Raw genomic sequence first — 922746 nt, forward strand, 5'->3', positions numbered from 1 at the left:
GAGGGCAAGATGGTTTGCTCGGGTATCATCATCGAGCGCGCGGAGGAAGTGCGCGATGCGCTTTTGACCGGCGGCCTTGCCGTGCTTGAGGTTTGCAGGGATGGAGAATGGGCGGCGATCATCGCCCAAAACAAGGCATGAGACGTTTTTTTGCAGGCAAGGTTACGGAAAATAGAGTCTTTCTGCTGGGCGGAGAGGCGGAACACTTTAGCCGTGTGCTCAGAATGGCGGCCGGGGATCTGTTCCTGGCGGCGCATCAGGGCAAAGAGCTGATCTGCCGGGCGCTCAGCGTGGAGAATGGCGAGGTTTGCGCGGAGATCCTCGAAACCCGGGATTGCCCGGGCGAGCCCATCGTTGATATTACGCTGTATGTCGCCTATATGAAATCGGATAAGATGGAGCTGATTCTGCAAAAAGCGGTGGAGCTGGGCATTGGCTGTTTCGCGCCGTTTGTGAGCAGCAGGTGCGTCAAAAAGCCAAAGGAAGGCGGGAAAGCGCAGGAGCGCTTTGAAAAGATCGCGGAAGGGGCAGTGAAGCAATGCGGCAGAGCCGCGGCGGTGCGCATCCTGCCGCCGCTCTCTTTGGAGGAGGTTTTGCGGGAAATTCCACAGCATGGCGCAGTGCTCTTTGCCTATGAGAAATCCGAAATCGCGCTGAGGCAGGTTTTTGAGCAAATCCGGGAGCAAAAGGATATTGCGCTGATTATCGGGCCGGAAGGCGGGTTTTCCGAGCAGGAAGCGGAGCAGATTATCGCGGCAGGCGGGCGCTCCGTCAGCCTGGGCCGGCGCATTTTGCGCGGAGAGACTGCGGCCATTGCGCTGACGGCGCTGACGGCCTATGAAACGGGGTGTTAGGATGCGGGTGGCTTACGAGACGCTGGGCTGCAAAGTCAACCAATATGAGACAGACGCCATGCGCGAGCTGATGGAGCAGGCGGGATATCAGACGGCAGATTTTTCCCAGAGCGCGGATCTTTATATCATCAATACTTGCACGGTAACGGCGGTGGCGGATAAGAAATCGCGGCAGATGATCTCCCGGGCGCATCATCAAAACAGGGATGCGCGGATCTTTGTATGCGGGTGCATGGCTCAGCGGGATGCGGCGCGCACTCTGGAGCAGGAGGGCGTCGCGGCTATTATTGGCTCGAAATGCAAAGGGCAGATTGTGCAGATTGTGCGGCGCAGTCTGGAAGGCGAGGAGAAGATCAATGCGGTTGAGGAGATCCTCAAAGAGCGCGAATTTGAGCCGCTGCAAATCTCCAAAAGCCAGGAGAGAACCCGGGCAAACCTGAAAATCTGCGATGGATGCAGCAATTTTTGCAGTTACTGCATCATCCCATATGCCAGAGGGCCGGTGCGTTCGCGGCCAATGGCGGAGATTATAAAAGAAGCCGAGCGGCTGGCGGCCAGCGGGGTGCAGGAGATCGTGCTCACGGGGATACACCTGGGCTCTTATGGCAAGGATTTGGAAGAAGCCGGGCTCATAGACGTCATCGAGCAGCTGAACCAGGTTCCGGGGCTTGTGCGCATCCGCCTGGGCTCTTTGGAGCCATCGCTTCTGACGCAGGAGTTTTGCCGCAGAGCGGCGGCCTGCGAGCGGCTTTGCCCGCATTTCCACGTCTCTCTGCAGAGCGGCTGTGCGCAGGTTCTGCGCCGGATGAATCGAAAATATACGCCGGAAGAGTATGCACGGTATATCGCAAATGCACGGGAATATTTCGCAGATCCAGCGATTACCACAGATGTCATCGCAGGATTTCAGGGCGAGAGCGAAGAGGAGCATCAAAGCACCCTGGATTTTCTGCGGCAGATTGGCTTTGCTAAAATTCACGTATTTCCCTTTTCCAAACGGGAGGGTACGGTGGCGGCGAAGATGCCGGGAGATGTGCCAGGGCCGGAGAAAAAGCGCAGGGCGGCAGAAATTGCGGCGCTGGCGCACGAGATGCAGCGGGAATATCTGGCGCGTTTTGTTGGAAAAGAGCAGGAGGTTTTGCTGGAAGAGCGGGATGCCGGCGGAAAAATGCTGGGCTACACCACGCGCTATCAGAGAGTCGCCATAGAAGAGGGCGGCCGGGAGAACAGCATCGTGCGAGCCTATATCACAGGCGTCCGGCAGGAGACCCTGCAAGCGCGCCTGATAGAGAAAAAATAGAAGGAGGATTGCGATGGAAGACTGCATTTTTTGCAAAATCATCCGCGGGGAGATTCCCTCGAAAAAGGCTTACGAGGATGAACAGGTTTTGGCGTTCCATGATATTGATGCCAAGGCGCCTGTGCATGTGCTCATCATCCCCAAAAAGCACATTCAGTCGGTATTGGCGCTAAAGCCGGAGGATGGGGAGCTGGTCGCGCATATTTTTCAGGTCGCGGGAAAACTGGCCCGGGAGCTTGGCCTGGAAGAGAGCGGCTTCCGCATTGTGAGCAATATTGGCAAAGATGCGGGGCAGACGGTGCCGCATCTGCATTTTCACCTGTTGGGCGGCAGAGAGCTTGGGTGGCCTCCGGGCTGATTGGTTCTTTGCAATAAAAACAGCCAGCGGGCCTTTTGGGCTTGCGCTGGCTGTTTTTTATCTGTTATTTTGCGCGGATGGCATCCATGCCGCCCATATAGGGGCGCAGGGCCTCCGGGATGCGGACGCTGCCGTCGGCACACAGGTTGTTCTCCAAAAATGCGATGAGCATTCTGGGCGGGGCGACGACGGTATTATTGAGCGTATGTGCGAAATATTTGCCGTTTTCACCGTTGACGCGGATTTTCAGCCGGCGCGCCTGAGCATCGCCCAGATTCGAACAGCTGCCCACTTCAAAATATTTCTGCTGGCGCGGCGACCATGCCTCCACATCGATGGATTTGACTTTGAGATCTGCCAAATCGCCCGAGCAGCATTCCAGCGTGCGGACGGGGATATCCAGCGTGCGGAAGAGATCCACAGTGTTCTGCCAAAGTTTATCGAACCACATCATGCTGTCTTCCGGCTTGCAGACGACGATCATCTCCTGCTTTTCAAACTGATGGATGCGGTATACGCCGCGCTCCTCCAGGCCATGCGCGCCTTTTTCCTTGCGGAAACAGGGGGAATAGCTGGTCAGCGTATAGGGGAGGGCATCTTCCTTCAAAATGGTATCGATGAACTTGCCGATCATGGAGTGCTCGCTTGTCCCGATCAGATACAGGTCTTCGCCCTCAATTTTATACATCATGGCATCCATCTCGGCAAAGCTCATGACGCCCGTAACGACATCACTGCGGATCATGAAGGGCGGGATGCAGTAGGTGAACCCGCGGCCGATCATAAAATCGCGCGCGTAGGAGAGGACGGCGGAATGCAGGCGGGCAATATCGCCCATGAGATAGTAGAATCCATTGCCGGCGACTTTTCTGGCGCTCTCCAGATCCAGGCCGGAGAGGCGTTCCATGATCTCGGCATGATAGGGGATTTCAAAATCCGGGACGACAGGCTCGCCATAGCGCTGGATTTCCACATTTTCGCTGTCGTCTTTGCCGATGGGAACGCTCGGGTCGATGATATTGGGGATGCTCATCATGATTCGGGTGATTTTCTCATCCAGCTCCCGCTCTTTTTCCTCCAGCTCGGCCAGATGGCTGGAAAAATCCGTAACCTGCCGCTTGAGCGCCTCGGCCTCTTCCTTCTGGCCCTTGGCCATCAGGCCGCCGATCTGCTTGGAAATGCGGTTGCGATCTGCGCGCAGCGCTTCTGCCTGCTGAATGGTGGCGCGGTTTTCCGCATCCAGAGCGATGACTTCATCCACCAAGCTCAGCTTTTGATCCTGAAACTTATTGCGGATGTTTTGTTTTACGACTTCCGGGTTTGCCCGGAGAAACTTTAAATCCAGCATAATTTTCCTCCTAGATTTGAATTTTGCTTTCTTTTGGCATAAAAAATTCCCTCCAATCCCAATATGGGACGGAAGGATTCCGCGTTGCCACCCAAATTGCCGCGCAAAGCGGCCGCTCGTAGCACGGTAGAGAGTGCCAGGCTCCGGCAGGGCCGGGAGGCTCAAAAGTGGAAAGGACAGCTTCTTTGCCGGTTTGCACCAAACACCGGCTCTCTTGAAAAGAACACTGGCCGCAGCTTTTTCAATGCCCAAAAGTAGTATGCCTATTTCTCCACTACTATATAATCTTTTTGCCCTTTTTGCAAGCTATTTCTTTGCGGCATGGCGAAAAATGCGGGATAATTTTGCGCCGGCCGGAAGAATTTGTTGACTTTCCAAGAGAAAAGATCTATAATTTTAAACATTGAATGGTACTTGTTGCCCTTCGTGCAAATACTCCCGGTTAAGGCGTAGTAATTTGCGCATTTGATTATGGGAGGGGGGGAAAAAGATGTCTGAAATACGCGTAGGCGAAAATGAGTCTCTGGAGAGCGCTCTGAAGCGGTTTAAAAGAAAATGTGCAAGAGCTGGTGTTCTCGCAGAGGTCAGAAAGCGCGAGCATTATGAAAAGCCCAGTGTTAAGAGAAAGAAGAAGGCTGAGGCTGCCAGAAAGAGAAAACACTAAAAGCATAAAACAACGGCATTTCTGCCGTTGTTTTTTTGTGTATTTTTTTGCGCCTTCTGCTCATAAAATAGTCGCAGGTGGTGAAAAGATGGCAGCAAAGGCGAAAAGACGAAAAAAGAACTGGAGGCTCCGGGCGGGCGCCGCGATGGAGTTTCCGCCGCAGGTTGTGGCGAATGGGCTTGGGATCCACGTTTATGACAACACGGCCTGCACGGTCGAAGGGTTTTTAAATATTGCGGCATATTCGGAAAAAGTGCTCAAGCTCACGACGGAGTTTGGCGATATTTGTTTTCTTGGAAGGGATTTCTATGTCTGCTCGATGCAGGAAGGCGTGCTCTCCTTTACCGGGATGATCGAGCAAATACGATATGGGGATACAGAGGAAATAAAGGGGGAGCCGTAATTGTTATATTTATGGTATTTTCTTTTTGGATATGTTATCATTAACGTGGAATTGCTGGGCGTAGAACGCCTGCTTAACGCCGCCGCAAAGGAAGGCCTTCAGTTTTTGGAATTGCAGCGCAAAAGCTATACGCAGTTTCGCGCCAAGCTATCCATGCGGGATTATAAAAAACTGCAAAAAATGCTGCCGGCTCAGGCGAAGGTTACGGTGGAAAAATGCGGCGGAGGAACGGCAGTTTTGGACTTCCTTCGCAGGCGCTGGATTCTGGGCGTCGGGGCGGCGCTCACTGTTTGCGTGGTGGTGGTTCTCTCGCTGTTTTGCGTCCGCATTCGCGTTGAAGGGCTGACAAGCATCAGCGAATACGATGTGTATCTGGTGATGCAGGAGGCCGGCGCAAAGGAGTTCGCGCTCAAAAGCCGCATCGACACCAAAAAGCTGGAGCGGGCAATTTGGAATGCTTTTCCGGATTTGACCTATGTCTACGTCTCCTTTGACGGCGCGAGCCTGGTGGCGGAAATTCGGGAGCGCACCCCAAAGCCGGATATTCGGGACGAACAGCCCTGCGCGGTTTATGCCCTCAAAAGCGGTGTGATCGAACAGGTTATCGTAACCAGCGGGCAGGCGGTTGTCGCCGAGGGAGAGCAAGTTTCGGAAGGACAGCTGCTGATTGCAGGAAACTATCTCAAAGGCGAAACGCCCATTTCCATGCCTGCAAGAGGGGTAGTGATTGCGAGAGTCGATTATATCGCCAAGGCGGAGGCGACTATCAGCAGCTATGATAAAGTTCCCACGGGGGAGACGGCAGTTGAGCGGTATATGCTGCTGGGCAGGCAGAAGATCCACCTTCTGGGCGAAAACCCGTTTTCCGAATGTATTGAAAAAGACGAGATGGTGGGCGAGATAGGAAAAAACGGCCCGCTGCATTTACAGATTATAGAAAAGACATACTATAAGGCAAAGAGCGTTTATTCGCAGGAGAAAAAGCAGGCGGCTCTGGTGAGCGCGGAGGAGAAGGCATATCAAAGCCTCTATGCCCAAATACCGGAGGACGCGGAAATTGTCGCCTTCCATCGGTATGAGGAAGAGCAGGACGGCAAGCTGAGCATCACGCTGACTGTGAGCGTGCGCGAGGCCATTGGGATGACGGGCGTCATCAATGATGCGCCGGATCTTCCCGGCGCGGATACACAAGAATAATTTCGGAGGGGCTATTTGATTGGAAAATCAAACGAAAGTGGAATTAACGGTTGAATTTGAATCCATGGAAGAGATGAAGGAGATTTTCGGGATTTTAGACGAAAATATCCACCTCATCGAAAAGGGAACGGATACGGAAATCGCCGCCAGGGAGGGCCGGGCGGTGATTTCGGGAAATATGCAGCAGGCAGAGATGGCAAAGCAGGTCATTTTGAAGCTTTGCGAGCAGTTCCGCCAGCAGGAATACATCGACGAAAACAAGATCAGCTATTTTCTGGATCTTGCGGGAGACGGCGAGATGCAGAGTGGCCTGGAGGCCATGCAGGGTGTCGTCGCCGTAACAAACCGGGGCAGGCCCATCAAATGCCGCACGCTGGGCCAAAAGCGCTATATGGAGGCCATTGATCACAACACGGTGAATTTTGCCATCGGCCCGGCTGGGACAGGCAAAACGTATCTGGCTATGGCAAAAGCCGTGGTGGCGCTGAAAAACAAGGAAATTTCCCGCATTATTCTGACGCGCCCGGCCGTCGAAGCGGGGGAAAAGCTCGGCTTTCTTCCGGGGGACTTGCAGAGCAAAGTCGATCCCTATCTCCGGCCGCTTTACGATGCGCTCTATGAATTTATGGGGGCGGAGGCATATCAGAAGCTGGTGGAGACGGGCGTCGTGGAAGTGGCGCCGCTGGCATATATGCGCGGGCGGACGCTCTCGGATGCGTTTATCATTTTAGATGAGGCGCAAAATGCCAGCATGGCTCAAATGAAGATGTTTTTAACGCGGTTCGGAGAAAACTCCAAGGTAGTCGTTACGGGGGATGTTACCCAGATCGACCTGCCCAGGGACCAGCAATCCGGCCTGAGGAAAACGGCGGAGATCTTGAAGGGGATCGACGGTGTTTCCGTAACATACCTGACCAACCGGGATGTTGTGCGCCATAAGCTGGTGAAGGATATTGTAAAGGCGTTTGAAAAAGAGGAAGAACGCGAAATCAGTCGGCGAGGTTAAGCCATGGCAGAGAGAAAACGAGAAAACAGGCGGCGGCAAAAAACATTTCTTGGACAAGTTAAAATGCAGGGAAAAACAGCATCGCTGGTGCTCTACATTCTGCTTTACGTCTTTTGCGTTGTCGCCGGCGTGCTGAGCGCGCAGACCGAGAAGTACACCTATACGGTGGGCGGGATTTGCGAAGAGACCATCACAGCCAACAAGGATTTGGTGGACGAGTATTCTACGGAGATTCTGAGAGAAGAAGCCAAGCAGAAGGTTTTGCCCGTCTATCAGCTGGACGACACGATTCTCAATCAAAACGAGGAGAACATCTATAACGCTTTCTCTCAGATCGAGCAGATACGCCAAAAGGTTCGGCAGATTTACCTGGCACAGCCGCCTGAGCAGATCAAGAGTGTTGCGGAGACGGATTGGGAAGCGCTGCTTGGGCCTTCCATGGAGGAGATTCGCGCAGAAAGGCCGGATTACCTGACGGATCAGAATATCTACACCATCGCTTCGATGGAGCCAAAACAGCTGGAAACGCTCCGGGATGCCATGGTAGAGAAAGTGCGCATCAAGATGAAAGACGGCGTAACGGCGGATGATCTGGTGGATATGATAGAATCCGTGCGCTCGGAGCTGATCTCTGGCGGCGCATTTACCTCTGAGCAGGCCTTGCTGGCGCACGCTGTGGCGACCGCCAATATCAATTCCAACCTGACTTATAACATCGAGGCGACGGAGAGTGCGCGCCTTGCGGCGGCAGAGGCGGTCAAGCCGGTGCAATACCAAAAGGGCCAGAATATTGTGCAAAAAGGCGAGATCATCTCGGAAGCGCAGCTGCGGCTCATCAAACAAATGGGCCTGATGACAGACGAGCGCTCGGGCACATCGCGCTGGATTTTCTCCGCGCTGCTCATGGCTGCGGTGTTTGGAATCGCGCTGCTCTACTGCATCTACCAGCGGCACAGCGTCGTGCGAGATGCGAAAAGCGCGCTCTGCATGATACTGCTCTCGGCGCTGGGCATCGTGGTGGCGCTCATCTGCAAGCGCATCGATCTGCGGATTGCGCCGGTGTTTTTGCCCGTCATCATTGGGGCAGTTATTCTGCGCAGAAAGACGGCTCTGCTCTATGGCGTCTGGATGAGCATCATCATCTCGTTTATTATGGCGCCGCAAAAGGCATTTTTCTTCGATGATCAGGTGCTGCGCAGTATGCTGGCCGGCTTGCTTGGAAGTTTTGCGGTTGTGCTGATTTTCCGCGGAAAGCAGAGCCGCGCAGAGTATATCTATTCGGGCATGGCGGCTGGCGTCATGGCGGCGGTTGTCTATCTGTGCTATGGAATTTTGGAAGGGTACACCTGGCAGCAGTATTTGGCGGCCGCGCTGTTCAGCCTGGGCAGTGGCGTGCTCTGCGGGTTCCTTGCCATCGGCATTTTGCCGATATGGGAAGCCTGCTTCTCTTTGGCGACACCCTCGCGCCTGCTGGAGCTTTCCAACCCCTCCAATCCTTTGCTGCGCCGGCTGATGATCGAGGCTTCGGGCACCTATCACCACAGCGTCATGGTGGCAAACCTGGCAGAGGCCGGAGCGGAGGTTGTGGACGCGGATGCTCTGCTGACCAGGGTTTCGGCCTACTACCACGATATTGGAAAGCTGAGCAACCCTCTGATGTTTAAGGAAAATCAGATGAACGTCGCCAACCCGCACGACTCCATGACGCCCGAAGACAGCGCCAAAGCGATTCGCAGCCATATTACCGACGGCGTGGCGCTGGCCAGGAAAAACCGCCTGCCTCAGCAGATGGTGGATATTATTTCCCAGCATCATGGCGATGGAACGGTAACCTATTTTTACCGCATGGCGCGTATGCAGGGCGAGATCGAGGATGAATCCATCTTCCATTATCCCAGCATCAAGCCGCAGACCAAAGAGGCGGGGGTACTCATGCTGGCGGATGTGGTTGAAGCGGCAATTCGCGCAAACAATGCCATGCGGCTGGATCTTTCGGCTATTCACGATCAAATCCAGACTTTAGTGATAGACCGTTATAACAGCGGCCAGCTGGATGAATGCCCGCTGACCAGAAGAGACATGACCAATATCATTGATGCGTTTGTGCGGGTCTTGCAGGGTGCAAACCACGAGCGCATCGCCTACCCGGAGGATCCGGAAAAATGAGAGACTTGGTTGCAATAGAAAAAGAAGGGCTGGAGCTTGCGGCAGAATGCGTGCAGGAAATTAACGCCGCTGCCGCGCGTGCGGCACAGCTGGAAGGGATCGCGGATTTTTCTGCGAACATCGTCATTGCAGACGATGCCTATCTCTGGGAGCTGAACCGCCAGTTCCGCGGGATCGATCGGGCGACGGACGTGCTGTCTTTTCCTGCCAACGATTTGCAGGGGCCGATTGGCGAGGCGCTGAAAGAAGGGCTTGAGCCGGAGCTGGGGGAAGAGGGAGAGCTGTTTTTAGGCGACATTTTTATCTCTATTGAGCACGCGGCCGATCAGGCCAGGGAATATGGCAATACGCTGACCCAGGAGCTGTGCTTTCTGGCGGTGCACGGTATGCTGCATCTGATGGGATACGACCATATGCAGGAGCAGGAAGAGCAAGTGATGCGCCAAAAGCAGCGAGAGGCGCTGGGGCGGAACTGAACATACGCTAAGGAGAAGATTTTGGAACATCTTTCTGGATTTATTTCGATTATGGGCAGCCCGAATGTGGGGAAATCGACGCTGATGAACGCCTTAGTTGGTGAGAAAGTGGCGATTGTAACGCAAAAAGCCCAGACAACGCGCAATAAAGTGGTGGGCATTTTGACGAAGCCGGATTACCAGATCATCTTTCTGGATACGCCCGGCCTGCATACGCCGCACAACAAGCTGGGCGAATATATGGTAAAGACGGCGTATGATGCGAACAAAGACGTCGATCTCACCATCATGGTCATCGATGGAGTTGTGGGCATCCTGCAGAGAGACGAAGAGATCCTTCAAAAGCTCAATGGGGATCGGTTTTTGGTGCTCATCAATAAGATCGATGCGGTAAAGCCGGAAAAGGTTGAGCAGTTAATAGAAAAAGTGCATGCTTTGGGCGTGGCGAAAGATGCGGTCTGCACGGCTTCGGCAAAGCAGGGCTGGGGCCTTGAGGAGTTGGAGCGAAAAATCGTCTCGTATTTGCAGCCTGGCCCGCAGTATTACCCGGAGGATATGGTAACAGATCGCCCCGAGCGCTTTCTGGCTTCCGAGCTCATCCGGGAGAAGGCGCTGCTCTCTTTGCGGGAAGAGATTCCACACGGCATTGGCGTGGAGATCGAGAAAGTGGAGGAGAAGGAAAACCTGACGAATGTCTCTGCGGTGATCTACTGTGAGAGGGATTCGCATAAAGGGATCATTATTGGCAAAAAAGGCGCTATGCTCAAGAAAATCGGCAGTGAGGCCAGAGGCGATCTGGAAATGCTCTTTGGAACAAAAGTGTTCCTCCAGCTTTGGGTCAAGGTCAAGGAGGATTGGCGCAATTCCGGGTTCATGCTCAAAACGCTGGGGTATCGGAATTAACAGAAATTGCATGTTTCGATATTTTGCCTTCCGGGAAAAGTAAGAGAGAAGAATATGAAGAGCATGGAGGCAAAAGAAATGAGACAAAACGATCCGATGGAAAATGATGCGAAACAGACGGCCTTTGCGCTGTTTGAAAAAACAGGCTCGATCAACTATTATTTATTTTACCGGGAGCTGGGAAAAACCGAGTAACCCGGCGGCAGGGGAAACATATGGCGGAAAATGAGACGATGCTATGCGTCGTGCTTCGGGCAAACAACTATCGGGAAACGGATAAAATGCTGACGCTCTTTTCCAAAGAAAAAGGGCGGATTGATGCGCTTTGCAGAGGATGCAGAAAGCAGGGAAGCTCGCTGCTTTCCAGCAGTGATGTCTTCTGCTGCGCTCTTTTTGGCATGAACCACCAAAAAGGCAAGTACTATATCACGCAGGCAGTCGCCAAAGACAATTTCTTTCATCTGCGCAAAAATATTCACGCACTGCTGACGGGCACGCTGTTTCTGGAAGTATGCGAAAAAACTGTGATGCCGGATCAGGAGAATGCCCGGCTGTTTGCGCTGCTGGTCAACTGCCTTTATGCGATGGATCACGGCGGGAGCCCGCAGAAAGTGCTCTGCTTTTTTGTCTTTAAGCTGTTGGATATTCTGGGCCTGCGCCCTTCACTTTCGCATTGCAGTATTTGCGGGAGCAGGGAGGTTTGCAAGGTCAATATCGGGGCAGGAGGAATGGTTTGCGCCGATTGCCCAGGAGAGGAAATTCCCCGGGAATTTATTTTGGGGATTGACCGCATTTTAAGAACGCCTTCCAAAGCTGTCGCGCAGATAGAATTGCCGGAACAAAAGGAGTTTTACTCCCTGGCCATCCGCTGGCTGACCAACGCGCTGGAAATTACGCCCAAAAGCCTGATGCTGCTCAAAGATTTTTGAAAAACTGAAAAATGGATGAAAATAGCCGCATTTTGCAATTTATCTCTTGTGCTTGCGGCTATTTTCATGTATAATTTTGGGTGCTAAAAGAATTTTTGGCTAAATTTTTATTGCCTAAAAAACTTTCATTATAATTAGGAGGATTTGCGATGAGTAAAAAGTATGTTTACCTCTTCAGCGAAGGCGATGCTTCCATGCGGAACCTGCTGGGCGGTAAAGGCGCGAACCTGGCTGAGATGACAAAGCTCGGACTGCCAGTTCCCCAGGGCTTTACGATTTCTACCGAAGCCTGCACGAAGTACTACGAAGATGGGAAAACCATCGATGACGCGATTGTTGCCGAGATTTATGAGGCGATTGCGAAAACCGAGGAGATCGCTGGCAAGAAGTTCGGCGATGCGGAGAACCCCTTCCTGGTTTCCGTCCGTTCCGGCGCGAGAGCATCCATGCCTGGCATGATGGATACGATTCTGAACCTGGGCCTGAACGATGTCGCTGTGGAAGCTGTCGCCAAGAAAACGAACAACCCCCGCTTTGCTTATGATAGCTACCGCCGGTTCATTCAGATGTTCTCGGATGTCGTTATGGGCATTGAGAAGAGCAAATTTGAGGAGATTCTGGATGCGGCCAAAGAGGCAAAGGGCGTTAAGCTGGATACAGAGCTGAATGCAGAAGATCTGAAAAACATCGTCGCAAATTACAAAGTTCTCTATAAGAAAGAGATGGGCGTTGAGTTCCCGCAGGATGCAAAAGAGCAGCTGATGGAAGCTGTCAAAGCTGTTTTCCGTTCTTGGGACAACCCCAGAGCTATCGTATACCGCCGTTTGAACGATATCCCGGGCAGCTGGGGTACGGCAGTTAACGTTCAGGCCATGGTATTTGGCAACATGGGCGATGACTGCGGCACGGGCGTTGCTTTCACGCGCGACCCTGCAACCGGCGAGAAAAAGCTGTACGGCGAGTATCTGATGAATGCACAGGGCGAGGACGTCGTTGCCGGCATCAGAACGCCTCAGCCGATTTCCTCTCTGCATGAGACCATGCCCGCTGTTTACGACCAGTTCGTTGAGATTGCGACCACGCTGGAGAACCACTATGCTGATATGCAGGATATGGAGTTCACCATCGAGGGCGGCAAGCTCTATATGCTGCAGACCAGAAACGGCAAGAGAACGGCTCCGGCTGCTCTGAAGATTGCGGTTGACCTGGTTGCAGAAGGCAAGCTCACCAAGGAGCAGGCTATTTTGAAAGTTGAGCCCCAGCAGCTGGATTCTCTGCTGCACCCGCAGTTCGAGGCGAAGGCTCTGAAGGCTGCTAAGCCCGTTGCGAAGGGCTTGCCGGCTTCCCCTGGCGCAGCTTCCGGTAAAGTTTACTTCACGGCTGAAGATGCGATGGCTGCAAAAGAGCGCGGTGAGAAAATCGTGCTTTGCCGCCAGGAGACCTCTCCGGAGGATATCGAGGGTATGCACGTTTCCGAAGGTATTCTGACGGCAAGAGGCGGCAGAACTTCCCACGCTGCTGTTGTTGCCAGAGGCATGGGCACCTGCTGCGTTGCAGGCTGCGGTGAAGTTGTCATCAACGAAGAGAAGAAGACCATGCTGTTGCCGGATGGCCGTGTGCTGGGCGAAGGCGATCCCATCTCCCTGGACGGCGGCACGGGCAACGTTTACGCAGAGAATATCCCCACGGTAGAAGCTGCTATTACAGGCGATTTCGAGCAGGTTATGAAGTGGGCTGACGAGATCAGAACGCTGAAAGTCCGCACGAATGCTGATACCCCCAAAGATGCTGAGACGGCTCTGCACTTTGGCGCTGAGGGTGTTGGCCTCTGCCGTACGGAGCACATGTTCTTCGACGAAGACAGAATCGCTGCAATGCGCGAGATGATCGTCTCCAAGACGGTTGATCAGAGAAAAGCAGCGCTGGCAAAACTCCTGCCCATGCAGAGAGCAGACTTCGCCGGCATCTATAAGGCGATGAAGGGCTTGCCCGTAACCATTCGCTTCCTGGATCCGCCGCTTCACGAGTTCCTGCCCACCGCTGAGGAGGATATCCGCGCGCTGGCAAACGAGATGGTCATTCCTTATGACGAGCTGATCAACACCATCGAGAGCCTGCACGAGTTCAACCCGATGATGGGCCATAGAGGCTGCCGCCTTGCGGTTACCTATCCGGAAATTGCAGAGATGCAGACCAGAGCAGTTATCGAGGCAGCTATCGAAGTGAAGCAGGAATGCGGCTACGATATCGTCCCCGAGATCATGATCCCGCTGGTTGGCGAGAAGAAAGAGCTCAAATACTGCAAGGATGTCGTTGTTAAGACGGCAAACGAAGTCATGGAAGAGAAGGGCGTCAAGCTCGATTTCCATGTCGGCACGATGATCGAGATTCCGAGAGCCGCCATCACGGCTGATGAGATTGCGGAAGAAGCTGAGTTCTTCTCCTTCGGCACGAACGACCTCACGCAGATGACGTTCGGCTTCTCCAGAGACGATGCTGGCAAGTTCCTGGATGAATACTACGGCAAGAAGATCTATGAGTCCGATCCGTTCCAGAAGCTGGATCAGGATGGCGTTGGTAAGCTGGTTAAGATGGCTGCTGAGCTCGGCAAGAAGACCCGCCCGAACATCAAGCTGGGTATCTGCGGTGAGCATGGCGGCGATCCTTCCACGGTTATCTTCTGCCATAACATCGGCCTGAACTATGTCTCCTGCTCGCCCTTCCGGGTTCCGATCGCGAGACTGGCCGCTGCACACGCAGTGGTTTTGGCGAAAAACTAAGGTTTCTTTTGCCAAGATAGCAAGATATTTATGAATTAAAATGCGGCATTCGCTTTGTAACAGGGGCGAATGCCGTATTTTCATTGAAAGAGAGAAAAAATGAGAAATTGGAAAAGGATGATTGCGTCTTTGCTGTTGCTGGCAGTTATTGTTACAGGATGCGCAAAAGAAGAGGCAAAGGAAAGCGAAAAGGCAGAGGAGGTGACAGTTTCTCCTGAGATAGAGCCTAGCGTTGCTCCGGTGGTAAAACAGCGACCGACGCCGCTTCAGGAGGGCATGGAGGGCGAAAACGTGGAAGAGCTGCAGGCGCGGCTTGTGGCGCTGAACTACTTGGATTGGGAGCAGGAAACAGGTGTTTATGGCTCGGAAACATTCTATGCCGTCAAGGCCTTCCAGGTGCAAAATGGGCTGGAAGTGAGCGGCATTGCCGACGAGGATATGCAGGAACTGCTCTATTCCGGCGATGCACAGGAATGCGATCCCTTTGATTTGCTGGCACCGACAACGCACATGAGCTTTGAAGAGCTGGTGATGAGCGATGATGGGACGAGAAATTACTACCCGAAGGGATACCCGGAAGCGGGGACTTATAAAATCATTGTGGATTTGAAGCATCAGGTTACGATGGTTTTCTCCAAAGACGAGGAGGGCAATTACACTGTGCCAGTCCGCTATATGCTCTGCTCTACGGGCAAAAATGACTGCACGCCCAAAGGGAAGTTCAAAATGGATAAATACCATGTGCGCTTCAGTCAGTTTGTCAGGGATAAGACATATGGGCAGTTTTGGACACAAATTAGAGGAGCAATCTATTTCCACTCCATCCTATATTCCCAGTTCGATACTTCAACTTATATTGAGGAAGTGTGGGAGAGATTTGGCAAAGCGGATTCCCACGGCTGTGTACGCCTAACCGTGCCGGATGCGAAATGGATGTATTTTCATATTGCGCCGGGAACAGAGTGCGTTGTTCGGGATGGGGATGCTTCGGATGCCGAGACAGCGGCGATCCGGGAGCGCCTGGTTCTGGCAGCGCTGCCTGAAGAGCGAGTAGATATCGAGCCTGGGCAGATTGGAGATACAGATTACTGGCGGGAACAGGATATTCCGATTGAGACGCCTTTCGTTCAGGGAAGCCAGAATTAGAAAGCGCCAAACTTAGGCAATATCAAGGGTTGGAACTGGAAATTATAATAATTGAGCCTGCGGTTCGCTGAGGGGAGGAGCGTTGCCGCCGGCAGAATGCTGTGTTTCCAGGCGGATTTTGACCTTAGTTTTTCGCAAAAAAAGAAGGAGAAGCAATTCTCCTTCTTTTTTATTAATGCATATTGCCTATTTATTAGATGCGGTTTACACCGGTATCTCTAGCCGCCTGAGCAACGGCCGCCGCAACTGCGGAAGCAACTCTGGGATCCATCGCGCCAGGAATGATATATTCGGCCGAGAGTTCCTCGTCTTTGATGATGCCTGCGATTGCATAGGAAGCGGCAATCTTCATTTCGTCGTTGATATCGCTTGCGCGGACATCCAACGCACCGCGGAAGATTCCGGGGAAGGCGAGGACATTGTTGATCTGGTTGGGGAAATCGCTGCGGCCCGTGCCCACGACGGCGGCGCCAGCTTCTTTTGCCAGATCAGGCATAATTTCGGGAGTCGGGTTGGCCATGGGGAAGAGGATTGCATCCTTTGCCATGGTTTTTACCATCTCTGGAGTAACTGTGCCCGGAGCGGAGACACCGATAAAGACATCCGCGCCAACCAGCATATCCGCCAGAGAGCCAGCTTTCTTTTCAGGGTTGGAGATTTTCGCCATCTCCATCTTTTCGCTGTTCAGGCCCTCGCGGCCTTCGTAAATCGCGCCCTTGCGATCACACATGATGACGTTTTTCAGCCCCATCTTCATGAGCAGCTTGATGATGGCGATTCCTGCCGCGCCGGCGCCAGAGGTAACAACCTTAATTTCATCCAGCTTTTTGCCGACAACTTTGAGCGCGTTGATCATAGCGGCCAAAGTAACGACGGCAGTGCCGTGCTGGTCGTCGTGGAAAATCGGAATATCGCAAGTCTCTTTCAGCTTCTTCTCGATCTCAAAGCAGCGGGGAGCGGAGATATCCTCCAGGTTGACACCGCCAAAGCTGCCAGCGAGAAGCTGGACCGTTTTTACGATGTCGTCGACCTCTTTGCTGCGGACACACAGAGGGAAGGCATCGACGTTGCCGAAGCGCTTAAACAGCGCACATTTTCCTTCCATAACGGGCATGCCTGCTTCCGGGCCGATATCGCCCAGGCCAAGCACTGCCGTGCCGTCTGTAACGACGGCGACGAGATTTCCGCGGCGCGTGTACTTATAGGAGAGATCTACATCCTCGGAAATTTTGAGGCAAGGCTCTGCGACACCAGGGGTATAGGCGACGGCCAGATCTTCCGGCGTCTCCAGGGGAGCATGGCAAACGACCTCAATTTTGCCTTTCCAACTCTCGTGCTGCTGCAATGCGAATTCTTTCTTATCCACTCTAATTTCTCCCTTTCACTACATATTTAATGCATCCTGCGTGAAAGCCTTAAGCTTTTCAGCAGAAGCAATAATTGCCTTTTCTTCATCCGCGGCATAGGAGATATCGAGGATTTTCTTGATCCCATCTGCGTTGACAACGCAGGGGAAGCTGACGGCTACATCTTCGATGCCTAAAACTTCGCCGCTCAGCACATGGCTGACGGGAAGCACAGTTTTTTCATCTTCCAAAATTGCATCAACAATGCGGGAGGTATTCATGGCGATGCCCAGATACGTCGCTCCTTTGAGCGAAATAACCGTGCCGCCGGCCTTGGCAGTCTCTTCGGCAATGGCAGCAAGCCTGGGACGGATTTCGATGCCGTTTTTATCGCAGTACTCCAGCAGGGGCATCCCGGCGATGGTAGCGCAGCTCCAGGCGGGAACCTGGCTGTCGCCGTGTTCGCCCAAAATATATGCGTTGACGTCCGTAACATCCACATCGCACGCTTCGCTGAGCATATAGCGCAGGCGAGCGGTATCCAAAATTGTGCCAGAGCCGATGACCCGCGAGCTGGGCAGGCCGGTCTCTTTTTGGATGACATAGGTCAGGACATCGACAGGATTGGAAATAATGACGATGATGGGATCCTGGGCATATTCCATAATGCTCTTGGAAATCGAACGGGCAATATTGACATTGCTTTTTGCGAGATCCAGGCGCGTTTGCCCGGGCTTTCTGGCGAGGCCGGCAGATACGATAATGACTTTGGCATCCGCGCAATCAGAATAATCGCCTTGGCGCACAACAACCTGTTTATGAAAAGCGAGGCCGTGGTTGACATCCAGCGCGCTGCCTTTTGCGCGATCTACCGCGACATCGACCATGACAATTTCAGAGGCGACGCGGCTTAACGCGAGGGTATAGACAACGGATTCGCCAACTCTTCCGGCCCCAATGACGACAACCTTGTTCTTTTTGGATCCACTCATAATCAATACCTTCCAATCGTTTATTATGATGCTGCAAGGAACGGGAGAGAGGACAGCCTTGATAAAAAAATATCAATGTGCCGCGCGAAAACGGCAAGGCATTTATATGTTTAAAATGAAGGCTAGAATAAAAAATCCAAATCTCGTTCAAATATAATTATATGGTTTTTTTGTCAAATGTCAACGAAAACTTGAGCGCAATTCCTGCCAGGGCAGTAAATTCCTATTTGGCAAAAATAGACAGAGGCCATGCGCAATATGTGGACTTTCATGATTATTTATATTATAATAGGGAAAACTAGTTTCAAAACCAACTCTCCAATTAGCTAAAATTGAAGACAACAGAGGTGAGTGATATGGTAAAACAGCAGTTAGAAAAGTATCAGAAACCAAAGATCGGATTTCAGGTTCTGGGAATAATTCTGGCATCCGTCTTTATGATTTTATCGGCATGGCTCATCTGGTTTGCCGCCTGCGATACCGAGCAGGGCGAGCTTCCGGATGTTTTTGGGTGGTCTGCGTGCTCCTCCAACGGCGGATATGCGGCGATTCCAAGGGATGCTATGATTTTGGTGCGCCTGTCCCAGGCGGAAGAGGGCTATGAGCCGGGCAAGGTTGTGGCATTCTATTATCCCAATGCACCCACTTCCACGAAAATTTATCTGGGCAGCGTTGCATCGGTGAACGAGGGGACCGCGACGCTCTATCTGAACGAGGAAACCCCCGAGCTTTGCGTAGATCAAGGTCTGATTTTGGGACGAGCCGAATATTATATTGAGGATGTGGGATATCTGCTGGCGATTTTGGAAGGCGGATACGGCCTGATTCTGGCTATCTCAATCCTTGTGCTTTTCCTTGCTATTCTCATTATGTTCATTGGCAATATCGCGCTGCGGCGTCAGCGGGCGCGGGAAGCAGCTGAGCTGAATAAAGAGCTGGATATTCAGGAAGAAATTTTGGAACAGAAGCGCCAGGAGGCCGCGCAGCTGGATGCGCCTATGCAGGAGGATGAGACTCCCAAGCAAGCGGATGAGGCGAAACTGACAGAAGAAGAGACACAGAGCTCTGTTGAAGATGCGCCTGCAAAAGAGCAGGTGGAGGACAAGGCGGCGCCCAAAATGCAAATAAGCGGAGCGATGGACGCTGATCTGGCCCGCATTTGTATTCAGGCCGAGCAGCAGCAGGCCGAGCTCCTGCAAAAGCTCATCCAAACCATGCAGCAGAAAAAGGGCCTGGATATGAGCGTGCAGCTCAATGCCGGTGAGCCTTGCGCATTGGAGATCGAATGCGCCTGGAAAGATGTTTCGGTGGTGTCGGCGATTTTGGTCGAGCTGCAAAAACGCGGCGAGGCCAGATAGCAGCAGAGGGCAGAGAGGAGTGCGGGAATGGAGAACACACAGCTGGCAAATGGGCTGGTATTGCCCAAGGTGTTTTTTGGGACGTATCGGGTGACGGATCAGAACTCCATGAGAGAGGTGCTGGAAGATGCGTATGCATGCGGATACCGCTCCTTTGATTCTGCCTCTTTCTATAAAAATGAGCAGGAAATCGGAGAGGCATTTGCCTCTATGGGCGCCATGCAGGATGTTTTGCTGACGACAAAAGTCTGGAACGATGTAGAAGGCTATGATGCGGTGCTTCGAGCTTTTGAGGAGAGCGAAGCAAAGCTTGGGCGCATCGATATTTACCTGCTTCACTGGCCGGCCAGGGAGTTTGTTTCGCGCTGGAAGGCGCTGGAGACGCTTTACCGGGATGGAAGGGTGAAGGCGATTGGCGTCTCCAACTTTAAGAAACATCATTTGGAGGAGCTGGCCCAGCATGCAGCGATTCAGCCGATGATCAACCAGATCGAGGCGCATGGCTATTTCATGGATGAGGAGACGATTGCCTATTGCCAGAGCCAGGGGATTGCCCTGCAGGCTTGGCGGCCTCTGATGCGCACGGGAAATATGCTGCAAAACCAGGAGATTGCCGAGATTGGCCAGCGGCACGGAAAAACTGCGGCGCAGGTTGCTCTGCGCTACCTGATTCAAAGAGGCTTTACCGTGATTCCGAAATCCGTGCACAAAGAGCGCATGCAGGAGAACATCGATATTTTTGATTTTTCTTTGACGGAGGAGGAGATGCGCTTTATGAGGGCGCTGAACACCGGCAGAAGGACGGCCGGCGATCCGGATACTTTTATATTGCCGTAAGAAAGCCTTAAAAATGGGGGAGAGGAAATGGCAAAGACGATTCTAATCGTAGATGACGAACCGAGTGTGATCAAGGGGCTGCGCTTCAACTTGGAGCAGCAGGAAGGCTATGTGGTGGATGCCGCGACGGACGGCGAGGCGGCTCTGGAGCTGTTTGAGCCGGAAAAGTACGATCTGGTTTTGCTGGACTTGATGCTGCCCAAGCTGGACGGCATGGAAGTCTGCCAGCGGATTCGGGCGGTTTCGGATGTGCCGATCATCATGCTGACGGCCAAAGGCGAGGATATCGATAAAATTATGGGGCTGGAATACGGCGCAGACGACTACATGACAAAGCCCTTCAACATGCTGGAGCTCAAAGCGCGCATCAAAAACATCTTCCGCCGCCTGGACAATGCGAAGGGGAAGGCGAATCTCACCGTCGCCAAGGTGGACGACATGACGGTGGACTTCATCAGCCGAAGCGTTACGATTGCGGGCAGGGAAGTGAACCTGACGGCAAAAGAATTCGATTTGCTGCAGCTGTTTATCAGCAATAAGGGCGTCGTATTTGAGCGGGAGAAGCTGCTGGAGCTGATCTGGAAGCAGAAGGGAGATCTGCGCACGGTAGACGTCCATATCCGCCGCCTGAGAGAGAAAATAGAAGAGGAACCGGCTCACCCGCAGTATATCTTGACCAAATGGGGCGTCGGCTACTATTTCTCCAACAAATAGCCTGCATCAAAAAAGAGAGCAAGTTTTTGGGCCTGCTCTCTTTTTCATTTGCCCGCGTGAGGGGGGAATCAGAGTTTGAGATCGGATTGGGCGGGATTATCGATGAGCGCTCCGTTTTCATCGAAACGCGAGCCGTGGCAGGAACAATCCCAGGTATGCTCGGCGGGATTCCATTTTAAAGCACAGCCCAGGTGCGAGCAGCGCGGGCGCGTGGGCGTCAGCAGGTTTTTCAGCGTTTCAAAGGCGTTGATGGCAAGCTGCGGATGCCAAACACTTCGGTTGGGCGTAAAGACTGGGGCATACGGGTTTTCCCTCCCGGTAACCAAATCCGCCAGAAGATGGGAGCAAAGCATAGCTGTGCTCATGCCCCATTTCTGGAAGCCGGTGGCGACGTAGACGCCAGGCAGGCCGGAGGCATACGGGCCAATATAAGGCACGCTGTCTAACGGCATGCAATCCTGCGTCGCCCAGCGCAGTGCAATGCTCGCCTGGGGATAGTGCTGCGCCGCAAAGGATTCCAGCGCTGTCCAGCCGCCAGTGTTCTTTCCTGTGCGGTGTGAACCGCCGCCCAAAAGCAGCAGGCCGCTGGCATTGCGGAAAGAGAGGCCGCCTTTGGCCTCATCCAGATACATGCCGCCCACATCCTGAGCGCCTTCCAGCGCCAAGACATAGGAGCGCTCCTGATACAGCTTGATGGGATAGAGGCCGTGGCGGTTATAGATGGGAAAATGCGTGGCAACGATAATTTTCTTTGCCTGGATTTCCCCGCGGCTTGTCTGTACGCCGCGCCTGGTCAGCTCCAGCGCTTGGGTGTGCTCGTAGATATACAGCGGGGCGGCAATGCCGGCGATGAATTTGAGCGGGTGGAACTGCGCCTGAGATGCAAAGCGGATCGCGCTTAAAATGGGGATGGGAAGCGGCAATTCATGCGCGATCTGCACAGGGTATCCCAGCAGCTGAAGCGCCGCGGCCTCCTCCTGAATCTTTTTGGGGGAGCGCTGGGTATAGACAAAAGCGTCTTTTCTCTCGAAATCGCAGTCGATAGTTTGCGCAAGGGCTTCATAGGCCTCTATGGCCTGCAAATTGGCGCGCAGATAGAGCGCCGCCTTTTCTTTGCCCAGGCGATCAAAGAGCGAAGCATAGATCAGCCCATGCTGGGCGGTGATCTTGGCTGTGGTGCATTTTGTGATGCCGCTGCAAATCTCAGATGCCTCGATGAGGGCGTAATCCACACCGCGCTTTTGCAGTTCATGGGCGCAGAGCACTCCGGCAATGCCGCCGCCGATAATGAGCACATCTGTTTTCAAACTGCCGGGCAGGGCAGGAAAGCTTGGCAAATTTGTTGTACTAGACCATAAAGACTCCATACAAATGAATTCCTCTCGTTGTTTTTTCTTAGTATAGCTTCTTTTTGCCATCTCATACGGAAAAGCGGGGCAATGCTGGGCGGGTGGTGAGGAGATTGAGTTTTTTTGCGGTTTATAGTATACTAAATCATCGCATGATGATTAGAGCGGGCATGGCCAAGGGCAGAAGAGAGCAGAGCTGGGGGAAGGTGATACTATTTTTTTGGTCAATAAATTTCTCACCTCCATTCGTTGGAGGTTTATTGTAATTTATGTCGTCGTCGTTTTGATGGCGTTTTCCCTGGTTACGGTGGTTACTTCCAATATTATTGAAAACAATCTGCTCAAAAGCCGAGCCAGCGCCAATTTGCAGGACGTCAGCGATTTTTCCGTCCGCGTGGCGGGGGAATTTGCCGCGCTGGATGCTCAGGCACTCTATGAGAAGGCGCTTCAAAAGGGGCAGGATATTTCCGGGCGCGTTTTGCTGCTGGATAGCTACGGAGTTGTCCAGATCGACAGCTATTCGCGGCTGAACGGCGTGCGCATAAAACTGCCGGAGATCATTGAAATACTGAGCGGACAAAGGGATACTTCCTATGGCTTCCATAAAATAGGAACAGACGGAGCGGATTTTTGGGCGGGATACTACGCCTCTGCCATTGTGGAAAACTCCGAGATCATTGGGGTTGCGGTGTTTTCCCAGAGTACGCAGGATGTCGTCTCGAATATCAACTCGATTAAGCAGAACTATACGATCATCTATTGGGTCGCAGTGCTGGCCGTTGCTATCATCTCTTATTTTCTCACCAGCCATCTCTCTCGCCCGCTGGAGCAGCTGAGGGAAGGCGCGATGGCCATCACGGTAGGGGATTTTAAAAAGCGCGTTCAGATAGAGGGCAAGGATGAAATCGCAGAGCTGGGCGAGGCGTTTAACACGATGACGGCCCGGCTGGAGGATGTGGATAAGCAGCGCAGTGAATTTGTGAGCAACGCATCGCACGAGCTTAAAACGCCGCTCACCTCGATGAAGATTTTGACGGAATCCATACTCTATCAGGAGCAGGTGCCCGAAGAGATCTACAAGGATTTCCTTTCGGATATCAATGGGCAGATCGACCGGATGACCAGCCTGATCAACGATCTGCTGCTCATGACGAGAATCGAGAGCGGCGATAACGGCGCCAAAATGGAGGAGGCGGAGCTGGGAGAGCTCGTCCAAAATGTTGTGGATACGCTGGGGCCCATTGCCGAGCAAAAGGATATTTTGCTGACCTATACCAGCAGGCAGGCTGTCTGTGCGAAGTGCTTCCCAAGGCGGCTTTCGCAGGCGATACGCAATCTGGTGGAAAATGCCATCAAGTATACAGGCGAGGGGGGCAGTGTGCAGGTCAGCCTGAAAAAAGACGCGCACTTCGCCTATATTGCCATTGCCGATACGGGAGAGGGCATTGCAAAGGAAGAGCTGGATCGCATTTTTGAGCGGTTTTACCGCGTGGATAAGGCGCGCGCCCGGGAGACGGGCGGCTCTGGGCTGGGGCTCTATTTGGTGCGAAGCATCGCGGTGATGCATGGCGGGCGTGTGGACGTTGAGAGCGAGAAGGGCAAGGGATCGGTTTTCACCCTGGTGCTCCCGCTTTAGGAGGTTGCTTTGAAAAAATTACTTTGTCTTTTTCTTGCGGCGGCACTGCTTTTTTGCGCTGCCTGCCAGGCGCAGGAGCCGGAGCAGGAAATCCAGATCGATCCGACCAGCGGCTCGGAAAACCGCAAGGATACCTATGTCGCGCTGTATTTTGCGGATACGGAATATAGTATGCTCGTCCGTGAGGTGCGCAAAACAAAGGTCTCTGTGGATGCCAATGTGGAAAAAAAGGTGCTGGAAGAGCTGCTGCTCGGGCCAAGCGTCCCCATCAGCATGGCGCAGATCATCAACCCGGATACACAGGTGGTGCGGCTCAAACAAGAGGGAAGAGTGCTCACAGTGGTTTTGAGCAAGGAGTTCTTGGATTGGAGCTTTATCGAAAATGCCCGGCCGATTGAGGAGAGCAATGCCGTCAAGCAGCTGGCGGTCTATTCTGTGATCAACACGCTGGTCGAGGCGACGGGCTGCCCGCAGGTGCAGATTCTGGTGGACCGGGAAAGCGACGGCACGGGGCAGCGCATCAATTTAAGCGAGATCGGCATGGGCAGCGCAGGCGTTTTGGAGCCAATGGGGCGCAATGCAGAGCTAGTCCTTTCGGCGCAGAAAACCATGGAGCAGATTTTAACCAATCTCAAGGAGCACAATTATGCGGCGGTTTATAACTATCTCGCCTATGGGGATGAGGCAGAGCGCCCTTCTGAGAATGCGTTCGTCTCCTGGTGCCAGAACAGCGGCGTTGTGCTGGATTATTTCCAGGTGACGGAGATGCTGGAGCAGAGCAGCCAGGGCAGCGCGCTGCTTATGGTAAACTATTCCCTCAAGCAGGGCACTTCGCTGCGCAGCCAGTATGCTTATCCGCTGCGCCTGGTGCAGGAAAATTCTATCTGGAAAATTCGCTTTTCCGATCTGGAAAAGTTTATGGAGTATTGAGATGCGAACCGGAAGATGGATTTGTATGATCTTGGCATCCATGCTGCTGTGCGGCTGTTCCCCTTTAAGAGAGAAAAACGATATTTCCGGCCTGCCTTCGCTGGAGCCGCAGAATTCGCTCTCCTATGGAGAATATGAACCATACCGCGCGACGCTGTATTATCTCGATCCCCAGCGCAATACGCTCTCAACCGAGCTGAGGGAGATAGAAGTGGTATCCTCCGCGCCAAAAGGCAAACAGATTTTTGAGGAGCTGCTTGCCGGGCCAAGCGGGAGAGGCCTGGAGGGGTTTGGCAGCGAATATACCCTGAAGAATATCGATATCACAGGCGGCGTTGCCAATATCTATCTGCTGACCGAGCAGAGCTTAAGCGATCAGAAAAGGCTGGCGCTTTGCGCCGCGCTTTCCAACACGGCGGTGGATAATCTGGGCGTGCAGTATGCCAATCTGTTTTTTAATGAGGAGCCGGCTTATGTCGCGGGCAAGCCCTGCGGCCTGCTGGGCAAGACGGACCTCGATATGACCGCCTTCTATGAGAGCTATCTGGAAAAGGCGGCGGAGCCTGTTTGGAGCATTCCAGTGGCGCTGTATTTCCTGGACGAGAGCAAGAGCTATATTTTGCCCGAAGTGCGCATGCTTTCCTTTGAAGGAGAAAACTATTTGCAGGAGATCCTCTATCAGCTTTCGCTGGGGCCTGAGTATAAGAGCTATCTTCTCAGCCCTCTGCTCGCAAATTATGCGTTCACATATCAAGGTAATTTTGGAACCATAGGGGAGGATGGCCTGCTCTGCATCGATTCGCCTCAAAAGCTTTTGCAGGGCGGCGGCGATCAGCAGATGCGCCAGCATATGGCCTGCCTGTATCATTCTTTTCACGGGGTTGTCCAGGGGCTGAGGAGCATGGAGTTCACCCGCGGAATGGAAAAGCATACCGTTACTTTCAGCACTTCACAGCTCTACCTGGGCGAGGAGGTTTTGGTCTATTTTCCCGGCAAGGACTTGAAGCATCTGGAGCGCTTCCATCATGTAGTTCGCTCCGGGCGGGCGCATAACCTCAAAACCTACTTGGAGGAGCTGGCAGAGGGCCCGCTCAAGATAGAGCAGGCCCGTGCGCTGCCTTGCTTCCCGGCGGATATGGGCAGCGAGGGGCTGCTGGGCGCAGAGATGCGGGATAACATCGCTGTGGTGAATTTCAGCGCAGAAATGCTCTATAGCCTGGAAGGAATGCAGAAAGATGAGCTGTATCTGTTCCTATATGCCGTCGTCAATACGCTGTGCGAAGACGAAGCGGTTTGGGCCGTGCAGTTCTGCTTTGAGGGGGAGATTATCGACGAGCTGGGCATCTTCAGCCTGGCTATGCCGCTCTATCCCAATATCGGCCTGGCGCAATGAACGGTTGCCAGCCGCGCGGCAAACGGCTATAATGGATAAGAATCAACATACAGGAGCGATGCAATGCAAATTTTTCAACTGCTGTTTTCAGACCCCGCTCAGGGGCTTATCTATCTGCTTTCGCTGTTTCTGGCTATGTGCATTGCCATTTCGTTTCACGAATGCGCGCATGCCTTCATGGCCTATAAACTGGGCGATCCGACGGCGAAAAATCTCGGGAGAATGTCGCTGGATCCGATGCGGCATATGGATTGGCTTGGGTTTGCCTCGTTTTTGCTGTTTGGGCTGGGCTGGGCAAAGCCTGTTCTCGTCAACTCCAAAAACCTCAAGCATTTTCGCAGAGATGATGCGCTCATCTCCCTGGCCGGGCCGCTGGCAAACCTGCTGATTTCCTTTGTGTTCTACGGAATCACTTTTTTTGTCACCTATGCGGGCGTCCAAAACGATATTATTTTGCAGATTCTGAGCATCATCTGCTCGCTTAACCTAAACTTTGCTATTTTTAATATTCTCCCGCTCCCTGGGCTGGACGGGTACCATATTGTTACGAGCCTGTTTGTGCGCAAAGGAAACCAGTTTCTGGATTTCCTCAACCGCTATTCGACGCTGATTTTGTTTGCACTCATGTGGTCGGGTGTGTTTACGCTCTTTACAACCTGGGCAGGCAACGGGATTCTGGGCCTGTTTCAGTCGTTCTTCCTGTTATTCATATAGACTATGCAGTACGAGATTAAGCTTACCAACTTTGAAGGCCCGCTGGATTTGCTGCTGCACCTGATCAGCAAGGCGAAAATTGAGCCAAAGGATATTTTCGTTTCGGAGATCACAGAGCAGTATTTGGCCTATATGGAGCAGAGCGAGCTGCTGGATTTGGAGCGCGCCAGCGATTTTTTGCAGATGGCGGCGACGCTCGTGTATATCAAATCCCGCTCTTTATTGCCGGCCGGCCGGGCAGATGCGGATTTGGATGAAAACGGCCTGACGCCGGAAGAGCAGCTTGTGGCCCGGCTCAGTGAATACCGGCGCTATAAGGCGGTTTCGGAAGAGCTGAAACAGCTGGAGGAAAAAGGCCAGGGGCAGTTTTTCCGCCTGCCCGAGGAGATTCTCGCGCCGGCTGGAGAGGAGATCAATTTTAAGAATGCCAGCGTGGATGCGCTGATGGCGGCATATCTGAAAGTGCTGCAAAAGACCAAGGAGCAGCAAAAGGAGGAGCCCAGGCACGTGCTTATCCAGCGCGATCATGTGAGCCTGCGCGCCCAGATTCGCACGATTCTCGCCCGGCTGACCATCAAGCCGCGGGTTTGCTTTGAAGAGCTGCTCTCTAAGGAGCCGTCGCGCATGGAAATCGCGGTAACCTTTTTGGGGCTGCTGGAGTTGCTGCATCAGGGGCAAATCTGCATTGCGCAGGCCCGGGCGTTTGGAGAAATCTACGTTACCAGAAATGAAAAGGCAGAATAGAAAAGAATGACACACGAACAAATCATCGGAACGCTGGAAAACATCCTGTTTGCCGCGGGAGATTCCATGGCGCTTTCGGAACTGGCAGATATTTTAGATATTTCGCAGGAAGAGCTGGAGGCGATGCTGGAGGAAGAGGGGCGGCGCAGAGAAGGGGCGTTCGGCCTGGTATTCCGCAGGCTGGAAGACCGCGTGCAGCTTGCCACCCGCACGGAGCACGCCCGCCTTTTGGTGGAGCTGTTTGGAAGCAAAAGCGGGGAGGAACTGACCAAGGCCATGCTGGAGACGCTCTCGATTATCGCCTATAAGCAGCCGGTTACCCGGGGAGAGATTGAGGATCTGCGCGGCGTCAATACCAGCCATATTTTAAGCGCGCTTCAGGAAAAGGGATTGGTGGTGGAGGCGGGCAGAAAAGAGGCCTTGGGCCGCCCGATTCTTTATGCGACCAGCGAAGAGTTCCTGCGCCATTTCGGAATCTCTTCCACCAAGGAGCTTCCCATACTGCCAGAGCAGTAGCCGCGCCACATAAAAACCGAAAAAATGGATAAAATACCCATAAATCTACCATTGCGGGGGAGAGATATGTGGGTATTTTTTTGTTTGCTCGCGCTGCTGGGGCTGATGCTTTTCGGAAAATTTGAAATCAGCCTGAAAAATCAAAAGGGGAGGGAAAAGTTTTTCTGGCTGACCGTCTCCTTTTGCGGCGTGAGAGTATACCGCAGGCTGTTCTTTTTGCACTTCAAGCATGTTGTGCGGCCGGAGATCATAGAAGTAAAAAAGGCGGGGTTCCGCAAGATCTATATTGCGACGATACGCAAAGACGTGAAAAGGCGGGACTTCCGTTTTTTGCTGCGCAGCACGGATTTTCGCAAGATCGATCTGACGCTTTGGCTGGGCACGGGCGATGCGGCGCATACTGCGGTGCTGTGCGGAGCTCTTCAAACGGCGGCCAAATCTTTTGCGCGTGCCCTCGGTCTGGCCGGCGGGCAGATTGCCGTTCGGCCGGATTTTGAGAAAGCGCGCTGCCATCTTTGGCTGGACGGAATACTTTGTCTCTCTCTTGTCAATATTATCGGTAGATTGATAAAAGAAATGAGGCAGAGAAATTATGCATCCGATCGAACACGTATTAAACACTACCATGTCTGAGCTGGGCAAGATGGTCGACGTCAACACCATCGTGGGAAACCCGTTTGTAACGCCGGATGGCTGCACGATCATCCCCATCTCCAAAGTCAGCTTTGGGTTTGTTACCGGAGGCGGCGAATATGGCGAGGGCGTCAAGGCGCCGATTGAGACGCGGTATCCCTTTGCCGGGGGCACGGCCAGCGGCGTTACGATTACGCCTGTGGCTTTTATGGTGGAGAAACAGGACCAGATTAAGCTGCTGACTGCCACGGAGCGGGATATTGTAGATAAAATTTTAGAGAGCATTCCCCAAATGGCGAGCGAGATGCGCAAGATGTTTGAGCAGGGAAAGGCCAAAGGCGAGAACAGCGCGCAAAGCCAGGGGTAAGCTGAAAATGAGGGGGAAAAATGAAAAGGCTTGGGAAAATAACGGGCATTTTAGTCGCTGCATTTTTGGTGATTGGCCTGGCAGTGCCGGCCAGGCGGGCAGAAGCCGCGCCGGCCGTCGGCGCTAAGGCATATGTGCTGATGGAAGCTTCCACAGGCAGAGTTCTTTTGGAGAACAACCGGGATGCGAAGCTCCCTATGGCCAGCACGACCAAAATCATGACCTGCCTTCTGGCTGTGGAAAACGGCAATATGGATGATATTGTTACGATTCCCAAAGAGGCTGTGGGCCAGGAGGGGACTTCCATCTATCTGCGGGAAGGCGAGAAGGTCGCTTTTTCAGATCTCGTCTACGGACTGATGCTGGCATCGGGCAATGACGCGGCGGTGGCCATTGCGATTCATCTGGCCGGAAGCGTGGAAGCGTTCGCACAGATGATGAACGAGAAAGCCAGGGAAATTGGGGCGAACAACTCGAACTTTGTAACGCCCAACGGTTTGCCGGATGATAACCACTATACCACGGCCTACGACCTGGCGCTCATCTCCTCCTATGCGATGCAAAACGAAAAATTCTGCGAGATTGTGGGTACATCCAAAAAAGATCTGGCAGAGGACGACGATTCCCCGGCGCGGTATCTGCGCAGCAAGAATAAAATTCTCTATCAATACGAGGGGGGGAACGGCATCAAGACGGGGTATACCAAGGCGGCGGGCAAATGCCTGTCTGCGGGCGCCAAGCGCGATAATATGCAGCTGGTGGCCGTCGTGCTCAACGACTATGATATGTTCATCGACTGCATGGCGCTGCTGGACTATGGATTTGAGCATTACGCCATGCGCCAAGTGGCCGAAGCAGGGCAGAGCTATGGAGATATTCCTGTGGAGGAGAGCCTGGAAGGCAGCGTTCAAACTGCGCTTTGCGACAACATTTACTTGCCTTTGACGCAAGAAGAGGTTACTATGGTAGAAGAAAAAGTAAATATGAGCAGCAGCTTGGCGGCGCCGGTGCAGGAGGGCGAGGTTGTCGGGGTGGTGGAATTCTCCTTTGGGGATATTAAGGCAAAGAGCAACATCATCACGATTTCGTCTGCCCAAAGAAAGACATACGAATTCTACCTCTCGCAGATTTTGCAGCGCTGGCTGGGCCTGGCAGAGCAAGCGGGATAGCGCGCTCTGCGCTGCGATGGAGGAAACGTGCGCATCGCGAAGTTTATGGCGGCGGCTGGAATAGCTTCCCGCAGAAAATCTGAGGAGATCTTGCAAAAAGGTCATGTAAAAGTCAATGGAAAAACCATCTACGATCCGGCAACGCAGGTTGAGCCGGCGGCGGATACAGTGGAGGTTTATGGCCGCAGGGTTGAAATTCCAGACGCAAAAATCTATATCATGCTCAACAAGCCGCTGGGATGCGTCTCTACATGCTCGGACGACAAGGGCAGAAACACCGTGCTGGATTATGTGAGCGATATTGATTACCGCATTTATCCCATTGGCCGGCTGGATTTTACGACCGAAGGGCTTTTGCTGCTCACAAACGACGGCGATCTGGCCAATAAGCTGACGCACCCGAGTCATGAAGTCGCCAAGCGGTATTACTGCGTTGTCAGCAGCATGGTTTCGCCGGAAGACGTAGAAAAGCTCCAAAAGGGCGTTTTCATTGAGGGCGGAAAAACGGCGCCTGCGCGCATCAAGATCATGAAGGCATCTCCCGAGCGGACCGAGCTGACCATCACCATTCACGAGGGGCGCAACCGGCAGGTGCGCCGCATGTTTGAAACGCTGGGAAAAGACGTCGTCTTTTTGAAGCGCATCAGCATTGGCGATCTCAATCTGGGAAACCTGAAAAAGGGGCAGTACCGTATGCTGGAGCAGAGCGAGATCGACTATCTGCTCAGCATTCAGTAAAGAGAAATATATTTTTGCCAAAGCAGGAATTAGGCTATTCTTTGTAGAATTACGAAGATAGCCTATTTTGCTAAAAACATAGGAAAATTTTTGGAGGTTATCTATGAGCGAAGGAAATGGAATCTCTGCAAAGAGCCCTGTTTACGAGCGCATCGAGGCGCTTTTTGATGCGGGCAGCTTTATAGAGATTGATAAATATCTGGAACGCTCGAACGCGGTGGAGCATTATCCGGATGTCTCGGCTCCCGGCGAAGGCGTCGTGGCGGGCTGGGGCACGGTAGATGGGCGCTCCGCCTATATTGCGGCTCAAAACTATGAGGTTTTGCGCGGGTCTTTCAGCGCCGCGCATGCCCAGAAGATTTGCAAAGTGATCGATATGGCGGCCCAAAATGGCCTGCCTGTTCTGTTTTTATGGGATTCGGGCGGCGCGCGGGTACAGGAAGGCGCGGCGGCTATGGGCGCTTACTCTGCGGTGATGAAAAAGCTTGCGGACGTCTCTGGTGTGATCCCGACGATCTCCGTCGTCCTGGGCGGCATGTATGGATGCGCGGCGCTGTTTGCGGCGCTGACGGATTTCTCCATCGCGGCGGAAGATGCGGGGCGGATTGGCCTGCTCAGCCCAATGGTGAGAGCGGCTGTGCATGGACAGGCCGTGGACGAGGAGAAGCTTTGCGGCGTACAGGCGGCGGCCGAAAAAGGAGATGTGCAGCTGACAGCACCAGATGCCGCAGTTGCTTTGGAGCTGGCCAAGGAACTGCTCAGCTATCTGCCGCTGAATAACCTGGAAGAGCCTCCGTTTGCTCTGAACGAAGATTCGATTGCGCGCCCCATTTTGTCGGACGGCAAGGATGTTCGTGCGCTTTTGAGAGAGATTGCCGATGAGCAGTGTTTCCTGGAGCTGGGCGCGGCGTTTGCACCGGAAATGGTAACCGGGCTGATCACGCTGGATGGCTTGACGGCGGGTGTTGTGGCGAATGTCCCGGGCGAATATCTGAGCGCCCATGGATGCAAGAAAGCGGCGCGGTTTGTGCGCCTGATGGATGCCTACGATATTCCCATCATCACGATGGTGGATAATGAGGGGATTGATCCTGCCTCTGAGAGCTGCTGCTTGCTGCGCTCTCTGGCACAGCTTGCCTATGCCTACGGCGAGGCGGGCTGCCCGATGGTCAGCATTTTGAATAAAGCGATTGGGGAAGGGTATGCCGCGCTGTCCAACAAGCAAAACGGCGCGGATTTGGTCTATGCCTATGAAGATGCACAGATTGGATGCCTGGATGCAACGGCGGGCAGCATTATCCTGTATGATGGCGCAAAGGATCGCACGCAGGAGTATGCGGAGAAGTTTTTAAGCGCACGCTCGGCTGCCAGGCAGGGCGTTTTGGATGATATCATCCAAAGAGAACAGCTGCGCGGCACGCTCGTTCGGGCCATCGAGATGATCTCCAATAAGCGCGTGCAAAAGCTCCAGAAAAAGCATGGCATCATGCCGATGTAAGAGGAGGAGCAAATGAGTATTTTTGGGATACAGTTTACTGCGGCAGAGTTTGTCATCCTTTGCGGCGTTGCGCTGATTGTGCTTCTGGCCTGGGCGATTCTGGCTAAAATGCCCAGGAAAAAGCAAGAGGAAGAAGAGACGGCTCCTGTGAGCGGCAGGGCTTCGGGCTCGGACGAGGAGGAGCTGGTGGCAGTTCTGGCGGCCGCGGTTGCCGCTTCGACGGGCATGGATCAAAGCTCCTTCCGCATCGCCTCTTATCAGCAGGTAGGCGGGAGAAGAGGGCGCTCTGCATGGTCGAGGGCTGGCAGAAGAGAGCAAATGAGCAATTTGTATTAGAAATTTGGAGGATAGGAAAATGCGTAGATTTTTAATAAAAGTGAATGGAAAAGATTATGATGTTTGCGTCGAGGAGATTGGCGCAGGGGCTCCGGCTGCCCCGGCAGCAGTAGCGAGCGCCCCGGTTGCGGCACCTGCTCCGGCGCCCGCGCCTGCAGCGGCAGAAAGCGCCGCTCCCGCTCCCGCGGCGGCTCCGGCTGCGCCTGCGGCAATTCCGGCAGACGGAACCAAGACAGAAGCGCCCATGCCCGGCAATATCATTGAAGTGCGCGCAAATGTGGGAGACACGGTTGCCGAGGGCGATGTCGTCATCATTTTGGAGGCGATGAAGCTGGAGAATGAGATCATGGCTCCCTGCGCAGGAAAAATCCTGTCTGTCAATGTCAGCAAGGGCGATATGGTAAACTCCGGCGATATTCTGTTCGTCGTCGGTTAATGCCGAGGGCGAAGGAGGCATTTACATGGGCAAAGTATATATTACCGATACGATTTTAAGAGATGCGCACCAATCCCAGGCCGCGACGCGCATGTTTACGGACGAGATGCTGGCTATTGCCCCGATTCTGGATGGGGCGGGATACTGGTCCATCGAATGCTGGGGCGGCGCGACTTTCGATACCTGCCTGCGCTTTCTCCATGAAGATCCCTGGGAACGGCTGAGAACCCTCAAAAAAGCCATGCCCAAAACAAAACTGCAAATGCTTCTGCGCGGGCAGAATCTGCTCGGGTATAAGCACTATGCAGACGATATGGTGGATCTCTTCATCAAAAAGGCCATAGAAAACGGCATCGACGTCATCCGCATTTTCGATGCGCTCAACGACCCGCGCAACTTCAAGGCGGCTATGGACGCCACGAACAAATACGGCGGCTGGGCGGAGGCGGCTATTTCCTATACCACCAGCCCGGTGCACAGCCTGGAATACTTCACGGAGCTGGCCTGTGAGCTGGAGCAGATGGGCGCAAAATCCATCTGCATCAAGGATATGGCAAACCTGCTTTTGCCGTATGACGCTTATCAGCTTGTAAAAAGCATCAAGGCGCGCATCAGCGTGCCGCTGCACATTCATACGCATAACACCAGCGGAACGGGCGATATGACGTATTTAAAGGCTATAGAGGCCGGCGCAGATATTGTGGACTGCGCGCTTTCACCGCTGGCAAACGGAACATCCCAGCCCTGCACGGAGTCTCTGGTTGCGACGCTCCAGGGAACGGAATATGACACGGGGATCGATTTGACGCAGCTGACCAAAGCGGCAGAGCTCATGCGGCCGGTGGCACAGCGCCTGAAGAATGATGGCTTCCTAAGCCCCAAAGTGCTGGGCGTGGATATCAACACGCTGCTCTATCAGGTTCCCGGCGGGATGCTTTCCAACCTGATCAGCCAGCTGAAAAATGCGGGCGCGGAGGATAAGCTCATCCAGGTTTTGGAGGAAGTGCCGCGGGTGCGCAAGGATTTCGGATACCCGCCGCTGGTAACACCGACCAGCCAAATCGTGGGCACGCAGGCTGTCATGAACGTCCTCGCAGGGGAGCGCTATAAGATGGTTTCCAAGGAATCCAAGGGTCTGCTGCGCGGGGAATACGGCAAGCTGCCCGGAGAGGTGAATGAAGACGTGCGCAGAAAGTGCATTGGCGATGTGCCGCTGATCACCTGCCGCCCTGCGGATAACATCGAGCCCGAGCTTCCCAGATACCGCGAGGAGATCAAAGATCTGATGGAGCAGGAGGAGGATATTCTCTCCTATGCCATGTTCCCGCAGGTTGCGCCCAAGTATTTCGAATACCGCCGGGCGAAATTATATGGAGTAGATGGATCCAAGCTGGACAGCGAGAACCATATTCACCCGGTCTAAGAGCAAACAATGGGATTAAGAGGGATATCCCTCAGGAATGGAGGAAAATATGAAAATACTACTGGTAAACGACGATGGCATCCGCGGAGAGGGCCTGGTGGCTCTGGTGGCAGAACTGCACGATAAGCATGAGCTTCGGGTTGTAGCGCCCAAAGGGGAATGCAGCGGCAACTCGCACCACCTGACGTTCAACCGCCCGATTGCGGTAACCAAAACAACCATTCCCGGCTACGAGGATGTCCCCGCCTATTATGTGGACGGCACGCCGGCCGACTGCTCCCGCATTGCGCTGACAGAGCTGTTCGACGATATGCCGGATCTCTGCGTCTCGGGCATCAATAAGGGGCCGAACCTGGGCGTGAATATCCATTGGTCGGGCACGCTGGGCGCAGCTGTTCAGGCGACAGAGCATGGCATACGGGCGATTGCGCTTTCGCATGTCTGCTTTGAGCCCAGAGGTTTTGAATATGCAGCCAAATTCGCTGCAAAACTCATCGACAAGATGGCAGAGCTCGATATTCCGCAGCGCACAGTTCTCAACGTCAACTTCCCCAACCTGAACGAAGTAACGCCTAAAAAAGTTGTCGTTACAAAGGTCAGCCGCACCAACTGGTTCTCGGGCTATAACGTGGTGCAGGTAGTGGATGAAAACACGACGGAATACCGTGTAGACGGCACTTACCGCGAAAACGACGGCCCGGGAGACGACGACTACGAGATTCGCCAGGGCAATATCTCCATCTCGCCGCTCCTATATGACTATACGGACTATGGCAGCATGGAAAAAATCAAAAGTGTGGAAGGCATGATAGAATAAAATGCAAATTTGAGAATTTCAAATTGCATTTTTATCAAAGGTTTGGTATAATAGGGCGGGTGAATCTCGCCCTATTACTATTTTTGGAAGTGGAATATGGAAAACACGGATTTTGATTTATTGCACCGCATTGAAGAAGAATATCAATCTTTTAGCAAAGGGCAAAAGGCGATTGCCGCCTACATCCGCGATAACTATGATAAGGCCGCTTTCATGACGGCGGGGGCTCTGGGCAGGAAAGTCGGTGTCAGCGAATCGACGGTCGTCCGCTTTGCCTATGCGCTGGGCTATTCAGGATACCCCAAACTGCAGAAACACCTGCAGGAGATCATCAAAAATAAGCTCACGACAGTACAGCGGCTGAACTTTATGGAGGGCCTGCCCGCGGATAAAATCATCGATACTGTGCTGAAAATGGAGATCACCAACCTGAAGGCGACGCGCGAAGAGCTGGATATTGAGAGCATCAAGGATGTCGTCCGCTATCTGGTGCATGCGAGAAAAATCTATGTCATCGGGTTCCGCAGCAGCGCGCCGCTGGCCCAGTTTTTGACGTATTATCTCAGCTATATTTTTGAAAACCCCCAGCTGATTACGCTGGGCACCTCGGATATTTATTCCCAGCTTCTGCATGTTACGAGCGAAGATGTGGTCATTGGCCTGGGTTTCCCGCGCTATTCCATGCAGACGGTAAAGGGGCTTCAGTTTGCGCGCAGCCGGCATGCCAAGATTGTAACGATCACGGATAACCGCATCTCGCCGCTCTATGAGCTGGCGGATCGCTGTATCCTGACAAAAAGTGATATGAACTCCTTTGTGGATTCGCTGGTTGCCCCGCTTTCCATCATCAACGCCATTATCATCATGGCGGGCCTGGAGAAAAAGCAGGCGCTGCTGGAGAATTTCAGCATGATGGAGCAGCTTTGGCGGGAAAACAACACCTATGCCAAGCATGATTACGATTTTGTGCACCGCGCGGAAGGCGAGGGAAAGATGTGAGAGTTGCTGTTGTCGGCGGTGGCCCTGCGGGGATGATGGCGGCCTATGCGGCTGCGCAGAATCACGAGGTCTGGCTGTTTGAGAAAAATGAAAAACTCGGAAAAAAGCTCTTTATCACAGGGAAGGGGCGGTGCAACCTGACCAATTCCGCTGAAATCGAGAGCTTTTTTTCGAGTGTTTGCAGAAACGCCAAATTTCTTTACAGCGCGTTTTATCAGTTTACCAACCAGGATCTGATGGATGCGCTGGAAAAGAGCGGCCTGAAGCTCAAGGAGGAGCGGGGCGGGAGGGTGTTTCCTGCCTCGGATAAATCCAGCGATGTCATCAAAACGCTGGAGCGTATGCTGAGGGGTGCTGGAGTCGTCATCCGCCTGCATGCACATGTTGATGAAATTCTGATCCAGAGTGGGAGAATCGCAGGGCTTGCCGTAAACGGCGAAAAAATGCCCTTTGACAAAGTCGTTCTGGCGACAGGGGGATATTCCTATCCGCTGACAGGAAGCACGGGAGAAGGGCACGAAATGGCTCAAAAACTGGGGCACACGATAGAGCAGATTCATCCCTCTCTGATTCCGCTGGTTTCGCCGGATCCCATCTGCAAGCAGTTGCAGGGATTGTCGCTGAAAAATGTATCGCTGGCGCTGCTAGAAGGAAAGAAACAGTGCTACTTTGAGCAGGGCGAGATGCTCTTCACGCATTTTGGCGTCTCCGGCCCGCTGGTGCTCTCGGCCAGCGCTCAAATTTGCGATTATAGCTTTGCAGATACCAAAATAGAGATTGATTTAAAGCCGGCATTGAGCAGAGAACAGCTGGATCGCCGCATTCTGAGGGATTTTGAAGAGCTCAAAGGCAAACAGCTGAAAAATGTGCTCCCAAAGCTTTATCCCAAGGCGCTGGGAATCGAGATTTTGAAAAAAATTGGGCTGAGCGGCGAAATTTCAGTCGGCGAAGTGAGCAGGGCGCAGAGGGAAAGCCTCGTTCAGGCAACGAAAGCGTTTTCGATCAAAATTACCGGTGTGCGCAGCATCAATGAGGCGATTATAACGCGGGGCGGCGTTCGGACTAGGGAAGTGAATCCTTCCACGATGGAGAGCAGAAAAATTTCCGGATTATTTTTTGCCGGAGAGCTGCTGGACCTGGATGCTTATACAGGCGGGTTTAACCTGCAAATCGCCTTCTCAACGGGCTATTTGGCCGGGATGAGCTAGCGGCATTGGCGATTGACAAAAATGCATATCCGTTTTACAATTATTAATAGTTTATGTACAAATCAATGGTATCATCTATAACAAGGAGATGTGCAATAAACATCAAGATTAACTTGCGGCGCGCAAGATATAGGAGGTGCGAGGGCTTACAGTGGACGGTTACATCTGGGCTATCATAATAGGCGTTGTTGCTCTGCTGGCCGGCTTGGCGGCAGGGTATGTGTATCGCAAAAACATCGCTGAGAAGAAGATAGGTCGTGCCGAAGAAACTGTCGTCAAGCTGATTGAAGATGCGCAGAAAAAAGCAGAGGCAATCCGCAAAGAGACGGTTTTGGAAGCGAAAGAAGAGGTCCATAAACTAAGAAACGAATTTGACAAAGAAACCAAAGAACGGCGAAACGAACAAGCGAAACTCGAACGCAGGCTTCTCCAAAGAGAAGAGAGCCTGGACAAAAAGAACGATGCTGTGGAGCAAAAAGAGCAGCAGCTGGATCGCAAGCTAAAGGATGTATCCAAAACAAAAGAGGATATTTCAAAGCTGCGCGATCAGCAAATTGAGCAGCTGGAGCGCATCGCGGATCTCACTTCCGACCAGGCCAAAGGCCTGCTGCTGGAGAAAGTGGAGAGCGAAGCGCGCCATGATATGGCTGTGATGTTGCGGGATATTGAAATGAAAGCAAAGGATGAGGCCGAGAAAAAGGCGAGAAATATCCTTTCGCTGGCAATTCAAAGATGCGCAGCAGATCATGTTGCAGAAACGACGATTTCCGTTGTCGCGCTGCCAAATGATGAGATGAAAGGGCGCATTATCGGCAGAGAAGGCAGAAACATCCGGGCGCTGGAAACGGCGACTGGGATTGACCTGATCATCGACGATACGCCGGAGGCCGTCATTCTCTCGGGGTTTGATCCCGTCAGAAGAGAGGTCGCCAGAGTAGCGCTGGAAAAACTCATTATCGATGGCAGAATCCATCCTGCGCGCATCGAGGAGATGGTCAACAAGGCCAAAAAGGAAGTGGATAACCAGATCCGCGAGGCCGGCGATGCGGCAGTGTTCGATGTTGGGATCCATTCCCTGCATCCGGAGCTGGTGAAACTGCTCGGGCGTCTGCGTTACCGCACGAGCTATGGCCAGAATGTGCTCAAGCACTCCCTGGAAGTCGCTCATCTGGCGGCCATCATGGCAGAGGAGATTGGCGCGAACGCCAAACTTGCAAAGCGCGCTGGCCTGCTGCATGATATCGGCAAAGCGGTGGACCACGAAATGGAAGGTTCCCACGCGCAGCTGGGCGCAGATTTGGCGGCAAAGTACAAGGAAAACGCAGATGTTGTAAACGCCATTGCGGCGCATCATCAGGATGTGGAAGCGAAAACGGTGGAAGCTGTGCTGGTGCAGGCGGCAGACGCTGTCTCGGCGGCGCGTCCTGGTGCAAGAAGAGAATCGCTTGATAATTATGTAAAACGCTTGGAAGCTTTGGAAGAAATTGCAAATTCCTTCAACGGTGTAGAAAAGTCTTATGCAGTGCAGGCTGGCAGAGAAGTGCGCATCATCGTCAGACCCGAAGATGTGGACGAAGTCGGCACGACGCTGATGGCGAGAGACATCGTGAAGAAAATCGAAAAGGATCTCGATTACCCGGGGCAGATCAAAGTCAATGTCATCCGGGAGACACGAGCTGTCGATTACGCAAAATAGCAAACTAGGGCAACTAGCCGGTGCAGAAATGCGCCGGCTTTTTATTTTTGCTATGTGCATAAACCAAAGCACGCAAGACAGCGGGAAAGGACGGCCATTCTGCGGAAAATGCGCCCCCAGGCAGGCTTGCTATATGCAGGAAAATGTAATATAATAAATAAATCTCAAGATTTTATACAGGATAGTAGGAGAAAGCGGCAAATCATTCATGGAAAAAGAGCGCCTGGATATATTGATAGTAAAAAAAGGGCTGGCTCCCAGCAGGGAGAAGGCGAAAGCGCTGGTTCTATCGGGGCAGGTTCTGGCAGGAGGCCGCGTCGCAAGCAAAGTCGGCGAAACCTTTCCGTGCGATACGGAAATTTCCATTAAGGGCAATACCTGCCCATATGTGAGCCGCGGAGGGCTCAAGCTGGAAAAGGCCATGGCCGAGTTTGGCATCTCTCTGAAAGAGAAAACCTGCATGGATATTGGCGCATCCACAGGCGGCTTTACGGACTGTATGCTGCAAAACGGAGCGGCGCGGGTCTATGCCGTAGACGTTGGATACGGGCAGCTGGATTGGGCGCTGCGCAATAATGAAAAAGTCGTGGTGATGGAGCGGACGAATGCGCGCTATCTCGCCCAGGAGGATGTGCCGGAGCAGCCGGATTTTGCCTCTGTCGATGTTTCGTTTATCTCGCTTCGGCTGATATTGCCGGCCTTGGAGCGCCTGAAAGTGCGGGAAGTGGTAACGCTGATCAAGCCGCAGTTTGAGGCAGGAAGAGAGAATGTCGGCAAAAAAGGCGTGGTGCGCGATCCGGCGGTGCATTTGGAAGTGATTGCCGGCGTGCTGGATTTTGCGAATGAAATTGGATACGCCGTTCAGCATCTCTCTTATTCGCCTATCAAGGGTCCGAATGGCAATATCGAGTATTTGGCGCATTACCTGCTGGGGGCGGAGGCGGCCTTGGTAGAGCCAAATGCAGTTGTACAGCAGGCGCATGCCGCGCTGTAATGTTTCGCGATGAGGAAGGATGGCCTTACAATGCCGCACTTTGGGATTTACACCAATCTTCAAAAAGACCCGGAGCTTATTACCACAAAAGCTGTCATAGAGCAGCTGGAAAAGCGGGGATGCAGCTATTCTTTGGATGGCGAGGTTGCTGCCGCTTTGGGCAAAGAAGAAGCGGCGGAGAAAAAAATAGATATTTTATTTGTCCTTGGCGGCGATGGGACGATTCTGGCAGCGGCCCGCAAATATGCAAAAAAAGGCGCGCTGCTCTTTGGCATCAACTTGGGCCGCCTGGGGTTTTTGCTGGATACGCAGCTTGCGGATCTGGAAGGCGCTTTGGATCAAATCCTGTCAGGGGATTATAAAGTGCAGGAGCGCATCATGCTGGAGGCATCTGTGCTTAGCCAGGATGGGCGGGAAAAAAGATTTTTGGGATATGCCCTCAATGAAGCCGTCATTTCCAAGCGGGATATTCTGCGCATCATCGATGCGCGGGTGTTGGTGAACGAAAAGAAAGTTGGAGATTTCCGCTGCGATGGCGTAATTGTCTCGACGCCGACAGGCTCCACAGGCTATTCGCTCTCTGCGGGCGGGCCGGTTGTGGAGCCGACAGCGGATATGCTGCTCATCACGCCCATTTGCCCGCATTCCCTGCAAAGCAACAGCTATGTGGTCAGCGCAGAAGAGCGGGTATCCGTTTTGATTCGCCGCGGAGGAGAGCGGGGCGCGGTAACGCTGGATGGGCAGGAGCATTTTGAATTTTCACCCGATGAGTATATCTGCTTGACGCGCTCAGAAATCAAAGCGAAATTTCTCAAAACGGCAGATCAGAACTTTTTTGCTCTACTGGAAGAAAAATTTGCGGAGTGGAGCGCAAAATAAAAGCAAGGCAAGGGAAGGTAATGAAAGAAAAACGGCATCGGGCAATCCTGAAAATTATTGCGGAGCATAACGTAGATACCCAGGAGGAGCTCTCTGCGAGGCTGAAGGAAGTCGGCTTTCACGTTACGCAGGCGACGGTCTCACGGGATATTAAGGAACTGCATTTGATCAAGGTGCAGGCGGAAAAGGGCGTTTATAAATATGCGGTCAATGAATTTTCGACGGTAGTTAATACCGAAAGGCTGCTGCGCATCTTTAAGGAGACGGTTACTTCCATCAAAAGCGCCGGCAATATCGTCGTCGTAACGACGCTTTCCGGGGGCGGATCCAGCGCGGGTGAGGCGATCGATATCCTCAATTTGCCCGGGGTCGTGGGCAGTATCGCAGGAGATAATACAATTTTCCTGGCCGTTGAAGATGGAAAGACGGGCAGTGTCGTGCAGACGCTGATGGGGATGACAAGATAATTTGCCTTGGGGGCAACTTATGATTTTAGAGCTGTATATCAAAAATATTGCAATTATCGGAGAACTGCGCGTGCGCTTTGGCGATGGCTTTAACGTGCTTTCCGGGGAAACTGGGGCCGGAAAATCCATCATCGTCGATTCCATGAACCTGATTTTGGGGAGCAGAGGAGATCGCGAGCTCATCAAATTTGGGGAACAAAGCGCCTATGTTGAGGCGCAGTTTTCCTGCGAGCCCGATCAGAAGGAGCTGCTGGAAGCGATGCAGGAATACGGCATCGAGCCGGAAGAGGAGCTGATCATCTCCAGAGAGCTGAGCGCTTCCGGAAAAAATATCTGCCGAATTGGCGGCAGGCTGGTCAGCCTTTCGGTTTTGAGGGAAGTCGCCTCGCATCTGGTCAATATCTATGGGCAAAACCAACAGCAGCAGCTTCTGGATGATAAGTCGCACCTGGCGCTCATCGATGCTTTTGCCGATGAAGAGGCAGCTCAGCTGCGCGAACAGGTTGCCGCGGCTTTTGCACAATATGCACAGACCAGGGCAAAGCTTTCTTCTTTGCAGAAAGATGCCGCAGAAAAAGCCAGAATGCTGGATTTATTGAAGTATCAGATCGATGAAATCGAGAGAGCCTCGCTCAAAAACGGCGAAGAGGAGGAGCTCTCTGCGGAAAAGACAAAGATGCTCCATGCGGAGAAAATCGCCCAGAATTTGAATGAGGCCAAGGATGCGCTGAGCGGCGCCGAGGGCGCGGTCTCTCAGCTTTATGCGGCAATTCATGCGCTTCAGGCCATTGCATCTTTGGATGAGCGCTATGAGAAGCTGGCCGCAGGGCTGAACGACGCATATTATGCCGTCGAAGAAGCATCCTACGATATTGGAGCGCTGGCGGAAGACGTGCTTTTTGATGAAGGGCGGCTGGCAGTGCTGGAAGAGCGGCTTGCGGCCATCTCTTCGCTCAAGCGCAAATATGGCGGGAGCATCGAGGAAATTTTGGCTTTTTTGGAAAAAGCCCAGCAGGATTATGAAGAGCTGGAGCACAGCGAGATTCGCATGGCAGAGCTGGAAAAACAGCTGGAAAGGGAGGAGAGTGCTCTCGCACTGCTTTCCGATCGCCTGTCGGCCCAGCGAAAGGCTTCGGGGCAAAAGCTGGCCGCGCAAATTGCCCAGGAGTTGGGCGATTTGGGCATGAAGGGTGCTCAGATTGCATGCGATTTCCGCAAAAAGGATTACAGCGCCAATGGCTGTGATGAAGTGAGCCTGCTGGTCTCGCTCAACCCGGGGCAGCCGCTGCGGCATCTTTCAAAAGTGGCATCCGGCGGCGAGGTTTCGCGCATCATGCTGGCGATCAAGAGCATCGTGGCCAGAAGAGAAGCGATTGGCACGATGATTTTCGACGAGATTGATACGGGAATCAGCGGGCGCATGGCGCAGATGGTGGCGCAGAAAATCGCAAAAATCTCTTCTGCAAGGCAGGTTATCTGCGTAACGCACCTGGCGCAGCTGGCCGCCATGGGAGATCGCAATTTTTTCATCGAAAAAGTACAGCAAGATGGCCAGACTTATACAACCCTGCGCCAGCTGCAGGGCGACGAGGTTGCAGAGGAGATCGCCCGGCTTTCGGGCGGCATCCATAGCGAGGCGGCGATTGCACATGGCCGCGAGCTTTTGGCAAACGCAAAAAAGATAAAAAAGCAAATCCTGTAAAAGCATCAGATATCGCATAAAAAGACATCTCGGAAAAGATACTATTTTCAGTAAATATTTTTTTGAGGTGTCTTTTTATGCGAAAAATGAGTCGTTTTAAATATGCAGTTTTAGGCGTCTTTTTGCTGGTAGTTGCCCTGGCGGCAGCGGGAGTTGTCGTGGGCATTTCAGATGTCCCAGGGGAAATCTTCCTGGTAGGGGGGAATTCCCAGGTTCTGGATGTTGGATTCCCGTTTGAGCTGAAAATGGAGCAAAATGAGGAGAGCGTCGCGGCGGTAACACTGCAAGGGAACTCGCTCAAAAACGGGGGAAGCTATTCCCTCAGCCAGCCGCTGGTGATCTCTGGGCAAAACCAGGGGAATTGCAAGGCAAACCTCATGGTATTTGGCATCAAAGTAAAAGAGATCAGGATCACAGTGATGGAAGAGGCCATGCTGATCCCGGGCGGGCAAAGCATCGGCGTGCTTTTGCATACCAAAGGCGCACTGGTAGTGGGCAGCATGAACATCCGCTCAAAGTCTGGGGAACAGGTCAACCCAGCAAAAGTGGCGGGGTTGCAGGCGGGCGACATTATCGAGAAATATAATGGAACTGAGATCAAAGACGCGGCGCATCTATCCGAGCTCATCAACCACGAGGAAGGGGAGGCGCGCCTGTCTGTGCGGCGGGGCGACCAGATTCTGGAGCTCACCATCTGCCCTGTTCAGGATGCAGATGATGGGCTATGGAAGCTGGGCGTCTGGGTCCGGGACAGCACGCTTGGCGTCGGGACGCTGACTTTTTACGATCCAGCCAGCAAAAAATTTGCGGGGCTGGGGCACGCCATCACAGACGTGGATACGGGCAAGCTGCTCACAGTGAAAGACGGAGAGATCGTGGAGTCCGAGATTTTGGAGGTTGTCAAAGGGGAAGAGGGCGAGCCGGGCGAACTGCGAGGAAGCTTTGGAAATGGCGATGAAGTGATCGGCTATATCAAAAAGAATACTGACTACGGACTGTATGGCAATGCAGCCGCAGAGATTGATAATAAGCTCTATCAAAGCGCGATCCCTGCTGCCAAAAGAGAGGAAGTGAAAGTAGGGGATGCGACACTGCTCTGCACGCTGGACGACGGCGGGATTCGGGAATATTCCTGCCAGATCGTCAAGGTAACGCCCCAAAACTCACCTGCACAAAAGAGCTTTATCGTCAAAATTGACGACGAAGAGCTGCTGGGCATCACAGGTGGGATTGTGCAGGGCATGTCGGGCAGCCCTGTGATCCAGGATGGAAAACTGATCGGGGCGGTTACGCATGTGTTTGTCAACGATCCGACGCAGGGCTATGGCATCTATCTGGATTGGATGCTCAATGAGATGTATTCGGTTCAGGAATAAAGAGTATATTGGCAGAGCACAGCCAGCTTATGTATTGTCGAAAATCTATTTATAAGGTATAATATAGAAACGAAACTTATTTTTGAAGAATGTAGGAGAAAATCCCGTGCTTTCTGGTCGACAATACAAGTTATTTGCTGTAAGCGCCAATAGAGAGTTTCTATTGCTGATAAAAAAATATGCGGAGAAATGCGGCTTCTTTGCATCTGTGCAGTTTGCCTTCCATGGCGGCGAGGCTCTGGCGCAATTTGAAAAAATTCGCCCAGATATTATGATCATCGATATGATTTTGCCTGTGATCGATGGCTTAGGCGTTTTAGAGCAGATACGGGATCGCGGCGTCAAGGAGAAGACGAAGATCATCATGATCTCGGGTGTGAGCGAAGATTTCTTTATCCGCCGCAGCTTTGAGAATGGAGCAGATTACCTTCTTCAAAAGCCGATTGCCTATGAGGCATTCGTGGGCAGAGTGCGCGATCTGCTGGAAAAAGACGAAATTGAAGAGCGCATGGTTAGCTTTGTAGACGGAGAATCCTATCTGCCCATCATTACGAAGGTTTTGCTGAGCATCGGCCTCTCGCCGGATCTGAAGGGCTATTCCTATGCGAGAATGGCAATTCGCCTGGTGCTGGAGGATCCGAGTATGCTCAAATCCATCACGGGAAAGCTGTACGGGAAGATCGCCGAAGCGTTTCAGACCAATACAAAATGCGTCGAGCGCAATATCCGCCATGCCATTGAGACGGCCTGGAACCGCGGCAACATCACCTATATCGAAGAGCTGTTCGGCTATACGGTAGATGCAGAGAAGGGAAAGCCTACCAATGCGGCTTTTATCGCGACAGTCGCCGATTATATCAATATCAACCTTTTGCGGATCGATTAGAATATGCCATCTCCCTGCCTCATAAGATACCATGAGGCGGGGATTTTTTTGTTGCAAAAATTTGAAGATTTAAAAAAAGAATGGCCGGTTTTTGCATTTGGCTTTTTGCTCGTTACGCTTTCGCTGTCGGCGGGGCTTTCCAGCATCAGGCTGTTTGAGAGCGGGGTGCAAAAACAGATTTTGCACTCGGTTTTTGGGTATGGGATTGGAGTATCGCTTTTTGCGCGCTTTTTTCGCCTATGCTCCCAGAGAATGTTCGTTTGCCTGGCGCTTTATTGGGGGAGCAACACGCTGCTTGGCATATTCTTTGTTCTGCTGAGCAGTTTTGCCCTTTTCTGCGCATATGGATGCGCATGGGGGTGCATTTTTGGCGGATTATCCGGAATGAAAACCCTGCTCGGAGGCATTGTTTTTCTGCTTCAGCTGCTCATGCAGAGCATAGCAATCTCCTTGCTCTTTCTCATCTCCATCAGGCAGATAAGCCAGCAGCTGCGCGAAAGGAACATTCCAAAAAGCAGCGTGGAGCTTGGCAGGCAGTCTCTGCCGTATTTGAAACAATATGCAATTCACCTGGGCTATTGGGCAATTTTCGCGCTGATCGAAGCGGTATTGCTGGATGGAGTTTTTGAAGTGTTGGAATATACGCTATTTTAGCTGGAATAGAATGAAGAAAGCGGAATTTAGGAGAAATTGGTATGAATAAGAGTAGAAAATTTGTGAGTATTTTGCTGGCAGTTTTTTTCGTTGCCGCGGCTATGCCGATGATTACAGTGCGGGCGCAGGAATTTGAGTCGACAGCAAAGGCATATGCGCTGATCGAAGCAAATACCCGGCAGATCATCGCCAGCGAAAACGGCGATGAAAAATTTCATGCGGCCGGCCTGACGAAACTGATGAGCTACCTGCTGTTTTTTGAAGCTTTGGCTGATGGAAAAGTGCGTTCGGAAGACAGCGTCCGGGTTTCCCAGGAGGCCGCGAAAAAGGGCGGAACCAGCGTATTTTTGGATTCAGGCACCAGCTATTCCTTCGAGACGCTTTTAAAGCCGGCGATCATGTGCAATGCCAACGACGCGGTAACGGCGCTGGCTGAGCATGTGGCAGGAAACGAGGCGGCATTTGTCGAGCTGATGAACGCTCGAGCGAAAGAGCTTGGGCTCTCCTGCACGTTTGCCGACTGCACGGGCATCTCTTCCGAATCCCTGGTTTCGGCCAACGACCTGGCGGTCATCGCCGCGGAACTTTCCAAATACAGCGGCTTTTTCAAATACAGCGCCATCTGGCTGGATACCTTTACCCACGAGAGCGGCCGGGAGACCGAGATGAGCAACTCCAATGTCCTCATCAAAAACGACCTGTATGACGGCATGTCTACCGGCTCAACCCCCAGCTCGGGCTATAGCGCGGCAATTTCGGCAAAAAGCGGCGGTGGGCGGTTTATTGTCATTGTGATAGGCGATAAGGATACGGGCAGCCGTTTTAAATTGGCGGAAGAGCTCATCGGATATGCGATTGCGACGTTCGGCGTCAAGCAGATCGCGCAGCAGGGCGGGAAAGTCAAGACACTGCCAGTCGCCAACGGAGATGTGAAAGAAGTTGGAGTATATGCGAAAGAGGATCTGAGCATCCTATATAAAAAAGGCGAAGAGGGCAGCATTTCGACCAATATTCAGGTGGACGATCTGGCGGCACCATTGCAAAAAGGGCAGATTGTCGGAAAAATTGTGATAACAGCGCCGGAAGGTGAGATTTCTGTCGCCCTGGCAGTGGATCAGGATGTGAAGGAGCAGAGCTTTGGCTCGGGATGGCACCGCCTAATCAGAGGCTTTTTGGGGCTGACGGAGTATGCGGAGCCCGGAGTCGTGGCGCCCTAACCCCGAGACTGCGGCTTTTCCCGGGAAAAGTAAAAATTCTCTTGCAATTGGGATAGTTCCATGTTATACTACATTTTGTTGTATGATATTGGAGGTAGTGATTGATGGACGTTGTATCCCTCATTATTAAGATAGTGCTTTGCCTTTGCTCCTTGTTTCTCATTGTTGTGGTGTTGCTCCAGACGGATGAAAACGGCAACGCAAACAGCATGATATCCGGCGCGCAGGTTGGCCGTTCGAAAGCAAGAGGGCTGGACGCATTGCTCTCAAAACTCACCAAGATAGCGGCGGTTGTCTTTATGGTCTTGGCAGCTGCGCTGGTGCTGATTCAGAGATTCTTCTAAAAAAGATAGAAAACGCCTTTCCAATTAAAAGGCGTTTTTTTATTCCGTTCTATCAGGAGCAGATAGAGAGATAAAAATAAAAAAGAGGTTATATGCAGTATTACGACGAAATAAAAGAATATATTGAGGGGCAGGGAGTCGCCGACAGAGAGCAGATTCAGCAGCTTTTTCCGAATGCGGATCTTGCAGAGATCCTGCCGGCAATGGAAGAAAATGCAGATGTTTTATTGACGCGCAAGCGCAAATATGCCAGCCTGGCGCAGATGGACTATGTAAAAGGACAGCTGGAGATCAAGCGGGGCGGATTTGGTTTTGTGCGCGATGAGAAAAACGGAGACGTTTTTATCGGCGCATCTCAGCTGGGCGGCGCGTTTGACGGCGAAACGGTATTGGCCAAGATCGTCAAAACCGGCGGGAGAAACAGAGAAGGCAAGGTAGTCCGCGCGCTCTCTGCTTTGCCGTATCGGGTAACAGGGACGTTCGAAAAGAGCGCGAAGGCGGCATTTGTCGTCTGCGACAATGGGACAACGCCGGATGTCTATATCCCGCGTCAGGGCGGAAACGGCGCAAAAAACGGGCAGAAGGTTTTGCTTTCTATCACAAAGCGCGCCATCGGCTCTCAGGCACCGGAAGGCAAAATTGAAGAAGTTTTGGGATACCCCGGGCAGCCAGGCGTGGATATTTTAAGCGTGGCAAGGGGCTTCGGATTATACGCAGGTTTCCCGGAAGCGGTGCAGAAAGAGGCCGATGCTCTGGGAGAAACTGTTCTGGAGGAAGATTTAAAGGGGCGGGAACTTCTCTATGATAAGCGCATTTTCACCATCGATGGCGAGCACTCCAAAGATTTCGACGATGCGGTTTCCATAGAGCGGGTGCAGAACGGCAACGCGATCTTGGGTGTGCATATTGCGGACGTGAGCCACTATGTGCGAAAAGGGACTGCTCTGGATAAAGAGGCCCTCGCCAGGGGGACGAGTGTCTACTTGCTGGATCGCGTTGTCCCGATGCTGCCCGAGCAGCTTTCCAACGGGCTCTGCTCGCTCAATGAGGGAGTGGTGCGCCTGGCGCTTTCCTGCTTTATGGAGATCACGCCGGAGGGCAGGGTGGTATCGCACCGCATCGGCAAAACGGCAATCAAATCCTGCCATCGGCTGACGTATGGGCAGGTAAACCGTATGCTGGAGGAAAACGACCAAGAACTGATAGCGCAGTATTCGGATATCATCGAGGATTTGCGCCAGATGCAGGAGCTCGCACAGAATATGCGGGCGCTGCGTTTCCAGAAGGGCAGCATCGATTTTGAAGTTGGGGAAGCGGAGATCGAGCTGAATAAGGCAGGCAAGCCCGTCCGCATCGCTTTGCGCGAGCACCGGACAGCGGAAAGGCTTATCGAAGAGTTCATGGTAACCTGCAACAACACGGTAGCGGAGATCTTCGCTCAGGCAGAGCTGCCCTTTATTTACCGCATTCATGAAACGCCGGATGAAGAGCGCATCCGAGAGCTTTCGATTTTTCTCTCCAATTTCGGATACCGCCTGCCGGCAGGAGAGAAACTGCGGAGCAAAACGGTGCAGACTGTGTTGGAAAAGAGCAAAGGAACCAGCGCCGAGAATATCATCAACCGGGTAACGCTGCGTTCCTTGAAAAAGGCGCGCTACAGTACGGAAAACGCCGGACACTTTGGCCTGGCATCGAGCGCTTACAGCCATTTTACTTCTCCAATCCGGCGCTATCCGGATTTGGCGGCGCACCGGGTTATTACGGATTATATTGAGGGCACGATGGATTACCAGCGTTTAGAGCAGCTGGAAAAGGAGCTTGTGCAGATTTCCAAGCACTCCAGCGAGCGGGAGCGCAACGCCATCGATGCAGAGCGCCAGGTCGACGCCATGAAAAAAGCGGAGTATATGCAGCAGTTTATCGGGAAAAGCTTTGATGCTGTGGTATCCGGCGTCGCAAATACGGCGATTTTTGTGGAGCTGGAAAACACGGTGGAAGGCGTGATTCCGCTTTCGGAAATTCGCAGCGACTACTTTGTCTATTTTAAGGAGCTATACTGCGTGTTGGGAGAGCGCACCAAAAAGCGCATTAATCTGGGCGATAAGGTCAAAGTAAAGGCAAAGAGCGCCGATGTGGAGCATGCCCGCGTAGAGTTTTCGCTTGTGAGCTTCCCGCGGGAGGAGCGGAAAGAAAAGAGCGCAGAGCAGAAGCAAAAGGCAGGGAGGAAGAGAAATGGCAGAAGGAATCAAAATCGTCGCCACCAATAAAAAGGCACGGCATGATTTTTTTATCGAGGATACCTATGAAGCTGGTATTGAGCTTTCGGGCACGGAGGTAAAATCCATCCGGGCAGGAAAAGTGAATTTAAGGGACTCCTATGCGCAGGTTAAGGGTGGGGAGATGTTTTTGCACAATGTGCATATCAGCCCCTACGAGCAGGGCAATATTTTTAATAAAGATCCGCTGCGCTCCAGAAAGCTGCTCCTGCATAAGGCCGAAATCGCAAAGCTGATGGGGCTGACCACGATCAAGGGGTATTCCTTGGTTCCGCTCAGTTTTTATCTGAAGAATGGCAGAGTGAAGGTGCAGCTGGGCCTGGCGCGCGGCAAGAAGCTCTATGATAAGCGGCAGGATTTAAAGGAGCAGGCTGTGCGCAGGGATGTAGAGCAATCGGCAAAAATATCCATACGCTAAAAGTTGCGCAAAGCAGAAAAAAAGCATATAATAAGATATGCTTTTCCTGGGGCCGTACTGGTTTCGACGGGGATTGTTTTTGGTAGATAAGCAGGCCGCAGTGCCCAAAGCTGCGCTAAAAAAGTGGGAATTAAATTTAAACGCAGATAATAACTACGAATTAGCTGCTGCTTAAGCAGCTCGTCTAACCAGGCCCCTCCCGCCCGGCCTGGGGTGACGCCAATTATGGCGGGGAACTGCTCCATCTGCAGTCTTGAGGATGGATGCGGATTTGCAAGACTACCCGATGGCTTCCAGCAAAAAAGGTACGCCAGAGGGGAATGCCATATTTTTTGCTAAGCCTGTAGAAAGTTTATCACGAAAATCTTCGGACAGGGGTTCGACTCCCCTCGGCTCCACCACGAAAAACCGCTTTGTTAAGCGGTTTTTTAATGCCAAAATTTGTTTGGGGCACTTTTTGGGACACTTTTGGGACACTTTATAAATATGAAAAGAGGCAACGTTCAGAAAGATAAAAGCTATCTTTCATATGGAAAGGAAATGATAGACCCAGAGTTATCCTCTAATATCGCGCGCACAGTGTTATCTATAATATATGCCAACTGCTGGGAATCATCTTCCAGCTCGCCTCCATAGAACTCAAAGGAATCAAAGTCTTTGCTATGTCCAGCCATAATTTTTAATAGCTCAACAGGATTGCTTTTATTGATTGCAAAATAGGTATGCCGCATTTCATAAAGTGTGCGGGGAGTAAGCCCGTGAAAATCGCGGTAGCGTTCCCAATTTGCGCGGTAGGTTTCATACACTAAGTGTTCTCCGTCTCGGCCAGGGAAGAGAAAAGGGCTACAGACGCTAGCTTCTTTCAGCATTTGCCTCTGAGCTTCAATTTCCTGTATGGCAAGCTCAGGCAGAATAAAATTGCGGATAGCATTAGCATTTTTGCCTTGGGTAAATTCTCCGTGCACATTGATAGAGCCGCGCAAATAGCAGCGCTTCCCTTTGATGTCGCGCTTGTCCTGAATATGCGCCAGCTCACCCGGGCGCAGGCCAAGAATAACGGCCACTCGATAGGCGTGAATATACCAATCCTGAACGATTTTTCTGTTATATTTGGTGGTATCTTCAGAAAATAGAATTTTAAGGTCTGATTTTTGAAGAGGAAGTTTTTTGTTCTTTGCTGCTTGTTTTGGAATATACAAATCCTCAGGGCGCAGCGTAGAAACGCCGCATTTTCTGGCATACTTTAAGAAAGTCATGAGGCAGGCACGAATTTTTGTCAGCGTCTTATGAGAGAGATGGGTATGGTTTTCGCTGACAGGGTGAGCGTATGCATTGAGGATAATGTCCTGTAAATCCTGCTCAACTAGACTGGACACTCGACGAACGCCGTAGGACGGATAAACATAGCCGTGCAAATAGCGTTCATACTGACTATAATAGTCTCGGCTGGTGCCAGCCAGCTTCAGCTCTGTAATCCATTTCATCCCTAATTCTTTTACTCGAATATTGTATGGTATCTCACTAGAATCTTTGCCAAAAGCAGCTTCACGGCGCTTATCCGTCAGCCACTTTTTTTCTTGCGCCAGACAATCTTTGAATCCTCGTGCACCAGGCACATAGGAGCGGAAGGTTTTGCGCTCTCCGTGATACTGCTTCTTGTGATACCAACAACCTTCCTGTTCATTCCAGACAGGCTCTGCCGCATTTCTTCTGTTTTTTGCCATAAAAATACTCCTTTTATTTTCCCGGCCCTCATGGTAAAATAAAAGGGCAGGGAGATGGATAGGTATAAAGTGTAATGACTGTAATCTTGCATTTGCGTTTCCGCTTCCGCATCGCGTCTGTCTGGTTGCCGCCGGACAGGCGCTTTTTTTATTTCTTATTTTTAATCTTTGTCAGGCAAGCATGATTTACAAGGCTCTAGTCCTAAAATTTCCGCTTGTCCCAATGTAGTAGATAGAGTAGGGCGGCCTTTGATGTGCGGACAGCCCGAGTTGTGATACTTATCGCCGCTGGCCGTGTAATACACGACCTTGTTCGGGTCTGCATCTGATGAAGTACTGGCGGCAGGAGCAAGTGCAGGGTATATGTTTGTGGCTTTTGCTTTTCCCGTGCTAAATCCGATAAAATATCCGGCAGCACACACCATAAATGCCAAGGCCGAAACCAAACTAATTACACGAGTAAAACGAAAACGAGGTTTTAAAGCCGTGAATGCTATGGCAAATGTGTTGGCTTCCTGCTCATGTTCTGGAGTAAGAGCGTCGAGGGGGTGGCCTAATAGGATATGCCCCAATTCGTGAGCGAGATATAGCGTATAATCGTTAGCGCTTAAATTGGCATCTATTGCAACAAAGCGTGTAACCTTATTCTCATATGCAAAAGATGCTTTGCCGTGTGAAAAGTCATCTAGGTTTAGCGTATGAAGCATTTCGTTTCCATTGCCACCTTCACCCATTGTAATAACCAGCCATCCGTGCTTTTTGAGATAACTCATGCAGATGTCGCGTGGTGTCATTTCATCAACAGAATCAAAATACGTGCGCCCAACCAGCTTTTTAATCTCACTTTTTTTCATACTTTCCTCCGGGTAATATAATTAAGTTCGTTAACTATACCTTATCAGAAAGTACATGGATATTGCGCTGGTAATTATTTACAACTCATCCTTGGCCGAGCGCCGCAGAAGCTCTTCAAGAGCTTCTTTTGATACGGGGATTCTTGCAGAATCACCGCCGAAGGCCGCGGCCTCACCATAAACATTATCAAGATAGCTATCGTTTTTGGTAGGCATGTTGTAAAGATTCTTTTCTTGCGCCTTCTTTTCTTTTTCTATTTCTTCCAATCCGAGACGAATAAGTTCGGTAGTGGCTTCTGAGCGTGTTTGAAAGCGGCGCTCGAATCGAAAATCTTCAATCGCTTTAAACATCTCATCGTCTACGGAAATCATATATCGTTGTCTCTTTGTCGCCATAATATTGCCTCCTTGGTGTATATAATATCATGGTGATACACTGATGTAAAGATACAATTTTTAAAAAAGTTCTTGACAGGTGTATCACTGATACTCTATAATGATATCAACAGCAAGAGATACAGTGATACACTGGAAAGAGAGGTGAATTTTATGACTATGAGAACTAAAAGGACAATGGTTACCTTATTGCCAGAGTGGGAGCCTGTGCTTGACCAGTTAAAAAAAGAAAAATTTTATAACGACACTCAGGCCGAAATGCTGCGCTTTCTTATAGGGAAGGGGATAGAAGCCATAGAGACCGAGAGCACAGCAAAGAGAAAAGCACAATAAAAGGCCGCCCACGAGGAGCGGCGGATAAGGCCAGCGGAACCTATGGCTTGCAGACTTTGCAAGCATCACGACCTTGTGAAAGTGCTGTTCCATAAGAAACTTCATGGCCGTTTCCTTTCAAGGTAGGGCAGGTTTCGCGGTGATATTTGTTGCCCGTTTCTCCAATCCATACTGTGACAGGCGTGTCGGCTGGTTCCGGCGTAGGTGTCGGGGTAGGCGCTGGCGTGGGTGTTGGCTCTGGCGTAGGCGTTGGAGTAGGTGTAGGGTTGAGTGTCGGAGCAGAAACAGCATCCGGTTTGCGTGTCGAAGAGGCCTTGCGCGTAGGAGAAGGCGCAGGTGTATCATCAGGCAAAGGTGTTGGTTCTTCACTGGGCGATGGTGATGGCGAAGGAGATGGAGAAGGAGAAGGCGATGGTCTCACGCTGGGTAGCAGTGATGGAGAAACTGATGGTGAAGGTGAGACAGATGGCGAGGGCGCGGTAAAAATAGCATTCAAAATCTGCCCGAGCAACACAATAAGCAACACACTCAAAATGGCAGCGACAAAAATGTATTTCTTCTTCATGGCAAAAATTCTCCTTTATGATGCCATTATGAAGGATTCTGTAAAAAAATGGAATATAGCACGGTTTAATGGTAGGCAAAGAACAGGAAAAAGGGACAAGCAAAAAGCCTCCTGTGAGGGAGGCAATAAAGTTAGTGCCGGGTAGGGTTATCAGAGCGGCCGACAAGATAGTCAAGAGAGACATTAAAGTAATCAGCAAGAATGAGAAGAGTATCCAAGCTAGGCCGTGCAGAGCCATACTCAAAACGCTGCAAAGATACTACAGATATGCCGAGTATTTCAGAAAGCTGCTTTTGGGTAATGTTGTTCATGGTTCGCAAAGTTCTAATACGTTCACCGATTTTGCCCATAAATTTAGCCATGTCAAGCCTCCAAAGATTAAAAAATACTTGACACAACATAATGTGTAGTGTATGCTAAGAGCAGAACACAACATAATATGTAGTGTTACTAAGAAAGTGAGGGAGGGTAGTGCATAACACAAAACTTAAAGTAAAACGACAAAAAACAGGCTTGACGCAAGTGGAAGTTGCAAAGCAAGCCAATATTACTGAAACAAGCTATCAGCGTATAGAGTACGGCACGCAAAGGCCGAGTTTAAAAACCGCTATGCTGATAGCAAAAGTCCTGAACAGCACCGTGGAAGAGTTGTTCTAGGCAAAGGATAACACAGGATTAACCAAATCGTCAATTGAATGAGGGTAAGTGATGGAAAGCAAGCATTTTTTTAGAAAACCAAAAGAAAACATAGCAATAAAGTTTGCACAAACAATTGTGCAACTCGCGAACCAGGAAGGTATCAAAATCAGAGAATTAGAGAGAGCGTGCGAGCTAGCTATTCTTCATTGCCGAGAAGCCTTGGTTCCCACTCTTCAATATCCGAAAACAAACCAGGAGAATTGAGAAGTCCAATATACATTTCAGTAAAGGTTTCTGCTAAGAATGATGAGTCTTCTAAAATTTGGGGATGGTGTAGTGCTATCGGTATAGTTTTTTGGCGCAAAGCTTCGTCATATTGAGTTTTCGTATAAATTAAAGCTAAATCATAAGCAAGCTTACATGTATTCATAAGGAACCTCCTATTCAAGATATCGAACAGCATAGCTTAAGAACTATTCTAAACACAGAATAACACGGCGGCGGGTAGGCCGTCAAATGGAAAGGAGACAAGCATGGACTACGCAAAGCTAGGGCAAGCACTCATGATGTTTGTGCAGACGATTTGTTTGTTACGAATCCTGAAAAAATTGGATAAGAGATAAGACAAACCCGCCAACAGCACAAATCCAAAGAATTATGTTGGAAATTATCTTGAGAACCTTCCTAAAGCGAGAGAAAAAGAGTTTTATCTTTTCTTTCAAGCGATATGCAACATATCTTTTATAAGCCTTTTCGTTTGGCCTTATGAAAGGAAGCAAGGAATCTTTTTTCATAATACAATACCTCTCTACAATGATTTTATTATGAAGGATATTGTAAAAAAATGGAAGTAAATACAGTTTAATATCAGGCGAGAGAGCTTAAATAGGAGGAAGAAATGAAAAAGAAAAATTTTGAAGAGACACTACAAAAAATACGTGAAGGTTCTGAAGGAACGCTTAGAGGTTTTATTAACAAGGAGGCGCTGAGACTGTTTTGCGAAACCAAAGATGAAATGGTCGCAATAGAGGCGTTGAAGCTTTTAGAAAAAGGCATAGACCGATAGGCCTATGCCAGTGAAAGCTACTTGATGGAAATCTTACCATTTCCATCACCAAAAGATAATTCCGCGTTTGTGATTTCGAGAGAAGTAATTAAAGCGTTGGCTTGCTCGACTAATTCAGAATCTTTGTCAAGATTGAACCTTTCATTACAATAAAGCGTTCCAACAGAAGTCATTGCAACTAATCTGACGCTAAGTGTATTCGATTTTCTAGGTTCATCAAACCACCCGGTAAAAATTTCTTCATTAGAACCAAATACCTTTACCTGAATACCGGAAGCTTTGAAATCATTGATAACGGAACAAAATTTATCTAAACCTATGATGCGTAGCATGAAACTACCTCCTTTCCTTAAATTTTTTGTGGATAAGAAAAGGATAGCAGTATTTGTAAAAAAGTGGAAGCAACCACAATTTAATATCAAGACAAAGCGTCTAGAAAGGAGGAAAGTATGGCAAATAGAGAAGTCAACCTGAAACTGAAAATTGAACAGCTTGAGGAAATAAAAAAGTTGCTGTCCGAAATAGATGTTCTAGTAAAACAAATATTCGGACAGCATGAGAGCTAGAATTCTAATTGATTAGCAATGTATTCTTCAAAAGCACAATCGAGCATATCACTCCAAGAATTAAAGCTAGAAATGCTTCTGATATACTGGTCAAATTCTTCTTCTGGTATGGCGATAAAATCCTCTTGTGTCTCAACCTTAAAACCGCTCTTGTCTAAAAGTTCATCAAAGGAACTGAGTGATGATGTGGTTTGCAAGAATTCAGGCGTAAGGATTTCAGCCATATCAATCCCGGCAGGCGTTGAGAAATTCTCCAGTGTTTGTAAGGTAGCGCTAATAGAATCTTGAATTTCATTGATGCCCGTTATTCGTAAAGTAGTTTTTTTCATTTAATTCCTTTCATAATTTCCATTAAAGGAGGTAGTTAAAATGTACTCTAATCTTAAATCCGCAATGCATGCAGATAGGATAGAGATTGTAGACCTTGCTAATGTGCTAGGGCTACACAGAAACACAATCAGCGGAAAAATAAATGGAAGACAAGATTTTCTTGTTGCCGAAGCGATGGCCATTCACTCGGAATTCTTCTCGAGATATGACTTCCGCTGGCTGTTCAGAAGGAGCTCATAATTATTTGCCCTTCTTGGTCTGAGATAATGCGCTACCTGCAACAGATTTGACCTTCTTGGAGTTGCTATTTTTAAGAAGGTCAGAGGCCTTAGAAGCGACAGCCTTACTGGTTTGTCTTTTGTTAGCCAATCCACATACTCCTTTCTGCTGTATTTACAAGATTCAAAAAATAGGTTGTGTACACAATATCTTGTATGCTGTGCAGTATATCATATACTTTGAGTTGTCGCTTGATTTTATTTGTAAAATAATTGTAAACGGGGGCGCGGGGCTATAAAGAATTAAGAATTTTAGAACGCAAAAGAGTATTTAGAAAGGAGGAAACAATGAAACGTTATCCATATTTAAAAGAGCGGCTTTCACAGCTGGATATTCAAAGAAGAGACCTTGGCAAGCATCTCGAACGGTCTGATGGATACATCACTTCGCGTATGCAGGGTAAAGGAGACTGGACGATTACCGAGATGTACAAAATCATGGAGCTCATTGGGGAGCCAGAAGAATATCTGCATCTCGTTTTCCCGAAAAATAGGAAAACTGCAAAAAGCTATGAAGAGGTATTGGCAAGAAAAGCAAGAGCTGGATCGGGAATGCTCCCGCAAAACATGTGCGTGGTCCTGATGCCGGCAGACGAGCTAAGGCAAGCACAAAGTCAGCAAGGATTACGGTTAGTAAGATAGGCGGCAAGCAAATGCAAGATTACAGAATTTAATAAAAACAAAGGAGGAAACAACATGAAAGTATTAGTCGGAGTAGAGAGCGGGTACAAAATGACGCTGGGGTATGCACAGGCTCTGCGTGAGGCAGGCTGCTATCTGGAAATGGACAGCGATGGCAATATCTGGGTGTACTGCGAGAGAATGCAGCAGGCGCAATAAAAAAGAGCCGCTTGCAGGCGGCTCAAAGGGATACAAGGTATCCGATACTCAACAATTTCAGGATACCACAAAAAAGCAAAGGAGGCAAGCTTTGCATTATATAAGAGCGTTAAGAGAGCAGGCTGGATTGACCCAAGCACAAGTCATAAACGGATACAACGGCAAAATGACAATTCCGCTGTTCAGCATGATAGAGCATGGAATTGTCCCCGCGCCGCCAGAACTGGAAAAATACGCGCTGGACATGATTGCAAGGCAGAGGGTACAAATAGACCTTTCAAGCCATCACAAGGAAAATACAAGGTTTATAAATGCCGAAAAGCACATCCTGCCGCATATTGGGACAGGCAGGGAAAACGCGACGCGAAGGATATTCCTTCGCTCCATGTCCGGGATGAAAGACAGGGTTATGAGAAACGGTATCGCGCTGCTGCGGGAGGAATACCCAATCCTGAACTTTCAGGATGGCCGGGGCTACTACCTAAGCTATGACCCGGCGGAGCTGATGCAATACCGAAATCAGGAGATGCACCGCATCCAGAGCGCGTTCGCGGCACTTCGGGGCATAGACAAAGTATTGGAGGGAAGAAAATGAGCAGAGAAGAGCTTTTAGAACTGCTTGCGCAAATGGAGCAGGAGCGGCTTGAGCTTATCAAGCGGGCAGAGAAAGCGGCCAAGAGAGAGAAGATTTGGTATGAGCTCTGGAGGGAGAAATATGGAGAAACAGGAGATGTGTTTGATAAAGTTTCCGAAATATAAGGGACGGTACAGTGGCCTGCATTTTAGCAAAGGGTGCTGCCAAGCAACACTGCGGATGGTGAAGGAGGAAGAGCGATGACACTTTACGAGCTGTCTCAAAAGTACCTGGATTTTCTAAGCTTCATTGAGAGCGAAGAAGGGGAAATGCTGCCGGATGAGGCTGTTAAAGATACGCTGGAGTCCATTCAGGAAGCGATTGAGGATAAAATGGATAACATCGCCTGCTTGTATAAAAATCTAAGCGCGGAGGCGGAGGCTATCAAGGCCGAGGAAAAGCGGCTGGAGACGAGGCGAAAATCCAAAGAGAACACCTGCAAACGGCTAAAGAATTATCTGTACAGCGCGATGTTGAGCACAGGAAAGAAGAAATTGGAAACACCCAGAAGCGCGCTGAGCTTTCGCACCAGTAGGTCGGTAGAGGTAGAAGATGGATTTCTTGCTTGGGCAAAAGAAACCGGTAGAGAAGATTTGCTGGTTCAGCAAGAACCGAAAGCGAACAAGACGGAGATAGGCGTGCTGCTTAAAACCGGCGAAGTTATCCCGGGCGCGCAGCTGGTCGAGCGGCAGAACTTGCAGATTAAATAGGAGGAGAAAATGAAAATTTATGAAGCGATTCCGGCCATTATGCAAGAACTTGGAGCCATAGAAAAGGGAAAAAGAAATGTTAAGCAGGGGTTTATGTATCGCGGCGTGGATGACGTGATGAACGCGCTAAATCCGTTGCTTGCGAAATACAAAGTGTTTGTCGTGCCAGAAGTGCTGGAACAGACCAGAGAAGAACATAAAACAGCAAAAGGAGGCCTGCTCATTTATTCAATCTGCCGTGTACGGTTTACCTTCTGGGCGAGCGATGGAAGCAACTTACAGACAGTTGTCATCGGGGAGGGAATGGACAGCGGAGACAAGGCGACCAACAAGGCCATGAGTGTGGCATTCAAATACGCCTGTTTCCAGGTGTTTTGTATTCCGACTGAGGAAATGCCGGACCCTGATTCGGATTCACCCAGCCCGACACCCAAAGAGCAACTGCTCTGCCCGAAATGCGGCAAGCCCATGAAAGCGTGCAAGACCAGAGACGGCAACCACCTTTCAGCGGATGTGGTGCTGGAAAAGTACGGCATGTGCGGGGACTGCCTGAGACAGCAGAGCAGGGCAAACGATGAGAGTTCCGATTGAGCGGGAGCAAAGGCCGCCGGGGCCGTATGAAGAGCACCACGTCTTTGGCGGCCCTTGCAGGAAATGGAGCGAAGAATATAACTGCGTGATATATCTGCCGCCCGAGGTGCACCGCGGGATAAACGGGATTCACCGAAACAAAGCATTCCGTCTGCGGGTACAGCAGGAGTTTCAGCGGCGCCTTGAGATGGCTGGATGGACACGCAAAGAGTTCATTGATACGTTCCTGAAAAGCAGGCTATAGGGGGAGAACATGGACGGATACGAGCTGATAGAACAGTTAAGTCAGAAGTCAGCAATGATGGATAAGGCGCTGGAAGCGACAAAGGAAAGAGCAATTTCCAGTGCTAGAACTGAAACAGCATACCGCACAGCCCTTGCAAAAGCGATGCTGATAGAACGGGAAAGGGGAACGCCAGTCACCATCATTTCTGACATTTGCCGAGGGCAGGAGGAAATAGCGGCGCTAAGGCAGGAGAGAGATATTGCTGAGGCGCTGTATAAGGCGGCGCGGGAGGCAATAAACGTATACAAGATTCAGACCAATATCTTGCGGGAGCAAGTTGAAAGGGAATGGGGCAGAGGATGAACTACATCGCAGAGCTGAATGCGTTTCACGATTATTTGCTGTTAAACCAACTGTCCACAAGCGAGATTGCTTTATGGCACGCACTGGTGCACATAAACAATAAGACTATGTGGAAAACCGAGTTTGCAGCGAGCAATCTGATATTGCAGCAGCTGACTGGACTGAGCATATCCGGCATCACTTCCGCGAGGAACAAGCTCAAGCAGCGTGGCATCCTGGAATATGCTCCCGGAAAGGCCAGACAGGCGGGTAAGTATCACCTATTCCATTTTTCAGAAACGGAATACGAACAGGCATGGGCGCAAAGTGAGGATGGGAATGAGCGCGGTATTCGTGCAGGAGTTGATAGCACATTAATATACATAAACAAAAACAGAAACGAAAACAAGAAAGAAAAAATACAAAAAAAGAAAAGCTTCACTCCGCCCACGGTTGAACAGGTAGAGGCATACTGCCTTGAGAGAAAAAACAAAGTGGATGCTCAGAGGTTTGTTGATTACTACACCGCCAATGGGTGGCAGGTTGGGAAAAACAAAATGAAGGACTGGAAAGCGGCAATACGCACCTGGGAGCGCAACACATATTCCAGTAGGATTGATGACAAAAAAGACGCGGCCGTTCTGACGGATGGCAAGTTTAAAGGGATTCTTTACTAGGAGGAGAAAAATGGGTTTTGTAGGTGCATTTGACAGCATCGAAAGGGCATCAGAAAAGCAAATTAAGGCAGAGCAGGGAGACTATATCGTCGATGGGCTGCTTTACTGCGGGAAATGCCATACGCCAAAGCAGGCCAGAGTAGTTATTCTCGGGTTTGAGAGAACGCCGATGTGCCTTTGCAAGTGTGCGGCTGAAAGAAAACAGCGGGAAGCGGAGGAGGAAAAGCGAAGGGAGTTTGAAAGGCGGGTGAAAGAACTGCGCTGGGCAGGCTTCCCGGAATCGCAGATGGAGCAATGGACTTTTGAAAACAGCGACAGCCCGAATAGCCAATATAGCCTGATTGCAAAGCGGTATGTTGCAAATTTCGCACAGATGCGGGCCGACGGCAAAGGATTGCTTCTGTTTGGAGATGTGGGAGTGGGGAAAACCTTTCTGGCCGCGTGTATCGTGAACGCCTTAATCAATCAGGGCGTCCCATGCCTGATGACGAACTTTGCAAGGCTGACAAATACCCTTAGCGGGATGTTTGAGGGAAAGCAGGAATATATCGACAAGCTGAATAGTTTCCCGCTGGTTGTGATAGATGACCTGGGAGCGGAAAGAGATACTGAGTATGTCGGAGAGATTGTGCACAACATCATTGACAGCAGATGCAGGGAAGGATTGCCGCTCATTATTACAACGAATTTGGACGGAAAAGAGCTTGAGAATCCAAAGGATATACGGAAGAGGCGCGTTTACTCACGCTTGTTTGAAATGTGTATTCCGGTCAAATTCGGGGGCGAGGACAGAAGGCAGGCGGGGCTAAAAGAAAACTTCGGCAGGTATGCGGATGTATTGGGGCTGTAACGGGATTTTGAGAAAGCAGGGAAAAGAGCAAGTGGTTACAGGGAAATAGGAGGGTGCCGATAATGGGAAAAGAAAAAAAGCGTACAGAGGTTGAGCTGCTGAGAGGGCTTGAGCAATTATGCCGAACCGTCAAGTATTATAAAACCGACATGCAGTTTGTTGGATTTATACGCAATGAGATGGAAAGTACACTTGACCAACTGACACAATATCGAAAGGAAAAAGAACAAGAAAAACTGGACCGAAGAAAGGGAAAATGAATATGAACAAAGTGTTTATCATTGGCCGGCTGACAAAGGCGCCGGAGCATAAGACAACGCCAAACGGCGTAAACGTGGCGACCATGAGCGTAGCGGTAACACGCCGCATGAACCGGGAGCAGGCTGATTTCTTCAACGTCATCGCATGGCGGGGACTGGCGGACAACTGCGCGAAATATCTGGTGAAAGGACAGCAGGTTGCGGTGGCTGGTGAACTACGCACTCGGTCTTACGAGGCAAACGACGGCTCAAAGCGCTATGTAACGGAAATTCAGGCAGAGGATATTGAGTTTCTGGCTAAGCCCGGAGCAGCAAACGCCAGCGCTGATACCTTCGGAGGGATGCAGGAGGTAGACTATGAAAGCGAAGAAGAGCTGCCCTTCTGAGGCTGTCCACCAAGCTGTCCGGGAGTTTATGCAGGAATATCATCTGAAAACCTTTCCGACGCAGCAGCTGTTGCGGGAATGCGGAAGAGGTGAGCTGTACCGGCAGATAGAGAATATCGGCGGGAGCATAGACTGTGCAAAGCAGATGGGCATACCAATGAGCAAATACCAGGTATGCAGGCGCAAGCGAAGCGGGTCCCTATGCTGGAGCTGTAAACATGCTGTGCCAAATCCGCGCAAAGGAAACGGCTGTGAGTGGAGCATAGACTTCCGCCCGGTACGCGGATGGGAAGCAACTAAAAAAGAGTATCGAGTGCCAAAGTGCAGCGAATTGATGATAAGCTACCACGTTCAGGCCTGCCCCAAATTTGTGGAGGGCTAGGAATGCTGGAATACACAATTCCATATGTGCCGCCCAGCCTGAATCAATTTGCCGGGAGGGAAAACATATGGGAGTATCGGGCACTCAAAAAAACGCTGGGCAGAGCTGGTGGTGATATATTGCAGGCCAAGGCCAAAAGAGCCGATAGCGCGGGCAATACTGACGCTGACCTATCACTTTGCGGACAGACGGCGCAGAGACCCGGACAATTATTCGGGTAAGATGATACTGGACGGGCTGGTGCAGGCGGATATTCTTCTGGATGACAGCTTTGACAACGTCGAGCTGCGGCTTAAAAAGGGCGAGCCGGACAGGAAGAATCAGCGCACAGTCATTTGGATAGAGGAGCAAAAATGAATCTATGCAAGGGATGCAGATATTACAGAAAGCTGGGTAATGTGGACGCACCGCTCAAAGCCTGCCACTACTGCTATGATACGGGAACGCCAAGAGGCTGTCCGCCGGAGGAATGCGATAAAAGGGAGGAGGGCGGCCGGAGGAGAAGCAGGCAAGCACCGATGACGATAGCGCCGCGAGCAAAACAGGAGCAAGGACTGATACAGACGATAAGGCCGGGAAGAGAAGAAAAATGAAATTGGACTATGATGTTGTGTTTCCTAAAGGAAGAACGAAGCAGATGAATATGACACGGAGGATGCTTGAAGATTTTTCAAAAAGCGGGCAAGAAGTAGCAGAAGTGGTTGCCTTCAAAGATTGCTATAAGAATCAGGCCAGCGCATATAGCGGGTATCGGCATGCGCTAGAAAAAATGGATTTGAGAGGGAAAGTTGCAGTAATAACGAGCGGCGGAAGGATATTTCTGGTAAAGCTGACAGGAGGGAAGCAATGAGCAAATTCAAAGTAGGCGACACGGTAATGGTTCGGGATTGGGACGATATGGTGAGGGAGTATGGAGTTACTATCTCGGGAGGTATAAATGTTACATATCCCTTTTTTGACAGCATGCGTGGACTATGCGGTAAGATTGCAGAAGTAGAAAAGGCAGATGATTTTTTTAGTTATGTTAAGTTGTCAATTGATTCTGAGCGGTGGTTTTCAGATGAAACACTTGTCTTAGTGGAGGCAGCAAAAGAGACTCCAGCATCCGAAGAAAAAACGGATGAGGAGCCAAAGGCCTGCCCGCTTTGCGGAGGTAAAGTTGAAGCATACACAGGCAAGCACAGAGTGGAACGAAAAAGCATTTTTGTCGAGAACATAGTCCGCTGTAAGGATTGCGGGTTAATGCTAAAGCGGCAAACAGAGATTAGATGTAAAAACGGTGGTGCAGAAGTCATTCACGATGGATATGCGGAAGTCATAGCGGATTGGAACAGGAGAGCAGGCAATGAGAAGCCGATGTAGCGGCCGGGAGGAGAAAAATGAAAGTATTCACACAAGAAGAGTATGATGCGATAGAGCGAGATGAATTTGGGATTAAGCGGCTGCCGAAGGGGGACTACACACAGATTGTTTTAGATAAGGGATTCCATTTGGTGGCTGATTGGTGCAAGTTCGGCGATTGGTGCAAGTTCGGCGATTGGTGCAAGTTCGGCGATGGGTGCAAGTTCGGCGCTGAGTGCAAGTTCGGCGATGGGTGCGAATTCGGCTCTGTGTGCAGTTTTGGCTCTGTGTGCGGGTTTGGCGACTGGTGTGAGTTCTGCACTGGATGCAAATTCTGCACTGGATGCGGGTTCGGAAACTGGTGCAAGTTCGGCGATGCGTGCAATTTTGGCGCTCTGTGCGAGTTCGGCGACTGGTGTGAGTTTGACACTGTGTGCAAGTTCGGCGATGGGTGTGAGTTTGGATACGGGTGCGAGCTGGACGATTTGTGCAAGATTGGCGCTGGTTGTAAGCTGGGCAGGAGATGCAAGTTTGAAGAGTCTTTTGTTCACGGCAAGAACACCTCATTTGAGGGTGGAGCAGTAAAAAACGGCACATTCCTGAAAGTTAGCCGCATTGAAAGCGAGATGCAAGACGCATATTTTTTCATTGATGAAAACGACAAGTTCTTTGTTCGAATCGGGTGTTGTTCCAGCGACATGGATAGTTTCACTGAGTACACGCATCATGTATACAAAGGAGCGTGGTATGAGCGTCAGTATCTGGCCGCTTGTGAGTATGCCAAGGCTGTGTTGCCAGAGATGCTTGAGGAGGTAATCAATGGCTAAAGAGTATATAGAGCGTGGAAAATTAAAAGATGAACTTATAGACCTTACACCATATGCAATGTGCAATGCCCAGATAAATAGCGATATTGATATGTATACTGTAATGGGCATAATTGACGAACAAACAGTATCTGATGTGGTGGAAGTGGTGAGATGCAAAGATTGTAGTAGCTATAAACAAGATAGTCCAGGACTTGGTTGGTGTCCTGTAGTTGAGTTTGTGCGCCTAGATAACGATTTTTGCAGCTATGGAGAGAGGAGAGATAGCAATGAGGCTGATTGATGCAGATGAAGTGTGGAGTTTGATAAAGGACTATGGACATAAGGCTATTGATGATGGCCAATTTATCCTGCGTGTGGTGGATGTAATTGTAGATATTTTGCGGATTATTGATAGTGTGTCCACAGTAGATTCAGAAGCGGAAATAAGAGTGCAGTTAAAGGAGGTACAGTAAAAAGCGGCCTTGACCCGAAGCCTCAGCCGCCTTTCCCATCTATTCTATAAAATATTATATCACGCAGGGAGACGGAGGGCAATCAAATGGGAACTGGAAAAAACAGGGCGGCAATTACAAAGCGGGAGCTATCGCAGCTGTACTATCTGAGCCGTGAGATTGAGCAGGACAGAAAGCGGCTGGAAGAGCTGGAGGCCGCGGCGCAGGGAATCACACAGCAGATAACCGGGATGCCGCCGGCAGGAGGAGCGGGAGACAAGGTAGGCAAATATGCGGCCGAGATTGCAGACCTTAGGGCCATCATTGAGCATAAGGTACAGCAATGCTGGTATGAGCTGAACAGACTGAATCGGTTTATCGCGTCAGTGGAGGATAGCCAGATGCGTCAGATTCTCACGCTACGATATATTAACCATATGACCTGGCAACAGGTGGCAAATGAGATGGGAAACAACAATACTGCAGATAATCTGAGAATGCAGCACGAGAGGTTTTTAGCCCGGTAACTTTGTTCGTTTTGTTCAGTGCAGGTATGGTAAACTGGTATCGTAGCAAGATTGGCATGGAAGCTACCTCCTTTCGGCGAGGGGCGCTCAGAAATGGGCGCCCCTTTTGTTTACAAAAAATAGGCCATAAGGCCTATTGATTGAGATACGATGAGATAAATTTCTTTATTTCTGTGGTAGGAGTAGTTCCGGCTTCTTTGCAGGCTTGCCGAAAGGCCGCGAGTGTGTCTGGCGGAAGGTCGAGCGGAAAACGAACATAGTTCTTTCGGTTATGCTTTATTTGAGCGGCATAGCTGCTTTTGGCCGGCGCGGGAACTTCTTCACTGTTTTCCCACAGCTCTTCGCTGGAAAGGTCAAGGTCATCGTTCCAAGAGATACCATAGCCGCCGGCATCCACACGAACCTGCTCAAATAGCTTAGGTGTATTTATAAACGCACGGAAAGGCTCCCATTTCTCTAATAATGGCCGGACATCATAGCGCTTGTATATGCCGTTTTCAAAGCCGATATACAGCATGAAGTCAGGAAGAGCTTTCGCAGATATGATTTGATGATGGAGCATAGTATTCATCTCCTTTTTGATAGAGGCCACCGCTCTATTCGAGCGGCGGCAGTTCCTTGAATTGTTGGGTGTTCCACATACCGAGCAGGTCATCCTTATGAGTTGCGGCCCATTCCTGCACCATTGAAAGGGCCTTGGGTGGTAAATCACCTTCGAGCATTTTCCCTGTTTGGATATCGATTATGCCAAGATACTCTCCATATACTGCGTGAATGTGGGGTGGATTATGCTCTCGTTGAGCAAAGTACATTTTAATGACCATGCCATAGAATCTAGCGATAACGGGCAATGTGCTCACCTACCTTTCGATATTATTATATAATATACGTACGTATATGTCAAGAGAGATAGACAAAAAGTTTCATATTTAAGAGTTAGCCGCTTAGGCGGCACGGGATAAAACGGCGCAGGGGTGGGGGCGCGTATTTTAGGGAGAGGACTATGGCTAGAGAATTTGCGAAAGCATTTTATCATAGTAGCGCGTGGTTAAAGTGTAGAGGTGCATATATCCGTGAGAGGATAGCGATTGATGGAGGAATGTGTCAAAGGTGTCATATTGTGCCTGGGTATATTGTGCACCATAAAGTATGGTTGACACCAGATAATATAAGCAATCCAGATGTAACGCTTAATAAAGAAAATTTGGAATATGTTTGTCTTGTATGTCATAACAAAATAGAGCAGGGCGAATGCGAGAGCGGGTATAGATTTGATGAAATGGGCCAGTTGGTTCCGATCCCCCCCTTTAAAGGCAGCATGATATGAGGGAAGCCTGACCGCGCCCCAACCTCTAATGAATACATGACTCACGTATGACCCCCCTCCCCTAAAAATAGGAGAATATGATGGAAAGTAATGAAAAGATAGCATTAATAGATAAGGAAAAAGGGAGACTTAGCAAAAATTTTGCGAAAATAAGCGGAAAAAAGAAAGCGGTCATCAAGGGACTCATTGAACGGGCAGCATTCATGCGAGTCTCCCTAGATAATTTGGAGTTAGATCTAAATGAGAAAGGATTTGTGGAGCAGTTTTCACAGGGAGACCAAGAACCCTATGATAGAAAGCGTCCAGTTGCTGATTTATATAATACAATGAATGCAAATTATCAAAAAATCATTAAGCAATTGACAGATTTGCTGCCAAAAGAGAGCGAGATCCAGGGTGACGACGGATTTGATGGATTTGTGAGTGAGAGGGATGATTAAGTACCCAGAAAAGTATAACCCAATTGCTGAATATTGGAAAGCAATTGAGAGTGGAACGGAAGTTGTATCCCTAAAAATAAGAAAAACCTATGAAAAACTGTATCGCGATACCTTAGATGATGCAGGAGAATATTATTACAATAGCAAAAGAGCGAATCACGCAATTGAGTTTGTAGAAAATTTTTGCAGACACAGCAAAGGGAAAATGGGGGGTAAGCCTGTTAGGTTGGAACTGTGGGAAAAAGCGCTCATAGCATCTGTCTTTGGATTTGTGGATATAACCGGGAATCGCAAATATAGAGAGGTAATTTTAATTGTTGGAAAGAAGAATGGAAAATCACTGCTCTCGTCGGCCATTGGTTTGTATTTGCTCATTGGGGACAATGAGCCAGGCGCAGAAGTCTATGCTGTAGCTACTAAAAAAGACCAGGCTAAAATCATATGGAATGAATCTAAACGCATGGTGCGCAAATCTCCTGCACTTAGTAAGCGAATAAAAGCTCTAACTCATGAGCTATCAAGTGAGGAGTACAATGATGGAGTATTTAAACCGCTGGCCAGTGACTCAGATACGCTAGATGGGCTCAATGTTCACGGTGTTCTCATGGATGAGATTCATCAATGGAAACATGGGAAAGCTTTATTTGACATTATGGCAGATGGCGTAACAGCACGAGAACAGCCTCTTATTTTTATAACATCAACCGCAGGCACTATCCGCGAGGATATTTATGACGAAAAATATGAATACGCGGAGCGAGTCATAAATGGTTATTCGGATGCTGAAGGATATCATGATGAGCGTTTCTTGCCTTTCATTTATGAACTCGACGATCGTAAGGAATGGACATGCCCGGAGTGTTGGAAAAAAGCGAACCCGGGCCTTGGTACTATCAAAAACTATAAAGCACTGGCTGATAAAGTAGAAAAGGCAAAAGCCAATCCAAATATGGTGAAGAATTTGGTTTGCAAGGAGTTCAATATCCGTGAAACCAGCAGCCAGGCGTGGCTAACCTTTGAACAGCTCAACAATACTGCGACGTATGATTTGGAGAAATTAAAGCCGAGATACGGTATTGGCGGAGCCGACCTTTCAGCAACAACAGATCTCACGGCGGCAAAAGTGCTATTCATGATTCCGGGCGATCAGCATATCTACGTAATGTCTATGTACTGGCTGGCAGAAGAGTTGGTGGAGGAGCGCGTGCGGGAAGATAAAATACCATATGATCTGTGGATTGAACAGGGGTTAATGCGCACTACGCCTGGGAATAGAGTGCATCATAAATATGTTACGCAATGGTTTAAGGAAGTGCAGGAGAAGCACGATATCTATATTCCGTGGGTGGGGTATGATTCCTGGTCTGCGACATACTGGGTAGAGGAAATGATGGCGTATTTTGGGCAAAGCAGTATGATACCAGTAATTCAGGGAAAAAAGACGCTTTCCTCTCCCATGAAGAACCTGGGAGCTGATTTAGAAAGCAAGCTCATCATTTATAACAACAACCCGATTGATAAGTGGTGCTTAGCGAATACGGCATATGACGAGGATAAGAACGGGAATATTCAACCAAGCAAAACCTCAAAGAGGACGAAAAGAATCGACGGGACAGCGGCTCTGCTCGATGCCTATGTAGTATTACAGAACAAAATGGAAGAGTATCTAAGCATTATTTAGAAAGGAGGAGAAATATATGAGAATATTTTCCAAAGTCTTTGGGAAAAAAACGGCTGAAACTGTGGCTGGAATTAAACTGATCACCGAAACGGGGAATGGGTATTATGCTTGGGATGGTAATGTCTATCACTCGGATATAGTGCGCGCCTGTATTCGGCCAAAAGTCAAGGCAGTTGGAAAACTGACTCCAAAGCATATCAGGGAAACAATAAAAAATGGGAAGAAAATAATGGAGATTAACCCAGAGCCATATATCCGATTTCTGTTGGAAGAGCCAAACCCATACATGACGGGACAAAAGCTGATTGAAAAAATGACGGCCCAATACTGCCTTAACAATAATGCTTTTGCCGTGATAGTAAGGGACGAGAATGGCTATCCTATGCAGATCTACCCAATTACGGCTATCACAGCAGAGGCAATATATGATGCCCAGGGCACCCTGTATTTAAAGTTTTTGCTGCAAAATGGGAGTTACTATACTTTCCCATATTCTGATATTATCCATTTGCGCCAGGATTTCTATTCTAATGATATTTTTGGCGAGCCATTAGCGCCGGCGCTGGCACCGTTAATGGAAATTATCAACACTACAGATCAGGGGATTGTGAAAGCAGTAAAAAATTCTGGAGTTGTGCGATGGCTTCTCAAAATTTTAAACTCACAGCGGCCAGAAGATATTCAAAAGACGGCAGAGCAATTTGCAAAGAACTATCTCTCTCTTGAGAGCAATTCGGTTGGTGTTGCTGCAACAGACGCAAAGGTAGATGTGGAGCGAATTGAACCAAAGGACTATGTCCCTAATGCAGCCCAAATAGATCGGACAACCACAAGAATCTATGCTCTGCTCAACACAAATGAAAAAATTGTGCACAGCAGCTATTCAGAAAATGATTGGAATAGCTATTTTGAATCAGAAATCGAAACGTTATCCATTGAGCTGAAAAATGAGTTCACTCGAAAAATTTTCAGCAGAAAGCAAAGAGGCTTTGGCAACAAAATTATTTTTGAGGCCGCCAATCTGGCTACAGCAAGTATGCAAACTAAACTTAACTTAGTGCAGTTTGTGGATCGAAGAATGATGACGCCAAATGAAGTCCGGGCCATCTTGAATATGGCACCATTTCCAGGTGGAGACGAAATGCTGCTGCGCAAAGATACCGACATAGTGAGAGGAGGTGAAAGTGTTGAGAATTGAGATTAAGGGAGCGATTGTAAGCAATGATGACAAGGCCGCTTATGATTATTTTAATCTGGAGGCAACCTGCCCGCGCGATGTTCTGCAAAAGCTCAAAGAAGCCGGAACAGAATATGTTGATGTTTTTATTAATTCAGGAGGCGGAGATATTTTTGCTGGTAGTGAAATTTACTCTGCATTACGAAGCTATCAGGGCAAGATAAAGATTCATGTGGTAGGTTTGGCAGCTTCTGCGGCTAGCGTCATTCTATGCGCGGGTGAGAGTGATATTACACCTACAGGTATGGTAATGGTGCATAACGTATCAGGCTATGCTAGCGGGGATTATCGCCAGATGGATAAAACAGCAGAAGTTCTTAAAAAAGCAAACAGCGCTATCGCAGAAGCGTATATGAACAAGACAAAAATGACCAGAGATGAGGCCTTACAGCTTATGGAGCAGGAGACTTGGCTGACAGCAGAGGAGGCAATAAGAAAAGGGCTGGTAGATAGAATGGAAGAACCGCCTGTAAAGCTGGTTGCATCATTGGCATGTACACTCTTACCAAGAGAAGTTATAGAAAAAACCATGCAAACTATGAATGCTCACAATCCGCGAAAAGCGGATATTTTTATGCGAGAAAGAGCAAAGGCAACATTAAGACTACTAAAATTAGGAGGGAAACAATGAACAAAGAGCAGTATTTGGCAAAGCGTAAAGGGCTGATGGATGTAGCACAGCAGTTGGTAGACGCAGGGAAAATGGAGGAATTTGAGTCAAAAGCAAAAGAAGTTGAGACATTGGATAATCAGTATGATGAGTATTGTAAAGCGCAGGCGAATCTTCGTGCACTAGAAGACAAAGTTGCGGCGCAACCGGCAAATGCGTTCCAGAGTGCAACAAAAGAATCTGTATCGTTTGAGGCAAAAGAAATTGACCCAGAAGATATGACTAACAGCATGGATTACCGAAAAGCATTTATGGCCCACGTTATGAAAGGAGAGGCCATGCCTGCAAAATTCCAAGCAGCCAATGCCAATACCAAAACGACAGATGTTGGTGAAATTATTCCAACTATTGTCATCGAAAGAGTTATTGAAAAAATGGAGAGTATCGGAACAATTTTGCCCCTTGTAACGCAAGTGGCGTATAAGGGTGGTGTGAAAATTCCAACTTCTACAGTCAAGCCGGTAGCAACATGGGTATCGGAAGGAGCTGGGAGCGATAGGCAGAAAAAAACTATTGGCGCGATCAGCTTTACCTATCATAAACTGCGCTGTGCAGTCTCTATCAGCCTGGAAGTAGGTGTTATGGCGCTCCCGGTGTTTGAAACGGTACTCGTTAATAATATTGCAGAGGCAATGACGAAAGCTATTGAACAGGCCATTGTATCTGGCAGCGGCACTGGTCAGCCCAAGGGATTTTTAAGCGAAACACCAGTTTCAGGACATGCAATTGAAGTTGCAGCCACTGATGATTTGGATTACGAAGTGTTAGTAGAGGCCGAAGCAGCCTTGGAGTCTGCATACGAAAATGAGGCCGTATGGTTTATGAGCAAGAAATCTTTTATGGCATTTGTAGGCATGACAGATGCCGATGGTCAACCCATTGCGCGTGTGAATTACGGTATTGGCGGAAAGCCAGAAAGAATGCTGCTTGGAAGAACTGTTATTGTCAATGATTACATGGATTCCTATGCTGGCACTGTAACAAAAGATACTATCTTTGCGGCGATTTTTAATCCCAAAGATTATGTGCTCAATGCAAGTTACAGTCTGACCATTAAACGCTATGAGGACAATGACACGGATGATACTGTAACCAAAGCTATTATGTTAGTGGACGGTAAGGCGGTAGATATTAATTCCCTCGTAACCATAACCAAAAAAGTAGCTTCAGCCTAAGAGGTAAAAGCGAATGGAGCTTTTGGAAGAACTCAAAACAACACTAAGAATTGGCAATAATAGATTTGATGAAAGCGAGCTTGTACCTCTTATTAATGCTTGCAAAATGGATATGAAAATATCGGGCGTTGAAACTGTCCAGGAGGAGGATGCGCTAGTGCGTCAGGCGATAAAACTCTATGCTAAAGCATATTTTGGCTATTACGATGATAACGAGAAATATAAAATAGCATATGAAGGGTTAAGAGACGCAATGGCCCTTTCGGGTGATTACCGGAGGCAAGATGCAGTATAGCGACATCATTGAACTTGTGGCTATAAAGCCAGGAATCAGCATTTCAGGGTATCCAACAGAAAGTGAGATAAAAAAAGAGGCGTTCGCAGATGTGAAGTCTGTACGACGAAGTGAGTTTTATGAGGCTCTAAAACAGGAGATGTGCTTGGTAATTGTGTTCAATGTGAGGTGCTGCGACTATGGAAATGAGAAGTATGTAGACTTTGAAGGGCGGCGATATAAAGTGGCAAGAGCCTACACAAAGGACAGTGAGATCATGGAGCTAAACTGTTCAGAGGTAAAAACATGACCGTCAATGAAAAAATGATGCAGGCGTTGGGAGATTTTGATCTCCCGACGGCCTATGCAATTTACCAGGGAGATGCAGCTGAATACTTTGTGTTTGTTTTTTCGATCATCCCGGTTATGTATGCGGATGACAGGCCAAATACAGAGCGATATTTGACGCAGCTGCACTATTTCTGCCCGCACGATGTAGACTGCACAAAACTAAGACAAGCAGTAAAAGCAAAACTGTTTGCCGCTGGATGGACATGGCCGGATGAGGTAGACGCAACGGATGAAACCAGCCGGCATTATGTCTTTGAGTGTGAGATTATGGGGGAGATGGATGGCACAGTTTAGCGTAAATGGCCTTGATGATGTAATGAATTTGTTTGATAGCCTTGCTGATATGCCCAATGAGGTCATAGAGGAAATGCTGCTTGCAGAAGGCAATATCATTGCCAAAGAACAGCGCCGGGCGGCGGAGGAAATGCTGCGAGGCAAATACTACAAAGGCGGCGTTGCAAACTCTGTAACGGTAGGCAAGCCGATGATTACCTATGACGGCGGAGAAATCGAGGTGGCCTTTAAGGGCACACAGCACGGCAACAGACTGGCAGAAATTGCATTTGTGAACCAATATGGAGCGCGCGGGAATCCCGGGCGCCCTTTTATTGATGTTGCAAATGCGCGCGGAGAAGATGCGGCGGCGGAAGCAGCCGCAGACATACATGAAAAATGGCTAGATAGCCACGAATAGAAAGGAAAAAAGAAATGGCAGGATTTGGAGCAAATTTCCCGTGTTTTCAGCCGTATGACAAAGCGGGGGTAAACGTAGGCAAGCTGGTTTCGGCAAATCTGACGGTGAATCTGGCAAACGGTGAGCTATATGCAGATGATACACTAGCCGAGCAGGTCTCGGAGGTTATCTCTGGCAGCATTGCAATGGAAACAGACGATATGCTGGATCAGGTTGCGAGCGTGGTATATGGGGCGACAGTAAAGGATGGCGCGGTTGTATATAACAAGGACGATGTGCCGCCTATGGGCAAACTCGCATATTATAAGTCGCTGCGTGTAGGAGGTAAAAATTTCTACCGTGGCTATTACTACCCCAAGGCCAGAGCGGCGATTGGCAACGATTCGGCGCAGACAAAGGGCAGCAGCATTACCTTCCAGACCACGCAGACGGCATTTACTGTGTTCCCGGACGATGCGGGCGATTGGCGCGAGACCAAGAACTTTGACAGCCAGGCAGAGGCTAAGGCATGGTGTGAACAGAAGTGCGGAATCAAAGAATATCACACGGTCAATGTTACAGTATCCGGCGCAGGCGCAGGCGAGGGGGTAAGCCCGGAAGGGATTTGCTATGTGGAAGATGAGGGGACGTTGACTTGCACGATTACAGGCACGCCTACTGCGGCGTATGACAATGGTACAAGCATTTTGGAGAGTATCTCCGGGGGCACGTATACGCTAACCAGCGTAAAGGAAAATCACGAGCTGGTATATATTTTCTAACACAGGAGGGGGCGGCTTCGGCCGCCCATTTTTGAGATTATGCGGCTAAGCGGAAAAGAATATGCGCTGCGCTTTAGCGTCGACGTGTTTTTCAAACTGGAAGAAAAATATGGGACAGCTAACGCCATAGAGATACTGACGAAACCGGGCGCAGAAGGATTTAATGCTCTTTGCTGGCTTGTTGCAGAGATGTCAAAGGCGGCGGAGCTATATAAAAGATATATGGGAGAAAGCCCTAATGAGTATTTAAAAGAGGAGTTTGTGCGGGCAGTCATTTTGCCGTGGGAGATGCCAAAAATTCGAGATGAGGCGATTGAGGCAGTAATGAAAGGTATTCAGCGGCAAGAGGAATCAGAAGAAGAAATTGACATAGGGCTGCAAGAACTTCAAAAAAAAACGGAAAGCGAATGACTAAGGCAATGCTGCTTTACTTGGCAAGCCTTAGCGGAATGACAAGGAAAGAAGCCATGCTGGAAACCCCCGGCATGGTTTTTGATTGCATCGAAGTGCGCCAAAAAATAAGTGGTACAAAACCGAGCAAAGGGAAATTTGACTGATGGAGACAAAGACGAAAATCAAGCAATATTTGAGAGTGGAGCTTCGGGGCGAGGTGTTCCGAATTGAGGCGACAAGAGAGCTGTTTGAGAGACTTTCCAGAATCCCAGAGCAGTTTCTAAAACTCCAGCAAGAAGTAAACGCTGGCAAACTGTCTGACGATGAGGTAGGAAAAGAGATTCAAAAAACGCTTGATGGAATCCTAGGGGCGGGAGCGATAGAGAAAGCATTTAAGAGCAAAGAAGGAACAATAAACGAATTAGCGGCGGCCGCCATCCACGTAGCAAATCAGATTACAAAGCAGATTACGGCCATGTAAGGGGGCGGAAGAATGGCGGTTAAAAGAGCAGTATCAACAGTCCTGGCGGTAGAGGGGATTAACGAGTATAAAACCGCTATGCAGGATATTAGGCGCGAGCTTGGAACGCTGAAATCTGCCCTGAAACTGACGGAAGAGCAGTTCAAGGGTAATGCCAACAGCATGGCAGCACTGGAGGCAAAGGGGAAAGCCCTAAAGGATGTACTGGATAAGGAAAAAGAAGCGGTAAACAACGCCCGGAAAGCTCTGGACTTGGCGCGGAACGCCCAGGAGGCATACGCGAAACGCGCATCAGAGCTGAGGGAGCGTATTGCGGCGGCGGAAAAAGAGCTGGAAGAGCTGAAAAACACCTCTTCCGACACAACGACGGCGCAAAAGAAGCTGACTGCGGAAATCGAATCCTTAAATAAAGAGCTTCAAGATACGGAAGCGAGACAAAAAGGCGCGGCAAACGGCGTTGAACTCTGGCAGAAGAACCTGAACACAGCGCAGACCCAGGTTGTCAAATTCGAGCGTGAGCTGGAAAAGAACAACAAATATCTGGCAGAGGCAAAGGCAAGCTCAGACGGGACGGCAAAATCCATTGACAACATGGGCAAGGAAGTCAAGCAGGCAGGGCGGGACTTTCAGAGCGCCGGTGATGATGTCAAGGATTTTGGAAGAGACACAAAAAGAAGCCTAGAAGAGATAGAAGATGTCATGGCAGCGCTTGGCCTTACAAAAATGCTTTCAGCTATTGTGGATGGTTTTCGCGCGAGTGTGGATGCGTCTATTGAATTTGAATCAGCAATGGCGGGCGTGGCCAAGACGACAGACCTCTCACAGGGCGAGCTTTCGCAGATGGGAAAGCAAATCCGGGAGCTGAGCACAGAAATTCCGATTACAACAACGGAATTTTCGGGAATTGTGGAAATTGCAGGGCAGCTGGGCATAGCGAAAGAAAGCCTGCTTGACTTTTCGAAAGTTATGGCCAATTTAGGGGTAGCGACCAACCTAACCAGCGAGGAAGCGGCAACCATGCTGGCGCAGTTCGCGAATATTACGCAGATGGATCCCAGTGCATACAGTAACCTTGGTAGTGTGGTGGTTGCGCTGGGCAATAGCTTTGCGACCAATGAGCGCTCTATTGTAGAGATGACCCAACGGATTGCGGCGGCGGGTACGATTGCCGGTATGAGTGAAGCGGATATGTTGGGCTTATCCGCTGCTGTTACCTCTATGGGTATCAGCGCAGACAACGGCGGCACACAGATGGGCAAACTCACCTCCATGATCCAACGGGCAGTAGAGACCGGGGACAAGCTGGATCAGTTCGCCAGCATTGCGGGGATGTCGGCGGAGGATTTTGCGACTGCGTGGGGCAATGATGCAACCAGCGCGCTCATTAAGTTTATTACTGGCCTAAACGATGTAGAGAGAAATGGCAAGTCCGCCATCGTATTGTTGGGCGAGCTAAAAATCAATGAAGCGCGGATGCAGACAATGATGCTCTCCCTGGCGGGCGCTGGCACATTGCTGAGTGATGCAGTCAATGTCTCAAATGAGGCATGGGCGGAAAATACTGCACTAACAAAAGAGGCGGCGACGCGCTACGCTACGACCGAAAGTAAGCTTGCCATGATGCGAAACGCATACAACAATTTGAGCATTGCAATAGGCGATAAGCTCAGCCCCATTATTCGGGCAGGCGCAGATACGCTCACAAGCTTCGCAGAAAAACTGGAAGAGATGGTGGAAAGCTCGGATTTGCTTGTTCCGGCGCTAGTAGGGGCAGCGACGGCGGTCGGGGTTCTGGTTGCCGCGTTTGCTGCTTATACGATTATTGATAAAGTCAGGCATAGCATTATAAAGTTTATATCCGTTATGGCCGCGAATCCGTGGATGCTCTGGGCAACAGCAATCGCGGCGGCGGTGGCGGCGCTTGTAACCTTTGCGGCAGCCTGCGGCGATAGTGAATATAGCGTTAAAAATCTCACGACAGCCTCACGGGAAATAAAGAAGGTTTTCAAAGAGCAGGACGAACAATTCAAGCAGACCTCCAACGATATTTTGGCAACAGCACAGATGGCCAATGCATATGTAAACCAGTTGGCAGAGCTGGAACAAAAGACCTCTCTGACCGTCGCGGAACAGGCAAAATGGAATATGCTTTTGTCTCAGATTGTGGAGCTGGTGCCAGAGACTTCGCAGCTGATTGACCAGCAAACAGGGAGCATTGAGGGCGGGACACAGGCGCTGCGCGGAAATATCCAGGCATGGCAGCAACAGGCTTTAGCGCAGGCAAGGCAGGAAGCATACTACGAAAAATACAAGGCTTTTGCTGCCGTGGAAGTAGAAGCCCAGACAAACCTTGATAAGCGGATAAAAAAAGAAAATGAGCTTTTGGCCATCAAAGGTGAAATGGATAGCATGGAAGCTCAAATTGAGGCAGCCACAAGAGGACGCTCGGCAGCGGAGCAAGAGGGAAATCAGGTACTACAAAAAAAGATTGACCGATACAATGAACTGGTGGATGAATACGCCAAGGCGGATGAGGAGCTCAATAATCTGGATAAGGCACTAGAAAAGAACCAGGACGCGCTTGCAGAGTATAGCGAGGAATTGGGCGTAAATTCCACGGTGCTGGGCGATTGGGCAAGCGGGGTTGTTGCTTCCAGCGACCAAGTGAGCGAGGCGAACGCCAAAACGCAGAGCGAAATTGACGCGCTGAATAATCAACTCGCAAGCCTTCAAGAGGCATATATGGAAGCCTACGAAGAGGCAGAAAAATCGGTCAATAAGCAATGCGGGGCTTTTGACAAGATAGAGAAGAAAGCGGCGACTAGCGTTAAGCAGTTAAAGGCAAACTTTGACAGCCAAATCGAATACTTTACCAATTATACAGAGAATCTGAAAAAGGCGGCGGAGCTTGGCATTAACCAGGGGCTAATAGCAACTCTTTCCGATGGGTCTGTAGAATCTATGGCAATTTTGCAAGGGATTGTAAATGATAACGGCAAGAGCGTGGATGAAATTAACCAGAAGTGGGAAGAGGTCAACAATGTCAAGAGCACAGCAATAGCTGCTATGGCAGATGCAAAAACGGCTTTTAGCACAAACTCGGCGGAGATTCAAGGGGAAATTGATGCACTGGTTGACCATATGAACCAGGAAGATGAAGCAGCAGAGAACGGAAAGAAAACCATGAATGGTTATGCAGCCGGGCTTAATTCTGGGCTCCCGGAAGTAAAACAAAAAGCACAGCAAGCGGCGGGGCTCGTGCGCGGTGCGATTACGAACATGTTCACCGGGATGGGAGGAAGTATTAAAGCTGTATATAATGGCAGCCATGCAAAGGGATTATCTCTTGTTCCATACGATGGATATATTGCAGAGCTGCACAAGGGCGAGCGCATTTTAACTGCAAAAGAAGCACAAGAATACAACAACACTCTGCTTGCGTCTATTGCGTCCAGCTATGAAATGCCGGGTAGAGATTATTCCGGCATACTGGAATCTATCAGAGGTGCGCTGGCATCTTCCAGGGGGAATATAACCAACAAGGCAACACTGCAATTTTACGGTGAGCAGCCAAGCCCGGCAAAGACCGCGAGAGAGGTAGAAAAGACCATGAGGAGGATGCTGTATGGCTATTGATGCGAGTATCACTTTAGTTCTGGATATGGGCGGGCACATGGTGAGAATTGCGAAAGATTCTCCCTATCGTCTGGCGCAGGATGGAGTGAGTGGCCTAGAAGCGGCAGACTATATGCTCACCATAAAGCAAAATGCGCAAGTAGATGGCGGATATATTGAAAAAGAGAGCTTTGAGCCACGGAATATCAGCATTACCTTTGTTGTGGATGATAGGACAAATACAGAGGCACACAGACGGCTATTGCTTCGATATCTAAACCCGAAGCAGCAGGGGACGCTCACGGTTACAAGGAGCGGGGTAACAAGGAGAATTGGGTGCAAGATAGATGGGGTGATAGAGTTCTGGCAGCCGAATATACGGGAGGACAGGCTGAAAGTAACGGTCAATCTCATATGCCCAGACCCTTGGTTTTATGAGGAGCGGGCGGCAGAATACGAATTTAAAAATGTAAAGCCGCTGCTTACCTTCCCATTCAATTCGCTTGTGGGCGTGGGCATTATGTCTGGCCTTGTCTGGCGCTCGGATGAACTGACAGTAGAAAACACCGGGGACGATGCAATGGGAATTTTGCTGACGATTCAGGCACAAGGGGAAATCAAAAACCCTAAAGTAACTCTGGACGACGGGGAATATATCCGGCTGATCACCGTATTGCAAAGCGGGGATAAGGCTCAAATATCGACGATACCAAAAAATAAAGATATTTGGATTAATGAGGAAAGGGCGCTTGTTTATGATAGGCAAAGCGTCTTTTTTTCTGTGCCGACAGGAAAGCACACGCTGAAAATCAGCGCGGACAGCGGCGTGGAACATGCAGTTACAAAAATGGAATGCAGCCTAAAGTATTTGGGGGTGTAGGCATGGAGCTTATTTTGCTGGATAAGAACTTCGGGCTGTTGGGGATGCCGATAGATGATTTTACGTCATTGCAATGGAAGCGGCGCTGGAAAGAGGGCGGCGGCTTTGAGCTTCATTTGAGCAAGGAATATTTTGCAACGGCCAGCGCTGCGCGGTATCTCTATCAGAATGAGGATGAAGAGACAATGGCGATAGTAAGCGCCGAATATGAAGAGAAGCGGGGGGAGGTTACGCTGGGCGGAAAACCTCTCAATATTCTTTTCGATGACGTTGTTATCCCAAAAACAGAGGTGATCCGAGGGAATCTGGAAACAGAGGCGCGCCGCATCGTGAAGAAGTACGCGATAGACGGGACACAGAAAATCGATAAGCTGTGCCTGGGTGCGGCGCAGGGATATTCCGAGACTGTTGACACGCAGATGACGGGTATTTCTCTATATGAGGCGCTTTATACCCTGCTGGCGGAAGAGAACCTGACATGGCGGCTCTCCTACGATTACACGCAGGACGCGCTTATCTTTGACATTGTGAAGGGAAAAGACAGGACGCAAAACCAGAATGAAAATGCGTGGGCTGTTTTCTCTACCTCACGCGAAAATATTCTGAATATGGAATACCAGCGCAGTGAGGAGGATTACAAAAACTATGCCTTTGTGGCAGGAGAGGGGGAAGGTCAGGCGCGCACGGTGGTTGAAGTGGATCGGAGCAACGGAGAGACAAAGAAAGCCATCTATATTGACGCGCGGGATTTGCAGAAAGAGCAGGACGAAAGCGCGGCGCAGTATAGGCAGAGGCTGATCGCGAGAGGAGTTGAAAAGCTGGCAAAGTACAAAAAGACGGAAAGCATCACGGGGGAAGCGGCGGCGGACGCGCTGCCCCGCCTTGGGCTGGATTACGATATGGGGGACAAATGCGATTTTGAAAACCCAGAGCTTGGAATCTCTTTTCAGAGCATCGTAACAGGCATAGACAAAGTTTATGAGGCAGGCGCGCACTCTGTAACCCCGATTTTTGGAGAGGTGCAGCTGAATTTGAGGCAGATAATTTCAAGAGAGGTGAGCAAAGACAAATGAGTTTTAAATGCGGGCTGTTTGACAGCACGGAAATTGTAGAGGTAGTGGGCGGTTATCCGCGCGGAAATAAGGCGCAGGATGCCGCTTTTTTTGCCCGGATGCTAAAAAATCTCATAGGCAATGGCGTTCCGCCAAACCCGACGACTAATTTCCAGGTGCTGGCGCAGAGCGGCTTCACGGTGCAAATGCGGCCAGGAGATATTTACTTAAAAGGCTACTTTGGCTATGACGATGAAGCCAGTACGTTTCTTATCACAGAGAATTTGCGCGGCGCCCCGGTCTATATTTCCTGCCGTTATGATGCGGTAGCGAAAGATTTGTATTGGGTAATGTCAGATGCAGTTGAAAGGTCTGAAACCTACTATGACTTAGCTGTGGCGCGGATTGTTATTCCGAGCGGAGCTGTGGAGATTACGGATGTTATGATAACAGACCTGCGCTCGGATCCGGCATATTGCGGATATGTGCAGAAAATCACAGATACGGTAGCGGAGGAACTGAGAGAAGAGAAACTCGATAAAAGTGAGGCAATAGATGCGGTATGCTCGCCGGGACAGGTAATATTTCGCTATGATAACATCAATCCAGCAACACTATACCCAGGCACAACATGGCAGCTAATATCTAAGGGGAAAATGCCTATTGGGCTTGATCCAGATGACCCAGATTTTAATGAGGTAGGAAAGACAGGGGGCAGCAAAACGGCTAAATATTCTCTGGAGCATGACAGCTATGCCAAAATTGGCGGGTATGCCAACCAGCCGGTTGTCTTGCGATATACCAACAAGAAGGGCACTGGTATAGAATACAGCGCTGACACATATGCCACTTTTTCGCAGGGGGCAGCGCTTGGCCCAATAGGGGAGCCATACACGCAAACCCGAGCGATGGCACTGGGTGGCACAACGGATGAGGGCAATAATATGCCCCCGTTTATAGTCCTCTGTATATGGTTACGACTTTCGTAAAGGAGAAAAGGGAAAATGGGAGTATTACAAGAATTTTTGAACTATCTGGAAGAGCAGGAAGATAACGGCTCTATCTATGTCTGGGGTGCGCAGGGACAGGGTGGAGAGACAATCTCTGAGAACTGGATCCACAGGATGGAAACCAGCAGAAACAATGCAGACCGGGCAATCGCACTTTGGAAACGCCGAAAGGCCGAGGGAAAGAATGCGCTGCGGGCATTTGACTGCTCTGGCCTTATCGTATACTTCTTTCAGAACCTAAAGGGCGTATTGAAATCAGACACAACCGCTCACGGCCTGAAAGGGATGTGCAGCCAGATTTCCCAAACGCAGCTATTGCCGGGAGATTTTGTGTTCCGGGTGTATACCAGCGGCACAAACAAGGGGAAAGCATATCATGTGGGCGTGGTGGTGGACGTAGAAAAGAACGTCATAGAAGCCAAAGGCCGGGATGACGGCGTGGTAAAGCGTCCGCTAAACGCCCAGGCGGGATATTGGAATGCTTATGGGCGGCCTGCTTTTCTCAAAGCAGAGATTGAGGGAGACGCGCCAATTCCACAGCCTGTTCCTGCTGGCTGGGAACTTTCAAGGCTGCTCAAACGGACAAACCCTATCATGAAAGGTGGAGATGTGCAGGCAGTACAGCAGGCGCTTATCTCCAAAGGCTATTCCTGCGGGGCGTCCGGCACGGACGGCCAGTTCGGCGCCGGTACAGAGAGTGCGGTCAAAGCCTTTCAGAAAGCAAATGGACTGACGGCAGACGGCATTGTGGGACAGAATACCTGCATAAAGCTGGGCGGCATCTGGAAAGGAGGCAAGGCAAATGCACCGGCCTCTTCGGCTGGCTGGACGCTCTCCCGCCTGCTCAAACGCGCCAAGCCTACGATGAAAGGTGAGGACGTGCGGGCAGCGCAAAAAGCATTGATTGCCAAAGGGTATTCCTGCGGAAGTAGCGGAGCAGATGGGCAGTTTGGAGACGAGACGAAAGACGCGGTGATGCGCTTCCAGAAAGCACACGGACTGAAAGCAGACAGCATTATCGGAAAAGACACTTGCGCAAAGCTGGGCGGCAAGTGGAACGCATAACAGGAGGAAAAAGAGATGGATATGATGGAACTGATTCGGCCGGAAATGCTCACGCTGATTCCCGTGCTGTATTTGATTGGTGCGGGGCTCAAGAAAGCGGAAGTGTTTGAGAATAAGTATATCCCGCTGGGGCTGGGGCTGCTGGGGGCGTTGCTGGGCGCGGCATGGCTGCTGGTATTTCGCGATGCAGAGTACAACATCCTGCAAAGCCTGCTGATGGGAGCAGTACAGGGGATTCTCTGCGCTGGGTGCAGCGTTTACGCCAACCAGATTTACAAGCAGCTTAAAGAAGAAAAGGAGGTAGAGTAGAATGGATGGTGTAATCCTAACAGCTGTTCTCGGCTTTGCAGGCACGCTGATTGGGTCTATTGGCGGCATTTTTGCATCTTCTCGGTTGACAAATTTCCGATTGCAGCAGCTGGAGGAAAAGGTGAAGCTGCATAATAACCTTGTTGAGCGCATGACGGCAGTGGAAGAAAAAATTAAAGGCAATGCACACCGCATTGAAGAGATTGAACATAGCGTATGAGAGATAAAGAAAGCGGGGCATTTGCCCCGCTTTTTTCTGTGCTGTCCTTATTTAGGTACAGAATAAAGACAAATCCGGTTGACGTGAACACGGAATGCTCATATACTTATATAAAGGAGTGTTGGAAGTATGGCTAGAGAAGCATTAGATGTGGCGAAATATGTTATTCATAAATGCCATTGTGATGGGAAAGCGATTTCAAATCTACAATTGCAGAAAATATTATACTATATGCAAGGGCTATATCTTGCAAACTTTAAGGAGCCATTATTTGAGGATAAAATTGAAGCTTGGAAATTTGGACCAGTAGTTCCTAATATTTATTATGCTTATAATAAATATATCGCAGATAATATTTATGAAACATACCCAGATATTGAAAATATGTTGCGATTTTCTAAAGAAGAGAAAGAATTTCTAGATAAAATTATTATAGAGAAAAGAGAATTAAGCGTATGGCAGCTGGTGGAATTAACACATAAAGAAAAGCCTTGGAGGCAGGCCTATACAGATAACATGAGTAATACCATAACTCAAAGAAGTATGATGGATTTTTTTCTAAACGAGTAGCCGATAAAAGGAATTGATATGAATGCGCATAGTGAGCAGGAGAATCTGAATAATCTTTTAAAGGAAATTATTCTTTCAACGACAACGGAAAGTCCGATTAAAACCGATGTATTTAATGCAGAAAAATACTGTGAGCAATTTTCGAAAATATATGGGAAAGGGCTTTTTCGCCATAGCTATGCAGCTATTGCAGATTTATTATATGGAACTGATGTTGAGTCTTTAGATATACTAATGTTTAAAATGATGGAGATCTTGACTGAGGTAAAGCGTAAAGAGGTAGATGAACCAAAATCAAAAAAATGGGCAAATACAGGAAAAGCGCTTAATAAACTCAAGGATCATATTGAACTTGAGCATATTCATATTGATCGATTAAGAGGGGATAGTCTGAGACGAGACTTTAATGAGGCCGTCATTTGTATACGAGAAGTAGAACAGAAAACTGCAATTACGGAAGAAAATCTAAAAAAAGCAAAAAAGGATATAGATGGCTTTAATGCTCAGTCCATAACGGTTTTGGGCATTTTTGCTGGTATAGTGATGGCTTTTACCGGCGCGTTTAGCTTGTTAGGTAGTGCATTTAGCCAAATTAACGCTGTCAGTTTTTACAGATTACTTTTTTTAGTATTGCTGGTAGGTTTCGTTTTAATCAATAGTATTTTTATTTTAATTTATATGGTAGGAAAATTAGTAAATAAGAGTGTTGCGAGTAATTGTAAATACTCGACCCCATCTCCAGCTGTTTCTTCTTTGAATTTTAGGAATATATGTGAGTGTGATCCAGAGCAAAGAAAAAAATGTAATCCATTAAAAAAATTTTATAGGAGATATCCTTTTGTTTCTATATTGGATGCTGTAATTTTGTGCATGATTGCATTACTGGCGATTATGCGGTTTATATGGAAGTAGAGAAGAGCGCTTTACTCTATTTTCAATTGCGTTAGTAGGAGAATTATTGTATAATAAATATGGATTGCGGCGGATGTCCTCGGACTATGCCTAAGGAGAGCCTGATGCGTCGGGCTCTCTTTTAAATTTGACTTATTTAGAATTTTATGGTATAATAAATCTAATCGCGGATATGGTTTGCGGACTATATCTTGCAGGGTTCGGCTTTGCCGGGCCCTGTTTTAATATTAGCAGTCAGACAGCAAAGGTTGGAAAGGCTCCTGACATACTCGCGAGAGTACCTGAGATGATGGATACGCCGCCCATCTTGCTGGATGGATAAAAAGCAGGGCCGAAACCCTGCTTTTTTATATTTGATGTTTGACAATCCATTGGGCTATTTGCTCAGCGCTAATTTCGCCAGCGGCCACCGAGAGAATCATATCACTTAATTCTTTTTGCTTGTAAGATAGCTCGTATCCATTCAATGCTAGGAACACTAACATGACATGTGCACCAAGTCTTTTGTTGCCATCTACCATTGCATGATTTTTTACTAAGCCAAAACAAAGTTGAGCGGCCTTGGCCGGAATGCTTGGATATAATTCTTTTCCTCCAAAGGACTGAAATGGATTGCTTAGCGCAGAATCTAACAGTCCTTCATCGCGAAGCCCATTACTTCCACCAGTTGCTTCTATTAAGCTGATATGAAGTTGCAGTACCTGTTCTTTGCTTAGAATAATCATTTCGCAAGAACCTCATATGCTTCTTTGTTTTGCTTAATAAAACGCTCCGATATAGCTAGAACATCTTCTGCACTGGCCACTCTTTCTTTTTCCACCTTGCTGAAATCAATTACAAGATACCGTGGCTTATTATTTTTCAAAATTACGGCAGTCCCGTGTTCATTGACTACCTTGGCAACTTTGGAAAAATTTTGATTTGCTTCTGTTATCGAAATCATTGTGTTTGTATCTACTGTCATTAAAATATACCTCCCTCTTGACTATATTATATACAAAATATAGCTAGAAAACAACCTATTTTTGAGATAAGAATTGTTTTCTTTCGCTTTTTTTATGAATTCCTGGATAAAAGGTCTATCAAGGAATCTAATTTAGAACTGCTATCTTCACTTTCAAAGAGTTGTTCTACAGTAACATTATAAAAATTGAGTGTACCCTCACTTTCTTTATGTAAAAAGCGAATTTAGCAGATAACATTTGTCACAAATGAGAAACAAATAAAAAATTATACTGCTGATTTTATTCTTGAACTTTGTTATAATTTTTAAAGATAGTCCTTAAAAAGGCCGTATAAAATAATGAAAAGAAAGGTGCTAATTGTGAAAGAAAGTAAAGGTAAGGCGGTTTTATTCAAAAAACAGATACAATTTTGGTATATCTTGCATCTATAGAATATACGAAAGAACTTTTAAAATCTCGTTATAAACTTGGAGATAGGGTGTATATCCATGTAAAACGTGATACGGGATTTGCGCTTGCATATAACAATAATGACCTCAACGATATTATCCAAATGGATATAAAGGATGAGAATTACATTTTAGAACTTTGCGATAGTATAAGATAATAAAAATTGCTCGAAAAAGAAACCTTGGCTTATAGCAAAAAATAATTGTTAGTCTTAATGACCAAACTAAAGCCGTGATTTGGTGCACTTTTTATTTTTGTATATAAGTTGAGCATTTATGAGTAAGGAAGAAAAGCCTTAACCATGCGCTTTTGGGCACATTTTATACATAGCTATAACTTGCTTCGTTGGGTTCGACTCCCCTCGGCTCCACCAAAAGAGGAAGCGTCGAACTCTTCTTCATCAAGAATGAGTTCGCGCTTGTGTATAGATTTGGGGATGCCCTTTAGGGTGTCCCCTTTTCGTTTTTCTGACATCGTATTTTGCGTTTTAAGACGTTTTAAGCCCGAGGAGGTACTTGTTACCCTTCGGGCTTTTCTGTGCCCTAAAACGGCTTTGAGGACGTTCTGAAAAGAATGTAAGAGCACAACCTGCATCTCGCTTCGCTCGATGCGCTTTATGGACTGGGTACATGGGAAGGGTGACGTGCTCAAGGTATTGTTGTTCCATTTTGTTCCAAAAAAGTTGGAACAGACATTTCCCGCATTTTCTCGGTGTTCCAGCCCGATTTGAAAAATCTTGTTCCATTTCTCAAAACAAAATTGGAACAGACGAAACCCGCATATTCTCGGGGCATTTCTTCGATTGTTCCATTTGTTCCACTTTTTTATAAACCTTTATTTACGCGAGAAGAAAAAAGAGAAATCCGTATATATAAAAAAGTTTGTTGAAAAAAACTGGAACAATTGGAACAACGGCGTTTCGGGTCGAGAACCATCGGGAAATCAGCGTTCCATTTTGCCTGAAAAAACTGGAACAAAAGTGGAACAAAACTGGAACATTTACCTGAGAGCACCCCTCTTCCCCCTGTACTGCGATTTTTTTGCATACTGTTTCTGCTCATTTATGGCGGGAAATAGTGTTAGACATGCCCCTGACCTGCTGGTATGTGATGTTTGGTATTGCTTTCCGTCATTTTGTGTTGTATAATATATGCATAAATTCGCGACATGATTGCCGATGGATAGCGGCCGGGATATACCGACGTGAGCCTATCTGAGACCGAGCCTTAGGCTCGGGAGGAAGCCGATGAGGGTCCGCCCTCGAAACTGCGTCGGTCTGACGAGCCGATGCGGGAGGCAACAGCGTCTACCCGTCCAAATAGGACGGCAATCGCACGAACGTGACGAGCGGCGAATCAGATTTCAGCTTGATTGCTGGATTCTGGTTCGCCGCTTTTTTGCGTTTATAGGCAGAAAAAAAGGAGGTTGCTTTATGGCAAATGCAAAACAGAAGAAGGGGTTCACGAAGAAGATTCTCGGCGGGAGCGAGCTGACGATGGAGGAATACGCGGCCTACATCACGGCTCTGAAGGCGAAGCCGTTCCTGACGAGTGCCGAGGCGTCGACCCTGTTCGAAATAGGAATCGGGCGCGTGCGTTCGCTGATGAAGGCCGATGACGCGGACTTCGTGGTGATGACTGACACGATTCGAAGTCGCCGTATTCACCGCGAGACGTTCGAGAAATATCTGGTGTCTCACGGGATTCATTAAGGAGGTGAGGTTATGAGGCAAAAAGAAAACCGCCCCGGCGCTGGCGACGCTTACGGGACGGTACCATTTAATTATATTAATGATAGCACAGATATGAGCGAATTTCAAGACTTAACATACAACGGACTGCTCAAGGCGGTCACGGACGATTATCTGGACGGTCTCGACGAGGACGCCGACCTGCCGTTCGAGAGCATCGAGGCGGAGCTTCTTCAGGCGACCAACAACGCAATCGAGGAATACAACCTCGGTCCCCGCGACCCGAACGCCCCTATGGGAGCGCCCATCAAGGACGCGTACCCGAACGCGAAAGCCCCTGCTGACCGCGTACGGAAACTGAAGGCTCTGACGCCTTGGCAGGTGGCGAGCGTGATAATTCGCCTGTACCACGCGGTCGGAATCCGCCTGAACGGTCAGGAGGGCGACGGGAATTTCGATGTGGGGGTCTACCAATCCCACGGGGAACGGCGAGGGCTGTACGACACCCGCACCGAGACGGTCCGGAGGTTGATTACGGCTCTCCACCCGGGAATCAGCGATGTGGACATGCGCAACACCGAGAACAAGCTGCGCGTCCTCGTGCCGAAGGTGGAGCCTTGCAAAGACAAGGCACTCGTTCCCGTGAACAACGGAATCTTCGACTACGAGAACAAGATTCTGCTGGATTTCGACCCGAAGTACGTGTTCACCAGCAAGTCGAACGTGGATTTCGTCCCGAACGCCCGGAATCCGGTCATCCATAACGACCAAGACGGAACGGATTGGGACGTGGTCTCGTGGATGGAGGAGCTTTCCGACGACCCCGAGGTGGTCAAGGTTCTCTGGGAGGTGCTGGGGGCTTCCCTGCGTCCGAACATGCCGTGGAACAAATCCGTCTGGCTGTACTCCACTCAGGGCAACAACGGAAAGGGCACGTTCTGCGCCCTCGTCCGGAACCTGCTCGGGAAAGGCTCTTGGGCCTCGATTCCTCTGAAGGATTTCGGGCAGGATTTCATGCTTGAGGAGCTTACCCGCGTACAGGCGATTATCACGGACGAGAACGATGTCGGAACGTATATCGACAAGGCTGCCACGCTCAAGTCGGTCATCACGGGAGACCCGTTCCTGCTCAACCGCAAGTACAAGGCTCCAATGCCGTGCCTTTTCCGTGGGTTGATGATTCAATGCGTGAACGAGATTCCGAAGCTCAAGGACAAGTCGGAATCCATGTACAGGCGATTGCTCGTGATTCCGTTCGAGAAGCGCTTCGAGGGCTGCGAGCGCAAGTACATCAAGGACGATTATCTGGGACGAAAGGATGTCCTCGAATACGTCCTGTTCCACACCTTGTACGAGATGGATTTCGACGAGTTCAGCGTTCCCGAAGCATCCGAGAAGTCGCTGGACGTGTTCCGAGTCGACAACGACCCTCTTCGCCAGTTCGCGGACGAGGTGTTCGACAAAGCCGCATGGGACCTGCTCCCTTGCAAGTTTCTATACGATTTGTACCGCTACTGGTTTCAGACGAACGTCCCTCAGGGAAAGATGCTGAGCCGGAACTCCTTCTATTCCTCGCTCGAACTGATTGCACCGGAATACGGATGGCAGTTGCAGGACAAGGTCCGCTCGGCGAACCGGATGGATGTCCCCGAGATGCTGATTCTCGAATATCAGGTGCAGGAGTGGATGAATCACGACTACCGGGGAAGCGACAAGATGCGTCTGGCGCAGCCCGAGGTGAAGGACAGCTATCGAGGCTATGTGCGGAACAAGGTGGGGTCGGTCCCCGCGTACATGGTGTCCGGAGAAACGACCGCAAGCAAAGAGACAGATTCAGATTGATAAGGAGTGATTGATTATGGCTATCAAGAGATTCGATGACATAGACAAGAAGGCGCGTGAGCTTGAGGCTCAGGCGAAGAAGCTGCGCCGCGAGAAGCAGGCTGCGAAGACCAAGGCGTACGCAGATGCCCTCGTGGCGGTCTTCCCCGAAGTGAAGGAAATGGGTTCCGCCGAGGAGGTGCTCGCGTTCGTCAAGACGCTGCACAGGGACGCCGGACATGGAAATGGCGGAAATCCTTCCGATGGCGACCCGAACGCAGTCGTGCGCGAACCTGCGGGCGACGCCGATTCTCCGGACGGCGGCCGCGGTTCTCTCGGCGTCGAGGGATTCAATCCCGAGCGCCGCCCCTTCGATTAAAACGCGCCGGAGGTTCGGACATGGGGAGTCGTCCCCGTGTCCGACATTCGGTCGCGTTGTTCTGTTGGACAGAACATGTTGAGTCGGAGGGGACAGATTCGGGGGTTCGAAGGGGACGGCTTCGCCGCCCCCTCGCAAGCTGACCATGGCGGGAAAAATGCGATATTCGCATTTTGTACGTACATGGTCAATGCTTGCTCCCTTCCCCGTTTCGCAGATTGCAGCAAAGTGCGACGAGAAATGCGCATCGCATTTGGATTGCGAACAAGGAGGTGTTTTGCATGGCAAAAGAAGTTGAGAAGAGAAGCGGCAAGGCGACCCGCCAGCGCTACAAGAAGGACCGTCGCGAGACTGTTATTCAGGTGCGCATGAACGCCGAGGAGCTTGCCCTTCTGGATGGGAAGAGAGGCGGACGCACGCGCTCGAATTATCTGCGGGGCGCGCTGTACGGTTCCGCCGGTCCCCACACGGAGCACGAGGTCGTTGCGGACACTCCGCAGCTCGACCGGATGCTGATGGAACTGAACCGAATCGGCGTGAACATCAACCAGATTGCGCGGGCCTTCAACGCCCGCGTGAAAGGGATGGGCATGCTTGAGGAAATCAAGATGGAACCGGACAAGAAGGCGTTCGAGAGCCTGCGGGAATCCATCGACGGATTGTCGGACGAGGTCAAGGGGCTTCGAGCCGATTTGCATGGCGGAATCACGGGAGGTGATGTCTGATGTCGACGACGTATGTGCAGGCATTGCCCGACGTGCGGGGTCGCATGTCCTACACCGAGTTCGGAGAGGGAAAGCGCAGACGCGACCACCTGCAAAACGGGACGGACCGCATCGCCGCCCAGATGGGCGACATGCCCTCCCGAGGTGAGTTCATCGCGTACTGCAACGGGCTTCATGCCGTCCATCCGAACATGGTCAACGAGGGTTACGAGCTTCGCGTCTCGTGGGCGCTCGACGAGTTGAATCCGGGCAATCCCGACGATGTGCAGAGGGGCATGGAGCACGCCTACCTGCTCTGCCATGAACTCGCCCCCGACTCCCCGTGTTGGGTGACAATGCACGTGGACGGCGAGGGCGGATGCGTCCACGCCCACGCGACAATCGCGAACCACGATTGCCGCACCGGACAAGTCATAAATAAAGAGGACACGAGCCTGTTCGCCCCGCGCGTGCAGGCGGTGAACGACGAGCTGAGCCGCGAGTGGGGCCTGTCCGTGATAGGAGCGGACAAGGACAAGTCGACATGGGCGGAGAAACGGGACTCGTTCGAGCACGATTCCTTCGACCGACATCTCGGCGATGCGGTGGCAAAAGCAAGGGACGACGCCAGCGATATTGATGATTTCAAGCAGCGTCTTGCGTTCGCCGGAGTGACCCTCAATGAGACATCGAAAGTCGACAAGAAGACGGGCGAGAAGTCCGTCGGATGGTCTTACAGGATGCGGGACGAATGGGGTCCGAAGCGAAGGACCCGAAAGCGCCGCGCCTCGAATCTCGCAGACGACCTGACGAAGGAAGGCGTCGAGCGGTTCTTCGAGGAGAAGCAGGGACAGCAGGCCCGTGAGGCATTGGAGACATCTCCAGTTCCGAAGCAGGATTCCCAGACGGTCGGCATGGAGGATACGCAGCAGGATTCCCCGGCCCAGCATGATTCCGACATGTACGAACCGAGCGAGTCCGACGTAAAGGACATGGCCTCCGATTTGAAGAGCGTGTACGCCCGCCGCAGGAAGAGCGAGGGCATGCCTATCGCCGGGGAGCAGTACGAGGCGCTCGCGAATGCAGAGAACGACCCGGAAGACGCCCTCGCCCAGCTCCGCGCCGATGTGGAACACGCCCGCAGGGAGTTCCGCGATTCCAAGGAGGCACGAGACGCCCTGAAGGGAGCCTGCCCGAGCCTCGCGATGGGATTCGGGCTGTACACGCTGGCGAGCAGGACCGGGACCGACCCCGTCTCCCGCATGATGTCGGACATGATGGCCCGGATGTTCCGCATGATGATGCTCCAGTTCATGGAGGACCAGCGCCGCAGGATGCAGGAGGACGCCGAGCGTCGTCTCTACGAATCGCGCGGCAACATGTGGGACGCCGAGAAGCGCCTGAAGGCCGCCGAGGAGGCTCTGGACAACGAGGCCGCCCGCACCGTCAAGCATCGCGGCGTCACGCCGAAGATGCAGCAGACGGCCGAGGCGACGGAGCGCGTGCGCGACGAGGACAAGTACCTCGGGGAGTAAAAAATGACGGCTCCCTTGCGGGAACCGTCATTCTCAGTGAATCTCGGGGGCGGGCACGCAGTCCCAGCCTGTACCGAAATGGGTGATTCCCCAGACGTACAGGTCGAGTTCCTCGTCATGGAACACCGGCTCGTCCGTGTGCTCCATCAGGAAGTCGGGGTAGCTGATGATGTACCACTGGAATATCTCGTCCCATGGTGCGAAATCCCCGCTCACGAGTTCCAGCGGACGATGCGCCATCTCGTTGGCGAGGACCATCCCGCCGACCGTTTTGGCCAAGTCCGCATAGGTCTCGATACCGTAGCCGTTCATTTCGCGTCTCCTTTTCTTTCGGGCCTTCTCCTTCGCGTGCCGACCCGATGCCGAAGGCATATCGGCGGTCGAGAGCGCGGGTGGGCTTGGGATGGGCTTGGGAAAGACCTTTCAAGGGTCTTTTCCCGGAAGAGGCGGAAACGTCGAAAAATCGACTTCGGCTCGTCTACGGGACGATTCCCGAAAAACGTTCCGAAAGGGGTCTAGGAATGTTGGAACGGTGGGCTTCAGAAAGCCCCTCGGAGGGTCTCAGGCGTCTTCGCCTGTGCCGTGAGTCGTATCGCGATAGTCTGGCGGGTATCCGCCGTACCGCCTGTGGCGGAGAATTGAAAAAAAAATACGGCTATGCCGTTCCCCGTGAGGGGTCTGGCATAGCCGTGGTATGGACGGTTGCGATTAACGGCGGGCACCGCAGTCGCAGTATTCGTAGTCGACATAGGTCTCGTTGTGACCATGGTCTTCCTGATGGGAACCGACCTGAACCTGTTTCTTCTCGTAGATATCTTCTGAGCGGTAGTTGTCTGGGACACCTGCGAGGATGAGTTCCATTGAATGGTTGTCGGCGTCAGCCGCACTCATAGTGGTGTAACCGTCATAGGCGAAGGTGTAGCGAGTTCCCACATATACTTTCTGAGTTTCATAGTCGGGAACCGTCACCATGTTGGATACCCACTTCTGTGCGGTGTGCTGTTTCCACGAATGCTGGTGAGCAGGTTTGCTCGGCTTGTCGGAACCGCTGGAGTTTCCAGTGTTGCTGGAAGAGCCAGAGCTGGAGTTGCTGTTTCCAGAGTTTCCAGTGTTGGAACTTCCAGAGTTGGAGCTGGAAGAGTTGGCGTTTCCGTCGGAAGGCTTGTCAGCAGGCTTGCTGGTAGTGTCGGCAGGTTCGCTGTCGACATTGACTTCCTCGTCGGCTTTGGAAGCGTCTTCCTTCGTCTCGTCAGAGGCGTTCGGGTTGGCGTTCACGTTGCTATCGAGCTTGTCGAGGATAGCCTTTCCGTTGTCACCCTTGAGGGTGGAGTCGCCGTTTTCAACGGCGGTCTTCGTGTCGGTCACGATTGCCTTGAGCATATCGTCCGTCACCTTGTCTGCGGAGATGAAGGTCATCTGGCAGTCGACAGTGACTTCGTCCTGTTCGTCGGAGATTGCGACCTCTGTCGCATCGCCTGTGTCGAACAACTCGTAAGCTGAGCCGTCCTTATTGACAGGGCTGATGACATCGATGTCGTAGCGTCCCTTGTCAACTTCCACTTTGGATGTGCCCTTGTTCCCGTCCTTATCAGCCTTCACGGCGTGATAGAAGTCAACGGAAGCGTTGTCCTCATCAAGCCCCTTGATGTGGACGATGGCAGGCGTGGAATTCTCGTCCCAGCCCTTGTCGGCCGTGATGGTCAATGTGATTCGATGGCCCGGCGCTTCTTCCCCCGTTTTAGCGGTTCCGCATGCGGCCAGTGATAAAGCCATGGCGAGGGACGCCGTCACGGCAAGCAGGCGCTTGACGGTCGGTGTTAGAGTCATATGAAAGAACCTCCTTTTATGTGTAAGCTGCCACTCTCACTTTTGGTGCGGCAGGCCGCACCTCATTGTCAGAGCAAAATCCAACATATTATTATATAATTATATATAAAATCTGCACGTAAATCAAGGGATTTCCCGGTCGGCGCACATCATCACGCTGTCCGGTGCCTCCCGCCGGAGATTGACACTCTTGCGTTGCAATTATATAATTATATAAAGTTTACCTAGGGAGGGAGTACGGATGGATGGGACCAAGAGTGGAGCCGCCCCCGAGAGGACGATTCTCTCGCTTTCCATAACGGTGGAGGACAAGAGAAAGCTGAAGATTATGGCGGCAGAGAGGAACACGACCATCGCGGCAATCATCCACGGGTGGGTGAAGGAGCATTGTTCCGACAAGTCGGAAGAAAGCACAAATTGAGCATTTGCGGACGAATCAAAAAGCATTTAATCAATTGAGATTGAAATAGAAAGTGTCTAAACGAATGGAGGTGATTCATTTGGCGAGAAAGAAATCAAAGCTCAACGACAACAACCTCGCCATCGCGTACTACCGCTACTCCTCCCACTCGCAGAACGAGGCGAGCATCGAACAGCAGCGCGAGCTTGCCCACGAATGGGCGGACGCGCACGGGCTGAAAATCGTCCGAGAGTACGAGGACGCGGCCATATCCGGCACGAAGGAAGACCGTCCGGGATTCCAGCTTATGCTGTCGGAGGTCGCAAAAATCCGTCCGAACACCCTCATCGCGTGGAAGACCGACCGTCTGGGTCGCGATAAGTACGTGCTGGCGATGGCGAAGAAGACGATTCGCGACGCGGGGTGCGAGATACACCTGCTGGCGGAGAACATTCCGACGGATACCGCCGAGGGAATCCTCATCGAGGGGCTGATGGAGGCTCTGGCGGAGTATTACAGCCGGAACCTGTCCGTGCACATCCAACGAGGGATGGACTTCAACGCCGAGCACGCGAACTTCAACGGCCATAAGGTGTTCGGCTTCAAGACGGAGAAGGTGGACAAGAGGCGCAAGTACGTCATAGACCCCGATACCGCGCCGTTCGTGCAGTTGATGTTCGCGAAGTACGCCGAAGGAGAACCCATGCAGTCCATCTGCGACGAGTTCAACGAGGCCGGTCTGCGTACGTCGAGGGGTAACCCCTTCGGTGTGAAGACGATGCACAGGATGCTCAAGAACCGCGCGTACATCGGCGAGTACAGGCACGGCGAGTTCGTCGTTCCCGGCGGGATGCCCGCTCTGGTCGACGGGGAGACGTTCGACAGGGCGCAGAAGCGCCTCGCCGAGAACAAGCGCAAGGGTTCCCAGAGGGCGCGAGGAATGGATGAGGATGGCGCTCCTCGCTACTGGCTGACCGGGAAGCTGTACTGCGGCGAGTGTGGGGAGACGATGCAAGGTGTCTCGGGCACGAGCAAGACGGGGCGCACGTATTACTACTACTATTGCTCCGCCCAGCGGAAGAAGCTGTGCGCGAAGAAGAAGGTCAAGAAGGACTGGATTGAGGACCTCGTGACCGACGTCCTGAGGTACATCATCGACGACTCGGAGAACCTGATGTCCCTTGCGGTGGACGCCGCCGTGTACTACAAGGAGCATTACAAGGAGACGGGGTACCTCGAAGGTCTGGAGGCGAAGCGCAAGGAGGTAGAGAAGGGTATCGCGAACCTGATGAAGGCAATCGAGGGCGGTGCGCTCAGCGACACCCTCATAGAGCGCCTGAACCAGCTTGAGGCGCAGAAGGCATCCCTGAACGACGCGATACAGGCCGAGAACGTCAAGGTCTCGCTGTGCGAGGACGAGCACAGCATCAAGGCGTACTTCGAGAAGTTCCTTCACGCGGACTTCGACAACCCGGAGACGCGCGATAAGATATTGGAATATTTCGTCGATAAGATTTATCTCTACGACGAGAAGCTGGTCGTGACCTCGTGGTATTCGGAGGATAAGACCGAAATCACGTGGGATATGCTGAAAGGAGCGGACGGCGACCCTTTTGTTAAAGGGGAAGCCGCCGAGTTCGACTGCTTCCCCTTAGGCTCCACCAAGTGGGAACTATGCGAACTTTTAGCGCCGCTAGTTCCTTTTTTTATTATGATCGTCAATATCATCGGTAAAATTTAAGGTGAGCGCACGCCGTATCTCTCTTTCTGCAAAAGTCTAAAAAAAGAAGCCTCCGCAATGCGGAGGCTTCTTTTATTTTGAATTTATTCAGCGTCTGCCGGAGCATCATCCTTTTTCTTCTTGGAGCCAATGCTCAAAAGCAGGTTCAGCAAAATGCCGAAAATGGCAGCGCCTGCCACGCAGGGAACCTCTATGCCAAAGAACGGAATATTGCCGCCAAACGCATACTGCCCGCCGAGGCCGATGATCATGATAGACGCGATGACAGCAATATTCTTAGAGCTGAACATATCGACATTCTTATCGATCATGATGGCGACGCCCTGTGCCGCAATAGCGCCAAAGAGGAAAATCTCAAGGCCGCCGATGACCGCCGTTGGGATGGAGTAGATAGCGCCGACAAGGGGCGTAAAGCAGGAAATGACCATTGCGATGACAGCCGCGGCCATCAGCACCGGGATGGAGAAGACCTTGGTGATGGCCATGGCGCTGATATTTTCGCCGTAGTTGGTGCCGCCAGGCCCGCCGATGGCGCCGGCGACCATATCGCCAATGCCGTCGCCGATCAGGTTAAGGCCAAGCTTGCTCTCGATGTCGTAGCGCTTTTCGGAGCCTTTCTTTTTGGCCAGGTCGTTGACGTAAATATCAAGCTGATAAACATGCGCGGTGGATTCCGGAATGGTCGCCAGGGCGACGGGCATAATTGCCGCAACAGCCATCCAGGAAGGCTTGGGCAGCGTGATATGCGGGAGCGCGAAAACGCCGGCGCTTGCGACATCTGCCGGAACCTGTTTGAAGAGGTTGACGCCGGTTGTGAGCGAGATGATGAGCGCGGCGACACAGCCTACGATGGGGCCGAGCAGCAGAGGAAGCTGGCCCAGCACGCCTTTGAGATAGACCGAGAAGAGAATCGTGGAGATCAGCGTAATGAGGGCGACAAGCAACGCCATATTGGAGACCAGCTGCGGATCCCCGGCCGCTGCTGCGCCTGTGCTGGCATCGACGACGGCAGAAGTCGCATCGCCCAGCGCGTTTCCGGCAAGCGTCAGGCCGATGATCATGGCGATGGGGCCAGTAACGCTGGCGGGCAGGGCCTTTTCCACGGCGTTTTTGCCGAAGCGGTTGACGATGAGGCCGGCGGCGATGGAGACGAAGCCAGACATGATAATGCCAAACTGCGCCACAGCGATCTTCTCATCCAGCGATGCGCCGACAAGCGCTTCGCTGGCCATCAAACTGCCGATTGCGGCCAGATAGGAAAAGCTCGAGCCATAGTAGAGCGGGAGTTTTTTGCCCGTGATGAGCAAAAAGCACAGCGTCGCGAGACCGCTTGCGAAAATCGTCGTTGAGATATGGAATCCCGTGAGCAGAGCGACTGTTACCGTGGCCGGGAACATGACGATGACTTGCTGGATTGCATAGAGCAGCAGTTTAAAAAACGGCGGGCGCTCATCCGGCAAGTAGCCAATAACTTGGTTCTTTTTGGACATAAGAGGTTCTCCTTTGTTTGAATATTTTCATGCCAAATACTCAGAAAAGCCATGCCAAATGAGAAAGAAATCAAGTTGTCAGCTTTTGGGAGAAACAGTATTTTTCTGGCAATGAAACAGCTAATGCCAGAATACTATAAAATGAACAATTTGTAAACATAAGAAAAGCAGTTGGAAAGCCCTGGAGGGAAAATACGCTTCCCTCAAAGCGCATGCGGCCTAGAAAACAATTCGCCTTTTGTGTGATAACAAACCTGTGAAACGCATATAGATGAGTAACAAGCTGCGTGAAGGAGAGAACAAAAGATGCTTTCATCCAAGAATTATATGGCCTTACATGGGCTAAGCGCCGAGGAAGTCGAGCGCTCTCGCAAAGAGCATGGACAAAACACTCTGCCGCACAAAAAGAAGCGGGGATTTTTCCGCCAGTTTTTGAGCAACTTTGGGGATCCGCTCATTAAGATTCTGTTGGCCGCACTGTGCGTCAATGTGGTGATGCTGATCAAAACGGCAGACTGGTATGAATCGGTGGGAATTGCGGTTGCAGTCTTTCTGGCGACGTTTGTCTCGACGCTTTCGGAATATGGAAGCGAAGCGGCGTTTGAGAAAATGCAGGCCGAGGCAGAGCAAATTCATTGCCGGGTGATCCGGGATGGCGCTTTGGCAAATATTCCGATTGGGGAAATTGTCGTGGGCGATTTCGTTCTTCTGGAAAGGGGAGAGCGCATTCCGGCAGACGGTGTCCTTCATTCGGGCGAGCTGATGGTGAACCAGGCCGCGCTGAACGGGGAAAGCAAGGAGGCAGAGAAAAAGCCGGGACGCAGAAAAGGGCAGTGGAGCTTATCTGCCCAGCACCAGCTTTTCAGGGGCAGCATTGTAACGGACGGCGAAGGCGTGATGGAAGTCTGCATGGTGGGCCAGCATACAATGTATGGCAGCATGGCGCTGGAAATGCAGGAAGAAACCAGGGAAAGCCCGCTGCGCGTCCGCCTGAACCATCTGGCCAAGATACTCAGCCATATTGGAATGGCAGCAGCCATTTTGGTGGGCTTTGCGGATCTCTTCCATTCGCTCTATATGGACTATGGGATGCAGTGGAACCAGATGCTGGCGGCGATGCAGAACCTGCCTTGGCTCATCGATCAGGTGCTCCATGCGCTGACGCTTTCGATTACAGTAGTGGTTGTGGCTGTTCCAGAAGGGCTGCCCATGATGATCACCATCGTGCTTTCGGCCAACATGCGGCGCATGCTGAAAGACAATGTCCTGGTGCGCAAACTCGTTGGAATTGAGACTTCCGGGAGCCTGAACCTTCTTTTTTCGGATAAAACAGGGACAATCACAAAAGGCATTTTGCAGGTTTCGCAGTTTGTCTCAGGCGATGGAAAGGAATATGCCAGCTTCCAGGCGCTGGAGCAGGCAGGAGCGCTCAAAGAGAAGGTGCTGCTCAGCAGCGTTTTCAACTCTGCCAGCTCGCGCTCGGAAGGGGGCGCGCTGGGCGGCAATGCGACGGACCGCGCGCTGCTCAACTGGGTGCTTCCGGCAGGGGCGCCGGAAGGATACCAGAAGATCTCGCAGATTCCCTTTGACAGCAGCCGCAAATTCTCGGTTGCAGAGGTGCAGCGCGGCCAGGAGCGGCTCTATTTTATCAAAGGCGCGCCGGAAAAGATTCTGGATCACTGCACGCGGTATCTGGATGCGGAGGGAAAATACTGCCCGCTTTCCAAAGAAAAGATACAGAAAAAATGGGATGCGCTCACAGAGCTCGGGATGCGCGTGCTGGCGCTGGCTATCTCCAGTTCGGCTGTTTCGGAAAAGGGTGATTTTGAGAACCTAGCTTTGCTTGGGCTGGTTGGCATTTTGGACGACTTGCGCCCGGAGGCCAAGGGTGCGGTGAGAGAGATAGAAAATGCAGGCATCCAGTTTGTCATGATCACGGGAGACAACAGAAAAACCGCTGTCTCAATCGCTTCCAAACTGGGGATCATGGGGCTTCACAAGGAAAAAGCTGTGCTGACCAGTGATGAGATTGCCCAGATGACGGATGCACAGCTCAGCCTCTGTTTGAAAAATATCCGCGTTGTCGCCCGGGCTCTGCCATCCGACAAGAGCAGGCTGGTGCGCATTGCGCAGGAGGCGGGGCTTGTTGTAGGAATGACGGGAGACGGCATGAACGATGCTCCGGCGCTCAAGCGGGCAGATGTTGGCTTCGCCATGGGAAGCGGGACGGAGGTTGCCAAAGAAGCCAGCGATATCGTCATCTTGGATAACAACATCGCATCCATCGCCAAAGCGGTTCTCTATGGGCGCACGATCTTCAAAAGCATCCGCAAATTCCTGGTCTACCAGCTGACCATGAACCTCTGCGCCGTCAGCGTTTCCATCATTGGGCCATTTATTGGAATTGATACGCCGGTTACGGTGATGCAGATGCTTTGGATCAACATTATCATGGATACGCTGGCTGGCATGGCCTTTTCCGGGGAGCCGCCGCTGCCCGAATTTATGAGAGAGGCGCCCAAACGGCGGGAAGAGCCTGTGCTCAATCGCTCTATGACACACCAGATCCTCTTTGACGGGATTTTTACCGTTGCCTTGTGTCTGTTCTTCCTGTGTTCTGCCGCAATGAAAGACTTCTTTGGATATAGCCAAAGCCAGCTGCCTTTCCTGACTGCGTTCTTTACGCTCTTTATCTTTAGCGGCGTTTTCAACGCTTTCAATGCGAGAACGCCCAGGCTCAATCTATTTGCCAACCTGCGCAGGAATATGGCCTTTTTATTCATCATGGTGTCCGTCATCCTAATTCAGATTCTCATGGTGTATTTTGGAGGCCCGCTCTTCAGGACGGTTGGCCTGAGCGTCAGAGAAATGCGGCTGACCTTGCTCATCTCCATGCTCATTTTACCGGCTGATTTGATGCGCAAAGCCTTTTGCAGCTCCTGGAGGAAATCCGGTATGCAAAAAGCGGGGCGGCGCAAAAAAATGGCGAGGAAGCCCATGCGGCGCTATACATAAGAAACCAAAAAAAGAAGCCTGCATGGCTTCTTTTTTTAGCGAATGAAGTTTTCCTCGCCATCCTCTGGGGCTTTGGGCGGATGAATGGCGTATAGCTCGCCATATGCCTCGGATTCGGATTCGTCGAGAATCCCCGAAGGGACGAGCCCGGTGCATTCCGTCGTGGAAGCGGTTTTCATCACGTCGTAAAATGGATCAGAGGATTCTTCGCTGAACTTTCTGCGTTTTTCTTCTTTTGACATGCTGCTGCTCCTTTCATTTTTGATAGTATGGAGCGCGGCGCGCAGATTATGCCAAGCAAAATTTGAGAAAATTGTTTCAAAAAATACCGCTGCGTTATATAATAATATAGCATGAAAATGGAATGATTTTGTATTTTTGCTTAAAGAGAGGTTTCGCATGGTTTATGAAAATGTGCTTGCGGCTATGGGCAATACGCCGATGATTCGCCTCAGCCATATGGCAGGGCCGGACAGCGCGCAGGTTTTAGTAAAATATGAAGGGCTAAACGTGGGCGGCTCGATCAAAACGCGCACGGCCTATAACATGATCGCAAAGGCAGAGGAAGCAGGGCTGATTGGCCCGGATACGGTGATCGTCGAGCCGACGAGCGGCAACCAGGGGATTGGGCTGGCGCTGATTGGCGCCGTCAAGGGGTATCGGACGGTGATCATCATGCCGGATTCTGTAAGCGAAGAGCGCAGGAAGCTCGTGCGGCATTACGGGGCAGAGGTCATCCTCGTCCACGACGACGGCAATATCGGCGAATGCATCGAGCAGTGCCTGAAAATGGCCATGAAAATGCAGGAAGAAAACCCGAAGGTATATGTCCCCCAGCAGTTTATGAACCCTGCAAACCCCATGGTGCACCGCATCCAGACGGCGCAGGAGATTTTGGAGCAGGTGGGCGGGCCTATTGACGGCTTCTGTTCCGGAGTGGGCACAGGCGGCACCATCACGGGCATTGGGGAAACGCTCAAAGAAAAGAATCCTCAGATCGTCATCTGGGCGGTGGAGCCGAAAAATGCGGCGATCCTGGCCGGCGGAACAGTAGGGACGCATCTGCAGATGGGAATCGGCGACGGGGTGATTCCGGAAAATCTCAACCAGAATATTTATGACGACATCTACATCGTCTCGGATGAAGAGGCGATCCAGACGGCGAAGGATTTGGCGCGGCTGGAGGGGCTCATGTGCGGCATCTCCAGCGGAACCAACGTTGCCGCGGCCTTAAAGCTGGCTCAAAAGCTGGGGAAGGGTAAGACTGTGGTAACTGTGCTGCCGGATACGGCCGAGCGCTATTTCAGCACGCCGCTTTTTGAAAACGAGTAACCAAAAAAGCTCTCAGCGCTGAGAGCTTTTTTCTTTCACTTCTTTTCGCTGATTTGAACTTGCAGCCGCTCCTGGAACATGGCAATTCCGGCATCATCCAGGCAGAGCTTCACCTGCTCTAACAGCGCGCTCTGCACATTCCAGTAATCCTCGGTTTTGCTCCAGACCATCATGCTGTACTCAATGCCGCTGCTCGGATAGGCGCAGACGTTGAGATAGGGCTCCGGCTCGGCCAGAGCGCCGGGCGTCTGCGAAATGGCCTGCTTCAGCGCCTGCTTGGTTTGGGCCAGAGGCGCGTCGTAAGAGACGGTAAACTTGAGGTCGATTCTCCGGCGCTCTTCTCTGGTATAGTTGATGATTTTGCCGCCCACGACCTCGCTGTTTGGCAGGAAAACATCTTTGTTGTCTGAAGTGCAGATGAGCGTATGAATCAGGCGGATATCCTTGACTTTGCCTTCGGCATGCTCCGTCTCGATATAATCGCCGACGACAAATGGCTTGGAGACGAGCAGCGTCAGGCCGTTGGCCAGGTTGGAGAGCAGCCCTTGAAGCGCCAGGGAAATAGCCAGCCCGGCGACGCTCAGCAGGGCCACGAAAGCGCTGACGTTGATGCCAAGGCTGCTGGCCGTGAGAATGGCGGAAAGCGTATAGAGCAGTATTTTGAGAATGGATTTGAGAAATGTGTGCATGCTCTTTTCAAATTTCAGCCGATCGATGATGCGCGAAAAGATTCTGCCCAGAATTTTCGTGCAGATAAGGCAGAGCAGCAGCACCAGCAGGGCGGAAAGAAACTTTCCGGCGGTGAAATTGCCGATATTGTAATTCATGATGGATTCGAGCGTCATGCTTAGGCCTCCAAAAACGTCTTGATATGCTTCTATTTTATCATCCCTCCTTTGATTTGCCAGTATTCCCTTAAATTTTTTTGCGTTCATGGATATGCCGCGCGGCGGGCGGTTATGCGCCTGCGCTTGACGAGCCCGGGATGCTGCAATTATACTGGAGAAAAAGACAGAGGCGAGGGAAAGATGAATCAGGAGCAAACAGAGCGCGAAAGGCTCATCCGAACGGAAATGCTGCTGGGAGAAGCGGCGATGGAGCGGCTCAGGCAGGCGCATGTCGCCGTCTTTGGCATTGGCGGCGTCGGAGGATATGCCGTGGAAGCGCTGGCGCGCAGCGGGGTTGGCGCGCTGACGCTGATCGACCACGACGTGATCAGCGCGAGCAATTTAAACAGGCAGATTATCGCGACACAGGAGGAGATCGGCAGTGCGAAAGTGGATGTGATGCGGCGGCGCATCGCCTCCATCGCGCCTTCCTGCCAGGTGCAGGCGCATTGCTGCTTTTTTCTTCCCGAAACGGCGGAACAGTTCGATTTCTCAAAGTATGACTATGTGATCGATGCGGTAGATACCGTATCGGCAAAGATAGAGATCATCCTGCGCGCAAAGCAGGCGAATATCCCGGTGATCAGCTGTATGGGGACGGGAAATAAGCTGGATCCGGCGCAGCTCGAGGTTGCATGGCTGGAAAAAACATCTGTCTGCCCGTTGGCGCGCGTCATGCGAAGGGAGCTTCGGGCGCGCGGGATAACGGATGTGAAAGTGGTTTATTCAAAAGAAATGCCGCGCACTCCCTTGCCTCTGGATGGGCAGGCAGGGCGCAAGCGCGTTCCGGCCAGCGCAGTTTTTGTGCCGGGAACGGCCGGGCTTATGCTGGCATCACAGGTTGTGCGGGAATTGACGGGGCAGGCCTAGCGCGTGGGCGCCGGCTGCCCCGCAGTTTTAGGAGAGGATGCTCTTTTGCATCCTTTTTTTGATGGAACGTGGGCAGTGAGCCTTGGAAGTTGTGTGAAAAGTGAATTTATATTATAATAGAATGGCAGCCGGCCTGGGATGAGAAAAGGCGGGGCAGCATCAAGATAGAAAGGTTATATACTGCATGAATCAGGATTTGATTGCGCTGCCAGTCGTGCCGCTTCGGGGGCTTGTGGCGTTTCCATATACGGTGCTCAGCTTCGAGGTTGGGCGGGCTTCTTCTCTTGAGGCGGTCTGTGCCGCGGCAGAGGGGACTGGCGAGATTTTTCTGGTAACGCAAAAGGACGCGCATTTGGAAGAGCCGGATCAGGGAGATCTCTATGAGATTGGCGTTGTCGCCAAAGTGCGGCAGGTGGTGCGCCTGCAAAACCAGATGGCGCGCGTGCTGGTAGAAGGGCAATATCGAGCGAGGCTCATTGGGCTGGAAAAGGGGGAGACAAGCCTTAGAGCGCGCATTCTCCCAGCAGAGCAGTTTTTGGAGCGCGGAGAGAGGAGCATCGCCTATATGCGCCTTCTCTTGGAGAATTGCCGAAACTATGCCTCTATTTCCGGGCAGATACCGGCAGAGACGCTCCGTGCTTTGCAGGAAATCCGCGAGCCGGAAAGGCTGGCGGATACCATTGCCTTCAATATGCTCAAAGATCTGGAGGAGAAGCAGGAATTGCTGGAGACTCTGGAGGTCCTTGCGCGCATGGAAAAGCTTCTTTCCATCACCCAAAGGGAGATCCAGATTGCGGGAATCGAATACGAGATTTCCGAGAAAACCAAGCAGCAGCTGGAAAAACTCCAAAAAGAGAATTACCTGCGCGAGCAGATTCGCGCGATTCAAAAATCTCTGGGTGAGGACGAGGAGGATGCGGCCGAGCTGGAGCATTTTCGCGAAATGATCCGAGGGCTTCCGCTGGCAGAAGAGGAGCGGGAGAAACTGATGAAAGAGGTTTCCAGGCTTTCGCGGCTCAGCCAGCAGTCGCCGGATTACCACGTGATCAAGACGTATTTGGAGTGGATTGTCTCCATGCCCTTTGGGAAATATACAGAGGATATTCTGGATTTGCCGCATGCCCAGAAAGTGCTGGATAGGGAGCACTACGGCATGAAGAAGGTCAAAGAGCGGATTTTGGAATACCTTTCGGTTTTGACGCTCAAAAAGGATATGAAAGGGCCGATCCTGTGCTTCGTGGGGCCGCCGGGGGTTGGAAAAACCTCTATTGCGCGCTCGGTTGCAAATGCGCTGAACAGGAACTTCGTGCGCATGTCTCTGGGCGGCATGAAGGATGAATCCGAGATTCGCGGACATCGGCGCACCTATATCGGTGCGCTGCCCGGGCGCATTGCCTCTGGCATGAAGCAGGCTGGGAGCATGAACCCCGTGTTCCTTCTGGATGAAATTGACAAGCTGAGCAGCGATTACCGCGGCGATCCGGCATCGGCCATGCTGGAAGTGCTGGACGGCGAGACGAACTGCGATTTCCGCGATAATTATCTGGATATTGGGCTGGATCTTTCCCAGGTTCTCTTTATCGCGACAGCCAACGATGCGCAGAGCATTCCGCCGGCGCTCTATGACCGCATGGAGGTCATCGAGCTTTCCAGCTATACGCCGTATGAGAAAGAGCAGATTGCCAAAAAGCATCTCATTCCTAAGCAGATAGCGCAAAACGGCATGGATGATAAGATGCTCAGAATTCAGCCGGCAGCGCTCAAAAGAATGATAGTGGAATATACCTCGGAGAGCGGCGTCCGGGCCTTAGAGCGGCAAATAGCGAAAATTTGCAGAAAGGCGGCAAAGCGCTATCTGGAGGAGGGCCGCCAGATCGTCGCAGGCAAGAAAAATTTGGAGGATTTCCTTGGAAAGCCGCATTTTTTAGAGACCAACCTGCCCCGACGGGGAGACGTCGGCGTTGCCATCGGGCTTGCCTGGACGGCCAGCGGAGGTGTAACACTGCCCATCGAGGTCTGCGTGATGGAGGGCAGCGGCGAGCTGGAATTGACCGGGCAGCTGGGAGACGTCATGAAAGAGAGCGCCAGGACGGCGATTACCGTCGTCCGCTCCAAAGCAGAGCAGCTGGGCATCCATGCCAACTTCCATAAAGAGAAGGATTTGCATATTCACGTGCCCGAAGGGGCGATCCCTAAAGACGGGCCGTCTGCCGGCATTACCATGACGCTGGCGGTGGCATCGGCGCTGCTGAACCGAAAAGTGCGGGGTGATTTTGCCATGACCGGGGAAGTTACGCTGACGGGGCGCGTTTTGGCCATTGGCGGGCTGCGGGAGAAGGTGTTTGCGGCTGTGCGCGCAGGGCTGAAAAACGTGATCATCCCAAAAGACAACGTGGCTGATCTGGAGGAAATTCCCCAGGAAGTGCGCAGCAAGGTTCGGTTCTGGCCGGTTAGGGAAATAGGGGAAGTGTTCCAGCTGGGATTGGAGGAGCAGAGATGATTATCAGGACGGCAGAATTTGTGCGCAGCGCAAAACTAAAAAAAGATTATAACAACCAGGAGTTTCCGGAGATCGCCATTGTAGGGAAGTCCAACGTGGGGAAATCTTCGCTCATCAATGCGCTGACGAATAACAGCAAGCTGGCCCGCGTTTCCAAACAGCCGGGGAAAACGCGGCTGGTTAACTTCTTCCTGCTCAACCAGCAGTTCTATTTGGTCGATCTGCCGGGCTATGGCTTTGCGCGCGTCTCCAAGGCGGAAAAAGAGACCTGGGACGAGATGATGCGCACCTATTTTGAAAACAGCAAACAGTTGCGCGCGGTTATTTTGCTGCTGGATATCCGGCATAAACCGACTAAGGAAGATATCGCGATGCTGCACTATATCGAGTATTACGCCATTCCCTATGTCGTCTGCCTGACCAAAGCAGATAAAATTGCCAAATCCAAACGCAAGAATGAGGCGGTCCATAAAAGAAAGGAGATTCCGTCTTCTTTTGCCTATGATATTATCCCCATTTCTTCAGAAGAAGGGTATGGAAAGCAGGAATTGCTGGATTATTTGGAGCGGTATTTGCCTGAGCTGAATGCGGGGGCAGGGGAATGAGAGTTTTCGCTATCTCGGATCCGCACCTTTCGCTGACTCAGGGCAAATCCATGGATGTGTTCGGGCAGCATTGGGCGGGGCATTGGGAGAAAATCAAAAAGAGCTGGGAAGCGTGCGTCGCCCCGGAAGATGCAGTCATCATCGCGGGAGATTTGAGCTGGGCCATGAGCTACGAGGACGCGCTGCCTGATTTGAAGGCTATTTGCCGGCAGCCTGGCCGGAAGGTGATTATTCGCGGCAACCACGATTATTGGCATGGCTCGCTAAAGAAGACCAGAGAACTTTTGGAAAACCAGACGTACCTTTTGCAAAACGACGCGGTTCGGCTGGGCGATTATACTTTTTTTGGGACGAGGGGCTGGAAGCAGCGCGGCGCAGAAGATTTTGACGCGCAGGATGAGAAGGTTTTTGCGCGCGAGCTGGAACGGCTTAGGCTCTCCCTGAAGGCGGCCCAAAAGCTGGGGGGAGAGCTCATCGGCGTTTGCCACTATCCGCCCTTCTCTCAAAACCACGGGAGAAGCGAGTTTACTGATCTTTATGCCGAGGCTGGTGCGCGCAAGGTGATCTATGGGCATCTGCACGGGCAGTATATCCGAAAAGAGGAGTATGAGAATATCGCCATTGACGGTGTGGAATATTTTCTGACCTCCTGCGATTATCTGGGCTTCCAGCTCAGGCAGATCTGCTGAGCCATGGAAGGAAGTTGCACTTGAATTTTATTGTGCTTTGTATTATGATAGATAAAGAGAAATTTTGAAATTGGAGGATTGATTCCATGAAGACAAAGGGCGTTCGTATGCATGGCAAAGACGACGTACGGTTTGAAGAGTTCGATTTGCCGGAGATGACGGAAAACGATATTATCTGCAAAGTAATTTGCGATAGCGTTTGCATGTCGACCTATAAGGCCATTAAGCAGGGCACGGCACACCGGGCAATTCCGGAAGATATTGCGGAAAATCCCTCGATTATGGGCCACGAGTTTTGCTGCGAAATCTATAAAGTCGGCAAAAAGTGGGAAGGCAAATATAACGAAGGCGATAGATGCCTGATCAAGCTCGGCCTGGACGGCAAGAGCAATGTCGCCGGCTATGGCTGCACGTTCTGCGGCGGCAACAGCCAGTTCGTCTATATTCCGGATTCTGTCATCGAAGCGGACTGCATCATCCCCTATGACAAAGATGCGGCATATTTCTATGGCTCCGTTTCCGAGCCTATGGCCTGCATCATCAGCGGCTACCACAGCTGCTTCCATTCGGATTACGCGGTTTATCATCACGAGATGGGCACCAAGAAGGGCGGCAACCTGGCGCTTCTGGCATCCTGCGGCCCGATGGGATTCGGCGCCATCGACTATGCGCTGCACTGCGACCGTGCTCCCAAGCTTCTGGTTGTTACGGATATCAACGATGAGCGGCTGGCGCGCGCTTCTTCCATCTATACGGTAGAGCACGCCGCAGAGCTGGGCATTGAGTTGCACTATGTCAATACGGCAAAAGAGGCAAACGGCGGCACGGATAAGCTGATGGAGCTTTCCGGCGGCAAGGGCTATGACGATGTCATCGTGTTCGCGCCGGTCTCCGCTGTTTTGGAGCAGGGCCATGAGATTATGGGAGACAACGGCTGCATGAACTTCTTCGCCGGCCCCATCAACCACGATTTCAGCGCCAATATCAACTTCCATAAGGTGCACTATAGAAGAGTCAACATCTTCGGCACTTCGGGCAGCAACGACGACGATATGCAGGAAGCACTGGATATGTCCTTTGCAGGAAAAATCAATCCGGCTGCGATGATCACGCATGTCGGCGGCCTGGATTCGGCGGCAGAGACCCTGCTGAACTACCCCAAAATTCCCGGCGGCAAGAAGATGGTCTATGCGCAGATTTCCATGCCCATGACAGCGATTATGGATTTCGCTGAGCTTGGCAAGAACGATCCGTTCTACAAGGAACTGGCTGATATTTGCGCAAGACACAACAACCTCTGGAGCAAAGAGGCAGAGGATTATCTGCTGGCAAATGCAAAAGCCATCTAACCAAAGCGACAAAAACTGCGCCTGCGGGCGCAGTTTTTTTATGCGCGCAAAAGCCGCTTTCGTTGACTTTTCGGCTTCGGATGATATAATAAAATAGATTAAGAATGGAGGCGGACGCATGAGAATTTACAACTCAATGACGCGCAAAAAAGAAGAGTTTCGGCCAGTTCACGAAGGAGAAGTTAAAATCTATGCTTGCGGCCCGACGGTGTACAATTTTATTCACATCGGCAATGCCCGGCCGCTCATCGTATTTGATACATTAAGAAGATATTTTGAGTATCGGGGAAATAAGGTTACGTTTGTTCAGAACTTTACCGATATCGACGATAAGATGATCCGCGCCGCCAATGAGCAGGGAATCACTGTAAAAGAGCTGGGCGAGCATTTTATTGCGGAGTATTTCAAGGATGCGCAGGCGCTCAATGTGCGGCCGGCAACGGTGCATCCCAAGGCGACTGAGCATATCGGCGATATCATCCATCTCATTTCCGAGCTCATCGAAAAGGGTCACGCCTATCTTGCAGAGAACGGCGATGTCTATTACGATGTGAAGAGCTTTGAGGGCTATGGAAAGCTTTCGGGCCAGGATTTGGAGGATCGCGAGGCCGGTGCGCGCATCGAGATCAACGATGTCAAAAGAGATCCCATGGATTTTGCGCTTTGGAAAGCGCAGAAACCGGGTGAGCCTGCCTGGGAAAGCCCCTTTGGCATGGGAAGGCCGGGCTGGCATATCGAATGCAGTGCCATGAGCCAGAAGATTTTGGGCGATACGCTGGATATTCACGGAGGCGGCCAGGATTTGAAGTTCCCGCACCATGAAAACGAGATTGCCCAGAGCGAGGGCGCGACGGGCAAGCCTTTTGCAAACTACTGGATGCACAACGGCTATATCAATATCGACAACAAGAAGATGAGCAAGTCTCTGGGCAATTTCCGCACGGTTCGGGAAATCACAGAGCAGTATGCGCCAATCGCTGTGCGGCTCTTCATGCTTTCCGCGCAGTACCGCAACCCGCTGAATTTCTCGGCAGAGCTTTTGGAGCAGGCAGAGAGCGGGCTCAAGCGCATCTATAACTGCGTCGAAAACCTGAACTACATCATCTCCTCTCAAAAGAAGGGGAAAGAGCAGGCCGCAGAGCTGGACGAATTCCGCCAGCGTTTTATCGCTGTGATGGACGACGATCTGAATACGGCAGATGCTGTCAGTGTCATCTTTGAGCTGGTGCGCGAGATCAATACGCTGACTTCTGAAAATGAAGATGCAGCCTTGGCAGAGCAATGCCTAAGCATTTTGCGGGAGCTGCTGGATGTTTTGGGGCTTTGGAAGGAAGAGGATAAAATTCCCGAGGAAATCTTGGCTCTGGCAGAACAGAGAGCCGAGGCCAGGGCGCAGAAAAACTGGGCGCTGGCAGACGAGATCCGCGATACACTCAAGCAAAAAGGCTATGAGATCAAAGACGGCGCGGATGGCATGAAGATCAATAAAATTTGAGAGGGATTATGGAAACACTTGATATCGTAATAATCATGGATATCGCCATTGGAGCCTATTTGCTCTATGCTGGTATCTCGGGAAAAGGCAATGTATATCAGAATAACCGCCTGCCGGATGAAGTGAAGGAGGATGCAAAAAGGCTATTGCGGGTTATCACCCTCATCCTGGGCGCGATTCTCTTTGTCAGCGGCATTTTTGAGGCGTTCAATCTCTTCCCGCAGGAAATTGTGCTATTGGCCTCTATCGGCGCCTGCCTTGTTGTGCTGGTAGTTTACTATATCCTTTTCCGAAGAAAATTTGGCGAATACACACGCTAATCGGCAAACAGCTCCCGGCGCGGAGCTGTTTTCATAGAGTTTTGGGAGGCAGTATGTATCGAATTATTTTAGATGTGATGGGCGGGGACAATGCGCCGAAAGCGATCATAGAAGGGGCGGTTTTGGCCCTGGAGGAATACCCGGATATTGAGATCCAGCTGGTTGGCGATCAACAGCTCGTGGAGAAACATCTGGCGGAGCATACTTACGACAAAGAGCGTCTTTGCGTCGTCCATGCGTCTGAAGTAATCGAGATGGCAGAGCCGCCGGTCAACGCAGTGCGCACCAAGAAGGATTCCTCGCTGGTAGTTGGAATGAATTTGCTTGCCGAGGGCGAGGGCGATGCCTTTGTGACGGCAGGCAGCACAGGCGCGACAGTTGCCGGAGGGACGCTGATCGTCCGCCGGGCAAAAAACGTCCTGCGCCCTGCGCTGGCTCCGGTGATTCCGACGGCCACAGGCTGCGCTCTGCTTATCGACTGCGGTGCAAATGTCGATTGCAAGCCGGAACAGCTGGAACAGTTTGGCGTGATGGGGAGCATCTATATGCATGAGGTGCTGGGGATCCAAAACCCGCGCGTGGGCCTGGTCAACAACGGCGCGGAAGAGGAGAAGGGAAATGCCCTGACGAAGGAGGCATTTCAGCGCCTGAAAAAGGCAGATCTCAATTTTATCGGCAATGTCGAGGCGCGGGATTTGCCGCTTGGAGCCTGCGATGTGATCGTCTGCGATGGGTTTGTGGGCAACGTCGTGATGAAACTGATGGAGGGATGCGCCGTCTCATTTTCCACGATGCTTAAACGGGAATTCATGAAAAAGACCAGCTATAAAATCGGCGCAGTTTTGGCAAAGCCGGCACTAAGAAGTTTCAAAAAACAGATGGATTATACAGAATACGGGGGAGCACTTTTACTGGGAGTAAATTCGGGGGTTATTAAGGCGCATGGAAGCTCCAATGCCAAGGCGATCAAGAATGCGATCCGCCAGGCGAGGACTTTCACGCAGCAGGGGACAGTTCAGCTGATCAAGGAAAAATTATCTCAGCTAAGCTGAGAAAAAGGAGGAAATTTTTATGAACAAAAATTTGCGGAAGATCCTTGTTGGCGCAATCCTTGCGGCGCTGGTATGTGTGGTTACCTTTACGGTGCGCGTGCCAATTCCCATGACGCAGGGCGCATATGTCAATCTGGGGGATTCGGTCGTCTACCTGGGCAGCTTTTTTAGCTGTAATGTTGTAACGGCCCTTGCCCTGGGGCTGGGCAGCGCCTTGGCGGATATTCTGGCCGGCGCCGCAGTTTATGCGATCCCGACTTTCCTGGTCAAAACAGCGATGGCGCTGATTGCGATGCTCATTTTCAAAAAGAGTAAGACGATCAAAGGCTATTTGCTGGGCAGCATTGCGGCCGGGTTTGTCATGGCAGCGGGATATTTTGTCTGTGAAAGCGTCATGTTTGGCGTTGTTACGGCAGCCGCTTCCATTGTGGGCAATCTCATCCAGCTGGCAGGCGGCGTTGTGATTTCGGCGCCTGTGTGGTATGCGCTGAAAAAATTTGCATTGCCCCAGAAAGCGAAGATTTCATGAAACTGACGATTTTGGGGGAGTATGGCCCGTTTGCTCCGGCAGGCGGCGCCTGCTCCTCTTATTTGTTACAAGGGAAAAAAGGCGGCAATGTTCTGCTGGATTTGGGCAACGGCGGTCTGGCGCAGCTGCAAAAGCATCTGCCTATCTCCAAGATAGATGCCATCATCCTGACGCACCTGCATTTCGACCATATTTCGGATTTGCAGATTTTGGGATACGCACTCTCACAGCTCAAACTGCCAAAAAAGCCGGCGCTCTATCTGCCCCAAACGCCAGAGGAAATGGCGCGGCTATATGCCCTGCCCGCCTTTGATGTGCATCCGATTTGGGATGATCTGGAGATTCAGATTGCGGATATGAAGCTGGTTTTTGCTAAAATGACGCACCCGGTTGAGGCGTATGCCGTCATGGCAGAGGAAGAGGGAACCTGCTTTCTATATTCGGGCGATACGACGCGCAATAAGGCCATCGAGCGCCTGGCAGAGATGGCAGATTTTGCCCTGCTGGATGCGGGGCTTTTAGAGGCGCAGGCTGGGGCCGGCGCGCCGCATATGAGCGTCGGGCAGGCATGCGAGGTCGGAAGATTTGCTGGGAAGATGGTTTTAACGCACCTCTCTCCGCTGTATACCCGAGAACAGATTCGTAGGGAGGCCGCAGAAGAGGCAATTTTGGCAAAGAGTGGGATGACTTTTGAAATTTAGATGGCAAGATCATTTTCCATATTGCAGTCTGACGGCGCGGCGCCCGCTGTTTTTCGCGGCTGTTGCGTTCCTGTTAGGGTTGCTTTTGGGCGGAGCGGTGGAGTTTTCCTGCGCCGCTTTCTTTGCCGTGGCAGCAGCTCTGTTTCTCGGGTTTCTCTGCTGTTACCGCCGGAGTTTTGCGGGTTTTCTGCTCTTGGCTAGCATCTTTTTCTGCGGCATTGGCTCGATGCGGCATGCGCTCTGCATTGATTACACCCAGATGGATCTCGAGCATGGCGCGGTGGTGGAAGGGCGGATTGAACGCAAAACCCAGAAGGAGGGATATGTGCTCTATCGCCTCGGTGAGGTGAAGATAGGGGAAGAGAAGCTGGAAGGAGGAATTTTTCTTTCCTCCCAATCGGATTATCAGGTAGATGATTATATCATTGCGCAGGTAAATCTGCGCATTCCCGAGCGGGCAGACTATCCGCTGGGCTTTGATGATTTTCTCTATTGCCGCTCGCAAAATGTCCTGCTGCGCGGCACGGCGCTCACCGATCGGAAAACAGGAGAGGCGGGCGATGCCGCTTCCTTCTTTCATGGGGTGAACCGCTGGATGAAGGCGCAGATGAAAGGGCTGTTTCGGGAATCTGCCCTGGCGCAAAGTCTGGTGCTCGGGGAAAACGGTGATCTGGAGCCGGAAGTTGCCGCGCAGTTTGAGCAGGCGGATATCGGGCATATCCTCTCCATCTCGGGTATTTATCTGTTTTTCTTCGCCATGCTTTTGGAGCGCTTTCTGCTCTTCTGCCATGTGCCGAAAAAATGGCGCGACGGAGCTGGAATTCTGCTGTTTCTCATATTTCTTCTCATTTTTGGAGAGAACACAGCAGTTTGGAGAATGGCAATTTACTACGGTGCGCTGAAGATTTGCAGCATCTGCTGGAAGAAGGGCGATGAACTCACATTCCTGTCGCTGGCTTTCTTCGTCACTATCTTGCCGAACCCGGCGAAAGTTTACGATCTGGGCGTGCAGTATTCCTATGCCGCGGTCTTTTCGCTGATCTGCCTGATGCCTTATTTTGAAAAACTGCTTTCGCGCATCAAGCCGGATTTTTTGTCAAAATCCCTGGCCAGCGTGCTCTGCCTCAATATCGGCTTATTGCCGCTGCTCATTCGCCAGGAAAATAAGATATGGGCATTTTCCTTATTGGCAAACCTGTTTGTAACGCTGTATACTTCTTTTCTTCTTCCGCTTCTGACCATCTTTACGCTGATTTACGGCGTATTTGGAGAAGCAGTATCTTTCCTTGGGGTGATAGGAGATGGGCTGCTTGGCGTTTTGAAGGCATTTGCCGGGCGCGCGGAAATTTGGAAGAGGGCGGCGCTGGGGCTGTCCAGCCCAGGAGCGCTCCTTCTGCTGTTTTGGTTTCTGCTCCTCTTTCTTCTCTCGCGCCAGAACTTCCTTTCCCGAAAGCCCAAGGCGATCTGCGCGGGTGTTTTTGCCGTTATTATGGCAGGAGCGGCATTTCTTCCTCCGTTTTTCAGCCCCGGGATTCAGATTGATTTTTTAAATGCAGATGGCCTAAGCGCAGTTGTTCAGGCGGAAAATGGGGCGTGCGCTGTGGTTGGGACGGCGGCAGGCAGAAGCAGCGCCGACTATGTGATCAAAAATGGCTATGCGCCGCAATATACGCTCTGCCTATCCAAAGAGGAGCGGCATACTGAGGGAGTCGAGCGGCTTTGGGAATTTGGGTATGCCGGGGAAATTCTGGCCGTGCCGGATGCGGTCAGAGTGCTGGAACAGCGTTATGGCATTGCGTGCACGGAAATGGGGAGCATGATCTTGCCGCTCAGCCCGCGGTGCCGCATACTCATCATATATCATGAGACTCACCGAATGATTGAGCAGATTCGTGTAGAAATAGACGGGCACAGCGTATGCGTGATGGATCTTTCCGAGGATGGGCCGAATGGCCAAGAGCAGGCAGATGTGCTATACTGGGAAGGCGCAGACCGCACTGCGCTTTCTGACGGCGTTGAATATGGGCATCTTATTTTGCGCATCCCGGAGTGGGGAAGGGTGCTGCCTGTTTCCGACGATGGAAAACGCCGGATCTATAATTTATATGAGGCGGGAAAAGTAACGGTGCATTTCCAAAAGCGCACGAGATTGGAGGCTATGTATGGAAGCAGCTGAGTTTTTGCGAAAACGAAAAGAATATAAGGCGGAGCAGCTGTTTTTCCTCTATGGCAACGAGCCGTATCTGGTGGATACTACGGCCAAACAGCTTATCGCCGAACTGCGGGTAGAGAACTTCGGCTTTAACTATACGGTTTACCGGGAAAAGGCAGATTTCCGCGAGATATCTGATATGTGCAGGCAAATGCCCTGTTTTGCGGAGCACCGGGTGGTGCAGCTGGAGGATCTGGATCTTTTTGAAAAAAACAGCCATATGCCCGAACTCCTGGAAGATTTGCCGGAATATACCAAGCTCGTTGTCATAAAGCATGGCAAGCTGGATAACCGAAAAGCGTTTACAAAGGCGCTGATGAAAAAGGCAGTTTGTGTGCAGTGCGATTCTCTGGCAGATGCCGCCATGCTGCGCTGGATTGCCAGCTCTGCCAAGAAACAGGGCGTGATTTTGCCGCGCCAGTCTGCAGAGCTGATCTATGAAGTCTGTGGCAGCGATATGTATGCCATCCAAAACGAAATCAATAAACTGAAGTTTTACCCATCCGCGCCGCCCGAACAGGGGATGGAGGCCATTCTCTCCGCCTCCACAGAGTACGATACTTTCAGCTTTCATAAACTGATGATGGCGGGGCAGTATGACAAGGCCATGGATATTTTGCGCAAAGTACAGCGAGACAGAAAGAACTTTGCCGGGTTCATCGGCCTAATCATCTCAAAGATTTCGCCAATTTATATGGCAAAATCCTGCCTGAATGCGGGATGGACGCAGCGCATGGCGGTCTCGGAAATGCAAAAGGCAGGAATCAAGGAGTATCCGGCTAAGCTGGCCTGCGAGGATGCCGCACATTTTACCATGCTGCAATTAAAGCAGGCGCTGAGAACCCTGGAATCCATTGATTTTTCCATTAAATCCGGCGGAAAGGCGGAGGGGATTGAGACGGCGATGCTGCGCGTCTATGGAGCGGTATAAAAAAGAGAAATAAAAAAACTTCCGGAGGGTGGCCGGAAGTTTTTTTGCACATCTATAAAACAGGGGGGTTTTATAGGCTGTTTTCCCTTATTTCGAGAGCGAAGCGAGCTTCTCGGAAATCTGGGCCTTTTTGCGGTTTGCTTTGTTCTTATGAATGATGCCTTTGGTCGCGGCGCCATCCACAACGCTTGCTGTTTCGCTCGCCAGAGCTTTTGCAGCATCGGCATTGCCGGCAGCGATAGCAGCATCGAATTTCTTCAGCTGCGTTTTGTAAGCAGAGCGCACGCTCTGATTCTGCTCGGATTTTTTCGCGATGACCTTAATGCGCTTTTTCGCAGATTTGATATTAGCCATTTTTTCACCCCTTATCGTAATAATCGAATTCAACAGTAAAAATACTATCACACTCGCCCGCATAATGCAAGGGATTTTTTTCATTATTCTGCCTATACTATTAGGAAAAAAGGGAAGAAGGTGCATCAATGCGAAATATCAGAACAGATCTGGCTTCCGAGCTGAACGAAGATGCCGGGGCTTTGGCGGGAGTGCGCATGCAAAGCGATGAGATTGGCGGGTTTTCCTGCACAAAAGTATACGTCGATTCCGAGGAAGGGGCGAAGAAGCTGGGAAAACCCATGGGAAAATACTTCACGCTGGAGGTGGGCGACGTCTCTTTAAAAAATTCGGTGGATCTGACGGATGCTGCCCATAGCGTCGCAAGCGTGATGCAGGAGTTTATCGGCGCGGAAGGGGGAAAAACGGCGCTGGTCGTCGGGCTGGGCAACCGCCGGATTACGCCGGATTCCCTTGGCCCGAAGGTATGCGAAAAGATATTCGTAACCCGGCATATCAAGCAGAATCTCCCGGAAATTGCCGGAGAGGATGTGGCCAGCGTTTCGGCGATCGCTCCGGGCGTGCTGGGCGTAACGGGAATGGAATCGGAAGAAGTGATACGCGGTGTTTCCCAGCAGGTGAAGCCGGATGTGATCATCGCCATCGATGCGCTGGCCTCCCGCAAAACCGAGCGGATTGGAGCCAGCATACAGATTTCCAATACCGGGATTGCGCCGGGCTCTGGGCTTGGGAACCATAGAAAGGAGCTGACGCAGGGCTCTCTTGGAGCTATGGTGATCGCCATAGGCGTCCCGATGGTGACCTACGCCTCCACCATAGCCTGCGATCTGCTGGAGGCGGCTTTTGACAAGACGGTGGAAGAGGAGGATATTCAGGCGCTGTTTGCGGCAATTCAGGCTGCGAATGGAGCAGAACTTATCGTTACACCCAAAAATATCGATATCTTATCCGAAAAGACGGCGGTGCTTTTGGCGCTCTCGCTGAACTTTGCGCTCAATCCAGACTTCCCGCAGGAGAAAATAGATAACCTCATGGAGTGCTAAAATTCCGATATTCCGAATAGGGATAATTGGAGGGAAAAGCCATGAAAAATTCTTCGCGGATTCTGACCGGAGGAGCAATGATGCTCTTCTTTCTGACGTTATGCCTATCGGTTCAAAGCCTGCTTGGAGGCAGCGCGCTGGCTGCTTCGGATGGACTGCTCCGGCTTTACCCGGAAAAATCGCCTGAGCTCAGCGGCAGCCTGATTCCCGGGGAGGGCGAAAATCAGAGCATTCCCGTTACCGCAGATGGAAACATCTCGGACTGGCTTTCGCCAAAAGAGGAGCAGGAAATCCAGCCGCCCAGCCAGGAGAGTGGGCAGGATAGAGAATATGCGGTTTCGGGCAAAGTGAACGTGCTCATTTATCACACACATACCAATGAGGCATACCGGCAGACGCCGGAAGACAGCTATGAGCCTTCCGGGACAGACCGGACCAAGGATCATGAAAAGAGCGTTGTGCGGGTTGGTGAAGAGCTGAAAACCTGCCTGGAGAGCTATGGATATACTGTGATTCACGACACGACAGACCACGAGCCGCCCAAGCTGACCACAGCTTATGATCGCTCTTTGGCCACGATTGAGCAGTACAAGGAAAAATACCCGGAAATCCAGATCTTTATCGACGTGCATCGGGATTCACTGGGGCTGGAGAATATGGAAAACGACGTGGTGGAAGTTGACGGCAAGCGCTGTGCGAAGGTGATGTTTGTTGTCGGCCAAGGGAAAAAATACGACGATAAGCCGGATTTTGATACCAACAATGCCTTAGCAGAGAACATCACGGGCAAGCTCAATGGATATGCCAAAGGGCTTTGCAAAGCGCCGCGTATCCGCACAGGGCGCTATAATCAGCAGGTGGGCAAATACTGTATGCTGATCGAGGTTGGCCATGATGCCAATACTCTGCAGGATGCGCTCAACTCAATTCCTTATGTTGCAAAGGCAATGAACGAGACAATCCAAATAAGCCGCTGAGGCCAATAAAGCATGCCGGCAAAGAGCCGGCGTGCTTTATTGTTATTTACTTGCGCTTGCTTTCAATCATGATATAATGTTCTTGAAGTGATGCCGTGCGTGGGCATTTGCCGCGGCATCAGGAAATAGAAAATGGCAGACGCGAATATATGAATATTTTCGGGAAAGATATGGAGAAAAGAGAGTTATCGATCGGCTTTTTTGATTCGGGCGTAGGCGGCCTTAGCGTATTAAAGCACGCCAGAGAGCAGCTTCCCAAAGAGAATTTTATTTTCTATGGCGATAACGCACATGCGCCTTATGGAGAGCGCAGCGAAGAGGAGATACGCGCCCTTTCTTTTGCATGCTGTGATCGGCTGTTTGAGCGGGGGGTCAAGGCTCTGCTCGTGGCCTGCAATACGGCCACGGGCGCGGCAATCCACGCCATGAGAGAGCGCTATCAGATTCCTGTCGTCAGCATAGAGCCAGCCATTAAGCCGGCAAGCGAAAGCAAAGAAGAAGGAAAAATTCTGGTTTTGGCGACCCCGTTTACGATAGAAGGCGCGCGCTATCACAGGTTGGTAGACCGGGTTGGCTGCGGAGACAGGCTGATCCAGGTTCCCTGCAAAGGGCTGGCAGATTTGGTGGAAAAAGGGGAGTTTGAAAGCGAGGAGATTGCGGAATATCTGCAAAAAAAATTTGCGCAGTTTCCCAGGCAGCCCATCTCAGGCGTCGTGATTGGGTGCACGCATTATTCTTTCATTGCGCCGCTCATTCAAAAGATCGCAAAACAGCGCTTTTCCGGCTCATGCACGCTCTATGACGGCAGATACGGCACAGTGCGGCAGCTGCGGCGCGTGTTGGAGCAGGAGCAGATGCTCTCCCAGAGGGGGAACGCCAGCTGTGAGATTCTCTCTTCGGCAGGGCCGGAAAGTGTCGCGCTCATGCGAAAGATTTTGGAAGCATGAGGGAACTTATGCGAAAACTATGCGTCTAATGGATAGAGGAGGTGTTAAAAATGGATTGCAAAATGTTTTCCTCCATGATAGATGATTATTTGGATGATGCTTTGCCTGGGGAGCAGAGAGCGCTTTTTCTGGCGCATGCGGCCGATTGCAGAGCATGCAAAAAGGAGCTGGAGCACGCGCAGAATATGCTGGAAGCCCTGCGAAAGAGCGCAGCCGATGCTCCGGATTTTATCGCTCCGGCCATTCGGAAAATCCGCCGGCAGGCGGGCGCGAGAAGAAAAAGAGCCGCGGCCTTTGCAGGCATTGCGGCCGTCCTGCTCATCAGCGGCATGTTCTTATTTGAGAATATGAATTTATATGCGCGCAAAGATCTGCCGATGGCGCAGAACGAATGCGCAGGCGGATACACCAGCGAAGATTGCGCCCTGCCAGCCGAGCAGCAGCCCGAGGAGAGTGGGCAGGAGATGAAATACCGCAGCGCTTCCTACAGCGCGTTTGACGCGGATATTCTGGTTTTAGAGGAGGCACAGGCGCAGCAGCTGCTGGAATTTCTAAAAGACCGAGAGATAACCCTGGAGCCGGCAGAAGGCGGAAGTTATTTGCCCATAGAGGGAATGCGGGAAGTGCTTTTGCCGTTTTTTGAATACAGCGATATTGCCGTGGATTTGGAGCAATATCGAGCGCTGTTTTTACCAGGAGTTTAAGAAAACCACCCAATGCAGGTGGTTTTTTTCATTCTCTGTGCTTTTGCAGATAGTGCCTGGTTTCCCTCCAAACATCTCCGGACAGCAGAAGCAATGCGAATAGGTTTGGAAGCGCCATGAGTGCGTTGAGCAAATCCGACAGCGCCCAGACGATGCTGGCCTTTGTCGTCGCGCCCCAAAAGAGCACAAACAGGAAAAACAGACGGTAGCAGAGCTGTGCCCTGGGGGAGAGGTTATTTTTGAGTAGATAGCGCAGAGCCTGTTCGCCGTAAAAAGACCAGGAAAGAGGGGCGGATAAGGCAAAGAGGCAGAGGATGACGGGGATAAAATAGCGGCCGAACCCGGGCAGGGCAGCCTCATAGGCAGCAGAGGCATAGGCGGCGCCCTCCAAATTTTGGATGCCAGAGAGCAGCAGAACAAGCGCGCTGGTACCGCAAGCCAGCACAACCGAGATAAAGACCTCTAAGATGCCCAGCATGGCGTGGCGCACAGGCTCCTTGCTCTCGGCGGCCGCATGGACGATGCTGGCGCTGCCCAGCCCTGCTTCGCTGGAAAAGATGCCGCGCGAGATCCCGTAGCGCATGGGCTGGGAAATGAGCGCGCCGAACAGCCCGCCGCCTGCCGCGGCCGGGCGAAAGGCATCCTGCCAAATGACTGTGCAAACCTGCGGGAGCCGATCCAGATTGGCTAGAATTGCAAACAATCCGCAGAGCAAAAATAAAAGATCGATGATGGGAATGGCGATGGAGGTGAATTTCGCGATCCCCTTGACGCCCCGCAGGATGATCATGCCACAAAAAAGCGTGAGCAGGGCCCCGGTGAGCCACTGGGGAACGCCAAACTCATAGGCGAGCACTGTGCTGGCAGAATTGGATTGGCAGATATTGCCGATGCCAAAGCTGGCAAAAACGGCTGAAAGGGCATAAAGTGCGGCGCCGATGGGGCTGTGCGCTCCGTATTTTAAGTAGTACATCGGGCCGCCGATCATCTGGCCATCCAAAGATTTGGCGCGGTATTTCATGGCCAGAAGTATTTCTGCATACTTGATGATCATGCCGGCGAATGCAAAAAAGAGCATCCAAAGCGCGGCGCCCGGGCCGCCCAGGGAGAGCGCAGTCGCGACGCCCACGATGCTGCCAATGCCCACGCTGCCCGCCAGAGCGGTCGTCAGAGCGGAAAAGGGAGAAAGCGTATTCTTATTTGCGCTTTTGTCCGTTAGAATTTTGATGCAGGAATGAAATTTTCTAAATTGAAAAAAGCGTGTCTTGAAAGTGAGAAAAATGCCTGTGCCCAGGATGAGGGACGGCATAAAGGTTTTCCAAAGTAAGTCGCTTAGCTTTAAAAATAAGTCGCCCATGTTTCACCATATTCTAAGCGCAAAAGATTGGTGCGCGCATAGTATAGAATATACCGAGGTGGTGAGAGATATGCCTAGCAGAGGCGAGATCTATTTTGCAGACCTGGATCCCGTTTTGGGATCGGAGCAGGGCGGGGTCCGCCCGGTGCTCATCATCCAAAACGACGTGGGAAACCGGTACAGCCCAACTGTAATTGTTGCCGCAGTCACCTCGAGTTTGAAGAAAAATACTTTGCCAACACACATCGATATTGGCGAATTCAGCGGGCTCTCCAAGCGGAGCTATATTCTTTTGGAGCAGCTTAGAACTTTGGATAAACGGCGGCTGCGAAATAAGGTTGGCAGGCTCCCGGAAGAGGTGATGAGCAAGGTGGATGAAGCTTTGCGCATCAGCGTGGGAGTGCAGTGCGAAGAGAAAACCTTTTTATAAAACTGAATAATATGATATACTATTAGCGTAGAGCGCGTCTCTGCGCTAATTTTCTATCGCTGGCATTGCGCCGGCAAATTTTTTGAGGTATTTGATGAGCAAGCTAAAAGACAACAAGATTATCTCCTATATCGCCATAACCATTGGCGTCGCGATCTCCATTTTCTCGCAGAACTACTTTCTGCTCCCAAACCAGATTTCCACAGGCGGCTTTTCTGGAATCGCGACGATCTTATACTATCTGTTCGGCCTGCCCGTCGGCATCACGATGCTGGTTCTAAACGTCCCGCTGTTTTTGGTCTCCTTTAAAAAGCTGGGCTCGGGCTTTGTCCTGCGCTCGCTTTATGCGATGATCATGTATTCTCTGCTGACGGATCTTTTCCCGATTCGCCCGCTGACGGAGGATATGCTTCTGGCCTCGATTTACGGCGGCGTGCTCATGGGGCTGGGGCTTGGAATCTCGGTCTATTTTGGCGGTAGCACGGGCGGCACAGATACACTTGGCATGCTCATTCACCATAAATTCAAGTTTATCAGCGTCAGCGTTGGTATGCTGGCGATAGATGTTCTGGTTGTCGTGGCGACGGGCATTGTATTCGATATTCAGACGGCCCTGTTTGCCATTGTCGGGCTCTATATTTCCACAAAAGTGATGGAGATCTTCACAGAAGGCATCAACCGCGCCAGCGCTTTTCTCATTATCAGCCCTAAATATCAGGAGATTGAGGAGCAGATTCTGCAGGAGATGGATCGCGGCGTAACTGAGCTGTCGGCGAGGGGCGGCTATGGCGGCCACGAGGATCCTGCGCTGCTCTGCGTGGTGGAGAAAGGCCGGGAAGTGAGCTGGGTCAAGGAGATCGTCCATAAAATCGATCCCAAGGCCTTCATCGTATTCTGGGAGGCCAAGGAAGTGACGGGGGAAGGCTTTACCTTCGGGGATAAGCCGCGCCGGGAAAAAGCAAAAGTTGAAAAAACAGACGCTTCATTGTAGAATATACCTATTGTGATGGAAAGGGCTGGGTGAAATGCGCACAGTGAGGACAAACTCTCCGGGGGAGACGTATGAATTTGCAAAAAAAATTGGGCAAACACTCTCCGGCGGATGCACCATTGCCCTGGATGGAGGGCTGGGAGCCGGGAAAACTGTGTTTGTGCAGGGCCTGGCGGCTGGCCTTGGAATTGATAAGCCCATCACAAGCCCAACGTTTACCATCGTCCGTCAATACATGGGAAGGCTGCCCCTCAACCATTTTGACGTCTACCGCATCGAGGAGCCCGAAGAGCTCTATGAGATTGGATTTTCTGAATATTTGGGGGATGGGCAGGTCGCCGTCATCGAATGGGCAGAGCGCATTGCCGCACTGCTGCCGGAAAACACGGTATTTATCAAACTAACTGGAGCAGGCGAGGAGCCCCGTGAGATTCTCATGCAGGGTGAAGAGCGCTTGGAGGAGGCAAAATAGCGATGCGTTTACTATCGATCGATACATCCGGCGCGGTCTGCTCCGTCGCAGTATTCGAGCAGGATCGGCTCATCAGCGAAATCTATCTGCATCATCATCTGAATCATTCGGCTGTCTTGATGGAGCTGGTTGATGAGTGCCTTGAAAGAGCGGAATGCAAGCTTTCCCAGATGGATTGTTTCGCTGTGAGCATTGGCCCGGGTTCTTTTACTGGGCTGCGCATTGGCATTGGAACGGTCAAAGCATTCGCCCAGGCCACGGGCAAGGGGATTGCCGCAGTGAGTTCTCTGGATTTGCTGGCGCAAAATGCCCCGGAACAACGCGGCATTGTCTGCGCACTGATGGATGCGCGCAACCGGCGCGTCTTTGCAGCTATCTATGAGAATGGCCAAAAAAGATTGGAAGACTGCGTTTTGGAGCTGAATGAGTTGAAAGAAAAACTTCCGCAAAATCAGCCGGTTTATTTTGTGGGCGACGGCGCTTTGGCCTACCTGGAGGATTTAAAAGAGCGTTTTCCGGAATGTACATTTGCGCCCAGCCAGTTTTGCCTGCAAAGGGCGAGCGCGGCATATCCGCTGGCCTTGGCGGCGATGCAGCAGGGAAACCTGCTCACCAGCCAGCAGGCTAAGCTCAATTATCTGGTGCAGTCCCAGGCAGAGCGGAATTTGAGGGAAAAAGGGCAGTGAGTTTGCAGATGGAGCAGTTGCAGGTTGTGCGGGCTGGCATAGAGGATTTTGCGGATCTGCGCAGGTTAGAGCGCTCGTGCTTCTCTTCGCCCTGGCCAAGCGGCGTGCTGCGGGAGGATCTTTGCTCCAGGCAAAGCCGATATTTCCTGCTCAGGCAGGGTAAAGAGGCCCTGGGATATGCAGGGATATGGATGATTTTGGATGAGGCGCATATAAATAAGGTGTGCATCTCTCCGGCTCACAGGCGGAAGGGCTATGGAAGATATTTGCTGCAGGGCGTTCTGCGGCAGGTCTGGCAGCTTGGCGCGGATAGCCTGACGCTGGAAGTGCGCAAAACCAATGCGGCGGCAATTGCGCTGTATGCCGGGCTTGGGTTTGAAGTGGAAGGCGTGCGCAAGGGCTATTATGAAGATACCGGCGAAGATGCCCTGATCATGTGGAAACGGGGCATTGGGGCGGAAATGGAGCGGCAGGCTGAGTGAAGAAGGAAATTCGCGGCATACAAATTCATTATGAGATTACCGGCGCAGGGGCGCCGCTGCTCATGCTGCATGGATGGGGCGGGTGCATCAACAGCTTTTTGCCTGTGATACAGGAGATGAGCAAATACCGCACGGTCTATGCCCTGGATTTTCCCGGGTTTGGCGAGAGCGGCATCCCGGACAGAGCCATGTGCGTCGCCGATTATATGGAAATTACGGCGGATTTTATCCGGGAAATGGGCATCGAGGGCACGGATATCATCAACCACTCGTTCGGCGGGAGGGTGAGCATCCTGCTGGCGAACCGCTATCCAAAGCTGGTGGGAAAAATCGTCTTTACGGATGCGGCAGGGGTCAAGCCACGGCGCACGCTGAAATATTATCGAAAGGTTTATTTCTTTAAGCTCTGCAAAAAGGCGGCCAAAAGCAAGCTGGGAAGAGCGATTTTCAAATGTTTTGGCGTCGATGTGCAGCTGCGGGTTGCTCAGGCGGGCTCGGCTGATTATAAGGCGCTGAAAAACGAGGCCATGCGCGGCACATTTGTGCGGGTTGTGAATGAAGATCTCACGCCCTATCTTTCGGGCATCAAGGCGCCCTCCCTGCTGGTCTACGGCAGGCAGGATGCGGATACGCCAGTCGGGCTGGCGGAAATTATGGAAAAGAAAATCCCGGATGCGGGGCTGGTCGTCCTGGAAAATGCGGGGCACTTTTCCTATCTCGATCAATATGCGCAGTATATGAAAATAGTAAAAGTATTTTTGGGGGTTCATTGACCTATGGAAACGGCATTCTATCTTGTCTCTGCATCGCTGGCCGGGCTTTTCTGCTTTTCGCTCAGCTTTAGCTATATGCATATGTTTCAGCTGGAGGGATACCGGGCAAAAGGCTATCTCAAATGGCTGATGCAGTATGGGTTTGGCTCAGTTCTCGCAGTCATCGGCATGGCAATTTTATATGCGCTGACCTATCTGCTGCGCGCTGTGCTGGGAGAGATTGCCGGCTGGGCTTTGCTGGCAGGCTTTGCAGGGCTGGGCGTGCTGTTCCTCTGCAAATTCCGCGTGAAGGATGCCAAAAAACCGCTGGTCTATACGAGCCGCGTCAAGCGTATGCTTTGCTGCGAGGCAATCCTGATGCTGCTTCTTTGCTATCTGGGCTATCTTGCAGGCGGAGCGATTTTGGCGCTTTTTGTGGCCTTGGCGCCGCTCTATCTCATCGCGGCCAATACCATCAACGCGCCCATCGAAGCGCTGGTCCGCCGGCATTATTTAAACGATGCCAAGCACAAGCTGCAGGAGCGCCCCGAGCTCATCAAAATCGGCATTACAGGCAGCTATGGCAAGACCAGCGCAAAATTTATCTTGGGAACGATTTTAAGCGAAAAATACAGCGTCTTGGTTCCGCCCTCCAGCTATAATACGCCGATGGGGCTTACGCGGGTGATCCGGGAGAACCTGGAGGCAGAGCACGAAGTCTTTTTGGCGGAAATGGGCGCCAAGCACAAAGGTGATATTGCGGAACTGGTCGAGCTGGTGCGGCCGGGCCTGGGCATTATCACATCTGTCGGGCCCCAGCATCTGGAGACCTTCGGCAATATCGAGACGATTGCCCAGACAAAATATGAGCTGATCGCGGGTCTGCCCGAGCAGGGAAAAGCCTTTTTCCCAAACGACGGCGCCATCTGCAAGCAACTTTATGATCAGACGCAGAATATGCAAAAATGCCTGTTTGCGCTGGAAGGAGAGCAGGCAGATTGGGATATCGCCGCGGGCGATATTGTCTGCGGAGAGGGCGGAAGCAGTTTTACCATCCGCGATAGGCGCGGAAACAGCTTTTCTGCCAAGACCAAACTGCTTGGCAAGCATAACATCCTCAATATTCTCGGCTGTGTTGCCATCGCAAGGGAGCTTGGATTAAGCGATGCGCAGATTCAGGCGGGAATTGAAAAGATAGAGCCGGTGGAGCACCGCCTGCAGCTGCTGCCGACGAATAACGGCGTGACTGTGATCGACGATGCTTTTAACGCCAATCCTGCAGGCACGCGGGTCGCGATGGAGGTGCTCTCCAGCTTTTCCGGCCGCAAATTTGTCGTAACCCCCGGCATGGTTGAGCTGGGCGAGGCAGAGGATGCGGAAAATAAGGCTTTTGGCAAGAATATGGCAGGGGTTGCAGATTTTGTCTTTTTGGTTGGCCCCAGGCATACGCGCCCGATTTACGATGGCCTGCTGGAAGCGGGCTTTGACGGCCAGCATATTTTCGTAAGCAGCTCTCTGGCGGAAGCCTCGCAGGAGATGGGAAAAATGCTTAGGGCAGGCGATGTCGTCCTGTTTGAAAACGATTTGCCTGATAACTATAATGAATAAGCGCGATAGCAGAGGAGAAGAAGCATGATCAATCTTGCGGTTATTTTTGGCGGCAGAACTGCTGAGCACGATGTCTCGATTATTTCGGGAACGCAGTTTATCGAAAATGTAGATAAGAGCAAATACAATGTTTTGCCCATCTATATTTCCCGCAAAGGGGAATGGTATTATGGAAACCAGCTGGCAGATGCCAAATTTTTCCTGAACCCCGATTTTTCCCAGAAGGGCATTGAGCGGGTGTTCCTTTTGCCCGAGGCTGGCTCCCGCGCCCTCTATAAACAGGGGCGCTTTGGCATGAAAGCCATCGGGATGATCGATGTTGCCGCCATTGCCATGCACGGTATGCACGGCGAAGACGGGACGCTCCAGGGTTTTCTGGAGCTTGCTGATATCCCCTATACCAGCGCAGGAGTCACGGGAAGCGCCGTGGGTATGGATAAGATCGTCATGAAAGCGGCGTTTAAGGGGCTTGGGATTCCCGTGCTGGACTGCATCTACTTCGAACGCACGGAATATGAACAAGACGCCCAGGCCATCATTGAAAAGGCAGAGGCGGCGATGAGCTATCCGATGATCGTCAAACCGGCCAATCTGGGCTCCAGCATCGGCATCACAAAAGCGAAAGATGCCGCAGGCCTCAAAGAGGGAATTGAAGTCGCTATACACTACGACCGCCGTATTTTGGTCGAGCCGGCTATCGACGATCTGACGGAGATTAACTGTGCGGTAGTCGGGCTGGGATCAGATGCAAAAACCAGCTTGTGCGAGCGCCCGATTACGGCCAAGGAAGTGCTGGATTTCAGCGAAAAATATCTGCATAAAGAGGGCGGCTCCAAGGGCATGAAATCGCTGGATCGCGAGCTTCCGGCCAAAATCTCCAAAGAAAAGCAGGAGGAGATCGAGCATCTGGCACTGCAAATTTTCAAAGGGCTGGATATGGCGGGAGTCGTGCGCATCGATTTCATGATCGACAACGCGACGGATACGCTGTATGCCAATGAGGTAAATACCATCCCCGGCTCTTTTGCCTTCTATCTCTACGAGCCCATGGGCATCAAATACAGCCAGCTCATCGATACGCTGGTAGAAAACGCCCTGAAGCGCAGCAAGCAAAAGGCGGCCAGTCAGTTCAGCTTTGATTCGGAAATCCTCAAAAAGGCCGGCGCAGGCACAAAGCGCGTGAAATAGCAGGAAAATAAAAGCACTTCCCGGCGGGGAAGTGCTTTTTTGCGCCCAGGCACTGAGTTACGTTTTTTCTTCCATTTTCATACTATATAAAGAAAATGCGCTCAATGGAGGAAGACGATGATAGATGTATATTTATCCCCATCCCTGCAGGAATGGAATGTGGGCTATGGGAATTACGGAACAGAAGAACAGAGAATGAACCAGATTGCGGATGTTGTGGCATATGAATTGCAGCGCCATGGGCTTTCGGTTGCGCGAAACAACCCGGAGATGTCGCTGGCGCAGGCTGTGGCGGAATCCAATAGCCTGAACCCGAGGGTGCATGTGGCGCTTCACTCCAATGCCTCTGCCAGCGGGGAAGCGCGCGGCGCAGAGGTCTATACACACCGCTTTGGCGGCGAGGGCGAGCGCCTGGCAAGAGATATTTACCAGTATCTCTCCGCGCTGACCCCAACGGAAGATCTCGGCGTCAAGGAGGGCTATCAGACTTTTAACGGCCAGGGCATGTATGAGCTGCGCCGGACGGTCGCCCCGGCAATTTTGGCAGAAGTCGCTTTTCACGATAACCGCGCGGACGCACAGTTTATCATGGATAATATCTATGAGCTTGGGCGGGAGATTTCCAAAGGCATTTTGCAGTATTTCGGAATTCCCTATACGCCGGATACGCCGGAAGACGCGGCAATGCTGCAATATCAGTATAACGGCACTACATTTTAAGAGATTGGCAAAAGGCGCTGCAAAAAGGCAGCGCTTTTTTGTTATAGAAACTTTCCTGCGGCCTAAAAAACGCGGGAAAATGATTGACATAAAAATCCAGCTTGCTATAATATAAATAGTCGCTTAATAATTAAACGATTAACGAATTGGGAGGATGCTTTATGTCTAAGATGACGGAGCTTTCTAGGCGTATCCGCAAAATCTACCTTTTGCGCCGCGGCTTATTTGGAAAGCTGGCTGCCGACTTAGAAGTCGATATGCAGCAAAACCCGATTTTGCAATATGTAAAAGCAAACCCGCAATGCACACAAGTCGAGCTGGCAAAGGCATTGGCCGTTTCGCCTGCTTCCATTGCCGCCTCTGTCAAGCGGATGCAGAAGACCGGGCTCATTCAAAAAGAGGTAGATGAAAAAGATTTGCGCCAAAACCGTCTTTCCATCACGCAAAAAGGGCTTGAGACGAGCGAGCAGTGCAAGGCGATTGCGCAGAGTTTGAACCATCAAATGTTCGACGGTTTCTCCGAGCAGGAGCTGGAAGAGCTGGAAAACTACCTGGATCGCCTCATTCATAATCTGTCCAGTAACAAAAACGAGGAGGATATTTCTCTATTTTCGATCATTGCGCTGGAAAACCAGCTTAGTATAAAGGAAAGCGGAGGGAAAAATGATTAAACTGATGAAGGAGTGCCTCAATAGCAGATGCAAAAAATTTGCTTTTCTGGGGCCGATGTTTGTCATGCTGGAAGTGTTTTTCGATATTTTCATTCCAGTCGTCATGGCAAAGATTATCGATGTAGGCATTGGCGATGTGGAAAACGGCGGCATTGGCTATATCGTTAAAATGGGGCTGCTCATGGTGCTTTTGGCGGGATTGGCGTTGGTATGCGGTGTGCTTTCTTCAAAATGCAGCAGCATCGCGAGCGCGGGATTCGGCAGAGAACTGCGCGATCGGATGTTTTCTAAAATCCAGCAGTATTCTTTTGCCAATATCGATAAATTCAGCACGGCCTCTTTGCTCACGCGCATCACGACAGACGTGCGCAACGTGCGCATCGCCTTTATGATGAGCCTGCGGCTGCTTTTCCGCGCGCCTATCATGCTCATCAGCACGACGATCATGGCCATCAGCATAAACCCCGAGCTGGCGTGGGTCTTTATTATTGCAGTTCCGGTTCTGGGCGCGGCGCTTTATTTCATCGCGACAACCGCCTACCCGAAGTTTCAGGCCATGCTGCGCAAATACGATAAAATGAACCTGGATATCCAGGAAAACCTGACGGGCATCCGTGTAGTGAAATCTTATGTCCGCGGCGATTATGAGAAGGAAAAATTCCAGGATACGGCGGAGGGCGTGCGCGCAGCACAGATGGGCGCACAGCGCATTTTGGCCCTGAACGACCCAATGTTTGAACTGGTGATGTATGCCTGCATGATCGCGATCGCTTGGTTTGGCGGCAATCTGATCATCGGGGGCAGCATGACGACCGGGGAATTCATGAGCTATATCAGCTATATCCGCCAGATTTTGATGGCGCTCATGCTGCTGACCAACGTCATCGTGCAAATTGTCATTTGCAGAGCATCTGTCGAGCGCATTTCCGAGGTTTTGGATGAAGAGATCGATATTAAGGATTCCGCAGAGCACTCGGATTTGCTGGTAGAAGACGGCTCTATCAAGTTCGACGATGTCTGCTTCAGCTACAGCAACAACGAAGAGAATCTGACGCTCAGCCATATCAACCTGGATATCCAGCCAGGGGAGATGGTCGGCATCATCGGCGGAACAGGCTCGGCAAAGACCACGCTGGTTCAGCTGATTCCGCGGCTCTATGACGTCATGAGCGGCTCAGTCCGCATCGGCGGGCGGGACGTGCGGGAGTATTCGCTCAAAAACCTGCGCAGCAGCGTCGCGATGGTGCTCCAGAAAAACGTGCTCTTTTCAGGCAGCATTCGGGAGAACCTGAAATGGGGCAACCCGAATGCCACGGATGAGCAGATTATAGAGGCCTGCAAGGTTGCTTCGGCGCACGATTTCATCACTTCCTTCCCAGAGGGCTACGACACAGACCTGGGGCAGGGGGGCGTCAACGTCTCCGGCGGGCAAAAGCAGAGGCTGTGTATCGCAAGAGCATTGCTCTGCAATCCGAAGGTCATCATCATGGACGACAGCACCAGCGCCGTGGATACTGCAACGGACAGCCAGATCCGCAGCGCATTGCGGGAAAAACTGGCCGGGACGACCACGATTATCATCGCACAGCGCATCACCTCTGTCAGCGATGCGGATAAGATCATCGTCATGAACGAGGGCGAGATCGTCGATATCGGGACGCATGAGCAGCTTCTCGCGCGCAACGAGATCTACCAGGATCTCTATCATTCCCAGCAGAAAGGGGTGGCTTAACATGGCGAAAGTGCGGAATATTAAACCGAAGGATACCAAGCGCACGATCAGCCGGCTTTTGGGCTATCTGCTCGAATATAAGCTTAAAATCGCGTTTGTCATCCTGGCGGTCATTTTCAGCGCAGGCGCTTCTGTCGCCAGCGGGTATTTCTTCAAGCCGATTCTAAACGACTATATCGTGCCCTTTATCGGCCAGCAAAACCCCAGCCTGGCGGGCTTTATCACCATGCTGGTTATCATGGGGGTCATCTATCTGCTGGGCGCGGGAGCAACTTTTGTCTGCCGGCGCATTATGTCGGATATCTCCACCTCCACGCTCTATGCGATTCGCGTGGATCTGTTCAACCACCTGCAAGAGCTGCCCATCCGCTATTACGATACGCATACGCATGGCGAGACCATGAGCCTGTTCACCAACGATACGGATGTTTTGCGCGAGATGCTCTCTATGAGCCTGACGCAGATTCTCAATACCATTTTCAATGTTACGGGCATCTTTGTGGTCATGCTCGTCCTGAGCTGGGAGCTGACTGCGCTCGTGCTGATCATCCTGGTTATCATGCTCGGCGCTGCGCGGTTTATCTCCAGCCGTGGGTCCAGGCATTTTGGCAGGGTGCAGAAAGAACTGGCCAATATCAATGGATATGTCGAGGAGATGGTAGAGGGGCAGAAAGTCGTCAAAGTGTTCTGCCGCGAGGAGATCGCTACCGGGGAGTTTGAGGAAATCTCCAGAAGGCTGGGCGAGGCGGAACAACGCTCTTCGATGTTCGCCAATATCATGATGCCTGTGATGGGAAATATCTCCTATGTGCACTATGCGCTGACGGCGATTCTGGGCGGCGTGCTTCTGCTGGCCGGCCGGATGGACGTGGGAACGATTGCCTCTTTCCTGCTCTATACCAGAACATTTTCTGCGCCAATCTCGCAGGTTTCCCAGCAGTTTAACGCGATTCTGATGGCGCTTGCCGGGGCAGAGCGCATTTTCAACCTGATCGATACGCCTGCCGAGGTAGACGACGGCTATGTTACGCTGGTCAACGTGGAAAAACAGCCGGATGGCACATTGCGGGAATCCGAGCGGCGCACGGGCATTTGGGCCTGGAAACATCCTCACCAAGGGGATGGCACGATTACCTACACCGAACTCAAAGGAGACGTCGAGTTTGAGGATGTAGTCTTCGGCTATACGGATAAGAAAACCGTCCTGAACGGCATTACGCTGTTCGGCCATGCGGGCCAGAAAATCGCGTTCGTCGGCTCGACGGGCGCGGGCAAAACCACCATCACCAACCTGATCAACCGCTTTTACGACGTGCCGGACGGCAAGATCCGCTATGATGGGATCAATATCAACAAGATCAAGAAGGCAGATCTGCGCAGATCGCTGGGCATCGTTTTGCAGGATACCAACCTGTTTACGGGTACAGTGGCAGATAACATCCGCTATGGCAAGCTGGATGCTACAGACGAGGAAGTCGTTGCGGCGGCCAAGCTGGCAAATGCAGATTCCTTCATCCGGCATTTGCCGCAGGGCTATCAGACCATGCTGACGGCAAACGGGGCCAACTTATCCCAAGGCCAGCGGCAGCTGCTCTCCATTGCCAGAGCGGCAGTGGCGGATCCGCCTGTGCTGATTTTGGATGAGGCCACCAGCTCTATCGATACCCGCACAGAGCGCCTGATTGAAAAGGGGATGGACGGCCTGATGGAAGGCAGAACGACCTTTGTCATCGCGCATCGGCTTTCGACCATCCGCAACGCGGATACCATCATCGTCCTGGAAAACGGGCGCATCATCGAGCGCGGCAACCACGATGAACTGCTGGCGCAAAAAGGGAAATACTATCAGCTCTATACCGGCATGTTTGAGCTGGAATAATGCCGTTAAAAAAACACCATGCACACTATGGCATGGTGTTTTTTTTTGGCAGCGCTTATTTTTGAAAGATATCTTTTAGCAGGGAGGAAACGCGCCCGCGGCGCTTTGCAGTCTCTTCCTGATCGATGCTAAGCCGCAAGACATCGCCTTCCTTTGCCTGGAGCGGGCCAAGCAGGGCGTAGGGCAGGGAAAGGATCTCGCCGCTTTCCAGCTCGACGATTGCTGTGTCTTGTTCGATTCGGTCGATAATGAATTTCATCTTGCCTCCTAGTTCTGAATGCACTTTGTGCAGGCGTGGTACCCGAGGTTTTTGGCCTCTTCAACTGTCAGAGCGACGCTCTGATCGCTATAGTAGCGGCATCCTTTCCGATGATAGCTTTTGCCGCTGGCGGTGATATAGACGGTATCGATTTTTTCAGAAGCAGGAACGGGTGCTGTGCCGGGCTTTGCAAAGCGAACTGTCTCCCCGTCGGAATAGGCCAGAATATCGCCCAGCTCATCCGTCCGGTAGATGGTTACGCGATGGCGCGCCAATGTTTCCAGCGTCTCGGTATGCGGGTGGCCATAGGAGTTTTCGCTTGCGCAGGAGATGACGGCGGCTTCAGGGGAAACGGCCCGAATAAAGGCATCCGAGCTGGAAGTTTTGCTGCCATGATGCCCGGCTTTGAGCACAGTCGAGCGGACGGATCCAGCGGTATTTTCCAGGATTTCGGCTTCGGAAAGCGCTTCGGCATCTCCCGTAAACAGAAAGGAAGTTTCCCCAAAGCAGACGCGGATGACCGCAGAATAATCGTTGAGGTTTTCATATTCCTCTTGCACTGGGGCCAGAATTTCGCAGCACACATCGCTGCCCAGCTGAAAACTTTCGCCTGCTTTGGCTTGAAGTGCTGGAATTTTCCGCTCCTGAATGGCCAAAAGCAGATTCTCGTACCCCTGGCTGGTATGGCTGACACCAGGCAGGCAAACCTGCTCAATTTGGAAATTCTCCACGATATACTGCATTCCGCCGATGTGATCGGAATGCGGATGCGTTGCGACGAGCATGTTAAGCGTCGTTATGCCATATTCCTCCAGAATCTGAGCCACTTTATTTTTCGCCGAAGATTCTCCGGCATCGATCAGCATTGATTTTCCATCCGGTGTCAAGATGAGCGCGCTGTCTCCCTGGCCGACGTCAATGTAGATCACCCGAAGCCCATCCGCATCGCCGGGAAGATCCGAAAGAACCGGCGAGCCCGCACTCGGCGCAACGGGCGAGACGCCGCTCGGAACGGACTCTCCAGGCTGAGCAAAGAAATAGATGGCCGCGGCTATGAGAAAAAAGAGAATGGTTGCCAAAGAGAGGGCAGAGGATTTGCGCTTTTTCATAGAACACCTCGAGAGAAAAATAGAAAGAACAGAAGGAAAAGCTGAAGGAACAGGGCAAGCGGCACCAGGATGGTAAACTTTCGGTGCTGTGTCTTATGGCGGAAAAGATGCATGCCCAGCAGCATACCCGCCGCCCCGCCCAGCCATGCAAACGCAAGCAGTGCCCGCTCAGGTATACGCCAGCGATGCTGACGCGCCAGATGCTTATCCCATCCGCAGGCGAAAAATGCCAGCAGATTTAGGATAGGCAGATAGAATGACAGAAAGAATCCAAAATTGCTTTTCATGGCATCTAGTATACCTGAATTTTCATGTGCATTCAAATAGGAAAAATACTTTTCAGAAGTGAATAGATCGTGATATAATAGCATTATTGTTTGGATAGAGGAGATCGCAAGATGAATCAGCATGTTGCAGAAGTCGCCCGGCGCATTTGGGAGCTGCGGGAGATACTGGAAATTTCAAAAGAAGAAGTCGCGCAGAAAGCTGGCATTGATTTCGACGATTATGTCAAATACGAGAGCGCGGAGCTGGATATTCCCATCAGCGCCATCTATGCCGTCGCAGAAGTGCTCAAGGTGGATCCCACTGTCCTGCTGACGGGCGAGGCGCCGCGCATGAACCAATATACGATTACGAGAAAAGGGAAGGGAATCTCTGTCGAGCGCTATAAGGAGTATAGCTTCCAGGCTCTGGCCTTCAATTTTATGAACCGGGATATGAATCCCATGATCGTAAATCTGGAGCCCAAGCAGTCCGCGCCCGAGCTGGTAACGCACGGCGGGCAGGAGTTCAACTATGTGCTGGAAGGCGTCGTTACCGTGCTGTACGGGCCGCATAAGTTCCAGCTGAAGGAAGGGGACAGCATCTACTTTGATCCGGCGATCCCCCATGGCCAGATGGCCGAATTCGGCTCGGCAAAATTTTTGACTATCATCAACGAATGAGGGGTTAGCAGGAAATGTTAGAAAAGTTTTTGCCCAGAACGGAGTTTTCCTCCTATGAAGATTTTATAGAGAATTATCGGGTGAACATCCCGGAAAATTTCAATTTTGCCTATGATGTCATGGATGAATGGGCGGCACAGTGCCCGGAAGATCCTGCGCTGCACTGGTGCAACGAGGAGAACTGCGATCGCATTTTAAGCTTTGCGGAGATCAAGCGCCTGAGCGATAAAACCGCCAACGCCTTAAAGGAAATGGGCATCGGCAAGGGCGATCGGGTCATGCTGATCCTCATGCAGCGCATCGAAGTGTGGACAACCATGCTGGCTTTGCAAAAAATTGGCGCAGTTACCATCCCGGTTACCTTTTTGCTCACGCCCAAAGACATCGTCTATCGCTGCAATGCGGCAAACGTCAAGATGATCATCAGCGTGGATATGCAGGAAGTTGTGCGGCATATCCAGGACAGCCTGCCGCAGTGTGAAACGGTGGAGAAGGTCTGTATTGTCGGAGAGCGGGTAGAGGGCTTTATCGATTACCGTGCAAAGGTGGAAGAGGCCAGCGAGCGTTGGACGCGCCCAACGGGAGCGGAGGCGACCGCCATCACCGATCCCATGCTCATCTATTTTTCCTCCGGAACTACGGGCATGCCCAAAATGATTCTGCACGATTTCTCGCATCCGCTGGGGCATATCGTGACGGCCAGATACTGGCAGGATACGCATAAGGGCGATGTGCATATGGTCAATGCCGACTCCGGCTGGGCCAAGTTTGGCTGGGGAAAGATCTACGGGCAGTGGATCTGCGGGGCGACCATCGTCGCTTACGACGTCGTAAAATTCAACGCAAAACATATGCTGGAGACAATCGAGCGCATTCGGCCGACGATTTTCTGCGCGCCGCCCACGGTTTTCCGTTTTCTGATCCGCGAGGATATTTCGCACTACGATCTCTCTTCAATCCGGCACTGCACCATCGCGGGAGAGCCGCTCAACCCGGAAGTTTTCTACGAATTCCAGCGCAAAACCGGCCTTTCGCTGACCGAAGGCTTTGGGCAATCCGAGGGCACGGTGCTTTTGGCAAACTTCAAGTGGTTCCCGATTAAGCCGGGCTCCATGGGCAAGCCTGTGCCGCTCTATAAGATTGATATTATCGATGAAAACGGCGATTCCTGCGAAGATGGCATCGTGGGCAGGGTGGTCGTTAGAGATGCTGTTGCGCATCCGCCGGTGGGTCTTTTTAAAGAGTATTATATGGACGAGCAGGCCAACGCCAGCGCTTGGCGGAACGGCATGTATGATACAGGGGATACCGCCTGGAGAGACGCAGATGGCTACTACTGGTTTGTAGGCCGAAGCGACGATGTCATCAAATGCTCGGGCTACCGCATTGGGCCGTTTGAGGTGGAAAATGCGCTGATGACGCATCCAGCTGTGCTGGAATGCGCAGTAACAGCGGCGCCGGATCCCGTGCGCGGCCAGGTCGTCAAGGCGACAATCGTGCTTACCAAGCAGTATGAGCCCAGCGATGTGCTCAAAAAAGAAATTCAGGATCATGTGAAGAAGGTAACGGCGCCCTATAAGTATCCCAGAATTGTCGAGTTCGTGCGCGAGCTGCCCAAAACGACGAGCGGGAAAATCCGCCGGGTCGAGATTCGCAATCAAGATAAAAATCAGTAGTTTGGTCAAGGTGTTATGGCGAAGTTAAATGCGGTTTTAGAAATCGGCACATCTAAAATAGTCTGCCTGATCGAGCGGCCTGGCGGAGAGGCTCTGACGAGCGTCCCCGGGGCCTGCCTTGTGCGTTATGATGGCATTAAAAATGGAAAATGGTCGGGCTACTCCGCTTTCGCCGAGGATCTCATGACCGCGATTTCCGGCGCGGAAAGTCAGGTTGGAAAGACCATCAAAAGCTGTGCTGTGGGTGTTCCCGGGTGTTTCTGCAAAATTGTATTTCGGGAAGGCAAAAAGAAAATCAAAGGGCTTGTTAAGGAAGAAGATATCGATTGGCTGGTCAACCGGCTGAAGCCAAAAGAGGTAGGAGGTGCGGATCTGATCGACGTCCGCCCAGCCTATTTTATGGATGATCGGGATAATGTCTATCTCAACGAGCCCATCAATCTGAAAACGGCAACGCTGCGTTGTGGAATGACCTATTTTTACGGGCATAAGCCTTTTTTGGACAGCGTAGAGCGGGCTCTGCTCTCCAGAAAAATTTCCGTGGACAAGTTCATCTGCGAGCCTTTGGCCCAGGCCCTGCACTATATTCCTCAGCAGGAGCGGGATGCCACCTCCGCCATCATCGATATCGGCTATTACAGCACAGGGGTTACGGTTGCCTATGGCGATACGATACTGGCGCACAGCACCATCGATCTGGGCGGGAGCACGGTTACCAACCGCCTAGTGAGCCGCCTGGATATCAGGGAAAATTTGGCAGAAAGTTTAAAAAGAAGACACATTTTCGGCATCGACCTTCAGCCCGGAGAGAAAGTTTATGCAAAGGATGAGGCCGGGCGGATGGTGCAGTTCGATGCTGCTTCCATCAAAAATTCCATCGATGAAATTGCCGATATTGTCTGCACAGAAGTGCGCCGGGAGCTATACCGCTATCGGAATTACCTGCGCAAAGATGCGAAGATTTACCTCATCGGAGCAGGTATTTCTATGCAGGGATTTGATGCATATTTAAAAAGACAGATTCATGCAAACCTGACGCTGCCCCCCAGAAATAAGTACCGTGGGCTGCCTGCAATTTACAATTCCGGCGTCGCACTTCTTGACAACAACTCGGCGACAGTATATCATTTAAGAGGTAATGAAATAGGCTCTAAAATTAGGGATAAAGTGAACCGTTTTTTAAATATGAAGTAAAAGTTTGGGAGGAAATCATATGCCCTTGGGATTAGACACAGAGATGGGAACTGTCGCGAATATCAAAGTCATTGGTGTCGGCGGCGGCGGCGGCAATGCTGTGAACCGCATGGTTGAATATGGCCTTGAAGGCGCAGAATTCATCGTTGTCAATACAGATAAGCAGGCGCTTTATCTCAACCATGCGCCCAATAAAATTCAAATTGGCGAAAAACTCACAAAAGGTCTTGGCTCCGGCGCTAATCCGGAAATCGGAAGAAAAGCAGCGGAGGAGAGCAGAGATGAGCTGGAAAGCGTCATCAAAGGCGCAGATCTGGTTTTCATTGCGGCTGGCCTTGGCGGTGGGACAGGCACAGGCGCTGCCCCGGTTGTCGCGCAAATCGCAAAAGATTGCGGCGCTTTGACCGTCGGCTTTGTAACCACGCCTTTCTGGTTTGAAGGCGCGCCCAGAAAACGGGCGGCAGAAGCTGGTTTTGAAGATATGATGAATGCTGTGGACAGCATCGTCAAAATCCCGAACGACAAACTGCTGGATGTTGTGGGCAAGAGCACGCCTTTGATGGAATCCTTCAAGCTGGCAGACGATGCGCTGCGCCAGGGCATTCAGGGCCTGACGGAACTCATTGCAAAGCCTGCTATCATCAACCTGGACTTTGCAGACGTCAGAACGGTTATGCTCGAGCGCGGCACGGCGCATATGGGTATGGGCGTCGGTTATGGTGAAAATAAGGTGGTCGATGCGACGAAGCAGGCGATCATGAGCCCGCTTTTGGATACCAGCATTCAGGGTGCAAAGGGCATCATCTTCAATATTGTCGGAGACAAGACGTTTGGCCTGCCTGAAATCGAAGAGGCGTTCAAGCTCATTCAGGAAGCCGCAGATCCGGATGCGAATGTCATCATGGGTGCGGATGTCAATATGGATTTGGACGACGAAGTGCGCGTTACCTTGATCGCAACTGGCTTTGGCAGCGGCAGCAGGCCTGCCCCTGGCGAAGTGAAAGAGACGATCAAGAATAGAGTGAATGATTATGCAAATAATGCCAGCGCGAATCTTATGAACCGCGGCCTGAATAAATCTGCTGCGCCTTCCGGCATTACGGAAAAGAACTTCGACTATCTCGATCCTGAAGATGAGCCGCAGCTTCCGCTGTTCTTAAAGAAATCTCCCAAGAGAATTTCCATGGACGACTAAAAAAAGAGAAAAAGAAGTCGGCAAATGCCGGCTTCTTTTGATTATGGAAAAAATATGAAAAAACTGAGAACAAAATTAAAACAAAAACCCGCAGAGCTGGCCATCCAGGCAGATGCGGACTTCGGTTTGAGTGAAGAGCAGGTGCAGACACAGATTCTGGCCGGCCAGAGCAATGCCGAGAGCAGCGTGCGCTCCAAGCCATATGGGCAGATTATCTGGGATAACACAATGACCTATTTCAATCTGCTCAATCTGATTCTTGGCGCGGTTGTCATCGCGCTGGGCTCTTATCGGAACGCTCTGTTTTTACTCGTGGTCATCTGCAATATTGTGATCGGAATTTTCCAGGAGATTCGGGCAAAAAAAGCTGTAGATAAGCTCTCTCTGATCTCTCAGCCGGAGGTGCGGGTTCTGCGCGGCGGCCGGGAACAGAAGATTCCGGTGAGCAATGTGGTCAAGGGTGATATTGTTCTGCTGGAGCAGGGAAGCCAAATCTGCGCAGACTGTTCCGTGATTTCGGGCAGCTGCGAGGTGGATGAATCCCTGCTCACAGGAGAAGCAGACGCGATTTTTAAGAAAAACGGAGATGCTCTGCTCTCAGGAAGTTTCCTGATCTCCGGGAGATGCAAAGCCCGGGTGGAAAAAGTCGGGCTGGAAAGCTATGCCAATTCCATCGCAAATGAGGCGAAGGTGATCTCCAAAGCAAACTCCGAGATCATCAGGGAGCTGAATCGGCTCATTAAGCTGATCAGCGGGTTTATCCTCCCGTTCGGTGCATTTCTATTCTGCAAACAGTATTTCCTGCTGCATTCTACGCTCCGCTATTCGTCTGTATCCGCCATCGCGGCCATTATCGGCATGATACCCGAGGGGCTTATTTTGCTGACGAGCATGGTGCTGACGGTCGGCGTCATTCGCCTGGCAAAAAAGAAAACGCTGGTCCAGGATCTCTATTGCATCGAGACGCTGGCGCGGGTAGATACGCTTTGCCTGGATAAGACGGGCACAATCACGACGGGAGAGATTCGCTTCCGCGAGGTGCTGCCCTTGGCAGATTTCCCAGTTCCCACAGAAAAAATCGTTGGAGAGCTGATAGGCGCGCTGGAGGATCACAACAGCACCTTTTTAGCTCTGAAAAAACAGTTTCCCGGGAGCACCTGCTGGGAATGCAGTGCAAAGATTCCGTTTTCACCCATCAGGAAATGGAGCGGCGCCTGCTTTGCAAAGGAAGGGGAGAGCTATCTTCTGGGTGCCAGCGAAATTCTCTGCCGGCATTGTGTGCAGACGGATTTTATGCAGCAGGTAACAGAGCTGGAAGAGAGGGGGCAGCGGGTTTTGCTCTTAGCTCATACGGCGGAGCCTGCGCTGTCTGAAACGCTCCCAGACGGCCTGCAGCCTTTGGCGCTGCTCGTTTTGGAGGATGTGATCCGCCCAGAAGCAGAGGAAATTTTCTCTTTTTTCCAGCAGGAAGGTGTCGAGCTGGTCATCATTTCTGGGGATAGCGCAAAAACTGCGCATGCCATCGCAAAGCGCGCAGGAGTGCAAAATATAAAAGGATATTTGGATATTGCAGAGCTTTCGGAAGAAGAGCTGGAGGAGGCAATCCCCAAAACAAGCGTCTTTGGGCGCGTCGCCCCAAAGCAGAAAAAGCAGATCATCGCCAGCCTAAAAAAGAAGGGACACACTGTGGGCATGGTGGGGGATGGCGTCAACGATGTACTGGCCCTCAAGGAGGCCAGCTGCGGCATGGCTCTGGCATCGGGCAGTGATGCGGCAATCACCGTTTCGCCCATCGTCCTTCTGGATTCCAATCTGCATGCGCTCTATAATGTCGTCATGGAAGGCAGGCGCGTCATCAACAATCTAAAGCGCTCGGCCTCGCTTTTTCTGGTTAAAACGGTGCTCTCCTTTCTGCTCTCGGTCATTTTTCTCATCATCCCCAGCAACTATCCGATTTTGCCCATTCAGTTTTCGCTCATCGGCGCACTGTTTATCGGCACACCCTCTTTCATTTTGGCGCTTCAGCCAAACCAGGAGAGGGTAACGGGCAGTTTTCTTACAGATGTTCTGGTATCCGCGCTTCCAGGCGCATTTTCGGCCAGCCTGCTTATCGCACTCATCAGCATTTTCCAGCCGGCTTTTGCATTGACGCAGGAGCAGGTCTCCACTTTGAGCATGCTTACCCTCGGCTTCTGCTTTATGTTTGCGCTTTTCCAGATCTCGCTGCCGCTGAACTGGCTGCGGGCTGCGCTTTTTACACTCATGAGCTCTCTGTTTTTGCTGGCGGTACTTTTTATTCCAGAAATGCTCTACCTTACGGCAATTACGCCCAAAATGCTGCTAATCACCCTGGGAATTGCACTGCTGATCTGGCCGCTCAACGCTTTATTTGCCCGCACGATAGGGAAGGTGCGGCAAAAATACAAGCGGCGGGAAATGAGAATAGGCTGAATATTTTCTCACTTTGGATTGCATTTTGAGCCAGCATCGGCTATAATAAAATCGATTGATCACTTAGTAGCTCTATGCTTCCCTGGGGAAGCGCGATTATAAATCAGGAGGGATTCCATGAACGCTTCGGAATTGAAACAACTCAAAGTGAACGCGGCGAAAGTTCGCCTCGGGATCATCGAAGGCGTCTTTGCGGCGAAATCCGGCCATCCGGGCGGTTCGCTTTCGGCGGCTGAGATCTTCACCTATCTGTATTTTAAGGAAATGCGCATTGATCCAAAGGATCCGAAAAATGCGGATCGGGATCGTCTCGTCCTTTCCAAAGGGCATTGTGCACCGGGCCTTTACAGCGCGCTGGCGCAGCGCGGCTATTTCTCTCCCGAAGAGATGAAGAGCCTGCGGCATATCGGCTCGTTCCTGCAAGGGCACCCGGATATGAAGGGTACGCCCGGCGTAGATATGAGCTCCGGCTCCCTGGGGCAGGGCATCTCGGCGGCTGTCGGCATGGCGCTGGCAGGCAAGCTGGATCAGAAGGATTACCGCGTCTATACGCTGCTGGGCGACGGCGAGATCGAAGAAGGACAGGTTTGGGAAGCTGCGATGTTCGCTGCGCATAAAAAACTGGATAACCTCTGCGTCATCGTCGACTACAACGGCCTGCAGATCGACGGCCCTGTCGACGAAGTTGGCGGTCCTTCGCCCATCGATAAGAAATTTGAGGCATTTGGCTTTGATGTCGTAACCATCAATGGCAACGATTTTGAAGAGATCGAAAAAGCGCTGGATCATGCGAAAACAGTAAAAGGCAAGCCCTGCGCGATCGTCGCAAAAACGATCAAGGGCAAAGGCGTTTCCTATATGGAAAACAACGTCGCTTGGCACGGCTCTGCTCCCAACAAAGAGCAGTATGATATCGCGATGGGCGAGCTCGAAGCGGCCCTGAAGGAACTGGAGGCTTAAAACATGGCGGAAATCGTAAAAAAAGCAACGCGTGAGAGCTTCGGCGAAGCGGTTACAAAGCTCGCGGAAAAATATCCGGAAATTGTTGTGCTGGATGCAGACCTCGCTGCTGCAACCAAAACCGGCACGTTCAAAAAGGCACACCCCGATCGCTTCTTCGACTGCGGCATCGCTGAGAGCAATATGATCGGCATCGCGGCTGGCCTGGCTACCTGCGGAAAAATCCCGTTTGCGGCTTCTTTCGCAATGTTCTCGGCTGGCAGAGCTTATGAGCAGATCAGAAACTCGGTCGGCTATCCCAAGCTGAACGTAAAAGTTGTCGGCTCGCATGCCGGCATCTCCGTCGGCGAAGACGGCGCAACGCATCAGTGCAATGAGGATATTGCCCTCATGCGCACGATCCCCGGAATGGTTGTGCTCAACCCTGCGGATCACTACGAGATGCTGGCAGCTGTGGAAGCGGCTGTTCTGCATAAAGGCCCGGTTTATCTGCGCCTTGGCCGTCTGGCGGCAGAGAGCATCAACAATAACGATGATTATCATTTCGAGCTTGGAAAGGGCATTCAGCTGCATGATGGCAACGATATTACCGTCGTCGCAACGGGCCTGATGGTTGGCGAAGCGCTCAAGGCTGTGAAGAGCCTGGAGGAGCAGGGTGTTCATGCGCGCCTGATCAATATCCACACGATTAAGCCTATCGATGAGGAGATCATCATCAAAGCCGCAAAAGAGACGGGCAAGATCATCACGGTGGAGGAGCACAACGTCATCGGTGGTCTGGGCGAAGCAGTCTGCTCTGTGCTGAGCGAGAATTGCCCGACGCCTGTCAGAAGAATTGGTGTCTATGACAGATACGGCTATTCCGGCCCGGCGGTCGATCTCTTAAAAGAGTTTGGCCTCTGCGCTGAAAATATCGAGAAAGTCATCAAAGAAGAGCTGGCGAAATAAGCTTCTCTTCGCAAAGAAAACTTACTGCAATGCAGTAAGTTTTCTTTCTATATTGGGGAAAATCATGGAAATTAGAATTGAAATAGCAACGCCGGCAGATGCAGCAGCGCTGCTGGATATCTATGCGCATTATGTAAGGAACACGGCCATCACCTTTGAATATGAAGTGCCCTCCCTGGAGGAATTTGCCCAAAGAATCGGGAAAACTCTGGCAGAATACCCGTATCTGGTGGCAAAGCGTGGAGAGGAGATCCTCGGTTATGCCTATGCCGGCGCGTTCCATCCGCGTGCGGCCTATCACTGGGCGGCTGAGCTGGCAATCTATGTGAAAAATGGCTGCCAGAAGATGGGAATCGGAAAGCGCCTGTATGCCGCGCTGGAAGAGATATTAAAAAAGCAGGGAATTCTCAATCTCGAGGCCTGCATTGCCTATCCGGAGGCAGAAGACGAGTATTTGACGAAAAACAGCGTGGAATACCATAGGCATCTGGGCTATCGCCTGGTGGGGCAGTTTCATCAGTGCGGCTACAAATTTGGCAAGTGGTATCATATGGTCTGGATGGAGAAGATCATCGGCGAGCATTTGGAAGAGCAGCCGCCGGTTCGGCCTTTTCCTGAAATAAAGGATTCCCTTTCGCTTAATTAAAAATAAGGCCCCAAGATTTGCTTGAAATCTTGAGGCCTTTTTCCTATTTCATCGCTTTTTCTGCAAAACTGTTGTTGACCAGCTCACTGTAAGGCGCGCGGCTGGAAAGCTCTCCAGCGCCCTCCATGACATCCTGCAAGCGGTTGAAGGAATCCTCCGTCATAAACGGATCGCCCATCCAGGCGTCGATCTCCTGATACCGTGCCGCAACCTGCTCCAGCACCTCCAGATCGGTATCCGGGAAGAACTCTGCAATCGTCTCAGCGATTTCCCTGGGCTCTGCTTCAGCCAGCCATTTCTGTGCTTTGGCGATGGCATTGGTAAACTTCTGAACGGTTTCGCCGTTTTCATCGATATAGCTCTTGAGCGCGAAGTAAGCCGTATATGGAATCTCGCCGCTATCCTGGCCGACAGAGGCAACGATATAGGCCGAGCCTTCCTGCTCCATCATCGTCGCAGTTGGTTCAAACATCGTCGTGTAGTCGCCGGTGCCGCCAGCAAATGCACCTGCCATCAGGCCAAATTCCACGGATGTATCAAAATCCAGATCGGAAGTAGAAATCCCATGCTGTTTTAAGACATACTCCAGCGTCATGCAGGGCACGCCGCCTTTTCTGCCGGCAAGGATATGTTTGCCTGCCAGTTTTTCATAGGAGAAATCCGCATCGGGCTCGCGGGCCATAATGAAAGAACCGTCGCGCTTGGTGAGCTGAGCGAAAACCTGGGCGTAATCTTCTTTGCCCTCGTTATAGACGTAGATGCTCGCTTCCGGGCCGGCCAGGCCAATTTCTACCTGCCCGGAGATGACTGCCGTCATAACCTTATCCGCGCCCTGGCCGTTGATCAGCTCAACGTCCAGCCCCTCTTCCTCAAAGTAGCCCAGTTTGATGGCCGCATACTGCGGGGCATAGAAGACAGAATGCGTTACTTCGCTGATGGTGATGTGCGTCATTTCCTCTTCTTTTGCGCAGCTGACCAGCAGGCAGCTGAGCAAAAGGGCGAGGGAGAGTAATAGTGAGAGAAATTTTTTCATATATGCTCCTTTCGACATTTTGTCAAACTTTATTCTTAATTATTTTTCTTTCCAGCAGGAGAACCACCTGATACATGAGCGCCGCGGCAACTGCCAGCAGCAATACGCTTGTCATCACCAAATCCATCTTAAAGACCTGCGAGCCATAGACGATGAGATAGCCCACGCCCGCTTTTGAGACGAGAAATTCGCCCATGATGACGCCGACCCAGGAAAGCCCGACGTTGATCTTCAGCGAGTTGATGATCGTGATGAAGTTGGAAGGCAAAACAGCTTTGGTGAAAATCTGAAGCTTATTCGCCCCATAAACCCGCATCAGCTTGATTTTTTCCTCTTCCGTTGCCATAAACCCGTTGAGCACCTCCATAATCGTAACGATGAGGGAGATGGCCAAAGTCATAATGATGATTGCTTTTGGGCCGGCGCCCACCCACACAATAAAAATCGGCCCCAGGGCGACTTTTGGCAAAGCGTTCAAAATGACGAGATAGGGCTCCATCACGCGCGAGAGAAAAGATGACCACCACAGCGCAGTCGCGATCAGCGTTCCGATGATCGTCCCGAGCAAAAAGCCCACGATGGTTTCCAGGCAGGAGATGCCGATGTGTCTTAAAAGATCTCCGTTTTCATATAAGTTTGTCAAAGATTTCAAAATCCGGGAGGGCTGGCTCATGATAAAGGAATCGATCCATCCCAAATTTCCCGCAATCTCCCAAAGGCCAAATAGTGCGGCTAAAATGCCGACGCGCGTTAAGTTTATAAAAAAGCGGCGCCGTTTGGTCTGCCTGAGATAAAGAGCTCTCTCCGGCGAAATAGGCGCGGTCTTCTCCTTTCTATGAAACATGAATATCCAGCTCCTTCCAGATGTGATTGAAATATTTCTGAAATTCGGGGTATTTACGGCATGTTAGGGGAGTGCGAGCCGGCTCTTCAAAGGTAATATCCAGCACTTCTTTGACGCGCGCAGGCCGCCCGCTCAAAATGACCACTTTATCCGAAACGCTGATGCTCTCCGAAATATCGTGCGTTACCATAATGGCAGTCTTCTTCTCGTTTTTGATGATCTGGTAAATATCGTCTGCAACGGCAAGGCGCGTCTGATAATCCAGCGAAGAGAAGGGCTCATCGAGCAAAAGAATCTCCGGGCGGCAGGCAAGCGTGCGAATCAGCGCTGCCCGCTGCCGCATTCCCCCCGACAACTGATCAGGAAATTTGTCTTTAAATTCGTATAATCCATATTCTTTTAAAAGCTTGTCGACGTATGCTATGTTATCAGGCGTTTTCTGGCGCTGAATCTCCAGGCCCAGCAGCACATTTTGATAAACAGTGCGCCAGGAAAACAGCTGATCTTTCTGAAACATGTAGCCAAGCGCCGGGCTGGGTTTTTCTACGATTTGATTCTCTACAAAAACCTGGCCGGAAGTGGGCTTTAAAAGCCCTGCGATAATGGAAAGAAGCGTAGATTTTCCACATCCGCTTGGGCCAACGATGCTCACATATTCCCCGCTGTTTATGGAAAAACTGACATGAGAAAGCGCTTCAATTTCTCCATTTTTAGACTGATATTTCAAGCAAACGTCCGAAACGTTTACAACTTCTTTCATAGGAAAACCTCCTTATGTGGTTTATAATATGGGCAGGATGGCAAAAGTGTGTGAGAGAAATCATGCGCAGCCAAAAAACTGGCCATTGCCCGGGCTTTGTAAATTTGGCAAAAGCGTGGTATAATAAAACAATCATAGTTTTTAGGCAAGGCTGAATGATTCGCATTCTTGCATAGAACAATACTGAAAGGACAGTAAATTTGAAGAATAGACCTATCAACACAACTGAACTGAGTATGCCGGCTCCTGCTGGGGAGAAAAAGCCCCAGAGAAGGCGCGCAGGCAGCAAAACAAGAGACGGCAAAAATCCAGGAACAAAAGCGCAAGCCAGCGCAAAATCTGCGGATACCAAAAGGGCAGCAAAGCCCTCGCATAAGCGTTCTCCAAAGGAGGAGCAGCAAAAGAAGAGCAGAGCACAGGCCGCTTCGGGCGCTGCCCCAAAGCGCACGTCTGCACCCAAAACGGGACGGAGTAAGCATAAAAATGCCGCTTCCGGCGTGAAGATTATCCCGCTCGGCGGAATTGGTGAAGTTGGAAAGAACATGACTGTCATCGAATGGGAGGATAACATCCTCGTGGTCGATTGCGGTCTGGTGTTCCCCAGGCAGGATATGCTGGGCATCGATTATGTGATCCCGGATATCACCTACCTCGAGAAAAACAAGAGCAAAATCAAGGGATTTGTGCTGACGCATGGGCATGAAGACCATATCGGCGCGACGCCCTATGTATTGGATAAATTCAATGTTCCCGTTTATGGGACAAAGCTCACTCTGGCGCTCGTCGAGCTCAAACTTTCTGAGCACGGCGTCAAGCAGAATAACCTGCGGTGCGTGAAGGAAGGGGACAAAGTAAACTGCGGCGTATTCGAGATCGAGTTTATCAAAGTCAGCCACAGCATCGACGATGCCGTCGGCCTGGCGATCAAAACGCCTGCCGGCATGATCGTGCATACCGGCGATTTTAAGGTGGACTATACGCCTACAGACGGTAAAATTATCGATCTGAATAAATTTACCCAGCTGGGAAATGAGGGCGTTTTAGCCCTGCTTTCGGACAGCACCAACGCCGAGCGCCCGGGATATACCATTTCGGAAAAGGCAGTTGGGCAGACTTTTGAGCGCTATTTCTCCGAAGCGAAGGGCCGCATCATCATCGCAACCTTTGCTTCGAATATTCACCGCATTCAGCAGGTCGTGGATGCTGCAAAAAAATTCAACCGCAAGATCTGCCTCACCGGCCGCAGTATGGTGCGCATTCAGAAAGTGGCGACAGAGCTTGGGTATCTGGATATCCCGGAAAAAATGCTGATAGAGATAGACGACATCTCTTCTGTGCGCGATAATAAAATCGTCGTTTTGACGACGGGAAGCCAGGGCGAGCCCATGAGCGGCCTGGTGCGCATGGCCTCCGGCGAGCACGCAAAAATGGAGATCAAGCGCGGAGATACCGTCATCATCTCTTCCACACCGATTCCGGGCAATGAGAAATACGTCTCAGACGTCATCAATCTACTCTATCGGAAGGGTGCGAATGTGATCTATGGCTCCATGGCTCAGGTGCACGTCTCGGGACATGCCTGCCAGGAAGAGCTCAAGCTGATGCTTTCCTTGGTCAAGCCGCAGTACTTCATTCCCGTTCACGGGGAATACCGCCAGATCTATAGCCATGCGGCGCTGGCCGAGAGTATGGGCATCAAAAATAAGAATATTTTCATCTCGGAGATCGGCAAGCCGATTATCCTGCATTCTAAGGGGATAGAGATTGGCGAAAGCGTGCCTTCCGGCATCGTCATGATAGACGGCCTCGGAATTGGCGATGTGGGCAGCGTCGTTTTAAGGGATCGCAAGCTGCTCTCTCTGGATGGTCTGTTCGTCTCCATTGTGGCGATTTCCCGGCAGACGGGAGAGATCGTCTCCGGGCCGGAAATTCTTTCGCGCGGCTTCGTCTATATGAAGGAGGCGGAGAATCTTCTGGATGAGGCCAGAGCCATCGTGCGGGAGACGGTAGAGGATTGCCTCTATGAAGATCGCCTAAGCGACAGCGCCAATATGAAAAACCGCATCCGCAAAGCGCTCAACACGTATCTCTATACGCGCACAAAGCGCAGCCCGATGATTCTGCCGGTCATTCTCGAAATATAAAGGAGGGGCTCTGATGTATATCTATGATAAAGCGCACGAATTGGCTGCGGAAATTAGGCAATCTGCCGAATTTCTCGAATACAAAAGGCTCAAAGACGAAGTGCTGGCAGATGAGACGACAAAAAGCTTAGTTACGCAGTATAAGAGCCTGCAGTTCGAAGGCCAGGCAGCTATCATTGCCGGCCAGCAGCCCAGCGAAGAGCTTTTGGATAAGCTCAAGAAATTGGGCGAAGTTCTGGCGTTCAATGCAAAGGTAACCGAGTATTTTGCCGCCGAGTATAAGTTCAATACCATCGTCTCGGATATTTACAAAATCATCGGCGATGCTTGCGAGCTAAATGATGGGCTGTTTGAAAAGGAATAGCAGATCCAAATAGCGGGGAAACAGTATGGAAAAGAATCGAAACGGGGAAAACTCACAAAACAGGCAGCGCCGTTCCATTCCGGCGGTTGATTTTTCGCAGCAGGAGGAACATCCCAAAAAGAGCAGGGAGATTGCGCCGCCAGCCAGCAGCGCCCTCAAAAATGGTAACGCCCGGCGGCAGCCTGCGCCGAAATTCTCAAATAATAAAATGCTAAAAGCGGTTATGCGCCCTCTCAGCTCTGTTCTGATCGGCCTTTTGGTCGTCGTTTTGGTGTCGCTCATCGGGTTTCGGTATGCCGTGAACCACTACTTCTCGCCGGTAGATGAAAATTCTACGCAGGAAATAGAGGTGATCATCGAACGCAATGAGTCTCTCAGCAAGATTTCGAAAAAACTGGAGGAAGCGGGAGTCATCCGCAATCATACCGCGTTCAAATACTATGTGGATTTTTCGGATATGAGCTCTAAGCTGCTGGCCGGAAAATTTACGCTTTCTCCCAGCATGAGCTTTGACGACATCATCAGCATCCTAAAGCGCCCATCTGCCGCGGCAGATACTACCAGGATGACGTTTGCCGAGGGCATCACCATCGAAGGCTATGGCAAGCTTTTGGAGAAAGAGAATATCCTCAAAAATTCCGAGACATGGAAGGATATTGCAAAGACCGGGCAAGGTTATAATGAGAAATATAGCTTTATCCAGGAAGTGATAGACAAGCAAAACTCCTCGGAAAAGAAGAGAAACTATATTCTGGAAGGATATTTGTTCCCGGATACCTATGAGTTCTATCTCTCCTCCTCCGAGACGCAGATCATCGATCGGCTGATTGCGCAGTTCGACCGCGTATTTACAGAGGAATATCGTGCCCGCGCGCAAGAACTGGGCATGAGCATAGACGACGTGGTAACACTCGCCTCGATCATCGAAAAAGAGGCAAAGACAGACGATTTCAAGAAGGTCTCCGCTGTGTTCCATAACCGGCTGAATTCGGATATGCCTCTGCAATCCTGCGCAACGCACCAGTATTTCATGCCGGTGAAGAAGATCGCATATAACAGCGAAGAACTGCAAGTGGATTCGCCGTATAACACTTATCTATACGGCGGCCTTCCTGCCGGGCCCATCTGCAACCCCGGCAAGGCCGCGATTGAAGCAGCGCTTTACCCGGATGAGGCCTATCTCAACGGCGGCTATCTGTATTTCTGCCTGGGCGATCCGAACACAGGCGAAACTGTTTTCGCACAGACGTATGAAGAGCATCTGAGAAATCAGGCGAAATACAAACCGCTGTGGGATGCTTACGATAAAGAGCACGCTTCCTAGGCAGGAGAGGGTATGAAAAAGAAAGTGGAACTGCTGGCGCCTGCCGGAAATATGGAATGCCTCAAAACTGCGCTTTATTTCGGTGCAGATGCGGTTTACCTGGCAGGGAAGCAATATGGCCTTCGGGCTTTTGCCGCCAATTTTACCCAGGAAGAGCTGGGCGAGGCCGTGCGCCTTGCCCATTCTCTTAAAAAACGGGTTTATCTAACGCTGAATGCGCTTTTCCGCAATCAGGATTTTGAAGGGTTTCCAGATTATCTTTTGCGGATCAAAGAGATGGGCATCGATGCCGTCATTGTATCCGATCCGGGCGTCATGCAATGCTGCCTGGAGGCCGGGCTGGAAGTGCACCTGAGCACGCAGGCCAGCACGCTCAATGCCCAAAGCGCCGCTTTCTGGCATAGGCAGGGCGTCAAACGCATCGTCCTTGCCCGGGAAATAACGCTGGCAGAGGCCGCCGAGATCGCGCAAAATGCGCCGGATGGCCTGGAGCTGGAAGCTTTTATTCACGGTGCCATGTGCATCGCTTATTCCGGGCGCTGCCTGCTTTCCTCTGTTTTGACGGGCCGAAGCGGCAACAAGGGGGAGTGCGCGCAGCCCTGCCGCTGGCGGTATACCATCCATGAGGCTGGGTATCCTGAGGAGTATTTTCCCATTGGGGAAGATGAAAACGGGGCTTATCTGCTCAATTCAAAAGATCTGATGATGATCGAGCATTTGCCCGCGCTCATAGAATCCGGGATCGCCTCGTTTAAAATTGAGGGCCGCATGAAATCTGCCTATTATGTGGGTTGTGTGGTGGGCGCATACCGCAAAGCTATCGATGCCTATCTGGCAGATCCCGAGCATTATGCGCTGGATCAGGCGCTGGTGCAGGAGCTGTATGATTCTGCAACCCGGCGCTTTACGACGGGCTTTTACTTTGGCAACCCGTCAGGGGAAGGGCAGGATATCTCCCGCAGTCCCGTGCCGCGGCGGTATGGTTTTTGCGGCATTGCCCTGGAAAGTTCGCGTGAAGACGGGCTCGTCCTCATCGAACAGCGCAATAAGTTCAGCGTGGGGGATACCATCGATATCCTTTCGCCCAATCTGCCGCCCACACAGTTTACGCTGGAGAAAATATGGGATGAGCAGATGCAGGAGCAGCCTGCCGCGCCGCACCCCCAGCAGCGCATCTATATCGTTTGCCCTGTTCCGCTGGCAAAAGGGGATTTGCTCCGAAGAAAGCTGGACTAACAAATTTCCTAAAATTTCGTCATATAAATAACCAACACTATGGAAGGTTGGTTATTTTTTATGCACATTTTTGAGTTTCTCCGCGAAATTTTCTTCTATTCCGGGTATTTTGGAAGCAACACGAAAAGCTTTCCCAAGCCGCTGGAGCGGGAAGAGGAAAGGAAATATATCGCCCTCTATATGCAGGGGGATGAGCATGCGAGGGAGGTGCTCATCGAGCATAACCTGAGGCTTGTCGCGCATATTGCAAAAAAATTTGCCGCCAGCAATACCTCCAATATTGAGGATTATATCTCCATCGGAACGATTGGGCTCATCAAAGGCGTCAATACCTTTCGCATAGAGAAGGGAAGCCAGCTGGCGACGTATATCGCAAGGTGCATTGAAAACGAAATTTTGATGTATCTGAGAGCGGGCAAAAAAAACTCTGCCGAAGTTTTCCTGGCAGAATCCATCGGGGAGGACAAAGAGGGAAACACGCTTTCGCTCATCGATATTCTCGGCGCAGATGAAAACAGCGTGGATGAACAGGTCGAGATCAAGATGGAGACCGAGAAATTGAAGGGGATTCTGGAAAAGGTGCTGACAAAGCGGGAGCTTTTGGTCATAGAGCTGCGCTATGGCCTTGGCGGCGCGCAGATTTTGCCCCAAAGGGAGATCGCTAAGCGGCTTGGGATCTCCCGCTCCTATGTCTCCCGGATTGAAAAAAAGGCACTGGGAAAGCTGAACCGCGAGCTGAATAAAAAGCGCTGACAGAGGCTGAAAAATATGCTATAATCTTTCTATCAAAAAGAGAGGTCTTAGCATGGATAACACAATCAAAACCCAGATGCTGCAAAAATATAAAGAGGAGTTCTGCGATCTGTTGCGCTCGACCCAGCGCGATGGCATTGAGGACCTCATTGCCTGGCTGGAAAACGAGACGGATTTTTTCATCGCCCCTGCCAGCGCCAAGCGGCACGGCTCTTATGAGGGCGGGCTTCTCATCCACAGCCTGTCTGTCTACCGCATTCTCAATAATTTTGCAAAGAATCTTTCAGGCGTGGAGAAAAACTCTCTGGTGATCGCAGGGCTTTTGCACGATCTCTGCAAGGTAAATTTCTATACAAAGGGCGTCCGCAACGTGAAGATCCCGGGAGAGCGGCGCTGGGAAGAAGTGGAGGTCTACACCATCGAAGATTCTCTGCCTCTGGGGCATGGGGAAAAATCCGTCTACCTGGCCATGAAACATATCCAGCTGACGGGTGAAGAGGCCATGGCAATCCGATGGCATATGGGCGGCTACGACGATGCCGCGCGCGCCTATGCCGGGGGAATGGCGCAGTCCAATGCGTTTGACAAATACCCCATGGCGGCAGCCGTCGCCATCGCGGATATGTATGACACCTATATCATCGATAACCGCTAGCAAAAGCGCCTGGAAAACAGGCGCTTTTGTTTTTTATCAGGAGAAGGAGGCGCCCGCCGGCGGCCCTTTTTTATTTCACGCTTTTTTGCCAAAAGGCATATTGTAAAACAGCATAAAGTGAAAAAGAGGCTATGATGGAAAAGATACTCTCGCTCGATCAACTAAAACTTGGGCAAAGCGCCACGATAAAAAGCCTGGAGATAGAGGGAATAAAGCGAAGACGCCTGCAGGATCTTGGCTTTATCGAAGGAAGCGCCGTGCAGGCAGTTTATGCCAATCCTGCCGGAAATCCCAGAGCATATCTCATTCGCGGAACCATGCTCGCGCTGCGAAACGAGGATGCAAGGCAGATTATGATCAGCTTAAATCAGCAGATAGGAGGCTAGAACATGGGATTAACGCGCAGCTCTATGGGCAGCGCCCTTTTAAACGATGAATTTCAGATAGAAAAAAGAGGCCGGGTAGTGGCTCTGGCCGGCAACCCAAACGTCGGCAAAAGCACCGTGTTCAATGCGCTGACTGGCCTGAAGCAGCATACGGGAAACTGGCCGGGGAAGACAATAGAAAACGCGACTGGCTATTATGAATTTCGAGGAAAGAGCTATACGCTCGTCGATATCCCCGGTACATATTCACTGCTGGCAAACTCCAAAGAAGAGGAAATTGCCCGGGATTTCATCTGCTTTGGCGATCCGGATGTGAGCATCGTCGTCGCAGACGCCACTTGCCTGGAGCGGAACCTCAATCTCGTTCTGCAGACGCTGGAGATCACAGACCGCGTCGTAGTCTGCCTGAACCTGATGGATCAGGCAAACCGAAACGGCATACATATCGATACGAAGAAACTCTCTTCTCTTTTGGGCGTCCCGGTGGTGGAGACAACCGCCCGGGCAGGGAAGGGGCTGAAAACGCTGATGGAGACTGTGGAAGATGTCTGCGCAAACCCAGCGGCATTTAAGGGCTACCAGGTGCGCTACCATGCGCAAATTGAGCGCGCACTGGAGATTTTGCAGCCCAGCCTGGAAAAACTGCTGGGGCAGAAAATGAACGCCCGCTGGATGGCTCTGCGCCTTTTGGAGGGGGAAGAGGTTCTGCTATCCTCTGCGGAAAAAAAGCTCGGCTTTTCTCTTTCGGAGAACCCCGAAATTCAGTCCAGGCTGATGCAGGCAAAGGCAGTGCTGGGGGAGGAGAACTACCGCGACCGCCTGGTGTCGGATATTACGTCAGCTGCGGATTTTATCTATCACTCCTGCGTCCGGGCGGAAAACCGCGGGTACCACGAACGCGACGGCAGAATCGATAGAATCCTGACTTCCAAGCGCACGGGAATTCCCATCATGCTCCTGTTTTTAGCGGGAATTTTATGGCTGACCATCGAAGGAGCGAACTATCCTTCGCAGCTGCTCTCCAATTTGCTTTTTGGGCTGGAAGAAAAACTGCTGGCCTTGTTTGAGGCGATTCATGCGCCCGAGTGGCTCACAGGCGTGATGGTAACAGGTGTTTACCGCACTTTGGCATGGGTGGTTTCGGTGATGCTGCCGCCCATGGCGCTGTTTTTCCCGCTGTTTACCTTGCTGGAGGATTTTGGCTATCTGCCGCGCATCGCCTTTAACCTGGATCACTATTTTAAAAAGGCGCACGCACACGGCAAGCAGGCGCTCACTACCTGCATGGGGTTTGGATGCAATGCCTGCGGCGTCATGGGGTGCCGCATCATCGATTCGCCGAGAGAGCGTCTGATCGCGATTCTGACCAACTGCTTCGTGCCATGCAACGGCAGATTCCCGACGATCACCTCCATCATTGCGATGTTCTTCATCACCGGAGCGATGACCGGCGCGCTGGAATCACTCTATTCCACGCTCATTCTGATGGGCGTCATCCTGCTGGGTATTTTCCTGACGCTGCTCGTCTCGCGCCTGCTTTCCAAAACAGTTCTAAAGGGAATGCCTTCTTCCTTCGTTCTGGAACTGCCGCCCTACCGAAAGCCGCAGTTCGGAAAAGTGCTGGTCCGCTCCCTGTTCGATCGCACGCTGTTTGTGCTGGGGCGCGCCGTAACTGTCGCCATCCCTGCCGGGCTTATCATCTGGTGCATGGCAAATATCGATATCAACGGCATCAGCATTTTGAAATACTGCACAGATTTTCTCGATCCCTTTGGGCGGTTCTTTGGCATGGACGGCGTCATCATCATGGCATTTTTGCTGGGGCTGCCGGCAAACGAGATCGTCATCCCGATCATCGTCATGTGCTACCTTGGGACCGGAAGCCTTTCGGAGTTTGAAAACCTCCAGCAGCTGCGCGTTTTGCTCGTAGAAAACGGCTGGACTTGGCTGACCGCCGTCTGCACGCTCATCTTCACGCTGCTGCATTTCCCCTGCGGGACGACGCTGGCGACGATAAAAAAAGAAACCGGGAGCAAGAAATGGACTGTGCTTTCCTTCCTGCTCCCGACGGCTCTCGGGCTGGCTCTCTGCCTGGCGATTACGAGCATCGCGCGGCTCTTTCATCTGGTATAAAATTTTAATAGCATTTGGAACAAGGCTCTTTTCCCAGCAAAAGAGCCTTTTCTTTTGCGATAGCGCGAATCGTGCTGCTTCTGGCCAGAGCAGAGCACTCGCGCGTGCTGTGATATTTCCCGCCGGAAGGGGAGAGATAGACGATCTCCTCATCGCCAGAAACCGCCTCCGAAGGCCGCGGCGTTTGGGGGAGCGCAAACTGATATTTTGTGTTATTCTTATAGTGTGGCTGGCCGGCATCATAGAGAAGGAAGCCCACCGCAATGGAAAGCGTGCAGAATAAGATGAGGGCCAGCGCAATGAGATCTGAATGTGTGCGTTTCATAGCTCAACACTATCATATTCTCGGAGTGTTGTCGAGAAAAATGTAGAATCATATCAAAAAAAGGAGAAATTAGATGCAAACAAAACAGGGGTTGCTGCAGGAATATATCGATCAAAGCCGCTCTGCTGTATTTTTTGGCGGCGCCGGCGTTTCGACGGAGAGCGGCCTGCCGGATTTCCGCAGCACGGACGGGATCTATCAGATGAAATATCCCTATCCGCCCGAGCAAATTCTCTCCCATGAATTTTTCTTTGCGCACACAGAGGAGTTCTATCAGTTCTATCGGGAGAAGATAGCGATTCCTGACATTTTGCCCAATATCACCCATATCAAATTGGCGCAAATGCAGGCCGCCGGCAAGCTTTCCAGCATTATCACTCAAAATATCGATGGCCTGCACCAAGCCGCCGGCTCGCAAAACGTCTATGAACTGCATGGCAGCATTCATAGAAACCACTGCCTGCGCTGTAAAAGGGCATATGCTCTTGCTGATATTTTGGGACAAGAAGGCGTGCCGCGCTGTGCATGCGGGGGAATCATCAAGCCGGATGTCGTGCTCTATGGCGAAGAGCTGGAGAGCGAGACGCTGAGCGGCGCGGTTCATGCTATCTCCGGCGCAGATCTGCTCATAGTCGGCGGCACTTCGCTCAGCGTCTATCCTGCGGCTGGACTTCTGCGCTATTTTCAGGGCAGGCATTTGGTCCTAATCAACCAAACGGCCACGCCTATGGATGCCCGCGCCGACTTATGTTTTTCCTGCAAACTCGGGGAAATTTTCGGGAGGATTTCGCTATGAAAATTATCATCGCGCCGGACTCTTTTAAAGGATCGCTTTCCGGCCAGCAAGCCGCCGAGGCAATGCGCCAGGCCATCGGAAGGGTATTTCCCAAAGCCGAATGTGTCGTGCTTCCCATTTCGGATGGCGGGGAGGGGGCAGCCCAGGTATTGGCCTCTGCGCTTTCGGGAAGATTTTGCCAAAAGCAGGTCTGCGGCCCATATGAAAAGCGCGTGCAGGCTTCCTATTATCTCGCAGAATCCGGCCTTGGCATTGTGGAGCTGGCAGAGGCGGCCGGGCTGACTTTGGCTGCCCAGGAGGAGCGCTGCCCGCTTTACTCGACGACTTTCGGCGTGGGCGAGCTTCTACTGGATGCTGTCTCCAACGGTGCGGCCCAGCTTTGTCTGACGCTGGGCGGAAGCGCCACCAATGACGGCGGGGCTGGCATCGCAAAAGCGCTGGGCATTCGTCTGCTAAATGGGGAAGGCAAAGAGGTCGAGCCCAATTGTGCAGGGCTGGTGGAGCTTGCGCAGATCGACGCCGCTCCTATGCGGCCGGAATTTTGGGAAATTCCCATCCTCATCGCCTGCGATGTAACAAACCCGCTCTGCGGCCCGGAAGGCGCTTCGCATATCTATGGGCCGCAGAAGGGAGCGGATGCACGCATGGCAGAGCGGATGGATGCCATCTTGGTGCGCTATGAGAGGTTGCTCTCTGCCGCCTCGGGAAAACCGTCAATCGGGGCGCTTCCGGGCAGCGGGGCAGCCGGCGGCGCCGCGCTTCCGCTTCTGGCTTTCTGCAACGCAAAAATTGTCTCGGGAATTGATTTGGTGCTGGATACGCTGGAGTTTGAGCAGCATCTGCAAGGCGCTGACCTGGTGCTGACGGGCGAGGGAAAAATCGACAGCCAAACGAAATATGGAAAAGCAATCGAGGGGATCATATCGCGCGCTCAAAAAAAGCGTGTCCCCGTCTTGGCTTTTGCCGGCATCCTGGAAAAAGAGTTGGAAGCCAGCGGCCGGGATGTCCGCTATGTAGAGATAAACCCGCCTGGCCAGAGCAGGGAAGAGAGTATGCGCTCGGCATTCGAGAATTTGCAGGTAAGCTGCCAAAAAGCGCTGAAAGAGGTTGGAGCATAGCCAATTATCTGGTATAATGGTGAAAAAGAGAGAAGCGAGGATCTTATGGGAAAAGTTGCGTTGATTACCGGCGCCTCCCGCGGCATCGGGTGCCAAATGGCCCGGGATTTCGCGGCGCAGGGGTATGGCGTCGCCATTGGCTATCTGCGGCATGAGCAGGAGGCATTGGCATTGCAGGCAGAGCTTGGCCCCAGTGCACTGGCCGTGCAGGCAGATGTTTCGGATGCAAACGCCGTTGCCGAGATGGTGCAGAAGGTTTGCGCTCATTTCGGAAAGATCGACGTGCTCATCAATAATGCCGGGATCGCTTCATTTGGCCTTTTGACGGAAATTTCCGAGGAAGAGTGGCTGCGCCTGTTCGATGTCAACGTACACGGAGCATACCGCTGTATTCGGGAAGTTCTGCCCAAAATGATTTCCCGCGGGCGGGGCGTGATTATCAATATCTCCTCCATCTGGGGCGTAACTGGAGCTTCCTGCGAGGTATGCTATTCGGCGGCAAAGGCAGCGCTCATCGGGCTGACAAAGGCGCTGGCAAAAGAAGTTGGCCCTTCTGGAATTCGGGTAAACTGCATTGCCCCCGGCGTGATTGAGACGGATATGAACGCCCGCTTATCGGCCGCGGATCTGCATGCTCTGGCAGAGGAGACTCCGCTGGGCCGCATCGGAACGCCGGAAGATATTTCGGCCGCCGCTCTCTTTCTGGCTTCTTCCAAAGCCAGCTTTATTACGGGACAAGTTCTCGGGGCAAACGGCGGGCTTGTGATTTAAAAATAAAAAAGCAATATAATTTTTAAGAGGTGTGATATGCGCGATCGTTATGAAAATCCATTGACAAAACGGTATGCTTCGGCAGAGATGAGCTATCTGTTCTCGGATGAAAAGAAGTTTAAAACATGGCGGAAGCTTTGGATTGCTCTGGCAGAGGCAGAGCACGAGCTGGGCCTTCCCATCTCCCAGGAGCAGGTTGCGGAATTAAAGGCACACGCCGAAGATATCAACTATGAGGTGGCGGAAGAGCGGGAAAAGCAGGTGCGGCATGATGTCATGAGCCATGTCTATGCCTATGGCGTGCAGTGCCCGGGTGCAAAGGGAATCATTCATCTTGGAGCGACGAGCTGCTATGTCGGCGATAATGCAGATCTGATTGTTTTGCGGGAAGGGCTGGAGCTGGTCGAGAAAAAGCTCGCGGCGCTCATCCGCCAGCTCGCTCATTTTGCCATGGAATACCGGCAGATGCCCACGCTCGGCTTTACGCATTTCCAGCCCGCCCAGCTGACGACCGTCGGCAAGCGCGCGACGCTCTGGATTCAGGATCTCGTGATGGATCTGGAAGAGCTGCGGGAAGTCAAAAACAGCATTCGCCTAAGAGGTGTCAAAGGGACGACGGGCACTCAGGCCAGCTTCCTGACGCTCTTTGAGGGCGATCACGCCAAAGTCAAAGAGCTGGAGAAGTGCGTGGCGGAAAAAATGGGCTACCAAAGCGTCTATGCCGTAACCGGGCAGACCTATCCGCGCAAAGTGGACGCGCGGGTCGTCAATGTTTTGGCCAATATCGCCAGCAGCGCCTATAAATTCAGCAACGACCTGCGTCTGCTTCAGAACCTGAAAGAGATGGAGGAGCCCTTTGAATCCAAGCAGATTGGCTCTTCTGCCATGGCGTATAAGAGAAATCCCATGCGTTCCGAGCGAATGGGCTCCCTGGCGCGCTATGTCATCTCCCTGATGAACAGCCCGGAGATTACCGCTTCTACGCAGTGGTTTGAGCGCACGCTGGACGATTCGGCAAACAAGCGTCTGGTCATCCCGCAGGCTTTCCTCACGGTAGACGCGGTTTTAGCCCTTTATTTGAACATTACCTCCGGCATGGTGGTCTATCCGAAGGTCATCCACAAGCATATTATGGACGAACTGCCCTTTATGGCAACCGAAACCATCCTGATGGAGGCGGTAAAGCTGGGCGGGGATCGCCAGGAGCTGCATGAAAAAATCCGCACATACTCTATGGAGGCCGGGAAAAACGTCAAGGTAAACGGCGGGCAGAATAACCTCATCGAGCTCATCGAGGCGGATAAGAGCTTTGGGCTTTCCAGGGAGTATATCCATTCCATCCTCGATCCCAAAAACTTCATCGGCCGGGCGGATAAGCAGGTGGAAGATTTCTGCGACGAAGTCGTCGTCCCAGCGTTAAAGGGCTATGAAGATTTGAATGTGCAGGCGGAGATCAACGTCTGATGAGTGCTTATCCCTGCCTGGAATTTGATTTACCAAAGCTGCGGCACAATCTGCTTGAGCTTTCAAAGCGGTGCAATGCGGCTGGCATCCGGCTGGCCGGCGCCGTAAAAGGAGTGCAGTCGCAGCCAACGCTGGTGCGGGAATACCTGCCGTATTGCGATCAGCTGGCGCTCTCCAGGCTGAGCCAGGCGAAAATGCTCAGGCAGGCCGGGATTACCGCCGATTTTCTCATGCTGCGGCTGCCTATGCCCAGCGAGATCCCCGATCTCGTCGCGCTGGCGCAGTATAGCCTGAACAGCCAGTTTCGCGTTATTCAGCAAATAGAAGAGGAATGTGCACGGCAAAACAAGCGGCATAAGGTCATCCTCATGGCAGATGAGGGGGATCTGCGCGAAGGATACTGGGATAAATCCCAGCTCACCCAGGACGCTGTCCGCATTGAGCGGCAGATGCACGCCGTCTCCCTGGCCGGCGTCGGCGTCAATCTTGGATGCTATGGCTCGGTTCTGCCTTCCAGGGAAAATTTAGGAGATCTGGTGCAGATAGCCCGCGAAATCGAGCAGCGCATCGGCCGGAAGCTGGAAATCGTCTCTGGCGGCGCCACCACTTCTCTGCATCTGATGCTGACCGGCGCAATGCCCGAGGGGATCAATCATCTGCGGGTGGGAGAGGCCATCATGAACGCGCGGGATCTGCACGACCGCCGGGGAATGAACACGGATTTTCTCGACCCCCATGTCGTAACCCTAAAGGCCGAGGTGGTAGAAGTCTTTTCAAAGCCCAGCCATCCGGTGGGCGAGATCGATTTAGATGCCTTTGGCCATAAGCGCGCCTACCTGGACCGCGGCATTCGCCGCCGGGCGCTGCTGGCCCTGGGCCGCCAGGATCTTGGCTATCTGGAGGATCTGCGGCCCCGGCTGCCTGGCATTCAGATATTGGGCGGGAGCAGCGATCATCTGATTTTGGATATCGAGGATTCTCAGGAAGAATGGTACCCCGGAAAAATTGTCTGCTTTGATCTCGACTACGGAACGCTCATGTTTGCCACAAACTCTTCGGATGTTTCCATCCGTTATCTTGAATAAAGCGGGAAAAAGACGCATAATGCGTCTTTTCCTTTGTTTTATGGGAAATTTATGCTATAATCCTCTCGTTAGGAGTTTAAAAATGAGTATCATTACAGCCAATCACCTTGGGAAATCTTTTGGAGTTGATACAATTTTAGAAGATATCTCGTTTCATATAGATCCCGGCGATAAGATCGCGCTGCTCGGCGTCAACGGAGCAGGGAAGACGACATTGTTCCGCATTTTGACGGGAGAACTTTCTGCCGACAGCGGAGAGCTCTTTTTGTCTAAAAAACTGCGGACGGCCTATATGCAGCAGCATGCGGAATACAGCTCCTCGCAGACGGTATACGGCGCAACGCTGGAGGTCTTTTCTTCCCTCCAAAAAAAGGAGCAGCAGCTGGAGCAGCTTCAGGAAAAGCTTGAGCAGGGGGCCAGCGAGGAGGAAATCGCCAGATATACCGCACTGCATGAGGCATACCTGGAAGAGGGCGGAATGACCTATCAGGGCCGCGCGCGTTCGACGCTGCTTGGGCTTGGCTTTTTGCCGGAAGAACTGGATTTGCCGCTTTCCGCAGTCAGCGGAGGGCAGAGAACGCGGGTACTGCTCGCCAAAATGCTGCTGGAAGAGCCGGATATTTTGCTTCTGGATGAGCCCACCAACCACCTGGATCTGCGGGCTACTGAGTGGCTGGAAGAGTTTTTGGCGGCATATAAGGGGACGGTGTTTGTCATCTCGCACGACCGCTTTTTCATCGACCGCTTTGTGAACCGTGTCTTTGAGCTGGAGCACCATCGCCTTGTCTGCTACCGCGGAAACTATTCGGATTTTTCCAAGGTAAAGGCAGAGCGCCGGCTGGCGGAAGAGCGGGAGTATCAGAAACAGACCAAAGAGATCAAGAGAATCGAGGGCATCATCGCCCAGCAAAAGACGTTCAGCCAGGAGCGGAACTATATTACCATCCGCAGCAAGCAGAAAGTCATCGATCGGATTGAGAAAAAGCTCGTCCGGCCGGAAGACGGCCCGGCAGGCATTCATTTTTCCATCAGCGCGGCGCGGCAGTCGGGCAGGGATGTTTTGCATGCCGAAGAACTCTGCCTTGGCTTCGGGGAGCGCCAGCTCTTTTCCAAAGTCGATTTAGATTTGAAAAAAGGGGAGCGGGCTTTCCTGGTCGGGGATAATGGCACAGGCAAGACGACGCTTTTCCGCGTTTTATTGGGCGAAATTGCGCCGGATCAGGGGAAAATTCAGTTTGGGACGAATGTCCACATCGGCTACTACGATCAGGCACAGGTCAACCTGGATCCCGAAATGAGCATCATAGAGGCAGTCATCGAGCGATGCGAGGATTTGAGCGTCACCTCCATCCGCACAGCTCTGGGCGCTTTTCTGTTTCACGGGGACGATATTGAAAAAAAGATTGGCACACTCTCGGGCGGAGAGCGCGCCCGGGTTGCGCTCTGCATTCTGATGCTCTCCAAGGCAAACCTGTTATTTTTGGATGAGCCCACCAACCACCTGGATATCGCATCCAAAGAAGCGCTGGAGGATGCCCTGCTCGGCTACGACGGAACGCTGCTCGTCGTCTCGCACGACCGCTATTTTATCCGCAAGCTGGCGACAAAAGTCTGGGAGCTGGAAAACCAGAAGATCACATGCTATGCCGGCGGCTATCAATATTATCTGGAAGAGCGCGAGAAAAGAGGGAGCGCTTTGCCAGAGGCAGCGCCTGCCAAAAAAGAAAAGAGCGAGAATCCTTTCGCTAAAAAAAGAGAGCAGGAATCCGCTTTGCGCAAGCTGAAAGCGAAAGTTGTGCGTCTGGAAAAAGCCATCGAGGAAACCGAAGAGGAAGCTGCCCGCTGCAAAGAGCAGATCGCCCAACCGGATTTTGCTTCGGATTATCAGGCATTGATGGAGGCGACAGAGCACCTGCACATTCTGGAAGAAAAACTGCAAGGTTTTTATGCAGAATGGGAAGAATATTCTAGCGCTTTAGAATAAACGAAGGATTTTTTGAAAAATGCCGAAAATAGATAGAGAAATTTTGCGAATTTTAAGGTATAATTTTAAGGACGAGCGTCTGCTCGAGATGGCGCTCACACATTCTTCCCTTGCCCTTGAGGCGGGATATAGCTATGAAAGGCTGGAATTTTTGGGGGACGCCGTGCTGGAGCTGCTGGTCAGCCAGTATCTTTACCGCAAATATCCCCAGGAGGATGAGGGAAAGCTGACGCACCGCCGGGCATCCATCGTCTGCGAGGAAGCTCTTTCAGCCTGGGTGCGCGGTGAAAAATTGCAGGGCTATATCCGGTTTGGGCGCAGCGAGGAACATTCCGGCGGCAGAGAAAAGAACTCCATTCTTTGCGATGTCTGCGAATCCATATTGGGCGCCGTTTATCTGGATGGCGGGCTGGAGGCGGCAAACGCCATGGTCTGCCGGATCATCGCCTTTGCAGAGGGCAATTTCTCTGCCCAGCAAAGCAAGGACTATAAGACAGAACTGCAGACTCTCCTGCAAAAAGATGGGGAGGTCTCGCTGGAATATGAGGTTTTGCAGACGGAAGGGCCGCCGCACGATACGACTTTTTTTGTGCAGCTATCTATCGATGGCAAAGCCTGTTCAAAGGGAAAAGGAAAATCTAAAAAGCGCGCCGAGCAGGAAGCGGCAAAGGCGGCTTTAGAAAATTTAAGCAAAGAGGAGAAATAGGGAAATGCTAGATTTTTCAGAGGTTAAGAGGGTCGATCCAGAGCTCTATGATTCCATGGAAAAAGAGCTGAACCGCCAGAGGGGGAACATCGAGCTGATCGCGTCCGAGAATATCGTCTCAAAGGCCGTGTTGCAGGCCATGGGCTCGCATTTGACGAACAAATATGCCGAGGGCTATCCGGGCAAACGCTATTACGGCGGCTGCGAGTTTGTCGATGTTACGGAAAACCTGGCGAGAGAGCGTGCCAAAAAGCTGTTTGGTGCAGAGCATGCCAACGTTCAGCCGCATTCGGGCGCGCAGGCCAATACTGCCGTCTATTTTGCGATGCTGGAGCCCGGCGATACCATTCTCGGCATGAGCTTGGCGCATGGCGGGCATCTGACGCATGGCAGCCCCGTGAATATTTCGGGCAAATACTTCCGCGTCGTCCCTTACGGCGTGGATAACGAGACCGAGATGATCAACTACGATGCCCTGGAAGAGCTTGCCCTCAAAGAAAAGCCCAGGATGATCGTGGCAGGCGCCAGCGCATATCCCAGAGCCATCGATTTCGAGCGGTTTTCTCAAATTGCAAAGAAAGTCGGCGCATATCTCATGGTAGATATGGCGCATATCGCCGGCCTGGTCGCCGCAGGGCTGCACCAGAACCCGGTGCCCTATGCCGATTTTGTAACGACGACAACGCATAAAACACTGCGCGGCCCAAGAGGCGGTCTCATTCTCTGCAAGGAAGAGTATGCAAAGCAAATCGATAAGGCAATCTTCCCAGGGACCCAGGGCGGCCCGCTGATGCATGTCATCGCTTCCAAGGCAGTCAGTTTCCAGGAGGCGCTGAGCGATGAGTTTAAGCAATATCAGCAGCAGATCGTCAAAAACGCCGCGGCGCTGGCAGACCAGCTGAAGAAAAACGGATTCCGCCTGGTATCCGGCGGAACGGATAATCACCTGATGCTGGTAGATGTCTATGAGAAGGGCATTACGGGAAAAGACGCTGAAAAGCTGCTGGATTTGGCGCATATTACCGTCAATAAAAACACGATTCCCAATGAAACGCTCAGTCCGTTTATCGCCAGCGGCATCCGCGTGGGCACGCCAGCCGTTACCTCCCGCGGCTTCAAGGAAGAGCAGTGCCGCCAGATCGCCGATCTGATGCACCGCCTGCTGACGGCAGAGGATCGCGATGCGGCTGTGCGTGAAGTATCTGCAAAGGTTGCGGAGCTCTGCAAGCAATTCCCAATTTACGAATAGTATTAGAAAAAAGAGCTGCCAATGGCGGCTCTTTTCTTTATTATTAAAAGAGAAAACAAAAAATCGGAGTAAGACTTACTCCGATTTTTTTGGTGCGATCGATGGGACTTGAACCCATATGGTCTCCCACACGCCCCTCAAACGTGCGCGTCTGCCTATTCCGCCACGATCGCATTCTGCGGGCAACAAACAGAATTATATCCGTTTTACAAAAAAAAGTCAAGTATCTTTTGGCCGCATGGAAAGAAAACGCGCGAAATAGGGGAAGGGAGGCTCTATCCCGCGCATGTTTCAGCCGGCCTGCTCCTGCAAAATCAAGGAAAGCTGCCGGAAGATCTGGGAGGCCAGTTCCTGATCCTCTTTTGGAAGGGCAATCAAGGCCTTGAGCTGAATTGCAATATTGCGCACAATCTCCTCTGGATTTTCCGAAACAAGAGTCGTCTGCACATTCGAAAACAGCGATTCAAATTCCATACCCAATCCACTGAAAATTTTTCCCAGCGTTTTGATAGTGGGATTGCCCCGTCCATGTTCAATATCACGCAGCAAGGAAACGCTCAGGTCAATCTGAGCAGCCAGTTCCTCTTGCGAAAGCTGCAACTCCTGCCGGCGGCGCCTAATTTTACTGCCCAGGCTATTTTCTATCTTCATGTTTGGACCTCTTTTTACATTTTTTACCTTTTATTCTATATGATATGTAAAAAACTGGAAATAATCAAGAGAATTTTTGTGAAAAATTGTGGGGGAGAATAAAAAAATGCCGCAGAGCTGTTTGCGGCATTTTTCATCTATAGCCCGAGGTTTTTCCGGAATTTCTGAATCATCCACCAATGCCCAAGAATTTCAATTCCATCCGAGATGAGGAACACGCCGAGTATGACGCTGATGGCGACCATTGTAATAATGGGTTTGATGAGCGCCAAAATTCCAAAGAGGACGAGCAGAATCCCGATGATCAGCAAAACATACCACTGGCGATCGAGTTTCTTTGCCAGAACGGCATGGTAGATGGCCGCTGCGCCCTTTGAAATGACCCAGAGGCTCATCAAGCCCAAAAAGAGATTCGCAATCAAAGAGGAAGTGGGGTAGATGATGAGCAAAACGCCGAGAATGACATCCAAAATGCCATCCAGCAAAATTCCCTTTGCGCCAAACAGCTCTTCCTTCTGAGTGAAATAGGTGGCCAGGGAAAAAGCGCCGGAAAATAAAGCGGCAAGCCCAAGCAGGGAAGCGATGTTTAGTAAAGTCTGCGCGGGATGCAGCAAAACATAAACGCCGCACGCGATGAGCAAAATTCCCGAGACGAGCCATAAAATTCTTAAACATGTTTTCATTTTATTCATCCCTTTCGATCTGTTTTCTGCTAAACTTCATTATAGAGACAACCCAAAGCGTTGTCATCTTTTAGCAATATACAGCCGAAGATAGTTTGCCGGTTATTCGACATAATTATGCAAACATTTTATTATCTTTACATCTTTTTGGGCTTGGCTTATACTAAGCAAAAGGAGAGAAAGCATGAATTTACATTATCGGCCGGGAATGCGCTCGATTAAAACGGTCATCGCCGTTTTCTTTACGCTTGTCATCTGCTTTTGCCTAAAACGCATGCAGACCATCACAGTCGCGGCCATTTCTGCCATCGTCTGTATGCGGCAAAACAACCAGGAGACGCTGCGTTTTAGCCTCATGCGGCTTTTGGGCACAGCCCTGGGCGGCCTGATTGGCTTTGCCGCCGCATTTTCCAGCGAATATATCCCCTACTACAGCCAGGGAATTTTCCTCGCGGTTGTGCCGCTCTTTCTGATTTTCGATCTTTATTTATGCAACGTCTTTCATCTTCAGCAGGCCAGCACGATTTCCTGCACGGTGGTATTATTGGTCGCCCTGAATTTCGGGCGGACGCAGCAGGATGCCGTGTTTTACGCGCTTAACCGCGCCATCGATACTTTAATCGGCGCGGGCGTCTCTCTTCTGGTGGATCTGGCCATCGCGCCGGCCAAGGCCAAGCAGGCAGAGGAAGAAACAGAGGAAAAATATGAGGTATCCTGAGATTGTGCCCGGAACTTTTATACGCAGAGAAAACCGCTTTATTGGAATCTGCCTAATCCACGGAAAGAGCGAGCGGGTTCACATCCGCAATACCGGCCGATGCGCAGAGCTGTTTGTGCCGGGGGCATCGGTATTTTTGCAGTATGCGCCATCGCCGCAGAAAAAAACCGCCTATACGCTCATCGCGCTGTATAAAGAGAATCGCCTAATTAACCTGGATTCTCTGGCGCCAAATAAGCTTGTGCTGGAATATTTGGAGCAGGGCAATCTGCTCCCAGGCATGGCGGCCGCGGCAGAGGATTTGCGTGGGGAGGTGCGCTATGGCGCTTCCCGCCTGGACGGCGCATTTACCGTCGCCGGCCAGAAGGCATATCTGGAGATCAAAGGGGTTACGCTGGAACGGGACGGCGCCGCCTATTTCCCGGATGCGCCAACCGACCGGGGCATCCGGCATATTTTCGAGCTCTGCAAGGCGCGCAGGGAAGGCGCTTTGGCCTATCTCGTTTTTGTCATTCAAATGCGGGATGTATCTTTTTTTGCGCCTAACTACGCCACGCACCCTGCTTTTGCCCAAGCGCTTCAGGAGGCTCAGCGCGCCGGTGTTGCGATTTTAGCTTATGACTGCCGCGTCCAGCCGGAATGCCTTGAGCTCGGTGCGCCCGTGCCCGTAAAAATAGAAGATCGGAGCAGTGAAAAATGGAGACAGTAAAAGTCGGGCCGGTAACGGTCTCGCAGCTCAACGACTATCTAAAGCAAAAACTGGAGGCCGATGAGGCTTTGCGCATGGTTTGCGTGGAAGGGGAGATCTCCAATTTCACCGCGCATACTTCCGGCCATCTGTATTTTTCTCTCAAAGATAAAGAGGCATCCATTAAGGCGGTCATGTTCCGCGGATACCGGCAAAAGCTTTCCTTCCTGCCCAAAAATGGCATGAAAGTGGTGATTGTGGGCGATATCTCGTTTTATCCAAAGGCTGGGGCAGTTCAGCTCTATGCGCAGCATATGTTCCCCTCTGGCGTGGGCGAGATTTACACCGATTTTGAGGCTCTGAAAGCCAAACTTTCGGCAGAAGGCCTATTCGATGCGGCGCATAAAAAGCGCATTCCCAAATACCCGGAAAAAATAGGGATCATCACCTCGCCGACAGGGGCGGCGATTCAGGATATCAGAAATGTGCTGCGGCGGCGCTATCCTCTGGCTTTGCAGCGCTTGTGCCCTGTAACTGTGCAGGGAGCTGCCGCGCCTCTGGAGATGATCCGCGCTCTTGGGCAGTTAAATGAGGAAGGAGAGTGCGACGTTATCCTGCTGGCCCGGGGAGGCGGTTCGGGCGAAGATTTATTCGTCTTTAATGATGAAGGGCTTGCCCGGGCAATTTACGCCTCCAAAATCCCTGTCATTACCGGAATCGGGCACGAGATCGACTATACGATTGCAGATTTCGTCGCAGATCTTCGCGCACCCACCCCTTCCGCAGCCGCAGAGCTCGCCGTGCCTGATCAAAAAGACCTGATGCTTTCGCTGGATCATCTGGGGGAATCCATGAAAAGCCTGATGCTTGAAAAGATGCGCTCGGCGCGGGATATCGTAAAAGGCCTGAAAATGCAAAGTGCCCAGCAGTTTCGGATGCAGGTAGAGCGGGTAAGCCAAAAGGCGGCATCGCTCTCTGGGCTTTTGCATCAGCAGATGAATGCGCTTTTGCAAAGCAAGCAGGCAAACCTGGAAAAAAATGCGGTATATCTGGCGGCAAGAAATCCGCTCTCCCGCTTTGGCGGAGGCTTCGTATATGCAGAAGCGGAAGGAGTGCCGCTGGAAAACATAGAGCAGCTGCAAATCGGCCAAGAGCTATTGATTCAGACCAAAGACGGGCGCGCTTTTGCGCAGGTGCAAAGCATAGAAAAAGGAGCAGAACAATGAAATTTGAAGAGAATCTACAGCGTTTAGAACAGATCGCGCAGGAGCTGGCGGAAAAGACCTTGCCTTTGGAGGACGCGCTCTCGCTTTATCAGGAAGGGCTGGAACTAATAAAGCAGAGCAGCAAAGCGCTGGAAGATGCGGAAAAACTGGTGGAAAATCAGCAGGAATCTGCCAAAATTTAGTTGTTCTTTCTCCCTCCAGTTGATATAATAAAGCCATCAGCAATATAATTGAATGAAGGATCCGCTTTTGGCGCGATGGAAAGAGAGGGGAGAGCATGTTTGATGTAATTTCCGCCGGCGATATTATGATCGATTTTTCCCAGTGCGGCTATGGACCAAATGGAAACCCTGCCTATGAGATGAACCCGGGCGGAGCGCCGGCAAATATGCTGGTTGCCTGCTCGCTTTTGGGCGGAAAAACCGCTTTCATTGGCAAAGTGGGAGACGACCTCTTCGGCAGGCATGTGGCAAGTGCATTAAAAAAATATGGCATTTCCGATGAAGGAGTCGTCTATACCAGAGATGACCACACGATGATCTCCTTTGTCTCCTTTGACGATGAGGGCGACCGCAGTTTCTATTTTGTGGGAAAAGGCGTGGATCACCTGTTGACCCCGGAAGAGATTAGCCAAAGCGTCCTAGAGAGGGCAAAGATCATTTACGCCACATACGGCCTTGCCAAAAGCGAATCTGGCAGGGCATCCCTTCGGTTCTTGCAGGAATATGCTGAAAAGCATGGCAAGCTATTTGCCGTCGATCCCAACTACCGGCCGGAAAGCTCTCTGCATAACCCGGCTACCGTCAAGCAGGAATTTACCGATTATATTGCCAGGGCAGATATCGTCAAACTATCCGAAGTGGAGCTGAAACTGCTGACCGGCCTTGGGGATTCCCCGGAAGAATGCCGGGAAGGGGCAGAGCGCATCAGCAAAATCGGCCGCGAAAAGCGGGCTGTCTTCATTACGCTTGGCGCAAAAGGCGCATATTACTACTCCAAAGAGGAGAGCGGGTATGACCCTGGGTTTCGCGTTAAGGCTGTGGATACGACAGGCTGCGGCGATTCCTTCCTTGGGGCCATTCTCTATCATCTTGCCTGCGAACCGCAGACACCGCTCTCAAAAGCAGTGCGCATAGCCAATGCCGTCGGCGCACTTTGCGCCATGAAGCAAGGCGCTTTTGATGCTATGCCGACCAGAGCAGAAGTGGAAGCATTTTTAGCAGAACAAGGGGCATAAAATAGCAACAAAAAAAGCCGAATTTCCCAAACGAAATTCGGCTTTTTTGCAGAAACAAAAGAATTAGTCGCCTCTCAGCAGTAAAACCAACTGCTCAAACATGCGAACGACTAAAGTTTGCCGCTCGGGCGGCATGTGTTGAATAAATTTGAGATAAGAAAAGATAGATTCTCTAATGTAAACCTCATTTTCATTCATGTTGCTCGAGACCAGGGCGCCTGTCGGCACATGCAGCCCTTCGGCAATGCGCTCCAATGTCGCGACTGTCGGGTTGCCCGTTCCATACTCAATCTCGCGCAAGTTAGATGCGCTAATACCAATTTTTTTTGCCAAATCCTCTTGCGACTGACTGCTCTTCATGCGAAGCTCTTTTAGATTTTTCCCAATAACACCACATAAATTCATTGCCTCATCTATTTCCTTCCACATTAATCCGACATCTATAAAGGTTAGTGGATCTGCTGCAAAAAAGCAACCTAATTAAAATAGCAAAAAAGTATTAATATAGTATTCGGAAGGCTGCAGCCATTTGTGATAAACTTATATAAAAAAGCCACCCAATATTTGAGTGGCTTCTGGTGGAGATAAGGGGACTTGAACCCCTGACCTTCTGACTGCCAGTCAGACGCGCTAGCCAACTGCGCTATACCCCCAAGAACATTTATTATCATACTGGATTATCTAAAAGATGTCAAGGGTTCATGAAATAATCTAAATAAACCCTGACGAGAATCGGCTCGGGAAAATAAGCAACAGAACCGCTCTGTAGAGCGGTTCTAAAAAAATAACAGCAGAAACTTTTTTCCTAAGATTTTTTATAGACAAGCAAATCGATGATCTGCTGTAAGAGATTTTTGAAAAAGAGTGTGTCTTCCTCCGAAAGCGCAAAATCCTGAAGAGAAAAATAGTCTGGTGCGCTATGCATCCCTCTTGTCAAGATTTCCTGCAAGCTGATATGGAGCGTATCGGAAATCCTCTCCAGTGTTTGAATGCTCGGGTTGCCGCGGCCTTGCTCAATGCCGCGATAGTGCGATACGCTAAGGCTCGTTTCATTTGCCACTGTCTCTTGAGATAAATTCATTTTTGCTCTTATCTCCCTTAGATTTGCTCCGACAAATTTGCATAACTCACTTTTCTTTTCCTTTTCTTGCATCGTATAACCCTCCTTTTTCTCATACAAAAGTAGTCTATCGCAGATACTCCCACAAGATTTATAAATGGCGAAAAGATGACATTATTTGGTTATTTTGTAATATTTTGTATTTTTATAGAGAATCACGGAATTGTAAAAATGAGCGCTTTAAGATAAAATAAGCGTGTAATAAGGGGGCAGTTAGGATGAAAAAACAAGGAGCTTGCTATATCGTTGGGGCCGGGGAGTTTACACCGCTTTACCGCATCCCGGCAGAAGAAGACTATGTGATCGCCGCAGACGGCGGTTACCGTTATTTACAGCAAATGGGCATCTACCCGGATCTGGTTTTGGGAGATTTTGATTCTCTGCTTGAAAAACCACAGCATGATCATCTGATCGAACTGCCTGCCGAAAAAGACGATACTGATATGCTCTATGCCATCAAATTTGGCCTGGAAAAGGGATTTAAAACTTTCTATCTTTATGGCGGAATGGGGGGGCGCTTTGATCATACCGTGGCCAATTTGCAGTCTCTCGCGTTTTTAAGCCAGCATGGCGCCGCCGGGTTTCTTTTCGGAAAAGAGGACGTAACGACTGTTCTAAGCAATCCTTCCGTGCGTTTTGATTCTGGCGCAGAAGGCTATATTTCGCTTTTCTCTTTTGGGGAACACTGCAGCGGCGTGTGCATCCGCGGCCTAAAATACGAACTGGAAAACGCTTCGCTCTGCCACACATTTCCCATCGGCACCAGCAATGAGTTCATCCAAAAGGAGAGTGAAATTGCGGTTGCGCAGGGCTCGGCTCTTCTGGTGTTCGGGCAAAAAAACCTGGCGCATCTGAAACGAATCGATCAAAGGCTTGACAATCAGTAAAAAAAGGGTATGATATAGTTTATAGATATATTGTTTATAGTTAAACTATATTATATTAAACTATTGTGAGGCCAGGGGCATAAAATGGAGACTTGGAAAAGAGATATTTTTTTCTCGGGTATTACAAATATTTATAAGCAATGCCAGCAATACCGCTTCAAAACCACAGACGACAAAGATTTTACGTTAAACGAAGTGGTGGTATTGGTGTTTTTATCAGAGTATTCTGGGCAAAATACCATCAAGGCGATTAGTGAGCAGCTAAATATCTCCAAGGGGTTGGTGAGCCGCTCGGTGGAGTCGCTCAGAAAGCGCGGTTTTTTGGCAACGCAGACGGACGCGGACGATCGCAGAAAGGTTTTGCTGACGCTTCTGCCCGAAGCGCAGCCTTATGTGCAGTATTTTAAACAGCGCCAAGAACGCTTTGACCGCCGCATCTTGCAGGGTATTTCCGAGCAGGAACTGGAAACTGCCATTCAAACTTTTCAAAAGATGCTGAAAAATATTATGGAGATCGTCGAGGAAGAATAATACTATGAAAGAGCAAAAAACATCTAAAAAGCCAATCCTGTTTTACTGCATTGTCGCTATAATCCTATTGATGCTGCTCAATGCTCTGGTTTTCCCAAAGGTTTTGCAGCCGCGCGTTACCGAGGTCGATTACGGCACCTTCCTTCGCTTTATCGACGAGGGGAAGATAAAAACTGTGGAGATTCAGGATGAAGAGCAGCGCATTGCTTTTCTCGCCGTAGATGAATCCGGCGAGGAAAAGGTCTATATCACAACTGCAATGAACGATCCGAACCTGGTAGACAGGCTCTATCAGAAGGATTCCAAGATTGCTTTTTCCAGAGTTCTGCCGCAGGAGAATTCTCCGCTGCTGAATTTTCTCTATACATGGATTCTGCCTTCCGTCGCGTTCTATCTGCTGGGCCTATGGCTGATGCGCAGTATGCAAAAGCGCGTTCCCGGCGGCAATAATGCCATGACGTTCGGAAAGAGCAATGCAAAAATCTATGTGGAGGCCAAAACCGGAAAGTCATTTTCGGATGTAGCCGGGCAGGACGAGGCCAAAGAGGCATTGAGTGAAATTGTGGATTTTCTCCATCACCCGGATCGCTATACGCAAATCGGCGCGTCTTTGCCCAAAGGCGCGCTGCTCGTCGGCCCGCCCGGAACGGGCAAAACCTTGCTGGCGCAGGCCGTGGCTGGGGAAGCGAAAGTGCCTTTTTTCTCCATTTCCGGCTCAGAATTTGTGGAAATGTTCGTGGGCATGGGCGCGGCCAAAGTGCGCGATTTATTTCAGCAGGCCAATGAAAAGGCGCCTTGCATCGTATTTATCGACGAGCTGGACACTATCGGCAAGAAGCGCGATACTGGCGGCATAGGCGGAAACGATGAGCGAGAGCAAACCCTCAACCAGCTGCTGACAGAAATGGATGGGTTTGACGGCAAGAGGGGTGTCGTCATCCTGGCCGCAACCAACCGCCCGGATTCGCTGGATCCGGCGCTGCTGCGCCCTGGACGTTTCGACCGCCGCATTCCCGTCGAACTGCCCGATTTGGCAGGGCGGGAAGCGATCTTGAAAGTCCATGCAAACAAAGTGCGGCTGGACCCAGGTGTGGATTTCAACGCCATTGCCAGAGCGACTTCAGGCGCTTCAGGCGCAGAGCTGGCAAACATGATCAACGAGGCCGCACTGCGGGCAGTGCGAAACGGCAGAAAGGCCGTCAGCCAGGAAGATCTGGAGGAGAGCGTGGAGGTCGTCCTTGCCGGGTATCAGCGCAAAAATGCCGTTGTTTCGGAGCGGGAAAAGAAGATCGTCTCCTATCACGAGATTGGCCATGCGCTTGTGGCCGCCAAGCAGGAGGGAACCGCGCCTGTACACAAGATCACCATCGTGCCGCGCACATCCGGCGCGCTTGGATATACCATGCAGGTCGAGGCAGGGGAGCGCCTGCTGCTCAGCCGGGAAGAGGCATTCCAAAGGCTGGCGACGCTGGCAGGTGGCCGCGCCGCAGAGGAGCTCATTTTCGGCTCGGTTACGACGGGCGCTTCCAACGATATCGAGCAGGCGACCAAGCTGGCCCGGGCGATGATCACCCGCTATGGCATGAGCGAAACCTTCGATATGACGGCGCTGGAGACTGTTTCCAACCAGTATTTGGGCGGGGACACTGCGCTTGCATGCTCTGCGCAGACGGCTGCAAAAGTGGATGAAGAGGTGATTGCGCTCATCAAAGATGCGCATCATAGGGCATATGAAATTTTGAGCAGCAACCAGGCGCTGCTGCACCAGCTGGCCGCATATTTATTGGAGAGAGAGACAATTACTGGAGAGGAATTCCAGAAGATTTTGGAGGAGAACTAATTTTGTATATCGATTGGACCTATATTTATCTCGTCCTGCCCGCAGTTGCCTTTGCAATGTGGGCAAGCGCAAAAGTAAATTCAACTTTCCGGCGCTATTCCGGCGTCCATTCCCAAAGCAACATCACGGGAAGGGAGGCCGCGCAGATGGTTTTACAGCAGAACGGCGTTTTCGGCGTCAATATCGAGCAAGTTCCCGGAAAGCTCAGCGATCACTATGATCCGCGCTCCAACACCATCCGCCTTTCCCAGGCTGTTTATCACAGCACTTCCGCCGCGGCCATCGGCGTCGCGGCGCATGAGGCGGGGCATGCCGTGCAGTATGCCAAGGGCTATTCGCCCATCAAAGTGCGCGCGGCCATCCTGCCTGCCGCCAATATCGGCTCTGGCCTGGCCATGCCGCTCATCCTGCTGGGAATTTTGCTGAGCGGCTTTGGAGCTTTTTATCAAAACATCGCCTATCTCGGCGTTGCCTGTTTTGGGCTGTGCACGCTGTTCCAGCTGGTAACGCTGCCCGTGGAATACAACGCCAGCAACAGGGCGCTTGAGGCAATTTCCAATGCCTCCATCTTCACGGCCCAGGAGCAGGAAGGGGCGAGGAAAGTGCTCTCTGCCGCGGCGCTGACTTATGTCGCATCCCTTGCCGTTTCCATCATGCAGCTGCTTCGGCTGATCCTGCTCGTGAACCGGAACAACCGCAGAGATTAAGGCTTGCAAAGAGCAGTGCGGCGTTGTATCATAGCTTTGGTGCACAAGATGCATTGAAGCGGCAATGCCTATTTGGGCAGAAGGCTTCAGGGAATTATCCTTTGCGGCCCTCTGCTTTTCTATTTTTACATCACGGAGGAAGAGATGCCAAGTTACGATATTGTGGATTTCCATACGCATATCTACCCGGCCAAGATTGCGCATAAAGCGGTGGATGCGATCAGCCAGTTTTATTCCATCGCCATGTCCGGCCAGGGGACCAGCGAGCACCTTTTGCAGGAGGGAAGCAAGATTGGCGTTTCCCGCTATGTCGTGCATTCCGTCGCGACGACTCCGGCGCAGGTTGTCTCCATCAACGATTTCATCGCCAGGGAGACCCAGGCGCATCCCGAGTTCGTCGGCTTTGCGACGCTGCACCCAGGCTTTGACGATATTGCCTCAGAGGTAGACCGTGCCATCGATCTTGGGCTTAGGGGCATTAAAGTGCATCCGGATTTCCAGGAGTTCAATATAGACGACGATGCCGCCATGAAAATTTACCGGGCGATTGAGGGAAGGCTGCCCATCCTGTTCCACATGGGCGATAAAACGCGGGATTTTTCCGCTCCCCGCCGTTTGCGCGCGGTTTTGGAGCGCTTTCCAAGCCTTGTGGTCATCGGTGCGCACTTCGGGGGATATAACGCCTGGGAGGAATCCAAAAAATATCTGCTTGGCCAGAATATCTATTTCGATACCTCCAGCTCGCTTTTCTGCCTCCCGCCGGAGGAGGCCGCCCAGATGATCCATGCGCACGGCGCAGATAAAATGCTCTTTGGCACGGATTATCCCATGTGGGATCACGAGGAGGAGCTCGCGCGCTTTCTGGCTCTCCCGCTGACGGAAGAGGAGCGCATTGCCATTCTGGCAAAGAACGCGCGCTCGCTTCTTAAAATCTGAATACTTTTTACTTCGATTTTTTCCATAAAATTCCTGTTTATTTGCCTGCCGCCCGGCCATAATAGTATCGAGGCAGCAATGAACCGGCTTGCCAATTGGCCTTGGTGCTTTCAAATAAACACTTATTATTTTGACTTGCCGGCGCATATCAGCAGAGAGGTGCACAACCCGGTTTATGGCCTTAAGAGCTCAAGAAATTGAGCTCTTTTTTGTGTCTTTTCCGGGGGAATTATGATATAATTTAGATAAATTTGAAAATGCAAAAGAAGAGGGGGAAACGTTTTGGCGCTTTCACCAATGATGAGGCAATACCTTGAGATCAAGGAAAAAAATAAAGACTGCCTGCTGTTTTTCCGGCTGGGCGATTTCTATGAAATGTTCTTTGAAGATGCGATTACTGCATCAAAGGAGCTGGAAATTGCGCTGACGGGCAGAGACTGCGGCCTGGAAGAACGGGCGCCTATGTGCGGCGTGCCGTATCATGCGGCGGAAGGCTATATCCAGCGCTTAATTGAGAAGGGATATAAAGTCGCCATCTGCGAACAGCTGCAAGATCCCGCATCGGCAAAAGGGATCGTCGAGCGGGGCATCGTGCGCATCGTAACGCCTGGAACCATCTCGGAAAGCTCCATGCTCAAAGAGGATGAGAACAGCTTCCTGCTCTCGGTCTATGAGCATAAGGGCAGAATCGGCGCAGCTTATGCGGATATTTCGACCGGCGCATTTCTGGCCGAGGAGGTCGCGAGCCTGGAAGAGCTGGGCAATCTGCTTTTGCGCATTTTGCCGCGGGAGGTTCTTTTTGCTGAAAACAATGCGGTGTTGTTCCGCTATTTCAAAGAGCAGGAATCGCTCTATCTCACACGCTACGACGCATGGCCCTACGAGGGCAGCAATGCCAAACGGCTTTTGCAGGAGCACTTCGAAGTGATGAGCGTCTCGGTCTTTGGCTTTGCCGAGGATTCGCCCTGCCTGAATGCCGCAGGCGCGCTTTTGCAATATTTGCTGGATACGCAGAAAAATTCTTTGTCGCATATCAAGAAACTCCTGAAAACTTCCGGCAAAGACTATATGGCCATCGACGCCTTTACGCACCGCAACCTGGAGCTGACCGAGACCATGCGCGGCAAGGAAAAGCGCGGCTCGCTTCTTTGGCTGCTGGATAAAACCAAAACCGCCATGGGCGGGCGTCTGCTAAAGCTGTATATTGAACAGCCGCTTCTAAATAAAAAAGAGATCAACGCGCGGCTGGACGCCGTAGGGGAGATTAAGGAGGGCTATGCGCTTCGCAGCAATCTCCGGCAGGAGCTGGATAAAATCTACGATATCGAGCGCCTGCTTTCCCGCATTTCCTACGGCTCTTTGGATGCGCGCGATATCGTTGCGCTGAAAAACTCCATCGCGCCTTTGCCGAGCATTCAGCAGCTCCTGAAAGGCTGCAAAAGCGAGGCGCTTTTGCAGTGCGCCCAGCAGCTGGATACGCTGGATCAGCTCTATACCTATCTGGATGGCTGCATCTGCGAGGATCCGCCGCACGGCATCCGGGACGGCGGCTTTATCAGGCCCGGCTACAACGCAGAGGTGGATAATCTGAGAGAGGCCAAGACCAGCGGCTCTGAATGGCTTGCCACCATGGAACAGCGGGAGAAGGACGCGACAGGCATTAAAAACCTGAAAATCGGCTATAACAAAGTATTCGGCTACTATATCGAGGTCTCCAAATCCAATCTTTCCTCGGTTCCATACCGCTATACCCGGCGGCAGACGCTTTCCAACTGCGAGCGCTATATCACGCAGGAGCTCAAGGAGCTGGAGGACATGCTGCTCTCGGCGACGGACAAATGCAACGCGCTGGAATACCATCTGTTTTTGCAGATTCGCGACTATCTGGCGCAGTATATCGATGTGCTGCAGAAAAATGCCAGCCTTCTGGCCAAAATCGACGTACTGCAATCCTTTGCGCAGGCGGCATACGACTACGACTATGTCAAGCCCAAGCTATGCTCGGATGGCAGCATTTCCATCAAAGACGGGCGGCACCCGGTCGTCGAGCGCACAGTGCGCCAGGAGTTCGTCCCCAACGACACCTATCTGGATGAGCAGGAGAAACTGCTCATCATCACAGGCCCCAATATGGCGGGCAAGAGCACATTCATGCGGCAGACCGGATTAATCGTCCTGATGGCGCAGATTGGCTGCTTCGTCCCGGCCTCGGAAGCGCGCATTTCTATCGTGGATCGCGTGTTCACCCGCGTCGGTGCCTCGGATGATCTGGCCTCCGGGCAAAGCACTTTCATGGTTGAAATGAACGAGCTGGCCAGCATTTTGAACAGCGCGACCAAAAACAGCCTTTTGATTTTAGATGAAATCGGCAGAGGAACCAGCACGCTGGACGGCCTTGCCATCGCCTGGGCGACGATAGAATACATTTTGGGCAAAAACGGCATTGGCGCAAAGACGCTGTTTGCCACGCATTACCACGAGCTGACGGATCTGGAAGGGAAGCTTGCCGGCGTGCAGAACTACTCGAGCAGTGTCCGCGAATACGAAAAGAGCATCGTATTCCTGCACAAGATTCAAAGGGGAGGGACGGATCGGAGCTTTGGAATTGAGGTGGCAAAGCTGGCCGGGCTGCCTGGCGCACTCATCGAGCGCGCAAAATCGCTCCTTGGTGTGCTTCAGCAGAGTGCAAGCACAGATCTCAGCAATATCGATCTCTCGGCTGTCCCGGAATTTCCGGACAAAAAAGCGCAGGAGGCGGAGAAGATGGTGAAAAGCCTGGCGCAGCTGGATATTGACCGCCTAACGCCTCTGGAGGCACTCTCCCTGCTCAACGATATCAAACAAAAGGCGATGGAAAATGGGTAAGATTCAAGTATTAAGCGAGCAAATTGCAAACCGGATTGCGGCAGGCGAGGTGGTCGAGCGGCCGGCTTCCATCGTTAAAGAGCTGGTGGAGAACTCCCTGGATGCCAAGGCCAGCGCCATCACCGTCTCGATTCTGGACGGCGGAATCCGCGAGATCCGCGTAACGGATAACGGCGAGGGGATTGCCGAAGAGGATATGCCTCTCACCATTTTAAAGCACGCGACCAGCAAGATCTATAAGCTTCAGGATTTGGACCGCATCTATTCCATGGGGTTTCGGGGCGAAGCCTTGGCCAGCATTGCCGCAGTTTCCATGCTCAGCATCAAATCTCGGGTTCATGCCAGCGATACAGGCACAGAGCTATGCGCAAAAGGCGGGAAAATCGAGTATATCCGCCAGGCGGGCCTGCCCGAGGGAACGTCCGTCATCGTGGAAAATCTCTTCTACAACACGCCTGCGCGCCTAAAATTTCTCAAAAAGCCAGGCTCAGAGGCGGCTGCTATTTCGGATATCGTCAGCCGGCTGATTTTAGCGCGGCCGGATATCTCTCTGCGCTACACCGCCAACGGGAAGGGCATCTATCACAGCCCGGGCAGTGGAGAGCTTCTGGACGCGATCTGCGCCGTAAACGGCCAGCAAATGCGCTCCCATCTGATCCCAGTCGATTATCAGATCAACAAGATTCGTGTCTGCGGGTATATCGGCGCGCCTGATATCACCTATAAAACGCAAAAGAACGGAAGCCTGTTTATCAACCAGCGCTATATCCGCTCGGAGGCGATTCAATCTGCGATTTTGCGCGCCTATGGGGAGCGCATCCTGCGCGGCAGTTTCCCATTCTACACCCTGCATCTGAATATGGATTTGAGCGATGTAGACGTGAATGTCCATCCAAATAAGCTGACCGTGCATTTCAGCGACGAAAATGCGGTAGAATACGCGGTGATCAACGCCGTCTCAGATGCGCTTGCGGGGCAGTATTCTCCCGTTGTCTCTCAATTTCAAAGCTCTAAACGCAATGTGAGCTATGAACAGCTTAAAATAGCAGAGGATTTGCCAAAGCCTGAAGAAGTGCCCAGTTTGGAGTTTAGCCCAAGCCCTTCCGCGCAGGAGAAGCTTTCTTCCCAGGAGGATTGGAAAATGCCATCCGATTCCGAGCTGGAAGAGGGCATCGAAGAGATCATGCGCCTAACCGCCGAGCACAAAAACAAAGGCCCATTTGAGATCAATACACCCTCGGAGATTTCCGTCGCCGATCCTCCCAGGGATTTTTCCCTGGCTCTGGAGCGCGCAGGCCAAAAACACACGGCACCGGCCGCAGCCAGCCAGCCGACGCTTCTCTCCAACCTTCCGGAAGCCCGGGTTTTGGGCGTCGCTTTTTCCACTTATATCATCGCGGAAGCAGGGGAGAGCCTATATTTTATCGACCAGCACGCCGCGCACGAGCGAAAGATCTACGATACGCTCATGCAGGCCATGGAAAAAAGGGCGATCAGCCAGCGGCTGCTCATCCCGGAGGTCTACCGGCTGACGCACGAAGAACAGGTGCGCCTAGAAGAGAATCTGAATATCTTGGCGCAGATGGGATTTGAGCTCCAGTTAAGCGCGCCGCTCGTCTGCGAAATCCATGCAGTTCCGCAAATTTTGGGCGAGGCGAAAGCGGCAGCCACGCTGGAGGATGTTCTGGGCTCGCTGACGAGCGGTGGAGCCCCCGAGGCAGTGCGCAAAGATCGCATCGCCAAAGGCGCCTGCAAACGCGCGATCAAGGCAGGCCAGCCCATGATAGAGAGCGATATTCAAAATCTAATTCAATATTTCCTGCAATCCGGCAAAATCCCAAATTGCCCGCACGGCCGGCCGATTGCCGTCTGCATCCCGAAAAAAGAGCTGGAAATCAGCTTTAAAAGGAGAGTATAGTGCAAAAACTCATTGTGATTCTTGGCCCGACCGCCTCGGGGAAAACAGAGCTCGCCATTCAGGCTGCCAAGGCAGTGAACGGCGAAGTTGTCTCGGCGGATTCCATGCAGATCTACCGCGAGATGCACATTGGGACGGCCCGGCCCTTGCCGCAGGAGCAGGAGGGCATTGCGCATCATCTTCTTGGCTTTGTGGATCCGGATGCCGCTTACAGCGTCGCATGCTATCAAAGAGACGCATTGCAGGCGATTGAAGAAATTCTTTCCCGGGGCAAGCAGCCCATTTTAGCAGGCGGAACGGGGTTATACCTCAATTCTATCCTCTATGATCTGGATTTTACGCAGACAAAACCAAACCAGGCCCTGCGGCAGAGGTTGGAAGAGCAGTATCAGGAAAACCCGGCGCTTGTCCACGCCAGATTGGCGGAGCTCGATCCTGCCGCGGCACAGCGCATTCATCCAAACGATAAAAAAAGGCTGATTCGCCGCCTGGAAATTTTGGAAGATACAGGCAGGGGAGAGCCCTATGAATTCCGGAGGCCGCAGAACCGGTATCAAATTCAAAAGATCGGCATTACCAAGCCAAGGCAGACGCTCTACCGCGATATCGAAAGGCGCGTCGATGCGATGTTTGCCCAGGGGCTGGAAGCCGAAGTGCGGGAAATTTTCCGAAAATACGGCACAGAGATTGCGGCCTTTTCCGCCATCGGCTATAAGGAGTTTTTGCCTTATTTCGCAGGCCAGGCCACGCTGGAGGAGATTAGCCAGCGCATCAAGCAAAACACGCGGCGCTTTGCCAAACGCCAGCTGACTTGGTTCCGCAGAGAGCAGCAGGTCTGCTGGTTTTCCACGGAAGATTTCCCGGACAAAGAGGCGCTGGCCAGCGCAGTGATTTCTCATATAACAAAAGGAGCATACGATGAATAGTTATCAATCTTTCTTGCAGGCGAGGTATGGAATCGGGGAGAAAGTTTTGGCGCATGTCCGGGCTTGCAAAGAGGCCATCGCGCCAAAAGTACAGGAATTTGAGGAGATTCGCCAATATAATACGCTCAAAGTTCTTCATGCATTTCAGAAATGCGGGCTGGCAGAGCGGCATTTTTACGGCTCTACCGGCTATGGGCTGACGGACGACGGGAAGCATAAGCTATCCGAGATTTTTGCGGAAATATTCGGCGCAGAGGACGCCATCGTGAGCCCGCTGTTTGCCTCCGGAACGCATACGATTAACATCGCGCTCTATGGCTTGCTCCGGCCGCTGGATACGATGCTTTGCATCACAGGCGCTCCTTACGATACGCTCATTTCGACGCTGGGCATTGGGCAGGGTGAAAAAAAGGGGCTGGGCGAATTTGCCATCAAATATTCCGAGGTTCCCTTGACAGAAAACAACGGCATCGATATCGATGCCGCGCTCAAGCAGTTATATCTGGATTCCGCCATTAAAGTCGTCTATTTGCAGCGCTCCAGGGGCTATCAGCTGCGCCCGGCGCTGACCATCGCGCAAATCGGCGAGGCGGCCAGGGCAATCAAAAAGGCATATCCGAATGTCTTTGTCGTGGTGGACAACTGCTACGGCGAGTTCACGGAAACCATGGAGCCGACGCAGGCCGGCGCGGACGTCATCATCGGCTCACTGATCAAAAACCCGGGTGCGGGCATCGCCCCAACCGGCGGCTATATCGCCGGAACAAAAAAAGCCATCGAGCTGATTGGCGGCCGCTTCACCTGCCAGGGCATGGGAATGGAGATCGGCTCCTATCTGGCAGGATACCGCCCGTTTTTCCAGGGCATTTACTTTGCTCCCAGCGTTACCTGCACAGCCCTGAAGGGCGCCGCTCTTACGGCTGAAGTGTTCGCTTCTCTGGGGTATGAAGTGTTCCCATCCAGCACAGCCAAGCGCTCGGATATCACCCAGGCCATTCTCATGAAGTCTCAGGAGGAGCTCATTTCCTTTGTACAGGCCGTGCAAAAAGCCTCTCCTGTGGATAGCCAGGCACTGCCATATCCGGACGACATGGCGGGCTACGACAGCAAAATCATCATGGCATCGGGCAGCTTTATCCAGGGCAGCTCGATCGAGCTTTCCGCCGATGCGCCGCTCCGCGCCCCGTATACCGCGTATTTCCAAGGCGGGCTGACAGAAGAAAGCGTCGAGCTGGCGCTGATGCTGGCGCTGCAGGATATGAAAAAAATATAAAATATAAAAAGGGAAGAGGATCAGCGATCTTCTTCCCTTAGGCGAATGGCTTTTGCCGCTTCTTTTCGGTGCTCTTCGGCCATGGCGGCATAGTGCTTGCGCGTAGTGTTGACATCTTTATGCCCCAAAACATCCGCGACCAGGTAGATATCCCCGGTCTGCTGATAGAGCATCGTGCCGTATGTACTGCGTAGCTTATGCGGCGTGATATGCTTGAGCGGGGCGGCCAGCCGCGCATATTTTTGGATCATGTTTTCTACGGCGCGGACGGTCAGCCGATTCTTTTTCAGAGAGAGGAAAAGCGGGGCAGAGAGGGAATAGCTGCCCTGCATTTTTCTTTGCTCCAAATACTCAGCCAGCGCCTCCTCTGTCTCATAATCAAAATAGAGAATACTCTGATCGCCGCCTTTTCTGGTAACCCGGAAAGAGAGATCCTTAAAATTCAAATCCTCTATATTCAGGCCAACCAGCTCGCTGATTCGGATTCCTGTGGTCAAAAACAAGATGACGATGGCAATATCCCGCTGAACTGTATGGGCATGATAGCGCTTTTGGCGCTCGCTTAGCCCTTCGCCGGATTCTATGATTTCTATCATGGCTGCAATTTCCTCGCGGGAAAGGCGGATAATCGCTTTTTCGTGGATTTTTGGCATATCCAGAAGTTCCGCCGGGTTGGAGGAAATCAGCCCCTGTTTATAAAGATATTTGAAAAGCGAGCGCAGGCTGGCAATTTTGCGCGCCTTGCCATGCTCGTTATTTTCATATTCCGATTCATCTGGCTTGATATAATACCCAAGATACTGCACGTAAATTTCCAAATCCCGCAGCGTCAGCGCGTTCAGCTGATCTGCTGTGATCGACTGCATCGCGCGGCCGGCGAAATCCTTGTGCTCGGAGATCAGGTAGTTTAGAAACACCCGCGTATCAAAGCAATAGTTCAGGCGCGTCAGCGAAGCATGCGTCGTCTCACAGGCACGCATAAAATCCAGGAACCAGTTTGGCATATCAGAAGTTAGCTCGCGGATGCGCAGAGTGTTTTTTAAATTCTGCTGTTCATAATACGTGCGGTTTTCCATAAAGCAAAAAGTACCTCGGCCTTTAAAATCGCGCAAAAACGCTTTTGATGAGATTATTATACGCCTCTTCCGGCTGATCTGTCAACAAGACTTCGTAAAACTTGTGTTTTACGAAGTCTTATATTTTGTTTCTTTCGCTCCCTCCGCTCCATTTTGGGCAAAATATAAAAAGACGCTGGGATTATCCCGGCGTCTTTTTTCAAATTGAAACATAACTTTACTTTACAAGCCTGAACTTTCCAATCACAGGAAGTTCCTGTTTCTTGCCTTGAGCCGCGTTGACAATGCCAAAAATCGAAAGCGCGAGACAGCCCAAATCCAGCAGTTTGAAAATAACACTCAGCGCTTTGACCAAATAGTAAATTCCGCCCACATACCAAATGCCAAGGAAAATGCTCGGGACAATCCACGACACAATGCCAATGCAGACTTCCAGCAGGAATAAAATCAGCCCTTGATTGGCGTGAAAACGCGCATATTTGGAATTCTTGGCCGCAAACAATGGAATTAAGACCAGAATACCCAGGTAAGATAAAATTCCCATCGCCTTATTCTGCGCCACATCCGCAGGATCAAAACCATTCACATTTTGCTGGCCGGCCGCTGAGCGGTATTCCGTTTGTTGCCCGTTTGCACCAGTACCAGCGCCAGCGGCTGCTCCAACTGCCGCGCCGCAAGAGGGGCAAAACTGAGCCTCTTCCCCTATTTGCGCCCCGCATTTGCTACAAAACGCCATAATAAAACCTCCAAAATAATTATAATTGAACGAAAAACAAATTAAAGCTTCTTGCTGTGCTTTTTAATTTCATCCGTCGCGAGCTTATCGCAGATATTGTTATAGTGGTTATCTGAATGCCCCTTCACTTTGACAAAGCGAACTTGATGTTCCTTGGTCTGGTTGATCAGTGAGATCCACAAATCCTTATTTTCAACAGGCTTTTTCTGCGAATTGATCCATCCATTCCGCTCCCAGGCCAAAGTCCAGCCGTTATGAAAGGCATTGCTGATATAAGCGCTGTCCGTATAAACCGTAACCTCGCAGGGCTCTTTGAGCGCGCAAAGCCCCATGATCACGGCCGTCAGCTCCATGCGGTTGTTCGTCGATTCTGCCGCGTAGCCGGAAAGCTTTTTCTCTGCCCCTTTATAGAGCAAAACCGCTCCCCATCCGCCCGGCCCTGGGTTACCCGAACAGGCGCCATCCGTATATAACTCGATTTTCTTCACGCTCTCCCTCACTTACAGCCGGTTTGCCTTTTCCACGCAGACATCGACCGCCTGGTAAACTGCGTTTTTCAGGCCAAGCTCATCCAACTTCTGCACGGCTTCGATGGTAGTTCCGCCCGGAGAGCTGACTTCGTCCCGCAGCTGTGAGGTGTGTTTCCCCTGGGTCTGCACCATTTTTGCCGCACCAAGAACGGTCTGCGCCGCAAGCCGCTGAGAAACAGCTTTGCTTAGGCCATGCTTGACCCCAGCATCTGCCAGCGCCTCAATAAACATATAAGTATACGCCGGGCCGCTCCCGCTGATTCCGGTAACCGCAGAGATCAGCCGCTCCTCTACCTCCTCCACAATGCCAATCGCGCCAAAAAGCTCCTTTGCAAAGGCCAGCTCTTCGCTCTCAAAGCTGTGCGGCAGGGAAAAAGCGACTGCGCCGCATCCCGCCATCAGCGGCGTATTGGGCATGGTGCGCAGAATATGCACGTTCTTCGCGCGGATATTCTCCTGTAACTGCTGGTAAGTGAGCCCAGCGACAATGGAAATCAGCGCTTTTCCTTCCAGATTCAGCGCATTTAAGACGCCTTTTGCCACAATCGGCTTGACCGCCAAAACGATAATATCGCAGCAATCTGCCAGCGCCTGCGCGGAATCGCATACCGTGATGCCATAAGCCTTGCGGTGCTCCTCGCTCTTTTGAGTATCCACATCGTAGAGCGCGACATCCTGGCTCTTTAATACCTTTTGCCTAAGCGCGCCGGAAAAAATAGCCGTCGCCATATTCCCTGCGCCAATAAAACCAAGTTTCATCTCTTCCCCTCTCCTCCATTTCTCTATGGCTAATAGTATAAGCTGTTTTTGCGCAGAATGCAAAGCAATTTTCGCTAAAGTCCCAGGCGATAGATCCGGTTGGCATTTTCAAAAAATACCGCGCTGTGATATTGCTCCGGCACGATGCGCCGGATAAACTCCAGATAGGTTTTGATATGGATAATCGGCCAGTCCGTCCCGTATAACACCCTGTCATAAGCGCCGGCATAATGGAGCCAGGTCTGCAGCTGCGCGATATAGCCGGCAGAATCCCGAAAAATTTCCTCCAGATCTGGCTGGCCCTCCAAAAGCCCAGAAAGATCGGCTGCGACATTGTCGTTTTTGGCGAGAACGGCCGCGGCATCTACCAGCCAAGGGTTGCCAAAATGGCAGAGAACAAACTGCACACGGGGAAAGCGCGAGGCGGCATCGTCGACTGTCAGCGGATGGCTATATTTGAGGCGGCCCAGCTGGCCTGCGGTCTCTCCCGTATGAATGGCGACAGGTTTTTGGAAAAATTCCGCCATCTCGTAGAGCGGCGCAAACATCTCGTCGTGGACATAATAATGGCAATACCCCGGGTATAGCTTGATTCCAACGCAGTTTTTGCGCCGCAAATGCTGTTCTATCAGCGGCAGGGATTCGGGCAGCTTCCAGCTTAGAGCATCATCCAGGCCGATGCAGTAGCTTAAAAAATCCGGGTAGCTATGGTTTTCCAAAGCCAAATCCCTGTTCCCCATTACGATGCCATGGCAGATACCATTCTGCTGATATTGGCTGCGCAAATGCGCTTCGCTGTTCTCATGCCCCGCGTGCTGTGCCACAGCATCGAAATAGGCATCGCGGCAGAAATGCAGATGCGCATCGATTACTTTTTCCATTTTTCCTCCCCCCGCTCTCTCGAAAAATCCGGCAAAATAAAAGCGACGCTGAATCCGAATCCAGAATCAGCGTCATATTTGGCAGGGGCAGAAGGACTCGAACCCTCAACAACGGTTTTGGAGACCGCTATGTTACCATTACATCATGCCCCTAGGCAACATTGAAATTATACCATCGGCGATAGGAGATTGTCAACCTTGTTTCTATTGACCTTTTCCCTCAAACTAGTATAATATAGGTATTGGTTTTTTCTAGGAAAAATGCCTTTTTCGGCAGTTTTGGGCTGCGGTGCTCTAAAAAACAGACAGGCTGCCCGCAATAAATAAAAAAGAATGATGGTTGAATGACGAATGGAATCTTTAGAAATTAAACTCATCGCGGTAAGAGACAGGATTTGTGCGTGGGAGATGTTCGATACCCAGGCGCGCCAATATTTCAACGGAAGCGCCCGCCCCTTTAAAAACGTCGCTTCTCATGACAAGCTTTCAGAATCCGACTATTACAGCATTCCCTACACAAAAAAACAGCTTAAAACATTTGAGTATATCGGAAAATACGCGGAGTACTTTGAGGAACTCTTTTCCGCGGCAACAGTCATTCTTCCAGAAGAAAAATACGATCACCTCGTCAAGGCGACCTTTGGGTCGGAAAGCAAAGTTTATCAGCTTTATCATGAAAAGGCCAAAGAGCCAGCTGCTCCCAAATTTCAGCCGACGCTCTACATCGATTTTGAGGCCATGAATATGCGCATCTGCGGCTGGTATGCGGAGCTCGTGTGCGAAAATGAGACGCTGGTCTATGAAGGCATTGCAAAGCCGTTTTCAGACACCAAATACGTCCAGAGGCTTTGGAGCCGCACCTACAGCGATCTGCTCACCTACTCTATCGACGAGCTTTGCGAGGCCAAGCACGTTCAAAATTTTGAGCGCTATTTTATCGAGATGTTCTCCAAGGCAAAGAAGATCTACACCTACGGCGATACAGACGCCCTGTTCGTCAAAAAAACCTTTGGGGCAGAGCTCTATAACTTCTTCAAGATTAAAAATATCGATGCCTGCGTCAAGGTTGCAGGGCGCGCGCTTTCCCTGGACAGAGCCTGCAAGCTTTTCGGCGTCAGCGTAGAGGGCGATCTGCATAACCCCAAATACGACGTCATCAAAATGAAGGCATGCCTGGATATGGTCAATGCGCTTTAGCGGCGCAGCAAAAAAGCAGCGGTGATCCCCGCTGCTTTTTTATTACTTAAAATCCAGATACTCTTCCAGGCAAACATTCTGCTCATAGATCTCCTCTGCCGCCTGCTTTCCCACATACCGATAATGCCAAGGCTCATAAATCACGCCTGTAATATGCTCTTTGTCTTTGGGATAGCGCAGAATAAACCCATATTCATGCGCATGCTCCAGCAGCCATTTTCCCTCATCGGTTTTGGCATAATCATCGTTTGATTTTTCATAGGAGACCGCAAGGATATCCAGAGCCAGGCCTGTCGCGTGTTCAGTGCAGTTTCCCGGCATCACTTTTACAGGATGCCGATACGGATCGCTCCCGTAGGAAGGATCTTCCGCCAGCTTGTCCGCAAACAGCTGATCCTGATACTGAACAGATCGGTAGGCGCCAGTCAGCTTATACTGCCCAATCCCCTCTTCGCCTGCATCCAAAAACATCTCTCTGGCTGCCGCGGCGGCGTCTTTTTGGATGCTCCCATCCGGGTTGACCAGAACGACCTCATCCCCAAATACGCTGTCCAGGCGCACCAAATCTTCCGGCCTTTCTGCCGAAATGGGATGCTCCCAGTTTACCAAAATGAGAAACTGCGCATCTTCCCTTTCGGCATTTTGAGTCGCCTTGCTTGGCCCCGCTGGCGAACTAACCGGCAGGGGCGCAACGGCCGGCCTGCTGGAGGGCTCCTCGTCTGATGCAGATTTTGCCCTGGCCGAATATCTTCCCAGCGCAAATGCCAAAATAAACTCCGCCGCAAATATGCCGGCCAAAATGCACTTTCCAAGCCTGGGAATGCCTTCTATTCTTTTTGGTGGGCGTATGCTTCTGCTTCGGCTACGGGGATAGCGCATACATGCCCTCCCTCATTTCTGCCTCATCTTCCCTAGGCAGGACAACTGTTTTCGCTGTTTTCCGTGGCAGAAAGGAAACGCCGCAAACGAGCAATAAAGCCAAACAAAGAAAAATCCCGACTAATTTCTTCAAAAAAACTCCCCCTATCTTGATTTTTAGTATAGGGGGGAGTTGTAACATACTTGCGTCAAAGTATTGACAGGAATGTGAACGCTTAATACTTAATAGTGGTACGCCGGCTGGACGGCACAGGAAAAATTCCACCCTTCCGGCTCATTGCTCTCACCAAAATAGACATCAAAGGATGCCCAGATAGAAATCTCATCGAACCGGCAAGTCGAGAACCGATTATAATAGCTGCCGTCGTTATAGGAATCTGAAAGGCTGTATTCCAGGTTATGATATTTTCCAAACATCAGCGCATAGGTTTCGTTTATATAGGCGTCTGCCAGCATCTCTCCCGTGAGATCATTGGATACGATCTGGCAGAGATATACTTTTCCCGTTTGGGCATCTAATCTAACTTGAATCTCCCTGGCTTTTTCCGTTTTATGCTTGAAGGTAATCCGCCATACGCAGACACGCTGATCTATCTGGGACAGCTCACTGATATCATAGCCCCATGCTTTCATGCCCTCTAAGACATTTTCTCTCAAATCTGGCCTGCTTTCATCATGCCCCAGCAGGAAAGCCTGATCGACAACGTAATCATCCAGCCCATCCAGCCTTGGGCATGCGCCCAGATCCATCAGGCGCAGGAGCTCCTGCTTTGCTTTCTCTATCGCCGCATCCCGGCTCAGTTCATTTTCCCCGCTCTCTTCCAGCGTCGTATAGTCGCTTGTATCATTTGTCATCCGCAGGCGGTAGAGCAGTTCGAGATATTCCGGGTCTGCATTGGCAATGCCAATTGCCGTATCCGAACTCTCCAGCTCCCGCGTATCGATCAAGCGGGCATGCTGGCTGTTCAAAATTCTGTTTTCCTGCGCCTGGAGCAATGCCGTCGGGATAAAAATGCCGCAGACAATGAGCAGAATCGCCGCGAGAAAGGCAATGCCGCTGACAAAAAGCTTGCGGTATTTCATTTTTGCTCACCTCCCTCTGCGATTTGCAGTGAAAAGCTCACGGAAGTCCCCTGCCCGGGCTCGCTTTGATAGAGCAGCTGCGTGCCGTGCACCTCTGCAATTTTAGAGGCGATGGAAAGCCCAAGCCCCGCGCCGTGCAGTTTTCTTGATCGGGATTTATCCACCATATAAAAGGCTTCTGTAATGCGGGAGAGCTCTTCTTTTTTCATGCCGCATCCGTTATCTGCGACGGTAATCACAGCGTCTTGTCCTTTGCGCTTGGCATAGATGCGCACGCGCGTGCTACCCGCTTTCACCGCGTTATCCACGAGGTTGAGCATGAGAGTTTTAAAAAGATCATATTCCACTTTGACATAGACCGGCATCGCATGAACTTCCAGCTCGCAGCCGTTTTTCTGCATCATGGGCAGCAGTGTATTGCCAACGTCCTCGAAAATCTGCTCCAGTGAAATTTCCTCCAGCAAAAACACCTGTTTGCCCAGGACGATGAGATCCATCAGTTTGAGGGAGAGCGCCTCCAGCCGCATCCCTTCGCTCAAAATATAGCCCGCGGCTTCGCGCGTCTCTTCCCGGCCCAAATCCCTCTGATAGATCATATCCGCATAGCCGATGACGGAGGTCAGCGGGGTTTTTAACTCATGCGCGAAGTTGGAGACAAAATCCTCCTTTTGCTGTGCATTTAACTTGAGTTCGCTGATCTTATCCTCGATGGTATCGGCCATTTTATTGAAGCTGCCGCACAAAATTCCGATTTCATCTCGGGTGCTGACGGCTGCCCGCTGATCATACCGGCCGTTGGAAATGCGCCGCGTTACCCGCATGAGCTGCAAGACCGGCTTGGTCAGAACTGTAGAAAAAATCATAACTGCCACAGCGCTGATGCCCAAAATGAGCAGATAGCTGAGCAGAAACTGGCGCTGCATCTGTTGGCGCTGCTCCACAATGGCAGACACATCTCTTGCCGTATACAGATAGATTTCCTGCCCATTTTGCGTGAAGCGGCCTGAAATCACGAGCAGATACTGGCCGGAAAAGCTCTTCATGCCATACATGAGCCGTTCAGGCGCTTGCTCATCCAGATCGTCAAATAGAAAATCCTCGGGAAAATCCGAATACAATATGCCTTTCTCCCGCGTAAAAATCGCGATCAGATTGCCATCTGGCGCGATTTTTGCCGTATGCTGGGCGAGAATCTGCATCACTTTTCCCGTTACAACGCTATTTTCCGTCGCATTTAGAATATCGGACTGCAAGGTGAATTTTAACAGCTGATACTCTTCCAGGCTTCTTTCGCATTCCCTATCGACAGCGTTTTGAAAGCTGGAAGAAATGATGAGGTATCCGGAAGCAGCCAGCGCCAGAACCACAACAGCAAGTGTACAAAGAAAGATCTTTGACGCAAGCTTCATCTAAACCTCCAGGCGGTAGCCGATACGGAATACCGTTTTAATTTTATCATCCCAGCCAAGTTTTCTGCGCAGACGCTGAATATGCGAATCCAGCGTTCTGGTTTCCCCGGTAAACGGCTCTCCCCAGACGCGCTCATAAAGGCGTTCGCGGTACAGCGCGACATTCTTATTGCGCACCAATTCCACCAACAGATCAAACTCCTTCATCGTCAGCTCGATATTCTGCTTGTTTTTGAGCACAATGCGCGAATCCAGGTGGATTTCCACATCATCCACAACCAGAAGCTGATTTGCCTTTCCCGTGCGGCGCAGAACCGCCTCCACCCTGGCGATGAGCTCGCCGATCTGGAAGGGCTTGACGATATAGTCGTCTGCGCCAATCCGAAGGCCCTGAATGCGATCCTGAAGTGAACCGCGCGCAGTAATAAAAATGACCGGCGTTCCCATCGGGCGGATATATTCCAGCAGCTCATAGCCATCAATTTCCGGAAGCATGATATCCAAAAGAACCAAATCGTAATTGTTGTTTTCGATATAGTCTGCCCCCTGCTTTCCGTCGTATGCGGCCGTGCAGTGATAGCCCTCTGCTGTCAGGTTTTTGGAAATTAAATTTGCAATCGCTTTCTCATCTTCGACAATCAAAATCTCTATCATACTTTTTCCTCTCCCAAGCAAGTATACCTTTGAATTGTGTCAAAGTTGTAAATTGGCGTGCCCATGCAAACAGAAAGAAACCCCGGGATGGCTCTTTCAAGCCGGCCGGGATTTCTAAGTTATTCAGCCATTAATAGGACTTTGCGAAATACATGAGCTGTTTTGCAGGCTTGCCGCAGTGCACGCAGACATCCGAGAGATGCTCGTGCTCGTCAAACGGCGTACAGCGGGTTGTAACGCCCGTCTTTGCCTTGATCTCCAGCTCGCACTCCGTATCTCCGCACCACATTGCCTTGACAAACCCATGCCCCTTCTCGATGCCATCCATAAATTCATCGAAGTTATGGGCAGTGAAGGTATGCGCTTCGCGGAAATCCCGCGCCATTTCGAGCATATTGGCGTGAATCGCCGCCAGCAGCTCCTGCACTTCCTCCACAACATGGTCCAGCGGCGCAGGAATTTTTTCAAAAGTATCCCGGCGCACCAGCATGGCTTTGCCGCTTTCGATATCCTTGGGGCCAATCTCCAGGCGGACGGGGATGCCCTTCAGCTCGCAGTCGTTAAATTTCCAGCCCACGCTCTGCTCGCGGTCGTCCAGATCTACGCGGATTCCCGCAGCTTTGAGCGCATCGAACAGCTCATTCGCTTTTTCCATTACCCCGGGCTTATGCGCCGCCACAGGCACAATGCGGCACTGAATGGGCGCGACTTTAGGCGGAAGCTTGAGGCCGCGGTCATCTCCGTGTACCATGATCAGGCCGCCGATCATGCGCGTGGAAGTTCCCCAGGAAGTCTGCCAGACGTATTTCTGCGTGCCGTCTTTATCCAGATATTTGATATCAAAGCCCTTGGCAAAGTTCTGCCCCAGGTTATGCGAAGTGCCCATCTGAAGCGCACGCCCATCCAGCATCATCGCTTCCATGGTGTAGGTATGCGCCGCGCCGGCGAACTTCTCCTTTTCGCTCTTCTGGCCGGCAATCACCGGGATGGCCAGGACGTTTTCCGCAAATTCCTTATAGACGCCGATCATGCGCTCGGTCTCTTCCTCGGCTTCCTGCTGCGTCGCATGCACGGTGTGCCCCTCCTGCCAGAGGAATTCCGAAGTGCGCAGGAAAGGCCGCGTGGTTTTCTCCCAGCGCAGGACATTGCACCACTGGTTTAAAAGCAGCGGCAAATCGCGGTACGACTGCACCCACTTGGAATACATCGAGCAGATGATCGTCTCGGAGGTCGGCCGGATGCAGAGGCGCTCCTGCAGTTTCTCGCCGCCCCCATGCGTAACCCAGGCAACCTCCGGCGCGAATCCCTCGACGTGCTCCGCTTCCTTATTCAGCAGAGATTCCGGGATGAGCAGCGGGAAATAGGCGTTTTTATGGCCAGTCGCCTTAAAACGCGCGTCCATCTCATTCTGAATGAGCTCCCAGATGCCATAGCCATAGGGCTTGATGACCATGCAGCCCTTCACTTCGGAATAATCCACCATCTCCGCTTTCATGATGACATCTGTATACCAGCGGGAAAAATCCTCGCTCTGAGCTGTGATATGCTCTACAAACTCCTTCTTTTCCTTTGCCATAGAACTCTTTCCTCCATCCAATTTCGATAGTGATAAAGGGCATTTCCCTTTGAAAAGGCCGCTGAATAAAAAAATCCCCGCCATATAAGGGCGAGGGAACCGCGGTACCACCTTACTTTTGGCGCAAAGCCTGCGCCAACACTTTGTTTGCCTTAACGCGGCCGATACGTCGGGATGACCCGCTGCTCACAAGGGTGGGTTTGCATGCCGTAAAGCGCTTTCAGCAGATGCGCTTTTCTCTAAAAACGGCAGTTTTTTCGTTCGTCCCTCGTTCTAACGCATTTCTAAGAAAATAGTAGCATGGGATTGAGAAAAAATCAACTATTTATTCAGCTCGTCGATGGTCAGGCCAAAACTTGGCAGAAAATGCTCGATAAAATAGAGCACGGCCGGCTCTTCCATCTGTGCAATCTGCTCCGCAATTTTGCATTTTGCCTGCTGGAACTCGGCGTTTCCCGTCTTGACCTCTTCGATGCACTTGATATAGGCGCAGAGCTTATCCGCATATTTGACAAAGCGGTAGTCCTCGTCATTTTCATGCTCAATCAGCGGCTGGTATGCAGGCTTTAATTCCTCGGGCAGCATATCCATCGCCCGGCTGACGGCCATCTGCTCTATCTCCTGATACGCCTTTTGAATGCTCCGATTATAATATTTGACGGGCGTCGGCAAATCTCCCGTCATGATCTCCCCCGTCTCGTGGAAAAGACCCATGGCCATGATCTTCTTCTCATCCAGCGTGCCGCCAAAATAGGTATTGTGAATGAGTGCCAGCGCGTGCGCCAGAACCGCGACATCCATCGAATGTTCTTTGATATTCTCTGTCTCGGTATTGCGCATCAGCCCCCAGCGCTTGATATGCTTCATCCGGGATAGGTACGCGAAAAAATGATGCTGTTTTCCTGCCTCTTTCACTTGATTCACCTCATAAGTCTTGCTGTCTGCTCATATTCTCTTCTATGAAGACAATCTATCGAAAAGCTGTTTTTTTATTTTCTGCGGTTTTGGCCGTTGCCCTGGCAGCCGGCGCAGTTTATTTTGGCAAAGATGTGCTTCCTGCGCGGCAATCTGAAGAGATTCGCGCTGTATTTTCCACCGCGCACTCGGGCTCCATCTCCCCCGTCGTCTTGGATGCAAAGACTCAGGCTCCCATTTCCGGCGCCACAATCTGCATCCCCGAGACCGGAAAAAACTATGAGACGGACGAAAGCGGCACAGCCGGCACGATCTCCATCCCTATTCTGCGCGACACCCGCTACGACGAGATGCTCCCAAAAGATTGGGGCGAGATCACACTGCTCGTATATAAAGAAGGATATGCACCCTATGCGCTGTTCTACCTGCGCGTCAGGGAAAAGGAAGCGCGCATCGGCCCAACTATCTATCTTTATACCACCGAGAGCTTTGGCCTGGAGACGCCCTTCAGCATCATCGAAAACCCGGAGGACGCCTGGGCCGCCGAGCTGATTAAAAAGTATCGTCCTAATGGGCAGTAAAGAATGCCTCGACCTGGCGGTAGCATTCCAAAAGCTCCTGATGATCGGCGTAATCATGGCGGTATACTTCCATCATTACCGGGCCTTGGTAATCTGCATCCAGGAGCGCCTTTTTGAGCGCGCAAAAATCCATTTGGCCGCGGAAAGGCAGGCAGGTTTTCAGCCCATTTGGCCCCTGTGCAAAATCGCAGATATGCACGTTTGCCAGCCGCCCTTGCATCATCTTGAGATACTGCAGCGGGTCGATTCCAGATTGCGCCGCCTGCTTAATATCCAGCGTGAAAGCCAGTTTTTTCGAATGGACATGCTCCAAAAGCTGTTCGCCAAACTCCGGAGAGCAAAACCAGCACCAATGCACGTTTTCATACGCCAAAGTGATCCCATATTGCGCGGCCAGTTCCACCGCCCGATCCAAGGCCCGCCCGATGCGTTCAAAATTATGCTGATGCTGGGGCGCAGGCTTATAGAACAGCCCGCCATGGAACACATACGCCTTGGCTCCCAGCAGCTTTGCCGCAGCCAGCACTTTTTCAAACATGCCAAATGCGTCGTTCACCGTCCGTTCGTAGCCATAGAAGAGCTGAGGCTCAAACTGCACGCCATGCGGATGCACGGAATGCACGCAAATGCCAAAATCATCCGCTATCTGCCTAAGCTGGCGGGCATACGCCGGCTCATATTCGGAAAAAGTATTCAAGAATACTTCCACATGCCCAATGCCATTCCGGCCAATTTTCCTTAAATTTTCTTCCAATAACCCACTGCCAAACATGCTGGCCGTCGAAAGCCCTGTGATCATAGCTACCTCTCTGTTTTTTATTATACTAGGCCTTTTCTTTTCTGGCAATCGCCATTTGACCAATCCCGCCTGGTGTCGTAAAATATAGAATATGATTGGAAAACTACTAAAACTGGCTTCTGTCTTGCTGAGCGCCGCAGTCTGCTATGTGATCTATCGGCTCGCTTTTACTTTTCCAGCGCTGACAGAGCATCTCTATTCCCGAAAAATCTATCCCTTTCTTGCGCGGAGCCTGGGGCGGCTGACGGGCAGCTTTTCCTTCAGCCTTGCTGAGGTTCTGCTCTATCTTTTTGCCGCCAGCGTTCTGTTTTTCCTAGGCTATATCCTCTGCGCCTTTTTCAAGCCCAAGGGCTCCAAATTCTATCATATTGCCAAGCGTTTTTTAAGCTTTCTCATTTTGCTTTGCACGCTCTATAATATGTTCATTCTCTTTTGGGGGCTCAACTATGCGCGCCAGCCCCTGGCGGATTCTATGCACCTGGAAATCCAGGAATATTCAAAAGAGGAGCTTGCCGCTCTTTGCGACACCCTTATAGAGCGCACCAACGCTGCCAGGGAAAACATCAGTGAGTCCTCAGACGGCCTTTTCACGCTCTCTCACTCCAAAGAATATTATCAGGAAGCCGTCGGCGAAATTTACGATTCCTATGCGCCAGATTATATCAATATCGGTGTAAAGAGCCGTGTCAAAGGCGTGATGACCAAAAACATGCTTTCCAGCACACTGACTTACGGCATCTTCTCGCCTTTTACTTATGAGGCCAATATCAATTTGCAGATGCCCGATCTGTATTTCCCCGCCATCTGCCTGCATGAATTTTCGCATCTGCAAGGCTTTGCCCGGGAAGATGAGGCAAATTTCATCGCCTGGTATTTGGGCTTCCAATGCGATGATCCGGATTTCGTGTATTCGGCCAACGCATATGCCCTGCAATATGCGCTCAACGCTCTTTACGGCGTTTCTCCGGAAGATTACTGGCTTGCCTATGAGAAGCTGGCAGACGGTGTGAAACGGGATTATCAGCAAAACGCGCAGTACTGGGAGCAGTTTGAGACGGATTTTTCCCAAAAAAGCCAGGATGCTTATGAGAAGTATCTGGCCTATAACGGCGTCGCGGATGGGCTGCAAAGCTATGGGCGCATGCTGGATCTCATGCTCGCTTTCGAGAAACAAAAATAAAAGAGGCAGAAAATTTCTGCCTCTTTTATTTTGCATCCGCCTGCCTGTTATTTCTTGATAAAAGACTGGCAGTCCGTGCACTGATCGACCGTAGGATTGGCCTCATGCGTTCCTACGCAAATGCAATCCAGCGCGCAGTAGCTGTCGTTCTTGCAGTGGTTTGCACAGCTGGTTACATTGCATTTAATGCTATAATTCGGGGAGCATTTCTCTTGATTCATATTTCTTGACCTCCTATCAAAATTTCAGTAATAGGATGGCCTTTTTGCAGCGAAATATTCTATTTCCACTGGCCAATATCTGCATAGATATTTTTATAGGCCAGACGCGGCGGCGCGCTGATATTCGCATCTAAAATGACGGCATGCGTCCGGTAATGTAATCCAATTGTGGGTATTTCTTCCAAATAAGCCTGAACATATTCCGAGAAAGCGCGCTTAATCTCTTCGGTCGTGATGGCGGCGCGGAAAGCGCCCAGCTTTTCAGCCAGTGCCTGGGTTGGCGCTTTTCCATAGTTATATTCTGAAAATAGAAACGCATTATCGCCGTTTGTGTTAGTAAAGAAGCTGCACAGTGCCAACTGGAAATTATTGCTATCGAGATGGCCTCGGTAGGTCTGTGCATCGGCCTCCACTAGCTCAATCTCGATGCCAACCAATTTCAACTGCTCGGCGATCTTTTCACAAAGCGCCTTTCGGTAGGCGTATTCCGCATTTTCCGTATATAAAAGCTTGAATTTCAAATACCGCTTGCTTCCGTCTGCATTTTCGACATAGCGCAGGCCCCGCTCCTCATCCATCGCAAGGCCCGCGCTCTCCAGCAGGCGGTTGGCCTCCGCGGCATTATAGACGCCAGCAGAGCTTTCCAGCCCCTCATAGGCCCAAAAATTAGGATTAACCGGCATTTCGGCAGCCTGTCCCTGCCCGAGCAGTGCGACGGAGATCAGCTCACTGCGGTTGAGAGCCGTGGAGATCGCCTCCCGCACTTCCCTTTTTGCCAAAAACTCATTGCGATAGTTGGGCACAAGGCAATCATAAGTCGGCGTTACCACCTGGTGAATCTCATTTTTCCCGACTGCGCTGTAGCTGTTTGCCGTCATCAGCGAAGTATAGATCACCTGAAACTGATCGAGCGCGCTGCTGCCAATTTTGAGCTCATCGTCGGATACCGGCTTTGCAACGATCTGATCATAAACCGGCGCTTCCTGCCACCAAGCGGCATTGGACGAAAGCACAATGCCCTCGGCCGTATTGCTCTGGGCAAAATAGGGGCCTGTCCCGATGGGCAGTTTCCCAGTATCCAGCCCGAGATGCTCATAATAGGATTTTGGAATTACAGGAAAGCTCATGAGATAGAAAATATCCCTGGATTTCCGCGAAGCTACGACCTTCAGCGTCAGATCGTCGATTTTTTCATAGGAAGAGAGCACATTGCTGTATTTTGCGTATTCGCATTGCGCTGTATCCGAGTTTTTGATTTTCTCCAAAGCGAAAATCAGGTCGTCGACTGTAACGCTTCCGTAATCCCCATGAAACAGGACATTCTTTCGGATATGAAACGTATAGGTCAGCCCATCCTCGCTGATATCCCAGCTCTGCACCACGCCGGCGGAAAACTTCCCGTCAGCCGAAATGCGAATGGCCGGCTCTGTGATAAGCGACATCAGGTTGGCTGTGTTTTCATCCAGAACTGCCAGCGGATGCAAAGAGGCAGGGCTAGGCGTCATCATAATGGAAAGCGTCTTTTTTTCAGCGGCTCCGCTGCTGGCAGGAGGCGGCAGTTCATCCACGTTGGTGCTCATATCTCCCTCGTCGAAGGGGGTTACTTCCACCTGCTTTTTACAGCCTGCCAGCAAAAAGCAGACTGCCAAAAGCAACAAGGCCGCATTTTTAAAATTTGTATAGGATCCGATATATCTCATAGCTCTGCTGAACTTTTTTAACATAGTTGTCTGTCTCCGCAAACGGAATTTTTTCCAGGGATTTTCCATCGCTGGAGTATTCCGGATTCTCCAGCCATCCGATCACCCGGTTTGGCCCTGCGTTATAGCCGGCCAGAATTTTGACGGGATCGCCGCCGAATTTTTCGTCCAAATAGCTCAGATACCAGCATCCCAGGCGGATATTATATTCGGGCTCGAAAAGCCGCTCCTCCGCATAATCTTCCCTTCCCATTTTCTGGCTGATCCATTGGCCTGTTTCGGGCATCACCTGCATGAGCCCCATGGCTCCGGCGCTGGAGACGGCATCCTCCCGGAAGCGGCTCTCTTTCCAGATGACCGCCGCGGCCAAATAGGGATCGATTTCATATTCGGCCGCATACTGCGCGATGAGCTCAGAATGCTTCATCGGATACAGCGCCTTAAAATAGCAGTATAGGCCAAAAATCGACACAAATAGAAAAGCGAGTGCCACAAAAACAATCGTCAGAACCTTTTTCTTTTTTCTGCGCATATATGTTCCGCCTGGCGATACAGGCGTTCTACCTCTCTTCCAAGTTCCCCTATCGAGCCGGAATTATCGATTATGTGCTTTGCTTTTTCGCTTTTTTGCGCATAATCCCCCTGGCTTTGGATGCGGCGCTCGGCCTCCTGCCGCGAAAGATGATCCCGCAGCAAAATACGCCTGATCTGCGCTTCTCTCTCGGCCATAACCAGCCAGATCTCATCGCACAGCGCATCCAGGCCGGTTTCAAAGAGCAGAGCTGCATCCAGCACTATTATACCATCCCCGGCCTCGATTTGTTTTACAATATTGTTAATTATATGAGGATGCGTGATCGAATTCAACTGCAGCAGCTTTTTTTTCTCCGAAAAGACAATCGCGCCCAGGCGCTTTCGATCGATCTCGCCCTGTGCGTTTAAAATCTCCTCTCCAAAGGCCTGCACAACCTGCGCATATGCCTCCTGCCCGGCGTATAAAACCTCGTGGCCGACGCGATCCGCATCGATGATGCCCGCTCCCAGCTCTCCCAGCACGCGGCTGACCGCAGACTTGCCGCAGGCAATGCCGCCGGTCAGCCCGATGACATACCGCATCTACTTTGCCTCCGCCCAGTTGCTGCCCACCGCCGTATGCACTTCGAGCGGCACAGACATCTCGCACACATGCTCCATCTGCTCTTTTAGAATGGCTTTTACTTCCTCCAGCTCCTCGGGCACAGTATCCACAATCAGTTCGTCGTGCACCTGCAAAATCAGCTGAGAACGCAGTTTCCGCTCTCTCATGACGTCCCAGACGCGGATCATCGCATACTTGATGATATCTGCCGCCGTCCCCTGGATGGGCGTATTGAGCGCCACTCTCTCTCCGAAGGAGCGGGTGTTGAAATTGGAGCTTTTGAGCTCATCCACATAGCGGATGCGCCCATAGCGCGTGCGCACAAAGCCATCGCGCTTGGCCTCCTCCACGATGCGCGTCATGTATTCCCGAACGCCGGAAAATTCTTCCAAATACTTGTCGATATATTCCTTGGCCTTGAAGCGGGCAATGCCCAGGTTCTTCGCCAGGCCAAAATCGCTGATCCCGTATACGATGCCGAAATTGACCGCTTTTGAGCTGCTCCGCATCTCCGGCGTTACCACCTCCATCGGGACGCCAAAGACTTCCGAGGCTGTGCGAGTGTGAATATCCTCGCCGTGGTTGAAAGCATCGCATAGATGCCTGTCTTTTGTGATATCCGCCAAAACGCGCAGTTCAATTTGGGAATAATCTGCGGCGACGATGAGGTTCTCCTCATCCTCCGGAATAAACAGCTCGCGGATTTTGGCGCCGAAATCGCTCCGCACCGGAATATTCTGCAGATTTGGCTCTGTGCTGGAAATTCTGCCAGTTGCCGTAACGAGCTGGTTGAAAGTCGTATGCACTTTATGCGTTTTGGGATCCACCACCGCTTCCAGCCCATCGATATATGTGCTCTTGAGCTTTGTAACCTGGCGGTATTCGATCAGCTTTTGGATGATCGGGTGCTGCCCCTGCAGACGTTCGAGCACCTCAATATCCGTAGAATAGCCGGTCTTGGTTTTCTTGATCACCGGCAGCCCCAGCTTTTCAAACAGGACCACGCCCAGCTGCTTTGTGGAGGCAATATTGAAGGAATCCGTCCCGGCCAGCTCGTAAATCTCCCTGACCAGGCTGTCGATTTGCTCCGCATATTCCGCCTTCAGTTTCTGAAGCAGCTGCAAATTGACGCGAACTCCCTGCAGTTCCATAGAATACAGCACGTGGAGCAAGGGCAGCTCGATATGGTAATAAACCTCTTCCAGCTGTTTTTCTTTGATCTGCTTCTTCTGCACCTCTTCAATTGCAAACAGCGCGCTGGCTCTTCCGGCCGCGTGGTAGCGGGTTTTCAGCTTCTCTATCGTAAAATTGCGCTGTGTCGGATCTAAGACATAGTCCGCCAGGGCGGTATCGAAGGAAATCCCTTCCATATGGCAGCCCTGCTCTCCAAAAAGATGCAGCAGGGCTTTGGCATCGTGCGCGGTTTTCGCGATCTCTTGCTCCTGCAAAATCTCCCGCAGCTGCTCCAGCACATCCGAAGGCGGCAATCCCTCATCCAGCAGAGAATAGGAAAGCGCCAGCTCAAATTCCTCCTCCGGCTTTACGGCAAAACAGAGCGCATCCTCATCCTGACAGATCGCGAGCTTTCCGGCTGTTTTTGCTTCCGCCAGCAGTTTATCGATATGTCTAGGTTCCCGCAGGGAAAAACGCTCCGGCTCCTTTGCCGCAATCTCCTCCCCGGCCAGGCCGCGGCGCTTGATCAGGGAAGAAAACTCCAGCGAAGAGAGCACCTGATAGAGCGCGCTGTCCTCCAGGCCATGGAAAGCCAGCTCTTCCAGCTCGAAAGCGATGGGGACATCCGTAACGATAGTCGCCAGTTTTTTGGAGAGAAACGCGCTCTCCTTTCCGGCGACAATTTTCTCTTTCATTTTATTGCCTGGCAGATCTTCCAAATGATCATAGAGATTTTCAATGGATTCAAATTCCGCCAGCAATTTGAGCGCCGTCTTCTCGCCCACCCCTTTGATTCCGGGGATATTATCCGAGGCATCGCCCATCAGCCCCTTCAGATCGATGATCTGCCAGGGCTCCAGGCCATAGACTTCCTTCAAGTGCGCCTGATCAAAAACCTCGATTTCGCTCACGCCTTTGCGCGTCAGCAGCACTTTGGTCGACTGCGTGATGAGCTGGAGAGAATCCCGATCGCCTGTAACGACGCAGGCCTCCACCCCCGCCTGATCCGCACGCTTTGCGACTGTGCCGATCACGTCATCTGCTTCATAGCCCTGAATCTCCAAAATAGGGATATTCAGCTTGCGCAGCGCCTCTTTGATGAGCGGAAACTGGCTCAGCAGTTCATCCGGCGTTTTTTGCCGGTTGCCTTTATAATCATCGAACAGCTCTTTGCGGAAAGTCGGCCCCTTTAAATCAAAAGAAACCGCGAGGAAATCCGGCTTTCGCTCGTCGATCAGCCCAAGCAGCATGGTAAAAAAGCCATATGCCGCGTTGATCACCTGCCCATCGTTCATCTTCATGGGCGGGAGCGCATGGAAAGCGCGGAACACCAGGCTATTGCCATCTATAATAATCAGTTTTTTATCCATCGTTTTCTCCATCTTCTTTCCATTTCTTTCTCAGCATTTCCCGGGCCCGGTATAACCTGGATTTCACTGTCCCAAGGGCGGTTTGCAGGATCCGGGCTACCTCCTCATAGGAATACCCATCCACATCACGCAGCAGAATCACTTCCCGAAGCTGTGCGGGCAGTTCTTCTATCATCTTTTCCAGCGCACGGTTCTCGTCTGATAAAATCACGCGCCGTTCGATATTCTCTGCCGCCAAAGGCTCAAGGCCCTGCTCATACAGCGCTTCCAGCGAGAGAGAGGCGCGCTTTTTTCTGAGAAAATCCAGAGCCGCGTTGCGGGTGACCCGGTAGACCCAGGTGGAAAAAGAGGCCTCCTGCCGAAATTTGGGAAGCGCTCGGTATAGCTTCAAAACGCTCTCCTGGGAAACATCAAACGCATCGTCGGCATCTCCCGTCATCCGCAGAGCAAGCGCGTAAATTTTGTTTTGATAGAGCTGAACCAAAGCTTCAAAGGCGTCAAGATCTCCTTTTTTTGCTTTTTTCAGCAGGATAGCTTCTTCCTCCATCTCAACCCTTCCGCCCTTCTAAACGGCAAAATCCTGTTGACGCGCCCTCTAGAATATGCTAGAATTACTGATGTTCCAAGTTGCCGAAGTGATGGAATTGGCAGACGTAGTGGACTCAAAATCCACCGCTGGCGACAGCGTGCCGGTTCGAGTCCGGCCTTCGGCACCACGCCCTTTTGCATTGCAAGAGGGCTTTTTTTATTGCGACCAGCCCCAAACCGAGAGCTTTTCTGAAAGCGCTTTCAGCTCTTGCTGAATCTCCTGATAATCCGGGCAGTACCGCGCGACAATCTCCCAAAACGCCGCAGAGTGCGCATGCACCATCGTATGCGCGAGCTCGTGAATGACCACCGAGTCTACCGCCCTGCCGGATGCAAACAAAAGCCTCCAGGAGAAATTCAGCTGATTTTTTCCGCTGCAGGAGCCCCAGCGCGTCCGCGCATCCGTTATTTTCACAGACACATATTCCGCGTTCATCTTTTCGGCCCAAATCTGTACCCGCTTCTTCAGAATTTCCGCACCTTGCTGGTGATACCACGCCTTCACCAGCGCCCGGCGCTCCTCCATCTCGCAGCGCGGCACACGAAAACAGCTGCCATCAAAGAGCACTTTCTGCTCTTTTCCCAATTTGACGGGATACTCCCTCCCCAAAAAGAAAAGCGTATCCATGCGGTAAGCCGCTCTTTGGCGGGCAAGATCCGCCTTTTTTTCCAGGCATTTTTGGATCCACTCCCGCTTGCTTTCCACAAAGCCATCGATAAATGCCTGGGAAATGCGGCGGGGCGCCAAAACTTCCACTTTGCACTCGGGCGTAACGCGAAGCAAAATTGTCTTTCGCATACCGCGTTTCAGGGTATATTCAATTTTCTCATTCGCGCGCTTTGTATCCATATCCTCTATTCTATCACACCAATGCTATTTTTGAAATAGCTCACATCGATAGCAGTTTGCGATGGAGAGCATTTCACGCAAATAGAAGTTCAGCTTCATATACCACGCAGATTCCACCGGCCAAAGCGCATATTCCTTGAAAAACTTCTTTGCGATCTGTGCAGAGCGAAAGCAGTGGAAATCGCTGGTTACGATTAAAACGCTAGGCAAAAAAGAGAATTTCTCCAAAAGAATCTGCTGGGAGAACTTGAGGTTTTCATAGGTGTTGCGCGCCCTGTTTTCTACCAGAATCGACTGTGGTAAAACGCCCTGCTCAAGCAGATAGCGCCGCATGGCCTCTGCTTCGGAAAGTTCCGCTTGCCTTCCCTTCCCGCCTGTTACCAAGATAGGCAGGCGCTCCTTCTGCGCCGCGCGAATCGCCGCATTCAGCCGCATGCGCAGCAAGCGCGACGGGCGGTTTCTGCGCAGCCCCGCGCCCAGAACAATGACCGCATCTGCCTTCGCGCTTTTGCAGCGCCGCGCATACAGCGCTGTGCAAAAAATGCAGCCGAGCAGCGCGGCCAAGACGAGGAGATAACATACGGATGCGGTGCAAACGGCAATCATAACCCCAGGCATCTCCAATATTTGCGGGGCAAAAAGCCCGAGGCACCCATAGCAGACCAGCGGGATGCCCAAAAATGCCGGGAGGAGCACGCCCAGGTTGAGATTGGACATTTTCGCGGCAAACAGAGTATCAGCGATGAGAAGAATGCCTAAAATAAGCCAAAAATACTGCAACTTGTCCCCTCCTTCCACATCTACTATATCATATTGCCCAAAATTAGGCCAACCTACTTGCCGTTTTCTTTCTTTCGCGTTAAAGTGAAGCAACGAAAAAAGAGCCGGGCTTTCGCCAGGCTCTTTTTTCTATTTTGCATCCCTTTTTTGGAAAACCAGACATCCAAATTCGGCCTGCAAATGCTCTTATGCTTCTTTGAATGCCTTGGCCGCAGCGCCCGGATCTTCTGCATTCAAAATCGCACGGCCGATAATGACCATATCGACATTGTATTTTTTCACCAACGGAATGCGCTCCAGCGTCAACCCGCCTGCCACAGCGACTTTCGCATCAAAGCCCGTTGCCATAATGCCGGAAAGCACCTCTTCATAGGAGCGGTGATCCTCTTTGCCTTCGGAATCGACCGCGATATGCGCGCAGACGTAATCCATGCCGGCTTTATTGAGTTTCTCTTTATGGGCGGAATAGTCCTGAATATGCATCAGATCTGCCATCGCGTAATGCCCAGGGCCTGCTTCTCTGGCCGCCTGCACGGCGCCTGCAACCGTAGACATATCCCCATAACCCACAACCGTCGCAAAGTTTGCGCCATAATCGAACATCTTCTTGGATGTGCTGTAGCCGCCGTCTACCGTCTTGACATCAGCCAAAAGCTGAATATCCGGGAAAGCTGCGCGGAAAATTTTCACCAGCTCATAGCCATGCGCGCCCATGAAGCCGGTTCCAAGCTCGAATACATCGACATAATCTTTTGTTTTATGCACCATTTCAAGGCCTTTATCGATGTCGTAGAGATCAAGTGCAAGCTGCAATTTCATTCGTTCTTCCTCCCTATTTTTTTATTTTTTTAAACCCCCGGCAAATGCCGGGGGCTTTGAACACTTACGCTTTTCAGCGCTTACGCCTCAAAGAAGGTCTTCGCAACTGCTGCCGGATCATCCGCCTCTTTGATCGCGCGGCCGATGATAACGTGATACGGATTGCAGGATTTCACAGCCTCGATGTTCTCGACGCGGATTGCGCCGGAGAGCACTTTCTTGGCCTTGAAGTCCAGGCGCTTCACTTCCTCGAACATCGCGTTCAGGCGCTCGGTCGTCTTCTCCTGGCCGTCTCTGGAATCATCGCCGGAGAGGTGGAAGCAGACGTAATCCGGGCCAAGCTTGTTGAGCATCTCAACATAGGGCTCGTAATCCGGGACTGCAACCAGGTCTACAAAGCATTCTTTGCCCAGCTCGTGGCAAGCACGGATGGTCTCGGCAATGGTTTTCTCCTTGGCGCGCGCGCAAACCGTGATGATATCTGCGCCAGCTTCCAGGCAGGGCTTGCCGACTTTGTAGCCGGAGTCCATAATCTTGAGGTCTGCCAGGATTTTCTTATTCGGGAAGAGATCTTTGAACTCCCGAATTGCCGTGTGGCCATAGCGCGCGATGAATTCTTCGCCGAGCTCGATGATATCGATGTACGGCTCCACAGCTGTCGCCAGCTGAATTCCTCTGCCAAAGCTCAGGCAATCGATTGCGAATTGGATTTTCATGTTCTTTTTCTCCTTTTCCTTTTCCAATTTCAAATTTTGCTATTTTAAGCTTCTTTAAAAGCTTTAGCAACACTAGCAGGGTCTGCGGCTTTCTCAATCGAGCCGCCGACGTTGACATGGTGCGGATTTACTTTCAGAATTGCCGGAATATCCGCGACCACAATACCGCCCGAAAGAACCAGTTTGGAATTGAATTTCAGCTCCCCGATTTTTTCGAACATGCGGGCACGGGCATCCGCGCCGCCCTCTTTTTCATAGATATCGCTGCCAAGATGCGCGCAGACGTAATCCGGCGCCAGCTCGTTGATATAATCCACGTAGTCGACATATTTCTCAGCAGGGATGGCGATGAAATCCAGCCAGGATTCCCTTCCCATCTCTTTTGCAGCCTGAATCAGGCCACGGCAGGTTCCCTCTGTCGCCAGGATGCAGGCGGTTACGATATCAGCCCCCGCCTCAAACGCCTTTTTGCTCTCGCTGTATCCAGCGTCCATAATCTTAATATCGGCCAGAATTTTTTTCTCTGGGAAAACTTCCTTCATTTTCGTCACCGCGGAAAGCGAATATTTGCTGATCATCCGCTCGCCCAGCTCGATAATATCCACATATTCGCGGACTTTTTCCGCAATGGCAATGCCCTCTTCCAAAGGAAGCGTATCAATCGCATATTGTAAAATCATGTTTTTTCCTCCCCTGCCTTAAGCTTCTTTAAATGCTTTGGCCACAGCCACCGGATCCGCCGCTTTCTCAATGGCCCCGCCCACATTGACATGATGCGGAGCTACCTTTTTGATTGCCGGGATATCCGCCAGGCTGATGCCGCCGGAAAGCACAAGTTTAGAGGAGAAATTCAGCTCGCCGATTTTTTCAAACATGCGGGCGCGGGCATCTGCGCCGCCTTCTTTTTCATAAATATCGCTGCCAAGATGCGCGCAGACGTAATCCGGTGCCAGCCGGTTGAGATATTCGACATAGTCTGCATAGTTCTCGGAGGGGATGGCGATGAAATCCAGCCAGGATTCCTTGCCTGCATCTTTTGCCGCGTCGATAAGCCCTTTTGCCGTTCCTTCTGTAGCTACGATACATGCCGTTACGATATCTGCGCCGACCTCATAGGCATCCATGGCATAATTATAGCCAGCATCCATGATTTTCAGGTCTGCCAGAATCTTCTTCTCCGGAAACGCCTGCTTCATCTTCGTGATGGCGGAAAGAGAATATCTTTGGATCATTCCCTCGCCCAGCTCGATGATGTCCACATAGTCCCGAATTTTCTCGGCGATAGCCATTCCCTGTTCCAGCGTCAGGCTATCAATTGCGTACTGTAGTAACATTTATTACACCTTTCTAAATGGCTTTTCGCCATTTAAATGAAATCAATAGGATTTGATAAAACTTTTTGAGGCCTTTGATGCTAAAAAAATACGGCCTGCAAATTGGAGATTTTCATGATCTTTTGGGGCATTCAGCCCCGGTTACGGATACCGCCTTTGCTCTTTATCACAGGCAATTTTCCCGACCATATCTGACTCCTTTTTGCAAACCGGCCTGCAAATGAATTCATGTCTTTCGACACCTTCATGCTATCATAAACGCGCCCACTTTACAAGTTTATTTTTTAGTATTTATTTTGCCCGAAAGGTTTGAAATGAGAGAAAAAATAGGTATAATGATAGCGTATAATAACAATACTTTCATGGTAAAATGAGGTTCTTATGGTTAAACTGGCAAGATTCCTAAAAGACTTTAAAAAGCAGGTTTTTCTAGGGCCGCTTTTTAAGCTGATCGAGGCGATCTTTGAGCTGATCATCCCCATCATCATGGCAAAAGTCATCGATGTCGGCGTCAAAAACGGTGATGAGGGCTATGTGCTCAAAATGGGTGGCATTCTCGTGCTGCTCTATGTCGTCGGCCTATGCTCCACGCTGGTCTGCCAGCGGTTCGCAGCCCAGGCAAGCCAGGGTGTGGGCACAAAAATCAGGGATCAGCTCTATGCGCATATCATGCGCTTTTCTCATGCTGAAATCGACAAGTTCGGCTCGCAGACGCTGGTTACCCGCCTGACGGCGGATGTCAACCAAATTCAGCTGGCAGTTGCCATGCTGATCCGCCTGGTCGTCCGGGCGCCTTTTCTCGTCATCGGCTCTATCATCGTCTCCATGTTCATCGATCTAAGCCTCTCCTCGGTGTTTTTGGTGATGGCGCCTGTTGTCGCGTTCGTGACCTGGCTGATCATGAGCCGCTCGGTTCCCTACTATAAAACACTGCAAAAGAAGCTGGATAAGGTTTCTTTGCTGACGGGCGAAACGCTGTCGGGAGCCCGCGTCATCCGGGCCTTTTCCAAGCAGAAAAGCGAGAGCGAAAAAGCCTATGCCGCCACGGATGATTACCGCAGAACGGCCATGCGCGTGGAGCGCCTTGCGACGCTGCTCAACCCGCTCACCTTCATGCTGCTGAACTTTGCGACGATTGCCGTCATCTGGTTTGGCGGCTACCGCGTGGATTCCGGAACGTTTACGCAGGGCGAGCTCGTCGCTTTTGTCAACTACCTCTCGCAAATTGCCTTGGCGCTGATGGTCGTGGCCAACCTGGTCGTCATCTTCACCAAAGCCTCCGCTTCGGCCGCGCGGATCAACGAAGTGTTCGAGACGGCCCCCTCCATTACGGATGGCCCCGGGGCGCCCGGCGAAGCCAAAAGCGGCGCACCTGTGCTCTGCTTTGAGCATGTTTTCCACTCCTACGGGGGAGAAGATTCCCTTTCGGATATTAACTTTACCATCATGCCCGGCCAGACCGTTGGCATCATCGGCGGCACGGGCTCGGGCAAATCTACCCTCATCAATTTGATTCCGCGCTTTTACGACGTCTCTGCCGGAAAAGTTCTGGTTGGCGGCGTGGATGTGCGGGAATATAAACTGGAGAAGCTGCGGCAGAAAGTCTCTATTGTGCCACAGCACACCGTTCTTTTTAACGGCACTGTCGAATCCAACCTGCGGCTGCGGGATGAAAACGCCTCCCTAGAGGATTTGGAGCAGGCGCTGGCCGTCTCTCAAAGCAAGGAGTTTGTCGACGCGTTGCCCGGCCGGCTCTCGGCGCCTATCAGCGAGGGCGGAAAAAACCTGTCGGGCGGGCAAAAACAGCGCCTTACCATCGCACGGGCGCTTGTCGCCCAGCCCGAGATTCTTATTTTAGATGATGCAACCAGTGCTCTGGACTACTCCACCGATGCAAAACTCCGCCAGGCTTTGGCGACCAAGCAAGGGCTGCAGGCACTCATTCTGGTCTCGCAAAGAGCCGCTTCCATCCGCCATGCCGATCAGATTTTCGTGCTGGACGACGGTAAAATTGTGGGCAGCGGAACGCATCAATCGCTCCTGGCTTCCTGCCCCATCTATCATGAAATCTGCAAATCCCAGTCTATCTTGGAAGAAGAGGTGAAATAGCGATGAACAAGGCAACATTTCGCCGGCTTCTCGGCGTGCTCAAGCCATACGGCTTCTATATCTTTTTGGCGATTCTCTCTGCGCTCATCGGCGTCTCGCTTTCCCTGCTCGGGCCGATTCTGATCGGCGATACCGTCGATCTCATCATCGGGCAAGGCCAGGTCGATTTTCCCGCAGTGGCGCGCATCCTCATTTTTTATGGGATTACCCTGCTTGTCAGCACCGCCTTCCAATGGCTCACTTCTGTCTTCACCAGCGTCATCGTGCAGAATACGACGCGGGATCTCAGCAGAGCCGCCATTGCTAAATTGAACGCTGTTCCCTTGCGCTATATCGATACCAACGCACACGGTGACATCATCAGCCGGGTGGTCAACGACATTTCACAGGTCGGCGACGGCCTGACCCAAGGCCTGACCCAGCTTTTCACCGGCATCATCACGATTCTTGGCACGCTGGGCTTCATGCTCTCCGTCAATATAGTCATTACGGTCATCGTCGTTTTGGTAACGCCGCTCTCCATTTTTGTCGCTTCGTTTATCGTCAAGCGCACGAACAAGTATTTCTCCATGCAGTCCGAAATTCAGGGCAGGCTCAGCGCACATATCAACGAGACCATCAATAATCAGAAGGTCATCAAAGCTTTTACTTATGAGCAGAGAGCCGAAGAGAAATTTTGCGCCATCGATGCCGATTTGCACGCCAGCGGCATTAAAGCGCAGTTCAATTCCTCGCTTGCAAACCCCTCTACCCGGTTTGTCAACGGCCTTGTCTATGCTTCTGTGGGCATTTTCGGCTCAATTTGTGCCATCCGCGGCCTCATCAGCATCGGGCAAGTCTCTTCCTTTTTGAGCTACGCCAACCAATATACCAAGCCCTTTAACGAGGTTTCGGGTGTCATCGGGCAAATCCAGACGGCTTTCGCTTCTGCCAACCGGGTGTTTGAGCTTCTCGATGAGCCGGAAGAGGTTTCGGATGGAAGGAAAGTCATCGATCCATCGCAGTTCAGCGGGAGCCTGGCGATGGAGCATGTCGCTTTCTCGTATACTCCAGAGCGCAAGCTGATAGAAAACCTCAACCTTCAGGTGAAACCCGGCGACAAGATCGCCATCGTCGGCCCCACAGGCTGCGGAAAAACGACGCTCATCAATTTGCTCATGCGCTTCTACGACGTAGATGAGGGCGCGATTTTTCTGGATGGAACGGATATCCGCGAATTTTCCCGCAACAGTCTGCGCGGCCAATACGGCATGGTTTTGCAGGAGACTTGGGTCGCAACGGGCACGATTCGCGAAAACATTGCCTACGGAAAGCCGGATGCCACGATGGAAGAAGTGGTTGCCGCGGCAAAGGCCGCACGGGCGCACGGCTTTATTACCCGCATGAAGGATGGCTATGATACCATCATTTCAGACCGCACAGGCAGCCTCTCACAGGGCCAGCGGCAGCTGCTCTCGATTGCCCGGGTTATGCTGGTAGACCCGCCTATGCTCATTTTAGACGAAGCTACCAGCAATATCGATACCCGCACAGAGCTCTATATCCAGGAGGCGTTTAACAAGATGATGCAGGGCCGAACGAGCTTTATCGTCGCCCATCGCCTCTCCACCATTCTGGAGGCTGATAATATTCTAGTGATGAATCAGGGGCATATTTTAGAGCAAGGGCGGCATGAGGAACTCCTGGCCAAAGGCGGCTTTTATGCGCAGCTCTATCAAAGCCAGTTTGCGAAATCCAAATAGCAGGCAATCAAAAAGAGTGCTTCTCATAAAGAGAAGCGCTCTTTTTATTTATAGATTCGGTTGAGAATTTCCTGCGTTGAAGGCCCATACTCCCGGTTCACCCGCCCCAGGCAGTAAAGACTATCTGGATTGCCCTTTTCTATGATATTGAGCTTTTCATAGCAAGTAAGCGTGCAGGAAAACCCCAAATGCCTTGCCAGCGTCTCCGTATCTTTGCTCAAGGCGCCAAACGGGTATGCTAGAGCGGTTGGCCGCTGATGGAGGTTTTCCTGCATCTTTGCCTGCATCAGCTCCAAATCTTCAGAAACATAGGAATAAAAATCCCCCACAGATTCCCCTGCCGCCTTGACCAGTCCAAAACGGGTGTTTTTGCCATGCAAATTATAGGTGTGGTTCTGTACCTCCACAAGGCCGGAATTCATCATCTCTTCCAGCTGCTGCCAGGTCAGATAGGCATAGTTGTTGTTCATCTTCTCTTCGCCGGAGCTAAAGTATTCCGTGCATTTGCCGATGATTGAGATGACGGCTTTCATATCGTATTTTTGCAGCAGCGGATACAGATAGCTATAGTTATTATAATAGCCATCGTCAAATGTGAGCAGCACAGGTTTTTCAGGCAGGTCTCCCTCTCCGTTGACATAGCGGATCAGATCAGAAATGAGCACAGTCTCATAGCCCTGCTCCCGAAGATAGAGCAAATCGGCCTCTAAAACTGCGGGCGTTATAATATAATCGCCCGCCTTTGCCGTGCTGTCCAGTATGCTGTGATACATCAGGATCGGAAGCTCGACGCACTCTGTGTCTCCCCGGCTGTTTTTCCCTTCTACGGCGGCATATGCGATATTCCAGGCGAGCAGTGCCAGGCTCGCGACGGTCATTCCAATTGCAATTAATTTGGCATAGGCAATTACTGCGCGTTTTTTCATATGAAACACCCCCAAATAATCGTATGCACCGTACAAGCGGAATAGAAAAAGGAGAGGAAATATTTCCTCTCCTTTTTATCGTACAGATTAGTTAAACTTGGGGCGCGCCGCATAGAACGTATGCAGCAACTCGTGCGCCTTATGGCTGCCGGGTTTGCCCAGATATTCATCATAGAGCTTGTTGATCTCGGAGTTTTTATGGGATTTGCGGACAGGCTTATCCGTATCCTCGCCATACAGCCCCTTTGCACGCTCTACTCTCGGATCCAGAGCACCCTTCACCTCAGCGGGAACGATGGGCTGGCCGCCACCATTGACGCATCCGCCCGGGCAAGCCATGATTTCGATGAAATCATAGTGCTTTTCGCCAGATTTGACGGCGTTGAGCAGTTTCTCTGCATTACCCGTGCCCGAAGCTACTGCGACACGCAGTTCTTTTCCAGCAACGGTAACCGTCGCTTCTTTGATGCCTTTGATGCCGCGGACATCCGTGTACTCGATCTCCTGGAGGTCTTCGCCGGTCAGAATATCGGCAACCGTTCTGATTGCTGCTTCCATTACGCCGCCAGTCGCGCCGAAAATAACGCCGGCGCCAGTGGATTCGCCCAGAAGATTATCGAAATCTTCATCCGGCAGGTTGACAAAATCGATATTGGCCTGCTTGATCATGCGGGCAAATTCCCGGGTCGTCAGCACAGCATCCACATCGTCATATCCAGCGCCCGCCTGCCCATCTCTGGAGCGCTCAAACTTCTTGGCCGTGCAGGGCATGACCGAAACGACGAAGATATCCTTCGGGTCGATATCGTTCTTTTCCGCATAATAGGATTTTACGATTGCGCCCAGCATCTGATGCGGAGATTTGCACGAAGAGAGATTCGGCAGGAACTCCGGGAAGAAGTGCTCGCAGTATTTGACCCAGCCAGGCGAGCAGGAAGTGATCATCGGCAGCGCTCCGCCATTCTGCAGGCGCTCCAGAAGCTCCGTTCCCTCTTCCATAATGGTCAAATCTGCGCCAAAGTCGGTATCGAACACTTTGTCGAAGCCGATCCGCCGCATTGCTGCCGCCATCTTGCCCGTTACTCTGCTGCCCATAGGCATACCAAACTCTTCGCCCAAAGCGACACGCACCGCCGGAGCCGGCTGCACGACGACAAACTTGTTATCATCACGCAGAGCATCCCAGACTTTATCCAGCTCGCTCTTTTCCGTTAGAGCGCCAACCGGGCAAGCCGCAATGCACTGGCCGCAGTTGATGCAGGGAACCTGCTCCAAGGATTTATTGAAGACAGGCGAAATGGTCGTCTTAAATCCGCGGTTGACAGCGCCAATCGCGCCGATTTTCTGCACATTGTGGCAGACCGCTACACAGCGCTTGCAGAGCACGCACTTATTGGGGTTGCGCACAACCGACGGAGAGAGCTCGTCGATGGGCAGGTGATGCCGCTCGCCCTCGTATTCATAGCCCTCAACCTGGAAACGCTCGGAAAGCGTCTGCAATTCGCAGTTTTTGTTTCTCGGGCAGGAAAGGCATTCTCTGTCGTGGTTGGAAAGCAGAAGCTCCAGGCTCAGGCGCCGCGCTTTCAAAACCTTGGGAGAATTGGTCTTCACCACCATGCCCTCTGTAACAGGCAAAACGCAGGCCGCCTGCAGCGCCCGGTTTCCTTCAATTTCAACCAGGCAGATACGGCAAGCGCCGATGGCGTTGATACCCTTCAAATAGCAGAGCGTCGGAATTTTAATATTTGCTTTTCTGGCTGCTTCCAATACCGAAGTATTTTCTGGAACTTCAACCTTGATATTATCTATTGTCAAAGAAACCATGATTCACCTCTCCTTATTTCTTCACGATAGCGCCAAACTTGCATTTTTCCATGCAAGCCCCGCACTTGATGCACTTGCTGCTGTCGATGACAAACGGGCTCTTGACCACGCCGGAAATCGCGCCGACAGGGCAAACTCTGGAGCACAGGCTGCAGCCCTTGCACTTATCTGCGACAATAGAATAGCTCAAAAGCGCCTTGCAGTGGCCAGCCGGGCAACGCTTCTCCTTGATATGCGCCTCATACTCGTCTCTGAAGTATTTGATGGTCGAAAGCACGGGGTTAGGAGCCGTTTTGCCCAAGCCGCAAAGTGCGCCGTCCTGAATGCCATGCGCCAGTTCTTCCAGCCTCTCGATATCGCCTTCCTGTCCCTGACCTTTCGTGATGCGCTCCAGGATTTCCAGCATGCGCTTTGTGCCAATCCGGCAGGGGGCGCATTTGCCGCAGGATTCGTCTGCGGTGAATTCCAGGAAGAAACGGGCAACGTCGACCATGCAGTTATCCTCATCCATGACGATAAGGCCGCCGGATCCCATCATGGAACCGATAGCTGCCAGGTTGTCGTAGTCGATCGGAACATCCAGGTTCTCTGCCGGGATGCAGCCGCCCGAAGGGCCGCCCGTCTGCGCAGCTTTGAACTTCTTGCTATTGGGAATGCCGCCACCGATATCAAAGAGAATCTCGCGCAGCGTCGTGCCCATAGGAATCTCGACAAGGCCGGTATTGGCAATCTTGCCGCCCAGAGCGAAAACCTTGGTGCCGTGGGATTTCTCCGTTCCCATGGAAGCAAACCACTCAGGCCCGTTCAGGATGATAACCGGAATATTTGCCAGGGTTTCTACGTTGTTGATGATCGTGGGCTTGCCAAACAGACCCTTGTTCGCCGGGAACGGGGGCTTAGGCCGGGGCTCACCGCGGCGTCCTTCGATGGATTCCATCAGCGCCGTCTCCTCGCCGCAGACAAACGCGCCTGCGCCAAGGCGAATCTCCATATCAAATTCAAAGTCTGAGCCGAAAATCTTGCCGCCAAGCAGGCCCTTTTCTCTGGCCTGATCGATGGCAACCTGCAGTCTCTGCACGGCAATCGGATACTCTGCACGGCAGTAGACATAGCCCATGTTTGCGCCGATGGCATAGCCTGCAATCGCCATTGCCTCGATGACACTGTGCGGGTCGCCCTCCAAGACGGAGCGATCCATGAATGCACCCGGGTCGCCTTCGTCGGCGTTGCAGATGACGTACTTCTGCTCATTCTGTGCATTGCGCGCAAACTTCCATTTGAGGCCAGTCGGGAAGCCGGCACCGCCTCTGCCTCTCAGGCCAGATTTGGTCATAATCTCGATGACTTCATCCGGCGTGTACTCCCGCAGGCACTTTGCCAGCGCCTGATAGCCGTCTAAAGCGATATACTCCTCAATCTTTTCCGGATCGATTACGCCGCAGTTGCGCAGCGCAATGCGCTTCTGCTTCTTATAGAAATTGATTTTGGGCAGCGTTTTCTCCACAGTCTCATTTGCAGCATGAGGCTTATGGAACAGCCGCTCCACCGGACGATCTGCGATGAGATCTTCCTTTACGATTTCCTCAACGTCGTCCACGCTTACTCTATTATAGTAAGTGCCCTCCGGATAGACGATGACGATAGGGCCATTCTCACAAAGGCCGAAGCAGCCTGTCCGAACAACCTTCACCTTATCATCGATGCCGTTTTGGGCAATCAGCTCGTTGAATTTCTCGACGATCAGCGGCGAGCTGGAAGAAGTACAGCCTGTACCACCGCAAACCAAAACATGCTTGACGCCCTTGGGGGCCTCTGCTCCTGCGAGCCGTATTTTAACATCCTCAATCGAGGCGTTTTTTACACTTTCAAGTTCCTGCAACGTTTTCATCCTAACTCCTCCATTTACTTTCTAATCGCGGTTATTGATTTTCTCTTCTGAAATCTTCAATGATCCCCGGAATATCGTCAGGAGTGAGCCGCCCGTAAACCCTGTCCCCGATCATCATGACAGGAGCAAGGCCGCAGCATCCCAGGCAGCGCGTTGCATCCAGAGAGAACATGCCGTCTTCCGTCGTCTTGCCCTCCGCGATTCCCAGCGTCTCTTCCAGCGCTTCCAGAACGCTCTGGGAGTTTTTGACATAGCATGCCGTTCCCAGGCACACGCCAATGATATTGCGGCCTTTGGGCTCCAGGTTGAACTGGGCATAGAACGTCGCGACGCCATAGATATCGCTCATGGGAATATTCATCTCATCCGCGATGATCTCCTGAACTTCAAAAGAGAGGCAGCCAAAAAGCTCCTGCGCTTTTTGCATTACCGGCATCAGCGGGCCGGGAATATCTTTTTTAGCCGCGATATACTCTTTGAGTTCTTGTACTTTTGCCTTCTCTAAAACCAACGTTGGCATTCAAATAAACCTCCTAATCGAGCTTGTAAAAGAAATGATAAAAAAGTAACAAGTTTGACATTCAATATTTTATCATTCCATCCCCGAAAAAGCTAGTAGTTTTGGGGAAAATGTTAAAAATCCATATTTTTACCAGAGAAACTGAGATTTTTCGCTAATTTTGTAAACTTCTCACCAATTCCATCTTTGCGGCGCCAATCTCCAAATAGACTTCTTTCACCTGGGAAGAGAGCGCCGCATCGCTCAAATCCGCTTCGGCCTTGGCAAGCGCCGTCTCTACTTTTTCATAATACGCGATGAGCGAGCCGATCACCTTGTTATCCCCTGCCTCAAGCTTTTGCAGATTTGCCTTAATGCCAGCCGCATCGCTTTTCATGCCCGCAATGTTCTGCTGAAGCGCCGCTTTATCCAGCTCCTGCTTATCAAAGGAAATGGCATACCCCATCAGATCGTCGTAGTATTTATTGGCGCTGGAAAGCGCAGTCTCTATCTTTGCCAGCGAATCCGCATCCGAAGAAACGGTTACCGTCATTTCCTGCGTCGCCATCTCAAAAACGCTGGTTTGCATTTGCTGTTCTTTCAAAAGCCGCTGCTGGACGTTTTCCGCATCTTCCCTCGTGGCATAGCCGGCAATGAGCACGCGCTTCCCTTCCGCCGTCTGAAGAATATAGCCTGCCCCGCCTTTGCTGACGAGCTGCGCAGAGGCGTCTTTTGCGTTATTCTCCTCTGCATATAGGCCAACCTGAAGAGCGTAGATCGTCCCTCCCGGCAGTTTCAGCTCTTTTTCCATATTGCTGGCCGCCGGCGATATGACAGGCGCTGCCCCGGCATTTTTGCTCTCGCTTGGCGTTTTGACATCTTCTCCCGTCAGCCAGGAGACAACAGGCGTTACAATTTTCTGAGAGAGGAAGTCTCCCACTTTTGCCACGCCAATCAGATATACTCCCACTATCACAACTGCAAGGATCGCAAAAAACAGGAAGCTTCTGGATCCCTTTTGCTGCGAAGCTTTTGCGCTCTCATATTGTGCTCTCGAATATCTCATGCTGCCCTCCGTCGTTTCATACTTGCTAGTTCATATATATGAGTCATCCGTCCAAGCTATGAGTTGCCCGGGCACAAAATATTTCAGTTTCTCCGCAATAAAAAGATGCCAAGGAATCCCTTGGCATCTTTCTGCACTCGTTAGTTTTTTGTGATAACACGCTTGCCATCATAATAGCCGCAGTTTTTGCAGACTCTATGGTTCAGCTTGAGCTCGTGGCACTGAGGGCACTCGCTCAAACCCGGCAAAGATAGCTTCCAGTTTGCCTTTCTGCTGCGTGTCTTGGATTTGCTTGTCATCCTTCTTGGTACTGCCATGTATACACACCTCCCTCGCGTTAATCAAATAATCCTTTTAGCTGTGCAAATGGATTGTCTTTCTTGATCTCCGTATCACAGCCGCACTGCACTTCATTTCGATCTGCTCCGCAAACCGGGCAAAGCCCTTTGCAGTCTGCTTTGCAGAGATACTGATATGGAAGCGAAAGCGAAATTTCATCTGCGATCGGCTTATCCAGCAAGACGCTCGAACCATTCAGAGAATACTGTTGTTCCCCCTTCTCTTCTGGTTGTTTTGCAAATACCGCAGTAAAATCCAGTTCTACCAGGTATTCCATCGCCCTAAGACATCTTGAGCAATTCACAGCAAGAGATGTGCTCACATGCCCCGCTACGGTCAGCAGCTTATGCTCATAAACGTAGCTACCATTTATTTCCAGAGGCCCGGAAAACTCAAAGCCGCTCTCTCCTTCCAGAGAATCGGAAGAAAGTGCAAAGGAGAAGTGCTCTCCCTCGCTGTTTAGCGCGCTTGTAATATCCAGCTTCATATCGAATCCTCCAGCAAAACAGCTTTTACCATTATATTCGCAAAAAACGGCGATGTCAATAGTTTTCTGCTTAGCAGAGCGCTTTGGTCTCCCGCGCGATCATCAGTTCTTCGTTCGTCGGGATGATATAGATTTTGACTTTGGAATCCGGCGTAGAGATGAGCGTTTCCTTGCCGCGGATGCTGTTTGTGGAAGGATCCATCTTGGCGCCCAGGAATTCCAGCCCTTTGATGCACTCTTCGCGCACGCCGCCGTCGTTTTCGCCGACGCCGCCCGCAAATGCGATGACATCCACGCCGCCAAGAGCAGCTGCGAATGCGCCGATATACTTCTTAATGCGGTAGCAGAACATCGTCCGCGCGGTGATCGCTTTTTCGTTGCCCTCTTCCGCCGCTTTTTCCAGATCGCGGAAGTCGCTGGAGAGCTCGGAAACGCCGAGAACGCCGCACTTCTTGTTGAGGAAGGTAACCGTCTCTTCCGCCGTCATATTCAGCTTTTTCATCAGATACGGAATCGCCGCCGGATCGATATCGCCCGAGCGCGTTCCCATCAGAACGCCTTCCAGCGGCGTCAGGCCCATGGTGGTATCCATGCACTTGCCGTCTTTGACTGCCGCCAGGCTGGAGCCATTGCCCAGATGGCAGGTGATGATCTTCAGATCGCTTCTGCCCTCGATCTCCGCCACGCGATCCGAGATGTAGTGGTGCGAGGTTCCGTGGAAGCCGTATTTTCTGATTTTATGCTCCTGATAGACAGAATAGGGAATTCCATAAAGATACGCATAATCGGGCATGCTCTGATGGAAGGCCGTATCGAAAACCGCGACGTTGGGTTTGCCCGGCATGAGCTCCATGCAGGTCTCGATGCCTTTGATGTTTGCAGGGTTATGCAGCGGCCCCAGCTCGATGTATTCGCGAATGCCGTCCAGCACTCTGTCGTCTACCAGAGATGGCGCGGTGAATTTCTCGCCGCCGTGCAGAACTCTATGGCCCACAGCCTGAATCTCGTCCATAGATTTGACTGCGCCGTGCTCGGCATCCGTCAGCGCCGCGATCACTTCCGTCATAGCCGCGCCATGATCGTTCATTTCCTTTTCGACGACAAACTTCTCTTTGCCCGCAGTTGTATGCGTCAGCTTAGAGCCGGCGATGCCGATTCTCTCTACCAGCCCTTTTGCCTTGACATTCTCATTATCCATGTCGATGAGCTGATATTTGATGGACGAGCTACCCGCGTTTATCACCAAAATGTAGTTCATAGGTTCTTCCTCCACATTCATAAAATTCCATATTCTGCGCGCCTATTTTTTGCTATAATAGGAACAGCGTATCCATTATACATGATTCGCCGCGCATTTGCAAAGGAGTTTTGGAAGTTTATGAAAATATCGGCCGTTATCGCAGAATATAATCCCTTTCACCAGGGCCACGCACTGCATCTTGCGCGGACGAGAGAGCTCGGCGCGGATAAAATCATCGTCATTATGAGCGGTAGTTTCACACAGCGCGGCGAGGCCGCCGTCTTTGATAAATTCACACGCGCGGCCTGCGCGCTGACATGCGGCGCCGACCTGGTGTTGGAACTCCCAGCTTTTTTCGCGCTCTCCCCTGCCCAGCGCTTCGCGGAAGGCGCCGTCCGCATTTTAGACAGCCTTGGCTGCATCGATTCTCTGAGCTTTGGCAGTGAGATAGCCGATCTTCCCACCCTGCTCAAAACCGCAGGGCTGCTTTCGCAGGAGCCGGAAGCATACCGCGCCTGTCTGCGCAGCCATCTTGCCGCCGGCAGCAGTTTCCCTGCCGCGCGCCAAAAGGCTTTCTCCCAGCTATACGGCGAGGAGCTTGCCGCCCCGCTCCGCTCTCCCAACTGTATTTTGGCGCTGGAATATCTGCAGGCACTTAGCCGCATTTCCAGCCAAATTCAGCCGGAAGTAATACTGCGCCAAGGCGGCGCTTATCTTGATTCAGAAATGCAGGGCGCCCTCTCCAGCGCACTGGCAATACGCTCGGATCTGCGCTCGGACGGCCAGGCTTGGCGGCGCGCTGTCCCCCCTGCCGCCTTGGATTTTTACTGCAATCCCGTGCCCGAGGATTCTGTTTTCCCGCACCTGCTCTATCAGCTGCGTCGCGCTTCCGCCGAAGCTCTCGGTCAGGTTTTTGGCGTGCAGGAAGGGCTTGAGCATAAGCTTTGGCAGGCCGGCCAGGCTGCAGAATCCTACGAAGATCTGCTTGGGCGCATCAAAAGCAAGCGCTACCCTATGGCGCGCATCAAGCGCGCGCTGTGCGGCCTGCTGCTCGGCATCACCAAGCAGGCAGAACAGGCGCTTTCCCAAGCTCCGCTCTATGCGCGCATGCTCGGCATAAAAAGAGAGAGCATGGACCTGCTCTCCCTTCTCTCCAAAACTGCCCGCATTCCCCTGATTTGCTCTGCCAAGGATTTTCCCACCCAGAACCCGCTCTTTGCGCTGGATATATGGGCGACAGATTGTTACAGCACACTGCAAACGCCGCCTGCACCGGCTGGCCGCGACTATACCCAGGGGCTTCTCGTCCTATAAGCTGTTTTCTCTATTCCTGCGCCGCCAATGCGCAAATCTCATCGATATGCTTTAACGTTTCTTCCCTGCCTCTCTGCACGCAAAGCTGGCAGTCTTTTGAGGAATATGGATCGATTCCTTCATAGACATCCGGAAGCAGGAGCAGATCTGCCAAATAGTCTTTTTGGCGCGTGATATGCCAATCCGTAATGGCGAGCGTGCGCTGCAGCGTATCCACGGCGTTGCGCGGCGGCGTATTTTCCTCCTGCCCCCTTGGCAGAACGTCTACGCCAATCACAAGATCCGCGCCCAGCATTTTGACCGCCTGAACGGGAACGCGCTCCAAAATTCCTCCGTCAATATAATACCTCCCGCCCATCTCATAGGGCGCAAAAACGCCGGGGATGGAGATCGTCGCTCGAATGGCCTGATAGAGCGGCGTATTTTTATAAAAGGTCACCAGCTCGCCGGAGCCGAGATCCACCGCCACGCACGCAAAGGGGATGCGCGTCTGCTCGATGCCGATGTTTTTAGTCAGCAGGCGGATGAGCTGTTCTGTTTTTTTGCCGCGCACCAGCCCTCCATCCCGCAGGGAGAAATCCAGGTATTTTTTAATGGCAAATTTCTCTGCGTATTTTTCTAAAAAATAGAGATCTGTCCCAGTCGCAAACAGCCCGCCGACGATGCCTCCCATGCTGCTGCCCGCGACCATATCCACTTCTATCCCATGCTCCAGCAGAACCTGCAGAACGCCAATATGCGCGAGTCCGCGCGCAGCCCCGGCCCCCAGCGCCAGACCGAGCTTTTTCTTCCTTTTCATAATTTCGAGGCTCCTTTCATAAAGATAGTCAAAAACGGACAAAGGATATATGCCATGCCAAAACGCCTCTTTACAATTCTATGGTGCTGTGCGCTTATTTTGCTCATTCTTTTCTTTCCCAATACCGCACTTGCCAGCGCATCTTCCGCGATCTCTTCCTGGCTTAGCGTGGTGCTTCCCTCGCTTTTGCCTTTTTGCATCGCCACTTCTCTTTTAGAGGAATGCGGTGCAGTCGCCTTATTCGCCCGCTGGCTTCAGCCCATTACGACTAAAATATTCGGCTTCTCTGGCGCATTTTCCTACGCGTTTTTGGCATCTTGCCTCTCCGGATATCCCATGGGAGCAAAAATCACATCTGAAATCTACGCCAACGGGCAGCTCAGCCAGGCGGAAGCGAGCAAAATGATCAACTGCACGAGCACCTCCGGGCCCATGTATCTGGTGGGAGCCGTTGCCATTGGTATGCTGGGCGATGCCTCTTTGGCAAAGTATCTGCTCATCCCCCATTATCTGTCCGCGGCGCTTCTGGCCATTCTGGTTGGGCGCCAGTTTCGCAAAACCTGCCCGCAGTCGGCGGCCGCGCTCGCAAGGCCAGATCTTTCCCAGCCCATCTCCTTTGGCGAAGCGCTCTCGCATTCCGTCGCCAAAGGGCTGGACAGTATGCTGGCAGTCGGCGGCTTTATGGTGATCTACGCAGTTTTTGCCCAAGGGCTTCTTTGCGCTTTGCAAGCCATTTTGCCCGCAGAAAGCGAAAGCACCCAGCAGCTTCTTTCCCTGGGGCTTGGTGCCCTGGAAATGACAACCGGGTGCATTCATTCTAATATTCTGCCGCTGCCGCAGCGGATTTTATACCTATGCGGCATCACTTCGTTCGGCGGTTTTTGCATTCAGAGCCAAACGGCGGCCCTTTGCGCAAAAAGCAAATTGCCCATCCGCGGGCTGTTTTGGCACAAAACGCTTCAGGGGCTGCTCTGCGTTCTGTTTGCAGGCATCCTCATGCTGGCCATGCCAATCCAGAATGCCGGAACGCCTTGTCGTTTCCCATCTGCCAGTGCTTATTTGCCTATGAGCATCTTTTTGGCCGTATGCGCGCTCTTCTGTCTGCTGCTCAGCCGGCGCAAAAGGCGCAGCCGCAGCTAGTTCTCGCTGGGCGCTTTCTGCTCGCTGTTCATTTTCGCATAGAGGCGTGCTTTGTTTTCGCCAACCAAATCGATGCTTTCACGATAGAAAGTCTCCAGCTCATCCAGCACCTCTTCGGCATAGGTATTGGCCATTTTCTTAATCTCGCCGGCCTTGGCGCGGCTGTTTTCGATGAGCTTATTGGCCTTTTCATATGCCGCCTGCGTGATCTCCTCCTGCTTGATCATAGCCTCTGCTTCTTTTTTCGCGCGGCGGACGATCTCCTCCGCCTGAATATCCGCAGATTTGAGGATCTGATCGCGCTCAGACGCAACTTTTTTTGCAAAATCCAGCTCTTCATGCAGAGCGGCTTTGATATCTTCGATAATTTCCATCACAATTTTCTGATCGACCAGCTTGCTTTTGGAAAAGCCCTTGGTTGGGCTCATCTCGATCTCCTCTTGCAGCTCATCCACCAAAGCAAAAACGTCCATCTTCTCCATTGCGTATAACCCCCGTCATTTATGTTCATTTAGTGCGTTAATTTTTCCATATATTCTTTGACACATTCCGGGACAAAGCCCGTCAGATCCGCTGAAAATGCCACCAGTTCCCGCACGACGCTCGAACTGATATGCGCCGCGCCCGGAGCCGAAAGCAAAAACAGCGTTTCCAGCCCGCCAAGCTGCCGGTTGGCCGCGGCAATATCCCGCTCATAGAGCAAATCCAGCTCACCGCGCAGCCCGCGCAGCACACAGCGGATGCCATGCTCCCTGCAGTATGCGACCTGCATCCCATCGCTGCTGTCTACGACGACATTGCCCAGATGCGCCGTCGCCTTTTGCATCAGCATCAGGCGCTCCTCTTTGGAAAGCAGATAATGCTTTGCCGCATTATTGAAGGAGACGACATAGAGCTCGTCCGCAATCTGCGCGGCGCGCTCGATCAAATCCATATGCCCCAGCGTAATGGGATCAAAACTTCCTGGAAACAACAGTTTCACGCTATTCTCCTATCGATAAAAAGCTGACCCGCGTGCGGCCGTATTTCTTTTCTTTTTGCACATAGCGCCTGTCAAAAACAGCGTCCTCTTCATGCTCTGCGACGATTTTGCCGCCCGGAGCCAGCAGCCCCAGTTCTATCACCGCCTCAATCGCCGGCTGATACAGCCCGGCATGATAGGGCGGATCCAGAAAGATAAAATCGAACGGCTCTCTCAGGCTGCGCAAGGCACTGCCGTAATCCATCTGCAAGACCTGCGCCTGCTTCTGCATACCCAGCTCCTTCAGATTTTCACGCACCAGAGCCGCCGCTGCGCGGTCTGCATCCACAAAAACCGCAAAATCAGCGCCCCGGGAGAGCGCCTCAATCCCCATCGCGCCGGACCCGGCAAACAGATCCAAAACGCGGCTTTGCGGGATCTCGAATTGCAGTGCGCCGAAAATCGCTTCCCGGACTTTATCTGTTGTAGGGCGCGTCGTTTCATTGCCTTTTGGCGCCTTTAACTGACGCCCTCTGGCAGAACCTGCAATAACTCGCATACCTCTCCTTTTGCACTAACCTTTAGTTTAATTTAATTCCGACAAATTGTAAAGAAAAATAACAAAAGCCGCCAAAGCTTTACAAGCTATTTACAGTCTGTTTCGATGTAAACGCGCGGCACGCGGGCGCTGATTCCCGTCAGGATTTCATAGCTGATCATGCCGTTTTCGCATAGCTGTGCGGCTTCCTGCGCCCAGATGCTCTCGGCCCCATCCTGGCCGATGAGGGTGATCTCGTCGCCCACCTGCACGCCCAGGCCTGTTACGTCGAACATAGCCTGATCCATGCAGACGCGCCCAGCCAGCCGCACGCTTTGCCCGCGCACGACAGCCCTTCCCTTGTTGCTCAGCGCCCGGGGATACCCATCTGCATAGCCGATGACAACCGTCGCAATCTCCCGGGGCTGATCGGCGATGAACGTGCGCCCATAGCTCACGGAATCGCCCGGTTCTATCTTCTTGACATGCACGACCGTGCTCTTGAGCGAAAGCGCGGGTTGCAGTTCCTCTGCAAAGGGCGCGAGCTCTCCGGAGGGCGGGTATCCATACATGGAGATGCCCATCCGGCAGAGATCCAGCCGCGCATCCGGCATATCCAAAATTGCCGCGGAATTGGAGGCATGGCAGATCGGGCGATAGCCGCGCCCAAATACCGTATCGCGAAACGCCAGATATCGGTTAAGCTGCAAAACAGTAAAGCTCTTCTCTATCTGATCGGCCACGGCAAAGTGCGTAAAAAGCCCTTCCAGCTTTAGCTGTTCCGGATATTCGTCAAAATAGCTCAGTACTTCCAGAAGTTCCTCCTGCGTCCGCAGGCCAATGCGCCCAAGGCCGGTATCCAGCTTGACGTGGATTTTCGCCTGCATTTTCAGCTCTTTGGCGATGGCGGACAGACTGCGCAGATGCTCCGGCGTAAAAGCCGTAACCGAAATGCCGCGTTTGACCAGCTCAATATTGGACTGTTCATCCGCCGGAGAGAGCACTAAGATATGCGCCGCGCAGCTCTCCCGCAGGGTAACCGCCTCGTCTGCCGTCGCAACAGCAAACCAGCAAACCCCGCAGTCCTGCGCAGTTTTTGCCACCTGCCGCACGCCGTGGCCATAGGCATTGGCCTTGACGACGGCCATAGGCAGCACGCCTTCCCCCATATTTTTTTGAAGCACGCGGATATTATGCGCGATTTTCGAAAGATCTACAACGGCAAATGTTTTTCTCAGCATTGTTTCGCTCCTTAGTATTGCTCAAATATTCCCAGCTGGGCGCTATCCCAAAGCTCTTGCACACACCTCGGAATCGCCTTGCCCGGCAGTGCCCCTCCCATGCAGAGCAGAGCCAGCTGCCCGCTGGTAAGGCAGATATCTGCCTTCATTTCCTGGCTTTTTTGCACTAAGACTGCCCCATCCCGGGCAGAAATATCCCAAACGCCGCAATTTTGCGGTAGAATATCGTCTTTCAGGCAAATGCGTGCGCTCCCGTGCCTGACTGTTTTTTGCAGGAGCGCCTGGGCAGAAACCGCCCGCCCCATCGCATCCGGATCTCCCTTTGACGCCTGGGGGCAGAGATAAGAAAACGCCATCCCCATGCTCCTCGCTATCTTCGCAAAAAGCATTGGGAGATTTTCTCCCGCGCCTGCGATCTCTTCGGCATAGAGCGCACCGTCCTCCGGATAGGCAATGCAGTAGGCCCCCGCTCCTTCGGGCACAATCAAAACCCCTTTGCTAAAATCCAGGGCCTCTTCCAAAAACCTGCGGAAATATGCCGCATCGCGGAAAAGATAGCCGCTTTTGCCCTTTAGATAGGCGCGGTAGCAATCCAGTAGCCCCAAAAGCAGTGATTCTGGAACCTCATCCGCTCTGGAATAGACGTGATAGGCGCGCGTTTCCCTTTCTGCGCTCTCTATTTTTCTCACCGCCCGGCGCGAATAGGCTTCATAGCCCATGCGCTGATAGAACGGGTGGATAAACGTCTTTAAAATCGAGATTGCCTCGCCCTGGCTTGCCAGCTCCTGCAAAATAGAACGGATGAGCCGCGAAGCATAGCCTTTTCTTTCCTGCCCTTTTGCCGTGGCAACGCCGCGCAGGAAATTTGCCTGCATCACCGCGCCGTTCAGCCAAAGCGGCTCTTTTCCGACCTGCGCCATGCTGAGCAGCCGCCCCTCTTCAAAAAGGCCATAGCAATTTTCCGGCAAAAAGCGATGCGAAAAATACCAGACAGCAAATTCTCCGGCATCTTCCGGAAATGCCTCTTCCCAAAGCTGCCGCGCTTGGCGCACATCAGCCTGGCACAGCGCCCGTATCTCAGCCATCCAGCATCCTCCCAAGCAGTGTCGTCCGCTTCGCTTCGAGTATTTCCGCCCAGACAAAACCGCCTATTTTTTCTTTTGGCCCCGGCATATTGACCATTTTTCCCGAATCCGTGCGCCCGCAGATGCTCTGCTCGTCTCTGCGGCTCACGCCCTCGATGAGCACGCGCTCTTTTTTGCCGACATAAGCCAGGTTGCTCTGATAGGTCAGCTCACCTTGCAGTTCGACCAGCTGGACAATGCGCTGCTGCTTGATCTCTTCCGGGATCTGCTCCGGAAAAGAGGCGGCCGGCGTGCCGTTGCGCGGAGAATAGACGAAAGTAAACGCGGCATCGTAGCCCACTTCGCGCACGAGGCTGAGCGTCTGCTCATAATCTTCCTGGCTCTCACCGGGGAAGCCGACGATAATATCCGTGGTCAGGGCAATGCCCGGGATCATCTGCCGCGCCCTGCGGACGATCGCCAGATACTCCTCTCTGGAATAGCCCCGGTTCATGCGCTGTAAAATGCGGCTCGAGCCGGACTGCACGGGCAAATGCAGCTGTTTGCAGATGTTATCGTGCCTTGCCATCTGCTCCAAAAGCCGCTCGGAAATATCCTTTGGGTGCGAAGTCATAAACCGGATGCGCGCAATCCCCGTTTGCGTTGCGGCGCGCTCCAAAAGGCCCGCGAAATCCACATCGCCAGCGCCTTTTCCATACGAGTTGACGTTTTGCCCCAGCAGCATCACTTCCTGGTAGCCCTCCTGGGCAAGGCCGCGGATTTCGGCCAGAATATCCTCCGGGGCCCTGCTCCATTCCCGGCCCCGCACATAGGGAACGATACAGTAGGTGCAGAAATTGTTGCAGCCCTGCATGATGTTCACCGTAGCCAGCGGGCGCTCCTTGCGCTGCATGGGCACATCTTCTATGACTGAACTGGAAATGCTGCTCTGCCGCACGTTCAAAACGCGCTCTTTCTGCATCAGAGCGGCATATAGCATGGATGGCAGCTCGTTCATGTTGTTTGTCCCAAACACAATTTTGACAAACGGGAAGGTCTTCACCAGTTTTTCCGCGACATCCTGCTGCTGCATCATACAGCCGCAGACCGCCACAATCAGGCCTTTTTTTCGCAGAGAAAGCGGCTTTAGGGCGCCGATATTGCCAAAAACCTTTTTTTCTGCATGATCGCGCACACAGCAGGTGTTAAACAAAATGAGATCTGCCTCCTGCATTTCCTCTGCCCGCTGGTAGCCCACCGCCTGCAAAATTCCTGCGAGCTTTTCCGAATCGTGCTCGTTCATCTGGCAGCCATAGGTTTCAATATAATATTTTAGGCCGTGCGTTTGCACATACTCATATAGGCTTTGCGTCATTTTTACTCCATTGTCGATTGAAATTTTCTATTTCCTCTGCTATTATAGAATACAAAGCTGGTTTCTACAACAAATTGCAGAATTTTTTCACATTTGTGAAAAAGGTTCTTGACAATGAGCGGCAGGTATTGTATATTAATATGCGTCGCCGCACTTAGCGGTTGTACAGCTCGGGGTGTAGCGCAGTTTGGTTAGCGTACGTGCTTTGGGAGCATGGGGTCGGAGGTTCGAATCCTCTCACCCCGACCAAGTTATATAGTTATGTGGCCTCGTGGTCAAGCGGTTAAGACTCCGCCCTCTCACGGCGGCAACAGGGGTTCGAGTCCCCTCGAGGTCACCATTTTTGATGAGTATTTTTGGTGTTTGCGGGCCCTTAGCTCAGTTGGTTAGAGCGGTCGGCTCATAACCGATTGGTCCGCGGTTCAAGTCCGTGAGGGCCCACCAAAAAGACACGCAGCCTGGCCTGGTAGTTCAGTTGGTTAGAACGCTAGCCTGTCACGCTAGAGGTCGTGGGTTCGAGCCCCATCCAGGTCGCCAATTATCTTGCCTCGGTAGCTCAGTTGGTAGAGCAAGGGACTGAAAATCCCTGTGTCGGTGGTTCGATTCCACTCTGAGGCACCATTTGCTGGTGTAGCTCAATTGGCAGAGCAGCTGATTTGTAATCAGCAGGTTGCGGGTTCAATTCCCATCGCCAGCTCCACTTTTGTGGATGGGTTCCCGAGTGGCCAAAGGGAGCAGACTGTAAATCTGCCGTCTCAGACTTCGATGGTTCGAATCCATCCCCATCCACCACTTTTATAGCCATGCGGATATGGCGGAATTGGCAGACGCGTACGGTTCAGGTCCGTATGAGGGAAACTTCATGGAGGTTCAAGTCCTCTTATCCGCACCAATCGGAGTAAAGGAAACTTTACTCCGATTTTCTTTTTATAAAAAAATATTGGCGGAAATAGATTTTCTCAAGTTTGGAGCAGCCGCTCCGTTTTTTCTTCGCTCCCCCTCCCCTCTCTTCCGCTTTTTGTGCGAATCAAGATTGCCCCTATTCGTTTTTGGCGCGCATCGAGTTATACTAACTGCCCAAGGAGGCTTCGCCATGGAATGGAACATCAGAAAAGCAAAAAAAGATGATGAAAGCAGAATCAAAGAACTGTTTATAGAGATGCTCCAGGCTATCTATCACACTCAAAACGTCTGCGGATATAAAGAGGGCTATCTGGATAAATTTTTTGAGGATCGCGGCGACTTCATCTGTGTGGCAGAGGCAAATGGCTCCATAATCGCCTACCTCTCCATCGAAGTGCATCATGAACCCGAAGATTTTATTTATCTGGACGATTTATCCGTTTCAACGCAATACCGCGGCAACGGGATTGGAACAGAGCTCATCGAAACCGCCCAAAAATTCGCGGAAGAAATGGCGATGCCCGCCATCGTTCTCCACGCCGAGAAAACAAATACAGGGGCGATTAGGCTATACGAGCGGCTGGGGTATCGCATGATGGAGGAAGAAAACACGCGGCTCCGGATGGTGAAGAAGCTCAGATAGATTCGGGCGGCTCATCCTGCCGTATCAAGCGGCATCAAATAAGGGAAGGCAAACCAATCATGGTCCGCCTTCCCTTTTATCTCCCTTAGGCTCTATGCTATTCTTCCATGAGCTCATACTCTTTTCCCAGCACCTCGATGCCCGATCGCAATTCCTGCTCAAAGGCTTTTCGGTGAACCGGAGTATTTAGGCCAGGCGCGCCGCCCGTATGCAGGAAGATGACGGTTTCCCCTTTTGCAATTTTTCCCTCCGCGATCATCTCCTGCATTCCTGCAAAGGCCTTTCCCGTATAGCACGGATCCAGCAGGATGGCCTCCTGGCGGGCAACCTCGTAAATCGCTTCCCGCACCTGCTTGCAAGGGTTGTTGTATCCGCCCCGGGTATAGCCCTTTTCAATCTGAAAATTCGGCTGCTCTCTCTGCTCCAGCTCCAACTCGCCGCAAACTTCCGCATAATACTGGCAAATGCGCTTCTCTTTTTCCTCTTCAAATGGAGAAATGGCGATGCCCGTCAGATTCAGCCGAGAATCCGCCTCCTGCAAACCGCAGTATAGCCCCATATAAGTCCCAATGCTTCCGACAGCACAAACCAGCCGCGCATTTCCCAGGCCCAGCTGCTTTGCCTGGGCGTCGATTTCCTGGGCACACTCGCGGTATCCGCACATTCCAACCAGATTCGAGCCGCCCATGGGAATGCAGTAAACCTTTTCCCCCTCCGCTTCATAGCGCTGGGAGAGCTTTTGCAAAAGCTCGTCGTATTGCTCTGCTTCCGGCCGGCCGTCGTCTTTTTTGATGACGACCTGCGCGCCCATAATGCGATCCAGGAGCAAGTTCGCCGAGACTTCTCCCGGATAATCATCGATACAGGCGATCGTGCACTTTAGGCCATACTTGGCCGCCACGGCTGCCGTCAGCCGCCCATGATTGGTCTGCGCCCCGCCTACCGTCAGCAATCTGTCCGCGCCCTGCTGCTTTGCATCGTAGAGCAGATACTCCAGCTTGCGCAGTTTGTTGCCGCCCATGCCCAGGCCGGTTAAATCGTCTCTTTTGATCCACAGCTCAATCCCGAGTTTCTCTGAAAGCCGCGGCAAATACTCCAGCGGCGTCGGCAAATGCAAAAAAGATACTTTTTTCAGTTCCCGCATGATATGTTCTCCTCTCAAAACGACATCGTTCTTTTTATTATATCGGCTTGCTCCGGAAAAATCTATGGCGCCCGCCCTGTTTTTGCCTTATAATAGAAAAAACGATTGGAGGATTTTAGAATGGATTTTTTAGAGCTTGCACAAAAACGGCAGAGCTGCAGAAGCTATGCCAATACGCCCGTCGAAAGAGAAAAACTGGAAAAAATACTCGAGGCCGCGCATCTTTCGCCCTCGGCCTGCAACTCCCAGCCCTGGAAGTTCTATGCCGTTACCAATCCCGAAAAATGCGCCAAGGTCGCTCTGGCTACCCAGGAAGACGGCCTGAATAAATTTACCAATCAGTGCCCGGCTTTTATCGTAATCACTGAGGAGACGGCGCTTCTCATCGCCAAAGGCGGCATGAAACCCAATCAGAAGTGGGCAAAATTCGATCTCGGCATCGCCACCATCTGCGCCTGCCTGCAGGCGGAAGAGCTCGGGCTTGGAACCTGCATCATGGGCTCCTATAACAGCGATAAAATCAAAGAAATTCTTGGAATTGCAGGCGAGAGCCCCGTTGCCATCGTCATCGCAGTCGGCTACCCTGCTTCGCCGGAACTGCGCCCAAAGAAGCGCAAGGCGCTGGGCGAGATCGCATCTTTCATCGAGTAAGGCCATGCAGACGCATATCTTTTTTGATCTCGACGGCACGCTGACCGATCCCGAGCTCGGCATCACCAGCTGCGTTCAGTATGCGCTGGAATTTTTCGGCATTGCCGTGCCCGACCGCAGCGTTTTGCAGCCTTTCATCGGGCCGCCGCTCAAGGATTCCTTCATGCACTTTTACGATCTTTCTGCGGCAGATGCGGAGATTGCCATCGCAAAATACCGCGAGCGTTTCTCTGCCATCGGCTTGTTTGAGAACGAGGTATACGCCGGCATCCCCGAAATGCTGCAAAAATTGGCCTCTGAGGGCCATATTCTCACGGTGGCGACTTCTAAGCCGACCGTCTATGCCCGGCAGATTTTAGAGCATTTTTCGCTTTCTTCTTATTTTGCTCACATCTGCGGGAGCAACCTGGATGGCAGCAGAGTCAAAAAAGGAGAAGTCATCGCGTATGCTCTGGAGCAAAACGGCGCGCCTTCTCCTTCTGCTGTAAAAATGGTGGGCGATCGCAAGCATGATATTTTGGGCGCGCAGGAAAACCATATCTTTAGCATTGGCGTGCTCTATGGATATGGCAGCCGGGAGGAGCTGAGCTCCGCCGGCGCAGATGCGCTCGCAGATTCTCCGGCCGCCCTGCCTGGCCTTTGCCGCTTTTAAACCTCGCCGCGGCCGCCTGCGCGTTCTTCGAGCTTTTCCCGCGCTTTTTGTGTCAAAACCTGATAATCCTTGGGGAGCTGCCCTTCCAGCTCTTCGAGGATTTTTTTCGTCTCCAGCGCCAAATCCGCATCCTCCAGCAGATCTGCCGCCCGGAAAGATTCCCTTCCATGCTGGCGCTGGCCAAAGAATTCGCCTGTCCCCCGCAGCGCCAGATCCTGCCTGGCGATTTCAAAGCCGTCATTGCAGTTTTTGAGAATTTTCAGCCGCTCCAGCCCGCTGCCATCCGAGACCAGATAGCAATAAGATGTGCCGCCGCCCCGTCCGACTCTGCCGCGCAGCTGATGCAGCTGCGCCAGCCCGAAGCGATCCGCGTTTTCGATCACCATGATCCGCGCATCCGGCACATCCACGCCAACTTCCACCACCGTCGTGGAGATCAGGACCTGCGTCTCTCCCCGGCGGAACCGCTCCATCACCTCTTGCTTTTGAGCGGCGGACATTTTGCCGTACATCGTATCCGTCCTAAGCGCGGGATAGCTCTGCTTTAACTCCTGCCATACACCCTGCACAGACCGCGCCGCAATCCCCTCTGAAGGCTCCATCAGCGGGCAGACAATATAGACTTTTTCGCCTTCCTGTACTTTCTTTTCAATCCAGCGGTACATATCCTCCCGCTTGCGGCCGCTCACCAGATGCGTTGCCGGGGGCGTTCTGCCCGGCGGACGCTCATCCAATACCGAGATATCCGCATTGCCATATAAAATGAGAGCCAGCGAGCGCGGGATGGGCGTCGCGGAAAACACGACCATATGCGCCCCGGGATGCGCCTTTAGAAGGGCCGAGCGCTGCTGCACGCCAAAGCGGTGCTGCTCGTCCACCATCAGAAGTTCCAGGCGGCGGAAAGGCAGATCTCCATACAGCACAGCATGCGTGCCGATGAGCAGCGCTATCTCGCCGTCTGCCAGCCTTTGGAAAATCTCCTTTCGCTCTGCCGGCGTGCTGGAGCCTTTGAGCAGGCAAACGCGCTCCCCGAAAAGCGTCTTGGCAAAGGAAAAGTGCTGATCCGCGAGCAGTTCCGTCGGCGCCATGAGCACGCTCTGCCCACCGGCCGCCTGAACGGCATAGGCCGCATACAGCGCGACGGCGGTCTTTCCCGAGCCAACGTCTCCCTGTACCAGCCGGTTTGCAGAGCACTCTGCCCGCAAATCCTGCTCTATCTCCCCCATCACGCGCTTCTGTGCCCCCGTGCAGGCAAACGGAAGTTTTGCCAGAAACTTTTCTCTGAGCTGCTCGGGAAACTCCAGCGGCGTTCGATGCTGCATTTTTGTCGCAGAAAGCTCCATCATGCGGTGAAAGAGCAGCAGCTCCTTCTTCGCGAGGCTTCTTCTGGCCAGCTCGCTCTCTTTAGGGTTCTCCGGCAAGTGAATGCCCGAAAAATCCTCCAAATCGCTTCTCAGCCCGCACGTCTGATAAAACGAAGAAGAATACGCTTGGGGCAATTCCAGCGTTTCCAGTGCCGTTTTGATGGCTTGGCGCAGGACTCTCTGATTAATCCCTGCGGTCAGCGGATAATATGCCATCATGCTGGGGGCGGAATCCATCTGGAAGACCTCCGGATTATCCATCTGCACGCGGTTTCGGAATACCTTGGGTTTTCCATAAAAAAGATATTCCTGCCCCGCCTTATATTTCTCAAACAGGAACGGGAGGTTAAAGATATTGATATCCAGCACGCCCGTGCCATCGGCGACTTCAAAGCTGAAGATGCTGGTTTTGCCAAACCGGCGAATCCATCTGGGCGGCATCGTCAGCTTGGCGCGCACCAGCGCAATTTCCGCCTGCGCTATTTCAGCAATTTTTTGCGGCGCGCGAAAATCCCGGTAGTAGGCCGGAAAGTGATAGAGCAAATCCTCCACCGTTTCGATCTCCAGGTTTTTCAGAAGCTTTGCCGTTTTTGGCCCGATTTTGTTCAGCGCCGTTACATTCGAATTCAGATAGACTCCCATTCTTCTCCCCATATACAGAAAAAGGCGAGCGCAAAGGCTCGCCTTTCTTTTCCGCGTTATTCAACCGATATGATATAGTGATAGACCGGCTGGCCGCCCTGATAAAGCTCTGTATCCAAATCGTCATATTTTTCGGCGATTTCATCCACAAGGGCGCGCGCTTCCTCTTCTGCTACCTCTGCTCCGGAGTAGAAGGAGATCACGGCGTCATCCTCGGTTACCATTTGTTCCAAAAGGGCATCTGCCGTCTGCTTCATATCTGTCCCATGGGAGACGATATCGCCTTCCAGAATGCCGAGGAACTCGCCTTCCAGAATCTGCTCTCCATTCATATGGCTATCCCGGACAGCTTTGGTAATAGCGGCGGATTTTACGCCGCCCAGCGCCTCTTTCATGGCCTGGGCATTCTCCTCCAGGCTGGCATCTTCTCCCCGGTAAGAGAGCATTGCCGAAAGGCCCTGCGGGAAGGTTTTAGACGGGATCACCGCGATGGTTTTTTGGGTCAGCTCCCCTGCCTGCTCGGCAGCCAAAATGATATTCTTATTATTGGGCAGCACGATGACGCAATCCGAAGGAGCGCGTTCGATGGCCTCTTTGATATCCTCCGCGCTGGGGTTCATGGATTGGCCGCCCTCGACCAATTCATCCACCAGGCAATCCTTGAAAATTGCGCCGAGGCCGTCTCCGGCAGAAACTGCGACTACCGCAATCTGCTTTTTGGGCTTTTCTTCCTCCACAGGCGAAAGCCCCGTCAGCGACTGATGCTGTTCGCGCATATTATCGATCTTGATCTTGGAAAGCTGGCCCAGCTTGAGCGCATATTGCAGCACTTTGCCTGGCATATTCGTATGCACATGCACTTTGATCAGCTCCGGATCACCCACAACCACCAGGCTGTCGCCAATCGCCAGCAGCTTATCGCGCAAATGCTCGATGCTCTCTTCTGTTACGCCCGTTGTGTGCGTGATGAAAAATTCAGTGCAGTAGCCAAATTCGATTTCCGCCGTGCTGATATCCTGCATGGCCGAAGCCGGAATCTGCTTTGGCAGGGAAAGATCCAGCACTTCTGCCACTTCCTCACCATCCATGGCCATCTTAAAGCCTTTGTAGATGACAAGCAGGCCAGCGCCGCCCGCATCGACAACCCCAGCCTCCTTGAGCACAGGCAGCAGCTCAGGCGTTTTCTGAAGCATCTTCTCGCCGGCGCCAATGACAGCCTCGATCAGATCCAGCAAATCTGCCCCCGCATCCGCCTGCTTTCTGGCTTCCTTTGCCATGCTTTTGGCGACTGTTAAAATCGTGCCCTCTTTGGGCTTCATCACGGCTTTATACGCTGCCTCCACGCCCATCTCTATTGCCCGGGCAAAGTCCTGCGCATCCAGCGTTTCCTGTTCTTTCGAGACGCTCTTAGAAAAACCGCGGAACAGCTGGGAAAGAATGACGCCAGAGTTTCCTCTCGCGCCTTTCAACGCGCCGTCGCCAAAGGCCTGTACCATTTTTCCGACGTTCTGCGCCTGGCAGGCGTTGACTTCCTTTGCCGCAGAAACCAGCGTCATCATCATGTTCGTCCCCGTATCGCCGTCCGGCACCGGGAAGACATTCAGATCGTTTAGATTTTGCTTATTTTTTTCCAAATAGTTTGCGGCAGAGACCACCATATCCCGGAACATCTGCGCATCTATCCTAAGCTCCGACAATTCCATTCCTCCTCAAAGCGTTACGCGTTTACCCGTATCCCGCTTACTATAACATTAACTTCGCGCACAGTCAAACCCGTCGCCCGCTCTACCTGATAGCGGATCGTCTCAATAATGCTGTTTGATGAGGCGGAAATTGCAAGCCCATATTGCACGACGATATACAGATCGATCCGAAGCTGATGGGTCTGGTCCGTAAATACTTTAACGCCCCGCTTGAGGTTCTCTCTGCCCAGCAGCTCGACGATGCCATCCGTCATTTTGGTAGACGCCATGCCCACAACCCCATAGCATTCCGTCGTCGCCATGCCGGCAATCGAAGCGATATAGTCATCCGAGTAGGTGATGCTTCCCAGATTATTTTCTAAAACGGCACTCATGTTCCAAGCCTCCTTATTATTTATGGTATTAACACTATTATATATTATTTTTTTCTGTTTTCAAGTACCCAGCTGCCCGCAAAAGTTTCTATATTCGCAAAAACCCGAAAAATAACTATTGCAAGTTTTCCCGATTAGTGCTAAAATGTATCACGTTGTGAAGATCACTCATGAGGAGGTGTCAAAAATGGCCAAATATTGCGAAATCTGCAACAAGGGCGTTGTCTCCGGCAACAACGTGTCCCACTCGAATAAAAAATCCAAGCGGAAATGGGCTCCCAATGTGCAAAGAGTCCGGGTTGTTGAAAACGGAACTCCCGTGAGAAAGTATGTTTGCACTCGTTGCCTGCGTTCGGGTAATGTGCAGCGCTCCATCTAATTTGGAACATAATAAAACCGGTTGCTTTTTGCAGCCGGTTTTTTCATATGCCCCTTTGCCCATTCTTTCTCATTTGAAAAACAGTTTCAAGATTCCCCGGATGAATTTCGGCGGCCGTACGCAATAAACTTTCATGTTCCTCACCTCTCACATTTCAGCATTCTTTAAACATCAGTACCCCTACCACGATAAGCGCAACTCCAAAAATGAGGCACCAGATCCAGGCAGGCAGGATAAACAATACTAGAAGCGCCCCCATTGCCAGCAAAATATAGCCAAGCAGCCGTTTCGCATTGCATTTGCCCATCTCTTCTCTCCCCAATCTTTCGCTCAGATACTTCATAATACTCAATCTATATGCACTTTGTGCCTATCTTCATGCCTATCAGAGCCGCTCCTGCAATTTGACAGTTTTTTTGCCGGCATGTTAAGATAAAAACAGGCTTGCTCTTTTCAGGGAGCCTGCCTTTGGAGGTGAGCTATCGTGAAGATTTTAATCATAGACGGCCAGGGCGGGAGAATCGGCAAGATGCTGGTTGAGAAAATCCGGCAAAGATGGCCAGAACTGCCGCTTATAGCCCTTGGCACCAACAGCATCGCCACTTCTACCATGCTGCGCGCCGGTGCCCAGGAAGGCGCAACCGGAGAAAACCCCGTGATCTACAACGCCCAGAGCGCGGATGTCATCATCGGGCCCATAGGAATCGTTCTGGCCAATTCCCTGCTCGGCGAAATTACGCCGGCCATGGCTGCTGCCGTCGCCCAAAGCGATGCCCAGAAAATCCTCATCCCGATGAACCGCTGCAAATCTGCCATCGCAGGAGTTTTAGAGGCTCCTCTGGCCGAATACATTGAGCTTGCAGCTAATTTGCTGCAAAAATTCCTGGCAGACAAAATCTGAAACCCCGGAAAATAAAAAAGAAGCCAAGCGGCTTCTTTTTTATTTTTGCAATTTCGCAGCTTACTGCTTGGTGAAGATCAGCGTTACGGTAACGCCTTCCTGCTCCTGATCCAGGCGCATCTCTGTGCCGCTGAATTTCGCGGTCATCGTGCCCGTGGGATCCGTGATGGTAACGGTGTCGCCATCGACACTGTACTTGGAAGAAGCTTTCTGCCCATTGAGATCGACAGTAACCTTGCCGCCCTTCTGGAAAGACAGCGTCATAGTTCCAACCAGGGACTCCACATCGCTCTCTCCCATTTCCATGCCCATTGCTTCGCCGCCGGTCAGCTTCCAAGTGGTACCCGTAAGCGCATCAGCAGGAGCGCCGCATGCCACCAGAGCCAAGGCCAAGATAAGCACGAAAGCTACACAAATTGTTCTCTTCATTGCTTTGTTCATTTCCTTCATTTCCTCCTGAAAGATTTTCCTTATCTATGGTATCATATCTTTTTTAAAATGGGTAGTAGAACTCGCATCTTAAAAAAATCTTAAAAAATTCTGCCGCACTTCTAATTTTGCATTCTCGCCCATATTCCCCTTTTTCCGCCATTTTAGCCCAAAATATTTCTTTTTTCCTATAATTCCACTATAATGAGCATATCGCAAATGTTAGGAGCAAAGATATGTTTCTCGCAGATCTGCATATTCACTCCCGCTATTCCCGGGCGACCAGCAAAACCTGCGCGCCCGAAACGCTGGATCATGCCGCGCGCAAAAAGGGGCTGCATCTCATCGGGACTGGCGACTTCACGCATCCCGCCTGGCGCCAGGAGCTCGCAGAGAAATTCACGCCTGCCGAAGAGGGTTTTTACCGCCTAAAGGATGAGTTCATTTTGCCATGCGAAACTGCCCTGCAAGGCTGCGCGCCGAGGTTTATCCTCTCCAGCGAAATCAGCTGTATCTATAAAAAAAATGGGCGCACGCGCAAAGTGCACCTGCTCATTCTTGTCCCCTCTTTGGAAAAAGCCGAAGCGCTCTCCAAAAAGCTGGAGGCCATTGGGAATCTGCATTCGGATGGCCGGCCGATTCTGGGGCTGGACAGCAAAGATCTCCTGGAGCTGACGCTGGAAACCTGCCCGGACGCCATTTTTATTCCCGCGCATATCTGGACGCCGCACTTCTCTTTATTTGGCGCATACTCCGGCTTTGATACCATCGAGGAATGCTTTGAAGATCTGACGCCGCAGATCCATGCTCTGGAAACTGGGCTTTCTTCAGATCCGCCCATGAACTGGCGCCTGGAAGCGCTGGATCGCTATACCCTCGTCTCCAATTCGGATGCCCACTCCCCGGCAAATCTTGCCCGGGAGGCGAATTTATTCGATACGGAGTTTTCCTATTCCGCCATCAGCCATGCCCTGGCGCACCCGGAAACACAGGAGTTTTACGGAACGCTGGAATTCTTCCCGGAAGAGGGAAAATACCATTACGACGGGCACCGCAACTGCGGCGTATGCCTCTCTCCCGAGCAGACTATCGCGCTGGGCGGGATTTGCCCCGTATGCGGCAAGCGCCTGACCGTCGGCGTTTCCCACCGCGTTGAAGAGCTGGCGACCTATCCGCTTGGCCGGCGCGCGCCCTATGCAAAGCATTTTGAGAGCATTATGCCGCTTTCGGAGGCGCTCTCCTCCTGCCTTGGCTATTCGGGCAGCAGCCTGAAAATACGAAATTTGCAGGAATCTCTGGCAAAAGAAATTGGACCGGAGCTATATATCCTGCGCGAAGCTCCTCTAACGCAAATTAAGGAGAAGGCCGGCCCGCTGGTGGCCGAGGGAATTCGCCGGCTGCGCGCAGGAGAGATGCTGGCCCAGCCCGGCTTTGACGGCGTTTATGGGAAAATCCAGCTGATCGGCGAGGATGAACGCGCCAGTCTGCAAGGGCAGCTTTCTTTCTTCAAAAACCTTCCTTCCAAGCCTTCCCCAAAACAAGCTGTTTTGCCCTCTCCCGCCATTTCTGCGCCGGCGGCCCAAGAGGAGCAGCCGGATTCCGGCGCTTCGCCCGATCACTACGGCCTGAACCAGCTGCAATGGGAGGCGGCCTCCAGCACAGCGCCGGTTTTGGCCGTGCAGGCCGGGCCGGGAACGGGCAAAACGCGGACGCTGGTTTACCGCATTGTCTCTCTCTTAGAGCGCTCGGGCGTGCCGGCTTCACAAATTACCGCCGTTACCTTTACCAACCAGGCCGCCGCGGAAATGCGCGAACGCCTGGCGCGTGAGCTGGGGCGCAGCCAGATTCGCGCCCTTAGCATCGGAACCTTTCACTCCATCTGCCTCGCCCTGCTCAAAAAATGGAAGCTGAGCCGCCCTGTTTTAGAGGAAAATGAAGCATTGCTCCTGGCGCAGGAGATCATCTCTTCCTTCTCTCTCCGCTTTTCGGCAAACGGCCTGCTGCGCCGAATCTCCGGCATCAAAAACGGGATGATTCCCGCTTCCGATCTGCCGGAGGGCGTTTTGGCGGCTTATAATCATTTGCTGGAATCCTATGGCGTCATGGATTATGACGATATTTTGCTCAAGACCATTGCAGAGCTGGAAAGCGGCAAAAAAGAACGGTCTTTGGGCAGCTTTGCGCATCTTTTGGTGGATGAGTTCCAAGATATCAACCCATTGCAGTATCGCCTCATTCAGCTTTGGAAAAGAGCGCAGGGCAGTTTGTTCTGCATCGGCGACGCAAACCAATCCATCTATGGGTTCCGCGGAGCAAGCGCCGAATGCTTTTCCCGCCTGGCCTCGGATTACCCCGAATGCAGGCAGATTACCCTGCAGGAAAACTACCGCTCAACCCCTGAAATTCTGGGCTGCGCACAGCCCGTTGTGCATGGCGATGCACTCCGGCCAAAGCGGTCATCCGGCTCTAAAGTACAGCTTGTCAAGGCCTCCAGCGCGCGCTCGGAAGGCATCTATATTGCCCACGAGATCATCCGCATGATGGGCGGCATCGATATGTTAGGCGCGCATGGCTCCAAAAAGCGCCCGCATGCACAAAACGCGGACTTCAGCTTTTCAGATATCGCCCTGCTCTACCGCACGCACCGCCAAGCGGCGCAGTTAGAATACTGCCTGCAAAAAGAGGGGATTCCCTATGTCGTTCTTGGAAGGGAAGATTACCTCTCGGACGCGGAAGTTCAGCGCGCTCTCGCCTTTTTCCGGCTGCTCTGCACGCCGCAAAACCTCCTGACGCTCTCTTCCAGCCTTCTGGCAGCCGGCTGTTCTCATGAGCAAACCGCCTCTATACGGCGATGCTATGAGGAGGCTGGCTATCGCCCAGAAGCGCTCACGCAGGCGCTCCGCGCCCAGGCGGAAAACGCCCAGGCATTGCTGCAATTCTCTCAGCTTTTGGAGCATTTCCTTCCGCAATTTTCCAAAACTGCCCCGCAGGCTCTTTTGGAGGATTGGGCCGCCCAGCAAAGCATAGAGGAAAATGCCTCTTTCGAGCGGCTTTTATGCGCCGCATCCGCGCACAAAGATCTCCCCTCTTTTCTCTCAAATCTCACACTGGGGCAAGAGGCGGATATTCGGCGCAGCGGCAGCCGCTCCTATCCTCTGGATGCCGTTACCCTCTCCACCCTGCACGGCGCAAAGGGCTTGGAGTTTGAAGCAGTATTTCTCTGCGGGCTGAACAAAGGCATCCTGCCTTTGCAAAATATCCAGGCGGGCGATATTGGAGAAGAGCGCCGCCTGCTCTATGTAGGCATGACGCGCGCCAAAAGCTCCCTGCATCTGAGCTGCTATGGGGAGCCTTCTCCCCTGCTCGCCGAGCTTCCCGCCGCCTTTTTTGAGGCAGATACCGCCGCAGACCGCAGGCAAATTCTTGCCAAGCAGATGAGTTTGTTTGACTCATAGAAAAAAGCATGTAAAAAAGATGCGGAGCAATTTTGCTCCGCATCTTTTTATTTTGCCGGGATAATTTCGACCCAGTATCCGTCCGGATCCTCGATGAAATAAATTCCCATATCCGCATTTTCAAAGCAGACACAGTCCATTTCCTTGTGCCTTTTGAGCGCCCCCTCGTAGTCGTCTACACGAAGCGCCAAGTGGAATTCATTGTCGCCGAGATTATAGGGGCGCTGCCATTCCTTCAGCCAGGTGAGTTCCAGCTGGTGACCAGTCTGCCCGTCTCCCAGATAGACGATGATAAAGCTGCCATCCTCTGCTTCATGCCGTTTTTCTTCCTTCAGCCCCAGCGCTTTTTCATAAAACTCCAGGGATTTTTCCAAATTCAGCACATTAAAGTTGTTATGCGCAAACCCAAACTTCATATTAGTTTCCTTTCGCCAAAGACGGCCTGGCTTGCTCCTATTTCGCTTCTGCCTTCTTTTTGGAAAGGCCGGCCAGCACATAGAGGATCATCTGCACAGCGATATGCGAAGAGGTGTTGTTGGGATCCATAGGCGGATAAACCTCGACCACATCGAAACCGGCAATGCCGCGGCATGCGAAATAATAAAGCGCGTTGAACAGCTCAAAGGTCGTCAGGCCGTTGCCGTCCAGCGGGCCGCCCGGGTTATAGGCGATATCCAGAACGTCGCTGCAAACCGTAACGTAAACGGCATCCGTGCCGTCTGCCGCCGTATCATAGGCCTCTTTGACGAGCTTCATATAATCCTTCATATCGCCCATGCGGATATCGTTGATGGTAACGACTTTCGCGCCGATCTTCTTGGCATAAGCGCCGTCCTGGGGGGCATTGCGCGCCCCGCGGATGCCGAAATGCACGATGCTGGTATTTTTGACGCTCTCCAGCTCGGAAATCCGGTGCAGGGGGCAGCAGCGGGCATAGGGATCGTCCCCGAAAATCTCGCGGTTATCAAAGTGTGCATCCATATGAATGATGCCAACTTTGCCCTTCTTTGTCTCGCCAAGACCGCGCATGATGGGGAACGTGATGCTGTGGTCTCCGCCCAGGAAAATCGGGACGGTTCCCGAAGCAAAAAGCTCCTTTGCCTTCTCTGTGATCTTTTCAAATGTTTTGAGCGTATCGCTGGGCTCGCAGCCGAGATCGCCGCCGTCCGTTACTTTCAGGTTGTCCCAGACGTTGATATCATCCAGCTCAGGCAGATAGCCCGTATATCTGGCAGAGGCGTTGCGGATTGCCTTGGGCAAAAGCTCGGTTCCGGCATATGCGCTCCAGGTTACGCCGCCCTCCCACGGAATGCCCATAAAGACTGCATCCTGCGCAGCATAGCTGGCCGGATCTTCGTTGATCTCCTGTTTCAGCATCCCAGGTGTGTTTCCATAGACGAATTTTTTCATAATGATCCCCTTCTCCTATTCTATTGTCATACGATAGTATCATTATATCGAAATGTGCAGAAAATTCAACACTTTTTATTTGCCCAGGCCCTCAAATCTCCTCCAGCCCTTCCAGGCGAAAGCTTGGGATATACTGCTCCTCAGCCGAAGAAAGCTCCTGAACAAAGCCAGCGATATTCTCCTTTTGCTCCAGCTCTGCCAGCAGCTGATCATACTCGCTCTGCAAAAGCCCGCAGTTGATCTCCGGATAGGCAGATAAATCCGTCACCGGCGTATACTGGCTCATCAGGCTGAAAAGCACATCCTTGTCTTTTGCAAAATCTTCCATCCAATCCAGCACCGCCCGGCTGTTTTCCAGGCTGCCCGGCAAAACCAGATGCCGCACCAGCACTCCCTTTTGGAGCATGCCTTTTTGATTCATCTGGCAATCTCCAACCTGTCGATACATCTCCTCTATGGCCTTTATGGCAATTTGCGGATAATCCGGCGCCAGGGAATAGCGCGCCGCGCTTGCACCATCCAGATACTTGAGATCCGGCAGATAAATATCCACCAGCCCTTCCAGCCGTTTTAGGGACTCTGTCTTCTCGTACCCCCCGCAGTTATAGACCACGGGCACGGGCAGCTTGGGCCGGAGCGAAGCGGCGACTGCACCTAGAAAGTGCGTAGGCGTAACCAGATTGATATTTTCCGCCCCCTGATCGATGAGCTTCCAATATATCGCCCTGAGCTGCTCCACGCTCACCTGCTTTCCAAAACCCTCCTGGCTGATCTGATGGTTCTGGCAGAAGACACAGCGCAGGTTGCACCCGCTGAAAAAGACCGTCCCCGAGCCTTTTTCTCCGCTGATGCAGGGCTCTTCCCAAAAATGCAGAGCGGCTCTCGCGACGACCGGCTGCTCCGGCATCCTGCAAAAGCCCTCTTTTCCCCGCACGGCATTGCAGGACCTCGGGCAAAGGTTGCACCGTTTTTCCATATTTGCCCCCTTTCTTCGCCCACCAAAGCGAAAAAAGCCCGCCAACCGGCGGGCGATTTTTATTCATGCTTCTCTTCGCAGTATAGGCAGCGGTATTCCCCTGTTTGCCGGTTGGCAAGCTCAAAGACCTGATCCAGCTCCGGCTCGACCGAGGTGATGCATCTCGGGTTTTTGCACCGAATGATATTGACGACTCTTTCGGGCAGTTCCAGATGCTTTTTCTCCACGATTTTCCCATCCGCGATCCGGTTGACTGTGATGCCGGGATCCAGATACCCAAGCACGCCCAAATCCAGCGCAATATCCGCGTCGATCTTTAAAATATCCTTGCGTCCTGTTTTGGCGCTCTTGACGTTTTTGATGATGGCCACGCTGCAGTTTAGCTTATCCAGCCCCAGGGAGTGATAGATTTCCATGCTCTTCCCTGCTGTGATATGGTCGAGCACCAGGCCGTTTTGAATGCTGTCGATATGCATACTATAACACCTCCAGTAGCCGGGACATCAGCGCCATGCGCACGAATTTGCCGTTTTTCACCTGGCGGAAATACGCCGCCCGGGGGTCGTCGTCCACCTTGGTGGAAATTTCCGTAACTCTGGGGAGCGGATGCAGGATGCAGAGATCCTTTTTGGCGGGCTCCAGCTTTTGGGGATCCAGAATATAGCTGTCTTTCAGGCGGATATAATCCGCCTCATTGAAGAAGCGCTCTCTCTGCACTCTGGTCATATACAAAATATCGAGTTCTGGCATCACTTCGCTCATGGTCTCAACTTCCCGCCAAGATTTTCCGCTCTTTTGCAGGACATCCGTCTTGATATAATCCGGCACTTGCAGTTCTTCGGGCGAAATGAGCACGAAATTGATATCCTCATAGCGGCAAAGGGCTGTGATCAGCGAGTGCACGGTTCTGCCAAACTTCAAATCGCCGCAAAGGCCGATGGTAAAGCCGCCGAGCTTTCCTTTTTCCCTGCGAATGGTCAGCAGATCCGTCAGCGTCTGCGTCGGGTGATGATGCCCGCCGTCGCCTGCGTTGATAATCGGAATCGGCGATTTCATCGAAGCCACCAGCGGCGCGCCTTCCTTAGGATGCCGCATGGCGATAATATCCGCGTAGCAGCCCACTGTGCGCACCGTATCCGAGACGCTCTCGCCCTTGGAGGCCGAGCTAGAGTTTGCCGAGGAGAACCCGAGCACGCTCCCGCCCAGGCTGAGCATCGCAGATTCAAAGCTCAGGCGCGTGCGCGTACTGGGCTCAAAGAACAGCGTCGCCAGCTGCTTTCCGCGGCAAACCTCGCTGTATTTGCCCGGCTGGGCGATCATATCCTCCGCAAGATCGAGAATCTCATCGATTTCCCGAACGGATAGATCCGTAATTTCAATTAGATGGCGCATCTTCTCTCTCCTTTAGCCCCGAATCCAGCTCTCATCGCTGGGATTATTGCGGAAGGCGATCAGCCTCTCGATATCCTCTTTTTGGATATAACCCTCTTCTGCTGCCACTTCGACGAGCACATCGAAGTTGGAGAGGCTGACGTTTTTCACGTTCGCCTCGGCCAGGCGCGCCAGGCCCTTCTTCATGCCGTAGGTGAAGATGCTGGCGATTCCCAGCACTTCCGCTCCTGCCGCTCTTAATACATTGACGACTTCGATAACGCTACCGCCCGTGGAGATCAGATCCTCCACGACCACAACCTTCTGACCTTTTTCCAGCTTGCCCTCAATCTGGTTCGCCCGCCCGTGATCCTTTGCGCCCGAGCGGACATAGCCCATAGGAAGATTCATCAGATGCGCGGTAATGGCCGCGTGCGCGATGCCGGCTGTGCTCGTCCCCATCAGGACTTCGCACTGCGAGTATTCTCTTTTGATGGTCTCCGCCAGGCCGTTTTCCACATCGCCGCGCACGGCAGGCGCTGTCAGCGTCAGCCGGTTATCGCAGTAGATCGGGCTCTTGATGCCGCTGGCCCAGGTAAACGGCTCATCCGGACGCAGAAACACCGCGCCAATCGATAATAAATCCTTTGCAATTCGCTTTTCCATCTGAATTCTCCTTTTCTTAGCCGATAAATTCCTGGCAGCATCTGCGGTATGCCGCAACCGGTTCCTCCGCAGCTGTGATCGGGCGGCCAACTACAATATAATCCGAGCCAATTTCCCTTGCCTTGGCCGGTGTCGTTACGCGCACCTGATCGCCCACAGCCCCATCCGCAAAGCGAATGCCCGGCGTTACGGCATAGAACTCCCTGCCGCATGCCTCTTTGACCATAGCCGCTTCCAGGGGCGAGCAAACCACGCCATCCAGCCCGGCCTCCTTGGCATTTTTGGCATACTGGACGACGGTATCCGCGATGGGCGCGCCGATGAGCAGTTCCTTTTGCATGCGCTCCTCGCTGGTGGAGGTCAGCTGGGTTACGGCAATGAGCAGCGGCCGCGAGCCGTCGGCCCGAGTCAGCCCCTCCAGCGCCGCTTTCATCATCTCGATGGTTCCGGCGGCATGCAGGTTGCACATATCCACATCCAATCCCGAGAGCACACGCATGGCTTTTTTCACGGTATTTGGAATATCGTGCAGCTTGAGATCCAGGAAAATCTTATGGCCGCGCTTTTTGATTTCCCGCACAATCTGCGGGCCCTCGGCATAGAAAAGCTCCATCCCGACTTTGACATACGGCTTTTCCTCCGTAAACAGATCCAGAAAAGCAAATACTTCCTGCGCGCTTTTAAAATCCAGCGCAATCATGACATCCCGGCTCATAACGCACCCCCTATGATTTCTTTTAAACTCTTTATGCCAAGTTTCTCCATCTCTTTTGGCAAATCCTCTATAATTTGTTTGCAGATATACGGATTTTTCAAATTTGCCGCGCCGACCTGCACAGCCGTCGCCCCGGCCAGCATCATCTCGATGACATCCCGCGCCGAGCTGACGCCGCCCATCCCCATGATCGGGATGCGCACCGCCTGCGCCACCTGATAGACCATGCGCAGTGCCACCGGGAAAATCGCCGGGCCGGAAAAGCCGCCCATCGTATTGGCGATCACGGGCTTTTTCGTCCGCAAATCGATTCTCATGCCGAGCAAGGTATTGATGAGGCTAATTCCATCTGCTCCTGCCTCCTGGCAAGCCAGGGCAATTTCCACGATATTTTCCACATTCGGGCTGAGCTTTAGGTAGACGGGTTTTGTCGTTACCGCTTTGACAGCCCTGGTTACTTCCGCGGCGCTCTGGCAGCTGGTTCCAAAGCTCATGCCGCCATGGCGCACATTGGGGCAGCTGATGTTGACCTCGATGATGCCAACCTGCTCCTCGGCATCGATTTTCTCACAGCACTGCGCATATTCTTCGATGGAAAACCCGCTGATATTCGCGATCACCGGCTTATGAAATATCTTCTTCAGCGCGGGCAGTTCCTCCGCGATGACCGCATCGATGCCCGGGTTTTGCAGGCCGACGGCGTTGATCATCCCTGCCGTGCAGTCCGCGATGCGCGGCGTGGGGTTGCCAAACCGCGGCTCTCTGGTCGTCCCCTTAAACGAGAAGGAACCCAGAATATTGATGTCGTAAAACTCGCCAAATTCCCTGCCGTATCCAAACGTGCCGCTGGCCGGGATGACCGGGTTATCCAGCCGCATTCCGCTTAAAGTTACAGAAGTGTCTACCATATCACTTCCTCCTTGAAAAGCACCGGGCCATCCTTGCAGATGCGCTTATTGCCGTATTTGGTTTTGCAGCTGCATCCCATACATGCGCCAAAGCCGCATGCCATTCTCTCCTCAAAGCTGAGCTGCCCGCCGCAGGCGCAGCAATCCGCCACAGCCCGCAGCATGGGCTCGGGCCCGCAGGCGCAGAAATAATCGTAGTCCAAGCTGCTCTGCCGGATCGCATCCGTTACGAATCCCTTTACTCCGACACTCCCGTCTGCCGTGGCGACGACTGTCTCACAGCCCAGAGCGCGGAACTGCTCCGCATAAAAGCAGTCTTGCTCTGTGTTAAAGCCCAGCACAACGCAGGGCTTCCTGCCTTCCCTAATCAGGCATTTTGCCAGATAATACATGGGCGGTACACCCACCCCGCCGCCGATGAGCAAAGGCTTTTGCCCGCATTTGGCAGTGTCATATCCATTGCCCAGGCCGGTCAGCAGAGAGAAGCGGTCTCCCGGCTCTGCCTCTGCCAGCTTTTCCGTTCCGACGCCGACCACTTTATAGATGAGCGTCAGCAGATCGCCGTTTAAATCGCAGACGGAGATTGGCCGCCGCAAAAAGAGCCCTTCTATTTCCACGTTCACAAACTGCCCGGGCGCGGAGATGGCGCTGGTATCCCCCTCTAGTACCATCTCATAGACGCTCTGGGCAATCTGCCGGTTTTGCTTTACTGTAAACAGGCCATCTTTTCGCATACTGCCCCCTAGACTGCATCGATAGGCGCGACGCCCACCGTAACTTCTTCCAGAACATCCAGCAGCACCCGAACCGTCTCCAGCGAGGTGAACATGGCGACGTTGTTCTCGACTGCACAGCGGCGGATGACCCATCCATCCGAATCCTGCATGGGCGAAGCATCCACATCTCTGGTATTGATGACGTAGTTTACGTGCCCTTTTCTCAGAGCTGACGGGATCTCATCGCTCCCCTCGCTGATTTTGGCGACGGCATGTGTGCGAATGCCGTTGGCTTTCAGGTAGCTTGCCGTGCCCTGAGTGGCCTCGATGTTAAAGCCGAGGTCGTAGAACCTGCGGATGAGCGGCAGTGCCGTCTGCTTGTCGCAGTCTGCAATCGTGGCGAGGATGGTGCCGTATTTGGCGATCTTCATGCCCGAAGCCTGAAGCGCTTTATAGAGCGCTCTGGTCAGCTTCTTATCGTAGCCGATGGCCTCGCCGGTGGATTTCATCTCGGGCGAGAGATAGGTATCCATGCCATCCAGCTTGGAGAAGGAGAATACCGGCGCCTTGACGAACCACATCTCTTTTTCCTTGGCATAAAGCTGGGTGAGCCCCTGCTCCTTCAGGCTCTTGCCCAAGATAGCCAGCGTTCCGATATCTGCCATGGAATACCCCGTGGCTTTGGAGAGGAAGGGAACCGTCCGGGAAGAGCGGGCATTCAGCTCGATGATATAGACGTTATCCTCCTTATCGACGATAAACTGAATGTTGAACAGCCCGATGATGCCCACTGCCAGCCCCAGCCGCTTGGTGTAGTCAATGATAGTATTCTTGACTTTCTGGCTTGCTGTAAAGGGCGGATGCACGCTGACGCTGTCGCCCGAGTGGATGCCAGTCTTCTCTACATGCTCCATGATGCCCGGAATGAACACATCCACCCCGTCGCAGACCGCATCCACTTCCATCTCCCGGCCCATGATATACTGGTCGACCAGCACAGGCTGCTTATGGCTGATCTGCACGGAAGTGTTCATATACTCGCGCAGCGCCTGCTCATCGCCGACAATCTGCATCGCCCGGCCGCCCAGAACATAGCTCGGCCGCACCAGCACGGGATAGCCGATTTCCGCCGCCGCCTGCACGCCTTCCTCGATGCTCACCACCGCGACGCCCTTGGGCTGCTTGATGCCGAGGCTCTCGGTGAGCCGCTTGAAGTTATCCCGGTTTTCCGCCCGGCCAATGGCCCGGATATCCGTCCCGATGATCTTGACGCCCAGGCTGTCCAGCGATGCCGCCAGGTTGATGGCCGTCTGCCCGCCCAGCGTTACGATGACACCGTCCGGCTTCTCCATCTCGATGATATTCATGACGTCTTCGGTCAGCAGCGGCTCGAAATAGAGCTTGTCGCTGGTAGTGTAGTCTGTGGAAACCGTCTCGGGGTTGTTGTTGATGATGATGGCCTCATAGCCCGCATCCCGAATTGTCCAGACGGCATGCACCGTGGAATAGTCAAACTCAATGCCCTGCCCGATGCGGATGGGCCCGGAGCCAAGAACGACTATCTTCTTCTTATCGCTGATGATGGATTCGTTTTCATCCTCATAAGTCGAGTAGAAATACGGGACATAGCTGGAGAACTCGCTGGCGCAGGTGTCGATCATCTTGTAGACAGGCATCACGCCCTGCTCCCTGCGCATCAGGAACACTTCCTGCTCGCTCATGCCCCAAACCTGCCCGATGTACTTATCGCTCACGCCCAGCCGCTTGGCCTGGCGCAGCACTTCGCTCTGCATGGGATGCGCTTTCAAAACCGCCTCAAAATCCACGATGTTCTTGATCTTATCCAGGAAGAGCATGTCGATTTTGGTTTCGTTGTAGATCATGCCCAGGTCAATGCCGTTGCGGATGAGCTGCGCGATGGCAAAGACGCGGTCGTCTGTGCCGTCCTTGATATAGGCCAGCAAATCGTCGCTGCTCATATCGTCGAACTTAGGCATATAGAGGTGGCAGACTCCCGTCTCCAGCGAACGGATTGCCTTTAAAAGGCTCTCTTCCAGCGTCCGCCCGATGCTCATGACCTCGCCCGTCGCCTTCATCTGGGTGCTCAAGTGGTTATCTGCGGTGGCGAATTTATCGAACGGGAACCGCGGCACTTTGGTGACGACGTAGTCCAGCGTCGGCTCAAAGCTGGCCGGCGTATTGGCAATGGCAATCTCGTCCAGCGTCATGCCCACGGCAATTTTTGCCGAGACCCGCGCGATGGGGTATCCGCTGGCCTTGGATGCCAGCGCAGAAGATCTGGAAACTCTCGGGTTGACCTCAATCAGGAAATATTGGAAGGAATATGGATCCAGCGCAAACTGCACGTTGCAGCCGCCCTCGATTTTCAGCTCCCGGATGATGCGCAGCGCGCTGTCCCGAAGCAGGTGGTATTCTTTGTTGGTCAGCGTCTGGCTTGGGCAGACGACGATGGAATCGCCCGTATGGATGCCCACTGGGTCGATATTTTCCATGTTGCAGATGGTGATGGCCGTATCGTTGCTGTCCCGGATGACCTCATACTCGATTTCCTTATAGCCTTTGATGCTCTTTTCCACCAGCACCTGCTGCACGGGCGAGATATAGAGCGCGTGCTTGCAGAGCTCGGCCATCTCCTCCGGCGTATCCGCAAAGCCGCCGCCCGTTCCGCCCAGCGTAAAGGCCGGGCGCAGCACGACGGGATAGCCGATCTCCTCCGCCGCCTGAAGGCCCTCTTCGATGCTGTGCACGATGACCGAAGGCAGAACAGGCTCGCCCAGCTTCTCGCAGAGCTCCTTGAAGAGCCCTCTGTCCTCTGCGCGCTCGATGGTATCAAAAGGCGTGCCCAAAATCTCCACCTGGCATTCATCCAGCACGCCCTTCTGCGCCAGCTTCATGGCCAGGTTGAGGCCAACCTGCCCGCCGAATCCCGGCGCGATGGCATCCGGCCGCTCATAGCGGATGACTTTGGCGACGTATTCCAGCGTCAGCGGCTCCATATAAATCTTATCCGCGATATTGGTATCCGTCATGATCGTGGCCGGGTTGGAGTTGATGAGGATCACCTCATATCCCTCTTCCTTGAGCGCAAGGCATGCCTGCGTTCCGGCATAGTCGAACTCTGCGGCCTGTCCGATCACGATAGGGCCAGAGCCGATTACCATTACTTTTTTAATATCTTCTCTCTTAGGCATTGCGCTGATTCTCCTTCATCATTCCAATAAATTGATCGAATAAATAGCCGCTGTCCTGCGGGCCGGGGGCGCTCTCCGGGTGATACTGCACCGAAAAGAGCTTGTCCTCCGGGCATGCCGCGCCTTCCACTGTATCGTCCAGCAGGTTGATATGCGTGGGCACAAGGCCCGTCCCGCCAAGGGAATCCCTATCCACGGCAAAGCTGTGGTTCTGGCTGGTAATTTCAATTTTGCCCGTCAGCAGGTTTTTGACCGGGTGGTTGCCGCCCCGATGCCCGAATTTCATCTTATACGTCTTTGCGCCGCAGGCAATGGAAATCAGCTGATGCCCCATGCAGATGCCGAAAATGGGCAGTTTGCCCCGCAGTACCCGCACCAGCTCGATGACGGGCGTAACATCTTCCGGGTCTCCCGGGCCGTTGGAGAGGAATACGCCGTCCGGCTTGAGATTCAAAATTTCCTGCGCCGGCGTATCAAAAGGCACAACCGTCACATTGCATCCGCGCTTATTGAGCGAGCGGATGATATTGAGCTTGATGCCGCAGTCTACCGCCACCACATGGTAGACCGGGTTGGCCGTTCTGGCATACCATTTCTTTTTGCAGCTCACCCGCGCCACGCCGTCTTTGGGCAGCTCATAGGCTCTCATCGCCGCAAGCGCCTCTTCCCTGGGAGTATCCGGGCTCGTGATCATCACCTTCTGGCTGCCCTCGTTTCGGATAATCCGCGTGATCTTTCTGGTATCCACCCCGCTGATGCCCGGGATGCCGTTTTCCTCCAAAATCTCGGAGAGTGTTTTCGTGTATCGGAAGTTGCTCGGGGAATCGTTGTATTCCCGCACAATCATGCCGCCTATCGTGGGAATTTTGGTCTCGTAGTCTTCGTCTGTGATGCCGTAGTTCCCGATGAGCGGGTAGGTCATCACGACCATCTGATTCGTGTAAGATGGGTCTGAAACAATCTCCTGATAGCCGACCATCGAGGTGTTGAAAACGATCTCGTTGATGGCATCGCACTGCGCGCCAAATCCTTCGCCGTAGAATTCCTGGCCGTTTTCCAGGACAATCTTTTTCATCAATCTTTTTTCCATACTACTCTCCCATCTATCATAGTCAAACGATTCTCTCCAAACACCCGCATCCCTTCAAAGGGCGTGCTGCGGCCTTTGGAGCAAAATTCTTCCGGATTAATCTGATACTGCGCACCCAAATCCCAGACGCACAGATCCGCCGCCGCGCCCGGCTCTATCCTTCCGCCGGGCAGGCCAAATGCCCTTCTCGGCGCGGTGCTTAGCAGCTCCACCAGTTTTTCCAGGCTCAGAATATTTTTCTTCACGAGCCCGGTATAGAGCGCCGGAAAAGCCGTCTCCAGGCCCACGACGCCCATGGCGCTTCCAGCCAGGCCTCTGCTCTTTTCCTCCGCGCTATGCGGCGCATGGTCTGTGGCTATGCAATCGATTGTGCCGTCTATCATCCCCTCGATGAGCGCTTCCCGATCTTCCCGGCTGCGCAGCGGCGGGTTCATCTTAAAGCGGCCGTGCTCCTGCAAATCGTCCTCACAGAGCAACAGGTAGTGCGGCGCAGTCTCACAGCTCACGGGAAGTCCCTCGGCCTTGGCCTGGCGTATCAGTGCGACGCTTTCCTTCGTCGAGACATGGCAGACGTGATAGCGGCATCCTGTCTCCCGGCAGAGCGCCAAATCCCGCTGTATCTGTCCCCATTCGCTCTCGGAGCAAATGCCTCTGTGGCCGTGCTTTTTGGCATACCATCCATCATGGATATATCCGCCGTTTAAAAGCGCCTCGTCTTCGCAGTGCGCCGCAATCATTTTTCCCAGCCGCTTCGCCCGCAGCATGGCCTGGCGCATCAGCTCCTCTGCCTGAACGCCCTTGCCGTCATCCGAAAATGCGACGGCACCCTCTGCCAGCGCATCCAAATCGGCCAGCTCACCGCTGCCCTTCTGCCCCTTGGTGATGCAGGCATAGGGATAGACATGCACAGCCGCATCCCTACCTATGATCTCCTGCTGAGCCAGCAAATGCTCCGGGCTGTCCGGCGGCGGGTTTAAGTTGGGCATTGCGCAAACCGCCGTATACCCGCCTCTGGCCGCCGCCTGCGTCCCGGTTAAAATCGTCTCTTTAAAAGAAAAGCCAGGCTCCCGCAAATGCACATGCACATCTGCGAAACCCGGCAAGATGATGAGATTCTTCAAATGAAAAACGGCGTCGAATCCATCCGATGGGATCGACTCCTGAAGCGTTCGGATACATCCGCCATCAATGGCGAGATCGCTGCGGATAAACCCTTTTTCCGAATATACCGATGCTCCCTTCAGCAATACTTTCATTCGTGGCTCCTTTAGAATTTGTCCATTTCCTAACGCAAACCCTAACACAGAATTATAAGTCAAACCAGCATCTCTGTCAAGGAGCAATTCGACGCCAGCCGCTATTTTCCCTCTTTATTTTCCGGCCGCGGGCCGCTCCTCTGCGCGCTCCCTTTTTCTGGGCTCGGTCTGCCCCATCGCCTTTTCCATCAAAATCTCGTTTTCCTGATAGTAGCCCAGCGAGCGGTAGAGCGCCTGCGCCGCAAAATTTTCCTCGCCTGTCTGCAGTTCAAACCTGCGCACGCCGCTCTGCTCCATGCAGTATGCCTCTGCAAAAGCTATCATTTTGCTGGCCAGGCCCTTTCTTCTATGTTCCTCACAGACGAATACCTCTGTAATTTCCGGCGATACCTCATGGTAGCAGAGGCTCTTTTTCATCTGCACGCAGATGAACCCCGCCAAAACGCCGTCCTCTTCTGCCACTACGGCAATTTCCTGCCGGTTTTGCAGAATGGACTGCTCAATATGCGCCGCGCTGGTCTCGCCTTCGCCGTTAAACTGGTTGCAAAGCCGCAGCAGCTGCTGCGCATCTTCCTTTTTGGCCAAACGTATCATGCCTTGTCCTTCCCCTCCAACGATTCCATAAAATCCTCGACTGCCCCTTGCAGATGAACGATCTCCAGCTCCTCCGCATTCAGCCGCTCCACAAATTCCCGAACCGGCCGCTCTTCCAGACTGAGATCCGAAAAGCGCAGCTCCCCCGCCGCAACGCCAAAGCTGCGATAGGGCTTCCCCGTCTGGCTTTCGTATAAAACTTCCTCAAACACTCTATAACGCTGCATAGTCTGCTCCCCGAAAAACAACTTTTGAGGATAGCATAGCAGAAAATTGTGTATTTGTTTGTCAGTATTTGGCGCTAAAAATTAATTTTTTTGTATCGTTTTCGACATTTGAGATACGGTCAGCCCCGCCGTCTTACTGCCGCATCAGCTGTGTCGTACAGCTAAGGCAGGGCTCTAGATCCGAAAGAAAGCGCAGCTGCCGGCTCCAGTTATCCCGAAGCGCCAAAAAGCGGTATTGTCGAACCCCGTCGGCAAATACCAGCAGCCCGCAGGCGCAAACCGTATGCCTGGCATATTTCCCGGAGAACAGCGAGATAACAAAAGGCCGCCGCTGTTTCATGAGCGCCTCCCAATAGGAGAAGCCTCTGAAATATCTGCTTTGCGCCCGCGTTTGCGGATACCCGAAAGCCTTCCAAACGGCGTTGGCAAGCATGTGGTTGAAAAACGCGACTGTGCCATAGCGCCCGAGTATTCGGTATTTCCGCGCCTTTTTGCGCACAGCCTGATAGAGCGCCGGCGGATCGCCCGGGATTTGCTCATATCCATTCCGCGCGAAAAACAGCATCGCATTGCAGATGGCGGAAAGCGTGCAGTTTGGCAGGCTCTTTCCGCTTCTCGTCTCGTAATCCCGCTGTAGCCAATCGCCCGTTTGCTCCAGAAAAATGCTCTGATCGGCCAGCAGTTCAAATTGCCGCCCCGGAAAGCGGTTTTGCAGATATGCCGCAGGATCCGTGATAACCCCGCCCCTGCTATTCTGCTCTCTGCACCGTCTGCCCATCAGGAAAAGGCTTCCTTTTCGTGGTTGCCGGCGATCAGCCGCTCAATCGCCTCATCCGTATAGGAGAGAAGGTGCCCGAAGGAGCGGGCAATCTCTTTGCGCTCCTGGCCGGCATAGCGCCCCTCTTCCTGAAGCTGTTTTTTTCTCTGCTTGAGCTCCAGATACTCCGACAAGACCTCTTCGCTCTGATAGAACAGGATGTTATATGTCCCCCGGTTCAGGGAAACCGGAAACAAATCCGTCAGCAGAGGATCGTCTTCCCGGTAAAGCTTGGTCCCATACTGCGCGCAGATGCTCTCAGCGGCCTGCGCCAGCTCTTCGCGCAGCTGCCGATCCCTGACAGGGTGCGCCAAAGCCAGCTTTTTCACCCCTGCGCGCACTACCTCGTTAAACGCGTCGATCACGCCCATCGCATAGGAAAAACTGTCCATCTCCCGCATCACGTTTCTCTTCCTTCCCTCCAATAGTTGATTCCGGCCTTTCTGGCCTGAGCATGCTGATGCTGTCTGGCAATCCGATAGAGCTTTCCGTCTTTTTTTAGCCGGGCGCCCGTCTGCTTAAAATAGAAGGAAACATCCGCCTGCTCGCACTGCTTTTTCAGGCCCAAAACCCAGTCATAATCGCAAACCCGCGCCTGGTTTCCTGATTCTCCGCCCGCCACCACATGCCTGACCCAGCCGCCCAGATAGGGCGATAAATCGATGGCCGAAAGCAGCGGCTCGCAGACGATCCCTTTGTGCCGCGCGGGCACATCCCGCAGAACCGGAAGCCGCCGCTCCGCCATCTGCTGGTTTTCCACCGTGCAGTTGATCTCGACGTTTTCATACCCGTCGCCCCAATCCGGCGGCAAACAGCGCTCCAGCCGCTCAATCCGCTTGGTAATAAAAAAGAACTGCACATCGCTGCGCTCGCGCATCATGCGCCAAGCCTCCCCGCGCCATTCGTCTGCCTCCTCCAGCAGGAAATCCGAAGTGAAGCAGGTGGCGAGGTGCGCTCCGGATGGAATTTTATAGCCGCCCTCTCTGTTTTTGCGTATAGGCAGGTTAAAATTCTGTGTTTTATAAACCTTGCTGGCGTCTTTTTCATGCCGCTCATCCATGCGGTAAACATAGCAGTGCATACATCCCGCGCTGACTTTATGGCATCCATGCCAGGGGTTCCAGGCAATCGATCCTCTAAACCGCACCGCCCAGCACCCTTTCCGCATAAGCGACGCTGCCCATGGCATCCGGCGAATAGAAATCCGCCCCAATCTCATCGGCATAATCCTGGGTCAGAACCGCGCCGCCCACCATCACTTTGCAATCCGTCTCCTTTTTCAGCAGCTCGATGGTGGCCTGCATATTGACGACCGTCGTCGTCATCAGCGCGCTCAGGCCAACCAGGCGAACCTCCTGCTCTTTTGCCGCCTGCACGACTGCCTGCGGCTCCACATCCTTGCCCAGATCGACCACATCGTATCCATAGTTTTCCAGCAATACTTTCACAATATTTTTGCCAATATCATGAATATCGCCCTTGACCGTTGCCAGGATGATCTTTCCTTTTTTCTGCTCTGCGCCGCCTTCTTTGCGCAGTTTCTCCCGCACGGCGCCAAAGGCCGCCTTGGCCGCTTCGGCGCTCATCAAAAGCTGGGGCAGGAAGACGCGCTTTTCCGCAAACCCTTTGCCCACTTCATCCAGCGCAGGCACCAGAATCTCGCTAATAACTTCCAGCGGCGCCCGCCGTTCCAGCTCTTCCTTAGCCGCCGCCTCTGCCTGCTCTGCAAGCCCGCGCAAAACTGCCCCATGCAGGCTCATCTGTGCTTCCGGCGCTTTCTCTTTGGCCTGTGCATCTGCGTATCGCCGGATATACCCCGCGCAGCCCTCGTCCAGCCCCATCAGGGCGCTGTAGGCATAGGCCGCGCGCATCATCGCCTCGCTGCCCGGGTTGATGATGCCGGCTGAAAGCCCGTTTTGCAGGGCCATGGTGAAGAAAGCTGTGTTGATGCCCTCCCGCTCGGGCAGCCCAAAGGAAATATTCGAGACGCCAAGGGAAGTATGCACGCCCAGGCGCTCCCGCACCATCTTCAGCGTCTCCAGCGTTACCTTCGCATTCTCCGCGCCCGTGCTGATCGTCATGGCCAGCGGATCGACGATGATATCCTTCCTCGCGATCCCCATTTCTTCTGCTCTCAGCACGATCTTCTCCGCGATGGCAAAGCGGCCTTCTGCCGTCTGGGGAATGCCCGCCTCGTCCAGCGTCAGCGCGATGACCGCCGCGCCGTACTTTTTGACCAGCGGCAAAACCTGTGCGAGGCTCTCTTCCTTGCCGCTGACGGAGTTTAAAAGCGGCTTGCCGTTATAGAGGCGCAGGGCGCGCTCCATCGCCGAACTATCTGCCGTATCGATCTGCAGGGGCAAATCCAGAATGCCCTGAAGCCCGCAAACCGCCTGCTCCATCAGTTTGGGCTCATCAATCCCGGGCAGGCCGACGTTGACATCCAGAATATCCGCGCCATGCTCCGCCTGGGCAATCCCCTCCTGATAGAGATAGTTCATATCCTCATCCCGCAGCGCCTGCCTTAGCTTTGGCTTGCCCGTCGGGTTCAGGCGCTCTCCGATGATCACCGGCTTTCCGCCAAAGAAAACCGCATGAGAATAGGAAGATACCGCCGTAATGTTTTTTTGTCGGATGGGCAGCGGCTGCAAGGCTTTGCAGCGCTCCACCAGTTTGTGCATATGTTCGCGCCCGGCGCCGCAGCAGCCGCCAATCACGCTGGCGCCTGCCCGCACCAGGGCCTCTCCCTGCCGGGCAAATTCCTCTGAGCCCAGCGCATAAGACGGCCTTCCGTTGACGACAACCGGCAAACCCGCATTTGGTTTGACTGCGATCGGGATGCTGGTGCAGGCGCGCATCCGGGGCAAGAGAGCCAGCATCTGCTCCGGGCCAAGGCCGCAGTTCATGCCAAGCGCATCTACGCCTAGCCCCTCCAGCAGGCAGACTACCGCCTCTATATCGCCGCCCGTGAGCAATTTTCCCTGCTCGTCGAAGGTCATCATCGCGATAACGGGCAGTTCGCTCTGCTCTTTTGCCGCCAAGACCGCCGCCTTCATCTCGTAGGTATCGCTCATGGTTTCGATGACGATCAGCTCTGCGCCAGCTTTGACTCCTGCCTGTACCATTTCCGCAAACGCCGCATAGGCCTCTTCAAAGCCCAAATCGCCCATCGGCCGAAGCAGTTTTCCTGTAGGACCTAAATCCAGCGCAACACAGCCCCTACCTTCCATGGCCACAGCTCTTTTTGCGATTTCAACGCCCTTCTGCACAATCTCGCTCACCGAATGGCCGCTTTCCTTCAGCTTGAAGCGGTTGGCGCCAAACGTATTGGCAAAAATAATATCACAGCCGCAGGCGAGATAGCCCGCGTGAATTTCCAAAATCTCCTGCTCGTGCGAGCAGTTCCATAGTTCGGGCAACTCTCCCGCCAAAAGCCCTCTGTTTTGAAGCTCTGTGCCCATGGCGCCGTCCAAAAACATCAGCTCTTTTCCCAGCTTCTCCCGCAAGTTTCTTTCCATGCTAGCTCTCCCAATTTCTAAATGCGCAGTCCTGCTTGCTGCAAGCCTGACAGCCGCTTTTTTCGCCCCTCCTGCAGGTATGCGAAAGGCCGATAAAGGCGGTAACGGATTTTGTCGGTGTCATCATATTGCCGTCCGTCAGGCTGACGCCCAGGCGCCGCCTGCAATCCAGCAATGCAAAAAAATCCCGCTGTGTCTCCAGCGCCAAATCTCCATAGCCTGGGCTATAGCGCGGGCGCAGAAACAGCCCGCTTCTTTCCTTTTCCGCGGCAATTTCCCGGCAAACGCCGTCCAGATAGTATTCCAGCATCTCTGCGCATACTGCCTGCGCAATGGCGGCATCGGCCATCGAGCGCGCCTGATAGCGCCGCACCTGCAAATCTGCCTCCACACCCAGCGTCGCCGCAATGAGAATGACGCGCCCGCATCCAGCCAGATTGCGCGCCAATAATGCGCTGGGAAACAAAATCCCCTCGATTACCACTCCATCGCGCTCCGCGCAGCAGGCTTTTTCCAGGTAAATATGCCGCGGCGCCACCGACCGCTCCAGCTGAGCAATCACCGCCTCAATTTTCTGCTGTTCCGCCGGCTGGGGCGCGGTGCCCTGGTAGCCCAAATACCGCCAGACTTCGCGCCTGCGAATCTCCATCACCCGATCATCTCCGAAAGGTTTCTCATGATGCTGCCCGCGATATCCGGCTTATTCATGGAGTAAATATGGATATGGTTCACGCCGTTTGCGATGAGATCGATGATCTGCTCGCTCGCATAGGCGATGCCCGCCTGCCGCATTGCCGCCGGGTGATCGGCAAACTTATCCACAATCGCCCGGAAGCGCGGCGGCAGGGCCGTCCCGGAAAGCGAGCAAATTCTGGTGATCTGCTTGCTGTTGGTAACGGGCATGATGCCCGCGATCACCGGAACGTCGACTCCGGCTTTGAGCAGCCGGAACATGAAATTATAGAGAATGTTGTTGTCGAAAAACATCTGCGTCGTCAAAAACTGGCAGCCGCTCTCCACTTTTTGGCGAATGCCCCAAATATCCTTTTCCAGCGACTGGGATTCCGGATGCCCTTCCGGATAGCACGCGCCGCCCACGCAGAACCCCTCCTTTGCGCAGATCTCCTGCGCCAGCTGGCTGGCATGCTGATAGGTGCCCAGCTTACCGCCCTCTACGATATCTCCCCGCAAGGCCAGCACATTCTCAATCCCTTTTTGCCGCAGCTCCGCCAAAACGCTTTCGATCTTTTGCCGATCTGAATTGACGCAGGTCAGGTGCGCCAGCGCTGTAATGCCGTTGACATTCTGAATCTCATTTGCAATACTCACGGTATTTTCGCTGTTGCCGCCGCCCGCTCCATAGGTTACGCTCATAAAAGCAGGGCCGATCTCCGCCATTTGCCGCACAACCTTTTTTGCATCTTCCAGAGCAGTCCCGGCTTTGGGCGGGAACAGCTCGCAGGAAACCGTTACCTTCTTTTGCTTTAAAATATCAGTAATTTTCATCGCGCTCTATCTTCCCCGAAATTCCTTTCCCGTATATTCAAGATTTTCTATGGCAACCACTGCCGTGCGCGCAAGAGTCTGCGCGCCGAATTCCTTTGCTGCAAATTCGGGAACATATTTTTCCACCAGGCTCCGCAATGCCCGTTCCCTTTCGCCCGCATCTTCTATCACTCTCGCCTCTCCAAACACGACGGCGCTCTCATATTTTGTATTGACCGCACAGGCCTGCCCGGCATTCTTGTCGTAGCTCAGGCCAAATTCCTGGCAGACCTCCAAGCAGACCCGCCCATCGCGCAGCATATTTTCCAGCTTCTCGCCCTCTGCCGCGCCGTGAAGATAGATCTTGCCATCCAGCATCACAAACTGCACGGGCACGACATACGGCGCACCATTTTGCCGAATCGTGCCAAGATGCCCGGTTTTCGCCCTTTCCAGCAGTTCTAGCGTCTGCTTCGGCCGCATCATCTGCTTTTTTGTCCGTTCCCGCATGTTCCATCGCCCTTCTTTTTGATATTGAACATATTATAGCACAAAATGTTCTGCGTGTACCTTTCTGCGCAAATAAAAAAAGAGCAGCGTTTTTTCACTGCTCTTTTCTTCTATTCCCCGCTGGCAGGCAATTGCTGCTGCGCCGGTTTGCGGATGAACTTCGGCTGCTGGGCAAGCTTGATGGTATCCTTTGTTACCACACAGGTCTGCACATCTTCCTCCGAAGGCACTTCAAACATCGCATCCATCATGATCGATTCAATGATGGAGCGCAGGCCTCTGGCGCCGGTATTGCGCTCAATCGCCTGCTTCGCGATCTCTTCGACGGCATCCTGCTCAAACTGCAGTTCAACGCCATCCAGCTCAAACAGCTTTTTATACTGCTTGGTCAGCGCGTTTTTCGGCTTTGTCAGGATATTGACCAGCGCCTCTTCCGTCAGCGCTTCCAGCGATACCACAATCGGAATACGGCCGACAAACTCTGGAATCATGCCAAATTTCAGCAAATCCTCCGGCTGAAGCTGGGAAAACAGCGCGCCTTGGTTGCGCTCTTTTTTGGTCTGCACATCTGCGCCAAATCCCATGGATTTCTTGCCGACCCGTCGCTCGATAATATCCTCCAGGCCGACAAAAGCGCCGCCGCAGATAAAGAGAATATTCGTCGTATCGATCTGCAAAAACTCCTGATGCGGATGCTTGCGCCCACCCTGCGGCGGAACGCTGGCGACCGTCCCTTCCAGGATTTTCAGCAGCGCCTGCTGCACGCCTTCGCCCGAAACATCTCTGGTGATCGAAGGGCTCTCGCTCTTTCTGGCAATCTTATCGATCTCGTCGATATAGATGATGCCCTTCTGAGCCTTCTCGATGTTGTAATCCGCCGCCTGGATGAGCTTGAGCAGAATATTTTCCACATCCTCGCCCACATAGCCCGCCTCTGTCAGCGCGGTCGCATCGGCGATGGCAAAGGGGACATTCAAAATCCGCGCCAGCGTCTGCGCCAGCAGCGTCTTGCCGCACCCCGTCGGCCCAAGCATCAGGATATTGCTCTTGGAGAGCTCGACGTCGTCTGTCTGCTGGGAAGTCATAATCCGCTTATAGTGATTATAGACGGCCACAGACAGGTATTTTTTCGCCTTTTCCTGCCCGATGACATATTCATCCAGCGCGGCGACGATCTCCGCCGGCTTTGGCAAATCGCCCAAATCCGGCGCGGAATCCGCCGAGAAATCCTCCTGGATAATCTCCCTGCAAAGCTCAATGCATTCATCGCAGATATATACCCCAGGCCCCGCGACAATCCGCCGAACCTGCTCCTGGTATTTTCCGCAGAATGAACATTTAACCGGCTTTGTCTCGTCAGTTTTATTGTTCATATTCACCTCAAATTAGCGTCTTGCAGGAATGACCTCGTCAATGAGCCCATATTCCTTCGCCTCGCCGGCGGCCATATAGAAATCACGCTCCATATCCGCCTTCAGAGTTTCCAGGGGTTTGCCCGTGCGCTCAGCAAGAATCTTCGCCAACTTTTCCTTGATCTTCAAAATTTGTTTTGCCTGGATCTCAATATCCGTGGCCTGGCCTCTGGCCCCGCCCAGCGGCTGATGGATCATGATCTCGCTGTTAGGCAGTGCTTTGCGCTTTCCCTTTGCGCCCGAAGCCAGCAAAAACGCGCCCATGGATGCCGCCAGCCCGATGCAGATGGTCGAAACATCGCATTTGATATACTGCATGGTATCATAGATGGCCATGCCCGCCGAAACCGAGCCGCCCGGGCTGTTGATATACATGAAGATATCCTTATCCGGATCCTCGGCTTCCAGGAAAATCATCTGCGCCACGACCAGATTGGCCGTCAAATCGTCGATCTCTCCCGACAGAAAGATAATTCTATCCTTCAGCAGACGCGAATAAATATCATAGCTGCGTTCTCCGCGGTTTGTCTGTTCAATTACGATAGGTACATAACTCAAAAGTTCTCAACTCCTTTTTATCGCGCCAAAAGGTGCTCTTGCTTATTCTTCGGTTTTCTCTTCCGCCTTCTCTTCTTTCTTAGCGGCTGCTTTCTTTGCAGGCTTGGTTACCTTCGCGTTTTTGACCAGGAATTCGATGAGCGCATCATAGTCTGCTCTCTCTGTAATATATTCCAGCTCTTCCGGCTTTATTTCCTTTTTGAAATCCTCGAAGGTTTTATTCTGCATTTCGGCAAAAGACGCAATGCTCTTATCCACTGCCTGCTCATCTGCCTTGATCTGTTCCTGGTTCTTAATCGCCTCCAGCACGAGCTGTGCCTTGACGGCCGATTCAGCACCCGGGCGAGCCTGCTCTCTCATTTTATCCATTGTGAGGCCGGTATATTCCAAATACTGCTGCATATTCAGGCCCTGATACATGAGGCTGTAGCTCATTTCCTGAATCTGGCTGTCGATCTGATTGTCGATCATGCAGGCCGGGATATCCACTTTACTCTCCTCGACGATTTTGCCCAGGATGACGTTCTCCAGCTCTCTCTTGTTCTGATCTTCCACGCGCTTTTTCAGCTTTTCTTTGAGATCTGCCTGATATTCTTCAAAGGTATCGAACTCGGAAATATCCTGCGCGAACTCGTCGTCCGCCTTGGGCAGCTGTTTTTCCTTGACGGAAACCAGCTTAATGGCAAAAACCGCGGGCTTTCCAGCCAGCTCCTTGGCGTGGTACTGCTCGGGGAAGGTTACCTCAATTTCCTTTTCCTCGCCAGCTTTCAGGCCCACCACCTGCTCCTCAAAACCAGGGATGAAGGTTCCGCTTCCCAGATCCAGCGTCTGCCCCTCTGCCGTGCCGCCCTCGAACTTCACGCCATCCACGCTACCCGAGTAATCCAGCACGACTTTATCGCCGTTTTTCGCCGCACGATCGACTTCCTCGAAGCGGGCGTTCTGCTCGATCACTTTCTCGACTTCCGCCTTGACGTCTTTGGCCAAAACTTTCTTGCCCTCGAACTCGACTGCGACGTTCTTATAATCGCCCAGTTCCACTTCCGGCTTCACATAAAGCTCCGCCTTCACCACCATCGGCTTGCCCTCTTCCATGGAGATGATATCCACATTCTCCGGGCGGGAAACCGCGAAAATCTCTTTCTCTTCCAGCGCAGCGCTGTAGGCATCCGGGAAAGCAATCTCAAACGCATCTTCAAAGAACACATTTTTGCCGTAGAACTGCTCGATAACGGCCTTTGGCGCACGGCCTTTGCGGAAACCGGGCACGTTGATCTTGCCCTTGTTTTTATTGTAGGCCTTGAGCGAAGCCTGTTTCAGCAGATCCTGCGAAATCTCAAACTCGATCTCGATCTTATTCTTTTCCAATTCCTTGACGTTTGCCATCTTTTTCCTCCATATTGCGAATCATTCGTATAATATATTTTTAGTGTATCCGCTTGCCTGGGCTCTTTGCATGGGAAACAACCACAACTACCCAATGATACAACGTATAGTTTACCATACCTATTTGCGCTGCGCAAGCAGTATTTACCCTTTTATCAGACACTTCTGCCCCGGGCCGATGAGATCTTCCCTGCCCGCTTTGATCAGTGCTTTTTTGACCAGCGGATAGTTTTCCGGCTTGTTGAACTGGAAGAGCGCCCTTTGCATAGCCCGCTCTTCCCGGGTTTTGGCCGTATAGACGGGTTTTAGCGTGAAGGGATCCAGCCCTGTGTAATACATGCACGTCGAAACCGAGCCGGGAGTCGGATAAAAATCCTGCACCTGATCCGGGATAAAACCGCTTTTGTTCAGATATTCCGCCAGCTCGATGGCATCTTTGAGTGTCGAGCCCGGGTGGGAACAGATGAAATACGGCAGCACATGCTGGCGCTTGCCCGCCCGCCTGCTGGCATCCTCGAACTTTTTCTTAAATTTCTCATATACCGCGATGTCCGGCTTGCCCATCAGGTTCAGCACCCGGCTGGAGCAATGCTCCGGGGCGACTTTCATCTGGCCGCTGGTATGATGGCAGGCTAGCTCCCGAATGAAGGTGTCGTCTTTATCCAGGACCGCGTAATCATAGCGCACACCCGAGCGCACGAATACCTTCTTGACGCCTGGAATTTTGCGCAAAGCCCGCAGGCTCTCCAGATATTTGCTGTGATCGACGATGAGGTTCGGGCAGGGCTTCGGCGCCAAACAGCGCTTGCCCGGGCACATGCCCTGCGTCTCGGCTTTTTTGCAGGAGAGCCGCGTAAAGTTCGCCGTGGGGCCGCCGACATCGTGAATATACCCCTTAAAATCCTTCTTTTGCGACAGCGCCTCGGCTTCCCGCACCAGCGACTGCACGCTTCGGCTCTGAATATAGCGGCCCTGATGGAAGAAGATCGCGCAGAAAGCGCAGCCGCCATAGCAGCCGCGGTTGGAAACCAGCGAAAACTTGACTTCCTTGAGCGCCGGAATCTCCTTTTGATAGGAAGGATGCGCTTCCCGGGTAAAGGGCAGCTCATAGAGATCGTCAAACTCCATCTCGCTGAGCGGCTCGGCCGGCGGGTTCTGCACCAAATACCGCGTCCCATGCTGCTGCACCAGCGTGCGCCCCAGCAGATAATCCTGTTCACGGTAGCTGGCCGCAAAGGCCTTCGCAAACGCCGTCTTATCCGCCGCCACCTGCTCAAACGAGGGCAGCATCACCTTTTCCTCATAGACTTGCTCCGGGCTTTGGGCCAAGTAGGCCGTGCCCCGCACATAGGTGAGATCCGAAACCGCAATTCCTGCCGCCAAGGCTTCGGCAATCTGCGCCAAAGGTTTCTCCCCCATGCCATAGACCAGCAAATCGGCCCCGGAATCCACCAGCACCGAGGGCATCACCCGGTTGTCCCAGTAGTCGTAGTGCGCCAGCCGCCGCAGGCTGGCCTCAATCCCCCCGATGATGATGGGCACATCCGGGTAGCACTCCCGCAGCATTTTTGAATAGACAGTTACCGCGCGCCTTGGGCGCAGCACTTCCCCGCCCGGGGAATACATATCGTATTTTCTGCGCACGCGGTTGGCCGAATAGAGGTTGACCATAGAATCCATATTCCCGCCGGAAACGAGAAAAGCCAGCCGCGGCCGCCCCAGCGCCTGATATGCCCGGCGGTCGCCATAGTTGGGCTGAGCCAGAATCGCCACGCTGTAGCCCAGGTTTTCCAGATACCGGCCAATCAGGGCATTGGCAAAGGAAGGGTGATCCACATAGGCATCCGGCGTGACCAGAATAAAATCCGGCTGGCCAATGCCCCGCTCCTCCAGCTCTTTTTTTGAGATCGGCAAAAACTTCCTGTACATCTTTTCTCCCTTTTCCATATCGGCAGATCTTTTCCTATAAAAAAACCACGGAGACCGTGGTTTTTTGCGTTTGAGCCGGACAATAAGCCGAGTTCTGTCGCGGATGGCCATCTGTCTTGGCTTGCCGTTGCCGGCAAGCTCTAGCGATTACATGAAGCTTAGCGGGCCGCTATTGAATGCTCCCATATCAATCTTGCACCAAGCGGGGTTTACAGGGAGCTTCTGTCGCCAGAAGTTCCGGTGAGCTCTTACCTCGCCTTTCCACCCTTGCATCCTGGCCTCGCCAGGGTTGCGGTATATCTCTGTTGCACTTTCCTTGGAGTCGCCTCCACCGGGCGTTACCCGGCGCTCTGCCCTATGGTGCTCGGACTTTCCTCACTCAAAAGAGTGCAGCCATCTAGTCCGCTCAAACAAAACCATTATAACACAATCAAAATTCTTCCGCAATTCTCGCAGTGCACCAGTTTATCCGAGTTTGCAACCGAAGAAGCCACGCCGGAGGGAAGCTGAATCTTGCATCCATCACAGCGGTTATCCCGCAAAACGGCTACGGGCGTCGGCCGAATCCCCTTGATGCGCCTGTATTCATCCAGCACTTCCCCCGAAATCCCCTGTCCTGCCTGCTCCAGCTTTTCTTCCAGCTCCTTGAGCTCTCCCGAGCCTGCGGCAACTTCCTTGTCGTACTGCACTTTGAGCTGATCATATTCCGCCTTTGCCGTGCGCATTTTGAGCAGAATCTCGCGAATGAGCTTATCCGTCTGCAAAATCTCCTCGCGGATTTTTGCGATCTCCGCGCGCACATGTGCCGCCGCATCCGAAATCTTCTCGCTGTTTTTGACCAGCTCCTGCACCAGCTTCTGATCCAGCTCGGAATCATCGCACTCGGAGTAATAGCCGATGTCCTTGGAAACTTCCTCCATCTCTTCCATCAGCTTTTTGCTCTGTGCATTCAGCTCGGTCAGCGCGTTCTGCTTGACCACCGCCTTGCTCTCGGCGTCCGAAATCTTGCCCTGGCTGTTTTGCATAAAGCGCTTGAGCTTTACCAGCTGCTTTCTCGTGGGAGTATCCTGTATTTTCCGTTTATAAGCATCCAGCTCCATATCCACCTGCTGGTATTGCCAAAGTTGCTGTAAGTTCTCCAAATTTATAACCTCCCTGTATATCAAATCTGCAACCGGTTTGCGGTTGCAGAAGCATTAACAAAACTCATACGGCCGCTTTTTTCTCTGCGGACACATTACCTCTATCTTAGAGTTTAACTCATTTTGAGCGTTTTGTAAACCTTCGCGCATCGCGCGGACAAAGATCTTCTCGGTGTCGTAGTGCCCCGCCTCGACCAGCGTCATACCCAAAATCTGCGCTTCGGCGTAGTAATTGTGCTTGACTTCCCCGGTGAGGAAGGCATCTGCGCCGGCCTTTGCCGCCTCTGCCAGAAACTCGCTTCCTGCCCCGCCGACACAGGCAACCCTGCAAATTTTTCTGCCGCTGTCTGCCATCCGCAGCACGGGAAGGCCCAGCGCCTTCTTCACTTTCTCCACAAACTCCGCCGGGCTGAGCGCCGCTTCATATGCCCCAATTACGCCAATCCCGCTGGCCATCTCTCCCTGCTCATCCCAGTTTTGCACAACCAGCGGCCACCGCTCCTCCAGCCCAAGCAGTTTTGCCAGCTGCTCATTCATCCCGCCCAGCGCGCAGTCGTAAGAGGTGTGCGCCGCGTAGAGGTTGAACCCAGCGCGCACTGCCTGCAAAAACAGCTGATCTACGGGCGCGGCACAGGAAAACTTCTTTTGCGCAGAAAACAGCAGCGGGTGATGCGAAAGAACCGTATCACAGCCGCGCTCTGCCGCCTCCTGCAAAGTTTCCGGCGTGATATCCAGGCAGACGAATACCTTCTCCACATGGTCGTGCTGATAGAGCGTCAGCCCGCTGTTATCCCAGTCATATGCGCAGGAGAGCGGCGCAATCCGCTCCACCAGCTCTGAAAACTTTCTTGCCGATATTGCCATACTATTTCTCCTCCAGCGCCCTCTGATAGAGCGCCAGCCGCTCCTTTGCCTTCTCTGCCGCCGGTGTTCCCGCTGCCGCCCTGGCGATCTGCCCCTGCACCATCGCCTCATGCTCCACATACCTCCGCCAATGCTCATTCCTCTGGCTATTTCTTCCAACCAGCAGTTCCATGGGCGAATAGGCCGGCTCCTGCCCGGCCCGAACTTTCAAAATCGGATAAAATTTTCCCTTTTCCCGGGAAATTTCCTCCCGCTCGATCAAAAATCCCGAATCATTCAAATACTGCCGCAGACTGTCCGGGTAGTTATGCGGGCAAAGCACCAGATAGCGCGCCGTCCGCGCCGCCCTCCAGCCTCGCTCCAGAATGCTCATCATCAGCGGGCCGCCAACGCCTGCGATGATAATGCCCTCTGCCTCTCCCGGCTTTAGCACGCCCAGCCCGTCGCCCAGCCGGCATTCCATTTGCCCGGTTAGGCCCAGTTGCTCTGCCAGCGCCTGTGCTTTCGCCAGCGATCCTGCGCTGATGTCCGCGGCAATCACCTTCTCTGCGCGCCCCGTCTGAATCAGCTCTGCGCATAGAAAGCCATGGTCGCATCCAATATCCGCCGCGACGCGGACCGGATCGCAGTTTGCCGCAATTCTGGAAAGCCTTTCGCTTTTCATATGCGCCTCTCTATCCTTTCGCCGTTTTTTATTGTTTCCAAATTCCCGGGCAGCTGTGCTGCAAATGCGCCTCAAAATAAAAATGACAGCTTGGCCGTCATTTTTATCTTTCCGCTATTGCAAGCTGGCCGGGCAAAGCGCATTTGCCAGCCGTTTCCATCTGCCGCTTTTCTATCCCCTGGCTCTACTCCAGATAATCCCGCAGTTTCTTGCTCCTGCTTGGATGGCGCAGCTTGCGCAGGGCTTTCGCTTCAATCTGCCGGATGCGCTCTCTGGTAACCTGGAATTCCTTGCCGACTTCCTCCAGCGTGCGGGCTCGTCCATCTTCCAGGCCAAAACGCAGCTTGAGGACTTTCATCTCTCTTGGCGTCAAGGTATCCAGCACGTCCATCAGCTGCTCTTTGAGCAGTGTAAAAGCCGCGGCTTCTGCCGGCGCCGGCGCATCTTCATCCGGGAGGAAATCCCCAAGATGGCTATCTTCCTCTTCGCCGATGGGCGTCTCAAGAGAAACCGGCTCCTGCGCGATTTTTAGGATCTCCCGCACTTTCTCTTCCGGGATATTCATCTCTTTTGCCAGCTCCTCGGGAAGCGGATCTCTGCCATATTCCTGCAAAAGCTGCCGGGAAACGCGCACGAGCTTATTGATGGTCTCCACCATATGCACAGGGATGCGGATCGTCCGCGCCTGATCGGCAATCGCCCGGGTAATGGCCTGGCGAATCCACCAGGTTGCATACGTCGAGAACTTATATCCCTTGGTATAATCGAATTTCTCTACCGCTTTGATCAGCCCGAGGTTCCCCTCCTGGATGAGATCCAAAAAGAGCATTCCCCTGCCGACATAGCGCTTTGCGATGCTGACAACCAGGCGCAGGTTTGCCTCTGCCAGCTTCTGCTTGGCAACTTCGTCGCCCTCGCCCATGCGAATGGCCAGCTCCCGCTCTTCCTCCGCCGTCAGCAAAGGCACTTTGCCGATCTCTTTGAGATACATCCGAACCGGATCATCAATGCTGACATTGCTCGGGACCGCGGATTCCAGCTCTTCTTTTGCCGTCTCCTCATTTTCGAGCTTTGCCGCGTCCTCATCGATGACATCGATATTCATCTCTTCCAGCGCCTCGTAAAGCTTTTCCATCTGCTCGGGCTTCATCTCAAATTCATCTAAGATATCGCTCATTTCCTTATAGGAAATGACACCCTTGGCTTTCGAGAGCTCTAAAATCTTCGCAATTGCTTCTTCCTTGGAAGCGATCTTGCCCTTCTGAGTTTTGGCGTTCTTTTCGGTTTTTTCAGTCCTCTGGACGTCTTTGCTCAATCTATTTCACCTTCTAAAAAATATTATCCTAAATCTATTTCAGCTTATGGAGCGCCTGATTGATCTGCGCAATCTCTCTGACCACTGCCGTCCGCTCTTTGTCTTCGGATTGCGCCATTTGCTGCTGAAGCCTCCGCTTTTTTTCTTCCAACCTCGCAATGCGGATTTTCTTCATCAAAGTCTCTGCATAGTCCTCTGCGCCCACTCCAATGGGCATTTTCACTTCCATGGCTTTTCCCAAAATTGCAGAGTCCTCCGGAAATACGGATATAATTTCGGCATAAGCAGGCAAAATTCCTCTTTTTATTTGCTCTTTCATGTAGGAAAGTATCTTTTGATAAACTTGGTTCTGAAAAATCTCCTGCTCCTGCGGCGCATCTGCAAACTGCTCCGCCAGCCTGGGGGATTCCAAAAGCAAATAGAAGAGCTTAGACTCATCGTCAATTTCTGTTTTTACTAAATTCTGCTCATCTTCCGGCAAATTATGCACAGTTTCTTCTGTTTTGCGCCCCATCTGCATTTGCAGGCTCTGGATGGACAGCCCAGTCTGGCCGGCCAGCAGGCGCAGATACCGCTCTTTTTCCAGCTCATTTTCCAGCTTTCCAATCTGCCCGACTGCCGCCGTGGCATACGCCACAATCTGATCGGCATTTTGCATATCATACTGCCGCTGCAGCCGTTTTAACTGAAATTCCATCGCCGAAAGCGCGGCAGATTTTGCCTTGGCAAAGCCCTCCGGCCCATAGGCCTTGGCATAGTCATCCGGGTCCATGCCGTCCGGCATCTCGATCACAAGCACAGTCAGCCCTTCTGCCTGCAAAATCGGGATTGCGCGATCCGAGGCGTTTTGCCCGGCATCATCCCCGTCGTAGCAGAGATAGACGGTGTTTACAAACTTCTTAATCAGCTTTGCCTGCTCTTTTGTCAGCGCAGTGCCCAGCGAAGCGACGGCATTTTTCACGCCAATGCCCGCCAGCGCCACGACATCCATATACCCTTCCATCAGGATGATATTGCTCAGGTTCCTCTGTTTTTTGACCTGATTGAGCGCATAGAGATGATAGCGCTTATTGAACAGATACGTCTCGCCCGAGTTGAGGTATTTTGGATTGCTGTCGTCCATCACTCTCCCGCCAAAGGCGATGACATCCCCAAAATGGCTCTGGATTGGGAAAATCGCGCGGTTGCGGAAAAAATCGTAAACGCGCCCGTCCCTTTGCCGGATCACCCCGGCATCCAGCATCTCCTTTTGCGAATAGCCCTTTTTGCTCAAAAACTGGTAGGCATCATCATAGCGATCCAGGGCGAAGCCCAGCCCATAGGAATTGACCTGCCCCAAAATCTTGCGCTTTTTCAGATATTCCAGGCCGGTTTGGCCTTCCGGCGTCTTTAGGTTCTGATGATAGTGCAGAGCCAGCTCCCGCATCATGCCATAGAGGCGCTTTCTGTATTCCTTTCTCTGCTGATAGCCGGTATCCTCCTGCGCTTCGGGCATCTCCATGCCCGCCCGATCCGCCAGCAGTGTAACCGCCTCCATATAAGAGAGCTTTTCATGCTCCATGATGAAGTTGATGACGCCCCCGCCCCGCTTGCAGGAAAAGCAGTAGAACATCTGCTTAGACGGGCTGACGCTGAAAGAAGGGTTCTTTTCCGCATGCCAAGGACAGTTCGCCCATAAATTGGCTCCCTTGCGCTTGAGCGGAACATATTCATTTATCACATCTACGATATCGCTTTTTTCAAGCAATCTCGCCAGCCATTCTTCGCTGAATCTCGCCATATCTTTTCCTTTGTATTCTATTTCCCTGCCGCTTAGAGCAGCGTCCAGCTATGCGGAATGAAAATCTGCTGGAAGCGCGTTACCGCATAGCGATCCGTCATGCCCGAGATATAGTCTGCCACGCAGGCCAGCGGCCCTTCCTCTTCCAGAAAACGGCCGTATTGGCTGGGCAGCTCTTCCAGATGCTCCAGATAGTATTCAAACAGCAGGTTGACGACTTCCTGCACTTTCTTTTCTTCTATTTTCGCGGCGCTGTCCAAATAAACTTTTTTGAACATATAGTCCCGCAGCTGCGCCGTCGCCTCTTCCACTTCCCGGCTCATATGCAGGGCGCCTTCGCCGCTTGCGCCGACGATATCCGTAATCATGCGGTTGATGCGCTCGCTGTGCGTATGCCCAAGCACATTCAGGCAGTCTTTTGGGAAATCATCGATTTTGACGATCCCCGCCCGCAGGGCATCATCCATATCGTGGTTTAAATAGGCAATGCGGTCTGCATAGTTGACGGCCATTCCCTCCAGCGTCGCAGGCTTCATCCCTTTTCTATGGTGATAAATCCCGTCCCGCACTTCAAAAGTCAGGTTAAGCCCCGTCCCGTTCTCCAGTTTTTCCACGATGCGCAGGCTTTGCGCGTTGTGCTCGAATTTCAGCTCCGGATGCCCGTTTTCCCGGTAATAGGCCGTAATCGCGCGCTCGCCGGCGTGCCCAAAAGGCGTATGCCCAAGATCGTGCCCAAGGGCGATGGCCTCCGTCAAATCTTCATTGAGAAGCAGGCAGCGCGAGATCGTCCTGGAAATCTGCGCAACTTCCAGCGTATGCGTGAGCCGCGTCCGATAGTGGCTTCCAACGGGGTTGATAAACACCTGCGTTTTATCTTTGAGCCGCCGAAACGCCTTGCTGTGCACAATCCGATCCCGATCGCGCATATATTCCGTGCGCACAGGGCTCTCTTCAATGCGCCATTGCCGCCCCCGGGTGTTCTCGCAGAGCATCGCGTATTTGGAGAGCGTCTCCCGCTCTCTTTGATAAAAAACTTCCCGCATATTTTCCATAATTATAGATTTGACGAAACCGGCCAAAATCCTTCTATTTTCCGATTTTTTCAGCGTTTTGCCCGGGAAAGGAAAATATTGGCGCATTGCTGCCCACCCTGTCATATTTCAGCGTTTTCAAGCAAATACATAGAAAAGAGAAAACAGGCGGCCTGCCGCTTTTCCAAACTCTATGAAAGGCCAAAAACGTGCTGATATTAGAAAATATCTCCTTTCGCCTGCCTGGGCGGGCTCTTCTTCAAGAGATCAATTTGCATCTAAGGCGCGGGAGCCTCACGGCAATCACCGGCCCCAACGGCGGCGGAAAGACGACGCTCGCCAAAATCATCTCCGGCATTGCCCAGCCGGCGCAGGGCCGTCTGTTTTTTGACGGCCAGGATATCACGCGGCTTGGGGTAACCCGGCGCGCAAAACTGGGTATTTGCCATACGTTTCAGCAACCCGTCCGCTTCCGCGGGATTTCCGTGCGCGATCTTCTGCTGCTTGCGGCCGGAGAAGGCGCCAGCGAAGAAAAACTGATCGAGCCTTTGGAGCAAGTGGGCCTCTGCCCGAAGGATTACCTGAACCGGGAGGTGGATGGGAGCCTATCCGGCGGGGAGATCAAACGCATCGAGATTGCCGGCGCTCTGGCCCGCGGCGCCCAGCTCACAATTTTCGACGAGCCCGAGGCCGGCATCGATCTATGGAGCTTTCAAAACCTCGTCCAAATTTTTCAGGCATTGCGCAGTCAGGGCAAAACCCTGCTCATTCTCTCGCATCAGGAACGCATTTTATCCATCGCAGACGAAATTTTTCTCGCCAAAGACGGCCATCTCCTGCCCTGCGGCCCGGAAGGCGCGCTTTGCCCAAACCATCCCGGGGGCTTTTATGAATAAAATTACCCAGAAACTGCTCTCCCTGCTCTCCTGCCGGCCAGACTCCCAAAAGGCCGCTTTCAGCCTGCGTGAGGACGGCGTTTGCGCCAGCCTTCAGAGCACGGAGCATATTGAGATCTCGCCCAAGCCGAGCAACGCCGGAATCGATATTCTCATAGCGCCCGAAGCAAAGGGAGAGACGCTCTATCTCCCTGCCTGCATTACCCGCAGTGATATCGAGGATACCGTGCGCAACGATTTCTACATCAAAGCTGGCGCCGAGATCACGATCATTGCCGGCTGCGGCATCCATACAGAGGGCGCCCAGAGCTCTCAGCACATCGGCAGGCACCGCTTCTTTGTGGAAAAGGGCGCCAAAGTGCATTATATTGAGCGGCATATCGGCATAGGCGGCTGCCCGGGTTCGCGCATTATCAACCCCAGCACCCAAATTGAGCTTGGCAAAAACAGCGAGATGCAGATAGATGCTGTGCAGCTAGAGGGCGTGGACAGAGCCAACCGCGATACCTCTGCAAGGCTCGCCCAGGGCGCCAAGCTCATCCTCCGGGAGCGGCTTCTAACCCAGCATAATCAAACTGCTCTTTCGGATTTCCAGGTGGAGCTAGACGGCAAAGATGCCAGCGCCGATCTGGTCTCGCGCTGTGTTGCCCAGGGCGCATCCAGGCAGTCCCTCCGCTCGCGGATCTATGGGAACGCCTTGTGCAGCGGGCATTCGGAATGCGACGCCATTCTCATGGAAAACGCGGAAGTGAGCGCTGTTCCCGAACTCATCGCGCGGCATCCTAAGGCGCGGCTCATCCACGAAGCCGCCATCGGCAAAATCGCATCCGAGCAAATTCTCAAGCTGATGACTTTTGGGCTGACCCGCCAGCAGGCCGAAGCCAAAATCATCCAAGGGTTCTTAAAATAATTCCATGCCCAAATGTTCTGCCGGCCAAGCCTGGAATTCATGCTTCAAATAAAAAGAGAGCCATCGGCTCTCTTTTTGCCTTTCTTCCAAAGCGCTTATTCCTGCGGCTTTTCTTCCGCTTTCCCGCCATTGAGCGGCTTGCCCAGCGCCTCGAAGATCTTCTCCTTCACTTCCTGCGCCACTTCCGGATTATCCTCCAGATACTGCCGCGCATTATCCCTGCCCTGGCCGATGCGCGCATCGTTATAGGAGAACCACGCGCCTGCTTTTTGGATGATATTAAACTGCACGCCCAAATTCAGCAGGCTGGCCGTATAGGAAATGCCCTTTCCATAGAGGATCTCGCATTCTGCCGTCTTAAAAGGCGGGGCAACTTTGTTTTTGACGATCTTTATCTTCGTCTTATTGCCCAGAATCTGATCGCCGTTTTTCAGCGCCTCACCTTTGCGCACTTCCATGCGGACGGAGGAATAGAACTTCAACGCCCGACCGCCCGGCGTAACTTCCGGGTTGCCAAACATGATGCCGACTTTCTCGCGCAGCTGGTTGATGAAAATGGCGACTGTGTTGGATTTGGAGATGGCGGCCGTCAGCTTGCGCAGCGCCTGGCTCATGAGCCGCGCCTGGGCGGCCATATGCGAATCGCCCATCTCGCCGTCAATTTCTGCTTTGGGCACCAGCGCGGCAACCGAGTCCAGCACGACGACATCGATGGCGCCGCTGCGGATGAGCGTCTCCATGATCTCCAGCGCCTGCTCTCCGGCATCCGGCTGGGCGACATACAGATTGTCGATATCCACGCCGAGGTTTTTCGCATAAACAGGGTCCAGCGCGTGCTCGACGTCGATAAACGCCGCCGCGCCGCCCAGCTTCTGCGCTTCGGCCACGACATGCAGAGAGACGGTGGTCTTGCCCGAAGATTCGGGCCCGTAAATTTCGATAATTCTTCCCCGCGGCAGGCCATTGATGCCAAGGGCGATATCCAGCTCCAGGCAGCCCGTCGGGATGGCGGAAATCTCCATATTGGCCGCATGATCGCCCAACCGCATGATGGCTCCCTTGCCGAATTGTTTCTCAATTTGCGCCAGCGCGCTGTCTAAAGCCTTTTCCTTATCCATAACCTTACCCCTTCAGTAGATTTTTGTTCTGAATGATGTATTCTGCGCAAGACCAAATGGAGAGCACAACGCTGATATAGATGAGGATTTCCCCCATCGGAATCTTCCAGAGTGAGAAGATCGGGTTTTCCAGCAGGATGACCGCGACGCCCACCATCTGGAACGTCGTCTTCCATTTCCCCACCGGCCCCGCCGCCAGAACGACGCCTTCGGAAGCGGCGATCAGTCGGAAGCCCGAGATGATGAACTCCCGCCCCAGCAGAATGATGCAGACCCAGGCAGGCAACTTTCCCCATTCCATGAGCAGAAGCAGCGCCGCCATGGCCAGAATCTTATCCGCGATGGGATCCATGAATTTTCCGATATTGGAGACCAGCTGATATTTGCGCGCGATCATGCCGTCCAGCATATCCGAGAGCGCCGCCACGATGAAAATGGCCGCAGCATAGTAGTTCCAATGGTCTATATGTAGATAATAGCATAAAATGAAGAAAGGAACTAGAACAATTCTGCCGATCGTGATGGCATTGGGTAAGTTTTTGTACTTCATTTTGCAATTCCTCCAATGAGCTCGTATTCGTTGGCATCCTCTATGTCCACAAGATAGAATTTTCCGCATTCCAAGGGCTGCTCTGCATGCACGACGATGCCGCCGTCAATTTCAGGGGATTCCGCATAAGAGCGGCCCAAGTAGAGATCTTCCTCGGGCAGATACTGCTCTATTACCACTTCCAGCTTCTGGCCGATGCGCTTTTGGTTTGCCCGCAGGGAAATGCCCTGCTGAAGCAGCATCAGCTGCTCCACTCTCTCCTGCTTGACTGCCTCTTCTATCTGATCCGGCATTTTTGCCGCAGGCGTTCCCTCTTCCCTCGAATAGGCAAAAACCCCTAGCCGATCAAACTGCAAATCCGCCACGCCCTGGCGCAAAACCTCGAACTCCTCCTGAGTTTCTCCCGGGAAGCCGGCGATGAGCGTGGTGCGCAGGATAAAAGCCGGGTCTTTTTCGCGGATCTTCCGGATGGCCTGGTAAGTGGATGCATGGGTGTTCCTGCGGTTCATGCGCTTTAGCATAGAATCCGCCAAATGCTGGATGGGAATATCCAGATAGCGGACGACGTTCTCATATTTCAGCATGGTATCCAGCAGTTCATCCGTGATGCCGTCCGGGTAGCAATAGAGCAGCCGCAGCCATTTCAGGCCGGGCAGCGGAGCCAGCGCATCGATCAGCTCGCAAATCATGCTCCTTCCCGCAAAATCCATACCGTATTTGCTTGTATCCTGTGCGACCAGAATGATCTCCTGCACGCCCCTTTTCAGCAGCATTTCCGCTTCCTGCCGGATTTCCGCGATGGGCCGGCTCTGCAAATTGCCCCGGATATAGGGAATCGCGCAGTAGGAGCACCGGTTGTTGCAGCCTTCGGCAATTTTAAGATACGCATAGTGCGCAGGCGTCGTCAAAACCCGGCCGAGATAGTCTCCCTCGGCCTTGGCGTCGTCGTATTCCTCGAAATGCTGATGCTCCAGCACTTTTTCTACTGCCTCTGCGATTTTGTCGTAGGCCGTTACGCCGAGAAACGCATCCACTTCGGGCAGCTGAGAAGAGAGCTCCTCCCGGTAGCGCCCGGCCAGGCAGCCGCAGACGATGAGCGCTTTCAGGCCGCCTCTCTTCTTATACTCCGCCATCTCTAGAATCGTATCGATAGATTCCTGCTTTGCGCTCTCGATAAAGCCGCATGTGTTGACGATGATAATATCGGCCTTTGCCGGATCGTCGGTAAACGCATATTGTTCTTTTTTCAGCGCGCCCAGCATCAGTTCACTGTCCACCCGGTTCTTGGAACAGCCCAGCGATACCATTCCAACTTTGATTTCTCTCAAAACGCTTCTCCTTCACCAAACATTCTGTGATACTCTTCCCAGCTGATGAGCACCTGCCTTGGCTTGCTGCCGTCTGCCGCAGAGACAAAACCGTTCAATTCCATTTCGTCCACCAGCCGCGCCGCCCTCGCATAGCCGACTTTCAGCCTCCGCTGCAGCATGGAGATGGAGATCTGCTCATATTCCAGCGCCAGCTGAATGGCCTTTGGAATCAGCTCATCCTCAAAACTGCCGCCTTCTGCGCCCTCTTCCTTGGCTTCGGCCGCGCTCTCCACTCCCTTGATGAACTCCTCATCATAGTTGCTCTCAACGCCCAGGCCTTTGATATAATCCAAAACGCGCTCATTTTCCTGATCCGTCACATAGCATCCCTGCAGCCGAACGGGCTTGCTGGCGCCCACCGGCATATACAGCATATCGCCGTTATAGAGCAGTTTCTCCGCGCCGCCCGCATCCAGAATCGTCCGGGAATCGATGGCGGAAGAGACCGTCAGCGCGATGCGCGAAGGGATATTGGCCTTGATGAGGCCGGTAATAACGTCCACTCTCGGCGACTGCGTCGCGATGATCAGGTGGATTCCGCTGGCGCGCCCAAGCTGGGCAATGCGGCAGATGGAATCCTCCACCTCGTGCGCGCTGGCCATCATGAGGTCTGCCAGCTCATCCACGATGATGACGCGCTTTTTCATCAGCTTCAGGCCGTTTTCCTTGCAGTATAGATTATAGCGGTCGATATCCTTGACGCCCGCATGTGCAAACAATTTATAGCGGTTGAGCATTTCCATAACAGACTGGTTGAGTGCCTGCGCCGCCTTTTTGGGATCTGTGATCACCGGGCCCATCAGATAAGGAATGCCGTTATACATCTCCATTTCCACGACTTTCGGGTCGACCATGACAATTTCCAGCTCGCTGGGCGGCGTGTGGTAGAGATAGCTCATGATGATGCCGTTGACGCACACACTCTTGCCTGCGCCGGTCGTGCCCGCAATGAGCAGATGCGGCATTTTTGCAAGATCTCCATAAACGTTTTTGCCCGAAATATCCTTGCCCACCGCAAAAGCCAGCTTGCTCTTATGGTTTCTAAATTCGTCCGTATCCAGCATTTCCCGGATGGTAACCGTGGATTTTTTATCGTTGGGCACTTCGATGCCGATGGCCGCCTTGCCCGGAATGGGCGCCTCGATGCGGATGCTGGAGGCCGCCATATTCAGCGCAATATCGTTGGAAAGGTTGACGATTTTGCTCACCTTGACGCCTGCCGCCGGCTGAAGCTCGTAGCGCGTAACCGTCGGCCCCTTGCTCGTGCCGATCACCTTGGCGTCGATCCGGAAGCTCTTGAGTGTTTTCTCCAGGATTTCCGCCTTGCCCTGGGTCTCATCTCTCCCGCTCTTCTGAGCGGCCACCGGATTGAGCAGATCAATGGGCGGCATCTGGTAGATGCCCTCCTGCCCCTGCTCTTTTTGCTCCGCCTGACCCGCATCCTCAGAGGGCGCATCCGTTTTTGGCTCTGCTCCAGAGACTGCCGGCGCAATGCTCCGGCTCATACGCTCGGAGGCTGCCGGCCGCAAAAGCTCTCCAGCCGAAAGCTCTTGGGAGAAATCCTCTTCCTCTTCCAATGGCTCCTCCCAAGCTTCCGGCTCGGAATCATCGTCTTCCTGCGTTGCGGCAAGCTCCGCAGGTTCAATGCTCTCTTCGGCTTCCTCCAGCATCTGCGGCGGCTCCTGCTCCAAAGCGCTCTTCTCTTCTATCCATTCCTCCTGCACAGGCTCTGCCTTTGCAGCCTGCTCTTTTTCAACAATATCGTCGATATATAATCTCTTTTTCTTCGCGGGCAGTTTCTGGCTCTTATATTCAAAGCTCTGTTTATAGGCGCGCTCAATGCTCCGCTGGTTTTTCTCAAGGCTGCGCCGCTCTTTTTCCAGCTTTCGGATTTCCGGCTCTTCCTCCTGCCCCTCTTCCTCCTCTGCATCGCGCCGCGCTTCCCTGCGCTCTGCCATGCGCTCAAACAGCTCTGCAAAGAACTTGCCGAAGGATACGCCGGTCAGCACGATCACGCAGACGACGATCAGCGCGCCAAACAGGATCAGCGCGCCCACTTTATCCAGCAGCAGCGCGACGGGATATGCCAAAAGCCCGCCCAAAACGCCCCCGCCTGTTACTTCCAGCGTGGAATCATAGCATTGCCCAAGGTATGGGAAATACGCAATCTGCCCAGGGCCATAGGGCCGGGCACAGCACAATTCCAAAAAGGAAAGCAGGCTTAGAAATCCTAAAATGCCAACCGCAACCTGATACCCCTTGGGCTTTTTTCCGCGCACAGCAATGGCCAGGATGCCGCCGCTGATCGTCAGGGCCGGAAGCGCAAAGCTCAGCGCGCCAAACATCCCGAACGAGAAATCGCGGAACCAGGAAATAAAGATCGCCTGCGATGCGGAATAGACTGCCACTGCCATAATCAGGCCGAAAGCAATCAGCAAAATGCCGGCAATCTCATTTGCCAGCTGGAATTTTTCCTTTTTCTTTTTCCTCGCAGGAGTCGTTTTCTTTTTTGTTGTCGTTTTTTTCTTTGTTGCCATGCGGCTTTCTCCCATAAAATATCGATTCTATTATACAGGAAAAGGCCGCGTTTTACAATCACCCCGAAAACAGAAAAGTTTTGCCATATTCCCGCGGCGGATCAGCGGCTTTTCTTCGCCTAAAAACGCAGTTTTGCTCAGTTCCAGCGCTTCCATACGACGATCTCGGCATCCGCCCCGCCATCGCCATATTCGGATACCAACAGATATGTTTCATCTGCGGCAATCCCATAGCATCTGTCGCTGCCCTTTTTATGCAGCTGGCTGCCCAGATAAATCTTATTATCGTCCCAAAATTTCACCTTCTGCCCGCTTGGCAAGGAATATTCCAGATTGATAAAAGAGCCTTTGCATATAGCTCGCTCACTTGCTGCATCTCCTCTATGCCAAGCGAACGAAACGCCGCTATCAGCTTTTCCCTGAACGCATCCAGCTCCGCCTCTCCTTTTTTGCAGCACGCCGCAACGACACACTCCGCTCCAAAGGGCCGGCCGTCTGTCTCCACGCATCCATTGCAGCTTCCGCACAGTTCACAGCGCCCGCAATCCACCCCGCAAATTGACTTCTTCATCTTCCCTCCATCATTTCCAAAATAAGCAATCGAATTTGAGATAAAAAAAGAAGCCTTCCGGCTTCTTTTTTCTTTTGCTTATTCTTCCTCTGCTTGCTTGAAGAGATCTGCCAGAGAAGTCGTCGCTTCTTCGACAGGCGGCAGCGTATAAGCTTCTTCCCGCGCTCTTCTTGCCGGCTTCGCGGATTTCTCATCCTCATCGCCCTCACTATCCTGCTTGGGCGCTTCGATCAGCGCGCGCATGGAGAGGCTGATGCGGCGTTTTTCCGCGTTGACTTCCAAAACTTTCGCTTTGACCGTCTGGCCCAGCGCCAAAACATCTTCTACTTTCTCGATGCGGCGGTTGGTTACCTGGGAAATATGGATGAGGCCATCCACCGTGGGCTCCAGCTCGACGAATGCGCCGAACGGTGCAATGCGGACGACTTTGCCCTCGATGGTATCGCCGACGTTGTATTTCTCTGGGACGAGATCCCAGGGTTTGGGCTGAAGCTGCTTGTAGCCCAGAGAGATTTTCTTCTTCTCGGGATCGACATTTAAAATCTTGACGTCGATTTCCTGGCCTTCTTTGAGCACATCCTTGGGATGCTTGATGCGCACCCAGCTGATATCCGTCACATGCAGCAGGCCATCCACGCCGCCCACATCGACAAATGCGCCGAAGTCCGTGAGGCGCTTGACGACGCCGCGCACGGCAGAGCCCTTCTCGAAGCTCTCGAAAATCGCGCGCTCATGCTCTTCCAGCTGTTTCTGAAGCGCAGCTTTGTTGGAGAGAACGAAGCGTTTCTGGCGCTTATCGATATCGATGATCTTGACGGGCAGCGTCTGCCCGACGAAGATCGTCAGATCCTCAACATATTTGAGGGAAAGCTGCGAAGCGGGGATAAACGCATCATAGCCCTCCAGCTTGGTGAGCACACCGCCCTTGATGACTTTGGAAACCGTAACGTCGTAGAATTTCTCCTCATCCAGATTCTCGATGAGCTCTTTCCACTTCAGCTGGCTCTCGATTTTTCTTCTGGAAAGGCGGACGTTGCCTTCGCCGTCGTTGAGCGTAACGATCTCGGCCTCGATCTCATCGCCGGGTTTGTATGCCTCCGTCAGGGAGACATCGCCCTCCAAAGCGAGATCCTCTTTTTTGATCAGGCCGTCGGATTTATAGCCAATATTGACACAGATTTCGTCGTCCGTGACTTGAACAACCGTTCCCTTGACAAACTGGCCTCTTCTGACTTTGACAAAAGTCTTTTCGAGCTGGGAAGCGAAATCGTTCTCATCCTCTTCTACCTGCGCCTGCTCTGCTACATTCTCCTCTGCGGCAGGCTCTGCCTGCTCTGCTGCCACATCCTGGCTTGCTACCTCCACTTCCTCGGCAGCGACAACTTCTTCAGTTGCCTGAGCTTTTTCTAGTTCACTCATCTGTGTTCTTACCTCCTCAATTATCCAATCCGGTGCAGAAGCACCGGCAACAAGGCTAATTATACCACAATTATCAAAATTTTCAAGAGCGATTTCGCCCGCAGACTCCACATAAAAGGTATTTTTACAATATTTTTGCGCAATTTCAAACAGCTTGCGCGTATTCGAGCTGTGCCTGTCTCCAATGACCACAACAGCATCCGATTTTTTTGCCAAACACTCGGTTTCCCTCTGGCGCTCCAGCGTCGTCTCGCAGATGCTGTCGAACAGCACGGCGCCTGGCGTCTTCTCTCGAACCACGGCGTAAACCTGCTCTAATAGCTCATGCGTGATCGTCGTCTGCGCGACGACCAGGGCGCTCTCAAAAGCGGGAAGCGCTCTGGCTTCCTCCGCGCTGCCTACCACGCGCGCTCTCTCGCCTGCCCAGCCCTTGATGCCGATGACTTCCGGGTGCTCGGCCTTGCCCACAATGATGACCGCGGCATAATTCTGCTGTTCCTGGCGCACTTTTTTATGGATGCGCGCCACAAACGGGCAGGTCAAATCCACCGTCATAAGGCCGCGTGCCTTGAGCTGCTCATATTGCTCCGGCGGCACACCATGCGAGCGGATGAGCACCTGCGCCCCTTCGGGCACTTCCTGCACGCTCTGCACGGATCGGATGCCCTTTTGCCGCAGGTAATCCACAAACTTTTGATTGTGAATTAAATCCCCCAGGCTGACCAGCTCTCTGCCCTCTGCCGCCAGCTCCAGCGCCTTCTGCACGGCCCGCTTGACGCCAAAGCAGAAGCCTGCATGCTTCGCCAAAATGATCTGCATTATTTTGCCACCTGCAATTTCAGCTCCACAACCTTATCCCGCAGATATTCCGAAACCGCTTTGACCGTCTCCGAGTTATAGAGCTTTGTGTCGCCAAAGTTGGTCTTTTTCAGATCGATGGGCTTGCCTACGACGAGATACGTCCTGTGGAACGGGCGGACCGGCGAAATATAGACGGGCAGGATGGGTGCATCCGAGCGCAGGGCGATCATAGCCGCGCCATGCTGGAACGGCGCAATGACGCCGTTGCCCGTGAGGTTCCGCCGTCCTTCCGGGAAAATACCCATGGTTTTGCCCTCATCCAAAACTTGCAGGGCAGTTTTGATGGCGCCCAAATCTCCCTTGCCGCGATCCACCGGGAACGCCCCCAGCCAGCGCACTAACCAGGAAACAAAGGGGTTTTTAAAGAGTTCTTTTTTGCTCATATAGTAGATCTTCTGCTTCATGATCAGGTGCATGAAGATCGGGTCTTTTCCGCTGACGTGATTGGCGATGAGGATCATTTTCCCCTGGTGCTTCAAATTCTCCTTGCCTATCAGCTTGATGCGGTAGATAAAGAAAAAAATCGGCCGAACTATCCATTTCGCAACTCTATAAATCATCCGGATACGCCTCCTTTACCTTCTGCATGACAAAGCTGACCACCTCATCAATATCCATGTTCGTCGTATCTACCAAAACAGCATCCGCCGCCTGGCGCAAGGGCGCGAATTCCCGCTCGGTATCCGTCTTATCCCGGGCCGCAATCTCCGCCTCCAGCTGCTCCAGCGGCCGCTCGGCGCCGTTTTTCCTGAGCTCCAGATAGCGGCGTTTTGCCCGCTCTTCTACGCTGGCGACCACAAAGAATTTGGCTTTGGCATCCGGCAAAACATACGTCCCGATATCCCGGCCGTCCATGACGATATCGTATTGGCGCGCCACCTCTCGCTGAATCGCGACCAGTTCCAGCCGCACTGCCGGGATGACCGCAATATCCGAAGAGCCCTTCGTTGCCTCGGGTGTGCGGAGAAAATCCGTCAGGTCCTCGCCGTTTGCCAGCACGCGCTGCTCCTGCTGCGTATAGCGGACTGTGATTTTGATGCCAGCCAGCGCCTCTTTGACCTTGGCATGATCGCTAATTTCGATCCCGCGCCGCAGCACGGCAACTGCCATCGCGCGGTACATCGCGCCTGTATCGAGATAATTGATGCCAAGCCTGCGCGCCACCTCTCTCGCAACCGTGCTCTTTCCCGCGCCGGCCGGGCCGTCAATCGCAATCTGAATCATCTGCTCCTCCTACCCTTCCTCTATTTTTTCCGAGACAGCATACTGTCTGCCAAAGCGCAAAGCATCTCTGCCTTCGAGCCGAAAACTTCCAGCGCCTTTTTCGCCTCTTCATTCTTCTCTTTTGCAATGCGCATAGACTGCTCTACACCAAACAGGGAGGCATAGGTCGTCTTGCCCTCCAGGGCATCCTTGCCCCGGCTTTTACCCAGCTCTTCCCCGGCGGTAACATCCAAAACGTCGTCTACAATCTGGAAAACCAGGCCGACATTTTCGCCGTAGCGGCGCAGCGCCTCCCGCTGCTGCTGAGCCGGGTGGCAAAGCTCCAGCCCGGAGAGCAGCGCGCCTGTGATCATATCGCCCGTTTTATGCGCATGGATATAGGAGAGCTGCTCGAAGCTGATCTCCTTGCCCTCCAGAGATACATCCTGAACCTGCCCGGCGATCATGCCCTCTACGCCTGCCGCCCGCGCCATGATAGCAATCGCCTCCAGATGCGCTGCCGCATTCTCCGGGTGCCTGAGCGCATTGTTCAGCATGACCTCATAGGCATAGTTGAGCAGCCCGTCGCCGGCCAAAATTGCCTGCGCTTCGCCAAATACTACGTGGTTCGTTGCCCGGCCGCGGCGCAGGGTATCGTTGTCCAGCGCCGGAAGATCGTCGTGAATCAGGGAATAGGTGTGAATCATCTCGATGGCGCAGGCCAAATCCAGCGCTTCAGCTCTGTCTCCGCCCAAAAGCTCGTTTGCCATCAGGTTCATGGCCGGGCGAATGCGCTTGCCGCCGGCTTCCAGGCTATAAGCCATGGAGTCGCGCAAAAGCTGGGGCGCGCCGTTTTGCATCAGCTGAGAAAGCCGCTCCTCTACCAATGCTTTCAGTTCCGCCAATTTTTCCTTCATTTGCATGCCTCCGCCTGCCGCTGTGCCGCCAAAAGCGTATTATCCAGCAGCATGGTAATCGTCATCGGGCCAACGCCGCCGGGAACCGGCGTGATAAACGCCGCCTTTTGCTCTGCCTCATCGAATTTCACATCGCCCTTGAGCTTGCCCTCGACCCGGGAAGTGCCGACGTCGATGACAACGGCGCCCTCTTTGATATATTCGCCCGTGAGAAATTCCGGCCGGCCAAGGGCCGCCACCAGAATATCCGCGCCTGCGCAAATCTCCTTCAAATTTTGGGTCTTGGAATGGCAAATGGTAACCGTCGCATTTTCATTCAGCAGCAGCATGGCCACCGGCTTGCCCACAAGGTTGCTCCGGCCGACGACCACGGCATTTTTCCCCGTCATCTGGACGCCCGTGCTGCGGATCAGCTCAATGACGCCCCGGGGCGTGCAGGAAACCAGCCCGGGCAGGCCGGATGCCAGCGCGCCCGAGTTGGCCACGGTCAGCCCGTCCACATCTTTTCTTGGATCGATGCGCTCGAGCACGGCCTTCTGGCTGAGATGCGCCGGCAACGGAAACTGCACCAGCAGCCCGTGGATATCCTCCCGGGCGTTGTATTCATCCACCAGGGCCAGCAGTTCTTCCTGCGTCGTCTCCTGGGGCAGACGCCGCACCTCGGATTTCATGCCAAGGGCGACGCACGCTTTCTCCTTATTGTTGACATATACATGCGAAGCGGGATCGTCTCCCACCAAAATCACAGCCAGACCCGGAGCATAGCCATGCTCCCCCTCAAATGCCGCAACCTTCTCTTTGAGCTGCCCGCGGATCTGTTCCGCCAATGCTTTTCCGCTTACGATAACTGCCATCTCATTTTCCTTCCGCCAAATAAATATTTCTCGCCTGCATAGCCAGCCCGCAGGCGTTGTCCGCCGCATATTTGATGCCTGCAAATTGCAGGCCCGATAGCCGCCGATTCAAAAAACTGCGCAGATATGTGCTGCTCATGACGCCGCCAAACAGCAGCACCGGCTCAATGCCCGTCTCTTCCCTGGCATTGGCGATGAGCTTTTCCAGCGTTTTTCCGATGCACTTCATCGCCGAAGCCGCGGCGTCTTCCCGGGCCATGCCCTGCTCTAAAAAGCGCTTTGCCGCCGTTTCTGCGCCTGAAAAGCTGATATTGCAGCCCCTGACATAGGAGCGAATGGCCTGGGCCTCTCCCTGCTCTGCCAGCCTCGTCAGCTCCGGGCCTGCCGGAAAACGCAGGCCAAGGGCTTGTCCCACCCGATCGACCAGCTGGCCGGCGGCAATATCCTGCGTGCCACCCAAGGGCAAAATCTCCTGGACGATGCCATCTTCTACGGCAACGCGCAGCAGATCTGTCGTCCCGCCGGAGACATGCAGCGCCAGAAACGGGTTCTGCATTTGGCGCTCCAACAGCGCCGCACCGATATGCCCATGTTGATGCGTCAGCGGATAAAAGGCCGCTCCCGCCGATTTCGCCGCGGCCTTGCCAAAGCTCTCGGAAACAGCAAAGACGGGCATATAAGAGCCTTCCACCGGCCGGGGACGCGTGCTGGCCGCAACAGCCCGAAAGCCGGAAAAACCTTCTGGAAAAATCTCCGAAAGGTTTTTGATATGCGCAAACACCATCTCCGATTGCCTTAAGCCCTTTTGCCCGTCTTTTACCAAAAGCGGCCTGCGCGCGTCGCAGAGCACGGCTCCATTTTCATCCACAATACTGACCGAGGACGTATAGCAGCTACAGTCTATTCCACAGAAATACATGGCTGAACTTCCCTCACAGGCTCATTTTCCGCAACCATCGCGCCAAGCACGCCGTTGATAAACCGCGGGGATTTCTCCATTCCATATTTTTTGGCCAGCTCGACCGCCTCGTTGATGCAGACTTTATAAGACTCCCTGCGCAGGTAATACATCTCGATCACCGCCAGGCGCAGAATGGAGATATCCACCCGGGAGAGCCGCTCGATCTTCCACGAGACGCAAAACTTCGAAATAGAGGCATCGATCTCCTCCCGGCTCTGCTCAAACGCCGCAAGCACATCGTCAATATACCCGCGGTTCTTCTCTTCCAGGCGATCGCTATGCAGCACATCGCTCATTTCCTTTATCGTATCTTCTGCCGGCTCCAGATTGATTTCTCTCTCATACAGCAAGCACATCGCAACTTCCCTTGCACGCCTTCTGCTCATGTCTTCCTCCCGGTTTACGAATTTTTGTGTTCAAAGAGAGCCTTAAACCAGGAGCAGACGACCTGGCGCACCGCCGGAAACGCCCCAATGCATCCTCCGGCAACTGAAAGCACGACCAGCAGCAAGGTCTCAAAAAAACCAATGGCCAGAAACAAGATGCCCAAAATAAGGCCGCCTGCCGCGCCGGCTACCGTGCTCCAATGCTTCTTTAGAAACTCTGAAAAACTGTTCATTGCGCCTTCCGCCTAGCTATTCTGATTCTGCTTCAGCGGCTGCATTGAGATTTCCACATGCGAAACCTCGATTCCGGAGTATTTTTCCATATACTCCTTAATTTCCGCCGTAATTTTCCGGACAGTTTCCGGAATTTCCAGATCCGGCCGCGCAGAAAGCTCCAGCTTTAGCTGCACGCATTTCTCTTCCGCCGCGCGCAAATGGATTCTATTGGTGAGAATGCCGGGAACGTCTTTCAAATAGCGGGCCGCCAGCTCCCTCAGCGCATCCAGCGTGATGCTGACGCTGCTGTCTACCCCCGCCTCCAGCACAACCGCCCGAGGCTCCGGAGTTTTGGCGCGGATGCCAAAGAACATCAGGCAGAGCGCCGTGATGAAGAGCACCAGTGCTGCCGCCGCCCAGATGTATTTATAGCCGGTATTCAAAAAACCTTCCCAAAGCGCAACCAAATCCGCCTGGGCAAAAGCGCCGAAAGACGCCAAAATGATGGCCACGCAAAGAGCCATCACAACGAGCAGAAAAATTGTAAAAATGATCCGGGTTCCTACGCCCATTTTCACAGCGCTACCTCCACAAAGCAGCAATTGCGATGCCTAAAAAAGCATCGCAAAGCTGGATTATCTTATGAATATGCAAAAATTAGTCGTTCTCTTCTTCCTCCAGAGCAGGCTTCTCCTCTTCCTTGAAGCGCACACCCTGCACCAGGATATTGATTGCGCCAACCGGCAGTCCCGTCATGGTCTCAAGGGCAGTTGCGACGCTGTTCTGGATATTCGCGCAGACTTCCGGAACCTTCACTCCGTAATCCACAATGATCTGGATTTCCGCGCTCACGATGCCCTGCTCATCCTTGCTGACCTTAATGCCCTTTGTGAAGTTCTTCCGGCCCAGCATCTCGACAATGCCGTCTTTGATGCCGCCGCTCATCCCGGCAACGCCCGAAATATCGCTGGCTGCCACTCCGACAATAATCTCTAAAACATCGTTTGCAAACGTAATCGTGCCGCTTTTTTCTTGGGTAATCAAATCTTTCTCACTCACAGAAGTTTCCCTCCCAAACTATTTTTGCATCATTATAGCACATCCTTGGCTGCAATACAACTTTTGCAGTGCAATCTTTCAGGCTTTTGGCATGATTTTGATATTTTCAGAGGCTTTATTCGTCTGCGTTCTGATGATCTCGGCGATCTGCGTAACCTCTGCTTCAGAGAGCACTTCTTTATCGACGACAACGCTGACCGAATCACCCGAAATAGCCACCACTGCGCTGACACCCATCTTGGTCTCGATGATGCCCTCGCTTAAAAGCTCGGACTCCATGTTCGCCACCATGGCCAGCTTCTGCTCCTGCGCCTTGGATTTGGTCGCCTCATCTGCTTCTGCGCTGCTCACGACCGATTCGATATAGCTCAGCTCGCTGGCGCGGCTGCTCTCGCGGTCGTTCTTGAAGCTGGCAAACACATCTACCGTCTCCCCGTCCTGAATCTCTGCGCTGACCTTTTTAGAGCCATCGTCTCCCGCTTTTTTCGCAGTGATGGCATAGTTTGCATAGCCCGCCGCGATCACCGCCAAAAACAGCCCGCATAACAACAGCGCCTTTTTGTTCTTCCCGTTCATGTTTGTTCCTCCCTTTGCTAATTCGCCATTTTTAATATTTCCACTTTATCCGCATCGACGCCGAGCAGCGTCGTTACGGCATGAAGCAAATCCATACGGACCCCGATATCCCCAGCCCCCTGGGCCACGACGATCACGCCGCGCACCTCTGGCTGATCTTCCCGGATAATCACCGCCTCGCCTCCCTGGGCAGTCGCGATCCCCTTTTTTTCCACGCGGTTTTCAGTAAACCGGTCGTCCTCCGAGCTGGAAGAGCTTTGAATATCCTCGCTCGTCGCCGGGACCAGCTCTGCCGAGGAGGCATAGTTGATGACAACATCAACCTGCCCTGCGCCATCCACTTTGGAGAGCGCCGCCCTGAGGCGTTTTTCCAGATCGTCTGCCGTCTGTTCCGCGCCGACGGCTGTTTTGTTTTGTCCCTCTATTTTATTCCCGGAAGGAGACAGCGTAGAAAAATATATGAGCAGAATCACCGCGATTATGATCAGAATGGCGAGATACTGCGTCTTTTTCTTCGCGCTCAGCTTCTTTATTTTTTCCAGATACTCTTTTGGCTTCATGCTTCTCTCCCCCGCCATCTCTAGTTATTCTTATTTTCCATTTCCCTGTGATATACATCCAAAATGATCTCTTCATAGCTGGCCGCATCCGGCGCATAGCTGCCGGCCGGCTGGGCGGCCGAAAACTCAAGATCCGGCATTTGTTCCGGCTTCCAGACCCCCAAAATGATGAATACCAATAAGATGCCCAAAATGAACTTGCAGAACCGCTTCATGCCGCCTTCCGGCAAAAGCCCGATGGCCAGTTCTCCCAGAAACAGCGCCGCAACGCCCATATAAACTCCGCGCAGTAACTGTTCCATCGCCCTACCTCACCATCATGCTCATATCCGCCGCGCCCATCAGAACGGCCAGAAAAATGAAGGCCATAGCTGTGCAGGCCAGCAGCGTTACCGTCAGAAGCTGGACAGTTTTTCCCATTGCAGAGAGCAGGTTGACGCTTCTCTTCTCGGCAAAAGGTTCGGCTGCTGCCGCCGAGAATTTGAGCAGAAACTGGTTGGCGGCCAGCGTTGCAACCGGCGCGCCAATCAGGCAGACCAGCGAAACCAGCCCCACGATCCCAACCGCATTTTTGACGATCAGACTGCACGCCATGATGGTATCCAGCGTCTCGGAGAACATGCCGCCGATGACGGGCACCATCTTATCCACGGTATATTTGGCCGTCTTAAAGGAAATGCCGTCGATAGAAGCGCCGGCGATGCCCTTGAGCGCCGTTACCCCGAGAAAGACGATAAACAGGATGCCCAGCAGCCATTTGACTACGCTCTCCACCAGCTCTGCCAGTTTTCCCAGGCGGATGGCCGTGGAAAAATTGGAGGCGATGCTGAGCACCGCATAGACCAGAATGAGCGGGAAAACCACCGTTGTGATCACCGTGAAGATACTGCCCGTCAGACCGGCCAGCACCGGGCTTAAAACGCCGGACGTCTTGCTGCCGCCCATGCCCGTGAGCAAAAGCATGAGCACCGGCGCCACCCCCTCGACGGCATTGCAGAGAAGCTGAACGGCATTGCTACAAATGCGCACGCAGTCGGACAATACGGCGACAGCCACGCCTGCAACTGTGATATACCCCGCATAGAATGCCGCCCTAGAAACCTCGCTGCCAAAGGAGGAGTTCATATTGCGCAGAAGCGACATCAGCAGCAGCATTGCCAGAATCTCCGCCGCGAACCGCCAGTTGCCCGCCAGCTCTGTAAACAGCGCCCCAAAGATGGTGTTCAGCGCCTGCTCCGCGCTGAGATCGGTTAGTCCGTTTTGCGTCAGGCTGGCAATGGCCTGCCTTAATGTCTGTCCATCAAAAGCCTCTGGCTGATAGAACTCTTCCAGCGCCTGCAAATCCAGCTCGGAGATGATCTGCTCCGTGCCCTCCTGCAAAACCTGCTCCGCATCCCTGGTCTCTTGCGCATCCTGCTCTTCCTGCGCCTTCACGCTCTTTGGAAAAGCCAGCAGCAAGACTGCGAAAACAAGCAAAATCCATCTTTTGTGCATGTCCGTTTCCTCATAATAGCTCCAGCACCATCTGGGCAAACTGCCCGATGAGCGGCAATGTTACGGCAAAGATGATCACCTTGCCGGCCAGCTCTACTTTGACGGCCAGCGCATTTTCCCCAGCGTCTTTGAGCACCTGAACGCCAAATTCGCAAAGATAGGCGATGCCGATCACTTTCAGCAGCACGAGCGTCCCCTGATAGAGCGCGCCATACTGCTCTGCGAAATTCCGAATGAAATCCACCGCCTGCGCGAGATACCCCAGAACCAGGCAGAACACGATGACGCCCGCCGCAATCGAAACCTGCATCCCAAGCTCTGGGTTCGTCTTTTTGACAGCGACAGCCAAAATGCCGCCTACAATGCCAATTCCAATGACTTTCGCGATCTCCATGTCAGTATAATCCGAAAATATTCTTCACGCTGGAAAACAACCCGCTGACCATATCCACGACCATCAGCAGGACGATCACCAGCCCCGCGATGGAAACCATCATCGCAATATCCTCCCGGCCGGACCGGACGAGGAGCTGATAGAGCACCGCGATGAGAATCCCGATAGCGGCTATTTTAAAAACCAAGTCGATGCTGACCCCCATAGTTTCCTCCTAAACGAATAAAATCGATATGACCAGCCCGGCCACAATGCACATGGTCCGCGTCAGGCGGCCCTTCTGTTCCTGCTGGGAGCGAAGCTGCTCCGCAAGCAAATCCGTCTGCCGCAGAAATACTTTGCCGGCATCCTCTATCTGCTCGGGCGCGACTGCCCCGGAAAGCCGCCCAAACAGATCTGCCAGCGCTTCCTTTTCCGCCTCTTTGCATCCGGCCAGGCTTTCCTTCTGCTCCAGCATTGCCTTTCTGCAAAGCTCTTTTCCCGCTACTCCTGGCTCTTTGCGCAGGAGATTGGCACAGCTCAGGAAAAACTGCGGGTATGCGATTTTGCCGGCCGCCAGCAGCGCATCATAGAGCGGCATTCCCTGAAAGCCCAGCGCGCTGATTAACACTTTAACGGCACTTTGCATCGCGCCGATGCTCCTTCTTCTCTCTTCCCATTCGCCGACGATGACGCTCCCAATCCCCGCGCTGGAAAAGATGATGACGGCGATAAACAGCAATTTTATCATAGTCTGCTCCTATAAAAGGAACGGGCCGGGCGAGATTCTTCTGCCTTCCTGATCGCAGACCGCCTCCACCGTCCCCCGGCCCAGCCGGCCGGATAAGAACACCACCCGCTCCACCAGCCGCGCCTCCAAAAACTGCCGGAAGAATTTGCGCGCCTTGAGCTCGGCCATATCTCGGCAGTGCGCCGTGGCAAGGATTTTGACGCCGCTGTTGGCCGCCTCGCACAGCGCATCCAGCTCTCCCTTGCCGCCAATCTCATCCGTCGCAAGTATTTCCGGGGAAAGCGCCCGAAGCGCCATCATCAGCCCCACCGTTTTGGGGCAGGAGGCCAGCACATCACTGCGGACTCCAAGATCGAAGTTGCCGCCGCCGGACAGCTCTTCTCTCTCATCAATCACGACGCACTTCTGCGGCTCATAGCCCTCGCCGTCCGATGCCTGGCGCACCAGTTCCCGCAGCAGCGTGGTCTTTCCCTGGCCGGGCGGCGAGGCGATCAGAGTGCTGCGCAGCTGCCCCCTCCCAGCCAAATAGGGCCGAAGCCCTTTTCCGATTCCCTTCATTTCCCGCGGCAGGCGCAGGCAGACCGAAGTGAAGCCGCGGATCAGCCGAATCTCCTCTCCGCTGGCCACTACCTTGCCCGCCACGCCCACGCGGATGCCGCCTTCCAGCGTAAAAAAGCCCTGGCGCAGTTCCTCCATATAGGCGTGAATCGAATGCCCGCAAAGCGCGGCCACAATCTCGCCGATCTGCTCTTTGCTGGTGCAGACGGGGATCAGCTCCTCCATCCCTCCCGCATACAGCATCATCGGGCGGCCGCTGCGCAGGCGCAGCTCCTCCGCGCCCCCGTAAAGCGAGCTTTTTTCCAGCTCAGTTCGCAGCTCTTTCGGCAAATATTCCTTTACTCTCTCCAGCATGTTTTTGCCCCTTTTCTTTTGTTTGTTATCTATATGCCGGGTATATTTATAGTATTCACCTGTTTTTCACATCCGCAGAAGAAAGCAAATTTGCAGAAAATCCGCAAGCAAAAAGCACCTTCAGATGCCTGAAGGTGCTTTGGTTTTATCCTCTGCTTTGCTGTTTTAGTGCCAGGTTGTCTGGCTGAGCAGTTCGTGCTTTAGCTCGAAGAGCTCCTGGGAGAGATCGACTTTATAGATATGCGGGCGATATGGTCTTTTATATTCATCCCAGAAGGTTTCGAGATCCTGCTTGGCATATTCCCTGCTGGCCATCATGCCGGGCGACTGGTAGACCTGCCTCCCATCCTGGAACACAGGCACCAGCAGTTCTTTGATATAGTAATTGGTAATCGTCATGCGCTTCCACGTCTCGACGGGATCGAAGATGGTCAGCGGATGCTGGGTATCGATGCTCTCATGCTCCAGCATGATGAGATCCGCGATGGATTTATGCGTGCTGCCGTCGTAGATGCGGACGACCTTTTTGAGGCCGGGGTTGGTGATCTTCCAGAAATTCTCGCTGATCTTGATGCGCGGCTGCATCTTGCCATGCCGCTCGACGGCCGCCAGCTTATAGACCCCGCCAAGAGCCGGGCAGTTTTCGCTGGTGATCAGCTTGGTTCCCACACCCCAGGTATCGATGCAGGCGCCCTGGTTGCGCAGATCCCGGATGATGGCCTCATCCAGATCACTGCTGGCGCAGATTTTCGCATCTGGGAAACCCGCCTTGTCCAGCATCTTTCTGGCCATGCGCGAGAGATAGGCCAGATCGCCGCTGTCCAGCCGGATGCCCATGGGCTCGTAGCCTTTTTCCCGCAGTTCCCGGAACACAGTAATCGCATTGGGAACGCCGCTGCCCAGCGTATCGTAGGTATCCACCAGCAGCAGGCAGCTATCGGGGAACACCTCCGCATAGGCGCGGAATGCCTGAAGCTCGCTATCGAAGCTCATGATCCAGCTATGGGCATGCGTACCCGCCGGAACGCCGCCAAACATCTGCGTCGTCAGCACGTTGGACGTGGTATTGCAGCCGCCGATGATGGCCGCGCGGGCGCCGTAAATGCCGGCATCCGGCCCCTGGGCGCGCCGCAGACCAAATTCCAGCACAGCTCCGCCCTCCGCCGCATGGCAGACTCTGCTGGCCTTTGTGGCGATCAGCGTCTGATGGTTGATGATATTGAGCATGGCCGTCTCGATGAGCTGAGCCTGCGCGATGGGCGCGCGCACCCGGATGAGCGGCTCATAGGGGAACACCACCGTCCCCTCGGGCATCGCGTAGATCTCGCCGGTAAAGCGGAAATCGCGCAGATAAGCAAAGAAATCCTCGTCGAATAGATTGAGCGTGCGCAGATAGTCGATATCCTCCGCAGAGAAATGCAGATTGTCAATATACTCCATCACCTGCTCCAGCCCCGCGAACACAGCATACTTGGATTCTCCCGCCCCTTTGCGGAAAAACACGTCGTAAACCGCCATATTCTCGTGCGTCTTTTCCCGGAAATAGCCATACATCATGGTGAGCTGGTAGAGATCCGTCATCATGGTCAAATTTCTCATGTCAGTCTTGCGCTCCTTTCTGTTCCTCATCCTGCGCCGCCTTTTCTGCCTCTTGGGGCGTTTCCTGCTCCTGCGGCGGCTCCTCCTCTTGCCCGGGCTTTTTGTATCCCAGGCTGTAAATGCCATAATATGCCTGATTCTGCGCCGGCCTGCGGTGCATATACCACAGATAGGCCGCGCCAAACACGACCAAAACCGCGCTGAGCAGCTGCGAGACGCGTATCACGCCCGGAATCATCCAAAGGCTGTCTGTCCGCAGGCCCTCGATAAAGAACCTGCCCACTCCATACAGCGCCAGATACGCCACAAACACATTGCCCTTGTGCTTTGCGCGCTTAAAATACCAGAGCAGAACAGCCAGCACCAGTAGATTCCACATGCTCTCATAGAAGAACGTCGCCTGATGCCACTCCCCCAGGCGATCGATATATACGCCATATGGGAAGAACTGCAAATCCGGGTTGGTGATCAGGTTGCCAAAGGCCTCCTGGTTGGCAAAATTGCCCCAGCGCCCGATGGCCTGCCCCAAGATGAGACCAAGGCTGCCAAGATCCAGCACATCCCCCAGCGGCACTTTTTTCCATTTGCAAAAAACGACCGCCGCGATGACACCGCCAATGACCGCGCCGTAGATCGCAAGGCCGCCATGCCAGATGGCGAAAATTTCTGCCGGGTTGTTTTTATAAGTCTCCCATTCAAACGCCACATAATAGAGCCGCGCTCCGATAATACAGATGGGCAGAGCCAGCAAAAGCAGATCCAGCACCATATCGAAATTATAGCCGCGCCTGCGGCCCATCAGACACGCGACCAAAAGCCCCGCTACAAGCCCCAGGCAGATGATCGCCGCATACCAGCGGATGCTCAGCCCGGAGATGCCGAATAAGTTTTGAACCAAATAGGGATCTTTCATCCTCTTCTCCAGCCTTCCTTATGAAATACCTTCATTATAGTTTCTGGCTCTGCGGACGTCAAGCAAGGGGCATAGAAAAAGAGGCCGCGGTTTGGGCCTCTTTTCTTGCTGCGTTCGCGCTCTTAGGTATGGGCAGAGCCGCCCTGGCCGGCGGTATCGTTGCCTGCCGTGTCGTTGCCGCCAGCGGAGGAATTGCCTCCTGCCGGGGGCTGGCTGCCCTGCTGAGCATCGGATGCATCCGGCGTGTTATTCGGCAATGCAGAGGGCTGATCGGCCCCATCCGAAGGGACGAGCTCGGGCATGACAGTCGGCATGCCGATCTGATCATCCATGTCGTTGTCATTGTTGTTGCCGTTTCCGCCCTGGCTGGGTGCCTTGGAGACAGAAGGCTCAATCGAGCCGTCGTTGCTGTCGCTGATATTTTTGCACCCTGCAAACAAAACCGCGAGCATGAGAACAGCCATTATGATCGATACAAATTTTTTCATCTTGCTTCTCCTTTTCAGAGTCGTTTATCCATACTTTTCCCAAAGGCATGAAATTTTATACTCCGCTTAGAGCCGCAGGATGCGCACTGATTTTGTTTTTTCAGGCTCCGGCGCTTTTGGGGCAAAAAGAGCCGCTTTTGGAGCGGCTCTTTTTTGTGCATTTTTATGCCGTTTCGATGCTGGCCGCTTCTCCCAGGCCCAGCTCCTGAACGGCCCACTCTCTCATTTTGAATTTCTGAATTTTTCCCGCGGCGTTCATGGGGAAACCATCCACAAAGCGCACATAGCGCGGCGCCTTGAAGCGGGAAAGGCCGTTTTTCACGAACTCGATCATCTCTTCCTCGCTGGGCTGGGGCACGCCTGGCTTTAAGATGACGCATGCCATCACTTCTTCGCCGTACTTTTCATCCGGCACGCCGATGACCTGCACATCCTGCACGCACTCATGCGTATATAAGAACTCCTCCAGCTCTCTGGGATAGATATTCTCTCCGCCGCGGATGATCATATCCTTCAGGCGGCCGGTTACTTTATAGTAGCCGCTGGCATCTCTTGTGCCGATATCGCCGGTATGCAGCCAGCCATCCGGCTCGATGGCCTGGGCTGTGGCCTCGGGCATGTTGTAATATCCCTTCATGGTGTTATACCCGCGGGACATGATCTCTCCGGGCACGCCGTCCGGGCATTCCTCGCCCGTCTCGGGATCCACGATTTTTACCTCCACATGCGGCATAGCCTTGCCGATGGTGTTGACGCGGATATCCACGGAATCGTCCGTCGTCGTCATGGTGATGGCGGGCGAAGCTTCGGTCAGGCCATAGGTGATGGTAATCTCCCGCATGCCCATCTCATCGATGGCCCGGCGCATCAGCTCGATGGGGCAGGGAGAGCCGGCCATGATGCCCGTGCGCAGGCTGGAAAGATCGTAATTCTCAAAGCCATCCACATTGAGCATGGAGATGAACATGGTGGGCACGCCGTGCACCGCCGTGCACTTCTCGGCCTGAATGACCTGCAATGCGTGGACGGGGTTGAAGTGATCGTTGAGCACGATGGTCGTCCCGTGAGTGATGCAGCTCATGACGCCCAGAACCGCGCCAAAGCAATGGAACAGCGGCACATGGATGAGCAGGCGATCCCGATCTGTGAACTTCATGCAGTCGCCGATGCCCTTGCCGTTATTGAGCAGGTTGAAATGCGTCAGCATGACGCCCTTGGGGAAGCCCGTGGTGCCCGAAGTATACTGCATATTGGCGACATCGTGGATATCCACCTGCGCCTTGGCCTGCGCCAGCTGTTCATCGCTGACCTGCTCTGCAAAGTCATCCAGCTGCTTCCAGTTCAGCATGCCGTCCGGCGTCTGCTCATCCAGGTAGATGACTCGTTTGAGCCTGGGCAGCGCCTCGCTGCAAAGCTCGCCCGGCCTGCTGCCCGCAATCTCAGGGCAGATTTCCATGATATGCTGGATATAATTGGAATCCTTCAGCCCCTGCATGGTGATGAGCGTGGAGGAATCCGACTGCCGCAGCAGATATTCCAGCTCAAAGCGCTTATACGCCGTATTGACCGTCACCAGAACCGCGCCGATTTTGGAAGCCGCCACCTGCGTGATGACCCACTGGGGATAGTTGGTCGACCAAATGGCGATATGATCGCCTCTTTTGATGCCGATGGCCAAAAAAGCTTTTGCAATTTTATCGCACTCCTCGTCAAACTGCTGGTAGCTATAGCGCACGCCGATGAGCGGCGCAACCAGGCCGTCGTTATCCGGGTGCATCTTTGCCTGGTATTCTACCATCTGCCCAATCGTCATCGTAATCATATCTTTCATATCTGTCTTTGCCATGTTTGTTCCTCCAAAGTTCGGTTAGAAATAAAAAAGCTCTCGTCTCACACAGAGACGAAAGCTATCCTTTCGCGGTACCACTCTGCTTGCAGAAATCAAAATCTGCCAGCTCTACCAGCACTATCATGCTGTCCTCATTTTTTCGGCTGAGTTCCCGTCCAAATCTACCAGTTTCAATTTGGCTGCTCCGGGGCGAGTTCATCTGCCTTTGCCTTATGCTGCCTTGCACCACCCGGCAACTCTCTAGAAAGGCGCTAGCGGGATTACTACTCCCCTTCCACACATTCTCTTATTCTATTTGTTACTATCTTATCCACCCAGTGCGGTTTTGTCAATGCCTATTTCAAATTTTTTTATTTTTCCCGGCCAGCTCCAGCGCGAAATCCCCCAGGTTTTTAGCGCTGTCGTGCTTGACGAGCCGCTCTCTGGCCACGGCCATCTCCGCCAGCCTGGTTTTATCGCGCAGCAAGCCGCGCACCACCTCCGCGCCGGTGAAAAAATCATTCGTAACGCAGGCAAGGCTGTGGTTGGCAAAATAGATCTGGTTCCAGCTCTCGACGCCGGGCAGCGGATCCATGAGCACCAACGGCTTATCCTTCGTCAGCGTCTCTGTGGTCGTCAGCCCGCCGGGCTTGGTATAGACGACGTCTGCCGCATCCATATATTCATCCAGATTGGTCGTAAACCCGAGGATCTTCATCAGGGGCTTATCCGCCGCGAATTCCTCCAGCTTGCTCTTCAGGCGCTTATTGCTGCCGCATACGACGACGATCTGCGTCTCGCCGGAGATCTGCGCCAGATCCTGCACGCTCTGCTCCAGATGACCCATGCCCATGCCGCCGGATAACACCAGCACGGTATCCCGCTGCTCCAGCCCAAGCTTCTCCCTGGCCGCCGCCTTATCCTGCCGCTTCTCAAACCTAGGGTCCACGGGAATGCCAAAAGGCAACAGCATTTTTTCGGGGATTCCCCTGGCGCTCATGATGGGAACCAGGAAATCCGCCGCCACGACAATATAGTCGAGATCGACCTTATCCCACATGCTCAGCGGAGAATAATCCGTATTGATGCCAATGCAGGGGATATTGCGGGAGAGCAGCCCTGCCTCCCGGATTTTCGAGACCAGAATGCAGGCGAGCACATGCGGACAGATGATGAAATCCGGGTTATACTCCTCGATATACCGGCAGAGCTTGCGCTTCTGCCAATCCGCAAATTTAAAGGGAAGCGATTTTTCCACGCTCTCATTTTCATCGTATCCGCGCATGATCAGCTCCAGGGCTTCCGGGTGATAGCGGGCGATAAACGTATATCCTTTATCCACTCCTTTGCCCACCGTGCGGTTGAGATAGGTATAGGTATCTAGAATGCGGCACTGGACGCCCTTCGTCTCCAGATAGGCTTTGACCGCTTTGGCAGTGGCGTTGTGCCCCTGCCCGGTTGTGATCGATAAAAACAAGGCGCGCTGCCCCTGATTCATGTTCTCCCCTCCATGCGTTTGCAGGATCTCCTCTGGCTGCTCCCTGCCCTTTTGGGCGGGCAAGCGCCAAAGGCGTGCGATCCAAGATAGAATCATTTTCCATTCTCACTTTCTTATTATCTTACCATCATAGGCCTATCTCTTCAAGAAACAGATGTAACAGATTTGTTTTTCTTCGAATATATGATATTATAGATTTTAGGCAAAATTCGCGGCTTTATGCGCAGTTAGGTGGCTAATATGAGCAAGAAAATCGTTTTGACGGGCGGAGGCACGGCCGGGCATGTCAACCCGAACCTGGCGCTTGTCCCTCTTTTAAAAGAGCACGGCTTTGAAATCTCCTACATAGGCTCGCAAAAGGGCATTGAAAAAGAGATCATTGAGAGATCCGATCTCCCCTTTTACGGCATTTCTTCCGGCAAGCTGCGCCGGTATTTCAGCTGGGAAAACTTTTCGGACATCTTTAGAATCCTGAAGGGATATTCCCAGTCTAAAAAAATCCTCAAAAAACTGCGCCCGGATATTCTGTTTTCCAAAGGCGGCTATGTGAGCGTCCCGGTGGTCTTTGCGGCAAACCGCATGAAGATCCCGGTGGTCATCCACGAGAGCGACTACACCCCCGGCCTGGCCAACCGGCTCTGCATTCCAAAGGCAAAGCGGGTATGCGTCTCGTTTGAGGCGGCATGCAAGCATATCCCTGAGGAAAAATGCGTCAAAACGGGCTCGCCCGTGCGCGCGGAGCTCTTTGGCGGCAGCCGGGAAGCCGGGCTTGCCCGCCTGGGCTTTTCGGGCCAAAAACCCGTGCTTCTCATCATGGGCGGCAGCCTTGGGGCGCTGGCCGTCAACGAGGCTGTGGACGAAATCTTGGATGCACTGCTGGAGAAGTTCGACATCGTCCATATTCGCGGCGCGGAAAAGCTCAACCCGGCGCTAAACGGCAAAGCGGGCTACGCGCAGTTTGAATACGTTACAGACGAACTGCCGGATCTTTTCGCGGCGGCAGATCTCATGCTCTCCCGCTCGGGCGCCAACGCTATTTTTGAGATTCTGGCGCTCTGCATTCCGGCGCTGCTCATTCCCCTGCCGCTGGAGGCCAGCCGCGGAGACCAGATTCTAAACGCCAACTACTTTGCCGGAAAAGGATTTTCCCTGGTGCTCCAGCAAAACGATATTACGCCGCAGGTTCTGCTGAGCAAAATTGAGGAGCTGGCAGAGCAGAGCGAAACACTAAAGAAAAATATGAGAGAAAGCGGAATCCAGAATGGCGCGCAAAACGTCGCCCAGGTGATTTTCGCCGTATCGGAAGGAAAATAATGCAGGATATTATTGAAGTCATTCAAAAGACAGCCGAAGATTCTCCCCGGGCCCGCAAGGAGGCGCTTCTTGCTCTGGCGGATAACGCCGGAGTTGGCAGGATGTTCCATCATCTGCTGGCCGGGCAGGAAACCCGGGCAATTTTGCGCGCACTCTGCGATCTCAGCACAGACCGCGCGTGCAGGGAGCGCATCGCGCACTATGCCAAAATCCATCAGGAGCCTTTTACTGCGCTGCTTTTTTGCGCGGACCCCAAACTGCGCAAAAATATGGCACTGCTGCTCGGCCGGCTGGATGCCGCGCTGTATGCGCCGGTTTTGCTGCGCGCCTTAGAGGAGGAAGAGACGGATTTCGTCAAGCCCTCCATTTTGCTGGCTTTGGGCAATGCCAAGGGCTCGCCCGAAGTGCTTTTAGCACTGCAAAATTTCGAAATTCCCGGCGGAGAGGATAAGAACCTGCGGGAGCAGCGCATTGCAAAGCAAAAGGCGCTGGCCAGCCTATCCCCCAAAAAGCAAGTGGCGCGGCCCATCGTCATGGAAAAGCCCGTGCGGGCAATCGTGAGCTGCCCCAACGCCAGAGTAACACTCTCGGAGCTTTCCGCTCTGGGCTATTCCTGCTCTGCCTTTGACGAGCTGGACGGGCACCTGATGCTGGAAAACATCACAAAATTCCCCAGCCTCTATGCCGCCCGGACGTTCTATGAAGCCGGCATCTATTTTGCCTCCTTCTCTTCCCTGCAAGCCGCCGTCAACGCGGCAAAGACCAGGGTTTTCCTGGCGCTCATCAAAAATATCTACGGGACGCTGAACCTCGGCTACCGCGTGGATGCTCCGGGCGAGGCTTTTTCGGAAAAGGAGCGCAAGGCCGCGGCGGCGCAGATCATGGATGCGCTCTCAGCGACTCCCCTTTGCAACAGCCCTTCCGCCTATGACTTTGAGATTCGGCTGCTGAAAGGCAAGCGCAGCATCATCGTCGCGCTCTATCCCGGCTCGCGTCTGGACGGGCGCTTCTACTACCGTGCAAACGCCATCAGCGCTTCCATTCACCCGGCAGTCGCCGCTTCCTGCGTCCGCTTTATTTTGGGCTATACCCGCCCCAGCGCGGATGTTCTGGACTGTTTCTGCGGCTCTGGCACCATGCTGTTCGAGCGGGCCATGCTGCCCTATGCCTCGCTGACGGGCACGGATATTTCTGCCCAGGCATTGCGGGCCGCCCGGGGCAACGAGCGCATCGCCAAAACCGGCGCGCACTTTCTCATCAAAAACGCGGCTAAGCCATTTGAGCAGAAATACGACGAGATTATCACCAACATGCCCTTTGGACTGCGCGTTTCCAGCCACAAGGAAAACCTCGCGCTTTACCGGGCGTTTCTGGAAAACCTTCCGGGCATGTTAAAGCCAGACGGCCACGCTTTTCTCTTTACACATGAAAAGAAGCTCCTGCGTGAGCTTCTTTCGGAAAAATTTGATTTGGTTGCGCACGCCAATTTCTCCGCCGGCGGCCTGTATCCGACGCTTTTTGTGCTAAAGCCTAAGCGTTGAGATACCGCTTATAGATGCTTTTCTGCTCATCCTGCATTTGGAAGAGTTCCTGCACCAGCTGGCGCGCACTTTCAGAGGCATTGGGATATGCTTTTTCACAGCCTTGCAGCTGATCTTCTCCCATATCGAAGCCTTTGAGCACGATGCGCGCCATCTCGGCAGGGGAATTGTTGAAAAACGCTTTGACGGAGACCGTCCACCAGTCTCTTAGGCGCATGGCCTTGGAAATGCGCCTGGGCTTGCCGCCCAGCGTTAAAATCGCCCGGGCAGCCTTGCGGTCGATCTCCTCATATTTCCCAATCGTGCGGCGAATTTCGCCCGAGAGTTGCAAGCTTGCGCTCTTTCTGGCAATGCATTCCAGAGAATTGACTGCGATGCGCGTGCCCGTCAAAATTTTATCATATAGTTTTAGCGTATCTTCTCTATCGATTCCTTCCATACGAAACCTCCTTTTTTGAGGCTAGTATGGCTCATTTCTTATCTTTTAGCCGCTCTTGCCGGCTTTTTTTGTTTGACGAAAATTTTGGAAAAAATCATCGCTGTCAGCATCCCAATGACGACGCCCATGGCGAGATCAGCCAAAAGCTGGGAAAAGCTGCCCCACTGCCCCTCGATCAGGGAAAACGCGCCAAAGCCAAAGAGCACATAAAGCGCCCCGGCAAGAGCGCCCGTCAAGATCTTATTCTGCTCGGCGCCGCTGGTTGCGATAAAGGCAGTAATAAAAATAGCCACAACCTTCACCGCCTGGTTGACTGCGGCGATTGCCCCGTCCGAAAGCCCAAACTGCTTGACGATAATCGCCAAAACAAGAACGGAGAGCACCGTTACGATCAGGCCGAAAATGGCCCCTTTGACTGCTTTTCCCACGGCAAGTTTCCCGCCGCCGTTTGCGCCCCTCTTTTGGGCAGCTGCTTTTGAACTAGGCATATATACTAACTCCTTTTTTGCTGTGATTGGTAGACTATATGCAAAAAGAAGTGTATGTATGCAAAAAGGCACCCATCGCTGGATGCCTTTTTCTTATTTTTTCTCTGACAGTTCTTCGTTCTCAACATCTGCCGCTTCCACCGTGGAAACCGCGCCTTTGGCAAAGACGATTTTGGCTCTTTCCGGGCCGGTTTCGATGGTGATGAGATCCTCTTTCACCGCGACAACCTTGCCGTAGATTCCGCCGATGGTCTTGATATTATCGCCGACTTTGATGCCTGCCAGCATCTCCTGAATTTTCTTATCCCGCTTTTTCTGGGGGATGACCATAACGAGAATCATCGCCACGGCGAGAAGGATCATTGGCACAAAAGAGCCAATCGATTGCATGAATTGTTCCGACATACAGATTACATCCTTTCAAAATATGGAAGAAAATCACTTTTCAACCTTTTCATCATAATATACCTGGGCCTGCGCGTCAATACCCAAGCTGCGCCATCATCTGCTCTTTATATTCCGGGAAATAGCCGCCCAGAATGGAATTGCGGATGTTTTCCATCAGCTTGAGCGAAAAATGGATATTGTGAATGGAGAGCAGCGCGCCGCCCAGAATCTCCCCTGCCTTGATCAGATGCCGCAGATAGGCCCGGCTGAAGTTGCGGCAGGTATAGCAATCACAGTCGCCATCCAGCGGCGCAAAATCTCTGGCATAGGCCGCATTTCGCACGACAACCTTGCCTTTGCTGGTCAGCGCTGTTCCCATGCGGGCCGTTCTGGTTTGCAGCACGCAGTCGAACATATCCACCCCGCGCTGGACTCCCTCAAAGAAGCAATCCGGCGTGCCCACGCCCATCAGATAGCGCGGCTTGTGCTTATCAAGATGCGGCGTAACGACTTCCAGCATCTCATACATCATCTCTTTGGGCTCGCCCACCGACAGCCCGCCGATGGCGTTGCCCGGGAAATCCATGGCATTGATGGCTTTTGCGCTCTCCTCGCGCAAATCTGCATACATGCTTCCCTGCACGATCCCGAAAAGCGCCTGATGCGCATTTGTCTTTGCGACTTTGCACCGCTCCGCCCAGCGGTGCGTCCGCTCCATGGAGTGCTTGGCATATTCATACTCTGCGGGATACGGGCAGCACTCATCCAGGGCCATGATGATATCTGCCCCGAGATCCTGCTCGATTTGCATGACCTTTTCGGGCGTCAGCATATGCCGGCTGCCATCCAGGTGGCTGCGGAACTCTGCGCCCTCTTCCGTCAGCTTGCGCATCTCCCCCAGGCTGAACACCTGAAAGCCGCCGCTGTCCGTCAGAATGGGCTTATCCCAGTGCATGAACTGGTGCAGGCCGCCCGCCTCTTTGACGAGCTGCTCTCCCGGCCGCAAATATAGGTGATAGGTATTTGCCAAAATGATCTGCGCGCCTGCCTCCCTCACTTGCTCGGGCGTCAGGGCTTTGACCGTCGCCTGCGTGCCCACAGGCATATAAATGGGCGTTTTGATATCGCCGTGCGGCGTATGCAAAACACCTGCTCTTGCCCCGGTTTTCGGGCACTCTTTGATGAGTTCAAATTCAAACATCGCTCTCTCCGTTCTCTCTGCTATCTGGCTCGCCTTATTATAGCAGATTTTTCTTCTCCTGAACAGCAGAATTTGCCTGCCCCGGTTTGGGCCAAAAGAAAGAGCGCCGGCGGCTATTTTGCCCTTCCAGCGCTCTTCTCTCTGCTGCCGCTCATTTCGCGGCGGCTTCCTCCTCTTTTTTGCGCGGCGCAATGCCCGCTTTTTTTGCCGGAACATTGGCATGGCCCTGCCTTGAGACATTGAGCACGACGCCCACCATGCTCATAAACATCAAAATACCCGAGCCGCCATAACTGATAAAAGGCAAAACGACGCCCGTCGCCGGCAAAAGCGAAGTGTTGACGCCGATATTTAGGACAACCTGAATCGCGATCATCGCGACGGCTCCCGTCGCCAGAAGCATGCCCGTCAGATCCCTCGCGCGCATAGCCGCGACGATGCCCCGCCAAATGAGGATGGCAAACAGCGCCAGGATGACCAGGCATCCCACGAACCCGAGCTCCTCCGCGATGATGGCAAAGATAAAGTCGGATTCCCGATAAGGCAAATACAGCATTTTCTGCATACTGTTGCCCAGGCCGCGGCCAAAGAAGCCGCCGGCGCCAAAGGAATAGAGCGACTGCTTGACCTGCCAGCTGGACATTGGGTCTTTAAAGGCATCCAGACGATCTGCGCGGTAATCTGCCTGCGTTACCAAAAGCACAGCCGCAATGCCTACCACGCCGATAATCGCCCCAAGATGCGTGAGCTTTGCCCCGCCCACATACAGCATACACATGACCAGCGCCACGATGCACATGATAGCCGAGAAGTTCGGCTGTTTATAAATAATCGCGCAGACGACCAGCAGGATCGCCAGAAACGGCAGCAGGCCGTAGGTAAAATACTGCATCTTCTTTGGCTTTTTCCCGATGGAGCAGGAGATGAAGACGATGAGCGCAACCTTCATGATCTCGGAGGGCTGAATGCTGATGCCCACGTTGATCCACCGCCTGGAGCCGTTGATATTTACACCAATACCCGGCACAAAAACCAGCGCCAGCGTGATGACGCCGAAAACCAGAATCGCCCAATAGGGCTTGATCCATTTAAACGGAGCCAGCCATTTATGCTTTTGATAGGGCAGCTCCAGAAAATAGTGATAATCGAAGAACATGAAAAACAGCATGAGCAGCGCCCCAATGGCCACGCAGATAAACTGCTTGAGAAAATAGTAAGCACTGGATTCCCCGCTCACTTCTGCCACATAGTAGCTGGAAGAATAGACCATCACAAGACCGATGCAGAGCAAAAGCACCAGAGAGACGATCATCGTATAGTCGAATGTCTGCTTATAGCGCACTTTGCGCTTTCTCTGCGTTTTCTGGGGCTCCTGCCCCCGGCCGCGCATGGGAATCACATTATCACTCAATTTACTTACTCCTTAAAGCCATGAACAATCTGCTTAAAAACTTCGCCGCGCTGCTCGAAATTATCGAACATATCCCAGCTGGCGCACGCCGGCGAGAGCAGCACGCACCCGCCCTTGGGCGCAAGATCCCGCGCCAGAAGCACCGCCTGCTCGAAGGTCTGCGCCGTATGGACGGCGGCATAGCCGGCATCCTCTGCGGCCTTCAAAATCTTCTGTTTGGTCGCCCCCAGCACTACGATGCCCACGATATGCTCCGTAAACGCCGCGAACATCTCATCAAAGGTATTCTGCTTATCATAGCCGCCCAGGATGAGGACGGTCGGCGCCGTCATGGTCTGGATTGCCTTGATGGTGGAATCTGGGTTGGTTCCCTTGGAATCGTTGATATAGCGCACGCCTGCCACTTCCCGCACGAACTCGATGCGGTGCTCCACGCCCGGGAATGTGCGCAGCGTATGCGCGATAGACTGGGGCGGAATGCCCATGCACATGGCCAGGCACACGGCAGCCAGGGCATTTTCCAGGTTGTGCGGGCCGGGGATGCGCACATCCGCCGCCGGACAAATCTCCTGCTCCTGCCCGTTCATTCTAAATACTATGCTTCCGTTTTTTAAATATGCGCCCTCTGCAACTTCCCTCTTTCTGCTGAACAGGAGAACCCGGCTATGCAGAGCAGGGATGCGCTCTGCCGTCAGCGGATCGTCCAGGTTCATCACGGCGAAGTCTTCCATCGTCTGGTTCTCAAATTCGCGCATCTTGCAATCGCCGTAGTATTCCATCGTGCCAAAGCGGTTTAGATGATCTTCCGTGATATTCAAAAGCGCGGCCGCTCTTGGATGGAACTGATCGATGGTCTCCAGCTGCAGCGCGGCGACTTCCGCCACAATCACATCCCCCGGTTTGGTCTCCAGCGAGCGATCGCAGATGGGAATGCCGATGTTGCCCAGCGTATAAGTGCTCCGGCCGGCATCCGAGAAAATCTGGCCGGTGAGCGCGGTAGTGGTGGTTTTGCCGTTCGTGCCGCTGATGCAGACGAAATCTGCCTGGGCCGTCTGATAGCCCAGCTCAATTTCCGAGATGACGGGCTTGCCCTGCTGTTCGGCCTGCTGGATAAAAGGCTGTTTGACGGGCACACCCGGGCTCAGCACCAGCATATCTGCTTCCGAGGCGACGCTGACCGGATCTTCCCCCAGCCGGTTCTCTGCCCCGGCATCAAAGAGCGCCTCTATACCCTCAAAAGCATCCGCCTTCTTTTGATCGTAAAGCAAAACCTGCGCACCCAGCCTGAGCAGCAGCCGAGCCGCCGAAAAGCCGCTCTTTGCCATGCCCACTACCATCACTTTTTTATTTGAAACTTCTATCATGCTCTATACTCCCCCGCGGCGCCCAAAAGGCGCGCAAGCAAACTTTTCTCTTCTGTTGCAATCGGAAACGCAAAATTAGCTGACCATGAGCAGCGTCAGCAAGCAAAAGACAACTGTAATAATCGCGTAGACACAGACGATCTTGGTCTCGTGCACGCCGGAAAGCTCAAAATGATGATGCAGCGGCGCCATTTTAAAGATGCGCTTGCCGCCCCGCAGCTTATAGCTGCCCACCTGCAAAATGCAGGAAACGCTGGAGACGACATACATAATGCCCATGATCGGGAGCAAAAGCTGAAGCCTGGAGACAATGCCCATCATGGTCAGCGCGCCGCCCAAGAAAAAGGAGCCGACGTCCCCCATAAACACTTTTGCCGGAAACGCATTATAGCGCAGAAAGCCCAGGATTGCGCCCGTGAGCGCGGCGGCGAAGATCGCCATATCCTCTCCCCAGACCGTCTGATCCAGCATGGGCAGGAAGATGAGGGTAAACGCGGCGGCATTCGCCAGGGTGACGCTTCCCGCAAGGCCATCCAGGCCATCCGTCAGGTTGACGCTGTTGGTCATGGCGATGATGGCAAACATGGTAAAGGGAATATACCAAAGCCCCAGATCCCAATAGGTATCCAGAATCGGGACATACAGTTTGGATCCAATGGCAGGGTTTTTATACGCATAGACGGCGACCAGCGCCGCGAACACGACCTGCGCGACAATTTTCTGATACGGGCGCAACCCCAGCGAGCGGTGCTTGAGCACCTTGATCAGATCGTCGATAAAGCCGATGAGGCCAAAAGCCGTCGCTCCAATGACAGCAAACCACAGGTAGCTGCCCGTCTCTGCCAAAAAGAAAGCTGCCGCGACCAGAACGCCGAGCGTGATGAAAATTCCGCCCATAGTCGGCGTCCCTGCCTTTTTCAAATGGCTCTGCGGGCCATCTTCCCGGATGGACTGCCCCGCTTTCAGCTTTTGCAGCACGGGGATCAGGAAATGGCCGCAGCCCAGGGCGGCTACAAACCCGATCAAAACGGCAAATATGACTTGATGCATCTCAAACATACCTCTTCTTCTGACGATTTTCTCGGCACTATGCTGGGATGCAGAAGAGCCAAGCGCACCCCCATGACAAAAACTCCTGCAAGCCAGCCAAAGCTTTGCCTCAGCTCACGCCGCGAGGTTATAATACCATGTTTATAAAGCAAGTTCAACCGCGCAGCTACCGGCCGAGTTCATCCAGTATTTGCGCGACGATCACCTTTTCATCAAATGGGAAATGCTGCCCGCAGATTTCCTGGTAATCCTCATGCCCCTTGCCCGCCAAAATGATGACATCGCCCTTTTGGGCATGCTCCAGGGCGTAGTGAATTGCCGAGCGCCGATCTTCCACGACAATGTGATTCTCTTTTTTCATTCCGGCGAGAATTTGTTCGATAATCGCGCCCGGCTGTTCAAACCGCGGGTTATCCGATGTAACGATGACAAAATCTGCCAGCCGCTCGGCAATCTCGCCCATCATGGGCCGCTTGCCGGCATCCCGGTTGCCGCCGCACCCGAAGATGCAGACCAGCCTCCCTTTGCAGAAGCCGCGCGCTGTTTTGAGCGTGCTCTCCAGGCTATCCGGCTTATGCGCATAATCCAAAATGATACTATAATCCCCGCCGCGGGTGTCCAGACGCTCAAAGCGCCCGGGAACAGCTGAAACAGATTCAATCCCTTGCTTGATGCTGATCATGTCCACCCCCAGCATGAAGCTCACCGTAATGGCCGCCAGGGCATTATAGACGCTGAACATTCCCGGCGTTTGCAGCAAAATTGGGAGCTGCGTCCCCTCCTTTGCCATGATAAAACGGCTGCCCGCGCTCCCAAGCTCGATTCCCTTTGCGGCCACGTTGGCCTTGCTCTGGATGCCGTAGGTCTGCACCTGCCCGGCCGCGGCCGCGATCATGGCCTCGCCATAGGGATCGTCTGCGTTGACGGCGCTGTTCTGCGCATTGGCAAACAGGATGGCCTTGGCATCCCGGTAATGCTCAAAGTCTCCGTGAAAATCCAGGTGATCCTGGGTCAGGTTCGTGAAGATTGCGCCCTGGAACCGGATCCCATAGACGCGCTTTAAATAAAGCGAATGCGAGGAAACCTCCATCACGACGGTATCGATGCCTGCCCTCAGCATATCTGCCAGCAGTTTTTGCAGATCCGGCGCTTCGGGCGTAGTGCGCTCGGCCGGAATCACCTGATCGCCTATCACATTGACGATGGTTCCCATGAGGCCGACTTTGCTGCCCTCATGCTCGAAAATGCTCTTGAGCAGGTAGGTCGTGGAGGTTTTGCCGCTGGTGCCCGTTACGCCGACCATGCGCAGTTTTTCCGCCGGATGGCCATAAAAAGCCGCGGAGATCAGCGCCATCGCCGCTCTGTCGTCTTTGACGACGACCTGCGTAACCGGCAGATCCTGCCTTTGCGTTACAACCAGGCAGACTGCGCCCGCCTCACAGGCGCTCTTTGCATATTGATGGCCATCGCTCTGATAGCCTTTGATGCAGAAAAACAGATAGCCCTTTTGGACTTTTCGGGAATCATAGGCAATCCCCTCAATCTCGATCTGCTCTTCGCCAAAAATATCACATTCTATTCCTGCCAGAAGATCTTTTAGCTTCATGCCTCTTCCTTCTTTCTTTTGCTTAGCCGCAGGTAACCGTGATAATCTCGCCTGCTGCGGCTCTCTCACTTGCTTTCGGATTTTGAGACTGCACAACGCCGCTCTCATTGCCCGAAACTCTGATCTCAAAGCCATGTTCTTTCGCCGCTTTATATGCTTCCAGGAGCGTTTTCCCGCTCAGATCCGGGATGGCAGCCGCCTCATTGGATGCCGCACCCGAATTGCCATAGAGATCGATGCTGATGCCCTTTGCAGCCTTTGTTCCCGCCGAAGGCGACTGCGCCGCGACATTGCCGCTTCCAAAGCTGGCCGACGCGAAGCCGTATTCCTGCGCTTTCTGCGCGGCCTCTGCCATGCCCATTCCGGAGAAATCCGGAACTTCGACGAGTGTATCGATGGGCTCTGTCGGCACGACGTTGGCATATTTCAGGCATTTTTCCAACACATCTTTGGCAAACGGCGCCGCGACAACGCTGCCGTATGTAACCGGAACGCCCGGCTCTCTGACGATAAACAGCACCAAAAACTGCGGATCCTCCACCGGCGCAAAGCCCAGGAAGGACGAGATGTTCTTGCCCTGCACGATGACGCCGTTCTCATACATCTGCGCTGTGCCCGTCTTGCCGCCTACCCGGTAGCCTGGGATCTGCGCGTTCTTGCCGCCGCCGTTTGCGACGACGCTCTCCAGAACACCGCGCATGGTTGCGGAAGTCTCTTCGGAAATGACGCGCTTGCCTTCAGGCGCATCAAAACTCTCCACCATCTCCCCCGCGCTGTTCTGAACGCCAATAGCAAGCCGCGGCTGATAGAGCACGCCGCCGTTGACCACCGCGCAGGCCGCCGTCGCCAGCTGCAACGGCGTGCAGGCGATGGACTGCCCAAAGCCGATGCGGGCGAGATCCACGTTTTTGATATATTTGGCCGCCCGGATGATGCCCGAGCCGTCCGTCGAGAAATCTACTCCGGTGTTCTTTCCAAAGCCGAAGTTGTAGATATATTCGTAAAATTGATCCGTCCCCATGCGCAGAGCCATTTCCATGAACGCCGGGTTGCAGGAGTTTTCCACCGCCTGCGTCAGCGTCTGGTGGCCATGCGGCCGGCCGCTGCGCCAGCATTTGATGCGCTCGCCATCCACAATTTTAGCGCCGGCGCATTCGAACGTCGTCTCGGTATTGATGGTTCCGCTGTCCAGCGCGGCCGCTGTGGTGATGATCTTAAAAGTGGAGCCGGGCTCATAGGCGTCTGTGATGATCGTATTGCGTGAAAGAGACGCCAGCGTCTCCAGATCGCTTCGATCCAGGTTGTTCAGATCCGCCTCCGGATAGTTGACCATGCCGAGAATTTCGCCGTTCTTGGGGTTCATGACGATGGCGCACACGCTCTTTGCCTGATTGACCTCCATCGCCTCTTTGGCGGCCGATTCCAGGAAGTTTTGGATATACGCATCCAGCGTGAGCACGAGGCTCAGCCCTTCCTGCGGCTCGATGTACATCTGCTCGCTTCCCTCTATCGTCTGCCCCATGGCGTCTACCTGAGCCAGAATCGTCCCGGCATATCCAGCGAGATATTTATTGTATTTTTTCTCCAGGCCTTCCTGCCCTTCTCCGTCCATCGTCGTATAGCCCAGCACCTGGCTCATAAACGCCCCGGAAGGATAAAAGCGCTTGATATCCGCAAAAAAGCCGATGCCTTTGAGATCCAGCGCGCGAATCTGCTCTGCCTGCTCCTGGGTGATCTGGCGCTTGAGCCAAGCTTCGACTTTGGATTTGTCGCTGGCGATCTCGAAGATCTTCTGCTCATCCATCCCCAGAATGGGCGCCAGCAGATTGGCAACCTCGCCCGGATCCTTAATATCTTTCGGGTAGAGCAGCACGCTTTCCACCGTCGCGCTGGCCGCCAGCACTTCGCCGTTCCGATCTAAAATAGAGCCTCTCTTCGGGGCGACCGAGAGCTCCCTTGTCCATTGGCTCTCCGCTTTATCCGAAAGATCGGCTGCATCAAAGAACATCAGCTGCATGAGTTTGCCCACGATGACGAGCATGAAAAACATCGCGAAGTAAAACAGCAGTGTCAACCTTTTTTTATTTGATATGTTGGTGCCTGCCAATGGCTGTTCCTCCCTAAAATCAGTCTGCGCCTATTTCAGCAAGCCCACCATGCCGTTCCATAGCTCCGCATACCATGGCGTCTGCTGTGCCTCCGCCTCGGGCTCTGCCATGGAAGGCTCGCTAAACTGCACATAGCAAATCTGCGCATAGCTTGGAAAATCCATGCCAAACCGCTGCTCAGCCGCATCCGAAATCTGCTGCACAGTGCACTTGGTATTGATGGAAAGCTCCACTTGCTCGCTCTGTGCCGCTAACACATCTATATTCTCTTGCAGCTCAATATTTGCCAGTTTGTTGGAAGAAATTGCGGCATACCCCGAAATGACCGAAGCCAGCAAGACAAATACAACCAGCGCCGTCAGGCAATTATAGACGGCATTCCTGCGCTGGATACGCGTAACAGGATGCACTACATAGCTGACAGCCGGGTGCCGGTTTTTCTTTCTTCTCTGCTGCCCTCTGCGCTGCGGGACTCTATCCCACTCGCTCTCCTGGAATGGAGCGATGTAGTCATATCCATTTGCAGCTCTCTTCAGGTTATCCATCGGTATTCCTCCGTTTATCGGCCGCTTTTCAGCACCGTTCAAATATTCTCAGTTTTGCGCTCCTGGAGCGCGGGTTTTGCTCTATCTCCGCCGCATCCGGCAGAATAGGCTTTCGCGTGATGATTTTACCCTTGCTCACCTTGCCGCAGACGCATTTGGGAAAATCCGGCGGGCAGGTGCAGGGATTCTGCGCAGTTTGAAAGACTTTTTTCACAATGCGGTCTTCCAGGGAATGGAACGTGATGATGGCAAGGCGCCCACCCGGCGCAAGCACATCGATAAAATCGTTTACCGTATCTTTGAGGGAATCCAGCTCGCCGTTCACTTCGATGCGAATGGCCTGGAAAGATTTTTTGGCCGGGTGTCCCCCACTGCGGCGTTTTGCCGCGGGAATGGCATTTTTGATGATCTCTGCCAGCTGCGTCGTCGTCTCAATCGGCCGGTTTTTCACGATGGCCGCCGCGATTTTGCTCCCAAAGCTCTCTTCGCCGTATTCGTAGAGAATGCGCGCCAGCTCTCTTTGCGGATACTCATTGACAACCTGATAAGCGCTCAGGCTGCTGCTCTGATCCATGCGCATATCCAGCGGCGCCTCCTTGGAGTAGGAAAAACCCCGCTCGGCCTCATCCAGCTGGAAAGAGGAAACGCCGAGATCCAGCAATGCTCCATCTGCCCTCAGCTCTCCCATCCCCCGCATGATCTGTGCGATATTTTTGAAATCATCGTGAACGAAAGCAACTCTTTGCACATACGGCGCCAAACGCTGTTTGCAGCGCTCTATGGCCGCGATATCTTTATCAATGGCAATTAGCCTGGCCTTGGAAGCTCCTAAAATCCCTTCAGAGTGGCCTCCGCCGCCCAGGGTTCCATCGATAAACAGGTTTCCCGTTTTCAGCGGCAGCGCCGCCAGAGACTGCTCATAGAGCACACTTACATGCCCGCTCATATGCCAAGCTCCGCCAGCTGTGCCAAAACGCTCTCGAACTCCTCGTCTGCCTCCTCGCAGTAGTTGTCCCAATTTTCTTTGGACCAAAGCTCGACGCGGTTCATCGCGCCGATGGCGACAACTTCTTTTTCCATTTCCGCCTTTTCTCTCAGGCGGGAAGGCAGAAGGATTCTCCCCTGCTTATCCGGCTTTACCTCTTCCGCAGAGGCAAAAAGCATACGCAGGAAAACTTGTCCCTTGCTGTCCGTCATGGGAATGCTCTTCATCTTTCCGGCGAACTCCAGCCACATTTCCGAGGAAAACACAAACAGGCATTTACCAATGCCTCTTGTAACAATGAAGTTTTCCCCCAGCTCCTCTCTGAACTTGGCGGGCACAAATACGCGCCCCTTCGCATCCAGAGTGTGGGCATATGTTCCGGTAAACATGATGCACTCCTCTGTGTGAATTTCACCACTTCACACCACTTTAAACCACTTTCATAGTTATAATTCTAAATATTCGCCTATTATTTGTCAACTCCTTTTTACCAGAATTCATTTTTAGGCGATAGTAAAATTCTGGAAAGGCCCTGCGCCTAAACTAGTGTTTTTTCGCTGTTTTTTTCGGGAATGCATGGCGCATCTCGACAGTTTCTCTTTTCGCATTTTTTTAAAATGAAAGAAGTAAAAAAGAACTGCGTGGAGGGAATATGCAAATGATGACTGCAAAACGAAACCGCCAGCCCGATCCCCGTGCACGGCTTGCTCAGCTGACAGAGGATTACGAGAACCTGGCCAAGGAACAAAAAGAGCGCATTTTGACATTGCGCAACGAGAATGCAGCGCTTAGCCAGCGCCTCAAGGCATATGAAGAGAAAGAGGATGCGCTTTCTGCCGCGCTTGTCAATGCAGAGCGCACAGCCAGCCAGATTATTCGCGTTGCGCGGGAGCGCGCAGAGGGCATTATCAGCGAGGCGCGGGACGAAGAGCGCAAAACCAAAGAACGCCTGCGCCAGCACACGCTCCTGCTTTCAGATTTGGCCGACCGCTGCGACAACATTATGAAAAATATTCAAAGCGAGCTGCGCAAAGCGCCCAAAGGCTTCTGCCTGGAACTCATCAATAAGAAAGAGGCATAAAAAAAGAGAGGGTACCCTCTCTTTTTTTATGCCTCTTCCATATTTCAATCTTTGAACTGTTTTCTTTCTACTAGAAATTTTGGCTCCAGGGCTAGTTTCAAATGCAAGGCGATTGGCAAGCTGCGCTTGAGCGCCATGTTTTACCCTTCCCCCATCACCCACTCATGATGCAACAAAAAAAGAAGCGGCATTTTGCCGCTTCTTTTTTATCAAGCTAGAAAATTCTCAATCCTTTGACGAAATGACTCGTCCAGTAGGAACTGCTCTGAATATTCTCGCAAATTCTGATTTTTCCCTGCGTGGAGGACGCATCGATCATCCGTCCGCCGCCCAGATAGATGCCCACATGGCCCTTAAAGCTGATGACATCGCCGCGCTGCAAGTCGTTCATATTCGAGATGATCGGGTATTTCGTGCAGCCCTGCCATGTCGCAGAGGTCATATAGCCCTGATTGACTCCTGCCTGATTGAGGCAGTAGAATACGAAGCCGGAGCAATCGAACACATCTGGCCCTTTGCCGCCTAGTACATAGCGCTTTCCAAGCTGTTGCTCTGCCACCGCGATAAAGCGCTCGACGCCAGCCGAATCTGCGCTCCCCGTCGCCTCGTCGCCAGCGGGTTTGCTGGGTTTGCTCGGCTTGGAAGAGTTGCCCGAAGAGGGCTTGGAGGTATCCGTGCTGGGCTTAGAAGTGCTGGTAGAAGCCGCCTTCTTCGCATCGCTGGAGAACAGCACAGAGCTAGTCTGCGCGCCCACCTTGCCGTCTGCCGTCAGGCCGTTGCGCTCCTGGAAAGCCTTGACTGCCTTCTCAGTATCCGAGCCAAAATAGCCCGTGGATTTCTTCATATATTTCAGCTCGATCAGGCGATCCTGAATGCGCTGCACTTCGTCTCCGCTGGTGCCCAAAATCCAGGCATTGGCCTGCGCATCAGAGGAGAGGATGCGGTTCTTCGTCTCCGGGCCAATGGCGCCGTCTGCGATCAGGCCGTTTCTCTCCTGGAAACGCTTGACAGCGGCCAGCGTCTTATCGCCGTAATAGCCAGTGCTGTCTTCCGCGGCCATGTATCCCAGCGTTGCAAGGCGCTCCTGAATGGCCTTCACTTCATCACTGCGCTCGCCATAGTTCATCGCCTTGACGACGACATCTTCCGAATAGAGCTTTTCTTTGGTTTGATGCCCGATTTTGCCGCTGGCATTCAGGCCGTTGCTGGCCTGGAAATCCTTGACGGCGGCTTCGGTCTCTTCGCCGTAATAGCCAGTGCTCTTGCCCAGATACCCCAGCTGGATCAATCGATCCTGCAAACGGCTGACGTCCTCGCCGTCATCTCCAATGCCCACGCTATAAGGCTGCGCATTTTCGCTCATCAGCAGGTCGTATACTTCCTGCGTCAGAATGCCGGTTTTCTCAATGCCGTGCTTTCTCTGGAAGCACTCGACGGCATTTGCCGTCATCGGGCCATAGAGGCTGGTCGTCTGGTCGTGATCCATATAGTCAAGCTCCATCAGACGCGCCTGCACTTCCGGCACCAGCTCCGCATTTTCCATACCTTCGGCCAAAGGCTCCTTCACCTTGGGTTCCGGAGTGGGCTCTGGCGTCGGCTCGGGCGAAGGCTCAGCCGACGGCTCGCCGTCCAATACTTCAACGCCAGTTACGGAAAGTTTCTCGCTGGCCTTCTTCTCTTCGGCCTGCGCCAAAACTCTTGCCTCATCCTGCTGTGTCTTCTGCTCTTTATCCTCTTGCGCTCCGGCAAAAATCGCAACCGGCGTAAACACGAGGACCACGATTGCCGCCATTAAAGAGACTGCCCTCGCATAAGTAAGCCAACTCATCTTCTTATGTCTGTTCATAAATCTCTCCCATTTCATCTTTAGCTTTGCATTGACCTCCACAAAGAATCCGCAGACTTTTTGGCCAAAGGCTTTGCTCTTTGCCCAGAAAGCTGAAATGCCATTTGTCTTGGATCTGGTATACTTTGTTTTGTAAGCCGCCCGTCTTTTTCTGCGAGCTTCGGACATTTTCGGTTTGCGGATAGCCTTGCTGTAAAGACTCAGGAAAAAGCAGGTTACGCTCTCCCAAAATCTCTTCAGACGCTCTTTCATAAACACTGTCCTTTCAATTTCGCATCAAAGCGTTTTTTTGATATTGGCATTATACTACCAAAAAATTTTTTTGACAAACCGCAAGGCTCTTTGCAGAGCCAAAATTGCCTGAATATGGAAAGATCCCTCTTCAAAAATCGCCGTTGTATCAGGCTTTTTTCGGTCTCGTAAACAAACTGTGAACACTGTATAATTGCACGCTGTTTTGCATAAATTTTGCTTTTTTTACATTCTCCGCACAGGGAGATTTCGTGGCTGAGCCGGCGCCTTTTCGTCCATTTTCCACGCCATATTTTGCCACAAAAAAATGCGGCAGATAACTCTGCCGCATTTCTCGTATTCTCTTAGTACATGCCGCCCATGCCGCCGCCAGCAGCCGGAGCAGCCGGTTCGGGAGCGGGGATATCCGTTACGATGCTCTCGGTCGTGAGAAGCATGGATGCAACGGAAGCCGCATTCTGAAGCGCGGAACGCGTAACCTTGGTCGGATCCAGGATGCCTGCCTCGATCATATCGATGAACTTATCCTGATATGCGTCGTAGCCGAAAGATTTGCTCTGGTTCTCGCGCACTTTCTCGACGATGATGCTGCCCTCGATGCCTGCGTTTGCGGCAATCTGGCGAATCGGCTCTTCCAGAGCGCGGAGCACGATGGAAACGCCGGTTTTGATATCGCCGCTCTCCTGCTCCATCAGCGCCTTGACCTTGCCCTCCACTTTGAGCATTGCCGTGCCGCCGCCGGGAACGATGCCCTCTTCCACAGCCGCTCTCGTCGCAGCCAGAGCATCCTCGATGCGCAGTTTCATTTCCTTCATCTCGGTCTCGGTTGCAGCGCCAACCTGGATAACAGCTACGCCGCCGGCCAGTTTTGCCAGGCGCTCCTGCTGTTTCTCGCGGTCGTAATCCGAAGTGCAGTCCTCGATCTGATTGCGGATGGAGTTGACCCGAGCTTTGATTTTTTCGGGATCGCCCTTGCCCTCGACGATGATGGTGTTTTCTTTATCGACTTTCACCTGCCGTGCGGAGCCCAGCATATCGACAGTCGCTTCTTTCAGCTCCATGCCGACTTCTTCCGAGATGACCGTGCCGCCCGTCAGGATAGCGATGTCTTCCAGCATAGCTTTTCTTCTGTCGCCAAAACCGGGAGCCTTGACGGCGACGCAGTTGAACGTGCCGCGCAGTTTGTTGAGCACCAGCGTTGCCAGCGCCTCGCCTTCCACTTCCTCCGCGATGATGAGCAGCTTCTTGCCCGTCTGCACAATCTGCTCCAGCAGCGGGAGAATTTCCTGAATGTTGGAAATCTTCTTATCTGTGATCAAAATGTAGGGATCGTCCAAAACTGCTTCCATTTTGTCCGTATCCGTCGCCATATAAGCGGAGGCATAGCCTCTGTCAAACTGCATGCCCTCCACGACGACCAAATCCGTTTTCATGGTCTTGGATTCTTCGACGGTGATAACGCCCTCGTTGCCAACCTTCTCCATCGCCTGCGCGATCAGGTGGCCGATATTCGCGTCGTTTGCGGAAACAGATGCAACCTGCTCGATAGCGGCAGAACCCTCGATGGGCTTGGAAAGCTCTTTGAGACCCTCAACAGCCGCCTCGGTCGCGGCCATAATGCCCTTTTTCAAAACCATGGGGTTTGCGCCGGCCGCCACGTTCTTCAGCCCCTCGCGGATCATGGCCTGAGCCATCAGGGTCGCCGTCGTCGTGCCGTCGCCGGCAACGTCGTTGGTCTTGGTTGCAACTTCTCTTACCAGCTGCGCACCCATGTTTTCAAATGGGTCTTCCAGCTCGATTTCCTTCGCGATGGTAACGCCGTCGTTTGTGATGAGCGGGGAACCGAATTTCTTATCCAGCACGACGTTTCTGCCCTTGGGCCCCAGCGTCGCCTTTACCGTATCCGCCAGCTGATTGACGCCGCTCTCCAGCGCGCGCCGCGCATCTTCACCGTATTTAATCTGTTTTGCCATGGTGTATCTCCTTCCTAATTACTCTACCACTGCCAGAATATCCGACTGCTTGACGACGATGAACTCCTCGCCATCCAGCTTGACTTCTGTGCCCGCATATTTGGAATAAATCACGCGGTCGCCCTCTTTGACGTACATCGTGATCTCTTTGCCATCCACAACGCCGCCCGGCCCTACCGCGACGACTTCCGCCATCTGCGGCTTCTCCTGCGCGCTGGACGTCAGCACCAGGCCGCTCTTGGTTACTTTCTCAACTTCAACCGATTTGATGACAACCCTATCCGCCAACGGCTTTAGCTTCATTTTCAAACCCTCCTTAAAAAATCATCTGCATTTCATTCAATGGTTGTTAGCACTCTTTTACATCGAGTGCTAACAACTATTATTATAGAGAAGTTGCCAAATTATACAAGATGTGTGGCATTTGAAAAACGCGCAGTTTTCACGCTTTATTTCTCATTATCTCTCAAAATCTCTCTCTACTTTTTATTTCCATCTATTTACCTTTTATTCATATTTTTGGCAAAACTTTTGCGCGGTTTCCATGCAAAAAGGAGGATGCTTCTCCATCCTCCTTTTTTATGCCTCTTTGGGCCGTATCCGCTGAGTCACTTCCCCAAAGCGAATGCGCCGCACCTCGCCGTCTTGCGTTTGCAGCAGCAAATCGCCCTCCTGCGAAACCCCGATGCAGAGGCCCTCTGCCTCCCCTGCGCAAACTTCTTTTCCCTGCAAATAGGAGCACGCCTGGTATTCCTCCCGAAGCGGCGGAAAACCCTGGGCAAAAAAGCGTGCCAGCCGGGCATCCAGATGCCGCTTCAGCCCAAACACGACTTCTTCCAGCCTTTGCTTTCTTCCGAGGATATTTCTGATGGAAATTGCCCGCTCTGCAATTTCCGCATCAAACTGCTCCTGATTGACGTTGACTCCGATGCCGATGACAATTCCCAGAAGACGCGCTCCTTCATAGATGCCCTCGCATAAAATGCCGCAAAGCTTGCGGCCTTGCGCATAGATATCGTTGGGCCATTTGATCTGCGTTTCCACTCCCAGATCCCGAGCGGCATCCGAGACGGCCAGCGCCACGCACAGCGTTACTGCCCCCATCTCCTGCTGTAGGGCGGGATAGTAGAAGCTGGCATAGACGTTCTCTCCCTCCGAGCTCCAGGCTCTGCCCAGCCGCCCTCTGCCTGCCGTCTGCCGCAGAGCGACCGCCATCATCTTGTGCTCGGCCGCCCGCTTTTTGAGAAATGTGTTGGTCGAATCCACCTCTTCCAGGCAGAACAGCTCTGTATCCCGCGCATCAAGGCCCGCTCTCAGCCGCTCAAAATAGCTCATCTTCCTCTTCTCCCAGTTCGCTCAGTACTGCGCGGATATCGTCGTAGGAAAACCCGCGCCGGGCAAGCGCCGCAAACATCTTTTGCCTGCGCTTTGGCTCCGGCTGATCCGCATATTTCCGGCGCAGTTTCTGCGCCAGCGCCAATGCCGCCGCCTGCTGCCCTTCTTGGGAGAGCTCCAGATTCTCCTCGATCACCTGCCGCTCCACGCCCCGTTCCATGAGCTTTTGGCGCATGGCTCCGGCGCCCAGCTTTTCCCCATAACTGCGCGCAAATTCCCGCACATAGGCGGCGTCGTCCAAATAAGAGTATTTCTCCAGCGTCTCTGCCGCCTGAGCAATGCTCTGCGCATCGATGCCCTTTTTAGCGAGGTGCTGTTCCAGCTGCCGCCTGGTTCTGGGAGCATAGGCGACATAGGCCACGCCGATCTCCTTGGCGTATTTGACGGTATCTTCCCGCTTCATCTCCTCCAGCAGCTCATCCGAGACCTGCATTCCCTCTTTGAGATGATAGCGCAGCACAGTCTCCACGGAAAGAGAGGTCAGAAAGCCATCTTCATCCGAGATATTATACCGGTTCTTATTGCGCTTTTGCGGCGCAATCTCTCTGATCTCCCTCATGCGTTGGTCCCTGCCGCCAGATAGACGTTGCTGTGGTGCTCCGCATCCAAAATGCCGCCCATATCCGAGCCGCTCTCAAAAAAATAGATATCGATTTCCCCGGCGGCGTTGCGCGTCCCGAAAACAGAGGCCGCAAAGCGCCTGCCGCCCGCTTCCACAATCGCCGGGCGCTTTTCCCAGGTGTAGCTTCCGCCAAAGCAGGATAAGAACACCTGCTCGCCGTCCGCCCCGGCAAAAACTGCGTTCACATGGTTCTCGCCGCCTGTGCGCCGCACCTGATAGGTCTTCTGCGTCTTATAGTCCATCACAGTCGCCGTCTGGCCCACCGTAAACACGCTGTTTACCTCCTGCCAATTTGCCAGTTCTCCCGGCTCCGGCTTGCCCTGCCCGCCCGGACCGATGACTCTTGGAATCCCGGGATTGCCTGCCGTGCGCGCAAGGCCCCGGCTATAGAGCTTGGAAAAGGTATTTTCGCCAAAAACGCCTGTGGAGGAAATCCCGTTGCGCGCCTGAAAGCTGGCGACCGCAGATTTCGTCATATCGCCATAGGAGCCGGTCGGCCGAAAATGCAGGTAGCCTAAGTCAATGAGGCGTTGCTGCAGCATGACGACGCTCTGCCCCGTCGCCCCCTTTTCCAGGGGAAGTTCATCTAAAATTGCCGCTCCTGCCCCCAAAGGCACGAGCAGCAGAATCAGCAAAAATAGGAGAAAGAATCTCGATTTTTTCATAAGCCCTCCCGTCAGTCAAAGAAAGTGTAACACAATTTGCAGAGCGCTTCAAGCGGCATATCATTTCGCCGCAGTGCAAAAAGAAGAGGCACGCTTGCTCTTGCCTTTATCATGGTAAAATGAACGCACGAAGGGCCGAGCGTTCACTGACGGCTGCCACCAGCGCACACCGCGCGCTGACGACATGGTATCATAAGAAAATAAGGAGTGAGCTTCCATGCAAGATTACTGTGTTCATATTTATTACGGAGATGGCAAGGGCAAGACGACCGCCGCCGCCGGGCTATGCCTTCGCTGCCTGGGCACCGGATTGGGCGCTTTGTTCTGCCAGTTTTTAAAGGATGGATCCAGCGGCGAGATTCAGCCTTTGCGGCAGCTGGGCGCCCAGATTCTCACAGAAGGGCCTGCCGAATTTCTCTGGCAAATGCCCCCGGAAAAACAGCGGGAATACTGCCGCGCACAACACGCACTCTTCCAAAGGGCCAGTGAGCATATGGCCAGCGGCGCATATCAGATTGCCATTCTGGACGAAGCGCTGGATGCGCTCTCCCAGGGCATTTTGACCGAATCCGAGCTCTGCCAGGCCATTGCCGCCGCAAAATGCGAGGTCGTGCTGACTGGCCGCGCGCCAACCCAGGCTCTGCTTGACATAGCCGACTATGCCACACAGATGCGCGCCGTCAAGCACCCCTTCGCATCGCGCCGCGCCCCTGCGCGCAGAGGAATCGAATATTAGCCTGCCCAAAACAAAAAAAGCCGCCGGAAAATTCCAGCGGCTTTTCATTCTGCTCTTTTGCTATTTCAGCTCCCGCAGTGCGGCAACCAGCTCCGTTTTGCCCAGGGTTTTCTCATCCTTCTGCTTGATGACCCGGGCAGGCGTCCCTGCGACGACCATATTCGGCGCAACATCCTCTGTTACGACGGCGCCCGCCGCCACAACCGCGCCTTTTCCGACGCGCACGCCCTCTAAAACCACGGCATTGGCGCCGATGACCACATCATCCTCCACGATGACCGGTGTCGCGCTGGGCGGCTCGACCACACCGGCCAGCACAGCTCCCGCGCCCACGTGGCAGTTTTTGCCGACTGTCGCCCGGCCGCCCAGAACGACGCCCATATCGATCATGGTGCCCTCGCCGATGACTGCGCCGATATTGATGATCGCGCCCATCATGATGACGGCATTTGCGCCAATCTCCACCTGCTCGCGGATGATGGCACCCGGCTCGATGCGCGCCGCAATTTCCTTCTTATCCAGCATGGGGATGGCGGAGTTTCTCGCGTCGTTCTCGATCTGGATTTTCTCGATCTTATCCGCATTTTTTTCCAGAACCGGGCCGATCTCCTTCCAGTCGCCAAAGACGATCTTCATGCCGCCCTGGGCGCAAAATTCCATCGCCCCCGGGAAGCAGACCGGCTCCTTTTCCTGAAGGAAAACCCGCACAGGGGTCTTTTTTTCGGATTTCTGAATGTATTCGATAATCTGATAGGCGTCCATATTCGTATTCTCCTTTTGTCGTTGGTATTCGCTAAAACAGCACATTTTGCAGATCGTAGAGGCCGGGCGCTTTGTCTTTGAGCGCTTCCGCCGCCCGCACCGCGCCCACGGCGAAAATGCGCCGGCTGGTAGCCGAATGCGTGATGCACAGCGTCTCATCCTCGCCGAAGAAATAGACACTGTGCTCGCCTGCGACCGTGCCTCCGCGCAGAGCAAATACGCCGATTTCATCCTGGCTGCGCTTGCCGCACATGCCCTCTCGCCCGGTTACGATTTCCCGCTCCCCCGCGGGATCGATAGCCTGCACCAGCAGTTTTGCCGTTCCGCTGGGCGCATCGACCTTCTGATTATGGTGCTTTTCCACCACTTCCACATCGAAGCCTTCCCGCAGCATGGGGGCAAACTGCTCCAGCATCTTGCGGAACACCGCAATGCCCAGGCTGTAGTTTGCACTGTGCAGAACCGGGGCATACTCCGCCAGCTCGGCCAGCGTCTGCCGCTCCTGCTCTCCGAATGCCGTCGTCCCGCTGCAAAGAGCCGTGCCCGTCCGCCGGATATAGCCGGCCAGGGAGGGCAGCATACCGGGGTGCGAAAAATCCAGAACAACATCCGCTTTGGGCAAAGAGGCAAAGGCTTCTACACTATCAATATCGATGCGCGCCACAATCTCATGGCCGCGCAGCACAGCCTGCTCCTCCAGCATTTTTCCCATTTTGCCATAGCCGGATAATACAATCTTCATAGTTCTCTCCTTACTGCACCTTCAGGCCGGCTTCGCGCATGATGGCCGCCAGCTTTTCCCGCTTGGCCTGCGGCATTTCATACAGCGGCAGCCGGAATCCGCCCACGTTCATGCCCATCAGGTTCATGGCTTCCTTGACGGGAATCGGGTTGACCTCCATAAAGAGCGCGTGGATGAGATCCAGATAGCGCAGCTGAACGGCCAGCGCCTCCTTCTGCCGCCCCTGGAGATAATCCATGACCATATTATGGCAGGTTTTCGGCATAATATTTGCCCAGACCGAGATGACGCCCACGCCGCCCAGCGCCAACAGCGGGACAGTGATATCGTCGTTGCCGCTGTACATGACAAAGTCGTCGCTCAAAAGCCGTGCCACTTCGCTGGCATAGGCGATATCGCCGCTGGCTTCCTTGATGCCCATGACATTGCCATGCCGGCTGAGCCGGGCGACAGCCTCAACGGGAATCGAGCAGCCCGTGCGCCCGGGGACATTATAGAGAATGATGGGCGCCCCGGAGACGTCCGCCGCCTCTGCGAAATGGCGGTACATGCCTTCGGCGTTCGTCTTATTATAATAGGGAGAGATGCAGAGCAACGCATCCGCCCCCATCTTGGAATATTTGATGCACTTATCCATCTGTGTGCGCGTCGAGTTGGAGCCGCCGCCGATGATCATCGGAACGCGCCCCGCCACATGATCGATGGCAAACTGGCAAATTTTCTCGTCCTCTTCGTGTTCCGTCGTCGCATTTTCGCCCGTCGTCCCCATCATCAAAATGCCGTCCGTCCCGCTTTCAATATGCCAATCCAAAAGCTCCCGGAGCTTTCCGAAATCCACGCTGCCATCCTTTGCAAACGGCGTTACCAATGCAACAATCGAACCCTTTACTGCCATAATTTTCTCCTTTGCCCTACCAGGCGAATCTAGACTTTGTTTTTATCTCCGCAATGCTTCCGGGCGGCGCTCTGCGCCCCCGTGATGGCTTTGCTCAAGGCCCATTTTTTTCTGCAAAAAAGGCCCACTGCCATCACCCCCTTTATCCTTCATCAAAAAAGCCAGCAGGGCGCAATCCCCGCTGGCGAATACACACAAAAGCTGCGCCTTGCTGCCGCAGATTGTATTTCTAGCCATAAGATAGCGCTCCCGCATGTATCATGCAGACAGTGCCACGGGTTTTCCCCGAAGCCCCATCCCCTTCGCACGCCTGCTCCGGGAATTCGGCGAAATTGCCCCCTCCTGCCTTCCTCGCTCGCCAGCTCGGGCAGAACTCTTCGTTTTCGCACCTCTATCATAATGTTAGCAAAATCATATCATTCTCACCGCAAAATTGCAAGCACTTTTTGGCCGCCGCCGGCATTTGCATTCGCCCGGGCATTGGGGTACAATTATTTTATGAACCAACAGGAGGCTCTCATGCTAGAAAAACTCACCGCGCACCGCCGCGCACTGCACCAGATTCCCGAGCTGGATCAGCAGCTTCCCAAAACCAGAGCATATCTCGAGCAGGCTTTGCGCCCGCTGCCTTGCCGCATTCTGCACCCATATGGGGATGCGGTCTGCGCTTTCTTTGACGCGGGAAAAGAGGATGCCGTTGCTTTCCGCAGCGATATGGACGCGCTGCCCATACAAGAGCAAAATGCGCTTGGTTTCCGCTCCCGCCACGAGGGGGCCATGCACGCCTGCGGCCACGACGGGCATATGGCGATTCTGCTCTGCTTTGCCGAATGGCTTTCGCAGAATCTCTCCTCTCTGCCGCATAATGTGCTCCTGATTTTCCAGCCCGCCGAAGAGACGACAGGCGGCGCAAAACATATCTGCGATTCGGGCATATTGGAACAGCTTCACATCTCGCATCTTTTTGGCCTGCATCTCTGGCCCAGCCTGCCCGCCGGCGTCATCGCATCCCGCAGCGGGGCCCTCATGGCGCAGTCCAGCGAGTTGACCATTGAAATTTGCGGCAAAAGCGCCCACATCGCCCGGCAGGAGGATGGCATCGATGCCTTAAGCGCCGGGGTTCAGTTCGTACAGCGCGCTTACCGCATGGCGGAAGAATTTGAGCCGGAGCAGTTCCGGCTGCTGCGGTTCGGCCGAATGCAGAGCGGCTCTGCCCGCAACGCCATCAGCGCCTATACGCGCCTGGAAGGGACGCTGCGCACTTTTTCAGGCAGTCTGCACCAGGCTTTGGCGCAGAACCTCTCTGCCATTGCGCGCTCACTGGAGGGCGAGCTGGGCTGCCAAATTTCCCAGCATATGAGCGAAGGGTATCCGCCCGTCCATAACTCCCCGCTGCTCTTTGAGCAAGTTTTGCAGAGCCTTGGCCAGGAGAATCTAGTGGTCTTGGAAAAGCCCACGCTGATCACCGAAGATTTTTCCTTCTACCAACAGCGCCTGCCCGGCATCTTTTTCTTCCTTGGCATCGGCGGAGACCAGCCCCTGCATTCCGATCGCTTTAATTTCGACGAACAGCTTTTGGAGCCTGGACTCGCGCTCTTCCAGAAGCTGCTCTATCTCTAACGCATAAGGAGCATCTGTATGAAACATCGCATGAGCAACCAACTTCTTTCCCTCTCTCCCAGCGGCATCCGCAAGTTTACTGCGCTGGCGCGGCAGGTGGAGGGATGCGTCTCCCTGACGATTGGCGAGCCGGATTTCAATACCCCAGAGCCCATCAAAGCCGCGGCAAAGCGCGCGCTGGATGAAAACCTGACGCACTACCCGCCCAATGCCGGCTATGACGCGCTCCGGGAGCGCGTCTGCCAGTTCGAGCAGGAGAAGAACGGCGTCTGCTATCGCCCGGGGGAAGTCATCATCACGGACGGCGCAACCGAAGGGCTTTTTTTGGCACTGCGCGGCATCCTGAACCCGGGAGACGAAGTCATCGTCCCCATCCCGGCTTTTGGCGTCTACGAGCCCATCATCCGCTTATCCGGCGGCGTTATGGTTCCGCTGGATACCAAGCAGAGCGGCTTTCAGATCGATGCCGGCGCGCTCTGCTCGCGCATCACAGAGCGCACCAAGGCGATTTTGCTCAACTCGCCCAACAACCCCACCGGCGTGGTCTATCATCAAAAGACGCTGGAAGGGATTTACGAGCTTGTGCGGGATCGGGATATTTTTGTCATCTGCGACGACGTCTACGCCCAGCTTTGCTATGGCGATTGCCCGAGCTTTTCCCAGTTCCAGCAGATTCGCGAAAAGATCATCGTGGTGCAGAGCTTCAGCAAGCCCTATGCCATGACGGGCTGGCGCATGGGCTATGTTTTGGCCGCCGCCCCCATCGCCGAGCAGCTTGTGAAACTGCATTCCTATACTGTGGTTTCGGCTGTCTCCTTCCTACAGCCCGCCTGCGAGCAGGCTCTGGCATATGATCCCGCCCCGATGATCGAGCAGTATCGCCGGCGCCGGGATGCTATGTGCATGCGCCTGCAAAAAATGGGGCTGCAAACGCCAGAGCCCGAGGGCGCGTTCTATTGCTTCCCTTCTATCGAAAAATACGGCCTGCCTTCCGAGGAGTTCTGCACACGCATGATCCATGAGGCCAAGCTGGCGGCTGTGCCTGGTTCCTGTTTTGGCACGGAAGGGCATATCCGCCTTTCCTATTGCTATAGCCAGCCCGAGCTGGAGGAAGGGCTGAATCGCCTGGAAGCGTTTCTGAAATCTTTATAGAAAAAGAGCAGAGAATTCTCTGCTCTTTTTGATATGGCCTATCATTTAAAATTTATCTTTTGCTCAATCTCCAACATAGCATCTCTCTAAAATTTACCTTGGCATAAAATACTTATTACTGCCATTTTTAGAAAACTTCAAAATATCCGTCATTTAATATACTCTGTTGCGCCAGTACTTTATATGCAAAATTTTCGACTTCTTTCGCATATTCTCTCATATCCCAATAATATTTAAAAAACTTGTCCCTTGTTTTCTTTAATACTTTATAACGTATTCCATTGAATACTACGTAGTCCCTTTTACCCACCTGTTCAAAATACAGCGAATTCTTGTCTTTTATTTCTGGGGTAAGATAAAAAGCAGTGATATCTTCCGCTTCCAACAACGCTTCAAGATATGCTTTTGCTAGCACCTTATGAATATGAAATTTATCAGAATCATATCTATATATACTATTGTTTCTATCATGATACGTTACCGTGGCAATTTCTTCTTGCCCCAAAAGTATTTTACAGGGAACAACCGGGCCAAACCCATATTCACATAGCAAAAAGGCATATTCCTTACAATATGGACAAAAAACTATGAGATTACGACTGATCTCGTATTCGAACTCATGATTACATTGTTTGCATTTTCCCAACTTCATAGCTTCATACCTCATCAATAATAATGTCGAGGAATTGTTTATGTTATGTATATCCTTATATTGCGATACCTCTTTATTATCATGAAAAATATCCGATGTCAAATTTTTGCGAAAGAGCATTCTGGTAAAACCACATGCAAAAACAGCAACAAGGCGATTGATTTTTACAGACTTTTTTTATTTTTCATACAAGAAAAAAAGCACCCTTGCGGGTGCTTTTCTATTTGCTTTAGACAACGCCATGCGCCAGCATGGATTTCGCGACCTTCTCGAAGCCGGCGATATTCGCGCCGACCACGAAGTTATCTTCCTTGCCATACTCTTTTGCGGCATCGCGGCACTGACGGTAGATGTTGACCATGATATCTTTGAGCCTTGCATCCACTTCCTCGAATGTCCAGGAAAGGCGCAGGCTATTCTGAGACATTTCCAGGCCGGAGACGGATACGCCGCCTGCGTTGGAAGCTTTGCCCGGTGCAAACAGGACGCCGTTCGCCTGGAAGTATTTGGTTGCCTCCAGCGTGGTGGGCATGTTCGCGCCCTCGCCGACCGCATAGCAGCCGTTTTTCACCAGCGCCTTTGCGCTCTCCTCGTTCAGCTCGTTCTGCGTTGCGCAGGGAAGCGCGATATCGCAGGGAATCGTCCAGATGCCGGAGCACCCTTCATGATACTCTGCACCCGTCTTCTCCGCATACTCCTTGATTCTGCCGCGCTTGACTTCCTTGATCTCTTTGACGATATCCAGCTTGATGCCGTCTTTATCGTAGACATAGCCGTTGGAATCCGACATCGCGACGACTTTCGCGCCGTACTGCTGCGCTTTTTCGCAGGCATAGATGGCGACGTTGCCCGAGCCGGAGATGACGACCGTCGAACCTTCGAAGGATTTGCCCTTTTCGCCGATCATCTCGTTGACGAAATAGATGAGGCCATAGCCCGTCGCTTCCGTGCGGGCCAGGGAGCCGCCATAGGTCAGCCCCTTGCCGGTCAGCACGCCGTGGAACTGGTTCTTCAGCTTCTTATACTGGCCAAACAGATAGCCGATCTCCCGGGCGCCTACGCCGATATCGCCGGCGGGGACATCCGTATCCGCATCGATGTGGCGGAACAGCTCGCTCATAAAGCTCTGGCAGAACCGCATCACTTCCATATCGCTCTTGCCCTTGGGGTCGAAATCCGAGCCGCCTTTGCCGCCGCCCATGGGAAGGCCGGTCAGAGAGTTTTTGAAAATCTGCTCGAAGCCCAGGAATTTGATGATGCCCAGGTTTACGGACGGATGCAGCCTCAGGCCGCCCTTATAGGGCCCAATCGCGCTGTTGAACTGCACTCTCATGCCGCGGTTGACCTGCACTTTGCCCTGATCATCCACCCACGGAACGCGGAAAATGATCTGGCGCTCAGGCTCAACGATGCGCTCCAAAATGCCAGCCGCTTCGTATTCCGGCTTCTTCTCAAAAACCGGCTCCAGCGACTCCAGAACTTCCTTGACCGCCTGCAAAAATTCAGGCTCGCCCGGGTTCTTTGCTTTGACGGATTCATAAACTCTCTGTGTGTACGTCATGTTCTCTTCCTCCTACATTCTCCGTTGCATCTGAACTACAAACTTAACATGACATTAATTATAGCAAAAATATGAAAGTTTGCAATAGTAAAATTTCAAAAATTCAGATTTTTTTCCATATTTTTGCGGAAATACCCCTAAAAAACTGCAAATACTCATTTTGATATTGCAATTCACAGACTTCTCATGCTCTTTGCTACCCTGCCGAAGATGCGCAGCCGCGAAGTTTCACGCGCGGGGAAAAAGCGCATGGGAAACGCGCGGTTCTCCGGGCAGAGCAAAATTCCCTTTTTCTGGCGCAAAACGCGGAAAAGCTCTGCCCTTCCCCCATCAATGGAGACTGCTGCATATTGGCCGTTTTGCACCTCGGCTCCCAGCTGAATCAGGACCAAATCGCCTGCCAGGATGCGCGGCCGCATGGAATCGCCGTGCGCATAGAGCAGTGCATAGCCCTGTATGCGAAAGGATTGCTCAAAGCCAAACTGCCAGAGGAAATTCTCCGGCGCTCTTTCTTCTTTCCTTTCTCTTTCCTTCCAATCTCCCTGCATCTCATTCATCCATTTATTTTCCAGTTATAGGAAGATCATACTACGGTTAGAAAATCGGGTAAAATATTGATTGTCCCATACAGTTCCCTCTTTCCACCTTTAAAGTATCAAGTTATAATGAATAAAAAGGAGGCGTCGAAAATGAAACAAATTGCATTGCCCAGCCAGGCGCGGGCAATCGATCAGGATATGATAACTCGCCAGAAGATACCTGGGCTGCTCCTGATGGAGCAGGCTGCTGCGGCCGTCTGCCAGGCGGCTATGCAGATACAGCCTTCGGCCGGGCGCATTCTCGCGGTGGCCGGAGGCGGAAACAACGGCGGAGATGCGTTTGCCGCCGCCCGCATTCTGTTGATAGCCGGATACGATGTTCAGGTTGGGTATTTTCCGGCAAAGGAGCTCCCTGCCGATGCAGCGGCAAATTTCGCTTTCTGGGAACACTCCGAGCGGCTCACCCTGCTGGATGATCAAACTTTGCCCGCATTTTTTGCGCAGCCCGCCGACATCATTTTAGACGGCATATTCGGCACGGGCCTGAACCGCGCTCCCTCCGGGCTATATGCCCAGGCAATCTGCGCAATCAACGAGCATCCGGCTAAAAAAATTGCCATCGATATTCCCTCCGGCGTCTTTGGCGAGACAGGAGCGGCCCCGCTGGCCGTCGCTGCTGACGCAACGGTTACATTTCAATATGCCAAGCCCGGCCATTTTCTTTTCCCTGGCCGCGAGAAAACCGGCAAGCTCCGCATTGCCAAAATCGGGATGGACGACCGGGAACTGCCGCTCAAGTGGGTGGATGAATTTTCACTCCCCGCCCGGGCCGCCAATACCCATAAGGGAAGCTACGGCAGGCTGGGCGTAGTTGCCGGCGCAAAAGGAATGGCTGGGGCCGCGCTGCTCTGCACCAGAGCAGGCATTGCCGCCGGAGCCGGGCTGACGACGCTGCTCTCCTGCGGATATGTCTGCGATAAGGCGCAAAGCAGCCTCCCAACTGCCATGGCGCGGGAAATCTCGCCGCACCCGGACTATATCGCACCCATGGATTTTACCGAGAACATGCTTGCCGGGTTTGACGCGCTGGCCGTTGGCCCGGGCATCGGGCAGGAGGAGCAAACCACAGAACTGGTGGCACGGCTCGCCAAATCTGATCAGCCCAAAGTTCTCGACGCGGACGCCCTGACGCTTCTGGCGCGCCAGCCGCTTTGCTTTGGTGCCAACACTGTGCTCACGCCGCATCCCAAAGAGTTTTCCCGGCTCTCTGGATTGAGCGTAGAGCAAATCCTGCAGGATCCCGTGCTCCATGCCCAGGCTTTTTCCCAAGAGCACGGCGTGATACTGCTCTTAAAAGGCGCCACGACAATCGTCGCCGCCGGAGATGAAGCTTATTTTATCACCGCCGGCTCGCCTGGCATGGCCAAGGGCGGCTCGGGCGACGTGCTGACGGGCGTCATCGGGGCGCTGTTGGCGCAAGGGCTGGAGCCAGCCCAAGCGGCATATGGCGGGGCCTATCTCTGCGGCAAAGCCGGCGAGCGTGCCAGCGCGGCCAAGGGGGAGCGCAGCATGACCGCCGAGGATACCATCGCGTTTCTTTAAGCTCATATAAAAAAGAGGCACTTCGCCTCTTTTTTATATGCCTCAAAATGCTATTCAATCGCTACCTGGCTTCCCTCTTTGCCTTGCAGGGCGCCACACATCAGCTCCCTCGCCATGCAGTTGCGCAAAGGCAGGCTGGCAGGCATGGGTGAAATGCCGTATTGCTCCATGCACGCAAAGCCATGGCGCGTATAGTAATCCGGGTTGCCGATCAGGAAAACCGCCGGATATCCAGCATAAACCGCACGCTGGCAGGCTTCGGCAATCAGCCTCCCGCCGATGCCGCGGCTGCGATACTCCTTTTTGACGCACAGGGGCGCGAGCAGCAGAGCATTTTCCTCTTCCCCTTTCGCATCAATCCACTTTGTTTTCGTTAGCATGATGTGCCCGATGAGCGCGCCGTCTTCTTCTGCGACCAAAGCAAAGCCGGGCAGATACCCTCCGCGCCGGCGCAGCTCCTCCACGAAATCCTGCTCCGTGCCGTCCGAAACCTGTGCCGTGGCGAACGCCTCCTGCACAAGCTGATAGATTTGCCCAAACTCTTCCGGCCGTTCTTCGCGTATTTTCATATGCCCTACTCCACGCTATAATCCACGCTGACCGTCCCCGTCCGGTGAGCGCGAATAAAGGCGCGCACCTCTTCGTGCTTTGGATGCTGGTCGTAAGCCTTGAGCCCCGCCTCATCCTCGAACGCCGCGATCAGAACCAAATCATAGGAACGCTCGCTCCCCATAAAATCCAGGCCAACCTCCATGCTTTTGAGCGTCGGAACCTGGCCGACCAGAGCCCGAAGCATTTCTGCGGCCTTGGCCGCATCTGCCTTATCCGCGAATTTCTGGCAAACAACATGCTTGATCATTGTATTTCCTCCCTCGAAACTTTCTTCTGTTATTATAGCAGGGAAACCGCGCCTGAGAAAGGCCGAATTCGCCCCAAAACCTCCCGCCGCCCAAAGCAAAAAGAGAGCGCAGTTTGGGGCGTTCACTTAGGGATTATTAAAAGCAATAATAATTTTTGAGTGACGTCCTCAAGCGGTGCCAACAAAAAGACCACACAACAGGCTGTATAGTCTGCGGTGTGGTCTTTTTTGTTTATCTGTCAGAATACTTCTTGAAGTTTTCAGCTTGCTCCATGACCTTCTCAAATACCTCTTCATCCCATTCTGGCGGATAGCCATTTTGGTACAAAAGAATTGTGAGTTCCATATTTAGCTGATTCTTGATATCATCACGGGTAGACCAATCTGCAAACTGAGCCTTATCGTCAACGAGTTCTTTGATTTTCTTTGCCAAAATCAAACACTTTTCATCAGCATAGGGGAACCCGTGGTCATCACGTACCTTGACCAGAATATCGTAAAATGCTTTTTCCTCAAAGCTGATACCCAACTTTTCAAAAGAGGTCTTATCCTCCTGCAAATCCTTCAAAATCTGTAGCAACTGATCAGACAGGTCATTAACGAAATCTGCAACGACCTCACTGGTAAATACCAGCTTGTCACGGCTGTTGTATGCCTCCACCACGCTACGAAGGCGTGCGTCAAATTCTTGTGCCTTTACCTTATTCGTGCGCCCATAGCTGTTGATAGCCTTACGGAGAAGTTTGAGCAACGCATTGAATTTTGTGATAGGCATTTTTACAGCATCCAATTCTGCAATAAATTCATCACTAAATAGATCTACGGATTTCTTCTCGTCCACGATATTTTCAATGCCGGTGCAGGCAATAGCGTTGCGAACCATTTCCTCAACCACGCGATTCATAATTTCGGCATCCGGGGCATCACCCTTGGTCTGTTTGTAAATAATGGAACGGATAGCAAGATAGAACTGTGCCTTAGCAGTTTCAATATCCGTCAATTCCCCGGATGGGAAACAAATCGTGTATGCACTCTTCAGCCTACGAGAAAGACCCATAAAACGAGTTTCCATCTCTTTATTGCTCTGCACATACTCTGCCGCCATGTTGAGACAGGTCAATCGTTCCAGTGGCTCACCGACATAGAATTTGGTGGAATTGAATCCAACAAGCAGTTCATCAATCATTGCCAGATGGTTACGAAAAATACCCAGCGTGATATTCAGTTCATCAACAGGGCTTTCCTGTGCGCTGCCATATTTCTTAACTGCTTCCATCATATTGTTTTTGATGCCGATATAGTCAACCACAAGCCCTTTGTCTTTACCATCGAAAACTCGATTGACGCGGGAGATGGTCTGGATGAGGGTATGTTTCTGCAAAGGCTTATCAATGTACATGACCGCAAGGGACGGCACATCAAAGCCAGTGATCCACATATCCACCACAACGGCAATTTTGAAATTAGAATTATTATTCTTGAACTGCCTGTCGAGCATTTTACGGTATTCCTTGGTGCCGCAAGCATCGAACAGGTCTTTTTCATCGTTTGCACCCTGTGTGGCCACGAGGTTGATTTTCGGCAGAGGCATCAGTTTATTCAACTGTTCCTCGGTTAATACCGACTCATCCTCGGCACGGTGCTTTTCACCCCATTCCGGGCGCACAGCAAGGATTTCCTGTAACAAACGGAATGCAACGGCTCTGTCGGAGCATACAATCATTGCCTTTTGTACGATTTCCGGCTTTTCGGCGCATAGTGCTTCATAGTGGAGTACGATGTCTGCCGCCAGTTTTTTGAGTCTGTCCGGGTGACCGAGGATGGCTCTCATCTGAGCCATTGCCCGCTGACTTTCTTCAATCTGCTCTTGTGTAGAGCCTTGCTCGGCGCAGCGGTCATAATATTTCTGAATTTCCTTCGCCTGTTCGTCCGACAGGATAACGCGAGCAAGACGAGGCTCGTATGCGATGCGGACAGTAATGCCGTCATCACTGGATTCCTTCATGGTGTAGCTATCAACCACATCGCCGAATACGGCAATTGTCTCATCCACAGGAGTACCGGTGAAACCGCAGTAGGTTGCATTGGGGAAACTGTCACGCAGATACTTTGCAAAGCCATAGGTAGTAAACACACCCTTATCGGTCTTTTTCAGTTTTGCACCAATGCCGGTTTGCGTTCTGTGGGCCTCGTCCGAAATGCAGATAATATTGCTGCGGTCGGAAAGCAGACCTGTTTTCTCGCAGAATTTCTGTATGGATGTGATATATACGCCGCCGCTCGGTCTGTCACCGAGGGTCTTGGCCATGTCTGCACGGGACTCGATACTGCGGACATCACTTTCATGTAGGAACTTTGTTGCCGTAGCAAACAGTTCTGCGGTCTGGGTGTCCAGATCCTCACGGTCAACGATAATGATAATAGTTGGGTTGTTGAATGTATCCGGGTCACGCAGGGCAATCATACGAGCCAGGAACAGCATCATATAGGTTTTACCACAGCCAGTCGCACCGAAGTATGTACCACCTTTACCATCACCGGCAGGGCGCAGATGCTTTTTGATATTTGCAAGCATCTTCCCGGCGGCAAAAAACTGCGGATAGCGGCACACTATGGCTTCGCTCTTTTTGCTGTCATCTGGGTAGAATACGAAATCCCGGAGCAACTGAATCACACGGTCTTTTGCAAAAGCACCGGCAATCATCGTAAAAAGTGAACTGATGCCATTGGAAACCTTATCCTGGTCATTCGCTTTATTCCAAGCATAGTAATAGGCATACGGTGTGAAAATACTGCCCATCTTAGTGTTAGCACCATCGCTGATGACCGACAAGAAGCAGTATTTCATCAGCTTCGGAATATCCCGGTTATAGCGGATGGTAATCTGCTCCCAGGCATCATACACCGTGGTGTCCTCGTTAATGGCAGATTTGAATTCACAAATGGCAATAGGAATACCGTTGATGAATACCAAAAGGTCAGGACGGCGCAGATGCTCCCCCTGGACGGAGTATTGGTTTACAACTTTGAAAATATTGTTCTGCGGATTTTCAAAATCAATGTAATCAATATGCAGAGCCACCTTGCTGACATCATCTCGCACGAGGTCAAAACCCTCATTGATGAGCCAGAAAGTTTCTCGGTTTCCGCTGTATAGAGGAGATGCCGGAATCAACTGCAACCGATTGATAATTTTCTGCAATTCCACTTTGCTCAAGCCATCCTTGGCGTAGCGAGCCTGCATAAACGCACGGAGGTCATCCAGGAGCAAAATATCCTCATATTTTCTGTGAATACTTTCACCGTGGACATAGGTATACCCCTGTTGCTCAAACAGAGCAATAATGGCCTCTTCCAACTGCGCTTCGGTGAATTGACCTTTTATGAATGTATAATCCACGCAGTTCCCTCCTCTCTTATATCTGTTCCCTAAATACATCAACCAAATAAGTATTCAGTGTCGCTGCAAGATTGATAGAAAGATTAGCCATTGCCTTTGATATTGCAGATGTACCTTTTCCTGCTCCATGAGATGCAGAGGAGTTATTTCTAATAAAAGGTAACGACATGAGAACTTTTTCTTTGAATCCTGCACTCGTCATGTTATCAGGAAGGGGCAGTCCTCCACCTTCAATGAATTCTTTTGTCAACTTATCCGCATTCCCTCTATCGGTATTAAGGATAACCTTTAATACGCTTTCATAACTTTTCTCTGCATTTGATATAGCCTCGGCATAATCGCCCTTTTGATAAAACTCTATTGATTTTATTAACTCATCATATGCGGATTGAAAAATCGGCGCAGCATCAACAAGTTCTCGCATCTGTGCTATTGCTTTTTGCTTCAAATCCTGCTCAAATTGCTGCGAATCCACCTTGATCATTCGTCCGTCGTGTAGCAACCAAGGTATATCACTGCCTTTAAATACATTGTTTATCTCAGACTGAAATTCAGCTTTTTCTCCATCGGATAATTCTTTATACTGTAATTCTATTACATCGAACAGGAATGGTGTAAAAGCAGATGCCAAAGGATTAAATGCAGGACCATCAAAAACATTGTGTGTTAGAGAAATATATGGTGCTCCTTTTTCGCTATTGAATACTCCAACCGCAAGATGAAGAACATCGGTTCTCTCCTCATAGCTGTCGTATCGATTTGGGTATATAATGGTCGGCTCTGCAAAATCATACATTACAGAAGCTATTTTTTCTTTAATCTGATATTCTATTTCTCCGCAAATATGATCTTTGGGTTCGCCATTTCCAAATTCGATCAGACTGCTATATCGCTCAGAAAATAACATCATGTTCTCTCTCCTTCCTCCACGGAGCCTTTAATTAGAATCGGACAAATATCTTTTATTTGAGCTTTCAATTGTTCATTGATTTCTCTCCGCAGCATATATGCAATATAGATATTTGCGACTGAGTGTTGTTTTTCGATGCTTGGCAGTGGAATTTGAATTTCATAAAACCTATCCAGATCCAAATTTGCTCGGACACTGGCATCACTGGCAAACCATCCGTATCGATCAGTCTCTGGGCGGGAGAACCATAGCATGATATACTCCGCCACAGCAGATGAATCTTTCACTTGTAGCACTGAATAGGCAGGAGAAATCAAAATAGGCTCATCTTTGTCATACAGGGCAATACGAATGCACTTGTCTCGTCCGGTCTGCATTGAACTGTACGCAAACTGACCATTTCGGACAATTTTGTAATTCTTGAGATTCACTGAAGTAGTATCTGCAACGGATGGCATAAATTGTTTTTCAATGTTAATACCCTGCACATTTGTTACCGTTCCTTCTGTATTCCGCACATCGATTTCTTCCAGCAATTCTCCTACAGATACTTTTGGAGCAGAATGCTTGATGATATCAATTTCAGCAAATACAGCCTGCTTTAAATCTTCCAGACCCCGCTCATAACTACGTTGATTGGCGAGCATCGCATTGTAAATATCCACATATTTCTGCTGAATTTCGATGGGCGGCAGAAAAATTTCCATTTCACACAGTGCATCCCAAGAAAACACTTCAGTGGAACTACCCCAAGAGCGATAGCAAGCCTCTCTGTCCCATTCGGAACGATTAAAATGGAGAAACAAACATTCTGGTAGCACCTCTGTACGCTTTTCTGGTCTAACTCGGAAAGCAATGTTGTTCCAGCTTATCAAAAATATTTCCGACGAATCGTTATATCCAAAACCTATCTTTTTACCATGAGTTCTTGGGTTATATACAAACTCCTCCGGGGATACAACAAGGAATTTGCTCAAGTCTGTCGCAGATACATCTGCCTTTGTTGGAATGATCTGCTTTGTAATCGTCATTCCACGAACAGCATCCGCCCCATAAAGGAGATCGGCATTCGTATCGGTGGATAATTCTATTAGTGAACCAAGAGTACATTTAGTCAATGCCATAGCCAATCCCCCTAAACGCATCTTTGAGCATTGACTGCGACAATTCCTCAGACACCATCAGCAGGCGCATTTCGTCCTGAATGCGGGCCATTTCCTTGGCGTAATCGATATCGAGGTCATGGTCGATAAACTCAATGTATTTACTTGGGGCTAGAGAAAAGTCCTTATCTTCAATGGAAATGTCCTCTGGGCGCCCCTTGTCCTTTTTCAGAATTTTCACAGACTGACAGAATTCCGGCACATCTGCATAGAGGATTGTATCTACGCTCTGCCACGCATCATAGACCTTTTTGACATCCGCAATCTGTGCAGGAGTTAAAACTGTCTTTTTCTTTTTCTTGCCCTTATCAATGACGATTTCTTCAACATTCTGATCCCAGCGACGCAGATCCATGAACAGAACTTCACCACGGCGGTCACGCACTTGGCGTCCGTTTACAGTGCTAGCTTTCTTATTCATATTCACGATCCACAGAGTAACGGAAATGTCGGTGGTATAGAACATATCACGAGGTAGAACGATAATAGCCTCAATTTTGTCATTCAAAAGAAGCTGTTTACGGATTTCATATTCATCAGGGTCATTCAAAGCACCGTTGGCCAGAAGGAATCCGGCAATGCCGTGGTTGACATCCAGTTTGGAAATCATGTGCAGAATCCAGGCATAGTTCGCATTGGACACACGGGGAACACCATAACCCTGCCAACGGGGGTCATCGAGCAACTGGTCTTCACCACGCCATCCTTTGAGATTGAAGGGTGGGTTTGCCATGATGAAATCGACCTTTTTATCCTTGTGCAGATCCTCTGTAAAGGTGGACGCATTCTTTTCGCCAAGGTTATGAGAGATACCACGGATGGCAAGATTCATCTTGCACAGACGCCAAGTCTCCTGTACGCTCTCTTGTCCGATGACGGAGATGTTTTTGCGGTTTCCGTGGTGGCTTTCTACGAACTTATGAGACTGTACAAACATACCGCCAGAGCCGCAGCAAGGATCATATACCACACCGCTGTAAGGCTCAATCATTTCGGCAATCAACTGAACAACACAAGCCGGGGTATAAAATTCACCATCTTCCTTGGTGCCGGATGCCGCATACACCTGTAGGAAATACTCGTACACACGACCGATGAGGTCTTCTTCATGGAAACGGGACTCATCGATTTTATTGACCTCGTCAATCAGCTGCTTGATTTTCTCTTTCGGCGCACCGAGGGTAGCATACAGATTGAGGGACAACGCCCCCTTCAGCGAAGGATTACTTTCCTCAATATCCGCCATAGCCTGGTCGAGAATAACGGCAATATCATTGGCGCCGGCATTCTTTACGATATAGTCCCAACGGGCAGTCTCCTTGAGATAGAACACATTGACCGCATTATAGAAAGAGGCTTTTTCCAAAAATGCAGGAATATCACCATACTGCGTCTTCAACTCAGCACGGCGCTTTTCAAACTTATCACCAGCAAACTTCAAAAAGCACAGTCCGATGACAGCATCTCTATTTTTATCGGTACTGCCAACGCCACGAAGAGCCACACGGCAGTTCCATAATACGGTCTCCAAGGAAACCGCTTCTTCTTTCTTTTTTGCTACTCTTGCCATAATTTTACCTCTTTCTATGCCGGAGCATTACTTTTCTTCGCCGTTGCCCGGCACAAATTCCAATATATCGTCCACACCACAATTCAGCGTACGGCAGATACTTTCAATCGTGTCTAAGGATACATACCCGTTTCGTTTCATCCGGGGAACGATATTGGATGAAAATCCGGCTTGCTGCTGAAGCTGAGTGGTAGTCATATCCCTCTCAATCAGCAGATGGAACAGTCTTTTATAACTAATAGCCATATCACACCTCCGTGCGTGTTTCAAATCACTTTGGATAGTATTATATCATGAAGGCGTGATGTTTTCGAGGCGGCAAGCATATTTCTCTGTTTCACATCTAAAAAAGCATATTTTTAACCTCTTTTTGCATACTGTTTGGCGAATTATCAAGCGAAAAACTCTTCAATATAAAGATTTCCCCCCATTTTGGGATATCCCCCCTTGCTAATTCTGCAAAAATTCGCACGAATCCCCGTGCCGGTCTGTGTCTTGAAAGGTCATAGAGATTCGACCACCCCTACCCACAGGTAAACGCATACATACTTTGAAAGCTGGCACTGAAGTGTCACTGGTCTGACACTGACATGACAAAGATAGTGTGCTATTATTATAATCGCAGAAGGTGAGGACACAGGGAAACAACCTTCTGCGATAAATTTAAAATGGACAATTGAATAGCTACGGAACAAAATCGCCACAGGAATTTTCCTGCGGTGATTTTTTATGCCCTGACTTATATCTCCGTGCCAAAAATGGTATGGGGATTTTTTGTTTTATTTCCGGCAAAAAGTCATCCACTATGGCGAAATAGTGAGAAGTAAATATTTCTCAATTGTCTGTTCAAACATCGCTCTCACCTCCAATGGATAGTAAGGAGAGAAATTTTTTCAAAAATCTTCGGCCAAACCAGGGGGTGACCTCCAGTGGGTAGTGTGGAGAACATCACTGAAAAATCGAAAGGAGATACACAGTGCAAGCTCAATTAGAAAAAATACCGCAGTTCCTCAAAGACAATGGCCAGTTCTGTTGTTGAAAGTACGAACTGCGGGACAGAAACAAAACCAAAGTGCCTTACACGCCGGGGACAACACGCAGAGCTAGCGTGAGCGACCCTGCCACCTTCGCAGTCTTTGAGACTGCAGCAGACGCAACCGGGTTTGACGGCATCGGCATCCGTATCCACGGCGGGATCGTGGGCATCGACCTTGACCACTGCATTGAGGATGGCAATCTGCTCCCGTGGGCGCAGGCTATCGTAGACCGCTTCGGTGCGACCTATATCGAGGTCAGTCCCTCTGGCACGGGTATCCGCATTTTCTGTCTGCTGCCAGACAACTTCACCTACGATACCCAGACCTACTACATCAAGAAAGGTGATATCGAGGTCTACATTCCCGGTCACACCAACCGATTCCTCACAATCACCGGAAATGCTCTTACGGATGCCGATGTGGTGGAAACGGCAGAGGCACTTCTCTGGTTGCTCGACACCTATATGCGCCGCCCCACACCACCTACACCGGCTGTTGCTGTTCCCGGCGAAAGCTATCTCAGCGATGAAGAAGTCATCGCAAAAGCCACCGCCGCCCGGAACGGCGAAAAGTTCCGCAGACTGTGGGATGGAGACATCACTGGCTACAAGAGCCGGAGCGAAGCGGATGCCGCCCTCGTTGCTACGCTGGCATTCTGGTGCAGCGGTGATAAGACACAGATGGACAAGCTGTTCCGGCAGTCCGGCTTGATGCGTGAAAAGTGGGATTCCCTCCGTGGTGCTGACACCTACGGCAATATCTCCATCGAAAAGGCGGTGGCACAGATAACTGATTACTACAAACCCATCATACCACGCTCCGCTGCCGAGGACTTCGGTGTGGCTCGGCTGAAGCAACTTGACCCTATGGACTCCTCCAAATACCCCTGGAACGATATCGGTGCCGGACACATTTTTGCAGACTTTTACCTAGACCGACTGCGCTATGTGCCGGAACGCAAAATATGGTTTCACTACGAGGGTGGCATCTGGCGGCCGGACACCGGCAATCTCCGTGCGATGCTCTACTGCATGGAACTGGCAGATCTCATGTACACCTTCGCCCTTGAGATAAGGGACGAGGATAAGCGCAAGTCCTATATGAAATACGCCAGTCGATGGCAGAGTCACTCCAACCGAGTCAACATCCTCAAAGATGCCCAAGTATACCACCCAATCCCGTATGGCAGTTTCGATGCGGATATTTACATCTTCAACTGCAAAAACGGCACTCTGCATATCGACACCGGGGAATTCACGGAACACCGCAGCACTGACCTTCTCACAAAGATAAGTCCCGTGGTGTATGATCCCACAGCCTACTCGGAGCGTTTCACAACCTACATTGATGAGATCATGAGCGGCGATGCTGACAGAGCCAAGTTCCTGCAAAAGATACTCGGCTACGGTATTACCGGGGACACTCGCCACGAATGCATGACCATCCTCTACGGCGTGACCGCACGCAACGGCAAAGGCACTCTCTGTGAAAGTGTACTGAAGGTGCTTGGGGATTACGGCTGCGCCTCCCGCCCGGAGACCATTGCTATGAAAAGTTACACCAACGGCTCACAGCCGAGTGAGGATGTGGCTCGGCTTGCCGGTGTCCGCTTCGTGAATATCCCGGAGCCGGGAAAAGGCATGGTGCTTGATGCCGCCAAGGTCAAGGCTATGACAGGCAACGATACCCTCAATGCCCGGTATCTGCATGAGAATAGCTTTGACTTCCGTCCTCAATTCAAAATCTACATCAACACCAACTACCTGCCGATCATCAACGATATGACCCTCTTTTCCAGCGACCGAATCATCATTATCCCGTTTGACCGGCATTTTGATGAACAGTCCCGTGACACTACGCTGAAATGCCGCTTTGCGGAGGAAACTGTCCAGAGCGCCATCCTCAACTGGCTGTTGGAGGGATACCGCCTGTTGCAGACGGAAGGTCTGTACCTCCCACAGTCAGTGAAGACTGCCACAGATCGCTATCAGCACGACAGTGACAAGATGGCGCTGTTCTTTGAGGACAACCTTGTGGCGGACGAGACGGCAGAAGAACTGACCTCCACGGTCTATGCCCGGTATAAGGGGTGGTGCCAAGAGAACGGCAGCTACCCAGAGGGAATGAAGAACTTCAAACAGGGGCTGCAGGCATTTGCCCAGGTAGTCCGCAAGCGTCCCAAACACGGTGGTGAGAAAACCACGATGCTCATCGGCTATCGGCTCATTTCCGAGTTCGATGCTCCGCCGCTGACATAAATCACACGGCTTGGGGCAATGTGGCAGATGATTATAGGTTTTCTCTATAGGAAAACAAATCTTGAAATCAACCATAATTACTTGCCACATTGCCCCAAGCGGAAAGGAGGCGGTGCCTATGATTGCGTAGCACCCTGTGACAAACACACCCAAAATCACCGAAATCAAGCATAGCCTGTATGTATGCTATACCTTCACCAAGAAATAAGGAGGAGAATTCTATGAGCAACAAAATCGCCAAGTCGTTCCTGCAGGAACACTTCTGCAAGCACGATTCCATTACTCTTTACAAGGCAGACGGTACTCCCGTCACCTTTACCAAACACCATAACCTGGTCGTGAATGGTGGTCACTATAGCTTTATGTTCAAAACCTATGATGACCTAATGGAATTCTACAAGAAGCACCATCTATGCTTGAAGCCGGTCATCAACATTGGCTGATGCACCCGTACACACCTTACGCACAAATGCGCGTATTCAAGCAGGGTATATGCCCTAATTCAAACATTATGGAGGTTTTTTCTATGAACGTTACCAAAGAATATTTTGAGAAACAGCTCAAGAAGCATGACAAGGTCACTGTGTACTCCGCAGAGAACATCCCGCTGAATATCAGCAAGGCATTCTATGTGACCCGTGACGACGCTACCTTTGAGTCCGAGATGGACTGCGAGGATCTGGCGCTCTACTGCAAGCACATGGGCCTGCAATTCAAACCCAACACCAACGAATAACAGGAGGAAAATGCAATGAACGATTATACCAATATGCTGCCCCACATCGATGGCTACGATTATGAACACCACTTCTGGAACACTCTGCGTGGCAACGCTGGCCACAAGGAGTTCCTCAACAAGGGCATGGAATCCATTACCGGCGCTTACACTCTTACTCCAAAGGGACAGGATGACTATACCGCTGCCATCAAGCAGGAGAGCCTGTTCCGCAATCTTGCCACCGACATCAAGGTGTATGACCACGATTACCGCATCAAGACTGTCAACACAGATGATGTTGCTGTCTGGGTGCCGGAGGGTGGCACAATCCCCGTCACAGATGGGATGGCTGATTTCAGCGAAATTGCGCTGACAAGCAATAAGGTGGCGGTGTTTCTCAAACTGGAGGATACGCTCGTCCGTGACCCTTACTTCAAAATCGAGGATTACCTCGTGAAGCGTCTTGCTAAAAACTTCGGCAGAGCCGAGGACAATGGCTTCATCAATGGCACTGGCGAAGATATGCCCACAGGTATCCTCTCTGAAAACGGTGGTGCAGAGATCGGTGTGACTGCCAATGTACTGACCTACGATGATGTAGTCAAGCTGTTCTTCTCCGTGAAGCCGGAGTATCGTAAGCACGGCACTTGGCTCATGAATGACGAGACTGCGCTGGCTCTGCGTACCCTCAAGGACGATTCCGGCAATTACATCTGGAACCATGCCAATGACACCATTCTGGGTCACAAGGTCTGCATCTCCGAATTTATGCCTGACGCCCAGTCCGGCAGCAAACCTATCGCCTTCGGTGACTTCAGCTATTACTGGATCGTATGCCGCTGCCCTGTAAGTGTTCGCACCCTCACCGAGCAGTTTGCCAATGTGGACTGCATCGGCTACCTTGCCTTTGAACTTCTGGACGGAAAACTCATCCGCCCCGAAGCCATTAAGGTCATGCAGATGACCGCATAATTTCCGGGAGGCCCCTGTGGGTAGTATCCTACAGGGGCTATTCCCTCTAAAACTTATGCGAATTTTTACACGAAACCCCAAGCCCGTTGTCCACCTGTGTGGGCACAGAGATTTGACCCGCCCTGCCGGGTTGGAAAGGAGGCCGTTATGGATGTGAACACCATTACCAATAACAAACCGATTCGGGTCACAGAAATGCAGGTCGGTGATACGCTTTTCACCGTAATCTCCGTTGAAAGTGACCGGGCCAGAGAACGCCTATACGATAAGGTGAAAAGGATGATACTGAACAATGAGAATACGGAGATGCCACCCACGGCTACGGCTGCATAAGCACCTGTACGGTAGACCGCAAATAACCCTTGACTTATCCGCAATAGTACGGGAATATGTAGTACCCGCTTGAGGACTGTCGGAAAGGAGCATATCATGAAACAATGAAATAGACAGTCCTCCACTATTGCGACGGATAAAATCACGGCTCTGTATTGCCGCCTCTCCCGTGACGATGAACTTCAGGGCGATAGCAATTCCATTCTGAATCAAAAGGCTATCCTCCAGAAATTCGCTGATGACAACGGTTTTGGAAACACCTTGCATTTTGTTGACGATGGCTACAGTGGCACCAACTTCGACCGCCCGGACTGGCAGCGCCTTATGGCTCTTGTGGATGAAGGTAAGGTCGGTACGGTCATCGTAAAGGACATGAGCAGACTGGGCAGAGATTACCTCAAGGTGGGCTACTACACCGAGGTGGTGCTGCCCAGTGCAGATGTCCGCTTCATTGCTATCAACAACGGCGTGGACAGCGCCAATCAGCAGGACAGCGATTTTACTCCGTTTCTTAATATCATCAACGAATTGTACGCTAAGGACACCAGTAAGAAAATTCGTGCGGTATTCAAGGCAAAGGGTGAATCCGGCAAACCTCTGTGTACCAATCCTCCGTATGGCTACCTCCAAGACCCAAACAATAAGCATCACTGGATCGTGGATGATGTCGCAGCAGATGTGGTCAGAGACATCTTCAAAATGTGCGTAGCTGGAAAGGGGCCGTCCCAGATAGCCAAGGCACTGTCGCACCGTAAGATACTCGTTCCCACCGTGCATCTCCACCGCCTGGGCATCAACACTCCTGCGAGAGAGCCGGAGGACATCTACGCTTGGCAACAGCGCACAGCGGCAGATATTCTGGTGAAAATGGAATACTTGGGTCATACGGTCAATTTCAAGACCCAGAAGAAATCCTACAAATCAAAGAAAAAGGTCAATAACGACCCGTCCGAGTGGGTGATCTTCGAAAATACCCACGAAGCCATTATTGACCAAGAAACCTTTGAAATTGTCCAAAATATCCGCAACGGTAGACGCAGGCTCACGCCGATGGGCGAAATGCCGGTCTTGTCCGGGACGCTGTTCTGTGCCGACTGCGGTGCGAAACTGTACCAAGTCCGAGCCAGAGGGTGGACATACGAACAGGAGCATTTCGTCTGCGCCACCTACCGCAAGCAAAAAGGAAAATGTACCTCCCACCAGATCCGCAATGTGCAAGTGGAGTAGATTCTGCTGACAGAGATAAACCGGATGCTTGCCTTTGTGCGTGAACGGGAGTCCGAATTTGTGGAACTGCTCACCAAGAAAAATGAGCGTGACCTCAATCGGCAGTTCCGTGAATGCAGCCGGGAATTGGAGCAAGCCACACAGCGTATCACCAAACTGGACGGCATCATCCAACGGCTCTACGAGGATAATCTCGATGGCAAAATCAGCGATGAGCGTTTTGCCAAGATGACTGCCACCTATGAGCAGGAGCAGAAAGACCTCTCCGCACGGGTGATTGTGCTGCGTGAGACCCTTGCCAAGGCAAAGACCCAACGGCTCAACATCGATTCCTTCCTCGCACAAGTCAAGAGGTATACCGAGGTCAAGGAACTGGATGCCGAGATCATCCGCGCTTTGGTGGAGCGTATCGATGTATTCACGCCGGAGAAGGTGCCGGGTACCAGAACGAAAAAACAGACCATTCTCATCCATTGGAACTTTATCGTAGCAGTCGAGCTGCCTCAAGAACAGAAAACATCGGCATAGCCGGATTTCTCCAAACTATGCCGATATTTTTCCAAGGTATAAAATCCCTTAGTGAGGCACCCTTTCTGCGCCCTCTTTTTTCATGCGTCTATTCGTCCTCTGCCATATCCTTCTTGGCCTGTTCGATGACTTTCGCCGCCATCTGCGCGGGCAGCTCTTCATACCGCTCAAAGGCTATCTCGAAAATGCCTCTGCCCTGCGTCATCGAGCGCAGGTCCGTCGCATATCTCGCCATCTCGCCCATCGGCGCTTCGGCCAGAATCTTCTGCTTTCCGCCTTCCTGCGGCTCCATGCCCAAAATGCGACCCCGCCGCCGGTTCATATCGCCCATGATGTCGCCCATATACTCATCTGGCACGACGATCTCCGCCCGGCCGATGGGCTCAAGCAGAACCGGGCTTGCCTGGGGGCAGGCCGCCTTATAGGCCAGGCGCGCCGCAGACTTAAAGGCCACTTCCTTGGAATCCACCGGGTGATATTTCCCATCGAACAGCGTCGCCTTGACGCCAACCATGGGATAGCCTGCCAAAACGCCCTTTTGCATGCATTCTCTCAGGCCCTTTTCTACCGCTGGAATGAACTCTTTTGGGACGACGCCGCCCACAATCGCATTGACGAACTCAAAATCCGTCGAACCATCCGCCAGCGGCTCAAAGCGGATGGAGACAACGCCAAACTGCCCGGCACCGCCAGACTGCTTCTTATGCCGCCCTTCCGCCTCTGCGGATTTGCGGATCGTCTCCCGGTAGGCGACTTTGGGCTCCTTCAGCGCCGCCTCGATGCCAAACTTATTTTTCAGCTTATTGCAGATTGCCTCAATATGCAGCTCTCCCATGCCATAGGCAAGCATATCGCCTGTCTCGGTATTTTTGCTGAGCGTGAAAGTTGGGTCCTCCTCTTCCATGCGCCGCAGGCCGGAGATGACCTTATCATCCTCCCCCTGCTTCTTTGCAGAGATCGCCAGGCAGATGCAGGGCCTGCCAAACTCGGCCCGCTCCAGCACCACCTTATCCGCCGCACTGCAAAGAGTATCGCCGGTTTTGGTAAACTGCAATTTCGCCAGCGCGCCAATATCGCCCGCCTCCAGGCTGACGACGTTTGTTACCTTTTTGCCCAGCATGACTGAGACATTGCCGAACTTCTCCGCCTTTTCTGCCGAGCTGTTATAGAGCTGCGTATCCGCCCGAAGTACGCCGCGCAGAATTTTCACCAGGCTGATTTTGCCCACAAAGGGATCGGCAATGGTCTTGAAAACCTGGCCGACGAACTCGCCCTGGCTGCTGCGGGCAATCCCTATCTGCTCGCCCTTTTCGTTTTGGCCCAGCGCAGGCGGCATCTCCGCCGCCGCGGGCAGATAAGCTGCCAGCGCATCCATCAGCTCCTTCACGCCGGCGTTTTGCAATGCAGATGCCGCAAAGACCGGGATAATATCGCCGTGCAAAATGCCCGCGCGCAGGCCAGCCAAAATATCTTCCTTATCCAGCGGCTCGCCGCCAAAGAACTTTTCCATCAGCGCTTCATCACTGCTGGCAGCATTCTCGATGAGCCCCTCGCGGAGCTCTTCGGCCTCCAGCTGCAAATCCTCCGGGATGGCCACGGCTTTTGCCGCCTTCTCACCGTATTCATAGGCCGCGTTTTCCACAATATCGATATATCCCACGACATTCTGGCCCTTCAGCAGGGGGATTTGCAGCGGCGTAACCGCGGAGCCAAATTTCTGCCTCAGCTCGCCCACTACTTTATCGTAATCCGCGTGTTCGCGATCCATCTGGTTGACCAGCACAGCCATGGGTTTGCCCGCGTTTTTGCAGAACTCATATGCTTTTTCCGCGCCCACGCCGACGCCGGAAAAGCCGTTTACGACGATCAGCGCGCTGTCTGCGAGATAATATGCCTGGGTCGTCTCCCCAATAAAATCAAAGAAACCAGGAGCATCGATAAAATTCAGCTTGACATCCTGCCACTCGACGGGAGCCATCGCGGCCGTAAGGGAGATCTGGCGGCGCGCTTCTTCCGGGTCGTAATCCGTGGTGGTGTTTCCATCTTCTACCCGCCCGCGGCGCTCGATCAGGCCGGCGTTTGCCAAAAAGGCTTCGGCAAGCGTCGTTTTGCCATCGCCACCGTGCCCGACGATGGCGATATTTTTGATATGTGCGGCATCGTAAACCTTCATCCTGTTCCTCCTGATTTTCATATATTGCAATCCGCGATGCGGAATGGAAAATCCATATGTCAAAAGTATGGGAAAGCCTGCTTTCTTCATACCAAAAAAAGCGCATGCCCAAATTTCTTTTTTTAAAGAGATATACTTTCTAAAAAATGGATTTAGAAACTAATTAGCCATTCTATCCCGGAATTCCTGCTAAATTACAAACTATTTTTTTAAAAGTTCTGGAATCGCCCTCTGCTTTATGAGATAATAGAGCATATGAGCTGCCAAACCGCCCATCCGGGGCGTTTTGCAGGCGAGAGTTTGGAGGAGTTATGATTTATACCGTCTATCTGAACCCAACGATTGATAAAACCGTTTATCTCGATCATCTCGAAGTCGGCGGGACAAACCGCCCGGATACCGTCTTGACGCAGGGGGGCGGCAAAGCGCTGAACCTGGCCATCGTCGCCAGCCGCCTTGGAGCGGAGGCATCCGTCTGCGGCTTTTTATGCCAGGAGGGCTGCGAGCAGATTCGCTCTGCACTTGCCGGCCTTCCCTGCTATTTTACCGAGCTGCCTGGCCAGCCCAGAACCAACACCAAAATTTATGAGCGCGACGCGGCCCGCGTAACCGAGCTGAATGAATCCGGCCCGCTTTTTGCGCCAGAGGCATATGAGGCCTTTGAGCAGGATCTGCTTTCTCGGCTATGCAGGGAAGATCTCGTGGTGCTGACGGGCTCGCTTCCCAGAGGCTGTGCGCCGGAATATTACGGCCAGCTGATCCGCAAGCTGCCCTGCCCTGCGGCGCTGGATGCCTCCGGCGCGGCGCTGCTGCCCGGCGTTGCGGCGGGGCCCATGGTCATCAAGCCCAACACAGATGAGCTCACCCAGCTGACGGGCAAGACCTTCCACAGCACGCAGGACATTCTCGCCGCCTGCCGGCAGATTATCGAGGGCGGCGTCTCTGTCTGCGCGGTCTCTATGGGAAAAGAGGGCGCACTGATCACAGATGGAAGCAAGGCGTTTTTTGCGGGCAGCGTCGTGGAGAATCCCGATTCCACCGTCGGCGCCGGCGATTCCATGCTGGCGGGTATTTTGAGCGTAATCACCCGGGGCGGAGCCATCGATGAGGCACTGCGGGTAGGCAGCGCGGCAGCCGCCGCCACCATCTCCCTGCCCGGCACGAATCTGGCGACCCCTAAGCTCATACAGGAATTTCTCGCAAAAGTAACGACAACAGAATTGGAGTTTTAGACACATGTGGAAAGTAAGCATCCCCGCAAGCAGCGGCAATATCGGCGTCGGGTTTGACTGTGCCGGCCTGGCCATCGCGCTGTATAACGCAATTGATTTTGAAGAGCGCGAATCCGGGCTGATCATCGAGCAGAGCGTGCCCTCGCCCTATATCCCCTGCAATGAGAAAAACATGATTTTTCAGGCGGCCAAATACGCCGCGGATAAGCTCGGCAAAAAACTGCCGGGGCTATATTTAAAGCAGTATAACGGGATCCCCCATACCAGAGGCATGGGCAGTTCTGCGGCTTGCAGTGTGGGCGGCATCCTCATTGCCAACACCGTTCTTGGCGCCAAGCTTTCAAAAGATGATGTTCTAGAAATTGCCACAGAGCTGGAAGGCCACCCGGATAATGCCGCTCCTGCCATCTTTGGCGGTGCGTGCGTCAGCGCAAAGCATTCCGGCAAAATTTTGACGCGCCCCATTCCCATCCATGAGGATCTGGCGCTCTGCCTGGCCATCCCTTCCTTCACGCTTTCCACCAAAAGAGCCCGGGGCGTTCTGCCCAGCCAGATTCCCGTAAAAGATGCCATCACAAATATCTCTGGCATGGGGCTTCTGATTTCCGCTTTCTACTCCGGAGACTATGCCTCTCTGCGCGTCGCACTGAATGATCGGCTGCATCAGCCCTACCGCAAAGGCCTTATCGCCCATTTCGACGACGTGATCCAGGCTTTTTACGACAGCGGCGCATACGGCGCATGCCTTTCCGGAGCCGGACCCACTATCCTGGCTTTCGTGGATAAGGCAGACGCACAGCTTGCCGCGCGTGTCGCCCAGAAAACCAAATCTTTTTCTGGAAACTGGGACATCGTATCCAGCGATTTCGATCGCAAGGGCGCTTTTGTCGAGAAACTATCCTAACGTGCTTTCCCAGAAGAGCCGGCGTATCCCCTGCCGGCTCTTTTTCTATTTTCTGCAAACAGATAGATATGCGTTTCGAAAGCGGCGGCTGCCGCTCTGTTCCGCCGCCGGTATGCAAATTCTCCGGCATAGGGCGCAAATTTTGCTTGCTTTTTCTCACGAATAGTGTAGTATAAAATAGAGAGATAGTGGGAGGAAAAACATGTTTGATTCCAGGCTCAAAAAGTTGAGGAAAGTTGCCGGCTATACCCAGGCCGAGTTTGCAAAAAAAATCGGCGTCGCAACCTCTACCGTCGGCATGTGGGAAAGCGGCAGCCGCCGCCCGGATTATGATACCCTGAAAGTCGTCGCAGAGGCTTTGGGCGTTTCCATGGGCTATCTTTTGGGCGAAGAGGAGCTGATCACGCCTTCCAGCATCGCGCAGATTCCGGTAGTTGCCAGCGTGCGGGCAGGCTTTGACGGCGGAATCCAGGAAGAGCATATGGGCACAGAGCCGGCGCTTGGGATCAGAAATGCGGAAGAGTTTCGCTATGTGCGCGTGCGCGGCGATTCTATGCTCCCCCAGATCGAAGAAGGCGACTTGGCCTTGGTGCATCTGCAAAGCGACGTGGAAAGCGGAGAGTTGGCCGTCGTCATTGTGGATGGCGAGGATGCGATGATCAAAAAAGTCATAAAAGAAAAAGAGGGCTATATCTCCCTCGTCTCTATCAACCCCAATTATCCCCCCCGTAAAATCTCCGGCGAACAGCTAGAGCGGCTCATCGTTTATGGGAAGGTTTATGGCATTACCCGCTCGTTCCTCTAAAACTCTATCAGCAAAAATTTAAGAGAATCCGAGATTTTCGGTTTCTTTTTTATTTGGATGAATTGGAACATCGCTCATTATTACATTTTATATTTCTTACCACCATCCACTCCCAGCGTTCCCGCTATCGTTCTCAGCGCCAGGTCCCCTCCTCTTGTCTGCGTCACTTTGCTTACAAACTTCTCTCCAGCTGATTCCTTTCGCTCCTCTCGCCGAAGTGCCGCCCCAGACAGCGCGTTCAGCGCAAAGTCTACGCTCCCTGCTATTAACCCATATGCCAGCGCGCTTCCAATTCCATTCCCCGATTCTATCGCGTCTCTGGATGTTTTTCCCGCTGTATTCAGCCCGCTCATTGCCGCCCCTGCAATTGGGTTAATTGCCGATACGATTGCTGTGGGTATTATTCCCCCAAATGCCCCTACCAGCTCTCCTACTTTTCTCTCAAATGCACTGGCCGAATGGTTCTTCACATTCAGCTCTCTCTGCCCTCTTGAAATATAAAAACGAGCTTGCATGAGCAAGCTCGTTTTTATTTATTTTGCTATTACGCTTCCTTCTGGGGATGTCCAATTCAGGCTCTGACAAATAGCCGTCAATAATTCATCAGCATTTCCTATTTGATACTTCCTATCAATTTCCTCTTCTTCTTTTAAAAGCAAGATATAAAAATGTTCTAGGCTAAGTAATTGCTTGAAAAATCGCATGAGTATATTTTTTTTAGCCTCTTCTCTCTGAGCATTTACTAAGTAGGCTAAATTAGTAAGCTCTTCACCTTGTAATGTTAAGGCAATATAATTCTCTAGCTCTCCACCTAGGATCCCCTGATAATATTTCAAATCTGGGTTTTGATGAAAGACGAGCGTTGATTCAAATAAAAACTCACGTGTCTCCTTTGGAAATACTTCACCTCCCCATTCAGCTAGTATCTCCGACAAATTGATTAACTCGATTTGTTTTTCTGGTATGAGTACGTCTAAAATAAAATTCATTCTATCTTTCACTCCTTAAATATTAGTAGAATCTTGTTTGCCCTCCACGAACCCATCCGTTTTTCGGATCATAAGTAAATCCGTGTTGATGAGGATTAAAATGATCCCCTCTGCCATGATTTGTCCAGTGAACCTCACTCCATGGTACATCATAGCCATTAGCAGTGGGCCATGTATTTTCAGGAAAACTAGCAGACTGTCTATAGACATCTCCTGTTTTTGAACTTTTCTTTCCTCCTAGTACAGTATGAGCCCTTCCATTCGCTTGCGGATCTGGCAAAGGAATATCTTGTCCATTTACTTTTTGTTTACGTAAAGGAATAGGCGCACCATCACCATCAATTGGTATATAACCCTTTGAATCAAGTGTATCATAATTAGTATTCTTTGTCATCTGCCCCATCATCGTTGCCTCATCCAGCGGCTTGAGCATCCCGTCTGCGTCTGTCTCATAGACTCCCTTGCTTATGTTCGTTCCAAGCCGCATACCCCCGTTTACTACCAGGCTCACCGCTATCGTCTTGAGCACTTCCTCTTCGCTCATCGTCTCCTTGTAGTTCGGGTCATACATCTTCTTGATGTTGTGCTGCATCAGCAGCGAGAGGGTATCTGCTCCTGTGTCTACCAGCGTTCCCGCTATCGTTCTCAGTGCCAGGTCGCCTCCTCTTGTCTTTGCTACCCGGCTTACAAGCTTCTCTCCCCAGCCTCCTTGTCCTCTCGCCTGGAAGGCCGTCGATGACAGCGCGTTCAGCGCAAAGTCTACACTCCCTGCTACCAGCCCATATGCCAGCGCGCTTCCAATTCCATTCCCCGATTCTATCGCATCTCTGGATGTCTTGCCCGCCGTGTTCAGCCCACTCATTGCCGCTCCTGCTACCGGGTTGATGGCCGATACCAGCGAGATTGGCAGCATCCCTCCGAATGCCCCTGCCAGCTCTCCTACCTTGCGCTCAAACGCGCTGGCCGAATGGTTCCTCGCATTCTGATTTCTCTGCCTTCTCGACCAGTTGTCCGTCAGTATCTCTTCTGCTTTCTTATCCCAGTAATCCAGATGTTTCTGATACGCATCCTCTCCATAAAACGCCAGTATCATCGGCGCTCCGTTATGTGCGCCCAGCCAGGCTATCCCTGATACTGCATAATCCAATCCTGTTTCTACCGCCTCACACAGCCCATAGAGAAATTCACAGGAGTAGTATTCCAGCTTTTCTTCCGCCCGGCTCTCAAACGTGATGAGCCTGTCCATCTGCTGCTCCAGCTCTTTGAGGTATTCCTTGGTATACTCTCCGTATTCCCCTTTCATGAAGATATAGTCTTTCGCCGTCTCATATGCCATGTTCAGCTTAGACCATGCTTCGATAACCCTTCTCTGGTCTCTGCTCAGCGCCGCTTTTTCTACCTCGCTCATATATCCGTTCACATAATTTAGCACCAAATCTTGTGTTACGAGGTCCTTCGGTATCCCATCCGCTAAACATTGATCTATCTCCGGATACTACAGCAGTGTTCTCGGAAAATAAAAGGAGAGGCTATGGAGCCTCTCCTTTTATTCTTTTTAAAAAAATACTAATTAGCGAAGTTTTATATCCGAGTAATAAATTCTTGAAAACTTACCCCGTATTCAATAGCTTCACTAGGCGTCAGTCCTATAAAAGGAATACTTACAATTTTTACGGGGGTTACAGTAGTATCAAACGCGAAAGCTTCTAGTCCTCCATTGCTACCAAATATCAGTAATCCAGGCGCATATTTATAAACTTGATATGCTTTATTATAGAATAAAAGTTTTTCTATAGGCCAAAGAATTAAATACTTTTTTTCTATCCATCCTTCTCCTCCATTATTTTTCATCATGAAGGAAAAATAATCTTCAGGCAAATTTATTCCTAAATAATTCTTTAGTTTATTGATTTCTTCCAAAGTAGCCGGGGAATTAAACCTAAAATTACTATACGAATTTTTCGTCATTACCGATTCCTCATTTCCCATATTCTTTCATTCCACCAATTTACCATTTTAATATGCTGTTCTTGCGTTAAGAGGCATTTATTTTCTATATCCGTTGGATTTCCTCCTACTTTAATAGGTTCTTTTTCAAAAATATATTTAGCCTCGGCTCCTTTACTATTTTTTCTTAACGTTAGATTAAATTCATTGCATGCTTTTCGAATTTCTGAATATCTACTCATCCTTCTAAACCTCCGAAACTTAATTTCTTAAATTCTTCTTCTGCCTCTTTCTGAATTCGATTCCACCAAGGTGTAACAACCTGTCGATGAGCACTAGCTTGGATACCTACTTTATTGTTTGGCGAAATCGGATCCCCTCCAAACTTTACAGGTTCAATTTCATGTATCTCAATATTGTTCTTAGAAAAATAGTCTGAATCTCCTTTCCTAAATGCCCTATTTGCTTTATTTGCTTGCTTTCTTGCATTTTGATAGTTATCATCCTCCAATAATACCCATGCTTTATTTTGATCTGGCATCGGAACAATATCATCAGGATAGTCATCCCATTGTACTATTTTGAATTGTTTATTATCTGGATCTATAATTTCTATCCGATTTTTATTCATTATATCATCCCCCTCTACTTTTACGCTAGAGGGTTCTGCTTCAATTTCGAGCCCTTTTATCTCTACCCCTGGCTTCTCTGCATCCACCTCCTGGAACATGCCAGAAAGCCCTCCCGATTCATCTCCTTCCATATCCATTATCTTCGGCTCATCCGCGCCTTTGGGCATCTGATCCATCATCCTCGCTTCATCCAGCGGCTTGAGCATCCCGTCTGCGTCCGTCTCATAGACTCCCTTGCTTATGTTCGTTCCAAGCCGCATGCCCCCGTTCACTACCAGGCTCACCGCTATCGTCTTGAGCACTTCCTCTTCGCTCAGCGTCTCCTTGTAGTTCGGGTCATACATCTTCTTGATGTTGTGCTGTACCAGCAGCGAGAAGGTGTCGGCTCCTGTATCCACCAGCGTTCCTGCTATCGTTCTCAGCGCCAGGTCTCCTCCTTCTGTCTTCGCTACCCGGCTTATAAACTTCTCCCCCCAGCTCGCTCCTTTCGCTCCTCTCGCCTGGAATGCTGTCGACGACAGTGCATTCAGCGCAAAGTCTACGCTCCCTGCTACCAGCCCATATGCCAGCGCGTCGCCAATTCCATTCCCCGATTCTATCGCATCTCTGGATGTCTTGCCCGCTGTATTCAGCCCGCTCATTGCCGCTCCTGCTACTGGGTTGATGGCCGATACAATCGAAATTGGCACCATTCCTCCGAATGCCCCTACCAGCTCTCCTACTTTTCTCTCAAACGCACTCGCCGAATGGTTCCTTGCATTCTGTTCTCTCTGCCTTCTCGACCAGTTGTCCGTCAGAATTCCTTCTGCTTTCTTATCCCAGTAATCAAGGTGCTTCTGATACGCATCCTCTCCATAAAACGCCAGTATCATCGGCGCTCCGTTATGTGCGCCCAGCCAGGCTATCCCTGATACTACATAATCCCATCCTGTTTCTACTGCCTCAAACAGTCCATAGAGAAATTCACAGGAGTAATATTCCAGCTTTTCTTCCGCCCGGCTCTCAAACGTAATCAGCCTGTCCATCTGCTGTTCCAGCTCTTTGAGGTATTCCTTGGTATACTCTCCGTATTCCCCTTTCATGAAGATATAGTCTTTCGCCGTCTCATATGCCATGTTCAGCTTAGACCATGCTTCGATAACCCTCCTCTGGTCTCTGCTCAGCGCCGCTTTCTCTACCTCGCTCATATACCCGTTCACATAATTCAGCGCCAGATCTTGTGTTACCAGGTCCTTCGGTATCCCATCCTCTAAGCATTGCTCTACGTCGCTTATCCCATCCTCTACTATCGCTTTGACTGGGTCATGCGTCTGCTCATATGCCTCTTCCCTCTCCTGCTGATACTGCCCTGTCAGCGCTTCCTGCAGTAAGTCCTGGTCTTCCCTTATGATATTTCCCTGGTCATCCACCACCGGTTCCTGCATTGCAAATGGATCGTGATAGAGCTCGTAATTCGGATCATCTTCGCTGAGCGGCTTGTCTCCTTTTCCCTCTACATGAAACGCCGGCTCTTCTTTTTGTTGTTGCTGTTCCCTCCTTTCTTCTTCCTGCACTCTGTTGAATACGTTATAGAGGTTTGTAGAAGTGATTTTTTCCTGATCTTCCTTGCTCATGGTTTCCCATGCAGTTTTAGGGCGAATCTGTGGCTGTGGCTCATTATTTGTATTTGTCCGATACGCTTTTTTCCTCTGTTCTCTCAAAAGGCCTTTTGTTATCGTGTCCACACGTGTCGAAAAGGCCTGCTGCCTTTCCTTTTCCCGCGTCTCTGGGGTTGAGATTGTCCAGCCAAAATTTCCCCCGACTAACCAGGTCTCTGAATCCGCCTCTTCCTTTTTCTTTTCTTCATCCAGAATCTGCTGAAACAGCTGATAGTTCTGCACATTCTGGTATTGGTTCATATCTTCCGTCATAAACTCCACCTTCTTAGCTTTTCATTTTCTATTTCCAAGTTCCTCTATAAAAAGTAATCCCTCGTTTAATAATTTCTTTCTCTTCATCTGTAAGTGGCCGCGGAGGATCTTTTCGATTTTTGTTATAATTTTCTAACGCCTGCATTTTGTTTAATAACTCGCTATAACTAACACGCCCTGAAAAATTAATTCCAAATCTTGCCATAATCTCTTGTGCTTTGTTAAAATCTGCCTGAGTACCTTCTGGATCTTTATTTACATTCACACTACTTACTTTCTTTTTAGCCCCTTCCGCCTGCTGCACGGCATAAGAGCTTGTCCCAATTGGAAGCCCAAGAGCATCTGCGGCCTCCTGCGTCATGATCCTGCCAAAGGTGCTGACCTCGTTCATCGCCTTATTGTAGGAAAACTCCGTCTGATAGCGGTCTGCCTCCTGCTGCGCCTGCCATGCGTTGAAGTTGTAGCTCGCAGCATACTGATGCTCCTGCGCCTGGGCATTGCTCTTGCTCAAAATCGCCTGCGCCAGGTATTGCGCCATATTCTGATCCCGCGTATACCCCGCCTGAATAATTTTCTGGGCAATATCGTTCTTCTGGTTCTGCTCCTGCAAGTTGGCCTGGTTCAGGCTGTTCTGCAGCGCAATCTGCCGGCGGATGTTGCTGGTTTCCGAAACGCCGCTGGAAGTCAGCCCCCTCGCCGCCATCACCTCTCTCGCCCCCTGGGCCGAGATCAGCGAGTTCCTGTAAATCTGCTGACGCGCAGAATCATACTGCTGGGAGAGCTTGTCCGATTGTGTGTTCAGTTCACTCACAGCGCTGTTATATGCCGCGTCCTGCGCCTTCTGCTGTTCCTTCTTCGCCTGCTCATAATCCGCGTTATAGTCGTATTTCTGATATTCCGGTGCGTTTGCCATTTCTTAATCCTCTCTTTCCATTCTCTCGAGATCTGTAATCCTGTGTGAATTGCTCTTGATTTTCTCCTCTGCTGCTGTCATCCGCTCCACAAGGCTGTTATGAAGCTTCACTTTCTCCTCCAGCTGCTGCAACCGAAAGCTCGTCAGGCGGGAAGATGCCAATATCCCGCCCACCGAGCCAACAATGGTTCCCAGAAAACCGAGCAAAGCTGTCAGCGTTGCTCCGTCCATTGCTTCTCTCCTCTAATTTTTCTCCTGCACACTTTCTTCTTTTTTCATCTGCTTGCTCATCTGATGCCCATATACCGCCATGCCTGCGCAAAGCAGCCCTTGCAGCATGCCCATCAGAATGTTCTGAAGCATATTGCATTCCGCCTTGGGAAAGATGGCAGCGTATGCCGCTCCCAGCAGTATTCCCGCAATCCCCAAGGAAATGGGAATATACTTTGCCTGAAACAGCGCCGCCTTCTTGGTAAACATCCCTGCCAGATTGAGCGCAGGAATTAGAATCAAAAGCTCCGGCCGAATATACTCAGAAAAATCCATTGTCCTATCATCCTTTCCATGTTCCGCCAAGGCGCTCACAGGTATCTTTTCCGATAATCCCGTCCTGCCTCAGCCCGTTTTTCTTTTGAAATGCCTCTACTGCCTGTTTTGTGTCATCGCCAAACTGTCCGTCTGCGCCTCTGCTCCCGCAGGGATATCCTCTGGCAATCAGTGCCTCCTGTGCCTTTCGCACGTCCTCTCCCCGCATCAGCGGGCTTGTGCGTTTGAGCAGCCGCGAGAGCGTCCAGCCCGTCTCGTCGCCGCCAGCAGTACCTTTCCATTTCCCGCCAAGCTTTTGGCAGGTATCCTTGCCGATGATCCCGTCCTCTCTTAGGCCGTTATCCTTTTGGAAGCGTCGAACTGCGGTTTCCGTATCCCTGCCAAACTGCCCGTCCGCGCCTCTGTCTCCACAGGGGTACCCCTTGGCAATCAGCGCCTCCTGAGCCCTTTGCACATCCTCTCCCCGCATCAGTGGGCTTGTGCGTTTGAGCAGCCGTGAAAGCGTCCAGTCTTTTGGCAATCCTGTCGCCGGCGTATCCTCTTCAATTTCCTCTTTCAGGCACTCCGGCCTGCCAAAATAGTTCCAATATCCCGCCTGCGCATCAATGCCGCGCTTGACAACGCCGTCATCCCGGCCTTTCGCCTCTATGACGTTTCTTTTCGCATCCACTACGATGCCAACGTGATATGCCCTGCCTTTGCTCGCCCCATCGGTGTATACCCGGAATACGAAATCCCCCGGAAGAATCTGTGCTTTTTGGATTTTTTGGCATTTCCCCTTAATCGTGTTAGAGGCCATATCATAGCTGTAAACCCCTTTGAGGTTTTGCAGAAAATACATAATCAGGCCCGAACAGTCGAATGCCCTTAATACCTCTGCCTTGCCCTCTTTTTTACGCTTTTTCCAAAGGGCGATCGCCCGATCTGCATTGCGTTCACTGGTCTCCATCCGGCGAATCCAGCTTTCGGAAATCGTCTCATGGTTCTGCCCTTGCGCGCCCCATACATAAATCGAGCCATTGTCCAGCTGCTCATGCAGATAGTCAAAGAATTCAGATAAAAGTCCCATATCTCTTTCCTCCCATATAGCTATATGCCAAGCTCCGGCGCTCCGTTCGCATTATAACAGTATGGTGTCGTCAGTTTAGGCGCACCCGCCTGATCATAGACATACGCCATCGCCTTGTTCGGCGCGCCATCTGTTCCATAGACGTGCGCAATCCCCGCAATCTGGACAAACTCACTTGGCGCGCTCCAGGCGCACGCCTCACATCCATCATGTCCGCGCACCTTAAATCTCCATTTTGTGCCTGCGCGGAAAGCTTCCGGCGCCAACGAGAGATCGATATCGACGTATTTTTTCGTTACGTCATATTGCCTGTCCAGCTCTTTGGCCGTAAACGCTACGCCATTTTCGTCTTCCGGGCACACCTGATACATCCAAAGATTCCCATCCGGGTCGCCTCCGCCCGTGAATGAAAGCCGCAGTGTGCTCCCCGGCGCGACGATGTTTTTATCCACTGTTACGTTTGTGCAGACATTTGGCGTAGAGTTGGTGATTACATTGGGCGATACTTCAGCAAAATCCGAGTAGTACTGCTCTCCTGCTGTGCCTTGGGCTCGAATGCGGAATCTCTTTCGCTGCCCTCTCGTCCGCGTTGGGTACAGCGTACAAAGCCGGCTCGACTGATAATAAACCGCCGAATCCGCCTGCTCATTGGCGTTGGTTGCATTTCGCCACCCTGTCAGCTCTCCCTGCCCCGGCTTAAAGACCAGCTCCTGAATATGCCACCGCACAAATGCATTGTCTTTGCCGCCTCCGCCGCCGACAATCTCAAACTGGACACCTTGCCCTGGGCTCGCATAAGCACTCGTATGCTTTCCGTTGAATAGAATTTTTGTGGGCGCCGTACATTTGCTCGCTGCCGAAGTCCAGGAAAGCACCTCCGCCGTCGCCGTCGTGCTAAAGGTCTTCAGAGAGGAAAGCGTAGAGCCATTGAGGTTGAGCGTGATATAGTAAGTGGTGTTCGCGGCCAAATTCAGGTTGCTTGCCTGAACATCCCAGTTTCCGCTCTTTCCCTGCAAGGTTGCCTGCACCGATGCAAGAACTGTGCCTGTCGGCGAACCGCTTCGAATCTTGGCAATATAGGTAAAAGCCCCCTGCCAGCCAGATCCGCCTGCCTCGTTGTCCCAGTTAAAGTGCCAGCGCACCGAATCAATTTTCGCCACGCTCTCCCCGCTGCCCGGCGTAATCACGAAAGACCAAGCCGCGTCCTGGTTTGTGAAGCTGCTGTTATGGCCCACGCGCACCCATCCAGTCTTTTGCAGCGCGCCGCTGTGATAACTAACTGCAATATTCATGCGCTACCCCACAATCTTAAAATAAATTGAGCCAGGCGTGCCCGAAGCCGGCGGTTCATCCGTCCCATAGGTCATCAGCGCGCTGGTGATGATCTTTTTCCAGGGCAAAAATACGCCGTCCGTCCGAACGCGGTAATAGAGATCATGTGTGGAAACAGACGAGACAATCTGCGCGTAATAATTTGAATCCAGCGCCATTGTTACGCCCACAAACCAGCCAGTAGCCGGCGCGTTTGCCGCGTTGTTCGCCGAGTAAAAACCCCCGGGCGCTGCCCAATCCCAGTCGTTGTGCCCGGTCAGCATTTCAATGCTTCCGTTTTCCGCACCTCTTCCCAGGTTTTCACCAATGCCGTATCCGCTGGGCGCCGCGCCCAGGTTTTGCCGCGCTGCCGCAGCTGCCGTCGCGCCTGTTCCGCCGTTGGCAACTGCCAGCGTCCCTGTCGCGTTGGAAAAATCTCCCGACAGCTTTGCTGCCAATACCGCCTGAAACTGCTCCGACAGTTTGTCCTGAGTAATGCTCGCATCCGGAATCTGGCCCACTACCGCTTTTTTCAGCTGCTCATTGAGGTATCTGAGCTGCCCGCCAACCGTCTGCGCACCGTCCGGCGCCAGCGCCTCTGCCCCCAGATTGTCCGCCGCCTGTTCGCTCTCCAGCTGATCGATCAATCCGTTCAGCCTGGGCGCAATCACCTCTTTACTCGCCTTGTCAAACTGCTTTTTCAGCCAGTCTGCCTGACCGCTGACGACGTTCTCCTCGATGGAAGTGATGTCCTTTTGCGCAAAGTCCGCATCCGCAATCTTATAGTTTTTTAATTCCGCCATTTTTCCTCCTTGTGAGATTTCCCATGGTAAAGGAAATCATCATCGCTAAAATTCCAAACCCCTGATCCGCCTGGTTATTGCGCACTCCCATCTGGAACTGCAGCACCTTGCGGAACTTCCTGGGCGAGACCTGCACGCGCGGCCCATCCATGATGTCGAAGGTAAACCGGTTGAAATCCACATCGTCGAAATCAAAGATGTCCACGGTAAAATCGCTGGTTACTTCTCTCAGCGTCTTGTCCGTCGTAAAGTAGATCTCTCCCGAGCTTCGCGTGTATGGCTTGACCAGAACGCCCGTCCCTTTTTTGGAAATGCTCTTTTCCCGCATGAAATTTCCGCCGTCCAAAAGCGCCGTCGTCCAGACCGAGTTGATGGGCGCGCCGTTATCTGAGTAAGCGAATCTTCCCTCTGTCTCGGGATCCCGGAAACACATCACCGCCCCATCTTCCGTGCCAAAATAGAGCTTTCCGCCGTGCTCCCGCAAAACTCTCGCCGGAATGTCCGTCCAGTAATACCATTCATATCCCGTGCCCGATGGCGTCGAGCAGGTCTGCTCTGTGTTTGCCACGTAGCAAACCCCGTTCACGCTCAGCACATAGAACCTGCCCCAAACCGCCGCCACCGCTTCGGATAAGTTTTTCTCCTTGGTCAGCTGCGGGTTCACCATAAAGCTTCGGTTGACGACGCTCTTCTGGTTGGAAACGGCATTGGTGGAAAGCCCGCAGATGCCGTTTCTGGTGAGCATCAGCTGGTCATTTCCAAGGCTGGCAAACGCATAGCGGGAAATCGCTCCCACGCCCGAAATCCCTTCTTTGACGTCAAACTCTGCCTCATAAGTCTTCGCGCCCTCTTTTTCTTTTTCGACCAGCCGCGCCGTGCGCAAGAATAGCCCCGTCTCATCGCTGGGCTCTTTGACGACAATCATGGAATCATACTGCTTGGTATATCCCATAATGGCCGCGTTGCCGCTGCCAAGATCTGTGTAACCTGTGTCCGGAAAATACTCTGGGTTATACGTTCCGCTCTGCCAGTCGCGGTTTGGATGATCCGAATTTCCTGTTACAAATACTCTGGTATCATTGCCCACGCCAAATGTGCCGTAAATACAGCATTTTTCAATCGTGTCGCGATAGCCTGTAATCGTCTTGGCAAATTGAATCGAGATATTGTCATCGCCGCTGGTCTTTTGCGGGGCGGAGACGAAGGTAACTGTTCCTTCCTGCGCATCGAATGTATAATCCACTCCCGCGGTTTTGAGCTGTCTGTCTACATAGACGATAGTCTCAGTATCATCCAGCTCATTTCCGTCCAGCTGAAACTCCACCTTCTTCCCGTCTCCATGAAAACAGTTGATGCGCTTGGGCTGAATTAGGTTGCACGGTTCATGCGCCATTCCCGCCGCCCTGGTCGTGGGGATATACCCCTCCACCTTTTCCAGGCTCTCTCCGTCATAGCGCAGGTAATGCGCTCCATCCAAAATGTAGAGACTGTGGTTCAGCAGGCTCACCTCATCTGCAATCTCTTCCAGTCCCATCACAAAGGAAACAGATCTCGCATCGTTTGCACCCTCATAAAGCAAATTGCCTTCCGTATCATAAAAATGTGTCCCGGCATGCACGATCATCTCTCCGTCAAAGAAGTGAATCCCGTTAATGCGCCCGTCATAGCTGCAAATCTGCTTGTATCCCGCCCGTTTTTCCGGGCGCCCCGCGCGGTCTGCCACCATGTTCGGCGCGTATGGGCTGCGGCGTACGTCTACTTCCGTCTCCTCATTGGCAAAGTCCACTCCGAGAAAATTGGATAGCTCAATATAGCGCGCCCGCTTTGGTGAAGTCCTCGCCATGGCTACACCTCCGCCGGGCAAAACCGTGCCCGCACTCTCGATGCCTTCCATGCCAGATAGCGCTCGCGGTAATCGTTGGAAATGCCCGTCTCATCATCATCCACATAAAGATCTCCCGCAATGCCCAGCGGAATCACGCTTCTGGTCAGCTCAAATTCATAGGGCACTTCCTCTTCTAGGCCCGCGATCATCGGGGGCTCCTCCAGCACGTCTTTCCCCTTCGCAATGCGAACGGAATTGTTGGTCTCAAAGCACTCCTCCAGCTTCATGTTGAGCTGTACGAGGAAATTTTTCTGATATTCCTCCGCATCGCTGTCATCCATAAACATCAACGCCAGCACGCTTCTGTAAATTTCATTTGCTGTCATTTCTTCCTCCTTTGCTTATGGAAAAGGAGGGGTTTCCCCCTCCTCCCCCTGCTGCATTAGGCAACCGTAATTTCCTTCTCTGCAATGTCAGAAGTAAAGGGTGTCGCCGTGCCGCCATACGCAACTGCCTTAACCAGGTGCTTGCCCGCTGCCAGGTTTGCCGTGCTGATGGCCGCAGAATAAACCTCGGCTTTGGGGTTAAAGCGCGGGTCCGTGCCATCCAGCGTGTATAGAATCTTTGCCGCGTTCGCGCTGGCAATCGTAATGCCGTTGTCAGCCTGCGTAATCGTAGGCGTCGCCTGCTTCTTGGAATCCAGAACAATCGCACAAACGCCGTTCGCCTTCGCGCCCAGCACAAATGCGTCAAACCAGAGCCGCCCTTCCATCAGCCAGCCATCAATGCCCGGAGGGTTGGTGTGCGTCTTGAAAGTGGAGATTTTTCTGGGCAGCAGAATGCTGTCTTTGCAGGCCAGGAAGCCATAGCAATTCTCGGGCATATAGCTCGTGGGAACTTTGACGATCTTCGCGCCCTCAAATTCACCGACGATGCCTTTGGAAAGCGCCTGCTCGCCCAGCCGCTCCAGGCCCAAAAATTCGCTGGAGAGCGAGAGATTCTTATACATCTCCGCCGTAACGTAGAGGTATCTGTCCTCGCCCGGGGCAAATGCGTCGTCCAGCTTTTCCACAGCCTTGGCAAAGGATTCGACAACCGTGCTCTTTGTGGGCTTGGCGTCCACGGCTACACTGCCGCCGTCCCGCAGCCACTGGCGAATCGCGTATTTCTCAGTCTCGGGCGTCGCAATTTGCTTGATCTGCTCGCTCATCCAGTTGCCCGCCGAAACCGCCATCATGGAGTCGGAATAGTTGCCGCGATCCAGAATTTTGGTAAATGCCTTGTCCTGGGTCAGCTCCATCTCCTGCACAACCGTGTCCATCTCGGTGGGCGTGCCGTAGCGGTCCACACCTGTTCTCACATAGTCGGTGAGAGGGGTCGTCAGCGGGCTCTGAATGACGATCTTCTTCACTCCGTCAAATTTGTATGCCTCGGAAACTTTGCCCTTAAAATAAGAGGTCGGGGCAAATGCCGCTGCAAATTGTTTTGCATATTTTGTCGCTAAATTAACTGCCATTTCAAATTCCTTTCTGAATTAAATACTTCGCAGAAATGCCTGTAAGAAAGGATCTGTCTCCTCGCCTGCTCCTGCGCTTGCCGCGCTTCCCGGAGCGATAGCCTTGTTGTAGGCGTTCTGCTGTGCCGCCTCTATGCGGCTTTTTAACTGTTGGTTTTCATACTGCAAGTAGGCTGCATCCGGGTCTGCGCCCTGGGCCACCGCCTGCTTGACTTCCTCCGGCAAGTCTCCAAACCGGGAAACTTCCGGGTGCTTCTGGAAAAATTCGCTCCAGCGCTGCATCTTGGCGTCTCGGTCGCGGAACTGGTTTACTTCCTGCCGCAGTGCCTCATGCTCGGAATTCTCGCGCTCTGCCGCCTTCAGGTTTACTTCGGCCGTGAGGCTGTTTAGGAAATCCTCCTTGCTCATGCCCGATTTACGCGCCAAATCCTGAATAATCGCCGCCTCCGGCGCATTTCTCAGCCGCGTCAGCTCTTCCATCACATGATCATAGTTCATCCCTTTTTGGGCGTATGTCCTCGCCTCATCTTCGGATAGCCTCTGCTCCACGCCGTTGTATTTCACATCCAGCGCAAAAGCTTCCTGCATGATCTCCTGTGTGTCCTCACTGATCTCGCCGTCGTCCTCCTGCTGCAAAAGGCTCTCTTCAAATTCCTGCGCCTCTTCCATCTGCATTTCGTCCGTCTGATTGGTTTGCTCAAACATTTCTTCCATTTTCATTCTCCTCGCCTGGTTTTGGCTTATCCTGGGGTATCCCCCTCTATTTCAAAGGCCTGTGGTTTGGCCTCATTCGCTTACCTGCCGCACAGTCAGCGGCTGCTCATGCTCTATGGTCAAAGTTTCCTTGCAGTTTGGGCAAGCCATGTTCAGCACGCGGTAAAGCTTCGTGCTCTGCGCGCCCTGCTTTAAGATGTTCTCCGCGTTTGTGATCAGCATCTCGCACTGCTTGCATTTTGGACATTTCATTTCTCTTCCTCCTTATCCCTGAACCTGCGCCAGAATCTCGGGCGGCAGATTCGCCATCGCCTCATCAATATTGATCTCCCCGGCGCCTGCCGCGCCGCCCGCGTCCATCATCGCCTGGCCGCCTTGCATATCCATCTCTGCGCCCTGCATCTCCGGTCCTGCCATCATGGCGTCCGCGCCCGGGCCTGCGGCAGCTTCTTCGCTCTTCGCCATGCTCTCCTTTGCCTTTTCCACAATCTTGGCCTTGTTGGGGATCGCCGAACTCGGGACGGATTCCAGATATGTAACCGGATCCACCAGCTGCTTGGCGAACAGATTGTCCAGGCTCTGGATGCTCGTCATTTCCGACCAATAAGCCGCCGTACCAATGTCGACGTTAAATTCCAGCACATAATCCGATAAAGTGGCAAAATCAAAGGTAACCTCCTGGTCTGCTCCCATGTCATCCTCGGTAACAACCGTGCGTTTGCCATAAAAGATCCGCATCTGGTCCACGCAAATGCGCACAAAATCTTCCACAAACTGGTAGTAGCTCTGGCGCACCAGCTCCAGCGGCACGGCCGTCGCCTTCTGCACGGCGATAATTGCCGAAGTGTTGTCCGGCTGTACGTTGCCCAGCGCCGCGTCCGAGGCGCCCATCAGGTCTTTGGTCAGCGATACATACTTGTCGATGTATTCACCCACCTGCGAAGACATGCTGATGTTGTGCGTGTCCGTGCTGACGATCCGGGTGGGATCGCCGCGCACGGCAATGGGCGCAATCCCCTCCACCCAGCGATCCAGCTTGGTTTCATCGTAAAATACCCGCGGGAATGCCTGCTGGCGAATGAACCGCTGTGCCAGCGCCGAAAGCTTGTTAATGGCCATCTGGTTGGGGATGAGCCCCTCAATGATGCTCTGGCCGTGATAGCAGTTTTTCACGCGTTCCCAGTTCATAAAGCAAATGGGGTATAGCGTCATCTCGGTCTTGGTCTCCGGCTTGATGATGGTGTTTTCCGTCGTCTTGATGTAGTGGATTTTGCCGTTCTCCTTCCAATACTTTAAAATCACGGTAACCTTGTCATCGTAAATCCGCTCATCCTCCGCAAAGAGATCGTGCTGTGCGCTGTCCGGCCGAATCGCCTCAATGTCCGCCTTGGGGCGCCCCATCTCCTTCATCTCTGCCTTCACCTCGTCCACCAGCCTGCGGTATTCGATCAGGAGATACGGCTGCTTCTGAACGTTCCCAACCTGCGGGTTGCCAAAATAAATACTCGTGTTGTCGATGGCCTCCAGCTCGATCAGCCCCGGCATATCCGGATGTCCGCTCTTGCGATCCGGGTTGAAGAAAACGTGCATCACGCCGTCTCCGTCCACAGCCGCATCCCGCAAAATCCCGCGGCTCAGGGCGCCAAATCGGTTAAACTCCATAATCTGGCGAATCTGCCGCTCTGTAACACGCAGCATGATGCGCGAAACGCTGTCCTCCACTCTGTTAAACAGCCCCAGCCGCAGCCCAATATCGTCCGAGACAAGCATGGCGATAAAATAGTTGACGACTCTCTTCAAAATGTTGAAAACCGGCTTGTCCAGATCCGGCGCGTTCACGCCCTCCCATTGCCTGCCCAGAAAGAAGTTCTCGTTGTTCTTCACTTTCTCGACCAGATCAATGCTCTCGTTGAATTGCAGCGCCTTCTGGTATTCCTGCCAGATTCCGCTCGGCTTCTTGAAAATCATATGCTCTCCTCTCTATCCCTTTCTCCTAAATCTCCTGCTGCTCGTCCAGGCCGCCCCGATAGTTCATCAGCGCCTGAAACTGCCGCTCTTCCTTTGCCAAGTGCTCCTGGAATTCTTTGCGCTGGCGCAAAAGCTCCAGCTCGGTTTCCCCTTGCTTTTCCATCCGCTCCAGCTTTACTGCAAGAAACGCAGTGCAGCCTGCCAGCAGCAAAATTGCCATTCCGAGAATCACAATACAGGTGATCATTCTTTTTTTCTCCTCCTTTAAGTTCCATACGACAGCAAGCTCTCGACTTCGCTGTAATACATCTTGGTCTTTTTATTTTCCTTTGGCTTCGCCCCAAAGGGCCGCAAAACGAATAAGTATCGCAGTGCATCCGGCGCATGTGTCAGCTCGTGCGGCTCATTCGCGCAATCGTTGGGCTTCTTCTTGTCCCTGGCAATGCTCTGCAATGTCCGAATCAGATTCGGGCAGTTTTTGAAGATCTTCAGCCGCGCCGTCTCCTTGCCCTCCGGGTCCGTGTAAACCTGAAGCCATTCTTTCAGGTTGGCCCAGCCCGAAATCCTGTCATTGGAAGAGCGCTCAAAGTGCAGCCCATAGCTGTCAAAAATCTCTGCCCGTGTCCTTCCGCTCTCATTGCTCCTGCCAAACATATCCGGCGGCGCATACCGCAGATAAATCGCGTCTCCCTGCTCTGCCTGCTTCATGGCCTCTGCGGCCTTTGGGATAATCAGCCCTTCTTCATAAACCTCCCGGTAAACGTATGCGTTGTTTTCCCCGTCAAACGCTACCCAGTAGCTGGCCAGCATGTCCAGCCCATAGTCCATCGTGTGATATCTGCGCCAGTCATCCGGAATAGCAAACGGCTCGCAAACGTGAATATCCCTGCGCATCTCGTCAAAATATGCCCCTTCAAAGGTCGCCATCGCCTCTTCTGGGCTGGCCGGGTACTCCCTCAGCGTCTTTTCGCCCAGCAGCTTGCGCGTCTTGCGGTACCACGCCGCATCCCGCCTCGGATCCGCGTCCCATGGCAGGAAAATCCGGTTAAATTCCTCCGCCTGCTTCCATGTCTTTTCAAAAAATGTTCCGGGCATCATGGTAGAAAGTCCGATAACCTTCCCTCCCCCCGGCCGGTTGATCACGGGCAGGCCCGCGGTCCAAATCTCCTCCGCATATTGCTGAAACGCCCATTCGTCAAAGAGCAGAAGATTCGCCGTAAACGACCGGGAAACACCCGGCGCCGAGTTAAATGCCTGAAAGATGCTGGGCGCGCTCCCTTTTTTGAATATCTTGATGGTCATCGCTGTCGCTTCAAATCGGAATCCCCCCGGCGGCTCGGGCCCATATTCGGAAAAGAACTCCGGCATGTTGCGCACAATCACGCCCAGCCTGCGCACCAGCTCCTTGGCCTCCAGCTCAGTCCTGGAAAGGGCGACTACCGTCGAGCCTTCCCGGGTCATCAGCGTGTAAAGCGCATAGCAGATCGCAAGCCAGCTCATGCCCAGCTGCCGCGCTTTCAGAACGATGTTGAACTTGTGCTCGTGTATCGAGGCAAGGGCCTTTTTCTGCTCCGGCCAAAGTTTAAAGGGGATGACGGCCTCTGTCGCGTCCTTGTCCTCAATTTTGCAGTAGTTTTCTATGAAGTAGGCAAGATCGCCCGAGAGATATGCCAGCTCCCTCTCCCGAATCCGCTCAATCCTCTCCTTCACAGCGTTTGCTCACCTTTCGCAGTAATTCCCTGTCCCCATCCGAAAGCTCCGTGCTCTGCGTCTCTCCCTCTGCCGGGTGCAGCTTTTGCAGCATCTCAAATGCCTTAAATTTGGAAAACATCTTATATTCCACCGAGCCATCCTTCTTAATCTCAATGCGCTCAACTGCGCGCTTTGCTCTGGGTGTCAGTTTTTCAAAAGCCTTTGGCCGCCAGTGTGTCTGCCCATCCTCATCCGTGTATCGCTCCAAGTAGTTCGCCGGATTTTGAAACGCAATCGCTCTGAGCTCTTTTTCGATTTTCTCCTGCAAATTTTTCACGCTCTGTTTTCCCTCCCATTCCTCTATTTCTCCGGCAGGAAAAGCGGGCATTCTTCCACAAAATATCCATCAGCCGCCTCCGTCCCCAATTCACGCGTGCGCCATCCCGGCACGGGCCTCAAATGCCTGCTCCAGTTGCATCCCCGCCCCGCCCTGTTTGGAACTGCGTTTTGGCAAATCCAGCAAAGTGTCTCTTCTTCCTTCCGTCGTCTGCCCGGTTTCATGCCGTCTCCCTCCCCGCTTCCAAAATCTCAATCCCTGCCATCTCCAAAAGCTCCTCCCTGCTCATCGCATATGCACATTCCATGCAGAGCCTGCCCTCTTCCAGCTCTAAATAGCTCTCTCCCTCGCAAATATACTCTCCGCAGTTTTTGCAGAGGAAAATCGGGTCAGTTTTTTTCTCGCCATAATTCATACCAAATCTTTTCCCGCTTTCTTGCCTGTTCTAAGCGCTCTTCGAGCTCCAAATTCTTTTTCGTCAGATGAAGGATCATCTCGGTCAATTCCTCTTTTTGCATATCTCTTTTCATCTCAAACTCCTTATTCACACTTCGTGATTATATATTATCACTATATGTGTGATTAGTCAATTTATTTTTTCACATTTTGTGTGATATTTTTCTAACACTCTCCTATTGCCCCAAAAGCCGCCATTGCTGCGCCTATTTTGCCAGTCCTCTCCGCCTTCTTGTAAAATCTCCTTCCTTTGCTATAATGGAAATAAAGAGAGCGGCAAAGTGCCGCTGTTTAAACTTGTATTCCAATTCTCTGCGCTTGGCAGTAGTATAATAGGTAGATATGCCCCGCGAAACCATCTGCCTCTTCCAAAGGTGATCCGTATATGAAAGCAGTTCCCTATCCCAATCCGTCTGTCGATTCTCTCATGCGCCAATGCCGCGCGCTCCATGCGCAGTCCGGCCGGCTTCTTTTGCAAGTATCCCTGGTGGATGCCGGGCAAAGAGATCTCGGGGCCATTCAAAATGAGCTGGCTCGGCTCAAATCCTGTCTCGAAAATCTGGAAGCGCTTCTCGCGCAAAAAGAGGACCTTCCTGCTGCTCAGCAGCTCTCCCTCCTTCCTTGACTTTTCTTTGCTCCTTTGCTATGATGTTAGTTGTCTGCGGATGTGGCGGAATTGGCAGACGCGCTAGATTTAGGCTCTAGTGGGAGACCATGCAGGTTCGATTCCTGTCATCCGCACCAAAAAGAAAATCGCTCAACAGAGCGATTTTCTTTGTTTTTGGCTTTGTTAAGCCGAAAATCAATTCTTGCTATTGATAGTATTTTTTTATATTTAAATGCAAATTCCTGTATTTTTTAAAAAAATGCAACACGAAATGCAACACGAAACTTATCATAAAAGTACCATATATCGTACACTTTTCCAGTATAACTATTTTGCATAATAAAAAAGGCGGAGCAAATGCCCCGCTTCTTTTTATTCTGTTACCTTCAACTCTTTTTTTAACGCCGTTTGCAATATCGCTGATACATTCAAGTTTGCTTTTTCCGCCGCAGCATTAAGCCACGATGGAAGCGATACATTTCTTCTCACCGTTCTCATATCATTTTGCCGCCGATACTCTGTAAAATCCACATCAACTAGTGTTACAACGCCATCCCAGCATTTTGCCTCTAGTCCCCGCAAATCGGACGGCAGCGGAATTGTTTCGCCCTCATCCTCCATATCAATCCCCATAAGTCCGATCGCATCTCGCGCCATTTCCATAGCTTCCGCGTAATCTGCGCCCTGTGTTCCAATATCAAAATCTGGAATCTCAACAATAACAAACTTTTCGCCCTGTCTCATAATAATCGGATATGCTGCTTTCATGTTAAACTCCTTCCTTTTTATCTTTTCTATATATTATTGCGTTTAGGGGCTATTTTAGCCCCCTGCGCTTTATGATTGCTTTTGCCAGCTCTTCTGCTGTTTCTCTATGCCGGACAACGCTCTCGCGTTCTGTCCCTTTCACATAGATGTCGTGATTTGCGCCGTGCCTCTTGAATTTCCAACCGTTCCTTTCTAAAAGCTCTATCAAGTCTTTCGTTTTCATCTTTTCCCTCCTTTCATTATTTATTATACACATTTAATGTGTATCAGTCAATACTTTTTTAAAACAAAAAAGGCGGGGCAAATATGCCCCGCTTTCTTTATCTCTCATACGCTATGTTCAATCTCTTCAATGCGGTGTGCATTGCCTTTGATTTTTTCTTCCACCGCTGTCATGCGCTCCACAAGGTTATTGTGCAGCTTCACTTTCTCCTCTAGCTGCTGCAACCGAAAATTTGTCAGCCGGGAAGATGCAAAAATACCTCCGAGCGAGCCAATCAGCGTGCCTGCAAAGCCGAGGATGGCCGTTAGAATTGCCCCGTCCATTCCTATTCTTCCCCCTTTTTCACCTTGAACTGCTTGTAAATCTGGTTGGCGTAAACGCTGCACCCGGCGCAGAGAATGCCCTGCACCGCTCCCATGAGCAAGCTTTGCGTGGTGCTGTACTCTGTATCCCGAAACACCAGCAGCCACGCCGCGCCCAGCAGCGCCCCCAGCAGACCAAGCCCCAGCGGGATATACTTATTCTCAAACACTTCCGCTTTCTTGAGCCCTGCGCCAATCAGATACAGCACGGGAATTAGCGTAAGCATCTCCGGCCGAATCAGTTCCATCATATCCATTTCTTTTTCCTCCTGTTAATTATTTTGTAAAAGCTGATCTACATCAGCCCTTAGTTGAGTTACCTGCGTTTGTAAAGCCTCGATCATCTCAATCGCTGTAACAGCATTCGATCCATCTACACTTTTAAATATTTCGATGTTCACTACTGTCCCTGTGTGTATTGGTTTGACAAGCGTTATTTGTTGTGCACTCTCTACCGTGTAATCGATAGTAGGGATCAAATTCATACCGTTAATATATACTTGGATAATGTCCAAATCCACGTTATAAGCTGCCGCCGGGATATTGATCGGGATTGCGCTCGTATTGTCTGCCGCCGCTGTATAGGAACCCTGATATTTTCTTAAAAGCGTCGCGGTTGAGATAGATTCTTTGATCTCGTTAAGCCATGTGTCGAATCCCTCCGACGTACTTTGGTACCAGTCATTCATCTGCTGTTTTGTTTGCTCGTAGTACGTCGAGAAAGCATCTTGCCATTGCTCATATGCGCCACCTAACTCAATCTGCTCTATCAGCCCCGTAACCCAGCCGCAAGCACTCTCATCTGGGCGCATATCGGTAATAGCGCTCTGTGTGATAGTTTCCGTCTTTGCGGCCACATAAATATTAGCCAGAACCAAATCGTATTCATCTTCTGTTCGCAGGATCGTTGGCGGCGCCGGCGTAGACGCAGGCGTTCCCTTTCTTATTTCGATATCCATTTTACGTTTAGATTTGGGATAATCCGCTATAATTACGCTGTCTATCCTGTCAAATACAATATCCGCCGCCTCTACGGTTATCGGATAATCGGCATCGTTTTCAATCTGTCGCCCGCGGCATCTTCCTTTTCCTGGCCACACAATGATATTCATACCATTGCCTGTTGCCATTACCTGCAAAGCAGAACTTGGCCTTGGTATCACTCCATCGCTTATGATGTCTCCCAAATATTTTGCGAAATCATCACAATTATATTTTCTGTCCCCGTTTATCGAGTTATAAAATCCGCTTCTTATTGCCATTTTTTCACCTACCAAAAGACGGAGCAACATGATACCCCGTTTCATCCTCGCACTCTATAATTTCTATAATCCTAGCATTAATCGAAAGACCCCAGCGCGAATTTTCCACTGTTACGACGTCGCCCAGATCATAATCTGTTTTGTAAGCATATTTTCCCTCCGAGATGATCGCGCCGTCGAATACTTCCGTCATTCTCGTCAATCTCTCCGCCCCTTTTTCTCTAAGCGCCGCTAAATAATCCGCGTCTGATATTTCTCCCTTATTGCTGCTTACGTCTTTTGCATCCACGAATACTTCATAACGCTCCATTCCGCTCCCTTCTCCTATTGTCGCCATCCTTCTTTCCAGCCCTTCACCTTCCCCGGCTACCAACGCGACATTAACAAGCTCTTTTGCCTCTACTAAATAGCTGGACTCTTCCAATGTGTCATATTCATCCGAGAAAATAACATGCGGGTTTTCCGCCTGCCCCCTTGATCTATCCTTTCCCCGGTAAAACCCAAAGCGGAACACATCACCGTCCAGCCTCATTTTAAAGCCCACTCCTTCTATTGCACTTTTTTCCTCAATGGCGGTCAGGAGGTTATCGCCCGTTATTTGGCATTCAATATGCGTGTCAATGCCGCGCGGCTCTTCCAATGCAATGATAGAGATTTTCCTATCTGTCAAAGATGGTGCGACGGCGTTTTCACGGATCAACTTATACATTTCGGTTTCAAATCCCCCGTATAATCTTGTTTGCCGCCATACAATGCGCCGTCCCAGTATGCTTTCTGAAAATCGCCCTGCCGCCGTGATATATTCCCCCTCTTCTTCATTTGAAGTTATATTGAGGCTTTCGATGATCCCGACGCTTTCGTCATCCTTCCGTGTTACATACCGCCCGATTTTCAGCAATTCCAGCGCCTTTGCCGTAGTCATCATATAAATTTCAAACTCCCCGGCCTGAAAATATCTCTTTGTCCAGATGACGCTTTCCGCATCGTCTATCACCCCCAGCTCTTCAAAATCCGAATCCAAAATATATAACTCCATCACTCATACACCCCCATATAGATCACGATGTCGGAATCGGATCGTCATGTTTTCCGTTCCCTCTTCGCTCTCATAGGTGAATACATTGTCCCCCAGCTTCAACGGCAACCATGATATCCCCGGCATGAGCAGGTTGAAGATATTTTGTTCCACTCCTCCCCGAAGCAAATAGACCGTTTTCTCTCCCTCGTTTGTGTCAAACGTGATTTTATCGCCTTTCTGCATCTGGATATTCACGCCGAGCATTTCCGCTGTTGCCGTGTTGTATATTTTGGGGTTTAGTACCGCACCCGTCGCCTCCATTTCGATGATAAGGCCACTTTCTCTGTCGCCCGAGTTTAAGACGTTTTGCGTGATGTATCTGTCTATCGAGCTAATGGGTACACCTTCTTCCTCTATCGAAAATGGAAATTCAAACTCGTCGATAATGCGGCTAATGTCGACAATCATTTCCCGCGCCGCTTTAAAGAACGGTTTCGGGCATAACACTACGATTTGAACGCCGCATTGCCGCGAAAAATAATCCGGCGTTACATCCTCCACCATGCCTTTGATCATCACATCGCGCCGCCCATTTCGATAATAAATCGTTATCCACTCCCCGACTTTGCAATATCGGTACAGCTCCACCCTGTTTTGCTCAATATCGCCTCGCAAAGTGAGACGCATGTTTATGTTGCGCGATGGAATCTTTATGTTGGTAATTTTTTCGCCGCTGTTTCCCTGCTGTGTTTTATTTGTCTTGGCCGCGACTGGCGCAAGACCATCTATTTTATCTATCACATATCTGTGCGTGTTGTCCGTCAGGCTTAACCGTTCGCCTTTGGCGTTTTCTACCGCAAAATAAAACATTTCCTCACCTCCCCAGCAATGCCGCGGCGTTTTTCGTCTGCCTGTAAATCTCATAGCGGCTTAAAGCTTTGGGGCTATAGTTGTTTTGCACAAAGGTTAGGCCGCCATCGCGCCGCCCAATGCTCCCCATCCCCCCGGACGTTCCGCCAGCGCTTGGAAAATCATATTCCGGCTCTATCGGCTCTACTTTCATACTGTTTTCTATATCCCGCTTTACGGATTTATAGGCTTTCTGGAAGCCTACGCCAACGCCCTGCGCCATTGGCTTGCCTATCGTGTCCGCCATTAGCTTTGACGGTGAATGGATGCCGAACATTTTCTTCAAACCGTCCCAGATACCGTCAAAGAAGCCGCTAATTTTGTCCCAAAGCCATTTTCCCGCGTCTTTGATGCCTTGCCAAACGCCTTTGAGCAAATCGCCGCCGATCTTGACTACTTCTTTCATCCCTGCGCCGATGCCCGAAACAATCGCCTGAATGATCTGCGGCATGTTATTGATTAACTCTTTCACAATTTGAGGAATTGCCTTGATAATCCCCATGAAGAGCTGAATTGCGCCTTGTATCACCTGTGGAATGCTTTTGAGCAGTCCGTTGACAATAGCGCTAATAATTGTAGGAAGTGCTTTGATCAGCTCTGGTATGATCTTCGGGATAGCGTCCACAATCGCCATCATAAACTGAATCGCTCCCTCTAACAGCATCGGAAGCGCGCCGATCAGGCCGTCGATTAACGCCGTGATAATCATTGGCAGCGCGGCGATCAGCGCTTCGATAATTACCGGAATAGCGTCCACAATCGCCATAAGAAGTTGAACTGCGCCGTCCAGCAATAACGGAAGCGCGGAAATTAACCCATCTATGATCGCACGTACGATTGTCGGCAATGCTTTAACAAGGGCATCTATGATCGTTGGGATAGCGTCGACGATTGCCATAAGAAGCTGTATAGCCGCATCTATCAAAATCGGGATAGAAGCCAGCAAAGCGTCTATAATTGCTTGGACAATTTCGGGCAACGCTTCAATGAGCGCCGTTATAATTTGGGGTATGGCATTTACGATCGCCATGAAAAATTGAACTGCCGCATCTAAAAGCGTCGGGATATTATCGATCAACACTTTCACGATCTTTAAAAGCACCTGCGTAATAGATGCCAGCAGTTTAGGAAGCATTTTTGTTAAACCATTAATCAGGTTAATAATAATCTGAATCCCCACATCCACCAACTCAGGCAGCGCGGCCAACAAGGCATCGACCAGTTGCAAAATAATATCCGCCGCCGCTGCCAGTAGCTCTGGCATAACTTCCGCCGCTATACTAATCAGATCCGGGATAATTTCTACAACTATTTCGGATAATCTTGGCAATAACGTCTGCGCCTGTTCTGCAATACTGTATAGCAAATCGGTCATGCTTTCGGCGATACCAGTAAAAGCATCTTCTGATCCTTGAAGCATACTCGCAAAACCGCTCACTATTCCAGCTAAATTCAGTTTCATGCTGCTCATGATCGGTTCTGCAACCGCGCCCATTTGCGCCATTGCGTCGTTCCATACAAATTGAGCTTGCTGTGCTTGAATAATAGAAGAATTGGCTTCTTTGTATGCCGCGTTGACGCCAGCTAGTCCCGTGTCCGCTAATGCTTGCATGATATAGTTCTGCTGTTCTGCTTCCGTTTTGCATCTCGCAAGGCCATTGTTGAACTTTTCCAGATTCATGCCGGATCGCTCCAGCATTTCTGCCATCGGACCAACCGCCGCCCCGGTTGCCAATGTCTCCTGCAATCCTTCCGAAAGACCTTCAAATTTCAGGCCGTCAAATTTCAGTGCGGCACCTGCAAGCGTGTCCGCCGCAAGTTCTATATTGGCGGTATCTAGCCCCGTCGCCAAGAGCATGTTCATGCCTTCAAATGCCGCGTCTGTTTCCCCTGTAACCGCGCCCACTTCTGCCAGCTTAGTTTTCATTGCGTCAAAGTCAGCATTAGCATTCTGGGCATTTATTTGAAGCTGCCCCAAGTCCGCCCGATATTCGCGTGTACTTTCTGCCGCTGCTGCCATTGCCGCGCCTACCGCTGTTACTGCGACGGCCAAACTCTTCACCGCCGCCGTTACAGCCTTTCCGGCGCCCGCCGCTATGCTTTTGAGCGCATTGCCAAATTTCCCCGTCTTTTGCTCTGCATCATCTTCTTTCTTTCCAAAATCTTCAAGCGCCTTGGTGTTCTTATCTAGTTCCGTTTTCGATTTGTTAAGCGCTGCCGTCTCATTATTCAGCTTAATCAGGAGGTTTTGCGCTGCCGCCGAGTTTTCGCCTTTTTCTTCCGCTACCCGCTTGTATTCCTCGGTGAGTGCATTCACCTTTTCCTGCTGGATCTCAATATTGGTGTTTAGCTGTTTTTGCTTTGCAGCCAGTCCGTCTGCTGATTTTGTCCAGTCGCCCATCCCCGCCGCTGCCGCTTTAAACTCTGTATCGGATATTTTTATCAGGCGGTTTGCTTCCGTTAGCCCGGCCTTTATGTCTGTTATGTCTATTGTCCATCTTCCGCCGATGGTTTCCTCATTTCCCGGCATTTACTCACCACCTTTCATATAAAAAGGCGAGTGGCTTAATACCACCCGCCTGTTGCTGTATCTGCATACACCTTTTTTCTCATCGGTGTCTGCGCCGCCGCCAATGTTCTGTTTTGTTTTGCCTCGTTTCTTCTGCCCCGGCGTTGTACTCTATTGATGAGCAGCAACACTTCTTCCATATCTTCACGCCGCAAAGAAAAAGGTGTAACTCCCGGGAAGTGCTGGCAAATCGAAATTGTCAGTTCAAAAAGCGCCTCACTTGCCGTCAGTTTGGGATCGTCTGTTTCACCCGCCGATCCCCCTACCCGTTTTTTTCATTGCCCCCGTTAATGCCGTTTGAGTATTTCACCAACTGATTGAAAGTAGCGAAAATATGGCCTGTGTCGGCGTTGCTCAAATCCTCGTCCGTGCATCCCGGAAAAATGCGTTTGACGATATTCTTTACTTCCCGAAACTGCGTTTTAATGTCCTTCCCTTGGCTCTCCGCGCCGTCCGCCATAGAAAGCGCATCTTCCAGCACACCGAAACGAACATGTTCCGTTGCCAGTGTTTTAATCACTTCATCGTTTTCCCCGTAAATACAAAGTTCAAATTTCGCCATCTTTTACCTCCTACACGCTGGGTGTGATCGTCTTAACTGTATCCGGCGTTACCACACTGGCGAACCACGCCGAAACGTCCGCTTTTCCTTCTCTCTCATCCACAACAACCGCCTTGGCCGCCGCGCCTGTTTTTGTGAACTTGTGGATCGTCTTTGTTCCCGTGTACGTTAATTGCTGATTGTTGCTGTCCGTGCTTTCATCCAAAGATTTCGCCGCTTCATCGCCCAGCTTAATAGAACCCTTTAGCCGCCACACATAACGATATGTACCGTCCAAGAACCGCAAACGATACCCAATCGCAAAATGTTTTGCGCGCGGTTCGCCATCATCAAGAAGCGCCCCCGTCGACGTGTCCACCGTTTTCCCCGTGAGCTTTCCAATCAAAGAAATTGGAAGCTGCGGAACCGTGAGTGTTACCTCATCATTCCCTTCCGATTGTGCCGTGAAATATGCTACATTGTCATAATATTTTGCAGAACTCTCCCTCGAAGTGCTGACAGAGATTTCCGCCGCCGGAATTTGGATAGGATCGCCTACCACATATCCGCCGTCCGTCTCGTTATCGTCCTTTGTTACTTCTGCGATGTATAATTCATCTAAACCCTGAAATTCGCTAAAACTATTATTTGCCATTTAACTTATCCTCCCAAAAATTAAACTCCATGATCCAGCCCGTTTGCCCGGCGTCCTCGCCCATTGCGTCGCCGCCTTTTCCTTTTGGTAGAAACCCCGCCTTTCTTAGCGTCTGCGCGATTCTCTCTCGTTCTTTTTCCACCAGCTCCGCATCATAGCTATAAAACGCAACATAAAAAAGCCAGCGAACGATCGCTGGCCTGTTGTTATAGCTTCTCACCGTCTCGGTATCTGCCAAATAATAAAAAATTAAATTATCCGGGTACTCTATTTCGGTGGCTATGGTGTCCCGCCTGAATATCTCATATCCCAACGGCTCTAAGGCATTGCATAAAATATCTTTTACGTTCACTTTTCGCCCAGCTCCTTTAGCTCTTCCATCAAGATCGTCTGCTGTGCTTCTGCAATTTTTTTGCGGTTGCGGGAAACAGCGCGCTTAATAAACGGATCTTCTTTTACGCCGCGTTTCGTTCCGAAGTTGATAAAGATTGCCGCCAAGCCGCCCGCTCTAACAGAGAAACCCGTTCTCAGCATTGCTTTATTGCCATCCCATTCCACATTTGGTCGCTCAATTAGAGAACGTTCTGTCCGCCCGGTGCGTCGATGCCTTGCAATTCCCGCTTTAAAATCCGGGTTTAGAAAGTCCGCCGCCGCTTCCATCGAGCGCTCTACCGCCCTTTCTAAATTCCCATTTGCCTTGGCGATTTTCTCCTGCAAATCTTGAAAATTATTTTTTAACTCCATTTTCGTCGCCATGCTACACACCGCCTTTTAAGCGCCGAATTTTAAAGCTAAAAAACTGGTTTCGCTGCTCTATGTTTTCTGGCTCATTGATGATTTCAAAGCTCACGCCGTCTGTTAGTCGCTCTACCTTGCAACCACTCCTAATATCTGGCCGATACCACGTTACAATGTTTGCGGTATCTTCTATCACCTGAACGCCGTTTACCAGTTTCTCCGTCCCGCCGTAGGTCTTAAAACTGCACATGAAAACCGAATCTTCCGCTTCTCTATATTGCTTTTGTGCTACACCGTTCACTTTCTTTACGCCTGCCACAATAAAGAGTTTTAACGGCGTTGTCATGCTGGCCGCCTGTGGTGGTCTGCTCATTGCTCGCCGCCTCCTTTCGTCCGTAGCTGGACAACCTGCGCAATAAAAAGGGGCGACATATTGGCCGCCCCTGCTTCATAGCTCCAAGTGTCAACCACATAGCGAACAATCGCTCCGATTGCCTCTTTGCTTTCCGCAATTTCTTTTGATACGCCTGCATTTATCAAGGTATTTTTTGCATCTGCAATATACACGCCCAGCAATTCATCTTGATAACTCCCGGAAATTCCCATTGCTGTCTTAACCAGTTTCAGGCGTTCCTCATCGTTCAATGTCGCCCCTCCTTTCTATGCTATTTAGACTTCCTGCTCTGCCGCTTTCTTTTTCACGCGCAGGAATCCCTTCCACTTCACGGTGTTGCCGCCGAAGAAACCAGAAGCTTTATATGCCACCTGTCCCTCTTTGAATTTATAATCTGTGGATTTCCCGATCTCCACCTCGCCGAACTGCGTCAAGCCATAGTTTTTGGGATCACCGTATGCCATGCAATAGGTTCCCGCCGCCGTCGCCGAATTGGAAACTGCCGCGCAATTACTGTTGATATAAAACGGAATGCCGTTGATCGTGCGCTCTGTGTGTTTGATGTCATATACTCTGTTGCCGTTCCCATCGCGCAGCATTGCAAATGCCATCAAGTCCGCTTTATTCAGGATAAGCGCCGCCGTCCCTTCCACTTCCTCGTCGCCGCCGTATGCGTAGATGATCTGGTCGAGCGTCGTCGCGTCGATTTTTTCAACCTCCAAATCCTGCGCGGCATCGATTGCCTTGTTGTCGTCGCTGGTGCTGAAAATGCCTACAAGCTGTTTTGTGCCTGTTCCATTGAGCACCTGCTCGGCCAGTTTCTTGCGCAGGGCAATTCCGATGTCCTTGAAAACCTCTCCCGCATAATCGGCGTTTGTCAGCTTCTCCGCCTCCTCGGTTAATTCGGCGTAAGCTGTGATCTTGATTTTATTGATAGTGGCATAATCAAAAGTCGGTTCTGCCGTCGTATAAGCAGCACCCTCATCTGTAACTCCTGCCGCCGGGATCGTCTTTACGAATGCTTTTTCATACGTCTCGCCATTGGGAAGCGTGGTAATGTCCATATTGTCAACCAAGCTCGACAACTGCGCGAATGGCTGCGTAATTTCTCCTGAGGTATGCTTGGGCGTCAAAAGTTTGGAACTCGCTACCGTTACAGTTCTTTTTTCTCTCAACGCCTGCCCTCTCTGCTCCATAACAGCACGGTCATCACCAGCTCTATTATCCACCGTATAGGTTGCCAGCGCCTTGAATCTCTGGCTTCTTCCCTCCTGCTCCGACTCTCCCATTGCCCCGGGGGCTTCCTCGCCCGGATCTTCCGTTGGCTCTTCAAGCCCCGCAAGCGCCTGTTCCGCCTCTTCAATTTCCTCTTTCAGCTTTTCCAGCGTCTTTCCGATTGCCCGAAGCTCGTTTGCGTCCGTCGATTTGTCGCTCTGCTCCTGCAAAGCTCTTTTCTCCGCGTTCTTTTCTCTGATAACCTTTTTCAAATACTCTTTCATGTGTTCCTCCTAATAAATTCTGTTCGCTTTCCTTAGATTTTCTATTTTTAACCTCTGGATCTCCGCGCTCTCCAGCGCTTTTGCGGCTCTATCCAGCGCCGCCGCGTCGCTCTCCAGCGATCGTTTGTTAATTGAAGTCCCTGCATATGCCGGGAAGTTCACAACGCTAATCTCGTCAACCTGCTCAATCTTTGTAATCGTCCTTTTTGCTGTGCCATCTTCCAGCGTTTCCCATTCCTGCCCGTCAACTGGTACAAAAAACGCAAAAGACATACCCGACATATCCCCGCGCCCAATCGCAGAATAGAGGGCGCGCGCCTGTGCGTTGTTTTCCGTGTCTAACTTTGCCTCGAAATATAGCCCCTCTTCATCGATGCCAATTTGCATCGTGCTGTTTTCGTTGTTGTTGCGGCTTCTTGCCAGGGTAATGCCGCGATCGTCGTGATTCACGAATAGTCGTACATCTTTTAGCGCCGCCGCATCAAAAGCTCCCGGTTTTATCTCTTCCAAAAATCCACCGTCCGGCGTTTCGATAAAAGTCTCTTGCCCATAAATTGCAGGGCGGCCAAAGATAACGCTTTCCTCGTTTTCCTCCCGCTGCTCTGCCCGCAGTTCAAGCGCCCTATACTCCCGCGCGATATAATAATCATTGTGCTGTTTCATTTTGCTCTCCCTCTCCCGTGTCTAATTGATATTGATTTGCTATATTTACGTCCACATAATTCAGCGACATGAGGCGCACATTACCTCCCTCATACGGCGGATAACCAAACGCCGCCAGCATTTGGTTATTTGTAAGTGCGCCGCGGCTTCCGAGTTCTTTTATCATGTTGATCGTTTGGTCTATCGACATGAATAGCAGATCCTTGTGATAGAAATTGATTTTTTGATTGCGCTGCTTCTCCCATTTTGAAAGCAGTACCTTTGTAAATGCCTGATTTGCTCCTATCACAATCGGCTCGATCGTTCTCTCGAAAAATGCTTGCTTTTGTTCCGGCGTCGCCGTCCCCATCAGGACAGGAACTGATACTCCGATGTGGCGTAGAATCTTCTCATCGATAAATTGCATCGTGTCTTTGTCAATGAGCTTTTTGTCTGCATTTAGCGGCGTATAGGTTCCGCCCATATCCATTGGCAAGATTCCGCTTTCATTGTTTTTTAACGCTTTCTCAAATTCTTTTCTACTTTTTTCCAGCTCTCCACGATCGATAATGCCATTATAGGTAACAACGGCGTTTACTGGGTTTTTCGCATTGCGCGATACACCCTCCATCAAATCGTTATTGACCTGAAGAATTTTTAGCAACGCTTCGTTATCCGGTTGCCCCTGTTCATTTCCACCCATGTACGGCGACAAAGAATAGTGGGATCTCAAATGGATAACTTCCGAATATGGTAAAATTGGCTCGTTTCCGTTGGCAAACTTCATTTTCACAAACAGGGCACCCGCCTGATCCTGCAAAAAATCCACCTGGCTCGGTTGTAATGGGTACATGGCGCGGAACTCTTTTTTATATCGTCCGTTTTTCGTCCTTACCCACTCGTATTCTGGATATATGAAAGCGTTATATTTGAGTAAGAGCTGCCAAGTGATCTTCTCTAAAAAGTCGGATGTTGTCATTAACTCATTTGGTTCTCGAAGCATCGCCGAAATGCTTCCCGGTACTTCATCCACAAGCCCATTGCGCTCCCATATATGCCGTGGGATCAATTTTTTTGTTTCATTCACAATGCAGCTCATCGCCTGTTGCACTACATCGTAGGCGTAAATATCTTTGCCATATAAAGAAAAGATCGGCGCTCTCCCATCCAAAACCAACGCCAATCTTTTATCTGTTCTAGGTTCTTTTTTCTGAAAGATTTTTAACCAGTTCACAAGCTCACCTCCTTTAAATGCTGACTAAATTCACTTTTATATCTTCGATAAATTTCGTATAGGATAATAAGGCACACCGTCCCATCAATGCGTTTGCTGGGCTGATTATTGACTTTTACGGCCATCACCTGCCCAATCCCATCCATGCTCATCGCCGCGTTGCCAAAATTCCATTGATCTACCGGGTTTTCGTTATAATTGATGTATTGACTTTTTAGATCTGCTTCTACCAACTTCATTGCATTACTCATCGTGTATCTGTTTTGCAGCACCATTTCATTTTTGATCCCATTTCTCTCCATGCGTTTTAAATAATCACGCGCAAAGCGCTGATCGTATCCCGCTATCATGGGAATAATCCCGAAGTTTTTATATAAGCTCAAAAACCAATCTGCGGGCTTTGTCAAATCGTTTTCGTTTCCCTCGGCAATATCAATAAACCCCGCCTTTGCCCATTCTTCATATTTTGCGCCCGCCGCTCTATCATCGGTATTTTTTAGTTTGCTCTCTGGTATGAAATACCGTGAGACAATGTACTTTGTCGGATCGCCTTTCCGCATGAGTAATGCTTTGGCCGCAGTCAAATCCGTTGTTTCTGATAAGTCAACCGCACCAAGGCAATAGCACCCCCTGAATTTCGCAATATCAAAGCGCGCCGGATAGATATAATCTTCCGGTGCTAGCCATGCTTGGACGTTGTTCTGCTTTATATTAAAATCTTTTGCTAGTGTGAACATTCTCGATGCTTTGTCATGCCTCGCCTTATTTAGTCGTTCTTCTAGATAGGCACGTTTCTTCACAACGCCAAGCGTCGGGTTGCTTTTTTGCCAACTTCTAGGATCTTGCCAGATTTCCGCCTCGCTGTCCTGCGTGTATAGCCACGGTAAAAGCGTGTTATCCTCAATCTCTCTATTTATGACTTTCCGCGCATATTCAAGTTCATTGTCCAGATACCCATCGTTTATAAACCCCTCTGTGGTGATGTTAATAAATTTCGGATTGTCTTTCAGGCTTTGGGATTGCTCTGCACTTTCTGCAATAGAATTAGTTCGCATTTCGTGTGATTCATCCAAAAATGCAACGTCAATATTTCGTCCCTCTTTGTTTCGTGTTCTATCAGTCAGCCGAAACACTTTTGAATTTGTCGCCTTGTTTTTGATATACATAATATTTTGATGCGAACGCCTCCCGCGCGGATCAAACTGTTCCCGCATTGTTGCGATCGTCTCGAACATAATACGGGCTTGTGCGTCGTCATTACTGCAACACGCAATGTCCGCTCCCGCGTTCCCGACCATCAATTCAGCGAATCCCAACGCCCCGCATGTCTCTGTTTTCGTATTCTTCCGGGCGATTAATAAAATCGCCTTTTTGAATCTGTCAAAGCCCGTTCCCGGTTCTTTGAAAGAATATAGCGTTTCGATGAAAGCCTTTTGCCAAAGCATGAGCTTCATCGGTTTTCCGTAATACGGGCTTTTTGTTAGCTTCACAAACTTTTCCATAAACAAAATGCGGAGCTGCGCATCTTTTGTATCGTAAATCCACGCGCCACTCCGCATATCCTGCACTAAATTTTCAAGTTCATCTATCAATTCCCGCCCGGCAATAACCTCACCGCGCTTGATCGCTTCATAGTATTCCTCTAGATATGTCATATCCCGCCGCCCCGGAACTCTTCAAGGAATTTTTGGAAGTCATCCTCTTCCTCAACGCTGTTTCTGCTCAAAATCATGTTTACCAGCTTAATCCCGTTTGTGTAGGTTTGCATCAGTTCTTTGTATTGTTTCGCCGCTGGCGTTGCCCGTTGGCGCGTCTTATTTTTCTTATCCACCTGAATGAAGGGCAGGTTTCTCAAAGCGGCGAGTTGTTCTTGGATAAATCCCAATTCCTCTGTTATTTGCTCTATAAGCTGCCTTTGTTGCGGTTCCAGCTTCTCCAACACAATCGCGAATTGATTTTCTGTTTTCATGGCATCCTCCGAAATTTTTCCCCGGCAAATTTTTCCCTAAAATCTCATTTTTGGGGTTCGTGTGAAAAAACAGAACTCTTGTGCAGTTCCCTTGCCCCAAATCTTTATTGACCTCCGGGGGGTGTCTCTGCTTTCTCTTCGTTTTCTTTTTCCTTTGTTTCTTCTTGGATAATTTCCGCCACGCCTGCAAGTTCCAATTCCAGCGCTCTTTCTTTTCTCACTCTAAGTTCTTCCCCTTGCTCTACTCTTCGCTCCAGCTTCAAATCCCGATACGTTTTTATAATCCGCACTTTCACTTTGTTTTCTCCTATTCTCTGAATCTATCAAAATAATCTTTGATATATTGCTCCCATTGCGCTCGAACGGTAAAGCGGTCTTTATCCTCATAAAGTCGCTTTAGGCATGTGCGCTTGTCTGTGTCAATATGTATGATCTCTGCACTCAGCGTTTCTGCCATCCGCCGTCTCTGCGTTTCCAATGGTTCTGTCGTAATGACATAGGCATTGCGCCAATTTCCCATCCTGCATTTTATCATGTCAAGCAGGCAGTCCCTTACCCCGAAAACATTCACTTTCAGTCTGTTGCTTCTTTCGTACCTTTCCGCGTTTCCGATACATTGATAGATATTATCCAGATCTAAAATCAAATCATCCCTATACGCCGTTTCACGCACAAAGCGCGTCTTTCCACTAAGCGGTGCGCCATGCACGACATGTACTTTTTGTTGATTCTGTCCCCATCTTTCGTGAAGTTTGTTATGCGTTCTATGCGAAACGATCACGATGTTATCAGGGTTTAAACTGATATTTACGTCGTTGACATTGCAGGACGTTAGCTCGATCTTATGATGTAGAACAATATCATACGGCTTTAAAATAGGCTTTCCTGTTATTTCATCATATATCAGGCCATCCTCTTTATTCGTTCGCCGCAGGATAAGCGCCCTGCGAAATTCACACCATTCTTCCGAACGGTAAAAATTTTGAATCGTCCACATTACCCGCTCGCTTTCCATGCGCCCTCATGCTTTGCATACGGCACCGCCTGTTTCCATTGTCCATTTTTCCGTACATAAGGCATTGCCTGTTTCCATTGTTCGCCCACTTTTATGCGCACTGCCCCGCCGATTTCCACCCATTGGCTTGGCGCGCTCCATGCACATGCTTCAATTTTATCATGACCGCGAACCATAAATCTCCACTTTGTTCCGGCCACAAACGCATTTCCGCCAAGAGACAGATCAATATCTACATAGTTTTTTGTCGTATCATATTGTCTGCCAAGCTCTTCACCGCTATATGCATTTCCACTCTCATCTTCTGCCTTTATTTGATACATCCAAATATTTCCGTCAGGATCGCCGCCACCAGAAAAATAGATACGCAATATGCTCCCCGGCGCTACTAAACTTTTATCCGCTCTAACATTCGTGCAGATATTCGGTACTCTGTTTGTTACAAGGTTCGTTGTTGTCTCGTACCAGTCAGAAGCGTATGCTTCGCCTGCTTGCCCTACTATTTTTATCCTAAACCGTTTGTTCTGCCCCCGTGTTTTGGTAGGATATATTTTGACACTTCTCGATGTAGGTGCGTAAACCGCCGCGTCTGCCTGCTCATTTGCATTCGTCGCTTTGCGCCAGCCCGTTACTTCTCCTTGCCCTCTAACATAGACTAGTTCTTCAATTCTAAAGCCTGTAATGAGGTTATTTGGAACACCGCCACCGCCCATAATTTGCAATGTTGCCGAATCGCCGGGCTTGCAATATGTCCACCCGGTATTGCCGTTGATCCTGCTGTCTGTTGGCGCAACACATTTCCCTATTCCGTTCGTCCATGAAATAACCTGCGCCGTGGCCGTGGTACTAAATGCTTTCATCGAGGATAAGCGGCTACCGCTCACATTAAGCGTAACATAATATGTTGTGCCTGCCGCCAAGTTCAAGCCTCCAGCTTGAACATTCCAAGTCCCGCTTACACCTTCTAACTCTGTCGTTACAGTCGCTAAGACGTTTCCCGTGGCCGAACCTTGGCGAATCCGCGCGGCATATGCAAATTTGCCCCTCCATCCAGAACCTGCCGTGTCGTTATTCCAATTAAAACTTAAACGAATTTCATTGATGGATGCAATGTTCTCGCCCGAAGGTGTAACGATAAAAGAAAAAACAGCATCTTCATTTGTGAAGCTGCTGTTACTTCCAACTCGTACCCACCCCGTTTTCTGTATTGCTCCGCTGACAAAAGAAACCGATGTATTCATTTTTTACTCCGCCGCTATTTTCAGGTAAATATCGCCATCCTCGCCGCCTGTTGGCTCTGCCGTCCCGATGGTTATCTTTCTGTGAATCCCCGCCGTTTCCGTATGTGCTTCCAGCTCCTGTTCTGTTACGCCTTTTATGAGTTCTTTTGCCTCTGTTATCAAAAAACCATTTTCTGCGCTCATTTTTTCTACCTCTCTACCAGATTTTATTTTTTACCTCTTCTTTTTTCAGTTTTAACTCCTGCTTCTTAATATCAAGCAAAGCCGGATCATTTGCCCACTCATCCTTTGCCCAATTTTTCAAGCATAGATGGATTGCGCCCAGATTCGGCGGGCAATATCGCTTTATCGTTACTTCTTGCACTTCCTCGCCCTCGCTGTTCTTTTTTACCGTCTTTTTATACTCTTCATGCGTGAATCCAAGCGCCAATTTTGCTAACGCGCTATATAGCTCCTCGACGATCGGGCGTCTGCTGTTTTTAATCAGTTCCGAAAATTCCTTTTTTTCTGCCTTATGTTTGTTCCATGTGCTGAAAGAAACTCCAATCAGTTTGGCGGTCTGTTTTTCGGTCATAGGCGGATTTTTGGAGAGGCATTCTTCTATTTTTTTGAATTGCGGCTTTATTTTCTCTTCATACGCGCTTTTTCGTCCCGCCACCTTTACCGCCTCCCCGCTTAACTATTTTCCTGTCCACTTTCCGCCCAGTGCCCGGCAAGTATTCTTTCCGATAATCCCATCGACCACAAGGCCGCTTGCTTTCTGGAAGCGCTTTACCGCCGCCGCAGTGTCGTCGCCAAACTGTCCATCTGCCCCGCATCTTCCGCAGGAATATCCTTTGGCGATCAGCGACTGCTGCGCCGCCTTAACGTCATCCCCTTTTATTAGCAGCTTTGTACGTTTTAATAGTCTTGACAGTCTCCAACTTTCCACGGGTGCCGTTTCCGCTGTACTCGCTTTCTCATATGTTACCCCGGCCAGCTTTAGCCAATGGGTGAAGTCTCGGCTTTTCAATTTCGTTTTTACGCACCCGTAATCTGTTCCTCTGAACTCTATCACCTCGCCGCCGCCGATGTATATGCCAATATGGCCTTTTCTCCAAACTGCCAGCCCTGGAATTTCCGGGATACTCTCAATCAGGCCGCGCTCCGCCGCCTGTTCATAAAAGCTGTATGAATTTCTATCGCCGTAGCTTGGATCATATTTGCGCATCGCCGCCACGATGCCGCCCGAACAATCCGCAGCCCTTTTGCCGATCCATTTGTCGCAGTCGCCCCGGAAGTACCTGTTTTTGTTCCGGCCTTTCGGCACAGCCTCGGTTCCTGCCTTTGCTTTTTTATGCAAATTCTCTGCCATCTCTTTCGTGTATAGCTCCCCATTTCTGCCATACACATAGCCGTAACCTGCTTTCAAAAATTCTTGAAATGCTTCTACAATCTGCTCCCCCGTAATGTTCATCTGTTTCTCTCCTTTTTCGTATACAAAAAAGAGCTTACATCTACATCTGTAAGCCCTTCTTTTCTCTGACATCCATTTAAACAAATTTGATTGTAATTATTTTATAATAGGGAAAAGGACATCGCAAGGTCATGAAACAGTCGCGTTCCAGTCATGATTCGGTCATTTACTCCCAGAAAATGGACATTTCTGTCTTTCGGACACATTCACCGCCGCCCGCGTTCCAAAGAGACAAACTGCCATGTCCTTTATAATTTCATTCTTCCAGCGGCGCGCTGTCTTTTCACCCCTTAAAATATCCCGCTCTGCCAACTCCTGTGCGATCGTCTCCCAAGTGTACGCCTGTTCCGCCTCTTTTCCTTCCGGCGTTTCTCCGAAGTAGTACATCTGAATAACAACGAACTGCCGTCTATGCCGGAACAGTTCTACCACCCGTTCTATTTCTCTGAACCTCGCTTTTGTCCGGGCATAGTCCAGCCGCTTTTTTTGCTCTATCTCTTCCAGCACTGCATCTCTATCTTTTATCCCGCCGCCCCTTGGCATACCGTTCCCAATATCTTTGGAGTGCTCACGCAGTTCTATTTTCAGGTATTCCTCTTCGTTTTCGACCAGAGCTTTTAACGCTTTATAGTTTTTTAATAATAGCTCTGTTGATGCAAAATAATTGGCCGTCGGACTATTTTCTGCCAATCTCCCCGCCACCGCATCCGCCGTTTCATCAATGATTTTCTGGATCTCCTGCTTCATTTCTTCCTCCTATTTCTTCTTGCTAGCTTTTGCCCGCGTCCGATCGCCTCCAGCTGGATTGCTGTCTTGAAACTCTCCCTTCTTTTCCTTGCTTTTGCTTCTTCCAGCCTTTCACGATATGCCAAATATTTTTTACATGTCATATGGCAACGCGGCGCCCGTTCCCCGCAATCTTTGCAACACCCTTGTATCATCTTTCGCCCTCCCTTAAATTCAGATACCACAAAATACATTCCGCCGCCGCTTCCCATCCGTGAAGTTCTTTGGCGCAATACCCTTGCTTCCTTAGTTTCTCTATCCAATCTTCCTGCTCTGCCGATACTCTCCCGCCGCGCTGTCGCTTCAACTCGATGTATAGACCGTGATACCCGCCGCGCGCAACAGGAAGAACAATGTCCGGCACTCCCGGCTTTACTCCTTGCGCCTTTAGTTTGGCCGCTTCTGCTTTATTCCTGCTGCCGCCATTCGGCACATGGTGCATCAACTCAATCTCTGGATATTTCCCAGCTTGATACGCCGCCCATTCAAATAGCCATGCTTGTTCTTCGCCCTCTTTGGGCGCTTTCTGCTGCATCTCTCGCCCTTTCCTCCTTTCTCATCCGCGCGTAAACGTATACACCCGCCACTACTGCGCTATATCGGATTTCAACGTCTAAAAAACGATACCCCGGATATGCTTTTTCAAATACTTCTTTGGCCTCTGTCTCCAACAGCGCCAGCCGTTCTACTTTTCTTCGAGATAGTTTTCTCTCTGATATTGTCGGCTCTGGACACTTCAAATTCTTGCCATGCCCCCATCGCCGTTCTCCATTGCTCCCTTTTGACAAATAGCAAGCCAGCCCGGTAAGGCCGTAGTCGTCTGGTTGCAATCTTCTCGCCTGCCTGCGTCCTTTCGTCCAGCAAGCCTCTACTTCGTCCCGATCAAGTCCTCCCGAAATAATCAGATGATGATGGCATCGCTCTTCCTTCCACTCTGTAACGTAGATATATTTTAACTGGGGCAGTCCTTTCTTTTTTCTCTTATACTTGATACGCTCGATGAAATTCTTAACATCCTTGTATGCCTGCTTTTCATCTTTTGGCACTTCCCAACCCCGATAGGTGAGTGTCAGCCAAATATCCTTCGCTGTGAAATTCGCATTTGTTATGCGGACGATTTTCTTTCGCGTATTTTTTCGGTTTACAATCTCTTGCGCTGCTCTTGTTGGTTTGCTGCGCTTCGCCTTTTTCCATTGTGTACGGTTTTTCCAGATAGGGAATGCCTCACATTCCAGCAGATCCCCCGCCCGGTAGGTTTTTGCTCGGTAGCTTTTCACATTGCGCCGAGATAATAGTTCCAACTTTTCTTCCCTTGTCTGTTCTCCGTCCAAAATGTCAAAAAGATCCGTGTACTTTTCACTACTGTATGTCATTTCCTGTTTCCCTCATTTTTTAATACCCATTACAAGGACGTAAAGCGGACATCCCGCTGTTTCGTTGTCAAACAAACAGAAATATGCTATACTGTGTTTGCGACAAATTTTATCATTTTTCCTAGGTGCCTTGTGTTGCTGCGCAAGGCACCTTTTCTTTTATTCTTTGAACGAATTTATAAAGGCTTTGGCGCAGACAACAATCGCAGTCCCCGCCGCCAAGATCAGAATCGTTATTCCCAGCGCGCCTAACAATAGCAGCAAATTTTTCAAAATTCCTTCCATATTCATCATCCCTCCATTTTCACGATGTCAAATAAAAAGCGCTTAAAAGCACTTTTTACTCGTCCCTATATTCCTTTTTTATTTTTACATTGCGCGGATGGCGCGACAGCCACCAGTTTTGGATCGGTGTAAACTCCGCTCCGACGAACTCTGAAAACTCTTCCCGTGTTTTGCACATGAGGCAGATCTCGATCTCGTATTCCTTGCTGTATTTCTTTTCTCCATCCTTAGGCAGTCGGTGCCCGCAGACCGGGCAATGCCTTAGCTCATACACCCCACTTTTTAACCCCTTGATGATCTCCCTGATTCTATCCTCTTGCATTTTTCCGCTCCCGTTTTTTCTCTTCCTTTTCCTTCCGCACTCTCGCCAGTTCATCCAGAACGCCCGAAACTTCGCTGCGCATAAACTCCAACCACATGGCATCAGATTGAAAATCACGCACGTTTCTGCAAAGCTCTTCCAAACCAATTAAAAGTTCTTTTTCGTTGCTGCTTTTCATTTGTTCCTCCAAAAATTACCACCATAGACGGAAATGGCGCAGATGAATATTCTTTCCCGGCGTTATCCGTAAATTTGAGCCTGCCTTTTAAGAAGCGTATCTCTGCTTTCCCGTATATGTATTCGTGAAAATATGACGTGTCCGTTCTCGCCGGAATAAGCATTACCACCTTCACGCCCTTTTGCGCTTCTTCATATCCCTTCTGAACCCACTTTTTTAGTTCGCGCCCATATGGAGGATTGCAAAATACTGCGCCACCTGCGCTGCTCCAATCCTGCTGTAAGCCGTCCATTTCTACTGTGTAATAAAGTGGACACTTTTTATTACTGTCATTGGCCGCCGCATCTAATGCAAAGTGGAACTCTTCATCCAGACTATCAAACAGCCATTGAGGCGTACACCATTCCTGCGAATTTGAGGAAAACAGCGCTTTATTCATCCTCTGCTCGCCTTTCTCTCGCCTCTTCATACTTTGCCCGCCATTCCTCGGCGCGTTTGAACCAATACTCTTTCCATTTCTCGGCTTCTTCTATCTTTGCTTGTAGTTCCTTGCGCTCGATTACAAGGTCAAAGATCATGTCTGCCAGCTCGTCCCAGCTTTTCGCTTTAAACGGCCTTTCAATCGTCAGGTTTTTCATTTTCTTCTCCCCCCTATTTCCGTATCCTCTTCTCCATGTTCCCGTTCTTTCAGAATGCGCAAAAACCCATCCTCACCGGGCAGCACTTTCATGCCGTTCGCCTCCAACGCTTGTCTTTTTTCTTTGGGCAGATACGCCGGATCTACCACTCCTATTAAGACATACTCTGTCATTTCTTCCCTCCAAAGGCTGCATAAGCCACCGCCATCCTCTTTTTGATACCTTCCGTTCTGCCAGCGCGCATATTGCCAGACACACCAGCATTGACGCGCACAGTGCAATTAGTGAAATGAGAAAGTCATGCATTGTTCGCCCCCCGTTCTCCCTGCTTGAACATGTTTTCTAATCCATCCCTTCCATTTTTGCGCCTTACCTGCTCTCCATATATTTGAGTGCCGCTTGCACCGTCTCTTGCAGTGCTGCAAAGTCAGCCTCGCTTCCTCCCGTGTCAGGATGGCGTTTTTTCGCCAGCCCCTTGTATCTAGCCTTTATATCTTCGACACTCTCTGGGATTTGCGCAAAGCCAAGATTGCGCAGGCATTCTGGCACTATTACTGGTGGCGGCAAAAACTTCATGCCCTCAAGCCAAGTCTGAAGCTCGTATATGCCCCGCTCTGCCATCCGCGCCAAATCCTCCAAAGACAGAACAATCTGCGCGAAACAGTCCGAGCCATATATCAGCTTTATTCCTCTTGCCTCGGCCTTTTCTTTTGTATGGTCAAAGCGATAAAGCTGTCCCTTTAGCCGGAACTCCACCCATGCACCGTAACGGTCAAAGTTATAGTTATACTCTTCTGCGGCCATCCGCTCCATAACCTTTTGCAGCTTACGCTCATAAACTGCCGCATCAGCATATTGCTTGCTCATTCGTTTATCTCCTCCAGCATCTCGGGCAGTACGGCCTTTGCATATTCGCAAGCAGCCAAATACTGCCTTTCAAACCGTGTTCCGCCGTGTACTGCTTTTACCCGCTCGATGAATCTGTCCATATCGCTGAACCAACACCCGGCTCTGACAAAGAACTTACCGTTCTCGTCAATGAAGAAATATGCGTCCCGCATTTCGCTTCCGATGCGGCCAACCTTCACGAATGTGCCGTTCTTTACTACTCCGCCTTCAAATGTGGTGTTTTTGCCATGAATAAAGAATTGTCCGAACTCGCACCATCTGCCCAGCTCGTTGTAGTCGCCCAGCTCGTTGTAGTCGCCCAGCTTGTTGTAGTCGTCCAACTTGTTGCCGTTGCCCAGCTCGTTGCAGTCGCCCAGCTTGTTGTAGTTGCCCAGCTCGTTGTAGTCGCCCAGCTCGTTGTAGTCGCCCAGCTTGTTGTAGTTGCCCAGCTCGTTGTAGTTGCCCAGCTCGTTGTAGTTGCTCAGCTTGTTGCCGTTGCCCAGCTCGTTGTAGTCGCCCAGCTCGTTGTAGTCGCCCAGCTTGTTGCCGTTGCCCAGCTTGTTGTAGTTGCCCAGCTCGTTGTAGTCGCCCAGCTCGTTGTAGTCGCCCAGCTCGTTGTAGTTGCATCGAAAAACAACCAGCGAGTAATCTCCCTGCGGCAACCGCTTAACCCCATATTCATCCCGACCTATCGCGTCATACTCTTCTTGTGTGAATACTTTCATTTTTCTCCTCCCAGCCGTTACATCGGCCCCAACTTATCTTCTGAAATAATCGCCTACTGAATAACTCTCATATTCCTGCTGAGTGCATTCAAACCAATATTTCACTTCTTTGCCGTTTTTGTTTCCTAACAAACACAACCTATAAGAATCATCGTAACTATACGCATATACTCCATTCTTGTCCCCATTGATAGAGCTATGCCCAGAAGAAAAATCTTTGTCTATCACGATGCCTTCCGAAATTCGGTTGCTTTCATTATGAAGCGCCCATGCAAAGACAGCCGCTATAACGCAAACCGTAACAAGAATAAAAATCGTGATAAATACTCTATTCCATTCAATTTTCATTTTTCTCCTCCCGGCCTTATCGCCTGTATCAATTACTCTGTCTTGTTCGCGGTGCTATCGCAATAGACTTTTTCTTTGTCTGACCTCTGCCCCGCATTTTCTTTTTATCGCATTTTTCCGGCGGGCAGTCTCTTGGTCTCCCCGTGTCATAGCAGTAAAGGCAGGCCTTGAGAGGAGATACTTCATTGCCTAGGCTTCTATAATATTTGCAACCCTTACATGGATTCATTTTCTCGCCGTCCATCGCTATACCGGCTTTTCTTCAATCATCGAAGCCAATGACACGCCTAGCGCCTTTGATATGCCTATCATTTCATAAAGCCGTAGAGTTTCCGGGCGCTTCCTTCTAACGTAATATGTGCTAATGCTCATGCGTCCGGCTATCGCGAGTTCTTGATCGTCTTTATCATTTAAGCTCCTATATTTCTCCATGTTTGCTATGAACATTTTCCCGGGCGTTGGTGTTTTGGGAAATGTTATCTTTACTTTCGGCATATCATCCCGCCCTCTCTCTTAAAAACTTGTTGACGAAAAATTGCTGGCCTTTCCCTGTTACTTTCGTTGTCCTTGTTATCCGAATGCTTCCGTCCCCATTTGTAATTGTCGTTTCCTTTACCTCGAATAAACCCGCTTCCATAGAGCGTTGTGTCGGCATGTTCCGAGCTTCGCCCTTTCGCATTAAGTAGCCGTTCTGGCGTAACCACTCGAATAGCCGCCGCGATCCGATATTTACACCGTTCTGTTTGAGCAGCTTTGCTAAATCGCCAACCAGAATTGATGTTTGAGACGCCGATACGGCATCAGCAAAGAGCACTTTTGGCGCATCTGCCTTGATTTTCTGGTTTAGCTGGCGAATATGCTGTAGCTGCGTTTTAAACAGGGCTTTTGTCTCTTCTGTAGCGTATGGCATATATGTTTCAAGGAAGGTATCTTCGCTCGCCACATAGCCGCCAGTTTTGCGAATGGTGGGCAAAATTTCAGCCGTTACCCACCGTTTAAACTGCTTTGCCCTTGGCATCTTGCTCAAAAGCACAAGGCTATACAGGCCACTCTCATTGATAAGCCAGCCTCCACGCTGCCCCAAACTCGATAACGATTCGTTATTGAGTTTATCTTCATCCCCTACATGATCCATCAACGCTTTGCTCGGGTTGGCATATCCCAATATTGCCGCGACATCCTTTCCCGCAAAATACGGTTGGCCGTCTATCGTCATGGCGCGCACCCGCCCGAACTCTTTATTATCGAAAATCTGCAATTCCTGCATTTTATTTCCCCCTTTTGATACCGCTTCCAAATTCCCGCTTGCCGAGGGCGATTTCAGCTCTTTCAATCTCTATTATTGTTCTGGCGATTTCGCACATGGCGTGCGCATTTTGCTCTTTCGTTCCGTAATCATCTATCTCTCCCAGCTTCTCTAGCTGCTTCATTAAAATTTCTTTCACTCTATTCATCGATCCACCTCCCTGTTTTTCAGCATCTCCAACAAGGCTTCACTAAAATCCAGCACGTCGCGCACGCGCAAGCTTTTGCTTTCTTCACAAATTCTAGTGTGTAGTTCGAGTAGATTGTCGAAAATCTTCTCTCTCCGCTGTCTTGCTAGATCGGTTATGACCATTTTTTCATCTTCTCTCATTTTTCCCTCTCCCCGCCGCCCCTCACGGTCGGCCTTTTATTCCTCTGTTCTTTTCCCACCATTAAACCGCGATTTGTTCCATTTATTAGCATTTAGTGCTATGATTGCAAAAAGGTGGTGTCGGAATGGAATATTTCAAGAAAAAATACCGCGATATTGCTATGCGCGCCATACGTGATTTTGACGACATATTCTTAACAATGAAGCCGAAAGACCTTTATGCTCATGGCCTTCCACATAACATTAATGCGACTCACTTGGTGGACACCTTGCGTTCTATGGGCTTAATCACTTACAAATGGAGCGCTCAAGATGGCATCTATTCAATAGATTTGACAGACATGGGAAGATGTTATTTTGAGTGTCAGCATGATCTAGCCCGCAAAGAAAAGATTGAATGGATACGCTATGCCATCACGACGGCCATCGCTTTAGCAGCATTTATCAAATCATTCTTCTTTTAGCTATTTAATAATTGAAGCAATGAGTGCCGCTATCATAATGCCCCATGTTATGTACCACGCCCAATTTGGCACGCCACCCCTATTATTCATCATTTCATCCTTTCCGCCGCCCCTCATAGGCGGCGATGCTCTAAAAACTAGAAAGAAGATTGACCTAGTTATCAAAAAATATTCTGCTAAAAAAATATCCAACGATGAATGTGGAGATTGATACAATAGCTACAGTCATTTTTACTCCCTCCTACCTCTCTACATTGAGAGGTCTTTTATTGCGCTTTTCGCGCCTTTGTGTTATCCTTTGCCTAGAACAACTCTTCCACGGTGCTGTTCAGAACTTTGGCTATCAGCATAGCGGTATCAGCTTTTGGCATTCTTTCGCCGCTTTCATAACGCTGGTAGCTCATTGTTGTTATCTTGGCTTGCTTTGCAACTTCCACTTGCGTCAAGCCTGTTTTTTGTCGTTGTGCTTTGAGTTTTGTATTGCTCACTGCCCTCCCTCTCTTTCTATTTGCACTACCATTTGGTAATGTATACCTGTATTGTACACTACCATTTGGTTGTTTGCAAGTATTTTTAGGTGAAAACTATGTTTTTTTCTGAACGTCTTTTGGAATTGCGCAAAAGCAGAAATCTCACACAAAAAGATGTTTATTCTGCTGTCGGTTTATCTGCGCTTGGTTATCAACGCTATGAATACGGTCAAAGAGAGCCAGCTTTTCAAAAACTCATCGCCCTCGCTGATTTTTTCGATGTCTCCCTCGATTACCTCGTCGGCCGCTCTGACGACCCTGCTCGGCACTAACTTCATTGCCTCCCTCACAGGAGGCTTTTTGCTTGTCCCTTTTTCCTGTTCTTTGCCTACCATTAAACCGTGCTGTATTCCATTTTTTTACAGAATCCTTCATAATGGCATCATAAAGGAGAATTTTTGCCATGAAGAAATACATTTCTTTTGCCGCTATTGTGATCGCGCTATTTATTGTGTTGACATTGCAGAGCCTTTTCTTTGAGGCGCTGTTTCCTGTGTCTTTCTCGCCTTCACCATCGCCCTCGCCGTCAGTTTCTTCGGCACCATCGCCCAGCGTGAAGCCAACGCCTTCTCTCGTTTCTTCCCCTTCACCGTCGCCCAGTGAAGAGCCGACACCCTTGCCCGATGATACGCCTGTGCCTTCTCCCACGCGCAAGGCTTCTTCAACACGCAGACCTGCGGCTATTTCTACCCCGACACCGACTTCTACTCCAACTCCTACACCGAATCCGACGCCCACGCCGGAACCAGCTGATAAACCCGCGCCCAGGACAGTATGGATCGGGGAAACTGGAAATAAATATCATCGTGAAACTTGTTCCACCTTAAAAGGAAATGGCCGTAGCATTTCTTACGAAGACGCGATCGCACAAGGCCGCGACGCTTGCAAAAGGTGCAAACCATAATCTCCGAATAGCCTTACCTGCCGCCCCTCTCGGGCGGCCTTTTTATTGCGTCTGATAAAACATATCCCACTTGAAGTCTAGAACTTCTGCAATTTTCTTTGCCGTCTGGACAGGCAGCTTGCTTCCTCTGTTGCCCAACTCAATGGCAGAATAGAAACTTTGCGAAATTCCAGCTTTTGCTGCCACTTCTTCTTGTGATAAAGCACTTTTTTCTCTTAGTTCTATCAACCACTCTCTCATTTACGCTTCTCCTTTCTGTTTTATTACTGTTAGTGCTATTTTAGTTCTGTTAAGACTATTTGTCAATACTTTTAGTGCTAAATTTTATGTTTTTCTTTATTTCTTACTACTTTTAGTGGTATAAATAAAGAAAAAGGAATATATTCAATGCTGAACTTGAAACAATTAAGATTAGATCGAAAGCTTACACAAGCAGCCTTAGCCAACGCCCTTGATGTTGCACAAACGACAATTAGTTCCTGGGAACGTGGCGAAAAATCACCAGACCCTGAGACGTTGGTTCGACTAGCCAATTTTTACAATGTCTCTGTTGACTATCTTTTAGGTCATGAAAATAAAAAAGAAGCGCCCCTCCCTGTTCAGATGCTGGGGAAAGACGCTCAAAAGCTCCTTGATATGTATGGTGAGCTGGATAAAGAGAATAAAGAGCAGGTTATGCGCTATGTAACCTCCCTTTATTATGTGGATAGAGCCAATAGGAGCGCACAATACAGCGGCGCGCTGGCCGCATATGAGGGCGGAACACAGCAACACACAGTTTCTAAGGAGGCGGCCGAAAAGGTGCTGCGCCGTCTGGACGATATGGAAAAAAATACATAAAGGATTTTTCTGCTTCTCTGCATAAGTCCTTATCTGTCGATTTATGACAAATAAGGAGGAACAGGAATTGGGAAAATCAGAAATCAGAATTGCAGCATCTTCTTTTCGAAACTCTTTAGCAGGCAAAAAAGCCATGCTCGATACCATGATCGGGCAGATGGCGCAAAGAGGTTGGCGCACCGTCTATTTTGGCGACGATGGCGATGGAGATCAAACTATTAAAGATTTAGAGCTTGAAAATTATGCAAATCTCCATAGCGCTTTTATCTACCAGCCTTTAAAGATTATTTTTCTTAATAAAACGGCCATCGATAAGCCCCGGCATTATGCTCATGAAGTCGCGCACATTGTTTTGACGCACGATCTAGATTCTCTAGCACAGACACAAAACGACGACGAGGCGAACGCTTTCGCCGATCATCTGCTAAAACCACGCTTTAATAAAAATCAAATAATCGCACTTGCCGCAACTGTGGCGCTGGGAGTATCCCTCATTCTTCATATTCCCGGCATCGTCCATCCAAAAGCTGGACAAGCCGCCACGCCTACATCAAATCAATCCGGAATTGCAGATGTTGTTGGGAATCCAAGTGATATTGTCGTTATCACCGCATCAGGCGATAAGTACCATAGGCCAGTTTGCGTCTATGTGCAAAATAAAACGAACACGCAGGAACTTACAAGGGAAAAGGCCGAGGCGCTTCATAAAGAGCCTTGCGCGGTTTGCAATCCGTAATAAAAAAGCCCCTGCTTATGCGGGGGCTTTTCTTCATAAGGGGGAAATTATGGCAAAGGCTAAAAAATTACCTAGTGGGAATTGGCGAGTTTTAGAGTATAGCCACTCCGAGCCAAAAAAAGATAAGAATGGAAGGTTGCTGCTCGACGAAAACGGAAAGGTGAAAATGGCGCGCCGCTATAAATCCTTTACCGCCCCCGATCGCAGAGAAGCAGAATTTATGGCCGCCGAATGGCGAACAAGAAATGAGCGCGCCGCCAACATTAAAAACATTACGCTTAGCGAGGCATACGCCAGATATATCTCTGCTCGCCAGAATGTCCTATCTCCTTCCACCGTCAGAGAATATAAACGCTCCGCTCGCTGCGATTTACAAGGCCTTATGCCTCTTAAACTCAAAAATATTACTCAAGAACTTATCCAGCGCGAGATTGATAGAGAAGCCGCAACACATTCCCCCAAAACCATCAGAAATATGCACGGCCTCCTCGCCTCTGTCCTTGCTTCCTATTTGCCGAACTTTAGGCTTACAACAAGGCTTCCCCAGAAACAAATAGTAACTTATGTTGTGCCTAGCGATGACGATATAAAAAAAGTTATCGCTGCGGCCAAAGGCCGGACAATCGAAAAAGCAATCTTACTTGCCGCATTTGGTTCTCTTCGACGCGGCGAGATTAGCCCGCTCTTATTGAATGATCTGTATGATAACGGCGTAAGCATAAATAAAGATATGGTTCTCGATGAGCATAACAACTGGGTAATTAAGCCACCTAAGACAACAGCCGGGTATAGAAACGTAGATCTGCCCGATGTTGTCATGGATATACTGAGACAAAATATTCCCGAATCAGGGCGCGTCGTGGAAATGGCACCAAGCCATATTACGGATCAATTTTCTACTCTACTTTCCCAAGCCGGAGTAAAGCACTTTCGTTTTCATGATCTCCGGCATTATCAGGCATCTATTTTACATGCTCTTGGCGTGCCTGATAAATACATTATGCAGCGTGGCGGTTGGAGTTCAGATTATACCTTAAAGAAAGTTTATAGGCACGCTATGGAGCAGCAAGGGAAGAAGTTCACTAAAAAGGCCAATAATTATTTCGAAAAAATTTTGCAACACGAAATGCAACACGAAAAATAATTTTTCCTTATTTAATCGCATTTTTAATATATTCTTTACAGGTTCGATTCCTGTCATCCGCACCACGTCGGAACGAGTTTCTCTCGTTCCGATTTTTTATTTGATAAAAATCAGCTGCTCTCTGCACTTTCTCCTTTCCGCAAAAATCTGTGCTGAACTCCGCAGTCCATTGCCCGTCTATCTTTTCATTGCCTGCTTTGCCTTTCTTCTATATAATGAAGCTGAAAGAAACTTTTTGCAGAGGAGAAGAGAGGGCATGAAAAAAGAGTACCGCGCGAAGCCGCAATCCATGAAAAGCATCCCGACCTACGGTTTCTCCTGGGTCGATTTTGTAACGGCCATTCCCTCCCCGCTTTTTGTCGTTACCAGCTATAAATCCAATGGCCTGCCCAATGCCTGTCTGCAATCGTGGGCGACTTTCGTGGGCAGCAGCGAGGATTTTTACTGCATTATGGCCTCTGTCAATCAGGCCGGGCATATGTATCAGACGATCAAAGAGACGGGAGAGCTGGTTCTGAACTTCCCCTCCGCAGAATACTACGACCGCCGCTATGCCACGATTGCCCATAACGGCTTTGAAGACGACGAGATCCGCAAATCCGGGCTGACGGCAGAACCCGCTGCCACAGTTCACGCGCCCAGAATCCAGGAGTGTTTTTTGAATCTGGAGTGCCAGTATCTTTGGGAAAAGGAGCTGTATGAAGGGTCAAGCCACGTCGTCCTGTGCGCTGTCGTCAAAAACGTCTGCATAGACAGCGCCCTTTTTCAGGAGCATACGAGCCGCTATTCGGATCAGGGGTATCTCTATAATGTGCACTACCCCATCAACCCCGAAACCGGCAAAGGCGGCTACGATTGCCTGGCCACTTTAAAGGAAATCGAGCATTCCAAAACTTATTATTGATCCTCCCTGTCCACAAAGAGGGGCAGAATCCATCCGCCCCTCTTTTTAGTTTATCCTTCCATTATCTTGTCATCAAAGCACTGCCCAAACCGATTGTATCCTTCTTTCTTTTATTCCATAATTTTCCATTACCATTCTCGGAGGAAAACTATGGATACTCTTTCTTATGTTGTCGCCTGCAATATTCTCAAACTGCGCGCCAAAGCTGGTCTCTCGCGCCTGGCTCTGGCTTCGGAAGCTGGCATCGGCCAGGATACGCTCCACGATATCGAGCATGCCTGTATCAACTCCAGCGTCAGAACCATCGATAAAATCGCAGACGCTCTTGGCGTCCCTTCCTATCAGCTTTTCGCCGGGTGGTATCCGCCTCATTCCAAGGCCGCGCCGCTCATCGAATTTTTGCTCAAGGCTCTGTAACGCTCACTTTCGCCTTTTCCCCTGCCCTATCCTTGCATCGCCTTCGCCATGCTTCTTGCCCAGAATTCCCTTAACCATGCCGCTTATCCGTCACTTCGTTCATAAATTATTTATGCAATTGTTTCATCTTTTTGGCCGCAGCCCTTGCAGGCTATGTTATAATAGAGAAAAGTCCCATCAGAAAGGATGCTGGTATGTTAAAAAAATTTAGCATATGCGCGATCAGCTTTTTGCTTGCCATCATGTTAGGTTGTGCCCCCGTTTCAGCCGCCGAAGTCGCCGAAGGGGAATCCCGCGTCGCCATTGGCGCAGATCTAACCGCAGAACAGCGCGCGCAAATTTATAAAGACTTCGATCTTTCCGCAGGCGATGTGCCCGAGCTTCTCGTAACCAATCAGGAAGAGCGCCTGTATCTAGAGGGCATCGCGCCGGAAAACAAGATCGGCAGTGTCGCTCTCTCCTGCGTCTATATCCAAACTCTGGAAGAAGGCGAAGGGCTGAATATTTCACTGCATAATGTCAACTGGTGCAGTGAAAATATGTACCGCAATGCGCTCATCACCGCCGGCATTACAGATGCCAGTGTCATGATCTCGGCCCCCTTCCCTGTCTCCGGCACCGCCGCCCTCACAGGCATCTATAAAGCCTATGAGGATATCACCGGCCAAAAGCTGGATGAATCCGCCAAAAAGGCCGCCGCCAGCGAACTGGTCATCACGGGCGATTTGGCAGAGGCCATAGGCAGTGTGGATGCCACTCTGCTCGTCAATGAGCTCAAAGGCATTCTGGATCAAACGCAGAATATGACGGACGATGAAGTCCGCGCAGAGATCTCCGCCATCGCAAAGGATTTGGGCGTGGAGGTGTCCGATTCCCAAGTAGAGCAGCTGCTCCGCCTGTGCCGCGAACTGGAAGGGCTGGATACCGACCAGCTCCAGGAGCGTCTGGAATCCATTGTCGGCGTCATCGATTCCGCCAAGAAGGTGGATACCTTCTTCTCCAAGCTGGGCAAAGATATCCAAAACTTTTTCCAGAGCGTCGGAGACTTTTTCTCCAACCTGTTCAAGAAATAGCCGGCTATGGCCAGCAGAAGCGCCGCCTGTAATTCAGGCGGCGCTTTTCGTTTCTCCGATTGTGTGTCAGCGCGCAGACGGCCGGTATGCCCACCCATTCCTCTTTCCCGCTATAATCTCCCTATCTCCTCCTTTCTGCCTGCCATGGCGTCCTTTTATCCGCCCCATAGCCATGCCGGCTCTGCCCTTCATTTTCTTTCATAAAAATGCTATTCTCCGCCCTTCCTTCTCTGCCGCCTTTCCGGTATCTGCATGCCCGTCCCTTCTTTTCCCGCAATAAAAAAGAAGCAGAATTGCTTCTGCTCCTTTTATTCTATTTGTTCTAGATTGTGTCCCCTGCACCATCTGTCGGCGGCGCATCCGTCTCCGCCGGCGTAGACTCCTGAGGAGGAGCTGTGGGTGTCGGTGTGGGCTGTGGCGTGGGGGTAGGCGTCGGTGTAACCGGCTGCGTAGGCGTCGGCTGCACAGCTCCTGTCCCGACGATTTTCTCTCCCTGCACCGCGTTGTAGGTGGAATTCGCCAAGAACTCCTTTTTCACCAGCTTGCCGTCTTTATAGTAGTGCTTGTAGGAAGCATATTTCGAACCGCTCTTTTCTTTACGCACGATCTGCTCATAGCCTGTGGGCTTAGTGCTGTCCTGCGTAATTTTCATGGCCTTAGGCGCAATCGAGCCGATGTAATCCGAAGTGAGGCGAATCTCGTCATACTCTTCCGGCCAAGCCTCGCCATAAATTTCGATGCGCACTTTCTTGCCCTCTGCCGAGGCAACGATGAAAATATCCGAATTGGTGTTATTTTTCCAGGTAAAGTCGATCGTCCCCGTGTTGATGGTCGCGTCTAGCCCTGCATCCACATATCCAACCTTGCTGGAATGGTTTCTGCGGTAAACGATCTCCAGATCCGCCTTGACGACCGCGTTATAAAGCGTCGTCGAAACCTGGCAAACACCGCCGCCCGCCTGCATTTCCTTATCTGCGCCGCCGTTGATGATCGCCGGCGCCGGCTTCCAGCCGCCCGAATACGTTCTCGGGCCAATCGTGTCGTTCATGGAGAAAGTCTCTCCCGGCTTAATCACCACGCCGTTGATGGCGTTGGTCGCCCGGGTTACGTTGAAAGAGCGGTTGGCATCGCTAGAAGCAAAGGAAGTCTCAAAAACCGATCGCCGGACGATCTTACCCTCAATATCTGCCAGCTTAACCTCCGCCTCCGTCTCCTGCACCGGTGCCTCAACCTGAATCTTCTTTCCCAGCTCAAACGCGCCGCGCAGCTGTTCAATCAGCTCCTGCTCATTCAGCTCCAGGCCGGTTACATCTGCAATGTAGGAGACCTGGCCTTTTTCCATTTTAAACGTCGCGTTCTGCGGCTCCACATTGATCTCCGCCGCCAGCGCCGCAACGTACTCTTTTGCCTTCGCATCTTCCCATTCTACAAGAATCGGGAAATCCCTGCCGTTGGTCTTAATCTCCTCAGCTTCCGCCATCACTTGATCGTAGCTGCCGTCAGCCGAAATCGGCCGCAACGCCCGCGCTAGGGAATCCTCGTAGCTCAGCGTAATCCCCGCCGCAGCCGGAGCAAACGGATAGACCTTATCCTGATAGATGATCTCAACATCCAGCGTGTCTTTGAGCGTCGCATTGTGATAGAGCAGCTCTGCCTGGGCCTCTTCCATCGTCATGCCCGAAATATCGATGCCCCCAACCGAAATGCCCTGCAAAAAGACATCTGTCTGCACAATCGCCAGGCGCTCCTGCTCGCGCTCTTCTTTTTTCGCATTTGCCGAAATCAGAAAAATACCGCCCGCAATCAAAGCCGCAGCGGCAATGCACAACAGCGAAATAATCAGCGGTTTTCTGCTTTTCTTTGCGCCGCCTCCCGGCTCCTGTCCAGCCTGGCCGTCTTCCCTCTTCTTTTCTGTCTCCATCATCCCAGCTCCTATCACGAATTTCCCGCATTTGACTGCTATGTTCTATTATAGTTTACCAAACACCCTGGCGCAATACGCCGAAGTATCCGTTTTGCAAATTATTTGTCATTTTTCGCCATGGCAAAGCCCTGAGCGGGAATCACACTATTTTGGATATTTCCCCGTAAATATTCCCGAACGTTGGAGATCGCGATCTCCACCAGCCGCCTGCGCGTCTCAATGGGAGACCACGCCAGATGCGGCGTCAAAATGCTCCGCTCGTGGTGCGCCAATCTATCGCCCTGGCAGGGCGGCTCGCTGGCCATCACGTCCGCCAGGTAAAACCCGATCCTGCCCTCCTCCAGCGCGGCCAGAACGTCCTCTTCGCGCACAATCTTGCCGCTGGCCGTGTTGATCAAAATCGCATTTTCCCGCATCAGGGCAATTTGCTCAGCCGCAATCATCCCTTCGGTCTGCTGTGTCAGCGGGCAGTGGATGGAGAGCACATCGCTTTGCCTCAGCAACTCTTCCAGGCCGACTTCCCGTACACCCGGCAGATTTCTTGGCGTGCGCGTGTGCGCAATCACCTGCATCCCAAGCGCCTGCGCCGCCCTGGCCATGCCCTGGCCAATCGCGCCCAGCCCCAAAATGCCCATGGTCTTGTGCACAAGCTCGATGAGCGGCTTCTCCCAAAAGCAGTATTTCGGGGAGTTTTCCCATCTTCCCGCCTTCACCGCCTCATTGTGCAGGTGCACATGGTTGCAAACCTCCAGCAGCAGCGCCATGCTGTGCTGAACCACGGCATAGGTGGAATAAGCGGGTATATTCGTAACCACGATCCCCCTCTCCTGCGCCGCCTCAATATCGACAACGTTATACCGCGTAGAAAGCACGCCAATATATCTCATGCCCGGGCAAGCATCCATAACGGCCCTGTGTATCACCGCTTTATTCGTCAGAACAATCTCGCTCTGCCCAATGCGCCTAGCTACCTGCTCTGCCGGCGTCTGGCGGTACTGCCTCGTCTCCCCCAGTTCCGCCAATGCCTCCCAGCCCAGCGGCTCGTTTCCCAGCCCCTCGTCGTCCAGCACGATAATTCTTCTCATATTCCTTCTCCTTCCCGTCTAAAATATGATAGCAAAAAAATTGGAAGGAATCTATCCTTTTCCCATTTGTGAACAAACTGCGACGTTTGGCTGGAATGAATTGACAATCGCTCCTCTCTCCGCTATAATTTGTTAGTCAGCTAATATTAGCTAACTAACTATTTTAAAATTGCTTTCAGAAAGAAGAGAAGCGTATGGAGAAAAAGGAATCCTATCCTCATATTTACCACCTCTTTACTCAAATTATGAAGCTGAGCTTTGCAGAGGCCTTTCCGCATTTTCATGAACTGAATATGCACCCTGCCCAGGCAGAGCTGCTCTATATTCTGTATCAAAATCCGGGAATCACGCAGTCCCTGCTGGCAAAAATGCTCTATATCGCCCCGTCCACTGTTGCCATTTCCCTCAACCGCCTGGAAGAATCCGGCTATATCTATCGGGAAAAGGGGGCGGATAAACGCAAGAGCTTGGTATTTCTAACAGATCAGGGTGCCCAGCTCGTGGATGCCATTGATGCGCTGTTCCGCCAGCTGGATCAACAGTTTACGGCGATGCTGGCGCCCGATGAAATCGAACTTCTCTCCTCCCTGCTTCATAAAATCCGCGATGGCTTTGCGTTTAGCCGCATGAGCGCGTGCAAAACCGCCTCTGCCGAGCCAATCCCATCGCTGCAAGATATCATCATTCAGAAAGGAACAAGAAATGTCTAAACTACTGAAATTTCTAAAACATCATCTGTTTCCTGTGCTCCTCGTATTGGTGCTGCTCATCGCCGAGGCATTTTGCGATCTTGCCTTGCCGACGTATACATCCGAAATCGTCAATACAGGCATTCAGCAAAGCGGCATAGAAGAGCCCGTCCCAGCTGTGCTCAGCCAGGAGAGCTATTTCCTGCTTTCCAGCCTTCTGCCCTCCGATCAGGTTGGGATTATGGAGCATTATGTCCGCTCAGAAGATAAAAATAGGCTGCCCAAATCACTGCAAAGCATGTCCAGCGATGTGCAGGCATTCTACCTGCTCAAAGATCTAAGCGAAGAGGAGCTTTCCAGCCTGGAATCCGCGCTCTCTCATCCCATGCTGCTTTGCATGGCCATCTCCGGCGATATGCAGGCAGAGGGCGAAAACGCAGATTATGCCCAAAACCTGTTCGATGGCGATCTCCCCATCCCGGAGGGCGTCGATCCCCAGCAGTTCTTCGCCTCCCTGGATCAGGCCAGCAAAGACGCTTTTCTGGCAGAAATCTATCAAAAGTTCGATGAACTGCCCGAGACCATTCTCTCGCAGATTGGCATTCTCTTCGTGCAAAATGAATATGAGAATCTTGGCATCGATCTGGGCAAAATTTCCAACCGCTATATTCTGATCTCCGGCGCAAAAATGCTGGGTCTGGCCCTAACCTCTATGGCCTGCACGATTGCCGTATGCTATCTGGCCGCTTTCATCGCCTCCAGCGTGGGAAAAGAACTGCGGAGCAATGTGTACCGCAGGGTGCTCTCCTTCTCGAATGAGGATATCGAAAAATTCTCCACGGCCTCGCTCATTACGCGCACCACCAACGATGTAACCAATGTTACGATGGCCATCGTCATGCTGCTGCGCATCGTCTTCTATGCGCCCATCATCGGCGCCGGCGGCATCGTCAAAGTGTTCGGAACCAGCTCGGGTATGACCTGGATCCTCGCCGTGGCCGTCGGCATCATCTCTCTCGTGATGGGCACTGTCTTTGCCGTCGCCATGCCCAAATTTAAGGGAATGCAGAAACTGGTAGATAAGCTCAACCTCGTCTCCCGGGAAATTCTAACCGGCCTGAGCGTCATCCGTGCCTTCGGGACACATAAGCACGAGGAAGAACGCTTCGATCAGGCCAATACAGCCCTCATGAAGAACGGCCTGTTTATCAACCGCACCATGTCGCTCATGATGCCTCTGCTCATGCTCCTGATGAATGGCATCGCGCTGCTCATCGTCTGGAACGGCGGCCACAGCATCGATGCAGGCCTGCTGCAAGTCGGCGATATGATGGCGTTCATCCAGTATACCATGCAGGTCATCATGGCATTTTTGATGATCACGATGGTCTCCATCATGCTGCCCCGGGCCAATGTCTCGGCCGAGCGCATCGACGAGATTTTAAGCTGCGAGCCTTCCATCGCCGAGCCGCAAAAAGCCCTGCCCATGGCGGCAGATCAAAAAGGCGTTGTGGAGTTTCGCGATGTCAGCTTCCATTATCCGGACGGCGACGAGGATGTGCTGGAGCATATCAGCTTCACCGCCCGCCCCGGCGAGACAACCGCAATCATCGGTAGCACGGGCAGCGGCAAATCCACGCTCATCAACCTCATCCCGCGGCTCTACGACACCACCGGCGGCAAGGTGCTGGTGGGCGGCGTAGAGGTTTCCCAGCAGAGCCTGCAAGCACTGCGGGAATCCATCGGCTTCGTGCCGCAAAAGGGTCTGCTGTTCTCCGGAACGATCGAGTCCAATATCAAGTTCTCGGATGAATCTCTCAGCGACGAAGCCATGAAAAAAGCCGCCTCCATCGCCCAGGCGACAGAGTTTATCGAGAGCAGTTCTCTCGGCTATTCCCGCTCCATCGCCCAAGGCGGAACCAACGTCTCTGGCGGGCAGAAGCAGCGGCTTTCCATCGCCAGGGCGCTTGCAAGCGATCCGGATATCCTCATTTTTGATGATAGCTTCTCTGCCCTGGATTACCGCACAGACGCCGCGCTGCGCAGGGCCATCAAGGAGAATACGGATAACAAGACGGTCATCATCGTGGCCCAGCGCATCAGCACCATCGCCAACGCCGAGCAGATCATCGTCCTGGACGACGGCAAAGTCGCCGGAATAGGCACGCATCGGCAGCTTCTGGATTCCTGCGATGTCTATCGCCAAATCGCTCTATCTCAGCTTTCAGAGGAGGAACTTCAAAAATGAGTGAAAAGAAAAGATCGTTCGGCCACCCCGGCGGCGGCCACGGCCCTGGCGGCCATATGCGGGCAGGCGAAAAAGCAAAGGATTTTAAGAGCTCCATCAAAAAGCTCTCCCGCGTGCTCTCGAGATACAAATTCAGCTTGCTTCTGGTGGTCGTCTTCGCGGCCGCCGGCGCAGTTTTCTCCATCATCGGCCCCAAAGTGCTGGGCAACGCGACAACCGAAATCTTCAACGGCCTGGTCTCCAAAATCTCGGGCGGCGCGGGCATCGATTTTGGCAAAATCGGCAGGATTTTGCTGACGCTGCTCGGCCTGTATCTGGCCAGCGCACTGTTCTCCTTTATCCAGGGAGTCATCATGGGCAATGTCTCGCAGAAAGTCTCCTATGGGCTGCGCCGGGATATTTCCATTAAAATCGAAAAACTGCCCATGAGCTACTACGATAAGCATACCTACGGCGAAACGCTCTCGCGCATCACCAACGATATCGATACGCTGACGCAGAGCATGAACCAGAGCATGAGCCAGGTGATCTCATCCATCTGTACGCTCGTCGGCGTGCTGGCCATGATGTTCTCCATCAGCTGGTCCATGACGCTGCTGGTCATCGTGCTGCTGCCCATCTCCTTGGCGCTGGTCATGCTCATCGTCAAAAAATCCCAGAAGCATTTCCGCGCACAGCAGGAATATACCGGCCATATCAACGGCCATGTGGAAGAGGCCTATGGCGGGCATAACGTCATCAAGCTGTTCAATAATGAGCAAAAGAGCATCGAGGAGTTTGATGCGCTCAATCATACCCTCGCCTCTGCGGCGCGCAAATCCCAGTTCCTCTCGGGCATCATGATGCCCATCATGAGCCTGGTGGGCAATCTCGGCTATGTCGGCGTCTCGATTCTGGGCGGCATTCTGGCCATGCAGGGCTCCATCACCGTCGGCGAGATCCAGTCCTTCATCCAGTATGTCCGCAGCTTCACGCAGCCCATCAACCAGATCGCGCAGATCACCAACCAGCTGCAATCCACAGCGGCGGCGGCCGAGCGCATCTTCGAATTTCTCGAGGAAACCGAAGAGCCCTCTTCCATCCAAAACCCCGCCTCCACGCAGAATATCCAGGGGCATGTTGCGTTTGAAAACGTACACTTCGGTTATAGCGAAGATAAGATCATCATCAACGATTTCTCCGCAGATATCGCCGCCGGCAAAAAAATCGCCATCGTCGGGCCGACGGGCGCCGGCAAAACCACAATGGTCAAACTGCTCATGCGGTTCTACGATGTCAATAGCGGCCGCATTCTAGTCGATGGCGTGGATATCCGCGATTACGATCGGACGCAGCTGCGCCGCTGCTTCGGCATGGTTTTGCAAGATACCTGGCTCTTTTCCGGCACCATCATGGAAAACATCCGCTACGGCAATCTGAATGCCACGGATGAGCAGGTCTACGAGGCGGCCAAAGCTGCCCGGGTCGATCGCTTTATCCGCACGCTGCCCGGCGGCTATCAAATGGTGCTCAATGAAGAGACGGGCAACGTCTCCCAGGGGCAGAAACAGCTGCTCACCATTGCCCGGGCCATGGTCGCCGATCCCAAAATTCTGATTTTGGATGAGGCCACCAGCTCCGTCGATACCCGTACAGAGATCCTCATTCAGCAGGCGATGAACAACCTGATGCAGGGCCGCACGAGCTTCATCATCGCCCACCGCCTTTCCACCATCCGGGATGCGGATCTGATTCTGGTCATGCGGGACGGCGATATCGTCGAGCAGGGCAGCCACGAAGAGCTTCTTAAGAAAAACGGTTTCTATGCCGAGCTGTATAACTCCCAGTTTGAAAAGACGGCATAGCCCAAAAAGAGCTTGCAGATTTGCAAGCTCCCTTTCGTTCAAATGAAAAAAAGAGAGCCAATCTTCGGCTCTCTCTTTTTATTTCCCCTTATCCCATCCGCGCCCGGATCACCCGCAAAATGTTTTCATGCGTGATTTTGTCCAAATCCGCCTGCGTATAGCCCCGGCGGCGGAAAATCTCCAGAAGCTTCGGAATATGCCGCGCGCTGTAAAAATCCGAAAGGTGCGCATCTTCCTCATCCATATAATCCGCGAAGTCAAAACCCAGGGCGACATGCTCAATGCCCATTTTTTCGATCATATAATCCATATGGTCGGCCAGCCGCTCCATATTCCAAAGCGGCTGCTCCTGCTGCACAAATTCCGGGTATGCGTTTAACCCGACGACGCCGCCAATCTCCCGAATAAACGCCAGCTGATCGTCCTTCAAATTCCGCGGATGTGGGCAAAGCGTGTAGGAGTTGGAATGCGATGCCATGATGGGCTCTTTGACGATCTTTGCAATGTCCCAAAAGCTCTTTTCATTGATGTGCGAAACGTCCAGAATCATCCCCAGCTCTTCCACTCTCCGAACCAGCGCAGCTCCCGCCTGCGTCAGCCCGCGCCCGGGATCACCCTTCGCGCCGCTGGCCAGCGCATTGTCCTCGTTCCAGGTCAGGCTGACTTCCCGCATCCCCAGCTGATAGAACACCTCGATCATCGCGATTTCCTCGCCGATATAGCAAAGCCCCTCGCTGCCCAGCATCAGCGCCAGCTTTCCCTCCTGCGCTGCATCCAAAAAATCCTGCGCACATCTGGCCACCGCGACGATCTGCCGATTGTCGTTCAGCTCTGCGCTCATGCTCAAAAACATGCTGCGCGCCTTCCTATGCAAAAGCTCCTCGCTTTGATAGGGGTTGATAAACAGCGGCGCAAACATGCCGGTAACGCCGCCCTCTTTCAGCCTTTCGCTGTGGTTTTCCGAGATCGCGCTGCGGCTGCCCCCAGCGCGCCGGTTGTCTACGTCCATAAACAGATCCGAATGAATATCAAATAACATACTGCCCTCCTAAAGCATCGCCGCAAAGGCGTCGAATACCGCTTGTGCCCTGCTGTCCCTTTCTGCCATCATCTCCGGATGGAACTGAACGGCATAGCAGTTTCTCGCCGGATCCTCCATCGCCTCGATGATGCCGTCCCCCGCTCTGGCCGTCACGCAAAACCCCGCCGCAACCGTATCCACCGCCTGATGGTGAAAACTATTGACCATGGCGCGCCGTCCCAAAATCCCTTCCAGCCAGCTTCCCAGCTCAATTTCAATCTCATGGGAAGGCAAATAGCGCTCGCAGGTCTGGTCGTGCCCGAAAATCTGCGGGCCTGCGCTTAAAACGTCCTGCAAAAGCGTGCCGCCAAAATAGACGTTCATCAGCTGAATCCCCCTGCAAATGCCCAGAACCGGCTTTTTCTGTGCCATCGCCGCCTCCAGGATTTTCATCTCGTATTCATCCCGCATCCCGTCCACTTTGCCCAAATTCCGATGGGGCTGCTGTCCGTAATAGCTCGGCGCAATGTCGTATCCGCCGCTTAAGAGCACGCCGTCCATGCGGGAAACCTGTTCCCAAATCGCCTGCCCATCTGTGGTTACGGGCAGCAAAAAAGGCAGCGCGCGCGCCCGGATCACCGCCTCTGAATATTCTCTGCTAATCCCGGATCGGTATTCATCCGTCCGGGAACAAGTAATGCCGATTGTTTTCATGCCCCTGCCTCCTGTTACATTTATTCGCTGCCGCCTGCGCTTATTCCTTCCATGTTTACAAGACTCTTGCAGGATGCCCCAAAAAGTTTTATACTTACGATCATATCTTCTTTATTTTACACAGCAGGAGGAATCAAAATGCCAGGACCAGGAGGAAGAGGCCCGGGAGGGCCAAGAGGCGGCATGGGGCCGGGTGGATTTGGAAGGCCATCGCCAGGAGGGCCCCGCGCCGGCGTTTTCGGGCCGAGAGGCGGCGGGCCTAGGCCGGGTCCCGGCGGCTTTCATGGCGGCCCGGGGCATCATGGCCCAGGCGGTTTTCACGGCGGCCCCGGGCATCATCACGGCCCCGGCATGCCTCCTCCGCATCACCATGGCCCTCGCTGGGGCTTTGGTTTTGGCCCGCGCCCAGGCGGTTTCTGGGGGCCGCCCCGGCCTCCGCGTCCCCCGCGCCATTACTACGGCGGCGGTGGCGGCGGGTGTGGCTGCCTCATCGCCATTTTTGCTTTGCTGATCATCGCAGGGCTGGTCTTTTCTTTGAGCAGCTGGGGCTGGTGGTTTTAACCGCCAGTCTTTTCTTTCCCTGGCCGCGTTTGCTCTGGCAGTGCGGCCTTTTCTTTTGAGAAAACATGGAATCCCATTTCGCCCAGATCAAAAAAGGCGCCGCTGCTGCCGCGCCTTTTGCTGTCTCTTCTATCGAATTTGCCCTGTGCCTCTGACGACATATTTGTAGCTCGTCAGCTCTCTGGGCCCCATCGGGCCTCTGGCGTGAAGCTTTTGCGTGCTGATGCCGATTTCAGCGCCAAAGCCAAACTCTTCGCCGTCTGTAAAGCGCGTAGAAGCGTTGACGTAAACCGCCGCCGCATCCACATGCCCTGTGAAGTAATCCGCGCTGGCCGAATCTCCCGTAACGATGCACTCTGAATGCCTCGTCCCATAATCATTGATATGCCACACAGCCTGCTTCACATCTTTCACCACTTTGACTGCAATAATATAATCGAGAAACTCCGTGCGGTAATCCTCCTCGGAGGCCGGCAGCGCCCCATAGCGCTGGCAGAGCGCATCCCCGCGGATCTCCACGCCCTTCTCCCTCAGCGCCGCAAAGATTCTGGGCAAAAAGGCATCTGCAATGCCCTCGTGCACGAGCAAATTCTCGATCGCATTGCAGACCGAAGGCCGGGATGTCTTTGCGTTGATGATAATGCGCTCCGCCATCTGCAAATCCGCACTCTCATCGACATACACATGGCAGTTGCCCACGCCCGTCTCGATCACGGGAACTGTCGCGTTTTTCACCACCGCCGCGATCAGCCCCGCGCCGCCTCTTGGAATGAGCACGTCCACCAGATCGTTCATGCGCATCATTTCGTTTGCCGCTTCTCTGGAAGGATCGGCAATCATCCCGATGGCCTCACTCGGAAGCCCTGCCGCCGCAAGCGCCTCTTTCAGCACCCCGGCAATGGCCAGGTTAGAGCCCAGCGCATCGCTCCCGCCTTTTAGCAGCGCCGCATTGCCCGTCTTGATGCAGAGCGCCGCCGCATCCGATGTTACGTTGGGCCGCGCCTCATAGATGATCCCGACAACCCCAAACGGCACTCTCCTTTTCTCTATCCGAATGCCGCTCTGCGCTGTCCACTCTTCCAAAACCTCTCCCACAGGGTCTGGCAGCGCGATCACCTTGCGGATCCCTTCTGCCATGCCGGCAATCCGCTCTGCCGTCAGCGCCAGCCGATCCAGCATTGCCTGGCTCGTCCCCCTTTGCCGGGCTGCCTCCAGATCCTGCGCGTTGGCAGCCAGAATCTCCTGCGTATGATCCAGCAGAGCCTGCGCCATTTTCTCCAGCGCCGCGTTTTTCTGCTCTTCTTTTAAAATTCCCAGTATCTCGCTGGCCCGCTTTGCCTGCTCTGCCAGCTTCCTAACCTGCTCCATCTCCCGCTCCGCCTTTTTTTGTTTTCTATTATTATAGCGGAGCGGCGCGCCTATTTCAATGCTGGCCTTGCATAAAAACCTGGTAAGGCGCCAGAAAACTCTTGGCCGCGTTTGCATCGGCGAACACTTTGCCCGCCAGCAGCGCTTCCTGATCCTCTGCCGACAGCTGCTCCACCCGAATCCGAATGCGCTGTACCTCCTCAAAATTCTCTTCAAATGCTGTGCACTGCTTGAGCACAACTTCCTCCCCTTCCAAATAAGCCAGAATGTGGCTTGGGCAGTAGCAAGGGTATTGCTTTTGCAGGATTGCCTGATCGGGAGAGAACTTTTTCACCGCATAGCCCGGAAATTCTTTTGCCAGCTGCTCCTGTGTCAGCCCAATATAGCGGCGCGCATCTGCCTCCTGCTCCATATCGTGCCCGCAAAGAGCGTAGTGATAGCGCAGGGAAACTTCCGCGTGAAATGTGAGCGTCTCGCCGTCCGTTCCCGCCTCCTCCGCCAGCATGCCGGGCTGCCGCCTGGCGTATAAAAACCCCGTAACGGCAACTGCCAAAAAAAGCACCGCCGTAATCCATCTGCGCTGCCTGTATTTGCTTTTGTTCGTCTCTTTGTGCATCATAAAACCCCTCCGGAGTGATCCTTTGGGGTTAGTATGGCATTTTTAGTCTGCTTTATCCTGGTTTGCCTCTTCAAAAGCCCGGCGGATTTCCTTTTCCGTGCATGCGCCGTGAAAAACGCGCTTCTCGCCGATAAATCCGGCGGGCAGGAAATAGAAATCGTAGGGCTCGCTCTCTTTTGTATCGCTTCCAATCCGGCAGATATGCACTTCCGGATATTCTTTTTGCACTATTTGGATCAGTTTTTCTGCCTCCTCGCAATAGGGGCAGCCTTCCTCCATAATGACCGTTATCTCTTTCATAGCAGTCCCCTTGTTTCGGCAAAATAAAACCTGCCAAAGTTTGGCAGGTTATGTAAGGCCAAATTATTTTTCTACTCTTCATCCAGCTGGGCGTTGTGATAAACGTTTTGAACGTCGTCATTGTCCTCCAACATATCCAGCATCGCTTCCACGCTCTCCTGCTGCTCCGCCGTCAGCTCAACGCTCGTCTGGGCAATTTTATCCATCTCTGCCGAGAGGAACGCATATCCCGCCGCCTCCAGCGCTTCGCGCACCTGAGAGAAATCCGCCGGATCCGTCAGAATCTCATAAACGCCGTCTTCCGCGTTAAAATCTTCTGCGCCTGCATCCAGAGCCGTCATCATCAGCTCCTCTTCCGAAACGCCCTCGCTCTGCTCAACGGTAATCACGCCCTTGGCGTCAAACATCCAGGCGACGCATCCTGTCGTCCCAAGCGAGCCGCCGTTTTTGGAAAGCGCATGCCGGATTTCCGCCGCCGTGCGGTTCTTATTGTCCGTCAAAACGTCGATAATCACCGCGACTCCGCCCACGCCATAACCTTCGTAAGTGATATTTTCATAGTTGATATTTCCAAGCTCGCCCGATGCCTTTTTGATGGCCCGATCGATGTTATCGTTAGGCATGTTGTTTGCCTTTGCCTTCGCAATGGTATCGCGCAGCCTTGGGTTCATACTCGGGTCCGGGCCTCCGCCTTCCTTCACGGCCACAGCAAGCTCACGGACAATTTTCGTGAAAACCTTGCCTCTTGCCGCATCGGTCTTTTCCTTTTTGCGTTTGATCGTCGCCCACTTGGAATGCCCTGACATAAATAGAAACACCTCAACTCTTTTAAGAAATAATCCGATTTATTCTATCACATCGCCATTCAGTTTTCAAGGTGTCAGATCGATAAAGCCCCGGGCGCCGTCCAGATTCGCATAAGACTGCGGCACCGTCCCCACAATAATCGCATCTGCGATGAGCACCTGGCTCTCGATATGCACGCTCTGGCTGGAGCGGCCAACCACCAGCGCCATATCGCTTTTTAGTACCATGTAAATTTTGTAGCGCGTCTGGTTAATCCCCGCAGCATAAAACTCAGTGAAATACTCCGCGCTCACTGCGCCCATGGGCAAAACGCCAATCCGAATATCCGGCCCCTTGCCGGAAAACAGCCGCGAGCCTATGGCGTTGCCCAGCGGAATGGGAATTTTGTCCCGCTCCAGCTGCGCGATCTTCTCCTGCGCCAGTTCCACGCATTCATAGACAATCTGGTTCATCTCAGCCGCATCTGCGCTCACCATCACCACTCTCCCCTGCTCATCCTTCTCTATTTTGAGCAAATCCCTGGCCGGGTAGTGCTTTTGCAATACTTCGCTGACGGATGTGTTCATGATGGAAATCGCAATATTGTTCAGCTGCGCCTCTCCCTGCACCAGCAGGTTTTCCCGCAGCCCCCAGTCGAGATAGAAATACAAAGCCAGCAAAAACAACATCAGCGCGCCTAAAGCCAGCAGACGCTTCGCTCTTTTCTTCTTCATACCCCTCCCCTCCTGCCCGCCGTGCCAAGCTGGGCGCGATTGTAAATTTTCGGTATAATGTTTCGCCTTTCCTATCTATCTATGCTATAATATGCTGTATATAATTCTAAGTTCTCTTAATTAGGAGGAATCCATGAGCAAAGCAAAAAAATCTCCTGGCTTTTCCCGGAACATATCCCGTTTCTTTCAACATATCCAAAGCTGGTTCCGCGCTCTGTTTTCTAAGTGCAGGCGTTTCTTCTCCTCGCTGTTTTCTCGGGGCGGCGTGAATCAGCCTTCCGCTTCCCGGCCCATATCCGGATCACCTGCCGCCAAATCCGGCGCGCAGAAACCGGAAGAGGGCTCCACCATCGTGTTTAACTCCAAGGAGCTGAAACAGGCCAGCCAAAAATCTCGCGCATCGGGCAGCAAAGCCAGCAGCCAAAAAGCTGCGCCCGCGTCTCTGTTTTGTCCGCGGAAAAAGAAATCCTCCTATGTGCTCGGCACGATCATCACCACAGCCAAACTCTTCGGCCTGGCGCTGCTCGTCTTTATGGCGGCGGGCATCGGCGCCGTTTTCGGTGTCGCCAATGCCTATCTTGGGACGACGCCGGATCTCGATTTAGAGGTGCTGGCAGATAGTGCGCTGACCTCCTATATCTACGATGCCAACGGCAATCTCATTACCACCTATTCCGGAACGGAAAACCGCGAATATGCCTCTTTGGATGAAATTCCTCTCCAGCTTCAGCAGGCCGTTATCGCCGTCGAGGATGTGCGCTTCTATCATCATAACGGCATCGATCTTAAGCGCATTTTAGGCTCGTTTGTCGGCAATATGTCCAGCGATAAAACCAGCGGCGGCTCCACCATCACGCAGCAGCTCATCAAAAACCAGCTTCTCTCCTCCGAGCGCTCCTATAAGCGCAAAATTCAGGAGGCAAGCCTGGCCATTCAGCTGGAAAAAGAATACAGCAAGGATCAGATTCTGGAGGCCTATCTCAATACCATCCCCCTTGGCGGCACGATCTACGGCGTCAAAGTCGCCGCAAAGGATTATTTCGGCAAGGAGCTGAATGAACTCACGCTGCGCGAGTGCGCCTGCCTGGCCGGCATCACGCAGTATCCCTGGCTGTATAGCCCGCGCCGCGCCTATTACGTCTATAAAGATCCCACAGAGCTGAACAAACGCATCAAAAAAGTGCTCGAGAGCATGTATACCGCCGGCTATATTTCTTTGGACGAGATGAACGAGGCGCTGAACGACGAATTCACCGTGCTGGAGAAAAGCTCCGCCAGCGAGATTTACGATATGCCGCATTTTGTAGAGTACGGCATTCACGACGTGGTAACGCATCTGCTCAAGGCGCGCGGCCTGGAGGATACGGCGCAAAACCGATCCGCCATTCAAAATGAGCTGCGCACCAAAGGCTATTCCATCTATCTGACGGTCGATCCGGATGTCCAGCATAAATTGCAGGATACGGTTGCCAACTACGATGGCTACTATCGTTTTTCCGCCAAAGACAGCGTCGTCAAGCAGCCTGGCCCCAATGGGACGACGATTGAAATCCGCCAGCCCCAGGCCGCCGCTGTTATCATCGATCATAAGACCGGCCAAATCAAAGGCATGGTGGGCAGCCGGGATGTCCCGACGGCGCGCCTGCTCCAAAACCGCGCATATCAAAGCCGCATGCCTGTGGGATCCTCCATCAAGCCTTTGGCTGTCTATGGCCCGGCTTTTGAGAAGGGCCTTGGCCTTGGCAGCATGATCCCCAATATCAAAGCGCGCATTCCCGGCTGGGGTACGGATGAAGGCTATCCTACCACCAGCCACGGCAAGAGCTATGGGCCAACGACCATCCGCAAAGGTATCACAAGCTCGCTCAACATCGTCGCCGCGCGCACTTTAGTGGATTACGTCAGCGTCGATACCTCCTATGATTATCTGATGGCGCTGGGTATCAGCCCCGATGCTATCAATAAAGATGGCATTGGTCTCGCCCTTGGAACCAGCGGCATCTCCACTCTGGAAATGGCCGGCGCCTATTCCTGCATCGCCAACGGCGGCGAATACCGCGAACCCATGGCGTTCACAAAGGTTGTAGATAAGAATGGCAATGTCATTCTAGATGCAGAAGATGTTCAGGAGGTGCGTCAGGTGTTCAAGCCCTCCACAGCCTTTATGCTCGTAGAAGCGCTCAAAAACGCTGTGCAGTCCGGAACCGGAACCAACGCCCGCATCAGCGGCTTTACCGTTGCCGGAAAAACCGGCACCAACCACAGCAACCGCGGCATCGCTTTCTCCGGCATGACGGGCTACTATACCAGCTCGCTCTGGATCGGCCATGATGAATATAAGCAAATGCCCGGGCAACAAGGCAGCAAGGCGGCTATCCTATGGCAGCGCTATATGAAGGCCATTTTGGAAGGCAAGGAGGATCGGCCCATTTTAGAGGGCGACGCTTCGGATTACGGCGTTACGCGCTATACCGTCTGCGGCGTTTCCGGATTAAAATGCACGGATGCATGCAGCGCCGATACCTTCCATCCCCCGGTAACCGACTATTTCGCCGCCGGGGATGCGCCAACCGAAGTCTGCAATATGCATTCTTCTTCCGCTAAAATCTGTGCGGAGGGCAACTGCGCGCCCGGGCCCTACTGCCCCGAAACTTCGATTCAGAGCGTCAGCGGTGTCGTCATCCCGGGGGATAGCCCGTATGCACAGCTGGGCGAGGAATCTCTTGCCGGGATTTTCCCCAACCTGGTTACCGGCGCTTCTTCCGATGATTCTCCGGAGGCCCCGCCCACAGGCGAATGCCCGGTGCATACCGAGCAATGGGCGCTGGAGCAATCCGGAATGCCCACGGCCATTTCCGAGGCAAATGCTGCCATCGAAGAGGCTGAGCTCTACTTATATACCGAAGGGCGCTTGAGCCAGACCCAGAAGAACCGCCTGATCTCGCTGATTACCGCCGTAAGAAACGCGCTCAATGCCAGCGAGGATACCAAATCCGTCGCGGCAATTCAGGCGGCGACGAATAATTTGCTGTCCGCGAAACGCGAAATGCAGGCCTCCTTTGCCGAGCCTTCCCCATCGCCGTCGCCCAGCACCTCGCCGTCTCCATCGCCTAGCGACTCGTCCTCCCCGGAGCCTTCCCCATCGTCCAGCCCTTAACCCCCCGTCTAAACTTCAAAGCCGAAGGAAAATTTCCTTCGGCTTTTTTCGTTCACTGCAAAACCTCCAAATTTTGCTTTCGCCTGCATTGCCCTGGCAAGCGCCCTGTGCTATAATCAAATCGGTCTCCTGCCCAAAAGCAGCCGGCCAAATCTTTGAATGGAGGACCTGGAACATGCGCCTGATTCTTACAGTTTACGGCAAATAGCAGCGGCATCAGGTGAGATAGAATCCCCCCTCTCCAATCACCGCAGTGCCGCGTTTGCCCCAAAAAGGCAAAGGAGGTAATGCATTTATGTCAATGATTCGAGTGGAAGATTTATCGTTTTCCTATTCTTCCAGTTACGACCCTATTTTTGAACACGTCAGCTTCACAATTGATACCGATTGGAAGCTGGGCTTTGTCGGCAGAAACGGCCGGGGAAAGACCACGTTTCTCAATCTCCTGCTTGGCAAATACGAGTATAGCGGTAAAATCATCTCTTCGGTTCCATTTGATTATTTCCCCTATTCCATTTCAGATCCAAGCCAGCTCACTATCGACGCGCTCTGGGCAGTCTGCCCCATGGCCGAAGAATGGGAGCTGCTCCGAGAGCTCTCCTATCTGGATGTCGATGCGCAGATTCTCTGGCGTCCGTTCGAGACGCTCTCAAACGGCGAGCAAACCAAGGCACTGCTGGCCGCGCTCTTTCTAAAGCAAGGGCGCTTCCTGCTCATCGATGAGCCAACCAATCATCTGGATGCCAAGGCCCGGGAAATCGTCGCCGCTTATTTGCAAAAGAAAAAGGGCTTTATTTTGGTCTCGCACGATCGCCGTTTCCTTGATTCCTGCGTGGATCATATCCTCGCCCTGAACCGAGCCAATATCCAGGTGCAGAGCGGCAATTTCTCCTCCTGGATGGAAAACTTCCGCCATCAGCAGGAAGCCGAGGCCGCGCAAAACGAACGGCTCAGGCGCGATATCAAAAGGCTCAAAGCCTCCGCCCGGCAAAGCGCCGTGTGGTCGGATCGCGTGGAGGCATCCAAAAGCGGCGCAGCAGACAAGGGCTTTGTCGGGCATAAAGCCGCAAAGATGATGAAGCGCTCCAAAGCCATCGAGGCGCGGCAGGAAAAGGCCATCGAGCAAAAATCCCAGCTGCTCAAAAATGCGGAGAGCGCAGAAAATCTGAAGCTGCATCCGCTGGTGCATCACGCCGGCATTTTGGCCCGCTTTGATGAGGTCGCCCCTGTCTATGGCGGCGGAGCCGTCTGCTCTCCCCTCTCCTTCGCGATCCGGCAAGGCGATCGCGTCGCCCTGCAAGGCAAAAACGGGAGCGGCAAAAGCAGTCTGCTCAAATTGATTCTGGGCTCGCCCATCCAGCATACCGGAACGCTCTCCCTCGCTTCCGGGCTGGTTTTCTCCTACGTCAGCCAGGATACTTCGCATCTGTGCGGAAGTCTGTCTGCCTATGCGCGGGAAAACCAGATCGATGAAAGCCTGTTCAAAGCTCTGCTCCGCAAAATGGATTTTGAGAGAGTGCAGTTTGAAAAGGATATGGCGGAATTTTCCGGCGGCCAGAAGAAAAAAGTGCTCATCGCCAGAAGCCTGTGCGAGAGCGCGCATATCTATATTTGGGATGAACCGCTGAATTTTATCGATATCTATTCGCGCAGGCAAATCGAAACGCTCATCGCCGCGTATGCGCCAACCATGCTCTTTGTCGAGCATGATGCCGCGTTTTGCAGCGCCGTCGCGACAAAATCCATTCAGCTCTAAACAAAAAAGCTGGCAGGTTCTCTGCCAGCTTTTCTTATTGCTTATTGCATCCCAAGCAACTCTGCCGCTTTTGCAAGAATGGTCATCTGCTCCTCGGCATCCGCATCGCTGTATTCCACATCCGGAATCACACCATTTTTATCGATCTCTGCCCCACCTGCCGTGCAGTATTTTCCCGTTACGAGCTTGACCACATTTCCCGTAGAGGGCACTTCGAAGAAGGAAGTCATAACCGCTCTGCCCATGGTCTTTCCGCCCAAAACCTGCGCCCTGCCGCGCTCCTGCAATGCCGCGGCAAATACCTCGCTCACGCCTTCCGTCTGCCCATCCGTCAGAATGACAATCGGCTTGTCGTAATCCACGCTTTTAGAGGATTTCCATGTGATGCTCACCTTCTCCCTTCCCATCACATAGGCGATCTGCCCCTCATCCAAAAGCAGGTCGGCGATCTCCATCGCCTGGCTGATATTCCCGCCTTGGTTACCCCGCAAATCGATAACCACCCCTTGAGCGCCTTCGCCCTCTATCGCCGCAATGGCCTTCTTAAAATCGTCCACAGCGCTGCCTGAAAATTCCACGATATTGACGTATCCCACCTTCGCATTGACCATATCCGTCATGACCATCTGCATGTCCGTTACCCTACGCGGCAGCTCAACCTCTCTGCTCTCCTGGCCGGATTGCAGTGTAATCTTGGCCTTCGTGCCCTCAATGCCCCGGATGCGGCCCAAAACGCCGTCAATATCCATATCGCGCGTGTCCTTCTCATCCACGCGAAGAACCCGATCCCCTGCCGCAATTCCCGCATCATATGCCGGCGTGCCCGGGAAAACCTGCCGCACAACCGGGTAATCATCTCCATCCTTGCGCAGCAGCATCCCAAGGCCAATATAGCTCCCTGCGCTCTTTTCATCGAAATAGCGGTAATCCTCCTCCGTATAGAAGGCGGAATGCCCGTCTCCCAAGTGCTCCACCATGCCGGAAAGCGTTCCATTTAGAAGCTCTTCTGCCTGCACATCGCGGATATAGTATTCGTCTATCATGCTCTTGACTTTTTCCAGCTCGAAATACTTCATCAGTTCTTCATAGCTCTGGCCTTTCAAATAAAGCTCGCCGCGTTCGATGCTTTTGGTCGTGAAGTAGTAAGTGAGCAGTGAAGCAATGAGCGCTGTCGACAGCACTGCGATAATAACGAGGTATATCACCTTTTTTCGTTCCATTCTTCTGCCTCCCGCTTTAATTCCTCTATACTAGCCGATTTGTCCCTTTTTGTCAAATAAGCGCGCAGCCGGGCCAAATCCTCGGCATATGTCTGCCTTAATTTCGGATTGTAAATAATGCTGGCCGGGTGATAGAGCGCAAAAACAGTTTTACCGTCCGCCGTCAGCGCTTCCCTCCCGTGATACTGCCCAATCCTGGCCTCCCTTCCCAGCATAGCCTGCAAGGCGATATTGCCCAAAGTCAGAATCAGCCGCGGGCTCACCTGCTCAATCTCCGCCTTCAAATAAGGAGTGCAAAGCGCGATCTCCTGCTGCGTGGGCGGCCGGTTGGAGGCCGTCCCCTTGGGGCTGATGCGCACCGGCCGGAATTTCACGACGTTGGTCAGGTAAAGCTCCTCCCGGGCCAGCCCCGTCGCCTCTAAGAAGGAATCCAGGTTTCTGCCTGCCTTGCCCACGAACGGCCGCCCAGCCTGCACCTCCTCCCTGCCCGGCGCCTCTCCGATGAGCATGATCTGCGCGCTTTGATTCCCAGAACCCAAAACAAGCTCCCCCTTCCCCTGGGCGAGCGTCTGCAATCGCTTGTGCTGCCAGGAAAGATTCATACGCCTTCCTCCAGCACTTTTTTAATTATTTTGAAATCTTCCCAGGCATCCCGCTTGAGATCCGGGTTGCGCAGCAGCGCAGAGGGATGATATGTCGGAATGAGCACAAAACTCTTGCGCCGGAAAACCTGCCCGTGCAGCCGCGTGATGCCCTGCTTTTCCCCCAGGAGATTCTGGCAGGCGATGCGCCCCAGCAGGACGATCACCTTCGGGTGCACATAGCGCACCTGTTCGCGCAGATACCCCATGCAGGCCTGGGCATATTCCGGCTTCGGATCGGCATTATAAGGCGGGCGGCATTTGACGATATTGGCAATATAGACATCCTCCCGCCTTAAATCAATGGCCGCGATCATCTTGTCCAAAAGCTGCCCCGCCGGGCCCACGAAGGGGCGGCCTGTCCTATCCTCCTGCTCCCCCGGCCCCTCGCCGATGAACATCACGCCGGATTTCGCGCTTCCCTCTCCAAAAACCACGTTCCTTCGCGTCTTTGCCAGAGCGCAGGCCTGGCAGTTTTGCGCCGCCTCATAAACCTCTCGAAAGTTTCGATACATTTCCCGCTTTTCTCCCGTTTCTCTTGCCTCTATTATAGCAAAAAACGGGATTAAAGCAAAATCAGGCGGATCAAAAATAACAGTAGAACGCCCGGAAGGCCGAGCAGGCCGACAATCATCGCGTTGACCGGCGTCAGCGCAATGCCGATGGAAAACTGCGCCAAAATCAGGTTGAGCAGCGCCAGCGCCGCACCGCCTAAAATCGAGTTGAAGAGCAGCCGCAGGAGCCATTTCATCGAAAGCAGTAATGTTCCAATCAAATAGAGCAATGCCAGCCCAATGGCAAAGTATATCACTGCTTCCCAGTTCATGCGTCAGCCCCCTCCTCTATCTCACATCATGCCTGCTCTTGCTGTTCCAATAGCGCTGGTTCCGGTTCCCGAAGCTTCGCGCTCTTCATATCCTGGCGCAATAGGCCCAGCAAATAAAGGTATTTCTTTTTCGCCGCCTCCAGATCGTAGATCGCGAAATCCACCAGCGCAGGATCCGAAGCATGGTTTAAAAATTCCTCTGCCGCTTTCCACGCGGCCAGTGCCCGGCGCGCCTCCTCCTTGAGCCTCATATCCTGTTTTTCCATTTTGTTTTCAAACATAAAAAATCACCTGCACTATATATATTTGCCTTACAGGTGATTCTTTCCAATTTTTCCAAAAATATTCTTTTAGAACTCCGTGCGCCCCTCGATGGATTTCATCAGCGTAACGTCGTCTGTGTATTCCAGCTCGCCGCCCACAGGCACGCCATGAGCAATGCGCGTTACTTTGATGCCCAGCGGCGTCAATAGCCGAGAGAGATAGACGGCCGTCGCCTCCCCCTGAACGTCCGGGTTGGTCGCCAAAATCACTTCTCGTACGCCCTCTTTGGCTCTGTTCAGCAGTTCCTTGATGCGCAGATCGTCCGGGCCAATGCCGTCCAGCGGAGAGATCGTCCCGCCCAGCACGTGGTAAACGCCCCGATATTCCCCTGCCCGTTCGATGGCCATCACATCTCTGGAATCCCGCACGACGCAAATCGTGCCGGTATCCCGCCGGTCATCCTCGCAAATGTAGCACTTTTCCCGATCCGTCAAATTGCCGCAGACCGAGCAGTAGCGCACGGCCAGCCGCGCCGCATAGAGATCCTGCGCAAATGCCTTGACTTCCTCCGGCTCCATATCGATCACATGATAAGCCAGCCGCGCCGCACTCTTGGGGCCGATGCCCGGAAGCCGGGCAAACCATTCGGCCAGCTTATTCATGGCCTCAATTCCAAACATGCCTAAAATAGCCCCCCAAGGTTCATCCCGCCGGTAACTTTCGCCATCTCCTCTTCCGAGAGCTGTTCCGCCTTGGCCATCGCCTCGTTGACGGCCGCGATGATGAGATCCTGAAGCATCTCGATGTCGTCCGGGTCCACAACTTCCTGCGCGATCGTCAGGTTCTTGAGCACTTTCTTGCCAGATACCACCGCGCTGACGACGCCGCCTCCCGCGCTGGCCTCCACTTCCTTCTCTTCCAGCTCTTCCTGCACCCGCGCAATATTGGCCTGCATTCTCTGCGCCTGCTGCATCATATTCTGCATCCCGCCGCCCATACCCGGCCGGAATCCTCCGCTTCTCTTTGCCATATTCAAAAACTCCTTACTCGTTTTAATCTATTATATCAATAGTGTCTTCCTGATACAACTCTTCCTGTGCGCTTTCCTGCTGAATCTGCAGGCCGATTTTCCTGCCCAGCTGCTCTTCCAGCACTTTCTCGATCTCCGCCTTGAGTCCGCTGCCCTCAAACATGCGAAGCATCGCCGGGTTACCGCCGGCCAGCGTCAGCTGCATCCGCGTCTCGGCCACCGGCCGCATTCCGCTCAAAAACGGCTTGGCGCTCGGGTTCTTGGCGCAGTATTTCTGCATGGCCTTCCATGCCTCCCCCTCTTCCGGCAGAGTTTCCGGGATTTCCGCTTTGGGCTCACTTTCCCTCGCCGGCTCTTCCACCTGCGCCGCCTTAGGTTCTACCCGCTTTTTCTGCTCTGCCTGCGCCGCCGCTGGCCTTGCACTGCTCACTCCAACAGCAACGCCGCCCTGCTCCAGCTGCGCCAGCTTGCGCTCCAGCTTTTCAATGCGGTATTCCAGCGCCGAGCTGTCCGTCTCCCCTTCCGGGAGCAGGAAGCGCAATACCGCGCTCTCCAGCACAATCTGCGGCTTTGCCGCAAACCGAATGCTGCCCTGTGCCGCCGAAAAAATCTCAACCCCGCGCAGCAAGGTCTTTTTGCCCATCTTGCCGCCGGCCTGCCAGAGCGGGCTCTGCTCCTCCGCCCCTGAAACAGCCTCTAACAACATCTTATGAAAACAGTCCAGCATCTGCCCCACCAAAATACCGGCCTCGATTCCGCCGTCTAAAATGGCCGTCAGCTGTGCAAGCGCGGCGCGCTCATCATATTCCGCCATGGCCGCTATCAGGGCGTAGAGCGCCGTATAACCGGCGTAACCCAGAACCTGGGAGACTAGTTCCTCATCAATCTCGCTGGAAAAGGAACAGCATTGATCGAGAATGGTCAGCGCATCTCTCAGCGCACCGTCCGAGGCGGCGGCAATCTGCATGAGCGCGCTTTTCTGCGCCTTGACGCCCACGTTCTGTGCGACTTCTTCCAGCCTTGCGGCAATATCTCCTTCTTCAATGCGCCTGAAATCGAACCGCTGGCACCGGGAAAGCACAGTCTTTGGCAGCGCCGCCAGCTCGGTCGTCGCCAAAATAAAGACGACATGCGCCGGCGGCTCCTCCAGCGTCTTCAACAGCGCGTTGAAGGCAGAGCCCGTCAGCATATGCACCTCGTCGATGATGTAAACCTTGTATTTTCCTTTTGCCGGCAGCAGCCCTGCCTTATCCCGAATATCCCGGGCATTTTCCACGCTGTTGTTGGAAGCCGCGTCCATCTCGATGATGTCGATCATCGCGTCCTCCAGCGCGGCCTTGCAGTTTTCGCATTCCAGGCAAGGCTCCCCATCCTGCGGGTTCAGGCAGTTGAGCGCGCAGGCCAGAATCTTGGCTGTGCTCGTCTTGCCCGTGCCCCGGGGCCCGGAAAACAGATAGGCATGAGAGGGCTCCCCCGCGCTCACCTGGTTTTTGAGCACCGTCGCCACTACCTCCTGCCCCTTCAAATCCTCAAACCGGCGCGGCCGAAACCGCCGGTATAATGCTTTATGCGCCATGTCGTTCTCCTTCGGTTTTCTGACTCTATTATATCAAATCTGCGGGCAAATAAAAAGTCATCTAAGGATTCACCGCTCTTTTTCATTCCCACGGCTCCATATGCTCCAAGGCATATTTGCAGCATTGAAGGATCAGCAAATTAAAGGAAACATCATAATGCCATGCCGCTCGGTTGAGTTTTTCAAAGAGCGCCTCGGGAAAGCGGATACTCCTCGATAGGTTTGCACCCTTTAGCTCATTGTCGATTCGAAACAAAATATTATCCTCCGTTTCCTGCCTTGCCGGCATAGCGCAAGATCAAGATATTATCTTATTTGCGCTATCTGCCGCAGGCATGTTCCCTTTAGATAATAAACCATATTTTCTCCTTGCAGGTAGACCTGCGCGTTATCTAACGCGGCCATGCCATATATCCCGCAAAGAAAAAGAGGCCGCAACTGCGGCCTCTCTTCTTATCGCCTTACAGCGGGCGCTCCTTGCCCAGCATGAGCATGGCAAGTGCCCCCGGCCCCGCATGAACGCCAATGACCGGCCCAATATCCAAAAGCCAAATCTCATCGAACTTCATACGCTTTTGCATTTCTTCCTTGAGCGCCTGCGCCTGCTCCAGATTATCCGCGTGGCAGACTACCGCCAGCTCAGTAGAAATCTCCGGGTCATAGTTCTTTTCCGCCAAATCCGCCAGATAGCGGATGACTTTCTTCCTGCCCTTGACTTTATCAAAAGAGACGACTTTCCCCTCTTTGGTTACCGTTAAAATCGGCTTAAGATCCAGCAGAGAGCCCATCACGGATAAAACCGCCGAAAGCCGGCCCGTGCGCTGAAGATGCTTCAGGCTATCCACCGAGAAGAAGTGCAGCGCGTTAAGCTTATGCTGTTCCACCCACTCTTTGATCTCATCCAGGCTTGCCCCCTGCTCCTTCATCTTCTGCGCATGGCAGACCAGAAGACCGGAGCCCATGGCAATGCCCAGCGAATCTATCGTTTCGATGCGCGCATCCGGGTAATTTTCCAGCGCAGCTTTTTTGGCGACCTGCACCAAATCATAGTGCGCCGAAAGCCCGGAAGAAAAGCTGATGTATAAAATATCCTTGCCCTGCGCCAGCTGTTCTTCAAAGAAGTTCTGAATGTCGAGCGGCGGGCGCGTGGCAGTGGATGCCTCAGCCCCTGCCCTCAGCTTGTCGTAGAAGCCCTTGAAATCCGTCGCTCTGCCCAGATCAAAAAGCGCCTCCTGCCCGTCAATGGTGTAGGGCATCAAAAAAACCGGGAGCTCATGCGCATCCGCATACTGGTAGGGGATCTCGGAATCCGAATCCGCCATAACCACAAACTCTCTCATAAGTTCCTCCTTGGAAATTCATCATAAATTCTGCAATAAGTGCAGTGAATAAACACTATTCCGCAAGCGCCTCAATGCGCGCCTGCCGCTCTGCCAGATAGGCCTCGAAACTCTCCTTCGTCCTGCTGACGATGAGCTCCTCCGGGAAGCCCGCCGCCTCAATCTCTTCCAGCGCAGGCCCAAATTCGCCGATGCAGAAGCAGTTGTGCGAATCCGTCCCGACAGAGATGCGCACCCCATGCTTTTTGCAAAGCTGGACGAATTTCTGGCAGTTGGGGCGGCTCCCTTTTCTGGCCGTAAAGGAATGCCCATTGATTTCAATCAATTTATTCTGCTTTTTCGCCGCCAGGACGACCGCCTCAATATCGATCTTGAAAAACGGATTGCCCGGATGGCCGATAATATCGATATATGGGTTGTTCAGCGCCCCAATCATCGCATCCGTATCATGCGCCTGATCCACCGAGCAGATGACATTGTCGTGCAGTGATGCGATGGCGAACTCCACAAACTGCAAATAGCGCAGCGGCATATCCACCTCGCCCTTCTGGTTTACGATATTCGTCTCCGTGCCCCGGTAAATGCGGATACCCTCATATTCCTGCGGCACATCCCGCAGCAGACCCACGCAGGCCGCCGTCTGCACGCCCTCCATGCCGCCGCTGTGGTCGGTTACGACGATGCCGCTCAGCCCCTTTTTCTTTGCAAACAGAATGTTCTCTAGAAGTGTGGAATGGGCGTGGCCGGAAAGCACGGTATGCGTGTGCGTATCGATGTCGAGCTTCATAAAAATCCCCTCTTAAACTATAAATATATTTGAAAGGCTGCAAAAAGCCCTTTTTTCACTGTTTCGTGCCTATTATACACGATACGCCGTTTTTTGACAAATTTTAATTTCTATTCCTTCCGCTTGGCCTGGGTGCGCATATAGTGAAAGAGGTATTGCTGGGCCAGCCCGCCGTACGCTCCAAAATGCTCGGATGCAAACTGCAAAATCTCCCCATCGTTTTTTGGCTCAAATTTGTATAGCTTCCCCAGCATCCGCCGGATCCAGATGTCCGCCGGAAACGCCTCCCGCTTCTGGTAGGCAAAGAGCAAAATGCAGTCTGCCACTTTGGGGCCAACGCCGCTCAAAGTGCAAAGCTCGGCTCTGGCCGCGGCATAGTCCATCCCGTAAAACCGCTCCAAATCATATTCCTCTGCCACTTTGTGCGCCGTCTCCAGCACATACCGCGCCCGATATCCCGCGCCGCACGCCCGCAGCGCCTCCTCGCTCTGCCCAGCCAAAGCCTGAGGCGCTGGAAAAGCAAAACAGCCCGGCGCAATCTGCTCGCCTGCCAGCTCACACAGTTTTTTCACGATCCCCCGAATGCGCGCAATGTTGTTATTGGCGGATAAGATGAAGGTAATGATCGTCTCAAAAGGCTCCTGGCGCAAAATCCGAAGCCCGGCGCAGCATTGCGCCGCCTCCCGCAAAACAGCATCCGAAGAAAACCGCGCATCTTCCGGCGGGTAGCAGAAATCCAGATCAAAGTAGCCCTTCCAGATTGCCTCCATCTCCTCTGGCGTAACCGGAAAAAGCTCCATGCCGTTTGGGGTTTTTCTGCACCAAATCTGTCTGCTATAGGCGATGCCCCGGTAAGCGCCGGTCTCTTCCTGCTCAAAGCGGAAGGCCTGCCCGCAGTTGAAAATCAGCGCCGGGTCCATCTGTTCGCCTGTCAGAACCGCGCAGTCGTCTTTCCAAATAATTTCTACCATCTCAAAATTTCCCAGATCAAAAATGCCATCTTTGCTTGTGCAAAAATGGCATTTTCTGCTTTCCTTTACTGCGCGTAGACGCTGACCTGCTTCTTGTCTCTGCCCTTGCGCTCAAATTTCACGACGCCGTCCTGCAAGGCAAACAGCGTATCATCGCTTCCTTTGCCCACATTCACGCCGGGATAAATCTTCGTGCCTCTCTGGCGAACCAGGATGTTGCCAGCCAGCACAGCCTGGCCATCGCTTCTCTTGACGCCCAGACGCTTGGAAGCGCTGTCACGGCCGTTCTTCGTGCTTCCCATACCTTTCTTATGTGCCATTGCTATTCCACCTCACTTTTACCCGGTAATCACTCTTTTTTAGCCAATCGAGACAATCTCGACTCTCGTATAGGGCTGTCTGTGGCCCTGCTTCTTGCGGTAGCCAGTCTTGTTATGGAACTTGAAGACAATCAGTTTCTTTGCCTTATCCTGCGCGATCACCTTGCCGACGACCTTCACGCCTTCCACAACCGGTGCGCCAACCTGTGCCTTCTCGCCGTCTACGACCATCAGGGCATCAAAGCTGACTTCCTCGCCAACCTGTGCGTTCAGCTTCTCGACGTCGATAAATCTGCCAATCTCCGCCTTATACTGCTTTCCGCCTGTTTTCACGATTGCGTACATGTTAAGCTTCCTCCTCTTACCAGTCTCGCCGATGAGGTACCCCAGCGGGATTTTCAACCCTTCTCGTGCGGCTACCCTATTATCTTACACAAAACAATCCGCTTTGTCAACGGCTTTTTCTGCCAGCCGCGCCGTCGCAGAGCCTTTGGGCGCCTCCCAGCATGTGCCGGCTTCAAAATTGCCTGCCCCGCAGCCGTTTTGTATCGGGTAATTTTATCCTATCATGTTTCAGCTTCCTGTGCCACCTTTTTCTGCCCTGTTTTTTCCGCAGCAAAAAAGAAGGCCGAAGCCTTCCTTTTCGCTTTCCTCTTAGAGCAGAATGCAGAGCATACCGCCGTCTCCCTCGTTGACCATGCGGGAGAGCGTCTCCTGCATCTTTTCCCTGGCATCCTCAGGCAGGTTGCCCATTTTCCCGGAAAGCCCTTCCCGGATAATGTCATAGAGCGATTTGCCGAAAATATCCGTCTGCCAAATGGCCTCGCCCTTGTCGTATTCCTCCAGCAGATGGTTGAGAAAATCCTGGCTCTGCTCTTCGGTTCCCACAATCGGGCTGACTTCCGTCTCGACGTCCACCTGAACCAGGTGCATACTGGGGGCGCTGGCTCTCAGGCGCACGCCAAACTTATTGCCCTGCTGCATGAGCTCGGGCTTTTCCAGCCGCATCTCGGAAAGCACCGGCTGCACAACGCCGTAGCCCCTGCTCTGAACCTCGTGCATCGCGCTTTCAATCTTGTCATACTGCTGTTTTGCGCCGACCAGCGCCTTGACCACTTCCACCAAATGGCTGTCGTCTTTGATCTCCTGGCCGCATTCCTCGCCCAAAATCTGGTAGAACAGATCCCGCTTCACTTCCAGCTCAATATTGATCTGCCCATCGCCCAGCTGAATATCCTGAATGGCGATTTTATCCACATAGTCCGCGTCCTCAAAAGGCACGGTAAGCGCGGCAAAATCCTTCATCGCCGCAGCGCCTTCGCTGGCCGCCCCAAGCTTTTCCAGCACATCCGAAAGCAGCCAGTGATCCGGCGCCATCGAGCAGAGCCAGCTGGAAATGTGATAATTGATCTGCCGAATCGGGAATTCATAGAGCAGCTCGGAAAGAAGCGTGGAAATATCCTCTCTCTGCAAATTCAGCGCGTTAATCAGCGCAACCGAAACGCCGTATTTCTCCTGAAGCTGTTCGCGCAGCTCTTCCGCGGCAGAAGTCTCGGGATTGGCCGAGTTGAGCACGATGATAAACGGCTTGCCGATCTTTTGCAGCTCGCTCACCGCCCGCTCCTCCGCCTCGACATATGCCTCTCTGGGCAGATCCGTGATGCTGCCGTCCGTCGTCATGACGATGCCGACTGTCGCATGCTCGTCGATTACCTTCTGCGTCCCGATCTCCGCCGCCTGCTCAAAGGGGATATCGTGATCAAACCACGGCGTCTTGACCATCCGGGGAGCATCGTCCTCATCCTGGCCAATGGCGCCCGGAATCAGATAACCGACGCAGTCCACCATGCGCACATGCATCTTGGCCTTGTCGTCCAGGCTGATCTCGATGGCCTCTCCCGGGACGAACCTCGGCTGTGTGGTCATAATGCTCCGGCCGGCGCCGCTCTGAGGTAGTTCGTCGGTAACCCGTACTTTCTCATTCTCATCGCTGATGTTTGGCAGGACAAGCAGCTCCATCATCTTCGTGATAAAGGTAGACTTCCCCGTTCGTACCGGCCCCACAACGCCTATGTAGATCTCTCCGTTTGTTCTGGCTTCTATATCTTGATAAACGTTGAAATTCTCCATAGAAAACCTCCTCCATATTAACTGTTGTAATATATGCGGGAGATTTTGCGATTATTATCATGCTTTTGAGAGATTTCTCTGCTCTCCTGTTTCTCTTGCCCTTTCCAAACCCTGCGCAGGCCGGCAAATGGTCTCAGACGATGCCTCCGGCAGCCAGTCCGCCGCCCCGCAAAACCTCGCCTTTTGCATTGCCAAAAGGTATCAACATCGCAAAGAAAATATGCTATGATTATCAAAAAGATTATGAGGAGGAGCTATGAGGTTTTGCGGCATTTCAAGAGTATTCTCTACGGAGAATGCAGTCCAGTATACAGACATCGGGGAATACTGGGATTGGGTTTCTTCTCTCTATGGCAGGGAAAATATCAAAGGGCTCGGCTTTGGCTGGAGGGAGCATTCCATCGAATATGTGCTTGGAACAACCGATCACCCTCTCAAATTCGATATGGACAAGCTGAGAGAGAAATACCCTGATTGTGTCTATAAGGAAGTGGAACTTCCGGATTCAGGCTGGAAAACTTATGCTGGGCAGACAGAGAATTTAAGCGAGATGTACGGCGAAATCTATGAGGAAGGCCCCCTCAAATATGAAATCGAATCCTTCTTCGAGGATGGCTCATGTTCGCTTGAAATTTATAGATGATGGGAAGTTTTCTCCGCAGAGATGGGCAGGAGAGAAAACAGCGGAGCCATCTGCCAAGATAGGATGCCCCAGCGTGTCCTCGAAAATAAGGAAAACAAAAGCCGGCTTTGATGCAGAGCCCAGTAAAAATAAAAAAGCGCCGATTGGCGCTTTTTTATTCCTCACTGGTTTTCTTCTTTTTGGATCCGAAACTGAGCTTTCTCTCCTCGCCCTTTAGCAGGCGCTCAATATTGCCCCGGTGCCGCACCATAGCCAGTACCCAGAAAGCCGCATAGTTGATGACCAGCGGCAGATTACTCGGCTCCCTGCAAATCACAATCGCCGCCGCAATGGTTACGCCCAGCAGCGTCGAGAGCGAAACGATGCGCGTAATTGCAATCAGAGCCACGATGCCCAGCGCCAGCAAAAGCGCAGTCTGCGGAAACATAAAGAGAAATGCGCCAAACATCGTCGCAATTCCCTTGCCGCCGCGAAAGCCATAGTAAAGCGGCCAGTTATGCCCGAGCACCACGCAAACCGCCGCGATATGCATCCCCATATCGCCCGCGGCCAGCCAGCCCAGCCATGCGCAGAGCGTGCCTTTTGCCGCATCGAATAGGAAAGTCAGCAGGCCGGAAAGCCAGCCGAAAGTGCGCAGCATGTTTGTCGCGCCGGCATTGCCGCTTCCATAGTCGCGGATATCCTTTTTCTTGACGCCGTTTGAGATGATAATGGCAGAGGAAAGGCTTCCGATCAGATATGCGCCAACGGCCACCGCCAGATATACCAAAATATCCATAGAGCTACTCCAAAACTAAAGTCATGCGCTTTCATTATACAGCAGCCAGCGCAAATTGCAAGCTAAACCCCTTTTTCCTCTCCCCGCTCCCGGATGAGAATGCGGATGGGCGTGCCGGAAAAATCGAAGGATTTGCGGAAAAAGTTTTCCAGATAGCGCTGATAGGAGAAATGCATCAGCGGCTTGGAATTGACGAACAGCACGAACGTCGGCGGCGCCGCGGCCACCTGCGAGCCGTAGAAAATCTTCAGCCGCCTGCCCTTATCCGAGGGCGGCTCCACCGCCGTAACTGCATCGCGCAGACAGTCATTCAAAAGCCCTGTGGAGATGCGGCGCTGGGCGTTTTCATAAACCCGGTCCACCAAATCAAAGAGCTTGTCAACCCGCTGCCCGGTCTTGGCCGAAATATAGATTCTCGGCGCATACGTCATGAAGGAAAGCTCTGTGGCAATCTTCTTATTATAGCTCTCGATGGTGTAGGTATCCTTCTCGATGGCGTCCCATTTATTGACGGCGATGATCACAGCCTTGCCCTCGTCGTGCACATATCCCGCAATCTTGACGTCCTGCTCGGTAATCCCTTCATTCGCATCGATCATCACGACGACCACATTCGCCCGGCGCACGCTGGCCAGCGAGCGGATGACGCTGTACCGCTCGATGGATTCATCCTCGATGCGCGCCTTTTTGCGCATACCCGCCGTGTCCGTCAGCACATATTTTTTGCCGCCCCGATAGAAGACCGAGTCGATAGCATCCCGAGTCGTCCCGGGAATATCGCTGACGATGCTGCGCTCCTGCCCTAAAATCTTGTTGGTAATGGAGGATTTGCCCACATTGGGCTTGCCCACGAAGGCGACATAGCAGGCCTCTTCCTCCTCTTGATCCGCCCCTGCTTCCCCAAAGTGTGAGACGACCTCATCCAGCAGATCGCCCAGCCCGAGCCCCTGGGAGGAGGAGACGGCAAACACCTCGCCAATACCCAGCTGATAAAAATCGTAGACGGCCTCTTCGTCCGTCTGCGTCTCCACTTTGTTTACCACGACGATCACCGGCTTCTTTGTCCGGCGCAGCATCTCGGCCACTTCAAAATCCGCGGCCACCAGCCCCTCTTTTGCGTCCACAAAAAACAGGATGACGTCCGCCGCCTCCATGGCCAGCTCCGCCTGAAGCCGCATTTGCTTTAGGATAACATCTTCGCTTTTGGGCTCGATGCCGCCGGTATCCACCATCGTGAAGCTGTAATTGAGCCACTCGGCATCTTCAAAAATGCGATCCCGCGTTACCCCGGGAATATTCTCTACAATCGCCACCCGCCGCTTGCAGATTCGGTTAAAAAAGGTCGATTTGCCGACGTTTGGCCGGCCGACAATGGCGACCAGTGGTTTTGCCATAAACTTTCTCCTTATGCTTCGCTGCCTGCAACCGCCCGGACGAACTCATATCCATCTGCGTTTTTGATGCAGGGCACTTTTAGTATATCACAAAATTCCGCAAAACTCATGTCGTCTAAAAAGACGTCTTCCCGATCCCGCAGCATTGTGGCCGAAAGCACCAGCCGCTCGCCCAGCTCCTTGCCCTCGAGCTGTCGGATGATGTCTCTGCCTGTGAGCAGCCCGGTTACAGTGATGCTGTGCCCGAAGAAATCGTTCAAAATGGGATATACATGGATTTTCACGCCCAGCTTCTCCTGGCACATCTCCGCCGCCGTGCGCAAAAACTGCGCCGCATCCACTCCCGTGGCAACCGAGACTTCCCGCAGCTTCGCCTTGCCCCGGAAATCCTCCAGCGCATCCTGCACTTCCCAGAGGAAGTTGCGCACCATGCCCACGCCGTCCTCCATCTGGGCGAACTCCTCATAAGCCTCATAGGGCGGCAGTTCCATCTCCGCCCGGATATACAGCTCGTCCGAGCAAAAGACAAAGCGCGTCCCCTGCTCCTCCAGCATCTTCTGCTGCCATCTCTCCGCAATCTGCAAAACGCCCCGGGCGGAATCCCGATCCATGGGCGTCAGCTGCGCCAGCCCTTCCCGGTGCCCCGTCAGCCCCAAGGGAACGATGGCCAAAGATTCGCAGGCCGGGTATAGCCCCGCCAGATCCGAGATGGTCTTTTCCAGCACTTTTCCATCGTTGAGCCCCGGGCAGCAGACGACCTGGCAGTTGAAGCAGATGCCCGCATCTTTGAGCCGCGTCAGCCTTTGCATAATGCCCCGGGCGCGCTCCTGGCCGATGAGATAGGAACGCAGATCGTCGTCCGTCGCGTGCACGGAAATATAGAGCGGCGAGGTCTTGCGTGCCAGAATGCGTTCAAACTCCGCATCCGAAACGTTGGTCAGCGTGATGTAGTTGCCCATGATAAAGCTCATGCGCCAATCATCGTCTTTGAAATAGAGCGTCTGCCGCATCCCTTTTGGCAGCTGATCCACGAAGCAGAAAACGCAGTGGTTTGCGCATCCCCGGCTCTTTCCCAGCCCGTCGCCCACAAACTCGATGCCCAGCGGCTCATACTCCTCTTTCTCGATCTCCGCCTCAAAAACACTGCCGTCTTTTTTGCGCACGGAAAGGAGCAGCTTTGCCTCTGCCTCGAAATACATGGAATCGATGCAGTCCCGCAAAACCTCTCCCCCCATATGCGTGATAACATCGCCCGGCTGGATGCCCAGCTGCTCTGCAATGCTTCCCTTTTGCACGCGCTCAACTTCTAATGCCATTATAAGATAAACTTGGAAATATTGCCCTCTTTGAGCTCTTTTCCAATGTGCTCCTTTACATATTCTCCGTTGACTTCCACTTCCACCGGCGGGAACACATCTCCCGCGTTAAAGGAAATATCCTCCAGCATATTCTCCACAATCGTATGAAGGCGCCGGGCGCCGATATTTTCCAGCGAAGCGTTGGCCTGCTCTGCATAGGCCGCAATCTCCTCCAGGGCATCTGCCGTAAAGCTCAGGTTGACACCGTCTGCCGAGAGCAGCGCCGCATATTGCTTGGTGATCGCGTTTTCAGTCTGGGAAAGAATCTTGACGAAATCCTCCCGGCGCAGAGCCTTGAGCTCCACGTGAATCGGGAAGCGCCCCTGAAGCTCTGGGATCAGATCGGATATTTTGGAGACGTGGAACGCCCCGGCCGCAATGAACAGCATGAAATCCGTCTTGACCGGGCCGTATTTGGTTACAACTGTGCTGCCTTCCACGATGGGCAGAATATCGCGCTGTACGCCCTCCCTGGAAATATCCGGGCCGGAGCCCATGGTCTTGCCCGCAATCTTGTCGATCTCATCCAGGAAGACGATGCCGTCCTGCTCCGCCCGCTCGATAGCCGTGCTGGTTACTTCGTCCATATCGATGAGCTTATCTGCCTCTTCGGCCTCCAAGATCTTGCGCGCCTCCCGGATGGGAAGCTTGCGCGTCTTGGTCTTTTTGGGCAGAATGCCAGAAAACATCTCTCCCATGTTGATCTCCGTGCCCATCCCAGCGATTTCAATGCCAATGCCGCCGCTGTCCTCCACTTCGATCTCCACAACCGTCTCATCCAGCTGTCCGGCTTTTAAGCGGTAGGCCGTCTCCTCCCGGCGGCTCATGCGCTGGGCGCGCTGTTCTTCGGTCTCTGCAGGCTCTGCCGGCGCTTTGGGGCCGCCCAGCAGCATCTGGAAGGGGTTTTGCGGCTGGGGCGCGGCCTTTCCATCTGCCAGCAGCAAATCCAGCAGCCGCTCCTGCGCGTTGGCCGCCGCCTTTTCCTGCACGCTCTCTCTGCGGTCCTTTTTCACAATCCGAATGGATTCCTCCACAAGATCCCGCACGATGCTCTCCACGTCCCTGCCCACATAGCCCACTTCCGTGAACTTTGTCGCCTCGACTTTGATAAACGGCGCATTCACCAGCTTTGCCAGCCGCCGGGCAATCTCGGTCTTGCCCACGCCCGTCGGGCCGGACATGATGATATTCTTGGGCGTGATCTCTTCCCGCATTTCCGGGGAAAGCCGGCTTCTGCGGTAGCGGTTGCGCAGTGCGATGGCAACTGCCTTCTTTGCCTCCCCCTGCCCAATGATGTATTTATCTAGCTGCTCTACAATCTCTCTTGGTGTCAATGCGATCATGCCTAAACCTCCTCAATGGTGATATTGCCGTTGGTATAGACGCAGATCTCCGAGGCGATCTCCATGGCCTTTTTTGCCACCTCTGCCGCGGGCAAATCCGTGTTGCGCACCAGCGCCGTCGCCGCGGCATAGGCGAAGTTGCCGCCCGAACCGATAGCCAGAACGCCTTCGTCCGGCTCGATCACTTCCCCTGTCCCCGAAACCAGCAGCATCTCATCCTTATCCGCCGCAATGAGCATGGCCTCCAGTTTTCTCATCATCTTATCACTGCGCCATTCCTGCGCCAGCTCCACGGCCGCCCGGGAAAGGCTGCCGCCGTATTGCTCCAGCTTCGCCTCAAAGCGCTCGGAAAGCGTAAACGCATCCGCCACAGAGCCCGCAAAGCCCACGACCACCTTGCCGTCGTATAGCCTGCGCACCTTTTTGGCGTGATGCTTCATCACGGTGTGCTCTCCCATCGTTACCTGGCCATCCCCGGCCAGCGCGCATTTGCCGTCTTTGCGAATCCCGACGATTGTCGTCGCCTCAAATAATCCCATTGTTATCTTCTCCTATTTCGCCAGCCCCTCTGCCCATCCGCGCACTTCCTCCAGCGCGCGCTGAGAGAGATAGGTATTTTTCTCTGCCTTTTTGCGGAACCGCTGCTCCGGCGGGTCGATGATGCCAAACGTGATGTTCATGGGCTGAAAATCTGCCGAAGGGCTGCTGCTGATATACCGCGCCAGCGCCCCCATCGCCGTTTTCCCCGAAAGAGCTGGCATCTGCCGCCCCTCTGCCTGAAATGCCGCCGCCAGCCCCGCGTAAAGCCCGCTGGCCGCCGATTCCACGTACCCCTCTACGCCCGTCATCTGCCCGGCAAAGAAGAGGTTTTCATCTGCCCGCAGGCGGTAAAATGCATCCAAAAGTTTAGGGGAGTTGAGGTAGGTGTTCTGGTGCATCACGCCAAACCGCGCAAACTCCGCCTGTTCCAGCCCCGGGATCATGGAGAAAACCCGCTTCTGTTCGCCAAATTTCAGGTGCGTCTGGAAGCCGACCAGGTTATACATGCGCCCAGCCTCATCCTCTTTTCTCAGCTGTACAACGGCATACGGCCGGGTGCCGTCCGGTGCCGTCAGGCCGACGGGCTTGAGCGGCCCAAAGAGCAGCGTCTGCTCGCCCCGCTTTGCCATCACTTCCACAGGCATGCACCCCTCGAAAACCTCCTGGCCTTCAAACCCATGCAGCTGTGCGCATTCCGCGGAAATCAGCGCCTGGTAAAAGCCCTGGTATTCCTCTTTTGTCATGGGGCAGTTTAAATAGTCATCCGTCCCTTTCCCATACCGGGAAGCCGCAAACACCTTCTCATAGTCCAAGCTGTCTCCCATGACGATAGGCGCCGCCGCATCGAAAAAGTGCAGCCGCTCTCCGCCAATTTTATCCGCAATCTCCTGGGAAAGCGCCTCCGAGGTCAGCGGGCCGCTGGCCACAATGATGATGCCCTCCAGCCCTTCCAGGCTGGCCACTTCCCCCTCATGCAGTGTAATTCTCGGGTTCTTTTTTATCTTACTCGTAATATAGTCGGAAAATGCCGTGCGATCCACGGCCAGCGCCCCGCCTGCCGGGACGCGCGTCCTATCCGCCGCCTCCATGATCAGCGAATCCAGCAGCCGCATCTCCTCTTTGAGCAGGCCGACGGCGTTCTCCAGCCGATCCGCCCGCAGAGAGTTTGAGCAGACTAACTCCGCAAACCCCGGATAGCGATGAGCCGGAGTATAACGCTCCGGCTTCATCTCATATAGCTCCACGGCGATGCCCCGCCGGGCGATCTGGTGCGCCGCCTCGCATCCCGCAAGGCCCGCGCCAATCACATGAATTTTATGCTTCATCTTTTGTCTGCCCTTTGCCCTTCTTCTGGTTGCTCGGGCAATTCTCATTGCCGCATTTCTTATAAGTCCCCCGACCGCGCTTTAAGACCATATAGCTCCCGCAAACCGGGCACTTCTCCTCCACCGGCATATCCCAGGAGACGAAATCGCAGTTTGGGTAATTGTCGCAGCCATAGAAGATCCTGCCCTTTTTCGAGCGCTTCTGCACCACCGTTCCCCCGCATTTGGGGCAGGGCGTTTTGATGGTGTTCTTGATGGCCTTGGTGTTTTTGCAGGTCGGATAATTCGGGCAGGCGATAAACTCGCCGAACCGGCCGCTTTTATAGACCATCTCCGCGCCGCAAAACTCGCAGATGATGCCCGCCGGGCGATCCGGAATTTTAACGTGTTCCACGCTTTGTTCGGCCTTTTCCAGCTCCTTTTCAAAGGGGCCGTAGAAATCGCCGACGATGCCCTTCCAGTCCTTGCCCTCGCTCTCGACGGTATCCAGCTTCTCTTCCATATCCGCCGTAAACTGAATATCGACGATATCCGGGAAATTCTTCTTCATGAGATCCGTAACGATCTCGCCAAGCTCTGTCGGCAAAAGCGCGCGCTTCTCTTTTTTGACGTATTCGCGGTCGAGGATCGTCGAGATCGTGGGCGCATAGGTGGAAGGCCGGCCGATGCCCAGCTCTTCCAGCGTCTTGACCAGGCTGGCCTCGGTATAGCGCGGCGGCGGAGAGGTGAAATTCTGCTTGGGGTCGATTTTAACCGGCTCGCAACGCTCTCCCTTGCCCATGGGCGGCATGGTTTTGTTCTGGCTTTCATCCTCTTCAACCTGGGTGTCATAAGCGGCCCGAAAACCGTTGAATACCATCTTGGAGAAAGTCGCCCGGAATTGGTATCCCTCCACTTCCAGCTCGTAAGACATATTCTCATACCGAGCCGGCGTCATCTGGCTGGCCAAAAAGCGCGAGTAAATCAGGTTATAGAGCTTATACTGATCCGCCGTCAGCTTATCCTTGATGCTGGCGGGCGTGCGGTGAATATAAGTCGGCCGAATCGCCTCGTGCGCATCCTGCGCGTTCTTGCGCCCGGCATAGATGTTGAACTTCTCCGGCGCATATTCCGCCCCATACTGCTTTATAATCTGCTCTTTTGCCGCCTGCTGGGCTTCAATGGCGATGCGGGTGGAATCTGTACGCATATAGGTGATCAGGCCAACCGTCTCGCTCTCGCTCAGCTTCACACCCTCATAGAGCCCCTGGGCAACTGCCATGGTGCGCTTGGTCGTAAAGCCCAGCTTTCTGGCCGCATCCTGCTGCAAGGTGCTGGTCGTAAAAGGCGCGAAAGGCCTGCGCTGTTTGGTTCCTTTTTTCGCGTTCGCAATCAGGAAGTCCTTTCCTTTGATTGCGTCTAAAATTTCCTGCGTCTCCTGCTGGCTGGCCGGAACCAGCTTTTTTCCCGCCTTTCCGTAAAAAGCGGCTTCAAACTGGTTGTTCCCCTGCATATCCGTCAGCAGAGCCGTGATCGTCCAATATTCCTGAGGCACAAAATCTCGGATCTCATTTTCCCGATCCACAATCAGCCGCACCGTAACCGACTGCACGCGCCCCGCCGAAAGCCCCCGGCGAACCTTTTGCCAAAGCAGCGGCGAAAGCTTGTAGCCCACCAGCCGATCCAGCACGCGCCGCGCCTGCTGTGCGTTGACGCGGTGCAGATCGATCTCCCTGGGGTTTTGAATCGCCCCGGTAACCGCCGCCTTTGTAATCTCGTTAAACTCGATGCGCCGAACATCCTTATCCGGATCGATCGCATTGGCAATATGCCAGGAAATCGCCTCGCCCTCCCGGTCCGGGTCGGTAGCGAGGTAAACCGTCTGCGCGGCATTTGCCTGCTTTTTCAGGTCGTTCAAAAGCGGCGTGCGCCCCCGGATGACGATATACTGCGGCTCAAAATTATTCTCAATATCCACGCCGATTTTGCTCTTGGGCAAATCGATGAGGTGCCCGTTGCTCGCTGTCACCTTAAAGCCCTCGCCCAAAAACTTCTCAATCGTTTTTGCCTTGGCCGGCGACTCCACAATCACCAGGTTATAAGGCTCTTTGCTCTCGGCACGCTTTCCAGCAGTTTTGGCCGCCGCTTTTTTGGGCTTTGCCGCCTTCTTTTTGGCGGGCGCCTTCTTTGCAGTTGTTTTCCCGGCGCCTGCCGCCCTGGCCGGCGCTTTTTTCGCCGCAGTTTTGGCCGCGGAAACCGCCGTCTCGTTTTCTTGTAACTTTGTTCTCGCCAAAATCCCTCTCCCCGGCAGGCCAGCACGCCCGCCTTCTTTTCTTCTATCTTATCCTTGCGCTATGGCATATCTATTTCCTGCCAACCGAACCACAAGCCCCTTCAGCTCCAATTTCATCAAAGCCAGAGAGAGCTCCTGCGGCCGTTTGCCCAGGCTGTCTGCAATCTGCTCTATCTCCATTTCGCCTTTCAAAAGCAGATTATACAGTTCCCCTTCTAAAAAATCAAGCCCCACAGGCGCGGAAATCTGGCCTTTGGGCGCTTTTGAAGCCTCCCAGCCATAAAAATTCAAAATATCGTTACTGCCAAGACAAACATACGCGCCATCCGCGATGAGCAGATTGGGCAGTTCATAGAGCGGGTTCATCGCCTCGGTGGGTAGCGCGAAAATATCTCGCCCCTCTTCTGCCGCCAGCCGCACCGTGATCTGCGCGCCGCTTTTGGCCCTGCCGTCGCCAACCAGAACACCCGGCACCATGCCGCTCATGATGCGGTTGCGCACAGGGAAGTTTCCCGGAAGCGGCGTCGTGCCCGGCTTATATTCGCTGATCACCGCGCCTCTCTGGCAAATCTGCTCGTAAATATCTTCATTCTCTCTTGGGTATACGACGTCGACGCCGCAGCCCAGCACGGCGATCGTCCTGCCGCCCTCTGCCTCCAGCGCGCCCCGATGCGCCGCCGAATCGATGCCGCGGGCCATGCCAGAGACGATGCACACGCCCGCCTCAGCCAGTTCCCGGGAAATCTGGCGGATGTTTGCCACGCCCTTGCGGGATGCCTCTCTGCTTCCCACAACTGCCAGCGCCCGCTCTCCCAGCACATCCAGGTTTCCCCTATAGTAGAGCATAGCCGGCGGAGCGGCAATCTCCTTTAAAAGCTTGGGGTAGCCCGGGCTTATCATCGTGCAGAGGCCAATCCCGGCCCGCTCCAATTCCTCCAGTTCCTGCTCCAAAAGCTCCCGGTTTGCCCGATCCTTCAGGCTCTTTGCCATGTTCGGCGAGAGCCCAAAAACTTCTAAGCTTCTTCCCCGCGCTGCCCGCTCGAAAAGCTCCGCAAAATCCAGCTCCTGGCCGGCCAAAGCCAAAATCCGCTTGGCGCCAAAGCGCGGCGTGCTGGCCAGCCAATACCAGTAAAACTCATAACCGCCCAGCATCATGCCCCTCCTCCCCAATATTTGCGATCCATCGTGCGGTATTGAATTGCCTCGGCAATATGCTCCTCGCGGATGCTCTGCTCCCCGGCAAGATCTGCAATGGTGCGCGCAACCATCAAGATGCGCTTATACGACCGCGCGCTCATGTTCAGCGCCGTAAACGCCGCTTTGAGCAGCTCGCTTGCCTGCTTTCCTATCGCGCAGTGCCGCTCAAAAGCCTCTCCAAATAACTGGCTGTTGGAAAAAATGCTGCTTCCGGCCAGGCGCTCCTTTTGCAGTGCCCGCGCCGCATTGACTCTCCGGCGAACCGCCTGCGAATCTTCCGGTGCCGGGGCCGTATGCAGTTCCTCATATTTGGGCCGCGCAACCTCTACATGCAGATCGATGCGGTCCAAAAGCGGCCCGCTGATGCGGGCAAGATATCTGGAAATCTGGTAGGGCGTGCAGGTGCAGGGCCGCTCGGGATCGCCGTAGTTGCCGCAAGGGCAGGGGTTCATGGATGCGACCAGCATAAACCGCGCCGGATATTCCACTTTTGCATTCACCCGCGCCACGGATACAAACCCATCTTCGATAGGCTGGCGCAGTGCTTCCAGCGCCTCCCGGCGGAACTCGGGCAGCTCGTCCAGAAACAGAACGCCGCCATGCGCCAGGCTCACCTCTCCCGGCCTCGCCCGCGTCCCGCCGCCAGTCAGCGCGGCAGTCGAGGCCGAATGGTGCGGGCTGCGGTACGGCCGCTCGCAGAGAATGCCGCTCTCCCGCAGTTCTCCCGCGACAGAGTGGATTTTTGTTACCTCCAGCGCCTCCTCAAAGGTGAGATCCGGCAGAATCGTGGGAAGCGCCCGAGCAAGCATGGTTTTTCCCGAGCCAGGCGGCCCGATCAGCAGCGCGTTGTGCCCGCCTGCGGCGGCAATCTCCATCGCCCGCTTGGCGTTTTGCTGCCCCTTAATCTCGCGGAAATCCACGCCCTCTCTCCTGCCCTGCTTCTTGCCAAACTTGGCAGGCCGCGCAAATTCCGCCGAAACCGTTCCTTCCAAAATCTCGGTCAGTTCGGTCAGCGTGCCAACGCCCAGCACGCGCAGCCCCTCGACATATGCCGCCTCCACCGCATTTTCCCGCGGGACGACCATCGTCCGGATGCCCCTCTGCCGTGCGTCTATCGCCATAGGCAAAATCCCGTTGACCGGGCGAATCTGCCCGTCCAGCGAAAGCTCCCCAATAAAAGTAGCCCCGGAGAACTCCCGAAGCTCTGTCTGCCCGCTGGCTGCCAGCGTCCCAACGGCAATGGCTAAATCATAAATCGGCCCTTCTTTGCGCAAATCCGCCGGGGCCAGATTGACGACAATCCTGCCCTGCGGATACGTGAACCCGGAATTCTTCAGCGCCGCGCGCACGCGCTCCCTGCTCTCTTTGACGGCGGCATCCGGCAGGCCGACTGCCTCCCAGTGCGGAAGCCCCGGCGAGCAGTCCACTTCCACCATCACGGGGAATCCAGCCAGCCCGGCCAGCCCATAGCTTTTTACAGTTGCAAGCATCTATCCCCCTCCTATTCGTGAAATACCCAGAGCCGGTTGCCCAGGAAATTGGTGATAAAGGAAAAAAAACCGGAAAGAATGTAGGAAAGCCAGACGGGAATGCCAAAATTTTTGCTCATGATTCCCATCGCCCCCAGCGATACCCCCATGGAAACCAGGTTGACCACGGTAAACTTCCAGATGATGCCCCTCTGGCTTTGCGTCGTCTGAAAGGTGAAACGCCGGTTGGTAAAATAGCTGACGACCGCGCCGATGCAATAGGAAAGCGCCTTGCAAAGCATATAGTAAGCCGGGGCCAGCGCATACATCACCGCAAAGCTGCCCGCATCGGCCACCACCGCAATCTGCGTGCAAAGCCAGAATTTCAAAAGCTGCCAGAGTTCTTTTTTTCCTACTTTCATGCTCTTCTCCGCTACATCGGCCAGGTGGGCAGCCAGCGAATCGCCTCCAGCCACGCCTGCGGGACGACCATCCCCGTATTGGCAGGATAAAACGCCGCAAACGCCAGAACGCAAAGCGCCACAAACGCAATGCCAATGCCCTTTGCCCATTTGCCCTGCTGATCCAAATGCCGAATGGCATAGACGATCAGCAAGATCAAAAACGGCACAACTGCAAAATAATGGTAGATAAATACTTCTCTTGTAATAAAGAGCCAGGGTGCAAAGCCCGTGAGCGCCGCGATGATCACAAGCGGCATGGCTCGGTCTTTCTGCGAATCTTTTTTTCCGCGGCCTAGCAAATAGAGCACCGCCGCAATCCCGCCCCACCAAAGAATGGGGTTGCCCATGCACCAGAGCACGCCTTCCATCCCAGGCGCGGCATTCTGCGCCCAGAAGAAGAACACCGGGCGAATGCAGAGCGGCCAGGTATACGCCGCAGAGGAGTATGCGTGCACGGTATCCGGATCCAGATTACTATGATAGTTTAGCATATATTTCTGGTTTTCCCAAATTTCCTTCAGGCCATAGTCCCCGCCTGCCGCGCTGGCATAAGGCTGGTAGGAGGCACAGTAAACCAGCGCCGGAATGATCAGGAAAACCACGACGCAGAAGAGCAGCGTCAAGACCAGCTTTTTTGCAAAAGGCTTTGTAATCTCCTGCTGTTCCTTCTGTTTGGCGTATCGGTATTCCTGCACTCTCTGAAACACCGTGTAGAAAAAGAGCACACAAAGCCCAACCGCGGAATAAAGGCAGAGCCACTTTGTCGCCGCGCCCAGCGCAAAGAAAATGCCGCAAAGCCCCAGCGGGATCAGCGTTTTCCAGAGCTTTTCCCGGTTGAAATTCTTCTGCATATATTCATACATGAAGAAATACATCGCGATGATGAAGAAAATGCTGTAGCTGTCAATGGTCGAGATGCGCGTGAGCGAAAAATGCATATTGTCTGCCGCAAAAAGCAGCGCCGCAATGGCGGCATAGCGCGTGCGTCCAAAAATGTGCTTGGCAAAAACATAGAGCAGCGGCAGCATGGCAATGCCAAATACCGCTCCCATAAAGCGCCATCCAAACGGGTTAAAGCCAAACATCCGGATGCCCAGCGTGATGATCGCCTTGCCCAGCGGCGGGTGCGTGATCTCGTAGGGCGTATACCCTTCCAGATATTCATATGCCGTCCGGGCATGGTAGATCTCGTCGAAATACATATCCACCATATAGCTCGTGGTTACAGGCACCTGATCCTGCTCGTCGATGAGATAGGCCGCCTCCTGCTCGCTCTCCCCTTCCCGAAGAACTGCCGAGGTTATGGCAATTAACTCATCCGCCTCGTCCATCAGGCCAATCTCGCGGATCTCCATCTCCAGGCCCTGCTCTTTGACGATGAGAATATACTTCGCCTGCTGGCCGATATCGACGATCTGCCAGCGGAACATATTGCGGTACCGATGCGAGACAGTGCCCTTAGCGATCTCCGTAAACGCTTCTCCATCCATGGAAGTATAGATGCGCATATCGCCCTGCCCATAGCCGGCGTAGTATTTGAGCGTCTCAATATAATCCTGCTCCCCAAGCTCCAGCAGAATCTCGCAATTTTTGGTCGGCAAAGCGGCCGTCCGCGCCGGAATCACATGGCTCCCCAAATTCGTCAATGCGGCAACAGCATAAACCGCCGTAATCGCCAGCATGAGCAGATAGTCTTTCTTTTTCATTTTGCGCGCCGGATCCGGCTCGGCCTCCAGCCTGCGCTGGGCATCCTCCATCTTGCGCTCGGGCAGTGGCGTGAAAACCTCCTGCACAGGCGCCAGCGGGATGCGTTTGCCCGTCCAGATCTGGGCAATACCCTCTGCCACAAACCAGAGATATCCCGCCACTTCTGCCAGCGAAAGCAGGCGTATCAGCCAGTCGTAAACCCGGTCCGCGCCAAATTGCAGTACCAGATAGATATTCAGAAATCCGATCATGCAAAACACCGCGGCAGAAAGCAAAAGCCGCCGGTTATCCTTTTGCAGTGCGGCCAAAAGCGCCAGGCCAATCGCCAGAATGATATAGCGCTCGTGCATCATATGCCCGAAGGTGAAAATCCCTCCCAGCAGAATTGCCGAAAGCAAAAACAGATTTTCCCGCTCTCTGCGCCTCCAATAGAGGAAAGCGGTCAACAAAATTGTGAGGACGATGCCCGAGATCCCCAGCGTCCTAAAGGAAACCCCAAAGATCATCGCGCTCTGCGAGACAAAATTGCCCCCCAACAAAGCGCAGAAATTGAAGGCGTTCATAGAGGCATAATCATAGGAACCAGCCGTGTTCAGACAGCGCCGGATGGCATAGAGCGCATCCTGCTCCCCCATCATAGGCAGCGCCAAAGCGAGGTAGACCGCGCTCATAGCTGCAATGCAGCCCAAAACTCTTCCCGCTTTTTTCTTCCATTCCCCCCTGGTTCCAAACAGATCCAGCAGGACGACCACTCCAATGAGCGGCGCAACCAAAAGCGCCTGCGGCTTGAGCAGCAGCGCCAGCATCCAGTATGCGCTGGCCAGAATATGCCGCTTTTGCTGCAAATAGTAGATACAGCCGATCAGCGGCAGCAAAAAAATGCTGTCCACCTGCCCCCAGGCGGCGGAATTGAGAATCAGGAGCGGAGAGAAGAGCATCAGCGCTCCCGCGGCGGCGGCCAGATTTTTGCCAATGTGTTTGCCCGCAATGCGGTAAACCACATAGCCCAGCGCAATATCCGCCAAAATGGCAGGCAGGCGCGTGAGCAGTGTAAAGGCGGCAGAATCATATGCCAGCCCCAATAGATCTTTGAGCCAGCCGATCACATAAAGAACGTAAATATACGCCGGCGGGTAATCCGCGAACTGGCCGCTGGTGTAGAAGTTCGCCAGCCCGCCCTCATAAGCGGAAATCGCCCATCCTTTAAAACAGCGCATATCCGAGCCATGCCCCGGCTCGGCTTTTGCAATGGCAACGCGGTATAGAATCGCCACGGCCACCAAAAGAATCACGGCAAAATTCCTGCGGCAGTATTCCCCGATGCGCGCGCCAGCTCTTCCGGAAAGCAAAAAATACGCCGCCAGCATGACTATCACCGCAAAAAGCGCCGTTCCTATCTTATTATAATTGAAGTTTTTCGCGGAATAGACGGGCTCTGCCTCTTTCTCCGCCAGGTTCCCGATGATATCGCCGGCCTGCAAATCCACTCCCGCTCCCAGCGAGCCGATGAGCTGGTAAACCGTCTCGTCTGCCGGCTGTTCGCCAAGCTCCTGAATATTGACTGCCGAGATATAGACCGTCCCCTTGCTGGGCGCATCTTCAGATCCCAGGCCGACTCTTAAGATATATTCCTGCACGTCGTCCACATTCGTTTTGACGTATAGGCTTATCTTTTTCCATTGCTGGCCGGTCGTGTAAACGGCATCCGTCTGTGCGATCTGCCCGTAGAAATTGAGGTTGATCCCCGCGCCGCCTTCCGCATTGTCTGCCCAAATATCCGCGGTAATGCGGTAAGTCGTCTCCGGCTTTAAATCCACCCGCTTTGCCAGCAGAAGATGCCCCTGCTCTTTCAGCCTTAGCTTGGCCCAGTCCGATCCTTCGAACTGCGAGAGCTCCCCCGCGTTTGTAAAGACTGCCCATCCCTGCGGCAAGTCTCCCTCCCAGGAGAATTCCCCGCCGGCCTGCGCCATCGTAAAAGGCAAAATGAGCAGTAGCACCGTCAAAATCAAAGTCGTAAAAAATTTTCTTCTCGCCCGCATTCCTTGTCTCTCCGTCATATGCAGAGCTCTGCATTTTTGATATAGCTTAGTTTATGTTTCCCATCTTTGTCCAAAAGAATATCGATAATATCAAAGCGCATGGGCTTTTCCAGGATTCCCTGCCTGGCGGCATAAACCTGGGCCGTGCGCAGCAGCGCCTGCTGCTTCTTCCTATCAATCGCTTCGACCCCCACGCCAAATCTCTGGCTGGTGCGCGTTTTCACCTCGCAGAAAACATAGGTCTGCCCATCCAGCGCGACGATATCCAGCTCGCCGCCCCTTATTGTATAATTTCGACACAAGATCTTCATTCCCTGCCTTTGCAGGAAAAGCGCCGCCAGTTCCTCCCCCTGTCGCCCCAGCCGCTTTTTATAGTTATCTTGCACCCAGAATCCCTCCTAAAAAGCTCATGCGGTGAATCGGGCAGGGCCCCAGATCTCGGATCGCCTGAATATGCGCCTTTGTGCCATATCCCTTGTGCGCCGCAAAGCCATATCCCGGATATTTCTTGTCATATTCCTGCATTATCCGATCCCGCGTTACCTTGGCGATGATAGATGCCGCTGCGATGGAATAGACTTTCGCATCGCCTTTTTTGATGGCCTGATAGGGATAGGGCAAAGAAAGCCCGGTAATATAATCCGTGTAGAGCGCAAAAGGCTCCTCCAGCTGGCCGATTGCCTGCTCAAAGGCATGGCGGGCGGCGTTCAGGATGTTCACCCGCTCAATCTCTTCCACATCTACCACCCCAACGCCATAGCAAACCGCCCTTTCCATAATTTGATCATAGAGCACATCCCGCTTTTTTGGCGTGAGCTTTTTAGAATCGTCGATCCCTTCGATGAAAAAATCCGCGGGCATGATGCAGGCTGCCGCCACAACCGGCCCTGCCAGCGGCCCTCTGCCCGCTTCGTCTGCCCCGGCAATCCTCTGCCCTTTTTGCGCATATTCCAATTCCAACTGGTAAAATTCCCGATCCATCTGCCATCCTCACCGTTCCAGCGCCAGTTCCCCCGCCCGCCTATTCCTGCGGCGGAGCCTGCAAGGAAAACCGCCCGAGCTTGCCATTGCGAAATTCCTCCAGCAGCGTTTTTGCGCCGCGCTCATAATCGTACTCCCCGCCGCGCACCAAAAAGCCTCTTCTCCTGCAAATCTGCCCCAAAACATCCCAAGGGTCCTCCGCCAGCTCCTCCAGCTGATAGCGCTGTATCAATAGCTCCGGCTGCGCCTCCCGCAGCATGTCCACCAGATAAAACGCCATCTGCTCTTCATCCAGAATTTCCTGCCGCACACTGCCCAGCAGCGCAATGGCCGCCCCGGCCTTCTCATCCTGGATTTTGGGCCAGAGCATCCCGGGTGAATCCATCAGCTCCAAATAGGGCGTCAGCCGCACCCAGGAAAGCCCTCTGGTTACCCCCGGCTTATTGCCCTCCTTCAAGCGCTTTTCCCCAATCATGCGGTTCAAAATGGCCGATTTGCCCACGTTCGGGATCCCGCAGACCAGCAGGCGCAACGTCTTATTCATGCCGCGCTCTGCGGCGCGCTCCAAAAAAGGCTGGCCGAATGCCTCCAGCTTGGCCTGCAGCTGCCTGGGATTGCCTGTTGCCGCCGAAAAAGGCAGCGCCGCAATTCCCTGCCCCTCAAAATACCGCACCCATGCCTTTGTTACCGCCGGATCCGCCATATCTTCCTTGTTGAGCAGATAAAGCCTTCCCTTGGGCGCAAAGAGATCGTCAAAATCCGGGTTTTTGGTGTAAAGCGGCGCCCGGGCATCCAGCACTTCCGCCACAATATCAATCTGCTTCAGCTTTTCTTCCAAAGCGCGCCGCGCCTTGGTCATGTGCCCCGGATACCAGTTGATATTGATTTTGGCCGAATTTTTTTCTTTCATAAATCTATATCCCCATTTTATTCGTGTCTAAATAACCGTTGATTAAGTTTATGGATTCCCGGGCAAAGCCTCTCAGCTCTTCCGCATCATAGTGGTTGTTTGCATTGCCCATGTAATCCTCCATCGCCAGCCGAATCACATCACGATAGCGCGAATTCATATTTTCCAGCGCCCATTTGCCGCCGTCATATTTTGATAATGTCAGCCCTTCCTTTATCATTGCATAAAATCTGCACAAATTAAGAATACAGTAAACTGGATTGTCCAAAATTTCCTTTGCACAGCTCATCGTATCCTGATAATTGGAGTCTATCACATATTCCCTAGGAACTCTTGAAAAAACTTCCGTGGAAGGTTTCCCAAAGTCAAATTCCCTGTTCTCTACATTAATGACATTGAAATGACTTGCCAGATCCGGATCTGCCTTATCCTCGTCAGATAAAATGATATTTTGTTTATCAATATTCCCAGATACATGCATTTCATAAGGAATGGGGTGAACGATATTTTTGCAATGCTCTTCCAAAATGACGCTAAACTCACAGCCTTTTTGGGGAAACAGGCAAATATTCTCCAGCATCCTATTGCATATCATCTCTTTTGTGCTGTAATCTATTTTATGCTTTATAACAATAATGAAATCCAGATCCGATTGCTCCGGGTTGAAGCTTCCCAACCTTAATGAGCCATGAAAATATGCCCCAACGTAATTATCTGCCAATATCTCTTTCATCCATTCGTCGATATTCACCATCAACTGCTTTATCTGCATTTTTTCACCTTCCCTTCCCATAAATTTCTGTCGCTGATATGACGTATTCTCCCAGCGTCTTGGCCGCGCCTCTTCTCAGCCTCTCTTAAAATTTATACAGCGAATCCAGATTCTAAAAAAGGGATTATCCTCGCGGACAATCCCTTTTATCAGTTTATCTCTCTTTGATTCTTGCGGCCTTGCCGACTCTATCACGGAGATAGTAGAGTTTTGCTCTTCTGACTTTACCACTTCTGACTTTCTCGATGTGGTCAATCTTTGGCGAATGCAGAGGCAACACTCTCTCGACGCCGATGCCATAGCTGACGCGGCGCACAGTGATCGTCTCTCTTACGCCGCCACCCTGCCTAGCGATTAAATAGCCCTCAAAGACCTGTATTCTTTCTCTGTTGCCTTCTTTGATTTTCAGATGCACACGGAGAAGATCGCCTATTTCCAGCTCGGGTAGATCAGAGCGAAGCTGAGAATCTTCAACAAATTTCACTAAATCCTGCATACTTGCTTCCTCCTTCCTTTTACCGGCGTTCATGCCCTATTGGCAGCGGACCACCTCTCATACAAACATTGGTATTATATCATACCTCATCTTGCCATTGCAAGCATCTTTCCTATTTTTTTGGAATTTCCGCATTTTTCGCCGCCGCTTCTTCCGGCCGGAAGGCTCCTCCGAAATATAGACTTCCTTTCTCCCGCCAGCAAGCGATTTTAAAGCTCATCCTCCAGCCCGCCTTTTGCCAGCGCTCTGCGCTCTTCCGGCGTCAGGTTCGCCTTCTCCAGCAGATCCGGCCTGTTTTTCGCCGTCTTTTCAATGGCCTTTTTTCTCTGCCATGCCAGGATATTCGCATGATGCCCGGAAAGCAAAACCTCCGGCGTCTGCATCCCGCGGAACTCTGCCGGCCGGGTATACTGCGGGTATTCCAGCAGGCCGTCAAAGGAAAAGGATTCTCCCTTTGCACTTTGTTCGTTGCCCAGCACCCCCGGCACATGCCGCATGACGCAGTCCATCAGCACCATAGCCGGCAGCTCTCCGCCCGTCAGCACATAATCACCGATGGAGATCTCCTGGTCTATTTTGGCATCCAGGATGCGCTGATCCACGCCCTCGTAATGGCCGCATAGGATGTTGATCTCCTCATACTCCGCCAGCTCCGCCGCCAGCTTTTGGTCCAGCACTTTCCCCGCCGGAGATAGATATAGGTTGATTTTCTTCTTTCCCTGCTGGTTTTGCTCGATGGCCTCAAAGCAGTCAAATACGCTCTGGGGCGCGATGAGCATCCCGGCCCCGCCGCCAAAAGGCGCATCGTCTACTCTCCTATGCTTGTCCAGCGTGTAATCCCGGAAGTTATGCAGAGAAACTGCGATATGCCCCGCGTCCAGCGCGCGCTTGCAAATGCTGGCCCTCAGAAAGGATTCAAACATTTCGGGAAAAATCGTGAGAATATGGAAATTAGTCATATAGCACAACCTCTGCCAGGCGCGCCGCATCCACGACGATTTTGCCCTCCTCCGGGCTCTTTTTCAGGATGACGCCGGGGGCCGCCGGAAACATCATGCCGCCCCTGGGGCCAGAAGCCCGGTAAACGTCCACTCCGCCGGCAATCTGCATGATCTCCTGAATCCCGCCCAGCTCATTGCCTTGCTCATCTAAAATGCGAAGGCCGATTAAATCGGCAATATAGCAGGCGCCTTCCTCCAGCGGAACAGCATTTTCCCGGTCAATATAGAGCCTTTTCCCGCGCAGCAGCTCTGCCGCATTGCGGTCCTCCGTCCCCTCCAGCTTGAGAAAAGCAAATTCCTTATAGACCCGCGCGCTCTGCACCCCGCGCTTCTCATAGTTCTTCCCATTTTTCAGGAATACATGAGAAAGAGCGCCGAAGCGCTCTAAATCATCTGTGTAGGGGCGCAGCTTAATCTCCCCTCGGATGCCTTGGGGCTTCAGCACTTGTCCCAGTTCAAAATAATCCATGAACTACACGATCTCCACAGTGTATTTTTTGCCCGTCCGCGCCGAAGCCGCCTTGACGACTGTGCGGATGGCCTTGGCGATGCGCCCCTGCTTGCCGATCACCTTGCCCATATCGCTCTCCGCGACATTCAGCTCGATGACGACGCTGTCGCCCTCCTCCTTTTCGCTGACGCGAACCGCAGAAGGATCTTCCACCAGGGATTTCGCCAAAAATTCTACCAGTTCCAACATCATGGCCGTTTCCTTCCAGGCTTACTGAATCGCGCCGTTTTTCTTGAGCAGCGCGCGAACGGTATCCGTGGGCTGAGCGCCCTTCTTCACCCACTCTGCCGCCTTGTCATTGTCCAGCTTGAGCTCTTTGTTCATGGGGTTGTAGTAGCCCAGCTCCTCGATGAAGCGGCCGTCTCTGGGGCTTCTGCTGTCTGCCACAACAATGCGGTAGAACGGATTCTTCTTTGCGCCCATTCTCTTAAATCTAATCTTTACTGCCATAATTTTTCTCCTCTTCTTTCACGTCGTGAAATTAAAATTATCTGAAGGCCACCTAAAACGGCAGGCCCATCATGCCTTTTCTGCGCTTCTTGCCTTTGCCCGTCATCATCTTCATCATCTTTTTCATCTGCTCAAACTGGTTAAGCAGCCGGTTGACGTCCTGCACGCTGGTGCCGCTGCCGGCGGCAATGCGCTTTCTGCGGCTGCCGTTGATGATGGACGGCTCTTCCCGCTCGGCGTTGGTCATGGAAGTGATGATGGCTTCCGTGCGCTTTAACTGCTTCTCATCGATGCTGGCGCCTGCCAGCTTGCTGCCCCCAGGCAGCATACCCAAAATATCCTCCATTGAGCCCATCTTGGAAACCTGCCGCATCTGCTCCAGAAAATCGTTCAGATTCAGCTTCTGCGAGCGGATCTTCTGCTCCAGCTCCCGGGCCTGCTTTTCATCGAAATTCTGCTCTGCCTTTTCGATGAGGCTCATCACGTCACCCATGCCCAAAATGCGGCTGGCCATGCGATCCGGGTAGAACGGCTCCAAATCCGTCAGCTTCTCGCCTGTGCCCACAAACTTGATGGGCTTTCCCGTAACGTCTTTGACCGACAGCGCCGCACCGCCCCGGGTGTCGCCGTCCGTTTTTGTCAGGATCACGCCCGTCAGCTCCACCTGCTCATTAAAGGCCTTTGCCGCGTTGACGGCGTCTTGCCCCGTCATCGCATCGATCACCAGCAAAACCTCCGTCGGGTTCGCCGTTTTCCGCAGCTCGGTCAGCTCGCTCATCATCTGCTCATCGATGTGCAGCCGCCCTGCCGTATCCACGATCAGAATATCGCAGCCTTTATTTTTGCATTCCTTCAGCGCTTCTTTGTAAATCTTGGATGGGTTTTGCTGCCCCATCTCAAATACCGGAACTTCCGCCTGCCCGCCCACAACTTTGAGCTGATCGATGGCCGCCGGCCTGTATATATCGCATGCCACCAGCATCGGCTTTTTGCCCAGCTTCTTAAAATGCAGGCCAAGCTTGCCGCACATGGTCGTCTTGCCCGCGCCCTGAAGGCCGGCCATCAAGATCACCGTCGGCGGTGCAGGCGCGAATTTCACTTCGGAAATCTGCCCGCCCAGCAGGCTCACCAGCTCGTCGCGGACGATTTTGATCACCTGCTGCCCTGGCGTCAGGCTCTCCAGAACCTGGCTGCCCACGGCCTTTTCCGAAACCGCCTTGACGAATTTTTTGACGACCAGGAAGTTGACATCCGCCTCCAAAAGCGCCAGCTTGACTTCCCGCATGGCCGCCTTAATATCCGCCTCAGAAAGCTTTCCTCGGCGCGTCAGTTTATCGAAAACATTTTGAAGTTTTTCTGCCAGCCCTTCAAATGCCACTAGCTATCCCCCCATACCGCTCGGATGTGTTCCACTTGCTCCAGCAGCTGCCGCTCACTCTGAGCGCCCTTTGCCAGGCGTTCCATTTCCTGCGCCGCCGCCATGCAAACCCGATATTTCTCCAGCATCCCCAGCTTCTGTTCCATCTGCTCCAGATGCTTTTCCGCCCTTCGGATGCTGTCCAGCGCTGCCTGGCGGGAAATCCTCTGGTTCTCCGCAATTTCCGAGAGAGAAAGATCTTCGTTATAATATAGCTCCATCACTTCCCTCTGCTTGCCCGTCAGCGTCTGTCCGTAAAAATCCAGCAGCAGGGAAGGCGTTACTTCCTTTTTCAACTCTATCATCTTACTACACTTTTTCTCATCTGTCAAGGCAAAAACCTTGTCAGTTTTTTATTCAGTCGACCAGCGCTCTGGCAAATTCCTTCGGGTCAAAAACCTGTAAATCGTCGATACCCTCGCCCACGCCGATATAGCGCACCGGAATGCCCAGCTCCTGCTTAATCGCGCAGACAACGCCGCCCTTGGCCGTACCGTCCAGCTTTGTGAGGATCAGCCCATCCACATGCACGACGCTGGAAAACTCCTTGGCCTGCGCGATGGCGTTTTGCCCCGTAGTCGCGTCCAGCACCAACAGCGTCTCCCGGCTGGCCTCCGGGTACTGCTGAGAGATTACCCGGTCGATCTTGTTCAGCTCGTTCATCAGGTTCTTCTTATTGTGCAGCCGCCCCGCCGTGTCGCAGATGACGACGTCCGTGCCGTGCGCTTTTGCCGAATCCAGCGAATCATATACCACCGCAGCCGGGTCTGCCCCTTCCCCGTATTTGACGATAGGCACGCCCACGCGCTCGGCCCAGATGCTCAGCTGTTCGCTGGCCGCCGCCCGGAAAGTATCCGCCGCCGAGAGCAGCACGCTTTTGCCCTGCCCCTTATAGACGTTTGCGATCTTGCCGATGGAGGTCGTCTTGCCCACGCCGTTGACGCCCACCACCAGAATCACCTTGGGAAAGCGCTCTTCTGGCATATCAAAGCGCACCAGCTGTTCGATGATCTCCCCCAGCGCCTCCCGCACCTGCTCCGGCTCCTTGATGCGCTCCTGCTTGATTTTCTCCCGCAGGGAACCAATGGCAGCCATCGCCGTCTCCACGCCCATATCGCAGAGAATCAGCGCTTCCTCCAGCTCTTCCAGCAAATCCTCGTCCACCCGGGTAAAGGCCGAAAGCACGCCCGAAATTTTTTCAGAAAATCCCGCTCTCGTCTTTTCCAGCCCCTGTTTCAATTTCTCAAAAAAGCCCATATTCTCCCCCTATTCGTCTATCTTGACCGATACAATCTTCGAGACGCCCTTTTCCTCCATGGTTATGCCGTAAAGCGAGGAACACATTGCCATCGTCGGCTTTCGGTGCGTGATCACCAAAAACTGCGACTGCTGCTGAAGCGTCTGTACATAATCGCAAAGCCGCACGACGTTCGCCTCATCCAGCGGCGCGTCGATCTCGTCCAGCAGGCAAACCGGCGACGGGTTGATTTTGATCATGGCAAACAGCAGCGCAATGGCCGTCAGCGCCCGCTCGCCGCCCGAGAGCAGCGAAATATGCTGCAGTTTCTTGCCCGGCGGCTCTGCGCTCACTTCAATGCCGCATTCCATAATATCGCCGTCCTCCAGCGAAAGCTGGGCTCTGCCGCCGCCGAACAGAATCTGGAAAATCTCCTGAAAACTCTTGCTGATCTGATCGAATTTCTCCCGGAAAGTCGTGCGCATTCCAGAGACGATCTCCGCGATCACCTGATGCAAATCGGCCTGCGCTTTTTCCAGATCTTCTTTTTGCGCTGTCAGCTCGGTAAACCGCTCGGAAACCCGCGCATAATCCTCAATAGCATTGGGATTGATCGTCCCAAGCTCGCGAATCCTGCCGCGTATCTGCTGTGCCTCCCGGCTGGCCTCCTGAAAGCCGATCTCTGCGCGCATGGGCTGTGCATCTGCGTATGTCAGGCCATATTCTTCCCAGATCTTGTCTCCCGCTGTCTCCAACGTCAGTTTGGAGCGCTCTAACTGGCTCTCCACCTTGTATTTGTGGTCGATGAGCTCTGTCTGGCGCAGCTGAAATTCCGAGTTATGCTTTTGCCTGCGGCCCAGCTCCTCTTTCATGATGGCGCGCGTCTGCTCCTGTGCCTCGATGCTCTCCTTTCTCTCCTGCATCTGCTTTTGCGCATTTTTCTCCAAGCTTTCTGCCCGCTCGGCCTCCCGCAGCAGCGCGCTCTTGGCCGAAGCCTGCTCCTCACAGCTTTTTCTCTTGGCCTCTGCCCGGGCTTCCAGAGCCGCAATCTCCGCCTCCATGCGCTCCATGCGCTCGGAAAGCGCCTGGCTGTCCTTGGCCGCCTCCGCCCGGGCGATGCGCATTTTGCTGATCTGCTCATCCAGCCCAGCGCTTATGGTATCCTGCTCCTGATCCAGCTGCTCCCCTTCCTGGCGCACTGCCAGCGCCCGTGCCGCTAGCTCCTCCAGATATGCGGAAAGCTCTGTTATCTTCTTTCTATTCTCTTCGCTCTCCTGCGATGCGCCGGATAGCCTGCCCTCCAGCTCTGCAATCTCTGCCCGAACCCCGGCTAATTGCTGTTCCAGGGCGGCCGTCTCGCTGCGCTGTTCCGCCGCGGCAATTTCCTGCTCCTTGAGCTTGCCCAGCAGCGCCTGTTCCTTCTGCTGCAAATCCGCGGCCTGCTCCCTGCAATTCTGCAGTGCCCGCCCAGCTTCTGCCGCCTGCTCTGCCTTCTGTTTCAGCAAAACGCCCAGCTTTTCAATGTCCCTCTCCCGGGAAAGCAAGCCGAACTGTTTTTTCTGCACACTGCCGCCCGTCATCACGCCGCCCGGGTTGACGATATCCCCCTGCAATGTGACAATCCGGAAGGAATACCCCGCCCGCCGCGCCAAAACGACAGCATCGTCCATATCCTTGACGATGGCCGTGCGCGCCAGCAAAAACTCCACCGCCCGCTTGGCCTCCCCCTTGGCCCGGACCGCCTGATCCGCCATCAGGATGACTTCCGCGCCCAGCGCCTGCTTTTCTTTGGGATTTAGGTGGTTGACGCGCAGCGCCGCCAGCGGCAAAAAAGTTACCCGGCCCAGATGCTCCCTGCGCAAAAGTGCGATGGCCATCTTGGCCTCCTGCTCCCCCGGCACAACCACGTTTTGCAGTGCGCCGCCCAGCACCGCCTCCACCGCCGCCTCATATTGCTCGGGCACCTCGATCAGCTCGGCCAGCGTGCCCAAAAGCGCCCCTTGCATGCTCTTTTCGCGTTTGGCCGCCCGCATCAAATTGCGCACGCCCTGGGAATACCCCTCGTATTCCGCCTTCAGCCCTTCCAGCATGGCCTTGCGGCTGCGCGCGTCGTTTTCTGCCGCTTTGGCCTTGCCCAGCGCCTCTTCCAGCTGTTTTTCCTTCTGGCGGCAGCTTCCGGTCAAAACCCTGTTTTCGTTGATCTGCCCCATGATTGCGGCGCTTTGCTCCTGCCTTTTTGCCTGCGCCGCTTTCTGCTCCTCCAGGCGGCGGCGGAGCGCCTCTTCCTGCTCCCTCTTTTCCGCCTGCTGCTCCTGCGCTTCCTGTGTGCGGGAGGCAAAGTTCTCCTCCTTCATCTCCAGGGCCGAAAGCTCGCTCTGTTTTTCCGCTGTCTCAGCCAGCAGGCTGAACTGCCGCTGGCGCAGCTCCTCTCTCCTGCGGTTCTTGCGCCCCTGCTTGTCCTCCTGCTCGGCCTTTTGGGCCAGAGCCTCGGCCAGCGCCGCGTCCACGCCCCGCATCTGCTCTAAAATACTTCCCTGCTGTTCCTGCAGTTCTTCCACTTGCCCAGCCAGCTCTTCCGCCTGCGCAAGCCTGGCTGCCCGTTCCTCTTCCAGGCGGCCCAGCTCTCGATCCACGGCCATCATGCGCTCGGCCAGCAGGTTTCTCTCCCCGGCCATGCGCTCGGCCTCTGCGCCCAGGCCGGAGAGCTCTTCCCGCGCCTGCGCCACTTCCTGCTCCAGCTGTTCCAGGCGCCCGCTCAGCTCTTCCGTCTCCATGGCGCTGCTGCCAAAGCCGCTCTGCTCTGCCTCGATGGCCGCTTCCAGCTCGGCCAGCTCTTCCGAAAGCTTTTGCACGCGCTTTTGGATGCGCTCATAGTTTTGGGCATATAAGTTCATGTCCAAAAACTTCTGCCGCTCGAAAAGCTCCAAATACGTCTTTGTCTTCTCCGCCTGCTCCTGCAATGGCCCAATCTGGCCGGAAAGCTCGCCCAAAATATCCTCAACCCGGGTCAAATTCTCCTGCGTCCGCTCCAGCTTGTGCTCGGATTCCTCTTTGCGCGTGCGGAACTTCATGACGCCCGCCGCCTCTTCAAAAACCTTACGCCTGGCAACCGGCTTGCTGGATAGAATCTCGTCGATGCGCCCCTGGCCCACGATGGAATACCCCTCTTTGCCGATGCCCGTATCCCGGATGATCTCCAAAATATCCTTGAGGCGCACGCTATTGCCGTTCAGATAGTATTCGCTCTCTCCCGAGCGAAACATCTTTCTGCCAATGGTAATTTCGCTGTAATCGCTGGCAATGCGGCCGTCTTCATTGTCAAAGGAAAGGTAGACCTCGCAAAACGCCTTTTTGGGGCGGTTCTGCGTGCCGTTGAAAATGACGTCCTCCATCTTGGTGCCCCGAAGGTTTTTGCTGCTCTGCTCGCCCAGCACCCAGCGAATGGCGTCGGCAATGTTGCTCTTGCCGCTGCCGTTCGGGCCGACGATGCCCGTAATGCCTCTATTAATAAAAAGTTCGGTTTTCTTCTCAAAGGATTTAAAGCCGTTGATTTCGATTTTTGTTAAACGCACGTCTCTTCTCCAACTCTATTTTTACCCGCTTATCATATCATAATTGAAGCAATAAAAAAAGGGGCAGGCAGCAAAAGCGCTCTGCCGCATTTTTTGCATAAAAAAGAGCGTGGCCCCCGCCCCGCTCTTTTGCTTTGGCTATGCTTTTGCAGCTTCGATCATCTCTTTGAGCTCCGCCGCCGAGATGACGCCCAGGCTCTTGCGCACTGCCTGCCCATTTTTAAAGAAGATAACTGTCGGAATAGACATCACCTTAAACTGGCTGGCCAAATCCGGCACATCGTCCACATTCAGCTTCGCGAAGGTAACGCCCTCCATCTGCTCCGCGACCTCTTCAAAAATCGGGCCAAACATCTTGCAAGGGCCGCACCAGGAAGCCCAAAAATCTACAACCGCCAGCTCTGCCTGCAAAACTTCCTTTTGGAAATTTTCAGAAGTTACTGTTACAACGCTCATTGCTCTACCTCCGTATTTTTATCTATTGTCTGTAAAAAATGGCTTTTTATTCCTCTTCCGGCAAAACTGCAATGCCAAGATCCGCCAGCTGTTTTTCATCCACCAGATCCGGCGCCTCGCACATCAGATCCGATGCGTTCTGCACCTTCGGGAATGCGATCACATCCCTCAGGCTCTGGCTGCCCGAGAGCAGCATCGCCAGCCGATCCAGGCCGTAAGCCAGCCCGCCGTGCGGCGGCGTGCCATACTGGAAAGCCTGCATCATAAAGCCAAAGCGCTCCCAGGCCTGCTCCTTGGTGAATCCCAGCGCCCGGAACATGCGCTCCTGCAAAGCCGAATCGTGGATCCGGATGCTGCCGCCGCCCAGTTCCGTGCCATTCAGCACAATATCGTATGCCTTTGCCCGCACTTTTTCAGGCGCAGTCTCCAAAAGCTCCAAATCTTCGTCCATGGGCGAAGTGAAGGGATGGTGCATTGCCACAAGCCGCCCCTCTTCCTCGCTGTATTCAAACTGCGGGAACTCCGTTACCCAAAGCAGATTCCACTGGTTTTCGGGAATCAGGTTCAACCGCTTTGCCAGCTCCAGCCGCAGTGCGCCCAGCGCCGCATAAACGGTCTTGTTCGCATCCGCGACAAAGAAGAGCACGTCTCCCGTCTTGGCCTGCATCCGCTCCAAAACTGCCGCAATTTCCTGCTCGGAAAGGAATTTTGCGATGGGCGAATTCAGCCCCTCTGCCTTCAGGTTCATCCAGGCCAGGCCCTTCGCGCCGTATGTCTTGACGAACTCACCCAGCGCGTCGATCTCTTTTCTGGAAAGACCCGCCTGCTCCGCCTTGATTGCCCGGACGCTCCCGCCGTTTTTCACCGCCTCTGCAAACACCTTAAAGCCGCAGTCTTTGGCGATATCGCTCAAATCCGTCAGCTCCATGCCAAACCGGGTATCCGGCTTATCGCTGCCATAGCGGTCCATCGCCTGCTGCCAGGTCAGCCGCGGAAGCGGCAGCGGAATATCGATGCCCAGCGTATCCTTGAACACTTTCTGGAACAGCCCTTCGTTGACGGCGATGATATCCTCTTCCTCCACAAAGGACAGCTCCATATCCACCTGCGTAAACTCCGGCTGCCGGTCTGCGCGCAGATCCTCATCCCGGAAACACTTGGCGATCTGGTAGTATTTATCCATGCCCGAAACCATCAAAAGCTGCTTGAAAATCTGCGGGGATTGGGGCAGGGCATAGAATTTGCCGTGGTGCACTCTGGATGGAACCAGGTAGTCCCGGGCGCCTTCGGGCGTGCTCTTTTGCAGAATGGGCGTCTCAATTTCCAAAAAGCCCTGCTCAAAGAGGTATTGCCGCGTCGACATGGCAATCTGGCTTCTGAGCATCAGGTTGCGCTGCATATCCGGGCGGCGCAGATCCAGATAACGGTATTTGAGCCGCAGTTCCTCTTTGACCTTGGAATTTTCCTCGATCTCGAAGGGCGGCGTCAGCGCCGTAGAGAGAATTTTCAGCTCCTCTACCCGCACTTCAATCCTGCCCGTGGGCAAATCGTCGTTGTAGTTTTCCGGCGTTCTGGCGATGATTTCACCCTTTACCGCGATGACATATTCACTGCGCAGGCTTTCTGCGTCCTCAAAATAATCCTTCTTCGCCGCCTCGTCGAAAACCAGCTGAATGACGCCGCTCCTGTCCCGCAGCCAGACGAAAATCAACCCTCCCAGGTTGCGCCGGCTATTGACCCAGCCCATCAGCGTAACGCTTCTTCCAATATCTTTTTCGGAAAACTCTCCGCACATGCCCGAGCGTTTCCAGCCGCTTAATTTCTCTCCCATTTTTATTACCTCAACGTTTCAGCCAAATTGCTGAGCGGAACCTCCCTCTCCTCGCTTCCCTTCATATCCCGCAGCTTGCAGCATCCCCGGGCCAGCTCGTCCTCTCCCAGAAGCGCAACATAGTCTGCACCAAGCTTGTTGGCATATTTCATCTGCGCCTTTAGGCTGCGCGCGTTATGATCCATATCCGCCGAGATGCCCTGGCTGCGCAGCTGCCCCATGAGTGCAAAGCCCTTGCGCCGCGCATCCTCTCCCATGGTGCAGAGGAAAACCCGAAGCGCTTTGGGCTGCGGAATCCGCACGCCCGCCGCCTCCATAACCAGAAGCAGGCGCTCCATGCCCATGCCAAAGCCCACGCCGCACATCTGCGGCCCGCCAATCTCCTCTACCAGGCCGTCGTAGCGGCCGCCGCCGCAAACCGTTCCCTGGGCGCCAATCTCGGAAGAGATGATCTCGAAAACCGTCTTGGTGTAGTAATCCAGCCCGCGGACGATATAAGGGTTAATCTTAAATTCCACTCCCGCATCCGTGAGATATCCCTGCAGCTGGTCAAAATGCTGCTGGCAATCTTCGCAGAGATAATCCACCATTTTGGGAGCATTCTGGGCGATCTTCTGGCACTTCTCCTCTTTGCAGTCCAGCAGGCGCAAAGGGTTCCGCTCGAGCCGTTCCAGGCAAGTGGGGCAGAGATCGCCCCTTCTATCTCGGTAATACGCCTTGAGCGCCTCGCTGTATTTGGGCCGGCACTCCGGGCATCCGATGGAGTTGATATTGAGCGAAAGATTATGCACGCCCAGCGTATTGAGCACGGTATAGGCCAGCAGAATCGCCTCTGCATCCGCCGTTGCGCTCTTGGCGCCGAAAATCTCGATGCCAAACTGGTGGTGCTGGCGCAGCCGCCCGGCCTGGGGCTTTTCATACCGGAAAACCGGCGCAGCAATGTAGCACATCTTGGTCGGCTGCGGGCCGTCGCAAAGCCCATGCTCGATAAAGGAGCGCACTGCCCCCGCCGTTCCCTCCGGGCGCAGCGTGATGGATCTGCCGCCGCGGTCCTCGAAGGTATACATCTCCTTCTGGACGATATCCGTCGTGTCGCCCACGCCGCGCAAAAACAGCTCGGTGTGCTCAAAAATCGGCGTGCGCACCTCCCGGATATTGAATCTCGCGGTGATCTCCCGCAGTTTTCCTTCGATATATTGCCATTGATAGCTCTCTTGGGGAATCAGATCTCTCGTCCCCTTAGGCGCCTGAATTTTCACGCTTTCTCCTCCTGCATTTTTCCAAACTTTAACTTGGTTTCATTATAGGTTTTAAGGCTGCAAAAGTCAACGCAGCCCTGCTTTTTTCTACTCCTGCCCAAAAAGCTCCCGCTTGCGCTCTATCATCTGCTCGATGCGCTGGGTATATTTGGGCACGTCCTTAATGGCCGGCGCCCGGCGGATTTTCACCACGCCGCCTGAAACCTTTTTGCTGATTGCGCCCGCTCCAAATGCCAGAATGCTGGCCGCCTCTTCCATGATGTCGATGTTATAGACGCTCTCCTTGCCCGGCAGTGCATAGCCGACGTTCTCCAGGTTCCCCGCCATATACTTCTGCCGATAGAGATAATAGGGCGCGTATCCCGCCCCGGCCAGCCGTTCCGCTCCTTCTGCCAGCATGGCCTCTGCCTCCCCGGAAGATGCAAAGCTATGGGCATTTTCCATGCCGAATTTAGAGCCGCGCTTGATAGACAGCGTATGCACGGTGATATTCTCCGGCCCCAGCGCCAGCACATCCGAAAGCGAGCGGAGGAACTCCCGCCGCCCCTCGCCCGGCAGCCCCACGATGAGATCCATATTGACGGCGGAAAATCCAAAGGTTTTGGCTAGTTCCGCCGCCTGGAAAAAATCCTCTACTTTGTGAATCCGGCCAATCCTGTCCAGCGTCCGCTGGCAGGTGGTCTGGGGGTTGACGCTGATGCGGTTTGCCCCTGCCGCCCTGATGATCTCCAGCTTCTCTTTCGTGATCGTATCCGGCCGCCCTGCTTCCACGGTAAACTCTCCCCGGGCAAACCGAGCCGCCGCTCCCAGCACGCGCTCCAGCTGGCGCGGCGAAAGCGCCGTCGGCGTCCCCCCGCCAATATAGACGGAGCGCACCCGGTGCGCCGCAATCGTATCCGTCAGCTGCTCCATCTCATAGAGCAGTGCATCCACATACTGCTCCTCCAAAACGCCTTCCCGGGTATTCTCCATCGCCGCAAACGAGCAGTAGGCGCACCGGGAGGTGCAGAAAGGAATGCCAATGTAAATATCCAGATCCTGCGGCTCCAGTGAAGCCAAAATGGGCTCCTGCCGCCGGCAGATCTGCGCCGTCAGGTCATATTTTTGCCTGGAAATATCGAAATCCTCCAGAAATAGCCGCTCTGCCTCCTGGATGCCCAGCTGCTGCCGGCTGTCCCGCAAAAACTTGGTCGGCCGCACGCCCGTCAGCGAGCCCCAGGGCTTCTCCTGCCCGAAATACTGCTTCAGGCAGCGGAAAACCGCAATCTTCGCCCCTCTCTTGCGGATCTTCTTGTATTCCAGCCCCGCCTGCCCCGGGCCATCCTGCAGGCTCTTTGTATGAAAGGCATATTCGTGCAGTTTTTTCCCATCCAAATAAAGCGTGCAGGTATGGCAAAAGCGCTCCGCTTCCTGCATCACCTCGTGCCAAACTGTGTAGCCCTGTTCCTGCACTTCGTCCACCAGCGGTATCTTTCTCTCATCCAGAAAAAAGCGGACCTCATCGCAGAGCTCCGCGTAATAATCCGGCGTGTTTGTGGCTAAATAGACCATCTCTCATCCCCCAAATACGGGTTGTTCTGCACTTCAAACCCCAGCGATGTGCTCTGCCCGTGCCCGGGATAGACCACATACTCCTTTTCCAGCGCACAGAGCTTTTGGAGCGACTGCCCCATCTGCTGCCCATCGCTGCCCGGCAAATCCGTGCGGCCGATGCTCATGTAAAACAGCGTGTCTCCGGAAAACAGAATATCTTCCGCCAGATAACAGGTGCTGCCCGGGGTATGCCCAGGCGTATGCAGAACGGCAATCTCCATGCCCGCCAGCTCCAGCTTCTCGCCGCCCGAGAGCAGCCGATCCGCCGCCTTTCGGGAAAAAGCCTGCTCGGTAATCACGCTCAAATTTTTTTCGCAGTCCTCCGGCATGTCTGCATCCGCCTGGTGCAGATAGACGGGCGCCCCCGTCGCCTCCCGCAGAATGTCGATGCCCGCGATGTGATCAAAATGCCCGTGGGTCAGCAAAATCGCCTCCAGCTCCATCTGCTCTTCTTCCAGATAGCGCAGCATCGCTTCCGCATTATAGGAGGGATCCACGGCAACCGCCCGCTTACTCTCATCCTGAAAAAACAGATAGGCGTTTTCCCCAATGGGTCTGCTCACAAATTTTACAGTCTCTATCATCCCAGTCCCCCTGCGCTAAAAGAGCTTTCGGCTGTCCAGCAGAATCGTTACCGGCCCGTCATTGACGGATGCCACCTGCATATGCGTCTGAAACGTCCCGGTTTTGATGCCGATTCCCGTCTCGCGGAAAGCCTGCACAGCGCGGTTGTAAATGCCCTCTGCCTCGGCCGGCGCGCCTGCGTGAATAAAGCTCGGCCGGCGCCCTTTTCTCGCGTCCCCCAGCAAAGTAAACTGCGAGACGACCAGGATCTCCCCGCCCACGTCCTTCAGCGAGAGGTTCATCTTGCCCTGCTCATCCTCAAAGATGCGCAAATTGCAGACTTTGTCCACAATATAGGCGATATCCGCGTCCGTATCGCCCTCCTGGGAGCCCAGCAGAACCAGCAAGCCCCCGGCAATCGCCCGCGTCTCTTCTCCCTCTATGGCGACGCTGGCACTCGTTACTTTTGTTACAACAGCTCTCATGCTTTTCCTCTCTCTTCCGCCTATTTGTTCACCCGGAAGACACTGGTTACCGAGGGAATCGTGCGAATCTTATCCATCAGCGCCTCGAGGTCCGCAATCGCCGAAACCTCAATGCGGAAGCTGATGGCAAACGTCCTGTTTTTCTCGTTGCGCTTGGCGTTGATGTTCAGGAAGGAATATCCCAGCGAATACAGCATCTGGGAAATATCCATGAAGATCCCCGCGCGGTCGTCCCCTTCCACCTGCACTTCCACGTCGTACCGCCCGGTCTCATCTGCCGTCCAGGAGACTTCGATGCGCCGATCCGGCGGGAAATCCGTGTCGTTGATGTTGGAGCAGTCCGTGCGGTGCACGGAGACGCCCCGCCCCCGGGTGATATAGCCGATGATGTCGTCTCCCGGCAGCGGGTTGCAGCATTTCGCCAGGTGAACCACCATGTCCGAGTAACCCTTGACGGTAACCGTCGCGTTCTTGCTCGGCCGGAACTTTTTGGCGACCTGCTTTTGCTCCAGGAAATCCTCTTCAATTTTGTTCTCTTTTTTATATGCCTCAATCAGGCGCAGCAAAATCTGGTTGGGCGTCAGGCCGCCATAGCCCACCGCCGCCATCATATCCCCAAGGGAGTTGACGCTGAAGCGCTTGTAGAGCGGCTTTAGCCATTCGCTCTGGAGCAGGTCCGCAAGCTCATAGCCCTTGCGCTTGGCCTCTTTTTCCAGAATTTCCCGGCCCTTTTCCTCGTTCTCCTCCCGCTGCTCTTTCTTGAACCACGCGCGGATCTTGCTTCTGGCCTGCGCCGTCTTGACCATGTCAATCCAGTCGCGGCTGGGCCCCTTGCTCTGCGGGTTGGTCAGCACTTCCACAATATCGCCGGTTTTCAGCTCATAGTTGAGCGGCACGATGCGTCCGTTGACCTTCGCGCCCACGCATCGGTTGCCGATCTGCGAGTGAACGCCGTATGCAAAATCCAGCGGTGTGCTCCCCTTGGTGAGATCTTTCACATCTCCCTTGGGCGTAAAGACGAAAACCGTGTCCGAGAAGAAGTTGATCTTGAGCGCTTCCATGAACTCCTTGGGATCGCGCATGTCGTTCTGCCATTCCATCAGCTCCCGCAGCCAGCTGAGCTTGGCATCCAGCCCGGTCGTCTGCCCGGAAATGCCTTCTTTGTATTTCCAGTGGGCCGCGATGCCGTATTCGGCCGTGCGGTGCATCTCCTCCGTGCGGATTTGAACCTCAAACGGCTTGCCGTCGATGCCCACCAGCGTCGTGTGCAGGGATTGATACATGTTCGCTTTGGGCACAGCAATGTAATCCTTGAAGCGCATGGGCAGCGGCCGCCAGACCGTGTGCACCGTCCCCAAAACCGCGTAGCAGTCCCTTACAGACGGAACAATCACGCGCACAGCGATGATATCGTAGAGCTCTTCAAAGGTCTTTGCCTTATTTTTCATCTTTTTATAGATGGAATAGATGTGCTTGGGCCGCCCCTCAATTTCCGCCGGAATGCCCAGCGCCGCGACCTTCTCTCTCAGCACGCCGACGATATTTTCAATATACTCCTCCCGCTCCTGCCGGGTGGAATTGAGCTTGTGGGCGACGTCGAAATACGCTTCCGGCTCCAGGTATTTGAGGGCCAAATCCTCGAATTCCCATTTGAACGTGCTGATGCCCAGCCGGTCTGCCAAGGGCGCGTAAATCTCCAGCGTCTCCTTGGCCTTTTCCCGCTGTTTTTCCGGGGTTTTATAGCCCAGCGTGCGCATATTGTGCAGGCGGTCTGCCAGCTTAATGAGAATCACCCGGATATCCGAAGCCATGGCCAAAAACATCTTTCTCATGCTCTCGGCCTGGGCATCTTCCTTGGATTGGAAATCAAATTTTTTCAGCTTGGTAACGCCATCGACGATGCGCGCAATCTCCGCGCTGAATGCCATCTCGACGTTCTCAATGGTAAATTCTGTATCCTCGGGCACGTCGTGCAGCATGGAAGCGCAGATGCTCACGTTATCCAGCCCCAAATCTGCCAGAATGCGCGTCACTTCATAAGGGTGCACGATATAAGGCTCGCCGGAATTGCGCAGCTGTCCCTCATGCGCTTTTTCAGCGACGGCAAACGCTTTTTCGATGAGCGGGTCTCCCTGGTATACGGGATAATCCCCTATAAATCTCTGGTATAACGTCATGCGCCTCAAATCCTTCCCTCGGCCAAATCTCCCATGGCCCGAAAATACGCGCTCTGCTCCGGGCAAAATGCCTGTTTCTCTTTCAAATGAATTTGTATTATTTTATCACTTTTTCGAACTTCTATCAACTTCTGTTCAAAAAACCCCTGAAAATACAGCCACGGCTTTTTGATATCCGGCAGGCTGAGCTGCCCCGCCGCTTTTTCTAGGAATTCGCTGACGGACGCGTAAACACCTTCCGCATTTCCAAAAGCCTCCCGCATTTGCTCTAAAAGCCCGGGCGCATAAAAAGCCTCTGCCTCGGCGCGGTAAGCCGCTCTCAGCTCCTCGCCCAGATAAACCGCCGCATCCGGCTGGCGCGCCAGCAAGGCAAAATCGCCCAAAGCCAGCATATTCCTGTAATGCCGCAAAGGCTGCCTTTGCAGATAGCAAAAACAGCTCTCGGCAGAATCTGCCGCGGCCTGCCGGCGCTCCGGCCAGCCCTCTGCATATCCCGCTCTTTTGCTCCTCAAAAGCACCGCCCCGGGATAACTGCCGCAAAAGACCGCCGTGCCCAGCGCGCGCTCCCTCTGCCGCTCCATCCATTGCTCCAGCTGCCCCGGCGTGGATAAGAGCTCGCCCGACGGGTTTTCCAGAAAAGCTGCATACGCCAAAACCTCTGCCGGAAACAGGCGCAAATACTCCTTTTCCAGCCTTTTGGGCCAATCCACCTCCCCCCGCTCCTGCAAAGAGGAGAGAATCAGCTGGCTTTTCCTGCTGCCCCGGAATTCATTGATGGAAAAGGAGGCGATGCAGTCATAGTGCGCGCCTTTTTGGATTTCCTCCCGCGCAGAAAAGCGCAGGACCTCGGAAGGGCAATCCGCCGCCGTCATTTTGAGGTGCTCTCCCATCTTTCCCATCTTGGCAATTTCCAGGGGCTGGAAATTTTCCAGATAGAAGCGCGGCTCCTCATTATCCTGCCCAAAAGGCTGCAATTTCTCCATCTGTTCGGCCAGCACAATATCCGCTTCACCGAGTTTCAGCGCCTGGTCATACTGGATGGCCGGCAAAAATGCCTCCTCCGGGTATTTTTCGCCCAAAAATTCCTGCACAATGCGCCGGGCTTCCGGCAGATTTTCCTTTTTCAACGTCAGTCCCGCCGCCATCTCATGCCCGCCAAAGCGCTCATAAAGATGCTCTGCCTGGCAAAGCGCCTCATAAAGGTTGACTCCCGGGATGCTCCTGGCAGAGCCCGTCAGCATCCCATTTTCCTCCGAAAGCACAACCGCCGGCCGGTAAAAAGCCTGTGTGATGGAGGAGGCCGCCAGGCCCACGACGCCCTTCTCCCATCCCTGCCCGGAGACGAACAGGATGCGCGCATCTGCCAGGCAGACTTCTTGCCGCACCTGCTCCATCGCCTGCTGTGTTATGCTCTTTTGCAGATCCTGGCGGCGGCTGTTGATGCCGCTCAAATGCTCGGCCAGCTCTTTGGCCCGGCCGGCATCCGCCGTCGTCAAAAGCTCCAGCGCCAGGCTGGCGTGCTCCAGTCGCCCCGCCGCATTGATGCGCGGAACCAGGCCGAACGCCGCGCCATACGACTGAATATTCGCCAGCCGCAGTCCCGCCGCCTCTGCCAAAACCTTAAAACCCAGGCAAGGCGCCTGCCTGAGCTTTCGCAGCCCGAGGTAGGCCAGGGCCCTGTTTTCCCCGGTCAGGCTCACCATATCGCCAATGGTCGCGACGCCGCAGAGATCGATAAGCTCCTTCGCCTCCGCGCCCATCAGCGCCTGTGCCACTTTAAACGCCGTTCCCGCGCCGCAGAGATCGCCAAAAGGATAGGTCTCCCCCGGCATTTTGCAGTTGAGCAAATAAGGCGTATCCGGCAGTTCTCCGCATTCGTGATGGTCGATGACGATGCAGTCCACGCCCTGCTCCTTTGCCAGCGCAATATCCGAAACGCTTCGGATGCCGCAATCTACCGTGATAATCAGCTTCGCGCCGCCCTCTATCAGTCGGGTAAACGCCGCGGCATTGGTGCCATAGCCCTCGCTGGCGCGATCCGGAATATATAGAGCAGGCTCCAGTCCAACGGCCGTCAAAGCCTTTTGCAGAATTGCCGCACCGCAAACGCCGTCGCAATCGTAATCCGAATAGATGGCGACGCGCTCCCCCTGCTCTGCCGCCCGCAAAATGCGCGCACAGCTCTTTTCCATATTCAGGAATGCAAATGGATCGCCCACCTGCTCCCATCCCGGGTTCAGAAAGGCCTCTGCCTGATCTGCCGGGATGCCCCTGGCCGCCAAAAGCTCTGCAACCATGGGAAGGATTCCCCGGCTTTCATATTCTGTTCTTTCCGTCGGGCTCAGGGCCTGGCCCTTTTTTTCATACCGCATCAGAGCCTCCATAAATGCACAAAGGCGGTCGATGACCGCCTTTGAAGAAAAATGCTCGCGCTATTTGATCGCTTTTACTTTTTTGCGCACTTTTTTCCCTTTTCCCGCTGCTTTCTTCGCCCAAAGGCTGGCCGGCAGCCCGAGAAGGCTTGTGCAAAGCGCCGCGAAAAGGACGCCCAGCATCGCGCATAAGCCCCATCCCATCAGAGAAGCTTCGCCCAGCAAATACGCCGCCAAAAACATCGCCGCTCCAATGATGGCAACCAGAATGCGCCGCAATTTGCATGCCTTGGCCGCACTCTGCGCCTCTTCCTCCAGCGCATCCGCAGTGCCTTTGCGAAGCGCACCGCGCATCTGCTCGAAATAAACGCCGATATCCAGCAGGCTATAGAGCAGAGCCGCCAGAAGAGCCGCCAATAATGCCGGTGTAATCGGGAAGCGCACGATCAGGACTGCTCCCAGCAGAAGCGCCATCGTCCCGATGCAAGCGATCAATGCTCCAACGCCGCCAGCACTGCCATACCGTGCCGCAAAATAGAGGGAGGCCGCTAAAATAGCCGCCAGTGCCGCCAGCGCCAGGAACAGCAGCGTCTTGCGCGGCATCGCCCGAGCCACCGTATCGCATCCCCGGAACTTTGCGCCCGCATATTCTGCCTGAATTGCCTGCGTCATGGCCTCGCCCTCATCGCTCATCTTCTGTACGCGGATGATGGCCTGATCCTGCTTCTCTCCGGCTTTCAGAACCTGGTAATCGCCCACGCCCTGCGCCGCGACAATCCTGCTCAAGTCTTCCAGCTTAAATTCCTGGTTGATATCAAATTTCAACAAATATCCGCCGCTCAGCGTCTGGCTGAAATTGAACCCGCCGCATAGCAGCGTCACCGCCGCAGCCACGGCCATCACGGCAACAACCGCCCAGGCAAATATCTTAGAATACTTCTGCATTACTCTGCCTCCTTCTTGCTGCCAAAATAGATGGCGTGTCCATCCGGCACAGTGCCTACCATCAGCCGCACCAAAGGCTGCGTCAGAACAACCGCGCAAAGAATCGCGCAGATCACGCTGATGCCCGCCGCAAAAGCAAAGCCGGAAAGCTCATAAATGCCAAACAGAATGAAGACCAGCAGCGCAGCGCAAAGCGCCAGCCCTGCATAGAAGACGCTCTTCGCACCGGCGCCGCAGCCCGATTTTGCAGCAGCTCTGGGTGCCTTGCCCGCCAAAAACTCCTTTTTAAAGCCGTTTACGATCATCAGGCTCATTGCAGCCATGCAAAGCGCGCCCACAAAAAGCCCCGCCATGCCAAAGGCCGTAATCTGCAATCTGGAAATTGCCAGGAACAGCAAAACCAACGCCGTGTGCCCCAGCATGGAAATCGCCGCCATCAGCCCGGGAATCCGGTAGCATAGAATCATCGCCAGCGCCAAAACCAACAGTCCAGCGATTCCGGCTATCATCATGCCGCGCAGCGCGTTTTCTCCCAGCGACGGGCTGACGCCGCGCATTTCCGCCGCCTCTACCTCGACCGAATAAGGCCGGTTGTTGACGACCTGCACCAGCTCTTCCAGCTGATACATGGGAATATTCGTCTGAACGCTGCCCTGCCCCGTCTCAATCGCGCTCTTAATCGTCGCCTGCGCGATATCCGTGCCCTCATAATGAAGCTTAATATAATTGCGGTTGCTGTAATCCTCCTGGCTGATGCCCCGCTCCGCAATTTCTGCTGTCGCCTTTTCAAAGGCCTCTTTTCCCTCTTTTGTCAGCGAGAAGGAGAGATACCGATACCCCATGCTATCCTCCTGCGCCATGACAAGCTCGATCTGGCTGGAGGGAATAATCACGTTGTCATCCGAATCCAGAATCGTCAAATCGCCTTTCACAGCCAGGTATTTCACAATCTGATCTGCATCCCGGAAAGCGCTTGTCTCATTGATGGGCAAATTGACCCGAATCTCCCGATCGCCCTGCATTTCCAGCGTCGCGCCGGTATATCCCTTTTCATCCAGCCGCGCCCGCATAATTCTGAGTACTTCATGCTGCGCATCGTATAATTCCTGCTCCGTCAGAGGCGCCGCACCCTCTGTGCTGTCCTCGCCGGGATCCTTGATGCGCAGCACAGCGCTTGTCCCGCCTTGCAAATCCATGCCAAGACTGATCGCCCGCATGGGCTCAAACGAGTACATGCCAAATGATACGCCAAAGACTACTGCATATGCGCCCGCAAAAACAAAAGCGACAACCAGCACCAGTCCGATCAGGCTGCGTAATTTCATATCGATTCTCCTTCCGACTTCTGCTATCCAAAGCGGCGCGAAACCGCCAAACAGATAGATTTATTATATCGCGCGGCTTGCCAATAGTCAACAAAGCGCAAAAATCCTGCGGGCGATTTTTCTGCCGCCGCATATCCCGGCAAATCTTAACCGCCCGCCCCCGCACTGCCCAAATCCATGCAAAGAAAAGAAGCAAGCGATTGCTCGCTTGCTTCCTCGTTTCTATTGTTTTCCCGCCTTATTTCGCATGGCGGTATACTTTGCGCTCACGTTTGCCGATGCCAAGCGCGATAGCCACTGCGGTCATCATCACAAACATCGCCAGCGCCACGACAGGCGGCGTTCCATCGCCCGTCTTCGCCATGCCGCCGCCATTGCTGCCCTCAGCTTTCTTGAGCACTACGCGGATGCTGTGTTCCTCGTGAATAGAGCTCAGCGTCAGCGAACCGGCGTTCAGCAGATCCGGCCGCTCCACTCCGTCGACAATGATGCTTGCGACCTGGTATCCAACATTCGGCTTCCAGCTAACCGTGTAGCTGCCGCCCTCCAGAGCCTCGCCGGAGGATGTGATCATGCCTTCGCCGCCAACCAGCTCGGTCTCAACTTTATATGCCTTGCCGGGAGCACTGCCGTCCGCCGGAACGAAGATGACGCGGATGGTGTGGTCTGCCGTCGGCGCGTTAAAGCTCATCTGATCTGCGCTGGCCAGGCTCTCAATATTCATGCCATCCAGCATGACGCCCGCCACCTTCCAGCCATTTGCCGGCGCCCAGGTAACGACATAGCTTTCTCCAGCCTTCATGGTCTTGGAAGCGCTGATGCTGCCCTGGCCGCTGGTCGCGGTCTTGATGTGGATATATTTCTCTCCGCTCTCGCTGCTGTCCGGGGTCTGCTCGCCGCTGTCCGGCTTCTTGAACAAAACTTCCACGCTGTGATCGCTGTCAATGTTGTTAAAGCTGTAGGAGCTTGCATTCAGAAGATCATCGCGGACAATGCCATCCACAATCACCGCCGCCACAACGCTGCCATTCTTGGGGCTCCAGGAAACCGTCTTGCTCTCTCCCTTTTCCAAAGTAGCCGAAGGGGAGATTGTGCCGTCGCCCTGGATTGCGGTATTCACATGATATTTCTGCGCCGAAGGCGTATCGCCCGTCGAGCCGACCTTGGTGAAATCGACATAGACATTGTGATCCGCGCCCACGCTGTTGAAGATCACCTCATTCGCGCTGGCCAGATCCGGCCGCTCCACGCCGTCAATAAACACTTTGTTCACCTGATAGCCGTTCGCCGGCTTCCAGCTGACCTTGGTATTCTCACCCTTGTTTACGGTGGTGCTGTTGGAAATCTCGCCCTGGCCGCTCAGTGCGGTCGAGATGCGGTAGGATTCCTTGTCCACTACGCCGCCCGTGCCGTTGGGATCTTCCTTGATATAAATATCGATTCTATGATCCTTGTCGATATTTTTGAAGGTGTATTTGCCCGCTTTGAGCAAGTCGTCGCGGACAACGCCATCCACATAGATCGTGCGAATCGCAGAATCATTGCCAAACGTCCAGTAAACTGTCTGGTCGCTGCCCTGCGCAACGCCGTTCATCGAAGAGGTGATCGTGCCTGCGCCCTTTTCGATGCTGGTGTAGATGTTGTGCTTCGGCGTATCATCTCCGTCTGGCGCTGCACCCGGGCCGCTTACCGTCTTGGTCGGCCGCAGCGATACGACCACTTCCACATCGTCGTTCAGGCTGTCGATGACGATCTTGTTGCCATTGACGGCGGCTTCTCTCTCCACGCCGTTTACCCTGATAATCGCAGTATCCAGCTCATAGCCGTCGCCAATCTCCCACTCGACCGTATACGAGCTTCCATCTTCCAGAACCGCGCCCGGCGTTACACTGCCAACACCGCCGTTCAGCGATGTGGTAACCGTATGCTTGATGGTGGTGTCATCGTCCGGCGCATCTGTCTTGGCAAAGACAACTTTGACGATATGATCCTGCTCAATGGCGTTGAAGTCCATCTTGCCGTTCGTCGGGTCATCCGCTAAGGTCATCAGCCCGTTCATTCTGGCCGGCCAGCTTGCAAACGCCGCCAATGCACTCAGCGTTACAGGCTCTTCCGGCTCTGGCTCATCGTTGCTCTGAGAGCTGGCCTCCGGGCTCGCTTCCGGCTCTTCAATCTGAGCAACTCCATCCCGGTAGATCTGCTTGAGCTCCCATCCGTCTGCCGGCTCATAGCTGACGCCATAGTTCTCGCCCCAGAACAGTGTCGCTCCGGGCGTGATCTTTCCTTCGCCCTCGACGATGGTCTTAACCTGGAACAGATTCGGCTCCATGACGACGAGCACTTTATGGTCGCTGTCGATGTCCTTGAATTCTATTTCCGAGCTAACCGAAGGATTATCCTTGATGGATACGCCATCCACATAAACGTCTTTCACTTTATAGCGCTTATCCGGAGTATCCCATTCCACCTTATAATCCGTGCCCGCTTCCGGCTTGCCCTCATTGGTAACAACCTCGATGGCCGCGCCGGGGGTAATCGTGCCAGGGCCTCCAGTGATCAGCGTCTCAACCGTGAAGGTTGTTTTCTCTACGTCCGGGTCCACCGGTCCCGGATAATCCGGGCTATCCGGATCTGCCTCGAATACGACCTCTATCGTGCGGTCGTGATCCACTGGCGAGAAGGTGTACTGCCCCGATTTCAGGACGCTCTCTTCCGTGATCTCCTGGCCGTCGACGATGATCTTCGCGACTTTGTGGCCCGGATCCGGCTGCCACTGAACGGTGTAGGAATCCGTATTCTTCACGCTGGCACTGGGCGTCGAAACCGTGCCATTGCCTCTCTTGGAAGTGGTAACTGTGGAATATTCCTCGGTTACATGGATAGTTCCCTTGTCTTCTGCCTTTTCAAAGACAACCTCCACATCGTGGTTGCGTCCCATGCCGTGGAACGTATAGCTGCCCTTCTGATCAGTAGCGGCCAGAATGCCGTCGATGAGCACCTTCTTGACGACATAGCCCTCGCCGGCAGACCAGGTAACCGTCGCGCTCTCCCCCGCTTTCACAGAGACAGAGTTGCTGATCTTGCAGCTGTCGTCGCCGCCCGTCCGCGTCGTCGTTACCTGATAATATTCCGAGGTGTCCACGCGCTTATCCTGCCCGAATTCCACATAAACTGTGTGGTCCTCTTCAATTCCCTTAAAGGTGTATTCGTTTTTATTCAGCAGGTCATCGCGGATCACGCCGTCCACCATGACATAGTTGGTGTACCAGCCCTCTTCCGGCTGCCAGGTTACTTTCGCGTTGGAGCCGTAATCATAGGCGCCCGTGCCGCTGATGGTGCCGCGGCCATTCTTTACGATGGAAACGTCATACGAGTTGATCTTCCAAACGGCATATACAACTGTATCGTCTTTGAGCGGAGTATCCGCAGTAAACTGCTCGAATTTATTCGGATCCGCCTTAGGATCGGTCGACCACCCCATGAAGGTGTAGCCCTTGACGCTGGGATCCTCCGGCGTCTGGTTGCCTGTGCCGTTTACAGTCGAGCCGATGGTATAGGGGTAATCATCCGCCTGAATGACACTGTCATCCTTATGAGACGGATGGTTCCAGTCATAGGAAACTTTCAGCGAATAGCGCACGGTCAGCGTCTTGCTGTTGGTGATATAGCCGCCCTTCAGGTTACCCGAAGTATACCAGCGATACTCCAGCAGATAAACGCCGATATCGTCGATTGCCGCATCCCGCTCGCGCAGCAAAAGCTCCCTAAGCTGTTCTTCCGAGGTAATATCCAGCTCCTCATATTTGCCCGTTTCCGGGTTCAGCTTGGAGACGACTACAACCGCCTTGCCGCCGCCAACATCATTTGCCAGATCGACGCCGACAACCTCTTTGTCCTCGCCAGCTCCCCGATAACCAAAACTGGTATCGCCTTCCGGGTATCCTGCGGTCTTGATGGCGCCGGTATCCACGTCCTGCGATTTGCCCGCTGCAAAGATGACGTTCTCGCGGTGATCGTAGGAAATATCATCCTTGCTCAGCCGCTCATCGTTTGCAACGTAAATTACTTTATCGACACCCGCGCTGGAAGCCAGAGAAATAACCGTCGTCGGAACCAGCCGCATAAAGCGCTGGCCTACGATATTCTGGCCGTTCTGCGGGTTGACTACGCCCGTATCCACAGAGACGTCCACCCAGCCGACGCCAGGCGCAAAGTTTGTAACCTCATACGTCTTGGGATCGATCGTGATAACGGGCAGGCCATTCATGGAACCCGGCAGGTTGCAGGTGTAGCCATCCCGCACTCTCCAGGAAATGGAGAAACCGCTTCCCGGCCCATATCCCGCCAGCTCATTATTCGTCAGCGGGAACAGCACGCTGATATCGCGCACTTTGTCATAATCCGCCGGGCCATATTCCTCCAGCTCTTCCTGCGTCTTGCCCAGGTTGGAAGGCTGCAGCAGCGCCGTGCAAACCGAAGCCGCCGAATAAGCCTTCGCAATCATCCGATCCGTCTCATTTCCGAAGCTCTCGGATGCGTTTGCAAAGACGGCCAGCTGCGGATACATGCCGTCCCGGTAAACCCAGTCCGCGCTGCCAAATTCATCTTTCATCCCATCGCCGATCATCTGGCCCGTCAGATAGCCGGAAATGCCGGCATAGCTGGTGTGCGGCGTCGTCGCGATGGCATATTCGCCCATGCCCGAGGTCTGCTTGTCGTAATAGCAGTTGTTGAAACGGCCGGCGCTCACGTTCGTGCCGCCAAAGCCGCCGATGGAGCTGTGCGGCGCGACCGTCTGTGTCGTGCCGACCTCGCCGGCGCAGTAGCAGTTCGTGCCTCTGGCCGTGTTGTTCGAGTCGCCGCCGTAGAAGCCGCCCATGCCGCTCGCAGAACTCTGCATGCCGACCATAGATGTGCTGTAGCAGTTGACAAAAGTATCTGTCGAATTCTCGCTCCGGCCAAAGAAACCGCCGACGTTGGAAGTTCCCTCAACGACGCCTGCGGAGAAGCAGTTTTTAAACGAGTTGCTCAGATGACAAATACCCACAAAAACGCCGCCGTCTGCGTTGCAGTAGAGCTTGACGTTGGTAAAACAGTTCTCGACATAGCAATAACCCGGGCAGGAAATAAAACCGCCGGAGTGCGAGACCGTCGAAATATCATAGCTGTCGATGGAATAGCTATTGGTTACTTTCGTGCCCGATGCCGGGCCCACAAAGGAACCGACGCAGCTCGTCCCGTAAACTGTAATATTGCGCGTATGGCACTGATCCATCTCGACATAGAAGCTGTTGAGAGCGGGATCACCTGCGGCGTTCCATGCGCTCATGATGCCGCCCGTATGCGCCGCGCCCCAGACGACAGAATCCTCGACGGAAACCTGCTTCATAATGCCGTTGCCCATAAAGCCGATAACCGTGCCCGAATACTGCCCCGTCGCTCTGGTGTAGCAGTAGCGGAAACGGATGTTCTGCATCTTAAAGGAGTAAGCCCCCAGCGCGCCTCTGGCCGTCGAAGCGATTAAGCCACCATATTGACCGGCGCTGCAGTTCATGTTGTAAACCGTATGGCCGTTGCCTTCGATGGTAACAGCGCCTGGGTCTGCGACCGGCGTCCAGGTTACGTTTTTGCGGCCGCCCAGGTCGATATCGTTCATCAGCTCGCAGGATCTCTTGTTGGTCAGCGCCCAGCGAAACTCCGCCGCTGTGTAAATATCCAGCAGGCCGTCGCCGTCCGCGTCTCCTGCCGGCTGCACGGCGTTGCCCGTCCAGACCTGATCCTCCGGAACGTTATTATCGGCATTCTTCGCGCGCAGTGTCAAAAACTCCGCATAGCGCGCCTGATAAACGCGATCCAGATAGCTGTTCCATGATTCCCCAGGATTTTGCGTAACCTCAGCAGCCTGCGCCACAGGGATCTTGATGCCGCCAAATGCGATGGAGAAAACCATCGCGATGCACAGCATCATGCTCAGCGTCTTCCAATATCCTTTCGTTTTCATTGTTATCCTCTTTTCCTAAGCATTTTCATGCCATTATTCTCTCAATGCAAAATACCGCTGCAAAAGACAAAACACTCGGCTTTCTTTCACAACGGCAGGGCGCCGGCGTTCCCGCTGCCCGCTTTTCCTTCCCCAATCCAGCATACTGCCGCAGAAAACGCTTCCTCGCTCGCCTGTCACCCTATGATAGATATCAGCATTCTATCATGATTTTCTTTCACTATATCACGCTTTCAGAAGAAAAGTAAAGAAGCAAAGGCAAGTTTTTTTCAGTTTTTATCGGTTTTTGGAAAAAATTGCATCTTTCTGCCCTTCTCTCTTCTCAATGACGCCCTAAAAATCTCTCTTTAAGCCGCTCTTTCTTTCCCCTAGCCCAGCACGTCGAAAATCGTCAGCTGCGCTTTTTCGGGCAGCCCCGCCAGGCAGCCCATCTCCCGCATGGTATCCAAAACCGAAGAGGAGAGCTTGCACTTCTTTTTCAGCTCTTCCACCGAGAGAAAATCTCCCTCGGAGGCTTCCTGTTCCAGCAGCTCGGCCGCTTTGTCGCCCAGCTGGGGCACGGCCATAAACGGCATGCGGATTTTGCCATCCTCCAGAGTAAACTGCTTGGCTTTGCTCTTTTTGAGATCCACCGGCAAAAACTTGAGCCCGCGCTCCAGCATTTCCAGCGCCAGCTCCAAAACCACACCTTCGCTCTTTTCCGTAGCAGATTTTTTCATGCCCAGCTCGTCTAGCTCCCGCAGCCGCGCCTTGATGGCGGGAATGCCCCCGAGAATGGTCAGCGCGCCGAAATCCTCCAGCTTGATGGTAAACGTCGTCGCGTAAAACTCCGCCGGGTAGTGCACTTTGCAGTAAGCGATGCGCAGCGCCATTACAACATATGCAACAGCATGCGCCTTTGGGAACATATACTGAATCTTGCGGCAGGATTCGATAAACCATTCCTCGACGTTGGCATCCCGCATGGCCTGCTCCATCTTCTCCTGGTCCTTCTCCTTGCCTTTGGCCCACTTTCCTTTGCGGACGCTCTCCATAATGAAGAACGCCATTTTGTGGTCCACGCCTTTATAGACCAGATGGTTCATGATGTCGTCGCGGGTGCAGATGACGCCCGAAAGCGGCGCGATGCCCTGGTCGATGAGATCCTCCGCGTTCCCCTTCCAAACATCCGTGCCGTGGGAAATGCCCGAAATGCGGATGAGCTCGGAAAGCGTCGTCGGCTTGGTTTTCTTCAAAATATTCATGGTCGCCGGCGTGCCGAATTCCGGGATGCCGAACGTGCCCAGCGGCACACCGCGAATCTGCTCAGGCGTGATGCCCAGCGCCTTCGTGCTGGTAAAGAGCGACATGGTCTCCGGGTCATTCAGCGGAATTTGCAGCGGGTCAAACCCGATGAGGTCTTGCAGCATACGGATCATCGTCGGGTTATCGTGGCCGAGAATATCCAGCTTGATCAGAATATCATGCATGGAGTTGAAGTCGAAGTGCGTGGTAACGGTATCCACCGCCATCTTGTCCGCTGGCTTTTGAATGGGCGAAAACTCGTAGATCTCCCGGCCGTGCGGCACGATCACCAGCCCGCCCGGGTGCTGCCCCGTTGTCTTTTTGACGCCGCTGATGCCCATTGCCAGCCGCTCCAGCTCTGCGCTGTTTAGCTGCATCTCGTGCATTTCAGCGAATTTGCGGACGATGCCCTTGGCCGTGTTCTCCTGAATGGCCGAAATCGTCCCGGCTCGGAACACGTATTCCTCGCCAAACAGTTCTTCTACATATTTATTCGCCCGGGGGCGGTATTCCCCCGAGAAGTTCAGGTCGATATCCGGAACTTTATCCGCGTTCAGCCCCAGGAAAACCTCAAACGGAATATCATATCCATCCGCGATATATTTGGTTCCGCAAACCGGGCAGCAGGCTTCGGGCATATCCACGCCGCAACCGTATTTCTCCCGGTCCACGTCGAAATCGTAGTGCTTGCAGCTTGGGCATCGGTAGTGCGGCGGCAGCGGGTTGACCTCCGTAATATCATCCGCAAAGGCCGCAAAAGAGCTGCCGACAGAGCCGCGCGAGCCAACCAGGTATCCATCCTCCATGGATTTGTCCACCAGCTTCATGGCGCTCCAGTAGAGCACGGCGAAGCCATTTCGGATGATGTTGCCCATCTCCTTGTCCAGCCGTTTTTCGATGACTTCAGGCAGCGGATCGCCGTAAAGCCGCTTGGCCTTGGCATAAGCCCGCTCCAAAATCTCCTTATCTGCGTTTTCGATATAGGGCATGGCCGTCTCGCCCGGAAACAGCTCGATCTGCTCAATCTGCTCCGCAATGGCGTTCGGGTTTTGGATGACGACTTCCCTGGCCTTTTCCTCACCCAGGTAAGCAAAATCCGCCAGCATCTGCCCCGTCGTCTTGAAAAAGAGCGGCGCCTGCTGATCGGCATCCTTAAAGCCAGTCGTCTCCATGAGAATGCGCCGGAAATAGGCGTCCCCTTCGTTCAGGAAATGGCAGTCTGTCGTGGCGCAGACGGGCTTACCCAGTTTTTCCGCAATGCGGCAGATGCGCCAGTTGATCTCGCTGAGCTCCTCCTCGTCCGCCACCATGCCTTCCCGGACGAGGAAAGCATTGTTGCCGTGTGGCTGAATTTCCAGATAATCGTAAAAATCCGCCAGCTCCTCCAGCCGTTTGTCCTCTGCGCCGTCCAGAACCGCGCGGTAAATCTCGCCCTGCTCGCAGGCAGAGCCAAAGATCAACCCCTCCCGGTGCTGTGCCATCACGCTCTTGGGAATGCGCGGGCGGTTGTGGAAATATTCCAGGTGTCCCAGAGAAACCAGCTTATAGAGGTTGACCAGCCCCGCCTTGTTTTTGCATAAAATGATGGAGTGGAAGGGCTTCGCACTGCGGGCAATGGCCTTGGTGTCTCCGATATAGTTGAGCCCCTGCAGCGTCTGCACGCCCTGCTCCTTTAGCTCTGCAAACATGCAGAGCAAGATCTTCGCCGTGGCCTCCGCATCGTTCACAGCCCTGTGGTGCCCGAAGGTTACGCCATAGTGATCCCCGATCTTGTTGAGCTTAAAGCTCTTGAGCTCCTTCAAATGCGCTCGGGCAACGGCCAGCGTATCCAGAACGTCGCTGTGCACTTCGATGCCCATAGCCCTGCTTTTGCCAAATACAAACGCCGTGTCAAACTCCGCGTTGTGCGCCACCAGGCAGGCATCCCCGGCAAAGGCCCAAAATTTCTCGATGACTTCCTCAATTTCCGGCGCATCCTCCACCATCGCCTTGGTAATGCCCGTCAGCTTGGTAATCTCATAGGGCACGCCCCGCTTGGGCCGCGCAAACATGCCAAACGTATCTAAAATCTCGCCGTTTTTGACGCGCACCGCGCCAATCTCGATGATCTCGCAGGTATCCGGCCGCAGTCCCGTCGTCTCAATGTCAAAAACGATAAACTCGTCGTCAAAACTGCGATCCTGCCCGCCTGCATAGATCTTCTTTTGATCGTCGACGAGATACGCCTCCATGCCGAAGATCACTTTAATGCCATATTTTTTTGCCGCATTTGCCGCCTCCGGGAAAGCCTGCACCACGCCGTGATCCGTGATGGCAATGGCCTTGTGCCCCCATTTGGCCGCCCGGGCAATATAGGCCTCGGCGCCCGAAACGCCGTCCTGCGCGCTCATGTTGGTGTGCAGGTGCAGTTCCACGCGCTTTTCCTCCGCGTCATCCATCAGCTCGGTTTTTTTCGCTTCCTGCACGCCCAGCACATTGAAGCAGTATTCCCGGGCATAGGTATCGTAAACATTGCGCCCGCGGACTTTGAAGCGCTCTCCTTTTTTTATCACGCTGAGCAGCTCGTCCGTCGTCCCTTTGAGGAACTTCTTGCATTTGATGGAAGAGGTGTAATCCGTAATCCCAAACGTCAGCAGCGTATCCTTGCCGTCCCGGATGAGCCGCGCCTCGACAGAGAGAATATCCCCTTCGATGATCGCCTCGCCCTCGGGCAGCAGATCCGCAATTTTTGTAAGATCCCCGTCCATGCCCCGGGCTTTGCGCATATAAGGCCTGCCGCTCTGCCCGCCGCCTGCCGGTTTTGCCTGAGCCGGCGCGGCCGTCTCCCAAGGCGCATCTGCCGGCGCAGCCGCAGGCGCTTTCCTTTGCTTCGCAGGTGCCTTTTTCGGCGCATCTTTTTTGACAAACTCGGTGTAAATCTGTGCCGCGCTCTGGCTCTGGCCTTCCTGCTGCTGCGTATTCAAATCACAGGCCAGCTTTTTGACTTTCAGCTTCAGCCCATAGTAATCTTCCAGAAAGCGCTCCAGCTTCTCCGCCGCCCCCATGCGGGAAAAAAGCTCAGGGGCGAGCTCCCGGCCAAATGTGATATTGAGAAAATCCCCTTCCCTGGCAAAATTGCACGGGCATAGAAACGGGATGAGCCCTGGCTCCTCGGCAATCAGAAATTCGCGGATGGTGCGCTCCAAAAGCGCGCCGTCCTCCAAAAGCTCGGCAGGCTGGCGCACAATCACCTCAAAATTCTGCAGTTCAGGCAGCTGTGCGCCAATTTCCCGGCGCAGACGGAACAGCTGCGCCATCTCCATATACTGCCCGCTGGATAAGAAGATCACATACTGCCCCCGGGCGCGGCTATAGGCCATGCGCTCATAGGCAATCTGCGCCGTCTCCTGCTTTTTTGCAAGTATATTCAAAACGACCTGCCGCACCCCGCTCGGGGTATATCCCATATCCGGATGTAACGATGTCCTTGCTTCCATTTCCCGCTCTCCGCTTCGCCTGCATACCAAGCCGCGCATCTGGGTTTGCGCGCCTCTATTCCTGCTTGCTGTCTCATAGCCCGCCGTTCTCTTTTAAACCAATGTATTCAACAGCCGCTCGAATTCTCCCAGCAGTTTCTCCTCTGAAACCTTCAGCGCCGGCTTTCCTTTGAGGAAAATCAACCCTTCGCCTTCCCCTCCGGCAATGCCGATATCCGCATCTCTGGCCTCTCCCGGCCCGTTGACGACGCAGCCCATCACGGCAATTTTCAACGGCTTTTGAATCGGCTTTGCCAGCCGCTCCACTTCCCGCACCAGCCGCTCCAGGCCAACTTTCGTGCGGGCACAAGTCGGGCAGGAGATGATCTCCGGGCCAAAGCTGCGCTTTCCGGCAAAACGCAGAATATCCTTTGCCACACCCACTTCCAGCACGGGATCGCCTGTAATCGAAACGCGCAGCGTATCGCCGATGCCCTGCAAGAGCAGCGCGCCAATGCCCATGGCCGATTTGATGCAGGAGCTGTTCAGCCCTCCCGCCTCTGTTACGCCAAGATGCAGCGGGTAGTCCACCAGCGCATCCATGCGCTCATATGCCGCAACCGTCGAAGGCACATCCGAAGCCTTGAGCGCAACGACAATCTCGTAAAAGCCGCATTTTTCCAGAATGCGGACGTTCTCCAGCGCGCTTTCCACCAGCGCATCACTGCGCTTTTTTCCGCGGTACTCCTTCGCCAGCGAGCCGGTATTCGCCCCAACGCGGATGGGAATGCCCCTCTCCTTTGCCGCATCTGCCACGCACCGTATCTTCTCCTCGCTGCCAATGTTGCCCGGATTGATGCGGATCTTATCCGCCCCGGCCTCGATCGCCGCCAGCGCAATTTGGTAATCAAAATGCACGTCCGCCACGATGGGCATGGCTGTCCCCCTTTTGAGCTGGGCAATGGCCTTTGCCGCCGCAATGTCGTAAGCAGCGACGCGCACAATCTCGCAGCCCGCCGCCTCCAGCGCGGCCATCTGCGCCAGCGTCGCCGGAATATCTGCCGTATCCGTGTTTGTCATCGATTGGATGAGAATTGGGTTTTGCCCGCCAATGGCGCGGCTTCCTATTTTAATTTCCCGCTTCAAACCTTCTCCCCCTTTTGCCGGCTTCCCAGCTCCGGCGTTTTGCCCGAATGGCATGAATTTTTTTTATTGTAGCACAAAAAGAGCGCCACCGAAACCCGTCTCTCATGCGCTCTTCCCCCGTCCCCATCAAAAAAAGCGCCTGCTAGGCGCTTTTTTGCCGAAAAAGAAATATTTTGAAATTTCAGGAAAGCAGACGGGCAATATCCTGGTAAGTCAGGAAAATCATCAGCAGAAACATCAGCCCCATGCCGATGAGATTGATCAGCCCTTCCTTATTCTGCGGCAGCGGCTTGCCCCGCAGCTTTTCCACGCCCAGCAGCAAAATCCGGCCGCCGTCCAGCCCGGGGATGGGTAGCAGGTTCATGATGCCCAGGTTCACCGAGAGCAGCGTCGCAATGCGCAGGAAAACTTCCGGCCCGGATCGTACCGCCTGGCTGACGATGCCAATCGTGCCCACCGGCCCAGCCAGCCCCTCGACGCCTTTTCCGCGGAACACCAAATTTCCAAGGAACGAGAGCATCTGCGCAATGATCAGATACATCCATTTAAAGGAAAGCCCGATGGCCTCAAAGAATCCAAAGCGCTGGCGCGTATCCGAGGAATAGGTGATGCCAATCATGTTGCGGCCTTCCGCCTCGTTATACTCAAACGGAATTTCGAATTCCATCCGCTGGCCATCCCGCTCCACGCCGAGATTCACGCTCTCGCCGCTCTTTGCCAGATCGATTCCATCAAACTCCATGGCGAAATCGATGCGCTTGCCATCCACGCTGACAATGCGGTCGCCCTCCTTGAGGCCGGCCTGCTGCGCCGGCATCCCTTCCTGCACGCTGGCCACCACGGGCACAAAATCGCCGTATCCCACCAGCACGCCCACCGTCAGCACAAACGCCAGCAAAATATTCATGGCCGGGCCGGCCAGCAGTGTCAAAAACCGCTGCCAGATGGGCCGGTTGTTGAATGCCCTGGGCTCTTCCAAAACCTCCTGCGCATCCTCGCCGTAAAACTGGACGAACCCGCCCAGCGGCAATGCGCGGATGGAATAGCGAATGCCATCCCTCACTTTGGAAAACAGCTTGGGGCCAAAGCCCACGGCAAATTCTTCTATCCGCATATCGCAGGCCCTGCCCGCTTTAAAATGCCCGAATTCATGGGCGACGACCAAAAATGTGAGCAGCAACAGCCCGCCTATAATTCCCAGTACTGTATTCAAATAAGCCTCCCTGCGCGCAAAGTTGATGAGTATAGTATACTCCTTTTGCCGCGCCGCCATGTCGCTTTTTTCAAAGTTTCACAAATTATTTACCCGCCTGCGGCAAATGCCGCTGGCGCACATACGCCTTGATGCGCTCGTTGATGCCGTAGATCTCGTCAAAGCTTTTGGCGCGTACGCCCGCGAAATGATCCATCGCCTGGCTGATGACCTCGGAAATCTGCCAAAACGTGATAGCCCCGGCGCGGAACAGCTCCACGGCCACGTCGTTTGACGCATTGAAGATCATCTGCGCCGATCCGTCTCCCCGGGTTGCCTGCATGGCCAGCGCCAGGCAGGGGAATTTTTTCAAATCCGGCTGCTCAAAGTGCAGCGCGCCGATCTGGAAAAGATCCAGCTTCTCCACGCTGTTTTTGCGCCGCCCCGGATGCCCCAGCGCATATGCAATGGGCAGCTTCATATCCGGAACGCCCAGCTGCGCCATGACCGAATTATCTGCAAACCGCACCGCCGAATGCACGATGCTCTCCGGGTGCACTACAACCGTGATCTTCTCAGGCGCAATGTCGAACATCCAGCGCGTCTCCATGATCTCCAGCCCTTTGTTGGCCATGGTCGCGCTGTCAATCGTGATCTTCGCTCCCATGCTCCAGTTGGGGTGCTTCAGCGCCTGCTCCAGCGTCGCCTGCTGAATGCGCTCGAGCGGCCAGGTCCGGAAAGGGCCACCGGATGCCGTGAGCAAAATCTCCTCGGGCGGGCACATCTCGTTGCCCTTCAGGCATTGGAAAATGGCCGAAAGTTCGCTGTCCAGCGGCAAAACAGGCGTGCCCGTCTGCTCCATCAGGTCCCGGGCCAGCCGCCCGCCATAGACCATCGCCTCCTTGGTCGCCAGCGCTACTGGTATTCCGGCTCTCAGGCAATGCTCAAAAACCGGCAGGCCCGCCACGCCAACCACGCCCAAAATCACGAGATCCGCCCCATCGCAGATCTGAATCAGCCCCTTCTCTCCCGCAAAAAGCTCTACCCCTTCTGCCCGGAAATCCTTGGCGCACTGCTCATCCGTAACCGCGGCGGCTTTGGGCGCAAACTCCCGAATCTGCTCGGCAAAAAGCGCCATGTTTCGGTGCGCCGAAAGCGCATAAACCTCATATTCTTCCTGCAAATCCCGCAGCACGGCCAAAGTGCTCGTGCCAATCGAACCCGTCGCGCCTAATACGGCAATTTTCTTTCGTCTCACGTTTTTTCTCCGATTCTATCGCGTCATTTTCTGGCAGACTGTTCTGCGCCCAGCCGCCGCAATGCCTGCTCCTGGCTTTCCACAAAGAAAATATCCTTCCCACGGTTGCTCTCATAAATAAAATCTTTGAGCGGCTTACTGGTATACCTGGAAAAATCTCCGTAAATTGCCAGCCGAGTCCGATAGGTGATAAACTTCTCCAAAATCTCCCCTGCAATCTGCGTGCTGAGGATGAAAAATTCCGGGACAAACGCCTCTTTATTCAGGGCGATTTTGTCGCATCCCGTCTCATATTTCACTGTCATCATCAAATCGATGGCGGATGCGGCGTCTTTGATGATCGCTTCCCTGCTCTCTATCACCGCCACCCCACCGATTATCTTTGTTGTCATTTTTATTTCTCCATTTTCTATCTATTATGAAAAAGAGCGCAAACCAGCGCTCTTTTCGTCCTCTTCCTACATCCCGAATAGATGGAAGAAGAGCCAGACCACCGGCAGAATGAAAATCGTGCTGTCCAGCCGATCCATCAGCCCGCCGTGCCCGGGAAGCAGGTTGCCAAAATCCTTGGCGCCAAACTGCCGCTTGATGAGCGAAGCCGCCAAATCGCCAAACTGGCAGAGCGTGCCCAAGACAGCCCCCAGCAGCACATACCACCCAATGCCGATTCCCTGGTGCCCCCAAATCAGCGCCAAAGCGACCGTCCCGACGATGCCGCCAATTAAACCGCCTGCCGCGCCCTCGATGGTCTTTTTAGGGCTAATCTCGGGGCAAAGCTTGTGCCTGCCAAACAGCCTGCCAATGTAGTAAGCCAGCGTATCCTCGCAGACAGCCGCAGCAAATGCCGTGAAAATCATCAGCTGGCTTTTGTCCACATCCGAAATCAGCACCATCTTATAGAGGAAAAGCATGAGAAACTGCGGATAAAACATGGCAAATACGCTGTAGCAAACGCTCTCCATATTATAGCGCTTGCAGGCGATCCCGCAAATGAAGAGCGCCAATAGCCCGCCAACCAGCGCATAAACTGCCCCAATATCCGAGAAGAAATAGGTCAGAACGGGCAGTGCCAGGGTTACGGCGTATAAAACCGGCGCAATCGGCTTGATTTTGCCGCTGGCCTTCATGGTCCTTATCATCTCATATTCCATGATCAGCGCCACGATCACCACTGCCGCCTGAATATAAACGCCGTGCAGCAGCACGATGCCCAGCAGCAGCCCCGCCGCCAAAAGGCCGACGATCGTCCTTGTGATAAACATCAGATTCCTCCAAACCGCCGGTTTCTCCCGGCGTATTCCCGCAGCGCCTGCACATATTTTTCCGCATCAAAATCCGGCCAAAGCGTCTGCGTAAAGCAAAGCTCGGCATATGCCGCCTGGTAGGGCAGGAAATTGCTCATGCGCAATTCGCCGCTGGTGCGGATGACGTAATCCACCGCTGGCAGCCCCGCCGTATAAAATCTATCCTCAAAAGCCTGCTGATTCAGCTCGGTTTTTCCGGCCTTAAAATCCTCTGCCAGCCGCTTTGCCGCCTGCACCAGCTCATCCTGCCCGCCGTAATTGATGGCGACGACCAGGTTCAGCCCTGTATTCTCTTTTGTCTCAGCCTCGGACTCCTCGATCACCGCCCGCACCTCACTCGGCAGCGTCTGCCGATCGCCAATCGAGTAGAAACGGACGTTCTCCTCCCATAGCTCCCGAAGCTCTTTGCGCAGATATTCGATAATCAGCCCCATGAGCAGGCCAACCTCTTCTTTGGGCCGCTTCCAGTTCTCGGTAGAAAAAGCGTAGAGCGTCAGCGTGTTAACGCCCAAATCCGAGCTCAGCCGCACAATCTCCTTGACGCGCTCGGCGCCCTTCTTGTGCCCGTATGTCCTCGGCATATGCCGCGCCTTGGCCCATCTGCCGTTTCCATCCATGATAATGGCGACATGCCCGGGAATGCTGTCCCGGTCTAGGCCATATTTCTCCAGTAACTCTTGTTTTACCATAAGCCTTCCTAGAGCTGCGTCAAAAATGCGCTGACGACCAGTTCCACTTCTCCATCCCGCTCGCGGCAGCGGAGCACTCTCCAGTCATCAGCGCCTTCCAGCCCTCGTTTTGATTCATATTGCACTGTTTTGACGCGTTTGCCCAGGCCAGAGACGATTTCCTCTGCCTGGGCCAGCGGCAAACCCAGCAAATCCAGGGATGTTTCCAAAACTAAATCTCCATGATTTCGTTTTCTTTTTCCTTCAAAAGCTCGTCAACCTTCTTGCCGTATTTGTCCGTCAATGCCTGAACGTCCTTTTCCAGCGAAGCGAGATCGTCCTCCGTCAGGTTGCCCTCTTTCTTATCCTTGCGCAGCGCCTCGATGGCGTCTCTTCTGTGCGCGCGGACAATCTGTTTATATTCCTCCGCCACTTTCTTCGCGACTTTCACCAGCTCTTTTCTGCGCTCGGCCGTGGGCTCCGGGAAAACCAGGCGGATGATCTTGCCGTCGTTCGTGGGCGTAATGCCAAGATCCGATGCGATAATCGCCTTCTCCACTTCCTTCATCATGCTGTTGTCCCAAAGGGAAATGGTGAGCATACGCGGCTCGGGTGTCGCCACGTTGCCAACCTGGGGAATGGGCGTGGGCGTGCCATAATAATCGACTGAAATTCTGTTTAAAAGCTGCGCATTCGCCCGGCCTGCGCGAATGCTGACAAATTCGTTCTTCAGCGCCTCAATCGTCTTTTCCATCTTGCCCTGCGCCTTATCAATCGCTTCATGATTTGCCATGTCTTTTCCTCCTCGCTATCTATGCTTGCTTAGCCTTATTTTACTTGATGCCCCGGCTTTTGACAATCCTTTTTTCTCTACCGGATTAGTGTGCCCATTTTTTCGCCCAAAACTGCGCGCTTGATGCTCTCTTTTTCGCTGAGGCCAAATGCCAGAATGGGGATGTTGTTTTCCATGCAGAGGGTAACGGCCGTGGTATCCATGGCCTGAAGCCCGCGGGAGATGACTTCCAGATAGGAAATCTCGTCAAACTTCTTGGCATCCGGGTTCTTTTTGGGGTCGCTGTCGTAAACGCCGTCCACGTTTTTGGCCAGCAGGATGAGATCCGCTTCCATCTCCGCCGCGCGCAGCGCCGTAGCCGTATCCGTCGTGAAATAGGGGTTGCCCGTGCCGCAGGCAAAAATGACGATTCTGCCCTTCTCCAAATGCCGAACGGCCTTTCTGCGGATAAACGGCTCCGCAATTTTGATCATCTCAATGGCCGTCTGCAGGCGCACCTGCTTGCCCATCGCCTCCAGCGCATCCTGAATGGCCAGCGAGTTGATGACCGTCGCCAGCATGCCCATGTGATCCGCCGTAACTCTGTCCATGTGCTTGCCCTGGCGGCCGCGCCAGATGTTACCCCCGCCCACAATAATGCAGACTTCCACGCCCATATCCGAAATTTCCGCTACCTGCTTGGCGACGATGCCCACAATATCAAAATCGATATTCTCTCCCGGGCTGGAAAGCGCCTCTCCGCTGATCTTCAGAATGACTCTTTTGTACTTTGCCTCCATCTGCTCTCTTCCTCCTATAAAAAAAGAGAACACGAAGCCGTGTTCTCTTCTTGGTTTTTTTACTTATTTCCCGTCTGAGCCATAACTTCTTCCACGAAATTATCCTGTCTCTTCTCGAGGCCCTCGCCCATCTCATAGCGGACGAAGCGGCGAACCGAAATGTTCTCGCCGATCTTGGCGATCTTCTCGGTTACGAGATCCTGAACGGATTTATCGGGATCCTTAACGAACGGCTGCTCCAGCAGGCAGACTTCCTTAAAATATTTCTGAATTCTGCCCTCGACCATCTTATCGACGATCTTCTCCGGCTTGCCCTCGTTGAGCGCCTGCACGCGGAGAATCTCCTTCTCCTTATCCAGCTCTGCGGTATCCACGTCCTCTTTGCGCAGATATTTGGGGTTTGCGGCAGCGATCTGCATCGCAATATCCTTGACCAGCGCCTTGAATTCGTCCGTCTTGGCGACAAAGTCGGTCTCGCAGTTTACTTCCAGCAAAACGCCGATTTTTCCGCCCATATGAATATAGGAATCAACAACGCCTTCCGCTGCGATGCGGCTGGATTTCTTGACGGCAGCCGCCAGGCCCTTTTCGCGCAGCAGCTCAATCGCCTTCTCCATATCGCCGTTTGCTTCGGTCAGCACTTTCTTGCAATCCATCATGCCTGCGCCAGTCTTCTCGCGCAGCTCTTTTACCTCACTTGCAGTAATACCCATGGTATTCCTCCTTACTTATTCCTGCTCTGCCGCAGCCTGCACTTCAGCCGCAACTTCCTCTGCGATCTCTTCGATGGCAGCAGCTTCCTGCTCCTCTTCGCTCATCTCAGCCTGCGGAGCCTCAACGTCCTCCATCTGCTCGCCCTGACGGCCTTCCAGAACGGCGTCTGCCATCTTGGAGACGATCAGCTTCACGGCGCGGATAGCGTCGTCGTTGCCCGGGATGGGGTAATCAATCTCGTCCGGGTCGCAGTTGGTATCGACGATAGCCACAATCGGAATGCCCAGTGCGCGGGCTTCTGCAACAGCGATGTGCTCTTTTCTCGGATCGACGATGAACAGCGCGCCCGGCATCTCGGAAAGGTTGCGGATGCCGCCCAGGTTCGCCTCGAGCTTCTCCTTCTCGTGCATCATGCCGAGAATTTCCTTCTTAGGATGCAGGTTGATTTCGCCCGTCTCTTCCAGGCGCTCAATCTCTTCCAGGCGGTTGATTCTGGTTTTGATCGTTTTGAAGTTGGTGAGCATACCGCCCAGCCAACGGTTGACGACATAATACTGCCCGCAGCGCTTTGCCTCAAATTCCACGGATTCCTGCGCCTGCTTCTTCGTGCCGACGAACAGAATCGGCTTGCCGGCTTCTGCGATTTCGCGGACGAACATATAGGCTTCTTCGGCTTTCTTTACGGTTTTCTGCAGATCGATGATGTAAATCCCGTTGCGCTCGGTGAAGATATATTTCTTCATCTTGGGGTTCCATCTTCTGGTCTGGTGGCCAAAGTGCACGCCTGCTTCGAGTAGCTGTTTCATAGAAATAACTGACATTTTCTGTCCTCCTTGTGTTTTCCCACCCCATGCCTCTTCGCGCCTTTCCACCCGTAGGCACACGAAAAACGCTCTGCATGAGTGCGTTATTGGGGCAATTATACCATATTTCCCCTTTTCTTTGCAATGCTTTTTCACAAAAAAGCGCCGCAAAGCCAAACTCTTTTGTTTTTTCCTTTTTTTCGCAAAAATCAGCCCGCTCTTTTTCAAATTATGTTATCATAAAATCTGTCAAGATTTGTACGGAAATTGGAAAGAGAGGATCATCATGCAAAATCAGGCACCAGGCACATTTTTTACCAAAAAGCGCAATATCATTCTTTGCGCCGTCATCTGCACGCTGCTTTGGGGCAGCGCGTTCCCCAGCGTCAAAATCGGATATCAGCTCTTCGATATGGAGCAAAGCGGCGCTTTCTCCAAGCTGGTTTTCGCGGGATACCGCTTCTCTATCGCCGGAGTAATGACGCTGCTCATCTCTATCGTCCTAAATAAAAAGCTCCTGTTCCCAAAGAAAAATGCGCTTCCCTGCATGGTTTCGCTGGCCGGCGTGCAGACTTTCCTGCAATATATCTTCTACTATATTGGCCTGGCCAATACCACCGGCGTCAAAGGCGCAATCCTAAGCTCGACCAACGTCATCTTCGTGGTTCTGCTGGCGCATTTCTTCTGCAAAGGCGAAAAAATCACGCCCAAAAAACTGCTGGGCTGTATCGTCGGGTTCGCCGGCGTCATGCTGGTCAATCTCTCCTCGGGCAGCCTGGAACTCTCCTTCTCCCTGCTGGGTGATGGCTTCCTGGTGCTCTCCGCCCTGTTCTTTGCCATCGGCAGCATCATCAGTAAACGCATCCCGGCAGATGCCGATTCCGTCTCACTCACGGGTTGGCAATTGCTTGCGGGCGGGCTGCTGCTTCTGCTCGTGGGCTATCTTGGCGGAGGAGCTTTGCCGCAGGTGACGCCTTCGGGCATCCTCATTCTGCTCTATTCCGCCTTTATCTCTGCCGCCGCGTTCACGCTCTGGCTGTTTTTACTGCGGGACAATCCGGCCGGCAAAGTCTCCATCTACAGCTTCCTCACTCCCATTTTCGGGACGGTGCTCTCCGGCATCTTCCTGCGCGAAACTTTTCTCACCTGGAATAACGCCTTGGCTCTGCTCTGCGTCTGCCTCGGCATCTATTTCGTCAATTCCACGGGCAAAAAGGCCGCTCTTCCTGCCAAAGAAGAGCCAGGCACGCATCCCGAAAGTGCTCCCAAAGGCGAGCAGCAGTAGCATTTCCCTTTTCTCAAAAAAGCAGGATCACCTCATCGTGTATCCTGCTTTTTGCATCATTGCATTTGTGATGCGAGAAAAAATTCATCCGCTGTTTCAGGCGGTTTTAGGGCATTTTTAGGAGCACGGCACGTTATATTGGTATGAGACTTTCGTCATAGCAATTTGTGAAATTTCTTATTTTCCCTAAACTGGAAAATCATGGAGGAAAATATGAATACAAAGCAAATCTTAGCAGAAAACACAAAACGGCTCCGCAATCTAAGCAAGCTCTCTCAGTTCGATTTTGCAGACGAGATCAATATGAGCAAAACTGTTCTGAGCGATATTGAGAATGCCCGTGCAAATCCCACGCTTGAAACCATCGAGCGCCTTGCCGCCGCATTTCATACTACGCCTGCCCTTCTGCTGGCGGCTTGCGAAGATCCTTCCGAGATGCTCGCGGCAAACTTTATCCTGAACGCACTGGATATTTTGCAGCATCTGGAGCCAGAACACCGCACGCTTGTCCTTCGTCTTTTTGAACAGCTGGTGCTTTTGCTAAAGCCCGGCATGGATAAGCACTGCAAGTAACGCCCCGCTCTTCTGCGCCGCCTCTGCTTGGCCGCGCAGAAGAGCACAGCCTTTCTCAAAAGCTTTGCCTTTGCAGCAAGGTCTAATAAAGCTGCGTGGTTTTCCACCCTTAGTATGATTTTCTGCTTTGCCGCTTCAGAGAAATAGTTCATTCCCCCTCCTAAGCGCAGCTTTCTTTCCAGAAATAAAAAGCCGGCCTAATGGCCGGCTTTTTTAGCCTCTTACTTTCTATTCAGCTGCAAAACCTCTGTCGCGTTCTCATAAACCTTATTGTCTTTGGAGACGCGGTAAAGCTCCTGCTTCTTGTATCCATTCTGGAAATAGATGTAGTCCCCCGCAGTGCAGATGCCGATGGCCGAATCCGAAGAGATCATCTCCCGGTTCTTCCCATCCAAATCTATGCGGTAGAACTGCTGATTCGCATCTGTTTGGCTGGCAGAATAGTAGCTATAATAGATATAGTCTTCGGTTACGTTCATATCCGAAACGCGCAGATCTACCAGCTGTATCTGAGCGCTGCCATCCGGCTTGCATTTATACATGCCGTTTTTGTTGCAGTAGTAGATCCAGCCGTTCTCGATGGTGAACATGGAGGTTCCCCTGCCCACAGGCGCCTGCCTGTCGCTGCCATCCAGCTTCATGGAATAGACGCGGTTGAAATCGGCGTTGTTGATGAAGAAAAGCCGGCCGTTATAATAGATTAGGTTGCCCGCATGGTCTATCGTAATCTGTTCTGTGGTAAAACTCCCGTCTTCCTTCTGATAGGTCTTGTAAATGCCTTTCTGGCTGTCCAAATACTGGGAGCTGTGATACAGCACGCCGTCCACCAGGTTCAGAGAGCCGCATGCGATATCCGAAATCTTCTCATGCTCCTGGGTCGCCAGGTTCATGCGGTAAAGCTTGCCCGTGTCGTTATAATAGGAGTAATACAGATACTGCTCATCGATGCAAAGACTGCTGACGATATAATCCGTCAGCCGCTGGACCTCGCCGTCCGGCGTCATCTTAAAGAGCCCATCGCGGTTGAAATAGATTGTCCCGTCTTCTGCCTCAACAAACATCGCCTCGTTTGCGATATTCGAAGCGGTATTGCCCCGCCATACTCCATCGATTTTGGAGCCAGCGATAAAAGAGACAACCGCCATGACAATGATTGCCAGGGTGGCCACAATTCCCGCAATCACAGCAATGCGGACCTTTTTATTTTTCCAAGCGTTTTCCACAGGTTTTTCCTCTCCCTGAAATGATACTACATATTTTAGCACGATTGTTTCAGCTTGACAACTTCCTTCTCTCAGAAAAAAATAGTATCCTCTGGCGCATTTCGTAAAGTTGTCCTGTATGGTTCTGCCCTGCCAAAGGCAGCAGCCACGGGAGAGGCGCCAAAACAGCCTTGCCCCGGTGCTTTGGGGCTGTGCTCCAGCAAATTGGCGGCTTTCTGCCAAAATATCAGCAGTATTTCGGGCGACTTTTTCTAAAAACTATCACTTGTTATCGTTTTCAAAAAAAATTTTTCAAAAATATTTGCATTTACTATTGATTTTTTGTTTTTTTATGATAGAATAAAAACAAGATTTATCAAACGCAAAAAAATGTTTGGTAAATTCCCCTCTTAATCCTTTCTAATTTCAAATCTCAAAAAGAAACGCTCCCTTCCAGGGAGCTTTCTTTTTGCCTATTTTTGCATACTTTTCAGCTTTTCCAGCGCATCGCCCAGCCCTCCGACGGCATCGATGATCCCCGCCTGCACCGCTTCATTTCCCGTGAGCACAGTGCCAATGTCGTCCACCAGCTGATTCTTATTATTCATTAGCGTTTGCACTTGTTTGGCATCAATTCTCGCATTGTCTGCAATGAAATTGATGATGCGCTCCTGCATTTTGAGGAAATATGCAAAGCTCTCCTGCGAGGTGATGAAAAGGCCATTGCTGCGCAGGGGGTGCACGGTCATGCTGGCCGTGGGCGCGATAAACGAATAATCCGCCGAAACCGCCATGGGAACGCCAATGCTGTGTCCGCCGCCCAGCACCAGGCTGACGGACGGCTTTCTCATGCCCCGCACCAGCTCCGCCAGCGCCAATCCTGCCTCCACATCTCCGCCCGCGGTATTGAGGATCAGCAAAATGCCCTTGACGGCGTCGTCCTGCTCGGCATCCGTCAGCAAGGGGATGATATGCTCATACTTGGTCGCCTTGGTCTGCGGCCCAAGCAGGTTATGCCCTTCAATCTGCCCGATGATGCTGACGATTTGAATATCTTTCTTCGGCTTGGTGCTGCCAAATTCTCTAATGTCTTCCTGCTTTTGCTGCTCATCCTGCCCGCAGCACTGATTCTGATTATATTCTTCTTGCATTTTTCGCCTCCTTTGCTTAGTTTTTCTTTTTTGCGAAAATTTATACTTTCTGAATTTTAATAAAAATTTATCGATATTCGATATTTTTTTATTTACAAACAGCATATACTATGATATGCTCAAAAAAATGGCAGGCAGGTATTTTCCCGCCCGCCTGCCAAACCATGCGGCAATGGAGGTCTTTTATGAAAAATCCAAAATTCCTGGCGAAAGTGATCTGCGTCATCTTATATCTGACCCTGTTTGCGCTTTGCGCCGCATTCTTTTGGATTCCCAGCATCAGCATGATGACCCGCTTCTGGCTGCTCCCGCTGTTTGCCTCGCTTATTTTCTTCTATGTGGGCTGGCTTTGCGCGGTTGCCCTGGCCTGGCAGTTCATCCGCATCATGTCCACCGTCCGAAACGGCACGCCTTTCGTCTATCAGAATGTGCGCAGCCTGCGGTATATCGCCCTTTTCTGCGGCATCTGTGCGCTGGATTTCCTCTTCGCGCTCTTTTTTCATCCCTCCATCGCATTTGGTTTCTGCGCGGCAATCCTCTGTTTTGGCTGCCTCTGCGCCCTGGTGCTCGGAGGTGTGTTCGCGCAGTCCGTCCAGTATAAAGAAGAAAACGACTTGACCATATAGGAGGGCGGCATGATCATTGTAAATTTAGATGTTATGATGGCGCGGCGGAAAATCGGCCTCGCAGAGCTGGCGGAAAAAATCGGCATCAGCCCGGCAAACCTTTCGATTTTGAAGAACAACAAGTGCAGGGCCATCCGTTTTTCCACACTGGACGCTCTCTGCCAGGCGCTTTGCTGCCAGCCATCCGATCTTTTAGAATATCAGGAGGTCTCTTATGAATCAGACGGCGAATAAGCCCATCAAAACTCTCGTGCTGGCCAGCCTTCTTTCTCTGGCCGGAACCTTTCTGTTTTACGATTGCCTTTGGAAGGGCGCGCCTCTTGGCGCGAACGTCCCGGTTTTTTTCGTGTTGTTTTATGCCGCGCTCTGCGTGCTCTGCCGCGGCAAAATGAACGTCCTGCGCTGCCACAACTATCTCTTGCTGCTGCTTGGCTTTGGCTTCTCTTTGACGTTCGCGCTCTATAATAACCCGCTTCTGCTCTTTTTAAACGCTCTGGCGCTGCTGTTCTGCACTCTGCTGCAAATCAACCTCATGCTGGAGCTGGAGACTTTCCCGCCCTTTTCTCTGGGCAGTTTGAACAACATCTGTTTCTCGCTGTTCGTCCGCCCGTTCCACCGAATCGGCAAGGCGCTCTCTCCCGAAAAGAGCCAGCGAAAGGCGCTGCTGCCTATTCTCATGGCGATTCTCATTCTCATCCCCGTGCTGGGCCTTTTGCTCTATCTGCTGGCCTCGGCGGATCAGGTGTTCGCAGAGCTTCTGGGCAGAATCTTCCGCATCGACAGCCTGGCGGATCTTCTGCTATGGGTGCTGATTTCCGCTGGCGGCGGCATGATGCTGGCCAGCCTGTTCACTTCCCTGCTCACAGAGCGCCAGCAGCCGTCTGCGGGCAAGCAGAAAACGCCCGCCAAATTCAACCTCCTGGCAACGATCATCGTGCTGGCAGGCGTCGCGCTATTGATGATCGTGTTCGCGCTGGTGCAGGGAATTTTCCTCTTCGGCTCTGCCCGGCTCCCCTCCGGCCTGACTTACAGCGAATACGCCCGGCAGGGCTTCTTCCAGCTTTGCGCCGCCGCCATCTTTGTCTTTGCGCTGGTCTGCCTCTGCCGCACCTGCACGCGCCATGCCCAGGGGGCGCAGAAACGCCTGATTTTGGCGCTCTATACCGTCCTGCTGCTCTGCACTATCATGCTCTCTGCCTCTTCCTTTTATCGGCTGATGCTCTATGAGAGGGCTTTTTCCTATACGCGGCTGCGTATCTATGTGCAGGCTTTTCTCATCCTGCTCAGCCTCATCTGCGCGGGCAGCATCGTGCATATCTGGCTTCCCTGGCAAGGCATCCGGCAGATGACGGCGCTGGTCTGCCTCGTTTGCCTGCTCGGGCTTTCCTTCCTGAATGCCGATGCCTTCATCGCCCGGGCAAATACCAAGCGTCTGGATAAAACCATGGGCACATACGGCGAATACGGCGATCTGGATTACCTGCTCAACCTCTCTGTCGATGCGCTCCCCTATTATATCGATACCATCGAACTGAGCGATCTCGCGCCCGAGCCAGAGCCCAACTGGGATCTGGGCGCCAGCGACGACGACTATGGCTACTGGTCGCGCAACAGCCTGCGCCATATGCGCTGTATCCGCCTCCGGGGGCTGATCGCGCAAATCGAGCGCGGCAGGGGCGATCTGCGCTTTTGGAACCTGGGCAGGGATATTTCCCCCGAAAAGCTCGCCAATCTCGGGCAAATGGTCGAGCAGGCGCTGGCCCAGCATGGGAGCAGATAAGCTTCTATCAAAAAAGAGCAGCGGTTTTTCGCTGCTCTTTTTATTTTGACAAAGCCCGCTATGCCTTCTGGGGCTGCACGATCACTTTGCTCATCTTATTCAGATCGAAAATATAGGAGATGGCCTGCTTAATCTCTGCCATGGAGATGCGGCGCACCTGTTCCAGCAGCTCATCCTCTTCGATAATCCGCCCGCAGAGCAGCGCCATTTTGCCAAGAGAGTTCATCTTGGCCGAGCTGGTCTCCCGGCCCATCACATAGCTGGAGCAGAGCTGTACTTTGGTGTTTTTCAGCTCCTCCTCCGTAATCCCGTTTTTCCTTAAATTCTCTATCTCCCCCATGATGCCGCTGGTTACCTGCTCCAGCTTTTCCAAGGAAGTTCCCGCATAGATCACCATCATGCCGCCGCTGCAGTAGATGGCCGGGAAGGAATAGACGGAGTAGGCCGCGCCCAGCTCTTCCCGCACCTTCTGGAACAGCCTGGAGCTCATGCCGCCGCCCAAAATGCTGGAGAGGATGCTCCCGGCATATTTGCGATCGTCCAAAAATCCGTACATCGGGAAACCCAGGCCGAGGTTCACCTGCTCAATATCCTTTTTGAGCGTCAGCTCCCTGGCCTGCGGCTCCCAACCCGCCAAAGGCCCGAATATCTGCTGAGGCATTCCGCCGGGAATGCTGCCGAGCTGCTCCTCCAGCTGCGCCTGAATCGCCTGCCTCTGGTAATTTCCCGCAATCGCCACGACGATATTATCCGCGTGATAGTGCTTCTTTTGATAGGCCAGAACGTCCTCTCTCGTGAAGCGGCGAATATTCTCCGCCGGCCCGAGAATGGTTTTGGAAAGCGGCGTCCCGGTAAAGAAAGTCTCTGCCAGTTTGTCGTGCAGCAAATCGTCCGGCGAATCCTGCGACATGGCGATCTCCTCTAAAATAACGCCCTTTTCCTTTTGAATCTCCTTCTCCGGGAACACCGAATGGCAGAACATATCCAGCAGAATATCCAGCGCCTGGGGCACTTTCTCATCGATGCTCTGAATATAGTAGCAGGTCAGCTCCTTGGAAGTAAAAGCGTTGGCCTGTGCCCCCATATTGTCGATCTCCTGGGCAATCTGCTGATAGCTTCGCCGCTCTGTCCCCTTAAAAAACATGTGCTCGAGAAAATGCGACATGCCGTTTTCTTCCATGGTCTCGGCGGCAGAGCCCGTCTTGGTCCAGATGCCAATCGTCGCCGAACGCATATTCGGCAAATACTCCCCGTAAACTTTTAATCCGTTCGATAGCGTAAAATAGTCTGTCATACTCCTGATCCTTTCTTGCAGTTATCCCTATTTTCTTCAATTCCGCGCCAGGTTATCCGCCTGGCCGAAGTTTTGAAGGTTTTCTGCAAATGAGAAAAAAGGCGGCCAAGCGGCCGCCCTTTTTGAAATCATTAGTCCTCTTTGCTTTGGAACGCAACGAGGTCTTCCATCGTTACGCCGCGGTGAATGAGGTTGACGCGCTTCTTCTCATCAATTTCATTGACGCGAACGAGCATTTCATCGCCCACCTTGCAGAAATCCTCGATTTTTTCCACGCGCTTGTTGGAGAGCTTGGAGATATGAACCATGCCTTCCTTGCCGGGCAGCAGCTCGACAAATGCGCCAAACTGCATCAGCCGCGTTACTTTGCCCAGGTAAACATCGCCCACCTTGATCTCCCGGACGATATCCATGATCATGCGCTTTGCCTCTGCGGCGGCAACATCATCCGAAGTCGCGATGGCGACGCGGCCATCATCCTCAATATCGATTTTGACGCCCGTCTCAGCGATGATCTTGTTGATCATCTTGCCTCTCGGCCCGATAACTTCGCTGATCTTCTCAGGATCGATGCTGAACTGCATGATCTTGGGCGCATAAGCCGAGAGATGCTCTCTGGGTTCCGCCAAAACTTCGTTCATCTTGCCCAGAATGTGCAGACGGCCGCGCAGTGCCTGCGCCAATGCGCGCTCCAGAATCTCCTTGTCGATGCCCTTGATCTTGATATCCATCTGGATAGCCGTGATGCCCTTATCCGTCCCGGCGACTTTGAAGTCCATATCGCCAAGGAAGTCTTCCAGGCCCTGAATATCCGTCAGCACGACGACTTTGCCATCCTGCTTGATGAGGCCCATTGCCGTGCCCGCTACCGGCGCCTTCATGGGAACGCCTGCGTCCATCAGCGCCATGGAGCTTGCGCAGATGCTGGCCTGGGAAGTCGAGCCGTTGGAGCTGAGCACTTCAGAAACCGCGCGGATCGCATAGGGGAACTCCTCTTCCGAGGGGAGCATGGGCAGAATCGCCCGCTCTGCCAGAGCGCCATGACCCACTTCTCTTCTGTTCGTGCTGCGCAGCGGCTTTGCCTCGCCCGTGGAATAGGGCGGCATATTATACTGATGCATATAGCGCTTGAAGGTATCTTCCGAGATGCCGTCCAGCGTCTGGCCATCGCCGATGGGCCCCAGCGTTACCAGGTTCATCACCTGCGTCTGGCCGCGGGTAAAGACGGCGCTGCCGTGCGTTCTGGGCATGATGCCCGCTTCGCACCAAATGGGGCGGACATCCTCATAGCCTCTGCCATCCGGCCGGATGCCGTCGTTGGCGATTTTCTTGCGGACAATCTCCTTCATAATCGCATAAAGGCTGTTATGAATATCCGCCTTGCTGTCCGGATATTCCTCTGCGAAATACTCCACAGCCTCCTGCTTGACCTGCTTTTCGCGGGTTTCGCGCTCGGTGCGGCTGGTGGTATCCATCGCCCAAACCATGCGGTCGTAGAACTTTTCGCGCACGGCCGCATCCAGCTCTTCGGAAACGTGATAGAGCTCATATTCCTGCTCGGGCTTGCCGATATCCGCCTTAATGCCTTCGATGAAAGCGCAGATTTTCTTGACTTCCTCATGCGCCAGCAGAATTGCCTCCAGCATCTCTGCCTCGCTGACCTCGTTCGCCCCTGCCTCAACCATCATGACGGCATCTTTGGTGCCGGCGACAGTCAGATGCATGCGGCTCTTTGCGCGCTGCTCGCTGCTTGGGTTGATGACGAACTGCCCGTCCACATAACCGACGACAACCGAGCCCGTCGGCCCCATGAAGGGAAGCCCGGAAATGGAAAGCGCAACCGAGGAGCCGATCATGCCAAGGATTTCCGGCGGCACATCCGGATCCACGGAGAGCACCGTGACGATCACCTGAACATCGTTATAATAGCCCTTGGGGAAGAGCGGCCGCAGCGGCCGGTCGATCAGGCGGCAGGCCAGAATTGCCTTTTCAGAGGGGCGCCCCTCCCGCTTGATGAATCCCCCGGGGATTTTGCCTACAGCATACATTTTCTCTTCAAACTCGATGCTGAGCGGGAAGAAATCCACACCGTCTCTCGGGTTTTCAGAAGCCGTCGCGTTGACGAGGACAACCGTATCCCCGCAGCGCACAATGCAGGAGCCATCTGCCTGAGAGCAGTATTTGCCGGATTCGACAACGAGCTCTCTGCCGCCCAGCTCCATCTTATACACATGATTTTCTTGCATGTTACCTCCTCGCAGGCGCCTGCCTGCCTCTTTATCTTCCATTTTAATTGGATACAACTTCATGTTCCCGGCTCTCCGGGCGGGGCAAATACCCTCCATTTAAAAGGATAGAGCGGTTAGAAACCGCTCTATAAGGTCAGTAAATGACGGGCCGTTATTTTCTCAGGCCGAGTTTTGCGATAAGCGTACGGTAGCGCTCGATGTCCTTGCTCTTCAGATAGTTGAGCAGGCCTTTTCTGCGGCCGACCATCTTGAGCAGGCCGCGGCGCGAATGGTGATCCTTCGCGTTGGTTTTGAAATGCTCGTTTAAGTGATTAATGCGCGCGGTGAGCAGCGCAACCTGAACTTCAGGCGAGCCCGTGTCTCCCTCGTGCGTCGCATACTCTGCAATAATTGCTGCCTTATCGATCTGTCCCATTGTAGTGTTACCTCCATACATGTTATAATCGCCGGAAACATTGCTTTGCGCCGGGAAAGCATCAAAACAAAGCGACCGGTTCTCTACGCTTTTTCTATTCTAACACATCGCCTGCGGCTTGTAAACCCCTTTGCCATGCGTTTTTCACACATTCCTCGGCCCGCCGCTTATCCTGCGCAATCTGACTGGTCAGCGCATCCAGACCGTCAAACTTTTGCTCCCCGCGCAAAAACTCCACCAGGCGCAGACAGGCTTTTTTTCCATAGGCATCTTCCGAAAAGCCGATGAGGTTGCTCTCGACGGAAAGCATATCTCCGTCTTTTACCGTCGGGCGAATGCCGATATTTGCAACCGCGGCATAGCGCTTTCCATCCAGCTCCGCCTCCGCCGCATAGACGCCGTGCCTTGGCATGAGCTTGCACTCCGGCGGATAGAAATTCAGTGTAGGAAAGCCCAGCTTGCGCCCAAGCTGCTTGCCGTGCGCCACGATCCCGGCAATCTCATACGGCCTGCCCAAAAGCTCTTGCGCCTGCGCAATCTCGCCCTGCCGCAGCGCAGCGCGGATGCGCGTGCTGGAAACCGGCTCGCCCCCCAGCAGATAGGGCTCCTGCTCGTAAACCGCCGCACCGTATTGCTCTGCGGCTTTTTTGAGATACTGCGGCGTCCCCTGGGCGCTTTTTCCAAAGCGGAAGTTGAATCCCACCACAACCGCTTTTGCCCGCAGCTGCTCAAACAGCAGCTTTGCGAAGGCCTCCCGCTCCAGTCCTGCAATGGCGCCGTCGAACTTTGGCATATACAGCAGGTCCACGCCCAACTTCTCAAACGCCGCCTCCTTTTCCTCGGGCAAAAAGAGCATCCCCTGCTCGCCGCCGAAATAAGAGGAAGGGAGGTTTTCAAAGGTAAAAACCAGCGTGCGCAGCCCCTGCACATCCGCTTGACGTTTGAGCTTTTCCAGCACGCTTTGGTGCCCCAGATGCAGGCCGTCGAACGTGCCCAAAGCGACCGCCGTATCGCAGTTCGCCCGGCACTGCCCCAATCTTTCCATCCCGCTTCCCCCTTTCCTGCTCTAGTATAGCGGCGTCACCAGCCGCAAAATGCCTTCCTGGCATTCTCCAATTCCGTAAAACTGCTCCCCGCAGTAGAGCCGAAAACGCTGTTCCGGCGCATCGCAGGGAATTTTTTGCCCGTTTTGCAGCGCAAAATGATGCCGCGCCGAAAGCCGCACTTCCGGCAGCTCCATCAGCGCCCCCTCCGGGCTTTGCACAAAGGAGAAATTCCCCGCCGCGGCCAGAGCCTTGAGCTCGTCCACCGTATAAGCCTGCCCAACCTCAAAGCCGCCGGATGCCGTGCGCATCAGAAAAGAGGTATGCGCAATCTCACCCATGCTTTTGGCAATATCCTCCAGCAGTGTGCGGATATAGGTTCCCTTGGAGCAGGCAACCTCCAGCAGGAAGCGGTTTTCTCCCGTCTGCGCCAGCAAATCAATGCCAAAAATCTGCACCCGCCGCGCCTTTTTGCGGATTTCCACTCCCTTGCGCGCTAGCTGATAAGCCGGCCGGCCATCGATCTTGACGGCCGAATAATCCGGCGGAATCTGCTCGATCTCCCCAAGGAATGCCGGGATCGCCTGCATGAGCCGCTCCCGGCTCACGCTGCAAGCTCTCTCTTCCAAGACCTGCCCATAGCTATCCAGCGTATCCGTCCGCTTACCAAAGGCAATCTCCGCGCGGTAGCGCTTGGCGTGGTTCATCAGAAAATCCGAAAGCCGGGCAGATCGCCCGGCCAGCACAACAAGAACACCGGCCGCCCCGGGATCCAACGTTCCCGCGTGGCCCACGCGCTTTTCATTCAAAAGTTTTCGCAAAAAAACCGTCGCACCATTGGAAGACATGCCCGGCGGTTTTAATAGATTGATGATTCCGTTCATAAATACTTTCTCGCCGCGCAAAGGATTTGCCGCTTTGCCGCCTCGATTCCTCCCGTCAGGGAGCACCCAGCGGCCTGCTTATGCCCGCCGCCGCCAAACTCCTGCGCCAGCGCCGAGACGTCTGCATACTGATTACTGCGCAGGCTGGCGCGGAACTTCTCATCCTCCGCATCCGTCTGCCGCAGAAAAATGGCAATTTCAACGCCGATGATATCCCGGGCGTAGTTGACCACTTCGTCGCAGTCCCCCCTCTTGGCGCCTAACTGCTGATAATCGCTGCGCAAAACATAGGTAATGGCAATCTTGCCGTTTTCAGACAGCTCCAGCCGCTCGATGGCGCGGCCGATCAGCTTGGTTGCCCCAAGCGTCTTTTCCCGGTAAAGCGTTTTGTTCAGCGCGGGAATATCCGCTCCGAGTCTGCGCAGTTTAGCCGCGGCCAGAAGAGCCGCTTCATCCGTGTTGGAATAGGAGAAATTGCCCGTATCTGTGGAGATGGCCGCATAGAGCAAATTGGCCATTTCCGCCGTGATGCCGCAGCCAAGCGCCTCCAAAAGCTCCAGAATAATCTGCCCGGTTGCCCCATAGGGCAGCACCAGGTTTCTCTTTGCAAATCCGGTATTGGTCGGGTGGTGATCGATGACGATAGTGTTCTCATTCTGCGAAAATACCGCGCCCAAATCCCCCAGCCGGGAGAGATCGCCGCAGTCTACCGCGATCACAGCACCATATGCGCGCTGCTCCACCTGCTCGCTGGGCGTAATGGGAAAGGCGGCCGGCATAAACGCCAGCTTTTCCGGCAAAACGCCGTGCAGGCCAAACACCACCTTCTTGCCCAGCTCCTTTAGCCCCAAGCAAAGCGCCAGGCTGCTGCCCACGGTATCCCCATCCGGGCTGACATGCCCAATGACGAGAAAATCATCGCAGGCGTTTATCTGCTCTAAAATGCCCTGCCAGCTCTGATTAAGCGTCATCCTGCTCTTCCTCGCCGCGCTGTTCTGCGTTTTTCCGATCCTTTGCCGTAACCTCGTCAATGAGTTTGGAGATCTTCGCGCTGTACTCGATGGAATCGTCGTGCACGAACGTCATCACAGGCATTCTGCGCAGGCGGATCATCCCGTTCAGTTTCGCGCGCAGAAAAGGCTCTGCGCTCTCCAGCGCCTCCATCGTCGAAGCGACCTTTTCCGGCGTGTCGTAAATGCTCACGTAGACCTTGGCGTATTTGAGATCCTGCGTTACCGAGACCTTGCTGACGCTGGCCATTTTGCTCATACGCGGATCTTTGAGCTCCGTGAGCAGCAGCTCGCCCAGCGCCCGCCGGAATTCCCCGTCTATCCTGGCTTCCCTTAGCTTACTCATATTCTAACCTTCAAGGGCTACCGCTCAACTTCTACAATCTCATAGACTTCGAGGATATCCCCTTCCTTAATATCATTAAAGTTTTCCAGCGTGAGGCCGCATTCGTATCCCGCCTGCACTTCCTTCGCGTCGTCCTTAAAGCGCTTGAGAGAGGAGAGCTGGCCTTCGAAAGCCACAACGCCGTCCCGCAGCAAACGCACGCTTGCGTTGCGCGCAATCTTGCCGTCCGTCACATAGCTTCCGGCAATTGTCCCGACGCCAGACGCCTTGAACGTCTGCCGCACTTCCACATGCCCGATGACATTTTCCTTGAACTCGGGCGCCAAAAGGCCCTTCATCGCCTTTTCCACATCTTCGATGGCGTTGTAGATGATGCGGTATGTGCGGATATCCACATTCTCCCGCTCCGCCGCCGCAGAGACGTTCGCATCCGGGCGGACGTTGAAGCCGATGATGATGGCGTTGCTGGCCGAGGCGAGCAAAACGTCCGTCTCGCTGATGGCGCCGACGCCGCCGTGAATCACGCGCACGCGCACTTCGTCGTTGGAGAGTTTTTCCAGAGACTGCCGCAGCGCCTCCACAGAGCCCTGCACATCCGCCTTGACGACCAGGTTGAGATCCTTGATCTCGCCCTCGGCAATCTTGGAGAACAGATCGTCCAGGGAGACTTTCGCCATGCTCTTGAGCTTCTCCGCCTTGAGCTTATCCTTGCGCTCCTCGGCCACCTGCTTGGAGAGGCGATCCTGCTCGACGGCATTGATAATATCGCCCGCTTCCGGAACTTCGGAAAAACCGATGACCTCAACCGGCATAGAGGGGCCTGCCTCGGTAACCGCGTTGCCGCTGTCGTCCAGCATGGCACGGACGCGCCCATATGCCGTTCCGGCAACGATGGTATCCTGCACGCGCAGTGTGCCGTTCTGCACGAGCACCGTCGCCACCGGTCCGCGGCCCTTATCCAGCCGCGCTTCGATGATGGTGCCCTTGGCCATGCGGTCGGGGTTGGCCTTGAGCTCTGCCACATCCGCCACCAGCAGAATCATTTCCAGCAGCTGATCCAGGCCCTCTTTTGTCAGCGCAGAGACGGGCACCATGATGGTATCGCCGCCCCACTCTTCCGAAACCAGGCCGTATTCCGTCAGCTCCTGCTTGATGCGCTCCACGTTCGCGCCCACTTTATCGATTTTATTGATGGCCACAATGACGGGAACCTTTGCAGACTTCGCGTGGTTGATGGCCTCAATCGTCTGCGGCATGACGCCGTCATCCGCCGCGACAACCAGAATCGCAATATCCGTCGCCTGGGCGCCTCTGGCTCGCATGGCCGTAAAGGCGGCGTGGCCGGGGGTATCCAGGAACGTGATGGATTTCTCCTTGATGCTGATGGTATAAGCGCCGATATGCTGCGTAATGCCGCCAGCCTCGCCCTGCTGCACTTTGGTCTCCCGAATCGCATCCAGCAGGGAGGTTTTGCCGTGGTCGACGTGGCCCATAATGGTAACGACGGGCGGCCGCGTGATGAGGCTAGCCTCATCGTCCGGGGTATCCTCGGCGATGAGCGCGCTCTCTGCGGTCTGCTCCTCTTTCTGCTCCACCTCGATGCCAAATTCTCCCGCGACCAGCGAAGCTGTGTCGTAGTCGATCTCCGAGTTGATGGTGCACATCATGCCCAGCAACATGAGCTTTTTGATGATCTCCGCGACGGGTTTGCCCGTCTTTTCGGCAAACGCCTTGACGGAAATCGTGTCGCCCGTAATCGTAATATTGGTTACGACAATGGGCTGGATGGGCTGCGCCACTTTGTGCATCTTATTGGGCTTGCGCTTGCGCGAACCCATCTGGAATTCTTCGTCAATATAGACGTTCTTATTCTTCAGAGCCGGGCGGCGCTTGCGCTCGTTGTTCTCCTCCGGGCGCTTTTTCTTGTTGTCGTGCAGATTCGGCTTGGGCGCAATGGCTGCAAACCCACCCTTATCCGCAGGTTTGCGGCTGGGGGCCGAGCGGCGTGCTGGCGCCTCATCCTTATCTTTGTCAAAACCGCCGGGATTATACCCGCCGCGGCCGCCTTGGTAGCCGCCCTGCCGGTTTTGATAACCACCCTGCTGGCGGTTCTGGTAGCCGCCCTGGCCCTGCCGGCCCTGATAGCCGCCCTGGCCGTTTCTCTGGCCGCCTTGCCCCGTGCGCTGATAGCCATTCTGCTGGCGGTTCTGATAGCGCTCCTGGTTCAGGCGCGACTGCTCTGCGCTCTGGCGCGCAAGCTCTTTTCTTCTCTCTTCGCGCTTCTGCTGCTCCAGCTCCTCTTCTTTTGCCGAGCGCACGACGCGGATTTTAGGCATGGAAAGATCCAGCTGCCCGGGCAGGACAACCTTCTTCTTTTCTTCCTTTGCAGGCGCCGCGTTCTTTTGGGGCGCAGCCGCCTTCTCCTTTGCCTGAGGCGCCGTCTGCTGGCGCACCTCTTTTTTCTCTTTCTTTTCCATCTCGATCGTTACCGGCTTCTCCTCTACCTGCGGTTGCTCTATTTTTTGCTCGGAAGCAGCTGGTTTTTGCTTTGCTGCCGGCTCTTCCTGCTTTTGAACCAAAACGCCGGGATCAGCCGCCGGCGCGGCAGCTTCCTGCTTTGCCTCAGCCTTAGGCTCTGCCGGCGCGCCTGGCTCTGGCAAATCCTCGGCCTTCTGCGCCTCATCCCGCCTGCGAATGCGCCCTAAGAGTTCTTCCTCCAAGCGGCGGACATCTTTGAGCTGATTTTTCGCGCTGTCGGCAACCTGGCCGGCCTGTTCCAGCGCTCCTTTCGCATAGGTATTTAAATTCTTGTGCAGTTCTAAAATATTCAGTTTGCTCAAACAGTTACACCTCCGCGCCGCTGCGCCTGTAAAAATATCTCCTGCAAGCGTTTGGAAAACGCCTGCCCCATGACTCCAACTATCTTGCTCTGCTTGCCAATCGCCGCGCCCAGCCGCTGCGGCGGGCCTGCCAGCAAAAATGGAATGCGGTGCGCCTCGCACAGGCGCTCCATCTCTTCCTGCGCCCTGGCGCTCAGTGCCTCGTCTGCCACAACCAGCAGCACTTTTCCCCTGCGCAGGCCCTGCTCAACCGCAAAGCTGCCGCATGCAAGCGCCCCTGCCTTTCTGGCAAACCCCAGCATCGCATAAAAATCATCCTGTAATTTCACGCCTTAGGATCACCCGCTTTATCTCAGCCGCCATTTCTTCCGTCAGCTCGCATTCCAGCGCGCGCTGAAGCGCCCGGCTCTTGACTGCCTTTTCCAGGCACTGCACGGATGGGCATAAATAAGCGCCGCGGCCCTGAGCCTTTCCCGTCAAATCCACCCCGACGCTGCCCTCTTTGCTGCGCACAATGCGGATCAGTTCTTTTTTGGGCTTTCCCTGCCTGCATGCCACGCACATGCGCACAGGCACTTTCTTCTGCTTCAAATTTCCTTACTCCTCAACCTCGGGATCCTCTTCCAGCGCGTCGCCAAAGGAGAAATCCTCTTCATCGTAATATTCATCGACAGGCGGCAAATCGAACAGCCCTTCGCCCTCGCCGAACATATCGCCCGCAACCTGCGACTGGCATTTGATGTCGATCTTATAGCCCGTGAGTTTGGCCGCAAGCCGGGCGTTCTGGCCTTCCTTGCCGATGGCCAGCGAGAGCTGATAATCCGGCACAATCACCTGCGCCGCGCGCTCTTCTTCGATCACCCGCGCCATGATCACCTTTGCCGGGCGCAGGGCGCTGGCGATAAACTCCGCCGTATCCCCGTGCCAGCTGATGACGTCGATGCGCTCGCCCGAAAGCTCTTCCACAACGCGCTCGATGCGGCTGCCCTTGGGGCCGACGCACGCGCCTACGCAGTCCACGTTGGGATCCTCGCTGTAAACAGCGATTTTGCTTCTATGGCCCGCCTCTCTGGCGATGCTCTTGATGATGACAGTGTTGGAAGCGATTTCCGGCACTTCCAGCTCCAAAAGCCGCTTGAGCAGCCCCGGATGCGAGCGGGAGACGACGATCTGCGCTCCCTTTGCCGCGTCTTTGACTTCGATGACATAAACCTTCAGGCGCGTCCCGATATCATAGCGCTCGCCGGGAATCGTCTCCTTCATGGGCAGCATGCCCTCCACCCGGCCAAGATCCAGATAGTAGCAGCCGCGCTCCTGGCGGACGACAGTGCCCGTCATGATCTCGCTCTCTTTGTCGATATACTGCTCATAGATCACGCCGCGCTCGGCCTCGCGGATGCGCTGCACGACAACCTGCTTGGCCGTCTGCGCCGCAATGCGGCCGAAGGAGGCCGGCGTAACCTCCTCTTCGATGGTATCGCCAATCTCATACGCTTCGTTGATGGCCCGCGCCTCGTCCAGGCTGACTTCAAAGGAAGGATCGAACACCTCTTCCACCACTTCCTTCTCTGCATAGACGGCAATCGCGCCCGTCTGCTCATCAATCTCCACCCGGGCATCCTGCGTGATGCCAAAATTGCGTTTATATGCGGAAATCAGCGCTGTTTTAATCGCGTCCAGCAGCGTCTGCTTGTCAATCCCTTTTTCCTGCTCCAGCTCTTCCAGAGCTTCCATAAATTCCTGGTTCATCGTAACCCTCCTAAAACTCGATATGCGGCCGAATGAGCGCAATCTTCTCTCTGCCCAGCTCCAGTTCCTGCCCCTTTTCCGTTTGCAGGCGAACGGCGCTCTCATCATACCCAATTAAAACCGCCGTGATCTCTTTTTTGCCGTTCAGCTTTTCATAGAGCTTCAAATCCACTTTGGTCTGCAGCGCCTTCTCAAAATCCCTCGGTTTTTTGAGCGGGCGGTCGATGCCCGGCGAAGAAACACAAAAAACATATGCGTGAGCAATCGGGTCGGCTTCATCGATGATGGGCTCCACCGCCAGGCTGACGGCCTCGCAGTCGTCCAGCGTGACGCCGCCCTGCCTGTCGATATAGACGACCAGCTCATCATCCTGCCCTTTTACTTTCGCATACTCCACATCTACCAGCTCATAGCCCATCTGCTCTATCTTTGCGCCCACAAGCCGTTCAATCTGTTCCTCAATTTTTCTGGACAACGATGTTCCTCCCAAAGCTTTTCAATCAGGGGCTTGCCCCGTCATTTCACGCGGCAAGCCGCGGCCTTGCCGCGCTTCAGTCAGCGGAAAATTGTATCCCCGCTGATTGAAAAATGGCGCCCGCCTCCTAAGAGGCGGGGGACATCTTGCCTAAGTTATAAAGGAAAGAGTGGGCGAAACCCCACTCTCTGTCAGAGCACTATTGCTGGCCTTATTCTAGCATAAGAAAACGGCGTTTACAAGCGTTTTTGGCAAAAACTATGCGTTTTGCCCCAGCTTTTCCGCCCTTTTGCCAGGCTCAGAGGGCCGCAGGCGCCACATCAGCAGAAAATCTGCGCGCCGTGCATGCTCTTTTCATCCAAAATGACGGATACTTTGCATTCTCCCGAGCTGAGGTTGCGGTTCCCCTTTAAGTAGAACTGCTTTCCTTCGTATAGCTTTAGGATTGCCTGATTTTGATTATTGCATTCCTCAATATATTTTGCCGCCGCCGGGGAAACTTCCACGAGATAGCGGGAGGAATCCTTGGCCAGCACATACCGGTTCACTTCCCGGCGCACGCGCATGGCCATGGCCTGGGGGGAATAGACTTTCCCGCTGGAGCCGCAGCGCTTGCAGTCCTCTAAAAGCAGTGCAGAGAGCTTGCGGCGCACTTTCTTGCGCGTCATCTCCACCAGCCCAAGGCCGGTAAAGCCCACGACGTTGGTCTTGGTACGGTCCGCCCGCAGCGCCTCCTCCAGCGCCGCGACGACCCTCGCCTCGTTCTCCTCGCCTTCCATATCCACAAAATCGATGATCACCATGCCGCCGATATCCCGCAGCCGCAGCTGGCGCGCGATCTCCTTGGCCGCCTCGATATTCGTATTGACGATGGTCTCCTGCAAATCGTCCTCGCCGACGTATTTGCCCGTGTTGACGTCGATCACCGTCAGCGCCTCAGTCTCCTCGATATAGAGATAGACGCCGTTATCCAGCCAGACTTTTTTGGAAAGCGCCTTTTCCACCTTCGGCTCGATGCCGTAGAGATCGAAGATATTGTCGGGCTTGGCGAAGTATTCCACCCGGTCCGCCAGCGCGGGCGTCGTAATCTCCACTACCGCCAGCACTTTTTCGTAGTAATCCTTGTCGTTGATCACAAAGCGGTCCACATCTTCGGTAAACATATCCCGCACCGTGCGGAAGAGCAGTGTCTCCTCGGAATGGATGAGCCTGGGCGCCGAGACGAAATCCGCCTTATCCTGAATCTTGCCCCAGAGCCGCGCCAGGAAGTTGACCTCCCCCGCCAGCTTCTCTTCCGAACAGCCCACGGCCGCCGTGCGCACGATGATGCCCATACCCTCCGGCTTGTATTTTTCCATGATCGTCTTGAGGCGCTCGCGCTCGGCCTCGTCTTCGATGCGGCGGGAAACGCCCACATGATCCACCGTCGGCATGAGCACGATCATCCGGCCGGGCAGCGTGATATGCGTCGTTACCCGGGCGCCCTTGGTGCCGCCCGGCTGCTTTAGCACCTGCACCATGATCTCCTGGTTCTGCTTGAGCAAGTATTTGATATTGGTATTTTTCAGCTCGCGATCCACATTGGCCCGCTCGCCCTGGAACTCAAAGTCGGATTTATCCGCCAGAATATCGCCGGCATAGAGGAACGCGTTCTTCTCCAGGCCCACGTCCACAAACGCCGCCTGCATGCCCGGCAGAATATTCTCCACTCTGCCCTTGTAGATATTGCCGACGAGCCGCTCGTTGCCGCGGAATTCCACCTGTATCTCTGCCAGCTCCCCATCCTCCAGCAGAGCGACTCTCGCCTCATGCGGGTTGACGTCTGCGATGATCTCTCTTTTCATCCAAAACCCTCCACTCATAAAAACTATACAAAAAGCTCAGACAGAGCTTTATATTCTCCATTTTGCCCGGCGTATAAATCCTTGCGCACGACCCGCATCTGCTCCAGGCCGCCCAGCCTCTTTTCCGCCTCGGCAATCAAAAGCTTGGGCGTTACGGTTTCAGCCCCGAAATTGCCCAGCATCAGCCGAATGGACTGCCCTATCTTCGCCTCATAGATGAGCGGGCGCAACTCCATCTGCCGCGTCTTTCCTTTTCTCTGCTTCTCGATGACAAAGCTCTTCTGCTCCAGCAGCTGAGCAAGCCACGCCGAAAAAGCCGCGTCCGGCTCTATGATCTCGTATTCCGCCCGCACGGCCAGCGCCATCAGCTTGCCCATGCCCTCGGGCAGCCTGCCCAGTTCGCAGACGGCAAACCCGGCTGGCATCTGCTCTGCCAGCGCCTTTTTGGCGGCGGCGCAGTCCAAATCTTCCTGCACCTGCAATTCAAAATAGTCCCCTTCCGTCTCCAGGCCAACGGCCATGGCGGAAGCAAATGCCATGTTCATATGCGGATGAAACCCGCTGGAATACTGCGCAGGGATGCCTGCCCGGCGAACTGCCCGGGAAAACATATCCTGCAAATCCAAATGTGATAAAAAGCGGCCAAGGCCCGTTCTGCTAAATTTTACTCCGATTCTCATTGTTTGCAAAACCTCCCCAGCCCGCATCCCTGGCAGCCTTCCCTGCAGTCCGGCGTGGTTTTCGCGGCCTTTGCCTGGGCGAGTTCGCGCTTCAAATAGCGCGGGGAAATATAGGCGTCGATATGGCTCCAGGGCAGAATCTCGTCCAGATCCCGCTCCCGGCAGGCATAGAAATCCGGGTCGATTCCGGCCTGTTCAAAGGCCTTGCCGTATGCTTCCTGGCAAAACTGATCCTGCCAGGAATCGAACTGCGCCCCGTTTTTGCGCGCGTAGTAGAGCACATCGCAAAGCCGGCGGTCTCCTCTGGCGAAAACCGCCTCCAAATAGGAGAGCGGCGTATCGTGATAGCTGTACTTTACGCCGCGCATGCGCAGTTTTTCCTTTAAATAGCGCTGTTTTTCCCGCAGGGAATCGCCGCTGTCCTGCGCCTCCCATTGGAAAGGCGTAAAGGGCTTGGGCACGAAAGACGCCGTGCTGACGTTGATCTGAAGGCTGCCCCGGCGCAGTTCTTTTGGCACCTGCCCAAACACGCTTTTGATTTTCAGGACGATATCCGCGATGCCATCCAGATCTTCATAGGTCTCCGTGGGCAGGCCAATCATGAAGTAGAGCTTGATGGTGGTCGCGCCGCTCTCAAACGCATAGCGGACGCCCCGCAGAATCTCCTCTTCAGTAATATTTTTATTGATGACGTCCCGCAGCCGCTGTGTCCCGGCCTCGGGCGCGAAGGTAAAGCTCTGTTTGCGGGCGCTCTGCATACGCTTCGCATATTCCTTCTGGAAGGAATCCACCCGCAGAGAGGGCAGCGAGATACTCACGCGCTTTTGCTCGAACTCGTCAAACAGCCGATCCGCCAGCTCCTCTATGCCGCTGTAATCCCCCGAGCTCAGCGAAGAGAGCGAAATCTCCTCATAGCCCGTGCGGTCAATCAAATCCCTCGCCTGCTCGCACAGCGTCTGCACGCGCTTCTCCCGCACCGGCCGGTAGATGAACCCCGCCTGGCAGAACCGGCAGCCCCGGGTGCACCCACGGAAAATCTCCAGCGTAACCCGATCGTGCACAATGCCGACGTTTGGCACAATCAGCTTGTCCGGAAAATAGGCCGAATCCATATCCAGAAGAAAGCGCTTGCGCACGGGCAGGTTTTCTCCCCGGATTTGTGCAACCGTCCCATCCTCCCGGTAGGTAAACTCCACCAGCGAGGGGACATAGACGCCCTCGATGCGCGCCGCCTCCCGCAAAAATTCCTCTTTGCAGAAGCCCTGCTCTTTATGCGCCGCATAGAGATCCAGCAGCTCCATATTGACCTGCTCTCCCTCGCCGATGATGAACAGATCGATAAAATCCGCCAAAGGCTCTGGGTTATAGGTGCAGGTTCCTCCGGCTATGATGAGCGGATAGCTCTCGTCTCTCTCCCGGCTTCTCAGCGGGATGCCCGAAAGCTCCATCATGCGCAGTACAGTCGTATAGCACATCTCATAGGAGAGGTTAAAACCGACGATATCAAATTCGCCGGCCGCAGTATATGTTTCCAAAGAAAAAAGAGGAATCCCCTCTTTTTCCATCTGCTGCTGCATATCCGGGAAGGGGGCATAGGCCCGCTCCGCATAGGTGTCCTCTCTCTCGTTGGTCAGATGATACAGGATAACGCTCCCAAGGTGAGACATCCCCACCTCGTAAATATCCGGAAAAGCGAACAAAAAGCGGATAGGCACATCCGTCCGCTTTCTTGCAATCCCAACTTCTCCCCCAATATATCTGCCCGGTTTTTCCACCAGGGGCAGGATTTTCTCTAACTTTTTCAGGTCGATCAAAATTTCCTCCCGGAGGGCTTTTGGCCCGCGGCTTTTGGGCTGGCAAACGCCGCGCCAATCTCGCCATGCACCGCCCGTATATAAACTGTTCTTGTATTATAACATTATCTCTGCCAAGGGTCAAACACTGCGCCGCAGTTTTGCAATTTCCCGCAGTTTCTCCCCGCTGCCCCGGGAAAGCGCGTAATCCATAATCTCGCCTTCGCCCAGCGTCCCAAGCAGGCGCATATCGTCATCCAGGATATAGAGCAGGTTGTAGCTTCTGGCATCCATGCGCGCGATGGCGTCGCCCAAGCTGCGCTCCCCGCAGACCGCCGTGCCCCGCACCTGCGCACTGCCGCGCCGGAAAATCTCCCTGCGCTTATGCAGCGTATCCTGCATCACACAAACCGGCGCCGCATGGTAGTGCTTCGCCGAGGCGAAGATCATAAAACTGCCCATGAGCAGGATGGTGGGATTGGGCGTCCCGGTCAGCCAGAAATGCACGCCCAGCCCGGTTACGCCCAGCCCCGTCAGCACACCCATGGCGCTGACCAGCCGCACGCACAGCAGCCTCGGCATCGCATAAGAGAGCACACAGCAGAGCACTCTCCCGCCGTCCATGGGAAGCGCCGGGAGCAGATTGACCGCCGCCAGCGAGAGGTTCGAGCGGTAAAGCGCGGCGAGAAAGGTGTCCTCCGCCGTGACGTCCGCGCCAAACTGCAACAGCGCCGCCAGCGCCAGGTTTGCCAAAGGCCCGGCGGCGGCCATGGCGATCTCCGCCCCTGGGCTGACCACCGCAAAACTCTCGATATGCGCCGTGCATCCAAAGGGCATCAGCTCCAAGCTCCGCACGCGCACGCCCATCGCCTGCGCCATGACGGCATGAGCGCTCTCGTGCAGCAACAGCGCCAGGCAGAAGGCCAATATCGCCTCGACCCCGCTCACATAGCACATGAGAAAGACAACCGGAATAAAGATAAAATTAACTTCCAGCCTGCCCCCAAAAAACTTGCTACTCAATTTGCGCTGATGCCTCTGTCATATCCTGCATGCTCAGGGAATCCACATAGCCAATGCCGCTCACCGTCTCCAGGCAGAGCACTTCTCCCGAAAGCTGACCCAGCATATCTGAATTCCTCACCTGATCGCCTGCCGAAACACTGGGGATTACGCCGGAATATGTGCTCTTTGTGCCGTTGATATTCTCGACGACCACGCTGTCGCTGGTGGTTTTTACCACGACACCCGGCAGAATCGCGCTCACTCTGGCGCTTCCCTCGCCCTTAATGCTGACGTCCTTGCCGCTGTCCGAGAAGGATTCCACAACCTCGCCTTCCAAAGGCAGGCTGTAAAGCGAGCCCGAAACGCTCACCGCATCCCCCTGCTGTCCGCTGACGAACTTCAGCTGGCCGATATCATCGTCTTTTTCCAGCTCGCTGCCCGTGGCGCTCTCGACGCCGCCGATGATCTGGTTGGAAACCGCCGTATCCATGCTTTTCACAGCCCAGATGCCCAGCGCCAGCACAGCGCATACCATCGCCCGGCGCGCCAGCTTGCGGTAGCCCTCCGGCGCCTCCTGCACCTTTTTACGGACACTCTTCCATCCGCTTTTCAGTTCCAGCAGACTGCCGCTCGGCTCTTCTTCCACCCTCTGCGGGCGCTGGACCCTCGTTCCTCTTTTGCTGGAAATAAATTCACTGTTCGCCGTTTTCCGGTTTTCTGCCATAATCAATATCCCTCCTTGCCTTTCGGGTGTAATAATCTATACTCACCCAGCCGGAAAAATATTTCTGTTTTCTCTGCTTTCACGATTTGTTCATTTGCCAGAAATGGGCTGCTGCGGTATAATAGACGCACGGCTTAAACGGAAGGGCAAAGCTCTTCCGAAGTCTGAGCGTTCATTGACGGCTGCCGTCGTCGCGCGATGCGCGCCGCCGCCATGATATAATAACCTCACGGCACTGATGAAAAGGCCAAGGGCAATGGATAATCATGGGGGCAAGCCCCATATCCCTTTACTTATTTTTAAAAATTGGATTGCGGGGAAAGCCGGTTCGCATGGCGGCTGGAAACGAGAGAGTATCTGCCCGCTGGCAAATATGATTCGCAAGCAAGGCAAACACGTTCTGCGCGAGCATGTACGAACTGACAAGCTGACTTCCGGCTTCGCGTGTGGTAATGGCAGATTTCACCACTCTACCAATCGGGCGGAACGACACGAGCGGCGATGAAAAGTTTCGCTGTGTTCCATCATTCGGGTGCCGCTTTGCCGCGGCCAAGACCCTCTATTATCCCAACGAAAGGAATTCTTATGAGCCCGAAAAATAAGAATTATGATATTCTAAAGCGCATCGACTGGATCACCGTCCTGCTGACGCTTGGCCTGGCCTTTTTTGGCATGATCGCCATCGCCAGCGCGACTTGCACTGCCTTTGATCCCGATACACAGACGTTCCTCGAATATGTCGGCAGCCTAAGTTCCAGCCTGCCGCTGACGCAGTTTATCTATTTTTGCCTGGGCGTCATCCTCATCATCGTCCTGCTGTTCGTGGACTACAGCAATATCCGCGAGTTTTGCAATATCATCTACTGGGGCTGTGTCGCACTGCTGGTGATAACGCTGATTTTCGGCGCCAACCAGCGCGGTCTGAAGGGCTGGCTGCGCATCGGCTCTGTCGGCATCCAGACCAGCGAGATCTGCAAGCCGCTCATCATCCTGGTGCTGGCGCGCGAGTTCGCCGAGCGCACAGAGAATAAGAGCGGCGGCATCGAAAAATTCCGGGATCTGCTGCCCATTCTCTGGCGGTTTCTTATCCCCGTCGTGCTCATCGCGGCCCAGCCGGATTTGGGCACGGCCATGGTCTATCTGTTCATTCTCATCGGCCTGCTGTTCATGTCTAAAACCAGCTTTAAAATTCTCGGGCCCATGTTTGGCGCGGCGCTGGCCATGCTGCCCATCGCCTGGCTGCTGATGAGCGAGGATCAGAAGGGGCGCATCGAGGTCTTCTTCGATCCCAGCAAAGATCCCGAGGGCAAAGGGTTCAACGTCATTCGGGCTAAAACCGTCTCCAGCTCCGGGGGATTCCGCGGCAAGGGCTTTTTCTCACAAGATCTGCTCACTCAGCAATCCAATTTTCTGCCCGAAGATCATACGGATTTTATCTTTTCCAGCACAACTGAAGCCGTCGGCTTTGTCGGCGCAATTCTGCTGGTCGGCGCATATCTTTTCCTCATCTATCACCTCTTCCGCATCTCCATGCGCGCCCGGGATGATTTCGGCATGTATATCATCGTTGGCGTGGCATGTATGCTGTTCTTCCATGTGTTTGAAAATATCGGTATGAATATCGGCGTCATGCCTGTAACGGGCATCCCGCTGCCGCTGGTCAGCTATGGCGGCTCGAATCTGCTGGCAACGCTTATAAACATTGGGCTTGTGCTTAACGTCTATCTGCGCTCCCAAAGGCGAACGCCGCTCTAATCTGCTCTCTGTCTGTACCCATGCCCCGCCTGCCAAAATCGCCGGCGGGGCTCTTTTTATTGCAATAAAAAACCGGCTTTCTGCCGGTTTTTCCCGCCCCTTGGGGCTAGTATTTGTTTTTGCCCATCTTGCGCACCCGCTTGATGGGAATATTGGCGACGATCTCGGAAAAAACGCGGTCTTTCCCGCCCTTTGCCGTCTTGATATCCAGCTCAAATTCAGACTCATCGATCTCGATATATTCCGAAATCACTCTCAGAATATCCCGCTTCATCATCTCGATCATCTCGTTGTTGGAGGAAGTTCCGGCGCGGTCGTGAATCAAAACCAGCTTGAGCCTGTCTTTGGCGACAGAGCTGCTTGTCTTTTTCTTATTTCCAAATAAACCAAACATTGCCATTTCTGCTCCCCCCCGCTTATTCCTTCCCGCCAAACAGCTTGCGGACTTTGCCGAAGAAGCCCGTTTTCTCTTCCGGCGTGCTGATGGGAACGTCTTTCCCCAAAATGCGGTCGACAACCTCCCGGTATGCCTTGCCTGCCTTGGAGGAATCATCCGTAACGGCGGGCTCGCCCAGGTTGCTGGAGCGGAAAATCAGCTCATCTTCGGGAATCACGCCGATGAGATCGATGCCCAGGATTTCCAGCGTGTCGTCGATGGCAAGCATATCCCCTTTTTTGACCAAATCCGGGCGCAGACGGTTGATCAGAAGCTTCATATCCTCCACTTCCGCCGCTCCCAGCAGGCCGATGATGCGGTCCGCATCGCGCACAGAGGAAACCTCCGGAACGGTTACGACAATTGCGCTCTTTGCGCCGGCAATCGCGTTCTGAAAGCCGCGTTCAATGCCTGCCGGGCAGTCGATGATCACGTAGTCGAATTCCTTTTCCAGCTCCTCCACCAGCGCCTTGGATTGCTCCGGCGTGATGGCGTTTTTATCTTTGGTTTGCGCGGCCGGCAGCAGATAGAGGCCGTCATAGCGCTTATCTTTGATCAGCGCCTGCTTTAAGCGGCATGTCCCGCTGACAACGTCCACCAGGTCATAGACGATTCTATTTTCCAGCCCCAGAACGACGTCCAGGTTTCTCAGGCCAATATCCGTATCCATCAGCACAACGCGCTTGCCCAGCCGCGCAAGCCCCACGCCGATATTCGCCGAAGTCGTCGTCTTGCCGACGCCGCCTTTGCCGGATGTTACTACGATTACGTTGTTCATATGCTCTCTTTCCTCCAATATGCTCTAAGCCAAAGAATCCACTACGATTTTTCCGTCTAAAATTTTCACGATTTCCGGCCCGTCAATGCGCCGGTTTTTGGGGATGATGGCGATTTTCCCGCCAATCCGAATCTGCTGCGGAACCAGGTAGTTCGCCACGATGATCACATCCTGGCGGCCGGAGGCGCCGGCATGAGCCAGCCCGCGCAGTTTGCCGAACACCGCGATATTGCCCGTCGCGATGATCTCCGCCCCTGGGTTCACATCGCCCACAACCACAACATCCCCCTGGCATTCGATCCGCTGTCCGCTGCGGATGGTTTTTGGCAAAAACATGCTGCCGTCTCTGCGCTCCATGAAAGCAGCTTCCGGCTCCGGCGCCTGTTCCTCTGCCCGGGCAGCTGCACGGCGGCCGCGCCTTTTGGGCTGCTCCGGCATCTGATCCGGCGATTCGTCATCCGAAAAATGCACGCGGTATATGCCGTATTCCCGGCCTAAAAACGCCGAAAGCTCCCGCTTTTGCAGATCGGTAAACTCCCACCCAAAGAAATTGGCCGGAAGATGCGTCCCGCGGTAAAAATCCCGGTTTGCGCCAAGAGTATCTTCAAGCTCCTGTTTAATTTTAGGATAGGAATCTGCATCGGAAATCCAAAATTCCAATCCCTCTTGTGTGCTTTTGAGCGTTATCATAATTTCTCCCAGTTGAAATCCCTGTAAATCTAATTAATTATAACCGAAATGCGCGCAGACTGCAATTCTTTTGCGCGCATTTTGGCAGAAATTGCCGCGGCTATTCCAGCAGCGTCCCCTCCGAAGGCGAGGGCGATGCGCTGGGATCCTGCTGTGCCTTGGATTCAAAATAATAGCTGATGATGGCTTTGGCCGTCGGATATGCCTTGGATTTGGAAAGGCCGTTGGGTAAAAATACCACAACCGCGATTTCCGGGTCGTCCTTTGGCGCCAGCAGACAGAGCCAGATGTTATCCTCCAAATCGATGGTAGAGATCGGCGCTGTGCCCGTCTTGCCTACAATCTGATCCTTATAGGCAAAGTTGACAAAGGCGGCGCCTGCCGTGCCTCCGTCCTCCGCCGAGACAACCTGCTCCATGCCCTGCATGATGGCATTCTTCACGCTCTGGGGCAGCTCCAGATCCCGCACGAGAGTCGGCTCGAAATTTTTCACGACGTTGCCCTGGCTGTCGATGATCTGCTCCACGATATGCGCATCATACACCTTCCCGCCGTTGCCCAGCGCGCAGAGATAGCGCGCAACTGCGATGGGCGTCAGCTGCGTGGGCGTAACGCCGATGCCCTGGGTAACGGTATCTGTAGAAGTCCAGATGAGCTCGCGCAGCCAGTTTAAGATGTCGTTGGTCCAGCCCCGGCTCAGTGAGACGTTCTGCGGGATATCCAGCGTATCGCTCAACACCTGGCGGATTTCCGGGCCAATATCCAGCCGCCCCAGCCTTGCCAGATCCACCAGGCTGGCGGATGCCAGCCTGAGCTGCGCCTCGCTGTAGGTAACGCCCCGGGCCTCGCCATAGGTTTGCAGCTGCTCATAGATGCGGTTGTAGACGATGGTCGGCTTATACGTCCGCTGGCCGTCAATGGGCAGCTCGGGATCGTATAAAATCTTCTGATGGCCAATCCAGCCGACGGCTTCGCTGGTCAGCTCGATATTCGTCTTGCTGGTCAGCCCGAGATTGTCCGTCCATTTCATCAGCCTGTCGATGCCCAGGCGGTCTGCCACTTCGAAGAAGAAGTAGTTGCAGCTGTTTTTCAGCGCCAAAATGACGTTCTGGCCGCCGGCGTGGTGCGAAAAGTTGGGCGAAACCCAGCATTCCGGCGCCCGCGCGCCTTCCTTGACGTATTTGTTATAAGGGCCGACATCGTCTATCACAGTATTGACGGTGATCTCCCCTTCCATCAGGCCGGCCACAGCCGTCGCCATCTTGAAGATGGAGCCCGGCGTAGAGACGGAGGAGATGGCGTTGTTGAAAAGCGGCGCCGCGGGATCGTTGAGCAGCGCATTAAAATCCTCATCCGAGATGCCGCCGGTAAACAGGTTGAGGTCGTAACTTGGGTAGGAAGCCAGCGCCAGGACTCTGCCCGTCTTGACCTCCATGACGATGGCCGCCCCGGATTTGATGAAATCAATCTCCTTTTTGGAGCGCTTGGCCAGCTTGCTGTCGTATCCCTCTTTGGTCGGCGTATCTGCCCGGCCCTCCTGATACATTTGCAGCTGCTCCTGGTAGTCCTGCTTGATATTGGCCTCCAGCTCGCGCTCCACCAGCTCCTGCAGTTTCAGATCGATGGTGAGGACGACGCTGTCCCCCTGCCTGGGCGCCTCATAGCCGGTTTGCCCAATCACGCTTCCCGAGGCATCCAGCTCCAGCCTGCGCTTGCCCTGCTTTTCCTGGGTCGCGCCCGAGAGATACTGCTCCATCGTGGCCTCGATGCCGACTTTGCCCACCAGATCCTCCGCGGAATAGCCCTGGGCCTCTTTTTCGGCCAGCTCGTCCAAATCCGTGATGCGGCCCAGATAGCCGATGATATGCGCGGCAGTGGATTTTTTGGGATAAACCCGGGTGTAGCTCTGCTCTATCTGAATCCCTTCCAGCTCCACCGCCCGGGTCTCCAGCTCGGAGACCGTCTCAAAGTCCACATTATAGGCGATGGTTACCGGGATATAGGATTTATACATCATGTTCTGGACTTCCTGCCAGATGGAGAGCAGCTTGACCGCCTGCTCATAATCCACATCTTCGGGGATGCGGAACCGCGTGCGCATCTCATAATAGAGCTGCTCAGGCGATGCCTCGGGATCCGTGATCTGCATATTGGCGCACCAGTTTTCGATGCGCTTTTGGCGCTGCTCGTCCGTCAGGCCGTCCAGATCGTATTCAAACACGCCCTCCTCGTTTTTGCGGATGAGGAAGGTATCGATGGTGCTGCCCCCGTGGCTCTCGATCACCTCGATGGCTTTCATGAGAATGCGGGTGTAATTGGCGCGGTCGCTGGAGGCGTTGTTGGCCGGATCGCGGTAGAAGGCCACGTTATAGCTGCCCACATCGTATGCCAGGGGCACGCCCGAGCTATCCATAATCGTCCCCCGGGCGCCTTTGACGGCAACCGAGCGCTCGGAGTTGGTCCGCGTCGCGCTGGCATACTGATCCGCATGCGTTACCGTGAGCGAAAACAGGTTGACTCCCAAAAACAAAAACAGCGCAACCAAAGCACAAAGCGCCGCAATATATCTGCTCTTAAACTTTAAAAACATCGCACACCTCCCCCTTAAAGCTCGTCTTTGCGGGGCAAATCTGCGTTTGTCCCCATAAAGCGAAAGGAATACAGCCGCTCAAACAAAAAATACAGCCCAAAGCAAAGCAGCGCTGCCATCAGCGCGCCGGGCAGGGTTTGGGTTAGAAACCGCTTGCCGAAATCCATGCTTCGGCCCAGGAACAGGCATAGGAAATATGCCAGAATATCTTTTACAAGCAGCGCCGCCGCGCCGGCAATGGGGACAAGGCGCAGATCGTTTTCCCCTCTGGCCGCAGCAAACAGATAAACCAGAATGCCCACAATCAGATATTGCAGCGCATAAAAGCCCAGCCCTGCGGAAAAGAGCACATCAAAAACGATTCCGCCGGCGGCAAAATAGAACACGGGCGTGAGCGTGCGCTCCCTGAGCGCCATGCAAACCATGCAGCAGAGCATGAAATCCGGCTGGATGCCAAAAATGGGGTACTGCACAAACACCACGCCGTTGAGGAACAAGGAGAGCGCGAGCGTCAGGCCAAGAGCAAGGTATCTCATTGCGGCACCTCTTCAAATAGCTGCAAAATAACCACAACTTCCTCCACATGCTCAAAATCCACATTGCTTCTTGCGATGACGACCTTCTCGCTGGAAGAATCCGTGCTGACCTCGGTCACCTGCGCAATGGGAATGCCCTTGGGGTAGACTCCGCCAATGCCGGACGTGATGATCTTGTCCCCCGGCTTGACGTCGCTGTTCATAGAGAGGTAGAAGAGCTGCAAATCGCTGGGCTCCTCGCCGTTTTCCGCCACTTTGATGACGCCGTTATCCCGGGTGCGCTCCACCATGGCAGAAACGCCGCTTTTATCGTGAATCAGCGAGATGACGCGCGAATACGTCGCCGAAGTATACACCACTTTGCCCAGCAGGCCATCCGCCGTATAGACGATCATGCCCTTCTGGACGCCCTGCTTCTCGCCGGCATTGATGGTGAACTCGTCGAACCAGGCGCCCGGGCTTTTTCCGATCACCCGCGCCGTCAGCCTCTCGTAATCCCCATAGGAATCCACCACGCCCAGCAGGTCTTTGAGGCGCTCATTCTCCTGGCGCAGGTTTTCATAATCCCGCAGTTCGCTCTCCATCTCGGCAACCTGCTCTTTGAGCGCCGCGTTCTCCTCTTTCAGCGTGCCGTTTTTAGAGAGCCCGGCAAAGAAATCTCCGATGCTCTCCGTGCTGGAATACAAAAAGCGCTGAACCGGTGCAAGCATCCTGCCCATGGCGCTGCTGGCGCCGCCGCTTTGCGTATTGCCAGAGGTCGAAAGCAACAAAACGAATAAAATAATGCAGAAAATGACTGCTATGATCAGCGGACGGTTTTTCCAAAACCCCATCAAACGACTCCTTTAAAACAATGCGCCCAAAAGCGCGCGAAAATCAACTGCTTTATTCAAAGGCCGGCAAAAACCTGCCGGCAAAAAAGGCACCTGCCGGGGAAACGCCCGGCCGGTGCCTTCATTATATCACAGTTGTCTTTCTTTTTAAAAGGCTCGTCAAAATTTATTAACAATTCCGCATCTGCGCCGCCATGCCCGCGCCCTGGCAAGGCGCAGAAAAGGGATGCTCTGCCAGCCGGGCCGGCACACCCGTGCTCTGCCCGATAAAATCTGCCAGCCCCGGCATCAGGGAAGATCCGCCTGAAAGCAGAATGCCTTCCTCGCTGATATCTGCCACCAGCTCAGGCGGCGTCTTTTGAAACAAATGGATGACGCATTCCAGTATCTTCTCTCTGACGGGCATCAGCGCCTGCTCGATCTCCGAGGGGCGAAAATGGATTTCCTCCGGAAGCCCGCTCTTCTCTCCCCGGCCCAGCGCGCTCATCTCTCCCTCATGCTCGCTGTAGGAGAGCTTGATGGCCTCGGCCGCCGTATCCCCGATATGCACGCCATAGGCCGAGAGCAGATAGTCTGCAATGCACTGGTTCATATAGCTTCCGCCCGTGGGGATGGGCTGGGATTCAACTACGCCGCCCAGCGAGACCACCGAAGCGCAGCCCTCCCCGGCGCCCAGCTCGATGATCATGCGTCCTCTGGGCTCAAAGACGTTCAGCCCCGCGCCTATGCCCACGGCAATCGGCTCCTCGATGAGCGAAACTTCCTTGGCTCCGGCATAGCGCGCGGCTTCCTCCATCGCCATTTTTTCACTGCCGCCCACGCCCGGCCTGGCGCACATAACCACTTTTGTGCCATAAGCCATATGCCTGTTTTTGCGCATGCGCCGCAGAAAAAACTTGAGCATGCGGCGGGCAACCTGATAATCTAAAATGCATCCGCTGCTTACGGGATATGTCGCCACAACTTCCCCGGGTGTTTGGCGAATCAGCATGCTGGCCGCCTCGCCCACTGCCAAAAGCTCTCCCGAAACTGCGCTGATAGCCGCAACCGAGGGTTCTCTTAAAAGCGTGCCCCGCTGCCCGTCGCTAATCGAGAGGTTTGCCGTCCCAAAATCCACGCCCAGCGCCTGTGTGAATAAACTGCTCATTGCTTTTCCTCCTGTCAGAATATGAGACTATCTTTTCCATATTCTGGAGTTTCTATACACATATATGCCACAAGGCTGGGCGGGTATGCATAAAAAAGAGCCCGGTTGCCCGAGCCCTTTTCCATCGCCGTCTTTTCGATTGCACAGCAAAGCCGCGCATGACACCTATTCACCTGCACTGTTTACCGCTCACTTCCTCCATCAGCTGTTTGAGCAGCTCATATGTGCGGTGTACGGGCAGGCCCATCACATTAAAATAGCATCCGTCAATCTTTTCGATATGCTTTGCCGCGCCGCCCTGAATGCCATAGGCGCCCGCTTTATCGGCATATTCTCCCGTATTCAGATACGCCTCAATCTCCTCCGGCCGCATGGGTGCGAAAGTAACCTGCGTGCTGTCTGCCTCGCAGATCATGCGCCCGCTTTGGGTATGCAGCAGCGCAATGCCCGTATAGACGGTGTGCGTCTTGCCGGAAAGCCGCTCCAACATGGCTTTTGCCTGCTGCCTGTCCCTGGGCTTGCCCAGAATCTGCCCCTCCAGGGCTACGACGGTATCCGCGCCGAAAATGACCGCATCCTCCTGCCCCTTGGCAACCGCCTGAGCTTTCCGCTTTGCCAGCTCCTGCACCAGCTCCGCCGGATCCGAAAGCGCTGTGCTTTCATCCGCATCGCTGACCTGAATCTCAAACGGGCCGTCCAAAACCAGCGCCAGCAGTTCCTGCCTTCTGGGCGAAGCAGAGGCCAAAATATACCGCATGATCTTCTCTCCTATTTGACAAAATTTCGCTTTCCATTATCCCGCAAACGCGCGCAAATGTCCAGCCAGCGCATCTTTTGCACAGCAAAAAATCCGCGCCGAAACGGCGCGGATCAAGATCGCTTTGTGCATCAGCGCGGGCTTTCCTGCCCTTCTTTTCTCTTTTTCTTCTTTATCATCTGGGAAATCTGCCCAAAGGCGCGCCAGCCGCCCAGCAAAATCAGCAGTCCGCCAAAAATTTTGCCCAGCACCTCGTTTTTCATCAGCCCGGCCAGATAGGCGCCCAAGAGCGAGCCGGCCAGGCCGCCCAGCCCCAGCGCAATGGACCAGGAAAAATCCACCCGCTTATGTTTGATATGCGAGAAAAGCGCAAATCCGGCCATAGGCAGAAAACAGAGCAGGTTGAGCCCCTGGGCTCCCTGCTGATCCACTCCCAGAAAAACCGTGAGCACCGGGATGAGGATAATGCCTCCCCCCATGCCCATGCCGGCAATCGTCCCAAATAAAATACCAGAAATTAAAAACCACATCAGAACAGCATCCTCACACCTGAAGCCAAAATGAGCAGCGTAAAAATCGCATCTACGATGCCTCCCTTGAGCTTGCCCAGCAGCATTGCCCCGATCAGCCCGCCGGCGCATGCGCCCCCCAGCAGCATCCACGTATTGCCGTCAAAGGGGATATGCCCGCCCAGAAAATAGACCACTCCGCTGGCGATAGACATGGGCAGGATGGCCAGAATGGAAGTCGCGTGGCTTTTCTTCTCCTCCAGGCCCAGCTTCTCCATGGTCTGCACGGCAAAAATGCCGCCCGCCGAGCCAAAGAAACCGTTGACCAGCCCAATGCCCAGGCCAAACGCGCCGCGCACCCATTTATTCTCTTTCCAGCTTTTTTTCTTGCAACTTGTTTTTTCCATGCCCTTATTGTATCCAGGCGCGCAAAACATATGAGCGCTTTGACAGAAAAACTGAATTGCTCTATAATTGAAAAAGAATTTTAAGATTGCTTGAGGAAAAAAATGTCTGGAATTATCTTGCTTCTGTTTTTGGTTTTAACCAGTGTGCTCTGCATCACGCTTTGCTTTTTCGGCTACCGGCATATCCGCCTGCTCTTCACCTGCATGGGCGTGCTGTTCGGCGGGTATTATGCCTATTCTCTTCTGCTGCAATATGCGCATCTCTCCCAGACGACGGCCATCATCGCCGCTGTCATCATCGGCATCATTCTGGGCAGTTTATCCTATTTTATCTATAACTTCGGCATTTTCCTGACGGGCGCCATTTTCGGCATTTGCGTCGCCATCATGCTCATGACACTTTTCGGCATTCCCATCAGCAGTACGCTGCCCACAGTTATCATCATCGTGCTGGCCGTCTGCGCGGGGTTTCTCACGCTGGCCTACCGGCGCGTCTGCATCATTCTCTCCACCGCCTTCACCGGCGCCGTTGGTCTGGTGCTGTACGGCGGCTATACCATCATGAACTTTAGCTGGATTCTCTCGGGCGGCACGCTGGCCGCTCTTGGCGGAAAAGTCTCGGCTTTCTACAGCTCCTACCGCACGACGCTGATCGTCGCCATGGCTGCCTTCCTTTTATCCGGCCTGATCGTGCAGTTTGTTACGGGCAAAAAAGGCCGCAGGAAATAGCTCCTTTTTGCATAAAAAGACCGTGGAGAACATCTCTGCTCTCCACGGCTTTTTAAATAGAGGAAAAATGAAACGGGAAACTTTTGATACAGCGTTTCGCTGTATGCCTATATTCTTGCCAGGTTTTTGAGGTTTATACATGCCTTCCAAAAAAATTTTAATCATTTTTCAGCAAAGCAAAAAGAGCAGGAATTCCTGCTCTTTTTGCTTATGCTTCCCATCTGGGCAAAACCGGCAGGGCATTCCCAAAGCCGGTCTCCTGCCCCGTCTGCAAATCATGAAGCGACCAGTCCGTGTAGTCAAATAGGTATCTGCCCGGCCCAGGGCAAATCTCCCCTTCCCTGATATACCGGCAGAGATCCAGTGCAAAATCCTCCAGCCGCGCATAGTGCCAGGCTCGCTTGCCCGCAGGCAGGTTTTGGAGCATCCCGGAATTTTCGCGGAAAAGCTCCCGCTTCCAGGGCGCGTCGCATTCCAGGGCAGCCGGCAGTTTTGGCCGGCGCTTTTTGATCAGCAGATCCAGCCGGAGCATCTCCTGCGCCATCTGTTGCCCGCTTCTTTGGCAAAAGCGCAGCAAAACCTCGGCCATCTGTTTTTCCCCCAGCGCTCTGGGCGAAATCTCCTCCTGCTCCAGCTGCTCTGAAAGCTGCAAATAGAAATTGGCATAGCCCATCTGCCGGCCGAAATAATCTACCACATGCCGGAACAGCCCGGAATTATAGGTTCGATCCAGAAGATATTCCACTTGATGCAGCTTTGCCAGCTCCTGGCCGGAAAGCTGCGCCGTCTGGCAGACTTCATAGGGCGCCGAAACGTGATATAAAATGCCGTATTCCTCGGCCATTTCCTGCATTTTGGAGCCTTTGAGCACTTTTAAAAATCCCAGCTGCACTTTCTCCGCCCCCAGCGCCATCACGTCGTCGATAGAGCGGCAAAATTGCTCCATCCCCTCCAGCGGCAATCCGGCAATGAGATCCAGGTGTAGGTGCAGGTTCTTCGCCCTGGCCAGCCGCCGCACCATTTTGGCGGTATAGCCAAAATCCTGCACCCGCTTTATGGCGGCAAGCGTCGGCGGATGCGTGGACTGCACGCCGATCTCCAGCTGTATCTGCCCGGGGCGCGCACGCTCCAGCAGGGCGCAGGTCTGCTCGTCCAATAGATCCGCGGCAATTTCAAAGTGAAAATCCGTGCCGCCGCCCCGCTGAATGATGTGCGCGAAAATCTCTCTGGCTCTGGCCGGATTTGCGTTAAAGGTTCGGTCCACGAACTTCACCTTCATCACGCCTGCCTTCACAAAGCGGTCGAGATCCGCCAAAACCTTGGAGACCGGCGCGAACCGCACACCCCCCGAAAGAGAGGAAAGACAATAGGCACATCGGAACGGGCAGCCCCGGGAGGATTCGTAGTAGAGCACTCTGCCCGAAAACTCCTGCAAATTCTCATAAGGGATGGGCAGGCTGCCCAAGCTCACATAAGGCGCAGGCGGGTTTTGCCGAAGCGCTCCATCCTGCAAATAGCAAAGCGAAGGAGTTTGGCGCAGGTCCTCGCCTCGCTCCAGCTTGTCCGCAAAAATGCGGAACGCCTCTTCCCCTTCTCCCCGGATGATGTAGTCCGCAAAGCCCAGGTATTCCTCCGGCGCCGAAGAGGCTTCCGGCCCGCCCAGCAGCACGATGCCAGGCACAGCCTTGGCCAAAGCCCGGATATATTCGATATTCCAGATATACGAAGAAAAGCCATAAAGCGCGGCATCTTTGGCCGCAAGCTCCTGCGCTATCTGATCTAAGGGCTGGTTGATCGTGCATTCAAACAGTTCCACCCCCGGATGCCCGGCATACTGCGCCAGGTACCGGATGGCCGGGTTCGTATGCGTATATTTGGCGTTGACGCCCACAAGTACGATCTTTTTCATTTCTCTCCCAAAGGGATGATGAGCTGCATGCCCGGATACGCGCCGCAGGCGATATCGTTATAGCGCCAAAGCGCCCGCTCGCTCACATCGAATTTTAACGCCACATCTTCTAGAGTATCTGTGGATTTTAATGAGTATACTACAAAACCCTCTCTTGGGCAAGAAACCACAATCTCCCTGCCTGGCCCAAGCTCCTCCGGCCGGGCAATCTTGTTCTCCCCCATGATCGCCTGCATGGTCGTTCCAAATTTCTGCGCAATGCCAAAAAGCGTATCCCCCGCCTGCACCCGGTAGCGGTTTTTCTCAAAAATGGATGCCCTGCTCTGCGCTTTTTCCAGGCAAAAATTAGGGAATGGGATCGCAATGCGCCTGCCTGGCCGAAGCAAGTTCTTCTGCCCCTCATTCGCGCGCAGAATCATGCAGACCGGCACGCGGTACATCCTGCTGAGCCGCTCCAGCGTATCATTTTGACTCACAATATGGTTTAAAACAGCCATCCTCGCTTTTCCTCCCGGGCTCTTCTGCCCATCTTTTCGGCGAAAAGCCGCTCCAATCTCGTTTTTCTCTTCCCATTCAATATATTACACCGCCCGGCCGCATATTCTCTTGCCATGCCGCGCGGAATATGGTATATTTGGGGTAGAATGTGCAGAGTAGAGGCCTGTGCGTCATGGCCAAAAGCCAAGAAGTGTCTCGGGATGGGATGTCGCCCGGGAACGAAAGGGGTTTCCCCGCGGTACAGCCTCGCGTCCGCTGCCACAAAAAAAGAGAAGAAGCACTTCTTTTTTATTGGTATGCTCTCCATTCTGAAAAAAAGGAGGTGTTTTTATTTTGCAAAGAACTCGAACTCGCAAACTTGTCTTTGGCGCGCTGCTGACTGCCCTTGCCGTGGTTTTAAAATCATTCCTGGGCATCCCGATCTCCATGTTCGGCGGCCTGATCAAAGATATCAACTTCTCTGCCAGCATCGTCATGTATGCGGGCATCGCGCTGGGGCCGGTATACGGCGCTATCGTCGGCGCGCTGACGGATATCCTTTGCTCGATCATCCGCCCGCTCGGCGCATATATGCCGCTGTTTACGCTGACCAACGCGCTGATGGGGCTGCTGCCTGCGCTGTTTTTCCTGAAAAACAAACAGCATGGTTTCTGGAAAACGCTGCTGGCGGTATCGGCCGGGCAAATTGTCTGCTCGTTTATCTGCAATACGCTCATCCTCATCTATTCCTTTGGAATGCCCGGGAGTGTGGCCTGGTTCCGCTCTATCAGCACGTTTATCCTCATCCCGGTGCATACGGCGCTGGTCTTTGCGCTGCTCAAATCCACCGAAAAGTTCCTATCCCGGAACCTCGCGCTTCAATCCCCGCCCAAACAGCAGGCCGATGCGCAGTAAATTCTGAAAAAACATCCCAAAAGCCTTGGCAAATGCCAAGGCCTTTTTATTGCGCGAACCGCCGCTCCCGCCCGGGCAAATCCGCGCATTTTTTCTCTCATAATCTAGCAATCTCTGGGAATAATGATAAAAAAGAAAAAGAGGGCCGTTATGAGAATTGACTGGAACAAAAAATACACGACGATCACCGCCTATGCCGTTTTAGCGGCCGGCGCCTGCATTTTAATATGTGCCGTCGTCTTCAATCTTGGCGAGGTTTTTTCCACTATCCGCCGGTTTTTATTTATCTTAAATCCCTTTTTATGGGGCTTTGCCCTGGCATATATGTTCAATAAGCCAGTGCAATTTTTCGAGCAGAGGGTGTTCCGTTTCCGGGGCAAAAAAGGCGGGCGCTCTTCTCTGGCCCGCACGCTCTCCATCGCTGCAGTCTACCTCATCGTGCTGCTGGCGCTGGTGGGCCTGTTCTTCATCATCCTGCCCGAACTTTCCAGCAGTATTTCCGCCTTTGTGCAGAACCTGCCCGGGTATCTGCGGGATTTGGATACCGCATTTCGCGATCTCATCACAAAATTCCATCTGGAAAAATACGTCGGCGATATGGACTCCCTCTATGCGATGATCGATTCCGCCATGGAATATGCCAAAACCATCGCGCCGGAAATCGCCAATATCGGCTTCCAGATCACCGTCTCGGCCATCTCGGGCATCAGCGACGCACTGCTGGCGCTGGTCGTCTCGGCCTATCTGCTCTCCTCCAAGGAGCTGTTTATCGCGCAGGTCAAGAAGGCGACCTATGCCCTCTTTCCGCAGAAATTTGCGGGCAGCATCATCCTGCTTTCCAGGGAGACCAACGATATTTTCGGCGGGTATATTTCCGGCAAACTCATGCAGAGCTTTTGCCTGTTTGCGCTGAATTTTATCGCCATGGCCATCATGCGCCTGCCCTATGCGGCGCTCATCAGCGCCATCATGGGCATTACGGATATCATCCCGTTTTTTGGCCCGTTCATCGGCGCCGTTCCCTCGGCCATTCTCCTTTTTCTGGTGGAGCCCAAATACGCGCTGATCTTCGTCATCCTGACTATCGTGACACAGCAGATTGACGCGCAGATCATCGGCCCGCGCATTTTGGGCGAATCCACCGGGCTGACTGCCTTTTGGGTCGTCTTTGCCATCATCCTGGGCGGCGGCCTGTTCGGCGTGCCGGGCATGATCCTGGGAATCCCGCTCTTTGCCGTGCTCTATTCCGTCGTGCGCCAGTTTATGAACAGCCGGCTGGAGCAGCAAGGGCTCTCCACCAATTCCAAGGATTATCATTCCCCGAGCGTTTAGCTTTGCATCTCTTTCGGCAGAATTTTTGCAAAATAGGTGCCCTCCCGGCTCTGGATGAGCACGCTCTGCCGCTCTCCGGCAACGCGGATCGTGAGCGCATCGCTCTCGGCCGGCTGCCCGCCCTCTAACGGGGAGTAGTAGAGCGTCTCGCCGTTTTTGCAGACCACCTGTTTGCCGGCGTCTGTAACCTGCCCCGTCTGCCTGTCCCACCGCAGCAGGCTGCCCTTGGATACGCTGACCTCCCCGCTCTCCTCTTCCAGCTCCCACTGGAAAACAAACGGAAAGCCGGGCGTCATGCTGGATTCCAGCCGGTAATCTCCCAAGGGCATTTCGATGCCGATTTGCAGAGCCTGCGGCTTTTCTTCCTGCCCAGCGCCCAGCGCCAGAATCTGCACCTGGCCCTGCCCGGCACTCTGGGATGCGATCACTGGGCCTGGCGGCGTTTTCGCCGCCTGCTCGGGGCTCCATAACAGCAGACCCACCGCCACAGCCAGACAAACCGCGCAGACCGCCGCACCAGCGCGCCATACTGCCTTCCCCCTTCGGGCTCTCTGCATGCTCTCGGCCTGAATGCGCCGCTTCATCCCGCGGCACTGCCCCTCTGTGGGCAGGTATTGCTCCAATGCTTTTTTCAGCTCATTTTCATTCATTTTCTCTCTCCCATTCCAGTTTCAGCCTTTTCCGGCCTTTGGCCAGCTGAGCGCGGATTGTGCTTTGCGTGCGCCGCAGAATTTTCGCGATCTGGCTGACGCTCAGCCCTTCTATATAGTAGAGCGCCAGCACTTCCCGCAAGCTGGGCGGAAGCGCGGCAAGCATGCTCTGCGCCTCCATCTCGCCCTCGTCCAGATAAACCTGTTCCTGCGCCTGCCCTGCCGAGCGCCTTTTATGCCAGGCACTGCGCTGTATATCCACCGCCCGATCGTGCGCCGCCCTCAAAAACCATGCGCGCTCATGGCGCTCATTTTCAAACGGCCGCTTTCTGGCAAGATAGCTTAGAAAAACCGCCTGCGCCGCATCTTCCGCATCCTGCTTGTGGCGCAGCCGCAGATAGCAGGCGCGGTATACACTGCGGATGTTCCGCTCAAACACCTGCTCAAAGCTCTGATCCGGATCCTCCATTGCTTTTTCTCCTTTCACTATGTAATACGCCGCCGCTCTGCCAAAAGGCTCCCTCTCCGATCGAATTTTTGCAAATAAAAAAGGCGGAAAACCCGCCTTTTTAAAATTCCTTTTTCAAACTGCGCAAAAACAGCCGGTTGAGCAGCTCCTCCGGCGGGATGCACCCCTGAATCGCCGTGTGCACAGCCGTGCAGATGGGCAAATCCACCTGGTATTTTTCCTTCAAAACCATCAGCGCCGCCGCCGTCGAGACGCCTTCCGCCAGAGCATCCATCTGCTCTCCCTGCACGAATTTTTCTCCGAACATGCGGTTGCGGCTATACTGCGAAAACACTGTCGCCTCATAATCCCCCAGATGCGCCAGGCCATAGGCCGAAAGCTCATTGCCGCCCATGGCGCCGATCAGCCGGGAAATCTCCCGGGCCCCGCGGGACATCAGCGCGCCCTTGAGACTGCCGCAGTGCAGGCCGTCCATCATGCCCGCCGCAATCCCGATGACGTTTTTGGCCGCTGCCCCCACTTCATTGCCGATCATGTCGTCGCCGTAATAGAAGCGAATCAGCCCGCCTTTGAGCGCCGCAACGACCTCCTGCTTGAGCTGTGGGTTGTAGGAATCGATAACCATGCAGTTCGGGATGCCCGCGAGGAAATCCTGCATGTGGCCAGGCCCCAGCCAGACGGCAATCTGCTCCAGCGGCAGATAATCCGCGGCAATCTCCGAAAGGCGCTTGCCCGTGTGCTCCTCCAGCCCTTTCATGCAGAGGACGACCGGCTTTTGCAGATCGCAAAACTCGCTTCTGGAGAGCAAATTGCGCAGCTGCTGGGCGCTGATGGAGATGGCCAAAAGCTCGCCAAAGGCCAGGGCGTGCGCCAAGTCGTGCGTGGTCTCCATGCCCAAAAAGCCTTCTTGCCCCTGCCGGATTTTCTCCTGGAACTGCCCGAGGTTTGCCGAGCCTTCCCTGCCCCATACGCAAACCCGATGCCCCATTTTATTCAAATACCACGCGATAAACGAGCCCCATCGCCCGCATCCCAGCACGCTGACCTTCATGCCTACCTCCCAGGGAAAACCGCCGTTCTCTGCCGGCAATCCGGCCAAAAACAGCGCTCAATTCTGTCGTTCCGAGCAGCCCAGGAAAAATCCGGGCTTTTTCTTATTATAGCATAGTTGCCCCTCATTACAAAGCATTGGCATTTCATTGGCGCCCATTCGTCAAATTCTTTGAAAAAAAGCGCGGTGCAAAAAATGCCAGGGCTTTTGCCCCGGCATTTCCATGCGCTTTCCGCGCTATAGCTTCTCAATATCCATGCTGCCCGAAACCGTATCGAAGGTGAATTCCGCACCGCCGTTTTTATAAACCGCCTGTTTCTTCTGGGCGATCGTCGGGAAACTCGAGTAGAACTGCCCGCTGGTCGTGTGATACCGGGCGGTAAAGCCGTCGTTTTCCGGAATTTGCAGGCGCACGCCCCCGCTGACCGTCTCAGCATCCACCTTTCTTGGGCAGATATTGCTGCGTATCGTCAGATTGCCCGAGACACTGTTGCCGCTCGCCTCCTGAAAGGCGCCGGAAATATCGATAGTGCCGCTGACGCTCTCCATCTCCAGCTCGGTTGCCTGAATGTTTTCGCCGCGAATCCCGCCGCTGACCGTCTCCAAATTAAGCTCCCGGCAGGAAAGATCCGAAACGTGAATGGCGCCCGAAACGCTGGAAACCTTCATCTCTGCCCCGCTGGCCCCCTGTATGCTGACGGGCGCAGAAATCGAGCTGACCTCCAGCTCTGCAAGCGATCCTGCCATGGCATACGGGATCTTGACTTCCAGGCTCTTGCTTGGCGTGCTCGAGAAAATCCGGAAGCCCCTTTTGGGCGCGCAAAACTGGATCGTCAGCTTTCCGCCCCGCAAATAGAAGCGCATCATATCCTCTTCCAACAGCGCCCGGCCGGCCTGCTCCCGGAAGACGACTTCATTGCCCTCGTAGGGGATAACCTGCACGTCTCCCGCACCCCAGTTGATCTCAATCTCCGAGATCTCCCTCATATCGATCTGGTTGCTGCCAACCAGGTATTGCTCGCTGTCGTCATAAGAAAAAGAACCAAACACAGTGATACCCCCTAACGAAAAGCCACCCGTCAGCCCCTGAACCAGAACGGCCGTCAGCGCCAGCGCAACCAGAGACCAGACGATGATCCGAATAATTGCCGAAGTTCTCATGGCTACCTCCCCAAATCAAAGATGGCTCTCAGCACGGAGTTGATGGCGGAGGAGATCAGGAAAATGACCCAGCTGATATGCCATGCGCCCATACTGAAGCTGATCAGGAAATAGATCACGACTGTAATCGACCAAAGCGCGGAAGAGAGCGCTTTATAGATCTGATGCCGGTTGCTGTTGTGGGTCTTCCATTCCTTAAAGTTCTCCACGACTGTGTCGTCCCGGCTGACATAGCGCGGGCGCGTCATGCCGTTATAGATGAGCAGCGCCGTCGCCAGTGCGATGACGATAAACATGGGGATCACGCCGCCCTCTTCCCAGATCAGGCAGGGGATCAGCGATAAAATATACATCGCAACAGCCGTCGCGACCATGATAGCCGAGCGCTTTCTTGCCTCGGGATACGGGTTCTGCGCATCATAGGCGCGCTCACTGCGCTCCAGCTCCTCCAGCAGCGGGCTGATATCCCCAACGCCCGCCACAGCGATATTGTAGGCCGCTTCCTCGGTTTTGCCTTCCCTTATCAGATCGTCGTATTTATCGTATAGGTTCTGCAAAATTTCTTCCTTGAGTTCTACTGTCTTTTTGGTGCGTGGTGCATCGATAAATAAAGATTCGACATAACCTCTTAATCTATCTCTCATCACTTTTCTCCTCTCCAATTAAAATATCAATTAGCTTTTTCGCAACTTCCCATTCTTCCCGCAGCCGCTGATACGTCTGTTTTCCATGCTTTGTGATGCTGTAGTATCTCCTGCGCGCGCCGGTCTGCTCGTCGCCCCAATAGGAATAGATGCAGCCCGATTCCTCCAGCCTGCGGAAAGCCGTATACAGCGTGGCCTCTTTGAGCTCATATTGCTGATCCGTCTTCTGCTGAATCGCCTTATTGATCTCGTAGCCATAGCTATCTCCCTGCAGCAGATGCGCCAGGATGATGGTTTCCGTATGGCCGCGGATTAAATCCGAAGCAATCGCCATGCTCCCGCTCCTTTCTTCTCTTTTAATATATAGTATACCGCAATACCTCATCTGTCAATGTATATTTGTATCCAAACTATATCTTTTTTCCCTGATGCCCTCTCCCAGGCCAAATAAAGGCTAAAGCGCGGGCCATCACCTGCCGCTTTGGATACAAAAACAAACCTGAAGCAAGGCTGCTTCAGGTTCATTCTCATCGATTTTATGTTTCAAGGAGCTCAAAGTTCTTCGCAAAAGCCTCCAAATCGTCTATCAGGAACAGATCGCTGCTCCATTTTCCCGGCCAGACCGCGTATAGCGTGGAATCACCGTGTACCACCCTTTGGTAGGCCGCAAAAACTTCTGGGAGATCGGATTTATTTTTATGGTGCATTTGCGACACTGCCCCATCTTTTCCAACCTCAATATAGCAGACTGTGCTCCCAGTATACGGAAAATACTCCTGCTCTTTCGCGCTTCTCATGCCATCGCCTCCTTTTTCCAGATTATAGCAAGTCTCTGCCAGAGAATCAAGCTTTGCAAACTATTTCCTATTCTGCCACCGAATCTGCTCCTGCATCATAAGCGGATACCGCACCAGCTTCTCGCTATCCAGATTCTCTTCTTTCATATCGACTGCCGTAATCTGGTGGTTATCATAGGTGGTATAGTAATAGATGCCCTGATCCGCGTTGCAGCAGGAAGTGTAGATCGTAATTTCAAATGCCCCGCCGTCCACTTCACAGCACCCTCTTTGCTGTTCCACGGCGCCTAGAATGTGGAAAAACTGGCTCACGCTCTCCAGCTCCGAATCCCCGGAAACCGCGTTCATCTTTGTGAATGCCACCCGGACGAACCGGGATTGCGAGGAGAGATCTCCCGGCATTCCCAGCGCTCCCATGCCCCGGCTATATGCCTGAAGCGGCAATGCGCTGGAAAAGCGATTTTTCGGCTCTTTAGGCGATAAATGCATGTAGTTGTTCAGCGCAAACATCTGCTCATCAAAGGGAGGGTTGTTGGTCAAAACGCCTGCGGGGTTCGCATAAATCCTCAGCCCTTCCCGGACGGCCTCCAGGGTGATCACCTCGTTTTTGTCCGCGATAATCCAGTGCAGCTGTGCCTGCGGCAAATCCTGGCTAAAGGGAATATCCACAAGATGAATATTCGCCAGAAGCTCTTTGGCTTCCACTACCGTGGCGCATTGCCCAAGAACCCAGAAAATCAGCTCAAACGGCGCGATGTTGTCCTTGCCCGGCACCTTTTGCTTTTCATAGTGCGCATTTCCCACAAAATTGAGCCCCGCCATGCCCAGGCCTTTTTCATTTACCGCATCGTAATAAAGCGGAACTCCCTGGGCCACATGGGCCATCCCGATCATCGCATAGTGCCGTTGCATTTGCTCCACACATCGAAAAGAAAATGGATAACTGCGCGGCGTTATCACAATTTCCTCGCCGTAGGAGCAGTCGTAATCGAGCGTTCTGCCAAAATAGAAATCCTTCGTTTGATATGTCGCCGCTGTACACATAACTTGCCTCCGTCTGCCTGGTTTATTTTTAGGAAAACTTCGCTCCAAAACTCTCGGTTTCCTTTCAGATAAGAGAGTTTTATATCATTTCTTCCCTTTTCATTATTCATCTCTCTCTGCCTTCTTATACCACCATAGCAGGGCAAAACTGCTTTCTATTTGTTGTGTTGTATTTCGTGTTGCATTTTTACTAGAAACATTCAAATTATGTACAAAATTTTGGAAGCGCCTGCAAATAGTTATAATTGGTTTTTCGCCCAACAAAGGCAAAAATAAAAAACCACTCTTATAGAGTGGTTTTAACTTTGGTCGGGGTAACAGGATTTGAACCTGCGACCTCTTCGTCCCGAACGAAGCGCGCTACCAAGCTGCGCTATACCCCGTGGAGCTGATGAGCAGACTCGAACTGCCGACCTACGCCTTACCAAGGCGTTGCGCTACCAACTGTGCCACATCAGCGTGCCTACATAGTATACAACACCTTGCAAGGAATTTCAAGATCTTTTTATTGCGAAACTGCAACCAATTTTGCCTGAACGATGAAGCGCTTGCTCTGGCTGGTTTTGGTGCAGGTTGAGAGCGTCACAATGCGCTCGGTTACATTCACCGAAACGTCCGTTTTGATGTCGGACTGTGCAATGGCAGAATCCAGGTAGGCGCGGTATTGCTCATCCGTGGTAAAGTTAAACGGCACGTTCTCCATCTTGGCGTCGATTTCATAGGCCGCGAAAACTTCCAGCCGGTAGACCTGCTCTTTTGTATAGAGCATGAAAACCGGGTGTTGATCGTAGTATTCCTGGTTCTTATATTCGATGAGCGAGCCGAACATCGCGCCGCTGTTCATGCGGTGCCCATAAATCACCGTATTGGCATCCCAGAAGCGTGCATGGTTGCGGCTATCCATAAAAATACTGCCGTATTTATGCTGCTCCCCCTCAAAGACATGGTTCAGATAATAGGTATTATCCTCTCCCTGCACGATAGGATAGTTGATCACCGTCCCATCCAGATAAAGCCAGCCGATAAAATCCGGGTTGATGGCGGCAAGAGCATCGTAATCCACCGTAAATTTTTCGTCATCGCCCTTGTTACCCTGAGGGATATTGACATACTGCGTCATGCCATCCATCAGGTCATCGCCCTTTTTATATTCGAAGTAGGAAGAAAGCAGAATTCCCACACAAATAACCGCCCCCAGCGCACAGACGATGATGGCAAGATTCAAAAATGATTTCCGTCTTTTTCTGCTATGCTTTCCAGCCTTTTGCTCTCTCATAATACGCCTCCGTTTTTGCACCCCTATTCTATCACATCCCTCCCCATTTTCCTAGAGCATTTTGCATAAAAAAGCGTTTGTTTTCATAGTTTTTACTAATTGGTTCAGGAGGTTTTCCATGAAAAGCAAAAGCAATTTTGTAATCGGCAGCTGCATTGCCTGCCTGTTTGGGCTGGCCTTTGCTCTTGTTTATATGACGCTCGCCCCAAGCTCGACGACTGTCGCACATACGGCAGAGAAATCCTATAGCTGGTATTATAAACCCAGGGAAGACGGCCAGCAGCCCATCGTCGCAGACGACGCATCTTTTCTTGACGATTATAACCTCATCTATCTGGGGGACCCCAACTCCAAATCCATCTACCTGACCTTTGACTCGGGCTATGAGAACGGCTATACCGAGAAGATCCTCGACGTTTTAAAGGGAAAAAACGCCCCGGCGGCCTTTTTCGTCACCGGGCACTATATGAAGAGTAATCCGGAAATCATCAAGCGCATGAAGGATGAGGGGCATCTCGTCTGCAACCACACGGTAAACCATGCGGATCTTTCCGCTACTACCGACATCGCCACCTATCAAAAAGAGCTGGATGGGCTCTGCGAGCTCTATCAGGAAATTACCGGCGAGCAGATGCCGCGCTTTATGCGCCCGCCGGAGGGAAAATACAGCGAGGCTATGCTGAAAATCGTTCAGGAAATGGGCTATACCCCGGTTTTCTGGAGCTTTGCCTATAAGGATTGGCTCAACGACGCCCAGCCGGATACTGCCGCCGCCAAGAAAACCATTCTGACGCGCACGCACCCCGGCGAGATCGCCCTGCTGCACTCCACCTCGGCCACCAACGCCGCCGTGCTGGGCGAAGTGATCGACACCTGGCGGGCAGATGGCTACGAGATCCACAGCATCGAGGAGCTGGTCTCGGCACAATGACGGCGCCAAGCCTCTTAACAGAAAAACCGCAGTGCAAATGTACTGCGGTTTTCTTGTTATATTCTTTTTTAGTAAGAGAATATCAGTCGATGGCCATGATATACTGCAAATTTCCGTAGCCCATGCCATGGCCGACGCCGACCCATGTATTGGCCAGCGTTACATTGTGGCCGCGCGCAGCCACACGGCCGGGATCGCTATAATAGATCGTCCCATTGCTGTTGCGCATGGCCACAACAGCATGGCTGCCATTGCCGCTGAAATAGACCAGCACGCCCTCCGGGTTGCGCGTGAGTGCTTCAGCAATTGCTGCCCGCCCATTCGCCGCCGGATTTTTGATATATGTTCTGCCATCAGAAAAGCCGTTGTAATATGGCGAACTAGCTGAAACTGCGGCAACCGGCCTGACGCCGAATTTTGAAAGAATCGTCGGAAAATGCAGCGGAGTCCTGCAGCCGTTGCGATCATAAACCGTGCGCGGAGTTGCCTCAACGCCGTTATTCTGCAAAACGATGGCTGTCGCTGTAACGACACATGCGTTTTTCTTTACCGAAGTAGAGAATCCCCAAGCCGCATCCCCCTGATGATAATGAATGTGCTGCCTGGTAGGAAGCTGGGTATAGACCGGCGCCGAAAACTCGCCGTAGTATTTTTTCCCGCCAATCTTCTGATATGCCCGCACTTTATAATACTTAGTGCTGTTGGCCGGCTCCGGCCCGTAGACATAGTTCTCAATCTGGCCGTTCGGAATATCTGCCAGCAGCGTATAGTTCCCATTCTCTTCGGCCGCATAATAGATCTCATACCCCGAAACATTGGGAAGTTTTTCCCAGTTGATATTGCGCTTGGTCTCCTCCCCTTCGCGCACTTTCACGAAGCGGAAGCGCGTTGTGGGAATGCGGGCTGCCTCATTGCAGACCGGCCTGGATTCAGCTCCATAGCTGCGCTTGCCCTGATCGACTACATACGGGCGAACTTTATAATATTTCACCCCGCCAATGGGCTCCGGCCCATAGACATAGTTCTCGATGTTCCCATCCCCGATATCTGCCAGCAGGCGGTATGCCCCGTCTTTGCTATTCGCAATATAGAGCTCATAGCCGCTCGCTCCCGGCACTTTCTCCCAGTTGATATTGCGCCGGGTTAGATCCCCAGGCCGGGCTTTGACAAAGCGAAACTGCGTGCCAGCCAGCAGCCCGGGCACATTGCCTACCACCTTAGAGTATGCCCCATAGCTCCGCATGCCGTCGGCGTCTTTGGCATATGGGCGCACTTTGTAGTACTTCACCCCGCCAATGGGCTCCGGCCCATAGACGTAGTTCTCAGCATCGCCGCCTTTGATATCTGTCAGCAGACGGTAGGCCCCATCCTTGCTATCCGCAACATAGAGCTCATAACCTTCCGCTCCCGGCACTTTCTCCCAGTTGATGTTGCGCCGGGTCAAATCTCCCGGCCGTGCCTTGACGAAGCGGAACTGCGTGCTGACCAGAGCTACCGGCGCATTGTTCACCGCTCCGGAATATTCGCCATAGCTTCGCGCTCCATCTGCATCCTGCGCATACGGCCGCACTTTGTAGTACTTCACCCCGCCGATGGGTTCTGGACCATAGACATAGTTCTCAGCATCGCCACCTTTGATATCCGTCAGCAAGCGGTAGGCCCCATCCTTGCTATCCGCAATATAGAGCTCATAACCTTCCGCTCCCGGCACTTTCTCCCAGTTGATGTTGCGCCGGGTCAAATCCCCCGGCCGCACTTTCACAAAGCGGAACTGCGTGCCAGCCAGAACTGCCGGCGCATTGCTCACCACTTCGGAATATTCGCCATAGCCCCGCGAGCCGTCCGCATCTTTGGCGTATGGCCGCACTTTATAGTATTTCACCCCGCCGATGGGCTCCGGCCCATAGACGTAGTTCTCGGTGCTGCCGCCCTTGATATCCGCCAGCAAACGATATGCCCCATCCTTGCTATCCGCAATATAGAGCTCATAGCCTTCCGCTCCTGGCACTTTCTCCCAGTTGATATTCCGTTTCGTCAGCTCTCCTGGCCGCACTTTCACAAAGCGGAACTGCGTGCTGGCCAGAGCTGCCGGCGCATTGCTCACCACTTCGGAATATTCACCATAGCTTCGCGCTCCATCTGCATCTTTGGCGTATGGCCGCACCTTGTAGTATTTCACTTCGCCAATCGGCTCTGGCCCATAGACGTAGTTTTCGATGCTTCCATTCTCAATATCGGCCAGCAGGCGGTATTCTCCGTCTTTGGAGTCGGCGATATACAGCTCGTAACCCTCTGCCCCCGGCACTTTCTCCCAGTTGATATTGCGCTTTGTCAGCTCTCCTGGCCGCACCTTGACAAAGCGAAACTGCGTACTGCCCAGCGCCGCTTTTTCCTGCTCGGCCGCCTGCGCAAGGCACGGCGAAAGCAAAACCATGCAGCAAAACAAAACAATGATACTTTTATAAAACAAATTTTTCATCATTCTTTTAAACCTATCTTTAGTATCAAAAATGTGTAACAGAATTGTATCACTTTCGCACTGTTTCGTCAATCTTCATCGATTGATTGGCGCTTTTTGCCATTTTAAATCACAAAAAAAGAGCCTTTTGTAAGGCCCTTTTTTTGTGTTCGCTATTTCTTCTCTACAGAGAAGGTTGCGCTCATGCCGTTGATATCCCACTGCTTCTGGTAGCCGGAAAGCGCGCCATAGGCAACTTCATCCGCCAGTGTTTCCCCGGCGACTTCGCTCTCGTTCTCCCGGAGAATCTCTGCAACCTCGCCCTCCGAGACGGCCAAGCGGATGTGATCCGTCACTTCAAAGCCCGCCTCCTTGCGCATGGTCTGCACTTTGCTGATGATCTCCCGGATATTGCCTTCCAGGATCAGCTCAGGCGTCAGCGTCTCATCCAAAATGACGGCGATTTCGCCCTCGGTTTCCACGGCAAAGCCCTCCTTCTGCATGGGCTCGATGAGCAGATCCGCTTCTGTCAGCGAAACTTCCGCTCCATTGGCTGCAAAGGTATAGGCGCCGCCGTTTGCAACGGCCTTTACAACCGCGCTGCCATCCGCCTCTGCCAGATGCGAACGGATTGCTCCCAGCAGCTTGCCATATTTTGGTCCAAGCGTCTTGAGCTGGGGCTTGACCTGATAGGTGATGAACTGCTCCATCGCGGCGCCCAGCTGCACATTCTTGACGTTGAGCTCGCCTTTGATCACTTCCTGATACTGCTCTGGCAGCTGCTCCACGCCGCCGACATACAGCGCCGAAAGCGGCTGGCGGTTCTTGAGCCCGGCTGTGTTGCGGCAGGCGCGCCCCAGGGTAACGATGGAGAGCACGCTGTCCATATTCTCTTCCAGTTTTTCATCGATGCGGGCGGCATCTGCCATGGGATAGGCGCAGAGATGCACGCTCTCGGGCGCATTTTTGTCTACACTGCGCACGAGGTTTTGGTAGATCGTCTCGGCGATGAAGGGCGTGAACGGCGCGATGAGGCGGATAAATGTCTCGAGGACGGTATAGAGCGTCATATACGCATCAATCTTATCCTGCGTCATCTCGCTGCCCCAGTAGCGCTCGCGGCCGCGGCGGACATACCAGTTGGAAAGCTCATCTACAAACGCCGCAAGCTCCCGCGTCGCCTCAGTAATATGGTATCCATCCAGGAAATCCGTCACTTTTCTGACGGTGGAATTCAGCCGGGAGAGCACCCAGCGATCCATGATGGAGAGGTTTTCCGTATCCGAAAGCGTGTATTTGGTCGGGTCGAACTGGTCGATTTCCGCGTAGAGGATATAGAACGCATAGGTGTTCCAAAGCGGCCCCATGAACTTGCGCTGTGCCTCGGAAACCGCGTCGCCGTAGAAGCGGCTGGGCAGCCAGGGCGCAGAGCCGGAATAGAAGTACCAGCGCACCGCGTCCGCGCCCTGCTTATCCAGCACAGACCACGGATCCACGACATTGCCGATATGCTTGCTCATCTTGCGGCCGTCTTTATCCTGCACATGCCCCAGCACAATGCAGTTTTCAAAGGGTGCCTTGCCGAATACCGCCGTCCCGATGGCCAGAAGCGTATAGAACCAGCCGCGCGTCTGATCCACGGCCTCGCTGATGAAGTTGGCCGGGAAGCGCTTTTCGAACTCTTCCTTATGCTCAAAGGGATAGTGCCACTGCGCAAAGGGCATGGAGCCGGAATCATACCAGCAGTCGATGACTTCCGGGACCCGGTGCATCCTGCCGCCGCACTCCGGGCACTTCAGCGTGATTTTGTCGATAAACGGCTTATGCAGCTCGATATCATCCGGAACGCCCTCACCCATCTCTTTGAGCTCTGCGATGCTGCCCACCACATGAATGTGCCCGCAGTCGCAGACCCAGATGGGAAGCGGCGTGCCCCAGTAGCGCTCTCTGGAGATGCCCCAGTCGATGACGTTATCCAGGAAGTTGCCCATGCGGCCGTCCCGGATATTTTCAGGCAGCCAGTTGACGCCGGCGTTGTTCTTCATCAATTCGTCGTGCAGTGCCGTCATCTTGATGAACCAGGTGCTTCTGGCGTAATAGATGAGCGGCGTATTGCAGCGCCAGCAGAAGGGATAGCTATGCGTGAATTCCGGCGCATCAAAGAGCAGGCCCTTTTCCTCCAGCGCCTCGATGACTTTGGGATCCGCATCCTTGACGAACATGCCGTCCCAGGGCGTCCCCCCGCAGAGCTCGCCCTTGGTATTGACCAGCTGAATGAAGGGCAGGTTATTTTCCCGGCAGACCCGGGCGTCATCCTCACCAAAAGCCGGCGCGTTGTGCACGATGCCCGTGCCGTCTGTCGTCGTGACATAATCATCTGCGATGATATAATGCGCCTTGCCCTGGCCTTCGCAGGCCTTGGCTGTGCACTCAAACAGCGGCTCATAGCTTCTGCCCACCAGCTCGCTGCCCAGATACGTCTGCACAATCTCGGCGCCCTCGCCCAGCACCTGCTCCACCAAATCCTTTGCCAGGATATAGGCTTTTCCATCCTTCACCGCCTTGGCATACTGCACATTTGCGTTGACGCACAGGCAGACGTTGGAAGGCAGCGTCCAGGGCGTGGTCGTCCAGGCCAGATAGGCGGCATCATCGTCCGTGCATTTAAAGATGGCCGTGGCCGAGCGCTCGGTGATATCCTGATACCCTTGGGCAACCTCATGCGAGGAAAGCGCCGTTCCGCAGCGCGGGCAATAGGGGACGATCTTATGCCCCTTATACAGCAGACCCTTTTCGTGAATCTGCTTGAGCGACCACCAGACGGATTCGATGTAGTTGTTGTCGTAAGTGATATAGGGATTTTCCATATCCGCCCAGTAGCCCACCCGGCGGCTCATCTCTTCCCATTCTCCCTTATATTTCCAGACGCTCTCCTTGCACTTCTGGATAAACGGCTCGACACCATACTGCTCGATCTGCTCCTTGCCATCCAGATGCAGCAGCTTTTCCACTTCCAGCTCGACAGGCAGGCCGTGGGTATCCCAGCCGGCCTTGCGCAGCACATTATAGCCCTGCATCGCCTTATAGCGCGGGAATAAATCCTTGATGCAGCGCGTCAAAATATGGCCGATATGCGGCTTGCCGTTCGCCGTGGGCGGGCCGTCATAAAAGGTGAATTCCGGCCGCCCTTCTCCGGCTGCCTGCGCCTTTTTGAAGATCTGCTCCCTTTCCCAGAAGGAGAGCACTTCTTCCTCTCTTCCGATAAAATTCAGATCCGTGCTTACTTTTTGATACATCTCCATACTCCTCAGTTTTCTGATGTTTGTTTTCCCAGTCTGCCTCATAAAAAAAGCCCCTTCGCTATAGGGCGAAGAGACCGCGGTACCACCTAAATTCCCCTTGCGGGGCACTTGATGCAGATAACGCCTGCCAGCGCGCGCCCTTTCGAAAAGTGATAACAAAGGAAGCTTCCTCCGCCAGGCTCGCACTCTCCCCGGCTCGCTTTGGATTCCCTTTCCCTGCCGCGTCTTTTCAGGCGCTCTGTATTCTGCTCTTATTATATTTTATCTTTCCCGATTTGTAAAGGCCGATTCGCACACCGAAAAAGATTGGGTAAAATTTCTTGGATACAGAATTCAAATTCTTGTAACATTGGCTTTTCCGTCTGTTCATTTTTCCCTTCCCCTGCTATACTTATCTACGGAAAGTATCGTTTGGAGGCAGTCATGAACCGCGTTAGAAGAATTGTTGCAGCATTTGCTTGTTTTGCTCTGGGTATCTCTTTGTTTTCCGGCTGTAAGAAAGCCGAGGAGCAGCCGCTCCCCAGCCCGGAAATTTCTGCTGCGCCAAATTTCTCTGTGCATCGCTCGACGCTGGATCAATATGGTCTGACCGGGGAGATCAAGGAAGATGATCAGTTTGCCTGCGCCGTTTATTATCCGCGGCTGGAAAACCAGGCCATGGATGCCGTCATAGAAGAAAAAGTCAATCGCAGAATTGCTTCTTTTAAGGAAGATGCCAGCAACCTGGCCAGCCAGGAAAGCCAGCGGCCTCATGCCTGGCTTTTCATGGATTTCCGCTCGGTTCAGGCCGGGACGAACGGCAATATTGCCAGCATTCGCCTGTTTGGATGGAGCCGCAAAGCTGGAGAGGAGGCGCCGCAGTATTTCTCCGAATGCCTGAGCTTTGATATCGCTTCCGGGCGCCAACTGGTAGACGGCGATCTGTTCGCAGACGGCTTTCAGCAACCGCTGGCAGATCTTTGCTCTGCCGCACTTGCAGAGGCATATCCCGGCCAGGAGATCTCCTTCGAGGGCTGCCCGCTGGATGGCATTGCCAGCCGTGCACTGCCGACAGCCAGCGGTATCGAGCTCTATTTCTCCAGCAGTGAAGTCGCGGCGGCGGATCTTGGCATATTATCCGTTTCCCTTTCCTATGAGAGCCTGAACGCCATTTTGAGCAAAGAAATGCAGTATCGCCTGAGCGAAAATTATGGACAACCCCAGCCCAGGCCTGAGGACAACCGCCAGCCCTTTGAATCCGGCGGCAGAATGCTGGATCCCTCTAAGCCTATGATCGCTCTCTCCTTCGACGACGGCCCGGATAGCGAAGTAACGCCAAAAATTTTGGATCTGCTCCAGCAATATAACGCCCGGGCAACCTTCTGCGTCGTAGGCAACCGCGTGGGCAGCAGGAAGGATGTCGTCAAGCGCGCTGTGGACGAAGGCAACGAAATTGCCAACCACACCTGGGAGCATAAGGACACGAATAAGCTGAATATCGAGGAAATCAAAGATCAGATTACCCGCACCAACGACATCGTCCGAGAGGCCAGCGGGTTTGAGATCCGCTATATCCGGCCGACTTACGGCAACGTCCAGGAAAACCTCAAGCAGGTCAGCCGGGAGCTGAACATGCCTATGGTCAACTGGAGCATCGATTCCGAGGATTGGAAGAGCAAAAACCCGGATCTCATCTACCAGATGATCATGAGCGAGGCCAGGGATGGCCGCGTCATCCTCTGCCACGATATTTACGACACCACCTATCAGGCGATGGCCCGGGTCATCCCGGATCTCATTGCCCAGGGCTATCAGATCGTTACGATCGATGAGCTGTTCAGCTTTGCAGATTCCCAGCCCGTGGGCGGGCAGGTCTGGCGGAAACGGTAAGAAACTGCACAAAAAAAGAAGCGCTGATGCGCTTCTTTTTTTGCTCTGACTTTTATGCAATCTCCCGCACTTTGATGACTCCGCCGATGGCCTTAATCTCATCGATAGCCTGCTCCGAGATTTTCTCATTCAGATCGAAAACGGTATAGGCGATCTGCCCGCGGGACTTATTGACCATCTCCTCGATGTTCAACCCTTCCTTGGCCAGCACGCTCGTCATCTGGCTGACCATATTGGGCAGGTTGTCGTGAATCACAGAAATGCGGTGATGCACCGGCTCGCCCAGCAGGCAGTTTGGCATGTTGACCGAGTTTTTGATGCTCCCCCGCTCCAGGAAGTGCTTGATCTCGTTGGCCGCCATCACCGCGCAGTTCTCCTCGGATTCCGGCGTAGATGCGCCAAGATGCGGAATGCAGATGACGTTTTCGTGCATCAGGCAGCGGGCATCCGGGAAGTCTGTGATGTATTTGGCGACTTTCCCGCTGTCCAGCGCCTCAAACAGGGAGGTCTCCCGAATGATGCCGCCCCGGGCAAAGTTCAGAATGATGACGCCGTCCTTCATCTTGCCAAACTCCGGAGAGCTGATATAGTCGCGCGTCTGCTCCATCAGCGGGACGTGCACGGTAATATAATCAGCCTTGGAAAGCAGATCCTCCATCTTTGCCGCCTTATGGACGCTGTCCGAGAGGTGCCATGCGTTGTCGATAGAGATATACGGGTCGTACCCGATGACATCCATGCCGACATTCGTCGCCGCATTGGCCACCAGCACGCCCACCGCGCCCAGGCCGATGACGCCCAGGGTCTTTCCCTGAATTTCCGGGCCCACAAACTGGCTCTTTCCCTTTTCCACCAACTTGGGAATCTGATCGCCTTCTCCAATCAGCGTCTTTGCCCACTCCACGCCCTCGACGACATTGCGGGAGGCGACGAGCAGCGCGCAGAGCACCAGCTCCTTGACGGCGTTGGCATTGGCACCCGGCGTATTGAACACGACGATCCCCTTCTCCGTGCAGCGGTCGATGGGCAGGTTGTTCACACCGGCGCCCGCCCGGGCAAACGCCAGGTTGCGCTCGGAAAGCGGCATATCCAGGCAGCCTGCGCTGCGCACCAAAAAGGCATCCGCTTCCGCATCCTCGATATGCGAGGAGACGAGATAGTCGCTCTTGGGGAGTTTATCGTAAATGGCAGTAGAAATCGCGTTCAGTTTCTTGACGTTAAACATGCTTTCCTCTTCTTCCTTTATTGATTTTCCTTTTCAAACTTCTCCATGAAATCGGCCAGCGCCTGCACGCCCTCCATGCTCATGGCATTATAGATGCTCGCACGCATCCCGCCGACGCTTCTATGGCCCTTGATATTCACGATGCCCTGCTCCGCCGCCTCTGCGCAGAATTTTTGATCCAGCTCTTCGTTGCCCGTAACGAAGGTTACGTTCATCAGCGAGCGGGAATCCTTGCGCGCGCAGCCCTTGAACAGCCGGGACTGATCGAGATAATCGTAGAGCAGCGCGGCTTTCTTCTTGTTTCTCTCTTCCATTGCCGCAACGCCGCCGTTTTCCTTGAGGTTTTTGAACACCAGCCCGGCCAGATAGATGCCGTAGGTCGGCGGGGTGTTGTACATGGAGCCGTTTTCCGCATAGACTTTGTAATCCAGCATGGGCGGAATATCCTCTTTTCTGCCAATCAGGTCTTCGCGCACGATGACGATGGTCAGCCCGGCAGGCCCGATGTTCTTCTGCGCGCCTGCGTAAATCAGGCCGTAATCCGAGACGTCAATCTGCTCGGAGAGAATGCAGGAAGACATATCCGAGACGATGGGAATGCCGCCCGTCTCGGGCAGTTTTGCATAGCGCGTGCCGTAGATGGTGTTGTTGGATGTGATATGGACATAGTCTGCCGGCGTTTTGAACATCTCGGGCGTCGTCTCCGGGATAAAGGAGAATTTATATTCCTGGGAAGAGGCCGGGATGATGACATTGCCAAAGCGCTTTGCCTCAGCAGCCGCCTTCTTGGCAAAAGAGCCGGAAACGATATAGTAGGCCAAATCGTGCTCCGCGCCCAGCAGGTTCATGGGCACCATATCGAACTGCAAAGACGCGCCGCCCTGCAAAAACAGAACTTTATAGTTCTCCGGGATACCCATCAGCTCCCGCAGGCAAGCCTCTGCTTCGTCGATGATATCCTGATACACCTTGGAGCGATGGCTCATCTCCATGACAGACATCCCCGTGCCGCGGTAATCGCACATCTCTGCCGCAGCCTGCTCCAGCACCGGCAGCGGCAGCGTGCTCGGGCCTGCCGCAAAATTATAAACGCGTTTCAAACTATGTACCTCCGCAAAAATATTTCAAATTATTCTGTTCCCAAAACTATACAGTTTGATTATAGACCAAAAAGCCGATTCCAGCAATATCATAATATGCTAAATTATGATATAATGCCAGAAGGAAATGCGATAAGAAACACAGTTCGCCGCTTTATGGGAAAGCGGAAAGGAAACAATATGGATCTATTTCAGGCAAACCTAAAAAAAGAGGCGCCGCTGGCCGACCGAATGCGCCCGCGGACGCTGGAGGAGTTCATCGGCCAGGAGCATATCGTCGGCCAGGGCAGGCTGCTGCGCCGGGCCATTTTGGCAGACAAGCTGGGCTCCTGCATTTTCTATGGCCCTCCCGGCTCGGGCAAATCCACCTTGGCCGAGATCATCGCGAATACGACGCACTCTGCCTTCCGCAAGATGAATGCCGTCTCGGACGGCGTCAAGCAGGCCCGGGAGATCATCTCTGAAGCGGAAAATTACAGCAAACTATACGGCGGGAGCACCTACCTTCTGCTGGACGAATGCCACCGCTGGTCCAAAACGCAGTCCGACAGCATGCTGCCCGCCATCGAGAAAGGCACGATTAAGCTCATCGGCAGCACCACAGAGAACCCGCTGGTCGCCATGACGCCTGCCATCGTTTCCCGGTGCCGCCTTTTCGAATTCCGCCCACTGACCGAGCAGGATGTTCGGGCGGCAGTTCTGCGGGCGCTGGCCGACGAGGAGCGCGGCTATGGGCAGCGCAAAATTTACCTGGAAGAGAGCGCCCTGCATCATATCGTGTATACCGCAAACGGCGACTGCCGGGCGGCCCTGGGCGCGCTGGAGCTGGCCGTGCTGACCACCAGTCCCAATGCACAGGGTGAGATCCTCATCGATTTACAGACTGCCGAAGATTCCATTCAGAAGCGTGCTGTGCGCATGGACGACAGCGAATACTACGATATGCTCTCGGCTTTCTGCAAATCCTTGCGCGGCTCGGACAGCGACGCGGCGCTGTTTTGGTGCGGCAGAATGCTCTATGCGGGCGTGGATCCCCGCATCATCACCCGGCGCATGATTGTCCATGCCTCGGAGGACGTGGGCCTGGCCAACCCTCAGGCCTTGCAGCAGGCAGTCGCCGCTGCCCAGGCTCTGGAGCTGCTGGGCATGCCCGAAGCTCGGCTGAATATCGCCCAAGCCATCATCTTCATCTGCGAAAGCCCCAAATCCGGCAGCGTAACAGAGGCCGTGGAAAAGGCTTTTTACGACGCCGAACACAGCTATCAGATTGGCGTTCCCCCATATCTGCGGGATACGCACTATTCCGGCTCCGAGCGGACAGAGAGCGGCAAAGGCTATCTCTTCCCGCATGATTTCCCCGGCCACTATGTCCCCCAGCAGTATCTGCCGGATAACCTGGCCGATGCGCGCTACTACGCGCCCACGCAGCAAGGCGCGGAAGCCAAAATTGCCGAGGCCAAGCGGCGCAGGGATGCCCTTGCCGCAGATTGGAAAAAGAGCCAGAAGTAAAAGAGCAATAAGAAAAAGAGCAGAGCCAAAAGCCCTGCTCTTTTTCTTTAGTAAATCAAAATCTGCTCCTTGGTTTTTTTAACTTCCACTCTATCAGTCAGCCATAAATAATCGCAGACCAAACCCTCGCTCTGCCGATATCCGCTATACCCTGCGAACTTGAGCTCCCCTTTTTTAAAGGATTTCACTCCGGTATCCGCTATTTTGTATTCCTGCAAAATACCGACGCAATCCTCTGTGAGCATGCGCATGCTGTCCGCATCCTTGGCCCACATCAACATGCCCGTTATTTGATCCCCATCCCCTTTTGGAATTATGTATGGCTCTTTGATATAGACAAAGCAGTCCCCCTCCAGTTCCACATAAACAGCCCGCAGATAGACATTCTCATCAATAAACTCGCCTTTTTGCCCCCATTTCGCGCAGTATAGATCGCCTACTGCGCTTCGGTTTGCATGTTTGCCATAACAAACCATGCTTCCATCCGCAGATACGCTGATGGATACCGCGCCCTGATCGATCACCTGCGTATCCAAAACCTCTGGGCCGTCTAACCTTGCGGAGCAGAGGTTTCCCTCCCGATCGATGAAATAGATCTTCTCGTTTTGTATGGTGTAAACTGATCCAAACTCTAAAATTTTCTGTTTTTGCCCGCCTGATGTTACATAGTATAGAATGCGCTCATCCTTCGCCTGCTTTGCCGGGCCGCTCAAATAAAAAGCGCTCGCCCCTCCTTCTGGCCCTTGCAAAATATTCCCGTATTTTGTAGCGACAATAATGTTGGTATTGGCAATCTCATCCGCAAAAGAGACAACCTGCGCAGGTTTTCCCCTCTTTTGGAACAAGATGCTCTGGGCTCGCCCGTTTAAAATGACGATTAGTTTCTCTTTCGGGTTAAAATAGGCTAGAATATTGGGCTCTTCTCCCAGCGCCGTCTCATACTGGCCTACTGATTTTCCATCAAAATAGAACACGCTATTCTCTTTCATCCAGACGCATTGGCTCCCATCATTGGAAATGGCAACAGGCGTGCAGGGCGCGCTTCCCGGTTCCTCCAGCTGCTTTGGCTTCCCTTTTGCTCCAAAAGCCCAAAGTGAGCCGTCGGATAGAGCCAGCAGCAAACTGCTGTCCGACTCGCCGCCTACCCACTTGGAAGTGGCCGCCTCGCCCAGCGCTGTGCTCTTTGCGTTTTGATAGGTATAGCGGTAATATTGCCGCTCCCCGCCCTGCTCCACGCAGTAAATCGCAGATTGATCGTAGACCTTAAGCAGCTTATAGTTTTCCTGATCGCAAACATTCTTCTCTCCGAGCCCCAGCCCGTCTGTAATCGAGATGCCGTCTCTGCTTAGCAGCAGAATATGGTTTTCATCCGGCGTAACGATGCCTCCCGTTTTGCCTGGCGCATAGACCAGTTCTCCGTCGCTGCGCCGATAGATGAGCCCATCCTTTGCATTCAGCTGCATCTGTACCGCTTTTCTCGCATACTCCCGCTCCTGTTCCGCACCGCCTGCACAGCCAGCCAGCATAAGCAACACCATCGCGGCGCAAATCACCAAGGCAATCCCACGTTTTTTCATGTTTTTCTCTCTTTTCTTATGATTGGGTTTATTTCCAGTATAGACTGAATCCACCGCAAAATCAATATTATATCATTTATTTACAATATAATATTGCTGAATCATTTTTCTAGCTCTCCTTTCACTGCTTCGCACTTCTATCTGTTTTACAAAAAAAGGCGAGCCATACCCGGCCTGCCTCTTTTCTTCTCACTCTACTTCCCCGCAGATCCCAGCCTTTTCCGCATCGCCGCAAACAGCAGATGCAGCAGGCATCCAAGCAAAATACTGCCGGCAGCTGCGGCCGCCGCATACCAGAAATCGCTTTTGATATAGCAGAGATCGCTGCGCAAAAGGAGCATCACAAGCCCCTGCACCATATAAATCTCCAGCGAGCGCTTCCCTAAAAATTCCAGCGGGCGGGAATCATATTTCGCCTTGCGGCCGACGAGCACAGCCAAAACAGCAAACAGCGCCGTGCGCAATAGCGCGATGAGCACATGCGCCTCGGAGCTCATAGGCCGGATCATCGCCCAGAGCAGCAGTGCGCCAGCGTATAAAATGGCCGGATAGCTTTTTCTGATTGGCTCCCCCAGCCTATCCTGATAGCAGCCCCACGTGACGCCCACGCCAAACGCCAGGGACGACTGATACCACCAATATCCAAACTCCAGCCTTTTGCAGGCATAGACATAGGCGAACACCAGCAGATAAATCGAAATATTTGCGAGCCAGCTGTTTCTGCATCCCCGAAAACAAAGATAAAACGCCGTATAAAACAGCAAAATAGCGATGATAAACCAGGAATGGGTTACCAGCGTAACTCCCCTGGATGCGTCGCTTAAAATAGAGGCAAGCGTCAGCCCTTCTCCCAAAACGATGCCGCGGAAAAAATAGTAGATGAGGTTCATCACAAGATAAGGCAGCACAATTTTTAACAGCAGTTTTTTGAAATACCCATCAAAATAAGCTTTCCCCTTGGCCCGGAATTGTGTGGACAGCCCGAATCCCGAGAGCAGGAAAAAGACAGCCACGGCATACGGGCCGATATCTGTAAACAAACGGAAGCAATATCCTTCCTCGGGCATTATTTGCGCCAAATGATGAAACACAACCACCATCGCCATAAGTCCTTTGAGCGCCGTAAAAGAACCAAGGGAAAGATAGTCTTCGTGCGTTTGCTTCCGGAAAGCGATCATGCTTAAAAACAGGCAGATCACCAAAAAATCCATATGCTCTCTCCTCTACCCAAAACAGTTTTGCAGCCATAAAAACGGCCTGGTTTTCCAGGCCGTTTTTTATTGAGTTAGGCGCAGCGCCCTACAGGAAATATTCCACTCCGGCTCTTGCCAGCCCCTGGTCTTTCTCGCCCGGGACATTGCGCAGCAGGCCGTCCGTATAGCGCTCGCTGTGGCCCATCTTGCCGAATACCCGGCCATCCGGGGAGAGCAGCCCTTCCACCGCGCAGTAAGCGCCGTTGGGGTTGACTGCAATATCCATGCCGACTTTGCCCTTCTCATCGCAATACTGCGTCGCAATTTGGCCGTTCGCGATGAGCGTTTGCAGCTCCTGCGGCGTGCAGGTGAAGCGGCCCTCGCCGTGGGAAATGGCAATGGTATGCACGTCTCCTGCATTGACATTTGCCAGCCAGGGCGATTTCACCGAGCTTACCCGCGTGTTCACCAGGCAGGAAGCATGGCGGCCGATGTTGTTGAACGTCAGCGTTGAGCTGTCCTCGCCCATGGGGCGAATCTCGCCGTAGGGAACCAGCCCCAGCTTGATGAGCGCCTGGAAGCCGTTGCAAATGCCCAGCATGAGGCCGTCGCGCTTTTTCAGCAGATTCATCACCGCCTCGGAAACCAGCGGGTTGCGGAAGACTGCCGTAATAAACTTGCCCGAGCCATCCGGCTCGTCGCCGCCCGAGAAGCCACCGGGCAGCATGATGATCTGGCTGTTCTCGATTTCCCGAACCAGCCGCGCGATGGAATCCTCCACGGCCTGGGGCGTCAGGTTGCGGATGATCACCGTCTCCGCTGTGGCGCCGGCGCGCTGGAAGAAATCCTTGGAATCGTATTCGCAGTTTGTTCCCGGGAACACCGGGATGACGACATGCGGCTTTGCCACGCTCAGCTTGGCTTTCTTCGCTGCCCTCTGGGTGCAGAGCGGAACTTCCGCCGCCAAATCTCCCTGGACCATCTTGCTGGGGAACACCTTCTCCAGCGGCGAGCGGAACGCCTCTTCGCATTTTTCCAGGCAGACGCTGCTGCCCTGATAGGAGACTGCGCCTTCCGCCGTGAGATCTGCAATCTTCTGGTAGCCGGGCAGTTCCTCCGCGCTCTCGAACAAAATTGCGCCATAGAGCTTGCGGCAAAGCTGCGCCATGCGCACCTGATCGTCGATGCGCACGCCAATTCCGTTACCCATGGCCATCTTGGCCAGCGCCGCCAGCATGCCGCCCCGCTCGACGGCATAAGCCGCCGCAACTTTTCCTTCTTTGACCAGCGCAGAGAACGCGCTGTATTTCTCCTTCACATCCTCGAACACCGGCAGGCAGACCGGGTCGAGATCGATATCCAGCAGATAAACATAATTGCCCGGCTTTTTGAACTCTGTGGAGACGATATGCTCCATGCCGGCCACCGTCAGCGCGAAGGAGCAGAGCGTCGGCGGAACCGAAATATCCCGGAATGTGCCGGACATGGAATCCTTGCCGCCAATGGCCGCGATGCCCAGCCCCTGCTGCGCATACATCGCGCCCAGCAATGCCGAAACCGGCTTGCCCCATTTCTCGGGCCCGCCCATCCGCTCAAAATATTCCTGAAGCGTCAGCCAGGCGTTCTGATACTCTCCGCCTGCCGCCACCAGCTTGGCCACCGAGTTTAGGATGGCAAATACCGCGCCGTGGAAGGGGCTCTGCGAGAGCAGATACGGGTCCAGCCCGAAGCTTAGCATCGTGGCATCTCTGCTCATGCCGTCCAGCACGGGGATTTTGGCGACCATCGTCTGAATGGGCGTCAGCTGTTTTTTTCCGCCCAGCGGCATGAGCACAGTGTTGGCGCCAATCGTCGAGTCAAACCGCTCCAGCAATCCTTTCTGGCTGCAAATATTCAGATCCGAGAGCAACGCCAGCAGTGTCTGCTCAAAATCCTCCGCCTCGGCTGCCGCCGGCTCGTCGAACATGCCCTTGGTTTCGGAGTTGGCGACCAGCGCGCTGGCATACTGCGTTGCACCGTTGGTATTGAGGAACTCCCGCTCAATATCCACGATGGTCTGCCCATTCCAGAGCATGCGCATCCTGCCGCTGTCCGTTACGACGGCCACAACCGTCGCCTCCAGGTTCTCCTTATCCGCCTCGGCCAGCACTTTCTCCACATCTCCCGCCGCGACGACAACCGCCATGCGCTCCTGAGATTCGGAAATGGCGATCTCCGTGCCATCCAGGCCCTCGTATTTCTTGGGTACCTTGTCGAGGTCAATATCCAGGCTGTCTGCCAGCTCGCCAATGGCGACGCAAACGCCGCCGGCACCGAAGTCGTTGCAGCGCTTAACTAGCCGCGTGAAATCCGGGTTGCGGAACAACCGCTGCAATTTGCGCTCGGTCAGCGGATTGCCCTTTTGCACTTCTGCGCCGCATTCCGCGGTGGATTTTTCGTCGTGTGCCTTGCTGCTGCCCGTTGCGCCGCCAATGCCATCCCGGCCCGTCCGCCCGCCAATGAGGACGATGACGTCCCCCTCCTCCGGGCGCTCCCGGCGCACGTTCTCTTTGGGCGCCGCGGCCACGACCGCGCCAATCTCCATGCGTTTTGCCTTATAGCCCGGGTGGTAGACCTCGCTGACCAGCCCGGTAGCTAGGCCAATCTGGTTGCCGTAGGAGGAATATCCCGCCGCCGCTTCCCGGGTGATCTTGCGCTGGGGCAGCTTGTATTCCATGGTATCTGCCGTGCTCTCCCGGGGATCGCCGCTGCCTGTCACGCGCATGGCGTGGTAAACATAGCTCCGGCCGGAGAGCGGATCGCGGATCGCGCCGCCCAGGCAGGTTGCCGCGCCGCCGAACGGCTCAATCTCCGTCGGGTGGTTGTGCGTCTCGTTTTTGAACATCACCAGGTAATCCCGGTCGCCCTTGTCCGTACGCAGTTTATGCTCGATGGAGCAGGCATTGATCTCCTCGCTCTCATCCAGCCCCTGCATTCCGCCGCGCTTTTTGGCGAGCTTGGGGTAGATCGTCGCCATATCCATCAGGCAGACGGGCTTATCCCGATCGCCGTAAACTTCTTTTCTGGCCGCCAGATAATCCTCATAAACTTCCTGGATTTTCGCGCCCACCGGCCCCTCTTCAAACTGCACGTCCGTCAGCTTGGTCTGGAACGTCGTGTGCCGGCAGTGATCCGACCAATAGGTATCCACAACCTTGAGCTCGGTAATCGTCGGGTTGCGGCCAATTTTTTTGAAATAATCCCGGGTGAAGATGAGATCCGCCGCGCTCATGGCAAAGCCGTTCTCCTGGCAGTATGCGGCAGTCTGCGCGTCATCCATGGAGATAAAGCCGTCTACCGTCGCAACCTCGGTCGGGATGGTCAGCTGAAGCGCCAGCGTCTCCGGCTTTTCCAAAGATGCCTCTCTGGAATCCACCGGGTTGATGACGTATTGTTTGATCTTCTCAACTTCTTCCGCCGTGAGATCGCCCGAAAGCAGGTAGATGGTCGCCGTGGCAATCTCCGGGCGCTGTTTCCTCAGCAGCAGCTGCACGCACTGAGCCGCGGAATCCGCCCGCTGGTCATACTGCCCGGGCAGATATTCCATGCCAAAGGCAATCTCACCCTGGCGGATGGGCAGCTCTTCGCGGTAAACCTTGTCCACCGCGGGCTCGGAGAACACATTTTCGATGGCGCTCTCGTAATCCTCCTCGGCGATGCCCTCAATATCGTAGCGCAAAACAATGCGGACACCCTCGAGGCTGTCCAAAAAGAGATTTTCGCGAAAATCCGCCAGCGCGCCCTGGGCGGCGACATCGTAACCCTCTTTTTTCTCGACGAATATTCTTCTCACTTTGCTCATAGCGTCTCTCCTAAAATATATTCACCACTGCCATGGCAAGGGGCAGCGTTACAAAAGATCCAATTAACGTATACATCAGCAGCTTGGCGGAATACGCCGCGTTCACTTCCAGCGTCCGGCAGGCTGTTACGGGGAAAATCGGGCTGGGCAGCGCCGACATCAGCACAGTTACCTGCAAATCCACACCCGTAAGCCCAAAGGCCAAAGAGACTGCCAGCGTCAGCGCCGTGCTGAAAACCAGCCGGAACAGCACCGCCCAAATCAGCCCTTTTTCCGGTCTGAAATTTTGAAAGCCCACTTCATAGACAACCGTGCCCGTATAGATCAGCGAAAGCCCGCTGGTCATATCCGCGACGCCGTCCACCGCCACCATGATGAATTTGGGCAGCTTGATGCGCAAAACCAGCAAAATCATGGCGAGCATGAGCGCGACGATCGGCGGCCCGGTAAAAATCTTCTTGGCCGTCTCCCAAAGGCTGCCGCCCATGGGAACTCCCTTAGTCGCGGCCGCGTCCTTCTGAATCCAGGGCAGGATGATGCTGTTGCCCACGATGGTTCCGACGATGAAATACATCAGCGAGCTGGAAAGGCCCTGCTCGCCAAAAACTGCGGCCGCCGTGGGAAGGCCGATAAAGCCCGCGTTGGAAAGCGATGCCATGACGGTAAAAACACCCCGCCGCCCGGCCGGAATGCGCACCACGAAAGACCACAAAAGGGCCGCGACGAGGCAGCCCAAGATGGTAATCACAGCTACAACCGCCAGGGTTTGCAGCTCTCCTATTTGTTCCAATGAAAATCGGTTTTGGAAACAGCTGATGACCGTGCAGGGTACGGCAAAATCGATGAGCAGCTTGCCCATCATCGCCTGGGCTTTCTCTGCCGCAATGCCCTTGGCCGCCAAAAAGTAGCCCAGAGCAAGCATGAGAAAAATCCCGATAATCGCCTGCACAGAGTTTCCAATCATCTTCCCTGCGCCTCTTTTTGGACGAACGCATCGTGAATGGCGTTGAGCGCGCGCTCGAAATCATCGTTGGAAACGCCGACGATAATGTTCATCTCGCTGGAGCCCTGATCGATCATCCGCACGTTGATGCCCGCGTCTGCCAGCGCCGTAAACAGCGTCGCCGCCGTGCCGACATTGCTGACCATACCGCGGCCCACCGTCGCGATCAGCGCAATATGGCCGACGACTTCCACGCTGTCTGGCTCGCAGACGCGGTGAATATCGTCGATAATATCGCTGATGCTGTCTTTGACCAGGCCGTCTTCCAGCACAACCGAAAGCGTATCGATGCTGGAAGGCATGTGCTCAAAAGGAATGCTGTATTTTTCGATGCACGCCAGCACTCTCCTGCCAAACCCGAGCTCGGCATTCATGCCGTTTTTCTCGATGGTCAGCACGGTAAAATGCTTCTTGCCCGCGATGCCCGTTACGCGCCCGCCCTCGTCTTCTTCGACGGTGGGCAGGATCATCGTGCCCGGTGCCTCCGGCTCGTTGGTGTTGCGCACGTTGATGGGAATCGCCGCCTGATAGACGGGGAAAATCGAATCCTCGTGCAGCACGGAAGCGCCCATATAGGAGAGCTCCCGCAGTTCTTTATAGGTGATTGTATCGATTTTGCGCGCCTGCTTGACGATGCGCGGATCGGCCATGAAGAACCCGGAGACGTCCGTCCAGTTCTCATAGAGATCTGCGCCTGCCGCCGCCGCGACAATCGCCCCGGTTACGTCCGAGCCGCCTCTTGAGAACGTCTTGATGCTGCCATCGCTCATGCTGCCGTAAAAGCCCGGAATCACCGCCCGGGGGCAGTCCTTCAGGCGCTTTGAGAGCGCGGAAATCGTCTGCGCCGCATCATATTTGCCGCGCTTATCGAAGAAAATGACTTCCGCCGCATCGATAAATTCATATCCCAGCAGATCTGCCAAAAGCAGGCCGTTTAGAAACTCGCCCCGGCTGGCGGCATAGTCCGCATCCGCCCCGGCCAGAATCTTTTCCAGAATTTCTTTCAGATATTCCTCGATTTTGATATTCAGCCCAAGGCCATCGCGGATCTCGGTAAACCGCGTGCGGATTTTATTGTAGACCATCTCATAGTCATGCCCATATTCCGCAGAACGCTGCAATAAATACAGCAGATCCGTCACTTTCTCATCATCCGGCGTGCGCTTGCCCGGCGCCGATGGGACGACATATCTGCGGTGTTCATCCGCCTGTATAATCTCTTTGACCTTTAAAATCTGCTTTGTGTTTGCAAGGGAGGTTCCCCCAAACTTCGCGACGGTAATCGCCATTTCTCTACTCCTCTTCGGAATCTGTCAGCTCTTCTACTTCCAGCGCATCATCGGCAAACTCCTGCCGGATGCGGTAGCCTCTTCTTTTGGTCGCCGTAAATTCCGCGCTCTCAAATTCGTCTTCTTCCTGCTCGGTATTTTGCTGCGGCTCCTGCTCCTCCTGCTCTTCTTCCTTGGGCAGGTTTGCGATCAGGCGGCATTCGAGATAGTATCTCTTATCCTTCGCTTCGCCCAGCGAAAAGCTCTTTTTGGGCAGAACGCCAAAGCCTGCCAGCGTATCGAAGAACGTCTCTTTCTCCATGGCCGGCATGATGAAGCCCAGCGTATCGTACTGCCGCGTCAGCTCTTCCAGCTCTTCGTCGCCATGTACATATTCCAGCTTGCAGGACGGGAACTCCCGGATGAAGTTTTCCAAAACCGGCTGAAGCTCTTCCACGATCATGGAAGAAGTCGGCGAATAGATCTCGATTCTGCCTGCGCTGTCTTTGCTGGAGAAGAAGATCGTCTGCGCCGCGTCGCTCTGCTGCAGATTGGGCTTCCTTCTGGAAAAGACCAGCCGCGCATCCGCGCCCGAGGCGTTGAGCCGATCCACGATATACTGCACACACTTAGATGTATTCAGCCCAGAGATCGTCCTATGAATGGGCTTAATCGTCAGCCCCTCGTCGTAGATATTTAAGAGCTCGCAAAGCACATAGCGCAGCGGGCTTTCCGCTCTCTGCTCGGGCGTGAGCCGCTCTTTTGCCTGCTCCCAGACGGCCTTGGCCGTAGCCAGGGAATGGTTGCCGTCGCCCACGCAGAAACGCATGCCGTCCTTCAGGGGCAGCGCCGCCAGCGCCTGCATAATCTCGTGCTCGGTCTCCTTATTGTTGATGAAGTAGCCCGTAATGCGGCCGCCGTTCATCATCAGCTCAAAGTCGTAAACCTTGGGGAAAAATTCCTTCTTCTGCCAGACCGGCTCGATGACGGTTTTGTTTTTATCGTCCATCAAAAGCATGATGTGCGGCATTTCGATATCCGCGCCGTTGCGGATCTCGATTCTGGGCGGAATGCGCTCGGTGATCACTTCCTCGCTGGGGCGCACCACCGGGGTTTTATACGGCTCGTTCTCATACTCCTCCAGATCGACGTTGACCATCAGCCCTTTTCTGACGACGCCGTCAATATAGCGCTCGACAAGAATAAAACCGGGCGGCAACAGGTTGAGCACGCCGTCTTCGATATAGCTGCGCATGATCTCTTTTGCAGAGGCGATGCGCTCCGCCTTTTCGGGAGTATCCAGGTAAATTTCGGGCAGCATCACATGCAGCGCGGAAGGGCTGCTGCCTACAAAGCGCTCAACATCATTCCAGTATTGCTGGTTCTGGGTGAACTGATCGCAAGCGATCACCGCCCATTTGCGCATGTTTGTCTTTTCATCCGGAATGAGAATCTCCGGGACTGCAACGCCGATACCCTTGCCAAATTCCATAAAACAGTCACCTTTCTTTCGGGGGCATCTGATCCCCGCGCCCGCTATCCGGGCTAACCTAACAGATGCAAACGATCTAGCATAATCTAACGGATATACTATATCACACCCACCCATTTGCTTCAACTTTTTTTGTTTTAAATTCAAAAAAACGTAACGATCGCGCCAAATAGCAGGCCTTTTGCATTGACTTTTTTTCTGCCTTGAGCTATATTTTAGAAGATAGAATATATCGGATTGGCGCAGCGGAATAGTATTTTGGATCGTCCCTTCAAGAGAGCCGGCTCCAGGCTGAAAAGCCGGCAGGAATGCCCAGAGGAACTCACCGCAGAGATGCGCAGAAAAAAAGCGCCGCCCTCGGGCGGAAAAAGAGTGGTACCGCGGAAGTTTTCGTCTCTTTAGCAAGGGGCGATTTTTTCATTTTTCCAGCGTTTTGCCGGCAATAAAAGGGCGGCAAAGGCATAGCAGGAAAAAAGAGAGCTATAATATCTATCGATAGAAAAGGAGCCAAAGCGTTGAATTTACCTGAGGTTGAAAAGAAGTGGCAGAAAAAATGGGCAGAGACGAATCTGTACAAGTTCGATAAGCACAGCGATAAGCCCAAAAAATACGTCTTGGAGATGTTCTCCTATCCTTCCGGCGCCAAGCTTCATGCCGGGCACTGGTATAACTACAGCCTGGCAGATACCTACGCGCGCTATCTGCGCATGAAGGGCTTCAATGTGTTCCACCCGATGGGCTTTGACGCCTTCGGCCTGCCGGCGGAAAACTACGCCATCAAGACGGGCATCCACCCGGAGGATTCCACCCTCGCCAATATCGCGACGATGGAAGGCCAGCTCAAAGCCATGGGCGCATCCTTCGACTGGGACTACGAGATCAAAACCTGCCTGCCCGATTACTACAAATGGACGCAGTGGTGCTTCTTGCAGCTGTATAAAAAGGGCCTGGCCTACCGCAAGGCTGCGCCGGTCAACTGGTGCCCCCATTGCCAGACAGTTCTGGCAAACGAACAGGTGGTAGAGGGCGCTTGCGAGCGCTGCCATTCCACGGTTACCCGCAAGCATCTGACCCAGTGGTTCTTCAAAATCACGGATTATGCGGAGGAGCTGCTCTCCGGCCTGGAGAAGCTGGATTGGCCGGAAAAGACCAAGCTCATGCAGAAAAACTGGATCGGCAAATCCGTGGGCGGCGAAGTTACCTTCCAGCTGGAACAGGGCGGCGAGTTTACCGTTTTCACCACCCGCGCCGATACACTCTATGGCTGCACCTATGTCGTCATCTCGCCGGAAAACCCGCTCATCGAGGAAATTACGACACCGGAGCAAAAGCAGGCCGTCAAGGAATATCAGGAATATGCCGCCAAGGCGACGGAGATCGATCGCCTCTCCACAACCCGGGAAAAGACGGGCGTCTTTACCGGCGCTTACGCCATCAACCCGGTCAACGGCCGCAAGGTTCCCATCTGGGCGGCGGATTATGTGCTGGCCAGCTATGGAACGGGCGTGGTCATGGCTGTTCCTGCGCACGACGAGAGAGACTTCGCCTTTGCAACCAAATATAACCTGCCCATCGAGCGCGTTATCAAGGCTAAAGAGGAAGGAGAAGACGATTCCCTCCCCTATACGGGCTACGGCGTGCTGGTGAACAGCGAAAACCTGGACGGCATGGGCGTGGAAGAGGCGCGCAAAACCATGCTGGAAAACCTCAAGGCCCAGGGAAAAGGCGGCCCCAAGGTCAACTACCGCCTCCGGGACTGGCTCATCTCCCGCCAGCGCTATTGGGGCGCTCCCATCCCGATCATCCACTGCCCGCACTGCGGCGATGTGCCCGTGCCCGAAGAAGATCTGCCCGTCCGTCTGCCCTACGATGTGGATTTCACGCCGGACGGCACTTCCCCTCTGGCAAAGCATGAGGGATTCATGAATGTAACCTGCCCCAAATGCGGCGCGCCCGCCCGGCGGGATGCGGATACCATGGATACCTTTGTCTGCTCCTCCTGGTACTATCTGCGCTATCCGGACAATAAGGATGACGAAATGGCCTGGAACCCCGCCATCATCAACGAACTGCTGCCCGTAGATAAATACATCGGCGGCGCAGAACATGCCTGCATGCATCTGCTCTATGCCCGCTTCTTCACCAAAGCGTTCCGGGATATGGGCTATCTGAATTTCGACGAGCCTTTCGCCTCTCTGGTGCACCAGGGAACTATTCTGGGGCCGGACGGCGAAAAGATGAGCAAATCCCGCGGCAATGTCATCTCGCCGGATGATTACGTCAACAAATTCGGTTCGGATGCTTTCCGCATGTATCTGGGCTTTGGTTTCTCGTATATCGAGGGCGGCCCCTGGAGCGACGGCGGCATCAAGTCTGTGCATAAATATCTGGAGCGCGTCGAGCGCCTGGTAGACCGCGCCATCGCCGCAGAGGGCAAAAAGGAAAAAGGCAAAGAAGAAAAGGATGTGGATTTCGTTCTGCACGGCACAATTAAGAGCGTCAGCGCAGATATCGAGGCCTTCTCCTTCAATACCGCCATTGCCCGACTTATGGAGCTGACCAACGCCATGTACCGCTATATGGACGGCCAGGCAGACGGCGAATACGCCAGAAGCGTCTGCAAAAACCTGCTCCTGCTGCTGGCGCCCTTTGCGCCGCACTTTTCCGAGGAGCTTTGGGAGAGAATGGGCGGCGCTTACAGCATCTTCAACCAGCCCTTCCCGACCTTCGATGAGAGCGCGCTGCAAAAAGAGGAGATCGAATACCCCTTGCAGATCAACGGCAAAGTGCGCGAGCGCTTCAGCGTGCCCACCAGCTTTGGCAAAGAGGAGCTGGAGGCATATGTGAGGGAGCACTTCGCCTCCTATTTCGAGGGCAAGCAAGTGGTCAAAACCATCATCGTCCCGGGAAAAATCGTCAATATCGTCGTCAAGTAAAAAATCACTTTAGAACAAAAGAGCCGCTGGAAACATTTTCAAGCGGCTCCTTTTTTATTTTCATTATTTTCCATAAAATCAAGTATTTTCCATGACCAGCCCGGCGCATGTTTGAAGAAATTGCAAGTTTAAAATTTTTTCTGGCGCACAACCTAAATTTGAAAACATGTTGATAGGAGGATTTGCTTATGAAAGACCAAGTAATTCGCTGCCAGATTGAAAGCTGCATTCATAATTCGCCAGATCATTTCTGCCAGCTGAGGACGATAAAAGTTGCGCCGTGTGCGCCGAAAAGCTTCGATAATGTGGCAAACAAAAGCGACAGCATGTGCTCAAATTTTCAAAAGAAGGAGGCGACACTATTTTGATCAGCAAAATTACCTGCGAGGCCACAGAGTGTGTGCATAACACAGACGGCCAGTGCGAGAGCGGCATGGTGCGGGTAGATAAATTCCAGAATAACTATGGGGCCGTCGCGTTTTGCGATTCGTTCGCAAAGCCGGGCAGCCTGCGGGCCATGGCCTGCGGCAATTTGCCCTGCGCAAACGCAGTTACGAGCTATGCCGGCATTGTTCGGGCAGAAGAACAAGGGCTTTCCGAGGAAAATACCCCTGCGCATTCGGATTTTATCTCCTGCAACGCCCGAGACTGCATCTATAACCAGAGCAATTTCTGCGCCGCAAGCCGCATTACCATCGAATCGCCGGAAGATACCGACGGCACGCTATCCGTCTGCGAGACCTACGAACGCAGAGTATTTTAAAAGTCTATCCAAAAAGAACAGGAGCAATGCAACTGATGCTAAAAAACGGCGCAAACGCCGTTTTTTGCTTTCTCTTTTTTTTGCTTAACATGGCCATGAGCTTAGGCTGGCTTTTCTTCTTCAAAGCTCGATGGCATCCCCGCACTTTGCCTTGCGCGCGGCTTTAAAAAGCGCGCCATCCTTCTTTTTTACCAGAACGCTTTTATTTTCCTGCGCGCCGCAAAGCATTAGGCCGATCTGCCCTTTGGCAACCTGCGGGTGGCGCAAAATGCGCGATTTATTATGACAAACCTCAAATCTTGCCAGCGCCAAATAGGAAAATTTTTCATCTTCATACGGCGCTTCCCCGCCTTTGAGCTGCTTATGCAGGCGGCTTCTGGGCACGCGGCAGGCAAAATGGCACCAATCCTGCCCAGTCAGCCGGCAGGGCTGCTCGTGCGGGCAGGGCGCGGCAATATGCGCTCCCTGCCCTACCAAAATCTGCCGTGCTTGCTCTATCTGCGCAAAGGCGGCTGGCGTTCCCGGCTCGATAATCAGCAGCATTCCCTCTGCCGCCTCCCAAAGCTTTTGCAGAGCCGCAATGCGCGCCGCGGGCGAAAGCTCTCCCAAAACATAGGAGGCCACCACGAGTTCTGCCCTTGGCAATGGCGCAACGGCCGTCAGATCCGCCGCCTGCCACTCTGATCCCTGCAACGCCTCCGAGCCTTCGCGCATCAGTTCCTGCCCCAGCCGGCGCATGGCTTCTTCCCGTTCCAGGCAGATAACCCGCTGCAAAGGCAGCAGCGCATCCGCCGCCCAGCAGGCCGCGCCCGTCCCGGCGCCGGCATCCAGCAGCGTTTTTGGCGCAAAGTCTGCGGCCTCCAGGGCATATCCCAGCGCCGAAGCAACCGCGCCAAAAGTCGCCGGCATACGGGCCATTGCATAGGCCGCCGCCTCTAAATCCTGGCTCAGCAGGCGCTTGCCCTGCCCGGTCTCCTGGCGGTAGCGCCGGCTGATCTCTTCCGCCGCATTTTTTAATTGCGCCATCGGGTATTTGGCGGCCAACTGCTGAATGGCACTTTGCAGTGCAACGGGAAACTCCAATGCTCTCTCCTTCTACGGCGGCGCATGGCCGGCCGAACTATCGTATAAGTTATTATATCTCTTCGCCCTCTGCCGGCGCAACGCTTTTCGCGCTCTAAAGCTTAGCATAAAAAAGAGCACCCTTGCGGGTGCTCTTTTTTGCTCTATTTTTCCAGCTTGCGCATGTAGTTGGCATAGTGTGCAAACACGATGCCCGGCTCTTCCAGCGTGAAATCCCAGCGCTTGACCCATTCCAGCGAGAAATAGCCCTCATAGCCTTTTTCCAGCAGCAGATCGATGGCCTGCTTTACCGGGACGTCTCCATGCCCGATCATGTGATACTGCACTTTATCGAACTTCTCGAACGCTTTCACCGAATCTTTCACATGCACATGGCGCACCAGACTGCCAATATTGGCATAGGTCTGCTCGGGCGTCTCCCCGAAGAACTGAGCCGGGTGGTTGATATCCCAAATGACCCCGATATTTTCCCTGCCGGCGTCTGCGATCAGCTGCGCCAGCCGCGCGGTATCCGCATAAACGCCGTTGGTCTCGATGAGAACCGTTATGCCCTGCCCAGCGGCATAATCCGCAATCTGCCCCAGATGCTCTAAAACGACCGCATCGCTGACATGCCCGCCCGGCGCGGGATAGCTGTCCCCCAGCACGCGGACGTATTTCGTGCCGATTCTAGCCGCAGTATCCACATAGCGCTTTGCCAGCGCCAGCGTCGCCTCCCATTTCTCCTCCCGGTGCAGTTTGCAGGCGGAAGTCAGAATCGGGATTTCCAGGCCCAGCTTGTTCAGCCGTTCCATGGTCTGCTGGCAGTTCTCCTGGGAAAACTCCTTCAAATCCGGCGCATCGATGGTCTGCATGATGCCGCGCAGCTCGATGCCGTCGTAGCCCAGGTCTTTCGCAATGGAAAGCACATCCCGGAAGCTCAGCTTGGGGCAGCCGAGCGTGGAAAAACTAAGTTTCATATCCTCTCGCCTCACTTTTATCAAACTCTGCGCCTAGGGCGCTGTTTTTTGCCGGAACAGGGGCGCTGCCCCTCTTCTTTAATATTCACGCTAAAGCTTCAAATTCCTCTAAAGCCTGCGCAAATTCCTTCATGCAGATTTCCACTGCCTCGCCGACCTCGATGCCGGCCTTGCGCAAAAGCTCCATGGGATAATCGCTTCCGCCGCCCGAGAGGAACGCCTTGTATTTTTCCAGCATTCCCGGCTCTTCTTCCAGCTTATGGACGATGGCGCAGGCGCAGGAAAAGCCCGTGGCGTATTTATAGACATAGAACGCGTTGTAGAAATGCGGGATGCGCGCCCATTCATAGGAGATGGTATCGTCTGCGCCCATATCCGGCCCGTGATAGAGCGCGTTGAGCCTGCCGTAGGTCTCGCAGAGAGACTGCACAGTCAGCGGCTCGCCCTTCTCGGCCATCTCGTGCGCCAGCATCTCGAACTCCGCAAACATCGTCTGCCGCAGAACCGTGGTGCGGAACTGATCGATATAGTGGTTGAGAATATATTTTTTGAGCTTGGCATCCTGCACCGTGCGCAGCAGGTGCTTGGTCAGCAGAATTTCGTTGACCGTCGAGGCCACTTCCGCCACAAAGATGGCATAGCCCGCCGTGGGATAGGGCTGGGCGGCATCTGAATAGAAGGAGTGCATGGCGTGGCCCAGCTCGTGCGCGATGGTGAAAACGCTGTCCAGGTCGTCCCGGTGGTTGAGCAGCACATAGGGATGCGTCCCGTATGCGCCCCAGGAATACGCGCCCGAGGTTTTGCCTTTATTTTCAAACACATCGATCCATCTGGACGCAAACGCCTCTCTGAGATGCGCGCCATACTCCCCGCCCAAAACCGAGAGCCCTTCCAGCACCAGCTCCTTGGCCTGCTCATAGGTATATTTGGCATCCACCTGCGAGACCAGCGGCGCATAGATATCATACATTTCCAGCTGATCCACACCCAAAATTTTCCTGCGCAGGGCGACATAGCGGTACATCGTCGGCAAATGCGCGTGAACCGTCTCAATCAAATCCCGGTAAACCGATTCCGGAACATTATCCGAGGAGAGCGCGGCATCCAGCGCACTTTGGTACCTGCGCGCCTTGGCATAGAACACGTCTTTCTTCACGCTGGTGCCGTATGTGGCGGCGATGGTATTGATATGGCTCTGGAAGCTCTGATAAAACTGGTGGAATACCTTTTCCCTGAGCACCCGATCTTCGCTCTGCATGAGGCCAATATAGGTCGCGTGGGTCAGCTGGCGCGTCTGGCCGCCGTGCTCCACGCTGCCAAAGGAGAGATCTGCGTTGTTGAGCATGGTGTAAATGCCCTGGGCACCGTCCGAAAAGTCCCCGGCCATGGAAAGCAGGCGCTCCTCGCCCTCTTCCAGCACGTGCGCCTTGCTGCGCAGCAGATCTTCCAGCATGAAGCGGTAGTCCGCCAATTCCGGCTGAGCCGCATACCCTTCTAAAACGCCTTCCGGCAAAGAGAGCAACAGTGGGTTCAGATAGGAAATCGCCGCAGAGAGCCTCACGTTCAGGCCCTGGGCGCGGTCGGCCAGACCCTGGTAATAGGAATTGGCGTTATCCTCATCCCGGCGCATCCGGGCATAGACATACAGCCGCTCGAGCAGCAGCATGGCGCGGTACATCTCGTCCAGCCCTGCCTTCAGCTCCTCTGCCGACTGCGCGATATTCTGCCTGCGCGCCTCCAGCGCCGGAAGCATACCCTCCAGCTCGCGGTATTCCGCTTCCCACTGCGCTTCGCTCTGATAAATATCCTCCAGCTTCCATTTGAATTGCTCTGGAATTTCGCTTCTTGTTTTCATCTCTTATCCTTTCCGGCGGGCAGGCCCTGCGGCGCTCCCCGGCCGTCTAGTTTTTCTGGGAATGAATGGGCGCGGGAATCCGGCCGCCGCGGTGAATGAATTCGCTGGCCGAAACTTTGCTGCAAGGCATGATGGGCGCCGTGCCCAGCAGGCCGCCAAAGCTGACTTCATCGCCCACTTTGCCGCCCGGCACGGGGATGATGCGCACAGCCGTGGTCTTATTGTTGACCATGCCAATGGCCGCCTCGTCCGCAATGATGGCCGAAAGCGTCTCGGCTGTGGTATCCCCCGGGACGGCGATCATATCCAGCCCCACCGAACAGACGCAGGTCATGGCTTCCAGCTTTTCCAGCCGCAGAACACCGCTTCTGGCCGCGGCGATCATGCCCTCATCCTCACTGACCGGGATAAACGCCCCGGAAAGCCCGCCGACGTTCGAGCTGGCCATGACGCCGCCTTTTTTGACGGCGTCGTTGAGCAGCGCCAGCGCGGCCGTCGTGCCGCATCCGCCACAGGTCTCCAGCCCCATGGCCTCTAAAATCCGGGCGACGCTGTCGCCCTGAGCAGGCGTAGGCGCCAGGGAGAGATCCACAATGCCAAACTCTGCACCCAGCCTGCGGGAGGCCTCCCGGGCCACCAGCTCGCCCATGCGCGTAATGTGAAATGCAGTCTTTTTGATTTGCTCGGCGATTTCGCCGAGGTTTGCGCCCTTCATGTCCGCAATCGCGGCATAGACCACCCCCGGCCCGCTGACGCCCACGTTGATGACGCAGTCGCCCTCTCCGATGCCGTGAAACGCCCCGGCCATAAACGGGTTATCCTCTACGGCATTGCAGAACACGACCAGCTTTGCCGCGCCCAAGCCGCCTTGATCCGCCGTGCGCTCGGCCGTCTGCTTGACGACCTCCCCCATCAGCGCCACGGCATCCATATTGATGCCTGCCCGGGTTGTCCCGACATTGACGCTGCTGCAAACAATATCCGTGCTTGCAAGCGCCTCCGGGATGGAGCGGATGAAATTGCGCTCGCCCGGCGTCATCCCCTTATGCACAAGAGCCGAAAAGCCGCCGATAAAATCCACGCCGACCTCTTTGCCCGCCTCATCCAGCGCCACGGCAAACGGCGCATAGTCTGCCGTGCCCGTGGGCTCGCCGATGATGGAGATGGGCGTAACCGAGATGCGCTTATTGACGATGGGAATGCCGAATTCCGCCTCGATCTCCTCGCCTGTTTTGACGAGTTTTTCGGCTTTGCGCAGAATTTTTCCCTTGATGTTGCAGATAGCCCGGTTCATATCCTCGCTCATGCAGTCTTTGAGCGAGATGCCCATGGTGATCGTGCGGATATCCAGGCACTGATGCCGGATCATCTCGATGGTGCTTAAAATATCTCTGGTATTGATCATGGCCTTCCCCCTAGATGCGGTGCATGGAATCGAAAATCTCTTCCCGTTGGAGGTGCAGTTCCATGCCAAGGCTCTCTGCGGCCTCCTCCAAATCCGCCTTCAGGCCGGAGAAGGAATCCCCCTCGCTGACCTCAATGAGCATGACCATCGTAAAAATCGCTCCCTGCATAACCGTCTGGCTGATATCCAAAATATTGGCGCCATGGCGGTAGAGCACGGCCGATAAGCCGGCGATGATGCCGGGTCTGTCTTTCCCAAATACTGAAATAATCGCTCTCATTTTTCTCTCCTCTTTCGTCGTTTTGCGAATAAACCCGCGCCCGGGGCAAAAGCAGCGCCGCCCCGCCCGGGCTCTTTCCTATCTTTGGCTATTTCGCCTTGTAGTTATCGTATGTATAGCTCTCGTCGACATCCCGCAGCTTTTTGATGCCGATTCTCTCAGGCTGATAGTTTTCGATATAGTCCAGCATCTCATCCCGGTTATCAAAAATCCGGTAGAGCTTTTTGCAGGCCTCCTTGATGAAGTTCTCGCTCATCGCCCGGGCGATGAAATCAAAGAGCATATCATAGCAGCCATCCACGTTATAGATGGCGATGGCCTTGTTATGGCGCTCCAGCTGCTTGAGCGTGAGAATCTCAAAAAACTCCTCATACGTCCCAAAGCCGCCCGGAGCCACGATAAACGCATCCGCCCGATCCTCCATGGTCTGCTTGCGTTCCCGCATGGTTTTGGTAAAAATCAGCTCGGTGCAATCCTGAAAGACAACGCCGTCCACATTGAAAAACTCAGGGGTTACGCCAACGACCTCGCCGCCCTGTTCGCGCACGCCCCGGGCTGTCGCCCCCATGACGCCCTGCGCACCGCCGCCGTAAACCAGGCCATGCCCGCGTTTTGCCAGCTCCTGGCCCAGCTGATAAGTCGCATCGATATATTTGGGATCCAGCTGCGTGCTGGAAGCTCCGTAAACACAGATTTTCATACTCAGTTCCTCCTAATTGTTCCAAACAGATTCCATTTCCGCTGCAATTTCTCCAGCGCAAACAGCAGGGGCATCCCGATCACATAGCAGGAGACTGCCTGCCCTGCCCCAACGCCCAGCGCTGCCTGCCAAAACGGCACATTCATTAGATATGCCAGCTCCGCGCCCACGATGACAGCATTTGCCAGAACAGCGGGCAGCGGCGCGAGATAATTATTTTTGATTTTATACGCCCCATAGGCCGCGAGCAGCGTCGCCAGGCTGCCGCAGACAATATCCAAAAGTCCAAAGCCGCCGAAAATATTGGCGATCACGCAGCCGAGAAACAGCCCGGGCACCGCCGCCGGCGTAAAATACGGCAGAACACAGAGCCCCTCGCTCACCCGCAGCTGGGAAAGGCCAAAAGAGAGGGGATAAAAGAGCAAGGTCAGCGCGGCATATACCGCGGCGATAATTCCGCTTTGCGCGAGATAAACGAGCTTTTCTTTCTTCATCTAGCATATCCATTCTTCATACTATTATAATTTGCAATTATACACTAAAATGAGCCTGTCTTCAATTTGTCCCTGGAAGATTCCGGGAAAAAACCTGTGAATTTTGCGAAAACTTTGCCTCATACTCTTCCCTGAGCCGGCCGTTCATGGTAAAATAACCGCGGAAATTACGATTGGAGGAAGCATATGTTCGATTACCATTTGCACTCTTTCCTCTCTCCGGATGCAGATCCGGGGCAGAGTTTTGAAAACATCGCCGCCCAGGCGCAGGCCATGGGAATGGAGGAAATCGCCGTAACGGATCACGACGAAGGCAACGGCGATTTTTGCAGCATCGATATGGATCGCTATGACTGCGAGTGGGAAAAGTTCGTCAAAAAAGGCTCTCCCATCCCCGTCAGAAAAGGCATCGAGCTCAGCGTGAACTACGATGCCATCCCGATCTATGAAAAATTCCTGTCCCATCATGCATTCGATTTCGTCATCGCCTCGCAGCATTTTGTAGACGGCGTCGATCTCTATCTGCCGGATTTTTACCGGGATAAAACCGTGCACGAGGCCTATGAGCGCTATCTGCAGGCCATGCTCAAAACGCTGAGCCATTTCACGAACTACGATATCGTCGGCCATATCGGCTATTGCTGCAAATACTGCGGCAATTTCCAAAAGCTCCCCTTTGAATACGAGCTTTTCCCGGATCTGTTCGACGCCATTTTGAAAACCATCATTCACAATGGCAAGGGGCTGGAGCTCAACACCAGCGCCGCAAAGGTTACCGGGGATATCGGCACGCCCACCCGGGGCATTTTGAAGCGCTATCTGGAGCTGGGCGGCGAGATCATCACTACCGGCTCGGATGGGCACCGGCCGGGAGAAGTGAGCTGGCGCATTTTGGAGGGAACCGAGGCGCTGAAGGAAATGGGCTTCCGCTATGTCTGCACATTTCAGGACAGAAAGCCGACTTTCCATAAAATTTAGCGCAAACAAAAAAGAGCGGGCAGAATTTCTGGTTTTCTGCCCGCTCTTTTGATTGCAAAATTGCTTCTCGCGCCGCCCTTTTTCCCCGCGCTTGCTATGCCTGCAAAACATCCGAGATCTGAAGCGTCGCCTCGCCAGACGGCAGTACAAAGCAGGGAATGCCAATATTCCCCTGCCGCCGCGCCTCATCAAACAGCGGGTTTGCTTCCCTCAGCTTCAAAAACTCCTTGAGATTTGCCGTGGAATCTGCAAAATCCAAAAATTCAAAGTCGATGCCCGCGAGCAGCAGCTGTTCCTTTGCCTCCAGGCAATCCGGGCAAATTTCCATCCCATAAACGCGAATCATTGTGCTTCCTCCTTTTGCTTATTCGGCTTTTCCCTGCCGTAGAGAAAATGCAGCATGGGGCCTGCATAATAGGTTGCCCAAAATTCCTTCTGTTTTTTCATGCCCATGCGCTCGGCTACTTTCTGCGAAGCCAGGTTGTCGCTCTTGATCACGCTGTAAACAGCCGGCGCGCCCAAAACCTCAAAGGCATACTGCATACAGCCTTTTGCCGCTTCTGCCGCATAGCCCTTTTTCCAGTGTTTTCTCTTCAGGTGGTAGCCGATTTCCAGAATATCCTGACCCTCACAGTGCTGTATCGTCAGCCCGGCCTGGCCGACAATGTCCCCGCTCTGCTTTTCCACCACTGCCCAAAGCCCAAAACCATGTTCACGATAGCGCCTCCATTGCCGCTCCATCCATTCCTGCACATCCGCATCTGAAAAACCATGCTCATAGGCATACATCACCTGCGGATCTTGCAGCATCTCGGCCAAATCCGCAAAATCCTCCTGCTGCCATTTGCGCAAACACAGGCGCTCTGTCTGCAAAATCATTGCCCTGCCCTCCTTGGAGTTCTATTATACGATGCCCCTGGGCAGATCTCAATCCATGCTTTACAAACATCCTGAAAATATTTGGAAAACTTTCTATCTCCCTCTGTCTGCGCTTACTTCCTTTTGCGGCAGTTGCTGAACGCAAAAAAGAGCTCTGCACTGCAATGCAAAGCTCTTTTTTATTTGGCACTCTTGGCACCCATATGGGGCTAACCGCCTCTGCACCCTTCTGGATTGCCTGCTCGTTCAGGGGAATCAAATGCGCCTTGCGCAACTCACTTTCCCCACACAGCTCACAGCTCGGCTATCTTACCGCCTCTGCGCCTTTCTGAATCGCCTGCTCATTTAAGGGAATCAAATGCGCTTTGCGCTCACCGAAGGAAGCGGCCAAGCACTCGATGGCAGTTTTCGGGCTGACGACGCCCGTCTTTTCCAGCATGGCCCCCAGCATGACGATATTTGCCACGCGGCTGTTGCCCAGCTCATCGGCAATCTCGCTGGCCGGCACGCGGTAAACCTCAATATCCGTGCGGGTCGGCTCGTCCTTGACCAAGGAACTGTTGATAAAGAGCTTGCCGCCCGGCGCGACGTTCTTCTCGTATTTCTCCAGAGAAGGCCGGTTCATGACAATCACGCTGTCCGCCTCCACGACAACCGGGCTGCCCACCTCTTCATCCGAGACGACAACACAGCAGTTTGCCGTGCCGCCGCGCATTTCCGGCCCATAGGAAGGGAGCCAGGAGATATTCTTTCCTTCCGCCATGCCCGCATAGGCCACAAGCTGGCCCAGCAGCAGCACACCCTGGCCGCCAAAGCCAGCGCTGATGATCTGATGCGTCATACTACTCTACCTCCTTTTTGACCCCGAGCGGATAATACGGAATCATATTTTCCACCAGCCATTTCTGCGCCGCGACGGGCGTCATGCCCCAGTTGGTCGGGCAGGTGGAGAGGACTTCAACCAGAGCGAAGCCTTTGCCCTCGATCTGGCACTGAAACGCCTTTTTGATGGCCTTCTTCGCCTTGACGATATTTGGAACATCATGCAGGGAAACGCGCTCGATATATGCCGCGCCGTTGATGGTCGCCAGCATCTCGCTCATGCGCAGCGGCTCGCCGCAGTGCTCCTTCTGGCGGCCGTAGGGCGAAGTCGTCGTAACCTGGCCAACCAGCGTCGTGGGAGCCATCTGGCCTCCCGTCATGCCGTAAATGGCGTTGTTGATGAAGATCGTGGTGATCTTCTCACCGCGACCTGCCGCGCTGATGATCTCTGCCGCGCCGATGGAGGCCAAATCGCCGTCGCCCTGATAGGTGAAGACCAGCTTATCCGGGTGCACGCGCTTGATGCCCGTGGCCACGGCCGGCGCGCGGCCATGCGCCGCTTCCATCATATCGCAGTTGAAATAGTTATATGCGTAAACCGAGCATCCGACCGGGGCGACGCCAATGGCCTCTTTCTCCATGCCCAGTTCCTCGATGCACTCCGCAACCAGGCGGTGCACGATGCCGTGCGTGCAGCCCGGGCAATAGTGCAGCGGCGCATCTGTCAGCATTTTCGTCTTTTCAAATACTGTTGCCATTATTTGCTCGCCTCCTTGACTTTCAAAAGCTCTTCCAGCATTTCAGCAGGCGTGGGGACAAAGCCGCCCAGCGTCCCGTGGAAATAGACCGGTTTCTTGCCCGCGACAGCCAGGCGGACGTCTTCCACCATCTGGCCCATGCTCATCTCGAAGCCCAAAAACGCCTTGACTTTGTCTGCGGCCTTGGCATAAGCTTCCGAGGGGAAAGGCCAGACCGTCTTGGGGCGGATCAGGCCGACTTTGATGCCCATATCCCGCGCTTTTCCGATCATGCTCTTGGCGATGCGGGCCGTCGTGCCGTAGGCGGCGATGCAGTATTCCGCGTCTTCCATTCTGTATTCTTCGACTTGCGTCTCATTTTTCGCAATCTGGGCATAGCGCTCTGCCAGGCGCTCCTGCACGGTTTTCATCACTTCCGGCTCGATATAGAGGGAGTTGATGATGGCCCGGTCTCTGCTCTTGCCATCCCAGCCAGTCGCCGCCCAGGTCTTCTCCGGGAGCTGGCGGCCTGTCCTCGCCTTAAATTCCACAGGCTCCATCATCTGGCCGATCATGCCGTCGCCCAGAACCATGACGGGAATGCGGTACTGATCCGCAATATCGAAGCCATCCATGACCATATCCGCCGCTTCCTGAACCGAGGAAGGCGCCAGAACGACCATGCGGTAATCCCCGTGGCCGCCGCCCTTGGTGGCCTGGAAGTAATCGCCCTGGGAAGCCTGGATGCCGCCAAGGCCCGGGCCCGAGCGCACGATATTGACGATCACGCAGGGCAGCTCGGCGCATGCGATATAGCTGATGCCTTCCTGCTTGAGGCTGACGCCCGGGCTGGAGGAGGCCGTCATGGCTCTCGCGCCGGCGCCCGCCGCGCCATAGACCATATTGATCGCCGCAATTTCGCTTTCCGCCTGCAAAAAGCACCCGCCAACCTGCGGCATGCGCTTGCTCATATATTCGGGGATCTGCGTCGAAGGCGTGATGGGATACCCGAAGAAGTGCCGGCAGCCGGCGGCGATTGCCGCTTCTGCAATGGCTTCATTGCCTTTCATGAGTTTTTTTGCCATAGTTTATAAACCTTTCCGCGGTTTTTCCAACCCGCAAATTATTTTTCAACCGTAAATACGCAGTCCGGGCACATGCGCGCGCAGGAAGCGCAGCCGATGCATGCCGCCTCGTCTGTCAGCGTAATGGGATGATACCCCTTCATATTGATTTTTTCCTTATGCAGAGCCAAAATCTTCTTAGGGCATACCTCGATGCACAGGCCGCAGCCTTTGCAGATATCTTCCCGGATGGTCAGCTTTGCCATATCCTTACCCCCTTGCCAAAATAAAAATGGATTATTTTAAAGAATAGCACGTTTCGCCAAAATATACAATTCTTTTTACAAAAGCAATTTTTGTTAACGCCGCCTTATTGCCCGTTCTCGTCCAGCCAGGCCGGGCGCATATACAGATGCAGCGGCAAAATTTCCCCTTCTATCTGCACCTTCTCTGCAAGCTCCTCCAAAATCGCCGTGCACTTTTTGGGCAGGCCAGTTTGGGCGCAGAGCGCCGCCACCAGCTCCTCTCCCCGCCCGATGGTCGCCAAGTCCGTCTGCCGGGCGAGGTTGGTGTTATTGATGAACGCCGATACGCGAAGCCGGCTGTTGCGCTCGATCTGCCGCATCATCTCCAGCACAGCCTCCGGCGTCTCCTGAAGCGGCCGCGCGCCGTTTACCACATATAAGAACTCGGTCTGCGCCATGTTCTGCCGGAATTTATCCTGCAAAATGCCCAAAGCCGACGCGCCCACCGGGTCGCCGCCCACGTCGAAAATCACCGCATCCAATGGCCGGTCAAAGGCCGAATAGATCTCCGCTGGCAGCGATGGGATGTCCACCGTCGTATTGGCAAAATTGGGCTTGACCACCAAAATGCCCAGGCTTTTCAAATACTCCTCATGCTCGGAGGAGCGGAAAAACGGGTTGACGATATCCAGATCCACCAGCATGGTGCGCTTGCCTTCCTTTGCCGCCCGCACCGCCAGATTCAGGGAAATCTCAGTTTTCCCGCTGCCGTAGTTTCCTGCCAACACCGTATATTTCGCAAATTGCATCTCTTCTCCGCCTTTCCAGCTTTTTCTCTGTGCCCGTCTATTTGCCGCCGCAGGCCTTGCATCCCTGGCAGCTGCCCTTCCTGCCGCACTTGCCGCAGCTCCCGCCCTGGCATCCGCCGCAGGAAACCTCGGCATATGTGATCGCATCTTCCGGGCAAACCAGCCTGCAAATCCCGCACTCCCCCACGCATTTCCCAGGCGCGTGGAGCAGCCCTTCCTGCCCCATGCGCAGCGCCCCAAAAGGACAGCGCCGCACGCACGCCCCGCAGCGCGTGCATTTTTCCAAATCGACTGCGACCCGCTTCATGGGCGGAACCTCCGGATCACTGCTTCCGCCGCCTTGAGGCCGTCTACCGCCGAAGACATGATGCCCCCGGCATAGCCCGCGCCCTCCCCGGCAGGATAGAGCCCGTCCGGGTTTGCGCAGAAATTCTCACCGCGCAGAATGCGCACCGGGCAGGAAGTCCTGGTTTCCGCGCCCAGCAGCAGCCCCTCCTGCAAGAACCCCGGAATTTTCCGCTCAAACTGCTGCGCCGCCCCGGCCAGGGCTTCCGCCAAAAAGCCGGGAAGGAAATCCCGGATTTCCCCGCAGACGGTATACGGCCGGTAGGAGCTCGCAATCGCCCCGGCACTGCGGCTGGGCATTCCTCGCACAAAATCCGCATACCGCTGGGCAACCGCTCCATAGCCCTTTGCCGCCCGGTAGGCCGCCTGCTCGATTTGCCGCTGCAGCTGTACGCCGCCCAGCGGCCCGGCCGGCATATCCTCCGGGAAAACCGAGACCACCAGCGCGCTGTTGGCATTCTGCAAGTCTCTGGCATAGTAGCTCATGCCGTTGACTGCCGTGCCGCCCGGCTCGGTCGCCGAGCAGACCACTTCGCCGCCCGGGCACATGCAGAAGCTATAAACGCCCCGCCCTCCGTGCTGTGCCGTCAGCTTATACGTTGCCGCGCCCAGCTCTGGGTGGCCCGCGTATTTGCCGTATTGCCGCTCATCGATGAATTGCTGCCTGTGCTCTGCCCGCACGCCCATGGCAAAGGCTTTGGGCTGAAGGGCAACTCCTTTGCTCACCAGCATCTCGAAGGTATCCCGGGCGCTGTGGCCAATGGCCAGAACCGCCGCTCCCGTTTCGACTTTTATTTTCGCGCCGCCTTTCTCGTAATAAACCACGGAAAGCATACCGTTCTTCTGCTCAAAATCGCAAAAGCGTGCGCCGTATTCGAACTCCCCGCCCAGCGACAAAATCTCTTCCCGCAGACCCACGACTGCACTGCGGATATGCTCTGTGCCCAGATGCGGCAGCGCCTCATAGCGGATCTGTTCGGGCGCGCCGTGGCGCACAAATGCGCCCAGCACGCTCTGCACCCGCCGATCCTTGATGCGCGTGGTCAGCTTGCCATCCGAAAAAGTGCCGGCGCCGCCCTCGCCAAAGCAGATATTGCTCTCGGGATTGAGCTCGCCTTTTTCCCGCAGTGCCTGCACATCCGCCTCCCGCTGGGCCATCTTGGCGCCGCGCTCGAGCACCAGCGGCCGAAAGCCGTGCTGCGCCAGAAGCAGCGCCGCAAAAAGCCCGCAGGGCCCTGCGCCTATCACAACTGCCCTTCCGGCCAGGCACGCTTCCCCCAGCTCCAGCGGTGCCGGCTCCTGGGGGGCATATGCCCGCAGTCCTTTTTGCTCCAGCTTTTCGCCCGCCTTTTGCGGCAGGCGCACCAACAGGCTGTATTTGAAGCATAAGTCCCGCCGGCTTCTGGCATCGATGGATTTGCGCACAATTTCGCACTCTAAAATCTGGCCGGGGGCGACGCCCAGCTTTTTCGCCGCCAAAACGGGCAGCGCATCCTCGCTCTGCTGGATGGGGCGGGAAATCTCGTGTAATAAAAACTGCATCAATCTTTTCCTTTCGGCCTTGGATATAGGCCGCAAATTCACAAAAGGCGCGCCGAGCTTTTAGGGCCATTTTGCTGGCTCTGTTCCGGCCTGGCCGGAAGCCCAAACGCGCCTTTTCTTTTCTCTTTGCCTACCTGCGCCGGATAGTAACCGTAATGCTGCCTACGCCCACCGAGACGCCCGAAGCATCCACACCGGCAATCTCCTCCGCCCGGACGGGCAGCACATAGCTCCCCTCCGAAAGCCCGACGAGATCCACATACAGCACAACATTTTTGCGCGTAAGCCCGCGCACAGCCGAAAGCCCACCTGAAATGGTTACATCCGCGCTTCTGGTTTGCAGCGTCGCCCGCAGGCCCGAGCCCAGGTTGACCGCGCCAATTTCGACGCCCGTAAAGTGCTGCTGCCCCTGAATCTCGGCAATCTGAACATAGGCATCCACTTTTGCGCCGCCCAGCACTTCCACACCTTCCGGGATTTGCAGCTCTGCCGAGAGCAGCACGCTCTTATCTGCATTTTCGGCCGAGAATGGCCTAAGCTGAATCATCTCAATCTTGGCCAGCGCCTCTTCGCTGCCCACGATCTCCACTTCCGCCGGATTGAGCGTTACGCCCACCGCCTCATAGCCGTCTTTGATATTGGTCACGCGGTCCTTCACCGTCTGCTGATCGATGGGCACGGTCTTTTTGCAGAGCACATTGAGCTCCACAATCACAGAAGGAACCGAGCCATCCACGATATAGCTTGGGGCGGCCTCCCCTCCTGCGCTCAAAAGCTCCAGCACATGGCTGGTTTTAGAGCTCTGCGAGATGCCGTCGATGGAAATATGGCAAACCGCCTCGACAATCTGCTCCAGCTCATCCCTGGCGCCCGAGATGACGATGGATTCCTCCGAAAGCACTGGCTGGCCCACATAATAACCCTCCTGCGGCTCGCCCTCCAAAATGCACCGCACCGGGATCGTGCGCTGTACCAAATCGTCAACTTTAACCTGAACAGTCGTGTTTGTTACCCGCTTGACGGATGCGTTGATCGTCATCACGCTGGTCTGCAGTTTGATCTCATATGTCCCCTTTGCGGAGATATCCGATAAATCCGCCACAACGCGGATATTATCCGCGGTGATATTTTTATGATATTGCTGGCCCGCGGCAACCGTAACGTCCACAGCCTCCTGCAAATCCCTCTTATCTACCGTCAGCCCCCGCGCCGTCAGCGAATCCATGCCCGTATAGGAAATGCGGACATTTTCCACCTCCAGCGGGCGGACGGGGTTTTCCGAGGAGATGACATATGCCCAGAGCGCCGCCGCAAAAAGCAGGGCGACTAATTTCAGCGGCCAGTTGGTCGTCAGCGCCTTTTTGGCGCGCTTTAGAAAGTCTTTCTTCACTGCTTTTTCTCCCCCTTTCTGCGCAAAAGCTTACTCTTGGCGGGGCCTTTTTCGTATATTCCCTCTAAAATGGCGTGCAGCGCTTTTCGATCGAGATAGCGCGTGATCGTCCCCTCATGCGCCATGGAAATGACGCCCGTCTCTTCCGAGACGATGATAATATAGGCATCCGAAAGTTCGGAAATGCCCAGAGCGGCGCGGTGCCGCGTGCCCAGCTCGGAGGAAATCTGCTTGTTATCCGAGAGCGGCAGGAAACAGCCCGCCGCCACGATCTTATCCCCGCGCAGGATCATAGCGCCGTCGTGCATGGGCGAATTGGGGAAGAAAACATTTTCGATCAGCTGGCTGGAGATGCGCGCGTTCAGCAAATTGCCGCTCTCGATGACGTCTTTCATGCCCGTCTTTCTCTCAAAAACCATGAGCGCGCCGATTTTGCGGATAGACATATTGAGCACAGCCCGCTCGATCTCCTCGATATGCGGGCGGGAGGCATCCTCCTCCGCGGAAAACGGCATTTCAAACAGCCCCCCGCGGCCCAGCTTTTCAAAGGCCCGGCGGATTTCCGGCTGAAAAATGACAACCAAAAGCAGCGCACCGGCATCGATAAACGAAGACAGCAGCCAGTTGACCGTCGAGAGGCCAACCGCCTTGCAGATCCATGCCAGCACGATAAACAGCGCCAGGCCTTTAAAGACCTGAGATGCGCGGGTTTTGCTCGTCAGCCGCAGCAGCCCGTATGTGATGCCAGCGACCAGCAAAATATCCACAACATCCATGATGGAAAAATGAATTGCGGAATTTCCTAGATTCTCAAAAAAGTTTGCCACGCCAATGCTCCTTCGTTTCTCTTTTCCATTATACATCCCAAAAGAAAAAAACCCAACAGAAAACGTTGGGTTTTTAAAAATTTTCACAGGCAAAATATGCTATGCTCTCCTGCCTACTGCTCGCTCTCCCGCTCTTCCAGCATTTCGCGCAGCCGCAGTTCAGTTAAGACGAGCGTATCCACCTTTTCATTTTGCCGAAGCACATTTTGATCTTCCGCCAGTGAGCGCCCCTGCTTGATGCACTCCAAAGCCAAGGCGTCTAGTGCATCTTTTTCCTGCCTGAGTTCTGCGCTGACTTGTTGAATTTTTTTCTCAATTTCCTTTTTCATAGCAGCCCTTTCTTCGTGCTCCCCTTCCTTTCCCATTTTATAATAAAAACAGGAAAAATTCAATGAATTTTCGCAATCTGACATAACTCGCGCTAATTTGCAGTTTATCGCAAATTCCGCATTCCAAGTTTAGCGGTATTCCGCGCCAATCATGCAAAATTCGCCGCTGTCCTGCCGCTCAAAATACAGCGTTTCCTGCATGGTTTTGGTTGAGGCAAGATCCTTTTCTGCAAAGTACTCGGCATCCGCCGTAATCTCATAGGTATAGCTTGCCCGAACGTGATAGTAGTAGCCATAGTTTTGGCCGTCAAAAAATTCCATTTTTTGATCTGCCGCCGTCAGGCTGCAATCCAGCAGGCGGATGCTCACATGGTTTTGCGCAAACTCCTGCTGCTGCGCCGCAAGGGACTGCAGGGTGATGCCGTCCCGCTCCAAAAAGGACGCAGAAAGGTTTTCTTCATAAAAATCAAAAACCTGTTCCGCAGAAAAGCTCTCGTATTCCACCTGATAGCGGGCGTCCAGATACTGCTCTGCAATGCCCAGCACAACCTGCTTTTCCGCATCGCTCAGCCGCGCTTTTTCAGACGCAGGCAGATAGGCCTCCCCTTCCGGCTGAAAGCTGAAGCCGGCCAGCCTAAGCGCGCCATCCTGCCGCACGAAATAGACCTGATAATTGAGCAAATAGCGCTGGCCCTGCTCAAAAAAGCTCTCCTCCGGGTGCTCCGGCGCAAAGGAATCGAGAAACACGCTGATCTGAACGCTCTGGACGGTGTATTCCGTGCCATCTAAAATCTGCTGTTCCGAGCCCAAATCCCGCACACTCTCCAGCCGGCTTTTGAGCTGATTCTGCCGGTTTTGCTCCAGCCCCGTCTGTGCATCCGGATTTTCAAGAAAATGCGCCAGATAGCCGCTTTCAAAGTGTTTTTTTGCAAACGCGACGGTTGGTTCAGAGGAGAAAGTTTGATAATCCACTTCCCAGAGCAGCTCCATCAGCTCTTTGCTGACGGCAAAGGGCGTCTGCTCCGCCTTGCAGCAGCAAAGCAGCCCCAGGAGCACGCATAGTGCCATGCATATGGCGCGCCTACTGCGCTTCTTTGCCCAGTTCATAGAAAGTATACGTCCCTCCAAAACCGCCCTTTTGCGACGTCTGCTCGCCCTGGCAATGCACGAGCAGAGCGCTGCCATCCTCGCTTAGATAGGCGCTGCGGATTCCCTGATAGATATCCACATACAGCGCCTGCCCGGATTTGATATCCACGACATATAACTTATATGCCGTCTCGCCTTTCTCTACCACCGCCAGCTTGCTTCCGTCTGCGGATACGACAAAAAACGAAGCATGATCCCAAATTTTCTTCTCTTCTCTTGTATCCGCCTTCCAGCTCATCAGCGCGCCGTCCTGGGCGATATAGTAGATCCTGCCCCCGGCGGCCGCAGGTGAAAAGCCGGCCGCGCTGAAAATACTGCCCTCTTTGGCATCCTCCAGATCCTCGACCGCGATTTGCGAAGCCGTCCCGATCTCCAGCTGGATGACGGCATAATTGCCCGTCAGAAACATGCGGCTCAGCGTCGCGTTATTCTGTTCGATTTTAGAAGTCCCGCGGTAGATATCGATATCCTCCATGCGCTCCAGCGTGTGGCTTTGGGTATCATAGCGGCTGAGCACAATGCCCGAGATGTTGCGCGAGGCAAAGCTGATATCGCCGTCCTGCCACCCAACAGGAACCACCAGCTCATCCGCCAGATAGGAGCCGATTTTGCGCACAGATTCATCCTCCAGGTCCAGCAGGAAGATATCCACCCGCTTCTCGCCGTTTTTTGCCTCAAAGAGAATGTGCTCGCCCCGGCAGATGACGGAATCCGCTATGATCGCCATCTCTTCCGTGCACGGCTTGAGATAGCCGCTCTTGCCCACAAGCACAAGGCGTTTGCTCTCCTCCCGCCCCCAGACAGCCACCATGCTCTGGCCGGACAGGCCGACATACCGCAGCGCCTGCCCCTCTTTTTCAGTTTCCACCTGCGTCACGCTGAGCACGGAAAAATCCGCCCCGCTGGGCGCGCCGGATTCCAGAATCTCCGTCCGCGCTTTTTTTTGATAGCCGCAGCCGCAGAGCGAAACCATCAGCAAGGCCGCAATCCATAGCGCCAAGCCTCGTTTCCCTCTGCCTGCAAGGCTCTGTTTTTCAGGCCATAAAAGCATTTCTGCCTTTGCTCCTTTCCTTTTGCGGCATGGACCCCGCATCAAAACTCCTCCGCGGGAGCTTCCGTCTGCACACTGAGCAGCAGCACCCGAATGCAGATGCGCCCCTCATCCGGCAGCAGCGCCGAAATATTGCCCCCGTGGCTCTCTGCAATTTTGCGGCAAATAGCCAGCCCCAGCCCGACGGAGCCCGGCTCTGCGCCTTCTTCCCGCTGGCGGTAAAAGGGGATGAACAGCCTGGCCAGCTCCTCTTCCGAGATTTGCTTTTCTATTTCGTTTTGCACGGATATTTCCACGTGTTCCCCCAGCCGCTGGGAAAACACGGAGATTTTGCTGCCCGAGCCATGCTTGATGGCGTTATCCATCAGGTTGATGAACATCTGGATCAGCTGTTCCCGGCTGCCCCAGACGCGCAGGCTCTGCTCCTCCTCAGGCAGAGAGAGCACAATCTCCTTCTGCTGGCGCGCGGCCTTGAGGTTCATAGAAGCCGCCGTATCCCGCAGCAGCCCGGCCAAATCCACCATTTCAAAATCCGAGGTATCCGAAACGCCGACGCGCGTCGCATCCAGTAGCGCCGTTACCATATCGCGCAGGCGCTTGCTCTCGCTGATGATGTGATGAATCCCCTTTTTGCTGAACTCCAGATCCGAAAAATCCGTATCCTCCATCATCTCTGCATAGCCCAAAATGATGGTCAGCGGCGTTTTCAGCTCATGGGTCACGTTGTCGTAAAAATGCTTGCGGTAGGCCACAGCCTCTTCCAGCGCGCTCTTTTCCAGCGTGATCTCCCGAAGCTGTTCGCGGATGATGGCCGCCATCTTGTTGTATTCCCGGGTCAGCTCGCCAATCTCATCCTTATGGCGGATGGGCAGCGGCATGGCAGAGCTCGGGTCTTCCGTCAGCTCTACCACTGCGTTGCGCAGGCGGTTGACCGGCTCGATGACTTTTCCCGCAAAGACCACCAGCAGAACCAGCGCCGTTACCAGAACACTCGCGCTGCTATAGAGCACCATGCGGCTGATATAGCTGCCGCTCTGATAGAGCTCGGAATAATCCACTTCCATGCGGATGATCCCAAACTCCTCCACCAGAAAGGAAAAATACACGCGGGTATCTTTTCCCGAGGTATAGACGGTATAGGCGCTTTTGCCCTGCGATGCATACGCCATATCGTCGCCGGGCGCCTGCTCGTCTGCGAAAAGCGCGTTATAGAGCAGCTCTCCGGTTGTGCTGTAAATCTTCAGGTTGCTGCCCAGCACGGCGCAAAGGCTGTCGCCCACCTCCTGGTATCCCCAGACGCCGTTTTTGAGGACATAGCGGGATAAAAACACCTCGCTGCTCTCCTGAAAGCCGCGCAGATCCGCCTCAATATTCTTTTCATTGCTGGATCCGATCATGCCGGAAACCGCCAAATTCAGCACGCCAAACGTCGCGAATACGATGACGGAATACCAGAACACCAGGCTCCGCACAAGCCCCGAACGCAAAGCCTAATCCTCCCGAATCTTATAGCCCACGCCAAACACCGTCTCGATGAGCTTATCCGCCCCGAGTTTTCTGCGCAGGCGCTGGATATGGATATCCACCGTGCGCGTATCGCCGATATAGGCAAACTCCCAGACTTTCTCCAAAAGCTCTGCTCTGGAGAGCACTTTGCCCTTGTTTTCCAGCAGAATCGCCAGCAAGTCGAACTCTTTGGGCGTCAGCTCGATGCGCATCCCGCCTTTTTTGACTTCATGCTTGCTGCGAATCAGGCAGAGATCCCCCTGCCTTAGCATATCCTCGGATCCTGGCTCCGGCGAAGCCGCCCCGCCCCGGCGCAAAACCGACTGCATCCGCAGCAGCACCTCGCGGATATCGAAAGGCTTTGTGATATAGTCATCCGCGCCGTATTCCAGACCGATGATCTTATCCACCTGATCGTTCTTGGCAGAGACGATGATGATCGGCACCTTGCGCTGCTGCGTAACCTGCCTGCAAATATCCAGGCCGTCCATATCCGGGAGCATGAGATCCAGCAAAATCAAATCCGGAAGTGCGGATTCAATCGCCGCAAGGCCGTCTGAGCCGGTATGCGCCATGCGCACGGCATATCCCTCCCGCTCCAGGCTATACTTCAAAAGCTCTGCGATTGGGCGTTCATCTTCTATAATCAAAATTTCCGGCATCTTCTTTCCTCCTGCTGTTTCTATCGTAAATTATACCATATCAAAATGCAACCGCCCTGCGGGATACAAAAATTTAAACTTTTCTTACATATCTTTCCGCCGCGCAGTTCAAACTATGCCTATGCTGAATATTATCATTAAAACCATCATCATCTATATCGTTTTATTTCTGGCCATGCGCGTCATGGGGCAGCGGCAGAGCGGGCAGCTTCAGCCCTATGAGCTGGTCATCACGCTGATCATCGCGGAAGTCGCCTCGACTCCCATGGACAACCCCGGCATTCCGCTGTTTTATGGGCTGGTGCCCGCGGCAACGCTGATTTTGCTCTACTATCTTTTCTCCTTTCTCTGCCTCAAAAGCCGGCGCCTGCGCTCGTTTATCTGCGGCTCGCCCAGCATTCTCATCCATAATGGGAAAGTGCAGTACGGCGAGATCAAGCGCATCGGCTACAATATGAGCGACATGATAGAGCAGCTGCGGCTCAAGGGGCAGACGAACATCGCCACTATCCATTATGCCATTTTGGAGACCAACGGCCAGCTGAGCGTTTTGCCCTTTGGCTCCAGCGCGCCCGTCACGCCCAGCGATATGGACCTGGAAGTGCCGGAAAAGGGAACGCTCTGCTCTGCCATCGTGCTGGACGGCAGCTTCAACCCGCCCACGCTCAAGCGGTTAAACCTGGATGAACAGAAGGCGCTGAAATTACTGCATACGCTTGGATATTCCAATCTCAAAGACGTCGTCATCCTGACGGTTTCCGAGGCGGGCGATGTATTTGTGCAGGATAAAAAGGGCAGCACGCGCCAAATTACCCTGCCCAGCGGTCTGTCATGCTAAGCGCCCTTCCGGCCCAGCCCTGGGCGCCGCCTGGCCGCGGCATTCCCTATCTCTTCCCGCCGCATTCCTGCTTTGGGCAGCAGAGCATTGTCTGCGCGGGCAGGGGCCGCACAAAAAAAGAAAGAAGGAGGCATCTTCCATGTTAAAAAATATCGTCATCGCCATCTTGGTGCTCGGTCTGGCGGGCATCTGCTTTTTCCAAAACTGGTACCTTTCCGACGCAGTCTCGGATCTGCAAAAAGCGACGGCAGAACTCCAGACCGAGCTGGACGCGGAAAACTGGGAAGCCGCGCAGGACGTCTACCAAAAGCTCATGCGGCATTGGGACAAGAATTTCAAGCTGCTTTCCTGCTTTTTGCTGCATGAAGAAGTGGACCATGCCGGCGTGGAACTGCACAGCATCGGTGCGCAGCTGGAGATCCGCGATAAGCAGATGCTTTCCTACAGCATTCCCCGGTTATCCTATTATCTCAAACACATGCAGGACGGCGATTCCCTGCAAATAGAAAATATTCTGTGATCGAGGCATCAAAAAGAGAGGCAGCAGCCTCTCTTTTTTGCGCTCCGGCTCAATCGCTCTTCTGCCCGGCAATTTTCTGTTTTGCCGGCGGCTGGCTGCCGCAGGCCGCGCGGTATACCTGATGGGGAATTGCACCGGCAGGGGTCTCGAACTCAGTCAAAGATGCCCAGTAGCGCTTGGGCATGAGCGTCTGCCGCTGGCGCTCATTGTGCCGCCCGGGCACCTCGATGGTCTGGTAAAAAAGCCGCCAAAGCTGCTGGTAGGCGCGCTCTTCTTCGCCTGCCTCGGGCAGTTCAAAATGCTCCAGCGGGAAAATGCCCGTACGACCGGGCTGATGCACCAGCGCCTGCTTATATGTCTTATCGTAAATCAAAAAGGATTCGGCATTGAAGCGCGCGCAAAAATGCGGCTCCATCAGGCTCAGCACCTGGTTTTTGGGGCGGATGATGGCAAAGAGCGCACCGCCCGCCTCGCGAAAACGCACAAACCCCGTAAACTGATGCGCCTCATGCGTCAGGGCAAAGACCGCCTTTTGCAGTGCGTTCACGCAAGGGTCTGCCAGCATCTGCAAGACGCCGGCGCCCTTCTGATAGCCCATGCGAATCAGGCGCAGCATCTGCTCTTCCTTATCCGGCAGGCAGGTCAGCAAGCAGAGGCGCAGAAAATCCACCATCTCCCGCCCGATCTTTTCCCGGATGGAATCCAGCACTTTGCCGGCGCGCTCGTCGCTTGCGACGCGCCGCGTCTCGTATAGAAACGCCTGTGCGTTCCCGGCAAAGATGGCCGGCGCTTCCCGGCGGTAGAACGCGTCGTAAACGCAGCACAGGAAGCCCTCAAAGGATCCGTCGTATTCATATGCAATATCTCTGCGCAGCACCATATCCTTCTCCTCTTTCGCAGTCAAAGCTGCCCCGAAATGCTTTTTGCCAAATCCTCCGGCGAGGGCTCAAAAAGCGAAAGCTGTCTGGGCGCCAGCGCCGGAATGACTTCTTTGCCCGAAACAAGGCTTTTTAGCACCGCCTGCGGCCGCAGATCTACCCCGGGCATGGTCTTGCCCTTGCAGGTGATGAAGAATTTTGCCCGCTTTAAGACGATGCCCATCCGCCGCAGATCCTCAAAATCCAGCGCGCTCATCTTTCTGGCTCGGTAGATTTTTCCCGCCCCGCGCACGCCGATGCCCGGAATGCGCAGCAGCATTTCATAGGGACAGCGGTTGATCTCCAGCGGAAACAGCTCCATATGGTTCACAGCCCAGTTGCACTTGGGATCGAGATAGGGGTTGAAGTTCGGCGTCTTTTCGCTGAGCAGCTCCCCGGCATCGAAGCCATAAAAGCGCAACAGCCAGTCTGCCTGATAGAGCCGGTGCTCCCGCAGCAGCGGCGGCTTGGTATCCAGCGAAGGCAGGTTTTTACCCTCCACCACCGGGATATAGGCCGAAAAGAACACGCGCTTGAGCTTGTATTTCTTATAAAGCCCGGCGGAGAGATTCAGGATCTGATAATCCGTCTCGCCGGAAGCGCCGATGATCATCTGCGTGCTCTGCCCGGCCGGCACGAATTTGGGCGCCGAACGGTATTTGACCAGCGCCGCCCGGTTTTCCTCCATGCCATCGCGGATTTGCTCCATCGGCGAAAAGATTTGATCCGCTTTCTTTTCCGGCGCCAAAAGCTGCAAGCTTCCTCGGGAGGGCAACTCGATGTTGACGCTCATGCGATCCGCCAAATACCCAAGCCGCTCGGTCAGCGCGGGATCTGCACCGGGAATGGCCTTGGCATGGATATAGCCCAAAAAGCCATATTCCTCCCGCAGAATGCGCAGCGCTTCTATCATCAGCTCGGTGGTGTAATCCGGGTTTTTCAGAACGCCGGAGCTCAAAAACAGCCCCTCGATATAGTTTCTGCGGTAAAAACCGATGGTGAGATCCGCCAGCTCTCTCGGCGTAAAGCTCGCCCGGCGAATATCGTTGCTGCGCCGGTTCTGGCAATAGGCGCAATCATAGGCGCAGGCATTGCTCAAAAGCACTTTTAGCAGGGAAATGCAGCGCCCATCTGCGGCAAACGTATGGCAAATGCCCACGGCTGTCGCACTGCCAATCTTCCCTTTCTGGCCGCCGCGGTCCACTCCGCTGGAAGTGCAGGCCACATCGTATTTTGCCGCGTCTGTTAAAATTTCAAGTTTTTCTGCGATGGTCATCTCCTGCTCCTTGCGCTTATTTTGCATCCAATCGGCGGCGCCTATTCCTCCGCCTCCTCGTCTTCTTTGGCAAACAGCTCGTGCTCGAACGTCGCCGCCGGGCCGATGCTGGCCTCGCCAAAGCGCTGGCGCAGGGCATAGACGGCCTGCTCCAGCTTGCCGAGTTTTTCCCGCTTCTTGCTTTGCTCTCCCAGAAGATCCAGCTGCTCGATGGCCTGCTCCTGGCTCACCAGATTCTGCGCCGTTACCGTCAGCGCCCGAACGGGAGCGCTCTGCTCCCAGCTGGCACAAAACAACTCCATCGCCGCATCCGCAATCTCCCGGAAGAGAAAGCTGGGCGCGGAAAGCGGCTTTTGGCGCTGGATTACTTTTAAGCTCGGGCTCTTGATGGAGAGCTGCACCGTGCGGCATTTGAGCCCGTGCGCGCGCAGACGCGCGGCCACATCATCCGCCAAATGCTCGATGCCCACCCGCACTTCCTCTGCCCCAAGCAGATTGCGCTTAAACGTCATCCCCCGGCCGATGGATTTTGCAATGCCGCTCTCCCGCACCGGGATGACGCGGCTGTCATCCAGCCCTCTGGCCTGATCCCAAAGCTGGCCGCCGTTTTTGCCCAGCACGCCGGCAATGCTCTCCCGATCCCGCGCGGCCAGATCTCCGATGGTCCGGATGCCCAGCTTGCTCAGCTTTTCCGCCGCAGATTTGCCCACAAACAGCAGAGCGCTCACGGGCAGGGGATAGAGCAGCTGCCGATAGTTCTCCTGGGTGATGACCGTCGTCGCATCCGGCTTCTTGTAATCGCTGCCCATTTTGGCAAACAGCTTGCAGAAAGAGACGCCGACCGAGATAGTCAGCCCAATCTCTTCCCGCACCCGGCGGCGCAGCAAATCGGCCAGCTCCTGCGGCGATTTCGCGAAAAGATGCAGGCTGCCCGTAACATCCAGAAAGGATTCATCGATGCTGAATGGCTCGACGAGATCCGTGTATTCATCGTAAATCGCGTTGATGCGGCGGGAAAACTCCCGGTAAACATCGTGCTGGGGCGGGACGAGCACGAGATCCGGGCATTTGCTCTTGGCCTGCCAGATAGTCTCTGCCGTCTGCACGCCCTTTTGCTTGGCCAGTTCGTTTTTGGCCAAAATGATCCCGTGGCGGCTTTTGGGATTGCCCGCCACCGCCATGGGGACGCGCCAAAGCTCTGGCCGCAGGCAGCATTCCACCGAGGCGTAAAAGCCGTTGCAGTCGCAATGCAGAATGATGCGCTCTTTTTTCATTGCACATCCACAATAGACAGCGTTACTTTGCCCAAAATGCGGACATCGTCCTCGCCGGAGTAGATCTGCGGCTGATAGACTGGGTTGCGGCTGACGGGCACCAGCACAATGTACTCACCTTTTTGGTAAACCCGCTTAACCGTCGCCTCGCCATTGACCAGCACAGCGCAGATATTGCCTTCTTCCACCCTCGCGCCCCGGGAGATGACGACCAGGCTGCCATCCGGAATGCCCGCGAGATCCATGCTGTCTCCCACGACACGCAGGGCAAAGGCATCTTCCCCCAGCGCCTGCTGATAGGGATCCAGCCGCAGATAGCCGGAGAAATCCTCAAACGCCTCCACTGGGCTGCCCGCCGCGATGCTCCCGTAGATAGGAATGCCGGGGCTCTGCTCCTGCCCCTCCTTTTCCAAATACCCTGCCGCCTGCATCAGCTGTTCATAGGAAGCGCCATACCCCGCCGCCGCAATTTTTGCCAGCACTTCCGGCCTGGGCCGCTGGCCGCGCAGGATGCGCGAAAGATTCCCCGCGCTGATCCCCGCCCGCCTGCAAAATTCGTTGCGCGAGCCGCTGCCTATCGCCTGCAGAATGAGTTCAGATAAACTTTGCCGCATGTCGCCGCTCCTCTCTTTTTCCTATAGCTATCATACCGTGTTTGTTTCTTATTCGCAACAGTATTTTTGCATTTTTTCTATAATTGTTCGTTTTATGGAACACTTTTCCAATTTTTCTCCTCCCGCGCAAAAATTGGGCATTCAAAAAGCAAGTGCAGCCACCCAATCTTTTTGGCGCCTGCGCGTTTTGCCAATCAAAAAAGGCCTCTCGGCCTTTTTGCATCGCGCGCTATTGCCCGGATAGTTTCTTTGCGATGGCCTGCATATGCGAGCCGTCTGTTCCGCAGCAGCCGCCAAAAATCTTGAAGGGCTGAATCTGCTCCAGTGCCGCCATATGGGCGGCCAATTCCTCCGGCTCCGAGCAAAACAGCTCCCGGGCGCCATCCAGCTGTTCGGGTGAGAGCGGCGAAGTGTTGGCCTGGATGCCCAAAAAGCGCCGCATTTCCGGCTTTCCACGGTTTTCCGGCTGTAAGAGCGCCTGGCGCAGCACGCTGGGGTGCACACAGTTTGTCATATAGCAAAGCGGGTGCCGCCCTGTCGCCGCATCAATGGCCAAAATGGCCTGAGAGATGGGCGTGCCGTCTATCAGGCGGCCGTCTTTTCGGATCATAAAGCTGATGAGATAGGGCAGGCCAGTCTGCTCCATGGCCTGCGCCATGCCGATCGCCTCGCTTTTGGCGGGCATAATGCCGGCGTAGAGAAATTCTGCTCCGGCCCGGGCAAAGGCATCCGCCGCCCAGCTGTGAAACTCCCGCGCCTGCTCTTCCGAAAGCACCTCATCTGCCCGGTAGGCATCGCCGCGGCAGCCCATCAGCGCGCCGATATACATGCCCTGCTCTCCGCCCGTCTGCCGGCGCACCTGCTTTAGAAACGCGATATTGTTCAAAAGCAGCGCCTCATCATAGCCGGCCTGCGCCGTCCGCTCCCGGTTTGCCCGGCGGGTCGGCGTCGTGGCCAAAAAAGGCAGGCCGTATTTTTGGGCAATGCCGCGGTATTCCCCCCAAAGGGCGGCCAGCGCTTTCTGCGCCTGCGGGTCATAGACGAGCGGCGCCATAGCCGCCGTCCCATCGATTTTCAGGCCATATTCCCGCTTGAGCCGCTCGCCCAGCGCCCCTTCCAGCAGCAGATACTTGCTCTTTTCAAAACATGCAGTAAAATCCATCTTCCCCTCGCTATTTCTCATAATAGACCAGCGTCATGGCGTCGTTGATGCGCCGTGTCTCACCCGTCGCCCGATACCCCATCTTCTCATACAGGCGGCAGTTTCCCTCTTCCTGCAAGATGGTATCCAGCGCCCAGTGTTCTGTACCATGCACCGCCTCGCAGGCTCGGATGGCCTTTTGCGCAAACCCTCTGCCGCGGTACTCCTCTAAAATAAACAGCGGACTGATGCGCTTTCTCCCGCCCTCGCGCCCGGAATCCACCACCCGGATCGCGCCAACCTTTTGCCCCTCGGCGCAGATAAAATAGAAATATGTCTCACTCTGGGCCAGGCGCTGCCGCACCTTTTGCAGCGGCTCGTTGCCCGGGCTGGTCTCAAAATCCTGATATTTTGCAAGCAGGCCGGAAAAGGCCTCTGTCTGCATGCTCCAAAGCTGCTCCGCATCGCCCGCGCCGGCCCGAATCAGCGCCACTTCCCCCTTCATTGCTTCCCTCCGCCAGTCAATCGTTATAGTGAGTATACCGCACTATGCCGCAAAAGTCATCCGCTCTCTATTTTCTGCATTGGCGGCGCTCAGAAATTTTTAGGAAAGCTTGCTGGGAGATGTGTTTTTTAGTTGCTTTGGCCGTTATTTTGTGCTAAAATTTTTAGCAATGCGAAAGTTGTTTACAATTTCGTTTCATACCGGTTTCATTTTTTTGGCACAGCTTTGCTTGCTCTGTTTTTTCACCGAACATTGCGCCTGAAATAAATGGCATAATATTTTATCTTTTTAAGTCTGGAGAGTGGGTTACATGAAGAGAATTGCGATTCTGACAAGCGGCGGAGATACCCCCGCCATGAATGCCGCCATCAACGCTGTTGTGCGGACTGCAAAAGCCAAAGGCATCACGCCGGTGGGCGTGCTTGGGGGCTATGCCGGCCTGATCAGCGGCGGTCTGGCTGAAATTCGCAGCAAGCAGGTTGAATTTATCGTCAATAAAGGCGGAACCATTCTCAAAACGGCGCGCTGCCTGGAAATGAAAACGCCGGAAGGGCAGAAAAAGGCGGTAGACGTGCTCCATAAATTCGGCATCGACGGCCTGGTCGTCATCGGCGGCGACGGCAGTTTCCAGGGCGCAAAGGCGCTGCACCATCTGGGCGTGCCCACGATTGGCCTGCCCGGCACCATCGACAACGATTTGGCCTACACGGATTACACCATCGGCTTTGACACGGCCGTCAACTGCGTCATCGGTGAGATCGCCAAAATCCGGGATACCATGCTCTCGCACGACCGCATTGCAGTCGTGGAGGTCATGGGCAGAAACTGCGGCGACATCGCATTGCAGGCAGGCGTCGCCGGGGAAGCGGAATATATCGTTCTGCCTGAAGTGCCCCACGATTACGACACGCTTTGCCAGGAGCTTAAAACCAGAGAGCAGAAGGGCAAGAGCAACAGCATCATCGTCATGAGCGAAGGTGCAGGCAAGGGCTGGGATCTTGCGGATTATATCCGCCAAAAGGCCGGCTACGATACCAAATGCATCGTGCTGGGCTATGTGCAGCGGGGCGGCGCGCCTTCGGCGTTCGACCGTGTTCTGGCGCAGAAAATGGGCATCCGCGCTGTGGAGCTTCTGGTGGAGGGCATTGGCGGCCGGGTGGTCGGCATCCGCGACAACAAGATTATCGACGACGATATCGACGAAGCGCTGGCTATGCCGCTCAAGTTCGATTACGACCTCTATAATCAGCATCTGGCTATGAGCAACTATTAATCCGGAGCAAATATGCCAAAGCTTCTAAGAACAAGCACGCTTCTCAGCGTGCTTTTCATGACCCTTTTTGCCGCGCTCTATCGTCTTTTTGGCGCATCCGTCTATCTGACGCTGGCCATTACGTCCGGAACCTTCTGCTATCATCTGCTCATGCGCCTGCTGGTCGGCGCGGCTGTATGCTGCGCAATGCACAACCGCGCAGATTGCCGCAAAAAGTGGTACCGGCCCAGGGCGTTTGAAAGAAAGCTCTATGCCCGGCTGAAGGTAAAAAAATGGAAAGCCCATCTGCCCACCTATCAGCCCGAAATTTTCTCTCTGCAAAAGCATACGCCGGCGGAAATCGCCCAGGCGACATGCCAATCCGAGATCACGCACGAGATCATCGTCGCTCTGAGCTTTCTGCCCTTGCTGATGGCTGTTCCTTTCGGGGGTTTTTGGGTGTTCTTCCTGACTTCCCTGGCCGCCGCGGGGTTTGATCTGCTGTTCGTCATCATACAGCGGTATAACCGGCCGCGCATTCTGGCGCTGGCAGAACGGCGGGAAAAAAGCAAATAAAAAGCGCTCTCAGCTTCAAGAGCGCTTTTTTGTTTCATGATTTTTACTGCCGCCCCTATTTGAGCGCGACGTTCTCCTCCCCCACCAAGGCTTTGAGCCGGGCAAGCAGCGGCTCGCTGACGGCGACGTTCAGGGCATCGCCCATGCTATAGACTTTGCCCGTCTTTTGCACGGCCACGCGCACTGGGCTCTCCCCCTGATAGCTCTGGAGCACGGCCTTGATGGCCCGAATCATCTCGAGGTTTTCATCCGGTATGCGAAGATAGAGCTTCTGCGCGGTTTCCTCTGCCTTTTGCACATAGGGGCGAATATCGTCCAGCAAAAGCTCGGGCTCTTCGCCCACGGCGACCTTGGCCTTGATGCGGCAAATCTCATCTGTGCGCAGGTTGGCTTCATTGTTGGCATAGGCGGCCGGAAAGACGGTTACGCCAATGGCGCCCGAGAGATCTTCAAACGTGGCGTTTGCCATCATCTGCCGGGTCTTTTTGGTGGTGCGGGTGCGCAGAGAGGAGAGAATGCCCACAAGCTCCACAGTCCTGCTCTCAAAATAGCGCTGCTTTTCCTCGTCGTCTGCGCTGGCCAGAATATCCGCGACGCTGATTTTCTGCTTTGCCAGCATATCCGCATATTTGGCCAGCGGATGCCCGGAAAGATACAGCCCCGCCTTTTCCTTTTCCAGCGTCAGGCGCAGGCGGTCGTCGTATTCGGGGATATCGGGCAGCGGCGTCTTTTGGGGCTTGGTCTCCTCAGAAAATGAAAACAGGCTGATTTGCCCGGTGCTGGCCAGCTTTGCCTCGCTCTGGGCATTTTTATAGATCTTTTCATAGACCATCATCAGCTGACTGCGGCGCGCCCCGGAAAAATCAAACGCGCCCGAAAGGATGAGCGATTCGATCTGCGCCTTGTTGATATGCCCGGCGTTGCGGCGCACGAAGTCCTCGAAATCCTCATAGTCTCCCTTCTTTCGCTCCTCAAACACCAGCTCGATGGAATCGCCGACGCCCGTCAGCGCGGAAAGCCCGAAGCGCACTTTCCCATCCTCGACGGTAAACAGCCGGCCGCTTTTATTGATATCCGGAAGCAGAATTTGGATGCCCGCCCGCTTGAGATAGCTCATATAGTGCGAGAGCTTATCCGAAGAGGAGATAAAGCTATTTAAAAGCGCGGCCATATATTCCGGCTCATAGTAGCACTTCAAATAGGCCGTCTGATATGCCACCACGGCATAGGCGCAGGCATGGGATTTATTGAAGGCATACTGGGCAAAATCCATCATCTGATCGAACACATGCTGAGCCACCGCCTCGGGAACGCCCCTTGCGACGGCGCCCTCGATGCCCTCCCCGCCATAGACGAAAATCTTGCGCTCCCGCTCCATGACATCCGCTTTCTTTTTCGCCATGGCCCGGCGCACTTCGTCGCTTCGGGCCAGGGAGTAGCCCGCCATATCCCGCACGATCTCCATGACCTGCTCCTGATAGACCATGCAGCCATAGGTATCCTTCAGAATTTTCTCCAGAATCGGGTGATCGTATTTGACGCGCTCCGGATGATGCTTATATTCGATATAATCGGGTATTTTCGCCATGGGACCCGGCCGGAACAGCGAGATGCCCACCATGATATCCCCGAGGTTTTCGGGCAGCAGGCGGGTCATCAGGTTGGTCATGCCCTCGCTTTCCAGCTGGAAGATGCCCTCGGTATTGCCCGAAGAGATCATCTCGTAGATTTTGGGATCCGCAAGGTTCAGATGGTCGATATCCACCTCTATTCCCCGCCCAGCCTTGATCATAGAAAGGGTATCCCGGATGACGGTGAGCGTGCGCAGGCCCAGGAAATCCATCTTGAGCAGCCCCAGATCGTTGATGTTGTTCATGTGATACTGGGTTGTGATGCTCTCGTCCTTTTTGTTCAGCGCCAGCGGGGCATATTCCGTGACGGGCTCGCCCGTGATGACGACGGCCGCCGCATGCGTCCCGCTCTGGCGCGGCATTCCTTCGACTTTCATGGCCATATCCAGCCATTCATGCACCTGCGGGTTGTTCTGGTATTCCATGCGCAGCTTATCCGACTGCTCCAATGCCTTTTTGATGGTCATTTTCAGGGCAAAGGGAATGAGCTTGGCGATGCGGTCTGCATCCGCCACCGGGATGCGCATGACCCTGGCCACATCCCGCACCACCTGCTTGGCGCCCAGCGTGCCGAACGTGATGATCTGGGCGACTTTATCCTTGCCGTATTTCTCCGCGACATAGTCGATGACTTCGCCCCGGCGCTCGATGCAGAAATCGATATCAATATCCGGCATGGAGACGCGCTCGGGGTTTAGGAAGCGCTCAAAGAGCAGGTTGTATTCCAGCGGATCGATATCCGTGATATGCAGGGCATAGGCGACGATGCTGCCCGCCGCACTGCCCCGGCCCGGGCCCACCACAATCTGGCTTCTCCGGGCAAAATCCATATAATCCCAGACGATGAGAAAATAGTCGCAAAAGCCCATATCCAGGATGGTTTTCAGCTCGTAGCGGGCGCGCTCCTGCAATTCGCTGCTCTGGGCGCGCTCCTGCCCATAGCGCTCGCAGAGCCCTTTTTGCACCAGATGCTCCAGATAGCCCTCGTTGGTAAAGCCCCCTGGAACATCAAAGGCAGGCAGACGGATGCGCCCCATCTCGATCTCCACATCGCATTTCTCCGCGATCTTGGCGGTATTCTCTATCGCTTCGGGCACGTCCAAAAACAGCGCGCTCATCTCCTCGCCGCTCTTGAGATAGAACTCGTCCGTCTCCATCAGGCCGCCCTGTTCCAGCGTCCGCCCCATCTGCAGGCACATCAGAATCTCCTGCGCCCGGGCATCCTCTTTGCGGATATAGTGCGAGTCGTTGGTGATGACCAGCGGAATTCCAAGCTCCTTACCCATGGCGATGAGCATAGGGTTAACCCGCTTCTGCTCGGCCAGGCCGTGATCCTGCAATTCCAGGTAGAAATCCTCTGCGAACATAGCCTTGAGCCGGCCGGCCAGCTCATATGCCTTCTGCTTCTGCCCCGAGAGCAGCAGCTGGGGGATATCCCCGGCGATGCAGGCCGAAAGGCAGATGAGCCCCTCCTTATGCTTTTCAATGGTCTGGTAATCGATGCGGGGCTTATAGTAGTATCCCTCCACGGATGCGATGGAGCAAAGGCGCATGAGGTTTTTATAGCCCTCGTTATTTTTTGCCAGCAGAATCAGATGCGCATATTCCCGGGCGGCCTGGCTCTTTTCCCGCAGATCCTCGGCCACATACATCTCGCAGCCGATGATGGGCTTAACGCCTTCCTTTTTGCAGGCGGTATAGAAATCCACCACGCCATACATCACGCCGTGATCCGTAATGGCCAGCGCCCTTTGGCCCAGCTCCTTTGCGCGCTTTGGCAGCTCGGAAATTCTCGCCGCTCCATCCAGCAGGCTATATTCACTATGGACATGCAAATGCACAAAATCCGGCATGTTCGACTCCTTCTCTTCGGGGCGGCGCCGCCCCGTCTGTTCGCTTTCCTTTTCCAGCGCAGAAAAAACCTTCCGCACTTTCCCCTAAATTATAACACAAAGCTCTTTGCTTTCACCACTTTTTCCTGTATAATAAATGGGAAATCATTTCAAGAGAAATTGGAGAGGAAACCGGAATACTATGAGCTATAAGTTAATTGCCATCGATATCGACGGCACGCTTCTGACATCCGAGAAAAAACTGACCGATCACAGCCTTGCCGTCATGAAAGAGGCAGAGGCCGCCGGGCTGCACTGCGTACTGGCCACCGGGCGCGTGGCTGCGAACGTCAAGGAAATCTATGGGCCGCTGGGGCTCAAATCCCCCTGCATTTGCAGCGGCGGCGCACAGGTGGTGGACGGCAATTTCAACATGATCCACACCTGCTATATCCCAAACGAGATCGTCAAGGAAGTTCTGAATTTTGCAAAAGAGAAAGATGTGCACGTTCAGATCTTCAAAGACGAGAATTTCTATTTTGAAAAATACAGCAAATGGGTAGATATCTACAACGAGATCAGCGGGCTGACCCCGGTAGAGACGCCCAATCTGCACGAGATTCCCGTAGCTGAACTGAACACGCCAAAAGTGCTCATTCTGGCAGAGCCGGATCGCCTGCTGGAAGTGCAGGCAGAGGCCTTGGAGCGCTTCCCCATGCTCAATATCGGGCGCTCCCGCCCCACGTTCCTGGAGATGAACAACCCCGAGGGCAACAAGGGCAATGCGCTCAAAGCCCTGGAGAAAATGCTCGGCCTGAAAAGGGAAGAGCTCATCGCCATCGGCGATAACCAGATCGACGAGAGCATGATCATCTATGCGGGCCTGGGCGTCGCCATCGGCAACGCGCTGGATGAGATCAAAGAAGTTTCCGACTACATCGCGCCGGATAACGACCACGAAGGCGTGGCGCATGTCATCGAAAAATTCATGCTTGGCCGCGAGCCCAAGGAGTTCTAACCCTCCGGCTTGCGCCAAACCCCGGGCATCTTTGGAAAAACTGGCAAAAAAACGCATGAGCAAAGCGCTCTGCTTTTGTTCCCATTGCAAACGGGCTGCTGCCCCATTTTCATGAAACGAGGATGTAAAACCATGAAACGTTCCATTCGATTGAGCAAATTTGTCAGCGAGCTGGAGCTCACTTCGCTCTACAAAGGGGAAAAGACTTCCTTCACAGTCGATACCAGTGAGCTCAACCGCCCTGGTTTGCAGCTTTCCGGCTTTTTTGAGCATTTCTCTTCCGAGCGCATTCAGCTGTTTGGCATGGGCGAGATGACCTATCTCTCCACGCTCCCGCCGGAAGTTGCCGGCGAGCGGCTGGAACGCATGTTGGCCTACGATATTCCAGCCATCATCATCTCCCGGAATTTGCAGCCCTCGGAGGATTTTATCCGCCTTGCAAACGAGCACGATATTCCGCTGCTGCTTTCGGATAAGCCGACCTCCAAAATCTCCCACGACGCCATCCTGTTTTTGGATAACGAGCTGGCGCCCAGTATTGCGCGGCATGGCGGGCTGATGGATATTTACGGCGTAGGCGTGTTCATCACGGGCGAATCCGGCGTAGGCAAGAGCGAGGCGGCGCTGGAACTGGTCAAGCGCGGGCACCGCCTGGTCGCGGACGACGTGGTCGAAATCCGCAAAATTTCGGATACCACGCTGGTCGGCCGCTCTCCGGATGTCATCCGGCATCTCATGGAAATCCGTGGGCTGGGGCTGGTGGACGTCTCCGTGCTGTATGGCATGGGCGCCGTCATGGTGGATAAGACCATCACGCTTTGCGTACACCTGGAGCTGGGCGACGTGCAGGATATCGATCGCCTGGGCATTGCGGAGGATCACGTTCGGCTGCTGGGTATCGATGTGCCCAAGATCACCATTCCCGTCCGCCCGGGCAGGAATATCGCCATCATCATGGAAGTTGCGGCCATGAACTTCCGGCTCAAATCCCTGGGGCACAACCCAGCCGATATGCTGGATCAGAAGATGCTGGCCTTGCTTGGCTAGAAATACCGCTTAAAATGGGCCGGGGCTCTTGCTTCTGCCCTTTTTTCATCTCTTCCGGAAAGGAGGCCATCTGCCATGTCGTTTTCCTCTCAGATTAAAGCAGAGCTTTGCCGCCAGGGTCAAAAAGACGATGCCTGCGCTCTGGCAGAGCTCGCGGGCATTCTGCACACCGGCGGCATCTTAAGCTTTGGCTCGGGCAAGCCCGCGCTTTTGCTCAATACCGAGCACAGCGATATCGTTACCCGGATTTTCGCTCTGGCCAAGCGCTGTTTTTCCATCGACTGCGAGCTGAGCCGCAAGCAGGGGCTGAAAAAAGCCGAGACCTACTGCATCCGGCTCTGCCTTCCTCATTTTCCCGACGCGCTGGAGGCGCTGGCGCTCTCGCTCTCCCTAGGTATTGGCCCGGATGAGGCCCGCTTTGCCGCGCTTTGTGCGCCTGCCGGATGCCAGGAGGCCTTTCTGCGTGGCGCATTTTTGGGAGGCGGCAGTATGAGCGATCCAAAGAAGGCCTACCATCTGGAATTCGTCTCCGGGAGCGCGGCTGTGGCCGAGGAGATCCGCCGGCTGCTCTGCGGCCTGGGCCTTGGGGCAGGCGCAATGCCCCGCCGGGAAAACCATATGGCCTATATCAAGGGCATCGAGGATATCATCACGCTTCTGACGCTTCTGGGCGCTCATTCCGCTGTGCTGGAGCTGGAAAATATCCGCATTCTCAAGGGCATCCGCAACAACGTCAACCGGCAGATCAACTGCGAAAACGCCAATATCGATAAGACCGTGCGCTCTGCCCTGGCGCAGGTCGAGAATATCCGGCTTATCGAAGCCAGCATCGGCCTGGCGTCTCTGCCCAGCGGATTGCAGGAGACGGCCGAGTTGCGCCTGCAAAACCCGGAGGCCTCCCTCTCTGAGCTGGCCGCCCTTTCCGGGGAGGGCTCCCGCTCGCGCATCAACCACAGGCTGCGCCGTCTCTCGGAAATCGCACAGGAACTGCGTGAAAAAGGAAAAATTCCGCCGGCACTTCTGTAAATTTGCATAAAAAAAGAGGATTTCCGCCCGCGGCATGGAATCCTTATAAGAGAACGTTTTCATCGCATCTTATCATACCCAAAACATCACAACGGGAGGCAAGACAATGCTATATAAGGAAATTACCATCAAAAATGAGCTTGGGCTGAAATCCAGCGTTGCCGCAAGATTCGTGCAGACGGCCGGGCAGTTCAAATCCCAAATCCTCATCGAATCTGAAAACAAGAAGATCAACGCCAAGAGCATTATGGGCGTATTGCTTCTGGGCATAAAGCAGGGAGAATCCATCTATGTTCTGGCCAACGGCGTAGATGAAAAAGAGGCTCTGGATGCTCTGGAAGAGCTGGCCAGCAAGGAAAGCTTCGAAGATTAAGGCAGGAATTCTGCCGGCAGAAAGTGGAATTGCGACAGGCAGTTCCACTTTTTTTATTTTGCCAAGCAAAAGGAGAGAAAAATGGAATTTACAGAGTTATACGAGATTGCCAAAAACACGCTGAACCCGCGTCAGCTGACAGAAGATTCCTCTGCGGGCGGCGTTGCCGCCGCAATCATGACGGATAAGGGGAACATCTACCGCGGCGTTTGCATCGACGTCCCATGCTCCATGGGCTTTTGCGCAGAGCACGCCGCCATTGCCGCCATGGTAACGGCTGGAGAAAACCGCATTGAGAAGCTGGTCGCTGTCTATCAGGATGGTTCCATCGTCCCTCCCTGCGGACGCTGTCGGGAGTTCGTCTGCCAGCTGCACCCGGAAAACTATCTCTGCCAGGTTCAGCTGGCGGATCGGGTCGCGCGCATGGAAGAGCTGCTGCCAGATCGCTGGTGAGGCGCGTAAAAAGAGAGCATCTGCCCAGGGCGGATGCTCTCTTTTGGTTTGCACTCTATAATTCGGCCCACATGGTCTGCACCACCGGGCGAAACCCCTCCCGCTCATAGAGGTGGTTGGCCACCTCGTTTTTGCAAAGAGAATCCAGCTTCATGCGGAAAATGCCCCGCTCCCTGGCCCAGTTTTTGCAGGCCTCCAGCAGTGCGCTTCCAATCCCCATGCCTCTGCTTTCCGGCAGCAAAACCAGGTCGCTCAGATAGGCAAATTTGCCAGGCACCAGGTAGTTTTCCTCCGGCTTTGGCTCGCACTGCCAAACGCAGGCAAAGCCCACAATCTTCCCTGCCGACTCTGCCAGAAAAATATCCTTGGTCTCCTCCAAAACTGCCTGGCGCATGGGCGCCTCCTTCTGCTCGGCAACAGCAAAATACCCCGGCTCCAATGCCGACATATCCAGCGAAAGCTGATAGCCCATGCGGCAAATTTCCTTCAAATCTTCCAGGCCCGCTTTTCTAATCTCCATCTTGCTCCTCCCCTGCTCAATGCTCAAAACTCCGAGAGATACGCCTCGTGCGTCTCATACGTCTTCAAAATATCCTCTGCGATCTCCCGCTGAGAGAGCCGCATATCCATGGCCCTCTTTTGAATATAGCGGTGCGCCCGCTCCTCATCCATGCCCAAAACCGCCACCAGGCAGCATTTTGCCCGATCTAGGATTTTAAAATCTTCCAGACGCTGGCGCAGCTGCTCGTTTTGCTTTTGCAGCGCGGTAAATTTCCGGGAAATGCTGAGCGCCATGCGGATTCCCATGGCCAGCTCCTTGCTGGAAAGCGGCGCGCAGAGCACCACACAGCGCGCTGTTAAAAGCTGCCGCTCTGCCCGCGGCGCCTCCGCCCGGGTAGTCAGCAGTGCGCTGGCAATGCCCCTCTCTCCCAGGCTTTTCAAAAAGAGCATCTGCGCATCCGTGCACCGCCCGCTCACAAGCAACACAAACCCCGCCTCTTCCAGGCTCTCCTGGGCCGAGGCGATGGTTCTGGCCTGCTTTGCCTCTCCTGCGCCGGCAGCAGAGAGTGCCGCATCTATGGTGTTTTGAAGCTCGCCGGGGGCGGCAATGACTAGGCTTTTCATATTCGCATTCTATCCCACCTCTCCCTGCTTTGTCAACCGCCGTGCAAACTAATAAACCGTGCTGGTCGCGAATATAGTGAATAAGAAACCTATCTGGGAGGCGCGGCCTTGAAAAAGTTCTTTTCTCTTGTCGTATGTATTTTGAGCATCGCATTTTTGCTGATGGCCCCGGCTTTTATCGCCGGCGGCATCCATAAGAACGTCTATACCCTGCGGGCGGAGAAGCTGGCCAATCAATATACCGGCTCTTTGCAGATTTGGCACATCGTCTCGTTTAAGACGGGCGGGGAAAGCGGCGTCTCCTATCTCAAAAGCCGGGCAGCCGAGTTTGAGAAAAACAATCCCTACGTTTTTATCGACGTCGTCGGCATGACGCCGGAGGAGGCAGAGCAGCGCCTGGCGACTGGGGAGCGGCCGGATATTTTTTCCTTTCCCCTGGGCTTTCCGTTGGAGCATCTGCTGGCCGAGCTTAAGGAGCCGGAAGAGGCGCTGCTCCCCTCTCTTTGTGAAACTGGAAAAAAGGGAGATCAGTTCCTGGCCTATCCCTATATGATGGGGTTTTATACCATCACCGTCAACCAGGAGATCTATTTCTCCTCCGGCGCTTCCCTGCCCATCGGCACGGGCCTGCCCCGGGCGAATTTCAATTATCTGGTCTACCATGCCGAGCAAAACTGGAAGGAGGAAGATGCCAAGGCCCTGAGCCTTTGCAATACCTATGCTCTTTCTCCGCTCAAGACGCTGGAGCATTTTCGGGAAGAGGGGGAAAATAACTTCCTTATCGGCGGGCCTCCGGCGGATTATGCGCCCGATCCCGCCGCTTTTGCCGCCGATGGGACGGATCGCTTTCTCAAAGGCAATGCGGCGCTTCTGCTGGCTCCGGCATCGGATTACGAAAAGTTGCTGCTGGATCAGCGCGCCAACTCCCTCAGCCTCACGGCTCTGACTTTTTCCGATTATACGGATCTCGTGCAGTTTGTGGGCGTCTGCCAGACACAGGATTCCGCCAAGCATGCCATGTGCCAGAATTTCGCCGCTTCCCTGCTTAGGCGCAAGGCGCAGAAAGGGCTGGAAAACCTGAAAATGCTGCCCGCCGTGCAGCTGGAGGGCGTCTACGAAGGGCAAACGCTTTATCTGGAGGAATACGAGCGGCTGGCCACCTCTGCCGTCATCCCAAAAGCCTTTGAATAGAGCGCTCCCGGCGGCAAAATTTCGCCTGGGCGCTTGTTGTCTGGAAAGGATTCGTGTAAAATAGAGGTATGAAAAAAGAGCAGCTTCAAACACTAATGGAATGGATGAACCGGCAGGGCATCCCCTATCTTACTGACGCTCCCATGCGGGATTACACGACGTTTCGCGCGGGCGGGCCGGCAGATCTGCTCATCAGCCCCAAAAGCGCAGAACAAATCCGCGCGGTTTTGCAGATGTGCCGTCAGCTGGAAGTTCCCGTGACACTGCTGGGCAATGGCAGCAACGTGCTGGTTCGGGACGGCGGCATCCGCGGGGCGGTGCTGCGCCTTGGTTCAGAATTTTCTCAAATTCAAATAGAGGGCAGCATGGTGATTGCCCAGGCAGGGGCCAAGCTCGCCGCTGTCGTCAGTGCCGCGTTAAGCGCTGGGCTGGTGGGCATGGAGTTTGCCGGGGGCATTCCGGGCAGTGTGGGCGGCGGGATCTATATGAACGCCGGCGCCTATGGCGGAGAGCTCAGCCAGGTTCTGCACAGCGCGCTCGTGCTCACGGCGGATTTGGAGATGGTGCAGATGCCCAGCGAGGCGCTCTCGCTCTCCTATCGGCACAGCGCTTTGATGGAAAACGGTGCCCTGGTTTTGGAGGGGCGTTTTTGCCTGAAGCCAGGCGATACCGCCGCCGCCCGCGAATATCTGCGTGAACTCGCCGTCCGCCGCCGGGAAAAACAGCCGCTGGATCTGCCCAGTGCAGGCAGCACGTTTAAGCGCCCGGCCGGGCATTATGCCGGCGCGCTCATCGAGGCTGCCGGGCTCAAGGGCTTCTCCATCGGGGGAGCGCAGGTCTCGGAAAAACATGCGGGGTTTGTCGTCAACCGGGGCGGCAGTGCGGCGGATATTTTGGCGCTCATCCGCCATGTGCAGGAGCGCGTCTCTGCTCAAAGCGGCATCTGGCTGGAGCCGGAAGTTCTGATTTTGGGCGAGGATTAGCCCCGCGAGCAGAAGAAAGGAACAGCTATGAGATTCACGATCATCACCGGGCTCTCGGGCGCAGGGCGCTCCTCTGCCCTCAAGACATTCGAAGATATGGGCTATTTCTGCGCAGACAATATTCCGCCGGCGCTCATCCCTGCGTTTGCCCGGCTTTGCCTGGCGCGCTCTGTGGATGCGCCCAAAAACGTCGCAGTTGTGGCGGATATGCGCATGGGCGATATGTTTGATACCATCTACGCCGCCATCGACGAGCTGAAGAAAATGGATCTGGAGCTGGATATCCTGTTTTTGGATGCCTCGGATGCGGCGCTGGTCGGCCGGTTCAACCAGACCAGGCGCGTGCACCCCGTCTCGGGCAGCGGCAATGTGCTTTCCGGCATCTTCGTCGAGCGGGACAAGCTCCAGCGCATCAAGGATATGGCCAACACAGTGCTGGATACCACGACCTACAATGCCCGCAAGCTGGCAGACGTTTTGGAGCAGAAGTATAGCCAGAGCTTTGACAGCCGCCTTCCCGTCTCCGTGGTTACCTTCGGCTATAAGCGGGGCATCCCCATCGACGCAGACCTGGTTTTCGACATGCGCTTTCTGCCAAACCCGTTCTATATCGAGCGGCTCCGGCGCTCTTCCGGCCTGGAAAAGGATGTGAGCAGCTACGTTCTCTCCTTCCCGGAGGCCGAATACTTTTTGAAAACCACCATCGATCTCGTAACGCACCTGCTGCCACACTATCTTGAGCAGGACAAGCGGCAGCTCACCATCGGCATCGGCTGCACAGGCGGGATGCATCGCAGCGTCGCCATCGGCCAGGAGCTCTATCATCGCCTGGAACAGCTTGGGCATAAAGTCTTTATCGAGCACCGGGATATGAACCTGGAACGGGAAGCCATCAAAAAGCGCTTCCATGCTCCCAATGCCCAGTAAACCCGCCGTATAGAAAAAGAGCGCCCCAAGGCGCTCTTTTTTGCGTTTTCTTATTCCTGCACGCGCTTCTTTTTGGTATACCGCTCTTCTTCGCTGAAAATACAGCCGCAGTATTTTTGCATATAGAGCTCCAGCTCTCGCGCCCGCTGCTGGCCTTCCTTGAAATATGGGCGGAAATCCCGGTAGAGGAAGGAGACGCCATATTCCTGCGCGGCCCGCTCCCCCGTCTGCCGCAGCAGCTCGTGGTTCTGATAGGGGCTGATGAGCAGCGTCGTGGAGAAGGAAGAGAAGCCGTGCTCCGCCGCGTATTTTGCCGCGGCAAACAGGCGGGATTCATAGCAGTAGGCACAGCGGTCGTCGAAATCCGGGTATATCGCCGTCAAAAACTCCCGCAAGCCATACTCCCCTTGCAAAACCAGCCGCAAATCAATGCTCCGGGCATATTCCACCAGCGCATTCTTCCGATTCTTATACTCCTTTTTGGGGTGGATATTGGGGTTAAACCAATATCCCACCGGCTCTATCCCCTCGCCGCGCAGAGCATCGATGCACATGATCGAGCAGGGTGCGCAGCAGATATGCAAAAGCGTATGTTCCATGCGATTCTCCCTTAAAATTCAAATACCTTGCCACCGCCCTCATAGAAGGTGTACGGCGCGTTTTTTTGCTGTGTCCTAAGCGATGCCTCCAGCAGGAAGGCGTAGACGGGCGCCAGCATCTCATAGCCCTGGCGGACGGTTTCCGCCAGATTCGGCGAAAACAGCAGGCCGAAATCTGTGCTCTCCGCCGTTACGCTGAGATTGCGCCGGTTCATCCACTCCTGCCGCTCCGGCGGCTCGCTCCCATAGCGCGGGCGCTTCAGCTTTTCGCCGTGCAACTCGAACAGCTTTTGCCCGTCAAATGCCTCCAGCGCCTTTTCCGCCAAAGGCTCCCGCTCCAAAATCATCTGCCGCACGCTCTCCATAAACCCTGGCACCGCCTTATAGAACCCGCATCCATAGGAAAACCCGTCCGGGCTCAATTCAAAATACAGCCCCGGCCAGCCCGGCTCATGCATACGGAACCGCCGGAAGATGACCCACATATTCTCCCGATATAGGGATTTATCGTGGGAATAGCGGGTATCCCGCCAGATGCGGCTGATGGTTTTATCCACCCGAGGCAGCGCGACAATCTGGCTGTCGATCTCCAGCGCCTGGGGCGCCAGATAGCTCACCAGCTGGCAAAACGGCTCTATGACATAGGCGCGGTATTCCGCGTTGTGCGCATGAAACCACTCCCGGCTGTTGCGGCGCCGGTTTTCAGATAGAAAATTCAGGGTCTCTTGGCTAAACATCACATCTATCTCCTGCCTTTTCCTGGTCTTGCGCATAAATTGAGCGGCCAAACTCATATGCCCGGGAAAGATGCTCTGTCTGTGCAATCTTGGGCTTGCCGTTGGTGTCTCCGCATCCGCCAGCCAATAGCATTCCCTTATCATGAAAGCCGATATAATTCACAACCGCAAAGCGGTAATACGCACTGGCCTGCTCAAACGTCCAGAACAGATCGTCGGCGGCCGTCATGAGCAAAGCGCTGTCTTTGGCGGGATATTTCTCATAGCGGCCCAGCGGCGGATTTGCATCCTCCTGCGCGATGCAGTAGAAACGCTCAATAAAAGCTTTGAGCCTGGACGAAATCGTCCAAAAATACAGCGGCGAAGCGAAAACCAGCAGATCTGCCGCCTTGATTTGGGGAATCATGCTGTTAAAATCGTCCTTCTGAACGCAGGGCTTCCCATAGCGGCAGGCGTTGCAGCCCAGGCAACCTTTGACTTCCTTTCGCGTCAAGGAGATTTTTTCCACATGATGCCCCGCTGCCTCTGCGCCTGCGATAAACGCATCTGCAAGCTGTTCCGTATTTCCGTTTTTTCGGCCGCATCCCAGCACAACTAAAATATGTTTCATCCTCTTCTCCTCCTGCTTGCTATTGTTCATGCGCCTTTTCCACCGAAGCGACCGGCGCGAAATACTTCACGATCTCCCGGGCTGTGGAAATATCCACACCGGGCACGGCGGCCAGCTCGTCCACCGTCGCCCGCTTGATGCCCTCCAGATCGCCGAATGCCCCAATCAGCGCCTGCTTGCGCTTGGGGCCAATGCCCCGGATGCGATCCAGCTCAGAGGCCAGCGTGCGGCCCTCCCGCAGAGAGCGGTGGTAGGTGATGGCGAAGCGGTGCGCCTCATCCCGGATGGCGGTAATCAGCCCCAGCACCGGGGAGTTTTTGTCAAACACGATGGGCTCGGGATCGCCGGGCAAAAAGAGCTCCTCCTCCCGCTTGGCCAGGCCAGCCAGCCGGATGGTATCCTCCAGCCCCAGGCTCTCCACCACCTCCACCGCCGAGGAGAGCTGCCCCTTGCCGCCATCCACGATGATCAAATCCGGCACGGCCCCAAAGCCATGCTCCTTATCCTCCGAACGGAAGCCCTCCATCAGGCGGCGGGTGAGCACTTCGGCCATGGAGGCGAAGTCGTTCGCGCCCTGGACGGTTTTGATGCGGAAGCGGCGGTATTCCTTCTTATCCGGCTTGCCATCGATAAACACCACCATCGAGCCGACCGAGTCCGTCCCCTGGGTGTTGGAAATATCGTAGCACTCCAGCCGGCGCACATACCCGATGCCCAGCGCCTGCCCCAGCTCTGTGGCCGCGCCGATGCTGCGCTCATAGGCCCGGCGCTCGGCCTGCTCCCTGCGCTTGATGGCCTCCTCGGCATTATGCCGCGCCATATCCAGCAGCCGCTTATGGTCCCCCCTCTGGGGCACCAGCAGCTCTACCTTGCGCCCGGCGATATCCGCCATCCATTCGGCCAGCAGTTCGCTGTCTTCGGGCAGGGCGCTCAGGTAAACCTTGGGCGCCACCGTGTGCTTTTCCATATAAAACTGCTTGAGCACGCTCTCGAGAATCTCGGCCTCATCGCCCGGCTCATCCAGAAAGAAGCGCTGTGCACCCGAGAGCTTGCCCTTGCGCACGAAAAACGCCTGCACGGCCGCCGTTTTCTCCCCCATGGCTACGGCAAAGATATCCTTATCGTTGAGATCCGGGAAGCCCGCCTTTTGCCGCTCGGTAATGCGCGCCAAAATTTTCAGCTTATCCCGGCAGGCCGCGGCTTTTTCAAAATCCAGCGCTTCGGATGCCGCATACATCTCTTCTTTGAGCTGTTTTTCCACTGGCCGGTATTTGCCCGAGAGAAATTCGATGACTTCATCCACAATTTTGCGGTATTCCTCCGGGGAAATTTTGCCGGCGCAGGGCGCGAAACAGCGGCCCATCTGGTAGTTGAGGCAGGGGCGCTCTTTTCTGCTCCCGGTGGTAATCTCCTTTTTACAGCTTCTAAGCGGGAACAGCTTATGCACGCCGTCCAGCACTTCCCGCACGGAAAACGCCTCCAGATACGGCCCAAAATACTTGGCGCCATCCCGGGCGACTTTGCGCACGATCTCGACTCTTGGGTAGTCTTTTTTGAGGTCGATGCGGACGTATGGGTAGTGCTTATCGTCCCGGAGCAGGATATTATAGTGCGGCTGGTATTCCTTGATGAGGTTACACTCTAGGATGAGCGCTTCCTTCTCGCTGTCTGTGATGATATATTCAAAGTCCGCGATTTTATTGACCATGGCGTTGGTCTTGGAATTTTTGACGGCGTTGGCGCCAAAATACTGGCTGACGCGGTTTTTCAGCACTTTCGCCTTGCCCACGTAGATGACCTCGCCCTTTTCATCGCGCATGAGATACACGCCGGGCTTCCTGGGCAGCGTTTTGATTTTTTCTTCCAGCACGTCATTCAGCAGGCGCATATGCTCACCTCTCCTCTTTTTATCTTTGCTTTCTTATTATAGCACAGCTGAGCAAGGGGAAAAAGGGCTTAGGGTAGGTTAACATGAGGGGCAAAGCCCCTCATACTCCCTTTTTTCTTCATGCTCTTGAGGTTGCATATCATCTGCCACGGCAGCAGGCACATGCAAAATCGTCAGAGTTTCTTTTATTTCCTTTCGCCCAACCCCTCTTTCCAATGCAAATCGTATAATATCGAGATCACTATATAGCTGATAAACATAGCAACTGAAATCTGCTGTATCTTTCACTTCTTTAAAAGTGAGAGCCAGGCGTTGCTGTTTCGGCCGATAGTCTAATGCCAATTGTGGAAAAACACTCTCCAAAAGTTCCAACAATTCCTCCAAATCCAGATTCATTCTGCTCCCTCCTTTTGCTTATTTTAACACAAATTTATTTTAATTTGTAGAATACTACAAATTTTCCTTCTCTAATTTCTCTACAATTCTAGAAAAGGAAACATGGGGGGAGAAAGCAATTTGGATACAAGCAGAATCGGACAAGTGATCCGAAGCTATCGAAAATCAAAAGGGCTAACTTTGGAAGTTGTGAGCGGCCTTGCTGATTTGGATTCAGCACATCTTGCCAGGATTGAGCTTGGCGAATATGTTCCCAATATCAATACCTTTATTAAAATAGCAAAGGCACTTGGCCTTAAGCCTTCTGAGCTAATGGCAATGATAGAATCATCAGAAATATAGCAATAAAAAAAGCGCATTTGCGCTTTTTATTTATCGTCTATTTTGATTTCGCCATGTTCCTGCTCATAGCGATTTAAATGTTCCAATAAAACATATTCGATATAATTAGTCATTGAGCGATGTTCCTTTGTCGCTAACTTTCCAATTTTATCAAATATTTCATCATCCATTCTTAATGTGAATACTCTTTTTAAAGATTTCATTTTATATCATTCTCCTGTCTTTATATTTATTTTATCCGTATATAAGATAAAAATATGCAGTCTATTGACAGCTAAATGACATCATTTTATAATAAAACCAGTATAGACTATCTGTTTCTATTATTTTATTGGATATTTTTGTGAGAATAAATGATGATCCTTAAATTTCTCATACTCTTGCCGACGAAAAGTGGTTACACTTGTGTAACCAAAAATGATGGTAGAAACGGTTCTCCGATAAGATTAAAATAAATTTGGTGGTTACTAATTTATTTTAGGAGCGAGCAATGAAGGAGAACTTTTGGGGCCAGGCTGTAAAGCGTTGCCGAAAAATAAGAGGAATGAGCCTTTGGCAGGCCAGTAAGCGTGCCGGCCTTTCTCCTCTCTCTTTTTTCTTAATCGAGTGTGGAAGAATCCCCCTGCGTCTCAATGAGTTTGTGGGAATTTCCAAAGCATTTAATTCTACTCCTGTTTTTTTGCTCTATGAGATCAACGAGATCATGCCGCCCCGCCCAAACAAGAATAAGAATTGGTTGTGTTAATGCAATGAAGAATAAAAAGTTGGAAAAAACGATGCTTTCGTTTGAAATAGATAGAGAGCTGAGAGGCACCAAGCTTCCTCGAACTATCCGTTTCCCTGAAGTGTTGTTTGAAAAGCTTAGCGCTGCTGCACAGCAAAACAACGTTTCCTTCAACCGGTTTGTTCTGCAATGCTGCAGATTTGCTTTGGACCATATGAAAGATATCGGCTTAAAATAAAAAAGAAGCGACAGCTTGTCGCTTCTTTTCTATTTTCCTCTTTAATGCTCGGCCAGATAGCCGAAAATCTTGCCGGCCATGGGCGCGGCATAGCGCGAACCAAAGCCCGCGCCTTCAAAGATGACGGCTACGGCATAGGGCTTGCTGCTATCGTCGATAAAGCCCACGAACCAGGAATGGTTTTTGACCTGCCCATCCTCCATAAACTCGGCGGTGCCCGTCTTGCCGCAGATGGGAATGCCCGAAACCCCAGCGGAAGTGCCCGTGCCGCTCTGCACTACTTCGCGCATGTATTCCTTGAGCCGCCCGGCCATCTCGGCCGAGAGCACGCGCTTATACTGCGCCGGCGTAAACGAGAAGCCGGCATAGCCGCCCCGGGCTACGTCTCTTAGCAGTTTGGGCTCCATCATCACGCCGTCGTTGGCGATGCTGCCGGCGATCATCGCGGCATGCAGGGGCGTTACCAGATCGTTATACTGGCCGACGCCCGCCCAGCCAATATCGCCCTCGTTGCCCGTAACCTCGAAATTGCTGGGATAGAGCTCTATCTCGTCTCCGGCGAACTTGAACTGCTGGTTGAACCCGAATTTCTCCGCCTGCTTTTTCAGCCGGCTGCCGCCGATTTTCACAGAGAGGTTGGCAAAATAGGTATTACAGGATTTGGTGAACGCGCTCTCCAGCGTCAGCGCCCCGTGCGCGCCGCCCGAGCAGGTAACCTTCTGCCCCTCGATGATGCACTCGCCCGTGCATTCGTAGGAGAGGTCGATTCCCTCCTCCATCGCCGCGGAAGCCGTGATGATCTTCATGATAGACCCCGGCGGATAGCGGCCCATGGTCGCCCGGTCTACCAGGCTGGTATCCACAGGCTCCTCCTGGCCCAGGGTTGTGGGATCGAAGGTCGGGATGGAAACATTTGCCAGAATCTCCCCCGTCTTGTAGTTGAGGACGACGACGCACCCCGTCATCGCATCCATATTGTCGTAGATATATTCCGAAAGCTCGGCGTCTACCGTCAGCGTAATATCATTGCCCTGGCTTTCCCTGCCTGCCAGCAGATCCTCGATGCGCTCGACGAGATCCTTGTCCATGCCATAGAGATATTTGGCGAACCGCGTCTCCACGCCTTTGGCCGCGATGCCCGCAGGGTCGCCCATGATATGCGAGAGCGCCCGGCGCTTATCCACTTCCTCATGGTAGCGGCGCGTCGTCCCGTCGGACCAAGCCAGCCGGATGCCCTTTGCATCGTAGACCGTGCCGCCCGAGATATTCTTATATGCCTGCTGAATTCTGGGGTTATAGGGCGTGGCATACCACTGATTTCCATAGACAACGACAGAATAGCCCAGATATATGATGAGCACGCTGAACAGCGTTACAAAAATGCCCAGCGAGATGCGCATATTTCGCTTGAATTTATCGACGTTTCTCAAAGCGCTTCCTCCTTTTCCCAATTTTTGCTTGGTTTCCTGCCTGGAAAGAGGCCCCGGCTAACTGCGCCCCCCGCGTCTCGCAATCGCCTTTTCCGCGGCTTTACAGCCGCGTGTGCCCTTCGCAGAAGGGCTGGAGCCTAACTGCTCCTTATCCCCGCACCCGCGTGCCGCGCTCTCCTGTTCCTGCGCGGCCTTGCAATCGCGTGTGCCCTTCGCAGAAGGGTTGGAGCCTAACTGCTCCTTATCCCCGCACCCGCGTGCCGCGCCTTCTTTTTCCTGTGTTTTTGCAATCGTGTAAAATTAAGCGATTTCGCCGCCCATTTCAGCCAGCTCTTCCTCATCCTTCTGCCCGTTTTTGATGGCGACGCCCTGAATAATGCCCAGCTGGATCATAGAGGAAAGAATGGAGCTTCCGCCATAGCTGATATAGGGCAGGGTTACGCCGGTCAGCGGGATCAGCTTGATGACGCCGCCGATGATGATGAAGCTTTGCAGCGTCAGCATGGCCGTGCAGCCAAAGACCAGCAGAGCATCGTATGTGCTGCGCGCATTCAGCGCGATGAGAATGCCCCGCACGATAAAGACCAGATAGAACAGGATCGTGATGATCCCGAAAATGATGCCGAATTCCTCGCCGATGACGGTGAAGATATAGTCCGATTCGCGCACGGGGATGACTTCCGGCATCCCTCTGCCCAGCCCCACGCCGAACAGGCCGCCGCTGGCCAGCGCCAGCAGGCCCTGCACAATCTGGTAGCCCTGGCCGTTATACGTCGCCCAAGGGTCCTGCCAAACCTGCACGCGTGTCTGCACATGCGAGAAGAGCTTATAGCTGGCATACGCCCCGCCGCCCAGCACGCCCACGCCGAGCAGCGTCAGCAGCGTGCGCCCGGTGGCCGCAAAAAACATGACCAGGAAGGTCAGCGCGATGAGCAGGCCCGCGCCCAAATCCTTCTCCACCACCAGAAGCATGACACATGCCGCCGTGTAGATCAGATATGGGATGAAGGAAACCAGCTTCTCCCGGGTCGTCAGAAAATAGGCCGAGACCATGATATAGAGAATCTTGGCAAACTCGCTGGGCTGGAGCGTGAAAAAGCCCAGCTTGATCCAGTTTTTCGCCCCGCCGATGCTTCTTCCCAGCACCAGCGTGGAAGCCAGCAGCAGGAACGTCAGCACCATAAACAGCCAATTGAGCCGGCCGAAGTCTACGCTCTTTCGGATGATGAGCATCACGCAGACCATGACCAGCGTGCTGGCCATGAGAATGAGGAACTGCTTGATGGCCAGCGCCGGGCTGATGCGGTAGATCACTGCCAGCCCCAGAGACCACAAAAACTGCGCGACAATCAGGCAGAACCGATCCAGATGCTTGAAGCAGGATTTGAGGATATTATACTGAAACAGGTTGAACAGGCACAAAATCAGCCCGCTGGCCGCCGCCTGCCAATCCAGCTCGCCGCCTTTAAACGTAAGCAGGCCAAAGGCGCTGATGATGAAGAGCACCTGCAAAAACAGCAGTGCCGCGGTGCTCCTTCTCCTAATCGTCATGGGCCGCTCCCTTCTGGGGCTTTAAGTAAACCTTGGCATCGATGCCGCCAAAGCTCACGATGTCTCCCGTGATAATGCGGTGCGCGCGCACTGCCCGCCGCCCGTTGATCCGCGTCTCCGCCTTTTCAGACAGCGGCTGGAGCACTACGCCTTTTCCCTTTCTTGCGATCATGGCGTGGCTTTTGCGCACGCTCCTGTCCTCGATGATGATATCTGCATTTTTTCCGCTGCCGACGATATTCTCCGGCGTCAGCCCAATGCGCATCCCATACGCATCTTCTGCCCCGCCGATAATTTCCAGGTAGCCAATATATTGGCCGACTTCGCCCATCACGGCTTTGCGTTCCCGGTATTCCGCCCGGGAGTTCAGCACGAGCAAAAGCAGCATCATCGCCGCCAAGAATAAAAACCAATAGCGAAATACGAATGAAAGCGTATCATATAGCTGGGCCAATTTCTTGCCTCCTTCCTATCTTTTTCCCTGCCAAATGCCCTAGCAGCAGGGCCACATAAATGTTCTGCAGCAAAGGTTCGAGCACATACAAAGCTCACAGCAATCTGCATTGCCAGCCGGGCCGCCGCCAAACCCGCCAGGATTATTCATGGCATAAAAGGCGCGGGCATATTCCTGGTTTGCCGGATCCATCGCATGGGCTTGGGCAAAATGCTGGCGCGCACCGTCGTACCAGCCGCGCTGCCGCAGGATAATGCCTTTCCAATAGTGCCATTCCGCATCCCTTTGTGCCATGCTGTCCAGAATCGCTTCGGCCGAGCCGATATCGCCCACGCGGATTTTCTCTCTCACAGCCCCATAGCGCGCCGCGCCCTGGTATTCCGAGCGGTATCGGTATTGCCGGCCGCCCATTCCATAGGCCGAAGAGTAGCCGCCCTGCCCTCCCATGCCCGAGCCAGTCGCCCCGCCCTTCCTGCTCTTCCCAATGCTGTCGTATGCGGCGTTGATTTCCTTTAATTTTTCCGAAGCCTGCTCTTTGAGCGCGCTGTCCACATACCGATCCGGGTGGTATTTTTTTACCATCCGGCGGTATGCCGCCTTGATCTCTTCGTCTGTGGCCGTCTCGCTCACACCGAGCACATGATATGGGTTCACGCCTGTTTCCTCTCCATTCGGCGCATTCTCTGCGCAAAATTATCTTCTGATGAGCCGCGCCCATCTGCCTGCCGCCTATTCGCTGAGCAGGGAATCCCGCAAAAATACGCGGTAGAACTCGGCAATCCTGCCGTATAGAAAATCGTAGGCCAAAAAAGCCGCCTGCGCCAAAACAATGCGCCAGGCCATGGGAATGCCGGCAAGAAAGCCGTCCATCACAGTCTGAGAGGCGAAGAAATAGATCAGCACCATCCCGATATTGCAGTAGACCAGCCGCAGGACATACGCCGTCAGCTTATCCTTGGTTTTCCCGCAAAAATACCAGACGATTCCATAGTGCCCAAACAGCAGCAGATACGGGAGCGAGCTCTGAAAATCCGGCACGAGCAGCAGGCTGAACAGATACGTCCCGCCGAACATGAGGATGCTCGTCCCCAGCTCCTTTTCGCTGATGAGCGGGATGGTGAGCATGCCTGCCAGAAAATACAGCGCCAGCCGCCCGCCGGGCAGCAGCGTCGCGGTATAAAGGCAGACCAGCGTCATCGCCGCGCACATCAGGCTCAGGCTGAGCCGGTATGTTTTTTTAGAATAATCGATTCTCATGCTCTATGCTTCCTGTTTTCCGCTTTCCTGACCGCCGTATTTTGCGAGCACAGCTTCCATCTTCGCAGGCAGTCCGCGGTAAATGATATTTTCCAAGATGCCGGAGTGCCGCTTGAGGCTTAGCAGATCCAGCGCCCTGCCAGCCTCGTCCGCCGAACTGAGCAGGTTGAACCGCGCGCTCTCCAGAATCGCCGGCGTATCTGCCCCAAACCGCCGCAAAAACGGGTTATAGCTGCCGCTCTTGGCGTCTTTTTGCAGGTCATCCAGCGCGTCGATCAGGTAAATAAACCTGCCGATATGATAGCCCAAATCCTCCAGAACCTCTTTTTGCTCCCCCAGCGGCAAAAAGAGCTTGCCCAGCATTTTTGCAAACGCATCCGCCGCCCGGTCGATCTCCCGGCAGCCCTCCGCTTCCAGCGTTTGCAGCTGCTCCAACTGCTCCCGAATCGCCTCCTGCGCCGCAGGATAGCGCCCGGCCGCGCGCCTTACCGCGCTTTTGTACAGCCCGCCGGCCGCCCCCAAAAGGCGGTTCCCATCTGCCGCATGGTCTTTGAGGCTATAATAGCCCAACAGCAGATTCATAGCCGCGGCATACTCCCGCCCTTCCGCAAAGGCCTGCGGTATCCTGCGCGCCGGGTGCACCGGGCAGCGCATCTGCTCATAGCGCGGCGCTTGATCTGAAAGCGCGGAAGCGAGCAGATAGAGGAATGTGCAGTCGTAACTTAAAAGCAGGCGGCCCTTGATGCCGTATTCCGCCAGCTGGCGGCAGAGCCCGCAGTAGTAAGCGCGGAAGGTATCGTATTCTTTTACCAGAAGCTCCCCCTTCTGCACCATCACATACCCAAACACAAAACTTCCTCCGCACTGCCAAACTTTTTGCCCCGGCTTCCGATGCTCAAGGGGTAGGTGAAGTTATTATAACATTTTTTACTCCCGGTTGCCATTTCCCGGCGGTAATTCTCAATTTTTTTACATATCCGCCATCCGCACAGTTTTCCCCCGCCGTCATACTTATATAAAGAATTATGAAAAAAGGAGGCAGATAGCAAAATGAATCAGATGGATGCTCCCTATGTTTTCAGCGCTTTTACCCAGTACCCCAGCTGTGCTGCGGAAGCGCAAACATGTAATAGAGTCAATTTTTTTGCTGATGCGGAACAACCAAATTTATACGCGAGAGCTTTTGTCGTGCCTCAGGCATATTCCAACTGCGCGCTGCCCAGCCAGTCGCTGCACAACGGGACGTTTTTTAACGACCTGTATATGCCCTATTCGACAGTCAATACTGCTTGCGGCAGCTGCCCGCACGCTCATAGCGAGATGCGGCCGGCGCGCACCTGCCCTTGCAAAGAGGAGGAATAAGAAATGGCAAATTGTGGCTGCAACATGAGATACGCAATGCGCACGCCAGAGAGCCAGATGGATGTCTGCGCCGTTTCTGAGGGGCTTTGCCCGGCAGAGCTCGAAAAGAAGCGTTCGCTCATGCAACAAATTACCGAATGCGAGTTTATCTGCATTGACATCAATCTCTATCTGGATACGCATCCCAACGATGCTCGCGCCCTTTCGGATTACAACTGCTATGCGCAGCAGCTCCGGGCGCTTAAAGATATGTATGAAAAAGACTTTGGGCCAATTTCAAACTTTGGAAACTCTGTCAGCCGGGACAGCTGGAAGTGGAACACCCAGCCTTTCCCGTGGCACCAGAAATTTATGAGGGAGGAATAAGAAATGTGGATTTATGAAAAAAGGCTGATCTATCCTCTCGGCGATATTCGGCCCAACCCCAGAATGGCTAAGCTGACCGCCATGCTGCTTGGCGGCCCCAACGGCGAATTTACCGCCGCAACGACATACCTGAACCAGCGGTATTGCATGCCCTGCGGCGCTGTTCAGGCGATTTTGACGGACATCGGCACGGAGGAATTAAGCCATGTTGAGATGCTTTCCGTCATGATCCAGAAGATGCTGGCCGGCGCAACCAAGGAAGAGCTCCGCGCTGCCGGCATGGAAGGATGGGTTGCCGCATTTAACTGCTGCCCCTTCCCCAAAGATCAGAACGGCTATTCCTGGACGGCGGATTACGTCGGCACAACCGGCGATCCCATCGCAGACATCACCAACGATATGGCCGCCGAGCAGAAAGCCCGGGCTGGCTATGAGGGCGTCATGAAATTCTGCGACGACCCCGCCATCATCGCGCCGCTTCAGTTCCTGCGCGAACGCGAAATCGTGCATTTCCAGCGTTTCGGCGAAGCGCTCAATATCCTGCACGACTATCTCGGCCAGTAAACTTTTTGCTGACCCGACGCACTCTTCCAAAACCTGGCGCCGCCTTGCGGTCCAGGTTTTTCCATGCAGAGAAAAATATATTCGCACATATGAAAAAAGCGGGCAATTCGCCCGCTTTTCCCTATAAAATCACAAATATGAGAGGTTCATTCTATTTACATTTTCCAGTGTTTTTTGGGCGCCGCATCTTGCCGCCCGGCTATGCCAAAGCCAGGCGCTCTACTGATGCAGATAGCCTTTCTCGTACCGCGGCAGGGCTCTCTTTCTGCGAAGCGGCTCCTGCGTCTCGCCGGATCCTTCCAACAGAGGCATCGCCAGCTTGTCCCAAAGTTTCGCGCTGGCCAGTTTTTCCATCACAAAACTCACGCCCAAAAGCCCCAGAAAAGCGCCGCACAGCGCCAACATTCCCATTCCAAATAACTGCATCATCATGCCATCTCCTTTTGCGTTCTCTCTTGCCCGCGCCCCCGGTATACCCAGACAAATCCCTTGGAATCCAGCTCCAGATATGCCCCGCCAGCCCGCAGCTTTTCTGCATACGCTATCGTCATATGCTTCGCATCTTCCACGCCGTAGAGCATCAGATCGCTCTCCGGCTTTTTTTCCGCATCCTCCTGCATTGTGCCTCCCTGGCTTGCCACAACTTCCCGCCTCATCCTGTAATATCTTTTTCAGATACTTAAATTCTCACTTTTCACGCATATATCGCTAAATAAAAGGGAGTTTTTCTCGTATCTTTTTTCGATACTACAAGAATACTCCCAAAAAAGTTTCCTGTCAAGATATTTTTTGCTTGTTTTTTGTTCGCATCTGTGTATAATAAAAAGAAAGGGAGGTGGCGTTTTTGACACTCGGGCAGAGAATACGGCAGCTGCGGCTGGAGTACGGCTTTTCCCAGGAAGAACTGGGGGCGAAAATTGGCGTGCAAAAAGCTGCCATCAATAAATACGAGACGGGCACAGTCGTCAACCTAAAGCCCGCCGTCATCGAAGGGCTAGCCAAAGCGCTCTATACCACGCCCGCCTACCTGATGGGCTGGGAAGATTCCTCCGAGGCGCTTCCCGGCTCTGAGCTTGAGGTACTGAAAAATCCGCCCCGGATAACGGCCATGCGCCCCATTGTCGCCACGGCCAAAGCCGGATGGAACGGCGCCGTCGAGCTGGAATATGAAGGCGCGCGGCCTGTAACGGATCTGGCCAATTCGGAAGAATACGTCTGGATCCGGGTCTCGGGCGACAGCATGGAGCCGGTTCTGCAGGACGGGGATTATATTTTGGTACACCTGCAAAACACCGCGGAAAACGGCAATATCGTCGTCGCCATCGTAGATGGAGACGAGGCCACCATCAAGCGCTTTGAGCGGCAGAATGGCATCGTGCTGCTCAAGCCGGAAAACCGCCAGTATCCCACCCGGCTGCTGACCGGCGAAGCGCTGGAAACGCTCTATATCTATGGCGTTGTCCGCAAAGTGGAGCGGGATTTCTTCTAAAAAGCCGGGGAAACTTCGGAGCCAGCGGCATTGGGAAAAGCGGTTTGATCAGCACTAGCAAAAGGCACGGAGCATCTGTCCCGTGCCTTTTATATTACTCTTTTCCCAAATGAAAAAGAGCAAGGCACTGCCCTGCTCTTTTTTCTAGTGATATTTGCGGCCTGCCCGCAGACGCACCATTGCCCTGGCCAGCGCGATCTTGGAACTCTTGTTCTCCCAGATACTCTGCCTCTGGCGAATGCGCTCTTCCGCGCGGTGTTTTGCCTCTTCTGCCCGGCGCATATCAATATCCTCCGGCCACTCACACGCCTGGACGAATACGACAACGCTGTCTTGCAAAACCTCCATAAAGCCTTCGCTATTGACGGCCTCCCGCCATACTCCATCCTGCTTGATTGAGATTTCTCCGACTGCCAGCGAAACGACCATGGGCGCATGCCCGGCCAGGACGGTCATCTGGCCGTCGATGCCCGTGATCGTCAGCGCCTCCACCTGGCCAGAAAAGAACTGTCGCTCGGGCGTCATGATGCTCAGATCGAATGTCATCTACTGCATCTCCTTCGCCTTGGCGACCACTTCATCAATGCCGCCGACCTGGAAAAATGCCGCTTCCGGCAGATCATCCACCTCACCGCCGATGATCGCCTCAAAGCTTCTGATGGTATCTTCCAAGGGTACGAAGCGCCCGGGCTGGCCTGTGAACACCTCGGCCACGGCAAAGGGCTGCGAGAGGAATCGCTGAATGCGGCGCGCCCGGTAGACCGTCGCCCTATCCTCGGCGGAGAGCTCGTTCATGCCCAGAATCGCGATGATATCTTTGAGCTCGCTGTAGCGCTGGAGGCATTCCTGCACGGCCTGCGCCACTTCATAGTGCCGCTTGCCCACGATTGCGGGATCGAGAATCCGCGAAGTCGATTCCAGCGGGCTGACTGCCGGGTAAATGCCCATCTCTGCGACGGATCTGGAGAGCACGGTCGTGGCATCCAGATGCGTAAAAATCGTCGCCGGAGCAGGGTCTGTCAAGTCGTCTGCCGGGACATAGATGGCCTGCACGGATGTGATTGAGCCCTTCTGGGTCGACGTGATGCGCTCCTCCAGCTCGCCCAGCTCGGTGGCCAGCGTCGGCTGATAGCCAACAGCAGAGGGCATCCGGCCCAGCAGCGCCGAAACCTCGTTGCCCGCCTGCACATAGCGGTAGATATTATCGATGAAGAGCAAAACATCCCTGCTCTGCTGATCCCGGAAGTATTCCGCCATGGTCAGCCCGGTCAGAGCGACGCGCATACGCGAGCCCGGCGGCTCGTTCATCTGCCCGAACGTCATGGCCGTTTTGGAGAGCGCGCCGGATTTCTCCATATCGTGAATGAGGTCGTTTCCCTCTCGGCTGCGCTCGCCCACTCCGGCGAAAACCGAATAGCCGCCGTGGTTGATGGCGATATTGTGGATCAGCTCCATGATAAGCGTCGTCTTGCCCACGCCTGCGCCGCCAAACAGGCCGATTTTGCCGCCTTTGGCATAAGGCGCCAGCAGATCGATCACCTTGATGCCCGTCTCAAACAGCTCTGTTACCGGCCTGACGCTTCCAAATTCCGGCGGCTGGCGATGGATTTCCCAGTGATCCGCCGCATCAACCTCGCCCTTTTCATCGATAGGAGCGCCCAGCACATTGACGACGCGCCCGAGCACGCCCTCGCCCACCGGCACTTTGATGGATGCGCCCGTATCTCTCACCTTGATGCCGCAGCAAAGGCCTTCTGTGGCCTCCAGAGCAATCGCGCGCACGAGCCCCTGCCGGATATGCGCCGCCACTTCCATATGCACGCCGTCCTCTGTGCAAAGCAGATTGTGCAGGGCAGGGCTTTGCCCCGGGAACTGCACATCCAGCACAGGGCCGCTAATTTTGATAATTGTACCAAACTCAGAGTTTTGCATGTCAATCCTCTCTTCCATGGAGCAATGCTTCCGCAGCGCCGGAGATCTCTGTGATTTCCTGCGTGATGGCCGCCTGACGCGCCATGTTGTATTGGGTCTGCAATTTTTTAAGCATCTCATCCGCATTGCGCGTCGCGCTCTGCATGGCGTTCATGCGGGCAAAATGCTCCGCCGCATAGGCCTGCACCAGCGCGCCGAACAAAATTCCCGTAACATACTGCGGCACCAGCAGGGAAAACAGCTCCTGCGCAGACGGCTCATAGATGATATCGCTCATTTTGTGCGCCGCAATCTGCTCATAATCCCCCCGGACGATGGGCAGAAGCCGGCGGATCACCGGCCTGTTTTTGGTATCTCCGTAAAAGGAGGTATAGATGATATAGACTTCATCCGTCAGGTCGTCGTCGTAGAGATCGAAGATATCAAAAGCCAGCTTGCGTGCATTGGAAAGCGAAGGGTCCTGCACGGCGCCGGTGGTCTCGATATCCGGCTGCATTCCCCTGGCCTTAAAGAACTCGGTCGCCACCAGGCCAACCGTCAGCAGATACGTCTCCTTCTTCTCCTTGCGCTGGCTGATGGTCTCATAGGCCAAGTTGAGCACACTGGCGTTATACGCCCCGGCCAGCCCCTTGTCTCCCGCCACGACGATATATGTGCGCCGATCGCCGCCACGGCCCGTCAGATACTGATGGGTTACGGACTCGGATGATTGCAGAATATCCTTCATGGTCGCCTGCACCCGAGAAAAATAAGTGTTGTTATACTCGATGTGGCTCATCACCTTTTTCAGGCGGGAGGAGGCCACAAGGTGCATGGCATTGGTGATTTTCCGGGTCTGCTTTACTGCCGCAATGTGCGCGCGGATCTCATTGGTGTTCTGCATCCGGCTTCGCCTCCGTCTGCGCGCCAAACTGCGCAATCGCCTGCTCCAGCTCTTCCCGCTCTTCCTGGGAGAATGCGCCCACCTCATTGATACGCGCCATCAGGCGGCCGCAGGCTTTTGCCAAAAACTCCAGCAGAGCGTTTTTATGCTCGGTTACCTGATGCGTGGGAACTTCAGAGAAAATTCCCTTCTGATACGCAATGAGAATGGCAACCTGCTCTGCCAGGGAAAGGATGCTATCCTGGGGCTGCTTGGTCAGCTCCACCAGCCGCTCCCCCCGATCCAGCATCTGCTTAGTGGAGGAATCGATATCCGAGCCAAACTGCGCGAAAACCGCCATCTCTCTATACTGCGCCACATCCAGACGCATGCTTCCAGAAACTTTCTTCATCGCCTCGTGCTGCGCAGAGCGGCCCACACGCGAAACCGAAAGGCCGACGTTGACTGCCGGGCGCACGCCCGCATGGAACAGCTCGCTCTCCAGATAAATCTGGCCGTCTGTGATGGAGATGACGTTGGTCGGAATATAGGCGGAGATATCTCCCGCCATCGTCTCGACAATGGGCAGCGCCGTCATGGAGCCGCCGCCAAACTCATCGCTGAGCTTTGCCGCGCGCTCCAGCAGGCGGCTATGCAGATAGAACACATCGCCCGGGTAAGCTTCCCGGCCCGGCGGCCGGCGCAGCAGCAGCGACATGGCCCGGTAGGCCACAGCGTGCTTGGAAAGATCGTCGTAAACTACCAGCGCATCCTTGCCCGCATACATGAAGTGCTCGGCAATGGCGCAGGCCGCATACGGCGCGATATACTGCATGGCCGCGCTGTCGCTGGCTGTGGAGGCGACGACCACCGTGTGCTCCATCGCGCCTTCCTGCTCCAGCGTCTCTATCATCTGCGCGATCGTCGAGGCTTTTTGCCCAATCGAGCAATAGACGCAGATGACGTCTTTGCCCTTTTGGTTCAGCATAGCGGAGAGCGCAATGCTGGTTTTGCCCGTCTGCCGATCGCCGATGATCAGCTCTCTCTGGCCGCGGCCGATGGGGATCATGCTGTCGATGGCCAGAAGGCCGGTCTCCAGCGGCGTATCCACCGGTGCGCGCTGCATGATGGTAGGCGCAGGGCTCTCGATGGGGCGGTATGCCTCGGGTTCCAGCTCTTTGCCATCCAGCGGGCGGCCAATGGGGTCGACAACTCTGCCCAGCAGTGCATCGCCCACGCCAATATCCGCGACGCGCCCTGTGCCGCGCACAATCGATCCGGATGTTACCTGGCTTGCGCCCGAAAGCAAAACTGCGCCGACGCCGTCCAGCCGAAGATCCAGCGCCAGGCCATAGGAGTGATTCTCAAATTCCAGCAGCTCGCCGTACCTGGAGTGCGAAAGCCCGGAAACCTGGACGATCCCATCCGAACAGCTGACGACATTGCCATATTCATAGATCTTCGGCTCAAAAGTATAGCTTCCAATCTTTTCCTTCAGGAAAAGGCCAATCCCGCTCGTATCAAAATTCAGCATTTCCTCTTCCCCCTAGTCCGACAGGCGCCGCTGCATCTCCTGCAGCTGCGTTTTGAGGCTCGCGTCGTAAACCTTGCTGTCTGCAAAGATGCAAAAGCCGCCGAGCAGCGCCTCATCCTCGATTATTTCCAGTTCAGCCTTCTGGCCAAGCAGCTTCTCCATCCCTTTTTGGATAGAGGAAATCAGTTGCTCGTCATAGGGCTGCGCGATTCTCACTGTAACCTGCATCGCTTATTTAACCTCATGAAAAAACTCATTCACGACGCGGCGGTTATCCTCCAGGGAAACCTCGCGCTGCAAAATCCGGCCGGCAATCTGCGCCGCCGCCTGGGCGACCTGCTCCTGCATGCCCTCCATGGCGCGCGTTTTTTCCTGCTCGGCCTGCTGCCGGGCCTGGCTCAGCACCTGATCCGCCTGCTCCCTAGCAGCGCTCTTAATGCCCTCTGCCGCCTCCAGCGCCTTCTGCTCTCCCTGGCGGAGAATTTCCCGCGCCTGCTGCTCGCTCTGGGCAATCTGCTCATCATACTGTGCTTGACGCGCCTTAGCCGTCTCTTCCAGCTCTTTCGCGCGCTCCATCTGGCCGGCAATCTTCTCCGCACGCTCATCCATGAACCTGCGCACCGGCTTATAGAGCAAAACGCGCAGCAGAACATACGTTACGACGATATTGACAATATGAATGAGAATATCCAGTGGATAAAGCTCCATTTCTGCCTCCCTGCCCTAAGCTATGCGCCCAGCGTAAACATCATAATCAGCGCGCTGACGAAGCCGTAGATAGCCGTGGATTCCGTAAGCGCCAGGCCCAAAAGCAAAATGGAGTTGATTTTGCCCGAAGCCTCTGGCTGCCGTGCAACTGCATCTACCGCTTTTCCCGTCGCCAGGCCCATGCCAAGGCCAGCCACCGAGCAAGAAAGAAGGCAAAGTGCCGCTCCAATCGCAATATAACCGATTTCCATTTTTATTTCCTCCTAAAATTTTTTCAATTTTTATATGTTCCAGAGCTTTCGCCCCAGATGAAAACGAGTTTTTCGCTATTCCGTCGCTTCATTGATGAAGCTGAGCGTCAGCGTGACGAAGATAAACACCTGAATGCAGGGGTGGAACACATTGAAGTATAGCCCCACCAGGCTCGGGATATAGAGCGCGGCGCTGCCCATCGCATAATACAGCAGCTCCATGACGATCATGCCGCCCAGCATATTGCCGAAAAGCCGGCAGGCCATGGAAACCGGCACTGCCACATCCGAGACGATCTTGATGGGGAAGATGATGGGCGTCGGCTGTGCCATGCTCTTGATGCGCCCGCCCAGCCCCTTCTTCTTGATGCCGTAGTAGTTGATCAAAATAAAGGTGATCAGCGCCATGGCAAAGGTCATTGTGATATCCGCCGTCGGCGCTCTCAGGCCGAAAAATTCCACGCTGGAGCATATGATCATCATAAAGGCCAGCGAGAATAAGTAGGCCGGCAGGTTTGCTCCCATTCCCGGCGCCCGGGATTCGGTATAGTTGCAGACGGCGTCTACGGCAATCTCCAGCACATTTTGCAGGCCACGGGGCTTCTCCCGCATCCGCGGAATGACGAAGATGCGCAGCAGCACTGCAATCACCAAAATGACCGCCATGGCGATCCAGGTGAGGACCACCGTACTGCTGATATCCATGCCAAAAAGCGTCATGCGCGGTGCAAACAGCTCAACTTTGAATTCTTCCGCCTGCTTTTTCCCAAAGAAAAAAGTCAGCGCCTCCAAAACCGCCAGCCACGATCCCACGACCATCAGCACAGTCGGCAAGGTTTTCTTGCGCTTCAGCTTCTTATCCGGGTTTTCTGCGGCCGCGATTTTTTTGATCGCCGCTTTTCTCAGAAAAAACCCCAGCAGCGTCAGCAACAGCCCCGCTCCAACCAGAATCAGACAAATCAGTTTTTCCTGTGTCATCTTTTTTGCCTCTTTTTATTTAAAATCACTCCACCCCAGCGCATACGCCGCGCCTGCGAGTGTTCCAATCCCTTTTTACGGCTGTTTTCAGCCTTTTGCGCATAGCATCATTTTGCATCTGCGCCCCGCCGGGCCGCAATCATCTGCACAATCGCTCCCGTCATCAGAAACGCCGCCTCAAAGCCCCCGGCCCAGGCCAGCTCATCCGGGCAAAGCCAGGCTGCAAGCCCTAGCCCCAGCAGCAAAACCGCCGGGTTCGCCAGCGCCAGCATCCAGGGGATCCGCGCCGTATGGCAAACGGCATGGCAGAGCCGGGCCAGCAGGAAAAACCCTGCGCCTCCGCATAGGATTCCGATCACCGCTCCAACCATAGCATTCCCTCCTTTGCGCCACTCTGCAAGAGCATATTATATGCCTGTAAAATCAAAAATGCAATATGATTGAAAAAATTTTTTTGTAACATTTTCGTCATCTTTCTTCCGTGTTTTATCCTCCGCTCAAAAGTGCCGATTTTAGCGCCAAATTTCATCTATTCCCCGCCGATTTTCTGGCATTCAACAAAGATACAACAGCATGAAATCAATTTCCAGAGAGAGCACAGAATTTTTCACGCAGAACCAGTTTTTTTCAATTCTGAAATAAATTGCTCCGCCGCCTTTGGGGCATAAAAAATCTGCCGGCATAAGCCGGCAGATTCCTTTTTCTCTCAAGATTATTTTTATGCTTTTGCACGCCGCTTTGCAGCTCTTCTCTGGAAGAATTTGACTAGCTCTACCAGCGGGACTGTGCTGATGGCCAGCGCCATAGCAACTGCATATTCCGCCAGGTTGATGCTCTCAAACTCGAATGCCGCGGCCAAGCCCGGCAGATAGATGACGGCCGTCGTCAGCAGCAGGGAGAGAATCATCGCGCCCCAGAGATATCCGTTGTGGCTCTTTAGCGAGAACACGCTGGCTCTCTGGCTTCGCATATTGAAGCTGTGGAAAATCTCTGCCATGCTCATGGTGAGGAACGCCATGGTCATGCCGTCTGCGCTTTGGGCAATCTCCCAGACGCCCGCCTCCATAAAGTGGCCGATAAAGTAGGCGGCCAGCGTGATGATGGTAACGAGCACGCCCTGATACGCGACGTCAAACCCCATGCCCCCGGCGAAAATGCCCTCTTTGGAGTTGCGCGGCGGGCGGCTCATGAGATCCGGCTCGCCCTTTTCCATGCCCAGCGCCAGCGCCGGGAAGGTATCCGTCATCAGGTTAATCCAAAGCAGGTGCACCGGCTTTAGAATGGTAAAGCCCAGCATGGTCGCAAAGAAAATGCTCAGCACTTCACTCATGTTAGAGGCCAGCAGGAACTGGATGGATTTGCGGATGTTGTCGTAAATCCGGCGGCCCTCCTCTACAGCATGCACGATGGTGGCGAAGTTGTCGTCTGCCAGCACCATATCCGCGACGTTTTTGGTGACGTCTGTGCCCGTAATGCCCATGCCCACGCCAATATCCGCGCTCTTGATGCTGGGCGCGTCGTTGACGCCGTCGCCCGTCATGGCGGTGATATATCCTTTCGCGCGCCACGCCTTGACGATGCGCACCTTATGCTCGGGCTGTACCCGGGCATAGACGCTATACTGCCCCACTTTCTCCGCAAACTCTTCCTCGCCAAGCTCAGAGAGCTGTGCGCCCGTCATGGCCTGGCTTTCATCCTGGATGATGCCAAGCTGCATCGCAATGGCAATGGCCGTATCCCGGTGATCGCCCGTGATCATGATGGGGCGGATGCCTGCCTGCTTGCACTGCTCGATCGCACCCAGAACCTCCGGGCGGATGGGGTCTATCATGCCTGCCAGGCCGATGAAGGTCATGCCCTGCTCGAGATCTGCCGCCTCAAAGCTGGCCGGCTTTTGCTCGTATCCCCGCATCGCCGCGCCCAGCACTCTAAGAGCCTTGCTCGTCATGGCCTTATTGGCCGCCAGAATCTCCTCCCGCGCCCGCTCGGTCAGCGGGAGCGCCTTGCCATCCTTCAAATAGGAATCACAGCGGCGGATAACTTCATCCGGCGCGCCCTTGGTATACTGCAAAAATCTGCCATCCTCCTGGGCATGCACGGTGCTCATCATCTTGCGCATGCTATCGAAGGGCGCTTCGCCGACTCTAGGCTGTTCCTGCGCAAGCTGGCTCTTCTTTAGGCCCAGCGCGGCGGCATAGTTTACCAGCGCGGCTTCTGTCGGCTCGCCTGTGGCCTGACCATCTGCCCCAAGTTCCGCGTCCGAGCAGAGCGCCATGGCGCTGGCCAGCAGCTTCTCATCCTGGGCATAATGCTCGACGACGGTCATCTTGTTCTGCGTCAGCGTGCCCGTCTTGTCGCTGCAAATGATCTGCGTACAGCCCAGTGTCTCCACAGCCGTGAGCTTGCGGATGACAGCGCTTCTCTTGCTCATGCGCGTTACGCCGATGGAGAGCACGATGGTAACCACCGTCGCCAGTCCTTCCGGAATTGCCGCAACCGCCAGGCTGACTGCCACCATGAAAGTGGAGAGCAGCGTATCCGGCGCGAAAGAGCCTGCCCGCCAAATGCTAACGGCAAAGATGAATGCGCAGATGCCCAGCACCAGCCAGGAGAGCGTTTTTGAAAGCTGCCCCAGCTTCTTTTGGAGCGGGGTCTCCTCATCCTCGGCCTGGGAGAGCGCCGTGGCGATCTTGCCCATCTCGGTCTGCATACCTGTTGCCGTAATGACGGCCTTGCCCCGGCCGTAGACCACCGTACTGCCCATATAGACCATGTTCGTCCGGTCGCCCAGGGTAATATCCTTCTGGCCTTCCGCCAGGCCCAGCGTCTCCAGCGCCTTGTTCGCAGGGACGCTCTCGCCCGTCAGCGCAGCCTCTTCTATTTTCAGGCTGGCGCATTCGATGATGCGGCCGTCTGCCGGCACGGCATCACCCGCCTCCAGGATGACGACATCGCCCACCACCAGATCTTCGCTCTTAATCGTGATCATCTGGCCATCCCGCAGAACCTTGCTGGTTGCCGCGGCCATCTCTGCCAGCGCCGCAATGGCCTGCTCGGCCTTGCTCTCCTGATAGACGCCCAGAACCGCATTGATGAGCACAACCACGCCAATGATGATGACGTCTGCAAACCCTTCGCCGGAATATGCCGAAGTGATGCCCGAAATGACCGCCGCGATCATCAAGATGATGAGCATCGGGTCTGCCAGCTGATTTAGGAACCTGCGCATCAGCGAGACTTTTTTGCCCTCTGCCAGCTTGTTTTTGCCGTCTCTGTCCAGGCGCTCCTTGGCCTGCGCCCCGCTAAGGCCATGCGGCGAGCTTTCAAGCTGCTCAAAGACGCGCTCTGTATCCTCTGTGTAGAACTTCATGAATTTCTTTCCTTTCAAATATTTCTAAACGGCGCTTTGCCGCTCTTTGCCAACCGCCTTTTTTCCTTTTTTTACACGCTCTATCCCTTCCTATTCTTCCTCTTATCAAAAAGACTCATGCACAGCAACCCAAATTGCTGCACATGAGTCTTGTCTTTTAATCCAAGCCAGGCTTTCGCCATGATGTTGACTTGAAACACGCATTTGCGTGAAAACTACTCCCCCATGAGGCCAAATATCTAATTTGAAATAAAGAATACCATGTTTTTCACACCATTGCAAGACATTTTTTGCGGATTTGTCTCTTCTTTATCCAAATTGCTATTCTGCCGTTACGATGGCGATGCCCGCGCTGGCGCCAATGCGGTCTGCGCCCGCCTCAATCATGGCAAGCGCATCCTCTTTTGTGCGGATTCCGCCTGCCGCCTTCACTTTCGCTTTGCCGGCAACCGCCTTCTTCATCAGCGCCACATCTTCCGCCGTCGCCCCGCCGGTGGAAAAGCCCGTGGAGGTTTTGACGAACTCCGCGCCCGCCTGCACGCAGAGCTCGCAGGCCCGAGTTTTCTGTGCATCCGTCAGCAGGCAGTTTTCCAGGATCACTTTGACGATGGCCTTGGGGTGCGCCGCATCCACCACTGCCTGAATATCCTCCAGAACAGTCTTTTCATCGCCCGCGATCATCGCGCCGACGTTGAGCACCGTATCCACTTCCTGCGCGCCGTGCTCCACAGCCCATTTGGTCTCAAAGGCTTTGGCTTCGGCGCTCATGGCCCCCAGCGGGAACCCGACGACACAGCAGACCTTCACATCGCTGCCTGCCAGAAGCTCTGCCGCCAGCGGCACAAAGCAGGTGTTGATGCAGACGGATGCGAAATCATATTCCCGCGCCTCGGCGCACAGCTTCTCCACGTCTGCCTTAGTCGCATTTGCCTTCAAAATCGTGTGATCGATATACTTGTTTAACTGCATTTTGCTCGCCTCTTTCTCTTGCTGGGCTTTCCTGTCGCCCAACGGTCCTTTTTATCCTCAGCGCTGGCTCATTTTAGCCGCGCGCGTTCTTCAAAAACTCATCTACTTCTGCCCGGGCAGGCATGGCCGGCGCCGTCCCCCGGCGCGTTACGGAAATCGCCGCAACGGCATTGGCAAACTCGCACGCCTCAAACAAGCTCTTGCCCTCGGAAAGCGCCACAGCCAGCCCGCCGTTAAAGGCATCGCCCGCGCCCGTGGTATCCACCGCCTGCACGCGGTAAGCTGGAATCATCCGGCTCTGCTCCCTGGTCGCCGCATAAACGCCCCGGCTACCCAGCGTGATGACGACACTGCCAATCCCCTTTTGGAAGAAAAACTCCGCCGCCTTTGCCGCGGCTTCTTCGCCATCCACCGGGATACCCGTGATGGCCTCGGCCTCCACTTCGTTTGGCGTGATGAGATCGACGTTTGCCAAAATCTCGTCTGCCACCTGCGCGGCAGGCGCCGGATTCAAGATGTTTTTCGCGCCAAACCGATGCGCCATCTCGATGACGGCCTGCGTGGCATCCAGATTGGTCTCCAGCTGGGTTACGACGTAATCCGCCTCACGCACCAGCGGCTCCAGCGCGGCGACTTCCTGCTGGGAAATGGTCGCGCATGCCCCTGGAACGATCATGATGCAGTTCTGCGCCGAATTCTCATCAATGACGATGAGCGCCGTTCCGGTGGGATCCTGTTCGGAATAGAGCAGATGCTCTGTGCTCATGCCGCTCTTTTTCAGCTGATCTTCAGCCAGCTTTGCAAAGCTGTCCCTGCCCAGCTTGGTTACGACGGCCACATCGCCCCCGGCCATGCCGGCCGCAATGCCCTGGTTGAATCCCTTGCCGCCAGGACCCATCTGAAACGAGCTGCCAATGACTGTCTCCCCCGGAACGGGCAAATGCGCGCCGCGGCTGGCCAGATCTACGACAAAACTGCCGAATACTAAAATTTTTCCCATATAGGATAGTCCTCCCTTTTGCTCACGCTTGCCTGAGCCGACTATGATTCTATTAGAAAACGAATAGCTATATTATACCTTTTCTTTCCTTTGGATTCAAGCCGTCCACCCCGCCAATAAAAAAGAGCTGGCAGCGCCAGCCCTGATTTACTTTGAAAGCAGCATGCGGTCGTTATCCATGCCTGCGCCCGAGACTTGCTGGAAGCGCTCCAAAAGCTCTTCCACCGTCAGCCGCTTCTTCTCCTCGCCCGAAATATCCAGGATGATCCTGCCGCCGTCCATCATGATCAGGCGGTTGCCATGGCGGATGGCATCGCGCATGTTGTGCGTGACCATCATGGCCGTCAGGTGATGCTCGGCGATGATCTTATCCGAAAGCTCCAAAACTTTGGCCGCCGTTTTCGGATCAAGCGCCGCCGTATGCTCATCCAGCAAAAGCAGATTCGGCTTTTTGAGCGTCGCCATCAGCAGGGTCAGCGCCTGGCGCTGGCCGCCGGAAAGCAGCCCAGCCTTGGTCGCCATGCGGTGCTCCAGCCCCAGCTCTAGCTGCAAAAGCTGTTCCCGGAAAAAAGCGCGCTCCATCTTGGTAATGCCCCATTTGAGCGTGCGGTGCTGGCCGCGGCGGTATGCCAGGGCGAGGTTTTCCTGCAAGCCCATATCCGCCGCAGTGCCCATCATGGGATCCTGAAAAACGCGGCCCAGCAGCCGGGCGCGTTTATGCTCGGGCAGCCGGGTGATCTCCTGATCGCCCAGGAAGATATGCCCATGATCGACGGGGAACACGCCTGCAATGGCGTTGAGCAGCGTGGATTTTCCCGCGCCGTTTCCGCCGATCACGGTAACGAAATCGCCCTCGGAAAGCGTCAAGTCTATGCCGCAGAGCGCCTTTTTCTCGTTGATCGTGCCTGCTTCAAAGGTCTTTTCCAGCCCGGTAATCTTCAGCATAGCTAAACCTCCTTCCGAAAGGAATTTTTGAGCGTTCTAAAATAACCGCGGAATACGGGCAGCGCCAGGGCAACTGCAACCGTCAGCGCGGTAAACAGCCGCAGGTCGTTGCTGGGCATGCCCAGCCAGAGCACGAACGCAATGATGATGCGGTAGATAATCGCGCCGAAAACCAGCGAAATCAGCCGCACAAAGAAATTGCCCTTTCCCAGCAAAACCTCTCCGATGATGAGCGATGCCAGCGCAATGACGATGCTGCCAATGCCCATGCTCATATCCGCAAAGCTCTGGTTTTGCGCGATGAGCGCGCCCCCCAGGCCGACCAGCCCATTGGAAAGCATGAGGGCGATGATGGTCATAAAGCGGGTATTGATGCCCTGAGCCCGGGCCATTTTGCGGTTGTTGCCCGTGGCGCGGATGGCGCAGCCCAGCTCGGTCCCGAAAAACCAGTAGAGCGCCGCAATCAGGATGCTCACGATAATCAGCATGACGGCGATGACTGCAAAGTTTTTGGAAAGCCCGAGGTTTTCAAAAGGCGTAAAAACCGTATCCATCTTGAGCAGGGAGACGTTTGCCTTGCCCATGATGCGCAGGTTTACAGAATACAGCGCCAGCATCGTCAGAATGCCCGAAAGCAGCGCTGGAATTTTCAGAATTGTGTGGAAAAAGCCCGTCGCAAGGCCGGTGCAAAGGCCGCCGCAAAATGCGAGAATCAGCGTCAGATACGGGTTCATTCCATTTGAAATGCAGATGGCGGAAATTGCCGCGCCCATGGTGAGGCTGCCCTCCACGGTCATATCCGCAATATCCAGAATTTTATAGGTGATATAGATGGCGATTGCCATAACGGCCCAGATCAGGCCCAGCGAGATAGCGCCAATGAAATCTTGTAGCATGGTTCTCCCTCTATTTTCCTGTTACTTCTTTGGACGATGCGGCCGAAGCCCCAAAAGCTCCGGCCGTTCATCCTGCGCCGCTTTGCGCGGCTATTTTGGAGCGCGCCCCAAAGAAATGCCGGGCGCCATAGAGGCGCCCAGGCGCTTATTTTACATACTCCTGCAATTCATCCGGAACTTCCAGGCCAATCGCATCCACAAACTCCTTGCTGATGGCGTAGTCGAACTTCTGCGCCTTCTCAATCGGCATCGTAGCGGGCTCCGCCTCGCCTTTGAGGATCTTGATGGCCATCAGGCCGGTCTGGTAGCCCAGGTCGTAGTAGTTGATGCCCAGCGTCGCCATGCCGCCGGATTCCACCATGCCCGCCTCGCCGCAGATCACCGGCGTCTTGGATTCGGAAACCACGCCGTAAACCGTCGGCATCGCGGAAGCGAAGGTGTTGTCCGTGGGGACATAGATGACGTCGCACTTCTTGACGATAGCCTGCGTTGCCTGCTGAACATCGTTCGTGCCCGTAACCGTCATCTCGACGTATTCCAGCCCTGCCGCCTCGATATACTGCTTGGCCAGGCCCGCCTGGAGCACAGAGTTATCTTCACTGCTGGTATAGAGCACGCCCACCGTCTTGGCATCCGGGCAGAGCTGCTGCAAAAGCTCGATCTGCTCCTCGATGGGGTTCATATCGCTTGTGCCCGTAACGTTATAGCCGGGGGCATCGTCGCTCTTGGCCAGCTTGGCGCTGGTATAGTCCGTAACAGCCGTGCCCACGACGGGGATGGTCTCGGTCTCACCCGCGATGGACTGGACGGCCGGCGTCGCGATGCCCAGCACCAGATCCATATCCTGGCTGACGAAGCTCTTGCTGATGGTGGAGAGGTTGGACTGATCGCCCTGGGCGTTCTGGTAATCGAGTTCCAGATTCTCGCCCTCGGTATATCCGTTGTCCTTCAGCGCCGCCAGGAAGCCTTCCCGCGCGGAATCCAGCGCCACATGATCCATATACTGGATGATTCCAATTTTATACTTCTCGCCGTCGGGCGCCGTGCTGGCGTCATCCGACGCATCGGGCTGCTGGCTGGGTGCATCACTCTGCTGCGCGCAGCCTGCGCCAAATACGCAGACCATCAGCACGCAGAGCACAACGGCCAAAGTTTTCTTGAGTTTGCTCATTGTTTTCTTCCTCCTAAAATTGAAAGCAGATTTTCCTGCTTCGCTCTCTTTTTGGGCGCCAGGGCAATAAAAAAGCCCCGAGAGATTCTCGAGGGCGCATTTGCGCGGTACCACCTTGATTTTGACGCGGCCTTGCGGCGGCGCTCTTTTGGGCGGCAGAGCCGTCCTCTGCGATATCGGGCAGACCCGGAAAAACTCGCGGGGTGAACTTCACCGCGCGCTCCCGCTTTTTCACACCACCCAAAAGCTCTCTTTAAGGCCGCATCGCGCTTACTCTTCCCGGTCGACATTTTTCTATTCTGATAATAGTTACATTTTAAGGATCACAGGGAAATTTGTCAAGGTTTTTATTTGCTACCAAGATGAAATGCCAAGGTCAAGGGCCATTCTGAATCATTAGGGGCAAGCCCCTAATAACCCCACTAAAACTATCAAAAAAATTTTGTGTACTTAACTTAAGTTCACTTTTCCCATCGCCCATCAAATCCACACTAAAATAAAATCAGCGCCTTTCCTTCTTTCATCGCTTGCTCTCTTTTGCTTGAGGCCAGGGATGAACAGCGCCGGGGGTGTGGGGGTGTGTGTACGGCCGCACCAGCTTACAGTATTTTCCAACACGACTTGTGCGGCAGAGTTTGGCAGCTCCCTGCTTCCTCTATCGCACATCCCACCCCCACGTTTTGGTTACTTTTGCGCCAAAAGTAACAAGGCAAATCCTTTTTTTGAACCAACGGTTGGTCGGACTCTGCACGGCCTTTGAAATTTGCACCACATAGAAGCCCTTTCGCCCTTGACCTTGAACTTGTCTTGACCTTGCCCTTAAAACAGCCCGTCTTTCCCCGATGCCTGCCAGGTTTTGCGCTTTCCTTCGATAAATCGTATGGTTTCCTACGGCTCTCAATATTAAAAACCAAATTCTTCCAACCCTATAATAAGAGGAAGCATGACTATATAGATGGAGAAAAACGAATGCACCCAATCTTACAGCGTATCACAGAGCTTAGAACCCAGCGCGGCTGGAGCGAATACCGCTTGGCGGAATGCTCTGGCGTGGCGCAATCCACCATTTCCTCTTGGTACCAAAAATCCTATATTCCATCCATTACATCTCTGGAGAAAATCTGCGCCGCATTCAGAATCTCTCTTTCGCAGTTTTTTGCCGAGGTGAACAGCGAACCCATCTCGCTCACCCCAGAGCAGCGCAAACTGCTGGAAAAGTGGGACACACTATCCGACAGCAGCAAAGAAGCCTTCTTTCGTCTGCTGTCCGAGCTCTGATCGGCATAGCGAGGCTATCTATGAATTTGCCAAAAACCTGCCTTCTCTTCGGCCCGTCTCATTTGTCGGCCAAAGCGCGCCTGCGCCTGGCCCCAGCGCTCAAAGAACAGCTCCGGCGCATGATAACCGAGCAAAACTGCCGCGCCTTCCGCCTATGCGACGGCGGCAGTTTTTCCCGGCAAGCGGGGTATGCCGTGCTCAGCCTCAAAAAAGAGTTTCCGGAGGTCTGCCTGTTTTTCGACCTCCCCTCATTCCCCCGGTATATCTTTCCCAGGTATCCGTGGCTCAACGCCTCCCTGCATGCGCTGACGCCCCTGCTGACGGCCTGCGATTATCACCACTTTGTCTCCTCGCTGTCCTATATCGGCGTGCGCAAGGCCGCGATTTGCCACTCCATCTCCCAGAGCGATCTCTGCCTGATGTATCCCGACACGCGGCTGGGCTATCACCTGTGCCGCTTTGTCTCCAAAGCCTGCTTCTTTTCCGATCTTCCGGTCTCTTTCCTGGAAATATGAGCATGAAAAAACGGCCTCCCTCGGGAAGCCGTTTTTTGCCTATTCCAGAATTAGAGCTGAACAGAATGCACGCACAGCCACGGGCATCATCGCCGGGCAGAAGGAAAAGGCCAGCCGCCTTGCCCTGTTCCCTTTTCCACGCACTACCGCTTCGCCTCAAGCTCAGGTTCATGCGTATCAAAGGTTACGCTGTCGACCACTCTCCACAGGTAATTGTCATACACCACGATATTGAGACCCCGGCTATTTTTGCAGTGGTCTGCCCCGCTAATCTTGATAGAGCCCGTATTTCCCGCATCCGTTCCGCCAGAGATAATCTCATAGCGCAACAATCCGTCCTGCACAGCCCCTTTTCTCTGTAAGCGCTGCTTGCCCATCTCCTCCGCGACTACCTCGCCCTCCGAGATGATGGCATAATAGCTGGCATCCGCCTGCTCCGAAAGATCCGCCGTCAGCCCCAGCGCCTCCCATTTCTGCTGCAATTCATCGTTCCAGGCGCCCGAAGCGTCTCCCTTCACTGAAAGAAAAACGGTATATCGGGAATTGTCAATCTGTTCCAGGTAGGAGTACAGATCGGTATTGCTCATCATGCGGAAATTATTGGCTATCCCCTGATAATATTGCCGCGTGCTTTCATAAACTTGATGCTGCCTTGGCGCAACTTCATATTCCTCTGCCAAGAGTTTCCCAAAATAACGCGTAATCTTGGATGCGCCGGAAAAATTGACATGCTCGCTATCCGTATCCAAATCTTCCAGTCCATTAAAATTGATGGCCTCCCACAGAAGCTTTTCATTGAAATCATATAACGCCAAGCCGTTTGCCTGCGCAATTTCCCGCTCGGTATTATATCTTTGAACAGTGCCTCTTTGCCCCCCTGCTGGCGTCTTTACCAAGATCACTTCGATGCCATTTTCCCGGCAAAGCTGAAGGATTTTATTGAGATATTCCAGCATGATCTCCCGAGGTTCTTCCTGTTCCCGCGAACTAGCCGGGTCAAAAGGAAGATGCGCGAAATGCCGCGGCTCTTCAGGGAGCCCCATCTTGGCATTATAGCCCTTTAACTCATAGTGCGAGCTCAGCTCAGCATAGGAAAAATCTTCCCTCTGTAGATCTCTCCACCTGGAATGGAACCTCAGATTTGTAAAGTAATAACTGGCCGCAGACTGTTTTGCATCCCGGGCGCAGATATCTGCAATCGCCTCTCTTTTCACAGCCCCCCAACGCATGGGATCGATGGCTTTTCTTGCAAATCCCTCTGTCGTATTGAGCACCTCGCTGGGCATATAGGAAAACAGCATCAGGCAATCCAGCACTACCACTTTGGGGGATTGATAGCGCAGTGCCTCCTTAAGCCAATAGTAGGTGATCAGCAGGTTTTGCTGTTCCGAGCCCAGGTTATAGCTGGTGATGCCGTAGCCATCGTAAAGCTCCTGGGGAGAAAAGGCCGCGGCCGCATGACTGCTTCCCAAAAAGAGCACGTCCACCGTATCCCGCTCCATCTCGTAAAAGCCGACGAACGTCGCTGTTGTCGGCCATGGGTTTGTGATAAAATATTCCGGCTCCAGCAGCTGGTTGATTCCAGCCATGCCAACCGCCACCAGCAGCACCAACGCCACAGCGTGGATCCAAAATCCCACATGTTTTTTCATGCTAGAATCCCCCGTAAATAAAGCTTTGAGCATCATATCCGTGTCCATAAGTGCCGAATATCAAGATGGCAAAAATCGCGCATAGATAGATGAGATAGCGGACAATCACCGGCTGAGCCAGCACCCGCTCCCGAATGCAGAACTTCTCCTGCATCCGGCTAACTTTATAGAACAGCAGGAGCGATGCCACTAAAACCAGGCACTCTCTCCAGGAAAGCCCCAGGCCAAACAGCGCATTACCAAATAAAATCCACGGGTTATATACCGTAAAAATAGAGGCAATCATGGAAAATGCAGTGCTCAGGCTATCTGCGCGGAATACGATCCACGCCAGCATGACGAGCAGGAAGGTAAAGAACTGCCGAAAAATCTGTTTTGCCCGGCTTTGGGGCTCAAACCCCAGCGCGCCATACAGCCGATCCCGAAAAGGCAGCGTGAGTTCTCCCAAAATCTGATAGCCCGCATGCATACAGCCCCAAAACAGATATTTATACCCTGCGCCATGCCAAAGGCCGCTCACCAGGAAGGTGATGATGAGGTTTAGATATTTGCGCAGCTTCCCTTTTCGGTTTCCTCCCAAGGGAATATAGATATAATCCCGCAGCCAGGAGCTGAGGGAAAGGTGCCATCTGCCCCAAAATTCTTTAATAGAGGTAGAAAAATAGGGGCGGCGGAAATTATCCACCAACGAAATGCCAAACAGCGCCGCAGCGCCTTGGGCCAGCGTCACACAGGAGAGAAAATCCGCATAGAGCTGGAAGCTATACAGCACGCCCGCCAACAGCACATATGTGCCCTGATACATCTCGCTCTGCCCGAAAACTGTATTGACGATCACCGCAGCCTTGTCCGCGATCATCAGCTTGAGAAAAAAGCCCCACAGGATAAGATGCAACCCCTTAATAAATCTCTTCTCCTCGAACCGGTGCCCCTCTACCAGCTGATCCGCCAGCTGCTCATATCTTGGAATGGGGCCCTGGATAATCTGCGGGAAAAAGGAGATGAACAGGGTGTATTTGAGAAGGTTTCTCTGCGCCCGGATTTTCCCGCGGTAGAGATCCACCAAATATGCGATCATCTGCATAGTGAAGAAAGACATTCCCAGCAGCGCGATCCAGGAAAATCCCTCCCGCCCGAAAAACGCATTCAGCACAAAATTTGCGTTTTTGGCGACGAGAAGCGGCAGCACAACAGCGCTCAGCGCCAGCCAAAGCGCAGCTTTCCTGACCCATCCCCTGGATGCCTTTTGGGTGTGCTCCACCATTCTGCCCCCAAAATAGGAAAGGAGGATCATCGCTAAAAAGATGAGCGTCGCCCAGCCCATATTGATCACATAGAACAATAGACTGCCTGCCAATAGGGCATACCACCGCCGCTTTAGGGGCAGCAGGTAGTAAAGCGCCACCACCGCCAGTAAGAACAGATTATACTTACCAGAGATAAAATCCATAATCCTCTCCCGACATAAATTCACAATTTATTACAAGCAATTATACCATATCCCTCTGGCCATTTCCAGAGCGCGCTTTGCTTGCCCTCCTTCCGCGGGAGTTGACATTCCTCTCTTTTTTCCTTATGATCGCTTTATAGTTTCAGCCTATCCGGGAGGGCACCTCATGGAAAAAATCACAAGCAAAAAACTATGGAAAGCCGGGCTCATTCTTGGCGCTATCTATCTTTGCATCACGTATCTGCACGAGATCGGCGCCTTTATCGGAACGCTTCTTGGCGTGCTTTCCCCGCTGATCACAGGCTGTATCATCGCCTTTGTGCTCAACCTTCTGATGAAGCGGCTGGAGAGCTGGTATTTTCCGCACAGCCAAAATCAGTTTGTCATCAAATCCCGCCGGCCGGTCTGCATCTTTCTTTCCATGCTCACCTGGGCGCTCATCTTAGCGCTCATCTGCACGCTGGTCATCCCCGAGCTGGTCTCCAGCTTTGCGCTCATCGGCAAGGAAATCCCGCCGACGCTGGAATGGCTGTATCATTTTGTCTCAGATAATCTGGATGGCATCCCTTCTCTTCAGCAAATGCTGCTCAACCTCAATTTAAACTGGTCTGTGCTGGTGCAGAAACTGATCAGCTATATCTCCCTTGGGGTGGGCGATGTCATTAATACTGCCCTGGCCGTGATCACCGGCGTATTCGGCCTGCTCACCAATCTGCTCATCGGCATCATCTTCGCGCTCTATCTGCTGCTGGATAAAGAGCGGCTGCTCCGCCAGTTTTCCCGGCTGTTTGAGGCGCATTTAAAGCCAAAAAAATATCAGCAGTTCCTGCGGCTGATGCGCACCGCCAACGAATCCTTTTCCAGCTTTATCGTCGGCCAGTTCACCGAGGCTATCATTCTGGGCTTGCTGTGCACGGCCGGGATGTTCCTGCTCCGGCTGCCCTATGCCGCCATGACGGGCGCTGTCGTCGGGGCGACGGCCCTGATCCCCATCGTCGGCGCATACATCGGCGCGGGCATCGGCGCCTTCATGATCCTCACGGTAGACCCCATGAAAGCGCTCTTTTTCCTGATCTTCCTCATTATTCTCCAGCAAATCGAGGGCAATTTTATCTACCCCAAAGTCGTGGGCACCTCCGTCGGCCTGCCCGGCATCTGGGTGCTGGCGGCAGTGATCGTGGGCGGCGGGCTGTTTGGCATTTTTGGCATGGTGCTGGGCGTCCCGCTGGCGGCAACCATCTATAAGGTTCTAAAAAACCGCGTCTCCCGCAAGCTGGATCGCCCTGCGAAACAGGGCGCCGCTCCGCCGGAAAACTCCGCAGGAGAATCCTAGCATTCAAAAGCGCTCAGCAAACCCTGAGTGCTTTTTTATCTTGCACAGCCCGGCAGTGGCGTCAACCTTCCGGATGCGTTTTGCCCCATCCTGTGGTAAAATGAAAGAAAACGCGCGCAAAGGAGCCGCCATGCCAAACTATTCCGTCCTTCTCTTCGATCTCGATGATACTCTGCTGGATTTCCGCGCCAATGAGGCCTGCGCGCTTCCCGCGCTGTTTGCCCTGCATGGCTATCACTTCACCGTGCCCATCGCCCAGGTCTATCACAGCATCAACAACCATCTCTGGTCCTCCTATGAGCGCGGCCTGCTGCCGCTGCGGGATGTGCTGGACGTCCGCTTTGCCCGCACCATGGCACATTTCGGGGTGGAGATCGACGGCGCAGCCTGGGAAGCGGAATACCGGCATCTGCTCTCCCTGGGGCATCAGAAGATGGAAGGCGCGCTGGAAATCTGCCAGACGCTCTGCAAGACACATCGGCTGTTCATCGTCACCAACGGCGTTACGGGCACGCAGGAGCGCCGTCTGCGCGAAGCCGGACTGTTCGATTTCTTCGAGGATATTTTCTATTCCGAGCTCATCGGCCATCAAAAGCCCGCTCGGGCATTTTTTGAATACGTCGCCGCGCATATCCCCGGGTTCGACGCCCAGCGCGCCCTGCTCATCGGCAATTCACCTGCCACGGATATTCTGGGCGGCCTGAATTTTGGCATCGATACCTGCCTCTATTCCCCCTCCGGCGCGCCTGCCCCGGCCGAAGTTCCTGCGACCTATACCATCCGCAGTCTTTATGAGCTGCCCGCGCTCTGCTAAAAGGCTCAATTCTCTCTTTTCCCGCTTTTCTTTGCAGACTGCCTCTTGACTTCAACCCTGCTTTAAGTAGTATGATAGGGATATACCGAGCAAAACTTCATATTGTCTCAGGGGTGAAAACGCGGCATCCGTATCCGGGCGGCGCATTTTTGCCAAACAGCTCACCGCGCTTGGAAGGCGCGAAAAGAAACCATGGAGGATTCTAGTATGGAAAAAGCAAAGGTCTATTTCACCAAAAAGATCGTCCCGGAAAGCCTGCTTGCGCTTTATGAAAGGATGGGCGTCGCTCTGCCCGGCAAAGTGGCCGTCAAGCTCTCGACGGGCGAAGCCGGCAACCCCAACTATCTGAACCCGGATCTCATCAAAGATCTCGTCCAGAAAGTGAACGGCACCATCGTCGAGTGCAATACGGCCTATCAGGGCAAGCGCTACTGCGCCCAGGATCACTATAAAGTGGCCGAGGATCATGGCTTCACCAAAATCGCGCCGGTAGATATTATGGATGAGGACGGCGAAATTTCCCTGCCCGTCGTCGGCGGCAGGCATATGAAGGAAAACTTCGTGGGCAAAAACCTGGAGAACTACGATTCCGTGCTGGTGCTTTCGCACTTTAAGGGCCACCCCAGCGGCGGCTTTGGCGGCGCGCTCAAGAATATCTCCATCGGCATCGCCTCCCGCCATGGCAAAGAGTGGATCCACAGCGCGGGCGTCGAGCGGGAGAACTTCTGGCATAGCCCTCAGGATGATTTTATCGAATCCATGGCCGAGGCCGCAAAATCTGTCATCGATTATTTCTCCCCGGAGAACATGGTCTATATCAGCGTAGCCAACAACCTCTCGGTGGACTGCGACTGCGTCGCGACGCCCGAGCCCTGCTGCATGGCTGATATCGGCGTTTTCGCTTCGACCAATCCCGTCGCGCTGGATCAGGCCTGCATGGATGCCATCTATCAGTCCGAAGATTCGGGCAGAGACCACATGATCGAGCGGATGGAATCCCGCCATGCCGCGCTCATTTTGTCGCACTCCGAGGAAATGGGCGTCGCCTCCCGGGAATACGACCTCATCTGCCTGGATTAACCGGCAAATAAAAAAGCTCTCCTTCGGGAGAGTTTTTTATTATCCAAAATCGTGCCTTATGAAAATAAAGATCCGCCCACTCTCCGCTTACGTTTATATGACGTACTTTCTTGCAGCCGCCATGCTAAAATTAAGGAAGAATCATATCTACAATGGAGAAAACAAGTGAGCCCAATCTTGCAGCGTATCACAGAGCTGAGAACCCAGCGCGGCTGGAGCGAATATCGCCTGGCGGAATATTCCGGCGTGGCACAATCCACCATTTCCTCCTGGTACCAAAAATCCTATATCCCCTCTGTTTCTTCCCTGGAGAAAATCTGCGCGGCGTTTGGCATTTCTCTTTCTCAATTTTTTGCGGAAGTCAGCAGCGAGCTAGTTTCGCTCACCGTGGAACAGTGCAGGCTTCTGGAAAAATGGAACACATTATCAGAGAATGGCAAGCAAGCCCTCTTTCGTCTGCTAGCCGAACTTTAAGGTGAATTCATGGAAGCTCGCCGCCTTTTTGCCGCTATCCTTTCGGATGAAAACACACTGCCGCATGGTTTTGATTGCCGCCGCGATGCCTAACCGCGCCTGCAAGCAAACGCTCTCCAGCCATAAAAAGAGGAGCGGCCTTTGCCGCTCCTCTTTTTTTCTCCCTTTAGGAGTTTTTCATGATGACGCTCTCGACGGCATCCACAACATGCTCGCAGGCGTCCATGCAATCTTCCAGGCTGTCGTAGACTTTTCTCCAGCCGATCACTTCCAGCGGGTCTCCCCCTGCCGCAAAGAGATCGTGCACCGCCGAGACATGCAGGCGATCGCCCTCTTCTTCCAGCATATTGACTTCCACAATATAATCCTTGATGCTGGAGGATTTGCGGAAATGCGTGAACTTCTCCATCGCCGATTTCATCGAACCAACGCACTTGCCCAGCAGCCGGGAAAACTCCACTGCCTCCGGGCGCATGCTCGTGATGTTGTGCATATACATATTGCGCAAAACATCCTCGATGGTATCCACCGCCGTATCCAGCTGCTGAACCAGATTGAAAATATCCTCCCGATCGATGGGGGTGATAAACTCGTGAATCAGATGAGAAGTGATCTCGTGGCGCTTGCCGTCTGCCGCATTTTCGATTTCATGCAGGCCGGTTACGCGCTCTTCCATCTCGTGCACATCAAAGTTATTCAGCGTCTCCACCAAATAATTTGCCGCGTCGCAGGCGTATTGCGCCATATCCACAAACGCATCAAAATAGTTATATCCTTTTTTTGCCATTTCAAATGCCCTTTCTCTGTATTAGAACCACAGCATAAACAGTTTTGCCATAAAGTAGCCGACCAGCCCGCAGCCCGGGAACGTCAGCACCCAGGCCCACGTCATCTCTTTGACGACGCCCCAGTTGACTGCCGAAAGCCGTTTTGCCGCGCCCACGCCCATGATGGAGGTGGTCTTGGTGTGCGTCGTAGAGACGGGAATGCCCGTCGTCGAGGCCAAAAAGAGGCAGATTGCCGCGGCAACATCCGATGCAAACCCCTGGTAAACTTCCAGTTTGGTCATATTCTGCCCAACCTCTTTGATGATTTTGTATCCGCCAATAGAAGTCCCGATGCACATGATAGCCGAGCACATGATCATCAGCCAAATCGGGATCTGGAATTCACTGGTGCTCTGCCCGTTGACCAACGCAATTCCCAGCAGGAACACGCTCATAAACTTCTGTCCATCCTGGGCGCCATGCATGAACGCCGTGCCCGCGCTGGCGCAAATCTCGCCAACCCGGAAAAACTTGGTCGTCTTCTGCCTGTCCATATTGCGGCAGGTCAGCTCGGTAATCTTGGCTGAGAGCCATCCAAGGCCAAAGCCCAGCGCCGAGGAGAGCACAAGCCCCCAGAGAACGTTGATCCATTCCTGCATATTGATGCCGTTAATGTTGCCATGCAGCGCAATAGCCGCGCCCGAAAGGCCGGCAATCAGCGCGTGGCTTTCGCTGGTCGGGATGCCAAAAACCGAGGCTGCCGAGGCCCAGATCACGATGGCCACCAACGCCGCGCAGAGTGCAACCGTCGCCTCATGCGTGTTGCCGGAAAAATCCACCATGTTGTAGATAGACATCGCCACCGAGCTGTTGAACATCGTCATCACGAGCACGCCCAAAAAGTTGAACACAGCCGCCATCAGGACAGCCATCTTGGGGCTCATACAGCGCGTGGTTACGCAAGTCGCAATGGCGTTGGGTGCATCCGTCCAGCCGTTGACCAGGATGACGCCCATCGTCAGCAGCGCCGTGATGGCAAGCGCGGGGTTGCTGAAGACCTGCGAGAAAAATTCGCCGAAACTAATCATATTTTTCCTTTCAAAATTTTTCAGACATTTTCAGTTTTATTTACGCTCTCATTATAACATACGCATTTTATAATTACTATCATTTTGTGCATATTTTGCTTTTTCAGCCATGCCAAGAAATTCTCCGCTTTCCATTCTTTCTCCTGCCTGCCGCAGATTCCCTGCGAAAATTTCACTTTTTCATTGAAGCGATTTTAGCGCTGTGCTATACTAAAAAATTGAAACAAGCTTTAGTGAGGGCATTTACATGCGGCAAAAACGAATTCGCGACTACGGCGTTTTATTGGATACGCTTCCTACCGGCCCGCTCAACAAGATTACGGATGTTCCCGGCGTGCTGGTCGGGCACTGCACCATCGATACGCCCCAGCATAAGACCGGCGTAACCATGCTTTTGCCCCGGCCGGAAAATCCTTTTACGCATCAGTATCCTGCCGCGAGCTTCGTGCTCAACGGCTTTGGAAAGAGCATCGGGCTGCTGCAAATCGACGAGCTGGGCGCTTTGGAGACGCCCATCGCGCTGACCAATACCCTAAACGTCGGCCTGGTGCACGATGCGCTGGTCGAATATATGGTGCAGCGCTGCCAGAGTGAGGGCGTTCCGCTGACTTCCGTCAACCCCGTCGTCTGCGAATGCAACGACAGCACGCTCAACAATATCCGCCAGAGGGCTGTTCAAAGCGAGCATGTCTTTTCAGCCATCGCCTCGGCCTCCCGGGATTTCGAGGAGGGCGCCGTCGGCGGCGGATGCGGCATGGTCTGCCACGGGCTCAAGGGCGGCATCGGCTCGGCCTCCCGCATCATCGAACTGCCCGAAGGGCGCTTCACGCTGGGCATTCTCGTTCAGGCCAATCACGGCCGCCTGCCCGATCTTCTGCTGGAGGGAAAGCCCATCGGTGCCCGCATTGAGAGCCAAAATTTCGAGCCGGATAAGGGCTCGATCATCGTCTTACTGGCGACGGATCTGCCCGCTTCCGATCGGCAGCTTAAGCGCATTTTAAAGCGCACCAGCGTCGGCCTGGCGCGGCTGGGATCTTTCATCGGGCATGGCAGCGGCGAAGTGATGATCGGCTTTTCCACCGCCAATACCATTCCCCGGGATGCCCAGCAAGGCATCCTGACCCAGTGCGTGCTCAACGAGGAAAAAATCGATCTCGCCTTCCAGGCGGCGGCTTATGCCTGCCAGGAGGCTGTGCTCAATGCGCTGGTTACCTCCAAAACGACAGTCGGCTACCAGGGCGATATCCGCAAAAGTCTGGCAGAGTTTTTGCCCGGCCTGGGCTGGCGCGGCGAGCAGGAGGCTTTATGAAAACCATCGGCATTCTCGGCGGCATGGGGCCGCTGGCCTCCGCAGATCTCTACCAAAAAATCACAAAAAACACCTGCGCCGGCAAGGATCAGGAGCATCTGCATATCCTCATCGACAGCAATCCTGCCATCCCGGATCGGACGGGCTACCTGCTCTCGGGCGGCGAAGATCCTCTGCCTGAACTGCTGCGCACTCTGCATCGGCTGGAACAGGCGGGCGCAGAGCTCATCCTGCTCCCCTGCAATACGGCGCACTTCTTCTACCCGCAGCTGCAAGAGGCCGCCGGCGTCCGCATCCTCAATATGCTGGAGGAGACGGCCAGCTATCTGGCCGCGCAGATGCCGGGCGAGGTGTTCGGCATCCTCTCTACGGACGGCACGCTGCAGACCGGCATCCTCTCCCGCTATCTGGATGCCCATGGCCTGGCGCATTGCTGCCCTGGGCAGACGCAGCCGCTGGTCATGCAGTTTATCTACGAGGGCATCAAGAAAAACAACTTCTCCCTGGGCACGGCCGGCCTGATGCAGGCCGCAGCTGAGCTTCGCCAAAAAGGCGCAACCAAGTTTATTCTTGGCTGCACAGAGCTGTCTGTCGCGGCCAGTATTTATCCATTTTCTAACGATTTTGTAGACCCGCTCCTGATCCTCGCGCGCCGCGCAATCCAGGAAGCGGGCGGAAAGGTGATTCCATGAAGCAGCCATTTGTTACGCTGGAGCAAGTAAAAGAAATTGTCAAGACTCATCCAACCCCCTTTCATCTCTACGATGAAAAAGGCATTTTGGAAAATATCCGCCGCACCAAGCAGGCTTTTTCCTGGAACCCAGGCTTTCAGGAGTATTTCGCCGTCAAAGCCGCGCCGACGCCCGGCCTGCTGAACCTGTTTTTGCAGGAAGGCATGGGGCTGGATTGCTCTTCCTATACCGAGCTCATGCTGGCAGAGGCACTCGGTGCATCCGGAGATCGGATCGTCTTTTCCTCCAACTGCACGCCCAAAGAGGATTTCGCCTATGCGCACCGGCTGGGCGCCATCATCAATCTGGACGACTATTCGGATATCGATACCATCGCGCAGATGTTTTCCCCCATTCCCGAAACCATCTGCTGCCGGTTTAACCCGGGCGGCTATTTCTCCATCGGCAACGATATTATGGACAACCCCAAGGATTCCAAATACGGCTTCACCAAGCAGCAGCTTTTCGATGGCTTCCGGCGCCTGAGCGCCCTTGGCGTCAAGCATTTTGGCCTGCACGCATTTTTGGCCAGCAATACCGTTACCAACGATTACTACCCGGTTTTGGCGGGCCAGCTCTTCCAGCTGGCGGTCGAGCTGCATCAGGAGCTGGGCGTGCATATCAGCTTTATCGATCTCTCCGGCGGCATCGGCATCCCCTATCTCCCGGAAGAGCAGGCCAACGATATCTTCAAAATCGGCGAAGGCGTGCGCCAGGTCTATGAGCAGGTGCTCATTCCCGCCGGCATGGGCGATATCTCGCTGATGGCCGAGCTTGGCCGCTTTATGACCGGCCCCTATGGCTGCCTCATCGCCCAAGCCATGCACGAAAAGAAGATCTATAAAAACTATGTCGGGCTGGATGCCTGCGCTGTAGATCTCATGCGGCCTGCCATGTATGGCGCGTATCACCATATTACCGTTCTGGGCAAGGAAAACGCGCCGGCCGATCATCTCTACGATGTTACGGGCGGGCTGTGCGAAAACAACGATAAATTCGCCGTGGATCGCCTGCTGCCCAAAGTCGAGATGGGCGACTACCTCTGCATCCACGATACCGGCGCCCACGGCTATTCCATGGGATATAACTACAACGGCAAGCTGAGAAGCGCCGAGCTGTTGCTCAAAGAAGACGGCAGTGTTCAGCTGCTGCGCCGGGCCGAAACGCCCAGAGACTATTTTTCCACGCTGGATTTCCTGCATCTGTTCAAATAGCTCCAGCAGGCCAAAGCCCGGGAAACAACCCCGGGCTTTTCTCTAATCAGGAGGCACTTTATGCCAAAATCCGTTTATCAGGTTGTTTTCCCCTATCCAGCCGATGTAGTCTATTATGCCATGGCCGATCTATCCTGCTGGCAGTGGCGCAGCGATCTGGCCGGGCTTGAAATTTTGGAAAACGGCAATGCCTTTATGGAAATCTCCAAAAATGGCAGCCGCACGCATTTTACCATCACAGAGAAGCAGATAGGAAGCCGCTATGCTTTTGAGATGGAGGGCGAGGGGTTTGCCGGCCAATGGCTGGGCGAGTTTTCTGCCGTGCCGGGCGGCACGCGCGTGGTATTTACAGAGAAAATCCGCATGAAGCGCTGGCTGCTGCGCCTGATTGCGCCGCTCTGCCTGCCGCTCAAAAAGATGCAGAAAACCTATGCCATCGATTTGATGATCCATCTCTCGGAGCACGCCCAGGAGAGCGCTGCCCGCTGTCAAACGAATAGCCCTAAGGCGCCCGAGCTGATGCTGGCCGTTCCGTCCGAGGCGCACGAAGCCCAGGTCATGGCCTATCGGCAGGAGTTTGCCCAAAACGGCGAAACACTGCATGGCGGTGCGCGTCTGGAAGAACTCGCGGATTATGCCTCCTGGCTGCAATTCATCCGCCAAAACGCCAGCGAAGAGACGGTTCCTCCCAATCTGGTTCCGGCGACGACGCTGGTCTGCCTGCGCAAGGAGGATGGCAAAATGGTCGGCATCATCGATATCCGCCGCCGGCTCAACGACTATCTGCTGAAATTTGGCGGCAATATCGGCTACAGTGTCCGCAAAAGTGAGCGCAGAAAGGGATATGCCAAGGCTATGCTCGCCCTCGGCCTGGAAGAATGCCGCAAACTCGGCCTGGAAAAGGTGCTGATCACCTGCGATAAAGAGAATATCGCCTCCGCCAAAACCATTCTGGCTTGCGGCGGCGTGCTGGAAAACGAAATTCCGGAGGAGCGCCGCATCACCCAGCGCTACTGGGTCGCGCTTTAGCGGCAACAAAAAACTGCCCCTTGGGGCAGTTTTTTTGTATGCCTATCTCAAGCGATATCCTGCAAAAGCCGGGAAAGACCTTGCGCATAATCTTCGCGAAAGTCAATATATTTTTTGACTTTGAGAAACGGCGGGATCTCACAATCCTCTATGAGCAGCGGAATCACCTTGATTTTTCGGGTATTCATCTCCTCCCAGAACAGCGCCTCCCACTCTGCCCTGACCCACTCTGAAGCCACAGAGTGTGGGGAAAGCAGCACCAAAACATAGTCTGCCGAGGCCAGCCCCTTTTGGATCTCTGCCGGAATGGATGCGCCTGCCTTAATATTCCTCTCATCCAGCCACGGAGTATGGCCCTGCTCAGCGAGATCGGCATAAAGGCAATTTGCAAAATCCTTGTCTTTAGAGGAATGGGAGAGGAACAGCTGCTTTCCCTTTTGATTGGCAAAAACAGACTGAATATGCTTTTCATAGAATAGCTTCTGGGCATATTCCAGCTCCAAGAGCAATTTTTCCTTTCTTTTATGGCTCCTTGCCTGCGCAACATCGACTTGCAGCGCCTCTATGCGTTGAACCAGCGTCTGCATCGGAATGGTATTCGTGCAGTATTCCATCGGAACCATGGAATACTGCGAACACATCGGGGCATCTCCCCAGTAAACAATCGCAAACTCGCGGCAGTTTCTATCCTCCTGATAATCCGGGCATTCTTCACATTCTATCTCTTTCGTGCAAGCCGGAAGGCAGCATTTTTCCTCGCACAAATCGCAGTCAATATCCTCGTCATCAAAATATCCAATTCGCCCCTTATGCAGCCCTTGCGTGCAAAGGATAGGCCCATATTCCAAATCCGCCATCAAAACTGCTCCTCCCGTCTTTTTCATTGCCCTCTTGCCTTGTGTTTACTTCTTATCTTTTGCTCGATAGATCTCCCGCATATTCCGATACATAGGGCGCATTTTCCCATACATTCCCCGGTAGACCTTCTGATAAATTTCATCATAGAGCGCATGGTTTTCCGCGTCCGGCAGAAATACCTTTTTGCGGTGCACCATCTTCTGGGTCGCCTCCTGCACAGAGGGGTATTCCCCCAGGCCGAGAAAGCCGACCGCCGCCGCGCCCAGCGCCGAAGTCTCATGCGTCTGCACCCGGTAAACCGGCAGGCCAAAGACATCCGCCGCGATCTGGCAAACCGCATCGCTCTTTGCCCCGCCACCGTTGGCCGTCAGCGCCTCCGGCCGCATTCCAGCCCGCTGGCTCATCCCATCCAGGCCGTCTCTTAGGGCATAGCAAAGCCCCTCGATGATCGCCCGGTAAATATGCTCCCGGGTATGAGCGCTGTGAAAGCCGATCATCGCGCCTCTGGCTTCGGGCGTCTTGAGCCCCGGCCCCCAGTATGGCTGTATCAGCAGCCCATCTGCGCCTGGCGGCGTCAACCGCAGGCTCTCATCCAGCATCTGCTCTGCCGTTCCGGCAAACTCCGCGGCCGCCTGCGTCTCCATCCGGGCAAACTGCTCCTTAAACCAGGTTATCATCCAAAACCCGCGGTAAATCTGAATCTCCGGGTTATACTTTCCCGGGAGCACCGCCGGATATGCCGGCAAAAACCGCTGCGGCTCCACATATTTTTCCGTCGTGAGCTGCACCGTGCAGGTTGTCCCAAAGCTTAGGCTGGCCGTGCTGCCGTCGATACACCCGCTGCCCAGCCCCTCGCAGCCCTTGTCCGAGCCGGCGGCAATCAGCCGCAGCCCTGCCGGAAGCCCGCTGTCCCGGCTGGCCTCCTGCGTGATGTGCCCCAAAATCTCTCCCGGCATAGCCAGCGCCGGGAATTTTTCTGCCGGAACATTGAATACCGCGTATTTGATGTTCCACTTGCTCATCCACTTCTTTTTCTTATAGTTGAGCGGCAAATGCCCAATCTGCGAAGCGATGGAATCGGCCAGCACGCCTGTGAGCCGATAAATTAAATAACCCGAAATCTGGATGAACTTATAGGTCCGCTCCCAAATCTCCGGCTGGTTTTGCTGAATCCAGTTGCAAACCGAATGCTCTCTGGAATAGGCGGCGCATTCGCCCATGCCCGCAACCGCAAACCCCGCCCGGTATAAAAAGGGCATGGGCCTTTTGCATTCTGCCAGGCGTTCATCCAGCCAGAGAATGCAGGGCGTGATGGGCCGCATACCGCTGTCCAGGCAAAGCACGCTGTCTCGTATTCCCGTGAGCACCAGTGCCTCCACTTTCGCAAACAGCTCCGGCTGTTTTTCCTTCAGCGCCCTGGTCGCCCGGCACAGCGCCTGATAGTAAAACTCCGGGCTCTGCTCCGCATATCCCGGCTGGGGCGAGAGATACGGCGTCTCATATGCCAGCGTCTCCTGCGCCAATATCCGCCCATCCTTAGAAAAAATCAGCGCGCGAAGGCTCTGTGTCCCGCAGTCCACCGCAAGCACCAACGGCTCGCTTTTTTCCATCTTCCTCTATCCTTCCTCTCAGGCCAAAGCCTGTTTTTCTCCCTGCCGCGCCAGCCCCTGCGGCAGGCACTCTCCCTTTGCATCATGAAAAAACGGCAGAGCACATCCCCGTTGGCCGCGCTCTGCCGTCATTTTTAAAACTCTGCCGATTTTGGCGTCCGCGGGAAGGGCAAAACATCGCGGATGTTGGTCATTCCTGTCAGATACATGATCATGCGCTCAAACCCGAGGCCGTATCCCGCGTGTTTGACGCCGCCAAACCTGCGGGTATCCAGGTACCACCAGTAGTCCTCTTTTTGCATGCCCAGCTCTTCAATGCGCGCCTCCAAAATATCCAGGCGCTCCTCTCTCTGGCTGCCGCCGATGATCTCGCCCACGCCGGGCACCAGCAGATCCATCGCCGCGACGGTCTTGCCATCGTCGTTCAGCCGCATATAAAACGCCTTGATCTCCTTGGGATATCCCGTAACGAAAACCGGCTTTTTGAACACCTGCTCGGTGATATAGCGCTCATGTTCGCTCTGCAAATCCACGCCCCATTTGACGGGATATTCAAACTTCTGGCCGGATTTCTCCAAGATCTCCACGGCTTCGGTATAGGTAATGCGGGCAAAATCCGAGTTCACGATGTTGTCCAGCCGCTCCATCAGGCCCTTATCGATGAAGTTTCCGAAAAACTCCATCTCCTCCGGATAATTCTCGCGGACGTATGTGATGATATATTTGACCATCTCCTCCGCCAGATCCATGTTATCCGCCAGATCCGCAAAGGCAATCTCGGGCTCGATCATCCAGAACTCTGAAGCGTGCCTGGGCGTATTGCTGTTTTCCGCCCGGAAAGTCGGCCCGAAGGTGTAGATCTTGCGGAAAGCCATGGCGAACGTCTCGCCCTCCAGCTGGCCGGAAACCGTCAGATTCGCCGGTTTGGCGAAGAAATCCTTGGAGTAATCCACGGCGCCTTGCTCGGTTTTCGGCGGATTTTCCATATCCAGCGTCGTTACATGGAACATCTGGCCTGCGCCTTCACAGTCGCTGGCCGTGATGAGCGGCGTATGCACATAGACAAAGCCTCTCTCATTGAAGAATTTATGAATCGCATAGGCCACCGCACTGCGCACCCGGAACACCGCAGAAAACGTGTTGGTTCTGGGCCGAAGATGCGCGATGGTGCGCAAATACTCCATGGAATGCCGCTTCTTTTGCAGGGGATAATCGCCGGGGCAGCCGCCCTCCAGCACGATCTCCGCCGCCTTCAGCTCGAACGGCTGGCGCGCCTGGGGCGTCTCTACCAGCGTTCCCCGGCAGGTGATCGAGGAGCCCACGCCAATTTTGCAGACCTCTTTAAAATTGTCGATAGCGCCGTCCTCAAACACAATCTGCAAATTTTTGAAGAATGTGCCGTCGTTCAGCTCGATAAATCCCAGCGCCTTGCTGTCTCTTATGGTGCGCACCCATCCGCCCACCTCAATTTCCTTGCCCAGGAACTCCTCCGGGCCTCGGAATAGCTGTTTTATCGTGATCATTGCTTCCCTCCTATTTTTTAGCCGCGCCCTAACCGCCGCTCTCCTATCCTAGTATGCACAAATTCTGGAAGTTTAACCTTGCCGCGCTTGTCCTGCCCGGCCATAGCACAGAAACGCGTTTCTGCGCTCCGCCCCTCTGCCCTATAGCAGCCAAATACCATCCTGCTCACAGCGCTCCCGCATCTCTCTTGGCCAGATGGATGCCTGCACTTCGCCGATATGCGCCTTGCCCAGCAGCAGCATGCAGAGCCGGGATTGCCCGATTCCGCCGCCGGCTGTAAGCGGCAGCTTGCCCTCCAGCAGTTCCCGGTGGAAACGCAGCTGCGCCCGCTCGGGGCAGCCCGCCAGCTCGAGCTGTTTTCTCATCGCCTCTTCATCCACCCGAATGCCCATGGAAGAAATCTCAAACGCACGGCCCAAAACGGGATAGTAGACGAGAATATCTCCGTTCAGGCTCCAGTCGTCATAATCCGGCGCGCGGCCATCATGCTTTTGGCCGCTTTTCAGCGCGCCGCCTATCTGCATCAGAAAAACGGCGCCCAGCTCCTTTGTGATGGCATCTTCCCTCTCCTTGGGGGAAAGGGCGGGATAGCGGTCTTCCAGCTCCTGCGTCGTCATAAAATGCAGTTTTTCCGGGACATACCGATCCAGGCAAGGGTATTTCTCCATCACGGCATCCTCCGTGCGCCGCAGCGCCTCGTAGATTCTGCCGACCAGATCCCGCAAAAACTCCTGATTGCGCTCCTGCCGGCTGATGGTCAGCTCCCAGTCCCACTGATCCACATAGAGGGAATGCAGGTTATCCATCTCCTCATCCCGCCGGATGGCGTTCATATCTGTGTAAATCCCCTCGTCTACGCCATAGCCATAGCGCCGCAGCGCCATGCGCTTCCATTTGGCCAGAGAGTGGATGATCTCGATCTGCTCGCCCGTATCCTTGATATCGAACTGCACCGGCCGCTCCACGCCGTTCAGATTGTCGTTCAGCCCGCTGTCCGGCCGCACAAAAAGCGGCGCAGAAATGCGGTGCAGATTCAGCGCCGCCGCCAACTCGCGCTCGAATCTGTCTTTGATCAGTTTAATTGCCTCTTCCGTCTGGCGAATATTCAGCTTCGCATCATAATTTTCGGGAAGAATCAGCTTATTCTCCTGCTGCATCTGCATCTTTTCTCCAATTTTCCAAACTTTTCATATAGAGCCATTGTATCATTGTATGCCGCTTCTTTCAAGAGTTATGCCCCGCTCATTTTGCCGGCGCCAAAAAAGGGCATTTCCAAAGAAATGCCCTTCTATCCTGCTCTGCCTGCTAGAAGATCACCTTCTGCGCGACTTCTTCCAGCACCATTTGATTGAACTGCTCTGCCGGCATGCTGCCAATCTCGCCGGCGCCCCGCTTGCGGACGGCAAACGTGCCCTCCTGCGCTTCCTTCTCGCCGACGACCAGCATATACGGGATGCGCTCGCCCCGGGCTTCCCGGATCTTGTAGCCGATCTTCTCGTTTCGGTCGTCTACGCTCACCCGCAGGCCCATAGCCTCCAGCTTGGCCGCCTGGGCTCTGGCATATTCGTTGGCGCTCTCCGCGACCGTCATGATGCGCACCTGCTCGGGCGCCATCCAAAGGGGCAGCGCGCCTGCGTATTTCTCGATGAGCAGCGCCAGCGTCCGCTCGTAGCAGCCGAGAGAAGTTCTGTGGATGATATACGGCCGCTTTTTCTTGCCGTCCCGGTCCACATACTCCATGCCAAACTGCTCTGCCAGCATCTGGTCGATCTGGATGGTGATGATGGTATCCTCCTTGCCGTGGACGTTCTTCATCTGGATATCCAGCTTGGGTCCGTAAAAAGCTGCCTCGCCCACGCCAATGCTATACTTGATGCCAATGTGATCCAGGATTCTGCCCATCATGCTCTGGGCTTCGTCCCACTGCTCGGGCGTTCCGATATATTTCTCCCTATCGTTCGGGTCCCACTGGGAGAAGCGGTAGCTGACGTCTTCCGAGAAGCCCAGCGTATCCATCATGAATTTCGCCAGCTCGACGCAGCCCTTGAACTCCTCTTCCAGCTGCTCGGGCGTGCAGACCAGGTGTCCCTCCGAGATGGTGAACTGCCGCACGCGGATCAGCCCGTGCATCTCGCCCGAATCCTCGTTGCGGAACAATGTGGAAGTCTCCCCCATGCGCATGGGCAAATCCCGGTAGGAGCGCATGCGGTTCATATAGACATAATACTGGAAGGGGCAGGTCATGGGGCGCAGCGCCAAAACTTCCGCGTTGGGATCGTCCTTATCGCCCAGGACGAACATGCCGTCCGTATAGTGATCCCAGTGCCCGGAAATCTGGTAAAGCTCCCGCTTGGCCATATAGGGCGTCTTGGTGAGCACATAGCCGCGCCGCGCCTCCTCGTCCTCCACGAACCGCTGCAAAACCTGAATAACTTTTGCGCCCTTGGGCAGCAGCAGCGGCAGACCCTGGCCGATGACGTCCACCGTGGTGAAGTATTCCAGCTCGCGGCCCAGCTTGTTGTGGTCGCGCTTCTTGGCCTCCTCGATGCGCGCCAGATGCTCCTCTAACAGCGCCTTTTTCTCGAATGCCGTGCCGTAAATGCGGCTGAGCATCTTGTTCTTCTCGTTGCCCCGCCAGTATGCCCCGGCCAGGCTGGTCAGCTTAAACGCCTTCACTTTGCCTGTGGAGGGCGCGTGCGGGCCGGCGCAGAGGTCCACGAACTCCCCCTGATAATAGAGCGAGATCTCCGCATCCTCTGGCAAATCCCGGATGAGCTCCAGCTTATAGTCCTCGCCGCGGCTGCTCATCAGGTCAATCGCCGCCTGCCGAGAGACATTTTTGCGCACCATCGGCTTGTTCTCCGCGACGATCCTGCTCATTTCCTTCTCAATTTTGGCGAGATCTTCATTGGAAAATCCCCCTTCGACGTCGAAGTCATAGTAGAAGCCGTCGTCAATAGCCGGCCCGATGGCCAGCTTTGCCTGGGGATACAGGCGCTTTACCGCCTCAGCCAGAACGTGGCTGGCCGTATGGCGCAGTGCGCGCAGCCCTTCCGGGTCCTCCGCCGTCAGAATCTCCAGCGTGCATCCATCCGTCAATACGGTATCCAAATCCGCCGTCTCTCCGTTTATCCTAGCCGCCAGCGCAGCCTTTGCCAGCTTGCTTGAAATCTGCTCTGCCGCCTGTCTTGCCGAAGCGCCGTCCGCCAGAGCAAGCATGCTCCCGTCTTTGAGTCGAATCTCCATCTGCTCTCTCCTTTTCTTGTGTTTCGCCGTATTCTCCAGCCGCCTGCAAAGCAAGCACCCGAAATCCAATAAAAAAATCCCTCAACAATATCGTTAAGGGACGAGCCACCACGGCCCGCGGTTCCACCCTGATAAGCCCTCTTTTTCAGAAAGCCCACTCAAGCTTGCGTTATCGCCGCCAACGGATGCCCGCTTCCCGGCTGGTCTTCGCGTTCTGCCCGCCCAGCGCCCTTCCAGCCCAGGGGCGCCTCTCTTGGGAGCGGATTGCATTTGCTACTATCCGGATCATCGCTGCATCATCTTTTATTTTCTTTCATTATACACCCTTTGCGCCGCTTGTCAACGCCAAATCAAAACGGCGAGCCCTCTGCCCGCCGCCCTCTATCCGCGGATGCGCCCCACGAAGATATCTGCCAGCAGCCCCTTGAGATCGTCATCGCAAACCTGCGCCAGGTCGATCACCTCCGGCGCAAGGTCGATGAGCCCGGAAAGCAGCAAATCCTCCTTGGTCGCATCCGGCTCTTCGTCGATATAGACGTCTATCCGGTTGCCGCGCTCATCCAGCATCTCATACTCTTCGCCTATGGGCAAAACCTCGACGTAGTGCACCATAGGATCGCGCATACACACAAAATAGCGCAGCAGCTTGATAAATTCCTTTTGCTCGTTTTTGGCTGTATACTGCTCCACGCATTTTTGCATGGTCTGCTGCCACTGCGCGGTGCAGTCCTTCATGCGGAAGCGCAGAACGCCGTCCAGCGCCAGCCTTCCCTCGCATTCCAAAAGGCAGATGAGAACCCGGCCGGCAATATCCTTTTTCTTCTGCTCCAGCTTCTCCTTCCCGCCGCCATACCAGAGCTGGCGCACCGTGCTCACCAGAATCTCGCTTTTGCCCCGCTCAGAAAGATAGTCGTATTTTCTCGTCAGCTCCGCCATCAGGTAGCGAATCTGCAAATGCTCGATGATGATATCTGCCAGAATATCCGCCAGCGCAAATAAAGCTTGCCGTCCGCAGATCTCCACGGGCAGATAGCGGCCCGCCTGCTTTCCCAGCTGAATTTCCCCTGTGATTTTGCCCTGCACGGGCAGGCGTTTTTCCATGAGAGGGCGCAGCGCCACATCCATATTCGATACGCCAATGCTGTATTTCAAAGGTTGCCCTCCTTAATCAATTCCCGCGTGTTTGCATAATTTAAAATATGCCGTCTGCCGGGAAAGTTTCCTTCATTTTATTATCTCAATCGCGCCCCGGGATATTCAGTTTCCCGGCTATATCGTCCGGCGCGCTCATACCACGCGCGCCTCTTTTTCATGCAGGCGCCGCGGAATGCAAAACAGCGCTTTATTTGCGCAAAATCGCCCTCTTTCCCAATATTTCACCTAAAAAATATCAGTTTTGCGACAGACACCCTAGCAAAAACATGATATAATATCACTCAAATGACTTTGAGGCCTAATAAAAATGATACGTCTTGGAATAGCGGCAAGGCAATGGGGCATTCCCGCCCAAAAATTGTCTTTGCTCTGCGCACAACAGAAAATCCCCGGTGCAATTTTGGCAGGCGATACCTGGTTTCTCCCTGATGCCGCCCAAAAGCCTTTGTTTGCGCACCCATTTCTCAAATGGGCCGGGGGAAAAAGCCGTTTGCTTGCGGAAATTGCCGCCCGCTATCCCAGGCACCTGGGCGGCGGCATCACGCGCTATGCGGAACCGTTCGTGGGCGGCGGCGCTGTTTTGTTCGATGTCCTCTCGCATTATCATATCGAGGAAGCTTATCTCAGCGATACCAACCCGGAGCTGATCAACGTCTATCGCGTGGTGCAAAGCCACGTGCAGCAGCTCATCGGGCGGTTAGAGCAGTTTTCTGCACAGTACCTCCCCTTGGATGGGGATGCGCGCAAGGCCTTCTATTATGAGAAGCGCGATCAGTTCAATGCCGGCTCATTCTGCACCCCCGTCTCCCCTCCCAATTTGGAGCGGGCGGCGCTTTTCCTGTTTTTAAATAAGACTTGCTTCAATGGGCTGTACCGCGTCAACCGAGACGGGCGCTTCAACGTTCCCATCGGGCGCTACCGTTCGCCGGAAATCGTCAACGCGCCGCTTCTGCGCGCCGCTTCCGCGGCGCTGGAGCATGTGACGCTGGTCTGCGGCAGCTATGCCCAATCTGCGGATTTCATTGATGCCAACACCTTCGTCTATCTGGATCCGCCCTATCGTCCGCTTTCCGCCACATCCAGCTTTACCGCGTATACGCAGGATGCGTTCGGTGACGACGAGCAGCGCGCCCTGGCCCACTTCTTTGCGGCCATGGCTGATCGCGGGGCAAGCCTGCTGCTCAGCAACTCGGATCCCAGAAATACCGACCCGCACGACGACTTTTTCGACGACCTCTATGCCCCCTTCCATATCCGCCGGCTGCGCGTGGGGCGCGCCATCAGCGCCAAGGGAACAGGGCGCGGCAAAATCAGCGAACTGCTCATCTCCAATTACCGTTAAAACAAAGCGAGGCTCTTCTTTTTTAGAAAAGCCTCGCTTTTTCATTTTCCCTCTTGGCGCGCAAACCGCCGTTGTTTCAGCTCTTTTTCTTTTTGATCAAAAACCCAATGCCCATTCCCGCACACATGCCAATGCTGACGCCAAAACTCATGCAGCTTGCGAGATTATGCACGATCGTGCCAACGACGGCCCCTGCCGCCATGCCAAAGCACATCCCCAGCGCCATGCCCTGCATCATATAGTTCTGTTCCCTTTTGTGCCCGCTCCCCTGCATTGCCGCTCCTCCCCTTTGTTTCATCGCAAAGCAATGAAAAGAACGCTCCCTATGCGCCCTATGCCTGCTCTTTGGCCTTTTTCTGCGCCTGCTCCAGCTGCAGCTGCTTATGCGTCGAGCGCACATGATCGGGCAGCGGAATTTTGAACACCTTCTTGCCCAGCACAAACGTCAGCATATAGAGCAGCAGCGCCCCGCCAATCATCAATCCTGTCACCAGATAATAGCTGCGCACGCCCATCAAGTCTACAAAGAACCCGCCAAACAGGCTGCCCAGCATATTCGCCAGATAAGCCATGGCATAGCTCATCAGGTGCGCCGTGCTCTTAAGCTCATCCGGCGCCAGAGCAAAGATATACGCCGAGCCCAGGCCGACATCGATGCCCGAAGCAAGGCCCTGCAGCATTGTAACGATGATAAACAGCGCCGCGCCCTGAATGCAGGAATAGGATAAAAACATGATGACATACATTAAGCCCTGAATCAGGATAAAAACAGGCAGTGCAATGCGCTTTCTCAGCTTGACTGCCATATACAAAATGGGCAGCTCCAGCAGGGAGCGGATGGAATAGAGCATGCCAAGGCGGTCGGTATCCATGCCAATCTCTTCCATCAGATAAGGCAGAAACGCTTCCGAGCCGCAATACATGATGACGGTAAAGAGCATATACGACATCAGGTAGTAATTCTTAAAAATCCGGCCCAGCTGCAAATCCTTGAGCGAGCTGCTCTGCTTCTGCCCCTTATCCAGCGTCTCTTCGCCCACAAACAGCGCCATGACAAAAACCAGCAGAACCAGGCCTGAATAGATATAGAACGTCGCCTGCACGCCAACAAACGGCATGATCGCCGTCAAGACCAGCCCCAGCACCACATATCCGATCGTCCCCCACAGGCGGATGCGCCCATAGTTCGCGCCAAACTTATTGGAAAACTGCAAAACCCAGTTATCCGTGAGCCCGCCGATGGGCATGCGCACAAAGGCCGAGAGCGGGATCGTCAGAATCGCCAGAGAATATCCCTTGATTTTCAGCGGAACCGTCGCCGGAATAAACGGCCAGATGATGGCAGCCGCCAGCAAGCAAATCATATAGACCTTGCGCACCGACCTGATCTTATCGCTGATGACGCCCCAAAAGAGCGTCGCGCAGATGCTCACCAGGCTGTTGAGCGAATAGATGATGCCGATTTGCGAGCTCTCCATGCCGGTGCTCTGCAAATAGACAGAGAGATATCCCATCGCCGCCAGATAGACAGACGCGCCGATGAACTCGATCGCGGAAAACCGCAAGCAGTATTCTTTTTTCGATTTCAACTTCTTTTCTGCCATGAAAACCCTTTCACCTTTGAAACATCAGGCCAAATTAGGCCCGTAAAAAAGCGGCGTCGCCTTTGCCATCGGCATGTCTCCGCCGCTCAACTTTCCATTTTTGCCAGGCGCCTTATCTGCGCTCGGTTTTGCCCACACTTTTTGGCAGCTGGACTCCAAAATGCTTTCTGCCAATGGGGAAACTGGCCGCAAAAAACAGCGTAGTGACCAGCCCAATGATGCCCATGGCGATATAGTAGGTGCGAATCCCGCTGTACTGCACGATATAGCCGCCGACGAAGTTGGCCAGAAAGCCGGAAAGCGCCCACATGGCGTTGCCCAGCATGACTGCCGTGCTCTTGAGCTCATCCGGTGCCAGGGCGTAGACATAGTTATTCGCACACCCGATTTCAATGCCGCTGGACATGCCCTGAATGCACATGATAATAATGAATAAAACTTTGCTCTTGATCACAGTGAGCGAGAAGTAGATCATCATATAGCACGCGCATTGGAATGTGAGCAGCGTGGGCAGCGAAAACTTCGCTCGGAATTTATGGAAACCCAGCAAAATCGGGATCTCCATCGCCGAACGCACGGCCATGATAACACCGACGAGCTTGGGCGTAATGCCAATCTCCTCCATCAGATAGGGCAAAAAGGTATCGCCGGAATTGAGGGGAATGCAGTATAAAATCAGATAGATGAAATAGGTTACCAGGCTGTAATTCTTGAACAGCTTGCCAAAATGCATCTCTTTCAGCGAAATCTGCTCCGCCTTGGCCTCGGCGCCCCGCCTATCCTCGTTTTTCATCATCAGGCAGACGACAATCGCCGCCGCCAGCATCATGGTGTGCACATAAAATGCCCAATTGACGCCGAATTTCGCCGTCAGCCAGCTCAAAAAGACGCCCGTCGCCGAATAGCCAACCGTACCGAACATGCGCATGGTATTGAAGTTTAATCTGTGCTCATTGGCGCTGCGCACCGTCCAGCTATCCACCAGCGAAGACATGGGCGCGCGGAAAAAGTTGGTAACGGGCAGCAGGATAGACATCACCGGCATACCCCATAACAGCCACTGGCTGCTGGCCGGAACAAAAAACCAGAGCACCATGGCCACGCTCATACAGATGAGCAGCGTTTTTCGCATGGAGCGCATCTTATCGCTGACGATGCCCCAGAAAGGCGAAGCTACCATGCCGACCACAGAGTTAATCGCCGTTACCATGCCAACCTGCGCGGCATCCAGCCCCACTTCCTGCAGGAAGACCGTCAGATACCCCAGCGCGGCGATGGATGTGCCGTATCCGATAAACTCCATGAAGGAGAGTGTAAAAAGATAGGGATGTTTGCTCTTTAGGCGCGAAAGCATAAAGACTCCTTTTCCACGAAAAATTTGAGCGTATTCTCCTGTCATGGGATAACGTCTATTTCTATGATATTCCTCCATCCCCCTTTCGTCAAGGGAGGCCTGCCCCGTTTTAACCGCGTTCTTTTGGTTTTTCAAAGCGTTTTTGGCTCTAAATCGCCCAAAACACCGCTAAAGTTTCCCAAGCAAAAAAAATTTTGCTTTTCCGCCTGTTTCCTGTTGTTTTCTCGCTCTCCTTATTCTCTCAAACTGCCCCTCCCGCCCTGCATCAAAAAACGGCAGCGAACGCCTCGCTGCCGTCTGTATTCTTCCTTAAAGCTCCAGCCGCCGCCTTAAGATATTCAGATATGCTGTGGAAATCTCTTCCCATTCGCGCCCCTCTTCCAGCTCTGCCAAAACCAGCGGGATGACATAGTTGATGCTGCGGTGAATCACCGCCATGCCCTGCTCGCAAAGGTATTCCACTTTGCCCTTTTCCCGCACCATTTCGGAAATGGCGTTGAGAATATCGAAGCGGATGCGCCGGGCCTTGGCATAGCCGCCCTGGTCCAGCAGCGCAAAAGAGCGGTTGGACAAAATAGCTTTGCGGTAGAAGCGAATGAAGGATTCCAGATCCTCGACGTTATCCCCCTTTTCCAGGCTGAACAGGATGAGAAACAGCATGTGCCATTTATAGCTGCTGTTGATGAGCTGCTCCACCGTCTCCAGAATATTGGCCGAAAAAATATCCTCATAATAGAGCTTGCGCTCCAGCTCTATTTGCTCATCCACCCGCACCTGCTGCTCCTTGATCTGATCCAGCGCATCGACGGTTTTGAGCAGAACTCTGCCGTAGTCCTCCATATCGGCGACCTTGTTGATCTCCATGATATAGCGCACCACAGCCTCGCAGCTGGCCTTGAAATCAATGGTAAAGCCAATCTGCTGCTGCATGAGCTCGGCAAACGTATCACAGACCAGCTTGGCCAGAAACCGCTCCACCTGCCGGGCCGTCCCCTCTTTTTCAAACTCCGAAGCCTCCCGCTCCTCCGTGCGCTGAAAGCGGTTATACAGCACAAAGAGCTGCCCGTCTATCATGTTCAGGCTCTTTTTAATCGAAACCATCAGGTCCGTTACAAGCCCGTCTGCCAGCAGATAGGCATTGTTTTTATAGACGATTTTATGCTCAATCTCGCCCCAGAAGGTATTGACCAGCGCCTTGATCTGAAGCTCAAAGTGCAGGCTTTCCTTGCCCAGAAGGTATAGCCCGTCAATTTTATAGATATCAAAGCCATTTTTCTGCTTTTGTGGCTGCTCATCGTCCAGCTTGAGGCGCACCTTGGGCATGGAGGCGCAGTAGTAGTACTCCCCATCCTCCGTCTGGTTGAAGAGTTTCTTCAAAAGCTCGTAGACGACTTCCTCATCGTCGATGAATTTGCATTCGATGCGAAAGCCGATGATATCCTGGAAGCGCGCCAAGAGCTCTTCCGGCGTGTCGTATTGATCCGTATAGCCGTTGCGGATGAGCTTCTCCCGCATGCTCTTCTCGCTTTTGATGCGGTAGACCATGCTCAGCGCATAATCACTGCCTGCCAGAAGCTCTCCCTCGAAAAATTCCTTGACTTCCTCTGCGATGAGCTTATAGACGTCTTTCTTCTTGCGGTAAAGCTCGAGCACAGAGTCGATATATTCAAAAATCTCTAAATCCATAGAGCCGCCTCTCCCGTTCTCTCTTGTCTCTATTATATACTGCCCCGCGCGGCTTTGTAAACGGCGCCGCCCTCCTGCCGCCATGCAGAAAAACCGCAAAAATGCGCGAAATTTCTTTTCCTCATAGCAGAGCCAGGCGCAGATCATCGCCTTTCCCGGCCATTTCCCCCATTTTACTATTTTCTGCTGCCCTCTATTGTTTCGGAATTGTTAAATATGCTAAAATAATCCTTAGAATTCCGCGGTTAGGAGAAATATCATGACAAAAAAGAAGAGAGAATTGCTCTCAAATCTTTTCTCGGTTATCTTTTTCATAGGCTGTTTTTCCTTTTCCGCCTATCTCACCCACGCCGCATCCCAAGTTCTCATTGATTCAGATTCAGCGAGCGAGCTTGTTTTGGCACAGCATCTCTCCCAAAAGAATGCCATCCTCAGCACAGACTGGTGCTATTCTACCGAGCTGCGCGTGCTCAATACTCAGCTTGTATTCGCGCCGCTCTTCAAAATTTTCAGCGACTGGAGCACCATCCGGTTTGTGGGCGCCATGCTGCTCCAATGTATTCTCGTGGCCTCCTACTGGTATTTGACGCGCAGTCTGCGTATCCCTACCCGCTATTTTTTCTATACTGCCGCTTTTCTGGGTCTTCCCACCAGCGTCGCCTATGCGCGCATCATCCAGTTCCATAGCTACTATGTTCCGCATCTGACACTTGGCTTCCTGCTTATGGGGCAGTTTTGCTCTCTCGCAAATACCCCTCCCCGGCATCCAAATCATCCCTTTCGCCGTAAACTCCTGCTGGCGCTGTTCTGCCTTTTGAGTTTTCTAAGCTGCCTGGGCGGCTTTCGCCAGCTTCTCATCACGCATGTTCCCCTGATTCTTCTCTGCGTTCTCTTTTTTCTTCCGCTGCTCCGTTCCCCCAAAAACCAGGGCTGGCACGCTCTGCTGGGGACTGCCCAGGGGCGCTGCCTCGGCTACAGCGCATTAGGGTTGCTCTGCGGCGGCGCGGCTATCTGATCAACGCAAAAATTCTTCCCATGTTCTTTTTCTTCAAGAAAGATTTCGGCCAGCTAAATTTGCTTGCCTTGGATGTTGAATTTATTCAGACGATTTTCAACGATACCCTGCACCTTTTTGGATACCGCAGCGGGATTCCGCTCCCCTCTCTCAGCGGCATCTGCTCTGTTCTCGGCATTTTTTGCGCAGGCTTTGTCCTCTATCTTTGCATCCGCTTTTACCGCAGGCGCGCGGAGTTTTCTTCCATGCCCGCCGCCGTCGTCAGCCTCTTCTTTGGCGCCTCGTTTCTTTTGAATACACTCGTGTTCTGCCTGGTTCAGTTTTACGCCCGGCACTACTACGTCCCAGTTTTTGTATATATTTTCCCCATGTTTGCGCTCATGCTTTCGCACCGCGCTCAAAAAGGAAGAGGAGCAATCTTCCCAGCCCTCCTGCTCCAGTATGCGTATTTTTGTTTTTTGCACGCTGGTCGTCTTTGCTCTCAACAGCTTTTTTACAGGGCGCAACTTCCTCCAAACTCGTCCGGGTCATATGCCTTCGGATGCTCAGGAGCCCCTGCTTTTCTCAAAAATAAACGAGGCGAGCAATATCTCAGGTGCCGCTTCCTATCTCCTGCAAAACGGCTATACATTTGGCTATGCGACTTTCTGGAATGCCAATATTGTCACCGAGCTGACGGATGGTGCGGTTGAGGTTGCCGATATCACCGATCTGCCCACACCCCATTTTCACAGATGGCTGACGCGCAAGGATTATTGGCGCAGAGATTACCCTAAAGGGAAGCTGTTTTTGCTGCTCACTAAGGAACAGGCAGAGCCCATCGGGGAAAGCGAACTGATTCTGGCAGGAGATCTTGTCTATTCGGATGCTCTTTTCGTCATCTATTCCTATGAGGATGACGCCGTCTTCGCGAAAACGCTCAACTATCTGCCTTCTGAAAGCCAGTAGTTTTTCTGCGCCCATTTATCATCAAAAAGCGGCAGTTTACACTGCCGCTTTTTACATATTATGCCGGTCTTTTTTCTGCGGTAGTACAATCCGCATCCCTTTTGCAAAATCCTGCGGGCGCAGATTTGGGTTCGCCCGCAGCAGCTCAGCCGGCGAAAAGCCGGTTTTTTCGCATAGGGAGAGCAGCGTCTCACCGGCCTTCAAGGTGTAACCCCCCTCTGCCTCCGATGCCGGCGCATATTCCATCACGACAATCTCCTGCCCCTCCCGCAGTGAAAAAATATCCAGGCCCGGATTTAATCTGCGCAGCGTGGGCACGCTCATCTCAAATTTGCGCAGAATATCCCACAGGTGATCCGTGCCGCAAATGCGGTAAGTGCGCGTTGCCCGCTCCCGCTCGGGCAAAATCACTGTCTGCCCCGGCAAAGTCCGCCCCGGCACCAGCCCCGGGTTTGCCGCCAGAATGTCCTCTGCCGTGCTCCCGATCCCAACGGCCAGATGAAACAGCCCCTCCCCCTCTTTTAAGGTATGGAAAGCTCCGTTTGGGCATTCCGCAATCGGGATCTTTAGTTCAATCCCCGGGCGCACCTGCCGAACCTTCGGGTTCATTGCGCGCAAAACCACTTCGCTCAGCTGGAATTCTTCCGCTATTTCTAAAAAGCTTTTCTCGCTTTGCACTTTATAAAGAAAGCTATACTCGCATCCCGCCATATCTGTTCCTCGTCTTCCAATCATATACCGATATTTATATGCACACACGGCACATTTGATGTTATTTTTTTCTTTGCTTGACACCAATTCTTTGCAAGTGTTAATATGAATATGCTTATTTTGGCTGATTTGCTGCAAAATATTTGGAGCAAATCAACAAAATCGCATAGGCACCTGTAGCTCAGCAGGATAGAGCGTCCGCCTCCTAAGCGGAAGGCCTTGGGTTCGAATCCCGACAGGTGCGCCACGTCGCGATGGATTTCGCGATTGCAATCCCGTTCGGGTAAACCGAACGGGATTTTCTATCGCTCCTTATTCCGCAAAAATTCACGTTTGCTACGGCTACTCGCTTGTAAACGCGCTCGTAACACCTCCGCTGCACTACCAACTTTTTGCGGTTATGCGCCTACAAAAATTATCGGTGCGCTCATTTTACAGCGCCTTCTTTTTCGAAAAACATCCATTCGCCTATTTTTGCCGTGCAAAGAGACCGGCAGCCCTATAACATCCGGGCGCAGAAACCTCCTATCTCTCGCGCAGTATTTTTTAACTGTAATTTTCCCGGGGCGAAAATCGTAAACGTAACAAAGAGCCTTTTGCGGCATGGTTTGGCAATAGTCAGAATATCCAAACACTCTGCTGCGCATAATGGTATCTAACCGAGGTGATTTTTTGAAAATTCAGTGGAAAAAATTGATTTTGTGTATTGCAATTCCGCTTGCAGTGGGCGGTGTATCCGCGCTTCTTACACACGGCGGTATGGAAACGTTCCAGGCGCTCAACAAGCCGCCGCTGGCTCCGCCGGCATGGCTCTTCCCGGTTGCATGGACAGTTTTATATATCCTGATGGGCATTGCATCATATCTTGTTTTTACTTCTGGAAAGCCGAATAAGCTTGCTCTGGCTCTTTATGGCGTTCAGCTCATTTTTAATTTCTTTTGGCCGATCATTTTCTTTGGCCTGGAACGCTATCTATTCGCTTTTATTTGGCTGATTCTGCTTTGGATTCTGATTTTGCTCACAACTATTTCCTTTTATAAAATTTCCAAACCCGCAGGCTATCTCATGATTCCCTATTTGCTGTGGGTTGCCTTTGCCGGATACCTGAACCTCTTTATCTATCTGCTCAACTAATCAAAAGCGGGCTTATTTTAAAGCCCGCTTTTGATTTCAGCAAAATTTAGAAAAGATAACTTTCAGAGGATCATAGGCGCCCAAAAACCGCTCGGTTCCAGGTGCTCCTGTTTTATAGCGCCGTTCCCTTTTTGGGAATGGTCAGCTTTCCCGTATCAACGCCTTCCAAAGTAAGCAAAGCGATTTTCTTTTGCAAACCGCCGGCATATCCCGTCAGACTGCCATTCGCCCCGACAACCCGGTGGCATGGAATGATGATTGAGATTGGGTTGTGGCCTACCGCGCCGCCCACTGCCTGGGCCGACATGCGCTCCAGCCCGCGGCCGGCCGCAATCTTTTGGGAAATCTCTCCATAGGTCATCACGCTTCCATATGGAATTTCACAAAGGATTTTCCAAACCTCCTTGCGGAACCCGCTGCCCATAGGCGCCAGCGTTAACCGCCCAATTTCTGGCTTCTCTCCCCCAAAATAGCAATCCAGCCACTGTGCAGTCTGCTTTAACATCGGGGAGTTTGGCTTTTCCTCCCTCTCTTCCTTCAAGGAGCCCAAAAAATATTTCTGGCCTTCCATCCAGACGCCGACCAGCGCGCCAGCCTTTTCGGCCAGCAAAAGTCTGCCAATCGGGGAATCATACCACATGGTATATACCATCGTCTCTGCCTCCAGTTTCTATTTTCTAAGCGGCGCATTCCTCTGCTGGAATGGTTTGCCGCGTCTTCTCATTTCGCCGTGCCCGGAGCATCCAGATTCCACAGGCATATCATCGCATAGCTGCGCCAAGGGCGCCACTGCCGCGAAAGCTCCAGCCGCTCTTTGGGGGTATACTCTGGCAGTGCATGTTTTGCGCCAATATCCGTCTCTAAAAAGGCGTCTGGCCAGCCCATCGTCCTCATGGCAAGGTATTTGGCCGTCCAACTGCCAATCCCCTTAATCTGCATGAGTTTTGCCATCTCCTGCTCCGGATCGGCGTAAATGCCCAGCGCAATTTCGCCGCTCTCCAGCGCCTGTGCCAGGGCCAAAATGCACCGAGATCTTGCGGCAATCACGCCCAGCACACCCAATCGCTCCTGGATTTCATCCTTTAGCGCAATCATATCCTCTGCCTCCGGGAAAAGATGCGTCAGACCATCTACCCCGGTCCAGATAGGCGTGCCATAGGTCAATGCAATTTTCCCTGCCAGGGAGCTCGCCGCTTTCACCGTGATTTGCTGGCCCAAAACAGCCCGCACAGCCATTTCAAACGGCTCAAAGCATCCAGGGACGCGCAGCCCTAAAACGCAGGCGCCTGGGCGAATCTGGTTCATAGTTTGCAATCTCTCGCAAATCACATTTGGCTCTGCATAGAGATCAAACATTGCCCGCACCCGAGCCAAAACTTTTGATAAGACCGGGATGAGCGCATCGCTCAGCGTAACGGCCAGCACATTCTTTTTGGGGCAGTTTTGCACGCGAATCCATCCGCAATACTTCTTTCCATCGCGGTTTTTCAGGCGAACTGTGCGCAGATACGCGTTTTCGGAAACCACCTCAACTCCGGGAATCGCGCGCTTTTGGAGAAAATCCAGCATCTTCTCCCATTGATAGGGAGGATGATAGCCCAGTGCGACGGTGATCCCATGGCTCTGCATTTTTCCGTTGGCAGCATTTTTTCGCAGCGCCGTCGGCGATAAATGGTAGCGCTTCTGAAACAGATCGTTAAGGCGGCGCAGGCTCCCAAACCCTGAAGCCATCGCTACATCAAGCACAGACAGCTGCGTATCCGTCAGCAAATTTTTGGCCAGCAAAAGCCGGCAAGTCTGCAAATACTGTATGGGAGAAACGTGATATTCCGCGAAAAAGACCCGCCGCAAATGCCGATCTGTGCATCCCAGTTTTTGCGCGACTTCCGCTACCCGCAGCCCATCGCCGCAATGCTCCGCCATCAGCCGCGCGGCCTTTTTCGCAAGTGATGACGAGGCATCAATGACGGCGCTACCCGGCGCAAGCTCTGGCCGGCATAGCAGGCATGGCCGATAGCCTGCCTGCTCCGCTTCCGCCGCAGAAGAAAAGAAGGTGCAGTTTTCCCGCTTGGGTTGTTTTGCCCGGCAGGTTGGGCGGCAATAAATCTTTGTGGAGGAAATCCCGACGAAATAGCGCCCATCAAACCGCGTATCTTTGGCCTGAAACGCCTCGTAGAGAAACTCTTCTTTCTCTTTCATCCAGTCTCCCCCTTCCCTTTGCCTCATAATACCGCCTTTTCCCTTAAAAATCCCGCCATAATCGGACACCATATTTCCGCAACGCTGCCGAAATGGTTTTTCACTCTCAGCAGTTCGCTTTTCCATAAATTCTAACAAATTTTCTGGCCAAAAGGCAAGCGATTTGCCCGCTCTCCCACAGCACATTTCATAAAAAGAGCGCAGCCACCTGGGTTTTCACCCAGGCAGTTGCGCCCATGTTTTTATGCTATTTTACTTTAGCATTTCCGGCTCGCTATTTGCTCGCCTTGCGCCGATAGCCGAGAATTGCTCCCAGCATAGCCAGCGCACCGAACAAAGCTGCCAGCAGCACCCAGTGGTTCATAGAATCACCGGTCTTGGGAATCGAGCTTCCGCCCGTGCCGTTCGGATCGCCGCCCTCATTGGGTTTGCCGCTCTCCTCTTCGTCATCCGGGATACCATTCCCATCTGCATCGATCTTGTAATCCGGGATGCCGTCGCCATCCGTATCGATGTTGACATCCGGAATGCCGTCGCCATCGACATCGATATTGATATCCGGCTTTCCATCTCCGTCGATATCGACGTTGACAGGCATCTTATCATCGATGATGACAACAACCTTATGGTTGCGATCAGCCGTCAGCTCGACCGAGTTAGCCGTGCGCAGGTCTGTTCTGACTACGCCGTCGATGATGACATACTTGACTTCGTAGTGATGGCCTTCTACCGGTGTAACCTGCCAAGAAATCGTCTTCTTGACTCCTTCACGCAGCGTCGCTGTGTTGGTGATCGTGCCTGCGCCGCCTCTCAGTTCCGTCGCAATCTCAAAGGTCTGAACTTTGTAGCTCGGCGGCAGCGGATCGTTTGTTCCGCCATTCTTCTTGAGCGTAACAACGACTTTCTTATCCTCCTGAATATCCTCGAAAGACCAGGAGTTGCCGCTCGTCGCAACGACCGTGCCGTTCACAGAAATGCTGGAAACGGTGTATCCATTCGGAATCGTCCAGGAAACTTCGCCGTCTTCGCCGACATTGTAGTATCCCTGGCCTTCCGTGATCTGCCCGGGGCCACCCTGAATCATCGCTTCGACTTTGCGCAGCGTATCCTCTTTGGGAGCAGGCGTCGGGGTGTTGGTGCCATCCGGCAGTTCCACATTCTTAGTGAAGAATACCTTCACCTCGTGATCTTCGATTGCACCGTTAACGGCCATCGTGAATGCCGTCGCATCTGCATTTTTCAGATCAAGGTCAGACTTAGTAACCAGGCCCAAATCCGTAACGATTTCGTACTCGTTTGTCGTTGCATCGCCTTCGCCTTCCAGAAGCATCAAGCCCTGGCCAGCGCTCAGAACCATCAGTTCAGGCTGCGACTTAGCGGGTGCGCTCAGCGGCAACAGTGCCTGAGCCATTGTGCCGGCCTTCGACGTCAGAACTTCAACGCCCTTATCTTCCTCGGCCGGAGCAACGCTCTCTTCCGGCTCAACGGAAGCAGCTGTATCCTCGGGAGCGACAGAGCTCTCTGCGCTGGGCTCAACCGTAGGAACGCTCTCTTCCGGCTGCGGCTCGATAGACGGCTCAACGCTCGGCTGAACGGGCAACGCCGCGTTCGGCTGCTTTGCAGGAGCCTTGGCAGGTGCATCCGGGAGCGCCACAGTCGACGGAGAGGGCGCCGAGCTCGGAGCAGGAGCCGGGCTTTCTTTGAGCACCGTATCCAGAACCGTAACACCGTCTACGACGATCTTGCTGATGCTATAGCCTGCAGCAGGCGCTGCCTGGATATCCAGATAGGACTGACCCTTATACACTGTCTTGGAAGCGGAGATCGTTCCGGAGCCGTATTTATACAGGTCGATATCATAGAAGACAGGCTGAACTTTGACGACGATATCCGTATCCTTCTTGATGTTTTTCAGCTCAACATCCGTCAGATCTTTGCCCTTGCTTTCGCCGTTGACGATGACGTCGACGACTTCATAGTAGGTGTAATCGTCTGCCTCAGGATCGCCGTTATTCATATCCAGCGTCCAGTCGACATTGTAGTCGCTATCCGTCTTGATGACAGCACCGCCAGTGATCTCGCCGGGGCCGCCTTCGATCTTAGTCGTAACTTTGATGAACTCATCTTCCGAATAGACCGGAACATCCGTCTCATCATTATCCTTATCCGTGAAGTAAACATCGATAACCATGTTTGCTCTCACGCGATAGGATCTCGTGCCGCTATCCTTGAGCATCGCCGGGGCAGTCTGCTCGACGCCATCGACGAAGATCTTGTATAGCTTATAGTTGTCGCCGGAATCCCAGGTCAGCTGATAGGTATCGTTATATTCCATTGTCGCGCTCTTGCTGACGCTGGATTTGCCGTCGCCGCCATAGCGGTTTACCGTTACCGTATACTGACCGTCCGTCTTTTCGCCACCGATGGTCGGCAGTTTGGAGACAGTAACAATTACTTCGTGGTCTGCCAGGATTCCCTTGAAGTCAATGCTCGTGGTATCGAGGTTAGAGAAATCCAAGCCATCGACGGTAATCTTAGCGATCTTATAGCCTTCTGCCAGAGTCCAGGCAACCGTCGCGTCCTCACCCTTCTGCACGCGCTTGGTATCCGTAATCGTGCAGCTGCCATCCGGGCATCCCACAATCGCGGTCTTGACCTGATAGAAGCTCGGGCCGGGGGTGGGCGTGGGGTTCACAGGATTGCTCGGGTTCGGGCCAGGATTGGGGCCTGTGCTCGGATTCGGGCCGGGAATGGGCGTGGAGCTGCCATCCTTCGCGAAGAGAACATAGACTTCGTGATTCTCATGCAGAGCAGCCGGAACCGTATATCCATTTGCCGTAATCAAGTCGTCGCGGATCTCGCCATTGACGATTACCCGCAGGACATGATAGCCATCCTTTGCCTTCCAGGAGACGCTGGGCGTCGTCCCTTCCTTCTGCTTGAGCGCGGAAGTAACCGTACCGCCGGCAGCATCGTTGCTGGTAACTTTTACATCGAAATATCTGTCGTAGTAAAGTCTCAGCGAAAGCGCCGGTGCGCCGGTAATCACGCCCTCAAAGACGTTATGCGCATTGTTTGCATCATACCAATAGGTCGCACCGCCAACCGTCAGTTCCGCAAGCTTATCGCTCTCTGCGATTTTCGCGGTCTCTTCGGTTTTTCCGGTGTACGTCTTGGTAACGCCAGCTTCGTTTACTTTCTTATAGACGAAGTTGCCGTTGGCATCCTTTTCACCGGAGTTGATGAAGTAGTCGACCGTATACTTTGTGTCGTCTTTCGCAATCCACTTCGCACCGAAGGTGTGAGCAGACTTCTGGACGAACGCTTCACCGCCAACATATTCCTGAGAGCCCAGGTTGCCGTCGGCATCCTGCAGGAACCAGCCGCCGAAGGTATAGCCGGCTTTGGTCGGCGTGAAGAACTTATCGTACTTGGTCGCCGTTGCAGTTACATATGCCTGATCGGAGATCTTGCTGCCGCCGTTGCTGTTGAAGCTGACGACGAACTTGCTGCCATCTGCTTTCCAGACGGCGTAGACCGTCTTATCGGATGCAGGCATATTCGGGACAGCCACAGGCGTGCCGCTGCCATCCGGGCCAAACGCGAAGATATTGGCCACATTGTTATCCTTGGTTTCCGACCAGCCCTGGAAGATATAGCCAGGCTTCGTCGGGACGCCGCGGCCGCTCACCGGGAAGTTGAGCAGCGTTGTGATCTTCGTGCCGAACGGAACAGCGTCATAGCCCTGAACGTTGCCCAGGGAGCCGCCATTGGCATCGAATTTCAGCTTGTAGCTCTCGGTCTCCCACTGTGCAATCAGATAGTACGTATCGCGGGTGGTCTCGCCATCGGCGTTCTTCTCTTTGACTGCCAGCGCCTCATCCACATCCGAAAGGTTGCTCGGGTTGTTGATATAGGCGGAGTTGGTCGCGTTTGCTTCGTTATCCGAATTGAGCAGCTTCCAGCCTGTGAAGCGGTAGCCCTCTCTCTTGGGGGTAACGTTCTGGTCGCCGATCTTGGCCATGATGCTGGCGCCGGATGCGACTTCATACCGATCCATATCTAACCCTGCACCGGAGGAAGAAGTAATCTTACCGCCGTTTGCAACATAGATCAGGTTTGCCTTATCTTTCGTATAGCTCGGGCGAATGACAATGGTGTTCTCATCGTCCGGGGTAGGAGTCGTACCAGGGGTAACATCGTCGCCGCCCGGCGTCTTCCAGCCGCTGAATTCATCCTCATCATCCTCCGAATCCGGAGCGTCGTCCGGCAGGACGATGATGGGGTTGTCGCCGATAACATAGTAATCGTCAATCGGGTTGCCATCCGGGTCTTCAACGACAACGTGGATCGGCTTAAACACAGCTTTATTACCGACGTTCGCGCACTCGTCTTTTACCCATACGACAATCGGATCCGTGCTCTCAATCTTCTGCTCGAAAGCAAAAGTATGCAGCGGGCCATTCGGGACGGGAATCCAGTCATCCTCGCTGGGCGTATCGGATTCACTGTTCGTTACCCAGTAATACTGCACGCCGGAACCGCGGCCGTCTTCGATGAAGGTGATACCATCGTCATCGATGCCCATGCCGGTATCCGTCAAGGTGATGGTTGCAATGTTCGTAGCGGTATTCTCACCCGTGATAATGGGGTGCTCGTCATCGAGGAACGCCGTCAAATATGTCTGGGAAATTTTGGATTCATTGCCCAGCTGGTCTTTGACGATAAGCTCGAAGGTCCAGCGCCCGGAAGCACTGGTTTTGGTGAATTCATAATCTGGAATCTTGTCTACGCTGTCTACCCAGCCCGTCGACATGACAACGTCGTTATTCGGGTCGTAGACGTTGTAGCACCACTGCGCAACCTTGCCGTCCGCGCCGGCCAGTGTGCCCGGCTTGGATTTATCCACGAGATTGACCTTGATGGATTCGCCGCTGTTCACAAGGTGCTGCAGGTGAATCGTCATGATCTGCTCGCCCGACTCGCTGTCCTTCATATAGAAGTTTGCCAGCGGGATATCGCTCTCGACTTCCGCCTGCTTGAACTTGACGCCCTCAATATAGTTATTGTAGATATACTGCGCCATCAGGCCGGCATAGTCGTCGCCTGCAGCGATATAACCATTTTCAGAGCCAAGGCCCAGGTGCGTCAGCTTGCCGTCTTCATCTCTGGTGGAATCCGTAACAACCTGGCCGTCATCGCCATTGGAGATATAGAAGATCTCGTTCTCATTCATACGGTTGATGCCGTCTGCATAAGAGTTGTCGGACTCCTTGGGGATGCCGGGATCGTTGCTGTCGCCAACCAGGTTGATGAAGTATTTATAGTCCGCGCCCTGATAATACTGAACGTTCTTCAGTGCGTCGAATGCGGAAGCCTCGTAGCTCATCTCCAGGTCTGTAAACTGGAACATGGAAATGGCCGAGCAGCCATGGCTGCTATAACCGATCATCGGGCCGAAACCATTGTAGGTATAGCCTGTTCTGACCTGCGGGATGGCGAGATCGCGGTAGATATCCTGGGTCTCTGCCAACGTTCCATTCGCATTAAATGCCTGCTGCTGAATAGTTACGGTATTTCTCTTGAGCTCAACCGAGATACGCGCTTTTCTCTGGCCGCCCAGGCTGACGGATTTGGTCGCGACTTGGGTCGCCTGGAATGCAGGCGTCTGCGCGGTTAAAGCGTCAATACCGTTAATTTTGTAAATAGTAAGCGTTGCCGCGCCACTGCTCGTATTGATGCCGTGATAGAAAAGCAGATAGCCATAGAGTTTGCCGGCAGAATCGATACCCGCGTTCATCAGGAAGCCGCCGCCCGTCAGCGTATGCGTATTGATAACCGAGGCGTCCATGTTGAAACTGAAGTTTCTCGTGGAATCGCTGGCCGCCGGGTAGATCATGAAGTCCGCATAAGGTGGCGTCGCGTAGCCAACGAAAGCCATGTTGGCCGTGCCGTTCTTCTCATACGAGAGAACGTGCCGATCGAAGTTATAAACCTGATCCGGCACCGTGCCGTTCAGGAAATAGCTATCGATCTTTTTAAAAGCGCCATTCTGCGAGCTATCTGAAGCAAGCCGCATCGGCTGTTTCTTTTTCTGATCGGCAGATAAACCAAGTGCATCATAATCGCTCTGACGGTAATAGTGGTCGTAAACATACCAACCATTCAGGTCCGTCGTATCGATGGAGACTTTGGTATCCGTGATACGGAACGAGCCTGCCGGCAGACCCTGCGCAATGAGTTTCTGCGTCAGTTCTTCCTTAAAGTCCAAAAAGGTTCCTGGGTAGTCGCTCGGGACGTTAACAGCGATATCAATGGCCGGTTTCGGGTTGGCACCAATATCGACTGCAGCGCTTACAGACGGCTTAAAAAGCCCGAGAGTAATGCCAAAAACCATCGCGAAGCTCAATATCGCACTAATGGAAATTTTGAGCCACTTCGCTTTTCGCATGTTTCCTTCCTCCTTTTTTTATTCCCTATTGCAAAGACAATAAGATTAATAATTATATAGATAAAATGACAAATACCCAGATATTCATCTGGCATTCATCATTCTAACTCTTTAAAATTTTTTTGCAAGCCCTACCGATGGTATAGAGTGTATCTATTCCACGCTTTCTGGTGTTTCCCCATCCAGAAGCGCTTCATAAGCAATCTCCAGGGCAATGCAAAAATTCCGAATTTCCCTGCCAGAGATCCTCCGCTGGCCAACTTCGATTTTTGCAATGGCGCTGCGCGTCAAATCGCAGCCATGGGTTTGCAGCCTCGCTGCAAGCTGCCCTTGCGTCAAACCGCGCTCCAGCCGATATTTCTGAATCCTCTGGCCCAGTTCCCTGTCGAAATCTTTGTCCAAGGCCGACATTCAAATTATCCTGCTTTGATATTTTGTCTTTATTCTAAGAAATTCTCTTTCCGCATATGCACCAAAACAGGTGCAACCATATTTAAAATTCGAAAAAATTTCTTCATTTTTGCTTTTTTTGTCGTTTAAAATGCAAAAAAAGCTATCTTTGGAAAAATTCCCTTGTTTTTTTCTTCCTATTATTTCCTAATTTCAGAAAACCTTTTCCCTTTTTTTCTGCCCTTTCACACGCCTGCCAAACCGCCACTCGGACTGCCGTGAAGGCAAAAAAAGACAAGGAGCATCTCCCTTTCTCCCAGGGGATATTCCTTGTCTCTGCATTCAAAAAGGTATATTATCTTTTTGTAGGTTTTTCCTTTTCGTATCTCATGGAAATTTTATCCAAACCAAGCAGATAATCTATGCTGACTTTATGCAGCATGGCAAGCTGGACGAGAATTTGCGTGGGAATATCTAGTTTTCCGCACTCATAACGAGAGTATGTCGCCTGGCTGACATGCAGATGCTCTGCTATTTCTTTCTGCGACATATCCTTATCTTCTCGCAGCGCTCGGATTCTAGAATAATTCCACTCCATAGTTCACCTCTTTTATACCTTAGCGCAAGCAGAATGTGTGCATTCAATTCTATGCAATTTCCGCATACAAATACATGCCGCTGCAAAATATTTTTTGTGCCAACATAGCATTCCACAGTAGGAGGCCGCCATGAAAAAGATTGAACCCAAAGAGTTATATGCCCGCCTTGCCAAGAGCATGGGCAAAACGCTGGAAGAAGTGGAGCAGAGCATGGATCAGCTGATTTGCCATATCTGGCCTTTGCTGGCCCAGGAGGACAGAGATGCCATGAGCGCCGGGCAGTACCCGACGAAAGAGCAGTTTCTCCGCTATCTCACCTGGCAAACACAGCTCGCTCTGGAGCGCACCGGAACCATCCAGGAAGAGCAGGAATAAAAAAACCGCCCGAAGGCGGTTTTGCGTGCGATTTTATTGTTTACTCATACCAGCCATCCAGCTTGCTGTGCGCCAGCCTCAGCTGCCGGGTAATCTCGATATGCTGCGGGCATTTCTTTTCGCATGCCCCGCAGGCGACGCAGTTTGGCTGATCGTGCCCGGCGTTTCGCTGGAACATATAGCTGCGCCGGGGCTGATCAAAGGCCTCGAACATCATGCCCTGGTTATAGAGCTGGAAGATCTGGGGAATGGCCACGCCCTTCGGGCAGGGCAGGCAGTATTCACAGCCTGTGCAGGGGATGGTAACGCGGCTCTCATATGCCTGCTTGACTTTTTTGAGCAGGTCTTTTTCCTCGGGCGTCATACATCCGGCGACGGCGTCTTGTCTGGAAAAAATCTCGATATTATCCTTGAGCTGCTCCATGGTGGTTACGCCGCTCAAAATGCAGCTGACCTGCGGATAGTTATAGACATGCCGAAAAGCCCATTCCGCCGCCGAGCGCTTGACCGGGAACTGCTCATAGAGCTGGGCGACGTCTTTGGGCGTGCTGGCCAGCCCGCCGCCCCGCAGCGGCTCCATGATCACCAGCGCGCAGCCTTTTTGCCCGGCCAGCGCGATGGCCTCCTCGGTTACTTCCCGATCCACGTCCAGCAGGTTTTGCTGTACCTGGCACATGGCCCAGTCGGGATAGTAGTCCAAAATCTCCCGGAAGGTGGGCAGCTCTCCATGATAGGAGAACCCGATCCCCCCAATGAGCCCTTCGCTCTTAAATTTCTCAAACTCGCCGATGACGTCCATCTGTTGGATGCCCGGCCAATCTTTCTTCTGAATATTATGAATCAGGTACACATCCAGATAATCCGTGCGCAGTTTTTTCAGCGTGTTCTCCAGATTCCGGCGGATCTCGCCCTTGTCTTTCATGACGGCAAAGGGCTGCTTGGTCGCGATATGCACCCTCTGGCGATATCCGCCGTCCAGCGCCTCGCCTACCAGCGATTCGCTCATCTGGCGGTGATACCCATAGGCAGTATCGAAATAGTTCACGCCGTGATCCGCCGCATACTGGATTATCTCGATGGCCTTTTCGCGATCGATCTCAACCGAGCCATCCGCCTTTTCCCGGCGGGGCAGGCGCATACACCCCATGCCAAAAAGCGAGACATCGAACCCCATCTTTCCATAAGGCCTGTATTGCATGTTTCTCTTCCTCCTATTTTGTTGTGGCAGTATAGATTTATTTTACTGCATAAAGTGTGCTTGAAGTCAAGCACTGTTTGGCCGGCGCAGTTGTGATAAAAAAGCGATTGGCGGGAAATGATAAAAAGGAAGTGCAAAAACTTCATAATCCAGACACAAATAGAGATTGACGGCATGTTATAATGAGGAAAAGGAGGTGCAAAGATGCGTGCTCTATACTTGCTTACCGGCGCGGCCGGCCATCTGGGGACGGCTCTGGCGCATCAATTATCCGAGCGCGGCTGCGCGGTTCGGGCTCTGGTCCTTCCAAGTGATACCAACGCGGCTCATCTCGCCGCCCTGTCCGGCGTGGAGGTGGTTTGCGGCGATATTTGCGACGCCCAAAGCCTCGAGCCTTTTTTTGCCAACCCGGACGATAGGGATCTGATCGTGATCCACGCCGCCGGCGTTGTCTCTATCGCCTCCCGGCATATTCAGAGCGTCCACGACGTCAACGTTGGCGGCACAAAAAATATTCTGGCACTCTGCCAAAAGCATAAGGTAAAGCGCCTTGTATACGTCAGCTCGGTGCACGCGATTCCAGAGGCGCCCGCAGGGACAACCATCTGCGAAGCACAGCAATTCGACCCTTCTGCCGTCTGCGGGCTTTATGCCAAAACCAAAGCCGAGGCAACGCAATGCGTACTGGATGCCGCCAGGGCTGGGCTGAATGCCTGCGTCGTGCATCCTTCCGGCATCATCGGCCCCTACGACTATGGCCGCGGCCACTTGACGCAGCTGATCCTGGATTATCTGCGCGGGAGGCTGACGGCGTGCGTCAAGGGCGGCTACGATTTTGTAGACGTCCGGGATGTGGCGGCGGGTATTTTTGCTTGCTGTGAACGGGGCGAGGCCGGCGCATGTTATATTCTCTCCGGGCAGTATGTCTGTGTCCAGGATCTCCTCTTCCGGCTGCACCAACTGACGGGAAAGCACGCTATCAAGACGGTTCTCCCGCTCTGGTTCGCGCGGCTGACCGCGCCGCTCAGCGAGCTGTACTATAAGATACTGCGCCAGCCGCCGCTCTATACGGCATATTCCCTTTATACGCTTTCCTCCAACGCGGCGTTTTCCCACGAAAAGGCGTCCCGCCAGCTTGAATATCAGCCCCGGGCGCTGGATGAAACACTTTTGGATACCGTTCACTGGCTCAAGCAGCAGCGACGCATTTCATAAAAAAAGCGGCAGGTATTGCCGCTTTTTGATTGCTTTTCTTCGCCTCGCACCTTTCATCTGTTGAAATTATGTTGCCAAAATGTTACACTAAAAGACAACTATGTGCTATTAGAAAGATGAAACTGCAATGAACCTACTTTTATTCTTACTCTATGCTTTGGGCTTTTCTTATGCGCTCTTTGGGATCATCGACTCCCTGCAAAAAAAGCAGCGTGCCCTGGAGAGCCTATTCTGGGCCGCTGCTGCGGCGCTTGTCAACACGACGCTGCTCGCTACTGCGATGGCCATGCTGGGTATCTACCGTTTTTGGCTGCTGCTTGCCATCCAGTACGGTGAAGTGCTAATTGCCGCATTTATTGCCGCGCGCAAAAAAGTGCTCTATGCGCCCAGGGCCTTTTGGGCTCGGCTGCGCAGCTATGAATTCCGTATTCTCCCCGCCATCATCCTGGCAGTTGCCTTTGCACTCTATGCACTCTTTCCCGCCAACTATATGCTCAGCGGCCGGGATCAGGGTGTCTACATCGTGCATGGTGTGCATATCGCCCAGGAAGGAGCTTTTGCCTATGATTCAGATGAGTTTCTCAATGAAAACTGGGATCGCTATAAGGAGATTATAGGGCTGGGCTCCACTGGCATCTACTCGGATCAGGCGCATGCGCAAAATACCCCCGAATATAATCGCTATCTCTTTGGAGATTCATTTTCGGATCCCCAGCCCGGGGATCTCACCCCCCAGTTCATGCCTGGCTATCCTGCCATCTTAGCCGTGGCCTACGACGCTGGCGGGCTATCGGCATTGTTCCGGGTAAACAGCGTGCTGGCCGTCTTCGCTCTGCTCGCCTTCTATTATCTGATTCGGCGCTTTTTCAGCAGCAAGGCCGCCTGCCTGGCGCTGCTCTTTCTGGCTCTCTGCCCTGCCCAGATCTGGACCGCCCGCATCACTCTGACCGAAATTCTGGCTCAATTTCTGTTTTTGGCCGCCTGCTATCTCATCTCTGCCGGCTGGGAGCAGGAGCGGCGGTTGCTCTCCCTGCTGGGCGGCGCACTGCTGGGCTTTAGCTTGTTGGTGCGCATCGATGTCTATATCTACGGCCTGGGTTTGCTGGTTTGCGCGGCCTATCTAGCCGTCTGGAACCGCCCCAAATTCTCTTATCTGCTGCCCGCAGTAGGTTCCTATGTTTTTCTGGGCATTGGCACAGCGTTTTGGGCACTGTGCAACGTCCGTCCTTATTTCGTGGATCTATTCCGTACGGGTTCCTTGCGCCTTATTCTGACGGCCAACGTGCTGCTACTGGCTTTCACCCTGCTCTGTTCGCTGCTGGGCAGATTGCTGAATCGCAAGCGGCCGCTTAAAGACTGGATGAGCGCGATCTTTGCCAGCCGCAGCGGCGCCGTCTGTATTGCCGCCTTCTTCTTGCTGGCAGCGGCCTATCTCTATTTCATCCGCCCGCAGGCGCCTTTAGCCGAGCCCATCCTGGACCCGACTTCGCCTCTGTGGAATACACAGAAGCAGATCTTCCGCTCGCGCTCGCTCATCGAATTTAGCTGGTATACCTCGATCACCGCAGTCCTGCTCTCTATCTATGGGCTATACCGCTATCTGCGCAACTATCGGGAAAAAACCTCCACTCTGCTGGTCTTGTTCGCCCTATGCATTTCCAACCTCATGGTCTATCTCTACGACCCCGCCATCAGCACGGATCACATCTGGGCTTCCAGAAGATGGGTTACTGTTTGCTTCCCCTATATTTTCCTGCTGGCCGCCTATGGCATTTGCGAAATTCGCCTTCCCAAAATCAAAGAGTTTTTGAACCGTGCTGTTCAGGGCATCTGTGCTTTGGCCATCTCGGCTTTTCTCATCTACCAATCCCAGCCTTTCCTTTTCTTCAGGCCGCTGCATGGCATTGCACAGCAGTATGAGCGCTTCGCGGATGCTCTGGAGGACGACGAGCTCTATTTTACAAACGCTTCCGAATATCACAGCACACTTCGGTTTGTCTATGGCAAAAACGTACATAAGCTAAACTACTACGCGGCAGATCGCATTCCCGCATTTTTGGATCGGAATGGCTCGCTTTACTACATTGCGGGCAACTCCTTCCCCTCGCCCTACACCATACTCGATCCTTTTGATGCGGATATTGAGTTCATTGAATCCTATACCATTTCAAGCATGGATCTCGAGTGGGCACGCGCTGCCTACCCCAGGCAGCATCAGGAGATCGATTGGCGTGCGGATCTTTACCGCGTCTCCAAAAAGAAAAACCCGCTGGTTTCAGAGCTTCCCCTTGCCATGTTCAGCAGCAATGGCCGCCTGGAATCTGAATCCAGCGAGAGCTTTATCGCGGATGGCAGCGGCGCTACGCTGCTCTTTGGGCCGTATATCCCCCTAAAGGCTGGGAATTATACCGTAGAATTCTCCTTCCGCCTCCCCCCTGGCGTAACGCACACTGAGCTGGCTACAGTGGACTTTTTGGCTGCTGGGGAAGAACAGCAGTTCCAGAACAGCATGAAGCTCTATGCCGCAGATTTCGTAGATGGGGAGTGCACACTTTCGTTGTCTATGGCGCTGAGCGAGGATGTGGAAAATCTCGAACTGCGCGTCTTCCCTTCGCCGGATGTTCCGCTGGAGATTACCGGTATCACGCTGCGCAAATAGCGGGCAATAAAAAAGAGCAGGCATAAAGCCTGCTCTTTTTTATTGCCTATGCCTGCCCATCTGGGCAGCCGACGCCGTGATAATCGAAAAGCTCCCTTGCCTGTTTGTTTTTGGCAAACACATTGCGCAGATCGAAAAACTGCCTTCCCCTCATCAGCCCGCTGACTTTGCGCAGATCCGCCCCTCTGAACTGATGCCACTCGGTCATGAGCACCAGTGCATCCGCGCCCTTGGCCGCATCGTATTCATCCTGGCAGTATGTGATCTGGCGCTCAAACTCTTTCAGACGCCATTTCGCCTCCCGCATTCCCTGAGGGCAATAGGCGCGGATGTGCATCCCAGCCTGGGCCAGCTTGGCGATGATATCCAGCGCGGGCGCATCCCGCATATCGTCTGTCTCGGGCTTAAAGGAGAGCCCCCAGAATGCGATGGTATTGCTCCCATCTGGCAGTGCCTGCAAAATCCGCTCTGCCATGCGCGCTTTCTGCTTGGCGTTGGCCTGGATGGCCGCCTGAACGACCATCATCTCTTCGCCGTGCTTTTTGGCAATATCCACAATCGCCCGGGTATCCTTTGGGAAACAGGAGCCTCCGTAACCCGGCCCCGCGTGCAAGAACTTAGGCGAGATTCTCCCATCCATGCCCATGCCCCTGGCGATCTCCTGCACATCCGCTCCAACCTGATCCGCCAGCAGCGCCATTTCGTTGATGAAGGAGATTTTCACCGCCAAAAATGCGTTGGAGGCGTATTTGATCATTTCGGCCGTCTCTAGGTTGGTAAATAGAAAGGGCGTCTGGTTGATATAGAGCACATCGTAGACCTGGCGCATGATCTCTGCCGCCCGCTCACTCTCGGTCCCGATGACGACGCGATCCGGCCGCAGGCAATCCTGCACGGCCTTCCCCTCCCGCAGAAATTCGGGATTAGAAACCACATCAAATGCAAAATTTTCGCCGCGCTTTTCCAGCTCCTGCTGGATGATGGCCCGCACATATTTTCCCGTTCCCACGGGCACCGTGGATTTATCGACAATCACCCGGTAGCCATCCATAAACTGTCCGATCTGCCGGGCGACCTGCTCGACATAGTGCAGATCTGCGCTGCCGTCTTCCTGAGGCGGCGTGCCCACCGCGATGAAAATGACCTCGCTTCCCAGCACGGCGCTCTGCATATCCGAAGTAAACCGCAGCCTGCCCTGGCTCATATTCTTATCCAGAAGCTCTTTGAGCCCCGGCTCATAGATGGGCAAAATGCCCTGGCGCAGCCGCTCTATTTTCTGCACATCCACATCCATGCACACGGCCTGCATGCCAAATTCAGCCAGAATCACGCCCTGAACCAGGCCGACATAGCCCGTTCCAATCACTGCAATATTTTTCATCGCTTCTCCAATCCGGTTTTCATGCTGGGAAGTCTCCCTCTGCGCCTTTCCTGGCTATTCCTGCTGCTCCCAAAGCGAGCAGATGTTTTCCCTCATTCTATCCCAGGAGTAGCGGGCAGCCTCCTGCCGAATATTTTCCGCAAACGCTTCCGCTTTTTGCTCTTCAAAAAAGCGCACCACAGCTTCTGCCAGCGCTTTGGGATCTCTCGGCGGCACGAGATAGCCCGTTTTTTCATGCAAAACGACATCCGGCAGTCCGCCTACATTCGTCGCCACCACCGGCCGTTCAAACCCATACGCGATTTGCGCAATGCCGCTCTGCGTCGCAGATTCATAGGGCAGAACCACGAGATCGCTGGCCGCAAAATACTGCTCCACTTCCTGATCCGGGATATATCCATCGCAAATCGTGAGGAATTGCTCTGCATTATTTTGCGCAATCAGCTCCAGATATTCCTGCTTGTCCTTGCCAAAATCCCCGACGATAAGCAAGTGCACCTTTGGCAGGCGCTTTGCAATCCCCGGCAGCGCGGCGATGAGATGCTTCAGCCCTTTATACTCCCGCACAAACCCGAAGAACAGCAAAACCTGCTCCTGCCCGCCAAGCCCCAGTTTTTGCCTTGCCTCTTCCTGCGTTAAGTTCTGGAACTGGAAGGCATCGTAGGTTGGGTGCACTGCTTCGCAAACCGCCGCATCCCGGCGTATGGAGCGCAAATCTGCCGCATCTGTTTTGGAATGGGTGATGAAAAAATCGCCTTTTTTGAGCACCATTTTGGTCAGCGTCCGATCCATCGGAAAGCGCTCGTGCGGGAAGACATTATGGCAGATAAACAGCGTCTTTACGCCCCCTCGCCTCAGCTTGCGCAGCAGGCTCCGGTAGCAGGGCGCAAAATAGGGATGCCACCACTGGAAAATGACCAAATCCGGCTTTCGAGCCAAAATCTCCCTGGCGCATTTGCCCCAGCTAAACGGGTTGGCCGTATGCAAAATGTACTTGGTATCCTGCACTTCAAAGGAGTTATTCTCAAAATCCTTCTGCTCTTTGCGGAAGAGAATTTTGGGATACTGCACCTCGAACGAGATCATCTGCGTCTCGAACTGCCCTCTCAGGCTTTTGCATAGAAGCCCGGTATAGTGCGCGATTCCCCCTTTATACGGGTAAACCGGCCCAACGACGGCGATGCGCCTTAGCTCTCTGTTCAACGCGAATTCTCCTTGGGTGTATTTTTTTGCGCGTCATACTCCAGCTTTTTAATCCGGTAAAGCGCTTCGTCCAGCACTTTGCGGTTGGTTGAAATCATATCTGCCAGCATACCGAAAACCGCCAGCACCACAGAAACCATGATAAAAATAGATGCAAAAATCAGCGACTGCACATGCCCGGTGGCTGTGCCGCAGAAAAAGAAATACAGATAGCGGACTGCCGGAATCAGGCCGATGATCAGGCTGATCAGCGCCATGCCAAGAAACATTTTCAGCGGCTTTTTGGAGGTATAGACCCGGATAATCGTTCCGGCCGAACGCTTGATATAGCCCCACATGCTCTTAAACAGGCGCGACTCTCTCAGCTTTTCGTTTGTGCGGATCTTGACGTTCGCCAGCCCCAGCTTCTTGTTGCCTGCATCGATGATCGTCTCCAGCGTATAGGTGTATTCGCTGGTAACGTTGACTTTCATGGCTGCATCCCGGCAATAGGCGCGAAAACCGCTGGTCGTATCCGTAACTTTGCTGCCCGATGCCTTGCGCACCACGCTGCTGCCCGCCTTTTGCAGCTTCTTTTTGAGGCTGGAGAAATGCTCGATGCTGTCCGTATCCCGATCGCCGATGACCATCTCGGCTTTTCCCTCCAGAATCGGCTGTACCAGCGCCGGAATATCCCCGCCGTAATACTGGTTGTCGCCGTCTGTATTGACGATGATATCAGCGCCCAGCCGCAGGCAGGCGTCCAGCCCGGCCATAAAACCCTTGGCCAGCCCGCGGTTGTTGGGGAACCGCACGATATGGTCCACGCCCAGCTCTTTTGCCACTTCCACCGTCCGATCCGTGCTCCCGTCGTCGATAATGAGCGTCTCGATCTCGTCGATTCCATCAATTTGCTTTGGCAAATCGGCAAAAACCGCGGGCAGCGTTTGCTCTTCATTATAGCAGGGGATCTGTATGATTAACTTCATAGAATTGCCTTTCCTCAAAAAACTACAAAATATACTAGAATAAATTATAGTACAATATTTACTTTTTCGCAACAACAAAGACGCATGCGCTTTTCCGGCCCTGCCCGGCCTCAAAGTATCCTTCAGAAAGAATCTATGGCGTTCAGAGACAGCCCACTCAATTTCTGAGATTTTGCCAAAAGCGCGCCTAAATCAGCTTCGGCTTTCTTTCGCCGCCGGCTGTCTCGTCGCGCCCGCTTCCTGCTCAATGCAGGAATTCCTTTACAATAAAAAAGCGGCGCGCTGCGCCGCCCCTTTTTCTAGCGTGAAATTCTCTGTATGCCGATGCCCAGAAGCCCCGGGCCCGTATGCACCACAAGCGCCGGGCTAATCTGCCCCTGAAAAACCTCCCGCGCCCCTGGGAAAAATTTCTTTGCCTGCTCCGCGATCTGGCCGGCTTCTGTTTCTGCCCCGCCATGCGCAATCGCCAGGTTGTATTCCCCTTGGCCTGCGAAGGCCTGCGCCAAGGCAATCGCCTGCTCCAGCGAGCGCTTTCTTCCCCTGGCCTTGGCGGCGGTATAATAGACCCCTTCCTCATTGCAGGAGATGATCGGCTTGAGCTGGAGCACCGTCCCAAGCACAGAGGGAATCAGCCCGATTCTGCCGCCTTTTCTCAAATACTCCAGCGTCTCTACGCAGAAAAATACCTTGGTGTTTGTTACATCCCATTCCAGTTTGCGCACAATCTCTTCAAAGCCCATGCCCTGCTGCACCATCCGCAATGCGTGGATAGCCGTAAACCCGGCGCCGATGCCAATATTTTTGGTATCGATCACCCGCGTCTGAATCCAGTCGAACTGCGCAGATGCCAGCTGCACAACACCGTTCGTCCCGGAAAGGCCGCTGGAAATTGTTACCGCAATCACCTTTTCATAGCCATCCGCCGCGATCTTCGCAAAAATACGCTGCACATTTTCCAGAGAAGGCAGCGATGTTTTGGGTACTTCCTCCTCAAAGCGCTCATAAACCTTCTGCGCTGTGATGTCGATCCCATCCCGATACTCTCCGTCAGCATACCGAATGAGCACAGGAATGCTGTAAACGCCTTCGGCCGCCGCCAGCTCCGGCGGGACATCCGTGCAGGAATCGATGAGAAGTGCAATTTTTTCTGGATTCATAGTTTTGTTCCTTTTATAATCTAGTTTTTAATATTATATTATACAATCTATATTATATTGTCAACCACTTTTCTTCTTGACATTCTTTCATTCTTTCTGCTATGCTTATTTCATCATGTTCTATGCAAGGAGAACCGCGCTATGTGCACCGATTTCCAGGCCTCTGCCGCCTATCAGGAAGTGCTGCAATTTCATTTTCCCCGCTACGGCGAGCTTCCCGCGCTGGAGCTTTATATGGATCAAGTGCTGGGAGTCGTCAACCAGTCCCTCCGCATCTTTGCCGCAGATGGCGAAAATCTTCTCACCTCCGCCATGGTCAATAACTATGTGAAAAAGAAGCTGCTTCCGCCGGCCGTGGGCAAACGCTATTCGCCGGGGCATGTCGCGCATCTTCTTTTTATTTGTACGCTCAAGCCTGTGCTGAGTATTTCTGAAATTCAGGCATTGCTGACGCTGGAATGCCAGTGTCTGCCGGCACAGCAGGCGTTTGATTGGTTTGGAGAGCTGCTGGAGCAATCCCTGCGCTGTGTCTTTGCCCGCCAATCCGATGTCTCCTCCCAGCCCCAGCCCGCTTCCGAGCGGCTCGTGCGCGCCGCAGTTTTCTCCTTTGCCAATAAGCTCTATCTGCAAAAGCATCTGGCATGGAGCGCCGCTTTTTCCGAAGAAAAGGCCGCCAAGAAAAAAGCGAAAGAGAATAAGAAGCACCCGGCAGAAGTATAGGCCGTCTTTTCGGAACTGCCGCTCTGTCCCGGGCACAGAATTGACCCATTTAGGAGGCAATGCTACCAAGCGTTGCCTTTTTGCAAACAAGCGTATCTTGCGGGCGCTTTTCCGGGAGACTATGATGAGAGGGCAGCAAAGGCTGACGCTTTGTTTTGGAGGATAAAGGATGGATACAGCAGCGACCTTTGCAGAAAAGCTAAAACGAGCCAGAAAGAACGCCGGGCTGACGCAGGAACAGTTGGCAGAAAAGCTCTTGGTATCCCGGCAGGCAATCACAAAATGGGAGTCCGAAAAAGGGCTGCCCGATATTGAAAACTTAAAACTGCTGTCTCAGGTTCTTGGCATCAGCATGGTCGACTTTTTGAGCGGCGAGGAATCCGCCTTTTACGGAATTCGCCGGGAGAAAATTGATCTGAACCGCTATGAATACCGTCCAAAGCTTTCCGGCGCCTGGCGCAAAAAAACGGGACAGAAAGATTTGGTCGTCATGGAGCAATTTCCGGATGCGGAAATCCACCGGCTTACCTGCAGGCCAGTGCTATCCCGTCAGGAAAAAGCCTTGGACAATCTCATCGGCTTTCTGACCGACGCACCCTTCGGGATACCCGCTCTCATTGCTGACCTGAAGAATCTGGAAAAGGAGTATTACCTGATTCGCCAGGGCAGCCAGCAATTTTTCGCCGTAGTGACCGACGAGCTGTTTGAGCGCCGAAAGCTGCCGGGGCCGGTCTTTGAAAAGGCCTTTCAGATTGGCGATCTGCTCTTTACAGACTGCGGCCCGCTCCCAAGATAAATAAAAAAAACGGCACGTTCCTTAGGGCGTGCCGTTTTCCTGTTTTGTACCTGCCAAACAATCTGCTTTTAGAACAAATTGGGCTTTTCCGTCTCTGCCTGCTGCCGGGAGATGCCGTTCTTCTGCATGATATAGGTCAGAACAGTCTCCAAGGCCAGGTTCGTCGGATAATCATAGTAGGCGTAAATCTGCTTGTAGATTTCTCTGTCCGAGCCAGTATCATCCTGGTAGTTGTAATCCGAGACATAGAAGGTATCCGCGCCAAGCTTGGCGACTTCCGCGCCTCTGGATGCCGTAAACAGCACAACCTTCGCGCCGACGGCCATGGCCGTCTTTGCAAAATCCACCAGCGTGGGCGTGCTGCCCGAGCCGGAAGAGAGCACCAGCACATCACCTTCTTTGATGCTGGGCGCCGTCGCCATGCCCACGACATAGACACGCTTGCCAAACTGCGAAAGCCGCTGGCCAAAGTTCATTGCCGTCTGGCGGGATCTGCCCCGGCCAGCCACGAATACGTTCTTCGCTCCATCGATGATATCCGCGATTTTCTGGAGGTTATCATAATCGAACCTGCTCATCACATCCTTCAGCGCATCCGCGGCCAGATGGTATTTGAAATCTTCTTTGACGGTGATCTGAGCCATCGTGGAATAGGGAACGCCGTTAATTATCTTTTCCATACTCTCCGCTCCTTTTTAATAGAGGTTCGCCAGCTCTTCCTGCATCTTTTCAGGTGTCAGGCCGCGCTTCTTCATCAGATACATGACGATGCAGTTATAGGCCAAATCGATGGCATATTCCGCATAAAGCCCAGTGGGCTTTTTCAGCCGGCTCTGATCCGCATCCATGCGGTAGACCGTGCTGGCCAGATCACCGATGGTGGATTTTTCCGCCTCGGTAAACAGCACAACTTCCACGCCATAGGAGGCTGCCTTTTTCGCAAAGGTAACCAGCGATGCCGTCTCGCCCGAAGAGGAGCCGATGATCAGCAAATCTCCCTTATGGATGGAGGGCGTGGAAATATCGCCGACGAGATGCGCGCGGATGCGCATCTGGCGGAGCCGCGTAGCAAAGCCCATGATATTCATGCGGCTGCGCCCCAGGGCCACGACAAAGACGCTGTTGGCCTTGTCGATTTTATCTGCAATCTCAACCAGCTTCTCATCGTCCATATATTCCGCGACGATCTTCATCTCTTCCAGGCGCTCTGCATGGAATTTTCTCTTTTCATGATAGGTCAGGTGCGCGCTCTGCACCTTTTTTTCTTCGCTCATTTTCGCTTCCTCCTTGCCTTAATAGAGGTTGGGCAGTTCGCGCTGCATCCGCTCTTTGCTCTTGCCGAGTTTCTCCTGAACGCGCATCGCGATGGCATCGCAGACCACATAAAGCGCAAGCTCAAAATACTCCTCTGCAATCAGGCCATCTTCCGCCTGGCAATCGAAAAAGACCACTTCGCTGGCATCCTTTTCCAGCGTCGATCCCTTTGCCATAGTGAAGAGATCGTAATCGATGCGCAACTCTTTTCCCTTTTTCATAAAGGTGATGGAGGTTTTATCCTCGCCATCGACAGAGCCGATGAGCACAACATCTCCCTCATGCACGGAAGGCGTGGGCGGGGATTCCTCCAGCCGGTAGGCGCGCACGCCCATCTGCCGCAGCCGCTGCGCCAGGCACATCAGCGCCAGGCCCGGGCGGCCCACATCCGCCACGACGAAGGTGTTATCCGATGAAATGATTCTATCTGCAATTTTCTCTATTGCGGCATAATCCAGCCCTTCCAGGGCTTTCTTTGTGCCGGCAACAGCGTTTGCACAAGTCTGTTTTATCATAGCTCTCTCCTTTTGCCCTGGCCTACTGAAGGTTCGCGTGCAGCGGGTTCTCTGTTGGCCCAAGGGTAATGCCCAGGCGATCCATGAAATAGTGGCTCATGCCGACATCCATGATATACAGCACAGACTGCTCAAACTGCGCGCCGATGGGCTGAATGGAGGCATCCTCCTGCGAGCCGGGCACGGGAACAGGCAGCTTGACGACCACATCGGCCTGCTCTGCCAGCGTGGATTTCTCCGCCGCCGTAACCAGAATGACCGGGATGTTGCCGATTTTCTTGACGGTATCCACCGCCGTGATCAGGTTCTTCTCCTCGCCGCAGGCCGAGACGACAACCAGGGCGTCATCTTCCTTGATGGCCGGCGTCGCGACGTCGCCCACGATGAACACCCGGTATCCCTGGTGCATCAGGCGCTGTGCAAAATATTTGATGGTCAGCATGTTTCTGCCGTTTGCGTGGAAGAAAATGCGGTTTGCGCCGTGAATGGTGGCAAAAACTTTGATTAAGGTATCTTCGTCGGTATACTGCGTTGCAGCATCGATTTCGTTCATGATCTGAGCGGCAATTTCTTTGATATTCATGATTTTTTCTCCTTCAAAATCCTTATTCTAGGTTGGAATGCATGGGGCCGGCGCCATCTCTTCTGCCCAGGCGCTCCTGCAGGCAGGCGCGCAGCGCCCAGTCCAGCGCATAAACGACGCACTCATCGAACAGGCCGCCGATGGGCTGAATGGAGGAAACCGTGCTGGGCACGCCAGGCAGCGGGCAATCCACACGCAGCACCAGATCTGCCAGATCACCGATGGTGGATTTCTCTGCGGCAGTCATGAGCAGCACCTTGATTTCGCCGATTTCCCTGCACTTTTTGACCATATTCAGCGTCGTGTTCGTCTCGCCCGTCCCGGAGACGGCGAAGAAAACATCTCCCGGCTTGATTGCGGGGCATGTTACATCGCCTACGACATGAACGCGGTACCCAAAATGCTTCAGATACATCGCGAAGTTCTTCATAGGCAATTCCGGCCGGCCAATGGCATGGAAGAAAATGCGGTTTGCGCCGTGAATCTCGGCAACCATCTTCCATAAGACATCATAATCCATGTCTTTTAAGGCCTCGCCGATCTCGTCCAGAATTGGGCCGGCATATTCCTTAATCATACAGCTTCAACCTCCAAAAATACTTATTTCGATCTCCAAAGCTTCTGATGGTTTTATCATAGCATTCCCCCCAGCATTTGGCAAGCTCCGCAGCCCTATTTTATCCGGCCATTTCTCCGCATAGAAAGAAGTAAAATTTCAAATTATTTAAATTTAGTTTATAAATTAAATTGGACGCTAATCCATCTCACTCTTTGCCTCTGTATAAAATACTGCGCCCCGCTTTTTTGCTCTGCTTTCTGCCCGCTTTTTACCGCCCCGAAAAAAGCACACTTTTTATCTGTTCTATATTGTAATTTTTGCGTCACTATGGTACGATAGCTATAATTCATCGTCTTAAAAATGAATATAGAATTTGGGAGGGTTTTTTTATGGAATTTTATCAAGTTCCTTGGCGTCTTGTTCCCAACAAGCTCGTGCGCTACCCCGGTGGAAGAGAGATCGATCGGTTCCGCGGTGTAGAGCCTGCGCTGGATAACGGCCGCCCCGAGGCATGGGTTGGATCCGACTGCATCGTCTGCAATACAGAGGAGATGGGGAACCCCTATGAGGGCAGAGCAGAGGTGGATTTGCCGGACGGCAAGCGCGTTTATCTATACGATATGCTCCAGGCGCACCCGGAAGAGATTCTGGGGCCAAAGCATATGGAGATTTCGGGCAAGAACCTGGGCGTGTTAGTCAAGCTGCTGGATGCGCAGTATCAGCTTGGCCTGCAGTCCCACCCGACGCGGGAATACGCCAAGAAGATGTTCAACAGCGATTACGGCAAGGCCGAGAGCTGGATCGTCATCGGCATGCGCGACGACGTTCCCGAGCCGCCGTATATGTATATCGGCTTTAAAGAGGGCATGACCCGCGAGAAATTCGCAGAGCCCTACTACCGCGACGATATCCGCGCCATGGAGGAATGCTGCCATAAAGTGCAGGTTCGGCTGGGCGATGTGTTCTTCGTGGGCGCCGGCCTGCCCCATGCCATCGGCGCTGGCTGCTTCGTCGTCGAAGTGCAGGAGCCTTCGGATATCACCGTCGGCGCAGAGCGTCTCTGCAAATATAAGCCGGACGTTACACCCGAAGAGGAAGCCGAATACGACGAGCGCCTGCTGGGAACCTATATCTACGATGGCTGCACCTATCAGGAAAACCTCAAGCGCTGGCTCATCGAGCCGACGGTCATCCGCGAGGGCGACTGGGGCAAAGAGGCCGTTCTCATCGGCGCAAACCAGACGGATTATTTCTCCTGCACGCGCCTGGATGTGAAAGGAAGCGCTCCGCTTCGGACGACGGGTTTCGTGCAGATCGGCATCGTCGTGGAGGGCAGCGGCAAGCTGGTATATGAAGGCGGCGAGATGGAATTAAACCGCGGCGACGAAATTTTCCTGCCCTATGGGTTCGAAAATGCGCAGGTCGTCTCCCCCGAGGGCGTCGGCATCATGTGGAGCCATCCTCCGGGCGCAAAGCATCAGTAATATCATACAAAGCAACACAGCTCCGGCAATGCCGGAGCCTATTTAAGGAGATACTTTTATGAGAGAAGTAATCGCATACGGAAGCTCTACTGTCGATAACCTCGTGCATATCGACCACCTGCCCACACAAAAAGACGAGGGCGCGCAGATTCTCGAGACCAGCTGGCAGTTTGGCGGAAAAGTTGCCTCGGCGCTGACGGCCATTGGGCAGCTTGGCGCGAGCGGCTCCATGATCGGCATGGTCGGCGCAGATTTCTACGGCGAGTGCATCATCCGGGATTTTGAGCGCTACAACATCGATACCTCGCATATCCTCCAGGACGGCACATCCGCCTTCTCCCTGGTGCTTTCTGACGAAGTCACCCACGGCCGCAACATCATCTTTGAGATGCCCAAAGGCCGCAAATACGGCGTAGAAGACATTGACGAAGCGTTTGTCGCCCAGCATAAGATTTTGCATCTGGAGAACGCCGATGCAGTCAGCCACCGCCTGGCGGATATCATGCATCAGGCGGGCGGCATCGTTACGGTAGACGGCGACGGCTATTCGGATGAGATGCAGGCCATGATGCCCAAGTTCGATGTATTCATCGGCTCGGAATTCTACTATACCAAGCTCTTTGGCGAGAGTGAGGATTTTGAGAGCAATCTGGAAAAAGTCCGCAAAATGGGCCCGAAGATCGCAGTCTTTACGCTGGGCGACCGCGGCTCTGTCGTCAAGTGGGACGGCGGCTTCTACTTCGCTCCGGGCTACAAAGTGAAGGTTGTTGATACGGTTGGCGCAGGAGACGTCTACCACGGCGCGTATCTCTATGCGCTGCTGCAAAATATGCGCCCGGATGAGGCCGCGCAGTTCTCCAACGCCGTCTCCTCCATCAAGTGCACGGCTATCGGCGGCCGCGCAGGCGTGCCCAACCGCGAGATGGTGGATTCCTATATGAAGACCGGCGAATACGACCGCACGCTCATTGAGGAAAAACTCGCGCGCTATAAAATTTTGGCCTAACTCTCCTTAGGCGCAAAGGCGATACAAAAAATTTGAGGGCTGCCATCTGGCAGCCCTCTTTGCGCGCATGGGGACGACTATCCAAAAGCGGTATCAAAAACGATACCGCTTTTAAGTGCAATCTTATTTCATATCAGCGCCCGAATCTGGCAGCATAAATAGAATCAAATCCGGCTGGCCTTCGCTCCATCCTTCGCTCTCGTCCCGGTAGTGCCAATGTTCCCGTTCATCTGCCGGAAACTGCGCGAATTTCCCGCGAACATTCTGCAAAAATCCGATGACTTGCTCCAGCTCCCCTTGCTCAAGGTTTAAGACAATTTCATCCAGCTCTGCCCAATCCTCTTTTCCTTTTTTACGCCCAAACAAAAACATATATCGTCCCTCCTTTTTTCAAGCGATAAAAAGAAGCGCCTGCTCTGCGAGCCGGCGCCTCTGCCATTCTATCTACTTTGCCAGTTTTTCCAGCAATGCACGGACAAACTGATAGACCCGGTTCATGGAAGAAATCGAGACTTCCTCATCCGGCGTATGCCCGTTATGCTCATCCGGCCCGATGGCGACGATATCCAGCTCCGGAACTTTCGCCTTGAGCAAGCCGCATTCCAGCCCGGCATGAATCGCTTCAATCTTGAAGGGCTTTTTGAACATCTCCTCATATGTGCTTTTGGCGAGATCGCGCACTTTGGAATCGGGATCATAGGCCCAGCCGGGATAGCGGCTTCTCAGATGGAATTCAAAGCCAAAGGCATCTGCCAGAATGCGCAGCCGCTGCTCGGTCTGGTCTTGCCGGCTTTCCACGCTGCTTCTGGGGGAGAAAGCCACCCAAATATCTGCGCCTTCCGTATGGACGACACCCATATTGCTGGAGCTTTCCACTAGCCCTTCCATCGTCGGGCTCATGGAGAGCACACCGTTTGGTGCCAGATAGAGCAGGCCGACGACATCCTTGGTGCAGGCGCAGTCGCCCATGGTTGCCGGCGCATCCACCTCGCTCACCTCGATTTTAAATCCCTTATCCAGCTCGGTGCATTCGGCCAGAATCTCTTTTTCCAGTTTCTCTACAGCCTGTCTTGCCGCCAAAACATCCGGCACTGCGATGATCGCGACGCACTCTCTTGGAATCGCGTTATCCTTGCTGCCGCCCGTCAGGGAAACGATGTTCACCTTGGGCAGGTTATAGAGCACGCGTCCCATCACGGCGTTGGCGTTGGCGCGGTTGGAATTGATCTCCCCGCCGCTGTGGCCGCCCATCAGCCCCTTGACTTCCAGCTTGAGCGCCGTCCCGGCAAAGGGAACCTGCTCCATGCTCTTTTTCATATCGATGCGCATGCCGCCGGCGCAGGAAACTGTCGCAACGCCTTCCGGGCCCGCATCCATGTTGATCATGGTCTTGGCGGAAATCTGGCTGCCATCGAAATTTCTCGCGCCGTCCAGCCCGGTCTCCTCCTGCACGGTAAACAGGCATTCCAGCGCCGGGTGCACCAGCGTATCATCCTCCAAAATTGCCAGCATATAGCAGACGGCCGTGCCGTTATCCGCGCCCAGCGTCGTGCCCTCCGCCTTGAGGTAGTCCCCCTCAATATAGAGCTTTAGGGGATCCTTCTCAAAATCATGCACATAGTCGTTATTCTTCTCGCAGACGATATCCGTATGCCCCTGAAGCAGCACCGCCCCCGCCTTTTCGCACCCAGGCGAAGCGGGCTTTTTGATCATGACGTTGTGCATCTCATCCCGATAGCAGAACAGCCCATGCTCCCTGGCGAACGCTTCCAGATAGTCGGCAACGCCTTTTTCATTGCCGGATCCCCGGGGAATCGCGCTGATCTCCTCAAAATAGCTGAGCACCCGAGCGGGCTCCAATCCTTTTGTTACAATATTCATCTTGCATATCTCCTTTTTACGCTATCCGCACGCGCGTTTGTTCCAACCTCTATGATACACGAAACCGCCCGGCTCTTCAATCGCCTCTTTTCCGGCCGGAAGTTTTATTCCTCGAATACCAGAACTTTGAGCCGATACTGCACCTCTTCCCCCGGCGCGATGGTCTTGAGGCTGCCATTCTCCCGCGCGTCTGTCATGCCGTTGATGGTGGCGTTGCAGGGCTCCAGGCCCGTAACGAAGGTGCCCTTGGCCAGCATTTTCCACTGCACGAAGTGATCCAGCGTGCTCTTGTCGAAGAGAATTTTCAGCCCCAGTTTTTCCTGCGGGTTATAGATGCCCGCCGTGGCCCAGCCGTTTTCATCCGTCTCCAAATCGTGATAATAGCACATCTCTTCGTATCCCACCGCCGGAGAAGTGATCTCCAAATATCGATCCGCGTAATCCGCCGCGTGCTGCGTTCTGGGCGTAACCTTCTTTGTGGGCAAAATCAGCTGAGACTGCTCGCAAAGCAGCGGGTAGCCCATATTGAAGTGGTAGAGCACCATCAGCGGCGATTCCTCAAACCCGTTGTTGAGCACCTTATCCTGCAAATCGATCTCGTTTGCGCCGTATCGGATGGTAACCGTGCGCTTGAGCAGCAGCTGCGTCCCATAGCCGTTATCCCGCATGATAGCCGAAATACTGACGGCCGGCGCGCCGTTTTCCTCAAAATAATGGATGTTCACATGCTCCGCCGGAATAGCCGTAATATTGCCGTGCGGGCCGTAATATGCGCCGTTTTCCCGGCAGGGCAGGCCGATATTGCGCAGGCCGCAGGTCAGCATCATGCCGCCGAAGAACATCTGGCCCATGCCGCCGGCTTCCTCTGCAAAGTAAGCGGGCGCGGCGATTCCCGTGGGCGTAAAGAAGTTGAGCGTCTGCCCCTTGTATTTGAGGCGATAGAAATCCATCCCGCGATCGGGCAGAAGCGTCAGCTCCAGCCCTGCGCCGTTGCTGATATCGATGGCCCGAACCCCCTCTGCTTTTCCGCCCATCAAGCGGTATTCCTTCACTTCGAACACCTGGGCGATATCCCCAAGGTATTCCCGCAGTTTTTTGAACTCCATTTTTTCTCCTCCCCTTTTCTAAGCCTATTTATCCATCTCCTGCACGGCAATCTCTCTGGCGCGCTGCTCGAAATGCTGCCGCTGCGCCGGCATATCCTTGCAGAGCAGTTCTCTGCCCGCCGCCGCACTGCGCAAAAGCGCTTCCCCCGCGCCATGCTGTGCCGCGTGGGCAAGCCCGGCCGCCGCCCCAGCCCGCATTCCCTTCTGCTCTCCAAAAATCGGCGCAGAAAAGGCCTTTTGGGGCGAGACCAGCAGCAGCTTTTCCCGCGTCTCCACGCAGAGATACGCGCCGCCGCTCTGCTCTAAAATCTCCCTGGCGGCCGCGCAGCATTCCTGCTCACCCCTCAGGGTTCTTCCAGCCAAGCCCTCCAAGTCCTCTTTGCATAAGAGCGCGGCATAAGGCCCTGCCAAAACTCCTTTTTCCAGATTCTCCTCCTGCGCCGCCAAAACCGCCCGCACTTTGCGATCTTTGGCCATGCCGATGAGTTCTGCGTAAATTTCCGGCCCGATGCCCAGCGGGATATGCCCGCCCAAGGCGACCACGTCTCCCTCGCCCATCTCCGAAAGGTTGCGCGCATAGGCGACTTCCATTTGCTCCACCGCTCTGCCCTCTATGGCCGTGCCCTGCTGAATACAGCGGGTTGTCTCGCCCTTTTTATCGTAGATGGCAATGCGCATGCGAAGCGCACCGGGCACTTTGATAAAATCCCGCTCCACTCCCGCATCCGCCAAAACCTGCGAGATGATTCTCTCCCCCTCTGCCGAGCAAAATCCCATGCAGAGCACCTCATCTCCCAGCTCTCTGAGCGCTGTTCCCATGCGAATACCTCTGCCCGAGACGCCCTCTCTCATGCCAGAGGCCAGATTATCCTTCCCATATTGGAGTTCAGGCAGCCAAACCCTGCACTCCACCCATGGGCTGAGCGTCATTGTGAGTACCATAAACCTCTCCTTTTCAAATCTCAAAGCGCGTTCCTGCGTGCAGCAGCCCCCTCATTGCCGCCCTTCATGCACCGCGGAAACATGCTTTTTCCTGTTATATCAATTTACATCTGGATAATAGATTTATTATAGCAAAGAGGCGGCCAAAGCGCAATGTATCTGCGCGCTCTTTTTCACGCCGAAATTTGACAAATTCCGCTATATTGCAATAAAATAAGGAAAAGCTATCTGGGAACGCTAGGGAGGCTTATGATGAAAGCACTCATTTTATCGACCAATACAGGAGGCGGGCACAATACCGCCGGCAAGGCCGTTTTAGAGGCGCTGCGCGAACGCAATATTGAGACGCGCATGCGCGATATTTTGCTGTTCTCCGGAAAGAAAAAATCCAAAGTCGTCTGCGATACCTATGTCAATATCACAACCAAGGCGCCGGCGCTCTTTGGCCTGGCCTATCAGGCGGGCAAGTTTATCAGCACCAATAAGTTCAAGTCCGTCATCTACTATGCCAATAAGTCTGCGGCGCGGCGGCTTTCCGCCTATATCGAGAAAAACGGCTTTGATGCCATCCTCATGCCGCATCTGTTCCCCGCCGAGACCATCACAGCCATCCGCAAAAATTACGGGCTGGCGGCCAAAACCTACGCCATCGCAACGGATTATACCTGCATCCCCTTTTGGGAGGAAACCGAGCCGGACTATTTTTTCATCCCGCACGAGGATCTGAAGGCGGAATTCATGCAAAAAGGCATTCCGGAGGAAAAGCTCATCGTCTCAGGCATTCCCGTCGCCCGGCGGTTTACCGTTCGCCAGGATAAGGCCGAAACGCGCAGGCAGCTGGGCCTTCCCGAGCAGGGCAGGATCTTCCTCATCATGACGGGCAGCATGGGCTATGGGAACATCGATCTGCTGCTCAGCGAACTGCTTTCCCTCTGCGGAGCGCAGGAGCATATCGTCGTGCTGGGCGGAAATAACGAAGCGCTCAAAAGCGCACTGCGGGAAAAATTTTACGGGACAAACGCGCGCATCCTGGATTATACCAGCCGCGTGGACGAATATATGGACGCCTGCGACCTGCTCTTTACCAAGCCCGGCGGGCTGACCAGCACGGAGGCCGCGGCCAAGCGCATTCCGCTGGTGCATACGGCGCCTATCCCCGGATGTGAAAACTGCAACGCGCAGTTTTTCGCCTCGCATGGTCTTTCCATCACGGGCGAAGACATGCGCTCTCTGGCGCAGCGGGCCTATCAGCTCTGCGGCGACCAGGCGGCGCTGGAGCGCATGCAGGCCGCGCAGGAGAAGGAGATTCACCGCTTTGCCGCAGATGCGATCTGCGATTTTATCCTAAAGGAGGCGCGATAACATGGGAAACATTTCTCTCTATCTGGCTTTTGCCATCATGGGCTTTTTCCTGGGAAGCGTCATGTTCGCCCTGATCCTTCCCCGGCATTTTAAGGGGATCGATATCCGCAAACTCAGCGACGACGGAAACCCGGGCACGGCCAATGCCGTCAAATACGGCGGCGTCGCCCTGGGCCTGCTTTGCCTGCTGGGCGATCTGCTCAAGGCTGGCCTGCCCGTTTATCTGGCGCGCCGTTTCTGCGGCATGGAGCACCCGCTTTTTGCGCTGGTCATGGCGGCGCCGGTTTTGGGCCATGCCTTCTCCCCCTTTTTAGGAGGGCATGGCGGCAAGGCAATTGCGCCTGCCTTCGGCGTGCTGGCCGCTCTGCTCCCGGCGGATCTTTCTTTTGGCGTTTTGGCCATCGCATTCATCTTCTTCTCTCTTGTCGTCGTGATCACGCCCAATCGCCTGCGGACGATTGCGGCTTTTGCCGTTCTGGTCATTTACAGCATTTTGGTGAATCGGCATGGCTCCATCGCCCTGGGCTGCACGCTGCTCTCGGCCACCGTCATCCTCAAGCATTGGCGGCCACTTCCCCAGGAAGCCCCCGGCATTTCATTTTTCGGGCGGCATAATCCCGCCTAATTTTCGAGACAGAAAGGAAATACGATGCAGCATCCACATCACGATCTGATTCAGTTCCAGGCCGACGCTCTTGCGCCTCTCTTTGAAGAAATCAGCCACGCCATCTTCTCCATGCCCGAGCTGGGGCTTGCGGAATACCGCTCCTCCCAGTATCTGGCCGAGCTGATGCGCAGCCACGGTTTTGCAGTTCAGATGCCCTACCACGATCTTCCCACGGCGTTCCGGGCGGAATTTGGCCGGGGAGAAGGCCCCCGCATCGCGTTTTTGGCAGAATACGACGCGCTTCCAGGCTATGGGGAAAACGGCAGCCAGCCTGCTCATGCCTGCGGGCATAACTGGATCGCCGCCACGACCGCCGGCGCCGCCATTCTGCTCTCCAAGCTGCAAAGCCAGCTGGGCTTTGCAGGCAAAATTATCCTAATCGGCACGCCTGCGGAGGAGACCGTCGGCTCCAAAATCGATCTCGCCGCGGCCGGCGCTTTCTCGGATCTTGATGCGGCCTTTCAGGCGCACCTTGGCGACCGCAACGATCTGACCGCCAATATCCAGGCGCTGGATTCCATCGAATTTCACTTTAGGGGCAAGGCCAGCCATGCCGCCGCCTCTCCCTTTGAGGGCATCAATGCGCTGGATGCGGTTCAGCTCCTATTTGCCGGCATCGGCGCACTGCGCCAGCAGCTGCACCCGGACTACCGCGTGCACGGCATCATCATCGACGGCGGCCGGGCCACCAATATCATCCCAGAGCATGCCGCCTGCCAGATCACAACCCGCTGCCCTAAGAGGGCAGATTTGCAGGTGCTCACGGAAAAAATCATCAATATTGCCAGGGGCGCTGCCCTGATGACAGGCGCAGAGCTCTCCTATCATTTTTTTGAGAACCATTTCGATAACTATGTGCCCGTGCCCGCCCTGGTACAGCTGACCAAAGGCCATCTGGAGGAGTTCGGCTTTAGGCATATCGTCGCAGATGGCAGCAGCCCTGTCTGCGGGAGCACGGATTTGGGCAACGTCAGCTATGTCTGCCCGACGCAGTATTTCGAGGTCGCCTTCCCGACCACGCCGCCGTCGCACGTCCATGAGGCGGGTATTTTGCCGCATGTGGACGCCGCGCCTGCCTATGAAAAACTGCATGCCGTCGTCAAAGGTTTTGCTTCTGCCGCTCTGGAGCTCTTTGAAAACCCCGCTCTGGCGCGCGAGATCAAAGCCTGGCACCGGGAGAACGTGCATCAATAGTGGGCATAGAAAAAAGCCGGCGATACGCATATCGCCGGCTTTTCTTTTGCAGTTTTTATGCTTTCCAGATGGATTTTAAAATCGAGCCAAGCTTTGGCGGCGTTCCATAGAGCAGAACGCCCACGCGGTAGATCTTCGCCGCCAGAACGCCAATGCCCACAACCGAGCCGATGAGGATGGCAATCGAGATCACAATCTCATAGGGCGGCACCGTGCTCATAGCGATGCGTGCAAACATGGCCATCGGTGAAGTCAGCGGGATATAGGAGCACAGTTTCATCCAGATATTATCGAGATTCCCGCTGGACATGGAGAACATCACCACCAGAAACGCGATGATAAACAGCATCGTGATGGGCATAACGGATGTGTTGGTATCCTCCAGCTTGGAAGCTGTCGAGCCGACAGCACCGTATAAAAACGCGTAGATGAAGAAGCCCAGCAGGAAAAACACCAGCATATAGCCCAGAAGCTCGGGCGGCATATTGAAGATGGAGCAGACGATGGGGTTATCTGCCCACTGCGCCTGGTTGATGCGGAAGCACACAAGCGCCGTCCCAAAAATGCAGAGCAGCTGGATGAACCCGGCCAGGCAGGACGCGATCACTTTGCCGAACATCATTGCCGTGGGCTTTGCGCTGGTGATGAGCACCTCCATCGCCCGGGAGCTCTTTTCCGAGGCCACGTTCGTCGCGACCATCTGCCCATAGAGCAGAATCACCATATAGAGCGCGAAAACCATGACGTAGGTATAAAAGTAGTTCTGCATCTGGTCTTTGCCCAGGCTCTCTATCTCGTGCGTAACCTGCGCAGAGAGGATCTGCCCGGCCAGCCCCGGCGCAACGCCGCTCTCCACCATGGCCTCAACGCGGTAGGCATTTTTCAGAATCTCATCCGCGACGGCGGTTTTCTCATCGTATAGCCCGAGGTTTTCCACATAATAAGTATAAGAAGTTGGCCCGGTTATGACGAACGCGCACTCGGCCTCTCCCTGGGAAATCTTCTGCCTTGCCTCTTCCGCGCCGCCCTGCGCGATGCGGACGTCATAGCCCGCAAAGGCCGCGGCAAACGCTTCCCGCATGGCCTCCGCCTGCGCATCGGAATCCGAAGCGATCAGCATGACCGGGCTCTGCTCCTGCTCTGCTCCATCGCCGCTCTTAAAAAAGGCCATGATATTCGGGAAAAACATGGCTGCCGCGATCAGCACGACCAGCGCAACCGTAATGCCGACAAAAACCTTATTTTTAAAATAGCTCTTCAGCTCAAAATTCAGAATGGTTTTAAACTGTTTCATCTCATCGCCCCCTCGCCTAATCCCCTGCATACTCGACGAAAATATCGCCCAGCGAAGGCTCGAACACCCGCATCTCATCGATATCGAAGCGCTCTGCCAGCATCTTCATGACTTGGTTTTTTGCCTCAGGCGAGGAAAGCGCGAGCATAAGCTCATTTTCCCCGGTCTTCTGCCCCGCCAAATCCGGCAGCGCCAAAATCTCATCCGCCGCCGCAGAGCGGATCACCAGCTTGTCTCTGGGGTAGCTATGCTTAATCTCGCTCAGCTCACCGTGCAGTGCAACTTTGCCATCCTTCAAAATGGCGATGCTGTCGCAGAACTCCTCGATATAGTGCATCTGGTGGCTGGAAAACAGCACGATTTTCCCCTTCTCAATCTCTTCTTTGACGACCTCTTTGAGCAGCATCGCATTGACGGGATCCAGGCCGGAAAAAGGCTCGTCTAGAATCACGATCTCGGGGTCGTGCGCCAGGGCGGTGATGAGCTGAATCTTCTGCTGGTTGCCCTTGGAGAGCGTATCCAGGCGCTTGTCGCGGTGTTCGGCCATGTTCAGCCGCTCCAGCCAGTAGCCGATAGACTGGGCTGCCGCCCGGCGCTGCATTCCCTTAAGCTCTGCAAAATAGACCAGCTGATCGATGATCTTCTTTTTGGGATACATGCCCCGCTCCTCGGGGAGATAGCCAATCTTAATCTTGCTGTAGTCGATGGGCTTTCCGTCGATTAAAATGCTGCCGCCATCCGCCGGAAACACATCCATCAAAATTCGGATGGTCGTCGTTTTCCCGGCGCCGTTTCTGCCCAGCAGCCCGAAGGCCTGCCCGCCCTTTGCGGTAAAAGAGACCTCCCTCAGCACATTTTTCTCGCCGAAGCTTTTAGAGATCTCCCTTAGTTCAAGCTCCATTTTGGTTGCCTCCTTTTTCGTTTCCCTTTAGAGCAGCTCCTGATCATAGTGCGCGCGCTCGCCGCCCACGAATTTGGGCCGCACTCTCGCGCAGACAATCGGCGCCTGCCCAATCTTTCTGATCGAGAGGCGCACGGGCACGGCAACTCTCCTCAGATGCATGCCGATCAGCGTATTTCCGATATCCAGGCCCGCGTGCGCCGCAATCTGCTCCACCGCCACAGGCTCTGCAAAATGCGCGTAGGCTGCCGTAGCAAACGAGCCGCCTGCCTTGGGCTGGGGCACGACGTTGACCTGCTCATATCCATACCGTTCGGCGGCTTCCCGCTCTAAAATGATCGCCCGGTTGAGGTGCTCACAGCACTGTGCCGCCAGGAAGATTCCCTTTTCTGCGAGCACTTCCCAGATCCCGGAGAAAACCGCCTCCGCCACTTCGGGCGAAGAGCTGGAGCCGATCTTCTCCCCGCCAATTTCACTGCTCGAGCAGCCGACGACTAAAATTTGCCCGGCCTTGATTCCCGATGCCTGCACAAGCTCTTCCGCCGCCTGGCGCGCCTGCGCCCTTAGTTCTTCGTACATGATTTATCGCCTCGCTTTTAAAAGTTCCAGTAAAATTTTCGCCGAGCGATCTGCCATGGTCTGTTCAGACTGCTCTACAGAGCTGGCAGCGCCTTCATCCGCCAAATCCGAAATGGCGCGGATAATCACGAAGGGCACATTGTTCTGCACGGCCGTCTGTGCGATCGCGCCGCCCTCCATCTCCGCGGCCATCGCGTCAAAAGTGTCTCTAATCCACTTTTTCTTCCCGTTTTCAGAGACGAACAGATCCCCCGTCGCGATGCCGCCCTGATGAATATGCTCCTCCGGCATGACTTTGCGCGCCGCCTGCAAGAATTCCCGCATCAGCGCCTCATCCGGCAAGTATCTGGTGGGCTGATCCTTTTGCTCGCCTTCCATATAGCCCGGGGCATACCCAAGGCCGCTCATATCAAAATCGTGCTGTACGGCAAAACTGCCCACGACGATATCCCCAACTGCAAGCCCTTTGCCAATTCCGCCGGCAATGCCGGTGTTGACGATGCTCGATGCATGGAAGCGGTCGATCATAGCCTGCGCGCCAATCGCCGAGGCGACTTTGCCGATGCCGCTTTTTAACAGCACGGCATCCTGCCCTTCCAGCTTCCCGGTATAGAAAACCGATCTGCCCAGGCGATGCTCCTCTATTCCCTGCATTTTCTCTTTCAGCAATGTGATTTCGCTCTCCATTGCCCCGATGATACCAAACATGAGTGTTGCTCCTTCTTTTTCTATGCCCTTTTGCGCTCGTTGCCGCGCGTCGTCCCGCACGATTCCCATAGTGCCATGATAAGCGCGAATCAGCCTGCCTTCATTCGGCGCCGCGTCGCGCGCATGGTTCCATAGCCTCTCAGGCCGGATAACGCCGAGGTTATGATACCGCATGAGAGTAAACCTTCCTATTTTAGCATTGCGGCGAAGTACAGCAATGCGCGGTTCCATCTTCTCCCCGGCATCCCAAGCTTTGCTTCGGATAATGCCTATTATACCATAGCAGAATGTGGAATGTGTTTCGAAATTGTAAGTTATGCGATTCTTTTTTTTGATCGAATACGTTCCCCGCTCTTTGCCCCGCCTTCCGTCCACCGCGCCAGTCCCAAAAGGTATACTTTTGCGTTCTCATAGCCCCAGCTCTTTTATTTTCCGATAAAAGCTGGTTCGCCCCATTCCCAGCGTTTGCAGCGCCTGCTGGCAGGAGATCTCCTTTCCCCGCCATTGCTGCACAATCTCGGGAAATTCATTTGGCAGCCGCATTTTCTGCCGCCCGAACCGCACGCCCCTGGCTCTTGCCTCAACAATCCCCTCTGCCTGCCTCTGCTTCAGATTCTCCCGCTCTGCCTGCGCGGCATAGGAGAGGATTTGCAGCATCAGGCCAGAGAGCAGGGCGCTGGCGGCATCATCCTGCATGATACGCGTATCCAGCAGCGGCATATCCAGCACAACAATGCGCACTTTCTTTTCCAGCATCATTTTGTTCCACTGCGCGATAATCTCGGGATAGCTGCGCCCCAGCCGATCCACGCTCTTGATGAAAACCGTGTCCCCCGGCATGAGGAGCTCCATCATCTGCCGATATGCCGGCCGTTCAAAATCCACTCCGCTCTGCCTGTCGATAAAGATGCGCTTAGGCGGAATCTTTTGCGCCCGCATCGCCGCCACCTGCCGGCTGATATTCTGTTCACGCGTTGAAACGCGGATATATCCATACGCTTTCCCTCCCACGATTTCTGGCTCCTATCCTCATTTTTAAAAAGTATCATGATTGTAGCACAGCTCACGTGGGTACTCTTCGGGGATTTTGTAGGAAAAACCAATTTTTTATCGACATCCCCGTCCTCCTGTTTCCACGCTTTGCCATAAACCTTTGCCAAAGCACCCGCCTTCTGGCAGGCAAATGCTCTCCTGCCCTATTTCCGCATGTCGGTTTGTGTTGATTTTGCTCTGCTTTTGGCGCGGCGCCTGCTTACCTTCGATTGACTATTGCCTTAAAATTGTTTAGAATGGAATTGTTCCAAATACGCATCAAAATAGAGGGAGAAAAGATATGATGAAGTATGATTTTGATACGCTTCATAACCGCCTGGGCACGAACAGCGTCAAGCACGATTTCGCTCAGGAGCGCGGGCATGGCGCAGATGTTCTGCCCATGTGGGTCGCGGATATGGATTTCCAGACGGCGCCGGAAATTCTGGAAGCACTGCATTCCTGCGTCTCTCACGGAATTTTTGGCTATACCGATACAAAGAAAGACTATTTCGACGCCCTCGCAAATTGGGAGAAAACATATTTTAACTGGGATATCGAGCAGGATTGGCTTCTCCAGACGCCCGGCGTCGTCAACGCAATCGCCACAGGCGTGCGCGCGCTGACTTCCCCCGGCGATGCAGTTCTCATCACGCGCCCAGTCTACTATCCCTTCTCCCGCGTGATCGATAGAAACGCCCGCAAGCTGGTGAACAGCCCGCTCGTGTTCGAGGATGGAAAATACCAGGTCGACTTTGCAGATTTTGAGCAAAAGATCGTGGAAAACGATGTCAAGCTCTTCATCTTCTGCAGCCCGCATAACCCTGTCGGCCGCGTCTGGACGGCGGAAGAGCTGGAGAAAATCGGCGATATCTGCCTGAAGCACAATGTCATCGTCATTTCGGATGAAATTCACGCGGATTTCACCTTCCCCGGCCATCGCCATATTCCCCTTTGCAGCCTGAAAAAGGAGTATGAGCGCATTACCATCACCTGCACAGCCCCCAGCAAATCCTTCAACCTGGCCGGCCTTGCGACTTCCAATATTCTCATTCCCAACCCGGAGCTCCGGGAAAAATTCGTCGCAGAGCAAGAGGCAGCCTCCATCGACGGGGCAAACCAGCTTGGCCTGGCTGCCTGCAAAGCCGCCTATACCAAAGGCGCCGAATGGCTGCGTCAGCTCAAAGAGTATCTGGCCGGCAATCTTTCCTATGTGCGCGAGGCGCTGAAAGAGATCCCCGGCGTTTCCCTGGTCGAGCCGGAAGGGACGTATCTGCTCTGGCTGGATTTCCGCGGCCTTGAGCTAAACTCGGAGCAGCTGGAAGATTTCATCGAGCATAACGTGCGCATCTGGCTGGACGGCGGCGAGATGTTCGGCCCGGAAGGAGCCGGCTTCCAGCGCGTCAATATGGCCTGCCCGAGGGCGACAGTGGCCGAGGCGATGAAGCGTCTCAAGCAGGCTGTGGCCGATTTGAACAGCCAAAAATAGGGCTTAGAGTCGAGAGGAAATCCGCGTCCAAAATTCTATATTATTTAAATTGTATAGAATTATAATATCGGCTTTTTGTAATTTAAGCTAAAACGCCTTTTCTCGCCGTTTTCCGGACAAAAAGAAGCATCCATTTGGATGCTTCTTTTTTTATTCGCTCCTCTTTTCTTCCTTCAAAAGCCGGTCAATCATTGACACAAAAAAGAGAGGGAACTCCCTCTCTTTTTTCGCCCGCACTATTCCACTTTGGGCAAGCTCCATTCATAGCGTGTCGCCAAAATCCGAATGCCAAACGTGAGCAACACGCTGGCCGCCATGGCGATTTTCTCATTGATGCCAAGCCGGTAAACAATATAGTAGCATCCCGCCCCGGCAATCGCCGCAACGGCGTAAATATGCTTGTGCAGTACGGCTGGCAGGCTCTGGCTCATCATATCCCGCAAAATACCGCCCCCAATGCCCGTCAGCATGCCCAGCGTGATGGCGAAAAACCAGTTTTGCTCAAACCCTGCCTGAATTGCCGCCTGCACGCCAATGGCGGAAAAGACGCCAAGGCCAATGGCATCGAACACATTGTTGATGGTGGAGATGCGGGGCATATGCCTCTGATAGCGCTCTTTGCTGCACCGCGCAACCAGAAACACTGCCAGCCCGCAAAGAACGGCAATCAGCACATATTCATAGCGCTCAAACATCCTTGGCGGAATATGCCCCAGCAGCAGATCCCGCGTAACGCCGCCGCCCAGCGCTGTTACGACGCTGAGCAGCAGAACGCCGAATAGATCCAGCTTTCGCTCGATGGCCGTCATGGCACCGGAAATGGCAAATGCGGCCGTCCCGGCGAGCTCCGCGCCATAGAAAATCAGTTCTGCGAGATTCATTTTCCCTCCGGCATTGCGCTAGGCTCTGCCTATTTTTTCGATGAGAGAGATGATCTCATCGATCTTCTCCTCCTCGCCGCCATTTTCAAACGACTCCCGCACACAGCTTTTCATATGCGCAGACAGAATCTCCCGGTTTGCCTTTTGGATGATCGCCTGCGCCGCCATCAGCTGATGCGAAATATCCAGGCAATAGCGATCTTCCTCTATCATTTTCAGGACGCCTTCCAGCTGCCCCTTTGCCGTCTTGACCAGACGGGTAATCGGCTTTTTCTCTGCTTTCATTATTTTTCTTCCACGGAAACGGCCTCAAAGCCCGCTTCATTGACCGCATCCATCAGCGCCGCGTCCGAAACCTCTGCCGCCAGCTTGACTTCCGCCAGCTTCTTTTTGAGGTTAACCTCCGCCTTTTCCACGCCTGCAACGCCCATCAGCGCCTTTTCTACTGCCGCCTGGCAGTGCGCACAGCTCATTCCATTGACATGCACAATCTTTTTCATTTCGTCTGCTCCTTGTTTTGATAATTCTATTTTACCATAATGATACTTCGGGCGGAAGAGCTTGAGCCGCAGTGCATTGCCCACCACGCAAACCGAGCTTAAGCTCATGGCAGCCGCCCCAAACATGGGCGAGAGCCGCCACCCGAGCACCCCGAAAAACACGCCTGCCGCCAGGGGAATCCCGACGCTGTTGTAGAAAAACGCCCAGAAGAGATTTTCCTTGATGTTGCGCAGAACAGCTCTGGAAAGCTGAAATGCCGCGACCGCATCCAGCAGATCGCCCCGCATGAGCACAATATCCGCCGATTCCATGGCAATATCTGCCCCAGCGCCGATTGCAATGCCCACGTCTGCCCGGGCCAGCGCCGGCGCATCGTTGATACCATCGCCCACCATGGCGACTTTCCTGCCGCTCTTCTGCTCTTCCCGCACGGCCTTTTCCTTATCCGCCGGCAGAACCTGGGCGATGACCTTCTCAATCCCCAGCTGGGAGGCGATGGCTTTTGCCGTGCGCTCATTATCCCCCGTCAGCATGACGACATCAATGCCCATAGCTTTTAGCTCTGCCACAGCCTGCCGGCTTGTGGGCTTTGGCCGATCCGCCACCGCGGCTTTGCCCAGCAATTTTCCCTGCTCCGCAAAATACAGCACAGTCTTTCCCTGCTCTTCCAGCATCTGCGCCTGCGCAGTGCTCTCATCAGGCAGCGCAATGCCCTGCTCCTGCATGAGAGCGGTATTGCCGGCAAAATACTGTTTTCCCTCTATCTGCGCGCGCAGTCCCTTGCCTGGGAGCGCCTCGAACGCCTCTGCCGCCAAAAGCTCCAGACCCCGCGCCTGGGCCTCCTGCAAAATCGCTTCGGCCAGAGGGTGTTCGGATGGCTTCTCCAGGCTGGCCGCCAGGCGGAGCAGCTCTTCTTCGCCCACGCCGTTCTCAGGCTGAAGATCTGTTACGGCGGGTTTGCCTTCGGTCAGCGTGCCCGTCTTATCTAAAATAACCGTCTTTACCTTATGCGCAGTCTCCAGCGCCGCCGCAGATTTGACCAAAATCCCCTGCTCTGCGCCTTTGCCCGTCCCCACCATGATGGCCACGGGCGTGGCCAGGCCAAGGGCGCAGGGGCAGGAGATGACCAGCACGGAAATGCCGATGGAAAGCGCGAATTCCGCTCCCTTGCCCAGCAGCAGCCAGACCGCCGCCGCAATCACTGCTATCGTCATCACGACTGGCACAAAAATGCCCGCCACTTTATCCGCCAATTTGGAAATGGGCGCTTTGGAGGCCGCGGCTTCCTCCACCAGCTCGATGATTTTGGAGAGCGTCGTATCCGAGCCGACCTTTTCAGCCCGCATGGTGAAGTAGCCGGTTTTGTTGATGGAGGCCGTATAGAGCGGATCCCCCGCCTGCTTCTCCACAGGCAGGCTCTCGCCCGTCAGCGCCGATTCATCCACCGCGCTGCTGCCTTCCAGAAGCACGCCGTCCACCGGCACTCTCTGCCCCGGCCGCACCGGCAGAATATCCCCAGCCTGCACCTGCTCGATGCCGATTTCGATCTCCTCGCCATCCCGCAAGACGACAGCCGTTTTGGGCGCCAGATCCATGAGCTTGGAGATTGCCTCGCTGGTTTTTCCCTTGCTGCGCGTCTCCAGGAATTTTCCCAGCGTGATGAGCGTCAAAATCATGCCCGCAGATTCGAAATAGAGATCCGCGCTATACTGCTGAACCACCGCCATATCGCCGTGCCCCAGGCCATAGCTGATGCGGAAAATCGCAAAAATGCCATAGACCATAGCTGCAGATGCGCCGACGGCGATGAGCGAATCCATATTTGGGCTGCCGTGCAGCAGCGTCTTAAAACCGACGATGAAATACTTCCGATTCAGATACAAGATGGGCAAAACCAACAAAAACTGAACCAGCGCAAAGTTCAGCGCATTCTCATTTCCATGCAGGAAACCTGCAATAAAGCCCGGCACAGGCAGGCCAAACCACATCTGGAACATATGGTGCATGGAGACATACATCAGCGGGATCAAAAACCCGAGCGACCACCAAAACCTGGTCTTCATGCCGCGGATTTCCTCTCCTGCAATATCGGCAGGCGCGCTTTTCTGCCCCGCAGAAGCGCCGGCGATCTGCGCTCCATACCCCGCATGGCGAACCGCGCCGATGATGGCTTCCGGGCTCACCGAGTCCTCAAACTCCACCTGCATACTGCCCGTCAGCAGGCTCACCGAAACCTCCTGCACACCCGGCACTTTGCCAACCGCTTTTTCTACGTTTGCCTGGCAGGCCGCGCAGGTCATGCCGGCAACATCAAACTTTTCTTTCATAACCACTCCTTCAAATACCCCCCTTGGGTATAGTATTATATTGGCAGATATTTCTTCTGTTGTCAAGCATATTCTCTGCTCCTATTGTGCCGTTTCATAAAATAAAATATGTGATCTGCGCTTTGCCTGATGCGGCAAACCCGAACTATCTGCAAAAAAATGGGAGCTGCCCTGATGAAAAGGCAGCTCCAAGGGGAGCCGATCTGCAAAGTATAAATAAAGATTAGATAAAATAGGGATTTGGCCGGAACAGAATTGTGATAAAATCGATCACCACTCCAATGCCCAGCAGTCCGCAGGTCAGAAGATAGAGCACGCCCAGCCCTGCTTTGCCTTCGTAGAATTTATGCGCCCCGAAAACGCCCAAAAACAGGCACAAGCCCAGCGCGACCCATTTATTTCTGGCCTTTGCCGCCACATAGGCGTTGACACTGCTGTTCGTGTTCTGGTTGGCGTTGTTGATGACGATATTCGGCGCGCCGCCCTGGGCCACCTGCTCCACCTGCCTGCCGCACAGCGTGCAGACGACGGCATCCGCCGGTATTTTCCCGCCGCAGTGCTTGCAAAATTTCTCCGGCGCCTGCTGAGGGGGCACTTGCTGCTGCGCAGCTTTCTGTTCCATATCCATGCTAATTTCCTCCTAAAGAACTCTTAGTAAGGCCAGTATAGCAAAGGGCGCGAAAATTGTCAATTTTTATTAATCACTAATGATAATTATATATCATTTTGCGCAATATATAATTGACAGCAGGGGAGGGACTTACATGTTCATACAGGCAGATACTCGCATTAAGCAGCTGCGCCTGTCCCGAGGGATGACGCAGACAGAGCTGGCCAAAGTCATGTCGGTTACGCGCTCCAGCGTCAACGCCTGGGAAATGGGTATTTCTGTGCCCACGGCGGCAAAGCTGGTAGAGCTTTCTTTGTTCTTCCATGTCTCCACAGATTATCTTCTTGGCATGGATGACGCGGAAAGCGTGCGGCTGGATGGCTATACGGAGGAGCAGAAGGAACTCATCTTCGCACTGCTTTCCTATTTTGAAAAGGAAAAATCCGAGGATTAGCCCCAGCCATCGGCAGGCAAGCTGCGCGGCACAAAAAAGCGCCCAAATAAGGGCGCTTTTTTGATGCTTCGCTATTCCTCTAATATTCTCTCTATCAGCCTGCGCAAGATGGCCGCATTGCCTCTGCCGCCCGTCTCGGCCATGGCCTTGCCGATGATGGCGCCAATCGCCTGTTTCTTGCCCCGCTTATAGTCGGCCACAGATTTTTCGCATTGCCGCACAGCGCTTCTGGCAATGGGCTCCAAAACGCCCTCATCGCTCTGCTGCCAGAGCTCCATGCGATCAAGATATGCCGATGGCTCTTCCTGCTCCTCCCAGAGGGCCGCAACAGCCTTTTTCGCCGCCGCCGCACTGATCTTCTCCTGGCCCACGAACTCGGCCAACTGCGCCAGATGCTCCGGCGGGATGGGGATCGCCGTCTCTGCTCCCAACAGCCGGAACACCTCTCCCAGCATCAGCGCCGAAAGCGCTTTGGGATAGGCGCATTGTTCTGCTGCCTGCTCGAAATAATCCGCAACCTCCCGCTCGCTGACCAAAATCTCCGCATCTGCCGGGGCAATTTGATATCGCTTTATATACCGCGCCTTGCGGGCATCCGGCAACTCCGGGATGCTGGCGGCAATGCGGGAAACCTCCTGCCGGCTGACCACAATGGGCACCAGATCCGGATCGGGGAAATAGCGGTAATCGTCGGCATCCTCCTTGCTGCGCATGGAGAAGGTTTTCCCCAGGCTCTGATCGAACCGCCGCGTCTCCTGAGTGATGGTCTCTCCCGCCTCCACCGCCTGCACCTGCCTTGCGAATTCATATTCGATGGCCTTGGCGATAAACTGGAAGGAGTTGAGGTTTTTCATCTCGGTGCGCGTGCCAAGGGCCTGCTCTCCCTTTTTGCGGACAGAGAGGTTGACATCGCAGCGCATGGAGCCCTCCTGCATTTTGCAGTCGGATACGCCGGTATAGATGAGGATTGCCCGAAGCTTGCGCAGAAATGCGTTGACTTCCTCGGCCGAGCGCAGATCCGGCTCGGAGACAATCTCGATGAGCGGCACGCCGCAGCGGTTGTAATCGCACAGCGTCTCCCCGCCGGCCGTATGCACCAGCTTGCCCGCGTCTTCCTCAATATGAATGCGGGTGATGCCGATGCGCTTTGGCGCCCCGCAGTCGATATCCAGATAGCCATGCTGGCAGAGGGGCAGATCGTATTGCGAGATCTGGTACGCCTTGGGCAGATCCGGGTAGAAATAGTTTTTGCGATCCTGCTTGGAAAACTCCGCAATCTCGCAATTCGTCGCAAGGCCAGCCCGCACCGCGTATTCCACCACCTTCTCATTGAGCACGGGCAGCACCCCCGGCATCCCCATGCAGACCGGGCAGCACTGCGTATTGGGCTGGGCACCAAAGGCCGTGGAACAGCCGCAGAAAATCTTGCTCTGCGTTTTCAGTTCCACATGCACTTCCACTCCAATGACCATCTCAAACTCTTTTTTCATCTTGCCGCCCCCTTTTCCTGCTCAAAAGCGTATGCCGCCTGATATAGTTCCGCCTCGCCAAAAGCCCTGCCGATGAGCTGCATCCCGATGGGAAGCCCCTCCGCATCCCTGCCGCAGGGCAGCGAGAGCGCAGGCAGGCCGGCAATATTGACGGGCACCGTGTAGATATCCCCCAGATACATCTGGAGCGGATCTCCGGTTTTCTCCCCCAGGCGGTAGGCCGTCGTCGGGGCGACGGGAGCGAGAATCATATCGCATTGCTCCAATACGCGCTCAAACTCCCGCCCAATCAGCGTGCGCACCTCCAGCGCCTTCTTATAATAAGCGTCGTAGTAACCTGCCGACAGGACAAAACTGCCCAGCATGATCCTGCGCTTGACTTCTGCGCCAAATCCTTCACTGTGGGAGCGCTCATAGAGCTGCTCGATTCCCTCAAAGTTTTCCGAGCGGAAGCCGTATTTGATGCCGTCGAACCGCGCCAGGTTGGAAGAAGCCTCTGCGGATGAGATAACGTAGTAGGCAGGCAGGGCGTTTTTCAGCGCCGGCATGCTCACCTGCACGATCTCCGCCCCCTGCCGCTCCATGGTTTTGGCCGCGGTCAGAATGCTCTGGCGAATCTCGCCTTGCAGCCCTTCCCCAAAGAACTCCTCGGGCACCGCGATTTTCATGCCCCGAATGGATTTCCCCAGCTTCGCGCCGTAGTCCCCGTATTCGCGCGCAACGCTGGTCGCATCCCGCCTATCGTGCCCGGCAATGGCCGAAAGCACCAGCGCCGAATCCCGGACGTCTCTGGTCAGCGGCCCAATCTGATCCAGCGAAGAGGCAAAGGCGATGAGGCCATAGCGCGAGACTGCGCCATACGTCGGCTTCATGCCGACCACGCCGCAAAAAGCCGCCGGCTGGCGGATGGAGCCGCCCGTATCCGAGCCCAGCGAAAAGGCCGCTTCCCCCGCCGCGACTGCCGCGGCACTCCCCCCCGAGCTTCCCCCTGGAACATGCTCCAGGTTTGCCGGGTTTTTGGTTGGATGAAAATAGGAGTTTTCTGTGCTGGAGCCCATGGCGAATTCATCCATATTCAGTTTGCCCAGCAGTACGCTGTCCCGCAGTTTTTCCACGGCAAACGCATCGTAGGGCGGAATAAAATGCTCCAGCATCCGGGAGGCGCAGGTCGTCCGGATGCCCTTGGTGCAGAGGTTATCCTTGAGCGCCATGGGGATGCCCGCCAGCGCCCCCAGCCGCTCGCCTTTGGCCCGGCGCGCATCGATGCTCTGCGCCTGCGCTTTGGCGCGCTCCTCCTCTACCAGAAGATATGCGCCCACTTCCGGCTCTCTTTTTCTAATCTCCGCCAGGTATGCCTCTGTGGCCTCCAGCGCGCTCAGGCGGCCCTGCTCCATCTCCTGCCGCATCTCATATGCGCTAAGCTTTAAAATATCGCTCATCTCTTCCGCCTCCTATTCGATCACCTGGGGAACCATCAGATACCCATCCTGCGCGCTGGGCGCATTTTCCAGCAGCTGCTCCCTTGGCATACTGGGCAGAACCTCATCCCTTCGCAGCACGTTCTGCATGGGGACGACGTGCGCCGTGGGCGGCACGCCCGCTGTATCTATCTCCGCCAACTGATCTGCAAAGGCGATAATGGCAGAGAGCTCGCCCTCCATCTTCTGTTCCTCCTCGGGGGAAAGCGCCAGCTTGGAAAGCCGGGCGACTTTTTTCACGTCCACCCGCTTTTTACTGCGCTTCTGCGCCTGCTTCCCCTCTTCCCGGAAGCTCTGCCCCAGCCCCAGCACCTCCAGCTGTTCTTCGCTGACGTAATCCGGCGCCAGCGTCATCGGGCAGGCGGCATCTTTGGTCTTGGGGAAAGCCGTAACATCCCGCAACGATTCCGCCCCCAAAAGCAGCATGGCCAGGCGGTCTAACCCAAAGGCAAACCCGCCGTGCGGCGGCGTCCCATAGCCAAAGGCATCCACCAAAAACCCGAATTTTTCCTGAATCTGCTCCTCCGAAAAGCCCAGCGCCTGGAACATGGTCTGCTGAACTGCCTGATCGTGGATGCGGATACTGCCGCTGCCCAGCTCGGTCCCGTTGAGCACGACGTCGTAAGCCTGGGCTCGCACCTTCTCCGGCGCGGTTTTGAGATACTGCAAGTCCTCCGGATAGGGCATAGTGAAGGGGTGGTGCGTCGCCACATAGCGGCGCTCCTCCTGAGAATATTCAAACTCCGGGAAATCCGTGACCAGCAGGAACTGATACTCTCCCTCTTTGCGCAGGCCCAGCAGATCCGCCAGCGCCAGCCGCAGTCCGCCCAGCACCCGGCGCGCTGTCGCCAGCTGATCCGCGCAGAACAGGATGAAATCACCCGGCTGCGCGCCGGTTTTCTCTATGATGGCCCGAATCTCCTCCGGCTTAAAATACTTGGTCAAAATCGAGTAAACCTCGCCGTCTTCCCGCAGTGCGATCCACGCCATGCCCTTGGCGCCCAGCCGCTGAGCCTTGGCCGTGAGCTCCTCAATGGTACTGCGGGTAAAGGCCGCGCCGCCCGGAATGCAGAGCGCGCGCACCACGCCCCCTGCCTCGGCGACACTGCGGAATACGCCAAAACTGCAATCCCTTGCGATCTCCGTCAGCTCGATGATGGGCAGGCCAAAACGCAAATCCGGCTTATCCGTCCCGTAGAGATCCATGGCCTGCTGCCAGGTCAGCCGCGGAAATTTTTCCGCAAGTTCGATGCCCATAACGCTTCGCATGAGGGATTTGAACATCTGCTCTAGGTGCGCAAGCACATCCTCCTGCTCCACGAAGGAGAGCTCCATATCCACCTGGGTGAATTCCGGCTGGCGGTCTGCCCGCAAATCCTCATCCCTAAAGCACCGGGCAATCTGGTAGTATTTATCCATGCCGCCCACCATGAGCAGCTGCTTGAAAATCTGCGGCGACTGGGGCAGCGCATAAAACGCTCCGGGGTGCACCCGGCTGGGTACCAGATAGTCCCGCGCGCCTTCGGGCGTGCTCTTGGTTAGAATGGGCGTTTCTACCTCGATAAAGCCGGCCCCGTCCAGATAATCCCGCACGGCTCTGGCCAGCTTATGGCGGAAACGCAGGTTTTTTTGCATCTGTTCCCGGCGCAAATCCAGATAGCGGTGTTTGAGCCGCAGTTCCTCCTTGACGCCCGCCGCATCAGCCAGCTGAAAGGGCAGCGCTTTGGAGACCGAAAGAATTTTGAGCCCCTCGGCCCGCAGTTCAATCGTCCCGGTTTTGAGCTTTGGGTTATACGTCTGCTCATCGCGGATCTCAATTTTTCCCCAAACCTCGATGACGGATTCATTTCGGAGTGTCTCCGCCTGGGCAAAACCTTCGCCCAGCAGATCCATATTGCAGACCACCTGCAAAACGCCCTCCCTATCCCGCAAATCCAGGAAAATGACGCCGCCCATATCCCGCTTGGCCGCCACCCATCCAGCCGCCGTCGCCCGCTGGCCGACATAGTCTTCCGTAAATTCTCCGCAATATTTCGTCCTTCTCATCGCTGCGCTCCTTCCGCCTGTTTTGCAAATAAAAAAAGCTTTTCCTCCCCTGATAGGGACGAAAAGCTCTGTTTCCGCGGTACCACCCAAATAGATAGAAAAATTCTATCCGCTCATCCGGATACACCCAAAGGGATATCCTGCGGCAATAACGCTCCGCCTGCGTCTCGGCCTACTCGCTCTCTTTCGGCCCAGCGGCTCCCGGATGTTCTTCAGCGAAAAATCCGCGCCCGGCTCGCACCATCCCGGGCTCTCTTTGGCTACCATTTCCGCATACTCTTCCGATCCACGCCTTTGTTCAAATTATATCGCTATTTTACGGCTTGTCAAGATATTTTATGCAAGTTTTCACTCTTCGGCTGCATTTTCCTGCTGAATAGGCTTGCCGTTTTTGCGTAGAAACTGTAATTTTGTCTCGGAGATGATGACGGCGATAAACACCAATATGAATCCTGCCGCAAGCTTTCCTGTCATTTTTTCGCCGTAGAACAGCACGGAGAACAGCACGCCGAACACGGATTCCAGGCTCAAAATGATGGAAGCCGTGGCCGGGTGCGTATATTTCTGCCCGATGGTTTGCAGCAGCATGCCGCCGCCTGTGGCCGCAACGCCCAGGAAGATGACTGCCCAGATGGCCTCCGCGCCAGCCTGCACGCTGGTCGTCTCGAACAGCGCGGCAGAGGTCCAGGAACAAACAGCCGCTGTGCCAAATTGCAGGATCGTCAGCAGAATCGCGTCTCTGCCCCGGGATGCCTTGGCCACGACGACCATATGCACCGCGTAAAATACGCCGCCCAGCAGTGTCAGCCCATCGCCGATGCCAATGGAAAAATCGTCTGTCAGGGAAATCAGCCCAATGCCCAAAATGCAGAGAAGCGCGGCGGAAATGTTATAGAGATCCGGCGCCTTCTTCTCGGTCAGCCAATAGAGAAAGGGCACGATGACGCAATAAACCGCTGTCAAAAACGCATTTTTGCCCGGAGTGGTAAACTGAATGCCGATAGTCTGCACGCAGTAAGCCAAAAAGAGCAAGAGGCCCATCAGCGCGCCCCGCCAGAGATAGCCCCAATCCAGCTTCTTCCAGCAGTGAAAGCATACCAGCCCCAGCAGCACAAACGCGATGGAAAACCGCCACGCCAAAAGCAGGTTGGGCGGAAAGGCATCCACGGTGTTTTTGACGATAAAAAAAGTCCCTCCCCAGATGATCGCCGCGACAAACAGCGCCAGAGAAGACCATTTTTTCATTTGCTTTTCTTTCATTTGCTTTTCTCCTTAAAAAATTCCGTTTCCACCAGCTTTGCCTTCGCCAAAAAGGCAAAAGAAAAACAGGAATCTTTTTTTCCGGGAATCCGCAAAAGAAGCGCATCTGTTTTTGGTGCGTCTTTCAAATTATAAGCGCCTGGGCGGCGCTCTGTCAACCCCGGTGCCTTTCTCTTTGGCGCAGGCATGCTGCGGTTTGCAGTCATCGCTCCATCTGGCTTCATTTTTTCTCTTTATCCTCTTTATTTTATCTCTTTTTTGCAATTTCCCAATTTCATCCTGCAAATTTTGATAAAAAATGTTGACACACAAATCCGGTTGCGCTATACTTTGAATATAGACAGCAAAGGCGCTGCAGATTGATTCTGTTGGCGCCTTTTCTTATAACAATTTTTAATTCATTTGGGAGGAAATATTCATGACGCAAATTTCCGAAATCTTTGGAAGCATGGTCTTTGGGGATGCCGCAATGCGGGAAAAACTGCCCAAAGATATCTACAAAGCCCTCAAGAAAACCATTCGGAATGGGAAAACCCTGGATCCTGAGATCGCCGGCGCCGTCGCCAACGCGATGAAATCCTGGGCCATTGAAAAGGGCGCGACGCACTTTACGCATTGGTTCCAGCCCATGACGGGCATCACGGCTGAAAAGCACGATTCCTTCATCAGCCCCACTTCGGACGGCGGCATCATCCTGGAATTTTCCGGCAAAGAGCTGGTCAAAGGCGAGCCGGATGCCTCCAGCTTCCCCAACGGCGGCCTGCGGGCGACCTTCGAAGCCAGAGGCTATACCGCCTGGGATCCCACCTCCTATGCCTTCATCAAAGACGGCGTGCTCTGCATCCCGACGGCCTTCTGCTCCTATAACGGCCAGGCGCTGGATAAGAAAACGCCCCTGCTGCGCTCGATGGAGGCGATCAACAAACAGGCGCTGCGCATTTTGAGGCTGTTCGGCAACCGGGAGGCGACCAACGTCATCTCCAACGTCGGCCCCGAGCAGGAGTATTTCCTCATCGATACCGAGCTGTTCAACCAGAGAAAAGACCTCTTCTTTACGGGTCGCACGCTGTTTGGCGCGAAGCCGCCCAAGGGCCAGGAGCTTTCGGATCACTATTTTGGCAGCATCAAAACCAGAGTCGCCGAGTTCATGGAAGACCTGGATATCGAGCTTTGGAAAATCGGCATTCTGGCCAAAACCGAGCATAACGAAGTCGCTCCTTCTCAGCACGAGCTCGCCCCAATTTACACCACGACGAATATCGCCACGGATCACAATCAGCTGACCATGGAGATCATGAAAAAAGTCGCCAAGCGCCATGGGCTGACCTGCCTGCTGCATGAAAAGCCCTTTGCCGGCCTCAACGGCTCGGGCAAGCACAACAACTGGTCGCTTTCCACGGACAAAGGCGAAAACCTTCTGGAGCCCGGAAGCTCCCCGGAGGAAAACGCGCAGTTCCTGCTCTTCCTCTGCGCCGTCATCAAGGCTGTGGATGAGCATCAGGATTTGCTGCGCATCTCCGTCGCCAGCGCGGGCAACGACCACCGCCTGGGCGGCCACGAGGCGCCCCCAGCCATCATGTCTATGTTCCTGGGCGATGAGCTGACGGCCATTTTGGATTCCATCATGCAGGGCGTCCCCTATGACAAGAACGATGCCGGGGAGATCGAGGTCGGCGTGCATGTTCTGCCCAAGTTCCCCCGGGATAATACCGACCGCAACCGGACTTCCCCCTTCGCTTTCACTGGCAACAAGTTCGAGTTCCGCATGCTGGGCTCCAGCGACTCCATCGCCTGCGCCAACTATATCATCAACACCATCGTCTCGGATGTGCTGATGGAGTTTGCAGATCAGCTGGAATCCGCGCAGGATTTCAACAAAGAGCTGCAAAAGCTCATCAAAAATACGCTGAATGCCCATAAGCGCATCATCTTCAACGGCAATGGCTATACCGAGGAATGGGCGCAGGAAGCAGAGCGCAGAGGGCTGCTCAACCTGAAGACCACCGTCGATGCGCTTCCCTACTATATCAAGCCGGAAAACATTGCGCTGTTCGAGCGGCACGGCATCTTTACAGAGCCGGAAATGCACTCCCGCTACGAGATCCTCATGGAGAACTACTGCAAAGTGCTCAATATCGAGGGGCTGACCATGCTGGATATGGTCAGGAAGGATATCTTCCCGGCAGTCAGCGCATACTGCGGCGATCTCTCCAGCAACGCGCTGGCAAAGAAGGAGCTCTGCGAGAGCATTTCCTGCGAAAGCGAGATTGCCCTTCTGGAGAAGCTTTCCAAGCTTTCCGCTTGCCTGATGAAATCTGCGGAGGAGCTGGAAAATGCGCTGATGGGCGTTGCAGAATGCGATGATATCAAGGCCAGAGCGGAATACTACCGCGATCAGGTTCTGCCCAAAATGCAGGAACTGCGGGCGGTGGGCGACCAAATCGAGGTCAACCTGGGCCAGGATTACCTCCCCTACCCGACCTACGGCCAGCTGCTCTTCTCCGTATGCTAAAACTGGAAAAAAAGGAAGCGATTTCTCGCTTCCTTTTTTATTTATTCTTTACCCGCTTTTTCGCTTCATGTTATACTAGAAAAAAGCAAACTTGGAGGAACACTTATGGCAGAATATATGACGCAGATCATCGGCAAGCAGAAAAATATCGCGCTCATTGCCCATGATAATAAAAAAGCCGAGCTCATCGGCTGGTGCCGGGAGCACAAGGAGACGCTCAACCAGCATTTTCTCTACGGCACAGGCACAACTGCCCGGATGATCAATATGCAGACCGGCCTGCCCGTGCGCGGATACAACAGCGGCCCTCTGGGCGGTGATATGCAGATTGGCGCGCAGATCGTCGAGGGCAATATCGATTTCGTCATCTTCTTTTCGGATCCGCTCACAGCCCAGCCTCACGATCCGGATGTCAAAGCCCTGCTGCGCATCGCCCAGGTTTACGATATTCCCATCGCCAACAATAAGGCCACAGCGGATTTTCTTCTGACCTCTTCTCTCATGGATCAGGAATATGCCCACGAGATCATCAACTTCCAGCAGAATATCAAGGCGCGCGCTGAAACGCTGTAAAAAAACAGGCAGTTTACCCTTAGGTGAGCTGCCTGTTTTTTATTGGAAAGCAAATGGAATAACGCACTTTGTATTTCCAATTTCAAACCTTATTTATATTTAATTATATTAATTTTTTAGACGCAATGTAGATTTTAGTTCATAGCTCTCCTTCCCGCCTTTTTCTCAAATATCAGCAAAAAGAGCGAGCCAGCCCCGGCAGGATCCGGCGCTGTTTTTGAAACTGGTCAGCGTCATTCTTTATATTGCAAACCCTATTTCCGCCTTCTCTCTCTGGCCCGTGCAATCGCCTCTTCTTCCTTTTTTCCCATGATGCGCTTGAGCAATGTATACGCAAAGATGCCAAGCACCAAGATTGCCAGCATGGCGTATTTGTATTTTCCATAATATTCGCCTACCGCCTGCCAGTTTTCCGAAAGCAGATAGCCTGCCCAGACGAGCAGCGCGTTCCAGATGGCTATGCCGACAGTAGATGCGCTTAAAAAGGTCCCCAGATCCTGCTTTGCAAGGCCCGCGATGAAGGAAATATACGTCCGGCAGAGCGGAATTACCCGGCAGATGCCCACCGAAAAAGCCGAATATTTCTCAAATTTCTGCCGGGTTACTTCCAGCCCGCCGGCCAGCTTGGGAAAGCGCCGCTCCAGTTTTTCCATCATGGGTGCGCCGCCCCAGCGGGCCAGGCTGTAATCTAGTAAACTTCCGCCCAGGCCGGCGGCAATGCAAATCAGATAGACCGAGAGAAACGTGAACCCTCCCTGCGCGGCGACAGCGCCGGAAAGTGGCAAGACGATCTCGCTGGGAACAGGAAAACACGCATACTCCAGGAATACCGCAAAAAAAATCGCGATAAGCCCATACTTTTGGATAATTTCGATGACCGTCTGATCCGCCATAACCCGTTCCCCTTCGCTTAAACTCTCGTATCATATGTATTCCCCCCTCTCCCGGTTTAGAAATGCGCAAACAAAAAGAGCCTGAATTTTCAGGCTCTTTTTCCGGCTGATTAGATATTCTTTCCTCTGCCCGTTACTGGAATCTTATCCACGATTTCTCCATCCCGCATGAGATAGAGGAAATCATAGAGATTGATCGTCGTGCAGCAGTGCCCCGGATAGAAGGCGACCTGCTCGCCCACCTGGAGCCCCGAATCGTCATCGAAAATCGCGCAGTGCTCTTCGTGCAGCTTGATCTGTGCCTCTGGGTTTTGGACTGGATAGGGCGGCGTCTGATCTACGCCAAAGCTCTTGATGCCCGCATCCACAACCACCGTCTTTGGATTTTTGCTGACGACCGTCGAGAGCACGAAAAGCGCCGGCTGAAAGGGCAGGCCAAAGCGCCCGTAGGAGGTATCCGAGAAGAGATAGCTGCCGGCCTGAATCTCCGTATAAACGCCGTGCGCGGCCTTCATCTCAACTGTACCCGTGCTCCCGCCGCTGATTTCGCGCACCGCAATGCCCCGCTCCTGCAAGTATTCCCTAAGCTGCCGCATGGTCTGCTCTGTCTTTTCCACGCCGGGCTGGCGGATGCTCATATCCTTGTGCGAAAGCTGGCCGGCATACGCCTGAATGCCGTCGAAGGTTACGTTTTTGCACTGGGTGATATGCTGGGCAACCTGGAAAAAATCCTCAAAATTGTAGACGCCGCAGCGGTTCATGCCCACGTCATATTCCACATAGCAGTGCACCGTGCTGCCCATCAGCTGAGCTGCCGCAGAAATCGCATCGACATTCTCCTTGCTGTCTACACAGACTGTCAAATGGCATTTCTTTGCCATGGCGGCCAGCCGCAGAATTTTGGAAGGCTGCACAACCTGGTTTGCGATGAGCACATCTTTGATCCCCGCTTCAACCAGCCCTTCCGCCTCGGAAATCTTGGCGCAGGTGATGCCCTTCGCCCCGGCGGCGATCTGCATCTTCGCGATCTCCACGCACTTATGCGACTTATAGTGCGGGCGCAGTTTTGCCGCAGAACCATTCATGATTTGCGCCATCTTGGCAATGTTTGCCTCCACCGCATCCAAATCCGCGACCAGCGCCGGTGTCTCCAAATCCTCTAATCTCATTTTGCTTTCCCTCTTTTCAATATACTAAACTTTTTGCTCGATAGTATAGGCATGAAAGGCCACTTTGGGCCGCGCCGCAAATTCCGCCGCCGTCAGATTGTAGTAGCAGACCGTCTTTTTCTGGCCGATCAGCGGAAACGTCTCAGTGCGCCTAAACATGGGGATCATGCCGCATTTTTCAATGACCCGGCGGGACTTCTCGTTCCCCTCAAAATGCCCGCACCAGACCATATCCAGCCCCATCTCATAGAACCCATATTCCAAAACGCACATTGCCGCCTCGGGCATCAGCCCCTGCCCCCAATACTCCGGGCTGAGCACATAGCCCATTTCCCGAGACATGAGCCGCTCATAGGCGAGGCTCACCTGGCGATCATGCAGGCCGATGCTGCCGATGACCTTCGCATCCCTCTTATGCTCCAGGGCCAAGATGAGATCCCGCTTTTCCTCCGCAAATCCCCGGGCAATTTCCCGGCTCTCTTCGGCAGATTCATGCACTGGCCAGCCTGCCTGCGGCCCGACCAGCGGGCTTTTGGCATATTCATATAAATCCTGGTAATCCGCTTCCCTCCAGGATCGCAGCACCAATCTGCGCGTCTCTAACTGCATGTTCACTACCTCAAATAATCTAGTATCGCCGCATAGGCCCCGATCAGCTGTTCCAGCGAGACGGCGCAGTTTGCCGGGCTGGGCGAAGGCAAGCAGAAAATGGGGCGCCCTGTCTTCGCCTGGCTGTATTTCCGGTAAAGGGCCGCCGCTTTTTGGCCTGTGGCAAAAACTGCCCGGATCTCCGCCGCCTGCAAGATGGGCTCCAGGTCGCTGGGGATTGGCTGGCGAATGCTGGCATCCGCTGCCCCCTGTATCTCACATGCCTGAAGCACGTCGTAAAGCGCGATCCCATGGCGCAGCGCCATCTGCCGCTTCTGCTCGTTATTCTCCGGCAGTGGTTCCTTTAGCAGGGCCGCCAGAACCCGCCAGAACCGGTTTTGCGGGTGCCCGTAGTAAAACCCGTTTTCCCTGGATTTGGGCGAGGGCATCGTCCCCAAAATCAGCACCTTGGAGCGCGCGTCATAAACAGGCGCAAACGGATTTTTGATCTCTGCCATGCCGCTACTCCCGGATGAGATCCGCATAATCCGCGCGGATCAATCTGCATAGTTCCTCCGGCGCCAGCTCCACCTGCTCCCCAATCTTCCCGGCGCTGACGGTGATGGTCGGCTGCATTTGCGCCGCCTCGTGCAGCACCGTGCGAAACTGCTTTTTCATGCCGATGGGCGAGCACCCGCCCCGCACATATCCGGTAAGCCCCAGAATCTGGGCAACCGGTATCATAGAGATAGATTTCTCTCCCACGGCTTTGGCCGCTTTTTTCAAATCCAGCTCCTCGTTTACCGGGATGACAAACACATAGTGCTGCCCTTTTGCGCCTGCCGTAACCAGCGTCTTATAGACCGCGCTGACCTCCTTGCCGATTAGCCCAGCCACTGTTACGCCGTCTACCGCGCCGCCCTCATGCGGATATTGATATGCGGTATAGGCAATCTTCTTTTGCTCCAGCGCCCGCATGACGTTTGTTTTATGCTCGTTTTTTGCCATCTTCCTCTTCCTTTTGGGCAGCTCCCTGGCTTCTATTATAGCAGATTCTCCCCCGGAATCAACGGATGCGAACAGCGCAGGCCATCCCTAATGCTCGATATCCATAATAAACTCCAGCTGGCAAAAGGTGTCCCGATCCGTATTGATGGCATGTGCCGTCAGCAGGCCGTCTCTTTTTTTATCGTTGATCAGGATGCGCTCTCCTCTGCCTGCGCCAAAAATAATATGGTCGTAGCGCACGTTCTGCTCTTTCAAAAACCGCAGGGTATGCGCCTTTTCATATTCCGTGCGGGCGGTGAGGAAGATGATCATATCCTCACTGCTGATTTGCTCCAAAAACTCTTTTGCGCCGGGCAGGAAGGAATCCTCCCCGTCCAAAAAAGGTCCATCGTGCCTCACGATCGTGCCATCCAGATCCAAAATCCAGGTTTTGGGCATTTTGGAGAGATGAATGCTTTGCTTTTCCATAGTTTCCCGCCTTTTCCCTCAGTGCCGCCCGTTCTGCCCGCCTTCCAGCCCGCATCTCCAGCGATGGATTGCGGCAATATCCTTGGGCGTCGTCCGGCAGCAGCCGCCAATCAGCCGTGCTCCGGCCGCATACCACTTTTTCGCCCAGGCCTCATATCCCCCGGCCTCCGCCGCGCCATGCCAGGTTTTGCAGACGGCATCATAACATTCCCCGCTATTGGGATATACCACGATGGGCTTACTGCTGTTTTCGCGAATTTGCCCGATGAGCTCCTGGACATATTCCGGCGCCGTGCAGTTTACCCCGATGGCCTGAATGCAGTCCCACTCCTCCAGCTGGGCGGCGCATTCCGCGATGGGCGTCCCTTCGCAGATCTGTGTTCCATTCTTGCAGCTGAAACAAATCCACCCGCCAGCACCGGGAATCTCCTGCATACACTGCGCCAGCGCCTTGGCCTCCAGAAGGCTCGGGATGGTCTCGCAGGCGAAAATCTCTGCGCCGGCCTCCCATAAATCCTGCATGCGCCCCCGGTGAAACGCATAGAGCTCCTGCTGGCTGAGGCCGTATTCGCCTCGATATTCCGAGCCATCTGCCAAATAGGCCCCATATGGCCCGATGGACGCCGCCAAAACGGGGTATGCGCGCCCGGCGCCTTCCCCGATTTCCGCCCAAAAGCGAGCACGCGCCTGCTTTAGGAGCGCAATCGAGCGCGCTATCATCTCCTCTGCCTGCTGCTGGGCATAGCCCTTGCTCAAAAATCCGGGAATGGTAGCCTGATAGCTGGCAGAAATGCCAATATCCGCGCCCGCGCAGAAATAGTCATAATGCACCGCCTCAATCTCCTCCGGCTGTTCCGCCAAAATTTTAGCAGACCAGAGCGAATCCGCCAGGGATAATCCCCGGTTTTCCAGTTCCGTCGCCAAGGCGCCATCCAGCACCACAACCTTCTGCCTTTCCAGCAGTTCCTCCAAACGATTTTTCATCTGTCCCTCCGCTGTGCTCCCACTTTCAAAAACCCCTGGCCTCGCACATAGCCTCAATCTGCTGATACTTCATGCCCCGTGTGAGATTGGCTGCCGTCTGCGCGTTCTGCCCTTCCATCAAAATCCCATAAACACCCAGCCGCTTGACCCGTTTGCCCAGCTTGGTATTTTCCTTATTTTCTTCCGCGATCATCCCGGCATAGAGCACCGTCAGCAAATAATCCGCCAAAAGTGCATCCGGCCCATACTCCCGCTTCGCCAGCCCTGTGATGGCCCGGAGCACTTTCATATCCAGCTTTTTGCCCGTATATTCATACACCTTCAGATAATCTTGATACAGCTTTTCCCTGCCATGCCTTTCCGCCAGCGCGATCATCTGAGCGAAGTACTCCTCGTCCCGCAGCGCCTTTCTCTCTTGGCCTGGCCGTGCCAAAAAAACGCACCAGTCATCAAAGCTGCCCCGGTCAAACTCCAAAAAAGCACCGCCGGGAAAATTTTTAATGCACCTGCCCATCGCGCCTCATTCCTCTGCCTCTTTTCGCAGCAGTACGGCCGTCTCCACATGTGTCGTCTGGGGGAACATATCCACCGGCTGAATGAAGCGGGGTGCATATCCCTTTTGCCGGAACAGCGCGAGATCCCGCGCCAGCGTCGCCGGATCGCAGGAAACGTAGACCACCCTGCCCGGCGTATACGCCGCAATATCCTCGATGACCTTCTGATCCAGCCCCCTGCGCGGCGGATCGACGATCACCACATCGATTTTCCCCGCCTTATCCGCAATCTGCGCAAAGCCGTCTGCACAGTCTGCACAGTAAAACTCCGCCTTCTCCAGGCCGTTTTTCTCTGCATTTGCCTTGGCATCCGCCACGGCCTGAGGGACAATCTCGATGCCGTAGACCTTGGCCCCAAGCTTGGCCGCATACAGAGACATCGTCCCTGCGCCGCAGTATAAATCGGCCACCACTTCCCCCGGCAAAATCCGCGCCAGCTTGAAAACCGTCTGATAGAGCAGCTCGGTTTGATCGTGGTTTACCTGCAAAAATGTATTGAGCGAAATATCGAAGGAAAGGCCCGCAATCTCCTCCAAAATGCGCTCTGATCCGAAGATAGCCTGCGTCTCGCTTCCCAGAATCTGCGCGCTCCGCTCGGTATTTTTATTCACCAAAACAGAATATACTTCGGGCAGGTTGATGCGCAGGTTTCGGATCAGTTCTTTTGCATGCGGAAGCTGATCGCCGTTGATCACCAGCCCAACCATCATCTCCCCTGCGGCGCTGTACCGCAAAACGAGATGGCGGAGCAGCCCTTTGCCCGTCTGCTCACAGTAGGCCGTAAGGCCATATTCATTCGCCCAATCCCGCACCAGCGTGATGGCATCGTTCATCTCTTCCGGCAGCAGCGCGCACTTTTTAATATCGATGAGCTCGTGGCTCTTCTGCTTGTAGTAGCCAATCTCGATCCCGTTTTCTCCCTGAACGATAGGCAGCGCAGCTTTGTTGCGGTAGCCAAAATGCTGCCTTGCGGGCAGCGGGAAATTGAGTACTACATCGTCCGAAATCTTGGCAATCCGATGCATACACCCCTGAACGCGCGTGTTCTTGTAATTCAGCTGCCCGATATAGCTGCTGTGCTGGAGCTGGCAGCCGCCGCACACGCCAAAATACGGGCAAGGCGGCAAAACCCGATCCGGGCTGTCGCTCAGCCGCTCCAAAAGTTCGGCCTCAGCGTAGTTTTTTGCCGTCTTTGCGACTCTGGCGCGACCCCGCTCGCCCGGCAGCAGCCCATCCACGAACACCGCCATGCCGTCCACGCGGCCGACCGCTTTGCCCTCTATCGTCAGATCAGTTGCCTCTATCTCGCAGATATCATTTCTTTGCATTGCACGACCTCTTTTTCCCTTTTTTATAGTATAGCACGTTTTGCCCGCGGCCTGCAAAACCGCACGCCCGGGCCGCTCTTTCTCTATCATATCATGAACTGGCCCTATGATAAACAGAATTTGCAGGGGGCAAAAAGGCCAGCTCTATGATGAGCTGGCCTCTGCTTCTGGTTATTTCCCGCGGCTATTTCAGCCTTCTTTTGCGCCATACTGCCGCCGCAAGGGCACATAGGCACAGCGCCGCGCCAATGCCCCAGGCGAACAAAGCGCCCGCATCCCCCGTCTTCGGAACTTCCTCTTTTCCGGGAGGATTGGAGGGATCCTCCGGGCTGATAGGCGGCTGCTCGTTTGCGCGGTTATTGAAGAGCGCAATGCTGATCTCGCCGTCTGCAATCGTCCCGGTATCCTTGGTGGCGCTGGTCTCATAGCCGCCCTGGTTTGCCTCCAGTTCGGTTATGATATATTCGGTTCCCTGGGGCAGGCCGACTGCTGTCTTGGATTGCCCGTGCCGCAGCGTGATCTCCGCGATGCCATCCTGGAACGTGATATCCCCATAGGTTCCGCTCAGCTTTTGGCGGAGCTCCACTTTAAAGTGGAAGTCTGTCTCGGTGTTGCCATTGCCGGTTACCACCTTCGCGATGATCAGGTTGCCCGTCCCGGGTACAGGCGGCGCTCCCTTACTGTTGACGAAAACCGCATCGGCCGTCTGGTTGGAGACGATCCAGCCATTCTCGTCTATCGCCGTGGTAACGTACCGCTGCTGATCCGCCTCCAGCTCGCTGACGATATACTGCGTGCCTGCCGGCAAATTCGCGATCACGATGCGCTCGCCGTGTTTTAGAGCAATGATATCCCCGCTCTTGATCTTGCCTTGCTTGCTGCCAGCATAGGAATAGCTCTCACTCAGGGCGTTTCCATTCTCATCCCTCAGCGTCAGCGTAAAATGGAACTCCTTTGCCGGATCTCCCAGATCACCGGTAACGATTTTGCTGATGGCCAGGTGCCCCGGCGACTTTTTCACGTCTTCCCGGCTGTTGATAAATGCCGCAAGCTCCGTCTCGTCTTCCTCAATCGTGCCGGAAATTTTCTGCGTCGAGGGGATGGTGTACCAGCCGTCTGTCGGCGCTTCTGTAACCGTATATCTCGTTCCGGCAGGCAGGCCAAGGATGGTGATACTCTCGTCATGGTGGAGCGGGAGCTGGCCGCCGCTTCTGATATAGCCGGATTTATCCGTGCCATAGAAATAATACTGACCGGAAAGCGAATTGCCTGCCGCGTCCTTTAATTCCACCGTGAAATTGAAATTGCGCGTGTAGTCTTTTTCGCTCTGGGGTTTGCCCAGGACCTTTTTGCTGATGGTCAGCTGTCCCGTATGCGTATCTGTTTGCGTCTGATCCGTTACGACGACAATATTGAGCAGGCTAAACAAGCTGGTCAGCTCGGTATCGCCCAGGTTGTCGCGGTTGCCGGCGTTGTCGCTGCCCTCGTCGCTGTAGAGCTCGCCCGTCAGCGCCGGATAGTTTTGCTGCACTCTCGTGCGCAGGAAGCCTGTATTGGTAACGAAGAAGGGAGAGATGGTCTTTCCGCCATCCTCGTCGTGCAGGCCATAGTCCACCACGGCATTTTTGCCATAGTGCAGGTTGAGAGAGCGCTGTACGTTGGTTCCTTCCAGCTTCACATCCTCCCAAGCCTCAAGGCCCTGATAGTTGCCGCTCTTTTGCGTCTGCGCAAACGCGGTAATATCGCGCAGCGTAATATTGACCTCGCCGTCCGAAGCATATTTGACCATGGTCTGCGCCAGTTTGCCCACGCCTGCCATGACGGTGATTCCATTATCCGGCGCGCCTGCATCCGCATAGATGCCATAGATGCCCACGACGATGGGGATATCCGAATGATTGACCGAATACCCTGCCGGCGCATTGATCTCCCTTAAAATATAGCGGTCGCAGACGCTCCTGGCCCAGCCGATTTCCGCATAGCCTGCCTGCACATTTCCGCTGGCATCTTTGGGCGCCCCCGGCTGGAAGATCAGAACACCGTCTTCGCCGTTCACCCGGGCGGTTACGCCTTTCGCTGCCAGAGCGCCGTCCGTCGCCTGATACAGGCCGAACTCCGCGCCATTGACGCTCTTGCCATCCTGATCGACCTTCTTGACCCGCAGTTCCCTCTGCTCATTTGGGATATAGATGAGGGAGCGGAACGTCCGGTTAAACTGATCGACGTTCAGGAAGCTGAAGCCGCGCCCGTTTTCACCCTGTATGCGGTAGATCTCTTCCACAGTCTGCGCGATAGCATCATCCAGGCTGGCGCCCGCCGCCACTTTTGCTCTGACGTATGCGCCCAGCGCCTCATACTGCGCCTCATCGTCCACTCCTGACGCACCCAGCAGATCTGTAAACACCTTTGCATCGATGATCGCGTAAGTCATCTTCATATCAGCGTCCTTGCTGCTCAGCTGATAGCGATCTGCCCGGCCGGGCAAATCCAACAGCGTCCCTTCCAGACGCTTATTCTCGTCGCTCCATCCCAGGAACCAGCTGGGCGTCTGCGGGCTGGAATCCGCGCACTGATACAGCACAGCCTTGAGCGCCGCCTTGCGCCATGCCACAACCTCTCTATTTTCCGGCTCTACCGCGTGCAGGCCGTCGACATTGCTGCCATAAAGCGCCCTCCATTTGCCCGTGGACTGCTGATAGAGCATGGGAATGGCCACAACCAGGCCATCCTTCTGTGCCCTTGCCGAGACATAGGTATCCGTCGGGTTCAAATCTCCGGTATCGGGATCAAACAGGCCATAGGTGATATGGCTATTGCCTGTGATGGTAGAAGTGAAGCTGGCATAAGCGCCTGTCGTCCATCGGTTGACCACTACCATCATGGTCGTCTCCGGGTTATATTCGAGGACGATATCCTGCGGCAGGGAACGATATCCCGGCGGGGTGTTCGTCTCTTTTAAAATATAGTGCTGAATGCCCCGCTCCGTATAGCGATCCGTAAAATCGAAGGGGCGCAGCGTCTTTCCGTCTGCCTCGTATTCCTCGAAGCGCGCGGTGCCGTCCGCCTCGGTGGTCAGCGTTGTCAGGGCATTCCCGACGGGCTGATAGACGGTTTCTCCGTCTTTGGCAACAGCCTCAGCCGCGTAAAGATCGAAGCTGACGCCTCCGATGGGCTCGCCATATTGGTTGACCTTTTTGATCTGCTGATACAGCCGCGGCTGAAGGTTGAAGCGCAGCGCGATGCTGGAATCATAGTTGCCGCGCTCGAGATAGAACATTTGCAGCGTGTGGTCGCTGTTGCTGGCAAAGGTGTTTCCCCGCCAGTTGACCTCTCCCTCCTGGCCGGCAGCGCGGTAGAGATCGCGCAGTGTCGTATGCGTTACCATATTGGCAGGATCCGCTGGGTTCTCCGGAATGCCCTTGGTATCGAATCCGCGGCCGATATACACATCGCCCGTGCTGAAATCGATGGTGCCGTAAATTTCGCTGTGGGTTCCGCCCAAATCCAGAACCAGTACGCCGTCGATAAAGACCCAAACGTCGTCATCCCCGGAGAAGCCGAAGGTCATAGGCGCGTTGTGCGTCCCCATGTTGACCATGCCGCCGATGGGCTGGCGGAACTCCAGGTTGATAGTCATGCCAAGATGGTGGTTCATGGCATTGCGCGAACAGGGCACGCTGCTGGTCAGCTTGCCATCCGCATCCTCGCCGTCGAAGACCTCTTCGCCTTTGTTGAACGGAAGGAAGTTGCCGACACTTGCCGCTGCATCCGTCCGCACAGTCGCCGGAGCGTCGTATAGAATAAACTCGCCGTCGCTGTCCCCGGTTCTTCTATTGCTGAATTCCGCAAAGTTCTCCCGCATGTTGTAGTAATAGTAGCCATCGTCGTCTATCTGGAACAGCCCTTTGATATTCTGATAGCTTCTCTTATTGGGATGCGTGATATCCGGGTTAAACAGGTAATCCAAACTCTCGGTATCTTTCTGCGGATCTTTTCCCCAGATGCCGATGAGCGTATCGCTCAGATTCTGAATATTGCCGCCTGTATAGCCATTGTCCACATGATCGCCAGCCAGCTTATAGTCTTTGATCGTCTCCCAGTTTCTCTTATCCTTATCGCCGATCAGCTGCTTTTTCGCGGCCGCCGTATTGATCACAGGGTAGTTGTTCTCAAGCACCGGCCGTACGATGCCTTCCATGCCGGCATAGTTTTTGCCATACGTCGTGCTCTCCCCGGCGCCCTTGTTCCAAAGGCCGCCATGAATGACGCCGTCGCCGAAAAGCAGCAGATGCCCGGCATTGATGCCGCGGTTCCAGTCATTCTCCGAGGAAAACCCGGCGCTGGAGCCATCCTCCCTGCCATGGTTATGGTTTTTGGTCAGAATATCGCCCTGGGGCGCAGTGGGTTTTTCCGTATTCACCCAGTAATCGAACAGGTTGACGGTAACGCCATCCGGGTTAGCGACTCTGTCCGTAACGATATGTCTCTGCAAAACATCCGAGCCAACGCTTCTGGGCGTCTGAAACAAAGCCGGCCCCAGTTCCTCTTCCTCCGGGGTCTCATCCTCGCTCGGCGCGCTCGGCTCTGCATCTGGAAGTTTGGAAGCCGCCGGATAACCGCATGTTTCATCATGCACATGCTGGCATCTGAGCACTTTTATGATGCAGCCGCTCTGCTCTGTGCAGATATGTTCCTCCGCCTGCTCCTCCTCTCCCTCAAAGACACAGTTCTCTTCCAAAGCGTAACACTGCTCCGCATGTTCATGCGTGCAGTCGATCTCTTGCGTTCCTTCTGCGTATACTACTCCAGAAAATATGGGGAATAGCATTGCTATACAAAGAAATGCGCTTACAATTCTTCTTTTCATTGCACGATCCCTCCATTCTTTATCGCTCTGCTTTTTGCGCGCCCTCTATATTTATGCGCGCTCAGCTTTTGCTACGTCTTCTATCAAGCAATTCCGCTTGTTATAAAAAGGATAGACTGCCCCTGCAAACGCGTTTTTGCAAGATCAGTTTATCCTTAAAATTTCCCCAAAGCAACATAAAGACGGGCAGCCGCTCTGTCTGTCTGTCTGTCTGTCTGTCTGTCTGTCTGTCTGTCTGTCTGTCTGTCTGTCTGTCTGTCTGTCTGTCTGTCCAATTATGAGCTTTTAGCACGCCGTCGTCAACTCCTTTTCTGTAGATTTTTCAAATGTGCTAGTGCTCCTATTGTTATAAATTCATCTTACTATATCGAAATTCAAATGTCTACAGCAATATAGTGCGAAAAAGCAGGTATTAAGTTACTGCTTTTATTGTATCTGGAAAAAAAGTATTTCTCTTCCTTTTTCGTTAAATACTTCTCTCCCCTCCCTCAGGTTTCGCCGCGGCTTTTCTTCAAATCTTTTGGCAAACATGCTATAATAAGCGCATAGATAGGAGAAGCCGAATGCAGTCAACTTTGCTTATTTTTATCATACTATCCTGCGCGCTGGCGGCGCTTTGCCTTGTTTTGCTCATCGCCCTGCTGGCGCGCCGCTCCAACACCTCTGCCTCCCTGCAAGCGCTTTCCCAAAAGCTCGCGGCATTGGAAAACAGCAAAACGGCGGCCGATGCCTCTCTGCGCGGGGAGATCAACCATCAGTTCCAAACCCTCAGCCAGATTTCCATGACCGCCATTTCGGGCATTGGCAGCAGCACGGGCCAGCAGCTGGAGGAGATGCGCGCCACCATGGATCGCCAGCTGGCCGCCCTGCGCGGGGAGAACCAAAAAAGCCTGGAGCGCATGCAGGCCGCCGTGGATACCCGGCTTTCCGAGACGCTCAAAGCCGGGCTGGATACCTCGTTTCACTCGGTCAGCACCCAGCTGGAGCAGGTGTTCCAGAGCATGGGCGAGATGCGCGCCATCGCCGGCAATATCACGGATCTGCGCAATATCCTTTCGGGCGTCAAAAACCGGGGGACGTGGGGGGAAGTTCAGCTCTCTTCGCTCATGCGCGATATTCTCGCCCCCAGCCAATTCGAGGAGCAGATGACCATCCCGGGAACGCAGTCCCGGGTAGATTTTGCCATCAAGCTTCCGGGCAAGGGCAGCATGGTCTATCTGCCCATCGATTCCAAATTTCCCATGGATCGGTATACTTCGGTTCTGCTTTCCGAGGAGAGCGGAGACGCCGCCGATATCGCCGCCGCCAAAAGCGGCCTGATCCGGGCGGTACTGGAGGAGGCGCGCAGCATCCGCAAAAAATACATCTCCCCGCCCCATACGACGGATTTTGCCATTCTCTTCGTTCCCTCCGAGGGGCTCTATGCCATGCTGGCCGCGGAAGATCTGCTCTATACGCTTCAGCGGGATGAAAAAATCCTGCTTTGCGGCCCTTCGACGCTGGCCGCCCTGCTCAACAGCCTGCAAGTCGGTTTCCAGACGCTGGCCATCGAGCAGCAGTCGGGCGAGATTTTGAAGCTGCTCTCGGCCGTCAAAAAATCCTTCGGCAGTTTCTCTGCCAATCTGGAGAGCACGCGCAGGAGCATCCATGCCGCGGCAAATAATCTCGAGCGCGCGGCAGGCAATTCCCGCAGTATCCAGCAAAAGCTCCGCGCCGTGGCCGAAGCGGATATCTACGAAGCCCAGGCGCTTTTGGGCGAAGAATTTGTATTAGAAGAAAAGGAAGAATACCATGAAGATTGATAGAGGATACCCTCGGGCAACCATTACCAAAAAGGGCGAAGCCAGCCTGGCCTCCGGCCATAGCTGGGTTTACGAGGCAGAAGTGCTCTCGCTCTCGGATGAGCCGGAAAACGGCGCGCTGGTAGACGCCGTAAGCGAGAAAGGCAAATACCTGGGAACCGGGCTTTACAGCCGGCAATCCAAAATCCGCATCCGTCTGATCTCCCGCAACGCCAACGATAAATTCGATGAAGCTTTTTGGCGGCGCCGGCTTTCCCATGCCTGGGAATACCGCAAAACCGTCATGCGGGAGGATATTTCCTGCTGCCGGGTCATCTTCGGCGAGGCGGATCACTTCCCCGGCCTGACAGTGGATCTCTTCGGGGATGTGCTGGTTACGCAGACGCTCTCCATCGGCATGGAGCGGCTCAAGCCCCTGCTCTTTCCCATGCTTTTTGAGATGCTGCGCGCAGACGGCATCCCTCTGCGGGGCATTTTCGAGCGCAACGACGTGGCCATCCGGGAGCTGGAGGGGCTGGAGCAGGGCAAAGGCTGGTTCGCCTTGCCGGATGCGCCCAATCCCGGTGTGACCCAGACGACCATCGTGGAAAACGGCATCCGCTATCTGGTGGATTTCGAGAATGGCCAGAAAACCGGCTATTTCCTGGATCAAAAGTATAACCGCCTGGCCGTGGCCAAGCTGGCCAAAGGCAAGCGCGTGCTGGACTGCTTCACGCATACCGGCTCGTTTGCGCTGAACGCGGCAAAGGGCGGCGCAGAGCATGTTACGGCGGTAGACGTCAGCGCGGCGGCCATCGAGATGGCGCGCAAAAATGCCGAGGGGAGCGGCCTCGCCCAAAGGATGGATTTTATCACAGAAAACGTGTTCGATCTGCTACCCCGCCTGGAGGCCGAGCACGCCAAATACGACTTCATCATTCTGGATCCCCCGGCCTTTACCAAAAGCCGCAAAACTATGCTTAGTGCCATGGGCGGCTACCGGGAGATCAACAGCCGGGCCATGCGCATCCTGCCCCGGGGCGGGTATCTGGCGACCTGCTCCTGCTCGCATTTCGCTTCGGACGAGATGTTCCAGAAAATGCTGCGCCATGCCGCGGCGGATGCCAGCGTCAGCCTGCGCCAAATCGAGATGCGCCAGCAGGGGCCGGATCACCCCATCCTCTGGGGCATGCCCGAGACCAATTATCTCAAGTTCTATCTGTTTCAGGTTTGCTAAAAAGCATCGCGCTCCATCGCGCCAACATCGTCTTTTCTCAAGGAGGTTTTATGTCGTTTCAGTTTCCCGCCTACACCGCACCCGATTTCACCCTTCCGCGCTTTGCCGGGGCTCCGGATGCCGCTCTCGCTCCCGCGCCCATGGATAAAGTCGCCCCAGAAGGCTATCACGCCACCAGCATCTACCCGGAATATTTCAAGATAGACGGCGCATGGATTTTGGCCGAGGAAAGCCGGATGGACTGCGTCTCGGTCTACCGGGGCGGCGGCCGCATGGATGCCGTGGAGTTCCGCAACCTCAAAAAGGGCGATCTTGTGGTTTTGGGGCGCACGGAGGATGCCTCCCAAGGGATTTTCGTCCACGCCGATGGCTTCCAGCAGGAAGACGAGCTGGCCGAAACCTTTTCCTTCCGGCAGGGCCGCTCCCGTGAAACCGCCTATTCCAGGGACTACGACGAGCTCTATGCCCTTCTGCGGCAGGAACGCGCAGGCGGCGGCAATATCCTCTGGGTCATGGGCCCAGCCTGCTCCTTCGATGCCGATTCCCGCAGCGCCTTCGCCGCGCTCATCCGCGCAGGGTATGTCCAGGGGCTGATGGCGGGCAACGCCCTGGCCACGCACGATTTGGAGGCCAGCTACCTCAATACCGCCTTGGGGCAAAATATTTATACGCAAAAATCCCACTTCAACGGCCATTATAACCATATCGATACCATCAACAAAGTCCGCGCCTGCGGCTCTATTCCGGCCTTTATCCAGGCCGGCCATGCGGCAGACGGCATCCTCTATGAATGCGTCAAAAATGAAGTTCCCTACGTCCTGGCCGGCTCGATCCGCGACGACGGCCCGCTGCCCGAGGTTTACGCGGATGTCTATGCCGCGCAGGATGCCATGCGCAGCCTGGTGCGCCAGGCGACCACCGTCATCTGCATGGCCTCCACCCTGCATACCGTCGCCACGGGAAATATGACGCCCTCCTTCCGGGTGCGGGACGGCAAGGTGCGCCCCTGCTATTTCTACTCGGTGGATATCTCGGAATTCGCCGTCAACAAACTGCGGGACCGCGGCAGTCTCTCGGTAAAGACCATCGTAACCAACGTGCAAGATTTCATCGTACATGTGAGCCGGGCGCTGGCAGAATAAAAAGCAAACGGGCGTGCCCATGTTCAGATTAGGAGAAAAATGAAGCAGCTCTATTTGGTCGCCGGGACGATGGGCGTTGGCAAAACCACCGTCTGCCAGGCCTTAAAAAGAAAACTTGCCCATAGTGTATTTTTGGACGGCGACTGGTGCTGGGATATGCACCCTTTCCAGGTAACGGATGAAACCAAAGAGATGGTCATGCAAAACATCTGCTTTTTGCTGAACAGCTTCCTGCATTGCTCAGCCTTTGAGCATATCATCTTCTGCTGGGTCATGCACGAGCAGGCCATTTTGGACGAGCTTCTCTCCCGGCTGGATTTGGGAAACTGCGCAGTGCATGCCGCGGCTCTGGTCTGCTCAGAAGACGCTTTGCGCCGGCGGCTGCAAAAGGATATTGATACCGGATTGCGCCAGCCGGATGTTTTAGAGCGAAGCCTTGCCCGGCTGCCGCTTTACGACAAGCTGGAAGTGCGGAAGATAGACGTCTCGGCAAAAAGCGCGGAGAAAGCTGCGCAGGAGTTAGCCGAATTGAAGTAAATATTCCCTATGCCGGCAATAAAAAAGGCAGACGCAGAGAGTAGAGCGCCTGTCTTTTTTATTGCCGGAAACTTTCGTTTTTTCGCCCCATTTGATAGACCGCTACCTTCTTTCCCCTCTTTTTGCAATGTTCAATCACATATCTCGTCCCCCTCGAGCTCCCATCCCAAAAAGCGATCACCAGATCCGCATAATCGATGATTTGCAGGTTTCTTTTGAGCGGCGCGCTTTTGCCGTATCTCGCATATTCGGGCAGAAACTCTTTCAGCTTTAGATTATTTTCCCGTGCAAAATTTCTGGCACAAGTATCCACCCCCCTTGCTCCTCCCGAGACAATTTCCGACGTTTCCTTTGGTAAATACGGCGATAAATCTTCCACGCTCAAGCTGCGCGATCCCACGATAGCAACCTTCATTTCTCCCATTCCTTCATATAAATATGCGTCATTTTAATGTTATAATACCACCATTTTCGTTTTGGCGCAATAATTCCACTATAATTGAGCCATAATGACATTATGATATTATAAAGGAATAGAAAATGGACGATAAATTGTTGAGATACACATTAAGAGTCGATCGCCTGGTTTTTCAGAAGTTTCGGTATATTGCTGAATCGGAAGGCCGATCTGCAAATAAAGAGATTGAGCAATATTTGAAGAAACGAGTAACCGAATATGAAAAGGAGTACGGCCCAATTCCTACAGCGTCAGAAAAATAAATCTGTTCTATTTATGGCAGAAGCCTAAAAAGCTTCCTGCCATTTTATTTTGCTTTTCCCCATGTTCTTCACCAAAACGCAACAAAAAAGCTGTGAGCGATTGCTCACAGCTTTTTGTTTTTCTCAAGATGCCCTTAGACACCCTTCTTCGCTTTGCGGATGAGCTCCGCTTTGCGGAAGGTTCTTGCCGGCTCGTGGCCAGGCAGGGGCAGGAGTTTCTCGTGGATCGCATCCACGATGTCGCTTGCGCCGACGAAGAAGTACTTGTCGTACTCTGCGGAAGGCGTAATCCAGTTCTGGCAGCCCAGAACGAACGGAGCGGCATCCAGATAGTCGAAGCAGAGCTGGGAGAGGTTGTTTGCGATATCGTGCATGATGCTGCCTCTCTCGCAGGCCTCGCTGACCAGAATGACGCGGCCCGTCTTCTCGACGGATTTCGCGACCATCTCATAGTTGAAGGGAACGACGCTTCTCATATCGATAACCTCTGCGGATACGCCGTAACCTTCCAGCGTCTTCGCAGCATCCAGCGCGCTGTAGAGCGCCGGCCCAAGGGTTAAGATCGTGACGTCGTCGCCTGCTCTTCTGACAACCGGCTCGCCGAAGGGAACTTCGTAGTAGCCTTCCGGAACGCCCTCTTTGACGAATTTTTCAGGCATATCGTAGATCTTCTGGCTCTCGAAGAAGACGACCGGGTCCGTTCCAGCCAGGGCGGTGTTCATCATGCCCTTCGCGTCGTAAGGCGTAACCGGGTAGACGACCTTCAGGCCAGGAACCTGCGCGCACATGGAGGTCCACTCCTGGGAGTGCTGTGCGCCGTACTTGGAGCCAACCGAGATGCGCAGGACAACCGGCATCTTCAGAAGGCCGCCGGACATTGCCTGCCATTTCGCCAGCTGGTTGAAGACTTCGTCGCCGCAGCGGCCCAGGAAGTCGCCGTACATCAGCTCGACGATGGCGCGGCCGCCGCACATGCCGTAGCCAACTGCCGTGCCCACGATTGCGGACTCGGAAATCGGGGAGTTGAACAGTCTGTGGCGCGGAACCGAATCCACCATGTTTCTGGTAACAGCGAAAGCGCCGCCCCAGTATGCCACATCCTCGCCGTACATGACCAGCGTCGGATCCGTGTAGAACTTATCCAGCATTGCCTCGAACAGACCGTCGCGGATGGTATAGGTCTTGATCTTGGGAATCTCTTTGCCGTTCTCGTCGTAAGCGTATCTCGCTCTGTTTTTCAGCTGCTTAACGCGATCGTTATCCTCTCTTGCCGTCAGCATCTCTGCCGGGCGATCTTCCATCTTCTCAACATACTGGTTGGAGAACATGAGATCCTCGATGAGCTGCGGGTTCTTATCCAGATCGTAATAGGGAGTCTCTTCCTTATCAGCGGCAAGCTTGAACGCATTCTCGTTGCGCTCAATGATCTTCTTCTCCAGCGCTTCGATCTCTTCCTGCGTGCAGACGCCAGCTTCGATCAGGCTCTTTGCGAATGCGGGGATCGCATCCTGTGCCTGCCAAGCCTCGATTTCCTCCGTGCTGCGGTATGCGTTGACGTCGGACGGGGAGTGGCCGCTGAAACGGTAGGTAACGATATCCAGCATGACCGGGCCGTCTTCCTTGGCCAAGGGCAGTTTTCTTCTGTAAGCATCAATCACGGCCATGACGTTGAAGCCGTCAACACGCTCGACGTGCAGCTGCGTCGGGGAGACGCCGGCAGCGAAACGGGCAATCATGTTGTAGCCCATGGTCTCGCCGGTGGTCTTGCCGCCCATGCCGTAGGAGTTGGTGGAGAAGTTGAAGATAACCGGGAGGCCGCCCTTGTTATACGGCTCTTCCCAGAGCTGGCGGTACTGATCCATCGCCGCGAAGTTCATGCCTTCCCAAACAGGGCCGCAGCCAAGCGAACCGTCGCCCAGGTTTGCAACAGCAACGCCCGGCTTCTGGTTGACTTTCTTATAAAGGGCAGCGCCTGCCGCAACGCAGGAGGAGCCGCCGACGATAGCGTTGTTCGGGTAGATGCCGAACGGCTGGAATGCGGCGTGCATGGAGCCGCCCAGGCCGCGCAGGAAACCGACTTCACGCGCGAAAATCTCTGCCATTGCGCCATACAGGAAGAAGTTCTTTGCCGTCTCCTTCATGTCTGCGCCCTGGAGCTTCTCGCTGACTTTCTGATAAAGCGCGCCGCCCATGTAGCCTTCCATGATGCTCTTCAGCTCATCGTCCGAGAGCTTGTGGATGGCCGAGAACGCCTTTGCGATGATCTCGTGGTGGCTTCTGTGGCTGCCGAACACAAAATCGTTTGCATCCAGGTAGTATGCTTCGCCGACTGCCGCGGCTTCCTGGCCGATGGCAAGGTGCGCCGGGCCGGGATAGGTGTAGTTGACGCCCGCATACATGCCCTTCTGCTTGATATCCAGCAGCATCAGCTCGAAGGTGCGGATGGAGAACATATCCTCGTAGATGCGCATGAAATCTTCTTTGCTGAAGTTTGCTTTCTCATCTTCGATGGTCTTGTTATACTGGTTGACTTCAATGTCCTCGAAATGAATCTTTCCAGGAGCCCGAAGCTCGTTCGGGTCAGTATACAAACACTTTGGCATTTTACTTTTACCTCTCTTTAAAATATCGCAATTTCGCTTGGCGAAATTATTTCATCTGCATCATATCAAAGTTCTCGAGATAGTTCACGAGTGCTTTGAGGAAGTGCGCCGCAGGAGCGCCGTCGATGGCTCTGTGGTCGAAGGTCAGGGAAAGGCCCATTGCCGGGTATGTCTCGCCGTTCTTCTTCATGCGGTAGGTGATGCCGTCTACGCCCAGAATGCCCGTCTGCGGCGGGTTGATCACAGGCGTGAAGCTCTCGATGCCGAAGCTGCCCAGGTTGCTGACCGTGAACGTGCCGCAGTTTAAAAGATCCGGGTTGATATTGCCCTGCTTTGCAGCGGCGACAACCGTCTTGAGGTTCTGGGAAACTTCCAGCAGGCTCATCTTGTCTGCCGCGACAACCGCGGGAACCAGCAGGCCTCTGTCCGTATCCACCGCGCAGCCGATGTTGACGTCGTCGAACACGCGCAGGGTATCATCCAGCAGGTGTGCGTTCAGCTCGGGGAAAGCCGGCAGAACTTTGGAGACCGCGTGGATCATCATATCGTTGAGCGTGATGCCTGCGAACTCATCCGTGAAGGTGCACTCTTTGAACTTCTTGCGCAGCGCCAGAACGGCCGTCGCATCGAAGCTGGTGTTGAGCGTGAGCTGCGGGATGGTGGAAAGCGAGGTGGACATCGCCCGAGCAATGACTTTGCGGACGTTGCTCTGCTTCTTGTCCGTATATCCGCCGGATTTCGGCGCCTCTGCCACAGCTGCCGCAGGCGCTTCCGCCTTCTTGGCCGTGCCCGCTTCTGCCGCCGCGATGACGTCTCTTGCGATCACTCTGCCCTCGGGGCCGGTGGGCGCAATGCCGTCCGTCTCCACGCCCAGCTGCTTTGCAAAAGTTTTTGCTCTGGGGGAGATGGGCGCGCCGTTTGCCTCTGCCTTAGGCGCTGCTGCCGCTGCTGGAGCTGCCGCAGGAGCGGGAGCCGCCTCTGCCGCCGGCGCTTCGGGCGCTGCTGCCGGAGCTGCGCCTGCCGGGCGCTCATATTTCTCGCCGGGCTCGCCAATGACGCATACGTCTGCCAGGCACTCGACGACATCGCCTTCTTCATAGAACAGATCCAGAATCGTGCCGGAGAATTCCGACTCTTCATCGATGGAAGCCTTATCCGTCTCGTAAGAGAACAGCGGCTCGCCCTTCTCAACCGTATCGCCGACTTTCTTATACCAGGTCGTCAGGATACAATCCGTTACTGTAATGCCAACTTTCGGCATAATCACAACGTTTGCCATGTTACCTCCTAAAATGCGTCTTGGCGCAAATTTGAAACAGTATTAAATGATATTGCTGCCGCATGAAGCGCAGGAAAACGACGGACTTTTCCCTGCTCCCGCCGCAAACAACACATATTTGTAACAATTTTATTGTATCGCCTGCCCCCCGAAATGTCAATGTAGCGCAGGCTTTTTTTCATTTTTCCCAAAGACTTTCAAATTCGCTTCCGATTATTGACAAACCGCCGCAATTATTCTACCATTATAGCTGGATGTATGCCGATAGCATACGGTAACAGTATGGCAAAACATACGCATTCTATAAGATTTATATAAGAAGGAGTCTACTATGAACAAACGTTATGACGTTGCAGTTTTGGGCGGCGGCCCCGGCGGCTATGAAGCGGCCATTCGCTGCTCGCAGCTTGGCCTGAAGACGGCGCTCATCGAGGCGCGGGAGCTGGGCGGAACCTGCCTCAACAGAGGCTGCATCCCCACCAAAGCCCTGCTGCACAGCGCAGAGCTCTATGAGGAAGCGAAAAACGCTGCGAAATTCGGCGTCTCCACCGGCGAGATCACCTATGATTACGCGAAAATCGCCGCCAACAAAGATGCTGTCGTCGCCAGACTGACGGGCGGCATCGGCGCATTGGAAGCGGCGCACGGCGTTGATGTTGTAACCGGGTTTGGCAAGCTGACCAGCGCCAACACCATCGAGGTAGACAACGGCACAACCGTCGAGGCGGATAAGATCATCCTGGCCACCGGTTCCGCGCCTGCCCGCCCCCCGATCCCCGGCATTGACGGCAAAAATGTCGTTACCAGCGACGAGGTGCTGGCCATGAAAGAGCTGCCGGATAGCTTCGTCATCATCGGCGGCGGCGTCATCGGCATGGAGTTCACCACGCTGTTCGCGACGCTGGGCAAGAAGGTTACTGTTATTGAAATGATGCCTTCCATCCTGCCGGGCGTAGATGCGGATATCGTCAACTCCCTGAAAGCCAGCCTGAAGAAAAAGGGCGTTACCATCATCAACAACGCCAAGGTTACGGGCATCGAGGGCGGCGATACGGTTTCCGTCAGCTATGAGCTGAACGGCAAGAGCGAAGTCGCCACGGGCAGCGTCTGCGTCGTCAGCGTCGGCCGCCGCGCCATGACGGCTGGCATCGGCCTGGAAGAGCTGGGCATCAAGATGAACCGCGCGTTCGTCGAAGTGGACAGCTGCATGCAGACCAGCATCAAGAACATCTACGCCATCGGCGATATCACGGGCAAGATTCAGCTGGCTCACGTCGCTTCTGCTCAGGGCATGGTCGCCGCGGCCAACTGCGCCGGCAGAACCGCAACCATGAGCTACGATGTCGTCCCGGCCTGCATCTACTCCTCTCCCGAGATTGCCTACATCGGCATGACGGCAGACAAGGCGAAAGAAGCTGGCTATGATGTGGAAATTGGCTCCTTCAACGTCGCCGGCAACGGCAGAGCCATGGTCATGGGCGCCAACAGCGGCGTCGTGAAAATCATCGCCCAGAAGACCACGGGCAAAATCCTGGGCGCGCAGATTTTCGCTCCCAGAGCCACGGATATGATCGGCGAAATTGCCGTCCTGATGAAAAAGAACGGCACGGTTGCAGATCTCTCGGATACCATCCACCCGCACCCCACCGTCTGCGAGACGCTGATGGAAGCGGCGCACGATGCAGAAGGCCTCTCCTGCAACGCGATGCCCAAGAAAAAGAAATAAAAAAACCTGTTTGGAAAGCATTCCATCAGGAAGCAAAGATGCCCGCAGGAAAGCGCTTGTTTTCCTGCGGGCGTTCTTTTAATCATAAATCCGCCAAATAAAGGAAAGTAGCATGGAGCACAAAATAGTCATAGCCGAAACAGAGCGGTTGATTTTAAGAAGATACCAAAAAGAGGATTTGCCGGATCTATTTGAATATCTATCCGATAGGGAAGTCGTGGAATATGAGCCGTATCAGCCCCTAACCCTGGACGAAGCAAAAGAAAACCTTAAATGGCGCATCGGAACAGATGAAATGATCGCGATCGAGCTGAGGAGTTCCCATAAAATGATCGGCAACATCTATATGGGAAAACGCGATTTTGAATCATTGGAGCTAGGGTACGTCCTGAATAAAAACTACTGGAGGCGCGGTTATGCGGCCGAAAGCTGCAAGGCCTTAATTGAGCAGGCATTTTCAAATGGCGTTCATCGAATATACGCCGAGTGCGATCCCTGCAACCAAAATTCATGGAGATTGCTCGAAGCATTGGGGTTTCGGCGCGAAGCTCATTTCAAAAAGAACGTATATTTCTGGAAGGATGAAAACGGCAGAGCGATTTGGAAAGATACTTATGTATATGCCAAATTGAATGCCCAAAAATAGCTTCTCTCTGCCAAGATACATAAGAAGGCAAGCCAAATGGCTTGCCTTCTTTGCACGTTTTGTGCTATTTCTTATTTTCTATTGCCGCCATTTGCTCCAGCATTTCCAGCGGAAATGGCGGAGACGCCAGCGGCTTTAGGGCGATAGAAACCAGTTTAATGGGGTTGTCGTCCGCGGCAATGCGGTTGGAATGAATGGCGCCGCATTTGCGGCAGCGATGCAAAATCGCCCATTCGCCGTCTTTGCGCACCCAAACTCCGATGGCATCCATCACTCCCTTGCAGGGCGATGCGCGATCCCCCGGCTGTTCATCCAAATGGACGCTGGCCAGGCACTTTGGGCAGTGATTGCGGTGCCGGCTGCCCGCGCCCTCCTGCATGATAACTGCTCCGCAGGCTTGGCAGACAAAGCAGACCTCCTGCGGCTTCTCCTGGCCCGGCTGTTTCTTCTCTAAATTCAAGTGATTGTTCCTCCCTCAGCAAATTCATCCTGCTGGGAGGCTAAGCGGAAATTACTTCGCAAAAACCTCCCGGTTTGCTGCAATTTCCGATGCGTTATTGTAATTTTTCAAACAAATCTCCTTCCCTGCTCATTCGGCTTTTCGCCTTTTGGTTATCTTAACACAGAGGCTCCCCATTTTGCAAGGGTTTCGCATCATGCGCCTGTGCTAGCGGCGCAAAATTAAAAAGAGCGCATACCGCGCTCTTTTCTCGCTTTTGCTACGGCCGCAGACCGCTGCCGCCCTGCAGCGTGATGGTCTCGCCCGTCAGGTAGGAAGCGTCTTCCGAAGCCAGGAATACGCAGACCCGCCCAATATCCTTTTCCGCATCTGCAAAATGCCCCAGCGGAACGCCTTTGATGGTCTGCTCATACAGCGCCGGGTACTCTTTTCTCCAAGCCTCCAGGCCAGGCGTCATAGCCAGCGGGCAGACGACGTTGACGTTGATGCCATACGGGCCCCACTCTGTCGCCGCAACCCGGGAGAGGCCGCGGATGCCCTCTTTTGCCGCCGCATAGGAGGATTGCCCTGCGCGGCCCGCCAGACCCGCGCCCGAAGCGAAGTTGATGATGGCTCCCTTGCTCTCCTTGAGGTAGGGGAGGCATGCCTTCATATAGAAGAACGTCGCATAAAGGCCGGAATAGATAGCCAGGTCGAAATCCTCCTTGCTGTGCTGCTCCAGCATCATGCCGGATTTGGAGGTCTGCGCGTTGTTGATGAGCACATCGATCTTGCCGAATTTCTTGACGGCTTCCTCCACGACATGCTGAACCTGCTCTTCGCTGGCGCCGTCTGCGCCTACCGTCAGAACCTCGACGCCGTACTTCTCCTCCAGCTCCTTCTTCGCGCCTTCCAGCGTTGCCACCGTCCGGCCCGTGAGAACCAGCTTGGCTCCCTCTTTTGCAAAAGCAGTGGAGAGGCCAAAACCGATGCCCTTTCCGCCGCCTGTAATGATAACAACTTTTCCTTCCATTTTACCCATGGGGAAACCCTCCTTTGTAAAATTTCACATATAGTAACTATACCACATTTCCTATTATTTTCCTGCTTCCTGGCAAAAAATGCTCAAAATTCGGCAAAGCTTTCGCGCCGGCAAAACTGAACGCTTTGCCATATGAAAAAGCCCCGGCATAAGCCAAGGCTTTGATTCTTTGTTCTGTGCTAGCCCAAAATCAAGGAAGATCCTTCCATCTCTTCCGGCTTGGGCAGCCCCATCAGTTCCAGAATGGTGGGCGCGAGATCCGCCAAGATGCCTCCCTCTTTGAGCTTCGCATCTTTTCTTGCATCACTGACCAAAATGCAGGGCACTAGGTTGGTCGTATGCGCGGTAAAGGGGCCTTTGGTCTTGGGATCGATCATCATCTCGCTGTTGCCATGATCTGCCGTGATGATCACCTCGCCGCCGACCTCGCGAATGGCCGCCACAACCTTGCCGACGCATTCATCCACCGCCTCGCACGCCTTGACGGCCGCCTCCATAACGCCCGTATGGCCGACCATATCCGGGTTTGCGAAGTTTAAGATCATCACGTCGTAATTGCCCGAGCGGATCATCTCACAGGCTTTCTCTGCAACCTCATATGCGCTCATCTCGGGCTGCAAATCGTATGTCGCAACCTTGGGCGAAGGAATCAGGAAGCGATCCTCCCCCTCGTTCGGCTGCTCGACGCCGCCGTTGAAAAAGAACGTAACGTGCGCATATTTCTCGGTTTCCGCAATGCGGAACTGCTTCTTGCCATTTTTCGCCAGGTACTCTCCCAGCGTGTTGCTCAGCACCTGCGGCTTATACGCCACATGCACGTTCGGGAAGGTTTTGTCGTACTGCGTCATGCAGACGTAGTAAACCGGGAAACGCTCCCGCGCAAAGCCATCGAAGGCAGGATCGATAAAGGTGCGCGTGATCTCCCGCGCGCGGTCCGGGCGGAAATTGAAGAAGATGATGGAATCATCCGCCGAGACTTTCGCCACCGGCGCGCCGTCTTTGACGATGACCGTCGGAAGGACGAACTCATCCGTTATGCCCGCATCATAGGATGCCTGCATGGCCGCCACCGGGCAGCTATTCTGCTCGCCCTGGCCCAGCACCATCGCCTCGTAGGCCTTCTGCACGCGCTCCCAGCGGTTATCGCGGTCCATGGCGTAATAGCGCCCCATGACTGTGGCAACCTGGCCGGCGCCAATCTCTTCCAATTTTTCGCAGAGCTGCTCCATATAGCCCTTGCCGCTTTGGGGCGGCACATCCCGGCCATCCATGAAGCAGTGAATATAGACTTTCTCCAGCCCCTGGCGCTTTGCCAGCTCGACCAGCGCAAGCAGATGCTCGATATGGCTATGCACGCCGCCGTCCGAGAGCAGGCCCATCAGGTGCAGAGCCGTCCCCTTCTGCTTGGCGTTTTCGATTGCGCCCAGAAACTCCTCTTTCTGGAAGAAATCCCCATCCAAAATGGCCTTGGTGATGCGCGTCAGTTCCTGATAGACGATGCGCCCCGCGCCAATATTGAGATGGCCGACTTCCGAGTTGCCCATCTGCCCATCCGGCAGTCCGACGGACATGCCCGAAGCGCCGATTTTCGTCCAGGGATACTGCTGTTTCAGCGCGTCGATATTGGGCGTCTTTGCCGCCAAAACGGCATTGCCCGCGGCTTCTGCACGCTCGCCAAAGCCATCCAGAATCATCAGCGCCGTAAATTTCTTGCTCATAGGCTCTCCTTTAGTAATTGACAACTTTCGAGAAATCCTCTGCCTTCAGGCTGGCACCGCCGATCAGGCCGCCGTCGATTTCCTCTTTTGCCATCAGCTCGGAGACGTTCTTGGGGTTCATGCTGCCGCCGTACTGAATGCGGACGCTCTGGGCAACTTCGCAGCCGAAGACTTCCTTAACAGCAGCTCTGATGTCGCCAATCGTCTCGTTGGCCTCATCGGAGGTTGCGGTTTTGCCCGTGCCGATCGCCCAGATGGGCTCGTATGCGATGACCAGCTTTTTGACGTCCTCGCCGCAGATGCCAGAAAGCGCCAGCTTGGTCTGCTTGCTGACGATCTCCCGCGTGATGCCCTGCTCTCTCTCCTGCAGGCTCTCGCCCATGCAGATGATGGGGCAAAGGCCGGCGGCAATCGCCGTCTTGACTTTTTTATTGACGGTCTCATCCGTCTCAGCGAAATACTGGCGGCGCTCGCTATGCCCGATGATGACATATTCCACGCCAATTTCCTTCAGCATATCCGCGGAAATTTCCCCGGTGAATGCGCCGCTCTTCTCGAAGTGCAGGTTCTGCGCACCCAGCTTGACGTTGCTGCCCTTGAGCGCCTCGGCTACTGCCGGCAGGCAGACGTACGTCGGGCAGACCACAACTTCAGCCTTGGCATCTGCGACCAGCGGAAGCAGATCTTTCACCAGCGCCACCGCCTCGGAAGGGGTTTTATTCATTTTCCAGTTTCCCGCGATAATTGGTTTTCTCATACTATCCTCCAAATCCTTTTTTCCCTTAAAGTGGGGTAATCGTTAGAAAGCTCCGCCCCGAAGGGCGGAGCTTATCGTACCTAAATTATTCCTTGACGTTCAGCGCCGCAATGCCGGGGAGCTCCTTGCCCTCCAAAAATTCCAGGGAAGCGCCGCCGCCCGTGGAGATGTGCGACATCTTATCGCCGTATCCCAGATTCTTGACTGCCGCCGCCGAATCGCCGCCGCCGATGATGGTCGTCGCGTTGGTTCCTGCCATCGCCTCGGCAACTGCCCGGGTTCCGCCTGCAAAGCTGGGCATCTCGGCAACGCCCATCGGGCCGTTCCAGATGACCGTCTTTGCCCGGTTGATCTCTTCTGCGAAGATCATGCGGGTCGAAGAGCCGATATCCAGCGCCATATAGCCTTCGGGGATGCTGTCTACCGGCACCATCACCGTCTTGGCGTCGTTATTGAATTCATCCGCCGCGACCACATCGATGGGCAGCAGGATCTTGACACCTTTGAGCTTTGCCTTTTTGAGCAGCTCGCTTGCCAGCGCGATGCTGTCCGCATCCACAAGGGATTTGCTCATGTTATAGCCCTGGGCGGCCAGGAACGTATTGGCCATGCCGCCGCCGATGATCAGGCAGTCGACTTTGTTGAACAGGTTCTCGATGACGGGAATCTTATCCGCGATCTTTGCGCCGCCCAGAATAGCCACGAAGGGGCGATCCGGGTTCTCCAGCGCGCCGCCCATGAACTCCAGCTCTTTCTTGATGAGGAAGCCGGCAACAGCGGGCAGATAGTGCGTTACGCCTTCTGTGGAAGCATGTGCGCGGTGCGCCGTGCCGAATGCGTCGTTGACGAAGATCTCCGCATAGCTTGCCAGCTTCTTAGCAAACTCGGGATCGTTCTTGGTCTCTTCTTTGTGATAGCGCAGGTTCTCCAGCAGGACAACTTCGCCGTCTTTGACAGCGGCAACTGCCTCATCCGCGCTCTCCCCGATGACATCTTTCGCGAAGGTTACTTTTGTATCCAGCAGCATCTGCAAACGCTTTGCCACGGGCGCCAGCGAAAATTCCGGCTTGAATTCGCCCTTGGGCCGGCCCAGATGCGAGCAGAGTATAACCTTTGCCTTGTGATCCAAAAGATACTTGATGGTGGGCAGCGCAGCCTGGATTCGGGTTTCGTCGGTAATTTCGCCCTTATCGTTTAATGGCACGTTAAAATCTACCCGAACCAATACTTTTTTGGATTCTACAGAAATGTCTTCAATCGTCTTCTGTTTCATGATGATTCTCCTTTTCTTGCTATATCCACTATAAAAAAGCAGTTTCCTGCCTAGTAAAGTCTCTTTCAGATCTACGTCCCACCACATTACATTTTAAAGAGATTTTCCGGCTTCGTCAACCATATTTTGCAAAATGGCAAAAAGAGCGCGTTTCCCCACTCTTCTTGGAGAACATTTTCGCATTTTTCCTCTCTCCCCCACATAACCGCCCTCCCGGCGCACTCTCTCCCCACTCTCCGCCATTTTTGCATCTCTTCTCCCGGGAAATAAATCCCATCTTGCGGCGGCACAAAAAAAGAAGGGCCTTTCCCCTTCTTTTCTGCGCGGCTATCTCAGATCCGGAAAGCCCATCTGCCGCGCCGCTTCATAGGCCGCAATGGCCACAGAGTTGGCCAGATTGAGCGAGCGCAGCCCTTCCCGCATGGGAATGCGCACAGCACGCTCAGGATTGCCATAGACGATCTCCTCGGGCAGCCCTTTTGTCTCTTTGCCGAAAATCAGGTAGCTCTGCTCCTGATAGCGCACCTGTGTATACGTCCGGCTGGCTTTGGTGGAGAAATAGTAGAAATCGCCGCCCGGGTTTTGCGCATAAAAGGCATCAAGATCCGGGTAAACCGTGAGCTTTAGCTTATCCCAGTAATCCAGGCCGGCCCGCTTCAGGTGTTTTTCATCGATGGAAAAGCCCAGCGGCTCGATGAGATGCAGATGCGCGCCTAAAATGGCGCAGGTGCGGGAAATATTTCCCGTATTGCCCGGAATCTCCGGCTCGACTAACACGATATTAAGCATGTTTCTCCCCCTTCCTTCCGCTGGTCAGCGCGATGGCCGCCCGAAACAGCCAAGGGCGGTAGGGCGCGACGGCCTTTTTGGGGCAAAACTCCATACAGCAAAAACAACGGATGCAGTTTTTCTTTGCGATATGGGCTCTGCCGCCCTTTGTTTTTATCACATGCGCCGGGCAGACGTTGGCGCAGATACCGCAGCCCACGCACTGCTTCGGCAGGATTTTGGGCTTGAGCGCCAGCCAGCGCGAGATCGGCCGCGCGAGCCAGCCGGGCAGCTTTGCCCCGGCCAGGCTGCCATCCGAATCGCTGGCCCGGACGAATTTTTCCACCAGATGCTCTTCTATCTTCTCCCCGACGACCTGCACCTGCCCCAACAGCCCGCGTTTTTCCGCCGCGGCCAGCACCGGGATTTCCCCGCGTTCAAATCCCAAAAGCCGCACTGCCGCATCATCCGCCGCGTAGGGCGAGGCCGATGCCACAAGCACGCCCATATGCCGGGGGTCTCCCGTGCCCGGGCCCTCCCCTTCCATGCCCCAGACGCCATCGATGATGGAGAGCTGAGGCGCGACCGTCTGCGCAATATCCACCAGCATATCCGCAAAGGCTTCGCGGCTCTGAAAGCGGAAATGCAGTTCGGCTTTGACCAGCCCCGGAATTGCGCCGTATAAATTCTTGGTTGCGCCGGAATAGACGGTCAGCGTATGGCTTTTGAGCTTGGCGATGTTGATGACGAGATCTGCCTGAGCCAGCGGCGTTAAAATTGGCATTTCCCGGTAAACCGCCGCCTGCTCGCTGTGCACCGTCTGCTGGCCGCAGTCGAAATTGAGCCGCATGCCCGTCTGCCGGGCGGCCTCCTGCATGCCGGATGCCGCATAGACGCCTTTGAGCACGCTCTGGTTATACGCCCCGCCCGGGCTTTCGGCCAAAACCGCCTCCGCCCCCAGGGCGATCACCCGCCGGGCCACCGCCGCGACGATGGCCGGGTGCGTTACGGCGCACTGCTCCGGCCTGCTTTTATGCACCAGATTGGGCTTGATCGCCACCCGCATGCCCGGCCGAACCCATTGCTCCAGCCCGCCAAGCAAAGACAGGGCTTCGTCCAAAGCCCTGTCTACCGTTTTCTCCTCATAATCCGCGCAGGAAACAAGCGCTGCTCTCTCCAAAATCTGCCTCCTATAACAGGAATTTTTCGATGGTTTTGGCGACGCCCTCTTCATCGTTGCCCGGCGCGATATAATCCGCCGCGGCCTTTGCCCCGGGGCAGGCATTGCCCATGGCCACGCCAAATCCGGCATACTCGATCATCTCGATGTCGTTTTCACCATCGCCAAATGCCATCACCTGCTCTGGCTTCAGCCCCTTCATTTGCATCACCATCTTCAGCCCGGAAAGCTTGGTCAGCCCGGGATTGGCCAGGTCGATATGCCCGAACTCGGAATAGACCACGCCCAGATTGCTCTGCCGCTGGAAAATCTCGATGAGCTCCCGGGCGCGCTTTTCCTCAAAATGCAGGACGATGAGCTTGCCCGTTTTTCCGATGACATCCGCCAGCAGTTTTTCCGGATCCTGATAAAAATGCAGGGTCGCCATAATATCGTTATCCGGGCGATCCGCGGCCCAGTGCCGGGCGGCCTGCATGGTGTAATCGTTGTCCAGGCAGCAGGTATACCCCTCGACGTTGACAAACAGCGCCGCCCGCTCTTTTTGGCAGAGTGCGGAAATCTGCCGCAGATCCGCCTCTGAAATCAGCGAGTGAAAATATACTTTGTTTTCATCCATCACCGCCGCGCCGTTGCCCATCACTGCCGGCCCTGTGATGCCCAGCGGTCGCAGGATATCGAAAAGATACGTCGTATACCGGCCAGTCGCGATGGAAATCTCGATGCCCTTTTGCATTGCGGCGCGCAGGGCATCTGCCGTGCGGGGCGTGATCTCCTTTTTTGACGTTACCAAAGTGCCGTCCATATCGATGGCCAGCAGCTTAATTTGCTCTAGTTTTTGCACGCTTCCACAAACTCCCGTATCCGTTTTAACGCTTCGATGATGTTTTCCATAGAGGCCGCATAGGAACAGCGGATATACCCCTCGCCGCTCTGCCCAAAGGCCGTCCCGGGCACGCAGGCCACGCTCTTTTCAAAAATCAGCCGCTTGCAGAATTCCTCGGAGGAAAGCCCCGTGCTCTTGATGCTTGGAAAAGCATAGAACGCGCCTCTGGGCTCGAAGCAGGAGAGCCCCATCTCCCGGAAGCTCTCGACGACCAGCGTCCGCCGCCGGTTATAGTTGCGCACCATATCCGCCACCTGCGGGAAGCCGCTCTCCATCTCATCCTTCAGCGCCTCGATGCCGGCCACCTGGCTCATGATCGGCGCGCACAGCATGGTATACTGATGGATTTTGACCATCGCCGCGATGACATCCGCCGGCCCGCAGGCATAGCCCAGCCGCCAGCCCGTCATTGCGAAAGCCTTGGAAAATCCGTTGATGAGCAGCGTCCGCTCCTCCATGCCCTCGGCAAAGGAGGCATGCCTGCCGCCGTACGTCAGCTCGGAATAGATCTCGTCTGCAATGACAAACAGATTGTGCTTTACGATCACCGGGCGGATGGCGTCTAGCTGTTCGCGCGTCATAATCGCGCCGGTGGGGTTGTTGGGATAGGGGATGACGATGGCCTTGGTTTTTGGCGTGATGGCCCGCTCAATCTGCTCGGGCGTCAGCGTGAAATCCTCGGCTTCGCCCGTCTCCACCGGGACAGGAACGCCATGGCAGAAAGCCACGCCCGGCTCATAGGAGACATAGGAGGGCGCCGGGATCAACACCTCGTCTCCCGGCTCGATGAGCGCCCGAAATGCCAGATCCAGCGCCTCGCTGGCCCCGACGGTTACGAGAATCCGGCTGGCGGGATAGTGCACATTGTAGCGCGAGGCCAGGTATTTCTCGATCAGATCCCGCAGCTCGGGCATACCGAGGTTGGAAGTATAGTGCGTGCGCCCCTGCTCAATGGAGCTGATGGCCGCCGCACGCACATTCCACGGGGTAACGAAATCCGGCTCGCCCACCGAGAGCGAGATGACATTTTTCATATCGCTCGCAATATCGAAGAACTTGCGGATGCCCGAAGGCGGCACCGCCGCGATATGCGAAGCCACGAGTGTTTCCCTGTTCACGGCGTCACCACCAATCTTTCTTCCTTCTCATCGCCCACCAGGATTTCGCCGTTCTCCTTGTATTTGCGCATGATGAACAGCGTCTCCGTGCTGGTTACGCCTTCGAGCACAGAGAGCTTCTCCCAGACGAATTTGGAGATATCCTTCATGGCTTTGCACTCGACCCGAATGGCCAGATCGCACCGGCCAGACATCAGATACAGCGATTTGACTTCCGGGAACTTATCGATGCGCCGGGCAATATCGTCGTATCCAAAATCCAGCTTTGGCGCAACTTTTATCTCAATCAGCGCTTCGGCCGGGGCATCCTCCCCCAAAAGCTCGGAATTGACCGTGATGCCATAGCGCAGAATAATGCCTGCTTCTTCCATTTCCCGGATGGCGGCCGCCACTTCCTGCTCCGTTGCGCCCAGCATCGCGGCGATGTTTTTATTCTCAATCTTCGCATCTGCCCGCAGAATTTCGAGAATCTCTTTCTTCAGCTCCATAAAAACGCCCTCCTGTGTCAATTTTTGTTATAAGTATAGCGGGAAAGCGCGCCTGCGTCAATCGCGCAGGCATCTTCCCTCCCGGCAAACTCTATTTTTCCCCTCGATTTTCACCAGAAACCGGCAGCAATCTCCTCCGGCCAGAAGAGACTGCTCTCTGATCACACTGCACCGAAGCCGGGGCAGCGCCTGCTCCAGGCAATACAGGATGCTCTGGCACGAGCATTCGCAAAGCATCTCGCTGGCCGTATACCCGCCGCTGTGCCAATCGCATCCGCAGACAGCATATACGATCTCATATTGCCCCCCCCCCGGCATGATTTCCCTTGTCCGGATTCCCTCGTTCTCGCCAAGCAAGGAGAAGAACGCCGGGATATTCTCCCCCGCCTTCCGGCTGGCCTGCCGATACAGCGCCAGCGGAGCAGAGCGCGCGCACGGCTCCGCGCATTGGCGGAACAGCGCTTCCCTCTCCTTCTGCGGGAGAACGGATGCGCCCTGCATCAGCCCGGTGATCCAGTTTTTTGCAAAAGCATCGTCTAGCACGTGTGTCTCTCTCCAAAAAGAGGCAAGCGGATTGCGCTCGCCTCTTTTTTCTATTTTCCTTTGCGGATCGCTTCCATTTCGGCAACAGCCTGCGCATCCACAGCCTTTGCCATGGCCAGAAGCTCCGCATCCGAGAAGGTCGTGTTGCGGCCCTTTTGGTATTCCGCGTCGATGGCCTTGCGGATGCCGTCCACCAGCGCGCCCCGCTTATCCACTTTCCTGCCCTCGGGCAGCCGGAACGTGGTGTTCAGCCAATGCGCGATGCCCGCAGCGCCCGAATGCTCGCCGATCAGAACCTTGGCCGGGTTGTTTAAAATCTTATCCGTATCGAAGATATTATAGATCTCCTCATCCTTCATCATGCCGTCGGCATGGATGCCCGCCCGGGTGGCATTGAAATGCTCGCCCACAAAAGGCGTGCGCGGATCGATATGATAGCCAATTTCCTGCTCGAAATAATCGGCGATCTCGGTGATGACCGAGAGATCCATGCCGTCCGTGCGCCCGCGCAGCTCGGCATATTCGATGGCCATGGCCTCCAGCGGGCAGTTGCCCGTGCGCTCGCCAATGCCCAGCAGCGAGCAGTTGACCGAGGCCGCGCCATACATCCAGGCCGTCGCCGCGTTGACTTCCACCTTATAGAAATCGTTATGCCCATGCCATTCGAGCAGCTCGGAAGGCACGCCCGAATAGAAGCGCAGGCCATAGACGATGCCGGGCACGCTGCGGGGCAGCGCCGCGCCCGGATAGGGCACGCCATAGCCCATGGTATCGCACATGCGAATCTTGATCGGAATTTTCGCATCCGCCATGAGCCGCATGAGCTCGTTGGCAAAGGGGACGACAAAGCCGTAGAAATCCGCCCGGGTGATATCCTCAAAGTGGCAGCGCGGCCGAATGCCCAGCGCCAGCGCATCTTTGACGATGCCCAGGTATTTATCCATCGCCTGTTTTCTCGTCAGCCCCATCTTATTGAAGATGTGGTAATCCGAGCAGGAGACCAAAATGCCCGTCTCCTTGATGCCCAGGTTTTTCACCAGCTCAAAATCCTTCTTGCTGGCGCGGATCCAGGTTGTAATTTCGGGGAATTCATAGCCCAGATCCTGGCAAAGCGCCAGGGCTTCCCGGTCTTTTTCGGTATAGACAAAAAACTCGCTCTGCCGGATGATGCCGTTTTCCCCGCCCAGCCGGTGCATCAGCTGGTAGAGATCCCGGATCTGCTTTGGAGTAAAAGGCGCCATGGCCTGCTGCCCATCCCGGAAGGTCGTGTCCGTAATCCAGATCTCATCCGGCACATACTGCGGCACGACGCGGTGGTTGAACCGCGTTTTGGGGATCTGATCATAGGGGAAAACATCCCGGAACAGCACAGGCTGCTCCACATCCTGAAGCGTGTAGTGGTAGTCATTTTCCTGCAATAGGTTTGTGCGTCGATACTGTTTTTCCAACTCTGCACCTCGTTTCTCTTAAAATGAAAATTTTATATTACCGCGCCCGGAGATTTGCGCAAACCGGCGCGTCCTCCAAATTCCAGCGGCTGCCTTCTGTTTATAAAAAAGCTGCAGGAAATGCTGCAGCCTTTTTCCCACTCTATTCAAGCTCCTGGCAGAACTCCCGCAGCCGGGAGACGCCTTTTTTGATGTTTTCTTCGCTGGTTGCATAAGAGAGCCGGATGAAGCCGTCTGCGCCAAAGGCCACGCCTGGCACAACCGCCACCAGCTTTTCCTGCAATAGGGCTTCCGAGAACTGCACAGAGCCGGAAATTTTTTGCCCATGGTATTTCTTGCCGTATAGCCCTGCGATATTCACGAAGATATAGAATGCGCCCCGGGGCATCCGGCAGGAGACGCCGGGAATCTCGCTCAAAAGCTCGTAAATCAGCTGTGCCCGCTGGGCAAAGATGGAGACCATCTTTTCCATATCCTCCTGCGGCCCGCGCATGGCGGCCAGCGTCGCATACTGGGAGATGGAGCAGGCGTTGCTCGTGCTGTGCCCCTGGTAGCTGGCGCAGAGCTTGGCGACCTGCGCCGGCGCGATGAGATAGCCGATGCGCCAGCCCGTCATCGCATAGGCCTTGCTGGCTCCGTTGATGATGATGGTGCGCTCTTTGGCATCTTCGGAAATGGAGGCGATGGAAAGCGCCTGCTTTCCATAGACCAATTCGTCGTAAATCTCATCCGAGATGATATAGAGATCGTGCGCTTTTGCAAACTGCGCGATCTCCTCCAGCGCCTGCCGGCTATAGACATTGCCGCAGGGGTTGGAAGGGTTATTCAAAATAATGGCGCGGGTATGATCGCTGACTGCTCTTTCCAGATCCGCCAGCTCGGGCTGGAAGTCGTTTTCCTCCCGGGCCTGCACAAAAACCGGGACGCCCCCCGCCATTTTGACTTGCTCCGGATAAGTCAGCCAATAGGGAGAGATGATGATGACCTCGTCTCCCGGGTTCAAAATCACCTGAAAGGCATTATAGAGGCATTCCTTTGCGCCGCTGGAGACCACCACCTGCGCCGGTGCAAACTTCAGGCCGTATTTATGCTCATAGCGATCGCATGCGGCCTGCCGCAATTCCATGATGCCAGGGACGGGCGTATATCTGGTTTTTCCAGATTCGATGGCCTCAATGGCCGCCTGGCGAATATAGGCCGGCGTATCAAAATCCGGTTCCCCAACACCAAATCCAACCACATCTTTCCCCTGCGCCCTAAGCTCGCTGGAAAGTGCGTTGATGCCCAGTGTGAGAGATGGGCTGATTGCCTGTGCCTTGTTTGAAACTTGCATGTCTGCGCCTCCGTGTTCCTTCATTTTCTTCTTGTCGTTTTATTATCATAGCAGAATCATCCGCATAAAACAAGAGTAAAATGAAAAATTTAATTTGGAAAACTGCACATTTTACAAGTTTTTTTCTTGTTTGGCTTTCTTTTTGAAAAGAAAAGTAATTTTATAATTGCAATGTTTCATTTTAATTCAAAGGGCAGCGGCCGCCAAAATTGCTTGCCATTGCCCTTTAAAATCATTATACTATAAATGGAAAGAAATTTCACATTTTGCCCAGGAGGCCCTTTTATGAGCGAATACCTGCTCTCCACCAGCTCGACCACGGATCTGCCAAAGTGGTATATCGAGCAAAACAACCTGCTGTTTTTCTCCTTCTCCTTCGATATGGAGGGCAAGGAATATCGGGATAATTTTGGCGAAGATATGCCTGTGAAGGATTTTTACGCCAATCTGCGCTCAGGCATCGATTCCACAACCTCCATGATCAACCGCGCCGCATTCGAGGCGGGCTTCATCCCCTATCTGGAAAAGGGCGTGGATATTTTGCACATCGAATTCTCTTCTGCGCTTTCGGGCAGCTATCAGAATGCCCGGGCAGCAGCCGAGGAATTGAATGGGAAATACCCCGGCAAGCTGACCGTCATCGATTCGCTCTGCGCTTCTCTGGGGCAGGGATTATTGGTGGATTACGCCGTCCAGATGAAAAAAGCCGGCAAGAGCCTGCAGGAGGTTGCCGAGTGGGTAGAGGCCAATAAGAAGAACATCATCCACTGGTTTACCGTGGACGACCTCAATCATCTGCGCCGGGGCGGGCGCATCTCCAAAGCTTCCGCATTCTTTGGCACCATGCTGCAAATCAAGCCTGTTTTGGATGTGGACGACGCCGGGCGGCTGATTCCGCATTTCAAAGTGAAGGGCAGAAAGAAATCCATCCTCGAGATGTTTAACCGCATGAAGGAGGATATCAAGGATCCCGACGGGCAGACGGTGTTCATCAGCCACGGCGACTGCCTGGAGGATGCCGAAGCCCTGAAGGCGATGATCACGGAGCATTTCAAGATCGACAATGTGCTCATCAACTATGTCGGCCCGGTCATCGGCGCGCATTCCGGCCCGGGGACGCTGGCGCTCTTCTATATGGGCAAGCAGCGCTATAACTAAACTTTGCAAATGAGAAAGAGCGGCAGATTCTGCCGCTCTTTTTGCGCCAATTTTCTGCTATTCCAGCTCAAACAGCGCCTTCTCATAATCCTTGACATAGTATTTGACGTTCTTTCTGCCCTTTTGCAGAACTTCATGCCCTTCGGCCTCCAGCTTCTCCTTCTGGGCCAGCTGGCCGCCGGGGTATTTGGGATTGAGCTCTCCGTTTGCCCGAAGCGTCCGCCAGTAGGGCGTCTCGTCCTGCCCGCGCTGATGGCTGGCCCAGGCCGCAATCGAGACAAAAATGCCTGCCGTGATGGGGTCGGTAAGATCTGCCCCGGCCTGCTCTGCCAGATGCTCCCGCATGGCGCCCACGGTGATCAGCGCCCCGCGCGGAACCTGCCTCATCAGCGCATCATAGGCCATAGGCGGCGCAAAGTACATCTTCTCCCCGCCGTATTTTTGAATGGATGCCTGGTCTTTCAGGATCTGAATTTTTGGCATATCCTTATTTTGGCGCAGCATCGCGTTAAAATCCTTTTTCTCCTCATTTGCCATTTTGCCACCTCCTGCCCTTATCATAGAGAATGCCGCCCGCTCTTGCAATGAGGCTGTTTTTTATTTTTGCAAAATTTTCTCTGTTTCCACGGAATAAACACTTGCCATCCTCCGCCAAAATGCCCAGATTTTATTCTTAATATGGCGATATCCGTAGTGCTATACTGGATGGCATCCATCTCCGCGGCAAAGCGCCGGCTACCGCTCTATTTTGAAATCTCCGTTACCAGCGGGGCCGGGCGGATGACCGTGCAGTGCTTCTCGCTCACCTCTTCGCCGCGGTAGAACCAGGCCAGCGCCTGGGGGATCATATATTTCAGGAAAGTCAGGCTATGCCCCATCTCGTTGATGATCAGCCGAAAATCATAGCCGCGGTAATTGAGCGCGCTGGCCACGTCGCGGTTTGCCAGAATCCAGTCTCCGAAGATGATATCGGCGTCGTATTTGCCGACGCACATGCAGGTGCGCAGGTTTTTCCGCTCATCCGCGGTGCGGATCACCGAGGGCCAGATATTGCCGCCCCGGATATTGCCAAAGCTGGGGCTGGCCGCGATCACGTTGCCAAACAGATGGTTGGCATACCAGGCAGTTGCAAACGACGCGATGCCGCTGGAGCTGATGCCTGCGACGCTGTGCCTCATGGGGTCTGCCGCAATGGCATAGCCCTCCAGCGCCATAGGCAGGAATTCCTCTGCCACAAAGCGGGCAAACCAGTCGCTCACCGTATCGTATTCCACACTGCGGTTGGTGACGCCTTTGCTCGTCCCATAGACGGGCTCCCCAGGCCCCGGATACCCCGGCGCCAAAAACACGGCGACGGCCGGCGGGATCTTGCCGTCTGCGATCAGGTTATCCAGCAAATCCGTAACATGATCTGTTCCTTCCGGCAGAACGATCTCTCCCTCTGCCGGGATGGCCTCCAGCAGATCGCTCATGGTGCCGCGCAGTTCGCGCTCCTTTAAAACCGGCATAAAATACATCTGCCCATCCAGGAACAAGATGAGATCTGCCGGCGTTTTTCCATCGTACTGCGCCGGCGTATAAATCCAGTATTTATGCTTGACGCCCGGGTAAAAGGCAGAATCCTCCATCACGCGGCCCACGATCTTCCCGCGGGGCGTCCCCTCCCTGCGCCGGTATTCTGCCGGAAGCGGGTACAGCTCTTTGTTCCATTCCGCGCGCCCCATCGCCTGTTCATCCCGCTCCAGCCGCCCTATCATCGGATAGTCGGCCATGCAGTGAAACGCGCGGTAGCTGCTCTCGGGCATCGTAACCGTGATATATTTCTCCTCCGGCCTGCGCTCCAGGCGCTTTAACTGAAGCAAATCCGCTCTGTTTTCTCCCATTGTCCCTCTCCCTCTCTTTGGTGTTTTTTCTATTTTACTATACCCTTCCCGCGCTTCGCAAGCCCAGCCCAAGCTTCGCCGCATCTGCATGAAAAAAGAGCCGCCTGGGCAGCTCTTTTTTTCTAGATGAACTCTTCCAAATCCATCGCGCCGTCATCCTCATCCTCCACCGGGACGCGCTGGATATCCGCGCCCAGGGCGATGAGCTTATTTTCAATATGGTCGTAGCCGCGGTCGATATACTGGATATTATAGATATCCGTGATACCGTCGGCCATGAGCCCGGCGACGATGAGCGCCGCGCCTGCCCGCAGATCGCTGGCGCGCACCGGAGCGCCCGTCAGCCGCTCCACGCCTTCCACCACCGCCACCCGGTCGTCTATCGTAACTTTGGCGCCCATGCGGCGGATCTCGTTGATATGCTTAAACCGGGATTCAAAAATATTTTCCACAATCACGCTGGTTCCCTCTGCCGTGGAGAGCAGAACCGTCGCCGGCTGCTGCAAATCCGTCGGGAAGCCAGGGTAAGGATAGGTTTTGATATTGACTCTCTTGGGCCGTTTGGTGCAGCAGACGCGGATACTGTCTCCGCCTTCCTCCACCTGCACGCCCATCTCTTCCAGCTTGGCCGTCAGCGCTTCCATATGCACGGGCACGACGTTCTTCACCGTAACGTCGCCCTTGGTGGCCGCCGCCGCGATCATCAGCGTCCCCGCCTCGATCTGATCGGGAATGACGCTGTATGTACAGCCGTGCAGTTTCTCCACACCGCGGATTTTGATGGTATCCGTGCCCGCGCCCTTGATGCGCGCGCCCATGCAGTTCAAAAAGTTGGCGACGTCGACAACATGCGGCTCCTTTGCCGCATTCATAATCGTCGTATTGCCCTTTGCCTTGACGGCCGCCAGCATGATGTTGATGGTCGCCCCGACGGAGACCTGATCGAGATAAATATCGCTGCCGATGAGCTCCTCGGCATCCGCCACCAGGCAGCCGTATTCCTCGCGCATATTCGCGCCCAGCGCGGCGATCCCTTTTTTATGCAGATCGATGGGCCGCTGGCCGATGGCGCAGCCGCCGGGCAAATAGACCTTCGCGCTCAAAAAACGCCCCAAAAGCGCCCCAACCAGGTAGTAGGAGGCGCGCATCCGGCGCACCAGGTTGATGCGCACGTCGCTGGTCTTGATGCCGCTGGTGTCGATTAAAACAGAGCCATCTTCCCGGGCATCAATGCTTGCGCCCAGGCGCTTCATGATATTGAGCAGTATGGTTACATCGTCGATTCTCGGCAGATTTTCAATGATGCACGGACCTTCCGCCAGAATCGTCGCCGGAAGGATGGCCACGGCCGCATTCTTTGCGCCGCCGACGCACACGCTTCCCTCTAGGGGCTTCCCGCCCCGGATGACGAATTTCTCGTTCATTCTTTCCTCACTTCTACTAGCGCCCGAGCAGGCAAAACGCATCAGGCTCATCATACAATCAAGAACATTATAATATTCTTTTATGATAAAAGCAACTGCCCCGGCTCTGCCCTTGGCTGCGCGCCTTTTTCCTTCCCCTCTGCCCCTGCTGCCGAAATTTTTGCCGGCAGTTTCCTTTTTCCAAAAAAGAGTGTATAATTCCAGTATCATAGTATATGCAGGAGGGTGCTTTGTTGAATACTTCTGTGCAGATAGGCGATATTGTCCAAATGAAAAAAAGACACCCCTGCGGCAGCGATCTGTGGATCGTTACCCGGGTGGGCGCGGATTATAAGATCAAATGCAAGGGCTGCGGGAGAGTCGTCATGCTCCCATTTGAAGAGTTTGCCAGAAAGGTGAAGCGTGTATATCAGGATGGAGAATAGCGAAAGAAGGCGCCAAAGGAAAAATCTGAGAGCAGTAAAAGAGCTTTTAAGCTGGGTTTTCTGCATTTGCGGCGCTGTGCTGATGGCGCTGCTGCTGCGGCTGTTCGTATTCGAGATGGTGCGGGTGGACGGCCCTTCCATGCAGCCCACGCTCTATAAGGATCAGACGGTGTTCGTGGAAAAAATCTCCTCTGCCGGAGGGAAAATCGAGCGGTTTGATGTCGTCATCGTCCGGTATCCCAACCGCGAGGGGGCGTTTGTCAAGCGCGTGGTCGGCCTGCCCGGCGATACCGTCGAGATCAAAAACGACGGCCATCTCTATGTCAACGGAGAGCGGCAGGAGGAGCCCTATCTGCTCGAACAGCTCATCATTCCCGGCTTTGATGCCTATACCGTCCCGGAGGGCTGCTACTTCGTCATGGGGGATAACCGCAACAACTCCCTGGACAGCCGCTCGGCAGATGTCGGGGCGATTGCGAAAGAGGATGTCATCGGCCATGCGCTGTTCGTCGTCTGGCCGCTGAGCCAAATGAAGAAAATTTAGGCGCATCAAAAAAGCACTCCAGAGCCTGGGGTGCTTTTTTATTTCCAAAAACTGCACTACGCGCCCTGGTGCATCAGTTCCATCGTCCTGCGCGCAATACCCAGCTCCTCGTTAGCTGGGATGACATAACAGCGCACTGCGCTTCCTGGCTCCGTGATGAGAGAAATCTCGCCCTTTTTCGCCTCGCCTTTCAGCGCTACGCCAAGAAAGGCCAGCCGCTCCAGCACTTTCCCGCGCACCAGAGCGCTGTTTTCCCCGATGCCGCCCGTGAAGGCGACGGCATCCAGCCCGCCCATGATCGCCGCATAGCCCCCGATATAGCGCGCAATTTCCCGGCAATAGATCTCGATGGCCAGCCTCGCCCGCTCGCTGTGCGGCGCTGCCTGCTCAATATCGCGCAGATCCCCGCTCACGCCCGAAATGCCCAGCAGGCCTCCCCGGCTCTCCATCTGGCGCTTGACTTCCTCCAGGCTCAGCCCTTCGGCCTGCACCATGTGGAAGATGAGGAAGGGATCGATATCCCCGCTGCGGTTGGTCTGGGGAATACCCGTTTGCAGGGACATTCCAAAGCTGGTATCCACGCACTTGCCGTCTACAATTGCCGCCAGCGAGCCGCTTCCGCCCAGATGGCAGGAAACTGCCCGGTAGTGCGCGCCTTCCAGCTCGTTCAGGCAGGAGGCGATATAGCCATGGCTGGCGCCGTGATAGCCCAGGCGGCGCACGCCGTATTTTTCATACCACTCATAGGGCAGGGAATAGAGATAGGCTTCGGGCTTCATGGTCTGGTGAAAGGCCGTCTCGAATACGCCCACCCGGGGAATGCCGGGAAGTTCCTCTTCCACCGCGGCAATGGCCTGCAAATAGCAGCTGTTGTGCACGGGGGCGACCGTCATATAGTCCCGCATCCCCTGCAAAACTTCCTCCGTCAGCAAGTGCACGCCATAGTGCCCTTTGGAGAGCACGGTTTTAAAGCCAACCGCATCTATCTGCCGCCAATCTCCGATGGCGCCCAGCGCTTTGTCCGTCAGCAGGCGCAGAAAGCCGCGAATCCCCTCCCGGTAATCCCGGGTCTGCTGGGTGCGCTCCTCTGTTTTCCCTTCCGGCCCCTGATAGAAAAACCGGCCGCCTTTTGGATCTGCGATCCGCTCGATGCGGCATTCGGCCAGCACCTGCTCCTCCGGCATCTGATACAGCTTAAACTTCAGCGAGGTGCTCCCCGCATTGCAAACGAGTATTTTCATCTTGGCTCTCCTCTCACAACTCTATTTTATCCGAAAAAGCGCCCTGCCGCCAATCCCTGTTCCAAGCAAAAAGCAGGCAGCGCTGTTGCGCCGCCTGCCTTATTCTTGCGTCGATTATTCCAGGTTCAGCTCATCCGGGCGCGGGCAGGTGATCTTGCGATCCTCTTCCATATCGTCGATGATCTTCATATCAGCATCGCTGATCTCGAAATCGAAGATCTCGCTGTTCTGGATGATGCGGTTCTGGTGAACGGATTTGGGAATGACGACGACGCCATTCTGCATCTCCCAGCGCAGAACCAGCTGAGCGACGGATTTGCCGTATTTCTCTGCCAGGCTTTTGAGGATATCGCTCTCGAAGATAGCGCCCTGCGCCAGCGGAGAATATGCCTCATACTGGATGCCCTTCTCTTTGCAGTATGCCTGAAGGCTCTTCTGCTGATAGAAGGGGTGATATTCAACCTGCAAAACATGCGGAACGATATCGCTGTTTGCGATGACGTTGTCGATATACTCTGCATAGAAGTTGGAAACGCCGATCGCGCGGACTTTGCCGTCTTTATACAGCTTCTCCAGCGCATGCCAGACTTCCACATACTTCTCCTGCTTGGGCATGGGCCAGTGAATCAGGAACAAGTCGAGATAATCCGTCTGCAAATCTTTGAGCGTCTGCTCGCAGGAAGCGATTGCGTTCTCATAGGAATGCTTGGGCCCGAAGAATTTGGACGTTACGAACAGATCCTGACGGCTGACGCCGCAATCCTTGATGCCCTTGCCCGTCTGGACTTCGTTCTCGTAGCAGGCTGCCGTATCGATATGGCGATAGCCCGCCTCGACCGCCCACTTGACCGCATACTCCGCATCGTTGTTCTCTGCCTGCCAAACGCCAAGGCCCAGCCAGGGCATGAGAACACCGTTGGAAAGCTTCGTTACATCGTTGATGGATTTCAACATTTGAATTTCCTCCGTTTTCTAATTTCTTTTCTCAAAATAAAACTTGATAGCCTTATTCTATCACAACATCTTTTGAAGTACAACTATCAAACTTGAGCGCCCGGCAAAAATCCGCTATAATAGAGAAAAAATGTGGAGGTGCATTTTGATGAAAACCATCGCGACAGACAAGGCGCCTGCGGCCATCGGCCCTTATTCCCAGGCCAAAATCGCCGGCAATCTGATTTTTACTTCCGGGCAGATCCCGCTGGATGCGGCGACGGGGGAAATCTCGGGGCAGGATGTGGCCGCTCAGGCGCATTGCTCCATCCAAAATCTCGGCGCCATTCTGGAAGCCGCCGGCAGCAGCTTCGAGAAGGTCGTCAAGACGACCTGCTTTTTGGCGGATATGGCGGATTTCGCCGCGTTCAACGCCGTCTATGAGCAATATTTCACGGGCAAACCCGCCCGCTCCTGCGTGGCCGTCAAGGCACTGCCAAAAGGCGTGCTCTGCGAAGTGGAGGCCATCGCAGAAATCTAAATTTTTCAAAAATTCCCGTAAAAAAAGCTGGCGCAAAGCGCCAGCTTTTTTGTTTTCCCTAATATTCCAGGCTGCCCAGCCATCCGGCAATCTCGGCCAGCTCCTTTTTCTCCGGCAAAACTGCCGCCGCCAGATCGCCCGCCGTAAACCGCGCTCCCTGCAGCATCTGCGCCAGCTGTTCCGCCAGTTCGGTATCTAGCGCATCGCTGTAAACCTGCACCTGGCTGACGTGCGCCTGCTGGAAAGAGAGCAGAACCTGAATTTCGCCCCAATCGAAGCGGTTTTTCAGCTCCAAATCGAAGCGCGGCGCCTGGCCCAGCCGCCACTGCCAGGAGGACTGCTTCTCATAGAGCGATTCTATCTCCTGCCGGGCAGCCGCATCCAGCTCCCAGTTTTCAAACGCGCCGTATTCCTGGGCGAACCCTTTTTTCAGCGCCTCTATCATGCCCTCGCTTGTGATCTGAGCGTTGAACTCGCAGAGGTTGCAGACTCTGGAGCGCACGGAGGAGACGCCCTTGCTCCGAAGTTTTTCATCCGAGACGTTCAGATACCCCGGCAGCTTGGAGAGATCTGCCGAGAGCAGCAGCGTCCCGTGATGCTGACGGCCTTCGCCCCGCACGCAGAACGCGTTGCCCGAAAACTTCCTACCCTCGGCCAAAAGGTCGTTTCTGCCGCTGAACTCAGCAGAAATGCCCAGCTCCCGCACAGCCCGCAGGATGACGTTCATCTGCCGGGGGACGTCGTAAATATCCCGATGCGCGATGAACGAGAAGTTCACATTGCCCAGATCGTGATACACCGCGCCGCCGCCGCTGATCCGGCGCACCAGCTTGACGCCGTCTGCCTCCATGGCCTTTAAATTGCATTCGCGCCAGGCGTTCTGGTTCTTGCCGATGATCACAGCCGGCGCATTGATATAGATATGAAGCAAAATCTCGTCTTTGCCGATGTGGTTCAAAAAGTATTCATCTGCCGCAAGGTTGCGCCAGCCGTCGTTGCTTTCGCAGAGAAAAAAGTATGCCTTCATAGCTGCCTCCATTCCCTGCTATTTTACCCAATCCCTGGGCAAAGTTCAATTCTTTTTTCCCTTGAGCAGCGGGGAGATGTGCTTATAGATGAGAAACGCGATGGCCACCGAGCACATTCCCTTAAAGAAAGTGAAGGGCAGGTTGAACCAGAGCAGAGCGTCCCAGAGCGTCTGCACGCCAGGCGCAATGGCCTGATACATCCCGATGATCACTTCCATGGGCATGAACGCCGTATAGATGGGATACATGACATAGTAGTTGGAGAAAATGCTCACCACCGCCATCACCACTGCACCCAGCACTGCGCCCCAGAAGGCCGCTTTGCGCGTCTTGCGCTTCTGATAGATGAGCCCCGCCGGCAGCACGAAGCACGCGCCCAGCACGAAGTTGGAAAGCTCGCCCACGCCGCCCGTGGAGGTCGAGAGCAGGTTGACCAGGTTTTTGACCAGGCAGACTACCACGCCCGAGACCGGCCCCAGCGCATACGCCGCCAATAAAGCGGGCAGCTCGGAAAAATCCAGCTTGATAAAGCCCGGCATCACCGGGATGCTGAAATCCAAAAACATGAGCACAGACGCCAGAGCCGCCAAAATGCCCGTTACCGCAATACTGCGCACAGGAATGCGCTTTTTTGTTCCTTCCGCCAAAACCATATGTTTCCTTCCTTTCAAGATATGCGGTAAATTAAAATGCCCTGCCTGGGGCCAAAAATGGCTCGCCAAAACAGGGCGTTTTCACATATCTTCTTCCATCCGGACTATACCGTCGGCTACGGAATCGCACCGTATCAACCCCCTGTGGGGCTCGCAGGCTCTACTGCCGGTGGGGAATCGCACCCCGCCCTGAAGATCTTCTATTTACTTCCCGCTCATTATAGCGCCGCTAAAAAGCGCTGTCAAGCATCCAGCTGGGAAGTGCAGTGCGGGCAGCGCGTAGCATCCTCCGCAATCTCGCTTCTGCAGTAGGGGCAAAGCCGCGGCTGTTTTTCCTGCGCCTCTTCCTGCTCCTCCTGCCGCTCTTTTTTGCGGTGCAGGGAGTTGAGCATCTTCGTGATGCCAAAAATCACCAGCGCGACCAATAGGAAGTTGATCACTGCCGTCAGGAACGCGCCGTAATTGATGCTTGTGCCGCCCAGCGGAATTGTCAGATCCGAAAAATCCATCATACCACCGGTAATCAGCCCCAAAATCGGGTTGAGCAGATCCGAAACCAGCGAATTTACGATGGCCGTGAACGCGCCGCCGATGATCACACCAACGGCCATATCCATAACATTGCCGCGGGAGATGAAATCCTTAAATTCCCCAAATATCTTTTTCATTCGTATGCTTCCTTTCCGAAACACTCTTTTTTCTATTTTATCTGAAAATGCGCCGCCTGAAAAGCCCTGCCCGCGCGAAATTTTGCTTTGCGCCTTGGCATTTGCCCGGTTTGTTTGCTATAATGGAAGGGCACGCAAAACGAAAGGAAATTTGAGGAAAAATGAAGAAAAAGAAGAAAGGATATCTCCGAAGGTTTTTGCCATACTACGGCCATCATAAAGCGGCGTTTTTGATGGATCTGTTCTGCTGCGCCTTTACCGTCGCCGCAGAGCTGATTCTGCCGCTCATCGCGCGCTATATCACCTCTGCCGCCGGAGACGACCCCGCCGCGCTTTCGGCTTCGCTCATTATCAATATCGGCCTGTGCTATCTGGGCCTGCGGCTGCTGGATGCCCTGGCGGAATTCTATAAATCCTCCTTTGGGCATATCACCGGCGCCCAAATCGAGGCGGATATGCGCCGGGATCTCTTCGCGCATATGCAGCTGCTCTCGTATTCCTACTACGACAACACCAAAATCGGCCAGCTCATGAGCCGCATCACTTCGGATCTCAACGACGTTACCGAGTTTGCGCATCATTTCCCGGAGGAACTGCTCTCGGCTGTGCTCAAAATCGGCATTTCCTTTGCCATTCTGGCGAATACCAACCTGCCCATGACGCTGATCATCTTCTCGATTCTGCCCGTCATGCTGTTCTGCACGCTCTCCTTCCGCTTCAAAATGAAACGGGCGTTCCAGGAGACCCGGCACCATCTGGGCGAGATCAACGCGCAGGTGGAAGACAGTCTGCTGGGTATCCGGGCCGTCAAGAGCTTTGGCAACGAGCAGGTGGAATCCAAAAAATTCGGGAAAAACAACCACAGGTTTTTAAGCATCAAGCGCCGCTCCTATCTCTATATGGGCGGTTTCTCTGCCACTTCCCGCTTCTTCGACGGGCTGATGTATATCACGGTTGTGGTATCCGGCGCGTTCTTCCTCAAGGCCGGGAAAATTGACGCCGGAGATTTCACGGCTTATCTGCTGTATGTCAGCGTATTGCTCACGGCCATCCGCCGCATCATCGAGTTTATGGAGCAGTTCCAGCGGGGCATCACGGGCATCGAGCGGTTTTTTGAGGTGATGGATGTCCCGGTGGAAAACTACGACGCCCCGGATGCTCTGCCCATCTCGGATGTCAAGGGCAGTATCACCTTCCAAAACGCCGGTTTCCGGTATGCGCCGGATCAGGAATATGTGCTGAAGGATATCAATCTGGAAATCGCGGCCGGGCAGAACGTGGCCCTGGTCGGCCCTTCGGGCAGCGGCAAGACGACGCTCTGCCATCTCATCCCCCGGTTTTACGACCTGACGGAAGGCAAAATCCTGTTAGACGGCACGGATATTCAGAAAATCCAGCTGCATTCCCTGCGGGATCATATCGGAATCGTCCAGCAGGATGTCTATCTCTTCTCGGGCTCTGTCTACGACAACATCGCCTATGGCTGCCCGGGCGCCAGCCGGGAGGATATCATCCGGGCGGCCAAGCAGGCGGGCGCGCACAGCTTCATTTCGGAGCTGGAGGACGGCTACGATACCTACGTCGGCGAGCGGGGCGTCAAGCTCTCGGGCGGGCAGAAACAGCGCATCTCCATCGCCCGGGTTTTCCTGAAAAACCCGCCTATCCTGATTTTGGATGAGGCGACCTCGGCGCTGGATAACGAGAGCGAGCATATCGTGCAGCAGTCTCTGGCCGCGCTGGCCAAGGGGCGGACGACGTTTACTATCGCGCACCGGCTTTCCACCATTCAGGGCGCAGATCTGATTTTGGTGCTGACGGAAGAGGGCATCGCAGAGCAGGGCACGCACGAACAGCTCCTGCAAAAGCACGGGATTTATCACGACCTCTATTCCCTGAGCACACAGCAAAAATAGCAAAAGTGCAAAAACGCCGTCAGGAAAACCTGACGGCGTTTTCTATTTGAAAAACTCCGGCCCATGCCGCTCTGCCTCTGCTCCCTACCCCTGCGGCCGCACAGCTCCCGCGCTCCCCCGCCTCTCTATTTCAGCTTCTCGTTCATCTTCCGGATGCTGCGCCGGATGGCGAAATAGTTGCCCAGCCAGATAGCCAGAAAGATGAGCAGGTAGATGCCAAAGTAAATCAAAAAGCCCGCCAGGCTGTGCTGCATCCAGTAGAGCAGGTAGGCGGTGGGCATCATGGCCAGGCTGGTGGCAAAAAGATAGGCCGCCGTCTGCCGGGCAATGCTCCAGCGCTCTATCTCCCAGATCATCGAGCTCGCACCAAAAGCCGCGCCCAGCACCGCGCAGAGCGCCGCCTGCAAAAGCACCGCCCCCATCTCGCTGCCCATCCGCGCGGCAAGCTCCGGGGCGCAGGGCAGGTATTCCCCGCTCCCCCAGCCCAGCGACAGCAGAACCGTCATCGCATATCCAATTAAAATTCCCACGGGCATCCCAACGATGCCGCGCAATACCGCTTTTCTTTTCATGCTCCACCTCACAGCCCCAAAATCTTCTTGATTTTCGAGACATACCTTCTGGAGACATAAGTCGTCTCGCCATTTTTCATCTGCACGCAGATGGTCCCCGCAATGCTCAAATCGAAGCTCTCTGCCTCGCCCAGATTGATGATTTCCGAATTGGAGATGCGGGCAAAGCGGCGCGGATCCAGCCGTTCCTCCAGCTCGTAGAGCCGCATCCGAAGCGCATATTGCCCGCGCCGGGCAGAGGCGAATACTTTGCCGCCCTGGGCAAAGACCCGGATCAGCTCGGCTGGCTCCAAAATTTCCAGCTTGCCTTGCTTCTGCCCGGTGATCATCTGCATATCCTGCCCGGATAATTTTTTGAGCAAAGCGTCAATCTGCTCCGTCATTTCTGCCGCCATAACGACGATCCTCGGCTCGGCGCACCTGGGATCTATTTTTAACTCCACCTGCATTGCCATACCTCCCTGCCCCTATATCATAAGAAACCGCGCCCGGCTGCGCAATCACCTTTTGCTATTTGGTTTGTTTTTGCGCATACATGGTCGCTTGCAGGAATTCCCATGCCGCCCGGCGAATCCATTCTCGTCTCAATTTGTAAACTGGAAGGGAACAACCATGGCATTCGATTTTAAAAAGGAAGAGCGGGCGCTCTATCAGCCCAAAACACAGCCGGGCATCGTCGAGGTCCCCCGGATGAACTATCTCGCCGTGCGCGGCCAGGGAGACCCAAACCAGAAGGGCGGCGCATATCAGCAGGCCATCTCGCTGCTATACGGCGTGGCCTATACCATCAAAATGAGCTATAAGGGCGATCATCAAATCCCGGGATTTTTTGAATATGTCGTCCCGCCGCTGGAAGGGTTCTGGTGGCAGGAAGACGGCGCGGCCATGGATTACGGGAAAAAAGATCAGATGCACTTCATCTCCCTGATTCGCCTGCCCGCATTTGCCACGCCGCAGGAGGTCGAATGGGCCAAGGAGCAGGCGGCGAAAAAGAAAAAGATGGATTGTTCCAGCGTGGAATTTTTGAGCTATGAAGAAGGGCTGTGCGTGCAGTGTATGCATATGGGCTCTTACGACGATGAGCCGGCCACCGTCCGCGCCCTGCACGAATATGCCGCCGCAAATGGCTATGCGGTAGATATCACAGACGAGCGGTTTCACCACGAGATCTACCTGAGCGATCCCAACAAATGCGAAGTGAGCAAGCGCAAGACAGTTCTGCGGCTTCCCATCCGAAAAATAGAATAGGAGAAATCATGAACAAAATCGAACCCACTATTTTTGACGCGCTTTTGCAGCAGCTCGCGCTGGACTACGCCTGCGAGCCGTCGGATTTTCTCCGCCCAGATTGCACTGTTGTTCCCTTCCGCGCGCTGCCCGGCCGCCGGCAGTTTGGCCCGGAGCCCCCTTTTTGGCAGATGGCGACGCTGGGCAAAGGTGCCGTGCTCTGCGTGCACCCCTGCATTTTGGAGGAATGCCGGCGCATCTGCCAGGGCAAGCGGGGCATCTGGCTCTTCGAATACCCCAATCTGCGCCAGTTCGATGAGCTGCTCCGCCCACATGGGTATGCCGTCTTTGGCAGTTTTCACCACTATCTGCCCGGCGCCTGCGAGGCGGCTCCTGCGCCGCGCCCAAATACCCGCTGGTTCGAGCAGGAGGAGATCACCAAAGAGCGGTTTGGCGATGCGTTTCCCAACGCCCTGGGCTTCGACCCTGGCCGCCCGGATGTGCTGGCCGGGGCGCTCTATCAGGGAGAACAGATCGCCGCCCTGGCCGGGGCCAGCGCCGACTGCGCACAGTTCTGGCAGATCGGCATCGATGTTCTGCCAGAGTTCGAGCGCCAGGGCATGGGCAAATACCTGGTCGCACTGCTGCGCCAGGAGATCTTCCGCCGGGGCAAAATCCCCTATTACGGGACGTCCGAAGCCAATCTCGCCTCCCGGGGTATCGCCGCCGCCACAGGTTTCGTCCCTGCCTGGGCTGAAGCCGCCTGCAAAAAGGAGAAATAGGTGCGCTTTGAGCCATCCGAACCCAAACAGGCTGCAGTTTTGCGGCCTGTTTGGGTTCAGTCCAGACAATTTGGAGACCGCGCGGGCATGAGAGAAGGGCATATCCTTTTATTTGATGGATGAGATGGCCACTCCCGCCCGGGGGTTCTTTGCCCGGCGCGCACGATTCCAAGCAAAAATGCCGCACAGCATAGCGCCGCGGCATTTTTTATTTTCTGCGATTTTTGTAGTTTTTTCGCGCTGTACGGGCATATGCGCTCAACGCTGCCTGCTTACCGCCGGCCCCGCTTTTGGCCGCACCAGCCCGAAGCGCGTTTTTATCAAGAGCCGCGCCGGCCATGCCGCGCGGTTCTTTCGCGCCCAAATTTTCTCCGCATCCCGCGGATTTTCGCCATCAAAAGCGCCGCAGGGAATTACCCTGCGGCGCTCTATCTCTGGTTTGGAGCAGGATTATTCCTCCTGCCCTTCCAACACGGCCTTAATCCGGCGCACGCCAGCCGAAGAGCTCTGCTCTTTCTTAATTTTGAAGCGCCCCAGCTCGCCGGTATGCGAAGCGTGCGGGCCGCCGCAAATCTCCTTGCTCCAGCCCTCCACCGTATATACCTTGACGACATCGCCGTATTTGGATTCAAAGATGCCTGTCGCGCCCTCCTGCTTAGCCTGCTCCACGCTCATCTCCTGGCAGACGACGGGCACATCCTCGCTGATGGCCTGGTTGACAAACGCCTCCACCTGCGCCAGCTCCTCTTTGGTTACCGGGCGAGGGAAGTTGAAATCGAAGCGCAGACGCTCGGCTGTGATGTTGCTGCCGCGCTGCTGAATATCCGGAGAGAGAATCTTCTTGAGGCCGGCCAGCAGCAGGTGCGTCGCGGTATGCAGGCGCGCCGTCTGAACGCCGGTATCCGCCAGGCCGCCCTTGAAGCGCTGCTCTGCGCCCGCGTGAGAGAGCTCCTGGTGCTTTTTAAACGCCGCCTCGTATCCTTCCCGATCCACCTGGAAGCCGCGCTCAGCCGCCAGCTCCTCAGTAAACTCGATGGGGAAGCCGAAGGTGTCGTAAAGGCGGAACGCGCTCTTGCCCGGAATGACCGGCTCTTTGAGATACGTCGCCAGCTTCTCAAACTCCTTCATGCCCTGCTTGATGGTCTTCTGGAAACGCTCCTCCTCCAGGTTCAGCTCGGAGAGGATGCGCTCCCGGTTGGCCCGAAGCTCGGGATAAACCTCGCCGTACTGGCCAATCACCTGCTCTGCGATGAGATGCAGCTTGCCCTCCTCGATGCCCAGGCGGCCGGCAAAGCGGATGGCCCGGCGGATGAGGCGGCGCAGGATATAGCCCTGATCCGTGTTGGAAGGCGTGATGCCCTTTTCATCGCCCATCATGAACGTCGCACAGCGGATATGGTCGGCCACGATGCGGAACGCCCTGGTCGTCTCCTCGTCGCTGCCGTATTCCTTGCCCGAAAGCTCTGCAATTTTGGCCAGAATGCCGCTGAAGACATCCGTATCGTAGACGGATTTTTTGCCCTGCAAAATGCAGATCGTCCGATCCAGCCCCATGCCCGTATCCACGTTTTTATGCGCCAGAGGCTCGAACGTGCCGTCCTCTTTCTTGTTATACTGCATGAACACGTCGTTCCAGATCTCCAGATACTTGCCGCAGCTGCATGCCGGGCTGCAATCCGGCCCGCAGGCAGGCTTGCCCGTATCGATGAACATCTCGGTATCCGGCCCGCACGGCCCGGTTACGCCGGCCGGCCCCCACCAGTTGTGCTCTTTGGGCAGGAAGAAGATGTGATCCTCCGCCACGCCCTGCTCGCGCCAGTAGCCGAAGGATTCCTCGTCTCTGGGCGCATTTTCATCGCCGGCAAAGCAGGTAAAATACAGCTTTTCCTTGGGAATGCCCAGCCACTGCTCGCCCGTCAGAAACTCAAAGCTCCAGGAAATCGCCTCTTTTTTGAAATAATCCCCCAGCGACCAGTTGCCCAGCATCTCGAAGAACGTGCAGTGCGAAGCATCGCCGACTTCGTCAATATCGCCCGTGCGCACACATTTCTGAACGTCCGTCAGCCGCGTTCCGGCCGGGTGCTTCTCGCCCAGCAGATAGGGAACCAGCGGATGCATGCCCGCGGTGGTGAAGAGCACGGTCGGGTCGTTTTCGGGGATGAGTGACGCCGACGGGATGACGGCATGGCCCTTGCTCTTAAAAAATTCCAGATACAGCTTTCTCAGCTCATTGCTCGTTAATGTTTTCACGTTTCTTCTCCTATTTCTCCTGCGGTTCTGCCGCCAGTTTTACAATCGCGTTTGCCAGGATCTGCGTCAGATCCAAAAGCTCGCGCATCTCTAAAAATTCATTGGGGCCATGCTTGCCGTTCTCCTTGCCCACGGGCAGCGGCCCAAATGCCACAGACTGCTCAAACGCCCGGGCGTAAGTCGCCCCGGCCGTGCTCATGCACTCGGCTTTTTTGCCCGTGCAATCCTCGTAAACTTCCTTGAGCGCGGAAACCAGCTCGCTCTCCTCGGGGACATAGTGCCAGGGCTGGGCCTGAATTTGCTCAAGCTTCATCTGCTCGGCCTCGAAAGCCGCCCGCAGTTTCCGCTCAATTTCCTCTCCCTGCATACAGATGGGATAGCGGCAGTCCAGCGTCCCCCAAATTTCCCTGCCGTCGAACTTGAGCATGCCCAGGTTGAGGGTCAGCGGGCCGGTCAGCTCGTCCTCACCCGCGATGCCCAGTCGCGCGCCGTCGTATTCCGTGCCCAGATGCTTGGCCAGAGAATAGACAAACTGCTCGGCCGCGCCGTCTGCCAGCGGCAGAATATTGAGAAAGGCCACCAGGAAGCTCAGCGCATTGACGCCCAGATGCGGCCGGGCGCCATGGGCAGCTTTGCCATAGGCCGTCACACGAATATCGCCGTCCTGCCCTGAAACTTCCAGCCTCGCCTCCGCGCCCTCGGCAAAGACCTCCGCCATCTGCGCGATGAGCCGGATGGGCGCGCCGCCCAAAACGCAGCTTGCCATAGCCGGGACGACGTTGGGCCGCTCTCCGGCATCGATGCGTTTGATATAGATGGCTTTTCCCTCCTGAATGCCTGCCGGGCGGGAAAGCCGCAGTTCCAGCAAACCCTTTTCCCGGTTGACGATGGGAAACCCGCCATCCGGGGAGATGACCAGCTCCGGGTCTGGCTCATGCTGTTTGAGATAGGCAATATCGCCCCAGCCGCTTTCCTCATCGCAGCCAAAATAGATGCGCACGGTTCTCTTCAGCCGATAGCCCGCGTCCTTCACCAGCTTCAGCGCATAAAGCGCGGCGATGGCAGGGCCTTTGTCGTCTGCCGTGCCCCGGCCATAGAGCCGCTCTCCCTTAATGCAGAGCGAAAAAGGCTCGCTCTCCCAGCCGTCTCCCGGCGGGACAACATCCAGATGCGCCAAAATGCCCAGAGTCTGCGCGCCGCCGCCCGCCTGGGCATAGCCGATATGCCCTTCCAGATTTTTGGTTTCAAAGCCCATGCCCTCTGCTTTTTCCAGCATATAGCAAAGCGCATCATACGGCCCGCTTCCAAAAGGCTTGCCCGGCTCCGGCGCGCCTTTCAGGCTCTCGATGGCGACCAGCCCGCCCAAATCCGCGCACATCTGGCCTCTCACTTTTTCTACCGGAAACTGTATCATAATCCTTCCCTCTTGCGCTCCCCAAAAAGCCCGGGAAGCCATAGTTTCACATATGAAATAGTATATTATTTTGCCGGCGCGGTTGTCAACTGCTGGCGGAAACTGATTTTTTCTTTTATGTAGGAATCTGTCGCTTTGCCCCGAATAATTATAACACAGTTCTTTTAGGAGGCTAAGATGAGTTTACACGACGGGCATCGGGATAGAATGCGGGATCGCTTTTTGCAGACGGGGTTTGAAGGGATGGAGGATCATGAAGCGCTGGAGCTCATTTTATACTACTTCTTTCCCCGCATCAATACCAACACCATCGCGCACCGCCTGATTGAGACCTTCGGCTCTTTTTACGGTGTGCTCTCGGCAAACCCGCTGGATATCGAGAAAGTGGAGGGCATGGGCAGAAAATCTGCCGTGCTGCTGGGCGTCATCGCCGAGGCCGGGCGCAAATATTTTTCCGAATCCAAAAGCGCAATGCGGCTGCCCACGCTGCGCGCCGCCGCGGAATATATCTGCCCGCTCATGTATGGCCTGGCAAACGAGCGCTTCTATCTCTTCTGCCTCAATTCCAATTTCACGCTGGTGCACCGCGAGAAGGTGGGCGAAGGCAGCATCGACAGCGTGCCCGTCTATACCCGGCGCATCGCGGAGATCGCGCTTCGGCATTCGGCCTCGTATGTCATCCTATCGCATAACCACCCAGGCGGCGATCCCCGCCCCAGTAAGAAGGATATTTCCATCACTTTGGAGATCATCGGCGCGCTTCGGCCGCTGGGCATCGGCATCTGCGATCATATCATCGTCGCCGACAAGGCATACTACAGCTTTCTGGACAAGGGCAACCATATCCACACGCTGGAAAGCCGTGGCATGGCCGTCGCGGCGGAAGACAGCCTGAGCTATTTGCAGCTCATGTCTCCCGAAAAGCAGGATGAAGAGTAGCAAAAAAGAGCAGGCATCCGCCTGCTCTTTTGCACCATTTCTGGTTACTTATTGGAATGTGCCTGCTCCACGGATTCGATCATCTTCTTCACCATGTAGCCGCCAACATAGCCTGCCTCTTTAGAAGTCAGGTCGCCGTTATAGCCCTTCTTCAGGTTGACGCCCAGCTCATTGGCAATCTCGTATTTCATGTTATCCATCTTCTCGCGCGCCTGAGCCGTATCGTTTGCCAGGCGATTGCTGTTGTTGCTGCTAGCCATTGAAAGTTTACCTCCTTCTTTCAGATTTTAGGTTTTATCAGGTTATTTGCCCTGATACTGTTCAATCATTCTCTTAACCATGTAGCCGCCGACAGTGCCGTTCTCTTTCGCTGTGAGATCGCCATTGTAGCCTTCTTTCAGGTTGATGCCCTGTTCGTTTGCGATTTCGTACTTCATCTGATTGAGCCACTCTTTCGCTTCCGGAACATTAGCACGGTTGCTGGAATTTCTAGCCATGATTTTCACCTCCGTATTAGAATTTGAGAGTTCATCTCCAAACAGCTTTTCTGCTGTGTAATCTTAATTTTCCCTTGCACGGACAAAATAATCTGGTAATTTTTATAAATTTCCACCTGTTTTGCCGCATTCTATCCAATTCTGATTACAAGCGCGGTCGCTCATGCTTTTTCCGCTCAGCACCTTTTTGGCGAATTGCCAATTTCAGCTGTCGGTGCTATTATGCCCGCAAAAAGTGTTTCTATTTGCTTTTTTCGCGTCAATTTCTTCCAATTCCAGCTTTTTTCAATTCATATAAAAATGATAGAAATAAAAAAAGAAGGCAGCCGCCCCAAAGGCACGCCGCCCATCTTTTTTGAATGCCCTGGCTCATCTCTGCCGCTGCATTTCTATGCACTTCCATACCTGCCCCAGGCAAGAGTACTGCTCTGTTTGCTCCAGTCGCACCTCTCCAAACCCGCAGGCCCGATAGCACCCGATTGCCGGAGCGTTATTCTCAAATACGCCCAGCGAAACTTTTTGCACGTTTAAAACATCAAACGCATACTGCACCGCCAGGCAGACCATCTGCCTGCCATAGCCCTTGCCGCGCTTTTTGTCGTCCACGATGACGAAGCCCAGCCGCGCCTCGCTGGCATCTGCCTTGCGCGGAAAGCGCAGCGTGAAATGCCCGGCGACTTCGCCTTCGTCCAGGGCCGTCATGCAAAAAATGCCGTCTTGCTTTTTTACTTTCTCATAGTATGCGTTCATCTCCTCCGGAGCAATGGGATAGTGCTCGTATCGATCTGCGCTCCATTGCCGAAAGGCAAATTCATCCCTGAGCCATGCCAGGATGCACTGTGCATCGCCCGGCTCATATGGCCTAAGCCTCAGCATCGCTCTGCCTACTCCTGGATAAAAACCCGCTTCATGACGATATCGTCATAGGGGCGATCCGAATAATCCGTAACGGCATCCGCAATCTGATCCACCACTTCCATGCCCGAGACCACTTTGCCAAACGCCGCATACTGCCCATCCAGATAGGGCGCATCCGCGTGCATGATGAAGAACTGGCTGCCCGCAGAATCGGGAGCCTGCGCCCGGGCCATGGAGATCACGCCGCGCACATGCTTAATCGGATTTTCCACGCCGTTGGCCGCAAATTCGCCCTTGATGTGATACCCTGGGCCGCCCATGCCCGTGCCCTCCGGGCAGCCGCCCTGAATCATAAAGCCGCTGATGACCCGGTGGAAGATGAGGCCGTCGTAAAACCCTTCCCGCACCAGCTTTTCAAAGTTCTCCACTGTGATGGGCGCGGCCTTCGCGTCCAGCTCCAGCTCGATTTTCCCGCCGTTTTGCATTTCAATGACGATCATTTGTATTCTCTCCTTTTACTCTGGTTTTTTTGCGCCGCAATTCGGGCAGAATTTCCCCTGGCTGGCCGTTCCGCAGGCGCAGGTCCAGGTTTCGCCGCCCTCCGGCTTTTTGGCGCCGCAGTTCTGGCAGAAATTCCCCGAATTTTTGCTGCCGCAGGCCGGGCAGCTCCATCCGTTTGCCGCCGCAGGTGCAGGCTCCGGGCTATTCTCAAAGAACGAAGCCACATTTGCGCCGCCGGCTTGCTGCGCCATGCCCAGGCCCATGAACCCCGTCATCGCGCCGGCATCGTTTTTGGATGCGTTTTCCATGGCGTTTGCCTGCGCGCCGCCCAGCCGCGCACCCATCATGCGCGTATTGGTATAAACCCGGGATTCCTGGAACTGCGCTATTTTCCTGGCGCTCTCGGCATCCGGCGTGATGGATGCCAGCGCCACAGCCACCACCGAGATGCCCCGGTTCTGCACCCAATCCTCGGTCAGCTCCTGGTTGAGCTGATCCGCGATCTCGTTGGTATAGAGCGGAAGCTGATCGTAAGCGATGCCTTTGAGGGCAATTTTGCCCAGAGCCGGCTGGAGGTTATGCTGTACTTCGGTTTTGAGCTGCTCGTCGATCTGGCTTCTGCGAAAAACATCCTGCACGTTGCCGCAGACGTTGGCATAGAACATGATGGGGTCTGTGATGCGGTAGGAATAGGTCCCGTAGCCTTTGAGCATGATGGTAAAGCCAAACTCGCTGTCCCGGAGGGGCACTTCCCCCACGCCCACTTTATTGCCCATGATCTCCTTGGTGTTGATATAGTAGACCCGCTGGTCGTTTTCCGGCTGGCCGCCGAAGGTAAAGCGCTTACCCACCTTCTTAAAGCTCTCTTTGAGGCCATGCCATCCGCTATCCAGCATGGAGGGCTCTGTGCCCGTCTGGTAGATATATTCGCCCGGCTCGGCGCAGAAATCCACAATTCTGCCGTTTTCCACGATGAGCATGCACTGCCCCTCGTTGACGGCCACTTTCGAGCCATCCGAGATGATATTCTCACTGCGCTTTGTGTTCGAGCTCTTCTCTCCAATCCGCGCCTGGCCCTTCTGCATGAGCACATCTGCGCTCATAGCATCGCAGTAAATAAATTCCTTCCATTGATCGGCCAGCGTCGTGCGCGCCGCGCCGCCAAAAGCTTTGATCAGCCCCATTTTTTGCTACCTCCTGTTTTCTCTTGCTGTACTCTTCCTGTTTTTACTGATTATCCCGCAGTATGACGCCGCTGTTATCCACAATCACGCCGGGCTTCACCGCCTGCATATCGCAGAGCACCCAGTCGTAATCCCCGGTGGTTACGATAAAGCCGCAGTATTCACATTTTCCCGCGCTGGTAATCTGCGTGGGCGCTCCGCAATGCGGGCAGGCGATGATATTGCTGGCCGCGGCTGGGTCTGTCTTGACGCCGTTTTTGCGTGTAAATTTCATCAGATACTGCATATAGCAATCGACGTTGGGATTGCCCATCAGAACCTGCCGCGTCTTTTCATCGATGATGTAATCCCGCATCCGCGCCTGCAGATAGACCGTCAGATATTCATACTGCGGGTCTCTCTCATATTTCTGCAAAAACGCCTGGTTGACGTTGATGCGCTCCATCACGTTGATGCGGCCCTGATCGAGATATTCCTGCAATAGCTTCTGATGCTGGGCAAAGAGCTCTTCCTGCTCAAACGGGCGGATTTTGGACCAATCCCGCTCCATCCATGCCTGCTGCAAGGTAACGTAGACCTCCTTGCTCCAGGCCAGGAACTTCTCTTTGTTAAAGAGCGGATCCACGGCTAAAATGGCCCGCTCAATTTCCTGCGTATGATCCAGAACCTGCGGCACCGCGCCGCGGTAGCTGCCGCCCGTTCCCGCTCTGCCCCGGCTGTTTTTATTTTTCAGGGCAGAAACGCAGATGAGCAAAGCGATGAAAACGATCACTGCAATCGCGCCGGCATTCCCGCTGAAAAAATAAAACCCGCCGCCAGAGCCGGTATAATCGCTGTCCCAGTCGTCGTCCCAGCTGCTGCCCCAGTCGCTTCCGCCGCCCCAATCACTGCCGCCCCAGTCGCCCCCGCCGCCGTAGTCATTGTAATTGCCGGCATCTACCGGCAGGATTTCGCCGCCCGGCGCTTCTTTGGCAAAAACAGTGCCAACTGCCAGCACCGCAAGCAGCATCACGGCCGCAAACAGCCATGCCTTTCCCTTCATCTTTTCTTTCCTTCTTCCCTGATAGCATATACTGCTTCTGTTTTCTTAATCATACTATGTTTGGCGAAAAAAATCTATCCGCGCCTAAAAAGAAATTGTAACGAAAGCGAAAAAAAGAGAGGCGGCAAGTTTGCCGCCCCCCATTTTGTTATCCGATTTTCTGTACTTTGCTGAATGCGCCGTAGGATTTGCTGCCATTGACCATCTCATACGGCCGCACTTTGTAGTACTTGGCAACGCCGCGGGTCTGGCCCCCCTCCACATAGTTCTCACAGCCGCTATCCGCCGTCTGCATGGCCAGCGTAAACGGCCCGTTCTCAGATGCCGCGCGGTAGACCTCGTAGCCGGCCGCCTGCGGGTTTGCCACCCAGTTGAGCACATACTGATAGTCTCCGTTGCGCTCCCGATCCTGCCCAAAGCGAATCTCTGCCGCCGGGAGGTTGTGCTGGACATCGGAAAATTCTCCGTAGACTTTTTTCCCGCCTTGCATCCAGTAGGCACGCACTTTGTAGTATCTTACTGCATCGTCCGGCTGGGCGCATACATAGTTCTCGCAGCCGCCGTCCGCCGTCTGCATGGCCAGCGTAAACGGCCCATCGGCGCTCTCTGCGCTGTGCACCTCATAGCCCTCCACTCCGCTAACCGCCTCCCAGTTGAGCACATGCTGGAACTGCCCATTCCGCTCTCTGGTCAGGAAGAAGCGCACCTTGGGCACAATGGGCGTCCCAATCTGCTGAACCTTGCTGAACGCGCCGTAGGACTTGCTGCCGTTCACCATCTGATAGGCGCGCACTTTATAGTATTTGGGAAGCCCCTGCTTCTGGCCGCCGCTGACGAAGTTTTCACACTTGCCGTCTGCCGTCTGCATAGCCAGCGCAAACGGCCCGTTTTCGGCTTCCGCGCAGTATACTTCGTAGCCTTCCGCTCCGCCAACTGCCTCCCAGTTGAGCACATGCTGATAGTCTCCACCCCGCACTCGCTCCTGCCCAAACCGGAACTGCGGCGCCGAAAGATTGGATTGCACCTCGGAAAACGCGCTGTACTGCTTAACGCTGCCCACCATGCGGTAGGCGCGCACTTTATAGTAGCTCACTGCGTCCTCACTGCCGGCGCCCACATAGTTTTCCCAGTTTTTATCCGCGCTTTGGCCCGCCAGGGTAAATGGCCCATCGGCGCTCTGCGCGCGGTAGACCTCATATCCCGATGCCCAGCTCACCGATTCCCAGTTGAGCACATGCTGGAACTGCCCATTCCGCTCTCTGGCCTGGAAGAAGCGCACCTTGGGCGCCGGCAGATCCTGCAGTTTCCCGATCTGCTGAACCTTGCTGAACGCTCCAAGAGACTTGCTGCCGTTCACCATCTGATAAGCGCGCACTTTGTAGTATTTGGGAATGCCGCTGACCTGCCTTCCATCCACAAAGTTCTCGCACTTGCCATCGCCACTCTCCATGACAAGCGAGAACGGGCCATCCGGGCTCGCGGAAACATAGACCTGATATCCCTCTGCGCCCGAAACCGCCTCCCAGTTGAGCACATACTGGTAGTCCCCGTTGCGCTCCCGATCCTGGCCAAACCGGATCGACGGCGACGGGAGATTTTGCTGCACTTCGGAAAAACCGCCGTAGAATTTGATGCCGCCGCGCAGCCAATAGGCGCGCACTTTATAGAAGCATGCCGCGTCCTCACTGCCGGCGCCCACATAGTTCTCGGTGCCCGCGCCTGCGAGATCTGCGGCCAGTGTAAACGAGCCGCCGGCGCTTGCCGCGCGGTAAATCTCATAGCCCGATGCGCCCGAGACTGCCTCCCAGTTGAGCACATGCTGGAACTGGCCGTTCCGCTCTCTGGTCAGGAAAAAGCGCACTTTTGGCGTCGGCAGCCCCTGATCCGTGCCCGCCCTCTGCACAGCGGTAAACCCGCCGTAGACGCGCACGCCCTGGATGTTGCGATAGGGGCGCACTTTATAGTATCTCGGGATGCCGCGCACCTGCCCGCCATCCACATAGTTTTCCCACTTGGCATCTGCGCTCTGCGCCAAGAGCGCGAAGGGCCCGTTGGCGCTGTAGGAAGCGTAGACCTCATAGCCATTGGCGCCGGAAACAGCTTCCCAGTTGAGCACATACTGGTAATCCCCGTTCCGCTCCCGATCCTGCACAAACCGCACCTTCGCCGCCGGCAGGTTGCTCTTCGCCTGAGAAAACCGGCTGTACCGGCGGACGCCGTCCACCACGCGGTAAGCCCGCACTTTATAGTATTTCACCGTACTGCGGGAGGCCGCATTGCTGTAAACCTTGGTATTGCCGCCGGATGCACTGCCCACCAGGCTATACGTCCCATTCGCGCTGGAGGAGGCGTGAATCTCGTAGCCCTCTGCGCCTGAGACAGGCTTCCAGGTGATATTATGCCGATCCGAGCTGTCCGGCACCTGGATATAGAGCATCTCGGGCGTATCCGTCGCCTGGCCCAGCATCTGCACCTCTGTAAACGGCCCATAGGATTTATTGCCCAAAATCAGCTCGTATGGGCGCACCTTATAGTATTTGGGAATGCCTTTGCGCTGCTTTCCATCCACAAAGTTTTCGCACTTTCCGTCTGCTGTCTGCATGGCCAGCGTAAACGGGCCGTTTTCGGTAATCGAGGAATAGACTTCATAGCCATCTGCCCGGGAGAGCGAAATCCAGTTGAGCACATACTGATAATCTCCATCCCGCTCTCTATCCTGCGTAAAGCGGAATTCCACCGAGGGGATATTGCAGGCGGGGGCTGAAAACTCGCCGTAGTATGTTTTCCCATTGGCGATTCGATAAGCCCGCACTTTATAGTAGCGGACGACGCCTTCCGTCTCATTGCGGACATAGTTCTCCCAATCCGGAGTCGCGTTTTTCGCTGCCAGCGTATAATTGCCGTTCTCGCTCAGCGAAGTATAAACTTCATAGCCCGCCGCGCCGCTGATGTGCTCCCAGTTGAACACATGCTGGAATTTGCCATCCCGCACTCTTGTCTGCACAAACCGCACCTTTGGCGCGGGCATCGCCTCGCCCACGACCGTAACCGAAGTGAGATCCATGCGTTTGCCGCTGCTGGTATAGACGCGGATCGTTGCCGTTCCCTTGCTCACCGCCGTTACCGTGCCCGTATCGCTGACCGTCACAACCTTGGGGTTTGTGGATTCGAAATAGACTTTTTCCGAGGTACCCGTGGTATAGCTGATCGCATAGGTATCGCCGATATAGAGATCGCGCTCGGAATCCGGCTGGCAGTAGTTGCTGTAAATATAGCCCTCGTACGTCTGCCCGTTTTTGCTGAAACGGACTTTCACCCAGTAGGGATACGTCAAAAAGCTGGAGGTATATTCCAGGTCGTTGCGGTATCCTCCTAAAATCTGGAATTTATCGCTGGGCGTGAGCTGAACGCCCACCGAGCCGTAAGAAGTCGCCGGGCCCTTGCGCACGTTGACGCCCGAAGAGGTTACCACGCCCGTATGCTTGGCTGTTTTGAGCGTAACGCCTGTTTCCGGATTCGGCATGTTGTTGTAGACCGGAATCAGGAAAGACTTGGCAGAGGCCAGCTGCCCCGCGCCTTTATAGGCGGTATAGGTATTATATGCCTCGGCAGCCGCCCCGGCCACGTTGGTCATATACTGGTGCGTATAATGCGAATAGGAAGAGCCGGGCTTGACGTTGAAGCGCTGGAAATAGACGGTATCCTGCCCTTTATTGACAAACCGCTCGGCCACGTTCTGCGCGCCGCCGGTGATGGCCCGCATGGGGTCCGTCCAGGGGCGGCTATAGGTGGTCAGGTTGGCCGAGCCGCCTTTGGCATAGAAAAGGCCGTTGGCGATATTGTTGTCTCCGTCGTTCGCGCCGATATTGAAGTAGTTATAAAGCCCTTCATACCCCGGGTATCTTCCCGAAATGCTGCCGCTCGTGCCCGATGTGCCCACTTCCTGCTTGATTTTGGAGACGATATAATACGGGCTCAGCCCGCTGGTATAGCCCGCCTCCAAAACAGCCTGGGAATAGCGCTTGTCCGTCTGAACCTGCTGGCCATCCGATCTATAATAGGAAATATTTTTATTGGCCATAAACGTACCCGCCATGACGGATTCTACGCCGCCCTGGGTATGCACAGAGGCGTTGAAGGAAAGCTGCTCAAACTGATAGACGCGCTGCTCGGTCAGGAAATTGCGCGGATCGATGAAGTAGGCGTCCGCCTGCTTGGAGGCCTTCTGCCAGCCGGGATCGTAAGTGCCCGGCGCAGGGTCTCTCAACGTCTCATTGGCCGATTGCTGGATGGTACAGCGGTTGCTCTTGGATTCCTCTGCGATGACTGTGTTCCAATCCAGATTCGTCATCACCGGGATAAACACCCAGTTTGGGTATTTATTCTGCAACGCCTGAAGCTTATCCCGATAGCTGGCCGGGAACCCGGAAATATTCGAATACAGCATCGTCCGCGGCTTTGGGATGATAATCTCCGGCACATGCTCAAAGAGGATCTCCTCGCTTGCCGAAGGCGACGGCTCTTCCGGCTCGGCCGAGACAGACGGCGAAGGCTCGCCCTCCTCCGGCTCAGCGCTGGGCTCCGGCGAAGCGGAGGGCTCCTCCGGCTCAGGCTCTGGCTCGGCGCTCTGCTCCGCAGAAGGCTGGGCATCCGCAGAGGCCTCTGGCTGCGGCTCAGCGCTGGGCGCAGAGCTCGCGTCGCCGGCCGCATCATCTCCTGCCTGCAAATCCTGCGCATAGGCAAAGGGCAGATTTGCAAAAATAGTGCTCAAAAATAAAAAGACAAAAAGCACTGCCGCAGTCGTTTTTTTCAAAAGTTTTCTATGCTTTGTCCTCATTTTTCCCCCTAAACAGACTCATTCTTTTGTTTATTATAGCGTAACGCTTCTTTCTTGTAAAATCCATTTCCTTTCTAAATTGCCATTTTCAGAAAAATTAACAAATTTCCCTTCAGGGCATTATCAGCTCGAAAACACCCAGCAGCACCATGAGAATCGCCGCCGCTTTATCCAGCCAATCCCCGGAGAGCCGCGCATTGGTATACCGCCCGGCCCAGCACCCCGCGCCCACAGCCAAAAAACTGCCCGCACCCACAGCCGCCGCCATCTGCCAGGGGTATGCGCCTGCCATTCCCGCGCCAAAAGAAGCCGGGATGCAGTTGAGCGCCAGCGTTACGGCCAAAACCAGCGTCTTTCCCAGGCCGAGGCGCGGGCCATCCTCGCCCTTGGCCATCTGTTTCTCCTCTTTTCCCGGCTTTTTTTGATAAAAAAACGGCCAGAGCCCCAGCAAAACGAGCAGCCCGCCGCCCAAATATTTGATCCACGGCCCAAGCTCCGCGCAAACTGCCGCCAACGCGCATCCAAAATAGCTGGCCAGGGCAGAGCTGGCGGCGATCACCAAATTTGATAAAAACGGAAGCTTTTTTCCTTCCAGCCCGATGCCAAGGCCAATGGCCAGATTATCCAGATTCGTCGCAATTCCAAGCAGAACTGCGGAAAATAATTGCTGCATTTCCCATCCCTCCCTGCTATCATATGCCGGGGGCTTGGGATGGGTTCTGCCGGCCGCCAGGCAGAAAACCGGCACTTTTCTCCAATTTTTTCTAATCTCTGCAAAATATGCTATAATAAAAGTAACAATTAAGCGGGGAGCAGGGTATTAGCATGGATGGATTACAGGAGCGCACATTAAAAGCATATCAGGAACATTATGACGACTTGCTCAGATTTGCGCTTACGGTTTTAAAAGATGAATATGCGGCGCAAGAAGTTGTGCAGGATCTTTGCATTAAAATTTTAGAGAGGGACGATCTCTTCTCCAAAGTTCCAGAGGATCGCATCCGCCCCTATTTTATTCGGGCGATTCACCGCTCCTGCCTCAACCGCATCAAAGCAGAAAAGCCTACCGTCGCCATGCCGGAAGATATGGAAAACCTCTTGCCGTATGAAGATCCGAATCTGCTGGACGTCGGCCTGCGCGAGCTTTACGATCAGCTCACGGAAAATTGGCCGGAGGACGTCCGAAAAGCGTTTATTCTGCATGTCGTGGCAAAAGTTCCCTTAAAGGAAATCGCTCTTTCCATGGGCATCAAGCCCAATACGCTCAACCAGAGAATCAAGCGCTGGCGCAAGAAGCTGGATACCTCCCTTCTCCTCTTTTTATTGGCACTTACATTTTTGGAGTAAAGTGTCATCTCGTCCCTTATTTTCTTGTCTATTAATTGGGTGCATCTTTACTTATTTTGCATCCAAAATGGGCACCATGAATTTAGTAACGATGAAAAAGGAGGCAGCCTATGGGAGACAGAAAAGAAAAAGCACTGGAGAGACTGATTTACGAGCATACGACGTTATTCTTCGCAGACGAGGATGCCCCTTTTATCCGCAGCGCTGCAGAAGCACAGCGGATTATCGATTCCGGCAAATGCGCCAGTTTCGCGACAACGCTTCGGCGCGCGATGTTTCTGGCGGATATGACGGATGAAACCAAGGCCATGGCGCAGCGTCTTTTGCGGAAGGCCGAGCGCAAGGAGCGGCGGCATTCGCCAAAAGCAGTGCTCCGCAGAAAGGCAATTATCGCCAGCATCGTCGCCGCGCTGATCTCCTTCTTTACTCTGGTTCCCCAGGGCCGGGCTATTGCAAAATCTGTGATTGACTGGGCGATTACCTTCTTTGATAATGGAATCGTCATTGTCGAAAACCGTGAAAATAAGGATCCGTCGATTGTTTCTTTCGGCGCAGAAGCGGACAGCACGCCGCCTCCTATCGAATCCGGCGTGGATGTGAATACTGTAGATGATACCGAACATTATTACTATAATTCCATTGAGGAGTTTGTGCAAGAGCGCGGCAAAAACCCGCTGATTCTGGATAACCCGGAAGCAAGGCTCAAGACATTACATTACAATAAGGATGATGAAATCGGGCTATCAGTTTTGGTCTCTATTTATGACTATCAAGGACATGAATTCACCTTGATTCAAGATTGGAGCGATACAGGTAGCCCAGTCGCATACTTCTTTGGAGAGAATGAGATTTTCTACAAAGATTACCAGGACAAGCAGATCATCTGCTGCATCGATACACGAGATGATACTGCGAATGGTGTGTTGATATTAGATGACTCTCAAGTTATAATTGGTTCAGAAAATCTTCCGGAACTCTGGGCGCTCTTCGATCAGCTGCGGCCCTATCATTCTTAACTCAAAACAATAAAACGGGCAGGGGAATCCCTGCTCGTTTTATTGTCTCTGCATATTCTGGCAATGCTTTTCAAGCTATCGTCCTAGCACCAATGCTTTTAGGGCGATGCCCCTCCTTTCATGCCGTCTTTTCTCTGCATTTGGTCCATGAAAAAAAGCCGGAAAGGGCGGGAAAACCACAGCCGATGTGCTTCCCTTTCTCCTCTCTCTTTCCTGCGCTTTGCGCCAAAAGGGGCTCCTGCGCCGGCTTCCCGCCAAAGCAGGAGCCCTTCATGCAGATACCGCAGCTTGCCACCTAACAGCGCCTCATCCCCTGCCCAGCTATTTTCCCGCTTCATCCCGCAAGCCTGCCCCAGCGCGCCATCTCAGGCGCATAGCACATTTGCCAACCGCCTTTCCAAACCAAAAGGCCAGGCTATCTTTCCAGCCTGGCCTTTTTCTTTCAGAGCTATATTTTTTGCACCAAATAAAAGAACGCAGAGCAGATGCTCTGCGTTCAGTCCCCTCCCATAAGGGCTGCTATGCCTGGGAGGAGCTCAATCTAAAAAGATTGATTGGAAAGGCTAAGTTAAATCACACGAGTTGCACTTGTCTGACCCGTGCCATTAGAGTCAGTCGCATATCCTCTGACGGTATAAGTGCCGGAGGAGAGGCTTCTCGTGCTGGTCTTCGCTGTTACAGTACCCGTTCCGCTCTTCGCTCCCTGGCCGATCTGCCCGCCATCCTTATAGAGATAGACGCTGACCGAGATGTTCCCAGCACCGTTTCCCGTGGCCCAAGCATAATAATTGCTCCCGGAGGTATTCGTCAGGCCGCAGGAGACGCTTGGCACTATTCTTGGCTCAATCACATTTCCGTCTCCATCCACTGTGAAGCTATATTCAAACAGCAGTTCAGCGGGTGCCGCAGAGACCGTCCCCAGCGTCATCACCATCAGGCAGATGACACAGAGCAACAACGCAAAAAACTTTCTTTGCACTTATTTTTTCCTCCAAAATAGTTCTTCTGGGGTAGCTCCCGTATATAAGACAATTCAGCGAGGCGGAAAGTGACACTGATATTAGAAAAAATGTAAAAATTTTCCATATTTTCCTCAATGCCTTGTCCCAGCCAGAAAAACCAGTTTGGAAGGAACGGCGATAGTCAGCCAAAAAGCGCTTCTTTGCCCTACGCTCCGCGCTTCTCTTCTTCAGCTTCATCGGCCTCCTGAAAATACTCCTCTGGCTCGGAAAGTGAAGTAACCAGGAGATTGACCTGATCCAAAAATTGCCTTCTCTGGGGCAAAGAGAGTTTGCTGACGGCCAGGGCGATCAGCATAATCGCGCGGGTAATCTGCACTTTCTCTTCTTCCATAGAGTTTTTGAGCAGCGCCAGCGGCGGGACATCCAGCCCCTTTGCGATGAGCTCCAGCGTGCGCAGCGTCGGGTTTGCATTGCCGCGCTCAATCTCCCGATACCCCGAGACGCTGATATCGATCCGCTCCGCAGCTTCCATCTGCGTGATGCCCAGCGTTTTGCGCAAAACCTTCAAATTTTCTCCAATCAGCTTGCAGGAATTCTTTTCTGCCATCCATTTTTCCTCTTTCTTCTCTTTTCTCGCGTATTTTTACAAAATGAAATGCAACACATCGTAGTTCTTTAGCGTATAAAAATACCCCTCTATCATATAAGAGGGGTTTAGAGGATAAAAAGTGACACTTTCCGCGTGTTTTTCTCATTTTTTAGCTAATATAGTGTATTTACTTCTCACCGGGCCTTTGGGAACACAGCGTTTTCAGATAATCTTCCGCCTGCCCCCGGGAGTGAAAGGTAAAAATATCCCGGCCGTTTTGATACTGCTCCAGCAGATCGTAAATCTGCGGAAGCTGGTCTTGGGGGAAATCCAAAATCCACTGTCTGAACTCTTCATCAAACTCCTGCTCCACCCAAGGCATATCCTCCCGCTTTTTGCCGATGCGCGCCGCCGCGCCGGCCAGGCAGAGCTCCAGCGGATAATCCAGCAGAAAGACGGTATCGCAGGCCTTTAGGCGCATTTCCAGCGTATGCGCATAGTTGCCGTCGATGATCCAGCGCTCCCCGCGCATGATTTCTTCCAGCTTCCTGGCAAACTGCTCCCGGGAAATGCTGCTGCCATCCCTCTTATGCCAGATCATATCCAGATAATAGAGCGGCAGGGCCGCCGCGTCCCGCAGTTTTCGGGCAAACGTGCTTTTGCCGGCCCCGGGGCTTCCGATGACGATGGCTCTTTTCATAGCTCCTCCTGATAAACAAAGCCGCTCTGCAAAGGCAAAGCGGCCTCACGGCCTAAGCGCGCTAATCCAGCAGGGTTTCAAAGGTTTTGGCATAAACGGCCAGGGCGTTTTCCCGCCATTTCTTGCAATAGCGATCCGCCTCCTCCTTGCTGGCCGCAAAGAAACTGACCTCGAACACTGTGATGTCGTTTTCCAGCAGCCGCAGGTTCACGCGGTACTGCTCGTCCGAAATGCGCATATAGTCGGTATAGAGCTGGGAATCCAGGCGGATATCTTCCCGGTGATTTTGGCAGTATTCCTCGATTTTGGTGCGCAGGGAATAGAGCAGTTCTTTGCGGAAGAAATCCAGCGTGGTTTTGCCGATATCCGAGATGGTATAGAACGCGCCGTTGACCGAATCGCTCTGCTCGGCCAGGTGGTTTTCCACCAGATCGTGCAGGGCGGAATTGAGATCGAAGTAATCCATCAGGGCCAGCTCGCCGCAGGCCAGAATCAGCCGCATATCCGAAACCCGGTATTCGGCACATTCCAAAATATAGAGAATCAGCAGTTTATTCACTGCAATGTTGCTTTTTTGCGTTTTCATGATATGATTTTACCATAGACAGCCTGTGGAATCAACGGAGGAGGAAGGGCGCGATGCTGGAGCAGATTCGCCAAAGACTGCGCTACGAAGGGGCAGATGCCGTGAGCGCGGCGTATCTAAAAAATTTTCTGCCGGAAAATTTGCGGCATTTGCCCTATGGCATTTCCGTGGAAATACGGCTTTCCCGGGCGATCGTCGCGCAGATTGAGCATGACAGAGCCCCCAGCCACACGTATTTTCACAACTACCGCACGCTCAACGCCATGCTGGATCGCTGCACATTTCTCGCCGTTTCGCTTCTGCAAAGCGCGGGATACCAGGCCATCGCCGTGCCTGCCTCGCAGACAGTGGATAGAGAGCGCATCGCCGGGCTCATCTCGCACAAGCTGGCGGCGGCAGAGGCCGGGCTGGGCCGCATTGGCCGCAACGCACTTTTTATCTCCAAGGATTTCGGGCCCGCCGTGCGCCTGGCGACGGTTCTGACGGACTGCCCCGTCTGCGAGGCGCGTTCCTTCCGGCAGGAAGGCGAGGGTTGCGGGAACTGCCATGCCTGCGTTTCGGCCTGCCCTGCCGGCGCCATTTCCGGCCGGGAATATGAGCCGGGGCTGCCGCGGGAGGAGTTTTTCGACGCCGAGTGCTGCAGTAAATATATGAAAAAAAGTTTTCAGATGATCGGCCGCGGGGCGGTCTGCGGCATCTGCATGTCGGTATGCCAAAAAATATGGGAGGAAAAATTTCAGAAAAACCTTGAAAAATAAAAAATCTCGTGTATAATAGATAATGCTACGCGGGATTATAGCTCAGTTGGTCAGAGCGCTACGTTGACATCGTAGAGGTCGTTGGTTCGAGCCCAATTAATCCCACCAAACCTGGGGTGCTGGTTATGTTCCATTTTTGACCCACACTTTGTAAAAGGGTTTTTGAGTCCGGCGGCTGGGAATGCAGGCCAGAATTTATTTTGGAAGCACAAAGGCTGCGGCAGATTACCCACCTGCCTTTGGCGGGTTACAAAAAGGGGCAGACGACACCTCCGGGGTCATTTTAAAAATTAAATAAAGCCGAATTGTGTAACGGTAGCACCTACGACTCTGACTCGTATTGTCTAGGTTCGAATCCTAGTTCGGCTGCCACAACGGAGCAAAGTTCGCTTTGCTCCGTTTTTCTTTTGCAAAGAAAAACACATCCCTCCCCCTTGCTCTTCCTCCTCCGCAGAAAGCATAGCTGCACTTCCGGGCAAAAATATTCGCTCACCCCCCTGCCCGGTTTTGCGCTCCGCTTGTTGCGGCTGTGCGCCTCACGCTGCAATCAGAAAATCAGAGGATTCAAGTTCTGTGGTTACTCCGTTTTTTCATATTTTGCGCCCTGCCCGGAAAAGCCAAGCCGGTTTTTTATGCAAAAGCGCGCTTTATCACACCCGCCGTCTGATGGCCGTATCATCACGCGGTTTGCAGCAGGCCGGAGCAAGACCGAAGTTTTCATTTCTTCCTATATAAATCCTCATATTTATGGTATACTTCACTTATCGAAAACTTGGAGAAAAACACGATGAAAAGAGAACTTGGAATCGCCCGGTGCGGGCTGGCCTGCTGCCTATGTTCTGAAAATGAACACTGCCGCGGCTGTAACTCCGGAGACTGCCCCGATAAAGAGTGGTGCGAAAACCGAAGCTGCTCATTGGAAATGGGATTGGAGCATTGCTTTTCCTGCAAGGTGGACTGCAAAAAAGGGCTTCTCTCAAAAATAAAACCCTATGGGTTTACTGTATTTGCAAAAAGATATGGTATTGAGGCGCTGCTGGACTGCCTCGAGCGCAACGAGAAAAAGGGGATTCTCTATCATCGGCAGGGTATTCTCGGCGATTACGATGATTTCGATGATGTTGAGGCGCTGATTGCGTTTATACAGACGGGCGAGCATTAAACTGCGGCTTGTCCGGCTTTGAGCAAGGGACGGTTTTGATGCTCTTCTATTGAAGAGAGGATGTGTTTTGCCGCGCGCGGTTTTTCATTGGCAGAAAAGCGCAACTACCCCTGCTGAGGGGGAAGGATTTGAACCTGCGCCGCAGAGTTCTGATTCTGCCGGCACCAAAAAAGGAGCGATTTTTCGCTCCTTTTTCTTATTTTCACTTCTACGCGCCGACCCGATCCAACACTTCGCCGGCCAGATAGAACGAGCCGGCCACAACCAACAACGCGCCCTGCTCTTTCGCCTTGCTCTGCGCCAGCTCCAGCGCCGCACAAAGATCCGGCTGAGCCTGGCCGCCCGGGAAGAGCGCCGCAAGACTCTTCGCACTGCGCGCCCGAGGGTCTTGCACCTGCGTCGCAATCACCTGCGCGCCGCGCTTTTGCGCGATTTCGCTCAAAACCGAAATATCCTTTTCGGCCATGGCCGCAACCAGCAAGACCAGCTTTCTATCCGCAAACCGCGTCTCCAGCGTCGCCTGCAGTTCCCGCAGAGCGCCTTCGTTGTGCGCGCCGTCGATGAGCATATCCTGCTCCTTCAGATACTGCTGGCGCGCCGGAATCGCGGTGTTTGCAATGCCCTGGCGCACATGCTCCGGCGTGATGAAAATGCCCACATGCGAGAGCGCCCGGGCGGCAATGGCCGCCGTCGCCGCGTTGAGCGGCTGCATCTTCCCCAGAAGTTTGGTCTCAAGGCCGGTATATTCCTGGTAATCGAACGTGCCGTCCTCATGCCAGGCGATCTCCTCCGGATCCGAGAAGATGAGCCGGGCGTTTTGCAGCTGGCTGGTTACTTCAATAATTTTGCGCACGCTGGGCTGCTGGGGCATGGAGACGACATAGCCCTGATAGCCGATGGTCGCGCACTTTTCCATGGCGATCTGCTCGATGGTATCCCCCAGCACCTGCATATGATCCATATCGATGGTGGTGATGACCGTCTCATCCATTTTATAGCGGCTGACGGGATCCAGCCGGCCGCCCAGCCCGGTCTCCAGCACGGCGATCTCCACGCCCTGCTCCTCAAAATACTGCATACAAGCCTGCGTATAGCGCAAAAACACATGCTTCTCCGGCTCCCGGCCGCCCAGCAGGCGATCGAACTCCTGCCGGGAGATCTGCACGCCGTCGATGGCGATGCGCTCTTCTTTTTTCTGCACATGCGGGGAGGTATACAGCCCGGTCTTATAGCCCGCCGCCGTTAGGATATTGGCGAGATATGTGCAGACGGAGCCTTTTCCATTCGTCCCTACAACCTGAATTTTCCGCATTTTTCTTCCTCTTAGTTTATAGCTTTTTCAGCGAATCCAGACGCGCGCTGACGCGCTCCAGCATCTCGGCGTATTTTGCCAGTTTCTCCTTCTCTTCCTGGACGACCTTCTCCGGCGCTTTTGCCAAAAATCCCTGGTTTTGCAGCTTGCCGTTGCAGCGGGCAATCTCTCCTTCCAGGCTCTTCTGCTCCTTTTGCAGCCGCGCCAGCTCTTTTTCCACATCAATGAGATCTCCCAGCGGCAGATAGACCTGCCCCAGCCCCACGATGGCCGCCGCGCAGTTTTCCGGCTCGCCCGCGCCTGCCGGAAGAATCTGAACCTCGCTGGCGTTTGCCAGCTTAAGCAGATAGCTCTCGGTCTGGCGGACGATCTCGGCCTGGGCCGTGCTGATGAGAATTTTTGCTTTCTTTGCCGGGGGCACGTTCATCTCGGCCCGGGTATTGCGCACGCTGCGGACGACTTCCATAATCGCCAGCATACTCTGCTCCTGCTCCGCGAACTCATAGCGCTCCTGATACTCGGGCCAGGGCGAGATCATGATGCTCTCTCCCGCCTCCAGCAGCTCGACGTAGATCTCCTCCGTGATAAAGGGCATGAAGGGATGCAGCAGCTTGAGGGCGTTGACCAGCACATAGTAGAGCACCGAGATGGCCGTTTTCTTTGCCGCGGCATCCTCGCCGTACAGCCGGCTCTTGCACATCTCGATATACCAGTCGCAGTATTCGCTCCAGATGAAATCGTAGATCTTCGCCGTAGCCAAGCCCAGCTCGAATTTTTCCATGTTGTCCGTCACATCGCGGATGACGCCGTTCAGCCGGGAGAGGATCCAGCGATCCGCAATATCCAGCTCCAGCACCGAGAGATCCTTCTGGATTTCCTGGCCTTCCATATTCATGGCGACAAACCGGGAGGCATTCCAAATCTTATTGGCAAAGTTGCCCGCCGCCTCCACCTTCTTATCATAGAAGCGCATATCGCTACCCGGGCTTGTGCCGTTGGCCAGGCTGAAGCGCAGGGCATCCGCGCCATGCTGCTCGATGACTTTGAGCGGATCGATGCCGTTGTTGAGCGATTTGCTCATCTTGCGGCCCTGGGAATCGCGCACGATGCCATGGATATTGACATATTCAAACGGCGGTTTGCCCATGACTTCCATGCCGAACACGATCATCCGGGCGACCCAGAAGAAGATGATATCGTAGCCGGTTACGAGCACATTTGTCGGGTAGAAATACTCCAGCTCTGCCGTCTTTTCCGGCCAGCCCAGCGTGGAGAAGGGCCAGAGGCCGGAGGAGAACCAGGTATCCAGCACATCCTCATCCTGATGGAAATGCTGGCAGCCGCATTTGGGGCAGGCCGCCGGCTGCTCCATGGCCACGACCATCTCTCCGCACTCCTGGCAGTAGTAGGCCGGGATGCGGTGCCCCCACCAAAGCTGGCGGGAGATGCACCAATCCCGGATATTCTCCATCCAGTTGAAGTAGATTTTGGAAAAGCGCTCGGGCACGAACTTCACCTGCCCGGTTTTCACCACCTCCATGGCCGGCTTGGCCAGCTCTTTCATGGAGACGAACCACTGCCGGGAGATGATGGGCTCGACCGTCGTATGGCAGCGGTAGCACTCGCCCACGTTATGCGCATAATCCTCGATTTTCACCAGGTTGCCGCTCTTTTCCAGATCCGCTACGATGGCTTCCCTGGCCTCATAGCGATCCATGCCCTGGTATTTGCCGCCGTTCTCGTTCATCTTGCCGTCGTCCGTCAGCACGCGGATGATGGGCAGGTTGTGCCGGGAGGCGACTTCGAAGTCGTTCGGGTCGTGAGCCGGGGTGATTTTGACGGCGCCCGTCCCAAATTCCAGATCCACATATTCATCCGCTACCACGGGAATGGGCTTATTGACCAGCGGCAGGATGACGTTTTTGCCGATGAGATCCTGATAGCGCTCATCCGCCGGGTTGACGGCCACGGCCGTATCTCCCAGCATGGTCTCGGGGCGGGTTGTGGCGACGGTGATGCTGGTTTTTCCATCCTCGCTGTCGTAGCGCACATGCCACAGATGCGAGGGCTGCTCGGTATATTCCACTTCCGCATCCGAGAGCGCCGTCTGGCAATGCGGGCACCAGTTGATGATGCGGTTGCCGCGGTAGATCAGTCCCTTATCATACAGCTGCACGAACACCTTGCGCACGGCGTGGCTGCACCCTTCATCCATAGTAAAGCGCTCTTTTTCCCAATCGCAGGAAGAGCCCAGCTTTTTGAGCTGGTTGACGATGCGGCCGCCGTATTCCTCTTTCCATTTCCAGACGTGCTTTAAGAATTCCTCCCGGCCGATATCCTCTTTTTTGATGCCCTGCTCGGCCAGCTGGTTGACGACCTTCACTTCCGTCGCGATGCTGGCGTGATCCGTTCCGGGCAGCCAGAGGGTCTCGAAGCCCTGCATCCGCCGGAAGCGGATGATGGCATCCTGAATGGTATTATCCAGCCCATGGCCCATATGCAGCTGGCCCGTGATATTGGGCGGGGGGATGACGATGGTGAACGGCTTCTTATCCGGGTTGGGGTGCGCAGAAAAATACCCTTTTTCCATCCAGCGCTGATAGAGCTTTTCCTCTACCTGGCTGTGATCATAGGCTTTTTTTAAGTCTTTGCTCATATCTTTCTCCTTCTTTATTCCTTAAAATCTGCGGGCCGTTTGCCCGGGATCAAAAAAGAGTTTTTCCTCCAAAGGACGAAAAACTCCGTGGTACCACCTTTCTTCCGCAGCAAACTGCGGCACTTAGAAGCGCACATACATGCGCCTGCCCGATAACGGGGGCGGCCGTCTTTCCTTACTGTTTTCGGGAAAGCGAGCTCCAAAGCGACTTCGGGATATGCTGCCGCCCTCGCACCAGATGGGCTGCTCTCTGAAAAAATCCTTACTACTCTTTTTCTCCGCTCTTGTTTGGAAATATTAACTTCCAGTTGATAATAGCATACCGTATAAACGCCAAAATGACAAGCCCCAAAGCGACATACATCAGATATAAATAGCTTTTTCCTAAAAATTCCCGGAAAAACCCTGCCGCGATGGAGGTATTGAGCAAAAATGCCGAAACTTTTCCATAAATATCCGAAGGCGTGGAATTGCCGTTTTTCAGCGCCAGCGCGCCGCCTATCAGCAAAAGGGCATCCTTTGCAAAAATCGCAATCGTTACCCACAGCGGCACAACGCCCATGACCGTAAACGTGATGATGACGCTGATGGCCATCAGCTTATCCGCCACGGGATCCAGCCAGATGCCGACTTTGGAGACCATATGATATTTGCGGGCGATATAGCCATCCAGCAGATCCGTCATGCAGACCAGGATGAAGGTTACCCCGCCCCAGATCATCTGATCCCGCACCGCCAGAAGCACAACCACCGGGATGAGCAGCAGCCGCACAAGCGTCAGCACATTGGGAATCGTCCAAAATTTGTTGTTATTCTGCTCCACCAAGCCCTCGCTCCTTCTTCTGCCTTGCACTTTTCTTTTTATTATAGTCTTTAGGGGGTGATATTTCAAGGGGATTTGCGCATAGAAACTCTTTCGTTTTCTATAAAAATAGGTTAAGATAGGGGTAGCATAAAACGCATCCGATTGGAATGGAAGGAGCTTTTCATGAAAAAAGTATATATCGGCGTGGATATCGGCGGGACGAAAATTGCCTTTGGCATCTTTGGCGAGGATTTTTCCCTGCTCTCCAAACACCGCTTCGCTTTTGACAACCAGAAAACCGCGGAATATCTGATGGATAAGCTGGCAGACGAGATTTTGCAGGCGCTGGCTTCCCAGGGGCTTGGCCGGGAAAACCTGCTGGGCATTGGCATCGGCGCTCCGGGCACGCCGGATATGCGGGAGGGCAAGTTCCTCGTCTGCGCCAACGCCTCGACGCTCAACGGATATCCCATCGGGCCACACCTGGAAAAAGCGCTGGGCGCGCCGGCCATCATCGACAACGACGCCAATATCGCGGCCATCTGCGAACACGAGCTGGGCGCCGGCCAGGGCTTTGAGCATATGATCTACTCCACCGCCTCCACCGGCATTGGCGGCGGCCTCATCTTTAACGGCAAAATTTTCCGGGGCAGCTACAACTGCGCCGGGGAGATTGGGCACACCATCTGCACCTATAAGACCGGCCGGGAGATCGCTTACAGCAATCCGGGCTCTGTGGAGAGCTACGCGGGCGGCGGCAATGTCTGCGATGAGATTATGCAAAAAATCGCCGCGGGAGAGCCGACGCTCATGAAAGAGCTGGCCGCCGGCGGGAAAGTTACCGGGCAGATCATCAAGGCGGCCTATGAGCAGGGCGACGCCATGGCGGCCTGGGCGCTCGACCAGATCGGCGAATACCTCGGGCTGCTCTATTTCAACCTCTATCAGATTCTCAATATCAACTGCTATGTCATCGGCGGCGGGCTGACCAATTTTGGCGACGAGCTTTTCTCCCGCATTGAGAAGACCTTCTATAGCTTCTATTTCCAGTGCCCCAAGGAATACCCCGTCTACTTCAAGCAGGCGAAATTCTCCCAGGATGCGGGCATTTACGGCGCGGCGCTGCTCTTCACCCAGCAGTAGAAAACAGCGGCATCAAAAAACCGGCGGAAACGATTCCGCCGGTTTTCTTTTATTCCTGCATCTCCCGCGCCCGGGCATGGCAGCAATGCGCCAGCCGCGGCCAGATGCGGCGCGCCAGCGCAAAGAGCGCATATCCAGCGGCGGCGCCCAGCGTGTTCAGCCAGAGGTCGTCGATATCCACGCCGCGGCCCAGCGGAATTTGGCACAGCTCGATGAGCAGGGAAATGCCCAGGCCAGCCAGCAGCGTTTTGGAGAGCGTGCATTTGGGGGAAAGCATGGGCAAAAAGAGGCCGATGGGAACGAACATCGCGATGTTCCCGAGAAAATTCACGATAAAATAGCCGAAATTATGGTTGCGCTGAATCTGCGCGGCGCTGTCCGCAAAGACTCGGAAGGGCACCAGATTGAACTGCGACCACCAGACCGCCCGCGCCCGATTGCGCTCCAGCGCATATCCGCCTGCCAGCAGAGTCTGCGAAAACAGCCCCGCCAGGCAGAGCGAAAAGAGGCAGAGCGCCAGCTCCCGCGCCCAGCTGCGCGCCAGCTTTTTTCTGCGCAGGGCGAGCAAGATCGCCCGTACAATCAGATAGACGGGCAGAACCGCCGCCATGGCGATCAGCGTTTCCAAAATATACTCCTTCATCTCTTCTCCTATTTATAAATCCAGATACCAGATGAGCTGGATTTCCTCGGCCACTTCCGGCTCGCCCTGATAGGCGTGCGTATTCATCGCGCCCAGCACAGCGCCTTTGCCCGCATAAAAATGCGCCGCCCGGACGTTGTTGTTCTGGCTCTCTATCTTCATCTGCCGCATTCCCTGCGCCCGGCCCCACTGCGCCGCCTGCTCAAACAGCCGGCTACCGATGCCCTGGCCCCGGCATTCCTCGGCCACCCGAATATCCCAGAGCACGCAGAGATCGTCCCGGCCTTCCAGCATATGCACGCCCGGGGTGCGCGCGGCGACGATGGCCCCGCCCACCGGCCTCCTGCCGTCATAGGCCAAAAAGAAGGCCCAGTTATCCAGGCAAAAGCGCTGGGGAAGCCGGGTGATTTGCTCATACCGGCCGAAATCCTTCCGATAGGGCCGCAGGGCATCCTCCTCTTTCAGGCGCATCCCGCCCAGACCATTTCGCGGCGTTTCCAGCTTCAAAATTCGATCTACTGAGACGATCATCGGAATTTTATCATATGTTTCCAGGCAAGAAGCATCCGCCTGCCGAACAATAATCCCGCTCATGGCTCTCTCCCCTCTCAGTCAGCGCGCCGCCCGCTTGGCTTCGGCCAGCAAAATAGCCAGCCCTTCTCCCAGGGCCGCGCCAATCAGATGGCTATAACTGCCATAGGCGGGCTGCAGCTTGGCGATGACGCCCAAAAGCTCTTTGAGATCTCCATCGACGGCGATGGAGACGATGGGAATGCTCCTGCCCTGCTCATCGCACATCATCTCTTCCTGTATCTGAAATTCCTTCTGCATGTGTTTCCTCCTATGACAGAAAAAGGGGAGGCCATGCCTCCCCTGCTTTTGACGCTATTTCACGCCCTGCAAATCTACCGTGATGCGGTAGGTATCCGGCGTCGCCGCCGCGGCGAACGCTTCCTGGATATCCTTCAGCGCAAAGGTTTTGCCCTCCAGGGAATAGCTGCAGTCCACGATCTTGTTGGAGATCATGAAGCCCGCATCCACATAGTCTTCCACATCCGCGGACATGGTGCCGATGATCTCGATGCGGCGGTAGTGGATATCGTTGGGGTTGATCTGGAACTCGGGAACAGGATAGCCCGCGGCGAAGAGCAGGAATCTGCCTTCCAGCCGCTTGAGCATCTCCATGCCCTGCCGGTATGCCACAGAGTGGCCCACAGCCGCGATGACTGCATCCGCGCCCTTGCCGTCCGTCAGCTGCTTCACCTGCTCCACCGGGTCGCCGTTTTTGGCATCCACGATCTCGGCAAAGCCCATGGCCGCCGCCCGCTCCAGCTTTTTGGGCGTCAGCTCGGAGATGATGACATGCGCGCCAAACGCTTTTGCCACCTGGGCATTGAGCAGGCCCATGGTGCCCGCGCCGATGACGACGACCGTCTCGCCCGGCTTCACGCGCAGGCGCTTCATGCCGCGCACCACCGTGGCCACGGGCTCCAGGAACCCGGCCTCTGCGGCGGAAATATTTTTGGACATTTTCAGCACTTTGTTTTTGGGGAACACTTTGTAATCCGAGAAGCCGCGGTCGCCATGGAAGCCATCGCGCACCGGCCAGCCGCCCTCTTTGCTCTCACAGCAGAAGCTCTTGCCCATCAGGCAGGCTTTGCAGTGCCCGCAGCCCATGAACAGCGGGGCAACGCGGTCGCCGATCTCCACATTCTCCACATTCTCGCCCTTGGCGCAGACAATGCCCGACCACTCATGCCCGCCGGCCATCGGGAAGCCCTGATGGTTGCGCAGGCCCATCCACTGCTGATAGTCCGTCGTGCAGATATTGCACGCCTCCATCTTGAGCAGCACGTCGTCGCTCCCCATTTCGGGCAGCGGCTCTTCGTGCATCGCCGCGACTTTGGGCTCCATAATTGCAGTAAAGTAGTGTGTTTTTGGAATGCTCATGTTTCCCTCCTAGAATGTTTTCCCTCTAATTTCTCTATTGCAGCGCACCCGGCGCTTCAACGCATGTGATCGAATCTGTTTTCGGATACACTTAGTATACCACAGCCTATTCAAAAAGGACAGAGAAAATCCCTGTCCTTTTTTTAATACGGGATGTCCGCCGCCTCGGCCTCGGCCATCTCATAGAACCGCGCCTCCGTCAGCTGCATCAGCACCTTTTCCTCCGGGGTTTCTTCGCTCAACCCAGAAAAGCGCATGAGCGCCGCGCGGATGCCGTTTTTGCGGATTTCCTCTCCCACGGCCTGCGCGCCGGGATCTTCCGGGTTCTGGAAATAGTAGGCCGCCGCCAGCACTTTGGCCAGAAAATGCGGCATACGCCCATGCCGGATACAGCAGAGCGCCGGGCCGACCACCCGGTCGCCCTTGGCCAGCTTTCTGGGCAAATCCTGCGCCACCCGCTCGAGAACATCGTCTGACGTGGGGCTGGACCACATGTTCCACTCCTGGCGCTGGAAATCCCGCCAGATCTCCTCTACCGGGACGCCAAACTCCTCCGAAACGGCATAGATGCCTTCCCGCTCGGCCAGCAGGACGCTTCTGCGGATCGCCGGATCCGCCGTGGCCTCCCGGATATAGCAAAGGCCCGCTCTCTGGCCCAGAACGGCCAGAGCAAAATGCTTCATATTGATCGTCCAGATTTTATGCACCAGCCGCACGGGCAGCTTATCCTTGAGCACGAGATTGACCCCTTCGGGCACGCCCCTTTTAAAGCCATCCCGATCCACGGGCATGCTGGGCTCATCCCCGCCCGTGGCCGCCAGCGGATCTTCCGCCAGCATCTCGGGCGTGGGCGCAACCGAAAGCCGGGAGACCAGCGTCTCGATAAAGCCGACTTTTTCACTCAAAAATGCCTGCTGCTCGGGCGTCTCCAGATGCTCCTGGATGGCCGCGCGGATTTGGCCGGTGGGCTGAAGGAAGTTGACGCAGATGAAGATATCCAGCGCGGAATGGTCTCCCGCAGCCAGCCGTTTTTTGATGGCATCCGAGATGAGAACGCCCATATCCCCGATGGCGGCAGGAAAGATGGGCAGCGCCAGATAGGGTGCAGTGCTGACCGCCTCCACGCATGCCTCGTATTCCTCATCCAGGCCAAAGGCGTCGTAGCCCGAGATGCGCACGCGATCAAAGCTGCCGTCGCTGTGCGTCTTAAAGAGCGTATAGCCGCCGGCCTGGCGCATCTGCCGCGCCTGCTCTGCCCGGTGCGTCAGAAATGTGATGTGATAGCCGGCGTCCGTCCCAAAAATATCCGCCAGATAGCTTTTGGCAATTTTGCCGGCACCGACGATGACCAGCCTCTTTTCTGTGTTCCCCATGTTTTCCTCCCCTGCGGCCCTCTAGTAGGCGATATCGAACGGATCCATGCCCGAAAGCTCGTAATACTGGCCGACGATGAGCTGCTTTAACAGCCGCTCTTCCAAAACATCATCCGAAAGATCGCAGAATTTTGCCACAGCGGCATCGATTCCCTCTTTTTTGATGCACTCGCCGATTTCCACTGCGCCGGGATCTGCCGGGTTCTGGAAATAGAAGCCCAGCGCCGCGCCCCGGGAGAGGAAATAGGGCATGCGCCCATGCTTCAGGCAGGCCAGCGCCGGCCCGATGAGGCGATCGCCCTTGGCCAGCTTTCTTCTCATATCCTGCGCCACCCGCAGGCAGGTATCCTTATTGTTATCATTGGCGTTATCCGCGAAATACTCCTCCCGGCTTTCCGGCTCGTCTGCGTCGATCTCCTCCTGAGTGAAGCCGCATTCCTGGCAGACAGCGAAGTTTGCCTCGCGCTTTGCCAGAATGGCGCAGCGCATGACATCCGGATCCTGGCCGCTCTCGCCGATATACTGCTTGCCCTTGAACTGGCCGTACAGCGCTGTGATGCAGTGCGACATATTGGAAACCCAGATTTTATGCACCATCCAGCCCGGGACGTTGTGCTTCAAAACAAAGTTGACCCCAGCCGGCGGCTCGCCCTTCAGCGGATCGGCATCCACGGGCAGGAAATCGATATCGCTGGAATAGCAGACCAGCGGATCTTCCGCCAGCATTTCCGGCTGCGGGATGGCACCGTTTCTCTGCACCAGCGTCTCGGAAAGGCCGACTTTCTCTTTGAAATACGCCCGCTCAGCCTCGGTTTCCAGTTTTTCCTCGATAAACTTAGTGAAAATCTGCGTGGAATTCAGGAAGTTGACGCAGATATAGAGATCCAGCGGCTCCTGGCTTCCTGCGGCGGTTCTCTGCCGGATGGCATCCGCGATCATATGCCCGATGGATTCACAGGCTCCGGGGAACACGTGCACCGTGGCATAGTTCGTGCGGCAAAGCGCATCCACGCACTGCTGATACTCGGTTTGCGTGCAGAAGGCGTCGTAGCCCGAGATGGTAACGCGGCTATGCGTGCCGTCCGAATGGCGCTTGATGATGAGGTATTTGCCCTGCTCCCGCAGAGCCTGGGTCAGCTCGGGCGAATACTCCAGAAAAGTCAGATGATAGCCGGCGGCATCGAACAGCTCGGCCAGGTATCCGCGGCCAATTTTGCCCGCGCCAATGAGCACAGCTTCTTTTTTAGGCATAAAAAATCCCTCCTGATGAAAATCCAAATCTCTTCTTTTATGATAACCGCCGCAGGGCAATCCGTCAATCACAAAAGCGGCAGGCGAGGCCGGCATTTGGGCGCAAAAAAAGAGCCGATGCCTTTGCCGGCCCGCCGAAAGGCGATGCCCGCTGAGAAGCAATTGCCTTTCAGCGGGCATTGCTTTATAATGAACTGACAAATGCAAATTGAATTTGCAGAGGGCACGGAGGAAAATATAATGGTTTTAATGGTTGATACAACAACAAAACATATAGGAAAAGCAATTGCAGAGGAATTGCTTCGCAGTGGTGAAAATTCCGCCGGGTTTGAGTTGATTGACACCGCTGGGATGCACATTTCACACTGTGTTGGGTGTAATTACTGCTGGCTGAAAACGCCGGGAGTATGTGCCATTCAGGACGATTATGAGCCGATTTTGAGAAAAATAAGCAAAGCCGACCAGGTTTGGCTGGTTTCGGATACTCATTTTGGATTTGTCTCCTGGCGAACCAAAAATATTGTAGACAGAATCATGCCTCTTGTCACCATGTATTTGAAATTTAAAGACGGGCAGATGCGCCATGTAATGCGCTATGACCACCAGCCGGATCTTGGGATTATCTATACCGGAAACGGCGATCAGGCTTACCTTGAACGGTGGTGTCAGCGTACTGCGCTGAATATAGGGAGCCGTTCCTTGGGAGTCTTTTCTGAATGCAACAGAAAGGAGGCGATTTCATGCATGTTGTAATAATCAATGCAAGTCCACGGGTACAGAAATACAGCAACACGGAGAAAATCATTGCCGCCTTTGCAAAAGGGCTGTCAGAAAAAGAAAGCACCTTCGAAACATATGCGATTTCCAACCGAAAAACATGGGATATAATTCGTGATGCTTATCTAAAAAATGATGAAATCCTCATTGCGCTGCCATTATATGTAGAATGTGTGCCCGGACTTCTTTTGGAATTTTTGGAAACGCTTCCCAAAAAGGACGAGCATACAAGGCTCTCGTTTCTTTTGCAAAGCGGCTTCGCGGAGGGGTGCCAGCTTCGCTGCGGCGAGGCATTTCTGGAAAAATTGCCGGAATATTTGGGTGTTCGTTATGGCGGCTGTCTGGTGAAAGGAAATAATTTCGGAATCCGAATTATAGGTGAAGCTCAACAGGCTCAGGCCACAAAACCGTATCAGGCGATGGGCAAACTGTTTGCAGAGGGAGACGGCTTCTTCCGTAAGGAAGCAAAAAAATTTACTGGCCCGGAATATTTGCCGCTTCCTGTGCGCCTGCTGATGGGTTTGATATTCAAAACCCTTATGAAAAAGATGTTTCAGAAGGCGGCGGCATCGTGGGGGTGTAGTGTGCCACTTGATGAAAAAGTCTGGGAAACAGACCGGGAAAATAGGCTCTAAGAGAAAAATTTATATTTATCGCTCTCGCCTGCGGGCAGTCATAGCGGATTACACAACATAAAAAGTGCAAGACAGACCATTACAGTCTGTCCTGCACTTTTTCCTCTTTGCACCAGCTCTTTTAGCGTGCAACTAGTCCGTTACATAGGGCAGCAGGGCCATAACCCGCGCACGCTTGATCGCTGTTGCCAGCTCTCTCTGATGCTTCGCGCAAACGCCCGTCGCTCTTCTGGGGGCGATTTTGCCCGTCTCCCCGACGAACTTCTTGAGTTTTGCAGTATCTTTATAGTCGATGCTCGTCGCTTTTTCAGCGCAGAATGCACAGACTTTCTTCCGGGGGCGTCTGCCCCGCGGTCTTCTTTGTGCTCTTTCTTCCACTTCTGTGTTCCTCCTTCTTGGAATATTAGAACGGAAGCTCCTCGTCGTCTACCAGGACGTCGCTCATCTCGGATGCGAACAGGTCGTCATCCTTGGGCGCTGCTGCGGGCGCGCTGCCATAGCCGGCGCGATTGCCGCCGCCATAGCTGCCCGAAGCGCCGGAGCCTGCCGCTCCTGGCTTTGCGAGAAACTCGATGTCGTCTGCCTGGATTTCCGTCACATAGCGCTTTGTGCCGTCTTTGGCATCATAAGAGCGCGTGCGCAGCTCGCCGACCACCGCGATCTGCTGGCCCTTGACCAGGTATTTCGCGCAGTTATCCGCAAGCCCTCTCCATGCGATGACGTTGAAAAAATCCGCCTCTTCCCGGTTCATGCGGCGCGTTACCGCGACGCCCAGGGTCGTTACCGAGACGCCGTTTGGCGTCGTTCTGTGCTCGGGATCTCTCGTGAGCCGGCCAACGATAAATACTTTATTCATTGCCTTACTCCTGCTCTTTCTTTACGACCATGAAGCGCATCACATCTTCCGAGATCTTCAGGTTTCTCTCCAGCTCAACGGGCAGATCCGCCTTGGCTTTGAAGTTCATCAGAACGTAGTAGCCCTCGGAAATATAGTCGATCGCATAGGCCAGTTTTCTCATGCCCCATTCGTCGATATTCTCGACTTCGCCGTTATCGTTTTTGACGATATCCGCAAATCTGGCAATGAGCGCCGCTCTCGCTTCTTCTTCCACCGTTGGTTTAATGATGTAGAGTAGTTCGTAGCTGTTCATTTTTTCACCTCCCTTTGGACAATTGGCGCCGGTCTCCCCCGGCGCAAGGATGCTGCTCATACTTATGAGCCTATCTATTATAGCATCTGAAAAACGCATTGGCAAGCACTTTTTCCCGCTCTGCCCGCTTTTCTTGACTTCCCCAGCCCAAAAACCTATAATACCATTATATACTGGATTTTTTGGGCATACTAGATAGAAAAACAGGAGGAATTACAGCATGAGCGAATGCACGCACGATTGCAGCTCCTGCCAGGCGGAATGCTCCAGCAGAACCCAGAGTTTTCTGGAAAAGCCGCATGAGCAGAGCAGCATTAAAAAGATAATCGGCGTCATCAGCGGCAAGGGCGGCGTGGGCAAAAGCTCCATCACCGCGATGCTGGCCGTCTGCATGGCGCGCAAGGGCTTCCACACAGCCATTTTGGACGCGGATATTACCGGGCCTTCCATCCCAAAGATGTTTGGCGTGAAGGAAAAGGCTACCGGGACGGACTCCGCGCTCTTCCCCGTGGCCAGCCGCGGCGGCATCGATATGATGTCTGTCAACCTGCTGCTGGAAAACGACACGGATCCCGTCATCTGGAGGGGGCCGGTCATCGCCGGGGTCATCAAGCAGTTCTGGCAGGATGTCATCTGGAAAGACGTGGACTATATGTTCGTGGATATGCCTCCGGGCACGGGGGACGTTCCGCTGACGGTGTTCCAATCCATCCCGCTGGACGGCGTGATCATCGTGGCCTCGCCCCAGGAGCTGGTTTCCATGATCGTGGGCAAAGCCGTGAAGATGGCGCAGATGATGAACATCCCCATCCTGGGCCTGGTGGAAAACATGAGCTACCTGCTCTGCCCGGACTGCGGCAAGCAGATCCCGCTCTTCGGCAAGGGCAGCACAGAGCAGTATGCGCAAAAGCAGGGGCTGACTCTGCTGGCGAAAATGCCGGTGGACCCGGAAATTGCACAGCTTTGCGACAGCGGCGAAATCGAAAGCTTCCAGGGCGATTACCTGGATGCGGCCATCGCCGCGATTCTGGCGCGCTAGAGGCAGGCATATGAGGCGGTTACTTGCTGTTTTCTGCGCGGCGCTCCTGCTCTGCGCCGGCTGCGCCAGCCAATCCAAACCGGCGGCGCTGAGCCCGGAGGAGTTCATGGCTTATCCCGCAGGCGGCGAGCCCCTTTCTCCGGCGGATGCCCAGGGCGAGATTACCATCAACAAAAGCGGCGTCTCCCTGGGCTTTCAGAGCGCGCCCAGCGACGCTTATGCCAGCGCGGATTTTTCCAGCAAGCGCGGCATCAGGCTGGGCAGCACGCTGGAGGAGCTGGCCGAGGTTTATCCGGATCTGCGCTTCCATGTCATCTATGGACAGAGCGAAGATTTCGAGGTAAAAGCGGATGTTTCCCCCAAAACCGTCGCTCGCCAGGCAAAGGGCGGGAAGGATATCATGTTTCTCATGTATACCCAGCGCAGCATCGACGGCAGTATCCTCTCGGACAAAGAGTTCGACGCTTACTGCGAAAAGAACGGCATTGACGGCGCCGCGCTTTCTTCGGATCCCGGGGCATACGGCTACGAATGCTGGGGCATGATTTTCGGCATCGACGGCGAAGCGGTGGATTCGCTCTCTTTCACGGCGGTCTCGCCCAAAAAAGAGGCTTCGCAGGAGCCCGGCCCGGCGGCAGAAGAAGGGGCCGAACAGCTTTTTGCACAATAATTAAGAAAAGAGCGTTTCCCCGAGAAATGCTCGGCAGGCAAATGGATACCCGCCGGGAAACCGGCGGGTATTGCGCTATAGCGGGCTGAAAAGCAAACAGGAAATCGCGAGGAGACAGTTATAGAATATCATAGAACAATCACATTAAAAAACGGCGCGGAATGCTGCCTAAGAAACGGAACGGAAGGAGATGGCCAGGCCGTCTTAGACAATTTTAACCTGACGCATTCCCAAACCGATTACTTGCTTTCCTATCCAGGCGAGGGAAGCTCTGACGCGGCGCAGCAATGCCAGTCTCTCAAGGAAAAAGCCGAAAGCGATCATGAGGCTGAGCTTGTTGCAGTCGTGGGCAATGCAATTGTCGGAACCGCCGGAATCAGGGCAGTCGGCGCCAAATACAAAGTGCGGCACCGCGCCGAATTTGGCATTAGCATCGCCAAAGAGTTTTGGGGGCTTGGTATTGGGCAGGCGCTCATGGCGGCATGTATTGAATGCGCGAGAAAGGCGGGATATATCCAGCTTGAGCTTCATGTGGTCGCCGAAAATACAAGAGCGCTATCCATGTATGAGAAAGCGGGTTTTATCGAGTATGGCAGAAACCCCAAGGAGTTCTATTCCCGCCTGGCGGGGTTTCAGGAGGTCGTTCATATGAGGCTGGAATTGCAGTGATCACGCCAGTTTCTTCCTCATCGGCATTTTTTGTCATATGAAAAGAGCAAGGCAAACCAAGCGGCTGCCCTGCTCTTTTTTCTGCTCTGCTATTTTTCCTGCATGCTCAGGTAGTAGGCGCGGATTTTCTCAAAGCTCTCGGCGCTGATCACATGCTCGACCCGGCAGGCATCTTCGGACGCGGCCTGCTCGCCGACGCCCAGAGCCACGAGGCAGCGCGTCAGAATCTGATGCCGCTCATAAACCTTTTTTGCGATTTCCATGCCCGGCGGCAAAAGCGTGATATGCCCGGCGGAATCCACCTCGATATACCCGTTTTCCCGCAGCTGCTTCATGGCCACGCTGACGCTGGCTTTGCTGAAATCCAGCTCGGCGGCGATCTCCACGGCGCGCACGCTTCCGTTGCGCTGCTGCAATATTAAGATGGTCTCCAGATAATTTTCGGCAGACTCCTGTATCTTCATGGTTTTCTCCTTTGCGGCTGTTATAGCCATGTTAGCATGTGCTAACCTTTTTTTCAAGTGATCGCAGTTTTTTTGTTGACAGCTTTTGTTCGCTATGGTAAACTTCACCTTGCAAGGAAGTTAGCGGAAGCTAACTATTTTTCAGCAATACAGTTAGTCTAAACTTACTGGCCCAAAAGGAGGAATCGTCATGCCCTTATCGATGGCAGCAGTTGGAGAAAAAGCCCGGATCGAGGAGATTACCGGCAAGGATGAGACGCGCCTTCATTTGAAGAATTTGGGGTTTGTCCCCGGGGCGCCGGTAACCGTCGTCTCCCAGCTTGGCGGAAACCTGATTCTCTCGCTGATGAACACGCGCATCGCGCTGAACCGGAGCATGGCCAGCCGAATACTGATATCAATTATTTAGGAGGAACATAGAGATGAAAACGCTAAAAGATGTAAAGTGCGGCCAGAGGGCAGTCGTCTCCCGCCTGCGTGGCAGCGGCGCCGTCAAGCGGCGCATCATGGACATGGGCATCACCCGGGGCACGGAGATTTTCGTGCGCAAAGTCGCCCCGTTGGGAGACCCCATCGAGCTGAACGTGCGCGGATACGAGCTGAGCCTGCGCAAAGAGGACGCTTCGATGATCGAGGTCGGCTGATTATTATGTATCTTAGTTAGTTTTGACTAACCATTAAAAAAGGAGGAAAGAAGATGGCTATCAAAATTGCCCTGGCCGGCAACCCGAACTCGGGCAAAACGACGCTTTTTAACGGCCTGACGGGCAGCAACCAATACGTCGGCAACTGGCCGGGCGTTACAGTCGAGAAAAAAGAAGGCAGGCTCAAAGGGCGCAAGGATGTGATCATCCAGGATTTGCCCGGCATCTATTCGCTCTCTCCCTACACGCTGGAGGAAGTCGTCTCCCGCAATTACCTGGTGGAAGAAAAGCCGGATGTCATCTTAAATATCGTGGATGGGACCAACCTCGAGCGCAACCTGTATCTGACGACCCAGCTGGCCGAAGTGGGCGTGCCCATGGTCGTCGCGCTGAACATGGCGGATCTGCTCAAAAAGCGCGGAGACACAATCGACCTCAAAAAGCTCGGCGATGCAATCGGCTGCCCGGTGGTGGAGATTTCCGCGCTCAAGGGGACGGGCATCCAGGAGGCGGCCGAGGCCGCCATAGCGGCGGCGCAATCCGGCAAAAAGCCGCGGCCGCTCACCTTCTGCCCGGAGGCGGAGCAGGCGCTCTCCCTCATCTCGGAAGCGATTCACGGCAGTGCAGAGCAAAACCGCCTGCGCTGGTATGCCGTCAAGCTGTTTGAGCGGGACGGCAAGGCCATGGAGCGCATTTCCCTGAGCGGCGCGCAGAAAGCCAGCATCGAGCAGGCCATCGCCGCCTGCGAGCAGAAGCTGGACGACGACAGCGAGAGCATCATCACGGATCAGCGCTATAGCCGCATCAGCAAGCTGCTCCCGGGCATTGCCAGCAGCAAGCGCAAAGGCGCGCTCAGCACCTCGGATAAAATCGACCGCGTCGTAACCAACCGCTGGCTGGGGCTGCCCATCTTCGCGCTGGTCATGTTCCTGGTCTACTATATCTCCATGGTGGGCATCGGCGCATCGCTGACGGGCTGGGTCAACGACAATCTGTTCGGCGACGGCTTCCATCTCTTTGGCAATGGCGCGGCAGAATACAGCGAGGCCGCAGAAGAATACGGCGACGCCGCACTCATCGTGGATGGCTATGAGGCATATATCGAAGAGAACGGCGCGGCCCCCTCCGGCGATTTCCTCTATGAAGTGGAAGATGAGGAGACGCTGGAAGTAACCGAGCAGACTGCGACGCTGGCAGACTATGAAGCGGCGGCCGCAGTTCTGGAGAAATACGGCGGCGAGGAGCCAGCCCCAGCAGATTACGGCACGTTCGTCCCCAGCATCCCGGCTCTCGTCAGCGCCGGACTGGAAAATGCGGGCGCGGCGGACTGGCTGAGCGGCCTGATTGTGGATGGCATCGTAGCAGGCGTGGGGGCAGTTCTTGGCTTCGTCCCGCAGATGCTCGTGCTGTTTTTGTTCCTGGCGTTTCTGGAATCCTGCGGCTATATGGCGCGCATCGCCTTCGTTTTGGACCGCGTATTCCGCAAATTCGGGCTTTCGGGCAAATCTTTCATCCCCATGCTGGTGGGCACGGGCTGCGGCATTCCGGGCATCATGGCCTCCCGAACCATCGAAAACGAGCGCGACCGCCGCATGACCATTATGACGACCACCTTCATCCCCTGCGGCGCGAAAGTTCCCTTCATCTCCATGATCGCCGGCGCCATCTTCGGCGGCTCGCCCTGGGTGGCGACCTGCTCCTACTTCATCGGCATCGCGGCCATCATCCTCTCGGGCATCATGCTCAAGAAAACCCGGATGTTTGCAGGCGATCCCGCTCCCTTCGTCATGGAGCTTCCGGCCTATCACTGGCCGACGCCGGGCGGCGTGCTGCGCCCCACCTGGGAACGCGGCTGGTCGTTCATCAAAAAAGCCGGGACGATCATCCTGCTTTCCACAGTGCTCGTCTGGTTCACGACGTATTTCGGCTTCACAGCAGAGGGCTTCCGTATGCTGGGCGAGGAGGAGATGGATCAGTCTCTGCTGGCAGCCGTCGGAAACGCCATTGCCTGGATTTTCGCTCCTCTGGGCTGGGGCAGCTGGCAGGCGGCCGTCGCCTCCATCACCGGCCTCATCGCCAAGGAAAACATCGTTGGCACCATGGGCATCCTCTACCCCGGAAAGTGGCCTGAGATCGCGGCGGCATTCACGCAGATTTCCGGCTTCTCCTTCCTGGTGTTCAACCTGCTCTGCGCGCCCTGCTTCGCGGCCATCGGCGCCATCAAGCGCGAGATGAACAATCCCCGGTGGACCTGGTTTGCCGTGGCTTATCAATGCGGCTTCGCCTATGCAGTTGCCCTGATGATCAACCAGTTTGGCAATGCTTTCGCGGGCAAAGCGAATCTCCTCGGCCTGGTTTTCGCAGTGATTGTGCTGGGTCTACTGCTCTATCTGCTGCTGCGGCCATATCGGGAGCCCCAAAAGCGCTCCTCCAAAGCGGCCGCAAGGATTTGAAGAGGGGGTGATGCGCGATGCTCCAATGGTTTCAGGCGAACCTAGGCACAATCTGCATCAGTCTTGCGCTGGCTTGCATACTGGCCCTGATCATCCGGCGTTTGCTGCGGCAAAAAAAGCGCCATCAATGCGCCTGCGGCTGCTCGAACTGCCCGCACAGCGCCGTCTGCCACAGCGCGGGCGAGGCGCAAAAAGCGCCGCCCAGGCCATGACGCTTCCGGGCACGCGCCTGCGCTATCTCTTCTCGCTGGCCAGGCTCTGCCGGGAAAACGGCGGAGCCCGGGCGGTGGAGATCGCCGTCATGCTGGGCGTAACGCGCCCCAGTGTGCACCGCATGATGGAGGCGCTCAAAAAGCAGGGGCTCGTCCGGCAAAGCGGCTCGCTTCTCTGCCTGACGCAGCAGGGCCAGAGCGTTTTGGAGCAATATCAGGAGGAATACGATATTTTTCTGCTTTTCTTCCACCGTTCCCTGGGCTTTTCCCTGCTGGAATCCGAAGACTGCGCCATCGCTCTGCTCGCGCTCTGCCCGGACTGCCGGCGCGCTTTGGCGGATTTTCTGCAAAACGGGCCTGCCTCTTAGGAGCAAAGCCGTGCAATGACTGCTCCTCCATAAAAAGACCGCAGATGCAAAAGCACCTGCGGTTTTCTTTTCCTATGCGGAAATTTATTTCCAGTTCTCTGCTCTGACTGCGAAATAAGCCTGCGGATGATCGCAAACCGGGCAGACTTCCGGCGCTTTCTCGCCGATATAGAGATGGCCGCAGTTCGCGCACTGCCAGACGACAACGCCGTCCTTCTCAAAGACCTTCTTGTCCTGGCAGTTTTTAAGCAGGGTATTGTAGCGCTCCTCGTGCTCTTTCTCGATTTTGCCTACCGACTCGAAGAGATAGGCGATTTTGTCAAAGCCTTCCTCTTTTGCCGTCTTGGCAAACTCCGCATACATCTCGGTCCACTCGAAATTCTCGCCTGCGGCCGCGGCTTTGAGGTTCTCCTCCGTGCTCCCGATGCCGCCCAGCAGCTTGAACCAGATTTTCGCGTGCTCCTTCTCGTTGCCCGCCGTCTCTTCAAAAATCGCGGCAATCTGGTTATAGCCTTCCTTTTTTGCCTTGGATGCGAAATAGGTGTATTTGTTTCTCGCCTGGGATTCGCCCGCAAAAGCGGCCATCAAATTTGCTTCGGTTTTGGTTCCTTTCAGCTCTTTCATTTTTCTTCTCCTTTTTCTTTTTCAAGGCACTGCTTGCAGATGCCATAAATGACAATTTCTTCTTCGGCCGGCTCAAAGCCCGTGGCCCGGCGAATTTCTTCCGCGATGCCGCCCATGGTCTCGGGCGCCAAATCGATCATCTCCCGGCACTTTTGGCAGACCAGATGGCTATGCCGGTGAAGCTGGCCGTCAAAGCGGTCTGCGCCGGAAGCCACGCGGATTTTCCGAAGCGCGCCCTGCTCGGCAAGGCTGTTTAAATTGCGGTAGACCGTGGCCAGGCCGATGCCCGGGTTCTGCCTGCGCACCCATTCATATACGGTCTCTGCCGTCGGATGCTGTTTTGTCCCCTCTACAGCCTGGCGGATGGTCTCGCGCTGTTTTGAATATTTCATGCTTTTCTCCATCCAAAAATGATAATGATTATCATTTCTATTTTTATTATAGCAGAAAAAAGAAGGTTGTCAACCCTTAGTCGCCCGGTTTTCTTCCGAAATAAAAAGAGCGGCATCCCCTGCTTTCGGGAATGCCGCCCATCACTTTTATAGGAACGTATGCAAATACTGCTCCATGACCTCCTCCGGCACCATGCTGCCGCCCGTGGCCCAGGCGATATGCACGGCGCGCCCGGCCTGCTCTGCAAACGGCGTCTGCCCAATGCGGCGCGGGCCGGCAAAGCTGGCGCAGGCAGACGGCTCGAGCAAAATATGCTCCGTCTGGCCGAGCAGGCGCAGGTCGTCATAAAGCTGCGCATCCTGCACGGTAAAGATGCCCGAAACCAGCTGCCGCACCGCCCGGCAGACCAGCCCGGAAGGCCGGCCGACCGCCAGCCCATCTGCGTGGGTTTTGCCCGAAAGGCCATAATCGCGGATATCTGCCTGCTCCATTTTCCCCGTTGCCAGCCCCAGCAGCATGCAGGGGGTAGCCGCCGGCTCGACAAAGAAGCAGGAGACTGCATCGCCGAAAATCTGCTTGAGCCCATAGCAGATGCCGCCCGGCGCGCCGCCTACGCCGCAAGGCAGATAGACAAACAGCGGGCGCTCCCTGGAAATCTGGATTTCCTGCGCCTCCAGCTGGGCTTTCAGCCTCTGCGCCGCCACGGCATAGCCCAAAAAGAGATCCAGGGAGTGCTCGTCGTCTACAAAATAGCTGCGCGGATCCGCATCCGAATTCTTCCGCCCCTGAGCCACCGCCTGGCTGTAATCCCCCGCGTATTCCAAAACCTGCACGCCGTGCTGGCGCAGCAGCTGCTTTTTCCACTCTTTGGCGTCTGCCGACATATGCACAATCGTCTGAAAACCCAGCGCCGCGCTCATGATGCCGATGCTCATGCCCAGGTTGCCCGTCGAGCCGACCTGCACGCAAAACTGCTCGAAGAATGCCCGAAACTCTGGCTCTGCCAGCACGGCATAGTCGTCCTCCATCTGCAGCTTGCCCGCCTGCACTGCCAGATCCTCCGCATGGCGCAGCACTTCATAGATGCCGCCCCGGGCTTTGACCGAGCCCGAGATGGGAAGATGGCTATCCATCTTGAGCATCAGTTTGCCCGGGCAGGAAAGGCTCTGCCCCATTTGCGGGATTTCCCGCAGAGCGGATTCGATAATCCCCTGCTGCGCCGCCGTTTCAGGAAAGGCTTTGGCCAGAAAAGGGGCAAAGCGCTCCAGCCGCCGCGCCGCATCCTCTATCAGCGCGGGATCTACCGTCTGCTCCACCTGCAAAAAAGGCCGCATCTCGGGATTTTCCCAAAATAGTTCCGTCTGATTTTTGATCGCTTGCAGCAAAGCTTCCTGTTCCCGTTTTTCCATCTCGCTTCTCCTCCCGCATCATCCCGGCGCTCGCTCGGTTCTTTTTTTGCACAACTTGCCCTTTTTAAGGCTGCCGCCCCCTTGCCACGCACAGTGGCCAAGGAAAGCCGCACATCCCAGTTCCATATATTGTAATTATAGCATATCCGCGCCCTGGCGCCCAGGCAAGCCATATCTCCATAAACTGGCGGCCGCGCACCTATTCTTCAAAAATATATTAAAATATCTTTACAATTTATTCATAGAATGGTATGATGGTCTAAGTATATGTATAGAAAGGTTGAAATACCATCTATGAAACACAACAAGCTTCTCACCATTACCCTTGCGGGGCTGCTCTGTGCCATCGGCATCATCATCCCCATGTTTTCGCCCGTTAAAATCGTGCTGGAGCCGGCCTCCTTTACGCTGGCCAGCCATGTGGCAATTTTTGTCGCGATGTTCATCTCGCCCACGGTTGCCATCTCGGTTACGCTTGGGACGACTCTCGGGTTCCTGCTGGGCGGTTTCCCCATCGTGGTCGTCATGCGGGCATTTTCGCAGATTATTTTTGCGGCCATCGGTGCCTTTATGCTCAAAAAGGATAAAGAGTGGCTGGGATCCGGAAAAAAGATGTTTTCTTTTGGGCTGCTGACTTCCCTCATCCACGCGCTGGGCGAAGTGGCCGTCGTCATTCCCTTCTATTTCACGGGAACGGGCCTTTCCGCCGGCTACTACGACAAAGGCTTCTTCATCTCCGTCATCTTGCTAGTCGGCATCGGCACTTTGGTGCACAGCATGGTAGACTATGGCATCTCTCTGGCCATCTGGAAGCCGCTGCGCAAAGTAGTTGCATAAAAAATAGCAAGAAAAAATCGGCCGCCCGGTTGACAGGCGGCCGATTTAATGCTAAGATAATATCTGCGCTCGATATTGCGCTAAGAACTATATATGTGCCTGTAGCTCAGCTGGATAGAGTGTCTGACTACGAATCAGAAGGTCAGGGGTTCGAATCCCTTCAGGCACGCCAAGGCTTCAAAATGCAAACCCCTTATTTATCTTTTTAAAAGGTGCGTTTGGCCTTCTACTCAAAAGACCCGCTAGAGAATAGTGGGTCTTTTATTGCACAATAAAAAGCGGGGCAACAGCCCCGCTTTCCTTTATTTTTCCTGCATGTATTCGTTATATAAATGCAGCGCCTCTTTCAGCTCTCCGTTGGTCTTGCCGTCTCTGGCCGTCAACAAAAGAGGGAGCAGCAGCTTGAATATCACTTTTTGCCCCTTCCCCAGCTCCGAAAGCTCTTCTTTCATCTCGGCCATCACCGCGTCGCTCTTTGTGCCAAAGTGGAAACGCCTGATAAACGCTCCCAGTAATGCCGTAACCGCTGTCGTTGCCAGGCCTATCATGATAGGCGCGATTATCTCCATCTTTAGCCCTCTCTTCTCTCTTCTTTGAGCTGTTTGTAAATCTGATTGGCGTAAACACTGCACCCAGCGCAGAGAATCCCCTGCACCGCTCCCATCATCAGGCTTTGCATGGTGTTGTACTCCGCATCCCGGAACACCAGCAGCCACGCCGCGCCCAGCAGCGCCCCAAGCAGTCCCAGCCCCAGCGGAATATACTTATTCTCGAATACCTCCGCTTTCTTGAGCGCCACGCCGATAAGGTACAACACCGGAATCAGCGTGAGCATTTCCGGCCGAATCAGTTCCATCATATCCATTTCTTTTTCCTCCCGCTATGCGTTCCACTTGCCGCCCAGCTTTGCGCAAGTGTCTTTTCCGATGATACCGTCCGCTTTCAGTCCGTGTGCCTTTTGGAAGCGCATCACCGCACCGCGCGTCCCATCTCCGAACGCCCCATCAGCACCGCCGTTTCCACAGGAATAGCCCTTGCCAATTAGGGCCCTTTGCGCCGCGCGCACGTCCTCACCCTTCATCATGGGCTTTGCGCGTTTGAGCAGGCGGGAAAGCGTCCAGCCGGCCGAAGAGGCCGGTGCGGTTGCCTTTCTGTCCTTCCATACGCCGCCCAGCTTTTCGCAGGTATTTTGCCCTGCAACGCCATCTGCCGCCAGCCCGTTTGCTTTTTGAAAGGCTTTGACCGCGTTCTCTGTCCCTGCACCAAACTGGCCGTCTGCACCGCCGCCTCCGCAGGAATACCCTTTGGAAATAAGTGCATTCTGTATCGCCCGCACATCTTCACCTTTCATGAGTGGGCTTGCTTTTTTGAGCAGTCTGGAAAGCTCCCAGCCGGCAGGCGCTGGCCGCGGCGCTGACGCACCTCCCTCAATCTCTGCTTTGAGGAAGTCAGGTCGCCCGAAAGCATTCCAATATCCGGCCTCGGCATTCAGCGGACGCTTTACCACACCGTCATCCCGGCCTTTGGCTTCTATGACGTTCTTTTCCATATCGACCACCACGCCCACATGATATGCTTTCCCCTTGTTTGCACCGCTGGCATACACCCGGAACACAAAATCGCCTGGCAATAATTGCTCTTTGGAAATTTTGGCACACATGCCTTTCAGACCATTTGCAGTTGTATCCGATTTCAGTACTCCCTTTAGGTTCTGAAAGAAATACATAATTAGCCCGGAACAGTCAAACGCCCGAAGCGCGTTCTTCTCCTCGGCCTTTCGCTTCTTCCAAAATGCGATAGCTCGATCTGCATTGCTCCTGCTGGTTTCCATCCGGCGAATCCAGTTTTCCGAAATCGTCTCGTTGCCTTGCCCCTGCGCACCCCACACATACATAGAGCCGTTATCCTTCTGCTCTTCCAGATAGTCCAAAAATTCCTGTAATATCATTGTTTACCGTCATCCGAGTTTTTCTTCCAGCTCATTAATCTCCTTGCGCCATTGTGCACGCATCTCGATGATTTCTGGTATATCCGAGAGGGAGAGCTGCCCCTCAACTACTTTCAAGATATTATAGTCCGTGCGTGCGAGATTATCCTTTAGCTCCTGAATCCGCATTTCGTTTCGTTCCGACAGACTATAAGGGACATATCTCAAAATATCTTCATACTCGTCATATGCCTCCTTAGCCTCTATCGCCTGAACATCAACCACCCATTCAACATCTTTTCCTCCATTCGGATATTCGTTAATGGTCTCATAATGGCCTTTCTCCTGAACTGCCGGGGTTGCTTCGTGGCGAGCAATAAAAAGGCGTTCATCTTTTAAATAGCCATCTTTCAGATTCGGTGATTCTATCTCAACTCCGTTTTTATCAAATATTCTCATAACACTTCCCATCCTCTATTATGTAGTCCTCCGCCATACAGCTACATTTATAAAGGGCGGCATATTATTATGTGCCGCACCTCCACCAGTAAAAGAGGAGCGCTGCATATTGCTTGAACGCGCCTGCCCGCTATCTATAAAACCGTAGCCAGAGCCACTCGTGCCTGCGTACTGCACATCATGCTGATGCCTCGGCATTTCATTTACAGTAAGCACATGTTCACTTTCGCCGCCAGTGGCCCCAAGTGTGCTCGAGGGGCCGCAGGCCCATAAAAAGCGCCCGGAGATTCTCTCCCACGTCCCTCCGAACAACTTGGCTGGAGAGGTATTGTGGTTTGCGAAATAATAGCTTCCAACCGGATAGGATTTCAGCCCATCATTCAGCCAGGAATCGTATACCCATCCTCCTGTCTCTATGGTATGGATATATCTTGTCCAAGACACCGAGCCAGTATATGTGGTGTAACGCTGTATTCGATATGAAGTTGTTCCGGTCTCCGTTGGCTGCCCATTGCCATACCAAACCTCCAGCCTTCCAGCTACATCCGTCGGGCAATTTGCAATGCCTTCCGCATCGGAATCGTATCGAACACCATATATACCAGGTTCAAGGTAGTCGTTAAAATCACTCCCTGATGGTATCAGCGGCAGCGTCTCAAGCTCGGGGGTGTGCCTGCACACCCCGCAAAGTGCTTCCTCCGCCCGCTCATCCACAACGATCATGCCGCCTTGGCCGCAGCAAATCCTGGCCAAGCTTATCTCATAAACGCCATTGCCCCGCTCCAGCGCCGGAGGCTCCTCTGATGTCCCTTCCTTGACATAGAGCCCAGGGCCGCTTTTTTGTGCTCTTAGCACGACGCGCCCCCATTTCCCATCTTCGGGCGCCGAAATCAGATAGGGTTCCTCTTCTGTTGCAATGATTTTAACTAAATATCCATCCAGCAAGGCCTTGCCTGGATGGATATATGCGCTTTGCGCCCCCGCGGCCTCTACCCGCAGGTTGTCCTCCAACGCAATCACTCCGGATTCGAAAAAGCAGCGGAAAAACTCCGCTGCTCCTGCCGAATCATATCGCTTATCTGAGGGCCTGCCCGACAGATATCTTCCTTCAAACCTTCCCATACCCTATACCTCTGCCACAGCTGTCCGCAACTGCTCGATGGCCTGGCGCAGCTTGAGCCGCTCTACTCCGCCTCCCTGCACTGCTGGATTGACCCAGCTGATACTCATCCCGAATTTTCCATCATCCCATCCGTTGATGCGCTCAATCACTTCCTGCAGCCCCTGCTGCAACTCTGCAATCACGGCCAGGTCCCCTATTTTTGTGATGCCCGCCAAAACTGGCGAGAAGCTTACGGCTTCCAACCCATATGCTGCCCTAAGCGCATTCACCTTGCTTTGCAGCTCCGTAATATGCACCGCCTTTATCTTGGTCCCCGGAAGTGTCAAATCAGCATCCGTAAAGGACAGCTCCGCAATCTGAAAGTTTTGAGTAACTGCCTGCGAAGAAAGGAAGGAATCATCCATAGCCGCGCGCAAAGAAAAGCTGCCGGCGGCCTGCTCCTGCGCCGGGCGGTAAATCACCTGCTGACCGCCCTGCAAATTATCGCTGATGCCGCAGGAGAAGAAGGCGCCGTCCTGCTGTGTGCTTTGGTCTCCGACGCATAGAATGTGCTTTGGGCCATCATTCGTCTGCGCCGCCCTCAGCAATACCCGGGGCCGCCGGCTATATACCGTGCTGCCTTTTACGGGATATTCGATGCTGGGCGGCAGGGGCGCTGTATTCAAGGTAACCTCTGCCGTATAGTTGCTCCAGCTGCCGCGCGCGCCCAGAGCGTCATAACCCCGCACCCGGAATTTCCGCTTGATTCCCTGTTCCCAGCCCGCCGTATCGATATCCACATACGCCGCCCCGGCAGATGCATTGCGGCCTACAATCTGAGTATCCACGTTCGTTGCGGCTTCAAACCCTGCTAGGTTCCCGTTCGGATCGCCGGTGTTGGCAAAACGAACACGGATTATCTCGCCTGGAATATACGAGGTGCGCTCCAGTGTGAGGCTCGTCGGGGTATTGGGCACGTTATTTCTCATAATCGTGTTCGACCACCCGCACGCCGGATTATCGCCCCGCTGCGTGATAGCAATCACATTTGCCCGTAGGCGCTTGCCCCGTGCAATGCCCGAGGCATTCATCTGGTAGCTTGTCGCGCTTCCAGCATAAATCTGCCGCTCTGTTTCATCAATTTTAATATACAGCCGATATTCCAAAATAGCGTTGTTCACGCCGGCAACCGCTGGTTTCCAGCTGAAATTGACTGTGTTTTCAAACGGGTTCGGGCCCAGGCTCAAATTGGAAATCGCGCCGGCGTTGCTCCAATATTCCCCATATGGGATAGAGAAGTTAGTGCAATACCGCGTCCAGATACAGCTTTGCGTCCCTGTAGCATTGGTTCGGATATATGCGCCAAAGCTTCCAGGGTTAGCGGTCGTTATCACATTCGGGCCCACCTCAAATTCAAAGCTCCCCTGGTATTTGCTGGATGAGCGCCAAGATTCGCTCGTCGCCTTAATGCGATGCTTTGCCAGCTCTACTCCTGTATCCCAATAGATAGAAAGATCTCGATAGTTATTTGTTCCTGCACCGTTTGCAGTTTCTGATCCTGTCGTCACTGTCCAGTCGCACCGGTACTTCACAGACCCGCTTCCGCGGCCAAGCTGTGTAAATTCCACCGTTAAATTGGTATGCGCTGATGAATCTGACCTGAAAGTTGGCATTACTGATACACCGCCCCTATCACAATATTGGCTGTCACCTTCTCGAAAGTCGGGCTATCCGAGGTTTTCACTCCCTGATCCAGATAGTCCGAGACAGCCCTGGGCTCCACCACGCCGCAAAGCGAGGAATCCGCCCGCTCGTCTACGATCTGTTCCGGTAAAACCGAAAGTGCGTTTGCGCCAACATGAACCCGCGCCAGCGAAACCTCATAAACATTCCCGCTTCGCGTCAAATCAGGTGCAACTGGCTGCGCCGCAGCCTCTCCCGTCAAAACCGCAAGTGTAATCTTTCGCGTTTGCAAAGAAGTATCAAGCCGGAGCACAATCCGGTCAATCCGCTGCTGCGCCGTGGTGCTCGCGAGATTGAGCTGTTTTTTCCCGGTATTATTGTCTTTCAGCCAATAGCCATAGCCCTGCACCATCGCCGCGCCATAGTCGATCGTGACGGAAAGGCCGTTTCCCGGAGAGACGCTCAAATTCTCCCCCAGCTTCCACACACCATCCTTCAAAAACATGCGGAAGTATTCCGCAAAATCATCCGCGTAATAGGAGTTATCGTTCTCCACACTGTCAAAAAATCTGCTTTCCTCTAATGCCATTATCGCACTGCCTCCATTTTTCGTATTTCATCTAAAATATTTTGCTGCCTCTTGCCGAAGGTAACGCTGATTTTCCGTTCCCCTTTTTCATAACTTTCGGAGATTTCCGTAATCTGCGCATCCTTTTCCAATCCAGTCGTTCTGCTCTGCACAGTTACAATATCGCCCAAATCGTAGTCCTCTCCATAAACAAAAGGGCCTGTGGGCGTAATCGTTCCAGTCAGCGTCTCTGTCAAAACGCTGTTTTCCAGCTTATGGTTTGCCTCATAAATCAGATCCTCCACAAGCTCAATATTTCCGCAGTCCAGCCAGCTCTCCCGGCGTTCCAGCCCTGCCGCATTCTCCCGGAATACCGTCTGAACCAGCCGCGCCTCGCCTTCTCCTGTGCCGCCCGCATAGGCCGCATTGACAATCGGCTTTGTATCCATCGAGTATTTCGTCGTGGCCATATTATGGTAGGCTGTAGAAAAAATCACCGGGAAATTGCTGGAGGCAGTGTGATCCACGCCTGGAATGACATCAAATATCATCTGCTCATTTTCCAAATCCAGCGCAATATCATAGCCCATTCCGGCATATTCTCCCAGCGCTTTATACACTGCGTCCAGTCCCTCAAACCGCGAAGACCACCGCCCAGCCTTGCCCCTGCTTTGATCTGGCGCAATCAAGAGGTTTGGAATTTTCCTGCTCGCATCCAGCGGCTCCACCAGATGCTTGCTCGCATAATGCTTAAATATGCTCTCCGCCGGGGCTTCAGGCTCCCCCGGCCGCGGGAAACGATCGTATCCGAAAAGCAGCTGCTCGTCGTCCGTATCCGGCACAGTTACGCGCCTGCCCACAATTCCTTTGAGCTGCACCCCATATGCCGCTATCTCCGCGCCTTTTTTGCTCTCGCTTATCTCAATCTTAGTCAAAATCCCCGGTTTATCCGGCGTAATAAAGACAATGCGCCCGGGCTTCAGCTCTTCCGCTCCAAAAGCGCCAAACGGAATATGCATCTCTATCTCCCCAACCTCATATAGTTTGCGCTTCAGCTGGAAATTGGTATACCCGACAATCGCTGCCGCCAGCGTAAAATCCGGCTCAATCACATGAAGCATATTCATATCTATACGCCTCCATAGCGGTCGTAGGCGCGCACGATGATCTCGCTGGCCGTGCTGTCGTCTTCCGAGAAGTATTGCAGCTTGTTTTCACCCGGCTCTAATTGCAGGAATGTGCTTGTGGCATCCAGATATCCCATCGCCTTCTCCACCGAGCCGCTGGCACGGGTAATCGTAACCTGCATTTGCTGCGGATCTGTATGAATGGACAGAACGTCCCCCGCAAACAGTTCCCGCTTGACCCGAATATATTCTCCCGTCGCAACTTTTCGTATCTCCGGGTTGACCGCCGGGCCCGTAATCGTGACTTCAACTGGTGCAGGTTTATCACCAAGATTGTAAATACTGCCCGCATAGCCTCTGGCGCCAAAGCGCACGCCGCTCTCGCTGTCAATTTCCAGCGGGAATTCCATGCCGCCATCCACATAGGCAATGCGCGCCGCCTGCTGGCTCATGCCCCGCCAATCCGAATCGGGGCAGTAAAACACAATTTGCACCGAGGTATGGTACAGCCCCTGCCGGTTGACTGGCTGCGGCCCTTTCTTGACGATTGCCGGAATCCAGACTTTGATATAGTCGTTTTGGTATTCCAGAAGCCCCATCTTGCCCTCTTTGGATTGCCCCGGCGAGAGCAGCGCCATCAGCTTCTGGCGGTTTTCATAAAGCTTTTTTCGGTTCTCCCCATAAATATGGACGCTTGCGGTGATTTCCCGATCGCCCATATACAGCCCATGAAAATACTTCCCGTCTACAAAAGCAGGCTCCGAAGTGAGCAGGGTAACATCTTCCGCCCCTGTTCCCGTTACTTTCTCCAATACAAAAGGAGGCCCCTTTTCCAAGACGACCTCCTTCCCATGAGGGTTCACATATCTGATTCTTTGCATATCTTCTCCTATAGGTTTGCCAGTTGTTCTGCAAGCCGCTCCATCTCTCTGCGAATTTCCGTCGGGCTTTCCACCGGCTGATTGAAAATCATCGTGATCTGCGGCGCAGATGCTGCAATCGATCCTGTGGCGGCCGCGCTATTCTGCATTCCGGTGGCGACGCCGTGTGTCCGATAAAACTCATCCGCGGCCTGCGTCGCGATGCTGGCAATCTGATTCTGGTACTGCGAGAATTTCGCGGTCAGCCCGCCAAACCACGCCTCGATATCGGCAACCTTTCCCATGAAGCCATCCACCAGCTGCTCTCCCAGGCTTTGCCCTGTGAGATTATAGTCCGGCGCGAAATTTTTCAGCAAATTCAAGATTTCCACCTGGTTATTTTTCATGAGCAGCTTTTGCGCCTCGGCCTGCAAATTCTGCTCTTTGGTCAGCTCTTCATAGTATTTGTCGTTCGCTTCTATCTGCTTGTCGATTTTCTCCTGCTCCGCTTCTACCTTCTGCTGCACCTGGTTTATCTGCTCCTGCAAAGAGGCCTTGAGCTCTTCCCGCTCCTGCTGCCGCAGCCAATCATCCAGCTCTTTTCTCGCATTTGCCAGCTGTTCCTGGAGCTTGGTTTGGTTATACAGGTCGGTTTCATAGAGCAGCTGCTGTTCCAGTGAGGCGACTTTACGCCGCTTCTGCCGCTCCTGTTCTTCCTTATCTTCCTGCTTTGTCAGTTCATCCAGGGCGTCAATCTGCTTTTGAATGGCGTCTACCTGTTCATCTCCCCATTTTTTCCAATTCTCTTTGGATTCTTCCAGCCGCTCGGTCTCGATGCGCTGCTGCTCGGCATAACGGTTTTGCAGCGCCTGGATGACGCCATCCGCAACGCTGTCAATCCGGGTAATGCCGTTTTCACGAATCTGCTGCTGAATATCATAGAGCTCTTGTTCCAGGTCGATGCGCGCCTGCGTGCCCTTTTTATAGTCGGCAAGCATGAGAGAGAGCTGCTGTTCTTGCTGCTTTAGGGTTAGCTGGCCATAGTAGACCTTCAAGTCGTATTCCTGACGCTGCAGCTCTTTGGCGAGACTATACCGCTCCTTCTCCAGATCCCGCCGAGCCTGCGTGCCCGCCTTGTACGTGGCAATCTGGGCATCGATAGCTTCTATCTCTTCGCGCAAGGTTAGCTGATCCATCGCCTTTTGATACTCCAGATCTTCCTTGGCTTTCTGCTTGCGCAGGCTATACAGCTTTTCAATGATGTCTTCCTTTTCCTCGTTGGTCTTGGCATATTTGTTCAGGATGCGCTCCAGATTGTCGATTTCTTCCTGGGTCGTCAGCTGATCCATCGCTTTCTTATGCTCCATCAGCGACATTTCGCGCTCAAGCGCTGTGTTTTTGGCGCTGCCACCGCCTCCGCCGCTTTTTTTGCCGCTGCTTTTTTTGGTGCTAGTGTCTATAAGATCGGGTATCTTATTTGATATCGCTATCTTCCCATCTTGTACCTCAAATCCAATACTAGCGCCATCCGTCGAAAGAACCCAATTAAATACATCTATAATTTTTTTAATTGTATCATCTGCATCATCGCCAATTGCTTTAAGGCTTCCGTCATCATTTATTTGGAATGTTATACCAGCGCTGCTTGCAACACAATTTAAAAAGGAAGCGAAATCTTCTTCCGACACTTTGGCATTCTCATCTATTAAACTCAGGTTTTCCAAAATCTCATCCGGATTCATGTTGAGGCTCTTCGAAAGATAGTTCATTGCCTCGGCATACTCCTTCGAATTCTTTTCGCCCTTTTTCAGAACCTCGATGGCCGCTCGTTGCTGGCCAAGCGATCGCATTTGTCCTTTGATCTCGGATAACCTGTTTATCGCTTCTTCTCCCCCTCTGGCAAAATCTAAAGCTGCCTCTTTTGCTTTCTCTTCCAGCTCAGCGGTCTTGTCCAGCTCGGAATGCGTGGAAACCATTTTATTTTTAAACTCGCCCATCGCCGATGTGGCATATTGAGCCAGCTTGGGATTTTTCTCCAAATGCTGATTGGCCTGATTGATCACTTTATCTGAGATCTCGAACACTTCTGCTTTTAGTCTCTCAAAGTCGGCCTGTTCTTTAATCGAAGCATCTCCAGATTGTACCTTATCTCTTAGCTCTAGAAAATCTTCTATTGAATCCCGCTCCTTCTGACTCAGGCTATCAAATAGCTGATTGACAAAATCCGCGTCCTCCTCCGATACCTCTCCCCCGCTTTCACTGAAGATAGTAGCGAGCATATCCCGCTTCAGCTGATTGATCCCCGGAGTTGCCTCATTTAGGATAGCCTTTCCGTCAAAGTTAAAATATTCTTTTAGCGCTTCTTCTCCACGGGATTTTGCAGTGTCATAATCTTCTCCGTCTTCAAAGGCGGTTTCAATAGCATCTCTAACGATGCCTTGCACCTTTTCGGGGACTTCCCTGCCTTCCACCTGCGCCGTCAAAATAATCTGCGTGAATATCGTCTGAATATTTAAGCGAGATGTCCTCTCAAGCTCCTTTAGCTCCTTTTCATTCTCTACCCTTGTCTCTTCCCAAATCTCAATCTGATTCTTCCTGAAATTTTGTAAATTCAGGGAGTTTCCTTGCCAAGCTCCTTCTTCCCTCGCTCCTTCTGGGACTTTTTGTAGTCTTTCGTCCAAATCAGAGTTTTCCCGCGTCAGCCTCTTTTTTTTATTTATATTTTCATTATATTCTCTTTTTGTATCCCCTTCACCCGCCTGCATACTCAAGAGCAAGCGCTCTCTTTCTACTGCTAATTGCTCCTTCATAATATCGAGATTTCCAGCCAACAGCCGCCCTTCCTCATCTACGGCCTCCGCCGAATACCCATACTGTTCCACTAGATCCGCACGAATATCTCGCATTCTCTCAGTATCTTCGACAGTCTTTATCGTTTTATTGGATAATGCCTCATATTCTGAAATCAACTCGGAGGCACCAATATTATTGTTATTAATCTCGCTTAACTCTTGCCTCAGCTCCTCTGCTTTTTGCCTCGCTCTTTCCTCTGCCTCAGTAATAGCCGTAATAACTGCAAAAACGGCAGTAAGGCCAAGGCCGATCAGCGATGCCTGCATAGAACTTTGCAGTAGCCCTGCGCTTTGGGCTGCACTCGCGATCCCACTCGCTAACTCGTAAGACTTCGTTACCATTCCTGCAAATTCACTTACAACGCCGCCAGTCATAGACTCAATTGTTTTAGAAGCAGCGCCTACAAGTTCAAATGCTCCCTGCATTTTTTTGCTTTGCGTCTCCATCTCCTTCATTCCTTTGGAGTTTTGAAGAGCTTTATCACAATCTTTCTGTTGGGCCTGCAGATTTGCTATCGAAGTCTGCGTTTGCTGGATCACAACAATGAGTTGCCTATATTCTTCTATATTTACGTTTATGTCTGTCGTCATTCCATACTCCCTCCGCCGTCAAGTTCAGGATCTTTACTTGCGTTTTCCAAATACGCCGCTAATTTTTTTTGCGTCCGCTTTAGAATTTGTTTCTGTTCTTCTAATTCTTGGTTGATTCTCGCCATCTCCTCCTCCAGCTCTGCGCTGGACATCCCTCGATATTTCGCAGTTCTCGCTTCTGCTTTTGGGTTTGAATTCCTATATTTTTCCAGTGCAGCAGAGGTGGCATCTCTCATCTTGCTCATCGTTACCCTTGCTTCTACTCCCATTGTCCCAATCCGCTGGAGTCCATCTGCCATCTTAGAAATAATGCTTTCGCTTTGTTTTCCCATTTGTGCGCCGCCTTCTGTTATTATCGTCAGTTTTTCCTCATCCATATTTTCTCCATTTTAGGGAAACAAAAAAGCACTCGAATGAGCGCCTTTTTGCTATTTCTTATTGTTTATTATAACCCGCTGGAATAGATTGCATTGACTTTGCCAGCTCGAATTTCTAGTGTTATTCGCACATTCCACAACTCTTCATTTTCCCACACAAATGTGGCATAGGTTATACTGCCCACCTTATATTGGGTCGTCCGCTCTGTGTATGGTCCCAGCAATATTTCTGCCTGATCGAATGTCATTCCTATCTTTAGGCGTCCTAAATTGTTGCTCGTTACCCCCTGCTTCCCGCTTTCTTTATACGCTGCTGCTTCCTCTCTCTTTCCAACAGATTTCCAAAATCGTACACGCCATGTTTCAATTGTGATTTCAGGGCCATCAGCTAACTTTCCCAGTATAGTAACCTGTCCAGAGTCATCTGTGTCCCAAAATAGCCTGATTATTCCATCTTCTCTAACAGAATCCGGCTCACCATATAAATTCTCCATGATCGGCCTTATCTCTTCATTGACAAAACTTGCCTGTTCCTCCAAAATATCCGGCCATCGAATGACTACTGCATCTAGACCGTATGATTTTGGAATCACTACTCCATCATAATTAAAAATCCGAAACTGCAGCTGCACCTGTCTTCCCTGACACTGGGCGTTATTATACTTATAATAGATATGCTTGCCAGCCAAATCACCAAACTCTCTTTCACTCGTCTCATCTTCCTGGCCAAAAATTTCCCGGATTTCCTCAATGGTCATGCCATAGTATAGCGGCTCATCGCAGAATTTCAATTCTTCTGGAATTTCCACTTCCGTGCGCGGCTCTGGCGTTGGGCTGGGTGATGCTTCCACCTCAACCGACGGCTCGGGCCCTTTGTATGCAGAACTAAGAGCATCCTCCGATTTCGCACAGGCGGCAAAGCTTGCGCAGCATAGAAAACACGATAATAATAGCAGAATTAACCGTTTTATCATTGATTCAATTCCTTCCTCTTTTACCATATATTACCATGTTTTTTCCTTTTGTTACCAACTTTCCGCTGTCACTTCTATGTCATTATCTTCTCGTTCTATTTTGTGCATCTGCGCATAGGCATCCATAACAGCCAGAAATTCGTCCAGATAATAATCTTCCAACAGTTCTTTTTTGCCTATTCCGATGCTTTCTGCAATGGCAATCCATCGCTGGAGCCAATATTTTGTGTCGGCAGCTTTTTCTTTATCAGCCCCGACACGCTCCTGAAAAAATCGCTCAGCTCGTTAATTTTCCAAAACTCGCCGATAATATCCAGGAGCTCTTTTGGCGTCAGCTGCTCCATAGCGACCTCTGTTGAAATGCCGATCATAGAGCACAGCGCCTCTAACAGTTTTTCGGGCAGCACAATCAACAGCTTCCCCATCAGGCCAATTGCAAACTCCTCATCTGCCCTTGAAAAATCCGTCATGATATCCGCAACACTCTTGCCCGGAAATAATTCATGAACGATAATGCTGGGCAGCTCTTCCATCTCGCGCATTGCCGCGATATATTTCCCTACCGGCACCTTCTTGATCTCAATGCCGTGAACTTTCTTATTTTTAGGCAGGCTCATCGCTGCCGATTTATTTTGAAACAACCCCATTTGTTTTATCTCCAAAATAAGGCGGAGCAGCTAATGCTGCCCCGCATGTCTTTTATTCCCCTGCGCTTACTGGATACTGCTCAATCTGGCCGAGCCACTCATAGCCCTCCGTCTCGCTGTCCATAATATCGCGGACTTTGCCATCTGCCTGGCGCTGCGTTGCTCTGAAAGCCAGCTCATACGCCTGGATATCACCAGAATCGCCTGTGGAAGAATGGCTGATTTTTACGCTCATCAGCTTAACCACATAGTGTTTGAACATGCGGTAAGTGCCGTCCAGCTTGAGCGCTGCATAGCCGAAGGCAAACTCCGGCGCGGTATCACGCGTTTTAAACGTATATACCTTGGTGGTTTCATCAAACGTGCCGCCAGAAAGCTGTGCCTCCAGTTCAGGCGTCAGTTCAGCGACGGTAAAAGTCAGATCCTCATACTGGAAATCGCTACCGGAATCATAAACGCCGTCATCCGCGTAAATGGTATATTCCGAACGGCTGGTATCCTTGGTCAGCTGCTGTGCACCCGGAAGCGGAACCATCGTCCCAGTCGAATAAGCCTCTGCGTCATTCTTTGTAATCGGCCACAATCTTGCTGCACAAAATCCTTTTAATGCTGCTTTTCCCATTTTAATTATTATCCTTTCCTTGCTACATTGTATTATCGCCAAATCAGGCGATTGATAAGAGTAAACGGCTTTGCCGCCCTCATCTTCTAATTGTTTTCAGGGTGTTCTGTGAGGCGATTCATATCTGCCGCCTTTTCCAGAAGCCCTGCTGTTTCCCAATAGAGCTGTACGCTCCATTCCAATCTGCGCCCGCATAGCTGCCTGAGCTGCCAGCCTTCTCGGAAGCGCTATGCTGCCTCCTGAAGTTCCCGCGCTGCTGTGCATAAACAGGCTCCTAATCTCCGCGCAGGGTACCCTGCCTTGATATTAGCTCTTTTATAACGCGCTCTAATGTGCCGATAAGCGCGCTATCTTCGGCTTGGTATGCCTTTGCCAGCCTCATGTACCTATCCAGTTTTTCCACCAGGATGCCCGTCTTTAATGCTTCTAACTGCCGGCCGAGCATTTCATTCTGCTGCTGAAGTTTTTGCATTTGCGCTGTTGCTCTTTCAATATCTGCATCCTTGCTATCCCGCCACTGCCGAAATGCTTCCAGTGATGCCTTATAATCTCCTTTTGGCGCAATGCCTACGCTTTTGAGCAGCCGCTCCACCGCCGATTTGCTTTCTCTGGCTACAAGGCCATTGACCTCCGCCTGCGTGAATGTTCTCTCTGGCTGTTCCTGCTTCTCCGACTCTACGGTCTGGGTATTCTCCAGGTTCTTTTCCATTCTTCTCTCCTGTTTAACGTCTAGGTGACTTTTTTACTCCTGCTTTTTCCCTGGCAGGTGAAAGGGTATCAAAAAAGCTTCCAATTGCAGCTTTCAGATGCTTCTTTTGCTTTTATCATCCATAAATCCGGCATTCTCCTCTTTATAAAATACGCGCCCCCACCCCTGCGCCAGTTTATCCCGTACCACTTAAATGGCTAACTCTTACATCTTGTTATGCATCAAAAAGGAGCGCCCGTCTCCAGGCGCTCCCAAAACAATAGGAGCTATCTTTCATGCTCTAGGCACTTCTGGCCTCCCTTGAAATTCGGAAGTCTTCCATTCCCTCATTTTCTACAATACCAATATACCATATCCTAACCGAAAAAAACGAAAAACCTATTTGCTCAAAAATTTGTTATGCTGCATTCTTAAATTGTCGGCAGTATTGTAATTGCCCATTGCGCTTGCCACCTGCTGCCAAGTCATATGGTTGATATACCGCAGAGTGAGGATCTGGCGCATTTGGCTATCTTCCACCGACGCGATGTAGCGGTTGAGGCTCTTCAGCTCACGCCAGCATCGCTGAACTTTGTGCTCAATCACACCCCTGAGATCCGCGATCTCCGCCGCATATTTCCCTACCTTATCGCTTAGATTTGCTGCCCTTGGCATCCCGGTTATCTGCTGTGTGCTTCCCTGCGCAGCCGCCTCCAATTCCTCCAGCCTCTTTCTATCCTGCTCAACTTCCCGGCTCAGATAGTAAAGCTGCGACAGCTCTCTTTTGCTCACCTTGTCTTTCCCCATTTGCGTCTTCTTCCCCCTAGCTTCCCTCTGCTTTCTGCTCTTTTTCCTGCCGCGCCAGAATCTCCGCAATCGGATCGTGGATTTTGGCATCCAGTTCCCCTGGCGCATACTCCCTCTCGTCTGTTTTCCCGGATCTTTTTTCGTTCTTTCCTGCGGGCCTTCCCTTATCCTGCTCCCTGGAAAGCCAGCCGACAATAAACGGCTTGATGCCCCGCGCCGTTTTTCTTCGGGCGGGATTTGCTTCCAGCCATCCTGCCATTTTCCGCAGTTCCTGCATGATATCTACCGCCGGATACAGCTCTTCCCACCGTTTCATCTCCTCCTGAGAAACAGGGTAGCTGGACTCATTATTGAGCAAAAGGGTAATGACTGTTCGCCGGCTTGGCGTCTTGGCCGCGGATATAAGATCATCATTTTCATTTCCATTTTCATCTGCATTAGCATTTACATTAGCTGCGCTTTGCTTGCCCTTTGCTTGCAATCCACTTGCGCTTTGCTTTTTGGCCCCGCTTTTGCTCCCGCCAATTTTGCCGCTCTCGCGCTTTTTCCGGTTGGCGTCGATCTGCGGGCGCATGAGCTTGAAAAGGGCGCTGGCCGTGCCGGAGAGCTGCGGTTCGATTGCGAACAGCGCATATTCGTTGATGGCGTCGTAGACTAAAAGGCGCGTCTCCTGATCCACTTCTTTCAGCGCCTCATAAAAACTGCCGTAAAATACATAGCTGCATTGCGTCATCTCCCGCTCCATCGCTTGTGAATCCTTCCCTTCCTGCCTTAAAATTTTGTGCATTGCTTTCCCCGCCGCCTGCGCTCTCCCGCTTACACTTTAAAAGCGCCTGCCAGGGCTATACTTTGTCTGCCGCTCTATTTTCACGCCATAAGTCATACCAGGCTTTTTCCCTCTTCTCTGCGTTCTCTGCCCTCCGGGCCAGCTCAAGTCGCTCCTGCTCCAGCCGCGCGATGAGCTCCAAAAGTTCTTCTTTGCTCATCTTCTGTCCTCCAGGGCCTTGTCCACACCCCGCAATGCCGAAAACGCGCTTCGTATGCGGCTCATCTCCTGGTTTCTATACCGCATCAGCTCCCTTGGATCGTAGCTTAAATAGTAGCCCTGGCCGTCCTGCAAGTTGAGAATGGGATATTCCTTTCGCAGAAGAGCAATTCCCTCTCTCATGGCCCTATCGTTCACACCAGCCGTCCGCTGCAAAAACATCCGCTGCGCCGCATTTTCCCGGCCTGTCCCAATATAGGGTAAAATGTGTTTTTCGGCGTTTATAAACCTAGTGTTTTCTTTGCGGTAGTCTTCAACATCCCTGCGCGATCTTTCCCTGGTGATTTCCTCCAGCACATATCGCTCTAATTCCAGCAATGCCGGGGCAGTCCCCTGCTCTATCAGGCAAAGCAGCAGAACGATTATCTTTGCATCGCGCTCATACAGCGCTTGTGTCTGTGCCTGCGCCAGCCCAGCCTGTTCCTCTCTTGTTTTGCTATCTTGCACAGCTTGCCTCCTTTGCTTTTTTGCGGCATCCCTAAAGCGTCTCTTTGGGATACCGGTTTCTATGCTTTGGGCTTCCCCTGAGCGGCCCTTTCTACCCTGTTTTTCTCTCACAGTACACCCAGACATTGCCATCGCAATCCAGCTCTAAATAACAGCCCGCTTCCCGCAGTGCCTGCGCATATCCCAGCGTCATCCTGCGGCCGCTTTCTACTCCGATTAAAACTCTCATTTCCCTTCTCTGCCCCTCCCGGCTAATCCCTGCCGATAATTTCTAAAATACCGACCCCCAGCGCCCGCGCAATCAGCTTGCCCAGCTGCAGAGAGACGGTTTTTGTTCCCCGTTCAATCTGGGCAATCATGCCGCTGGAGACTCCCACCATCTCGGCAAGCTGCTTTTGCGTCAAGTTCGCCCATTTTCTCAGTTTTGCGATTCTTTCGCCTATTCCCATAGTCTATTCCCCCTCATGACCATATCGCTTTTGCATCCCCAAAGAAGTCTAAATCCATAGCTGCCTAAGACCGGATTTGGCATTACCGCAGTGCAAAGGGCCGCTCCCGTCAGCGTTTTCCCCGCCTGCTCATTGTTCTTGTTCAGCTTCTTTGTTATAATTACTTAAGCAAGTTTCTTACCTTGGTTCAATTATATCCATAATTTTTATTGATGTCAATAATATTTATGGATATTTGTCAAAAACATCAATAATATTTATGGAGAATGTTGAAATGGACTTCACAACCCGCCTAGAAGATCTATTGAATCAAAAGCAAATTACAAAGATAACCTTTTTAAATGATTTAGGGTATAGCAAAAATGCGATCAGCGAATGGCGAAATGGCGTTACTCGGTCTTATATGAATAAGATCGACCAAATCGCCGACTATCTTGGCTGCTCTATCGACTATCTTCTGGGGCGCGCGGTGCAGGATGTGGCCGCTCCCATTCCAATGTTGGAAAAAGAGGCCTTAAAAATCGCTCAAATGTATTCCGAGCTCAACGATGAAAATAAAGAAAAGGCCCTGAATTTCATGACTTCGCTTAAAGCTTTGGATGAATATGCAAGGGAAGTGGAGTATATCGGCTCTTATGCGGCATACGGCGGTGAGCACGGCACCATTCCGCTGAACAAAGATGATATGAATCAAACAGAATAGCGAATTTACCAAATCCAGCGAATATTACAAGGATTTTGCGCTTCCAGGTGTAAGTAATATTTTGTTGTATATTGTCACAAAAAGGATAATCTGACAATATATGTAAAATATTTTTGGAGGTGCTAAACACTATGCTGGATCAGTTTGCAAAAAAGGAAGCCGCCGCTTTTCGTGCTGCGGTTACGACAAAACGTACTTTACTGGACTCATCGATCAACTATATGAAAACAATGCGCGGTTGGGAAACCGCGTATTTTAATGATGGCGGAGCAGGAGACAAGCTGCTGGAATCACATGGGCTGCGTGGAATAGCGATCAGAAACAAGGCCTTTGCAGTAAAAGGCCCGCGCATTATCTTTATTGATCGGACTGCCAAAAACAAAGTGCACCCCTATCTGCATGAAGTCGCCCACATCGTATTGAAACACGACTTCGATGCACTGACCCCGGAAAACGAGGCCGAGGCGAATCAATTCGCCTCTTATCTATTGAGATCGCATTTTAATAAAAGTCAAATATTTGCATTTGCCGCAACCCTAGCTCTGAGCGTATCTCTCGTCTTGCACATTCCCGGCATCATTCACCCCAGGACAGGGGATGCCGTTCCCGCATCCTCGCATGCTAAAGGAATACAACTCGATGAAAGCCCCAGCGATATCGTCGCCATCACTCCTTCTGGCGCTAAGTACCACAAGCTGGATTGCGTCTATGTGCAAAACAAGACGAATACGCAGGAACTTACGAGAAAAGAGGCCGAGATGCTTGGAAAAGAACCTTGCGCCGTCTGCAAACCATAATAAAAAGGCCTCTGCTATGCAGAGGCCTTTTTAGAAAAGAAGTGCGATCACAAGTCTTTAAACATAAGCTCCATATCTCTCTTTACAGATGGAAAGTATTTCCCCAATCAAAGGGCTTATATCTGTCATTCGCCAATTTTCTGTCACAAAAGTATTTCTATATTCCATTGCTTGGTCAAGTTTATAGATTCCATAATTTTCTAGAATTGTATTTTTTAGGAGAAAATTATGGAAAACACCTATCAGAAAATTGCCGCCCAAAACATCTCTATGCTCCGCGGGAAAACCGGGCTCTCCGAGCTTGCCTTGGCCACAAAGGCCGGCATCGATCCCAAGACGCTCCGCGCCGCCGAACACGGCGATGGGAATCTGGAGTTCGGCACTTTGGAGAAAATTGCAAAAGCACTCGATGTTTCCGCGGCCCGGCTTTTGGAAGGCGTGCCAGGCGCATCGTCAAATTTTGACCTGCTGGCAGATCTCCTATCTGGGGATTATGAGTAGAAAACGAAGATTTTTTATTCTTTCTATTCTTTATATTGATATTCCTTTTATTCTCCATTTCACCCATTTTAGGTGCTCAGTAACTGTCTTGGGAAAACAAAAAAGCACTCATAGTTCATTGTCTTTTATTAAAGCCCTTTTGAATAGATGGAATAGATTTCTCCATCACAGAATTTTATTTCTATTTGCGCATCCCATACTCCATCATCTTCCCAGATAAATGTGGCATACGTCGAGCCTCCTGCCGTATATCTATCTCCTTTTGCTGTGTATGTGCCCAGCAAGACTTCTGCTTGATCAAAGCTCATTCCTTCTTTCAAACGATTCAAATTCTCAAGTGTTACCCCTTGCTTCCCGCTTTCTTTATACATCGCCGCTTCGTCCTTTAAACCAATCGAATCCCAAGACCGTACAAGTTGAGATTCAATTTTAATCTCTGGGCCATCAGCTAATTTTGCCATTATATCAACTCCGTCATGTCCTTCTGCTTTCCAAAAGAGTCTAAATATCGATTTCCCATCGTCTTTAACTGAATCTGGCTCCCCATATAGTTTTTCCATTAAAGGTCTGATTTCTTCATTCACATATTTTACCTGTTCTTCAGAAACATCTGACCATCGAATAACTACTGCATCTAGTCCATAGGATTTGGGAAGTACCAATCCATCATAATTAAAAATCCGAAACTCTAATTCTACTTGCCGTCCCTTACACTGAGCATTTTTATAAATATAGTAAGTATGATGGTTTCCATGAAAATTGTGTTCATATGATCTTTCTTCCTGGCCAAAGATTTCCCGGATTTCCTCAATGGTCATGCCATAATATAGCGGCTCTTCACAGAACTTCAGTTCTTCCGGAATTCCCACTTCCGTGCGCGGCTCTGGCGTCGGACTGGGCGATGCCGCCACCTCAACCGACGGCTCAGGCGACGCCTCTGGCTCCTGCTCTGCCTTGCCGCAAGATACGAATACGGCGCAGCACAGCATCACAGCCAATAACAAACTTAAAAATTTCTTCATCCAACCTTCCTCCTAACCTATTTCTATTATCATAACATTTTTCGTCAATTTTCTACTATTGTTTTTATGCCATTATTTCTTGTATATAAGTGATACATCTGCCATGGCTGGAGATCCTTTATTGCCCTGGCTTCATTTGGCCCTGGCAGAGAGGCCCATTGCCTTGCAGAAACTGCCATCTGCTTGAGAAGGAGGAATCGGCACAGCGCTTACACATAAAAAGAGCAGGAACACGTGTCCCCGCCCTTTTTCTCATTTGCCTCGCATCTTCCTGCCAAGCATGAAGCTACTTTGCGCAGTATGCCGCAATGGCCTGTCGGGCAAATTCAGCCGTGCCCTCGCCGCCCGCATCATCGATATTGCGCTTCATGCGCGCATCGCCGGCATAAAGCTCGCCTAATCCGCTCAAAATTTGTTTTGTGCAGGTATAGAAGTGCTCCGAGATGAAGGCCTGCAACGCCCGAATTTTCTCCTGCGCCTCTTCCCCGGCGGGCGGGAGATGCCGCAGTGCGCCGAGCTGCGCGAATAAATCCATCAGGCCGCTGGCCGCGCTTTGCATATCCTTCCCCTCCCTCCGCTTTTGCTCATACTCGCGGCAGGCGCTCGTCGCGCCCCATCTTTCCTTGACTTCCTCCGCATACTGATGGAAATCGTCCTGCCGAAAAATATCAAATTCCATGATACTCTCTCCTTCTGTCTGAATTTTTTTGGCGAGGGAAATCAGCGCATCAATACGGTTTTTCTTTTTCTCCAGCAGTGCAATTTGCTGCTCCAGCGCCTCTTTTGGGGAAAAGGCCGGGTGATCCAGCATGGCGCGGATTTCCCTGAGCGGAAACTGCAGTTCCCGGAAAAGCAGAATACTGCGCAGACGGCACAGCGCGGCATCGTCGTAAAGGCGGTAGCCCGCTTCTGTGGTCTTTGAGGGCTTTAACAGGCCAATGGCATCATAGTAATGCAGCGTGCGCACGCTGACCCCCGCTAGTTCGCTCACTTCTTTGACACTTCGCATTGCGCTTTCCCTCCTTGCTTCTCATTTTAGGGCATGACGCAGCGTGAGTGTCAAGCAAAATTTCCCGGGCAATGCTGTTGACATTCGCCCTCCCGGGTGTTAGACTGAATAAAACAAACCGAAGAGGGAGAGGAAGTAGCTTCGCCCGGCCTGGCAAAGAGAGCTGCGGAGGGTGTAACCGCGGCGCAGGAAGCGAAAGCGAATGGTCTCCTGAGGGCGAGCCGAAAGAGCTTCGATTAGGCGAGACGGGCGCGGCGCTCCGTTACCAAGGGCCTGCATATGATGGTATGCGTGAGAGGGCGCGTTTGCGCCAAGCTGGGTGGCACCGCAGGAGTGAATGCTCTTGTCCCTGCAACAATTCTGTTGGGGGATGAGAGTTTTTTTATTGCCGCCGGGTGTGCGGTGCAGTAAAAAGAGCGTTTCCCCAAAAAGCAAAAGGAGGAAATAGAAAATGGCAAAAGTACCCTACAAAATTCAGCTTTCCGAACAGGAGCTTCCCAGATACTGGTATAACGTGCGGGCAGATATGCAGACGGATTGCTGCCCCATTCTAAACCCGGCCACTGGCAAGCCTGTTACCGTCTCGGACCTCACCCCGGTATTCTGCGAGGAGCTGGCAAAGCAGGAGCTGAACACAGAAGACCGCTTTATCGAAATCCCGGAAGAAGTGCGGGAATTTTACAAGATGTACCGCCCCTCCCCGCTCATGCGGGCTTACCGGCTGGAAAAAGAGCTGCAGACCCCGGCCAGGATTTACTATAAATACGAGGGCGGCAACACCTCGGGCAGCCATAAGCTCAACAGCGCCATCGCTCAGGCATACTATGCCAAAAAGCAGGGGCTCGCGGGCGTTACCACCGAGACGGGCGCCGGGCAGTGGGGCACGGCGCTGGCCATGGCCACCGGGTATTTTGGCCTGGACTGCAAGGTATATATGGTCAAAGTCAGCGCGGAGCAAAAGCCTCACCGCAAGGCGCTCATCGAGACATACGGCGCCAGCGTCATCCCCTCCCCTTCCATGACGACAAGAGTCGGCCGGGAGATCAACGAGAAATTCCCCGGCTCTACGGGCAGCCTGGGCACAGCCATCTCTGAGGCTGTGGAAGTCGCCGTCTCGACGGAGGGCTATAAATATGTGCTGGGCAGCGTGCTCAACCAGGTGCTGCTGCATCAGACCATCATCGGCCAGGAGGCCAAGGCCGCCATGGAAAAAATCGACGAATATCCGGATATCCTCATCGGCTGCGCCGGCGGCGGCTCCAACCTCGGCGGACTGATGGCGCCTTTCATCGCAGACCGCCTGGCGGGCAGGCGCAGCCCGCACTTTATCGCGGTTGAGCCGGCCTCCTGCCCATCGCTGACCCGGGGCAAATTCGCCTACGATTTTTGCGATACCGGCAGGGTTACCCCGCTGGCCAAGATGTATACGCTGGGCTCCTCGTTCATCCCCTCGGCCAACCACGCGGGCGGCCTGCGCTATCACGGCATGAGCCCCATTCTCTCCCAGCTCTACCACGACGGGTATCTGGATGAGGCCCGGGCTGTGGAGCAGACGCAGGTCTTTGAGGCGGCAACGCAGTTTGCCCGGGTGGAGGGCATTCTGCCCGCGCCCGAAAGCTCCCACGCCATCCGCGCCGCCATCGATGAGGCCATCCGCTGCCGGGAGAGCGGCGAGGCCAAGACCATCCTCTTTGGCCTGACGGGCACAGGATACTTCGATTTGGCCGCCTACACCGCATACAACGAGAAGCGGATGAGCGACTATATCCCCACAGAGGAGGACCTCCAGAAAGGCTTTGCGGGAATTCCATCGATTCCGGGCATCCAGTAGCCAGGCAAGACAAAAAGAGCGGCAAAATTGCCGCTCTTTTTTGATTTCTCTTTTTTGCATTCGCGCAATGGCTCAAAGAGCGCCCTGCCCACTGCATATCCCCAAAATCACCAAGTTTTTTAATGCATAGAGCGCCTGCGAAAATAGCATTGCCTCAGTTGCATCCATTCTTGTTACAATATTTAAACATCACTTTTCACCTAAATAATAAATGTATTTTTAGGATTATGTGGAATTGTTTCATTATCCTAGGAGAAAAATGAATAAGGAGGCCATTTTATGTATCACCCTATGTATTTAAATGAAATTGCAGGATTTCTTAAAAATGTGCTGGTGCTTGGCGGTATAAGCATTCTTGTTGCCATAACCCTATATGCGGCTCTTTTGCTCTTTTTGCCAAAGCGCTTCGCCGGAATAAAAATCAGCGCAAAAATCGGCCAGTTTCTTCTTTTGTTCTATTTTTCCGCCTTTGTCATCTGGTCGCTTCTTCCCAGCTCATTCGGCAGAGAAAATAACTTCGTCCCATTTCAAAGCATCTACAGTTCTTTGTGCTCCAGCAGTGAGGTGCCTAAGTACATTCTCTTTTTTAACATTTTCTTCTTCGTCCCCATGGGCGCTCTTTTGCCCTGGGTCTTCCCGGAGCTGAAAAAATGGCATAAGGCGGTGGGCGCATCTTTGTGCGTCTGCCTGGCCAGAGAGCTGATGCAGCTCGTCCTCTGGTACCGGGTGTTTGATATCGACAGCCTGCTCTTTGCTCTGTTCGGCTCTCTGGCTGGATACGCTCTGTTTCTGCTGGCCGGCCGGCTGGCCAGAAAGAGGGCATAGCGCGGCAAAACGGCATGCAGAGCGAAAAAAATATCTTTTTATCGACAAATCTCCCAAAGCTTGCTAAAATTTTAGCTGGGGGCCGCCTTTGGGCCGCCAAACCGACGCGCTTTTAGGGAGAAGGCATCATGGACTATATCAAAAAAGCTAACGAGCTTTGGGAGACATATGTGCCCGAAAGCGGCCAGGCCGCGACAGTGCAGGGCGAGCTTTTGCGGGAAATAGAGGCTCTGCGCACCGAGGCGCAGGAAAACGACAACATCAATTTCGACGAGGACTATGCCTATTTCTGCGATTTCATCCTGCAGACGCTGAAGGCCGCGCGGAGCAGCTCCTATTTTAAGCTTTTCCGCATCTCCCGCGCCCTGGCGGCCATCAAGCGCTATGGCACGCTGGCGGCGCAGTATAACCGCGGCGAGCTCGGCGAACAGGAATTTCTCGCCCTGCATAAGGGCCGCCCCGCCTTTGCCCATCACGATAACGATCTCTACGACATCGTCTTGGAAGGCATTGTGGATTTTTGCGAGGCCAACCCGCATCCCCTGCCGCACCGGCCAAACCCCACGCTGTATTGGTAAAGAAAAAAGAGGCAAATGCCTCTTTTTTATATTGCTTTTTTCTGACACTTCTTTTTGAGCCGCGCCTCGGTTCCCTCCTGGCAGGCCTGCTCGTAGTAATTCACCTTGTAGTTGATCCGCTGCAGATACCCCTGCAGTTCTGCGATGCGCTGTTCCACAGCCTGCTTATGCCGCCGCATCATCTGCCGGCGGTTTTCCAGCGTACCGTCTCCCTCTGCGCAGAGCGCCACGAACTCCTTGATATCCCGGATGGACATATCTGTATTTTTCAGGCAGGTGATCAGCGAGATTCGCTCCAAATCCTGCTCCTGATAAACCCGCACGCCCGCCTCGTTTCTCTTGACGGGCGGGAAGAGCTGCTCTTTTTCATAAAAACGGAGCGTGGAGGCGCTTAGCCCCGTCAGCTCGGAAACCTGGCGAATGGTATATTCCATAGATAAAACCTCTTTTTCACTTTACTGCATGGCTTTTTTGCTGTTATTTATTATACTACTCCCTGCGCAAACGGGCAAGCTATGCTATACTAGTAGAAAAGCCAGAGGGGAGCGATGCTATGCGCACGAAAAAACAGATGATGGATTTGATTTTAAATTTCGCCCAAACGGACGACCGCATCCGGGCTGTGGCCATGAACGGCTCGCGGCTGGACGGGAATATCACCCCGGATCGCTTTCAGGATTACGACGTCGTCTACTTCGTCCGGGAGATGGAGTCCTTTTTGGCAGATCCTGCCTGGGTGGACTATTTCGGGCCGCGCATCATCATGCAGACGCCCGAGGACGGCCGGCTGTTTCCGCCCGAGCTGGGCGGATGGTACACCTATCTGATGCTGTTTGAGGATGAGAACCGCATCGATCTGATGCTCATTCCCCTCTCGGACACAGAGCGCTACTGCAAGGCAGACACACTGACCAAAATTCTGCTGGATAAAGACGGCCTTTTCCCGGCTCTGCCCGCACCCAGTGACGCGATGTATCACATCAAGAAGCCCTCAGCGGATCGGTATGAGGGCTGCTGCAACGAGTTTTGGTGGGTCAGCACCTATGTTGCCAAGGGTCTTTGCCGCAGGAAAATTCACTACGCCATCTGGCATCTGAACCAGTGCCTGCGGGAAGAGCTTTTGCGCATGCTCTCATGGCAGGTCGGCATTCAGACGGATTTTTCCCTGAGCGTGGGCAAATGCTATCAAAACCTTCCTTATTATTTAGAGGAAGAGACCAGCGCGCTTTTGCTCTCTGCCAGCCGGCAGGACGGCGAGGCGGCCTGCTGGGATGCGCTGTTTACCATGTGTGCGCTCTTTTCCGAAGCTTCGCGCTTTGTGGCCGGGCGGCTGGGCTTTGCGCCGCCAGAGGAAGAGGAGGGCGTGCGGCAATACCTCCAGCGGCTTTTCGAGGCCTACCCGCCGAGATCGTAAAAGGAGAAAAACCATGCAGGACAATACCCTCCGTTTTGACGGCAAAGCAGCATTATACGGGCAATACCGCCCTTCCTATCCAGCGGAGTATTTTGATTACCTCTTCCAGAAGGCCAGGCTGGAGCCGGAAGACGCCATCGCGGATATCGGCGCCGGAACGGGCATTTTTACCCGCCAGCTTTTGGGCTGCGGGTTTTCGGTTTTTGCCGTTGAGCCGGGAGAGGATATGCGCCGCCAGGGCCGGGAGCATCTGGGCGATACGCCCGGGCTGCGCTGGGTTTCGGGCAGCGCAGAACAGACGACGCTCCCACCGGGCAGCGTCGGCCTGGTTACCGCGGCTCAGGCTTTTCACTGGTTTGATCGGGAAAAATTCGCCGCCGAATGCCGGCGCATCTTGCGGCCGGGCGGGCTGGTGGCGCTGGTTTGGAACATCTGGGCGCCGGAATGCGCGCTGACGCAGAGATGCGCAGAGGTATTTTCCCGCTATTGCCCGGGGTTTCATGGTTTTTCCGGCGGCAGCTCGGTGGCTCCGGATGCGCTTGAGCCATTTTTCCTGGATCGGAAAATGGGATACCGGCAGTTTCCAAACGACCTTTTCTACGACTGGGATGCCTTTCTGGGCAGAATGCTCAGTTCTTCCTATGCGCCAAAAGAGCAGGATGCGCAGTACCCCGCGCTAGTGGAAGCGCTTCGCCGGATTTTTGAGGAAGAAAGCCAGGACGGCATCCTGCGCTTCCCCATGCGGACGCGCAGTTTTCTCGGGCGGCCGGCATAGCCCTTGCCAAAAGAGGAAAAAGGCCGTATAATAAAAGAACAAGAAAAAGGGGAGCTTGCACAGGCAGGCTGAGAGGAAGGCGCCGCTTCGACCCTGAAACCTGATTTGGATAATGCCAACGTAGGGAAAAGAGGAATCTTTGGCGTGTTTCTCCTGCCTGCCCATGCAAAGGGCTGCTGCAAGCGGAGCACGCTTTTTTGCGCCCCGGATGGAGGTTTTTATGAAAAGACAGAATTTGCGCAAACTCGTGCTGGCCGGCCTGCTCATCGCTGTGGGCGTGGCGTGCTCGCCCTTCAGCATCCCTGTGGGCGCCTCCAAGTGCTTCCCCATTCAGCATATGGTGAACGTTCTCGCGGCTGTCATGCTGGGGCCGTGGTATGGCGTGGGCATGGCGTTTCTCACCAGCCTGCTGCGGGTTCTGCTGGGCACGGGCAGTCTGCTGGCGTTTCCGGGCAGCATGTGCGGCGCGCTGGTCTGCGGGCTGATCTACCATTACCGCAAAAACCTGCCGCTGACGTATCTCGGCGAAGTGCTGGGGACAAGCCTGCTGGGCGGGATGCTGGCCTATCCGCTGGCCACGCTGGTCATGGCCAAGCAGGCCGCGCTGTTTACTTACGTGCTCCCCTTCTTCGTCAGCACGGCCGGCGGGACGCTTCTGGCCGCCGCCTTGGTTTTCGCTTTGCAGAAAACCCACGCGCTGGAGCGCTTTGCCAATGAGCGCGCCTAGCCCGGCAGAAGCGCTGGCGGCAGTGCAAAAAAGCGCGCCGCTGGTGCACGTCATCACCAACACCCTCAGCCAGAACGACTGCGCCAACCTGCTTTTGGCCGCGGGCGCGCGCCCCATCATGGCAGAGGCCGAGGAGGAGGCCGCAGAAATTGCCCGAAACTGCGGCGCGCTGGTGCTAAACACCGGCATCCCCTCTGCGGCAAAATTTTGCGCTATGCTGGCGGCCGGGCAGGCGGCGAACAAGGCAGGCACCCCGGTTTTGCTGGATCCCGTGGGCATTGGAGCCAGTACTTTCCGGCGGGAACAGATTGGCCGTCTGCTGGAGACGCTCCAGTTTGCCGTTATCCGGGGCAACAGCGCGGAAATCTCCGTTCTGGCGGGGGATAACCCGGCCTTTTGCGGCGTGGATTCGGGCATGGCAGAGGATACCCATCTGGCTCAGCTGGCGGCACGGCGCTTTGGCACGGTTATCCTGCAAAGCGGCGGGAGTGATTTTCTCACGGATGGCCGGCGCACTCTGCGCATTCCAGGCGGCCACCCGGCCATGGCCAAAATTACCGGGGCCGGGTGTATGCTTTCGGCGCTGACCGGGGCATTTTTGGCCGCAAATCCGGCGCATCCGCTGGAAGCGGCGGCGGCCGCAGCGGTTTTTTGGAAAAAATGCGCAGAGCTGGCGGCCGCACGCATGGAAGCCCAGGGTGCGGGCACAGGCAGTCTGCATATGTATCTATTGGACGCCGCCAGCCGGATGGCGCCCGGCCAGCTGGAACAGTGCTAGACCCGCGCGCATAGGCGCGCACAGACAGAAAGGCGAATTTACCATGAAGATAACCAAACAGCACATGCTTCTCTATGCCGTGACAGACCGCTCGCATCTGGGCGGCCAGAGCCTGGAAGAGGCTGTGGAGGAGATTTTATCCGCCGGGGCGACTTTGCTCCAGCTGCGGGAAAAACACCTGGGCGAACAGGAGTTTTTGGAGCAGGCACAGCGGCTTCTGCCCATCTGCCGGCGCCATGGCGTTCCGCTCATCATCAACGACAGCGTCTCTGTGGCGGTGCAGTCCGGCGCAGACGGCGTACACATCGGGCTGGGCGACATGGCCATCCAAAAGGCCCGGCAGATGCTGGGGCCGGAGAAGATCATCGGCGCCAGCGTGCACAGCGTGCAGGAGGCGCTGGCGGCCGCCGAGGCCGGGGCGGATTACCTGGGATGCGGCGCTGTCTTTGGCACGCAGACCAAAAAGGACGCCGGCCTTTTGCCGCACGAGACCCTGCGCGCCATCTGCGCGGCAGTGGATTTGCCCATCGTCGCCATCGGAGGCATCGGCGAGCAGAACATTTTGCAGCTATGCGGCACGGGCGCGGACGGCGTGGCGGTGATTTCGGCGCTGTTTTCCCAAAAGGATAAGGCGGCGGCGACCCGGCGCCTGCTGGCGCTCAGCCGCCAGATGATCGGAGGAGCACAATGAAGAAAGTTTTGACGATTGCCGGCAGTGATTGCAGCGGCGGCGCAGGCATTCAGGCAGATCTGAAAACCATCGCCGCGCACAGGATGTATGGCATGAGCGCCATCACCGCCCTGACCGCCCAAAACACCACGGGCGTTTCGGGCATTTTGCAGAGCACGCCGGAATTTCTGGCCAGCCAGCTGGACTGCATTTTCACGGATATTTTCCCGGATGCCGTCAAAATCGGCATGGTGGGCAGTGTCCCGCTGATTCGGGTCATTGCGCAGAAACTGCGGGAGTATGCGCCGAAAAATATCGTGGTCGATCCTGTGATGGTCTCGACCAGCGGCAGCAAACTGCTGGAAGACGATGCCGCCGGGGCGCTTTGCCGGGAGCTTTTGCCCCTGGCGACGCTGCTCACCCCCAATCTCCCCGAGGCCGAGGCGCTCTGTGGCCTGCGCATTGAGTGCCCGGAGGATATGATCGCCGCGGCGCGCAAAATTTCCGAGATTTATCCCAGCGCGATTTTGGTCAAGGGCGGGCATTCCGGCGGCTCTGCGGACGATCTGCTGTTTGCCGGCGGAGCATGCCACTGGTTTTCCTCGCCCCGCATCCCAACCGAGAACACCCACGGCACGGGATGCACGCTCTCCAGCGCTATCGCCTGCAACCTGGCCGCCGGAGCGGCACTGCCCGATGCCGTCCGCCGGGGCAAGGACTACGTTACCGGCGCGCTGATGGACGGCATGGATTTGGGCCGGGGCAACGGCCCGCTCAACCACTGCTATGCCATGCGGCCCGGCCTGCCCTGGCTGGAAGGTTAGGCAGAAAAGAGAAAGGCGCAGGGGAAGCATTCCTCCGCGCCTTTTTTTGCATTTGACATTGCCCGCTTTTCGCCGTACACTTTTGCCAGGAGAGTAAGCATGATTCAGATACCACGCACAGAAAAATGGAACAACGCCCGCTTGGGGCTGGTTTTGGCCGGGGGCGGCGCCAAGGGGGCTTATCAGGCCGGGGTGATCCAGGCGCTCTATGAGCTGGATATTGCGGATAAAGTCTGCGCCGTCTCGGGCACTTCCGTGGGCGCGCTCAACACGCTGGCCTTCGCCTTGGGGCGCAAAGAGCTCTGCCCCGGGGTTTGGGAGAATATCGGCTTCAAAGACGTGCTGGTCCGCGCCGAAAAGGAGGACCGCACCCGTCTGCGCCAGCTTTGGCGCGAACTTTCCGCCCAGGGCATTCGTCTGCGGGATTTCGACGCGGTTTTGGAGTATATTTCCAGGGAGGGCAAGAGCCTCTTTACCCAGCAGGGCCTAAAGGCCATGCTGGAGCGGGAGCTGGATTTTGCCGCCCTGCGGCAATCCCGCCCGGCGCTCTATGTCTGCGCCTACGACATCGCCCAGGGACGCCCGGAGTATTTCGCGCTCAAGGCGCTCACGGACGCGGAGATTATTTGGGCGACGCTGGCCTCCTGCGCCATCCCCTACGTCTTCCCGCCTGTTTTACTGCGCGGCAAAGCCTATGCAGACGGCGGAATCAACACCCGCGCCTATCCTTCGGCCAACGCGGATAACACCCCGCTTCTGCCGCTGCTCGCCCACGATCTGGACGCCGTTTTTGTGGTGCATTTGCAGCCGGATGCGCCGGACTGCACTGTCGGGGGCGGCGGCCCGAAAATCCTGAACCTGCGCCCATCCGCCTCGCTGGAGCCCGTCAAGGGAGCGGGGGCGGTGAATTTTTCCCGCGGCGCCATCGATGGGCATATGCGGCTGGGCTACCGCGATACGCTCTGCGCCCTGGCCCCGGCAATTTTTTCCTATCTTTGCCCGTAGGCTCAAAAGCGTGAATCCCGCCCCGCAATCTTGGCCTGCGGGGTGTATTTTTTGCCCGCTTTTTGCTATCATAAGAGAAAAGGAGGCAGACGATGAAGAAAATTCTCATGATCGCCACAGGCGGAACCATCGCTTCCCGGCGGATGGGCGGCGGCCTGGAGCCGCTGCTGACTTCCCAGGAGGTTTTGCAGTATGTGCCCGGCGTACAGGAGTTCTGCACGGTAGACACCCTGCAGCTTTTCAATTTGGACAGCACGAATATCTGGCCCGGGCACTGGCTGAAAATCGTCGCCGCCATTGCGGAGCATTATACGGCCTACGACGGGTTCGTCATCTGCCACGGCACGGATACCATGGCCTATACGGCGGCCGCGCTTTCCTATCTCATCCAGAACTGCCCCAAGCCCATCGTCATCACCGGGGCGCAGAAGCCCATCGATCTGGAAATCACCGATGCGAAAACCAACCTGACGGATAGCTTTCTCTATGCCGCCAGCCCAGAGGCTGCCGGCGTGCACATCGTGTTTGACGGCAAGGTGATTTTGGGCACCCGGGCGCGCAAAACCCGCACCAAAAGCCACAACGCCTTTTCCTCCATCAACTATCCCTGCCCCGCCGTCATCCAGGATGGGCGGGTCATCACCTATATCCCGCAAGTGCCCCGGGGAGAGATGCGCATTTACCAAACGCTCAACCCCAAAGTCGCGCTGCTCAAGCTGACGCCCGGGCTGGGGCCGGAATTTCTCTCCCAGCTTTTGGCGCAAAACGACGGCGTCATCATCGAAAGCTACGGGGTGGGCGGCGTGCCGCACAACGAATACTGCGATTTTCCCGCCGTCATTGCAGAGGGCGCCCGGGCGGGCAAGACCATCATCATGACGACGCAGGTTCCCTCCGAGGGCAGCGATATGGCCGTCTATCAGGTCGGCCACCGCATCAAGGAGGCCTACGACATGATCGAGGCTTACGACATGACGACAGAGGCCGTGCTGACCAAGCTCATGTGGATTCTCGGCCAGACCAGGGACCCGGACTGCATCGCCCGGCTTTTCTATACCCCGGTTTCTTTCGATCTCTTTGCCCCGGAGGACGCCGAACGCTAGCCGCGGCGCAGGCAAAAGGATCTTGGGCGACATCAGACAGAGAAGGGCGAGCGATCGCCACCCCTGTTTTGCCAAGCAGCAGGCGCAAATCAGAAAAAGGGCAGTGCAGACCGAAACGATCTACACTGCCCTTTTATTATGGATGCAAGTTCTCCTGCTATTTCTGCGCCTGAATGCACTCCAAATACTTCTGTTCGGCCTTTTCCCAATCAATAACCTGCGCCCAGGCATTGAGGTATTCTCCCCTGCGGTTCTGATTTTTGAGATAGTAGGCATGTTCCCAGACGTCCACCGTCAGGATGGGGCAAAGCCCATGGGTGAGCGGCGTTTCCTGGTTGGCCGTTTTTAAAATGACCAGCTCGCCCTCTGGGTTCAGGCAAAGCCATGCGTAGCCCGAGCCAAAGACGCCCAGCGCCGCCGCCTTCATCTGCTTCCAGAACTCATCGTAGCCGCCGAACGCCCGATTCAGCGCCTGCTTCAGCTCCCCTTCCGGGCGCAGATGGTGATGCGGCGCCATGCCGTCGAAATAGAAAATATGGTTATAGACCCCGCCTGCGTTGTTTTTGATGGGGGTGCGCAGGGATTCGGGAATCTGCTCTCCGCCTGTGATGAGCTGTTCCAGCGTCCAGCTTTGCAGCGATGCGTCCTGCTCCAAAGCGGCGTTCAGGTTATCCACATAGGTCTGCAAATGCTTATCGTGGTGGAAATGCAGCGTCTGTTCATCGATAAACGGTTCCAGCTCCCGGTAGCCATATGGGAGCGGCGGGTTTTCAAAGGGATATTTCTGATTCATGATAGCCTCCTTTTTGATTGTTATTATCTTACTTCCCGGAAGCCAAAATTATACAGCGCATTTCCCTTTTTCCTGGGCGGCGCCAAAAAGGCGGGCTATCTGGCCCGCCTTCTGCGCTATTTTTGCATGAGCCTGCGCTTTGCAAACGCCCAGGCGCTTGCGCACATCTGCTCCAAATCCTTTTTCGCTTCAAAGCCGAGGTATTCCCTGGCATGGGCAACATCCGCATAGCAGGTGGCGATATCGCCCGGCCTGCGGGGCTGAATCTTGCAGGGGATATGGACGCCAGTCGCCCGCTCGAAGGCGCTGGCCACCTCTTTGACGCTATAGCCTTTGCCCGTCCCCAGATTGATGATATCCAGCCGCGGCCCTTGCTCCAGCGCCTCCAGCGCCAGGATATGCCCCGCCGCCAGATCGTCCACGTGGATATAGTCGCGCACGCCCGTGCCGTCCGGCGTATCGTAATCGTCTCCAAAGATATTCAGGCAGGGGTATTGGCCCGCCGCCACGCCCACGACATAGGGCAGCAGGTTGTTGGGAATGCCGTTAGGGTCCTCCCCAATCAGGCCGCTCTCGTGCGCGCCCAGCGGGTTGAAATACCGCAGAATGCTGATGCCCCAGCCTGCATCCGCCGCAAAGAGATCCCGCAGCATCTGCTCGATCATCACTTTGGTTTGCCCATAGGGGTTGGTCGCCGAGGTCGGCATATCTTCCCGGAAGGGGACGGCGTTATACATGCCGTAAACCGTGGCCGAAGAGCTGAACACAATGCGCTTGCAGCCGTGCTTTTGCATGCATTCCAGCAGGGCCAGCGTGCCGCCCAGGTTGTTATCGTAGTATTCCAGCGACTTCTGCACGGATTCGCCCACGGCCTTGAGCCCGGCGAAATGGATGACGGCCTCAATTTCATGCTTTTGGAAAATCTGATCCAGCAGTGCGCTGTCCCGAAGGTCGCCGTAATAAAAGAGCGGGCGCTTTGCTGTGATTTGCTCCAGGCTATCCAGAACATTGGCCTTGGAGTTGACCAGGTTGTCGATGATGACCACATCCCTGCCCGCCTCCAGCAGTTTGACGCAGGTATGCGCGCCGAGATAGCCCGTCCCTCCTGTTACTAAAATGCTCATTGCTCTCCCCCTCTGGCCCGGCTAAAATTCCTGCTCTTCTTCCTCTTTGCAGGCTGGCTCCAGGCTCTCGATCATGCCGCAGATTTTTTCCAGAATGACGCTCCAGTCGTAATTCTCGCGGACGTATTTCCTGCCGTTTTCCCGCATCTGCTCATACTGCTCTGGGTGCGAAAGCAGGTAGGAAAGCGCGCCCTCGAACTCGGCATAGTTTTCAAAATACAGCCCGGCGTTGCTCTTGGTGCAGTGCCCCCGGAGCACCAGGCATTTGCCGTTGACCAGCACGGGCCGGCCCATGATCATGCTCTCCAGGACGACCATCGAGAGGCTCTCAAACTCAGAAGCCAGCACCAGGCACTTGGCATCCCGCATCAGTGCAAATTTTTCCTCATCCGAGACAAAGCCCAGGCTGATGATATCCGGGTCTCTTGGGACGTCCATCACGGCCTTGCCCGCCAGAACCAGCTTTAGGCTGCCCGGATGCTTGCGCTTATACTCTCTGAAATAGCGGAACAGCTCTTTGCATCCCTTGGATTCATCGATGCGGCCGACATAGGTGATATACTCATCCTTTATGCCAAAGCATTCCTCAGCCGAGGGAAGCGCATCCGGATCCGGCGCATCCACGCCCACCCCGCAGATGACCGAAGGGATATCCGCGTTGCCGAATTTATTTTGGATGAACCGCTGTTCCTCGATGGTGTTATAGATGATGCCCTTAGGCGCCTTGAACACTTTCTTATAGTGCCGCAGATAGACGGGCGGCTCATCGTGCGCAGTGGGGATGAGCAGTTTATTTGGGATATCGATTAAAATGCCCACGGCCGTCGGGTAGTATAGATACGTCATGAAAATGACGGCCTGGTATTCCCGGTAATTTTCCCGGATAAACGAGAGCAGCTGCCCGCTGACCGGCCCCTGGGCCCGCAGCCATTCCTCCTCCTGCTTGGCCGAGTGCATTTTATTGGAGAAAATCTCACCACTGAGCGCGCCGAACATTTTCATATCCCGGGGGAAATCCGCGGGGAAACGGCGCACCAGCACTTCGTTTATCATCTCTTCTCCCGGGGAGTATTCATTTTCCCAGGTGACATAATCGACGGCGCAGGTCGTCAGCACCTCGACATCGTAGTACTCATTCAGCCGCTCGGCCAGCTGGCGGCAATGCAGCTCTGCCCCACCGTTTACCTCCAGCCCATAGCGCTGGCACACAAATGCGATTTTTTTGAGCATCTCTTATTCCCTCCCGATAAACGCCCGCAGATATGCGGTAAGCTGGGCGCTGATTTTCTCATAGGAAAAATCTTTCAACCGTTCTTTCTGGCCCGCGATCAGCTGCGCTTTGAGCTGCTCGTCGGATAAGATGCGGTGCATCAGCTCCCCGACAAAAACCGGGTCCTTCTCTTGAGCCAAAGCGCCGCTGCCGCCCAGCGTGCTGGGGATGGCCGTGCTGGCATAGGCCACGATGGGCACGCCAAAGAACATCGCCTCCACCAGCGGCACGCAGAAGCCCTCGTGCTCGCTCATGCAAAGGAAGAGATCCGCCGCATGATAGAAAGCCAAAATCTGCGGAAAGCTCACATGCCCGCTGAAGACCACGCTCTGCTCTATCCCAAGCTGCCGAACATATTGCTCCAGCGCCTGCTGATAGTTTTCCATGCCGCCGCAGGAGCCCACCAAAATCAGGCGGGAATTGGGATTCTTCTGGGTTTTATAGTAGTAGAAGGCCCGAATGATATCCTCAAACTTCTTATTTGGGGCAATTCTGCCCACGAAGAGGATGTTCGTAACCCCGTCGCGGTATTGACGCAACGTCGCCGCATCCGGCTCCTGCTCGTAATCCGAGAAGGGGACGAGGATGGGGCGCACATCGATGGGGCAGGTATAGCCCATGCGCAGCAGATCCTGCTTGTTGAACTCGGAGACAGCCAGGCAGTAATCCATCTTATCTGCCAGATACTGCGTGCATTGAATGCCGGCCTGCGTCCCCCGCTGCGTCTCCTTGGAAAAGCCCTCGAAAAATTCAGGCGGCGTGATATTATGATAGATCATTACCTTCCGGCAGGGGAAATCCTGCATCTGATAGCAGATATCGTCTCCCGTGGCGTGGTGATAGAGCAGAACATCCTGCTCGGTCAGCCGCAGATGCTCTCTGTTTTTGCCCAGAGCGGCTGTTTTTTTATGCGCAAGATGATAGTAGATGCCCGTCTCGTAGCCCTGCTCCAAAAGCATCCGCTGGATGGCCAGCGCATCGTTGCCAACAGCGTCTCCCGGCAGCAGCGCCGAAACCATCTGTATGACTCTCATCGTTTCGTTTCCTCCAAAAAAGCGCTTATTTGCCCTTCAAACAGCGCCCGGACTGCCTCGAAGGAGAAATCTTTCAGGCGCTCTCTCTGCTTTTGCAGAATTTGCCGGCGCAGCGCCTCATCCGACAGGATGCGGTGCATCATCTCTCCGGCCAGGACGGGATCCTTCTCCTCCAGCAAAACGCCCGAGCCGCCCAGCGTGCTGGGAACGGCAGAGCTGGCATAGGCCAGAATTGGCACATCGAAATACATCGCCTCCACCAGCGGCACACAGAAGCCCTCGTGTTCGCTCATGCAAAGGAAGAGATCCGCCAGATGGTAATAGGCCAGAATCTCGTCGAAGGGGATCGAGCCTGTAAAGACCACATCCGCCAGGCCAAGCTCGTCCACATAATTTTTAAGTTTATAGGAGTATTTCTCCATACCCGCGCTGTTGCCCACCAGGATCAGGCGGGATTTGCGGTTGATATTTCGTTTATAATAATAGAAGGCCCGGATAATATCTTCCTGCTTTTTATTGGGGGAGATGCGTCCCACGAACAGGATATTGGTGTATCCGTCGTTCTCGTACCGCGCCAGAATCTTCTTGCTGGGCTTTTTCTCATAATCCAGCAGCGGGATGAAAACCGGGCGGACGTCGATGGGGCAAGTATAGCCCATGGCGCGCAGATCCTGCTTGTTGAACTCGGAGACGGCCAGGCAGTAATCCATCTTATCCGCGATGCACTTTGTAGCCGCCAGGCCATAGGTCGTCAGCCGTTTGGAGCGGTTGTCGTACGCATCGAAAAAGGCGGGCGGCGTGATATTATGGTAGATCATGATCTTGCGGCAGGAGAAATTCTCGAAATCAAAGGTCATCTCCGTGCCGATGGAATTGTGGTAGATGAGCACATCGTTTTTCCTCATGCGCTCCATCTTGCGGTAGGGCCGCGCCTGCCCCTGCATTTTATGGTGAATATTTTCCGCATAGATGCGCGATTCATATCCCATCTGGGAGAGCACTTTCTTGATCGCGATGGCATCATTGCTGACCGCGTCTCCAAAAGCGATGGAGGGCAGCATCTGGATAATTTTCATTTACGCTCTCCCTGCTCCTTCGCGCTCTCCAGCTCCTTCATGCGCTTTTCCAGCTCGCTGATATAGCTTTGCAGAGAGAAAATCGTCTTGGCGGCAGCGGCGTTAAACGCATTCTGATCCTCCACAATCGGGGCAATGATGAAGTTGATCATCTTGCGGACCACGCGCTTGACCAGCTTGACGATGGGGTTGCCCACGATGGGCGCATAGCGCTCCACCTGGTAGCTGCGCTCCACGGCCACAACATTTTGCATAAATTCGTTCATATCAAAGGGCGCAATTTCCGCCACCGGCTTTTCCGAAGCGCCGGAAAATTCCGGGATATCCAGTGAGATGCCCTTTTCGCGAATCTCCCGGCGGATTTCCTCCATAATCTGCTCGATATTGACCTGCTCACTCATTTTCCTCTTCCTCCCAAGTAAAAGTATGCTGCAAACGGCTCACCCCGACATCCGAATAGGGGGAGTGCATTTCAAAGCGCACGGCATCCCGGTAGTAATCCACCGGAACCTCCATTTCCTGCTCGATGGTAACATCCAGCATATATGCTCCGGGCATGAGATCTAGGCTATCCACCTGCACGCGCAGAACGCCATCCTGCCCGAGGTCGAACTTGTCATATCGGTCTATGCGGGTATTGGAGCCATAGCACTGCACGCCGTCTACCCGGAAAATGCCAAAGCCAAACACCGCATCCTCCACCGGCTGCTGCACCTGATAGTGCATCTCGATGGTGACGCTCTCGCCCGTGGTAAAGACGATGCGCTCCTCGCCTGCGGCATTTTTCATGCACACATTCCCGATCTTCGCCAGGCCGTTGCCCCAGCGCTTGACCTTGCCCGGCAGCCCCAGCCCCGGGTTTTTCTCGGCCTCTTTGCGCTCCTCTTCTTCCCTGCGCTTTTTTTCCTCTTCCTTCTTTTTGTGCTCTTCCTCTTTCTTCTTGCGCTCCTCTTCTTTTCTTTTCCGCTCTTCTTCCTTTTTGGCGACCTCCTGGCGCTTCTCGCCCATGAAGCCCGAATATGCCATATGCACATCCCGGGGTTTGCCGTCCATGCGGATTAGGCCATCCTGGATCCAGATAGTGCGGTCGCAGATCTGCTCGATTTGCGAGAGCGCGTGGGAAACCAGCACAATGGTAACGCCCTGCTGCTTGATCTCCCGCAGACGGTTGAAGCATTTCATCTGGAAGTTGGCATCGCCCACGGCCAGAATTTCATCGATGAGCAGAATATCCGCGTCCACATTGATGGCCACGGAGAAGGCAAGGCGCATATACATGCCCGAAGAATACGTCCGCACCGGGTTATCGATGAACTCCTCCAGCTCGGAAAAGGCGATGATATCATCCAGCCGGGCATCGATTTCCCTTTTGGTCAGGCCGAAGATGGCGGCGTTGATATAGATATTCTCCCGGCCGCTCATATCCGGGTGGAACCCGGCGCCCAGCTCGATAAGGCTGGAGACACGGCCGTTCATCTCGATATTGCCCTCGTTTGGGTACATGATGCGCGTCAGCAGTTTTAACAGCGTGCTCTTGCCGCAGCCGTTATGGCCGATGAGGCCCACAGCCTCGCCCCGGCCCACTTCAAAGCTCACACCGTTTAGGACCGTGCGCACCTCGTATTTATTTCTCTTGAAGGATAAAAACCGCTCCTTAAGGCTGGAGCCTTTGTCCAGATAGACCCGGAACTGTTTTTTGACATTGCTTACTTTGATTGCGCTCATTTTCTCACCGCCCTACATCTCTTCCGCAAAGCGCTTTTTCAGCCTTCCAAACGCCCAGAACCCAATCAGCATAAACACGGCGCTCATGCCGATGGCCAGCAGCAGCGTGGAGAGATCCGGCGCTTTGGCATAATAGAGGATATCCCGGTACGCGATGGTGATGGGCGTCATGGGGTTGAGCATGAAAATCTTCAGCAGATGCTCAGGCACAATATCCACAGCATACATGACGGGCGTCAGATACTGCCATGCCATCATGAAGATGCTCAAAATGAACTCCAGATCCCGGAAATAGACCGTGATGGCCGAGACCAGCATGGTGATCCCAAGGGCCAGGAAATATTCCACAACTAGGACGACGGGCAGATACAGCAGCGCCACAGGGTTCACCGGCACCCGGGCGATGATGAGCACCGCAAAGACCACGATAAAGGAATACAGCATGTTGATAAACGCGCTGGTAACATGCGAAATGGGAAGCACTTCCCTCGGGAAGTAGATTTTGGTTACCATGCCCGATTGATGCAATACGCTGCCCGAACCGCCCGTGATGGCCGTGGAGAAAAACAGCCAGGGAATCAGCGCCACGAACAAAAATAGATAGTAGTTCTCGATGTCGGATTTGAGCAAAAAGGCGAACACGAACGTATAGACGACCAGCTGCAAAAGCGGGTTTAAAAACGTCCACAAAAAGCCAAAGACCGACCCCTTATACCGCCCGCGCAAATCCCGCTTGACCAGGCTGAAGATCATCTGCCGGTAGTTGTAAAGTTCTTTAAAAATATTCATTTGCTGCCTTTCCGATTAAAGGTACTGCTCCCTGCCCTGGCTGCGCAGAGATTCCAAAATTTTCTTGATATCCCCGGCGCTCTGCTTATCGCAGATGAGCGTCGCGTCCACCGTATCCACGACGATGATATCCCGCAGGCCCACAGCCGCGATGAGCTTTTCGCCGCCCTCGATGGTGCAGCCGCGCATATCGTAGGAGACGACATTGCCCTTCACCATATTGCCGTGTTCATCCGTGGGGTTGATGCGCTCCACAGCCAGCCAGCTGCCCACGTCGTCCCAGCCGAAATTGCCGGGCAGGATATAGATATTTTTGGCTTTTTCCATGATGCCGTAGTCGATGGATTCGCCCTTGATGGCCGTAAACTCAGCTTCCAGCGTTTTTTCATATTCGCCCGTGCCGATGCTGGCCGCGATTTTGGCCAGAGAATCCGCGAGATCCGGCATGAATCTTTTGATATTGGCCCGGATGGAGGAGACTTTCCATAGGAACATGCCGCTGTTCCACAGATAGTCGCCGCTGGCCAGATACTGCTCTGCCGTTGCGCGATCCGGCTTTTCCACAAACCGCTCGACGGCGTAGGCGCCGCCGTTTTTCGCCGCGGCATCGAACTTGATATAGCCGTATCCGGTTTCGGGATAGGCGGGCGTGATGCCGATGGTAACGAGATTTTCCCCCTCCTGCGCGACCTTCGCGCCCTGCTCCAGCACCCCGGCAAACACCGCGGGCATCTTGATCAGGTGATCCGAGGGGAGAACCATCATGATGGCGTCGTCGTATTTTTTTGCGATATGCTCCGCGCCAAGGCCGATGCAGGGCGCCGTATTGCGGCCCACCGGCTCCAGCAGGATGTTTTGCTCCGGGATGCCCGGAAGCTGCTCCTGCACCAGGCTCTTATAGGCCCGGTTGGTCGCCACATAGACATCCTCGATATCCACCAGACCCGAGATGCGCTCTACCGTCAGCTGGATCATCGTCTTTCCGTCGCCCGTCAGCGAAAGAAACTGCTTTGGAAGATGCGTTCTGCTTCTGGGCCAGAAGCGCTCGCCCTTTCCCCCTGCCATAATCAGTGCGGTTATTTTCATTTGTTTGCTCCTTTATTAGATATGAGCGGCCAGCGCCATGCAGACGCCCTCCACCCGGTATTCTCCCAGCCCGGCCGGGATAAAATAGCAGTCTCCTGCCGTAAAATCGAATTTCTGCCCGGCATGGATGATGCTGCCGGCGCCCTCCAGGAACAGCAGGCAATAAAAGCTCTGAGCCCCGCAGCACAGGTCAATCCGATCCTGCACATCCAGCCGCTCCATCTTAAAATGCTGGCAAACGAACAAAGGCGCAAGCGCATTTCCCTCCGCCTTTTTGCTCAGAACCGCGTTCTCATCCCCCTGCTGGGGCGCATAGTCGATGACATCCAGCGCCTTTTCCAGATGCAGCTCCCGCAGATTGCCGCTGGCATCTTTGCGGTTAAAATCGTAGACGCGGTAGGTCGTATTCGAATTCTGCTGCACTTCCGCCACCAGCGCGCCGCCCTCCAGGGAATGCACGATGCCCGGGTGATTATACCAAACCTGCCCCGGCCGCACAGGCGCCTGGTTGACCACCTGCTCCATCGTCCCGTTTGCTGCGTGTTCTCTCAATTCTTCTTTTGTAATTTGCTCCTTTAGGCCGTAATAAATACGCGCCCCCGGATTGGCCGAGACGATATACCAGGCCTCCGCCTTGCCCTCTTCGCCCGGGCCGGCGTTTTCATCCGACGGGTGCACCTGAATGGAGATGGGTTTTTCCACATCCAGAAACTTGACGAGTATGGGAAATTTTTCCCCCGCTTTAAAATCCGGGGAAACCGCCTCCGGGAACTGGCCGGCATACTGCGCAAAAGTCATATCCGCATAAGCGCCGTTTGCGATGATGCTCAGCCCGGCGCTCTGGGTGGAAAGCTCCCAGCTTTCCGCTGTAACTGCTAGGCCCGAATCCTTGCCGAACTTTCGTTTCAGCGTGTCGCCGCCCCAAAGGGAATCCTTATAGGCCGGCCGCATTTTGAGTGGATACCGCTCTAACTTCATGCCATTCTCGCTTTTCTTGCATAAAAATTGATAGTTCGATTGCAGTATAACATACGGCCGCCCTTCTTTCAAGGTTGCAGTGCTTGAAACGCCGGGCTTTTTATACTATAATTTGAATATTCAGGCGCCGCGCTGGCCGGCGACACTTTTCAAGGGGAGATATTATGCAAAAACAGGCATTTGAAACTTATCAGCTCTGGCTTTCCGCGCCGCTGCGGGATGCCGATTTGAAGGCGGAGCTGGAGCAGATTTCCGGCGATGAAGCCGCAATTTTCGACCGCTTCTACCGGGACCTCGAGTTTGGCACGGGCGGGCTGCGCGGGGTGATCGGCGCGGGCACCAACCGCCTCAACGTCCACACCGTCGCCCGGGCGACCCAGGGCTATTGCAGCTACCTTCATAAAAAATTTACAAATCCTTCTGTTGCCATCGGCTACGACAGCCGCAACAAATCCACGCTCTTCGCCCAGACGGCGGCCTGCGTGTTTGCGGCCAACGGCGTGCGCGTGCATCTCTACCAGCAGCTCATGCCCACGCCTGCGCTCTCCTATGCCGTGCGGGCGCTGCACTGCGACGGCGGCATCGTCGTAACCGCCAGCCACAACCCGGCCAAGTACAACGGCTATAAGGTCTACGGCGCGGATGGCTGCCAGATTACGCTGGAAGCCGCCAAGAGCATTTTGGGGGAAATCTCCCAGGTGGATACGTTTGAGGGCGTCAAGCTCATGGAATTTGAGCAGGCGCTGGAGCAGGGGGCTATCTCGTATATTTCCGAGCAGATTATCACGGATTATCTGAACCGCGTTTCTAAAGAGGCCTTCCAGCCGGAGGGCATCGATAAGAACGTCGCCATCGTCTATACGCCGCTCAACGGCGCCGGGCTGGGCTGCGTTACCCGCATTTTGAGGGAAAACGGCTACACGAACATCTCGGTCGTCAAAGAGCAGGAGCAGCCGGACGGCAATTTCCCCACCTGCCCCTATCCCAACCCCGAGATCCAGGAGGCGCTGGCTCTGGGCCTGGAATACTGCCAAAAACTCGGCGCAGACCTGCTTTTGGCCAACGACCCGGACTGCGACCGGGTGGGCACGGCTGTGCGCGACGGGGACAGCTACCGCCTGATCTCGGGCAACGAGATGGGCGTTCTGCTCTTCGATTATATCTGCAAGATGCGCCGGCAAAAGGGCACGATGCCGGAAAACCCCGTGGCCGTCAAGACCATCGTCACCACGGAGATGGCCGCAAAAGTGGCCGAGGCTTACGGCGTGGAGCTGCGCAACACGCTGACCGGCTTCAAATTCATCGGCGAGCAGATTGGCCTGCTGGAAAAGGACGGCCAGGAAAACCGCTATATCTGGGGCTTCGAGGAGAGCTACGGCTATCTCTCCGGCTCCTTCGTGCGCGATAAGGACGGCGTCAACGCCTCTCTGCTCATCTGCGAGATGTTTGCCTACTATCAGTCCCAGGGGCTCTCGCTGGTGGACGTGCTGCACGAGCTTTACGCCAAATACGGCGCCTTCCAGAACGCCCTGCAAAGCTTCACCTTCGAGGGCGCAGAGGGCTTTGCCACCATGCAGAAAATCATGGCGGATTTCCGCGAAAACGCCCCGGCGGAGGTGCTGGGCCGCAAAGTCCTGCGCAAGAGCGACTACAAGGCTTCCGTGATGACGGATGCCGCGGGCAAAACCTCCCCCATCAATATGCCCTCTTCGGATGTGCTCAAATTCGATTTGGAGGGAGATATCAGCCTGGTCGTCCGCCCCTCGGGCACAGAGCCCAAGCTCAAGATCTACTACTCCGTCAAGGCGGACAGCGAGCAGCAGGCCCGGGCGCTGGTGGAGCAGTATCAGGCGCACTATGCCAAAGCGATGGACGGCTACCGCTAAAGCGAGGCCGTTTGCAGGAGCCCTTTTCCCCGGAAGAGGGCTCTTTGTTTTGCTTGACAAGCCCCGGCGGCTTTTCTATACTAATGGTGCACCCGCATTTTGTTATATATGTTCATAATATGGTTGAACGTCTCTACCAACTGCCGTAAATAGTTGACTATAGCTTTTTGTTCTTTCCACCGGGCATGCGCCGGGGTTTGCGCGGCATTTTCCGCCGCACAGCCGGTTTTGCGGGCCCTCTGAAAAAGGTGCGGAAAAACCCAAAGGAGCAAGAGCATGAAAGTAGATTTTTTGAAGAGAAGAAAAGAGATGCTGGAATCCGTCGAGCGGCAGTTTATGGGCATCGACCAGGCGCAGATTGACGAGCTGGTGGATGCGATTATGCAGACGCCGCGCATCTTCGTCTCGGGCTGGGGCAGAGCGGGCAACATCGTCCGCATTCTGGGCATGAACATGGCGCATCTGAACCGCACGGTTTTCTGCGTGGGCGACAACAGCACTCCCGCCATCACCAAGGAGGATTTGCTCATCATCTTCTCGCAGTCGGGCAGCACCAAGACCATCTCGGTCATCTGCCAGAAGGCCAGAGAAGTCGGCGCGAAAATCGCCCTGATTTCCAACAACCCGGATTCCACCATGGGCAAGCTCGCGGATATCAACGTCGTCATTCCGCCGGTTGAGCACGACAAGGACGACCTCACCAAAGAGCCGACGCACACGTTTGGCCTCTCGACTTACCAGGTCGGCTTCATCTTAAACGACTTTATCGAGGACTGCGTCATGTACCGCACGGGGCAGACGCTGGACGACATCTGGACGTATCACAACAACCTGGAATAACAGCAAGCAAAAAGACAAGGCCATGGCCTTGTCTTTTTTTGCGCTTTGAGCGCCAGCCTCATGCCTACCGCCGGGCTTTTCCGCGCATGTTTGGATTCAGCCCGCGCAAACGGGCGGCGGATGTTTCGAGGCGCCCGGCCGCAAAACTCCCGCACACCTGCCTGCAGGCGGCAGCATTCGGCGCCGTTTTGTCATGCTTTTTGATCCTGCCGCCGGGCGCCGCCCTTTCCCCCTCTGCGCCATGCACTGCGCACCATATGCCCGCCTGCAAGGCCAAAAACCGCAAAACCCAAAACGCCCGAAACCAACAGCCCAAACTCCGGCTCCAGATAGTGCGTCGAATCCGAGGGCGCGCTGGGATCGTATTTGACCGAAAAGCTCTCGCCGTACTGCCTTGCGGCATTCAGGCCGTAAACCGCGCCGGAATAGAGATCTCCCGCCGCCTCGTATTGATAGTAAATATCGTAGCGCGTGTGGTAGTGCCCGCGCCTGCCCTCTCTGCGCGCCTCGACGTGGATAACCGTCGCTGTGGCCGTCGGCCAATCCTTTTGCTCAAACTGGCGGCAGTAGGCATATACGTCATAGACGAGAAAATAGATCGCGGCGCAGAGAAAAACCAAGCCGGCCGCAATCAAAACGCCCCGGCCGAATTTGCCCCCTTTTCTCACCCGCCCTGCCTCTCTTTCAGATAGCCGAGTTCAAACAAAATATCGTTGATCTCTTCCAGGGATTCCGGCGAATAGGCATAGACCAGCGTATCGCCCTGGCAGAGCACCAGGCGGTATGCGCCGTCTGTGAAGGCAGAGAAGATCCTCATGCCATCCGGCAGCAGCGTCTCATGGCTCGCGCGCTGGGCGGGATCCATATCCGGCGAGATATCCTGCACGATTCTGCCGTATACGCTCTCCGTCATCCCATCGCTCGTATACTCATAAAATTCAAATTTGCTCTCGCCTTTGATGCCCGAGCACACATACATCAGCCGTTCTTCATCCCAGTACCAGTAGGTTACCGGGATGTTCTCAGTCTCAAAGCCCTTTTCGGCCAGGACGGCTTTCACATCCCCGCTATGAACCTCCATGCCGGCCCGGCGGGCGCTGGATACACCCGCAATGCCCAAATGAAAGGCCAGCAGAATTGCGAAGAAAAATGCCCCGGCGATCGAATACACGATGATATTCCTGGTGCGGCTTTTTCTGCCCTGCTCCTTTTCCTCCGCCAGCTGGGCCTTCAGCGCCTGCGCCAGCCGGGCATCCTGCGGGTGCCTTTTTCTATAAACCCTGCCTGCGCAGGCAATGCCGAGATTGACCAGCACAAGCGCCAGATTGCCGATAAGCGCGTGCATCAGCTTATCCGGATGCCCGGAGAGCGCGGCATACTGCGCCAAAACCAGCGCCGCAAGCCCGGGCAGCGTGCAGTATCCAAACGCCCATAAAAGCCGGATGGATTTCTCCGGTTCGCGGCTCTTCTCCTGAAAAAAGCGCGTCAAAAACCGCCGCCTTCTTCTCAGCCCCGCTCTCCCGCTGGGAAAAACCGTATCCGAAGAATAGCCCAAAAACTGCTGGAAGGTCATGCCCGTCAGGCTGAGCGCCTCCCGAAACAGCCAAAACGCACAGCAAAGGTTCGCCGGCAGCAGGGCGATGGAAAAGATAATCTGAACAATCAGCTGATTCATGACGCAGCAAGCCTCCTCCTGGTCCCGCGCGCTCTCCTGCCCGGCAGGGCTATTCCCCGCCTGCCAGCCGGCGCATCTGCTCCAGCAAAAGCTCCATCATATGCTGCTCGGAAAACTCGGTGCAGACCCGCTCATACCCGGCTTTGCCGTAAGCCTCCCGCAGCGCGGCATCCTCTGCCAGGGCGCGCATGGCATCTGCCAGCGCCTGGGCATCCTCCGGCGGCACGGTAATGCCGGTTTTGCCATGCAGGCTGACGTATGGCACACCCGAGGGCAGGTTTGTATTGATGACCGGCCGGCCAAAGGCCATAGCCTCCAGCTGCACCAGGCCAAAGGCCTCGCTCCTGGCCACCGAGGGCAGGACGAACACATCGCAGTCCCGGTAGCAGGCTTTGAGCTGGGCATCCGAAAGGCCGGAGAGAAAGTGCACCGCCCCCTCTCTTCCCATGCGCCGGGCCTCTGCCTCCAGCTCCTCCCTCAGCGGGCCGCCGCCCACGATAAACAGCTCTGCATTTTGCACTTTTTCAAACGCCCGCAGCAGCACATCCACGCCTTTATAGTAGACCAGCCTGCCCACGAACAGGAATTTGACCGTCCCCTCCTGCCCCTGCTCTTCCAGCGGCGAAGTTTTGGCGGCATCTTTTTTATATTCCTCCACGTTCAGCCCGAAGGGGACGACGCGGCATTTCTCCCGGTAAGGCCCCAGATAGGCCGAGCCCTCGATATGCCCTTGGGTCGCGACGAAAATGCGGTCTACCCGGCGCAGAAACGCGTTCATAATCGGGCGGTAGAAAAACATCAGCTTTTTCTGGCGCACCACATCCGCATGCCACCAGACCGCGGTCTTTCCTCGATAGCCCGAGAAGAGATAGGCCAAATCCCCCAGCGGGAAGGGCATATGGAAGAGCAGCACATCCTGCCCTTTGCAAAGCCTGCGCAGATCCCGGAAAAACCCGAAGGAGATGGGCATGGAAAACTTCGTGCCCAGAGTTTTGGAGCGGATAACGGGGACGCCGCTCACCTTCTCCTCTTTCCTCTCTCCCTTTTTCTGACAGACCAGTACCTGCATCTGCGTCTGCCCGGCCAGCCCCTCGGCAATCTGCTGGGCCACCCGCTCCACACCGCCGATATCCGGCGCATAGAGCTTGTTGATTTGAAGTATGCTCAACTTTTTTTCGCTCATTTTTTCTCCTCCGCCGCCGCACTCTTGATGGCGGCATAGAAAATCTGCGCGGATTTTTCCCAGGTAAACTGGGCGGCGCGCTCCAGCCCCTTTTGGATGAGGCTTTGGCGCAGAGCTTCGTCCTGCTCCAGCCGCGCGATGGCCGCCGCGATCTCCCGCACGCTATACGGATCGGCCAGCAGCGCCGCATCCCCCGCCACTTCAGGGAGCGACGACGTGCTCGCCGTAACCACAGGCGTCCCGCAGGCCATGGCCTCCAGCGGCGGAAGCCCGAAGCCCTCGTAGAGCGAGGGGAAGAGGAAAATCTTGGCGCCGCTCATGAGCAGAGGGACGTCTGCATCCGCGACGTAGTCTGTAAAAATCACATCCCTCTCGATGCCCAGCTCCTGCACAGCCGCGAAAATGCTCTCATACAGCCAGCCCTTCCTGCCCGCCAGCACCAGCCTCGGCCCGCCCGGCTTTTTAGAGCGGGCATATGCCTGCACGATGCGCTCGATATTCTTCCTGGGCTCCAGCGTCCCCAGATAGAGGTAGTATTCCCCCTCGATATGATAGCGCCGCTTGGCCTTCTCAACGGCATCCGCGGCATAGCCCGGGTGATACAGGCTGTGATCCACGCCGTTTGGCATGACGACGATCTTCTCCTCTGGAATTTTCAGGTATTTGACGATCTCCTCCTTGCTGAACTGGGAGACGGTTACGATCTTATCTGCCCGCTTGCAGGATTTTTTCAGGCAGAGTTTCAGCATAATTTTGGTTTTGAGGTTCATGGTCTCCGGGAAGGCTTTTACCACCATATCGTGCACGATGGTGATCTTTTTGCCAAAAACGCCCGGAGGCACATAGAAATTGAAAAAGCAGGTTACATCTGCCTTCTTGCCGAAAAAGCGGTGAAAGGCCAGCGGAAAGAAGGGCCAGATCATCTTATAGTGCCGGGAGCTGATCACCTGGCAGGGGTTTAGGGCATATCCCATTTCCTGATATTGTTCAATGGCCGCAAGCTGCTCGCCCCCGCAGCCCTTGGCAAAATAATCGAGCACTTTTTCATCCCGGGAAATGCGCGGCAGTTCGCATACCAGCTGATGCGCCACAAAGCCGATGCCCGTCTTTTCCTTTTCGGCAAAAAGCTGCCCGTCCAGTTCGATTCTCATGCAAATGCGTCCTTTTCCATATAGATAGTTCCATCATATACGAAAACCCGCCGGATGGCAAACCTTTTGGGCGTCTTTTCGTGCGCCCCTCCCCCTCTCTGCGGCCGGTTACAAATTTTTTGCGCCGGCTTTGCCTGCAATCCGCCCCGCAAAGCCGCCGGTTTTGGGCCAGGCGCCCCCCGGAGCCGGGCATTTTCGCCCCCGATTCCCCACTTTGGCGCATTCCCCTGCGCCTGCCTGCCGCGCCGCCGCCCTCTGTGCATTGCGCAAAGCCGGTCTTCGTGATATACTTTGGCTAAACTCACCAAATAAGGGGCATATGCGGATGGCAAAAAGAAAATCCTTTTTCAATAAATACCGTGGCCAGGGCATTGCGCGGCTGTTTTCCATCGCGCTGCTTTCCCTGCTCGTCTGCGCCAGCATGACGCTGGCAACGCTTTTTGTGCATAACGTCTGGGATCGCTTCAGCAATGCGAACCTCTATGTGGTTCTGCCCTGGTTTTGGGTGATCACGCTCATCTCTGCCAGCTTTTTAGACTGCTTCAACTTCAGCGGCAAGCGCTATTATAACCTGCTGTATTCCATCTATATCTCGGCGCTTATCAGCAACGTCATCCTGCTGGCACTGCCCTATGTGGCCATCGGCGCGCAGCTGAGCAAGAAAATCGCCCTGCTCAACTTTGTTTTGGAGCTGGCCGTCCTGCCCCTTTGGCTGACGCTCTCGCGCAAATTCTATTTCCGCTGCCGCCCGCCGCTGCCCTCTGTGCTCATCACAGACGACCCCGAAGGCGAGGCTTTTGTGCTGGAAAAAGTCAACCGGTACAGCGAGAAATACCGGGTGGACGCCATCACTTCGCCAAACGACCGGGAGATCGAATCCATCATCTTGTCGCACAAGGCCGTCATCCTGGGCAAGCTGGGCACCATCGACAAAGCGATGTTCCTGCGCATGTGCGCCTCCATGGAAAAGCCCGTGCTCATCCGCCCGGATTACACGGATATCATGCTCTCCACTTCCCAAAGCGAACAGTTCGACGACCTGATGATGATCAGCGTCAACAAATTCGGCCTGACCGGCGGCCAGAGAGTCATGAAGCGCATTTTGGATCTCTGCTTCAGTATGCTGGCGCTGGTTCCGGCGCTGCCCGTTATCCTGCTCTGTGCGCTGCTCATCTTTTTGCAGGATGGGCATAACCCCTTCTTCAGGCAAAAACGGCTGACCCGCGGCGGCCGGGAATACGGCGTCTACAAGCTGCGCACCATGATCCCAGATGCGGAAAAGCACGTGGGGCCGGTGCTAGCCGAAAAGGACGACCCGCGCATCACCAAAATCGGCCGCATCCTGCGCTCGCTGCGCCTGGATGAGCTGCCCCAGATCTTCAATATCATCAAGGGGGATATGTCCATCGTGGGCCCGCGCCCCGAGCGCCAGTTCTTCTACGACGAATACACCAAAACCATCCCGGAATTTTCGCACCGCCTGGCCGTCAAAGCCGGGCTGACAGGCATGGCCCAGGTTTGGGGCCGCTATTCCACAGACCCATACGAGAAGCTCATGCTGGATCTGCTCTATATCCAGAGCTATTCGCTCATGCTGGATATCAAGCTCATGATCGAGACTGTGCGCGTGCTGTTCGTCAAGGAATCCTCGGAAGGGGTGGACGCGGGCGAAAACGCGCCGCATCCGAAAGGAGAGAAGAGATGAAAATTGTCGTCATCGAGCCGCTGGGCGTGGAAGAGACGCTCCTGCGGGAGATTGCAGAGCAAAAACTCGGCTCCGGGCATGAAATTATCATCCATTCCAGCCGCACCGCGGATGCCGGCCAGCTCATCGCCCGGGGGCAGGATGCGGATATCATCGCTCTGGCCAACCTGCCCTTCCCGGCAGAGGTCATCCGGGGCTGTGAGAAGCTTCAAATGCTCTCCGTGGCGTTTGCCGGCGTGGATCATGTGGCGCTCCCGGCCTGCCGGGAGCGGGGTGTCGCCGTCTGCAACTGCGCCGGATATTCCACTGCCGCCGTGGCAGACTTGGTTTTCGGCCTGCTCATTTCCCTCTATCGCCGCATTCCCGCCTGCGACACCGCCGTGCGCCGGGAAGGGACCAAAGACGGCCTCATCGGCTTCGAGCTGGAGGGCAAGAAATTCGGCATCGTGGGCGCGGGCGCCATCGGCTCCCGGGTGGCGGCCATCGCCCAGGCCTTTGGCTGCGAGGTTTACGCTTACAGCCGCACCAAAAAGGATTTGCCCGGCGTGTGCTTTGTCGATTTGGATACACTGCTCGAAACCTGCGATATCGTCTCCCTGCATACGCCGCTCAATGAGCAGACCCGGGGGCTCATCGGCAGAGAGCAGATTGCCAAAATGAAGAAAAACGCCGTGCTCATCAACACAGCCAGAGGACCGGTGGTGGACAGCCAGGCGCTGGCCGACGCCCTTTCCAGCGGCTGCATCGCCGGCGCGGGCATCGACGTGTTCGAGAGCGAGCCGCCCATCGCCGCGGATCACCCCCTGCTGGGCGCGCCCAACCTGCTGGCCACGCCGCACGTCGCCTTCGCGACAAAAGAAGCGCTGGTCAAGCGGGCGCATATCGCCTTTGAAAACATCGCCGCCTATCTGAAGGGCGCGCCGCAAAACCTCATCCCGTAAAAAAGCGCTCCGGCGCTTTTTTTAGAAAATCGCAAAATGCCGAAACCGCGAATTATTTGCCCAAAAGCAGGAGTGCGCCGCCGGCGCGGCGAATGCTATGCCAAGAAAGAATCAGGAGGGATCGTTATGAACCAAGTGTTAGAGAATATCAAATCCAGAAGAAGCATCCGCTCGTTTCTGCCAAAGCCCATTTCCCGGGAAGATTTGGAGATCATCGCCCAGGCCGGGCAGTATGCGCCCACAGGCATGAACCGCCAGCAGTTCCAGTTCACCGTGCTGACCAGCCAGCCAAAGCTGGCAGAGCTGGCCAAAGCCATCCGAGAGGAAATCGGCGCAGACGAGAGCTACAATTTCTACGGCCCAAGCGCCCTCATCCTGCTCTCCTGCGATCCGGAAAACCACAACGGTATGCTGGACTGCGCCTGCGCACTGCAAAATATCTTCCTGGCCGCGCACAGCATGGGCATCGGCTCTGTCTGGATCAACCAGCTGCGGGATATTTGCGATAAACCCGCCGTCCGCCGGGTTCTGGACGGGCTGGGCGTGCCGGGGGATCACGTGGTCTGGGGCATGGCCGCGCTGGGGTATGCCGCAGAAACGCCTGCCGCCGCGCCGCGCAAAAGCCGGGTCGTTTTCGCGGATTAGCTTTGCTTGACTTTGCCGCTTTGCTTATGCTAGAGTTGTAGATGCGGCGTACGCCGTATTTTACTTCAAGGAGATTAGAAATGGATCGGATTCAAGAGAGAGCAAAGCTGGCAGAGCGCCAGGCAGAGATGCTCAAAAGCGTCGATCAGGCAGAGCTGGATGCGATGGCTCAGGCAATTTTGGATGCGGAGCGCATCTTCGTCTCGGGCTGGGGCCGCGCGGGCAACAACATCAAAATTCTTTCGATGAACTGCTCCCAGATTGGCCTTAAGACGCACGTCGTGGGCGATAACTCCTGCCCTTCCATGAATGAGCGGGATATTCTCATCATTGGCTCGGGCTCGGGCGGCACGAAATCCATGCTGCTTTTCGCCGGCCAGGCCAAGAGCCACGGCAGCAAAGTCGGCCTGATCGTGGGAAAGCGCGGCTCCAAGCTGGAGGAAATCGCGGATTATACCGTGCATATCGACGACAACCTCATGATCGCCAACGATTACTGCCCGCCGGAAGGCATGGCCACGCTGGAAGAGCAGCTGGTGCAGTCTAACGCCTATTACCCGGTGATGCAGTCGGTCTGCGACACCATCACGGCCTACTGCGCGGATAAGCTGGGCGTGACGCCCGAGGATATGGGCCGCAATCACAACAACATCGAATAAATCGAATCAGAAGAGCGCCGCATTGCGGCGCTTCTTTTTTGCCGCAGGGCAGGCCGCGCGCATGGAAAGGCGGCGGTTTTTGCTTCTCCCGCCCCCCAAAACCGCGGTTTCGCATAAAAAGCTTGTGGTGCCGCCCGGCGCAGTATATAATAGGCTCAGGATTTGAAATACTCTTAAAGGAGAGAAAGAAATGGATTTTTTGGAAGAGAGAAAAAAGCTGGCCGCGCATCAGGCAGAGATGCTCACAAACGTGGATCAGGCAGAGATTGACGCGCTGGCCGATGCCATGGTGGCAGCAAAGCGCATTTTCGTCTCGGGCTGGGGCCGCGCCGGCAACAACATCAAAGTGCTGGCGATGGACTGCTCGCAGATTGGCCTTAGAGCCTATATCGTGGGCGACAACACCTGCCCTTCCATGCAGGAAGGCGATATTTTCATCATCGGTTCGGGCTCGGGCGAGACCAAATCCATGGTGCTCTTCGCGAATCAGGCCAAGAGCCACGGCGTGAAAATCGGCCTGCTGGTGGGCAAGCGCGGCTCGACGCTGGAGAGCCTTGCGGATTACACCGTGCATATCGAGGATACCGTCATGATCGGCTCGGGCTACAAGCCGGATGCAGAACTGACCGAGCTTTCCGCTCTGGTGCAGACCAGCGCGTTCTACCCCGTCATGCAGACGGTGGGCGATGTCATCCGGGCGTGCTGCGCCGTGCGCATCGGGGCGGATCGGCAGACGATTGCGAAAAACCACAGCAACGTGGAGTAGGCAGATACCAAAAAAGCGCCAGAATTCCGGCGCTTTTTTTGATGGGATGAAAGCCGCCGCCCCGGCGCCGCATATACCGGCACTTTGCCGCCGCAGGGCGATGGGCCGCCGGCTTCGTTCTGATAAACGGCAAAATAAGCGGCCATGCCGGGATGCAAACATTTCGCTCCGGCCATGGCCGCCAAAGTTTTAGATGCTAAAACCGAAACAGATTCAGCCCAATCTGCTCGTCAAACGCGCGTTCCACCTGCCCGTCGATGACCTCAATCACCATCTCGCAGGTCGCGCTGACAACCGCCCTGTTGAGATGCCCGCCAAACACCTGCCCCTTCTCATTGCCGGCGCTCATATGCAGATGCGCGTAGAACTGGCCGTCCATCGTGCTGATGGTGCCCGTCAGGGAGACGATCTCATGGTCTCCGCGAAATTCGTTGGCGTAATATTTCTTTTCCCCGGTTTTGAACACGCCGACGGTGAAATCGTCCGTGGCTCCAAGGGCGCGGATGCTGGCCAGCCGAACCTGCTCTTTTTCCGCAATTTTTTGGATTTGCTCCAGAATTTCCTCTCCCTTATCCATTCTGGCGACGATGGTATTTGCAAACCTGCGATACTCCATATTCTCTCCCCCTTTTGAGCCTTTTCCGGCTCAGAATCAAAACCCGCAGAATCCTGCGGGCATTTTGCTATTTCCCTTTCTCCGCCTGGTAGAAGGCTTTCAGCTCCCGCTTTGCTTCGGGCGGCAGATCGTGCCAGCGCACGCCCCGCACAGCGCCTTCCAGCGCCTGCAAAGCCGAAAGGCAGATGCCCGGGTCTGCCAGCGCACGGATTTGCCTCCAGGCCTGCTTGGCGCCCATGGCCCCCAGCTGCTCCGGCGTCTCAATCCCAGCCTCTTTTAGCTTTTGCACCATCACTGCCCCGAGGTTTGGCAGCTCCTCCAGCCTGCTCACAGCGAGAAAACTCCTCCGTAAATCGGCGCATTGCCCGTCCACTTGGCCCAGGCGCTGTTGCCGTAGTTAAAGTGCCACCATTCCACGCTGTCCGGGATAAAGCCGGCGTCTATCATGGCAAAATAGAGCAGACGGCGGTTCTGTCGGATGCGCTCATCCCTGCCGGGGGCCTCGTAGTATTCCGGAAAAGCGGCATCGCCAAAATAATCGAAGCCCGTCCCCATATCCAGCTCGGCTCCCTGCTCATCCACAATGGTCAGATCCACCGCGCCGCCTGTGGCGTGCAGAGGCGGGAACAGCGCATCGCTTCCCGGCGGGAACACGAATTTTCTCGTCTCCTCAAAAATCTGCTCTTTGGAAAGCGCCGGCTGTTTTTGGGCAATCTCCGCGGCATAGGCGTCGAAAATCGCCTGCTGCACGGCCACCGGACGCCAGATATCCCAGAGCTTGAAGCGGCAGCCCTCGGGCAGAGCCTTCGCCGCCTTTTTCAGGCGCTCCAGCGCGCCCTCCCGGATATAGATTTCCTCCAGCGCGCCGCTCAGCCCCTGGGCGAAATAGGCAGATGCGCAGACAAACTGCTCCGGGCACTCTTTTTGAATGCAGACCAGCGCTTCGCCGTTTTCCACTGCCGCCGCGGCGGATTCCCGGACGCCGGGAAAAGGCGGAATCATTCTATGCTCCAATGCGCGCGCATCCCCCTTCTGTCTCTATCTGCACACTGCGAAAATCCTGATGATATTCATCGGCGGCCTGCACAATGCCCTCTTCATCTTCCTTGGTCGTCTCGTCCGCCATGGCGACGACATAGAAGCCCGCGGCTTTTGCGGTTTTGATGGCGTAATACGCGTCTTCAAAGACGACGGTATCCTCCTGCCGCTCGCCCATAAACTCCATGGCTTTGAGGTAGATATCTGGGAACTCCTTGCCCCGTCCCACTTCCGTGCAGGTATAGATCTGGGAGAAATAATCATAAAGCCCGTTTCTCTTGAGGGCCGCCTCGATGAGATAGCGGTCCGTGGCCGTGGCGGCGCAGATTTTCACCCCGTTTTCCCGGAGCAGCTCCAAAAACTCCCGCACATAGGGCTTGGCCTCAATCGTATGGAAATAGCGCTCTTCCAGCACTTTGTTGATGCCATCGGCCACCTCGTCCGTGCTGCCGGGAACGCCGTACTCCATCCGGAACACATCCGCCGATTCCTGAAGGCTTAAAGGCTTTAGCTTATCTTTGAGATCCGGCTTTGGCTTTTTGCCGTAGCCTTCCAGAAAAATCTCGAACATATGCCGCCAGTAGTACATGGAATCCAGAAGCGTCCCATCCAAATCAAAAATTGCTGCCTTTATTCTCACGCGTTCTCTCCTTCTCTAAAAGTCAAAACTTCCAGCAAAATGATACCATGCCGCTTCCGGCGTTGTCAAAGAAAAGAAACGCTTGACATTGCTTTTTTTGCAGGGTATCATAAGGTTAGTAAAAAAGAGGTAGCTCAAAATGAAACACTTCGCAAAGGCAGCTGCATATTATTACTTTTACTTTATCTACTTTATGGATAAAGTCTTTTCGCGTGCCACTGCCAGGGCCTCAAGTTTCTAAGTGCTGCCGAATCATCGGAAAGCAAATGCAGTGTGCGAAAAGCCGCTGCATTTTTTATTTTTCCAAGGAGTTTATCATTTTTTATTTCAAGGAGCAGGAAAGCCATGATTATCATCCTCAAAAGCAACCCAGATGAGCAGCAAAAGCAAAACCTCATCACCTGGCTGCACAGCCTCGGCCTGGATACGCATATGAGCCAGGGCGAATACCAGACCATCCTCGGCCTTGTGGGCGATACTTCCAAAGTCGATCTGGACCTTATCAAGAGCCTGGAGATCGTCCAGGACGTCAAGCGCATCCGGGAGCCGTATAAGAACGTCAACCGGGATTTCCACCCGGATGATACCGTCCTCGAAATCGGCGGCGCGAAAATCGGCGGAGGCAATTTCCAGTTCATCGCCGGGCCCTGCTCGGTGGAGAGTGAAGAGCAGATCATCGAAGTGGCAAAAGCGGTGAAAAAATCCGGCGCACGGCTGCTGCGGGGCGGCGCCTTCAAGCCGCGCACTTCCCCCTATGCCTTCCAGGGCATGGGCGCAGAGGGCATCCGCCTGCTTCTCGAGGCCAAGAAGGCCACGGGCATGCCCATCGTTACCGAAATTATGAATATCTCCCAGCTTCCGCTGTTCGCGGATATCGACGTCGTCCAGGTGGGCGCGCGCAACATGCAGAATTTCGATTTGCTCAAAGAGCTGGGGCACAGCGACAAGGTCATTCTCTTAAAGCGCGGCCTGGCCAACACCCTGGAGGAGCTGCTCATGAGCGCCGAGTATATCATGGCCGGGGGCAACGAGCGCATCATCCTCTGCGAGCGGGGCATCCGCACGTTTGAGACATACACGCGCAATACGCTGGATATTTCGGCGGTTCCGCTCATCAAGATGAAATCGCATTTGCCTGTGGTGGTGGATCCTTCCCACGCCTCCGGGCATTCCTACCTGGTGGAGCCGCTGGCGCTGGCAGCAGCCGCCGCCGGCGCAGACGGGCTGATGATCGAGGTGCATAACGACCCTGCCCGGGCGCTCTGCGACGGCCCGCAGTCTCTCTCGCCCCAGATGTTCGATGAAGTGGCGGGCAAAGTCAAAAAAATCCTGCCCGTGGTGGGCAAAGAGCTTGGGAGGTAGCGGCGTGAAAATCGGCATCATCGGCCTGGGGCTGATTGGCGGCTCCATGGCAAAGGCAATTACCGAGCACACGGATCACACGGTGCTGGGCGCGGATCTCGATTCCAGCGTCGTCCTCAAAGCAAAGATGACGAAGGTCATCTCCGAAGAGCTGCGGGAGGAAGATCTTCCCTCCTGCGATATGCTCATTTTGGCGCTCTATCCCCAGGCGACGGTGGAATATATCCGCTCGCACGCGGAAAAAATCAAAAAAGGCGCGCTGGTCATCGACTGCTGCGGCGTCAAGGAAGTGGTCTGCGAGCCGCTTAAAAGCGTCGCCGCAGAGCATGGGTTCACCTTCATCGGCGGGCACCCCATGGCGGGCACCGAGCATTCGGGCTTTGAATATTCCCTGGCCTCGCTGTTTTCCGGCGCTTCCATGATCCTGACGCCCTACCCGGATCACGATCTTTCCTGCGTCGAGTTCGCCAAGGAGTTTTTCCTGCAAATCGGCTTTGGCAGCGTCATCATCACGACGCCGCTCATCCACGATAAGCGCATCGCATTCACTTCCCAGCTGGCGCACGTCGTCTCCAACGCGTATGTCAAAAGCCCGACGGCCGTCAATTTTAAGGGCTTTTCCGCCGGCAGTTTCCGGGATCTCACCCGGGTCGCCTATCTGAACGAGACCATGTGGACCGAGCTGTTTTTGGAAAACAGGGAAAACCTGGCCGAAGAGATAGACTGCATCGCAGAGCGGCTGAAAGAATACAGCGCGGCGCTCAAGGCGCAGGACGCCGATACGCTTCGCCGGCTTTTAAAGGAAGGAAGAGAGCTCAAGGAGAAGGTGGATCGCTTATGAGAAACGTGCATGTTCCCATTCGGGAAGGCTATGAGATTTTGATTGGCCCCGGCCTGATCCGGGAGGCGGGCGCGCGCATCGCCGGGAAATTCTCGCCCAGCGGCATTGCCGTCATCACAGACAGCACGGTGGACGCGCTCTATGCGGATGCCCTACTCTCCTCCTTAAAAGAAGCGGGCTTTGCCCCCTGCAAATACGTCTTTCCAGCAGGCGAGGCCAGCAAGAATCTATCGACCTATGCCAAGATTCTGGAGTTTCTGGCTGAGCATGGGATGGACCGCAAATCTCTCATCGTCGCCCTGGGCGGCGGCGTAACCGGGGATATGGCCGGGTTTGCCGCGGCGACTTACATGCGCGGCATCCCCTATGTGCAGATTCCCACCACCCTTCTGGCCGCCATCGATTCTTCCGTGGGCGGCAAGACGGCGGTGGATCTCCGGGCGGGCAAAAACCTCGCGGGCGCGTTCCATCAGCCCAGCCTTGTGCTCTGCGATACGGCCGCGCTGGAAACGCTCTCCCCCGAAATTTTTGCAGACGGCGCCGCCGAGGCCATCAAATACGGCGTTCTTCATTCCACAGCGCTGTTCGAGCAAATCTGCCAAAATAAAATCGGCGCAGACCGGGAGGAAATCATCGAAAAGTGCGTGTGCATCAAGCGCGATTACGTCGCCCAGGATGAGCGGGATACCGGCGCGCGCCAGTTCCTCAATCTCGGGCATACCATCGGCCACGCCATCGAGGCTTGCAGCAATTTCACCATCTCGCACGGCCACGCCGTGGCCATTGGCATGGTGCTCATGGCCCGGGGCGCGCACCGCGCCGGTCTGCTGAAAGAGGACTGCTCGCAGGAAATCGCCCGGGCCGCGGCCGCCTTTGGCCTAAAAACCCGCTGCCCCTATGATGCGAAGGCGCTCTATGCCGCGGCAGGCCGGGATAAAAAGCGGGGCGGCGCCAGCATCACGCTGGTGCTCCCGGAGCAGATCGGAGCCTGCCGCCTGGAAAAAGTTTCTATGCAGACGCTGGGCGAGATCATCCGCCTGGGGGTGGATGCATAATGGATATTCGCATCTCTCCTTCGCGTCTTTCGGGCAGGATTTCTGCCATCTCCTCCAAATCCGATGCGCACCGCGCCCTCATTTGCGCGGCGCTTTCGGATGCGCCCACAGAGCTCTCCTTAAACGGAAGCTCTGTCGATATTGAGACGACCATCCGCTGCCTGCAAAGCCTGGGAGCGGCTTTTGACGTCTCGGAAAACAGCATCCGCGTCCGCCCCATCGGGCGCGCCGCCCAGGCCGCAGAGCTGAACTGCGCAGAGAGCGGCTCGACCCTGCGCTTTCTGCTGCCCGTCGCCGCGGCGCTGGGCTGTGCGGCCAGCTTCACCGGCCAGGGCAGGCTGCCCGAGCGCCCGGTTTCCCCGCTGAAGGAGGAGCTGGAGGCGCATGGCTGCCAGCTGGACCGCGCCCACCTGCCCATCGCGCTTTCGGGGCAGCTGCAAAGCGGGGTGTTTACCCTGCCCGGCAACGTCAGCTCCCAGTTTCTGACCGGCCTGCTGCTTTGCTTTCCCCTGCTGCCCGAGGGCGGGGAAATCGCCCTGAGCACGGCGCTGGAATCCGCCGGATACGTCGAGATGACGGTGCAGACCATGCGCCGCTTTGGCGTCCATGTCCAGCGGACGGAGCGGGGGTTCTGCGTCCCCGCCGGGCAGCGGTATCGCTCCCCCGGCCGGCTGGCCATCTGCGGAGATTGGTCCAGCGCGGCGTTTTGGCTTTGTGCCGGGGCGCTCTCGGGAGAAATTGCCTGCGGCGGCCTGGATGAAAACTCCGCCCAGGGAGACCGCGCCGTAGAGCCGCTGCTGGCCCGGATGGGCGCGCAGGTCTGCCGGGCTGGGCAGGAGGTTACCGTGCGCCCGGGGGCGCTCTCGGCCATCCAGATCGACGCGGGCAATATCCCGGATCTCATTCCCGTGCTGGCGGCAGTGGCCGCGGCGGCATCCGGAAAAACGCATATCACAAACGCCGCCCGGCTGCGCATCAAGGAGAGCGACCGCCTGCGCTCGGTTACGGACATACTCCGCCGCCTGGGCGCAGAGATAGAGGAGCTGCCGGATGGGCTCATCATCCAGGGCAAGCCGCGCCTGAAGGGCGGCGAGGTTTTCAGCTGGGGCGATCACCGCATCGCCATGTCTGCCGCGATTGCCTCCCTAAGCTGTGAAAAAGATGTTATAATAAGAGATGCGCAGGTCGTCTCCAAATCCTATCCCGGGTTCTGGGCGGATTTTGAAAAACTGGGCGGCAGGATCACTACCTTATAAATCGGAGGGAAGCGCCATGTCTTCTCATATCGGAAAAAATATTACCGTCTCTATCTTTGGGCAATCCCATAGCCAGGCGATTGGCGCCGTCATCGACGGCCTGCCCGCCGGCTTTGCCGTGGATATGGGGAAAGTGCGGGCCTTTCTGGCGCGCAGAGCCCCCGGCCGCGCGGCCTATGCCACGGCGCGCAGGGAGGCGGATGAGCCCATCATCCTCTCCGGCCTGGCAGAGGGCAAAACCTGCGGCGCGCCGCTGGCCATGCTCATCGGGAACGGCGATACCCGCTCCAAAGACTACGAAAAACTGCGGGATGTTCCCCGGCCCGGCCACGCGGATTTTACCGCGAACCTGCGCTACGGCGGCTTTCAGGATGTGCGCGGCGGCGGGCACTTTTCCGGCCGGCTGACTGCCCCGCTCTGTTTTGCCGGGGCCATCTGCCTGCAAATGCTGGAACAGCGGGGCGTCTTTGTCGGCGCGCATATCGCCTCCGTCGCGGGCATATCTGATGCGCCGTTTGACCCGGTGCGCGTCTGCCCGGCGGATTTGCAGGCCGTTTCGGCCAAGCCCTTTGCCGTCATAGACGATGCCGCCGGCGCGGCCATGCAGGAGAAAATCGCCCAGGCCAAGGCGGATCTGGACAGCGTGGGCGGCACCATCGAGTGCGCCGCCGTCGGCTTCCCGGCCGGCATTGGCGATCCCATGTTCGATGGCCTGGAAAACCGCCTGGCCGCGGCGCTGTTCGGCATCCCGGCCGTCAAGGGCCTGGAGTTCGGCGCGGGGTTCGCGGCGGCAGAGATGCGGGGCAGCCAGAATAACGACCCCTTCTTTCTGGAAGGAGATCGGGTTTTGACCAAAACCAACCACGCCGGCGGCATTCTGGGCGGCATCAGCACGGGCATGCCCCTGCTCTTCCATCTGGCCTTCAAGCCCACGCCCTCCATCGCAAGAGCGCAGGATTCGGTCTCGCTTTCCCGGAAAAAACCCGAGAAACTGGAGATTGCCGGGCGGCACGACCCGTGCATCGTCCCAAGGGCGGTTCCCGTGGTAGAGGCGGCGGCGGCCATCGTGCTGCTGGATGCCCTGCTGGGCGCATAGCTTCGCAAGCAAGGCCAAACCGGCCATGTTATATTATTTTCAAACCCTGGATGAAAGGAAATTTCTATGGATATCAACCAAGCAAGAGAAAAGCTCAACGGGATCGACGACCAGCTAGTCTCCCTGTTTGCCGAGCGGATGCACACGGTGCTGGCCGTGGCGCAGTATAAGAAGGAGCATAACCTGACCGTGCTGGATAAAAGCCGGGAGACGGATATTTTAAACCGCGTTACCGAAGCGGCAGGCCCCGAGCTTGCGGGGTATACCAAAGTGCTGTTCAGCACACTGTTCGATGTCTCCCGCTCCTATCAGAGCCAGTTTATCCACAAGGATTCCGCTCTGCAAAAGGAAGTGCGCCAGGCGCTGGAGCAGACGCCCGCCAAAATGCCGGATCAGGCCATCGTGGCCTGCCAGGGCGTGGAGGGGGCATATTCCCAGGCGGCCTGCGAAAAGCTCTTCTCCCTGCCCAGCATCATGTATTTCAAATCCTTCGAGGCGGTGTTTAACGCGGTGGATAAGGGCATGTGCCGCTATGGCATCCTGCCCATCGAAAACAGCTCGGCCGGCTCTGTCAGCCAGGTTTACGACCTGATGAAGAAGTTCCGCTTCTCCATCGTGCGCAGCGTCAAACTGCGCATCAACCACACCCTGCTGGTCAAAAAAGGCACGCGGCTGGAGGATATCCGGGAGATCTATTCGCATGAGCAGGGGCTGGCCCAGTGCAACGAATTTCTGCGGGAGCACCCGGAGATCAAGGCGAATGTCTATGAGAACACCGCGGTTGCGGCCAAGATGGTCGCCGATTCGGACCGCACGGATATTGCCGCCATCTCCTCCCGGGAATGCGCAGAGCTCTATGGCCTGCAAATTCTCTCGGATCACATCCAGAACAGCGACAACAACTACACCCGCTTTATTTGCATCTCCCGCGCCCCGGAGATCTACCCCGGCGCAGACAAGATGAGCCTGATGTTCACCCTGCCGCACCGCCCGGGCTCGCTTTACAGCGTCATCACCAAGTTTGCCACCCTGGGGCTCAACCTGACCAAGATCGAGAGCCGCCCCATCCCCGGCAAGGATTTCGAGTTCATGTTCTATTTCGATGCCAGCGTCTCGGCGCATTCGGATGCGCTTCTAAAGCTGCTGGCCGAGCTGGAGGGGACGCTGGAGCAGTTCTCCTTCCTGGGCTGCTATGCGGAGACCTTCTAATATGGCAGAATACGGGCTTTTAGGGGAAAAGCTCTCGCACAGCTTTTCTCCCCAAATACACGCGCAGCTGGCGGATTACGACTACCAGCTCATCTCCCTGCCCCCCGAAAAGCTGGATGGCTTTCTGCGGGAAAAGCAGTTTCGCGGCCTGAATGTTACCATCCCATATAAGAAGGCCGTCATCCCCTATCTGGATGAGCTTTCGCCCATCGCCCGGCGCATCGGGGCCGTCAACACCATCGCCAACCGGGGCGGCAGGCTCTTTGGCGACAACACGGATTACGCCGGCCTGGGATACGCCATTGCCCGGGCGGGCATCTGCCTTTCCGGCAAAAAAGTGCTCATTTTGGGCAGCGGGGGCACTTCCAAAACCGCCCATGCCGTGGCCGAGGATCTGGGCGCTCGGGAGATTTTCACCATCTCCCGCTCGGGAGAGCACAACTATCAGAACCTCTCCCGCCATGCGGATGCCCAGATTATCATCAACACCACGCCTGTGGGTATGTTCCCGCAGAACGGCCAGGCGCCCCTTGGCCTGGCGCAGTTTTCGCGGCTGGAGGGCGTGGTCGACGTCATCTATAACCCGCTCAAAACCGCGCTGCTGTTAGAGGCCGAGGCGCTGGGCATCCCGCATACCAACGGCCTGCCCATGCTCGTCGCCCAGGCAAAGGCGGCCTGCGAGGTGTTTCTGCAAAAGAGCATTTCCCAGGAGAAAACCGAGCAGATTTTGAAAAACCTGGAAAACCGGCTGAGAAGCGTGGTGTTCGTCGGGATGCCGGGCAGCGGCAAAACCACGGTGGGCCGCCTGCTGGCCGAAAAGCTGGGCCGGGAGTTTATCGACAGCGACGACGCCATCGCGCAGAGCGCCGGAAAAAGCGTCCCGGAGATTTTCGCAGAGGAGGGCGAGGCCGGCTTCCGCAAGCGCGAGCAGCAGGCCATTGCCCAGCTGACCCAGCGCCTGGGCACCGTGCTCTCGGTGGGCGGCGGAGCGATTCTCCTGGAAGAGAACCGCAGGGCTCTGCGGCAAAACGCCGCCGTGTTCCTGCTGACCCGGGATCTGGAAAAACTGCCGCTGGACGGCCGCCCGCTTTCCAAAGACCCTGCCGCCCTGCGAAAGCTTGCGGAGGTGCGCGGGCCGCTCTATCAGGCCGTCTGCGATTTTGCTGTGGACAACAACGCCTCCCTTTCGGATACGCTGGAAAAAGTGCTGGCCCTGCTGGGCGAGGAGATGCCAAAATAAGCGTCCTCCTCTGGCTGAAGCCGATGCTCTGGCCGCCGGCACAATCTGCCGGGCGGCGCGGACTCTCTGGCTTGGTCTGCCCGAATTTATCGCCGCGGCAAGAGGCCGCCCATCTTTTCTCTTTTGGTTTTCGCGCGAAACAGGAACGCTTGGCCGGCAATTCGGCTTTGCTTTCTAAATTGATTATCATAGGAGTATTCTCATGAAATTTCTCATCATCAACGGCCCGAATATCAACATGCTGGGCATCCGGGAAAAAAACATCTACGGCGAGGGCTCGTATCAGAGCCTGCTGAAGCTCGTGCAGGAGACTTGCCAGAGCCTGGGCATCGAGTGCGAGTGCTTCCAGTCCAACCACGAGGGCGATATTGTGGATGCCATTCAAAAGGCCTACGGCAACACGGACGGCATCGTCATCAACCCCGCCGCCTATACGCATACCAGCATCGCCATTCTGGATGCGCTCAAGGCCGTGAGCATCCCGGCCGTGGAAGTGCATATCTCGGATGTCTATCAGAGAGAATCCTTCCGGCATATCTCCTACCCCGGCATGGCGTGCGTCAAATCCTTCATCGGCCTGGGGCTGGATGGATATGTGCAGGCAATCCGGTTCCTGAAGCAGTATCTGGAAAGCGGCAATGAAGCGGGAAGCATACTTTAAAAAGGTTTACGAGATCGTGGCTCATATCCCGCCCGGGCGCGTGGCGACCTACGGCCAGCTGGCGCATCTTGCCGGGTTTGGCCATGCGCCGCGCATGGCGGGGCAGGCGCTCTTTTTTGCGCCCGAAAACCTGCCTTGCCACCGCTGTGTCAACCACTGCGGCAGGCTGGCGCCGGATTTTCCGGATCAGCGCGCCCGGCTGGAGGCCGAGGGCGTCTGCTTCCGCCCAAACGGCAACGTGGATCTGAAAAAGCATCTCTGGGACCCTTACAGGGATTAGCCAATCTCCTTCCATTATCTGGAACATACAGCCCTAAAACGCTCCTTTTGCAATTCAAGCGACTAACGTTCACTATGTACCGAACATTGGTCGCTTCTTTTTTTATTTATTTCGAGAAATTTTCAGAGAATCGTAAATATCTCTTGAACAGATTGTGAATATCTTTTATAATTCATATATAAAAGGAAAGATTTCGCCTTTTTCCGCGCGGAGAGGGCGAAAGCGCGCAAAGGCAATCCGATTGGCTTCAAATTTGTTTTTGCGCTCAGCCATTTTTTAGATTCTAAACAAGCCACAGCGTGGCTTGAAGGGAGAAATTTTATGAAACCAACGAGCAAGACATACGAGATCAACATCGCCGGCCTGCTGCGCGAGCTTCCCATCGTGCAGGTTGCGGACAATATGTGCATCGCCAGCTTTGTTCTGCTGGGCGACTCCCAGCTGGTCATCAAAGCGGCCGCAGAGCTTTTGCCAAAGCTGCCCGAAGTGGATTATCTGATCACGGCAGAAGCCAAAGGCATTCCGCTGGTGCAGGAGCTGGCCCGGCTGATGAATATGGATCGCTATTTCGTCGCCAGAAAGAGCATCAAGCCCTATATGGTCAACCCGTTCGTAACCGAGGTCTATTCCATCACGACGCAGAAAAAGCAGATTCTCTGCCTGGATGAAGTGGAGGCCAAGATGATCGAAGGCAAGCGCATTTTGATTGTGGACGACGTCATCAGCACGGGCGAATCCCTCAAGGCCATGGAAGCGCTGGTCAAAAAAGCGGGCGGCATCGTCTCGGGCAAGGCTGCCATTCTGGCAGAGGGCGATGCAGGAGCGCGCGACGACATCATCTTCCTGGAATCCTTCCCTGTTTTTAAATTTTAACCCCGGCAAAAGGAGTTTCTCTTGAATTATCGTATCCAAAATCTTACTTATCAGTATACGCCGGACGGCAGCGAGGTGCTCAAAGATATCAGCCTGGAAATCCGGCAGAGCGCGGTAACGGCCGTCGTCGGCCCCTCGGGCTGCGGCAAGACGACGCTGGTCAATATCCTAAGCGGCGTCATCCCAAAGCTTGAGAGCAACGGCGTTTTGCAGGGCGAGCTGGAGCTGGGCGAAAACCCGCTGGTCAGCGTCGTCAGCCAGTCGCCGGAAAACCAGCTGTTTGGCTATGGCGTGGAAGATGCCATCGCGTTTGGCATGGAAAATATGGGCCTTCCTGCCCAGGAAATCTCCGAGCGCCTGGAATATGTGCTGGATCTGCTGAATTTGCAGTATCTGCGCAAGCGCTCTGTTGCGGCGCTCTCGGGCGGGCAGCGGCAGGCCGTCTGCATTGCCTCTGTTTTGGCCATGCGTCCCAATATTCTGATCATGGACGAGCCCGTCAGCTCGCTGGACCCCAACGGCAAAAAGATGGTGCAGGGTGTGCTCAACCAGCTCCGCGCCGACGGCACGACGGTGCTCATCGTGGATAACAACCTGGAATGGTCTGCCGGGATCGTGGATCGGGTGGTCGGCCTTTCGGATGGCCAGGTGCTGTTCGACGGCGAAAAAGAGGAGTTCTTCCGCAACTTCGATTTGCAGGAGAAGCTGGGCGTTACCATTCCTCAGGAGGCAGAGATCTACCGCGCCATGGCGAAAATCCGCCCGGAAATTCCCATGTTCTATTCCATGCAGGGCGCCCTGCAGCAGCTGGACGCGCTCTTCGCCCAAAAGGAGCTTCCCGACTCCGCCGCTCAGGAACTGCCCGAAGAGGCGTTTTTGACGGCGCATCAGCTCAATAAAATATTCGCGGACGGCTTCCACGCGCTCAAAGATATCAACACTTCCTTCCCCAAGGGGCAGGTGGTGGCCATCATGGGGCAGAACGGCTCGGGCAAGACGACGCTGGTCAAGCATTTAAACGGCCTGCATAAGCCCACCAGCGGCGACGTCCGCTATAACGGCCAGTCCACCCTCAAAAAGACGGTGGCGCAAATCTCCAAAAACATCATTCTGGTATTCCAGCACCCCGAGCACATGCTCTTCGAGCAGACGGTAACCCAGGAAATTACCTTCTGCGCCCGGATGCAGGGCCTTCCCTTTACGGATGAGCAGGTTGCGGAAGTGTTGGAAAAATACGGCCTGGCCGCAGATGCCGAGACCTTCCCCATCAACCTTTCTATGGGCAAGAAGCATCTACTCACCATCCTCTCGGTGCTGTTTTCCAGCGCAGATGTCGTCATTTTGGACGAGCCCACCCTGGGCATGGATCTGCATATCAAAAAACAGCTGGAGGAGATCATCGCCTTCCTCAAAGAGCAGGGCAAGACGGTCATCATGATCAGCCACGAGATTCCGCTGGTCTTCAAAGTGGCGGACAGCGCCGTCATTTTAAGCGGCGGCAAGAAGATCTACGAGGGCGGCAAAGAGGCCCTCGCCCGCAGAGACGATATTTTTGATTCCATCAACATCAGCCTGCCCCCTGTCGTCCGGCTTTCCCGGCGCTATGGGTTTGGCAAAGTGTGCTACAACGTCGAGGAATTTGCAGAGCAGGCCGCGGCTATGCTGAAAAGGGAGGATGCCTAACTATGGATTATTTGCAGTATGTCGATAAGGATTCCCTCCTGCACCGCCTGGATCCCCGCACGAAGTTCTTCTTCTTCCTGGCCATGGCCGTGCTGACGTCTCTCACCAAATCCGCCGCGGCGCTGGTATTTTTGTTCCTGTTCTTCCTGGGCATCTGGCTGAGCTGCGGCATCATGCCCGAGATGGGCAAGCTGCTGAAACAGCTCAAAGCGCTTCTGATATTCATCTTCCTGCTCTGGTTTGTGCTGGGGCTGTTTGAACGGCCTCCGGTAGAGGGCGGCCCCATCTTCTATGAGGGCAATGTGCTCGGGATGAACATCTGCTTCGATTGGTACGATTTCTACAAGGGCTTTGTCTATTCCATGCGCATCTACCTGATGATCGCCTCCTTCTTCATGGTGCTCATCACGACCAACTTCAGCGAGATCATTCTGGGCCTCTGCAAATGGCATATGCCCTATTCCATCAGCTTTGCCATCGGCCTGGTGTTCCAGATCATCCCCATCATCATCACAGAACTGCGGGCCATCATGGAAGCCCAGAGCTCCCGCGGCCTGGAAATCGAGGAATGCGGCACGGCGACAAAAATCAAGAACTATATCATTTTCTCGATTCCTCTGCTGTTCCGCGTCATCGGCAAGGGCCATGCCATCTCGCTGGCCATGCACTTCTATAAGCTGAACTTTGGCGTCAAGCGCACGTCCTATAAAACCATCAAGGCATCCAAATACGACGCCTGGTTCCTCCTGGCAACTGCCGTTGCCATCGCCGGGACGGTCGCTCTGCGCTTTCTCTTCTATATCCCGGTTTAATGCGGGAATAGAACAAAAACCGAAAGGAGTTTCAAACCATGATTGCAAAGTGGGAAAATCTATCGAGAGACCAGCTTTCCGCGCTGGATAAGGATAATACCATCGTCCTGCTGCCCATGTCTGCCACAGAGCAGCACGGCCCGCATCTTCCCGTGGGCACGGATTCCATCATCTTAAGCACGCTGATGGATAAGGCCATCGAGGCGGCAGACGGCTATTCGGGCGGCAACGTCATCTTCGCGCCGCAGCTGCACATCGGCAAGAGCAACGAGCATATGGATTTCTGCGGCACGCTGACTTTCTCCGCCCAGACCTACTATGCCCTTCTGCACGATATTGCCGGCTGCATCGCAAAGCACGGCTTCAAAAAGCTGGTGCTGTTCAACAGCCACGGCGGCAACACGGATATGGCCAACCTGCTTTCCCGGGATCTTCGCATCGATTTCGGCCTGCAGGTCTATGTGTTCGATTGGTGGTTCACCTCCTTCTGGGCAGAGGCCCGGGAGAAATATCAGCAGTCCGGCCCCTACGGCATCTTCCATGCCTGCGAGCTGGAGACTTCCCTGATGCTGGAAGCACGGCCGGAAACCGTGCGCATGGATCTCGCGGTAGATGAAGACCCCGCCGAGTGCTTTACGGGCGATAAGTTCGTCACAGTGTTCGGCCCCGTCAACGCCGGCTGGCGCACCAAGGATGTAACCAAAAGCGGCGTCATCGGCGCGCCCACCTATGCCACCAAAGAAAAGGGACAAGCGTTTTTCGCGTACGCGGTCGAAAAACTTTTTGCAATTTTGCAGGAAATCTCGCAAATCAATTATTAAAAGAGAGGAATTATGATCATGGCAAATGCTAACACCAGAAAATTCTCCTTTGTCAACATCGTCTTCTTCGTCATCTTCGGCGTGTTGACCGGCATTCTTTGGGCATATCTCTGCCCGATTCCGCTGATCCCCGGTGTGCACTTCCGCACATTCGCATTCATCATCCCGGTGATCGGTTATCTGTTTGGGCCAGTTACCGGCTTCTTCTCCGGCTATATCGGCACCATCGTCTGGGCGCTGCTCTCGGGCAGCTTCATCGCCCTGCACAGCCCGCTGACCGACGGCATCACGGTTGGCCTTTCGGCAGCTCTGCCCGCCCTCATTCACCTCAAAGGCGGCAAGGTTGACCTGATGAGCCTGCTGGAGCCGGGCAAAAAGGGCAAGTTCATCGGCATGAGCCTGTTCTGGAGCGTCCTGTTCGGCGTTCTGATGATCCTGACGACCAGCCTCTCCCTCTCCTACTTCACTGGTATGAAATATACCTACTGCATCCTCTGGATCGGCATCGCAGACGTCGTTCCGATCGCGCTGACGCCCTTCGTCGTCATTTGGCTTGCTCCGCTCATGAAGAACGTGCGGACGCTGGTCCCCTATGTATAGGCCGCAGCCATAACCATTTTTTAACCGCGTAAAAAGGCCCGGGCCCCTCGGCCCGGGTTTCTTTTATAAAAAAAGGAGGGCATTTTTATGCGATGCAGCTGCCAAAATTGCGGCACTTATATGGTGCAGTCCGAGGATTTGACGCTGGGGTGCATCTGCCCGCAGTGCGGCGCGCGCTGTACTGCCTGCCTTGGGACAGACAGCGTGCTCACGCCCGAGCAGATTCGCAGCCTGCCGCCAGAGCTCTTTCTTGCGCCGCAGGAAGAGGAGGAAAAGCGCTAATACAGCGCTTTTTTTCTTGGCAAAATGCCCGGCTGCCGCGGCGCGAAAAGTGCGACCTGGCAAATTGCCGCGCAAAACCGAATATTTTGTTAAAATTCCTCTTTACTTTACTACGCTACTATGCTAGTATAATATTCGTCCTTGGAATTCACCCGAAGTATTTCGGCGAAGAATGATTTAGATTGGAGAAAGAATGATGAAAAAGAGAGTTACTTTGGTTTTGATGGCGACGCTGTTGCTGCTCGCCCTTTGCCTGACTTCCTGCGCAAAGAAAGACGCGGGATACGTCGTCCTCTCCGAGCCTCTGGCAGAAGAGCAGTTTGCTATCGGCTTCCGCAAAGAGGATAAGGCGCTCTGCCAGGCCGTAGAAAAGGCGCTGGTCGAGATGAAGGAAGACGGCACGCTGGCCAAAATCGATGAAAAGTGGTTTGGCAAAGAAGTGAGCATCGTGGATGCCTCGCTGGTTACGGCGGATGCCACCGATGATTCCCTGTCTAAGCTCCAGGAGAGAGGCAAATTCGTCCTCGGGTTAGATGATTCCTTCCCGCCCATGGGCTACCGCGATGAGAACAACGACATCGTCGGCTACGATATTGACGTGGCGACGGAGGTCTGCAAGCGCCTGGGCGTTGAGCTGGTGCTCCAGCCCATCAGCTGGACGGCAAAGGAGAAAGAGATCAATTCCGGCAATATCGACTGCATCTGGAATGGCTTTTCCATCAACCCCGAGCGCCAGGAGCAGCTCTGCCTCTCCATGCCCTATCTGCAAAACCGCCAGGTCATCGTAACCACACAGAAGCTCTACGATAAGGGCCTGAAAACCGCCGAGGATTTGGCCGGCAAGACGCTGGTTCTGCAAGGCGGCTCCACTGCCGTAGATGCGCTGGCAGAGTTCCCGGATCTGGCTGCGAGCCTCAAGGGCGGCGCGGCTGTGGAAGTGGATACCTATGTGCTGGCCATGTTCGACCTCTCCTCGGGCGGTGCAGATGCCGTTTTGATGGATGAAGTCGTGGCAAACTACTATATCGCAAACCCTGCGGCGCAGGAATAGCGAAGTAAAAACGGCGGGCGGCTCCGGCTTCCCGCCTTATTTTTGAAAAGGAGCGCTTATGTCTGGCCAAGCACTGCAAACCTTTCTTCTCAATATGCTGGATGCCTCCGTCGTTACGCTGGAGGTTTTCTTTCTGACGCTGCTCTTCTCCCTGCCCCTGGGCCTGGTGTTTGCGGCGGCCCGCATGTCGCGCCGCAAATGGGTGCGCGTCCCAATGGAGAGTTTTCTGCTCATCATCCGGGGGACGCCCCTCATCCTGCAGCTCATCTTCTTCTATTTCGTCCCGCCGGATCTGCTGGGCATCGGCCTGCCGCGCTTTTGGGCGGCCATCCTGGCCTTTTCCATCAACTATGCCGCATATTTCGCCGAGATTTTCCGGGGCGGCATTCAGGCCATCGATCCCGGGCAGATAGAGGCCGCCAAAGTGCTGGGGTTTGGCAAGATGCAGACGTTTTTCCGCATCACGCTGCCCCAGGTTGTCAAAATCATCCTGCCCTCCATGGGCAACGAGTTTATGACGCTGGTCAAGGATACGGCTCTGGCGCAGACCATTGGCGTCGCGGAGATCTTCCGCCTGGCAAACACCTCTGCCTCAGGCAATTTTTCCACTTTGCCCATCATCATCGCCGGAATTTTCTATTTCGCCATGAACGGCATTGTCTCCCTGGGCTTCTCCTATCTCAGCCGCAAGCTTTCCTATTATAAGTGAGGTTTTTTATGAAAAAGCCGCTTCTTTCCATGCAAAATATCACCAAGCGCTTTGGGGATACCGCCGTATTAAAGGGCGTCAGCCTCTGCGTCGATCAGGGCGAAGTCGTCGCCATCATCGGCCCTTCCGGCTCGGGCAAATCCACGCTGCTGCGCTGTGCGCTCATGCTGGAGACCATCGATTCAGGCAGCATCGAAATCTGCGATCAGGTGCTGGCTCAGGGCAGCCCTGCCGTCTATGCCGAGAAAAAGACGCTTAGGGCGCTTCAGCGCAAAACCGGCCTGGTTTTTCAGAATTTCAACCTCTTTCCGCACCTTTCCGTGCTGGAAAACATCACGGCTGCCCCCATCCGCGTGGCCGGGCAAAGCAGAGAGCAGGCCGAGCAAAAGGCCCGGGCGCTGCTGCAAAAAGTCGGCCTGGCCGAGAGGGCCGATGCCTACCCCTACCAGCTCTCAGGCGGCCAAAAACAGCGGGTAGCCATTGCCCGGGCAATGGCGCTGGAGCCGGAAATCCTCTTTTTCGACGAGCCTACCTCCGCCCTGGATCCCGAGCTGACGGGCGAGATTTTGAAAGTCATCCGGGAGCTGGCCAAGGAAAAGATGACCATGGTCATCGTTACGCACGAGATGGCATTTGCCAAGAGCGTCGCAGATCGCATCCTTTTTTTGGATGGCGGCATTGTGGCGGCCGAAGGTAGCCCAGAAAAAGTGCTGGGCAAGGGCAAAAGCGCGCGTATGATGCAGTTTTTACAGAAATTCGAGGAAATTTGATTCTTTTCGCTTTAAAATCACCGCTTTCCGGCGGTGATTTTGCTGTACTTTCGCAAAAATTATGGTATAATAAGTGCTAATCTCTGTGTAAACGCATCAGAGAAATATTTTACTATTTTAAAGGGGGAATACTCTTTGCCAGATCCTTTGTCGCCTGACCCTATATGGCCTCAACTTATTCTGCAATTTGTTCTCATTCTAGTCAACGCGTTCTTTGCCGCCACCGAGCTGGCCGTGGTTTCGCTCAACGAAAACCGCCTGCGCCGGGATGCGGAGGCAGGGGATAAGAAAAGCAAGCGGCTCCTTCGCATTGTCGAGCAGCCCACGCAGTTTTTATCCACCATCCAGATCGCGATTACGCTGGCCGGCTTTTTGGGCTCCGCATTTGCTGCGGATAGTTTTGCCGGGCCCATCACCAGATGGCTTGTGGACGATTTGCAAGTGACAGGGATTTCCGAAAAAACGCTCAATACTTTGGCGGTCATCGTGATCACCATTATCCTGTCTTATTTCACGCTCGTGCTGGGTGAGCTTGTTCCAAAGCGCATCGCCATGAAAAAGCCCGAGGGCGTCGCACGGTTTGCCTGCGGCGTTGTCACCTTTTTCGCGGCCTTCCTGCGCCCCATCACCTGGCTGCTCACAGTCTCGACCAACGGCCTGCTTCGCCTCTTCGGCATCGACCCGAACGCGGAGGAGGAAGAAGTCTCGGAAGACGAGATCCGCATGATGGTGGATATCGGCGAAGAGAAAGGCGCCATCGAGGCCGGTGAGAAAGAGATGATCGAAAATATTTTCGAGTTCAACAACCAGTCTGCCGAGGATATCATGATCCACCGCACGGATATGGAAGTCATCTGGCTGGACGACAGCCCCGAGCAGATTCTGGCGCGCATCGAGGAAACCGGCCTTTCGCGTTTCCCGGTCTGCGAGGAAGATGCAGATGACGTGAAGGGGATTCTCAATACCCGGGATTATCTGATCAACGCGCAGAAGGAGCAGCCGCTGCCCCTGGCAGAGCTGCTGCGCCCGGCCTACTTCGTGCCCGAGACGGTGCAGACGGATATCTTGTTCCGCAATATGCAGAACACCAAAACGCACATGGCCATCGTCGTGGATGAATACGGCGGCACCAGCGGCCTGGTTACCATGGAGGACCTGCTGGAGCAGATCGTCGGCAATATTTACGACGAGTTCGACCCGATGGACGAGACGGAAATTCTCCCGCTGGGGGAAAACCGCTGGCGCATCGCCGGCAGCGCGGATATCGAGAGCATCGCCGAAGCGCTCGGCATGGATCTCCCGGAGGACGATGAATACGACACCCTGGGCGGCATGATTTTGGATTCTCTCAGCGCCGTTCCGGAGGATGGCAGCACGCCTGCGCTGGATATTGCGGGCCTGCATATCGAGGTGCAGGAGATCAAAGATCGCCGCATCGAGTGGGCGGTCGTCTCCAAAATCGAGCAGAGTGACTCGGCCAAAGAAGAAAAATAGCCTTTCACCGGCAGAACTGGAGCCGCGGAATGTTCCGCGGCTCTTTTTTGTGGGGAGAATTCAGGACATCTGCCGCTATGGCGTTTTAGATTTTCAGACGCCTGCCGGCTTTCATACCCGGCTGCATCTCTCAAAAATTCAGTCTGCTATGAATTTTCAGTATATCGTCTCACAGCTTATCGAACACGCCAACACAAATCCCCTTTTCTAATGACCACACAAAAAGCAGCGCGGCATTCCCGCGCTGCTTTTTTGCGCTTTCCTAGGAAAACGAGTGGTAGCAGACCGTCTCTTCCAGCGGCTTTCTCTTTTCGTGCCTGTCGCTGGGCTTCGCATCCTCTGCCGGGTAGCCCATGGGCAGAATTGCCGTGATGACAAAATTTTCCGGGGCGCCGAATTCCTGGGCGACGCGTTCCGGCTGAAATACGCCCACCCACGTGCTCCCAAGGCCAAGCTCTGCCGCGGCCAGCATCATATGCGTGGCGACGATGCAGGCGTCGATTTCCGCGTGATTCTTGCCGTCATGCCCGCGCACCCAGGCCTGCCCCTTATCCGCACAGACCACCAGCGCCATGGGCGCATCGAAGGTAAACTTGGTGCACTCGGCCAGCTTTTGCATCTCCTCCTGGCCTTGCAGAACCAAAATGCGCTGGGGCTGGGCGTTGGTCGCTGTGGGCGCCAGCCGGCCTACCTGCAAAACCGCTGCCAGCTTCTCCGGCTCCACCGGCTTTTTGGAAAAACTGCGGACGGAATACCGCTTTTTTGCGAGTTCTAAAAATTCCATGATAACCCCTCCTTTTTTCTTATCATACCACGCCGCGCCGGCTTTGCCCAGAGCGCGCTTCCCGGCCAAAAAAATTTTTCAGGCGATTGACAGCGCTCCTAAAATGAGCTATGCTTGAAGTGTACCGAAATCGGTAGGTGAGGCTACATAGCGGATACGGGCTGCTGCCGTGACCTGATGGAGACATCAATAGCTGGTGAGCAGAGCATGTCGATGCAAGGCGTGCTCTAATGCAGTTTCATTGCCCCTATGAGCTAAAACTCGGACGATGGTTCTGGTCGGTTATTGTGCCTTTGCCATCGCGCAAAGGCTTTTATTTTGCATTTTGAATGGAGGTGAGAACATTGATAAGCCACAGTATGCGGAACAGCCACAGTGGAAACTGCCTGCTTACCTTGCTGCAAAGCGACGACGATGTGCCCTTGCCATTGTTCTCCCTCGGCATTTTTAGCTAGCATGTTCTTCTGTCCTGTTCATATTTAGTTGACGATTGCAAAAACTAGTATGAAAGGATTGAATCGCATGAGTTTATTTCGAAAAAAAGTAGATAGAGTATCCATGCAGCAAAAGAGAAGCGAAAGCGAAGCAAGGCTCCGGCACCTGGCATATCTGCCCACGGACGACGCGCTCTCTTCTCTCGTTACCCTGCATTCCGGCCTGACGGACGAGCAGGCCGAGGAGCGATTGGAGGAATTCGGCGAGAACGTCATCGCATCCGGCGAGCAGAGTAGCTTTCTCTCCCGGCTGACAGAGGCGTTTATCAACCCCTTCAACATCGTTCTATTTCTCGTTGCCGCGATTACGTTTATCACGGACGTCATGCTCTCGGCCCGGCCGGACTGGGCGACGGTGCTTGTCATCATCGGGCTGGTTTTGGTTTCCAGCGTCATCTCGTTCATCCAGAGCGAGCGCAGCTCTGCGGCCGCCGCCAAGCTCTCGGCCATGATTTCCAACAAGGCGGATGTGCTGCGCAACGGCGTCTATACCGAGCTTAATATGGCGCAAATCGTCCCGGGGGATATCGTGCGGCTCTCGGCCGGGGATATGCTGCCCGGCGATGTGCTGTTCCTCACGGCCAAGGATGCCTTCGTGGCCCAGTCGGCGCTGACGGGGGAATCCAACCCGGTGGAGAAATTCAATAGGCCCAAGGGCGGCTCGGACGCGCTGACGGATATCGCAAACCTGGGCTTCATGGGCAGCAACATGGTCAGCGGCAGCGCCACGGCGGTAGTCGCGGCCACGGGCGGCCAGACGTATTTCGGCTCCATGGCCAAGGCGCTCTCGGGCGACCGGGCCAAGAACAGCTTCGAGCAGGGCGTGGATTCTGTGAGCAAGTTATTGCTGCGCTTCATGTTCATCATGGTGCCCGTGATTTTCCTCATCAACGGCTTTTTCAAAAACGACTGGGGCAACGCCCTGCTCTTTGCCGTGAGCATCGCAGTCGGGCTGACGCCCGAGATGCTGCCCGTCATCATGACGTCTACGCTGGCCAAGGGCGCCGTCAATATGGCAAAGCACGAGACCATCGTCAAGACGCTTTCCGCCATTCAGACGTTCGGCGAGATGGACGTGCTCTGCACGGACAAGACGGGCACGCTGACCGAGGACAAGATCGTCCTGGAAAAATACATGGATTTGAACGGCGACGACGACCAGCGCGTGCTGCGCCACGCCTTTTTGAACAGCTACTTCCAGACGGGGCTGAAAAACCTCATCGATGTGGCCGTCATCGAGCGGGCCAAGAAAAACGGGCTGGGCGGCCTGCTGGAGGAATACCGGCATGTGGACGAGATTCCTTTCGATTTCTCCCGCCGCCGCATGAGCGTGGTTCTGGAAAATTCTTCCGGCAAGCGCCAGCTCATCACCAAAGGGGCCGTGGAGGAAGTGCTGGCCATCTGCTCGTATGCGGATTTTGGCGGGGAGATCCGTCCGCTGGACGATGCGCACCGCGCCCTGGCCCAGCAGGTTTATGCGAAGCACAACTTCGATGGCCTTCGTATGCTGGCCGTGGCTCAGAAAAACGAGATCCGCGAGGCAGGCGCATTTGATACCAGCGATGAAAAGGATATGGTTCTGCTGGGCTTCATCGGCTTTTTAGACCCGCCCAAGCAGAGCGCCGCCCAGGCCATCACCGCGCTCCAGGAGCACGGCGTCAAAGTCGTGGTCTTAACGGGCGACAGCGAGGGCGTGGCCGTGAAGGTTTGCGGCAAAGTCGGCGTGGATACGGAGCACCGCCTGACGGGGGTGGACGTGGAGGCCATGAGCGACAAGGCCCTTTGCAAAGCCGTGCGGGAATGCTGCCTGTTCTCCAAGCTCTCCCCGGCGCAGAAACAGCGGGTCGTGGCCGCGTTTCAGGCCAATGGGCACACCGTGGGCTACATGGGCGACGGCATCAACGACACCCTGGCCATGCGCCAGAGCGACGTCGGCATCTCGGTGGACAGCGCCGTGGATATCGCCAAAGAGACGGCAGATATCATCCTGATGAAAAAGGATCTGATGGTTTTGGAGCAAGGCGTGCTGGAAGGGCGCAGAACCTTTGGCAACATCATGAAATACATCAAGATGGCGGCCAGCGGCAATTTTGGCAACATGATCTCCGTGGTACTGGCCAGCATCCTGTTCCCCTTCCTGCCCTTAAAGCCCGTGCAGATTCTGGCCCAAAACCTGCTCTGCGACTTCGCCCAGCTGGGCATCCCCTTTGACCGGGTGGACGATTCCTATCTCAAAGCGCCGCATAAGTGGGATACGGCCAGCATCCAGAAATTCATGTTTTCCATGGGGCCGCTCTCCTCGCTCTTCGACCTCTGCTGCTACGGCGTGCTCTGGTGGGCCATGGGCGCGAATACCGTGCAGAACGCCGCGCTGTTCCAATGCGGCAACTTCGTCTACGGGACGCTCTCGCAGATTCTCGTGGTGCACATGATCCGCACAGAGAGGGTTCCCTTTGCCCAGAGCAGGCCGGCCGGCCTTCTGCTGGCCACTACCCTGCTCTTCTCCGCGCTGACCATCGGCATCGGCTTTGGCGGCTTTGCGGCCTATCTGGATATGGCGGCTCTGCCCGCCGCCTTCCTGCCCTGGCTGGCCGTTCTGCTGGCGGGATACTGCCTGGGCGCGCAGATCATCAAGCGCTTTTATAAGCGGGCCAATGGGCATTGGCTCTAAAGCGTGCTCCAAAAGCCTTCCGCCTAAAACGGAGGGCTTTTTCTATGCCGCATTTGCCGGGCAGGCGCGGCATAAAAAGGGCCGGGCGCGCCGCCGCCCCTCTTTTGCATTTTTTCCTGCAAAAGCATTGACGGAGGCGCGAAAGAGTGGTAAAATTCACTATGATAATAAGATAATATAGTAGCGTAGTAAATTATAGGAGAGATAACGTGTCTAAAATCATTCAGAAAAACGTCCCCGAAGGAACGCGGGATTTGATCTTTGAAGAGGTCTTGGCTCAGCGCAGGCTGGAAGCCGAGCTGATGGAGCTCTATGCCCGGCTGGGGTTCTCCCCCGTCTGCACGCCCACGCTGGAATACTGCGATGTGTTCGACCACGACCGCCAGTGCATCCCCCAGGAGGAGATTTTCCAGTTTACGGATCGCAGCGGGCGGCTGGTGGCCCTGCGGCCGGATAACACCTCCCCCATCGCCCGGGTGGCCTCTTCCAAGCTGCGGGATGCGGCGCTTCCGCTGAAAATCTGCTATAGCCAGAATGTCTACCGCGCCGGCGATGCGTATCACGCCCGGCGCAGCGAGATTTTGCAGAGCGGCGTGGAGATTCTAGGCGGCGACCCGGAGGCGGAAGACCTCTGCTGCCTGTTTACCGCCCTGCAAACCATGGCCGCTTGCAGCCAGGATTACAAAATCGAGATCGGCTATGCCAATTTCTTTGAGATTCTGCTCTTCGACGAGCAGATCAGCCAATCCGAGCGGGCGGATCTGAAAAACTATATCGCGGCCAAAAACAGCAGCGGCTTTTCCTTCTCGCTCAACGCCGTGGCGGCCAAGGCCGTGGAGCTGGCGGCAGTTCTGCCCAGGCTCTGCGGGGGAGCGGATGTGCTGAAAAAAGCCCGGGAGCTGGCAGAGGGCAACCAGCGGGCGCTGGCTATCCTCTCGTATCTGGAATCCGTCTATCAGGCGTTTTCGGACGCGGGATACGGCGAGCGCATCATCATCGATCTGGGCATCGTCCAGAATATCGACTACTACACCGGCCTGGTCTTTAAGGGCTATCAGGGCGGCATCGGCGAGGAAGTGCTATCGGGCGGGCGCTACGACAACCTGCTGGGCAGCTTCGGCTATCCCCTGCCTGCCTGCGGCTTTGCGCTCAACCTCTCGGAGGCTGCCGCGGCCAAGGAAAAGCCCGCCGCCCCGGCCGCTTTCCCCATCGATTTTAGGGCGGGCAGCCAGGATATCCGCCGGGCCGGAGAATATCTCAAAAACATCGGGAGGGACGCATGATTAAGCTGGCACTCACCAAAGGAAGAATTGAAAAAAAGGCTCTGGATCTGCTGGAAGCCTGCGGATACGACGTCTCCCCCGTCCGGGACAAGGGGCGCCGGCTGGTTTTCTGCTGCGGCAACCTGGAGATCATTCTGGCAAAGGCGCCGGACGTCATCACCTATGTGCAGAGCGGCGTCTGCGATGCGGGCATCGTGGGCCGGGATACCATCATGGAGCAGGGAGGCAGCTTCTACGAGCTGCTGGATCTGGGCTTTGGCAAATGCCGCTTTGCTCTGGCGGGCATCGCCGGGAAAAACTTCTACGAAGGCTATAGCCATAAGGCCATCGCCACCAAGTATCCCAATGTCTCCCGCCGATTCCTGGCCAGCAAAAATGTGGACTGCGAGATCATCAAAATCGAAGGGTCTGTGGAGCTGGCGCCCATTTTAGGGCTGGCAGACGCCATCATCGATATCGTCGAGACGGGCGACACCCTGCGGGAAAACGGCCTGTGCGTGTATGAAGACGTCGCCGAATTATCTGCAAGGCTCATCGTCAACAGCGCGGCCATGAAGCTGAAGAACGAAGAGATTTCCGCCTTTGCGGCAAAAATGGCGGCAGTGCTCTAGAAAAATGCGCCGGGCGGCGCAAAATCTGGTATGATAGAAGAAGGAAGATGGAGGAAACATTCCATGTTAAAAATATTTGACGCATCCAAAGGGGAAGAGAAGGCGCTTTTTGCCGCGCTGGAATCCAGGGCGGGCAGCGAGACGCAGGAAATTGCGCAGAAAGTCCGCCGGGTGATTGAAGACGTCCGCGCCCAGGGCGACGCGGCGCTTTTGCGCTATTGCCAGCAGTTCGACGGCGTCTCCCTCTCCTCTCTCTGCCTTTCCGAGCAGGAGATCGAAAACTGCCTTGCGGCAGTAGACCCGGCGCTTTTTGCCACCATGCAAAAAGCCGCGGCCAATATCCGCGCTTATCACGAAAAACAGCTGTGCACAGGCTACGAGGTGCGGGAAAACGGCCGGATGCTGGGCCGCATCGTGCGCCCGCTGGAGCGGGTGGGCGTCTATGTTCCGGGCGGGACGGCGGCCTATCCCTCCACCGTGCTCATGAACTGCATTCCCGCGGCAGTTGCGGGCGTGGGCGAGATTGTGCTGGTAACGCCGCCCAAGGCCGAGGGCATAAGCCCGGCGGTGGTCGCCGCGGCCAAAATCGCGGGCGTAAGCCGGATTTTCACAGTCGGCGGCGCCCAGGCCGTGGCCGCGCTGGCCTATGGAACGCAGTCTATCCCGGCGGTGGATAAGATCGTCGGCCCGGGCAATGTGTTCGTGGCCGAGGCAAAGCGGCAGGTTTACGGCATCGTGGATATCGATATGATCGCCGGACCCAGCGAAGTGCTGGTGCTGGCAGACGAGACGGCCAACCCCGCCTATGCCGCGGCAGACTTGCTCTCCCAGCTGGAGCACGATGCGCTGGCCAGCGCCGTGCTCATCACGACCAGCCGGGCTCTGGCAGAGCAGGTTTCGGCCTGCATCCAGGAGCAGATGGCCGCGCTCTCCCGCCGGGAGATCATCGCGCAGTCTCTAAAAAACTACTCCGGGGCCGTCATCGTGCCCAGCATGGAGGATGGCTTTGCCATCGCCAATACCATCGCCCCCGAGCATCTGGAGATTTTAACCAAAGACCCTTACGCGGATCTGGCAAACGTCAAAAACGCGGGCAGTATCTTCCTCGGGCAATATGCCCCCGAGCCGCTGGGCGATTACTTCGCGGGCACCAACCACGTTTTGCCCACCAACGGCACGGCGCGGTTCTCTTCCCCGCTCTCCGTAGACGCATTTTTGAAGAAAATGAGCTATCTTTGCTATGAAAAACAGGCGCTTTTGGAGGATGCCGAGGATATCATGCGCTTTGCCCAGGTGGAAGGGCTGACGGCCCACGCCGCCTCTGTGCGCATCCGCAAAGAACAGGAACAGTAGCAGGAGGAAACCATGAATTTACTTCCCGAAAAACTGCGCAGTATGACGCCCTATGCCCCAAGCGCAGGCAGCTATGCCATCCGGCTGGATGCCAACGAGAGCCCCTTCGATTTGTCCCTGCTGACCAAAGAGGCGTTCCTGCACGAGCTGGTCATCACCCCGCTCAACCGCTATCCCGATGCCAGCGCCGCCGGCCTCTGCGCGGCCTTCGGGGCGCGCTACGGCATCGAATCCTGCTTTATCATGGCCGGGAACGGATCGGACGAGCTCATCAGCCTGCTGCTCTCCTCCTTCCTTGCCAAGGGGGATACACTGCTGCTGGCTTCGCCGGATTTTTCCATGTACCGCTTTTATGCCGAGCTTTCGGAAATCAACCTGGCTTCCTGCCAGCGGGGCGCGGAGTTTGGCGGGGCAGAGCTGGAAGCGGCCCTGGAGCAGAGCGGCGCAAAGGCCGTCATCTTCTCCAACCCCTGCAACCCAACCGGCTCCGGCATTTCCCGGGCGAATCTCCTGCCCCTCATCCAAAAGCGGGAAGATGTGCTCTTCCTGGTGGATGAAGCGTATATGGATTTTTGGGATCAAACCCTGCTGGGCGATGCGCCGGCGCTTTCCAACCTCATCGTCTTGCGCACGCTCTCCAAGGCTTGGGGCGCGGCCGGCCTGCGGCTGGGCTTCGCGGTTTCAAACCCCGCCCTCATCTCGGCGCTCAATACCGCCCGAAGCCCGTATAACGTGAGCACGCCCGCGCAGATCATGGGCCGCATCCTGCTGGAGCAGGGGGAAAACCACGGCGTATTCCTCATGGGGCAGGCGCGCAGGCTGGAGCGCCGGCTCAAGCAGCTGCTGCCCGGGGCGTGCGTCTTCCCGACGCATACCAACTTCGTCTATCTGGAGACGGAAAACGCCGCGCAGATCTATGAATATTTAAAGGAACAGGGCATCATCATCCGGCTGTTCGGCCAGAATGCCCTGCGCATTACCGCCTCCTTCGAGGAGGAGCTTGGCGCGCTGTATGCGGCGCTGGAAAAAATGACGGAGGAACAAAAATGAGAAGCGCATCTTGTTCGAGGAAAACCAAAGAGACGGATATCACGCTGAGCCTGGAGCTGCTGGAGGCCGGCCAGCCCGGCACGTTTACGGGCAGCAGCGGCATCGGCTTTTTCGACCACATGCTGACGGCGCTGTGCGTGCACGGCAATATGAATATGAACCTCTCTCTTGCCGGGGATTACGAGGTGGACTGCCACCACAGCATCGAGGATTTGGGCATCGTATTTGGCACGGCCTTCCGGCAGGCGCTGGGCGATGCGCCCCTGGCGCGCTACGGGCAGTCGTATGTGCCCATGGATGAATGCCTCTGCCGCTCGGTCATCGATATTTCCGGCCGGCCCTATCTGGTGTTCCGCGCGGATTTTAAGAACCAGAGCATCGGCGCGCTGGACGTCTGCATGGTGGAAGAATTTTTCTACGCCTTTACCTATAGCTCCAAAACCACCCTGCATCTGGAAGTGCTCTATGGAGCTAACGATCACCACAAAGTCGAAGGGCTTTTCAAGGCCTTTGCCCGCAGCATTTCCCAGGCAATGCAGCCCTCTGCGGCGCTGCTCTCCACGAAAGGCGTGCTATGATAGCGGTAATCGATTACGGCATGGGCAACCTGCACAGCGTCTGCAACGCCCTGGAGCATCTGGGCGTGCCCGGCAAAATCACCCGGGATCCGGCGGATTTGCAGGCGGCAGACCGGCTGATTCTCCCAGGCGTGGGCGCGTTTCCCGATGCCATGCAGGCGCTGGAAGCTTCCGGCCTGAAGCAGGAAATTCTGCGGCAGTGCCGCGGGGGCAAGCCGCTGCTGGGCATCTGCCTAGGCATGCAGCTTTTGTTTGAATACAGCCTGGAATACGGAAAAACGGCGGGGCTCGCCCTCATTTCGGGCGGCGTCGTCCCCATCGATGCCAAGGGGCTGAAAATTCCGCATATCGGCTGGAACGATTTGAGCCTAACCCAGCAGAGCCCCATCTTGCAGGGTGTCTCTTCCGGGGATTATGTGTATTTCGTGCACTCCTTCCGGGCGGAGACTGCGCCGGAAAATATCCTGGCCGGCACGCAGTATGGCGAAGCCATTCCGGCGCTGGTCAAAAGCCCGGCTTTGCCCGTCTACGGCGCGCAGTTCCACCCAGAAAAGAGCCACGAGACCGGCCTGCGCATTCTGGAAAACTTCTGCAAAGGAGAAAACCTATGATTTTGCTTCCTGCGATTGACCTGCTGGGCGGCAGATGCGTCCGGCTGGTCAAAGGAGAATACGGCACGGCGCATCAGGTGGCCGAGAGCCCGCTGGAAACGGCCCTTGGCTTCGAGCAGGCCGGGGCGCAGTATCTGCATATGGTGGATCTGGACGGCGCTAAGGGCGGCGCCGGCAGAGAGGAAAACCGGGCGGCTGTGGCGGATGTTTGCCAGGCGCTGAGCATTCCCGTGGAACTGGGAGGCGGCATCCGCACCATGGCGGATATCGATGCCGCGCTGGGGCTGGGCATTTCCCGGGTCATCCTGGGCTCTGCGGCGACGGATCTCGCCTTTCTGGCCCAGGCACTGCGGGAATACGGTGAAAAAATCGCCGTGGGCATCGATGCCAAGGATGGCTTTGTCGCCACATCCGGCTGGACGGAGAATTCCGGGCTCCCCTATCTGACGTTCGCGGAGCAAGTGACGGATCTTGGCTGCAAGACCATCATCGCCACGGATATCAGCCGGGACGGCACGCTGGCCGGCCCCTGCACACAGATGCTCGCCGCCATCTCGCAGGCTGCGCCGGGGGTCAATCTGGTGGCCAGCGGCGGCATCAAGGATTTGGCGGATATCCGGGCGCTGCAGGCCATGAATCTATACGGCGCCATCTGCGGCAAATCTCTCTATGCAGGGACGCTGAAGCTGGAAGAAGCGCTGGAAGCGGCCAAGTAACCGGAGGTATGCAATGCTTGCAAAGAGAATCATTCCCTGCCTGGACGTCAAAGACGGGCGGGTCGTCAAGGGCGTGAACTTCGTCTCCCTGCGGGATGCGGGAGACATCGTGGAAAACGCCAAATATTATAACGAAGTGGGCGCGGATGAGGTTACCTTTCTGGATATCACCGCGACGCACGAGGGCCGGGGGACGTTTGCCCGGCTGGTGGAAAAGGCGGCAAAAGAGCTGTTCGTCCCGCTGACGGTGGGCGGCGGCATCCGCACAGTGGAGGACTTCCGGACGCTGCTGCTGGCCGGGGCAGATAAAATCTCGGTCAACTCCGCGGCGCTGCGGGATAAGGCTCTGCTCTCCAAAGCGGCGGAAAAGTTCGGTTCGCAGTGCGTGGTCTGCGCCATCGACGCCAAGCGCACAGCAGACGGCTATCACGTCTATATCAACGGCGGCCGCATCGATACGGGCATGGACGCCATCGCCTGGGCCAAGGAAGCGGCAGAGCTGGGCGCCGGGGAACTGCTCATCACTTCCATGGATGCAGACGGCACCAAGGCCGGGTTTGACAACGATCTCATTTCCGCGGTTACCAAAGTCGTGGATATCCCTGTCATCGCATCCGGCGGGGGCGGCACGCCTGCGCATTTCTACGATACCTTTCAGGCCGGGGCAGACGCGGCTCTTGCGGCGACGCTCTTCCATTTCCGCGAGCTGCCTATTCCAGAGCTCAAGCGGTATCTCAAGGAGCGCGGCGTGGCCATCCGGCTGTAAAAAACAGGCAGGGCGGCCTGCCGCATCAAAACCGCAAGGAGTAAACCATGAATCTAGATCAGTTTTTCAAAAAGTCCGAGCTCATCCCGGCCATCGTGCAGGATGCCGAAAGCCGGGAAGTGCTCATGCTGGCCTATATGAACCGGCAGGCGCTGGAGCAGACGCTGCAAACAAAAAAGAGCACCTTCTATAGCCGCAGCCGCCAGAGCCTTTGGGTGAAGGGGGAGACTTCGGGCAATTTCCAGTTTGTTCAGCAGGCGCTTTACGACTGCGACGAGGATACCATTCTGCTGCTGGTAAAGCCCGCCGGCCCGGCCTGCCATACCGGCAGTCGCACCTGTTTTTACCGCAGTTTTTGCATGGAGGAAGAGAAATGAAAGAGACATTAAAATCGCTGTACGACGTCATCCAGAGCCGCAGGCAAAGCCCTGCCGAGGGCTCCTACACCTGCTATCTTTTTGAGCAGGGCCTGGATAAGATTCTCAAAAAAGTGGCGGAGGAGACGGGCGAAGTCATCATCGCGGCAAAGAACGGCGCGCACGAGCCCCTTTGCGGCGAAGTCTGCGACTTGCTCTATCACCTGATGGTCCTGCTGGCAGAGACCGGCCTGCCGCTGGAGCAGGTCATGGCAGAGCTGGATGCCCGCGCACAGAAAATCGGCAACCTGAAGCAGATGAAAAAAGTCGACCACAACACATAAGCCGGATGCAAAAAAGAGCCAAGCGGCTCTTTTTTATTTTTCATTTTCCGCTATTTTATCATTGTTTTCGCCTATATATTGACTATCTTCCTTGATTTTTCTATAATTTATAGCAGAAACTATGTTCCCATTATTTTTTGAATGCACCGCAAAGCCCTGCCCGGTTTGTTTTCCAAGGCGCGTTTTTCTCTGCACAGGGAGGCGCGGCATAAAATCGGCAGTATCCGCCTTTTGCCGGGCGCGGCAGAGGGATAATCCGGCGAATGCGCCGTGCGGCATCCCTTTTTTCCACACGCGTTTTATGCGCCTCCTATGGGGGCCTAGCATAGTCGCTAAACGGCCCCCACAAAATGGAGTAAGCGTCCTTTCCAACACCCGGGGATATCGCTCAGCTGAAAGACCGGCGCAGCGGCGTATCTTCCGATGCTCCATTCCGGCTCCAGGTTTGCGCAGCAGCCGAGACGCCGGCCAGAGGTTTTTATGAAAAAATGCCCTTCCTGCGGCTTTGATCAAAGCCCCGACAATTCCAGATTCTGTATTCGCTGTGGTGCTCCGCTTTCCGGCGGGCAACCGGCGGGCGATGCCCAGCAAAGCCAAAGCGCGCGGCCAGCGGATGCGCCCACACAAAGAACGGGCGTCTTCTCAAGCGCGGCACCATCTGCATCCGGCGTTTCCCGGCCCTCGCCCTATGCCGCCTTGCCGCATATTCCCGCTTCGGCCAAAGGCGGGCGCGCACCCCAGCGCAGCAAGACAAATGAGCTGTTCAAAGGAATGGGGGTTATCTTAGCGTTTATTTTATGCACTGTTGGGCTGTTTTGGTATTGCATCTCCAGCTCCGGGCTTGAAGGCTCTCATCCCGGTTTGAACCCGCAAGCTTCTTTTCCAGGCGGCAGCACAGGCCCAGCCCCCGCTGTTCCCTCCAGGCCCGTCTCCCGGCCCTCCGAGCGGCCTGCTCCCTCAAAAAAACCTTCCTGGGATTTTGAGATTGTGGAGATTGACATGGAAGAAAGCGCCAGCGGAGATAAGGTTTATGTGTTCGGAGAACTCAAACTGTATTCCTCCTCCGCTATCATGAATGGCAGCGTTACCGTCGAGCTTTACGACGAAAACGACCATCTTTTGCAGGATTGCACGGCGGATGTGCTGGTTTACGGCTCGGAGATCAAATTCCGCATCCTTTGCGATATGCACCCCAGCCAAATGCGAAACGTGGATTACTATGACGTGATTTTGCGGCTGTCAGACTTGTAGCCAGACGCACCCGTCCATCCAAGACAACGAGGTTTTTATGAAAAAATGCCCTTCCTGCGGCTTTGATCAAAGCCCAGACAATTCCAGATTCTGCATTCGATGCGGCGCTCCGCTTTCCGGCGGGCAACCGACAGCGGCGGGCCCTGCCCGGCAAGGCCAGAGCGCATGGCCGGCAAGCGCACCCGCGCAAAGAGCGAGCGTCTTCTCAGGCGCGGCGCCATCTGCTTCCGGCGTTTCCCGGCCCTCGCCCTACGCCGCCTTGCCGCGTATTCCCTCTTCCGCCAAAGGCAGAAAAACTTCTCCTAAAAAATCCCGATGGCCTGCACTGCTGGGCGGGGCCGGGCTCATCGCTGTTTGCATCTGTGCCCTCTTTTTGTTCATACAAATAGGCATTGGAAAGGGCCAGAGCGGCGGCTCACCGTCTCCCACTTCCGCGCCCTATACCTATCGGCTGGGCGGGGATGCACAGCTAAGCGGCGGCCATGGGGCGAATACATATCTTATTCAAGGCACCATCTATATTGATTCAAAGACACAGTTTTCCCAGGCAAATATTACTGTCTCTATCTACTGGGGCGACTCCTTCGTGACTTCGGCTACGGATACGGTAGCCGTGCGCAATAACAAAATCTCCTATTGCTTGCCTGTGCACATGAATTCCCTCCACGCTCAAGCTTCGGATGGTATTCGTGTGCGCATCAACGATATTTATTAAAGCGAGGTTACTATTATGAAACATTGTTCTTTTTGCGGGGCCGACAGCCCGGAGCAGTCCAAATTCTGCATTCGCTGCGGCAAACCGCTGGCGGAGAACGCCGAACCTGCCTCCGCGCCGGCCTCTGCGCCAAAGCCTTCCCCTTATGCTTCCCTGCCGCATATCCCCGATTCGTCCAAAGGCGCCTATGAGGACAGAGACCGGTTCCAAAGCGAGCCGGAATCACAGGGCCTATCTCTCTTTTGGCGCTTTCTCATCGGCTTTGGCTCTCTCATTCTGGCCGCATTGCTCAAACAAGAGCTTTGGAACAACTTAATTCATTAAAAATCCCGCGCACCGCATACCAAAAAAGCACACGGCTCTTGCCGTGTGCTTTTGCATTTTTTCTCTACTGCCCAAGCTCGCGCTTTAGCTTCTCGATGCTGGCATCCATGCGGGAGAGCGTCTCCTGCCGGCCCAGAATCTCGGCCAGCTCGGTCGCGCCGCCCGGGGTTACTGCCGTGCCCGAAATCGCCACGCGCACCGGCCAGAGCACTCTGCCGTTTTTCACTTCCAGCTTCTCGGCCAGCGCGCAGAGCGCCGCATAGAGCGCGTCGTTGGTAAACTCCTCCACCTGCTCCAGCGCCTCCCGCGCCTCCAGCAGAATGGGCAGGGAGTTCTCCGGCGTGGTTTTCATCTTCTTATGCGCATAAAGCTCCAGGCTGTAATCCGGCATCTCATTTAGGAAGGAAACCTTCTCTTCAATCTGCGTGAGCGTCTCCAGCCGGGGCTGGATGAGCTTCGCGATTTTGGCCCGGTCGAACTCCTTTTTCAGCGCCGCATCCAGATACGGCTTGGCCCGCTCCAAAAACTCTTCCTGGGAAAGTGCGCGGATATACTCGCCGTTCATCCAGGTCAGCTTATCCACATCGAAAATCGCGGAGGATTTGCTGATGCCCGAAAGGTCGAACACCTGGGCCAGCTCTTCCAGCGAATAGATCTCCCGCTCGCCCGCCGGGCTCCAGCCCAGCAGCGCGATGTAGTTCAAAATCGCCTCTTTGAGATAGCCCTTGGCGATGAAATCCTCATAGGAAGCATCGCCGTGGCGCTTGGAGAGCTTGCGGTTCTTATCCTTCATGACGGGCGGCAGATGGATATACTTGGGCCGCTCCCAGCCCAGGGCGTCGTAGAGCAGGTTATACTTTGGCGTGGAGGAAAGATACTCGATGCCCCGGATGACATGCGTGATGCCCATCAGGTGGTCGTCGATGACGTTGGCCAGGTTATACGTCGGCCAGCCGTCGCTCTTGAGCAGGATGTTATCCTCCAGATCTGCCATGGGGACGGCAATCCTGCCGTAGACCATATCCTCATAGACCGTCTCGCCCTCAGTGGGGATGTTTTGGCGGATGACGTATTCCTCCCCGGCCGCGATGCGCGCGCGCACCTCCTCTTTGGAGAGGGAGAGGCAGTGCTTATCGTATTTGGCCACCTGCCCCTTTTGCTCTGCCTCGCTGCGCATCTGCTCCAGCCGATCCTTTTTGCAGAAGCAGTAGTAGGCCGCGCCCCGCTCCACCAGCTCCTCGGCGTATTTCTGATAGATCTCCTGCCGGTCGCTCTGGATATACGGGCCAAACTCCCCGCCCACATCCGGTCCTTCGTCGTAGGTCAGGCCAGTATCGCGCAGCGTGCGGTAGATGATCTCGCTGGCTTCGTCTACCAGGCGGTTGCGATCCGTATCCTCGATGCGCAGGATGAACTGCCCGTTATTCTTTCTGGCATAGAGCCAGGCATAAAGCGCCGTCCGCAGCCCGCCGATATGCAGATAGCCGGTGGGGCTGGGGGCGAATCTCGTTCTGACTGTCATACTACTCTCCGTTTATTTCTTTACTACTTTTGCAAACGTATCCTTCAGGCCGACGATCTGGTTTAAAACCACATGCCCCTGCGAGAAATCCCGGCGGTCTGCGCAGAAATAGCCCATGCGCATGAGCTGGAACTTGTCTTCCGGCTTGGCCTTCAAAATCTGCGGCTCGATAAAGCCGTGCAGAACCTGCACCGAATCCCGGTTGAGCCGCTCCATGAAATCGCCCTCGCCCTCGCGGAGCAGGTAGTCATAGATGCGGTATTCCGCGGGCACAGCCGCGGCGGCATCCACCCAGTGCAGCGTGCCCTTGACTTTGCGGGAGGCGTTGACATCGCCGGTTTTGGAGAGCGGGTCGTAGGAGCAGATGACGGCCGTGATATTGCCGTCCTCATCCTTCTCGACGCGCTCGCATTTGATGATATAGGCGTTTTTCAGCCGCACTTCCTTGCCCACAGCCAGGCGGAAATATTTGCTATTCGGGGCGACTTCCATGAAGTCCTCCTGCTCGATATACAGCTCTCTGGAGAAGGGGACCTGGTGCGTAGTCCCGCCGCCGGGCAGGTCTTCTGCCGTCATCATCTCGGTTTTGCCCTCGGGGTAGTTTTCGATGATGAGCCTGAGCGGGCGCAGCACGCCCATCAGCCGCGGCGCATGGGCGTTGAGATCTTCCCGGACGCAGTGCTCTAATAGCGCGGTTTCCACCTCGCTGTTGGCCTTGGCCACGCCGATGCGGGAGCAGAAATCCCGGATGGCGGCAGGGGTATAGCCCCGGCGGCGCAGGCCGCTGATGGTGGGCATACGCGGGTCGTCCCACCCCGAGACGACGCCCTCATCCACCAGCATTTTCAGATAGCGCTTGCTCATGATGGTGCGCGTCAGATTCAGCCGCGCAAACTCATACTGATGCGGCGCGGGATCGCATTCGCAGTGCTCGATGACCCAATCGTAGAGCGGGCGGTGCGCCTCGAACTCCAGCGTGCAGATGGAGTGCGTGATTCCCTCATACGCATCCTCCAGCGGGTGCGCATAGTCGTACATCGGGTAGATGATCCAGCGGTTGCCCGTGCGGTGATGCTCGCTGCGCAAAATGCGGTAGATGACCGGGTCTCTCATATTCAGGTTGGGCGAGCTCATATCGATTTTCGCCCGGAGCACCTTCTCGCCGTCCGCGAACTTGCCGTCCCGCATGGCGTAGAAAAGCTCCAGGTTTTCCTCTACGCTGCGCTCACGGTAGGGGCTGTTCTTGCCCGGCTCGGTGAGCGTGCCGCGGTAGGCGCGAATCTCTTCAGCGGAGAGGTCGCAGACATAGGCCAGTCCCTTTTTGATGAGCAGCACGGCGCAGTCGAACATATAGTCGAAGTAATCCGAGGCATGCAGTTTCTTATCCCACTCAAAGCCCAGCCAATGGATATCCTCCTCGATGGAGCGGACGAACTCTTCATCCTCTTTGGCGGGGTTGGTATCATCGTAGCGCAGGTTGCACTTGCCCCCGTATTGCTGCGCGAGGGAAAAGTTCAGGCAGATCGCTTTGGCGTGCCCGATATGCAGATAGCCGTTGGGCTCCGGCGGGAAACGGGTTTGCAGCTGCGCCACCCGGCCGCTTTCCAGATCTGCATCGATGATCTCCTCAATAAAGTTTCTGGATTTTCTCTCTTCCGTTTCCGGCGTTAGATGCTCAGACATTGTTTTCTCCCTTCGCTTGCGTATAGACTAGTATAATAAGTAATTTTACCCCATTTTACCGCAACATTGCAAGCCCTGCGCGAAATTCCCTGGCCTTTGGCGGCAAAAATCCGGCAAAAGGCGGAATTTCGCCGCGCGCCCTGCCCCGGCGCACAAAAAAACCCCACCAAGGCGGGGCTTTTGCACATGCCTATGCCCTTTTCTTCTTGCCGCCAAAGCAGAAGTAGGTGAGAAACGCCAGCGCTCCCACGCCTGCGGCAAAGCAGAAGGCGCCGCCAATGCCCAGGCCGTCCGAAACCGGCCCCATGGCGAAATTGACTATCATGCCGCCTGCATTGCTAAAGACCAGCATCAGCGAGGAGATGAGCCCCATATTCTCGGGCGAAGCCTGCATGGCCATCGTGCTGATAGCAGGGTAGACCGGCCCCTGGAAAAAGCCCGCCAGGCCCACCAGAACCAGCGCCAGCACGCCGTTTCTGACGAAGCCCAGCCCCAGGCAGCAGAGCGCCGCCCCGGCCATGCAGATTTTCACCAGCAATTTCTGGTTCTTGAAATAGCCGCAGAGCAGGCGCGAGGGGATCATGGAAACCCAGAACAGCGAGACGGCCACGCCGCCCAGCGCCTCTGTGCCCAGCTCCTGCACGAAGAAATTCTTCAAAAAGCCCACGATGCCATTCTCCATAGAGCCGCAGGAGAACAGAATCGCGACCCAGAACACGCCCACCAGCGCAAACAGCCCCCGGATGCCCGCCTTGCCCTCGCTCTGATCCGTGATGTTCACGGGCTGGACTCTCATCGCCAGCAGCAGCGCGATAATGAGCACCGAGCTGGCCGCGATGATGGCATACAGCACGCGCCAGTTGGCGCCGTTTTCGATGAGCGCGCCCATAAACAGCGGCGAGGCCACTGCGCCGACGCTGAAAGCGACGTTTTGCAGGGAGTTGTTTTTGGCGCCGTTTGCCGGATCCGTCTCGACGATGGAAGCCGGGAACAGCGCGCCCAGCATGGAAAATGCCGCGCCCACAACAAAGACCGCAATACTGAAGACGACCTGGCTGCCCGAAAACACAGCCAGCAGGCTGCCCGCCACATACACCGCCGCAAAAACGCAGATGACATCCCGCTTGCGGAAGCGGTCTGCCAGCCCGCCAAAGACCAGCGGGACGACCAGCCCCGAGATATACTGAATTGCCGCCAGCGTTCCCTGGCCTGTGGCGCTCATGGAAAATTCCGCCGCAATATCGTACAAAATTGCCTGATACCCGGCAGACTGCATCCCGATGATCACGGATCCGAGATAGCATAAGAAGATGTAGAACCTCTTAGACGAACGCAACTTTCCCAAATTTTGTTTCCTCTTTTCCCTAAATTTTCTAAAATGGTCAAAGCCATCCAAATTCTGGTTTTGCCTGCAAAAACGCAGGATTTTAGCGTGCTACTATGCTCACATTTTTTATTTTACGCATTAAAGCTTACTTGAGTCAAGCGGTTTTCTCAAATATTCTGCCCGGCAGGCGGCGCTTTGGCGCGCATCCGCAAAAACGCACCCCGATATGGGGTGCGTTTTGAAAACCTCGCTTTGCTCTATGCCCTTCCATCCGAGCCGCACAGCTTTATTTTATGGATGCACAGCTGCCGGACGGCTTCTCTGCCCGTGGCCATGAACTTCTTGGGATCGATGATGGCTTCATCCTCCAGCGCCCGGCGGACGGCGGCCGTCATGGCGGCGCGCAGCTCTGTGGCGAAATTGACCTTGCAGATGCCAAGCTCTATGGTCTTTTTGATCATCTCATCCGGGATGCCGCTGCCGCCGTGCAGAACCAGCGGCGCGCTGATGAGGCCGGCCAGTTTCTTTAGCAGATCGAAATCCAGCCTCGGCTCACCTTTATAGAAGCCATGCGCCGTGCCGATGGCGACGGCGAAGAGGTCTACCCCCGTGCGCCGGAAAAAATCCACCGCCTGGGCGGGGTCTGTATAGGCGATGGCGGCGCTGTGGCTATCCTCCTTGCCGCCCACCGTGCCCAGCTCGGCCTCCACGGGAACTCCCTTCTCCCGGGCGGCCTGCACCGTCTTTCCCGTTACCGCGATATTCTCCTCAAAATCCAGCTTGGAGGCATCGATCATCACCGAGGAATAGCCCGCTTCCAGCGCGGCGCAGACACCCTCATAGCTCTCGCAGTGATCGAGATGCAGGCAAACGGGCATGCGCACAGCATCCGCCTCTGCCTTTACCATGGCATAGGCCTGCCGAAGCGTCATGTATTTGATGGTGGAGGGGGTGGTTTGCAGCAGAACCGGGCTTGCCGTCTCCTCTGCGGCCGCGAGAATGGCCTGAACCATCTCCATATTCTCGAAATTGAAGGCCGGAACCGCATAGCCGCCGCGCTGGGCAGCCAGAATCATCTCTTTGCTCGTCGTATACATCAGCAGATACCTCTCTTTATTGCTCCAGATTGTTCTCCTCGATCAGCCGCCGGACGCTCTCCCGGCTGATTTTTCCCTCCATGGGGCCGAACGCGCCGGTATTGAGCGAAGCCGCGGCTGTGGCCAGCTTGGCGCATTCCAGCAGGCTTTTTCCCTCCAGCAGGCCGCAGAGAAACGCGCCGTCGAAGCTGTCGCCCGCGCCCGTGGCATCCACCGGCGGCACGGCATAGACCCCAAAGGCAATCTGCTCCTGCCTGGTATAGATGACGCAGCCCTTCTTGCCGTTTTTCAGCGCGATGATCTCCATGCCCGGATGCGCGGCAAACAGCGCGGCCACGGCCTGCTCTATCTCCTGCTGGCCGGCCAGGGTTTTCAGCTCGCTTTTGCCGGGCAGGAAGATGCTGGTGTGCTCCAGAACCTCCTGAATGAGCTCTGCGGCCTGCGGGTCTTTCATCAGCTCGGGGCGCACGTTGGGATCGAAGGCGATCTTCGCCCCTGCCGCCCGGGCCACGTGCATGGTCTGCACGATGCGCCGGCCAAAGGCCGTATCCGCCATGAGCGAACAGCCCATGATGTGGAAAAATTTCAGCCCCTCCAGCGCCCGGGCATCCGGCGCCGGCGCCAGCACGGCGGGGGTATTGCCGATATGGAAGATGAACTTGCGCTCGCCGTCCGAGCGGTACATGACGAACGCGCAGCCGGTGGAGATGCGGTCGTTTTGGATGACATGCGAGCAATCCACCCCATCGCCGCGCAGGCGGCCCAACAGGCAATCGCCGAAATCATCCTGGCCCACGCCGCCGACAATCGCGGCCTTATGCCCCAGCCTGGCCACGGTATCGATAAAAATAGCGGGCGCCCCCGAAGGATACGGCCCCTTAAAAACGCCCGGCTGACTGAGCGGCTGATCCACCTGCTCCCGCATGATCTCGACGATCATCTCGCCCATCGTCATAATCTCATTCATCTTAACTGCCCTCCCCGATTGGTCCATTTTCTGCGCGGCCCTCTGCCGCGCTCATCTTATCCAAAAAGCGCACCTGCCAAAGCCTCCCCGCTTTGAAGGCGCGCGTTCAAAAGCCACTGTCATGCGGCCTTCTGCTCCTCATCCGCCGCCCGGCGCTTATCGCGCATGAACAGATAGGCCGGCACTGCCGAGAGCAGCGCGATGGCCACCAGCGGATAGAAGGCATTGCCCGCCCCGATGCCGTCGGAAAGCGCGCCCATCAGGACTGTCGCGATGGCGCTGGCAGCGCCGCTGAAGGGGAGCAGCAGCATGGAAACCCTGCCCGAGTGCTCGGGGAAGATATCCACGGCCAGCCCCTGAATCGTGGAATACTGCGGGCCCAGAAAGATGCCGCAAACCAGGCACCAGATCAGCGAAGTAACCGCCCCCCGCACGGCCGCCATGAGCAGCGTCGCCCCGGCAAGGCCGAGGAATGTGATAAAAATCATCTCCCGCTTTCTTTTGCGCACCCGGCTGGCAAAGTATTTGGCGGGCAGCATGCCGCCGTTGATGATGGAAATGCAGATGGCCGCGCCGGACGCGGAATGCAGTTCGGAGGCAAAAAACGGCTTTGCGAAATAGCCGATGGAAGTATCCATGACGACGTTTAAAAAGAGCAGCAGGCAGAGCGCCAGAAAGCGGGTATCCCGCCAGTTGAACTTTTTCTTCTGCTCATCCTTTTTGATCTCCACCTGATAGACCTTCTTTGGCGCGATGAAAAAGAATGCCAGCAGCGTCAGCCCGACCAGCGCGGAGAGGATGAAGTAGTGCCCCCGCCAGCTCATGCCGCGGCTCATCAGCGCGCCCAGGATGATGGGATAGACCATGCTGGCAAGGCCGTTGACCAGCCCCAGGATATTGGAAAACTGATTGGTTTTCTGCGGCGCCGTCTCGGCCAGAATGATGACGAGCGAGGCATACAGCGTCGTCGAGCAGGAATAGATGAAAAACACGCTGAGCAGGACGATATAGAAATTCCCGCCGCCCAGGCCCATCAGCAGGGAAAAGGCGACATACAGCCAGCCAAAAATCTGCGCGATGCGCTTTTTGGGCAGCTTATCTGCAAAAAAGGAGACCAGAAGCGGCAGCAAAATCATGCCGATGGCCCGGGCTGTGGCGATGACGCCCATGCCCGAATTGCCCATGCCAAACTCCCTGGAAATATCCGAGAGCGAGAACTGATACCCGGCGATGGAAAACCCCAGCAAAAACGAGATGAGATAGGGAATGAGCGTATACAGCCGATTGGACTTTACCTGAAATTTTGCGCGCCTTTTGGGCGCGGGAGCGGAATCTTCCAAAGCATTTCTCCTTTTCTGCACATCGGGCCGCAGTTTTGCTATGCGGCCTGTTCTTTTTTCTTTTTGCGGTTCATGGCGCTCACCAGAAGCAGCAGCGCCATGGAGAGCAGACCCATTGCCGCCGGATAGAGGAAGCAGGCCCGCAGGCTGATGCCGTCTGCCAGCATCCCCATAAAGACGCCGACGGTTGCCCCGCCGACGCTGCTGCCCACCAGGAGCAGCGTGCTGATGCGCCCGGGATTTTCCGGGAAGGAATCGATGGCGACGCTCATCGCCAGCGGCCAGGCCGGGCCCGCGATGATGCCGAACAAAATGCACCACAGATACGAGCTCCACGCGCCGGGCACCAGCACCATCAGCAGCGCCATCAGCCCGCCGCCCAGGCAGCAGGCCGCCGCAACTTCGGCCTTTTTCTTATGGATTTTGCTGGCAAGCAGGCGCGAGAACACCATGCCGATGCCCACGATGGCAATCGTCGTGGAGGCGGCCAGCGCATTGGGATAGGCTTCCGTAAAATAGGGCTTGGCATAGCTGTTGATGCCCGATTCCACCGAGGAATACGCGAAGCCCCATGCCAAGAGCAGTAGGCCGGCCGGCGTCAGCACGGATAGGAAAGAGCCTGCGTTTTTAGGTATGCTGATGCCCTGCTCCGCATCCTGCACGCCCACTGCCGGGGAGTGCATCCAGAAAATTCCCGCCGCCACAAGCACAGAGACCAGCGTAACCGCGATATACAGCGCCCGCCAGGAGCCGCCCTGCCCGAGCACAAGCGCCATGACCAGCGGCCCGGCCACAGAGCCGGCGCTGTAAAACATCTCGGAAATGCTGGCATAGCGGCTGCTGTGCGCCGGGTCGTATTTGGAAAGCATGACCGGAACAATCGCCGGGAGCAGCGCGCCCGCGAAGCCCATGAGCGTCAGCCCCGCGACAAGCCCGATAAAATTGGGAACCAAAAGCACCAGCAGGCCGCCCACCGCGATGGCCGCCGTGCAGACGGCCGTCAGCAGGCGCTGATTTTTCTTATCGATGAGCCCGCCCAGCAGAACCGTCGAGCAGAGCCCGGCGATAAAGCCAATGCTGGAAAGCGCGCCCATCGCCGTGTTGTTCATTCCGTATTCTTCGGCGATATCCAGCAGAATGAACTGCTGGCCGCAAACCTGCAGGCCAAAGATGAACATCGTGAAATAGGCCAGCGTGCTGAAGAGACCTTTTGAATTGCGCATGTAAAACACTCCTTGCATGAATCTACAATTAGTTAGTTTACGCTTCCTGCAAGGGATTTGTCAAATTGCGCGCTTTTTATGCCTGCGCCTTGCCCCTGCGCCGCGCTGCCGCAGCCGCCGCGCCGCCGCCGACTACCGCGCCCGCCGCCGCAAACAGCACCGCCGCCCACATGGCCGTCTGCATGCCCAGCTGGTCGGAAGCCGCGCCCACCGCGAACGCCCCTACCATGCTGCCGATATTCGTAAACATCATATTTGCGCTGGAAAGCATGCCGGCATACTGGGGATAGGTTTCCAGGCCGATGCCCAGGATGGTCGGCCAGCCCGGCCCGGCGAAAAAGCCCAGCAGCACAGCCCAGACCGGGAGCAGCTGGGGGCTGGGCATCAGAATCATCAGCGCGATGCAGGCGCCTGCCCCGCAAAAGCTGCCCACCACCAGCAGGCCTTTTTGCCTGATATGGCTGGCCAAGAACCGGGAGACCACCATGGCGCCCCAGATGAGCGAGATGCACAGCCCAGCCTGCGCCCCTGCTCCCGAGACTTCAAAGAACTCCCGGGCATAGTTCATCAGGCCGGTTTCCATATTCATATACAGCGCGCTGGAGCAGAGCACCAGCAAAAAGGGCAGCGTGAGAAGGGCGCCGCGCAGAGGCGCACCCTTTTTCCCATCAGTATGCTCCTGCTGATAGCGCGTCACGCTGGGCCTGGAGCAGAAGAAGCCGGCGGCCAGGAAAATGCCCCCGGCCAGCACAATCAGATAGTGCGTCTTCCAGTGCAGGTTCAGCTGGCTGCCCAGCAAAAACGACAAAATCACCGGGGCAAGCACAGAGCCTCCCCCGCAAAAGACCTGCTCCATGCTGGCATGCTTGGCGCTTTTCTCTGGGGCAATGAGCGTCATGGCCGGGAAGATGCCCGCCTGAAGCATACCGCCGGCCACGCCTTGCAGCAGCTTGAAGCCAAAGAACCAGAAGGCATTGCCCGCCGCCAGCATGAGGGCCGTCCCCGCGGAATACAGCGCCGCACCGGTATAGAGCAGCCTGCGCTTATTGAGGCGGTCCAGCAGGGCGCTGAGCACCAGCGAGACGCACAGCGAGACCACCGTCTGCACGACGTTGACCGTGGCCATCATGGTGTTGGTAAAGCCAAACTCCATGCGGACGTCCAGAAAGATATACTGGTATCCGCCAAATTCAAACCCCGTTACCAGCCCGGTGAAATAGCAGAGGAAAATATAGAAGGCATCCCGCCCTCTCTGGCCGCCCTCTGCCCGGGCCTTGGCATACCTTGGAACATACTTCTCGGCTTTTTTCATGGTTTCTTCCTCTTATTCTTCCGCCTGCTGTGCCTGCAAAAAGGCGGCTTCTATCTCGTCATCCCGCTTTCTCTGCCGATAGGAGGCGCGGATGCCGAAATAGCCCGTCGCCAGCCCGGCCGCCGCAAAGGCCGCCACCAGATAGAAGGCGTTCCCGATGCCCGCCATATCCACCATCTTGCCCACGGCCAGGTTGCCCAGCATGGCCCCAAGGCCGCTGCCAATGCAGATGAGCGAATAGGCCTTGCCGGATTCGCGCGGGAAGGTATCCATGCCAATGGAGAGGATGGTCGGCCAGCCGGGGCCCGCAAACAGCCCGAAAACCGCGCACCAGAGCAGCGAAACCACAGGGATGCGCAAAACCGCCATGAGCAGCATGGCAATGCCGGCAAACAGGAAGCTAATGCAGACCATCTTGCCCTTATGCCGCCGCATCTTGCTGGCGATAAACCGGGTGGGCAGCATGAGCCCCCAGGCCACCGAGATGGCAAGCCCAGCGCTTTTGGGATCGTCGATCGCCTCAAAATACTGCCGGGCGTAGTTCATCAGGCCGGTCTCCATGCACATATAAAAGCCGATGGAAAGGCTGAGCATCCAAAACGCCGCCGTCCGGTAGATTTTGGCAAAATTCGGGCGCTCGGCCTGCTGGGAAACCTGCACCGTCCGCTCCAGCCGCATGGAAGTCTCGGGGCGCACCAGCGACGAGAGCGCCAGCATGAGCAGCATGGAGGCCGAGATGATCAGGTAGTGCCCCCGCCAGTTCATGCCGCCATTGCCCATGAAAACCGAGAGCGCCACCGGGGCAATCATCGCGCCGGCGCCGTAGAACACCTGGAGCATGTTGGTATATTTGTTGCTGTTCTGCGGGTCTGTGCTGGTCAAGGCCGGGTAGAGCGCCGTGGAGAGCACGTTGCCGCCGATGCCCGCGATGACCAGCGCGGCAATCGTCATGCCCGCGCCCGAGGAAAACCCGTTGCAGAGGCAGCCCAGAATATAGATGGCCCCGCCTGTAAACATGAGCTTTCTCTTATCCACTTTGTCGATAAAGCGGCTGAAGGCAAAGCTCATCATCAGCCCGACCACAGACTGCACGGATCCCAGCACAGCCATGCCCGCGTTCGTGAGCGCAAATTCATCGCGC

The 922746-nt window shown here is 53.8% G+C and carries 947 protein-coding genes, 19 tRNA genes, 3 other RNA genes, 2 pseudogenes, 6 riboswitches and 3 other annotated features (2 of these 980 cut by a window edge); of the genes and pseudogenes, 378 read left to right on the forward strand and 593 right to left on the reverse strand.

What is annotated here, in order from left to right:
• The 4 genes in view from prmA to AALG83_01785 are tightly spaced (at most 7 nt apart) and all read left to right on the forward strand, a layout consistent with a single transcriptional unit that may run on beyond the window.
• A protein-coding gene (gene prmA / locus AALG83_01770) for a 50S ribosomal protein L11 methyltransferase (protein ID MEY8381883.1) crosses the window boundary here: on the forward strand, positions 1-141 show its end. It extends 810 nt beyond the left edge of the window; 141 of the gene's 951 nt are visible here — the last part of the coding sequence; the start codon falls outside the window, past its left edge; its stop codon occupies positions 139-141.
• Positions 138-854, forward strand: coding sequence for an RsmE family RNA methyltransferase (locus tag AALG83_01775; GenBank protein ID MEY8381884.1), 717 nt, complete (start codon positions 138-140; stop codon positions 852-854). The genes prmA and AALG83_01775 overlap by 4 nt, the downstream gene beginning before the upstream one ends.
• Positions 838-2154 (forward strand): tRNA (N(6)-L-threonylcarbamoyladenosine(37)-C(2))-methylthiotransferase MtaB, encoded by a 1317-nt coding sequence (gene mtaB / locus AALG83_01780; GenBank protein ID MEY8381885.1) that lies wholly within the window; start codon positions 838-840, stop codon positions 2152-2154. Before AALG83_01775 ends, mtaB begins: the two co-directional genes overlap by 17 nt.
• 7 nt (positions 2155-2161) lie before the next feature.
• Entirely contained in the window at positions 2162-2512 is a 351-nt protein-coding gene (locus tag AALG83_01785) for a histidine triad nucleotide-binding protein (GenBank protein ID MEY8381886.1), read from the forward strand.
• Positions 2513-2576: 64 nt separating this feature from the next.
• On the opposite strand, the gene serS is transcribed toward AALG83_01785, so the two are convergent.
• On the reverse strand, positions 2577-3860 hold the full coding sequence (serS, locus tag AALG83_01790) for a serine--tRNA ligase (GenBank protein MEY8381887.1): 1284 nt from the start codon (positions 3858-3860) through the stop codon (positions 2577-2579).
• 490 nt (positions 3861-4350) lie between these two features.
• Between serS and rpsU the strand changes: the two genes are divergently transcribed.
• The 10 genes from rpsU to AALG83_01840 all read left to right on the forward strand — a co-directional run bounded on the left by rpsU (position 4351) and on the right by AALG83_01840 (position 15530).
• Complete coding sequence (gene rpsU / locus AALG83_01795; GenBank protein MEY8381888.1) at positions 4351-4524, forward strand: 30S ribosomal protein S21; 174 nt, start codon at positions 4351-4353, stop codon at positions 4522-4524.
• An 88-nt stretch (positions 4525-4612) separates the two neighbouring features.
• Positions 4613-4927, forward strand: coding sequence for a YabP/YqfC family sporulation protein (locus tag AALG83_01800; protein MEY8381889.1), 315 nt, complete (start codon positions 4613-4615; stop codon positions 4925-4927).
• Positions 4928-6124 carry a sporulation protein YqfD gene (locus AALG83_01805; GenBank protein MEY8381890.1) on the forward strand — a complete coding sequence of 399 codons (1197 nt, stop codon included), beginning with the start codon at positions 4928-4930 and terminating at the stop codon, positions 6122-6124.
• A gap of 64 nt (positions 6125-6188) precedes the next feature.
• Positions 6189-7130 carry a PhoH family protein gene (locus AALG83_01810; protein MEY8381891.1) on the forward strand — a complete coding sequence of 314 codons (942 nt, stop codon included), beginning with the start codon at positions 6189-6191 and terminating at the stop codon, positions 7128-7130.
• Positions 7131-7193: 63 nt separating this feature from the next.
• A complete protein-coding gene (locus AALG83_01815) occupies positions 7194-9296 on the forward strand; it encodes an HDIG domain-containing metalloprotein (GenBank protein MEY8381892.1) in 2103 nt (700 codons plus the stop codon).
• Positions 9293-9772, forward strand: a complete 480-nt coding sequence (ybeY, locus tag AALG83_01820; protein ID MEY8381893.1) for an rRNA maturation RNase YbeY — start codon at positions 9293-9295, stop codon at positions 9770-9772. The genes AALG83_01815 and ybeY overlap by 4 nt, the downstream gene beginning before the upstream one ends.
• Before the next feature lie 21 nt (positions 9773-9793).
• Positions 9794-10675, forward strand: a complete 882-nt coding sequence (era, locus tag AALG83_01825) for a GTPase Era (GenBank protein ID MEY8381894.1) — start codon at positions 9794-9796, stop codon at positions 10673-10675.
• A gap of 215 nt (positions 10676-10890) precedes the next feature.
• On the forward strand, positions 10891-11604 hold the full coding sequence (gene recO / locus AALG83_01830; protein ID MEY8381895.1) for a DNA repair protein RecO: 714 nt from the start codon (positions 10891-10893) through the stop codon (positions 11602-11604).
• Between the two features lie 149 nt (positions 11605-11753).
• Positions 11754-14384: a pyruvate, phosphate dikinase gene (ppdK, locus tag AALG83_01835; GenBank protein ID MEY8381896.1), complete on the forward strand. Its 2631-nt coding sequence runs from the start codon at positions 11754-11756 to the stop codon at positions 14382-14384.
• A gap of 99 nt (positions 14385-14483) precedes the next feature.
• Positions 14484-15530, forward strand: coding sequence for a L,D-transpeptidase family protein (locus tag AALG83_01840; GenBank protein MEY8381897.1), 1047 nt, complete (start codon positions 14484-14486; stop codon positions 15528-15530).
• Positions 15531-15723: 193 nt separating this feature from the next.
• Here AALG83_01840 and AALG83_01845 read toward each other — a convergent pair whose 3' ends face one another.
• Both AALG83_01845 and AALG83_01850 read right to left on the reverse strand, forming a co-directional pair.
• Positions 15724-16896, reverse strand: coding sequence for a malic enzyme-like NAD(P)-binding protein (locus AALG83_01845; protein ID MEY8381898.1), 1173 nt, complete (start codon positions 16894-16896; stop codon positions 15724-15726).
• A gap of 18 nt (positions 16897-16914) precedes the next feature.
• A complete protein-coding gene (locus AALG83_01850; protein ID MEY8381899.1) occupies positions 16915-17868 on the reverse strand; it encodes an L-lactate dehydrogenase in 954 nt (317 codons plus the stop codon).
• 332 nt (positions 17869-18200) lie between these two features.
• Between AALG83_01850 and AALG83_01855 the strand changes: the two genes are divergently transcribed.
• The 3 genes from AALG83_01855 to AALG83_01865 are packed head-to-tail and all read left to right on the forward strand — an operon-like array spanning position 18201 to position 20777.
• On the forward strand, positions 18201-19226 hold the full coding sequence (locus tag AALG83_01855) for a hypothetical protein (GenBank protein ID MEY8381900.1): 1026 nt from the start codon (positions 18201-18203) through the stop codon (positions 19224-19226).
• A 27-nt stretch (positions 19227-19253) separates the two neighbouring features.
• The gene (locus tag AALG83_01860; protein MEY8381901.1) at positions 19254-20063 is read left to right on the forward strand and encodes an aldo/keto reductase; all 810 of its coding nucleotides are present in this window, start codon (positions 19254-19256) and stop codon (positions 20061-20063) included.
• 27 nt (positions 20064-20090) lie between these two features.
• Entirely contained in the window at positions 20091-20777 is a 687-nt protein-coding gene (locus AALG83_01865) for a response regulator transcription factor (GenBank protein MEY8381902.1), read from the forward strand.
• A gap of 68 nt (positions 20778-20845) precedes the next feature.
• Here AALG83_01865 and AALG83_01870 read toward each other — a convergent pair whose 3' ends face one another.
• Positions 20846-22084 carry an FAD-dependent oxidoreductase gene (locus AALG83_01870; protein ID MEY8381903.1) on the reverse strand — a complete coding sequence of 413 codons (1239 nt, stop codon included), beginning with the start codon at positions 22082-22084 and terminating at the stop codon, positions 20846-20848.
• Between the two features lie 262 nt (positions 22085-22346).
• On the opposite strand from AALG83_01870, the gene AALG83_01875 reads away from it, so the two are divergent.
• The 6 genes from AALG83_01875 (at position 22347) to scpB (ending at position 28059) form a co-directional block, all read left to right on the forward strand.
• Complete coding sequence (locus AALG83_01875; GenBank protein ID MEY8381904.1) at positions 22347-23762, forward strand: HAMP domain-containing sensor histidine kinase; 1416 nt, start codon at positions 22347-22349, stop codon at positions 23760-23762.
• A 9-nt stretch (positions 23763-23771) separates the two neighbouring features.
• Positions 23772-24692 carry a GerMN domain-containing protein gene (locus AALG83_01880; GenBank protein ID MEY8381905.1) on the forward strand — a complete coding sequence of 307 codons (921 nt, stop codon included), beginning with the start codon at positions 23772-23774 and terminating at the stop codon, positions 24690-24692.
• Between the two features lie 25 nt (positions 24693-24717).
• Positions 24718-26085 carry a GerMN domain-containing protein gene (locus tag AALG83_01885; protein ID MEY8381906.1) on the forward strand — a complete coding sequence of 456 codons (1368 nt, stop codon included), beginning with the start codon at positions 24718-24720 and terminating at the stop codon, positions 26083-26085.
• Between the two features lie 63 nt (positions 26086-26148).
• On the forward strand, positions 26149-26799 hold the full coding sequence (locus tag AALG83_01890; GenBank protein ID MEY8381907.1) for a site-2 protease family protein: 651 nt from the start codon (positions 26149-26151) through the stop codon (positions 26797-26799).
• Between the two features lie 3 nt (positions 26800-26802).
• Positions 26803-27543, forward strand: a complete 741-nt coding sequence (locus tag AALG83_01895; GenBank protein ID MEY8381908.1) for a segregation/condensation protein A — start codon at positions 26803-26805, stop codon at positions 27541-27543.
• 6 nt (positions 27544-27549) lie between these two features.
• Entirely contained in the window at positions 27550-28059 is a 510-nt protein-coding gene (gene scpB / locus AALG83_01900; GenBank protein ID MEY8381909.1) for an SMC-Scp complex subunit ScpB, read from the forward strand.
• Between the two features lie 45 nt (positions 28060-28104).
• Here the strand turns inward: scpB and AALG83_01905 are convergent, their stop codons facing one another.
• Complete coding sequence (locus AALG83_01905) at positions 28105-28572, reverse strand: hypothetical protein (GenBank protein ID MEY8381910.1); 468 nt, start codon at positions 28570-28572, stop codon at positions 28105-28107.
• Positions 28573-28651: 79 nt separating this feature from the next.
• Here AALG83_01905 and ytfJ point away from each other — a divergent pair, with 79 nt between their 5' ends.
• The 23 genes from ytfJ to ssrA all read left to right on the forward strand — a co-directional run bounded on the left by ytfJ (position 28652) and on the right by ssrA (position 50993).
• A complete protein-coding gene (ytfJ, locus tag AALG83_01910) occupies positions 28652-29059 on the forward strand; it encodes a GerW family sporulation protein (protein ID MEY8381911.1) in 408 nt (135 codons plus the stop codon).
• Positions 29060-29079: 20 nt separating this feature from the next.
• Complete coding sequence (locus tag AALG83_01915; GenBank protein ID MEY8381912.1) at positions 29080-30228, forward strand: D-alanyl-D-alanine carboxypeptidase family protein; 1149 nt, start codon at positions 29080-29082, stop codon at positions 30226-30228.
• Positions 30229-30255: 27 nt separating this feature from the next.
• Positions 30256-30966, forward strand: coding sequence for a pseudouridine synthase (locus AALG83_01920; GenBank protein ID MEY8381913.1), 711 nt, complete (start codon positions 30256-30258; stop codon positions 30964-30966).
• Positions 30967-31069: 103 nt separating this feature from the next.
• On the forward strand, positions 31070-32464 hold the full coding sequence (locus tag AALG83_01925; GenBank protein MEY8381914.1) for a carboxyl transferase domain-containing protein: 1395 nt from the start codon (positions 31070-31072) through the stop codon (positions 32462-32464).
• Between the two features lie 12 nt (positions 32465-32476).
• Positions 32477-32800, forward strand: a complete 324-nt coding sequence (locus AALG83_01930; protein ID MEY8381915.1) for an OadG family transporter subunit — start codon at positions 32477-32479, stop codon at positions 32798-32800.
• 19 nt (positions 32801-32819) lie between these two features.
• On the forward strand, positions 32820-33236 hold the full coding sequence (locus tag AALG83_01935; GenBank protein ID MEY8381916.1) for a biotin/lipoyl-containing protein: 417 nt from the start codon (positions 32820-32822) through the stop codon (positions 33234-33236).
• Between the two features lie 25 nt (positions 33237-33261).
• Positions 33262-34659 (forward strand): oxaloacetate decarboxylase subunit alpha, encoded by a 1398-nt coding sequence (locus tag AALG83_01940; protein MEY8381917.1) that lies wholly within the window; start codon positions 33262-33264, stop codon positions 34657-34659.
• Between the two features lie 49 nt (positions 34660-34708).
• Positions 34709-35476 (forward strand): 5'/3'-nucleotidase SurE, encoded by a 768-nt coding sequence (gene surE, locus AALG83_01945; protein MEY8381918.1) that lies wholly within the window; start codon positions 34709-34711, stop codon positions 35474-35476.
• 96 nt (positions 35477-35572) lie between these two features.
• Complete coding sequence (locus tag AALG83_01950) at positions 35573-36475, forward strand: MurR/RpiR family transcriptional regulator (protein ID MEY8381919.1); 903 nt, start codon at positions 35573-35575, stop codon at positions 36473-36475.
• The gene (locus tag AALG83_01955; GenBank protein MEY8381920.1) at positions 36472-37683 is read left to right on the forward strand and encodes an NAD(P)/FAD-dependent oxidoreductase; all 1212 of its coding nucleotides are present in this window, start codon (positions 36472-36474) and stop codon (positions 37681-37683) included. Before AALG83_01950 ends, AALG83_01955 begins: the two co-directional genes overlap by 4 nt.
• A gap of 151 nt (positions 37684-37834) precedes the next feature.
• Positions 37835-39379: a ribonuclease Y gene (gene rny / locus AALG83_01960; protein ID MEY8381921.1), complete on the forward strand. Its 1545-nt coding sequence runs from the start codon at positions 37835-37837 to the stop codon at positions 39377-39379.
• A gap of 208 nt (positions 39380-39587) precedes the next feature.
• On the forward strand, positions 39588-40373 hold the full coding sequence (locus AALG83_01965) for a TlyA family RNA methyltransferase (protein ID MEY8381922.1): 786 nt from the start codon (positions 39588-39590) through the stop codon (positions 40371-40373).
• A 30-nt stretch (positions 40374-40403) separates the two neighbouring features.
• On the forward strand, positions 40404-41252 hold the full coding sequence (locus AALG83_01970) for an NAD(+)/NADH kinase (GenBank protein ID MEY8381923.1): 849 nt from the start codon (positions 40404-40406) through the stop codon (positions 41250-41252).
• A 20-nt stretch (positions 41253-41272) separates the two neighbouring features.
• On the forward strand, positions 41273-41719 hold the full coding sequence (locus AALG83_01975) for an arginine repressor (protein MEY8381924.1): 447 nt from the start codon (positions 41273-41275) through the stop codon (positions 41717-41719).
• 19 nt (positions 41720-41738) lie between these two features.
• Positions 41739-43421, forward strand: a complete 1683-nt coding sequence (gene recN / locus AALG83_01980) for a DNA repair protein RecN (GenBank protein MEY8381925.1) — start codon at positions 41739-41741, stop codon at positions 43419-43421.
• 86 nt (positions 43422-43507) lie between these two features.
• A complete protein-coding gene (gene spoIVB, locus AALG83_01985; protein ID MEY8381926.1) occupies positions 43508-44797 on the forward strand; it encodes a SpoIVB peptidase in 1290 nt (429 codons plus the stop codon).
• A 106-nt stretch (positions 44798-44903) separates the two neighbouring features.
• Positions 44904-45683, forward strand: a complete 780-nt coding sequence (gene spo0A / locus AALG83_01990; protein ID MEY8381927.1) for a sporulation transcription factor Spo0A — start codon at positions 44904-44906, stop codon at positions 45681-45683.
• Between the two features lie 384 nt (positions 45684-46067).
• Positions 46068-46337 (forward strand): hypothetical protein, encoded by a 270-nt coding sequence (locus AALG83_01995; protein MEY8381928.1) that lies wholly within the window; start codon positions 46068-46070, stop codon positions 46335-46337.
• Positions 46338-46378: 41 nt separating this feature from the next.
• Entirely contained in the window at positions 46379-47554 is a 1176-nt protein-coding gene (locus AALG83_02000; GenBank protein MEY8381929.1) for a D-alanyl-D-alanine carboxypeptidase family protein, read from the forward strand.
• Positions 47555-47658: 104 nt separating this feature from the next.
• Positions 47659-47898: a preprotein translocase subunit SecG gene (secG, locus tag AALG83_02005; GenBank protein MEY8381930.1), complete on the forward strand. Its 240-nt coding sequence runs from the start codon at positions 47659-47661 to the stop codon at positions 47896-47898.
• Between the two features lie 92 nt (positions 47899-47990).
• Entirely contained in the window at positions 47991-50165 is a 2175-nt protein-coding gene (rnr, locus tag AALG83_02010; protein MEY8381931.1) for a ribonuclease R, read from the forward strand.
• Entirely contained in the window at positions 50131-50592 is a 462-nt protein-coding gene (gene smpB / locus AALG83_02015) for an SsrA-binding protein SmpB (protein MEY8381932.1), read from the forward strand. The genes rnr and smpB overlap by 35 nt, the downstream gene beginning before the upstream one ends.
• A 48-nt stretch (positions 50593-50640) precedes the next feature.
• Positions 50641-50993, forward strand: a transfer-messenger RNA (tmRNA) gene (ssrA, locus tag AALG83_02020).
• A 117-nt stretch (positions 50994-51110) separates the two neighbouring features.
• On the opposite strand, the gene AALG83_02025 is transcribed toward ssrA, so the two are convergent.
• The 3 genes from AALG83_02025 to AALG83_02035 all read right to left on the reverse strand — a co-directional run bounded on the left by AALG83_02025 (position 51111) and on the right by AALG83_02035 (position 53566).
• A complete protein-coding gene (locus AALG83_02025; GenBank protein ID MEY8381933.1) occupies positions 51111-52316 on the reverse strand; it encodes a hypothetical protein in 1206 nt (401 codons plus the stop codon).
• A 161-nt stretch (positions 52317-52477) separates the two neighbouring features.
• Entirely contained in the window at positions 52478-53170 is a 693-nt protein-coding gene (locus tag AALG83_02030; protein MEY8381934.1) for an ImmA/IrrE family metallo-endopeptidase, read from the reverse strand.
• A gap of 78 nt (positions 53171-53248) precedes the next feature.
• Complete coding sequence (locus AALG83_02035; protein ID MEY8381935.1) at positions 53249-53566, reverse strand: ribbon-helix-helix domain-containing protein; 318 nt, start codon at positions 53564-53566, stop codon at positions 53249-53251.
• Between the two features lie 177 nt (positions 53567-53743).
• Between AALG83_02035 and AALG83_02040 the strand changes: the two genes are divergently transcribed.
• Positions 53744-53899, forward strand: coding sequence for a hypothetical protein (locus tag AALG83_02040; protein ID MEY8381936.1), 156 nt, complete (start codon positions 53744-53746; stop codon positions 53897-53899).
• 266 nt (positions 53900-54165) lie between these two features.
• Positions 54166-54609, forward strand: coding sequence for a hypothetical protein (locus tag AALG83_02045; GenBank protein ID MEY8381937.1), 444 nt, complete (start codon positions 54166-54168; stop codon positions 54607-54609).
• Here the strand turns inward: AALG83_02045 and AALG83_02050 are convergent.
• Positions 54596-54826, reverse strand: coding sequence for a helix-turn-helix transcriptional regulator (locus tag AALG83_02050; protein MEY8381938.1), 231 nt, complete (start codon positions 54824-54826; stop codon positions 54596-54598). The two genes, AALG83_02045 and AALG83_02050, sit on opposite strands and share 14 nt — an antisense overlap.
• Positions 54827-54935: 109 nt before the next feature.
• Between AALG83_02050 and AALG83_02055 the strand changes: the two genes are divergently transcribed.
• Positions 54936-55121 (forward strand): helix-turn-helix transcriptional regulator, encoded by a 186-nt coding sequence (locus AALG83_02055; GenBank protein ID MEY8381939.1) that lies wholly within the window; start codon positions 54936-54938, stop codon positions 55119-55121.
• Between the two features lie 178 nt (positions 55122-55299).
• On the opposite strand, the gene AALG83_02060 is transcribed toward AALG83_02055, so the two are convergent.
• Positions 55300-55533 carry a hypothetical protein gene (locus AALG83_02060; protein MEY8381940.1) on the reverse strand — a complete coding sequence of 78 codons (234 nt, stop codon included), beginning with the start codon at positions 55531-55533 and terminating at the stop codon, positions 55300-55302.
• A 468-nt stretch (positions 55534-56001) separates the two neighbouring features.
• On the opposite strand from AALG83_02060, the gene AALG83_02065 reads away from it, so the two are divergent.
• On the forward strand, positions 56002-56169 hold the full coding sequence (locus AALG83_02065; GenBank protein MEY8381941.1) for a hypothetical protein: 168 nt from the start codon (positions 56002-56004) through the stop codon (positions 56167-56169).
• Between the two features lie 17 nt (positions 56170-56186).
• Here AALG83_02065 and AALG83_02070 read toward each other — a convergent pair whose 3' ends face one another.
• Together AALG83_02070 and AALG83_02075 are read right to left on the reverse strand one after the other, a co-directional pair.
• Positions 56187-56501 carry a hypothetical protein gene (locus tag AALG83_02070; protein ID MEY8381942.1) on the reverse strand — a complete coding sequence of 105 codons (315 nt, stop codon included), beginning with the start codon at positions 56499-56501 and terminating at the stop codon, positions 56187-56189.
• 230 nt (positions 56502-56731) lie between these two features.
• Entirely contained in the window at positions 56732-57064 is a 333-nt protein-coding gene (locus AALG83_02075) for a hypothetical protein (protein MEY8381943.1), read from the reverse strand.
• Positions 57065-57631: 567 nt separating this feature from the next.
• On the opposite strand from AALG83_02075, the gene AALG83_02080 reads away from it, so the two are divergent.
• The 20 genes from AALG83_02080 (at position 57632) to AALG83_02175 (ending at position 66370) form a co-directional block, all read left to right on the forward strand.
• Positions 57632-57985, forward strand: a complete 354-nt coding sequence (locus AALG83_02080; GenBank protein ID MEY8381944.1) for a hypothetical protein — start codon at positions 57632-57634, stop codon at positions 57983-57985.
• Positions 57986-58039: 54 nt separating this feature from the next.
• Positions 58040-58183, forward strand: a complete 144-nt coding sequence (locus AALG83_02085; GenBank protein MEY8381945.1) for a hypothetical protein — start codon at positions 58040-58042, stop codon at positions 58181-58183.
• Entirely contained in the window at positions 58137-58778 is a 642-nt protein-coding gene (locus tag AALG83_02090) for a hypothetical protein (GenBank protein ID MEY8381946.1), read from the forward strand. Before AALG83_02085 ends, AALG83_02090 begins: the two co-directional genes overlap by 47 nt.
• Positions 58775-58942: a hypothetical protein gene (locus tag AALG83_02095; GenBank protein MEY8381947.1), complete on the forward strand. Its 168-nt coding sequence runs from the start codon at positions 58775-58777 to the stop codon at positions 58940-58942. The genes AALG83_02090 and AALG83_02095 overlap by 4 nt, the downstream gene beginning before the upstream one ends.
• A gap of 75 nt (positions 58943-59017) precedes the next feature.
• Positions 59018-59527: a siphovirus Gp157 family protein gene (locus AALG83_02100; protein MEY8381948.1), complete on the forward strand. Its 510-nt coding sequence runs from the start codon at positions 59018-59020 to the stop codon at positions 59525-59527.
• A 9-nt stretch (positions 59528-59536) separates the two neighbouring features.
• Positions 59537-60118 (forward strand): ERF family protein, encoded by a 582-nt coding sequence (locus tag AALG83_02105; protein ID MEY8381949.1) that lies wholly within the window; start codon positions 59537-59539, stop codon positions 60116-60118.
• Positions 60102-60362 carry a hypothetical protein gene (locus AALG83_02110; protein ID MEY8381950.1) on the forward strand — a complete coding sequence of 87 codons (261 nt, stop codon included), beginning with the start codon at positions 60102-60104 and terminating at the stop codon, positions 60360-60362. The genes AALG83_02105 and AALG83_02110 overlap by 17 nt, the downstream gene beginning before the upstream one ends.
• Positions 60363-60371: 9 nt before the next feature.
• Positions 60372-60707 (forward strand): hypothetical protein, encoded by a 336-nt coding sequence (locus AALG83_02115; GenBank protein MEY8381951.1) that lies wholly within the window; start codon positions 60372-60374, stop codon positions 60705-60707.
• Positions 60704-61363, forward strand: coding sequence for a hypothetical protein (locus AALG83_02120; protein ID MEY8381952.1), 660 nt, complete (start codon positions 60704-60706; stop codon positions 61361-61363). The genes AALG83_02115 and AALG83_02120 overlap by 4 nt, the downstream gene beginning before the upstream one ends.
• Positions 61364-61373: 10 nt before the next feature.
• Positions 61374-62213: an ATP-binding protein gene (locus AALG83_02125; GenBank protein ID MEY8381953.1), complete on the forward strand. Its 840-nt coding sequence runs from the start codon at positions 61374-61376 to the stop codon at positions 62211-62213.
• A 62-nt stretch (positions 62214-62275) separates the two neighbouring features.
• On the forward strand, positions 62276-62473 hold the full coding sequence (locus tag AALG83_02130) for a hypothetical protein (GenBank protein ID MEY8381954.1): 198 nt from the start codon (positions 62276-62278) through the stop codon (positions 62471-62473).
• Positions 62474-62475: 2 nt separating this feature from the next.
• The gene (locus tag AALG83_02135; GenBank protein MEY8381955.1) at positions 62476-62859 is read left to right on the forward strand and encodes a single-stranded DNA-binding protein; all 384 of its coding nucleotides are present in this window, start codon (positions 62476-62478) and stop codon (positions 62857-62859) included.
• Positions 62831-63241, forward strand: coding sequence for a hypothetical protein (locus AALG83_02140; protein ID MEY8381956.1), 411 nt, complete (start codon positions 62831-62833; stop codon positions 63239-63241). Before AALG83_02135 ends, AALG83_02140 begins: the two co-directional genes overlap by 29 nt.
• Before the next feature lie 111 nt (positions 63242-63352).
• Positions 63353-63598 carry a hypothetical protein gene (locus AALG83_02145; protein MEY8381957.1) on the forward strand — a complete coding sequence of 82 codons (246 nt, stop codon included), beginning with the start codon at positions 63353-63355 and terminating at the stop codon, positions 63596-63598.
• A gap of 232 nt (positions 63599-63830) precedes the next feature.
• On the forward strand, positions 63831-64091 hold the full coding sequence (locus AALG83_02150) for a hypothetical protein (protein MEY8381958.1): 261 nt from the start codon (positions 63831-63833) through the stop codon (positions 64089-64091).
• Complete coding sequence (locus AALG83_02155; protein MEY8381959.1) at positions 64088-64603, forward strand: hypothetical protein; 516 nt, start codon at positions 64088-64090, stop codon at positions 64601-64603. The genes AALG83_02150 and AALG83_02155 overlap by 4 nt, the downstream gene beginning before the upstream one ends.
• 17 nt (positions 64604-64620) lie before the next feature.
• Entirely contained in the window at positions 64621-65409 is a 789-nt protein-coding gene (locus AALG83_02160) for a hypothetical protein (GenBank protein ID MEY8381960.1), read from the forward strand.
• Positions 65402-65692 (forward strand): hypothetical protein, encoded by a 291-nt coding sequence (locus AALG83_02165; GenBank protein ID MEY8381961.1) that lies wholly within the window; start codon positions 65402-65404, stop codon positions 65690-65692. Before AALG83_02160 ends, AALG83_02165 begins: the two co-directional genes overlap by 8 nt.
• Positions 65679-65864, forward strand: coding sequence for a hypothetical protein (locus AALG83_02170; protein MEY8381962.1), 186 nt, complete (start codon positions 65679-65681; stop codon positions 65862-65864). Before AALG83_02165 ends, AALG83_02170 begins: the two co-directional genes overlap by 14 nt.
• Positions 65865-65950: 86 nt before the next feature.
• Positions 65951-66370 (forward strand): DUF1492 domain-containing protein, encoded by a 420-nt coding sequence (locus tag AALG83_02175; GenBank protein MEY8381963.1) that lies wholly within the window; start codon positions 65951-65953, stop codon positions 66368-66370.
• Positions 66371-66503: 133 nt separating this feature from the next.
• Here the strand turns inward: AALG83_02175 and AALG83_02180 are convergent, their stop codons facing one another.
• Positions 66504-66932 carry a DUF2442 domain-containing protein gene (locus AALG83_02180; GenBank protein ID MEY8381964.1) on the reverse strand — a complete coding sequence of 143 codons (429 nt, stop codon included), beginning with the start codon at positions 66930-66932 and terminating at the stop codon, positions 66504-66506.
• Between the two features lie 34 nt (positions 66933-66966).
• Complete coding sequence (locus tag AALG83_02185; protein ID MEY8381965.1) at positions 66967-67221, reverse strand: DUF4160 domain-containing protein; 255 nt, start codon at positions 67219-67221, stop codon at positions 66967-66969.
• 152 nt (positions 67222-67373) lie between these two features.
• Between AALG83_02185 and AALG83_02190 the strand changes: the two genes are divergently transcribed.
• The 23 genes from AALG83_02190 (at position 67374) to AALG83_02300 (ending at position 85487) form a co-directional block, all read left to right on the forward strand.
• The gene (locus AALG83_02190) at positions 67374-67697 is read left to right on the forward strand and encodes a hypothetical protein (GenBank protein MEY8381966.1); all 324 of its coding nucleotides are present in this window, start codon (positions 67374-67376) and stop codon (positions 67695-67697) included.
• Positions 67698-67774: 77 nt separating this feature from the next.
• Positions 67775-68137 (forward strand): hypothetical protein, encoded by a 363-nt coding sequence (locus tag AALG83_02195; GenBank protein MEY8381967.1) that lies wholly within the window; start codon positions 67775-67777, stop codon positions 68135-68137.
• Positions 68130-69818 (forward strand): terminase TerL endonuclease subunit, encoded by a 1689-nt coding sequence (locus AALG83_02200; protein MEY8381968.1) that lies wholly within the window; start codon positions 68130-68132, stop codon positions 69816-69818. The genes AALG83_02195 and AALG83_02200 overlap by 8 nt, the downstream gene beginning before the upstream one ends.
• 16 nt (positions 69819-69834) lie before the next feature.
• On the forward strand, positions 69835-71016 hold the full coding sequence (locus AALG83_02205; GenBank protein ID MEY8381969.1) for a phage portal protein: 1182 nt from the start codon (positions 69835-69837) through the stop codon (positions 71014-71016).
• Complete coding sequence (locus AALG83_02210; protein MEY8381970.1) at positions 71006-71686, forward strand: head maturation protease, ClpP-related; 681 nt, start codon at positions 71006-71008, stop codon at positions 71684-71686. Before AALG83_02205 ends, AALG83_02210 begins: the two co-directional genes overlap by 11 nt.
• Complete coding sequence (locus AALG83_02215; protein MEY8381971.1) at positions 71683-72900, forward strand: phage major capsid protein; 1218 nt, start codon at positions 71683-71685, stop codon at positions 72898-72900. The genes AALG83_02210 and AALG83_02215 overlap by 4 nt, the downstream gene beginning before the upstream one ends.
• 13 nt (positions 72901-72913) lie before the next feature.
• Positions 72914-73195: a head-tail connector protein gene (locus AALG83_02220; protein ID MEY8381972.1), complete on the forward strand. Its 282-nt coding sequence runs from the start codon at positions 72914-72916 to the stop codon at positions 73193-73195.
• A complete protein-coding gene (locus tag AALG83_02225) occupies positions 73185-73484 on the forward strand; it encodes a phage head closure protein (GenBank protein MEY8381973.1) in 300 nt (99 codons plus the stop codon). Before AALG83_02220 ends, AALG83_02225 begins: the two co-directional genes overlap by 11 nt.
• Complete coding sequence (locus AALG83_02230; GenBank protein ID MEY8381974.1) at positions 73481-73819, forward strand: hypothetical protein; 339 nt, start codon at positions 73481-73483, stop codon at positions 73817-73819. Before AALG83_02225 ends, AALG83_02230 begins: the two co-directional genes overlap by 4 nt.
• Positions 73806-74219: a hypothetical protein gene (locus AALG83_02235; GenBank protein ID MEY8381975.1), complete on the forward strand. Its 414-nt coding sequence runs from the start codon at positions 73806-73808 to the stop codon at positions 74217-74219. The genes AALG83_02230 and AALG83_02235 overlap by 14 nt, the downstream gene beginning before the upstream one ends.
• 14 nt (positions 74220-74233) lie before the next feature.
• Positions 74234-74980: a hypothetical protein gene (locus AALG83_02240; GenBank protein ID MEY8381976.1), complete on the forward strand. Its 747-nt coding sequence runs from the start codon at positions 74234-74236 to the stop codon at positions 74978-74980.
• Between the two features lie 39 nt (positions 74981-75019).
• Positions 75020-75391 carry a hypothetical protein gene (locus tag AALG83_02245; GenBank protein MEY8381977.1) on the forward strand — a complete coding sequence of 124 codons (372 nt, stop codon included), beginning with the start codon at positions 75020-75022 and terminating at the stop codon, positions 75389-75391.
• Complete coding sequence (locus AALG83_02250) at positions 75388-75537, forward strand: hypothetical protein (protein MEY8381978.1); 150 nt, start codon at positions 75388-75390, stop codon at positions 75535-75537. Before AALG83_02245 ends, AALG83_02250 begins: the two co-directional genes overlap by 4 nt.
• The gene (locus AALG83_02255) at positions 75537-75854 is read left to right on the forward strand and encodes a hypothetical protein (GenBank protein MEY8381979.1); all 318 of its coding nucleotides are present in this window, start codon (positions 75537-75539) and stop codon (positions 75852-75854) included. Before AALG83_02250 ends, AALG83_02255 begins: the two co-directional genes overlap by 1 nt.
• 12 nt (positions 75855-75866) lie before the next feature.
• Positions 75867-79490, forward strand: a complete 3624-nt coding sequence (locus tag AALG83_02260) for a phage tail tape measure protein (GenBank protein MEY8381980.1) — start codon at positions 75867-75869, stop codon at positions 79488-79490.
• On the forward strand, positions 79480-80349 hold the full coding sequence (locus AALG83_02265) for a phage tail domain-containing protein (protein ID MEY8381981.1): 870 nt from the start codon (positions 79480-79482) through the stop codon (positions 80347-80349). The genes AALG83_02260 and AALG83_02265 overlap by 11 nt, the downstream gene beginning before the upstream one ends.
• A 2-nt stretch (positions 80350-80351) precedes the next feature.
• Positions 80352-81422, forward strand: a complete 1071-nt coding sequence (locus AALG83_02270) for a siphovirus ReqiPepy6 Gp37-like family protein (GenBank protein ID MEY8381982.1) — start codon at positions 80352-80354, stop codon at positions 81420-81422.
• Entirely contained in the window at positions 81419-82390 is a 972-nt protein-coding gene (locus AALG83_02275; GenBank protein ID MEY8381983.1) for a hypothetical protein, read from the forward strand. Before AALG83_02270 ends, AALG83_02275 begins: the two co-directional genes overlap by 4 nt.
• 15 nt (positions 82391-82405) lie before the next feature.
• Entirely contained in the window at positions 82406-83476 is a 1071-nt protein-coding gene (locus tag AALG83_02280; protein MEY8381984.1) for a peptidoglycan-binding protein, read from the forward strand.
• A 15-nt stretch (positions 83477-83491) separates the two neighbouring features.
• Positions 83492-83785: a phage holin family protein gene (locus tag AALG83_02285; protein MEY8381985.1), complete on the forward strand. Its 294-nt coding sequence runs from the start codon at positions 83492-83494 to the stop codon at positions 83783-83785.
• 1 nt (position 83786) lies between these two features.
• Positions 83787-84005 (forward strand): hypothetical protein, encoded by a 219-nt coding sequence (locus AALG83_02290; protein ID MEY8381986.1) that lies wholly within the window; start codon positions 83787-83789, stop codon positions 84003-84005.
• A gap of 129 nt (positions 84006-84134) precedes the next feature.
• Entirely contained in the window at positions 84135-84575 is a 441-nt protein-coding gene (locus AALG83_02295; protein MEY8381987.1) for a type II toxin-antitoxin system antitoxin SocA domain-containing protein, read from the forward strand.
• A gap of 18 nt (positions 84576-84593) precedes the next feature.
• Positions 84594-85487: a hypothetical protein gene (locus AALG83_02300; GenBank protein ID MEY8381988.1), complete on the forward strand. Its 894-nt coding sequence runs from the start codon at positions 84594-84596 to the stop codon at positions 85485-85487.
• Between the two features lie 347 nt (positions 85488-85834).
• Here the strand turns inward: AALG83_02300 and AALG83_02305 are convergent, their stop codons facing one another.
• A complete protein-coding gene (locus AALG83_02305; GenBank protein MEY8381989.1) occupies positions 85835-86212 on the reverse strand; it encodes a type II toxin-antitoxin system death-on-curing family toxin in 378 nt (125 codons plus the stop codon).
• A complete protein-coding gene (locus AALG83_02310) occupies positions 86209-86451 on the reverse strand; it encodes a type II toxin-antitoxin system Phd/YefM family antitoxin (GenBank protein ID MEY8381990.1) in 243 nt (80 codons plus the stop codon). Before AALG83_02310 ends, AALG83_02305 begins: the two co-directional genes overlap by 4 nt.
• A 1883-nt stretch (positions 86452-88334) precedes the next feature.
• On the opposite strand from AALG83_02310, the gene AALG83_02315 reads away from it, so the two are divergent.
• From AALG83_02315 to AALG83_02335, 5 genes are all read left to right on the forward strand, one after another.
• Positions 88335-88613, forward strand: coding sequence for an excisionase (locus AALG83_02315; GenBank protein ID MEY8381991.1), 279 nt, complete (start codon positions 88335-88337; stop codon positions 88611-88613).
• Positions 88614-88625: 12 nt separating this feature from the next.
• Complete coding sequence (locus AALG83_02320; GenBank protein MEY8381992.1) at positions 88626-90434, forward strand: phage/plasmid primase, P4 family; 1809 nt, start codon at positions 88626-88628, stop codon at positions 90432-90434.
• A 16-nt stretch (positions 90435-90450) separates the two neighbouring features.
• Positions 90451-90792 carry a hypothetical protein gene (locus AALG83_02325; GenBank protein ID MEY8381993.1) on the forward strand — a complete coding sequence of 114 codons (342 nt, stop codon included), beginning with the start codon at positions 90451-90453 and terminating at the stop codon, positions 90790-90792.
• Positions 90793-91073: 281 nt separating this feature from the next.
• Positions 91074-91517, forward strand: coding sequence for a plasmid mobilization relaxosome protein MobC (mobC, locus tag AALG83_02330; protein ID MEY8381994.1), 444 nt, complete (start codon positions 91074-91076; stop codon positions 91515-91517).
• The gene (locus AALG83_02335; GenBank protein ID MEY8381995.1) at positions 91517-93031 is read left to right on the forward strand and encodes a relaxase/mobilization nuclease domain-containing protein; all 1515 of its coding nucleotides are present in this window, start codon (positions 91517-91519) and stop codon (positions 93029-93031) included. The genes mobC and AALG83_02335 overlap by 1 nt, the downstream gene beginning before the upstream one ends.
• A gap of 33 nt (positions 93032-93064) precedes the next feature.
• On the opposite strand, the gene AALG83_02340 is transcribed toward AALG83_02335, so the two are convergent.
• Entirely contained in the window at positions 93065-93343 is a 279-nt protein-coding gene (locus AALG83_02340) for a hypothetical protein (GenBank protein ID MEY8381996.1), read from the reverse strand.
• 396 nt (positions 93344-93739) lie between these two features.
• Entirely contained in the window at positions 93740-94858 is a 1119-nt protein-coding gene (locus AALG83_02345; GenBank protein ID MEY8381997.1) for a hypothetical protein, read from the reverse strand.
• A gap of 241 nt (positions 94859-95099) precedes the next feature.
• On the opposite strand from AALG83_02345, the gene AALG83_02350 reads away from it, so the two are divergent.
• Positions 95100-95279, forward strand: coding sequence for a hypothetical protein (locus tag AALG83_02350; protein MEY8381998.1), 180 nt, complete (start codon positions 95100-95102; stop codon positions 95277-95279).
• Positions 95280-95349: 70 nt separating this feature from the next.
• On the forward strand, positions 95350-96999 hold the full coding sequence (locus AALG83_02355; protein MEY8381999.1) for a recombinase family protein: 1650 nt from the start codon (positions 95350-95352) through the stop codon (positions 96997-96999).
• Between the two features lie 83 nt (positions 97000-97082).
• Here AALG83_02355 and AALG83_02360 read toward each other — a convergent pair whose 3' ends face one another.
• Positions 97083-98489, reverse strand: a complete 1407-nt coding sequence (locus AALG83_02360) for a solute carrier family 23 protein (GenBank protein ID MEY8382000.1) — start codon at positions 98487-98489, stop codon at positions 97083-97085.
• A gap of 327 nt (positions 98490-98816) precedes the next feature.
• On the opposite strand from AALG83_02360, the gene AALG83_02365 reads away from it, so the two are divergent.
• Positions 98817-101504, forward strand: coding sequence for a calcium-translocating P-type ATPase, PMCA-type (locus AALG83_02365; GenBank protein ID MEY8382001.1), 2688 nt, complete (start codon positions 98817-98819; stop codon positions 101502-101504).
• Positions 101505-101539: 35 nt separating this feature from the next.
• Here AALG83_02365 and AALG83_02370 read toward each other — a convergent pair whose 3' ends face one another.
• Complete coding sequence (locus AALG83_02370) at positions 101540-101746, reverse strand: hypothetical protein (protein MEY8382002.1); 207 nt, start codon at positions 101744-101746, stop codon at positions 101540-101542.
• 157 nt (positions 101747-101903) lie between these two features.
• Here AALG83_02370 and cysK point away from each other — a divergent pair, with 157 nt between their 5' ends.
• A complete protein-coding gene (gene cysK / locus AALG83_02375; GenBank protein MEY8382003.1) occupies positions 101904-102836 on the forward strand; it encodes a cysteine synthase A in 933 nt (310 codons plus the stop codon).
• A 35-nt stretch (positions 102837-102871) separates the two neighbouring features.
• Here cysK and AALG83_02380 read toward each other — a convergent pair whose 3' ends face one another.
• Complete coding sequence (locus tag AALG83_02380; GenBank protein MEY8382004.1) at positions 102872-103681, reverse strand: mechanosensitive ion channel family protein; 810 nt, start codon at positions 103679-103681, stop codon at positions 102872-102874.
• A gap of 183 nt (positions 103682-103864) precedes the next feature.
• Between AALG83_02380 and AALG83_02385 the strand changes: the two genes are divergently transcribed.
• The 12 genes from AALG83_02385 to holA all read left to right on the forward strand — a co-directional run bounded on the left by AALG83_02385 (position 103865) and on the right by holA (position 116976).
• Complete coding sequence (locus AALG83_02385; protein MEY8382005.1) at positions 103865-104593, forward strand: tRNA threonylcarbamoyladenosine dehydratase; 729 nt, start codon at positions 103865-103867, stop codon at positions 104591-104593.
• Between the two features lie 184 nt (positions 104594-104777).
• On the forward strand, positions 104778-107093 hold the full coding sequence (gene lon, locus AALG83_02390; GenBank protein MEY8382006.1) for an endopeptidase La: 2316 nt from the start codon (positions 104778-104780) through the stop codon (positions 107091-107093).
• A complete protein-coding gene (yihA, locus tag AALG83_02395; GenBank protein ID MEY8382007.1) occupies positions 107090-107698 on the forward strand; it encodes a ribosome biogenesis GTP-binding protein YihA/YsxC in 609 nt (202 codons plus the stop codon). Before lon ends, yihA begins: the two co-directional genes overlap by 4 nt.
• Positions 107695-108387 carry a metallophosphoesterase gene (locus AALG83_02400; protein MEY8382008.1) on the forward strand — a complete coding sequence of 231 codons (693 nt, stop codon included), beginning with the start codon at positions 107695-107697 and terminating at the stop codon, positions 108385-108387. The genes yihA and AALG83_02400 overlap by 4 nt, the downstream gene beginning before the upstream one ends.
• 86 nt (positions 108388-108473) lie before the next feature.
• Entirely contained in the window at positions 108474-109736 is a 1263-nt protein-coding gene (locus tag AALG83_02405; GenBank protein MEY8382009.1) for a zinc-binding dehydrogenase, read from the forward strand.
• Positions 109737-109854: 118 nt separating this feature from the next.
• Positions 109855-111231 carry a cysteine--tRNA ligase gene (gene cysS, locus AALG83_02410; protein MEY8382010.1) on the forward strand — a complete coding sequence of 459 codons (1377 nt, stop codon included), beginning with the start codon at positions 109855-109857 and terminating at the stop codon, positions 111229-111231.
• 8 nt (positions 111232-111239) lie between these two features.
• The gene (locus AALG83_02415) at positions 111240-111551 is read left to right on the forward strand and encodes a hypothetical protein (GenBank protein ID MEY8382011.1); all 312 of its coding nucleotides are present in this window, start codon (positions 111240-111242) and stop codon (positions 111549-111551) included.
• 53 nt (positions 111552-111604) lie between these two features.
• Positions 111605-112603, forward strand: coding sequence for a phosphate acyltransferase PlsX (gene plsX / locus AALG83_02420; GenBank protein ID MEY8382012.1), 999 nt, complete (start codon positions 111605-111607; stop codon positions 112601-112603).
• Between the two features lie 19 nt (positions 112604-112622).
• Complete coding sequence (locus tag AALG83_02425; GenBank protein MEY8382013.1) at positions 112623-113132, forward strand: ECF transporter S component; 510 nt, start codon at positions 112623-112625, stop codon at positions 113130-113132.
• Entirely contained in the window at positions 113129-113833 is a 705-nt protein-coding gene (locus AALG83_02430) for an MBL fold metallo-hydrolase (GenBank protein MEY8382014.1), read from the forward strand. The genes AALG83_02425 and AALG83_02430 overlap by 4 nt, the downstream gene beginning before the upstream one ends.
• Before the next feature lie 97 nt (positions 113834-113930).
• Entirely contained in the window at positions 113931-116009 is a 2079-nt protein-coding gene (locus AALG83_02435) for a ComEC/Rec2 family competence protein (protein MEY8382015.1), read from the forward strand.
• A complete protein-coding gene (holA, locus tag AALG83_02440; protein ID MEY8382016.1) occupies positions 115996-116976 on the forward strand; it encodes a DNA polymerase III subunit delta in 981 nt (326 codons plus the stop codon). Before AALG83_02435 ends, holA begins: the two co-directional genes overlap by 14 nt.
• Positions 116977-117063: 87 nt before the next feature.
• Here the strand turns inward: holA and rpsT are convergent, their stop codons facing one another.
• Complete coding sequence (gene rpsT, locus AALG83_02445) at positions 117064-117330, reverse strand: 30S ribosomal protein S20 (protein MEY8382017.1); 267 nt, start codon at positions 117328-117330, stop codon at positions 117064-117066.
• A 128-nt stretch (positions 117331-117458) separates the two neighbouring features.
• On the opposite strand from rpsT, the gene gpr reads away from it, so the two are divergent.
• The 4 genes from gpr (at position 117459) to AALG83_02465 (ending at position 121001) form a co-directional block, all read left to right on the forward strand.
• Positions 117459-118373, forward strand: coding sequence for a GPR endopeptidase (gene gpr, locus AALG83_02450; protein MEY8382018.1), 915 nt, complete (start codon positions 117459-117461; stop codon positions 118371-118373).
• Between the two features lie 41 nt (positions 118374-118414).
• Positions 118415-119350, forward strand: coding sequence for a stage II sporulation protein P (gene spoIIP, locus AALG83_02455; protein MEY8382019.1), 936 nt, complete (start codon positions 118415-118417; stop codon positions 119348-119350).
• Between the two features lie 170 nt (positions 119351-119520).
• The gene (gene murI / locus AALG83_02460; protein MEY8382020.1) at positions 119521-120297 is read left to right on the forward strand and encodes a glutamate racemase; all 777 of its coding nucleotides are present in this window, start codon (positions 119521-119523) and stop codon (positions 120295-120297) included.
• Between the two features lie 50 nt (positions 120298-120347).
• The gene (locus AALG83_02465; GenBank protein ID MEY8382021.1) at positions 120348-121001 is read left to right on the forward strand and encodes a zf-HC2 domain-containing protein; all 654 of its coding nucleotides are present in this window, start codon (positions 120348-120350) and stop codon (positions 120999-121001) included.
• A gap of 28 nt (positions 121002-121029) precedes the next feature.
• Here the strand turns inward: AALG83_02465 and AALG83_02470 are convergent, their stop codons facing one another.
• Positions 121030-122358, reverse strand: a complete 1329-nt coding sequence (locus AALG83_02470; protein ID MEY8382022.1) for an amino acid carrier protein — start codon at positions 122356-122358, stop codon at positions 121030-121032.
• 70 nt (positions 122359-122428) lie between these two features.
• Between AALG83_02470 and AALG83_02475 the strand changes: the two genes are divergently transcribed.
• The 12 genes from AALG83_02475 (at position 122429) to AALG83_02530 (ending at position 133969) form a co-directional block, all read left to right on the forward strand.
• A complete protein-coding gene (locus tag AALG83_02475; protein MEY8382023.1) occupies positions 122429-122788 on the forward strand; it encodes a type II toxin-antitoxin system PemK/MazF family toxin in 360 nt (119 codons plus the stop codon).
• Positions 122789-122882: 94 nt separating this feature from the next.
• Positions 122883-123779, forward strand: coding sequence for a YitT family protein (locus tag AALG83_02480; protein ID MEY8382024.1), 897 nt, complete (start codon positions 122883-122885; stop codon positions 123777-123779).
• A 43-nt stretch (positions 123780-123822) separates the two neighbouring features.
• Positions 123823-124251, forward strand: coding sequence for a tRNA (adenosine(37)-N6)-threonylcarbamoyltransferase complex ATPase subunit type 1 TsaE (tsaE, locus tag AALG83_02485; GenBank protein MEY8382025.1), 429 nt, complete (start codon positions 123823-123825; stop codon positions 124249-124251).
• 2 nt (positions 124252-124253) lie between these two features.
• Positions 124254-124937, forward strand: coding sequence for a tRNA (adenosine(37)-N6)-threonylcarbamoyltransferase complex dimerization subunit type 1 TsaB (gene tsaB, locus AALG83_02490; GenBank protein MEY8382026.1), 684 nt, complete (start codon positions 124254-124256; stop codon positions 124935-124937).
• Positions 124934-125419, forward strand: coding sequence for a ribosomal protein S18-alanine N-acetyltransferase (gene rimI, locus AALG83_02495; GenBank protein MEY8382027.1), 486 nt, complete (start codon positions 124934-124936; stop codon positions 125417-125419). The genes tsaB and rimI overlap by 4 nt, the downstream gene beginning before the upstream one ends.
• The gene (locus AALG83_02500) at positions 125416-126192 is read left to right on the forward strand and encodes an alpha/beta hydrolase (protein ID MEY8382028.1); all 777 of its coding nucleotides are present in this window, start codon (positions 125416-125418) and stop codon (positions 126190-126192) included. The genes rimI and AALG83_02500 overlap by 4 nt, the downstream gene beginning before the upstream one ends.
• Before the next feature lie 3 nt (positions 126193-126195).
• The gene (murF, locus tag AALG83_02505; protein ID MEY8382029.1) at positions 126196-127779 is read left to right on the forward strand and encodes a UDP-N-acetylmuramoyl-tripeptide--D-alanyl-D-alanine ligase; all 1584 of its coding nucleotides are present in this window, start codon (positions 126196-126198) and stop codon (positions 127777-127779) included.
• 24 nt (positions 127780-127803) lie between these two features.
• Positions 127804-128967 (forward strand): D-alanine--D-alanine ligase family protein, encoded by a 1164-nt coding sequence (locus AALG83_02510; GenBank protein MEY8382030.1) that lies wholly within the window; start codon positions 127804-127806, stop codon positions 128965-128967.
• A gap of 117 nt (positions 128968-129084) precedes the next feature.
• Entirely contained in the window at positions 129085-129687 is a 603-nt protein-coding gene (locus tag AALG83_02515; protein MEY8382031.1) for an N-acetylmuramoyl-L-alanine amidase, read from the forward strand.
• 161 nt (positions 129688-129848) lie between these two features.
• The gene (locus AALG83_02520; GenBank protein MEY8382032.1) at positions 129849-130358 is read left to right on the forward strand and encodes a MarR family winged helix-turn-helix transcriptional regulator; all 510 of its coding nucleotides are present in this window, start codon (positions 129849-129851) and stop codon (positions 130356-130358) included.
• Positions 130351-132090 (forward strand): ABC transporter ATP-binding protein, encoded by a 1740-nt coding sequence (locus AALG83_02525; protein MEY8382033.1) that lies wholly within the window; start codon positions 130351-130353, stop codon positions 132088-132090. The genes AALG83_02520 and AALG83_02525 overlap by 8 nt, the downstream gene beginning before the upstream one ends.
• Before the next feature lies 1 nt (position 132091).
• Complete coding sequence (locus AALG83_02530) at positions 132092-133969, forward strand: ABC transporter ATP-binding protein (GenBank protein MEY8382034.1); 1878 nt, start codon at positions 132092-132094, stop codon at positions 133967-133969.
• A 55-nt stretch (positions 133970-134024) separates the two neighbouring features.
• Here AALG83_02530 and AALG83_02535 read toward each other — a convergent pair whose 3' ends face one another.
• The 3 genes from AALG83_02535 to AALG83_02545 are packed head-to-tail and all read right to left on the reverse strand — an operon-like array spanning position 134025 to position 135747.
• On the reverse strand, positions 134025-134228 hold the full coding sequence (locus AALG83_02535) for a DUF3006 domain-containing protein (GenBank protein MEY8382035.1): 204 nt from the start codon (positions 134226-134228) through the stop codon (positions 134025-134027).
• 8 nt (positions 134229-134236) lie between these two features.
• Complete coding sequence (locus AALG83_02540; protein MEY8382036.1) at positions 134237-135337, reverse strand: ComEC/Rec2 family competence protein; 1101 nt, start codon at positions 135335-135337, stop codon at positions 134237-134239.
• Positions 135334-135747, reverse strand: coding sequence for a DUF1294 domain-containing protein (locus AALG83_02545; protein ID MEY8382037.1), 414 nt, complete (start codon positions 135745-135747; stop codon positions 135334-135336). Before AALG83_02545 ends, AALG83_02540 begins: the two co-directional genes overlap by 4 nt.
• On the opposite strand from AALG83_02545, the gene AALG83_02550 reads away from it, so the two are divergent.
• The 8 genes from AALG83_02550 (at position 135736) to AALG83_02585 (ending at position 145354) form a co-directional block, all read left to right on the forward strand.
• Complete coding sequence (locus AALG83_02550; protein MEY8382038.1) at positions 135736-136284, forward strand: cupin domain-containing protein; 549 nt, start codon at positions 135736-135738, stop codon at positions 136282-136284. The genes AALG83_02545 and AALG83_02550 overlap by 12 nt on opposite strands.
• A gap of 14 nt (positions 136285-136298) precedes the next feature.
• Entirely contained in the window at positions 136299-137960 is a 1662-nt protein-coding gene (locus AALG83_02555) for an AMP-binding protein (GenBank protein ID MEY8382039.1), read from the forward strand.
• 15 nt (positions 137961-137975) lie between these two features.
• The gene (pilM, locus tag AALG83_02560) at positions 137976-139154 is read left to right on the forward strand and encodes a pilus assembly protein PilM (protein ID MEY8382040.1); all 1179 of its coding nucleotides are present in this window, start codon (positions 137976-137978) and stop codon (positions 139152-139154) included.
• Between the two features lie 19 nt (positions 139155-139173).
• The gene (gene ftsZ / locus AALG83_02565) at positions 139174-140349 is read left to right on the forward strand and encodes a cell division protein FtsZ (GenBank protein MEY8382041.1); all 1176 of its coding nucleotides are present in this window, start codon (positions 139174-139176) and stop codon (positions 140347-140349) included.
• Between the two features lie 54 nt (positions 140350-140403).
• On the forward strand, positions 140404-142800 hold the full coding sequence (locus AALG83_02570; protein MEY8382042.1) for an HAD-IC family P-type ATPase: 2397 nt from the start codon (positions 140404-140406) through the stop codon (positions 142798-142800).
• 117 nt (positions 142801-142917) lie between these two features.
• Positions 142918-143760, forward strand: coding sequence for a transketolase (locus AALG83_02575; GenBank protein ID MEY8382043.1), 843 nt, complete (start codon positions 142918-142920; stop codon positions 143758-143760).
• 3 nt (positions 143761-143763) lie between these two features.
• Positions 143764-144708 carry a transketolase family protein gene (locus tag AALG83_02580; GenBank protein ID MEY8382044.1) on the forward strand — a complete coding sequence of 315 codons (945 nt, stop codon included), beginning with the start codon at positions 143764-143766 and terminating at the stop codon, positions 144706-144708.
• Between the two features lie 64 nt (positions 144709-144772).
• Positions 144773-145354, forward strand: a complete 582-nt coding sequence (locus tag AALG83_02585) for an N-acetyltransferase family protein (GenBank protein MEY8382045.1) — start codon at positions 144773-144775, stop codon at positions 145352-145354.
• Positions 145355-145397: 43 nt separating this feature from the next.
• Here AALG83_02585 and AALG83_02590 read toward each other — a convergent pair whose 3' ends face one another.
• Genes AALG83_02590 through AALG83_02605 form a run of 4 tightly spaced genes read right to left on the reverse strand, consistent with a single transcriptional unit; the run spans position 145398 to position 148451 of the window.
• Complete coding sequence (locus AALG83_02590; protein ID MEY8382046.1) at positions 145398-146387, reverse strand: ABC transporter substrate-binding protein; 990 nt, start codon at positions 146385-146387, stop codon at positions 145398-145400.
• Positions 146388-146409: 22 nt separating this feature from the next.
• The gene (locus AALG83_02595; GenBank protein ID MEY8382047.1) at positions 146410-147231 is read right to left on the reverse strand and encodes an ABC transporter permease; all 822 of its coding nucleotides are present in this window, start codon (positions 147229-147231) and stop codon (positions 146410-146412) included.
• Positions 147221-147991 carry an ABC transporter ATP-binding protein gene (locus tag AALG83_02600; protein ID MEY8382048.1) on the reverse strand — a complete coding sequence of 257 codons (771 nt, stop codon included), beginning with the start codon at positions 147989-147991 and terminating at the stop codon, positions 147221-147223. The genes AALG83_02595 and AALG83_02600 overlap by 11 nt, the downstream gene beginning before the upstream one ends.
• The gene (locus AALG83_02605) at positions 147942-148451 is read right to left on the reverse strand and encodes a hypothetical protein (GenBank protein ID MEY8382049.1); all 510 of its coding nucleotides are present in this window, start codon (positions 148449-148451) and stop codon (positions 147942-147944) included. Before AALG83_02605 ends, AALG83_02600 begins: the two co-directional genes overlap by 50 nt.
• 37 nt (positions 148452-148488) lie before the next feature.
• Here AALG83_02605 and AALG83_02610 point away from each other — a divergent pair, with 37 nt between their 5' ends.
• The 8 genes from AALG83_02610 (at position 148489) to feoB (ending at position 156986) form a co-directional block, all read left to right on the forward strand.
• Entirely contained in the window at positions 148489-150135 is a 1647-nt protein-coding gene (locus tag AALG83_02610; protein MEY8382050.1) for a ribonuclease J, read from the forward strand.
• 13 nt (positions 150136-150148) lie between these two features.
• Positions 150149-150499 carry a YlbF family regulator gene (locus tag AALG83_02615; GenBank protein MEY8382051.1) on the forward strand — a complete coding sequence of 117 codons (351 nt, stop codon included), beginning with the start codon at positions 150149-150151 and terminating at the stop codon, positions 150497-150499.
• Positions 150500-150722: 223 nt separating this feature from the next.
• Positions 150723-151823 carry an endolytic transglycosylase MltG gene (gene mltG, locus AALG83_02620; GenBank protein ID MEY8382052.1) on the forward strand — a complete coding sequence of 367 codons (1101 nt, stop codon included), beginning with the start codon at positions 150723-150725 and terminating at the stop codon, positions 151821-151823.
• Positions 151824-151835: 12 nt separating this feature from the next.
• The gene (locus AALG83_02625; GenBank protein MEY8382053.1) at positions 151836-153059 is read left to right on the forward strand and encodes a U32 family peptidase; all 1224 of its coding nucleotides are present in this window, start codon (positions 151836-151838) and stop codon (positions 153057-153059) included.
• Between the two features lie 60 nt (positions 153060-153119).
• A complete protein-coding gene (gene sigK / locus AALG83_02630) occupies positions 153120-153812 on the forward strand; it encodes an RNA polymerase sporulation sigma factor SigK (protein ID MEY8382054.1) in 693 nt (230 codons plus the stop codon).
• 52 nt (positions 153813-153864) lie between these two features.
• On the forward strand, positions 153865-154467 hold the full coding sequence (locus tag AALG83_02635) for an HD domain-containing protein (protein ID MEY8382055.1): 603 nt from the start codon (positions 153865-153867) through the stop codon (positions 154465-154467).
• 131 nt (positions 154468-154598) lie between these two features.
• Positions 154599-154853 (forward strand): FeoA family protein, encoded by a 255-nt coding sequence (locus tag AALG83_02640; GenBank protein ID MEY8382056.1) that lies wholly within the window; start codon positions 154599-154601, stop codon positions 154851-154853.
• Positions 154854-154856: 3 nt separating this feature from the next.
• Positions 154857-156986, forward strand: a complete 2130-nt coding sequence (gene feoB, locus AALG83_02645) for a ferrous iron transport protein B (GenBank protein ID MEY8382057.1) — start codon at positions 154857-154859, stop codon at positions 156984-156986.
• A gap of 4 nt (positions 156987-156990) precedes the next feature.
• Here feoB and AALG83_02650 read toward each other — a convergent pair whose 3' ends face one another.
• A complete protein-coding gene (locus tag AALG83_02650; GenBank protein ID MEY8382058.1) occupies positions 156991-157311 on the reverse strand; it encodes a hypothetical protein in 321 nt (106 codons plus the stop codon).
• Positions 157312-157384: 73 nt separating this feature from the next.
• Between AALG83_02650 and AALG83_02655 the strand changes: the two genes are divergently transcribed.
• The 8 genes from AALG83_02655 (at position 157385) to glyA (ending at position 166484) form a co-directional block, all read left to right on the forward strand.
• Positions 157385-158107, forward strand: coding sequence for an NAD-dependent protein deacylase (locus AALG83_02655; protein ID MEY8382059.1), 723 nt, complete (start codon positions 157385-157387; stop codon positions 158105-158107).
• Complete coding sequence (locus tag AALG83_02660; protein MEY8382060.1) at positions 158104-159225, forward strand: glycerate kinase; 1122 nt, start codon at positions 158104-158106, stop codon at positions 159223-159225. Before AALG83_02655 ends, AALG83_02660 begins: the two co-directional genes overlap by 4 nt.
• Positions 159226-159270: 45 nt before the next feature.
• Complete coding sequence (locus AALG83_02665) at positions 159271-159996, forward strand: SDR family oxidoreductase (protein MEY8382061.1); 726 nt, start codon at positions 159271-159273, stop codon at positions 159994-159996.
• A 36-nt stretch (positions 159997-160032) separates the two neighbouring features.
• Positions 160033-161460, forward strand: coding sequence for an adenylosuccinate lyase (gene purB, locus AALG83_02670; protein ID MEY8382062.1), 1428 nt, complete (start codon positions 160033-160035; stop codon positions 161458-161460).
• Positions 161460-162545, forward strand: coding sequence for an alanine racemase (locus AALG83_02675; GenBank protein MEY8382063.1), 1086 nt, complete (start codon positions 161460-161462; stop codon positions 162543-162545). Before purB ends, AALG83_02675 begins: the two co-directional genes overlap by 1 nt.
• 82 nt (positions 162546-162627) lie before the next feature.
• Complete coding sequence (locus tag AALG83_02680) at positions 162628-164529, forward strand: ATP-binding cassette domain-containing protein (protein MEY8382064.1); 1902 nt, start codon at positions 162628-162630, stop codon at positions 164527-164529.
• Positions 164530-164572: 43 nt separating this feature from the next.
• On the forward strand, positions 164573-165235 hold the full coding sequence (gene rnc / locus AALG83_02685) for a ribonuclease III (protein ID MEY8382065.1): 663 nt from the start codon (positions 164573-164575) through the stop codon (positions 165233-165235).
• Between the two features lie 4 nt (positions 165236-165239).
• Positions 165240-166484, forward strand: coding sequence for a serine hydroxymethyltransferase (gene glyA, locus AALG83_02690; GenBank protein ID MEY8382066.1), 1245 nt, complete (start codon positions 165240-165242; stop codon positions 166482-166484).
• A gap of 90 nt (positions 166485-166574) precedes the next feature.
• Here glyA and AALG83_02695 read toward each other — a convergent pair.
• From AALG83_02695 to AALG83_02705, 3 genes are all read right to left on the reverse strand, one after another.
• Positions 166575-166657: transfer RNA gene (locus AALG83_02695), tRNA-Leu, on the reverse strand.
• Positions 166658-166775: 118 nt separating this feature from the next.
• Positions 166776-167135, reverse strand: coding sequence for a helix-turn-helix transcriptional regulator (locus AALG83_02700; GenBank protein ID MEY8382067.1), 360 nt, complete (start codon positions 167133-167135; stop codon positions 166776-166778).
• A 137-nt stretch (positions 167136-167272) separates the two neighbouring features.
• On the reverse strand, positions 167273-167818 hold the full coding sequence (locus AALG83_02705; GenBank protein MEY8382068.1) for a DUF308 domain-containing protein: 546 nt from the start codon (positions 167816-167818) through the stop codon (positions 167273-167275).
• 184 nt (positions 167819-168002) lie between these two features.
• Here AALG83_02705 and AALG83_02710 point away from each other — a divergent pair, with 184 nt between their 5' ends.
• The 5 genes from AALG83_02710 to AALG83_02730 all read left to right on the forward strand — a co-directional run bounded on the left by AALG83_02710 (position 168003) and on the right by AALG83_02730 (position 171687).
• On the forward strand, positions 168003-168536 hold the full coding sequence (locus tag AALG83_02710; protein MEY8382069.1) for an aromatic acid exporter family protein: 534 nt from the start codon (positions 168003-168005) through the stop codon (positions 168534-168536).
• Positions 168523-169245 (forward strand): DNA/RNA nuclease SfsA, encoded by a 723-nt coding sequence (gene sfsA, locus AALG83_02715; GenBank protein MEY8382070.1) that lies wholly within the window; start codon positions 168523-168525, stop codon positions 169243-169245. Before AALG83_02710 ends, sfsA begins: the two co-directional genes overlap by 14 nt.
• Positions 169233-170450 (forward strand): exodeoxyribonuclease VII large subunit, encoded by a 1218-nt coding sequence (gene xseA / locus AALG83_02720; GenBank protein MEY8382071.1) that lies wholly within the window; start codon positions 169233-169235, stop codon positions 170448-170450. Before sfsA ends, xseA begins: the two co-directional genes overlap by 13 nt.
• Positions 170447-170632 (forward strand): exodeoxyribonuclease VII small subunit, encoded by a 186-nt coding sequence (gene xseB, locus AALG83_02725; protein ID MEY8382072.1) that lies wholly within the window; start codon positions 170447-170449, stop codon positions 170630-170632. Before xseA ends, xseB begins: the two co-directional genes overlap by 4 nt.
• A 95-nt stretch (positions 170633-170727) precedes the next feature.
• Complete coding sequence (locus AALG83_02730) at positions 170728-171687, forward strand: carbohydrate kinase family protein (GenBank protein ID MEY8382073.1); 960 nt, start codon at positions 170728-170730, stop codon at positions 171685-171687.
• A gap of 63 nt (positions 171688-171750) precedes the next feature.
• Here the strand turns inward: AALG83_02730 and AALG83_02735 are convergent, their stop codons facing one another.
• The 3 genes from AALG83_02735 to AALG83_02745 all read right to left on the reverse strand — a co-directional run bounded on the left by AALG83_02735 (position 171751) and on the right by AALG83_02745 (position 172840).
• Complete coding sequence (locus AALG83_02735) at positions 171751-172092, reverse strand: helix-turn-helix transcriptional regulator (protein ID MEY8382074.1); 342 nt, start codon at positions 172090-172092, stop codon at positions 171751-171753.
• A gap of 171 nt (positions 172093-172263) precedes the next feature.
• Positions 172264-172340, reverse strand: a tRNA-Ala gene (locus AALG83_02740).
• Positions 172341-172492: 152 nt separating this feature from the next.
• Complete coding sequence (locus AALG83_02745) at positions 172493-172840, reverse strand: helix-turn-helix transcriptional regulator (GenBank protein MEY8382075.1); 348 nt, start codon at positions 172838-172840, stop codon at positions 172493-172495.
• Between the two features lie 185 nt (positions 172841-173025).
• On the opposite strand from AALG83_02745, the gene AALG83_02750 reads away from it, so the two are divergent.
• From AALG83_02750 to AALG83_02790, 9 genes are all read left to right on the forward strand, one after another.
• Positions 173026-173694 (forward strand): thiamine diphosphokinase, encoded by a 669-nt coding sequence (locus AALG83_02750; protein ID MEY8382076.1) that lies wholly within the window; start codon positions 173026-173028, stop codon positions 173692-173694.
• Positions 173695-173778: 84 nt separating this feature from the next.
• On the forward strand, positions 173779-174225 hold the full coding sequence (locus AALG83_02755) for a MarR family winged helix-turn-helix transcriptional regulator (protein MEY8382077.1): 447 nt from the start codon (positions 173779-173781) through the stop codon (positions 174223-174225).
• A 4-nt stretch (positions 174226-174229) separates the two neighbouring features.
• A complete protein-coding gene (gene ftsH / locus AALG83_02760; protein MEY8382078.1) occupies positions 174230-176065 on the forward strand; it encodes an ATP-dependent zinc metalloprotease FtsH in 1836 nt (611 codons plus the stop codon).
• 2 nt (positions 176066-176067) lie between these two features.
• Positions 176068-176772: a zinc metallopeptidase gene (locus AALG83_02765; GenBank protein ID MEY8382079.1), complete on the forward strand. Its 705-nt coding sequence runs from the start codon at positions 176068-176070 to the stop codon at positions 176770-176772.
• A gap of 144 nt (positions 176773-176916) precedes the next feature.
• Positions 176917-177708, forward strand: coding sequence for an amidohydrolase family protein (locus tag AALG83_02770; GenBank protein MEY8382080.1), 792 nt, complete (start codon positions 176917-176919; stop codon positions 177706-177708).
• Positions 177709-178005: 297 nt separating this feature from the next.
• A complete protein-coding gene (gene mutS, locus AALG83_02775; protein MEY8382081.1) occupies positions 178006-180573 on the forward strand; it encodes a DNA mismatch repair protein MutS in 2568 nt (855 codons plus the stop codon).
• On the forward strand, positions 180566-182491 hold the full coding sequence (gene mutL / locus AALG83_02780) for a DNA mismatch repair endonuclease MutL (GenBank protein MEY8382082.1): 1926 nt from the start codon (positions 180566-180568) through the stop codon (positions 182489-182491). The genes mutS and mutL overlap by 8 nt, the downstream gene beginning before the upstream one ends.
• Positions 182491-183417 carry a tRNA (adenosine(37)-N6)-dimethylallyltransferase MiaA gene (miaA, locus tag AALG83_02785; GenBank protein ID MEY8382083.1) on the forward strand — a complete coding sequence of 309 codons (927 nt, stop codon included), beginning with the start codon at positions 182491-182493 and terminating at the stop codon, positions 183415-183417. Before mutL ends, miaA begins: the two co-directional genes overlap by 1 nt.
• Entirely contained in the window at positions 183410-184690 is a 1281-nt protein-coding gene (locus AALG83_02790) for a methionine gamma-lyase family protein (protein MEY8382084.1), read from the forward strand. Before miaA ends, AALG83_02790 begins: the two co-directional genes overlap by 8 nt.
• Positions 184691-184710: 20 nt before the next feature.
• On the opposite strand, the gene AALG83_02795 is transcribed toward AALG83_02790, so the two are convergent.
• The 6 genes from AALG83_02795 to AALG83_02820 form a co-directional block, all read right to left on the reverse strand.
• Positions 184711-185766, reverse strand: coding sequence for a tyrosine-type recombinase/integrase (locus AALG83_02795; GenBank protein MEY8382085.1), 1056 nt, complete (start codon positions 185764-185766; stop codon positions 184711-184713).
• 217 nt (positions 185767-185983) lie between these two features.
• Positions 185984-186502, reverse strand: a complete 519-nt coding sequence (locus AALG83_02800; protein ID MEY8382086.1) for a zinc-ribbon domain-containing protein — start codon at positions 186500-186502, stop codon at positions 185984-185986.
• A 41-nt stretch (positions 186503-186543) separates the two neighbouring features.
• The gene (rnhA, locus tag AALG83_02805) at positions 186544-186990 is read right to left on the reverse strand and encodes a ribonuclease HI (GenBank protein MEY8382087.1); all 447 of its coding nucleotides are present in this window, start codon (positions 186988-186990) and stop codon (positions 186544-186546) included.
• A gap of 12 nt (positions 186991-187002) precedes the next feature.
• On the reverse strand, positions 187003-187791 hold the full coding sequence (gene proC / locus AALG83_02810) for a pyrroline-5-carboxylate reductase (protein ID MEY8382088.1): 789 nt from the start codon (positions 187789-187791) through the stop codon (positions 187003-187005).
• Positions 187792-187865: 74 nt separating this feature from the next.
• On the reverse strand, positions 187866-188672 hold the full coding sequence (locus AALG83_02815) for an amidohydrolase family protein (protein ID MEY8382089.1): 807 nt from the start codon (positions 188670-188672) through the stop codon (positions 187866-187868).
• A gap of 79 nt (positions 188673-188751) precedes the next feature.
• A tRNA-Trp gene (locus AALG83_02820) sits at positions 188752-188825 on the reverse strand.
• A gap of 198 nt (positions 188826-189023) precedes the next feature.
• Between AALG83_02820 and AALG83_02825 the strand changes: the two genes are divergently transcribed.
• Positions 189024-189869 carry a hypothetical protein gene (locus AALG83_02825; GenBank protein MEY8382090.1) on the forward strand — a complete coding sequence of 282 codons (846 nt, stop codon included), beginning with the start codon at positions 189024-189026 and terminating at the stop codon, positions 189867-189869.
• A gap of 42 nt (positions 189870-189911) precedes the next feature.
• Here the strand turns inward: AALG83_02825 and AALG83_02830 are convergent, their stop codons facing one another.
• The 6 genes from AALG83_02830 to yfbR all read right to left on the reverse strand — a co-directional run bounded on the left by AALG83_02830 (position 189912) and on the right by yfbR (position 196394).
• On the reverse strand, positions 189912-190667 hold the full coding sequence (locus AALG83_02830; GenBank protein MEY8382091.1) for a M15 family metallopeptidase: 756 nt from the start codon (positions 190665-190667) through the stop codon (positions 189912-189914).
• Between the two features lie 303 nt (positions 190668-190970).
• Positions 190971-191831 carry a hypothetical protein gene (locus tag AALG83_02835; protein ID MEY8382092.1) on the reverse strand — a complete coding sequence of 287 codons (861 nt, stop codon included), beginning with the start codon at positions 191829-191831 and terminating at the stop codon, positions 190971-190973.
• Complete coding sequence (locus AALG83_02840; protein MEY8382093.1) at positions 191828-193240, reverse strand: HAMP domain-containing sensor histidine kinase; 1413 nt, start codon at positions 193238-193240, stop codon at positions 191828-191830. Before AALG83_02840 ends, AALG83_02835 begins: the two co-directional genes overlap by 4 nt.
• Positions 193241-193894, reverse strand: coding sequence for a response regulator transcription factor (locus tag AALG83_02845; protein ID MEY8382094.1), 654 nt, complete (start codon positions 193892-193894; stop codon positions 193241-193243).
• Positions 193895-194024: 130 nt separating this feature from the next.
• Positions 194025-195470 (reverse strand): proline--tRNA ligase, encoded by a 1446-nt coding sequence (gene proS, locus AALG83_02850; protein ID MEY8382095.1) that lies wholly within the window; start codon positions 195468-195470, stop codon positions 194025-194027.
• A gap of 321 nt (positions 195471-195791) precedes the next feature.
• Positions 195792-196394, reverse strand: a complete 603-nt coding sequence (yfbR, locus tag AALG83_02855) for a 5'-deoxynucleotidase (GenBank protein MEY8382096.1) — start codon at positions 196392-196394, stop codon at positions 195792-195794.
• A gap of 35 nt (positions 196395-196429) precedes the next feature.
• Between yfbR and AALG83_02860 the strand changes: the two genes are divergently transcribed.
• Entirely contained in the window at positions 196430-196966 is a 537-nt protein-coding gene (locus AALG83_02860) for a hypothetical protein (GenBank protein MEY8382097.1), read from the forward strand.
• Here AALG83_02860 and AALG83_02865 read toward each other — a convergent pair.
• Positions 196953-197765, reverse strand: coding sequence for a sugar phosphate isomerase/epimerase (locus tag AALG83_02865; GenBank protein MEY8382098.1), 813 nt, complete (start codon positions 197763-197765; stop codon positions 196953-196955). The genes AALG83_02860 and AALG83_02865 overlap by 14 nt on opposite strands.
• A 91-nt stretch (positions 197766-197856) precedes the next feature.
• On the opposite strand from AALG83_02865, the gene AALG83_02870 reads away from it, so the two are divergent.
• The gene (locus AALG83_02870) at positions 197857-198945 is read left to right on the forward strand and encodes a DUF3810 domain-containing protein (GenBank protein MEY8382099.1); all 1089 of its coding nucleotides are present in this window, start codon (positions 197857-197859) and stop codon (positions 198943-198945) included.
• A gap of 47 nt (positions 198946-198992) precedes the next feature.
• On the opposite strand, the gene AALG83_02875 is transcribed toward AALG83_02870, so the two are convergent.
• The 6 genes from AALG83_02875 to AALG83_02900 are packed head-to-tail and all read right to left on the reverse strand — an operon-like array spanning position 198993 to position 205094.
• Positions 198993-199166: a DUF1540 domain-containing protein gene (locus tag AALG83_02875; GenBank protein ID MEY8382100.1), complete on the reverse strand. Its 174-nt coding sequence runs from the start codon at positions 199164-199166 to the stop codon at positions 198993-198995.
• A gap of 59 nt (positions 199167-199225) precedes the next feature.
• The gene (locus tag AALG83_02880) at positions 199226-200824 is read right to left on the reverse strand and encodes an ABC transporter substrate-binding protein (protein ID MEY8382101.1); all 1599 of its coding nucleotides are present in this window, start codon (positions 200822-200824) and stop codon (positions 199226-199228) included.
• Positions 200825-200834: 10 nt separating this feature from the next.
• Positions 200835-201338, reverse strand: coding sequence for a lytic transglycosylase domain-containing protein (locus tag AALG83_02885; protein ID MEY8382102.1), 504 nt, complete (start codon positions 201336-201338; stop codon positions 200835-200837).
• 32 nt (positions 201339-201370) lie between these two features.
• Entirely contained in the window at positions 201371-201982 is a 612-nt protein-coding gene (gene coaE / locus AALG83_02890) for a dephospho-CoA kinase (protein MEY8382103.1), read from the reverse strand.
• Positions 201983-204547: a DNA polymerase I gene (gene polA, locus AALG83_02895; GenBank protein MEY8382104.1), complete on the reverse strand. Its 2565-nt coding sequence runs from the start codon at positions 204545-204547 to the stop codon at positions 201983-201985.
• Positions 204540-205094 carry a sigma-70 family RNA polymerase sigma factor gene (locus tag AALG83_02900; GenBank protein MEY8382105.1) on the reverse strand — a complete coding sequence of 185 codons (555 nt, stop codon included), beginning with the start codon at positions 205092-205094 and terminating at the stop codon, positions 204540-204542. Before AALG83_02900 ends, polA begins: the two co-directional genes overlap by 8 nt.
• Before the next feature lie 82 nt (positions 205095-205176).
• Between AALG83_02900 and AALG83_02905 the strand changes: the two genes are divergently transcribed.
• Positions 205177-205263: transfer RNA gene (locus AALG83_02905), tRNA-Leu, on the forward strand.
• Positions 205264-205292: 29 nt separating this feature from the next.
• Here AALG83_02905 and AALG83_02910 read toward each other — a convergent pair.
• The 6 genes from AALG83_02910 to AALG83_02935 form a co-directional block, all read right to left on the reverse strand.
• Positions 205293-205985 carry a SprT family zinc-dependent metalloprotease gene (locus AALG83_02910; protein MEY8382106.1) on the reverse strand — a complete coding sequence of 231 codons (693 nt, stop codon included), beginning with the start codon at positions 205983-205985 and terminating at the stop codon, positions 205293-205295.
• Positions 205986-206009: 24 nt separating this feature from the next.
• Complete coding sequence (locus AALG83_02915; GenBank protein ID MEY8382107.1) at positions 206010-206765, reverse strand: YdcF family protein; 756 nt, start codon at positions 206763-206765, stop codon at positions 206010-206012.
• Between the two features lie 186 nt (positions 206766-206951).
• Positions 206952-207584 carry an orotidine 5'-phosphate decarboxylase / HUMPS family protein gene (locus AALG83_02920; protein ID MEY8382108.1) on the reverse strand — a complete coding sequence of 211 codons (633 nt, stop codon included), beginning with the start codon at positions 207582-207584 and terminating at the stop codon, positions 206952-206954.
• 80 nt (positions 207585-207664) lie between these two features.
• The gene (locus AALG83_02925; GenBank protein MEY8382109.1) at positions 207665-208300 is read right to left on the reverse strand and encodes an orotidine 5'-phosphate decarboxylase / HUMPS family protein; all 636 of its coding nucleotides are present in this window, start codon (positions 208298-208300) and stop codon (positions 207665-207667) included.
• Between the two features lie 44 nt (positions 208301-208344).
• Complete coding sequence (locus tag AALG83_02930) at positions 208345-208980, reverse strand: orotidine 5'-phosphate decarboxylase / HUMPS family protein (GenBank protein MEY8382110.1); 636 nt, start codon at positions 208978-208980, stop codon at positions 208345-208347.
• 18 nt (positions 208981-208998) lie between these two features.
• Positions 208999-209634, reverse strand: coding sequence for an orotidine 5'-phosphate decarboxylase / HUMPS family protein (locus tag AALG83_02935; GenBank protein MEY8382111.1), 636 nt, complete (start codon positions 209632-209634; stop codon positions 208999-209001).
• Between the two features lie 381 nt (positions 209635-210015).
• Here AALG83_02935 and AALG83_02940 point away from each other — a divergent pair, with 381 nt between their 5' ends.
• Together AALG83_02940 and AALG83_02945 are read left to right on the forward strand one after the other, a co-directional pair.
• The gene (locus AALG83_02940) at positions 210016-211743 is read left to right on the forward strand and encodes an ABC transporter ATP-binding protein (protein MEY8382112.1); all 1728 of its coding nucleotides are present in this window, start codon (positions 210016-210018) and stop codon (positions 211741-211743) included.
• 2 nt (positions 211744-211745) lie between these two features.
• The gene (locus AALG83_02945; protein MEY8382113.1) at positions 211746-213485 is read left to right on the forward strand and encodes an ABC transporter ATP-binding protein; all 1740 of its coding nucleotides are present in this window, start codon (positions 211746-211748) and stop codon (positions 213483-213485) included.
• Between the two features lie 44 nt (positions 213486-213529).
• On the opposite strand, the gene AALG83_02950 is transcribed toward AALG83_02945, so the two are convergent.
• The 8 genes from AALG83_02950 to AALG83_02985 form a co-directional block, all read right to left on the reverse strand.
• Positions 213530-214411 (reverse strand): polysaccharide deacetylase family protein, encoded by an 882-nt coding sequence (locus AALG83_02950; GenBank protein MEY8382114.1) that lies wholly within the window; start codon positions 214409-214411, stop codon positions 213530-213532.
• An 87-nt stretch (positions 214412-214498) separates the two neighbouring features.
• On the reverse strand, positions 214499-216235 hold the full coding sequence (locus AALG83_02955; GenBank protein ID MEY8382115.1) for an NADH-dependent [FeFe] hydrogenase, group A6: 1737 nt from the start codon (positions 216233-216235) through the stop codon (positions 214499-214501).
• Between the two features lie 13 nt (positions 216236-216248).
• Entirely contained in the window at positions 216249-218123 is a 1875-nt protein-coding gene (gene nuoF / locus AALG83_02960) for an NADH-quinone oxidoreductase subunit NuoF (GenBank protein MEY8382116.1), read from the reverse strand.
• Between the two features lie 31 nt (positions 218124-218154).
• On the reverse strand, positions 218155-218643 hold the full coding sequence (gene nuoE / locus AALG83_02965; protein MEY8382117.1) for an NADH-quinone oxidoreductase subunit NuoE: 489 nt from the start codon (positions 218641-218643) through the stop codon (positions 218155-218157).
• Between the two features lie 154 nt (positions 218644-218797).
• A complete protein-coding gene (locus AALG83_02970; GenBank protein ID MEY8382118.1) occupies positions 218798-219598 on the reverse strand; it encodes an SPOR domain-containing protein in 801 nt (266 codons plus the stop codon).
• Between the two features lie 230 nt (positions 219599-219828).
• A complete protein-coding gene (gene rpmF, locus AALG83_02975; GenBank protein MEY8382119.1) occupies positions 219829-220005 on the reverse strand; it encodes a 50S ribosomal protein L32 in 177 nt (58 codons plus the stop codon).
• Positions 220006-220025: 20 nt separating this feature from the next.
• Positions 220026-220514, reverse strand: a complete 489-nt coding sequence (locus AALG83_02980; GenBank protein ID MEY8382120.1) for a DUF177 domain-containing protein — start codon at positions 220512-220514, stop codon at positions 220026-220028.
• Positions 220515-220584: 70 nt separating this feature from the next.
• The gene (locus AALG83_02985) at positions 220585-221772 is read right to left on the reverse strand and encodes an acetate kinase (GenBank protein ID MEY8382121.1); all 1188 of its coding nucleotides are present in this window, start codon (positions 221770-221772) and stop codon (positions 220585-220587) included.
• Positions 221773-221853: 81 nt separating this feature from the next.
• Here AALG83_02985 and AALG83_02990 point away from each other — a divergent pair, with 81 nt between their 5' ends.
• On the forward strand, positions 221854-223068 hold the full coding sequence (locus AALG83_02990; GenBank protein ID MEY8382122.1) for a nucleotidyltransferase family protein: 1215 nt from the start codon (positions 221854-221856) through the stop codon (positions 223066-223068).
• 10 nt (positions 223069-223078) lie between these two features.
• On the opposite strand, the gene AALG83_02995 is transcribed toward AALG83_02990, so the two are convergent.
• Positions 223079-223867: a patatin-like phospholipase family protein gene (locus AALG83_02995; GenBank protein ID MEY8382123.1), complete on the reverse strand. Its 789-nt coding sequence runs from the start codon at positions 223865-223867 to the stop codon at positions 223079-223081.
• A complete protein-coding gene (locus AALG83_03000; GenBank protein ID MEY8382124.1) occupies positions 223864-224067 on the reverse strand; it encodes a hypothetical protein in 204 nt (67 codons plus the stop codon). Before AALG83_03000 ends, AALG83_02995 begins: the two co-directional genes overlap by 4 nt.
• Here AALG83_03000 and AALG83_03005 point away from each other — a divergent pair.
• Positions 224039-225007, forward strand: a complete 969-nt coding sequence (locus AALG83_03005) for a nucleoside recognition domain-containing protein (protein ID MEY8382125.1) — start codon at positions 224039-224041, stop codon at positions 225005-225007. The genes AALG83_03000 and AALG83_03005 overlap by 29 nt on opposite strands.
• On the opposite strand, the gene AALG83_03010 is transcribed toward AALG83_03005, so the two are convergent.
• From AALG83_03010 to miaB, 6 genes are all read right to left on the reverse strand, one after another.
• Positions 225004-225489, reverse strand: a complete 486-nt coding sequence (locus AALG83_03010) for a hypothetical protein (protein MEY8382126.1) — start codon at positions 225487-225489, stop codon at positions 225004-225006. The two genes, AALG83_03005 and AALG83_03010, sit on opposite strands and share 4 nt — an antisense overlap.
• 29 nt (positions 225490-225518) lie before the next feature.
• Positions 225519-225989, reverse strand: coding sequence for a pantetheine-phosphate adenylyltransferase (gene coaD, locus AALG83_03015; GenBank protein MEY8382127.1), 471 nt, complete (start codon positions 225987-225989; stop codon positions 225519-225521).
• A gap of 1 nt (position 225990) precedes the next feature.
• Complete coding sequence (gene rsmD, locus AALG83_03020; protein MEY8382128.1) at positions 225991-226527, reverse strand: 16S rRNA (guanine(966)-N(2))-methyltransferase RsmD; 537 nt, start codon at positions 226525-226527, stop codon at positions 225991-225993.
• An 86-nt stretch (positions 226528-226613) separates the two neighbouring features.
• Complete coding sequence (alr, locus tag AALG83_03025) at positions 226614-227747, reverse strand: alanine racemase (GenBank protein ID MEY8382129.1); 1134 nt, start codon at positions 227745-227747, stop codon at positions 226614-226616.
• Between the two features lie 11 nt (positions 227748-227758).
• Positions 227759-228832: a GNAT family N-acetyltransferase gene (locus AALG83_03030; GenBank protein ID MEY8382130.1), complete on the reverse strand. Its 1074-nt coding sequence runs from the start codon at positions 228830-228832 to the stop codon at positions 227759-227761.
• Entirely contained in the window at positions 228825-230186 is a 1362-nt protein-coding gene (gene miaB / locus AALG83_03035) for a tRNA (N6-isopentenyl adenosine(37)-C2)-methylthiotransferase MiaB (GenBank protein MEY8382131.1), read from the reverse strand. The genes AALG83_03030 and miaB overlap by 8 nt, the downstream gene beginning before the upstream one ends.
• A gap of 171 nt (positions 230187-230357) precedes the next feature.
• Between miaB and AALG83_03040 the strand changes: the two genes are divergently transcribed.
• The 9 genes from AALG83_03040 (at position 230358) to AALG83_03080 (ending at position 231732) form a co-directional block, all read left to right on the forward strand.
• Positions 230358-230435: transfer RNA gene (locus tag AALG83_03040), tRNA-Pro, on the forward strand.
• 16 nt (positions 230436-230451) lie between these two features.
• Positions 230452-230526, forward strand: a tRNA-Glu gene (locus AALG83_03045).
• Between the two features lie 27 nt (positions 230527-230553).
• A tRNA-Ile gene (locus AALG83_03050) sits at positions 230554-230630 on the forward strand.
• A gap of 16 nt (positions 230631-230646) precedes the next feature.
• Positions 230647-230723 (forward strand) — tRNA-Asp (locus AALG83_03055).
• Positions 230724-230731: 8 nt separating this feature from the next.
• Positions 230732-230807 (forward strand) — tRNA-Phe (locus tag AALG83_03060).
• A gap of 3 nt (positions 230808-230810) precedes the next feature.
• Positions 230811-230886 (forward strand) — tRNA-Thr (locus tag AALG83_03065).
• Positions 230887-230893: 7 nt separating this feature from the next.
• Positions 230894-230978 (forward strand) — tRNA-Tyr (locus AALG83_03070).
• A gap of 13 nt (positions 230979-230991) precedes the next feature.
• Positions 230992-231078: transfer RNA gene (locus AALG83_03075), tRNA-Leu, on the forward strand.
• Positions 231049-231732, forward strand: coding sequence for a GNAT family N-acetyltransferase (locus AALG83_03080; GenBank protein ID MEY8382132.1), 684 nt, complete (start codon positions 231049-231051; stop codon positions 231730-231732). The genes AALG83_03075 and AALG83_03080 overlap by 30 nt, the downstream gene beginning before the upstream one ends.
• 97 nt (positions 231733-231829) lie before the next feature.
• Here the strand turns inward: AALG83_03080 and AALG83_03085 are convergent, their stop codons facing one another.
• Entirely contained in the window at positions 231830-232876 is a 1047-nt protein-coding gene (locus tag AALG83_03085; protein MEY8382133.1) for a D-cysteine desulfhydrase family protein, read from the reverse strand.
• 120 nt (positions 232877-232996) lie between these two features.
• Between AALG83_03085 and AALG83_03090 the strand changes: the two genes are divergently transcribed.
• Positions 232997-233527, forward strand: a complete 531-nt coding sequence (locus tag AALG83_03090) for a nitroreductase family protein (GenBank protein ID MEY8382134.1) — start codon at positions 232997-232999, stop codon at positions 233525-233527.
• Positions 233528-233531: 4 nt separating this feature from the next.
• On the forward strand, positions 233532-234179 hold the full coding sequence (locus AALG83_03095) for an HAD family hydrolase (GenBank protein MEY8382135.1): 648 nt from the start codon (positions 233532-233534) through the stop codon (positions 234177-234179).
• Here the strand turns inward: AALG83_03095 and AALG83_03100 are convergent.
• The 3 genes from AALG83_03100 to AALG83_03110 are packed head-to-tail and all read right to left on the reverse strand — an operon-like array spanning position 234176 to position 238262.
• Entirely contained in the window at positions 234176-236185 is a 2010-nt protein-coding gene (locus AALG83_03100) for an ATP-dependent DNA helicase RecG (GenBank protein ID MEY8382136.1), read from the reverse strand. The two genes, AALG83_03095 and AALG83_03100, sit on opposite strands and share 4 nt — an antisense overlap.
• Before the next feature lie 56 nt (positions 236186-236241).
• On the reverse strand, positions 236242-237882 hold the full coding sequence (locus tag AALG83_03105) for a DAK2 domain-containing protein (protein MEY8382137.1): 1641 nt from the start codon (positions 237880-237882) through the stop codon (positions 236242-236244).
• A gap of 20 nt (positions 237883-237902) precedes the next feature.
• Positions 237903-238262, reverse strand: a complete 360-nt coding sequence (locus AALG83_03110; protein MEY8382138.1) for an Asp23/Gls24 family envelope stress response protein — start codon at positions 238260-238262, stop codon at positions 237903-237905.
• A gap of 187 nt (positions 238263-238449) precedes the next feature.
• Between AALG83_03110 and rpmB the strand changes: the two genes are divergently transcribed.
• Positions 238450-238641, forward strand: a complete 192-nt coding sequence (gene rpmB / locus AALG83_03115) for a 50S ribosomal protein L28 (GenBank protein MEY8382139.1) — start codon at positions 238450-238452, stop codon at positions 238639-238641.
• Positions 238642-239125: 484 nt separating this feature from the next.
• Positions 239126-239542, forward strand: a complete 417-nt coding sequence (locus tag AALG83_03120; protein MEY8382140.1) for a DUF3842 family protein — start codon at positions 239126-239128, stop codon at positions 239540-239542.
• Between the two features lie 60 nt (positions 239543-239602).
• Here AALG83_03120 and AALG83_03125 read toward each other — a convergent pair whose 3' ends face one another.
• Positions 239603-239971, reverse strand: a complete 369-nt coding sequence (locus AALG83_03125) for a hypothetical protein (GenBank protein MEY8382141.1) — start codon at positions 239969-239971, stop codon at positions 239603-239605.
• Between the two features lie 236 nt (positions 239972-240207).
• Between AALG83_03125 and AALG83_03130 the strand changes: the two genes are divergently transcribed.
• Positions 240208-243426 (forward strand): UvrD-helicase domain-containing protein, encoded by a 3219-nt coding sequence (locus AALG83_03130; protein MEY8382142.1) that lies wholly within the window; start codon positions 240208-240210, stop codon positions 243424-243426.
• Positions 243427-243473: 47 nt separating this feature from the next.
• Here the strand turns inward: AALG83_03130 and AALG83_03135 are convergent, their stop codons facing one another.
• The 32 genes from AALG83_03135 to AALG83_03290 all read right to left on the reverse strand — a co-directional run bounded on the left by AALG83_03135 (position 243474) and on the right by AALG83_03290 (position 274999).
• Positions 243474-243842, reverse strand: a complete 369-nt coding sequence (locus tag AALG83_03135) for a VOC family protein (protein ID MEY8382143.1) — start codon at positions 243840-243842, stop codon at positions 243474-243476.
• A gap of 37 nt (positions 243843-243879) precedes the next feature.
• Positions 243880-244836 carry an agmatinase family protein gene (locus AALG83_03140; protein ID MEY8382144.1) on the reverse strand — a complete coding sequence of 319 codons (957 nt, stop codon included), beginning with the start codon at positions 244834-244836 and terminating at the stop codon, positions 243880-243882.
• 91 nt (positions 244837-244927) lie between these two features.
• Complete coding sequence (locus AALG83_03145) at positions 244928-245812, reverse strand: radical SAM protein (GenBank protein MEY8382145.1); 885 nt, start codon at positions 245810-245812, stop codon at positions 244928-244930.
• Positions 245813-245871: 59 nt separating this feature from the next.
• Positions 245872-246288: an aspartate carbamoyltransferase regulatory subunit gene (locus AALG83_03150; GenBank protein MEY8382146.1), complete on the reverse strand. Its 417-nt coding sequence runs from the start codon at positions 246286-246288 to the stop codon at positions 245872-245874.
• 1 nt (position 246289) lies between these two features.
• Positions 246290-247204 (reverse strand): aspartate carbamoyltransferase, encoded by a 915-nt coding sequence (pyrB, locus tag AALG83_03155; GenBank protein MEY8382147.1) that lies wholly within the window; start codon positions 247202-247204, stop codon positions 246290-246292.
• A 12-nt stretch (positions 247205-247216) separates the two neighbouring features.
• Complete coding sequence (gene pyrE, locus AALG83_03160; GenBank protein ID MEY8382148.1) at positions 247217-247849, reverse strand: orotate phosphoribosyltransferase; 633 nt, start codon at positions 247847-247849, stop codon at positions 247217-247219.
• 16 nt (positions 247850-247865) lie between these two features.
• Positions 247866-248564 carry an orotidine-5'-phosphate decarboxylase gene (gene pyrF / locus AALG83_03165; protein ID MEY8382149.1) on the reverse strand — a complete coding sequence of 233 codons (699 nt, stop codon included), beginning with the start codon at positions 248562-248564 and terminating at the stop codon, positions 247866-247868.
• Entirely contained in the window at positions 248561-249472 is a 912-nt protein-coding gene (locus AALG83_03170; protein ID MEY8382150.1) for a dihydroorotate dehydrogenase, read from the reverse strand. The genes pyrF and AALG83_03170 overlap by 4 nt, the downstream gene beginning before the upstream one ends.
• On the reverse strand, positions 249466-250206 hold the full coding sequence (locus tag AALG83_03175; protein ID MEY8382151.1) for a dihydroorotate dehydrogenase electron transfer subunit: 741 nt from the start codon (positions 250204-250206) through the stop codon (positions 249466-249468). The genes AALG83_03170 and AALG83_03175 overlap by 7 nt, the downstream gene beginning before the upstream one ends.
• 8 nt (positions 250207-250214) lie before the next feature.
• The gene (gene carB, locus AALG83_03180) at positions 250215-253400 is read right to left on the reverse strand and encodes a carbamoyl-phosphate synthase large subunit (GenBank protein ID MEY8382152.1); all 3186 of its coding nucleotides are present in this window, start codon (positions 253398-253400) and stop codon (positions 250215-250217) included.
• Positions 253393-254475, reverse strand: coding sequence for a glutamine-hydrolyzing carbamoyl-phosphate synthase small subunit (carA, locus tag AALG83_03185; protein MEY8382153.1), 1083 nt, complete (start codon positions 254473-254475; stop codon positions 253393-253395). The genes carB and carA overlap by 8 nt, the downstream gene beginning before the upstream one ends.
• On the reverse strand, positions 254475-255746 hold the full coding sequence (locus AALG83_03190; GenBank protein MEY8382154.1) for a dihydroorotase: 1272 nt from the start codon (positions 255744-255746) through the stop codon (positions 254475-254477). Before AALG83_03190 ends, carA begins: the two co-directional genes overlap by 1 nt.
• A gap of 114 nt (positions 255747-255860) precedes the next feature.
• Positions 255861-256340, reverse strand: a complete 480-nt coding sequence (locus AALG83_03195; protein MEY8382155.1) for a GNAT family N-acetyltransferase — start codon at positions 256338-256340, stop codon at positions 255861-255863.
• Positions 256337-256567, reverse strand: a complete 231-nt coding sequence (locus tag AALG83_03200) for a hypothetical protein (GenBank protein MEY8382156.1) — start codon at positions 256565-256567, stop codon at positions 256337-256339. The genes AALG83_03195 and AALG83_03200 overlap by 4 nt, the downstream gene beginning before the upstream one ends.
• 133 nt (positions 256568-256700) lie before the next feature.
• A complete protein-coding gene (locus AALG83_03205) occupies positions 256701-257345 on the reverse strand; it encodes a hypothetical protein (GenBank protein ID MEY8382157.1) in 645 nt (214 codons plus the stop codon).
• On the reverse strand, positions 257345-257785 hold the full coding sequence (locus AALG83_03210) for a hypothetical protein (GenBank protein MEY8382158.1): 441 nt from the start codon (positions 257783-257785) through the stop codon (positions 257345-257347). The genes AALG83_03205 and AALG83_03210 overlap by 1 nt, the downstream gene beginning before the upstream one ends.
• The gene (locus tag AALG83_03215) at positions 257785-258531 is read right to left on the reverse strand and encodes a DUF5131 family protein (GenBank protein ID MEY8382159.1); all 747 of its coding nucleotides are present in this window, start codon (positions 258529-258531) and stop codon (positions 257785-257787) included. Before AALG83_03215 ends, AALG83_03210 begins: the two co-directional genes overlap by 1 nt.
• Entirely contained in the window at positions 258521-260902 is a 2382-nt protein-coding gene (locus AALG83_03220) for a homocysteine S-methyltransferase family protein (GenBank protein ID MEY8382160.1), read from the reverse strand. The genes AALG83_03215 and AALG83_03220 overlap by 11 nt, the downstream gene beginning before the upstream one ends.
• Before the next feature lies 1 nt (position 260903).
• Complete coding sequence (locus AALG83_03225; GenBank protein MEY8382161.1) at positions 260904-261551, reverse strand: vitamin B12 dependent-methionine synthase activation domain-containing protein; 648 nt, start codon at positions 261549-261551, stop codon at positions 260904-260906.
• A complete protein-coding gene (locus tag AALG83_03230) occupies positions 261551-262408 on the reverse strand; it encodes a methylenetetrahydrofolate reductase (protein MEY8382162.1) in 858 nt (285 codons plus the stop codon). Before AALG83_03230 ends, AALG83_03225 begins: the two co-directional genes overlap by 1 nt.
• A gap of 6 nt (positions 262409-262414) precedes the next feature.
• The gene (locus AALG83_03235) at positions 262415-262897 is read right to left on the reverse strand and encodes a pyridoxamine 5'-phosphate oxidase family protein (GenBank protein ID MEY8382163.1); all 483 of its coding nucleotides are present in this window, start codon (positions 262895-262897) and stop codon (positions 262415-262417) included.
• A 110-nt stretch (positions 262898-263007) separates the two neighbouring features.
• Entirely contained in the window at positions 263008-264270 is a 1263-nt protein-coding gene (clpX, locus tag AALG83_03240; GenBank protein MEY8382164.1) for an ATP-dependent Clp protease ATP-binding subunit ClpX, read from the reverse strand.
• Between the two features lie 12 nt (positions 264271-264282).
• Positions 264283-264867, reverse strand: a complete 585-nt coding sequence (gene clpP, locus AALG83_03245; protein ID MEY8382165.1) for an ATP-dependent Clp endopeptidase proteolytic subunit ClpP — start codon at positions 264865-264867, stop codon at positions 264283-264285.
• Positions 264868-264909: 42 nt separating this feature from the next.
• Positions 264910-266253, reverse strand: coding sequence for a trigger factor (tig, locus tag AALG83_03250; protein MEY8382166.1), 1344 nt, complete (start codon positions 266251-266253; stop codon positions 264910-264912).
• 144 nt (positions 266254-266397) lie between these two features.
• Positions 266398-268182, reverse strand: coding sequence for a YgiQ family radical SAM protein (locus AALG83_03255; GenBank protein MEY8382167.1), 1785 nt, complete (start codon positions 268180-268182; stop codon positions 266398-266400).
• Positions 268183-268249: 67 nt separating this feature from the next.
• An RNA gene (gene rnpB, locus AALG83_03260) (RNase P RNA component class A) lies at positions 268250-268591 on the reverse strand.
• Between the two features lie 10 nt (positions 268592-268601).
• Positions 268602-269324 carry a C4-type zinc ribbon domain-containing protein gene (locus AALG83_03265; GenBank protein MEY8382168.1) on the reverse strand — a complete coding sequence of 241 codons (723 nt, stop codon included), beginning with the start codon at positions 269322-269324 and terminating at the stop codon, positions 268602-268604.
• Positions 269325-269378: 54 nt separating this feature from the next.
• The gene (locus tag AALG83_03270; GenBank protein MEY8382169.1) at positions 269379-270188 is read right to left on the reverse strand and encodes a Nif3-like dinuclear metal center hexameric protein; all 810 of its coding nucleotides are present in this window, start codon (positions 270186-270188) and stop codon (positions 269379-269381) included.
• Between the two features lies 1 nt (position 270189).
• Complete coding sequence (locus AALG83_03275) at positions 270190-270852, reverse strand: class I SAM-dependent methyltransferase (protein MEY8382170.1); 663 nt, start codon at positions 270850-270852, stop codon at positions 270190-270192.
• Between the two features lie 184 nt (positions 270853-271036).
• Complete coding sequence (rpoD, locus tag AALG83_03280) at positions 271037-272167, reverse strand: RNA polymerase sigma factor RpoD (GenBank protein MEY8382171.1); 1131 nt, start codon at positions 272165-272167, stop codon at positions 271037-271039.
• A gap of 34 nt (positions 272168-272201) precedes the next feature.
• Positions 272202-273947, reverse strand: a complete 1746-nt coding sequence (dnaG, locus tag AALG83_03285) for a DNA primase (protein MEY8382172.1) — start codon at positions 273945-273947, stop codon at positions 272202-272204.
• Between the two features lie 32 nt (positions 273948-273979).
• Positions 273980-274999, reverse strand: a complete 1020-nt coding sequence (locus AALG83_03290; GenBank protein ID MEY8382173.1) for a deoxyguanosinetriphosphate triphosphohydrolase — start codon at positions 274997-274999, stop codon at positions 273980-273982.
• A 188-nt stretch (positions 275000-275187) separates the two neighbouring features.
• Here AALG83_03290 and AALG83_03295 point away from each other — a divergent pair, with 188 nt between their 5' ends.
• Together AALG83_03295 and AALG83_03300 are read left to right on the forward strand one after the other, a co-directional pair.
• Positions 275188-275874 (forward strand): ATP-binding cassette domain-containing protein, encoded by a 687-nt coding sequence (locus tag AALG83_03295; GenBank protein ID MEY8382174.1) that lies wholly within the window; start codon positions 275188-275190, stop codon positions 275872-275874.
• The gene (locus AALG83_03300; protein MEY8382175.1) at positions 275867-276784 is read left to right on the forward strand and encodes a SufD family Fe-S cluster assembly protein; all 918 of its coding nucleotides are present in this window, start codon (positions 275867-275869) and stop codon (positions 276782-276784) included. Before AALG83_03295 ends, AALG83_03300 begins: the two co-directional genes overlap by 8 nt.
• Before the next feature lie 95 nt (positions 276785-276879).
• Here AALG83_03300 and recA read toward each other — a convergent pair whose 3' ends face one another.
• The 29 genes from recA to AALG83_03445 all read right to left on the reverse strand — a co-directional run bounded on the left by recA (position 276880) and on the right by AALG83_03445 (position 301798).
• Positions 276880-277902 (reverse strand): recombinase RecA, encoded by a 1023-nt coding sequence (gene recA, locus AALG83_03305; GenBank protein ID MEY8382176.1) that lies wholly within the window; start codon positions 277900-277902, stop codon positions 276880-276882.
• Positions 277903-277906: 4 nt separating this feature from the next.
• Positions 277907-278452, reverse strand: a complete 546-nt coding sequence (gene pgsA, locus AALG83_03310) for a CDP-diacylglycerol--glycerol-3-phosphate 3-phosphatidyltransferase (protein ID MEY8382177.1) — start codon at positions 278450-278452, stop codon at positions 277907-277909.
• Positions 278449-279780 carry a 30S ribosomal protein S12 methylthiotransferase RimO gene (gene rimO, locus AALG83_03315; protein ID MEY8382178.1) on the reverse strand — a complete coding sequence of 444 codons (1332 nt, stop codon included), beginning with the start codon at positions 279778-279780 and terminating at the stop codon, positions 278449-278451. Before rimO ends, pgsA begins: the two co-directional genes overlap by 4 nt.
• On the reverse strand, positions 279777-282359 hold the full coding sequence (locus tag AALG83_03320) for a DNA translocase FtsK 4TM domain-containing protein (GenBank protein ID MEY8382179.1): 2583 nt from the start codon (positions 282357-282359) through the stop codon (positions 279777-279779). The genes rimO and AALG83_03320 overlap by 4 nt, the downstream gene beginning before the upstream one ends.
• Before the next feature lie 137 nt (positions 282360-282496).
• On the reverse strand, positions 282497-282661 hold the full coding sequence (locus AALG83_03325; protein ID MEY8382180.1) for a hypothetical protein: 165 nt from the start codon (positions 282659-282661) through the stop codon (positions 282497-282499).
• Positions 282658-282930, reverse strand: a complete 273-nt coding sequence (locus tag AALG83_03330; GenBank protein ID MEY8382181.1) for a hypothetical protein — start codon at positions 282928-282930, stop codon at positions 282658-282660. Before AALG83_03330 ends, AALG83_03325 begins: the two co-directional genes overlap by 4 nt.
• Before the next feature lie 78 nt (positions 282931-283008).
• Positions 283009-285168: a bifunctional 4-hydroxy-3-methylbut-2-enyl diphosphate reductase/30S ribosomal protein S1 gene (locus tag AALG83_03335; GenBank protein MEY8382182.1), complete on the reverse strand. Its 2160-nt coding sequence runs from the start codon at positions 285166-285168 to the stop codon at positions 283009-283011.
• Positions 285168-285770 (reverse strand): lysophospholipid acyltransferase family protein, encoded by a 603-nt coding sequence (locus AALG83_03340; GenBank protein MEY8382183.1) that lies wholly within the window; start codon positions 285768-285770, stop codon positions 285168-285170. Before AALG83_03340 ends, AALG83_03335 begins: the two co-directional genes overlap by 1 nt.
• Complete coding sequence (gene cmk, locus AALG83_03345; protein ID MEY8382184.1) at positions 285760-286431, reverse strand: (d)CMP kinase; 672 nt, start codon at positions 286429-286431, stop codon at positions 285760-285762. The genes AALG83_03340 and cmk overlap by 11 nt, the downstream gene beginning before the upstream one ends.
• A gap of 23 nt (positions 286432-286454) precedes the next feature.
• Positions 286455-287330 carry a polyprenyl synthetase family protein gene (locus tag AALG83_03350; GenBank protein MEY8382185.1) on the reverse strand — a complete coding sequence of 292 codons (876 nt, stop codon included), beginning with the start codon at positions 287328-287330 and terminating at the stop codon, positions 286455-286457.
• The gene (folD, locus tag AALG83_03355) at positions 287327-288184 is read right to left on the reverse strand and encodes a bifunctional methylenetetrahydrofolate dehydrogenase/methenyltetrahydrofolate cyclohydrolase FolD (GenBank protein ID MEY8382186.1); all 858 of its coding nucleotides are present in this window, start codon (positions 288182-288184) and stop codon (positions 287327-287329) included. The genes AALG83_03350 and folD overlap by 4 nt, the downstream gene beginning before the upstream one ends.
• Before the next feature lies 1 nt (position 288185).
• Positions 288186-289052: an O-sialoglycoprotein endopeptidase gene (locus AALG83_03360; protein MEY8382187.1), complete on the reverse strand. Its 867-nt coding sequence runs from the start codon at positions 289050-289052 to the stop codon at positions 288186-288188.
• Between the two features lie 32 nt (positions 289053-289084).
• Positions 289085-289531 carry a transcription antitermination factor NusB gene (gene nusB / locus AALG83_03365; protein ID MEY8382188.1) on the reverse strand — a complete coding sequence of 149 codons (447 nt, stop codon included), beginning with the start codon at positions 289529-289531 and terminating at the stop codon, positions 289085-289087.
• 14 nt (positions 289532-289545) lie between these two features.
• A complete protein-coding gene (locus AALG83_03370) occupies positions 289546-289764 on the reverse strand; it encodes a DUF2273 domain-containing protein (GenBank protein ID MEY8382189.1) in 219 nt (72 codons plus the stop codon).
• Between the two features lie 12 nt (positions 289765-289776).
• Complete coding sequence (gene amaP, locus AALG83_03375) at positions 289777-290319, reverse strand: alkaline shock response membrane anchor protein AmaP (protein ID MEY8382190.1); 543 nt, start codon at positions 290317-290319, stop codon at positions 289777-289779.
• Between the two features lie 85 nt (positions 290320-290404).
• The gene (locus tag AALG83_03380; GenBank protein MEY8382191.1) at positions 290405-290806 is read right to left on the reverse strand and encodes an Asp23/Gls24 family envelope stress response protein; all 402 of its coding nucleotides are present in this window, start codon (positions 290804-290806) and stop codon (positions 290405-290407) included.
• A gap of 78 nt (positions 290807-290884) precedes the next feature.
• Positions 290885-291382, reverse strand: a complete 498-nt coding sequence (locus AALG83_03385) for a SpoIIIAH-like family protein (protein ID MEY8382192.1) — start codon at positions 291380-291382, stop codon at positions 290885-290887.
• Between the two features lie 17 nt (positions 291383-291399).
• Positions 291400-291942, reverse strand: a complete 543-nt coding sequence (locus AALG83_03390) for a hypothetical protein (protein MEY8382193.1) — start codon at positions 291940-291942, stop codon at positions 291400-291402.
• A gap of 20 nt (positions 291943-291962) precedes the next feature.
• Positions 291963-292244, reverse strand: coding sequence for a hypothetical protein (locus tag AALG83_03395; protein ID MEY8382194.1), 282 nt, complete (start codon positions 292242-292244; stop codon positions 291963-291965).
• 4 nt (positions 292245-292248) lie between these two features.
• Positions 292249-293436 (reverse strand): stage III sporulation protein AE, encoded by a 1188-nt coding sequence (locus tag AALG83_03400; GenBank protein ID MEY8382195.1) that lies wholly within the window; start codon positions 293434-293436, stop codon positions 292249-292251.
• A 10-nt stretch (positions 293437-293446) separates the two neighbouring features.
• On the reverse strand, positions 293447-293830 hold the full coding sequence (locus AALG83_03405) for a SpoIIIAC/SpoIIIAD family protein (protein MEY8382196.1): 384 nt from the start codon (positions 293828-293830) through the stop codon (positions 293447-293449).
• 1 nt (position 293831) lies between these two features.
• Positions 293832-294035: a stage III sporulation protein AC gene (spoIIIAC, locus tag AALG83_03410; protein MEY8382197.1), complete on the reverse strand. Its 204-nt coding sequence runs from the start codon at positions 294033-294035 to the stop codon at positions 293832-293834.
• Positions 294036-294044: 9 nt separating this feature from the next.
• Entirely contained in the window at positions 294045-294560 is a 516-nt protein-coding gene (locus AALG83_03415; GenBank protein ID MEY8382198.1) for a stage III sporulation protein AB, read from the reverse strand.
• Positions 294561-294569: 9 nt separating this feature from the next.
• The gene (locus AALG83_03420; GenBank protein ID MEY8382199.1) at positions 294570-295472 is read right to left on the reverse strand and encodes a stage III sporulation protein AA; all 903 of its coding nucleotides are present in this window, start codon (positions 295470-295472) and stop codon (positions 294570-294572) included.
• A gap of 165 nt (positions 295473-295637) precedes the next feature.
• The gene (locus tag AALG83_03425) at positions 295638-297071 is read right to left on the reverse strand and encodes a nicotinate phosphoribosyltransferase (protein ID MEY8382200.1); all 1434 of its coding nucleotides are present in this window, start codon (positions 297069-297071) and stop codon (positions 295638-295640) included.
• Position 297072: 1 nt separating this feature from the next.
• On the reverse strand, positions 297073-297984 hold the full coding sequence (lgt, locus tag AALG83_03430; protein MEY8382201.1) for a prolipoprotein diacylglyceryl transferase: 912 nt from the start codon (positions 297982-297984) through the stop codon (positions 297073-297075).
• Between the two features lie 122 nt (positions 297985-298106).
• Positions 298107-298472: a hypothetical protein gene (locus AALG83_03435; protein ID MEY8382202.1), complete on the reverse strand. Its 366-nt coding sequence runs from the start codon at positions 298470-298472 to the stop codon at positions 298107-298109.
• 163 nt (positions 298473-298635) lie between these two features.
• Positions 298636-300303 (reverse strand): AMP-binding protein, encoded by a 1668-nt coding sequence (locus AALG83_03440; protein MEY8382203.1) that lies wholly within the window; start codon positions 300301-300303, stop codon positions 298636-298638.
• A gap of 62 nt (positions 300304-300365) precedes the next feature.
• Positions 300366-300607, reverse strand: a binding site (T-box leader).
• Positions 300608-300661: 54 nt separating this feature from the next.
• Complete coding sequence (locus tag AALG83_03445; protein MEY8382204.1) at positions 300662-301798, reverse strand: glycosyltransferase; 1137 nt, start codon at positions 301796-301798, stop codon at positions 300662-300664.
• 240 nt (positions 301799-302038) lie between these two features.
• On the opposite strand from AALG83_03445, the gene AALG83_03450 reads away from it, so the two are divergent.
• Both AALG83_03450 and AALG83_03455 read left to right on the forward strand, forming a co-directional pair.
• Positions 302039-303112: an undecaprenyldiphospho-muramoylpentapeptide beta-N-acetylglucosaminyltransferase gene (locus AALG83_03450; protein ID MEY8382205.1), complete on the forward strand. Its 1074-nt coding sequence runs from the start codon at positions 302039-302041 to the stop codon at positions 303110-303112.
• The gene (locus tag AALG83_03455) at positions 303112-304653 is read left to right on the forward strand and encodes a methyltransferase (protein MEY8382206.1); all 1542 of its coding nucleotides are present in this window, start codon (positions 303112-303114) and stop codon (positions 304651-304653) included. The genes AALG83_03450 and AALG83_03455 overlap by 1 nt, the downstream gene beginning before the upstream one ends.
• Here the strand turns inward: AALG83_03455 and AALG83_03460 are convergent.
• The 12 genes from AALG83_03460 to mraZ form a co-directional block, all read right to left on the reverse strand.
• Positions 304643-305092, reverse strand: coding sequence for a hypothetical protein (locus AALG83_03460; GenBank protein MEY8382207.1), 450 nt, complete (start codon positions 305090-305092; stop codon positions 304643-304645). The two genes, AALG83_03455 and AALG83_03460, sit on opposite strands and share 11 nt — an antisense overlap.
• A gap of 38 nt (positions 305093-305130) precedes the next feature.
• Complete coding sequence (locus AALG83_03465; GenBank protein ID MEY8382208.1) at positions 305131-305580, reverse strand: TIGR04086 family membrane protein; 450 nt, start codon at positions 305578-305580, stop codon at positions 305131-305133.
• A gap of 93 nt (positions 305581-305673) precedes the next feature.
• The gene (gene yajC / locus AALG83_03470; protein MEY8382209.1) at positions 305674-305985 is read right to left on the reverse strand and encodes a preprotein translocase subunit YajC; all 312 of its coding nucleotides are present in this window, start codon (positions 305983-305985) and stop codon (positions 305674-305676) included.
• Between the two features lie 76 nt (positions 305986-306061).
• The gene (gene tgt / locus AALG83_03475; GenBank protein ID MEY8382210.1) at positions 306062-307168 is read right to left on the reverse strand and encodes a tRNA guanosine(34) transglycosylase Tgt; all 1107 of its coding nucleotides are present in this window, start codon (positions 307166-307168) and stop codon (positions 306062-306064) included.
• Positions 307169-307319: 151 nt separating this feature from the next.
• A complete protein-coding gene (locus AALG83_03480; GenBank protein ID MEY8382211.1) occupies positions 307320-308579 on the reverse strand; it encodes a putative peptidoglycan glycosyltransferase FtsW in 1260 nt (419 codons plus the stop codon).
• 5 nt (positions 308580-308584) lie between these two features.
• A complete protein-coding gene (gene murD, locus AALG83_03485) occupies positions 308585-309943 on the reverse strand; it encodes a UDP-N-acetylmuramoyl-L-alanine--D-glutamate ligase (protein ID MEY8382212.1) in 1359 nt (452 codons plus the stop codon).
• Positions 309944-310018: 75 nt separating this feature from the next.
• Positions 310019-310993, reverse strand: coding sequence for a phospho-N-acetylmuramoyl-pentapeptide-transferase (gene mraY, locus AALG83_03490; GenBank protein MEY8382213.1), 975 nt, complete (start codon positions 310991-310993; stop codon positions 310019-310021).
• A 166-nt stretch (positions 310994-311159) separates the two neighbouring features.
• Complete coding sequence (locus AALG83_03495) at positions 311160-312599, reverse strand: UDP-N-acetylmuramoyl-L-alanyl-D-glutamate--2,6-diaminopimelate ligase (GenBank protein ID MEY8382214.1); 1440 nt, start codon at positions 312597-312599, stop codon at positions 311160-311162.
• 22 nt (positions 312600-312621) lie between these two features.
• The gene (locus AALG83_03500; protein MEY8382215.1) at positions 312622-314706 is read right to left on the reverse strand and encodes a penicillin-binding transpeptidase domain-containing protein; all 2085 of its coding nucleotides are present in this window, start codon (positions 314704-314706) and stop codon (positions 312622-312624) included.
• Positions 314707-314736: 30 nt separating this feature from the next.
• On the reverse strand, positions 314737-315252 hold the full coding sequence (locus tag AALG83_03505; GenBank protein ID MEY8382216.1) for a hypothetical protein: 516 nt from the start codon (positions 315250-315252) through the stop codon (positions 314737-314739).
• A gap of 28 nt (positions 315253-315280) precedes the next feature.
• Entirely contained in the window at positions 315281-316198 is a 918-nt protein-coding gene (gene rsmH / locus AALG83_03510) for a 16S rRNA (cytosine(1402)-N(4))-methyltransferase RsmH (GenBank protein MEY8382217.1), read from the reverse strand.
• Positions 316195-316626 (reverse strand): division/cell wall cluster transcriptional repressor MraZ, encoded by a 432-nt coding sequence (mraZ, locus tag AALG83_03515; GenBank protein ID MEY8382218.1) that lies wholly within the window; start codon positions 316624-316626, stop codon positions 316195-316197. The genes rsmH and mraZ overlap by 4 nt, the downstream gene beginning before the upstream one ends.
• Before the next feature lie 269 nt (positions 316627-316895).
• On the opposite strand from mraZ, the gene AALG83_03520 reads away from it, so the two are divergent.
• Positions 316896-317318 (forward strand): DivIVA domain-containing protein, encoded by a 423-nt coding sequence (locus AALG83_03520; GenBank protein MEY8382219.1) that lies wholly within the window; start codon positions 316896-316898, stop codon positions 317316-317318.
• Positions 317319-317532: 214 nt separating this feature from the next.
• On the opposite strand, the gene AALG83_03525 is transcribed toward AALG83_03520, so the two are convergent.
• The 7 genes from AALG83_03525 to AALG83_03555 form a co-directional block, all read right to left on the reverse strand.
• Positions 317533-319164 (reverse strand): peptidoglycan-binding protein, encoded by a 1632-nt coding sequence (locus tag AALG83_03525; GenBank protein ID MEY8382220.1) that lies wholly within the window; start codon positions 319162-319164, stop codon positions 317533-317535.
• Positions 319151-319393, reverse strand: a complete 243-nt coding sequence (locus AALG83_03530; protein MEY8382221.1) for a hypothetical protein — start codon at positions 319391-319393, stop codon at positions 319151-319153. Before AALG83_03530 ends, AALG83_03525 begins: the two co-directional genes overlap by 14 nt.
• Before the next feature lie 367 nt (positions 319394-319760).
• Positions 319761-321389 (reverse strand): chaperonin GroEL, encoded by a 1629-nt coding sequence (gene groL, locus AALG83_03535; GenBank protein MEY8382222.1) that lies wholly within the window; start codon positions 321387-321389, stop codon positions 319761-319763.
• Positions 321390-321407: 18 nt separating this feature from the next.
• Entirely contained in the window at positions 321408-321692 is a 285-nt protein-coding gene (locus tag AALG83_03540) for a co-chaperone GroES (protein ID MEY8382223.1), read from the reverse strand.
• A gap of 276 nt (positions 321693-321968) precedes the next feature.
• Positions 321969-322724 carry a biotin--[acetyl-CoA-carboxylase] ligase gene (locus tag AALG83_03545; GenBank protein MEY8382224.1) on the reverse strand — a complete coding sequence of 252 codons (756 nt, stop codon included), beginning with the start codon at positions 322722-322724 and terminating at the stop codon, positions 321969-321971.
• Positions 322711-323343 (reverse strand): RecX family transcriptional regulator, encoded by a 633-nt coding sequence (locus AALG83_03550; GenBank protein ID MEY8382225.1) that lies wholly within the window; start codon positions 323341-323343, stop codon positions 322711-322713. The genes AALG83_03545 and AALG83_03550 overlap by 14 nt, the downstream gene beginning before the upstream one ends.
• Positions 323340-324071, reverse strand: a complete 732-nt coding sequence (locus tag AALG83_03555; GenBank protein ID MEY8382226.1) for a peptidoglycan-binding domain-containing protein — start codon at positions 324069-324071, stop codon at positions 323340-323342. Before AALG83_03555 ends, AALG83_03550 begins: the two co-directional genes overlap by 4 nt.
• Before the next feature lie 217 nt (positions 324072-324288).
• Between AALG83_03555 and AALG83_03560 the strand changes: the two genes are divergently transcribed.
• Positions 324289-324807, forward strand: a complete 519-nt coding sequence (locus tag AALG83_03560) for a cob(I)yrinic acid a,c-diamide adenosyltransferase (protein ID MEY8382227.1) — start codon at positions 324289-324291, stop codon at positions 324805-324807.
• Between the two features lie 60 nt (positions 324808-324867).
• On the opposite strand, the gene dapD is transcribed toward AALG83_03560, so the two are convergent.
• From dapD to dapA, 3 genes are read right to left on the reverse strand one after another with little or no spacing between them, the layout of a single operon-like run.
• A complete protein-coding gene (dapD, locus tag AALG83_03565) occupies positions 324868-325569 on the reverse strand; it encodes a 2,3,4,5-tetrahydropyridine-2,6-dicarboxylate N-acetyltransferase (protein ID MEY8382228.1) in 702 nt (233 codons plus the stop codon).
• 31 nt (positions 325570-325600) lie between these two features.
• A complete protein-coding gene (gene dapB / locus AALG83_03570) occupies positions 325601-326311 on the reverse strand; it encodes a 4-hydroxy-tetrahydrodipicolinate reductase (protein ID MEY8382229.1) in 711 nt (236 codons plus the stop codon).
• Between the two features lie 10 nt (positions 326312-326321).
• The gene (gene dapA, locus AALG83_03575) at positions 326322-327206 is read right to left on the reverse strand and encodes a 4-hydroxy-tetrahydrodipicolinate synthase (protein MEY8382230.1); all 885 of its coding nucleotides are present in this window, start codon (positions 327204-327206) and stop codon (positions 326322-326324) included.
• Positions 327207-327439: 233 nt separating this feature from the next.
• Positions 327440-327608: riboswitch (Lysine riboswitch) on the reverse strand.
• Positions 327609-327725: 117 nt separating this feature from the next.
• Between dapA and AALG83_03580 the strand changes: the two genes are divergently transcribed.
• Together AALG83_03580 and AALG83_03585 are read left to right on the forward strand one after the other, a co-directional pair.
• Positions 327726-328826, forward strand: coding sequence for an amidohydrolase (locus tag AALG83_03580; GenBank protein ID MEY8382231.1), 1101 nt, complete (start codon positions 327726-327728; stop codon positions 328824-328826).
• Between the two features lie 18 nt (positions 328827-328844).
• The gene (locus AALG83_03585; protein MEY8382232.1) at positions 328845-329978 is read left to right on the forward strand and encodes an aminotransferase class I/II-fold pyridoxal phosphate-dependent enzyme; all 1134 of its coding nucleotides are present in this window, start codon (positions 328845-328847) and stop codon (positions 329976-329978) included.
• 127 nt (positions 329979-330105) lie between these two features.
• Here the strand turns inward: AALG83_03585 and AALG83_03590 are convergent, their stop codons facing one another.
• The 3 genes from AALG83_03590 to AALG83_03600 form a co-directional block, all read right to left on the reverse strand.
• Positions 330106-330630, reverse strand: coding sequence for a hypothetical protein (locus AALG83_03590; protein MEY8382233.1), 525 nt, complete (start codon positions 330628-330630; stop codon positions 330106-330108).
• A 229-nt stretch (positions 330631-330859) separates the two neighbouring features.
• Positions 330860-332191 (reverse strand): NADP-specific glutamate dehydrogenase, encoded by a 1332-nt coding sequence (gene gdhA / locus AALG83_03595; protein ID MEY8382234.1) that lies wholly within the window; start codon positions 332189-332191, stop codon positions 330860-330862.
• 173 nt (positions 332192-332364) lie between these two features.
• Positions 332365-332748: a S24 family peptidase gene (locus AALG83_03600; GenBank protein ID MEY8382235.1), complete on the reverse strand. Its 384-nt coding sequence runs from the start codon at positions 332746-332748 to the stop codon at positions 332365-332367.
• Between the two features lie 132 nt (positions 332749-332880).
• Between AALG83_03600 and AALG83_03605 the strand changes: the two genes are divergently transcribed.
• On the forward strand, positions 332881-334332 hold the full coding sequence (locus AALG83_03605; protein MEY8382236.1) for an NAD(P)H-hydrate dehydratase: 1452 nt from the start codon (positions 332881-332883) through the stop codon (positions 334330-334332).
• A 50-nt stretch (positions 334333-334382) separates the two neighbouring features.
• Here AALG83_03605 and AALG83_03610 read toward each other — a convergent pair whose 3' ends face one another.
• The 7 genes from AALG83_03610 to AALG83_03640 form a co-directional block, all read right to left on the reverse strand.
• Positions 334383-334901 (reverse strand): N-acetyltransferase, encoded by a 519-nt coding sequence (locus AALG83_03610; GenBank protein MEY8382237.1) that lies wholly within the window; start codon positions 334899-334901, stop codon positions 334383-334385.
• Positions 334902-334906: 5 nt separating this feature from the next.
• Positions 334907-335191, reverse strand: a complete 285-nt coding sequence (locus AALG83_03615) for a Dabb family protein (protein ID MEY8382238.1) — start codon at positions 335189-335191, stop codon at positions 334907-334909.
• 232 nt (positions 335192-335423) lie between these two features.
• Entirely contained in the window at positions 335424-338591 is a 3168-nt protein-coding gene (locus tag AALG83_03620; GenBank protein ID MEY8382239.1) for an HsdR family type I site-specific deoxyribonuclease, read from the reverse strand.
• Between the two features lie 16 nt (positions 338592-338607).
• Positions 338608-339501: an abortive infection family protein gene (locus AALG83_03625; GenBank protein ID MEY8382240.1), complete on the reverse strand. Its 894-nt coding sequence runs from the start codon at positions 339499-339501 to the stop codon at positions 338608-338610.
• Positions 339498-340625: a restriction endonuclease subunit S gene (locus AALG83_03630; GenBank protein ID MEY8382241.1), complete on the reverse strand. Its 1128-nt coding sequence runs from the start codon at positions 340623-340625 to the stop codon at positions 339498-339500. Before AALG83_03630 ends, AALG83_03625 begins: the two co-directional genes overlap by 4 nt.
• Positions 340612-342234, reverse strand: coding sequence for a class I SAM-dependent DNA methyltransferase (locus tag AALG83_03635; protein MEY8382242.1), 1623 nt, complete (start codon positions 342232-342234; stop codon positions 340612-340614). Before AALG83_03635 ends, AALG83_03630 begins: the two co-directional genes overlap by 14 nt.
• A gap of 27 nt (positions 342235-342261) precedes the next feature.
• Positions 342262-342480: a helix-turn-helix transcriptional regulator gene (locus tag AALG83_03640; GenBank protein MEY8382243.1), complete on the reverse strand. Its 219-nt coding sequence runs from the start codon at positions 342478-342480 to the stop codon at positions 342262-342264.
• Positions 342481-343282: 802 nt separating this feature from the next.
• On the opposite strand from AALG83_03640, the gene AALG83_03645 reads away from it, so the two are divergent.
• From AALG83_03645 to AALG83_03670, 6 genes and pseudogenes are all read left to right on the forward strand, one after another.
• Positions 343283-345529 carry a phage/plasmid primase, P4 family gene (locus AALG83_03645; GenBank protein ID MEY8382244.1) on the forward strand — a complete coding sequence of 749 codons (2247 nt, stop codon included), beginning with the start codon at positions 343283-343285 and terminating at the stop codon, positions 345527-345529.
• Positions 345530-345750: 221 nt separating this feature from the next.
• Positions 345751-345972 carry a hypothetical protein gene (locus AALG83_03650; GenBank protein ID MEY8382245.1) on the forward strand — a complete coding sequence of 74 codons (222 nt, stop codon included), beginning with the start codon at positions 345751-345753 and terminating at the stop codon, positions 345970-345972.
• A gap of 83 nt (positions 345973-346055) precedes the next feature.
• Positions 346056-346265: a hypothetical protein gene (locus AALG83_03655; GenBank protein ID MEY8382246.1), complete on the forward strand. Its 210-nt coding sequence runs from the start codon at positions 346056-346058 to the stop codon at positions 346263-346265.
• Positions 346266-346280: 15 nt separating this feature from the next.
• A complete protein-coding gene (locus AALG83_03660; GenBank protein MEY8382247.1) occupies positions 346281-347219 on the forward strand; it encodes a phage major capsid protein in 939 nt (312 codons plus the stop codon).
• A gap of 147 nt (positions 347220-347366) precedes the next feature.
• Positions 347367-347552 (forward strand): hypothetical protein, encoded by a 186-nt coding sequence (locus tag AALG83_03665; protein ID MEY8382248.1) that lies wholly within the window; start codon positions 347367-347369, stop codon positions 347550-347552.
• A 126-nt stretch (positions 347553-347678) separates the two neighbouring features.
• Positions 347679-349307: pseudogene (locus tag AALG83_03670) on the forward strand (recombinase family protein).
• Between the two features lie 88 nt (positions 349308-349395).
• Here AALG83_03670 and fusA read toward each other — a convergent pair.
• Entirely contained in the window at positions 349396-351480 is a 2085-nt protein-coding gene (gene fusA / locus AALG83_03675; protein MEY8382249.1) for an elongation factor G, read from the reverse strand.
• Positions 351481-351791: 311 nt separating this feature from the next.
• On the opposite strand from fusA, the gene AALG83_03680 reads away from it, so the two are divergent.
• From AALG83_03680 to AALG83_03690, 3 genes are all read left to right on the forward strand, one after another.
• On the forward strand, positions 351792-352712 hold the full coding sequence (locus AALG83_03680; GenBank protein MEY8382250.1) for a 1-phosphofructokinase: 921 nt from the start codon (positions 351792-351794) through the stop codon (positions 352710-352712).
• Between the two features lie 4 nt (positions 352713-352716).
• The gene (thrB, locus tag AALG83_03685; GenBank protein ID MEY8382251.1) at positions 352717-353616 is read left to right on the forward strand and encodes a homoserine kinase; all 900 of its coding nucleotides are present in this window, start codon (positions 352717-352719) and stop codon (positions 353614-353616) included.
• A 202-nt stretch (positions 353617-353818) separates the two neighbouring features.
• A complete protein-coding gene (locus tag AALG83_03690; protein ID MEY8382252.1) occupies positions 353819-354421 on the forward strand; it encodes a S24 family peptidase in 603 nt (200 codons plus the stop codon).
• An 80-nt stretch (positions 354422-354501) separates the two neighbouring features.
• On the opposite strand, the gene AALG83_03695 is transcribed toward AALG83_03690, so the two are convergent.
• The 23 genes from AALG83_03695 to AALG83_03805 form a co-directional block, all read right to left on the reverse strand.
• On the reverse strand, positions 354502-354936 hold the full coding sequence (locus AALG83_03695; GenBank protein MEY8382253.1) for a hypothetical protein: 435 nt from the start codon (positions 354934-354936) through the stop codon (positions 354502-354504).
• An 18-nt stretch (positions 354937-354954) separates the two neighbouring features.
• Positions 354955-355410, reverse strand: a complete 456-nt coding sequence (locus AALG83_03700; protein ID MEY8382254.1) for a hypothetical protein — start codon at positions 355408-355410, stop codon at positions 354955-354957.
• 22 nt (positions 355411-355432) lie between these two features.
• Complete coding sequence (locus tag AALG83_03705) at positions 355433-356818, reverse strand: hypothetical protein (GenBank protein ID MEY8382255.1); 1386 nt, start codon at positions 356816-356818, stop codon at positions 355433-355435.
• Between the two features lie 173 nt (positions 356819-356991).
• Complete coding sequence (locus tag AALG83_03710; protein MEY8382256.1) at positions 356992-357378, reverse strand: SMI1/KNR4 family protein; 387 nt, start codon at positions 357376-357378, stop codon at positions 356992-356994.
• Complete coding sequence (locus AALG83_03715) at positions 357378-357599, reverse strand: hypothetical protein (protein MEY8382257.1); 222 nt, start codon at positions 357597-357599, stop codon at positions 357378-357380. Before AALG83_03715 ends, AALG83_03710 begins: the two co-directional genes overlap by 1 nt.
• Positions 357596-359899, reverse strand: a complete 2304-nt coding sequence (locus AALG83_03720; GenBank protein MEY8382258.1) for a hypothetical protein — start codon at positions 359897-359899, stop codon at positions 357596-357598. Before AALG83_03720 ends, AALG83_03715 begins: the two co-directional genes overlap by 4 nt.
• A 28-nt stretch (positions 359900-359927) precedes the next feature.
• Positions 359928-360812 carry a hypothetical protein gene (locus tag AALG83_03725; GenBank protein MEY8382259.1) on the reverse strand — a complete coding sequence of 295 codons (885 nt, stop codon included), beginning with the start codon at positions 360810-360812 and terminating at the stop codon, positions 359928-359930.
• Positions 360813-360815: 3 nt separating this feature from the next.
• Positions 360816-361043: a hypothetical protein gene (locus AALG83_03730; protein MEY8382260.1), complete on the reverse strand. Its 228-nt coding sequence runs from the start codon at positions 361041-361043 to the stop codon at positions 360816-360818.
• Between the two features lie 12 nt (positions 361044-361055).
• Positions 361056-361358, reverse strand: a complete 303-nt coding sequence (locus AALG83_03735; GenBank protein ID MEY8382261.1) for a phage holin family protein — start codon at positions 361356-361358, stop codon at positions 361056-361058.
• Positions 361359-361365: 7 nt separating this feature from the next.
• On the reverse strand, positions 361366-362427 hold the full coding sequence (locus tag AALG83_03740; protein ID MEY8382262.1) for a peptidoglycan-binding protein: 1062 nt from the start codon (positions 362425-362427) through the stop codon (positions 361366-361368).
• A 20-nt stretch (positions 362428-362447) separates the two neighbouring features.
• Entirely contained in the window at positions 362448-363719 is a 1272-nt protein-coding gene (locus tag AALG83_03745; protein MEY8382263.1) for a hypothetical protein, read from the reverse strand.
• Between the two features lie 3 nt (positions 363720-363722).
• Positions 363723-364541 (reverse strand): hypothetical protein, encoded by an 819-nt coding sequence (locus AALG83_03750; protein MEY8382264.1) that lies wholly within the window; start codon positions 364539-364541, stop codon positions 363723-363725.
• Complete coding sequence (locus AALG83_03755) at positions 364519-366384, reverse strand: hypothetical protein (protein MEY8382265.1); 1866 nt, start codon at positions 366382-366384, stop codon at positions 364519-364521. Before AALG83_03755 ends, AALG83_03750 begins: the two co-directional genes overlap by 23 nt.
• A 2-nt stretch (positions 366385-366386) precedes the next feature.
• Positions 366387-366752, reverse strand: coding sequence for a hypothetical protein (locus AALG83_03760; protein MEY8382266.1), 366 nt, complete (start codon positions 366750-366752; stop codon positions 366387-366389).
• Between the two features lie 56 nt (positions 366753-366808).
• Positions 366809-367882, reverse strand: coding sequence for an FN3 associated domain-containing protein (locus tag AALG83_03765; protein ID MEY8382267.1), 1074 nt, complete (start codon positions 367880-367882; stop codon positions 366809-366811).
• Positions 367883-367900: 18 nt separating this feature from the next.
• A complete protein-coding gene (locus AALG83_03770) occupies positions 367901-368596 on the reverse strand; it encodes a hypothetical protein (protein MEY8382268.1) in 696 nt (231 codons plus the stop codon).
• Between the two features lie 72 nt (positions 368597-368668).
• On the reverse strand, positions 368669-368848 hold the full coding sequence (locus AALG83_03775) for a hypothetical protein (protein MEY8382269.1): 180 nt from the start codon (positions 368846-368848) through the stop codon (positions 368669-368671).
• 12 nt (positions 368849-368860) lie between these two features.
• On the reverse strand, positions 368861-370564 hold the full coding sequence (locus AALG83_03780) for a hypothetical protein (protein ID MEY8382270.1): 1704 nt from the start codon (positions 370562-370564) through the stop codon (positions 368861-368863).
• Positions 370565-370589: 25 nt separating this feature from the next.
• Positions 370590-370811 (reverse strand): hypothetical protein, encoded by a 222-nt coding sequence (locus tag AALG83_03785; GenBank protein ID MEY8382271.1) that lies wholly within the window; start codon positions 370809-370811, stop codon positions 370590-370592.
• A gap of 17 nt (positions 370812-370828) precedes the next feature.
• Positions 370829-372274: a hypothetical protein gene (locus AALG83_03790; protein ID MEY8382272.1), complete on the reverse strand. Its 1446-nt coding sequence runs from the start codon at positions 372272-372274 to the stop codon at positions 370829-370831.
• Positions 372258-372593 (reverse strand): hypothetical protein, encoded by a 336-nt coding sequence (locus tag AALG83_03795; protein ID MEY8382273.1) that lies wholly within the window; start codon positions 372591-372593, stop codon positions 372258-372260. Before AALG83_03795 ends, AALG83_03790 begins: the two co-directional genes overlap by 17 nt.
• A gap of 220 nt (positions 372594-372813) precedes the next feature.
• The gene (locus tag AALG83_03800; protein MEY8382274.1) at positions 372814-373008 is read right to left on the reverse strand and encodes a hypothetical protein; all 195 of its coding nucleotides are present in this window, start codon (positions 373006-373008) and stop codon (positions 372814-372816) included.
• Positions 372983-373123, reverse strand: a complete 141-nt coding sequence (locus AALG83_03805) for a hypothetical protein (GenBank protein ID MEY8382275.1) — start codon at positions 373121-373123, stop codon at positions 372983-372985. Before AALG83_03805 ends, AALG83_03800 begins: the two co-directional genes overlap by 26 nt.
• A 311-nt stretch (positions 373124-373434) precedes the next feature.
• On the opposite strand from AALG83_03805, the gene AALG83_03810 reads away from it, so the two are divergent.
• Both AALG83_03810 and AALG83_03815 read left to right on the forward strand, forming a co-directional pair.
• Positions 373435-373674: a hypothetical protein gene (locus tag AALG83_03810; protein MEY8382276.1), complete on the forward strand. Its 240-nt coding sequence runs from the start codon at positions 373435-373437 to the stop codon at positions 373672-373674.
• A gap of 36 nt (positions 373675-373710) precedes the next feature.
• Positions 373711-373793 (forward strand) — tRNA-Leu (locus tag AALG83_03815).
• A gap of 235 nt (positions 373794-374028) precedes the next feature.
• On the opposite strand, the gene AALG83_03820 is transcribed toward AALG83_03815, so the two are convergent.
• The 40 genes from AALG83_03820 to AALG83_04015 all read right to left on the reverse strand — a co-directional run bounded on the left by AALG83_03820 (position 374029) and on the right by AALG83_04015 (position 399330).
• On the reverse strand, positions 374029-374424 hold the full coding sequence (locus AALG83_03820) for a type II toxin-antitoxin system HicB family antitoxin (protein MEY8382277.1): 396 nt from the start codon (positions 374422-374424) through the stop codon (positions 374029-374031).
• A gap of 49 nt (positions 374425-374473) precedes the next feature.
• Positions 374474-374647: a type II toxin-antitoxin system HicA family toxin gene (locus AALG83_03825; GenBank protein MEY8382278.1), complete on the reverse strand. Its 174-nt coding sequence runs from the start codon at positions 374645-374647 to the stop codon at positions 374474-374476.
• Between the two features lie 104 nt (positions 374648-374751).
• Complete coding sequence (locus AALG83_03830; GenBank protein MEY8382279.1) at positions 374752-374970, reverse strand: hypothetical protein; 219 nt, start codon at positions 374968-374970, stop codon at positions 374752-374754.
• Between the two features lie 2 nt (positions 374971-374972).
• Positions 374973-375266, reverse strand: coding sequence for a phage holin family protein (locus AALG83_03835; GenBank protein MEY8382280.1), 294 nt, complete (start codon positions 375264-375266; stop codon positions 374973-374975).
• Positions 375267-375281: 15 nt separating this feature from the next.
• Positions 375282-376316, reverse strand: a complete 1035-nt coding sequence (locus AALG83_03840) for a hypothetical protein (protein MEY8382281.1) — start codon at positions 376314-376316, stop codon at positions 375282-375284.
• Positions 376276-377307 (reverse strand): siphovirus ReqiPepy6 Gp37-like family protein, encoded by a 1032-nt coding sequence (locus tag AALG83_03845; GenBank protein ID MEY8382282.1) that lies wholly within the window; start codon positions 377305-377307, stop codon positions 376276-376278. Before AALG83_03845 ends, AALG83_03840 begins: the two co-directional genes overlap by 41 nt.
• Positions 377308-377310: 3 nt before the next feature.
• Positions 377311-378159 (reverse strand): phage tail family protein, encoded by an 849-nt coding sequence (locus AALG83_03850; protein MEY8382283.1) that lies wholly within the window; start codon positions 378157-378159, stop codon positions 377311-377313.
• 4 nt (positions 378160-378163) lie between these two features.
• Positions 378164-380728, reverse strand: a complete 2565-nt coding sequence (locus tag AALG83_03855; protein ID MEY8382284.1) for a hypothetical protein — start codon at positions 380726-380728, stop codon at positions 378164-378166.
• Between the two features lie 301 nt (positions 380729-381029).
• Positions 381030-381329, reverse strand: coding sequence for a hypothetical protein (locus AALG83_03860; GenBank protein ID MEY8382285.1), 300 nt, complete (start codon positions 381327-381329; stop codon positions 381030-381032).
• Positions 381330-381339: 10 nt separating this feature from the next.
• Complete coding sequence (locus AALG83_03865) at positions 381340-381963, reverse strand: major tail protein (GenBank protein ID MEY8382286.1); 624 nt, start codon at positions 381961-381963, stop codon at positions 381340-381342.
• Complete coding sequence (locus tag AALG83_03870) at positions 381953-382315, reverse strand: hypothetical protein (GenBank protein MEY8382287.1); 363 nt, start codon at positions 382313-382315, stop codon at positions 381953-381955. The genes AALG83_03865 and AALG83_03870 overlap by 11 nt, the downstream gene beginning before the upstream one ends.
• On the reverse strand, positions 382312-382719 hold the full coding sequence (locus tag AALG83_03875) for a hypothetical protein (protein MEY8382288.1): 408 nt from the start codon (positions 382717-382719) through the stop codon (positions 382312-382314). The genes AALG83_03870 and AALG83_03875 overlap by 4 nt, the downstream gene beginning before the upstream one ends.
• Before the next feature lies 1 nt (position 382720).
• A complete protein-coding gene (locus tag AALG83_03880) occupies positions 382721-383074 on the reverse strand; it encodes a hypothetical protein (protein ID MEY8382289.1) in 354 nt (117 codons plus the stop codon).
• Complete coding sequence (locus tag AALG83_03885) at positions 383071-383346, reverse strand: phage head-tail connector protein (protein MEY8382290.1); 276 nt, start codon at positions 383344-383346, stop codon at positions 383071-383073. The genes AALG83_03880 and AALG83_03885 overlap by 4 nt, the downstream gene beginning before the upstream one ends.
• A gap of 24 nt (positions 383347-383370) precedes the next feature.
• The gene (locus AALG83_03890) at positions 383371-384594 is read right to left on the reverse strand and encodes a phage major capsid protein (protein MEY8382291.1); all 1224 of its coding nucleotides are present in this window, start codon (positions 384592-384594) and stop codon (positions 383371-383373) included.
• A gap of 9 nt (positions 384595-384603) precedes the next feature.
• Entirely contained in the window at positions 384604-385257 is a 654-nt protein-coding gene (locus tag AALG83_03895) for an HK97 family phage prohead protease (protein ID MEY8382292.1), read from the reverse strand.
• Positions 385241-386470, reverse strand: a complete 1230-nt coding sequence (locus tag AALG83_03900) for a phage portal protein (GenBank protein MEY8382293.1) — start codon at positions 386468-386470, stop codon at positions 385241-385243. The genes AALG83_03895 and AALG83_03900 overlap by 17 nt, the downstream gene beginning before the upstream one ends.
• Positions 386467-388125, reverse strand: a complete 1659-nt coding sequence (locus AALG83_03905) for a terminase TerL endonuclease subunit (protein ID MEY8382294.1) — start codon at positions 388123-388125, stop codon at positions 386467-386469. Before AALG83_03905 ends, AALG83_03900 begins: the two co-directional genes overlap by 4 nt.
• Entirely contained in the window at positions 388122-388439 is a 318-nt protein-coding gene (locus tag AALG83_03910) for a hypothetical protein (GenBank protein MEY8382295.1), read from the reverse strand. The genes AALG83_03905 and AALG83_03910 overlap by 4 nt, the downstream gene beginning before the upstream one ends.
• Positions 388440-388543: 104 nt before the next feature.
• Positions 388544-388735, reverse strand: coding sequence for a hypothetical protein (locus AALG83_03915; GenBank protein ID MEY8382296.1), 192 nt, complete (start codon positions 388733-388735; stop codon positions 388544-388546).
• An 11-nt stretch (positions 388736-388746) separates the two neighbouring features.
• On the reverse strand, positions 388747-389454 hold the full coding sequence (locus tag AALG83_03920; GenBank protein ID MEY8382297.1) for an AAA family ATPase: 708 nt from the start codon (positions 389452-389454) through the stop codon (positions 388747-388749).
• Positions 389436-390695: a hypothetical protein gene (locus AALG83_03925; protein MEY8382298.1), complete on the reverse strand. Its 1260-nt coding sequence runs from the start codon at positions 390693-390695 to the stop codon at positions 389436-389438. The genes AALG83_03920 and AALG83_03925 overlap by 19 nt, the downstream gene beginning before the upstream one ends.
• Positions 390696-390698: 3 nt before the next feature.
• Positions 390699-390878, reverse strand: coding sequence for a hypothetical protein (locus AALG83_03930; GenBank protein ID MEY8382299.1), 180 nt, complete (start codon positions 390876-390878; stop codon positions 390699-390701).
• A 13-nt stretch (positions 390879-390891) separates the two neighbouring features.
• Positions 390892-391353 carry a hypothetical protein gene (locus AALG83_03935; protein MEY8382300.1) on the reverse strand — a complete coding sequence of 154 codons (462 nt, stop codon included), beginning with the start codon at positions 391351-391353 and terminating at the stop codon, positions 390892-390894.
• A 21-nt stretch (positions 391354-391374) separates the two neighbouring features.
• Positions 391375-392223 (reverse strand): peptidoglycan-binding domain-containing protein, encoded by an 849-nt coding sequence (locus AALG83_03940; protein MEY8382301.1) that lies wholly within the window; start codon positions 392221-392223, stop codon positions 391375-391377.
• 90 nt (positions 392224-392313) lie between these two features.
• Complete coding sequence (locus AALG83_03945) at positions 392314-392898, reverse strand: hypothetical protein (GenBank protein MEY8382302.1); 585 nt, start codon at positions 392896-392898, stop codon at positions 392314-392316.
• A 190-nt stretch (positions 392899-393088) separates the two neighbouring features.
• Positions 393089-393472 (reverse strand): VRR-NUC domain-containing protein, encoded by a 384-nt coding sequence (locus tag AALG83_03950; protein ID MEY8382303.1) that lies wholly within the window; start codon positions 393470-393472, stop codon positions 393089-393091.
• Complete coding sequence (locus AALG83_03955) at positions 393423-394310, reverse strand: hypothetical protein (protein ID MEY8382304.1); 888 nt, start codon at positions 394308-394310, stop codon at positions 393423-393425. Before AALG83_03955 ends, AALG83_03950 begins: the two co-directional genes overlap by 50 nt.
• 159 nt (positions 394311-394469) lie before the next feature.
• Positions 394470-394595, reverse strand: coding sequence for a hypothetical protein (locus AALG83_03960; protein ID MEY8382305.1), 126 nt, complete (start codon positions 394593-394595; stop codon positions 394470-394472).
• Between the two features lie 55 nt (positions 394596-394650).
• Positions 394651-394917 (reverse strand): hypothetical protein, encoded by a 267-nt coding sequence (locus AALG83_03965; GenBank protein ID MEY8382306.1) that lies wholly within the window; start codon positions 394915-394917, stop codon positions 394651-394653.
• A 113-nt stretch (positions 394918-395030) separates the two neighbouring features.
• Positions 395031-395534, reverse strand: a complete 504-nt coding sequence (locus AALG83_03970) for a phage N-6-adenine-methyltransferase (protein ID MEY8382307.1) — start codon at positions 395532-395534, stop codon at positions 395031-395033.
• Positions 395527-395733, reverse strand: a complete 207-nt coding sequence (locus AALG83_03975) for a hypothetical protein (protein ID MEY8382308.1) — start codon at positions 395731-395733, stop codon at positions 395527-395529. The genes AALG83_03970 and AALG83_03975 overlap by 8 nt, the downstream gene beginning before the upstream one ends.
• On the reverse strand, positions 395730-395906 hold the full coding sequence (locus AALG83_03980; GenBank protein ID MEY8382309.1) for a hypothetical protein: 177 nt from the start codon (positions 395904-395906) through the stop codon (positions 395730-395732). Before AALG83_03980 ends, AALG83_03975 begins: the two co-directional genes overlap by 4 nt.
• A 196-nt stretch (positions 395907-396102) precedes the next feature.
• Complete coding sequence (locus tag AALG83_03985; GenBank protein ID MEY8382310.1) at positions 396103-396600, reverse strand: J domain-containing protein; 498 nt, start codon at positions 396598-396600, stop codon at positions 396103-396105.
• Positions 396597-397346: a hypothetical protein gene (locus AALG83_03990; protein ID MEY8382311.1), complete on the reverse strand. Its 750-nt coding sequence runs from the start codon at positions 397344-397346 to the stop codon at positions 396597-396599. The genes AALG83_03985 and AALG83_03990 overlap by 4 nt, the downstream gene beginning before the upstream one ends.
• Positions 397347-397379: 33 nt before the next feature.
• Positions 397380-397694: a hypothetical protein gene (locus tag AALG83_03995; protein ID MEY8382312.1), complete on the reverse strand. Its 315-nt coding sequence runs from the start codon at positions 397692-397694 to the stop codon at positions 397380-397382.
• Between the two features lie 246 nt (positions 397695-397940).
• Positions 397941-398189, reverse strand: a complete 249-nt coding sequence (locus tag AALG83_04000) for a hypothetical protein (GenBank protein MEY8382313.1) — start codon at positions 398187-398189, stop codon at positions 397941-397943.
• Between the two features lies 1 nt (position 398190).
• Entirely contained in the window at positions 398191-398961 is a 771-nt protein-coding gene (locus AALG83_04005) for a phage antirepressor KilAC domain-containing protein (protein MEY8382314.1), read from the reverse strand.
• A gap of 1 nt (position 398962) precedes the next feature.
• Entirely contained in the window at positions 398963-399148 is a 186-nt protein-coding gene (locus AALG83_04010) for a hypothetical protein (GenBank protein ID MEY8382315.1), read from the reverse strand.
• Entirely contained in the window at positions 399145-399330 is a 186-nt protein-coding gene (locus AALG83_04015; GenBank protein MEY8382316.1) for a hypothetical protein, read from the reverse strand. Before AALG83_04015 ends, AALG83_04010 begins: the two co-directional genes overlap by 4 nt.
• Before the next feature lie 125 nt (positions 399331-399455).
• Here AALG83_04015 and AALG83_04020 point away from each other — a divergent pair, with 125 nt between their 5' ends.
• Positions 399456-399794 (forward strand): hypothetical protein, encoded by a 339-nt coding sequence (locus AALG83_04020; protein MEY8382317.1) that lies wholly within the window; start codon positions 399456-399458, stop codon positions 399792-399794.
• Positions 399795-400096: 302 nt separating this feature from the next.
• Here the strand turns inward: AALG83_04020 and AALG83_04025 are convergent, their stop codons facing one another.
• The gene (locus tag AALG83_04025) at positions 400097-400282 is read right to left on the reverse strand and encodes a helix-turn-helix transcriptional regulator (protein MEY8382318.1); all 186 of its coding nucleotides are present in this window, start codon (positions 400280-400282) and stop codon (positions 400097-400099) included.
• A gap of 98 nt (positions 400283-400380) precedes the next feature.
• On the opposite strand from AALG83_04025, the gene AALG83_04030 reads away from it, so the two are divergent.
• Entirely contained in the window at positions 400381-400596 is a 216-nt protein-coding gene (locus tag AALG83_04030) for a helix-turn-helix transcriptional regulator (protein MEY8382319.1), read from the forward strand.
• Here the strand turns inward: AALG83_04030 and AALG83_04035 are convergent.
• Positions 400520-401062 carry a hypothetical protein gene (locus AALG83_04035; GenBank protein MEY8382320.1) on the reverse strand — a complete coding sequence of 181 codons (543 nt, stop codon included), beginning with the start codon at positions 401060-401062 and terminating at the stop codon, positions 400520-400522. The two genes, AALG83_04030 and AALG83_04035, sit on opposite strands and share 77 nt — an antisense overlap.
• A 208-nt stretch (positions 401063-401270) precedes the next feature.
• Positions 401271-401468: a helix-turn-helix transcriptional regulator gene (locus AALG83_04040; GenBank protein MEY8382321.1), complete on the reverse strand. Its 198-nt coding sequence runs from the start codon at positions 401466-401468 to the stop codon at positions 401271-401273.
• A gap of 147 nt (positions 401469-401615) precedes the next feature.
• Between AALG83_04040 and AALG83_04045 the strand changes: the two genes are divergently transcribed.
• The 6 genes from AALG83_04045 (at position 401616) to AALG83_04070 (ending at position 406342) form a co-directional block, all read left to right on the forward strand.
• Positions 401616-402068 carry a helix-turn-helix transcriptional regulator gene (locus AALG83_04045; GenBank protein MEY8382322.1) on the forward strand — a complete coding sequence of 151 codons (453 nt, stop codon included), beginning with the start codon at positions 401616-401618 and terminating at the stop codon, positions 402066-402068.
• A gap of 43 nt (positions 402069-402111) precedes the next feature.
• Positions 402112-402804 carry an ImmA/IrrE family metallo-endopeptidase gene (locus AALG83_04050; GenBank protein MEY8382323.1) on the forward strand — a complete coding sequence of 231 codons (693 nt, stop codon included), beginning with the start codon at positions 402112-402114 and terminating at the stop codon, positions 402802-402804.
• A 49-nt stretch (positions 402805-402853) separates the two neighbouring features.
• Positions 402854-403948: a site-specific integrase gene (locus AALG83_04055; protein ID MEY8382324.1), complete on the forward strand. Its 1095-nt coding sequence runs from the start codon at positions 402854-402856 to the stop codon at positions 403946-403948.
• A 256-nt stretch (positions 403949-404204) separates the two neighbouring features.
• Positions 404205-404852: a flavin reductase family protein gene (locus AALG83_04060; GenBank protein ID MEY8382325.1), complete on the forward strand. Its 648-nt coding sequence runs from the start codon at positions 404205-404207 to the stop codon at positions 404850-404852.
• Positions 404853-405002: 150 nt separating this feature from the next.
• Entirely contained in the window at positions 405003-405269 is a 267-nt protein-coding gene (locus AALG83_04065) for a helix-turn-helix transcriptional regulator (GenBank protein MEY8382326.1), read from the forward strand.
• A 194-nt stretch (positions 405270-405463) separates the two neighbouring features.
• The gene (locus tag AALG83_04070; protein ID MEY8382327.1) at positions 405464-406342 is read left to right on the forward strand and encodes a DUF1002 domain-containing protein; all 879 of its coding nucleotides are present in this window, start codon (positions 405464-405466) and stop codon (positions 406340-406342) included.
• A 322-nt stretch (positions 406343-406664) separates the two neighbouring features.
• Here the strand turns inward: AALG83_04070 and AALG83_04075 are convergent, their stop codons facing one another.
• Together AALG83_04075 and AALG83_04080 are read right to left on the reverse strand one after the other, a co-directional pair.
• Entirely contained in the window at positions 406665-408266 is a 1602-nt protein-coding gene (locus AALG83_04075) for a VanW family protein (protein ID MEY8382328.1), read from the reverse strand.
• 98 nt (positions 408267-408364) lie between these two features.
• Positions 408365-409351, reverse strand: coding sequence for a D-2-hydroxyacid dehydrogenase (locus AALG83_04080; GenBank protein MEY8382329.1), 987 nt, complete (start codon positions 409349-409351; stop codon positions 408365-408367).
• Between the two features lie 194 nt (positions 409352-409545).
• Here AALG83_04080 and AALG83_04085 point away from each other — a divergent pair, with 194 nt between their 5' ends.
• From AALG83_04085 to AALG83_04095, 3 genes are read left to right on the forward strand one after another with little or no spacing between them, the layout of a single operon-like run.
• Complete coding sequence (locus tag AALG83_04085; GenBank protein ID MEY8382330.1) at positions 409546-410061, forward strand: MarR family transcriptional regulator; 516 nt, start codon at positions 409546-409548, stop codon at positions 410059-410061.
• On the forward strand, positions 410054-412288 hold the full coding sequence (locus tag AALG83_04090) for an ABC transporter ATP-binding protein (GenBank protein ID MEY8382331.1): 2235 nt from the start codon (positions 410054-410056) through the stop codon (positions 412286-412288). The genes AALG83_04085 and AALG83_04090 overlap by 8 nt, the downstream gene beginning before the upstream one ends.
• Entirely contained in the window at positions 412285-414132 is a 1848-nt protein-coding gene (locus AALG83_04095) for an ABC transporter ATP-binding protein (GenBank protein ID MEY8382332.1), read from the forward strand. The genes AALG83_04090 and AALG83_04095 overlap by 4 nt, the downstream gene beginning before the upstream one ends.
• A gap of 88 nt (positions 414133-414220) precedes the next feature.
• Here AALG83_04095 and AALG83_04100 read toward each other — a convergent pair whose 3' ends face one another.
• From AALG83_04100 to yunB, 7 genes are all read right to left on the reverse strand, one after another.
• Positions 414221-415171 carry a membrane dipeptidase gene (locus AALG83_04100; protein ID MEY8382333.1) on the reverse strand — a complete coding sequence of 317 codons (951 nt, stop codon included), beginning with the start codon at positions 415169-415171 and terminating at the stop codon, positions 414221-414223.
• 9 nt (positions 415172-415180) lie between these two features.
• Positions 415181-415867, reverse strand: a complete 687-nt coding sequence (locus AALG83_04105) for a gamma-glutamyl-gamma-aminobutyrate hydrolase family protein (protein ID MEY8382334.1) — start codon at positions 415865-415867, stop codon at positions 415181-415183.
• A gap of 690 nt (positions 415868-416557) precedes the next feature.
• Positions 416558-417796: a glutamate-5-semialdehyde dehydrogenase gene (locus AALG83_04110; protein MEY8382335.1), complete on the reverse strand. Its 1239-nt coding sequence runs from the start codon at positions 417794-417796 to the stop codon at positions 416558-416560.
• Between the two features lie 55 nt (positions 417797-417851).
• On the reverse strand, positions 417852-418415 hold the full coding sequence (locus AALG83_04115) for a hypothetical protein (protein MEY8382336.1): 564 nt from the start codon (positions 418413-418415) through the stop codon (positions 417852-417854).
• A gap of 42 nt (positions 418416-418457) precedes the next feature.
• Positions 418458-418715 carry a thioredoxin family protein gene (locus tag AALG83_04120; GenBank protein MEY8382337.1) on the reverse strand — a complete coding sequence of 86 codons (258 nt, stop codon included), beginning with the start codon at positions 418713-418715 and terminating at the stop codon, positions 418458-418460.
• Positions 418716-418786: 71 nt separating this feature from the next.
• Complete coding sequence (locus AALG83_04125; protein MEY8382338.1) at positions 418787-419521, reverse strand: YebC/PmpR family DNA-binding transcriptional regulator; 735 nt, start codon at positions 419519-419521, stop codon at positions 418787-418789.
• 66 nt (positions 419522-419587) lie between these two features.
• Positions 419588-420235, reverse strand: a complete 648-nt coding sequence (gene yunB, locus AALG83_04130; GenBank protein MEY8382339.1) for a sporulation protein YunB — start codon at positions 420233-420235, stop codon at positions 419588-419590.
• 265 nt (positions 420236-420500) lie between these two features.
• On the opposite strand from yunB, the gene AALG83_04135 reads away from it, so the two are divergent.
• Positions 420501-423392 (forward strand): transglycosylase domain-containing protein, encoded by a 2892-nt coding sequence (locus AALG83_04135; protein ID MEY8382340.1) that lies wholly within the window; start codon positions 420501-420503, stop codon positions 423390-423392.
• A 295-nt stretch (positions 423393-423687) separates the two neighbouring features.
• The gene (gene abc-f, locus AALG83_04140; GenBank protein MEY8382341.1) at positions 423688-425148 is read left to right on the forward strand and encodes an ABC-F type ribosomal protection protein; all 1461 of its coding nucleotides are present in this window, start codon (positions 423688-423690) and stop codon (positions 425146-425148) included.
• Between the two features lie 41 nt (positions 425149-425189).
• On the opposite strand, the gene AALG83_04145 is transcribed toward abc-f, so the two are convergent.
• The 14 genes from AALG83_04145 to spoIVA form a co-directional block, all read right to left on the reverse strand.
• Positions 425190-426368 (reverse strand): S41 family peptidase, encoded by a 1179-nt coding sequence (locus AALG83_04145; GenBank protein ID MEY8382342.1) that lies wholly within the window; start codon positions 426366-426368, stop codon positions 425190-425192.
• Positions 426350-426970, reverse strand: coding sequence for a uracil-DNA glycosylase (locus AALG83_04150; GenBank protein MEY8382343.1), 621 nt, complete (start codon positions 426968-426970; stop codon positions 426350-426352). Before AALG83_04150 ends, AALG83_04145 begins: the two co-directional genes overlap by 19 nt.
• Positions 426967-427524 carry a uracil-DNA glycosylase gene (locus AALG83_04155; protein MEY8382344.1) on the reverse strand — a complete coding sequence of 186 codons (558 nt, stop codon included), beginning with the start codon at positions 427522-427524 and terminating at the stop codon, positions 426967-426969. The genes AALG83_04150 and AALG83_04155 overlap by 4 nt, the downstream gene beginning before the upstream one ends.
• Positions 427525-427574: 50 nt before the next feature.
• A complete protein-coding gene (locus AALG83_04160; protein ID MEY8382345.1) occupies positions 427575-427835 on the reverse strand; it encodes a pro-sigmaK processing inhibitor BofA family protein in 261 nt (86 codons plus the stop codon).
• Positions 427836-427861: 26 nt separating this feature from the next.
• Positions 427862-428116: a DUF2508 family protein gene (locus AALG83_04165; protein MEY8382346.1), complete on the reverse strand. Its 255-nt coding sequence runs from the start codon at positions 428114-428116 to the stop codon at positions 427862-427864.
• A gap of 69 nt (positions 428117-428185) precedes the next feature.
• Positions 428186-428779, reverse strand: a complete 594-nt coding sequence (gene recR, locus AALG83_04170; protein ID MEY8382347.1) for a recombination mediator RecR — start codon at positions 428777-428779, stop codon at positions 428186-428188.
• A 2-nt stretch (positions 428780-428781) separates the two neighbouring features.
• Positions 428782-429129 carry a YbaB/EbfC family nucleoid-associated protein gene (locus AALG83_04175; GenBank protein ID MEY8382348.1) on the reverse strand — a complete coding sequence of 116 codons (348 nt, stop codon included), beginning with the start codon at positions 429127-429129 and terminating at the stop codon, positions 428782-428784.
• A 22-nt stretch (positions 429130-429151) separates the two neighbouring features.
• Entirely contained in the window at positions 429152-430705 is a 1554-nt protein-coding gene (gene dnaX / locus AALG83_04180) for a DNA polymerase III subunit gamma/tau (GenBank protein ID MEY8382349.1), read from the reverse strand.
• Positions 430706-431166: 461 nt separating this feature from the next.
• Complete coding sequence (locus AALG83_04185) at positions 431167-432045, reverse strand: DegV family protein (GenBank protein ID MEY8382350.1); 879 nt, start codon at positions 432043-432045, stop codon at positions 431167-431169.
• Positions 432046-432100: 55 nt separating this feature from the next.
• Entirely contained in the window at positions 432101-432832 is a 732-nt protein-coding gene (locus tag AALG83_04190; protein MEY8382351.1) for a PHP domain-containing protein, read from the reverse strand.
• A 110-nt stretch (positions 432833-432942) separates the two neighbouring features.
• Entirely contained in the window at positions 432943-433803 is an 861-nt protein-coding gene (locus AALG83_04195) for a DNA glycosylase (protein MEY8382352.1), read from the reverse strand.
• A 65-nt stretch (positions 433804-433868) separates the two neighbouring features.
• Positions 433869-434123: a 50S ribosomal protein L27 gene (gene rpmA, locus AALG83_04200; protein ID MEY8382353.1), complete on the reverse strand. Its 255-nt coding sequence runs from the start codon at positions 434121-434123 to the stop codon at positions 433869-433871.
• Between the two features lie 39 nt (positions 434124-434162).
• Positions 434163-434468: a 50S ribosomal protein L21 gene (gene rplU, locus AALG83_04205; protein ID MEY8382354.1), complete on the reverse strand. Its 306-nt coding sequence runs from the start codon at positions 434466-434468 to the stop codon at positions 434163-434165.
• Between the two features lie 309 nt (positions 434469-434777).
• Complete coding sequence (spoIVA, locus tag AALG83_04210; GenBank protein MEY8382355.1) at positions 434778-436253, reverse strand: stage IV sporulation protein A; 1476 nt, start codon at positions 436251-436253, stop codon at positions 434778-434780.
• A gap of 59 nt (positions 436254-436312) precedes the next feature.
• Here spoIVA and AALG83_04215 point away from each other — a divergent pair, with 59 nt between their 5' ends.
• Both AALG83_04215 and AALG83_04220 read left to right on the forward strand, forming a co-directional pair.
• Positions 436313-436513, forward strand: a complete 201-nt coding sequence (locus AALG83_04215; GenBank protein MEY8382356.1) for a hypothetical protein — start codon at positions 436313-436315, stop codon at positions 436511-436513.
• On the forward strand, positions 436510-436896 hold the full coding sequence (locus AALG83_04220) for a hypothetical protein (protein ID MEY8382357.1): 387 nt from the start codon (positions 436510-436512) through the stop codon (positions 436894-436896). Before AALG83_04215 ends, AALG83_04220 begins: the two co-directional genes overlap by 4 nt.
• A gap of 154 nt (positions 436897-437050) precedes the next feature.
• Here AALG83_04220 and plsY read toward each other — a convergent pair whose 3' ends face one another.
• From plsY to AALG83_04395, 35 genes are all read right to left on the reverse strand, one after another.
• Positions 437051-437674 (reverse strand): glycerol-3-phosphate 1-O-acyltransferase PlsY, encoded by a 624-nt coding sequence (gene plsY, locus AALG83_04225; protein MEY8382358.1) that lies wholly within the window; start codon positions 437672-437674, stop codon positions 437051-437053.
• A 62-nt stretch (positions 437675-437736) separates the two neighbouring features.
• Positions 437737-439068, reverse strand: a complete 1332-nt coding sequence (gene der, locus AALG83_04230) for a ribosome biogenesis GTPase Der (GenBank protein MEY8382359.1) — start codon at positions 439066-439068, stop codon at positions 437737-437739.
• An 11-nt stretch (positions 439069-439079) separates the two neighbouring features.
• A complete protein-coding gene (locus tag AALG83_04235) occupies positions 439080-440384 on the reverse strand; it encodes a DUF512 domain-containing protein (protein MEY8382360.1) in 1305 nt (434 codons plus the stop codon).
• On the reverse strand, positions 440384-441769 hold the full coding sequence (hslU, locus tag AALG83_04240) for an ATP-dependent protease ATPase subunit HslU (protein MEY8382361.1): 1386 nt from the start codon (positions 441767-441769) through the stop codon (positions 440384-440386). Before hslU ends, AALG83_04235 begins: the two co-directional genes overlap by 1 nt.
• Before the next feature lie 2 nt (positions 441770-441771).
• On the reverse strand, positions 441772-442308 hold the full coding sequence (gene hslV / locus AALG83_04245; protein MEY8382362.1) for an ATP-dependent protease subunit HslV: 537 nt from the start codon (positions 442306-442308) through the stop codon (positions 441772-441774).
• Positions 442309-442320: 12 nt separating this feature from the next.
• A complete protein-coding gene (trmFO, locus tag AALG83_04250; protein ID MEY8382363.1) occupies positions 442321-443634 on the reverse strand; it encodes a methylenetetrahydrofolate--tRNA-(uracil(54)-C(5))-methyltransferase (FADH(2)-oxidizing) TrmFO in 1314 nt (437 codons plus the stop codon).
• A complete protein-coding gene (topA, locus tag AALG83_04255; protein MEY8382364.1) occupies positions 443624-445708 on the reverse strand; it encodes a type I DNA topoisomerase in 2085 nt (694 codons plus the stop codon). Before topA ends, trmFO begins: the two co-directional genes overlap by 11 nt.
• A gap of 246 nt (positions 445709-445954) precedes the next feature.
• Complete coding sequence (dprA, locus tag AALG83_04260; protein ID MEY8382365.1) at positions 445955-447061, reverse strand: DNA-processing protein DprA; 1107 nt, start codon at positions 447059-447061, stop codon at positions 445955-445957.
• Positions 447058-448593, reverse strand: a complete 1536-nt coding sequence (locus tag AALG83_04265; protein MEY8382366.1) for a YifB family Mg chelatase-like AAA ATPase — start codon at positions 448591-448593, stop codon at positions 447058-447060. The genes dprA and AALG83_04265 overlap by 4 nt, the downstream gene beginning before the upstream one ends.
• 11 nt (positions 448594-448604) lie before the next feature.
• Positions 448605-448994, reverse strand: coding sequence for a GtrA family protein (locus AALG83_04270; GenBank protein ID MEY8382367.1), 390 nt, complete (start codon positions 448992-448994; stop codon positions 448605-448607).
• A gap of 11 nt (positions 448995-449005) precedes the next feature.
• The gene (locus tag AALG83_04275) at positions 449006-452800 is read right to left on the reverse strand and encodes a phospholipid carrier-dependent glycosyltransferase (protein ID MEY8382368.1); all 3795 of its coding nucleotides are present in this window, start codon (positions 452798-452800) and stop codon (positions 449006-449008) included.
• Entirely contained in the window at positions 452797-453168 is a 372-nt protein-coding gene (locus tag AALG83_04280; protein ID MEY8382369.1) for a YraN family protein, read from the reverse strand. Before AALG83_04280 ends, AALG83_04275 begins: the two co-directional genes overlap by 4 nt.
• Positions 453158-453763: a ribonuclease HII gene (locus AALG83_04285; protein ID MEY8382370.1), complete on the reverse strand. Its 606-nt coding sequence runs from the start codon at positions 453761-453763 to the stop codon at positions 453158-453160. Before AALG83_04285 ends, AALG83_04280 begins: the two co-directional genes overlap by 11 nt.
• Before the next feature lie 40 nt (positions 453764-453803).
• A complete protein-coding gene (ylqF, locus tag AALG83_04290) occupies positions 453804-454673 on the reverse strand; it encodes a ribosome biogenesis GTPase YlqF (GenBank protein ID MEY8382371.1) in 870 nt (289 codons plus the stop codon).
• A gap of 4 nt (positions 454674-454677) precedes the next feature.
• Positions 454678-455466, reverse strand: coding sequence for a DUF4111 domain-containing protein (locus tag AALG83_04295; protein ID MEY8382372.1), 789 nt, complete (start codon positions 455464-455466; stop codon positions 454678-454680).
• Between the two features lie 133 nt (positions 455467-455599).
• Positions 455600-455941, reverse strand: coding sequence for a 50S ribosomal protein L19 (gene rplS, locus AALG83_04300; GenBank protein MEY8382373.1), 342 nt, complete (start codon positions 455939-455941; stop codon positions 455600-455602).
• Between the two features lie 209 nt (positions 455942-456150).
• The gene (gene trmD, locus AALG83_04305) at positions 456151-456930 is read right to left on the reverse strand and encodes a tRNA (guanosine(37)-N1)-methyltransferase TrmD (protein ID MEY8382374.1); all 780 of its coding nucleotides are present in this window, start codon (positions 456928-456930) and stop codon (positions 456151-456153) included.
• Positions 456893-457411 carry a ribosome maturation factor RimM gene (gene rimM, locus AALG83_04310; GenBank protein MEY8382375.1) on the reverse strand — a complete coding sequence of 173 codons (519 nt, stop codon included), beginning with the start codon at positions 457409-457411 and terminating at the stop codon, positions 456893-456895. Before rimM ends, trmD begins: the two co-directional genes overlap by 38 nt.
• A gap of 3 nt (positions 457412-457414) precedes the next feature.
• The gene (locus AALG83_04315) at positions 457415-457642 is read right to left on the reverse strand and encodes a KH domain-containing protein (protein ID MEY8382376.1); all 228 of its coding nucleotides are present in this window, start codon (positions 457640-457642) and stop codon (positions 457415-457417) included.
• 21 nt (positions 457643-457663) lie between these two features.
• Positions 457664-457903, reverse strand: a complete 240-nt coding sequence (gene rpsP / locus AALG83_04320) for a 30S ribosomal protein S16 (protein MEY8382377.1) — start codon at positions 457901-457903, stop codon at positions 457664-457666.
• A 52-nt stretch (positions 457904-457955) separates the two neighbouring features.
• Complete coding sequence (gene ffh, locus AALG83_04325; protein ID MEY8382378.1) at positions 457956-459281, reverse strand: signal recognition particle protein; 1326 nt, start codon at positions 459279-459281, stop codon at positions 457956-457958.
• Positions 459281-459625, reverse strand: a complete 345-nt coding sequence (gene ylxM / locus AALG83_04330; protein MEY8382379.1) for a YlxM family DNA-binding protein — start codon at positions 459623-459625, stop codon at positions 459281-459283. The genes ffh and ylxM overlap by 1 nt, the downstream gene beginning before the upstream one ends.
• 52 nt (positions 459626-459677) lie before the next feature.
• Positions 459678-460577 carry a signal recognition particle-docking protein FtsY gene (gene ftsY, locus AALG83_04335; GenBank protein MEY8382380.1) on the reverse strand — a complete coding sequence of 300 codons (900 nt, stop codon included), beginning with the start codon at positions 460575-460577 and terminating at the stop codon, positions 459678-459680.
• A gap of 9 nt (positions 460578-460586) precedes the next feature.
• Entirely contained in the window at positions 460587-464129 is a 3543-nt protein-coding gene (smc, locus tag AALG83_04340; GenBank protein MEY8382381.1) for a chromosome segregation protein SMC, read from the reverse strand.
• A gap of 138 nt (positions 464130-464267) precedes the next feature.
• On the reverse strand, positions 464268-464585 hold the full coding sequence (gene trxA / locus AALG83_04345; protein MEY8382382.1) for a thioredoxin: 318 nt from the start codon (positions 464583-464585) through the stop codon (positions 464268-464270).
• A gap of 46 nt (positions 464586-464631) precedes the next feature.
• The gene (aspS, locus tag AALG83_04350) at positions 464632-466416 is read right to left on the reverse strand and encodes an aspartate--tRNA ligase (protein ID MEY8382383.1); all 1785 of its coding nucleotides are present in this window, start codon (positions 466414-466416) and stop codon (positions 464632-464634) included.
• Positions 466417-466421: 5 nt separating this feature from the next.
• Positions 466422-467675: a histidine--tRNA ligase gene (gene hisS / locus AALG83_04355; GenBank protein ID MEY8382384.1), complete on the reverse strand. Its 1254-nt coding sequence runs from the start codon at positions 467673-467675 to the stop codon at positions 466422-466424.
• Positions 467676-467762: 87 nt separating this feature from the next.
• The gene (gene hemZ, locus AALG83_04360; GenBank protein ID MEY8382385.1) at positions 467763-469226 is read right to left on the reverse strand and encodes a coproporphyrinogen dehydrogenase HemZ; all 1464 of its coding nucleotides are present in this window, start codon (positions 469224-469226) and stop codon (positions 467763-467765) included.
• Entirely contained in the window at positions 469214-469852 is a 639-nt protein-coding gene (locus AALG83_04365; GenBank protein MEY8382386.1) for an MBL fold metallo-hydrolase, read from the reverse strand. The genes hemZ and AALG83_04365 overlap by 13 nt, the downstream gene beginning before the upstream one ends.
• 15 nt (positions 469853-469867) lie before the next feature.
• Positions 469868-470317, reverse strand: a complete 450-nt coding sequence (gene dtd, locus AALG83_04370) for a D-aminoacyl-tRNA deacylase (protein ID MEY8382387.1) — start codon at positions 470315-470317, stop codon at positions 469868-469870.
• Between the two features lie 20 nt (positions 470318-470337).
• Positions 470338-472494 carry a bifunctional (p)ppGpp synthetase/guanosine-3',5'-bis(diphosphate) 3'-pyrophosphohydrolase gene (locus tag AALG83_04375; protein ID MEY8382388.1) on the reverse strand — a complete coding sequence of 719 codons (2157 nt, stop codon included), beginning with the start codon at positions 472492-472494 and terminating at the stop codon, positions 470338-470340.
• A gap of 5 nt (positions 472495-472499) precedes the next feature.
• The gene (recJ, locus tag AALG83_04380; GenBank protein MEY8382389.1) at positions 472500-474866 is read right to left on the reverse strand and encodes a single-stranded-DNA-specific exonuclease RecJ; all 2367 of its coding nucleotides are present in this window, start codon (positions 474864-474866) and stop codon (positions 472500-472502) included.
• A 60-nt stretch (positions 474867-474926) separates the two neighbouring features.
• Entirely contained in the window at positions 474927-475811 is an 885-nt protein-coding gene (locus AALG83_04385; protein ID MEY8382390.1) for a hypothetical protein, read from the reverse strand.
• The gene (locus tag AALG83_04390; protein MEY8382391.1) at positions 475811-477136 is read right to left on the reverse strand and encodes an MMPL family transporter; all 1326 of its coding nucleotides are present in this window, start codon (positions 477134-477136) and stop codon (positions 475811-475813) included. Before AALG83_04390 ends, AALG83_04385 begins: the two co-directional genes overlap by 1 nt.
• 238 nt (positions 477137-477374) lie before the next feature.
• The gene (locus AALG83_04395) at positions 477375-483137 is read right to left on the reverse strand and encodes a hypothetical protein (protein MEY8382392.1); all 5763 of its coding nucleotides are present in this window, start codon (positions 483135-483137) and stop codon (positions 477375-477377) included.
• A gap of 44 nt (positions 483138-483181) precedes the next feature.
• Here AALG83_04395 and AALG83_04400 point away from each other — a divergent pair, with 44 nt between their 5' ends.
• Entirely contained in the window at positions 483182-483385 is a 204-nt protein-coding gene (locus AALG83_04400; GenBank protein MEY8382393.1) for a hypothetical protein, read from the forward strand.
• A gap of 120 nt (positions 483386-483505) precedes the next feature.
• Here the strand turns inward: AALG83_04400 and AALG83_04405 are convergent, their stop codons facing one another.
• From AALG83_04405 to rpsB, 12 genes are all read right to left on the reverse strand, one after another.
• Positions 483506-487897 (reverse strand): PolC-type DNA polymerase III, encoded by a 4392-nt coding sequence (locus tag AALG83_04405; GenBank protein MEY8382394.1) that lies wholly within the window; start codon positions 487895-487897, stop codon positions 483506-483508.
• A gap of 93 nt (positions 487898-487990) precedes the next feature.
• Positions 487991-489076 (reverse strand): flavodoxin-dependent (E)-4-hydroxy-3-methylbut-2-enyl-diphosphate synthase, encoded by a 1086-nt coding sequence (gene ispG, locus AALG83_04410; GenBank protein MEY8382395.1) that lies wholly within the window; start codon positions 489074-489076, stop codon positions 487991-487993.
• A 127-nt stretch (positions 489077-489203) separates the two neighbouring features.
• Positions 489204-490235 carry an RIP metalloprotease RseP gene (gene rseP, locus AALG83_04415; GenBank protein ID MEY8382396.1) on the reverse strand — a complete coding sequence of 344 codons (1032 nt, stop codon included), beginning with the start codon at positions 490233-490235 and terminating at the stop codon, positions 489204-489206.
• 85 nt (positions 490236-490320) lie between these two features.
• Complete coding sequence (gene dxr / locus AALG83_04420) at positions 490321-491472, reverse strand: 1-deoxy-D-xylulose-5-phosphate reductoisomerase (GenBank protein ID MEY8382397.1); 1152 nt, start codon at positions 491470-491472, stop codon at positions 490321-490323.
• A 23-nt stretch (positions 491473-491495) separates the two neighbouring features.
• Positions 491496-491864, reverse strand: a complete 369-nt coding sequence (locus AALG83_04425) for a DUF4180 domain-containing protein (GenBank protein MEY8382398.1) — start codon at positions 491862-491864, stop codon at positions 491496-491498.
• A gap of 66 nt (positions 491865-491930) precedes the next feature.
• Positions 491931-492734, reverse strand: coding sequence for a phosphatidate cytidylyltransferase (locus tag AALG83_04430; GenBank protein ID MEY8382399.1), 804 nt, complete (start codon positions 492732-492734; stop codon positions 491931-491933).
• Positions 492734-493465 (reverse strand): isoprenyl transferase, encoded by a 732-nt coding sequence (locus AALG83_04435; GenBank protein ID MEY8382400.1) that lies wholly within the window; start codon positions 493463-493465, stop codon positions 492734-492736. The genes AALG83_04430 and AALG83_04435 overlap by 1 nt, the downstream gene beginning before the upstream one ends.
• Before the next feature lie 8 nt (positions 493466-493473).
• Positions 493474-493674: a hypothetical protein gene (locus tag AALG83_04440; GenBank protein ID MEY8382401.1), complete on the reverse strand. Its 201-nt coding sequence runs from the start codon at positions 493672-493674 to the stop codon at positions 493474-493476.
• Positions 493675-493676: 2 nt separating this feature from the next.
• On the reverse strand, positions 493677-494237 hold the full coding sequence (gene frr / locus AALG83_04445; GenBank protein MEY8382402.1) for a ribosome recycling factor: 561 nt from the start codon (positions 494235-494237) through the stop codon (positions 493677-493679).
• A 77-nt stretch (positions 494238-494314) separates the two neighbouring features.
• Positions 494315-495016, reverse strand: a complete 702-nt coding sequence (pyrH, locus tag AALG83_04450) for a UMP kinase (protein MEY8382403.1) — start codon at positions 495014-495016, stop codon at positions 494315-494317.
• Positions 495017-495075: 59 nt separating this feature from the next.
• The gene (gene tsf / locus AALG83_04455) at positions 495076-495729 is read right to left on the reverse strand and encodes a translation elongation factor Ts (protein MEY8382404.1); all 654 of its coding nucleotides are present in this window, start codon (positions 495727-495729) and stop codon (positions 495076-495078) included.
• 15 nt (positions 495730-495744) lie between these two features.
• Entirely contained in the window at positions 495745-496551 is an 807-nt protein-coding gene (gene rpsB, locus AALG83_04460) for a 30S ribosomal protein S2 (protein ID MEY8382405.1), read from the reverse strand.
• Positions 496552-496819: 268 nt separating this feature from the next.
• Between rpsB and AALG83_04465 the strand changes: the two genes are divergently transcribed.
• On the forward strand, positions 496820-497818 hold the full coding sequence (locus AALG83_04465; protein MEY8382406.1) for a DMT family transporter: 999 nt from the start codon (positions 496820-496822) through the stop codon (positions 497816-497818).
• 213 nt (positions 497819-498031) lie between these two features.
• Positions 498032-498391, forward strand: coding sequence for a helix-turn-helix transcriptional regulator (locus AALG83_04470; GenBank protein ID MEY8382407.1), 360 nt, complete (start codon positions 498032-498034; stop codon positions 498389-498391).
• Between the two features lie 221 nt (positions 498392-498612).
• Here AALG83_04470 and AALG83_04475 read toward each other — a convergent pair whose 3' ends face one another.
• Both AALG83_04475 and AALG83_04480 read right to left on the reverse strand, forming a co-directional pair.
• The gene (locus AALG83_04475; protein ID MEY8382408.1) at positions 498613-499614 is read right to left on the reverse strand and encodes a DUF5050 domain-containing protein; all 1002 of its coding nucleotides are present in this window, start codon (positions 499612-499614) and stop codon (positions 498613-498615) included.
• Positions 499615-500066: 452 nt separating this feature from the next.
• On the reverse strand, positions 500067-500744 hold the full coding sequence (locus tag AALG83_04480) for an ATP-dependent Clp protease proteolytic subunit (GenBank protein MEY8382409.1): 678 nt from the start codon (positions 500742-500744) through the stop codon (positions 500067-500069).
• 185 nt (positions 500745-500929) lie between these two features.
• Between AALG83_04480 and AALG83_04485 the strand changes: the two genes are divergently transcribed.
• Genes AALG83_04485 through AALG83_04495 form a run of 3 tightly spaced genes read left to right on the forward strand, consistent with a single transcriptional unit; the run spans position 500930 to position 503150 of the window.
• On the forward strand, positions 500930-501370 hold the full coding sequence (locus tag AALG83_04485) for a DUF2975 domain-containing protein (protein ID MEY8382410.1): 441 nt from the start codon (positions 500930-500932) through the stop codon (positions 501368-501370).
• A gap of 9 nt (positions 501371-501379) precedes the next feature.
• Entirely contained in the window at positions 501380-501604 is a 225-nt protein-coding gene (locus AALG83_04490) for a helix-turn-helix transcriptional regulator (GenBank protein ID MEY8382411.1), read from the forward strand.
• Positions 501585-503150: a DUF4173 domain-containing protein gene (locus tag AALG83_04495; protein ID MEY8382412.1), complete on the forward strand. Its 1566-nt coding sequence runs from the start codon at positions 501585-501587 to the stop codon at positions 503148-503150. Before AALG83_04490 ends, AALG83_04495 begins: the two co-directional genes overlap by 20 nt.
• 58 nt (positions 503151-503208) lie before the next feature.
• On the opposite strand, the gene AALG83_04500 is transcribed toward AALG83_04495, so the two are convergent.
• The 17 genes from AALG83_04500 to AALG83_04580 all read right to left on the reverse strand — a co-directional run bounded on the left by AALG83_04500 (position 503209) and on the right by AALG83_04580 (position 521501).
• A complete protein-coding gene (locus tag AALG83_04500) occupies positions 503209-504444 on the reverse strand; it encodes a pitrilysin family protein (protein MEY8382413.1) in 1236 nt (411 codons plus the stop codon).
• Between the two features lie 131 nt (positions 504445-504575).
• Positions 504576-506690, reverse strand: coding sequence for a polyribonucleotide nucleotidyltransferase (locus AALG83_04505; protein ID MEY8382414.1), 2115 nt, complete (start codon positions 506688-506690; stop codon positions 504576-504578).
• 154 nt (positions 506691-506844) lie between these two features.
• Positions 506845-507108, reverse strand: coding sequence for a 30S ribosomal protein S15 (gene rpsO / locus AALG83_04510; GenBank protein ID MEY8382415.1), 264 nt, complete (start codon positions 507106-507108; stop codon positions 506845-506847).
• Between the two features lie 94 nt (positions 507109-507202).
• The gene (gene ribF / locus AALG83_04515; protein ID MEY8382416.1) at positions 507203-508153 is read right to left on the reverse strand and encodes a riboflavin biosynthesis protein RibF; all 951 of its coding nucleotides are present in this window, start codon (positions 508151-508153) and stop codon (positions 507203-507205) included.
• Between the two features lie 21 nt (positions 508154-508174).
• Positions 508175-509035, reverse strand: coding sequence for a tRNA pseudouridine(55) synthase TruB (truB, locus tag AALG83_04520; protein MEY8382417.1), 861 nt, complete (start codon positions 509033-509035; stop codon positions 508175-508177).
• A complete protein-coding gene (locus tag AALG83_04525) occupies positions 509032-510006 on the reverse strand; it encodes a bifunctional oligoribonuclease/PAP phosphatase NrnA (protein MEY8382418.1) in 975 nt (324 codons plus the stop codon). Before AALG83_04525 ends, truB begins: the two co-directional genes overlap by 4 nt.
• Entirely contained in the window at positions 509996-510391 is a 396-nt protein-coding gene (gene rbfA / locus AALG83_04530; GenBank protein MEY8382419.1) for a 30S ribosome-binding factor RbfA, read from the reverse strand. Before rbfA ends, AALG83_04525 begins: the two co-directional genes overlap by 11 nt.
• A 17-nt stretch (positions 510392-510408) precedes the next feature.
• Positions 510409-513231, reverse strand: a complete 2823-nt coding sequence (gene infB, locus AALG83_04535) for a translation initiation factor IF-2 (GenBank protein MEY8382420.1) — start codon at positions 513229-513231, stop codon at positions 510409-510411.
• On the reverse strand, positions 513228-513560 hold the full coding sequence (locus AALG83_04540) for a ribosomal L7Ae/L30e/S12e/Gadd45 family protein (GenBank protein MEY8382421.1): 333 nt from the start codon (positions 513558-513560) through the stop codon (positions 513228-513230). The genes infB and AALG83_04540 overlap by 4 nt, the downstream gene beginning before the upstream one ends.
• Positions 513544-513822 (reverse strand): YlxR family protein, encoded by a 279-nt coding sequence (locus AALG83_04545; protein ID MEY8382422.1) that lies wholly within the window; start codon positions 513820-513822, stop codon positions 513544-513546. Before AALG83_04545 ends, AALG83_04540 begins: the two co-directional genes overlap by 17 nt.
• A 6-nt stretch (positions 513823-513828) precedes the next feature.
• Positions 513829-514980: a transcription termination factor NusA gene (gene nusA, locus AALG83_04550; protein ID MEY8382423.1), complete on the reverse strand. Its 1152-nt coding sequence runs from the start codon at positions 514978-514980 to the stop codon at positions 513829-513831.
• Positions 514981-514990: 10 nt separating this feature from the next.
• The gene (rimP, locus tag AALG83_04555; GenBank protein MEY8382424.1) at positions 514991-515455 is read right to left on the reverse strand and encodes a ribosome maturation factor RimP; all 465 of its coding nucleotides are present in this window, start codon (positions 515453-515455) and stop codon (positions 514991-514993) included.
• Between the two features lie 320 nt (positions 515456-515775).
• Complete coding sequence (locus AALG83_04560; GenBank protein MEY8382425.1) at positions 515776-517299, reverse strand: Rne/Rng family ribonuclease; 1524 nt, start codon at positions 517297-517299, stop codon at positions 515776-515778.
• Positions 517300-517322: 23 nt separating this feature from the next.
• On the reverse strand, positions 517323-517979 hold the full coding sequence (locus tag AALG83_04565) for a TIGR03936 family radical SAM-associated protein (protein ID MEY8382426.1): 657 nt from the start codon (positions 517977-517979) through the stop codon (positions 517323-517325).
• The gene (locus AALG83_04570; GenBank protein MEY8382427.1) at positions 517976-519790 is read right to left on the reverse strand and encodes a TIGR03960 family B12-binding radical SAM protein; all 1815 of its coding nucleotides are present in this window, start codon (positions 519788-519790) and stop codon (positions 517976-517978) included. The genes AALG83_04565 and AALG83_04570 overlap by 4 nt, the downstream gene beginning before the upstream one ends.
• Positions 519791-519913: 123 nt before the next feature.
• Positions 519914-520795: a site-2 protease family protein gene (locus AALG83_04575; protein ID MEY8382428.1), complete on the reverse strand. Its 882-nt coding sequence runs from the start codon at positions 520793-520795 to the stop codon at positions 519914-519916.
• Positions 520788-521501, reverse strand: a complete 714-nt coding sequence (locus tag AALG83_04580; protein MEY8382429.1) for a hypothetical protein — start codon at positions 521499-521501, stop codon at positions 520788-520790. Before AALG83_04580 ends, AALG83_04575 begins: the two co-directional genes overlap by 8 nt.
• A gap of 585 nt (positions 521502-522086) precedes the next feature.
• On the opposite strand from AALG83_04580, the gene AALG83_04585 reads away from it, so the two are divergent.
• The gene (locus AALG83_04585; GenBank protein MEY8382430.1) at positions 522087-523256 is read left to right on the forward strand and encodes an FtsW/RodA/SpoVE family cell cycle protein; all 1170 of its coding nucleotides are present in this window, start codon (positions 522087-522089) and stop codon (positions 523254-523256) included.
• A gap of 106 nt (positions 523257-523362) precedes the next feature.
• On the opposite strand, the gene minE is transcribed toward AALG83_04585, so the two are convergent.
• From minE to AALG83_04635, 10 genes are all read right to left on the reverse strand, one after another.
• Positions 523363-523656 (reverse strand): cell division topological specificity factor MinE, encoded by a 294-nt coding sequence (gene minE / locus AALG83_04590; protein MEY8382431.1) that lies wholly within the window; start codon positions 523654-523656, stop codon positions 523363-523365.
• 16 nt (positions 523657-523672) lie between these two features.
• The gene (gene minD / locus AALG83_04595; protein ID MEY8382432.1) at positions 523673-524470 is read right to left on the reverse strand and encodes a septum site-determining protein MinD; all 798 of its coding nucleotides are present in this window, start codon (positions 524468-524470) and stop codon (positions 523673-523675) included.
• A gap of 24 nt (positions 524471-524494) precedes the next feature.
• On the reverse strand, positions 524495-525160 hold the full coding sequence (gene minC / locus AALG83_04600; protein MEY8382433.1) for a septum site-determining protein MinC: 666 nt from the start codon (positions 525158-525160) through the stop codon (positions 524495-524497).
• A 100-nt stretch (positions 525161-525260) separates the two neighbouring features.
• Positions 525261-527750 (reverse strand): penicillin-binding transpeptidase domain-containing protein, encoded by a 2490-nt coding sequence (locus AALG83_04605; protein ID MEY8382434.1) that lies wholly within the window; start codon positions 527748-527750, stop codon positions 525261-525263.
• Positions 527751-527764: 14 nt separating this feature from the next.
• Positions 527765-528286, reverse strand: coding sequence for a rod shape-determining protein MreD (mreD, locus tag AALG83_04610; GenBank protein ID MEY8382435.1), 522 nt, complete (start codon positions 528284-528286; stop codon positions 527765-527767).
• Entirely contained in the window at positions 528283-529119 is an 837-nt protein-coding gene (gene mreC, locus AALG83_04615; protein MEY8382436.1) for a rod shape-determining protein MreC, read from the reverse strand. The genes mreD and mreC overlap by 4 nt, the downstream gene beginning before the upstream one ends.
• 169 nt (positions 529120-529288) lie before the next feature.
• Positions 529289-530266 (reverse strand): rod shape-determining protein, encoded by a 978-nt coding sequence (locus AALG83_04620; protein ID MEY8382437.1) that lies wholly within the window; start codon positions 530264-530266, stop codon positions 529289-529291.
• Positions 530267-530435: 169 nt separating this feature from the next.
• Entirely contained in the window at positions 530436-531023 is a 588-nt protein-coding gene (locus tag AALG83_04625) for a Maf family protein (GenBank protein MEY8382438.1), read from the reverse strand.
• A gap of 131 nt (positions 531024-531154) precedes the next feature.
• Positions 531155-531553, reverse strand: a complete 399-nt coding sequence (locus AALG83_04630) for a TSUP family transporter (protein MEY8382439.1) — start codon at positions 531551-531553, stop codon at positions 531155-531157.
• Entirely contained in the window at positions 531553-531939 is a 387-nt protein-coding gene (locus AALG83_04635) for a sulfite exporter TauE/SafE family protein (GenBank protein MEY8382440.1), read from the reverse strand. Before AALG83_04635 ends, AALG83_04630 begins: the two co-directional genes overlap by 1 nt.
• 102 nt (positions 531940-532041) lie before the next feature.
• Here AALG83_04635 and AALG83_04640 point away from each other — a divergent pair, with 102 nt between their 5' ends.
• Positions 532042-532668: a DUF4203 domain-containing protein gene (locus tag AALG83_04640; GenBank protein MEY8382441.1), complete on the forward strand. Its 627-nt coding sequence runs from the start codon at positions 532042-532044 to the stop codon at positions 532666-532668.
• A 208-nt stretch (positions 532669-532876) separates the two neighbouring features.
• Here AALG83_04640 and AALG83_04645 read toward each other — a convergent pair whose 3' ends face one another.
• Entirely contained in the window at positions 532877-534577 is a 1701-nt protein-coding gene (locus tag AALG83_04645) for a DUF4080 domain-containing protein (GenBank protein ID MEY8382442.1), read from the reverse strand.
• The gene (locus AALG83_04650; protein MEY8382443.1) at positions 534574-535074 is read right to left on the reverse strand and encodes a LysM peptidoglycan-binding domain-containing protein; all 501 of its coding nucleotides are present in this window, start codon (positions 535072-535074) and stop codon (positions 534574-534576) included. Before AALG83_04650 ends, AALG83_04645 begins: the two co-directional genes overlap by 4 nt.
• 150 nt (positions 535075-535224) lie before the next feature.
• A riboswitch (THF riboswitch) is annotated at positions 535225-535335 on the forward strand.
• A 73-nt stretch (positions 535336-535408) separates the two neighbouring features.
• Here AALG83_04650 and AALG83_04655 point away from each other — a divergent pair.
• Entirely contained in the window at positions 535409-535969 is a 561-nt protein-coding gene (locus AALG83_04655; GenBank protein ID MEY8382444.1) for a folate family ECF transporter S component, read from the forward strand.
• A 150-nt stretch (positions 535970-536119) separates the two neighbouring features.
• Complete coding sequence (locus tag AALG83_04660) at positions 536120-537301, forward strand: AI-2E family transporter (GenBank protein ID MEY8382445.1); 1182 nt, start codon at positions 536120-536122, stop codon at positions 537299-537301.
• Here AALG83_04660 and AALG83_04665 read toward each other — a convergent pair.
• From AALG83_04665 to srtB, 11 genes are all read right to left on the reverse strand, one after another.
• Positions 537298-537951, reverse strand: a complete 654-nt coding sequence (locus AALG83_04665; protein MEY8382446.1) for a hypothetical protein — start codon at positions 537949-537951, stop codon at positions 537298-537300. The two genes, AALG83_04660 and AALG83_04665, sit on opposite strands and share 4 nt — an antisense overlap.
• Positions 537944-538420 (reverse strand): RNA polymerase sigma factor, encoded by a 477-nt coding sequence (locus AALG83_04670; protein MEY8382447.1) that lies wholly within the window; start codon positions 538418-538420, stop codon positions 537944-537946. The genes AALG83_04665 and AALG83_04670 overlap by 8 nt, the downstream gene beginning before the upstream one ends.
• Positions 538421-538520: 100 nt before the next feature.
• A complete protein-coding gene (locus AALG83_04675; GenBank protein ID MEY8382448.1) occupies positions 538521-539471 on the reverse strand; it encodes an NAD(P)H-dependent glycerol-3-phosphate dehydrogenase in 951 nt (316 codons plus the stop codon).
• Positions 539472-539708: 237 nt separating this feature from the next.
• A complete protein-coding gene (locus AALG83_04680; protein ID MEY8382449.1) occupies positions 539709-540632 on the reverse strand; it encodes a DUF4097 family beta strand repeat-containing protein in 924 nt (307 codons plus the stop codon).
• 2 nt (positions 540633-540634) lie between these two features.
• A complete protein-coding gene (locus tag AALG83_04685; GenBank protein MEY8382450.1) occupies positions 540635-541276 on the reverse strand; it encodes a permease prefix domain 1-containing protein in 642 nt (213 codons plus the stop codon).
• Positions 541266-541610 carry a PadR family transcriptional regulator gene (locus AALG83_04690; protein MEY8382451.1) on the reverse strand — a complete coding sequence of 115 codons (345 nt, stop codon included), beginning with the start codon at positions 541608-541610 and terminating at the stop codon, positions 541266-541268. Before AALG83_04690 ends, AALG83_04685 begins: the two co-directional genes overlap by 11 nt.
• A gap of 202 nt (positions 541611-541812) precedes the next feature.
• Positions 541813-542073 (reverse strand): hypothetical protein, encoded by a 261-nt coding sequence (locus AALG83_04695; GenBank protein ID MEY8382452.1) that lies wholly within the window; start codon positions 542071-542073, stop codon positions 541813-541815.
• Positions 542074-542133: 60 nt separating this feature from the next.
• The gene (gene bsh / locus AALG83_04700) at positions 542134-543117 is read right to left on the reverse strand and encodes a choloylglycine hydrolase (GenBank protein ID MEY8382453.1); all 984 of its coding nucleotides are present in this window, start codon (positions 543115-543117) and stop codon (positions 542134-542136) included.
• Between the two features lie 306 nt (positions 543118-543423).
• A tRNA-Pro gene (locus AALG83_04705) sits at positions 543424-543500 on the reverse strand.
• Positions 543501-543576: transfer RNA gene (locus AALG83_04710), tRNA-Thr, on the reverse strand.
• 46 nt (positions 543577-543622) lie between these two features.
• On the reverse strand, positions 543623-544393 hold the full coding sequence (gene srtB / locus AALG83_04715; protein MEY8382454.1) for a class B sortase: 771 nt from the start codon (positions 544391-544393) through the stop codon (positions 543623-543625).
• A 118-nt stretch (positions 544394-544511) separates the two neighbouring features.
• Between srtB and pdaA the strand changes: the two genes are divergently transcribed.
• Positions 544512-545324 (forward strand): delta-lactam-biosynthetic de-N-acetylase, encoded by an 813-nt coding sequence (pdaA, locus tag AALG83_04720; GenBank protein MEY8382455.1) that lies wholly within the window; start codon positions 544512-544514, stop codon positions 545322-545324.
• An 82-nt stretch (positions 545325-545406) separates the two neighbouring features.
• On the opposite strand, the gene AALG83_04725 is transcribed toward pdaA, so the two are convergent.
• Together AALG83_04725 and ileS are read right to left on the reverse strand one after the other, a co-directional pair.
• A complete protein-coding gene (locus tag AALG83_04725) occupies positions 545407-547758 on the reverse strand; it encodes a hypothetical protein (GenBank protein MEY8382456.1) in 2352 nt (783 codons plus the stop codon).
• Between the two features lie 197 nt (positions 547759-547955).
• Positions 547956-551078: an isoleucine--tRNA ligase gene (gene ileS / locus AALG83_04730; protein ID MEY8382457.1), complete on the reverse strand. Its 3123-nt coding sequence runs from the start codon at positions 551076-551078 to the stop codon at positions 547956-547958.
• A 429-nt stretch (positions 551079-551507) separates the two neighbouring features.
• Between ileS and AALG83_04735 the strand changes: the two genes are divergently transcribed.
• The gene (locus AALG83_04735; protein MEY8382458.1) at positions 551508-552953 is read left to right on the forward strand and encodes a polysaccharide deacetylase family protein; all 1446 of its coding nucleotides are present in this window, start codon (positions 551508-551510) and stop codon (positions 552951-552953) included.
• A gap of 52 nt (positions 552954-553005) precedes the next feature.
• Here AALG83_04735 and AALG83_04740 read toward each other — a convergent pair whose 3' ends face one another.
• Positions 553006-554178 carry a phosphoglycerate dehydrogenase gene (locus AALG83_04740; protein ID MEY8382459.1) on the reverse strand — a complete coding sequence of 391 codons (1173 nt, stop codon included), beginning with the start codon at positions 554176-554178 and terminating at the stop codon, positions 553006-553008.
• A gap of 17 nt (positions 554179-554195) precedes the next feature.
• Positions 554196-555278, reverse strand: a complete 1083-nt coding sequence (gene serC / locus AALG83_04745) for a 3-phosphoserine/phosphohydroxythreonine transaminase (protein ID MEY8382460.1) — start codon at positions 555276-555278, stop codon at positions 554196-554198.
• A gap of 180 nt (positions 555279-555458) precedes the next feature.
• On the opposite strand from serC, the gene AALG83_04750 reads away from it, so the two are divergent.
• Positions 555459-556787 (forward strand): replication-associated recombination protein A, encoded by a 1329-nt coding sequence (locus AALG83_04750; protein ID MEY8382461.1) that lies wholly within the window; start codon positions 555459-555461, stop codon positions 556785-556787.
• Positions 556788-556834: 47 nt separating this feature from the next.
• Here the strand turns inward: AALG83_04750 and AALG83_04755 are convergent, their stop codons facing one another.
• From AALG83_04755 to AALG83_04780, 6 genes are all read right to left on the reverse strand, one after another.
• The gene (locus tag AALG83_04755) at positions 556835-558364 is read right to left on the reverse strand and encodes a hypothetical protein (GenBank protein ID MEY8382462.1); all 1530 of its coding nucleotides are present in this window, start codon (positions 558362-558364) and stop codon (positions 556835-556837) included.
• A gap of 194 nt (positions 558365-558558) precedes the next feature.
• Positions 558559-559575, reverse strand: coding sequence for an acyltransferase (locus tag AALG83_04760; protein ID MEY8382463.1), 1017 nt, complete (start codon positions 559573-559575; stop codon positions 558559-558561).
• Positions 559576-559663: 88 nt separating this feature from the next.
• Positions 559664-563398, reverse strand: coding sequence for a phosphoribosylformylglycinamidine synthase (locus AALG83_04765; protein ID MEY8382464.1), 3735 nt, complete (start codon positions 563396-563398; stop codon positions 559664-559666).
• Between the two features lie 10 nt (positions 563399-563408).
• Positions 563409-564362: an AEC family transporter gene (locus AALG83_04770; GenBank protein ID MEY8382465.1), complete on the reverse strand. Its 954-nt coding sequence runs from the start codon at positions 564360-564362 to the stop codon at positions 563409-563411.
• Entirely contained in the window at positions 564359-565690 is a 1332-nt protein-coding gene (locus AALG83_04775; GenBank protein ID MEY8382466.1) for an aspartate kinase, read from the reverse strand. The genes AALG83_04770 and AALG83_04775 overlap by 4 nt, the downstream gene beginning before the upstream one ends.
• Positions 565691-565694: 4 nt before the next feature.
• Positions 565695-567161, reverse strand: a complete 1467-nt coding sequence (locus AALG83_04780) for a DUF1015 domain-containing protein (GenBank protein ID MEY8382467.1) — start codon at positions 567159-567161, stop codon at positions 565695-565697.
• Positions 567162-567676: 515 nt separating this feature from the next.
• On the opposite strand from AALG83_04780, the gene leuS reads away from it, so the two are divergent.
• On the forward strand, positions 567677-570097 hold the full coding sequence (leuS, locus tag AALG83_04785) for a leucine--tRNA ligase (GenBank protein MEY8382468.1): 2421 nt from the start codon (positions 567677-567679) through the stop codon (positions 570095-570097).
• A 364-nt stretch (positions 570098-570461) separates the two neighbouring features.
• A complete protein-coding gene (locus AALG83_04790) occupies positions 570462-570860 on the forward strand; it encodes a DUF1540 domain-containing protein (protein ID MEY8382469.1) in 399 nt (132 codons plus the stop codon).
• Between the two features lie 120 nt (positions 570861-570980).
• Here the strand turns inward: AALG83_04790 and AALG83_04795 are convergent, their stop codons facing one another.
• The 7 genes from AALG83_04795 to AALG83_04825 all read right to left on the reverse strand — a co-directional run bounded on the left by AALG83_04795 (position 570981) and on the right by AALG83_04825 (position 577636).
• Positions 570981-571943 (reverse strand): small ribosomal subunit Rsm22 family protein, encoded by a 963-nt coding sequence (locus AALG83_04795; GenBank protein ID MEY8382470.1) that lies wholly within the window; start codon positions 571941-571943, stop codon positions 570981-570983.
• A gap of 143 nt (positions 571944-572086) precedes the next feature.
• A complete protein-coding gene (locus tag AALG83_04800; GenBank protein MEY8382471.1) occupies positions 572087-572902 on the reverse strand; it encodes a sugar phosphate isomerase/epimerase family protein in 816 nt (271 codons plus the stop codon).
• Between the two features lie 85 nt (positions 572903-572987).
• Positions 572988-574757 (reverse strand): oligoendopeptidase F, encoded by a 1770-nt coding sequence (gene pepF / locus AALG83_04805; GenBank protein MEY8382472.1) that lies wholly within the window; start codon positions 574755-574757, stop codon positions 572988-572990.
• Between the two features lie 46 nt (positions 574758-574803).
• Entirely contained in the window at positions 574804-576162 is a 1359-nt protein-coding gene (locus AALG83_04810; protein MEY8382473.1) for a PFL family protein, read from the reverse strand.
• Positions 576163-576172: 10 nt separating this feature from the next.
• Complete coding sequence (locus tag AALG83_04815; GenBank protein ID MEY8382474.1) at positions 576173-576442, reverse strand: ACT domain-containing protein; 270 nt, start codon at positions 576440-576442, stop codon at positions 576173-576175.
• 88 nt (positions 576443-576530) lie between these two features.
• On the reverse strand, positions 576531-577142 hold the full coding sequence (locus AALG83_04820; protein MEY8382475.1) for a TIGR00730 family Rossman fold protein: 612 nt from the start codon (positions 577140-577142) through the stop codon (positions 576531-576533).
• A gap of 2 nt (positions 577143-577144) precedes the next feature.
• Positions 577145-577636 (reverse strand): QueT transporter family protein, encoded by a 492-nt coding sequence (locus AALG83_04825; GenBank protein ID MEY8382476.1) that lies wholly within the window; start codon positions 577634-577636, stop codon positions 577145-577147.
• Positions 577637-577822: 186 nt separating this feature from the next.
• Between AALG83_04825 and AALG83_04830 the strand changes: the two genes are divergently transcribed.
• On the forward strand, positions 577823-578614 hold the full coding sequence (locus AALG83_04830; protein ID MEY8382477.1) for a histidinol-phosphatase HisJ family protein: 792 nt from the start codon (positions 577823-577825) through the stop codon (positions 578612-578614).
• Between the two features lie 94 nt (positions 578615-578708).
• Here the strand turns inward: AALG83_04830 and AALG83_04835 are convergent, their stop codons facing one another.
• The 16 genes from AALG83_04835 to AALG83_04910 form a co-directional block, all read right to left on the reverse strand.
• Entirely contained in the window at positions 578709-578960 is a 252-nt protein-coding gene (locus AALG83_04835) for a hypothetical protein (protein MEY8382478.1), read from the reverse strand.
• On the reverse strand, positions 578957-579493 hold the full coding sequence (locus tag AALG83_04840; protein ID MEY8382479.1) for a GNAT family N-acetyltransferase: 537 nt from the start codon (positions 579491-579493) through the stop codon (positions 578957-578959). Before AALG83_04840 ends, AALG83_04835 begins: the two co-directional genes overlap by 4 nt.
• 304 nt (positions 579494-579797) lie before the next feature.
• Entirely contained in the window at positions 579798-580334 is a 537-nt protein-coding gene (locus AALG83_04845; protein ID MEY8382480.1) for a 2-oxoacid:acceptor oxidoreductase family protein, read from the reverse strand.
• A 1-nt stretch (position 580335) separates the two neighbouring features.
• Positions 580336-581073: a thiamine pyrophosphate-dependent enzyme gene (locus tag AALG83_04850; protein ID MEY8382481.1), complete on the reverse strand. Its 738-nt coding sequence runs from the start codon at positions 581071-581073 to the stop codon at positions 580336-580338.
• The gene (gene vorB, locus AALG83_04855; protein ID MEY8382482.1) at positions 581073-582137 is read right to left on the reverse strand and encodes a 3-methyl-2-oxobutanoate dehydrogenase subunit VorB; all 1065 of its coding nucleotides are present in this window, start codon (positions 582135-582137) and stop codon (positions 581073-581075) included. The genes AALG83_04850 and vorB overlap by 1 nt, the downstream gene beginning before the upstream one ends.
• A 38-nt stretch (positions 582138-582175) precedes the next feature.
• Complete coding sequence (locus AALG83_04860) at positions 582176-582382, reverse strand: 4Fe-4S dicluster domain-containing protein (protein ID MEY8382483.1); 207 nt, start codon at positions 582380-582382, stop codon at positions 582176-582178.
• 104 nt (positions 582383-582486) lie between these two features.
• Entirely contained in the window at positions 582487-583170 is a 684-nt protein-coding gene (locus AALG83_04865; protein ID MEY8382484.1) for an ATP-binding protein, read from the reverse strand.
• Positions 583171-583207: 37 nt separating this feature from the next.
• Positions 583208-583477 (reverse strand): 4Fe-4S binding protein, encoded by a 270-nt coding sequence (locus tag AALG83_04870; GenBank protein ID MEY8382485.1) that lies wholly within the window; start codon positions 583475-583477, stop codon positions 583208-583210.
• Positions 583474-585057, reverse strand: coding sequence for an FAD-dependent protein (locus AALG83_04875; GenBank protein ID MEY8382486.1), 1584 nt, complete (start codon positions 585055-585057; stop codon positions 583474-583476). The genes AALG83_04870 and AALG83_04875 overlap by 4 nt, the downstream gene beginning before the upstream one ends.
• 130 nt (positions 585058-585187) lie before the next feature.
• Positions 585188-586447: a CdaR family protein gene (locus AALG83_04880; protein ID MEY8382487.1), complete on the reverse strand. Its 1260-nt coding sequence runs from the start codon at positions 586445-586447 to the stop codon at positions 585188-585190.
• On the reverse strand, positions 586444-587274 hold the full coding sequence (cdaA, locus tag AALG83_04885; GenBank protein MEY8382488.1) for a diadenylate cyclase CdaA: 831 nt from the start codon (positions 587272-587274) through the stop codon (positions 586444-586446). Before cdaA ends, AALG83_04880 begins: the two co-directional genes overlap by 4 nt.
• 113 nt (positions 587275-587387) lie before the next feature.
• Complete coding sequence (locus tag AALG83_04890; protein MEY8382489.1) at positions 587388-587603, reverse strand: hypothetical protein; 216 nt, start codon at positions 587601-587603, stop codon at positions 587388-587390.
• A gap of 129 nt (positions 587604-587732) precedes the next feature.
• Positions 587733-588671, reverse strand: coding sequence for a hypothetical protein (locus tag AALG83_04895; GenBank protein MEY8382490.1), 939 nt, complete (start codon positions 588669-588671; stop codon positions 587733-587735).
• 13 nt (positions 588672-588684) lie between these two features.
• Entirely contained in the window at positions 588685-589752 is a 1068-nt protein-coding gene (locus AALG83_04900; GenBank protein MEY8382491.1) for a hypothetical protein, read from the reverse strand.
• Positions 589753-589844: 92 nt separating this feature from the next.
• Positions 589845-591290: a HAMP domain-containing sensor histidine kinase gene (locus AALG83_04905; GenBank protein ID MEY8382492.1), complete on the reverse strand. Its 1446-nt coding sequence runs from the start codon at positions 591288-591290 to the stop codon at positions 589845-589847.
• 3 nt (positions 591291-591293) lie between these two features.
• Positions 591294-591971: a response regulator transcription factor gene (locus AALG83_04910; protein ID MEY8382493.1), complete on the reverse strand. Its 678-nt coding sequence runs from the start codon at positions 591969-591971 to the stop codon at positions 591294-591296.
• Positions 591972-592086: 115 nt separating this feature from the next.
• On the opposite strand from AALG83_04910, the gene AALG83_04915 reads away from it, so the two are divergent.
• Positions 592087-592809, forward strand: a complete 723-nt coding sequence (locus tag AALG83_04915) for a DUF421 domain-containing protein (protein ID MEY8382494.1) — start codon at positions 592087-592089, stop codon at positions 592807-592809.
• A 139-nt stretch (positions 592810-592948) separates the two neighbouring features.
• Complete coding sequence (locus tag AALG83_04920) at positions 592949-593329, forward strand: DUF4363 family protein (protein MEY8382495.1); 381 nt, start codon at positions 592949-592951, stop codon at positions 593327-593329.
• Between the two features lie 49 nt (positions 593330-593378).
• Here AALG83_04920 and AALG83_04925 read toward each other — a convergent pair whose 3' ends face one another.
• From AALG83_04925 to AALG83_04940, 4 genes are read right to left on the reverse strand one after another with little or no spacing between them, the layout of a single operon-like run.
• A complete protein-coding gene (locus AALG83_04925) occupies positions 593379-594233 on the reverse strand; it encodes a TIGR03915 family putative DNA repair protein (GenBank protein MEY8382496.1) in 855 nt (284 codons plus the stop codon).
• Entirely contained in the window at positions 594230-595522 is a 1293-nt protein-coding gene (locus AALG83_04930; protein ID MEY8382497.1) for a putative DNA modification/repair radical SAM protein, read from the reverse strand. Before AALG83_04930 ends, AALG83_04925 begins: the two co-directional genes overlap by 4 nt.
• Positions 595523-595563: 41 nt before the next feature.
• Entirely contained in the window at positions 595564-596796 is a 1233-nt protein-coding gene (gene dinB / locus AALG83_04935) for a DNA polymerase IV (protein ID MEY8382498.1), read from the reverse strand.
• Positions 596793-597410, reverse strand: coding sequence for a S24 family peptidase (locus AALG83_04940; protein ID MEY8382499.1), 618 nt, complete (start codon positions 597408-597410; stop codon positions 596793-596795). The genes dinB and AALG83_04940 overlap by 4 nt, the downstream gene beginning before the upstream one ends.
• 94 nt (positions 597411-597504) lie before the next feature.
• Between AALG83_04940 and AALG83_04945 the strand changes: the two genes are divergently transcribed.
• Positions 597505-597654 carry a hypothetical protein gene (locus AALG83_04945; GenBank protein ID MEY8382500.1) on the forward strand — a complete coding sequence of 50 codons (150 nt, stop codon included), beginning with the start codon at positions 597505-597507 and terminating at the stop codon, positions 597652-597654.
• Here the strand turns inward: AALG83_04945 and AALG83_04950 are convergent.
• Together AALG83_04950 and AALG83_04955 are read right to left on the reverse strand one after the other, a co-directional pair.
• The gene (locus tag AALG83_04950; protein ID MEY8382501.1) at positions 597640-598572 is read right to left on the reverse strand and encodes a homocysteine S-methyltransferase family protein; all 933 of its coding nucleotides are present in this window, start codon (positions 598570-598572) and stop codon (positions 597640-597642) included. The genes AALG83_04945 and AALG83_04950 overlap by 15 nt on opposite strands.
• Before the next feature lie 10 nt (positions 598573-598582).
• A complete protein-coding gene (locus AALG83_04955) occupies positions 598583-599056 on the reverse strand; it encodes a GNAT family N-acetyltransferase (protein MEY8382502.1) in 474 nt (157 codons plus the stop codon).
• A 310-nt stretch (positions 599057-599366) separates the two neighbouring features.
• On the opposite strand from AALG83_04955, the gene pfkA reads away from it, so the two are divergent.
• Complete coding sequence (gene pfkA / locus AALG83_04960) at positions 599367-600329, forward strand: 6-phosphofructokinase (GenBank protein MEY8382503.1); 963 nt, start codon at positions 599367-599369, stop codon at positions 600327-600329.
• A 57-nt stretch (positions 600330-600386) separates the two neighbouring features.
• Entirely contained in the window at positions 600387-600884 is a 498-nt protein-coding gene (locus tag AALG83_04965; GenBank protein MEY8382504.1) for a hypothetical protein, read from the forward strand.
• 55 nt (positions 600885-600939) lie between these two features.
• Here the strand turns inward: AALG83_04965 and AALG83_04970 are convergent, their stop codons facing one another.
• Positions 600940-604368, reverse strand: a complete 3429-nt coding sequence (locus AALG83_04970) for a DNA polymerase III subunit alpha (GenBank protein ID MEY8382505.1) — start codon at positions 604366-604368, stop codon at positions 600940-600942.
• Between the two features lie 181 nt (positions 604369-604549).
• On the opposite strand from AALG83_04970, the gene AALG83_04975 reads away from it, so the two are divergent.
• The 5 genes from AALG83_04975 to AALG83_04995 all read left to right on the forward strand — a co-directional run bounded on the left by AALG83_04975 (position 604550) and on the right by AALG83_04995 (position 608264).
• Entirely contained in the window at positions 604550-605365 is an 816-nt protein-coding gene (locus AALG83_04975; protein MEY8382506.1) for a Cof-type HAD-IIB family hydrolase, read from the forward strand.
• A 132-nt stretch (positions 605366-605497) separates the two neighbouring features.
• Positions 605498-606412: an HPr(Ser) kinase/phosphatase gene (hprK, locus tag AALG83_04980; protein MEY8382507.1), complete on the forward strand. Its 915-nt coding sequence runs from the start codon at positions 605498-605500 to the stop codon at positions 606410-606412.
• 75 nt (positions 606413-606487) lie between these two features.
• Positions 606488-607438, forward strand: a complete 951-nt coding sequence (gene whiA / locus AALG83_04985; GenBank protein ID MEY8382508.1) for a DNA-binding protein WhiA — start codon at positions 606488-606490, stop codon at positions 607436-607438.
• 106 nt (positions 607439-607544) lie between these two features.
• Positions 607545-607811 (forward strand): HPr family phosphocarrier protein, encoded by a 267-nt coding sequence (locus AALG83_04990; protein ID MEY8382509.1) that lies wholly within the window; start codon positions 607545-607547, stop codon positions 607809-607811.
• Between the two features lie 81 nt (positions 607812-607892).
• Entirely contained in the window at positions 607893-608264 is a 372-nt protein-coding gene (locus tag AALG83_04995) for a cytidine deaminase (protein ID MEY8382510.1), read from the forward strand.
• A gap of 55 nt (positions 608265-608319) precedes the next feature.
• On the opposite strand, the gene AALG83_05000 is transcribed toward AALG83_04995, so the two are convergent.
• Together AALG83_05000 and AALG83_05005 are read right to left on the reverse strand one after the other, a co-directional pair.
• Positions 608320-608784 (reverse strand): GNAT family N-acetyltransferase, encoded by a 465-nt coding sequence (locus AALG83_05000; protein MEY8382511.1) that lies wholly within the window; start codon positions 608782-608784, stop codon positions 608320-608322.
• Positions 608785-608807: 23 nt separating this feature from the next.
• Complete coding sequence (locus tag AALG83_05005; protein ID MEY8382512.1) at positions 608808-609389, reverse strand: ANTAR domain-containing protein; 582 nt, start codon at positions 609387-609389, stop codon at positions 608808-608810.
• Between the two features lie 108 nt (positions 609390-609497).
• On the opposite strand from AALG83_05005, the gene AALG83_05010 reads away from it, so the two are divergent.
• From AALG83_05010 to rapZ, 3 genes are all read left to right on the forward strand, one after another.
• Entirely contained in the window at positions 609498-610580 is a 1083-nt protein-coding gene (locus AALG83_05010) for a hypothetical protein (protein ID MEY8382513.1), read from the forward strand.
• Between the two features lie 68 nt (positions 610581-610648).
• A complete protein-coding gene (murB, locus tag AALG83_05015; GenBank protein MEY8382514.1) occupies positions 610649-611563 on the forward strand; it encodes a UDP-N-acetylmuramate dehydrogenase in 915 nt (304 codons plus the stop codon).
• Between the two features lie 27 nt (positions 611564-611590).
• On the forward strand, positions 611591-612490 hold the full coding sequence (gene rapZ, locus AALG83_05020) for an RNase adapter RapZ (protein MEY8382515.1): 900 nt from the start codon (positions 611591-611593) through the stop codon (positions 612488-612490).
• 50 nt (positions 612491-612540) lie between these two features.
• Here the strand turns inward: rapZ and AALG83_05025 are convergent, their stop codons facing one another.
• The 5 genes from AALG83_05025 to AALG83_05045 all read right to left on the reverse strand — a co-directional run bounded on the left by AALG83_05025 (position 612541) and on the right by AALG83_05045 (position 616720).
• A complete protein-coding gene (locus AALG83_05025) occupies positions 612541-613089 on the reverse strand; it encodes an epoxyqueuosine reductase QueH (protein ID MEY8382516.1) in 549 nt (182 codons plus the stop codon).
• A gap of 11 nt (positions 613090-613100) precedes the next feature.
• The gene (locus AALG83_05030; GenBank protein ID MEY8382517.1) at positions 613101-613826 is read right to left on the reverse strand and encodes a DUF2461 domain-containing protein; all 726 of its coding nucleotides are present in this window, start codon (positions 613824-613826) and stop codon (positions 613101-613103) included.
• Complete coding sequence (locus AALG83_05035; GenBank protein MEY8382518.1) at positions 613819-614436, reverse strand: flavodoxin family protein; 618 nt, start codon at positions 614434-614436, stop codon at positions 613819-613821. The genes AALG83_05030 and AALG83_05035 overlap by 8 nt, the downstream gene beginning before the upstream one ends.
• A gap of 19 nt (positions 614437-614455) precedes the next feature.
• On the reverse strand, positions 614456-616324 hold the full coding sequence (gene uvrC / locus AALG83_05040) for an excinuclease ABC subunit UvrC (protein MEY8382519.1): 1869 nt from the start codon (positions 616322-616324) through the stop codon (positions 614456-614458).
• Positions 616325-616402: 78 nt separating this feature from the next.
• Complete coding sequence (locus AALG83_05045) at positions 616403-616720, reverse strand: hypothetical protein (protein MEY8382520.1); 318 nt, start codon at positions 616718-616720, stop codon at positions 616403-616405.
• A gap of 120 nt (positions 616721-616840) precedes the next feature.
• Between AALG83_05045 and AALG83_05050 the strand changes: the two genes are divergently transcribed.
• A complete protein-coding gene (locus AALG83_05050; GenBank protein MEY8382521.1) occupies positions 616841-617062 on the forward strand; it encodes a helix-turn-helix transcriptional regulator in 222 nt (73 codons plus the stop codon).
• 26 nt (positions 617063-617088) lie between these two features.
• Here the strand turns inward: AALG83_05050 and AALG83_05055 are convergent, their stop codons facing one another.
• Positions 617089-617265 (reverse strand): hypothetical protein, encoded by a 177-nt coding sequence (locus tag AALG83_05055; GenBank protein MEY8382522.1) that lies wholly within the window; start codon positions 617263-617265, stop codon positions 617089-617091.
• A gap of 287 nt (positions 617266-617552) precedes the next feature.
• Here AALG83_05055 and AALG83_05060 point away from each other — a divergent pair, with 287 nt between their 5' ends.
• Entirely contained in the window at positions 617553-617807 is a 255-nt protein-coding gene (locus AALG83_05060; protein MEY8382523.1) for a helix-turn-helix transcriptional regulator, read from the forward strand.
• 19 nt (positions 617808-617826) lie between these two features.
• Positions 617827-618024 carry a YlcI/YnfO family protein gene (locus tag AALG83_05065; GenBank protein MEY8382524.1) on the forward strand — a complete coding sequence of 66 codons (198 nt, stop codon included), beginning with the start codon at positions 617827-617829 and terminating at the stop codon, positions 618022-618024.
• A gap of 41 nt (positions 618025-618065) precedes the next feature.
• Here AALG83_05065 and AALG83_05070 read toward each other — a convergent pair whose 3' ends face one another.
• The 6 genes from AALG83_05070 to AALG83_05095 all read right to left on the reverse strand — a co-directional run bounded on the left by AALG83_05070 (position 618066) and on the right by AALG83_05095 (position 623565).
• Complete coding sequence (locus AALG83_05070; protein MEY8382525.1) at positions 618066-619454, reverse strand: penicillin-binding transpeptidase domain-containing protein; 1389 nt, start codon at positions 619452-619454, stop codon at positions 618066-618068.
• Positions 619455-619754: 300 nt separating this feature from the next.
• Positions 619755-621005 (reverse strand): FtsW/RodA/SpoVE family cell cycle protein, encoded by a 1251-nt coding sequence (locus tag AALG83_05075; GenBank protein ID MEY8382526.1) that lies wholly within the window; start codon positions 621003-621005, stop codon positions 619755-619757.
• Positions 620995-621459 carry an FHA domain-containing protein gene (locus tag AALG83_05080; protein MEY8382527.1) on the reverse strand — a complete coding sequence of 155 codons (465 nt, stop codon included), beginning with the start codon at positions 621457-621459 and terminating at the stop codon, positions 620995-620997. Before AALG83_05080 ends, AALG83_05075 begins: the two co-directional genes overlap by 11 nt.
• Positions 621460-621498: 39 nt before the next feature.
• On the reverse strand, positions 621499-622113 hold the full coding sequence (locus AALG83_05085) for a J domain-containing protein (protein ID MEY8382528.1): 615 nt from the start codon (positions 622111-622113) through the stop codon (positions 621499-621501).
• A 75-nt stretch (positions 622114-622188) separates the two neighbouring features.
• On the reverse strand, positions 622189-622716 hold the full coding sequence (locus AALG83_05090; GenBank protein ID MEY8382529.1) for a hypothetical protein: 528 nt from the start codon (positions 622714-622716) through the stop codon (positions 622189-622191).
• A 3-nt stretch (positions 622717-622719) separates the two neighbouring features.
• A complete protein-coding gene (locus AALG83_05095; GenBank protein ID MEY8382530.1) occupies positions 622720-623565 on the reverse strand; it encodes a DUF5685 family protein in 846 nt (281 codons plus the stop codon).
• A gap of 201 nt (positions 623566-623766) precedes the next feature.
• Here AALG83_05095 and AALG83_05100 point away from each other — a divergent pair, with 201 nt between their 5' ends.
• Genes AALG83_05100 through AALG83_05110 form a run of 3 tightly spaced genes read left to right on the forward strand, consistent with a single transcriptional unit; the run spans position 623767 to position 625008 of the window.
• A complete protein-coding gene (locus tag AALG83_05100) occupies positions 623767-624078 on the forward strand; it encodes a spore coat associated protein CotJA (protein MEY8382531.1) in 312 nt (103 codons plus the stop codon).
• Positions 624079-624081: 3 nt separating this feature from the next.
• Positions 624082-624444: a spore coat protein CotJB gene (locus tag AALG83_05105; GenBank protein MEY8382532.1), complete on the forward strand. Its 363-nt coding sequence runs from the start codon at positions 624082-624084 to the stop codon at positions 624442-624444.
• A gap of 3 nt (positions 624445-624447) precedes the next feature.
• Positions 624448-625008: a manganese catalase family protein gene (locus AALG83_05110; GenBank protein MEY8382533.1), complete on the forward strand. Its 561-nt coding sequence runs from the start codon at positions 624448-624450 to the stop codon at positions 625006-625008.
• Positions 625009-625227: 219 nt separating this feature from the next.
• Here AALG83_05110 and AALG83_05115 read toward each other — a convergent pair whose 3' ends face one another.
• Complete coding sequence (locus tag AALG83_05115; protein ID MEY8382534.1) at positions 625228-625440, reverse strand: hypothetical protein; 213 nt, start codon at positions 625438-625440, stop codon at positions 625228-625230.
• Positions 625437-625649 (reverse strand): hypothetical protein, encoded by a 213-nt coding sequence (locus AALG83_05120; protein MEY8382535.1) that lies wholly within the window; start codon positions 625647-625649, stop codon positions 625437-625439. Before AALG83_05120 ends, AALG83_05115 begins: the two co-directional genes overlap by 4 nt.
• Positions 625650-625852: 203 nt before the next feature.
• Here AALG83_05120 and AALG83_05125 point away from each other — a divergent pair, with 203 nt between their 5' ends.
• Entirely contained in the window at positions 625853-626497 is a 645-nt protein-coding gene (locus AALG83_05125) for an XRE family transcriptional regulator (protein ID MEY8382536.1), read from the forward strand.
• Positions 626498-626641: 144 nt separating this feature from the next.
• Here AALG83_05125 and atpC read toward each other — a convergent pair whose 3' ends face one another.
• The 15 genes from atpC to AALG83_05200 form a co-directional block, all read right to left on the reverse strand.
• Positions 626642-627043, reverse strand: coding sequence for an ATP synthase F1 subunit epsilon (gene atpC / locus AALG83_05130; protein ID MEY8382537.1), 402 nt, complete (start codon positions 627041-627043; stop codon positions 626642-626644).
• Positions 627044-628447 carry a F0F1 ATP synthase subunit beta gene (gene atpD, locus AALG83_05135; protein MEY8382538.1) on the reverse strand — a complete coding sequence of 468 codons (1404 nt, stop codon included), beginning with the start codon at positions 628445-628447 and terminating at the stop codon, positions 627044-627046. It lies immediately after the preceding gene.
• Entirely contained in the window at positions 628431-629312 is an 882-nt protein-coding gene (gene atpG, locus AALG83_05140) for an ATP synthase F1 subunit gamma (GenBank protein ID MEY8382539.1), read from the reverse strand. Before atpG ends, atpD begins: the two co-directional genes overlap by 17 nt.
• The gene (atpA, locus tag AALG83_05145; protein MEY8382540.1) at positions 629296-630825 is read right to left on the reverse strand and encodes a F0F1 ATP synthase subunit alpha; all 1530 of its coding nucleotides are present in this window, start codon (positions 630823-630825) and stop codon (positions 629296-629298) included. Before atpA ends, atpG begins: the two co-directional genes overlap by 17 nt.
• 12 nt (positions 630826-630837) lie before the next feature.
• Entirely contained in the window at positions 630838-631053 is a 216-nt protein-coding gene (locus AALG83_05150; GenBank protein MEY8382541.1) for a F0F1 ATP synthase subunit delta, read from the reverse strand.
• A 3-nt stretch (positions 631054-631056) separates the two neighbouring features.
• Positions 631057-631533: a F0F1 ATP synthase subunit B gene (atpF, locus tag AALG83_05155; GenBank protein ID MEY8382542.1), complete on the reverse strand. Its 477-nt coding sequence runs from the start codon at positions 631531-631533 to the stop codon at positions 631057-631059.
• Positions 631534-631553: 20 nt separating this feature from the next.
• Positions 631554-631784, reverse strand: a complete 231-nt coding sequence (gene atpE, locus AALG83_05160) for an ATP synthase F0 subunit C (GenBank protein ID MEY8382543.1) — start codon at positions 631782-631784, stop codon at positions 631554-631556.
• 75 nt (positions 631785-631859) lie between these two features.
• Positions 631860-632762 carry a FoF1 ATP synthase subunit a gene (locus AALG83_05165; GenBank protein ID MEY8382544.1) on the reverse strand — a complete coding sequence of 301 codons (903 nt, stop codon included), beginning with the start codon at positions 632760-632762 and terminating at the stop codon, positions 631860-631862.
• A gap of 107 nt (positions 632763-632869) precedes the next feature.
• Positions 632870-633133, reverse strand: a complete 264-nt coding sequence (locus tag AALG83_05170; GenBank protein ID MEY8382545.1) for a hypothetical protein — start codon at positions 633131-633133, stop codon at positions 632870-632872.
• A gap of 347 nt (positions 633134-633480) precedes the next feature.
• Positions 633481-636132 carry a cation-translocating P-type ATPase gene (locus AALG83_05175; GenBank protein ID MEY8382546.1) on the reverse strand — a complete coding sequence of 884 codons (2652 nt, stop codon included), beginning with the start codon at positions 636130-636132 and terminating at the stop codon, positions 633481-633483.
• Positions 636133-636453: 321 nt separating this feature from the next.
• Positions 636454-637101, reverse strand: a complete 648-nt coding sequence (gene deoC / locus AALG83_05180; protein ID MEY8382547.1) for a deoxyribose-phosphate aldolase — start codon at positions 637099-637101, stop codon at positions 636454-636456.
• A 73-nt stretch (positions 637102-637174) separates the two neighbouring features.
• A complete protein-coding gene (rbsK, locus tag AALG83_05185) occupies positions 637175-638101 on the reverse strand; it encodes a ribokinase (GenBank protein MEY8382548.1) in 927 nt (308 codons plus the stop codon).
• A 147-nt stretch (positions 638102-638248) separates the two neighbouring features.
• Positions 638249-639046 (reverse strand): ATP-binding cassette domain-containing protein, encoded by a 798-nt coding sequence (locus AALG83_05190; GenBank protein MEY8382549.1) that lies wholly within the window; start codon positions 639044-639046, stop codon positions 638249-638251.
• 2 nt (positions 639047-639048) lie between these two features.
• The gene (locus tag AALG83_05195; GenBank protein ID MEY8382550.1) at positions 639049-639942 is read right to left on the reverse strand and encodes an ABC transporter permease; all 894 of its coding nucleotides are present in this window, start codon (positions 639940-639942) and stop codon (positions 639049-639051) included.
• 145 nt (positions 639943-640087) lie between these two features.
• Positions 640088-641113 carry an ABC transporter substrate-binding protein gene (locus tag AALG83_05200; GenBank protein ID MEY8382551.1) on the reverse strand — a complete coding sequence of 342 codons (1026 nt, stop codon included), beginning with the start codon at positions 641111-641113 and terminating at the stop codon, positions 640088-640090.
• A gap of 756 nt (positions 641114-641869) precedes the next feature.
• Between AALG83_05200 and AALG83_05205 the strand changes: the two genes are divergently transcribed.
• Positions 641870-642391 (forward strand): helix-turn-helix domain-containing protein, encoded by a 522-nt coding sequence (locus tag AALG83_05205; protein ID MEY8382552.1) that lies wholly within the window; start codon positions 641870-641872, stop codon positions 642389-642391.
• Between the two features lie 20 nt (positions 642392-642411).
• Positions 642412-642906, forward strand: a complete 495-nt coding sequence (locus AALG83_05210) for a hypothetical protein (GenBank protein MEY8382553.1) — start codon at positions 642412-642414, stop codon at positions 642904-642906.
• A gap of 143 nt (positions 642907-643049) precedes the next feature.
• On the opposite strand, the gene AALG83_05215 is transcribed toward AALG83_05210, so the two are convergent.
• Positions 643050-644558, reverse strand: a complete 1509-nt coding sequence (locus tag AALG83_05215; GenBank protein MEY8382554.1) for a hypothetical protein — start codon at positions 644556-644558, stop codon at positions 643050-643052.
• Position 644559: 1 nt separating this feature from the next.
• On the reverse strand, positions 644560-646008 hold the full coding sequence (locus AALG83_05220; GenBank protein ID MEY8382555.1) for an MBOAT family O-acyltransferase: 1449 nt from the start codon (positions 646006-646008) through the stop codon (positions 644560-644562).
• Positions 646009-646174: 166 nt separating this feature from the next.
• On the opposite strand from AALG83_05220, the gene AALG83_05225 reads away from it, so the two are divergent.
• The 4 genes from AALG83_05225 to AALG83_05240 all read left to right on the forward strand — a co-directional run bounded on the left by AALG83_05225 (position 646175) and on the right by AALG83_05240 (position 649709).
• Entirely contained in the window at positions 646175-647341 is a 1167-nt protein-coding gene (locus tag AALG83_05225) for an AI-2E family transporter (protein MEY8382556.1), read from the forward strand.
• A 100-nt stretch (positions 647342-647441) separates the two neighbouring features.
• A complete protein-coding gene (locus tag AALG83_05230; protein MEY8382557.1) occupies positions 647442-648155 on the forward strand; it encodes a YjjG family noncanonical pyrimidine nucleotidase in 714 nt (237 codons plus the stop codon).
• 192 nt (positions 648156-648347) lie between these two features.
• A complete protein-coding gene (locus AALG83_05235; GenBank protein ID MEY8382558.1) occupies positions 648348-649235 on the forward strand; it encodes a DUF362 domain-containing protein in 888 nt (295 codons plus the stop codon).
• A 51-nt stretch (positions 649236-649286) separates the two neighbouring features.
• Positions 649287-649709 carry a helix-turn-helix domain-containing protein gene (locus tag AALG83_05240; GenBank protein ID MEY8382559.1) on the forward strand — a complete coding sequence of 141 codons (423 nt, stop codon included), beginning with the start codon at positions 649287-649289 and terminating at the stop codon, positions 649707-649709.
• Between the two features lie 166 nt (positions 649710-649875).
• On the opposite strand, the gene AALG83_05245 is transcribed toward AALG83_05240, so the two are convergent.
• On the reverse strand, positions 649876-650496 hold the full coding sequence (locus AALG83_05245; protein ID MEY8382560.1) for a DUF47 family protein: 621 nt from the start codon (positions 650494-650496) through the stop codon (positions 649876-649878).
• Between the two features lie 21 nt (positions 650497-650517).
• Entirely contained in the window at positions 650518-651564 is a 1047-nt protein-coding gene (locus AALG83_05250; protein MEY8382561.1) for an inorganic phosphate transporter, read from the reverse strand.
• A 247-nt stretch (positions 651565-651811) separates the two neighbouring features.
• On the opposite strand from AALG83_05250, the gene AALG83_05255 reads away from it, so the two are divergent.
• The 5 genes and pseudogenes from AALG83_05255 (at position 651812) to AALG83_05275 (ending at position 655847) form a co-directional block, all read left to right on the forward strand.
• Positions 651812-652873, forward strand: a complete 1062-nt coding sequence (locus tag AALG83_05255; GenBank protein ID MEY8382562.1) for a P1 family peptidase — start codon at positions 651812-651814, stop codon at positions 652871-652873.
• The gene (locus tag AALG83_05260; GenBank protein ID MEY8382563.1) at positions 652870-653565 is read left to right on the forward strand and encodes an amino acid racemase; all 696 of its coding nucleotides are present in this window, start codon (positions 652870-652872) and stop codon (positions 653563-653565) included. Before AALG83_05255 ends, AALG83_05260 begins: the two co-directional genes overlap by 4 nt.
• Entirely contained in the window at positions 653562-654818 is a 1257-nt protein-coding gene (locus tag AALG83_05265; GenBank protein ID MEY8382564.1) for a diaminopimelate decarboxylase, read from the forward strand. The genes AALG83_05260 and AALG83_05265 overlap by 4 nt, the downstream gene beginning before the upstream one ends.
• 60 nt (positions 654819-654878) lie before the next feature.
• A pseudogene (locus AALG83_05270) lies at positions 654879-655184 on the forward strand (SRPBCC family protein).
• Between the two features lie 153 nt (positions 655185-655337).
• Positions 655338-655847 carry a GNAT family N-acetyltransferase gene (locus AALG83_05275; protein MEY8382565.1) on the forward strand — a complete coding sequence of 170 codons (510 nt, stop codon included), beginning with the start codon at positions 655338-655340 and terminating at the stop codon, positions 655845-655847.
• 47 nt (positions 655848-655894) lie between these two features.
• Here AALG83_05275 and AALG83_05280 read toward each other — a convergent pair whose 3' ends face one another.
• The 6 genes from AALG83_05280 to ytxC form a co-directional block, all read right to left on the reverse strand.
• On the reverse strand, positions 655895-656731 hold the full coding sequence (locus tag AALG83_05280; GenBank protein MEY8382566.1) for a toll/interleukin-1 receptor domain-containing protein: 837 nt from the start codon (positions 656729-656731) through the stop codon (positions 655895-655897).
• 18 nt (positions 656732-656749) lie between these two features.
• A complete protein-coding gene (locus AALG83_05285; protein ID MEY8382567.1) occupies positions 656750-658315 on the reverse strand; it encodes an FGGY-family carbohydrate kinase in 1566 nt (521 codons plus the stop codon).
• Between the two features lie 134 nt (positions 658316-658449).
• A complete protein-coding gene (gene asnS, locus AALG83_05290) occupies positions 658450-659838 on the reverse strand; it encodes an asparagine--tRNA ligase (GenBank protein ID MEY8382568.1) in 1389 nt (462 codons plus the stop codon).
• Between the two features lie 141 nt (positions 659839-659979).
• On the reverse strand, positions 659980-661002 hold the full coding sequence (asnA, locus tag AALG83_05295) for an aspartate--ammonia ligase (GenBank protein MEY8382569.1): 1023 nt from the start codon (positions 661000-661002) through the stop codon (positions 659980-659982).
• A 142-nt stretch (positions 661003-661144) separates the two neighbouring features.
• A complete protein-coding gene (gene thrS / locus AALG83_05300; protein MEY8382570.1) occupies positions 661145-663085 on the reverse strand; it encodes a threonine--tRNA ligase in 1941 nt (646 codons plus the stop codon).
• A gap of 381 nt (positions 663086-663466) precedes the next feature.
• A complete protein-coding gene (gene ytxC / locus AALG83_05305; protein MEY8382571.1) occupies positions 663467-664237 on the reverse strand; it encodes a sporulation protein YtxC in 771 nt (256 codons plus the stop codon).
• A gap of 310 nt (positions 664238-664547) precedes the next feature.
• Between ytxC and AALG83_05310 the strand changes: the two genes are divergently transcribed.
• Positions 664548-665582, forward strand: a complete 1035-nt coding sequence (locus AALG83_05310; protein MEY8382572.1) for a DNA adenine methylase — start codon at positions 664548-664550, stop codon at positions 665580-665582.
• A 76-nt stretch (positions 665583-665658) separates the two neighbouring features.
• Here AALG83_05310 and AALG83_05315 read toward each other — a convergent pair whose 3' ends face one another.
• The 4 genes from AALG83_05315 to AALG83_05330 form a co-directional block, all read right to left on the reverse strand.
• Positions 665659-665856: a hypothetical protein gene (locus tag AALG83_05315; protein ID MEY8382573.1), complete on the reverse strand. Its 198-nt coding sequence runs from the start codon at positions 665854-665856 to the stop codon at positions 665659-665661.
• A 58-nt stretch (positions 665857-665914) separates the two neighbouring features.
• The gene (locus AALG83_05320; protein ID MEY8382574.1) at positions 665915-667171 is read right to left on the reverse strand and encodes an MFS transporter; all 1257 of its coding nucleotides are present in this window, start codon (positions 667169-667171) and stop codon (positions 665915-665917) included.
• Between the two features lie 127 nt (positions 667172-667298).
• Positions 667299-668618: an MFS transporter gene (locus AALG83_05325; GenBank protein MEY8382575.1), complete on the reverse strand. Its 1320-nt coding sequence runs from the start codon at positions 668616-668618 to the stop codon at positions 667299-667301.
• A gap of 231 nt (positions 668619-668849) precedes the next feature.
• Entirely contained in the window at positions 668850-670226 is a 1377-nt protein-coding gene (locus AALG83_05330) for a hypothetical protein (protein MEY8382576.1), read from the reverse strand.
• 259 nt (positions 670227-670485) lie between these two features.
• On the opposite strand from AALG83_05330, the gene AALG83_05335 reads away from it, so the two are divergent.
• Entirely contained in the window at positions 670486-671241 is a 756-nt protein-coding gene (locus AALG83_05335; GenBank protein MEY8382577.1) for a hypothetical protein, read from the forward strand.
• Between the two features lie 53 nt (positions 671242-671294).
• Here AALG83_05335 and AALG83_05340 read toward each other — a convergent pair whose 3' ends face one another.
• A complete protein-coding gene (locus AALG83_05340; GenBank protein MEY8382578.1) occupies positions 671295-671705 on the reverse strand; it encodes a hypothetical protein in 411 nt (136 codons plus the stop codon).
• Here AALG83_05340 and AALG83_05345 point away from each other — a divergent pair.
• Positions 671683-672189 carry a hypothetical protein gene (locus AALG83_05345; GenBank protein ID MEY8382579.1) on the forward strand — a complete coding sequence of 169 codons (507 nt, stop codon included), beginning with the start codon at positions 671683-671685 and terminating at the stop codon, positions 672187-672189. The two genes, AALG83_05340 and AALG83_05345, sit on opposite strands and share 23 nt — an antisense overlap.
• Positions 672190-672240: 51 nt before the next feature.
• Here the strand turns inward: AALG83_05345 and AALG83_05350 are convergent, their stop codons facing one another.
• Positions 672241-672900 carry a LysM peptidoglycan-binding domain-containing protein gene (locus AALG83_05350; GenBank protein MEY8382580.1) on the reverse strand — a complete coding sequence of 220 codons (660 nt, stop codon included), beginning with the start codon at positions 672898-672900 and terminating at the stop codon, positions 672241-672243.
• Positions 672901-673070: 170 nt separating this feature from the next.
• On the opposite strand from AALG83_05350, the gene AALG83_05355 reads away from it, so the two are divergent.
• Both AALG83_05355 and AALG83_05360 read left to right on the forward strand, forming a co-directional pair.
• Positions 673071-673147: transfer RNA gene (locus AALG83_05355), tRNA-Arg, on the forward strand.
• A 401-nt stretch (positions 673148-673548) separates the two neighbouring features.
• The gene (locus AALG83_05360; protein MEY8382581.1) at positions 673549-674034 is read left to right on the forward strand and encodes a TspO/MBR family protein; all 486 of its coding nucleotides are present in this window, start codon (positions 673549-673551) and stop codon (positions 674032-674034) included.
• A 112-nt stretch (positions 674035-674146) separates the two neighbouring features.
• Here the strand turns inward: AALG83_05360 and AALG83_05365 are convergent, their stop codons facing one another.
• The 5 genes from AALG83_05365 to AALG83_05385 form a co-directional block, all read right to left on the reverse strand.
• The gene (locus AALG83_05365; protein ID MEY8382582.1) at positions 674147-674686 is read right to left on the reverse strand and encodes a methylated-DNA--[protein]-cysteine S-methyltransferase; all 540 of its coding nucleotides are present in this window, start codon (positions 674684-674686) and stop codon (positions 674147-674149) included.
• Positions 674687-674754: 68 nt separating this feature from the next.
• Positions 674755-676233, reverse strand: a complete 1479-nt coding sequence (locus AALG83_05370) for an AlkA N-terminal domain-containing protein (protein ID MEY8382583.1) — start codon at positions 676231-676233, stop codon at positions 674755-674757.
• A gap of 274 nt (positions 676234-676507) precedes the next feature.
• The gene (locus AALG83_05375) at positions 676508-682684 is read right to left on the reverse strand and encodes an InlB B-repeat-containing protein (protein MEY8382584.1); all 6177 of its coding nucleotides are present in this window, start codon (positions 682682-682684) and stop codon (positions 676508-676510) included.
• 153 nt (positions 682685-682837) lie between these two features.
• Positions 682838-683095: a helix-turn-helix transcriptional regulator gene (locus AALG83_05380; GenBank protein MEY8382585.1), complete on the reverse strand. Its 258-nt coding sequence runs from the start codon at positions 683093-683095 to the stop codon at positions 682838-682840.
• A gap of 334 nt (positions 683096-683429) precedes the next feature.
• Positions 683430-683672, reverse strand: a complete 243-nt coding sequence (locus AALG83_05385) for a helix-turn-helix transcriptional regulator (GenBank protein MEY8382586.1) — start codon at positions 683670-683672, stop codon at positions 683430-683432.
• Positions 683673-683802: 130 nt separating this feature from the next.
• Between AALG83_05385 and AALG83_05390 the strand changes: the two genes are divergently transcribed.
• Entirely contained in the window at positions 683803-684048 is a 246-nt protein-coding gene (locus AALG83_05390) for a hypothetical protein (GenBank protein ID MEY8382587.1), read from the forward strand.
• Positions 684049-684088: 40 nt separating this feature from the next.
• Here the strand turns inward: AALG83_05390 and AALG83_05395 are convergent, their stop codons facing one another.
• Positions 684089-685246 (reverse strand): aldo/keto reductase, encoded by a 1158-nt coding sequence (locus AALG83_05395; GenBank protein ID MEY8382588.1) that lies wholly within the window; start codon positions 685244-685246, stop codon positions 684089-684091.
• 204 nt (positions 685247-685450) lie between these two features.
• Between AALG83_05395 and AALG83_05400 the strand changes: the two genes are divergently transcribed.
• Together AALG83_05400 and AALG83_05405 are read left to right on the forward strand one after the other, a co-directional pair.
• Positions 685451-686461, forward strand: coding sequence for an NAD-dependent epimerase/dehydratase family protein (locus tag AALG83_05400; GenBank protein ID MEY8382589.1), 1011 nt, complete (start codon positions 685451-685453; stop codon positions 686459-686461).
• Between the two features lie 127 nt (positions 686462-686588).
• A complete protein-coding gene (locus AALG83_05405; protein MEY8382590.1) occupies positions 686589-689120 on the forward strand; it encodes a glycosyltransferase family 39 protein in 2532 nt (843 codons plus the stop codon).
• Positions 689121-689166: 46 nt separating this feature from the next.
• Here AALG83_05405 and AALG83_05410 read toward each other — a convergent pair whose 3' ends face one another.
• The 4 genes from AALG83_05410 to AALG83_05425 all read right to left on the reverse strand — a co-directional run bounded on the left by AALG83_05410 (position 689167) and on the right by AALG83_05425 (position 693829).
• A complete protein-coding gene (locus AALG83_05410; GenBank protein ID MEY8382591.1) occupies positions 689167-690501 on the reverse strand; it encodes a UDP-glucose/GDP-mannose dehydrogenase family protein in 1335 nt (444 codons plus the stop codon).
• A gap of 54 nt (positions 690502-690555) precedes the next feature.
• Positions 690556-691704, reverse strand: a complete 1149-nt coding sequence (locus AALG83_05415) for a glycosyltransferase (protein MEY8382592.1) — start codon at positions 691702-691704, stop codon at positions 690556-690558.
• Positions 691701-692672, reverse strand: coding sequence for a glycosyltransferase family 2 protein (locus tag AALG83_05420; GenBank protein ID MEY8382593.1), 972 nt, complete (start codon positions 692670-692672; stop codon positions 691701-691703). The genes AALG83_05415 and AALG83_05420 overlap by 4 nt, the downstream gene beginning before the upstream one ends.
• A 299-nt stretch (positions 692673-692971) precedes the next feature.
• Complete coding sequence (locus tag AALG83_05425) at positions 692972-693829, reverse strand: DegV family protein (GenBank protein ID MEY8382594.1); 858 nt, start codon at positions 693827-693829, stop codon at positions 692972-692974.
• Between the two features lie 141 nt (positions 693830-693970).
• Here AALG83_05425 and AALG83_05430 point away from each other — a divergent pair, with 141 nt between their 5' ends.
• Together AALG83_05430 and AALG83_05435 are read left to right on the forward strand one after the other, a co-directional pair.
• On the forward strand, positions 693971-694549 hold the full coding sequence (locus AALG83_05430) for a DUF1836 domain-containing protein (protein MEY8382595.1): 579 nt from the start codon (positions 693971-693973) through the stop codon (positions 694547-694549).
• Between the two features lie 169 nt (positions 694550-694718).
• A complete protein-coding gene (locus AALG83_05435) occupies positions 694719-695345 on the forward strand; it encodes a helix-turn-helix transcriptional regulator (protein MEY8382596.1) in 627 nt (208 codons plus the stop codon).
• A gap of 68 nt (positions 695346-695413) precedes the next feature.
• Here AALG83_05435 and AALG83_05440 read toward each other — a convergent pair whose 3' ends face one another.
• Genes AALG83_05440 through AALG83_05460 form a run of 5 tightly spaced genes read right to left on the reverse strand, consistent with a single transcriptional unit; the run spans position 695414 to position 698334 of the window.
• Complete coding sequence (locus AALG83_05440; protein ID MEY8382597.1) at positions 695414-696025, reverse strand: SIS domain-containing protein; 612 nt, start codon at positions 696023-696025, stop codon at positions 695414-695416.
• 15 nt (positions 696026-696040) lie between these two features.
• Complete coding sequence (locus AALG83_05445; protein MEY8382598.1) at positions 696041-696619, reverse strand: SIS domain-containing protein; 579 nt, start codon at positions 696617-696619, stop codon at positions 696041-696043.
• Between the two features lie 18 nt (positions 696620-696637).
• Positions 696638-697174, reverse strand: a complete 537-nt coding sequence (locus AALG83_05450) for a hypothetical protein (protein ID MEY8382599.1) — start codon at positions 697172-697174, stop codon at positions 696638-696640.
• 22 nt (positions 697175-697196) lie between these two features.
• Positions 697197-697757, reverse strand: a complete 561-nt coding sequence (locus AALG83_05455; protein ID MEY8382600.1) for an SIS domain-containing protein — start codon at positions 697755-697757, stop codon at positions 697197-697199.
• A 22-nt stretch (positions 697758-697779) separates the two neighbouring features.
• A complete protein-coding gene (locus AALG83_05460; protein MEY8382601.1) occupies positions 697780-698334 on the reverse strand; it encodes an SIS domain-containing protein in 555 nt (184 codons plus the stop codon).
• Between the two features lie 371 nt (positions 698335-698705).
• On the opposite strand from AALG83_05460, the gene AALG83_05465 reads away from it, so the two are divergent.
• A complete protein-coding gene (locus AALG83_05465; GenBank protein ID MEY8382602.1) occupies positions 698706-699800 on the forward strand; it encodes a hypothetical protein in 1095 nt (364 codons plus the stop codon).
• Between the two features lie 58 nt (positions 699801-699858).
• On the forward strand, positions 699859-700806 hold the full coding sequence (locus AALG83_05470; GenBank protein MEY8382603.1) for a carbohydrate kinase family protein: 948 nt from the start codon (positions 699859-699861) through the stop codon (positions 700804-700806).
• Positions 700807-700929: 123 nt separating this feature from the next.
• On the opposite strand, the gene AALG83_05475 is transcribed toward AALG83_05470, so the two are convergent.
• The 4 genes from AALG83_05475 to AALG83_05490 all read right to left on the reverse strand — a co-directional run bounded on the left by AALG83_05475 (position 700930) and on the right by AALG83_05490 (position 704735).
• Positions 700930-701178: a hypothetical protein gene (locus AALG83_05475; protein MEY8382604.1), complete on the reverse strand. Its 249-nt coding sequence runs from the start codon at positions 701176-701178 to the stop codon at positions 700930-700932.
• Between the two features lie 72 nt (positions 701179-701250).
• On the reverse strand, positions 701251-702687 hold the full coding sequence (locus AALG83_05480) for an aminoacyl-histidine dipeptidase (protein ID MEY8382605.1): 1437 nt from the start codon (positions 702685-702687) through the stop codon (positions 701251-701253).
• Between the two features lie 104 nt (positions 702688-702791).
• Entirely contained in the window at positions 702792-703793 is a 1002-nt protein-coding gene (locus tag AALG83_05485) for an aldose 1-epimerase family protein (GenBank protein MEY8382606.1), read from the reverse strand.
• Positions 703794-703817: 24 nt separating this feature from the next.
• The gene (locus AALG83_05490) at positions 703818-704735 is read right to left on the reverse strand and encodes a PfkB family carbohydrate kinase (protein ID MEY8382607.1); all 918 of its coding nucleotides are present in this window, start codon (positions 704733-704735) and stop codon (positions 703818-703820) included.
• Positions 704736-704984: 249 nt separating this feature from the next.
• Between AALG83_05490 and AALG83_05495 the strand changes: the two genes are divergently transcribed.
• Genes AALG83_05495 through AALG83_05505 form a run of 3 tightly spaced genes read left to right on the forward strand, consistent with a single transcriptional unit; the run spans position 704985 to position 707958 of the window.
• Positions 704985-706097, forward strand: coding sequence for a glycosyl transferase (locus AALG83_05495; GenBank protein MEY8382608.1), 1113 nt, complete (start codon positions 704985-704987; stop codon positions 706095-706097).
• A 1-nt stretch (position 706098) separates the two neighbouring features.
• Positions 706099-706722: a glycerol-3-phosphate acyltransferase gene (locus tag AALG83_05500; GenBank protein MEY8382609.1), complete on the forward strand. Its 624-nt coding sequence runs from the start codon at positions 706099-706101 to the stop codon at positions 706720-706722.
• Positions 706723-706746: 24 nt separating this feature from the next.
• Positions 706747-707958 (forward strand): amidohydrolase, encoded by a 1212-nt coding sequence (locus tag AALG83_05505; protein MEY8382610.1) that lies wholly within the window; start codon positions 706747-706749, stop codon positions 707956-707958.
• Positions 707959-708013: 55 nt separating this feature from the next.
• Here the strand turns inward: AALG83_05505 and AALG83_05510 are convergent, their stop codons facing one another.
• The 5 genes from AALG83_05510 to AALG83_05530 form a co-directional block, all read right to left on the reverse strand.
• Positions 708014-709252 (reverse strand): ABC transporter permease, encoded by a 1239-nt coding sequence (locus AALG83_05510; protein MEY8382611.1) that lies wholly within the window; start codon positions 709250-709252, stop codon positions 708014-708016.
• Positions 709253-709268: 16 nt separating this feature from the next.
• Positions 709269-710153, reverse strand: coding sequence for an ATP-binding cassette domain-containing protein (locus AALG83_05515; protein MEY8382612.1), 885 nt, complete (start codon positions 710151-710153; stop codon positions 709269-709271).
• A gap of 27 nt (positions 710154-710180) precedes the next feature.
• Positions 710181-710732, reverse strand: coding sequence for a TIGR01440 family protein (locus tag AALG83_05520; GenBank protein ID MEY8382613.1), 552 nt, complete (start codon positions 710730-710732; stop codon positions 710181-710183).
• Positions 710733-710735: 3 nt separating this feature from the next.
• Complete coding sequence (locus tag AALG83_05525; protein ID MEY8382614.1) at positions 710736-711614, reverse strand: 5'-methylthioadenosine/adenosylhomocysteine nucleosidase; 879 nt, start codon at positions 711612-711614, stop codon at positions 710736-710738.
• A gap of 234 nt (positions 711615-711848) precedes the next feature.
• The gene (locus AALG83_05530; GenBank protein ID MEY8382615.1) at positions 711849-712451 is read right to left on the reverse strand and encodes a recombinase family protein; all 603 of its coding nucleotides are present in this window, start codon (positions 712449-712451) and stop codon (positions 711849-711851) included.
• A gap of 325 nt (positions 712452-712776) precedes the next feature.
• Between AALG83_05530 and AALG83_05535 the strand changes: the two genes are divergently transcribed.
• Entirely contained in the window at positions 712777-713961 is a 1185-nt protein-coding gene (locus AALG83_05535) for a MalY/PatB family protein (GenBank protein ID MEY8382616.1), read from the forward strand.
• 236 nt (positions 713962-714197) lie between these two features.
• On the opposite strand, the gene AALG83_05540 is transcribed toward AALG83_05535, so the two are convergent.
• The 4 genes from AALG83_05540 to AALG83_05555 all read right to left on the reverse strand — a co-directional run bounded on the left by AALG83_05540 (position 714198) and on the right by AALG83_05555 (position 718298).
• Positions 714198-714842: a trimeric intracellular cation channel family protein gene (locus tag AALG83_05540; protein MEY8382617.1), complete on the reverse strand. Its 645-nt coding sequence runs from the start codon at positions 714840-714842 to the stop codon at positions 714198-714200.
• A gap of 18 nt (positions 714843-714860) precedes the next feature.
• Positions 714861-715127, reverse strand: a complete 267-nt coding sequence (locus tag AALG83_05545) for a metal-sensing transcriptional repressor (protein ID MEY8382618.1) — start codon at positions 715125-715127, stop codon at positions 714861-714863.
• Positions 715127-717670 carry a heavy metal translocating P-type ATPase gene (locus AALG83_05550; protein ID MEY8382619.1) on the reverse strand — a complete coding sequence of 848 codons (2544 nt, stop codon included), beginning with the start codon at positions 717668-717670 and terminating at the stop codon, positions 715127-715129. Before AALG83_05550 ends, AALG83_05545 begins: the two co-directional genes overlap by 1 nt.
• A 223-nt stretch (positions 717671-717893) precedes the next feature.
• Entirely contained in the window at positions 717894-718298 is a 405-nt protein-coding gene (locus tag AALG83_05555; protein MEY8382620.1) for a TM2 domain-containing protein, read from the reverse strand.
• Positions 718299-718434: 136 nt separating this feature from the next.
• On the opposite strand from AALG83_05555, the gene AALG83_05560 reads away from it, so the two are divergent.
• Complete coding sequence (locus tag AALG83_05560; protein MEY8382621.1) at positions 718435-718734, forward strand: helix-turn-helix transcriptional regulator; 300 nt, start codon at positions 718435-718437, stop codon at positions 718732-718734.
• A gap of 71 nt (positions 718735-718805) precedes the next feature.
• Here the strand turns inward: AALG83_05560 and gatB are convergent, their stop codons facing one another.
• The 4 genes from gatB to AALG83_05580 all read right to left on the reverse strand — a co-directional run bounded on the left by gatB (position 718806) and on the right by AALG83_05580 (position 725008).
• Positions 718806-720224: an Asp-tRNA(Asn)/Glu-tRNA(Gln) amidotransferase subunit GatB gene (gatB, locus tag AALG83_05565; GenBank protein ID MEY8382622.1), complete on the reverse strand. Its 1419-nt coding sequence runs from the start codon at positions 720222-720224 to the stop codon at positions 718806-718808.
• The gene (gene gatA, locus AALG83_05570) at positions 720221-721663 is read right to left on the reverse strand and encodes an Asp-tRNA(Asn)/Glu-tRNA(Gln) amidotransferase subunit GatA (protein ID MEY8382623.1); all 1443 of its coding nucleotides are present in this window, start codon (positions 721661-721663) and stop codon (positions 720221-720223) included. The genes gatB and gatA overlap by 4 nt, the downstream gene beginning before the upstream one ends.
• A 12-nt stretch (positions 721664-721675) precedes the next feature.
• Positions 721676-723748, reverse strand: coding sequence for an aspartate--tRNA ligase (gene aspS, locus AALG83_05575; GenBank protein ID MEY8382624.1), 2073 nt, complete (start codon positions 723746-723748; stop codon positions 721676-721678).
• Positions 723749-723799: 51 nt separating this feature from the next.
• Positions 723800-724046, reverse strand: a binding site (T-box leader).
• Positions 724047-724096: 50 nt separating this feature from the next.
• Entirely contained in the window at positions 724097-725008 is a 912-nt protein-coding gene (locus AALG83_05580; GenBank protein MEY8382625.1) for a DMT family transporter, read from the reverse strand.
• A 418-nt stretch (positions 725009-725426) separates the two neighbouring features.
• On the opposite strand from AALG83_05580, the gene AALG83_05585 reads away from it, so the two are divergent.
• Positions 725427-727520: a glutamine synthetase III gene (locus AALG83_05585; protein ID MEY8382626.1), complete on the forward strand. Its 2094-nt coding sequence runs from the start codon at positions 725427-725429 to the stop codon at positions 727518-727520.
• A 105-nt stretch (positions 727521-727625) separates the two neighbouring features.
• Positions 727626-728093, forward strand: a complete 468-nt coding sequence (locus AALG83_05590; protein MEY8382627.1) for a methylglyoxal synthase — start codon at positions 727626-727628, stop codon at positions 728091-728093.
• Positions 728094-728347: 254 nt separating this feature from the next.
• On the opposite strand, the gene AALG83_05595 is transcribed toward AALG83_05590, so the two are convergent.
• The 10 genes from AALG83_05595 to AALG83_05640 all read right to left on the reverse strand — a co-directional run bounded on the left by AALG83_05595 (position 728348) and on the right by AALG83_05640 (position 739823).
• Positions 728348-728986 (reverse strand): DedA family protein, encoded by a 639-nt coding sequence (locus tag AALG83_05595; protein ID MEY8382628.1) that lies wholly within the window; start codon positions 728984-728986, stop codon positions 728348-728350.
• Between the two features lie 110 nt (positions 728987-729096).
• The gene (locus tag AALG83_05600; GenBank protein MEY8382629.1) at positions 729097-730155 is read right to left on the reverse strand and encodes a DSD1 family PLP-dependent enzyme; all 1059 of its coding nucleotides are present in this window, start codon (positions 730153-730155) and stop codon (positions 729097-729099) included.
• A gap of 24 nt (positions 730156-730179) precedes the next feature.
• Complete coding sequence (locus AALG83_05605; GenBank protein ID MEY8382630.1) at positions 730180-730764, reverse strand: GNAT family N-acetyltransferase; 585 nt, start codon at positions 730762-730764, stop codon at positions 730180-730182.
• Between the two features lie 5 nt (positions 730765-730769).
• On the reverse strand, positions 730770-731261 hold the full coding sequence (locus AALG83_05610; GenBank protein MEY8382631.1) for a DNA-deoxyinosine glycosylase: 492 nt from the start codon (positions 731259-731261) through the stop codon (positions 730770-730772).
• A gap of 4 nt (positions 731262-731265) precedes the next feature.
• Positions 731266-731751 carry a Cys-tRNA(Pro) deacylase gene (gene ybaK, locus AALG83_05615; GenBank protein ID MEY8382632.1) on the reverse strand — a complete coding sequence of 162 codons (486 nt, stop codon included), beginning with the start codon at positions 731749-731751 and terminating at the stop codon, positions 731266-731268.
• A gap of 87 nt (positions 731752-731838) precedes the next feature.
• Entirely contained in the window at positions 731839-732219 is a 381-nt protein-coding gene (locus AALG83_05620; protein MEY8382633.1) for a hypothetical protein, read from the reverse strand.
• Positions 732220-732237: 18 nt separating this feature from the next.
• Positions 732238-733203 carry a homocysteine S-methyltransferase gene (mmuM, locus tag AALG83_05625; protein ID MEY8382634.1) on the reverse strand — a complete coding sequence of 322 codons (966 nt, stop codon included), beginning with the start codon at positions 733201-733203 and terminating at the stop codon, positions 732238-732240.
• A 25-nt stretch (positions 733204-733228) separates the two neighbouring features.
• On the reverse strand, positions 733229-733678 hold the full coding sequence (locus tag AALG83_05630; GenBank protein ID MEY8382635.1) for a hypothetical protein: 450 nt from the start codon (positions 733676-733678) through the stop codon (positions 733229-733231).
• A gap of 45 nt (positions 733679-733723) precedes the next feature.
• On the reverse strand, positions 733724-735085 hold the full coding sequence (rlmD, locus tag AALG83_05635) for a 23S rRNA (uracil(1939)-C(5))-methyltransferase RlmD (GenBank protein MEY8382636.1): 1362 nt from the start codon (positions 735083-735085) through the stop codon (positions 733724-733726).
• Positions 735086-735269: 184 nt separating this feature from the next.
• Complete coding sequence (locus AALG83_05640; GenBank protein ID MEY8382637.1) at positions 735270-739823, reverse strand: DUF5979 domain-containing protein; 4554 nt, start codon at positions 739821-739823, stop codon at positions 735270-735272.
• A 692-nt stretch (positions 739824-740515) separates the two neighbouring features.
• Here AALG83_05640 and rmuC point away from each other — a divergent pair.
• The 4 genes from rmuC to AALG83_05660 are packed head-to-tail and all read left to right on the forward strand — an operon-like array spanning position 740516 to position 744649.
• Positions 740516-741754, forward strand: coding sequence for a DNA recombination protein RmuC (gene rmuC, locus AALG83_05645; GenBank protein ID MEY8382638.1), 1239 nt, complete (start codon positions 740516-740518; stop codon positions 741752-741754).
• Complete coding sequence (locus tag AALG83_05650) at positions 741744-742970, forward strand: class I SAM-dependent rRNA methyltransferase (GenBank protein MEY8382639.1); 1227 nt, start codon at positions 741744-741746, stop codon at positions 742968-742970. The genes rmuC and AALG83_05650 overlap by 11 nt, the downstream gene beginning before the upstream one ends.
• Positions 742971-743020: 50 nt before the next feature.
• The gene (locus AALG83_05655) at positions 743021-744112 is read left to right on the forward strand and encodes a hypothetical protein (protein MEY8382640.1); all 1092 of its coding nucleotides are present in this window, start codon (positions 743021-743023) and stop codon (positions 744110-744112) included.
• A 39-nt stretch (positions 744113-744151) separates the two neighbouring features.
• Positions 744152-744649, forward strand: coding sequence for an AAA family ATPase (locus AALG83_05660; protein ID MEY8382641.1), 498 nt, complete (start codon positions 744152-744154; stop codon positions 744647-744649).
• Positions 744650-744707: 58 nt separating this feature from the next.
• Here AALG83_05660 and AALG83_05665 read toward each other — a convergent pair whose 3' ends face one another.
• From AALG83_05665 to AALG83_05675, 3 genes are all read right to left on the reverse strand, one after another.
• Positions 744708-745064 carry a hypothetical protein gene (locus AALG83_05665; protein ID MEY8382642.1) on the reverse strand — a complete coding sequence of 119 codons (357 nt, stop codon included), beginning with the start codon at positions 745062-745064 and terminating at the stop codon, positions 744708-744710.
• A gap of 439 nt (positions 745065-745503) precedes the next feature.
• Positions 745504-747972 carry a thiamine pyrophosphate-dependent enzyme gene (locus AALG83_05670; GenBank protein ID MEY8382643.1) on the reverse strand — a complete coding sequence of 823 codons (2469 nt, stop codon included), beginning with the start codon at positions 747970-747972 and terminating at the stop codon, positions 745504-745506.
• A gap of 46 nt (positions 747973-748018) precedes the next feature.
• Positions 748019-749251, reverse strand: coding sequence for a dihydrolipoamide acetyltransferase family protein (locus tag AALG83_05675; GenBank protein ID MEY8382644.1), 1233 nt, complete (start codon positions 749249-749251; stop codon positions 748019-748021).
• A gap of 331 nt (positions 749252-749582) precedes the next feature.
• Here AALG83_05675 and lpdA point away from each other — a divergent pair, with 331 nt between their 5' ends.
• Complete coding sequence (gene lpdA, locus AALG83_05680) at positions 749583-750977, forward strand: dihydrolipoyl dehydrogenase (protein MEY8382645.1); 1395 nt, start codon at positions 749583-749585, stop codon at positions 750975-750977.
• Between the two features lie 112 nt (positions 750978-751089).
• Positions 751090-751623: a GNAT family N-acetyltransferase gene (locus AALG83_05685; GenBank protein ID MEY8382646.1), complete on the forward strand. Its 534-nt coding sequence runs from the start codon at positions 751090-751092 to the stop codon at positions 751621-751623.
• Between the two features lie 64 nt (positions 751624-751687).
• On the opposite strand, the gene AALG83_05690 is transcribed toward AALG83_05685, so the two are convergent.
• The 13 genes from AALG83_05690 to AALG83_05750 all read right to left on the reverse strand — a co-directional run bounded on the left by AALG83_05690 (position 751688) and on the right by AALG83_05750 (position 764613).
• Positions 751688-752083 carry an RNHCP domain-containing protein gene (locus AALG83_05690; protein ID MEY8382647.1) on the reverse strand — a complete coding sequence of 132 codons (396 nt, stop codon included), beginning with the start codon at positions 752081-752083 and terminating at the stop codon, positions 751688-751690.
• Between the two features lie 259 nt (positions 752084-752342).
• A complete protein-coding gene (locus AALG83_05695) occupies positions 752343-753104 on the reverse strand; it encodes an SDR family oxidoreductase (GenBank protein MEY8382648.1) in 762 nt (253 codons plus the stop codon).
• Positions 753105-753283: 179 nt separating this feature from the next.
• A complete protein-coding gene (gene gpmI / locus AALG83_05700) occupies positions 753284-754822 on the reverse strand; it encodes a 2,3-bisphosphoglycerate-independent phosphoglycerate mutase (GenBank protein ID MEY8382649.1) in 1539 nt (512 codons plus the stop codon).
• 10 nt (positions 754823-754832) lie between these two features.
• The gene (gene tpiA / locus AALG83_05705) at positions 754833-755579 is read right to left on the reverse strand and encodes a triose-phosphate isomerase (GenBank protein ID MEY8382650.1); all 747 of its coding nucleotides are present in this window, start codon (positions 755577-755579) and stop codon (positions 754833-754835) included.
• 85 nt (positions 755580-755664) lie between these two features.
• A complete protein-coding gene (locus AALG83_05710) occupies positions 755665-756858 on the reverse strand; it encodes a phosphoglycerate kinase (protein ID MEY8382651.1) in 1194 nt (397 codons plus the stop codon).
• Positions 756859-757179: 321 nt separating this feature from the next.
• Entirely contained in the window at positions 757180-757641 is a 462-nt protein-coding gene (locus AALG83_05715; GenBank protein MEY8382652.1) for a tRNA (cytidine(34)-2'-O)-methyltransferase, read from the reverse strand.
• Positions 757634-758800 carry a DUF362 domain-containing protein gene (locus AALG83_05720; GenBank protein MEY8382653.1) on the reverse strand — a complete coding sequence of 389 codons (1167 nt, stop codon included), beginning with the start codon at positions 758798-758800 and terminating at the stop codon, positions 757634-757636. Before AALG83_05720 ends, AALG83_05715 begins: the two co-directional genes overlap by 8 nt.
• A gap of 10 nt (positions 758801-758810) precedes the next feature.
• Positions 758811-759641, reverse strand: coding sequence for a Cof-type HAD-IIB family hydrolase (locus AALG83_05725; protein MEY8382654.1), 831 nt, complete (start codon positions 759639-759641; stop codon positions 758811-758813).
• The gene (locus AALG83_05730) at positions 759629-760801 is read right to left on the reverse strand and encodes an aminotransferase class I/II-fold pyridoxal phosphate-dependent enzyme (GenBank protein MEY8382655.1); all 1173 of its coding nucleotides are present in this window, start codon (positions 760799-760801) and stop codon (positions 759629-759631) included. The genes AALG83_05725 and AALG83_05730 overlap by 13 nt, the downstream gene beginning before the upstream one ends.
• Positions 760798-761289: an Lrp/AsnC family transcriptional regulator gene (locus AALG83_05735; protein ID MEY8382656.1), complete on the reverse strand. Its 492-nt coding sequence runs from the start codon at positions 761287-761289 to the stop codon at positions 760798-760800. Before AALG83_05735 ends, AALG83_05730 begins: the two co-directional genes overlap by 4 nt.
• A gap of 57 nt (positions 761290-761346) precedes the next feature.
• Entirely contained in the window at positions 761347-761832 is a 486-nt protein-coding gene (locus AALG83_05740) for a hypothetical protein (protein MEY8382657.1), read from the reverse strand.
• Positions 761833-761882: 50 nt separating this feature from the next.
• Positions 761883-763280: a 2-isopropylmalate synthase gene (locus AALG83_05745; GenBank protein ID MEY8382658.1), complete on the reverse strand. Its 1398-nt coding sequence runs from the start codon at positions 763278-763280 to the stop codon at positions 761883-761885.
• Positions 763281-763422: 142 nt separating this feature from the next.
• On the reverse strand, positions 763423-764613 hold the full coding sequence (locus AALG83_05750; protein MEY8382659.1) for a pyridoxal phosphate-dependent aminotransferase: 1191 nt from the start codon (positions 764611-764613) through the stop codon (positions 763423-763425).
• Between the two features lie 285 nt (positions 764614-764898).
• Here AALG83_05750 and AALG83_05755 point away from each other — a divergent pair, with 285 nt between their 5' ends.
• Complete coding sequence (locus tag AALG83_05755) at positions 764899-765771, forward strand: DegV family protein (GenBank protein MEY8382660.1); 873 nt, start codon at positions 764899-764901, stop codon at positions 765769-765771.
• A 57-nt stretch (positions 765772-765828) separates the two neighbouring features.
• On the opposite strand, the gene AALG83_05760 is transcribed toward AALG83_05755, so the two are convergent.
• The 3 genes from AALG83_05760 to AALG83_05770 form a co-directional block, all read right to left on the reverse strand.
• Positions 765829-766308: a methylated DNA-protein cysteine methyltransferase gene (locus AALG83_05760; GenBank protein MEY8382661.1), complete on the reverse strand. Its 480-nt coding sequence runs from the start codon at positions 766306-766308 to the stop codon at positions 765829-765831.
• 206 nt (positions 766309-766514) lie between these two features.
• Positions 766515-767654, reverse strand: a complete 1140-nt coding sequence (locus tag AALG83_05765) for an alpha/beta hydrolase-fold protein (protein MEY8382662.1) — start codon at positions 767652-767654, stop codon at positions 766515-766517.
• Between the two features lie 122 nt (positions 767655-767776).
• Complete coding sequence (locus AALG83_05770) at positions 767777-769078, reverse strand: UDP-N-acetylglucosamine 1-carboxyvinyltransferase (GenBank protein ID MEY8382663.1); 1302 nt, start codon at positions 769076-769078, stop codon at positions 767777-767779.
• A 215-nt stretch (positions 769079-769293) separates the two neighbouring features.
• Between AALG83_05770 and AALG83_05775 the strand changes: the two genes are divergently transcribed.
• A complete protein-coding gene (locus AALG83_05775; GenBank protein ID MEY8382664.1) occupies positions 769294-769503 on the forward strand; it encodes a DUF951 domain-containing protein in 210 nt (69 codons plus the stop codon).
• Entirely contained in the window at positions 769493-770047 is a 555-nt protein-coding gene (gene lepB / locus AALG83_05780) for a signal peptidase I (protein ID MEY8382665.1), read from the forward strand. Before AALG83_05775 ends, lepB begins: the two co-directional genes overlap by 11 nt.
• Positions 770048-770103: 56 nt before the next feature.
• Here the strand turns inward: lepB and AALG83_05785 are convergent, their stop codons facing one another.
• Both AALG83_05785 and AALG83_05790 read right to left on the reverse strand, forming a co-directional pair.
• Positions 770104-771288 (reverse strand): acetate/propionate family kinase, encoded by a 1185-nt coding sequence (locus AALG83_05785; protein MEY8382666.1) that lies wholly within the window; start codon positions 771286-771288, stop codon positions 770104-770106.
• 114 nt (positions 771289-771402) lie between these two features.
• Positions 771403-772242: an aldo/keto reductase gene (locus tag AALG83_05790; GenBank protein MEY8382667.1), complete on the reverse strand. Its 840-nt coding sequence runs from the start codon at positions 772240-772242 to the stop codon at positions 771403-771405.
• A gap of 148 nt (positions 772243-772390) precedes the next feature.
• Here AALG83_05790 and AALG83_05795 point away from each other — a divergent pair, with 148 nt between their 5' ends.
• Positions 772391-772762 carry a RidA family protein gene (locus AALG83_05795; protein ID MEY8382668.1) on the forward strand — a complete coding sequence of 124 codons (372 nt, stop codon included), beginning with the start codon at positions 772391-772393 and terminating at the stop codon, positions 772760-772762.
• 58 nt (positions 772763-772820) lie between these two features.
• Here AALG83_05795 and AALG83_05800 read toward each other — a convergent pair whose 3' ends face one another.
• The 3 genes from AALG83_05800 to mscL all read right to left on the reverse strand — a co-directional run bounded on the left by AALG83_05800 (position 772821) and on the right by mscL (position 775111).
• Positions 772821-773789 (reverse strand): lipoate--protein ligase, encoded by a 969-nt coding sequence (locus AALG83_05800; protein ID MEY8382669.1) that lies wholly within the window; start codon positions 773787-773789, stop codon positions 772821-772823.
• A 45-nt stretch (positions 773790-773834) separates the two neighbouring features.
• Positions 773835-774443 (reverse strand): ECF transporter S component, encoded by a 609-nt coding sequence (locus AALG83_05805; protein ID MEY8382670.1) that lies wholly within the window; start codon positions 774441-774443, stop codon positions 773835-773837.
• Positions 774444-774526: 83 nt separating this feature from the next.
• Positions 774527-774644, reverse strand: a riboswitch (FMN riboswitch).
• A gap of 41 nt (positions 774645-774685) precedes the next feature.
• Positions 774686-775111: a large conductance mechanosensitive channel protein MscL gene (mscL, locus tag AALG83_05810; GenBank protein MEY8382671.1), complete on the reverse strand. Its 426-nt coding sequence runs from the start codon at positions 775109-775111 to the stop codon at positions 774686-774688.
• 161 nt (positions 775112-775272) lie between these two features.
• Here mscL and AALG83_05815 point away from each other — a divergent pair, with 161 nt between their 5' ends.
• The gene (locus AALG83_05815; protein ID MEY8382672.1) at positions 775273-777024 is read left to right on the forward strand and encodes an ABC transporter ATP-binding protein; all 1752 of its coding nucleotides are present in this window, start codon (positions 775273-775275) and stop codon (positions 777022-777024) included.
• Between the two features lie 125 nt (positions 777025-777149).
• On the opposite strand, the gene AALG83_05820 is transcribed toward AALG83_05815, so the two are convergent.
• The gene (locus tag AALG83_05820; GenBank protein ID MEY8382673.1) at positions 777150-777596 is read right to left on the reverse strand and encodes a DUF3021 domain-containing protein; all 447 of its coding nucleotides are present in this window, start codon (positions 777594-777596) and stop codon (positions 777150-777152) included.
• Between the two features lie 8 nt (positions 777597-777604).
• Complete coding sequence (locus tag AALG83_05825; protein MEY8382674.1) at positions 777605-778045, reverse strand: LytTR family DNA-binding domain-containing protein; 441 nt, start codon at positions 778043-778045, stop codon at positions 777605-777607.
• Positions 778046-778208: 163 nt separating this feature from the next.
• On the opposite strand from AALG83_05825, the gene AALG83_05830 reads away from it, so the two are divergent.
• A complete protein-coding gene (locus AALG83_05830) occupies positions 778209-778844 on the forward strand; it encodes a GyrI-like domain-containing protein (protein MEY8382675.1) in 636 nt (211 codons plus the stop codon).
• 8 nt (positions 778845-778852) lie between these two features.
• The gene (locus AALG83_05835; protein MEY8382676.1) at positions 778853-779605 is read left to right on the forward strand and encodes a GNAT family N-acetyltransferase; all 753 of its coding nucleotides are present in this window, start codon (positions 778853-778855) and stop codon (positions 779603-779605) included.
• Positions 779606-780055: 450 nt separating this feature from the next.
• Here the strand turns inward: AALG83_05835 and AALG83_05840 are convergent, their stop codons facing one another.
• Positions 780056-781855, reverse strand: a complete 1800-nt coding sequence (locus tag AALG83_05840; GenBank protein ID MEY8382677.1) for an alanine--tRNA ligase — start codon at positions 781853-781855, stop codon at positions 780056-780058.
• 10 nt (positions 781856-781865) lie between these two features.
• A complete protein-coding gene (pepV, locus tag AALG83_05845) occupies positions 781866-783269 on the reverse strand; it encodes a dipeptidase PepV (GenBank protein ID MEY8382678.1) in 1404 nt (467 codons plus the stop codon).
• Positions 783270-783446: 177 nt separating this feature from the next.
• On the opposite strand from pepV, the gene radC reads away from it, so the two are divergent.
• Positions 783447-784208 carry a DNA repair protein RadC gene (gene radC, locus AALG83_05850; GenBank protein MEY8382679.1) on the forward strand — a complete coding sequence of 254 codons (762 nt, stop codon included), beginning with the start codon at positions 783447-783449 and terminating at the stop codon, positions 784206-784208.
• Positions 784209-784252: 44 nt separating this feature from the next.
• Here the strand turns inward: radC and AALG83_05855 are convergent, their stop codons facing one another.
• From AALG83_05855 to AALG83_05890, 8 genes are all read right to left on the reverse strand, one after another.
• On the reverse strand, positions 784253-784468 hold the full coding sequence (locus AALG83_05855) for an alpha/beta-type small acid-soluble spore protein (GenBank protein ID MEY8382680.1): 216 nt from the start codon (positions 784466-784468) through the stop codon (positions 784253-784255).
• Between the two features lie 42 nt (positions 784469-784510).
• Positions 784511-784705 (reverse strand): alpha/beta-type small acid-soluble spore protein, encoded by a 195-nt coding sequence (locus tag AALG83_05860; protein MEY8382681.1) that lies wholly within the window; start codon positions 784703-784705, stop codon positions 784511-784513.
• A 369-nt stretch (positions 784706-785074) separates the two neighbouring features.
• Complete coding sequence (locus tag AALG83_05865) at positions 785075-785581, reverse strand: GNAT family protein (protein ID MEY8382682.1); 507 nt, start codon at positions 785579-785581, stop codon at positions 785075-785077.
• Between the two features lie 8 nt (positions 785582-785589).
• Complete coding sequence (locus AALG83_05870) at positions 785590-786063, reverse strand: peptidylprolyl isomerase (GenBank protein ID MEY8382683.1); 474 nt, start codon at positions 786061-786063, stop codon at positions 785590-785592.
• Between the two features lie 15 nt (positions 786064-786078).
• A complete protein-coding gene (locus AALG83_05875) occupies positions 786079-787248 on the reverse strand; it encodes an SPFH domain-containing protein (protein ID MEY8382684.1) in 1170 nt (389 codons plus the stop codon).
• A 43-nt stretch (positions 787249-787291) separates the two neighbouring features.
• Positions 787292-788290 (reverse strand): Tim44-like domain-containing protein, encoded by a 999-nt coding sequence (locus AALG83_05880; protein ID MEY8382685.1) that lies wholly within the window; start codon positions 788288-788290, stop codon positions 787292-787294.
• A gap of 148 nt (positions 788291-788438) precedes the next feature.
• Positions 788439-793103 carry an Ig-like domain-containing protein gene (locus tag AALG83_05885; protein ID MEY8382686.1) on the reverse strand — a complete coding sequence of 1555 codons (4665 nt, stop codon included), beginning with the start codon at positions 793101-793103 and terminating at the stop codon, positions 788439-788441.
• A 136-nt stretch (positions 793104-793239) separates the two neighbouring features.
• Entirely contained in the window at positions 793240-793800 is a 561-nt protein-coding gene (locus tag AALG83_05890; protein MEY8382687.1) for a manganese efflux pump, read from the reverse strand.
• Positions 793801-793952: 152 nt separating this feature from the next.
• On the opposite strand from AALG83_05890, the gene AALG83_05895 reads away from it, so the two are divergent.
• Complete coding sequence (locus AALG83_05895; protein MEY8382688.1) at positions 793953-794474, forward strand: RNA polymerase sigma factor; 522 nt, start codon at positions 793953-793955, stop codon at positions 794472-794474.
• A 110-nt stretch (positions 794475-794584) separates the two neighbouring features.
• Positions 794585-795490: a hypothetical protein gene (locus tag AALG83_05900; GenBank protein MEY8382689.1), complete on the forward strand. Its 906-nt coding sequence runs from the start codon at positions 794585-794587 to the stop codon at positions 795488-795490.
• Positions 795491-796058: 568 nt separating this feature from the next.
• Here the strand turns inward: AALG83_05900 and AALG83_05905 are convergent.
• The 4 genes from AALG83_05905 to AALG83_05920 form a co-directional block, all read right to left on the reverse strand.
• A complete protein-coding gene (locus AALG83_05905) occupies positions 796059-796469 on the reverse strand; it encodes a hypothetical protein (GenBank protein ID MEY8382690.1) in 411 nt (136 codons plus the stop codon).
• Between the two features lie 188 nt (positions 796470-796657).
• Positions 796658-797059 carry a helix-turn-helix transcriptional regulator gene (locus AALG83_05910; GenBank protein MEY8382691.1) on the reverse strand — a complete coding sequence of 134 codons (402 nt, stop codon included), beginning with the start codon at positions 797057-797059 and terminating at the stop codon, positions 796658-796660.
• Positions 797060-797228: 169 nt separating this feature from the next.
• Positions 797229-797741, reverse strand: coding sequence for an adenylate kinase (locus tag AALG83_05915; protein ID MEY8382692.1), 513 nt, complete (start codon positions 797739-797741; stop codon positions 797229-797231).
• A 61-nt stretch (positions 797742-797802) separates the two neighbouring features.
• On the reverse strand, positions 797803-798327 hold the full coding sequence (locus tag AALG83_05920; protein MEY8382693.1) for a DUF4364 family protein: 525 nt from the start codon (positions 798325-798327) through the stop codon (positions 797803-797805).
• A 53-nt stretch (positions 798328-798380) separates the two neighbouring features.
• Between AALG83_05920 and AALG83_05925 the strand changes: the two genes are divergently transcribed.
• The 5 genes from AALG83_05925 (at position 798381) to AALG83_05945 (ending at position 800247) form a co-directional block, all read left to right on the forward strand.
• On the forward strand, positions 798381-799085 hold the full coding sequence (locus AALG83_05925; protein MEY8382694.1) for a 4Fe-4S double cluster binding domain-containing protein: 705 nt from the start codon (positions 798381-798383) through the stop codon (positions 799083-799085).
• Between the two features lie 31 nt (positions 799086-799116).
• A tRNA-Val gene (locus AALG83_05930) sits at positions 799117-799193 on the forward strand.
• A non-coding RNA gene (ssrS, locus tag AALG83_05935) (6S RNA) lies at positions 799191-799368 on the forward strand. Before AALG83_05930 ends, ssrS begins: the two co-directional genes overlap by 3 nt.
• 15 nt (positions 799369-799383) lie before the next feature.
• A tRNA-Gln gene (locus tag AALG83_05940) sits at positions 799384-799457 on the forward strand.
• A gap of 415 nt (positions 799458-799872) precedes the next feature.
• Positions 799873-800247, forward strand: a complete 375-nt coding sequence (locus AALG83_05945; protein ID MEY8382695.1) for a DUF3795 domain-containing protein — start codon at positions 799873-799875, stop codon at positions 800245-800247.
• A 208-nt stretch (positions 800248-800455) separates the two neighbouring features.
• On the opposite strand, the gene AALG83_05950 is transcribed toward AALG83_05945, so the two are convergent.
• The 3 genes from AALG83_05950 to AALG83_05960 all read right to left on the reverse strand — a co-directional run bounded on the left by AALG83_05950 (position 800456) and on the right by AALG83_05960 (position 805038).
• Entirely contained in the window at positions 800456-801559 is a 1104-nt protein-coding gene (locus AALG83_05950; GenBank protein ID MEY8382696.1) for a Mur ligase family protein, read from the reverse strand.
• Positions 801560-801575: 16 nt separating this feature from the next.
• Entirely contained in the window at positions 801576-804215 is a 2640-nt protein-coding gene (locus AALG83_05955; protein ID MEY8382697.1) for a valine--tRNA ligase, read from the reverse strand.
• Between the two features lie 68 nt (positions 804216-804283).
• Positions 804284-804503 (reverse strand) — a binding site (T-box leader).
• Positions 804481-805038 (reverse strand): CDP-alcohol phosphatidyltransferase family protein, encoded by a 558-nt coding sequence (locus AALG83_05960; GenBank protein MEY8382698.1) that lies wholly within the window; start codon positions 805036-805038, stop codon positions 804481-804483. (Overlaps the previous feature by 23 nt.)
• A gap of 165 nt (positions 805039-805203) precedes the next feature.
• Here AALG83_05960 and AALG83_05965 point away from each other — a divergent pair, with 165 nt between their 5' ends.
• Positions 805204-806163: an ROK family protein gene (locus tag AALG83_05965; protein ID MEY8382699.1), complete on the forward strand. Its 960-nt coding sequence runs from the start codon at positions 805204-805206 to the stop codon at positions 806161-806163.
• Between the two features lie 49 nt (positions 806164-806212).
• Here AALG83_05965 and AALG83_05970 read toward each other — a convergent pair whose 3' ends face one another.
• The 6 genes from AALG83_05970 to AALG83_05995 all read right to left on the reverse strand — a co-directional run bounded on the left by AALG83_05970 (position 806213) and on the right by AALG83_05995 (position 811380).
• Positions 806213-806806 (reverse strand): VanZ family protein, encoded by a 594-nt coding sequence (locus AALG83_05970; protein ID MEY8382700.1) that lies wholly within the window; start codon positions 806804-806806, stop codon positions 806213-806215.
• 12 nt (positions 806807-806818) lie between these two features.
• Complete coding sequence (locus AALG83_05975) at positions 806819-807400, reverse strand: GNAT family N-acetyltransferase (GenBank protein ID MEY8382701.1); 582 nt, start codon at positions 807398-807400, stop codon at positions 806819-806821.
• 18 nt (positions 807401-807418) lie between these two features.
• Entirely contained in the window at positions 807419-807637 is a 219-nt protein-coding gene (locus AALG83_05980; GenBank protein ID MEY8382702.1) for a hypothetical protein, read from the reverse strand.
• A 54-nt stretch (positions 807638-807691) separates the two neighbouring features.
• The gene (locus AALG83_05985; GenBank protein ID MEY8382703.1) at positions 807692-808756 is read right to left on the reverse strand and encodes a zinc-binding dehydrogenase; all 1065 of its coding nucleotides are present in this window, start codon (positions 808754-808756) and stop codon (positions 807692-807694) included.
• A 143-nt stretch (positions 808757-808899) separates the two neighbouring features.
• Complete coding sequence (locus tag AALG83_05990; GenBank protein ID MEY8382704.1) at positions 808900-810129, reverse strand: hypothetical protein; 1230 nt, start codon at positions 810127-810129, stop codon at positions 808900-808902.
• A gap of 21 nt (positions 810130-810150) precedes the next feature.
• Positions 810151-811380: a hypothetical protein gene (locus AALG83_05995; protein MEY8382705.1), complete on the reverse strand. Its 1230-nt coding sequence runs from the start codon at positions 811378-811380 to the stop codon at positions 810151-810153.
• 201 nt (positions 811381-811581) lie between these two features.
• On the opposite strand from AALG83_05995, the gene AALG83_06000 reads away from it, so the two are divergent.
• On the forward strand, positions 811582-812133 hold the full coding sequence (locus tag AALG83_06000) for a flavodoxin family protein (GenBank protein ID MEY8382706.1): 552 nt from the start codon (positions 811582-811584) through the stop codon (positions 812131-812133).
• Positions 812121-812792 carry a hypothetical protein gene (locus AALG83_06005; protein ID MEY8382707.1) on the forward strand — a complete coding sequence of 224 codons (672 nt, stop codon included), beginning with the start codon at positions 812121-812123 and terminating at the stop codon, positions 812790-812792. Before AALG83_06000 ends, AALG83_06005 begins: the two co-directional genes overlap by 13 nt.
• A gap of 132 nt (positions 812793-812924) precedes the next feature.
• Here AALG83_06005 and rpsR read toward each other — a convergent pair whose 3' ends face one another.
• Genes rpsR through rpsF form a run of 3 tightly spaced genes read right to left on the reverse strand, consistent with a single transcriptional unit; the run spans position 812925 to position 813943 of the window.
• Complete coding sequence (gene rpsR, locus AALG83_06010) at positions 812925-813170, reverse strand: 30S ribosomal protein S18 (GenBank protein MEY8382708.1); 246 nt, start codon at positions 813168-813170, stop codon at positions 812925-812927.
• 25 nt (positions 813171-813195) lie between these two features.
• Complete coding sequence (locus tag AALG83_06015; protein MEY8382709.1) at positions 813196-813648, reverse strand: single-stranded DNA-binding protein; 453 nt, start codon at positions 813646-813648, stop codon at positions 813196-813198.
• Between the two features lie 4 nt (positions 813649-813652).
• Entirely contained in the window at positions 813653-813943 is a 291-nt protein-coding gene (rpsF, locus tag AALG83_06020) for a 30S ribosomal protein S6 (GenBank protein ID MEY8382710.1), read from the reverse strand.
• Positions 813944-814163: 220 nt separating this feature from the next.
• On the opposite strand from rpsF, the gene AALG83_06025 reads away from it, so the two are divergent.
• The 3 genes from AALG83_06025 to AALG83_06035 all read left to right on the forward strand — a co-directional run bounded on the left by AALG83_06025 (position 814164) and on the right by AALG83_06035 (position 816321).
• The gene (locus tag AALG83_06025; GenBank protein MEY8382711.1) at positions 814164-814982 is read left to right on the forward strand and encodes an Mrp/NBP35 family ATP-binding protein; all 819 of its coding nucleotides are present in this window, start codon (positions 814164-814166) and stop codon (positions 814980-814982) included.
• A 10-nt stretch (positions 814983-814992) separates the two neighbouring features.
• A complete protein-coding gene (locus tag AALG83_06030; protein ID MEY8382712.1) occupies positions 814993-815652 on the forward strand; it encodes a hypothetical protein in 660 nt (219 codons plus the stop codon).
• Positions 815653-815772: 120 nt separating this feature from the next.
• Complete coding sequence (locus AALG83_06035) at positions 815773-816321, forward strand: GNAT family N-acetyltransferase (GenBank protein MEY8382713.1); 549 nt, start codon at positions 815773-815775, stop codon at positions 816319-816321.
• Between the two features lie 89 nt (positions 816322-816410).
• On the opposite strand, the gene AALG83_06040 is transcribed toward AALG83_06035, so the two are convergent.
• A complete protein-coding gene (locus AALG83_06040; protein ID MEY8382714.1) occupies positions 816411-816785 on the reverse strand; it encodes a metal-dependent transcriptional regulator in 375 nt (124 codons plus the stop codon).
• Between the two features lie 190 nt (positions 816786-816975).
• Here AALG83_06040 and AALG83_06045 point away from each other — a divergent pair, with 190 nt between their 5' ends.
• From AALG83_06045 to AALG83_06060, 4 genes are all read left to right on the forward strand, one after another.
• Positions 816976-817194: a FeoA family protein gene (locus AALG83_06045; protein MEY8382715.1), complete on the forward strand. Its 219-nt coding sequence runs from the start codon at positions 816976-816978 to the stop codon at positions 817192-817194.
• Positions 817195-817207: 13 nt separating this feature from the next.
• Positions 817208-817429, forward strand: coding sequence for a FeoA family protein (locus AALG83_06050; GenBank protein ID MEY8382716.1), 222 nt, complete (start codon positions 817208-817210; stop codon positions 817427-817429).
• Between the two features lie 53 nt (positions 817430-817482).
• A complete protein-coding gene (locus tag AALG83_06055) occupies positions 817483-819882 on the forward strand; it encodes a ferrous iron transporter B (GenBank protein ID MEY8382717.1) in 2400 nt (799 codons plus the stop codon).
• 127 nt (positions 819883-820009) lie between these two features.
• The gene (locus AALG83_06060; GenBank protein MEY8382718.1) at positions 820010-820462 is read left to right on the forward strand and encodes a helix-turn-helix domain-containing protein; all 453 of its coding nucleotides are present in this window, start codon (positions 820010-820012) and stop codon (positions 820460-820462) included.
• An 84-nt stretch (positions 820463-820546) separates the two neighbouring features.
• Here the strand turns inward: AALG83_06060 and rbr are convergent, their stop codons facing one another.
• From rbr to AALG83_06075, 3 genes are all read right to left on the reverse strand, one after another.
• Positions 820547-821086: a rubrerythrin gene (rbr, locus tag AALG83_06065; GenBank protein MEY8382719.1), complete on the reverse strand. Its 540-nt coding sequence runs from the start codon at positions 821084-821086 to the stop codon at positions 820547-820549.
• A complete protein-coding gene (locus AALG83_06070) occupies positions 821083-821478 on the reverse strand; it encodes a transcriptional repressor (GenBank protein MEY8382720.1) in 396 nt (131 codons plus the stop codon). Before AALG83_06070 ends, rbr begins: the two co-directional genes overlap by 4 nt.
• Positions 821479-821625: 147 nt before the next feature.
• Positions 821626-822888, reverse strand: coding sequence for a D-serine ammonia-lyase (locus AALG83_06075; protein MEY8382721.1), 1263 nt, complete (start codon positions 822886-822888; stop codon positions 821626-821628).
• A gap of 294 nt (positions 822889-823182) precedes the next feature.
• Between AALG83_06075 and AALG83_06080 the strand changes: the two genes are divergently transcribed.
• Both AALG83_06080 and AALG83_06085 read left to right on the forward strand, forming a co-directional pair.
• Positions 823183-823725 (forward strand): hypothetical protein, encoded by a 543-nt coding sequence (locus tag AALG83_06080; GenBank protein MEY8382722.1) that lies wholly within the window; start codon positions 823183-823185, stop codon positions 823723-823725.
• Between the two features lie 95 nt (positions 823726-823820).
• Positions 823821-823897, forward strand: a tRNA-Arg gene (locus AALG83_06085).
• Between the two features lie 130 nt (positions 823898-824027).
• Here the strand turns inward: AALG83_06085 and AALG83_06090 are convergent.
• The 21 genes from AALG83_06090 to AALG83_06190 form a co-directional block, all read right to left on the reverse strand.
• Complete coding sequence (locus AALG83_06090) at positions 824028-824294, reverse strand: hypothetical protein (GenBank protein MEY8382723.1); 267 nt, start codon at positions 824292-824294, stop codon at positions 824028-824030.
• Between the two features lie 2 nt (positions 824295-824296).
• Positions 824297-824590: a phage holin family protein gene (locus AALG83_06095; GenBank protein MEY8382724.1), complete on the reverse strand. Its 294-nt coding sequence runs from the start codon at positions 824588-824590 to the stop codon at positions 824297-824299.
• Between the two features lie 15 nt (positions 824591-824605).
• A complete protein-coding gene (locus tag AALG83_06100; GenBank protein MEY8382725.1) occupies positions 824606-825673 on the reverse strand; it encodes a peptidoglycan-binding protein in 1068 nt (355 codons plus the stop codon).
• A 9-nt stretch (positions 825674-825682) separates the two neighbouring features.
• Complete coding sequence (locus AALG83_06105; protein MEY8382726.1) at positions 825683-826111, reverse strand: hypothetical protein; 429 nt, start codon at positions 826109-826111, stop codon at positions 825683-825685.
• An 18-nt stretch (positions 826112-826129) separates the two neighbouring features.
• Positions 826130-827233, reverse strand: coding sequence for a hypothetical protein (locus AALG83_06110; GenBank protein ID MEY8382727.1), 1104 nt, complete (start codon positions 827231-827233; stop codon positions 826130-826132).
• A 3-nt stretch (positions 827234-827236) separates the two neighbouring features.
• On the reverse strand, positions 827237-828805 hold the full coding sequence (locus AALG83_06115) for a hypothetical protein (GenBank protein ID MEY8382728.1): 1569 nt from the start codon (positions 828803-828805) through the stop codon (positions 827237-827239).
• An 80-nt stretch (positions 828806-828885) separates the two neighbouring features.
• Complete coding sequence (locus tag AALG83_06120) at positions 828886-829485, reverse strand: hypothetical protein (GenBank protein ID MEY8382729.1); 600 nt, start codon at positions 829483-829485, stop codon at positions 828886-828888.
• A complete protein-coding gene (locus AALG83_06125; protein MEY8382730.1) occupies positions 829485-830591 on the reverse strand; it encodes a siphovirus ReqiPepy6 Gp37-like family protein in 1107 nt (368 codons plus the stop codon). The genes AALG83_06120 and AALG83_06125 overlap by 1 nt, the downstream gene beginning before the upstream one ends.
• Positions 830592-830593: 2 nt before the next feature.
• Complete coding sequence (locus AALG83_06130; GenBank protein MEY8382731.1) at positions 830594-831472, reverse strand: phage tail domain-containing protein; 879 nt, start codon at positions 831470-831472, stop codon at positions 830594-830596.
• An 8-nt stretch (positions 831473-831480) separates the two neighbouring features.
• On the reverse strand, positions 831481-834894 hold the full coding sequence (locus AALG83_06135; GenBank protein MEY8382732.1) for a hypothetical protein: 3414 nt from the start codon (positions 834892-834894) through the stop codon (positions 831481-831483).
• Positions 834891-835271, reverse strand: coding sequence for a hypothetical protein (locus AALG83_06140; GenBank protein ID MEY8382733.1), 381 nt, complete (start codon positions 835269-835271; stop codon positions 834891-834893). Before AALG83_06140 ends, AALG83_06135 begins: the two co-directional genes overlap by 4 nt.
• Positions 835272-835339: 68 nt before the next feature.
• Entirely contained in the window at positions 835340-836245 is a 906-nt protein-coding gene (locus AALG83_06145; GenBank protein MEY8382734.1) for a hypothetical protein, read from the reverse strand.
• 176 nt (positions 836246-836421) lie between these two features.
• Entirely contained in the window at positions 836422-836892 is a 471-nt protein-coding gene (locus tag AALG83_06150; GenBank protein ID MEY8382735.1) for a hypothetical protein, read from the reverse strand.
• Positions 836893-836944: 52 nt separating this feature from the next.
• Positions 836945-837514, reverse strand: a complete 570-nt coding sequence (locus AALG83_06155; protein ID MEY8382736.1) for a major tail protein — start codon at positions 837512-837514, stop codon at positions 836945-836947.
• Positions 837515-837788: 274 nt separating this feature from the next.
• Entirely contained in the window at positions 837789-838223 is a 435-nt protein-coding gene (locus AALG83_06160; GenBank protein MEY8382737.1) for a hypothetical protein, read from the reverse strand.
• Between the two features lie 378 nt (positions 838224-838601).
• The gene (locus tag AALG83_06165; GenBank protein MEY8382738.1) at positions 838602-839009 is read right to left on the reverse strand and encodes a DUF1492 domain-containing protein; all 408 of its coding nucleotides are present in this window, start codon (positions 839007-839009) and stop codon (positions 838602-838604) included.
• Positions 839010-839025: 16 nt separating this feature from the next.
• Positions 839026-839796 carry a DUF6291 domain-containing protein gene (locus AALG83_06170; protein ID MEY8382739.1) on the reverse strand — a complete coding sequence of 257 codons (771 nt, stop codon included), beginning with the start codon at positions 839794-839796 and terminating at the stop codon, positions 839026-839028.
• Between the two features lie 55 nt (positions 839797-839851).
• Complete coding sequence (locus AALG83_06175) at positions 839852-839995, reverse strand: hypothetical protein (protein ID MEY8382740.1); 144 nt, start codon at positions 839993-839995, stop codon at positions 839852-839854.
• Positions 839992-840501, reverse strand: a complete 510-nt coding sequence (locus AALG83_06180; GenBank protein MEY8382741.1) for a hypothetical protein — start codon at positions 840499-840501, stop codon at positions 839992-839994. Before AALG83_06180 ends, AALG83_06175 begins: the two co-directional genes overlap by 4 nt.
• A gap of 91 nt (positions 840502-840592) precedes the next feature.
• Entirely contained in the window at positions 840593-840730 is a 138-nt protein-coding gene (locus AALG83_06185) for a hypothetical protein (protein MEY8382742.1), read from the reverse strand.
• Positions 840731-840752: 22 nt separating this feature from the next.
• Positions 840753-840950: a helix-turn-helix transcriptional regulator gene (locus AALG83_06190; protein MEY8382743.1), complete on the reverse strand. Its 198-nt coding sequence runs from the start codon at positions 840948-840950 to the stop codon at positions 840753-840755.
• A 259-nt stretch (positions 840951-841209) separates the two neighbouring features.
• On the opposite strand from AALG83_06190, the gene AALG83_06195 reads away from it, so the two are divergent.
• From AALG83_06195 to AALG83_06205, 3 genes are all read left to right on the forward strand, one after another.
• Entirely contained in the window at positions 841210-841653 is a 444-nt protein-coding gene (locus tag AALG83_06195; GenBank protein ID MEY8382744.1) for a helix-turn-helix domain-containing protein, read from the forward strand.
• 131 nt (positions 841654-841784) lie between these two features.
• On the forward strand, positions 841785-842450 hold the full coding sequence (locus AALG83_06200; protein MEY8382745.1) for a hypothetical protein: 666 nt from the start codon (positions 841785-841787) through the stop codon (positions 842448-842450).
• Between the two features lie 228 nt (positions 842451-842678).
• Positions 842679-842951 carry a helix-turn-helix domain-containing protein gene (locus AALG83_06205; protein ID MEY8382746.1) on the forward strand — a complete coding sequence of 91 codons (273 nt, stop codon included), beginning with the start codon at positions 842679-842681 and terminating at the stop codon, positions 842949-842951.
• A gap of 128 nt (positions 842952-843079) precedes the next feature.
• Here the strand turns inward: AALG83_06205 and AALG83_06210 are convergent, their stop codons facing one another.
• Both AALG83_06210 and AALG83_06215 read right to left on the reverse strand, forming a co-directional pair.
• A complete protein-coding gene (locus tag AALG83_06210) occupies positions 843080-843973 on the reverse strand; it encodes a hypothetical protein (protein ID MEY8382747.1) in 894 nt (297 codons plus the stop codon).
• A gap of 286 nt (positions 843974-844259) precedes the next feature.
• Entirely contained in the window at positions 844260-844982 is a 723-nt protein-coding gene (locus AALG83_06215) for a MerR family transcriptional regulator (GenBank protein MEY8382748.1), read from the reverse strand.
• Positions 844983-845433: 451 nt separating this feature from the next.
• On the opposite strand from AALG83_06215, the gene AALG83_06220 reads away from it, so the two are divergent.
• The 3 genes from AALG83_06220 to AALG83_06230 all read left to right on the forward strand — a co-directional run bounded on the left by AALG83_06220 (position 845434) and on the right by AALG83_06230 (position 848216).
• Positions 845434-846813 (forward strand): TrpB-like pyridoxal phosphate-dependent enzyme, encoded by a 1380-nt coding sequence (locus tag AALG83_06220; protein ID MEY8382749.1) that lies wholly within the window; start codon positions 845434-845436, stop codon positions 846811-846813.
• 291 nt (positions 846814-847104) lie between these two features.
• Complete coding sequence (locus tag AALG83_06225) at positions 847105-847638, forward strand: VanZ family protein (GenBank protein MEY8382750.1); 534 nt, start codon at positions 847105-847107, stop codon at positions 847636-847638.
• 128 nt (positions 847639-847766) lie between these two features.
• On the forward strand, positions 847767-848216 hold the full coding sequence (locus AALG83_06230) for a hypothetical protein (GenBank protein MEY8382751.1): 450 nt from the start codon (positions 847767-847769) through the stop codon (positions 848214-848216).
• A 26-nt stretch (positions 848217-848242) separates the two neighbouring features.
• Here the strand turns inward: AALG83_06230 and AALG83_06235 are convergent, their stop codons facing one another.
• Positions 848243-848650 carry a MerR family transcriptional regulator gene (locus AALG83_06235; protein ID MEY8382752.1) on the reverse strand — a complete coding sequence of 136 codons (408 nt, stop codon included), beginning with the start codon at positions 848648-848650 and terminating at the stop codon, positions 848243-848245.
• Between the two features lie 119 nt (positions 848651-848769).
• On the opposite strand from AALG83_06235, the gene AALG83_06240 reads away from it, so the two are divergent.
• The 8 genes from AALG83_06240 (at position 848770) to AALG83_06275 (ending at position 855512) form a co-directional block, all read left to right on the forward strand.
• On the forward strand, positions 848770-849630 hold the full coding sequence (locus AALG83_06240; protein ID MEY8382753.1) for an aminoglycoside 6-adenylyltransferase: 861 nt from the start codon (positions 848770-848772) through the stop codon (positions 849628-849630).
• Between the two features lie 13 nt (positions 849631-849643).
• Positions 849644-850405: a class I SAM-dependent methyltransferase gene (locus AALG83_06245; GenBank protein MEY8382754.1), complete on the forward strand. Its 762-nt coding sequence runs from the start codon at positions 849644-849646 to the stop codon at positions 850403-850405.
• A gap of 37 nt (positions 850406-850442) precedes the next feature.
• Positions 850443-850549: riboswitch (TPP riboswitch) on the forward strand.
• Between the two features lie 76 nt (positions 850550-850625).
• Entirely contained in the window at positions 850626-851132 is a 507-nt protein-coding gene (gene thiW / locus AALG83_06250) for an energy coupling factor transporter S component ThiW (GenBank protein MEY8382755.1), read from the forward strand.
• A complete protein-coding gene (gene thiM / locus AALG83_06255) occupies positions 851119-851910 on the forward strand; it encodes a hydroxyethylthiazole kinase (protein MEY8382756.1) in 792 nt (263 codons plus the stop codon). Before thiW ends, thiM begins: the two co-directional genes overlap by 14 nt.
• Positions 851911-851953: 43 nt before the next feature.
• Positions 851954-852601: a thiamine phosphate synthase gene (gene thiE, locus AALG83_06260; GenBank protein ID MEY8382757.1), complete on the forward strand. Its 648-nt coding sequence runs from the start codon at positions 851954-851956 to the stop codon at positions 852599-852601.
• The gene (gene thiD / locus AALG83_06265) at positions 852598-853404 is read left to right on the forward strand and encodes a bifunctional hydroxymethylpyrimidine kinase/phosphomethylpyrimidine kinase (GenBank protein MEY8382758.1); all 807 of its coding nucleotides are present in this window, start codon (positions 852598-852600) and stop codon (positions 853402-853404) included. Before thiE ends, thiD begins: the two co-directional genes overlap by 4 nt.
• A 99-nt stretch (positions 853405-853503) precedes the next feature.
• Complete coding sequence (locus AALG83_06270) at positions 853504-854409, forward strand: patatin-like phospholipase family protein (protein MEY8382759.1); 906 nt, start codon at positions 853504-853506, stop codon at positions 854407-854409.
• 92 nt (positions 854410-854501) lie between these two features.
• Positions 854502-855512, forward strand: coding sequence for an asparaginase (locus AALG83_06275; protein ID MEY8382760.1), 1011 nt, complete (start codon positions 854502-854504; stop codon positions 855510-855512).
• Positions 855513-855669: 157 nt separating this feature from the next.
• Here AALG83_06275 and AALG83_06280 read toward each other — a convergent pair whose 3' ends face one another.
• The 10 genes from AALG83_06280 to AALG83_06325 form a co-directional block, all read right to left on the reverse strand.
• On the reverse strand, positions 855670-856305 hold the full coding sequence (locus AALG83_06280; GenBank protein MEY8382761.1) for a superoxide dismutase: 636 nt from the start codon (positions 856303-856305) through the stop codon (positions 855670-855672).
• A 116-nt stretch (positions 856306-856421) separates the two neighbouring features.
• Positions 856422-857429, reverse strand: a complete 1008-nt coding sequence (galE, locus tag AALG83_06285; GenBank protein MEY8382762.1) for a UDP-glucose 4-epimerase GalE — start codon at positions 857427-857429, stop codon at positions 856422-856424.
• 21 nt (positions 857430-857450) lie between these two features.
• A complete protein-coding gene (locus tag AALG83_06290; GenBank protein MEY8382763.1) occupies positions 857451-858659 on the reverse strand; it encodes a glycosyltransferase family 4 protein in 1209 nt (402 codons plus the stop codon).
• Between the two features lie 3 nt (positions 858660-858662).
• A complete protein-coding gene (locus tag AALG83_06295; protein MEY8382764.1) occupies positions 858663-859733 on the reverse strand; it encodes a glycosyltransferase in 1071 nt (356 codons plus the stop codon).
• Positions 859730-860809 (reverse strand): glycosyltransferase, encoded by a 1080-nt coding sequence (locus AALG83_06300; protein ID MEY8382765.1) that lies wholly within the window; start codon positions 860807-860809, stop codon positions 859730-859732. Before AALG83_06300 ends, AALG83_06295 begins: the two co-directional genes overlap by 4 nt.
• Entirely contained in the window at positions 860806-861210 is a 405-nt protein-coding gene (locus AALG83_06305) for a hypothetical protein (protein ID MEY8382766.1), read from the reverse strand. Before AALG83_06305 ends, AALG83_06300 begins: the two co-directional genes overlap by 4 nt.
• Positions 861203-862534: an ABC transporter ATP-binding protein gene (locus AALG83_06310; GenBank protein MEY8382767.1), complete on the reverse strand. Its 1332-nt coding sequence runs from the start codon at positions 862532-862534 to the stop codon at positions 861203-861205. The genes AALG83_06305 and AALG83_06310 overlap by 8 nt, the downstream gene beginning before the upstream one ends.
• A gap of 12 nt (positions 862535-862546) precedes the next feature.
• Complete coding sequence (locus AALG83_06315) at positions 862547-863323, reverse strand: ABC transporter permease (GenBank protein MEY8382768.1); 777 nt, start codon at positions 863321-863323, stop codon at positions 862547-862549.
• Positions 863324-863338: 15 nt separating this feature from the next.
• Complete coding sequence (locus AALG83_06320) at positions 863339-864409, reverse strand: mannose-1-phosphate guanylyltransferase (GenBank protein ID MEY8382769.1); 1071 nt, start codon at positions 864407-864409, stop codon at positions 863339-863341.
• Positions 864410-864424: 15 nt separating this feature from the next.
• Positions 864425-865387, reverse strand: a complete 963-nt coding sequence (locus AALG83_06325; protein MEY8382770.1) for a type I phosphomannose isomerase catalytic subunit — start codon at positions 865385-865387, stop codon at positions 864425-864427.
• A 164-nt stretch (positions 865388-865551) separates the two neighbouring features.
• Here AALG83_06325 and AALG83_06330 point away from each other — a divergent pair, with 164 nt between their 5' ends.
• Positions 865552-867273, forward strand: a complete 1722-nt coding sequence (locus AALG83_06330; GenBank protein MEY8382771.1) for a phospho-sugar mutase — start codon at positions 865552-865554, stop codon at positions 867271-867273.
• 82 nt (positions 867274-867355) lie between these two features.
• A riboswitch (purine riboswitch) is annotated at positions 867356-867453 on the forward strand.
• Positions 867454-867549: 96 nt separating this feature from the next.
• Positions 867550-868113 (forward strand): SIS domain-containing protein, encoded by a 564-nt coding sequence (locus tag AALG83_06335; protein MEY8382772.1) that lies wholly within the window; start codon positions 867550-867552, stop codon positions 868111-868113.
• A gap of 191 nt (positions 868114-868304) precedes the next feature.
• Here the strand turns inward: AALG83_06335 and AALG83_06340 are convergent, their stop codons facing one another.
• Genes AALG83_06340 through AALG83_06355 form a run of 4 tightly spaced genes read right to left on the reverse strand, consistent with a single transcriptional unit; the run spans position 868305 to position 872122 of the window.
• The gene (locus tag AALG83_06340) at positions 868305-868781 is read right to left on the reverse strand and encodes a DUF3592 domain-containing protein (protein ID MEY8382773.1); all 477 of its coding nucleotides are present in this window, start codon (positions 868779-868781) and stop codon (positions 868305-868307) included.
• Entirely contained in the window at positions 868778-869788 is a 1011-nt protein-coding gene (locus AALG83_06345) for a hypothetical protein (protein ID MEY8382774.1), read from the reverse strand. The genes AALG83_06340 and AALG83_06345 overlap by 4 nt, the downstream gene beginning before the upstream one ends.
• 49 nt (positions 869789-869837) lie before the next feature.
• On the reverse strand, positions 869838-870971 hold the full coding sequence (locus AALG83_06350) for a glycosyltransferase (GenBank protein ID MEY8382775.1): 1134 nt from the start codon (positions 870969-870971) through the stop codon (positions 869838-869840).
• Positions 870968-872122, reverse strand: a complete 1155-nt coding sequence (locus AALG83_06355) for a glycosyltransferase family 1 protein (GenBank protein MEY8382776.1) — start codon at positions 872120-872122, stop codon at positions 870968-870970. Before AALG83_06355 ends, AALG83_06350 begins: the two co-directional genes overlap by 4 nt.
• A 325-nt stretch (positions 872123-872447) precedes the next feature.
• On the opposite strand from AALG83_06355, the gene AALG83_06360 reads away from it, so the two are divergent.
• The 5 genes from AALG83_06360 (at position 872448) to AALG83_06380 (ending at position 876838) form a co-directional block, all read left to right on the forward strand.
• A complete protein-coding gene (locus tag AALG83_06360; GenBank protein ID MEY8382777.1) occupies positions 872448-873827 on the forward strand; it encodes a sugar transferase in 1380 nt (459 codons plus the stop codon).
• Positions 873824-874768 carry a 2-hydroxyacid dehydrogenase gene (locus tag AALG83_06365; GenBank protein ID MEY8382778.1) on the forward strand — a complete coding sequence of 315 codons (945 nt, stop codon included), beginning with the start codon at positions 873824-873826 and terminating at the stop codon, positions 874766-874768. The genes AALG83_06360 and AALG83_06365 overlap by 4 nt, the downstream gene beginning before the upstream one ends.
• A 126-nt stretch (positions 874769-874894) precedes the next feature.
• Positions 874895-875413, forward strand: coding sequence for a nitroreductase (locus AALG83_06370; GenBank protein ID MEY8382779.1), 519 nt, complete (start codon positions 874895-874897; stop codon positions 875411-875413).
• 80 nt (positions 875414-875493) lie between these two features.
• Positions 875494-876072, forward strand: a complete 579-nt coding sequence (locus AALG83_06375) for an SIS domain-containing protein (protein ID MEY8382780.1) — start codon at positions 875494-875496, stop codon at positions 876070-876072.
• 190 nt (positions 876073-876262) lie between these two features.
• A complete protein-coding gene (locus tag AALG83_06380) occupies positions 876263-876838 on the forward strand; it encodes an SIS domain-containing protein (protein ID MEY8382781.1) in 576 nt (191 codons plus the stop codon).
• 196 nt (positions 876839-877034) lie between these two features.
• Here the strand turns inward: AALG83_06380 and AALG83_06385 are convergent, their stop codons facing one another.
• From AALG83_06385 to AALG83_06400, 4 genes are all read right to left on the reverse strand, one after another.
• Positions 877035-877454: a PPC domain-containing DNA-binding protein gene (locus AALG83_06385; GenBank protein MEY8382782.1), complete on the reverse strand. Its 420-nt coding sequence runs from the start codon at positions 877452-877454 to the stop codon at positions 877035-877037.
• Between the two features lie 67 nt (positions 877455-877521).
• The gene (locus AALG83_06390; GenBank protein MEY8382783.1) at positions 877522-877785 is read right to left on the reverse strand and encodes a TfoX/Sxy family protein; all 264 of its coding nucleotides are present in this window, start codon (positions 877783-877785) and stop codon (positions 877522-877524) included.
• On the reverse strand, positions 877782-878456 hold the full coding sequence (locus AALG83_06395; protein MEY8382784.1) for a M15 family metallopeptidase: 675 nt from the start codon (positions 878454-878456) through the stop codon (positions 877782-877784). The genes AALG83_06390 and AALG83_06395 overlap by 4 nt, the downstream gene beginning before the upstream one ends.
• A gap of 1 nt (position 878457) precedes the next feature.
• Entirely contained in the window at positions 878458-879132 is a 675-nt protein-coding gene (locus AALG83_06400; protein MEY8382785.1) for an HAD family phosphatase, read from the reverse strand.
• 345 nt (positions 879133-879477) lie between these two features.
• On the opposite strand from AALG83_06400, the gene aroF reads away from it, so the two are divergent.
• From aroF to AALG83_06495, 19 genes are all read left to right on the forward strand, one after another.
• Positions 879478-880494: a 3-deoxy-7-phosphoheptulonate synthase gene (gene aroF / locus AALG83_06405; protein MEY8382786.1), complete on the forward strand. Its 1017-nt coding sequence runs from the start codon at positions 879478-879480 to the stop codon at positions 880492-880494.
• 4 nt (positions 880495-880498) lie between these two features.
• A complete protein-coding gene (locus tag AALG83_06410) occupies positions 880499-881335 on the forward strand; it encodes a prephenate dehydrogenase (GenBank protein MEY8382787.1) in 837 nt (278 codons plus the stop codon).
• Positions 881332-882390: a 3-dehydroquinate synthase gene (gene aroB, locus AALG83_06415; GenBank protein ID MEY8382788.1), complete on the forward strand. Its 1059-nt coding sequence runs from the start codon at positions 881332-881334 to the stop codon at positions 882388-882390. Before AALG83_06410 ends, aroB begins: the two co-directional genes overlap by 4 nt.
• Positions 882390-883646, forward strand: a complete 1257-nt coding sequence (aroA, locus tag AALG83_06420) for a 3-phosphoshikimate 1-carboxyvinyltransferase (protein ID MEY8382789.1) — start codon at positions 882390-882392, stop codon at positions 883644-883646. Before aroB ends, aroA begins: the two co-directional genes overlap by 1 nt.
• 16 nt (positions 883647-883662) lie before the next feature.
• Positions 883663-884742 (forward strand): chorismate synthase, encoded by a 1080-nt coding sequence (gene aroC, locus AALG83_06425; protein ID MEY8382790.1) that lies wholly within the window; start codon positions 883663-883665, stop codon positions 884740-884742.
• A 66-nt stretch (positions 884743-884808) separates the two neighbouring features.
• Positions 884809-885951: a prephenate dehydratase gene (gene pheA / locus AALG83_06430; protein ID MEY8382791.1), complete on the forward strand. Its 1143-nt coding sequence runs from the start codon at positions 884809-884811 to the stop codon at positions 885949-885951.
• Between the two features lies 1 nt (position 885952).
• Positions 885953-887191, forward strand: coding sequence for a shikimate kinase (locus tag AALG83_06435; GenBank protein MEY8382792.1), 1239 nt, complete (start codon positions 885953-885955; stop codon positions 887189-887191).
• Positions 887192-887393: 202 nt separating this feature from the next.
• Positions 887394-887852 carry a type II 3-dehydroquinate dehydratase gene (gene aroQ / locus AALG83_06440; protein MEY8382793.1) on the forward strand — a complete coding sequence of 153 codons (459 nt, stop codon included), beginning with the start codon at positions 887394-887396 and terminating at the stop codon, positions 887850-887852.
• Complete coding sequence (locus AALG83_06445) at positions 887830-888132, forward strand: MGMT family protein (protein ID MEY8382794.1); 303 nt, start codon at positions 887830-887832, stop codon at positions 888130-888132. Before aroQ ends, AALG83_06445 begins: the two co-directional genes overlap by 23 nt.
• A 321-nt stretch (positions 888133-888453) precedes the next feature.
• A complete protein-coding gene (locus AALG83_06450) occupies positions 888454-889005 on the forward strand; it encodes a phosphoribosyltransferase family protein (GenBank protein MEY8382795.1) in 552 nt (183 codons plus the stop codon).
• 21 nt (positions 889006-889026) lie between these two features.
• Complete coding sequence (locus AALG83_06455) at positions 889027-890688, forward strand: ATP-binding cassette domain-containing protein (protein ID MEY8382796.1); 1662 nt, start codon at positions 889027-889029, stop codon at positions 890686-890688.
• A gap of 2 nt (positions 890689-890690) precedes the next feature.
• Positions 890691-891500 carry an energy-coupling factor transporter transmembrane component T gene (locus AALG83_06460; GenBank protein ID MEY8382797.1) on the forward strand — a complete coding sequence of 270 codons (810 nt, stop codon included), beginning with the start codon at positions 890691-890693 and terminating at the stop codon, positions 891498-891500.
• A gap of 38 nt (positions 891501-891538) precedes the next feature.
• On the forward strand, positions 891539-892321 hold the full coding sequence (locus tag AALG83_06465; GenBank protein MEY8382798.1) for a creatininase family protein: 783 nt from the start codon (positions 891539-891541) through the stop codon (positions 892319-892321).
• An 18-nt stretch (positions 892322-892339) separates the two neighbouring features.
• Complete coding sequence (locus AALG83_06470; GenBank protein MEY8382799.1) at positions 892340-892921, forward strand: aminotriazole resistance protein; 582 nt, start codon at positions 892340-892342, stop codon at positions 892919-892921.
• A gap of 87 nt (positions 892922-893008) precedes the next feature.
• A complete protein-coding gene (locus AALG83_06475) occupies positions 893009-893203 on the forward strand; it encodes a hypothetical protein (GenBank protein ID MEY8382800.1) in 195 nt (64 codons plus the stop codon).
• Between the two features lie 193 nt (positions 893204-893396).
• The gene (locus AALG83_06480; GenBank protein MEY8382801.1) at positions 893397-894254 is read left to right on the forward strand and encodes a transporter substrate-binding domain-containing protein; all 858 of its coding nucleotides are present in this window, start codon (positions 893397-893399) and stop codon (positions 894252-894254) included.
• A 58-nt stretch (positions 894255-894312) separates the two neighbouring features.
• Complete coding sequence (locus AALG83_06485) at positions 894313-894963, forward strand: amino acid ABC transporter permease (GenBank protein ID MEY8382802.1); 651 nt, start codon at positions 894313-894315, stop codon at positions 894961-894963.
• 8 nt (positions 894964-894971) lie between these two features.
• Positions 894972-895733, forward strand: a complete 762-nt coding sequence (locus AALG83_06490; protein ID MEY8382803.1) for an amino acid ABC transporter ATP-binding protein — start codon at positions 894972-894974, stop codon at positions 895731-895733.
• Between the two features lie 135 nt (positions 895734-895868).
• Positions 895869-897227, forward strand: a complete 1359-nt coding sequence (locus tag AALG83_06495) for a hemolysin family protein (GenBank protein MEY8382804.1) — start codon at positions 895869-895871, stop codon at positions 897225-897227.
• A 262-nt stretch (positions 897228-897489) separates the two neighbouring features.
• On the opposite strand, the gene AALG83_06500 is transcribed toward AALG83_06495, so the two are convergent.
• Positions 897490-898011 carry a nitroreductase family protein gene (locus tag AALG83_06500; protein ID MEY8382805.1) on the reverse strand — a complete coding sequence of 174 codons (522 nt, stop codon included), beginning with the start codon at positions 898009-898011 and terminating at the stop codon, positions 897490-897492.
• Between the two features lie 122 nt (positions 898012-898133).
• Positions 898134-898291, forward strand: a riboswitch (M-box (ykoK) riboswitch).
• A 242-nt stretch (positions 898292-898533) separates the two neighbouring features.
• Here AALG83_06500 and mgtA point away from each other — a divergent pair.
• The 11 genes from mgtA (at position 898534) to hisE (ending at position 908844) form a co-directional block, all read left to right on the forward strand.
• The gene (gene mgtA / locus AALG83_06505; GenBank protein MEY8382806.1) at positions 898534-901176 is read left to right on the forward strand and encodes a magnesium-translocating P-type ATPase; all 2643 of its coding nucleotides are present in this window, start codon (positions 898534-898536) and stop codon (positions 901174-901176) included.
• Between the two features lie 209 nt (positions 901177-901385).
• The gene (gene hisZ / locus AALG83_06510) at positions 901386-902459 is read left to right on the forward strand and encodes an ATP phosphoribosyltransferase regulatory subunit (GenBank protein MEY8382807.1); all 1074 of its coding nucleotides are present in this window, start codon (positions 901386-901388) and stop codon (positions 902457-902459) included.
• Positions 902456-903070, forward strand: coding sequence for an ATP phosphoribosyltransferase (gene hisG, locus AALG83_06515; GenBank protein ID MEY8382808.1), 615 nt, complete (start codon positions 902456-902458; stop codon positions 903068-903070). The genes hisZ and hisG overlap by 4 nt, the downstream gene beginning before the upstream one ends.
• A gap of 63 nt (positions 903071-903133) precedes the next feature.
• Positions 903134-904423 carry a histidinol dehydrogenase gene (gene hisD / locus AALG83_06520; GenBank protein MEY8382809.1) on the forward strand — a complete coding sequence of 430 codons (1290 nt, stop codon included), beginning with the start codon at positions 903134-903136 and terminating at the stop codon, positions 904421-904423.
• Positions 904424-904435: 12 nt separating this feature from the next.
• Entirely contained in the window at positions 904436-905473 is a 1038-nt protein-coding gene (locus AALG83_06525) for an aminotransferase class I/II-fold pyridoxal phosphate-dependent enzyme (GenBank protein ID MEY8382810.1), read from the forward strand.
• A complete protein-coding gene (gene hisB, locus AALG83_06530) occupies positions 905470-906051 on the forward strand; it encodes an imidazoleglycerol-phosphate dehydratase HisB (protein ID MEY8382811.1) in 582 nt (193 codons plus the stop codon). The genes AALG83_06525 and hisB overlap by 4 nt, the downstream gene beginning before the upstream one ends.
• Entirely contained in the window at positions 906048-906662 is a 615-nt protein-coding gene (hisH, locus tag AALG83_06535) for an imidazole glycerol phosphate synthase subunit HisH (GenBank protein ID MEY8382812.1), read from the forward strand. Before hisB ends, hisH begins: the two co-directional genes overlap by 4 nt.
• Positions 906659-907378 carry a 1-(5-phosphoribosyl)-5-[(5-phosphoribosylamino)methylideneamino]imidazole-4-carboxamide isomerase gene (hisA, locus tag AALG83_06540; GenBank protein ID MEY8382813.1) on the forward strand — a complete coding sequence of 240 codons (720 nt, stop codon included), beginning with the start codon at positions 906659-906661 and terminating at the stop codon, positions 907376-907378. The genes hisH and hisA overlap by 4 nt, the downstream gene beginning before the upstream one ends.
• A 13-nt stretch (positions 907379-907391) precedes the next feature.
• Positions 907392-908144 (forward strand): imidazole glycerol phosphate synthase subunit HisF, encoded by a 753-nt coding sequence (gene hisF, locus AALG83_06545; GenBank protein MEY8382814.1) that lies wholly within the window; start codon positions 907392-907394, stop codon positions 908142-908144.
• Between the two features lie 47 nt (positions 908145-908191).
• Complete coding sequence (gene hisI, locus AALG83_06550; protein MEY8382815.1) at positions 908192-908521, forward strand: phosphoribosyl-AMP cyclohydrolase; 330 nt, start codon at positions 908192-908194, stop codon at positions 908519-908521.
• Complete coding sequence (hisE, locus tag AALG83_06555; GenBank protein MEY8382816.1) at positions 908518-908844, forward strand: phosphoribosyl-ATP diphosphatase; 327 nt, start codon at positions 908518-908520, stop codon at positions 908842-908844. Before hisI ends, hisE begins: the two co-directional genes overlap by 4 nt.
• A 33-nt stretch (positions 908845-908877) precedes the next feature.
• Here the strand turns inward: hisE and AALG83_06560 are convergent, their stop codons facing one another.
• Entirely contained in the window at positions 908878-909138 is a 261-nt protein-coding gene (locus tag AALG83_06560) for a hypothetical protein (GenBank protein MEY8382817.1), read from the reverse strand.
• Between the two features lie 705 nt (positions 909139-909843).
• On the opposite strand from AALG83_06560, the gene AALG83_06565 reads away from it, so the two are divergent.
• The 3 genes from AALG83_06565 (at position 909844) to AALG83_06575 (ending at position 911134) form a co-directional block, all read left to right on the forward strand.
• Positions 909844-910095, forward strand: coding sequence for a hypothetical protein (locus AALG83_06565; GenBank protein ID MEY8382818.1), 252 nt, complete (start codon positions 909844-909846; stop codon positions 910093-910095).
• A 373-nt stretch (positions 910096-910468) separates the two neighbouring features.
• Positions 910469-910810 carry a hypothetical protein gene (locus tag AALG83_06570; GenBank protein MEY8382819.1) on the forward strand — a complete coding sequence of 114 codons (342 nt, stop codon included), beginning with the start codon at positions 910469-910471 and terminating at the stop codon, positions 910808-910810.
• 15 nt (positions 910811-910825) lie between these two features.
• A complete protein-coding gene (locus tag AALG83_06575; protein MEY8382820.1) occupies positions 910826-911134 on the forward strand; it encodes a zinc ribbon domain-containing protein in 309 nt (102 codons plus the stop codon).
• A gap of 64 nt (positions 911135-911198) precedes the next feature.
• On the opposite strand, the gene gltX is transcribed toward AALG83_06575, so the two are convergent.
• The 9 genes from gltX to AALG83_06620 all read right to left on the reverse strand — a co-directional run.
• Positions 911199-912656, reverse strand: a complete 1458-nt coding sequence (gene gltX / locus AALG83_06580) for a glutamate--tRNA ligase (protein MEY8382821.1) — start codon at positions 912654-912656, stop codon at positions 911199-911201.
• Positions 912657-912668: 12 nt separating this feature from the next.
• A complete protein-coding gene (locus AALG83_06585; protein ID MEY8382822.1) occupies positions 912669-914339 on the reverse strand; it encodes a glutamine--tRNA ligase/YqeY domain fusion protein in 1671 nt (556 codons plus the stop codon).
• 190 nt (positions 914340-914529) lie between these two features.
• Entirely contained in the window at positions 914530-915684 is a 1155-nt protein-coding gene (locus tag AALG83_06590) for an MFS transporter (protein MEY8382823.1), read from the reverse strand.
• 239 nt (positions 915685-915923) lie between these two features.
• Positions 915924-916766: a class II fructose-bisphosphate aldolase gene (locus AALG83_06595; GenBank protein MEY8382824.1), complete on the reverse strand. Its 843-nt coding sequence runs from the start codon at positions 916764-916766 to the stop codon at positions 915924-915926.
• A 13-nt stretch (positions 916767-916779) separates the two neighbouring features.
• A complete protein-coding gene (locus tag AALG83_06600) occupies positions 916780-917730 on the reverse strand; it encodes a sugar kinase (GenBank protein ID MEY8382825.1) in 951 nt (316 codons plus the stop codon).
• A gap of 119 nt (positions 917731-917849) precedes the next feature.
• Positions 917850-919070, reverse strand: a complete 1221-nt coding sequence (locus AALG83_06605) for an MFS transporter (GenBank protein ID MEY8382826.1) — start codon at positions 919068-919070, stop codon at positions 917850-917852.
• A gap of 38 nt (positions 919071-919108) precedes the next feature.
• Complete coding sequence (locus tag AALG83_06610) at positions 919109-920293, reverse strand: MFS transporter (protein ID MEY8382827.1); 1185 nt, start codon at positions 920291-920293, stop codon at positions 919109-919111.
• Between the two features lie 76 nt (positions 920294-920369).
• Positions 920370-921605 (reverse strand): MFS transporter, encoded by a 1236-nt coding sequence (locus AALG83_06615; GenBank protein MEY8382828.1) that lies wholly within the window; start codon positions 921603-921605, stop codon positions 920370-920372.
• Between the two features lie 12 nt (positions 921606-921617).
• A protein-coding gene (locus AALG83_06620; GenBank protein ID MEY8382829.1) for an MFS transporter crosses the window boundary here: on the reverse strand, positions 921618-922746 show its 3' portion. Its footprint extends 101 nt past the window's final position; the window shows 1129 of its 1230 coding nt (coding positions 102-1230); its start codon lies off the right edge, out of view; the stop codon is at positions 921618-921620.

Source organism: Christensenellaceae bacterium 44-20, assembly GCA_041223705.1.
In the GTDB taxonomy this organism is placed as follows: domain Bacteria; phylum Bacillota; class Clostridia; order Christensenellales; family Christensenellaceae; genus QANA01.

Coding starts and splice junctions, on each gene's coding strand:
- AALG83_01775 (MEY8381884.1), top strand. CDS start 138: ATGAGACGTTTTTTTGCAGGCAAGGTTACGGAAAATAGAGTCTTTCTG.
- mtaB (MEY8381885.1), top strand. CDS start 838: ATGAAACGGGGTGTTAGGATGCGGGTGGCTTACGAGACGCTGGGCTGC.
- serS (MEY8381887.1), bottom strand. CDS start 3,860: ATGCTGGATTTAAAGTTTCTCCGGGCAAACCCGGAAGTCGTAAAACAA.
- rpsU (MEY8381888.1), top strand. CDS start 4,351: ATGTCTGAAATACGCGTAGGCGAAAATGAGTCTCTGGAGAGCGCTCTG.
- AALG83_01800 (MEY8381889.1), top strand. CDS start 4,613: ATGGCAGCAAAGGCGAAAAGACGAAAAAAGAACTGGAGGCTCCGGGCG.
- AALG83_01810 (MEY8381891.1), top strand. CDS start 6,189: ATGGAAGAGATGAAGGAGATTTTCGGGATTTTAGACGAAAATATCCAC.
- AALG83_01815 (MEY8381892.1), top strand. CDS start 7,194: ATGCAGGGAAAAACAGCATCGCTGGTGCTCTACATTCTGCTTTACGTC.
- ybeY (MEY8381893.1), top strand. CDS start 9,293: ATGAGAGACTTGGTTGCAATAGAAAAAGAAGGGCTGGAGCTTGCGGCA.
- recO (MEY8381895.1), top strand. CDS start 10,891: ATGGCGGAAAATGAGACGATGCTATGCGTCGTGCTTCGGGCAAACAAC.
- ppdK (MEY8381896.1), top strand. CDS start 11,754: ATGAGTAAAAAGTATGTTTACCTCTTCAGCGAAGGCGATGCTTCCATG.
- AALG83_01840 (MEY8381897.1), top strand. CDS start 14,484: ATGAGAAATTGGAAAAGGATGATTGCGTCTTTGCTGTTGCTGGCAGTT.
- AALG83_01850 (MEY8381899.1), bottom strand. CDS start 17,868: ATGAGTGGATCCAAAAAGAACAAGGTTGTCGTCATTGGGGCCGGAAGA.
- AALG83_01860 (MEY8381901.1), top strand. CDS start 19,254: ATGGAGAACACACAGCTGGCAAATGGGCTGGTATTGCCCAAGGTGTTT.
- AALG83_01865 (MEY8381902.1), top strand. CDS start 20,091: ATGGCAAAGACGATTCTAATCGTAGATGACGAACCGAGTGTGATCAAG.
- AALG83_01885 (MEY8381906.1), top strand. CDS start 24,718: ATGATCTTGGCATCCATGCTGCTGTGCGGCTGTTCCCCTTTAAGAGAG.
- AALG83_01890 (MEY8381907.1), top strand. CDS start 26,149: ATGCAAATTTTTCAACTGCTGTTTTCAGACCCCGCTCAGGGGCTTATC.
- AALG83_01895 (MEY8381908.1), top strand. CDS start 26,803: ATGCAGTACGAGATTAAGCTTACCAACTTTGAAGGCCCGCTGGATTTG.
- scpB (MEY8381909.1), top strand. CDS start 27,550: ATGACACACGAACAAATCATCGGAACGCTGGAAAACATCCTGTTTGCC.
- AALG83_01905 (MEY8381910.1), bottom strand. CDS start 28,572: ATGGCAGCGCGCTTTCTCAAAATCCGGCCGAACGGCAATCTGCCCGCC.
- ytfJ (MEY8381911.1), top strand. CDS start 28,652: ATGCATCCGATCGAACACGTATTAAACACTACCATGTCTGAGCTGGGC.
- AALG83_01915 (MEY8381912.1), top strand. CDS start 29,080: ATGAAAAGGCTTGGGAAAATAACGGGCATTTTAGTCGCTGCATTTTTG.
- AALG83_01925 (MEY8381914.1), top strand. CDS start 31,070: ATGAGCGAAGGAAATGGAATCTCTGCAAAGAGCCCTGTTTACGAGCGC.
- AALG83_01930 (MEY8381915.1), top strand. CDS start 32,477: ATGAGTATTTTTGGGATACAGTTTACTGCGGCAGAGTTTGTCATCCTT.
- AALG83_01935 (MEY8381916.1), top strand. CDS start 32,820: ATGCGTAGATTTTTAATAAAAGTGAATGGAAAAGATTATGATGTTTGC.
- AALG83_01940 (MEY8381917.1), top strand. CDS start 33,262: ATGGGCAAAGTATATATTACCGATACGATTTTAAGAGATGCGCACCAA.
- surE (MEY8381918.1), top strand. CDS start 34,709: ATGAAAATACTACTGGTAAACGACGATGGCATCCGCGGAGAGGGCCTG.
- AALG83_01950 (MEY8381919.1), top strand. CDS start 35,573: ATGGAAAACACGGATTTTGATTTATTGCACCGCATTGAAGAAGAATAT.
- AALG83_01965 (MEY8381922.1), top strand. CDS start 39,588: ATGGAAAAAGAGCGCCTGGATATATTGATAGTAAAAAAAGGGCTGGCT.
- AALG83_01970 (MEY8381923.1), top strand. CDS start 40,404: ATGCCGCACTTTGGGATTTACACCAATCTTCAAAAAGACCCGGAGCTT.
- AALG83_01975 (MEY8381924.1), top strand. CDS start 41,273: ATGAAAGAAAAACGGCATCGGGCAATCCTGAAAATTATTGCGGAGCAT.
- recN (MEY8381925.1), top strand. CDS start 41,739: ATGATTTTAGAGCTGTATATCAAAAATATTGCAATTATCGGAGAACTG.
- spoIVB (MEY8381926.1), top strand. CDS start 43,508: ATGAGTCGTTTTAAATATGCAGTTTTAGGCGTCTTTTTGCTGGTAGTT.
- AALG83_01995 (MEY8381928.1), top strand. CDS start 46,068: ATGAAAACCCTGCTCGGAGGCATTGTTTTTCTGCTTCAGCTGCTCATG.
- AALG83_02000 (MEY8381929.1), top strand. CDS start 46,379: ATGAATAAGAGTAGAAAATTTGTGAGTATTTTGCTGGCAGTTTTTTTC.
- secG (MEY8381930.1), top strand. CDS start 47,659: ATGGACGTTGTATCCCTCATTATTAAGATAGTGCTTTGCCTTTGCTCC.
- rnr (MEY8381931.1), top strand. CDS start 47,991: ATGCAGTATTACGACGAAATAAAAGAATATATTGAGGGGCAGGGAGTC.
- smpB (MEY8381932.1), top strand. CDS start 50,131: ATGGCAGAAGGAATCAAAATCGTCGCCACCAATAAAAAGGCACGGCAT.
- AALG83_02025 (MEY8381933.1), bottom strand. CDS start 52,316: ATGGCAAAAAACAGAAGAAATGCGGCAGAGCCTGTCTGGAATGAACAG.
- AALG83_02030 (MEY8381934.1), bottom strand. CDS start 53,170: ATGAAAAAAAGTGAGATTAAAAAGCTGGTTGGGCGCACGTATTTTGAT.
- AALG83_02035 (MEY8381935.1), bottom strand. CDS start 53,566: ATGGCGACAAAGAGACAACGATATATGATTTCCGTAGACGATGAGATG.
- AALG83_02040 (MEY8381936.1), top strand. CDS start 53,744: ATGGTTACCTTATTGCCAGAGTGGGAGCCTGTGCTTGACCAGTTAAAA.
- AALG83_02050 (MEY8381938.1), bottom strand. CDS start 54,826: ATGGCTAAATTTATGGGCAAAATCGGTGAACGTATTAGAACTTTGCGA.
- AALG83_02060 (MEY8381940.1), bottom strand. CDS start 55,533: ATGAATACATGTAAGCTTGCTTATGATTTAGCTTTAATTTATACGAAA.
- AALG83_02065 (MEY8381941.1), top strand. CDS start 56,002: ATGAAAAAGAAAAATTTTGAAGAGACACTACAAAAAATACGTGAAGGT.
- AALG83_02070 (MEY8381942.1), bottom strand. CDS start 56,501: ATGCTACGCATCATAGGTTTAGATAAATTTTGTTCCGTTATCAATGAT.
- AALG83_02075 (MEY8381943.1), bottom strand. CDS start 57,064: ATGAAAAAAACTACTTTACGAATAACGGGCATCAATGAAATTCAAGAT.
- AALG83_02080 (MEY8381944.1), top strand. CDS start 57,632: ATGAAACGTTATCCATATTTAAAAGAGCGGCTTTCACAGCTGGATATT.
- AALG83_02085 (MEY8381945.1), top strand. CDS start 58,040: ATGAAAGTATTAGTCGGAGTAGAGAGCGGGTACAAAATGACGCTGGGG.
- AALG83_02090 (MEY8381946.1), top strand. CDS start 58,137: ATGGCAATATCTGGGTGTACTGCGAGAGAATGCAGCAGGCGCAATAAA.
- AALG83_02095 (MEY8381947.1), top strand. CDS start 58,775: ATGAGCAGAGAAGAGCTTTTAGAACTGCTTGCGCAAATGGAGCAGGAG.
- AALG83_02100 (MEY8381948.1), top strand. CDS start 59,018: ATGACACTTTACGAGCTGTCTCAAAAGTACCTGGATTTTCTAAGCTTC.
- AALG83_02105 (MEY8381949.1), top strand. CDS start 59,537: ATGAAAATTTATGAAGCGATTCCGGCCATTATGCAAGAACTTGGAGCC.
- AALG83_02110 (MEY8381950.1), top strand. CDS start 60,102: ATGAGAGTTCCGATTGAGCGGGAGCAAAGGCCGCCGGGGCCGTATGAA.
- AALG83_02115 (MEY8381951.1), top strand. CDS start 60,372: ATGGACGGATACGAGCTGATAGAACAGTTAAGTCAGAAGTCAGCAATG.
- AALG83_02120 (MEY8381952.1), top strand. CDS start 60,704: ATGAACTACATCGCAGAGCTGAATGCGTTTCACGATTATTTGCTGTTA.
- AALG83_02125 (MEY8381953.1), top strand. CDS start 61,374: ATGGGTTTTGTAGGTGCATTTGACAGCATCGAAAGGGCATCAGAAAAG.
- AALG83_02130 (MEY8381954.1), top strand. CDS start 62,276: ATGGGAAAAGAAAAAAAGCGTACAGAGGTTGAGCTGCTGAGAGGGCTT.
- AALG83_02135 (MEY8381955.1), top strand. CDS start 62,476: ATGAACAAAGTGTTTATCATTGGCCGGCTGACAAAGGCGCCGGAGCAT.
- AALG83_02140 (MEY8381956.1), top strand. CDS start 62,831: ATGAAAGCGAAGAAGAGCTGCCCTTCTGAGGCTGTCCACCAAGCTGTC.
- AALG83_02150 (MEY8381958.1), top strand. CDS start 63,831: ATGAAATTGGACTATGATGTTGTGTTTCCTAAAGGAAGAACGAAGCAG.
- AALG83_02155 (MEY8381959.1), top strand. CDS start 64,088: ATGAGCAAATTCAAAGTAGGCGACACGGTAATGGTTCGGGATTGGGAC.
- AALG83_02160 (MEY8381960.1), top strand. CDS start 64,621: ATGAAAGTATTCACACAAGAAGAGTATGATGCGATAGAGCGAGATGAA.
- AALG83_02165 (MEY8381961.1), top strand. CDS start 65,402: ATGGCTAAAGAGTATATAGAGCGTGGAAAATTAAAAGATGAACTTATA.
- AALG83_02170 (MEY8381962.1), top strand. CDS start 65,679: ATGAGGCTGATTGATGCAGATGAAGTGTGGAGTTTGATAAAGGACTAT.
- AALG83_02175 (MEY8381963.1), top strand. CDS start 65,951: ATGGGAACTGGAAAAAACAGGGCGGCAATTACAAAGCGGGAGCTATCG.
- AALG83_02180 (MEY8381964.1), bottom strand. CDS start 66,932: ATGCTCCATCATCAAATCATATCTGCGAAAGCTCTTCCTGACTTCATG.
- AALG83_02190 (MEY8381966.1), top strand. CDS start 67,374: ATGGCTAGAGAATTTGCGAAAGCATTTTATCATAGTAGCGCGTGGTTA.
- AALG83_02195 (MEY8381967.1), top strand. CDS start 67,775: ATGATGGAAAGTAATGAAAAGATAGCATTAATAGATAAGGAAAAAGGG.
- AALG83_02200 (MEY8381968.1), top strand. CDS start 68,130: ATGATTAAGTACCCAGAAAAGTATAACCCAATTGCTGAATATTGGAAA.
- AALG83_02205 (MEY8381969.1), top strand. CDS start 69,835: ATGAGAATATTTTCCAAAGTCTTTGGGAAAAAAACGGCTGAAACTGTG.
- AALG83_02215 (MEY8381971.1), top strand. CDS start 71,683: ATGAACAAAGAGCAGTATTTGGCAAAGCGTAAAGGGCTGATGGATGTA.
- AALG83_02220 (MEY8381972.1), top strand. CDS start 72,914: ATGGAGCTTTTGGAAGAACTCAAAACAACACTAAGAATTGGCAATAAT.
- AALG83_02225 (MEY8381973.1), top strand. CDS start 73,185: ATGCAGTATAGCGACATCATTGAACTTGTGGCTATAAAGCCAGGAATC.
- AALG83_02230 (MEY8381974.1), top strand. CDS start 73,481: ATGACCGTCAATGAAAAAATGATGCAGGCGTTGGGAGATTTTGATCTC.
- AALG83_02235 (MEY8381975.1), top strand. CDS start 73,806: ATGGCACAGTTTAGCGTAAATGGCCTTGATGATGTAATGAATTTGTTT.
- AALG83_02240 (MEY8381976.1), top strand. CDS start 74,234: ATGGCAGGATTTGGAGCAAATTTCCCGTGTTTTCAGCCGTATGACAAA.
- AALG83_02245 (MEY8381977.1), top strand. CDS start 75,020: ATGCGGCTAAGCGGAAAAGAATATGCGCTGCGCTTTAGCGTCGACGTG.
- AALG83_02250 (MEY8381978.1), top strand. CDS start 75,388: ATGACTAAGGCAATGCTGCTTTACTTGGCAAGCCTTAGCGGAATGACA.
- AALG83_02255 (MEY8381979.1), top strand. CDS start 75,537: ATGGAGACAAAGACGAAAATCAAGCAATATTTGAGAGTGGAGCTTCGG.
- AALG83_02260 (MEY8381980.1), top strand. CDS start 75,867: ATGGCGGTTAAAAGAGCAGTATCAACAGTCCTGGCGGTAGAGGGGATT.
- AALG83_02265 (MEY8381981.1), top strand. CDS start 79,480: ATGGCTATTGATGCGAGTATCACTTTAGTTCTGGATATGGGCGGGCAC.
- AALG83_02270 (MEY8381982.1), top strand. CDS start 80,352: ATGGAGCTTATTTTGCTGGATAAGAACTTCGGGCTGTTGGGGATGCCG.
- AALG83_02275 (MEY8381983.1), top strand. CDS start 81,419: ATGAGTTTTAAATGCGGGCTGTTTGACAGCACGGAAATTGTAGAGGTA.
- AALG83_02280 (MEY8381984.1), top strand. CDS start 82,406: ATGGGAGTATTACAAGAATTTTTGAACTATCTGGAAGAGCAGGAAGAT.
- AALG83_02285 (MEY8381985.1), top strand. CDS start 83,492: ATGGATATGATGGAACTGATTCGGCCGGAAATGCTCACGCTGATTCCC.
- AALG83_02290 (MEY8381986.1), top strand. CDS start 83,787: ATGGATGGTGTAATCCTAACAGCTGTTCTCGGCTTTGCAGGCACGCTG.
- AALG83_02295 (MEY8381987.1), top strand. CDS start 84,135: ATGGCTAGAGAAGCATTAGATGTGGCGAAATATGTTATTCATAAATGC.
- AALG83_02300 (MEY8381988.1), top strand. CDS start 84,594: ATGAATGCGCATAGTGAGCAGGAGAATCTGAATAATCTTTTAAAGGAA.
- AALG83_02305 (MEY8381989.1), bottom strand. CDS start 86,212: ATGATTATTCTAAGCAAAGAACAGGTACTGCAACTTCATATCAGCTTA.
- AALG83_02310 (MEY8381990.1), bottom strand. CDS start 86,451: ATGACAGTAGATACAAACACAATGATTTCGATAACAGAAGCAAATCAA.
- AALG83_02315 (MEY8381991.1), top strand. CDS start 88,335: ATGGCAAATGCAAAACAGAAGAAGGGGTTCACGAAGAAGATTCTCGGC.
- AALG83_02320 (MEY8381992.1), top strand. CDS start 88,626: ATGAGGCAAAAAGAAAACCGCCCCGGCGCTGGCGACGCTTACGGGACG.
- AALG83_02325 (MEY8381993.1), top strand. CDS start 90,451: ATGGCTATCAAGAGATTCGATGACATAGACAAGAAGGCGCGTGAGCTT.
- mobC (MEY8381994.1), top strand. CDS start 91,074: ATGGCAAAAGAAGTTGAGAAGAGAAGCGGCAAGGCGACCCGCCAGCGC.
- AALG83_02335 (MEY8381995.1), top strand. CDS start 91,517: ATGTCGACGACGTATGTGCAGGCATTGCCCGACGTGCGGGGTCGCATG.
- AALG83_02340 (MEY8381996.1), bottom strand. CDS start 93,343: ATGAACGGCTACGGTATCGAGACCTATGCGGACTTGGCCAAAACGGTC.
- AALG83_02345 (MEY8381997.1), bottom strand. CDS start 94,858: ATGACTCTAACACCGACCGTCAAGCGCCTGCTTGCCGTGACGGCGTCC.
- AALG83_02350 (MEY8381998.1), top strand. CDS start 95,100: ATGGATGGGACCAAGAGTGGAGCCGCCCCCGAGAGGACGATTCTCTCG.
- AALG83_02360 (MEY8382000.1), bottom strand. CDS start 98,489: ATGTCCAAAAAGAACCAAGTTATTGGCTACTTGCCGGATGAGCGCCCG.
- AALG83_02365 (MEY8382001.1), top strand. CDS start 98,817: ATGGCCTTACATGGGCTAAGCGCCGAGGAAGTCGAGCGCTCTCGCAAA.
- AALG83_02370 (MEY8382002.1), bottom strand. CDS start 101,746: ATGTCAAAAGAAGAAAAACGCAGAAAGTTCAGCGAAGAATCCTCTGAT.
- cysK (MEY8382003.1), top strand. CDS start 101,904: ATGGTTTATGAAAATGTGCTTGCGGCTATGGGCAATACGCCGATGATT.
- AALG83_02380 (MEY8382004.1), bottom strand. CDS start 103,681: ATGACGCTCGAATCCATCATGAATTACAATATCGGCAATTTCACCGCC.
- AALG83_02385 (MEY8382005.1), top strand. CDS start 103,865: ATGAATCAGGAGCAAACAGAGCGCGAAAGGCTCATCCGAACGGAAATG.
- lon (MEY8382006.1), top strand. CDS start 104,778: ATGAATCAGGATTTGATTGCGCTGCCAGTCGTGCCGCTTCGGGGGCTT.
- yihA (MEY8382007.1), top strand. CDS start 107,090: ATGATTATCAGGACGGCAGAATTTGTGCGCAGCGCAAAACTAAAAAAA.
- AALG83_02400 (MEY8382008.1), top strand. CDS start 107,695: ATGAGAGTTTTCGCTATCTCGGATCCGCACCTTTCGCTGACTCAGGGC.
- AALG83_02405 (MEY8382009.1), top strand. CDS start 108,474: ATGAAGACAAAGGGCGTTCGTATGCATGGCAAAGACGACGTACGGTTT.
- cysS (MEY8382010.1), top strand. CDS start 109,855: ATGAGAATTTACAACTCAATGACGCGCAAAAAAGAAGAGTTTCGGCCA.
- AALG83_02415 (MEY8382011.1), top strand. CDS start 111,240: ATGGAAACACTTGATATCGTAATAATCATGGATATCGCCATTGGAGCC.
- plsX (MEY8382012.1), top strand. CDS start 111,605: ATGTATCGAATTATTTTAGATGTGATGGGCGGGGACAATGCGCCGAAA.
- AALG83_02425 (MEY8382013.1), top strand. CDS start 112,623: ATGAACAAAAATTTGCGGAAGATCCTTGTTGGCGCAATCCTTGCGGCG.
- AALG83_02430 (MEY8382014.1), top strand. CDS start 113,129: ATGAAACTGACGATTTTGGGGGAGTATGGCCCGTTTGCTCCGGCAGGC.
- holA (MEY8382016.1), top strand. CDS start 115,996: ATGGAAGCAGCTGAGTTTTTGCGAAAACGAAAAGAATATAAGGCGGAG.
- rpsT (MEY8382017.1), bottom strand. CDS start 117,330: ATGGCTAATATCAAATCTGCGAAAAAGCGCATTAAGGTCATCGCGAAA.
- gpr (MEY8382018.1), top strand. CDS start 117,459: ATGCGAAATATCAGAACAGATCTGGCTTCCGAGCTGAACGAAGATGCC.
- spoIIP (MEY8382019.1), top strand. CDS start 118,415: ATGAAAAATTCTTCGCGGATTCTGACCGGAGGAGCAATGATGCTCTTC.
- murI (MEY8382020.1), top strand. CDS start 119,521: ATGGAGAAAAGAGAGTTATCGATCGGCTTTTTTGATTCGGGCGTAGGC.
- AALG83_02465 (MEY8382021.1), top strand. CDS start 120,348: ATGGATTGCAAAATGTTTTCCTCCATGATAGATGATTATTTGGATGAT.
- AALG83_02470 (MEY8382022.1), bottom strand. CDS start 122,358: ATGGGCGACTTATTTTTAAAGCTAAGCGACTTACTTTGGAAAACCTTT.
- AALG83_02475 (MEY8382023.1), top strand. CDS start 122,429: ATGCCTAGCAGAGGCGAGATCTATTTTGCAGACCTGGATCCCGTTTTG.
- AALG83_02480 (MEY8382024.1), top strand. CDS start 122,883: ATGAGCAAGCTAAAAGACAACAAGATTATCTCCTATATCGCCATAACC.
- tsaB (MEY8382026.1), top strand. CDS start 124,254: ATGCGTTTACTATCGATCGATACATCCGGCGCGGTCTGCTCCGTCGCA.
- murF (MEY8382029.1), top strand. CDS start 126,196: ATGGAAACGGCATTCTATCTTGTCTCTGCATCGCTGGCCGGGCTTTTC.
- AALG83_02510 (MEY8382030.1), top strand. CDS start 127,804: ATGATCAATCTTGCGGTTATTTTTGGCGGCAGAACTGCTGAGCACGAT.
- AALG83_02515 (MEY8382031.1), top strand. CDS start 129,085: ATGATAGATGTATATTTATCCCCATCCCTGCAGGAATGGAATGTGGGC.
- AALG83_02520 (MEY8382032.1), top strand. CDS start 129,849: ATGTCTAAGATGACGGAGCTTTCTAGGCGTATCCGCAAAATCTACCTT.
- AALG83_02525 (MEY8382033.1), top strand. CDS start 130,351: ATGATTAAACTGATGAAGGAGTGCCTCAATAGCAGATGCAAAAAATTT.
- AALG83_02530 (MEY8382034.1), top strand. CDS start 132,092: ATGGCGAAAGTGCGGAATATTAAACCGAAGGATACCAAGCGCACGATC.
- AALG83_02535 (MEY8382035.1), bottom strand. CDS start 134,228: ATGAAATTCATTATCGACCGAATCGAACAAGACACAGCAATCGTCGAG.
- AALG83_02540 (MEY8382036.1), bottom strand. CDS start 135,337: ATGAAAAAGCGCAAATCCTCTGCCCTCTCTTTGGCAACCATTCTCTTT.
- AALG83_02550 (MEY8382038.1), top strand. CDS start 135,736: ATGAATCAGCATGTTGCAGAAGTCGCCCGGCGCATTTGGGAGCTGCGG.
- AALG83_02545 (MEY8382037.1), bottom strand. CDS start 135,747: ATGCTGATTCATCTTGCGATCTCCTCTATCCAAACAATAATGCTATTA.
- AALG83_02555 (MEY8382039.1), top strand. CDS start 136,299: ATGTTAGAAAAGTTTTTGCCCAGAACGGAGTTTTCCTCCTATGAAGAT.
- pilM (MEY8382040.1), top strand. CDS start 137,976: ATGGCGAAGTTAAATGCGGTTTTAGAAATCGGCACATCTAAAATAGTC.
- ftsZ (MEY8382041.1), top strand. CDS start 139,174: ATGCCCTTGGGATTAGACACAGAGATGGGAACTGTCGCGAATATCAAA.
- AALG83_02570 (MEY8382042.1), top strand. CDS start 140,404: ATGAAAAAACTGAGAACAAAATTAAAACAAAAACCCGCAGAGCTGGCC.
- AALG83_02575 (MEY8382043.1), top strand. CDS start 142,918: ATGAACGCTTCGGAATTGAAACAACTCAAAGTGAACGCGGCGAAAGTT.
- AALG83_02580 (MEY8382044.1), top strand. CDS start 143,764: ATGGCGGAAATCGTAAAAAAAGCAACGCGTGAGAGCTTCGGCGAAGCG.
- AALG83_02585 (MEY8382045.1), top strand. CDS start 144,773: ATGGAAATTAGAATTGAAATAGCAACGCCGGCAGATGCAGCAGCGCTG.
- AALG83_02590 (MEY8382046.1), bottom strand. CDS start 146,387: ATGAAAAAATTTCTCTCACTATTACTCTCCCTCGCCCTTTTGCTCAGC.
- AALG83_02595 (MEY8382047.1), bottom strand. CDS start 147,231: ATGTTTCATAGAAAGGAGAAGACCGCGCCTATTTCGCCGGAGAGAGCT.
- AALG83_02600 (MEY8382048.1), bottom strand. CDS start 147,991: ATGAAAGAAGTTGTAAACGTTTCGGACGTTTGCTTGAAATATCAGTCT.
- AALG83_02615 (MEY8382051.1), top strand. CDS start 150,149: ATGTATATCTATGATAAAGCGCACGAATTGGCTGCGGAAATTAGGCAA.
- mltG (MEY8382052.1), top strand. CDS start 150,723: ATGCGCCCTCTCAGCTCTGTTCTGATCGGCCTTTTGGTCGTCGTTTTG.
- AALG83_02625 (MEY8382053.1), top strand. CDS start 151,836: ATGAAAAAGAAAGTGGAACTGCTGGCGCCTGCCGGAAATATGGAATGC.
- sigK (MEY8382054.1), top strand. CDS start 153,120: ATGCACATTTTTGAGTTTCTCCGCGAAATTTTCTTCTATTCCGGGTAT.
- AALG83_02635 (MEY8382055.1), top strand. CDS start 153,865: ATGGATAACACAATCAAAACCCAGATGCTGCAAAAATATAAAGAGGAG.
- AALG83_02640 (MEY8382056.1), top strand. CDS start 154,599: ATGATGGAAAAGATACTCTCGCTCGATCAACTAAAACTTGGGCAAAGC.
- feoB (MEY8382057.1), top strand. CDS start 154,857: ATGGGATTAACGCGCAGCTCTATGGGCAGCGCCCTTTTAAACGATGAA.
- AALG83_02650 (MEY8382058.1), bottom strand. CDS start 157,311: ATGAAACGCACACATTCAGATCTCATTGCGCTGGCCCTCATCTTATTC.
- AALG83_02655 (MEY8382059.1), top strand. CDS start 157,385: ATGCAAACAAAACAGGGGTTGCTGCAGGAATATATCGATCAAAGCCGC.
- AALG83_02660 (MEY8382060.1), top strand. CDS start 158,104: ATGAAAATTATCATCGCGCCGGACTCTTTTAAAGGATCGCTTTCCGGC.
- AALG83_02665 (MEY8382061.1), top strand. CDS start 159,271: ATGGGAAAAGTTGCGTTGATTACCGGCGCCTCCCGCGGCATCGGGTGC.
- purB (MEY8382062.1), top strand. CDS start 160,033: ATGCGCGATCGTTATGAAAATCCATTGACAAAACGGTATGCTTCGGCA.
- AALG83_02675 (MEY8382063.1), top strand. CDS start 161,460: ATGAGTGCTTATCCCTGCCTGGAATTTGATTTACCAAAGCTGCGGCAC.
- AALG83_02680 (MEY8382064.1), top strand. CDS start 162,628: ATGAGTATCATTACAGCCAATCACCTTGGGAAATCTTTTGGAGTTGAT.
- glyA (MEY8382066.1), top strand. CDS start 165,240: ATGCTAGATTTTTCAGAGGTTAAGAGGGTCGATCCAGAGCTCTATGAT.
- AALG83_02700 (MEY8382067.1), bottom strand. CDS start 167,135: ATGAAGATAGAAAATAGCCTGGGCAGTAAAATTAGGCGCCGCCGGCAG.
- AALG83_02705 (MEY8382068.1), bottom strand. CDS start 167,818: ATGAAAACATGTTTAAGAATTTTATGGCTCGTCTCGGGAATTTTGCTC.
- AALG83_02710 (MEY8382069.1), top strand. CDS start 168,003: ATGAATTTACATTATCGGCCGGGAATGCGCTCGATTAAAACGGTCATC.
- sfsA (MEY8382070.1), top strand. CDS start 168,523: ATGAGGTATCCTGAGATTGTGCCCGGAACTTTTATACGCAGAGAAAAC.
- xseA (MEY8382071.1), top strand. CDS start 169,233: ATGGAGACAGTAAAAGTCGGGCCGGTAACGGTCTCGCAGCTCAACGAC.
- xseB (MEY8382072.1), top strand. CDS start 170,447: ATGAAATTTGAAGAGAATCTACAGCGTTTAGAACAGATCGCGCAGGAG.
- AALG83_02730 (MEY8382073.1), top strand. CDS start 170,728: ATGTTTGATGTAATTTCCGCCGGCGATATTATGATCGATTTTTCCCAG.
- AALG83_02735 (MEY8382074.1), bottom strand. CDS start 172,092: ATGAATTTATGTGGTGTTATTGGGAAAAATCTAAAAGAGCTTCGCATG.
- AALG83_02745 (MEY8382075.1), bottom strand. CDS start 172,840: ATGCAAGAAAAGGAAAAGAAAAGTGAGTTATGCAAATTTGTCGGAGCA.
- AALG83_02750 (MEY8382076.1), top strand. CDS start 173,026: ATGAAAAAACAAGGAGCTTGCTATATCGTTGGGGCCGGGGAGTTTACA.
- AALG83_02755 (MEY8382077.1), top strand. CDS start 173,779: ATGGAGACTTGGAAAAGAGATATTTTTTTCTCGGGTATTACAAATATT.
- ftsH (MEY8382078.1), top strand. CDS start 174,230: ATGAAAGAGCAAAAAACATCTAAAAAGCCAATCCTGTTTTACTGCATT.
- AALG83_02770 (MEY8382080.1), top strand. CDS start 176,917: ATGCCAAGTTACGATATTGTGGATTTCCATACGCATATCTACCCGGCC.
- mutS (MEY8382081.1), top strand. CDS start 178,006: ATGATGAGGCAATACCTTGAGATCAAGGAAAAAAATAAAGACTGCCTG.
- mutL (MEY8382082.1), top strand. CDS start 180,566: ATGGGTAAGATTCAAGTATTAAGCGAGCAAATTGCAAACCGGATTGCG.
- AALG83_02790 (MEY8382084.1), top strand. CDS start 183,410: ATGAATAGTTATCAATCTTTCTTGCAGGCGAGGTATGGAATCGGGGAG.
- AALG83_02795 (MEY8382085.1), bottom strand. CDS start 185,766: ATGGAAAACCGCACGTATTATGAACAGCAGAATTTAAAAAACACTCTG.
- AALG83_02800 (MEY8382086.1), bottom strand. CDS start 186,502: ATGGCGTTTTGTAGCAAATGCGGGGCGCAAATAGGGGAAGAGGCTCAG.
- proC (MEY8382088.1), bottom strand. CDS start 187,791: ATGAAACTTGGTTTTATTGGCGCAGGGAATATGGCGACGGCTATTTTT.
- AALG83_02815 (MEY8382089.1), bottom strand. CDS start 188,672: ATGGAAAAAGTAATCGATGCGCATCTGCATTTCTGCCGCGATGCCTAT.
- AALG83_02825 (MEY8382090.1), top strand. CDS start 189,024: ATGGAATCTTTAGAAATTAAACTCATCGCGGTAAGAGACAGGATTTGT.
- AALG83_02835 (MEY8382092.1), bottom strand. CDS start 191,831: ATGAAATACCGCAAGCTTTTTGTCAGCGGCATTGCCTTTCTCGCGGCG.
- AALG83_02840 (MEY8382093.1), bottom strand. CDS start 193,240: ATGAAGCTTGCGTCAAAGATCTTTCTTTGTACACTTGCTGTTGTGGTT.
- AALG83_02845 (MEY8382094.1), bottom strand. CDS start 193,894: ATGATAGAGATTTTGATTGTCGAAGATGAGAAAGCGATTGCAAATTTA.
- proS (MEY8382095.1), bottom strand. CDS start 195,470: ATGGCAAAGGAAAAGAAGGAGTTTGTAGAGCATATCACAGCTCAGAGC.
- AALG83_02860 (MEY8382097.1), top strand. CDS start 196,430: ATGAAGACAATCTATCGAAAAGCTGTTTTTTTATTTTCTGCGGTTTTG.
- AALG83_02865 (MEY8382098.1), bottom strand. CDS start 197,765: ATGATCACAGGGCTTTCGACGGCCAGCATGTTTGGCAGTGGGTTATTG.
- AALG83_02870 (MEY8382099.1), top strand. CDS start 197,857: ATGATTGGAAAACTACTAAAACTGGCTTCTGTCTTGCTGAGCGCCGCA.
- AALG83_02875 (MEY8382100.1), bottom strand. CDS start 199,166: ATGAATCAAGAGAAATGCTCCCCGAATTATAGCATTAAATGCAATGTA.
- coaE (MEY8382103.1), bottom strand. CDS start 201,982: ATGCGGTATGTCATCGGGCTGACCGGCGGCATTGCCTGCGGCAAGTCT.
- polA (MEY8382104.1), bottom strand. CDS start 204,547: ATGGATAAAAAACTGATTATTATAGATGGCAATAGCCTGGTGTTCCGC.
- AALG83_02900 (MEY8382105.1), bottom strand. CDS start 205,094: ATGGAGGAAGAAGCTATCCTGCTGAAAAAAGCAAAAAAAGGAGATCTT.
- AALG83_02910 (MEY8382106.1), bottom strand. CDS start 205,985: ATGGATACAAAGCGCGCGAATGAGAAAATTGAATATACCCTGAAACGC.
- AALG83_02920 (MEY8382108.1), bottom strand. CDS start 207,584: ATGAAATTGCAGCTTGCACTTGATCTCTACGACATCGATAAAGGCCTT.
- AALG83_02925 (MEY8382109.1), bottom strand. CDS start 208,300: ATGAAAATCCAATTCGCAATCGATTGCCTGAGCTTTGGCAGAGGAATT.
- AALG83_02930 (MEY8382110.1), bottom strand. CDS start 208,980: ATGATTTTACAATATGCGATTGATACGCTTCCTTTGGAAGAGGGCATT.
- AALG83_02935 (MEY8382111.1), bottom strand. CDS start 209,634: ATGTTACTACAGTACGCAATTGATAGCCTGACGCTGGAACAGGGAATG.
- AALG83_02940 (MEY8382112.1), top strand. CDS start 210,016: ATGGTTAAACTGGCAAGATTCCTAAAAGACTTTAAAAAGCAGGTTTTT.
- AALG83_02945 (MEY8382113.1), top strand. CDS start 211,746: ATGAACAAGGCAACATTTCGCCGGCTTCTCGGCGTGCTCAAGCCATAC.
- AALG83_02950 (MEY8382114.1), bottom strand. CDS start 214,411: ATGAAAAAACGCGCAGTAATTGCCTATGCCAAATTAATTGCAATTGGA.
- AALG83_02955 (MEY8382115.1), bottom strand. CDS start 216,235: ATGGTTTCTTTGACAATAGATAATATCAAGGTTGAAGTTCCAGAAAAT.
- nuoF (MEY8382116.1), bottom strand. CDS start 218,123: ATGAAAACGTTGCAGGAACTTGAAAGTGTAAAAAACGCCTCGATTGAG.
- nuoE (MEY8382117.1), bottom strand. CDS start 218,643: ATGCCAACGTTGGTTTTAGAGAAGGCAAAAGTACAAGAACTCAAAGAG.
- rpmF (MEY8382119.1), bottom strand. CDS start 220,005: ATGGCAGTACCAAGAAGGATGACAAGCAAATCCAAGACACGCAGCAGA.
- AALG83_02980 (MEY8382120.1), bottom strand. CDS start 220,514: ATGAAGCTGGATATTACAAGCGCGCTAAACAGCGAGGGAGAGCACTTC.
- AALG83_02985 (MEY8382121.1), bottom strand. CDS start 221,772: ATGAACTACATTTTGGTGATAAACGCGGGTAGCTCGTCCATCAAATAT.
- AALG83_02990 (MEY8382122.1), top strand. CDS start 221,854: ATGATTCGCCGCGCATTTGCAAAGGAGTTTTGGAAGTTTATGAAAATA.
- AALG83_02995 (MEY8382123.1), bottom strand. CDS start 223,867: ATGAAAAGGAAGAAAAAGCTCGGTCTGGCGCTGGGGGCCGGGGCTGCG.
- AALG83_03000 (MEY8382124.1), bottom strand. CDS start 224,067: ATGCAAAAAGGCAAAAGCGAGGGAAGCACCACGCTAAGCCAGGAAGAG.
- AALG83_03010 (MEY8382126.1), bottom strand. CDS start 225,489: ATGGAGAAGATGGACGTTTTTGCTTTGGTGGATGAGCTGCAAGAGGAG.
- rsmD (MEY8382128.1), bottom strand. CDS start 226,527: ATGCGAGTTATTGCAGGTTCTGCCAGAGGGCGTCAGTTAAAGGCGCCA.
- alr (MEY8382129.1), bottom strand. CDS start 227,747: ATGCTGAGAAAAACATTTGCCGTTGTAGATCTTTCGAAAATCGCGCAT.
- AALG83_03030 (MEY8382130.1), bottom strand. CDS start 228,832: ATGGCTGAGATACGGGCGCTGTGCCAGGCTGATGTGCGCCAAGCGCGG.
- miaB (MEY8382131.1), bottom strand. CDS start 230,186: ATGACGCAAAGCCTATATGAGTATGTGCAAACGCACGGCCTAAAATAT.
- AALG83_03080 (MEY8382132.1), top strand. CDS start 231,049: ATGGAGGTTCAAGTCCTCTTATCCGCACCAATCGGAGTAAAGGAAACT.
- AALG83_03085 (MEY8382133.1), bottom strand. CDS start 232,876: ATGCGGGAACTGAAAAAAGTATCTTTTTTGCATTTGCCGACGCCGCTG.
- AALG83_03090 (MEY8382134.1), top strand. CDS start 232,997: ATGGATTTTTTAGAGCTTGCACAAAAACGGCAGAGCTGCAGAAGCTAT.
- AALG83_03095 (MEY8382135.1), top strand. CDS start 233,532: ATGCAGACGCATATCTTTTTTGATCTCGACGGCACGCTGACCGATCCC.
- AALG83_03100 (MEY8382136.1), bottom strand. CDS start 236,185: ATGGGAGTCTATCTGAATTCGAATGTAACGGCGCTGAACAAAATCGGG.
- AALG83_03110 (MEY8382138.1), bottom strand. CDS start 238,262: ATGAGTGCCGTTTTAGAAAATAATCTGGGAAGCATCACCTACTCGGAT.
- rpmB (MEY8382139.1), top strand. CDS start 238,450: ATGGCCAAATATTGCGAAATCTGCAACAAGGGCGTTGTCTCCGGCAAC.
- AALG83_03125 (MEY8382141.1), bottom strand. CDS start 239,971: ATGAAGAGAACAATTTGTGTAGCTTTCGTGCTTATCTTGGCCTTGGCT.
- AALG83_03130 (MEY8382142.1), top strand. CDS start 240,208: ATGTTTCTCGCAGATCTGCATATTCACTCCCGCTATTCCCGGGCGACC.
- AALG83_03135 (MEY8382143.1), bottom strand. CDS start 243,842: ATGAAGTTTGGGTTTGCGCATAACAACTTTAATGTGCTGAATTTGGAA.
- AALG83_03140 (MEY8382144.1), bottom strand. CDS start 244,836: ATGAAAAAATTCGTCTATGGAAACACACCTGGGATGCTGAAACAGGAG.
- AALG83_03145 (MEY8382145.1), bottom strand. CDS start 245,812: ATGGAAAAACGGTGCAACCTTTGCCCGAGGTCCTGCAATGCCGTGCGG.
- AALG83_03150 (MEY8382146.1), bottom strand. CDS start 246,288: ATGCATATCGACAGCATTCAAAACGGCCTGGTGCTCGACCATATCACA.
- pyrB (MEY8382147.1), bottom strand. CDS start 247,204: ATGCGCCATCTAATTGAAATTACGGATCTATCCGTTCGGGAAATCGAT.
- pyrE (MEY8382148.1), bottom strand. CDS start 247,849: ATGGAAAAGCGAATTGCAAAGGATTTATTATCGATTGGCGCGGTGTTT.
- pyrF (MEY8382149.1), bottom strand. CDS start 248,564: ATGAGCCGGGATGTCATGATTGCGCTGGATTTTAAAAGCGCGCAGGAA.
- AALG83_03170 (MEY8382150.1), bottom strand. CDS start 249,472: ATGGTAGACACTTCTGTAACTTTAAGCGGAATGCGGCTGGATAACCCG.
- AALG83_03175 (MEY8382151.1), bottom strand. CDS start 250,206: ATGCGAAAAGATGGCCTGTTTACAGTAAAGCAAAACCGGCAGATTGCC.
- carB (MEY8382152.1), bottom strand. CDS start 253,400: ATGCCTAAGAGAGAAGATATTAAAAAAGTAATGGTAATCGGCTCTGGC.
- carA (MEY8382153.1), bottom strand. CDS start 254,475: ATGAAAAAGATTGTCCTGGAAAACGGCCAGGAATTCTACGGCGAAGGA.
- AALG83_03190 (MEY8382154.1), bottom strand. CDS start 255,746: ATGAAAGTATTGCTGAAGGGAGCATCGGTATATTCGGAAAAAGGGTTT.
- AALG83_03195 (MEY8382155.1), bottom strand. CDS start 256,340: ATGATACGTTTGGCCAAAAAGGAAGATGCGCAGCAGCTGCTGCGGCTT.
- AALG83_03200 (MEY8382156.1), bottom strand. CDS start 256,567: ATGCAGCGTTATAGAGTGTTTGAGGAAGTTTTATACGAAAGCCAGACG.
- AALG83_03205 (MEY8382157.1), bottom strand. CDS start 257,345: ATGGGCAGACGGTGCAGAGAGCAGAATAGCAGGGGCGGGGTTATCACG.
- AALG83_03210 (MEY8382158.1), bottom strand. CDS start 257,785: ATGCGGGAGATGGACAGTTTTTCCTATGCGATGGGCGTGATCGACGCG.
- AALG83_03220 (MEY8382160.1), bottom strand. CDS start 260,902: ATGGAAAGAAACTTGCGGGAGAAGCTGGGAAAAGAGCTGATGTTTTTG.
- AALG83_03225 (MEY8382161.1), bottom strand. CDS start 261,551: ATGGAGATTCGCAGGCGCGAAGTCTGGCGGTATTTGGGCTACCAGGGC.
- AALG83_03230 (MEY8382162.1), bottom strand. CDS start 262,408: ATGAAAATTACTGATATTTTAAAGCAAAAGAAGGTAACGGTTTCCTGC.
- AALG83_03235 (MEY8382163.1), bottom strand. CDS start 262,897: ATGCGGGAACGGACAAAAAAGCAGATGATGCGGCCGAAGCAGACGCTA.
- clpX (MEY8382164.1), bottom strand. CDS start 264,270: ATGAACAATAAAACTGACGAGACAAAGCCGGTTAAATGTTCATTCTGC.
- tig (MEY8382166.1), bottom strand. CDS start 266,253: ATGGCAAACGTCAAGGAATTGGAAAAGAATAAGATCGAGATCGAGTTT.
- AALG83_03255 (MEY8382167.1), bottom strand. CDS start 268,182: ATGTACAGGAAGTTTTTGCCGATCTCAAAAAAAGAGCTGGAGGAGCGG.
- AALG83_03270 (MEY8382169.1), bottom strand. CDS start 270,188: ATGGCAATATCGGCAAGAAAGTTTTCAGAGCTGGTGGAGCGGATTGCG.
- AALG83_03275 (MEY8382170.1), bottom strand. CDS start 270,852: ATGAAAAGCGAAAGGCTTTCCAGAATTGCGGCAAACTGCGATCCGGTC.
- dnaG (MEY8382172.1), bottom strand. CDS start 273,947: ATGGCGAGATTCAGCGAAGAATGGCTGGCGAGATTGCTTGAAAAAAGC.
- AALG83_03290 (MEY8382173.1), bottom strand. CDS start 274,999: ATGGAAAATATGCGGGAAGTTTTTTATCAAAGAGAGCGGGAGACGCTC.
- AALG83_03300 (MEY8382175.1), top strand. CDS start 275,867: ATGAATAAAATTACCCAGAAACTGCTCTCCCTGCTCTCCTGCCGGCCA.
- recA (MEY8382176.1), bottom strand. CDS start 277,902: ATGGATAAGGAAAAGGCTTTAGACAGCGCGCTGGCGCAAATTGAGAAA.
- pgsA (MEY8382177.1), bottom strand. CDS start 278,452: ATGAAGTACAAAAACTTACCCAATGCCATCACGATCGGCAGAATTGTT.
- AALG83_03320 (MEY8382179.1), bottom strand. CDS start 282,359: ATGGCAACAAAGAAAAAAACGACAACAAAAAAGAAAACGACTCCTGCG.
- AALG83_03330 (MEY8382181.1), bottom strand. CDS start 282,930: ATGAAGAAGTCAATTTGCGGGGTGGATTGCGGGCGCTGTGAACTGTGC.
- AALG83_03335 (MEY8382182.1), bottom strand. CDS start 285,168: ATGCAGATCATTTTGGCGAAGCATGCAGGCTTCTGCTTTGGCGTCAAG.
- AALG83_03340 (MEY8382183.1), bottom strand. CDS start 285,770: ATGATTTATAGAGTTGCGAAATGGATAGTTCGGCCGATTTTTTTCTTT.
- AALG83_03350 (MEY8382185.1), bottom strand. CDS start 287,330: ATGAAGGAAAAATTGGCGGAACTGAAAGCATTGGTAGAGGAGCGGCTT.
- folD (MEY8382186.1), bottom strand. CDS start 288,184: ATGGCAGTTATCGTAAGCGGAAAAGCATTGGCGGAACAGATCCGCGGG.
- nusB (MEY8382188.1), bottom strand. CDS start 289,531: ATGAGCAGAAGGCGTGCAAGGGAAGTTGCGATGTGCTTGCTGTATGAG.
- AALG83_03370 (MEY8382189.1), bottom strand. CDS start 289,764: ATGAACAGTTTTTCAGAGTTTCTAAAGAAGCATTGGAGCACGGTAGCC.
- amaP (MEY8382190.1), bottom strand. CDS start 290,319: ATGGGCGTAGGAACCCGGATCATTTTTACAATTTTTCTGCTCGTTGTG.
- AALG83_03385 (MEY8382192.1), bottom strand. CDS start 291,382: ATGAACGGGAAGAACAAAAAGGCGCTGTTGTTATGCGGGCTGTTTTTG.
- AALG83_03390 (MEY8382193.1), bottom strand. CDS start 291,942: ATGAAGCCAAAAGAGTATCTGGAAAAAATAAAGAAGCTGAGCGCGAAG.
- AALG83_03395 (MEY8382194.1), bottom strand. CDS start 292,244: ATGGAACAGTTACTGCGCGGAGTTTATATGGGCGTTGCGGCGCTGTTT.
- AALG83_03400 (MEY8382195.1), bottom strand. CDS start 293,436: ATGCACAAAAGATGGATTTTGCTTGTTTTCGCAGTCTTGCTGCTGGCT.
- AALG83_03405 (MEY8382196.1), bottom strand. CDS start 293,830: ATGGAGATCGCGAAAGTCATTGGAATTGGCATTGTAGGCGGCATTTTG.
- spoIIIAC (MEY8382197.1), bottom strand. CDS start 294,035: ATGGGGGTCAGCATCGACTTGGTTTTTAAAATAGCCGCTATCGGGATT.
- AALG83_03415 (MEY8382198.1), bottom strand. CDS start 294,560: ATGATAAAATTGCTGTTTATCGCCGTCATCATCTTTTCCAGCGCGGGG.
- AALG83_03420 (MEY8382199.1), bottom strand. CDS start 295,472: ATGCTGGAGAGAGTAAAGGAATATTTGCCGAAAGAGCTGCGAACTGAG.
- AALG83_03425 (MEY8382200.1), bottom strand. CDS start 297,071: ATGAGAAATTTGACCATGATGACGGATCTCTACCAGCTCACCATGATG.
- lgt (MEY8382201.1), bottom strand. CDS start 297,984: ATGAAAGATCCCTATTTGGTTCAAAACTTATTCGGCATCTCCGGGCTG.
- AALG83_03435 (MEY8382202.1), bottom strand. CDS start 298,472: ATGAAAAAATTTGTATCGATCATAATGGCTGTTCTCATGCTCGCGGTT.
- AALG83_03440 (MEY8382203.1), bottom strand. CDS start 300,303: ATGAAAGATATGATTACGATGACGATTGGGCAGATGGTAGAATACCAG.
- AALG83_03445 (MEY8382204.1), bottom strand. CDS start 301,798: ATGAATCAGGGGCAGCGCGCCTTGTTTTTATCGATCACAACCGGGCAG.
- AALG83_03450 (MEY8382205.1), top strand. CDS start 302,039: ATGAGCAAGAAAATCGTTTTGACGGGCGGAGGCACGGCCGGGCATGTC.
- AALG83_03455 (MEY8382206.1), top strand. CDS start 303,112: ATGCAGGATATTATTGAAGTCATTCAAAAGACAGCCGAAGATTCTCCC.
- AALG83_03460 (MEY8382207.1), bottom strand. CDS start 305,092: ATGGAAGGAATCGATAGAGAAGATACGCTAAAACTATATGATAAAATT.
- AALG83_03465 (MEY8382208.1), bottom strand. CDS start 305,580: ATGCCTAGTTCAAAAGCAGCTGCCCAAAAGAGGGGCGCAAACGGCGGC.
- yajC (MEY8382209.1), bottom strand. CDS start 305,985: ATGTCGGAACAATTCATGCAATCGATTGGCTCTTTTGTGCCAATGATC.
- tgt (MEY8382210.1), bottom strand. CDS start 307,168: ATGTTTGAATTTGAACTCATCAAAGAGTGCCCGAAAACCGGGGCAAGA.
- murD (MEY8382212.1), bottom strand. CDS start 309,943: ATGATAGAAGTTTCAAATAAAAAAGTGATGGTAGTGGGCATGGCAAAG.
- mraY (MEY8382213.1), bottom strand. CDS start 310,993: ATGCATCAAGTCATATTTGCCGTTTTGATCGGGTTTGTAGCCGCCCTG.
- AALG83_03495 (MEY8382214.1), bottom strand. CDS start 312,599: ATGAAGCTAAAAGATCTTCTGGCAGGAATAGAATGTGATATTTTTGGC.
- AALG83_03505 (MEY8382216.1), bottom strand. CDS start 315,252: ATGGATAACCTGAAGAGAGCTGCAAATGGATATGACTACATCGCTCCA.
- rsmH (MEY8382217.1), bottom strand. CDS start 316,198: ATGAGCGGGCATGTAAGTGTGCTCTATGAGCAGTCTCTGGCGGCGCTG.
- mraZ (MEY8382218.1), bottom strand. CDS start 316,626: ATGTTTACCGGAACATATGCCCACACTCTGGATGCGAAGGGGCGCGTA.
- AALG83_03520 (MEY8382219.1), top strand. CDS start 316,896: ATGATGACTGCAAAACGAAACCGCCAGCCCGATCCCCGTGCACGGCTT.
- AALG83_03525 (MEY8382220.1), bottom strand. CDS start 319,164: ATGAACAGACATAAGAAGATGAGTTGGCTTACTTATGCGAGGGCAGTC.
- groL (MEY8382222.1), bottom strand. CDS start 321,389: ATGGCAAAACAGATTAAATACGGTGAAGATGCGCGGCGCGCGCTGGAG.
- AALG83_03540 (MEY8382223.1), bottom strand. CDS start 321,692: ATGAAGCTAAAGCCGTTGGCGGATAGGGTTGTCATCAAATCGGTTGAA.
- AALG83_03545 (MEY8382224.1), bottom strand. CDS start 322,724: ATGAGCTATTTTGAGCGGCTGAGAGCGGGCCTTGATGCGCGGGATACA.
- AALG83_03550 (MEY8382225.1), bottom strand. CDS start 323,343: ATGAGGGAGATCAGAGAGATTGCGCCGCAAAAGCGCAATAAGAACCGG.
- AALG83_03555 (MEY8382226.1), bottom strand. CDS start 324,071: ATGAAAAAATCGAGATTCTTTCTCCTATTTTTGCTGATTCTGCTGCTC.
- AALG83_03560 (MEY8382227.1), top strand. CDS start 324,289: ATGCAAGATTACTGTGTTCATATTTATTACGGAGATGGCAAGGGCAAG.
- dapD (MEY8382228.1), bottom strand. CDS start 325,569: ATGGACGCCTATCAGATTATCGAATACATTCAGAAATCCGAAAAAAAG.
- dapB (MEY8382229.1), bottom strand. CDS start 326,311: ATGAAGATTGTATTATCCGGCTATGGCAAAATGGGAAAAATGCTGGAG.
- dapA (MEY8382230.1), bottom strand. CDS start 327,206: ATGGCAGTAAAGGGTTCGATTGTTGCATTGGTAACGCCGTTTGCAAAG.
- AALG83_03580 (MEY8382231.1), top strand. CDS start 327,726: ATGCTAGAAAAACTCACCGCGCACCGCCGCGCACTGCACCAGATTCCC.
- AALG83_03585 (MEY8382232.1), top strand. CDS start 328,845: ATGAAACATCGCATGAGCAACCAACTTCTTTCCCTCTCTCCCAGCGGC.
- AALG83_03590 (MEY8382233.1), bottom strand. CDS start 330,630: ATGAAGTTGGGAAAATGCAAACAATGTAATCATGAGTTCGAATACGAG.
- gdhA (MEY8382234.1), bottom strand. CDS start 332,191: ATGACGTACACACAGAGAGTTTATGAATCCGTCAAAGCAAAGAACCCG.
- AALG83_03600 (MEY8382235.1), bottom strand. CDS start 332,748: ATGAATGAGATGCAGGGAGATTGGAAGGAAAGAGAAAGGAAAGAAGAA.
- AALG83_03605 (MEY8382236.1), top strand. CDS start 332,881: ATGAAACAAATTGCATTGCCCAGCCAGGCGCGGGCAATCGATCAGGAT.
- AALG83_03610 (MEY8382237.1), bottom strand. CDS start 334,901: ATGAAAATACGCGAAGAACGGCCGGAAGAGTTTGGGCAAATCTATCAG.
- AALG83_03615 (MEY8382238.1), bottom strand. CDS start 335,191: ATGATCAAGCATGTTGTTTGCCAGAAATTCGCGGATAAGGCAGATGCG.
- AALG83_03625 (MEY8382240.1), bottom strand. CDS start 339,501: ATGATGTTATTTTCTGAGCGATATAGCAGTCTGATCGAATTTGGAAAT.
- AALG83_03630 (MEY8382241.1), bottom strand. CDS start 340,625: ATGGCATTGACTAAATGTACTCTTGGTTCACTAATAGAATTATCCACC.
- AALG83_03635 (MEY8382242.1), bottom strand. CDS start 342,234: ATGGCAAGAGTAGCAAAAAAGAAAGAAGAAGCGGTTTCCTTGGAGACC.
- AALG83_03640 (MEY8382243.1), bottom strand. CDS start 342,480: ATGGCTATTAGTTATAAAAGACTGTTCCATCTGCTGATTGAGAGGGAT.
- AALG83_03650 (MEY8382245.1), top strand. CDS start 345,751: ATGAGCAACAAAATCGCCAAGTCGTTCCTGCAGGAACACTTCTGCAAG.
- AALG83_03655 (MEY8382246.1), top strand. CDS start 346,056: ATGAACGTTACCAAAGAATATTTTGAGAAACAGCTCAAGAAGCATGAC.
- AALG83_03660 (MEY8382247.1), top strand. CDS start 346,281: ATGAACGATTATACCAATATGCTGCCCCACATCGATGGCTACGATTAT.
- AALG83_03665 (MEY8382248.1), top strand. CDS start 347,367: ATGGATGTGAACACCATTACCAATAACAAACCGATTCGGGTCACAGAA.
- fusA (MEY8382249.1), bottom strand. CDS start 351,480: ATGAAGGTTTACGATGCCGCACATATCAAAAATATCGCCATCGTCGGG.
- AALG83_03680 (MEY8382250.1), top strand. CDS start 351,792: ATGATTTATACCGTCTATCTGAACCCAACGATTGATAAAACCGTTTAT.
- thrB (MEY8382251.1), top strand. CDS start 352,717: ATGTGGAAAGTAAGCATCCCCGCAAGCAGCGGCAATATCGGCGTCGGG.
- AALG83_03690 (MEY8382252.1), top strand. CDS start 353,819: ATGTTTGATTCCAGGCTCAAAAAGTTGAGGAAAGTTGCCGGCTATACC.
- AALG83_03695 (MEY8382253.1), bottom strand. CDS start 354,936: ATGCAAGCTCGTTTTTATATTTCAAGAGGGCAGAGAGAGCTGAATGTG.
- AALG83_03700 (MEY8382254.1), bottom strand. CDS start 355,410: ATGAATTTTATTTTAGACGTACTCATACCAGAAAAACAAATCGAGTTA.
- AALG83_03705 (MEY8382255.1), bottom strand. CDS start 356,818: ATGAGCGAGGTAGAAAAAGCGGCGCTGAGCAGAGACCAGAGAAGGGTT.
- AALG83_03710 (MEY8382256.1), bottom strand. CDS start 357,378: ATGACGAAAAATTCGTATAGTAATTTTAGGTTTAATTCCCCGGCTACT.
- AALG83_03715 (MEY8382257.1), bottom strand. CDS start 357,599: ATGAGTAGATATTCAGAAATTCGAAAAGCATGCAATGAATTTAATCTA.
- AALG83_03720 (MEY8382258.1), bottom strand. CDS start 359,899: ATGACGGAAGATATGAACCAATACCAGAATGTGCAGAACTATCAGCTG.
- AALG83_03725 (MEY8382259.1), bottom strand. CDS start 360,812: ATGGCAAACGCACCGGAATATCAGAAATACGACTATAACGCGGATTAT.
- AALG83_03730 (MEY8382260.1), bottom strand. CDS start 361,043: ATGGACGGAGCAACGCTGACAGCTTTGCTCGGTTTTCTGGGAACCATT.
- AALG83_03735 (MEY8382261.1), bottom strand. CDS start 361,358: ATGGATTTTTCTGAGTATATTCGGCCGGAGCTTTTGATTCTAATTCCT.
- AALG83_03740 (MEY8382262.1), bottom strand. CDS start 362,427: ATGGGACTTTTATCTGAATTCTTTGACTATCTGCATGAGCAGCTGGAC.
- AALG83_03745 (MEY8382263.1), bottom strand. CDS start 363,719: ATGAATATTGCAGTTAGTTATCACAGCGGCGCGCTGCAAAAGACTGGA.
- AALG83_03750 (MEY8382264.1), bottom strand. CDS start 364,541: ATGGCGGAATTAAAAAACTATAAGATTGCGGATGCGGACTTTGCGCAA.
- AALG83_03755 (MEY8382265.1), bottom strand. CDS start 366,384: ATGGCGAGGACTTCACCAAAGCGGGCGCGCTATATTGAGCTATCCAAT.
- AALG83_03760 (MEY8382266.1), bottom strand. CDS start 366,752: ATGACAGCAAATGAAATTTACAGAAGCGTGCTGGCGTTGATGTTTATG.
- AALG83_03765 (MEY8382267.1), bottom strand. CDS start 367,882: ATGGCAGTTAATTTAGCGACAAAATATGCAAAACAATTTGCAGCGGCA.
- AALG83_03770 (MEY8382268.1), bottom strand. CDS start 368,596: ATGGAAGAAATGTTTGAGCAAACCAATCAGACGGACGAAATGCAGATG.
- AALG83_03775 (MEY8382269.1), bottom strand. CDS start 368,848: ATGAAATGTCCAAAATGCAAGCAGTGCGAGATGCTGATCACAAACGCG.
- AALG83_03780 (MEY8382270.1), bottom strand. CDS start 370,564: ATGATTTTCAAGAAGCCGAGCGGAATCTGGCAGGAATACCAGAAGGCG.
- AALG83_03785 (MEY8382271.1), bottom strand. CDS start 370,811: ATGATCACCTGTATTGTGATTCTCGGAATGGCAATTTTGCTGCTGGCA.
- AALG83_03800 (MEY8382274.1), bottom strand. CDS start 373,008: ATGAATTATGGCGAGAAAAAAACTGACCCGATTTTCCTCTGCAAAAAC.
- AALG83_03805 (MEY8382275.1), bottom strand. CDS start 373,123: ATGAAAAGAGATATGCAAAAAGAGGAATTGACCGAGATGATCCTTCAT.
- AALG83_03810 (MEY8382276.1), top strand. CDS start 373,435: ATGAAAGCAGTTCCCTATCCCAATCCGTCTGTCGATTCTCTCATGCGC.
- AALG83_03820 (MEY8382277.1), bottom strand. CDS start 374,424: ATGAAAGCAGCATATCCGATTATTATGAGACAGGGCGAAAAGTTTGTT.
- AALG83_03825 (MEY8382278.1), bottom strand. CDS start 374,647: ATGAAAACGAAAGACTTGATAGAGCTTTTAGAAAGGAACGGTTGGAAA.
- AALG83_03830 (MEY8382279.1), bottom strand. CDS start 374,970: ATGGACGGGGCAATTCTAACGGCCATCCTCGGCTTTGCAGGCACGCTG.
- AALG83_03835 (MEY8382280.1), bottom strand. CDS start 375,266: ATGGATATGATGGAACTGATTCGGCCGGAGATGCTTACGCTAATTCCC.
- AALG83_03840 (MEY8382281.1), bottom strand. CDS start 376,316: ATGAAACGGGGTATCATGTTGCTCCGTCTTTTGGTAGGTGAAAAAATG.
- AALG83_03845 (MEY8382282.1), bottom strand. CDS start 377,307: ATGGAGTTATATATTTTGGATTCGGATTTTGAAGAGCTGGGGGTGATA.
- AALG83_03850 (MEY8382283.1), bottom strand. CDS start 378,159: ATGTTTTATTTTGCGGTAGAAAACGCCAAAGGCGAACGGTTAAGCCTG.
- AALG83_03855 (MEY8382284.1), bottom strand. CDS start 380,728: ATGCCGGGAAATGAGGAAACCATCGGCGGAAGATGGACAATAGACATA.
- AALG83_03860 (MEY8382285.1), bottom strand. CDS start 381,329: ATGGCGAAATTTGAACTTTGTATTTACGGGGAAAACGATGAAGTGATT.
- AALG83_03865 (MEY8382286.1), bottom strand. CDS start 381,963: ATGGCAAATAATAGTTTTAGCGAATTTCAGGGTTTAGATGAATTATAC.
- AALG83_03875 (MEY8382288.1), bottom strand. CDS start 382,719: ATGGCGACGAAAATGGAGTTAAAAAATAATTTTCAAGATTTGCAGGAG.
- AALG83_03880 (MEY8382289.1), bottom strand. CDS start 383,074: ATGAGCAGACCACCACAGGCGGCCAGCATGACAACGCCGTTAAAACTC.
- AALG83_03890 (MEY8382291.1), bottom strand. CDS start 384,594: ATGAAAGAGTATTTGAAAAAGGTTATCAGAGAAAAGAACGCGGAGAAA.
- AALG83_03895 (MEY8382292.1), bottom strand. CDS start 385,257: ATGAAACAGCACAATGATTATTATATCGCGCGGGAGTATAGGGCGCTT.
- AALG83_03905 (MEY8382294.1), bottom strand. CDS start 388,125: ATGACATATCTAGAGGAATACTATGAAGCGATCAAGCGCGGTGAGGTT.
- AALG83_03910 (MEY8382295.1), bottom strand. CDS start 388,439: ATGAAAACAGAAAATCAATTCGCGATTGTGTTGGAGAAGCTGGAACCG.
- AALG83_03920 (MEY8382297.1), bottom strand. CDS start 389,454: ATGGAAAGCGAGCGGGTAATGTGGACGATTCAAAATTTTTACCGTTCG.
- AALG83_03925 (MEY8382298.1), bottom strand. CDS start 390,695: ATGAATACATCGGTTTCTTTTGTCAGCGGAGCAATACAGAAAACGGGG.
- AALG83_03930 (MEY8382299.1), bottom strand. CDS start 390,878: ATGAGCGCAGAAAATGGTTTTTTGATAACAGAGGCAAAAGAACTCATA.
- AALG83_03940 (MEY8382301.1), bottom strand. CDS start 392,223: ATGTCAGAGAAAAGAAGGGCTTACAGATGTAGATGTAAGCTCTTTTTT.
- AALG83_03945 (MEY8382302.1), bottom strand. CDS start 392,898: ATGAAGCAGGAGATCCAGAAAATCATTGATGAAACGGCGGATGCGGTG.
- AALG83_03950 (MEY8382303.1), bottom strand. CDS start 393,472: ATGCAGCAGAAAGCGCCCAAAGAGGGCGAAGAACAAGCATGGCTATTT.
- AALG83_03955 (MEY8382304.1), bottom strand. CDS start 394,310: ATGACATACAGTAGTGAAAAGTACACGGATCTTTTTGACATTTTGGAC.
- AALG83_03960 (MEY8382305.1), bottom strand. CDS start 394,595: ATGGAAGGAATTTTGAAAAATTTGCTGCTATTGTTAGGCGCGCTGGGA.
- AALG83_03965 (MEY8382306.1), bottom strand. CDS start 394,917: ATGCAAGAGGATAGAATCAGGGAGATCATCAAGGGGTTAAAAAGTGGG.
- AALG83_03970 (MEY8382307.1), bottom strand. CDS start 395,534: ATGAATAAAGCGCTGTTTTCCTCAAATTCGCAGGAATGGTGTACGCCT.
- AALG83_03975 (MEY8382308.1), bottom strand. CDS start 395,733: ATGAAAAACCTGACGATTGAAAGGCCGTTTAAAGCGAAAAGCTGGGAC.
- AALG83_03980 (MEY8382309.1), bottom strand. CDS start 395,906: ATGACAGAGTATGTCTTAATAGGAGTGGTAGATCCGGCGTATCTGCCC.
- AALG83_03985 (MEY8382310.1), bottom strand. CDS start 396,600: ATGAGCAAGCAATATGCTGATGCGGCAGTTTATGAGCGTAAGCTGCAA.
- AALG83_03990 (MEY8382311.1), bottom strand. CDS start 397,346: ATGAAAGTATTCACACAAGAAGAGTATGACGCGATAGGTCGGGATGAA.
- AALG83_03995 (MEY8382312.1), bottom strand. CDS start 397,694: ATGAAAATTGAATGGAATAGAGTATTTATCACGATTTTTATTCTTGTT.
- AALG83_04000 (MEY8382313.1), bottom strand. CDS start 398,189: ATGCCGAAAGTAAAGATAACATTTCCCAAAACACCAACGCCCGGGAAA.
- AALG83_04005 (MEY8382314.1), bottom strand. CDS start 398,961: ATGCAGGAATTGCAGATTTTCGATAATAAAGAGTTCGGGCGGGTGCGC.
- AALG83_04010 (MEY8382315.1), bottom strand. CDS start 399,148: ATGAATAGAGTGAAAGAAATTTTAATGAAGCAGCTAGAGAAGCTGGGA.
- AALG83_04015 (MEY8382316.1), bottom strand. CDS start 399,330: ATGAGAGAAGATGAAAAAATGGTCATAACCGATCTAGCAAGACAGCGG.
- AALG83_04020 (MEY8382317.1), top strand. CDS start 399,456: ATGGAATATTTCAAGAAAAAATACCGCGATATTGCTATGCGCGCCATA.
- AALG83_04030 (MEY8382319.1), top strand. CDS start 400,381: ATGTTTTTTTCTGAACGTCTTTTGGAATTGCGCAAAAGCAGAAATCTC.
- AALG83_04040 (MEY8382321.1), bottom strand. CDS start 401,468: ATGAGAGAGTGGTTGATAGAACTAAGAGAAAAAAGTGCTTTATCACAA.
- AALG83_04045 (MEY8382322.1), top strand. CDS start 401,616: ATGCTGAACTTGAAACAATTAAGATTAGATCGAAAGCTTACACAAGCA.
- AALG83_04050 (MEY8382323.1), top strand. CDS start 402,112: ATGACAAATAAGGAGGAACAGGAATTGGGAAAATCAGAAATCAGAATT.
- AALG83_04055 (MEY8382324.1), top strand. CDS start 402,854: ATGGCAAAGGCTAAAAAATTACCTAGTGGGAATTGGCGAGTTTTAGAG.
- AALG83_04060 (MEY8382325.1), top strand. CDS start 404,205: ATGAAAAAAGAGTACCGCGCGAAGCCGCAATCCATGAAAAGCATCCCG.
- AALG83_04065 (MEY8382326.1), top strand. CDS start 405,003: ATGGATACTCTTTCTTATGTTGTCGCCTGCAATATTCTCAAACTGCGC.
- AALG83_04070 (MEY8382327.1), top strand. CDS start 405,464: ATGTTAAAAAAATTTAGCATATGCGCGATCAGCTTTTTGCTTGCCATC.
- AALG83_04075 (MEY8382328.1), bottom strand. CDS start 408,266: ATGATGGAGACAGAAAAGAAGAGGGAAGACGGCCAGGCTGGACAGGAG.
- AALG83_04080 (MEY8382329.1), bottom strand. CDS start 409,351: ATGAGAAGAATTATCGTGCTGGACGACGAGGGGCTGGGAAACGAGCCG.
- AALG83_04085 (MEY8382330.1), top strand. CDS start 409,546: ATGGAGAAAAAGGAATCCTATCCTCATATTTACCACCTCTTTACTCAA.
- AALG83_04090 (MEY8382331.1), top strand. CDS start 410,054: ATGTCTAAACTACTGAAATTTCTAAAACATCATCTGTTTCCTGTGCTC.
- AALG83_04095 (MEY8382332.1), top strand. CDS start 412,285: ATGAGTGAAAAGAAAAGATCGTTCGGCCACCCCGGCGGCGGCCACGGC.
- AALG83_04100 (MEY8382333.1), bottom strand. CDS start 415,171: ATGTTATTTGATATTCATTCGGATCTGTTTATGGACGTAGACAACCGG.
- AALG83_04105 (MEY8382334.1), bottom strand. CDS start 415,867: ATGAAAACAATCGGCATTACTTGTTCCCGGACGGATGAATACCGATCC.
- AALG83_04110 (MEY8382335.1), bottom strand. CDS start 417,796: ATGGAGCAGGTTAGGAAGCTGGCAGAGCAGGCAAAGCGGGCCAGCGAG.
- AALG83_04115 (MEY8382336.1), bottom strand. CDS start 418,415: ATGATGCACAAAGAGACGAACAAAAGCAAATACAGGCAGCGCAGATGG.
- AALG83_04120 (MEY8382337.1), bottom strand. CDS start 418,715: ATGAAAGAGATAACGGTCATTATGGAGGAAGGCTGCCCCTATTGCGAG.
- AALG83_04125 (MEY8382338.1), bottom strand. CDS start 419,521: ATGTCAGGGCATTCCAAGTGGGCGACGATCAAACGCAAAAAGGAAAAG.
- yunB (MEY8382339.1), bottom strand. CDS start 420,235: ATGAAGAAGAAAAGAGCGAAGCGTCTGCTGGCTTTAGGCGCGCTGATG.
- abc-f (MEY8382341.1), top strand. CDS start 423,688: ATGTCAATGATTCGAGTGGAAGATTTATCGTTTTCCTATTCTTCCAGT.
- AALG83_04145 (MEY8382342.1), bottom strand. CDS start 426,368: ATGGAACGAAAAAAGGTGATATACCTCGTTATTATCGCAGTGCTGTCG.
- AALG83_04150 (MEY8382343.1), bottom strand. CDS start 426,970: ATGAATCTTTCCTGGCAGCACAAGCGATTGCAGACGCTCGCCCAGGGG.
- AALG83_04155 (MEY8382344.1), bottom strand. CDS start 427,524: ATGTATCGAAACTTTCGAGAGGTTTATGAGGCGGCGCAAAACTGCCAG.
- AALG83_04160 (MEY8382345.1), bottom strand. CDS start 427,835: ATGAACTGGGAAGCAGTGATATACTTTGCCATTGGGCTGGCATTGCTC.
- AALG83_04165 (MEY8382346.1), bottom strand. CDS start 428,116: ATGTTTGAAAACAAAATGGAAAAACAGGATATGAGGCTCAAGGAGGAG.
- recR (MEY8382347.1), bottom strand. CDS start 428,779: ATGTTTGGAATTGAGGCCATGAATAAGCTGGCCGAATGGTTTGCCCGG.
- AALG83_04175 (MEY8382348.1), bottom strand. CDS start 429,129: ATGGCAAAGAGAAGCGGAGGATTCCGGCCGGGTATGGGCGGCGGGATG.
- dnaX (MEY8382349.1), bottom strand. CDS start 430,705: ATGGCGCATAAAGCATTATACCGGCGGTTTCGGCCGCGCCGGTTTGAG.
- AALG83_04185 (MEY8382350.1), bottom strand. CDS start 432,045: ATGAGAGAGTTTGTGGTTATGGCGGATTCGGATTCCGAGATCCCCTAC.
- AALG83_04190 (MEY8382351.1), bottom strand. CDS start 432,832: ATGAAGCTCGACATCGATACGCACACGCATACCGTGCTTTCCGGCCAC.
- AALG83_04195 (MEY8382352.1), bottom strand. CDS start 433,803: ATGGTAGAAATTATTTGGAAAGACGACTGCGCGGTTCTGACAGGCGAA.
- rpmA (MEY8382353.1), bottom strand. CDS start 434,123: ATGGCACATAAGAAAGGTATGGGAAGCACGAAGAACGGCCGTGACAGC.
- rplU (MEY8382354.1), bottom strand. CDS start 434,468: ATGTACGCAATCGTGAAAACAGGCGGAAAGCAGTATAAGGCGGAGATT.
- spoIVA (MEY8382355.1), bottom strand. CDS start 436,253: ATGGAGAATTTCAACGTTTATCAAGATATAGAAGCCAGAACAAACGGA.
- AALG83_04215 (MEY8382356.1), top strand. CDS start 436,313: ATGCTTTTGAGAGATTTCTCTGCTCTCCTGTTTCTCTTGCCCTTTCCA.
- AALG83_04220 (MEY8382357.1), top strand. CDS start 436,510: ATGAGGTTTTGCGGCATTTCAAGAGTATTCTCTACGGAGAATGCAGTC.
- plsY (MEY8382358.1), bottom strand. CDS start 437,674: ATGGATATTTTGGTATATCTGGCGGTGGCCGTTGGCGCATATCTGATC.
- der (MEY8382359.1), bottom strand. CDS start 439,068: ATGGCAAAACCACTGGTCGCCATTGTCGGCCGGCCAAACGTCGGCAAA.
- AALG83_04235 (MEY8382360.1), bottom strand. CDS start 440,384: ATGGCATTAGAAGTTGAGCGCGTGCAAAAGGGAAGCATTGCAGAGCAG.
- hslU (MEY8382361.1), bottom strand. CDS start 441,769: ATGATCGCATTGACACCAAGAGAGATTGTAGAGCAGCTAGATAAATAC.
- hslV (MEY8382362.1), bottom strand. CDS start 442,308: ATGGGATTATTTGAGGCGACGACAATCGTCGGGATTCGCAAAGACGGC.
- trmFO (MEY8382363.1), bottom strand. CDS start 443,634: ATGAAGCATAAAATTCATGTGATTGGCGCGGGCCTTGCGGGATGCGAG.
- dprA (MEY8382365.1), bottom strand. CDS start 447,061: ATGATGCTGGGCGGTTATGAGTTTTACTGGTATTGGCTGGCCAGCACG.
- AALG83_04265 (MEY8382366.1), bottom strand. CDS start 448,593: ATGCTTGCAACTGTAAAAAGCTATGGGCTGGCCGGGCTGGCTGGATTC.
- AALG83_04270 (MEY8382367.1), bottom strand. CDS start 448,994: ATGAAAGTAGGAAAAAAAGAACTCTGGCAGCTTTTGAAATTCTGGCTT.
- AALG83_04275 (MEY8382368.1), bottom strand. CDS start 452,800: ATGACGGAGAGACAAGGAATGCGGGCGAGAAGAAAATTTTTTACGACT.
- AALG83_04285 (MEY8382370.1), bottom strand. CDS start 453,763: ATGGATCGGGAATTTTACCAGTTGGAATTGGAATATGCGCAAAAAGGG.
- ylqF (MEY8382371.1), bottom strand. CDS start 454,673: ATGAAAGAAAAAAATTCGGCCAAAATCAATATCAACTGGTATCCGGGG.
- AALG83_04295 (MEY8382372.1), bottom strand. CDS start 455,466: ATGGGAAGGGAAGGTGAAAAAATGCAGATAAAGCAGTTGATGGTGAAT.
- rplS (MEY8382373.1), bottom strand. CDS start 455,941: ATGCAGGATTTAGTGAAATTTGTTGAAGATTCTCAGCTTCGCTCTGAT.
- trmD (MEY8382374.1), bottom strand. CDS start 456,930: ATGCGGCGCGCCTGGCAGAGGTTGTGCTATATGACTAATTTCCATATT.
- rimM (MEY8382375.1), bottom strand. CDS start 457,411: ATGGATTATTTTGAACTGGGACAAGTGCTGAAGCCCCAAGGCATCCGA.
- AALG83_04315 (MEY8382376.1), bottom strand. CDS start 457,642: ATGTTGGAACTGGTAGAATTTTTGGCGAAATCCCTGGTGGAAGATCCT.
- rpsP (MEY8382377.1), bottom strand. CDS start 457,903: ATGGCAGTAAAGATTAGATTTAAGAGAATGGGCGCAAAGAAGAATCCG.
- ylxM (MEY8382379.1), bottom strand. CDS start 459,625: ATGATAGAGTTGAAAAAGGAAGTAACGCCTTCCCTGCTGCTGGATTTT.
- ftsY (MEY8382380.1), bottom strand. CDS start 460,577: ATGGGCTTTTTTGAGAAATTGAAACAGGGGCTGGAAAAGACGAGAGCG.
- trxA (MEY8382382.1), bottom strand. CDS start 464,585: ATGAGCGTTGTAACAGTAACTTCTGAAAATTTCCAAAAGGAAGTTTTG.
- aspS (MEY8382383.1), bottom strand. CDS start 466,416: ATGGGAGAGAAATTAAGCGGCTGGAAACGCTCGGGCATGTGCGGAGAG.
- hemZ (MEY8382385.1), bottom strand. CDS start 469,226: ATGGTCTATTTAGCCACAAACACGCCGGATTATTACGCGGAGCTCTGC.
- AALG83_04365 (MEY8382386.1), bottom strand. CDS start 469,852: ATGATAGAGACTGTAAAATTTGTGAGCAGACCCATTGGGGAAAACGCC.
- dtd (MEY8382387.1), bottom strand. CDS start 470,317: ATGAGAGCTGTTGTAACAAAAGTAACGAGTGCCAGCGTCGCCATAGAG.
- AALG83_04375 (MEY8382388.1), bottom strand. CDS start 472,494: ATGACGTTATACCAGAGATTTATAGGGGATTATCCCGTATACCAGGGA.
- recJ (MEY8382389.1), bottom strand. CDS start 474,866: ATGCGGTATGAAAAAAAGGGCCAGGCCCTGAGCCCGACGGAAAGAACA.
- AALG83_04385 (MEY8382390.1), bottom strand. CDS start 475,811: ATGCAGAAGTATTCTAAGATATTTGCCTGGGCGGTTGTTGCCGTGATG.
- AALG83_04390 (MEY8382391.1), bottom strand. CDS start 477,136: ATGAAATTACGCAGCCTGATCGGACTGGTGCTGGTTGTCGCTTTTGTT.
- AALG83_04395 (MEY8382392.1), bottom strand. CDS start 483,137: ATGAAAACGAAAGGATATTGGAAGACGCTGAGCATGATGCTGTGCATC.
- AALG83_04400 (MEY8382393.1), top strand. CDS start 483,182: ATGCAAAATACCGCTGCAAAAGACAAAACACTCGGCTTTCTTTCACAA.
- AALG83_04405 (MEY8382394.1), bottom strand. CDS start 487,897: ATGGAAGCAAGGACATCGTTACATCCGGATATGGGATATACCCCGAGC.
- ispG (MEY8382395.1), bottom strand. CDS start 489,076: ATGCCATTCGGGCAAAACGCCGGAGCTGGGAAGCCGGCAAAAGGGGGA.
- AALG83_04425 (MEY8382398.1), bottom strand. CDS start 491,864: ATGACAACAAAGATAATCGGTGGGGTGGCGGTGATAGAGAGCAGGGAA.
- AALG83_04430 (MEY8382399.1), bottom strand. CDS start 492,734: ATGTTTATCACAAGGACGATCGTCGGCCTTTTGGCGGCGGGGCTGCTG.
- AALG83_04435 (MEY8382400.1), bottom strand. CDS start 493,465: ATGGTAAAACAAGAGTTACTGGAGAAATATGGCCTAGACCGGGACAGC.
- frr (MEY8382402.1), bottom strand. CDS start 494,237: ATGGCAAATCATGAAGCGATTGATAAGGCGCAGGGCAAGATGGAAAAG.
- pyrH (MEY8382403.1), bottom strand. CDS start 495,016: ATGGAGGCAAAGTACAAAAGAGTCATTCTGAAGATCAGCGGAGAGGCG.
- tsf (MEY8382404.1), bottom strand. CDS start 495,729: ATGGGTATTACTGCAAGTGAGGTAAAAGAGCTGCGCGAGAAGACTGGC.
- rpsB (MEY8382405.1), bottom strand. CDS start 496,551: ATGTCAGTTATTTCTATGAAACAGCTACTCGAAGCAGGCGTGCACTTT.
- AALG83_04465 (MEY8382406.1), top strand. CDS start 496,820: ATGCAAAATCAGGCACCAGGCACATTTTTTACCAAAAAGCGCAATATC.
- AALG83_04470 (MEY8382407.1), top strand. CDS start 498,032: ATGAATACAAAGCAAATCTTAGCAGAAAACACAAAACGGCTCCGCAAT.
- AALG83_04480 (MEY8382409.1), bottom strand. CDS start 500,744: ATGCAAGAAGAATATAATCAGAATCAGTGCTGCGGGCAGGATGAGCAG.
- AALG83_04485 (MEY8382410.1), top strand. CDS start 500,930: ATGAAAAATCCAAAATTCCTGGCGAAAGTGATCTGCGTCATCTTATAT.
- AALG83_04490 (MEY8382411.1), top strand. CDS start 501,380: ATGATCATTGTAAATTTAGATGTTATGATGGCGCGGCGGAAAATCGGC.
- AALG83_04495 (MEY8382412.1), top strand. CDS start 501,585: ATGAATCAGACGGCGAATAAGCCCATCAAAACTCTCGTGCTGGCCAGC.
- AALG83_04500 (MEY8382413.1), bottom strand. CDS start 504,444: ATGACAGACTATTTTACGCTATCGAACGGATTAAAAGTTTACGGGGAG.
- AALG83_04505 (MEY8382414.1), bottom strand. CDS start 506,690: ATGCAAGAAAATCATGTGTATAAGATGGAGCTGGGCGGCAGAGAGCTC.
- rpsO (MEY8382415.1), bottom strand. CDS start 507,108: ATGGGACAGATCGATAAGGCAGCAATTATTGCAGAGTATGCGACGCAC.
- ribF (MEY8382416.1), bottom strand. CDS start 508,153: ATGGAAAGATTGGGGCAGTGCCGGGCGAACTGCGATACGGCGGTCGCT.
- truB (MEY8382417.1), bottom strand. CDS start 509,035: ATGAACGGAATCATCAATCTATTAAAACCGCCGGGCATGTCTTCCAAT.
- AALG83_04525 (MEY8382418.1), bottom strand. CDS start 510,006: ATGACGCTTAATCAGAGCTGGCAGGGCATTTTAGAGCAGATAAACGCC.
- rbfA (MEY8382419.1), bottom strand. CDS start 510,391: ATGAGTAAGCTAAGGGAAGCCAGGATAGACGGGGAATTCCGGCGGGCG.
- nusA (MEY8382423.1), bottom strand. CDS start 514,980: ATGAACCAGGAATTTATGGAAGCTCTGGAAGAGCTGGAGCAGGAAAAA.
- AALG83_04560 (MEY8382425.1), bottom strand. CDS start 517,299: ATGAAAAGAGAGATCATCGCAGACGTCAACCCGCATGAGGCGAGAGTC.
- AALG83_04565 (MEY8382426.1), bottom strand. CDS start 517,979: ATGAGAATCGGAGTAAAATTTAGCAGAACGGGCCTTGGCCGCTTTTTA.
- AALG83_04580 (MEY8382429.1), bottom strand. CDS start 521,501: ATGGCAGAAAACCGGAAAACGGCGAACAGTGAATTTATTTCCAGCAAA.
- AALG83_04585 (MEY8382430.1), top strand. CDS start 522,087: ATGAGCCCGAAAAATAAGAATTATGATATTCTAAAGCGCATCGACTGG.
- minE (MEY8382431.1), bottom strand. CDS start 523,656: ATGGCAATGTTTGGTTTATTTGGAAATAAGAAAAAGACAAGCAGCTCT.
- minD (MEY8382432.1), bottom strand. CDS start 524,470: ATGAACAACGTAATCGTAGTAACATCCGGCAAAGGCGGCGTCGGCAAG.
- minC (MEY8382433.1), bottom strand. CDS start 525,160: ATGATAACGCTCAAAAGCACACAAGAGGGATTGGAATTTTGGATTTCC.
- AALG83_04605 (MEY8382434.1), bottom strand. CDS start 527,750: ATGTTTTTAAAGTTTAAGAGCAGATATATTGCGGCGCTTTGTGCTTTG.
- mreD (MEY8382435.1), bottom strand. CDS start 528,286: ATGAGATACCTTGCTCTTGGCCTGACGCTCGCGCTCTCCTTGTTCCTC.
- mreC (MEY8382436.1), bottom strand. CDS start 529,119: ATGGGGTTTTGGAAAAACCGTCCGCTGATCATAGCAGTCATTTTCTGC.
- AALG83_04620 (MEY8382437.1), bottom strand. CDS start 530,266: ATGAGCAGTTTATTCACACAGGCGCTGGGCGTGGATTTTGGGACGGCA.
- AALG83_04625 (MEY8382438.1), bottom strand. CDS start 531,023: ATGCGGTATATTTTGGCCTCTGCTTCGCCCAGAAGGCAGGAACTGCTG.
- AALG83_04630 (MEY8382439.1), bottom strand. CDS start 531,553: ATGTGGTTTTTAATTTCTGGTATTTTATTTGGGACGATTGCCGGCATG.
- AALG83_04635 (MEY8382440.1), bottom strand. CDS start 531,939: ATGGAAAAAACAAGTTGCAAGAAAAAAAGCTGGAAAGAGAATAAATGG.
- AALG83_04640 (MEY8382441.1), top strand. CDS start 532,042: ATGTCTGGAATTATCTTGCTTCTGTTTTTGGTTTTAACCAGTGTGCTC.
- AALG83_04645 (MEY8382442.1), bottom strand. CDS start 534,577: ATGAAAAAGATCGTACTTGTGGGCGTCAACGCCAAATATACGCATACG.
- AALG83_04650 (MEY8382443.1), bottom strand. CDS start 535,074: ATGGCTGTTTTAAACCATATTGTGAGTCAAAATGATACGCTGGAGCGG.
- AALG83_04660 (MEY8382445.1), top strand. CDS start 536,120: ATGAGAATTGACTGGAACAAAAAATACACGACGATCACCGCCTATGCC.
- AALG83_04665 (MEY8382446.1), bottom strand. CDS start 537,951: ATGAATGAAAATGAGCTGAAAAAAGCATTGGAGCAATACCTGCCCACA.
- AALG83_04670 (MEY8382447.1), bottom strand. CDS start 538,420: ATGGAGGATCCGGATCAGAGCTTTGAGCAGGTGTTTGAGCGGAACATC.
- AALG83_04675 (MEY8382448.1), bottom strand. CDS start 539,471: ATGAAGGTCAGCGTGCTGGGATGCGGGCGATGGGGCTCGTTTATCGCG.
- AALG83_04680 (MEY8382449.1), bottom strand. CDS start 540,632: ATGAGAACTTCGGCAATTATTCGGATCATCGTCTGGTCTCTGGTTGCG.
- AALG83_04685 (MEY8382450.1), bottom strand. CDS start 541,276: ATGAGAGATAGATTAAGAGGTTATGTCGAATCTTTATTTATCGATGCA.
- AALG83_04690 (MEY8382451.1), bottom strand. CDS start 541,610: ATGGCGATTGCTTCGGATTTAATCCGCGGCCATACGGAAACCATCATC.
- AALG83_04695 (MEY8382452.1), bottom strand. CDS start 542,073: ATGAGAAGCGCGAAAGAGCAGGAGTATTTTCCGTATACTGGGAGCACA.
- bsh (MEY8382453.1), bottom strand. CDS start 543,117: ATGTGTACAGCGGCGACATATCAAACGAAGGATTTCTATTTTGGCAGA.
- srtB (MEY8382454.1), bottom strand. CDS start 544,393: ATGAGAGAGCAAAAGGCTGGAAAGCATAGCAGAAAAAGACGGAAATCA.
- pdaA (MEY8382455.1), top strand. CDS start 544,512: ATGAAAAGCAAAAGCAATTTTGTAATCGGCAGCTGCATTGCCTGCCTG.
- AALG83_04725 (MEY8382456.1), bottom strand. CDS start 547,758: ATGGTTTTGCTTTCGCCGTGCCTTGCGCAGGCGGCCGAGCAGGAAAAA.
- ileS (MEY8382457.1), bottom strand. CDS start 551,078: ATGTATCAAAAAGTAAGCACGGATCTGAATTTTATCGGAAGAGAGGAA.
- AALG83_04735 (MEY8382458.1), top strand. CDS start 551,508: ATGAACCGCGTTAGAAGAATTGTTGCAGCATTTGCTTGTTTTGCTCTG.
- AALG83_04740 (MEY8382459.1), bottom strand. CDS start 554,178: ATGTTTAACGTCAAGAAACTGAACGCGATTTCTACTGCCATTTACGAT.
- AALG83_04750 (MEY8382461.1), top strand. CDS start 555,459: ATGGATCTATTTCAGGCAAACCTAAAAAAAGAGGCGCCGCTGGCCGAC.
- AALG83_04755 (MEY8382462.1), bottom strand. CDS start 558,364: ATGAAAAAACGTGGGATTGCCTTGGTGATTTGCGCCGCGATGGTGTTG.
- AALG83_04760 (MEY8382463.1), bottom strand. CDS start 559,575: ATGGATTTTTTGGTGATCTGCCTGTTTTTAAGCATGATCGCTTTCCGG.
- AALG83_04765 (MEY8382464.1), bottom strand. CDS start 563,398: ATGAGCAAAGTGAGAAGAATATTCGTCGAGAAAAAAGAGGGTTACGAT.
- AALG83_04770 (MEY8382465.1), bottom strand. CDS start 564,362: ATGATTGGAAACTCTGTGCAGGCGATTATCGGGATTTTTCTCATGCTT.
- AALG83_04775 (MEY8382466.1), bottom strand. CDS start 565,690: ATGGCGATTACCGTCGCGAAGTTTGGGGGAACCTCCCTTGCAAACACA.
- AALG83_04780 (MEY8382467.1), bottom strand. CDS start 567,161: ATGGAATTTGGCAAGGGTATCGGCGTTGCAGTCCCGGAGATTCTCATT.
- AALG83_04800 (MEY8382471.1), bottom strand. CDS start 572,902: ATGAAACTTAGTTTTTCCACGCTCGGCTGCCCCAAGCTGAGCTTCCGG.
- pepF (MEY8382472.1), bottom strand. CDS start 574,757: ATGAAAACAAGAAGCGAAATTCCAGAGCAATTCAAATGGAAGCTGGAG.
- AALG83_04810 (MEY8382473.1), bottom strand. CDS start 576,162: ATGATCAATACCAGAGATATTTTAAGCACCATCGAGATGATCCGGCAT.
- AALG83_04815 (MEY8382474.1), bottom strand. CDS start 576,442: ATGAGAGCGATTATTTCAGTATTTGGGAAAGACAGACCCGGCATCATC.
- AALG83_04820 (MEY8382475.1), bottom strand. CDS start 577,142: ATGAAAATCTGTGTTTACGGAGCTTCCAGCACGCAGCTGGATCCCAAA.
- AALG83_04825 (MEY8382476.1), bottom strand. CDS start 577,636: ATGAAGAAAGAAAAGCTCGTTTATCTCGCGCAAAGCGGAATTATCGCC.
- AALG83_04830 (MEY8382477.1), top strand. CDS start 577,823: ATGTTCGATTACCATTTGCACTCTTTCCTCTCTCCGGATGCAGATCCG.
- AALG83_04835 (MEY8382478.1), bottom strand. CDS start 578,960: ATGATTCGCGTTTATGGGATGGAAATTTGCCCGGATTGCCTGGAGGCA.
- AALG83_04840 (MEY8382479.1), bottom strand. CDS start 579,493: ATGATTTTGCAGACAGAGCGCCTGTGTTTGCGCAAATGGCAGCAGGAG.
- AALG83_04845 (MEY8382480.1), bottom strand. CDS start 580,334: ATGACGCATCAGATCATCAGCGCTGGCTTTGGCGGCCAGGGTGTGCTG.
- AALG83_04850 (MEY8382481.1), bottom strand. CDS start 581,073: ATGGCAACAGTATTTGAAAAGACGAAAATGCTGACAGATGCGCCGCTG.
- vorB (MEY8382482.1), bottom strand. CDS start 582,137: ATGGCAAAAAAACTCATGAAAGGCAATGAAGCCATTGCAGAAGCGGCA.
- AALG83_04860 (MEY8382483.1), bottom strand. CDS start 582,382: ATGGCAAAGCTGACCATCCGGGAAGATATCTGCAAAGGCTGCGGCCTG.
- AALG83_04865 (MEY8382484.1), bottom strand. CDS start 583,170: ATGCAATTTGCGAAATATACGGTGTTGGCAGGAAACTACGGCAGCGGG.
- AALG83_04870 (MEY8382485.1), bottom strand. CDS start 583,477: ATGAAGCGGGTCGCAGTCGATTTGGAAAAATGCACGCGCTGCGGGGCG.
- AALG83_04875 (MEY8382486.1), bottom strand. CDS start 585,057: ATGCAGTTTTTATTACACGAGATTTCCCGCCCCATCCAGCAGAGCGAG.
- AALG83_04890 (MEY8382489.1), bottom strand. CDS start 587,603: ATGAAAAAGGAAATTGAGAAAAAAATTCAACAAGTCAGCGCAGAACTC.
- AALG83_04895 (MEY8382490.1), bottom strand. CDS start 588,671: ATGGCACTATGCGTGCTCCTGGGGCTGCTTTGCTGCTGCAAGGCGGAG.
- AALG83_04910 (MEY8382493.1), bottom strand. CDS start 591,971: ATGCCGGAAATTTTGATTATAGAAGATGAACGCCCAATCGCAGAGCTT.
- AALG83_04915 (MEY8382494.1), top strand. CDS start 592,087: ATGCCTATGCTGAATATTATCATTAAAACCATCATCATCTATATCGTT.
- AALG83_04920 (MEY8382495.1), top strand. CDS start 592,949: ATGTTAAAAAATATCGTCATCGCCATCTTGGTGCTCGGTCTGGCGGGC.
- AALG83_04930 (MEY8382497.1), bottom strand. CDS start 595,522: ATGACCATCGCAGAAAAACTTGAAATTTTAACAGACGCGGCAAAATAC.
- dinB (MEY8382498.1), bottom strand. CDS start 596,796: ATGAAAAAAGAGCGCATCATTCTGCATTGCGACTGCAACGGCTTTTAC.
- AALG83_04940 (MEY8382499.1), bottom strand. CDS start 597,410: ATGCGGCAAAGTTTATCTGAACTCATTCTGCAGGCGATAGGCAGCGGC.
- AALG83_04945 (MEY8382500.1), top strand. CDS start 597,505: ATGGAACACTTTTCCAATTTTTCTCCTCCCGCGCAAAAATTGGGCATT.
- AALG83_04950 (MEY8382501.1), bottom strand. CDS start 598,572: ATGGATTTTACTGCATGTTTTGAAAAGAGCAAGTATCTGCTGCTGGAA.
- AALG83_04955 (MEY8382502.1), bottom strand. CDS start 599,056: ATGAAGGGGGAAGTGGCGCTGATTCGGGCCGGCGCGGGCGATGCGGAG.
- pfkA (MEY8382503.1), top strand. CDS start 599,367: ATGAAGAGAATTGCGATTCTGACAAGCGGCGGAGATACCCCCGCCATG.
- AALG83_04965 (MEY8382504.1), top strand. CDS start 600,387: ATGACCCTTTTTGCCGCGCTCTATCGTCTTTTTGGCGCATCCGTCTAT.
- AALG83_04970 (MEY8382505.1), bottom strand. CDS start 604,368: ATGCCGGATTTTGTGCATTTGCATGTCCATAGTGAATATAGCCTGCTG.
- AALG83_04975 (MEY8382506.1), top strand. CDS start 604,550: ATGAGCTATAAGTTAATTGCCATCGATATCGACGGCACGCTTCTGACA.
- hprK (MEY8382507.1), top strand. CDS start 605,498: ATGAAACGTTCCATTCGATTGAGCAAATTTGTCAGCGAGCTGGAGCTC.
- whiA (MEY8382508.1), top strand. CDS start 606,488: ATGTCGTTTTCCTCTCAGATTAAAGCAGAGCTTTGCCGCCAGGGTCAA.
- AALG83_04990 (MEY8382509.1), top strand. CDS start 607,545: ATGCTATATAAGGAAATTACCATCAAAAATGAGCTTGGGCTGAAATCC.
- AALG83_04995 (MEY8382510.1), top strand. CDS start 607,893: ATGGAATTTACAGAGTTATACGAGATTGCCAAAAACACGCTGAACCCG.
- AALG83_05000 (MEY8382511.1), bottom strand. CDS start 608,784: ATGGAGATTAGAAAAGCGGGCCTGGAAGATTTGAAGGAAATTTGCCGC.
- AALG83_05005 (MEY8382512.1), bottom strand. CDS start 609,389: ATGAAAAGCCTAGTCATTGCCGCCCCCGGCGAGCTTCAAAACACCATA.
- murB (MEY8382514.1), top strand. CDS start 610,649: ATGAAAAAAGAGCAGCTTCAAACACTAATGGAATGGATGAACCGGCAG.
- rapZ (MEY8382515.1), top strand. CDS start 611,591: ATGAGATTCACGATCATCACCGGGCTCTCGGGCGCAGGGCGCTCCTCT.
- AALG83_05025 (MEY8382516.1), bottom strand. CDS start 613,089: ATGGAACATACGCTTTTGCATATCTGCTGCGCACCCTGCTCGATCATG.
- AALG83_05030 (MEY8382517.1), bottom strand. CDS start 613,826: ATGTTTAGCCAAGAGACCCTGAATTTTCTATCTGAAAACCGGCGCCGC.
- AALG83_05035 (MEY8382518.1), bottom strand. CDS start 614,436: ATGAAACATATTTTAGTTGTGCTGGGATGCGGCCGAAAAAACGGAAAT.
- uvrC (MEY8382519.1), bottom strand. CDS start 616,324: ATGCGCCTGCTGAATGACGTGCTGGAAGAAAAAATCAAAACGCTGCCC.
- AALG83_05045 (MEY8382520.1), bottom strand. CDS start 616,720: ATGAATCTGGATTTGGAGGAATTGTTGGAACTTTTGGAGAGTGTTTTT.
- AALG83_05055 (MEY8382522.1), bottom strand. CDS start 617,265: ATGAAATCTTTAAAAAGAGTATTCACATTAAGAATGGATGATGAAATA.
- AALG83_05060 (MEY8382523.1), top strand. CDS start 617,553: ATGAAGGAGAACTTTTGGGGCCAGGCTGTAAAGCGTTGCCGAAAAATA.
- AALG83_05075 (MEY8382526.1), bottom strand. CDS start 621,005: ATGACGATTAGGAGAAGGAGCACCGCGGCACTGCTGTTTTTGCAGGTG.
- AALG83_05090 (MEY8382529.1), bottom strand. CDS start 622,716: ATGAGAATCGATTATTCTAAAAAAACATACCGGCTCAGCCTGAGCCTG.
- AALG83_05100 (MEY8382531.1), top strand. CDS start 623,767: ATGAATCAGATGGATGCTCCCTATGTTTTCAGCGCTTTTACCCAGTAC.
- AALG83_05105 (MEY8382532.1), top strand. CDS start 624,082: ATGGCAAATTGTGGCTGCAACATGAGATACGCAATGCGCACGCCAGAG.
- AALG83_05110 (MEY8382533.1), top strand. CDS start 624,448: ATGTGGATTTATGAAAAAAGGCTGATCTATCCTCTCGGCGATATTCGG.
- AALG83_05115 (MEY8382534.1), bottom strand. CDS start 625,440: ATGATGATGCAGTTATTTGGAATGGGAATGTTGGCGCTGTGCGGCGCT.
- atpC (MEY8382537.1), bottom strand. CDS start 627,043: ATGACATTCGATCTGAGCATCATGACGCCCGAGCGACAGTTCTTTTCT.
- atpD (MEY8382538.1), bottom strand. CDS start 628,447: ATGGAAGAGAGGATTGACATGCAAAACTCTGAGTTTGGTACAATTATC.
- atpG (MEY8382539.1), bottom strand. CDS start 629,312: ATGCAGAACACCAATGAGATCCGCGCGCACATTGCGGCAGTAAAGCAG.
- atpA (MEY8382540.1), bottom strand. CDS start 630,825: ATGCTGAATTTTGATACGAGCGGGATTGGCCTTTTCCTGAAGGAAAAG.
- AALG83_05150 (MEY8382541.1), bottom strand. CDS start 631,053: ATGCAGGTTACAGTGAGAATCGCGCAGCCCTATGACGAGCAACTGATT.
- atpF (MEY8382542.1), bottom strand. CDS start 631,533: ATGGAGCTTTATCCACTGGATATTCTCATTCATATTGTCAATATCGTC.
- atpE (MEY8382543.1), bottom strand. CDS start 631,784: ATGGAAATCGGTTATATTGCGATTGGAGCGGCACTTTGCCTTCTTTCT.
- AALG83_05165 (MEY8382544.1), bottom strand. CDS start 632,762: ATGACACAGGAAAAACTGATTTGTCTGATTCTGGTTGGAGCGGGGCTG.
- AALG83_05170 (MEY8382545.1), bottom strand. CDS start 633,133: ATGGTTGGAGCGGTGATCGGAATCCTATGCGGAGGCGCAGGGTTTTTC.
- AALG83_05175 (MEY8382546.1), bottom strand. CDS start 636,132: ATGAAGTTCTACACAGAGGATACAGAGCGCGTCTTTGAGCAGCTTGAA.
- deoC (MEY8382547.1), bottom strand. CDS start 637,101: ATGCAGTTAAACAAGTATATCGATCACACGATTTTGAAGGCAAATGCG.
- rbsK (MEY8382548.1), bottom strand. CDS start 638,101: ATGGGAAAAATTTTAGTATTCGGCAGTTTTGTCGTAGATCTGGCCAGC.
- AALG83_05190 (MEY8382549.1), bottom strand. CDS start 639,046: ATGCTGAAGATTACCGGGCTGGAAAAGACCTTTGAAGCAGGCACGATC.
- AALG83_05195 (MEY8382550.1), bottom strand. CDS start 639,942: ATGCTACAAGATTTCATTGGCGCTATCTCGCTGGGCCTGATCTGGGCC.
- AALG83_05200 (MEY8382551.1), bottom strand. CDS start 641,113: ATGAGCAAACTCAAGAAAACTTTGGCCGTTGTGCTCTGCGTGCTGATG.
- AALG83_05210 (MEY8382553.1), top strand. CDS start 642,412: ATGAATTTGCCAAAAACCTGCCTTCTCTTCGGCCCGTCTCATTTGTCG.
- AALG83_05215 (MEY8382554.1), bottom strand. CDS start 644,558: ATGAAAAAACATGTGGGATTTTGGATCCACGCTGTGGCGTTGGTGCTG.
- AALG83_05220 (MEY8382555.1), bottom strand. CDS start 646,008: ATGGATTTTATCTCTGGTAAGTATAATCTGTTCTTACTGGCGGTGGTG.
- AALG83_05225 (MEY8382556.1), top strand. CDS start 646,175: ATGGAAAAAATCACAAGCAAAAAACTATGGAAAGCCGGGCTCATTCTT.
- AALG83_05230 (MEY8382557.1), top strand. CDS start 647,442: ATGAAAGAAAACGCGCGCAAAGGAGCCGCCATGCCAAACTATTCCGTC.
- AALG83_05235 (MEY8382558.1), top strand. CDS start 648,348: ATGGAGGATTCTAGTATGGAAAAAGCAAAGGTCTATTTCACCAAAAAG.
- AALG83_05245 (MEY8382560.1), bottom strand. CDS start 650,496: ATGGCAAAAAAAGGATATAACTATTTTGATGCGTTTGTGGATATGGCG.
- AALG83_05250 (MEY8382561.1), bottom strand. CDS start 651,564: ATGATTAGTTTCGGCGAATTTTTCTCGCAGGTCTTCAGCAACCCCGCG.
- AALG83_05255 (MEY8382562.1), top strand. CDS start 651,812: ATGCGGCAAAAACGAATTCGCGACTACGGCGTTTTATTGGATACGCTT.
- AALG83_05260 (MEY8382563.1), top strand. CDS start 652,870: ATGAAAACCATCGGCATTCTCGGCGGCATGGGGCCGCTGGCCTCCGCA.
- AALG83_05265 (MEY8382564.1), top strand. CDS start 653,562: ATGAAGCAGCCATTTGTTACGCTGGAGCAAGTAAAAGAAATTGTCAAG.
- AALG83_05275 (MEY8382565.1), top strand. CDS start 655,338: ATGCTGGCCGTTCCGTCCGAGGCGCACGAAGCCCAGGTCATGGCCTAT.
- AALG83_05280 (MEY8382566.1), bottom strand. CDS start 656,731: ATGAAAAAGACGGGAGGAGCAGTTTTGATGGCGGATTTGGAATATGGG.
- AALG83_05285 (MEY8382567.1), bottom strand. CDS start 658,315: ATGGAAAAAAGCGAGCCGTTGGTGCTTGCGGTGGACTGCGGGACACAG.
- asnS (MEY8382568.1), bottom strand. CDS start 659,838: ATGATCACGATAAAACAGCTATTCCGAGGCCCGGAGGAGTTCCTGGGC.
- asnA (MEY8382569.1), bottom strand. CDS start 661,002: ATGCAGATGCAGCAGGAGAATAAGCTGATTCTTCCCGAAAATTATGAT.
- thrS (MEY8382570.1), bottom strand. CDS start 663,085: ATGGAGATTCGACTCAAAGACGGGAGCATGCTTGCTCTGGCGGACGGC.
- AALG83_05310 (MEY8382572.1), top strand. CDS start 664,548: ATGATACGTCTTGGAATAGCGGCAAGGCAATGGGGCATTCCCGCCCAA.
- AALG83_05315 (MEY8382573.1), bottom strand. CDS start 665,856: ATGCAGGGGAGCGGGCACAAAAGGGAACAGAACTATATGATGCAGGGC.
- AALG83_05325 (MEY8382575.1), bottom strand. CDS start 668,618: ATGGAGGAATATCATAGAAATAGACGTTATCCCATGACAGGAGAATAC.
- AALG83_05330 (MEY8382576.1), bottom strand. CDS start 670,226: ATGGATTTAGAGATTTTTGAATATATCGACTCTGTGCTCGAGCTTTAC.
- AALG83_05335 (MEY8382577.1), top strand. CDS start 670,486: ATGACAAAAAAGAAGAGAGAATTGCTCTCAAATCTTTTCTCGGTTATC.
- AALG83_05345 (MEY8382579.1), top strand. CDS start 671,683: ATGCGTATTTTTGTTTTTTGCACGCTGGTCGTCTTTGCTCTCAACAGC.
- AALG83_05350 (MEY8382580.1), bottom strand. CDS start 672,900: ATGGCGGGATGCGAGTATAGCTTTCTTTATAAAGTGCAAAGCGAGAAA.
- AALG83_05360 (MEY8382581.1), top strand. CDS start 673,549: ATGGTATCTAACCGAGGTGATTTTTTGAAAATTCAGTGGAAAAAATTG.
- AALG83_05365 (MEY8382582.1), bottom strand. CDS start 674,686: ATGGTATATACCATGTGGTATGATTCCCCGATTGGCAGACTTTTGCTG.
- AALG83_05370 (MEY8382583.1), bottom strand. CDS start 676,233: ATGAAAGAGAAAGAAGAGTTTCTCTACGAGGCGTTTCAGGCCAAAGAT.
- AALG83_05375 (MEY8382584.1), bottom strand. CDS start 682,684: ATGCGAAAAGCGAAGTGGCTCAAAATTTCCATTAGTGCGATATTGAGC.
- AALG83_05380 (MEY8382585.1), bottom strand. CDS start 683,095: ATGTCGGCCTTGGACAAAGATTTCGACAGGGAACTGGGCCAGAGGATT.
- AALG83_05385 (MEY8382586.1), bottom strand. CDS start 683,672: ATGGAGTGGAATTATTCTAGAATCCGAGCGCTGCGAGAAGATAAGGAT.
- AALG83_05390 (MEY8382587.1), top strand. CDS start 683,803: ATGAAAAAGATTGAACCCAAAGAGTTATATGCCCGCCTTGCCAAGAGC.
- AALG83_05395 (MEY8382588.1), bottom strand. CDS start 685,246: ATGCAATACAGGCCTTATGGAAAGATGGGGTTCGATGTCTCGCTTTTT.
- AALG83_05400 (MEY8382589.1), top strand. CDS start 685,451: ATGCGTGCTCTATACTTGCTTACCGGCGCGGCCGGCCATCTGGGGACG.
- AALG83_05405 (MEY8382590.1), top strand. CDS start 686,589: ATGAACCTACTTTTATTCTTACTCTATGCTTTGGGCTTTTCTTATGCG.
- AALG83_05410 (MEY8382591.1), bottom strand. CDS start 690,501: ATGAAAAATATTGCAGTGATTGGAACGGGCTATGTCGGCCTGGTTCAG.
- AALG83_05420 (MEY8382593.1), bottom strand. CDS start 692,672: ATGAAGTTAATCATACAGATCCCCTGCTATAATGAAGAGCAAACGCTG.
- AALG83_05425 (MEY8382594.1), bottom strand. CDS start 693,829: ATGAATCCAGAAAAAATTGCACTTCTCATCGATTCCTGCACGGATGTC.
- AALG83_05430 (MEY8382595.1), top strand. CDS start 693,971: ATGTGCACCGATTTCCAGGCCTCTGCCGCCTATCAGGAAGTGCTGCAA.
- AALG83_05435 (MEY8382596.1), top strand. CDS start 694,719: ATGGATACAGCAGCGACCTTTGCAGAAAAGCTAAAACGAGCCAGAAAG.
- AALG83_05440 (MEY8382597.1), bottom strand. CDS start 696,025: ATGGAAAAGATAATTAACGGCGTTCCCTATTCCACGATGGCTCAGATC.
- AALG83_05445 (MEY8382598.1), bottom strand. CDS start 696,619: ATGAGCGAAGAAAAAAAGGTGCAGAGCGCGCACCTGACCTATCATGAA.
- AALG83_05450 (MEY8382599.1), bottom strand. CDS start 697,174: ATGATAAAACAGACTTGTGCAAACGCTGTTGCCGGCACAAAGAAAGCC.
- AALG83_05455 (MEY8382600.1), bottom strand. CDS start 697,757: ATGAATATCAAAGAAATTGCCGCTCAGATCATGAACGAAATCGATGCT.
- AALG83_05460 (MEY8382601.1), bottom strand. CDS start 698,334: ATGATTAAGGAATATGCCGGCCCAATTCTGGACGAGATCGGCGAGGCC.
- AALG83_05465 (MEY8382602.1), top strand. CDS start 698,706: ATGGAATTTTATCAAGTTCCTTGGCGTCTTGTTCCCAACAAGCTCGTG.
- AALG83_05470 (MEY8382603.1), top strand. CDS start 699,859: ATGAGAGAAGTAATCGCATACGGAAGCTCTACTGTCGATAACCTCGTG.
- AALG83_05475 (MEY8382604.1), bottom strand. CDS start 701,178: ATGTTTTTGTTTGGGCGTAAAAAAGGAAAAGAGGATTGGGCAGAGCTG.
- AALG83_05480 (MEY8382605.1), bottom strand. CDS start 702,687: ATGAATATTGTAACAAAAGGATTGGAGCCCGCTCGGGTGCTCAGCTAT.
- AALG83_05485 (MEY8382606.1), bottom strand. CDS start 703,793: ATGGAGTTCAAAAAACTGCGGGAATACCTTGGGGATATCGCCCAGGTG.
- AALG83_05490 (MEY8382607.1), bottom strand. CDS start 704,735: ATGGTACTCACAATGACGCTCAGCCCATGGGTGGAGTGCAGGGTTTGG.
- AALG83_05495 (MEY8382608.1), top strand. CDS start 704,985: ATGATGAAAGCACTCATTTTATCGACCAATACAGGAGGCGGGCACAAT.
- AALG83_05500 (MEY8382609.1), top strand. CDS start 706,099: ATGGGAAACATTTCTCTCTATCTGGCTTTTGCCATCATGGGCTTTTTC.
- AALG83_05505 (MEY8382610.1), top strand. CDS start 706,747: ATGCAGCATCCACATCACGATCTGATTCAGTTCCAGGCCGACGCTCTT.
- AALG83_05510 (MEY8382611.1), bottom strand. CDS start 709,252: ATGAAACAGTTTAAAACCATTCTGAATTTTGAGCTGAAGAGCTATTTT.
- AALG83_05515 (MEY8382612.1), bottom strand. CDS start 710,153: ATGGAGCTTGAACTAAGGGAGATCTCTAAAAGCTTCGGCGAGAAAAAT.
- AALG83_05520 (MEY8382613.1), bottom strand. CDS start 710,732: ATGTACGAAGAACTAAGGGCGCAGGCGCGCCAGGCGGCGGAAGAGCTT.
- AALG83_05525 (MEY8382614.1), bottom strand. CDS start 711,614: ATGCGGTATCATAACCTCGGCGTTATCCGGCCTGAGAGGCTATGGAAC.
- AALG83_05535 (MEY8382616.1), top strand. CDS start 712,777: ATGAAGTATGATTTTGATACGCTTCATAACCGCCTGGGCACGAACAGC.
- AALG83_05540 (MEY8382617.1), bottom strand. CDS start 714,842: ATGAATCTCGCAGAACTGATTTTCTATGGCGCGGAGCTCGCCGGGACG.
- AALG83_05545 (MEY8382618.1), bottom strand. CDS start 715,127: ATGAAAGCAGAGAAAAAGCCGATTACCCGTCTGGTCAAGACGGCAAAG.
- AALG83_05550 (MEY8382619.1), bottom strand. CDS start 717,670: ATGAAAGAAAAGTTTGATGTTGCCGGCATGACCTGCGCGGCCTGCCAG.
- AALG83_05555 (MEY8382620.1), bottom strand. CDS start 718,298: ATGGATATGGAACAGAAAGCTGCGCAGCAGCAAGTGCCCCCTCAGCAG.
- AALG83_05560 (MEY8382621.1), top strand. CDS start 718,435: ATGTTCATACAGGCAGATACTCGCATTAAGCAGCTGCGCCTGTCCCGA.
- gatB (MEY8382622.1), bottom strand. CDS start 720,224: ATGAAAAAAGAGTTTGAGATGGTCATTGGAGTGGAAGTGCATGTGGAA.
- gatA (MEY8382623.1), bottom strand. CDS start 721,663: ATGAGCGATATTTTAAAGCTTAGCGCATATGAGATGCGGCAGGAGATG.
- aspS (MEY8382624.1), bottom strand. CDS start 723,748: ATGAGAAGGACGAAATATTGCGGAGAATTTACGGAAGACTATGTCGGC.
- AALG83_05580 (MEY8382625.1), bottom strand. CDS start 725,008: ATGAAAGAAAAGCAAATGAAAAAATGGTCTTCTCTGGCGCTGTTTGTC.
- AALG83_05585 (MEY8382626.1), top strand. CDS start 725,427: ATGACGCAAATTTCCGAAATCTTTGGAAGCATGGTCTTTGGGGATGCC.
- AALG83_05590 (MEY8382627.1), top strand. CDS start 727,626: ATGGCAGAATATATGACGCAGATCATCGGCAAGCAGAAAAATATCGCG.
- AALG83_05595 (MEY8382628.1), bottom strand. CDS start 728,986: ATGGCGGATCAGACGGTCATCGAAATTATCCAAAAGTATGGGCTTATC.
- AALG83_05600 (MEY8382629.1), bottom strand. CDS start 730,155: ATGAGATTAGAGGATTTGGAGACACCGGCGCTGGTCGCGGATTTGGAT.
- AALG83_05605 (MEY8382630.1), bottom strand. CDS start 730,764: ATGCAGTTAGAGACGCGCAGATTGGTGCTGCGATCCTGGAGGGAAGCG.
- AALG83_05610 (MEY8382631.1), bottom strand. CDS start 731,261: ATGGCAGAGATCAAAAATCCGTTTGCGCCTGTTTATGACGCGCGCTCC.
- ybaK (MEY8382632.1), bottom strand. CDS start 731,751: ATGGCAAAAAACGAGCATAAAACAAACGTCATGCGGGCGCTGGAGCAA.
- AALG83_05620 (MEY8382633.1), bottom strand. CDS start 732,219: ATGGAAAAGCAAAGCATTCATCTCTCCAAAATGCCCAAAACCTGGATT.
- mmuM (MEY8382634.1), bottom strand. CDS start 733,203: ATGAAAAATCGTTTGGAGGAACTGCTGGAAAGGCAGAAGGTTGTGGTG.
- rlmD (MEY8382636.1), bottom strand. CDS start 735,085: ATGCAAAGAAATGATATCTGCGAGATAGAGGCAACTGATCTGACGATA.
- rmuC (MEY8382638.1), top strand. CDS start 740,516: ATGCAGTCAACTTTGCTTATTTTTATCATACTATCCTGCGCGCTGGCG.
- AALG83_05650 (MEY8382639.1), top strand. CDS start 741,744: ATGAAGATTGATAGAGGATACCCTCGGGCAACCATTACCAAAAAGGGC.
- AALG83_05655 (MEY8382640.1), top strand. CDS start 743,021: ATGTCGTTTCAGTTTCCCGCCTACACCGCACCCGATTTCACCCTTCCG.
- AALG83_05660 (MEY8382641.1), top strand. CDS start 744,152: ATGAAGCAGCTCTATTTGGTCGCCGGGACGATGGGCGTTGGCAAAACC.
- AALG83_05665 (MEY8382642.1), bottom strand. CDS start 745,064: ATGAAGGTTGCTATCGTGGGATCGCGCAGCTTGAGCGTGGAAGATTTA.
- AALG83_05670 (MEY8382643.1), bottom strand. CDS start 747,972: ATGCCAAAGTGTTTGTATACTGACCCGAACGAGCTTCGGGCTCCTGGA.
- AALG83_05675 (MEY8382644.1), bottom strand. CDS start 749,251: ATGGCAAACGTTGTGATTATGCCGAAAGTTGGCATTACAGTAACGGAT.
- lpdA (MEY8382645.1), top strand. CDS start 749,583: ATGAACAAACGTTATGACGTTGCAGTTTTGGGCGGCGGCCCCGGCGGC.
- AALG83_05685 (MEY8382646.1), top strand. CDS start 751,090: ATGGAGCACAAAATAGTCATAGCCGAAACAGAGCGGTTGATTTTAAGA.
- AALG83_05695 (MEY8382648.1), bottom strand. CDS start 753,104: ATGGGTAAAATGGAAGGAAAAGTTGTTATCATTACAGGCGGCGGAAAG.
- gpmI (MEY8382649.1), bottom strand. CDS start 754,822: ATGAGCAAGAAATTTACGGCGCTGATGATTCTGGATGGCTTTGGCGAG.
- tpiA (MEY8382650.1), bottom strand. CDS start 755,579: ATGAGAAAACCAATTATCGCGGGAAACTGGAAAATGAATAAAACCCCT.
- AALG83_05715 (MEY8382652.1), bottom strand. CDS start 757,641: ATGCTTAATATCGTGTTAGTCGAGCCGGAGATTCCGGGCAATACGGGA.
- AALG83_05735 (MEY8382656.1), bottom strand. CDS start 761,289: ATGGAGCTGAAGAAAGAGATTCTCGAAATTCTGCGGGCAGATGCGAAG.
- AALG83_05750 (MEY8382659.1), bottom strand. CDS start 764,613: ATGCAAGTTTCAAACAAGGCACAGGCAATCAGCCCATCTCTCACACTG.
- AALG83_05755 (MEY8382660.1), top strand. CDS start 764,899: ATGAGCGAATACCTGCTCTCCACCAGCTCGACCACGGATCTGCCAAAG.
- AALG83_05760 (MEY8382661.1), bottom strand. CDS start 766,308: ATGGCAAATGAGGAGAAAAAGGATTTTAACGCGATGCTGCGCCAAAAT.
- AALG83_05765 (MEY8382662.1), bottom strand. CDS start 767,654: ATGGGAGAAAACAGAGCGGATTTGCTTCAGTTAAAGCGCCTGGAGCGC.
- AALG83_05770 (MEY8382663.1), bottom strand. CDS start 769,078: ATGAACGAGAAATTCGTCATCCGGGGCGGGAAGCCCCTAGAGGGAAGC.
- AALG83_05775 (MEY8382664.1), top strand. CDS start 769,294: ATGCAGGAGGGTGCTTTGTTGAATACTTCTGTGCAGATAGGCGATATT.
- lepB (MEY8382665.1), top strand. CDS start 769,493: ATGGAGAATAGCGAAAGAAGGCGCCAAAGGAAAAATCTGAGAGCAGTA.
- AALG83_05785 (MEY8382666.1), bottom strand. CDS start 771,288: ATGAAAATACTCGTTTGCAATGCGGGGAGCACCTCGCTGAAGTTTAAG.
- AALG83_05790 (MEY8382667.1), bottom strand. CDS start 772,242: ATGTTGAAATCCATCAACGATGTAACGAAGCTTTCCAACGGTGTTCTC.
- AALG83_05795 (MEY8382668.1), top strand. CDS start 772,391: ATGAAAACCATCGCGACAGACAAGGCGCCTGCGGCCATCGGCCCTTAT.
- AALG83_05800 (MEY8382669.1), bottom strand. CDS start 773,789: ATGAAGGCATACTTTTTTCTCTGCGAAAGCAACGACGGCTGGCGCAAC.
- AALG83_05805 (MEY8382670.1), bottom strand. CDS start 774,443: ATGGTTTTGGCGGAAGGAACAAAAAAGCGCATTCCTGTGCGCAGTATT.
- mscL (MEY8382671.1), bottom strand. CDS start 775,111: ATGAAAAAGATATTTGGGGAATTTAAGGATTTCATCTCCCGCGGCAAT.
- AALG83_05815 (MEY8382672.1), top strand. CDS start 775,273: ATGAAGAAAAAGAAGAAAGGATATCTCCGAAGGTTTTTGCCATACTAC.
- AALG83_05820 (MEY8382673.1), bottom strand. CDS start 777,596: ATGAAAAGAAAAGCGGTATTGCGCGGCATCGTTGGGATGCCCGTGGGA.
- AALG83_05825 (MEY8382674.1), bottom strand. CDS start 778,045: ATGCAGGTGGAGTTAAAAATAGATCCCAGGTGCGCCGAGCCGAGGATC.
- AALG83_05830 (MEY8382675.1), top strand. CDS start 778,209: ATGGCATTCGATTTTAAAAAGGAAGAGCGGGCGCTCTATCAGCCCAAA.
- AALG83_05835 (MEY8382676.1), top strand. CDS start 778,853: ATGAACAAAATCGAACCCACTATTTTTGACGCGCTTTTGCAGCAGCTC.
- pepV (MEY8382678.1), bottom strand. CDS start 783,269: ATGATACAGTTTCCGGTAGAAAAAGTGAGAGGCCAGATGTGCGCGGAT.
- radC (MEY8382679.1), top strand. CDS start 783,447: ATGAGTTTACACGACGGGCATCGGGATAGAATGCGGGATCGCTTTTTG.
- AALG83_05855 (MEY8382680.1), bottom strand. CDS start 784,468: ATGGCTAGCAGCAACAACAGCAATCGCCTGGCAAACGATACGGCTCAG.
- AALG83_05860 (MEY8382681.1), bottom strand. CDS start 784,705: ATGGCTAGAAATTCCAGCAACCGTGCTAATGTTCCGGAAGCGAAAGAG.
- AALG83_05865 (MEY8382682.1), bottom strand. CDS start 785,581: ATGCTGAGGCTTAGGCCATATGAGCCGGGCGATGCACAGTGCATCCTG.
- AALG83_05870 (MEY8382683.1), bottom strand. CDS start 786,063: ATGATCGTCATTGAAATGCAAAACGGCGGGAAAATCGAGCTGGAGCTG.
- AALG83_05875 (MEY8382684.1), bottom strand. CDS start 787,248: ATGGGGCTGATCAAAGCTTTTGGCGGCGCGGCGCGCACGACGCTGGCC.
- AALG83_05880 (MEY8382685.1), bottom strand. CDS start 788,290: ATGAAGGGAAAGGCATGGCTGTTTGCGGCCGTGATGCTGCTTGCGGTG.
- AALG83_05890 (MEY8382687.1), bottom strand. CDS start 793,800: ATGCAGCAATTATTTTCCGCAGTTCTGCTTGGAATTGCGACGAATCTG.
- AALG83_05895 (MEY8382688.1), top strand. CDS start 793,953: ATGGATGGATTACAGGAGCGCACATTAAAAGCATATCAGGAACATTAT.
- AALG83_05900 (MEY8382689.1), top strand. CDS start 794,585: ATGGGAGACAGAAAAGAAAAAGCACTGGAGAGACTGATTTACGAGCAT.
- AALG83_05910 (MEY8382691.1), bottom strand. CDS start 797,059: ATGGCAGAAAAGAATTCCTGCAAGCTGATTGGAGAAAATTTGAAGGTT.
- AALG83_05915 (MEY8382692.1), bottom strand. CDS start 797,741: ATGAAAAGAGCCATCGTCATCGGAAGCCCCGGGGCCGGCAAAAGCACG.
- AALG83_05920 (MEY8382693.1), bottom strand. CDS start 798,327: ATGAAAACGCAAAAAAGCAACATTGCAGTGAATAAACTGCTGATTCTC.
- AALG83_05925 (MEY8382694.1), top strand. CDS start 798,381: ATGCTGGAGCAGATTCGCCAAAGACTGCGCTACGAAGGGGCAGATGCC.
- AALG83_05945 (MEY8382695.1), top strand. CDS start 799,873: ATGAAAAGAGAACTTGGAATCGCCCGGTGCGGGCTGGCCTGCTGCCTA.
- AALG83_05950 (MEY8382696.1), bottom strand. CDS start 801,559: ATGCGGAAAATTCAGGTTGTAGGGACGAATGGAAAAGGCTCCGTCTGC.
- AALG83_05955 (MEY8382697.1), bottom strand. CDS start 804,215: ATGAGCAAAGACTTAAAAAAAGCCTATGATCACAGCCAGGTAGAGGAA.
- AALG83_05965 (MEY8382699.1), top strand. CDS start 805,204: ATGAAAAAAGTATATATCGGCGTGGATATCGGCGGGACGAAAATTGCC.
- AALG83_05970 (MEY8382700.1), bottom strand. CDS start 806,806: ATGAAGGAGTATATTTTGGAAACGCTGATCGCCATGGCGGCGGTTCTG.
- AALG83_05975 (MEY8382701.1), bottom strand. CDS start 807,400: ATGAGCGGGATTATTGTTCGGCAGGCGGATGCTTCTTGCCTGGAAACA.
- AALG83_05980 (MEY8382702.1), bottom strand. CDS start 807,637: ATGCAGAAGGAATTTCAGATACAGGAAGAGATGATGTGCGATGAGCAG.
- AALG83_05985 (MEY8382703.1), bottom strand. CDS start 808,756: ATGAGCATTCCAAAAACACACTACTTTACTGCAATTATGGAGCCCAAA.
- AALG83_05990 (MEY8382704.1), bottom strand. CDS start 810,129: ATGGGGAACACAGAAAAGAGGCTGGTCATCGTCGGTGCCGGCAAAATT.
- AALG83_05995 (MEY8382705.1), bottom strand. CDS start 811,380: ATGCCTAAAAAAGAAGCTGTGCTCATTGGCGCGGGCAAAATTGGCCGC.
- AALG83_06000 (MEY8382706.1), top strand. CDS start 811,582: ATGCAAATTGAATTTGCAGAGGGCACGGAGGAAAATATAATGGTTTTA.
- AALG83_06005 (MEY8382707.1), top strand. CDS start 812,121: ATGCATGTTGTAATAATCAATGCAAGTCCACGGGTACAGAAATACAGC.
- AALG83_06015 (MEY8382709.1), bottom strand. CDS start 813,648: ATGAATAAAGTATTTATCGTTGGCCGGCTCACGAGAGATCCCGAGCAC.
- rpsF (MEY8382710.1), bottom strand. CDS start 813,943: ATGAACAGCTACGAACTACTCTACATCATTAAACCAACGGTGGAAGAA.
- AALG83_06025 (MEY8382711.1), top strand. CDS start 814,164: ATGAGCGAATGCACGCACGATTGCAGCTCCTGCCAGGCGGAATGCTCC.
- AALG83_06030 (MEY8382712.1), top strand. CDS start 814,993: ATGAGGCGGTTACTTGCTGTTTTCTGCGCGGCGCTCCTGCTCTGCGCC.
- AALG83_06040 (MEY8382714.1), bottom strand. CDS start 816,785: ATGAAGATACAGGAGTCTGCCGAAAATTATCTGGAGACCATCTTAATA.
- AALG83_06045 (MEY8382715.1), top strand. CDS start 816,976: ATGCCCTTATCGATGGCAGCAGTTGGAGAAAAAGCCCGGATCGAGGAG.
- AALG83_06050 (MEY8382716.1), top strand. CDS start 817,208: ATGAAAACGCTAAAAGATGTAAAGTGCGGCCAGAGGGCAGTCGTCTCC.
- AALG83_06055 (MEY8382717.1), top strand. CDS start 817,483: ATGGCTATCAAAATTGCCCTGGCCGGCAACCCGAACTCGGGCAAAACG.
- AALG83_06060 (MEY8382718.1), top strand. CDS start 820,010: ATGCGCCTGCGGCTGCTCGAACTGCCCGCACAGCGCCGTCTGCCACAG.
- rbr (MEY8382719.1), bottom strand. CDS start 821,086: ATGAAAGAGCTGAAAGGAACCAAAACCGAAGCAAATTTGATGGCCGCT.
- AALG83_06070 (MEY8382720.1), bottom strand. CDS start 821,478: ATGAAATATTCAAAACAGCGCGAGACCATCCGCCAGGCTGTAGAGGGG.
- AALG83_06075 (MEY8382721.1), bottom strand. CDS start 822,888: ATGGAAAAACGGGAACAGGAAGCTTTGCTGCAAGCGATCAAAAATCAG.
- AALG83_06080 (MEY8382722.1), top strand. CDS start 823,183: ATGAAACACAACAAGCTTCTCACCATTACCCTTGCGGGGCTGCTCTGT.
- AALG83_06090 (MEY8382723.1), bottom strand. CDS start 824,294: ATGGAGATAATCGCGCCTATCATGATAGGCCTGGCAACGACAGCGGTT.
- AALG83_06095 (MEY8382724.1), bottom strand. CDS start 824,590: ATGGATATGATGGAACTGATTCGGCCGGAAATGCTCACGCTGATTCCG.
- AALG83_06100 (MEY8382725.1), bottom strand. CDS start 825,673: ATGATATTACAGGAATTTTTGGACTATCTGGAAGAGCAGAAGGATAAC.
- AALG83_06105 (MEY8382726.1), bottom strand. CDS start 826,111: ATGAGAATATTTGATAAAAACGGAGTTGAGATAGAATCACCGAATCTG.
- AALG83_06110 (MEY8382727.1), bottom strand. CDS start 827,233: ATGGGAAGGTTTGAAGGAAGATATCTGTCGGGCAGGCCCTCAGATAAG.
- AALG83_06120 (MEY8382729.1), bottom strand. CDS start 829,485: ATGGCATTAGAGGAAAGCAGATTTTTTGACAGTGTGGAGAACGATAAC.
- AALG83_06125 (MEY8382730.1), bottom strand. CDS start 830,591: ATGAATATGCTTCATGTGATTGAGCCGGATTTTACGCTGGCGGCAGCG.
- AALG83_06130 (MEY8382731.1), bottom strand. CDS start 831,472: ATGCAAAGAATCAGATATGTGAACCCTCATGGGAAGGAGGTCGTCTTG.
- AALG83_06135 (MEY8382732.1), bottom strand. CDS start 834,894: ATGACGACAGACATAAACGTAAATATAGAAGAATATAGGCAACTCATT.
- AALG83_06140 (MEY8382733.1), bottom strand. CDS start 835,271: ATGGATGAGGAAAAACTGACGATAATAACAGAAGGCGGCGCACAAATG.
- AALG83_06145 (MEY8382734.1), bottom strand. CDS start 836,245: ATGATAAAACGGTTAATTCTGCTATTATTATCGTGTTTTCTATGCTGC.
- AALG83_06150 (MEY8382735.1), bottom strand. CDS start 836,892: ATGGGGTTGTTTCAAAATAAATCGGCAGCGATGAGCCTGCCTAAAAAT.
- AALG83_06155 (MEY8382736.1), bottom strand. CDS start 837,514: ATGGGAAAAGCAGCATTAAAAGGATTTTGTGCAGCAAGATTGTGGCCG.
- AALG83_06160 (MEY8382737.1), bottom strand. CDS start 838,223: ATGGAAAAGAACCTGGAGAATACCCAGACCGTAGAGTCGGAGAAGCAG.
- AALG83_06165 (MEY8382738.1), bottom strand. CDS start 839,009: ATGGGGAAAGACAAGGTGAGCAAAAGAGAGCTGTCGCAGCTTTACTAT.
- AALG83_06170 (MEY8382739.1), bottom strand. CDS start 839,796: ATGCACAAAATTTTAAGGCAGGAAGGGAAGGATTCACAAGCGATGGAG.
- AALG83_06175 (MEY8382740.1), bottom strand. CDS start 839,995: ATGAGCAAAGAAGAACTTTTGGAGCTCATCGCGCGGCTGGAGCAGGAG.
- AALG83_06185 (MEY8382742.1), bottom strand. CDS start 840,730: ATGAGAGTTTTAATCGGAGTAGAAAGCGGCCGCAGGATGACGCTGGGA.
- AALG83_06190 (MEY8382743.1), bottom strand. CDS start 840,950: ATGGGAATAGGCGAAAGAATCGCAAAACTGAGAAAATGGGCGAACTTG.
- AALG83_06195 (MEY8382744.1), top strand. CDS start 841,210: ATGGAGAATGTTGAAATGGACTTCACAACCCGCCTAGAAGATCTATTG.
- AALG83_06200 (MEY8382745.1), top strand. CDS start 841,785: ATGCTGGATCAGTTTGCAAAAAAGGAAGCCGCCGCTTTTCGTGCTGCG.
- AALG83_06205 (MEY8382746.1), top strand. CDS start 842,679: ATGGAAAACACCTATCAGAAAATTGCCGCCCAAAACATCTCTATGCTC.
- AALG83_06210 (MEY8382747.1), bottom strand. CDS start 843,973: ATGAAGAAATTTTTAAGTTTGTTATTGGCTGTGATGCTGTGCTGCGCC.
- AALG83_06215 (MEY8382748.1), bottom strand. CDS start 844,982: ATGCGAAGTGTCAAAGAAGTGAGCGAACTAGCGGGGGTCAGCGTGCGC.
- AALG83_06220 (MEY8382749.1), top strand. CDS start 845,434: ATGGCAAAAGTACCCTACAAAATTCAGCTTTCCGAACAGGAGCTTCCC.
- AALG83_06225 (MEY8382750.1), top strand. CDS start 847,105: ATGTATTTAAATGAAATTGCAGGATTTCTTAAAAATGTGCTGGTGCTT.
- AALG83_06230 (MEY8382751.1), top strand. CDS start 847,767: ATGGACTATATCAAAAAAGCTAACGAGCTTTGGGAGACATATGTGCCC.
- AALG83_06235 (MEY8382752.1), bottom strand. CDS start 848,650: ATGGAATATACCATTCGCCAGGTTTCCGAGCTGACGGGGCTAAGCGCC.
- AALG83_06240 (MEY8382753.1), top strand. CDS start 848,770: ATGCGCACGAAAAAACAGATGATGGATTTGATTTTAAATTTCGCCCAA.
- AALG83_06245 (MEY8382754.1), top strand. CDS start 849,644: ATGCAGGACAATACCCTCCGTTTTGACGGCAAAGCAGCATTATACGGG.
- thiW (MEY8382755.1), top strand. CDS start 850,626: ATGAAAAGACAGAATTTGCGCAAACTCGTGCTGGCCGGCCTGCTCATC.
- thiM (MEY8382756.1), top strand. CDS start 851,119: ATGAGCGCGCCTAGCCCGGCAGAAGCGCTGGCGGCAGTGCAAAAAAGC.
- thiE (MEY8382757.1), top strand. CDS start 851,954: ATGAAGATAACCAAACAGCACATGCTTCTCTATGCCGTGACAGACCGC.
- thiD (MEY8382758.1), top strand. CDS start 852,598: ATGAAGAAAGTTTTGACGATTGCCGGCAGTGATTGCAGCGGCGGCGCA.
- AALG83_06270 (MEY8382759.1), top strand. CDS start 853,504: ATGATTCAGATACCACGCACAGAAAAATGGAACAACGCCCGCTTGGGG.
- AALG83_06275 (MEY8382760.1), top strand. CDS start 854,502: ATGAAGAAAATTCTCATGATCGCCACAGGCGGAACCATCGCTTCCCGG.
- AALG83_06280 (MEY8382761.1), bottom strand. CDS start 856,305: ATGAATCAGAAATATCCCTTTGAAAACCCGCCGCTCCCATATGGCTAC.
- galE (MEY8382762.1), bottom strand. CDS start 857,429: ATGAGCATTTTAGTAACAGGAGGGACGGGCTATCTCGGCGCGCATACC.
- AALG83_06290 (MEY8382763.1), bottom strand. CDS start 858,659: ATGCTCAAAAAAATCGCATTTGTGTGCCAGCGCTATGGGCTGGAGGTA.
- AALG83_06295 (MEY8382764.1), bottom strand. CDS start 859,733: ATGAGAGTCATACAGATGGTTTCGGCGCTGCTGCCGGGAGACGCTGTT.
- AALG83_06300 (MEY8382765.1), bottom strand. CDS start 860,809: ATGAAAATTATCCAGATGCTGCCCTCCATCGCTTTTGGAGACGCGGTC.
- AALG83_06305 (MEY8382766.1), bottom strand. CDS start 861,210: ATGAGTGAGCAGGTCAATATCGAGCAGATTATGGAGGAAATCCGCCGG.
- AALG83_06310 (MEY8382767.1), bottom strand. CDS start 862,534: ATGAGCGCAATCAAAGTAAGCAATGTCAAAAAACAGTTCCGGGTCTAT.
- AALG83_06315 (MEY8382768.1), bottom strand. CDS start 863,323: ATGAATATTTTTAAAGAACTTTACAACTACCGGCAGATGATCTTCAGC.
- AALG83_06320 (MEY8382769.1), bottom strand. CDS start 864,409: ATGAAAATAACCGCACTGATTATGGCAGGGGGAAAGGGCGAGCGCTTC.
- AALG83_06325 (MEY8382770.1), bottom strand. CDS start 865,387: ATGAAGTTAGAGCGGTATCCACTCAAAATGCGGCCGGCCTATAAGGAT.
- AALG83_06330 (MEY8382771.1), top strand. CDS start 865,552: ATGCAAAAACAGGCATTTGAAACTTATCAGCTCTGGCTTTCCGCGCCG.
- AALG83_06335 (MEY8382772.1), top strand. CDS start 867,550: ATGAAAGTAGATTTTTTGAAGAGAAGAAAAGAGATGCTGGAATCCGTC.
- AALG83_06345 (MEY8382774.1), bottom strand. CDS start 869,788: ATGAATCAGCTGATTGTTCAGATTATCTTTTCCATCGCCCTGCTGCCG.
- AALG83_06350 (MEY8382775.1), bottom strand. CDS start 870,971: ATGAGCGAAAAAAAGTTGAGCATACTTCAAATCAACAAGCTCTATGCG.
- AALG83_06355 (MEY8382776.1), bottom strand. CDS start 872,122: ATGAGAATCGAACTGGACGGGCAGCTTTTTGCCGAAAAGGAAAAGACG.
- AALG83_06360 (MEY8382777.1), top strand. CDS start 872,448: ATGGCAAAAAGAAAATCCTTTTTCAATAAATACCGTGGCCAGGGCATT.
- AALG83_06365 (MEY8382778.1), top strand. CDS start 873,824: ATGAAAATTGTCGTCATCGAGCCGCTGGGCGTGGAAGAGACGCTCCTG.
- AALG83_06370 (MEY8382779.1), top strand. CDS start 874,895: ATGAACCAAGTGTTAGAGAATATCAAATCCAGAAGAAGCATCCGCTCG.
- AALG83_06375 (MEY8382780.1), top strand. CDS start 875,494: ATGGATCGGATTCAAGAGAGAGCAAAGCTGGCAGAGCGCCAGGCAGAG.
- AALG83_06380 (MEY8382781.1), top strand. CDS start 876,263: ATGGATTTTTTGGAAGAGAGAAAAAAGCTGGCCGCGCATCAGGCAGAG.
- AALG83_06385 (MEY8382782.1), bottom strand. CDS start 877,454: ATGGAGTATCGCAGGTTTGCAAATACCATCGTCGCCAGAATGGATAAG.
- AALG83_06395 (MEY8382784.1), bottom strand. CDS start 878,456: ATGATTCCGCCTTTTCCCGGCGTCCGGGAATCCGCCGCGGCGGCAGTG.
- aroF (MEY8382786.1), top strand. CDS start 879,478: ATGATTATCATCCTCAAAAGCAACCCAGATGAGCAGCAAAAGCAAAAC.
- aroB (MEY8382788.1), top strand. CDS start 881,332: ATGAGAAACGTGCATGTTCCCATTCGGGAAGGCTATGAGATTTTGATT.
- aroA (MEY8382789.1), top strand. CDS start 882,390: ATGGATATTCGCATCTCTCCTTCGCGTCTTTCGGGCAGGATTTCTGCC.
- aroC (MEY8382790.1), top strand. CDS start 883,663: ATGTCTTCTCATATCGGAAAAAATATTACCGTCTCTATCTTTGGGCAA.
- pheA (MEY8382791.1), top strand. CDS start 884,809: ATGGATATCAACCAAGCAAGAGAAAAGCTCAACGGGATCGACGACCAG.
- AALG83_06435 (MEY8382792.1), top strand. CDS start 885,953: ATGGCAGAATACGGGCTTTTAGGGGAAAAGCTCTCGCACAGCTTTTCT.
- aroQ (MEY8382793.1), top strand. CDS start 887,394: ATGAAATTTCTCATCATCAACGGCCCGAATATCAACATGCTGGGCATC.
- AALG83_06445 (MEY8382794.1), top strand. CDS start 887,830: ATGAAGCGGGAAGCATACTTTAAAAAGGTTTACGAGATCGTGGCTCAT.
- AALG83_06450 (MEY8382795.1), top strand. CDS start 888,454: ATGAAACCAACGAGCAAGACATACGAGATCAACATCGCCGGCCTGCTG.
- AALG83_06460 (MEY8382797.1), top strand. CDS start 890,691: ATGGATTATTTGCAGTATGTCGATAAGGATTCCCTCCTGCACCGCCTG.
- AALG83_06465 (MEY8382798.1), top strand. CDS start 891,539: ATGATTGCAAAGTGGGAAAATCTATCGAGAGACCAGCTTTCCGCGCTG.
- AALG83_06470 (MEY8382799.1), top strand. CDS start 892,340: ATGGCAAATGCTAACACCAGAAAATTCTCCTTTGTCAACATCGTCTTC.
- AALG83_06475 (MEY8382800.1), top strand. CDS start 893,009: ATGCGATGCAGCTGCCAAAATTGCGGCACTTATATGGTGCAGTCCGAG.
- AALG83_06480 (MEY8382801.1), top strand. CDS start 893,397: ATGATGAAAAAGAGAGTTACTTTGGTTTTGATGGCGACGCTGTTGCTG.
- AALG83_06485 (MEY8382802.1), top strand. CDS start 894,313: ATGTCTGGCCAAGCACTGCAAACCTTTCTTCTCAATATGCTGGATGCC.
- AALG83_06490 (MEY8382803.1), top strand. CDS start 894,972: ATGAAAAAGCCGCTTCTTTCCATGCAAAATATCACCAAGCGCTTTGGG.
- AALG83_06500 (MEY8382805.1), bottom strand. CDS start 898,011: ATGGAATTTTTAGAACTCGCAAAAAAGCGGTATTCCGTCCGCAGTTTT.
- mgtA (MEY8382806.1), top strand. CDS start 898,534: ATGAGTTTATTTCGAAAAAAAGTAGATAGAGTATCCATGCAGCAAAAG.
- hisG (MEY8382808.1), top strand. CDS start 902,456: ATGATTAAGCTGGCACTCACCAAAGGAAGAATTGAAAAAAAGGCTCTG.
- hisD (MEY8382809.1), top strand. CDS start 903,134: ATGTTAAAAATATTTGACGCATCCAAAGGGGAAGAGAAGGCGCTTTTT.
- AALG83_06525 (MEY8382810.1), top strand. CDS start 904,436: ATGAATTTACTTCCCGAAAAACTGCGCAGTATGACGCCCTATGCCCCA.
- hisB (MEY8382811.1), top strand. CDS start 905,470: ATGAGAAGCGCATCTTGTTCGAGGAAAACCAAAGAGACGGATATCACG.
- hisH (MEY8382812.1), top strand. CDS start 906,048: ATGATAGCGGTAATCGATTACGGCATGGGCAACCTGCACAGCGTCTGC.
- hisA (MEY8382813.1), top strand. CDS start 906,659: ATGATTTTGCTTCCTGCGATTGACCTGCTGGGCGGCAGATGCGTCCGG.
- hisF (MEY8382814.1), top strand. CDS start 907,392: ATGCTTGCAAAGAGAATCATTCCCTGCCTGGACGTCAAAGACGGGCGG.
- hisI (MEY8382815.1), top strand. CDS start 908,192: ATGAATCTAGATCAGTTTTTCAAAAAGTCCGAGCTCATCCCGGCCATC.
- hisE (MEY8382816.1), top strand. CDS start 908,518: ATGAAAGAGACATTAAAATCGCTGTACGACGTCATCCAGAGCCGCAGG.
- AALG83_06565 (MEY8382818.1), top strand. CDS start 909,844: ATGGAAGAAAGCGCCAGCGGAGATAAGGTTTATGTGTTCGGAGAACTC.
- AALG83_06575 (MEY8382820.1), top strand. CDS start 910,826: ATGAAACATTGTTCTTTTTGCGGGGCCGACAGCCCGGAGCAGTCCAAA.
- gltX (MEY8382821.1), bottom strand. CDS start 912,656: ATGACAGTCAGAACGAGATTCGCCCCCAGCCCCACCGGCTATCTGCAT.
- AALG83_06585 (MEY8382822.1), bottom strand. CDS start 914,339: ATGTCTGAGCATCTAACGCCGGAAACGGAAGAGAGAAAATCCAGAAAC.
- AALG83_06600 (MEY8382825.1), bottom strand. CDS start 917,730: ATGAATGAGATTATGACGATGGGCGAGATGATCGTCGAGATCATGCGG.
- AALG83_06610 (MEY8382827.1), bottom strand. CDS start 920,293: ATGCGCAATTCAAAAGGTCTCTTCAGCACGCTGGCCTATTTCACGATG.
- AALG83_06615 (MEY8382828.1), bottom strand. CDS start 921,605: ATGAAAAAAGCCGAGAAGTATGTTCCAAGGTATGCCAAGGCCCGGGCA.